Annotated in this window: 709 protein-coding genes, 4 tRNA genes, 26 pseudogenes and 2 riboswitches (1 of these 741 only partly in view); of the genes and pseudogenes, 367 read left to right on the top strand and 372 right to left on the bottom strand. The window is 58.8% G+C overall.

Annotated elements, in window-relative coordinates; all coding sequences use genetic code 11:
- On the bottom strand, nt 1-14 hold the start of the coding sequence (locus BK670_RS14230) for an alpha/beta fold hydrolase (RefSeq protein WP_123450438.1). Its footprint begins 820 nt before the window's first position; only the first 14 of its 834 coding nucleotides appear in the window; it begins with the start codon at nt 12-14; the stop codon falls past the left edge of the window.
- Nucleotides 15-287: 273 nt separating this feature from the next.
- Between BK670_RS14230 and BK670_RS14225 the strand changes: the two genes are divergently transcribed.
- The 4 genes from BK670_RS14225 (at nt 288) to BK670_RS14210 (ending at nt 4538) form a co-directional block, all read left to right on the top strand.
- Nucleotides 288-743 (top strand): (2Fe-2S)-binding protein, encoded by a 456-nt coding sequence (locus BK670_RS14225; RefSeq protein ID WP_003224136.1) that lies wholly within the window; start codon nt 288-290, stop codon nt 741-743.
- 22 nt (nt 744-765) lie between these two features.
- Nucleotides 766-2928 (top strand): xanthine dehydrogenase family protein molybdopterin-binding subunit, encoded by a 2163-nt coding sequence (locus tag BK670_RS14220; RefSeq protein WP_123450436.1) that lies wholly within the window; start codon nt 766-768, stop codon nt 2926-2928.
- A gap of 1 nt (nt 2929) precedes the next feature.
- Nucleotides 2930-3508, top strand: a complete 579-nt coding sequence (locus BK670_RS14215; protein WP_123450434.1) for a hypothetical protein — start codon at nt 2930-2932, stop codon at nt 3506-3508.
- 64 nt (nt 3509-3572) lie between these two features.
- Nucleotides 3573-4538: a GGDEF domain-containing protein gene (locus BK670_RS14210; protein WP_123450433.1), complete on the top strand. Its 966-nt coding sequence runs from the start codon at nt 3573-3575 to the stop codon at nt 4536-4538.
- A gap of 191 nt (nt 4539-4729) precedes the next feature.
- On the opposite strand, the gene fabI is transcribed toward BK670_RS14210, so the two are convergent.
- The 8 genes from fabI to gloB form a co-directional block, all read right to left on the bottom strand.
- Nucleotides 4730-5524, bottom strand: a complete 795-nt coding sequence (gene fabI / locus BK670_RS14200; RefSeq protein WP_007910591.1) for an enoyl-ACP reductase FabI — start codon at nt 5522-5524, stop codon at nt 4730-4732.
- 19 nt (nt 5525-5543) lie between these two features.
- Nucleotides 5544-7154, bottom strand: coding sequence for an ABC transporter ATP-binding protein (locus BK670_RS14195; RefSeq protein ID WP_123450431.1), 1611 nt, complete (start codon nt 7152-7154; stop codon nt 5544-5546).
- Between the two features lies 1 nt (nt 7155).
- On the bottom strand, nt 7156-8175 hold the full coding sequence (locus BK670_RS14190; RefSeq protein WP_007910587.1) for an ABC transporter permease: 1020 nt from the start codon (nt 8173-8175) through the stop codon (nt 7156-7158).
- A gap of 1 nt (nt 8176) precedes the next feature.
- Entirely contained in the window at nt 8177-9250 is a 1074-nt protein-coding gene (locus tag BK670_RS14185; protein ID WP_123450429.1) for a microcin C ABC transporter permease YejB, read from the bottom strand.
- Nucleotides 9251-9254: 4 nt separating this feature from the next.
- Nucleotides 9255-11096: an extracellular solute-binding protein gene (locus tag BK670_RS14180; protein WP_123450427.1), complete on the bottom strand. Its 1842-nt coding sequence runs from the start codon at nt 11094-11096 to the stop codon at nt 9255-9257.
- Entirely contained in the window at nt 11093-12925 is a 1833-nt protein-coding gene (locus BK670_RS14175) for an extracellular solute-binding protein (RefSeq protein WP_123450425.1), read from the bottom strand. Before BK670_RS14175 ends, BK670_RS14180 begins: the two co-directional genes overlap by 4 nt.
- Before the next feature lie 310 nt (nt 12926-13235).
- Nucleotides 13236-14699, bottom strand: a complete 1464-nt coding sequence (locus tag BK670_RS14170) for a transglycosylase SLT domain-containing protein (protein WP_123450423.1) — start codon at nt 14697-14699, stop codon at nt 13236-13238.
- Nucleotides 14700-14798: 99 nt separating this feature from the next.
- Nucleotides 14799-15566, bottom strand: coding sequence for a hydroxyacylglutathione hydrolase (gene gloB, locus BK670_RS14165; protein WP_123451389.1), 768 nt, complete (start codon nt 15564-15566; stop codon nt 14799-14801).
- Between the two features lie 66 nt (nt 15567-15632).
- Here gloB and BK670_RS14160 point away from each other — a divergent pair, with 66 nt between their 5' ends.
- The 5 genes from BK670_RS14160 (at nt 15633) to BK670_RS14135 (ending at nt 21020) form a co-directional block, all read left to right on the top strand.
- Nucleotides 15633-16391, top strand: coding sequence for a class I SAM-dependent methyltransferase (locus BK670_RS14160; RefSeq protein ID WP_093430718.1), 759 nt, complete (start codon nt 15633-15635; stop codon nt 16389-16391).
- A 90-nt stretch (nt 16392-16481) separates the two neighbouring features.
- On the top strand, nt 16482-16952 hold the full coding sequence (rnhA, locus tag BK670_RS14155; protein WP_123441684.1) for a ribonuclease HI: 471 nt from the start codon (nt 16482-16484) through the stop codon (nt 16950-16952).
- A gap of 190 nt (nt 16953-17142) precedes the next feature.
- The gene (gene dnaQ / locus BK670_RS14150; protein WP_123450421.1) at nt 17143-17901 is read left to right on the top strand and encodes a DNA polymerase III subunit epsilon; all 759 of its coding nucleotides are present in this window, start codon (nt 17143-17145) and stop codon (nt 17899-17901) included.
- Nucleotides 17902-18135: 234 nt separating this feature from the next.
- Nucleotides 18136-20391, top strand: a complete 2256-nt coding sequence (locus BK670_RS14140) for an Orn/Lys/Arg family decarboxylase (RefSeq protein WP_123450417.1) — start codon at nt 18136-18138, stop codon at nt 20389-20391.
- A 14-nt stretch (nt 20392-20405) separates the two neighbouring features.
- Complete coding sequence (locus tag BK670_RS14135; RefSeq protein ID WP_123450415.1) at nt 20406-21020, top strand: GNAT family N-acetyltransferase; 615 nt, start codon at nt 20406-20408, stop codon at nt 21018-21020.
- Here BK670_RS14135 and BK670_RS14130 read toward each other — a convergent pair.
- Both BK670_RS14130 and BK670_RS14125 read right to left on the bottom strand, forming a co-directional pair.
- Nucleotides 20986-21879: a LysR family transcriptional regulator gene (locus tag BK670_RS14130; protein WP_123450413.1), complete on the bottom strand. Its 894-nt coding sequence runs from the start codon at nt 21877-21879 to the stop codon at nt 20986-20988. The genes BK670_RS14135 and BK670_RS14130 overlap by 35 nt on opposite strands.
- An 85-nt stretch (nt 21880-21964) precedes the next feature.
- On the bottom strand, nt 21965-22195 hold the full coding sequence (locus tag BK670_RS14125) for a hypothetical protein (RefSeq protein ID WP_123450411.1): 231 nt from the start codon (nt 22193-22195) through the stop codon (nt 21965-21967).
- A 183-nt stretch (nt 22196-22378) separates the two neighbouring features.
- On the opposite strand from BK670_RS14125, the gene BK670_RS14120 reads away from it, so the two are divergent.
- Together BK670_RS14120 and BK670_RS14115 are read left to right on the top strand one after the other, a co-directional pair.
- Nucleotides 22379-22936: an NADPH-dependent FMN reductase gene (locus BK670_RS14120; protein WP_110719903.1), complete on the top strand. Its 558-nt coding sequence runs from the start codon at nt 22379-22381 to the stop codon at nt 22934-22936.
- 170 nt (nt 22937-23106) lie between these two features.
- Nucleotides 23107-24390: an arsenic transporter gene (locus BK670_RS14115; RefSeq protein WP_123450410.1), complete on the top strand. Its 1284-nt coding sequence runs from the start codon at nt 23107-23109 to the stop codon at nt 24388-24390.
- A 130-nt stretch (nt 24391-24520) separates the two neighbouring features.
- Here the strand turns inward: BK670_RS14115 and BK670_RS14110 are convergent, their stop codons facing one another.
- Nucleotides 24521-25471: a DUF1853 family protein gene (locus BK670_RS14110; RefSeq protein ID WP_123450409.1), complete on the bottom strand. Its 951-nt coding sequence runs from the start codon at nt 25469-25471 to the stop codon at nt 24521-24523.
- A gap of 115 nt (nt 25472-25586) precedes the next feature.
- Between BK670_RS14110 and BK670_RS14105 the strand changes: the two genes are divergently transcribed.
- The 6 genes from BK670_RS14105 to pepN are packed head-to-tail and all read left to right on the top strand — an operon-like array spanning nt 25587 to nt 32104.
- Nucleotides 25587-26477 (top strand): NAD(+) kinase, encoded by an 891-nt coding sequence (locus BK670_RS14105; protein WP_003224174.1) that lies wholly within the window; start codon nt 25587-25589, stop codon nt 26475-26477.
- Nucleotides 26474-27448 carry a metallophosphoesterase gene (locus BK670_RS14100; protein ID WP_404942481.1) on the top strand — a complete coding sequence of 325 codons (975 nt, stop codon included), beginning with the start codon at nt 26474-26476 and terminating at the stop codon, nt 27446-27448. The genes BK670_RS14105 and BK670_RS14100 overlap by 4 nt, the downstream gene beginning before the upstream one ends.
- The gene (locus BK670_RS14095) at nt 27445-28314 is read left to right on the top strand and encodes a rhomboid family intramembrane serine protease (RefSeq protein WP_123450407.1); all 870 of its coding nucleotides are present in this window, start codon (nt 27445-27447) and stop codon (nt 28312-28314) included. The genes BK670_RS14100 and BK670_RS14095 overlap by 4 nt, the downstream gene beginning before the upstream one ends.
- 34 nt (nt 28315-28348) lie before the next feature.
- Nucleotides 28349-28609 carry a YeaC family protein gene (locus tag BK670_RS14090; RefSeq protein ID WP_007919229.1) on the top strand — a complete coding sequence of 87 codons (261 nt, stop codon included), beginning with the start codon at nt 28349-28351 and terminating at the stop codon, nt 28607-28609.
- Complete coding sequence (locus BK670_RS14085; protein ID WP_123450406.1) at nt 28606-29436, top strand: DUF2797 domain-containing protein; 831 nt, start codon at nt 28606-28608, stop codon at nt 29434-29436. Before BK670_RS14090 ends, BK670_RS14085 begins: the two co-directional genes overlap by 4 nt.
- A 10-nt stretch (nt 29437-29446) precedes the next feature.
- The gene (gene pepN, locus BK670_RS14080) at nt 29447-32104 is read left to right on the top strand and encodes an aminopeptidase N (RefSeq protein ID WP_123450405.1); all 2658 of its coding nucleotides are present in this window, start codon (nt 29447-29449) and stop codon (nt 32102-32104) included.
- Between the two features lie 118 nt (nt 32105-32222).
- On the opposite strand, the gene katG is transcribed toward pepN, so the two are convergent.
- Nucleotides 32223-34493 (bottom strand): catalase/peroxidase HPI, encoded by a 2271-nt coding sequence (gene katG, locus BK670_RS14075; protein ID WP_123450404.1) that lies wholly within the window; start codon nt 34491-34493, stop codon nt 32223-32225.
- 269 nt (nt 34494-34762) lie between these two features.
- Between katG and BK670_RS14070 the strand changes: the two genes are divergently transcribed.
- On the top strand, nt 34763-35155 hold the full coding sequence (locus BK670_RS14070; protein ID WP_123450402.1) for a hypothetical protein: 393 nt from the start codon (nt 34763-34765) through the stop codon (nt 35153-35155).
- A gap of 44 nt (nt 35156-35199) precedes the next feature.
- On the opposite strand, the gene BK670_RS14065 is transcribed toward BK670_RS14070, so the two are convergent.
- Entirely contained in the window at nt 35200-37410 is a 2211-nt protein-coding gene (locus BK670_RS14065; protein WP_123450400.1) for an LTA synthase family protein, read from the bottom strand.
- 411 nt (nt 37411-37821) lie between these two features.
- Here BK670_RS14065 and BK670_RS14060 point away from each other — a divergent pair, with 411 nt between their 5' ends.
- Both BK670_RS14060 and BK670_RS14055 read left to right on the top strand, forming a co-directional pair.
- Nucleotides 37822-38838 (top strand): ABC transporter substrate-binding protein, encoded by a 1017-nt coding sequence (locus BK670_RS14060; protein ID WP_123450399.1) that lies wholly within the window; start codon nt 37822-37824, stop codon nt 38836-38838.
- A gap of 115 nt (nt 38839-38953) precedes the next feature.
- Nucleotides 38954-39658 carry a hypothetical protein gene (locus BK670_RS14055; RefSeq protein WP_123450397.1) on the top strand — a complete coding sequence of 235 codons (705 nt, stop codon included), beginning with the start codon at nt 38954-38956 and terminating at the stop codon, nt 39656-39658.
- Between the two features lie 79 nt (nt 39659-39737).
- Here BK670_RS14055 and BK670_RS14050 read toward each other — a convergent pair whose 3' ends face one another.
- From BK670_RS14050 to BK670_RS14035, 4 genes are all read right to left on the bottom strand, one after another.
- Nucleotides 39738-40217 (bottom strand): copper chaperone PCu(A)C, encoded by a 480-nt coding sequence (locus tag BK670_RS14050; RefSeq protein WP_123450395.1) that lies wholly within the window; start codon nt 40215-40217, stop codon nt 39738-39740.
- Nucleotides 40217-40822, bottom strand: a complete 606-nt coding sequence (locus BK670_RS14045) for an SCO family protein (RefSeq protein ID WP_007915980.1) — start codon at nt 40820-40822, stop codon at nt 40217-40219. The genes BK670_RS14050 and BK670_RS14045 overlap by 1 nt, the downstream gene beginning before the upstream one ends.
- Before the next feature lie 156 nt (nt 40823-40978).
- Nucleotides 40979-42373 carry an efflux transporter outer membrane subunit gene (locus tag BK670_RS14040; RefSeq protein ID WP_123450393.1) on the bottom strand — a complete coding sequence of 465 codons (1395 nt, stop codon included), beginning with the start codon at nt 42371-42373 and terminating at the stop codon, nt 40979-40981.
- 174 nt (nt 42374-42547) lie between these two features.
- The gene (locus tag BK670_RS14035) at nt 42548-43342 is read right to left on the bottom strand and encodes a helix-turn-helix transcriptional regulator (RefSeq protein WP_123450391.1); all 795 of its coding nucleotides are present in this window, start codon (nt 43340-43342) and stop codon (nt 42548-42550) included.
- 488 nt (nt 43343-43830) lie between these two features.
- Between BK670_RS14035 and BK670_RS14030 the strand changes: the two genes are divergently transcribed.
- The 6 genes from BK670_RS14030 to BK670_RS14005 all read left to right on the top strand — a co-directional run bounded on the left by BK670_RS14030 (nt 43831) and on the right by BK670_RS14005 (nt 85616).
- Complete coding sequence (locus BK670_RS14030) at nt 43831-50241, top strand: non-ribosomal peptide synthetase (RefSeq protein WP_123450389.1); 6411 nt, start codon at nt 43831-43833, stop codon at nt 50239-50241.
- Between the two features lie 290 nt (nt 50242-50531).
- A complete protein-coding gene (locus BK670_RS14025) occupies nt 50532-63548 on the top strand; it encodes a non-ribosomal peptide synthetase (RefSeq protein WP_123450387.1) in 13017 nt (4338 codons plus the stop codon).
- Entirely contained in the window at nt 63545-81388 is a 17844-nt protein-coding gene (locus tag BK670_RS14020) for a non-ribosomal peptide synthase/polyketide synthase (RefSeq protein ID WP_123450385.1), read from the top strand. The genes BK670_RS14025 and BK670_RS14020 overlap by 4 nt, the downstream gene beginning before the upstream one ends.
- Before the next feature lie 66 nt (nt 81389-81454).
- On the top strand, nt 81455-82603 hold the full coding sequence (gene macA / locus BK670_RS14015) for a macrolide transporter subunit MacA (RefSeq protein ID WP_123450383.1): 1149 nt from the start codon (nt 81455-81457) through the stop codon (nt 82601-82603).
- 2 nt (nt 82604-82605) lie between these two features.
- Nucleotides 82606-84564 carry a MacB family efflux pump subunit gene (locus BK670_RS14010; RefSeq protein WP_123450381.1) on the top strand — a complete coding sequence of 653 codons (1959 nt, stop codon included), beginning with the start codon at nt 82606-82608 and terminating at the stop codon, nt 84562-84564.
- A 770-nt stretch (nt 84565-85334) separates the two neighbouring features.
- Complete coding sequence (locus BK670_RS14005; RefSeq protein WP_185036772.1) at nt 85335-85616, top strand: DUF6124 family protein; 282 nt, start codon at nt 85335-85337, stop codon at nt 85614-85616.
- A 184-nt stretch (nt 85617-85800) separates the two neighbouring features.
- Here BK670_RS14005 and BK670_RS14000 read toward each other — a convergent pair whose 3' ends face one another.
- Nucleotides 85801-86547, bottom strand: a complete 747-nt coding sequence (locus BK670_RS14000) for a response regulator transcription factor (RefSeq protein WP_123450378.1) — start codon at nt 86545-86547, stop codon at nt 85801-85803.
- A 319-nt stretch (nt 86548-86866) separates the two neighbouring features.
- Here BK670_RS14000 and ycaC (BK670_RS13995) point away from each other — a divergent pair, with 319 nt between their 5' ends.
- Entirely contained in the window at nt 86867-87499 is a 633-nt protein-coding gene (gene ycaC, locus BK670_RS13995; protein ID WP_123450376.1) for an isochorismate family cysteine hydrolase YcaC, read from the top strand.
- Nucleotides 87500-87584: 85 nt separating this feature from the next.
- Here ycaC (BK670_RS13995) and BK670_RS13990 read toward each other — a convergent pair whose 3' ends face one another.
- The gene (locus tag BK670_RS13990; RefSeq protein ID WP_123450374.1) at nt 87585-88607 is read right to left on the bottom strand and encodes an alpha/beta hydrolase; all 1023 of its coding nucleotides are present in this window, start codon (nt 88605-88607) and stop codon (nt 87585-87587) included.
- 211 nt (nt 88608-88818) lie between these two features.
- Complete coding sequence (locus tag BK670_RS13985) at nt 88819-90075, bottom strand: MFS transporter (protein WP_123450372.1); 1257 nt, start codon at nt 90073-90075, stop codon at nt 88819-88821.
- Nucleotides 90076-90340: 265 nt separating this feature from the next.
- On the opposite strand from BK670_RS13985, the gene BK670_RS13980 reads away from it, so the two are divergent.
- Nucleotides 90341-91888: a sensor domain-containing diguanylate cyclase gene (locus tag BK670_RS13980; RefSeq protein ID WP_123450370.1), complete on the top strand. Its 1548-nt coding sequence runs from the start codon at nt 90341-90343 to the stop codon at nt 91886-91888.
- On the opposite strand, the gene BK670_RS13975 is transcribed toward BK670_RS13980, so the two are convergent.
- From BK670_RS13975 to BK670_RS13955, 4 genes are all read right to left on the bottom strand, one after another.
- Nucleotides 91850-94312: a hybrid sensor histidine kinase/response regulator gene (locus tag BK670_RS13975; protein WP_123450368.1), complete on the bottom strand. Its 2463-nt coding sequence runs from the start codon at nt 94310-94312 to the stop codon at nt 91850-91852. The genes BK670_RS13980 and BK670_RS13975 overlap by 39 nt on opposite strands.
- A 136-nt stretch (nt 94313-94448) precedes the next feature.
- Nucleotides 94449-95987, bottom strand: a complete 1539-nt coding sequence (locus BK670_RS13970; protein ID WP_123450366.1) for a cryptochrome/photolyase family protein — start codon at nt 95985-95987, stop codon at nt 94449-94451.
- A 326-nt stretch (nt 95988-96313) separates the two neighbouring features.
- Nucleotides 96314-97438, bottom strand: a complete 1125-nt coding sequence (locus BK670_RS13960; RefSeq protein ID WP_123450362.1) for an alkene reductase — start codon at nt 97436-97438, stop codon at nt 96314-96316.
- 103 nt (nt 97439-97541) lie between these two features.
- Nucleotides 97542-98219 (bottom strand): type 1 glutamine amidotransferase domain-containing protein, encoded by a 678-nt coding sequence (locus tag BK670_RS13955; protein ID WP_123450360.1) that lies wholly within the window; start codon nt 98217-98219, stop codon nt 97542-97544.
- A 212-nt stretch (nt 98220-98431) separates the two neighbouring features.
- Between BK670_RS13955 and BK670_RS13950 the strand changes: the two genes are divergently transcribed.
- The 3 genes from BK670_RS13950 to ycaC (BK670_RS13935) all read left to right on the top strand — a co-directional run bounded on the left by BK670_RS13950 (nt 98432) and on the right by ycaC (BK670_RS13935) (nt 102431).
- Complete coding sequence (locus tag BK670_RS13950; RefSeq protein ID WP_123450358.1) at nt 98432-99016, top strand: TetR/AcrR family transcriptional regulator; 585 nt, start codon at nt 98432-98434, stop codon at nt 99014-99016.
- A gap of 166 nt (nt 99017-99182) precedes the next feature.
- Nucleotides 99183-101309 carry a TonB-dependent siderophore receptor gene (locus tag BK670_RS13945; protein ID WP_123450357.1) on the top strand — a complete coding sequence of 709 codons (2127 nt, stop codon included), beginning with the start codon at nt 99183-99185 and terminating at the stop codon, nt 101307-101309.
- Nucleotides 101310-101798: 489 nt separating this feature from the next.
- Nucleotides 101799-102431: an isochorismate family cysteine hydrolase YcaC gene (gene ycaC, locus BK670_RS13935; protein WP_007916011.1), complete on the top strand. Its 633-nt coding sequence runs from the start codon at nt 101799-101801 to the stop codon at nt 102429-102431.
- A gap of 100 nt (nt 102432-102531) precedes the next feature.
- On the opposite strand, the gene BK670_RS13930 is transcribed toward ycaC (BK670_RS13935), so the two are convergent.
- From BK670_RS13930 to BK670_RS13895, 8 genes are all read right to left on the bottom strand, one after another.
- Nucleotides 102532-103269: a Fic family protein gene (locus BK670_RS13930; protein WP_123450352.1), complete on the bottom strand. Its 738-nt coding sequence runs from the start codon at nt 103267-103269 to the stop codon at nt 102532-102534.
- Nucleotides 103266-103529, bottom strand: a complete 264-nt coding sequence (locus BK670_RS13925; protein ID WP_095126629.1) for a hypothetical protein — start codon at nt 103527-103529, stop codon at nt 103266-103268. The genes BK670_RS13930 and BK670_RS13925 overlap by 4 nt, the downstream gene beginning before the upstream one ends.
- A 143-nt stretch (nt 103530-103672) precedes the next feature.
- Nucleotides 103673-104596 carry a LysR family transcriptional regulator gene (locus BK670_RS13920; RefSeq protein ID WP_123450350.1) on the bottom strand — a complete coding sequence of 308 codons (924 nt, stop codon included), beginning with the start codon at nt 104594-104596 and terminating at the stop codon, nt 103673-103675.
- A 93-nt stretch (nt 104597-104689) separates the two neighbouring features.
- Entirely contained in the window at nt 104690-105400 is a 711-nt protein-coding gene (locus BK670_RS13915) for an SDR family NAD(P)-dependent oxidoreductase (protein ID WP_123450348.1), read from the bottom strand.
- Nucleotides 105401-105448: 48 nt separating this feature from the next.
- On the bottom strand, nt 105449-106105 hold the full coding sequence (locus BK670_RS13910; RefSeq protein ID WP_123450346.1) for a DsbA family oxidoreductase: 657 nt from the start codon (nt 106103-106105) through the stop codon (nt 105449-105451).
- Entirely contained in the window at nt 106102-106317 is a 216-nt protein-coding gene (locus BK670_RS13905; RefSeq protein WP_007916028.1) for a tautomerase family protein, read from the bottom strand. Before BK670_RS13905 ends, BK670_RS13910 begins: the two co-directional genes overlap by 4 nt.
- 168 nt (nt 106318-106485) lie before the next feature.
- Nucleotides 106486-107181, bottom strand: a complete 696-nt coding sequence (locus tag BK670_RS13900) for a tRNA (adenine(22)-N(1))-methyltransferase (RefSeq protein WP_311197026.1) — start codon at nt 107179-107181, stop codon at nt 106486-106488.
- A gap of 145 nt (nt 107182-107326) precedes the next feature.
- Nucleotides 107327-108376: an NAD(P)-dependent alcohol dehydrogenase gene (locus BK670_RS13895; RefSeq protein WP_123451383.1), complete on the bottom strand. Its 1050-nt coding sequence runs from the start codon at nt 108374-108376 to the stop codon at nt 107327-107329.
- 188 nt (nt 108377-108564) lie between these two features.
- On the opposite strand from BK670_RS13895, the gene BK670_RS13890 reads away from it, so the two are divergent.
- Nucleotides 108565-109491: a Gfo/Idh/MocA family protein gene (locus tag BK670_RS13890; protein ID WP_123450344.1), complete on the top strand. Its 927-nt coding sequence runs from the start codon at nt 108565-108567 to the stop codon at nt 109489-109491.
- A gap of 79 nt (nt 109492-109570) precedes the next feature.
- Here BK670_RS13890 and BK670_RS13885 read toward each other — a convergent pair whose 3' ends face one another.
- Complete coding sequence (locus BK670_RS13885) at nt 109571-110509, bottom strand: AraC family transcriptional regulator (RefSeq protein WP_123450342.1); 939 nt, start codon at nt 110507-110509, stop codon at nt 109571-109573.
- Nucleotides 110510-110520: 11 nt separating this feature from the next.
- Complete coding sequence (locus BK670_RS13880; protein WP_123450340.1) at nt 110521-111354, bottom strand: oxidoreductase; 834 nt, start codon at nt 111352-111354, stop codon at nt 110521-110523.
- Nucleotides 111355-111634: 280 nt separating this feature from the next.
- Here BK670_RS13880 and BK670_RS13875 point away from each other — a divergent pair.
- Both BK670_RS13875 and BK670_RS13870 read left to right on the top strand, forming a co-directional pair.
- Nucleotides 111635-111709, top strand: a tRNA-Lys gene (locus BK670_RS13875).
- A 25-nt stretch (nt 111710-111734) separates the two neighbouring features.
- A complete protein-coding gene (locus BK670_RS13870) occupies nt 111735-114020 on the top strand; it encodes a hypothetical protein (protein WP_123450338.1) in 2286 nt (761 codons plus the stop codon).
- A gap of 72 nt (nt 114021-114092) precedes the next feature.
- Here the strand turns inward: BK670_RS13870 and BK670_RS13865 are convergent, their stop codons facing one another.
- The 5 genes from BK670_RS13865 to BK670_RS13845 all read right to left on the bottom strand — a co-directional run bounded on the left by BK670_RS13865 (nt 114093) and on the right by BK670_RS13845 (nt 120590).
- A complete protein-coding gene (locus tag BK670_RS13865; RefSeq protein WP_123450336.1) occupies nt 114093-115358 on the bottom strand; it encodes an NAD(P)/FAD-dependent oxidoreductase in 1266 nt (421 codons plus the stop codon).
- Complete coding sequence (locus BK670_RS13860; protein WP_123450334.1) at nt 115348-116940, bottom strand: aldehyde dehydrogenase (NADP(+)); 1593 nt, start codon at nt 116938-116940, stop codon at nt 115348-115350. Before BK670_RS13860 ends, BK670_RS13865 begins: the two co-directional genes overlap by 11 nt.
- Before the next feature lie 72 nt (nt 116941-117012).
- On the bottom strand, nt 117013-117960 hold the full coding sequence (locus BK670_RS13855; RefSeq protein ID WP_123450332.1) for a dihydrodipicolinate synthase family protein: 948 nt from the start codon (nt 117958-117960) through the stop codon (nt 117013-117015).
- Nucleotides 117961-118015: 55 nt separating this feature from the next.
- The gene (locus tag BK670_RS13850; protein ID WP_123451381.1) at nt 118016-118942 is read right to left on the bottom strand and encodes a 4-hydroxyproline epimerase; all 927 of its coding nucleotides are present in this window, start codon (nt 118940-118942) and stop codon (nt 118016-118018) included.
- A gap of 22 nt (nt 118943-118964) precedes the next feature.
- Nucleotides 118965-120590 carry an APC family permease gene (locus tag BK670_RS13845; RefSeq protein WP_123450330.1) on the bottom strand — a complete coding sequence of 542 codons (1626 nt, stop codon included), beginning with the start codon at nt 120588-120590 and terminating at the stop codon, nt 118965-118967.
- 232 nt (nt 120591-120822) lie between these two features.
- On the opposite strand from BK670_RS13845, the gene BK670_RS13840 reads away from it, so the two are divergent.
- Nucleotides 120823-121593 carry an AraC family transcriptional regulator gene (locus BK670_RS13840; protein WP_123450328.1) on the top strand — a complete coding sequence of 257 codons (771 nt, stop codon included), beginning with the start codon at nt 120823-120825 and terminating at the stop codon, nt 121591-121593.
- A gap of 21 nt (nt 121594-121614) precedes the next feature.
- On the opposite strand, the gene BK670_RS13835 is transcribed toward BK670_RS13840, so the two are convergent.
- Both BK670_RS13835 and BK670_RS13830 read right to left on the bottom strand, forming a co-directional pair.
- A complete protein-coding gene (locus BK670_RS13835) occupies nt 121615-122211 on the bottom strand; it encodes a LysE family translocator (RefSeq protein ID WP_123450326.1) in 597 nt (198 codons plus the stop codon).
- A 54-nt stretch (nt 122212-122265) separates the two neighbouring features.
- On the bottom strand, nt 122266-123102 hold the full coding sequence (locus tag BK670_RS13830; protein WP_123450323.1) for an AraC family transcriptional regulator: 837 nt from the start codon (nt 123100-123102) through the stop codon (nt 122266-122268).
- A gap of 136 nt (nt 123103-123238) precedes the next feature.
- On the opposite strand from BK670_RS13830, the gene BK670_RS13825 reads away from it, so the two are divergent.
- The 12 genes from BK670_RS13825 to BK670_RS13770 all read left to right on the top strand — a co-directional run bounded on the left by BK670_RS13825 (nt 123239) and on the right by BK670_RS13770 (nt 137666).
- Complete coding sequence (locus BK670_RS13825) at nt 123239-123514, top strand: hypothetical protein (protein ID WP_123450321.1); 276 nt, start codon at nt 123239-123241, stop codon at nt 123512-123514.
- Between the two features lie 67 nt (nt 123515-123581).
- Nucleotides 123582-124505, top strand: a complete 924-nt coding sequence (locus tag BK670_RS13820; protein WP_123450319.1) for a bifunctional helix-turn-helix transcriptional regulator/GNAT family N-acetyltransferase — start codon at nt 123582-123584, stop codon at nt 124503-124505.
- 1097 nt (nt 124506-125602) lie between these two features.
- Complete coding sequence (locus tag BK670_RS13815; protein ID WP_123450317.1) at nt 125603-126649, top strand: isopenicillin N synthase family dioxygenase; 1047 nt, start codon at nt 125603-125605, stop codon at nt 126647-126649.
- 27 nt (nt 126650-126676) lie between these two features.
- Nucleotides 126677-127486 carry a MetQ/NlpA family ABC transporter substrate-binding protein gene (locus BK670_RS13810; protein WP_123450315.1) on the top strand — a complete coding sequence of 270 codons (810 nt, stop codon included), beginning with the start codon at nt 126677-126679 and terminating at the stop codon, nt 127484-127486.
- Nucleotides 127483-128283 (top strand): methionine ABC transporter ATP-binding protein, encoded by an 801-nt coding sequence (locus BK670_RS13805; protein ID WP_123450313.1) that lies wholly within the window; start codon nt 127483-127485, stop codon nt 128281-128283. Before BK670_RS13810 ends, BK670_RS13805 begins: the two co-directional genes overlap by 4 nt.
- The gene (locus BK670_RS13800; protein ID WP_123450311.1) at nt 128280-128951 is read left to right on the top strand and encodes a methionine ABC transporter permease; all 672 of its coding nucleotides are present in this window, start codon (nt 128280-128282) and stop codon (nt 128949-128951) included. The genes BK670_RS13805 and BK670_RS13800 overlap by 4 nt, the downstream gene beginning before the upstream one ends.
- A gap of 8 nt (nt 128952-128959) precedes the next feature.
- Complete coding sequence (locus tag BK670_RS13795) at nt 128960-130516, top strand: sugar ABC transporter ATP-binding protein (protein ID WP_123450309.1); 1557 nt, start codon at nt 128960-128962, stop codon at nt 130514-130516.
- Nucleotides 130509-131534 carry an ABC transporter permease gene (locus tag BK670_RS13790; protein ID WP_123450307.1) on the top strand — a complete coding sequence of 342 codons (1026 nt, stop codon included), beginning with the start codon at nt 130509-130511 and terminating at the stop codon, nt 131532-131534. Before BK670_RS13795 ends, BK670_RS13790 begins: the two co-directional genes overlap by 8 nt.
- A 23-nt stretch (nt 131535-131557) precedes the next feature.
- Nucleotides 131558-132613 (top strand): substrate-binding domain-containing protein, encoded by a 1056-nt coding sequence (locus BK670_RS13785; RefSeq protein WP_123450305.1) that lies wholly within the window; start codon nt 131558-131560, stop codon nt 132611-132613.
- Nucleotides 132614-132771: 158 nt separating this feature from the next.
- On the top strand, nt 132772-133437 hold the full coding sequence (locus BK670_RS13780; RefSeq protein ID WP_123450303.1) for a sulfite oxidase-like oxidoreductase: 666 nt from the start codon (nt 132772-132774) through the stop codon (nt 133435-133437).
- 451 nt (nt 133438-133888) lie between these two features.
- Nucleotides 133889-136276 carry a TonB-dependent receptor plug domain-containing protein gene (locus BK670_RS13775; protein WP_123450301.1) on the top strand — a complete coding sequence of 796 codons (2388 nt, stop codon included), beginning with the start codon at nt 133889-133891 and terminating at the stop codon, nt 136274-136276.
- The gene (locus BK670_RS13770) at nt 136266-137666 is read left to right on the top strand and encodes an APC family permease (RefSeq protein WP_123450299.1); all 1401 of its coding nucleotides are present in this window, start codon (nt 136266-136268) and stop codon (nt 137664-137666) included. The genes BK670_RS13775 and BK670_RS13770 overlap by 11 nt, the downstream gene beginning before the upstream one ends.
- A gap of 143 nt (nt 137667-137809) precedes the next feature.
- On the opposite strand, the gene BK670_RS13765 is transcribed toward BK670_RS13770, so the two are convergent.
- The 3 genes from BK670_RS13765 to BK670_RS13755 form a co-directional block, all read right to left on the bottom strand.
- The gene (locus BK670_RS13765) at nt 137810-138271 is read right to left on the bottom strand and encodes a DUF3574 domain-containing protein (protein WP_123450297.1); all 462 of its coding nucleotides are present in this window, start codon (nt 138269-138271) and stop codon (nt 137810-137812) included.
- A gap of 108 nt (nt 138272-138379) precedes the next feature.
- A complete protein-coding gene (locus BK670_RS13760) occupies nt 138380-140764 on the bottom strand; it encodes a DUF3772 domain-containing protein (RefSeq protein WP_123450295.1) in 2385 nt (794 codons plus the stop codon).
- A 168-nt stretch (nt 140765-140932) separates the two neighbouring features.
- Nucleotides 140933-141187 carry a hypothetical protein gene (locus BK670_RS13755; RefSeq protein ID WP_123450293.1) on the bottom strand — a complete coding sequence of 85 codons (255 nt, stop codon included), beginning with the start codon at nt 141185-141187 and terminating at the stop codon, nt 140933-140935.
- A 217-nt stretch (nt 141188-141404) separates the two neighbouring features.
- Between BK670_RS13755 and BK670_RS13750 the strand changes: the two genes are divergently transcribed.
- On the top strand, nt 141405-142112 hold the full coding sequence (locus BK670_RS13750) for a class I SAM-dependent methyltransferase (RefSeq protein WP_123450291.1): 708 nt from the start codon (nt 141405-141407) through the stop codon (nt 142110-142112).
- A 121-nt stretch (nt 142113-142233) separates the two neighbouring features.
- On the opposite strand, the gene BK670_RS13745 is transcribed toward BK670_RS13750, so the two are convergent.
- Nucleotides 142234-142392, bottom strand: a complete 159-nt coding sequence (locus BK670_RS13745) for a DUF2986 domain-containing protein (protein ID WP_123450288.1) — start codon at nt 142390-142392, stop codon at nt 142234-142236.
- Nucleotides 142393-142513: 121 nt separating this feature from the next.
- Complete coding sequence (locus BK670_RS13740; protein WP_123450286.1) at nt 142514-142969, bottom strand: VOC family protein; 456 nt, start codon at nt 142967-142969, stop codon at nt 142514-142516.
- A gap of 126 nt (nt 142970-143095) precedes the next feature.
- On the opposite strand from BK670_RS13740, the gene BK670_RS13735 reads away from it, so the two are divergent.
- A complete protein-coding gene (locus tag BK670_RS13735; protein WP_185036788.1) occupies nt 143096-143569 on the top strand; it encodes an anti-virulence regulator CigR family protein in 474 nt (157 codons plus the stop codon).
- Nucleotides 143570-143608: 39 nt separating this feature from the next.
- Here the strand turns inward: BK670_RS13735 and BK670_RS13730 are convergent, their stop codons facing one another.
- From BK670_RS13730 to BK670_RS13690, 9 genes are all read right to left on the bottom strand, one after another.
- Nucleotides 143609-145150: a methyltransferase regulatory domain-containing protein gene (locus BK670_RS13730; protein WP_123450283.1), complete on the bottom strand. Its 1542-nt coding sequence runs from the start codon at nt 145148-145150 to the stop codon at nt 143609-143611.
- A gap of 168 nt (nt 145151-145318) precedes the next feature.
- Nucleotides 145319-145801, bottom strand: a complete 483-nt coding sequence (locus BK670_RS13725; RefSeq protein ID WP_123450281.1) for a GNAT family N-acetyltransferase — start codon at nt 145799-145801, stop codon at nt 145319-145321.
- A 410-nt stretch (nt 145802-146211) separates the two neighbouring features.
- On the bottom strand, nt 146212-146532 hold the full coding sequence (locus tag BK670_RS13720) for an isochorismate lyase (RefSeq protein ID WP_123450279.1): 321 nt from the start codon (nt 146530-146532) through the stop codon (nt 146212-146214).
- A 45-nt stretch (nt 146533-146577) separates the two neighbouring features.
- Nucleotides 146578-147660 (bottom strand): NAD(P)/FAD-dependent oxidoreductase, encoded by a 1083-nt coding sequence (locus tag BK670_RS13715; protein WP_123450277.1) that lies wholly within the window; start codon nt 147658-147660, stop codon nt 146578-146580.
- Nucleotides 147661-147796: 136 nt separating this feature from the next.
- Nucleotides 147797-147991: a PLDc N-terminal domain-containing protein gene (locus BK670_RS13710; RefSeq protein ID WP_123450275.1), complete on the bottom strand. Its 195-nt coding sequence runs from the start codon at nt 147989-147991 to the stop codon at nt 147797-147799.
- Between the two features lie 50 nt (nt 147992-148041).
- Nucleotides 148042-148962: an ABC transporter substrate-binding protein gene (locus tag BK670_RS13705; RefSeq protein ID WP_123450273.1), complete on the bottom strand. Its 921-nt coding sequence runs from the start codon at nt 148960-148962 to the stop codon at nt 148042-148044.
- Nucleotides 148959-149318: a (2Fe-2S) ferredoxin domain-containing protein gene (locus BK670_RS13700; RefSeq protein WP_123450271.1), complete on the bottom strand. Its 360-nt coding sequence runs from the start codon at nt 149316-149318 to the stop codon at nt 148959-148961. Before BK670_RS13700 ends, BK670_RS13705 begins: the two co-directional genes overlap by 4 nt.
- Nucleotides 149318-151255: a TonB-dependent receptor plug domain-containing protein gene (locus BK670_RS13695; RefSeq protein WP_123450269.1), complete on the bottom strand. Its 1938-nt coding sequence runs from the start codon at nt 151253-151255 to the stop codon at nt 149318-149320. Before BK670_RS13695 ends, BK670_RS13700 begins: the two co-directional genes overlap by 1 nt.
- 91 nt (nt 151256-151346) lie before the next feature.
- Nucleotides 151347-151552, bottom strand: a riboswitch (cobalamin riboswitch).
- A 47-nt stretch (nt 151553-151599) separates the two neighbouring features.
- Nucleotides 151600-152493 carry a LysR family transcriptional regulator gene (locus BK670_RS13690; RefSeq protein ID WP_123450267.1) on the bottom strand — a complete coding sequence of 298 codons (894 nt, stop codon included), beginning with the start codon at nt 152491-152493 and terminating at the stop codon, nt 151600-151602.
- A 110-nt stretch (nt 152494-152603) separates the two neighbouring features.
- On the opposite strand from BK670_RS13690, the gene BK670_RS13685 reads away from it, so the two are divergent.
- The 8 genes from BK670_RS13685 to BK670_RS13650 all read left to right on the top strand — a co-directional run bounded on the left by BK670_RS13685 (nt 152604) and on the right by BK670_RS13650 (nt 161563).
- Nucleotides 152604-153611 (top strand): zinc-binding alcohol dehydrogenase family protein, encoded by a 1008-nt coding sequence (locus BK670_RS13685; RefSeq protein WP_123450265.1) that lies wholly within the window; start codon nt 152604-152606, stop codon nt 153609-153611.
- Between the two features lie 48 nt (nt 153612-153659).
- Complete coding sequence (locus tag BK670_RS13680; protein ID WP_123450263.1) at nt 153660-154832, top strand: L-dopachrome tautomerase-related protein; 1173 nt, start codon at nt 153660-153662, stop codon at nt 154830-154832.
- Between the two features lie 54 nt (nt 154833-154886).
- Nucleotides 154887-155540: an oxygen-insensitive NAD(P)H nitroreductase gene (gene nfsB / locus BK670_RS13675; protein WP_095049900.1), complete on the top strand. Its 654-nt coding sequence runs from the start codon at nt 154887-154889 to the stop codon at nt 155538-155540.
- Nucleotides 155541-155567: 27 nt separating this feature from the next.
- Nucleotides 155568-155876: a putative quinol monooxygenase gene (locus BK670_RS13670; RefSeq protein ID WP_095049901.1), complete on the top strand. Its 309-nt coding sequence runs from the start codon at nt 155568-155570 to the stop codon at nt 155874-155876.
- A gap of 36 nt (nt 155877-155912) precedes the next feature.
- Complete coding sequence (mdeB, locus tag BK670_RS13665; RefSeq protein ID WP_123450261.1) at nt 155913-158576, top strand: alpha-ketoglutarate dehydrogenase; 2664 nt, start codon at nt 155913-155915, stop codon at nt 158574-158576.
- Nucleotides 158577-158628: 52 nt separating this feature from the next.
- Entirely contained in the window at nt 158629-159753 is a 1125-nt protein-coding gene (locus tag BK670_RS13660) for an L-dopachrome tautomerase-related protein (RefSeq protein WP_123450259.1), read from the top strand.
- Nucleotides 159754-159942: 189 nt separating this feature from the next.
- The gene (locus tag BK670_RS13655; protein ID WP_123450257.1) at nt 159943-161070 is read left to right on the top strand and encodes a saccharopine dehydrogenase family protein; all 1128 of its coding nucleotides are present in this window, start codon (nt 159943-159945) and stop codon (nt 161068-161070) included.
- Between the two features lies 1 nt (nt 161071).
- On the top strand, nt 161072-161563 hold the full coding sequence (locus BK670_RS13650) for a DUF2269 family protein (RefSeq protein WP_123450255.1): 492 nt from the start codon (nt 161072-161074) through the stop codon (nt 161561-161563).
- On the opposite strand, the gene BK670_RS13645 is transcribed toward BK670_RS13650, so the two are convergent.
- Together BK670_RS13645 and BK670_RS13640 are read right to left on the bottom strand one after the other, a co-directional pair.
- Entirely contained in the window at nt 161547-162014 is a 468-nt protein-coding gene (locus tag BK670_RS13645; protein ID WP_123450253.1) for a thiol-disulfide oxidoreductase DCC family protein, read from the bottom strand. The genes BK670_RS13650 and BK670_RS13645 overlap by 17 nt on opposite strands.
- Before the next feature lie 50 nt (nt 162015-162064).
- Nucleotides 162065-163066 carry an acyltransferase family protein gene (locus tag BK670_RS13640; protein WP_123450251.1) on the bottom strand — a complete coding sequence of 334 codons (1002 nt, stop codon included), beginning with the start codon at nt 163064-163066 and terminating at the stop codon, nt 162065-162067.
- Nucleotides 163067-164128: 1062 nt separating this feature from the next.
- On the opposite strand from BK670_RS13640, the gene BK670_RS13635 reads away from it, so the two are divergent.
- Nucleotides 164129-164698 (top strand): thioesterase family protein, encoded by a 570-nt coding sequence (locus BK670_RS13635; protein ID WP_123450249.1) that lies wholly within the window; start codon nt 164129-164131, stop codon nt 164696-164698.
- A gap of 320 nt (nt 164699-165018) precedes the next feature.
- Here BK670_RS13635 and BK670_RS13625 read toward each other — a convergent pair whose 3' ends face one another.
- From BK670_RS13625 to BK670_RS13610, 4 genes are all read right to left on the bottom strand, one after another.
- On the bottom strand, nt 165019-165585 hold the full coding sequence (locus BK670_RS13625) for a flavodoxin family protein (protein WP_123450246.1): 567 nt from the start codon (nt 165583-165585) through the stop codon (nt 165019-165021).
- Between the two features lie 373 nt (nt 165586-165958).
- Nucleotides 165959-166354, bottom strand: coding sequence for a winged helix-turn-helix transcriptional regulator (locus tag BK670_RS13620; protein ID WP_123450244.1), 396 nt, complete (start codon nt 166352-166354; stop codon nt 165959-165961).
- Nucleotides 166355-166949: 595 nt separating this feature from the next.
- Nucleotides 166950-167474, bottom strand: coding sequence for an antibiotic biosynthesis monooxygenase family protein (locus BK670_RS13615; protein ID WP_221178369.1), 525 nt, complete (start codon nt 167472-167474; stop codon nt 166950-166952).
- Between the two features lie 607 nt (nt 167475-168081).
- Complete coding sequence (locus BK670_RS13610; RefSeq protein ID WP_123450240.1) at nt 168082-168330, bottom strand: DUF6555 family protein; 249 nt, start codon at nt 168328-168330, stop codon at nt 168082-168084.
- Between the two features lie 194 nt (nt 168331-168524).
- Between BK670_RS13610 and BK670_RS13605 the strand changes: the two genes are divergently transcribed.
- Nucleotides 168525-168959 (top strand): HhH-GDP family DNA glycosylase, encoded by a 435-nt coding sequence (locus BK670_RS13605; protein ID WP_123450238.1) that lies wholly within the window; start codon nt 168525-168527, stop codon nt 168957-168959.
- Nucleotides 168960-169002: 43 nt separating this feature from the next.
- Here BK670_RS13605 and BK670_RS13600 read toward each other — a convergent pair whose 3' ends face one another.
- A complete protein-coding gene (locus BK670_RS13600) occupies nt 169003-169479 on the bottom strand; it encodes a short chain dehydrogenase (protein ID WP_123450236.1) in 477 nt (158 codons plus the stop codon).
- A 476-nt stretch (nt 169480-169955) separates the two neighbouring features.
- Between BK670_RS13600 and gabP the strand changes: the two genes are divergently transcribed.
- From gabP to BK670_RS13560, 8 genes are all read left to right on the top strand, one after another.
- Nucleotides 169956-171356 (top strand): GABA permease, encoded by a 1401-nt coding sequence (gene gabP, locus BK670_RS13595; RefSeq protein WP_123450235.1) that lies wholly within the window; start codon nt 169956-169958, stop codon nt 171354-171356.
- An 88-nt stretch (nt 171357-171444) separates the two neighbouring features.
- Entirely contained in the window at nt 171445-171990 is a 546-nt protein-coding gene (locus BK670_RS13590) for a helix-turn-helix domain-containing protein (RefSeq protein ID WP_123450233.1), read from the top strand.
- 133 nt (nt 171991-172123) lie between these two features.
- Nucleotides 172124-172537 (top strand): PaaI family thioesterase, encoded by a 414-nt coding sequence (locus BK670_RS13585; protein ID WP_123450231.1) that lies wholly within the window; start codon nt 172124-172126, stop codon nt 172535-172537.
- Nucleotides 172538-172860: 323 nt separating this feature from the next.
- On the top strand, nt 172861-173616 hold the full coding sequence (locus BK670_RS13580; RefSeq protein ID WP_123450229.1) for a bestrophin-like domain: 756 nt from the start codon (nt 172861-172863) through the stop codon (nt 173614-173616).
- A 200-nt stretch (nt 173617-173816) separates the two neighbouring features.
- Nucleotides 173817-175460 (top strand): sensor domain-containing diguanylate cyclase, encoded by a 1644-nt coding sequence (locus tag BK670_RS13575; protein ID WP_123450228.1) that lies wholly within the window; start codon nt 173817-173819, stop codon nt 175458-175460.
- Between the two features lie 151 nt (nt 175461-175611).
- Nucleotides 175612-177195, top strand: a complete 1584-nt coding sequence (locus BK670_RS13570; protein ID WP_123450226.1) for an EAL domain-containing protein — start codon at nt 175612-175614, stop codon at nt 177193-177195.
- A gap of 230 nt (nt 177196-177425) precedes the next feature.
- Nucleotides 177426-177752 (top strand): hypothetical protein, encoded by a 327-nt coding sequence (locus tag BK670_RS13565; protein ID WP_123451378.1) that lies wholly within the window; start codon nt 177426-177428, stop codon nt 177750-177752.
- Nucleotides 177753-178165: 413 nt separating this feature from the next.
- Complete coding sequence (locus BK670_RS13560) at nt 178166-178915, top strand: substrate-binding periplasmic protein (protein WP_123450224.1); 750 nt, start codon at nt 178166-178168, stop codon at nt 178913-178915.
- A gap of 399 nt (nt 178916-179314) precedes the next feature.
- On the opposite strand, the gene BK670_RS13555 is transcribed toward BK670_RS13560, so the two are convergent.
- Nucleotides 179315-180214, bottom strand: a complete 900-nt coding sequence (locus BK670_RS13555; protein WP_123450222.1) for a LysR substrate-binding domain-containing protein — start codon at nt 180212-180214, stop codon at nt 179315-179317.
- A 140-nt stretch (nt 180215-180354) separates the two neighbouring features.
- Here BK670_RS13555 and phnA point away from each other — a divergent pair, with 140 nt between their 5' ends.
- From phnA to BK670_RS13540, 3 genes are all read left to right on the top strand, one after another.
- Nucleotides 180355-181578, top strand: coding sequence for a phosphonoacetate hydrolase (gene phnA, locus BK670_RS13550; protein WP_123450221.1), 1224 nt, complete (start codon nt 180355-180357; stop codon nt 181576-181578).
- A gap of 96 nt (nt 181579-181674) precedes the next feature.
- Complete coding sequence (locus BK670_RS13545; protein WP_123450219.1) at nt 181675-182961, top strand: MFS transporter; 1287 nt, start codon at nt 181675-181677, stop codon at nt 182959-182961.
- Nucleotides 182962-183020: 59 nt separating this feature from the next.
- Nucleotides 183021-183893, top strand: coding sequence for a phosphonopyruvate hydrolase (locus BK670_RS13540; protein ID WP_123450217.1), 873 nt, complete (start codon nt 183021-183023; stop codon nt 183891-183893).
- Between the two features lie 320 nt (nt 183894-184213).
- Here the strand turns inward: BK670_RS13540 and BK670_RS13535 are convergent, their stop codons facing one another.
- On the bottom strand, nt 184214-186073 hold the full coding sequence (locus tag BK670_RS13535) for an ABC transporter ATP-binding protein (RefSeq protein ID WP_123451377.1): 1860 nt from the start codon (nt 186071-186073) through the stop codon (nt 184214-184216).
- 235 nt (nt 186074-186308) lie between these two features.
- Here BK670_RS13535 and BK670_RS13530 point away from each other — a divergent pair, with 235 nt between their 5' ends.
- On the top strand, nt 186309-186503 hold the full coding sequence (locus tag BK670_RS13530; RefSeq protein ID WP_095049919.1) for a hypothetical protein: 195 nt from the start codon (nt 186309-186311) through the stop codon (nt 186501-186503).
- Between the two features lie 41 nt (nt 186504-186544).
- Nucleotides 186545-186853: a hypothetical protein gene (locus tag BK670_RS13525; RefSeq protein WP_123450215.1), complete on the top strand. Its 309-nt coding sequence runs from the start codon at nt 186545-186547 to the stop codon at nt 186851-186853.
- Nucleotides 186854-187153: 300 nt separating this feature from the next.
- On the opposite strand, the pseudogene BK670_RS13515 reads toward BK670_RS13525, so the two are convergent.
- Together BK670_RS13515 and tspO are read right to left on the bottom strand one after the other, a co-directional pair.
- A pseudogene (locus BK670_RS13515) lies at nt 187154-188156 on the bottom strand (alpha/beta hydrolase).
- Nucleotides 188156-188596 (bottom strand): tryptophan-rich sensory protein TspO, encoded by a 441-nt coding sequence (tspO, locus tag BK670_RS13510; RefSeq protein ID WP_123450211.1) that lies wholly within the window; start codon nt 188594-188596, stop codon nt 188156-188158. The pseudogene BK670_RS13515 and the gene tspO overlap by 1 nt, the downstream one beginning before the upstream one ends.
- Before the next feature lie 172 nt (nt 188597-188768).
- Between tspO and BK670_RS13505 the strand changes: the two genes are divergently transcribed.
- Both BK670_RS13505 and BK670_RS13500 read left to right on the top strand, forming a co-directional pair.
- Nucleotides 188769-189005, top strand: a complete 237-nt coding sequence (locus BK670_RS13505) for a hypothetical protein (protein WP_123450209.1) — start codon at nt 188769-188771, stop codon at nt 189003-189005.
- Between the two features lie 237 nt (nt 189006-189242).
- Nucleotides 189243-191162, top strand: a complete 1920-nt coding sequence (locus tag BK670_RS13500) for a tyrosine-protein phosphatase (protein WP_123450207.1) — start codon at nt 189243-189245, stop codon at nt 191160-191162.
- Between the two features lie 180 nt (nt 191163-191342).
- On the opposite strand, the gene BK670_RS13495 is transcribed toward BK670_RS13500, so the two are convergent.
- Nucleotides 191343-192314 (bottom strand): AraC family transcriptional regulator, encoded by a 972-nt coding sequence (locus tag BK670_RS13495; RefSeq protein ID WP_123450205.1) that lies wholly within the window; start codon nt 192312-192314, stop codon nt 191343-191345.
- Nucleotides 192315-192580: 266 nt separating this feature from the next.
- Between BK670_RS13495 and BK670_RS13490 the strand changes: the two genes are divergently transcribed.
- A complete protein-coding gene (locus BK670_RS13490) occupies nt 192581-193384 on the top strand; it encodes a 2OG-Fe(II) oxygenase (protein WP_123450204.1) in 804 nt (267 codons plus the stop codon).
- Nucleotides 193385-193483: 99 nt separating this feature from the next.
- On the top strand, nt 193484-194404 hold the full coding sequence (locus tag BK670_RS13485) for a hypothetical protein (RefSeq protein ID WP_123450202.1): 921 nt from the start codon (nt 193484-193486) through the stop codon (nt 194402-194404).
- 290 nt (nt 194405-194694) lie between these two features.
- Here the strand turns inward: BK670_RS13485 and BK670_RS13480 are convergent, their stop codons facing one another.
- The 4 genes and pseudogenes from BK670_RS13480 to BK670_RS13465 form a co-directional block, all read right to left on the bottom strand.
- Nucleotides 194695-195057, bottom strand: coding sequence for a DUF6124 family protein (locus BK670_RS13480; RefSeq protein ID WP_123450200.1), 363 nt, complete (start codon nt 195055-195057; stop codon nt 194695-194697).
- A 575-nt stretch (nt 195058-195632) separates the two neighbouring features.
- Nucleotides 195633-195835, bottom strand: a pseudogene (locus tag BK670_RS29945) (DUF6124 family protein); the annotation flags it as partial.
- A gap of 14 nt (nt 195836-195849) precedes the next feature.
- Nucleotides 195850-196313, bottom strand: a pseudogene (locus BK670_RS13470) (hypothetical protein); the annotation flags it as partial.
- Between the two features lie 2 nt (nt 196314-196315).
- Nucleotides 196316-196537, bottom strand: coding sequence for a pYEATS domain-containing protein (locus tag BK670_RS13465; protein WP_123450199.1), 222 nt, complete (start codon nt 196535-196537; stop codon nt 196316-196318).
- 643 nt (nt 196538-197180) lie between these two features.
- On the opposite strand from BK670_RS13465, the gene BK670_RS13460 reads away from it, so the two are divergent.
- From BK670_RS13460 to msrA, 3 genes are all read left to right on the top strand, one after another.
- Nucleotides 197181-198497, top strand: coding sequence for an alkaline phosphatase D family protein (locus BK670_RS13460; protein ID WP_123450197.1), 1317 nt, complete (start codon nt 197181-197183; stop codon nt 198495-198497).
- Between the two features lie 65 nt (nt 198498-198562).
- Complete coding sequence (locus BK670_RS13455; RefSeq protein WP_259697565.1) at nt 198563-199669, top strand: MBL fold metallo-hydrolase; 1107 nt, start codon at nt 198563-198565, stop codon at nt 199667-199669.
- Nucleotides 199670-199790: 121 nt separating this feature from the next.
- On the top strand, nt 199791-200297 hold the full coding sequence (gene msrA, locus BK670_RS13450) for a peptide-methionine (S)-S-oxide reductase MsrA (RefSeq protein ID WP_123450194.1): 507 nt from the start codon (nt 199791-199793) through the stop codon (nt 200295-200297).
- A 180-nt stretch (nt 200298-200477) separates the two neighbouring features.
- On the opposite strand, the gene BK670_RS13445 is transcribed toward msrA, so the two are convergent.
- The 4 genes from BK670_RS13445 to BK670_RS13430 form a co-directional block, all read right to left on the bottom strand.
- Entirely contained in the window at nt 200478-201179 is a 702-nt protein-coding gene (locus BK670_RS13445; RefSeq protein ID WP_123450192.1) for a DUF695 domain-containing protein, read from the bottom strand.
- 57 nt (nt 201180-201236) lie between these two features.
- Complete coding sequence (locus BK670_RS13440) at nt 201237-201887, bottom strand: hypothetical protein (protein WP_123450190.1); 651 nt, start codon at nt 201885-201887, stop codon at nt 201237-201239.
- A gap of 217 nt (nt 201888-202104) precedes the next feature.
- A complete protein-coding gene (sseB, locus tag BK670_RS13435) occupies nt 202105-202896 on the bottom strand; it encodes an enhanced serine sensitivity protein SseB (RefSeq protein WP_259697564.1) in 792 nt (263 codons plus the stop codon).
- A gap of 236 nt (nt 202897-203132) precedes the next feature.
- Nucleotides 203133-205262 carry a TonB-dependent receptor family protein gene (locus BK670_RS13430; RefSeq protein WP_123450186.1) on the bottom strand — a complete coding sequence of 710 codons (2130 nt, stop codon included), beginning with the start codon at nt 205260-205262 and terminating at the stop codon, nt 203133-203135.
- Between the two features lie 186 nt (nt 205263-205448).
- On the opposite strand from BK670_RS13430, the gene ppk2 reads away from it, so the two are divergent.
- Nucleotides 205449-206264 carry a polyphosphate kinase 2 gene (ppk2, locus tag BK670_RS13425; protein ID WP_123450185.1) on the top strand — a complete coding sequence of 272 codons (816 nt, stop codon included), beginning with the start codon at nt 205449-205451 and terminating at the stop codon, nt 206262-206264.
- A gap of 588 nt (nt 206265-206852) precedes the next feature.
- The gene (locus BK670_RS13420; protein WP_123450183.1) at nt 206853-207068 is read left to right on the top strand and encodes a hypothetical protein; all 216 of its coding nucleotides are present in this window, start codon (nt 206853-206855) and stop codon (nt 207066-207068) included.
- A 44-nt stretch (nt 207069-207112) separates the two neighbouring features.
- Here BK670_RS13420 and BK670_RS13415 read toward each other — a convergent pair whose 3' ends face one another.
- Entirely contained in the window at nt 207113-209725 is a 2613-nt protein-coding gene (locus tag BK670_RS13415; RefSeq protein ID WP_123450182.1) for a bifunctional diguanylate cyclase/phosphodiesterase, read from the bottom strand.
- 221 nt (nt 209726-209946) lie between these two features.
- Here BK670_RS13415 and BK670_RS13410 point away from each other — a divergent pair, with 221 nt between their 5' ends.
- Both BK670_RS13410 and BK670_RS13405 read left to right on the top strand, forming a co-directional pair.
- A complete protein-coding gene (locus BK670_RS13410; protein ID WP_123450181.1) occupies nt 209947-212142 on the top strand; it encodes an OsmC domain/YcaO domain-containing protein in 2196 nt (731 codons plus the stop codon).
- A 207-nt stretch (nt 212143-212349) separates the two neighbouring features.
- Nucleotides 212350-212808: an REP-associated tyrosine transposase gene (locus BK670_RS13405; protein ID WP_123450180.1), complete on the top strand. Its 459-nt coding sequence runs from the start codon at nt 212350-212352 to the stop codon at nt 212806-212808.
- A 181-nt stretch (nt 212809-212989) separates the two neighbouring features.
- On the opposite strand, the gene BK670_RS13400 is transcribed toward BK670_RS13405, so the two are convergent.
- From BK670_RS13400 to BK670_RS13390, 3 genes are all read right to left on the bottom strand, one after another.
- Entirely contained in the window at nt 212990-213526 is a 537-nt protein-coding gene (locus BK670_RS13400; RefSeq protein WP_123450179.1) for a PaaI family thioesterase, read from the bottom strand.
- A gap of 8 nt (nt 213527-213534) precedes the next feature.
- Nucleotides 213535-214692: a GGDEF domain-containing protein gene (locus tag BK670_RS13395; RefSeq protein WP_123450178.1), complete on the bottom strand. Its 1158-nt coding sequence runs from the start codon at nt 214690-214692 to the stop codon at nt 213535-213537.
- Between the two features lie 147 nt (nt 214693-214839).
- A complete protein-coding gene (locus BK670_RS13390; RefSeq protein WP_123450177.1) occupies nt 214840-215088 on the bottom strand; it encodes a hypothetical protein in 249 nt (82 codons plus the stop codon).
- A 171-nt stretch (nt 215089-215259) separates the two neighbouring features.
- Here BK670_RS13390 and BK670_RS13385 point away from each other — a divergent pair, with 171 nt between their 5' ends.
- The 3 genes from BK670_RS13385 (at nt 215260) to BK670_RS13375 (ending at nt 217655) form a co-directional block, all read left to right on the top strand.
- Nucleotides 215260-215904, top strand: coding sequence for an ATPase (locus BK670_RS13385; protein ID WP_123450176.1), 645 nt, complete (start codon nt 215260-215262; stop codon nt 215902-215904).
- Nucleotides 215905-215990: 86 nt separating this feature from the next.
- Nucleotides 215991-216332: a hypothetical protein gene (locus BK670_RS13380; protein WP_123450175.1), complete on the top strand. Its 342-nt coding sequence runs from the start codon at nt 215991-215993 to the stop codon at nt 216330-216332.
- 681 nt (nt 216333-217013) lie between these two features.
- Entirely contained in the window at nt 217014-217655 is a 642-nt protein-coding gene (locus BK670_RS13375; protein WP_123450174.1) for a LysE family translocator, read from the top strand.
- Here the strand turns inward: BK670_RS13375 and BK670_RS13370 are convergent.
- From BK670_RS13370 to BK670_RS13345, 6 genes are all read right to left on the bottom strand, one after another.
- Nucleotides 217652-218845, bottom strand: a complete 1194-nt coding sequence (locus tag BK670_RS13370; protein ID WP_123450173.1) for a GAF domain-containing sensor histidine kinase — start codon at nt 218843-218845, stop codon at nt 217652-217654. The two genes, BK670_RS13375 and BK670_RS13370, sit on opposite strands and share 4 nt — an antisense overlap.
- 140 nt (nt 218846-218985) lie before the next feature.
- Nucleotides 218986-221163: a TonB-dependent siderophore receptor gene (locus BK670_RS13365; protein ID WP_123450172.1), complete on the bottom strand. Its 2178-nt coding sequence runs from the start codon at nt 221161-221163 to the stop codon at nt 218986-218988.
- A 256-nt stretch (nt 221164-221419) separates the two neighbouring features.
- Complete coding sequence (gene yghU, locus BK670_RS13360) at nt 221420-222259, bottom strand: glutathione-dependent disulfide-bond oxidoreductase (RefSeq protein ID WP_123450171.1); 840 nt, start codon at nt 222257-222259, stop codon at nt 221420-221422.
- A gap of 77 nt (nt 222260-222336) precedes the next feature.
- Nucleotides 222337-222747: a GFA family protein gene (locus tag BK670_RS13355; RefSeq protein ID WP_123450170.1), complete on the bottom strand. Its 411-nt coding sequence runs from the start codon at nt 222745-222747 to the stop codon at nt 222337-222339.
- 2 nt (nt 222748-222749) lie between these two features.
- Nucleotides 222750-223826, bottom strand: coding sequence for an alpha/beta hydrolase family protein (locus BK670_RS13350; RefSeq protein ID WP_123450169.1), 1077 nt, complete (start codon nt 223824-223826; stop codon nt 222750-222752).
- Nucleotides 223827-223914: 88 nt separating this feature from the next.
- Entirely contained in the window at nt 223915-224841 is a 927-nt protein-coding gene (locus BK670_RS13345; RefSeq protein WP_123450168.1) for a LysR family transcriptional regulator, read from the bottom strand.
- 123 nt (nt 224842-224964) lie between these two features.
- On the opposite strand from BK670_RS13345, the gene BK670_RS13340 reads away from it, so the two are divergent.
- The 3 genes from BK670_RS13340 to BK670_RS13330 all read left to right on the top strand — a co-directional run bounded on the left by BK670_RS13340 (nt 224965) and on the right by BK670_RS13330 (nt 228156).
- A complete protein-coding gene (locus tag BK670_RS13340) occupies nt 224965-225240 on the top strand; it encodes a DUF2798 domain-containing protein (protein ID WP_123450167.1) in 276 nt (91 codons plus the stop codon).
- Between the two features lie 289 nt (nt 225241-225529).
- Nucleotides 225530-227317: a thiamine pyrophosphate-requiring protein gene (locus BK670_RS13335; protein WP_123450166.1), complete on the top strand. Its 1788-nt coding sequence runs from the start codon at nt 225530-225532 to the stop codon at nt 227315-227317.
- 122 nt (nt 227318-227439) lie between these two features.
- Nucleotides 227440-228156 carry a DUF72 domain-containing protein gene (locus BK670_RS13330; protein WP_123450165.1) on the top strand — a complete coding sequence of 239 codons (717 nt, stop codon included), beginning with the start codon at nt 227440-227442 and terminating at the stop codon, nt 228154-228156.
- A gap of 1 nt (nt 228157) precedes the next feature.
- Here the strand turns inward: BK670_RS13330 and mntP are convergent, their stop codons facing one another.
- From mntP to BK670_RS13310, 3 genes are all read right to left on the bottom strand, one after another.
- Nucleotides 228158-228721 carry a manganese efflux pump MntP gene (mntP, locus tag BK670_RS13325; RefSeq protein ID WP_123450164.1) on the bottom strand — a complete coding sequence of 188 codons (564 nt, stop codon included), beginning with the start codon at nt 228719-228721 and terminating at the stop codon, nt 228158-228160.
- A gap of 6 nt (nt 228722-228727) precedes the next feature.
- Nucleotides 228728-228901: riboswitch (yybP-ykoY riboswitch) on the bottom strand.
- Between the two features lie 191 nt (nt 228902-229092).
- Nucleotides 229093-230484, bottom strand: a complete 1392-nt coding sequence (locus BK670_RS13315) for an ATP-binding protein (protein ID WP_123450163.1) — start codon at nt 230482-230484, stop codon at nt 229093-229095.
- On the bottom strand, nt 230481-231143 hold the full coding sequence (locus BK670_RS13310; protein ID WP_123450162.1) for a response regulator: 663 nt from the start codon (nt 231141-231143) through the stop codon (nt 230481-230483). Before BK670_RS13310 ends, BK670_RS13315 begins: the two co-directional genes overlap by 4 nt.
- A 170-nt stretch (nt 231144-231313) precedes the next feature.
- Between BK670_RS13310 and BK670_RS13305 the strand changes: the two genes are divergently transcribed.
- The 6 genes from BK670_RS13305 (at nt 231314) to BK670_RS13280 (ending at nt 236341) form a co-directional block, all read left to right on the top strand.
- Entirely contained in the window at nt 231314-231580 is a 267-nt protein-coding gene (locus BK670_RS13305) for a PepSY domain-containing protein (RefSeq protein ID WP_123450161.1), read from the top strand.
- Nucleotides 231580-232125: a cytochrome b/b6 domain-containing protein gene (locus BK670_RS13300; protein WP_123450160.1), complete on the top strand. Its 546-nt coding sequence runs from the start codon at nt 231580-231582 to the stop codon at nt 232123-232125. The genes BK670_RS13305 and BK670_RS13300 overlap by 1 nt, the downstream gene beginning before the upstream one ends.
- Before the next feature lie 50 nt (nt 232126-232175).
- Complete coding sequence (locus BK670_RS13295) at nt 232176-233471, top strand: sialidase family protein (protein WP_123450159.1); 1296 nt, start codon at nt 232176-232178, stop codon at nt 233469-233471.
- On the top strand, nt 233471-234082 hold the full coding sequence (locus BK670_RS13290; RefSeq protein WP_123450158.1) for a hypothetical protein: 612 nt from the start codon (nt 233471-233473) through the stop codon (nt 234080-234082). The genes BK670_RS13295 and BK670_RS13290 overlap by 1 nt, the downstream gene beginning before the upstream one ends.
- 21 nt (nt 234083-234103) lie before the next feature.
- The gene (locus tag BK670_RS13285) at nt 234104-236131 is read left to right on the top strand and encodes an LTA synthase family protein (RefSeq protein ID WP_123450157.1); all 2028 of its coding nucleotides are present in this window, start codon (nt 234104-234106) and stop codon (nt 236129-236131) included.
- A 69-nt stretch (nt 236132-236200) separates the two neighbouring features.
- Entirely contained in the window at nt 236201-236341 is a 141-nt protein-coding gene (locus BK670_RS13280) for a hypothetical protein (RefSeq protein ID WP_404942479.1), read from the top strand.
- Nucleotides 236342-236525: 184 nt separating this feature from the next.
- On the opposite strand, the gene BK670_RS13275 is transcribed toward BK670_RS13280, so the two are convergent.
- From BK670_RS13275 to BK670_RS13245, 7 genes are all read right to left on the bottom strand, one after another.
- Nucleotides 236526-236741, bottom strand: coding sequence for a hypothetical protein (locus BK670_RS13275; RefSeq protein ID WP_123450156.1), 216 nt, complete (start codon nt 236739-236741; stop codon nt 236526-236528).
- A gap of 118 nt (nt 236742-236859) precedes the next feature.
- The gene (locus BK670_RS13270; protein ID WP_123450155.1) at nt 236860-238539 is read right to left on the bottom strand and encodes an MFS transporter; all 1680 of its coding nucleotides are present in this window, start codon (nt 238537-238539) and stop codon (nt 236860-236862) included.
- A gap of 187 nt (nt 238540-238726) precedes the next feature.
- The gene (gene phnE / locus BK670_RS13265; protein WP_123450154.1) at nt 238727-239494 is read right to left on the bottom strand and encodes a phosphonate ABC transporter, permease protein PhnE; all 768 of its coding nucleotides are present in this window, start codon (nt 239492-239494) and stop codon (nt 238727-238729) included.
- Nucleotides 239491-240315, bottom strand: coding sequence for a PhnE/PtxC family ABC transporter permease (locus BK670_RS13260; protein ID WP_123450153.1), 825 nt, complete (start codon nt 240313-240315; stop codon nt 239491-239493). The genes phnE and BK670_RS13260 overlap by 4 nt, the downstream gene beginning before the upstream one ends.
- A complete protein-coding gene (locus tag BK670_RS13255; protein WP_123450152.1) occupies nt 240309-241106 on the bottom strand; it encodes a phosphonate ABC transporter ATP-binding protein in 798 nt (265 codons plus the stop codon). The genes BK670_RS13260 and BK670_RS13255 overlap by 7 nt, the downstream gene beginning before the upstream one ends.
- Nucleotides 241103-241966: a putative selenate ABC transporter substrate-binding protein gene (locus BK670_RS13250; protein WP_123450151.1), complete on the bottom strand. Its 864-nt coding sequence runs from the start codon at nt 241964-241966 to the stop codon at nt 241103-241105. Before BK670_RS13250 ends, BK670_RS13255 begins: the two co-directional genes overlap by 4 nt.
- A gap of 267 nt (nt 241967-242233) precedes the next feature.
- On the bottom strand, nt 242234-242632 hold the full coding sequence (locus BK670_RS13245; RefSeq protein WP_123450150.1) for a RidA family protein: 399 nt from the start codon (nt 242630-242632) through the stop codon (nt 242234-242236).
- 116 nt (nt 242633-242748) lie between these two features.
- On the opposite strand from BK670_RS13245, the gene BK670_RS13240 reads away from it, so the two are divergent.
- Both BK670_RS13240 and BK670_RS13235 read left to right on the top strand, forming a co-directional pair.
- Nucleotides 242749-243642, top strand: a complete 894-nt coding sequence (locus tag BK670_RS13240; protein WP_123450149.1) for a LysR family transcriptional regulator — start codon at nt 242749-242751, stop codon at nt 243640-243642.
- A gap of 124 nt (nt 243643-243766) precedes the next feature.
- Nucleotides 243767-244927, top strand: a complete 1161-nt coding sequence (locus BK670_RS13235) for a radical SAM/SPASM domain-containing protein (protein WP_123450148.1) — start codon at nt 243767-243769, stop codon at nt 244925-244927.
- On the opposite strand, the gene BK670_RS13230 is transcribed toward BK670_RS13235, so the two are convergent.
- Complete coding sequence (locus BK670_RS13230; protein ID WP_123450147.1) at nt 244898-245785, bottom strand: LysR substrate-binding domain-containing protein; 888 nt, start codon at nt 245783-245785, stop codon at nt 244898-244900. The two genes, BK670_RS13235 and BK670_RS13230, sit on opposite strands and share 30 nt — an antisense overlap.
- 111 nt (nt 245786-245896) lie before the next feature.
- On the opposite strand from BK670_RS13230, the gene BK670_RS13225 reads away from it, so the two are divergent.
- From BK670_RS13225 to BK670_RS13190, 8 genes are all read left to right on the top strand, one after another.
- Nucleotides 245897-246949, top strand: a complete 1053-nt coding sequence (locus BK670_RS13225; protein WP_123450146.1) for an agmatine deiminase family protein — start codon at nt 245897-245899, stop codon at nt 246947-246949.
- 3 nt (nt 246950-246952) lie between these two features.
- Nucleotides 246953-247861 (top strand): N-carbamoylputrescine amidase, encoded by a 909-nt coding sequence (gene aguB, locus BK670_RS13220; RefSeq protein ID WP_123450145.1) that lies wholly within the window; start codon nt 246953-246955, stop codon nt 247859-247861.
- Between the two features lies 1 nt (nt 247862).
- The gene (locus BK670_RS13215) at nt 247863-248966 is read left to right on the top strand and encodes an extracellular solute-binding protein (RefSeq protein WP_123450144.1); all 1104 of its coding nucleotides are present in this window, start codon (nt 247863-247865) and stop codon (nt 248964-248966) included.
- A 46-nt stretch (nt 248967-249012) separates the two neighbouring features.
- Nucleotides 249013-250134: an agmatine deiminase family protein gene (locus BK670_RS13210; RefSeq protein WP_123450143.1), complete on the top strand. Its 1122-nt coding sequence runs from the start codon at nt 249013-249015 to the stop codon at nt 250132-250134.
- Between the two features lie 50 nt (nt 250135-250184).
- Nucleotides 250185-251210 (top strand): GlxA family transcriptional regulator, encoded by a 1026-nt coding sequence (locus BK670_RS13205; RefSeq protein ID WP_123450142.1) that lies wholly within the window; start codon nt 250185-250187, stop codon nt 251208-251210.
- Nucleotides 251211-251394: 184 nt separating this feature from the next.
- Complete coding sequence (locus BK670_RS13200) at nt 251395-252189, top strand: nitrilase-related carbon-nitrogen hydrolase (protein WP_123450141.1); 795 nt, start codon at nt 251395-251397, stop codon at nt 252187-252189.
- Nucleotides 252190-252626: 437 nt separating this feature from the next.
- The gene (locus BK670_RS13195) at nt 252627-252992 is read left to right on the top strand and encodes a DUF6124 family protein (RefSeq protein WP_123450140.1); all 366 of its coding nucleotides are present in this window, start codon (nt 252627-252629) and stop codon (nt 252990-252992) included.
- A gap of 120 nt (nt 252993-253112) precedes the next feature.
- Nucleotides 253113-253469, top strand: a complete 357-nt coding sequence (locus tag BK670_RS13190) for a DUF6124 family protein (protein WP_123450139.1) — start codon at nt 253113-253115, stop codon at nt 253467-253469.
- A gap of 217 nt (nt 253470-253686) precedes the next feature.
- Here BK670_RS13190 and BK670_RS13185 read toward each other — a convergent pair whose 3' ends face one another.
- Nucleotides 253687-254715, bottom strand: coding sequence for an alpha/beta fold hydrolase (locus BK670_RS13185; RefSeq protein ID WP_123450138.1), 1029 nt, complete (start codon nt 254713-254715; stop codon nt 253687-253689).
- Between the two features lie 318 nt (nt 254716-255033).
- Here BK670_RS13185 and BK670_RS13180 point away from each other — a divergent pair.
- A tRNA-Gln gene (locus BK670_RS13180) sits at nt 255034-255108 on the top strand.
- 114 nt (nt 255109-255222) lie between these two features.
- Here BK670_RS13180 and BK670_RS13175 read toward each other — a convergent pair.
- The 3 genes from BK670_RS13175 to gstA form a co-directional block, all read right to left on the bottom strand.
- A complete protein-coding gene (locus tag BK670_RS13175) occupies nt 255223-257211 on the bottom strand; it encodes a peptidase U32 family protein (RefSeq protein ID WP_123450137.1) in 1989 nt (662 codons plus the stop codon).
- Between the two features lie 212 nt (nt 257212-257423).
- Complete coding sequence (locus BK670_RS13170; RefSeq protein ID WP_123450136.1) at nt 257424-257804, bottom strand: RidA family protein; 381 nt, start codon at nt 257802-257804, stop codon at nt 257424-257426.
- 85 nt (nt 257805-257889) lie between these two features.
- Nucleotides 257890-258501 (bottom strand): glutathione transferase GstA, encoded by a 612-nt coding sequence (gene gstA / locus BK670_RS13165; protein ID WP_123450135.1) that lies wholly within the window; start codon nt 258499-258501, stop codon nt 257890-257892.
- 108 nt (nt 258502-258609) lie between these two features.
- Between gstA and BK670_RS13160 the strand changes: the two genes are divergently transcribed.
- Both BK670_RS13160 and BK670_RS13155 read left to right on the top strand, forming a co-directional pair.
- Complete coding sequence (locus BK670_RS13160) at nt 258610-259509, top strand: transcriptional regulator GcvA (protein ID WP_123450134.1); 900 nt, start codon at nt 258610-258612, stop codon at nt 259507-259509.
- 123 nt (nt 259510-259632) lie between these two features.
- Nucleotides 259633-260046 (top strand): cupin domain-containing protein, encoded by a 414-nt coding sequence (locus BK670_RS13155; protein WP_123450133.1) that lies wholly within the window; start codon nt 259633-259635, stop codon nt 260044-260046.
- A gap of 2 nt (nt 260047-260048) precedes the next feature.
- Here the strand turns inward: BK670_RS13155 and BK670_RS29635 are convergent, their stop codons facing one another.
- Together BK670_RS29635 and BK670_RS13150 are read right to left on the bottom strand one after the other, a co-directional pair.
- Entirely contained in the window at nt 260049-260219 is a 171-nt protein-coding gene (locus BK670_RS29635) for a hypothetical protein (RefSeq protein ID WP_185036771.1), read from the bottom strand.
- A 68-nt stretch (nt 260220-260287) separates the two neighbouring features.
- Nucleotides 260288-260497, bottom strand: a complete 210-nt coding sequence (locus tag BK670_RS13150; protein ID WP_123450132.1) for a hypothetical protein — start codon at nt 260495-260497, stop codon at nt 260288-260290.
- Nucleotides 260498-260729: 232 nt separating this feature from the next.
- On the opposite strand from BK670_RS13150, the gene BK670_RS13145 reads away from it, so the two are divergent.
- From BK670_RS13145 to BK670_RS13135, 3 genes are read left to right on the top strand one after another with little or no spacing between them, the layout of a single operon-like run.
- The gene (locus tag BK670_RS13145) at nt 260730-265931 is read left to right on the top strand and encodes an AAA domain-containing protein (protein WP_123450131.1); all 5202 of its coding nucleotides are present in this window, start codon (nt 260730-260732) and stop codon (nt 265929-265931) included.
- A 13-nt stretch (nt 265932-265944) separates the two neighbouring features.
- Nucleotides 265945-266946, top strand: coding sequence for a hypothetical protein (locus tag BK670_RS13140; RefSeq protein WP_148047027.1), 1002 nt, complete (start codon nt 265945-265947; stop codon nt 266944-266946).
- Nucleotides 266943-267965: a hypothetical protein gene (locus BK670_RS13135; RefSeq protein WP_148047026.1), complete on the top strand. Its 1023-nt coding sequence runs from the start codon at nt 266943-266945 to the stop codon at nt 267963-267965. Before BK670_RS13140 ends, BK670_RS13135 begins: the two co-directional genes overlap by 4 nt.
- Nucleotides 267966-267999: 34 nt before the next feature.
- Here the strand turns inward: BK670_RS13135 and BK670_RS29940 are convergent.
- Nucleotides 268000-268546: pseudogene (locus tag BK670_RS29940) on the bottom strand (MFS transporter); the annotation flags it as partial.
- Between the two features lie 19 nt (nt 268547-268565).
- On the opposite strand from BK670_RS29940, the pseudogene BK670_RS13125 reads away from it, so the two are divergent.
- Nucleotides 268566-268772 (top strand): annotated as a pseudogene (locus BK670_RS13125) (phosphate-starvation-inducible PsiE family protein); the annotation flags it as partial.
- A gap of 7 nt (nt 268773-268779) precedes the next feature.
- Here BK670_RS13125 and BK670_RS13120 read toward each other — a convergent pair.
- Both BK670_RS13120 and BK670_RS13115 read right to left on the bottom strand, forming a co-directional pair.
- The gene (locus BK670_RS13120; RefSeq protein WP_123450126.1) at nt 268780-268971 is read right to left on the bottom strand and encodes a hypothetical protein; all 192 of its coding nucleotides are present in this window, start codon (nt 268969-268971) and stop codon (nt 268780-268782) included.
- A gap of 33 nt (nt 268972-269004) precedes the next feature.
- Complete coding sequence (locus tag BK670_RS13115; protein ID WP_123450125.1) at nt 269005-269250, bottom strand: hypothetical protein; 246 nt, start codon at nt 269248-269250, stop codon at nt 269005-269007.
- A 302-nt stretch (nt 269251-269552) separates the two neighbouring features.
- Here BK670_RS13115 and BK670_RS29935 point away from each other — a divergent pair.
- A pseudogene (locus tag BK670_RS29935) lies at nt 269553-269702 on the top strand (lysis protein); the annotation flags it as partial.
- Here BK670_RS29935 and BK670_RS13100 read toward each other — a convergent pair.
- The 5 genes from BK670_RS13100 to BK670_RS13080 all read right to left on the bottom strand — a co-directional run bounded on the left by BK670_RS13100 (nt 269680) and on the right by BK670_RS13080 (nt 272720).
- Nucleotides 269680-270165, bottom strand: a complete 486-nt coding sequence (locus BK670_RS13100; RefSeq protein ID WP_123450124.1) for a hypothetical protein — start codon at nt 270163-270165, stop codon at nt 269680-269682. The pseudogene BK670_RS29935 and the gene BK670_RS13100 overlap by 23 nt on opposite strands.
- A 191-nt stretch (nt 270166-270356) precedes the next feature.
- Nucleotides 270357-271430 (bottom strand): acyltransferase family protein, encoded by a 1074-nt coding sequence (locus BK670_RS13095; RefSeq protein ID WP_123450123.1) that lies wholly within the window; start codon nt 271428-271430, stop codon nt 270357-270359.
- Between the two features lie 225 nt (nt 271431-271655).
- Nucleotides 271656-272129, bottom strand: coding sequence for a hypothetical protein (locus BK670_RS13090; RefSeq protein ID WP_259697563.1), 474 nt, complete (start codon nt 272127-272129; stop codon nt 271656-271658).
- 83 nt (nt 272130-272212) lie between these two features.
- A complete protein-coding gene (locus tag BK670_RS13085; protein WP_123450122.1) occupies nt 272213-272422 on the bottom strand; it encodes a hypothetical protein in 210 nt (69 codons plus the stop codon).
- A 210-nt stretch (nt 272423-272632) separates the two neighbouring features.
- A tRNA-Ser gene (locus tag BK670_RS13080) sits at nt 272633-272720 on the bottom strand.
- A 122-nt stretch (nt 272721-272842) separates the two neighbouring features.
- On the opposite strand from BK670_RS13080, the gene BK670_RS13075 reads away from it, so the two are divergent.
- Nucleotides 272843-273514: a Bax inhibitor-1/YccA family protein gene (locus tag BK670_RS13075; RefSeq protein WP_008081508.1), complete on the top strand. Its 672-nt coding sequence runs from the start codon at nt 272843-272845 to the stop codon at nt 273512-273514.
- Nucleotides 273515-273584: 70 nt separating this feature from the next.
- On the opposite strand, the gene BK670_RS13070 is transcribed toward BK670_RS13075, so the two are convergent.
- Both BK670_RS13070 and BK670_RS13065 read right to left on the bottom strand, forming a co-directional pair.
- A complete protein-coding gene (locus tag BK670_RS13070; RefSeq protein ID WP_123450121.1) occupies nt 273585-273911 on the bottom strand; it encodes a YceK/YidQ family lipoprotein in 327 nt (108 codons plus the stop codon).
- 57 nt (nt 273912-273968) lie between these two features.
- Nucleotides 273969-274406 carry an Lrp/AsnC family transcriptional regulator gene (locus tag BK670_RS13065; protein ID WP_007915449.1) on the bottom strand — a complete coding sequence of 146 codons (438 nt, stop codon included), beginning with the start codon at nt 274404-274406 and terminating at the stop codon, nt 273969-273971.
- A 149-nt stretch (nt 274407-274555) separates the two neighbouring features.
- On the opposite strand from BK670_RS13065, the gene BK670_RS13060 reads away from it, so the two are divergent.
- Nucleotides 274556-275449 (top strand): DMT family transporter, encoded by an 894-nt coding sequence (locus BK670_RS13060; RefSeq protein ID WP_123450120.1) that lies wholly within the window; start codon nt 274556-274558, stop codon nt 275447-275449.
- Nucleotides 275450-275452: 3 nt separating this feature from the next.
- Here the strand turns inward: BK670_RS13060 and BK670_RS13055 are convergent, their stop codons facing one another.
- A complete protein-coding gene (locus BK670_RS13055; protein ID WP_185036787.1) occupies nt 275453-276493 on the bottom strand; it encodes an FUSC family protein in 1041 nt (346 codons plus the stop codon).
- Between the two features lie 46 nt (nt 276494-276539).
- Complete coding sequence (locus BK670_RS13050; RefSeq protein WP_123450119.1) at nt 276540-278165, bottom strand: NADP-dependent glyceraldehyde-3-phosphate dehydrogenase; 1626 nt, start codon at nt 278163-278165, stop codon at nt 276540-276542.
- A gap of 345 nt (nt 278166-278510) precedes the next feature.
- Between BK670_RS13050 and BK670_RS13040 the strand changes: the two genes are divergently transcribed.
- The 14 genes from BK670_RS13040 to BK670_RS12975 all read left to right on the top strand — a co-directional run bounded on the left by BK670_RS13040 (nt 278511) and on the right by BK670_RS12975 (nt 292708).
- A complete protein-coding gene (locus BK670_RS13040) occupies nt 278511-278864 on the top strand; it encodes a c-type cytochrome (RefSeq protein ID WP_123450118.1) in 354 nt (117 codons plus the stop codon).
- Nucleotides 278865-278940: 76 nt separating this feature from the next.
- The gene (locus BK670_RS13035) at nt 278941-280269 is read left to right on the top strand and encodes a D-arabinono-1,4-lactone oxidase (protein WP_185036786.1); all 1329 of its coding nucleotides are present in this window, start codon (nt 278941-278943) and stop codon (nt 280267-280269) included.
- A 74-nt stretch (nt 280270-280343) separates the two neighbouring features.
- Nucleotides 280344-281552, top strand: coding sequence for a DSD1 family PLP-dependent enzyme (locus BK670_RS13030; RefSeq protein ID WP_185036785.1), 1209 nt, complete (start codon nt 280344-280346; stop codon nt 281550-281552).
- Nucleotides 281553-281825: 273 nt separating this feature from the next.
- Nucleotides 281826-282437 carry a transposase gene (locus BK670_RS30235; RefSeq protein ID WP_123450115.1) on the top strand — a complete coding sequence of 204 codons (612 nt, stop codon included), beginning with the start codon at nt 281826-281828 and terminating at the stop codon, nt 282435-282437.
- A 56-nt stretch (nt 282438-282493) separates the two neighbouring features.
- Nucleotides 282494-284092, top strand: coding sequence for a ShlB/FhaC/HecB family hemolysin secretion/activation protein (locus BK670_RS13020; protein ID WP_123450114.1), 1599 nt, complete (start codon nt 282494-282496; stop codon nt 284090-284092).
- A gap of 14 nt (nt 284093-284106) precedes the next feature.
- Nucleotides 284107-285906 carry a DUF2341 domain-containing protein gene (locus BK670_RS13015; RefSeq protein WP_123450113.1) on the top strand — a complete coding sequence of 600 codons (1800 nt, stop codon included), beginning with the start codon at nt 284107-284109 and terminating at the stop codon, nt 285904-285906.
- A gap of 11 nt (nt 285907-285917) precedes the next feature.
- Nucleotides 285918-286343, top strand: a complete 426-nt coding sequence (locus BK670_RS13010; RefSeq protein WP_003201710.1) for an ExbD/TolR family protein — start codon at nt 285918-285920, stop codon at nt 286341-286343.
- 3 nt (nt 286344-286346) lie between these two features.
- A complete protein-coding gene (locus BK670_RS13005; protein ID WP_123450112.1) occupies nt 286347-287051 on the top strand; it encodes an energy transducer TonB family protein in 705 nt (234 codons plus the stop codon).
- Nucleotides 287052-287091: 40 nt separating this feature from the next.
- Nucleotides 287092-288789, top strand: a complete 1698-nt coding sequence (locus BK670_RS13000) for a putative porin (RefSeq protein WP_123450111.1) — start codon at nt 287092-287094, stop codon at nt 288787-288789.
- Between the two features lie 17 nt (nt 288790-288806).
- Entirely contained in the window at nt 288807-289436 is a 630-nt protein-coding gene (locus BK670_RS12995; protein ID WP_123450110.1) for a DNA repair protein, read from the top strand.
- A 30-nt stretch (nt 289437-289466) separates the two neighbouring features.
- Nucleotides 289467-289940 (top strand): YbjN domain-containing protein, encoded by a 474-nt coding sequence (locus tag BK670_RS12990; protein ID WP_123450109.1) that lies wholly within the window; start codon nt 289467-289469, stop codon nt 289938-289940.
- On the top strand, nt 289937-290884 hold the full coding sequence (locus tag BK670_RS12985; RefSeq protein WP_123450108.1) for a peptidylprolyl isomerase: 948 nt from the start codon (nt 289937-289939) through the stop codon (nt 290882-290884). The genes BK670_RS12990 and BK670_RS12985 overlap by 4 nt, the downstream gene beginning before the upstream one ends.
- 160 nt (nt 290885-291044) lie before the next feature.
- Nucleotides 291045-292022, top strand: a complete 978-nt coding sequence (locus BK670_RS12980; protein WP_123450107.1) for a LysR family transcriptional regulator — start codon at nt 291045-291047, stop codon at nt 292020-292022.
- Nucleotides 292023-292189: 167 nt separating this feature from the next.
- Complete coding sequence (locus BK670_RS12975) at nt 292190-292708, top strand: GNAT family N-acetyltransferase (RefSeq protein ID WP_123450106.1); 519 nt, start codon at nt 292190-292192, stop codon at nt 292706-292708.
- Nucleotide 292709: 1 nt separating this feature from the next.
- On the opposite strand, the gene BK670_RS12970 is transcribed toward BK670_RS12975, so the two are convergent.
- Nucleotides 292710-293402: an aspartate/glutamate racemase family protein gene (locus BK670_RS12970; protein ID WP_123450105.1), complete on the bottom strand. Its 693-nt coding sequence runs from the start codon at nt 293400-293402 to the stop codon at nt 292710-292712.
- 212 nt (nt 293403-293614) lie between these two features.
- Between BK670_RS12970 and BK670_RS12965 the strand changes: the two genes are divergently transcribed.
- Nucleotides 293615-294106, top strand: coding sequence for a hypothetical protein (locus BK670_RS12965; RefSeq protein WP_123450104.1), 492 nt, complete (start codon nt 293615-293617; stop codon nt 294104-294106).
- Between the two features lie 190 nt (nt 294107-294296).
- On the opposite strand, the gene BK670_RS12960 is transcribed toward BK670_RS12965, so the two are convergent.
- Entirely contained in the window at nt 294297-294515 is a 219-nt protein-coding gene (locus BK670_RS12960; protein WP_016983187.1) for a hypothetical protein, read from the bottom strand.
- An 18-nt stretch (nt 294516-294533) separates the two neighbouring features.
- On the bottom strand, nt 294534-295961 hold the full coding sequence (ccoN, locus tag BK670_RS12955; RefSeq protein WP_123451373.1) for a cytochrome-c oxidase, cbb3-type subunit I: 1428 nt from the start codon (nt 295959-295961) through the stop codon (nt 294534-294536).
- A 340-nt stretch (nt 295962-296301) separates the two neighbouring features.
- Here ccoN and BK670_RS12945 point away from each other — a divergent pair, with 340 nt between their 5' ends.
- The 4 genes from BK670_RS12945 (at nt 296302) to BK670_RS12930 (ending at nt 300704) form a co-directional block, all read left to right on the top strand.
- The gene (locus BK670_RS12945) at nt 296302-297975 is read left to right on the top strand and encodes a nitrite/sulfite reductase (RefSeq protein ID WP_123450103.1); all 1674 of its coding nucleotides are present in this window, start codon (nt 296302-296304) and stop codon (nt 297973-297975) included.
- Nucleotides 297972-298451: a DUF934 domain-containing protein gene (locus tag BK670_RS12940; RefSeq protein WP_123450102.1), complete on the top strand. Its 480-nt coding sequence runs from the start codon at nt 297972-297974 to the stop codon at nt 298449-298451. The genes BK670_RS12945 and BK670_RS12940 overlap by 4 nt, the downstream gene beginning before the upstream one ends.
- Nucleotides 298452-298747: 296 nt before the next feature.
- Nucleotides 298748-299722 carry a hypothetical protein gene (locus tag BK670_RS12935; protein ID WP_123450101.1) on the top strand — a complete coding sequence of 325 codons (975 nt, stop codon included), beginning with the start codon at nt 298748-298750 and terminating at the stop codon, nt 299720-299722.
- A 307-nt stretch (nt 299723-300029) separates the two neighbouring features.
- Entirely contained in the window at nt 300030-300704 is a 675-nt protein-coding gene (locus BK670_RS12930) for a DUF3313 domain-containing protein (protein ID WP_123450100.1), read from the top strand.
- A 63-nt stretch (nt 300705-300767) separates the two neighbouring features.
- Here BK670_RS12930 and BK670_RS12925 read toward each other — a convergent pair whose 3' ends face one another.
- The gene (locus BK670_RS12925; RefSeq protein ID WP_123450099.1) at nt 300768-301190 is read right to left on the bottom strand and encodes a YciI family protein; all 423 of its coding nucleotides are present in this window, start codon (nt 301188-301190) and stop codon (nt 300768-300770) included.
- 337 nt (nt 301191-301527) lie between these two features.
- On the opposite strand from BK670_RS12925, the gene tpx reads away from it, so the two are divergent.
- The 7 genes from tpx (at nt 301528) to BK670_RS12885 (ending at nt 314698) form a co-directional block, all read left to right on the top strand.
- Nucleotides 301528-302028 carry a thiol peroxidase gene (gene tpx, locus BK670_RS12920; protein ID WP_007914372.1) on the top strand — a complete coding sequence of 167 codons (501 nt, stop codon included), beginning with the start codon at nt 301528-301530 and terminating at the stop codon, nt 302026-302028.
- 175 nt (nt 302029-302203) lie between these two features.
- Nucleotides 302204-303511, top strand: a complete 1308-nt coding sequence (locus BK670_RS12915) for an MdtA/MuxA family multidrug efflux RND transporter periplasmic adaptor subunit (protein ID WP_123450098.1) — start codon at nt 302204-302206, stop codon at nt 303509-303511.
- Entirely contained in the window at nt 303508-306609 is a 3102-nt protein-coding gene (locus tag BK670_RS12910; RefSeq protein ID WP_123450097.1) for an MdtB/MuxB family multidrug efflux RND transporter permease subunit, read from the top strand. The genes BK670_RS12915 and BK670_RS12910 overlap by 4 nt, the downstream gene beginning before the upstream one ends.
- Before the next feature lie 142 nt (nt 306610-306751).
- A complete protein-coding gene (locus tag BK670_RS12905; protein ID WP_123450096.1) occupies nt 306752-309859 on the top strand; it encodes an efflux RND transporter permease subunit in 3108 nt (1035 codons plus the stop codon).
- On the top strand, nt 309856-311325 hold the full coding sequence (locus tag BK670_RS12900; RefSeq protein WP_123450095.1) for an efflux transporter outer membrane subunit: 1470 nt from the start codon (nt 309856-309858) through the stop codon (nt 311323-311325). The genes BK670_RS12905 and BK670_RS12900 overlap by 4 nt, the downstream gene beginning before the upstream one ends.
- A gap of 295 nt (nt 311326-311620) precedes the next feature.
- Entirely contained in the window at nt 311621-313702 is a 2082-nt protein-coding gene (locus tag BK670_RS12895) for a putative bifunctional diguanylate cyclase/phosphodiesterase (RefSeq protein ID WP_123450094.1), read from the top strand.
- A gap of 249 nt (nt 313703-313951) precedes the next feature.
- On the top strand, nt 313952-314698 hold the full coding sequence (locus BK670_RS12885) for an SDR family oxidoreductase (protein ID WP_123450093.1): 747 nt from the start codon (nt 313952-313954) through the stop codon (nt 314696-314698).
- A gap of 134 nt (nt 314699-314832) precedes the next feature.
- Here the strand turns inward: BK670_RS12885 and mapR are convergent, their stop codons facing one another.
- The 3 genes from mapR to BK670_RS12870 form a co-directional block, all read right to left on the bottom strand.
- Nucleotides 314833-316242 (bottom strand): GntR family transcriptional regulator MpaR, encoded by a 1410-nt coding sequence (gene mapR, locus BK670_RS12880; protein ID WP_123450092.1) that lies wholly within the window; start codon nt 316240-316242, stop codon nt 314833-314835.
- Nucleotides 316243-316479: 237 nt separating this feature from the next.
- On the bottom strand, nt 316480-317910 hold the full coding sequence (ccoG, locus tag BK670_RS12875) for a cytochrome c oxidase accessory protein CcoG (protein WP_123450091.1): 1431 nt from the start codon (nt 317908-317910) through the stop codon (nt 316480-316482).
- Nucleotides 317911-318105: 195 nt separating this feature from the next.
- Nucleotides 318106-318354 (bottom strand): DUF3203 family protein, encoded by a 249-nt coding sequence (locus BK670_RS12870; protein ID WP_123450090.1) that lies wholly within the window; start codon nt 318352-318354, stop codon nt 318106-318108.
- Between the two features lie 124 nt (nt 318355-318478).
- Here BK670_RS12870 and BK670_RS12865 point away from each other — a divergent pair, with 124 nt between their 5' ends.
- A complete protein-coding gene (locus BK670_RS12865; RefSeq protein ID WP_123450089.1) occupies nt 318479-318991 on the top strand; it encodes an MgtC/SapB family protein in 513 nt (170 codons plus the stop codon).
- A gap of 120 nt (nt 318992-319111) precedes the next feature.
- Here the strand turns inward: BK670_RS12865 and BK670_RS29625 are convergent, their stop codons facing one another.
- Nucleotides 319112-319270, bottom strand: coding sequence for a hypothetical protein (locus BK670_RS29625; protein WP_185036769.1), 159 nt, complete (start codon nt 319268-319270; stop codon nt 319112-319114).
- Nucleotides 319271-319487: 217 nt separating this feature from the next.
- Between BK670_RS29625 and BK670_RS12860 the strand changes: the two genes are divergently transcribed.
- The 3 genes from BK670_RS12860 to glgB all read left to right on the top strand — a co-directional run bounded on the left by BK670_RS12860 (nt 319488) and on the right by glgB (nt 327239).
- Nucleotides 319488-321485 (top strand): alpha-1,4-glucan--maltose-1-phosphate maltosyltransferase, encoded by a 1998-nt coding sequence (locus BK670_RS12860; protein ID WP_123450088.1) that lies wholly within the window; start codon nt 319488-319490, stop codon nt 321483-321485.
- A gap of 178 nt (nt 321486-321663) precedes the next feature.
- Nucleotides 321664-325005, top strand: a complete 3342-nt coding sequence (treS, locus tag BK670_RS12855; RefSeq protein ID WP_123450087.1) for a maltose alpha-D-glucosyltransferase — start codon at nt 321664-321666, stop codon at nt 325003-325005.
- Nucleotides 325006-325007: 2 nt separating this feature from the next.
- On the top strand, nt 325008-327239 hold the full coding sequence (glgB, locus tag BK670_RS12850) for a 1,4-alpha-glucan branching protein GlgB (RefSeq protein WP_123450086.1): 2232 nt from the start codon (nt 325008-325010) through the stop codon (nt 327237-327239).
- 123 nt (nt 327240-327362) lie between these two features.
- Here the strand turns inward: glgB and BK670_RS12840 are convergent, their stop codons facing one another.
- From BK670_RS12840 to BK670_RS30225, 19 genes and pseudogenes are all read right to left on the bottom strand, one after another.
- Complete coding sequence (locus tag BK670_RS12840; protein WP_123450084.1) at nt 327363-328430, bottom strand: autotransporter outer membrane beta-barrel domain-containing protein; 1068 nt, start codon at nt 328428-328430, stop codon at nt 327363-327365.
- A gap of 388 nt (nt 328431-328818) precedes the next feature.
- Nucleotides 328819-329601: an endonuclease/exonuclease/phosphatase family protein gene (locus tag BK670_RS12835; RefSeq protein ID WP_123450083.1), complete on the bottom strand. Its 783-nt coding sequence runs from the start codon at nt 329599-329601 to the stop codon at nt 328819-328821.
- A 194-nt stretch (nt 329602-329795) separates the two neighbouring features.
- The gene (locus BK670_RS12830; protein ID WP_123450082.1) at nt 329796-330554 is read right to left on the bottom strand and encodes a PIG-L deacetylase family protein; all 759 of its coding nucleotides are present in this window, start codon (nt 330552-330554) and stop codon (nt 329796-329798) included.
- 156 nt (nt 330555-330710) lie between these two features.
- Complete coding sequence (locus BK670_RS12825; protein WP_123450081.1) at nt 330711-331397, bottom strand: glycosyltransferase family 2 protein; 687 nt, start codon at nt 331395-331397, stop codon at nt 330711-330713.
- Entirely contained in the window at nt 331394-331993 is a 600-nt protein-coding gene (locus BK670_RS12820; RefSeq protein ID WP_123450080.1) for an SAM-dependent methyltransferase, read from the bottom strand. The genes BK670_RS12825 and BK670_RS12820 overlap by 4 nt, the downstream gene beginning before the upstream one ends.
- Nucleotides 331990-332748, bottom strand: coding sequence for a PIG-L deacetylase family protein (locus tag BK670_RS12815; protein ID WP_123450079.1), 759 nt, complete (start codon nt 332746-332748; stop codon nt 331990-331992). Before BK670_RS12815 ends, BK670_RS12820 begins: the two co-directional genes overlap by 4 nt.
- Nucleotides 332745-333743 (bottom strand): acyl-CoA dehydrogenase family protein, encoded by a 999-nt coding sequence (locus BK670_RS12810; protein ID WP_123450078.1) that lies wholly within the window; start codon nt 333741-333743, stop codon nt 332745-332747. The genes BK670_RS12815 and BK670_RS12810 overlap by 4 nt, the downstream gene beginning before the upstream one ends.
- 1 nt (nt 333744) lies before the next feature.
- The gene (gene glgX / locus BK670_RS12805) at nt 333745-335904 is read right to left on the bottom strand and encodes a glycogen debranching protein GlgX (protein ID WP_123450077.1); all 2160 of its coding nucleotides are present in this window, start codon (nt 335902-335904) and stop codon (nt 333745-333747) included.
- 227 nt (nt 335905-336131) lie between these two features.
- Entirely contained in the window at nt 336132-336446 is a 315-nt protein-coding gene (locus BK670_RS12800) for a DUF2934 domain-containing protein (RefSeq protein WP_123450076.1), read from the bottom strand.
- 21 nt (nt 336447-336467) lie between these two features.
- Nucleotides 336468-339242 (bottom strand): malto-oligosyltrehalose synthase, encoded by a 2775-nt coding sequence (locus BK670_RS12795; protein WP_123450075.1) that lies wholly within the window; start codon nt 339240-339242, stop codon nt 336468-336470.
- Nucleotides 339239-341317, bottom strand: a complete 2079-nt coding sequence (gene malQ / locus BK670_RS12790; RefSeq protein WP_123450074.1) for a 4-alpha-glucanotransferase — start codon at nt 341315-341317, stop codon at nt 339239-339241. The genes BK670_RS12795 and malQ overlap by 4 nt, the downstream gene beginning before the upstream one ends.
- A complete protein-coding gene (gene treZ, locus BK670_RS12785) occupies nt 341314-343116 on the bottom strand; it encodes a malto-oligosyltrehalose trehalohydrolase (RefSeq protein WP_123450073.1) in 1803 nt (600 codons plus the stop codon). Before treZ ends, malQ begins: the two co-directional genes overlap by 4 nt.
- Nucleotides 343117-343134: 18 nt before the next feature.
- The gene (gene glgA / locus BK670_RS12780; RefSeq protein ID WP_123450072.1) at nt 343135-344721 is read right to left on the bottom strand and encodes a glycogen synthase GlgA; all 1587 of its coding nucleotides are present in this window, start codon (nt 344719-344721) and stop codon (nt 343135-343137) included.
- 583 nt (nt 344722-345304) lie between these two features.
- A complete protein-coding gene (locus tag BK670_RS12775; protein ID WP_123450071.1) occupies nt 345305-346258 on the bottom strand; it encodes a D-2-hydroxyacid dehydrogenase family protein in 954 nt (317 codons plus the stop codon).
- 13 nt (nt 346259-346271) lie between these two features.
- Nucleotides 346272-347321, bottom strand: a complete 1050-nt coding sequence (locus BK670_RS12770) for an alpha/beta fold hydrolase (RefSeq protein ID WP_123450070.1) — start codon at nt 347319-347321, stop codon at nt 346272-346274.
- Between the two features lie 87 nt (nt 347322-347408).
- Entirely contained in the window at nt 347409-347843 is a 435-nt protein-coding gene (locus BK670_RS12765) for a YqaA family protein (protein WP_123451371.1), read from the bottom strand.
- Nucleotides 347843-348289, bottom strand: a complete 447-nt coding sequence (locus tag BK670_RS12760) for a DUF411 domain-containing protein (protein ID WP_123450069.1) — start codon at nt 348287-348289, stop codon at nt 347843-347845. Before BK670_RS12760 ends, BK670_RS12765 begins: the two co-directional genes overlap by 1 nt.
- A 323-nt stretch (nt 348290-348612) precedes the next feature.
- Nucleotides 348613-349140: pseudogene (locus tag BK670_RS30230) on the bottom strand (methyl-accepting chemotaxis protein); the annotation flags it as partial.
- Between the two features lie 333 nt (nt 349141-349473).
- Nucleotides 349474-350604, bottom strand: a pseudogene (locus tag BK670_RS30225) (HAMP domain-containing protein); the annotation flags it as partial.
- Nucleotides 350605-350985: 381 nt separating this feature from the next.
- On the opposite strand from BK670_RS30225, the gene BK670_RS12745 reads away from it, so the two are divergent.
- Complete coding sequence (locus BK670_RS12745; RefSeq protein WP_123450066.1) at nt 350986-351513, top strand: hypothetical protein; 528 nt, start codon at nt 350986-350988, stop codon at nt 351511-351513.
- A 58-nt stretch (nt 351514-351571) separates the two neighbouring features.
- Here BK670_RS12745 and BK670_RS12740 read toward each other — a convergent pair whose 3' ends face one another.
- From BK670_RS12740 to BK670_RS29620, 6 genes are all read right to left on the bottom strand, one after another.
- A complete protein-coding gene (locus tag BK670_RS12740; RefSeq protein WP_123450065.1) occupies nt 351572-352510 on the bottom strand; it encodes a GNAT family N-acetyltransferase in 939 nt (312 codons plus the stop codon).
- Nucleotides 352498-353799: a phenylacetate--CoA ligase family protein gene (locus tag BK670_RS12735; protein WP_123450064.1), complete on the bottom strand. Its 1302-nt coding sequence runs from the start codon at nt 353797-353799 to the stop codon at nt 352498-352500. The genes BK670_RS12740 and BK670_RS12735 overlap by 13 nt, the downstream gene beginning before the upstream one ends.
- Nucleotides 353800-353841: 42 nt before the next feature.
- Nucleotides 353842-356238, bottom strand: coding sequence for an acyl-CoA reductase (locus BK670_RS12730; protein ID WP_123450063.1), 2397 nt, complete (start codon nt 356236-356238; stop codon nt 353842-353844).
- A gap of 1 nt (nt 356239) precedes the next feature.
- Nucleotides 356240-357376, bottom strand: a complete 1137-nt coding sequence (locus BK670_RS12725; protein WP_123450062.1) for a LuxE/PaaK family acyltransferase — start codon at nt 357374-357376, stop codon at nt 356240-356242.
- Nucleotides 357377-357387: 11 nt separating this feature from the next.
- On the bottom strand, nt 357388-358635 hold the full coding sequence (locus BK670_RS12720; protein WP_123450061.1) for an MFS transporter: 1248 nt from the start codon (nt 358633-358635) through the stop codon (nt 357388-357390).
- Nucleotides 358636-358910: 275 nt separating this feature from the next.
- Nucleotides 358911-359051 carry a hypothetical protein gene (locus BK670_RS29620; protein WP_007918111.1) on the bottom strand — a complete coding sequence of 47 codons (141 nt, stop codon included), beginning with the start codon at nt 359049-359051 and terminating at the stop codon, nt 358911-358913.
- 158 nt (nt 359052-359209) lie between these two features.
- Between BK670_RS29620 and BK670_RS12715 the strand changes: the two genes are divergently transcribed.
- Entirely contained in the window at nt 359210-359398 is a 189-nt protein-coding gene (locus BK670_RS12715) for a hypothetical protein (protein WP_038363103.1), read from the top strand.
- Nucleotides 359399-359416: 18 nt separating this feature from the next.
- On the opposite strand, the gene BK670_RS12710 is transcribed toward BK670_RS12715, so the two are convergent.
- Nucleotides 359417-359794 carry a fe2+ zn2+ uptake regulation protein gene (locus tag BK670_RS12710; protein WP_123450060.1) on the bottom strand — a complete coding sequence of 126 codons (378 nt, stop codon included), beginning with the start codon at nt 359792-359794 and terminating at the stop codon, nt 359417-359419.
- Nucleotides 359795-360806: 1012 nt separating this feature from the next.
- Between BK670_RS12710 and pvdQ the strand changes: the two genes are divergently transcribed.
- Nucleotides 360807-363152 carry a bifunctional acylase PvdQ gene (gene pvdQ, locus BK670_RS12700; RefSeq protein WP_123450058.1) on the top strand — a complete coding sequence of 782 codons (2346 nt, stop codon included), beginning with the start codon at nt 360807-360809 and terminating at the stop codon, nt 363150-363152.
- Between the two features lie 56 nt (nt 363153-363208).
- Here pvdQ and BK670_RS12695 read toward each other — a convergent pair whose 3' ends face one another.
- The gene (locus BK670_RS12695; RefSeq protein WP_123450057.1) at nt 363209-364210 is read right to left on the bottom strand and encodes a FecR family protein; all 1002 of its coding nucleotides are present in this window, start codon (nt 364208-364210) and stop codon (nt 363209-363211) included.
- A gap of 152 nt (nt 364211-364362) precedes the next feature.
- Between BK670_RS12695 and BK670_RS12690 the strand changes: the two genes are divergently transcribed.
- Nucleotides 364363-364632, top strand: coding sequence for a PepSY domain-containing protein (locus BK670_RS12690; RefSeq protein ID WP_123450056.1), 270 nt, complete (start codon nt 364363-364365; stop codon nt 364630-364632).
- A 72-nt stretch (nt 364633-364704) separates the two neighbouring features.
- Here BK670_RS12690 and BK670_RS12685 read toward each other — a convergent pair whose 3' ends face one another.
- Nucleotides 364705-369567 carry a dermonecrotic toxin domain-containing protein gene (locus BK670_RS12685; RefSeq protein ID WP_259697562.1) on the bottom strand — a complete coding sequence of 1621 codons (4863 nt, stop codon included), beginning with the start codon at nt 369565-369567 and terminating at the stop codon, nt 364705-364707.
- A 228-nt stretch (nt 369568-369795) separates the two neighbouring features.
- Between BK670_RS12685 and BK670_RS12680 the strand changes: the two genes are divergently transcribed.
- On the top strand, nt 369796-370836 hold the full coding sequence (locus tag BK670_RS12680) for an Ldh family oxidoreductase (RefSeq protein WP_123450054.1): 1041 nt from the start codon (nt 369796-369798) through the stop codon (nt 370834-370836).
- Between the two features lie 60 nt (nt 370837-370896).
- Here BK670_RS12680 and BK670_RS12675 read toward each other — a convergent pair whose 3' ends face one another.
- A complete protein-coding gene (locus tag BK670_RS12675; RefSeq protein ID WP_007917413.1) occupies nt 370897-371214 on the bottom strand; it encodes an ElaB/YgaM/YqjD family protein in 318 nt (105 codons plus the stop codon).
- Nucleotides 371215-371368: 154 nt separating this feature from the next.
- On the opposite strand from BK670_RS12675, the gene BK670_RS12670 reads away from it, so the two are divergent.
- Nucleotides 371369-371623, top strand: a complete 255-nt coding sequence (locus tag BK670_RS12670; protein WP_007917411.1) for a hypothetical protein — start codon at nt 371369-371371, stop codon at nt 371621-371623.
- A gap of 4 nt (nt 371624-371627) precedes the next feature.
- On the opposite strand, the gene BK670_RS12665 is transcribed toward BK670_RS12670, so the two are convergent.
- Nucleotides 371628-372536, bottom strand: coding sequence for a LysR family transcriptional regulator (locus tag BK670_RS12665; protein ID WP_123450053.1), 909 nt, complete (start codon nt 372534-372536; stop codon nt 371628-371630).
- Between the two features lie 84 nt (nt 372537-372620).
- On the opposite strand from BK670_RS12665, the gene BK670_RS12660 reads away from it, so the two are divergent.
- Nucleotides 372621-373544 (top strand): carbon-nitrogen hydrolase family protein, encoded by a 924-nt coding sequence (locus BK670_RS12660; protein WP_123450052.1) that lies wholly within the window; start codon nt 372621-372623, stop codon nt 373542-373544.
- A gap of 122 nt (nt 373545-373666) precedes the next feature.
- Here BK670_RS12660 and BK670_RS12655 read toward each other — a convergent pair whose 3' ends face one another.
- The 4 genes from BK670_RS12655 to BK670_RS12640 all read right to left on the bottom strand — a co-directional run bounded on the left by BK670_RS12655 (nt 373667) and on the right by BK670_RS12640 (nt 377444).
- Entirely contained in the window at nt 373667-374227 is a 561-nt protein-coding gene (locus BK670_RS12655; RefSeq protein ID WP_123450051.1) for a GNAT family N-acetyltransferase, read from the bottom strand.
- A gap of 53 nt (nt 374228-374280) precedes the next feature.
- A complete protein-coding gene (locus BK670_RS12650; RefSeq protein ID WP_123450050.1) occupies nt 374281-374754 on the bottom strand; it encodes an LEA/WHy family protein in 474 nt (157 codons plus the stop codon).
- 64 nt (nt 374755-374818) lie between these two features.
- Nucleotides 374819-376285 (bottom strand): nucleobase:cation symporter-2 family protein, encoded by a 1467-nt coding sequence (locus tag BK670_RS12645; protein WP_123450049.1) that lies wholly within the window; start codon nt 376283-376285, stop codon nt 374819-374821.
- Nucleotides 376286-376550: 265 nt separating this feature from the next.
- Entirely contained in the window at nt 376551-377444 is an 894-nt protein-coding gene (locus tag BK670_RS12640; protein WP_123450048.1) for a LysR family transcriptional regulator, read from the bottom strand.
- A 99-nt stretch (nt 377445-377543) separates the two neighbouring features.
- Here BK670_RS12640 and BK670_RS12635 point away from each other — a divergent pair, with 99 nt between their 5' ends.
- The 7 genes from BK670_RS12635 (at nt 377544) to BK670_RS12605 (ending at nt 383392) form a co-directional block, all read left to right on the top strand.
- Nucleotides 377544-378635 (top strand): polyamine ABC transporter substrate-binding protein, encoded by a 1092-nt coding sequence (locus tag BK670_RS12635; protein WP_123451369.1) that lies wholly within the window; start codon nt 377544-377546, stop codon nt 378633-378635.
- 16 nt (nt 378636-378651) lie between these two features.
- On the top strand, nt 378652-379611 hold the full coding sequence (gene speB / locus BK670_RS12630) for an agmatinase (RefSeq protein WP_123450047.1): 960 nt from the start codon (nt 378652-378654) through the stop codon (nt 379609-379611).
- Between the two features lie 188 nt (nt 379612-379799).
- On the top strand, nt 379800-380516 hold the full coding sequence (locus tag BK670_RS12625; RefSeq protein WP_123450046.1) for a helix-turn-helix transcriptional regulator: 717 nt from the start codon (nt 379800-379802) through the stop codon (nt 380514-380516).
- 53 nt (nt 380517-380569) lie between these two features.
- Nucleotides 380570-380911, top strand: coding sequence for a nuclear transport factor 2 family protein (locus tag BK670_RS12620; RefSeq protein WP_123450045.1), 342 nt, complete (start codon nt 380570-380572; stop codon nt 380909-380911).
- Between the two features lie 22 nt (nt 380912-380933).
- Nucleotides 380934-382049 (top strand): cell division protein ZapE, encoded by a 1116-nt coding sequence (zapE, locus tag BK670_RS12615; RefSeq protein ID WP_123450044.1) that lies wholly within the window; start codon nt 380934-380936, stop codon nt 382047-382049.
- An 18-nt stretch (nt 382050-382067) separates the two neighbouring features.
- Complete coding sequence (locus tag BK670_RS12610) at nt 382068-382649, top strand: DinB family protein (protein ID WP_123451367.1); 582 nt, start codon at nt 382068-382070, stop codon at nt 382647-382649.
- A gap of 245 nt (nt 382650-382894) precedes the next feature.
- Complete coding sequence (locus BK670_RS12605) at nt 382895-383392, top strand: GNAT family N-acetyltransferase (protein ID WP_123450043.1); 498 nt, start codon at nt 382895-382897, stop codon at nt 383390-383392.
- Nucleotides 383393-383476: 84 nt separating this feature from the next.
- Here the strand turns inward: BK670_RS12605 and BK670_RS12600 are convergent, their stop codons facing one another.
- The 5 genes from BK670_RS12600 to BK670_RS12580 all read right to left on the bottom strand — a co-directional run bounded on the left by BK670_RS12600 (nt 383477) and on the right by BK670_RS12580 (nt 388815).
- A complete protein-coding gene (locus BK670_RS12600; RefSeq protein WP_123450042.1) occupies nt 383477-383686 on the bottom strand; it encodes a hypothetical protein in 210 nt (69 codons plus the stop codon).
- A 185-nt stretch (nt 383687-383871) separates the two neighbouring features.
- Nucleotides 383872-386118: a TonB-dependent siderophore receptor gene (locus BK670_RS12595; RefSeq protein WP_123450041.1), complete on the bottom strand. Its 2247-nt coding sequence runs from the start codon at nt 386116-386118 to the stop codon at nt 383872-383874.
- Between the two features lie 259 nt (nt 386119-386377).
- Complete coding sequence (locus BK670_RS12590) at nt 386378-386557, bottom strand: hypothetical protein (RefSeq protein WP_123450040.1); 180 nt, start codon at nt 386555-386557, stop codon at nt 386378-386380.
- Between the two features lie 117 nt (nt 386558-386674).
- Nucleotides 386675-388423: a phosphoethanolamine transferase CptA gene (locus BK670_RS12585; RefSeq protein WP_123450039.1), complete on the bottom strand. Its 1749-nt coding sequence runs from the start codon at nt 388421-388423 to the stop codon at nt 386675-386677.
- Nucleotides 388424-388632: 209 nt separating this feature from the next.
- Complete coding sequence (locus tag BK670_RS12580; RefSeq protein WP_007914840.1) at nt 388633-388815, bottom strand: DUF6026 family protein; 183 nt, start codon at nt 388813-388815, stop codon at nt 388633-388635.
- A 273-nt stretch (nt 388816-389088) separates the two neighbouring features.
- Between BK670_RS12580 and gnd the strand changes: the two genes are divergently transcribed.
- Genes gnd through BK670_RS12565 form a run of 3 tightly spaced genes read left to right on the top strand, consistent with a single transcriptional unit; the run spans nt 389089 to nt 392407 of the window.
- Nucleotides 389089-390069 (top strand): phosphogluconate dehydrogenase (NAD(+)-dependent, decarboxylating), encoded by a 981-nt coding sequence (gnd, locus tag BK670_RS12575; protein WP_123450038.1) that lies wholly within the window; start codon nt 389089-389091, stop codon nt 390067-390069.
- A complete protein-coding gene (gene zwf / locus BK670_RS12570; RefSeq protein WP_123450037.1) occupies nt 390066-391589 on the top strand; it encodes a glucose-6-phosphate dehydrogenase in 1524 nt (507 codons plus the stop codon). The genes gnd and zwf overlap by 4 nt, the downstream gene beginning before the upstream one ends.
- Nucleotides 391586-392407, top strand: coding sequence for an HAD family hydrolase (locus tag BK670_RS12565; protein ID WP_123450036.1), 822 nt, complete (start codon nt 391586-391588; stop codon nt 392405-392407). Before zwf ends, BK670_RS12565 begins: the two co-directional genes overlap by 4 nt.
- Before the next feature lie 124 nt (nt 392408-392531).
- Here BK670_RS12565 and nhaB read toward each other — a convergent pair whose 3' ends face one another.
- From nhaB to BK670_RS12545, 3 genes are all read right to left on the bottom strand, one after another.
- Complete coding sequence (gene nhaB, locus BK670_RS12555) at nt 392532-394034, bottom strand: sodium/proton antiporter NhaB (protein WP_123450035.1); 1503 nt, start codon at nt 394032-394034, stop codon at nt 392532-392534.
- A 73-nt stretch (nt 394035-394107) separates the two neighbouring features.
- A complete protein-coding gene (locus BK670_RS12550; protein WP_123450034.1) occupies nt 394108-395409 on the bottom strand; it encodes a delta-60 repeat domain-containing protein in 1302 nt (433 codons plus the stop codon).
- A gap of 279 nt (nt 395410-395688) precedes the next feature.
- A complete protein-coding gene (locus BK670_RS12545) occupies nt 395689-395955 on the bottom strand; it encodes a hypothetical protein (RefSeq protein ID WP_123450033.1) in 267 nt (88 codons plus the stop codon).
- Nucleotides 395956-396308: 353 nt separating this feature from the next.
- Between BK670_RS12545 and BK670_RS12540 the strand changes: the two genes are divergently transcribed.
- On the top strand, nt 396309-397634 hold the full coding sequence (locus BK670_RS12540; RefSeq protein WP_123450032.1) for a sigma-54 dependent transcriptional regulator: 1326 nt from the start codon (nt 396309-396311) through the stop codon (nt 397632-397634).
- 105 nt (nt 397635-397739) lie between these two features.
- Here the strand turns inward: BK670_RS12540 and BK670_RS12535 are convergent, their stop codons facing one another.
- From BK670_RS12535 to BK670_RS12495, 9 genes are all read right to left on the bottom strand, one after another.
- Entirely contained in the window at nt 397740-399047 is a 1308-nt protein-coding gene (locus tag BK670_RS12535) for a transporter (RefSeq protein ID WP_123450031.1), read from the bottom strand.
- Nucleotides 399048-399092: 45 nt separating this feature from the next.
- Nucleotides 399093-399839, bottom strand: coding sequence for a hypothetical protein (locus BK670_RS12530; RefSeq protein WP_123450030.1), 747 nt, complete (start codon nt 399837-399839; stop codon nt 399093-399095).
- A gap of 44 nt (nt 399840-399883) precedes the next feature.
- Nucleotides 399884-400564 (bottom strand): C39 family peptidase, encoded by a 681-nt coding sequence (locus BK670_RS12525; protein WP_123450029.1) that lies wholly within the window; start codon nt 400562-400564, stop codon nt 399884-399886.
- A 63-nt stretch (nt 400565-400627) separates the two neighbouring features.
- The gene (locus BK670_RS12520) at nt 400628-401635 is read right to left on the bottom strand and encodes a heme utilization protein (protein WP_123450028.1); all 1008 of its coding nucleotides are present in this window, start codon (nt 401633-401635) and stop codon (nt 400628-400630) included.
- Nucleotides 401636-401708: 73 nt separating this feature from the next.
- Complete coding sequence (locus tag BK670_RS12515; RefSeq protein ID WP_123450027.1) at nt 401709-402284, bottom strand: adhesin; 576 nt, start codon at nt 402282-402284, stop codon at nt 401709-401711.
- Between the two features lies 1 nt (nt 402285).
- On the bottom strand, nt 402286-402735 hold the full coding sequence (locus BK670_RS12510) for a hypothetical protein (RefSeq protein ID WP_123450026.1): 450 nt from the start codon (nt 402733-402735) through the stop codon (nt 402286-402288).
- A 356-nt stretch (nt 402736-403091) separates the two neighbouring features.
- Nucleotides 403092-403616 carry an AAA family ATPase gene (locus BK670_RS12505; protein ID WP_123450025.1) on the bottom strand — a complete coding sequence of 175 codons (525 nt, stop codon included), beginning with the start codon at nt 403614-403616 and terminating at the stop codon, nt 403092-403094.
- Entirely contained in the window at nt 403613-404176 is a 564-nt protein-coding gene (gene pnuC / locus BK670_RS12500) for a nicotinamide riboside transporter PnuC (RefSeq protein WP_123450024.1), read from the bottom strand. Before pnuC ends, BK670_RS12505 begins: the two co-directional genes overlap by 4 nt.
- A 241-nt stretch (nt 404177-404417) precedes the next feature.
- The gene (locus BK670_RS12495; protein WP_123450023.1) at nt 404418-406052 is read right to left on the bottom strand and encodes a methyl-accepting chemotaxis protein; all 1635 of its coding nucleotides are present in this window, start codon (nt 406050-406052) and stop codon (nt 404418-404420) included.
- A 303-nt stretch (nt 406053-406355) separates the two neighbouring features.
- Here BK670_RS12495 and BK670_RS12490 point away from each other — a divergent pair, with 303 nt between their 5' ends.
- On the top strand, nt 406356-407186 hold the full coding sequence (locus BK670_RS12490; RefSeq protein WP_123450022.1) for an undecaprenyl-diphosphate phosphatase: 831 nt from the start codon (nt 406356-406358) through the stop codon (nt 407184-407186).
- On the top strand, nt 407183-407614 hold the full coding sequence (locus BK670_RS12485) for a DUF1294 domain-containing protein (protein WP_123450021.1): 432 nt from the start codon (nt 407183-407185) through the stop codon (nt 407612-407614). Before BK670_RS12490 ends, BK670_RS12485 begins: the two co-directional genes overlap by 4 nt.
- Nucleotides 407615-407732: 118 nt before the next feature.
- Here BK670_RS12485 and BK670_RS12480 read toward each other — a convergent pair whose 3' ends face one another.
- Entirely contained in the window at nt 407733-408092 is a 360-nt protein-coding gene (locus tag BK670_RS12480) for an MmcQ/YjbR family DNA-binding protein (RefSeq protein ID WP_123450020.1), read from the bottom strand.
- The gene (locus BK670_RS12475; protein WP_123450019.1) at nt 408089-408997 is read right to left on the bottom strand and encodes a LysR substrate-binding domain-containing protein; all 909 of its coding nucleotides are present in this window, start codon (nt 408995-408997) and stop codon (nt 408089-408091) included. The genes BK670_RS12480 and BK670_RS12475 overlap by 4 nt, the downstream gene beginning before the upstream one ends.
- A 128-nt stretch (nt 408998-409125) precedes the next feature.
- Here BK670_RS12475 and BK670_RS12470 point away from each other — a divergent pair, with 128 nt between their 5' ends.
- Both BK670_RS12470 and BK670_RS12465 read left to right on the top strand, forming a co-directional pair.
- A complete protein-coding gene (locus tag BK670_RS12470) occupies nt 409126-409737 on the top strand; it encodes an FMN-dependent NADH-azoreductase (protein WP_123450018.1) in 612 nt (203 codons plus the stop codon).
- A gap of 236 nt (nt 409738-409973) precedes the next feature.
- A complete protein-coding gene (locus tag BK670_RS12465; protein ID WP_123450017.1) occupies nt 409974-411011 on the top strand; it encodes an alpha/beta hydrolase family protein in 1038 nt (345 codons plus the stop codon).
- A 91-nt stretch (nt 411012-411102) separates the two neighbouring features.
- On the opposite strand, the gene BK670_RS12460 is transcribed toward BK670_RS12465, so the two are convergent.
- The 7 genes and pseudogenes from BK670_RS12460 to BK670_RS12430 all read right to left on the bottom strand — a co-directional run bounded on the left by BK670_RS12460 (nt 411103) and on the right by BK670_RS12430 (nt 420020).
- A complete protein-coding gene (locus BK670_RS12460; protein ID WP_123450016.1) occupies nt 411103-412290 on the bottom strand; it encodes an MFS transporter in 1188 nt (395 codons plus the stop codon).
- Between the two features lie 261 nt (nt 412291-412551).
- Nucleotides 412552-414138: an ABC-F family ATPase gene (locus tag BK670_RS12455; RefSeq protein ID WP_123450015.1), complete on the bottom strand. Its 1587-nt coding sequence runs from the start codon at nt 414136-414138 to the stop codon at nt 412552-412554.
- A 12-nt stretch (nt 414139-414150) separates the two neighbouring features.
- Nucleotides 414151-414432 (bottom strand): annotated as a pseudogene (locus BK670_RS29925) (site-specific integrase); the annotation flags it as partial.
- Nucleotides 414433-414651: 219 nt separating this feature from the next.
- Entirely contained in the window at nt 414652-415980 is a 1329-nt protein-coding gene (locus tag BK670_RS12445) for an amidohydrolase (RefSeq protein WP_123450014.1), read from the bottom strand.
- 98 nt (nt 415981-416078) lie between these two features.
- Nucleotides 416079-417401 (bottom strand): OprD family outer membrane porin, encoded by a 1323-nt coding sequence (locus BK670_RS12440; RefSeq protein ID WP_123450013.1) that lies wholly within the window; start codon nt 417399-417401, stop codon nt 416079-416081.
- An 85-nt stretch (nt 417402-417486) separates the two neighbouring features.
- Entirely contained in the window at nt 417487-418785 is a 1299-nt protein-coding gene (locus tag BK670_RS12435; RefSeq protein WP_123450012.1) for an MFS transporter, read from the bottom strand.
- A 56-nt stretch (nt 418786-418841) separates the two neighbouring features.
- The gene (locus BK670_RS12430; RefSeq protein ID WP_123450011.1) at nt 418842-420020 is read right to left on the bottom strand and encodes a M20 aminoacylase family protein; all 1179 of its coding nucleotides are present in this window, start codon (nt 420018-420020) and stop codon (nt 418842-418844) included.
- 134 nt (nt 420021-420154) lie between these two features.
- On the opposite strand from BK670_RS12430, the gene BK670_RS12425 reads away from it, so the two are divergent.
- The 3 genes from BK670_RS12425 to BK670_RS12410 all read left to right on the top strand — a co-directional run bounded on the left by BK670_RS12425 (nt 420155) and on the right by BK670_RS12410 (nt 423669).
- A complete protein-coding gene (locus BK670_RS12425; protein ID WP_123450010.1) occupies nt 420155-421108 on the top strand; it encodes a LysR family transcriptional regulator in 954 nt (317 codons plus the stop codon).
- A gap of 470 nt (nt 421109-421578) precedes the next feature.
- Nucleotides 421579-422637, top strand: a complete 1059-nt coding sequence (locus BK670_RS12415; RefSeq protein ID WP_123450009.1) for an aromatic ring-hydroxylating oxygenase subunit alpha — start codon at nt 421579-421581, stop codon at nt 422635-422637.
- A gap of 81 nt (nt 422638-422718) precedes the next feature.
- On the top strand, nt 422719-423669 hold the full coding sequence (locus BK670_RS12410) for a PDR/VanB family oxidoreductase (protein WP_123450008.1): 951 nt from the start codon (nt 422719-422721) through the stop codon (nt 423667-423669).
- Nucleotides 423670-423678: 9 nt separating this feature from the next.
- On the opposite strand, the gene BK670_RS12405 is transcribed toward BK670_RS12410, so the two are convergent.
- Entirely contained in the window at nt 423679-424395 is a 717-nt protein-coding gene (locus tag BK670_RS12405) for a GntR family transcriptional regulator (protein ID WP_123450007.1), read from the bottom strand.
- Between the two features lie 175 nt (nt 424396-424570).
- On the bottom strand, nt 424571-425785 hold the full coding sequence (gene mhpT / locus BK670_RS12400) for a 3-(3-hydroxy-phenyl)propionate transporter MhpT (protein ID WP_123450006.1): 1215 nt from the start codon (nt 425783-425785) through the stop codon (nt 424571-424573).
- 342 nt (nt 425786-426127) lie between these two features.
- On the opposite strand from mhpT, the gene BK670_RS12395 reads away from it, so the two are divergent.
- Nucleotides 426128-427435, top strand: coding sequence for an OprD family porin (locus BK670_RS12395; RefSeq protein WP_404942480.1), 1308 nt, complete (start codon nt 426128-426130; stop codon nt 427433-427435).
- Nucleotides 427436-427495: 60 nt separating this feature from the next.
- Here BK670_RS12395 and BK670_RS12390 read toward each other — a convergent pair whose 3' ends face one another.
- Complete coding sequence (locus BK670_RS12390) at nt 427496-427984, bottom strand: MarR family winged helix-turn-helix transcriptional regulator (RefSeq protein ID WP_123450004.1); 489 nt, start codon at nt 427982-427984, stop codon at nt 427496-427498.
- Between the two features lie 213 nt (nt 427985-428197).
- On the opposite strand from BK670_RS12390, the gene BK670_RS12385 reads away from it, so the two are divergent.
- From BK670_RS12385 to BK670_RS12365, 5 genes are all read left to right on the top strand, one after another.
- Nucleotides 428198-429028: a p-hydroxycinnamoyl CoA hydratase/lyase gene (locus BK670_RS12385; RefSeq protein WP_123450003.1), complete on the top strand. Its 831-nt coding sequence runs from the start codon at nt 428198-428200 to the stop codon at nt 429026-429028.
- An 83-nt stretch (nt 429029-429111) separates the two neighbouring features.
- Nucleotides 429112-430560 (top strand): aldehyde dehydrogenase, encoded by a 1449-nt coding sequence (locus tag BK670_RS12380; protein ID WP_123450002.1) that lies wholly within the window; start codon nt 429112-429114, stop codon nt 430558-430560.
- Nucleotides 430561-430650: 90 nt separating this feature from the next.
- Entirely contained in the window at nt 430651-432534 is a 1884-nt protein-coding gene (locus BK670_RS12375) for a feruloyl-CoA synthase (protein ID WP_123451365.1), read from the top strand.
- Nucleotides 432531-433772 carry a thiolase family protein gene (locus BK670_RS12370; protein ID WP_123450001.1) on the top strand — a complete coding sequence of 414 codons (1242 nt, stop codon included), beginning with the start codon at nt 432531-432533 and terminating at the stop codon, nt 433770-433772. The genes BK670_RS12375 and BK670_RS12370 overlap by 4 nt, the downstream gene beginning before the upstream one ends.
- A 282-nt stretch (nt 433773-434054) precedes the next feature.
- Nucleotides 434055-435155 (top strand): alkene reductase, encoded by a 1101-nt coding sequence (locus tag BK670_RS12365; protein WP_123450000.1) that lies wholly within the window; start codon nt 434055-434057, stop codon nt 435153-435155.
- A 43-nt stretch (nt 435156-435198) separates the two neighbouring features.
- Here the strand turns inward: BK670_RS12365 and BK670_RS12360 are convergent, their stop codons facing one another.
- Nucleotides 435199-436083 carry a LysR family transcriptional regulator gene (locus BK670_RS12360; protein ID WP_123449999.1) on the bottom strand — a complete coding sequence of 295 codons (885 nt, stop codon included), beginning with the start codon at nt 436081-436083 and terminating at the stop codon, nt 435199-435201.
- 534 nt (nt 436084-436617) lie between these two features.
- Here BK670_RS12360 and lpxO point away from each other — a divergent pair.
- Entirely contained in the window at nt 436618-437517 is a 900-nt protein-coding gene (gene lpxO, locus BK670_RS12355) for a lipid A hydroxylase LpxO (protein WP_123449998.1), read from the top strand.
- 164 nt (nt 437518-437681) lie between these two features.
- Here the strand turns inward: lpxO and ku are convergent, their stop codons facing one another.
- A complete protein-coding gene (gene ku, locus BK670_RS12350) occupies nt 437682-438548 on the bottom strand; it encodes a non-homologous end joining protein Ku (protein WP_123449997.1) in 867 nt (288 codons plus the stop codon).
- A 189-nt stretch (nt 438549-438737) separates the two neighbouring features.
- Between ku and BK670_RS12345 the strand changes: the two genes are divergently transcribed.
- Nucleotides 438738-439058, top strand: a complete 321-nt coding sequence (locus BK670_RS12345) for a hypothetical protein (protein ID WP_123449996.1) — start codon at nt 438738-438740, stop codon at nt 439056-439058.
- A 52-nt stretch (nt 439059-439110) separates the two neighbouring features.
- Nucleotides 439111-440256 carry a PQQ-dependent sugar dehydrogenase gene (locus BK670_RS12340; protein WP_123449995.1) on the top strand — a complete coding sequence of 382 codons (1146 nt, stop codon included), beginning with the start codon at nt 439111-439113 and terminating at the stop codon, nt 440254-440256.
- A gap of 128 nt (nt 440257-440384) precedes the next feature.
- On the opposite strand, the gene BK670_RS12330 is transcribed toward BK670_RS12340, so the two are convergent.
- Complete coding sequence (locus BK670_RS12330; RefSeq protein WP_123449994.1) at nt 440385-441485, bottom strand: peptidase C39 family protein; 1101 nt, start codon at nt 441483-441485, stop codon at nt 440385-440387.
- 92 nt (nt 441486-441577) lie between these two features.
- On the opposite strand from BK670_RS12330, the gene BK670_RS12325 reads away from it, so the two are divergent.
- From BK670_RS12325 to nudC, 4 genes are all read left to right on the top strand, one after another.
- Nucleotides 441578-443152 (top strand): RimK family protein, encoded by a 1575-nt coding sequence (locus BK670_RS12325; RefSeq protein ID WP_123449993.1) that lies wholly within the window; start codon nt 441578-441580, stop codon nt 443150-443152.
- A 7-nt stretch (nt 443153-443159) separates the two neighbouring features.
- A complete protein-coding gene (locus tag BK670_RS12320) occupies nt 443160-444083 on the top strand; it encodes a magnesium transporter CorA family protein (protein ID WP_123449992.1) in 924 nt (307 codons plus the stop codon).
- Between the two features lie 201 nt (nt 444084-444284).
- Nucleotides 444285-445097: a crotonase/enoyl-CoA hydratase family protein gene (locus tag BK670_RS12310; protein WP_123449990.1), complete on the top strand. Its 813-nt coding sequence runs from the start codon at nt 444285-444287 to the stop codon at nt 445095-445097.
- Nucleotides 445098-445103: 6 nt separating this feature from the next.
- The gene (gene nudC / locus BK670_RS12305; protein ID WP_123449989.1) at nt 445104-445934 is read left to right on the top strand and encodes an NAD(+) diphosphatase; all 831 of its coding nucleotides are present in this window, start codon (nt 445104-445106) and stop codon (nt 445932-445934) included.
- On the opposite strand, the gene BK670_RS12300 is transcribed toward nudC, so the two are convergent.
- Complete coding sequence (locus tag BK670_RS12300) at nt 445902-446681, bottom strand: TSUP family transporter (protein WP_064118173.1); 780 nt, start codon at nt 446679-446681, stop codon at nt 445902-445904. The two genes, nudC and BK670_RS12300, sit on opposite strands and share 33 nt — an antisense overlap.
- Before the next feature lie 337 nt (nt 446682-447018).
- On the opposite strand from BK670_RS12300, the gene sfnG reads away from it, so the two are divergent.
- Nucleotides 447019-448101, top strand: coding sequence for a dimethylsulfone monooxygenase SfnG (sfnG, locus tag BK670_RS12295; RefSeq protein ID WP_123449988.1), 1083 nt, complete (start codon nt 447019-447021; stop codon nt 448099-448101).
- A gap of 110 nt (nt 448102-448211) precedes the next feature.
- On the opposite strand, the gene BK670_RS12290 is transcribed toward sfnG, so the two are convergent.
- Together BK670_RS12290 and BK670_RS12285 are read right to left on the bottom strand one after the other, a co-directional pair.
- The gene (locus tag BK670_RS12290) at nt 448212-448691 is read right to left on the bottom strand and encodes a nuclear transport factor 2 family protein (RefSeq protein WP_123449987.1); all 480 of its coding nucleotides are present in this window, start codon (nt 448689-448691) and stop codon (nt 448212-448214) included.
- 54 nt (nt 448692-448745) lie between these two features.
- Complete coding sequence (locus BK670_RS12285) at nt 448746-449309, bottom strand: TetR/AcrR family transcriptional regulator (protein ID WP_123449986.1); 564 nt, start codon at nt 449307-449309, stop codon at nt 448746-448748.
- A 204-nt stretch (nt 449310-449513) separates the two neighbouring features.
- Between BK670_RS12285 and pssA the strand changes: the two genes are divergently transcribed.
- Nucleotides 449514-450857 (top strand): CDP-diacylglycerol--serine O-phosphatidyltransferase, encoded by a 1344-nt coding sequence (gene pssA, locus BK670_RS12280; RefSeq protein WP_123449985.1) that lies wholly within the window; start codon nt 449514-449516, stop codon nt 450855-450857.
- Nucleotides 450858-450980: 123 nt separating this feature from the next.
- On the opposite strand, the gene efeO (BK670_RS12275) is transcribed toward pssA, so the two are convergent.
- The 4 genes from efeO (BK670_RS12275) to efeU are packed head-to-tail and all read right to left on the bottom strand — an operon-like array spanning nt 450981 to nt 455204.
- Nucleotides 450981-451805 carry an iron uptake system protein EfeO gene (gene efeO, locus BK670_RS12275; protein ID WP_123449984.1) on the bottom strand — a complete coding sequence of 275 codons (825 nt, stop codon included), beginning with the start codon at nt 451803-451805 and terminating at the stop codon, nt 450981-450983.
- Nucleotides 451806-451833: 28 nt separating this feature from the next.
- Nucleotides 451834-453132: an iron uptake transporter deferrochelatase/peroxidase subunit gene (gene efeB / locus BK670_RS12270; protein WP_123449983.1), complete on the bottom strand. Its 1299-nt coding sequence runs from the start codon at nt 453130-453132 to the stop codon at nt 451834-451836.
- A gap of 18 nt (nt 453133-453150) precedes the next feature.
- Complete coding sequence (gene efeO, locus BK670_RS12265) at nt 453151-454350, bottom strand: iron uptake system protein EfeO (RefSeq protein ID WP_123449982.1); 1200 nt, start codon at nt 454348-454350, stop codon at nt 453151-453153.
- Nucleotides 454351-454358: 8 nt separating this feature from the next.
- Entirely contained in the window at nt 454359-455204 is an 846-nt protein-coding gene (gene efeU, locus BK670_RS12260) for an iron uptake transporter permease EfeU (protein ID WP_123449981.1), read from the bottom strand.
- A gap of 299 nt (nt 455205-455503) precedes the next feature.
- On the opposite strand from efeU, the gene BK670_RS12255 reads away from it, so the two are divergent.
- The 6 genes from BK670_RS12255 to BK670_RS12230 all read left to right on the top strand — a co-directional run bounded on the left by BK670_RS12255 (nt 455504) and on the right by BK670_RS12230 (nt 462448).
- Complete coding sequence (locus BK670_RS12255; protein ID WP_123449980.1) at nt 455504-456520, top strand: AraC family transcriptional regulator; 1017 nt, start codon at nt 455504-455506, stop codon at nt 456518-456520.
- Between the two features lie 226 nt (nt 456521-456746).
- A complete protein-coding gene (locus BK670_RS12250) occupies nt 456747-458411 on the top strand; it encodes an AMP-binding protein (protein WP_123449979.1) in 1665 nt (554 codons plus the stop codon).
- 16 nt (nt 458412-458427) lie between these two features.
- A complete protein-coding gene (locus BK670_RS12245; protein WP_123449978.1) occupies nt 458428-459189 on the top strand; it encodes an SDR family NAD(P)-dependent oxidoreductase in 762 nt (253 codons plus the stop codon).
- A gap of 12 nt (nt 459190-459201) precedes the next feature.
- Entirely contained in the window at nt 459202-460395 is a 1194-nt protein-coding gene (locus BK670_RS12240) for an acetyl-CoA C-acyltransferase (protein WP_123449977.1), read from the top strand.
- A 135-nt stretch (nt 460396-460530) separates the two neighbouring features.
- Complete coding sequence (locus tag BK670_RS12235; protein ID WP_123449976.1) at nt 460531-461658, top strand: acyl-CoA dehydrogenase; 1128 nt, start codon at nt 460531-460533, stop codon at nt 461656-461658.
- A gap of 16 nt (nt 461659-461674) precedes the next feature.
- Complete coding sequence (locus BK670_RS12230; protein ID WP_123449975.1) at nt 461675-462448, top strand: enoyl-CoA hydratase; 774 nt, start codon at nt 461675-461677, stop codon at nt 462446-462448.
- Between the two features lie 223 nt (nt 462449-462671).
- Here BK670_RS12230 and BK670_RS12225 read toward each other — a convergent pair whose 3' ends face one another.
- From BK670_RS12225 to argH, 11 genes are all read right to left on the bottom strand, one after another.
- The gene (locus tag BK670_RS12225) at nt 462672-463823 is read right to left on the bottom strand and encodes an acyl-CoA dehydrogenase family protein (RefSeq protein ID WP_123449974.1); all 1152 of its coding nucleotides are present in this window, start codon (nt 463821-463823) and stop codon (nt 462672-462674) included.
- Between the two features lie 3 nt (nt 463824-463826).
- The gene (locus tag BK670_RS12220; protein WP_123449973.1) at nt 463827-464933 is read right to left on the bottom strand and encodes an enoyl-CoA hydratase/isomerase family protein; all 1107 of its coding nucleotides are present in this window, start codon (nt 464931-464933) and stop codon (nt 463827-463829) included.
- A 245-nt stretch (nt 464934-465178) separates the two neighbouring features.
- Nucleotides 465179-465865, bottom strand: coding sequence for an HPP family protein (locus BK670_RS12215; RefSeq protein ID WP_123449972.1), 687 nt, complete (start codon nt 465863-465865; stop codon nt 465179-465181).
- A gap of 155 nt (nt 465866-466020) precedes the next feature.
- A complete protein-coding gene (locus BK670_RS12210; RefSeq protein ID WP_123449971.1) occupies nt 466021-467199 on the bottom strand; it encodes an MFS transporter in 1179 nt (392 codons plus the stop codon).
- Nucleotides 467200-467412: 213 nt separating this feature from the next.
- On the bottom strand, nt 467413-468762 hold the full coding sequence (locus BK670_RS12205) for an MmgE/PrpD family protein (protein ID WP_123449970.1): 1350 nt from the start codon (nt 468760-468762) through the stop codon (nt 467413-467415).
- Complete coding sequence (locus BK670_RS12200; protein ID WP_123449969.1) at nt 468759-469646, bottom strand: polysaccharide deacetylase family protein; 888 nt, start codon at nt 469644-469646, stop codon at nt 468759-468761. The genes BK670_RS12205 and BK670_RS12200 overlap by 4 nt, the downstream gene beginning before the upstream one ends.
- Complete coding sequence (locus BK670_RS12195; protein ID WP_123449968.1) at nt 469639-470484, bottom strand: polysaccharide deacetylase family protein; 846 nt, start codon at nt 470482-470484, stop codon at nt 469639-469641. Before BK670_RS12195 ends, BK670_RS12200 begins: the two co-directional genes overlap by 8 nt.
- Nucleotides 470485-470715: 231 nt before the next feature.
- Nucleotides 470716-471540 (bottom strand): ABC transporter substrate-binding protein, encoded by an 825-nt coding sequence (locus BK670_RS12190; protein WP_123449967.1) that lies wholly within the window; start codon nt 471538-471540, stop codon nt 470716-470718.
- Between the two features lie 38 nt (nt 471541-471578).
- A complete protein-coding gene (locus BK670_RS12185) occupies nt 471579-472343 on the bottom strand; it encodes an amino acid ABC transporter ATP-binding protein (RefSeq protein ID WP_064587499.1) in 765 nt (254 codons plus the stop codon).
- 10 nt (nt 472344-472353) lie between these two features.
- Nucleotides 472354-473232, bottom strand: a complete 879-nt coding sequence (locus BK670_RS12180; protein ID WP_123449966.1) for an amino acid ABC transporter permease — start codon at nt 473230-473232, stop codon at nt 472354-472356.
- A 151-nt stretch (nt 473233-473383) separates the two neighbouring features.
- Entirely contained in the window at nt 473384-474811 is a 1428-nt protein-coding gene (gene argH / locus BK670_RS12175) for an argininosuccinate lyase (RefSeq protein WP_123449965.1), read from the bottom strand.
- Nucleotides 474812-475107: 296 nt separating this feature from the next.
- On the opposite strand from argH, the gene BK670_RS12170 reads away from it, so the two are divergent.
- The gene (locus BK670_RS12170) at nt 475108-476073 is read left to right on the top strand and encodes a LysR family transcriptional regulator (protein ID WP_123449964.1); all 966 of its coding nucleotides are present in this window, start codon (nt 475108-475110) and stop codon (nt 476071-476073) included.
- 2 nt (nt 476074-476075) lie between these two features.
- On the opposite strand, the gene BK670_RS12165 is transcribed toward BK670_RS12170, so the two are convergent.
- The 10 genes from BK670_RS12165 to arnB all read right to left on the bottom strand — a co-directional run bounded on the left by BK670_RS12165 (nt 476076) and on the right by arnB (nt 487069).
- Complete coding sequence (locus BK670_RS12165; RefSeq protein ID WP_123449963.1) at nt 476076-476594, bottom strand: GNAT family N-acetyltransferase; 519 nt, start codon at nt 476592-476594, stop codon at nt 476076-476078.
- 73 nt (nt 476595-476667) lie between these two features.
- On the bottom strand, nt 476668-478266 hold the full coding sequence (locus tag BK670_RS12160; RefSeq protein WP_123449962.1) for an ArnT family glycosyltransferase: 1599 nt from the start codon (nt 478264-478266) through the stop codon (nt 476668-476670).
- A complete protein-coding gene (locus BK670_RS12155; protein ID WP_123449961.1) occupies nt 478263-479642 on the bottom strand; it encodes a UDP-glucose dehydrogenase family protein in 1380 nt (459 codons plus the stop codon). Before BK670_RS12155 ends, BK670_RS12160 begins: the two co-directional genes overlap by 4 nt.
- Nucleotides 479639-480043, bottom strand: coding sequence for a 4-amino-4-deoxy-L-arabinose-phosphoundecaprenol flippase subunit ArnF (arnF, locus tag BK670_RS12150; protein WP_123449960.1), 405 nt, complete (start codon nt 480041-480043; stop codon nt 479639-479641). Before arnF ends, BK670_RS12155 begins: the two co-directional genes overlap by 4 nt.
- Nucleotides 480040-480384: a 4-amino-4-deoxy-L-arabinose-phosphoundecaprenol flippase subunit ArnE gene (gene arnE, locus BK670_RS12145; RefSeq protein WP_123449959.1), complete on the bottom strand. Its 345-nt coding sequence runs from the start codon at nt 480382-480384 to the stop codon at nt 480040-480042. The genes arnF and arnE overlap by 4 nt, the downstream gene beginning before the upstream one ends.
- Nucleotides 480381-482033 (bottom strand): lipid IV(A) 4-amino-4-deoxy-L-arabinosyltransferase, encoded by a 1653-nt coding sequence (gene arnT, locus BK670_RS12140; RefSeq protein ID WP_123449958.1) that lies wholly within the window; start codon nt 482031-482033, stop codon nt 480381-480383. Before arnT ends, arnE begins: the two co-directional genes overlap by 4 nt.
- Complete coding sequence (gene arnD / locus BK670_RS12135; protein ID WP_123449957.1) at nt 482030-482914, bottom strand: 4-deoxy-4-formamido-L-arabinose-phosphoundecaprenol deformylase; 885 nt, start codon at nt 482912-482914, stop codon at nt 482030-482032. The genes arnT and arnD overlap by 4 nt, the downstream gene beginning before the upstream one ends.
- Complete coding sequence (gene arnA, locus BK670_RS12130; protein WP_123449956.1) at nt 482914-484905, bottom strand: bifunctional UDP-4-amino-4-deoxy-L-arabinose formyltransferase/UDP-glucuronic acid oxidase ArnA; 1992 nt, start codon at nt 484903-484905, stop codon at nt 482914-482916. Before arnA ends, arnD begins: the two co-directional genes overlap by 1 nt.
- Entirely contained in the window at nt 484902-485924 is a 1023-nt protein-coding gene (arnC, locus tag BK670_RS12125) for an undecaprenyl-phosphate 4-deoxy-4-formamido-L-arabinose transferase (protein ID WP_123449955.1), read from the bottom strand. The genes arnA and arnC overlap by 4 nt, the downstream gene beginning before the upstream one ends.
- Nucleotides 485921-487069: a UDP-4-amino-4-deoxy-L-arabinose aminotransferase gene (gene arnB, locus BK670_RS12120; protein ID WP_123449954.1), complete on the bottom strand. Its 1149-nt coding sequence runs from the start codon at nt 487067-487069 to the stop codon at nt 485921-485923. Before arnB ends, arnC begins: the two co-directional genes overlap by 4 nt.
- Nucleotides 487070-487515: 446 nt before the next feature.
- Between arnB and BK670_RS12115 the strand changes: the two genes are divergently transcribed.
- Nucleotides 487516-488361, top strand: a complete 846-nt coding sequence (locus BK670_RS12115) for a site-specific integrase (RefSeq protein WP_259697573.1) — start codon at nt 487516-487518, stop codon at nt 488359-488361.
- A gap of 6 nt (nt 488362-488367) precedes the next feature.
- On the opposite strand, the gene BK670_RS12110 is transcribed toward BK670_RS12115, so the two are convergent.
- The 5 genes from BK670_RS12110 to BK670_RS12090 form a co-directional block, all read right to left on the bottom strand.
- Nucleotides 488368-488922: a PqiC family protein gene (locus BK670_RS12110; protein ID WP_123449953.1), complete on the bottom strand. Its 555-nt coding sequence runs from the start codon at nt 488920-488922 to the stop codon at nt 488368-488370.
- Nucleotides 488923-488938: 16 nt separating this feature from the next.
- On the bottom strand, nt 488939-490594 hold the full coding sequence (locus BK670_RS12105) for a PqiB family protein (RefSeq protein WP_123449952.1): 1656 nt from the start codon (nt 490592-490594) through the stop codon (nt 488939-488941).
- Nucleotides 490595-490834: 240 nt separating this feature from the next.
- Complete coding sequence (locus BK670_RS12100; protein WP_123449951.1) at nt 490835-492136, bottom strand: NAD(P)/FAD-dependent oxidoreductase; 1302 nt, start codon at nt 492134-492136, stop codon at nt 490835-490837.
- A complete protein-coding gene (locus BK670_RS12095; RefSeq protein ID WP_123449950.1) occupies nt 492133-493221 on the bottom strand; it encodes a polyamine ABC transporter substrate-binding protein in 1089 nt (362 codons plus the stop codon). The genes BK670_RS12100 and BK670_RS12095 overlap by 4 nt, the downstream gene beginning before the upstream one ends.
- 173 nt (nt 493222-493394) lie before the next feature.
- Nucleotides 493395-494753, bottom strand: coding sequence for a glutamine synthetase family protein (locus tag BK670_RS12090; protein WP_123449949.1), 1359 nt, complete (start codon nt 494751-494753; stop codon nt 493395-493397).
- A 162-nt stretch (nt 494754-494915) separates the two neighbouring features.
- On the opposite strand from BK670_RS12090, the gene BK670_RS12085 reads away from it, so the two are divergent.
- From BK670_RS12085 to BK670_RS12070, 4 genes are all read left to right on the top strand, one after another.
- Nucleotides 494916-495815 carry a helix-turn-helix domain-containing protein gene (locus BK670_RS12085; protein ID WP_123449948.1) on the top strand — a complete coding sequence of 300 codons (900 nt, stop codon included), beginning with the start codon at nt 494916-494918 and terminating at the stop codon, nt 495813-495815.
- Between the two features lie 90 nt (nt 495816-495905).
- On the top strand, nt 495906-496424 hold the full coding sequence (locus BK670_RS12080) for a sigma-70 family RNA polymerase sigma factor (RefSeq protein WP_123449947.1): 519 nt from the start codon (nt 495906-495908) through the stop codon (nt 496422-496424).
- Nucleotides 496415-497377 carry a FecR domain-containing protein gene (locus BK670_RS12075; protein ID WP_123449946.1) on the top strand — a complete coding sequence of 321 codons (963 nt, stop codon included), beginning with the start codon at nt 496415-496417 and terminating at the stop codon, nt 497375-497377. The genes BK670_RS12080 and BK670_RS12075 overlap by 10 nt, the downstream gene beginning before the upstream one ends.
- A gap of 67 nt (nt 497378-497444) precedes the next feature.
- A complete protein-coding gene (locus BK670_RS12070) occupies nt 497445-499844 on the top strand; it encodes a TonB-dependent receptor (RefSeq protein WP_123449945.1) in 2400 nt (799 codons plus the stop codon).
- Between the two features lie 73 nt (nt 499845-499917).
- Here BK670_RS12070 and BK670_RS12065 read toward each other — a convergent pair whose 3' ends face one another.
- The 6 genes from BK670_RS12065 to BK670_RS12040 all read right to left on the bottom strand — a co-directional run bounded on the left by BK670_RS12065 (nt 499918) and on the right by BK670_RS12040 (nt 506755).
- Nucleotides 499918-500910, bottom strand: a complete 993-nt coding sequence (locus tag BK670_RS12065) for a LacI family DNA-binding transcriptional regulator (protein WP_123449944.1) — start codon at nt 500908-500910, stop codon at nt 499918-499920.
- A 75-nt stretch (nt 500911-500985) separates the two neighbouring features.
- Complete coding sequence (locus tag BK670_RS12060) at nt 500986-502488, bottom strand: glycoside hydrolase family 32 protein (RefSeq protein WP_123449943.1); 1503 nt, start codon at nt 502486-502488, stop codon at nt 500986-500988.
- Nucleotides 502485-503630, bottom strand: a complete 1146-nt coding sequence (locus BK670_RS12055; RefSeq protein WP_123449942.1) for an ABC transporter ATP-binding protein — start codon at nt 503628-503630, stop codon at nt 502485-502487. Before BK670_RS12055 ends, BK670_RS12060 begins: the two co-directional genes overlap by 4 nt.
- A gap of 27 nt (nt 503631-503657) precedes the next feature.
- Nucleotides 503658-504500, bottom strand: a complete 843-nt coding sequence (locus BK670_RS12050; protein WP_123449941.1) for a carbohydrate ABC transporter permease — start codon at nt 504498-504500, stop codon at nt 503658-503660.
- A complete protein-coding gene (locus tag BK670_RS12045) occupies nt 504497-505459 on the bottom strand; it encodes a carbohydrate ABC transporter permease (protein ID WP_123449940.1) in 963 nt (320 codons plus the stop codon). The genes BK670_RS12050 and BK670_RS12045 overlap by 4 nt, the downstream gene beginning before the upstream one ends.
- Nucleotides 505460-505480: 21 nt before the next feature.
- Nucleotides 505481-506755: an ABC transporter substrate-binding protein gene (locus tag BK670_RS12040; protein WP_123449939.1), complete on the bottom strand. Its 1275-nt coding sequence runs from the start codon at nt 506753-506755 to the stop codon at nt 505481-505483.
- A 169-nt stretch (nt 506756-506924) separates the two neighbouring features.
- On the opposite strand from BK670_RS12040, the gene BK670_RS12035 reads away from it, so the two are divergent.
- On the top strand, nt 506925-508490 hold the full coding sequence (locus BK670_RS12035; protein ID WP_123449938.1) for a carbohydrate porin: 1566 nt from the start codon (nt 506925-506927) through the stop codon (nt 508488-508490).
- Between the two features lie 146 nt (nt 508491-508636).
- On the opposite strand, the gene BK670_RS12030 is transcribed toward BK670_RS12035, so the two are convergent.
- From BK670_RS12030 to BK670_RS12015, 4 genes are all read right to left on the bottom strand, one after another.
- A complete protein-coding gene (locus BK670_RS12030; RefSeq protein WP_123449937.1) occupies nt 508637-509596 on the bottom strand; it encodes a TauD/TfdA family dioxygenase in 960 nt (319 codons plus the stop codon).
- A gap of 37 nt (nt 509597-509633) precedes the next feature.
- Entirely contained in the window at nt 509634-510365 is a 732-nt protein-coding gene (locus BK670_RS12025; RefSeq protein WP_123449936.1) for a TSUP family transporter, read from the bottom strand.
- A 616-nt stretch (nt 510366-510981) separates the two neighbouring features.
- On the bottom strand, nt 510982-513438 hold the full coding sequence (locus tag BK670_RS12020) for a membrane-bound PQQ-dependent dehydrogenase, glucose/quinate/shikimate family (protein WP_123449935.1): 2457 nt from the start codon (nt 513436-513438) through the stop codon (nt 510982-510984).
- A gap of 227 nt (nt 513439-513665) precedes the next feature.
- The gene (locus tag BK670_RS12015) at nt 513666-514568 is read right to left on the bottom strand and encodes a GntR family transcriptional regulator (RefSeq protein WP_123449934.1); all 903 of its coding nucleotides are present in this window, start codon (nt 514566-514568) and stop codon (nt 513666-513668) included.
- Nucleotides 514569-514722: 154 nt separating this feature from the next.
- Here BK670_RS12015 and BK670_RS12010 point away from each other — a divergent pair, with 154 nt between their 5' ends.
- The 4 genes from BK670_RS12010 to BK670_RS11995 all read left to right on the top strand — a co-directional run bounded on the left by BK670_RS12010 (nt 514723) and on the right by BK670_RS11995 (nt 517251).
- Nucleotides 514723-515409, top strand: coding sequence for an arylsulfatase (locus tag BK670_RS12010; RefSeq protein ID WP_123449933.1), 687 nt, complete (start codon nt 514723-514725; stop codon nt 515407-515409).
- 7 nt (nt 515410-515416) lie between these two features.
- A complete protein-coding gene (locus BK670_RS12005; RefSeq protein WP_123451361.1) occupies nt 515417-516166 on the top strand; it encodes a hydroxypyruvate isomerase family protein in 750 nt (249 codons plus the stop codon).
- A 279-nt stretch (nt 516167-516445) separates the two neighbouring features.
- Complete coding sequence (locus BK670_RS29915; protein ID WP_311197025.1) at nt 516446-516697, top strand: acyl-CoA thioesterase; 252 nt, start codon at nt 516446-516448, stop codon at nt 516695-516697.
- 239 nt (nt 516698-516936) lie between these two features.
- The gene (locus tag BK670_RS11995; protein WP_123449932.1) at nt 516937-517251 is read left to right on the top strand and encodes a DUF6966 domain-containing protein; all 315 of its coding nucleotides are present in this window, start codon (nt 516937-516939) and stop codon (nt 517249-517251) included.
- 215 nt (nt 517252-517466) lie between these two features.
- Here the strand turns inward: BK670_RS11995 and BK670_RS11990 are convergent, their stop codons facing one another.
- Nucleotides 517467-517829 carry a DUF6124 family protein gene (locus tag BK670_RS11990; protein WP_123449931.1) on the bottom strand — a complete coding sequence of 121 codons (363 nt, stop codon included), beginning with the start codon at nt 517827-517829 and terminating at the stop codon, nt 517467-517469.
- 862 nt (nt 517830-518691) lie between these two features.
- Here BK670_RS11990 and BK670_RS11985 point away from each other — a divergent pair.
- Entirely contained in the window at nt 518692-519675 is a 984-nt protein-coding gene (locus BK670_RS11985) for an LLM class oxidoreductase (RefSeq protein ID WP_041481072.1), read from the top strand.
- A 38-nt stretch (nt 519676-519713) separates the two neighbouring features.
- Here BK670_RS11985 and BK670_RS29910 read toward each other — a convergent pair.
- From BK670_RS29910 to BK670_RS11960, 5 genes and pseudogenes are all read right to left on the bottom strand, one after another.
- Nucleotides 519714-519895, bottom strand: a pseudogene (locus tag BK670_RS29910) (monovalent cation:proton antiporter-2 (CPA2) family protein); the annotation flags it as partial.
- Between the two features lie 194 nt (nt 519896-520089).
- A pseudogene (locus BK670_RS11975) lies at nt 520090-520392 on the bottom strand (putative quinol monooxygenase).
- A 228-nt stretch (nt 520393-520620) separates the two neighbouring features.
- Nucleotides 520621-521721 carry a low temperature requirement protein A gene (locus BK670_RS11970; RefSeq protein WP_123449930.1) on the bottom strand — a complete coding sequence of 367 codons (1101 nt, stop codon included), beginning with the start codon at nt 521719-521721 and terminating at the stop codon, nt 520621-520623.
- Nucleotides 521722-521818: 97 nt separating this feature from the next.
- Nucleotides 521819-522358 carry a DsbA family protein gene (locus tag BK670_RS11965; RefSeq protein ID WP_070086726.1) on the bottom strand — a complete coding sequence of 180 codons (540 nt, stop codon included), beginning with the start codon at nt 522356-522358 and terminating at the stop codon, nt 521819-521821.
- A gap of 11 nt (nt 522359-522369) precedes the next feature.
- Nucleotides 522370-522912 carry a redoxin domain-containing protein gene (locus tag BK670_RS11960; protein ID WP_052392237.1) on the bottom strand — a complete coding sequence of 181 codons (543 nt, stop codon included), beginning with the start codon at nt 522910-522912 and terminating at the stop codon, nt 522370-522372.
- Nucleotides 522913-523420: 508 nt separating this feature from the next.
- Here BK670_RS11960 and BK670_RS11955 point away from each other — a divergent pair.
- The 4 genes and pseudogenes from BK670_RS11955 to BK670_RS11945 all read left to right on the top strand — a co-directional run.
- Nucleotides 523421-523534 (top strand): annotated as a pseudogene (locus BK670_RS11955) (FAD-dependent oxidoreductase); the annotation flags it as partial.
- 383 nt (nt 523535-523917) lie between these two features.
- The gene (locus tag BK670_RS11950) at nt 523918-524670 is read left to right on the top strand and encodes an ImmA/IrrE family metallo-endopeptidase (RefSeq protein WP_259697560.1); all 753 of its coding nucleotides are present in this window, start codon (nt 523918-523920) and stop codon (nt 524668-524670) included.
- Nucleotides 524671-524774: 104 nt separating this feature from the next.
- Entirely contained in the window at nt 524775-524903 is a 129-nt protein-coding gene (locus tag BK670_RS29905; RefSeq protein ID WP_256214295.1) for a hypothetical protein, read from the top strand.
- Between the two features lie 830 nt (nt 524904-525733).
- Nucleotides 525734-526669 carry a LysR family transcriptional regulator gene (locus BK670_RS11945; RefSeq protein ID WP_123449929.1) on the top strand — a complete coding sequence of 312 codons (936 nt, stop codon included), beginning with the start codon at nt 525734-525736 and terminating at the stop codon, nt 526667-526669.
- Here the strand turns inward: BK670_RS11945 and BK670_RS11940 are convergent.
- The 4 genes and pseudogenes from BK670_RS11940 to BK670_RS11925 all read right to left on the bottom strand — a co-directional run bounded on the left by BK670_RS11940 (nt 526654) and on the right by BK670_RS11925 (nt 530816).
- On the bottom strand, nt 526654-527100 hold the full coding sequence (locus BK670_RS11940) for a GlcG/HbpS family heme-binding protein (protein WP_123449928.1): 447 nt from the start codon (nt 527098-527100) through the stop codon (nt 526654-526656). The two genes, BK670_RS11945 and BK670_RS11940, sit on opposite strands and share 16 nt — an antisense overlap.
- An 11-nt stretch (nt 527101-527111) precedes the next feature.
- A pseudogene (locus tag BK670_RS11935) lies at nt 527112-528453 on the bottom strand (metal-dependent hydrolase family protein).
- A 183-nt stretch (nt 528454-528636) separates the two neighbouring features.
- The gene (locus BK670_RS11930) at nt 528637-529794 is read right to left on the bottom strand and encodes an alpha/beta hydrolase family protein (RefSeq protein WP_123449927.1); all 1158 of its coding nucleotides are present in this window, start codon (nt 529792-529794) and stop codon (nt 528637-528639) included.
- A 59-nt stretch (nt 529795-529853) separates the two neighbouring features.
- On the bottom strand, nt 529854-530816 hold the full coding sequence (locus BK670_RS11925) for a LysR family transcriptional regulator (RefSeq protein ID WP_123449926.1): 963 nt from the start codon (nt 530814-530816) through the stop codon (nt 529854-529856).
- 257 nt (nt 530817-531073) lie between these two features.
- Between BK670_RS11925 and BK670_RS11920 the strand changes: the two genes are divergently transcribed.
- The 12 genes from BK670_RS11920 to BK670_RS11865 all read left to right on the top strand — a co-directional run bounded on the left by BK670_RS11920 (nt 531074) and on the right by BK670_RS11865 (nt 545056).
- Nucleotides 531074-532015 carry a VOC family protein gene (locus BK670_RS11920; protein ID WP_123449925.1) on the top strand — a complete coding sequence of 314 codons (942 nt, stop codon included), beginning with the start codon at nt 531074-531076 and terminating at the stop codon, nt 532013-532015.
- A 14-nt stretch (nt 532016-532029) separates the two neighbouring features.
- Nucleotides 532030-532392 carry a Rieske (2Fe-2S) protein gene (locus tag BK670_RS11915; RefSeq protein ID WP_123451357.1) on the top strand — a complete coding sequence of 121 codons (363 nt, stop codon included), beginning with the start codon at nt 532030-532032 and terminating at the stop codon, nt 532390-532392.
- 134 nt (nt 532393-532526) lie between these two features.
- Nucleotides 532527-533663: an FAD-dependent oxidoreductase gene (locus tag BK670_RS11910; protein ID WP_123449924.1), complete on the top strand. Its 1137-nt coding sequence runs from the start codon at nt 532527-532529 to the stop codon at nt 533661-533663.
- A 57-nt stretch (nt 533664-533720) separates the two neighbouring features.
- The gene (locus tag BK670_RS11905; protein ID WP_123449923.1) at nt 533721-535418 is read left to right on the top strand and encodes a DUF1302 domain-containing protein; all 1698 of its coding nucleotides are present in this window, start codon (nt 533721-533723) and stop codon (nt 535416-535418) included.
- A 12-nt stretch (nt 535419-535430) separates the two neighbouring features.
- Entirely contained in the window at nt 535431-536819 is a 1389-nt protein-coding gene (locus BK670_RS11900; protein ID WP_123449922.1) for a DUF1329 domain-containing protein, read from the top strand.
- 59 nt (nt 536820-536878) lie between these two features.
- Nucleotides 536879-537982, top strand: coding sequence for a WD40/YVTN/BNR-like repeat-containing protein (locus tag BK670_RS11895; protein WP_123449921.1), 1104 nt, complete (start codon nt 536879-536881; stop codon nt 537980-537982).
- Between the two features lie 4 nt (nt 537983-537986).
- Nucleotides 537987-540461, top strand: coding sequence for an efflux RND transporter permease subunit (locus BK670_RS11890; RefSeq protein WP_123449920.1), 2475 nt, complete (start codon nt 537987-537989; stop codon nt 540459-540461).
- Nucleotides 540451-541698, top strand: coding sequence for an MFS transporter (locus tag BK670_RS11885; protein ID WP_123449919.1), 1248 nt, complete (start codon nt 540451-540453; stop codon nt 541696-541698). Before BK670_RS11890 ends, BK670_RS11885 begins: the two co-directional genes overlap by 11 nt.
- Nucleotides 541699-541711: 13 nt before the next feature.
- Nucleotides 541712-542293 carry a cupin domain-containing protein gene (locus tag BK670_RS11880; protein ID WP_123449918.1) on the top strand — a complete coding sequence of 194 codons (582 nt, stop codon included), beginning with the start codon at nt 541712-541714 and terminating at the stop codon, nt 542291-542293.
- Nucleotides 542290-543273 (top strand): fumarylacetoacetate hydrolase family protein, encoded by a 984-nt coding sequence (locus BK670_RS11875; protein ID WP_123449917.1) that lies wholly within the window; start codon nt 542290-542292, stop codon nt 543271-543273. Before BK670_RS11880 ends, BK670_RS11875 begins: the two co-directional genes overlap by 4 nt.
- 9 nt (nt 543274-543282) lie before the next feature.
- Nucleotides 543283-544284, top strand: a complete 1002-nt coding sequence (locus tag BK670_RS11870; protein WP_123449916.1) for an NAD-dependent epimerase/dehydratase family protein — start codon at nt 543283-543285, stop codon at nt 544282-544284.
- Entirely contained in the window at nt 544262-545056 is a 795-nt protein-coding gene (locus tag BK670_RS11865) for a cyclase family protein (RefSeq protein ID WP_123449915.1), read from the top strand. The genes BK670_RS11870 and BK670_RS11865 overlap by 23 nt, the downstream gene beginning before the upstream one ends.
- 130 nt (nt 545057-545186) lie before the next feature.
- Here BK670_RS11865 and BK670_RS11860 read toward each other — a convergent pair whose 3' ends face one another.
- Together BK670_RS11860 and BK670_RS11855 are read right to left on the bottom strand one after the other, a co-directional pair.
- Entirely contained in the window at nt 545187-546260 is a 1074-nt protein-coding gene (locus BK670_RS11860; protein WP_123449914.1) for an aromatic ring-hydroxylating oxygenase subunit alpha, read from the bottom strand.
- A 36-nt stretch (nt 546261-546296) separates the two neighbouring features.
- On the bottom strand, nt 546297-547250 hold the full coding sequence (locus BK670_RS11855) for a PDR/VanB family oxidoreductase (RefSeq protein ID WP_123449913.1): 954 nt from the start codon (nt 547248-547250) through the stop codon (nt 546297-546299).
- Nucleotides 547251-547543: 293 nt separating this feature from the next.
- On the opposite strand from BK670_RS11855, the gene BK670_RS11850 reads away from it, so the two are divergent.
- The 7 genes and pseudogenes from BK670_RS11850 (at nt 547544) to BK670_RS11820 (ending at nt 554399) form a co-directional block, all read left to right on the top strand.
- Entirely contained in the window at nt 547544-548014 is a 471-nt protein-coding gene (locus tag BK670_RS11850) for a MarR family winged helix-turn-helix transcriptional regulator (RefSeq protein WP_064596594.1), read from the top strand.
- Nucleotides 548015-548169: 155 nt separating this feature from the next.
- The gene (locus tag BK670_RS11845) at nt 548170-548685 is read left to right on the top strand and encodes a cupin domain-containing protein (RefSeq protein ID WP_123449912.1); all 516 of its coding nucleotides are present in this window, start codon (nt 548170-548172) and stop codon (nt 548683-548685) included.
- 221 nt (nt 548686-548906) lie between these two features.
- Entirely contained in the window at nt 548907-550784 is a 1878-nt protein-coding gene (locus tag BK670_RS11840) for a Mu transposase C-terminal domain-containing protein (RefSeq protein WP_123449911.1), read from the top strand.
- Nucleotides 550781-551677, top strand: coding sequence for a TniB family NTP-binding protein (locus BK670_RS11835; RefSeq protein ID WP_123419653.1), 897 nt, complete (start codon nt 550781-550783; stop codon nt 551675-551677). Before BK670_RS11840 ends, BK670_RS11835 begins: the two co-directional genes overlap by 4 nt.
- A pseudogene (locus BK670_RS30220) lies at nt 551664-552029 on the top strand (hypothetical protein); the annotation flags it as partial. The gene BK670_RS11835 and the pseudogene BK670_RS30220, both read left to right, overlap by 14 nt.
- 207 nt (nt 552030-552236) lie before the next feature.
- Nucleotides 552237-552734 (top strand): hypothetical protein, encoded by a 498-nt coding sequence (locus tag BK670_RS29900; RefSeq protein ID WP_259697559.1) that lies wholly within the window; start codon nt 552237-552239, stop codon nt 552732-552734.
- A gap of 1377 nt (nt 552735-554111) precedes the next feature.
- Nucleotides 554112-554399 carry a helix-turn-helix domain-containing protein gene (locus BK670_RS11820; RefSeq protein WP_123449909.1) on the top strand — a complete coding sequence of 96 codons (288 nt, stop codon included), beginning with the start codon at nt 554112-554114 and terminating at the stop codon, nt 554397-554399.
- A 784-nt stretch (nt 554400-555183) separates the two neighbouring features.
- Here BK670_RS11820 and BK670_RS11815 read toward each other — a convergent pair.
- The 6 genes and pseudogenes from BK670_RS11815 to BK670_RS11790 form a co-directional block, all read right to left on the bottom strand.
- Nucleotides 555184-555909 (bottom strand): annotated as a pseudogene (locus tag BK670_RS11815) (integrase); the annotation flags it as partial.
- Nucleotides 555910-555961: 52 nt separating this feature from the next.
- A complete protein-coding gene (locus BK670_RS11810; protein WP_123449908.1) occupies nt 555962-557125 on the bottom strand; it encodes a reverse transcriptase family protein in 1164 nt (387 codons plus the stop codon).
- Between the two features lie 161 nt (nt 557126-557286).
- A complete protein-coding gene (locus tag BK670_RS11805) occupies nt 557287-558546 on the bottom strand; it encodes a phosphoribosyltransferase-like protein (protein WP_123449907.1) in 1260 nt (419 codons plus the stop codon).
- 75 nt (nt 558547-558621) lie between these two features.
- Nucleotides 558622-560040 carry a UvrD-helicase domain-containing protein gene (locus BK670_RS11800; RefSeq protein ID WP_123449906.1) on the bottom strand — a complete coding sequence of 473 codons (1419 nt, stop codon included), beginning with the start codon at nt 560038-560040 and terminating at the stop codon, nt 558622-558624.
- Nucleotides 560030-561757 carry an ATP-dependent nuclease gene (locus BK670_RS11795; protein ID WP_123449905.1) on the bottom strand — a complete coding sequence of 576 codons (1728 nt, stop codon included), beginning with the start codon at nt 561755-561757 and terminating at the stop codon, nt 560030-560032. The genes BK670_RS11800 and BK670_RS11795 overlap by 11 nt, the downstream gene beginning before the upstream one ends.
- 288 nt (nt 561758-562045) lie before the next feature.
- Entirely contained in the window at nt 562046-562864 is an 819-nt protein-coding gene (locus BK670_RS11790) for a hypothetical protein (protein WP_123449904.1), read from the bottom strand.
- A 191-nt stretch (nt 562865-563055) separates the two neighbouring features.
- On the opposite strand from BK670_RS11790, the gene BK670_RS11785 reads away from it, so the two are divergent.
- Both BK670_RS11785 and BK670_RS11780 read left to right on the top strand, forming a co-directional pair.
- Entirely contained in the window at nt 563056-564018 is a 963-nt protein-coding gene (locus BK670_RS11785; RefSeq protein ID WP_123449903.1) for a hypothetical protein, read from the top strand.
- A 70-nt stretch (nt 564019-564088) separates the two neighbouring features.
- Nucleotides 564089-569209 carry an ATP-binding protein gene (locus tag BK670_RS11780; RefSeq protein WP_123449902.1) on the top strand — a complete coding sequence of 1707 codons (5121 nt, stop codon included), beginning with the start codon at nt 564089-564091 and terminating at the stop codon, nt 569207-569209.
- 113 nt (nt 569210-569322) lie between these two features.
- Here the strand turns inward: BK670_RS11780 and BK670_RS11775 are convergent, their stop codons facing one another.
- The 3 genes from BK670_RS11775 to BK670_RS11765 all read right to left on the bottom strand — a co-directional run bounded on the left by BK670_RS11775 (nt 569323) and on the right by BK670_RS11765 (nt 573767).
- Nucleotides 569323-570657 (bottom strand): hypothetical protein, encoded by a 1335-nt coding sequence (locus BK670_RS11775; RefSeq protein WP_148047024.1) that lies wholly within the window; start codon nt 570655-570657, stop codon nt 569323-569325.
- A 74-nt stretch (nt 570658-570731) separates the two neighbouring features.
- Nucleotides 570732-572546, bottom strand: a complete 1815-nt coding sequence (locus BK670_RS11770; RefSeq protein WP_123449900.1) for a VPA1262 family N-terminal domain-containing protein — start codon at nt 572544-572546, stop codon at nt 570732-570734.
- A gap of 240 nt (nt 572547-572786) precedes the next feature.
- Nucleotides 572787-573767 (bottom strand): site-specific integrase, encoded by a 981-nt coding sequence (locus tag BK670_RS11765; protein WP_123449899.1) that lies wholly within the window; start codon nt 573765-573767, stop codon nt 572787-572789.
- 127 nt (nt 573768-573894) lie between these two features.
- Here BK670_RS11765 and BK670_RS29895 point away from each other — a divergent pair, with 127 nt between their 5' ends.
- A complete protein-coding gene (locus BK670_RS29895) occupies nt 573895-574095 on the top strand; it encodes a DNA-binding protein (protein ID WP_311197024.1) in 201 nt (66 codons plus the stop codon).
- A gap of 1178 nt (nt 574096-575273) precedes the next feature.
- On the opposite strand, the gene BK670_RS11750 is transcribed toward BK670_RS29895, so the two are convergent.
- The 3 genes from BK670_RS11750 to BK670_RS11740 are packed head-to-tail and all read right to left on the bottom strand — an operon-like array spanning nt 575274 to nt 577407.
- On the bottom strand, nt 575274-576251 hold the full coding sequence (locus tag BK670_RS11750) for a saccharopine dehydrogenase family protein (RefSeq protein ID WP_123449897.1): 978 nt from the start codon (nt 576249-576251) through the stop codon (nt 575274-575276).
- Nucleotides 576248-576649: a VOC family protein gene (locus BK670_RS11745; protein WP_123449896.1), complete on the bottom strand. Its 402-nt coding sequence runs from the start codon at nt 576647-576649 to the stop codon at nt 576248-576250. Before BK670_RS11745 ends, BK670_RS11750 begins: the two co-directional genes overlap by 4 nt.
- A gap of 14 nt (nt 576650-576663) precedes the next feature.
- Nucleotides 576664-577407, bottom strand: a complete 744-nt coding sequence (locus BK670_RS11740; protein WP_123449895.1) for an SDR family NAD(P)-dependent oxidoreductase — start codon at nt 577405-577407, stop codon at nt 576664-576666.
- 138 nt (nt 577408-577545) lie between these two features.
- Between BK670_RS11740 and BK670_RS11735 the strand changes: the two genes are divergently transcribed.
- Nucleotides 577546-578439 (top strand): AraC family transcriptional regulator, encoded by an 894-nt coding sequence (locus BK670_RS11735; protein ID WP_029240836.1) that lies wholly within the window; start codon nt 577546-577548, stop codon nt 578437-578439.
- A gap of 5 nt (nt 578440-578444) precedes the next feature.
- Here the strand turns inward: BK670_RS11735 and BK670_RS11730 are convergent, their stop codons facing one another.
- A complete protein-coding gene (locus tag BK670_RS11730) occupies nt 578445-578909 on the bottom strand; it encodes a nuclear transport factor 2 family protein (RefSeq protein WP_123449894.1) in 465 nt (154 codons plus the stop codon).
- A 120-nt stretch (nt 578910-579029) separates the two neighbouring features.
- On the opposite strand from BK670_RS11730, the gene BK670_RS11725 reads away from it, so the two are divergent.
- Nucleotides 579030-579413, top strand: a complete 384-nt coding sequence (locus tag BK670_RS11725; protein WP_123449893.1) for a winged helix-turn-helix transcriptional regulator — start codon at nt 579030-579032, stop codon at nt 579411-579413.
- A gap of 14 nt (nt 579414-579427) precedes the next feature.
- Here BK670_RS11725 and BK670_RS29890 read toward each other — a convergent pair.
- From BK670_RS29890 to tnpA, 4 genes and pseudogenes are all read right to left on the bottom strand, one after another.
- Nucleotides 579428-579761, bottom strand: a pseudogene (locus BK670_RS29890) (hypothetical protein); the annotation flags it as partial.
- Nucleotides 579762-579793: 32 nt separating this feature from the next.
- Nucleotides 579794-581320: an IS66 family transposase gene (tnpC, locus tag BK670_RS11715; protein ID WP_123449892.1), complete on the bottom strand. Its 1527-nt coding sequence runs from the start codon at nt 581318-581320 to the stop codon at nt 579794-579796.
- 49 nt (nt 581321-581369) lie between these two features.
- Nucleotides 581370-581705 (bottom strand): IS66 family insertion sequence element accessory protein TnpB, encoded by a 336-nt coding sequence (gene tnpB / locus BK670_RS29885; protein ID WP_123449891.1) that lies wholly within the window; start codon nt 581703-581705, stop codon nt 581370-581372.
- Complete coding sequence (gene tnpA, locus BK670_RS11705; protein ID WP_123449890.1) at nt 581702-582019, bottom strand: IS66-like element accessory protein TnpA; 318 nt, start codon at nt 582017-582019, stop codon at nt 581702-581704. Before tnpA ends, tnpB begins: the two co-directional genes overlap by 4 nt.
- 307 nt (nt 582020-582326) lie before the next feature.
- On the opposite strand from tnpA, the gene BK670_RS11700 reads away from it, so the two are divergent.
- The 3 genes from BK670_RS11700 to BK670_RS11690 all read left to right on the top strand — a co-directional run bounded on the left by BK670_RS11700 (nt 582327) and on the right by BK670_RS11690 (nt 585097).
- The gene (locus tag BK670_RS11700) at nt 582327-582950 is read left to right on the top strand and encodes a hypothetical protein (protein WP_148047023.1); all 624 of its coding nucleotides are present in this window, start codon (nt 582327-582329) and stop codon (nt 582948-582950) included.
- Nucleotides 582951-583315: 365 nt separating this feature from the next.
- On the top strand, nt 583316-584059 hold the full coding sequence (locus BK670_RS11695) for an abortive infection family protein (RefSeq protein WP_123451354.1): 744 nt from the start codon (nt 583316-583318) through the stop codon (nt 584057-584059).
- Between the two features lie 114 nt (nt 584060-584173).
- A complete protein-coding gene (locus BK670_RS11690; protein WP_123451352.1) occupies nt 584174-585097 on the top strand; it encodes a LysR family transcriptional regulator in 924 nt (307 codons plus the stop codon).
- Here the strand turns inward: BK670_RS11690 and BK670_RS11685 are convergent.
- A complete protein-coding gene (locus BK670_RS11685) occupies nt 585094-586233 on the bottom strand; it encodes a porin (protein WP_123449888.1) in 1140 nt (379 codons plus the stop codon). The genes BK670_RS11690 and BK670_RS11685 overlap by 4 nt on opposite strands.
- 388 nt (nt 586234-586621) lie before the next feature.
- Here BK670_RS11685 and BK670_RS11680 point away from each other — a divergent pair, with 388 nt between their 5' ends.
- Both BK670_RS11680 and BK670_RS11675 read left to right on the top strand, forming a co-directional pair.
- Nucleotides 586622-587941: an MFS transporter gene (locus BK670_RS11680; protein WP_123449887.1), complete on the top strand. Its 1320-nt coding sequence runs from the start codon at nt 586622-586624 to the stop codon at nt 587939-587941.
- A gap of 3 nt (nt 587942-587944) precedes the next feature.
- The gene (locus tag BK670_RS11675; RefSeq protein ID WP_123449886.1) at nt 587945-589123 is read left to right on the top strand and encodes a M20 aminoacylase family protein; all 1179 of its coding nucleotides are present in this window, start codon (nt 587945-587947) and stop codon (nt 589121-589123) included.
- Between the two features lie 97 nt (nt 589124-589220).
- On the opposite strand, the gene BK670_RS11670 is transcribed toward BK670_RS11675, so the two are convergent.
- On the bottom strand, nt 589221-590078 hold the full coding sequence (locus BK670_RS11670) for a LysR family transcriptional regulator (RefSeq protein WP_123449885.1): 858 nt from the start codon (nt 590076-590078) through the stop codon (nt 589221-589223).
- Between the two features lie 102 nt (nt 590079-590180).
- On the opposite strand from BK670_RS11670, the gene BK670_RS11665 reads away from it, so the two are divergent.
- Together BK670_RS11665 and BK670_RS11660 are read left to right on the top strand one after the other, a co-directional pair.
- Complete coding sequence (locus tag BK670_RS11665; protein WP_123449884.1) at nt 590181-591548, top strand: MFS transporter; 1368 nt, start codon at nt 590181-590183, stop codon at nt 591546-591548.
- A 198-nt stretch (nt 591549-591746) separates the two neighbouring features.
- Entirely contained in the window at nt 591747-592331 is a 585-nt protein-coding gene (locus BK670_RS11660; RefSeq protein WP_123449883.1) for a carboxymuconolactone decarboxylase family protein, read from the top strand.
- 200 nt (nt 592332-592531) lie between these two features.
- Here BK670_RS11660 and BK670_RS11655 read toward each other — a convergent pair whose 3' ends face one another.
- Nucleotides 592532-592990, bottom strand: coding sequence for a cupin domain-containing protein (locus BK670_RS11655; protein ID WP_123449882.1), 459 nt, complete (start codon nt 592988-592990; stop codon nt 592532-592534).
- 250 nt (nt 592991-593240) lie between these two features.
- Between BK670_RS11655 and BK670_RS11650 the strand changes: the two genes are divergently transcribed.
- The 4 genes and pseudogenes from BK670_RS11650 to glyA form a co-directional block, all read left to right on the top strand.
- Entirely contained in the window at nt 593241-595136 is a 1896-nt protein-coding gene (locus BK670_RS11650; protein WP_123449881.1) for an FAD-dependent oxidoreductase, read from the top strand.
- A complete protein-coding gene (locus tag BK670_RS11645) occupies nt 595133-595675 on the top strand; it encodes a VOC family protein (RefSeq protein ID WP_110718401.1) in 543 nt (180 codons plus the stop codon). Before BK670_RS11650 ends, BK670_RS11645 begins: the two co-directional genes overlap by 4 nt.
- Nucleotides 595676-595849: 174 nt before the next feature.
- Entirely contained in the window at nt 595850-596773 is a 924-nt protein-coding gene (locus tag BK670_RS11640) for a helix-turn-helix domain-containing protein (protein WP_123449880.1), read from the top strand.
- Nucleotides 596774-596833: 60 nt separating this feature from the next.
- Nucleotides 596834-597160 (top strand): annotated as a pseudogene (glyA, locus tag BK670_RS11635) (serine hydroxymethyltransferase); the annotation flags it as partial.
- A gap of 36 nt (nt 597161-597196) precedes the next feature.
- Here glyA and BK670_RS11630 read toward each other — a convergent pair.
- A complete protein-coding gene (locus BK670_RS11630) occupies nt 597197-598069 on the bottom strand; it encodes a LysR family transcriptional regulator (protein ID WP_123449879.1) in 873 nt (290 codons plus the stop codon).
- 150 nt (nt 598070-598219) lie between these two features.
- Between BK670_RS11630 and BK670_RS11625 the strand changes: the two genes are divergently transcribed.
- From BK670_RS11625 to BK670_RS11595, 7 genes are all read left to right on the top strand, one after another.
- Nucleotides 598220-599341, top strand: a complete 1122-nt coding sequence (locus tag BK670_RS11625; RefSeq protein ID WP_123449878.1) for a muconate cycloisomerase family protein — start codon at nt 598220-598222, stop codon at nt 599339-599341.
- A 25-nt stretch (nt 599342-599366) separates the two neighbouring features.
- Nucleotides 599367-599657: a muconolactone Delta-isomerase gene (catC, locus tag BK670_RS11620; RefSeq protein WP_092281235.1), complete on the top strand. Its 291-nt coding sequence runs from the start codon at nt 599367-599369 to the stop codon at nt 599655-599657.
- A gap of 49 nt (nt 599658-599706) precedes the next feature.
- A complete protein-coding gene (gene catA, locus BK670_RS11615) occupies nt 599707-600642 on the top strand; it encodes a catechol 1,2-dioxygenase (protein ID WP_123449877.1) in 936 nt (311 codons plus the stop codon).
- Between the two features lie 130 nt (nt 600643-600772).
- Nucleotides 600773-602182 (top strand): alginate export family protein, encoded by a 1410-nt coding sequence (locus BK670_RS11610; RefSeq protein WP_123449876.1) that lies wholly within the window; start codon nt 600773-600775, stop codon nt 602180-602182.
- Nucleotides 602183-602229: 47 nt separating this feature from the next.
- Nucleotides 602230-603936: an arylsulfatase gene (locus BK670_RS11605; protein ID WP_123449875.1), complete on the top strand. Its 1707-nt coding sequence runs from the start codon at nt 602230-602232 to the stop codon at nt 603934-603936.
- Complete coding sequence (locus BK670_RS11600; RefSeq protein WP_123449874.1) at nt 603920-604837, top strand: formylglycine-generating enzyme family protein; 918 nt, start codon at nt 603920-603922, stop codon at nt 604835-604837. The genes BK670_RS11605 and BK670_RS11600 overlap by 17 nt, the downstream gene beginning before the upstream one ends.
- A 29-nt stretch (nt 604838-604866) precedes the next feature.
- Nucleotides 604867-606204: an MFS transporter gene (locus tag BK670_RS11595; RefSeq protein WP_123451350.1), complete on the top strand. Its 1338-nt coding sequence runs from the start codon at nt 604867-604869 to the stop codon at nt 606202-606204.
- A gap of 25 nt (nt 606205-606229) precedes the next feature.
- On the opposite strand, the gene BK670_RS11590 is transcribed toward BK670_RS11595, so the two are convergent.
- The 11 genes from BK670_RS11590 to BK670_RS11540 form a co-directional block, all read right to left on the bottom strand.
- Nucleotides 606230-606874, bottom strand: coding sequence for a trimeric intracellular cation channel family protein (locus tag BK670_RS11590; protein WP_123449873.1), 645 nt, complete (start codon nt 606872-606874; stop codon nt 606230-606232).
- Between the two features lie 6 nt (nt 606875-606880).
- A complete protein-coding gene (locus tag BK670_RS11585; protein WP_123449872.1) occupies nt 606881-608137 on the bottom strand; it encodes a M20 family metallopeptidase in 1257 nt (418 codons plus the stop codon).
- A 52-nt stretch (nt 608138-608189) separates the two neighbouring features.
- Nucleotides 608190-608618: a MarR family winged helix-turn-helix transcriptional regulator gene (locus BK670_RS11580; protein ID WP_123449871.1), complete on the bottom strand. Its 429-nt coding sequence runs from the start codon at nt 608616-608618 to the stop codon at nt 608190-608192.
- Nucleotides 608619-608769: 151 nt separating this feature from the next.
- A complete protein-coding gene (locus tag BK670_RS11575) occupies nt 608770-609411 on the bottom strand; it encodes a 3-oxoacid CoA-transferase subunit B (protein WP_123449870.1) in 642 nt (213 codons plus the stop codon).
- 8 nt (nt 609412-609419) lie between these two features.
- Nucleotides 609420-610112: a 3-oxoacid CoA-transferase subunit A gene (locus BK670_RS11570; RefSeq protein ID WP_123449869.1), complete on the bottom strand. Its 693-nt coding sequence runs from the start codon at nt 610110-610112 to the stop codon at nt 609420-609422.
- A 332-nt stretch (nt 610113-610444) separates the two neighbouring features.
- The gene (locus BK670_RS11565; protein WP_123449868.1) at nt 610445-611554 is read right to left on the bottom strand and encodes an S-(hydroxymethyl)glutathione dehydrogenase/class III alcohol dehydrogenase; all 1110 of its coding nucleotides are present in this window, start codon (nt 611552-611554) and stop codon (nt 610445-610447) included.
- Nucleotides 611555-611866: 312 nt separating this feature from the next.
- Entirely contained in the window at nt 611867-612250 is a 384-nt protein-coding gene (locus BK670_RS11560; RefSeq protein ID WP_123451348.1) for an ArsR/SmtB family transcription factor, read from the bottom strand.
- A 5-nt stretch (nt 612251-612255) separates the two neighbouring features.
- Nucleotides 612256-613239, bottom strand: a complete 984-nt coding sequence (locus tag BK670_RS11555; RefSeq protein ID WP_123449867.1) for an LLM class flavin-dependent oxidoreductase — start codon at nt 613237-613239, stop codon at nt 612256-612258.
- 42 nt (nt 613240-613281) lie between these two features.
- Nucleotides 613282-614088, bottom strand: a complete 807-nt coding sequence (locus BK670_RS11550) for a sugar phosphate isomerase/epimerase family protein (RefSeq protein WP_123449866.1) — start codon at nt 614086-614088, stop codon at nt 613282-613284.
- A gap of 15 nt (nt 614089-614103) precedes the next feature.
- Nucleotides 614104-614904 carry a sugar phosphate isomerase/epimerase family protein gene (locus BK670_RS11545; RefSeq protein WP_123449865.1) on the bottom strand — a complete coding sequence of 267 codons (801 nt, stop codon included), beginning with the start codon at nt 614902-614904 and terminating at the stop codon, nt 614104-614106.
- Nucleotides 614901-615908, bottom strand: a complete 1008-nt coding sequence (locus BK670_RS11540; protein WP_123449864.1) for an LLM class oxidoreductase — start codon at nt 615906-615908, stop codon at nt 614901-614903. Before BK670_RS11540 ends, BK670_RS11545 begins: the two co-directional genes overlap by 4 nt.
- 167 nt (nt 615909-616075) lie before the next feature.
- On the opposite strand from BK670_RS11540, the gene BK670_RS11535 reads away from it, so the two are divergent.
- Entirely contained in the window at nt 616076-616957 is an 882-nt protein-coding gene (locus BK670_RS11535) for a LysR family transcriptional regulator (protein ID WP_123449863.1), read from the top strand.
- A gap of 81 nt (nt 616958-617038) precedes the next feature.
- Here the strand turns inward: BK670_RS11535 and BK670_RS11530 are convergent, their stop codons facing one another.
- The 4 genes from BK670_RS11530 to BK670_RS11515 are packed head-to-tail and all read right to left on the bottom strand — an operon-like array spanning nt 617039 to nt 619614.
- On the bottom strand, nt 617039-617440 hold the full coding sequence (locus BK670_RS11530) for a DoxX family protein (protein WP_123449862.1): 402 nt from the start codon (nt 617438-617440) through the stop codon (nt 617039-617041).
- Nucleotides 617441-617458: 18 nt separating this feature from the next.
- Nucleotides 617459-618130 carry an alpha/beta hydrolase gene (locus tag BK670_RS11525; protein WP_123449861.1) on the bottom strand — a complete coding sequence of 224 codons (672 nt, stop codon included), beginning with the start codon at nt 618128-618130 and terminating at the stop codon, nt 617459-617461.
- Nucleotides 618123-618965 carry a DODA-type extradiol aromatic ring-opening family dioxygenase gene (locus BK670_RS11520; protein ID WP_007910317.1) on the bottom strand — a complete coding sequence of 281 codons (843 nt, stop codon included), beginning with the start codon at nt 618963-618965 and terminating at the stop codon, nt 618123-618125. The genes BK670_RS11525 and BK670_RS11520 overlap by 8 nt, the downstream gene beginning before the upstream one ends.
- A 19-nt stretch (nt 618966-618984) precedes the next feature.
- On the bottom strand, nt 618985-619614 hold the full coding sequence (locus BK670_RS11515) for an NADPH-dependent F420 reductase (protein WP_123449860.1): 630 nt from the start codon (nt 619612-619614) through the stop codon (nt 618985-618987).
- A gap of 109 nt (nt 619615-619723) precedes the next feature.
- On the opposite strand from BK670_RS11515, the gene BK670_RS11510 reads away from it, so the two are divergent.
- A complete protein-coding gene (locus BK670_RS11510) occupies nt 619724-620623 on the top strand; it encodes a LysR family transcriptional regulator (protein ID WP_123449859.1) in 900 nt (299 codons plus the stop codon).
- Between the two features lie 72 nt (nt 620624-620695).
- Here BK670_RS11510 and BK670_RS11505 read toward each other — a convergent pair whose 3' ends face one another.
- Nucleotides 620696-621649, bottom strand: a complete 954-nt coding sequence (locus tag BK670_RS11505) for an alpha/beta fold hydrolase (RefSeq protein WP_123449858.1) — start codon at nt 621647-621649, stop codon at nt 620696-620698.
- Nucleotides 621650-621794: 145 nt separating this feature from the next.
- On the opposite strand from BK670_RS11505, the gene BK670_RS11500 reads away from it, so the two are divergent.
- The 3 genes from BK670_RS11500 to BK670_RS11490 all read left to right on the top strand — a co-directional run bounded on the left by BK670_RS11500 (nt 621795) and on the right by BK670_RS11490 (nt 624414).
- The gene (locus BK670_RS11500; RefSeq protein ID WP_123449857.1) at nt 621795-622694 is read left to right on the top strand and encodes a LysR family transcriptional regulator; all 900 of its coding nucleotides are present in this window, start codon (nt 621795-621797) and stop codon (nt 622692-622694) included.
- 149 nt (nt 622695-622843) lie between these two features.
- Nucleotides 622844-623638, top strand: a complete 795-nt coding sequence (locus BK670_RS11495; protein ID WP_123449856.1) for an SDR family NAD(P)-dependent oxidoreductase — start codon at nt 622844-622846, stop codon at nt 623636-623638.
- A gap of 71 nt (nt 623639-623709) precedes the next feature.
- Entirely contained in the window at nt 623710-624414 is a 705-nt protein-coding gene (locus BK670_RS11490) for a hypothetical protein (protein ID WP_259697557.1), read from the top strand.
- An 84-nt stretch (nt 624415-624498) separates the two neighbouring features.
- Here BK670_RS11490 and BK670_RS11485 read toward each other — a convergent pair whose 3' ends face one another.
- The 3 genes from BK670_RS11485 to BK670_RS11475 form a co-directional block, all read right to left on the bottom strand.
- A complete protein-coding gene (locus tag BK670_RS11485) occupies nt 624499-625113 on the bottom strand; it encodes a nitroreductase family protein (RefSeq protein WP_123449855.1) in 615 nt (204 codons plus the stop codon).
- A gap of 68 nt (nt 625114-625181) precedes the next feature.
- Nucleotides 625182-625535, bottom strand: coding sequence for a putative quinol monooxygenase (locus BK670_RS11480; protein WP_123449854.1), 354 nt, complete (start codon nt 625533-625535; stop codon nt 625182-625184).
- Nucleotides 625536-625605: 70 nt separating this feature from the next.
- Nucleotides 625606-625803, bottom strand: a complete 198-nt coding sequence (locus BK670_RS11475) for a tautomerase family protein (RefSeq protein WP_007910302.1) — start codon at nt 625801-625803, stop codon at nt 625606-625608.
- A 167-nt stretch (nt 625804-625970) separates the two neighbouring features.
- On the opposite strand from BK670_RS11475, the gene BK670_RS11470 reads away from it, so the two are divergent.
- Nucleotides 625971-626873 carry a LysR family transcriptional regulator gene (locus BK670_RS11470; protein WP_123449852.1) on the top strand — a complete coding sequence of 301 codons (903 nt, stop codon included), beginning with the start codon at nt 625971-625973 and terminating at the stop codon, nt 626871-626873.
- Between the two features lie 32 nt (nt 626874-626905).
- On the opposite strand, the gene BK670_RS11465 is transcribed toward BK670_RS11470, so the two are convergent.
- Nucleotides 626906-627805, bottom strand: a complete 900-nt coding sequence (locus BK670_RS11465) for a LysR family transcriptional regulator (protein WP_123449851.1) — start codon at nt 627803-627805, stop codon at nt 626906-626908.
- Nucleotides 627806-627949: 144 nt separating this feature from the next.
- On the opposite strand from BK670_RS11465, the gene salA reads away from it, so the two are divergent.
- From salA to BK670_RS11445, 4 genes are all read left to right on the top strand, one after another.
- On the top strand, nt 627950-629233 hold the full coding sequence (gene salA, locus BK670_RS11460; RefSeq protein WP_123449850.1) for a salicylate 1-monooxygenase: 1284 nt from the start codon (nt 627950-627952) through the stop codon (nt 629231-629233).
- A 72-nt stretch (nt 629234-629305) separates the two neighbouring features.
- Entirely contained in the window at nt 629306-630244 is a 939-nt protein-coding gene (catA, locus tag BK670_RS11455) for a catechol 1,2-dioxygenase (protein WP_123449849.1), read from the top strand.
- A gap of 40 nt (nt 630245-630284) precedes the next feature.
- The gene (locus tag BK670_RS11450; protein WP_123449848.1) at nt 630285-631433 is read left to right on the top strand and encodes an NAD(P)-dependent alcohol dehydrogenase; all 1149 of its coding nucleotides are present in this window, start codon (nt 630285-630287) and stop codon (nt 631431-631433) included.
- A 30-nt stretch (nt 631434-631463) separates the two neighbouring features.
- Nucleotides 631464-632915, top strand: coding sequence for an aldehyde dehydrogenase (locus BK670_RS11445; RefSeq protein ID WP_123449847.1), 1452 nt, complete (start codon nt 631464-631466; stop codon nt 632913-632915).
- Between the two features lie 84 nt (nt 632916-632999).
- Here the strand turns inward: BK670_RS11445 and BK670_RS11440 are convergent, their stop codons facing one another.
- Nucleotides 633000-633668, bottom strand: coding sequence for a hypothetical protein (locus tag BK670_RS11440; RefSeq protein ID WP_259697556.1), 669 nt, complete (start codon nt 633666-633668; stop codon nt 633000-633002).
- Nucleotides 633669-633903: 235 nt separating this feature from the next.
- On the opposite strand from BK670_RS11440, the gene benA reads away from it, so the two are divergent.
- The 5 genes from benA to BK670_RS11415 all read left to right on the top strand — a co-directional run bounded on the left by benA (nt 633904) and on the right by BK670_RS11415 (nt 638761).
- Nucleotides 633904-635268, top strand: coding sequence for a benzoate 1,2-dioxygenase large subunit (gene benA, locus BK670_RS11435; RefSeq protein WP_123449846.1), 1365 nt, complete (start codon nt 633904-633906; stop codon nt 635266-635268).
- Nucleotides 635265-635753, top strand: a complete 489-nt coding sequence (gene benB / locus BK670_RS11430; protein ID WP_123449845.1) for a benzoate 1,2-dioxygenase small subunit — start codon at nt 635265-635267, stop codon at nt 635751-635753. The genes benA and benB overlap by 4 nt, the downstream gene beginning before the upstream one ends.
- A 61-nt stretch (nt 635754-635814) precedes the next feature.
- Nucleotides 635815-636828: a benzoate 1,2-dioxygenase electron transfer component BenC gene (gene benC / locus BK670_RS11425; RefSeq protein ID WP_123449844.1), complete on the top strand. Its 1014-nt coding sequence runs from the start codon at nt 635815-635817 to the stop codon at nt 636826-636828.
- A 23-nt stretch (nt 636829-636851) separates the two neighbouring features.
- Nucleotides 636852-637610, top strand: coding sequence for a 1,6-dihydroxycyclohexa-2,4-diene-1-carboxylate dehydrogenase (locus BK670_RS11420; RefSeq protein ID WP_123449843.1), 759 nt, complete (start codon nt 636852-636854; stop codon nt 637608-637610).
- A gap of 176 nt (nt 637611-637786) precedes the next feature.
- Entirely contained in the window at nt 637787-638761 is a 975-nt protein-coding gene (locus tag BK670_RS11415) for an AraC family transcriptional regulator (RefSeq protein ID WP_123449842.1), read from the top strand.
- A gap of 48 nt (nt 638762-638809) precedes the next feature.
- On the opposite strand, the gene BK670_RS11410 is transcribed toward BK670_RS11415, so the two are convergent.
- From BK670_RS11410 to BK670_RS11395, 4 genes are all read right to left on the bottom strand, one after another.
- Nucleotides 638810-640330 (bottom strand): MFS transporter, encoded by a 1521-nt coding sequence (locus tag BK670_RS11410; RefSeq protein ID WP_123449841.1) that lies wholly within the window; start codon nt 640328-640330, stop codon nt 638810-638812.
- Between the two features lie 11 nt (nt 640331-640341).
- On the bottom strand, nt 640342-641532 hold the full coding sequence (locus BK670_RS11405) for an HlyD/EmrA/EmrK family protein (protein ID WP_123449840.1): 1191 nt from the start codon (nt 641530-641532) through the stop codon (nt 640342-640344).
- Nucleotides 641529-643037 carry an efflux transporter outer membrane subunit gene (locus BK670_RS11400; RefSeq protein WP_123449839.1) on the bottom strand — a complete coding sequence of 503 codons (1509 nt, stop codon included), beginning with the start codon at nt 643035-643037 and terminating at the stop codon, nt 641529-641531. The genes BK670_RS11405 and BK670_RS11400 overlap by 4 nt, the downstream gene beginning before the upstream one ends.
- A gap of 95 nt (nt 643038-643132) precedes the next feature.
- On the bottom strand, nt 643133-643753 hold the full coding sequence (locus BK670_RS11395; RefSeq protein ID WP_123451344.1) for a TetR/AcrR family transcriptional regulator: 621 nt from the start codon (nt 643751-643753) through the stop codon (nt 643133-643135).
- Nucleotides 643754-644046: 293 nt separating this feature from the next.
- On the opposite strand from BK670_RS11395, the gene BK670_RS11390 reads away from it, so the two are divergent.
- Nucleotides 644047-644514, top strand: coding sequence for a transcriptional regulator, SarA/Rot family (locus BK670_RS11390; RefSeq protein ID WP_123449838.1), 468 nt, complete (start codon nt 644047-644049; stop codon nt 644512-644514).
- A 127-nt stretch (nt 644515-644641) separates the two neighbouring features.
- On the opposite strand, the gene BK670_RS11385 is transcribed toward BK670_RS11390, so the two are convergent.
- The 5 genes from BK670_RS11385 to BK670_RS11365 form a co-directional block, all read right to left on the bottom strand.
- Complete coding sequence (locus BK670_RS11385; protein WP_123419591.1) at nt 644642-645190, bottom strand: hypothetical protein; 549 nt, start codon at nt 645188-645190, stop codon at nt 644642-644644.
- A 725-nt stretch (nt 645191-645915) separates the two neighbouring features.
- Nucleotides 645916-646056, bottom strand: coding sequence for a hypothetical protein (locus tag BK670_RS30215; RefSeq protein WP_404942478.1), 141 nt, complete (start codon nt 646054-646056; stop codon nt 645916-645918).
- 170 nt (nt 646057-646226) lie between these two features.
- Nucleotides 646227-649085, bottom strand: a complete 2859-nt coding sequence (locus BK670_RS29735) for a patatin-like phospholipase domain-containing protein (protein WP_221178368.1) — start codon at nt 649083-649085, stop codon at nt 646227-646229.
- A gap of 147 nt (nt 649086-649232) precedes the next feature.
- Nucleotides 649233-649568, bottom strand: coding sequence for a hypothetical protein (locus BK670_RS11370; protein WP_123449837.1), 336 nt, complete (start codon nt 649566-649568; stop codon nt 649233-649235).
- Nucleotides 649569-649588: 20 nt separating this feature from the next.
- Nucleotides 649589-650836 (bottom strand): hypothetical protein, encoded by a 1248-nt coding sequence (locus BK670_RS11365; protein ID WP_123449836.1) that lies wholly within the window; start codon nt 650834-650836, stop codon nt 649589-649591.
- Nucleotides 650837-651194: 358 nt separating this feature from the next.
- Here BK670_RS11365 and BK670_RS11360 point away from each other — a divergent pair, with 358 nt between their 5' ends.
- The 3 genes from BK670_RS11360 (at nt 651195) to BK670_RS11350 (ending at nt 653192) form a co-directional block, all read left to right on the top strand.
- On the top strand, nt 651195-652253 hold the full coding sequence (locus tag BK670_RS11360) for an ArsO family NAD(P)H-dependent flavin-containing monooxygenase (RefSeq protein ID WP_123449835.1): 1059 nt from the start codon (nt 651195-651197) through the stop codon (nt 652251-652253).
- An 82-nt stretch (nt 652254-652335) separates the two neighbouring features.
- A complete protein-coding gene (locus BK670_RS11355) occupies nt 652336-652770 on the top strand; it encodes a YeeE/YedE family protein (RefSeq protein ID WP_123449834.1) in 435 nt (144 codons plus the stop codon).
- 2 nt (nt 652771-652772) lie between these two features.
- A complete protein-coding gene (locus BK670_RS11350; protein ID WP_123451340.1) occupies nt 652773-653192 on the top strand; it encodes a DUF6691 family protein in 420 nt (139 codons plus the stop codon).
- 192 nt (nt 653193-653384) lie between these two features.
- Here BK670_RS11350 and BK670_RS11345 read toward each other — a convergent pair whose 3' ends face one another.
- A complete protein-coding gene (locus BK670_RS11345; RefSeq protein WP_123449833.1) occupies nt 653385-653996 on the bottom strand; it encodes a dTMP kinase in 612 nt (203 codons plus the stop codon).
- Between the two features lie 57 nt (nt 653997-654053).
- The gene (locus tag BK670_RS11340; RefSeq protein WP_123449832.1) at nt 654054-655235 is read right to left on the bottom strand and encodes a XylR family transcriptional regulator; all 1182 of its coding nucleotides are present in this window, start codon (nt 655233-655235) and stop codon (nt 654054-654056) included.
- Between the two features lie 175 nt (nt 655236-655410).
- Between BK670_RS11340 and xylA the strand changes: the two genes are divergently transcribed.
- The 4 genes from xylA to BK670_RS11320 all read left to right on the top strand — a co-directional run bounded on the left by xylA (nt 655411) and on the right by BK670_RS11320 (nt 660729).
- Nucleotides 655411-656727, top strand: coding sequence for a xylose isomerase (gene xylA, locus BK670_RS11335; protein ID WP_123449831.1), 1317 nt, complete (start codon nt 655411-655413; stop codon nt 656725-656727).
- Between the two features lie 148 nt (nt 656728-656875).
- Nucleotides 656876-657877, top strand: a complete 1002-nt coding sequence (gene xylF, locus BK670_RS11330; protein ID WP_102899781.1) for a D-xylose ABC transporter substrate-binding protein — start codon at nt 656876-656878, stop codon at nt 657875-657877.
- A gap of 158 nt (nt 657878-658035) precedes the next feature.
- Nucleotides 658036-659592: a D-xylose ABC transporter ATP-binding protein gene (gene xylG, locus BK670_RS11325; protein ID WP_123449830.1), complete on the top strand. Its 1557-nt coding sequence runs from the start codon at nt 658036-658038 to the stop codon at nt 659590-659592.
- Nucleotides 659593-660729 (top strand): sugar ABC transporter permease, encoded by a 1137-nt coding sequence (locus BK670_RS11320; RefSeq protein WP_123449829.1) that lies wholly within the window; start codon nt 659593-659595, stop codon nt 660727-660729.
- Between the two features lie 9 nt (nt 660730-660738).
- Here BK670_RS11320 and BK670_RS11315 read toward each other — a convergent pair whose 3' ends face one another.
- Nucleotides 660739-661662, bottom strand: coding sequence for a LysR family transcriptional regulator (locus BK670_RS11315; RefSeq protein WP_123449828.1), 924 nt, complete (start codon nt 661660-661662; stop codon nt 660739-660741).
- A 94-nt stretch (nt 661663-661756) separates the two neighbouring features.
- Nucleotides 661757-662956 carry an MFS transporter gene (locus BK670_RS11310; protein WP_123449827.1) on the bottom strand — a complete coding sequence of 400 codons (1200 nt, stop codon included), beginning with the start codon at nt 662954-662956 and terminating at the stop codon, nt 661757-661759.
- A gap of 337 nt (nt 662957-663293) precedes the next feature.
- Between BK670_RS11310 and BK670_RS11305 the strand changes: the two genes are divergently transcribed.
- The 6 genes from BK670_RS11305 (at nt 663294) to BK670_RS11280 (ending at nt 671551) form a co-directional block, all read left to right on the top strand.
- On the top strand, nt 663294-664532 hold the full coding sequence (locus BK670_RS11305) for a c-type cytochrome (protein ID WP_404942477.1): 1239 nt from the start codon (nt 663294-663296) through the stop codon (nt 664530-664532).
- Nucleotides 664529-665002 (top strand): (2Fe-2S)-binding protein, encoded by a 474-nt coding sequence (locus BK670_RS11300; protein WP_123449825.1) that lies wholly within the window; start codon nt 664529-664531, stop codon nt 665000-665002. Before BK670_RS11305 ends, BK670_RS11300 begins: the two co-directional genes overlap by 4 nt.
- A complete protein-coding gene (locus BK670_RS11295; RefSeq protein ID WP_123449824.1) occupies nt 664999-667233 on the top strand; it encodes a xanthine dehydrogenase family protein molybdopterin-binding subunit in 2235 nt (744 codons plus the stop codon). The genes BK670_RS11300 and BK670_RS11295 overlap by 4 nt, the downstream gene beginning before the upstream one ends.
- Nucleotides 667234-667403: 170 nt before the next feature.
- Nucleotides 667404-668516 carry an alkene reductase gene (locus BK670_RS11290; protein WP_123449823.1) on the top strand — a complete coding sequence of 371 codons (1113 nt, stop codon included), beginning with the start codon at nt 667404-667406 and terminating at the stop codon, nt 668514-668516.
- 244 nt (nt 668517-668760) lie between these two features.
- Nucleotides 668761-669720 carry an EamA family transporter gene (locus BK670_RS11285; RefSeq protein WP_123449822.1) on the top strand — a complete coding sequence of 320 codons (960 nt, stop codon included), beginning with the start codon at nt 668761-668763 and terminating at the stop codon, nt 669718-669720.
- A gap of 532 nt (nt 669721-670252) precedes the next feature.
- A complete protein-coding gene (locus tag BK670_RS11280; protein ID WP_123449821.1) occupies nt 670253-671551 on the top strand; it encodes an MFS transporter in 1299 nt (432 codons plus the stop codon).
- Nucleotides 671552-671578: 27 nt separating this feature from the next.
- Here BK670_RS11280 and BK670_RS11275 read toward each other — a convergent pair whose 3' ends face one another.
- Entirely contained in the window at nt 671579-672331 is a 753-nt protein-coding gene (locus BK670_RS11275; protein WP_259697554.1) for an aromatic ring-hydroxylating dioxygenase subunit alpha, read from the bottom strand.
- A 383-nt stretch (nt 672332-672714) separates the two neighbouring features.
- Here BK670_RS11275 and BK670_RS11270 point away from each other — a divergent pair, with 383 nt between their 5' ends.
- Both BK670_RS11270 and BK670_RS11265 read left to right on the top strand, forming a co-directional pair.
- On the top strand, nt 672715-673848 hold the full coding sequence (locus BK670_RS11270) for an aminotransferase class V-fold PLP-dependent enzyme (RefSeq protein WP_123449820.1): 1134 nt from the start codon (nt 672715-672717) through the stop codon (nt 673846-673848).
- A gap of 184 nt (nt 673849-674032) precedes the next feature.
- Nucleotides 674033-675154: an SMP-30/gluconolactonase/LRE family protein gene (locus BK670_RS11265; RefSeq protein ID WP_123449819.1), complete on the top strand. Its 1122-nt coding sequence runs from the start codon at nt 674033-674035 to the stop codon at nt 675152-675154.
- Nucleotides 675155-675279: 125 nt separating this feature from the next.
- Here BK670_RS11265 and BK670_RS11260 read toward each other — a convergent pair whose 3' ends face one another.
- Together BK670_RS11260 and BK670_RS11255 are read right to left on the bottom strand one after the other, a co-directional pair.
- Nucleotides 675280-675789, bottom strand: a complete 510-nt coding sequence (locus BK670_RS11260; protein ID WP_008077533.1) for a nucleoside deaminase — start codon at nt 675787-675789, stop codon at nt 675280-675282.
- A 31-nt stretch (nt 675790-675820) separates the two neighbouring features.
- A complete protein-coding gene (locus BK670_RS11255) occupies nt 675821-677152 on the bottom strand; it encodes a nucleobase:cation symporter-2 family protein (RefSeq protein WP_123449818.1) in 1332 nt (443 codons plus the stop codon).
- A gap of 214 nt (nt 677153-677366) precedes the next feature.
- Between BK670_RS11255 and BK670_RS11250 the strand changes: the two genes are divergently transcribed.
- Nucleotides 677367-678281 (top strand): LysR family transcriptional regulator, encoded by a 915-nt coding sequence (locus BK670_RS11250; RefSeq protein WP_123449817.1) that lies wholly within the window; start codon nt 677367-677369, stop codon nt 678279-678281.
- A gap of 183 nt (nt 678282-678464) precedes the next feature.
- Here BK670_RS11250 and BK670_RS11245 read toward each other — a convergent pair whose 3' ends face one another.
- The gene (locus BK670_RS11245) at nt 678465-679349 is read right to left on the bottom strand and encodes a LysR family transcriptional regulator (protein WP_123449816.1); all 885 of its coding nucleotides are present in this window, start codon (nt 679347-679349) and stop codon (nt 678465-678467) included.
- 168 nt (nt 679350-679517) lie between these two features.
- On the opposite strand from BK670_RS11245, the gene BK670_RS11240 reads away from it, so the two are divergent.
- On the top strand, nt 679518-680873 hold the full coding sequence (locus BK670_RS11240; RefSeq protein ID WP_123449815.1) for an MFS transporter: 1356 nt from the start codon (nt 679518-679520) through the stop codon (nt 680871-680873).
- A 15-nt stretch (nt 680874-680888) separates the two neighbouring features.
- Nucleotides 680889-681344 (top strand): type II 3-dehydroquinate dehydratase, encoded by a 456-nt coding sequence (locus tag BK670_RS11235; RefSeq protein ID WP_123449814.1) that lies wholly within the window; start codon nt 680889-680891, stop codon nt 681342-681344.
- Nucleotides 681345-681500: 156 nt separating this feature from the next.
- Here the strand turns inward: BK670_RS11235 and BK670_RS11230 are convergent, their stop codons facing one another.
- Nucleotides 681501-682667: an MFS transporter gene (locus BK670_RS11230; protein ID WP_123449813.1), complete on the bottom strand. Its 1167-nt coding sequence runs from the start codon at nt 682665-682667 to the stop codon at nt 681501-681503.
- Nucleotides 682668-682761: 94 nt separating this feature from the next.
- Between BK670_RS11230 and BK670_RS11225 the strand changes: the two genes are divergently transcribed.
- Together BK670_RS11225 and BK670_RS11215 are read left to right on the top strand one after the other, a co-directional pair.
- Nucleotides 682762-683667: a LysR family transcriptional regulator gene (locus tag BK670_RS11225; RefSeq protein WP_123449812.1), complete on the top strand. Its 906-nt coding sequence runs from the start codon at nt 682762-682764 to the stop codon at nt 683665-683667.
- Nucleotides 683668-684028: 361 nt separating this feature from the next.
- On the top strand, nt 684029-685054 hold the full coding sequence (locus BK670_RS11215) for a hypothetical protein (RefSeq protein ID WP_123449811.1): 1026 nt from the start codon (nt 684029-684031) through the stop codon (nt 685052-685054).
- Between the two features lie 244 nt (nt 685055-685298).
- Here the strand turns inward: BK670_RS11215 and BK670_RS11210 are convergent, their stop codons facing one another.
- Nucleotides 685299-686507 (bottom strand): MFS transporter, encoded by a 1209-nt coding sequence (locus tag BK670_RS11210; RefSeq protein WP_123449810.1) that lies wholly within the window; start codon nt 686505-686507, stop codon nt 685299-685301.
- 229 nt (nt 686508-686736) lie between these two features.
- Here BK670_RS11210 and BK670_RS11205 point away from each other — a divergent pair, with 229 nt between their 5' ends.
- The 5 genes from BK670_RS11205 to BK670_RS11185 all read left to right on the top strand — a co-directional run bounded on the left by BK670_RS11205 (nt 686737) and on the right by BK670_RS11185 (nt 692842).
- Nucleotides 686737-687669, top strand: coding sequence for an AraC family transcriptional regulator (locus BK670_RS11205; protein WP_123449809.1), 933 nt, complete (start codon nt 686737-686739; stop codon nt 687667-687669).
- Between the two features lie 78 nt (nt 687670-687747).
- Nucleotides 687748-688203, top strand: coding sequence for a (2Fe-2S)-binding protein (locus tag BK670_RS11200; RefSeq protein WP_123449808.1), 456 nt, complete (start codon nt 687748-687750; stop codon nt 688201-688203).
- Complete coding sequence (locus tag BK670_RS11195; RefSeq protein WP_123449807.1) at nt 688203-690455, top strand: xanthine dehydrogenase family protein molybdopterin-binding subunit; 2253 nt, start codon at nt 688203-688205, stop codon at nt 690453-690455. The genes BK670_RS11200 and BK670_RS11195 overlap by 1 nt, the downstream gene beginning before the upstream one ends.
- 17 nt (nt 690456-690472) lie before the next feature.
- Nucleotides 690473-691825, top strand: coding sequence for a c-type cytochrome (locus tag BK670_RS11190; protein WP_123449806.1), 1353 nt, complete (start codon nt 690473-690475; stop codon nt 691823-691825).
- Nucleotides 691826-691837: 12 nt separating this feature from the next.
- Complete coding sequence (locus tag BK670_RS11185) at nt 691838-692842, top strand: XdhC family protein (RefSeq protein WP_123449805.1); 1005 nt, start codon at nt 691838-691840, stop codon at nt 692840-692842.
- A gap of 9 nt (nt 692843-692851) precedes the next feature.
- On the opposite strand, the gene BK670_RS11180 is transcribed toward BK670_RS11185, so the two are convergent.
- Nucleotides 692852-693439, bottom strand: coding sequence for a TetR family transcriptional regulator (locus BK670_RS11180; RefSeq protein WP_185036768.1), 588 nt, complete (start codon nt 693437-693439; stop codon nt 692852-692854).
- Nucleotides 693440-693588: 149 nt separating this feature from the next.
- Between BK670_RS11180 and BK670_RS11175 the strand changes: the two genes are divergently transcribed.
- The 11 genes and pseudogenes from BK670_RS11175 to BK670_RS11120 form a co-directional block, all read left to right on the top strand.
- The gene (locus BK670_RS11175; protein ID WP_123449803.1) at nt 693589-694689 is read left to right on the top strand and encodes an alkene reductase; all 1101 of its coding nucleotides are present in this window, start codon (nt 693589-693591) and stop codon (nt 694687-694689) included.
- 39 nt (nt 694690-694728) lie between these two features.
- The gene (locus BK670_RS11170; RefSeq protein WP_123449802.1) at nt 694729-695517 is read left to right on the top strand and encodes an SDR family NAD(P)-dependent oxidoreductase; all 789 of its coding nucleotides are present in this window, start codon (nt 694729-694731) and stop codon (nt 695515-695517) included.
- Nucleotides 695518-695588: 71 nt separating this feature from the next.
- Nucleotides 695589-696458 carry an alpha/beta fold hydrolase gene (locus BK670_RS11165; RefSeq protein WP_123449801.1) on the top strand — a complete coding sequence of 290 codons (870 nt, stop codon included), beginning with the start codon at nt 695589-695591 and terminating at the stop codon, nt 696456-696458.
- A gap of 46 nt (nt 696459-696504) precedes the next feature.
- Entirely contained in the window at nt 696505-697503 is a 999-nt protein-coding gene (locus tag BK670_RS11160; protein WP_123449800.1) for an NADP-dependent oxidoreductase, read from the top strand.
- Between the two features lie 331 nt (nt 697504-697834).
- Nucleotides 697835-698647: a DUF1206 domain-containing protein gene (locus BK670_RS11150; RefSeq protein WP_123449798.1), complete on the top strand. Its 813-nt coding sequence runs from the start codon at nt 697835-697837 to the stop codon at nt 698645-698647.
- 101 nt (nt 698648-698748) lie between these two features.
- Nucleotides 698749-699651, top strand: a complete 903-nt coding sequence (locus tag BK670_RS11145; protein WP_123449797.1) for a bestrophin family protein — start codon at nt 698749-698751, stop codon at nt 699649-699651.
- 313 nt (nt 699652-699964) lie between these two features.
- Nucleotides 699965-700522 (top strand): GTP cyclohydrolase I FolE, encoded by a 558-nt coding sequence (folE, locus tag BK670_RS11140; protein ID WP_077572935.1) that lies wholly within the window; start codon nt 699965-699967, stop codon nt 700520-700522.
- An 82-nt stretch (nt 700523-700604) separates the two neighbouring features.
- Entirely contained in the window at nt 700605-701147 is a 543-nt protein-coding gene (locus tag BK670_RS11135) for a DUF3833 domain-containing protein (RefSeq protein ID WP_123449796.1), read from the top strand.
- Nucleotides 701144-701854, top strand: a complete 711-nt coding sequence (locus BK670_RS11130) for an SDR family NAD(P)-dependent oxidoreductase (RefSeq protein ID WP_123449795.1) — start codon at nt 701144-701146, stop codon at nt 701852-701854. Before BK670_RS11135 ends, BK670_RS11130 begins: the two co-directional genes overlap by 4 nt.
- A gap of 14 nt (nt 701855-701868) precedes the next feature.
- Nucleotides 701869-702171 (top strand): DUF6482 family protein, encoded by a 303-nt coding sequence (locus BK670_RS11125; RefSeq protein ID WP_123449794.1) that lies wholly within the window; start codon nt 701869-701871, stop codon nt 702169-702171.
- A 53-nt stretch (nt 702172-702224) separates the two neighbouring features.
- A pseudogene (locus tag BK670_RS11120) lies at nt 702225-702638 on the top strand (XdhC family protein); the annotation flags it as partial.
- A 373-nt stretch (nt 702639-703011) separates the two neighbouring features.
- Here BK670_RS11120 and BK670_RS11115 read toward each other — a convergent pair.
- Nucleotides 703012-703947: a DUF1848 domain-containing protein gene (locus BK670_RS11115; RefSeq protein ID WP_123449793.1), complete on the bottom strand. Its 936-nt coding sequence runs from the start codon at nt 703945-703947 to the stop codon at nt 703012-703014.
- A complete protein-coding gene (locus BK670_RS11110) occupies nt 703937-704746 on the bottom strand; it encodes a hypothetical protein (protein ID WP_148047022.1) in 810 nt (269 codons plus the stop codon). The genes BK670_RS11115 and BK670_RS11110 overlap by 11 nt, the downstream gene beginning before the upstream one ends.
- 475 nt (nt 704747-705221) lie before the next feature.
- On the opposite strand from BK670_RS11110, the gene BK670_RS11105 reads away from it, so the two are divergent.
- From BK670_RS11105 to BK670_RS11095, 3 genes are all read left to right on the top strand, one after another.
- Entirely contained in the window at nt 705222-707627 is a 2406-nt protein-coding gene (locus BK670_RS11105) for a glucose/quinate/shikimate family membrane-bound PQQ-dependent dehydrogenase (protein ID WP_123449791.1), read from the top strand.
- A gap of 104 nt (nt 707628-707731) precedes the next feature.
- Nucleotides 707732-709030, top strand: coding sequence for a carbohydrate porin (locus BK670_RS11100; RefSeq protein WP_123449790.1), 1299 nt, complete (start codon nt 707732-707734; stop codon nt 709028-709030).
- A 345-nt stretch (nt 709031-709375) separates the two neighbouring features.
- Nucleotides 709376-711982, top strand: coding sequence for a hypothetical protein (locus BK670_RS11095; RefSeq protein WP_148047021.1), 2607 nt, complete (start codon nt 709376-709378; stop codon nt 711980-711982).
- Between the two features lie 52 nt (nt 711983-712034).
- On the opposite strand, the gene BK670_RS11090 is transcribed toward BK670_RS11095, so the two are convergent.
- From BK670_RS11090 to BK670_RS11060, 7 genes are all read right to left on the bottom strand, one after another.
- Entirely contained in the window at nt 712035-712289 is a 255-nt protein-coding gene (locus BK670_RS11090; RefSeq protein WP_185036767.1) for a hypothetical protein, read from the bottom strand.
- 218 nt (nt 712290-712507) lie between these two features.
- Nucleotides 712508-713764, bottom strand: coding sequence for a hypothetical protein (locus BK670_RS11085; RefSeq protein ID WP_123449787.1), 1257 nt, complete (start codon nt 713762-713764; stop codon nt 712508-712510).
- Nucleotides 713765-714054: 290 nt separating this feature from the next.
- Nucleotides 714055-715401, bottom strand: coding sequence for a glutamine synthetase family protein (locus BK670_RS11080; protein ID WP_123449786.1), 1347 nt, complete (start codon nt 715399-715401; stop codon nt 714055-714057).
- Between the two features lie 21 nt (nt 715402-715422).
- Nucleotides 715423-715980 (bottom strand): helix-turn-helix domain-containing protein, encoded by a 558-nt coding sequence (locus tag BK670_RS11075; protein ID WP_123449785.1) that lies wholly within the window; start codon nt 715978-715980, stop codon nt 715423-715425.
- A 25-nt stretch (nt 715981-716005) separates the two neighbouring features.
- A complete protein-coding gene (locus tag BK670_RS11070) occupies nt 716006-717295 on the bottom strand; it encodes an NAD(P)/FAD-dependent oxidoreductase (RefSeq protein ID WP_123449784.1) in 1290 nt (429 codons plus the stop codon).
- Nucleotides 717296-717351: 56 nt separating this feature from the next.
- Entirely contained in the window at nt 717352-718680 is a 1329-nt protein-coding gene (locus tag BK670_RS11065) for an ATP-binding protein (protein WP_123449783.1), read from the bottom strand.
- On the bottom strand, nt 718677-719384 hold the full coding sequence (locus BK670_RS11060; RefSeq protein WP_123449782.1) for a response regulator: 708 nt from the start codon (nt 719382-719384) through the stop codon (nt 718677-718679). The genes BK670_RS11065 and BK670_RS11060 overlap by 4 nt, the downstream gene beginning before the upstream one ends.
- A gap of 162 nt (nt 719385-719546) precedes the next feature.
- On the opposite strand from BK670_RS11060, the gene BK670_RS11055 reads away from it, so the two are divergent.
- The 3 genes from BK670_RS11055 to proP all read left to right on the top strand — a co-directional run bounded on the left by BK670_RS11055 (nt 719547) and on the right by proP (nt 722240).
- Nucleotides 719547-719864, top strand: coding sequence for a hypothetical protein (locus BK670_RS11055; protein ID WP_123449781.1), 318 nt, complete (start codon nt 719547-719549; stop codon nt 719862-719864).
- Nucleotides 719864-720523, top strand: a complete 660-nt coding sequence (locus tag BK670_RS11050) for a DUF3313 domain-containing protein (protein WP_123449780.1) — start codon at nt 719864-719866, stop codon at nt 720521-720523. Before BK670_RS11055 ends, BK670_RS11050 begins: the two co-directional genes overlap by 1 nt.
- A gap of 214 nt (nt 720524-720737) precedes the next feature.
- Nucleotides 720738-722240, top strand: coding sequence for a glycine betaine/L-proline transporter ProP (gene proP, locus BK670_RS11045; RefSeq protein WP_123449779.1), 1503 nt, complete (start codon nt 720738-720740; stop codon nt 722238-722240).
- A 32-nt stretch (nt 722241-722272) separates the two neighbouring features.
- On the opposite strand, the pseudogene BK670_RS11040 reads toward proP, so the two are convergent.
- Nucleotides 722273-723160 (bottom strand): annotated as a pseudogene (locus BK670_RS11040) (LysR family transcriptional regulator).
- Nucleotides 723161-723259: 99 nt separating this feature from the next.
- On the opposite strand from BK670_RS11040, the gene BK670_RS11035 reads away from it, so the two are divergent.
- Entirely contained in the window at nt 723260-723922 is a 663-nt protein-coding gene (locus BK670_RS11035) for an NADPH-dependent F420 reductase (protein WP_123449778.1), read from the top strand.
- 93 nt (nt 723923-724015) lie between these two features.
- Nucleotides 724016-724609, top strand: coding sequence for a DUF502 domain-containing protein (locus tag BK670_RS11030; protein ID WP_123449777.1), 594 nt, complete (start codon nt 724016-724018; stop codon nt 724607-724609).
- A gap of 16 nt (nt 724610-724625) precedes the next feature.
- On the opposite strand, the pseudogene BK670_RS11025 reads toward BK670_RS11030, so the two are convergent.
- Nucleotides 724626-724799 (bottom strand): annotated as a pseudogene (locus BK670_RS11025) (mechanosensitive ion channel family protein); the annotation flags it as partial.
- 214 nt (nt 724800-725013) lie between these two features.
- Here BK670_RS11025 and BK670_RS11020 point away from each other — a divergent pair.
- Together BK670_RS11020 and BK670_RS11015 are read left to right on the top strand one after the other, a co-directional pair.
- Nucleotides 725014-725727: an NYN domain-containing protein gene (locus BK670_RS11020; protein WP_123449776.1), complete on the top strand. Its 714-nt coding sequence runs from the start codon at nt 725014-725016 to the stop codon at nt 725725-725727.
- An 82-nt stretch (nt 725728-725809) separates the two neighbouring features.
- The gene (locus BK670_RS11015) at nt 725810-726904 is read left to right on the top strand and encodes a hypothetical protein (RefSeq protein WP_123449775.1); all 1095 of its coding nucleotides are present in this window, start codon (nt 725810-725812) and stop codon (nt 726902-726904) included.
- A gap of 160 nt (nt 726905-727064) precedes the next feature.
- Here the strand turns inward: BK670_RS11015 and BK670_RS11010 are convergent, their stop codons facing one another.
- Nucleotides 727065-727670 (bottom strand): TetR/AcrR family transcriptional regulator, encoded by a 606-nt coding sequence (locus BK670_RS11010; RefSeq protein ID WP_123449774.1) that lies wholly within the window; start codon nt 727668-727670, stop codon nt 727065-727067.
- Nucleotides 727671-727827: 157 nt separating this feature from the next.
- Between BK670_RS11010 and BK670_RS11005 the strand changes: the two genes are divergently transcribed.
- From BK670_RS11005 to BK670_RS10960, 10 genes are all read left to right on the top strand, one after another.
- A complete protein-coding gene (locus BK670_RS11005) occupies nt 727828-729210 on the top strand; it encodes an aspartate aminotransferase family protein (protein WP_123449773.1) in 1383 nt (460 codons plus the stop codon).
- Nucleotides 729211-729516: 306 nt separating this feature from the next.
- Entirely contained in the window at nt 729517-731220 is a 1704-nt protein-coding gene (locus BK670_RS11000; RefSeq protein ID WP_123449772.1) for an amidase, read from the top strand.
- A gap of 359 nt (nt 731221-731579) precedes the next feature.
- The gene (locus BK670_RS10995) at nt 731580-732875 is read left to right on the top strand and encodes an OprD family porin (protein WP_123449771.1); all 1296 of its coding nucleotides are present in this window, start codon (nt 731580-731582) and stop codon (nt 732873-732875) included.
- Between the two features lie 133 nt (nt 732876-733008).
- Nucleotides 733009-735858: an ATP-binding protein gene (locus BK670_RS10990; protein ID WP_123449770.1), complete on the top strand. Its 2850-nt coding sequence runs from the start codon at nt 733009-733011 to the stop codon at nt 735856-735858.
- 66 nt (nt 735859-735924) lie between these two features.
- Nucleotides 735925-739146 (top strand): hybrid sensor histidine kinase/response regulator, encoded by a 3222-nt coding sequence (locus tag BK670_RS10985; protein ID WP_123449769.1) that lies wholly within the window; start codon nt 735925-735927, stop codon nt 739144-739146.
- Nucleotides 739147-739198: 52 nt separating this feature from the next.
- Nucleotides 739199-739846, top strand: coding sequence for a response regulator (locus BK670_RS10980; protein WP_123449768.1), 648 nt, complete (start codon nt 739199-739201; stop codon nt 739844-739846).
- A 120-nt stretch (nt 739847-739966) separates the two neighbouring features.
- Nucleotides 739967-740569, top strand: a complete 603-nt coding sequence (locus tag BK670_RS10975; protein WP_123449767.1) for a fimbrial protein — start codon at nt 739967-739969, stop codon at nt 740567-740569.
- A 71-nt stretch (nt 740570-740640) separates the two neighbouring features.
- Nucleotides 740641-741378 carry a fimbrial biogenesis chaperone gene (locus BK670_RS10970; RefSeq protein ID WP_123449766.1) on the top strand — a complete coding sequence of 246 codons (738 nt, stop codon included), beginning with the start codon at nt 740641-740643 and terminating at the stop codon, nt 741376-741378.
- A gap of 88 nt (nt 741379-741466) precedes the next feature.
- Entirely contained in the window at nt 741467-744034 is a 2568-nt protein-coding gene (locus BK670_RS10965) for a fimbria/pilus outer membrane usher protein (protein WP_123449765.1), read from the top strand.
- A gap of 84 nt (nt 744035-744118) precedes the next feature.
- Nucleotides 744119-745129, top strand: coding sequence for a fimbrial protein (locus BK670_RS10960; protein WP_185036766.1), 1011 nt, complete (start codon nt 744119-744121; stop codon nt 745127-745129).
- A gap of 93 nt (nt 745130-745222) precedes the next feature.
- Here BK670_RS10960 and BK670_RS10955 read toward each other — a convergent pair.
- The 7 genes from BK670_RS10955 to fdnG all read right to left on the bottom strand — a co-directional run bounded on the left by BK670_RS10955 (nt 745223) and on the right by fdnG (nt 754295).
- Nucleotides 745223-745318, bottom strand: a tRNA-Sec gene (locus tag BK670_RS10955).
- Nucleotides 745319-745324: 6 nt separating this feature from the next.
- Nucleotides 745325-747241: a selenocysteine-specific translation elongation factor gene (selB, locus tag BK670_RS10950; RefSeq protein ID WP_123449763.1), complete on the bottom strand. Its 1917-nt coding sequence runs from the start codon at nt 747239-747241 to the stop codon at nt 745325-745327.
- Nucleotides 747238-748641: an L-seryl-tRNA(Sec) selenium transferase gene (gene selA / locus BK670_RS10945; RefSeq protein ID WP_185036783.1), complete on the bottom strand. Its 1404-nt coding sequence runs from the start codon at nt 748639-748641 to the stop codon at nt 747238-747240. The genes selB and selA overlap by 4 nt, the downstream gene beginning before the upstream one ends.
- Before the next feature lie 60 nt (nt 748642-748701).
- On the bottom strand, nt 748702-749628 hold the full coding sequence (gene fdhE, locus BK670_RS10940) for a formate dehydrogenase accessory protein FdhE (protein ID WP_123449761.1): 927 nt from the start codon (nt 749626-749628) through the stop codon (nt 748702-748704).
- Between the two features lie 3 nt (nt 749629-749631).
- Nucleotides 749632-750297 (bottom strand): formate dehydrogenase subunit gamma, encoded by a 666-nt coding sequence (locus BK670_RS10935; protein ID WP_123449760.1) that lies wholly within the window; start codon nt 750295-750297, stop codon nt 749632-749634.
- Nucleotides 750294-751229, bottom strand: coding sequence for a formate dehydrogenase subunit beta (gene fdxH, locus BK670_RS10930; RefSeq protein ID WP_008082738.1), 936 nt, complete (start codon nt 751227-751229; stop codon nt 750294-750296). Before fdxH ends, BK670_RS10935 begins: the two co-directional genes overlap by 4 nt.
- Nucleotides 751230-754295, bottom strand: coding sequence for a formate dehydrogenase-N subunit alpha (gene fdnG / locus BK670_RS10925; RefSeq protein ID WP_148047019.1), 3066 nt, complete (start codon nt 754293-754295; stop codon nt 751230-751232). It abuts the gene before it with no gap.
- 301 nt (nt 754296-754596) lie between these two features.
- Between fdnG and BK670_RS10910 the strand changes: the two genes are divergently transcribed.
- The 4 genes from BK670_RS10910 to BK670_RS10890 all read left to right on the top strand — a co-directional run bounded on the left by BK670_RS10910 (nt 754597) and on the right by BK670_RS10890 (nt 758819).
- Nucleotides 754597-755751, top strand: a complete 1155-nt coding sequence (locus BK670_RS10910; protein WP_123449758.1) for a MalY/PatB family protein — start codon at nt 754597-754599, stop codon at nt 755749-755751.
- A 205-nt stretch (nt 755752-755956) separates the two neighbouring features.
- The gene (locus BK670_RS10900; protein WP_123449757.1) at nt 755957-756814 is read left to right on the top strand and encodes a glucose 1-dehydrogenase; all 858 of its coding nucleotides are present in this window, start codon (nt 755957-755959) and stop codon (nt 756812-756814) included.
- 177 nt (nt 756815-756991) lie between these two features.
- Nucleotides 756992-758335, top strand: coding sequence for a cation:proton antiporter (locus BK670_RS10895; RefSeq protein ID WP_123449756.1), 1344 nt, complete (start codon nt 756992-756994; stop codon nt 758333-758335).
- Nucleotides 758336-758522: 187 nt separating this feature from the next.
- Complete coding sequence (locus BK670_RS10890; protein WP_016984229.1) at nt 758523-758819, top strand: hypothetical protein; 297 nt, start codon at nt 758523-758525, stop codon at nt 758817-758819.
- Between the two features lie 250 nt (nt 758820-759069).
- Here the strand turns inward: BK670_RS10890 and BK670_RS10885 are convergent, their stop codons facing one another.
- From BK670_RS10885 to BK670_RS10870, 4 genes are read right to left on the bottom strand one after another with little or no spacing between them, the layout of a single operon-like run.
- Nucleotides 759070-759606 (bottom strand): hypothetical protein, encoded by a 537-nt coding sequence (locus BK670_RS10885; RefSeq protein ID WP_123449755.1) that lies wholly within the window; start codon nt 759604-759606, stop codon nt 759070-759072.
- Nucleotides 759607-759661: 55 nt separating this feature from the next.
- Nucleotides 759662-761602, bottom strand: coding sequence for a hybrid sensor histidine kinase/response regulator (locus BK670_RS10880; RefSeq protein ID WP_123449754.1), 1941 nt, complete (start codon nt 761600-761602; stop codon nt 759662-759664).
- Between the two features lie 5 nt (nt 761603-761607).
- Nucleotides 761608-763926, bottom strand: coding sequence for an ATP-dependent DNA helicase (locus BK670_RS10875; protein ID WP_123449753.1), 2319 nt, complete (start codon nt 763924-763926; stop codon nt 761608-761610).
- Nucleotides 763923-765575 carry a VRR-NUC domain-containing protein gene (locus tag BK670_RS10870; protein ID WP_123449752.1) on the bottom strand — a complete coding sequence of 551 codons (1653 nt, stop codon included), beginning with the start codon at nt 765573-765575 and terminating at the stop codon, nt 763923-763925. Before BK670_RS10870 ends, BK670_RS10875 begins: the two co-directional genes overlap by 4 nt.
- 194 nt (nt 765576-765769) lie before the next feature.
- Between BK670_RS10870 and BK670_RS10865 the strand changes: the two genes are divergently transcribed.
- A complete protein-coding gene (locus BK670_RS10865) occupies nt 765770-765994 on the top strand; it encodes a YgdI/YgdR family lipoprotein (protein WP_123449751.1) in 225 nt (74 codons plus the stop codon).
- Between the two features lie 100 nt (nt 765995-766094).
- Here BK670_RS10865 and BK670_RS10860 read toward each other — a convergent pair whose 3' ends face one another.
- The 14 genes from BK670_RS10860 to BK670_RS10790 form a co-directional block, all read right to left on the bottom strand.
- Nucleotides 766095-766469, bottom strand: coding sequence for a hypothetical protein (locus BK670_RS10860; protein WP_123449750.1), 375 nt, complete (start codon nt 766467-766469; stop codon nt 766095-766097).
- 236 nt (nt 766470-766705) lie between these two features.
- Nucleotides 766706-768559, bottom strand: a complete 1854-nt coding sequence (locus BK670_RS10855; protein WP_123449749.1) for a polyurethane esterase — start codon at nt 768557-768559, stop codon at nt 766706-766708.
- Between the two features lie 209 nt (nt 768560-768768).
- Nucleotides 768769-770457, bottom strand: a complete 1689-nt coding sequence (locus BK670_RS10850; RefSeq protein WP_123449748.1) for a polyurethane esterase — start codon at nt 770455-770457, stop codon at nt 768769-768771.
- Between the two features lie 77 nt (nt 770458-770534).
- Nucleotides 770535-773612: an autotransporter serine protease gene (locus BK670_RS10845; protein ID WP_123449747.1), complete on the bottom strand. Its 3078-nt coding sequence runs from the start codon at nt 773610-773612 to the stop codon at nt 770535-770537.
- Nucleotides 773613-773820: 208 nt separating this feature from the next.
- A complete protein-coding gene (gene eprS / locus BK670_RS10835; RefSeq protein ID WP_123449746.1) occupies nt 773821-776772 on the bottom strand; it encodes an autotransporter serine peptidase EprS in 2952 nt (983 codons plus the stop codon).
- 198 nt (nt 776773-776970) lie between these two features.
- Complete coding sequence (locus tag BK670_RS10830) at nt 776971-778344, bottom strand: TolC family outer membrane protein (RefSeq protein ID WP_123449745.1); 1374 nt, start codon at nt 778342-778344, stop codon at nt 776971-776973.
- 2 nt (nt 778345-778346) lie between these two features.
- Nucleotides 778347-779696 (bottom strand): HlyD family type I secretion periplasmic adaptor subunit, encoded by a 1350-nt coding sequence (locus BK670_RS10825; RefSeq protein WP_123449744.1) that lies wholly within the window; start codon nt 779694-779696, stop codon nt 778347-778349.
- On the bottom strand, nt 779693-781468 hold the full coding sequence (locus tag BK670_RS10820) for a type I secretion system permease/ATPase (protein ID WP_123449743.1): 1776 nt from the start codon (nt 781466-781468) through the stop codon (nt 779693-779695). Before BK670_RS10820 ends, BK670_RS10825 begins: the two co-directional genes overlap by 4 nt.
- A gap of 210 nt (nt 781469-781678) precedes the next feature.
- Entirely contained in the window at nt 781679-782101 is a 423-nt protein-coding gene (locus BK670_RS10815; RefSeq protein WP_185036765.1) for an AprI/Inh family metalloprotease inhibitor, read from the bottom strand.
- A gap of 93 nt (nt 782102-782194) precedes the next feature.
- Nucleotides 782195-783661: a serralysin family metalloprotease gene (locus BK670_RS10810; RefSeq protein WP_123449742.1), complete on the bottom strand. Its 1467-nt coding sequence runs from the start codon at nt 783659-783661 to the stop codon at nt 782195-782197.
- A gap of 467 nt (nt 783662-784128) precedes the next feature.
- Nucleotides 784129-785214 (bottom strand): polyamine ABC transporter substrate-binding protein, encoded by a 1086-nt coding sequence (locus tag BK670_RS10805; protein ID WP_123449741.1) that lies wholly within the window; start codon nt 785212-785214, stop codon nt 784129-784131.
- Between the two features lie 58 nt (nt 785215-785272).
- Nucleotides 785273-785617 (bottom strand): cupin domain-containing protein, encoded by a 345-nt coding sequence (locus tag BK670_RS10800; RefSeq protein WP_123449740.1) that lies wholly within the window; start codon nt 785615-785617, stop codon nt 785273-785275.
- A gap of 30 nt (nt 785618-785647) precedes the next feature.
- A complete protein-coding gene (locus tag BK670_RS10795; RefSeq protein WP_123449739.1) occupies nt 785648-787054 on the bottom strand; it encodes an NAD(P)/FAD-dependent oxidoreductase in 1407 nt (468 codons plus the stop codon).
- 52 nt (nt 787055-787106) lie between these two features.
- Nucleotides 787107-787922: a helix-turn-helix domain-containing protein gene (locus BK670_RS10790; protein WP_123451336.1), complete on the bottom strand. Its 816-nt coding sequence runs from the start codon at nt 787920-787922 to the stop codon at nt 787107-787109.
- Nucleotides 787923-788186: 264 nt separating this feature from the next.
- On the opposite strand from BK670_RS10790, the gene BK670_RS10785 reads away from it, so the two are divergent.
- Nucleotides 788187-788459 carry a DUF1652 domain-containing protein gene (locus BK670_RS10785; RefSeq protein ID WP_047294563.1) on the top strand — a complete coding sequence of 91 codons (273 nt, stop codon included), beginning with the start codon at nt 788187-788189 and terminating at the stop codon, nt 788457-788459.
- A 49-nt stretch (nt 788460-788508) separates the two neighbouring features.
- On the opposite strand, the gene BK670_RS10780 is transcribed toward BK670_RS10785, so the two are convergent.
- Complete coding sequence (locus BK670_RS10780) at nt 788509-790980, bottom strand: UvrD-helicase domain-containing protein (RefSeq protein ID WP_123449738.1); 2472 nt, start codon at nt 790978-790980, stop codon at nt 788509-788511.
- Nucleotides 790981-791258: 278 nt separating this feature from the next.
- On the opposite strand from BK670_RS10780, the gene BK670_RS10775 reads away from it, so the two are divergent.
- On the top strand, nt 791259-791954 hold the full coding sequence (locus tag BK670_RS10775) for a pirin family protein (protein WP_123449737.1): 696 nt from the start codon (nt 791259-791261) through the stop codon (nt 791952-791954).
- Nucleotides 791955-792119: 165 nt separating this feature from the next.
- Here the strand turns inward: BK670_RS10775 and pgm are convergent, their stop codons facing one another.
- The 4 genes from pgm to BK670_RS10755 form a co-directional block, all read right to left on the bottom strand.
- Nucleotides 792120-793766, bottom strand: coding sequence for a phosphoglucomutase (alpha-D-glucose-1,6-bisphosphate-dependent) (gene pgm / locus BK670_RS10770; protein WP_123449736.1), 1647 nt, complete (start codon nt 793764-793766; stop codon nt 792120-792122).
- Between the two features lie 105 nt (nt 793767-793871).
- Entirely contained in the window at nt 793872-795272 is a 1401-nt protein-coding gene (locus tag BK670_RS10765) for an aminotransferase-like domain-containing protein (protein ID WP_123449735.1), read from the bottom strand.
- Nucleotides 795273-795321: 49 nt separating this feature from the next.
- Entirely contained in the window at nt 795322-796773 is a 1452-nt protein-coding gene (locus tag BK670_RS10760) for a hypothetical protein (RefSeq protein WP_123449734.1), read from the bottom strand.
- Nucleotides 796774-797323: 550 nt separating this feature from the next.
- Nucleotides 797324-798346 (bottom strand): zinc-dependent alcohol dehydrogenase family protein, encoded by a 1023-nt coding sequence (locus tag BK670_RS10755; RefSeq protein WP_123449733.1) that lies wholly within the window; start codon nt 798344-798346, stop codon nt 797324-797326.
- Nucleotides 798347-798616: 270 nt separating this feature from the next.
- On the opposite strand from BK670_RS10755, the gene BK670_RS10750 reads away from it, so the two are divergent.
- The 5 genes from BK670_RS10750 to BK670_RS10730 all read left to right on the top strand — a co-directional run bounded on the left by BK670_RS10750 (nt 798617) and on the right by BK670_RS10730 (nt 803236).
- Nucleotides 798617-799531: a LysR family transcriptional regulator gene (locus BK670_RS10750; RefSeq protein ID WP_093431295.1), complete on the top strand. Its 915-nt coding sequence runs from the start codon at nt 798617-798619 to the stop codon at nt 799529-799531.
- A 127-nt stretch (nt 799532-799658) separates the two neighbouring features.
- On the top strand, nt 799659-800069 hold the full coding sequence (locus BK670_RS10745) for a putative quinol monooxygenase (protein ID WP_259697552.1): 411 nt from the start codon (nt 799659-799661) through the stop codon (nt 800067-800069).
- Between the two features lie 110 nt (nt 800070-800179).
- Complete coding sequence (locus BK670_RS10740) at nt 800180-800653, top strand: (2Fe-2S)-binding protein (RefSeq protein ID WP_123449731.1); 474 nt, start codon at nt 800180-800182, stop codon at nt 800651-800653.
- Between the two features lie 12 nt (nt 800654-800665).
- The gene (locus tag BK670_RS10735; protein ID WP_123449730.1) at nt 800666-802906 is read left to right on the top strand and encodes a xanthine dehydrogenase family protein molybdopterin-binding subunit; all 2241 of its coding nucleotides are present in this window, start codon (nt 800666-800668) and stop codon (nt 802904-802906) included.
- Nucleotides 802907-803008: 102 nt separating this feature from the next.
- Nucleotides 803009-803236 carry a twin-arginine translocase TatA/TatE family subunit gene (locus BK670_RS10730; protein WP_123449729.1) on the top strand — a complete coding sequence of 76 codons (228 nt, stop codon included), beginning with the start codon at nt 803009-803011 and terminating at the stop codon, nt 803234-803236.
- 95 nt (nt 803237-803331) lie between these two features.
- Here BK670_RS10730 and BK670_RS10725 read toward each other — a convergent pair whose 3' ends face one another.
- The 9 genes and pseudogenes from BK670_RS10725 to BK670_RS10685 form a co-directional block, all read right to left on the bottom strand.
- Nucleotides 803332-804210, bottom strand: coding sequence for an AraC family transcriptional regulator (locus tag BK670_RS10725; protein ID WP_123449728.1), 879 nt, complete (start codon nt 804208-804210; stop codon nt 803332-803334).
- A 32-nt stretch (nt 804211-804242) separates the two neighbouring features.
- Nucleotides 804243-804577, bottom strand: a pseudogene (locus tag BK670_RS10720) (XdhC family protein); the annotation flags it as partial.
- Nucleotides 804578-804741: 164 nt separating this feature from the next.
- Nucleotides 804742-805086 carry an antibiotic biosynthesis monooxygenase gene (locus BK670_RS10715; protein WP_185036764.1) on the bottom strand — a complete coding sequence of 115 codons (345 nt, stop codon included), beginning with the start codon at nt 805084-805086 and terminating at the stop codon, nt 804742-804744.
- Nucleotides 805087-805568: 482 nt separating this feature from the next.
- On the bottom strand, nt 805569-806315 hold the full coding sequence (locus BK670_RS10710; protein WP_123449727.1) for a YkgJ family cysteine cluster protein: 747 nt from the start codon (nt 806313-806315) through the stop codon (nt 805569-805571).
- Nucleotides 806316-806592: 277 nt separating this feature from the next.
- Entirely contained in the window at nt 806593-807726 is a 1134-nt protein-coding gene (locus tag BK670_RS10705) for an NADH-dependent flavin oxidoreductase (RefSeq protein WP_123449726.1), read from the bottom strand.
- A gap of 119 nt (nt 807727-807845) precedes the next feature.
- The gene (locus BK670_RS10700; protein WP_123449725.1) at nt 807846-809000 is read right to left on the bottom strand and encodes an aldo/keto reductase; all 1155 of its coding nucleotides are present in this window, start codon (nt 808998-809000) and stop codon (nt 807846-807848) included.
- Between the two features lie 187 nt (nt 809001-809187).
- Nucleotides 809188-809360, bottom strand: a pseudogene (locus BK670_RS30210) (MFS transporter); the annotation flags it as partial.
- Between the two features lie 462 nt (nt 809361-809822).
- Complete coding sequence (locus tag BK670_RS10690) at nt 809823-810743, bottom strand: universal stress protein (protein ID WP_123449723.1); 921 nt, start codon at nt 810741-810743, stop codon at nt 809823-809825.
- A gap of 77 nt (nt 810744-810820) precedes the next feature.
- On the bottom strand, nt 810821-811054 hold the full coding sequence (locus tag BK670_RS10685) for an Lpp/OprI family alanine-zipper lipoprotein (protein WP_123449722.1): 234 nt from the start codon (nt 811052-811054) through the stop codon (nt 810821-810823).
- A 246-nt stretch (nt 811055-811300) separates the two neighbouring features.
- Between BK670_RS10685 and fnr the strand changes: the two genes are divergently transcribed.
- Both fnr and BK670_RS10675 read left to right on the top strand, forming a co-directional pair.
- A complete protein-coding gene (gene fnr, locus BK670_RS10680; RefSeq protein WP_123449721.1) occupies nt 811301-812047 on the top strand; it encodes a fumarate/nitrate reduction transcriptional regulator Fnr in 747 nt (248 codons plus the stop codon).
- 25 nt (nt 812048-812072) lie between these two features.
- Complete coding sequence (locus tag BK670_RS10675; protein WP_123449720.1) at nt 812073-813056, top strand: zinc-dependent alcohol dehydrogenase family protein; 984 nt, start codon at nt 812073-812075, stop codon at nt 813054-813056.
- A gap of 79 nt (nt 813057-813135) precedes the next feature.
- Here BK670_RS10675 and BK670_RS10670 read toward each other — a convergent pair whose 3' ends face one another.
- The 3 genes from BK670_RS10670 to BK670_RS10660 all read right to left on the bottom strand — a co-directional run bounded on the left by BK670_RS10670 (nt 813136) and on the right by BK670_RS10660 (nt 815736).
- The gene (locus BK670_RS10670) at nt 813136-814059 is read right to left on the bottom strand and encodes a universal stress protein (RefSeq protein ID WP_123449719.1); all 924 of its coding nucleotides are present in this window, start codon (nt 814057-814059) and stop codon (nt 813136-813138) included.
- Between the two features lie 160 nt (nt 814060-814219).
- Nucleotides 814220-815461 (bottom strand): MgtC/SapB family protein, encoded by a 1242-nt coding sequence (locus BK670_RS10665; protein ID WP_123449718.1) that lies wholly within the window; start codon nt 815459-815461, stop codon nt 814220-814222.
- A gap of 56 nt (nt 815462-815517) precedes the next feature.
- Entirely contained in the window at nt 815518-815736 is a 219-nt protein-coding gene (locus tag BK670_RS10660) for a hypothetical protein (RefSeq protein WP_123449717.1), read from the bottom strand.
- A gap of 371 nt (nt 815737-816107) precedes the next feature.
- On the opposite strand from BK670_RS10660, the gene BK670_RS10655 reads away from it, so the two are divergent.
- The 4 genes from BK670_RS10655 (at nt 816108) to BK670_RS10640 (ending at nt 823985) form a co-directional block, all read left to right on the top strand.
- Entirely contained in the window at nt 816108-817847 is a 1740-nt protein-coding gene (locus tag BK670_RS10655) for a dipeptidase (protein WP_123449716.1), read from the top strand.
- A 271-nt stretch (nt 817848-818118) separates the two neighbouring features.
- On the top strand, nt 818119-819372 hold the full coding sequence (gene mexE, locus BK670_RS10650) for a multidrug efflux RND transporter periplasmic adaptor subunit MexE (protein ID WP_077573018.1): 1254 nt from the start codon (nt 818119-818121) through the stop codon (nt 819370-819372).
- Between the two features lie 15 nt (nt 819373-819387).
- A complete protein-coding gene (locus BK670_RS10645) occupies nt 819388-822567 on the top strand; it encodes an efflux RND transporter permease subunit (protein ID WP_123449715.1) in 3180 nt (1059 codons plus the stop codon).
- Nucleotides 822564-823985 carry an efflux transporter outer membrane subunit gene (locus BK670_RS10640; protein WP_123449714.1) on the top strand — a complete coding sequence of 474 codons (1422 nt, stop codon included), beginning with the start codon at nt 822564-822566 and terminating at the stop codon, nt 823983-823985. Before BK670_RS10645 ends, BK670_RS10640 begins: the two co-directional genes overlap by 4 nt.
- Nucleotides 823986-824191: 206 nt before the next feature.
- Here BK670_RS10640 and BK670_RS10635 read toward each other — a convergent pair.
- Nucleotides 824192-824359 (bottom strand): annotated as a pseudogene (locus BK670_RS10635) (HlyD family secretion protein); the annotation flags it as partial.
- Nucleotides 824344-824976, bottom strand: a pseudogene (locus tag BK670_RS10630) (FUSC family protein); the annotation flags it as partial. The pseudogenes BK670_RS10630 and BK670_RS10635, both read right to left, overlap by 16 nt.
- Before the next feature lie 158 nt (nt 824977-825134).
- Here BK670_RS10630 and BK670_RS10625 point away from each other — a divergent pair.
- The 3 genes from BK670_RS10625 to BK670_RS10615 all read left to right on the top strand — a co-directional run bounded on the left by BK670_RS10625 (nt 825135) and on the right by BK670_RS10615 (nt 829491).
- Nucleotides 825135-826190 carry a tetratricopeptide repeat protein gene (locus tag BK670_RS10625; protein WP_123449713.1) on the top strand — a complete coding sequence of 352 codons (1056 nt, stop codon included), beginning with the start codon at nt 825135-825137 and terminating at the stop codon, nt 826188-826190.
- Nucleotides 826191-826321: 131 nt separating this feature from the next.
- Nucleotides 826322-827824, top strand: coding sequence for an ATPase domain-containing protein (locus tag BK670_RS10620; RefSeq protein ID WP_123449712.1), 1503 nt, complete (start codon nt 826322-826324; stop codon nt 827822-827824).
- Nucleotides 827821-829491 carry an ATP-binding protein gene (locus BK670_RS10615; RefSeq protein WP_123449711.1) on the top strand — a complete coding sequence of 557 codons (1671 nt, stop codon included), beginning with the start codon at nt 827821-827823 and terminating at the stop codon, nt 829489-829491. The genes BK670_RS10620 and BK670_RS10615 overlap by 4 nt, the downstream gene beginning before the upstream one ends.
- Nucleotides 829492-829573: 82 nt before the next feature.
- Here the strand turns inward: BK670_RS10615 and BK670_RS10610 are convergent, their stop codons facing one another.
- The 5 genes from BK670_RS10610 to BK670_RS10590 are packed head-to-tail and all read right to left on the bottom strand — an operon-like array spanning nt 829574 to nt 836118.
- Entirely contained in the window at nt 829574-829951 is a 378-nt protein-coding gene (locus BK670_RS10610) for a response regulator (protein WP_103304982.1), read from the bottom strand.
- 44 nt (nt 829952-829995) lie between these two features.
- Complete coding sequence (locus tag BK670_RS10605; protein WP_123449710.1) at nt 829996-831210, bottom strand: hybrid sensor histidine kinase/response regulator; 1215 nt, start codon at nt 831208-831210, stop codon at nt 829996-829998.
- On the bottom strand, nt 831204-831797 hold the full coding sequence (locus BK670_RS10600; RefSeq protein ID WP_123449709.1) for a chemotaxis protein CheB: 594 nt from the start codon (nt 831795-831797) through the stop codon (nt 831204-831206). The genes BK670_RS10605 and BK670_RS10600 overlap by 7 nt, the downstream gene beginning before the upstream one ends.
- Entirely contained in the window at nt 831794-832627 is an 834-nt protein-coding gene (locus tag BK670_RS10595) for a CheR family methyltransferase (RefSeq protein WP_095120878.1), read from the bottom strand. The genes BK670_RS10600 and BK670_RS10595 overlap by 4 nt, the downstream gene beginning before the upstream one ends.
- Nucleotides 832627-836118, bottom strand: coding sequence for a response regulator (locus BK670_RS10590; RefSeq protein ID WP_123449708.1), 3492 nt, complete (start codon nt 836116-836118; stop codon nt 832627-832629). Before BK670_RS10590 ends, BK670_RS10595 begins: the two co-directional genes overlap by 1 nt.
- 262 nt (nt 836119-836380) lie before the next feature.
- On the opposite strand from BK670_RS10590, the gene BK670_RS10585 reads away from it, so the two are divergent.
- The 13 genes from BK670_RS10585 to BK670_RS10525 all read left to right on the top strand — a co-directional run bounded on the left by BK670_RS10585 (nt 836381) and on the right by BK670_RS10525 (nt 853822).
- Nucleotides 836381-836740: a response regulator gene (locus BK670_RS10585; protein ID WP_123449707.1), complete on the top strand. Its 360-nt coding sequence runs from the start codon at nt 836381-836383 to the stop codon at nt 836738-836740.
- Between the two features lie 174 nt (nt 836741-836914).
- Nucleotides 836915-840739 (top strand): hypothetical protein, encoded by a 3825-nt coding sequence (locus BK670_RS10580; protein WP_259697551.1) that lies wholly within the window; start codon nt 836915-836917, stop codon nt 840737-840739.
- Between the two features lie 127 nt (nt 840740-840866).
- Nucleotides 840867-842177 carry a glycosyltransferase family 4 protein gene (locus BK670_RS10575; protein ID WP_123449706.1) on the top strand — a complete coding sequence of 437 codons (1311 nt, stop codon included), beginning with the start codon at nt 840867-840869 and terminating at the stop codon, nt 842175-842177.
- Between the two features lie 119 nt (nt 842178-842296).
- On the top strand, nt 842297-843184 hold the full coding sequence (locus BK670_RS10570) for a phosphatidylinositol-specific phospholipase C domain-containing protein (protein ID WP_123449705.1): 888 nt from the start codon (nt 842297-842299) through the stop codon (nt 843182-843184).
- Between the two features lie 68 nt (nt 843185-843252).
- Nucleotides 843253-844158, top strand: a complete 906-nt coding sequence (locus tag BK670_RS10565) for an AraC family transcriptional regulator (RefSeq protein ID WP_123449704.1) — start codon at nt 843253-843255, stop codon at nt 844156-844158.
- Nucleotides 844159-844503: 345 nt separating this feature from the next.
- Nucleotides 844504-845814 carry an ABC transporter substrate-binding protein gene (locus BK670_RS10560; RefSeq protein WP_123449703.1) on the top strand — a complete coding sequence of 437 codons (1311 nt, stop codon included), beginning with the start codon at nt 844504-844506 and terminating at the stop codon, nt 845812-845814.
- 155 nt (nt 845815-845969) lie between these two features.
- Nucleotides 845970-846896 (top strand): carbohydrate ABC transporter permease, encoded by a 927-nt coding sequence (locus BK670_RS10555; protein WP_123451332.1) that lies wholly within the window; start codon nt 845970-845972, stop codon nt 846894-846896.
- 8 nt (nt 846897-846904) lie between these two features.
- On the top strand, nt 846905-847735 hold the full coding sequence (locus tag BK670_RS10550) for a carbohydrate ABC transporter permease (RefSeq protein ID WP_003225143.1): 831 nt from the start codon (nt 846905-846907) through the stop codon (nt 847733-847735).
- A gap of 135 nt (nt 847736-847870) precedes the next feature.
- Nucleotides 847871-848974 carry an ABC transporter ATP-binding protein gene (locus tag BK670_RS10545; RefSeq protein WP_123449702.1) on the top strand — a complete coding sequence of 368 codons (1104 nt, stop codon included), beginning with the start codon at nt 847871-847873 and terminating at the stop codon, nt 848972-848974.
- Nucleotides 848975-848989: 15 nt separating this feature from the next.
- Nucleotides 848990-850462: a mannitol dehydrogenase family protein gene (locus BK670_RS10540; protein WP_123449701.1), complete on the top strand. Its 1473-nt coding sequence runs from the start codon at nt 848990-848992 to the stop codon at nt 850460-850462.
- A 245-nt stretch (nt 850463-850707) separates the two neighbouring features.
- Nucleotides 850708-852204 (top strand): xylulokinase, encoded by a 1497-nt coding sequence (gene xylB / locus BK670_RS10535; RefSeq protein WP_123449700.1) that lies wholly within the window; start codon nt 850708-850710, stop codon nt 852202-852204.
- 13 nt (nt 852205-852217) lie between these two features.
- Complete coding sequence (locus BK670_RS10530; protein WP_123449699.1) at nt 852218-853156, top strand: carbohydrate kinase family protein; 939 nt, start codon at nt 852218-852220, stop codon at nt 853154-853156.
- A gap of 45 nt (nt 853157-853201) precedes the next feature.
- Nucleotides 853202-853822 carry a transglycosylase SLT domain-containing protein gene (locus BK670_RS10525; protein WP_102901838.1) on the top strand — a complete coding sequence of 207 codons (621 nt, stop codon included), beginning with the start codon at nt 853202-853204 and terminating at the stop codon, nt 853820-853822.
- A gap of 111 nt (nt 853823-853933) precedes the next feature.
- On the opposite strand, the gene BK670_RS10515 is transcribed toward BK670_RS10525, so the two are convergent.
- On the bottom strand, nt 853934-855235 hold the full coding sequence (locus tag BK670_RS10515) for an OprD family porin (protein WP_123449698.1): 1302 nt from the start codon (nt 855233-855235) through the stop codon (nt 853934-853936).
- A 372-nt stretch (nt 855236-855607) separates the two neighbouring features.
- On the opposite strand from BK670_RS10515, the gene BK670_RS10510 reads away from it, so the two are divergent.
- The 4 genes from BK670_RS10510 (at nt 855608) to BK670_RS10495 (ending at nt 861654) form a co-directional block, all read left to right on the top strand.
- Nucleotides 855608-857680, top strand: coding sequence for a type VI secretion system Vgr family protein (locus BK670_RS10510; protein WP_123449697.1), 2073 nt, complete (start codon nt 855608-855610; stop codon nt 857678-857680).
- Nucleotides 857677-858501, top strand: a complete 825-nt coding sequence (locus BK670_RS10505; protein ID WP_123449696.1) for a DUF4123 domain-containing protein — start codon at nt 857677-857679, stop codon at nt 858499-858501. Before BK670_RS10510 ends, BK670_RS10505 begins: the two co-directional genes overlap by 4 nt.
- Nucleotides 858502-858553: 52 nt before the next feature.
- Complete coding sequence (locus tag BK670_RS10500) at nt 858554-859414, top strand: hypothetical protein (protein WP_123449695.1); 861 nt, start codon at nt 858554-858556, stop codon at nt 859412-859414.
- A 77-nt stretch (nt 859415-859491) separates the two neighbouring features.
- Complete coding sequence (locus tag BK670_RS10495) at nt 859492-861654, top strand: lipase family protein (RefSeq protein ID WP_259697550.1); 2163 nt, start codon at nt 859492-859494, stop codon at nt 861652-861654.
- Nucleotides 861655-862198: 544 nt separating this feature from the next.
- Here BK670_RS10495 and BK670_RS29880 read toward each other — a convergent pair.
- Nucleotides 862199-862491, bottom strand: a pseudogene (locus BK670_RS29880) (hypothetical protein).
- A gap of 200 nt (nt 862492-862691) precedes the next feature.
- Between BK670_RS29880 and BK670_RS29610 the strand changes: the two are divergent.
- The 4 genes from BK670_RS29610 to BK670_RS10470 all read left to right on the top strand — a co-directional run bounded on the left by BK670_RS29610 (nt 862692) and on the right by BK670_RS10470 (nt 865819).
- Nucleotides 862692-863570, top strand: a complete 879-nt coding sequence (locus BK670_RS29610; protein WP_259697549.1) for a hypothetical protein — start codon at nt 862692-862694, stop codon at nt 863568-863570.
- A gap of 163 nt (nt 863571-863733) precedes the next feature.
- A complete protein-coding gene (locus tag BK670_RS29875; protein ID WP_259697548.1) occupies nt 863734-864690 on the top strand; it encodes a DUF6708 domain-containing protein in 957 nt (318 codons plus the stop codon).
- A gap of 345 nt (nt 864691-865035) precedes the next feature.
- Nucleotides 865036-865374: a DUF3304 domain-containing protein gene (locus tag BK670_RS10475; protein WP_259697547.1), complete on the top strand. Its 339-nt coding sequence runs from the start codon at nt 865036-865038 to the stop codon at nt 865372-865374.
- 25 nt (nt 865375-865399) lie between these two features.
- Entirely contained in the window at nt 865400-865819 is a 420-nt protein-coding gene (locus BK670_RS10470; RefSeq protein WP_185036762.1) for a DUF3304 domain-containing protein, read from the top strand.
- Between the two features lie 52 nt (nt 865820-865871).
- Here the strand turns inward: BK670_RS10470 and BK670_RS10465 are convergent, their stop codons facing one another.
- Complete coding sequence (locus tag BK670_RS10465; RefSeq protein ID WP_123449692.1) at nt 865872-866168, bottom strand: hypothetical protein; 297 nt, start codon at nt 866166-866168, stop codon at nt 865872-865874.
- 490 nt (nt 866169-866658) lie between these two features.
- Between BK670_RS10465 and BK670_RS10455 the strand changes: the two genes are divergently transcribed.
- Complete coding sequence (locus BK670_RS10455; RefSeq protein WP_123449691.1) at nt 866659-866928, top strand: DUF2790 domain-containing protein; 270 nt, start codon at nt 866659-866661, stop codon at nt 866926-866928.
- 89 nt (nt 866929-867017) lie between these two features.
- Nucleotides 867018-867416, top strand: a complete 399-nt coding sequence (locus tag BK670_RS10450; protein ID WP_123449690.1) for a hypothetical protein — start codon at nt 867018-867020, stop codon at nt 867414-867416.
- On the opposite strand, the gene BK670_RS10445 is transcribed toward BK670_RS10450, so the two are convergent.
- Nucleotides 867413-867682: a DUF1652 domain-containing protein gene (locus BK670_RS10445; RefSeq protein ID WP_007912157.1), complete on the bottom strand. Its 270-nt coding sequence runs from the start codon at nt 867680-867682 to the stop codon at nt 867413-867415. The genes BK670_RS10450 and BK670_RS10445 overlap by 4 nt on opposite strands.
- Before the next feature lie 368 nt (nt 867683-868050).
- Here BK670_RS10445 and eco point away from each other — a divergent pair, with 368 nt between their 5' ends.
- Both eco and BK670_RS10435 read left to right on the top strand, forming a co-directional pair.
- Complete coding sequence (gene eco / locus BK670_RS10440; RefSeq protein ID WP_123449689.1) at nt 868051-868536, top strand: serine protease inhibitor ecotin; 486 nt, start codon at nt 868051-868053, stop codon at nt 868534-868536.
- A 21-nt stretch (nt 868537-868557) separates the two neighbouring features.
- Nucleotides 868558-868863: an NIPSNAP family protein gene (locus BK670_RS10435; protein WP_064362707.1), complete on the top strand. Its 306-nt coding sequence runs from the start codon at nt 868558-868560 to the stop codon at nt 868861-868863.
- 30 nt (nt 868864-868893) lie between these two features.
- Here the strand turns inward: BK670_RS10435 and ilvA are convergent.
- Nucleotides 868894-869889 (bottom strand): annotated as a pseudogene (gene ilvA / locus BK670_RS10430) (threonine ammonia-lyase, biosynthetic); the annotation flags it as partial.
- Nucleotides 869890-870018: the final 129 nt, after the last annotated feature.

Below are 870018 nucleotides of genomic sequence, written 5' to 3'. Positions count from 1 at the left end.
TTTGCTGGTGACAAATCCCATGTTCGCAACTCCAGACCAATCTGATGGATAACCCGCGCGGTAATCGCGGACCGGTTTCGCTCATGACGAGTTTTCTATTGCGCAGGCTCGGTGAGAGCCGTTATCAACTGTAGGATTAAAGTCGACATCTGCATGACCGGTGGTCGCCACGTCTGGCTTCAGGCGCAAATTAGGCTTTGCTGAAAGGGATAAGTCGAGGCGCGCACAGGCATTGGTGGCCGTAGCGGCGCCCCTTCAGAACACCGTGAGTCTGAGGAAATTCCCCGATGCTGACCTTGAATATCAATGGCAAGGATCAGGAGCTCGATGTCCCCGCGGACATGCCGTTGCTCTGGGTCCTACGCGATGTCGCGCACCTGACCGGTACCAAATTCGGCTGTGGCATGGCCCAGTGCGGGGCCTGCACCGTGCACGTTGACGGGGCACCGTTGCGCGCCTGCATCACGCCCGCAACCGCTGTGGCCCATGGACAAAAAATTCTTACCATCGAAGGCCTGTCCACCGACGGCTCGCATCCGGTGCAGCAAGCCTGGGCCGAACTCGACGTGGTGCAGTGCGGTTACTGCCAGTCGGGGCAGATCATGTCGGCCGCGGCGCTTCTGGCGAAAATCCCCAAACCCACCGACAGCGATATCGATCAGGCGCTCTCCGGCAATATCTGCCGTTGCGGCACCTATCCACGCATCCGCGCCGCTGTGAAGCGTGCGTCGGAAATCGGCTGATGGCTTTTGTGGGAGATAGACGATGAACAGTCCTTTATCGCGTCGGGGTTTTCTCAAGGGCAGCGCCGTTTTGGGCGGTGGGCTGGTGGTGGCATTTGTCGTCCCCGGCGGGCACAAGTTTGCCTATGCGGCAGAGAATGAAGGCAAGGTGTTTGCGCCGAATGCGTTCTTGCGGATTGCGGCGGACAACAGTGTGACGGTGCTGCTTGGGCATTCTGAGATGGGGCAGGGCATCTGGACCGGTCTGACCATGTTGATTGCCGAAGAGCTGGACGCGGACTGGTCGAATATCCGCGTCGAGCACTCGCCGGCGTCGGCGGCGGATTACGGCATGCCCGGGTTTGGCGGCATGCAGATTACCGGCGGCTCGACATCGACGTGGATGGAGTTCGACCGTTATCGCCTGGCAGGCGCGACTGCCCGGCAGATGCTGGTGGAGGCGGCGGCGAAGCGCTTTGAAGTGGCGCCGTCGGCGATTCGTACCGAGTCGGGTGTGGTGATTGCCGGCGATAAACGCGCGACCTACGGCGAGTTGGCGGATGCCGCCGGGCAACTGCCGGTGCCGGATCCGAAATCCATCACCTTCAAGGAGGCCAAGGACTGGAAAGTCATTGGCAAACCGACCAAACGCCTCGACACCCCGGAGAAAATCACCGGCCGCGCCAGGTTCGGCATGGACGTGCAGTTTGATGGCTTGATGACCGCAATGGTCGCGCGCCCACCGGTATTCGGTGCCACTGTTAAATCCTTCGAAGGCGCTGAAGCGCTGGCGGTGCCGGGCGTACACAAGGTGGTCCAAGTGCCGACGGGCGTGGCGGTGATTGCCGAGCATTACTGGGCGGCGAAGCTGGGGCGTGATGCGCTGAAGGTCGACTGGGATCTTGGCCCGCATGCGGACCTAAGTAGCGAAAAACTGCTGGCGAGTTTCCGCAAACTGGCCGCGACGCAAGGCACATCGGCGAGTCAGGCCGGGGATGCCAAGGGCAGTTTTGGCAAAGCGGCGAAGAAGATTGACGTCGAATACAGCGTGCCGTACCTGGCCCACGCGCCGATGGAACCGCTCAACTGTACGGTGAAGATCAGCGCGGAAAAATGCGAAATCTGGACCGGCACGCAGTTTCAGACGCTGGATCAAATGGTCGCCGGCAAGATCACCGGGCTGAAACCGGAGCAGGTCGAAATCCACACCGAATTCCTTGGCGGTGGCTTCGGCCGCCGGGCCAATCCGACATCAGATTTTGTCGCCGAAGCCGTGCAAGTGGCGAAAGCCGCCGCCATGCCGGTGAAAACCGTATGGTCGCGTGAGGATGACATTCGCGGCGGTTATTACCGTTCGATGTTCCTGCATCAGGCGAAGATCGGCCTCGGCGCTGATGGCATGCCGTCGAGCTGGCAGCACGTGCTGGTCGGGCAGTCGATCATGACTGGCACGTTGATGGAAGCGACGATGGTCAAGAACGGCATCGACCCGACTTCGGTCGAAGGCGTTTCCGACAGTCCTTACGTCAAAGGCCTGGCCAATCACCAAGTCGATCTGCATTCACCGCAGACCGGGATCAATGTGTTGTGGCTGCGTTCGGTGGGCCACAGCCACACCGGGTTTGTCATGGAATCGCTGATCGATGAATTGGCCACTGCGGCGGGCAAGGATCCGGTCGAATACCGACGAACCCTGCTCAAGGATCATCCTCGGCACTTGGGCGTGCTCAATCTGGCGGTGGAAAAGGCCAATTGGAAAGCGCCATTGCCGGACGGTCATGCGTTGGGCGTGGCGGTGCATGAGTCGTTCGGCAGTTACGTGGCGCAGGTCGCGGAAGTTTCGCAGGACAATCTGGCGATCCGCGTGCATCGCGTGGTCTGTGCCGTGGACTGCGGGATTGCGGTGAATCCACAGAGCATCGCCGCGCAGATGGAGTCGTGCATCACTTTCGGTCTGGGCATGGCGCTGCACAGCAAACTGACGCTCAAGGATGGCGCGGTGGTGCAGTCCAACTATCACGATTATCAGGTGCTGCGGCTCAACGAGATGCCGGTGGTGGAAGTGCACATTGTGCCCAGCAGCGACAAACCCGGCGGCATCGGCGAGGCCGGTGTGCCGCCGACCGCGCCAGCCGTAGCCAACGCGGTATTCGCCCTGACCGGGCAACGCCTGCGCGAATTGCCGCTGCAACTGTCGGGGGTGTGAGATGAAACGACATCTGTTGTTGGGTACGGTGATTCTGCTGGGGCTGGGCGGTTATGCGTCGGACCTGTTTGCCGATGATCAGGAAGCATTGAAGGCGTTCGGCACGGTGCAGAAAGTCTTCCAGAGCCCGCGCTGCCAGAACTGTCACATTCCCGGTGATTCGCCGTTGCAGTTCGACGCCGGCATTCCCCATGCGATGAACGTGGTGCGCGGCATGGACGGCAAGGGCGCCGCCGGATTGCCCTGCGCGACCTGCCACGCGGAAAACAATCCGCCGGCCAGTTACGGCCCGCATGCGCCACCGGGGGCGCCGCACTGGAGCCTGCCGCCAGCGGCGCACAAAATGGCCTGGATCGGCCTGCCACCGGACAAGCTCTGCGCGATGATCAAGGACCGTTCGAGCAATGGCGATCGCGACTTTGCTGCGCTGATCAAGCACGTCAGCGAAGACAAACTGGTGCTCTGGGGCTGGAATCCCGGCGCAGGGCGCGCGCCGGTGCCGGTGCCGCACGATATTTTTGTCACGCAATTCAAGCTCTGGGCGGATGCGGGCGGGCCGTGCCCGGTGGCGGGGATCTGATGAGGTGAACCCCTCGGCGAATTAGCGCTACGCTTAACAGCATTGTTGCCAATGGAGTGTGCTGATGCTGGTTCCAGGAAAACCCGCGAATGAAACGGCGCGCGTTCAAGCGCTGCACAGTCTTGAACTGCTCGATTCCGCCCCTGAAGAGCGGTTCGACCGACTGACACGCTTGGCGAAGCGCTTGTTCAATGTGCCGATTGCACTGGTGACGCTGGTCGACAGCAATCGACAGTGGTTCAAGTCCTGTGTGGGGCTTGATGTCAGCGAGACACCGAGGGATGTCTCGTTCTGCGGCCACGCGATTCTTAACGATGGCCTGCTGCTGGTGCCGGACGCCCGCGAAGATCTGCGCTTCCATGACAACCCGCTGGTGACGGGCGCGCCGAACATTCGCTTCTACGCCGGTTACCCGCTGACCGTGCCCAACGGCAACAAAATGGGCACGCTGTGCCTGATCGACACCAAGCCCCGCGACCTCGACGAGGAAGAGCGCGCGTTGTTGCGTGATCTGGCGGAAATGGCCGAGCAAGAGTTGGCCGCCGTGCAGATTGCGAGCATGGATGAGTTGACCTTGCTGTCCAATCGCCGTGGTTTCAAGCAACTGGCGCAGCATGCGCTGGATGCCTGCGTGCGGCTTGGCCGGCCGGCGACCTTGCTGTTTTTCGACCTTAATGACTTCAAGCAGATCAACGATCTGTATGGGCATGCCGAGGGTGACAGTGCGCTGAAGACGTTTGCCGACGTGCTGCGCATCGCCTTTCGCGAAAGTGACGTGGTCGGACGTTTGGGCGGGGATGAGTTCGTCGCGTTGCTGACCGGCTCCAGCCATGTCGAAACCACGGCGATCATGGCGCGACTCAAGGAAATTCTGGAAGAGCGCAATGCCACGTTGCACAGGGGCTATGCAATTCGCTTCAGCGTGGGCCAGATTGAGTACGACGCCAAGCGCCATGAGACCGTGGATCGACTGCTGGCGGATGCGGACAGTGCGATGTATGTGCACAAGCAGGCCCTGAAGCGCTGTTAGCGAATGCACCGCAGATCCCTTGTAGGAGTGAGCCTGCTCGCGATAGCGTCTTGCCATTCAACATCTTCATTGCCTGACCCAGCGCTATCGCGAGCAGGCTCACTCCTACAGGGGGGATTTGGGTCGTGGCGGGAATTTGAGCAATAAAAAACCCGCCTGAAGAGGCGGGTTTTTTATTGGCTAGGCGAAGATCACTCTTCGATGTTGCCCATGGCGGTGGTGTTGAAGCCGCCGTCCACGTACATGATTTCACCGCTGATGCCCGACGCCAGGTCGGAGCACAGGAAGGCGCCGGCGTTGCCGACTTCGTCGATGGTGACGTTGCGACGCAGCGGGGTTTGCGCTTCGTTGGCGGCCAGCATCTTGCGGAAGTTCTTGATGCCGGAAGCGGCCAGGGTGCGGATCGGGCCAGCCGATACGCAGTTGACGCGGGTGCCGTCCGGGCCCAGGGAGCCGGCGAGGTAACGTACGCCAGCTTCCAGCGAAGCCTTGGCCATGCCCATTACGTTGTAGTTAGGCATGGTGCGCTCGGCGCCCAGGTACGACAGGGTCAGCAGGCTGCCGTTGCGGCCTTTCATCATTTCGCGGCCGGCTTTGGCCAGGGCCACGAAGCTGTAGGCGCTGATGTCGTGCGCGATGCGGAAACCGTCACGGGTGGTGGCTTCGGTGAAGTCGCCATCCAGTTGGTCGCCCGGGGCGAAGCCAACGGAGTGGACGATGCAGTCCAGGCCATCCCACTTCTTGCTCAGTGCTTCGAAGACCTTGGCGATTTCTTCATCGCTGGCCACGTCGCACGGGAAGCACAGCTCAGGGCTCGAACCCCAGCCTTGAGCGAATTCTTCAACACGACCTTTCAGTTTGTCGTTCTGATAAGTGAAGGCAAGCTCAGCGCCCTCGCGATGCATGGCGGCAGCGATGCCGGATGCGATGGACAGCTTGCTGGCGACACCGACGATCAGTACGCGCTTACCGGCGAGAAAACCCATGTGTTGCTCCTCTTTCAGGTTATTGCGCAGTGGCTGGTGCCAAAAAAGCGGCTTCCAGCAACTGCTGTGTATACGGATGTTGGGGGGCGGCAAAAATACTTTGCGCGTCTCCCTGTTCGACCACTTGGCCATGCTTGACCACCATCAACTGGTGGCTCAGCGCTTTGACGACAGCCAGGTCATGGCTGATAAACAAATACGTCAGGTTGTACTTGGCTTGCAGTGAACGCAACAGCTCCACCACTTGCCGCTGCACCGTCCGGTCGAGCGCCGAAGTCGGCTCGTCCAAAAGGATCAGCGCCGGTTTCAGCACCAAAGCCCGGGCAATGGCGATTCGTTGCCGTTGCCCACCGGAAAATTCATGGGGGTAGCGGTGCCGGGTTTCCGGATCCAGACCTACCTCCTTCAATGCCGCAATAATCGCCGCCTCTTGCTCCTCGGCGGTGCCCATCTTGTGAATCCGCAGGCCTTCGCCAACGATGTCGCTGACACACATGCGCGGGCTCAGGCTGCCAAACGGGTCCTGAAACACCACCTGCATCTCCCGACGCAACGGGCGAACCTCGTTCTGCGTCAGGCAGTCTAGCTGCTTGCCCTCAAAGCGGATCCCGCCTTTGCTGCCAATCAACCGCAAAATCGCCAGACCCAGCGTGGATTTGCCGGAACCGCTTTCCCCCACAATCCCCAGGGTCTGACCCTGGGGCAGGCTGAAATTGATGCCGTCCACTGCCTTGACGTGATCCACCGTACGCTTGAGCAGGCCTTTCTTGATCGGGAACCAGACTTTCAGGTCCTCGACCTCAAGCAGCGGCGGCCCGATTTTATTGGTCGCCGGGCCTCCGCTGGGTTCCGCGCCGAGCAATTCCCGAGTGTACGGATGCTGCGGCGACCGGAACAGCTCTTCGCACGATGCCTGTTCGACGATGCAACCGCGCTGCATGACACATACGCGATGCGCAATTCTTCGCACCAGGTTCAAATCGTGACTGATCAGTAACAGCGACATGCCCAATCTGGCCTGTAATTCCTTGAGCAAATCGAGGATTTTCAGCTGAACGGTCACATCCAGAGCCGTGGTCGGTTCGTCGGCAATCAGCAATTCCGGCTCGTTGGCCAGGGCCATGGCGATCATCACGCGCTGGCGCTGGCCGCCGGACAGTTCGTGGGGCAGGGCCTTGAGGCGCTTGTGCGGCTCGGGGATGCCGACCATCTCCAGCAGCTCCAGGGTGCGCTTGGTCGCGACTTTGCCGGTCAGGCCTTTGTGGATGCCGAGCACCTCGTTGATCTGCTTCTCGATCGAGTGCAGTGGATTCAGCGAAGTCATCGGCTCCTGAAAGATCATCGCAATGCGGTTACCGCGAATGTGGCGGATGGTTTTTTCGCTCAGGCCCAGCAGGTTTTGCCCGGCGTAGCTGATGCTGCCGGCCGGATGGCGAGCCATCGGGTAGGGCAGCAAACGCAGGATCGAGTGCGCGGTCACCGATTTGCCCGAGCCGGATTCGCCCACCAGCGCGAGGGTTTCGCCGCGCTTGATGTCGAAACTCACGCCTTCGACGACCCGGTGCACGCGCTCGCCGAAACCGAATTCGACGGCGAGGTCACGCACTTCGATCAGATTGTCCTGATTCATTTCACTTCCTCGGGTCGAAGGCATCGCGAGCGGACTCGCCGATAAACACCAGCAAACTCAGCATCAACGCCAGCACGGCGAAGGCACTCATGCCCAGCCACGGCGCTTGCAGGTTGGATTTGCCCTGCGCGACCAGCTCACCCAGCGACGGACTACCGGCGGGCAAGCCGAAACCGAGGAAGTCCAGCGCGGTCAGGGTGCCGATGGCGCCAGTGAGGATGAACGGCATGAAGGTCATGGTCGAGACCATCGCGTTGGGCAGGATGTGGCGGAACATGATTGCGCCGTTCTGCATGCCCAATGCCCGCGCCGCACGCACGTATTCGAGGTTGCGGCCACGGAGGAACTCGGCGCGCACCACGTCGACCAGGCTCATCCACGAGAACAGCAGCATGATCCCCAGCAGCCACCAGAAATTTGGCTGGACGAAACTGGCGAGGATGATCAGCAGGTAGAGCACCGGTAGCCCCGACCAGATCTCGAGAAAACGCTGCCCCGCCAAGTCGACCCAGCCGCCATAGAAACCCTGCAACGCGCCGGCAATCACACCGATGATCGAACTCAACACGGTCAGCGTCAGCGCGAACAGCACCGAAATGCGGAAACCGTAGATCACCCGCGCCAGCACATCACGGCCCTGATCGTCGGTGCCCAGCAGATTGTCCGCCGACGGTGGCGCCGGGGCCGGGACTTTCAGGTCGTAGTTGATGCTCTGGTAGCTGTAGGGAATCGGCGCCCACAGCACCCACGCATCCTTGGCCTTGAGCAGTTCGCGGATGTACGGGCTCTTGTAGTTGGCTTCCAGCGGGAATTCGCCGCCGAAGGCGGTTTCCGGGTAGCGCTTGATCGCCGGGAAGTACCAATTGTTGTCGTAATGCACCACCAACGGCTTGTCGTTGGCGATCAGCTCGGCGCCGAGGCTCAGGCCGAACAGAATCAGAAACAGCCACAGCGACCACCAGCCGCGCTTGTTGGCCTTGAACAGTTCGAAGCGGCGGCGGTTGAGAGGGGACAGGTTCATCTCAATGCTCCCGGCTTTCGAAGTCGATGCGCGGATCGACCAGGGTGTAGGTGAGGTCGCCGATCAGTTTCACCACCAGCCCGAGCAGGGTGAAGATGAACAGAGTGCCGAACACCACCGGGTAATCGCGGTTGATTGCCGCCTCAAAGCTCATCAGGCCCAGGCCGTCGAGGGAGAAGATCACTTCCACCAGCAACGAGCCGGTGAAGAAGATGCCGATGAACGCCGACGGGAAACCGGCAATCACCAGCAGCATGGCGTTGCGGAACACGTGACCGTAAAGCACACGGTTGCGCGTCAGGCCTTTGGCCTTGGCGGTGACCACGTATTGCTTGTTGATCTCGTCGAGGAAGCTGTTTTTGGTCAGCAGGGTCATGGTCGCGAAGTTGCCGATCACCAGCGCGGTGACCGGCAATGCCAAGTGCCAGAAGTAATCGAGGATCTTGCCGCCGAAACTCAGCTCATCGAAGTTGTTCGAGGTCAGTCCGCGTAACGGGAACCAGTCGAGATAACTGCCGCCGGCAAACACCACAATCAGCAGGATCGCAAACAGGAACGCGGGGATCGCGTAGCCGACGATGATCGCCGAACTGGTCCAGACGTCGAAGTGGCTACCGTGTCGCGTGGCTTTGGCGATCCCCAGCGGGATCGACACCAGGTACATGATCAGCGTGCTCCACAGACCCAGCGAGATCGACACCGGCATCTTTTCCTTGATCAGGTCGATGACCTTGGCGTCGCGGAAGAAACTGTCGCCGAAATCCAGCTTCGCGTAGTTCTTGACCATGATCCACAGGCGTTCCGGGGCCGATTTGTCGAACCCGTACATGTGCTCGATTTCCTTGATCAGCGCCGGGTCCAGACCCTGCGCGCCGCGATAGGACGAGCCGGCCACCGACACCTCGGCACCGCCACCGGCAATGCGGCTGGTGGCGCCTTCGAAGCCTTCGAGCTTGGCGATCATCTGTTCCACCGGGCCACCGGGCGCGGCCTGGATGATCACGAAGTTGATCAGCAGGATGCCGAACAGGGTGGGGATGATCAGCAGCAGTCGCCGAAAAATGTATGCCAGCATCTGATTACTCCGTGCCCGCAGGGTCGGCTTGCAGTTTGGTTTCGACTTCTACCGCCGGTTTCGCGTCAGGCTTGACCCACCAGGTGTTGATACCGATGTCGTATTTGGGTGAGACCTTCGGGTGGCCGATGTGATTCCAATAAGCCACGCGCCAGGTCTTGATGTGCCAGTTGGGAATCACGTAGTAACCCCATTGCAGCACGCGATCCAGTGCTCGGGCGTGGGCCACCAGGCTTTTGCGCGAGTCGGCGTTGATCAGGCTCTCGACCAGTTGATCGACGATCGGATCTTTCAGACCCATGGTGTTGCGGCTGCTCGGTTTGTCGGCAGCGGCGCTCATCCAGAATTCGCGCTGTTCGTTACCCGGTGAGTTGGACTGCGGGAAGCTGCCGACCATCATGTCGAAGTCGCGCGAACGCACACGGTTGATGTATTGCGAGACGTCGACACGACGAATCACCAGATCGATGCCAAGGTCGCTGAGGTTGCGCTTGAACGGCAGCAAAACCCGTTCGAACTCGGTCTGCGCGAGCAGGAACTCAATCACCACTGGCTTGCCCGTGGCGTCGACCATTTTGTCGTCGACGATTTTCCAGCCGGCTTCTTGCAGCAGTTGATAGGCCTCGCGCTGCTGCGCGCGGATCATGCCGCTGGCGTCGGTCTTCGGATTCTCGAACGCTTCGCTGAACACCTGCGCCGGCAGTTTGCTGCGAAACGGCTCGAGGATCGCCCGCTGATCGGCATCAGGCAGGCCGGTGGCGGCCATTTCCGAGTTCTCGAAATAGCTGCGGGTGCGGAAGTAGGCGCCGTTGAACAGTTGTTTGTTGGTCCACTCGAAATCGAACAGCAGGCCGAGCGCCTGACGCACTCGCACATCCTGAAACACCGGGCGACGCAGATTGAAGACGAAGCCCTGCATGCCGGTCGGGTTGCTGTTGGCGATCTGTTCCTTGATCAGTCGGCCTTCGGTAACCGCCGGGATGTTGTAGGCATTGGCCCAGTTCTTCGCGGTCATTTCCAGCCAGTAATCGAACTGTCCGGCCTTCAGCGCTTCAACGGCGACGGTGTTGTCGCGGTAGTAATCGGTGGTCATCGTATCGAAGTTGTAGAAACCACGGTTGACCGGCAGGTCCTTGCCCCAGTAATCCTTGACCCGCTCGTAACGCACCGAGCGCCCGGCCTTCACATCGGCGACCTTGTACGGGCCGCTGCCCAGCGGGATTTCCAGGTTGCCCTTGGTGAAGTCGCGCTCGGCCCACCAGTGTTTGGGCAGCACCGGTAACTGGCCGAGGATCAGCGGCAGTTCGCGGTTATTGGTGTGCTTGAACTTGAACAGCACTTTCAGCGGATCTTCGGCGATCACTTCGGAAACGTCGCTGTAGTAGCCGCGAAACAGCGGTGAACCTTCTTTGGTCAAGGTGTTGAAGCTGAACACCACGTCCTCGGCACGTACCGGGTGGCCGTCGTGGAAGCGCGCTTCGGGGCGCAGGTAGAAACGCACCCAGCTGTTGTCCGGGGCTCTTTCGATCTGCCGGGCGATCAGGCCGTATTCGGTAAACGGCTCGTCGAGGCTGTGCTTGGTCAGGGTGTCGTAGATCTGCCCGACGTCGTCGGCCGGTACGCCTTTGCTGATAAACGGGTTGAGGCTGTCGAAGCCGCCGAAACCGGCCTGACGGAAGATGCCACCCTTGGGTGCGTCGGGGTTCACGTAATCGAAATGCTTGAAATCGGCCGGGTATTTCGGCGGCTCGTTGTACAGGGTCACGGCGTGTTGCGGGGCAGCAAAGGCCAGCCCGGCGAACAGCAAGCCGCTGGCCTGGACGAGCAGGGCGCGGATCGGTTTCATTGATCTTTCTCCGAAGACTTCAGCCACCACGCGCTCAGGCCCAGGGTGTAGGGCGGCGTGGTGACGAAGGCCAACCGGTTGCGGTAGGCCAGACGGTGATAATTGAGGTACCAATTGGGAATGCTGTAGTGCTGCCAGAGCAGCACGCGGTCGAGCGCCTTGCCGGCGGCGACCTGCTCGTCGCGGGTGCGCGCGGCGAGCAATTGTTCGAGCAGGTGATCCACTACCGGGTTGGCAATGCCTGCGTAATTCTTGCTGCCCTTGACCCCGACCTGACTGGAGTGGAAGTACTGCCATTGCTCCAGGCCCGGACTGAGGGTCTGGTTGAGCGTCATCGAGATCATGTCGAAATCAAATTGATCGAGGCGCTGTTTGTATTGCGCCCGATCCACGGTGCGCAGGCGCGCGTCGATGCCGATGCTGTTGAGGTTCTCGATATAGGGCTGGTAGAGGCGCTCCAGGTTCGGATTGACCAGCAGCAGCTCGAACCGCAGCGATTGGCCGTCAGCGTTTTGCAGGCGCTGACCGTTGAGCTTCCAGCCGGCTTCGGCGAGCAACGCCAAGGCCTTGCGCATGGTTTCCCGTGGAATGCCGCGCCCGTCGGTTTTTGGCAGGCTGAACGGCTCGGTGAACAGCTTGGCCGGCAGTTGTTCCTTGTACGGCTTGAGCATCAGCCATTCATGCCCGACCGGCAGGCCGGAGGTTGTGAACTCGCTGTTGGGGTAGTAACTGGTTGTGCGCTTATAGGCATCGCTGAACAGCGCGCGGTTGGTCCACTCGAAATCGAACATCAGGCCTAGCGCTTCGCGGGTCTTCACATCGGAAAACGTCGCGCGGCGGGTGTTCATGAACAGGCCCTGACTCTGGGTCGGGATCTGATGCGGGATCTGCGCCTTGATCACGTCGCCACGGCGTATCGCCGGGAAGTTGTAGCCGTTGGCCCAGTTCTTCGCCTGATGCTCGATGTAAATGTCGAACTCGCCGGCCTTGAACGCTTCGAAGGCAACATCGCTGTCGCGGTAGAACTCGACTTCCATGCGATCGAAGTTGTACTTGCCGCGATTGACCGGCAAATCCTTGCCCCAGTAATCCTTGACCCGCTCGAAGATCAACTGGCGACCCGGCGTCACCGAAGTGATGCGATACGGGCCGCTGCCCAGCGGTGGTTCGAAGGTGGTGGCCTTGAAGTCGCGGTCTTTCCAGTAATGCTGCGGCAGCACCGGCAATTCGCCGAGGCGCAGGATCAACAACGGATTGCCCGAGCGCTTGAGCACGAAACGGATGCGCTGCTTGTTGAGAATGTCGACGCGCAGCACTTCCTGCAGCGCGGTGCGGTACAGCGGGTGGCCGTCCTTGAGCAGCGTTCGGTAGGAGAACGCCACGTCGTAGGCGGTGATGGGCGTGCCATCGTGGAAACGCGCTTCCGGGCGCAGGTTGAAGACGACCCAGCTGCGATCTTCGCTGTACTCCACCGATTGCGCGATCAAGCCATAGCTCGACGCGGGTTCGTCACCGGACGGCGAATACTGGCCCGTGCCGACCATCAGCGGCTCGTTCAGCTCGTTGATGCCGTACTGGAGGAAATTCGCTGTGGTGACCGGGCTGGTGCCCTTGAACGTGTACGGGTTGACCGTATCAAAGGTGCCGAACGCCATCACCCGCAACGTACCGCCCTTGGGCGCTTGCGGGTTGACCCAGTCGAAGTGGGTAAATCTGGCCGGGTACTTGAGCGTGCCGAACTGCGCATAACCGTGACTTTCGGTAATCGTCGCGCTTGCGGTTGAGCTCAAGGCCAGGCTGATCAGGAGCAGGAGGAGGGGACGCTTCAAGTCAGATCCGATCCAGGCGGCTTGGGCTTAGTGGGCCGTACAGTAACAGCTTGTCTGGACAGGAAAAAGATCGCGGCTTAATGCGCGGTTAATTGCGCATGTAATGCGTCGGCCGATGCGTTAACTGTGGCGAGGGAGCTTGCTACCGCTCGGCTGCGAAGCAGTCGCAAAACCTGTATGTCGGATTTGTCTGGAAGAATGTAGAGGGCCGCTTCGCGCCCCAGCGGGAGCAAGCTCCCTCGCCACAAGGGACTCATCGGCACGAGGAGTTTCGGCAAAAAAAAGCCCCTGAATGTCAGGGGCTCTTCTATCAGTGCGGCTGATAAACCGTGAGCATCTGCCCCGGCTTCAACGCTTTACCCGCACCCGGATTCCAGCGCTTGAGATGCTGCATCTCAACGTTGAATCGCTTGGCCACGACGTACAACGTGTCGCCGCGCTTGACCTTGTATTGGGTCTGCTGCGCGCTGTCGTCCTTGCCTTTGCTCTTGCTGTTGGCCGCAATCACCGTGTTGACCCGGCCGGACTTGCGTGCCGGGCTGCGCTTGGTGGTGTCCTGCATGACCAGGGTCTGGCCAACCTTGAGGTTCTTGCCGGTCAGCTTGTTCCAGCGCTGCAGATCTTTCACTTCGACCTTATTGGCCTTCGCGATCGAGCCGAGGTTGTCGCCACGCTTCACCCGATAAGCACGCTTGAGTTGCGCCACTTCCGACGGATCGGCGCCTTCGAACACTGGCTTCAGCGAGCGTGGGCTGATCAGCTCTTCCGGACGCATGGTCTGCAGACTGGCGGTCAGCAACTGTGCTTTCGACGTCGGCACCAGCAGATGCTGAGGGCCGTCGATGGTAGTGCGTTGCTTGAACGCCGGGTTGAGCTGGAACAGTTCGTCTTCGTCGATGTTGGCCACCGCGGCGACTTTGGACAGGTCCATACGCTGGTTGATTTCGACGACCTGGAAGTACGGTTCGTTGGCGATCGGGTTGAGGTTCACCCCGTAGGCTTCCGGCGCCAGCACCACTTGCGACAGCGCCAGCAGCTTCGGCACGTAGGCTTGGGTTTCCGCCGGCAGTGGCAGGTTCCAGTAGTCGGTGGGCAGGCCGAGCTTCTCGTTACGTTCGATGGCGCGGCTGACCGTACCTTCACCGGCGTTGTAGGCGGCCAAAGCCAGCAGCCAGTCACCGTTGAACATGTCGTGCAGGCGAGTCAGGTAATCCATCGCTGCCGTGGTCGAGGCAGTGATATCGCGACGGCCATCATAAAAGCGGGTCTGACGCAGGTTGAAGTAACGCCCGGTGGACGGAATGAATTGCCACAGTCCCACCGCATCGGCCCGGGAATAGGCCATCGGGTTGTAGGCGCTTTCAATCACTGGCAGCAGGGCCAGTTCCAGCGGCATGTTGCGTTCTTCGAGGCGTTCAACGATGTAGTGAATATAGAGACTGCCGCGTTCGCCGGCGTTCTCGAGGAAAGAGGGATTGCTGGCGAACCACAGGCGCTGTTGCTCGATGCGCGGGTTGACGCCGAGGCCTTCCTGCAGCTGAAAGCCCTGGCGCATGCGTTCCCAGATGTCCTGGGGAACCTGTGGGCTAGGCTTTTCGGTCAGCCAGATCGGCTTCTGCTTGGCTCGCGCAGCAATGTTCGGCGTATGCGTCGCTTCAGTCTGCGGAGCATGGCTGGAACAGCCCGCCAGCGTGGCGGACACAGCCACCGCGATGGCTTGCGCCAGGCGGGTCAATGCGTCTGAATTGACGGACTTACGTATGGATGACGACATTGGCTGGAAGTAAGTTCCGGGCAAAAATGTCGGGGGATTCTAGAAAGCGCACCCCCTGCGGTCAACCATTCAGAATTTTTGTACCAAGTGACGGGGGGCTTAGAACTTATCTTTCCAGGCCCGCAGAGCCGCAAATACCTCACTCGGCGCCCGGTTTTGAGCGCCTGCCCGTTCGTCCACTTTTTGTGTAACGGATGTTTCACCGGTACGCAGAAACGGGTTGGTGAGCTTTTCCAGGGCCAGCGTCGAGGGCAGGGTCATGACGCCCTTTTCGCGCTTTTCACTGACGTCTTTCAGACGGGCGGCGATGTCCGGATTAGTCGGCTCGACGGCGGCGGCAAACTTGAGGTTGCTCAGGGTGTATTCATGGGTGCAGTAGACCAGCGTATCTTCGGGTAACGCGGCGAGGCGGCCGAGTGAGTGGTGCATTTGTTCCGGCGTGCCTTCGAAGAGACGGCCGCAACCGGCAGCGAACAGGGTATCGCCGCAGAACAGCAGGCCATGGTGGTAATAGGCAATGTGCCCCAAGGTGTGACCGGGCACCGCATAGACAGCGAAGTCCCAGCCGAGCACGCTGACGCTGTCGTTATCCTTGAGCGCCACGTCGCGTCCCGGAATGTTTTCGCTGGCCGGGCCGTAGACTGTGGCCCCGGTCGCCGCTTTCAGGCGTTCGACGCCGCCGACGTGATCATGATGGTGGTGGGTGATCAGAATGTCGCTCAACACCCAGCCTGGATGGGCGTCAAGCCACGCCTGGACCGGCGCGGCATCGCCCGGGTCGACCACGGCGCAGCGCTGGGTGCGGTGATCCTGTAACAACCAGATGTAGTTGTCGGTGAACGCGGGCAGGGCACTGATCTGTATCATCGTCGGAATTCGCCAAGCGGAAAACATTGGCGCATCTTAGTAGTTCCTGGCGCTTTGGAGAATGCGATGAGTGATAAAGCGTTCGCACAGGCTGATCCTGACTGGCTGGCCCTGATCGGTGCAGCCCGTGAATGGCTGTCCGGCCCGCTCGGGCAATTTCTGCTCGATGAAGAGCGGCGCATGCTCGAAGACGAGTTGGGCCGTTTCTTTGGCGGTTATCTGGTGCACTACGGGCCATCGGCCGAAACCCCGCCGTCGGCACCGCAAGTGCAGCGCAATGTGCGCCTTGGTGCGCCGTTGCCCGGGGTTGAGATCGTCTGTGAAGAGCAGGCCTGGCCGTTGAGCGAGCATGCCGCCGATGTGGTGGTGATGCAGCATGGTCTGGATTTCTGCCTGTCGCCCCACGGTTTGCTGCGTGAAGCGGCGAGCAGCGTGCGCCCCGGCGGGCATTTGCTGATCATCGGCATCAACCCCTGGAGCACCTGGGGCTTGCGCCATGTGTTCGCCCACGACGCTTTGCGCCAGGCGCGCTGCATCTCGCCGTCGCGGGTCGCCGACTGGCTCAATCTGCTGGGCTTCGCGCTGGAGAAACGCCGCTTCGGGTGCTATCGTCCGCCGCTCGCGTCACCCAAGTGGCAGGCCCGTCTGGCCGGCTGGGAACGCAAGGCCGGTGACTGGCAACTGTCGGGTGGCGGCTTCTATTTGTTGGTCGCGCGCAAGATTGTGGTCGGGCTGCGGCCGTTGCGTCAGGAACGCCGCGAGCCGATGGGCAAGCTGATTCCGCTGCCGATGGCCAAGGTCAACCGCCGCCGCATCGAACCGTAAACCTTCTTTTATTTGTGGCCGGGTTTGTCCCGGCCTCGGTCATTGTCGATCCGTGATCGGCAAGACAGGCATTTTTCTGGATAGAGTGGCATGAGCGAAAGCGTTGAAAGCGTCGACACCGTAGAGCTGTTCACCGACGGCGCCTGCAAGGGCAACCCCGGCCCGGGCGGTTGGGGCGCCTTGCTGGTGTGCAAGGGCGTCGAAAAGGAACTGTGGGGCGGCGAAGCCAACACCACCAACAACCGCATGGAACTGCTCGGCGCCATCCGCGGCCTCGAAGCCTTGAAGCGCCCGTGTGACGTGCTGCTGGTGACCGACTCGCAATACGTGATGAAGGGCATCAACGAGTGGATGGCCAACTGGAAGAAGCGCGGCTGGAAAACCGCCGCGAAAGAACCGGTGAAGAACGCCGATCTGTGGAAAGAGCTGGATGAACAGGTCAATCGCCACAAGGTCACCTGGAAATGGGTGCGTGGGCACATTGGCCATCACGGTAACGAGCGGGCTGACCAGTTGGCTAACCGTGGGGTGGATGAGGTTCGCGGTTACAAGCAGAGCTGATTTCGCTTCTGAACCGTGGTGTGGCCCTTCGCGAGCAGGCTCGCTCCCACACTGGATCGTGCTCATAACACATCCAATGTGGGAGCGAGCCTGCTCGCGAAGGGCGCGCCACGGTCAGACTGAAACACCCCGCCGAGCGTGCTAACATCCGCGTTTTTTGCAAGATCGACCCGTTGAGAGCTGAACACTGATGGCCACCAGATCCGTTGTACTCGATACCGAAACCACCGGCATGCCGGTGACCGATGGTCACCGGATCATTGAAATCGGTTGCGTCGAACTCATCGGTCGGCGCCTGACGGGCCGGCATTTTCACGTTTACCTGCAACCGGATCGCGAGAGTGATGAAGGCGCCATCGGCGTTCACGGCATCACCAACGAATTTCTGGTTGGCAAGCCGCGCTTTGCCGAAGTCGCCGATGAGTTTTTCGAATTCATCAAAGGCGCGCAGCTGATCATCCACAACGCGGCGTTCGACGTTGGCTTCATCAACAACGAATTCGCCTTGATGGGCCAGCACGATCGTGCTGACATCACGCAGCACTGCAGCATCCTCGACACCCTGATGATGGCCCGGGAACGTCACCCGGGGCAGCGCAACAGCCTCGATGCGTTGTGCAAACGTTATGGCGTCGACAACTCCGGCCGTGAACTGCACGGCGCCTTGCTCGACTCGGAAATTCTCGCCGACGTCTACCTGACCATGACCGGTGGCCAGACCAGCCTGTCGCTGGCGGGCAATGCGTCTGACGGTAATGGCACAGGCGAGGGCGCGGACAACTCGGCGACCGAGATTCGTCGCTTGCCGGCCGATCGTCAGCCGGCGCGGATCATTCGTGCGACGGAAGAAGAACTGGCAGCGCACATGGCGCGGCTGGAAATCATCGCCAAGTCGGCAGGTGGGCCGGCGTTGTGGACGCAGATCGCCGAAGCTGACGCCCAGGCTTAAGAGGTCCCCTGTGGCGAGGGAGCTTGCTCCCGCTCGGCTGCGAAGCAGTCGCAAAGCCGGTATCCGACAGTACGCTGGGGGCCGCTTCGCGACCCAGCGGGAGCAAGCTCCCTCGCCACAAAAACCAAGTCAGGCGCCATGAAGCCAACTGGCCACTCTCGCCACTTTCGCTGCAACCCTCTACCCTGAGTGCATTGGCAGATTCAAACCTGCCGCCTCAGGACACTGAGCCTCATGTACAAAGATTTGAAGTTTCCGGTGTTGATCGTCCATCGCGACATCAAGGCCGACACGGTCGCCGGTGACCGTATCCGTGGCATCGCCCGGGAGTTGGAACAGGAAGGTTTCAATATCGTTTCGGCCATCGACTACACCGAAGGGCGGTTGGTGGCGTCGACCCACCACGGCCTCGCGTGCATGTTGATTGCCGCCGAGGACGCCAGCACCAATTCGCATCTTTTGCAGAACATGGCCGAGCTGATCGGCCTGGCGCGGGTGCGCGCACCGGATCTGCCGATCTTTGCCCTGGGCGAGCAGGTCACCCTGGAAAATGCCCCGGCCGATGCCATGGCCGAGCTCAATCAACTGCGCGGTATTCTCTATCTGTTCGAAGACACCGTGCCGTTCCTGGCCCGGCAGGTCGCGCGGGCGGCGCGCAAGTACCTGGATGGCTTGCTGCCGCCGTTTTTCAAGGCGCTGGTGCAGCACACCGCCGACTCCAATTATTCCTGGCACACCCCCGGCCATGGCGGCGGGGTGGCGTATCACAAGAGTCCGGTCGGGCAGGCGTTTCACCAGTTCTTTGGTGAAAACACCCTGCGCTCGGATTTGTCAGTGTCGGTGCCGGAGCTTGGATCGCTGCTCGATCACACCGGTCCACTCGCCGAAGCCGAAGCACGCGCCGCGCGCAATTTCGGCGCCGATCACACCTTTTTCGTGATCAATGGCACCTCGACCGCCAACAAGATTGTCTGGCATTCAATGGTCGCGCGCGACGATCTGGTGCTGGTTGACCGCAACTGCCACAAGTCGGTGTTGCACGCGATCATCATGACCGGTGCGATTCCGTTGTACCTGTGTCCGGAGCGCAATGAGCTGGGGATCATCGGGCCGATTCCGCTGAGCGAATTCAGCCGCGAATCGATTCAATCGAAGATCGATGCCAGCCCGCTGACCCAGGGCCGTGCGCCGAAAGTCAAACTCGCCGTGGTCACCAACTCGACTTACGACGGCTTGTGCTACAACGCCGAGCTGATCAAGCAGAGCCTCGGCAACAGCGTCGAAGTGCTGCACTTCGACGAAGCCTGGTACGCCTACGCGGCGTTTCATGAATTCTTCGCCGGGCGTTATGGCATGGCCACTTCCCGCAGCGAAGACAGCCCGCTGGTGTTCACCACGCATTCCACGCACAAACTGCTCGCCGCGTTCAGTCAGGCCTCGATGATTCATGTGCAGGACGGCGGCGCACGGCAACTGGATCGCGACCGTTTCAATGAAGCGTTCATGATGCACATCTCGACCTCGCCGCAATACAGCATCATCGCCTCGCTGGACGTCGCGTCGGCCATGATGGAAGGCCCGGCCGGCCGTTCGCTGTTGCAGGAAACCTTCGATGAAGCGCTGAGTTTTCGTCGCGCGCTGGCCAATCTGCGTCAGCACATCGCCGCTGATGACTGGTGGTTTTCGATCTGGCAACCGCCGGGTGTCGAGGGCATCGATCGCGTGCAGACCGAAGACTGGTTATTGCAACCGGATGCCGAATGGCACGGTTTTGGTGAGGTCAGTGACGATTACGTCTTGCTCGACCCGATCAAGGTCACGCTGGTAATGCCGGGGTTGAACGCCGGCGGTGCGTTGAGCGAGAAGGGCATTCCGGCGGCGGTGGTGAGCAAGTTCCTTTGGGAGCGTGGGCTTGTGGTGGAGAAAACCGGGCTGTACTCGTTCCTGGTGCTGTTCTCCATGGGCATTACCAAAGGCAAATGGAGCACGTTGCTCACCGAGTTGCTGGAATTCAAACGCAGCTACGACGCTAACGTGCGTCTGGAAACTTGCCTGCCGTGTGTGGCGCAAGAAGACACCGTGCGTTATCGCGGCATGGGCTTACGAGATTTGTGCGATCAGTTGCATGCCTGTTACCGCAGCAACGCCACGGCCAGACACCTCAAACGCATGTACACCGTGTTGCCGGAAATTGCCATGAAGCCGGCGCACGCCTACGATCATCTGGTGCGTGGCGAAGTCGAGGCGGTGCCCATCGATGACCTGGAAGGGCGCATCGCCGCGGTGATGCTGGTGCCGTATCCGCCGGGGATTCCGCTGATCATGCCCGGCGAACGCTTTACCGAATCGACTCGCTCGATCATTGATTACCTGAAATTTGCTCGCACGTTCGATAGCAGCTTCCCCGGTTTTGTCGCGGATGTGCATGGATTGCAGCACGAAGATGAAGGCAATGGACGGCAATACACCGTCGATTGCGTCAAGGAATGAGGGCTTTTCCCAGTATGCAACCGGTCATGAATCCGAAATACCCAGGGCTGTCGGTGCGCGTCGCCGATGAAGGCTTTGCGCCGTATATCTGGGGCAGCGATTTCAGTTTCGAAGTCGCCGCCTATGGCGCTGCCGTGATCGGTCAGCCTGTCGAGAAATGGCGGGTGACGCCGATCGTGCCGTACCGCAAGTGTTACGGCATCGATCCGGAAGAGTTCAGCGCTTTTCACAACGCGCCGGACAGCGCGATTTTTATGGCCTATCTCGATGATGAGCCGGTTGGTCATCTGGTGATCAGCACCAACTGGAATGGCTTTGCCCATATCGATGAGCTGGCGGTGCATGCGCCGGCCCGGCGCCATGGCGTGGCCAAGGCGTTGCTTGATGTCGCGCAGTTCTGGAGCCGCAAGAAAAAGCTGCCGGGGATCATGCTCGAAACCCAGAACAACAACCTCGGTGCCTGTCGTCTGTATGAGCGTTGCGGTTATGTGATTGGCGGTATCGACCAGTTGCGCTATCGCGGCATTGATCCGAACACCGCCGAAGTGGCGCTGTTCTGGTATCGATTGTTCGATAATCCGCTGGAGAAGCCCGTCAGCTCGCCAGCATCGCCTCGGCTTGTTCCGTGATGATCGCCAGTAGCGTCTGAATCGCCGATGCCGGCGCGGCGTGCTTGAACGTCAGGGCGTAGAGGCTGATCGGCACGGCCGGCGACAGCGGGCAGACATCCAGCCCGCTGGAGCGTGCACCCAGTGCCGTGAACGGGTCGACGATGGCCAGGCCTTCGCCGGCCTCGACCATGCTGCGCATCATTTGATGGGTTTGTACGCGGGTCTGGATGCTCGGTGCCGGGCGCAAGGCCTGAAGTTTGTTTTCCAGCGCCGGGCTCAGCGGGTCCTGGCCTTCAAGGCCGACCATGGCCTGACCGGCGAGTTCCTGTAGGGAAATGTATTTTTGCTTTGGTTGCAGCCAGCCATGCGGAGCGAGCAGTTGCAGCTTGCCCTGGGCCAGTGGCCGGCAATCAATGTCGGGGTGTTCGGGATCGTGCAGGCTCAAGCCGAGATCGCTTTCGCGCAATAGCAGGCTACGGACGATGTCGCGGGTCGGCGCATTGAGCAGGCTGCACGGTGCATCGGGCAGGCGGCGGCGCAGGGCGGCGAGACTTTGTGGCAGTAATTGTTGCGCCAGCGGCGGGGTGCCGATGATGCGCAGGGGCGGGGCGAGGTATTGTTTAAGGCTGCTGGCCAGACGTTGCACCGGCTCCAGCGCTTCATAGACGTGTGCGATTTCCACCTGCAACGCCCGTGCTTCGGGCGTCGATTGCAAGCGCCCGCGTACGCTGGCGAACAGCATGAACCCCAGCTGACTCTCGGCTTCGCGCAAACGCTCTTCGACCTCGGTCACCGGCAACTGCAACCATTCGGCGGCGGTGCCCAGGTGACCGGTCTGCAAGAGCGCCTGAATCACTTCGATATGACGTAAACGCATGCGTGAAGTCCATGTTCAGCAGGTGGGGTCAGTGGCTGAATCCTACCCCAAGTCTGCGCATATGACTTCTGCTCATAACGGCCAGTTATGAAGCGATGGTTGTCTCAGGCTCGCGGGTCAGGGTGATGCCTGACTGAACCAGGAGAAACTCGGTGTCACTGACCTTGTTGACGCGATCGCCAATGGCCAGTTTGTAAATCGGCTCCGAGCCAGTGGAACCGTCTGCCGACGGGTTGGATTCCTGGAACTCATGCACGGAATAAACGCGGCCTTCCGCATCTCTTGCATGGAACTGACCGACGAGTACTGCTGCCATCTGCTTAGAACCTCTGGAGATAAAACGCTTGATTTACGGCTTGGTAGACCGCCATCAAGGCCTGTAAGTTTTCCTACAGGAAAAAAATAATCAGCGCGCGGGAATTTCCCATCGTGTGCTGGTGGAATCGTCACCGGATCATCTATAACTTGTGGCTCCTCCCACGGACATCGAGAGTCTTCCATGAGCAATGTCTACAACGTCGCCGTAGTGGTCGGTAGCCTGCGTAAAGCTTCGATCAATCGCAAAGTCGCCCTGGCTCTGGCTGAACTGGCCCCGGCGAATCTCAAACTTGAGATTGTCGAAATTGGCGATCTGCCACTCTATAACGAAGACATCGACGGTGATTCACCGCCGGCAGCCTACAGCACTTTCCGGCAAAAAGTGGGTTCATCCGACGCGGTGCTGTTTGTCACGCCCGAGTACAACCGTTCAGTGCCCGCGCCACTGAAGAATGCGATTGACGTTGGCTCGCGGCCTTATGGCAAGGCAGTATGGAGTGGCAAACCGGGAGCGGTGATCAGCGTATCGCCCGGTGCCATTGGTGGTTTCGGGGCAAATCAGCATCTGCGCCAGTCGTTCGTGTTTCTCAATGTGCCATGCATGCAGCAGCCTGAAGCGTACCTCGGTGGCGCAGGTTCGGCGTTTGATGAGGCGGGCAAGTTGAGCGAAACGGTGAAACCTTTTCTGCAAAGCTTTATCAATGCCTACGGACAATTCGTAGAACAACACAAGAAGTAACTTCACCGAAATCCCCTGTGGGAGCGAGCCTGCTCGCGAAGGCGTCGTCAGCCGTTGCATCAATGGCGACTGACAGTGCGCTTTCGCGAGCAGGCTCGCTCCCACAGGTTATCTTTCTGGCTCGGCACTCGTCGTGGCCTTTTTACCTCACTCTTTGAAGGCTGTTGCGGATGCTCGCTGCGTCACTGATTTTCCTGCTGACCATTACCCTTGTCATCTGGCAACCCAAAGGCCTCGGCGTCGGCTGGAGTGCGACGCTGGGCGCCGTGCTGGCGCTGATCTTCGGCGTTGTGCACCTGAGCGATATCCCGCTGGTCTGGCAGATCATCTGGAACGCCACCGGCACCTTTGTCGCGCTGATTATCATCAGCCTGTTGCTCGACGAAGCCGGGTTCTTCAACTGGGCCGCGTTGCACGTGGCACGCTGGGGGCGCGGCAGTGGGCGCAAGCTGTTTGCCTTTATGGTGCTGCTCGGCGCGCTGGTGTCAGCGTTGTTTGCCAATGACGGTGCCGCGCTGATCCTCACGCCCATTGTGATTTCGATGTTGCTGGCGCTACGGTTTTCTCCGGCGGCGACCTTGGCGTTCGTCATGGGCGCGGGTTTTATTGCCGACACCGCGAGCCTGCCGCTGGTGGTATCGAACCTGGTCAATATCGTCTCGGCGGACTTCTTCCACATCGGTTTCAACCGCTACGCGGCGGTAATGGTGCCGGTCAACTTCGTCAGCGTGGCGGCGACACTGGGTATGCTGCTGTGGTTTTTCCGCCGCGACATTCCATCGGCGTACGACCCTGAGCAACTCGAACATCCCGAAACCGCGATTCATGATAAGGCCACGTTCTACGCCGGTTGGGCGGTGTTGGTGATTCTGCTGATCGGCTGCTTTGCGCTGGAGCCGCTGGGGATTCCGATCAGTGCTATTTCCGCCGTGTGCGCCGCGCTGTTGCTCGGTATCGCCGCCCGTGGCCACAAGATTTCCACGCGCAAGGTGATGAAAGAAGCGCCGTGGCAGATCGTGATTTTCTCGTTGGGCATGTATCTGGTGGTCTACGGTTTGCGCAATGCCGGGCTGACCGGGTATCTCGCCGGTTGGCTGGATGTCTTTGCCGGTCATGGCGTTTGGGGCGCGGCAATGGGCACCGGGGTGCTGACGGCGTTGCTGTCGTCGATCATGAACAACTTGCCGACCGTATTGATTGGCTTGCTGTCGATTGACGCCAGTCAGGCCAGCGGAGTGGTCAAGGAAGCGATGATTTATGCCAACGTGATTGGCAGTGACCTGGGGCCGAAGATCACGCCGATCGGCAGTCTGGCCACGTTGTTGTGGCTGCATGTGCTGGAGCGCAAAGGGATTCACATTGGCTGGGGGTATTACTTCAAGGTCGGGATTGTGTTGACGGTGCCGGTGTTGTTGGTGACGTTGGCTGCTTTGGCTTTGCGGCTTTCGCTTTAGACCGAGTCGGCCCATTCGCGAGCAGGCTCGCTCCCACAGGGGAATGTATCGCCTCCCCCTACATTTGAAATGCAGTCCAAATGTGGGAGCGAGCCTGCTCGCGAAGAGGCCGGGTCAGGCACTGAAATTTTCAGGCCTGCCCCGGCACATTCGGCCAAAGATCCGACACCAGAAACAACCGCTCAGCCTCTTCCCATTCCCCTTGCGTATTCTCGATCAGGCGCACCATCAACTGCGCCGGGGCCAGCGGTTCAAGATCCTCCAGCCACATTCGTAACTGCTCCGACGTCCACGTCTGGTCCGCCGGATAATGCGCCGGCGCCAGCCAGGCGTGGCGGGGCAGGGGTTGCCAGCGCCCGGCCGGACGTTGCGCGACGAACGCCGGCCAATCCTTCTGATGCAACCAGCTACCACGCAAATGCTGCGGGTGCGCACCGCTCGGTGATTCAGCCGGCCCGGGCCACGGATACAGCAAATAACCACCGAGCCACAGCTGCGCACTGAACACCTCGATATCCAGCGCCGCCAGCACTTCGCGGCTCTCCGGGCGCGCCGAAATCGGCAGTTGATGCTCGGCCAGATGCGCCAGTTTGCGATCCAGTCGATCATGACACCCCGGCCCCAGCCACTGCGCCGGATCACGACCGTCGCCATTCTGTGGGCCGAGATAAAGCTTGATCGCCAGTTCCAGGTGATGCACGCCGTCGCGGTCACGCAACAGCATGTCCAGTTCGCCGAGGGTGTGCCCCTCACGACGGATCGGCAGGTTGGCGGCGATCAGCTCAATGCCCGGCGCATGCTCCACGGCAAACTGCCACAGCCGTTCGTAATACAGGCCCAGACGCCGCGTGCGCGCCTGCGACAGCCAATGCAGCAAGCCATAACTGTCGCGGTCGAGCTCGCGCAACCAGTGTTCCAGTCGCTGCGGGTCATGCACCCAATCGCTGCCGGCCAGCGGATGACGCTGCGGCCATGGCGTGGTGGCGAGCATCGGCGGGGCGAGGATCACCCACGCCAGATCCCGCACTTCCGGGTGGCGTAATTGGTGGGGCAACTGCAGCAAGTCGGGGAACAGGATCATCTTGCGAGCATAGCCTGAAACATGAGCGCACCCTTGAAGCTGAAAGGATTTTGTCTAACCGGCGCTTTCGCCCATAATCGTGCTTTTCGCGTTTTCGATTGTCCGCAGAGGTCCCATGGAGCAATTTCGTAATATCGGCATCATCGGTCGCCTGGGCAGTTCCCAGGTGCTGGATACCGTCCGCCGACTGAAACGGTTTCTGCTCGATCGTCACCTGCATGTGATCCTCGAAGACACCATCGCCGAAGTCCTGCCGGGCCACGGCCTGCAAACCTCGTCGCGCAAGATGCTCGGCGAAGTCTGCGACATGGTCATCGTCGTTGGCGGCGACGGTAGCCTGCTCGGCGCCGCGCGCGCGCTGGCCAAACACAATATTCCGGTGCTCGGGATCAACCGTGGCAGCCTCGGGTTCCTCACCGACATTCGCCCGGACGAGCTGGAAGTCGAAGTCGCCAAGGTGCTCGACGGCCACTATCTGGTGGAAAACCGCTTCTTGCTGCAAGCCGAAGTGCGCCGGCATGCCGAGGCCATCGGCCAGGGCGATGCGCTCAACGACGTGGTGCTGCACCCGGGCAAATCGACGCGGATGATCGAGTTCGAGTTGTACATTGACGGCCAGTTCGTCTGCAGCCAGAAGGCCGACGGCCTGATCGTCGCGACGCCGACCGGTTCCACCGCTTACGCACTGTCTGCCGGCGGGCCGATCATGCATCCCAAACTCGATGCCATTGTGATCGTGCCGATGTACCCCCATATGTTGTCGAGCCGGCCAATTGTGGTCGATGGCAACAGTGAGCTGAAAATCGTCGTGTCGAAAAACATGCAGATTTACCCGCAAGTCTCCTGCGACGGGCAGAACCACTTCACCTGCGCGCCGGGCGACACCATCACCGTCAGCAAGAAAGCGCAGAAGCTGCGGCTGATTCATCCGCTCGACCACAACTACTACGAAGTCTGCCGGACCAAGCTCGGCTGGGGCAGCAAGCTGGGTGGTGGAGGCGACTGATGCTCGATCCCGCGCGCAGTTATGACCTGATTGGTGACGTGCACGGATGCGCCTTGACCCTCGAACACTTGCTTGACCGTCTCGGTTACCACAAGCAGGGCGGGGTCTGGCGGCATCCATCGCGCATGGCCGTGTTCGTCGGCGACATCATCGACCGAGGCCCGCGCATCCGCGAGGCGCTGCACATCGTCCACGATATGGTCGAGGCCGGTCAGGCCTTGTGCATCATGGGCAACCACGAATTCAACGCTTTGGGCTGGAGCACCCCGGCGCCACCGGGCAGCGGCAAGCAGTTCGTCCGCGAACACACGCCGCGTCACGCGCGCCTGCTTCACGAAACCCTGACCCAGTTCGAGGATCATCCCGGCGACTGGCACGATTTCCAGCGCTGGTTCTACGAGTTGCCGCTGTTTGTCGACGCCGGACGCTTCCGTGTCGTGCATGCCTGTTGGGATGCCGGCCTGATCGAGCCGTTGCGCGCGCTGTTCCCCGATGGCTGCATCGATGAACACTTCCTGCAGGCCTCGGCCGTGCCGGACAGCTTCGCCTGTACCGTGTTCGATCGTTTGCTGCGCGGCACCGACATGCGCTTGCCGCACGGTTTGACCATGACCAGCGGCGACGGTCTGGTGCGTTCGTTCTTCCGCACCAAGTTCTGGGAAGACGACCCGAAAACCTACGGCGACATCGTCTTCCAGCCTGATGCACTGCCGGAGCCGGTCGCGCAGACACCGCTGACGTCCAGTGAAAAAAACAACCTGCTGCGCTACGGCGTCGACGAGCCATTGCTGTTCGTCGGGCATTACTGGCGCAGCGGCAAACCGGCGCCGATCCGCCCGAACCTCGCGTGTCTGGATTACAGCGCGGTGCTCTACGGCAAACTGGTCGCCTATCGTCTGGATCAGGAAACACGTCTGGATCCGCATAAGTTTGTCTGGGTCGACGTCGAGCGGCCGGAGGTGCTGCAATGAGTGCGGTAGCGGTATTACGTCTGCCGTTGGCGGTGGACCTGAGCGGTTTCGTCAAACTGCTGCAACGCATGCAGGTGCCGCATCGCGTCAGCGAAGAGGCGGGCGAGCAAGTGCTGTGGGCACCGGCGGAAATCAGCGAAGACGTGCGCTCGTTGTACGAACGCTTCCCGGCGGGTGATCCCGAGCAAACGCTGGACATCCCGGTGGCGCAGACCTTCAAGCGTCCGGGTTTTGCCGAACAGCTCAAATACGCCAAGGCCACCGGGTTCATCCTGTTGCTGTGCCTGATCGTTGGCGGGCTGACCTATCTGGGGGAAAACCTGCAAACCTTGCGCTGGCTGACCTTCCTCGATTTTCAGGTGATCGGCGAATACATTCATTTCACGCCGTTGGCTGACAGCCTGGCGGCGGGGCAGTGGTGGCGTCTGGTGACGCCGATGCTGATCCACTTCGGCATCCTCCATCTGGCCATGAACGGCATGTGGTATTGGGAGCTGGGCCGGCGCATCGAGTCGCGCCAGGGCAGCATCAACCTGATCGGCCTGACGCTGCTGTTCAGCCTGGTGTCCAACTACGCACAGTTTGTCTGGAGCGGCCCGACCTTGTTTGGCGGCCTGTCCGGCGTACTTTACGGCTTGCTCGGTCATTGCTGGATCTTCCAGCTGCTGGCGCCGAACCCGGCTTATCGCCTGCCGCGCGGCGTGCTGGTGATGATGCTGGTGTGGTTGCTGGTGTGCATGTCCGGGCTGATCTCGATGATCGGTTTCGGCGAAATCGCCAACGCCGCCCACGTCGGCGGGTTACTCATCGGATGCTTCACCGGTTTGTTGGGCGGTTTGTATAACCGCCGTAAACTGGCGGCCTGAAATTTTTCTGCAGATAAAGAGCACGGAGACCCTGATGTCCTCTTTTAACGACATGATCAACAACATCACCCCGGACATCTACGAGAGCCTGAAACTGGCCGTGGAAATCGGCAAGTGGTCCGACGGTGGCAAACTCACCGCCGAACAGCGCGAGCTGTCGCTGCAGGCGATGATCGCCTGGGAAATCCAGAACCTGCCTGAAGACCAGCGCACCGGTTACATGGGCCCGCAGGAATGTGCGTCGAAGTCGATCGAAGTGCCGAACATCCTGTTCAAATCGGATGCCATCCATTGATCGAGATTGGCCGCGGTGCAATCAGCAAAATGTCGGCGCGCCTGGATGGGCCGAACGTGCAATACGCGTTTCGTCTGGATGATGTCGAGGTGCCGGTCAACCCAATGATCGGCACCACGGTGCGTCTGGAATACCTGGGGGCGATCCACTGCACCCATTGCGGGCGCAAGACCAAAACCAGTTTCAGTCAGGGTTACTGCTACCCGTGCATGACCAAACTGGCGCAGTGCGACCTGTGCATCATGAGCCCGGAGCGCTGCCACTATGAGGCCGGCACCTGCCGCGAGCCGGAGTGGGGCGAGAAATTCTGCATGACCGACCATGTGGTTTACCTGGCCAATTCGTCGGGGATCAAGGTTGGCATCACCCGTGCTACGCAATTGCCGACCCGTTGGCTCGATCAGGGCGCCAGTCAGGCATTGCCGATCATGCGCGTTGCCACGCGGCAGCAGTCCGGTTTCGTCGAAGACCTGTTCCGCAGCCAAGTGGCCGATAAAACCAACTGGCGCGCGCTGCTCAAGGGCGATGCCGTGGCGGTCGATCTGGCGCAAGTGCGCGATCAACTGTTCGAGAGTTGCGCAGAAGGGCTGCAAGGCCTGCAAGAGCGCTTCGGCCTACAGGCGATTCAGACCATTGCCGATGTCGAACCGCTGGAAATCCGCTACCCGGTCGAGCAATACCCGGCCAAGATTGTCAGCTTCAACCTGGACAAGAACCCGATTGCCGAAGGCACGCTGCTGGGGATCAAGGGCCAGTACCTGATCTTCGACACCGGCGTGATCAACATTCGCAAGTACACGGCTTATCAGCTCGCCGTGCATCAATAAGGACTTCAGCATGCGCACCGAACAACCGAAGATGATTTACCTGAAGGACTATCAGGCGCCCGAGTACCTGATCGACGAAACACACCTGACCTTCGAGTTGTTCGAGGATCACAGCCTGGTCCACGCGCAGTTGGTGATGCGCCGCAACCCCGCGCGTGGCCCGGGCCTGCCGCCGCTGGTGCTCGATGGCCAGCAGCTGGAATTACTTTCGGTGACGCTGGCCGATCAGGAACTGTCTGACGGCCAATACCAGCTCACGGAAAACCACCTGACCCTGCAACCGGCCAGCGAAACTTTCACGGTCGACACCAGCGTCAGGATCCACCCGGAAACCAACACCGCGCTGGAAGGCCTGTATAAGTCCGGCACGATGTTCTGCACCCAGTGCGAGGCCGAAGGTTTCCGCAAGATCACCTATTACCTCGACCGCCCGGACGTGATGAGCAAGTTCACCACCACCGTGGTCGCCGAGCAGCACAGCTACCCGGTGCTGCTCTCCAACGGCAACCCGATTGCCAGTGGTCCGGGCGAAGACGGCCGGCACTGGGCAACCTGGGAAGATCCGTTCATGAAACCGGCGTACCTGTTTGCGCTGGTGGCCGGTGATTTGTGGTGCGTCGAAGACAGCTTCACCACCATGACCAACCGCAACGTCGCGCTGCGCATTTACGTCGAGCCGGAAAACATCGACAAGTGCCAGCACGCGATGAACAGCCTGAAGAAGTCGATGCGTTGGGACGAAGAGGTTTACGGTCGCGAGTACGATCTGGACATCTTCATGATCGTCGCCGTCAACGACTTCAACATGGGCGCGATGGAGAACAAAGGCCTCAACATCTTCAACTCCAGCGCCGTACTCGCTCGCGCGGAAACCGCGACCGACGCCGCGCACCAGCGCGTTGAAGCGATCGTCGCCCACGAATACTTCCACAACTGGTCGGGCAACCGCGTGACCTGCCGCGACTGGTTCCAGCTGTCGCTGAAAGAAGGCTTCACCGTGTTCCGTGATTCCGGCTTCTCTGCCGACATGAACTCGGCCACGGTCAAGCGCATTCAGGACGTCGCGTACCTGCGGACCCACCAGTTCGCCGAAGATGCCGGCCCGATGGCCCACGCGGTGCGCCCGGACAGCTTTATCGAAATCTCCAACTTCTACACCCTGACCGTGTACGAAAAGGGCTCGGAAGTGGTCGGCATGATCCACACCTTGCTCGGCGCCGAAGGTTTCCGTAAGGGCAGCGATCTGTACTTCGAACGTCATGACGGCCAAGCGGTGACCTGCGACGACTTCATCAAAGCGATGGAAGATGCCAACGGCGTCGATCTGACCCAGTTCAAACGCTGGTACAGCCAGGCGGGCACACCGCGTCTGGCGGTGAGCGAGTCTTACGACGCTGCCGCAAAAACCTACAGCCTGACCTTCCGCCAGAGCTGCCCGGAAACCCCGGACAAAGTTGAAAAACTGCCGTTCGTGATTCCGGTCGAACTCGGCCTGCTCGACAGCAAAGGCAATGAAATTGCCCTGCGTCTGGCTGGCGAAGCGTCGGCGCAAGGCACCACTCGGGTGATTTCGGTTACCGAGGCCGAGCAGACCTTCACCTTCGTTGATATCGCTGAGCAACCGCTGCCATCGCTGCTGCGCGGCTTCTCCGCGCCGGTGAAACTGAGCTTCCCGTACAACCGCGATCAGTTGATGTTCCTGATGCAGCACGACAGCGATGGCTTCAACCGCTGGGATGCCGGTCAGCAACTGTCGGTACAGGTCCTGCAGCAATTGATCGGCCAGCAGCAGAAGGGCGAGAGCCTGAAACTCGATCCGCGTCTGGTGTCGGCGTTGCGTACGGTGCTGTCGGACGAGTCGCTGGATCAGGCGATGGTCGCGGAAATGCTCTCGCTGCCGGGTGAGGCCTATCTCACTGAAATCAGCGAAGTGGCTGATGTTGACGCGATCCATATCGCCCGTGAGTTCGCTCGCCAGCAACTGGCAGAAGGACTGTTCGAGGCGTTGTGGCTGCGTTATCAAGCCAACCGTGACCTGTCGAAGAAAACCCCGTACGTGGCCGAAGCCGAGCACTTCGCCCGTCGCGCGCTGCAGAACATTGCGCTGTCGTACCTGATGCTCAGCGGCAAGCCGGAAGTCCTCGCGGCGGCGCTGGAGCAGTTCGAAACGGCCGACAACATGACCGAGCGCCTGACCGCGCTGGCGGTGTTGGTCAACTCGCCGTTCGAAGAGCAGAAAGCGCTGGCGCTGGCCAGTTTCGCCGAGCACTTCAAGGACAATCCGCTGGTCATGGATCAGTGGTTCAGCGTGCAGGCCGGCAGCACTTTGCCGGGCGGTCTGCAGCGCGTGAAAGCGCTGATGCAACACCCAGCGTTCAATATCAAGAACCCGAACAAGGTGCGTGCACTGGTCGGCGCGTTTGCCGGACAGAACCTGATCAACTTCCACGCGGCCGATGGCTCGGGTTACCGCTTCCTCGCGGATCTGGTAATCGAACTGAACGGCTTCAACCCTCAGATTGCTTCGCGTCAACTGGCGCCGCTGACCCGCTGGCGCAAATACGACAGCGCCCGTCAGGCGTTGATGAAGGCTGAACTGGAGCGGATTCTGGCGTCGGGGCAGTTGTCGAGTGATGTGTACGAAGTTGTCAGCAAAAGCCTGGCTTAACGCGTAACAAAATGTGGGAGCGAGCCTGCTCGCGAAGAGGGCGTGTCAGAGATGTAAATGTCATCTGGTACACCGTATTCGCGAGCAGGCTCGCTCCCACAGGTTTTTGCATTTACCGCTATTTCAGGTCGAAACGATCCAGGTTGGTGACTTTCGTCCACGCCGCCACAAAGTCCTTCACAAACTGCTCCTTGGCATCCGAACTGGCATACACCTCAGCCAATGCCCGCAGTTGCGCATTCGAACCAAACACCAGATCAACCCGCGTCGCCGTCCATTTCACGCTGCCGGTTTTACGGTCGCGTCCCTCGAACTCATCGGCATCCCTTGAAGTCGGCTTCCACTCCACGCCCATGTCCAGCAGGTTGGTGAAGAAGTCGTTGGTCAGCGCTTCTGTCTGCGAAGTGAACACACCATGCCGGGTTTGCCCGACGTTGGTGTTCAACACCCGCAAACCACCCAGCAGCACAGTCATCTCCGGCGCAGTGAGGGTCAGCAGTTGCGCCTTGTCGATCAGCAGCGCTTCGGCCGAGACGGTGTATTTGCCTTTGCTGTAGTTGCGGAAGCCATCGGCAATCGGCTCAAGGAAACCGAAGGAATCAACGTCGGTTTGCTCTTGGCTGGCATCTGTACGTCCCGGGGTGAACGGTACTGTGACCGAATGGCCGGCGTTTTTCGCTGCTTGCTCGACTCCGGCATTCCCCGCCAATACGATCAGGTCTGCCAGCGAGACTTTCTTGCCGGCGGCGCCGCCATTGAACTCGTTCTGAATGCCCTCGAGGGTTTGCAGGACTTTGGCCAGTTGCTCAGGCTGGTTGGCTTGCCAGAACTTTTGCGGGGCCAGACGCAGGCGTCCACCGTTGGCGCCACCGCGTTTGTCCGAACCGCGGAACGTCGAGGCAGCGGCCCATGTGGTCGAGACCAGTTGTGACACCGACAGGCCAGACGCGAGGATTTTGCCTTTCAGCGCAGTCGCGTCGTTGTCGTCGATCAGCGGGTGAGTGACAGCGGGGATCGGGTCCTGCCACAACAGTTCTTCGTTCGGCAGTTCCGGGCCGAGGTAGCGCGACAGCGGGCCCATGTCGCGGTGAATGAGCTTGTACCAGGCACGGGCAAAGGCATCGGCCAATTGATCGGGATTGGCGAGGAAGCGTCGGGAGATCTGCTCGTACGCAGGATCGAAACGCAGCGCCAGGTCAGAGGTGAGCATGGTTGGCGAGAGTTTCTTGCTCGGGTCATGGGCATGCGGAACGGTGCCTGCACCGGCGCCGTTCTTCGGTATCCACTGATGCGCACCGGCCGGGCTTTTGCTCAGTTCCCACTCGAAGCCGAACAGGTTTTCCAGGTAGTTGTTGCTCCATCGGGTCGGCGTGGTGGTCCAGGTCACTTCGAGGCCACTGGTGATGGTGTCGGCACCCTTGCCGGTGCCAAACGCGTTGCGCCAGCCGAGGCCCTGTTCTTCAAGGCCGGCCGCTTCCGGCTCAGGCCCGACGTTATCGGCAGGGCCGGCACCGTGGGTTTTACCGAAAGCGTGACCGCCAGCGATCAATGCGACGGTCTCTTCATCGTTCATGGCCATGCGGCCAAAGGTTTCGCGGATGTCGTGGGCTGAAGCAACCGGGTCAGGATTGCCTTCCGGACCTTCGGGGTTCACGTAGATCAGGCCCATTTGCACGGCGGCGAGCGGGTTTTCCAGATTGCGTTCGCCCTGATCGGTGCGGCTCTCTTCTTTGCCATGCAAATCCGGCTCGGCGACCAGCGTGCCGTCACCGGGTTCCTGCATCGGCTCCTTACTTTTGCCGTAACGGCTGTCGCCGCCGAGCCATTCGTTTTCCGAACCCCAGTAAACATCCTCATCCGGCTCCCACACGTCGGGACGGCCACCGGAGAACCCGAAGGTTTTGAAACCCATGGATTCCAGCGCGACGTTACCGGTAAGAACAATCAGGTCGGCCCAGGAAATGTTGCGGCCATATTTCTGCTTGATCGGCCACAGCAGGCGCCGGGCCTTGTCCAGGCTGACGTTGTCCGGCCAGCTGTTCAGCGGCGCGAAACGTTGTTGGCCGGAGCCGGCACCACCGCGGCCATCGGCAGTGCGATAAGTGCCGGCGCTGTGCCAGGCCATGCGGATGAAGAGGGGGCCGTAGTGACCAAAGTCGGCCGGCCACCAGTCCTGGGAGTCGGTCATCAGCGCATTGAGGTCTTGTTTCAGCGCCTGGAAGTCCAGGCTCTTGAAGGCTTTGGCGTAGTCGAAGTCCTTGCCCAACGGATCGGACTTGGGCGAGTGCTGACTCAGGATTTTCAGGTTGAGTTGATTCGGCCACCAGTCACGGTTCGTCGTACCACCACCGGCGGCGTGGTTGAACGGGCATTTCGATTCGTTTGCCATGTTCGGGTCCTTATCAGGTCTGCTACGGCCGGCTCGTGCCGGCTTCGGACTAGTAAGGCTAGACCCGACTTGGCGAGTCAGCTAATAGGCCGACTATTGGGCGTTGATAGGCAAAGTCTTTTGCCGCGCTAATTCAATTCGATATCAGAAAAAATCAGTTAGATAAATAAAGTCTAAAGAACTGTCATATATGACAGTGACCTTAAATTTGGCATTGACCTACTGTGCAGTGGCAAGGACCCTCGATTAGCTAAATGACAGGAACAAGAATGAAAATTGAAGACGCGCAGCTCGATGTCGAAGCAAATGCTATTGGAATGTTCACCGGCGCCGTTGATGGCAAGGCCTTTTTGGAAAGCAATTTTCTGACGTTTCAAAAGGTGAGGTCCGGGTACATCATCGTGGGCAACGAGAACAATAAGAACTGGATTATTTTTACCCTTCCCGGGACGCTGCAAGGTGAAGGCCCACACGATGTGGATTGTTACCCCGGAATTTTGGACTGGCAGGTCAAGATCGAAAACGTTCGCTATCGGGTAAGTTTGGGATCGGTGACCGTTACCTTTCAAAACGAAGCGCGCACAGGCGTAAAGGGAAACGTTAATCTTTTCCTGAAAGGCGGCGGGAAAGTGACGGGTTCCTTTAACATCCGGGAGCAATAGTCAGTTTGATAGGGACGTCTCTATTCGAGACGTCCTCCCATGTATCAACTCGAATGTGCCGCTTCATCGTCCAGTACGTTGTCGATCAAATCTTCCTGCCCCGGCAATTCGGTAATCACACTGAAATCCGTCACTTCAACCGCCCCCAGCCCATAACCCAGCAAATGGAAGGAAAACGCTTTGCGCTCTTGCGGGTTGTCGAAGCTGAAGTTCATTTCCAGCGGCTGGTCGGCAGTTGCCACCATCTCCTGCGGCAAGCCAATCTGCACGTCCTGTTCAAACTCCTTGGCCTTGAGCTGAATGTATGCCGCCTGCTGCGGATCCACCGAACGCACGGTCAGGCGCACGCGAGTGTGCGAGCCCTTGGGCATTTCCAGGTACTGCGCGCCAATCAGGTTGTCGGCCCAGTCATCGTTGATCTGCGCTTGCAGCGGGATGACGGTGGTGCTGCCGAACTGATAGCGATGATTGAGCGGCGTGCGCAGCAGCGACAGGTCGAGGGCGTTGGCACGAGCCGCGATCTGCCGAGCCGGATGACCGCTGTAGTTGCCTTTGTACGTGGCGCTTTCGGCGATGAAACCGGCGCTTTCGTAGTAGCGGCAGCGGCGTGGCATGTCGCACTCGGAAAAAATCCCCTGACCGTTGTGATAGCGCAGTTTGCCGTTGGTGAACGACATGATTTCGCGGCCACTGTCGTAATCGCGAAACAGCGAGCGGCCGCTCAGCGCGGAAGGCACCGGCAGGTCGAAATAGTCGAGGATGGATGTGCTCAGATCGACGTGGCCATACACACCTTTGTTGAGCCGTGGCAGTTGTTCATGCTCCGGCGCCAGGGTCAGGTTGAAGCCCCAGGAAGAAGCCAGGCGCACACCGTCGATGCCGTGGGATTCGTCCGAGGTGATCACCACCAGGGTGTCTTTCAATACGCCCTGACGTTCGAGGCCGCTGAGGAACTGCTCCAGCGCATCGTCGAGATAACCGACGGCGGCCTGTTTCGGCGTTTCGTAGCGCTCCAGATAGTCCTCGGGCGCGGAGTAGGGCTGGTGGGTGCCGACAGTCAGCAGGGTCAGCATCCACGGCTGTTTGTGCTTTTTCAGTTGGCCGACATAGTCCAGTGCGCCTTCGAAAAACGCCTTGTCATCCTTGCCCCAGGGGAATTCCAGATAATTGCTGTTGCTGAACCACTCCAGACCATGGGTCGCATCGAAACCGATGTGCGGCATGATCTTGTCTTTGGCCATGAAGCGCAGCCCGGCGCCCTGCAGATAGTGCGTGCTGAAGCCGTGTTCACGCAGTTGCGCCGGCAGGCAGGCCTGATTGCGCTCGTTGAGGGTAAGCATCTCCACGCCTTTGGGCGTGCCGTTGTTGAGTTTGTCGTAATCGCCGCAAAGCATCGCGTACAGACCGCGAATGGTCTGGTGCGTATGCAGCACGTAATCCGGGGTGTTCATGCCGCGCTCGGCCCAGCGGCTGAGGTTGGGCATCAGGTCTTCCTGATAATGGCTGCCGATGGCCTCGCGGTTGGCGCGGATGTAAGCACCGGGAATGCCTTCGAGGGCGATGATCAGTACGTTGCGCGCCTGACCCGGCGCGGCCAGCAGTTTCTGCCCGTTGAGGTCGACATCGGTGAGTCCGGCCATGGCTGGTGTGGCTTCTTCGATATCGCCGTCCAGCCATTCCTCGGCCTGAATCTGCAGATCAGCGACTTCGCTGGCCAGCAATTGGTGCGGCAGGTTGTACTGGCGCCACGGATCGGCTTCGCTCGGCCACAGATTCTGCGCACCCCAGTGTGCGGCGAACAACACCAGCGGAGCACTCCAGGCGGCGCGGGGCAGGGGCGGACGCGGCATGTCGCGGTTGGCAAACCGGGTCAGCAACCAGAACAGCAGGGCCAGCAGCAAAGTGATGCCCAGTGCAGGATGGGCCAGTCCGCCGCCGGTGGAGTTCTCCACGAACTGCGGATCGATCAGGTAATGAATGTCCGAAGGCGTCGGCAAGCGGCCGACAGCGCTGACCAGTTCAGCGGTCGCTACTGCCAACAATCCCCAGAACAGCAACACCGGCAAGGCCAGCCACCACGCCCGGCGATGCAGCAACACCACCAGCAGGCTGCCGATGGCCAGATCTGACAAATAGCCCAACGGTGCCGACCAACCCAGTGCCGCACGCAGGCACACCGGCACCACCAGCACCAGAACCATCAGGGAAAAGAGGCGGGCGTGCGGCCGCCGCAACCGGTTAAAAAGAGCGCTCACAAAAAAGACCTTCCAAAGTCATCAAAACGTCAAAAAAGTGTGGGCGATGATACCAAGGGTGGGCTGTCTGATCGCCCTTTTAAACGCGCAACTGATGCGCTGGCGCGCGGGCTGATTAAGGTGATGACGTGTCTGCGGCCCTGACCGGCTCTCGCGGCGCACGGCAATCGGCGATCTTGCTGCCGACGGATTTATTGTTTCAGGCTGTTTAATCGGCCTATCCCTCAACCAGATCCAATCTGTGCGCTGCGATCTTTTGACTTCGTTTCCTGACCTCGGAATCGAAAGCGCGCTGCCTCCTTTCGCTCAACAACCCGTGCTATCGATATGCGATAAAGATATTTAATTTCTATTTTTTATATCTATAAAGTCAGGCCTTTCAGCAATCCACCCCCATGCTGCGAGGTTGTCATGGCCACACCGTTCAATCGTTCCGCACTGACTCTGTTGGCCGCGTCTCTAGCCGCGAGTGCGTTGTTCAGCAGCGGCGCTCAGGCTGAAGGCAAGATCAGCATCGCCCAGCAATTCGGCATCGGTTACCTGATTCTCGATGTGGTGCGCGACCAGAATCTCATCGAAAAACACGGTAAGGAGCAGGGCCTCGACATCAAGGTCGACTGGAACAGCATCTCCGGCGCCACCGCGATGAACGAAGCATTGCTCACCGGCTCGCTCGACGTGGTTTCCGCCGGTGTGCCGCCGATGCTCACCGTGTGGGATCGCACCAAAGGCAAACAGAACGTCAAAGCCATCGCCGCACTGGGCTCGATGCCCAACTATTTGCTGACCAACAATCCGAACATCAAGACGCTCAAGGACTTCACCGACAAGGACCGGATTGCCGTGCCTGCCGCCGGCGTGGGCTTCCAGTCGCGCACCTTGCAGATCGAAACCGCCAAGGAGTTCGGTGACGCGCAATACAAGAAATTCGACGACATCTCAGTCAGCTTGCCGCACCCCGATGCGACAGCGGCGTTGATCGCTGGCGGCTCGGAAATCAACTCGCATTTCTCCAGCCCGCCGTTCCAGTACCAGGCCCTGCAGAACCCCAACGTGCACAAAGTGCTGAGTTCCTATGACGTGCTTGGCGGGCAGGCGACGTTCAACGTGCTGTACACCACAGAAAAATTCCACGACGAAAACCCGAAAACCTACAAGGCGTTCTACGACGCGCTGGCCGAGGCCGAGAAGATCATTAAGGCCGACAAACCGGCGGCGGCTCAGGCTTACATTCGGGTCGAGCAATCGAAGTTGCCACTGGCCCTGGTCGAGCAAATTGTTAAAGACCCGGAAATCGACTTCACCGTGGTGCCGCAGCGCACCTTTATTTATGCCGAGAAGTTGCAGGAATTGGGCGTGCTGAAGAACAAGGCCAGCAGTTGGAAGGATTACTTCTTTGAAGAGGCGCATGGTGGCGCCGGGAGTTAAGTCGTCGGGCCGTCGACGTCGCGCGGCTTTCTGGACACGGAGATGGCCACTTAGTAGCATTCGCCGCCTATGGAATTCGTTCCGGCCCGTCGACCGATGCAACAAGGACCCCACAATGCACACGTTCAGCCATGGCGACAAAACCGTCAATTTCACCGTCCTGAGCGGTGAAGTGGTGGGCAGCGAAAAGAGGAGCGAAACCCGCATCACTTCGACCGGTGGTAACGGTCAAGTCGACAGCAATGGTCAAGCTGTCGCACTTCAGATCAACACTGTGCTGGTCGTTAATCATGAGTTCTGGATCAAGACAGCTGACGGTATCGAACACGATATCCATCTGCGCGGTCTCGATATTCCGCTACGCAGCGGGCAGGACATTTCGCTGATCAGCGCCGTGAGCAACGATGGCAAGACCGTTCTGCACACTCATCTGCAAAACCAGACTGCGGCAAAGACTTATCTGATTCGCGACGGCAAGGCGCTGAACACCGAACTTGGGCTGTCACCTTTTCGCTGGAAACCGCTGCTGATCGCCTTTGCCTTGTGGATCGGCATCGGTTTTGTTTCCGGCGTACTGGGTTTTCTGGTGGGGGCGGGCTATTACATTTATCAGTGTGTCCAGGGTTCCAAGCGCAAGAAGTTGTTGATCACCGCGCTGGATGCCTTCCTGGCCCAGTTGAATCAGCGAGTCGAAAGCCAGTACCACACACCGCAATCTGCCCATACACAAACGGCCGATCAGTCTGAAGTGCAGGCACCGGCCAAGCCCGCGGCCATGACCGCCATCAATGTAGGCAACGCATTGGCCCGCAAGCGCTAATTCTGCACACATCAAAAACAAAAAAGGGGCGGCCTGATCATCGATCAGGCCGCCCCTTTGTTATTACCGCTCAGTCAGATCAATGCATCTTGCTGTGATCGTGACCTTCCATGTTGGTCAGCGCGCGAACCGGCGCTTTAACCTCGATGGTTTCTTTCTCGCCCTTGGCGTTCTCGACGGTCAGGGTCAGCGGCACGCTTTCGCCTTCTTTCAGTTGACCGGTCAGGCCCATCAGCATCACGTGGTAGCCGTTCGGATCAAGCTTGACGGCTTTGCCGGCCGGCAGCTCGACGAACTTCACCGGGCCCATGCTCATGACGTCATTCTTCATGGTCATTTCGTGGATCTGCACGTCTCTGGCCGCTGGCGTCGCGACGCTGAGCAACTTGCTGTCGCTGTCGGCGGTGAGGGTCATGAACGCGCCGCTGGCGGACTGGGTCGGCACGGTGGCACGGACCCACGCGTCGTCGACTTTGGTTGCTGCGGTCGCCTGGAATGCCAGGCCGAGCAGCGAAAGACCGATGACAGCGCGTTTGATGTGGTTCAGAACAGGTTGCATCAGCAAACCTCCATAACAGTAAGCAAATCTTCCGTGCATTGTTCTGCCGAAAGCGAGGTGGACAGACCCAGGCGCAAGCCGCCGTTGGAGTCGTAAACGTAACTGGTGGCAGTGTGCGAGATGGTATAGGTGTCGCCGGCCGGGACTTTCTCGTAGAACACGTCGAATTCCTTGGCCGTGGCCGCGGTTTCCTCGAGCGTGCCGTACAGCGCAACGAATGTCGGGTCGAAGGCTTTCATGTAGGCGTCGAGGATTTCCGGGGTGTCGCGCTCGGGATCGAGGGTGATGAAAATCACCTGCAAGCGATCGCCATCGGCGCCCATCAGTTTCTTGATTTTCGCCGCGCGGGCGAGGGTGGTCGGGCAGACTGCCGGGCACTGGGTGAAGCCGAAGAACACCATCGGCATCATGCCGCGAAAGCTCGACAGCGTCATGGTTTCGCCATCGGTGTTCTTCAGTTTGAAGGTGCGCCCCATGATCTTGTTACTCAGATCCTTGCCGTACTTGTACGACAGTTGGCCGCGGGTGTCGCAGCCGGCGAGCAGGCCTAGCCCGAGCACGCCCATTCCCGCAAGCACCTTGCGGCGAGTCAACAAAGCCGTCATCTAATACCGCCTTTTGCAGCCCGTCAGTCAGCAGGACTGGCGGGGGGTTAACCGTAAAAGCGGCGCATGATACCAAACTGAAGGCAGGCGCCGGCCACGGATCGCCGCACGGCACAGGATCGCGCGACAAAAGGTGTAAGAAAAAGTGACTGCGGCTTACTGCACGCGTGACTCAGCGGCACTCCAGCCCCCGCCCAGCGCGGTGTACAGATTGACCTCGGCGACCAGCTGCGCGAGGCGATCGGTGATCAGGCCTTGCTGCGAACTGAACAGCGACCGCTGCGCATCGAGGAACGTCAGGCTGCTGTCGACGCCATTCTGATAGCGGTTCTGCGCCAGGTTGTAATACGTCTGCGTGGCAGCGACCAGATCGCGCTGCGCCTGCAATTGCTGCTGATAAGTGCTGCGTGCGGCGAGGCCGTCGGCGACTTCCTGAAACGCGGTCTGGATCGACTTTTCGTATTCGGCCACCGCCACATCTTTCTGTAGCTTCGAATAATCCAGGCTGGCGCGCAGGCTGCCGGCATTGAAAATCGGCAGGCTGATCTGCGGCTGAAAGGTCCAGGCGCCAGAGCCGCCGTCGAACAGTCCGGACAGATCGCGACTCGACGTTCCGGCATTCGCCGTCAGGCTGACACTGGGGAAAAACGCCGCCCGCGCCGCGCCGATATTGGCGTTGGCCGCTTTCAGTTTGTACTCCGCCTGAAGAATGTCCGGGCGCCGCTGCAGCAGATCCGAAGGCAGCCCGGCGGGCAGCTGCTTCACCAGATCGCTGGCCAACGGGCGCGCGGGCATGGAGTCCGGCACCGGCGCTCCGACCAGCAAAGTCAGGCTGTTCAAGTCCTGGGCGACCTGACGCTGATAGCGCGCCAGATTGGCCCGTGAACTGTCGACGCTGGTCTTCGCCTGCGCCTGCTCCAGCGCCGACGATTTGCCGGCCTCACGGTTGCGGGTGGTCAGGTGCAGGCTCTGTTCATCGGCGGCAAGGGTCTCGCGAGTGAGAACCAGCAGCTCCTGATCGGCGCGCCAGGTCAGGTAGGCATTGGCGACGTTAGCCACCAGACTCAGCTCGGCACTGCGCCGTGCCTCTTCAGTCGAGAGCCAGGTCTGCAAGGCCTCCTCGCTGAGGCTGCGCACGCGACCGAAGAAGTCCAGCTCATAGGCGCTGATGCCGAGGTTGACCGAATACGTCGAATTAATCAGCGCTTTGCCTTGGGTCACGCTCGGCGGCATGCGCTGGCGCAACTCATTGGCATTGGCCGATACCGCCGGCAGCAGGTCGGCGCGCTGAATGCGGTATTGCGCCTGGAAAGCTTCGACGTTGAGTGCCGCCACGCGCAGGTCGCGGTTGTTGACCAGCGCGCTTTCGATCAGCTGTTGCAACGCCGGATCAGTGAACAGCGTGCGCCAGTCCTCGCGGCTCGTGGCTGGCTGCGTGGCTGTCGGATACTGCGCGGCGGTGGGTGAAGCGGGGCGCTGATACTCGGGAATCAATGAACAACCGCCCATCAGCACCGCCATGGACAGCAGGGAAAGTCGCAAGGTCAACATCGAACTGCCTCATATCTGAAAGGGGGTAGACGCTTGCAAAGCAAACCTGTGGCGAGGGAGCTTGCTCGCGCTGGGTCGCGAATCAGCCCTTGTTGTGCTCCTGAAAACGGGCCTGCTACGCAGTCCAGCGGAAGCAAGCGCCCTCGCCACAAAGGCCTGCATTGTTCTTGAACGTCAGGCCCCGGCCATCCATTTCGCCAGGCCATGGCGGCCACTGACGCCGAGTTTGGCCGTGGCGCGTTTCAGGTACGTCTCGATCGAGCTGTTTTTGACCCGCAGCTTCTCCGCCATTTGCGGCACGGTGCCACCGGTCAACAGGCCCAGGCAGACTTCTTTCTCGCGCACCGACAGGGCGATGTCGCTGAATGCCAGGCGCTCATCGAACACTTGCGCCAGCGGCGCCTGATCCAGTTCGGCCAACGGCTGGCGGGTTTGCCGGGCGAGGATTTGCCGACTGATCTGCGCGTGACGTTCGATCAGCGGCAGCAGGGTGTCGGACAGGCGCTTGAGAAACGACAGCTCCGGCAGGGAAAACACTCGTTGGGTATGCGGCCGGTAAAATGAAATCACGCAACGGCGGTTGGACGTGCGCGAAACCAGATTGCATTGATGGGCGCTGTGCTGCGGATGGCGAGGCTGGAGCGAGGCTTTCAGTTGAATCAGCAACGAGTCGTTCATCTCGATCATCTTCTGCAACAGCGGATGATCGTCGGGACTCTCCAGCGGATCGGGCGGGGCACACGTCTGCGTCAAACCGGCGCTGCCCAACGGCTTGATGTCGACCACGCTGGCCTGACGTTCATCCAGCGTCCATTCACTCAGATCCACCCGGTTGACCGGCACCAAGGTGTCGACCAACTGGAACATGTTCGTGGCGAAGTGATCATCGCCAGTGCTTGCAATCAGTTCACCCAGTTGCCAGTAGAAATGCGGGTTTTCCATATTGCGAATACTGCCGGTCAGATTCATATCCTTGTCATCCCTGGTTCAGAACCTTCACTGAATCGTCTTCCGTTTATGCAAAAGCCACCCACGCCGTCATTTCTCCTTGAGCACGATCTGGAGCGGGATTTAAGCCCATGGATTTGTCCTACGTCTGTAGGGGAAAACAGGGACACAAAGTGCCACCATTTCTGAATGTTGGCGCCGGGGTTCTGACGGCATCGATGACAGGCATGCCTGCTTGAGTGACTGTTCAGTCACGCCAAGGCCCCGGAAATCCAAGGGTTGCTGATTTCCGGGCGCTAGCACCCGGGCAAATGGCGGCGCTGGTGCGTGGCTTTTTTCCTACAAGCTTTTCAGTATTTCCTCTCCGAACTTTTAGACAGAGCCTGCGATAACCACGCTCATAGCGTCAGACAGGCGCGTATGAGCGGGGTGGTTGTCCGGGTTTCAGGTGTCATGTCGGTGGCAGGGCCGATGCTTGAATACCGGCAAAATTACATGAGAAGGACCTTATGCAGCCTACTTCTGCCAACGTGGCGGACGATGTGTCCGTGCCTGTCGAGACATTTGCGCTGACCGCCGCCCAACGGGATATCTGGCTGGACCAACTGAGTCGCGGAGATTCGCCGCTGTACAACATTGGCGGTTACGTCGAACTGAGCGGCCCGCTGGATCCGGCATTGATGCAATCAGCGCTTGAGTCTCTGGTGGCAGCGAATGATGCCTTGCGCATTGTTCTGTTATCGGACGTTGGTGACGATGGGTTGCCGCTGCAAGGATTTACGCAGGTGCTGCCGGTAGCCATGCCGCTGCTTGATCTCAGCGGCCAACCCGATCCACAGGCAGCGGCCCGGACGCAGGTTGAAGCGCAAATGGCGCAGCCCTTCGTGTTGAGCGGGCAAGCATTGTTCCGCTTCAGCCTGATTCGCCTCGATCGCCATCGACACTGGCTGGCGGCGCAGGCTCACCACTTGATTATCGATGGCTGGGCTTTCGCGCTGTTGTTCAAGTCGGTGGGCGAGATCTACAGCGCGTTGTGCCGTGGCGAGCGCCCGCGTGTGGCGGCACCGTCCTATCTCGGCTTTATCGAAGATGACGCGCGCTACCATCAATCATCCCGCTATGAAGTTGATCAACGCTACTGGCTGGACAAGTACCGTAGCCTTCCCGAGACCTTGTTGACTCCCTGCCATCGCGAACCCCTCGACGCTGAAGCAGCGCCAAGTCGCATCCACGTCGAGGCGTTTCCCGCCGTGCTGCACCAGCGCATGAAAGACTGCGCGCGACAATTCGGTGGTTCGGCCTTCCACGTGTTGCTGGCAGCGCTGCATGTGTATTTCAGTCGTACCGGCCAACGTGACGAGTGGGTGGTCGGTTTGCCGATTCTCAATCGCTCCGGTGCCCGCTTCAAAAGCACTTTGGGGTTGTTCACCCAGGTCAGTGCAATGCGCATGGGCTTTGGCCGAGCGGTGTCATTCGCTGAATTGATCAAGGCGATCGGCGCTGGTCTGAAGCAGGATTTCCGCCATCAACGCTACCCGCTGAGCGAGATGAACCGCGCGCTGGGCCTGTTGCGTGAAGACCGTGCGCAACTGTTCGAGCTGTCGGTGTCCTACGAACAGGACGACCATGACTACCGTTACGGTGAGGCGTCGGGACACTCGGTCAAGGTCTCCAACCAGCACGAGGCGACACCGCTGGCCTTGCACTTGCGCAGCAACCGTTACACCGACAAGGCCTGGTTGCATCTGGTGTACTCGCCGGCCTATTTCACGGCTGACGAGATCGCGGCGTTGACCGAGCGCTTGCTGCTGATTCTGCAGCAAGGCCTGGAATGTCCGACACTGGCGATTGCCGATTTCAACCTCAATAGCCCGGCAGAGCTGGCCCTGCTCAATGAGTGGAACGACACCCGGGTCAGTTATCCGCAAGACCAACTGATTCATCAGCGCTTCGAATCGCGAGTAGCCGAACAACCGGACGCCGTGGTCGCGACGTATCAGGGACGAACCCTGGGTTATGCCGAGCTGAACCGGCAAGCCAATGCGTTGGCCCACCATCTGATCGGCCTCGGTGTGCGCCCTGACGATCGTCTGGCGATCGTTGCCCGCCGCGGCCTGGAGACGCTGGTCGGGCTGCTGGCGATTCTCAAGGCTGGCGCCGCTTATGTGCCGATTGACCCGGCGCATCCGCCCGAGCGCCTGAGTTATCTGCTCAGCGACAGTGCGCCGGTGGGGCTGCTGACGCAAAGCGATCTGCGTGATCGTTTGCCCGCCACAGCGCTGCCAGTGATCGAGCTGGATCGGCGCGTTTGGTCGCTCGACAACGTGACCGATCCTGACGTGCCGGGATTGAACACCCGCCACCTCGCTTATGTGATTTACACCTCCGGCTCAACCGGGTTGCCCAAAGGCGTGATGGTCGAGCACCGCACACTGGGCAATCTGGTCGACTGGCATTGCGCGGCGTTTGGACTTGGCCCCGGGCAGCACACGTCGAGCCTCGCCGGCTTCGGTTTTGACGCGATGGCGTGGGAGGTTTGGCCGGCGCTGTGTGCCGGGGCGACGGTGCATTTTGCGCCCGCAAGCGAAGGCAGCGAAGACATCGATGCGCTGCTCGCCTGGTGGCGGGCGCAGCCGCTAGACGTCAGCTTTCTGCCGACGCCGATTGCCGAATACGCCTTCAGCAAACAACTCGATCACCCGACCTTGCGCACCTTGCTGATCGGCGGTGATCGTCTGCGCCAGTTCCACCGCGCGCAGTCTTTTGCGGTGGTCAACAACTATGGCCCGACCGAAGCCACGGTGGTCGCCACCTCGGGGCTAATCACCCCGGGGCAGGCGTTGCACATCGGCAAACCGCTGAGCAATGCCACGGCTTATTTGCTCGATGATCAGCAGCGCCCGGTGCCGATCGGCATCATCGGCGAGCTGTATGTCGGCGGCGCCGGGGTGGCCCGGGGGTATCTGAATCGCCCGGACCTGACCGCCGAACGCTTCCTCGACGATCCGTTCAGTGCGCAGCCTGATGCGCGCATGTACCGTACCGGTGACCTTGCCCGCTGGCGCGCCGACGGCAATCTTGAGTACATCGGTCGCAACGATGACCAGGTGAAAGTCCGCGGGGTGCGTGTCGAACTGGGCGAAATCGAAGCGGCGCTCGCCAGCCATGATTCGGTGCAGGAGGCCGTGGTGCTGGTGCGCGACGGCCAACTGTTGGCGTGGTTCACCGAGCGTGAAACGCTGGACATCCTGCAACTGCACGCGCACCTGACCTCGCGTTTGCCAGCCGCCATGCTGCCGGCCGCCTACATCCACCTGGCGACGTTGCCGCTGACGGCCAACGGCAAGCTCAATCGCCAGGCCTTGCCGGGACCGGGGCCGGAAGCGTTGATCCGGCGTCAATACGAGGCGCCACAAGGTGACGTCGAAATCGCTCTCGCACAGATCTGGGCCGAGGTGTTGCAGGTTGAACGGGTAGGGCGCCACGACCATTTCTTTGAGCTGGGCGGCCACTCTTTATTGGCCGTGGGCCTGATCGAGCGCATGCGTCAGATCGGCATGAGCAGCGATGTTCGGGTGCTGTTCAGCCAACCGACACTGGCGGCGTTGGCGGCGGCGGAGGGCAGCGGCCGCGAAGTCGAGGTGCCGGCCAACCGCATCCCGCTCGATTGCACGCACATCACCCCCGACCTGTTGCCGCTGGTGCAACTGGATCAGACGATGATTGAGCGTATCGTCGCGACCGTGCCCGGCGGCGCCGCCAATGTGCAGGACATCTACCCGCTGGCGCCGTTGCAGGAAGGCATTCTTTACCACCACATCACCGCCGCGCAGGGCGATCCGTATCTGCTGCAATCGCTGCTGGCGTTCGACAGCCTCGAACGAGTCGAAGCCTTCGCCGCTGCGCTGCGCCAGGTCATGGCGCGGCACGACATCTTGCGTACGGCGGTGGTATGGGAAGGGCTGACGTCGCCGGTACAGGTGGTGTGGCGCGAGGCGATTCTGCCGGTGCAAGAGGTCGAACTGGATCCTGCCGACGGCGCGATCCTCAATCAATTGCACGCGCGCTTCGATGCGCGGCGCTATCGTCTGGACGTCAGCCAGGCACCGCTGCTGCGCTTGATATATGCCCGTGACCCCGCGCACGACCGGGTGGTGGGCATCTTGCTGTTCCATCATTTGGCAATGGATCACATTGCGCTGGAGGCGATGCGCGAAGAAATCCACGCCAGCCTGTCCGGGCACGGCGAACCGCTGGCAGCGCCGGTGCCGTACCGCAATTATGTGGCGCAGACGCGACTGGGCGTGAGTGAGCAGGAGCACGAAGCGTTCTTTCGCCAGATGCTCGGCGACATCGACGAGCCGACCTTGCCGTTTGCTTTGCAGAACGTACAGGGCGACGGCAGCAACATCGAAGAAGCCGAGCAGACGCTGGCCAGCGATCTGTATCAGCGCCTGCTGCAGCAGGCGCGTCTGGCCGGCGTGAGTGTCGCCAGCCTGATCCACCTCGCCTGGGCGCAAGTGCTGGCGGCGACTTCCGTGCAGCAAAGCGTGGTATTCGGCACCGTGCTGATGGGCCGCATGCAGGGCGGCGCCGGTGCCGATCGGGCGTTGGGGGTGTTTATCAATACCTTGCCGCTGCGGGTCGATGTCGGCGAGGGCGCGCGTGCTGCGGTGAAATCCACCCACGCCCGCCTCACCGCGTTACTCGCCCATGAACACGCTTCGTTGGCGCTGGCCCAGCGTTGCAGCGGCGTTGCAGCGCCGGCGCCGCTGTTCAGCGCGTTGCTCAACTATCGGCACAGCGAGGATGTCGAGCAAACGACCTCCCGGCAAACCTGGCAGGGCATCGAGACCCTGGCCAGCGAGGAACGAACCAATTACCCGTTTACCCTGAGTGTCGATGACCTCGGCACGGGCTTGCGTCTGACCACCCGAACCCTGTCGAGCATCGGCGCGCAGCGGATTGGCGCTTATGTGCAGTCAGCGCTGCGCGGCTTGGTCGAGGCGCTGGAGAGCTCGCCGCAGCAACCGTTGAATCGTCTGCCATTGTTGCCGCAACAAGAGCTGCAACAGCTGCTGATCGAGTTCAACGCCACCGCCGTCGACTGCCCGATGGAGCAACCGCTGCAGGCACTGTTCGAACAACAGGTGCAGCGCAAGCCGGATGCCATCGCCGTGCAGTTCGCCGAGCAACGCCTGACCTATCGCGAGCTGAACGAGCAGGCCAACCGCTTGGCCCATCATCTGCGCGGGCTCGGCGTAAAGCCGGATTCGCGGGTAGCGATCTGCGTCGAGCGCGGGCCTGAGCTGGTGATCGGTCTGCTGGGCATTCTCAAGGCGGGCGGTGCTTACGTGCCGCTTGATCCGGATTATCCGCTGCAACGGCTGAACTACATGTTGCAGGACAGCGCGCCGGTCGCGCTGCTGGTGCATGCCGCAACGCGTGATTTGCTCGGCGAGCCCGGCGTGCCGCTGATCGATCTCGACCTCGGTGCCTGGCAGGACCAGCCGTACGACAATTCGCAGGTGCCGGGCCTCGGCGCGACGAATCTGGCCTACATGATCTACACCTCCGGCTCCACCGGCACGCCGAAGGGCGTGATGATCGAACACCGCAGCGCCTGCAACATGGTGCATTGGGGCTCGCAGCTTGCGCCGCCGACCGAGCACGGGGCGTTGCTGCAAAAGGCGCCGTACAGTTTCGACAGTTCGGTGTGGGAGATTTTCTGGCCACTGTGCTCGGGCATGCGTCTGGTGCTGGCGCGGGCCGATGGCAATCGCGATTCGGCGTATGTGACGCAAGTGATCCGCGAGCAGCAGATTACCGTGGTCAAGTTCGTGCCGGCGTTGTTGCAGCAATTCATCGAACAAGACGATGTCAGTCAGTGCACCAGCCTCACCGACGTGCTCAACGGTGGCGGCGAATTGACCGTAGCGCTGGCCCGGCAAGTGCGCGAGCGCCTGCCGTGGGTGCGCCTGCACAACGTCTATGGGCCGACCGAAACCACTGTCGACAGCAGCGCCTGGACGCTGGAACCCGGCGAACCGGTGCCGCAGACGCTGGTGCCGATCGGCAAGGCCCTGAGCAACACCCGGCTGTACGTCCTCGATGCCTTTGATCAGCCTGTGCCGTTTGGCGTCAGTGGGCATTTGCACATTGGCGGAGTGGGGGTGGCGCGCGGGTATCTGGGACTGCCGCAATTGCAGGCCGAGCGCTTTATCGACAGTCCGTTCGTGGCCGGTGATCGCTTGTATCGCACCGGCGATCTGGTGCGTTACGGCACCGATGGCAACCTCGAATTCCTTGGTCGCAATGACTTTCAGGTCAAGCTGCGCGGGGTGCGGCTGGAACTGGGCGAGATTGAAGCGCGCCTGCTGGAACATCCGGCCATTCGCGAGGCGGTGGTGCTGGTGCGCGATGAGCGACTGGTGGCGTATTACACCCTGCGTACCGAACTGGCTGCACCGACGCTGGAAGTATTGCGCGCGCATGTGTTGGCGCAGTTGCCGGAATTCATGGTGCCTGGCGCTTACGTGGCGCTGGCGGCGCTGCCCTTGACGCCGAACGACAAAATCGACCGCAAGGCCTTGCCGGAACCGGGGGCGGAGGCGCTGCTCAGCCGTCCTTACGAGGCACCCGAAGGTGACGTGGAAAGTGCCTTGGCGCAGATCTGGGCGCAGGTGCTCAAGGTCGAGCAGGTGGGGCGGCATGACAACTTCTTCGAGCTGGGCGGGCATTCGCTGTTGGCGGTCAGTCTGGTCGCGCGCATGCGTCTGGCCGGGCTGCATGTCGACGCGCGCACGCTGTTCAGCCAGCCGACGCTGGCCGCGCTGGCGGCCCAGACCTCGCGGCAGGCGAAGCAAGTCGAAATCGCCCAGACCACCATCCCGAGCCTCAACCGTAAACGCCGGCTCTGATATCAGGGCCTTCGCGGTCAGCACCCAACCCGTGGCGAGGGAGCTTGCTCCCGCTGGACTGCGCAGCAGTCCCAGATTCTCCGATCAAGCGCGGGGGCCGCTTCGCGCCCCAGCGGGAGCAAGCTCCCTCGCCACAGGTACTGGCTTCTCACCCGCAGGCCGGGTGGCTTGTCCCTGCTTCCCATGTCAGACACCCACGCCCCGATGTTTTAGTTTTTCCAGGCTGCGCGCCGTGTGCACGGACTTGCTGCTGCGCGCTCCTTTTTTCCGCATTTACAGCAGGTTACCTCATGCATTTCAGCGAACTGATGGCTGCCATTTCCACCCATGCGATCCGCCTTCAACAGGAAGATGAAGACCTGGTCATTCTGGGCAGCGACGACGCGCTGGATGACGCGTTGTGGGACAGCCTCGCGGCGCATAAGGCGCAACTGCTGGAGCTGGTCGCTCAACACGGCGGCGACTGGCTGAGCCCGGCCTTTCGCATCACCCCGGACATGCTGCCGTTGGTGAAGTTGAGTCAGGACAGCCTCGACCGCATCGTTGCCACGGTGCCGGGTGGCGCCGCCAATGTGCAGGACATCTACCCGTTGTCCGCATTGCAGGAGGGCATGCTGTATCACCACCTCTCGGCCACTGCCGGCGACCCCTATATCTCGCAGGCGCGCTTCGTCTTCAACCGTCAGGAACGGCTGGACGCGTTCGCCGACGCGCTGCGTTGGGTGGTCAAGCGTCACGACATTCTGCGTACTTCGTTCGTCTGGGAATACCTCGACGAAGCGGTGCAAGTGGTCTGGCGCGAAGCGCCGCTGGTGTGTGAGGAAATCAGCGTCGACAGCAACGCCGACGTGCTGACGCAACTGCTCGCACGCCACGACCCGCAGCACTTCCGTCTCGATATGCAGCAGGCACCGTTGCTGCGCCTGGTGTATGCGCAGGATCCCGCTCAGGGCCGCGTGGTCGCGCTGTTGCTGTTTCATCACATGATCATGGATCACGTCGCACTGGATGTGCTGCGTCGGGAAGTTCAAGCCTGTCTGCTCGGGCAGACCGCGCAAGTGCCTGCCGCCGTGCCATATCGCGATCACTTGGCCAGGGCACGCAATGCCGGCAATGAGCAGGCACATGAAGCGTTTTTCCGCGACATGCTCGCTGATATCGACGAGCCGACGCTGCCGTGTGGTTTGCAGGACGTGCAGGGCGACGGTCATGCCATCGAAGAAGCCGCGTTGCTGCTCGACAGCCACTTGAGCCAACAGTTACGCGAGCAGGCGCGGCAGCTCGGTGTGAGCGTCGCGAGCTTGACGCATCTGGCCTTGGCGCGAGTGCTCGGGCAATTGTCCGGGCGCACGGCGGTGGTGTTCGGCACCGTGTTGCTGGGGCGGATGGACGCGGGCGAGGGCGGCGAGCAAGCGTTGGGCATGTTCATCAACACCTTGCCGCTGCGCGTTGATCTCGGCGAGCACAGCGTGCGCGCCGGCGTGCGTGCGACCCATCAGCGCCTGACTGCGTTGTTGGCGCACGAGCAAGCCTCGCTGGCCCTGGCGCAACGCTGCAGCGCGGTGGCGGTGCCGACGCCGCTGTTCAGCGCGATTCTCAATTACCGACACAGCAGTGTCGAAGAAGTCGCGGAAGTGGTCGACATTGCCCCCGGCGTGCAGGTGCTGGGTGCCCGCGAGCGCACCAACTATCCGCTGACCATCAACATTGATGACCTCGGCGCCGATTTGCGCATCACCGCGCTGGCGGATGCAGCGCTGGGTGCCGAGCGCATGGCCGCGTACCTGAACGCGGCGCTGGAGAGTCTGCTCGCAGCCCTGCAAACCCGCGCCGATGTGCCGCTGCAAGCATTGCGAATCCTCCCGGCGAGCGAGCGCGAGCACTTGCTGCGCGGCGTTAATTTACCGCTGGCACAGTTCCCGGAAACTCCGCTGATTCACCAGCAATTCGAAGCCCACGCACAGGCTAGGCCTGACGCCACGGCGCTGATCTTCGAAGGGCAGACGGTCAGCTACGGCGAACTCAATCGTCGCGCCAATCAGGTCGCCCACCATTTGCTGGCGCTGAACATTCGCCCTGACGACCGCGTGGCAATCTGCGTCGAGCGTGGCCCGCAAATGATCATCGGCCTGCTCGGTGTGCTCAAGGCCGGCGCCGGTTACGTGCCTATCGATCCGGACTATCCGCTGGACAGAATCAGTTTCACCTTGCAGGACAGCGCCCCGGTAGCGCTGCTGATGCAGGCGGCGACCCGCGATCGCGTGGCCGATCTGGATGTGCCGCAGATCGATCTCGACAGCGCTCACCTCAAGGCCGAACTCGACAGCAATCCGCAGATACCCGAGCTGAAGCCGGCGCATCTGGCGTACGTGATCTACACCTCCGGTTCCACCGGTTTGCCCAAAGGTGTGATGGTCGAGCACCGCAACGTAGCGCGGCTGTTTTCCGCCACCCACGATTGGTTCCAGTTCAACCCGCAAGACATCGGGGTGTTGTTCCATTCCTTCGCCTTCGACTTCTCGGTCTGGGAAATCTGGGCCGCGCTGGCGTTCGGCGGGCAATTGCTGCTGATCCCGCAAGCCGTCAGCCGCTCGCCGGACGACTGCTATGCATTGCTCTGCCAGACCGGCGTGACCGTGCTCAACCAGACGCCGAGCGCGTTCCGCCAACTGATCGCCGCGCAGGGCCGCAGCACGTTGCAGCACTCGTTGCGGGAAGTGGTGTTCGGTGGCGAAGCGCTGGAACCGGGCCTGCTCAAACCGTGGTATGCGCGGGTCGGCAATGCCGGAACGCGGCTGGTGAACATGTACGGCATCACCGAAACCACCGTGCACGTGACCTATCGACCGCTGCAAGCCGCCGACGCGCAATTGCTCGGCGTCAGCCCGATTGGCGTGCGCATTCCCGACCTGCAACTGTATGTCCTCGATGCACAGCGCGAACCGCTCCCCGTCGGTGTGATTGGCGAGTTGTACGTCGGCGGCGCCGGGGTGGCCCGTGGTTATCTGAATCGCGAAGCGCTGACGGCCGAGCGTTTTATCAATGATCCGTTCGGTGAGAACGCCGATGCTCGGTTGTACAAAACCGGCGACCTCGCACGCTGGGCCGCCGACGGCAGCCTCGAATACCTCGGTCGCAATGACGATCAAGTGAAAATTCGCGGCTTCCGCATTGAACTGGGCGAAATCGAAGCGCGCCTGTCCGCTTGCGCAGGTGTGCGCGAGGCCGTGGTGGTCGCCCGTGAGGACAGCCCCGGTGATCAACGGCTGGTCGCCTACTGGCTGGCCGACTCCGGCGCCGCGCCAGATGTGGCGCAATTGCGTGATCAACTGCTGGCTGTTCTGGCCGACTACATGGTGCCGAGCGCCTTCGTGCGTCTGGATGCCTTTCCGCTGACCGCCAATGGCAAGCTCGACCGCAAAGCCCTGCCGGCGCCGGACAGCGAGGCGTTTGCCCGGCGCGGTTTCGAAGCACCGGTCGGTGCCGTGGAAACCCTGATTGCCGGGCTCTGGCAGACATTGCTTGGTGTCGAGCAGGTCGGCCGCCATGACAATTTCTTCGAACTCGGCGGTCATTCGCTGCTGGCGGTGAAGCTGATCGAGCGCATGCGCCAACAGGATCTGCACTGTGATGTGCGCGTGCTGTTCGGTCAGCCAAGCGTGGCAGCACTGGCGGCAACCCTGAGCAACGAGCGCGTCATTGGCGTCCCGGACAACCTGATCGAGCCGGGTTGCACGCGCATCACCCCGGCCATGCTGCCGCTGGCCAGTCTCGATCAAGCTGCGATCGACCGCGTTGTTGCCAGCGTGCCGGGCGGCATCGCCAATGTGCAGGACATCTATGGCCTGGCGCCGTTGCAGGCGGGAATTCTCTATCACCATCTGGCCACCGCTGCCGGTGATCCGTATGTGTTGCAGGCGCAATTCGCCTTCGACGGTCTGGCGCAGATCAAAGCGTTCGTCCGAGCCTTGAACGGCGTGATCCAGCGCCACGACATCCTGCGCACCGGCATCGTCTGGGAAGGGTTGGATGAGGCGGTGCAAGTGGTCTGGCGCGAGGCGCCGCTGGCGCTGGAACGCGTCGATGCCGACGAACTCGACGGCGATGTGCTGGAGCAGATGCAGGCGCGTTTCGATCCACGCCACTATCGCCTGGACCTCAATCGCGCGCCGCTGATGCGCTTTGTCTACACCGAAGACCAGCCGCACCAGCGCTGGATCGGCATTCTCCTGATGCACCATATCGTCCTCGACCACACTGCCCTGGACGTGCTGGTCGCGGAAATGAATGACGTCATGCTCGACCGTAGCAGCGATCTGCCGCCGCCGGTGCAGTACCGCCATTTTGTCGCGCAGGCGCGGCTCGGCGTTGATGATCAGGCCCATGAGGCGTTCTTCCGCGAGATGCTTGGCGATATCGACGAGCCGACCGTGGCCTTCGGTCTGCAGGACGTGCACGGCGACGGCAGCGACATTCTCGACAGTCATTCCGAACTGGATGCCGGCCTCGGCCAACGTCTGCGTGAGCAGGCGCGGCGGCTCGGTGTCAGCGTCGCGAGTCTGGTGCATCAGGCCTGGGCTCAGGTGTTGGCAAAGGTTTCCGGCCAGCAAGAAGTGGTGTTTGGCACTGTGCTGCTCGGGCGCATGCAGGGCGGCGAGGGCGCAGACCGGGCGCTGGGCATGTTCATCAACACCTTGCCGCTGCGCGTCAGCGTCGGGGCGGACTCGGTAGAGAGCGGCGTGCGGGGTACCCATGCGCGGCTGGCGCAGTTGCTCGGCCACGAGCAAGCCTCGCTGGCGCTGGCCCAGCGTTGCAGCGGGGTCGGCGCTGCGCAGGCGCTGTTCAGCACCTTGCTCAATTATCGCCACAGTGCGCCCGAGTCGGCCGCTGTAGCGTGGGACGGCGTGCAAATTCTCAGCTCCCGCGAGCGCAGCAATTACCCGTTGGTGGTCAGCGTAGACGACCTCGGCGAAGGCTTCCGCTTGAGTGTGCAAGCCGTGCCACAGGTGGATGGCGCGCGGGTCTGCGATTTCTTGCAAACCGCGTTGCACAGTCTCGTCACGGCGCTGGAGTACACGCCGAAGGCACCGTTGCAGCAGCTGTCGATTGTCTCGCCGAGCGAGCGGCAACGGGTGCTGGTCGGCTTCAACATCAGCGGTCGTGAATACCCGCCGGCGCAGACCGTGCCGCGCCTCTTTGAAGCGCAAGTCTTGGCGCATCCCGAGGCGTTGGCGGTGGTGCAGGGCGAGCAACAGCTCAGCTACCGCGAACTGAATCAGCGCGCCAATCGTCTCGCCCATCACTTGCTCGGCCTCGGCGTGCAAGGCGACGACCGTGTTGCGCTGTGCCTGCGTCGCGGGCCGGACATGCTCGTCGCGCTGCTGGCGATTCTCAAGGCCGGCGCGGGTTACGTGCCGATCGATCCTGATTATCCGGCAGAGCGCATCGCCTACCTGTTGCAGGACAGCGATCCGATCGCGGTATTGGCGCAGGCTTCGACACGCGACCTGCTCGGCGTTGTCCCCGTCATCGATCTGGATGCCGGCGACTGGCAGCACTTGCCTGACAGCAACCCCACACTGTCGAGGCTGACCCCGGCGAATCTGGCCTATGTGATCTATACCTCCGGTTCTACCGGGCAGCCGAAAGGCGTGATGGTCGAGCACCGCACCCTGGAAAACCTCGTGCACTGGCACGCAGAGGCCTTCGATCTGCACGCCGGCAGCCACACCGCCAGCGTCGCCGGTTGCGGTTTCGACGCCATGGCCTGGGAAGTCTGGCCAGCGCTGTGCGTCGGCGCGACCGTGCATCTGCCACCGTCCTCGATCGGCAACGAACACCTCGATGAACTGCTCGAATGGTGGCGCGGGCAGCCGTTGCAGGTGAGTTTTCTGCCGACCCCGGTGGCCGAATACGCCTTCAGTCGCGGGCTGGGCCATCCGACCCTGCGCACGCTGCTGATCGGTGGCGACAAGCTGCGGCAATTCCCCCGTGATCAGACATTCGACGTGATCAATAACTATGGCCCGACAGAGGCCACGGTGGTGGCGACGTCCGGGCGCGTCGAACCCGGGCGGGTTCTGCACATCGGCCGGCCGATTGCCAATGCCCGAATCTATCTGCTCGACCATCAGCAGCAACCAGTGCCGACCGGTGTGCAAGGCGAGTTGTATGTCGGCGGCGCCGGGGTTGCGCGCGGCTATCTGAATCGACCGGAACTGACCTCGGCGCACTTCCTCGACGACCCGTTCAGCGACGAGCCGCATGCGCGGATGTACCGCACCGGCGACCTCGCGCGTTGGTTGGCGGACGGCAATATCGAATACCTGGGACGCAACGATGATCAGGTGAAACTGCGCGGCGTGCGCATAGAGCTCGGCGAAATCGAAGCAGTGCTCAACGCTCATGACGCGGTGCGCGAATGCGTGGTGTTGGTGCGCGATGGACGCCTGGTCGCCTGGTTTACCGCCATCGAATCTGTCGAGATCGGCGATTTGCACCAGCATCTGCAAGCACGCCTGCCGGACACTTTGGTCCCTGCGGCTTACGTGCGCCTGGACAGCTTGCCGCTGACCGCCCACGGCAAACTCGACCGCAAGGCCTTGCCCGAGCCGGATCAGCACGCGTGGCTCAGCCGTGAATATGAAGCGCCGCAAGGCCCGGTCGAGATCGCGTTGGCGCAGATCTGGGCCGACGTACTCAACATCGAACAGATCGGCCGTCACGACAATTTCTTCGAACTCGGCGGCCATTCGCTGTTGGCGGTGAGCCTGATCGAGCGTATGCGTCAGGCCGGCCTGAGCGCTGATGTGCGGGTGCTGTTCAATCAGCCGAGCCTGGCCGCACTGGCGCGTGCGTTGGGCAGTGGCCGGGAAATCGCAGTGCCGGCCAACCTGATTGCGGCCAATTGCACGCACATCACCCCGGACATGCTGACCCTGACCACGCTGGATCAGGCCAGCATCGAGCGTATCGTCGCGACGGTGCCGGGCGGTGCGGCCAACGTGCAGGATATCTATCCGCTGGCACCGTTGCAGGAAGGCATTCTTTATCACCATTTGAGCGCCGAGCAGGGCGATCCGTACCTGCTGCAATCGCGTCTGGCCTTCGACAGTCTTGAACGTCTGCACAGCTTCGCCGAGCACTTGCAGCAGGTCATCGCCCGTCACGACATTCTGCGCACCAGCGTGGTCTGGGAAGGTTTGCCGAGCCCGCATCAGGTGGTCTGGCGCGAAGCGCAGATGGTTGTGCAGCAAGCGCTGCTTGATGCGCAGGACGGCGACATGCTTGAGCAGTTGCACGCGCGTTTCGATGCGCGGCATTACCGCCTCGACCTGACCCTCGCGCCGCTGATCCGCATGGTCTACGCCGAGGATCCGCTGCACCAGCAAGTCGTCGCCATCGTGCTGTTCCATCACTCGATCCTCGACCACACCGCCATGGACGTGATCGGCCGGGAAATGCACGCGTTGATGTTCGATCAGCTCGGCACGCTGACGCCGCCGACGCCGTACCGCAATTACGTGGCGCAGGCACGCCTGGGCGCCGATGAGCAGGAGCATGAAGCGTTCTTCCGCGACATGCTCGGCGATATCGACGAGCCGACCTTGCCCTTCGGTCTGCAGGATGTTCAGGGCGACGGACGTGGCATCGAAGAAGCGCTGCAACCGCTCGATGCCGCGCTCAATGTGCGCCTGCGCGAACAGGCGCGGCAGTTGGGCGTCAGCCCGGCGAGCCTGATGCACATGGCCTGGGCGCACGTGTTGGGCGTAGTTTCCGGGCGTCGCGACGTGGTGTTCGGCACCGTGCTGATGGGGCGCATGCAGGGCGGTGAGGGCGCCGACCGCACGCTGGGAGTGTTCATCAATACTCTGCCGCTGCGGGTTGATCTCGCTGAAAGCGTGCGCGCCGGGGTGAAATCCACCCACGCGCGGCTGACGGCGCTGCTCGCTCATGAACACGCATCGCTGGCGCTGGCTCAACGTTGCAGCGGCATGCCGGGTTCCGCGCCGCTGTTCAGCGCCTTGCTCAACTACCGGCACAGCGCCGCCGCACAACAGCCGCGCGACGGTCAGGGGATCTGGCAAGGCGTGCGCATGCTCGGTGGCGAGGAGCGCAGCAACTATCCGCTGACCTTGTCGGTGGACGATCTGGGCGACGGTTTTGCCTTGGACGTGCTGGCGCTCGCCGAGATCGGTGCACAGCGGATTTGCAGCTACATGCACACCGCACTGGAACAACTGGTGCAAGCGCTGGAGCAGCAGCCCCGGACGCCACTCAATCAACTGCCGATTCTGTCGCTGCCGGAGCAGACGCGACTGCTGGTCGATTTCAATCGGAGTGCCGTCGCGTTTCCCCGTGGCGCAACCCTTCATGCGCTGGTCGAGACGCAGGCGGCGCAACGCGCGGATGCGTTGGCCGTGGTGCAGGGCGGGCAAGTGTTGACCTACGGCCAGCTCAATCAACGCGCCAACCGTCTGGCCCACCATCTGCTCAGCCTTGGCGTGCGACCAGACGACCGCATCGCCGTGTGCGTGCGGCGCAGCCCGCAGATGCTGGTGGCGCTGCTGGCGATCCTCAAGTCCGGCGCCGGTTATGTGCCGGTCGACCCGGCGTACCCGGCGGAGCGCATTGCCTACCTGCTTGAGGACAGCGCTCCGTTGGCGGTCCTGGCCGAGGCCTCGACGCGTGATTTGCTCGGCACCGCGCGCGTGATCGATCTTGATAGCCGTGACTGGGCGCATCTGCCGGACAGCAATCCGCAGGTGCCGACGCTGACCCCGGCGCATCTGGCCTACGTGATCTACACCTCAGGCTCCACCGGCCAGCCGAAAGGCGTGATGGTCGAACACGCGACGCTGGAAAACCTCGTGCACTGGCACAACGGCGCCTTTGACCTGCACGCCGGCAGCCACACGGCGAGTGTTGCCGGTTGCGGTTTTGATGCGATGGCGTGGGAGGTCTGGCCGGCGCTGTGCGTCGGCGCAACCGTGCATCTGCCGCCGCAAGCGGTGAGCAACGAGCATCTGGATGAGTTGCTGGCGTGGTGGCGTGCGCAGCCGTTGCAGGTGAGTTTCCTGCCCACGCCTGTCGCCGAATACGCCTTCAGTCGCGACCTCGGCCACCCGACCTTGCGCACGTTGCTGATCGGTGGCGACAAATTGCGCCAGTTCCCGCGTCAGCAGACCTTCGCGGTGATCAATAACTACGGCCCGACCGAAGCCACGGTAGTTGCCACCTCCGGCACGGTGGAGGTCGGGCAGGTGCTGCATATCGGTCGGCCGATGGCCAACGCGAAGATTTACTTGCTCGACGACCAGCAGCGTCCCGTCCCGGTCGGCGTCGCCGGTGAGTTGTATGTCGGTGGTGCCGGTGTGGCGCGCGGTTATCTGCATCGTCCCGAACTGAGCGCCGAACGTTTCCTCGACGATCCGTTCAGCGACGCACCGCAGGCGCGCATGTATCGCACTGGCGACCTCGCACGCTGGCTACCTGACGGCAATATCGAATACCTGGGGCGTAACGATGATCAGGTCAAACTGCGCGGCGTGCGCATCGAACCGGGCGAAATCGAAGCGGCGTTGAGCAGTCACGAAGCCGTGCAGGATTGCGTGGTGCTGGTGCGCGACGGCCAGTTGCTGGCGTGGTTTACCGAACGGCTGAACGTCGAGATCGAGGACTTGCGCAATCATCTGCAAGCGCAGTTGCCGCAAGCCCTGGTGCCTGCCGCTTACGTGCGTCTGCAAGCACTGCCGCTGACCGCCAACGGCAAACTCGACCGCAAGGCCTTGCCAGAGCCGGATCAAACCGCGTGGCTGAGCCGCGAATATGCTGCACCGCAAGGCGCGGTGGAAGTCGCCTTGGCGCAGATCTGGTCCGAAGTCCTCAACGTCGAACAGGTCGGACGTCACGACAACTTCTTCGAACTGGGCGGGCATTCGTTGCTGGCGGTGACGCTGATCGAACGCATGCGTCAGGCCGATCTGAGCACCGACGTGCGCGTGCTGTTCAGCCAACCGACCCTGGCCGCGCTGGCGACGGCGGTGGGCAGCGGCCGCGAGGTCGCCGTGCCGGAGAATCTGATTGCGGCCGGCTGCACGCACATCACCCCGGACATGCTGCCGCTGGTGCAACTGGATCAGGCCAGTATCGAGCGCATCGTCGCCACGGTGCCGGGTGGCGCGGCCAACGTGCAGGACATTTACCCGCTGGCGCCGTTGCAGGAGGGGATTCTGTATCACCACCTCAGCGCCGCGCAGGGCGATCCGTACTTGCTGCAATCGTGTCTGGCATTCGACAGCCTTGAGCGTTTTCAAGGGTTCGCGGCGGCGTTGCGTCAGGTCATGACGCGCCACGACATCCTGCGCACTTCGGTGGTCTGGCAAGGCTTGGTGACGCCGGTGCAAGTGGTCTGGCGGCGTGCCGAGCTGCCGGTACAAGCCGTGGCGCTGGAGCCCGCGCAGGGTGAAGCCATCGACCAGTTGCGTGCACGCTTCGATGCGCGGCACTGGCGTCTGGACCTCGACCAGGCGCCGCTGCTGCGTCTGGTGTATGCCCTCGATCCAGACAATCAGCGCGTCGTCGCCATGCTGTTGTTCCATCACATCGCCATGGACCACACGGCACTGGCGGTGGTCAGCGCCGAAATGCAGGCGATTTTGCACGGTGATGAGCGGCTGCCGCAGGCCGCTGTGCCGTACCGCAATTATGTCGCGCAGACCCGCCTTGGCGTCAGCGAACAAGAGCACGAAGTGTTCTTCCGCGAAATGCTCGGCGACATCGACGAACCGACGCTGCCGTTCGGCTTGCAGGATGTCCACGGCGACGGTAACGACATCGAGGAAGTCTGCCAGCCACTGCCGCCCATGGTGGCGCAGCGTCTGCGCAGTCAGGCGCGGTTGCTCGGCGTCAGCGTCGCCAGCCTGTTCCATCTCGCCTGGGCACAGGTGCTGGCGGCAACGTCGGGTCAGGAGCGGGTAGTGTTCGGCACGGTGCTGCTGGGCCGCATGCAGGGCGGCGCCGGCGCGGATCGCGGGTTGGGCATGTTCATCAACACCTTGCCATTGCGCGTGGATGTCGACGAAACCGATGTGCGCGTCGGGGTCAAGGCGACCCATGCGCGGCTCAGTGCGCTGTTGGCTCACGAACATGCTTCGCTGGCATTGGCCCAGCGTTGCAGCGCTGTCGCGGCGCCGTCACCACTGTTCAGCGCGATGCTCAATTACCGCCATAGCGACAGCGAAGCTCAGCAAAATACCAAGCGCGAGGCCTGGCAGGGCATCGAATCCCTGGCCGGTGAGGAGCGCACCAATTACCCGTTGACCCTCAACGTCGACGATCTCGGCAGCGGTTTCGAACTGACAGTGATGACGCCGTCGCGCATTGGTGCGGCACGCCTCGGCCATTACATGCATAACGCGCTTACCGCACTGGTTGACGCACTGGAGCACGCACCGCAGCAAGCGTTGAATCACCTGACGGTGTTGGCGGACGAGGAGCGGCAGGCGTTGCTGTTCGGTCTCAACGACACCGCCGTCGATTACGATTTGCAGCAGACGCTGCACGGCTTGTTCGAAGCGCAGGTGCGGCGTACGCCACAGGCTGTGGCCATTGTTGCCGGCGAACAGGCATTGAGCTACACGCAGTTGAACGAGCGCGCCAACCGCTTGGCCCGGCATCTGCTCAGCCTTGGCGTACAGGTCGATTCACGGGTGGCAATCTGCGTCGAACGTAGCCTGGAAATGGTCATCGGCCTGCTGGCGATCAACAAGGCCGGCGCCGCTTATGTACCGCTGGACCCGGCCTATCCGCCGGAGCGTCTGGCCTACATGCTCAAGGACTGCGCGCCGGCCGTGGTGCTGGTGCACGGGGCGACCCGCGCGTTGCTGGGGGACATCGCCGCACCCGTGGTCGATCTTGACCAGGACACTTGGCAATCGTTGTCTGCCGACAATCCGCAAATCCCGGCGCTGACGCCACAACACAGCGCCTATGTGATCTACACCTCCGGCTCGACCGGCCAGCCAAAGGGCGTGGTCAACGAACACGCCGGGGTGGTCAACCGCTTGCTGTGGATGCAGGACGCCTATTGCCTGACCGCTAACGACTCGGTGCTGCAGAAAACCCCGTTCAGCTTCGACGTGTCGGTGTGGGAGTTCTTCTGGCCGCTGATGACCGGCGCGCGCCTGGTCATGGCGCAGCCCGGCGGGCACAAGGATCCGCACTACCTGAGCGAAGTGATCGAGCGCGAACACATCACCACGCTGCACTTTGTGCCGTCGATGCTCGACGTGTTCCTCGCCAACAGCGACACCACACGCTGCGACGGTGTGCGGCAGGTGATGTGCAGCGGCGAGGCGTTGCCGGGCAGTCTGGTGCGGCGCTTCAAGCTGCAATTGCCGGGTTGCGCGTTGCATAACCTGTACGGCCCGACCGAAGCCGCCGTCGATGTCACCGCGTGGGACTGCGCGGGAACGATCGAGCAGACCCCGGACAACACGCCGATCGGCAAACCGATCGCCAACACCCGCATGTACATCCTTGATGCGCAACAGCAGCCGGTGCCGCAAGGCGTGATCGGCGAGTTGTACATCGCTGGTGTGCAGGTGGCGCGCGGTTATCTGAACCGGCCTGAGCTGAGTGCCGAGCGCTTCCTCAACGATCCGTTCCAGCCTAACGGACGCATGTACCGCACTGGCGACGTCGCACGGTATCGGCCGGACGGCAATATCGAGTACCTGGGGCGTAACGATGATCAGGTGAAGATCCGCGGTCTGCGTATTGAACTGGGCGAAATTCAGGCGCGCCTGGCCCAGCTCGAAGGTGTGCAGGAAGCCGTGGTGGTCGCCCGCCAAGAGGTGGCCGGCGACAAGCGTCTGGTCGCGTATTACACCGGCGAGCGCTTGGAAATCGACCTGCTGCGCAGTCAAATGCTCGAGCATTTGCCGGACTACATGGTGCCCGCCGTGTTCGTGCATCTCGATCGTTTGCCGCTGAGCCCGAACGGCAAACTCGACCGCAAGGCCTTGCCGGCGCCGGATCAGCAATCGCTGAAAACCCGCGAATACGAAGCCCCGGTCGGCGAAGTGGAAATCACCCTCGCACGGCTCTGGGCCGAACTGCTCAACGTCGAGCGGGTCGGGCGTCACGACCATTTCTTTGAACTGGGTGGTCACTCGTTACTGGCGGTCAGTCTGATCGGCCGGTTACGTCAGGAAGGCATGGAAGCCGATGTCAGGGCGTTGTTCGAACATCCGACCCTGGCCGGCTACGCCGCAATTACGGAAAGAATGGAGATCGTCCTGTGAATGTGCTCGAACTGTTGGCAACCCTGAAGGAAAAAGACATTCAGTTGGCGGTGACCGATGAGCAATTGCGCGTCAACGGTAACAAACAGGCGTTGAGCGATCCGGCGCTGCTGGCTGCGCTGCGCGAGCACAAACCGGCGCTGATCGAACTGATCAAGGCCGGCCAATACTCGGCCACCCGCGTCGGCCAGATCGACGTTCCGGCCAACGGCATTCTCCCCGGCACCACGCACATCACCCCAGCGATGGTGACCCTGGCCGAAGTGGATCAGGCCACCCTCGACCGCTTGCTCGCCGAGGTACCGGGCGGCGCCGCCAATGTGCAGGACATCTACCCACTGGCGCCGTTGCAGGAAGGCATTCTCTATCACCACGCGAGCAACGAGCAGGGCGATCCCTACGTCATGCAGTCGTACTTTGCGTTCAGCAGCCGTGAGCGTCTGCAGGACTTCGCCCAAGCTTTGCAAAAGGTCATCGATCGCCACGACATCCTGCGCACGGCGGTGCATTGGGAAGGGCTGGACGTGCCGCTGCAAGTGGTCTGGCGTCAGGCCCAGTTGCCGATGGAAGAGGTCGTGCTGCCAGACAGCGCGAGCGATGCGCTGCAGCAGTTGCACGAACGTTTCGATGCGCGGCATTTCCGTCTGGATGTCAGGCACGCACCGATGCTGCGGCTGGCGTACGCGTGGGATGAGGACGGTCAGCGCGTGGTCGCGACGTTGTTGTTCCATCACATGGCGCTGGACCACTCGGCGCTCGACGTGGTGCGTCACGAACTGCTCGCCTGCCTCACCGGCGAGGATCAATCGCTCGGGCGCCCGGTGCCGTTTCGCAATTACGTGGCGCAAGCGCGACTGGGCATCAGTGAAGCCGGGCACGAGGCGTTTTTCCGCGAGATGCTCGGTGATATTGCCGAGCCGACCCTGCCATACGGTTTGCAGGACGTACAGGGTGACGGCCTCGGTATCGCCGAACTGAGCTTGCCGGTCAACCCGTTGCTCGGCCAGCGTTTGCGCGCGCAGGCGCGGCAACTCGGCGTGAGTGCCGCGAGCCTGTTTCACCTGGGCTGGGCACAGGTATTGGCCGTGCTCACCGGCAAGTCAAACGTGGTCTTCGGCACGGTGCTGATGGGGCGCATGCAAGGCGCCGAAGCCACCGAGCGGGCGCTGGGGATTTTCATCAACACCTTGCCGCTGCGGGTCGATGTCGATGCGCAGGGCGTGCGTACGGCGGTGGAGGCGACGCACAAACGCCTGACCACGCTGATGCGCCACGAGCACGCGCCGCTGGCACTGGCCCAGCGTTGCAGCGGCGTGGTCGCGCCGACGCCGTTGTTCAGTGCCTTGCTCAATTACCGTCACAGCCACGCGGCGGCGACCGCAAGTGCCGAGACCCTGGCGGCCTGGGAAGGCATCAGCACGATCAGCTCCGAAGAGCGCACCAACTATCCGCTGACCCTGAGCGTCGATGATTTCGGCGATGCCTTCAGCCTGACCTTACTGGCCACCACCGAGGTCGATCCACAGCGCATCTGCGATTACTTGCATTGCGCCCTCGATAGTTTGGTGTTGGCGCTGGAGCAGGCGCCCGATACCGCGCTCAACCAATTGCCAATTCTGCCGGCGGCCGAGCGCGAGCAGCTGCTGTTGGCGTTCAATGCCAGTCACGCCGATTTCCCCGCGACGTTGACCATTGCCCAGCGTTTCGAGGCTCAAGTGGCGCAGCGGCCAGAAGCTGTGGCAGCACAGTTCTTGGGTGAGCAACTGAGCTATGCCGAACTCAACCGGCACGCCAACGCTCTGGCGCATCATTTGCTCGCGCTCGGGGTCAAGCCTGATGATCGCGTCGCCATCGTCGCCCGCCGTGGCCTCGATACGCTGGTCGGGCTGGTCGCCATTCTCAAGGCCGGCGCCGGTTATGTGCCGGTCGACCCGGCGCACCCGGCCGAGCGTCTGCACTACTTGCTCAGCGACAGCGCCCCCGTCGTCGTGCTGACCCAAAACAATCTGCGTGAGCGCTTGCCGGCGCTGGCGGTGCCGGTGGTCGATCTTGACCCGCGCACCTGGCCGCTGAGCGAGACCCTTGATCCGCAGGTGCCGGGCCTGACCGCTGAACACCTGGCCTACGTGATCTACACCTCCGGTTCCACCGGCCTGCCCAAAGGGGTGATGGTCGAACATCGCACCTTGTCGAATCTGGTCGACTGGCATTGCTCAGCGTTTGATCTGTGCGCTGGTCGCCATACGTCCAGTCTTGCCGGGTTCGGTTTTGACGCCATGGCCTGGGAAGTCTGGCCGGCATTGTGTGCCGGCGCGACCCTGCATCTGGCACCGACTCATGAGGGTGCCGAGGACATCGATGCGTTGCTCGAGTGGTGGCGCGCACAGCCACTGGACGTGAGTTTCCTGCCGACGCCCGTGGCCGAATATGCCTTCAGCCAGAACCTTGAACACCCGACGTTGCGCACCCTGTTGATCGGTGGCGACCGCTTGCGCCAGTTCAGCCGCAACCAGCAATTCGACGTGATCAACAACTACGGTCCGACCGAAGCCACCGTGGTCGCCACCTCTGGACGCATCGAGGCGGGCGACGCCTTGCACATCGGTAAACCGGTGGCCAACGCCACGGTGTACCTGCTCGATGAACAGCAGCGTCCGGTGCCGATTGGCGTCATGGGCGAGTTGTATGTTGGCGGTGCCGGGGTCGCTCGCGGCTATTTGAACCGCGCCGACCTGAGTGCCGAGCGCTTCCTCCACGACCCGTTCAGCCCCTTGCCGAATGCGCGCATGTACCGCACCGGCGACCTCGCACGCTGGCGTGCCGACGGCACGATCGAATACCTGGGGCGTAACGACGATCAGGTGAAAATCCGTGGCGTGCGCATCGAACTCGGCGAAATCGAAACCCGCCTCAATCAGTTGCCCGGCATTCAGGAAGCCGTGCTGCTGGCGCGCGAAGATGAACCCGGTCAGCCGCGTCTGGTGGCGTATTTCACCGAGCAGAGCCAGGTCGAACCACTGGCCGTGGCCGAGTTGCGTGCGCACCTGTTGAGCCAGTTGCCGGAGTACATGGTGCCGGTGGCCTTCGTCAAACTCGACGCACTGCCGTTGACCGCCAATGGCAAGGTCGACCGCAAGGCCCTGCCGAAACCCGAGCGTGCGGCGCTGTTCACCCGTGAATACGAGGCGCCGCACAACGAACTGGAAAGCGCCTTGGCACAGATCTGGGCGCAGGTGCTGCAAGTCGAGCGAGTCGGGCGTCAGGACCATTTCTTCGAACTCGGCGGTCACTCGCTATTGGCCATGCGCATGGTGTCCCAGGTTCGCCAGCGTCTTGGTGTCGAGCTGGCACTGGGCGATCTGTTTGCCAACGCCGAACTGGCAGCGGTTGCCGAGACGGTGGCGCGGGCCGGGCGCAGCACGCAACCGGAGATTGTCGCGGTGGCCCGTGACGGCGCCTTGCCGTTGTCGTTCGCTCAGCAACGCTTGTGGTTTCTTGCACAAATGGAAGGCGCCAACACCGCGTACAACATTCCCATCGGTTTGCGCCTGCGTGGCCAGTTGAATGAACCGGCCCTGCAGCAAGCCTTGGCGCGCATCGTTGCGCGGCATGAAACCCTGCGCAGCCGTTTCACCCAGTTCAATGACCAGGCGCAAGTGTTGATCGCCCCGGTCGACAGCGGCCTGCTGCTGCGGGTTGAAGACCTGCGCCAGCACCCGCAAGCCGACCAGACCCTGGCGGCGCTGATTCAGGGCGAGGCCTCGGGGCCGTTCGACTTGCAGGACGATGCGCTGATTCGCGGTCGGTTGGTGCGCCTGGCCGACGATCATCATGTGCTGTTGCTAACGATGCACCACATCATCTCCGACGGCTGGTCGATGGGTGTTCTGACCCGTGAACTGATGGCGCTCTATCAGGCGTTCAGCCAGGGTCAACCGGATCCACTGCCGCCGCTGCCGCTGCAATACACCGACTACGCGGTGTGGCAGCGGCGCTGGCTCGGCGGCGAGGTCCTGGAGCGTCAAAGCGAGTACTGGCAACAAACGTTGGCGGGCGCTCCTGCGCTGTTGACACTGCCGACCGACCGCGTGCGCCCGGCGCAGCAGGAATATGCCGGCAGCACCGTCGATGTGGTGCTTGATGAACGCTTGAGCGCCGGACTCAAGGCCTTGGCCCAGCGTCACGGCGTGACGATGTACATGCTCATGCTCGGCGCATGGGCGAGCCTGTTGAGTCGATTGTCCGGGCAATCCGAAGTGGTCGTCGGTTCGCCGGTGGCCAACCGCACTCGGGCCGAAATCGAAGGTTTGATCGGCATGTTCGTCAATACCCTGGCCCTGCGTATCGATACCTCGGGCGCGTTGAGCACCGAGGCGCTGCTGGCGCGGGTCAAGGCGCGGACGCTGGATGCGCAAGCACATCAGGATCTGCCGTTCGAACAAGTGGTGGAAGTCATCCGGCCTGCGCGAAGCATGGCGCACAGCCCGTTGTTTCAAGCGATGTTCAGTTGGGACAGCGGCCACGGCACCAGCCTGAGTCTGGGCGAGCTGACGCTGGAAAGCGTTGCCGAACCCAGCCACTTTGCCAAATTCGATTTGTCGCTGACGCTGGCAGACGCGCCGGGCGGGATTCGCGGTGTTCTGGAGTACGCGGTTGCCTTGTTCGATGAGTCGACGATTCAACGTTACGTCGGCTACTTCCAGCGCCTGTTGCAGGCCATGGTCAGCAACGATCAAGCGGTGCTGGAGCAGGTGGCGTTGTTGGCCGACGATGAACGTCAGCATCTGTTGGTCGATCTGAACGCAACCGCTGTCACCCACGATCTTGAGCAGACCGTTCATGGTCGCTTCGAGACGCAGGTGTTGCGCACGCCAGACGCGGATGCCGTGGTGGCCGGTGAATTGCGTTTGAGTTACGCCGAGTTGAACCGTCGCGCCAACCAACTCGCCCATCACCTGCGCCAGTGCGGCGTGGGCCGCGATGCGCGGGTGGCGATCTGCGTCGAGCGCGGGCCGGAGCTGCTGGTTGGTCTGCTGGCGATTCTCAAGGCCGGCGGCGCTTATGTGCCGCTGGACCCAGGGTATCCCGCTGAGCGTCTGGCCTACATGCTTGAGGACAGCGCGCCAGTGGCGGTGCTGGTGCATGCGCCAACGCGTGCGCTGATTGGCGAGTGGGCCGGCGTGTGGGTCGATTTCGACCGGTGCAGCTGGCAAGACCTGGCGCAGAGTAATCCGCAGGTGCCAGGCCTGAGCGCGGCGAATCTGGCCTATGTGATTTACACCTCCGGTTCCACTGGCACGCCGAAGGGTGTGATGGTCGAACACCGCAACCTGGGCAATCTGCTGCACTGGAGCGCCAGCCTGTGTCCGCTTTCTACCGGCGCCGCGCTGTTGCAGAAAACCCCGTTGAGTTTCGACGCCTCGGTGTGGGAGCTGTTCTGGCCGTTGAGCTGCGGCATGCGTTTGGTCCTCGCCGGGCCGGACGACCACCGCGATCCGCTCACGCTGGTGCAGCTGATTCGTGAGCAACAGGTCAATGTCGTCCAGTTCGTACCGGCGCTGTTGCAGCAATTCCTTGAAGTGGAAGAGGTTAGCGAATGCAAGAGCCTGACTGATGTGTTCTGTGGCGGCGGTGAGCTGACGGCCGCGCTGGTGCGCAGCGTGCGTGAACGTCTGCCGCAGGTGCGCCTGCACAACGTTTATGGTCCGACCGAAGCCACCGTCGACAGCACCGTATGGACGCTGGAAGCGAATTCGCCGGTACCGCAAGGCGCGCCGCCGATTGGCAAACCGCTGTGCAATACCCGCGTGTATATCCTTGATGCTCACCAGCAACCGACGCCATTGGGTGTGGTCGGCGAGATGTATCTCGGCGGCGTGCAGGTCGCACGGGGTTATCTGAATCGGCCTGAGCTGACGGCCGAACGCTTCCTCGACGATCCGTTCAGTGATCAGCCAGGCGCGCGTTTGTACCGTACCGGTGACGTCGCGCGGTATCTGGCCGATGGCAACATCGAGTACCTGGGGCGCAACGACGATCAGGTCAAAATCCGTGGTTTGCGCATCGAACTGGGCGAGATTCAGGCACATCTGGCGCAGGTCGACGGCGTGCGCGAAGCGACCGTGCTGGCCCGTGAGGACGTGCCGGGCGATCAGCGTCTGGTCGCGTACTACAGCGGCGAGCCAGTGGAAACAGATCAGCTACGCAGCCAATTGCTCAAGCATCTGCCGGACTACATGGTGCCTGCGGTGTTTGTGCATTTGCCGGCCTTGCCGCTGAGCCCCAACGGCAAACTGGATCGACGGGCCTTGCCGGCTCCCGACCAGACTGCGCGGCTGATCCGTGAATACGAAGCCCCGATCGGTGAAGTCGAAACCGTCATTGCCGAGATTTGGGCCGAGTTGCTGAAGGTCGAGCGGGTAGGGCGCTTTGATCATTTCTTTGAACTGGGTGGCCACTCGTTAATGGCGGTCAACCTTGTCGCGCGTATGCGTCGGGCTGGCCTGTCGGCGGATATTCGTGTGCTCTTTGGCCAGCCGACATTGGCCGCGCTCGCTGCGGCAGTGGGCGGCGAACCCGATGTGGCGGTGCCGGCGAATTTCATTCCGGCCGATTGCACGCACATTACCCCGGAACTGCTGCCGCTGGTGGCGCTGGACCAATCGACGATCAACCGAATCGTCGCGAGTGTCCCCGGCGGTGCGCGCAACGTTCAGGACATCTACCCGCTGGCACCTTTGCAGACCGGCATCCTGTTCCATCATCTGTCGGCCGCGCAGGGCGATCCGTACGTGCTGCAGGCGCAGTTTGCCTTTGCCGACGAGCAGCGTTTACAGGTATTCACCGAGGCACTGCAACGGGTGATCGAACGCCATGACATTCTGCGCACGTCGCTGTTCTGGGAAGGTCTCGAAGAGCCGGTGCAAGTGGTCTGGCGTGAGGCTGCGCTGAGCTGCGAGGCATTGCAGCTGGACGCCGAAGCGGGCGATGCGCTGAGCCAGCTGCGGAGCCGCTTCACCATCGATAACTACCGCATGACCGTCACCGAGGCACCGCTGATGCGCGTGGTGCACGGCCGCGATGAGACCCATCAACGCGTCGTGGCGTTGCTTTTGTTTCATCACCTGGTGATGGATCACGTCGCGCTGGAGGTGTTGCAGCACGAGATGCAGGCGTTTCTGCTCGGCAACACCGGGCACTTGAGCGAACCGGTGCCGTACCGCAATTACGTGGCGCACACCCGTTCCGGCCTGACCGCGCAAGAGCACGCCGGTTTCTTCCGCGAGATGCTCGGCGCTGTTGATGAGCCGACCTTGCCCTACGGGCACAATCTGGCCAACGACGGCCCCGCACAAGAGGCGCAACTGGACCTGGAAAGCGCGCTGAGCCACAGCGTACGTCAGCAGGCCCGGCGTTTGGGTGTCAGCGCTGCCAGCCTGATGCACCTCGCCTGGGCGCAGGTGCTGGGGCAATTGTCCGGACGCGACGCCGTCGTATTCGGCACGGTGTTGCTCGGCCGATTGCAGGGCGGTGAAGGCGCGGAGCGCGCACTCGGTGTGTTCATCAACACCTTGCCGCTGTGCATCGAACTGAATGCCCATAGCGTCAAAGGCGCCGCACTGGCGACCCACGAACGCCTGAGTCAGTTGCTGGCCCATGAACATGCGCAACTGGCGCAGGTGCAGCAATGCAGCGCCATGCCGGCGGGCACGCCGCTGTTCAGCACGCTGCTCAACTATCGTCACAGTGCCCCCGTCGGGCCGATATCCGCCGAGTTGCAAGCGGCGTGGCAGGGCATGCAATTGCTCGCTGCCGAGGAACACACCAACTATCGCCTGACCCTCAGCGTTGACGATCTCGGTGAAGACTTCAGCCTGAAGGTGTTGGCCGGGGCCGGCATCGATGCGCTACGCATTTGCGGCTACATGCAGGGGGCGCTGATGACGTTGCTGGATGCGCTGGAGCACACGCCGCACGTGGGGTTTGACCGGTTGTCGATCCTGCCGGCGCCAGAGCGTCAACAGCTACTGGTGAATTTCAACGCAACCGAGGCTGACTACCCGCGTGGGCTGACGATTGCGCAGCGTTTCGAATCGCAGGTCGCCGAGCGTCCGCAGGCCGTGGCGGCGGTGTTTGCCGGACAGCCACTGACTTACTTGCAGCTCAATCGACAAGCCAATGCCTTGGCTCATCACTTGATCGCCATGGGGGTGAAAGCCGATGACCGTGTGGCCATCGTCGCCCGCCGGGGGCTGGATACATTGGTCGGGCTGGTCGCCATCCTCAAGGCCAGCGCCGGCTATGTACCGATCGATCCGGCACATCCCGCCGAGCGGATCAGTTATTTGCTGAGCGACAGCGCGCCGGTCGTGGTGCTCACGCAAAGCGACCTGCACCAGAGACTGCCGCTGCTGAGCGTGCCAGTGATCGATGTCGACCTGTGCGCGTGGCCGGCGCAGGCGCAGTACAACCCTGCGGTGCCGGGCCTGACCGCTGCGCATCTGGCGTACGTGATCTACACCTCGGGTTCGACCGGCCTGCCCAAAGGGGTCATGGTCGAGCATCAGACGCTGTCGAACCTGGTCGACTGGCACTGTGAAGCGTTCGACTTGCGCGTCGGCAACCACACCTCAAGCCTTGCCGGGTTTGGCTTCGATGCGATGGCGTGGGAAGTCTGGCCGGCCCTGTGCGCGGGCGCGACCCTGCACCTTGCACCGACCCATGACGGTGCTGAAGACATCGACGGCTTGCTCGACTGGTGGCGTGCCCAGCCGCTGGACGTGAGCTTTTTGCCAACACCGGTCGCCGAATATGCGTTCAGCCAGAACCTCGATCATCCGACCTTGCGCACTTTGCTGATCGGTGGCGATCGCTTGCGCCAGTTCAGCCGTCAGCAGCGCTTCGCCGTGATCAACAACTACGGCCCGACCGAGGCTACCGTGGTCGCCACTTCCGGGCGTATTGACGTCGGCGCGGCGTTGCACATCGGCAAACCGGTGGCGAACGCGGCGGTTTACCTGCTCGATGAGCAGCAACGCCCGGTGCCAATGGGCGTGATGGGCGAGTTGTACGTCGGTGGCGCGGGGGTGGCCCGGGGTTATCTGAACCGCGCCGATCTGACCGCCGAGCGCTTCCTGCACGACCCGTTCAGCCGCACGCCGAATGCTCGTATGTACCGCACCGGTGACCTTGCCCGTTGGCGCGAAGACGGCTCGCTCGACTACTCGGGGCGTAACGACGACCAGGTGAAAATCCGTGGCATGCGCATTGAATTGGGCGAAATCGAGACCCGTCTCAATCAGCTCCCCGGTATTAACGAAGCGGTGCTGCTGGCCCGTGAGGACCAACCCGGCCAGCCGCGACTGGTGGCCTATTTCACCGAACAGGCGGGGGTCGAGCCACTGGCAGTGGGCGAGTTGCGCGCACAGCTGCTGGCGCAGTTGCCGGACTACATGGTGCCGGCAGCGTTTGTCCGGCTCGAGGCTTTGCCGCTGACTGCCAATGGCAAGGTTGACCGCAAGGCATTGCCGATACCGGATCTGGCCGCGCTAGCCAGCCGCGAATACGCAGCGCCGCAAGGCGAACTGGAAACCGCCCTGGCGCAGATCTGGGCTGAGGTGCTGCAGGTTGGACAGGTTGGCCGTCATGACCACTTCTTCGAACTGGGCGGTCATTCGCTGTTGGCAATGCGCATGGTTTCGCTGATCCGTCAGCGCCTCGGCGTCGAACTGGCGCTGAGTGATCTGTTTGCCGATGCGCAATTGAGCGCAATCGCTGCAGTATTGAATCGTGCCGGCCGCAGCGCGTTACCGGAGATCTTGCCGGCACCGCGTGATCAGGCGCTGCCGATGTCCTTCGCCCAACAACGCCTGTGGTTTCTCGCGCAGATGGCGGGTGGCAACTCGGCGTACAACATTCCTCTCGGCTTGCGCCTGCGCGGTCACCTCGACGTTGATGCCCTGCAATCGGCGCTGGCGCGGATCGTCGCCCGCCACGAAACCCTGCGCAGCCGTTTCATCCGCATCGACGACAGCGCGCAGGTGTCGATTGCCCCGGTCGACAGCGGTTTGCTGCTGCGCGTAGAAGATCTGCGCCAACAGCCGCAGGCCGAGCAAACCTTGCAAATATTGATGGCGCAGGAAGCCTCGACAGCGATTGATTTGCAGAACGATTCGTTGATTCGTGGACGGTTGGTGCGCTTGGCCGACGATCATCATGTGTTGCTGTTGACCGTGCATCACATTGTCGCTGACGGCTGGTCGATGGGCGTGCTGACGGCTGAGTTGATGGCGTTGTATCAAGCGTTCAGCCAGGGTCAGCCTGATCCGCTGCCGCCACTGACCCTGCAATACGGCGACTACGCCGTGTGGCAACGGCGCTGGCTCAGCGGTGAAGTTCTGCAGCGGCAAAGCGAGTACTGGCAGCAGACCCTCGACGGCGCGCCAGCGTTGTTGACGCTGCCCACCGATCGCCCGCGACCGGCACAACAGGACTATGCCGGCGGCAACGTCGAAGTGCTGCTGGACGAGCGCCTGAGTACTGGCCTCAAGGCCTTGAGCCAACGTCACGGCGTGACCCTGTTCATGACCGTGATGAGCGCCTGGGCGTTGCTGATGAGTCGGCTGTCCGGGCAATCCGATGTGGTGATCGGCGCGCCGGTGGCCAACCGCACACGCGCTGAAGTCGAAGGCCTGATCGGCATGTTCGTCAATACGCTGGCCGTGCGCATCGACACCTCGGGCGCGCCGAGCGTCGAAGCGCTGCTGGCGCGGGTCAAGGCGCGGACACTCGAGGCGCAGGCGCACCAGGATCTGCCGTTCGAGCAGGTGGTGGAAATCACCCGGCCGGTGCGCAGTCTGGCTCATAGCCCACTGTTCCAGACCACGCTGAGCTGGGACGGCAGCGTCGGCCCGCAACTGGCGCTGGGCGAGCTGACACTGGAGGGCGTCGCCGGGCCGGGCGAGGTCGCCAAGTTTGACCTGACGCTGACACTGGGCGAGGTCAACGGAGTGATTCGCGGCTCGCTGAACTACGCCACGGCGCTTTTCGATGCGCTGACGATCAAGCGGTACATCGGCTACTTCGAGCGTCTGCTCGAAGCGATGATCAGCGGTGAGCAAACGGTACTGGAACAGGTGCCGTTGCTGGCGGCGGATGAGCGCCAGCGCTTGCTCCGCGACTTCAATGCCACGGCGCGCGAATACCCGCAAACACTGACCGTGCACGGGATTTTCCAACAGCAGGCTGCGGCGCATCCCAAGGCTGTGGCGGCGGTGCATGGCGCACATTCACTGAGCTACTTTGAGCTGAATGCCCAAGCCAACCGCCTGGCCCATCACCTGATCGCACACGGCGTGCAGCCGGGCGATCACGTGGCGATCCTGCTGCCACGTTCGCTGGAGTTGCTGGTGGCGCAACTGGCCATTGCCAAATGCGCGGCGGCCTATGTGCCGCTGGACATCAATGCACCTGGCGAGCGCCAGGCGTTCATGGTCGAGGATTGCCGGGCGGTGGCACTGTTAACGTTGAGCGGCGAAGTCATCGACTACGCCGCGCCGCGTATCGACCTCGACAGGCTGACCCTCAACGGCCAGCCGACGCACAACCCGAATCTGCTGCAGTCGTCCGAGTCGCTGGCGTACATCATGTACACCTCCGGTTCCACCGGCACGCCGAAAGGGGTGATGGTGCCGCACCGGGGCATCGGCCGCTTGGTGATCAATAACGGTTACGCCGATTTCAATGCACAGGATCGTGTGGTCTTCGCCTCGAACCCGGCGTTCGATGCGAGCACCATGGACATCTGGGGACCGCTGCTCAATGGCGGTCGCGTGGTGATCATCGACCATCAAACCTTGCTCGATCCGAATGCCTTCGGCCGTGAACTGAACGCCAGTGGCGCGACGATCCTGTTCGTCACCACCGCGCTGTTCAATCAATACGTGCAACTGATTCCGCAGGCGCTCAAGGGCCTGCGGATTCTGCTGTGCGGCGGTGAGCGTGGCGATCCGGCGGCGTTCCGTCGACTGTTGGCCGAGGCCCCCGCATTGCGCATCGTGCATTGCTACGGTCCGACTGAAACCACCACCTACGCCACCACCTTTGAAGTGCGCGAAGTGGCAGAAAACGCCGAGAGCGTGCCGATTGGCGGCCCGATCGGCAACACGCAGGTGTACGTACTCGACGCGTATCAGCAACCGGTGCCGATGGGCGTGACCGGCGAGCTGTACATCGGCGGGCAGGGCGTGGCGCTGGGTTATCTGAACCGGCCGGATCTGACTGCCGAGAAATTCCTCCGCGATCCGTTCAGCGATACCCCGGGCGCGCTGCTTTATCGCACCGGCGACCTCGCGCGCTGGCTGGCGCCGGGGCAACTCGACTGCATCGGCCGCAACGACGATCAAGTGAAGATTCGTGGTTTCCGCATCGAGCTGGGAGAAATCGAGAATCGCCTGCTGAATTGTCCGGGCATCAAGGAGGCGGTGGTGCTGGCGCGCCGCGACGGACAGGAGTCCCCGCGTCTGGTGGCTTACTACACGGCGCACGCGGGACTGTTGGACAGCGCCGGACTGCACGCGCAATTGCATGCCCGTCTGCCGGAATACATGCTGCCGACAGCCTGGGTGCAACTCGAGGTGTTGCCGCTGAACAACAACGGCAAGGTCGACCGCAAGGCACTGCCGGCACCGACCCAGGAAGCGCTGCTCAGTCGGGCCTACGAGGCCCCGGCCAATCCACTGGAAGCAAGCCTGGCGCAGGTTTGGGCCGAGGTGTTGCAGGTCGGGCAGGTCGGTCGCCATGACAACTTCTTCGAACTCGGCGGCCATTCATTGCTGGCCATGCGCATGCTCTCCCAGGTGCGCCAGCAATTGGGCGTGGAGCTGGCGCTGGCCGATCTGTTTGCCAACCCGGAACTGGCGGCGGTCGCTCAAGTGTTGAGTCAGGCCGAACGCAGCAGCTTGCCGGCGATTCTGCCGGCGCCGCGCGATCAGGCGCTGCCGTTGTCCTTCGCCCAGCAACGCTTGTGGTTCCTCGCGCAAATGGATGGCGGCAACACCGCCTACAACATTCCTCTGGGCTTGCACCTGCGTGGCCGACTCGACGCCGTGGCACTGCAACGGGCATTGGCGCGAATCGTCGCTCGTCACGAAACCCTGCGCAGTCGGTTCACCCAACTGAACGACGAAGCACAGGTGCTGATTGCCCCGGTCGACAGTGGTCTGCCGCTGATTGTGGAAGATTGGCGGCAACAGCCGCAGACCGAGGAGGCCTTGCGCACATTGCTCGATACGGAAGCGCGCGGACCATTCAATTTGCAGGACGATCCATTGATCCGTGGACGGCTGGTGCAGTTGGCCGATGAGCACCATGTGCTGTTGCTGACGATGCACCACATCATCTCCGACGGTTGGTCGATGGGCGTGCTGACCCATGAGTTGATGGCGCTGTATCAGGCGTTCAGCCACGGCGAGGCCGATCCGCTGCCGCCGCTGGCCCTGCAATACGCGGATTACGCGGTATGGCAACGGCGCTGGCTGAGCGGCGAGGTGTTGCAGCGCCAGAGTGATTACTGGCAGCAGACCCTGGCCGGCGCTCCGGCGTTGCTGAGCCTGCCGACTGATCGTCCACGGCCGGCGCAACAGGATCACCGCGGCGGCAGTGTCGAGATCGTACTGGACGCGCAGACCAGCGCCGGTCTCAAGGCGTTGTGTCAGCGCCACAGCGTGACGCCGTACATGGTGATCATGAGCGCCTGGGCGATGCTGCTTACGCGTCTGTCCGGGCAGTCCGATGTGGTTATCGGCTCGCCCGTCGCCAACCGTACCCGCGCCGAAATCGAAGGGTTGATCGGCATGTTCGTCAACACCCTGGCGCTGCGCATCGATACCTCGGGCGATCTGACGGGGGCAGTGTTGTTGGCGCGGGTCAAAGCGCAGACGCTGGCCGCGCAGGCGCATCAGGATCTGCCGTTTGAACACGTGGTGGAAATCACCCGGCCGCTGCGCAGCCTTTCCCACACACCGTTGTTCCAGACTTTGCTGAGCTGGGACAGCAGCGTGGCGCCAGCCCTGGCACTCGGCGAGCTGACGCTGGAAGGTCTGGCCGGGGAAAATCACTTTGTGAAGTTCGACCTGTCGCTGAGTCTGGGCGAAAGCCAGCACGGGGTGCGTGGCTCGCTGCGCTACGCCATCGCGCTGTTCGATGAGTCGACCGTGCAGCGTTTTGTCGGTTACCTCCAGCGCTTGCTGGCGGCGCTGGTCAGTGATGATCAGGCGGTTTTGGCGCAAGTCGAGTTGCTTGCCGAGGATGAGCAGCGACGCCTGCTCGGCGACTTCAACGCGACGGCGCTTGATTGCCCGGTCGAGCAACCGGTGCAGAGCCTGTTCGAAGCACAGGTGCGGCGTCAGCCGGACGCCATCGCCGTGCAGTCGGGCGAACACAGCCTGACCTATCGCGCGCTGAATGCGCGTGCCAACCGCCTCGCGCATCACCTGCGTGAGCAAGGCGTTGGGCCGGATGCGCGGGTGGCGCTGTGCGTCGAGCGGGGGCTCGATCTGGTGGTGGGGTTGCTCGGCATTCTCAAGGCCGGTGGCGCGTACGTGCCGCTGGATCCGGCTTATCCGGCGGAGCGCCTGGACTTTATGCTCAGGGACTGCGCGCCGGTGGCGGTGCTGGTGCAGACGGCCACGCGATCGCTGTTTGCCGAGGCTGGGGCAATGCTGATCGACCTTGACCAATGCACCTGGCACGATCAGTCGGAAAGCAATCCGCAAGTGCCATGCCTGAGTCCTTCGAACCTGGCGTACATGATCTACACCTCAGGTTCGACCGGCACACCAAAAGGCGTGATGCTCGAACATCGTGGCTTGTGCAATCTGGTGCATTGGGGCTCGCAGATTTGCCCGCCAGCTCCAGAGGGCGCGTTGTTGCAGAAAGCCCCATTCAGTTTCGATGGTTCGGTGTGGGAATTCTTCTGGCCACTGACGGCCGGTGTGCGTCTGGTGCTGGCACGGCCGGGCGGCCATCGGGAACCGGCGTATCTGGCGCAAGTGATTCGTCAACAGCGGGTCACGGTGGTCAAGTTCGTGCCGGCGCTGTTGCAGCAATTTCTCGAGCTGCAAGACGTCAGTGAATGCACCAGCCTCACCGATGTGTTCTGCGGTGGCGGCGAACTCACGGCGGCCCTGGCCCGCGAAGTGCGCCAGCAACTGCCGTGGGTGCGCCTGCATAACGTGTATGGCCCGACCGAAGCCACGGTCGACAGCACAGCGTGGACACTGGAACCGCACATGCCCGTGCCATCCACCGAATTGCCGATTGGCAAGGCCATCTGTAACACCCGTTTGTACGTGCTCGATGCGCATGACCAAGCGGTACCGCTCGGTGTTATTGGCCAGTTGCACATCGGCGGTATCGGCGTGGCGCGAGGGTATATGGGACTGCCACAGATGCAGGCCGAGCGCTTTATCGACAGTCCGTTTGTGCCCGGTGACCGCTTGTACCGCACCGGCGATCTGGTGCGTTACCGCGCGGACGGTAACCTCGAATTCCTCGGGCGCAATGATTTCCAGGTCAAGCTGTATGGTTTGCGCCTGGAACTCGGTGAAATCGAAGCGCGGTTGATCCAGCACCCGGGTGTGCGCGAGGTGGTCGTGCTGATGCGCGACGAACGACTGGTCGCGTATTTCACTTTGCGCGAGGGCAGTGCTGCACCGGCTATCGACACGCTGCGCGCGTTCATTCTTGAGCAGTTACCCGAGTACATGGTGCCGGGTGCGTTTGTTGCGCTCGACGTTTTGCCGCTGAGTCCCAACGGCAAGATCGACCGTCAGGCGCTGCCGGCGCCGGGCCTCGACGCGGTACTCAGCCGACATTACGAAGCACCTGAAGGCGAGGTCGAAACCGTGTTGGCGCGGGTCTGGGCTGAGGTGCTGAATGTCGAGCAGGTCGGACGCCACGACAACTTCTTCGAATTAGGCGGGCATTCGCTGCTGGCGATTCGTCTGGTCAACCTGCTGCAGCGTGCGGGGCAACAGGTGACGCTGGCGGAGCTGTTCCAGCGTCCGAGTGTCGAGTCGCTGGCCGCGCTGCTCTGTCAGCGCAACACGGTGCCCGAACAGCCGGAGGGCCTGGTCGTGGTACGGCCGGGCGAGGGCGGCGATGCGCTGTTCCTGATCCATGAGTTCAGCGGCAGGGAGGTGTATTTCCCGGCATTGGCGATGCACATCGAGGGGCAGTTTCCGATTTACGGTTTGCCCGGTGTGCCGTTGGGGCAACCGCAACTGCGTACCCTTGAATGCATGGCCGCGCGGATGGTCGGGATTATCCGCGCAGTGCAACCGCATGGGCCGTATCGTCTGGCCGGGTGGTCGTTTGGTGGCTTGCTGGCGTATGAAGTCGCTCAGCAGTTGCTCGGCCTGGATGAGGCGGTGGCGTTTGTCGGTCTGCTCGATACCTACGCGCCGCATCCGGCCAGTCAGGATAAAACCCGCTGGAGCGGCGAGCATCGCGACAAGCGTCAGTTGCTTGAGCACTGCCGCGCGCGTTCGCAGATGCGCGGTGCAGAAGGGCTGCCAGCGTTGGCTGAGGTCGAGCGGCTGGAGGCTGAAGTCGAACTCATCGCCTTCGATGAACTGTTCCAGCGCTGCTGCGAACAGCAATTGCCCGACCCGGAGCTGGCCGCGCTGACAGCGGCGCAGGCCTGGAGTTACTTTGACCGTGAGGCCGCTCATGGCCTGGCGCTGGCGCATTACCGGGTCAGCCCGGCCAGCCAGCCGGTGCACTTGTTCCGCGCTCAGGCACTGATGCCGGGGCAGGCACAACCGAGTCCGACCCGTGGTTGGGAGAACAAGGTCGGCACAGGTTTGCTGTGCTGCATCGATGTCCCGGGCGATCACCGCAGCATGATGAAAGCCCCGGATATTCAGGTGCTCGGCCAGGCCTTGAGTCAGGCTATGGCCGCTGCGCAGGCTCCGGAGCCAGAGGCCTATCAGCCGCTGTTGACCATTCAGAGCGGGCACGCCGGTCATGCGCCGATCTTCTGCGTGCCGGGGGCGGGCGACAGTGTCACCGGGTTCATTCACCTGACCGAAGCATTGGGTCCGGAGTGGCCGATCATCGGCCTGCAACCGCGCGGGCTCGATGGCAGCGGCGTGCCGCACAGCCAGGTTGAAGCGGCAGCGAAGTGCTATCTGCAAGCTGTCGAGCAGTTGTATCCGCAAGGTGCGGTGCACCTGATCGGCCACTCTTTCGGGGGATGGGTCGCGCATGCCATGGCCGCGCAATTGCAGGCTGCCGGGCGTGAGGTGGCGTCGTTGACCCTGATCGACAGCGAGTCTCCCGGCGGCAACGGCACGGCGGGCAAACCGTACACCACGACTGCCGCACTGGAACGCTTGATCGAGACGCTGCAATTGTCCAGCGGCAAGTCGTTGGGCATCGATCCACTGGCGTTCGCCGAGGCTGACGACAGCACGCAAATGCGCCTGTTGCACGAGGGCATGGTGCGCGCCGGTGTGTTGTCTGCGCGTTCGTCAGCGCAGGCGATGCACGGCCCGGTACGCACCTTCGCCACGGCCTTGCGCACGGTCTATCAACCGCAACTGGCCTACACCGGTCCGGTGCGGCTGGCGCTGGTCGATGATCCGACGCTGGATGCGTGGGGCAATCAGCGCGAGCAAGCGGCGATGGTCGAAGGCTGGCAGCGCCAGGTGACGGATCTGGCGGTGTGGTACGGGCCGGGCAACCACTTCACGATTCTCAAGGCGCCCAACGTCTTCAGTCTCGCGGCGTGGTGGCATGACGGCCTGCAAGTGCCGGCCGGCCAAGTGCTGTCCTGATTGTTGTTTATCTATCAGAGCCCGGCCGCTGGCCGGGCTCACCCCTGAACGGACTTGTGGTTATTTATGGAAAAGTCGAAGTTGCGCAAAGTCGGTATGGGTTTGGCATTGGTTGCGGTAGCGGGATTGGCGTTCTACGCGGTGCAGGCACCGGCCGAGGCGCCGCAATACCTGACCGCCCCGGTGGAACGCAGTGATATTGAAAACGCGGTGCTCGCCACCGGGTTGCTCGAAGGCATCAAGCAAGTGGACGTCGGTGCGCAAGTGTCGGGGCAATTGAAGTCGCTCAAGGTCAAGGTCGGCGACAAGGTGAAAAAGGGCCAATGGCTGGCGGAAATCGATCCGCTGGTGTTGCAGAACACCCTGCGTCAGGCCCAGGTCGACGAGGAAAACCTGCAAGCGCAAAAACGCGCCACCCAGGCTCAGCTCCGGCAGACCAAAGCGATTTACGAGCGCTACAAGAATTTGCAGGACGACGCGTCGATCTCGCGGCAGGATTTTGAAACCGCTGAGTCGAACTATCAGGTGCAGCAGGCCAACCTGATGTCGCTGGACGCGCAGATCAAAAGCGCGCACATCCAGATCGACACGGCCAAGGTCAATCTGGCCTACACGCGTATCGTCGCGCCGATCGATGGCGATGTGGTGGGCGTGGTGACACAGGAAGGGCAAACAGTGATCGCCAGCCAACTGGCGCCGGTCCTGCTGAAACTGGCGGATCTGGACACCATGACGGTGAAAGCGCAGGTGTCTGAGGCCGATGTGATTCACATTGCGCCGGGGCAAGAGGTGTATTTCACCATTCTTGGTGAGGACAAACGCTACTACGCGAAACTGCGCGGCACGGACCCGGCGCCGCAGAACTTTCTTGAAACACCGCCCGCCGGCACGCCGAAACAGAGCAGTGCGGTGTTCTACAACGCCTTGTTCGAGGTGCCGAACCCCGACCATCGCTTGCGCATATCGATGACCGCGCAGGTGCGCATTATCCTCGACACCGCCAAGTCGGTGCTGACCGTGCCGGTGGCGGCGCTCGGCCCGCGCAATGCCGATGGCAGTTTTCCGGTGCGGGTGCTCGACGCCAAGGGCCACGCGCAGTCGCGCAATGTGCAGACCGGGATCAACAACAACGTCAAAGTGCAAATCAATGCCGGCCTGGCGGAAGGCGATCGTGTGGTGATCGGTGATCCGCTGACCAATGTGGCGGGGGCCTGAGCATGACTGAGCCACTGCTACAGCTGACCGGCATCACCCGCAGTTTCACCGCCGGTGACCGTGAATTTCTGGCGCTGAAGAACATCAACCTGACGATCAATGCCGGGGAAATGGTCGCGATTATCGGCGCCTCGGGTTCTGGCAAATCGACGCTGATGAACATCCTCGGCTGCCTCGACTACGCCACCGCCGGCAGCTACAAGATCAACGGCCAGGAAACCCGCGATCTGGACAATCAGGCCCTGGCCGAGCTGCGCCGCGACTACTTCGGTTTCATCTTCCAGCGTTACCACTTGCTGCCGCATTTGAGTGCGATGCACAACGTCGAGATGCCGGCGATTTACGCCGGTACGCCGCAGCTTCAGCGCCATGCCCGTGCCCGTGAGTTGTTGGCGCGACTGGGTCTGGAAGGCCATTTGACGCATCGGCCGAGCCAGCTCTCCGGCGGTCAGCAGCAGCGGGTGAGTATCGCCCGGGCCTTGATGAACGGCGGCGAAGTGATCCTCGCCGACGAACCGACCGGCGCCCTCGACACCGCCAGTGGCAAGGAGGTGATGCGCATCCTGCTGGAGCTGCACGCGGCGGGGCACACGGTGATTCTGGTGACTCACGACCCGAAAGTCGCGGCCAACGCCGAGCGCATCATCGAAGTCAGTGACGGCGAAATCCTCAGCGACCGAGCCAACGAACGCGACACCACGCACTTGCTCAGCGAAGAACCGGTAACCCCGAAAGCCAACGCCTCAAGGCGCCTGGTCGCCAGCCTCGGGCTGTTCAAAGAGGCGTTCGCCATGGCGTGGGTGGCGTTGATTTCCCATCGCATGCGCACCTTGCTGACCATGCTCGGCATCGTCATCGGCATCACCTCGGTGGTGTCAATTTCGGCGGTCGGCGAGGGCGCGAAAAACTACGTGCTCAAGGACATCGCCGCCATTGGCAGTAACACCATCGATGTCTATCCGGGCAGCAGTTATGGCGACAAACGTGCCGCCGCCATCGAAACCCTGACGCCTGCCGATGTCACCGCGCTGAATCAGCTGTATTACGTCGACAGCGCGACGCCGATGATCGGCCGCAGCCTGTTGCTGCGCTATCGCAATATCGACCTCGACGCCCAGGTCAACGGCGTCAGCGATCAGTACTTCAAAGTGCGCGGGATCAAGATGGCCGCAGGCATCCCGTTCAGCGAAAGCGATGCGCGGCGCCAGGCGCAGGTGGTGGTCATCGATCACAACACCCGGCAGCGCCTGTTCGGCCAGGATGTCGATCCGTTGGGCCAGGTGATCCTGATCGGCAACCTGCCGTGTACGGTGATCGGCGTGGCCGCCGAAGATAAAAGCCTGTTTGCCTCGGGCAAGACCCTCAACGTCTGGGTGCCCTACGAAACGGCGGCCGGGCGGGTGTTGGGCCAGCGTTATCTGGATAGCATCAGCGTGCGCATGAAGGACGGCCAGCCGAGCAAAGTGGTGGAAGCGCACGTCACCCAACTGCTGCTGCAACGCCACGGCACCAAGGACTTTTTCACCAACAACCTCGACAGCGTCCTGCAGACCGTGCAGAAAACCAGCCGCTCGTTGGCGTTGCTGCTGTCACTGATTGCGGTGATTTCCCTCGTGGTCGGCGGCATTGGGGTGATGAACATCATGCTGGTGTCGGTGACCGAACGGACCCGCGAGATCGGTATTCGCATGGCGGTCGGCGCGCGGCAGTCGGACATTCGTCAGCAGTTTCTGGTGGAGGCGGTGATGGTCTGCCTGTTGGGCGGGGCGATCGGGATTTCCCTGTCGTATGCCATCGGGCATTTGTTTTCGGTGTTTATCAAGGAGTGGGAGATGGTGTTCTCACTGGCGTCGGTGTTGACGGCGGTGGTGTGCTCGACGTTGATCGGCATTGTGTTTGGCTTTGTGCCGGCGCGGAATGCTTCGCGGCTTGATCCGATTGAGGCGTTGGCGCGGGATTAAGGGCTGACCCTCACCCTAACCCTCTCCCAAAGGGAGAGGGGACTGACCACGGTGTTTGCTGGATATACGCCGACGTGAGATACCGAGTCGAACTCTGGTTTTGAAGCGCACAAAGATCGGCTCCCTTTCCCCCTCGCCCCCCTTGGGGGGAGAGGGCTGGGGTGAGGGGGGAATCCCACTGACACACCGCAAAACCTGGAACCGCCGCCCTCCAGTATTTCCATCAATAAACACAACGCCGTGAGCGCGTTTAAATTACACGACCCGTTACGTCATACCGCCTACAACACCTTGCGTCGTTACCTACGCGTACGCCAGAATCCGCCGGCTTGTGCGCTTATCCCATGGGCTCTATCGTTTCCCTGCCACTGCCTATCAGTGGTCGGGTTTAGTAGCCCGATTGGTATTAGTAAGTGCATGAGTTCCATTTAGTCAGGCGCGTCACTGCCTGCACTCAATGGTGGTTGTGCGCAGGGCGCCCTCGGGCGCGCCGGTCTTGCTAATTCCACCGGTCTACTAACCTGTGCACAGCCGCCACCCTTCTTTTAGTAGAGAACGGTCGCGGCCCTACTTCAGGAATTAGATAAATATGTTCAAAGTTACGCCGAACCCTCCGGACACCGATCCGATCCCCTAAGACGCCGCACTGGAACCTCAAAACATCAAAGAGGCCACACAACGGGCGATCAATTTCTACCTCAACCCTTCCGCGCTCAAAACGGCCGCGTGAGGGAGCTTGCTCCCTCGCTGCGCAGAAGGAGTTTGTGCGAATGTCAAAAACACCCGATCCGCCGGTCACTGCGGCCAACATCATGGCCACGCCCTACATGCCCAACGCTATGTTCCGGGTCAACCCGCAAACTGATACCGAATCCCTGCTGGCAAACGCTTGTGAATCGCTGGCCTCGGCTTCGGTCATGTTGTGTGATTTCGCCGGGATGCTGGAGGGGCCGCATCGCAATACCTTGCTGGGCATCGCGCAAGTGGTGATGTTGGGGGAATTGGCGGTGAATCAGGCATTGGAGCATGTCGCGCGATTGCCCTCACCCTGACCCTCTCCCAGTAGGAGAGGGGACTGACCACGGTGTTTGCTGGAAATACGCCGACGTGAGATACCGAGTCGAACTCTGGTTTTGAAAGGCCCGGACATCAGCTCCCTTTCCCCCTCGCCCCCTTGGGGGAGAAGGCTGGGGTGAGGGGGTAGCGGTCCAGAGCGGTGCACAAAATTCAACTCTGTCACGCCGCACTCGACGCCGACGCCTCCAACGGCGAATACATCCAGCGCATTAACGAATGCCGCCCGCTGATGCCCAATTTGATCGCCGCCCGTTTCAGATAGCTCTCCACGGTGTTGACCTTCAACGCCAATTGTTCCGCCAGTTCCGGCGCCGTGCGGCCGGCGAGCAGGCCGACACACACTTCGGTTTCGCGGTTGGACAGGCTCAGCCCCAGTTGTTCCAGGCGCTCGTCAAAGCGCAGGCGCAAGGTTTCCAGGCCGCTGCCTTCGGCGGCCTCGGCTGGGGTCTGCGGATCAGCGGTGGCCGGTTGCAGGGCGTTGATGTGTTTTTCCACCATCGGCAGCAGCACCGGGGAAATGTCCTGCAACAGGCTGCGTTCCTGCGCGGAAAAGCGCTGCGACTCGCCGTTGCGGTACACCGAAATCACGTAGCGGTAGCCGTCCTTGCGCCGGGTCAGGTGCAGTTGCGAGGCGTCCGCGCTGGTCGTGGCCGGCGGATTCTGTAAGTGGTGGGCAGCCGCACTGTGTTCGGAAAACACCGTTTCGGCGAGCAGCGCCGGCTCTTTCAGTGGCTCCGGCTCATTGCGGCTCGACGCGCGGCTCACCGGTTCGACACGCATCTGGCGGATGTGCGTGGCGTCTACCGCCAGTTGCGTCAGGATCAGGTCATGCAGCATGCGCGGAAAGTGCCGACTGCCGGTGCTGGCGATGACCTTGCCGATGTGGGGGAACAAGTGTGAATTCATATGCGTGTCATCCCTGAGAGGCGTTAATTCAAAAACGTCTGCCGCACTGTCGACAATCTCCTTGGTCGACGAAATACCGCAGACTTGGATCCTATCCTAGTACAACGTTTGAGCGACGGTTTAATGAAGGTGTTATTAGCTAATAACCCTGACTTTGCTGGCTCCAATGTGGGAGCGAAGAGAACGTTGTCGCTGAATTGTCCTGTTCAGGTTGACGGTGAAACGCGTTTCAACCGATTTATCCCTTTTCGATGCGTCAGTAACCTGTACACAACTTGAACGCAACAACAACTTCAAAAGCTCAAAAGGGAAGCAAATCATGACCACTCCAACCTACAACCGCCTCAACAAAGACGACGCCATCGTGCTGCTGGTCGACCATCAAACCGGCCTGATTTCCCTGGTGCAGGACTTCTCGCCAAACGAGTTCAAGAACAACGTGCTGGCCCTGGCCGATCTGGCCAAGTTCTTCGAACTGCCGACCATCCTCACCACCTGCTTCGAACAAGGCCCGAACGGCCCGCTGGTCCCGGAATTGAAAGAGATGTTCCCGGACGCGCCGTACATCGCTCGTCCAGGCCAGATCAACGCCTGGGACAACGAAGACTTCGTCAAAGCGATCAAGGCTACCGGTCGCAAGCAGATCATCATTGCCGGTGTGGTCACGGATGTGTGTGTAGCGTTCCCGACCTTGTCGGCGCTGGCAGAAGGGTTTGATGTGTTTGTAGTGACCGACGCTTCCGGCACCTTCAACACCACGGTGCAACAAGCCGCATGGAGCCGCATGACTCAGGCCGGTGCGCAGATGATGAACTGGTTCTCGGTGGCGTGTGAGCTGCACCGCGACTGGCGCAACGACATTGAAGGCTTGGGCAATCTGCTGTCGCAGCGCATCCCCAACTACCGCAACCTGATGAACAGCTACTCGGCGCTCACCGCTCAGCAGAAGTAAGCCGACGCGACCGAACAAAAGCCTGCCCTGAAAGCAGGCTTTTGTCGTGTCTGCGTTTTAAAGCGCTAGCAGTGTTGCGATGACTTTACTTCAGGTTATGGTTGAAGAACGTGGTCAATTTGGCGAAGGGAATCAGGTTGACCCGGTCGTACAAGTCGACATGGCCGGATCCTGGAATGATCAGCAGCTCTTTGGGCTCGGCCGCGCGCTGGTACGCGTCTTCACTGAACTCGCGGGAGTGCGCCTGAGCACCGGCAATGAACAGCAGCGGGCGCGGGGAGATGCTCTCGATGTCATTGAACGGGTAGAAGTTCATGAACTTCACATTGCTGATCAGCGTCGGCATGGTGGTGGTCTGCGGCGAAGCACCGGCCGGGGTGACCTGGCCACGCGGGGTGCGGTAGAAATCGTAGAACTCGTCACCCACGGCGTTGCCGGTGAGTTTGAGCGGTGTGCCGCCGGTGTAGCGGACCGGGCCGCCCCAGGCTTGCGCGTTACGCTGCTGCGCCGCCTGTTCAATGATGGATTGGCGTTGCGCTGGCGTGAGCGAATGTTTGAGGCCGTTGCGGTTGGCAGCACCCATGTCGTACATGCTGACAGTGGCAATCGCCTTCAAACGTGGGTCGATCTTGGCGGCGCTGATGGCGAAGCTGCCGCTGCCGCAAATACCGATAACGCCGATACGCTCGCGATCGACCAGTGAGCGAGTGCCGAGAAAGTCCACCGCCGCGCTGAAGTCTTCGGCATAAATGTCCGGCGCAACCGACTGGCGTGGCAGGCCCTCGCTTTCGCCCCAGAAGGACAAGTCGAACGATAGCGTGACGAAGCCTTGTTCGGCCATTTTGGTCGCGTAGAGATTAGCGCTTTGCTCCTTCACTGCGCCCATTGGGTGGCCGACGATGATCGCGGCATTTTTGGACTGTGGGTCGAGGTTCTTCAGGCTGAACAGATTGCCTGCGACCTTCATCCCGTACTGGTTCTTGAAGGTGACCTTTTCCACGGTCACTTTATCGCTGGTGTAGAAGTTGTCTGCGCCGTTCGACATATCGGCTCCCATTGCTGAAAAAGTACTGAAGAGCAGCCCGAAGGCCAAGCAAAAACCTTTCACTGGAATGTCCTTGCGATTGAGGGTTTATTCGTCTGAGCCTGTGCACGAACATTCTCTCGATCAGCTCCTCAGCGCCGAAGTGCATTCCTCTGGATTGCTTGCCTGATCCACTGAATCTGGATTGTTAACGCCGCGCACATCCGCCGCGCCCGTTTGGCGCGGCGCGCAAACACGATAGGGCGGCGATGAGAGGGCAGGGACGGGATATGGATTACGCTGAGGGTTCAGTTCTGGCCTCGACCACCCCGGTTTTAGTCTGACGGCCACTGCGCTGGGTTTCCGGAACCCCGATCCCAAGCAACACAACCGCCACCGCCGCAATACCGGCCAGGGTCAGAAACGCTGCGCTGTAACCGGCCTCCTGCACAACAAATCCGGCGAGGCCGTTGCTCAGTGCCGCGCCGAGTCCAAAGGCCGTTGTCAGTGCGCCGAGGCTGATGTTGAAGTGGCCAGTGCCCTGGGTGAGGTCTTTGACCATGATCGGAAACAATGCGCCGAACAGGCCCGCGCCGACGCCGTCGAGCAACTGCACCGCGACCAGCCAATAGGCATCGTCCGACAGCGTGTAGAGCACGCCGCGCACCGGCAGGATCAGGAATCCGGCCAGTAGCAGCGGCTTGCGTCCCCACAGGTCGGCTTTCGCCCCGACCAGTAATGCCGCCGGCACCATCACCAGTTGCGCGGCCACGATGCAGGCCGAGGTCAGCGGGGTGGCCATCTGCAAATTGGCTTGCGCCAGTTTTTGGCTCACCAGTGGCAACATCGCCGCGTTGGCGAGGTGGAACAGTGCACAGCAAATGGCGAACAACAACAGCGGCCGGTTGCTCAGCAACACCGACAAACTGGAAGGCTGGCGGTGGCTAGCGTCGGCGGGGTCCAGTCCACGGGCCAGATCATGGTCGATGGCTGCTGGAGAAACGCAGGCGATGGCAATGACACTGGCCAGGGCCATGGCCGCCATCAGATAGAACACCGCCACCGGGCCGAACAGGTAAGCGAACACACCGGCGAGGAGGGCGGCGCAGGCATTGCCGGCATGATTGAAGGTTTCGTTGCGCCCGGTTCGCCGGGTGAACGCCCGTGGCCCGGTCATGCCCAGGGTAATCGCGCAAATGGCCGGGGCGAATATCGAGGCAGCCATTGCGCTCAAGGTTTGGGTCAACGCCACCCAAGTAAAAGACGTCACGAAGGGTAGCAGCAGGCAGCTTCCGGTCACCACCAGCGCGGCGATCGCAATCAACGCACGTTTGCGCCGGCTGTTGTCGACCCAGGCGCCGGCGGGTGTCTGGGTGATCAGCGCGGCGACCCCGGCGATGGTCATCACCAGACCAATGCTCGCCGGTTCCCAGTGATGCACCGCCAACAGGTAAATGGCCAGATAAGGGCCGAGGCCGTCGCGCACGTCGGCGAGGAAAAAATTCAGGCTGTCCAGTGACAGGTTATTGCGGCGATCGAGGTCAGCGGCCACGGCAGTGTCTTCAATTTTAGAGGTTTGCGGATGGATTCAACCTCAGCAATCCTAATGACCTGCGGCCTTGAATATAAGTTGCAGGCCGACGCCGTGTCGTTGCGAAACAACGCCTATCGCCTGAAAACGACGTTCCGTCACGCAGTTGCTGCGCGTTCAACGCGCTACTTGTATCCTTGCGCCGGTCGAGGACATACGACTGCTGTTATTGCCCTGGATCAGTAACGGCCGGAACGGGAAACCGGACTTTCCATAAGGTACTTTCGTGAAGCGTGATACCCACCTCGTCATCCTCTTGCTGCTGGTCATCGGCTGCTCTCTGGCGTCGCTGACCATCTGGAAAGTGCTGTCCTCTCGCGATCGCGCGCTGGAGGAAGTCAACGTGCACGGGTTGAACCTGACCCAGGCACTCGAGACCTATTCCGAAGGTATAGTCCGGCAAAGTTCGCTGCTGTTGCTCGGGCTGGTCGAACGCCTGGAAACCGAAGGCAGTGGCCCCGCGCAGATTCAGCGCTTGAGCGCGCTGATCAAACGCCAGCAACCACTGATGCCACAGCTGAGCGGTATCACCATCTATGACCGCCATGGTCATTGGCTGATGTCGTCGAACCGGCCGATTCCGGTGGGTGCCAACAGCACTGATCGGGCCTATTTCATTCATCATCGCGACGACCCGAGTCGTGAACCCTTTATCGGGCCACCCATCCGCAGTCGTTCGAATCAGGAATGGGTGATCACCGTCAGCCGCCGTTTCAATGATGATCGCGGCGAGTTTGCCGGCGTCGTGGCCGTGACCCTGGGCGTGGAAAACTTTCTGCGCCTGTTCGGCAAACTCGACATCGGCCAGGAGGGCGCCATCGGCTTGTCCTATACCGACGGCACGTTGCTGGTGCGCTATCCCTTCCGCGAGCAGGACATGGGCCGCAATTTTTCCAAGTCGCTGCTCTACGCCAAGTACCTGGTCGATCAATCGGTCGGCACCGCGTCTTATACCTCCAGCCTGGATGGCGTCGAACGCCTCTATGCCTTCCGCAAAAGTGAAAAGTTGCCGCTGATCACCACTGTCGCCATCGGCAAGCGTGAAGCGCTTACGGCGTGGCGTACGGAGGCGCTGCTGTCGGCGGTGGTGGTGGCGGGTCTGTTGGGGCTCACCGGTCTGATCGGCTGGTTCTTGATCCTCGATATCCGTCGCCGAACCCAGGTGGAAGGCGAACTGCGCATCGCTCAGCAGCAGTTGCTCGGCTCTAATCGGCAACTGGAACTGTTGGCCATGAATGATGCGCTGACCGGGCTGGCGAATCGGCGCTGCTTCGACCAGACCCTGACCACAGAGGCGCGGCGGGCAAAGCGCGACGGCTCGTCGCTGGCGTTGCTGATGATCGATATCGACTATTTCAAGCGCTTCAATGATGCGCTCGGGCACGTTGCCGGCGACGCCTGTCTGCAAGCCGTCGGTAGTGTGCTGGATGCGTGTGTGCGGCGGCCGTCGGACCTGGTGGCGCGGTATGGCGGCGAAGAGTTCGCCGTGATCATGCCCGACACCGATGTTGACGGCGCTGCGGTGGTGGCGCAGCTGATTATCGAGCGCTTGCAGCAAGCCAACATTGCCCACCCCACCAGTCCCGTGGCCCGGGTGAGCCTGAGCATCGGCATTGCCACTGCGCGTGGTCAGCACCTGGAGCCGCTGAACGCTCTGATCGAATGCGCCGATCAGGCGCTGTATCAAGCGAAGACGGCGGGGCGCAACCGGTTCATGACGTCCGCTGCGCAACCCTCATTCGACATCAATGGCCAGCAGGCCACTGACGCGTGACACCAGGGTATCGACGGCAAAGGGTTTGGTCAGCACCTGCATGCCCGGGCCGAGTTGGCCGTTGCCAATCACCGAGTTTTCCGCATACCCGGTAATGAACAAAGTCTTCAGCCTCGGCCTGATTTGCCGGCCCGCATCGGCCATCTGCCGCCCGTTCATGCCGCCTGGCAAACCGACATCGGTGATGAGCAGATCGATGTGCGCGCTGGAACGCAATACTTCCAGCCCCTCAACGCTGTCGCACGCTTCGAGCAGGTTGTAGCCGAGGTCGTTCAGCACGTCTTTGAGCAGCGTTCGAACGCTGGGTTCGTCGTCAACAATCAGGATGGTCTCGCCGGCCTTTGCCTGCAGGGTTGCCGAGTTTTGCGTGTCATCGTGATTGCACTGCGTTTCGCCGCGGTAGCGCGGCAGGTAAATGCAGATGATGGTGCCTTGTCCCACGGTCGATTGCACCCGCACTTGCCCGCCGGACTGTTTGGTGAATCCGTAGATCATCGACAGCCCGAGCCCCGTGCCCTGGCCCAGCGGTTTGGTGGTGAAAAACGGGTCGAAGGCCTTGGCCATGACTTCCGCACTCATTCCGGTACCGGTGTCTGCAACCGACAGGCACAGGTATTGCCCTTCGGGCATCTCCCTTGTGCGCGCCGATTCAGCATCCAGGGTTCGATTGGCGGTTTCGACGGTAATGCTGCCGCCATCGGGCATCGCATCGCGGGCGTTGATGCACAGGTTGAGCAGGGCGTTTTCCAGTTGACTGGCATCGACCAGCGCCGGCCACAGATCGGCGGCGGCGACCGTTCTCAGGCGAATACTCGGGCCAACGGTGCGCTGGATCAGTTCGGTCATGCCGGCAATCAGTGCGTTGACTTCAGTCGGCCGTGGATCAAGGGTCTGGCGGCGGGAGAAGGCCAACAGGCGATGGGTCAGGGCGGTGGCGCGTTTGGCCGCGTCCTGGGCGATCAGCATGTATTTGTCGATGTCGTTCAAACGACCCTGGGCGATGCGTTTTTCCATCAGCTCAAGGGAAGCACAGATTCCCGCCAGCAGGTTGTTGAAGTCATGGGCCAGACCGCCGGTGAGTTGGCCGACCGCTTCCATTTTCTGCGATTGGCGCAACTTTTCTTCGGCCTGCATCAGTTCTGCAGTGCGCGCCGAGACGCGTTGTTCCAGGGTGTCGTTGAGCGCCTTTAACGCGGCGGTGACCCGGTCGCGTTCGTCTTCGACATTGCGCCGGTCTTCGACATCGATCAGCACGCCGGGAAAGCGCAAAGGCGTGCCGTCTTCGGCGCATTCGACGCGTCCGTTGGCTTCGATCCAGGTGTATTTACCATCTTCACCGCGCACTCGATATTGGTGCGAATACGCCCCGCCGCGGGCAATGGCGTCATTGATTGCCACTGTCAGCCCCTCGCGGTCATCGGGATGCACGGTCGTCACCACTTGCTCCAGGCTCAAACCGTCGCGGCCCAGCGCAGGGTCAAGGTTGAAGACCCGGGCGAAGGCTTCGTCGACGTAGAAGCGATCGGTGGGCAAGTGCCAGTGCCAGGTGCCGATAATGGCGCCGGCGGCGAGGGCCAGTTGCACCCGTTCGATGTTTTCCCGAGCGATCGCCTCGCTGACGCGCAAGCGCTCTTGCGCGTCGCGGCGCTCGGTGACGTCGCTGAAGAAGATCGCGATCTGCCGATCGGCCGGGTCACCGACGCGAACGGCGCGCACATCGAACCAGCGTTCGAAGGTGTTGGCGTAGTTCTCGAAGTTGGCCGGCTCGCCGGTTTTGGCGACGTGGCCGTAGGTCTCGAACCAGAATTTCTCCAGGTTGGGCGCAAACTCGGTGACCCACTTGCCCCGCAGGTTGACCCCGGCCTGACGTTCGAACGCCGGGTTGGCCTCGACGAAGCAGTAATCGATGGGGTGGTCGTCGGCGTCGAATTTGACTTTGACGATGGCGAACGCGGCTTCGATGGTTTCCAGAATGGTGCTGAAGCGCTCTTCACTCTTGCGCAGTGCGGTTTCGGCACTGCGCGAACGGGTCAGGTCGAGCATGGCCCCGATCATCCGTTCGGCCTGGCCATCGGCATTGCGGATCAGATGCCCGCGATCAAGCACCTCGGCGTAGGAACCGTCCTGACAGCGGAAGCGGTACTCGGCACTCCAGGTGTCGCCTGTGCCCGCCATCGCCGCCCGAATCGAAGTCTCCACGCGCGCGCGATCCTGCTGATGGATCTGCGCAAAGCGCCAGTCACATGTCGCGTCAATGGCCTGCGGTGCATAGCCGTACGCCTGTTGCAGCGCGTCGTTCCAGACAATCCGATTGGTCGTCAGATCCCAGTCCCAGACGGCGTCGCAGGTCGCTTTGACGGCCAGGCGCAGGCGCGTGACCTCGGACTCAAGCTCCTCGCGAGTAAGCTGTTTCAGGATATCCACCCCTCATGCCTTGATTATTGGTCTGCGTTCAATAGGCGTGTTTCAAGCGAACACCCAGGTTGCTTCGTAAGCTTTGTGAGCCATTGACCCGGGGCGGCCTGTTTAAGTTGCACGCGGGCCAGCGGCGCATGCGTTTTCATAACGATTCGCCGTTATCCAGCGCATCGAGCAAGTGTTGGCCGCGTTGCCACAGTGCCTGTTGCTTATCTGGCGACATGCGATCGAGGTTTTTGTACATCATGGCCATGCGCTGATTGCTCCTTAAAAGCTCGCCGTGGCGCATCAGGAAATGCCAGTACAAGGCGTTGAACGGGCAGGCGTTGTCAGCCGTGGTTTCGCGCACCGAGTAAGCACAGTCGCGGCAGTAATCGGACATCCGGTTGATGTACTGGCCGCTGGCGCAATAGGGCTTGGAACCGAGGTAGCCACCATCGGCGTGCATGACCATGCCGAGGGTGTTGGGCAGTTCGACCCAATCGAACGCGTCCATGTAAATCGCCAGATACCATTCACAGATCTGCTTCGGCGCGATGCCGGCGAGCAGGGCGAAATTGCCGGTCACCATCAGGCGCTGGATGTGATGGGCGTAGGCGTGTTTGAGACTTTGGCCGATGGCCTGGCGCATGCAATTCATTTTGGTTGCACCGGTCCAGTAGAACTCCGGCAATGGCCGCTGGTTGGCAAATGCATTGCCCTCGGCGTACTCGGGCATGTGCAGCCAGTAAACGCCTCGGACATATTCGCGCCAGCCGATCAGTTGGCGGATGAAACCTTCGGCAGCATTCAGCGCGATGCTGCCGGACCAATAGGCCGACTCCACGTCACTGCAGAGTTGGCGCAGGTCCAGCAAGCCGATGTTCAGCGCTGCGCTGATGCGTGCGTGGAACAGAAACGGCTCATCGCTGGCCATGGCGTCCTGATAATCGCCGAACCCGGCCAGGGCGTAGTCGAGAAAGTACGCCCAGAGTGCCTGGGCATCGGCATGCGTCACCGGGTAATTGAAATCATCCAGACTGCCGTAATGACTGGCGAAACGGTCTTTTACCAAGGCGAGGACTTCGACGGTGATTGCATCGTTGCTAAAACCGGCCGGGTAGGGCGCCTTGACGGTTTTCGGCAGGGCTTTGCGATTGTCGGCGTCAAAGTTCCACGCGCCGCCGACCGGTGTGCCGTCGCCGTTGAGCAACAGGCGACTTTTGCGGCGCATCTCGCGGTAGAAGAACTCCATGCGCAACTGTTTTTTGCCCGCAGCCCAAGCGCGAAACTCATCGCGACTGCACAGGAAGCGGCCGTCCGCGTGCCAGTGGATCGGCACACCACACGCTTTGAGCGATTGCTCCAGGCGCCAGTCTCCGCATTCCGTCACGTGCAACTCGCTGGCCTGCAGCAAATCTTGCCAGCGCTTCAACTCGCCGGGCACCGAGCCGCTGTTCTGCGGGTCGTCGAGGGCCACGTAATGCACGTGGATACCCTGGTTCTCCAGCGCCTGAGCGAAGTGACGCATGGCGCTGAAAATCAGCGCGATCTTCTGTGGGTGATGGGCGACATGGGTGGCTTCTTCCATGACCTCGACCATCAGCACATGGTCTTGTTTGCCATCCAGATCGGCCAATGACGCCAGATCAAAAGAGAGCTGGTCACCCAGCACCAGGCACAGCCGACGGGTTTTGTTCATTTCACGAATTCAGGGTAAGAGCAGCAGGCTGCCGCGTGGACGTTTAAGCGTTAAGTCCAGATAGTTGTACAGATTGTAGTTTGTGTATAGGTTTTTGTGCGGTGAATTGAGTGATTCCGGGTATTGGCGAATCGTATCTCACCGAAGCCTGAATATTCAGATCTCCCCTGTGGGAGCGAGCCTGCTCGCGAAGGCGTCGTCACATTCAACATTTTGGGTGACTGACATGCCACTTTCGCGAGCAGGCTCGCTCCCACAAGGGCTTGCACTCCGACTCGGATGAACGCTCCCGATGTTTCGGGAGCGCTTGATGGCGCCAGGGAGGGTCAGCCGGAATAAACGGGGTAGTCGGTATAGCCTTCGGTGTTGCCGCCATACACCGTCGCCGGGTTCAGTGCATTCAACGGCCAGTTATTGGCAATGCGCGCCGGCAGATCCGGGTTGGCCATGAACGGACGGCCGAAAGCGACCAAATCCGCCAGCCCGGAATCGAGCAGTTGCGCGCCGGATTCTGCGGTGTAGCGCCCGGCGTAAATGATCGCGCCGCTGAAGGTCTCGCGCACGGCCTGACGAAACCTCAATGGCATCGCCGGGGCGTTGTCCCAATCGGCTTCGGCGATCGACAGATAGGCGATGCCCACGTCCTGTAGCACTTTGATCGCTTCGATGTAAGTCGTGTGCGGGTCTTCCTCGACCATGCCCAAATAGGTCCGCGCTTCATCAGTGGTGGTGAACAGCGGGGCGAAGCGCACGCCGACTTTTTCCTTGCCGATGCATTCGGCGACGCCGGCCACCACTTCGCGCAAGAAACGCAGGCGATTGTCCAGCGAGCCGCCGTACTGATCGTCGCGCAGGTTGCTGTGGGCGGAGATGAACTGGTTGACCAGATAGCCGTTGGCGCAGTGCAATTCGATGCCGTCGAAGCCGGCGTCCATGGCGTTGCGCGCGGCCTGGATATACAGCTGCACCAGTTCCTGAACTTCATCGGTGCTCAGTGCGCGCGGTGCCGACGGGGTGACCAGTTCACCGGCGCCGGGCGCGGTTTCGATAAACACGCTGACGCGGTCAGTGGCCACGGCGGAAGCTGAAACCGGGGCTGCGCCGCCGGGTTGCAACGCGGTGTGGGAGACGCGGCCGACGTGCCACAGCTGGGCGAAAATCACCCCGTCCACAGCATGAACGGCCTCAGTGACTTTGCGCCATCCGGCGATTTGTTCCGGCGTATGAATGCCCGGCGTCCACGCGTAACCCTGGCCACGGGGTTCGATCTGCGTGCCTTCGGTGACCAGCAGACCGGCGCCGGCGCGCTGTTGGTAATACTCGGCCATCAGCTCATTGGCGGTGTTGCCCGGCTGGGTGCTGCGCTGGCGGGTCAGGGGCGGCAGGACGATACGGTTTTTCAGGGTGTGGTGACCGAGTTTGGCGGGGGTGAAGAAACTGCTGTGGTTCATGGATGACCTTGTTCGTGGCTTATTAGACCAGTCGTCTATTGATTGGGCGAAAAAATAACGCCGGGCAAGACGCACCCGGCGTTTGGAAGGGTTGCGCGAGGGTTTAGCCGAGCATCTTCAGCAATTTCTCGGCGACGGCGGCGGAGCTGGCTGGATTCTGGCCAGTGACCAGTTGCCCGTCGGCGACCACATGAACCTGCCAGTCAGCGACTTTCGAGTAATGACCACCGAGGCGCTGGAACTCGTCCTCGATCAGGAACGGCACCACGTCCGTCAGGCCGACAGCGGCTTCTTCGGAATTGGTGAAACCGGTGACTTCGCGATGCTGCACCAACGGTTTGCCGTCAGCGGTGAGGACATGGCGCAATACGCCAGGCGCATGGCAGACAAAACCGTGGGGCTTGTTGGCGCGGTCGAACGCTTCGATCAACGCGATCGAGTGCTTGTCTTCGGCCAGATCCCACAGAGGGCCATGGCCACCCGGATAAAACACGGCATCGAAACCCTCAGCGCTGACGTCGGCCAGGCGACCGGTGTTGGCCAGTGCCTGTTGTGCGGCCGGGTCCTGGCGAAAGCGATCGGTCTCGGCGGTCTGCGCATCGGGTTCATCGCTTTTCGGGTCCAGCGGCGGCTGGCCACCAGCCGGCGAAACCAGGGCGATCTCGGCGCCGGCGTCTTTGAAGGCGTAGTAGGGCGCGGCGAACTCTTCCAGCCAGAAGCCGGTTTTCTTGCCAGTGTCGCCGAGTTGATCGTGGGAAGTCAGAACCATCAAGATTTTCATAGAGCACCTTGCGTAGGTCGGGTGTCTTCGATTGGGCGAAACATTCGCGCATCGGCCACACCGGTCAGAAAACGTTTGTCGGGGCGCAGCATAGATTCCAATTAGACCAGTCGTCTAGTAATTTTTTATCCGAAGGTTTTTCATCGACAGGTATGGCAAACTTCCGTTCCTCTCAAAATACGACTGGTCTATTGCCTGGTAATTCGCGCCCCATGAAACCGACCTACGACGACACCCGCCAACATTTGCTCGACACCGGCCACCGGATGATGGCCGAGAAGGGCTTCACCAGTGTCGGCCTCAACGAGATCCTGCAAACCGCCGGTGTGCCCAAGGGGTCGTTCTATCACTACTTCAAATCCAAAGAGTTATACGGCCAGGCATTGCTGGCGGATTACTTTGTCGACTACCTCGCCGACATGGAGCGGCGCCTGACGCTGCCAGGCCTGAGCGCCTACGAGCGGCTGATGGATTACTGGCAGGGCTGGCAGAATCGCTGCACCCTCGAAGGCCATGGCGATGAGTGTCTGGTGGTGAAACTCAGCGCCGAAGTCGCCGACTTGTCGGAGTCGATGCGCCTGACCTTGCGCGATGGCGCCGAGCAAGTGGTGGCGCGCATCACCCTGTGTATCGAGCAGGGTCAGGCTGAAAACAGCCTGCCCAAGGGCGATGCCCGGCATCTGGCGGAAACCCTTTATCAGCTGTGGTTGGGCGCCAGTTTGCTGAACAAGCTGCAGCGTACCGGGCAATCCCTAGATACTTCGATGGCAATGACGAAACAGCTTTTGCACGTTTGACCAAGGTTTTTTGTGCGACGCAATGGGTGACCTACCTGCCGGCACTCGGTCGGTTAAACATACGAATGGGAATAAGTTTCAATTACGGAGCGCTTGGTATACCATCCGCGGCGCTTTGCTGGCGGTTTTACCCCTCGTTCTGGCCTATTCGTAAGGTTTTCATTTCATGCGTCGTACTCTGCTTTCAATTTGCGTGCTGCAGGCGTTGTCTTCTTCCTCATGGGCCGAACAGGCCGATTCGACATCTTCAGCGTTAGAGCTGGAGGCGACCGACGTGGTCGGCACGGCGGATTACGAACGGGCCGACGGCCCGGTGCAGGGCTATCGCGCGACGCGTTCGGCCAGTGCCACCCGTACCGACACCTCAATCCATGAAACCCCGCAATCGATCAGCGTAGTGACCAAGGATGCGGTCGAAGACCTCGGCGCCACGCGTCTGCAAGACGCGCTCGATTACGCCGGCGGCGTAGGTCGGGCGAACAATTTTGGTGGGCAGGGGCTGACCACATTCACCGTGCGCGGCTTCACCACCGGCGAGTTCTACCGCAACGGTTTCCCGATCAATCGCGGCTACCCGAACATGCCCGACGCCAATACCATCGAGCGTCTGGAAGTGTTGCGCGGGCCGGCAACCATGCTCTATGGCCGTGGCGATCCCGGCGGTACCTTCAATGTCGTGTCCAAGCAGCCGTTGGCCGAGCGCACGGTCACGTTGGGCAGTCAGTTGAACGATCAAGGCATGAAGCGCGGCACTCTGGACGCGTCCGGCCCGCTGGATGAAGACGGTCGCCTGGCCTATCGACTGAACGTGGTGGGCGAGGGCGGCGATACCTTCCGCGATCACGTCGAGACCGAGCGCTACGGCATCACGCCAGTGCTGACCTGGCAGGCCAGCGATGCCACCCGGGTGATCTTCGAGGGTGATTTCATGCGCAACAATCATCCGCTGGATCGCGGTGTGACGCGTTACGCCAAGCAGATTGGCACCGCCTCGCGCGATACATTCTTCGGCGAGAAAGACGCCGGCAAATTGCACAACGACAACAACATGGCGCAACTGCGCTTCGAACATCTACTCAATGATGACTGGACGCTGGGCGGTGGTTTCCAGTGGCTCGACGGTTCGCTTGAGGGCAATGCGATCGAGGCCAACGGCATTGCCGCTGACGGTCGCACCCTGGGGCGCAACTTCAACTACCGCAAACTGGAATGGACCGACAAGGACACCCAGCTCAACCTGACCGGGCATTTCAGCACCGGTGGCCTGCAGCACACCTTGCTGACCGGCATCGAATACGAAGACTACGATTACAAGTCGATCATTCAGCGCTCCAGCGGCGCGGTCGGCGCCTACCCGATCGACATCTTCGATCCGGTGTACGGCCAGTCGCGCCCGGCATTGACCCGCACGCCGACCCACGACAAGGAAAACCTCAAGACCTACGCTGCGTTCGTGCAAGATCAGGTCGCGTTGACCGAGCGTTTGAAGGTCCTGGCCGGCGCACGTTTCGAGCGCTTCGAACACGACTATGAAACCTATGTGCCGGGCGGCAAAAACTGGCAGGCCAGTGACAACGCGGTGACCCCGCGCATCGGCGTGACCTACGACCTGACCGATACCCTGGCGATCTACGCCGACACCGCGCGCTCGTTCAAGCCCAACACCGGCGCGAGCCGCACGGGCGGAGGCTTCGCACCGGAGAAAGGCAAGTCATACGAAATGGGCATCAAGTGGGAAGCGCTGGATCATCAGTTGAGCGTGGATGCCGCGATCTATCAGATCGAAAAACGCAACGTGCTGACCACCGACCCGGTGGACTCGACCTTCAGCGTCGCCGCCGGGGAAGTGCGCAGCCGTGGTTTTGACCTGAACGTCGCCGGCAACCTGACTCCCGAATGGCGCGTGATCGGCGGCTACGCCTACGTGGATGCCGAAGTGACGAAGGACAACGTGATCCGCTCGGGCACGCGGCTGATGAACATTCCGCAAAACAGCTTCAGCCTGCTCAACGTCTACGAGTTTCAGGACGGTGCGCTCAAAGGCCTGGGCTTGGGCACCGGACTCAAGTACGTCGACGAGCGTGCTGGGCAAACCGCCAACACTGCTTTCTCGATGGACAGCTACACCGTGGTCGACCTGCTCGGCTTCTATAAGGTCAACGAGAAGGTGCGGCTCAACCTTGACCTGAAAAACCTGTTTGACCGCGATTATGAAGAGGGGGCGTTCGGTAACATCTATGCCTATCCGGGTGCGCCGAGAACGCTGCAGGTGGGGATTTCCTACACCTTGTAAGCCGAGTTCGACGCTGCAACGGCGGCCCCTCACCCCAACCCTCCCGAAACGTCGGACCGCCCGGAGGGAGAGGGTGCCGACCGAGATGTCTTGGGTTATGCATCGACCTGACAGATCGCGTCGATTACGGGTTCATCCGCAATGCTTGGCGGTCATGGATTCACAGGCGCTATTGCACGTCGGCGTTCATCGCCAATATCCCCCAATCGGTCCCCTCTCCTGACGGAGAGGGCTAGGGTGAGGGCGCCTGCTTCGGCACATGCCCGTTAGTGAGCGGGTGCTCGAGCGCAGGATGCACGCGGCGCGCGATTTCCTGCTCAACAGCACGCGGTCGGTGGGCGAGGTGGCGCGATCGTGGTCGCCAGAGATTGTCCCTTTTGAGTTGACGGATAAACGCCTTTCAGCCGATTTATCCCGTTCCTGTGCGTCAGTAATCTGTACCCAACTTGAACGCAACAACAAATCCAACATTGAAAAGGGACGCCCACCATGACCACTCCAACCTACAACCGCCTCAACAAAGACGACGCCATCGTGCTGCTGGTCGACCATCAAACCGGTCTGATTTCCCTGGTGCAGGACTTCTCGCCAAACGAGTTCAAGAACAACGTGCTGGCCCTGGCCGATCTGGCCAAGTTCTTCGAACTGCCGACCATCCTCACCACCAGTTTCGAACAAGGCCCGAACGGCCCGTTGGTGCCGGAATTGAAAGAGATGTTCCCGGACGCGCCGTACATCGCTCGTCCAGGCCAGATCAACGCCTGGGACAACGAAGACTTCGTCAAAGCGATCAAGGCTACTGGCCGCAAGCAGATCATCATTGCCGGTGTGGTCACGGATGTCTGCGTAGCGTTCCCGACCTTGTCGGCGCTGGCAGAAGGGTTTGATGTGTTTGTAGTGACCGACGCTTCCGGCACTTTCAATACCACGGTGCAACAAGCCGCATGGAGCCGCATGACTCAGGCCGGTGCGCAGATGATGAACTGGTTCTCGGTGGCGTGTGAGCTGCACCGCGACTGGCGCAACGACATTGAAGGCTTGGGCAATCTGCTGTCGCAGCGCATCCCCAACTATCGCAACCTGATGAACAGCTACTCGGCGCTGACCGCTCAGCAGAAGTAAGCCGCGTAATGCAAACGAAAAGCCTGCCCTGAAAAGCAGGCTTTTGTTTGTTGTGAAGCCAGAACCCGGATTTCAACAGCTACGCCAAGGAGCGCGTTGATCATTCAAGGGGCATTGCTCGATACGCTTTATAAAGTCGCTGGACCTCAGGATCATCCAGGCTCTTATACGTAATCCCTTCCTTGTCGAGTCCGTCCAGACCCTTTATCCCGCCAATCATTGCCGGCCATTCATCGCGACTGGAGATGTCGATGACGAAGGGGGTCAGATAATCGTCCAGATGGCCTTTGAAAGGATCTCGAATCTCGTCGGCAAGTGCTCGCAAGTAATCGTCTTTATTGGTTTTTGACCAGTCAATGGCGAACCGGGTCCGATAGCTCAATTCCATGTAGATGAGCAGGATTGTGCGGCCATTGCCATCCAGAAACGGGTGGGCGGACGCCAACTGGCCCATTACTTCGCCGGGGCGCTGACGAAAGCGTTTTTTATTTGCTGCGAGTTCAAAGGCGTATTCGACGGATCTTTTGATCAGGTCAGGACGTTCGAATATCGTGTGATGCGGATCATCTTTCGACCCTTTGAAAACTGCGAGGTGGGGGACCAGTTCATTTCTGTCTTTTCCTGCCCACGGATAAAAACCGGAGAACAGTATTTCGTGGGTCTTTAGGACAGCTTTGTAGTCGATGGGTTTTTTCTTGGCGAGATAAGCAAGGGCATCTTCGATACTGGCTTCGAAGGAGAGGTGTTCGGACTCTTTGACTTCAAGGGGGTCTTTCAGTTTGAGCGAGTTTTGAAGATAACCTTCAGTCTCGAAATCGCCGAAGGGGTCGAAAGTCATGCGCTAAGCTGCCTCTTGCAACGCCTTTTTTCTTGAAGGTAGCGTCCTTGCAGGGCCATGATTTCTGCTTTGTTCAGTACACCTTTACGCTTGAGATTGACGAGCAATTGCTCAATGCCATCCAGCTCGACAGCATCACCTGCCAGGCGAGTAATGGTCGCTGCCATGCAGCTCATGCTGTCACGCTCAGCGGTAACCTTATGCTTTTGGGCGAGTTTGCGGACTTCGCTCGCAACGCCGCCAGTGGCTGAACCCGTCATATGAACCCCTCGTTTTCTCTTTCGAAGCATAGCATGGCGCCGGCCCTGTAAATTTTCCAGCAGCGCCCGGCTGTCAGCGCGAACAAGGTCCTGTTCCGGATGATGGTGAAACGCCTTTCAACCGATTTATCCCTTGTTCAGCACTAAACCTGCGCCCACTCATCACGAAACTGCAGCAGAAAATCAACAAAAGCCCTGACCCGTTGCGGCACATACCGGCCGTGCGGGTACAGCAAGGTGTAAGGTCGCGAGCGCCCGGCGTACGGCTGGAGCACTTCGACGAGGCTGCCATCGGCCAGCTCTTTTTCAACGATGAATTTGTAGGTCTGAAAGACCCCGGCGCCATGCTTGGCCAGGGTCACGCCACCGAGCACATCATCGGAGCAGGAGTAGCCGCCGTCGGAAATCACTTCACGATCCTGGCCGTTTTCCTGGAACAGCCAGGAGATCCGCCGCCCGCTGCTGGGCAGCTCAAACTGAATGCATTCGTGTTGCCGCAGATCTTCCAGCGTCTTTGGTGTTCCCGCCTGTTTCAGGTACTCGGGGGAGGCGACCACCACCAGTTTTGCATCCTCCAACAGACGCGCGACCATGGTCGAGTCCGGTTGGGCGCGGACACGGATTGCCAGATCGTAACCTTCGCCGACGAAGTCGATATTGCGGTTGCCCAAGTGGATGTCGACAGTCACGTCGGGGTAGAGCGCGCGGAATCTCGGTAGCAGCGGCAGGATGCGGTGATGCCCGTAAGTGGTGGGGAGGCTGATGCGCAACTGACCGGACGGTGACGTCTGTGCGCCCATGATCTCTTGTTGTGCTTCGACCAGTTGGGTCAGGGCCTGGCTGCACTGCAGGAAAAAGTTCCTGCCGGCCTCGGTCAAGCGAATGCTACGGGTGGTGCGGGCAAACAGGCGTGAACCCAAGCGCTTTTCGAGACGAAGAATCGAGCGGCTCACGGCGGCGGGTGTAACCCCTGCGAGTTGGGCGGCGGCAGTGAAACTGCCCGCTTCAGCGGCGAGGCAAAAGAGTTCGATACTGCCTAATTGCAAATCATCAAAGTGGCGCTTCATGTGAGTACACCGGGAATCAACTGACGGTCCATTCTCAGGCTTATCTCATGAAGCGACACCGCCGGTACATACCGGCGGCGCAGCAGGGTGGTATCAATGGCCAGCGCTTTGACCACCGTCGACATGGAGGATTTCGCCAGTGACGAAGTTCGCGCTATCCAGGTAGAGAATCGCTTGCACGATGTCATCGATCTCACCCATATGGCCGACCGGGTGCAGGCTGCCGAGGGCGGCGTGCGTCTCTTCTCCGTGCATCGGTGTTTTGATGATGCCGGGCGATACCGCGTTGACCCGAATACCGCGTTTGGCGTACTCGATGGCGAGGGATTTGGTCGCCGCGTTGATGCCACCCTTGGTCAGCGACGCGAGCACTGACGGTACGCCGTCAATTGCGTGATCAACCAGACTGGTGGTAACGCTGACGATGTGGCCGCTGGCGTTTTTCTCCATTTCGGTAATCGCCAGTTGCGAGATATGGAAGAAGCCGCTCATGTTGGTGGCAACGACTTGGGCGTAGTCTTCCTTGCTGTATTCGGTGAAAGGCTTGGCGACGAATATCCCGGCGTTGTTCACCAGCGTGTCGATACGTCCGAAACGTGCGACGGCTTCGCGGATCACGCGCTCGGCGGTCTGCGGGTCGGCGATGTCACCGGCGACGGCGAGAATATCCGGGTCAGTAGACGGTTTGATCGAGCGGGACGTCGCGACAACCTGATAGCCGCGCTCGCGGAAACCCTTGACCAGGCCTGCGCCAATGCCTTGCGAGGCACCGGTAATCACAACAACTTTGTTGGACGTGCTCATGATGTTTCCTCATGCAATCTGGATGGTTGAAAAAGCGGATTTCGCGGGTCAGGCGTGAGCCGGGAGCTGCGCTGCCTGACGTAATGCTTGCTCGTAATAAGCAATGGACTGGGAACCGGGGATGACCTGTCTGTCATCGATCACCATGGCCGGAACCGAATCGATGCCGCGTTGCTGATAAAACCGTTCAAGTTCGCGTACGGCCTGGCTGAACTCAGCGTTGGCCAGAACCTCTTGCGCACGCGGACCATCGAGCCCGACGGCTTCTGCCAGCATCACCAGCGTGGCGTGGTCATTCGGGTTCTTGCCGTCCGTGAAGTAGGCCTTGAGCAAGGCTTGCTTCAGCTCACGCTGACGTCCTTGTGTGGCGGCCCAGAACAGCAATCGATGAGCATCGAAGGTGTTGTGGAAATGGCTGCGTTTTTCCAGGTCGAAATGAAAGCCGATCTGCTCACCGCGCTCGATAATCATCGCGTTGCGGTCCGCCACTTGCTCGGCAGTGCGCCCGTATTTGCGCATCATGTGCTCGATGGCGTTTTCACCTGCGGCGGGCATGTCGGGATTCAGCTCGAACGGTTTGTAGGTCAACTCCACGTCGACTTCGCCCGCCAGATTCTCGATCGCTTGCTCCAGAGCGGTGGCGCCCAATGCGCACCAAGGGCAAACGACATCTGAGACGAAATCGATTTTCACGGCCCGGCTCATGACTGCGAGTCCGCCAACTGCTGGCGATACTCGGTGGTGGTGATGCCGGCATAACCCCAGTTATCGGTGTCGACTTCTTCGATCACGATGTGGGTGAGTTTCGGATCCTTGTGCAGAACCCGCTCCATCGTTTCGGTGATTTCCTTGATGACCTGGGCTTTCTGCTCGCGGGTCACGCCGTCACGGGTGATACGTACGCTGATGAAAGGCATTTCGGGTATCTCCAGTCGCTGGCCCGTCGGAGTGATGGGCGGCTGTTGGAGAGAACTTTAAGAGGCAGGCGGGAATTGATAAATGGGGCTTGAGGTACATCATTTGTGATGTGGTGTATCAAATGCGGGCGTGAGGACCCAGGTGATCCTCGCGCGAAACGCTGGCGCTCAGGCCAGCAGTTCGTTAATCCAGCGCGCTTGTCGGTTGATGTCCTGCAGCTTTTGCTCAGGCAGATTGTGCTGCACGCGGGCGAGGTGGCTCAGGGTCTTTTGCTTATGACGGAGTTTGTGCTGCCACTTGATCAGGAATGCGGGGCTGCGGGTCTGCAGGTGCAAAGGGCCGAAGTACAGCTCCTTGTCGGTATAGCTCACCGGTTCGGCGCGTTCGGCGACGATGATTTCGTAGTCGAAGCGGTTTTCCCGCAGCACTTCTTCACTGAGGATGCGGTAGCCGTTGTCCATCAGCCACTGGCGCAACGGCTGTTCGCCGCCGTTGGGTTGCAGGATCAGACGTTCCTCGCCGCTCAGGTGAGCCTTGCCGCTGTCGAGGATGTCGCGGATGGTTTCGCCGCCCATGCCGCAGACGCTGATGGCGGTGATGCCGTCGCAGGCTTTGATCGCCGCCAGACCATCAGCCAGGCGTACGCTGATGTGTTGCTGCAGATCGTTTTCGCGCACAGTGCGTGCGGCCGCGTGGAACGGCGTCGATGCGACTTCACCCGCCACGGCCGAGGTGATCAGACCACGACGCATCAGCGCCACCGGCAGATAGCCGTGATCCGAGCCGATATCCGCCAGCCGGGCACCGGCGGGCACGTGAGCGGCCACGCGTTCAAGACGCATGGACAATGTCTGTTCGTTCAACGGCAACCCCTGTTCAGCACAATCCTGCGGCCCGATGGCAGGAAAAAGGGGTGCGACTCTGGCGAGCAACGCCGGGCCTGTCAAATTCCGGCGACGGAATTGAATAGCCGATTGGCACACTTGGCTGCCAATCGGCCGTTTGCGCTTAGCCCGCCAACGTTGCGTTGTCGATCACGAAGCGGTATTTCACATCGCCCTTGAGCATGCGTTCGTAGGCATCGTTGATCTGGTCGGCGCGGATCAGTTCGATGTCGGAGACGATGCCGTGCTCGGCGCAGAAGTCGAGCATCTCCTGGGTTTCAGGGATGCCGCCGATCATCGAACCGGCAATCGTGCGGCGCTTCATGATCAGGTTGAACACGTTCGGCGACGGGTGCGAGGTGGCCGGCGCACCGACCAGCGTCAACGCACCATCACGCTTGAGCAGTACGAGGAACTCATCGAGATCGTGTGGCGCGGCGACGGTGTTGAGGATCAGGTCGAAACTCTTGGTGTGGGCGGCCATTTCTTCGGCATTGCGCGACACCACCACTTCATCGGCACCCAACGCTTTGGCCGCTTCGCGTTTGGATTCGGAGGTGGTGAACGCCACAACGTGGGCGCCCAGGGCGTGGGCCAGTTTGATGCCCATGTGGCCGAGGCCGCCGATGCCGACCACACCGACTTTTTTGCCCGGGCCAGCGTTCCAGTGGCGCAGCGGCGAGTAGGTGGTGATGCCGGCACACAGCAGCGGTGCGACGGCGGCCAGTTGCGCCTCGGGATGACGGATGCGCAGGACGTAGCGTTCATGCACGACAATGTTTTGCGAGTAGCCGCCCAGCGTCCAGCCCGGTGCATCCGGCGTCGGGAAGTTGTAGGTGCCGATCATGCCGTCGCAATAGTTTTCCAGACCGCTTTCGCAGTCATCGCAATGTTTGCAGCTGTCGACGATGCAACCGACACCGACCAGATCACCGACCTTGTAGTCCGCAACATGCGCGCCGACCGCCGAAACGCGACCGACAATTTCGTGCCCCGGGACACACGGGAATTGCGTACCGGCCCACTCGGCGCGCACCTGGTGCAGGTCGGAATGGCAGATGCCACAGAACGCGATGTCGATCTGCACATCATGGGCGGCCGGCGCGCGGCGGTTGATCTGCATCGGCTCAAGGGGTTTGTCGCCCGCGTGGGCACCGTAGGCTTGAACAAGCATGGAAACATCCTCAATCGGTTTGTCGTAAGGCATTGTTTCTTTTCCAGCGCTGCGGGCACTAGTGCATTCCTGTGCAATCCTTGCCTGATCCTGTGTGTTGTTGTGACATTGCGCGGACAGACGTTCTTGGCGTTTGCAGGTAATCTCCCGGTTCACTGACGACAACAAAATCAAAACAGGAGTCATTGATGCAACCAATCCGTCTCGGTCTGGTGGGCTACGGCAAGATCGCCCAGGATCAACACGTGCCGGCGATCAACGCCAATCCCGCTTTCCACTTGGTCTCCGTCGCCACCCAAGGCAAACCCTGCGCGGGCGTGGAGAATTTCCGGTCCTTGAGCGAGTTGCTGGAGAACGGTCCGCCGGTGGATGCGATTGCCTTCTGCACGCCGCCGCAAGGTCGTTTTGCGCTGGTGCAGCAAGCGCTGGCCGCCGGCAAGCACGTACTGGTAGAAAAACCGCCGTGCGCCACCTTGGGCGAAGCGTTGGCGCTGGTCGATCAGGCTGCTGCGCAGGGCGTCAGCGCCTTGTTTGCCTGGCACTCCCGCTACGCACCCGGTATCGAAGCCGCCCGCGACTGGCTCGCCTCGCGCACCCTGCAAAGCGTGCAGATCGACTGGAAAGAAGACGTGCGCAAGTGGCACCCCGGGCAGACCTGGATCTGGCAACCCGGCGGCCTCGGCGTGTTCGATCCGGGCATCAATGCCTTGTCGATCGTCACTCATTTGCTGCCGCTGCCGCTGTTTGTCGAATCCGCGGAACTGCGCGTGCCAAGCAACTGCCAGTCGCCAATTGCCGCGTCGATCCAAATGTCCGACCCGCACCGCCTCGATGTGCGCGCCGAGTTTGATTTTGACCATGGGCATGATGAGCTGTGGAGTATCGAGGTGCGTTGCGCTGAAGGCGTGTTGCGCCTGGATAACGGCGGCGCGCTATTGAGCATCGATGGCGTGCGCCAGAGTGTTTCGGAGGAGGGCGAGTACGCGGCGGTGTATCGGCATTTTCAGCAGTTGATTGGCGACAAGGCCAGTGATCTGGATGTGCAGCCGTTGCGTTTGGTGGCGGACAGTTTCTTTGTGGGGAGTCGGGTGTTGGTTGAGGCGTTTTACGACTAGTGCACCTTCAGCGTTCACCGCTACACACAACGAAAAAAGCCTGCCCTGAAAAGCAGGCTTTTCGTTTGTGGCGTGACCGTCAATGCGACGAAACATACTCCGAGGCTGTGGTCGGCAATGGCAGTGCATACGTTGCCTTCATCCATTCAATCTCTGCCTGTGGCGTCCTGCCGAAGAAGCGTTTGAACTCGCGACTGAATTGCGAAGCACTTTCATAGCCAACGTTGAAGGCGGCTGCCGAGGCACTCATGGCCTGGCGCAACATCAACAGGCGCGCCTGATGCAAACGCGTCGACTTCAAATACTGCATAGGTGAGGTGTCGGTCACGCTGCGAAAATGCAGATGGAAGCTCGGCACGCTCATGCTCGCTTCATGGGCCAGTTGCTCGATGTCGAGTCGCTGCTGATAACAGCTGTGGATCTTGCGGATTGCGCGAGTCACTTTGCCGAAATGTCCTTGTCGGTTGAGCGCTGCGCGCATGGAGCCACCTTGCTCGCCGGTCAGGATGCGGTAATAGATTTCCCGCAGCAGGGACGGCCCGAGGATTTGTGCTTCGCCGGCAACGCTCATCGCTTCCAGAAAACGCAAGGTCGTTGCCCGCAGTGAAGCGTCCATCGGTGAGGCATACATGCCTTTGGGCTGGGCATCGCTTGGGCCATGCAAGTCATCCACTTGCAGCATCAACTCGCTGGCCAACTGGAAATCGAGGTGCATGTAGATCGCGAGCATTGGCTCGGTCTCAGTGGCATCGGTCTCCATGGTGAAAGGGATCGGCACCGAGACTACCAGATAGTGCTGGGCGTCATAGACATAGGTATCCTCTCCCAGATAGCCGCGTTTGCGGCCTTGGCAGAGAATCACGATGCCAGGGTCATACAGCACCGGGGTGCGCGTCAGGGGGCGATTCGAACGCAGGAACCGCACGCTTTTTAGGGCGCTGAGATTGTAGCCCTCGATCGGTGCGAGGGCTTTCATGAGCTGCACCATGCGCGCTGTGCCTGCATCGACCTGCGTCATCACATCCTCTCTCAATGATCGGTGGACCGGCTCAGCGCTTCCCATTGGTCAATCTCGCTGGCTGCATTTTTCAGTTTGTCACGGACCAGACGCAAGGCGTCACTGCCCAATAGCAAATGGGTCGGTGGTGTCGGGCTGGCGATTATCTGCAGCATCGCTTGGGCAGCCTTTTGCGGGTCGCCGAGTTGCTTGCCGCTTTTCTCTTCGCGGGCTTTGCGGATCGGATTGAAACTGGCGTCATAGTCGGCAATGCTGCGCGCGGTGCGTTGCATCGAACGGCCCGCCCAATCCGTGCGGAACGAACCCGGTGCGACGGCAGTGACGAAGATGTTAAACGGCTGCAGCTCCTTGCTCAGGGTATCGGAGATCCCTTCGAGCGCAAATTTGCTACCGCAGTAGTAAGCGATGCCCGGCATGGTAATGGTGCCACCCATGGAGGTGATATTGAGGATGTGCCCCGCACGACGCTGGCGAAAGAAGGGCAGAAACGCTTTGATCACCGCCACCGCGCCGAACACGTTGACGTCGAATTGACGGCGCATGTCTTGCAGCGGTGATTCTTCGAAAATGCCTTCGTGGCCATATCCGGCGTTGTTGACCAAAACGTCGACGGGACCGTGAGTGGCTTCGACCTGCGTAACGACGCTGTCGATCCGCTCGAAATCAGTAACGTCCAGCACCACCCCGTAAGCGTTGTCCGGGGACAGTGCCTGGAAGTTTTCCAGGTCGGTTTCATTGCGCACAGTGCCGATGACACGGTGGCCGTTGGCAATAGCTTCTTTGGCCAGCGCATGGCCGAAACCGCTGCTGACGCCGGTGATGAACAGGGTTTTAGCGTGAGTCATGTCAAGCTCCCATTGGGTCAGGTCTGAGTCCATGGTAGCGATCAGCAAACGGGGCACCTATGCCGGTTTATCTTCGAGCATTGCCTATTCCTATCGGGCTGAACGTCTACGACGGACGCCATTAAACAGAAAAAGACTGCCATGACGGACGCGCCTCGATACGAGCTCAAGAGTGACAGGACCGGTCCCCGAAGATAGTAACGGCGTGCTCGTTTCAGCTCGTGCGTGCGAGACACCGGCTTCACATTCTTTCGTGGCTGGTCGACAATGCGCGCTCTGTTCCGGGGTAGTTCAGCGGTGGAACACTCGGCTCTTAACCGGGTGGGCGCTGGTTCGAATCCAGCCCCCGGACCCATTACACTGTAGGGTCACAAGGAAGTATGTCCAGGGACGACGGTGAGTTCGGCGAGCACGATGGCGTGAATGCCGGTTATGCGGTATTCCAGCTCTCACGAGCGTTGACCGCTACACAGCGCGACGCTGACCCGCAGGCACGCAACCGAGTCGAGCGCTGGCAGCGGGTGGTCGAACACCTGATGCAGGGCAGCGCTCAATACGGTTCACGCGTGCCTTTCGCCGATTTGCCTAAATGGGTCACGCTGGAAGTGGCGACGGGTGGATTTGCCACCGGGCAACTTCTGGCCGGTGGCGCTCTGACTGCCTATGAGCGTCACTTGGCCGCGTCGATCCCCGGTATTCGCGCTGGTCATGAACGGTTCGATCTCAATATCTGGCATCTATCGGATGTGGGCGTCGCAACGCTGCAAGAGCGTTTGGCGAACGGAACCTATCAGATTGACGTTTCGGAGGAAGCCGCACTGCTGACAGTGTCATGGCTTTTGCGGCATCAGCGTACTGACGAGGCGCGAACGCTGATCGAGCAGATCTCGCCTTTCTTCGATCGCCTGCGTTTCTTCCCGACTGCCGTTGACGAGTCGCCGATTTCCACGGCGGAGGTGCATGTTTTTGATAGCGCCAGTGTCAGGCAGCGGCTGAACCGGCAATTGGCTCAACCGCTTCTGGCCGTCCAAAAGCATGTGGTTGAAAATCGTCTGCCTCTCTACGACGCTGCAGTCTCACTGTTTCTTTTGACCTGTCAGGATGGCTGGCCTTGCAGACATTTTCCTGAAGGCTGGTTCGAACGCGCAGCGGCACTCGGCGCGCAGATCGCTCGGACCTGTAGCGCTGAACACCGCAGCAACGGTCCCTTCAAGACCCGGGCGGCGGAACTGTTTGCGTTGCTCGGTCAGTGTTTGCGCGATCAAGCATCATTGACGGGCCGCCAGGTCGGTCGCATCCGGCGCATTGTTGATGACTTTGTGGCCAAACACGGGCATCCCGAGTCCGCTGCACATTCCCTTAAACGAGCAGAGCAGCGCCAACATGTGGCGGCCCCCGGGCATCATTTGATCGCGCGGGCTGTCTCGGCGCGTCTGGCAAATTACCCGGGTTCGGACGGCGTTAGTGACTTTTCGCAGCTGCTTGAACCGATCACCGATGAGGAGGCGAAGCGTCACCGTCTGACCCTTGGGGCGATGATTCCGCCTGCGGTTCGCTGCCGCCTCGAGCGTTGCCGCAAGGGGACCATTGCCGAGTTGATTGATCATGGCTTGATCTCATCCGCCGATACCGTGGCGCAAGTTCTGCCTGCAATGACAGCGCAAATCTGTAGCAGCGTATACCGGGACGGGATGCTGCAGTCGTTGGCGGGTGCAACGTATCGCGCCTTCCGTCGTCGGCGCTCGTTGCTGCTGCTTAACCTGCAAAGTCAGGTCAAAATTGCCGAGCTGCCGTGGGTCGCGGCTTTAGAGGGTGAGCGTGAGGCGAGTGCTATTTCCGCCACGGGTGCCAGGCAGGCGTTGGTCGAGGCCTCTGCAATGACCCTGTCGGCGTTTCCGCAGGCCATTCTTCCGAACAAGCTACTGCAGGAGTTTGTTTCACTGGCTGAAACGGCGAAGCTGGATCTTCCTTTCGTCGATGAGGTGGCGGCTGACATTTTCATGGGCGCGTTCTCCAACAAGTTCGCGAGAGCGGCCAGGCAATCGGCCAGATTTATGGCCGGGACGCTTTACGCTCGTTATTACGACATTGATACGGATGGCCTGGCAGGCCTTCCCGATCAGCGCCGATCACGGCGCAGAAGCAACAGCCGTGATGCATTGGCAACGCTGTGCGCGCAGCGTGCAAACGCCTCCTTTGGCACGTGGCGGCCAGCGGTCAACGGCACGATACTCGAACAGCAGCAGATTCTGACGACGCAAAACCTCGCGCTCCTGTTCGGCGAATTGAACCTGAAAACACTGCTGCATCATCGTTTGAGCGCGCTGGCGCTGGCGTGCTTCGAGTGGATTTGCAAGCGGCAACAAATGCACATCACGCATTACCATGCGCGTCTGGTGATGTTGAAGAACACGGCGTATGCGTGGCGTCAGATGATGTTTTACCTGTCGATGCTGGATGGCGAGCTGTTGCGTGCTGCACTCGACAGCCTCGAGTCGCATTTTGCAGCGCAATCCAGCGAATTCCGCGAAAGGTTTCTGCCTGCCATGATTGGCTTGCGTGTTACCGCTGCCGGGCATCGGCTGACCTTGAGTCGCCAGAAAGATGAGGGCGCGAGGGTTTTTCTGGGATGGACCATTGAGCGGCACTGGTTAATGCCTTTGTAACGCCTGCCGATCTGCCAGTTCGCGGCCACCAGCCTGCGCCGGAAAGCAGGCTTGTGGGTCAGGAACTTCCTTTCAGAAACGATCGAGCCTGTAATGTTCGTTGAGTGGTAGCCGGCAGGCCTCTTTTGCAGTCGCAGGCAAAGCCATCCGCACCACCATCTCCGCCGTCACCGCCGCCTGCGTCAGCCCCAGATGCTGATGTCCAAAAGCAAGCAACACCTTGCCCCCACAGACCTGATCAATCACCGGCAACGAATCCGGCAACGACGGTCGAAAGCCCATCCATGGCGTCGCTGCTTCAGCATTCAGATCCTTGCGGAACAAGCCCTGACTCAACCGGTGCAATTGCCACGCGCGCTCCATGCTCGGTGGTTTTTCCAGTCCGGCGAATTCAACCGTGCCGGCCAGGCGCAAGCCTTCGGACATCGGCGTTATGATGAATTTGCGCTCCAGCGAGGTCACGGGGAAGGGCAGTCGGTCGTGTTCCTGCGGCAGCATCAGGTGATAACCGCGCTCGGTGTCCAGCGGTACTTTTTTTCCGGTGAGGGCGGCGGTGAGTTTCGCCGAATGTGCGCCGCAGGCGATCAGTACGCGACTTGCAGTCAGACCGCCATTGCCGGTGGTCAGCGTAACCCCGTGTTCCTGAACGTAGCCGCCCTGAACCTGCTGCAGGACAAAACTCACACCACTGGCCTTGGCTGCTTCGACCAGTTCGCACACCACGCGATACGGATCAATGAAGTGCCCGGTGCGCGGGAAGAACAAGCCGCCCTGAATCTGTTCGCTGAGTGACGGCGCGGTTTCGCGGATGGCGCCGGCCTGCCAGTAATCGACCGGCACCTGTTGCTGATGCAGGCGTGCCTGTAATGCCTGGATCGCCTGACGCGATTCGGGACGTTCGAACACCAGCAACGAGCCGTCGATCTTCAGTAATTCCGGCCGCTGGATATCGGCGAGTAAACGCTGCCAAGCCTCCAGACTGCTTTCATTGAGCGCACGCAAGCCTGCCACGGTGTTCTGAAAAGGCACCGGACGCAGATTCAGCAACAACCGCGTAAACCAGGGCAAGGCACGGGGCAGGTATTTCCAGTCCAGCCGCAATGGCCCCATCGGGTCCATCAGCATGGCCGGCAGGCGCTTGAGGATGGACGCGTCGGCAATCGGAAACACCTGCTCGGTCGCCAGATGCCCGGCGTTGCCGAACGAGGCGCCGTGGCCGGGTTGCTGCTGATCGATCACGACCACGCGCAACCCTTGGCGAGCCAGACGCAGTGCGCAGGCGACGCCGATGATGCCGGCGCCGACCACGGCGACGTCGTGGGAGCCGTTATTCGCCATGGTGCTGCGCTTCCCTTTGGCCATCGAGCAGACGCCGCAATTGCAGCGGATTGGCCTGTTTCAGTGCGGCAGGCAACAAGCTGTCCGGGAAGTCCTGATAGCACACCGGGCGCAGGAAACGCAGGATCGCCGCGGTCCCCACGGAGGTCGTGCGCGCGTCGGAGGTGGCCGGGAACGGTCCGCCATGCACCATCGCGTCACACACCTCGACCCCGGTGGGCCAGCCGTTGACCAGCAAGCGCCCGGCCTTGCGTTCCAGCGTCGGCAACAGTGCGCGGGCCTGTTCCAGGTCTTGCTCATCCAGCTGTAACGTGGCGGTCAACTGGCCTTCCAGGTGTTCGGTGACCTGGCGGATTTCAGCCTCACTGTTGCATTGCACGATCAGCGCTGCCGCACCGAACGCTTCCGCTTGCAGGCGCTGATCGGTGAGAAAGTCAGCAGCCTCGGTCACGAATACATGAGCCTGACATTGGTTCGGGCCGGTGCTGGCCTGCCCGATGCCAGTGATGCGCGCAGCGGCATTCTCGGCCAGCGCATTTACGGCAGATTCGTAAGCACTGAAGATGCCCGGTGTCAGCATGGTCTGCGCCGGACTGCGTTGAATGATATCGGCGGTGGCCCCAATGAACTTGTCCAGCGCCGGTCCTTTCAAGGCAATCACCAAGCCCGGATTAGTGCAGAACTGGCCCGCGCCCAATGTCAGCGAAGCCACAAACCCTTCGGCCAACGCAAGCGTGCGATTGTCCAGCGCCGCCGGGAACAGCAGCACCGGATTGATCGAACTCATTTCCGCGTACACCGGAATCGGCTCGGGCCGCGCTTGCGCCGCTTGCATCAGCGCCAGACCACCGCTACGCGAGCCGGTGAAGCCCACTGCTTTAATCCGTGGATCCGTGACCAGCGCAATGCCCACTTCGCGGCCGGAACCGTACAGCAACGAGAACACGCCTTCCGGCAAACCACAGGTTTTTACCGCCCGAGCGACCGCGCGGCCGACCAGTTCGCTGGTGCCGGGATGGGCACTGTGCGCCTTGACGATCACCGGGCAACCGGCGGCCAGTGCCGATGCGGTGTCACCGCCGGCCACGGAGAACGCCAACGGGAAGTTGCTCGCGCCAAACACCGTGACCGGTCCCAGCGCAATCTGCCGTTGACGCAGATCCGCACGCGGCAGCGGTTGACGTTGCGGTTGCGCGCTATCGACGCGCACATCCAGCCATTCACCAGCGCGCACCGTGCGGGCGAACATTCTCAATTGCTGGCAAGTACGCCCGCGTTCACCCAGCAGTCGAGGCCGCGGCAGTCCGGTTTCCGCGTGGGCCCGGTCAATCAGTTCATCGCCGAGGCTTTCAATCTCCTCGGCGATACTTTCCAGAAATTCGGCGCGGACACTCAGGGTTGTCTCGCGATAAACATCGAACGCTGCCCAGGCCAGCGCGCAGGCCTGTTCGACATGCTCGGCCGCCCCACCGGCGTACGCCGGTTCCAGCGTTTCATTCGTGGCCGGATTGATCCCGCGAATGGCGCTGCGATTGCCGGCAATCGTGTGTTGCCCGATCAGCATGTGGCCCGTCAAAGTCATTGTGTCTTCCTGATAAAAAGAGGGAGGCCTGCCGCGAATCACAAGGTTTCGCGGCAGGTGAAGGGGTCGTGATCAGGCGAAGTTCTGTTCCGCCGACCAGTTCTCGTACCAATGACGGAACAGCGAATACTGCTTCTCGGCATAACGACGCTGCGAGTCGCTCAACGCGTCGGTTTCATTGAAGTGCAGGGTGTATTCCTTGTCGCCGTTGAGCACCATCAGGTGTTTGTAATACAGCACCAGATCGCAGCCTTCATCGAACGATGACAACACGGCCAGCGCCGATTCCAGTTCCCGCGCCTGACGCCGGGCCTTGGCATCACCCTTGGCCGCTTGCTTGCTCAGCGCGACCAGTTGCAGCACCTCGCGGGGCAGGGCGTTGCCGATGCCGGTGATGGCGCCGGTGGCGTTGCAGTTGACGAAACCGTGCACCACTTGCGTGTCGACGCCGACCATCAAGGTCACGTCATCGTCCTTGGAGGTGATGTTTTCGGCGGCGTATCGCAGGTCGGCGCCACCGCCGAATTCCTTGAAGCCGATCAGGTTCGGGTACTCGCGGCGCAGTTCAAAGAACAGATCGGCGCGGGTGGCGAAGCCGTAGTAAGGGCTGTTGTAGATCACTGCCGGCAGGTTTGGCGCGGCTTGCAGAATCGCGGCGAAATGGGCTTTTTGCGCCGTGACCGAAGCGCCACGGGACAGTACACGGGGAATTACCATCAAACCCTGCGCGCCAACTTTCGCCGCGTGGGCCGCATGGGCAACCGCTTCGCGGGAGTTCACCGCGCCAGTGCCCACGATCGTCGGAATGCCTGCCGCGACCAGGCGCGCCACGCCTTCCTGACGCTCGGCCTCGGTCAGCAGCGGCCAGTCACCCATCGAGCCGCAATAGACCACGGCGCTCATGCCGATATCGATCAGTTCGCGACCCTTGGCCACCAAGGCATCGAAGTCCGGTTGGCGGTGGGCGGTGCACGGGGTCATCAGGGCCGGCATGCAACCGGTGAAGATGTTGTCGCTCATTGTTTTAACTCCTTGGCACATCGTTCAAATTGAGGTGAAAAATCAGCGTGGCGGTTCAGATGCCCCACGCGAACGGGTCTGCTTCGTCGATCAGCAACGTGCTGTCGGCGGTCATGTAGGCGCGGCCGGTGATGTACGGGCGGATGCGTTCGCCTTGCCATTCGAAGCGACCTTCGAACTGGCTGCCGGTGATGCTCGCCTGCACCCAGGTCGAGCCGGGTTGCAGCTTGTCGTCGGCGGCCAGACAGGCGAGTTTGGCGCTGGTGCCGGTGCCGCACGGGGAGCGGTCGTAGGCTTTGCCGGGGCACATGACGAAGTTGCGGCTGTCGGCAACAGCGTCGTCTGCGAACAGTTCGATGTGATCGATTACCGCGCCGTCCTCGCCGTAAATGCCTTGGTCTTCGAGGGCCTTGAGCATGGCCCAGGTGTACGCCGTGAGGTGTTCGACGTTGTCCATCGTCAGCGTCTGGCCGTGTTCGGAAACGAGGAAGAACCAGTTGCCGCCGTAGGCGATGTCGCCCAATACGCGGCCGAATCCCGGCACATCCACCGGCACCTGCTTGCGATGGCGATAGGCGGGCACGTTGCCCAGGGTCACCGAGCCGTCGTCATGCAACGTGGCGCTGACCGGGCCGACGGGGGTGTCGATCTTGTGGATGCCCGGTTCGATTTTTCCCAGGTACTGCAACGAACTGATCAGGCCGATGGTGCCGTGACCGCACATGCCGAGGTAGCCGGCGTTGTTGAAGAAAATAACCCCGCAAGTGGCGTCCGCCGAGACCGCCTCGCAATACAGGGCGCCGACCAGTACATCGTTGCCGCGCGGTTCCAGCAGGCAGGCGCGGCGCCATTGATCATGCTGAGTGCGCAGCGCGTCGCGTTTTTCCACCATGCTGTTGCCGGGCAGATCGGGGAAGCCTGTCATCACCAGACGCGTGGGCTCACCGCCGGTGTGGGAATCAATCACGTGTACTCGTTTCATGAACATGTCCCCTTGGATGATTTCAGTAGGCGCCGGCAGGGCGCGCCGATACGGTCGAGGCGGGGGCAGCGATTTCGCTTTCTTCATCGTCCTCTTCCAGACGCAGCAGATGCGCCGGTACACCGGTCGCCGCGCCCCAGTAGTAAATGCCGGTGGCACAAGCGGCGACGACAAGGGTGTCGAACGGATGAGCGAGGATGCCCAGGCCACCGAAGGTGCCGAGTTTCGACAGCACGATGGTCACTGCGTAGAAGGCGATCAGCCACGCCGAGGAGCGCACCTGGCGCGCCAGATTCAGGTGGGCGGTCGGCACAAAACGACCGCACAGCAGGTACACCACGAACATCAGGATCTGCAGGCCGAGCAGCCACGACACGGTGCTCCAGCCCGACCAGTAGACGATCAGCGCGGCGATGATGAACGACACCGGCCCGAGCACGCCCATGCACTTGACCCTGAATGGCCGCGGCATGTCTGGCGCATTGCGGCGCAGTGCTGCGACAGACACGGGCGCCACGGCGTAGCTCAACACCAGCGCGGCGGAGACGACGTTGATCAGCGCTTCCCACGACGGGAACGGCAAGGTCCAGAACACCGACAGGGCGAAGGTCAGCCACAGCGCCGGGCGCGGGATGCCGGACTTTTCATCGATGTGGGTAAAGACCTTGAAGAAGGTCCCGGTCTGCGCCCAGCCGTAGATCACCCGCGGGGTGGCGTTCATGTAGATGTTGCCGCAGCCGCTTGGGGAGATCACCGCGTCGGCGACCACCAGATACGCCAGCCAGCCCACGCCCAGCGCCAGCGCGATGTCGCGATACGGCAGAGCAAATTCCTTGCTGATACCGGCCCAGCCGTTGGCGAGCATTTCCGTCGGAATGCTGCCGAGAAAGGCCATTTGCAGCAGCACGTAAATCAGTGTCGACAGCAGCACCGAGAGGATCAACGCAATGGGAATAGTGCGCTGCGGATTCTTCACTTCACTGGCCACCGAGATGATCGGCGTCAGGCCCAGATAGGCGAAGATGATGCCGCCCGCCGACACGGCCATTTCCACGCCGGACAGACCGAACGGGGCGAAGCCTTGCACCTCGAAGTTGGCCGGTTTGAAGAAGGTGAACAGCACGCCGATCACCAGCAACGGCACGATGAACTTGAACACGCTGACCAGATTGTTCGCCTTGGCGAAGGTCTTCACGCTGCGGTAGTTGAGCAGGAAGAACACGCAGAGCAGACCGAACTGCACCAGCCAACCGAGAATCGTCGGATCACCGGTGCCGGCCTTGGTCAGGCCGGGAAACCATGCCGCTGCGTATTGGCGCGAGGCAACCACTTCGATCGCCACCAGACTGGAAAACGCAATCAGGGTGATGAAGCCCATCAGGTAGCCGAGCAGCGGCCCGTGGGAGTACACCGGGTAACGCACCACGCCGCCGGCGCGCGGTAATGCGGCGCCCAGTTCGCAGTAAACGATGCCCAGCAACAACACGGCGAAGCCGCCCAGCAGCCAGGAAAAAATCCCCGCCGGCCCGGCAATCGCGGACACATGACTGGCCGCGAACAACCAGCCGGAACCGAAGATCGCCCCCAGCCCGATAAATGTGAGGTCAATCAGTGAAAGCTGTTTTTTGAACTTGCCTTGGCCTGACATGGCATCGCCTTCTTGTGAGTTATTGGATAGGCAGTTGTGTCACTGGGACGGCCAGACTTTGAACTCATTGACCTCGCGGCGATTGATGCTTTTTGCCGGGTTCGATGACGAAATCGGCACAATGGCACCTATGAATCATGGCCCTCGACACGTCGTGAACGATGCTGCAATCTTCAGTGCAAACGGCGCATGGCGGGCACTTGGTCTGTCCACGTTACGAGGGGAATCTTTGATGCAGCAGGCGTTTTCGATCCTGGCTCAAGGCGTGGATGGCCAGCGTCCGCAGACACTGGAGGAGCTGTTGGCCGGCGCGGCGCTGTTGTTGCCGATGCTCGATGTGATCCCCAACGCGGCGATTTTCATCAAGGATGTGCAGGCCCGTTACGTACTCGCCAACCGCACGCTGGTGCAGCGCTGTGGCTTGAAGGATTTGCGTCCGTTATTGGGCAAGACCAGCGCGCAAGTATTCCCGGCGCAACTCGGGCCGGGCTATACGGAGCAGGATCGCAAGGTGCTGGAGGAGGGCTTTGTACTGGAGGATCAGCTCGAGCTGCATCTGTATGGCAGCCGCGAACCGGGCTGGTGCTTGACGCACAAGCAGCCACTGTACAACCGCGACGGGATGATTATTGGTCTGGCGGGGATTTCGGTGGACCTGCAATCGGCCAGCGAAACCCATCCGGCATTTGAGCGGCTGGCGGCTGTCGATGAGCATATTCGCGCCAACTTCAATCGCCGCGTCACCCTCGGTGAACTGACCCGCATCGCCGGTATTTCCGTGGCGCAACTGGAGCGTTACTGCAAACGGGTGTTCCACCTGACGCCACGGCAGATGATCCAGAAAGTACGCCTCGAACACGCGCATCGATTGCTGCACACCGACTTGCCGATAACCGACGTGGCGCTGCAATGCGGCTACACCGATCACAGCGCGTTTACCCGCCAGTTCAAAGCGTCTACCGGGTTTACCCCGCGCGAGTATCGGCAGGCCACTTCACCCTGATAGTGGCCATTGAATGTGTTGTTAAGCCAGGACAGTCAGCCAAGCCGAAAGCAGCAGCAACAATGCCAGTGCCGCGTTCATTCGCTTGAACGCTTTCGGCGAACCCATCAACCGCGCGCTGCCCACACCCAGCAATGCCCAGAACGTCATGCACGGCAGCGACACCAGCAGAAACGCCAGTGACAACACCAGCAAGCGCAGGGTCTTGTCGCCACCGCCGACAAACACGCTGACCACTGCCACCGCCATCATCCACACCTTCGGATTGACCAGTTGCAGCAGGGCGGCGCCGAGCACGCTGAAACCTTCTTCCTGCGTATCCGTAGGGTCCAGCGATGGCGGCGTGCTGCGAAAGATCTGCCACGCCAGCCAGCTCAACCAGAGCACACCGCCCCAGGCCATGGCTTGCTGCACGCGCGGGTAGCGCAGCAGGGTCTCGCCGGCACCGAGGCCGACCACCAACACAATCAGCGCCGCCGCCGCGCAGGCGCCAAAAATGATCGGCAGCGTGGCAAGCAAGCCTTGGCGCGAACTGTGGCTCAACACCAGAATATTGGTCGGCCCCGGCGTGATCGAGGCAACGAATGCAAACAGCAGAAAGGGCAATAATGACGCCATGTTCCGGATTCCCTGAAATGAAAACAGGCATCCATGATCGCCAGTCGACGTGCGTCAGTCTGGAAGGTTTGAGCAGCGCTTGCGGTAGTCGGCGGGGGTGAGTTGGTAGGCGCGGCGGAACCAGCGACCCAGGTGACTCTGATCGGCGAAACCAAGCACACTCGCCACCTGCGCCGGCGTCTCCCCCCGGGCCAGCAACTGCCGCGCCTTGGCCAGGCGCAACTGGATCAGGTAGGCGTGCGGCGCCAGGCCAAAGGCTGACTTGAACGCTCGGCTCAGACGGAAACGGTCCACCCCGCAGACCCGTGCCAGGTCATCGAGGCCGATATCTTCATAGGTATGCGCATGCAGATAATCCCGCGCCAGTTGCGCCACCAACGGCAGGCGCGGATCGAAAACCTGGCGCTTGCGCCAGTCGAGATGGCGCGTGAGCGAGCTCAGCAACCCGTCGACGGCGGTCTGCCGGACGATGCGCAGATCACCCTCATGCAACGCATGGAAAGCGTGACTGATCGCTGTGGCCAGACGCGGGTCCTGACTCAGCGTGTCGGCAAAACCGGGCTGGCTGTCGGACGGTGCGTCTTCGAACAGCGCGTGCATTTCACGCTCCAGCCAGTGCGGATCGAGGTAGAGCATCGAGTAGGTAAAACCTTCCTCGGTTGGCGCCAGGCCATCGTGGATTTCCCCCGGCTCCAGCAGGAACACGTTGCCCGGCGTACTGCGATGGCGCACACGGCGACAATTGAATTGCTGCACACCTTGCTCGGTAACGCCGACGAGGAAACTGTCATGCCAGTGCGGATCGTAGGCATGTCCCTGAAAATGAGCACGAATCGATTCAATCCCGGTGTCGACATCCTGGGACAGCTCGATCCAGTTGCGTTTATCCACGAAGGCTCCAGAGTTCGCCATTGAAGGTGCGGCCCCATAAAATACCGCGCAATGATCATCGACGTTTAGAAGATTTGTGCAGGTGAGGGGGCTAGACTCTGCAGGTCATGACCCCTTTGTCGGCAGGTGAAACACGATGCTCAACCGATGCTCGCTCTGGGGCATGCTTACCTTGATCGGCCTCAGCCTGACGCTTGTCGCAGGCTGCTCCAGCCGAAAACACTATCCGCCGTCGGGTGTTGGCGATGCCTGCTATGCCAAAGCCTTGCCGACGGTGGGCGAGGGCGGTCTGGCGTGGGGCTCCAGTTTGAACATGGCCCGGCAGAAGTCGATGAACAACTGTATTCGTTATGCCGGGCGCTCCGGTGGCACGCCGGACACCTGTCAGGTGGTGTTGGCCAAGTGCCGATAGCTTTCTGTTGACATGGTTGCTTAAGGCAAATATATAGTTGCCTTAAGCAATTATCCGGGTATCTGCCATGTCCAGCAGCCATCTTCTCGCGCAAGCCGACGTCGTGCGCGGCTTCAATCGCTTCTACACCCATCAGATCGGCGTATTGCAGGAGCATCTGCTGCAAAGCGATTACTCGCTGACCGAGCTGCGGATCCTTTATGAGCTGGCCTCGCGTGGCGACCTGACCAGCGCTGATCTGCGCCAGATGCTGGGGCTGGATGCCGGCTACATGAGCCGGATTATCAGTGGTTTCGAGAAGCGCGGCCTGATCCAGAAAGTCCCGTCGCCCACGGACGCCCGCGCTGCGCAATTGCACCTTACCGACCTGGGCCGCGAAATCCTGATCCCGCTGGAAAAGGCCTCCCGCGAACAGATCGTCGCCATGCTCGAGCGATTGCCTGAACCGCAGCAGAAGCAACTGAGTGGCGCCATGACGCTGATCCAGACGCTGTTGGAAGGCAATAAGGACTCGACTTACGTGTTACGCGATCCGCAGCCCGGCGACATGGGCACGGTGATGCAACAGCAAGCCGCACTGTATACCCGCGAATACGGCTGGAATTCGCAGTTCGAGGCGTTGGTGGCGGAGGTGGTCGCCAAGTACCTGCGCGATTACGATCCCACCTGTGAGCGCTGCTGGATTGCGGAAAAGGACGGCAAGGTCATCGGCTCCGTGTTCATCGTCCGCCAGGACGCCACCACCGCCAAACTGCGCATGCTCTACGTCGACGCCAGCGCGCGGGGCCTGGGTATTGGCAGTCGTCTGGTCGAGGAGTGCCTGCGCTTTGCCCGGCAGATTGGCTACAAGCACATGACCTTGTGGACGACAAGCAACCTGACGGCTGCGCGCAAGATTTATCAGAAGGCCGGGTTTGAGTTGGTGGAGGAGGAAGCGATTCACAGCTTTGGCAAGGATTTGGTGAGTCAGACGTGGGCGCGGGCGTTGTGATCTTTTCCGTACCCGCCTGAGTCAGCGGTAACCGTTGATTTCCAGGCGAAAAAAAACCGCCTTTGCGGGGCGGTTCTTTTGCAAACCTCGGTTTGCGGTCGAGGTTTGATGCTTCACTAGCCGAACTGACGTGTGAGGATAGTATGAGCCTTGGTGCCACCTTGCAACGGTAATCTGGTCTTTTGAACGATTTTTTCCAGGCTTGTTTATTTCAGATAAACAGACAGAAATAACGTTTTACAAAAGCGAGAATTCTCTCTGCGTGAGACCCATTAATTGAAGGTTATGATGTCGGCGCTCAGGTGTTGGCTCTGCGGTGAGGTCTGGCTGGAAACTTAACGGTTTCATTCCCTCTGACACGGTTTTGCACCCGTGCCGGGATGATTGGCTCAGAGGGTTTTCAACCGGCCGCCTCACTAGCCGAACTGACATTTAGGCTGAAGGCAAGCATGGTCCGGTAAGCTTGCCGGAGGTTTGGCCCCCAGCCCTGGAGGCCAAAACGTATGAAGCTGTTGCTGCGTACGCTGAGCCTTGTATGGAGATTGTTTAAAGCATTTCGCTTTTACGAGTTCCTGCGAGACCATTTTGACGACCTGAAGTAACGGCCGTTGAGGTGGGAGAAGCCCGTTTCAGTTTCGACTGGAACGGGCTTTTTTTGTTCTTTAAAGGCTGTCAAAAGTAGGATTTTTATATATTTGATTTCTTGGTTGCGTAGGCCATTTCTTCGGCGAGTGTAGGCATAGTTTAAAGCCCTCACTCCAACGTTCTTCTGGAGGCAGAGGGGCTGACCGAGGTGATCTTAAACGCTACGCCGACCTGAACGATTTTTGCTGAATCCATAATCAACACGCTTTTTCAGGTCGATGTCTAACGCAGGACGACGCGGTCGGCTCCCTCTCCCTCGGGAGAGGGCTGGGGAGAGGGGAAATCAGGCCTAAGGTAATGCGAAAAAGATATTGGCTACGCTTTTTTAAGATCGTTTAGTTTTGTCTCAACGACGAATCAACACGCATCAAACCGATAGACCCCGATTGCCATGACGGCGCACGCTGAATCGATCACAGGTTCTTCAGGTTTGATTCACACGGGAGTGAATCATGCCGCATACCCTCGACATCACCACATTGCCGACGCTGGATCTGTCGCTGTTCGAAGGCACGGCGCAGCAGCGGTACGAATTTCTTGAAAACCTGCGCCACGCCGCCCGCGATGTAGGGTTCTTCTACCTCACCGGTCACGGTATCGACAGCGACTTGCTCAAGCAGGTACAGGCCCACGCCCGACAGTTCTTCGCTTTGCCCGACAGCGACAAAACCGCCGTCGGCATGATCAACTCACCGCACTTTCGCGGGTACAACCGTGCCGCTTCGGAGATCACCCGTGGCCAGCCCGATCTGCGTGAACAGTTCGATCTGGGCGCCGAGCGCGAGGCGCTGCCCTTGCAGGCGGACAGCCCGTTTTGGGCGCGGCTGCAAGGCCCCAATCAATGGCCGGCGGCACTGCCGGAACTGAAACCCTTGCTGCTTGAATGGCAGGAGGCGATGACGCGGATGTCGTTGCGCCTGCTACGTGCCTTCGCGCAGGCACTGTCGCTACGCGCCGATGCGTTTGATCAGCTCTACGGCGACAAACCCAACGAACACATCAAACTGATGCGCTATCCCGGTCAGGCGAGCGAGTCGAGCCATCAGGGTGTCGGCGCGCACAAGGACTCCGGTTTCCTCAGCTTCCTGCTGCAAGACCAGCAGGCGGGTCTGCAGGTCGAGATCGAAGCGGGGCGCTGGATCGACGCGTTGCCGCGTGAAAACACCCTGGTGGTGAATATCGGCGAACTGCTCGAACTGGCCAGCAACGGTTATTTGCGTGCCACGGTGCACCGGGTGGTGTCGCCGCCCGAAGGCAGTGAACGCCTGTCTGTCGCGTTCTTCCTCGGCGCGCAACTGGATGCCGTGGTGCCGCTGTATCCGCTGCCCACCGCACTGTTGCGCGAGGCGCGCGGGCCGGCGAGTGATCCGCTCAATCCACTGTTTCGCGATGTCGGCTGGAACTACCTCAAGGGCCGTTTGCGCTCGCATCCCGATGTCGCCCAGCGCTTCTACGCCGATGCGCTGCTGCCGCCACCGCCGGCTCGTCAATCCGCCTGACTCATCACTCGCTCAAGGACTCCGCACATGATCAAGAAAGCAGGTTTGACCCTGGCCGTGCTCGGCGCGCTGGTGACTTCATTCGGTGTGCAGGCGCTGGAACCGTTGCGCGTCGCCGCCGATCCGGTGCCCCACGCGCAGATTCTCGCGTACATCCAGAAAATCGATCCGCAACTCAATCTCAAAGTCATCGAGATCCCTAACGGGGTGAACTCCAACGAGCTGTTGGTGCACGGTGATGTCGACGCCAATTACTTCCAGCACCTGCCGTACCTGAAATCCCAGGAACAGGCGCTTGGCGAAAAACTCGCGGTGGCGGCCACGGTGCATATCGAACCCTTGGGCATCTACTCGCACCGGCACAAAAGCTTCGCCGACGTGCCGGTAAAAGGCACCGTCGCCGTGCCCAACAACGTCACCAACCTGAGCCGCGCGCTGTACCTGTTGCAGGACAATGGCCTGATCAAGCTCAAGCCCGGCTTCAACGACCCGGCAGCGGATCAGGCGACGCCCAAGGACATCGCCGAAAACCCGAAACAGCTGAAGATCCTGGAGATCGAATCGCCGCAGATTCCGCGCTCGCTGGACGACGTCGATCTGGCCGTGATCAACGGCAACTACGCGCTCGACGCCGGGCTGGTGCCGGCCAAGGATGCCTTGGGCCTGGAGAAGGCCGAGCACAATCCCTACGCGAACATTCTGGTGACCACGCCCAGGCTCGAAAACGATCCGCGCATCGCGCAACTGGCCAAGGACCTGACCTCGCCACAAGTGGCCAAGTACATCACCGAGCACTTTGCCGGTTCGGTGATTCCAGTGGCGGGCGACAAGCCATGATCGCCGTCGAGCAGTTGAGCAAGACTTATCCTTCGGCCGCGCAACCGGCACTCGATCAAGTCTCGCTGAGCATTCCCGACGGCGCGGTCTACGGGATTCTCGGGCGCAGCGGCGCGGGCAAGTCGACGCTGCTGCGCTGCCTCAACCTGCTCGAACGTCCAGACAGCGGACGGATCCTGCTGGATGGCGTCGACCTGACGACGCTGTCGGTCAGCGACCTGCGCCGCCAGCGTCAGCGCATCGGCATGATCTTCCAGGGCTTCAACCTGCTGCATTCGCGCACGGTGTTCGACAACATCGCGGTGCCGCTGGAGATCGCCAAGGTGGGCAAACCTTGGCGCCATGTGCGCGTTCGCGAACTGCTGGAACTGGTCGGTTTGAGTGACAAAGCGCAAGCCTTTCCCTCGCAGTTGTCCGGTGGCCAGAAACAGCGCGTCGGCATCGCTCGCGCCCTCGCCGCAGAACCGGCGTACCTGCTTTCGGACGAGGCCACCAGTGCGCTCGACCCGGAAACCACCGAATCGATCCTGCAATTGCTGCGCGACATCAATCGGCAACTCGGCGTGACCATCGTGTTGATCACCCATGAACTGGAGGTGGTCAAGGCGATCTGCGATCACGCCGCGTTCATGGCCAATGGGCGTTTGGTCGAGGCCGGTCCAGTGCCACGGTTGCTGGCCGATCCGCAATCGCAATTGGGTGCCTCGCTGCGACCGACTTGTGGCTTGCCGCTGGGTCACGCTGCGCCGGGTCTGAGTTTTCTCAAGCAATATGGCGTAAGGGCGGCGCACTCATGAACCGCACGGTCAATTGGGATGAAATCCTGCAACTGGTGTTCAACGCCACCGGTGAAACCTTGTACATGGTTCTGCTCGCAGGGCTGTTCACGCTGCTGATCGGTTTGCCGCTGGGCGTGTTGCTGTTTATCAGTCGCCGCGACGGACTGCTGCCGATGCCACGCTTCAATGCTGCTCTGGGTGGCGTGGTCAACCTTGGCCGCTCACTGCCCTTCGTGGTGATGCTGATCGCCCTGATCCCGCTGACGCGGCTGGTGGTCGGCACGACGCTGGGCAGCACCGCCGCGGTAGTGCCGATCACCATTGGCGCGTTTCCGTTCTTCGCCCGCATCGTCGAAAACGCTTTGGACGAAGTCGACAAGGGCCGCATCGAAGCGATCCTCGCCATGGGCGGTGACATCGGCCATGTGATCTTCAAAGTGTTGTTGCCCGAAGCGCTGCCGGCCTTGCTGGCCGGGATCACGTTGACGTTGGTGATGCTGATTGGGTTTTCCTCGATGGCCGGCGTGATCGGCGGCGGTGGGCTGGGTGATCTGGCGATCCGGTATGGCTATCAGCGTTTCAACAATGAAGTGATGGTTGCCACGGTGGTGGTGTTGGTGATCCTCGTTCAGGGCGTGCAAAGCCTGGGCGATCGATGGGTTCGTTCGCTGGCGCATCGCCGCTAAGGAATTGTATGAGTGTGCCGGTTGCCGTCGTACGCGAACCGCTGATTCGTGTACGTGAGCTAAGCAAAGTATTTGGCGCGAGCCGGGCGCTGAACGCGGTCAGCCTGGACATCTTTCCCGCCGAGGTAGTGGCGCTGCTTGGTGCCAATGGCGCCGGCAAGTCGACCCTGGTGAAGATTCTGGCGGGCAGCCAGACCGCCGACGCGGGCGAGATCTGGCTGGAGGGCGCGCCGCGTCAATTCACTTCGCCGCTGTCGGCGCGGCGCTTCGGTATCGTTGCGGTGCACCAGCAGATCAACGAGGGCATTGCGCCGGGTTTGAGCGTCGCGGAAAACCTCCTGCTCGATGAACTGTGCAAACCGGATGCGGACTTCTGGCTCAATCGCCAACGCCTGTTGGCACGCGCCGCGAGTATTGCCGCCGGGCTGGGTTTGACCTTGCCGCTGGAGCAGCCGATCGAACTTCTCGGCCAGGCTGAACGGCAGTTGGTGGTGCTCGCCCGGGCATTGGCGTTGCAGCCGCGTCTGTTGATTCTGGATGAGCCGACGGCAGCGCTCTCCGATGCCGAGGCGCAGCGCTTGTTTGCCTTGATCGACACATTGCGCCATCGCGGCGTGGCGATCCTGTACATCTCCCATCGACTCTCCGACCTGCAACGGGTGGCCGATCGCGCCATCGTGCTGCGGGATGGCCAGTTCGCGGGCGAGTTCACGGCGCGGCAATTGCCAGGAGCGGTGGGCGCCATGCTCGGGCAGGCACTGGCCGAGCATGTCTATCAGCCGCGCGTGGCCGGGCGCGAGGTGTTGAAACTCAACGCCATGCAAATTCTGTCGCGTTCTGCCGCGTTCGATCTGACCCTGCACGAAAACGAAGTGGTGGTGCTGACCGGGCTGTTGGGCGCCGGTAAAAGTGAAATCGCCGAGGTGCTGTTCGGCCTGCGTAAAGCGCTGTCGGGCCGCGTGCAACTGGATGGTGTTGCGTGGCACGCAAACTCACCGCGCCAGGCCATTCAAAGCGGGGTTTTCTTCGCCGCCGAAGACCGCGCCAGTCAGTCACTGGTGCCGGACTTTTCCCTGCGCCGGACCTTGACCTTGCCGTTTCTCGAACGCTTCAGCCGTGGCGGTTTTATCCGCAACCGCGCCGAAGCCGCGGCGGTCGAGGCACAGGTGGCGGCGCTGGGGATCAAGACTGCCGGCATCGATGTGCCGATGACTGCACTGTCGGGCGGTAATCAACAGAAAGTCTTGCTTGGTCGCTGGCTGCTCGGCGAAGGCCGGGTATTGATCCTCGATGAACCTTTTCAAGGCGTCGACGTGCGCGCCCGCCGCGACATCGGCCAACTGCTGCGCGACAGCGCCAAGGGCCGGGCGACGCTGGTGATTTGCGCCGACGTCGATGAAGCCCTGGAAATTGCCGACCGAATCCTGCTGGTGCGCGATTATGCGGTGGTCGCCGAGTACCCGCGTGCCGGCCTTAATCGCGCTGATCTGGTGGCCGCGTTGGCCGGCAACGACGTGACCGAACATTCCCTTCAAGCCACGCCAAGGAGCAGAGCGAGTGCCTGATTCAAGTTCACTGTTATCGACCGAGCCGGCGCGCACTGAGCGATTGCTGCACGGGTTGATCCGCTACGGCCTGCTGTGGTTGATGGCGCTGATCGTGGTGTTTTTCAGCGTGGCGGAACCAGCATTCCTGCGCGTCGGCAACCTCTTCAGCATCCTGCAATCGGTATCAATCGTCGCGCTGCTGGCGCTGGGTGTCACGCTGACCATGGCCGTCGGCGGCCTCGATCTGTCGATTGGCGCGGTGGCGGCGATGAGCCTGATGATCGCCAGTTACGTGATGGTCGTGCTCGGCTGGGGCGCGGTGCCAGCGGTGTTGATCAGTCTGGCGGGCGGCGCGTTGGTCGGCCTGCTCAACGGCTGGCTGATCGTCAAACTGCGGGTGCCGGACATTCTCGCGACGCTGGGCAGCATGTTCCTGGTGATCGGCGTGCAACTGATTCCCACTGGCGGACGTTCGATTGCAGTGGGCATGACCTTGCCCAGTGGTGAGGAAACCGACGGTACGTTCAGTGCTGCGTTTCTCGCACTGGGGCGCGGGCGATTGTGGGAGGTAGTGCCGATTCCGGTGTTGATCACGAGCGTGGTGGCGATCGCGGTGTGGTTATTTCTCGAACGCACGCGCATTGGTCGTTTGTTCTATGCCATTGGCGGCAACGAGCAAGCGGCGCGACTGGCCGGTGCGCCGGTGCAGCGCTTCAAGTTGTTGGCTTACGTGCTCTCGGCATTGCTGGCGTCGCTGGGCGGCTTGTTGCTGGCGGCGCGCCTGGGTCGTGGCGACGTCAGCTCGGGCAATGGCCTGGTGCTGGATGCCCTCGGCGCCGCGTTGATCGGTTTTGCCGTGCTTGGCGCGAAGAAGCCTAACGCATTCGGCACGCTGGTCGGCGCGCTGCTGGTGGCGGCGCTGCTCAATGGTCTGACCATGCTTAACGCGCCTTACTACGCGCAGGATTTCGTCAAGGGACTGGTGTTGGTGCTGGCCCTGATGTTCACGTTCGGCCTCGCGCATCGGGCGCGTTGAGCCGCTTCATTCAAGGAAGTTGTATGCACGGTTCAATCAAGCAATTTGCCCGTCATTGCCTCGCCGGCGCGTTGCTCTCGGCCGTGGCGCTGAGCGCTCAGGCCAAAGCCTTGCCCGGCGCACCGGCGCCGTTCGACAAAGGTCAGGTACAGATTGCATTGGTCGGTTATTTGTTCTCCGGGGACTTCCCCGAGGCGTACTTGCGTGGCGTGGAACAACAGACCGAAGCGCTCGGTGCCAACCTGCGGGTATTCGATGCCCGGCAGCAAGCGGCGAGTCAGGGCGAGATGATCGATCAGGCGATCGATTTGGGTGTGGACGGCATCATCGTTCAGCTCGGCCTGGCCGAAACCCTGAAAGCGCCGATCGACCGGGCGATTGCCAAAGGCATCAAAGTCGTCGCTTTCGATGTTGATCTGAACACGCCGCAAGTGACCCAGGTCGAGCAGGATCACCATGCGCTGGCGCGTCTGGCGCTGGATCAAGCCGTCAAGGACAACGGCACAAAGTTCGATGCCGGCTATGTGTATATCAGCGGCTTTACGCCGATGGAGCGCCGCGACGAAATCTGGAGTCAGGTGAAGAAGGCCAATCCGGGGATCGTCGAGAAGGCGCGCTTCGGCACGTTGAATCCGCCGATCGCCAACTCGGTGGCGGATCAGGCCAGCGCCGTACTTCGCGCCAACCCGGGCATCAGCGTGATTTTTGCCCCGTTCGATGAGTTCGCCAAAGGCGCGAAAATCGCCGTGGACGAGGCAGGGCTGACGAGCAAGGTGAAGATCTACAGCGCCGATATTTCTACCGCTGATATTCAGATCATGAAAGAGCCGGACAGCGCCTGGGCGGCGACGGCGGCGGTCAACCCGCAAGTGGCCGGGGCGATCAGCGTGCGCAGTCTGGCGATGTTGATTGCCGGGGAAAATCCGGGGCATCAGGTGCTGGTACCGCCGACGCTGATTACCCGTCAGCAGTTGCTGGATCTGGATGTGAAGAACGTTCGAGATCTGGCGCAGAAGCTCCCGAGCTTCGGTGATACCGCGAATGTCGCGCGGGCTTCGTGGATTCCAGTGGCCAACTAGAACATTTGTCACGACATCGCCCATGTGGGAGCGAGCCTGCTCGCGAAGAGGTCTGATCAGTTGATATCTCTGTTGATTGACCCACCGCTTTCGCGCGCAGGCTCGCTCCCACAGGGGTAACGCGTAGTTGCGCAAACTGAGGAAGTTCTGGAGCTTACATGCACAACAAAGCTGACCGCTTACGCAAAAGCCGTTCCCCGAAATCCGATCCGGCGCTTGGCAATCGACTGCCTCCAGGCCAAGTGCTGACGGAGCGATTCCCAATCCTCCACGAAGGCGAAGTACCGGAATACGACCTCGTCAACTGGTCGCTGCGCCTGTTCGGTAAGCTCGCGCGGCCGATCGAATTGCGTTACGCCGATCTGCAGGCTCTGCCGCAACGGCAACTTCGCTGCGATATTCATTGCGTGACACGCTGGTCGAAATTCGACACCGAATGGAGCGGGGTGCATCTGCAGGATTTGTTGCAGGCGCTCGATATCCAACCGACATCGGCTTTCGTCATGGCCCATGCCGACCACGATTACCAGACTAACTTGCGACTGGATGATCTGTTGCACTCCGACACTCTGCTGGCCACCCACTACGCCGGCCAGCCGTTGAGCGCGCAACATGGCTGGCCGCTACGGCTGGTGGCGGCGGGGCGGTATTTCTGGAAGAGTGCCAAGTGGCTGCGCGGGCTGGAATTTGTTGAACAGGAACAGCCGGGTTTCTGGGAGCAGAACGGCTTTCACCTGCACGCTGATCCGTTTGCCGAGCAGCGATTCAGTGGGGATGAACTGGATATCGCTGAGGATGTCTGGCTGGAAAAAGAGTTCGATTAAGACTCCAGGACGCAGCCTGTTGAAACATTGGAATACGATCAACCTGTGGGAGCGAGCCTGCTCGCGAAGGGGCCGGGCCAGTTGCCTTTTTGGTGACTGATCCACCGCTTTCGCGAGCAGGCTCGCTCCCACAGGGTGATGTATTCCGCACCTTGCTTAGTTGTAGATTAGTTGGTTCAGGTGTTGGCTCAGCAACACTTCTGTTGAACTAAGAACAACTTTTTAGAGCGATCTAACCTAAGCGTTATTGGTTCTTTTACGCCCCGCAGCTGCTCGTCTAGCATCGAGTTTCAAGGGGAAACGACTCACGCTGGGGAAACTGCAACTCACCGTAAAAAGCCTTCACTGCCTTCCAGAAATTTAAAACTACAGCAGACATTGCCGCGCATTGATTGCCAAACTTTATTGTTGGCAACGGCCGGGTATTAACTGCGATTCAAGGAGCTGTTATATGCATTACCGTTCCCGTTCATTACTGGCGGCTGCCGTCGTGTCCGCCATCTGGCAACTTCCGGCCAGCGCCGAAGAAACCTCCGCCAGCGCCGACAGCGAATCCCGACTTGGCACCGTACTGGTTACCGGTACTCGCGGTACTTCGCGCACGGTGCTGGATTCGCCAGTGCCGGTCGACGTACTCACCGCCGAAGACCTCAAGTCCGCTGGCGCCGCTGACGGTGAATTGGGCGCGGCGTTGCAGACGCTATTGCCATCCTTCAGCCTGCCGCGCCAATCCAACTCCGGTGGCGCCGACCATGTGCGCGCGGCGCAACTGCGCGGCATGAGTCCCGATCAGGTGCTGGTGCTGGTCAACGGCAAGCGTCGCCATACGTCAGCGGTGGTCAACGACTCTTCGAAGATCGGTCGCGGTACCGCTCCCGTGGATTTCAACTCGATCCCGCTCAGCGCGATCAAACGCATCGAAGTGCTGCGTGACGGCGCCGGTGCGCAGTACGGTTCAGACGCGATTGCCGGGGTCATCAACATCATCCTCGATGACGCCCCCGAGGGCGGCGAAGTGTCGACCGGTTATGGCGCCTATTACACCCATCAAGACGCCATCGACAAGACCACCACCGACGGCCAGAACAGCGTGACCACCGCGAAGATCGGCACGCGCCTGGGCGAGGAGGGCGGGTTTATCCGTGGCGGCACCGAATACAAGGATCGCAACCCGACCAACCGCGCCGGTTTCGACGGTTTTGCCGATACTCCCGGCCAGCGCAACTATGTAATGGGCGACGGCGTCGCGCGTGACGTTAACCTTTGGTTCAACAGTGAGCTGCCGCTGGCGGGCGGCAAGGCCTACAGCTTCGGCACCTACAACCAGCGCCACACCACCGGCGCCGAGTTCTATCGCTACCCGTACGAACAACCGCAGTTCTACCCCAACGGCTATTTGCCGCAATCGCTCGGCGACAACAAGGACGTCTCCGCCACCGCCGGTTTCAAAGGCCTGATCGGTGACGAGTGGGACTTCGACAGCAGCGTCACTCACGGTCGCAACCGCTTCGATGGCTCGACCCGGCGCACGCTTAACGTCAGCCTCGGCGAAGACTCGCCAACCCAGTTCGATACCGGCGATTACGAGTTGCGCCAGACCACCAGCAACCTCGATTTCAGCCGTGAACTGCGCCTCGGCGAGCGCTCGTTCGTACTGGCGGTCGGCGGCGAATACCGTTACGAAAACTACCTGACCTACGCCGGTGATCAGGCCTCTTACATCGGCTCCGGGGCAGACGGCGCCAACGGCCTGCGCCCGAGCGAAGAGTCGGATCTGGATCGCAACGTGTTCGGCACTTATGCCGAGTTGTCCGGCGATCTCACCGATCGCTTGTTCGTCGATGCCGCCACGCGTTGGGAGCATTACGACGACGCCGGCAGCAAACTCACCGGCAAACTCAGCGGTCGCTACAAACTCACCGAACAATGGGCCTTGCGTGGCGCGGTGTCGAACAACTTCCGCGCGCCGTCGCTGGCCCAGAGCGGTTTCCAGAACACCACCAGCAACTTCGGCGATGGGGGCACGCTGACCGATATTCGTGTGCTCTCGGTCAACGACCCGATCGCCCGCGCACTGGGCGCCGAGAAGCTTGATCCGGAAACCTCGAAGAACTTCAGCCTCGGCCTGACCTTCCAGTTGAACGAACGCTTCGACGCGTCGCTGGACGTGTTCCGCATCGACGTCAAAGACCGCATCACCTTGTCGCAGCGCATTGGCAGCGACGCCTTGGAAAACTACATCAACGACAACTTCGGCGTCGCCGGCGTGCACGACGTCAACTTCTTCACCAACGCTGCGGACACCAGCACCCACGGCGCCGAACTGGTGCTCAACTACCATCAGCCGTTCTACGAAGGGCAACTGGGCCTGACCACCGCGTACACCTACAACCACACCAAAGTCACCAGCACCAAAGGCACGCCATCGCCACTGACGGCACTGGGCATTGGCAATGACGCCCTCGTTGGCGTCGAGGAAACCAACACCCTGACCGACGCAGCGCCCAAGGATCGCTTCATCGTTTCCGCCAATTGGGCCAGCGAGCATTGGGGCCTGCTCGGGCGCTTGACGCGCCAGGGCGAGACCACCCGGGTGTTCGATTTCGGTGACTCGCAACCGGAGCAAACCTACGGTGCCGTGTGGCAACTGGACGCCGAGGTGGCTTACAAATTCACCCCGAAATTCAACATTGCCGTGGGCGGCAACAACCTCACCGACAACTACCCGGAGCGTTCCGGCTCGGCGATCAACTACGGTGGCAACCTGCCGTACGACGTGCTCTCGCCAATCGGTACCAACGGCGCCTACTACTACGCGCGCGCCACCTATGGGTTCTGACGCGGGACCGGGGCGGCATCTGCCGGTTTTTCAGGCGTTGCTGATCACGCTGGGCATGGTGATCACCACCGATATCCTGAAAACCGCGCCGACCGTGGCACTCAACGTTGGCCCGGAGCATTTCTACCTGGTGTGGGTGCTTGGTGGTGTCGCGTCGATGATCGGTGCACTGTGTTTTGCCGAGATGGCCACGGCGTTTCCGCACCCGGGTGGTGACTATCATTTTCTGCGCACGGCGTATGGCGAGCGCATGGGTTTTTTGTTCGCCTGGTCGCGGTTTTCGGTGATGCACACCGGGTGGATTGCCTTGTCGGCGTTCATGTTTGCCGATTACGTCAACGCGGTGGTGCCGCTGGGGCAGTACGGTTCGGGGCTGTTTGCCGGTGCGGTGATAGCCGCGTTGGTGCTGCTCAATCTCACTGGCAAGCACATTGGTTTTATCACTCAAACCTTGTTGGTGGGGCTGCTGGCGTTGGGTTTTTTGAGCATTGCCAGTGCCGGCGTTTTTTTAGTCTGGCAAGGTATTGAACCGCCTGCGCCTGCTCTCTCGCCCGGCGCCGAAAACACCGGCATGGCCGGCTTCTCGACGGCGATGATTTTTGTCTTTCTGGCGTTCGGTGGCTGGAGCGACGCGGCGACGTTATCGGCAGAAGTGCGTGATGGCCGACGAGGGATGTTCATTGCCATGCTCGGTGCGCTGAGCGTGCTGATGGCGATCTATCTGGCGCTGAACTGGGCGTTTGTCGTAGGTCTGGGGTTTGCCGGACTGGCGGCCAGCAATGCCCCGGCCGTGGAGTTACTGAACCGCGCATTCGGTGCACCGGGTGTCCTGCTGATTTTGCTGATGGTCGGTATCGCCGCGATCGCGACCATCAACTCGACCCTGCTGGTCGGTGCCCGCACCACCTACGCTGCCGCGCGCGATGTGCCGCAACTGCGCAGTTTCGGCGCCTGGGACGACCGCGATGGTGTACCGCGCAAAGCGTTGCTGGCAGAAGGTTCGGTGGCGTTGCTGCTGGTGCTGTTCGGCAGTTTTACCCAGAGCGGTTTCAATACCATGGTTGAGTACCTGACCCCGGTGTACTGGCTGTTCTTGAGTCTGAGCAGTGTGGCGCTGATCATTCTGCGACGGCGCTTTCCCAAGGTGCCGCGGCCAGTGAAGGTGCCGTTGTATCCGCTGTTGCCGCTGCTGTTTTTCGGCTTGTGCCTGTACATGCTGTATTCCAGCGTGACGGTGGTGGGGTATGGGGCGCTTTTGGGGATTGCGGTGTTGCTGGTGGGGGCGGTGATTCTGGCCGGGTTGAGCCGACTGACGCCAAGCCCTCACCGCAGCCCTCTCCCGGAGGGAGAGGGGGCCGACCGAGGTGTCTTGCGTGATACATCGACCTGAAAGACCGAATCGATTATGGCTTGAAGCAAATACAGGTCGAGGTCGATTATGGATTCAGTGAAGCACGTTCAGGTCGGCGTATTCCTCCAATATCCCCGGATCGGTTCCCTCTCCCTCGGGGAGAGGGTTAGGGTGAGGGGCTTCTAGAACGACACCTCCGCCGGCTGCGACAACCGCAACACCGACAAGTCCCCGGTAATACGCTTGTAAGCCAAGCGAATCGCCTCGATGTTGGCCACATTTTTCGCACTGTTCTCATGCAAGATCACAATCACCTTGGTGCTTAACCGCTCAGGCTCCTTCGCGTCTTTATCCCGCCACTGCCCGTAGGCATCCAACACACTGAAACCATCGGGAAACCGTGACGTAACCTCCTGATCAAGAAACTCACGCCAGCGCGCCGGACTGACCGCACCGTCCTTGCCATCAATCGACCCCACCGAAAAATACAACTCGGTGCGAATCCACTGCGCCTGCGCTGGCCGCGAGGCATCGCCTTGCAGGGTCGAACTGGCGGGATCATGGGTGTGAACAGAGGCAGGAGGAGGGCTGGCGCAACCGGCGACGGCGAGGAACAAGGCCGCCAGCAAAAGACGTTGAGGCATGGAACATCCTTATTGAACGATGGGTGAACCGCTCGAGTATAAGGTTGCGCTCTGACCGCCAATAAAGACCGAAAAGGCAGGCATTTAGGCGCTTCGGGAATAACCCGATCAGGTCGTCCCGGCCGGTTTCGCCAACGCGATTCCCGCCGCTCCAAGGCGCTTGAGAATCTCGAACAACAAATCACTTTTGGTCACCCCGACGATCCTCGGGCTGCCCACATAACCGGTCACCGTCAGGGTAATCCCGTCCGGCGACAACTTGCTGAAGCGCACGAACGGTGCCGGTTTGTCGAGGATGGTTTCGTTCTCCCGGTAAGTGTTGAGCAACAGCTCCTTGACCTCTTCAGGATCGATGTCCAGCGGGAACATCAACTCCAGCGACGCCACGCCTTGCGCACTGCCGCCCAGCGTCACGTTGCGCAGGTTCTGCGAGATCAGTTGCGAGTTCGGCACGATGACGATCGAGCGGTCGCTGAGCTGGATTTCCGTGGCGCGCACGTTGATGCGGCGGATGTCGCCTTCGACGCCGCTGATGCTGATCAAGTCGCCGACCTTCACCGGTCGTTCGGTGAGCAGAATCAGGCCCGAGACGAAGTTCTTCACGATCTCCTGCAAACCAAAGCCGATGCCCACCGACAATGCACTGACGATCCACGCCAGATTGGTCCACTGCACGCCCAGCGACGACAGCGTCAGCAGAATCACGACCGCGTAACCGATATTGGAAAACAACGTGCTCAACGATGCGCACATGCCAGGATCCATTTCGGTCTTGGGCAGGAATTCATTGTCAAGCCAGCGGCGCAGGGCGCGGATCAGCCAGATGCCGATCATCAGCGCCAGCACCGCATTGAGCAGGTGGCCGGGGACGATGTTCAGCTTGCGCAACCCGGCGCCGCCGAGAATCGCTGTGATATTGCTCACCAACTGCCCAAAAGTGGTGCCAATGCCGCCGACAAACAGAGCGATGACCGCCAGCAGCATCAGCGCGGCCCGACTGAAACCGGAGAGCAGAATCGAGATCTGATCGAGGCGTCGATCACCGATGCCCAGTAGCTGTTTGAGCGCCTTGCCGCTCGCATGCCTGGGCGAAAACACATGCTCGCAGGCATCCTTGATCAACTGGACCAGCAGGTAGAAACCCGACAAGACGATGTACGCCCACACCAACTCATAACTGATGAACCGCGCCAGCGACACGTAGCCGGCGAGCAGGGCAATCGCCGAGACGAACATCGAGACGCTGGCGATGGTGTAAATCACCCCGGCAAACGTACTGTTCGCCGCTGCCGCATCATTGGCCGCGACCAGTGCCTTGCGCACCTTGCCGACGCGCAGCAGCAGGACCGTCACGATCGCCAGCACGACGATCGAAATGACCCCGCGGCCGGCAATCACGATCTGGCTGCTCATGCCGGTGGCATTGCTCACCTGCACCAGCGTCACCAGCACCAGTAACGAGCAGGACAGAGTGCGCGGGTAAGGTTTGAGCGCCAGCGCTACCTGATCGGCAATCGCCGGCAGGCGCCACGAAGGATGCTCGGTCGACAGCAACGCGCGGCTCAATCCGGTGAGCAGCACGCAGGCATACACGACTTTTTCGAACTCTTCGGAGAAGGTTTCCAGAACGGGTGGCAACGCTTGATGACGGGTGCAAGCGTAGAACAGCAGTTGCAGGGCAATGGCGGTGGTGGCGATGGTCGCCAGCGCCGAGGCGAACGCCAGCGCACTGCGGCGCAGGCGACCCTCGGGCATGCGGTAGATGCATACCCAGGTCAGACCGCGTTCGGCCAGTCTGCGGCCGACCGTCCAGATGACCAGCGCCAATAGCACCAAGATACTGGTGAAGAAACTTTCGCCCGGCGCCCAGACTGTGGCCCAGGTGTCACGCACTTGAGCCACGAAAAAACGCAGACGCTGACGATCATCATCGGTGGGACTTATCAGCGGCGACCAGAAGTACGGGCTCAACACGCTGTCAGTGCCCAGGGTCAATTCGCTCTCGAGCAACGTGCGGCGAATGCCGGCGATCTGCGTAATCAGATCCGCCGCGCTCTGCTTCAATGCCGCTAGGCTCTTCAGCGTTCCGTCGACCTTGCTTTTCTGCTCCGCGAGCGCTGCCCGTTGCGCGACGATATCCGCCTGTTCCGCCGCCAGATCAGCATCCGGCGCCGCCCCCAGCACTCCCAACTGCACCGCCAATTGCGCCTGCTGTGGCAGCAGTCCCGCCGACAACCGATCGATATCCAGAATGAACGCCTGCACCCGGTCCTGCGGGCCTTCGAGCTGGTTGTAATTGTTCGCTGCGGAAATCTGTTGTTTGAGGCCGTCGAGGCGTTGTTGCAAGGCCTGCAGTTCGCTTTGCGAAATCACCGGCAGCGGCGCGGCGGCGGTGGTTGCCGGCGCCGGCAGATCGGCTGCCCACAGCGCCGGACTGCCGCCAATAAACAGCATGACCGCGACAAAAAACAACGACTTCAATGGGTTGCGCATGGGGGGGCGGGCCCGAATTGATCACACAGTCTATGAGGTTAGGTGATCGAGGCGATTGGCGAGGAAAAGTTTCGCGCAGAGCAGGGCAGGTGAGCGGAGCTTGCAGACGCAAAAAGCCCGACGGGTGAGGTCGGGCCTTTCTTCGGTGACTGCGGTGAAGCGCTGCATTCAGACTGCGCGGCGTTCGAGCAAACGGTCGGAACCACCTTCGGCAACGGCGTCGCTGAACAGCGGGTCGGTTTCGGTGGCAGCGGCAACGGCATCGCTGAACAGTGGGTCGGTTTGAGTAGCCGCCGCAACAGTGCGTTGTTCCAGCAGACGATCAGCACCGCCCTCGGCGACCAGAGGCTGAGCAGGGGCAGCGGCAAAAGCATTAAGTGCGAAGAGCGAGAAAGCGATGCTGAGAAGGGCTTGGCGTTTCATGAGTGTGTGGTCCGAGGTGTAGTGGTTGGGTCTGGAGCCGATCTTACGCCGTGAGCCTGATAAGAGAACTTCATTGAGTTAATGGCTGTTATTGATGCGACTAATGAGTGAGTGTTCAAGGCGTATTCCACATGGGAATGCAGCATATGAAATTAATGAATTTTTCTTATCTCAGTTCACGGCGTAACTTCAGGTCAAAGAAACAAGGAGCCTCGCCGTGAACCCGAATCCCGCAGCCAAATTTGACACCTCCCGCGCCAGCGAATACGCCCGCCAAAGCCGCATCGCGCTGGCCGGCTACGACGCCTGCCACGATCTGACGGCCTGCATGTTGGCGGCCAGCCTGGGCTCGCGTCCGGCCAACATACTGGTGGTCGGCGCTGGCGGCACGGCGCAGGAAATCATTGCGATGGCCGCACTGGAGCCGCAATGGCATTTCACCGCAGTCGACCCTTCCGTACCGATGCTGGAAACCGCGACTGCGCAGTTGCAAGCCAACGATTTACTGCACCGAACCCAGGTGCTTCTTGGCCACGTCGAAGACCTGCCGGCTGCCGCCTCATTCGATGCGGCGACGTTGATCGGCGTGCTCCATCATCTGAACGGTGACGAACCCAAGCGCCAGATCCTGCAAGCGATTCAGGCACGTCTCAAACCGGGCGCGCCGCTGATTGTCGCCGGCAATCATTACGCCTATGCCAGTCAACCGTTGTTGCTTCAGGCGTGGGCGCAGCGTTGGCGGCAGCAGGGCGCCAGTGCCGAGGAGGTCAAGGCCAAGCTCGGCAAGATTCTGCAAGGCGCCGATCCGCCACATTCTGAAGCGGCGGTTCAGGCGCTGTTGCATGAGGCCGGGTTTGGCGAAGCGACGCGGTTTTTCAGCAGTTTGTTTTGGGGGGCGTGGCTGGCGTGTAAAACGCTTTCTTGACGTATTCCCTGCTTCGCCCGCACCGAAAAGATGTAGCCGACGGAGCGAGGCGAGGGTGGCGGAGAAAGACCTCCGTATCGAGCGGGCGCTGCTGAACATCTCCGCTCTCGTAGAGCAGGAATCAGCTCTCGCTGGTATCGGTTGGTTCCACCGCTGCCTCAGCCTCCAGTTTCGCCCGCTCGGCCTTGCTGATGTACTTGGGCTTTTTCGGTGCCAGTTTGGCGCTGGCCTTTTTGGCCTTTTCCTTGAACAGCTGCTGCAGTTTCTTTTGACGATTCATGTTTTCTATCCGGCCTGCTCTTGCGCTCAAAAAGGGACGAATCCTGACGTAAGCGTCGGGCCAAGGCAATGCCCATTCCTCACATCGCGATAAAGTCGCGCACAAGGATATCGCACAACCCTCAGGCAAACGCCGCCTCGATAAACGCCCCAAGCGCCTGCTCTTCAAGAATCTCGATCGAGAAATGCCCGAAGCGCTTGGGCAGCCAGATGATGCGGGCTCCGGAGGGCGATTGCAGGTTCTCGCGGGTCAGCGGCTGACCGTTTTCATCTTCTGGCTGCACCCCGCTGGCGAGCAGTTCGTCGTAGGCCAACTCGATATCAGGAGTCGTGTAGCAATGGCGGTAAATCATGCCTTCGCCCACCGTATCCAACAGATCCTTGAGATTCCCCGCCAGCGGCTGAACCAGCATGAAGCGTTCCTGACCGATCAGCGCGACGGCATAGCGCACGTGCAGGCCACCACGATTCCAGATCTGCGTTGTGGAGATCCGCGCCTTGAGGATCTGCGCGTAATAGGCACAGGCTTCTTCGAGGTCGTTGACCAGTACGTCGATGTGGCTGAATTTCAAATCCATGAAATAGCTCCTGTCAGGCAGTGTCGATGGACTGGGTTGTAATCGACGAGCGGCCAGTCCGAATAAACTAAGCTGATGTGTAACGTCAAGATGACACAGGAGCAACCCACCATGAAGGCGCGCCACATGACCAAGTCACGCACGTTGATTGCAACTATTACTTCCCTCGCGCTGGTGTTCAGCTCGGCGATGGCATTGGCTGATCCCGGTAACGGAAAAGGTCAGGGGCAGGGCAATGGCAAGGGCAATTCGCAGAACGTGCAGGGCCACGGGAACCAGAAAGGTAATGGCAACAAGGGCAACAACGCCGGCGGTGACTGGGGTCATGCCCCCAGTATCGATCGCGGCAATGTGCTCGGGATTGTCGGCGGCTATCGCGACTACTGGAGCCCAGGGCCTGCGCTGCCACCGGGCATTCAAAAGAACCTTGCGCGCGGCAAACCATTGCCGCCCGGTATCGCGAAAAAGCTCGATGGACGCCTGGTCGGTCATCTGCCGCATTACGATGGGTACGAATGGCAGCAGGTGGGCACGGACCTGATACTGGTCGCGCTGGCCACCGGCCTGATTTATGAGGTGCTCAACGGGGCGTTTGATTAAGATTTTCTTCCCGCACCACTGCGCACCCCCCCACCCCGATCAGACGATTTTTAAAGCGCTCAGCACGATCAGCGATTGCTCGGCGAATGCCTGGGCCTGTTCGGTAAGCGCGGCGATGTTGGCTTCGGCAGTGGTCAGTGGTTGGCCGTCCTTGACCAACACTTCGTTTTGTTCGGCGATGACGCTCCACGCCAGTTGCGCCCACTCTGCCGGGTGTTGTTTACCTTGGCGGATTGCAATGAGAAACAGTTGCTGGAAGCGGCTGACCATGACGCCACCACCGGTGACCGGGCTGCTCAACACCTGAATGTCCGCGTTGAACAGCGCGCGCTTGCACAGTTGCAGGTTAAACGCGGCGCAGCGTTCGTACACCAGCGCCTCGGCGGCTTCGCTCTGGCAAGGGGCTACCGCGCCCATGCCGACCAGAATGGCGATGGCCTGTTCCAGATCGTCATAGGCGATTGGCGACACCGCATCGAGCAACTGCTGCATCGTTTGGGCTTCATACGTCTGGCCCGCGAGTGCATCGAGGACCGGGCCGTAGATTTCCGCTTGCAGTGACGCTTCGCCAGCGGGGCCGGTGACGCTGGACGCTACGGTTTCTGCCGGTTGCATCAGGACAAATCGCGTATTGAGCATGCGCGACCGGCGCTCGGCTGCGCATAGCCGGTTGGCACCACGCACGTACAGATCACGACGGAAAGACTGATTGACGAAGTAGTCACGTGCCTGCTCACGCATCACCGGGTGCTCGACACCGTCGAGAAAGGCCAGGGCTTCGCCACTCAGATTGAGTGCATCGACCGAATCCAGCGGCACCGCCGTCGTCACGTAATCGAGCTTGGCCGGGGCCAGCGCATCGACCATGTCGGCGAAATACATGCAGTTCCAGTCGCGATTGAAATATTCGTGGGCGACGTATTGGCGGTCCTGGCCTTTGATGGTCTGTAGCCGGGCACCCAGACTTGGCGCGGCCATGGCGTACTTGGGGTTGGCCGCCAGCAGCGCTTCGGAAAACTGCAACGCGGCGTCGATGCGCTGATCCGGCCGCGTCGAATGATTGGCGAAGCGGTCGTGCAGGCTGAACAACTGGCGCAACGGCGCGGCAGGCGACCAGCCCGGGAATGCGTTGTAGCTGACGTACAGATGACCACCCGGTTTGAGGTGGCGTCGGGCGAACTCGACAATCAGCTTCTGGTTGTCGCGGCTGACCCACGTCCAGATGCCATGCAGGCTGATGCTGTCGAACTGTGGCAGATCCGTGCGCGCCAGCAGTTGTTCGAAGCTGTCGTCATACAGCCGCGCACCGTTGTTGCCCAGCGTTGCGAGTTCAATAGCATGGGCTGCCTGACCGGGGTGGAAGTCCGTACCGACGAAGCCACCGGGGCTGGCCGTGGCGTGGATATTGATCGACACACCCTGACCGAAGCCGAGTTCGCAGTGATAACCGTCGGGATTGTCCAGACCGGCAACGCCGCGCAACAACAGGCAGTAACGCTGGAAAACCGGATTGATTTCCCGGCTATAGCTGTAGGTGTAGCCTTCATCCGTGAAATAACCTTCGTTCCAGGCGTTGCTCATGGGTGCAGCCTCTTGAATCGTAATGGAAAGTGGCTCTTGTGTGGAGGTGGACTTGCGTCGTGAAAGCCTCTCGGAGCCCACCATGAGGTTGTCGGCAGGATCGAACCATCCGATAGGGTTCGTGCTGATATTTCGCAGCGGTTATTCATGCTCTGAGTTGTCCGCTCCTCACAAACGCACGCCCATCTCCAGGGCGCGGGTCTCGAAGCCGAACTCGGCATACATACGCACCGCGCGCTCATTGAACGGCCATACCGTTAAACGCAAATCCTGCGCATCGTGCTCAATGGCCCAGTCCTTGACGCGTTGAATCAGCGCGCGACCAATACCTTTGCCCCAGAACGGCTCGGCGACACACACCGAGCCGATGCGTATCACGTTCTGCGGTTGCATCAATGGGCCGGAACTGGCGGACAGGGTGGCCGTAATGAACGCAACGGGCCGCTCACCGGCGTTGGCGATGAAGACGATCTGGCCGGGCTTCTCGAATACCCCGGCCCAGTGCGGCAAGTCGCGGGCAAAATCTTGGGTGGCGGCGGCATAGATATCGGGGCGGGCGGCGTGGTGGACCGAGTTGAGCAATTGGCCCAGCTCGCACATCGCCAGAGCATCTTCGGCGGTGGCGGTTCGGTAGGTCATGACTTCTTCCATGAATAGCGCTCCTTGATAGTGTGGGGGATCCGGCGGGGTGGTTGAACATACGCCTTGAGCGCTGCACGGGCTTCCAATCCTGCGTTAAACGGCGAAATTATGCATCCCGAATTCTGTGGGTGTTTCAACGAAGCAAGGTACGGCTGGGTCGTTTTTTCAGGCAAATCTGTGCATTGAATGTTTTTACGTCAGGCGAATAATCGAGCGCTCGAATCCTTTGCAATTGGGCAATATATGGAAGATTTTCGCGTTGATCTCGACGACATTTATCGTTTAATTGGCCGCCTCGATCAGGCCGACGAGGTAGTGGTAGACCTCCTGATAGGCGAACGCGGTGTTCTTGGGGGGCGTCAATGCTGCTCTCCTTGATTATCAGCCTACGGCGCAAACGGAAGATTGCGCCAAAGCAGTCAGCTGTCCGTCTGCGCCGCTGCCCAGTGCTTCATCTCTTCAGCAATGAAGTGATTGACCAGGTCGCTGTACATTTTCTCAATGGCGTCTGCATTCAAACCTTCGTTTTCGGCCCAGTCGCGACGGGTTGCCAACATCGCCTGAAAACGCTCCGGTGCCCGCACTGAGGTCGCCGAGGTCTTGAACTTCGAGGCCGCGAGTACGTACTGAAAGCGCTTGCCCAGCAGTTTGATCACCGCTTGATCGAGTCGGTCGATTTCACTTCGAATATCTTGCATGTCCGCACAGTCGGCGGGTTGTAACGTGTTGATGACGTCCATGTGCGTCTGTGCCTCTCGAGTGGTTGTTGATAGTGCGACCGGTTTTCAGCGGGTAAGAGCCGCGTTGTCTGTGCCGGAGTTCAGAAAAAAACGCTCTGGGCGGCACGGTGCAAGGGCCGCCGATGACTGGCGATCCAGCAGCTCTTCACTGGCGAGGCGCCCGACGATTGCCGCGAGCGTTACGCCGGGATGCATCGCGCAAACATAAACCCCGCCAATGCCGGGCAGGAAGCCCACGATGGGAATACCGTCAACAGGCATGGGCCGGAATCCGACGGCGACGGTTTGCGGCTCTATGGAAGCAACGCCGTGAAGCTCGTGTCGTATGGCTTCGGCGGTGTGCCAGGCGATGTCTGTCGGCGAGTTGCCCGACGCTTCTCCCAGATAATCTTCAGCGGCCACCAATGCGCCGTCGGCACTTTGCCGAATTTCCATTGAGGGGCTGGAGATGATGCCTCTGACGAGGCCCGGTTGGGCCGTGTAACGGATGAAAATGGCGGGTGATGCGTCGATGGGCAGGGAGGCGTTGAGCATCTGTGTCAACTGCCGGGTGCCGGTCCCCGCGGCAAGCACAATAAGGTCGGCATCAAACGTGCCCGCTGTAGTATTAACGCCGGTGACATCTGCGTTGCAGGTTTGGAAACCGGTCACTCGGGTTTGCGTGAGCAATTGCGCGCCCAGCGCCTGGGCGCCGGCAATCAAGGCGTGGGTGGCCTGCACGGCGTCGAGTGCGCCTTCTTCCGCGCGATACAGCGCGCAGGGTGGGGGATTCTTCAGGTGGGGTTCGCGGGCAAGCACCTCGGTAGCTGATAGCAGCGTCGCAGCAGCAGGATGTCCTGCAGATTCGCTGTACGACAGCGCTCCGGTCCATTGAATCTGCAAGTCCGGCAGCTCGGTTTCGAGTCGGTGGTACGCTTCGATGGCCGCACCGCGCAACGGCGCAATCGGATCAGCCCCGGCGTACGTGGTATTGATCCAGGCGAAGGAGCGTCCGGTCACGCCGCTCGCAATCTCGCCGGCCTCGATCAACCTGACGTGCGCGCCTTTGCGTGAAAGGTGATACGCCAGGGACGCGCCGACGATGCCGGCACCAATCACCACGATTCGTTGAGGTGCTTTCTGTTCCATTTCAACATTCCCTGTTGTCGACGGCTGATCGTGCAGCAGGGTGGGTGATTTGAGCAACCAGAAAAAGCCCGGCCGAAGCCGAGCTCATCCTCTTGTAACGACTTAGGCGGCGAGATTCAAAACTTGTCGTTGATGCTCACTGCTGTACCACGTGCTTGGGCCCCGCCAACGCCCAGGCAATCAGCCCGAACAACGGCACAAACACGATCAGCACAATCCACACACCTTTATTGCTCGCTTTGCCCTCGCTCTTGCGCACCCGATTGATGGCCCAGAGTTCGATAAGCAGAAGAACTGCCGCCAGTACGATCCACACGGTTTCGATTTGCATTGGCTACCTCCTGATAGTCTGTTCGTTAGGTGGCGTGGGGTGCGGCGGGTTCATTTATTTTTGTTCAGGGCATTGAGCTGGCGGGCCAGTTCCAGAGCGACCCGACCGCTGTTGAAGGTCGGCAGCAGGTGCGTGAAGGGGATGTCGATCATTCGGTTTTCACGCACCGCGCGCAGTTGCGACAGTACCGGGTCGTGGCTCAGCAGATAGCGTTTGCGACTGGCAGGTGACCAGTCGGCGTCGGCCAGCAGGATCACGTCGGGGTTGCTGGCCAGCAGGATTTCGCTGTTGACGGTGACCCGATAAAGGTTGATATCGGCAAACACATTGCGCGCACCGGCAGCGGCCAACAGCTGGGTGACAAACCCGCGTTGACCTTCGCTGTCGAGGCCTTTTACTTCGCTGTCGAGATAGAACACTGACAGCGGCTTACCCGAACCGGCCAACGCTCGGGTGCTGGCGAGATCGGCGTCCATGGCCTCACTCAATTGCCGCGCCTTTGCCTGTTTGTGCAGCAGTTTGCCAAGCGTCAGCAAGTCATTGCGCACCTGCGCGAAGTAATCCAGCGAGTGCCCGTTGCAGGCTGATTCCAGCAGATAGGAAGCGACGCCATTGCGCGCCAGCCCCGAACGAGAGGTCACTCCGTCGCCGAACGCTGTGGCAAAACCACCGATCACCAGATCCGGTTGCTGTGCGTAAAGCACTTCGCTGGCCGGGTACTGGCGCGCGATCACCGGCACACCGAAATACTCGGATGGCTGCTGAGCGGCAGCGGTGTCATCCAGATAGGCCACGCCGACCAACGCTGGCCCGGCGCCCAGCGCCAGGATGATATCGGCCGCGTGCTGATTGAGCGCGACGATGCGCGAAGGCTGAGCTGCGGTCCATTCCTCGCCGCAATTGCGGTAACTGTCGGCGAGCGTCGGAGTCGCGCCGAGCAGGGCACTCAACAGCATCCATCCTCTGCTCATGTTCGCTCCTTGATCAGCAAATCGGCGACCACCTTACCGCCGACCAGATGCCCCTCGACCAAGCGCTGCACATCTTCCTTGCTGCGCACGCCATACCAGCAACGTTCCGGGTACACCGTCACAATCGGCCCCAGATTGCACGGGAACTGGCAGTGCGTGCGGGTCAGCAAGACCCCGCCCGGCGTCTCGATGTGATCGTGTGCCAGTAAATGCCGACGCAAGGTTTTCCATAACTGCAAGGCGCCGCGCTGGGTGCAGCGCGGGCCGGTGCAGAGCAACACATGGCGCGCATGCTCGGGCACCTGCGACCAGTCCGGGTGCGTGTCGACGCCGTCGACGGTTGTGATCTCATTCATCAGAAGCGGTACGTGTAGCGCATTTCGCAAGTGAACGGCCGGCCGAGGTTGTCGACGTTGTTCGAACGGCTGGTGACGTAATCACGGTCGAAGAGGTTTTCCACCAGCAGACTCACGCGGTGCTGGCGGGCGTTGTCGAGGTAGCGATATGCGTCGGCGTCGACCACGGAATAATTGCCGTACTCGACCTGCTTCGAACTCTTGATATCGCGGATATAACGGATCGCACCGCCGGCGCCCCACAGGCGGTTTTCCGATTCATAGCCAAGCCGCGAGCGGGCGAAGAAGCTCGGGATATCGTTGAGGGTCACACCGCTGCGCGATTCGGTGAGGTTGCGGGTCATGTCCGCTTGCAGGCTCCACTGATCGTTGAGCGCGAGTTTGGCGTCGGCCTCGACACCGCGCATGCGCACTTGGCCTTCACCGTTGACCCATTGAATGTCATCGAGGGTGATCAGGTCATCGATCTTGCGTTTGAACAGGGTCACGCTGGCGCTGAATTCGCGGTCGAGCAAAAAGCCTTTGTAGTCGACACCCAATTCCGCGTTGCGGCTTTTTTCCGGTTTCAGATTGCGATTGCCGATCTCGTCGCCCGGTTCATTGACGAACAATTGCTCGGCGTTAGGCAGTTTGTAGGCGCTGCCGTATTGGCCGCGCACCGCCCAATTGTCATTGAGGTCATACAGCGAAGTGAGCATACCGACTGTGGCGCCGTCGCCACCGCTCATGGCTTCGTGACGCACACCGATGCTCGGGTGCCAGTCGGGCAGGGCGTCGATCTGCGGGCGCAGTTGCGTGTAGAACGCGTGGGCTTCGGCCTTGTCGTTGTCGATGATCAGCACATCGTCCTGACCCTTGAACCATTGATTGTCGGTGCCGAACACCAGCACATGGCCGCCGGGCAATTCAGCCTTGCCTTCGGCCTGCACCCCCCAGTCGGTGAAGCCCCAATAGTCATTGAGATTAATGACCTTGGTGCCGCCGCCATTGACGTTGTTGACGCGGGTGTAGCGGGTGTCCCAGTCGTTGATATGGCCTTTGACGAAGTAGCTCAGCCGCTCGTTGACGGTCTGCTCGAAGGTCGCCGTGGCGATCTGCTGCACACGGTCGTTGGTGGTCTTGTGGTTGTCGACCGGGCGGGCGAAATCGAGGTTGGCGTCGGCGTATTGGTAAAACAGCTCCAGTCGCGAATCATCGTCGAACGACTGAATCGCCTTGCCGCCGAACGTGGTGACTTCGTAGGCTCGGTTCTTCCCTGAATCGTTTTTCATGTCGCGGTTGCGATACGGCTGGTAGCCGTCGGAGACGTTATGGCTGACGTACGCCAGCAAGCCGAGATCTCCGAAGCCGTTGGTGAAGATGTTTTCGACGCGGGCGTCTTCGGTGGTGCCGCCAAAGCTGTCGACGCCCAGATTCACCTCGCCGGCGGCTTTGCGCGACTGCGGGCTGCGGGTGACGATGTTGATCACGCCGGACACGGCCTGGGTGCCGAACAACAGGCTCTGGCCACCCTTGAGCACTTCGATGCGTTCGATGGCGTTGGCCGGCAGGGTGTCCAGATAGAGGCCGCCGTACAGGCGGTTGTTCAGGCGCACGCCGTCGAGCAGGATCAGCGTGTCGTCGTTGCGCCCGCCCAACAGCGAATAGGTGCCGTAGTCGAACGGGCCGTTTTTCGGCGCCACATACAGGCCAGGAATGAACATCTGCATGACCCGACTGACATCGGCGCTGGGGCCGGCGCGTTCTATTTGCTCGCGGGTGACGATTTCGACCTTGCTGCCGAATCTGGCCAGGTCGGCGACGGTGGTGGACTCCACCGACGGCGCGGAAACGATTTGCTGATTGAGTTGTAGTGGCGCGTTGTCGGCCAGCAGCACAGGGCTGAACAGGCAGCCGAACAGGAACGTTGGAGCCGAGGTGTAGAAAGGTCGAATCATTGTCTTCTCGAAAAGGATCTTCGCAGAAGAGCATGCAAGAGAAGGCATCGCGCACAGCCAATACCGGCCCATGCCCGCCCACCGCAGGATTTTGCCAAACACTTTCCAGGCCGGTCTCCGGGCTCGCGCGTATCGAGGCTTTCACCTTCCCATGGCCGTGTGGCCACAGTGGTGTATTGAAAGCATCACGCGCATACCGTTGCGGGGGCAGCACCGGACTTGTTCGAAAAGAACGTACCGGTTTCCCGTTTCACCCCATGCACGGCGGCATGGGACACCTGAAACTGGCCAGCATCTGAACATTCGACGAGCGGCTCGTCAATGTGGCAACCAACGGGTGGGGGCTATTGGATGCGTTCCAGAGCGACAAACTGGCCACTCAACCACGTATAAAGCTGAGACACCGCCGGGGTGATCTGCTTGCGATGCGGGCACACCAGACTCAACGGTGAGGCATTGCCGGGAAAATCCTTCAGCAGCACGACCAGTCGCCCTGCGATCACGTCTGCACTGACGTCTAGCCAGGATTTGTTGGCGATGCCTTCGCCGCTCAACGCCCAGCGGCGCACGATGTCGGCGTCGTCGCTGAACATCGGTCCGGACACCTGGATCGTTTCACTGCCAAGGCTCCACTTGTCGTAGATCCGGCCACCTTGCTGGTAGAGCAGGCAAGGGTGGTTGTGCAGATCGTCCGGCGTTTGCGGGTATCCGTGGCGCTCCACGTATTCCGGTGCGGCGACCAGCACCCGCCGGTTCCACGGTGCCAGCGGCAGCGCCACGTAGTTGGCATCTTCGTTCGAGCCGTATCGAATCGCCACGTCTACCGGGTCGCGAAACAAGTCGGCCATCTGGTCCGACAGGGAAAATCGCAAGGTCAGTTCCGGGTGCTGGCGGCGAAACAGCGTGAGCCACGGCAGCAAAATGTTGCGCCCCAGATCTGACGGCGCCGTCACTTGCAGCACGCCGCGCAACGTGGTGGTTTCACCGCGCAGGTTTTCTTTGCCTTGCTTGAGCGCCTCCAGCACCGAGTGGGCGGTGGGCAAGTATTGCTCGCCCTCGGCGGTTAATCGCAGGCTGCGGGTGGTGCGCGCAAACAGGCGCACGTCCAGCTCACGCTCCAGACGCTTGATCGCCGCGGCAACCTGACCGGGCAATAAATCCGCCTCAAGGGCGGCAGCGGTGAAGCTGCCCAGCGCGGCGCTGCGGGTGAACAAACCAAGATCATCAATGCGGATCATTTTCACTCCTGCAGTGAAAGTGTTGGCGCATTCTGCTGGTTTTTCTTTGTGCTTGGGAAGTCGAAGATGGCGGCAAGCGAGCACATCAGCTCTTCAGACAGCGAGTTTCCATGAAAGCCATCACCTTCACCCAACACGCCTTGCCCATTGAGGATCCGCAGTCGTTGCAGGACATCGACCTCCCGGTGCCGACTCCCGGCCCAAGGGATTTGCTCGTAGAAGTTCAAGCGGTGTCGGTCAATCCGGTCGATACCAAAGTGCGCGCAGGCACTTTCACCAAAGAACCGAAAATCCTTGGCTGGGATGCGGCCGGCATCGTCCGCGAGGTCGGCGCTGAAGTGACGCTGTTTCAGCCTGGCGACGAAGTGTTCTACGCCGGCTCCCTTGCCCGTACCGGCAGTTATAGCGAATTTCACCTGGTAGACGAGCGAATCGTCGGGCACAAACCGCGTTCGTTAACTGCAGCGGATGCGGCGGCATTGCCGTTGACGTCGATCACCGCCTGGGAACTGTTGTTCGACCGTCTCGGTGTCACCGAAGGTTCAGGGCAGGGCAAGTGCCTGTTGATCACGGGTGCAGCGGGCGGCGTCGGTTCGATGCTGGTGCAACTGGCCCGACAGTTGACGCGGCTTACCGTTATCGGCACCGCCTCGCGGCAGGAAACGGCTGACTGGGTCCGGCAGTTGGGTGCGCATCACGTCATCGATCACAGTCAGCCGCTGCTCGCACAGTTGCAGGCACTGGGCATCGACGAGGTCAGCCATGTCGCCAGCCTGACTCATACCGAGCAGCATTTTGCCCAACTGATCGAAGTGCTTCGACCACAAGGGCGTCTGGGCGTGATCGACGATCCTGAAAGCCTCGACGTGATGCCGCTAAAGCGCAAGTCGCTGTCGCTGCACTGGGAGCTGATGTTCACCCGTTCGCTGTACGAAACCCCGGACATGATTGAGCAGCATCACCTGCTCAATCGCGTCAGCGATCTGATTGACCAAGGCATTTTGCAAACGACGGTCGGTGAACATTTTGGCGCGATCAACGCGGCAAACATGCGCCGTGCCCATGCCTTGGTCGAGAGCGGCAAGGCGCGAGGCAAACTGGTTCTCGAAGGTTTCTGATTTCTCTCATTCAGACGGGCCTGCACGCGGGCCGGTCAGGAGCAGCTCATGCGTATGAAAAAGCTTTCTGCTGCATTGGCCATGGTTATGGCGGCGCCGTTCGCCCATGCAATCAGCGCCGTCGCGTTGCCGGCCAATGCCCCCGCCGACCGATCGTTCGGCAAGCTCGAACAGGTCCATGCGTTCTACGACGCGATGCCCACCGGCGTGACCGTCACCGAGACCGGGCGAATCTTCGTCAACTTCCCGCGTTGGGGCGACAACGTGCCGTTCACCGTGGGCGAGATCCGCGACGGCAAAGTCGTGGCTTACACGAACGCGGCGATCAACCAGGAAAACCTCAACGATCCCAGTGATGGTCTGATCAGCGTACAAAGCGTGGTGGCCGACGGGCAGGGCCGTGTCTGGTTGCTCGATACCGCCGCGCCGGGTTTCGCAGACCCAAAACCCAAAGGCGCGAAGCTGATCGCGGTGGATCTGGTCACCAACAAGATCGTCAAGCGTCTGGTGTTCCCGGACAACGTCATGTTGCCGAGCACCTACGTCAACGACATGCGTTTCGACTTTCGCACCGGCCCAGAGGGTACGGTCTATCTCACTGACTCGTCCCTGCGCGGACCGGGCGCGATCATCGTCATGGACATCGCCAGCGGCAGTGCAATGCGCCGTTTGAGCGGTGTGCCGGCGACCTCGGTTGACCCGACTTTTGTCCCGGTGGTTGAAGGCCTGCCACTCACCGTTGAAAGTCCGGACGGCAAGCGCAAACCGCTGGGCGTGGCCTCGGACGGCATCGCGCTGTCGGCGGACGGCAAGACCCTGTATTTCACACCGCTGTCGAGTCGGCACCTGTATTCGGTGTCCACCGCGTTGCTGCGTGATGCCAACTTCAGTGAACAGCAACTGACGGCCGCCGTGCAGGATCTGGGGGAGAAGGGCGCGTCCGATGGTCTGGAGGCTGACGCCGCCGGCGCCATCTATGCCGGTGATTATGAGCACAACTCGATCCGCAAACGCCTGCCGGACGGGCAATGGCAAACGCTGGTACACGACCCGCGTCTGCTCTGGCCAGACACATTGTCCATTGGCCCCGATGGCTATCTGTATTTCATCGCCAACCAGTTGCACCGCCAGGCGGCATTCCGTTCCGGGCAGGATCAGCGGCAAAAACCTTACAGCCTGATGCGTCTGAAGATCGACGCAGCGCCGGCGCCGACGCGCTGATTTCCAAGCGGCATTGAGTTTTACGTTTTCACTTTTCAGATCAGGAGTTCAATCATGGATCTCGTTTCTCTGGCCAAGCGCCGATTCACCACAAAAGTTTTCGATGCCGACCGCAAGATTCCCAGGCACACACTGGAGTTGCTGCTGGAACAACTGCGCAACAGCCCGTCGTCGGTCAACTCCCAGCCTTGGCATTTCGTGGTTGCCGAGAGTGATCAGAGCCGGGCGCGAATCGCCCACAGTACTCAGGGACCGTTCAGCTTCAACCAGCCGAAAATACTCAACGCGTCGCACGTCATCGTCTTTTGCACTCGCACGCATCTGCCGGAGGAATACCTGCAGGCGTTGCTGGCTCAGGAAGCCATGGACGGGCGTTTTCACAATGCCGAGGCGCGAGCAGGGCAGGAGCGTGGACGGCGTGGTTTTGTCGATCTGCATCGTTTCGATCAGAAAGACCTGCAGCACTGGATGGAAAAGCAGACCTACCTCGCGCTGGGCACATTGCTGCTGGGTGCCGCCTCGCTGGGTATCGACGCGACGCCGATGGAAGGTTTCGACAGCAAAGTCCTCGACAGTGAACTGGGCCTGCGCGAACAGGGGTTCACCAGTCTGGTCGTGGTGAGCCTCGGCTATCACAGCAGCGAAGACTTCAACGCAGGCCTGCCCAAGTCCCGCTTGCCGTCCCAGTCGCTGTTTACCTTTCTCTGAATGCAACCGGTCCCTGGAGTATTGAAGATGAGCCAGTCCACAGAAACATTGATCTCGATTGCCGTGCTCAAGGCCAGGTCAGGCCAGGAGCAGGCCTTGAAAGAAGGCTTGCTGGCGCTGGTCGAGCCGACACGCGCAGAGCCGGGCAATCTCGACTATGTGCTGTTTGAACTGCGCGACCAGCGCGGCACGTTCTACATGCGCGAGGCCTTCAAGGATCAGGCGGCACTGGATGCGCATTTCGCCATGCCTTACTTCAAGCGCTTTGCCGCCGCGGCGGATGACCTGCTGGAGGAGCCGCTGCAACTGATATTTCTTGAGCACGTCTCGAACTGATCCAGTCGTCCACTCAACCTGTCAGGGTGTTCTGCCATGAAAGATACCGCGCAACGGCCAACCCACGGAACGCCGGTTTACGAAGACATCGATGCCATTGAAACCAATGAGTGGCTGGAAGCACTGGCCGGTGTCGCGAAAGTCGGCGGCAGACCGCGCGTGCGGTTCTTGCTGCTGCGACTGGCCGAGCAGGCCAGCCGTCTCGGCGTGCAAACGACGGCGAGTGCGTATTCGCTGTACCAGAACACCATCGCGCTCGAACAGCAGCCGGTTTATCCCGGTGATCTGGTGATGGAGGAGCGCATCACTTCGATCATTCGCTGGAACGCCCTGGCCATGGTGGCGAAGGCGAACAAGGCCTATGGCGAATTGGGTGGTCATATCGCCAGTTATGCCTCGGCGGCGGAAATTTTCGAGGTCGGCTTCAATCACTTTTTCCGTGCGGACAGCGAAGCCGGACGGGGTGATCTGGTTTACTTCCAGGCGCACTCTGCCCCCGGGGTGTACGCGCGAGCCTTTCTTGAAGGGCGTTTGCAGGCCTCGCAACTGGAGCGTTACCGGCAAGAAGTGAAGGGCGGCGGATTGTGTTCCTATCCGCATCCCTGGTTGATGCCCGACTTCTGGCAGTTTCCCACGGGCTCAATGGGTATTGGCCCGATCAATGCGATTTACCAGGCACGGTTCCTGCGGTATTTGCAGCATCGTGGGATTGCCTCGACGGAGGGGCGGCATGTCTGGGGCGTTTTCGGTGATGGCGAGATGGACGAGCCGGAGTCCATCGCGGCGCTTTCGTTGGCAGCGCGGGAGAATCTTGACAACATCACCTTCGTGATCAACTGCAATCTGCAGCGTCTCGACGGCCCCGTACGTGGCAACGGGCAAATCGTTCAGGAACTGGAGTCACTGTTCAGCGGCGCCGGCTGGAATGTGATCAAGGTGTTGTGGGGTTCGGACTGGGACCCGTTGTTTGCCCGTGATGACGGCAATGCACTGTTGCGCCACTTCGCCGGGATGGTGGATGGCGAGTACCAGAATCTGGGGGCCAATGACGGTGCGTATAACCGCAGCCATTTCTTCGACCAGGACCCGCAGTTGCAGGCGTTGGTTGCAGACATGAGCCCGGAGCAGATCGATGCGTTGCGCCGGGGCGGTCACGACTTTCGTAAGTTGCATGCCGCATTCGAGGCCGCGCGCAAGCACAAGGGCAGGCCGACCGTGGTGCTCGCCAAAACCAAAAAAGGTTTCGGCATGGGCCAGATCGGCGAGTCGCGCAACACCTCGCACCAGCAGAAAAAACTCGATATCGAGGTGCTCAAGGCCTTCCGTGATCGTTTCGCCTTGCCGCTGGATGATGAGGCCGTGGCACAAATGCGCTTCTACAAACCGGCCGACGACAGCGCCGAGTTGCGATACCTGCATCAGCAGCGCCGGGCACTTGGCGGTTACTTGCCCAAGCGCAACGGTGTGGCGGCACCAATAGCAGTGCCACCGCTCGACAGCTATGGCAGTTTTGCGCTGAAGGCCGATGAGCGTGAAAACTCGACGACGATGGCGGTGGTGCGACTGTTCACCCATCTGATCAAGGACAAACAATTGGGGCCACGCATTGTGCCGATTGTTGCTGATGAAGCGCGCACATTCGGCATGGCGAATCTGTTCCGGCAGATCGGGATTTATTCATCTGTCGGCCAGTTGTACGAGCCAGAAGATGCCGGCGCGCTGCTCTATTACAAGGAATCGACCGACGGGCAACTGCTCGAAGAAGGCATCACCGAAGCCGGTGCGATTTCTTCCTGGATCGCTGCGGCCACGTCCTACAGCGTCAATGGCGAGCCGATGCTGCCGTTCTACATCTACTACTCGATGTTCGGTTTTCAGCGCATTGGCGATCTGATCTGGGCAGCGGCCGACCAGCGCGCCAGAGGCTTTTTGATCGGCGCCACATCGGGGCGCACAACGCTGGCCGGTGAAGGACTGCAGCATCAGGACGGCTCCAGTCAGTTGATGGCGGCCACTGTGCCCAACTGCCGCGCCTACGACCCGGCATTTGCCAGCGAGGCGGCGGTCATCATCGACCATGGCACCCGGCGCATGCTTGAGCAGCAAGAGGATGAGTTCTATTACCTGACGGTAACCAACGAGAACTACGTTCAGGCCTCACTTGAACCAGACGAACACGCGGACGTGATTCGCGGCATGCGCCTCTATGCCCGCTATGGCGAGGAGGTACCGGCAGTTCGTTTACTGGGCTCGGGAGCGATTCTGCGTGAGGTGATTGCCGCCGCGCACATGCTGGATCAAGAGTGGCAAGTCAGCAGCGAAGTGTGGAGCGTGACCAGCTTCTCCGAACTCGCCCGTGATGCCCGCGAGGTGCAGCGTCAGCAAGTGTTCGGCGGCGATGTCGAGTGCCAGAGTCACCTGCTGCATTGTCTGCCCGGCAACGCTCCAGTCGTGGCGGCCAGTGATTACGTGCGCGCCTATGCACAATTGGTGGCGCCGTATTTACAGGCGCCGTGCATCTGCCTGGGCACCGACGGATTTGGACGCAGCGACACACGCTCGGCGTTGCGCAGCTTCTTTGAAGTGGATCGCTATCACATCGTTTTGGCGGCGCTTGCTTCGGTCGATCCGCAGGTACATGCCCAGGCTCGGGCGAAATACGGCATCGACGCCGATGCCGAAGCCCCCTGGAACTGCTGAGCCTTCACGTCGTGTGTTGCTTCTTTCATCAACCAACATCAGAGGCAGATCCATGTCGTTCGGTACTTTTTTCGAATTCGGCGTCACGCCTGTAAAAGTCGCACGCGCCCCGTTATGTGGGCTGTTGCTCGCAGCCGTGCTGGCCGGGTGTGCAAGCCAGTCCCCACAGCCTCCGCTGCTTGAGGTTGCGTTGCAAAGCAAAGAACAGATCTGGAATGCAGTGGCTCGTTTCGACGGTCAGACGTATGTTGCCGGTCCTCGCTGGACAGGCGGCAGTGGTTCGCAACTCAGCGTTTTCGATGCTCAGGGCCAGCGCTCGGCCTTCCCGGACCCGAGCTGGAATGCCTGGCGGCCGGGGCAGGATCCGCGCAACGCGTTTGTGAATATCAATGCCATGCGCCTTGAAAAGTCCGTGTTGTGGGTCGTGGACACCGGGGCGGCGGACTTTGGCGGAAATCCGGTACCCGGTGGCGCCAAACTTGTCGCGATAGATTTGGTTGAAAAGCGTGTGCTGCAAAGTTATCCGTTTTCTGCTGAAGTCGCCCGTCCTGGCAGTTACATCGATGACGTTCGTTTTGCGGGCCAGCATGCCTTTCTGACTGACGCCGGTAACGCGGGCATTATCGTCCTTGATCTCGTCAGCGGCGACGCCAGACGGGTGCTGGACGGGCACCGTTCGGTGACGGCCGGCCATGAGCGCAACATTGTGCTCGGCGGCCAAACGCTCAAGGCGCCGGACGGGACTGCGCTTCGTGTCAATGCCGATCCACTGGAGGTCAGTCCGAACGGCGAATGGCTGTATTTCGGGCCGCTGCCAGGCCCATGGTCCAAGGTTCGCATCGCTGATCTGACCGCTTCGGCACTGACGCCTGCGCAACTCGCCAGTCGCGTTGAACCCTTTGCTGACCTGCCACCCACCGGGGGCACCGTGATGGACGCCAGTGGCAATCTGTACTTCTCCGATCTGGCTCAAGACGCCATACGGGTTCGCCGGCCTGATGGGCATATCGAGACGTTGATCGTCGACCCACGCCTGCATTGGGTCGATGCGCCGTTTCTTGATCGCGACGGCTCACTCTGGCTGCCTGCTGCGCAAATGGATCGCGTCGGTCTGTTCAATGACGGCACGACGCGGGTGCAATGGCCGATGACGGTGTTCCGTTTGTCCAAACGGTAGGGTGGCAGGAAACCGTCCACCACTGGAGCAGGGTCACCGCTGCGCACGCTGCTCGCGCAACAACTCAGCAATGCCTTACGCACCCGGCATTACCGCAAATGGGTGGCGAGCAACTGATTGAATGGCTTGCCGACGTTCGGCCCTATATCCTTCCCGCCTGTTTGATGGGATGACTTAGGGAAGAATTGCATGCCGTTCAGGGTGATGGTGGTCGGTGGTTACGGAAACTTCGGCAGCATCGTGTGCCGGCATCTGGCGCTGATGCCGGACATCGGACTGGTGCTGTCGGGCCGTGATCCACTCAAGTTGCAGCGCAAACTCGATGAGTTGAACAACCAATCAGGTAAGGTCTGCGAAGGCTGGTGCGGCGACGCCATGGGCGCGGAGTTCGAAGCCGCATTGCGTGCGCTGAACATTCAGTTGGTCGTCCACACCGGCGGGCCGTTTCAGGGGCAATCCTATGCCGTTGCGCAGAGTTGCATCGACGCTGGAGTGAATTACTGCGATCTGGCGGACTGCCGCACCTTCGTTAACGGCATCGACGTGCTCGATGCCCGGGCGAAACAAGCGGGCGTGGCGATCCTCAGTGGTTGCAGCTCGGTGCCGACGCTGTCTTCAGCGATCATCGATGAGCAGCGCCAGCGCTTTTCGCGCATCGACTCGATCGAGCATGGCATTTCTTCCTCGGCGAAAATGCCGGGCCTGTCGACCATCGAAGGTGTCCTTGCTTACGCCGGCAAACCGATCAAGCAACTCAAGAACGGCAAGGTGCATGAAGTCTCGGGCTGGCTGGACCTGACCTTGCGCAAAATGCCGCAGATGGGCACCCGGCTGCTGGCCAACGTTGATGTCCCGGACATGGATATTTTTGCCAATCGTTATGGCGCGCAGACCTTGAGCTTCAAGGCCGGTGCCGGTCTTAAACTCGGCGGCATCGCCAACGGTCTGCTGGCTCAGGCGCTGAAAATCAGGCTGGTTCGCGACCATGCCTTGTGGGCCGGCAGACTGCATCGCCTCGGCACGCGTTTCGAGCGTTTCGGCGATGGAAAAAGTGCGATGTACATCGACGTAGAGGGCCTTGGTGTTGACGGCAAAGCGCTGTCGATGACCGCGCAACTCACCGCCCTGAACGACAAAGGCCCGGAGATCCCCAGCTGCGCCGCCGTGGCCCTGGCCACGAAAATGGCGCAGGGCTACGTGCCATCCGCCGGCGCCCGACCGTGCGTGGGCGAAATCAGCGTCGCCGAGTACATGGCCGCGATCAACGACCCGGCCAACCTGAGCCTGGCCGTGCAGTTCTCGGACGGGCAGCGCTGACATGCTCTACCTGTGCCTGAAATACCTGCACATCATCGCCGCGATCTTCCTGTTCGGCTTCGGCATGGGCTCCTACCTCTACCTGATCGCCGCCAGCCGCACCGGCAATCCGCAAGTGATTGCCCACGTCGCGCGCATGGTCGTGCGCTTCGACACGTGGATCACCACACCGGCCGGGTTCGTGCAGATCATCACGGGCTATCTGTTGATGCGGCTTTCGGGCTTGTCGATGAGCACCGAGTGGGTGCTGACCTCGCTGATCATTTTCTTCTGCGTCGGCTCGCTGTGGTTGCCGGTGTTGCTCTTGCAGAAGCGCCTGCATGTGATGGCGTCGAGTGCGGGCGAGGCGGGGGGCAGCCTTGATGGGCAATACCAAAGTGTGTACCGCCAATGGTTCTGGATGGGCGTGCTCGGGTTCGCCGGGATGTTTGTCATCGTACTGATGATGGTGACGAAGATGACGCCGCTGCAGTTGTTCAGCTTGTTGACGTAGATGCCGTTGCTTTCAGGAAACGCTGTTGATGATCCGGGGTTGGCAGCAGGCAGGTGTCGTACTTGCCGAACAGTCGGTAGCGGTTAAGCGCGATGCGGTCGTAGGCCCAATCGCGCAGGCCGCGAGGGAAGATGCGCAGCAGACGCAATGGCTGCCAGCGGGCGGGTAGTTGGCTGATGACTTCGAAGAACGCGTCTGAACGTTCCCAGTAGTGGCGGTCGCGAATGACGGCCATGGTGTCGAACTGATCCACCGGCAACCCGGCCCACGCCAGAAGTGCCTGACCCTCAGGGGATTGCACGGCGGCCAGCCGTACGTGTTGTTGGTGGTCATGGCGAATCAAAAAGCGCGCCCAGCCGTTGCAGAGCCTGCACACGCCATCGAACAGCACCACGGATTCGCCGGGTTTCAGCAGCGGGGCGGGGGTTGGGCGAGCTTTTGAGGTGGGCATTGGGCGCGTTCTGGAGAGGCTGGAATGTTCCGATGATAGCCTCATCGCCGTCAAACCGCTGGTTCAATACCTCGCACGTCCTCGACTCGCTTCCTCACACCACTGCGCAGCGCATGCCGAAGCTTCAACGCCGGCCGCTCGACGCAATAATACGAAACACCGCTCAGCAAGAACGACAGCGCCAACACCGCGACCATCCTGAGCCAATCGAATGAAGTGATCGGCCAAAGACCGTGCAGGAAGTAAATCACCACGAAGTGATTGAGGAACACGCCGTAGCTGATATTCCCCAGAAACTCGTCAATCCGGTGAAACTTGAGTTTCGTCAGCCAGTGCACGGCCGGGATCCCCAGTGCGACGCCAGCGGCGACTTCGGCGTTGAACGGTCGGCGTTCGATCCATCCCGCCATGATCGCAACAAAGATCAATCCCGTTACGACGGAGGTGCCCGCGGCGATCGCTAAACCCTTCGCCTGTGGCTTGTAGAGGTAGCTGCCGCACAGGAATATGAACAGGACACCTGGCAACAAGCGGTAGCCGTAAAAGTCGGTGTTGATGATTCCAAGGCATGCAGGGATGAAGATCGCAACGGACAAGGCAAAGGCAACGCCCCGTGCCCTGTAGATGATCAGAAACGGGATTACCAGGTAGAAGCACATTTCCAGTCCGAGCGACCAGGCCGGTGGCAACGTCCACGATCCGGTCGCGCCGAACATATAGAAACCGAGGGGCACAATGGCCAGGCTCGCGGCGATGTTTTTGAAGGTCAGTTCGGCCCATTGCGGCGTGCCGGGCAGCAGGAAATAGATCACCGTACAAACGACGACAAAGTAGAGCAGAAATTGCGGGTAAAGGCGCAAGGCCCGATCCACGTAGAACAGACCGATTTTCTCGGGCGCCTTATAGTTGCGTTCGATCAGTGAGGTCATCACAAAACCACTGATGATCAGGAAGGAAATCACGGCAACTACACCGGGGTTGAGTCCCATGAACGTCTTGCCCATATGCGAAACAGCGACCAGAACAGCCAACAGCAGACGATAGACTCCCACTTGTATCCCCAAACGACCTTGTAGTTATGGCGGGTAAATTACGATGGTTTGTGGGTGGATAACAGGCTTTTCTCTGCGCTCGGGGTTAAAGGATTTCAGCGGCCGATCACCTCAGGAGGCGAGGCCAGTCGCCATCGACCTTGCTTGGATCAGCTAGCAGTAGACGAATGCAAACCATCCCTTCTGAAAGCAGCGCCGCTGGAGCAACTGGTTGATGGGTTTTATTGCGATCTTTGCGGGGTGGGCTTTGTAACCAGCGAGATTGTACAAGGTGTCGACTGATCATCGATCCAGAGACGATGACAGAGGCTGTCTGGTTGAAACGGTTACTGCTTTGTTGATGGCGAATTTTCGGGATTGCGGGTGTGTTGTCGTTTGCCGCACGGACGGAGGGTATGCCGGGATGAAGATGGAGCGGAGGGAGCAGGAATCGATGGCGACGGTTGCTGCGATTGCTGAGGGCGCAATCGCCTTGCTCGTTTTAGGAACTTGCATATTTTTGGACAATCAGCCAAAGGTCTTACGTCTAGCCTTTAATTAGGTCATTTTTTTTTGGATCCAACCGCTATATACTCGCCTCACCGTGACCATGTGGAGCTTTTCGGTCTATAAGCTGACCTGTCGGTCATGGTGCTGGTGCGGCATGCTCAAGTGCCGATATGGAGATGTAAACATTGCAAAGGACTTCTATGAATATCTTTACCTTCATTCCGGTGAAGTTAACTCTTCCGCTATCTCGCTCGGACAGAAGCTTGTTGACCGACGAGGACATTCAACTTCTGCACGATGGTGCTGTTGTAGAACACACGACCCAGCAGTTCCACTGACTGAGTCGGACACTGAAGAGTGCGCGTTACTTATCGTCCCAGCCAAAGGCCATGACCCATCGAACCTGACCCAAATTGTCCGCAGAAAGATCAGTGACGAACTGGGAATCCAAATAACCACTATCGATATCATTGCGGCGAGTCAGCTGTTCAAGACGACCAGTGGAAAAATCGACCGAGCCAAAATCAGATCTCTTTACAACAACCTCTCACGATCCGCCGAGGCCGTTACCCAATGAACCTGTTTTTCAGATTATTTGTCATGTCGTTGGTAGGTTTTATCAAGAGATGGCGCAAGCCTGCCCATTTCAGGAGCGCGACGGCGATTGGATTCACCGCCACACCGCTTGATATCGATTTGAACATGCACATCAATAACGGTCGTTTTCTATCGCTCGCTGATTTGGGCAGGCTGCATTTCCTGTGGTCTGTCGGCACGCTTGGGGGGATTCTGAAAAACGGCTGGATGCCTCTGGTAGGCAATGTTGATATTGAATACAAAAAGTCTATTAAGCTGTTTCAGCGGTTTGAAATTAAAACCGAACTGCTTTACTGGGATGAAAAATGGTTTTACTTCCAGCATGTTTTCACGGTTGGGTCGAAAGTGTCGGCAGTGGCCAACGTCAAGGCACTCTTGGTAGACCGTTCACGCAAAGTCGTAGAGCCTGCCCGAATATTCGCTTTGATTGGTGAATCCCCTGAACTCCCGGAAGTGCCGGAATCCATTGCTGATTGGGTGGTACGTCCACGCGCACAAGCACAAACGGCTGCACTCTGCCATTCAAGAAGTTCTCAGACTCACTGAGCGGATAGCATCCGCTGGCAACAGCCCTGCGGATAGGCCTTACTCCGCGGGCTGGCGCTCTCTCGAGCGATGGGCTTGGTCCACTGTGGTGATCGACAAGCCTCTGCTTTCTTCAAGTGCGCGAACATCCAGTATGAAGCTTCTTTCGATTAAATTCGCATCTTACTGCAGCGTGTTCCGCATTCCTGCGAGACCTACTGCGATGACTCGCATCGACTCCATAGGGCTCGCTACCGAGCCCATGGACATGCATGCCGGCACTACGTTCCCTAGTCGTGACACCGGCCCAATCCGCAGATCGAGCCAGAGTTACGTTGGCTTTAGGCAAGCTTTGCAGCTACCTCGGCAACGCGCTTTCCTAGCAATTTCGCAGTCTCCAGGTCGCCAGAGCGCGGAGCTTCCTCTGGAGAAGCGTCCGAAGGAGAAACTGCCAGAGCACCCGCAAATCCGGCAGTCCAGTTGATGTCATCAGGACCATGTGCCTTGGTGTTTGCGGGCATGAGACCTGTGCCTACCCAAATCTGGCCGTGCTGTTGAGAAAGTGTCCAAAAGTATTGAATCGTCGAATACTTATCACCGTTCACAGAAGCTGAGTTAGTGAAGCCCGCTGCCACTTTGTTTTTCCAGGCTTGACCAAACCAAGGTTTTGATGATGTGTCCGCAAATTTTTTGAACTGCCACGCAGGGCCGCCCATGTATGTAGGGCTGCCGTAGATGAGAGCGTCAGCGCTGCTGATTTCTTCCCACGCGCTCTCCGGGAGGTTGCCCTCGGAGTCGATTGCGTAGATTTTGGCATCGGCAACCGACGCGGCGCCCGCCAGTACGGCTTCTGCTTGTTTGGCGGTATGGCCATAACCGCTAAAATATACGATGGCAACTGTTGTCATATCGGGTTTCCTTGAGAGCGTTACTGATTAAGGTTTGATAGCGCTACAGTAGTTTTCTGACTCATCATGTATCTGCGGGGAACTATAATTGCCGAATGTAAATACGGGAAGATGGTTTCTTGTTCGTAATCTGGTTACCGCGAGGAAACCAGATCGAGCGCGTTACGGTTTAAGGTACTCCGGCGGTGAGAAATTTTTCTCCCGATTTAATAGTGAGTAAGTATTTGCTTTTTGCGAAAAATACTCCGCAACCAGTTACCTTTCTTGAACGCTTTCATGAAAGCCACGAAGTTGGAGCTGAACTCGGAGAATAGTTGCAGACCCTTTGCTCATTCGCCATGGTGGTAAAAAGCAAAGAGTGGTTTTGGCTAAATTATTTTTTCAGTTGTTGTTCTAGGTTGGAAATGTTCTGGTCGTAGGCTTTTTGAGCGGTCAAGACTGCCGTGGCATTTTCTTCAGCCCAGTTAAGTGTAGTTATGACTGCTTGGGAAAGTGTTATGCCAAGCGGCGTCAGAGAATATTCGACGGTGATTGGCACTGTCGGATATGCCTGCCTGTGAACCAAGCCATCTCGCTCCAGGCGCTTCAGCGTCTGGGAGAGAACCTTTTGCGAAAGCCCTTCGATCTGCTTTAACAGCGCGTTGAAGCGCCACGTTTTTTCATGCAAAAGGCCCAGTATCAGGATCGTCCACTTGTCAGCAATTCGCTGGAGGATGGCCCGGGTTGGGCATTCGGAAACATATGGATTCCAAGGTGATTGAGTGTTCATAGACGAAGGTCTCGGAGTGAGATACAGGCAGTGGCCATTCAAGCATCTGCCTACGATAGCCGATTTCGGGTTTTGGTCGTATTTTTTGGATGCCAGGTATCTTTATTACACCAATAGGTGCTGAAGCACCTGGAACTGCCCATCGCTGCGGGTAGCGTCCGGTATTGGGCAGGGTGGAGTTACATGGACTTGTTTACTAGATGCGGGCTTCTGGTGATGGCGTTTTTGCTGATCAAAGGCCTCTAAAGGGCGCAATATTTTAATTTACGGATTAGCAAGCGTTCACCACCTCCGTCCGATACGACCGAAAACCATGATTTTCGTCTTGCTACGATCAGAGATCCAAGAACTGCTTCGGGGAGCTTTTCCTTGCTCTACCTGAAAAAGCTAAAGGCCAAGATCTCTGTCCGCGCAGAGGCAAGTAAGATTCTGGTATGCACATCATTGTTCTGGCTCCGGTAATTTGCTGAGGCGCACCATTGGACCGCCACCGCGCAGACATCGGCAGACGCGGCAGCGACATAGGTCCAGGGGCGCTTCACTCCGGGAATGAGCACTTGCACCGGCGTTTCATCGGAGTGCACCAGGCTGTGTCTTAAGGCGCCATGTACCGCTTCATGCTCATGCTGCTCGGGTCGATACTCGACATCCATGCCTTGGCTGCTGGTGCCTGTTCAAATGATTTCATTGAAGCATCCGCGTCCTTGGTAGATTTCCAGTGAACGATCACAACCCACTGGCCGTTTTGGCCAGAAGCCGACTCTCTGGACAAAAAGCCGGGCTGCTTGGAAACGTGTTGAACCTCGACCTGCTTATCAATTGCGGAAAACTCTTTAGGACTGACTCCAGGCTTAAGCGTTGCAGTGACTACCTCTATGACCGGCGACGCTTCCTCCGCTTGCGCTGCAGCTGCGATGCTGGCCAAGGCCATGAAAGCCGAAAAGAAGAGTGTTTTTCTCATTTTGGTTTCCTTCATTATGGAATTACGGTAGCCAACAAGCAGGCAGCTGTAGTCGTTCGCACGCTTTCGCTGGCAGGATGCGGGTTGGCCAATTATCCAGCTGGTTTCTTTCAAAAAATAATGTGAACTCATCGAGCGCAGGAATAGTAACTCGCTCATGGGGAATATAGTTGCTCGGACAGAAGTCGGGAAGTAGTTACCCTGAGGTAAGTGGGCTGGGGGGCTTCTTGACGGCCTTAAATCATATGGAACGTTATAGCCAGCCGAGATCTGTATGCGTCCATGTCATACATCTCGTCGCAACGTTGTTGACCGCCAGGTTGGTGCCCACGCTGATCTTTCCGTGATTACTGGTGGATGGCATGCCCTCGTTCACCCGGCAGACGCAGCACCGCCGACCTGCCGCTCATTCAGGTCGACGGTGATGCACATTCACTCAACTGTTGAAACGTAAAACCGTTTTGGTGCGCGTGAACTACTCACCGAATTATTCCGAGAGCAACCTCCAGAAAGATCTAGCCCCCGAGACTTCACATTTTCTATCGCTTCGAGAAGCTGGCCGTCGAAGTACTCGGAGCCATCACTTTCCCGCACTTCGATGCGGTGTTTTGCCTCGATCAACAGGTGTTCGGGTGCGATATTCTGATTCAAAAAGTAGCGACCATCAGATCGTTCAAATGCACTAGCGGTGTATCCCATAACTCCCAATGGCAACTGGCGCGGTGGTCACGGCGGATCAGCGTGTTACCGATCTGTTTGAGCATGACTAAGCCTCCGTCCAGGCCACCGTTGCCGTTTCACGCCATTTCACCTCGGTGATGCCAAATCGCTCGGCCTGGGGTTTGGAGATGACTTTCAACGGTGGTTTGCCGGGTTTGGGAATCGGCGCAATGCCGGCGTCGCAACTCGCCCAATGCCATGCGTCGGCATTGCGCATGCTTTTGGCGCGAATGACGAACGATTTTGGCTGGCCGTGAAGTTTGTACTCGATGACGAAGATGTCGACGTTACTCATGCGTTCCTCCTTACGCTCATACGCAAATGAGTTTTGCCGACGAAAAAAATTCAAAGGTTTTTCGGGGTTTGTTTCAGGCCGCTGACAATTGTTTTGCTTTGAACGGTTGGAACCTGCGGAGGCCTAAAGATCAAGTGTTTGCCATGCAGACTGAACACGAAAAATCCCCACGATTTCAAATCCGGAGGTACCCGGTGAACAAGACGATCAGCGCCAGGGATTTGAACATTCAGCTCAAGCACAACGATGACGGCGGCCTGTTCAAATGGTTGCTTGCCAGTTTTCTGATGGGGAAGCGGATACAGGCCGAAATCGCCGCCGAAGCCTATCGGGTGATTGCCGATAAACACGGGCGTGATACACCGCGCAAACTGGCTGCGTGCAGCCATCGTGAACTGGTCGCGATGCTCGGGGAGGCGCATTACGTGCGCTACGACGAGACCACCGCCGTGCGGCTGCACGCATTGGCACGCAAGCTTAACGACGAGTACGCGGGCAAGGTCAGCCATATGGTCGAGGCTAGCGCTGATCGCCCGGCGTTTGAGAAGCGACTGGCGCAATTCGACGGCATCGGCCCGAAGACCGTGGAAATTTTCATGCGCGAAGCCAGCGCTGTGATCAGCCTTTGATCGCGGGCCGTGAAAAACCGTCACCACCCGCGCCGTGCAAAGGCTACCTGACTCGACCACCAGAACGATTGATTGCCAGCAGGCACAGCCCGACCAGCAATGCCGCGCCGGCAACCAATAGCGCCGAAGGTTGCATCGGTTGGCGCAAGCCTGCTGCTGTGTGCCGCTGCGATATCGCCCGTGGTCGGGTTTCAACGGTCACTTCGTCAAACGTGCGCAATGGCGTAACGGCTTCTGCCTGAAACGGCATTTCGTCGATGCTCAGACGCAACCCATCCCACAGTTCCAGTGTCCGCGCGGTGATCGTGCCAACTATTCTGCCCGGATAAACCGGTTCACCATTGGGATCAAGTTGGTCATACAGGAAATTCTGTCCTTCGAGCCAGCCGACAGCCGTCTGCAATTCGGGGCCCAGGTAATACTTGCCGTCGAGGAAAAATCCAGGAAATTGCGGCGCGCGCTCGACGCTTTCAATGCGATAACGCTCACCCGGTTTCATACCGGTTTCAGGGGCAATCATGGTGAATCCCTCCTCGGTTGGTTTTGCGATAGAGAACGCAGATCCGGCAGGGTTCCATGCAATGGAGGAAAGGTAGGTGGCGATGTGTAGCGCCTGGCAACGGCGCCGGGGCTCAAGCGCTTGTTCGGGAAAATTCTTTCACCGAAGGTGGATGCGATTGAGTTGCCGAGTTATGAGGAGCTGTAGCAGACATAGCTTGGAATGTGCCTTCAGTGACCCGTTGGTTTCCACTGCGAACGAAAGGTTCTCGCATGTCGATATCAGACATAACCATGGCGCAATCAGGCTACTGAATCATCTGACAGGCCGGGTAAGGTGACGCGTCTTCACTTCAAAATAATCCCATCCAGATCATGGGGTTGATAAGAACTGCGGCAGTTGAACGGGCTTCTTTCGGGAGGCTCAGCAGGCAACGATCGTGCTCGTTTGCCCAGTCAACTCGCTTAAATGTCGTTCAGCAGAGAATAAAAAAACCGATGATCAGCCCGAACTCAATGGATTCGAGTAGCCAGTTGGCGCAGGGCTTCAAGCCTCGTCACGTCACCATGCTGTCCATCGCCGGGATTATTGGCGCCGGATTGTTCGTCGGCTCAGGGCACGCCATTGCGGCGGCGGGGCCGGCGGTTCTGCTGGCTTATCTGTTCTCGGGTTTGCTCGTCGTGCTGGTCATGCGCATGCTCGGTGAAATGGCGGTGGCCAATCCCGACACTGGTTCGTTCTCCACCTATGCCGACCAGGCCATTGGGCGTTGGGCCGGTTTCACCATCGGCTGGCTGTATTGGTGGTTCTGGGTGCTGGTGATCCCTATCGAAGCGCTGGCCGCCGGGCATGTGCTGAACCAGTGGTTCCCGCAGGTCGATGCCTGGCTGTTCGCGTTGGGCTCGATCATTGCGCTGGTGGTGACCAACCTGTTCAGCGTGTCCAAGTACGGCGAATTCGAGTTCTGGTTCGCCATGGCCAAGGTCGTGGCGATCATTGGGTTTATCGGCGTCGGTTTTGCCGTGTTGATGGGCTGGATTCCCGACAGGGAAGTCAGCGGGTTGAGCGGGCTGATGGCCGAGCACGGCGGGTTTGCGCCCAACGGTTTGTCAGCGGTGGTCGGCGCGTTTATCACCATTATGTTCAGTTTCATCGGGACTGAAGCGGTGACGATCGCGGCCGCCGAATCGAACGATCCGTCGCGAAACATTGCCAAGGCCACGCGCTCGGTGATCTGGCGTATCGGCGTGTTTTACCTGCTGTCGATTTTCGTGGTGATCTCTGTGGTGCCCTGGAATGATCCGTTGCTGGCCTCGGTCGGTTCTTATCAGCGCGCTCTGGAAATCATGAACATTCCCCATGCCAAGTTCATGGTCGACGTCGTCGTCCTGATTGCCGTGGCCAGTTGCATGAACTCCTCGATCTACATTGCCTCGCGGATGTTGTACTCGCTGGGCCGGCGTGGCGATGCGCCGAAAGTCCTGAAGGCGACCTCCTCGGAAGGCGTGCCCCGCGCCGCGGTTATTGCCAGCACCGTGCTCGGCGCGTCGATTACCGTGTGGAGCTACTTCATGCCCGCCGGGCTGTTTGAATTTCTGCTGGCCAGCTCCGGGGCGATTGCCTTGCTGGTGTACCTCGCCATCGCGGTATCGCAGCTGCGCATGCGGCGGATATTGCAACAGCGCAAGGTCGAGCTGACCTTTCGCATGTGGCTGTTTCCCTGGCTGACGTGGCTGGTGATCGTGTTCATCTGCGCAGCGCTGGCGGTGATGATGATCACCCCGCAGCACCGCACCGAAGTCACGACAACCATTGGCCTGGCACTGGCGATTTCCTTTATCGGCCTGGTGACGTCGCGTCATCCTGCACCGACGGCGAGGGTCACCTCGGTGGGGTAGGCGTTTGCGCCGAACCTGATACTCCCTCCGCGAAGGCCGAAGGGAATGACAGACGCCTGCGTCTCAGACCGATTCTTATGAGGACATGATGTCATCCATCTCCTCCATGGCCGGCGGTGCGACCCAATCCGTCGGATTTCTGCTGTTGGACAAATTCACCCTCATGTCGCTGGCGTCCGCCGTGGAGCCATTGCGCATGGCCAATCAACTGACGGGGCGAACGCTGTATCGCTGGCATACCTTTAGCCCCAATGGCGCGGCGGTCTGGGCCAGTGACGGTGCGCCGATTACGCCGGATGGATCGTGGAGCAATCCCTTGGTGGCGGACACGGTCATCTACTACTTGCGGTTGCGGCTGATTCGCGCGCGGCAACTGCTTAAGCAAACCTCCTTGTCGATCGTTGAGCTGGCGTATGTCTGTGGCTTCGTTTCCACGCCGCATTTTTCCAAGTGCTATCGCGAGCATTTTGGCGTGCCGCCGAGTGACGAGCGATCCGGTTCTGAAATGAGCCGCAAACCGATAGCGCAACCGTCTGCAATCAAACCGCTGACAACGCTCGATCAGGCGCGCAACGAATCGACGTTTGCCAGCGTGCGAATGATGGAGCGTGGCGATCTGGCTTCAACGGGCTGAACGCTCAGGCAGCGTCGACGGTTGATCACCGGAGATTCTGCATACGTATAGTTCTTGCTCCATGACGCAATTGCCCATAAACCCTCCCATTAAGGTCAATGAAGCCGGTGAGTCACCGGCATCAGGAGGGATCATGAACGCCACGCCAATTCCCCAAGGTTTCACCCCGTTTACCCGCAGCAGCCCGTTGCTCGATTTGCTGGGGCCGATCTACGCGCGGGGCAGCGGGCTGCAATTGCAATTGGGTTTATTGACCGACTCCCGCCATGCCAATGGCCGTGGCACCCTGCATGGCGGGGTATTGGCGACATTGGCCGATGTGGGGATGGGGTACGCCATGGCATTTTCCAGCGACCCTCCGCAGCCATTGATCACGGCGAGCATGACCCTGGATTATCTCGGCGCCGTGCACATGAACGAGTGGCTGGAAGTGCGTTTGGAGCACTCGAAAAAGGGAAGGCAGTTGGCGTTTGCTGCTGTCAGTTTGCATGTTGGGGAGCGAACGGTGGCGCGGGCCAGTGCAGTGTTTGCGGTGCCGATGGGTTGAAAATGTGTGTCCATCAAGCGGTGGGTAATCGATGGACTGCGTCTTGGGGAATAGCGGGTAAATGTTTCCATGTCTTGGATGATCGCTTCTGGCCGATATCCGCTCACGAACGACTGCTATCGGCCAGAAGCAGACGGTCGTGATCTGTTGCCTCTAACGATTGGCAGAGCTCGATCAATATCTACCGATGACCAGCGCTGGCGTTCACACCGATATTGGAGCCATTGCCGAACTGCAAACGCAGTCTCTGCCGAGCAGAATTCGGAGAGAACCCTACGGTCTATCCTTCAAGACTTGACTCCAATTGATCAGGGCGCTGATGTATGAACTCTCTCTGGATTGCACTGGCCATTTTTGGGTGCCTCGTTGCTGCCTCGCTTCTCATGATGCAGTGGTACCCAAAGCTGGCATCCCACCACAGGGATGACGAAACCAACTCCGTGATTCGTCTGGTAGCCAACATTTTTGTGGTGATGACATCGCTGGTCTTTGGCTTGATGATTAATTCAGCCAAAAACACCTTCGAGTCTATTGATGCAAACTTCCATGGGTATGCAACCAGCATGATCATTTTTGATCGGACACTGCGGGGCTATGGCGATGCGGCACAAGACTCGCGAAATCGTCTGATCACCTATCTTGAGCGCGCTATCGAGACCCCGTATCGGGGAGACGAGGCGCTGCAGCATCGTAACAGCGAGGCGGCTAAATACCTGGATGATATAGGCAAGTCTTTGGCTCTTATAAAGCCCCCGGACCGCTACCATGAAACGATGCTTCAGGATATTCGTCAGCAATATCATTCGCTCATCGAGCAACGCTGGAGGATCGTCGAGCAGTCAGAGGGAGCGATTCCTGGCCCGCTTATTGGGATGCTTGTGGCCTGGTTGACGCTCATTTTCGCCAGTTTTGGATACCGCGCTCCCCGTAATTCGGTGGTGATAGGAATGTTCATCATCTCGTCATTGCTCATTGCGGCTTCCGTCTACCTGGTTTTGGACATGGACGTGCCATTTCATGGTCCTATCCAGATATCCGACGAGCCCCTGCGCAGGGCGCTCGCGGTCATGCAGCTCTAGGTTGTTCGTTGGGCGCTTGTATTCACAGCGATTGGTGCTCGCTTAAGGGATGGACAGCGAAATGAGTGATCTTGAGAGACAGCCGGGTGTCATGCATATTGCGTGAAGCACACGTAGGGCGTGTGTGCAGAGCTATTGATATTGGCAGGGCTGCTCCGCTGAGCGGTCTCACGAAAACAGATGCGTCACGGTAGACATCGATGGATAGAGCCAACAATCAAAAGGATTCGGCCGCTGACAAGAGGGTAGGCGACCGGCCACCCGGCGTGGTTCTGGACTTGCGTTGGCTTATTCTCACTCTCGTGGTGCTCTCGGTACTGGCCACTTTAGGCAACAGCCTCATCACGGCCTATCGAGTGCAGCGGGATGCGTTGGTAGAACATGCGCTTCAGTCAAACAGTGCTTACGCGGCGAAAGTAGCCTCGAGCCTTTCTGAATTTATCCGCTCGGCGCAGAGCCACCTGCACTACGGTGCTGTGGAGTTGGGCAAGGAGTGGGGCAATGCCAAGGAATTGCGTGCCGAAGCGATGCGTCTGCAGAAGCAGGATGCCGATTTCAATTCAATAGCGATTGTCGATGTTGATGCCCGGGTGCTGGAAGCGTATCCGGATACGCTCCAAATCATCGGTTCTAGACTGCACTCCGACGCCGTTCAGAACGCCATCGAGGCGAGGCGCCCGTTTATCAGTCCGGCTTACAAATCAGCGGCTGGCAACCTGGTCGTGTTCGTCTCTGAGCCCATCTATGATTCGTCAAACCGTTACGTTGGCATCATTGGCGGTTCAATTTACCTGCAGCAGGACAATGCGCTGCATACCTTGATCAGCCGGCATTTTTATCACACAGGGACATTTGCCTTCGTCGCGGATCAGGATCGACATCTGCTCTATCACCCCGAGGCGTCGCGAATTGGCGAAACGCTTGGATGGAGCAAGACCGTGGACGCTGCGTTACGCGGCGAGAGCGGATCCATGGAGGTGCCTAATTACAAGGGCATACCGATGCTTGCTGGATACGCTCAGGTTCCGGGCGCCGGTTGGGCTGTGGTCGCACAGCAGCCGCGCGAGGTCAGTCTTGCGCCTCTGAAGACGTTGATGGATAACGTGATTTTGGGCATGGTGCCGGCGGCTCTGATCGGCTTTGTGTTGATGTGGTGGGGGGCACTGTTGATCTGTCGACCTTTGCACCAGCTTTCCAGCATCGCTGGCCAACTGTCGGCACCGCAAGCGACTGAGAAACTTCACCACGTGAAGGCATGGTATCGGGAAGCTTTTTCTATTCGTCAAGCGATGCTGACCAGCGTGCAGCTTTTGCAAGCAAAAATAGGCCGTCTCAATCAGCAGGCGTTTACCGACCCGCTGACAGGTCTTGCCAATCGCAGGGCGATGGATGAAGAGTTGCTTGGGCTAGAGCAGGCAGGCCGCACATATTCGGTACTGTCACTGGATATCGACCATTTCAAAAAAGTGAATGATACCTTCGGCCACGACAAGGGTGACTTGGCGATCAAGCAGGTCGCTGCAACACTGGCGAGCTACTCACGCACCGGTGATCTCGCGTGTAGAGCGGGTGGAGAAGAGTTCTTGCTGATTCTGCCGGATACCGATCTCGACTCGGCGAACTTGATTGCCGAGCGAATTCGCCAGGCCATCGCTACGAGTGACATCCCTGGGGTCGGGCGTATTACCGCGTCGATCGGTGTCGCAACTTGTGCGCAAGCACCCACTCCCGCGGACGTTGTGCTCAAGCAGGCAGACGAATGCTTGTATCGCGCCAAACAGAGCGGGCGTAATCGAGTGGAATCGTGCCTTGCATCAACGCTCCAAAGCGCCGGACCAGAATAAGATGAATCAGGCGTATCACCCGCACTTTCGACTCGCTGATGGCTTGTTGATTGGCTCCAGGATTTTAAGATAAAAGCAGTAATCCTTATCAACGACCCGACACGTCAAACCACGGCCAAGACGCGTCAATAGCCATTGCTCAGGCGGTGAAATGAACAGTTCAAGGATCAGCAGCCAGGGTATGCTCCTGGCGCTGCTATCGGTGATCGTCCCGCTGGTCCTCACTTTTGCGGGTGGATGGCTGTTGACGACCTATGTCGCCAACGAACGACTCCACACCCTCGCGCAGATTGCCAGTCAACGCGCCAGTGCTACGTTTGAACAGGCATCCCAAACACTCAAAAACGTTGCCCTTACCGATCTGCAACCTTGCACGCCGGAAAGCATCGAGCAGATGCGCATGATTGCCATGAACACTTTTTCGGTTGAGTCGGTGGGCTACGAGGAAGACGTGTTTGCCTGCACTTCCTGGGGCGCTACGTCGCCACGCGCCACTAAGTGGCCCGAAGATTTCGTCACCGAGGATGGCGTGAAGGTTTCCATCGAAGCGTACGACGACAACCCTCTGATCAAGCCGATGCTGGCTCTGCAGTTCGCGGCGTTCAATGTTCTGGTGGATCCCGAGCAATTTCGCGAAGTGGACCTCGATGAAGGCATAAAGCTGGCAGTGGGGACGCGGCAAGGCCGCTTGCTGGGCCCTGCGCGGCCGAACATGGCGAGCTTCCTGGCATTGGTCCACCAAGGCCCGACTCACGGTCTGAAAGACGGTTTTCTCTATACTTCGGCGGCGCAGGGCAACTTCACAGTCATTGCCGCTATCCCGCGGCAGGAATTGCTGCGAAGTCTCTGGAAACATGTGCTTTATCTGCTGCCTGTTGGGCTGATTGTCTCGGCAGCGTTGCTATTGGTTAATCTGCGCTGGTGGCGGCGAAAACTGTCACCGCTTAACGCGTTGGAGCAGGCTGTACGCCGGAACGAATTTCTCGTTCATTACCAGCCAATCATCGAGATTGAAAGCCATCGATGCATTGGAGCCGAGGCGTTGGTCCGCTGGCAAAAAACCGACGGCACAATCGTCTATCCCGACCACTTCATCCCTTTGGCCGAGTCCAGTGGCTTGATTGAGGGCATCACGAATCAGGTGATCCAGACCGTTCTCAATGACCTCGGGACAATACTGGCCAGTGATCGCTCGATGCACGTGGCGTTAAACCTGGCGGCGGCCGACGTGTGTACAGGGCACTTTTTGCCGAAACTACTGGAGGAGGTTCAGCGCCTGGACGTTCTCCCAGGGCAAATTTGGCTGGAGGTGACTGAGCGCAGCCTGCTCGATCCTGCTCCTGCCAAAATCACCATAGAACGTGCGCGTAATGCCGGTTTCATTATCGCGCTGGATGACTTCGGTACAGGCTATTCAAGTTTGCAGTATCTGCAGCAGTTGCCGCTCGATGCGCTCAAGATCGACCGGTCGTTCGTTGAGCAGGTCGGTGCAGCTGCTGAAAAGACGCTCTTGGTCACTCACGTCATTCAGATGGGCCGCGCTTTGGAATTGACGTTGATTGCAGAGGGCGTCGAGACGACAGGGCAGCTCGACTACTTGCGTGCGAACCAGGTCCGTTACGCTCAGGGATGGCTGTTCGCGAAGGCTATGGATTGCGCGCAGTTCAAAAAACTTTACTGGGCAAGCAGACCCTTGGCGCTGCGGCACGGCTACGATGTTAATGAGAGTTCTTGAATGACTTGGCGGCGTGGTAACAACCTGTAAGTCTCGACTTTTACCAATGGCGGTTCCTGCAGGCGCCTATGCACGGACAGTCGCACCCTGAGGCCTTCTTGGCTTCATTTTTTAATCCGGCCGGCGGGTGCTGCATTGCCAGCACTTTCACAGGAGTGACCTACACGAAGTTGTTCGTAGTAGCTCGCGCTGCTCCGAGAGCCAAACCTCCGCTATTTTCGAGGCTGTACATGGACATTTCTCGCTTAAATGAACTCTTTTTCGAGCACAATTGTGTAGCTTCGATGAATATCGAAATGATGGATTTCAAATACAACCTCACCTTGACTATGTCGTCCTCCAAAGACCCGGAAACAGAAGGCGTGACGGCTGTTTTTCGTGATGTCAGCGCACTGAACCTAAACGGCTTCGGTGGCGGGCTAACCCAATTCATGGACCTCGTCGTGACGCGAATCGATAACGGCCTGGACAGAATCAGGTACGAATTGAGAGATGTTGAGGAAGAGAAAATCTCTTTCTATTTTTCGACTATCAGCGCGCGAGGCCATGAGGAGTAAATCTGCGGATATTGATAGGAGCGCTGGCGGTAGCGCTGTTGGCAGGATGCGCGGATACCCATGCCAGCCCTTGAACGCCGTACCCCGGAATGTTTGCGGGTGGAGGCCTCGAAATCACCCGCTAAATAGTCATCCCCCGGTGCAACTAATCCCTAATGGTGTTCCGGTCGCGACAGGCAGAGAACGGCCAGAACCGGACGGTCACTACGTGTCCCAACCGATACCGATAAGAGGCAATCCGCTAAACGCTCTTGAGAAACCTGCGCCATGCGTACTGGTTCGTATGTATCAATCGCCGTGGTGACGGTTTACGGGACTGCATCAGGCGTTTGACGTGTGTCAGGGTCTATACTAATTTCGCCCTTTTAATCAGATCCACCCTTGATCACCGCACAGCCCACCAGGCAGAACACGTGAAACATTCGACACTTACTGTCGCGCTGCTCTGCCTATTACTTGGCACTCCCGTCAGGGCCGAGCAGTATCAGGTCGTTACTGAAGAGTGGGCGCCGTACAACTACCAGGAGAACAATCAGCTCACCGGCATGGCCACGGAGATCGTTCGAGGCATAATGGCGCTGACCGGGGATGACTTTGAGGTGGTGCTGCTGCCCAGTATGCGAAGCGCCCGTGCATTGAAGACCCGGCCCAAGACCATCATGTATTCACTATTTCGCACGGCAGAGCGAGAACCGTTATACAAGTGGGTCGGACCGATTGTGGAAGAGTCCATTCACCCCTATCAGTTAGCCAATGCGCAGCAGCCGGTGAATTCCTTGGAGCAGCTACTGCACGCCCCAAAAATTACGACGAGACATGCCGGCCTGATACCCGAGACTCTGCAGTCGCGGGGCTTCAACAACCTCGAAAAAACTGCAACCGAGAGCCTGCAGCTCTATCGCATGCTGCTAGCCGGGCGCACCGATATCATCATCGGCGACACCGATGCGGGGGTGGCTTACTACAGCCGCCAGTTGAACATCGCCCCCGACACGCTGCGGCAGATTCCCATCGAGCTCTATCGCTCATCGCTGTACATCGCCTTCAGCCGCGACTGTGACGACGAATTGGTAGCCTCCTGGGCCCACGCCCTGGAGCAACTGCGCCACTCGGGCGAGCTGGAGCGCATCCAGGATCGATACAATCAACCCATCGAGCAATGAAAACGCGGAACCAGCGCAAGCCCGCTTCGCACTTATCCAGCCTTGCTCTCACTCAACGCGGAGGATAAGCCATGAACATTTTTGCAACATACAGCCACAAGGGAATGGTTTAACCCGGCCACGCCAAAGGAGCTTGCGGAGCAGATGATGCTTCACCAAAGTGAGCAGTCAGAGGTGCTTGAGTGGTTCAGGTCGACAATGCCGTTGGGAACGCTCGGAAAAACGGACCGGATCTGATCATTGCGAAGTAGCTTGGCCATAGTGGTACCCGCATGCTTGTCCAGCGCCCGCACTTCCTAAGGACTGCTATCGGCCAGAAGCAGCCATTCAGCGATGACCCATTTTTATTCGTGATAGCCAGCGAGCCTTAATGGTCGCCCCGAACGTCCACGACTACCATCACTGAGACTCCTCATATTGCGCACTCATTGATTGCAGCCAATCAACAAAGGCTCGCAAATAGACCGGCTTATCGGCGTCAAACGGAACCAGCGCATAGTAAGTCGGACCAAGCGAACGCAGAGTCGGGAAGGGTGTTTGCAACCGCCCGGCCGCACATTCAGCCTCCAGCGTTGGAAAGGGCCCTATGCCGAAACCAAGCCCATCGACGACTGCCTGCAACGTCACGAAGAAATGATCGAAGCGCAGGTTCCGACTCGCTCGAAGCATAGGTTGATTCGCACTTTCCATCCAAGCTTCCCAGTCACCTGGGCGGGTTTCGGTGGACAACCAGGTTTCGGCGGCCAGTTGCTCGACCCTTTCAACACCCGTGCTGGCGAGCAGTAACGGGCTCGCTATCACCGTATTCGATTCGCGAAACAAGGGTATTGCCTGAAATTGACCACCCTGCGGAATGCCCCGCCTTATGGCGACGTCGAAACTGCCACTGAATGCCGGTTGAGTCGAGAGCACGGTCGAAACGCGCACATCCACTCCGGGGTGCGTCTCGGCGAATAGAGGCAACCGGGGAATCAACCAGCGCATGGCGACTGTTGCCGGTGCACTGACACGGATTACTTTCAGTTGTTGTTTCTTACCGTAGCGCTCGGCAGCGTCTGCGATGTGATCGAACGCGGCGCTTATTTCCCGGGCGAGGGCCCTGGCATGGGGCGACGCCACCATGCTCTGCCCATCACGCACAAACAACGGTTGACCGAGCCAGTCCTCCAGGACCGCTATCTGCCGACTCACGGCTCCGTGAGTCAGGTTCAGTTCCCGAGCCGCAGCCGAGTAACTGCCCGCCCGAGCGGCCACTTCGAAGATGCGCAACGCGTGAAGCGGCGGAAGCTTTTGCCTCATGTGTGATTCCCGTGCACAGGTACCGCTACTTTAATTCGATTGTGTGAGTAATGCGCTCAGCATACGGTGAATTGCCGGTTTCAAACAGCGCAAGTCACTCATCGCGCGGCGCACCCAACCATTGAAGGGAAGATTTATCCATGACTCAAATAATAAACGTGAACGCCCGGTCCTATCGGCTGCCTTCGGCTCCCACCATTGTTATCTGCATCGATGGGTGCGAGCAGGAATACATTAATCAAGCCATTCAAGCGGGACAGGCGCCATTTCTCGCCGAGCTTATCGGCTACGGCACAGTATTGACGGGCGATTGCGTGGTGCCGTCGTTCACCAACCCGAACAATCTATCGATCGTTACCGGCGCACCGCCATCCGTCCATGGTATTTGCGGCAACTTCTTTTTCGACCAGGAGACGCAAGAGGAGGTGTTAATGAACGACGCCAAATACCTTCGCGCGCCGACCATTCTTGCCGAGATGGCCAAAGCGGGCCAACTCGTCGCCGTGGTGACCGCAAAGGACAAATTGCGCAACCTGCTTGGGCATCAACTGAAGGGGATCTGTTTCTCCGCTGAAAAAGCCGATCAGGTGAACCTGAAGGAACACGGTGTCGAGAACATCCTGGCAAGAGTTGGTATGCCCGTGCCTTCAGTTTACAGCGCGGAACTTTCCGAGTTCGTGTTTGCCGCCGGGCTCTCATTGCTGACAAACGAACGCCCTGACTTCATGTACCTGTCCACTACCGATTATGTACAGCACAAACATGCACCGGGCACGCCAGAAGCCAATGCGTTTTACGCAATGATGGACAGCTACTTCAAGCGTTATCACGAGCACGGCGCGGTTGTGGCGATCACGGCGGATCACGGCATGAATGCCAAGACCGATTCGGTCGGCCGCCCCAACATCCTGTTTTTGCAAGACCTTCTAGACGTCCAGTACGGTGCGCAGCGGACACGTGTTTTGCTGCCGATCACTGACCCGTACGTGGTGCATCACGGTGCGCTGGGGTCTTACGCTACCGTGTACTTGCGCGATGCGGTACCGCAACGCGATGCCATCGACTTTCTCGCCGGCATCGCTGGTGTCGAGGCAGTCTTGACGCGTTCGCAGGCATGCCAGCGTTTCGAACTGCCCGAGGATCGAATCGGCGATCTGGTGGTACTCGGTGAGCGGCTGACGGTCCTTGGAAGCGCTGCCGATAAACATGATTTGTCCGGATTGACGGTGCCCTTGCGTTCCCACGGCGGTGTGTCCGAGCAGAAAGTGCCACTGATGTTCAACCGCAAATTGGTCGGGCTCGATAACCCTGGTCGTCTGCGCAATTTCGACATTATCGATCTCGCGCTCAACCATCTCGCTTAAACCAAAACAAATACAGCGCAGCGAAGACTGCGCACCCTCGCTTAATCCAAAAACTGGTCAGCGCAGCGCAAAGCTGCGCGCCACGCGGAGAAAGGCATGACTATAAAAACCGCTGATAGCCTGCAATACAAAGCGACATTGCCAATATCCACCTTTGATCAATACAAATGGCGCGCACTGATAGGCGTGACGTTCTGCTATCTCTTCTACTACACCGGTCGCCAGACCCTGGGCTTCGCCATCCCCGGTATCCAGCATGATTACGGTTTGTCGAAGTACGAAATTGGCTGGATCAGCGCAACGATGTTGTGGTGCTATGCCGCCGGCCAGTTCATCAACGGCAATCTGGGCGATAAGCTCGGTGGCAAGCGAATGATGATCGCCGGCGCGCTTCTCTCGCTGGCGGCAAATTGGGTGTTTAGTTTTGGCCACTCATTCTGGTTTTTCCTGCTCGCTTGGGGGGCGAACGGCTATTTTCAGTCCATGGGTTTTGCCCCCGGCAGCCGTTTACTGTCGAACTGGTGGGGGCATCAACATCGCGGATTTGTGTACGGTGTGTACGTTGGGTTCTCTGGGTTTTCCTCTGTTCTCGCTTATGTTCTGCCTCTTGCCATTCTGGGCGTGATGCAACTGGACTGGATCTGGATTTTCAGACTGGCGCCACTCTCCATGCTATTGGGCGTGGTGGTGCTGTGGCTTTTTGTCTCTGAGCGCCCCGAGGACAAAAAACTCCGCGCCCTTGAACACGCCAATGATGTTCCACCGTTAGCAATTGAGGATGATTTAACCAGTGCGCAGCGCTATGCAATAGTGCTGCGCAACTGGCGACTTTATATCGCTGGTTTTGCAATCGGTTTTCAGAATGCTGCGCGCTACGCGTTAGTGGTCTGGGTGCCCGTGCATTTTCTTGGTCTGGACTGGAAGACGTCGGCAACGTTTATTGATCCGAAGTGGATTACGGTCGCGCTACCTGTAGGGATGGCACTTGGTGCCCTATCGAACAGTTGGATTTCAGATGTTGTGTTTCAGGGAAGGCGTTATCTGGCGATCGTCTCGTACATGGTCCTTGCATCCGCAACTGCGATTATCATGATGTTCGTACCGCACGGAAGCATGGTCGCAATAGGCTTACTTTTCCTTTGTGGATTTTTTGTCTTTGGGCCCGCATCGTCGTTTTGGGCACTCTGCCCGGACATCTTTGGACGTCACGTTGCGGGAACTGCGACGGGCGTACTCAATACCATGTCCTATATATGCGCTGGCATTGGGGAGCCGGTCATTGGCCACATGATCGATTCAACCGGTAATACGTCGATTATTTTTCCGACTGTAGCGGGACTTTGTGCGGCGAGCGCGATGTTGTCGTTATTGATCAGACGCTGACAACTTAAGTGTGCGGATCGTAACCTTTATCGCAACCCATTTTTTGTCGAGCTCTAGCCATGACAAAGAATCAAAAGCTTCGTAGTGCGCTTGCCAATGGCGAGCTGTTCACGGCAATGGCCGCTCATAACCCTCTGACCGCCAAGCTAGTGGAGGAAGCTGGTTTTTCAGGCATTTGGGGTAGCGGCTTTGAGCTGTCTGCAAGTTATGCCGTGCCCGATGCCAACATCCTGTCGGCGGGCACGCATCTGGAAATGATGAGAGCCATCGCGTCTGTCGTTTCCATTCCACTGATCGCCGATATCGATACCGGATTCGGAAACGCCATCAACGTCAGCTATGTCGTACCGCAGTACGAGGCAGCGGGTGCGTCCGCGATCGTCATGGAAGATAAGACCTTTCCCAAGGACACGAGCCTGCGTGCTGATGGCCGCCAGGAGCTGGTCCGAATAGAAGAATTTCAGGGCAAAGTAGCTGCGGCAACAAACGCTCGTCGCGATAAAGACTTTGTGGTGATCGCCCGCACCGAAGCACTGATTGCAGGTCAGGGCCAGGTGCAGGCCATCCAGCGAGCCGAAGCTTATGCAGAGGCTGGCGCCGACGCGATCCTGATCCACTCAAAACAAAAAATACCTGATGAGGTCCTTGAGTTTATTGATGCATGGAACGGCAGCGTGCCGTTGGTATTGGTGCCCACGACTTACCCTCAACTGACCGAGGCGGATATCGCTGCGTTGGGTAAGGTTGGTATTGTGATTTACGGGAACCACGCAATCAGAGCAGCGGTGTGGGCGATGCGCACGGTGTTTGCAACGATCAGGGCCGAAGGAGGTATAGCCAATGCTGAAATGTCTTTGCCGTCAGTCAAAGACATTATTGCTTTGCAAGGTGATGCGAATATGCGCGAGCTGGAAGCGAAGTATTTAAGATAAGGTCACGTTGGGCTAGCCTTCTGCGCCGATGTGACTCTGGTACGAGGTGCATGGCGAAGGGGCGCAAGCGCATCTGGCACCTGTGCTATGCGCGATTGGCCGGCGCCCTTGGGTAAGCTAGTAGTTTGGAGGATGAGTCGCCAATTCGATCGATCGGCAGAATGGGCTAGCCAGCGTCTGCTTCCGCCACACAGATAATAGTTCGGAACGAGTAAATCAACGTAGTGAAACTGCCCAGTTTTTATAGACACTTTTAAGTGTCCGCTTCTGGCCGATAGCAGTCGCCCACAAGCGACTGCTCCCCACTCAGCCCCACACCCTCAAGCCTGATCCATCGCCGTCGCCACGCCCTGATCTTCCCCCAGAAACCCACCACTCTGATGCTGCCAGAGCCGCGCATAAATGCCGTTTCTGTTGAGCAATTCAGCGTGCGTCCCTTGCTCGATAATCCGCCCTTCATCCATGACAATCAGTCGATCCATCGCCGCAATCGTCGACAGCCGATGCGCAATAGCGATCACGGTCTTACCCTGCATCATTTCATCGAGGCTTTCCTGAATGGCGACTTCGACTTCCGAGTCCAGCGCACTGGTGGCTTCGTCGAGCAGCAGGATCGGCGCGTTCTTCAGCATCACCCGGGCGATGGCGATGCGTTGGCGCTGGCCGCCGGAGAGCTTGATGCCGCGCTCGCCGACTAGCGTGTCGTAGCCGTTGTGGCCCTGCTTGTCGCTCAATTGGCTGATGAAACCGTCGGCCTGCGCATTGGCGGCGGCGCGGCGGATATCTTCGTCGGTGGCGTCCGGCCGGCCATAGGCGATGTTGTCGCGAATCGAGCGGTGCAGCAGCGACGTGTCTTGCGTGACCATGCCGATCGCGCTGCGCAGGCTGTCTTGGGTCACTTGCGCGATGTTCTGACCGTCGATGCGAATCTCGCCGCTGTCGACATCATAGAAGCGCAGCAGCAGATTGATCAGCGTCGATTTGCCCGCACCGGAGCGGCCGACCAGGCCGATTTTCTCGCCGGCGCGGATGCTCAGGCTCAAGTTGTCGAGGACCTGACGTTCGCCGTTGTAGTTGAAATTCACCTTGTCGAACGTCACCGCGCCGCCCGCCGGCACCAGCACGCCGGCGTTCGGCGCGTCCTGCACTTTAGGGCCACGGGTGAGGGTGGCCATGCCGTCCTGCACGGTGCCGATGTTTTCGAACAGCGACGTCATCTGCCACATGATCCAGTGCGACATGCCATTGATGCGCAACGCCATGGCGGTGATCGCCGCCACCGCACCGGTACCGACCTGACCCAGATGCCACAGCCACAGAGCATAGCCGCCGGCGCCGATAATCAGCCCGACCACCAGCGCCTGATTGACGATTTCGAACTGGCTGACCAGACGCATCTGGCGGAACCCGGTGAGCTTGAAATCCTCCATCGCCGCGCGCGCGAAGTGCGCTTCACGCTTGGAGTGCGAGAACAGTTTTACCGTGGTGATGTTGGTGTAGGCGTCGGCAATGCGCCCGGTCATCGACGATCGCGCATCAGCCTGTTCCTGACCGACCTGGCCCAGACGCGGCACAAAATACACCATGGCCAGCCCGAACAACGCGACCCAGATAATGAACGGCAGCATCAGTTTCAGGGCAAAACCGCCGGCCAGGGCGATGATCGCAATGAAGTAGACGCCGATGCCCGGTGCGATTTCGATGAGGGTGAACAACACTTCGCGTACGGCCAATGCAGTCTGCATGACCTTGGTCGTGACCCGTCCGGAAAACTCATCGGAAAAGAACGAAAGGCTTTGCCGCAGCATCAGTCGGTGGAAGTCCCAGCGCAGTCGCAGCGGCAAGTTGATCGCGAGAATCTGGTGCTGGACCATGGTGCGCAGCGCCACCAGGCCGATGCTGATGAACAGCACAATGCCGATGCCCCACAGCACACGACTTTCCTGCGCGTTAACTCCGCCGCCGGCCTGCCACGTCGAGAGCAGATCCACGACCTGGCCGAGAAAAGAAAACAGCCACGCTTCGTAGATCGACACGCTGGCGCTGAGCAGCGCCAGTGCGAGGATATAACCGCGTGCGCCGCGCGTGCAGGCCCACAGGAACCGCATCAGGCCGACGGGCGGAGGCGGTGCTTCGTCGGGGGGGAAGGGGTCGAGTCTTCGTTCAAACACGCGAAGCATTGTGGTCTCCGAAATCATCAGGGTCAGGGGATTCTGCCATTGAATGGCGGCGTTGCGGGTTTGCATGTCACTGACTTGTCCCCACTGAGTGTTATTGCCCGGGATCACTGCGGTGCACAATCCCAAGGATTCCGGGGGGATGCCGATCAGCTAAGCTGTCTGCTCAGACGACTTGAGCAGCGCACCATGCAGCGAACAAATCCGGGTTCATGTTGGGAGTCGACGGGCAAAGGAAATGTTTAATTTCTTTTTGACGTTTTTGTTCGTGCTGATCCCCACGGCATCGCTTTCACTCGACAGTTACCTGCGTTACCGAGTCGCTAAAAACCAACCGGTGAGCAAGGCGTGGAAGGGCTGTAATCATTTGCTTTCCATCCTGCTGCTCATGCAGTTGCTTGGCTTGGCGCTGTACTTCTTCTATATCGCCTGAGCGTGGTGATCGTCAGCCTTCCACGGAGAGGAAAAACGTACGTGATCCCGAATTATCGAATTCGTATTTACTGTTGCATCGGTGCGCTGTTTTGTCTGATTGTGACGTTGGCCTGCGCTGAACAGTTGCACAACGCCGCCACCCTTGGGCAGTTCGACGTCACGACGGGACGGGGCGTTTCCAAAGTCCGCGAGCACTTGGTCTTCGATCAACAGCCGTGGCGCTTCGGTTTTTATCTGCTGATGACCATTGCCGTTTTCATTGCCTCGACTGGCGCGGGGCTGTGGTTGTGCTGGGGTGTTTTGCGCGGGCGGCGGGCGTTCAAACGCTGGAGTGGGAAGTTCCGTTAGTTGTTGGTTCGTTTTGATAGAGGTGGTCGATATGGTGAGTTTGGGGGCCGCACTGTTGGTGATAGGCGTAGGGCTGATTTTGTATGTATCCGATATGTTCGGGTATTCCAGGTCCGTAAACGCCGAACGAGCGCAATTGAAGTCTGCACAGTTGCTAACCAAGGAGCAGCGGGATAATCGCCGTTATTATCAGTGGGCAGGCGCAGGGAAAGTTGTCGGTGGGCTTGCGATAGCGGCAGGGCTTTTAATCCTGGCTGTCTTTGCTTGAGCAGCAAAAAATATCGCGCTGAAGCTCCCCTTTCAACGAGGCGCGGAAGCTTCTCGCATTTGTTGCGAACCAACTGCCTCGACCCGCGCCGAAATCCACTTGCGACTGTACGCCAGCACACCTTGAGCGATGGCCGTGGGAAAGTGGATAAAGCCATGCGGCGAGTCGGGCAACATATACATTTCGACCCGCGCCGATTGCGCCCAGCGCTTGGCGATGTCGAGGGTGTCGTCGCGCAGCGGATCGAGTTCGCCGGCAAACAGCAGCGCCGGCGGGAAGCCGCTGAAGTCGCCATACAGCGGCGACAGCGGTGGCTGACGGCGCTGCTCGTCAGTCATGTCGGGCGTGAGCAGGCGCAACGCCTCGACCATGCCGGGGCCGTCCAGCACTAATGTGTCGGCGGGCGCGTTACGTACGCTGGATGTTCCGGTGAGGTCGTAGACGCCGTAATACAGCAATGCGCCGCTGATTCTTTGCAGCAGATCGGGCCATTGTTTCAGCGCCAGCAGTGTCGCCGCCGCCAGGTGGCCGCCCGCCGATTCACCGATCACCACGACGGGCAGGCCGGCGAACTCAGCCTCTTTTAACAACCAACGAGTGGCGTTGAGGCAATCCTCCAGCAAGCCTTCGATGGGCGTGGACACGGCCAGTCGATAATCCACCGAGACCACGGTCACTTGGCAGCTGTCGACGATGGCCGCGTTGAAGTTTGTCGTCCATCTGCGCATTGCCGATCACCCAGCCGCCACCGTGAAAATCCAGCACCACGCCTTTCGCCGGGCCTTTGGGGCGGATGATCCGCACCGGCACTTTATTGATCAGCCGGCGCTCAGCTGTCAGGCCAAACTTGCGCAACACGCCGGAGCCGCCGATCTGGCTGACACGCAACAGCGCCTGAATCAAACGCGGCGTCAGGCGGTTGCGGATCTTGAAACGCGGCAGCCAGGCCAGCTTCCTGTTGAAGGCACGCACCTCATTCAACTCGCGCTCGCCCTGCGGCCACGGTGTTTCAGTACCCCAATTGGCATTGGTCATCAGCGGTTCTTGATCAGGATGGAAAAGTTCAACGCCGCCGCCACGCACAGCCACGCCAGATAAGGAAACAGGATCAAGCCAGTGATCAAGTCCAGTTGTATCGCCAGCACCACCATCGCAGCGACCACCAGCCACAACACGGTGAGAATCACCATCGCCGCCAGTACCTGATGCGCGCCGAAAAATACCGGCGTCCACAGCGTGTTCAGCGCAATCTGCGCCGCCCATAACGCCAGCACGGTCTGGCTGCCGGGGATCAGGCTCAAGCGGTAACCGGCCCAGGCCAGCAGCAGGTAGATAATCGTCCAGGCCACCGGGAACGTCCAATTGGGCGGGGTGAACCCGGGTTTGTTCAGCCCTTCGTACCACGGCCCCGGTTTGAACATCACGCCGGTGGTTGCCGCCGCTGCGCAGGCCAGAAGAAAAATGAAGAAGGTCATCGCCAGTCCTTGGCTGAAATCAGCCGGTTGGGGGTTTAAGAAAGGGACGCCTCGGCAAGGAAAAAGTTTGCCATGAAATCCATATTGGCCAGAGAGGCGATTCAATTTGAACTAAAAACTGACCGTCGCGTCAGGATAATCAGAGCCTTTTCCTACTGACGTGGATGACATCATGTACACCTATCACATCGAATACCGATTCAACGGCGAGCCTCGGACTTTTCTGCTTGAACTCAAGGAACAGCAGTTGGCCAAGCATGAGGCTGCGATGCATCTGCTGGAGCTGCACTTGGGCGACGCGGAAAACGGCCTGATGATGCCCACCGCAGATTCAACGCCCGAGCAGATCCTCGAACAGGCCGAGCGGGTAGGGATCACAGACATCGAGGTTGTCAGTCAAACCAACTGAAGCATGGGCTTGTGATTGCATGAGTTCACTGATCACCGCCGCATCGTCGGCGGTAGCTGTTCAAATCTGATAATCCATTGGGTTGATCCCGGATGCATTCCCTTCAGGCGGATGGACCAATCGCGCACCCCACGGCCCAATCGCGCACCCATTTCCCCTCAAACCAAAACTGTCATATTCAGTATCACTTGCCTACCCATAGTGACCAGCCCAACGCTTATCCAATGAGGCTGCACTGTGTTTCAACGTCTTCTGTGTTCGCTATCCGTCCTGAGCCTGTCCATCGCCGCCGCCCACGCTGCCGAGCCCGTGCCGCTCGACACGCCGCGCCTGCAGGGCATCGACAACTTCCGTGACATCGCCGGCATTACCACCGCGTACACCACGGCCCACGACGGCACGATGCGCAGCGGCGTGTTCTACCGTTCCAACGCGCTGACCCCAACGGCCAGCGATCTGGCGACCCTCAACAGCCTCGGCATCAAAGCTATCTACGACCTGCGCACCCCCAGCGAAATCGCCGCCACCCCGGACACAATGATCAGCGGCGCGACCTATCAGAACATCGACATTATCGGCAGCACCACGTCCGGCGCGAACATCACCACCATCTCCTTCAAAAGTGCTGCCGATGCGATTGCGATGATGGAACAGACCAACCGCGCGTTCGTCAGCGACGCCGGCATGCGCGGCCAGTTCGGAAAGCTGTTCAATGAACTGGCCAGCGTCGACGCCGCGCAACTGTTCCACTGCACCGCCGGCAAGGACCGTACCGGCTGGACCGCCGCCGTGTTGCAGAGCATCGCCGGTGTCGACAATGCGACCATCATGGCCAACTACCTGGCGACCAACGACTACACCGCCGCCCGCGTCGCCGCCACGTTGAAGGCGCTGCCGCCGAGCATGGCCGCCATTTACGAGCCCCTGCTCGGCGTGCAGGCCAGCTACTTGCAGGCCGGTCTCGACGAAGTGGCCGCCGAGTACGGCAGCATGGACAACTACCTCAAACAAGGCCTCGGCCTGTCGCAGGAAACCATTTACGTCCTGCGCGGCAAACTGGTCGAATACAACAGCCTGCCGGGTCAGGCCGGTCTGATCGGCAACGCCGCGGCTGGCGCAGAGTTGCTTCGCCAATTGCAGAACACCAGCCTGTCCGGCACCTACAGCGCGTACAACTACTACCTGCAATCGGCCATCGACGCCGGCACCCTCGGCGGTGTCGAGTCCCAGGTCGGCGGACAAGTCCACGCCGACGCCGCCAGCTACCTGCTGCGGCAGAACGCGATGATTGAACAAACCGCCGCACCGTTCGCCAGCGGCAGCGATCTCAAGGTCGGCCAATATCGCCTCTGGACCACCGCGCTCGCCGGCTACCTCGGTACCGACGGCTCGGCCCACGCCGAAAGCAGCAATGAACACAGCCAAGGCCTCATGGTCGGCATCACCCAACGCTTCAGCGATCAACTCAGCGCACGCGGCGGTTTCGGCTACAGCAAGGGCACGGTCGGCGGCGCGGGCGGCGAAGCCCACACCGATTTCACCTTCCTCAACGTCGGCGCCCGCTACGGCTTCACCAGCCTCGAACAAGGCCTGTTCCTCGACGCCAATGTCAGCGCCGGTTACGTCGACTACGACAGCAAACGCGACCTCGGCGGCGGCCTCGGCACCGCGAAGGGCGACACCCATGGCAACCTCACCGGCGCCACCGTAGCCCTCGGTTACCGCGCCCCGGTCAACGGCATGACCTTCGAGCCAAGCCTCGGTTTGCGCATCAGCCATCTCGACCTCAACGGCTTCCAAGAGAAGGGCAGCGAACTGGCGCTCGACGTCGACGACAACAGCGCCACCCGCCGCAACGCCGTCGCCAACCTCAATGTCGCCTTCGCCCCAGTGGCGATGGGCGCATGGCAACTGGTGCCCGGCGTACAAGTGGGTTACGAACGCACACTGGGCGACAACCAGGTCGACAGCCAAAGCCACCTGCTGGGACTGGATATCGAACAACGCGCGGCGTTTGATAATCGCGACCAGTTCAGCGGCGGCGTCAACGTGATGGCCAGCCTCGGCGCGCTGAGCGTGGGCGCAGACATCGGCGCTAATGGCGGCGGCGACAGCCATGGATTCAATGGCGGCCTCAAGGCCAGTTACGCCTTCTAAAAAAGTGGGGTCAAGGACGGCCCCGAATCTTCAATCCTACTAAAATCCTGTGGCGAGGGAGCTTGCTCCCGCTGGGTCGCGAAGCGGCCCCCGCTTTTCACCTCAAAAGCAGGGGCCTGCTGCGCAGTCCAGCGGGAGCAAGCTCCCTCGCCACAAATAACATTTCAAGCAACTGACAAGTCATCCCCGAGCCATGAACTCAGCCGGACTCACCCCATAAGCCCCCTGAAAATACCGACAAAACCGCCCGACATTACTAAACCCGAACCGCAGCGCCACCTCCGTCACCGACCCCGAATCCCGCCGCTTCAAAGCCTCATAAGCCCGCTCCAGCCGCACCTGCCGCTGATACGCCACAATCGACATCCCGACAAACCGCCGAAACCCTTCCTGCAACGCCCGCTGACTCACATGGCTCAAGCGCGCCAGATCTACACCACTGATCAACTGCTCCGGATGCGCCTGAATAAACTCCACCGCCAACTTCACATGCCGCGGCGCAACCATCGCCGTCGGCTGCCGCAACGCCTCGGAAAAGTTATGCGGCCACGCCTCCAGCACCGCATCAATCAACATCTCGCGCAACCGCGACGGCATCAACGTCCCGCTGTTGATCAATAGATCAAACTCGGTGCCTGTGGCCAGATCAATCAGTGCCTTGATGCCCTGAAACGCTGCGGTGTTCAAATCAACGCTGGGTTCAAAAACGATTTTCTGCAGAATCGGTTTATCCAACAGCATCGATAACCGCTCGGTGAGTTGATGGCGATTGATCGACATGCCGTGGTGGGCGTGATCATCGAGAAAGTGCATCGAACGGATATCCGCCTTGTCGATCGCCAGACCCATATGGGAAACGCCAATGGATTCGGTCGCGTGGTTGAATACGATCTTGCCGGCGGTGGGAATGACGAAGGTGATCTCGTCTTGTGGATCGGGGAAAGCGACGGTGAAATCACCGTGATAATGCATCCGCCGAAAACTCACACCATCGTGCCGCCCGTAGACGCCGCCGATGATGATGTTCGACGGCAGCGGCGGATTGTCGGCATAGCGGTTGCCAAACAATCTGGAAAACAGGGCACCGAAGTCGTCCGAACGGAGGTTGTCGGAGCGCAGGATGATTTGCTGGCGAACGGGCGTCGGGAACACCTTGGCGGCACCTTCGTTTGGGGGCTCTAGGACTGGGGTGTAGGGTAGGGCGCCGAGGAGGTTATCAGAGGCAATATGACGGGTTTGTGACAGCCAGAAACATGCCGTTACAGCGCCGCGTCACGTTTAGAGAAAGGACACTCGGCAGGCCATTGCCGACATGGCAACCTGCTCGCCACCGTATCAGCCTACAAACAGCGGCACCGCGCCGACCGCCAGGCCCTGTTTGACGTGATCTGAAAACAATCAAATTAATTGGAGCGGCAATGCAAGCCAACACACAAACACTCCCCATCACTCTGACCCCGGAACTCGACTTCGACCAAAACGCCGCCAGCGCCTTCGGCGAATCGCTGACCCACGAATACACCCAAGCCACGCCATTCCCGCACATCGTTATCGACAACTTCCTGCAAGCAGACGTCATCGCCAGCATCCGCGAACACTTCCCGGTTGAACCGACCAACAACGAACAGATCTACGAGCGCGGCTACAAAGGCCAACTCAAACGCCAGATCAGCCCCAACGCCTGCAGCCCGTACCTGAAGAACGTGTTCAACACCTTCAACTCCGCACCCATGCTGCAATTCCTCGAAAAACTCACCGGCATTCAAGGGCTGATCCCCGATCCTTACTTCACCGGCGGCGGCCTGCACGAAACCAAAACCGGCGGCTTCCTCGGCGTGCACTCGGATTTTCGGCTGAACAAAAAGCTCAACGTTGAGCGACGACTGAACGTGATCATTTACCTGACCGAGGACTGGCAAGAGGCGTACGGCGGCAACTTGGAGCTTTGGGATGTGGGGATGAAGAAGTGCCTGAAGAAGGTGCTGCCGGTTTATAACCGCTGTGTGATTTTTAATACGGACAAGGACAGTAACCATGGGCATCCGGAGCCGTTGACTACGCCGGAGCACGTCACTCGGAGGTCGATTGCGCTTTATTACTACACGGCGAGTGGGGTGGGGGTTGATCCGGGACAGAGGAATAAAACGCACTATAAGCCGCGGCCGAAGGATCGAATGAGCTTGAAGTATTACGTGACTAAATGGTTCAAGAAAAAGGGGTGAGGAGGCCGCTGAAGTGGTCAACTAATCCCGGACACTTCGCAAACTAACGACTACACTGATTTACGGTTTTCGACTACACGCTTATTCAAGGAGCTTCACATGATCTGCTGGAATGCAGTTGTCGAAAGAAAAGTCAAAGCCGGCGTCGTCATAAAAAACATGCTTGACGGGAGCGAAGCACTGATCCCGTTTACGACACTAAAACTGGCGGTTCTAGACCCTGTCAACAAGATAACCGATTGGTTGATAGGCACGCCCTGGGTCGCAGAAACCGAAAAAGAGTCGGTCGTTGTCGGGCGAGCATTAATTGTATTTTTCAAACAAAACGAAGAAAAGTTGGTGCCTGCTTATGCCGCTTTTCGCGGGGATTTCAAATTCAGAATTGATGAGGAGGAGTTCGTCGATCCTTATCAGCGTGAAATAGTGGTGATCTACCACGATTTTTCAGAAGAGACCAAAAAGGGCAACTCGGGCAGCGCTTTTGCTAAAGGTGTCGAGAGCTATGTTGAGACGTTTTCAGGCGTGTCGCACCTGGTTCATGCCGATGGCACATATGAAGAGCTGGTTGTAAAACTGACCAGCGTGGCAGAGGTGGCTGACGGTTGGATCGACACTGTACTGATCGTCACACATGGTTATATCGGGCAAATGTGGCTGGGTAATGCGGACGAAATATTTGTAAAGAGAAATTTTGCTGCAGTGCTGGGCCGGTCTGAATCCGGAAAGGATTTTATCAATCCGGAATCATTTGGCGTGCTGTTGAAGAATCTGTTTGGTCCTAAATTGGGTATTGGCATTTACGCCTGCAACTTTGCGTGCTCGCCCGGAGGCGATGAAGTTGCCATAGCGATCAGAGGGGCCGCTGAAGCGAGAGTTGTTGTCGCAGGTAAAGCGGACGTTTTCCTCAAGCCCAATTCTAAAGGCCACCGCCCGGTCGCAGAGTGCAAAGGGGCGGTGGCGTTTTACTCAGAACATGAAATTGAAATCAGAGGAGGTCAGGTTCCGGTATTTCCGATCTAGCGGTTGGATAGAGATGGATTCGGCGTGCGCCTCTTGCGCGAACCTTCGTGGCTGTTGCACTGCATTCCAGCTCTTGGCCATTCGAACCTGCGTCCGATCACTTCAGAGCCCGCCAAAGCCTGAAAACCAGGGAAACACCACATTGCCGTTGTACCCTCTGTATTCGGCTTTCGCCCTGAGTTGCTTACGGCAATAAAACGAGAAAAAAGGGGGCTGATTTCTTTTCTGTCTTGGTGGGTCTGTCTGGTCGACCTCCATGACGACATCCTCACCGTCATGGAGGTATTTCGTTACTCCGCTGGCACTACGTTATCCAACGCCCGATTCACCGCCAACTCCCCAAGCATCACCACCTGCGCAATGCCTTGCAGTGTCTTGCGTGCCGGTCCGTGAACCAGCCCGATAACATCGCCCAGCATTACAGAGGCTGAGCCGAGCGATTCACTGGCATTCACCAGCAATTCCTCAGTCTTGGTTTTTGGATTGGCGATAAACATCGTGTTGGTTTGGTACGGGGGGCCCATGATTTCTGGTGCGGGACCGAGGTAATGGGAGAGGGCGCGGTCGACGGCTTCGTTGAATTTCTTGGCGTCTGGGGATTCGTCGCCCGCAATCGGATCGGTTTCTGGCGGATTCGGTGTGATTTTGAACATGATGTAACTCCCTTGTGTCGCTTAAAAGGAGCCATCACCCTCTCGCTACCAAACGATGGGTGGCGGCCATGCACAGGTTGGTAGACCGGGACACAAGGAAAACCGGCGCGCTCGAAAGCGCCCTGCGCATGACCACCATAAAAGCCAGGCGAAGACTTTCGCCAATAGTGAAATTGCGCACCTTGTATACACGAGCTACCAAACCCGATCACTGCTATTCAGTGACCGACCCACGATAGAACCCGCCCACCCGGCGCACAAGCCGGCGGATTCTGGCGTAGTCGTAGGCAACGGCGCAAGGCGTTGTAGCCTGCTGGAAGTATTTCGGAACGCTTTTAAACAGGTCGTTTGGAATGCCAGCCGTCCAAGGCCTGACACCCGTAAAAACGTTTCAACCCCTCCACAAAATCAACGCCCTCCCCACCAACCTCGCCGACGGCTTCGACGCATGTTGACGGCACTGATGGGCATGTAGATCGAAAACGAGAAAAAAGGGGGCTGATTTCTTTTCTGTCTTGGTGGGTCTGTCTGGTCGACCTCCATGACGACATCCTCACCGTCATGGAGGGATTTCATTACTCCGCTGGCACTACGTTATCCAACGCCCGATTCACCGCCAACTCCCCAAGCATTACCGCCTGCGCAATGCCTTGCAGTGTCTTGCGTGCCGGTCCGTGACCAACCCGATTACATCCCCAAGCATCACCGAAGCCGAACCGAGCGATTCTCTTGCATTCACCAGTAGTTCTTCAGTCTTGGTTTTTGGATTGGCGATAAACTTTTCCCGGTCAGTCAGGAGCCGACGCTCGTTTCGGTCAATCCCTTGGGCCAGCGCGCATTGAATAACCCAAGGGATTTGGGGGCGTACAGTGCACTCTGAAATGACGGCACATACTCATACTTCAGCGTCTTTCCCCAGCCCCGACGCCCGCAGATAACGTGACAAACTCTCATCGCCAACAGTAGTCGTTACCGCGTCGGCGTTTCGGCTGGAGGCATGGCGGGTTTGCTGGTGAAGATCGACACTGCGATTTCGTTGTAGGCGTCGTTGTCGCATTCATCGTAGGTGTACGCGGTGAAGGCGACCAGGCCGCGAGCGGGGCGGATTTGCAGGGGGTGTACGGTGGTGAGGACTTCGGGTGGCATGAGGGCGCGGAGTTTTTCGAAGTGGCGGTTTAGACGGCGGTGATGCAGCTGTTTTTGCAGTAGACGTTGGGTGAACAGGACTCGAAGCCGATGTCGGCTTTGCTTTTCTCCGTCAGTCCATAGGGCGCCCAGGTAAGTCGATGTGCCTCATCAAATGGAACGTCTCGCCATTTTTCTTCCTCACCACGGCCAATACCGGAAACTCTCCGTAGATTTTTAACCAGAGGTCAAAAGACGATTTCTGATCTGAAGAAGCGATTACGGGTTGCGGTAAATCTTCCCAGACCCGGTAGGTAACCGACTCAATTTCAGCAAGATTGTTTTCTCGGTCCATGGGTTCTATCCAGACCCTTACTTTGAACAACCCGCTTCCTGGAGTAGTTCTAGGGCGAAGAGTCTCCGATTGATGAAGGAGAATGAAGCCAAAGTCGATCATGCGTTCGTATGCAGCATTCAGGGCTGAAATATCCGACTCGGTCGCTGGTATCGGTGTTCCGGAAATAGCGGCGCCTGTCGTAAGTCCTTTTAGTGCTTTTGGGGTTGCTCCTAAAAAGAAATGATCCTGATTGATGAAGTCGCCTGGCCCGTAGAGGTGGGTGTGGTAGTACGCAACCAGTAAGTAAAAAACGAACTGCCCCGTACAAGATCCACTACCTTGCTCGCCATATTCGCCTCCGATGCCTGTCCGTCATTGGAGTAAAGCAGCTCGCTGCCTGAATGCGATCTGCTTTTAGAGAATAAGGTTGTTTCGACGCTACAAGCCTTTGCGCTGGCCCTACGGTACAAATGGTGCTTTTCGCAGCAAACTGGCACAAACCATACGGGAATCTACAATCCACCCAAGCGCGTATTTGACCATGTAACGAAGCCATTTGCTCACCAGAACAAGCCGTTCGATTCGTAGCATCCTCAGCGCCTGTGAACCTGGTCGACAACGACCGGGAAAGCTAGGGAACGCCTACAAAAGGAATATTTAAATGCCAAGGCTTATTCTGGGACACACGACAGACACTTCCGCAAAGGTCTGGATGAGAGCATCAGCGCGCTGGCCGGTGGTTTTCGTCCAGTTGATCAATCCTGCCAACAAAAAAATACTGGATGAGCGTTCAATAATTACCGAAGAATCCGAGTTTTTCACTCACGTTCATGAGTTCACCGGATTGGCTGCCGACACTGATTACAAGGTCAAGGTAGCCTTCGGGAAAACGCTCAAAGACCCGGTCGATGCACGCGTCAGGGATGCCTACGCCGAAGGTGGCTTCAAAACCTTTCCGAAAACCGCCAAGCAACCCTTCACCTTTTTGCTGGGCTCTTGCAACCTGCACTCATTGGGAATTCTGGAACGACCGGATCAGTCCTGGATAACGATCTCCAGAGTGGCGGCAAAAACGCAGGCTCGCTTCATGATCCATGCGGGCGATCAGATCTATGCCGATATTCCTTTCAAGCCTGAGGCCAGTCTGGAGCATTTTCGGGACAAGTATCTGGACGCCTGGGACGACTGCATTCCGGCGAAAAAAGTACTGACTGAATTGCCGCATTACATGATTCTGGATGATCACGAGATCATTAATAACTACGAGCACGGTAGCGGAGAGCTCGGTAGTACCTTGCCGCGTATCGCACTCAAAACCTATTGGGAATTCCAGCACTCGCACAACCCGGTCACGCTGGGATCGCCGGACCAGTACTTTTATGCTTTCAGCTATGGCGACGTTCAATTCTTCGTGCTGGATACGCGCACTTCACGCATCGCAGCACTTGAGCAGATGATTGACGACAAGCAACTCAAAATCCTGCTCAACTGGCTGACTCAGCACAAGAACAGCACCAAGTTCATCGTTACCAGCGTGCCTTTTGTGGGGGAAGTAAAGAATCCGGAACAGGACAAATGGTGTGACCCGGCTTTCAAGGTTCAACGAGAAAAGATCCTCGGGCACATTCTGAAGAATGGCATCACCGATGTGGTATTCCTGACGGGCGACATGCACACCTCGTACTGCGCCGACATGGATATAACAGACAGTTCAGGGAACAAAGCCGTTGTTCATGAACTCATGTCCAGCCCCATCAATCAATTTACGCCCAGCCTGCCTCTCGAGTTTTACTACGAGTCACCCAGGACGGTGACCGGGGCAGGGTTTCAATACAAGTCTACGATCAGGAAAAACACGTTCTATGGTGCCCACTCGAACGTCATGAGTATCACCGTTGCCAGTGGGAAGCCTATCGAGTTCAGCATCTTCAGAACCACAGACAACTCGACCAAACCGGCGCTAAAAGGGAAACTTTGAGCCGGGTTCGATGACGGCTTTAGGCGGCGTGATTGCCAGACATTCCCCGCGAGGGGAATGCCTGGTTGATCGCAACCAATGATAGCTGCATCGAGGATGCCTCGATTATGCGCACACTCATTTTGCTGGTCTTGCTGACGCTCGCAGCGTGTACCTATGCTCCCAAGCAACAAGGGCTGCGGGTAACCGATGATCACAACCTGCCCGAGCCTAAAATCAAATTCCTGGGTGTTGGTGGCTGGCTGTTGCGCTGGAAAGATGAAGGTCTGTTATTGGCACCGTCTTTCACTAATCCGGCGACCTTGGGGATTCTGGGAGTTCCTCCACTGACGGTAGAGTCCGACCCGGAGAAAATTGATCGAAACATGCCGGACGCACAGTATGTGACCATGCTGTTGGTCGGCCACGCACATTACGATCACCTGCTCGACGTCGCTCGCGTAGTTAATGTCCAGGCACCCAATGCGGTGATCTACGGGTCGGAAACGGTCCGTCATATTTTGCAGGCTTACACTCCCAAACCGACCACAGTGGTGCCGGGCCGCGCGCAAATCAGCAATCACAAAGACCCGGGCTGGCCCGGCACATGGTTCTATTCGTCAGGCCAATATTTGAGGGATGGCGCAAACCCTCTGGAGCTACCGGGTGGCATGCCGCGCGGAAGGATTCGCGCGATGCCTGTCGAGAGCATGCATGCGCCACACATTTTCGGTCAGAACCTTTTACCTGGGGGCTATGACAGGGATCTTGAGCAGATCCCGACCTCTATCTTCGACTGGAAGAACGGGCACAAGACGTTGGCGTGGGTGATTGATCTGCTCGACGATAGCGGGCGACCGGTTTATCGCATTCATTATCAGGACAGCGCCGCTGATCCACCGTGGGGATTTCCTCCAGTCATTGCCGACAGTAAAGGCTTTGATGTTGAAATTCTCTGTGCTGCCAGTTGGGACAAAGTCGCGTACTACCCTATTGGACTGCTGCGTGTCACACGGCCGAAAAAGGTGCTGATCGGGCATTGGGAAAACTTCTTCGGCAACGATTTGCAGAAACCGGCCAGAACCATTCCTCTCCAGAAATACCAGCAACTGATGGAGCATTTAAAAGGGTACGAAACTGTTGTCCCGGAACCTATGTCTGAGGTAAGGCTTCCGGCAATTCCTAAGCCGTAGTCACGGTCGGACTTGCGATCAAACGTTGAAACACCGGTTCTCTGCGCACCCCCGTTGGAATCGGCCAACACGCCCCCATAACAGTCTCTACACCCAACCCTTGCGAAAGGAACGACAACCCATGACCACTCAAACCGAAACCGCCATCCTCGCTGGCGGCTGCTTCTGGGGCATGCAGGATTTGCTGCGGCGCTATCCCGGCGTGTTGCAGACCCGCGTCGGTTACACCGGCGGTGATGTGCCGAACGCCACCTACCGCAACCATGGCGACCACGCCGAAGCCATTGAAATCACCTTCGATCCTGCCGTGATCAGCTATCGACAGATCCTTGAATTCTTCTTCCAGATCCATGACCCGAGCACGCCCAACCGTCAGGGCAACGACCTTGGACGCAGCTATCGTTCCGCAATTTATTACCTCAGCGAAGAACAACGCGACATCGCCAAGGACACCGCCGCCGATGTCGAGGCTTCAGGACTGTGGCCAGGCCGAGTAGTCACCGAAATCGAACCGGCGGGACCGTTCTGGGAAGCGGAGCCGGAGCATCAGGATTACCTCGAGCGTATTCCGAATGGCTACACCTGCCATTTCATTCGCCCGAACTGGAAGCTGCCGAAGCGCGCGTAAGCGCTGCACGCCGCTCATTCAGCGCCACTTCAGTGGTTGCAAGGCTGAATGAGTTGCCGACTTCGCGGGCAAGCCCGCGAAGAGGCGAGCGCTCATGGCGCCGTTTTAGGTCTGCGCTTCATTCTTCAACTTATCCAGCACAACGCCATTTTCGGCCCCTGCCGCAAGCGTCCCTGTCCATCACTCCAAACACCGTTTAGGGGTCATGCGGATGTCGACACTGCTTGCTCCATTTGCACTGCGCGCAGGCTCCTTACGACCGCTCCACTCGACAGGATAAGGTCCGCTCGGTGCCATCAGCGTCTGCATCCGGCTCATGAAATCAGTGTCACTTCGGGCGTAGAAGATCCACTCCCGACGGTGTTCTCCAGTGACCGTGCACACCCACTTCGCAAGCCCGTCATCCGCAGCGGCCGAGAGTAAAAGGGCCTCCATCTCATTCATGCGTACAAGATCACGAGGTCGCGGCAGGAGTTTCCTGGAGGTGTAGTTCCAGCGGACTCTCACCTTGAACGGTAGCGCTTGCTGCTCCGTCGCGGAAATTGAGCGAGCAGTCCGGTAACTCATCGGACTGGCAATGTCCGGATAGTCGGACGCCTGAAAAGTGTCCTCGCCCGGCTCGGCTAGGCGCGTTTGCGTGTAAAGATCAGGGGCATCGCCCAGAATGGCTTTGAGTGCAGCATCACTTGCGTCCTTACGGTCCGCCACGCAGTCATCGTAAGCGGCACTCTGGCTTGGGCCTTCATCCAGGCAGGGGGCGCGTTCGATCGGTGGCGGGGCATGGGAGCAGCCCGTGTTAAGCAGAGCTGTCGATGTCAGCAGCAAAAACAGCGACCAAGCGCGATTCAAGGTGTTTCGATTGTCGGGTTTGACGTCATTCACAACGTGCCTTCTATGGGAGGACTGGTTTGGAGTGGAAGTGATCGAACAGTGTCGCCATTAATGCCGACTGACCTGCTTGAGCCAGTTCCAGAAGGGGTCGTTCGATTCGCTCACATCCATGCATTCTGTACGGCGGACCAGATCCGCTGCTCGCGCCGGTATGCTCAGCCCGAGCGTTCGCTCGACGTGGCTTCGCAACAGAAGAGGCGGTGGAGGGTAATCGTCTTCGGCGTATTCTTTTTCGCGTACTTCATCCGGGGGCAGTTGAAACTGCTCCGGCCAGCAGAGCTCGTCGTAACCGATAGCCAGCAACCTTAATAAGTCCTCAATAGTGTCGGTCAGGACGCAAAGCATCGTTGACCCGGATCCCGATCCCAGATGGACGAATCGCTGTTGCCCGCTGTCGTCCAGCCACAGCCCGGCCCACGAGCCGTCTCCACCGGTTCTGAGGAACAGGGTCAGGCGCTGGTTTACGTCAGGATCTTCGCTGTTAGTCCAGCGGGCGGTGTCGGCAGGTACTGGCAGGTAAAAAGCGGTTGTCGCTACATCGCTGTGTGCAGGGTCCGGATGCAGCGTCATATAGCGCGTGCCATCGCGGTGACTGCGCACGCAGCCATGTTCTTCCAACAACTCAAGCGCTTGGCGAAGGCGCGCAGGCATCGGATTGCCCGCAGGAAAAGCGGCCGCCATTTCATCGGTGAAGTTCATTCGTTTTCCTGACTGGGTGGGCATTGGAGAGGGTTGCGCTCCGCTGCAAACGTCGTCGTTTTATCAAATCAGCGACTGTCTGAAATCACACGGCTCACGTATTGATTCAAGTCGCGAAAGTCCACGCAACTCATGCAGCAGATCGAAAGGTTCACGCTGTCCGGACGCGTAACCTCGGCGGTCTCGTCCAGAACCCAAGGTCCCGGTGTATGTTCAATCACGCTTTACCAAACCCCAGGAAAGAACGCAGTTTATTGCCCCACTTGCGCTCATAGAACGGCGTGGTTTCCCTGAGAAAGTAATCGCTCAGACCGGCTTCACCTTGGGACACCCGGCACAAATCAACCGGCTCTCCCTGCGGCGCGGTATCCCCGGCGACATTACCCGCCTCACGCATAACCCGCTCGATATCGCCGTCCGCCTCGATGCCTACGATCAGGTGCGGCTTTTCATCCACCGAGGTGTCATGCATCAATGCCAGAAACGCGCGCTTCACATTGGCATGTTTGGCGAGCAACTGCGTGAGCGAGTGGACCATTTGCGATGGGTATTCGGCGGGTTGACCGAGCAGCACATTGGTTTCTTTTTCGACCGTGCGTTGCTTTGCGGTCTGGCCAACGGCATTGGCGAGCAAATTTTGCACTTCTTGCGGGAAAAACTCTTTGCCATATGTCGACTTCGGATTCAGGCAGAGCAGGGCGCCCAGTGTGATTTCGAACAACGATCTGGCGGGGATTTCGAGGTAGGTCTGCTCGCTGTCGATGGACTGTTGCAGTGTTTGCAGTGACGAGAAAAACGGGATGACCGGTGTGCCATCCGGTTTTTGCCAATGGGCGATGCTGATGTTGCTGCCGGCTTCGAGATTGACGTGGCCGTCTGCTTCACCGGCGGTGCCGAGGATGTAAACGTTCGAGTTCAACAGGGTGTTGAAGAACTCGGGACGATGTGCCGGTTCGTCAGCGGCCAGTTTGAGGCTTTTTTCCAGCAGGTTTTCTGGTTGGGTATCCATGGTGTTCATCCGTGACTCGTTCTGAAACAGGGCATAGATCAGTCACATCGACGCTGGTTCGACTGACGCCTTCGCGGGCAAACCTGTTGCCACAGGTTTGCCTATAGATCACAAAATTCGGGTTCAGCGCAAATCACTGTGGGAGCTTGCCTGCAAGCGATGGCGGTAGGTCAGTTAGATTCTTCGCAACAGATACGCCGCCATCGCCAGCAGGCTGGCTCCCACAGGGGTAGGTGTCAGAGCAAGCTCCACGAAACCCCGACATAAACCCCCATCCCTTCACCCGGTGTAGACCGCGCAGCATCCAGTCCCTTGTCGTCATACCCCGGCGTAACCGTCGCCGCATAGTGCTTGTTGGTCAAATTGCGCATATCCACCCACGTTTGCCAGTCACCCTTCGGCGCGTTGTAGCCGAGTGTCGCGCCAAACAATGCGTAAGGATCGGCGTAATAACTGTTGGCGTAATCCACGGCAACTTTGGACACCAGTTGCGTATTCACCGCCGCGAAGAAACCCTGCGGCCAGTCATAACGCAACTCGCCCTGGTAGTAGTGCATCGGCAATCCCGGCAAGCGGTTGTCACCAAAACGGTCGTCGTCGCGATAGTGGAAATCGCTGAAGGTATACGCCTGACGCAAACTCAACCGACGGCCATCCGGCGCCGACCAGAGTTTGCTGTTGAGACTGGCTTCGATCCCTTGATGCACAGTCGGGCTGGCATTGAGTTCGTAAGGGGTGACAGCGTTGGCGTCCGGCAACACCGACAACAATTCATGCCGCACCTGCGCGTAGTACCACGCCAGACTCCATTCGCCGACTGCGCTGTCACCTCGTCCACCCAGTTCCAGCGTGGTGGCGGTCTGGTTTTGCAGTTTGATCGGGTCTTTTTGCGTACCGGTCGCAGCACCATTGCCAGCGGGGAAACGCACGTTGGAGCTGTAGATCAGCGACCACGGATGCGGCGCTTCAACCGAGCGGCTGAGGTTGCCGAACACTTGCAGATCCGGGCTGATCTGGTAGCGCAGGCCGAGGCGCGGCGCGTAGTCCCAGTCGTTCATGCTGGTTTTGCCGCCACTCTGCGGGTAGGTCACATCGCTTTCGCGGCGGGTGTAGATAGCGGCGAGGCCGGTGGTCAGCCACAAGTCGTCGGCGATTTCCAGGTCATTGCCGAAGTGCAGAACGGTGTCCGAACCTTGATAAGTGAAGTTGCGCATGCGGGTGCCAGGTACGTAGCTGGCGGTGTTCGGCGCGGTGGGAATGCGCACGAACTCGCTGGCGCCGTCGTTGGGCAAGTGTTTGGTGACGCGCAAGCCGACGTTGCTACGGCTTTCCATGCCGAAGATCGTGTCGCGGCGCTTGTAGTCGAAAGTGCCGCTGACGTCGGTGTAGGCGACTTTCAAGCGGTTCGGGCCTTCGCGCAGGTCCATCGGATAATCGTGGTAGACGAGGCCGGTCTGGATGCTCGAGTCGTCGTCGATGTAGTAGGTGGTCTTGTTACCGATGAAGGTACTGCCCGGCTGCTTGCGGCTGTCATCGCGCGCCACGTAGGACGGGTTGGCTGCGCGAGGCGAATGCTCGATGGAGTGCTTGGTCACGCGGCCGGCGAGGTCGTTGTCGGTCTCGCGGTAGCGGATATAGAAGCGGGTTTCCAGGTTCGGGTTGAAGCGATAGCCGAAGTTGGCGATCACGCCTTTGCTCTCGCTGGCGGTGTGATCTTGATAGCCGTCGGCGTTGGAATCGGTCAGCGACACGTAGTAATCGAAGTCGCCGAGCACTTGCCCGGAACTGACCTGACGCTGCTGATAGCCGTGGCTGCCGGTGGCGTAGCGCACTTGCAATTTCGGCGCGGTGTAACCGGTGTGACTGACGTAATCGATGGCGCCGCCCAGCGCCAGCGAGCCGCGATCAAAGCCGTTGGCACCACGCAATACCTCAACATGATCGACCCACAGCGGCTCGAGCAATTCATACGGCGTGCCGCCCGGGCCGGTCAGTGGCAGGCCATCGAGCATCGTGTACAGGCCTGACGCATGGGCGCCCGGCGCCCGGTTGATGCCCGAGCCGCGCACCGATATCTTCACGCCTTCATTGCCCGCCGACTGCGCATAAACCCCGGGCTGATACGCCAGCATATCCTGATTGCTCGCCACGCGGCCCTGCAACGGCTGGCGCATATCGACCACGTTGGTACCACCGGGGACCTGCTCGAGGCGTGTTTTGGCTTCTTCTACGCTCGCGTCCGAGCCGCTTTGCTCGTCGGCCGAAATCAGCACTTGCCCCAGTTCCAGACCTTGAGTCTCGGCCAGCGCCGGACAGGCGAGGGCCAGACCGAGCAGAGCGGCGGGCAGGGATTTGGGCGACGGCATCGGAAAACTCCAGGCAGGCTAGAACGGGCAATGAACAGTGCGACGTAACAAAGAACGAATGAAACACATGGCAATTTGGCTTTTTGTCAGGCAATGGCAAACAGCACGTCATGAACTAACCTCACGTGTCTGGTTCACCCCGTCAATCAACACTCTGTTTCTGCATTTATTGGAGAGGGTTCGGTCATGGCAAAAGACAAGAAAAAGGCCGTCAAGGCGCCTGAAAGTCCGAAGCTGAAAAACAAGGATTACCTTGAGCAGTTGCGCAAGCTGCACGTCGAGCTGGTCAAGTTGCAGGAATGGGTGATCGCCAAGGGTGTCAAGGTCTGCATCGTCTTTGAAGGCCGCGACGGCGCGGGCAAGGGCGGCACGATCAAGGCCTTGACCGAACGCGTCAGCCCGCGTGTCTTCCGCGTCGTGGCGTTGCCGGCACCGACCGAGCGCGAGAAAAGCCAGATGCATGTGCAGCGTTATCTGCCTTATCTGCCGGCCGCGGGCGAAGTGGTGATCTTCGATCGCAGTTGGTACAACCGCGCCGGCGTTGAGCGGGTGATGGGGTTTTGCACCGACGAGCAGGCGGACAAATTCCTCAGGTCGATTCCCTTGGTCGAGCACGCGATCGTCCAGTCCGGGGTGATCCTGCTCAAGTACTGGCTGGAAGTCAGCCCCGAAGAGCAGACCCGCCGGCTGGAGGCGCGAATCAACGACGGTCGCAAGACCTGGAAACTGACACCGATGGACCTGAAATCCTACAGCCGCTGGTACGACTACTCACGGGCGCGGGATGAAATGTTCAAGCACTCCGACACTGAACATGCGCCGTGGTTGGTGGCGGACTCCAACGACAAACGCCGCGCGCGGCTGAACATCATCACCGACGTACTCAGCCGCATTCCGTACGAGGATGTGAAACGCGAGAAAATCGAGTTGCCCAAACGGCAGAAGCCCGGCAAGTACCGCGATCCGGATTACCCGTATAAACGCGTAGCGGAGAAATTCTGAAGAGTCCCTGCGGGAGCTTGCCTGCAAGCGATGAGGCCATTCCAGTCGACCATTTCATAGACTGAACCACCGCCATCGCCAGCAGGCTGGCTCCCACAGGGTGCGCGGGTGTACGCAAACACAGGGTGCGCCACAAACAGTGTGGGAGCTTGCCTGCAAGCGATGTGACCATTCCAGTCAACCGCTTCATAGACTGAACCACCGCCATCGCCAGCAGGCTGGCTCCCACAGAGTGCGCGGGTGTACGCAAACACAGGGTGCGCCACAAACAGTGTGGGAGCTTGCCTGCAAGCGATGAGGCCATTCCAGTCGACCATTTCATGGACTGAACCACCGCCATCGCCAGCAGGCTGGCTCCCACAGGGGGCGCGGGTGTACGCAAACACAGGGTGCGCCACAAACAGTGTGGGAGCTTGCCTGCAAGCGATGAGGCCATTCCAGTTGACCACTTCATGGACTGAACCACCGCCATCGCGAACAAGCTCTAGTCCGTAGAGCTTTCGCCGTTAGCAGTCCATCCGTCGACTGCGCTGAACCACCGCGATCTCGTTTCTTTCTATCAAGAGAGTCCTTCACGAGAGAAGCCCAATGTTCGATCAGCGCAAACAAGAAAAACTGGCGGCATGGCGAAAACTGGCGACGCAAGCGCAGATGCGTCTGGACCCAGAGCAGCAGTACGACGAACTGCTCAAGGCAGCCGATGAAATGGAGGAGGAGGGGTTGATCACCAGCGCCGAATGGCGGCAGTTGGTGCGGGATGCGGGCAATGTGTTCACCGGGGATATGGGGCGAACAAACGGTTGAACCCGCCGCAAACGGCTACAGCGATGGATCCGCCCTGTAGCCGTTCAGGTCACACGACCTTTCTTCGCTTTCAACTGTGCACCTCTGGAATCCTGCAGCAACCGCGCAAACGCTGCTTTGTCGAGCGGCCGACTCATGAAGTAACCCTGCACCTCATTGCATTGATCGACCCCGAGAATATCCAGTTGCTCTTCGGTCTCGACGCCTTCGGCGGTCACGGTCAGACCCATGGCTTTGCCCAGGCCGATGATCGCCTGCACCACCGCGCGATCATTGGCGCCGCTGCTGATCGAAGCGATAAAGCGCTTGTCGATCTTGATCCCGTCAAAGGGGTAGGCGCGCAGGTAACCGAGTGATGAGTAACCGGTGCCGAAGTCGTCCATGTTCAGGCGTACGCCCAATTCTTTAAGGGCGTTCATGGTGGTCAGCGCGCCGTCGGTGTCGTTGAGCATCACGTTCTCGGTGATCTCCAGTTCCAGGCGACTGGCCGGGAAACGGCTTTGCACCAGCACTTCGCGAACATCCTCGACCACATCGCTGGCGGCAAACTGCGCGGGCGACAGATTGACCGACAGCAGGATGTCCTCCGGCCAACCCAGCGCGGTTTCGCAGGCTTCACGCAACACCCAGCGACCCAATGGGACGATCAGATCGGTCTGTTCCGCCAACGGAATGAACAGGTCCGGGCCGAGCAGGCCCTTGGTGGGATGTTGCCAGCGCACCAACGCTTCGACCGAAACGATGTGCTTGCCATCGACCTTGTAGCGCGGCTGATAGTGCAGGACGAACTCGTTGTGCTTGAGCGCATGGCGCAGGTCATCTTCCATCTGCCGGCGCGTCTGGATCTGGTCGCTCATGTGCGCTTCGAAATAACACCAGGTGTTCTTGCCTTCGGATTTGGCCTGATACAGAGCGATGTCGGCGTAACGGATCAGGTCGCTCGGCAAGTAACTGTGGCGCCGGCTGAGCGCGATACCGATGCTGGCGCCGATCTGCAGCGGATGGTGCTCGAAGACCACCGGTTGATGCAGGCTGCCGATCAGGCGGGTACAGAACTTGTCGATTTCGTGGTGGCTGTCCATGCCATTGAGCACCACAATGAATTCGTCGCCGCCCAGGCGCGCGACGATGTCCATGTCGCGGGTGCATTCACGCAGGCGCACGGCGACTTCCTGCAGCACGGCGTCACCGGCCGGATGGCCGAGTGAATCGTTGATCGGTTTGAAGTTGTCGAGGTCGATCATCAGCAGCGACAGCGGCGGCGCATGCTCCTTGAGCAGCAGCGCTTCATCCAGATAACGCGCGAGTTTGTTGCGGTTGGGCAGGCCGGTGAGGGCGTCGTGCATCGATAAATGCTGGATCTGCGCATGGGCGGCGACTTCGTCGGTGATGTCGCTGGCGGTGCCGCGATAGCCGATGACCGCGTGTTTGTCGAAGATCGGCCGGGCGGAGAGCCGACAGTGGCGTTGCTGGCCGGCGTGGTCACGGTAGGTGCAACGTAAGTCACTGGCGCTGTCTTGCTCGGTGAGATTCCTCAGCCACAGTTCCAGAGGCGTAGTGTCGCAAAACAGCAGTTGACCGATGTCTTGCCCCAGCCACAGGGTTTGCGGGTAACCGGTCACTGCGCTAAAGCGCGCCGACAGGTAGGTTAGCGCCAGGGTGCGGTCGACTTCCCAGATCCAGTCCGACGCGGCTTCGGCCACCGCGCGAAAGCGTTCTTCGCTCGCTTCAAGCTCACGGTTGGCGTTTTCCAGCGCGAGATTGGCGGTTTGCATGACGGCAAAACTCTGGTCGACGTACTGCGATGAACGCAAGGCGTGGCGGAAGAAGTACGCGGTCAGCAGCATCAGCACCACCATCGTCGCGCCGAGCGGTGGCAGCAGTGACCACAATAAATGTTGCCCGGGCCGCTCCAGATCGGCGATGAGGCTGTAACCGGTATTGTCCAGTGGCACGCGAGGTCGTTTCGGGTCGAGTGTGTCGTCCAGTGCCAGGGTCAGGTTGTTCAAGCCGTAACCGCTGCCGATCAGACGCAATTTGGTCGGCGTAAGTTTGTCGACAAATACCAGCACCGAGGTTTTCTGCGGATCGCCGAGAGGCCGCTCATCGTTGGGAATGATTGCCGCCGCCAAGACCAGCGCCGGCCAGCCTTCGAACAGTGAATAGTGGCTGACCGGCTTGGTCAGGTCAGCTTGCCCCAGCACTTGATCGAGCAATGCGGTGGCGCTCACCTGAACAAACGCGGACAGCTCGGCATCGACCATTTGCCCGCGTACTACACCGTAGCGGGTGCCTTCGCGGTTCAGCACGAAGACGCCGTCATAACCGTCGGTGGTGAACAGGGTCTTGCCGACGTTCTGCTCGGTGTAAGCCCAGTTGATGTCGACCTGACCGCTTAAATGCTCATAGGCCATGGTCCAGTTGGCGTAGCTGGTGATGTAGTTTTTTGAGGCAGTGATGCGGTTTTCCAGCGCGCGAGCGGAATAGAAGCGGGTTTTATTGATCTCGTCGTTGTCGAGGCGTTCGGCAATGCCGAGCAAGGCTACTGTTGCGGCAATCACGCCGCTGACAAACAGCGCAGCGACCGCCAAGGCCAGGCGGCGGGTGACGGCGCTCTGGCGCGGTGGAAGCGGGGCTGCATAGCTGGAAAGGTCCATGTGCTCGTCCTTGATCCGCTGTCTTCTGAATCTAGATCCACGGCGCGGGGGCAATGTTCAGATTCTTCTGGGGGACTGCATTGAAAGCGTAGTGAAACCCGCGTGATTTGCCTCCCCGAGTGCAGCGCGCCGATCAGCGGCCAATCCCGAAAGGGCAAGACTTCCCGCGCAAAAACCGGATAATGGCGGCCATTCGTTTAGCCGTATTCTGGTAATCCCGCATGGAAATCAAGGTCAATTTTCTCGACAACCTTCGACTTGAAGCCAAGTTCGACGACTTCACGGTGATCGCCGATCAGCCCATCCGCTACAAGGGCGATGGCTCGGCACCGGGGCCGTTCGACTACTTTCTGGCGTCGTCGGCGTTGTGTGCGGCGTACTTTGTGAAGTTGTACTGCGACACGCGCAACATCCCCACGGAAAACATTCGCCTGTCGCAGAACAACATCGTCGACCCGGAAAACCGCTACAACCAGATCTTCAAGATCCAGGTGGAATTGCCGGCGGACATCTCCGAGAAAGATCGCTTGGGCATCCTGCGTTCCATCGATCGCTGTACGGTGAAGAAGGTCGTGCAGACCGGGCCGGAATTCATCATCGAAGAAGTCGAAAACCTCGACGCCGATGCCCAGGCTTTGTTGATGCCGGTTGCCAGCTCGGACGCTGGCACTTTCATCGCTGGCAAGGACCTGCCGCTGGAGCAGACCATCGCCAACATGTCGGGCATCCTCGCCGACCTTGGCATGAAGATCGAAATCGCTTCGTGGCGCAACATCGTGCCCAACGTCTGGTCGTTGCACATCCGCGATGCGCATTCGCCGATGTGCTTCACCAACGGCAAGGGCGCGACCAAAGAAGGCGCACTGGCCTCGGCGCTGGGCGAGTTCATCGAGCGGCTGAACTGCAACTTCTTCTACAACGACCAGTTCTGGGGCGAAGAGATCGCCAATGCCGAGTTCGTGCATTACCCGGACGAGAAGTGGTTCAAACCGGGGTCGAAAGACGAACTGCCGAGCGAAATTCTCGACGAATACACCCTGAAGATCTACAACCGTGACGGCGAGTTGCGCGGCTCGAACCTGTTCGACACCAACTCCGGCAACACCCAGCGCGGCATCTGTTCGCTGCCGTTCGTGCGCCAGTCCGACAACGAAGTGGTGTATTTCCCTTCCAACCTGATCGAAAACCTCTACCTCAGCAACGGCATGAGCGCGGGCAATACCTTGGCCGAAGCACAGGTGCAGTGCCTGTCGGAGATCTTCGAACGCGCGGTCAAACGCGAAATCCTCGAAGGCGAAATGGCCCTGCCGGACGTGCCACAGGAAGTGCTGGAGAAGTACCCGAGCATTCTCGCCGGCATCAAAGGCCTGGAAGAGCAGGGCTTCCCGGTGCTGGTCAAGGATGCGTCGCTGGGCGGCGAATTCCCGGTAATGTGCGTGACCTTGATGAACCCGCGCACCGGCGGCGTGTTCGCCTCGTTCGGCGCGCACCCGAGCCTGGAAGTGGCGCTGGAACGCAGCCTCACCGAATTGCTCCAGGGCCGTAGCTTCGAAGGCCTCAACGACTTGCCGCAGCCGACCTTCTCCGGTCAGGCCGTCACCGAGCCGAACAATTTTGTCGAGCACTTCATCGACTCCAGCGGTGTGGTGTCGTGGCGCTTCTTCAGTGCCAAGCCAGACTTCGAATTTGTCGAGTGGGACTTCTCCGGCCAAGGCGAAAACTCCAACGCCGAAGAAGCCGCGACGCTGTTCGGTATCCTCGAAGACATGGGCAAAGAAGTCTACATGGCGGTCTACGAGCACATCGGCGCCAAGGCCTGCCGGATTCTGGTGCCGGACTACTCGGAGATCTACCCGGTCGAAGACCTGATCTGGGACAACACCAACAAAGCCCTGCAATTCCGCGCCGACATCCTCAACCTGCACAACCTCAGCAAAGTCGGCCTGCGCAACCTTGCCCAAGGCCTGGAAAACAGTGAACAGGACGATTACACCGACATCACCACGCTGATCGGCATCGAGTTCGACGACAACACGCCTTGGGGCAAACTGACAATTCTGGAGTTGCGCCTGCTGATCTACCTCGCCCTGCAGAAATACGAACAAGCCAAGGATCTGGTCGAAGCCTTCCTGCAATACAACGACAACACCGTCGAGCGCGGCTTGTTCTATCAAGCGGTCAACGTGGTGCTGGAGATGGAACTGGACGAAGATCTGGAACTGCAAGACTACGAAGCCAACTTCCGCCGGATGTTTGGCGATGAGCGCATGGACGCGGCGATTGGCTCGGTCAACGGTAGCGTGCGGTTCTACGGTCTGACGCCGACTAGCATGAAGCTGGAAGGGCTGGATCGGCATTTGCGCTTGATCGAGAGCTATAAAAAGCTGCATACGGCGCGGGCGAATGTATCGCGCTGATAGCATCGTAAAAAAAGCACCTTCGGGTGCTTTTTTTTGACTGTAATTTGGCGACTGACACATCAAGTGTGAATCCCCGAAATTCCCTGTGGGAGCTAGCCTGCTAGCGATTGCGGTCTCCCAGACACATCCTGCCAAAGGTCTGCAGATATCTACCAGGTCAGCCGAACTAGTCTTCCCATAATCAATTAATGGGGAGGCAAAGGAATGCCAGACTTACCCGCTTCGCACCGGCTGCGTCGTGGCCGCTTCGCCGAATCCAATCGAATTTACCTGCTGACCACCAATACGTTTCAGCGAGTCCCTGTGTTCAATGATTTCACACTGAGTCGGCTGGTTGTGAAACAGTTGAGAAATGCGCACGACCAAGGCATCGCGAATTCATTAGCTTGGGTCGTAATGCCTGATCATTTCCATTGGTTGGTTGAATTACAGCAGGGAACATTGGGCGATCTGATGCAGAGGACAAAATCGCTGAGCACCAAAGCGGTGAACCGGGCTACTGGCCGTAATGTGACGCTTTGGCAGAAGGGTTTTCATGACCGGGCGTTGCGGCGTGAGGAGGATCTGGTGAAAGTGGCGCGCTATGTGATTGCCAATCCCTTGCGGGCAGGGTTGGTACAGAAGATTGGCGACTATCCGCTGTGGGATGCCATCTGGGTTTGAGCTGAAACCGAGCCGCCTCTATCGCTAGCAGGCTAGCTCCCACACTGGATCTGTGGCGCGCACCAGTGCTTTGTCAGATCTGATTCCCACGCAGATGCTGTGCAACACACAAAACCACTGTGGGAGCTAGCCTGCTAGCGATGAATGCACCTCGGTCTATCAGTCAGGCTCCTGCCTGTGATCAGCCACTTTTGCTGGGTTCGGTTTTTAGTTGCAGTGCTGTTTGACGCCCATGCGCCGCATCCGCCAGCAGCCCTGTATCCACCCGCACAAACACCGAATCACCCACCGCCGTCAGCACGTCCCCCGCATACACCTCGCAAATCACCCGGGTCTTGCGCCCGACTTCACCCTCGACTGTCGCCCGTAAAATCAGCGGCACGCCCATCGGTGTCGGTTTGATGAACTTGATCCCAAGGTTGCCAGTGACGCAGTCGATGCGCGGCAGGCTGCCGGGTTCGCGGTTTTCTGCGCGGTAGTGATACGCCATCGCCGTCCAGTTGGAATGGCAGTCGACCAGCATCGCGATCAGGCCGCCGTAGACCAGGTCCGGCCAGCCGCAGTATTTGGCCTCCGGCAGGTGTTCGGCGATCACGTGCACGCCGTCTTCGTGCCAGCGACTTTTGACGTGCAGGCCGTGCGGGTTGCGGCCGCCGCAGCCGTAGCAAACGCCTTCGGGCGCGGCGAGGTCTTGCAAAGGGGGAACGAGGCTGGACATGGTTTTTATTATCCTGGAGTGGTGAGTCCGGTCAGGCGCAAGCGATTGCGTCCGCCGCGTTTCGATTCGTAGAGGGCGGCGTCGCCTTGCTCGATCAGCGCCGTCAGGTGCGCGGGCGGCTTGTCGAACAGGCTGGCGCCGATGCTCAGGGTCACGGCGGCGGTGGTGGGGAATGTCTGAGAAGTCATGGTCAGAAACTGCTCGCGCAATGCGTTGCCCAGTTCCATGACGCGCTCACCCGATGTGCTGCTGAGCAAAATGACAAACTCGTCACCGCCCAGGCGTGCGGTCAGGGCATTGCGCGGCAGCACCGAGCGGATCATCTCACTCAGCGCGATCAGCAAACGATCGCCGGCAGTGTGGCCGTACTGGTCGTTGACCAGTTTGAAGTTGTCGATATCGATCAGCAGTAAGGCGCCGGGATGCGCCGGCGAAACCTGTTCGAACAAGCGCGGCGCACGCTTTTCCAGGGCGCGGCGGTTGTACAGGGCGGTCAGCGGGTCGCGCTCGGCGAGGCGGGCGATCTGTTTTTCCCGGCGGTATCGTTCGGTGCCGGTCATCGACAGGGCGATCAACATGATTGCCATCGCACCCTCGACCAAGGAAATCTGAATGATCTCGCCACGAAACGCCGCCAGATCGATCAGCGTGCCGGGGATCACCACCGTCAGCGCTTTGGCCACGTAGAAAATCCCGTGACCGAGCAAGACATAACGCAACTGCACCGCGCCGACGCTCAACGACTTGCCGTGGGGGCGTAGCAGCGAACTGGCCTTGAGGGTCGACAACGCCACCAGCAGCGAATTGGCCGCCAGCATGACCTTCGACCACAGTGGCCCCTCCGGCAACAGCAGCAAGACCAGCCAGGTGACAAAGATCAGGTACCAGGCCGGCGACAGTCGGATCTGGGTGAAGCGCGCCACGCCGAGCAGGAACAGGAAATGCGCGGTCACCAGCAAGCCGTTGGCGAACCAGATGCCGATCAGCAAAAAGCCGCTGATGCGCAGCAGGGCCAGGGTGGAGCCGACGGTGATGGTGGCAAAACCGGCGCTCCAGAACAGCAGCGAAGGCTCACGAATGCTGCGCCATTCGATCGCCAGGTACAGCGCTGCGGCGGCTGCGAGGGCGATGGAAAGGGTCAGCATCGTAGGTGGATCGAGCGGCATTTCTTGATGAGCCTGTCTAAGTGGCAGTTTGACCGGCGATTGTAAGCGTTCGGGCGGCTTTTTCGCAGAGGCCGTATTGCCGCGCAGACCACTGGCTGCGGGGAGGGCGCGGTCGTTAGCCGCCCCCCTGAACCCCGGGCCGATCTGTCATTGCACGGGCGTGAGCCAAGTGTCGACGACGCGACGATCCAGTTCTTCCCAATAAGCCATGCCCAACACGCGGGTGGTGTTGAGCCCGCGCAGGTAACCGCGCAACTGGTTGGCGGTGTCATTGATGAGCTGTCGGTCGGTGATGTCCTTGTCCAGCAATACGCTTTCGTACTGAACCAGATATTCGGCCACACGCTCGCGGAAATCGGGCAGAACGGCGTCACGGATCAGGTCAAACGTTCTCAAGGCGAACTCCTCATTGGCTGTTTTTCTCGTTGTGGTTGAGTGTGTATCAGTCTGCACGTCGCGCAACTATTGCTAGAAGTAATAGTGACCATCACGAAACGCAAGTTCTGCTTTGTCGGCAATCGGCGGAAAATCACTTCCATCGAACACGCAGCTCAAGGAATTTGCGCGATGAACCCACTGACCCGACTGGCTTTGGTCGCCCTGCTGACAGGCGGCGCACTGTTCATAGCCCCGACTTACGCAGCCGATGCCGGGTCGTGTCACTTCCAGACCATCACGGGCAGCAGCGCCACGTTGCAACATTCGCAAACGGTGGGTGTGTTGCTCAGCGAGAACACTCTGGACAACCTGCAATACCTTGAGCGTTACCACGACATGGCGGTCAACGGCGCGAAAGATGCGCTCGACTCGCGGATTCGCCAAGCCTTTGTCAGCAGTTCCGATCCGGAACTGGCCATCGACTGGCTGGTGAGTTCGCTGCAACAGCAGTTCTTGTCGGTGACCGTTTACGACAACCTTGATGCCCTGGTGCAGGCGCATCCGGACGTGGTGGTGAAGCTCGACACCTTCAACCGCTTGCTGACGCAGCAGAACAGTCTGGTCGAAGCGCGTTTTACCGCACGCTTCTACGACGCCGAGTTGCAATACATCGGCAAGGCAGAAGGCGCCGTCGAGAAACAGTTGCCTTCGGTCTGGGTGCATAACCAGGCGGCACCGGCCATCGCTGCGCAGATCGGCAAGCAGCGTGACTTGCAACTCAACGCCTTGAAGCAATTCGATGTGTCGCTCAAAGCGCTGGTAGCGTCGAGCTGAACGCTTAAAACATAAATGGCGACGGCGGCTCCGTGAGGCTGAACCGTTGCCGGTTGAACCGAACGTTTATTTTCAGGATGACACCGATGCGTCTTTTATTTGTGCCTGTTCTGGCTGTTGCCTCTTTGCTGCTCGCCGGTTGTGCTTCGGCGCCGAATAACCCGAGCCTGACTTTGCAGACCAGCAAGACGCCTGCGCAATACGCCGATTGTGTTGTACCGAAGTTGCAGGGCAGTGCGTTGAACCCGACGGTTTCGCAGACTCAGCGTAGTTATCGGATTGTGGTGCCGAGCAAGGTTTCGGCTGACAACGTGCTCGAGGCTTACAAGGCTGGCAGTGGCGGCAAGGTGTTTATCTACGAGCGGCATTTGTTGGCTTCGAATCTTTTGCCTTCGAGTTTTGAGCGGGCGGCTCAGGATTGCATCTGATTTTGGCTTTTGTACGTATTTGACTGAGCTCCTTTGGTTGGCCGCAACCAACCAATTTTTTGCCTCGCGCCTTTATGTGGTTGCGGGGCTTTTTTTTGTTTGTTTGTTTGGGCTTGGCGGCCTTTGGGCCGACCATGCTCGGGGTGTTCTTTGTGAATATCCGTTGCTTCGGGTGTTGCCGCTGGCGGTTTCGCTCTTACAGCGAGTCCCTTTGGCAAACGCCCCAAAGGAACCAAAGGTCTGGGCCCCGGCGTTCGGCCCGCTCGCTGGGGCTCGGGGTTCCTTCGCTCCGGGATCTATCCGGGGGCATCGCTTCCGGTTTGCTTCGCTGCACCTCCTTTCGATGTGTTCGACTGCGTCGAACGGTCGCTGCGCTCCCACCCCCGGATAAATCCCTCCACTCAGCCTGCCGAAGGGGCCAGCAGGGCAAGATCAAGAGCTGCAGCCGAGCTAACGCTCATCCTGTTGAGTGGTGAGGGGCGGGGCTGTGTTTGGTTTTGGGGGATGCCGGGCTTTTTAGAACCTGAGTTCGGCTCGGTATTTCACGTCGGCGTAGCTCTCGCAATCACCTCGGTCAGTTCCTTCTCCCTCTGGGAGAGGGTTAGGGTGAGGGGCTTTTGATCTGGGCTATGCAGCCGGTTGCTGTAACATGCGGCAACTTCAATCATACGAGCAGCGAAAATGGATTCTCACTCGATATTGACCTTCACTGTGGTTGCGGCGATTGCTATTGCCAGTCCGGGGCCGGCGACGTTGATGGCGATCAATAACAGTCTCGCTCACGGGCAGCGCAGTACGATCTGGTCGTCGCTGGGGAATGCCAGTGGGCTGTTTTGTTTGTCGGCGGCGGCGATGTTGGGGTTGGGGGCGTTGTTGGCCAGTTCTGAAGTGCTGTTTAACGCGGTGAAGATTATCGGGGCCGGGTATCTGTTTTACCTCGGGGTCAAGCAATTGTTTAAAAAGGGGCCGATGCTGCCGGATGGGATTGAAGGGGAGGCGGGCAGGGTGCGGCCGACTCGCGGCAAGTTGTACAAGTCGGCGTTCCTGACGGCGGTGACCAATCCCAAGGCGACGATGTTTTTTACCGCGTTGTTTCCGCAGTTCATTGATCAGGACGCGGCGTTGCTGCCGCAGTTTTTGATCCTGACCTCGATCTTCATGGCGTTGTCGGTGTCGTCACTGAGTGTGTATGCCGCGCTGGCTTCGCGCGCGAAGGGCGTGCTGACCCGTCCGGCCTTGTCGCGTTGGGTCAGTCGTGTGGTCGGTTCGACCTTTATTGGTTTTGGCGCGGCGATTCTGACGATGCGGCGGCAGGCGGCTTAAAGCCATTTGTACCGGGCCGGGAATCTTGCCACGAAGCAGGTTCCCGCCTCGGCGCTTGAGGTCACGCTCAAGGTGCCGTTGTGCGCCATCGCGATCTGCGAGGCGATATACAGCCCCAGCCCCAAACCCTCGCAACGTTGCCCGGCTTCGGCTCGGGAGAACGGTTCGAACAGCAGTGGCATCAGTTGCGCTGAAATCGGTGTGCCCTGATTGGTCAGGGAGATGACGATCTCGTCATTTTCTGCATACGCCTTGAGGGCGATTGGCGCGCTGTTCGAGCCATGGGTGGCCGCGTTGCCCAGCAGATTGGAAAGCAATTGGCTGATGCGCAGCGCATCGCAATAGATACCCGCCGGCACATTCAGTTCATGGATAAACACCGCTTGGGGATGGGACGCTTGTACCTCGGCGAGGGTCAATTGCAAGGTGTGCTGCAAGTCGTCTACCAACTTGCGCTGCACCGGAATCCCGCCGCCCAGTCGTCCTCGGGCAAAGTCGAGGATGTTTTCGATCAACACGCCCATGCGCACCGAGCTGTTGCGAATCGCTGCAATCAGGTTGAGCGAGCGTTTGTCTTCGGTTTTGCTTTCCAGCAAGTCGGCGCTCATACGCACCGCGCTCAGTGGCGTGCGTAAGTCGTGGCCCAGTACGGCGATGAATTGCTCGCGCAGGCGCCCGAGTTCATTGGCGTTGTTCAGCTCGATCTGGGTCGCTTCCAGATGGCGTTGCGTGTCCAGGTTCATCGCGATCAATTGAGCGAACAAGGTCAGTGTCTTGGTAATGGCCGGTTCATCGATATTGGCCGGGACCGAGTCGATGGCGCACAGTGTGCCGAAGAAGTCGCCATTGGCTTTGACGATGGGAATGGAGATGTAGCTTTCCAGCCCATAGGTTTTCGGTGTGTGGTGCAGGGAGAAGACCGGGTGCGCACTCGCATGCCCGAAGATCACCGGCTGCTGATGCTGGCGGATCTCGTGGCAGATGGTCGATTCGAGTACCAACTCGCTACCGGGTTTTAGCCCGAAATCAATGGAGTCATCGACCGCGCACGCCACCCAGTTACTTTCAGTGACCCGCGCCACCGCGGCGAAACGCATGCCCGTGAGGTGTTTGACCATGCTCAGGATGACCGGAACCGCGTCAATGCTGCGGATCGCGTCGATGTCGGGGGTGAATTCCGGATTGGTCATGGCGCGATGCTTCGTGAAGAGTTCGCTCAGAGACTAACGGTTATTGCTGTTCATGACTAATGAAGAGGCCAGAAAGTACAAGGGCGCCGTGGATTTCCCCGGCGCCCTTGTTTTTTGCTGCTGGTTAGAACGTCAGCGACTCAGAACTTGTACTTGGCCGTCAGCATATAGCTGCGCGGAGTGCCGTAGTTGTCGTTGGACCCCCAGGTGACGTTGGAGCCGATGGCGGAGTAATACACGCGGTCAAAGATATTGTTCGCGTTAACCTGAAGATCCAGGTGTTTGTTGACCTCGTACCCGGCCATCAGGTCGGTGACTGCATAGCCGCCCTGTTCAAGCCGGTAGCTACCGTTATTGGCCAGGGCGACGTCGTTGTACATGCGGCTCTGCCAGTAAACGTTGCCGCCCACGCGCAGGTGTTGCAGCGGACCCTGGAAGCGGTACACGGTGGACACCTTGAACAGATGCTCGGGCGTGTCGGTTTCGAAACGTTGATTTTTGTTGGCCGGGTTCTCGTCTTTGATGTAGTGCGCGCGGGTGTAGGTGTAGCCGGCGCCGACCTGCCAGTTGTCGGTCAGCGCGCCTTGCAGTTCCATGTCCACGCCCTGGCTACGCACCTTGCCCGATGCCCCGTAGCAGGTCAGGACCGGGCAGCCGAACTGATTGTCGGCCTGGGTGGCGCGGCCGGTCTGGTCCATCTGGAACACCGCCAGACTGGCGTTGAGGGCGCCGTTGAAGTACTCGCCTTTGATGCCCACTTCGTAGTTTTCGCCGACGATCGGTTCGAGCACCTTGCCGCCGAGGTCCTTCTGGGTTTGCGGGGTGAAGATGTCGGTGTAGCTGGCGTACAGCGAGTGGTGGTCGTCGAGTTTGTAGATCAGGCCGGCGTAACGGGTGAGGTTGCGCGTGACTTTGTAGTCGCCATCGGCCGTGCGGTCATCGTAGTCGTACCAGTCGAGACGGCCGCCTAGGATCAGCGTCAGCGGATCGGCCAGGCTCAGGCGGGTGGTCAGGTAGACGGCGTCCTGGGTGGTGACGTTGCGGGTTTTGCCGTCACGCACGAAGTCGGGCTTGGGCGCGCCAATCGGCCACGCCGTGGTGTACGGATCGTATTCCTTGGTGGTCGCGTCGTACACACGATTGCTGGCGCCGACCACCAGTTCGTGGCTGCGGCCGAATGCTTCGAAGGGGCCGCTGGCGAACACGTCGAGCGAACGCTGCTTGTCGGTGTGATGGGATTGATAGGCCGTGGTTTCCAGCGGGCCGGCGTAGCGCGACAGGTAAGTCCCGGAGAACTCGCCGTCGAGGGTCGAGGACGAGCCGGCGACGTGCAGTTTCCAGTCGTTGTCGAAACGATGCTCGACTTCGCCGAACACCGTGTCGATCTGCAGCTTGCGGTTTTCCCAGTCGGTGCCCGGGTAGGTGGAGCGGGGCAGGTCGAGGTGGTGGCCGTTGGTGCCGATCGGCAGGCCGCCCCAGAAATAGTTGGTCTGCTCATTCTGGCGGGAGAAACCGAGGGTCGCGGTGGTGCTGTCGCTCAGGTCGGCTTCACCGATGGCGTAGAACAGGCCATGGTCGTTTTCTTCCTTGTCGCGGAAGCTGTCGGCGCCCTGATAGGAACTGACCACACGGCCACGCAGGGTGCCGCTTTCGTTCAACGGGCTGGAGGCGTCGATCTCGCCACGGTAGTCATCCCAACTGCCGGCGGCACCGGTGAGGGTTACGCGCTGATCGGCAGTCGGGCGTTTGCGCACCAGGTTGATCGCCGCCGAAGGATTGCCTGCGCCGGTGACCAGACCGGTCGCGCCACGGACGATTTCGACGCGATCGAACATCGCCAGGTTCGGTTGCACCGCCATCGAAAAGGGCGAGTACGAACTCGGCAGACCGTCGTACATGATGGTGTCGATGTCGAAGCCGCGCGAGCTGTAGGTCTGTCGACCCGGACCGCTGGCCTGACTGAGGAACAGTCCCGGCGTGCCTTTCACCACGTCATTGATGCTGGTCATGTTCTGGTCGTCCATGCGCTGACGGGTGATCACCGTCACCGCCTGAGGCGTTTCGCGCATGGTCAGCGAGAGCTTGGTCGCCGTGCGCATCGGGCCGGTGGTGTAAGACTGGGTGTCTTCGGTGGTGCTGCTCATCTGGGTCGCGCCGATTTCCGTTGCGTCCAGTTCCAGCGTGGCCGGCGCGGCCTGTTCAGGCGTGGCGGGTGTTGCCTCGTCGGCCAGCGCCGGTGTGACGCCGGCCATGCAAATGGCGAGTGCCAACAGGTTCGGTGAACGGTTTGAGCGGCGGTGAATGGTGCGAAACGACATCAATCTGCTTCCCCAAATGATACGAAAACGAATCCAGTGCGAGTGCGTGTAGGAATTATTCGCATTAGTGTGTCAGATCATTCCGGGTGAAGAAAGCCGTACGGCTCAGTTAGTTAACGAATTTTTCACAATCGGTCGGGCGCTCTGCGTAGCGGGTTGGCGCAGAGTCGCGGTTTTTCGGGGGCGAGATAGAGGCAAAACGGGCCGGCCACAAACGCTTGTGATCGGCCCGCTGCTAAACGTGAGGAGAGGGCTGTCAGGTCAAATCTTCAGCCTGGTGACGCTCGGGAAGTTGAGTCGCTTCATCGCCCCAAGTGCGATTGACGCGTTGCCCGCGAATGACCGCCGGCCGCTGAGCAATGTCCTCGGCCCAACGCTGCAAATGGGTGTATTCGTGAGCCGCAAGGAACTCGGCCGCCGAATAAACGTTGTTGCGCACCAGTTGCCCATACCACGGCCAGACCGCGATATCGGCGATGGTGTAGCGGTCGCCAGCCAGATAGGCGCTTTCGGCCAGACGCCGGTCGAGCACGTCCAGTTGCCGCTTGGCTTCCATGGTGAAGCGGTTGATCGGGTACTCCATTTTCTCTGGCGCATAGGCATAGAAGTGCCCGAAACCGCCGCCCAGATAGGGCGCCGAACCCATCTGCCAGAACAGCCAGTTCAACGTTTCGGTGCGGCCGGCCGGATCCTTCGGCAGGAAGGCGCCGAATTTTTCCGCCAGATACAGCAGGATCGAACCCGATTCGAATACGCGAATCGGTGGCTCGACGCTGCGATCGAGCAATGCCGGAATTTTCGAGTTCGGATTGATCTCGACAAAGCCGCTGGAGAACTGATCGCCCTCGCCAATGCGGATCAGCCACGCATCGTATTCGGCATCGCTGTGCCCCAGCGCCAACAGCTCTTCGAGCAGAATGGTCACCTTCACGCCGTTGGGCGTGGCCAGCGAGTACAGCTGAAGCGGATGTTTGCCGACCGGCAGGGTCTTGTCATGGGTCGGCCCGGCAATCGGCCGATTGATGCTGGCGAACTGACCGCCAGACGGGGCTTCGTTTTTCCAGACCTGGGGCGGAACGTACGGCGCTTTGCTCATCTAAGGGGCCTCTTCGTTGGCAAGTGGAAAAAATACCGGCTGAGAATAGACAGCACACCACAGAAACAGGGTCAGGCTCAACGCTGCGGCCATTGATCCTTGATTTCAAACCACGGCGCCTTCGACGTCACTTCCACATGTTGCTGTTTTTCCGTGGTGAACGTCGTGTCCAGCGTGCCCAGGGCTACCGAGATCCAGTCGCGGTACTCACCCTGATTGTTTGCCCAGAACAGCGACGAGCCGCAGTTCAGGCAAAACTGGCGTTGTACCGATTGCGAAGACTGATAGGCCTTGAGCTGTTCGGCGCCCTCCAACAGTTCCAGGTTCTGCCGCAGCACGCTGCCATAACTGGCAAACGCTGCGCCGTGGCTTTTGCGGCACTGGCTGCAGTGGCAGTGCGAAAGCGCTTTGGGCCGTGAACGGATCTGGTATTTCACCGCTCCGCACAGGCAACTGCCCCGGAAGGTCTGAGGGGAGGGCGTGAGCATTGTTATTGGGGTTCCTGGTAAGTAATGGCTGGTTTCAAGCGCTCAGGTGACGGCGCCAGAAACCCGCTGATCAGGGAAATCACCTGTTGCTGAATGACCGCACGCGGACGACCACCGTCGCCATCGGTGCAGATGATGCTGTCGCCCGGTACATCCTCGTCGAGCATGGCCACGGCGCCAGGTTTGCAGATTGCCATGAAACTGAAGTGACTGGCGTCGCTGATCTCGACGTAACGCGATGAGCTTTTTGGCAGGCGTTTGGCGAGGTCGACGGACTCCAGCTGCGCGGGTAATTCTTTCGACGGCACACCGGCAGCGATCACCAGAATTGGCACGGGGTAGGCCGCGAGGCTGGCGTCGGTCATCCCGCGCGACAGGCCCAGGTCCAGTGACACCACAGCCGTGACGCGCTTGTCGCGCCAATCGGCTGCCAGTCGGGCTTTTGATTGCGCAGTGCTCGCCGTGTTCATCTGTTGGTAAGCCGTGCAACTGGCTAGTTGCGGATGGGCTTTGCAGTCGTCGGCAAAACGCTCGGGGTCGAAGCGTGCGCCGCCGGCTTCGAGGACCGTCCAGCCGCCGAGCGAATGGCCGACAATGGCAATTCGATCCTTGGCCACTGCGCCGAACTTTTCCGGTTGTGCCGTCACCGCATCGATAGCGCGGCTGAGGTCAACGGGGCGTTGCCACAACTGCGCCGCCGCTTGCGGGCTGCGGTCGCGGCTGGTGGTGCCGGGATGATTGACCGCCGCGACGATGTAACCCTCATGGGCCAGTGCACTGGCCAGCCACGTCTGGTTGATCCAGCTTCCGCCGTTGCCGTGGGAAAGCACCACCAATGGATGTTCGCCACTGGCCACCGGAGCATCGAGCACGGCGGGGGCGCCAACGAAGACCGGGTTGTCGCCGAACAATTGTGGCGTCGCAGAGGTGGGCGAACTTGGGTACCAGACAACCATTTCTACCGGGCGCTCATTTAGCGGATCCGTCAGCGTGGCGTACTGGAAACCAACGGGTTGGGTGTCCGCGAACACGGAGCTGCTCAAGCAGATCAGGAGCAGAGCGCCGAGAGACTTTTTCATTGTTGTTATCTTCCGTGATGGGCCGAATGGGCGAGGTGGACTTTGCCCGATTTCGCGCGCTCCGGCGAGCCTCTTTGAGCCCTGCGTCTTAAACATTTTCCATCGGCCAGCGTGTGGCCAGATGCGCCGTCAGATAATCCAGAAAGGCTTTGACCTTCGGCGTCATCGCCGCGCGTTCCTGCACGCAGGCGTAGATGTCCATCGGCTCGACAACGGAGTGAGCGGCGTCGCTATGTTCAAACAGCGGCACCAATTGCCCGCTCGCGAGATACGGCGCCGCGACGAACTCCGCCAGGCGGGTGATGCCGGCGCCGTGGACCGCCATTTGCGCCAATGCATCGATGTCGTCGCTGATGGCGGTGGCATTGATATTGGCGTCGAAACGCTGCCCGTCGCGAATAAAACTCCAGCGCAGAAAGCGCCCGTCCAGGGGATAACGAAAGGCCAGGCAGGCGTGGTTCTGTAAATCATCTGGCGATTGCGGGCGACCGGCGCGCTGCAGATAGGCCGGCGCGGCGCACATGATGAAAGGCAGTGACACGATCCTGCGTGCAACGATGCCGTCCTCCAGTTGCGGCTTGATCCGCAGGCTCAGATCGATGCCGTCCTGGATGTGATTGATCTTGCCATTGGTGGTCGAGAGTTCGATGAGCAGGCGCGGATGCTGCGCAGCAAACCCGGCGATCAGTGCGGCCAGCACATGGCGGCCAAACGCGGAGGTCGAGGCGATACTCAAGCGGCCCTGCAACTCGCTTTCATCGCGGCTGATCGAGCTTTGCGCGGCTTCCAGATCCGCCGCAATCCGGCGGACCTTCTCGTAGTACAACGCGCCGTTTTCGGTAAGCGCCATGCTGCGCGTGGTGCGCTGCAACAGGCGCACGCCGAGGTGCGCTTCCAGCCGATTGATCGTCTGGCTCACCGCCGCCGCACTGACGCCGAGAATCTTCGCGGCGCCGACAATCGAGCCGGATTCCACCACTTTGATAAAACTGGCAATCGCCGCTAACAGATTCATCCGTGTCCTGCCGAGGGTTGATTCGTAAGTTCTGCTTTATAAAGTACCTGCGCTTGAGCGTCTAGTTACGCGGGGGCGGCGTTGCTAATGTGCGGTCTCCCTGTCACTGGATGGAAAAGCCATATGAATCAATCGACAAGCTCGGAAGCCTTGATCATCAGTCGTCGCAAGCTGTCACCCCGCGCCACGCCGTATGTGTTCGCGCTGTACATGGCGACGATCATGGCGTTTCTGATGTCGTTGGTGATCACTGCCGCCAACTCGGGCATTGATAACGACTACCTAAGTAATGCCTTGCACGCCTACAAGCTGGCGATGCCGATCGCGTTTCTGTGCATCCTTGTCGTGCGGCCGATCGTGATCAAACTGGTGGCGTGGACGGTGCATCCGCATCGTTGAAAGGCCCCACCTCAACGGTGACTGTTCTGACGTTTTCGCGAGCAGGCTCGCTGCCACATGTGGAATGCAAATCCCTGTGGGAGCGAGCCTGCTCGCGAATGGCCTCACCGCCGACCGAGAGGTCTTGTGGGGGGGGGCAGAAAAATTCGTCGAGCATTTGCTGGAGCGCTGCCCGGCTTAGGGAAATCCATCGAAACTTCGCCAACCAGCTCACTGTCCAGACTCTTACACCTGCCGGCGGATGTTCTGCCGGGGCAGCTCCATGCAGCGGAGAAAGACGAGGATTGAGATGACGATGACAGTGGGAGATTTTCTGGTTGAGCGGCTCAGCGAATGGGGCGTTACGCGGATTTTTGGCTATCCGGGGGACGGCATCAACGGCGTGTTCGGCGCGCTCAGTCGAGCCAAGGGAAAGATCGAATTCGTCCAGGCCCGCCATGAAGAAATGGCCGCGTTCATGGCCTCGGCGCATGCCAAGTTCACCGGCGAGTTGGGGGTGTGCATTGCCACTTCCGGCCCGGGCGCCTCGCACTTGATCACCGGCCTCTACGACGCGCGCATGGACCACATGCCGGTCTTGGCCATCGTCGGTCAGCAGGCACGCACGGCACTGGGCAGTCACTATCAGCAAGAGCTGGATCTGGTGTCGATGTTCAAGGATGTCGCCGGGGCATTTGTGCAGCAGGCGTCGGCGCCTTCGCAGGTGCGCCATCTGCTCGATCGGGCCGTGCGCACGGCTGTGGGTGAACGCCGGGTAACCGCGCTGATTCTGCCCAACGATTTGCAGGCGCTGAAATACGAAGCACCGGCTCGCGAACATGGCACCGCACATTCCGGGGTCGGTTACACGAAGCCGAAAGTGTTGCCGTATGACGTCGATCTGCAGCGTGCCGCCGAGGTTTTGAACGCGGGAGACAAGGTCGCGATTCTGGTTGGCGCGGGGGCTTTGCAGGCGACCGATCAAGTCATCGCGGTGGCCGAAAAACTCGGCGCCGGTGTCGCCAAGGCCCTGTTGGGCAAAGCCGCGTTGCCGGATGATCTGCCTTGGGTCACCGGCAGCATCGGTCTGCTCGGCACCGAACCGAGCTACAAACTGATGAGCGAATGCGACACCTTGCTGATGATCGGCTCGGGTTTTCCGTACTCGGAGTTTCTGCCCAAGGAAGGTCAGGCGCGCGGTGTGCAGATCGATTTGCAGCCCGACATGCTCAGCCTGCGCTATCCGATGGAGGTCAATCTGGTCGGCGATTCGGCGGAAACCCTCGCGGCGCTATTGCCCCTGCTGGAGCAGAAAACCTCCAACAAGTGGCGCAAGAAAATCGAAGGCTGGCGCGGTAGCTGGGAGAAGACCCTGGAAAGACGTGCGATGGCCAAAGCCGACCCGGTCAACCCGCAAAGGGTGGTTTATGAGCTGTCGCCGCGCCTGCCCGATGCTGCAATCATCACCAGCGACTCCGGCTCCTGCGCCAACTGGTTTGCCCGCGATCTGAAAATCCGCCGTGGCATGCAGTGCTCGTTGTCCGGTGGTCTGGCGTCCATGGGTGCCGCTGTGCCCTACGCGATTGCCGCCAAATTCGCCTATCCCGAACGTCCGGTGATTGCACTGGTGGGTGACGGCGCAATGCAGATGAACAACATGGCCGAACTGATCACCGTCGCCAAATATTGGCGGCAATGGGCGAGCCCGAAATGGATCTGCGCGGTGTTCAACAACGAGGATCTCAATCAAGTCACGTGGGAGCAGCGAGTGATGGAGGGCGATCCGAAGTTCGAAGCGTCGCAAAGTATCCCGGACGTGCCTTATCACTTGTTTGCCATTTCCATTGGCCTGAAAGGCATTTTTGTCGATCGCGAAGAAGACGTCGCCGCTGCGTGGGAGCAGGCCCTGGCGTCGGAAGTACCGGTGGTGATCGAGTTCAAGACCGACCCGAACGTGCCGCCCTTGCCACCGCACATCAAGCTTGAACAGGCGAAAAAATTCGCCACGACATTGCTCAAGGGCGATCCGGATGAGGCCGGGGTGATCATGCAAACCGCCAAGCAGGTGCTCGGCGCGGTGTTGCCCGGGAAAAAATAACCGGTTAATCGACAGACAACTGTAGGAGCTGCCGGAGGCTGCGATCTTTTGATCTTGATCTTTAAAAACAAAATCAAAAGATCGCAGCCTTCGGCAGCTCCTACAGGTCAGGAGGTGGACTTTTGATTTATGTGGGCTGTGCAGGCTGGAGTCTGGGGCGCGAGCACTGGCCGGCATTTCCCGTAGAGGGCACGCATTTACAGCGCTACGCCGCGCGCCTCAATGGCGTGGAAATCAACAGCTCGTTCTACCGTCCGCATCGTCGGCAAACCTATGAGCGTTGGGCCGATGGCGTACCGGAGGCCTTCCGTTTTTCGGTGAAAATGCCCAAACACATCACCCATGAATTACGCCTGGCAGGTTGCGAGGCGGCGCTGGACAAATTTCTGGCTGAATGCGGCGGTCTGGGCGAACGCTTGGGCTGCTTGCTGGTGCAGTTGCCACCATCACTGGCGTTTGACGACGCCAGCGCCGAAATCTTTTTAACGACATTGCGCGAGCGGTTTTCCGGCGCGGTGGTGCTGGAGCCAAGGCATAAATCGTGGGTCAGCGCCGAGTCGTTGCTGAAGACTTATCAAATCGCCCAAGCAGCCGTCGATCCCGCGCGCATCAGCAATGACGCTGCGCCAAGTGGCTGGACAGAAACGAAGTACTGGCGCCTGCACGGCTCACCGCGCATTTACCACAGCGCCTACGAACCCGGTTATCTGCAAAACCTCGCACAAGCCTTGCAATCAGCGGCCGCAGCGGGTGCCGCGGCCTGGTGCATTTTCGACAACACCGCCAGCGGTGCAGCGCTGGGCAATGCCTCAGCGCTGGCGACGCTGACCTCAGCTTGAATCAGACCGACAGGTGCTCGTACAAAATCGTCGCACCGACAATCATCAGCACCACGCCCCCGACGATTTCCGCACGCTTGCCAACCACGGCGCCGAGCACTCGGCCGAGCATCACACCAATGGTCACCATGGTCATGGTCGCCAGACCGATCGCCGCCGCAGCGACCCAGATGTTCACGTCGACAAACGCCAGGCCGACGCCGACCGCGAGCGCGTCGATGCTGGTGGCAAACGCGGTGACGGCGAGAATCAGGAAGGAGTGCGAACCGGGTTTTTCTTCTTCCTCTTCTTCGTGTTTCAGGCCGTTGTAGATCATGTGCAGGCCGAGAACCAGCAGCAGGGTGAAAGCGATCCAGTGGTCCCATTCGGCCACCCAGCGAGTCGCCGCCTGGCCGATCAGCCAGCCGATGATGGGGGTGATGGCTTCGATCACGCCGAAGATCAGACCGGTGCGCAGGGCTTCAGTGAGACGCGGTTTGTGCAGGCTGGAGCCTTTGCCGATGGCGGCGGCGAACGCATCCGTGGACATGGCCAGAGCGAGGAATATGAGGGAAACAGGATTCACGGGGGCACACTTCCAGTCGGGCTATGAGTCAACGACACAACCACACGCCCGACTTTAGGCATGGATGTGTCGTCGGTCTCACCAACCATAAGGTGTTCGTACCACGGCATGTTGCCGAGAATGTTGATACGAACGCTTCCGAAAGGCTCGGAAACAGGCTACTCCCCAACGAGGCCGCGGATCTTAACAGGTCGATATGAAAATTTCGTCAAAAGGCCAGGCCACTCCCAATCATATTCCTGTGATGAGCCCCCTGTGGCGAGGGAGCTTGCTCCCGCTGGGGCGCGAAGCGGCCCTTCTTTTCGACACGAAGAAGGACTGCTGCGCAGCCCAGCGGGAGCAAGCTCCCTCGCCACAGGAAAGTGTCAGACTCAGGTGGCCGAGGTCAGGGACATGGGTATTTCATTGATGCGCAACTCAGCGCACAAACCACCCTGCGGCAGGTTGTACAGCTGCAAGGTGCTGCCGACCTTGCTGACGATCATCTGCACGATCGCCAAACCCAATCCGGCGCCATTCCCGTGGCCGTGGCTGTAGAAACGCTCGAACAGCCGCGCGTAATCAGCTTCGTCGATGCCGGGACCAGCGTCCTCGACACTGATGTACACCGCGCCGGAAGCCTGTGGCTGGACCTGCACCCGCACTTCGCTGCCCGGCGGGGCGAAGTTCAAGGCGTTGGTGACCAGATTCTGCAGGGCGATGGCCAGCGCCACAGGATCGGTTTCGACCGGGCAGTGATGGTCGCTGTCGAGGATCAGTTCGACGTCTTTCTCCCAGGCCAGCGGCGCCAGTTCGGCGAGTTCCTCGCGGACCAGCGCGGTCAGCTCCACCGGACTTCTTTGCGGGTTGGCCAGGCGCGGCTCGATGCGTGCCATGGTCAGCAACTGGCTGGCAATACGCGTGGCGCGATCCACTGCGCTAACCAGAAACTCCAGCGCTTCTTCGCGTTGTTGCGCGGTACTGGCGAGCTGGGCGTTTTGCGCATGGATGCGCAGAATCGCCAGCGGCGTGCGCAATTCATGGGCGGCATCGGCGATAAACCGTCGCTCACGCGCGAGCAGATTGTCGATCTGCTGCAACAGCCGATTGAGCGCGGTTTGCATCGGTTCAAGGTCGTGGGGCAGGGGGCGCAGATTTAGCGGTTTGAGGGTGTCGGTGTTGCGCCCGCGAATAGTCTGCGCCATGGTCCGCAACGGTTGCAGACCCCAACCGATGGCCAGCCAGATCAGGATCGCCAGCGCAGGCACGCCGATCACACTCGGCCACAACGTATGGCCAACAATACGCTCGATCAGATCCTGGCGAATGTCATCGCGCTCACCCACCCAGATCAGCAACCCTTGTTGCGCGTCCTTGAGCAGAAACGCGCACCAGTCGCGGCCGTTTTCCATCAGGTCATGGGAACCGAGGGTGGTCGGTGGCGCCTTGAGTTCCGGTGCTTCGGCCGAGCGCATCAGCAACTGCCCGTCGCTGCGCCAGACCTGAAAGGTCAGACGGGTTTCGTAGGGATGCGCCACCTCGCCATCGCCGACCCGGCTCATGGCGGCATCGAAAGCCTGATAAAGCCGATGCCAGTCGTTGTCGCCCGGTGCGCGTTGCGCCAACACGCCTTGCAGCAGGCGCGCGCTCTGCGCCAGTTGTGCATCGTAGACCTCTTCGATTTCATGATGACTGTCGCGCAACACCAGCCAACTGATCAGCACATCGCCCATCAGCACCAGGATCAGCACCGGCACCAGAATCCGCGCACGTATCGAGATCATGCTTTGCCCGCCACCACGTAACCGACGCCGCGCACGGTGCGGATCAACTCGGTCGAGAGTTTTTTGCGCAGGTTGTGGATCAGCACTTCGAGGGTGTTGCTCTCGACCCGTTCCTGCCAGCCGTACAGCGCGCCGGACAGGCGCTCGCGGGTGACGACTTTGCCGGGCCGGGCCATCAGTTGATGCAGCAGTTGATATTCCATCGGCGTCACCACCACCTCGTTGCCGTGCCAGGTGACTTGCTGGCTGACTGGATCGAGGCACACGCCGGCATGTTCCAGCACCGGTTGCGCACGGCCCTGACTGCGCCGCAGCAAGGCACGGATGCGCGCCTTCAGCTCATCGACGTCGAACGGTTTGATCAGGTAGTCATCGGCACCGGCGTCGAGGCCGGCAATGCGTTCGGCGGTGCCATCGCGCGCGGTGAGGATCAGCACTGGCAAATCCTGTTGCTCGCTGCGCAATTGCTGCAGCAGGTTCAGGCCATCGAGGCGGGGCAGGCCAAGGTCGAGCAGCAGCAGATCGAAGCTTTCACTGCGCAGGGCATGCAAGGCACTGACGCCGTCCTGCACCCAGTCGAGGGTGTAGCCTTCGCTGCTCAGGGCAACGCGAATGCCTTGTCCGAGGGCACGATCATCTTCGACCAGAAGCAGGCGCATGGGCGGTTCTCTGTGGGTAATACGGGGTTGGATGGGCGGCATCATGCCGCCGCGCAGAGCGCCGTGGCAGGCTATCCGACGGGAAAGATGTAACGACTCGTTGCCAACTAAGCTTTCACTAAGGTTGCTTTTGCACAGTGAGGCCTTCCTCATCCCGCGAGAGTGATTCCATGCGCAAACTGTTGCTGTTGTCTTTGATCGTCGCCAGCCCATTGGCTATCGCCGGCCCGCAATGCACCACCGCCGAGCGCTCGCAATGGCAAGACCAGAAGGCCTTTCAGGAACAGCTGAAAGCCCAGGGTTACGAGATCAGCAAATTCAAAATCACCGACGGCAATTGCTACGAGATCTACGGCTTCGACAAGGACAAGCGCAAGGTCGAGATCTACCACGACCCGGTCAGCGGTAAAGCGGTCAAGACCGAGATCAAGGGCTGATGCCGAGCGCGTCCCTGCGCCTGTGGGATCCCGTGGTGCGCCTGTTTCATCTGTCCATCGCGGGCGTCTTCGTTGCCAATTACTTCTTCAATGAGGCCGGTGACGACTGGCATGTCTGGCTCGGCTATTACGCCATGGGCTGGCTGGCGGTACGAACGGTGTGGGGATTCGTCGGGCCGCGCAGTGCACGCTGGGCGGATTTCTGGCCGACGCCATCGCGTTTGCTCGGCCATGCACGGTCGCTGCTGGCCGGGCGTCCCGAGCATCGCCTCGGCCACTCGCCGATCGGCGCGCTGGTGATGATCCTGATGTTGCTGGCATTGCTGACCACCGGCCTCAGTGGCTGGGCGATGGAGGAGGTTGACGCCTTGTGGGGCGCCGATTGGCCGTTGTGGGTTCATGAAACCGCAGCCGACGGCCTGCTCGTGTTGGTCTGCATTCACATCGCTGCGGCGTTGTTTGAAAGTTTTCAGCTTCGCGACAACTTGCCGTTGTCGATGCTCACGGGGCGCCGTCGCCGCTTGCCGGACGACTCGACGCGCTGACAAGGACGTCTGCCCATTGTTAAACCACCTGTCCTTGCCGCGAGTCCTCTATGCGTGCGTTGTCCTTTCGCTTGAAATTCACCCTCGGCAGCCTCGCTGTGTGCCTGATCTTTCTGGCGGCGTGGCGCAGTCATCCGACCCACGTGCTGGCGCCATTCGCGCTCTCGACCGCGCCGGTTGACGCCGCGCAGCCACCTTCCGAGCCGATGTACAGCAGCCGTTTCGTCTCCTCGCAACTGGACGATTTTGTCCATTCGTCGTCGGTCACGGCGCTGCCCGGCGGTGACCTGATGGCGGTGTGGTTTGCCGGCTCGCGCGAAGGGGCTGCCGACGTGCAGATCCGCACCGCACGCTTCGACGCAAAAACCGCAGAGTGGGGCGCCGAACACGTGCTGGCGACCCGTGAATCGACCCGCGACGGCACTCGCCGCTACATTCGCAAACTGGGTAATCCGGTGATCGCCCTCGCGCCCGATCAGCGCTTGTGGATGTTCTATGTCTCGGTGTCCGTTGGCGGTTGGGCGACCAGTGCGATCAATGTGATGGTCTCCGAGGACTTCGGACGCAGTTGGTCGACGCCACGGCAATTGATCACCTCGCCGTTCTTCAATATCAGCACGCTGGTGCGCGCCGCGCCGGTGTTCCATGCCGACGGCTCGATCGGCTTGCCGGTGTACCACGAGTTCATGGGTAAATTTGCCGAGTACCTGTACCTGAGCGCGGACGGCGCGGTGATCGACAAATTCCGCATCAGCCGTGGCAAGCACTCGTTGCAGCCGACTATCGTGCCGCTGGACGGCCACCGTGCCGTGGCGATGTTGCGCTATGCCGGCGAGACCCATCATCGGGTGCTTGCCAGCCGCACCAACGACGCCGGCCAGACCTGGAGCGAACCGTATCCGCTGGAACCGGCCAACCCCAACTCGTCGCTGGCGGCGGTGGGCACGGCCGACGATGGTCTGCTGGTCGCGCTGAATGATCTGCAGGACGGGCGTTTCAAACTCAGCCTGTACGGCACCGATGCCAACCTTAATGACTGGCGCAGCGTCATCGATCTCGACCAATCGCCCGATCCGCTCGGCCAGCCGTTCGCCCCCGAAGCCTACAAAGCGATCATCGGCGAAGGCTTCCGCGCCTCCAGTGGCGCACGCCGCTTGCCCTTGGAGCAACGCTTTCTGAGCAATCTCGACTACCGCGTGTGCAAGCCGCGCGGCTGTGATTTCGAGTACGAATACCCGTACTTCAGCCGCGGTTCGGATGGTCTCTATCACCTGGTGTATTCGTGGAATAACACCTTTATCAAACATGTCAGCTTCAACGATGCGTGGCTGGCGGAGCGCCTGTGATGATGTTTCCCTGGCAAGCCCATTTGAGTTTCATCCTGCTCGGTTTTGTCCTGCTCAGTGCCTTCAGCCTGACCCGGCACTGGCGGCCGTGGCTGTTGCCGTTATTGGCACTGGTCAGTTTTATCCCGTTCAACGATCTGCCGCTGGCGGCCTATGTGCGCAGCTTTACCGACGATCTGGCGATCACCACGCTGGTGTTGCTGGCCTGGGTCAGTCTGCTGCGCCTGGGCGTCGTTCAGCCGTTGCCCACGCTCAAACGCGTGCAGGTGCTGGTGCTGTTTGGTCTGTTGGCGCTGATCCTGTACCCGGCGACGATGGGCCTGACCTATGTCGATCCGTACCGCTGGGGCTTCAACCCACGGCCGATGATCGTGCTGATCGGCCTGACCACGTTGGCGCTGTTGTGGCTGCGCAACGGGCTGGGCGTAGCGATGCTGGCGCTCGGCACGCTGGCCTTCGCGCTGCGCCTCAAAGCCTCGGAAAACTATTGGGATTACCTGATCGATCCGCTGCTGGTCGGTTACTGCCTGGTCGCCGGTGCAGCGCTTTGCGTCCGCGAAGTCTGGCGCCTGCTGCGGCCGGTCTCGGCCGTGCCGACATCTTCAAACTGAATCACGACACAGAGGTCGACGATGGGGTGGTTGCAATCGCGGCGCCTGCGCTACGGCGTCGGCGCGGCAGGTTTGACGTTTTTACTCTTGGCCCTTCTGCGGCTGGTGTTTGTGCTGGGCTTTTCCGGTGTCGATGTCAGCGCGTTTGCCGACAACCCGCAATTGCGCGAAACCCTCGGCATCGGTTTGCGCTTCGACCTGCGTTTGGCGGTGCTGTTGATGTTGCCGCTGGCCGTATTGGCCTGGCTGCCGCGCTGGAACCTCGCGCGCGTACCGTTGCTGCGCCGTGTGGCGCGGGGCTATTGGCTGCTGGCGCTGGGCGTAGTCGGTCTGGTCTACATCATCGATTTCGGCCATTACGCCTACCTCGGCGTGCGCATCAACGCCACGGTGCTGCGTTATCTGGACGATGCGCAGATCTCGCAGCAAATGGTTTGGGAAACCTATCCGGTCCTGTGGATCGCCCTCGGCTGGCTGGCGGTGCTGGGATTGTGGTTCTACGGATTTGTGCGCCTGGAGCGCGCGACGCTGGCCCGTGAACCTCGGACCATCCGCCGCACCTCGTTGATATTTGCCAGCAGCGTGGGCTTGGTTGCCGTGCTGTTGGCGTTGCTCGGGCGCGTGGAAAATCTCAACCTGGAAAACCCGGTGCCGTTGCGTTGGAGCGATGCGTTTTTCTCTGGCAATGCGCAGATTGCCGCCGTAGGCCTGAACCCGGTGCTGTTCCTCTACGACACGCTCAAGGCCGGGCAGGCGCAGTACGATGAAGCGCAGGTGCGTGAGCATTACCCGGCAGTTGCGCGTTATTTGGGAGTTGATCAGCCAGACACGCAAACCCTGACATTCGCGCGACAGCAAGCCGTGCAACCGTATCGTGTCGCCGGCGCGCCGAACGTGATGTTCGTCATGCTCGAATCGTTGGGCACCAGCGCGGTGGGCGCCTATGGCAACCCGCTGAACCCGACGCCGAATCTTGATCGACTGGCAACCGACAGCTGGTTTTTCCGCCACTTCTACGTGCCGGTCACCGGTACTGCGAAAACCGTGTGGGCCAGCATCACCGGGGTGCCGGACGTTACCCGTCAGGAAACCGCCACCCGCCATCCGCTGATCACCCGCCAGCACACGCTGATCAACGCCTTCAGCGATTATCAGAAGTTCTACATGATCGGCGGCAATGCCGGCTGGGCGAATATCAATGCGCTGATCCAGCAAAGTATCGAGGGCGTGAAGCTGTATCAGGAGAGCGACTGGCGTTCGCCGCTGGTGGACGTTTGGGGGATTTCCGACCTCGACCTGTTCAAGGAAAGCGATCGCATTTTGCGCGATCTTCCCAAGGACCGGCCGTTCTTCGCCTACCTGCAAACCTCGGGCAACCATCGGCCGTTCACCATTCCCAAGGACAACGACGGCTTCCAGATCAGCAACCTGTCGCTGGAACAGGTGCAAGCCGCCGGCTCACGCAGCGTCGAGCAATACAACGCGGTGCGTCTGCTGGACTTCAATATTGGCAAGTTGATGGAACTGGCCAAGGCCGGCGGCTATTACGACACCACGATTTTCGTGTTCTTCGGCGACCACAACACCCGCATCAGCCAGATCCCGCACATGCCGCCGGCCTTCGAGCAACTGGGGCTGGAAAGCAACCACGTGCCAATGCTGATCCATGCACCGGGGCTGCTAAAACCCAAAGTGATCGACGAGGCGGTGGGGCTGGTGGACTTGCTGCCGACCGTGGCCGGCATGGCCGGTATCCCGTTCAGCAACGGCGCAATGGGCCGCGACATTCAGCAACCGGCACCGGAAGGCGAGCGCGTGGTGCCGCTGGTCTTGCGTGAAGGCACCTTCCCGTTGATCGGCGGCGTGACCCGGCATCATCTGCTGCAAATGCAGCACGACGGCAGCGCGCCGACCTTGCATGATCTGCGTTCCGCGACGCCGCTGGACAACGTCGCCGAGCAACACCCGCAGGAGTTTCAGCGGCTGGTGGAGCTGACGCGCGGGCTGCATGAAAGTGCGCGGCTGATGCTCTATCGCAATGTGCGCTGAGCGCTGAATTGGCGAGGGGGAAGAGCGCGGGCTAGAGTTGTGGGTCTCCTGTCCGTCGAGAATCCGGCGATGAAAAAAGCAGAGGGCACTGCATCCGCTTCGGCACTGATCGATCAACGCATTGCCGAACTGGGCGACTGGCGCGGTGAAATGCTGGCGCAGATCCGCGCGGCCGTGACACTCAACCTGGCGAAGAAGCCCTCACTGTAACCCTCTCCCGGGGGGAGAGGGGACTGACCGGGGTGATCATGCAAGTTACGCCGACCTGAAATACCGGGTGAACTGAAGATTCAAAAAGCACACAAATCGGCTCCCTTTCCCCCTCGCCCCCTTGGGGGAGAGGGCTGGGGTGAGGGGGTAGATCCAGCAGACTGTTGCGATCGCCTGCAAAACACTAATTACCATCGGCCACTTTGCGCTCTATCTCATCGATCTTGCGCTGTAGCGTCTCGGCGTCCTGTTCCTTCACGCAGGTGGATGAAGGCGTGATCACCTCGTCCACGGCTTCGGTGTCGTCGTCTCGGTCTTCAAGATCGCGCTCGACCACATTCACCGGTTTGCCGGACGTGTCGGTTGGTGGGGCGTTCGGGGTTTTATCGTTGCTGTTCATGTTGGTGACCTCCAGTGGTGTAAACATTGGAGGCAGGCAGTGCGGCAGGCGTTCGATATTTTTGCCGGGTTGTGCCGAATGGCGCCCTCCCGCGATGGAGAGGGCGCGCTGACGGTTTTCAGTCTTTGAGGATGTCGCGATCCTTGGTTTCCGGCAGGAAGAATGTGCCGAGTACCGCCGTCATCACCGCAATCACGATCGGATACCACAAGCCGTAGTAGATATCCCCCGTGGCCGCGACCATGGCAAAAGCCACCGTCGGCAGGAAACCACCAAACCAGCCGTTACCAATGTGATACGGCAGCGACATCGAGGTATAGCGGATGCGGGTCGGGAACAGCTCGACCAGCCATGCGGCAATCGGGCCGTAGACCATGGTCACGTAGATCACCAGCACGGTCAGCAGGAGTAGCACCATCGGATAATTGGTTTTCGCCGGGTCGGCTTTCTCCGGATAACCAGCCTCCTTGAGCGCGGTGCCGAGGGTCGCGGTGAACGCATCGTTACGGGTCTTGAAGTCGGCGGCCGGCAGGGCGCTGCCTTCGAAACTCTCGACGACTTTGTCACCAATGCGCACTTGCGCGACGGTGCCCGGCTCTGCAATCACGTTTTCATACGGGATCGCCCGTTTCGCCAGCAATGTCTTGGCCAGGTCGCAGGAACTGGTGAATTTGGCCTTGCCCACCGGGTCGAACTGGAACGAGCACTGATCCGGGTTGGCGATCACTTTGACCGGGTTCTTCTCCTGGGCGATGAACACATCGGGATTACCGTACTGGGTCAGCGCGTGGAAGATCGGGAAGTAGGTCAGCGCTGCCAGCATGCACCCGACCATGATGATCGGTTTGCGCCCGATACGGTCGGAGAGGCTGCCGAAGATCACGAAGAATGGCGTGCCGATCAACAGTGATCCGGCAATCAACAGGTTGGCGGTCTGCGGGTCGATCTTCAGCGTCTGTAACAGGAAGAACAGCGCGTAGAACTGCCCGGTGTACCAGACCACCGCTTGCCCGGCCGTGCCGCCGAGCAACGACATGATCACCACTTTGAGGTTGTCCCAACGCGCGAAGGATTCGGTCAGCGGCGCTTTCGACGCCTTGCCTTCAGCCTTCATCTTCTGGAACACCGGCGACTCGCTCAGCTGCAGGCGGATGTACACCGAGACGATCAACAGCAGGATCGACAGCAGAAACGGAATCCGCCAGCCCCAGGCTTCGAAGGCTTCGGTGCCCAGCGCGGTGCGGCAGGCGAGGATCACCAGCAGCGACAGAAACAGGCCGAGGGTCGCGGTGGTTTGAATCCACGAGGTGAAGAAGCCGCGTTTGTTGCGCGGCGCGTGTTCGGCCACGTAGGTCGCGGCGCCGCCATACTCACCACCCAGCGCCAAGCCTTGCAGCAAGCGCAGGGTAATCAGGATGACCGGGGCAGCTACGCCGATGGTCGCGTAACCGGGCAATATGCCGACAATCGCGGTGGAGACGCCCATGATCACGATAGTGATCAGGAACGTGTGTTTGCGCCCGATCATGTCGCCGAGCCGACCGAATACAATCGCCCCGAACGGCCGCACGGCGAACCCGGCGGCAAAGGCGAGCAGGGCAAAGATGAACGCAGTGGTTTCGTTGACACCGGCGAAAAAGTGCTTGGCGATGATCGCCGCCAGTGAGCCGTAGAGGTAAAAGTCGTACCACTCGAAAACCGTGCCCAGAGACGAAGCGAAGATAACCTTGCGCTCCTCCTTGGTGATGCCGCCGCTGCGCGGTGGACTGCCGGTGGATGCTGTGTCGATTGTGGCCATGGGTGTTCTCCGTCGTGCTTATTGTTGTAGGCCGGAGTCCCCCGTTACTGCTTGTCGCACTCTGGCCTTGTGGCAATGCCGCCATTGCTCCCGCGTGAAACCTGCACAGTCTGACCGCCTCGCATTACTGCAAGGTTTCCTGAAGCATAATCAGCTTTTGTCAGATATCCACTCGCACACCTGCGTACTAGGCCTTAACCCAGCGCTGCCGGCTCCAGGCACTCAGCCAGTCGACCACGAACACCAGCCCCAGCATCGCCAGAATCACCGTGCTGGCCTGGGCTTCCTGAAACAGGCTGAGGCTCACATAGAGCATCTGCCCAAGCCCGCCGGCGCCGACAAAACCCAACACGCTGGCCATGCGGATGTTGTTTTCCCAGCGGTACAGAACGTACGCAAGCAGTTGCGGCGCAAGGTTCGGCAAGGTGCCGTAGCAGAAGGCGAGGATCGGATTGCCGCCCTGCAAGCGAATGGCTTCGGCCGGTTGTGGCGGGGTGTTTTCCAGCGCCTCCGCGAACAAACGGCCGAGCACGCCGGTGGTGTGCAGGGCGAGGGCGAGGGTGCCAGCGTTCGGGCCGAGGCCGGCGGCGAGCACCATCAATGCCGCCCAGACCAGTTCCGGAATCGCCCGCAAGGCATTGAGCAACAGGCGCGAAGCACTTTGCAGTGGCCAGCCGAAACGCCCGGCGGCGGGCAGGGCCAGAATGATGCCGAACACGGCGGCGAGCAGGGTGCCGAGCGCCGACATGGCCAGGGTTTCCATCGAACCGTGGAAGATTGCTTTCAGGTAATCCGCGCTCAGATCCGGGCTGAGAAAGCGCTGCACATACGCGCCCATCTGCTTGAGACTGGTAGCGCTGCCCAGTTCGCCGAGATCCAGCCCCAGATAAGCGAAGGACGCGATGACCGCCAGCGCAATGCCGGCGATCAGCAGCAGGTTGATCAGCCGGTTCATGTCAGCCTCCAGCGCAGTAAGCGGCTGAGTTGGTCGGCGGCCAGTACCAGGATCAGGAAGCACAGCAGAATACTGGCGACTTCACCGCCGGCGAACATGCGGATCGACAGGTCGATCTGCTGACCCAATCCACCAGCACCGACAAAGCCCATCACCACCGACGCGCGGATTGCGCACTCCCAGCGATACACCGTGTAGGAGAGCAGTTCCGAGGCGACATTGGGCAAGGTGCCGTAAGCAAACGCCGCCAGACGACCACTGCCAGCCTGCAACAGCGCGTGCGCCGGACGCTGATCGGTGGATTCGAAAATCTCCGCGTAGACCTTGCCAAGCATGCCGCTGTAAGTGATTGCGATGGCCAGCACACCGGCCGCCGGCCCCAGTCCGACCGCGCGGACAAACAACAGCGCCCAGACGATTTCCGGCACGCTGCGCAAAAAAATCAGTAAGCCTCGCACCGGCCAGCGCAGCAGACGGCCCAATCGACTCGGCACGCCACCGCGTGAAGCGGCGGACAGCGACAGCGCACGACTGGCGACCAGACCGGCCGGTATCGCCAACACCAGCGCCAAAGCCATGCCGGCGGTAGCGATGGCCAGGGTTTGCAGGGTGGCTTTGAGCAGTAACTGCAGAAACGCTTCGTCGTGCGCAGGTGGCCAGAACTGTGCGACAAACCGGCCCATTTCATTCTGGCTGTCGGGCAGCAGCACGCCCAGATTCAACTCGCTAAGCTGAATGCCCGGCCACAGCAAGGCAATCGCCAGCACCGTTAGCAATAAACGTGGCCACGCGGCGGGATCCCGTGAATCAGCCTTCAGCATCGTGGAATCTGCACAGTCAAAGGCACCGCCGCAACGGTCGGTGATTGCAGTTTTTCATTGGCGTAAAGCGCGTCGAGCATTGGCGGGGTGACGCGATCAGAAGGGCTGTCGAACAGAATCTGTCCGTCGCGCAAACCGATGATTCGCGGGAAGTGCGACAGCGCCAGATCCACCGCATGCAGGCTCGCCACCAAGGTGACGTTGTGTTCGCGAGCATGCCGCGAGAGGATCGATAGGGTGTGCCCGGCCATGACCGGATCCATTGCCGAGACCGGCTCATCGGCCAGGAGAATCTCCGGCGCTTGATACAGCACCCGGGCAATGCCGACGCGTTGCAACTGACCGCCAGACAATTGCTGGCAATGGGCGAACAATTTGTCGCTCAGGTCCAGCCGCGCCAACGCCGCGCGGGCACCGGCCACATCCAGTGGATGCAACAGGTTCAAAAGGCTTTTACCCAGACTCCACTGGCCGAGCTTGCCGGCCAGTACCGCCGTCACCACACGCTGACGCGGCGGCAGCGGCGGCGCCTGATGCACCAGACCGATCCGCGCGCGCAGACGCTGACGTTGGCGGGCGGACAAGTGCCAGGCGCGCTCGCCGAGCACTTCGACCTCTCCGCTGCTGGGCCGCAGGGCGGTGGCCAGCAGGTTGAGCAAACTCGATTTGCCGGCCCCGGACGGGCCAATGATGGCGACCTGTTCGCCGACGCCAATCTGCAAATCGACACCGCGCAGGGCGTCGACTCCATTGGCGTGGCGCAGGCTGCCCTGGTTGAGGCGTAGGGTCATTTCAGCAGTTCGGCAGCGCGGGCGGCTTCCTCGATGCCCTTGTAGTTCTCGGGCTTGGTGTCGATGAAGCGGCTGGCCGCTTGCAGATCAAGAATCTTCTTCTGCTCAGGGTTGGCCGGGTCCAGATCAAGGAAGGCTTTTTTGATCTTGGCGGCCAGTGCCGGGTCGAGGGTGCCGCGCACGGTCCAGTTGTAATCGAAGTAGGTCGGGGTGGTGGCGAAGACTTTGACCTTGTTGGTGTCGACCTTGCCGGCGTCGACCAGTTTCTGCCAGACACTGGCGTTGAGCACACCGGCATCGACCTTGCCGGCCTGCACCCAGGCCACGGTGGCGTCGTGGGCGCCGGAGTAGGCGACACGGCTGAAATAACCCTCAGGCTTGATGCCGTCGTTTTTCAGCATGAAGTAACGCGGCATCAGGCTGCCGGAGGTGGACGACACCGAACCGAAGGCGAAGGTCTTGCCTTTCAGGTCGGCGAGGCTTTTGACGTTCGGGTCGGCGGTGATGAACTTGCTGGTGAACTGCGCGTCCTGTTCACGTTGTACCAACGGAATCACGGGTGTCGTTGCATCCGTCTTCAAGCGCGCCTGCACGAAGGTGAAACCGCCCAGCCAGGCCATATCAAGACGATCCGTGGCCAGCGCTTCCACCACGGCCGGATAGTCGGCCACCGGCACGAACTGCACCTTCATGCCCAGTTGCTGTTCCAGATACGCGCCCAGCGGTTCGAACTTGCGCAGCAGCTCGGTCGGGGCTTCATCGGGAATCGCGCTGACGCGCAAGACGTCAGCGGCGTGCACCATCAAGGTAGAAAAGGACAGGGCCAGGCCGGCGGTCAGTGCCAGGGTGCGTTTGAGCATGGAATTCTCCGTTTCGTAAGCGTCAAAAGGCGATAGGCCGCCGCTGCAGGATCGCTGCAGGATCAATGCGGGGCGCCAAGTCAGGGTAGACGAAACGGCGAGGTTATACGCATTCGAGGCGTCAAAGGCCAGCATTGGACCTTTGCGATGTTTTATGCCCTGTCCCTTGTAGGAGCTGCGGCACGCTGCGATCTGTTGATGTTGATCTTTAAAATCAAAATCAAAATCAAAAGATCGCAGCGTGCCACAGCTCAGGTTTGATGCCCGTCAGGATCCAGGCAGCTTCGCAATCACCTTGATCTCGAAATCAAACCCATACAGCCACGTCACGCCAACCGCCGTCACGGTCGGATGCGGTGCATCGCCCCAGAGCTCTGTCAGCACAACATTCCAGATCGTCTCGAATTTCGATGGCGGGTCGACGATGAACACGGTGACGTCGACCACATCGTCAAAACTGCAACCGGCCTCAGCGAGGATCGCATTCAGGTTGTTGAAGGCCTGGCGCACTTGATTCTGCAGATCCGGTTCGGGCGTGCCGTCCTCGGTGCTGCCGACTTGCCCGGAGACAAACAGGAAACCGTTGGAGCGAACCGCCGGTGAGTAGCGGTGGCGTTCGTAGAGCGTACGGCGAGCGGGTGGAAAAACAACGTCGCGCTGAGCCATGGGAAGGTCTCCTTCATTTGAGTTGATGGAGCCACTGTAGTTATTTGCAGGCGAGCGATAAACGCGCAAGCTTGGCGTTCACTGTTTGTGAAATCCAAACAATCGAGGGAGCAACCTTGGACCGTTTTGATGCAATGCAGGCCTTCGTTCGGGTGGTCGAGGCGGGGAGTTTCACCAAGGCAGCGGAAACCTTGCACATGAGCAAGACCACCGTGACCCAACTGGTGCAGCAACTGGAGGCGCGGTTGCGGGTCAAGTTGCTCAATCGCACTACGCGCAAGGTCAACGTTACCGCCGATGGCGCGGCGTATTACCAGCGGGTGATCCGCTTGCTCGCCGACCTCGAAGAGGCCGAAGCCAGCCTGCCCGGCGCCGCAGCATCGCCCTCGGGCCGGCTGCGTGTGGACGTCCCGAGCCCGTTGGCAAGGCTGGTTCTGGTGCCGGCCCTGCCTGAGTTTCACGCGCGCTATCCGGACATCCAGATCGACATGGGCGTCAGTGACCGCATCGTCGACATCATTGATGAGAACGTCGATTGCGTGGTGCGTGGGGGGGAACTCATGGACTTGTCGTTGATGGCGCGCAAGGTGGCCGATCTGCAGTTGGGGGTGTTTGCCGCCCCGCAATACCTGGCCCGCGCCGGTACGCCTGCGCACCCACGAGACTTGGAAGACAGCCATCATCGGGTCGTCGCTTTTCTCTGGGCCCGCACCGGCAAACCGCTGCCTTATACCTTGCACAACGCCAGTGAAAGCCTGCAAATCAGGGGGCGCTACGTGCTGGCGGTCGATGACGGCAATGCCTATCTCGCGGCAGGTCTGGCGGGTATGGGCGTGCTGTGGCTGCCCAAGTACATGTCTGCCGCCCACGAGGCGCGCGGCGAACTGGTGCCGCTGTTCGAAGACTGGAAACTCGCGCCGATGCCGCTCTACATCGCCTATCCGCCGAACCGGCATGTCAGCCTGAAATTGCGCGTGTTCATCGATTGGGTCATTGAGTTAATGGCGTAACCGCATTGTGGTGCAGTTATTGCTAGCTGCTGTGCCAGTGCCGTCAAAATACCAACACAATCAGGCGACTTGAAAGCCGCTAGTGATGAGATGCATGGCTTTCAATTCAAGGAGCTTCACCCGCATGAATATGTACATCGATATCGTCGGTGCGTGCAATCTGAGCTGCCCGTCTTGCCCGATGGGCAACTCGGAAAATCTCAATTTCAAAAAAGCCATGCAGCTCGACATGTTCAAGCAGATTGTCGATAAGGCCAAGACAGAGGGCGTCAACACGATCTACCTCTATAACTGGACCGAGCCGCTGATTCATCCAAAAATTGGCGAATTTATCGAGGTCATCAACGCGGCCGGCCTGGGCAGTGGCATCAGCACCAACCTCAATCTTGCCAAGAATATGGAAAAGGCCTTGATGGCCGAGCCGAGTTACTTCCGTATTTCGCTCTCGGGTTTTTACCAGGAGACCTACGAAAAGGGCCATGTCGGCGGCGATATCGAAGTTGTAAAACAGAACATGATCGCCCTGCAGGAGATCAAACAGCGCCTGGGTCTGAGGACCCGCGTTGATGTTTACTATCACCGCTACCTGGATAACATCGAAGAAGAATCACTGATGCGCGAGTTCAGTGAGCGCCTTGGCTTCATGTTCACCACCGGGTATTCCGTGATGATGCCGCTGGAGAAGACACTGGCCATTGTCGAGCGTGATCCGTCTGTCACGCCTACCGACCTTGACACCCTCAAGCGCCTCGCACTGCCGCCGTACGACGATCTCGTCAACGTCATCCAGAACTTTCCCAAGATGGCGTGCACGCTCAAGGATGACTGGCTGGTCATCGACTGCAATGGCAACACAGTGCTTTGCTGCACAATCTTCAATCAGACCGAGTATCAGGTTGGCAAGTACCTCGACATGCCGCTCGAAGAACTGACGCGGCGCAAATCGACGCAGAAAAACTGTGTCGACATGTGCGACCGCTGCGCCAACAAAGGCCTGCATATCTACTCGATGCATCCCAATCAGGGTGTGCTGGAGCGACACGCGGTGAATCGCATCATCGATTTCGAGCAGCGTGCCAGCCAGGGTCTCCCGGTGGACAGCGAGCATCTCGGGCGTGCCGGCGAAGTCAGCGCAGAAAACTTTGATGAGGCCCAATACTTTCGACTGAATGACGATGTCAGGATTGCGGTCGCCCAGGGAGGTTTCTCCAGCGGCTATCAGCACTACGTGCTGTGCGGGCGTCTTGAGGGACGGTTAGGCGCCGGGGTTTTTTCGGCCGTTTGAGTCGGGGTTCAGATTGGCGGATAACCACGCGGTGAAACTTTTCGCCATCGGATCGTTTTCACTGTCGCGATGGGTCAACAGCGACCAGTTCGGTCCGCGAATAGTCGCCTCGTCCAGTGGTTGCAACAAGCCGTCAGCGCGCACCTGACGGCTGAGCAACTGACTCACCAGTGCAATGCCAAGTCCTGCGCAAGCCGCGTCCAGTAGCAAGCCCGGATCCGAGAAATTCAGCCCATGTTCCTGTTGGCCGACATCGATTCCGGCCTCGACCGCCCAATGGCTCCAGTCCATTTCCCGCTCACCATGCAAGGTGGTGCGCTGCGCTGGCGGCTCGTGCAGCAGGCGCGGATGACACGCCGGATAGAGGCGATCGGTGTGCAGTACTTTGAAGCTGCATTCAGCCTGCGAACTGATGTCGTCGCGCACCGCCAGATCAATGGTCTGCGTGGCCATGTCGGGCACCTCGTCGGTGCTGTAGATCCACAGATCGACCTCAGGATGCAGGCCGCGAAAGTCCGCCAATCGTGGCAACAACCAATGCCGGGCAAATGCCGGCGTGGTGTTGAGCACCAATTGATTGGGCTTCTGATACTGCCCCAGACGCCGAATTCCCACAGCCAATTGCTGCAGCATCGCCTGGGTGGTGCTGAGCAAGTCGTAGCCGGCGTCGGTCAACGCCACGCTGCGACCGCTGCGAAAAAACAACGGCTGCTCAAGGTAAGCCTCAAGGCTGCGAATCTGCTGACTGATCGCCGATTGAGTGAGGTTCAACTCGTCGGCAGCCTTGTGAAAACTGCCCAGCCGGGCGGCGGCTTCAAAGCCGCGTAGGGAGCTGAGCGGCGGCCAATGCTTGAGCATATCGATAAGTTCCTCTAATCAGTTGTGCGCTAAATCCATCGTTTGTTTGCCTGTTTTCGAGTCCGTAGCATGGTCGGCGTGAACACAATGGCTTAATTAACGAGGCTTGTCATGCAGCAAAACGACAATAAAAACAGCGCCTGGATGATGCCGGCAGAGTGGGTGACCCACGCCGCGACGTGGATGGTCTGGCCGCACAACAAAGCATTATGGGAGTCAGGTTGGGGCGTGACCCTGGCGCAGGTGCAGGAAGATTTCGCGCGCGTGGCCAACGCCATCGCTCGATTCGAACCGGTGAAACTGGTGGTCGATCCATCGGCCGTCGCCAGTGCCAGAGCTTTGTGCGGGCCGAACATTGAGCTGATTGCGCTGATTGTGAATGACAGCTGGTGCCGTGACTCCGGCCCGACATTTGTTTGTCATCCGCAACAAGGACTGGCCGGGGTGAGTTGGCGCTTCAACGCGTGGGGCGGCAAGTCTGCTCATGATCTGGACGAAAGTCTGGCGCGCCGTACGCTCAATCACCTTGGCCTGGAATGCTTCGGCACACCGCTGAGTAATGAGGGTGGGGCAATTCATGTCGACGGCGAAGGCACGCTGATCACCACCGAATCGGTGCTGCTCAACCCCAATCGCAACCCGGGCATCAGCAAAGCCGAGATGGAAGAGATATTCAGCCGTTTGCTCGGCGTAAAGAAAACCATCTGGCTGCCGGGCGATCCGGATTACGTCACCGGTGACATGACCGATGGCCACGTCGACGGCGTCTGTGCCTTCGCGCGTCCCGGCGTGTTGCTGGTCGACGCAACCCACGACAAATCGTCGGTGTACGCCGAAGTGACGCGGGAAAACCGTCGCGCACTGGAACTCGCCACCGACGCTCAGGGTCGCCAATTCGAGCTGATCGAACTGTTCGAAGCCAGTGACGCGGTCGACACCGAGGCCGAAGTGTTCTGCGCGTCCTACACCAATTTCTACATCGCCAACGGCGCAATCATCATGCCGGCCTACGGCATCGACGCCGACAATGTGGCGGCCAAAGTGCTGGAGCAAGCCTTCCCCGGCCGCGAAGTGGTGCCGGTGCGGATCAACCATCTGGCGCATGGCGGCGGCGGTGTGCACTGCATCACTCAGCAGCAGCCAGCCTGGCCGGTGGAGGGTTGATCAATGACACTACTGACCCTCGCCACCACCCAGATGCCGTGCACCTGGGATCTACCCGGCAACCTTGATCGCGCCGAGCAGCTCGTCCGTGATGCGGCGAAGCAGGGCGCGCAAGTGATCCTGCTGCAGGAGCTGTTCGCCACGCCATACTTCTGCATCGAACAAAGGCATAAGCACATGGCGTTGGCTGAGGAGTATCGCGACAGCCGCCTGCTTGCGCGCTTCGCCGCACTGGCCCGCGAGTTGGGCGTGGTGTTGCCGCTGAGCTGGTTTGAGAAGGCCGGCAACGCTTACTTCAATTCGCTGAGCGTTGCTGATGCCGACGGGCGCTTGCTGGGTGTTTATCGCAAGACCCACATTCCCAACGCCATTGGCTATCAAGAGAAGGAATATTTCAGCCCCGGCGATACCGGTTTCAAAGTCTGGGATACCGCGTTCGGCCGTCTCGGCGTCGGCATCTGCTGGGATCAATGGTTCCCGGAAACCGCACGTTGCCTGGCGTTGATGGGCGCCGAAGTGTTGCTGTATCCGACCGCCATCGGCTCGGAACCTGGCTGCGCGGCGCTGGATTCCCGCGACCATTGGCAGATGACCATGCGCGGTCACGCGGCGGCCAATCTGCTGCCGGTGGTGGCGTCGAACCGCGTGGGGCGAGAAACAGCGACCACCGACCCAAGCCTGCAAATGAGCTTCTACGGCTCGTCGTTTATCAGCGATCACAAGGGGCAATTGCTCGCCAGCGCTGACCGCGACAGCACTGGCGTGTTGCTGCACTGCGTCGATCTGGCGGCGATGCGCGAAGAGCGTTTGAACTGGGGCGTCTTCCGCGATCGTCGCCCGGACATGTATGGGCCGCTGCTGAGTCAGGACGGTCGCCACCTCCACGCACGCTGGAACACTCAAGGGGTTTGACATGGCTATCCACCACAAACGTTTGCGCGGCGCGATCGGCCTGGCTCTGATCTGTTTAATGCCGGCGCTGCACGCCGAGGACAAAACCCTGCGCCTGTACAACTGGGCCGATTATTTTGCTGAAGATACCTTGAGCCTCTTCACCGCCGAAACCGGGATCAAGGTGATCTACGACGTCATGGATGGCAGCGAAACCCTCGAAGCCAAGATGCTGTCCGGCGGCAGTGGTTACGACTTGATCTTCCCCGGCGACACCGTCGCTGAACGACTGATGCGCGCCGGCAGCCTGATGCCGCTGAATCAATCAAAGCTGTCGGAACTGGCCGATATCGAACCCGGGCTGCAGAAACTGCGCAGCCATTACGAGCATTCCAGCAAAGCCACGGTGCCCTACACCTGGGGCACCATCGGCCTGACCTACAACGAAGAACAGATCAAACATCGTATGCCCGATGCGCCGGTCAACAGCCTCGACATGCTGTTCAAGCCTGAGCTGGCGGCGAAGTTTGCCGATTGCGGGATTTCGGTGATCGACTCGCCGGACGAAGTACTGGCGGTGGTGCTCAATTACCTTGAGCGTGATCCGCGCAGCGCGAAACCTGACGATCTGGCGGCGGCCAGTGATCTGCTGATGAAACTGCGACCGTACATTCGCAAGTTCCAGTCGCAGCCGGTGACTGATCTGGTCAACGGCAACCTGTGCCTGTCCCTTGGCTACAGCGGTGACATGACCCAGGCGCAACGCACATCGGACAGTGCCGGCAAACACACGCGGTTCCAGTATCGCGTGCCGCGCGAAGGCACCACGGTGTGGATGGACACCATGGCCATTCCGGTCGATGCGCAACACCCGGAGTACGCCTACGCGTTCATCAACTTCGTCATGCGCCCGCAGAACATGGCGGCGATCAGTAACTTCACCGGTTACCCGACTTCCAACGCCAAGGCGCGCTCGAGTGTCGATGAAAGCATGCGCGACAACCCGGATATCTACCTCGACGCAGCCACCTATGCTCGATTGATACCGGGCAAGGACATCCCCCAAGCCGACATGCGCGCACGCATGCGCACCTGGACCAAATTCAAGACTGCCACTGGCAAATGATTGATGGCCGGCGCGTCTGCCGGCCTTTTTTTACAGGGAAAACAACATGTCGACTCGTCGCGATTTCATCAAACAAGTCACGGTCGCCGCTGGTGTAGGCGCTGCATTCATGGGCTTCGGCTCATCGGCGGAAAAAGTGTTCGCTGCTGCGCAAGGGCGCTGGTTCATGCCCGACGAGGGCGACAGGCACGAGCGCGCTTTCATCGCTTTCGGGGCGCAGGACGCAATCTGGGAAGACTTCACCGCAGACGTGCAGGAAGCCCTCGGCCGCGTGGCCCGTGCCATCGCCCGGTTTGAACCGGTCACCGTTTTCTGTCGCAAGAACGAGCGTAGCCTCGCCGAAGAACTCTGCGGCACGCACAACATCACTTACGTCACCGCCACGCTTGACGACATCTGGATGCGCGATGTCGGTGCCAATTTCGTGATCGACGACAAGGGCGGTCTCGGCGCGGTGGATTTCAACTTCAACGGTTGGGGCGGCAAGCAACGACACCGTAAAGACGCGCAGATCGCCGCATTGGTTGCCGACGACGCACAAGCGACGTACATCCGCACCGAACTGGTAGGCGAGGGCGGTGGTATCGAGGTCGATGGTCATGGTACCGGGATCATGACCGAGAGCAGTTGGGTGAACGCCAACCGCAATCCGCACTGGAGCAAAGCCGATGTCGAAGCTGAACTGAAGGAACGCTTGGGCCTGCGCAAAATCATCTGGTTGCCGGGCATCAAAGGCAGAGACATTACCGATGCCCACGTCGATTTTTATGCGCGCTTCATCAAACCCGGCGTGGTGATAGCCAACCTCGACAACGACCCTGAATCCTACGATCACAAGGTCACTTTGGCGCACCTGGAAATCCTCAAGAGCGCTACGGATGCTGATGGCCGCAAATTGCAGATTCACACCCTTTCACCGCCGCTGAATCCGCGCAACAGCAAGTTCAACCAGAACAACCCGGACTTTGCCGCCGGTTACATCAATTACTTCGTGATCAATGGCGCGATCATCGCGCCGGAGTTTGGCGATAAAGCGGCGGATAAAAAGGCATTCGAGCTACTGGCGCAGCTGTATCCGCAGCGTGAAATCGTTCAGCTCGACATTGATGCCATCTCCGCCGGCGGTGGCGGAATTCACTGCGTCACCAGTCATCAACCTCAGGCGTGATTGACTCTTGCGCCGATCAAGCCAACTATCGGCGCATAACAACATGACCGATGGACCCGAACTTGATCGAACGACGCCAATTCAGCGGAGGCATGAAGGGGAAAAACCTCCGCTATCTGAACGAGCAAGGCGCGGATGACACGCGCTTGACCCGCACCGGTTTTCTGCTGCTCGAACACTTTTCACTGCCGGCCTTCACTCAGGCGCTGGACACCGTTGTCACCACCAATCTGTTGCGCCCGGGGTTGTTTTCCTCACGCACCTTTGGCCTCGGCGACGGCGAGGTCATCAGTGATCTGGGCCTGGTCATCCGGCCTGATGCACGTCTTGATGCTGCCGCGCTTCAGCAACTCGATCTGCTGGTGGTGTGCGGCGGTTATCGCACCGAATTGCGTGCGAGCGACGAGTTCATTGGCCTGCTCAAATCTGCAGCGGAGCGCGGTATCAGTCTCGCCGGGTTGTGGAATGGCTCGTGGTTCCTCGGCCGCGCCGGGTTGCTCGATGGCTATCGCTGCGCGATCCACCCGGAGCATCGTCCGGCGCTGACCGAGATTGCCAAAGCTACCCATGTCAGCAGCGAACCCTATGTGATTGATCGCGATCGCCTCACGGCGTCGAGTCCGTCCGGCGCTTTCCACATGGCATTGGACTGGATCAAGGGCTTGCACGGCAAAGCCTTGGTCGAGGGCATCGAAGACATTCTGGCCTTCGAGGAGTCGCGCTACCGGCGGATCAAACCGGATGAAAACCTCTGCGTCAGTGCGCCGCTGCGTGAGGTGGTGAAACTGATGGACGCCAATCTGGAGGAGCCGCTGGAGCTTGAGCAATTGGCGGTGTACGCCGGTCGTTCTCGCCGCCAGTTGGAGCGCTTGTTCAAGGAACAACTCGGCACTACGCCGCAGCGCTATTACCTGGAATTGCGCATCACCGAAGCGCGGCGTTTGCTGCAGCACACCGAGCTGTCGCAGGTGGAAGTGCTGGTGGCTTGCGGGTTCGTCTCGCCGAGCCATTTCAGTAAGTGCTACAGCTCATACTTCGGCTATCGCCCCTCGAAAGAAAAACGCCTCGTCAAATAACCCAAACGGTTACCCGCCCGCGTTCACTTTGGTATTTCCAGGTCGATGTTGATTACGGTTGACTGATCTGATGCGGCGCGGGTGGCTTGCCTGACATCCGGTAAGGAAAAAGCCCAAACTTGACGCCGCCCAAGGGAAGATAATTCCGGGCCTCGATCCCTCCCCATAATGGTTGGAAGAATTCATGCTGACCGCTTTTTTGCAGTACCCGGTTTCATTTGGCGACCCAGCAGCAAACTTCAATAAAATTCGCGATGCCGTTGACTCGGAACAATTCGATCTCTTGGTACTGCCCGAGCTTTGCACCATTGGTTATTTTCACGAATCGCGTGAGGCATTGTTTCTTCATGCTGAATCGGCGCTCGATGGGCCAACGGCGCAGTTTTTACTGCAGCTGTCGGCAGACAAGAATGCAACGCTGATTGCGGGCATCGCCGAGCGTGACGGCGATCAAATCTACAATACGGCGATTGTCGTATCGCGAGGGCGCTGGCTGGGAAAACAGCGCAAGTGCCACCTGTCTCGTATAGAAAAGCTCATCTTCACCCCAGGCGATTCATTTGCGTGTTTCGATGACGGAATCTGCCGTTTCGGCGTTCTTACCTGTTTCGACCTGTGGATGCCAGAAGCCGCTCGCCTGTTGGTGCGCCAGGGTGCGCAGTTGCTGTGTTGTCCAGCCAACTATGGTGGGCCTTGGACAACCCGGCTTGCGCGCATTCGCGCAATGGAAAACGCCACTCCGCTTATCTGTGCCAATCGTACTGGTGTGGAAATGTATGCGGGCGCAGAGGCGATATTCCGAGGTGAAAGCCAAATTGTCGGGCCTATGGGAGACGTCTGGGCTTGCGCCACAGAAGAAACGTCGCTGGGTTTGTCGATAATCGACCCGGCTGCACACGTCCTCAAGGCGAATCCTATGTGCGATGACTTGATGGCAGAGGCAAGCCGCTATGCTTTATCAGGCCCGCACTTAAAATGAACCGATGGAAATAACGCTATTTGCCCCAACGCTTTGCCAAAGCATCCCGGGACCAGGGCATGCAGGCTGCTTAAACACCATTTCGCGCACACGTTTAACTTACACGCACTGTTACGCCATAACGGCTACAACACCTTGCGCCGTTGCCTACGCGTACGCCAGAATCCGCCGGCTTACGCGCCTTGAGGCGGGCTGTATCGTTTCCCTGTCACTGCAAAACAGTGATCGGGTTTGGTAGCCCGTTTTCTAAGCGTTATGCGCCGCTATATGCAGTCTCTTTTCGAGGCTCGGTTTTATATGGTGGCCATGCGTGGGGCTCTTTCGGGAGCGCCGGGGTTTACTCGCTTAGACCGGTCTACCAACCTGCGCAATGGTCACCACCTCGTTTGGTAGCGTGAGTGATGGCTCCTTATTTTTTTGCTAAGCGAGTGTCATCTATGTTCAAAATTACGCCAAACCCGCCAGAAACCGATCCAATCCCCTACGACGCCGCGCTCGAACCTCACAACATCAAAGAGGCCACCGATCGCGCGATCAACTTCTACCTCAATCCTTCCGCGCTGAAGACCTCAATACCCACCCGCAAGACCGGAAAGATCTACCTCATCGACCCCACGGTGGACAACGAAACGCTGCTCGTCGAAGCCACTGAAACCTTGTCCTCGGCCAGTGACATGGCCCGTGATCTGGCCGATTCGATTGATCCTTCACAGCGCAAAAAGATGCTGATCCTGCAACAGGTGATCATGCTCAGCGAGCTGGTGGTCGGTCGAGTCCTGGATAACCAGCGCTTGCCGAACTAGTCGCGGTGCAGATAGGTGAGGGGGCGTGCCCCCCTCATTTGCACAGAAGCGTCCGCGAACGCGGCGCTTCACGCCTTCTATCAGAGAACCGCAAACGGTTCTTGTCTGGAGTTTCAGCTGATGTCCCAGCCACCCGAATTACCGGTCACAGACCTGGTATCGCCGTACGCATCGCCCAATTCAAGAAAGCTCCATGAAGCGGCAGAACGTGCGCTTGACCATTACCTGTTGCCTGCTGCGGTCATGGCCACACCCTACACACCCAGCACGATGTTCATGGTTAACCCGCAATCCGACGCCGAGTCCTTGCTGAGCAATGCCAGCGGTTCCCTGGCGTCGGCCACGGTCATGCTCGGCAATTTTGCTGGTGTGCTGGAGGGATCAAACCGTCATACCCTGTTGGGCATTGCACAAGTGGTCATGTTGGGGGAGTTGGCGGTGAACAAGGCGTTGGATCTGGTTGTGCCAACCGAGTGATCGCGCACGTTAGTCGGGGGGTGATGGTGTTTGGTCGGGCGTGATCGCGAGCAGGCTCACTCCTACAGGAGGAACGCATTTCAAATGTAGGCGTGAGCCTGCTCGCGATGACGCCAGTTCAGGCAAAGAACCTGCAAAACGCGACCATCCCTCAAGCCTCATTCCCACCCTCAAATAATCAAGCAGTCAGCCATTGCGGCTGACTGCTTTTTTGTTTCTACAGGTGGTCGGCGTCGATCACAGCCTTGGCGAACGCCTGCGGATCTTCCTGCGGCAGGTTGTGGCCGATACCGCCATTGATCAAACGGAACTGATACTTGCCGGTAAAGCGCTTGGCGTAATCCTCCGGCGCCGGGTGCGGTGCACCGTTGGCATCACCTTCAAGGGTAATGGTCGGCACGCTGATCGACGGCGCGGTGGCAAGTTTCTGTTCCAGCGCCGCATATTTCGCTTCGCCCTGCACCAGGCCCAGACGCCAGCGGTAATTGAACACGGTGATGTCGACGTGATCGGGGTTCTCCAGGGCCTTGGCACTTCGGTCAAACGTGGCGTCGTCGAATTTCCATTGCGGCGAAGCGGTCTGCCAGATCAGCTTGGCGAAGTCGTGGGTGTTTTTCTCGTAACCCGCGCGGCCACGGTCAGTCGCGAAGTAGAACTGATACCACCACTGCAATTCAGCTTTCGGCGGCAGCGGGTTTTGCCCGGCGGCCTGATTGCCGATCAGATAACCACTGACTGAAACCAGCGCTTTGACGCGCTCCGGCCACAACGCCGAAACGATGTCCGCCGAACGTGCGCCCCAGTCATAACCACCGAGCACCGCCTGCTTGATCTTCAACGCGTCCATGAAATCGATGACGTCACTGGCCAGCGCTGCCGGTTGGCCGTTGCGCAGGGTGTCTTTAGAAAGAAACTGCGTATCGCCGTAACCGCGTGCATACGGCATCAACACCCGATATCCCTTGGCTGCGAGCAGCGGCGCAACGTCGTCGTAGCTGTGAATGTCGTAGGGCCAACCGTGTAGCAGGATCACCACCGGGCCGTCAGCGGGGCCGGTTTCGGCGTAGGCGACGTCGAGCACGCCAGCCTGCACATGCTTGAGCGGGCCGAAGGGCGAGGGCGCGGAGTAGCGGGCGGCGACCGGTTCATTGGTTTGTGCTTGAGTGGTGCCAAATGCGCCAAACAATGACAGCGCCAGGATCGACAAGCCGAATGCGGTGTTGCGAGCGTGCAGTGCCTTTTTCATGGTGACGTCTCCTTTGCGAACCTTTGGCCGGGGTTCTGAATGAATCCCTGAAACCTTGCGTGCATTTGAGCGCGGAGACGTATCTGGCCTGTGTCGAAGAACGGCTTTGTTGAATGTCGATGTGTCGCGGCGGGGTTCGTACACAGTGAGATACACGGCGACGTAATCGACTCCCTGTGGCCCTGATTCAGAGCAAAATAATAAGTCGCTGTTTTAAAACAAAAAATATTTCACTTCGCGCTTCACAAACCAAAAAAACCTTGGTAAATTGCGCCCCGTTCTCACAGCGAACCTAACGGGGTCGCTGGACAGAGCAGTAGGGGCGTCGCCAAGCGGTAAGGCAGCAGGTTTTGATCCTGCCATGCGTTGGTTCGAATCCAGCCGCCCCTGCCATATTCGAAAAAACGCCAACTTCGCAAGAAGTTGGCGTTTTTTTATGCCTGCGATTTGGTGGATTCGCAGAAGGGCGGGTGAGTACGGCGCCGAAGCGCCGCACTCGCCAACCACTCAGTGCGGTGCGCGCGGGATGGTTTTCATCAGGTCTTCAGGGCTGATGTGGCCGACCACGCTGCCCGGTTGCGGCAGGTTGAGGATGTGGCCTTTCATCTTGCCGATGATGTGCATTTCGCACGGCTTGCAATCGAACTTCAGCGTCAGCACTTCATCGCCGTGGATCAACTGCATCGGTGCCACCTTGGTGCGCACGCCGGTCACGCCTTTCGCCTGTTTCGGGCACAGGTTGAAGGAGAAGCGCAGGCAGTGCTTGGTGATCATCACCGGCACTTCGCCTGGCTCTTCGTGCGCTTCATACGCCGCGTCGATCAGCTTCACGCCGTGACGGTGGTAGAAGTCGCGCGCCTTCTGGTTGTAGACGTTGGCGAGGAACGTCAGGTGCGAATCCGGGTACACCGGCGGCGGGCTGGTTTCGGCCTTGCGGCTGCCACGCGGGTGCGCGGCGACACGGGCGGCGGTCAGGGCTTCGATCACTTCACGGCGCAGGGATTTGAGCTGCGAGTTAGGAATGAAGAACGCCTGTGGCGCATCCAGCTTGATGTCGGTCGCGTGGTACTGCGTGGTGCCGAGCTGGCCGAGCAGATCGCGCAATTGCTCCAGCGCTTGCTCAGGCTTGTTGGCCACGCCGAACGGACCGGCGAGGGTGACGCTGGCGCTGATGCCTTCTTCACTGGTGGCGGTCACTTCCAGCTGCTCTTCACGCAGGCGTGCGAGCCAGCTCAGGGCCACGCGACGCTCCGAAGAGGTCTTTTGCAGCGCCTGTTGCCAGTTGTGATCGAGGTTGCGATTCAACGGATGGTTCGGGCGCAGTTTGAACAGGCCTTCCGGCATCTCGTTCGGCTCGACGCGGTAGCGGTAGCGCTTCTCGCCGTCTTCTTCGAACTCGCCTTTGGCTTCGGCGATGTTGGCGCGGAAACCGACCACTTCGCGTTTGACCAACACGTTGAGGCCGTCACCGTTGGACAGCGGCTCGTGGGTCACGACCTGCATGTCACGCTTACCGACTTTCTCGACCGTGCCCACCGGCAAACCGGTGAAGGTCGGCGAGTCGAAGGCGCCGATGTCGATCTTGCGATCGGTGACGAAGTAGTCGGTGCTGCCACGGTGGAAGGTCTTTTCCGGATCGGGCAGGAAGAAGTGCGCGGTGCGGCCGCTGGAAGCGCGGGCGAGGTCCGGGCGATCTTCGAGCACGTCGTCGAGGCGCTGGCGGTAATAGGCGGTGATGTTCTTCACATAGCCCATGTCTTTGTAGCGACCTTCGATCTTGAACGAACGCACACCGGCTTCAACCAGGGCGCGGATGTTGGCGCTCTGGTTGTTGTCTTTCATCGACAACAGGTGTTTTTCGTAGGCGATCACGCCACCCTTTTCATCTTTGAGGGTGTACGGCAAGCGGCAGGCTTGCGAGCAGTCGCCACGGTTGGCGCTGCGCCCGGTCTGCGCATGGGAAATATTGCACTGGCCGGAGAAGGCCACGCACAACGCGCCATGGATGAAGAATTCGATGGCAGCGTCGGTTTCGTCGGCGATCGCGCGGATTTCCTGCAGGTTCAGCTCGCGGGCCAGTACCAATTGCGAGAAACCGGCCTGATCGAGGAACTTGGCCCGCTCAAGCGTGCGGATGTCGGTCTGGGTCGAGGCGTGCAGCTCGATCGGCGGAATGTCCAGCTCCATCACGCCCAGATCCTGAACGATCAGCGCGTCGACCCCGGCGTCGTACAGCTGATGGATCAGCTTGCGCGCCGGCTCCAGTTCGTTGTCGTGCAGGATGGTGTTGATGGTGGTGAAGATTCGCGCGTGATACTTGCGGGCGAATTCCACCAGTTCGGCGATTTCGCCGACTTCGTTGCACGCGTTGTGGCGCGCACCGAAGCTCGGGCCGCCGATGTACACGGCGTCGGCGCCGTGCAGGATCGCCTCACGGGCGATGGCGACATCGCGGGCAGGGCTGAGCAATTCCAGATGATGCTTGGGCAAGGACATAGTTTTTTTAGTCAGGCTGTCACGGTTAGGCGCGCATTGTAGCCGCGAAACGCGCGCCCGGCACGCTTGTGCTGCCCGATGGCAGCTGGGACTGCACAACCCCTTGTGGGAGCGAGCCTGCTCGCGAAGGGGCCATCGCATTCAGCATCAATCGGGACTGAACGGACGCTTTCGCGAGCAGGCTCGCTCCCACAGGGTTTGGTGGTGCGAAGTCAGGCCTTGGCTGCCATCGCAGTGACTTCCACGCGCATGCCTTCAACCGCCAACGAGGCGACGCCGACTGCGGCACGCACTGGCCACGGTTTGGCGAAATAGCGCTTGTAAACCTCATTGAATGCCGCGCGATCGGCCATGTCGGTCAGGTAAATGGTCAGGTGCATCACCCGATCCATCGAGCTGCCGGCACGTTCCAGCGCAGCCTTCAGCGCTTGCAGGGTGCATTCGCTTTGCGCGGTGATATCGCCCAGTTCCAGGCTGCCGTCGGCACGGGTCGGGATTTGCGTGGACATCATGATCCCGTTGAATGTGGTGACGTCCGAAGAAATCGAGTCGGCGTCCGGATCTGGAGTGAAGGTGATGTCTTGGTTAGCCATGCTGATCCTTTGATTGAGCGAGTGAGATGGCCGCAGTTTACAGATACAGCGTCGACATGGCCCGCTCCATGGCTACAGAGGTCGGTCAGACAGGTTGCGTCGCCGCCTCCGCCGCGATGGCTGCAAGGACGCTGGGGCGGGTGTCGATGCGCTGCATATAGCGGGCAAGTGCCGGCCAGTCGTGTATGTCGATGGCAAAGGTCGGCAGCCACTTCAGTACGGTAAACAGATAAGCGTCGGCGACGCCGAATTTGCCCATCAGGTAGTCCTGAGCCGACAGTTGCTGGCTCAGGTAGTCGAGGCGCTTGAACAGTGTGTGCCGGAAAATCGTTTTGACTGATTCCGGAATCTGCACATTGAACAGCGGTGCACTGCCACCATGAATTTCCGAACTGATGAAGTTCAGATGTTCCTGAAGGCGTGTGCGCTCCCATGAACCCTGTGCTGGCGCCAATGTATTGCCCGGCACCTGATCGAGCAGAAACTGCAGGATCGCCGGCCCTTCCGTCAGCACTTCGCCGTTATCCAGAACCAGCGCAGCCACGTATCCTTTTGGGTTGATGTCACGAAAGTCATGGCCGTCGGCAGTGCGTTTGCTCTGGTTATTGACGCGAACCAGTTCGAACGGCAAACCCAGTTCCCGCAGCACAATGTGTGGGGAAAGCGAACAGGTCATGGGGGCGAAATACAGTTTCATGGCACTTCCTTACTGAGAGAGGGCGCCAGATTCTATTTCCGAAGCGGCTTTGGCAAAGGTCATTGGCGGTGCTAGCGTATGACAAAATCTCATGAGCGATAGACAACCATGCCCGTCCGACTTCCTTCGCTTAATGGGTTGCGTGCTTTTGAAGCGGTCGCCCGGCACATGAGCTTCACCAAGGCTGCCGAAGAGCTTAATGTCACCCAGACCGCTGTCAGTCACCAGATCCGCCGACTCGAAGCCGAGCTGGGCGGGCCGCTGTTTTTGCGGCTCAACGAGGGGTTGGCACTGAGCGAGGACGGGCACGCCTACTTGCCGGGTGTACGTGCGGCATTTCAAGAACTGCGGTATTCGACTGAGCAGTTGCTCGCGTCTCGCGATAAAAGCGTGCTGACGATCAGTACGCTGGTGTCCTTTGCATCAAAGTGGCTGTTGCCGCGTTTGCCGTCCTTTCAACAGGCGTTTCCCGGGATCGATGTGCGAATCAGTGCGGCCACCGAGTTGGTCGACTTTCGCAAGGGCACGATTGATGCGGCGATCCGTTATGGGCGCGGCGACTGGAAGGGGTTGCGTGGCGATTTTTTGATGTCCGATGAAGTTTTCCCGGTATGCAGTCCGGCACTGGCGAAGACGTTGCGCACGCCCGCAGACCTGGCCAATCAGACATTGCTGCAAGTCAGTGGCGTGACGGCCGGTGACTGGAGCGCCTGGCTGCGGTCAGCGGGGCAACCGCCGCAACTTGCCGAAGGCCCGCGCCTGACCTTCGACCTGGCGATGATGGCGGTACAGGCCGCCGTTGACGGGCAGGGCGTGTGCATTGGCCGGTCCACCTATGTCGAGGACGATCTGCGCGCCGGCCGTCTGGTGGTGCCGTTCGATCTGCGCTTGAAAGATGAACTGGGCTTCTATCTGGTAGCGCCCCATGAGACAGCGCAATCGAAGAAGATCGTGGCGTTCAGGACATGGCTGTTGGCACTGCCACCCGGTAGAGACACCTTTGTATAAGCGTGTATCAAGTTGCCGCGCAGACACACGCGAACAATAAACTCGAGGTTTACGACACATCAGCCATACACGCGACTCCCAAAGTAGCGGTCACACCACCACTGCGTTTGAGAGGGCAACACCATGCATCGTCCACTGTTACTGGCCAGCGCTGCGCTACTCGCTTCAATGATCGGTATTGCCCACGCGGCTGACGCGCCAGCCAAGAGCTGGCAACAAGGCTTGAGCCGAACGGATCTGGTTCGCCAGGATCTGGGGGCTGCCGAGCGCGAGGTGATTCAGGCACGCGTCGATTTTGAACCGGGCGTGACCTCGCCCCGGCATGCACACCCGGGTGTCGAGGTCGCTTACGTGATCAGCGGCACGTTCGAATATCAACTGGAGGGCAGGGCGCCGGTGACGTTGAAAGCGGGGGATTCGCTGTTCATTCCGCAAGGAGTGGCGCATGTGGCCAAGAACGTTGGTGCGGACAAGGGTTCGGAGTTGGCGACTTACATCGTCAAAAAGGGCGAGCCGTTGCTGATTCTCAAACCGTAGAGCTAACGCGCCGAGCCGTTATAAATCATATGCAGTATCAGCAATTCCGCAAAAGCGACCACCATGCAAAATCGGACAAACTCCGCCGTGAAGACTCGGCGGGGTTTTTCGTAGGTGAAGTCGAAACCGAATAGCAGCAACAAAATGCCGAAGAAAGTTTTTATCGCGCGCATCTGTCTTCATCCTTGTCCCTGCCAATTGGGCACAGCTGATTCATAACGTTGGTTCTAGGCACGGCTTCTTAGTGAAGCGTCATAACCCGACGACTTTCGCCAATCCTGATTCTGTCCAGCGCCCGGTTCAACGCATCGAGCGCATCGAGCAGGGCTTTGGCCTCGGCCTCTCGACCTTCGCCCCAGAGGCGCTCGGCCATTTTGTTCAAGGCCTGGATCGAGCGCTCGATGTCTGCGGCGGTTACGGTGTTCTGATTGGCCAGCTGTTTTTTCGGCATTCGGACTTCCTCGGATAACGTAGCGCTGATCAGGCGCAATGATTCTTCAAGCATGCAGCATTACAACACGATGCCAAGTAACTGACGGAGCGTGTCACGCTTCAAGCGGCGCGGTGGGAGTGGATTGAACCGCTCAGGCAGCGCGCATTGCACCCGCTAAGGCGATGAGCCATCATCGCTAGCCTCGACGGGCCATGGCTGGCTGGCAATTCAGATTTTCAGGGAGCAACAAATGTTCAAGCGACTCATGGAGTTGAGCAAGTGGTTGCGGACGGATTCCGCAAAAGCACCTGCGGCAAGAATCCACACGCGGGAACCTGCCAAGGCACAGCCTCACAAGCAATCTGTCGCGCCATTGCCGACTGATGTGTTGGCTTACTGGCACAAGGCGCTCACTGCCGATGATTTGATCGGCTTGCAGACGACCGATGTCCGTATTCCGTTGAAGAATTTCGCACAATTGGCGAGGTCAGGTTTCAACCTGGGTTACGGGAAAAGGCCAGCGCTGGCGCTAGCCGTCATCACCGAGCGTGCAGCCGAGGCTCGACGCAAGCGCGAGGAAGAGGCCATCAAGGCGCTGGAGGATGATCCCGAAGGCACCCACGAGCCTGAGGAAGAGGTCGACGATCTACGGATTCCCATGGCGCTGGTTTTTCATGAATCAACGTCATCGGCGGATGATGTTCAGGTCACTTGGCCGGACCCGGAGAAGAAGCCTGCTCCGGGGGAGAAAAAACCACCCCTCAAACCCGCCCGCCTGAACATCGCTTTCTGGTTCCCGTTTGAACTCAACGAAAACAACGAGATCTGTCTGCCCAAGGATGTCAATGACTGCCGCCCGAGGGTGGTCCGCCAGTGGCTGGAGCCGCAGCCGCTGATTGCCTTGATCGACTTGCCGCCCGCCATTGGTCATTTCGATTGTTATCGCGATGAACTCAGGACGTTTCTCACCGCCATGAGCCAAAGCCGTACCCTGAGCACCTACGTTGACGCTTGCCTGGCGATGTTCGAAAGTGTTCAGACTGACGGGATCGAAACGGGGCTGGCATCGATTTCCGGGCAATGGATTGCCGTTCCGCGACAGCCCGGATACGCAACCCGTGCGCTGGAAAATGTCTACAAGGCGATTCCCAAAGCCAGCTCTATTGGTGCGCTCGGCCAACTCATCCAAGCCGATTGCCAGCGCATACCCGTTCAGACAGGTGGCCTGACGCCGGCGACCCTCAGAGCCCGGCATGCGGCAATGGTCGACAAGGCCGCTAGCCTCGACGCACCGGACGATAATCGCTGTGCTGACCCTTTGAACGAGTCGCAACGTCGTGCACTGCAGGCCCTTGTACGGTTGGGGAGCGGATGCGGAGTGGTTGCCGTAAGTGGGCCGCCGGGAACCGGAAAAACCGCTATGCTGCGCGCGATGATTGCCAACCAATGGGTGCTGGCAGCTTACGAAAACGATGAGCACTGCCCGGTGACCTTTGTCTGTGGGGCCACCAACCAGAGTGTCGAAAATGTGATGGGCACTTTCAATGGCGCCGTCGGCAGGAAGCATGCGCTGGCGCGGCGGTGGCTGCAACCCACTGGCCGGCCGCTGCTGGGGTTTACCGCCAGTGCACCGTCCAAGGCCAAAGGCAAAAAGCACCGGGCCAAATTCACAACGCTGGAAATCCGACAAAAGCACATGCACACAATGGGCGTCGGCTCTTCCAGCCTGAAGCAATCGTATGAGGACCCCGTGGCGGCAGCGCTTGCATTGGCGCGGCACTTTGAAGATGCCTTCCAGGATCTCCCGCAGCTGTTCGGCTCGTTATTCAGCGTTGAACAAAAACATCAGGTCAGTGATGCCACCCGCCATATCCGCCTGGTGCAAAAATCGGCATCGGCATCGGCAGCGGCAACGTCAGACGCACCTGCACTCTGCCAACACCTGAAGACCCTCACGGAGGTATTGCACAGCGGTCTGGTGTCGGCGATCGAACGTCAGGGCGACATTGAGTCGCTGATCGACGCAAGGGATTTGGCGGATCGCTTCCCCGGTCAGGCGTGGTCTTCTACGTGGGCGCAGGAGAGCCTGGCTGACTTGCAAGCGGCCACCGATTCCGAGAAACGTCAGGCGTCGCAGCAGAAGTTGCTGGATGTGGTGTGGCGGCCGGTCATTTTCCAGTTGGCGGCCCGCTATTGGGAAACCCGCTGGCTGGCGTCGGTCATCGCAGAGCCGGCGCCCCGCGACCGCAGAAGCGCACTGCGGCGCGCGGCCATGCTGTTTCCGTGCATCGTTGCCACGCTGCACAGCGCGCCGCGTTTGTTGAGTGAGCGTCAGCAACCGCTGTTTGCCTTTCTTGATTTGCTGATTATCGACGAAGCCGGGCAGGCGGCACCGGAGCTGGGCGTGCCGGTATTGAGCCTGGCGAAAAAAGCGGTGGTTGTCGGCGACATGAAACAGCTTTCCCCTGTGTCCTCGGTAACGCCCGAAGTGGATGCCCGTCTGGTGCAGGATCGTTGGGCTGATCCCGCCAGCCTGGGGCAACTGCGCGCGCGCGGAGCTGACTCTGCCAGTGGTTCCATCATGAAGCTGGCTGCGACCGGGGCATCTTTTGCCGAAATCATGCCTGACGGCCGGCTGCGGGACGGCTTGCTGTTGCGCGAGCATTACCGTTGTGCCGAATCGATCATCAATGTCTGTATCGATCTGCTTTATCACGATCATGACCGCGATGGCGCGGGCCAATTGCTCAATCGGGAGCTGGAACCGAAAGTGCCCGACCCGCAGCCGGGGCTATTTTCGGACGCGGATCAACCTCTGCTCGAAGGGCAGCACGAGTCGCTGCTGCGCAAGCGAATGAAGGCTTCGTTCCCGCTGCCGCCTCTGGGCTTTTACCAGACCGGAGGGCCGAACGACGAGCCCAGCAAGGGCGACTCCTGGTCCAACCCCGGAGAAGCGAGGGCGATCGTCAACTGGCTCAAGGAGTTCGGCCCACGCTTGGCAGGGTGGGCTGCTCGGGTCGAGGGGCATCCCGATGAGCCCATCGCGCTGGAGAAACTGGTTGCGATCGTCACGCCTTTTCGCGGCCAGGTCGAAGCCATCAGGAATCGCGTACGCGAGGAGCTTGATCCCCTTGATGCCGGGCTGAGCGAGCGCTTGACCATTGGCACTGTGCATACGCTGCAAGGGGCTGAAAAACCCGTGGTGCTGTTCAGTGCCGTCAACCGGGAAAGCCGGGCCAGCCGCCGAACCGAGAACAACCATCGCGAACGGGTGTTCATCGACCGCGACGATGGTCGCTTGCTCAATGTCGCGATCAGCCGGGCGCAGAAAAGCTTCATTCTGTTCGGTCACTCTGATTTGTTCTTTTCTCAGCAGGCAATGGACCCGCAAAACGATTTGCCTTCCGCTGTGGTAGGACGATGCCTGGCCGGTGTCCGCGAGCCCGAGCATGAACGAATTACCGGGGCACCACGTGTGCCGGCTCGCAAGCTCGGGCCTTCGACGCTGATGGTGGTCGAGTCAGTGCACAAGGCAAAAATCATTCAGGCATTGGTACCCGATGGCACGCAGGTCTTCGGTTGCGGGGGGCATATTCGGGATCTGCCGGGGCCGGGGACTATCCGTTGGCGAGACGGACTCAAGCCCCGTTGGCAACTGAGTGAGCGCGAAGGCAATGACCTCGCGACCGCGTTGCGCAACACCGGCAGTCGCCTGCTGCAATGCACTGAACTGGTATTGGGCACCGATGATGATGCTCAGGGCGAAGCTATTGCCTGGCACATCATTCAAGTGCTCAAAGAGGCGCCATGGTTCATGCACGTGCGCCAGGTGCGGCGCGTGCGCTTTCATGCATTGACCGCAAGAGAGCTGCAGCGCGCCTTCGCCGAGGGGCGGTGTATCCAGGTCGAGGGTGTTACCGCCGGGGAGCGCGCGGCGAGCATCTGTCGCGCACTGAATATGGGCCTGGCTTACGGCGCCATCGCCCTACGGGTACTGGATAATCTGATCGGCTCGGTTTATCTACGCCACGGTATTCCCGGTGGTGGGCGGGTCAAGGGGCCATTGCTCAGGGCGCTGGCGGGCCACGGTGATTCGGAGGGCGTTCCCGCAAAACGCTTGGGTATTGGTATAACGCTGAGCGTGAACGGCATTGTCGTTCCGGCCCGCTTGATGGTGCTTCGCGCGGCGGAGGGGTGGCGATCGTGGGGCAGTGACAGCGAGAAAAATGCCGATGACTTGATCCGCCTCCTGGCCGAGGCTGTTGTAGCACCGTTACCGTGTTTGATCGAACAGGAAACCTGTTTGCTGCCGCCGGCTGAAAGCCTCGGCACCAATCTGGTATTGCAGGAAGCTTTCAGGCGATTTGGCTGGTTACCGTCCCGCACGATGGGGGCGCTGCAAAAACTGTATGAGATGCGCACAGGCACGGACGAGCCCGAACCACGGGCGGGTGAAAACGCATGGGCTGCCCTTGATGGTCAAGGGCGGCTGTTACTGACCGGTTCGGGGCGGGTTCAGGCTGAGAAACTGCTAAACAATGGCTGGTTGAAAGCGATCAGCGCCAATGAGTTACTGATGGCATTCGATGAGGCGCTGACGCGCCTGTCCGGCAAGGCCGACGCTCGAGAGGAAGATTATCTGGAGTTCCTTTACACCTGGGCTGCGAAGTTCGACGACCAGTGCCCGATATCCGACGGTTCACTGCCCGTCAGCGGTCCCGAAGCGCAGACCGTCGATGCACAAGGTGCGATCGTTGCCTTGTTCTCCAGCCAGCCTGCCGTTGAACTGAATACGTGGGGTGAAGCGCCTGTTGCGTCGGAGACTGCAATAGATGAGGGTACGCCACAGACAGAGCATAGAGATTGCTCTGCGGCGTCCAGGGAGGATGATTCGCCCCCGGCGGACGGGTGTCGCAGCGGCGCACATGGAGCGTTGGTGCCGCTGGACATCGCGGTGACAGCCGACAGTCCGGCAATAGCGGCGTTCACCCCGATGCAGCGCCAACTCTACGACATGATGTCGAAGCTGATGCTGGCCTCGTCCTTGCGAGACGGCGAAATGCACGTCGTGCGCCGGATCTATCCGTTGTCGTGGCCAGAAAAAACGCCGATTCGTCCGGTTGAAATCGGCGTGGAAGTGCTCACCGGACAGCCAGGAGACTACGCAGGCTGGTTTGGTCTTGACCCCGAAGGCTTGCAGCGACACACGCGGGCCTGGGCGCCGATGCTGGTGGAAGCGATGCTCAGCAGTGGACAACATCCTTCACTGCGCATCGCGGTGCAGGACTCTGCCAAACGCACCCATTCCCTGCTGGAGCCGACTGTCGACCTGTTGCTGGCCTGGATGCAGGCGCGCGGCCATGGGCGGCCATCGACGTTCGGTAAACATATTGATGATCTGATACGTGGCAGCGCCTCGGCTGAACCGGCGGGAGGCCGCGCAGATGAGTAGCGGGTTTTATGCCATGAGTCTGATGCGCCACGCTTACGAGACGGCATCGCGCCATCCCGTTGATCCGGCTGCGCTGGCGGCTTTCGCCGCCGCCCATCAGGCGCAACAGAACACTTTCGTCGAATCGTTCGAGGTCGGCGGTATTTCGTATCCGCGCACTGACGGCCACAAGCTGAGTGAGCGCGAGGCTCGCGAAGTGATTTCGCGAATACTGTCCAATCCTGCGTACTCGGTGCTGGATTTACGCCCCAGCATCATCGAGGCAGCCTATCCGCTCGAAGATGAAGTGTTGCGCACCGAGATCAAGGCAACCGTGAGGCTGGCCAACGAAATCAATCAGCTCGACTGGCGCACCGCTTCACTGGACGACACCAGCAAACAGGCCATTCGCGAACTGTTGCGCATGCCCACGCTGGCGGGCGGCTACAAAATCATCTCGCAAGCCAAGGCAGCGGCTAACGCGCATGTACTGAATATTTATCGAGGCTACGATGCCGATCATCTGATCCCCGATAAAGTGTTGCGAGGATCGTTGCTAAGAGGGCAATCCTTCAGCATCAATCAGAGTTTTGCCACTTTCATGCAAGACTCACAAAATCGTGGGTCGCAGCATAAATATGTGACCGACGCGCAGAAAAAAGCACGAAAGGCGTTACGCGGCGATCCGAAACAACCTGCCCGTAACCCTACGACCGGCGAATATCTGGCGCACGCGTTGGAGTGGATGACCCATGTCTACACCACCGCTGACCTTGGAGTCGATGTGGCGGTAATGAACAATGCTCTGGGGAACAAACGCGACTTCAAGGACTTCAACGTCAAAGGTTTTGCTCTTGCACAGGCAGGGTACATGACCTGGCGCGAGCGCAAGGAAGTCGGTCGGGCAGTGGCCATGGCGTTAATGATCGAAGCGCGCGAGTTCTATACAGCGGCTGGCTGGACGATGGACAGGGAGTTGCCACTGTTTTACGACATCCCCACGACAGTCAACCAACAACCGGTACCGGCGACATGAATGTGGATATGAATGAATCCTGCGCGGCGCCATTGGGCAGGCGCTATCAATTGTCCGACCTGACAATGGCCGGCGGGCGTCCCTGGTTTGCCGTGCATGCGTGCGACGAAAACGGGCATACCTCGTCATGGATCATCAGTGGCGACTGGGTGGGCGATCGGTTTCAGTTCCAGCCGCAGGTGTGGGTGCCTGATGCCATTCAAGCCATCGTCGGTGACAACGATGGGCAGGTGTGGGTAATCACCAGTGAAGACCAACTGGTGACCAATACCGAGCTTGGGCAGGTGGCCGGATGGCAACGCGTTGCCCCGCATCCGCAGCTATCGGCAGTGCACAATTGGTATTCACGGAAAATCGGATATCAGACGCCGGAGGGCGAAAAAATCGAACTTGCCGAGTGCTTGGCCTGGGTCAGCGGCAGCCTGCTGATTGGTACATTCGAGCGTCGCCTGTACCGTTGGACATCAGGCGAATTCGCGCAACTTGAATATGATGACCACGTTCCCGGGACGATGGGCGGGGTCAACGATATTGTTGTGACGGGGCATGCCGTATTCGTGCTGGGCTACGCCGGGCTGATCCTGCGCCGGATCGGGTCCAGTCCCTGGCAACGGATTTTCGGACCCTGGCCGGAGGAGGCTGGCGAGTTCGTCAACCTGATTGCAGGTGTCGAAGGTCCGCAAGGTGAGCTGTGGGCAGTGGCTGCGGGCGGCTCGGTGATTTCTGTTGCCGGGGAGGGCGCCAGGACCATTGCGCAGATCCCCGGCGCCCCCTTGGGCATCACTCGATTCCAGCGCCACTGGTTTGTGTCGACCCTTGAGGGTTGCTACGAGTTGACCGGCGATGGCGACTCGGTTCTAGTCAAACGCAACATTCTGATGGGCAAGTCGATTGACGCCGATTCCTGTCTGATTGCGTTTGATGCCGAACCGCAGTTTGCCGATAGCGCCGAGATTCACGTCTGGTTACGCACCCGCAGCCATGACAGATGGTTGCGCCAAGTGGTTTGTCGTCCCTGAAAACTGCCGTCAGAGTCTGTCGACACACCCGCTGTCAATTTCCAGACGCCTGCCCGGCTTCCTCGTTCGCGGCAGTGAGGAGACCGGGCGCCTTGGCGAACCACCATACCGCTGCAGCACCCAACAGCATAGTCAGCACGGCCAGAATCAGGATCACTCCTTGCGTACCAAGGCTTGTGGCCAGCAGCGCCACCAGCAAACCCGCCAAGGGGGCGAGAGGTTATCGCGCAAAGTGATAACGCCCACGGTCTTTCCAAAATCCTTGGCCGGAATCACCCGCTGGCGGATGCTGCGCATGTAGATGTTGAATATCTTGTCGTAGCCGACGATCAGCAGGAAACCCAAGACATAGCCGGTCAGGTTAGGACTCAATGCACTGATGAGGGCGCCAGCCGCAATCATCGAATAAGCCAGCCCGCCCAGGATCCGTTGCGGAATTTCAATCCGGGCGCGGAAGAACAGAATCACGAGGGTGGTCACCGCGCCAGCCGCCTGCAACCCCGCATACGAATCCTTGCCAGCATGAATTCGCCGATCACCATCGCCGCTGACGTCGCCAGGGTGATCGTCATGGCGATGCTCCAGCTCTGTCGACACCTGTTCCCTCTGTTGATATCGGGGGCAATCGATCCGCTCGACCATGAAGTGTTCCAGGCTATTTTTGGCTCGATCTTTACCGTCCTGATTGCGCTGGAATTCCAGCATTCGATCGTTCGTCCAGCGCTACGACGTAACAGCATAGTCCAGGTGAAAGCGGTTCTGTTGATCGCTCTGTTGGCGCTCAGTCGCAAATTCGTGATTCTGGATTCGATGACTACATCCAAGGGGGAGGATGGCCAACATCGACCCAGACGCCGTACTTCGTGATCAGTTGCTCGGCGTCGGGCAGGGCGAATAGTTGCAACTGCCCGGTGCCGGGCTGCTGATCACCCTCGATCGCGTTAATTGCCGAATCCAGCGCCAGGCCGGTCAGTTCCTCGGTGCGGACGCTGACCATGCGGTTCATGGCTTGGGCTCGGGATGCCAGCGCGCTTTGTATTCAGCGATGAACTCGGGCGGGTACGAGCTGACGCATGGGGCGTCCTATGCCGGGGCACGCCCGGCCATGCAGGTGGTGAATCATCAGCGTAATCGCCCCGCCCTGTTCTTCGATGCCGCTCCAGGCCATCAGCTCAGCAAGCGCTGGGCGTGTACCGGACAGGCAGTGCAGCCTGATTTCCTCTTCGCCGCGCTCCTTCCTCTTCGCCGCGGCTTTCGTTGAGCGATCTGCATTGCTCTTGGCCATGGCCTACCTCTTCAATTCCGCTGGCCGGCAAGTTCAGCCAAGTCTGTCGTTTGCGTTGTGGGGGGCTGGAACGTTTCACGCTGCGACCTTCACCTGATGCCAAGCGCCGGCGGCGTAGAACAGCTTCGCGGCTTGTGCTTCGTTCATCGATATTTCTCCGGGGATGGCGATTCAGCCTGACGCCACCAGATGGTTCGGGTTCGCGCTGTTGCGCAGCTCCAGGTAGTAATGCTCGATCGCATCGGTCAGGCGCTCGACCTTGTAGATACCTCCGGCGAGATCTCCAGCGACTTGATGTACTCGGCGCCGTGGATCATGCAGCCGTACGCGCCCGACTTGACCCAGTGCATGCTCAACGAATTATCGCCATCACCGACACCGGCGACCGGGGACTGATTGCCTTGCAGGCTTGCCAAGATTACATTCGGGCTAGTAGTGGCGCATCGGAATGAGAGAGCTTCGGGGAATTGAGGCTTTCTGAATCAAGCAGGAGGCATGCCTCATCTGCAAGCCTTTCGGTTTCTCGAAGGCATGCCACTTCTTCTGACATCCGCATAAGCTTGCGGTATACATTGCTCTGATGAAGCCGTAGACAAAGAGCTTCCGTTTATTGATAGCCCCTTTGGATGTCTCATTGAAAACCTCCAACATTTCGTGCCTGATCGCGTGTATCGCTTCAGCATTGTCAAAAGCGGGTTTTGAGGTCTGAAGCACGATAACGCCCAAGTCTCGAACCTTTTCGTCATATGTGCTTTTAGCTTTCTGGTGAGCGACCCTCGCATTTAAATATCGCCCAGGGTCGTTCCTTATGGTTTCGGAATCCGGGAGTTCTTCGAAGGCTTCATCCTTCTCTGCTCGAGCGTTCGCTGCTGCCTCCATTGCGGCAATCAGTGTTTTACTAACGGTAATACGCATTAAAAACCTTCCTATTTGGCTTAAGCGACGTGCCGATCCATCATTGTTTAAAATCCGAACGCCGGCATCGAACCGTACGATCGTTCCGTTTCCAGAACGATAGAATAGTCATGGTCTTTGAGACTTTCCATAACCACTTGGAACGCCGACACCGGTGGCCGTGGAGTGATCTCGCTGCAGGCGTGTCAGGACTAGGTGCGAGAAATGTCGTGCTCATGGCGCAACGGGGGGCGATTGACTTTGAAAAAATGATATCTAAATCGATCAATCGGTCGCTCAACAAATAGCACTATAAGTGCCGATGCGAACAGGACACAGAACAGTAACCAAAAGGTAGGCGCATGCTGTATGTCAAGCGCCCAAACAATGAGAAGTGCTATGGGCATGTGCAAAATATAAATTGGATATGACAGATCGCCTAAAAATTTATCAAAATTGTTTTTCTTTGTTAGCTCGAACAGCGTTGGAATAGCAAGTGATAGACCTATGTAAAGCCAGCTATAATTGTTTGGCAGTGCAAGAGCGGACAATAAATAAAAAGGTGTGAAAGTTTTTATTGTGTCGAGTGCTGGTTTGATTTTAGCAGTCTCGCTTAATCGATATCCCAGGATGCCAAGGCCGAAGTATATAAATATATTTGGGTAGTACAAATCAGTCCTGAATAGAGTCGTAATGTCTGGATTAATATACTTAACGTAGATGCAAGATACTATGCTCAGCGTCAAAATCATAAGCGATGTCCTAAGGCTTCTCACTATGAATGGTGCCGCTATATAAAACATAATCTCTACGGAGAGTGACCAGGAAGGGAAGTTTAGTATGTACGAAGATCCGTTGTGATCAGGGTCTATACCGTACTCTGAAAAAACTGTTCGGCCATCTACAGCGCTCAAATGAACCAGCAGATCATTTCCTATCATGGTTATATTTGAGAATATCGCTAAGTACTTTAGTGTGGCTGGGAGTTCAAGTATCCATTGCGCAACTGCTTGTAGTTTTCCTGTTGGAATAAGCAGTAGAAGTGATATTAAGTAGGTTGGCCATAATCTGAGCGCTCGACCAATGTAAAAAGTGATGTTTTGGTTTGGATCTTTGTAGCGATTGTTCAGGCCTAGTGATATATAAAATCCAGACATTAAGAAAAATGTATTGATTGCTATATGTGAATTAATAAACAGGCTATTTATAAACGTTAATGACTCAGTCTTCACCTGGTAATGGAAAATTAATACAGATACTGCTAGATACAACCGAATCAAGCCCATACTTTTTCTTTTTCAAGGACATATTTTCTATACTTTATATTTCCAGTGCGTACATGTCGAGCGTTAGTGTGGCTGGCGGCCAGGACGGTCAAGAGGGGGCTGCCGCGGTCGAGTTGATCGGGCCATTCGGCATGCTCAGCGTAAACCGGCGGCGCAGGCTTCGTCACAAAACCTTTTCCTGCACAGGTCGGGCAGTCCTTCCGCGCACCAACGCGGTCGAGGCATTCAGGACATGTACTGATATCGGCGACCATTCATTTCCAGCACCAGACCTGAAATACGCCCAATCTTTCGGGAAAGTCCCAGGGTCAGCCGCACCCCTTCCACGTGGGAGTAGACCTTGCCGTCGTAGGCGAACGACGCACCACGCGGCTCATCATTCGCGAAGTTGAAGATTGATCTGCTGATAGTGCCCAGCAGGCTTCCGTTTTCGATCTGCACGACGTCATACGTTGACGCGCCGCAGTAAAGGCCGGTTGAGTTCTGTAGCTCCTCGACGGCATGCCAATAAGCAGCGTCTGCCATATCGTTCATGTCGAACCGCTCAAGCTGGTCGATCAGACCTTCCTCAAGGAGCGCCGCGGTCATCTCATGAATCGTTTCCCTGTGGCCCTCCGGGTTTTGCATGCGGTAGTCCTGGTCATCGAGAGTCGCGCGCCATCGCTGGAGCCGGAGGGTTTTTGCCTGGTCGAAATTCATGCTGCGGCGTTCGCTGTACAAGAGCTGTATTTCTGTACAGTAATCTGGGCGAGACAGGCAGGCGAGGGTTACGCGACGAACTGTCAGTCGGGCGTCATTAAAACTGCCAAGGTCATCTTGATGAACTCTTCGTTCTTGTCGATTGCCCAGAGGGCGCCACGGACATTTTCGGCCACATCGGCCGATCCGCGCTGCTCGACCCAATTGGATAGCCCCATGATGGCGGCTTCGAGCGCGAGCTGGTTTTCGTTGATCTTGAAAAGCAGGGAAGGGAGGAGGTCGGAGTTGGGCATTTTGGTTTCCTTGGCAGTCAAGGAACCAGCGCAGCACCGTGTTACATGAAGAGTGTTTTAACGATTGGCAGGACGCCGGAGAGGGGAAAACCCGGTCGAGTTATGGAACGCGTCCAAAAAAGTTATGGAACGCATTCGGCTAAGCGGAAATTTTTCAGGACGCCAGAAACGACAAAGCCCCGAATAATCAGGGCTTTGTCGTATCAAATATGGCGGAGGCGATGGGATTCGAACTCATGGACCTGTTACAGTCGACGGTTTTCAAGACCGTTGCCTTAAACCACTCGGCCACACCTCCGTTGCGTTGCGGGCGCCATAATACCTGAATGAAACACACTGTCAAACTCTCTGCATGGCTTGTTACAGAGCGTCTGTTATGATCTTTGCGACTGAACGTTTCAAACCAACAGGAGTGTCGCCATGCGCGAACAGGATTACGCAGTTAATAACAGCGTGCAGGCTGAGCAGCTAGAGGTTAGCCGCGTCCTGCGCAACACTTACGGCCTACTGGCTCTGACCCTCGCATTCAGCGGCGTCATGGCTTTTGTCGCTCAGCAGATGCGGGTTGGCTACCCGAACATTTTCGTGGTGCTGATCGGCTTCTACGGGCTGTTTTTCCTCACCAACAAGCTGCGTGATTCCGCGTGGGGCCTGGTGTCCGCTTTTGCGCTGACCGGTTTCATGGGTTTCCTGCTCGGCCCGATCCTCAACCGTTACCTGGGTATGCAGGGCGGTGCTGAAGTGGTCAGCTCCGCGTTCGCGATGACCGCACTGGTGTTCGGTGGTCTGTCGGCCTATGTGCTGATCACCCGCAAGGACATGAGCTTCCTCGGTGGTTTCATCACCGCTGGTTTCTTCGTGTTGCTGGGTGCAACGCTGGCGAGCTTCTTCTTCCAGATCAGCGGCCTGCAACTGGCGATCAGCGCAGGTTTCGTGCTGTTCTCGTCGGTGTGCATTCTGTTCCAGACCAGCGCGATCATCCACGGCGGTGAGCGTAACTACATCATGGCGACCATCAGCCTGTATGTGTCGATCTACAACCTGTTCATCAGCTTGTTGCAGATCTTTGGCATCATGAGCCGCGACGACTGATTGCAGCTGCAGACAACAAAAAACCCGCTTAGGCGGGTTTTTTGTTGTCTGCGAAAAGGGCAACGAATGATCAATTGACGATGATGCTGCCATCGGCGTGTTGTTTATAAATCGTATATGGCAGGAACAGCGTGTCGAGCACTCCGGACGCAGCAGCGTCAACCAGCAACCCGGGTGTCGCATTGTCGTAATTGAATGCATCGACATCATCGGGTCGCTCTGCATGCAGCAGGCAGAAATCATAGGTCACGCCACTGTAGATTCGTGGAACGGCCCCGCAGTAGGATTTCTTCTCTTTCAGATAGGCCGCAGCGTCCTGATCGCTGTTTACGACCGTCTGCACCGTCCCGCAGCCGGCGAGCATCAGCGCCGCCAGCATCATTACCTGAGTTTTCATACCGCCAATCCTTCGCCGGAAAAAACCCAATCTACGCCGAACATGCAGAAAAATCACTCACGCCATCGGCGGTAACCGGCGTTTGACCGGGGTTTTCTTGACGATCGCCGTGTTGGTTTCAGCCAGCGTATTGAGGCGGTCGAGCAGGGTGTCCAACTGTTCCATCGAGCGCACGTGCAGGCGGGCAATAAAGCAGTCCTCACCAGTCACCTTGTCGCATTCGGTAAATTCAGGAATCGACAGGATCTGGCGCTCTACTTCCTGCAACTGCCCCGGCAGCGGCCGTACCCGGACGATGGCCTGTAATTGATAGCCAAAGCATTTCGGGTCGATTTCCACGGTGTAGCCCTTGAGCACGCCGCGTTCCTCCAGCCTGCGCAAACGCTCGGCCACGCTCGGCGACGACAATCCGCTGATCTGAGCCAGCGCCTTGAGCGAGCGCCGCGAATCCTCCATGAGTGCGCTGATAAGAATCTGATCGATATCGTCGGTCATGAGGCAACTCCGGGATTAGGCGATTTCAGTAAATCACCCGCGATAAAAAAGGCGGATCAGCAGTTTAGCCTGCCTTTTGCTCTGGAGTCATGCCGTGATCGCTTGGCATACTTTTGCCACGCTTTCACCCAATGCTGAGGAGATTGATGATGGACAACCCGATCCGTCGCGGCTCATTTGAAATGACCGCTGCCATGTTGATATCCGGGACGATTGGCTGGTTCGTGCTGGTTTCCGGGCAAGCGGTGCTGGACGTGGTGTTTTGGCGCTGCGTGTTCGGTGCCGGTACGTTGCTGCTGATTTGCGCTGCATTCGGCTTCCTGCGGCCGGGCATTCTGAGCCGCACGACATTCTGGCTGGCGGTGCTCAGCGGGGTGGCGATTGTCGGCAACTGGGTGCTGCTGTTTGCCTCGTACTCGCGCGCTTCAATCGCCATTGGCACGGCGGTATACAACGTGCAGCCGTTCATGCTGGTCGGCTTGGCAGCGCTGTTTCTCGGCGAAAAAATCACTGTGCAAAAGCTGTTCTGGCTAGCGATTTCCTTCATGGGGATGCTGGCGATTGTCAGTGCTCATGGCCAACAAGGCGAGAGTGCTCGTGACTATTTGTCGGGGATTGCCCTGGCGTTGGGTGCGGCATTTCTCTATGCGATTGCGGCGCTGATCATCAAGCGCCTGACTGGCACGCCACCACACTTGATCGCGTTGATTCAGGTCTGCACCGGCGTGCTGTTGCTCGCGCCGTTCGCGCATTTTTCCGCATTGCCGCAAGCACCGAGTGCGTGGGCCAGTCTGGTGACGCTGGGCATCGTTCATACCGGTTTGATGTATGTGCTGCTGTACGGTGCAATTCAAAAGCTGCCGACGGCGCTGACCGGCGCACTGTCTTTCATTTACCCGATTGCCGCTATTTTCGTCGACTGGTTCGCTTTCGGTCATCGCCTGCAAACTCTGCAATGGCTGGGTGTGGCGGCGATTCTCCTTGCGGCCGCCGGCATGCAGCAGGGTTGGGGCTTCAAGGCTCGTCGACTGGCTGCGCAATAAGCCTCATATATTCCAGCGCGGTGCGGTTGCAGCCAGACGCTGGCGCATCTCAGTGATGTTCGCCGCCAATTGCCGGGTTAGCAGACGATAGCCGTCCAGCGCGCTGTAGACCGGTGCATCAAGACTTGCGTCCGGTAACGCCAGCGAACGATCGAGTCGCTGTGCCGCACCGGATTTCAAGGCGCGGGCCATGCCGATCAATTGCACGCGGATCATGCGGTGTTCCGCCTTCAACGCTGATTGCAGATGCGCCATGGCTTGCGGATTGTTGGCATCGGGGCGGGTGTTGCCGAGGATTTCCAGAGTACTGATGCACATGCGCAGGTTGCGCTGGATCGCATCGAGTTCGGTCATGGAGATCTTGACTTCCTTGGACACCGACGGCATCAGCGACCGCAGTTGCACCATCACCGCGCTTAAACGGCTCATCAGCTTTAGATGCTCGTCGGCACTGACCGGCTGGCCGCTGATGATTCGGCTGTATACCGTAGCGCAGTCGCGCAAGGCATCGGCCAGGTTGTAGCGCCACGAGTACACCGCGTACAGCGGCAAGGCGAAGGAGAACGCCAGGGCCAAGGCAATACCGATGAGGATATCGACCCCGCGCCATAGCCCGTCAGTGATCGGGTTGTCGCCGTGGCCGGCGACGATGAAAACCGTGATTGCCGAGAGCAGGGCGGTGTAGCCGCCCTTGCCGATAGCGTGATAGGAGAAGAAGCCACAGACTACCGCCATCGCGAAGTAGGTCAGCCACGGCATGCCGAGCCACGCCTGCTGCGCGACCAGCAACAGACCGACACCGGCACCGATCAAGGTGCCAGTGGCGCGTTCGGCGGCTTTTTTGCCGATGTTGCCGTGGTGCTGCAAACCGCCGATGACCACCAGCATGGTCACCGACGCCCACTCGCCGTGGGGCAGGTTAATGCCGGTGGTCAGCAAAATCGTCGCCAGCAACCCCAATGCCACCCGCACCGCGTGGATCAATCGGGCGTGTCGGTAGCGCCGGTACGGGTCCAGCAGCGGACGCAGGATTCGGCGCAACAGCGGTGGCAGTCGGTGGGTGCTGAACGTACTCAGTGCAAGGCCCTCGTCAGAAGATGTAGTCGGTGGTCAGGAAGCTCGAGTCTCGCCCGCGAATGATCTCGCTGATCAGATCCTTGTTGCTGTCCTGGAATTTGGTTGCCACCAGCGTGCGGATCGAAAACACCCGCAATGCATCGTGTACCGACAGCGTGCCTTCGGCAGAGTTCTTGCGGCCGTTGAACGGATAAGTGTCCGGGCCGCGCTGACACTGGGCGTTGAGGTTGATCCGGCCGACCTGGTTGGCGAAGGTGTCGACCAATCGGCCGACGGCCACCGGGTTGGTGCCGAAGATGCTCAACTGCTGGCCGAAGTCCGACTCCAGCACGTAATCAATCACGGTATCGAGATGACGGTACGGCACGATCGGTACGACCGGGCCAAACTGTTCTTCCTGATAGACGCGCATCTGCGGATTTACCGGGTACAGCACCGCCGGGTAGAAGAATGACTCGCGGGATTCGCCGCCATTCGGGTTGACCACTTCCGCACCCTTGCTGCGCGCATCCGCCACCAGACCGTGCAGATAATCGACCTTGCCCGACTCCGGCAACGGCGTCAGCGACACGCCGCTGTCCCATGGCATGCCGGGTTTCAGCGTAGCCAGTTTGGTGTTGAATTTTTCGATGAAGCTGTCGACCACATCTTCGTGGACGAAGAGGATTTTCAGCGCGGTGCAGCGCTGACCGTTGAACGACAGCGAACCGGTGACCGCTTCGCTGACAGCATTGTCGAGATCGACTTCCGGCAAGACGATGCCCGGGTTTTTCGCATCCAGACCCAGCGCGGCACGCAAGCGGTGCGGTTTCGGGTGCAACTTCTTCAGGTCACTGGCGGCCTTGTTGGTGCCAATGAACGCAAAGATGTCGATCTTGCCGCTGGCCATCAGTGCGCTGACGGTCTCGCGACCGCTGCCGTAGATCACGTTGATCACGCCGGTGGGGAAGCTGTCACGGAATGCTTCGAGCAACGGACGGATGAGCAAAACGCCGAGCTTGGCCGGTTTGAACACCACGGTGTTGCCCATGATCAGCGCCGGAATCAGCGTGGTGAAGGTTTCGTTCAGCGGGTAGTTGTAAGGGCCCATGCACAGGGCGACGCCGAGTGGTACGCGGCGGATCTGGCCGAGGGTGTCCTGTTCCAGCTCGAAACGGCTGGAGCGGCGGTCGAGTTCCTTGAGCGCATTGATGGTGTCGACGATGTAGTCGCAGGTGCGGTCGAACTCTTTTTCCGAGTCCTTGAGGTTCTTGCCGATTTCCCACATCAGCAATTTCACCACCGCGTCGCGCTGCTGGCGCATGCGGCCGAGGAAGGCTTCGACGTGCTGGATGCGTTCGGCCACGCGCATGGTCGGCCACAGGCCCTGGCCACGGTCATAGGCGCGCACGGCGGCGTCGAGGGCGGTGAGGGCGGTCTCGGCATCGAGCAGCGGCGTGCTGCCGAGGATCACTTGCTCGTCGCCATTGTCACCTTTGAGATAGACCGGGCTGCGCACGGTGGCGAGCGGGCCGTCCCAGCGGCGCAACTGGCCGTCGACGAGGTATTCGCGTTGCTCGACCTGAGCGTCGAGGCGGTATTTTTCCGGGATGTCGCTGACAGAAGGGAACAGGTTGCCAAGGATGTTTGCTGTGGTCATGTCGCTACCCCGTGTTGATGTCCGTATGCAGATCAAAAAGCCTTCACAGGTTATACGCCTGAATGCGTCGGAATTTAAACCCGCAAATGTCACCCGAATGTCACGCAAAGGCGCAGAGCAGAGCGGGCATTCACACCGAAAACCCTGTCGGTGCTGCCGAAGGTTGCGATCTTTTGATCTTGATCTTGAAAAACAACATCAAAAGATCGCAGCCTTCGGCAGCTCCTACAGGGGAGGTCATGTCCCCGGATGCCCCCTCTCTGGCCTGCAATGCCCTCAACCTGCTGCAAACCCTGCCTTAAGGTGTGCTCACAACAATAAGCAATGCCACCCTTGAGGATCGTTATGCGGGCCATCCGACTCACTCTGCTGCTGGCGTTGGCCATTACGCTCTCTGGCTGCGGCGAAGACCCCAAACCCCCGGCCCCCACCCGCAACGCCATGCCCAAAGACCCGGCACTGGCGCAGATCTACGCCAACAGTTGTCAGCTCTGCCACGCCAACCCCGCCGCCAATGCGCCGCTCACCGGTGATCGCAAAGCCTGGGAACCGCGCATCCAGCAAGGCACCGACACGCTGCTCGACCACGCCATCAATGGCTACAACGGCATGCCGCCGATGGGCCAGTGCGTCGAGTGCAGCGAAGAACAATTCCTGCAATTGATCGGCTTCATGGCCGACCAGCCGCTTCCACAATAAGGTGCCCGGCATGACGATGGATCTGACACGGCGTCAGTTGTTGCAACGGGCAAGCATCGTTGGCGCGTTCAGTGCGTTGGCGAGTCATCCGGCATTGGGTCAACTGCTGCGCGCGCCACGGCTGATTCCCTGGCGCAACTGGTCGGGCGGGCAGAGTTGCCTGCCAGCGGCGCGCCTGGCGCCGAAGAATCTCGATGAACTGACAGCCGTCATCAAACAGGCACAAGGCAAGATTCGCCCGGTCGGCTCAGCGCATTCCTTCAGTGCATTGGTACCCACCGACGGCACGCTGTTGTCACTGAGCTATTTCAACGGTCTGCTCGACCATGACGCGAAAACCGTACAAGCTGAATTCGCCGCCGGCACACCCATGTCACGCATGGGCCAGCCGCTGAAGGACATCGGCCAGGCCCTGCAAAATATGGCCGACATCGATTACCAGACCCTCGCCGGGGCCATTGCTACCTCGACCCACGGCACTGGCAAAAACTTCCAGTCCTACTCAGCGCATGTCTGCGGCCTGCAACTGGTGACGGCCAATGGCGAGGTGCTCGACTGCGACAGCCAGCGCCATCCCGAAGTGTTCAACGCCGCCCGCGTGTCCCTCGGTGCACTCGGCGTGGCGACGAAAATCCGCCTGCAAAACCGCCCGGCCTATCGCTTGCGCGAACGCCAGTGGATCGCCAAGACCGAAGAGCTGCTCGAAGACCTCGACAAGAACACCCGCGAAAACCAGCACTGGGAAATGCTCGTCGTCACTCATTCCGACTACGCCTTGTCCATCGCCCTCAACGAAACCGATGACCCGGCCACGCCACCGATTCCACCCGAAGAGGAGGGCGGCAACGAGTTCGTCACCCTGATCGAGAAGATCGACAAATACGCCAGCGACTTCCCTGACTTGCGCCGCACGCTGCTCAACAGCCTGCGCCATCTGGCGAGTTTCGATGACCGCGTGGGCGACTCGTTCGACATCTACGCCAACGTGCGCACGGTGCGCTTCAACGAGATGGAATACTCGGTGCCTGCCGAACACGGCCCGGCCTGTTTGCGCGAGATTCTCAAGCTGATTAGGGACAAGGACCTGCGCACCTGGTTTCCCATCGAGTACCGCTACGTCAAGGCTGACGACATTCCGCTGAGCATGTTCGAGGGCCGCGACAGCTGTTCGATCTCGGTGCACCAGCATTATCAGATGGATCATCACAACTTTTTTGCCGCGGTCGAGCCGATTTTCTGGAAATACAACGGCCGGCCGCACTGGGGCAAGTTGCACACGTTGAATGCGCGAACCCTGCAACCGCTGTATCCGCGCTGGCGCGAGTTTGTCGATGTGCGCCAGGCGCTTGATCCGAGTGGGCGCTTTCTCAATGCGCATCTGTCGTCGATTTTGGGGGTGAGCTGATGGCCGTCAATCGACGTCATTTTCTGCTCGGCACGCTCGGTGCCGGGGCTTTGCTGGTGGGAGTGGGGGCATGGCTGCGGCCGGGCGATCGCGGCGCGCCGTACAGTGATTATTTCCGCGCGCTGAACAACGAGTTGAAGGGTAAAGGCCCGATGCGGCCGGTGCTGCTGATCGATCTGGATCGGCTCGATCACAACATCGACGTGGTGATGCAGTCGGTGCAGCGCGGCGGCAAGCAACTGCGGCTGGTGGAAAAATCACTACCGTCGCCAGGTTTGTTGAGTTACATCGCGCAACGTGCCGGGACGCAGAAGCTGATGTCGTTTCATCAGCCGTTTCTCAATCACGATGCCCAGGTGTTTCCGCAGTCCGACATTCTGCTGGGCAAGCCATTGCCGGTGCGCTCGGCCGAGCTGTTTTATCAATCCCACAAAGGTCCGTTCGATCCCGCAAAGCAGCTGCAATGGTTGCTCGACGGGCCGCAGCGTTTGCAGCAATACCTTGCACTGGCTAAGGGTTTGGGCACACGGATGCGCATCAACATCGAGCTGGACGTCGGCCTGCATCGCGGCGGTGTCAGTGATGTGAATGTGCTGGGGCAGATGCTTACGCTGATCAGCGCTAATCCGCAGCATCTGGAGTTCGCCGGATTCATGGGCTACGACCCGTTCGTGGGCATGGGCGTGCCGGGAATACTCGGTTCGCCCGAAGAGCTGTTCGCCAAGGTCATGGTGATTTATCAGCGTTGCGTTGATTTCACCCGGCAGCAGTTTCCGGGGTTGTGGCACGACGGTTTGTGCCTCAATACCGCTGGCAGTCCGAGTTACCGCATTCACGAAAACGAAAAGCTCAGCACCGAGGTTTCGGTGGGCACGGCGATGCTCAAACCGACGCACTATGATTTGCCTTCGCTGAGCGAGCATGTGCCTGCGGCCTACATCGCCACGCCTGTTTTGAAAAGCACGGGAGCTGTGAATATTCCGGCGCTGGATGACAAGTCGAAGCTGTTCTCTTGGTGGGATCAGAATCAGCGCCAGACCTATTTCATCTATGGCGGTAACTGGATGGCCGAGTTCGAATCGCCTACCGGTCTGCAAAGCAACAGTGTTTACGGTCGCAGTTCCAACCAGGAAATGGTCAACGGTTCCAGCGCCGTCGGCTTGACCATAGAAGACCAAGTCTTCCTGCGCCCGACCCAGACCGAAGCCGTACTCCTGCAATTCGGCGATCTGCTGGCCGTGCGCAACGGCAAAATCGTCGACACCTGGCCGGTCTATACCTGACTTCCAACCACCAACAATCCCCCTGTGGGAGCGAGCCTGCTCGCGAATGCGTCCTGTCAGTCACCTTCTAATTGACTGGCACACCGAATTCGCGAGCAGGCTCGCTCCCACAGGGTTTTGTGTTGCCTGTTTAATCCCGATCAATTCTGTAATGAAGCTTTTATGACAAAAGTTCGGTAGCACATCGCCAGTCCGGTCATGCCTATGTAACGCGCTTGAGGGGCCCAACGGGGCGCTTTTCACAAGCCGAGGCGGGACGCCGGGAGTGAGGCAATGGGGACTATGGAACGCTACTCGAAAGTGGGCATGCAGGAACTCGATCAACGCCTGTCGAAGATCGTCGAAGCCGCGCGCAAGAAGCCGGTTTCGGTGTATCGCTACGGCGCGCCGTGGGTCTGGATCGTCTCGCAGGATGACTGGCAGGGCGCCTTGAAAGAGGTCTCCAGCTACATTCCGCCGGGCCATTCACTGGTATTGCTGCGCCCGCAAATCGACGACTTGCTCGACGCCCACCGCGAGCTCCTGCACGACCTCAATACCGAGCCGGGCATGCTGATTCCCGCGCAAACGGTGATGCACATCCTGCTCCTGCAACTGCTGTATTCGGTGCCCAGCGAGCAGCAGCTCTACGAACAGCTCAATTACAACCTGCTGTTCCGCTGGTTCGTTGGCCTGGGCCTGAACCAGAAAGTCTGGAGCTTCAACGCCCTCAGTCGCGACATCGCCACGTTGCTCAACGAGCCGCGCGCGGTGCTGCTCATTCAAAAAATCATCGGCGAAGTGTTCTGCGGCGCGTTGCTGCAAATGCCCGAGTTCTCCTTGAACTTCGCGCTTTTGCACACGTGGCTGGGCAAACACGCCTGCGCCTCGACAGCCAGCAATTGACGCCATACACGCGGCGTTCAAAACGCCAACAGGTCATCGCGAATTCAGGGGGTAGTGTGGAACCGATTTTCAAGTCACGGCTGGCGCTGTGGGGCTGGCTGCTGGTGACGGCGGGCGCGCAGCCGGCATTGGCCGAAGAGGCTGCCGAAAGCGCGGCGGCGCAGCGCCTGGTCGACGTCAACGAATACTTCGTGCGCGGCAACACCGTGCTCGATGCGCGGGCGATCGAAGAAGCGGTGTACCCGTTTCTCGGCCCGCAAAAAGCCCTCAGCGACATCGAAGGTGCGCGCGACGCGTTGCAAAAAGCCTATCAGGAGCGCGGCTATCAATCGGTGTTCGTCGAGCTGCCGGAGCAAGCCGTGGCCGACGGCATCGTTTATCTGCAAGTCAGCGAAACCAAGGTCGGTCGTGTGCGTGTGGTCGGCGCCAAACACTATTCGCCGCTGGACATCCGCGACAACGTGCCGGCGCTCCAGGAAGGCGAAGTACCGGATTTCGCCAAGGTTCAGGGCGAACTCGCGCAGCTCAATAAAACCCCGGGCCGGCAAGTGATGCCGCTGGTGCGCGAAGGTCAGCGCCCCGGCACCATGGACGTCGATTTGCAGGTCGAAGACCAGAACCCGTGGACCGCCAGCGTCGGCCTCAACAACGACTACAGCGCCGACACCGAAAAGCTGCGCACCGTCACCAGCCTCGGTTACAACAACCTCTGGCAACTCGGCCATAGCATCAACCTGACTTACTTCACCGCGCCACAGGACACCGACAACGCCAAGGTCTGGTCGGGTTCCTACACAGCGCCGCTGACCGAGCGCTGGAGCGTGCAGTTCTCCGGTTACCAGTCCGACAGCAACGTCGCCACCATTGGCGGCAGTAACGTGCTCGGCAAGGGCCACAGCTACGGCGTCTCGGCGATTTACACGCTGCCGTCGAGCGGCAACTGGTCGAACTCACTGTCGGCCGGCATCGACTTCAAGGACTTCGACGAACGCCTGACCCTGTCCGGCGAGAGCGACAAAGTCCCTTTGCAATACGCGCCATTCACCTTTGCCTACAACGGTTATCGCTACAGCGAGAAGAGCCAGCTCGGCCTTGGCCTGAGCCTGGTCGCCGCCACTCGCAGCATTTTCGGCTACGGCAGTTCCGACGAAGACTTCGACTACAAACGCTACCGCGCCAAACCGAGTTTTGCCGTGCTCAAGGGCGATACGAATTACACCTGGACCTTCGACAGCAACTGGCAAAGCGCAAGCAAAGCCGCGTTCCAATTGGCGTCCGGGCCACTGGTTTCCAACGAGCAATTCTCCGCTGGCGGCGCGACCTCGGTACGAGGCTATCTGGCCGCCGAACGCACCGGTGACGACGGCTTGCTGCTCAGCCAGGAACTGCGCACGCCATCGCTGGCCAAGTACGCCGGCACGTGGATGCAGGACTGGCGTTTCTACGCCTTCGCCGAAGGCGCGCAACTGTATCTGCGCGATGAACTGCCGGACCAGGACGCCAATTACGCCCTGGCCAGCGTCGGCCTCGGCACCCGCGCCAGCCTGAGCAAATGGCTGTCCGGCAGCCTCGACTGGGGCTATCCGCTACTCGAAGGGCCGAACACCTCGAAACAGGAATCGCGCCTGCACTTCAACCTTCAAGCCACTTTCTGACAAGGAGCACGTTCATGCAGCGCCTCTTCCTTTCGTTGTTGATCTGCCTGGGCTTCGTGCTCCCGGCCACGGCTCAGGCCTGGTGGCAGGACGACTGGCATTACCGCAAACAGATCGCCGTCGACACCACGCCACAAGGCGCGGCGATTAATCAGACCCTCGGCCGCACCGCGCTGTTGGTGCGCCTGCACACCGGCAATTTCACCTTCGATGGGGTGAAAGAAGACGGCGCGGATTTGCGTTTCGTCGCGGCCGATGACAAGACCGTGCTCAACCACCAGATCGAAAGTTTTGATGCGTTGATGGGCATGGCGCTGATCTGGGTCGATGTGCCGAATGTCGAGGGCGGTCAGCGCCAGGACATCTGGATGTATTACGGCAATCAGAAGGCCCCGGCGACCGGCAACGGCCAACTGACGTTTGATCCGAATTACACCGCGCTCTATCACTTCGACGGCGCCACCGGCACTCCGGCCAAAGACACCACCGCGTACGGCAACACCGCGCAGAGCGCCACTGGTGCGGCGATTGACGGCGTGGTCGGGCGCGCCTTGCAGTTCAGCGGCCAGCCGTTGTTGCTGCCGGCCAGCCCCTCGTTGCAACACAACGCTGGCAGCGCGTTCACCTTCAGTGCCTGGTTGCGTCTGGATCAGGCCAGTGGTGAACAATTGATTCTCGCCCGTCGCGAAGGCGCCAGCAGCTTGCTGATCGGTGCCAACCAAGGCGTGCCGTTTGTGGAGATCGATGGCCAACGTGCCGTTGCCACACAAGCGCTGAATCCCGGCCAATGGCAGCACGTTGCGCTGACCGCTGAGGGTTCCAAAGTCACCCTGTACATCAATGGCCGCGAAGGCGCGAGCCTTGCTCAGGCGATGCCAGCGTTCAACTCGATCATGGCGATCGGCGCTGACGTGCACGAAGGTCCTTTTCAGCCGTTCGTGGGCGCTATCGATGAATTGCGCCTGTCGAAAGTCGCCCGTCCTGCGCCGCTGTTGCTGGCCGACGCTACCTCGCAGGGCGCCGAGTCGAAACTGGTCGCTTACGGCGTCGATGAAGAGCAATCCGGTTTCGGTTTCGGCAGCCTTGGCTTCCTGCTCAACGCCGTGCCGATCGACGCCTGGGTGATCATCGCCGTGCTGGTGCTGATGATGTTCCAGTCGTGGATCATCATGCTGCGCAAGAACCGCAGCCTCAGCCGCGTGACGGCCGCCAACGAAGACTTCCGCGTGCAGTTCGCCAAAGTCGGCACACGTCTGGAGATGTTCGCCGACGACGCGCAACTCGCCCAACGCTTGCAGCATTCGTCGCTGTGGCGCCTGTACCTGGTGGCGGTGAAAGAAATCCGCACCCGCCGCGAGCAGGGCGCCGATACCTCGTCGGTGTCAGCGGCGACCATCGAAGCCATCCGCTGCTCCATGGACGGCGTGCGCACCCGCGAAAACCAGCAATTGAGTTCGAAACTCTCGACCCTGTCCAACGCCATCGCCGGCGGCCCGTACATCGGCCTGCTCGGCACGGTGCTGGGGATCATGGTGGTGTTCCTCGGCACGGCGATGGCCGGCGACGTCAATATCAACGCCATCGCTCCCGGTATGGCCGCCGCGTTGCTGGCCACGGCGATGGGCCTGTTCGTCGCGATCCCGGCGTTGTTTGGCTACAACCGCCTGATCACCCGCAACAAGGAAGTCAGCGCCGACATGCGCGTGTTCGTCGATGAGTTCATCACCCGTCTGGCGGAGATGCACGGCGAGAGCCAGTTCAGTGAGGCGGCGCATCAGCGCGGCCATCACGCCAACCACTCCGTACCGGCCTGAGGAACACTGCCATGGCGTCTGTAAATGCCTCCCATGACGATGATGACGATGCCGCGGTGGACAGCATCAACATCACCCCGCTGGTCGACGTGCTGATGGTCGTGCTGGTGATGTTCATCCTCACCGCCACCGCGCAGGTTTCCGGGATCCAGATCAACCTGCCCAAGGCCAGCGCATCCGTCTCGCTGTCCGAGGCCAAGACCAAGGCGATCTCGGTCAACGACGGCGGTCAGGTGTTCCTCGATGCCTACCCGGTGACCCTGGCTGAGCTGGAAGAACGCCTGCGCATCGAGAAAGCGCAGAGCCCGGATTTCCCGGTGATCGTGCGCGGCGATGCGACGGTGCAGTACCAGAAAGTCATTGAAGTGCTGGATCTGTTGCGCCGGCTCGAACTGTCCCAGGTCGGTCTCGTCACCGGCAAACCGAGTCAGGGCTGAGTCATGACCGCACAACTCCCGATCGAGCCGCTGCCGTTGAAGAGGCCGGCGCTGCGTTACGCGAAGTGGGGCGCCGGATTGCTGATCGGCGCGCTCGCCGCGTGGCTCCTCTGGCAATGGGCCAACGACATGAGCGGCATCCGCCGCGAAGCGCCGAAGGTGCCGACGATCATTCCGTTGCCACCACCGCCACCACCGCCACCGGAAAAACCGCCGGAGCCGGAAACCCCGGTGGAAGAAAAAGTCGTCGAGCCTGAGCCAACGCCGGAACCGGAAGAGGTCAAGCCCGAAGAGGAAGCGCCGCCATCGCCGGCGGACGATCTGGCCAACCCGATGCAAATGGACGGTGATGCGCAGTCTGGCAACGACGCCTTCAACATCGGCGCGGGCAAGGGCGGTGGCATGGCCGGCGCCGGTGGCGGGCGTCTGGGCACGGGGACGTACAGCCAGTTTCTGGCGTTCACCTTCCAGCGCTTGCTGCGCGAGAACCCCGAGCTGCGCAACCTCGCGTTCTCTTTGCAGGCCGATGTCTGGCTGAGCAGCGTCGGCGAGATCACTCGCGTCGAGCTGATCAAGTCCAGTGGCAACCCCGAGATTGATACGCAAGTGCTGGCCGCGTTGCGCGGTGCGCCGGCGCTGAGCGAACGGCCACCGGCCTCCATCACCTTGCCTGTGCGCCTGTCCCTGCAAGGGCGGCGTCCAGGTTAATCCCCACTTTTAAAGCTTTGCCAAAAGGAGTTGTGTGCAGATGATTTCCAATGTGAATCGATTGTCCCTGGCGGTCGGCATGGTCATTGCGACCCTGGTCGGTCAGGCCGTGGCAGCGCCTGCGCCCTCGGAAAACGCCACGATCAATCTGATCCGCTTGCTGGTTGAGCAGGGCATTCTGAAACAGGACAAGGCTGATGCGCTGATCGCTCAGGCGCAGAACGAAGCGGCCCAGGCCAAACAGGCCGCCGCGTCTACCGCAGTCGCGGCCGGGCCGGTCGCGGCGCCGGGCGATGTCCGCGTGCAATACGTGCCGGCAGCGGTGCGCGACCAGATCCGCGATCAGGTCAAAGCCGAAGTCATGGCCACCGCCAAACAGGAAAACTGGGCCGCGCCCAACAGTTTCCCGGAATGGGCTGCGCGCATCAGTTTCGACGGCGACATTCGCCTGCGCGACGAATCGCGCTACTACTCGGACAGCAACAGCAACGAGATCGTCGACTTCGCCAAGCTCAACAACAACGGCCCGTACGACGTTAACCCGAACAGCAGCACCAACCTGCCGCCGCTGCTCAACACCCGCGAGGATCGCACCAATCAGTTCCGCATTCGTGCGCGACTGGGCATGAAAGCGGAGATCTCGCCGCAATGGACCGCCGGCATCCGCATCGGCACCGGCTCGGACAACAACCCGGTGTCGACCACGCAAAGCCTCGGTGGCGGTTTCGCCAAAAAGGACATCTGGCTCGATCAGGGCTACCTGAACTGGAAGCCTACGGATGAGCTGACCCTGACCGGCGGGCGCTTCGCCAACCCGTTCATGTCCACCGACATGCTTTATTCCAACGATTTGAATTTCGACGGCGTGGCAGCGATTTTCGACCACAAGCTCAATCGCGATTGGGGCGTGTTCGGCACCGTCGGCGCGTTCCCGGTGGATTACACCAACGACACCGCCAGCAGCAACGGCTTCGACAAGGAAGAGAGCGACAACAAGTGGCTGTACGGCGCGCAGATCGGCGCCAAGTGGGCGATCAACAGCAACAACCGCTTGAAAGGTGCGCTGGCGTACTACCGCTTCGACGACATTCAGGGCCAGCGCTCCAGCCCTTGCGAACCGTGGGCCGGCGCGCCGGGTTGCGACAGCGACGGCAGCCGCGCGGCGTTCATGCAGAAGGGCAACAGCGTGTTCCTGCTGCGCGACATCACGCCGAACCCGCTCAACCCGACCACCACGCCGCAGCCGCAGTTTGTTGGCCTTGCTTCTGAATTCAATCTGCTTGATCTGAACGTGGTCTGGGATGCCGACCTGCCAGAAGATTTCAAACTGCGCAGCCAGGGCAACTACATCCACAACCTCTCGTATGACGAAGGCGATATGCGCAAGCGTTCGGCCGGGCAGATCGTCAACAACCTCGACAGCAACGGCGACATCGAAAGCGGCGCCAATGCGTGGATGGTGCAGTTCACCCTCGGCAGCGCTCTTGACCTGAAAAAGCAGGGCGACTGGAACATGTTCGCCGGCTACAAGTACATCCAGCCCGACGCCTTGCCGGACGGTTTCAACGACTCGTCGTTCCACCTCGGCGGCACCAACGCCAAGGGTTATTTCATCGGCGGCAACTACGGTCTGGCGAAGAACGTTTACGCCACCGGTCGCTGGATGAGCACCGAAGCGGTGTACGGCGCACCGTTCGACATCGACGTCTTGCAGCTTGAGATCAACACGCGCTTCTAAGGCGCCGGGAGAGGGTTATGAAAACGCGATTTGTGTTGCTCGGGCTCGGGCTGTTGATCGCCACCGGGGCGAATGCCGAAGGCATGGAAGAACGCCTGCGCACGCAATTGCGCAGCACCACGCAACAGTTGCAGGCTCTGCAAAGTCAGCAGGCCCAGGCCAGCGCCGCGCAACTGGCGGCGCAGAACGAGGTCAAGGCTGCGCAGGCGCAAATCAAGCAATTGACCGCCGAACTGGCCAAGACCAAAGGCCTCGCTGAGCAACTGGCCGGGCAGCAGCAGAGTCTGCACAGCCAGGCGCAGGCGCAAGTGGCGGCCAGCGCTGAGCAGACCGGCAAGTTCAAAAAGGCTTACGACGAGTTGCTGGTCATGGCCCGTGCCAAAGAAGCAGAACGGTCTAAGCTTCAGGCGCAATTGGCTGAACGTGACACACAAGTGCAGCAATGTTCAGTCAAGAATCAGCAGATGTATGGCGTCGCCAAGCAGATCCTCAGCGCCTACGAAAACATCGACGTGGCCGAGGTGATGAAGATCCGCCAGCCCTTCGCGGGCAGCGCCCGGGTCAAGTTCGAAGAACTGGCCCAGGGGTTTGGCGACGACCTCTACAAGACCCAATTCGACGCGCCGCAAGCCGCGCTCGCACACTGATTTAAAAGACTGATAAACAAGGAAGAAACAATGACTCAATTGATCAGCCACGTATCGCCACAATCCCTGACCGACGTGCTGCAAGCTGCCGGTTATCGCGTCAACCAGACCGAACAGAACGGAATCGTTCAGTTGCTCAGCGCCAGCCAGGGCATCGGCTACGCCGTGCGTTTCGGCAATCCGGCGGTGGAGCAGGGCAGCTACGTCGATTTCACTTTCAGCTGCGCGCTGCGGGTGCAGGGTGAGTTGCCGCAGGGTGTGGCCGAGCAGTGGAATGCCACTCGCCGTTTTGCGCGCTTGTCGTTGCAGGGCGAGTTTCTGGTGATGGAAATGGACGTGGTCGTGGCGGCGGGCGTGAGCAACGATCATCTGCGCGGCAACCTGGAATTGTGGGATCGCCTGCTGCAGGAATTCATCGTCTACCTGCGTGATTTCACCCAGAACGGTTCCGCCGCGCAGACCGCTAAAGTCGCCGTCGCCGAGCAAGAGGAAGTCGCGCTGTGAAAAAGCCAGCCATGGTGATCAGCGCTGCGGCAGTGGCGCTGTTGGTGGTGGCCGTGGCGCTGGTGGTGCGGCCGGGCAGTGACCCGGTCGCCGCCCAGCAATCGTCGTCAGTGACGGCGGCTGCTACGGGGCCGGCGGTGGCGCGGTTGGGTAATCAGCAGGTTTCGCCTGAAGAGTTACAGGCGTTGCTGGCGACAGTCCCACCGGAAACCCGCGAGCAATTGCGTGGTAATCGTGAGGCGCTGGAACGCTGGATTCGCACGCGTCTGGCCGAGAAAGCGGTGTTGGAGCAGGCCGATGCGCAGGGCTGGGCGCAGCGTCCGGAGGTTGCGCGGCAGACTCGTGCGGCGACTGAGCAGATTGTCTTCCGTGATTACTTGCGTTCGGTCAGCCAGGTGCCGGCGGACTACCCGAGTGCGGCTGAGTTGCAGCAGGCCTATGACGCGGGCAAGGCGAACTGGCAGACACCGGCGTTGTACCGGGTCAGCCAGATTTTCCTAGGGGTGAATGATCCGCAGAGTCTTGACGCGGTGCGCAAGCAGGCCACTGAGCTGAGCAAGAAAGCGCAGGCGACGCCGGCAGAGTTTGCAGCACTGGCGACTCAATATTCGCAGGATCGTGTCACCGCTGAACGTGGCGGCGATACCGGTCTGCAACCGTTGCAGCAACTCGTACCGGAGGTGCGTGGCGCCGTGGCGCGGCTCAAGGTTGGCGCGGTTTCCGAGCCTGTTCAGAGCGCCGCCGGGTTCCACGTGATCAAACTCACCGAACAACAACCGGCGCGCGCCGCAACCCTTGATGAGTTGCGCGATCAACTGACCCAGGCCTTGCGTGCGCAGCGGCAGGAGCAGATTGCCCAGGCCTATCTGGACGGCATGCTCAACACCGCGACGCTGAGCATTGACGGTGCTGAACTCAATAAAGTCCTGGAGGAAAAACACTGATTTCACCTCCACCACCAACCCTGTGGGAGCGAGCCTGCTCGCGAAAGCGTCTGCACATCCAAAACTTGTGGTGACTGACGCACCGCTTTCGCGAGCAGGCTCGCTCCCACAGGGGTATTCATGGATATTCATAAATACAAAGATCGACAGGGAGTCATCGATGTCATTCACCGAACCCGCAGGACGACAGGGCAACCCCGATTACCACTGGCCACACGACCACGGCGAACCGTGGCTCGCACACGCCGCCACCATCGATAGCGAAATCGCGCAATACTTCCTCGTCAGCGCCCGCTGCGGTTGTTTCATGCAAGCTGCGCGCAGCCTCAACGTGCGCTCGACTTTGCTGCGCAAACAACTGGCCCAGCTCGAACAAGAACTGCAACACACCCTGTTCAGCTTTCAGGGCAGCGCCCTGAGCCTCACCCGCGAAGGCCAGCAACTGCAGGCCAAACTGATAGCGCTGGCCAACGAACGCAAACTGCCGGTGATCGAACAACCGCTGATTCGCCTCGCCGTTGCCGAATCCATCCTCCACGACATTCTCGGCCGCGACCTCATCGCCCTGCTGCGGCGCAACGCCAGTGTGCGCCTGGAAATCATCGCGCTGGACAGCGAACTATCCCTGCGCGCGGTCAGCGCCGACATCGTGCTCTGGCTCGCCCATGGCGAAACCCCACACCCCGGCCCGACCTTCGCCACCAGTGAACCGCAAGCGCTGGCGCGCCTCGACTACCTGCCACACATCGCCAAACGCTACTCCCGCGTTACCGCGCGTCCGGACACACCCGACGACCTCGCCGATTTCATGCTGGTGCAATGGCAGCACGACCGCCAGATCGACAGCTTCCGGCCGTGGAATGAGTTGGTCGAACAACGCCTGGCCGGCGTGGTGCAGATGCAGTCTTATGAGTTGATGCTGGAGATGATTCGCTGCAGCGCGTGCATCGGTTTGCTGCCGGCGTACATGAGCCGCTTCGACCGTGGCCTGATCGCACTGCCGGGGCTGTTCGCGGAACCCATGCAATTGCAGGCATGGTTGGCGGTCAACGCCGAGTCGCAGAATGTGGCCGAGGTGCAGACCCTCACCGACCTCATCCACCACACCTTCAACGAACGCCAGGAATGGTTCGAATGATTGCACGCGGACTTCTTGTGTAGGAGCTGCCGAAGGCTGCGATCTTTTGTTCTTTGTTTAAAAAGAAGATCAAAAGATCGCAGCCTTCGACAGCTCCTACGGATTGTATGAGTTGAAGTAAGCGGTTTAGAGTGATCAGCCACTCATCGATCCAGGAAGGATCCGCCATGCCCGATCACAACCCCGCTATTCACCTCGAACGCTTCAACGAATCGCACATTGAGGGCATCACTGCGCTTTACAACGATCCAGCCGTGGCGCGTCAGGTGCTGCAGATGCCGTTTCAGTCCGTTGAGGTCTGGCGCCAGCGCCTGCTGGCGGACAACGAACGGGCGGTGAAGCTGGTTGCGCTGCATCAGGGTGTGGTGATCGGCAATCTGGGGCTGGAGGCTCATTCACGGATGCGCCGGGCGCATGCCGGCAGTTTCGGCATGGGCGTTGCGGTGGCGTGGCAGGGCAAAGGCGTGGGTTCCATGCTGTTGTCGGCGGCGCTGGAGGTGGCCGACAACTGGATGAACCTGCACCGCGTCGAACTCACCGTGTATGCCGACAACGAAGCGGCCATCGGTCTCTATCGCAAGTTCGGTTTCGAGACCGAAGGCCTGTTTCGCGACTACGCCGTGCGCGACGGGCAATGGGTCGACACCTTGAGCATGGCCCGTCTGCGCAGTCGTTCGAAAACCTGAGTCAGTCGCCCAGCGCGAACGCCACCGCCGACTGCGCATGCAGCTCGGTGGTGTCGAGCAAGGGCAGGGCGCTGTGTTCGGGTTTGACCAGCAGACCGATTTCCGTGCAGCCGAGGATGATTGCCTGCGCGCCGCGTGCGGTGAGGGATTCGATCACCCGCTGATAGATTCGCCGCGACTGCTCGCTGATCACGCCGACGCAGAGTTCGTCGTAGATGATCCGGTGTACGTCCTTGCGTTCGGCTTCGTCCGGCACCAACACGGTCAAACCCTTGGCAATCAGCCGTTGTTTGAGAAAGTCCTGTTCCATGGTGAAGGCGGTGCCGAGCAACCCGACCGTGTGCGCATCAATGTCCAGAGCCGCTTGCGCGGCCGGTTCGGCAATGTGCAGAAACGGAATACTGATCGCTGCCTGAATCTGCTCGGCGACCTTGTGCATGGTGTTGGTACACAGCACCACGCATTCGGCGCCTCCCGCCTCGAGCCGACGCGCGGCATCCACCAGAATCGCCGCCGCATCGTCCCAGCGCCCAGCGTGCTGGGCTTGTTCGACTGGGCCGAAGTCCACGCTGTGCATCAGCAACTGTGCCGAACGCAACGGGCCGAGGCGATCACGGACTTGCTGATTGATGAGCCGATAGTATTCGGCGCTGGATTCCCAGCTCATGCCGCCGATCAGGCCGATGGTGCGCATTGGATGTCCTCGGGCAAATGAAAGTGTCGAGCGTTCAGGTCTGCCCTGAGTTTCCTTTTGTTCAGCGTCCGATGCCAGCCACAAGTGACTGTACTGCTGATCCTTCACGCAAGTGTGATGGTGCTTCATCGGGCTTGCTGCAGCTTAATCGTACGCAGCGGCTGGTATCTGCCACTATCGAGTATTGCAGGTCCTTTCCGAGGAACACCGCTATGGACGACGTACAACAACTGGGCGAGATGCTTCGTCATTACGCCGAGAGCGAAGCGCACAAGAAGCAATTGTTCGAAACGCAATCGGCGACGTGGGCTGCACGGATTACCGCACTGTTCGATGATATTCAGCAATGGCTGGAACCGGTGCAGGCGCCGAATCTGCTGGAGGTGAGTCGCGAGGCCTATGTTGCGTTCGGGCCGAGTACACCGGTGGAAACCTCGACCTTCAAGACGGAGAAGCTGAGCATTGTGATTGCCGGTAAACCGGTGGAGTTCGTGCCGGACGTGATGGGCAGCGCAGGACAGATCTCGCTTGCGGTGATGGGGCTGACGGCGGCGCGTTATGGCAGCATTTCGCTGGTCGGATTGCCGGACGGCACGTGGCAGTGGCGCAAGACCAATGGTTTGAAGGATCCGGATACGTTTGCCTTTGACGCCAATTTCCTCGCCCAACAGTTGCAGAGCCTGATTCCTCGCGAGCGTAGTTAAGATCAAGAGCTTACCCCCTCACCCCAACCCTCTCCCCCAAGGGGGCGAGGGGAAAAGGGGGCAGACCGAGTGCTGTTCAAAACCTGAGTTCGACTCGATATTTCAGGTCGGTGTAACCCGAACAAACCACTCGGTCAGTTCCCTCTCCTGTGGGAGAGGGCTAGGGTGAGGGCAGCCCGACTGACACACCTCACATATCAAGATTCACCCACCCCGGCTTCGCCACCTCGGGCGCCACCGCTTTCACAGTCTTGCCAGTGGCCAACTCCACCCGCCGCGCCACCTCCGGATCATCGGCAAACGGCACCATACTCGCTTCGTCCAGACTGTCCGCCGTCTCCCGTCGCAAGCAGTACTCCACCGCCAGCCACAGAAACACCACGCCCAGCACATCAAAGAAAATCTCCATCACGAGCGGCTCCCTGCCTCAGGCGATCTGCGCTTCGCTGCGCGCCAGTGCCACGTCGGCCACACGCACCGTGCGCCACACGTTGTAAGCCATCAGCAACATCCCGGTGAGGAAGAACACCCCGCCGGCAAAGCGCACGATGACCCCCGGATGGCTGGCCTGCAGCGCTTCGACGAACGAATAGGTCAGCGTGCCGTCCTCGTTGATCGCCCGCCACATCAGGCCCTGGGTGATGCCGTTGACCCACATCGAAGCGATGTAGAGCACCGTGCCGATGGTCGCCAGCCAGAAGTGCAGATTGATCAGCGGCGTGCTGTACATCTGCTCGCGACCAAACACTTTCGGCACCATGTGGTAGGTCGCGCCGAAGGTGATCATCGCCACCCAGCCCAACGCGCCGGCGTGGACGTGGCCGATGGTCCAGTCGGTGTAGTGGGAGAGGGCGTTGACGGTTTTGATCGCCATCATCGGCCCTTCAAACGTCGACATGCCGTAGAACGCCAGCGACAGCACGAGGAAGCGCAGGATCGGGTCGGTGCGCAACTTATGCCAGGCCCCGGACAAGGTCATCATGCCGTTGATCATCCCGCCCCAGCTCGGCGCCAGCAGGATCAACGACATGGCCATGCCCAGCGACTGCGCCCAGTCCGGCAGCGCGGTGTAGTGCAAATGGTGCGGGCCGGCCCAGATGTACAGGGTGATCAGTGCCCAGAAATGCACGATCGACAAGCGATACGAATACACCGGCCGATTGACCTGTTTCGGCACAAAGTAATACATCATCCCGAGGAACCCGGTGGTCAGGAAGAAACCCACCGCGTTGTGCCCGTACCACCATTGCACCATCGCATCGGTGGCGCCGGAATACACCGGATACGACTTGAACCAGTCCACCGGAATCGACAGGTGATTGACCACGTGCAACATGGCGATCACCAGAATGAACGCGCCGAAAAACCAGTTGCCGACGTAGATATGCCTGGTCTTGCGCTGCACCACGGTGGTGAAAAACACCACGGCATACGCCACCCAGACCACGGCCATCCACACCGCGCCGGAGAACTCGATCTCGGCGTATTCCTTGGTGGTGGTGTAGCCCAGCGGCAAGGTCACCAGCATGATCACGATTACCGATTGCCAACCCCAAAAAGTGAAGGCGGCGAGCTTGTCCGAGTACAGCCGCACCTGGCAGGTACGCTGCACCGCGTAATAACTGGCGGCGAATTGCGCGCTGCCGGCGAAACCGAAAATCACCAGGCTGGTGTGTAGCGGGCGCAAGCGGCCGAAGGTGGTCCACGGCAGGTCCAGATTCATTTCCGGCCATACCAGTTGCGAGGCGATCAATACGCCCATCGCCATGCCCACCACACCCCAGAAAATCGTCGCAATGACGAATTGGCGGACGACCTTGTAGTTGTAAGCCTGTCCGATTGTTGCTGTGCTCATGGTCAGTTCATCCACGGTTGCAAAGTCTTGCCAGGCCACCCGGTCTGGCATGAGCTGCACTGTAGAAACCCCGTCAGAAACAAAACAGGCTCAGGAATCTTTGATTTGTGCGGATCAGATTGAAGGTCTGACTGCGGCGTTCTGCCGCGCCCTGATACGGTTTTTATGACTTCAGGTGAATCTGTTGCGTGCTGCGCTGCACCTTCATAGTGCTGTTACGAAAACTGTGGGAGCGAGCCTGCTCGCGAATGCGGCGTGTCAGGCAACTGCATTGTTGGCTGACACGCCGCATTCGCGAGCAGGCTCGCTCCCACAGGAATAACTGATGAGGTGGCAGTGCATGTATCAATACGATGATTACGACCGGGCGCTGGTGTTCGAGCGTGTTGCGCAATTTCGCGATCAGGTCGAGCGCTTCATGGCCGGGGAGTTGAGCGAAGAAGAGTTCCTGCCGCTGCGTCTGCAAAACGGCCTGTACCTGCAAAAGCACGCCTACATGCTGCGCGTGGCGATTCCCTACGGCACGCTCAGCGCCGAACAAATGCGCACGTTGGCGAGCATCGCCAGCGACTACGATCGCGGTTACGGTCACTTCACCACGCGGCAGAACCTGCAGTTCAACTGGATTGAACTCGCCGAAGTGCCGGACATTCTCGAACGTCTGGCACAGGTCAACATGCATGCGATCCAGACCTCCGGCAACTGCGTGCGCAACATCACCACCGAGGCCTTCGCCGGGGTCGCGGCGGACGAGTTGATCGACCCGCGCCCGCTGGCCGAGATCCTGCGGCAGTGGTCGACGATCAACCCGGAATTCCTCTTTCTGCCACGTAAATTCAAGATCGCCATCTGCTCGGCGAAGCAGGACCGCGCGGCAATCATGATGCACGACATCGGCTTGTACCTTTACCCCGGCCGCGACGGGCAGATGCTCCTGCGAGTCATCGTCGGCGGTGGCCTGGGGCGCACGCCGATTCTCGGTTTGCAGATTCGCGAGGGCTTACCGTGGCAGCATTTGCTGTCCTACGTCGAAGCCGTATTGCGCGTGTATAACCGCCACGGCCGGCGCGACAACAAGTACAAGGCGCGGATCAAGATTCTGGTCAAGGCGCTGGGCATCGAGGCGTTTGCCAAGGAAGTCGAAGAAGAATGGCAACACCTCAAGGACGGCCCGGCGCAGTTGACCGAGGCCGAATACCAACGGGTCGCCAGCGCCTTCGTGCCCCCGGTTTATCACGCGCTGGCCGACACCGATCTGGACTTCGGCACGCGCCTGGCCGAGAGCCCGGCGTTCGCCCGTTGGGTCACGCGCAATGTGCAGCCGCACAAAGTGCCGGGCTACACCAGCGTGGTGCTGTCGACCAAACCGGGCATGGCGTCGCCGCCGGGGGACGTCACCGCTGTGCAGATGCTCGCAGTTGCTGACTGGTCGCAGCGTTTCGGTTTTGGCGAGATTCGTATTGCCCACGAGCAGAACATCGTCCTGCCTGACGTACCGAAAACCGACCTTTACGCGCTGTGGCAACTGGCGTGCAAACATGACTTGGGCAGCGCCAATGTCGGCCTGCTGACCGATATCATTGCCTGCCCCGGTGGCGATTTCTGTGCGTTGGCCAACGCCAAATCGATTCCGGTCGCGCAGGCAATTCAGGCGCGTTTCGATAACCTCGATTACCTGCACGATCTGGGCGATATCAGCTTGAATATCTCCGGCTGCATGAACGCCTGCGGCCATCACCACATCGGCAATATCGGCATCCTCGGCGTCGATAAAAACGGCAGCGAGTGGTATCAGATCACCCTTGGCGGCGCCCAAGGCAAAAACAGCGCACTGGGCAAAGTCATCGGCCCGTCGTTCAGCGCCGCCGAAGTACCGCAGGTGATCGAGCGGATCATCGGCACGTTTGTGCGCTACCGCGAGCACGAAGAATTGTTTGTCGACACCGTCGCGCGGATTGGCCTGGAGCCGTTCAAGGAACGGGTTTATCCGAAGACGCTGGAGGTGTCGGCATGAACAATCTGTTGCGACTGGAGCAGGGTGTGGCGCGGATCGCGACAGTCGATCCGTGGACGCTGGTGCGCGATCCGTCAATGCCGTGGCCCGACGGCTTGCTGATGCTGCCACTGACGCATTGGCTGGAATCACCGTCGACCCACGCTGTATGGCTCGGCCCGGACGATGAGGTGGAAAGCCTGGTGCCGTGGCTAGGCTCGTTGCCGCTGATTGCGCTGGACTTCCCGAGTTTTCGTGATGGCCGCGCTTACAGTCAGGCGTATCTGCTGCGCAGCCGTTTTGGTTGGGCAGGGGAGTTGCGCGCGATTGGCGATGTGCTGCGTGATCAACTCAGCCATATGCGCCAGTGCGGTTTCGACAGTTTTGCCGTGCGTGAGGACAAATCGGCTGAGGATGCACTCAAGGGACTCGCCGGCATGAGCGTGCTGTATGGCCGCTCAGTCATCGAACCGCGCCCGTTGTTCCGCAGACGCTAAAAGCTAGCCGGGCTTTTGTGGCGAGGGAGCTTGCTGCCGCTGGAGTGCGCAGCACTCCCAAACAGGATCAACACCCATCACCTGACGGATCGCAGTATCCGGTTTTGGGGCGGCTTCGCCACCCAGCGGGAGCAAGCTCCCTCACCACGATGTTTGGTGTTGCCGGTACCGGGGAAACCCCTAGAAACCTGATGAAACGGGCATTTTCCCTTGGGTCGATGGTGGCCTTTTGGTAGAGTCGCCGTCGCCAGCGGGTTTTCGGCTGGACGATGGAACCGAAGAAGGGAGTCTGATCAGTGAGTCCGGGCAAAAAAATCCTCGGCCTCACAGCGGTGCTTTTGATGCTGACGCTGTGGGCCAGTTACTTTTACGTATTCAAGGAAAATCGCGCCGGCCAGCTCGGCGGTGTCGGCGAAAGCACCGCGTGGTGCGGCACGCCACCATCCACGGAAGCGGCGTTGCTGGGCAAGGACCAACTGACCTTGCGCGTCACCAACAACCTGCGCGGCGAGTTCATGCTCAGCGGTTCACTGGTGGTTTCGGAACGAACCTTCAACCGCTATGACCTGGGCCGCAATGAACTGCGCCTGCGTCTGGAGCCGTTGCAGTGGTCCTACGGCGTTACGCCGATCTTCCTTGAGCAGGTCAAGGTGCAGCCGCTGAGCCGCAACCTGTCCACCACCAACAAAAGCGCCTACGCCGAACTTGAATCGCGCCCGATCGGCGTGCAGGGTCAAGTCACCGAATTCCCTTTCGACACCTATCGCTACGGCTATAAACCGGTGCTCTATTACCTCAAGGGCAGCGAGCGCATCGACCTGCGCTTCAAGAACATCACCACGCTGATGGAGATGTCCAACACCTTCACGCCGATCCAGAAGTACAACCGCGTCGACTACATCAACGAGCAAACCTCGATGATTCGCGACGAGGATTACAAGGCGTACGGGCCGCACGAATGTGCCTTCAGCGTCGAGCGCAAAGGCTCGTTCAAGGTGGTGGTGTTGTTGCTGCTGTTGGTGCTGTGCCTGCCGTTGCTGCTGGTGTTCTACCGTAATGAGCCGGGGATCGATTTCCTTGCCACGCTGTTGGGCGCTGCGATCGTGCGAGTGCTGCTGATCGGGCCAGTGCAGGACTTCCAGCTGTACAACATCGACTTCCTGTTGGGGGCGGCGATTTTGCTGGTGGGCACGGTGTCGCTGATCAAGGCGATGCACATCAACAGCCGCCGCGAGATGGCGTTGCGCAGTGGTGAGACGTCGTCCTGGTAAAACCAAGAGCCCAAGAGCAGTGGTAACCCTGTGGGAGCGAGCCTGCTCGCGAAAGCGCTGCGTCAGCTGACTACGATGTCACCGACAGATTGCATTCGCGAGCAGGCTCGCTCCCACAGGTGATCGGTGATTATTCCCCGCATCGAAGATGCAGCTTTTTCGGATGCTCGGCGTCTGCCAAATGACGGTGGTGATCTGCCGCCCAGCCTTGCGTGAATATTGTGCTTTGCAATCGCAATTACTGAGGTTTTAGCTATACCTGTAACTCCCCAGGCAAATTATTTGGCCTTCTGACAGGAGTTACAGCATGAAGCTAGCAGTAATGATGGGCACGCTGTGCATCGCCACCCTCGGTGTGGTGGGTTGTTCCAGCAAAACCGTCGCTCCCGATGAGTATTCCGGTTTCCTCAAAGACTACAGCCAACTCAAAGAGGCCAAATCCCCGTCCGGCGCCGAGGTGATGCGCTGGATCGATCCGAAGGTCGACATCAAGAAATTCACCAGTGTGTACATCGAGCCGACTCAGCTTTACCCGAAACCGCAACCGACCGCGAAGATCTCCCAGCAGACCCTCAATGGCATCACCTCCTACTACGATCAGGCGCTCAAGCGTGAAATCGGCAAAGACCTGCCATTGGCCACCGGCCCCGGCCCGGGCGTGATTGTGGTGCGTGCGGCGATCACCGCCGTGAGCAGCAAGACCGAAGGTCTGAACGCCTATGAAGTGATCCCGATTGCACTGGTCGCTGCCGCCGTCAGCACCGCCAGCGGTATCCGCGATCAGGAAACCACCCTGGCCACCGAAGCGGTGTTCCTCGATGGCGCGAACAACAAGGTCGTGGCGCAAGTGGTGCGCAAAGGCACCGGCAAGCCACTGGAAAATGACTCGCAGGCGATGTCGGCGAATGACGTCAAACCGGTGATCGATGGCTGGGCCTCGGACTTGCGTCAGTCGTATCTGAAACTCAAGTCCGGCAAATAACCGTAATCCCCTGGAGCTGCCGCAGCCTGCGGTAGCTCCTATTCGTCGTGCCAGGGACAAGGTTCAGGTTTTTTTCGCTAGCTCGCGAACGCGTTCTTCTTGAGCGCGTGCTTCGGGGGTGAACTCGGCACCGAAGTCTTCGGCAGAAAATATCTGGCGGATTTCAATATCAGACTCGCCCGGCATCGGATTGGGGCAGCGCTTGACCCATTCGATGGCTTCTTCTTTCGATTTCACTTCCCAGATCCAGTAACCCGCCACCAGCTCTTTGGTCTCGATGAACGGCCCGTCGATGACCGTGCGTTTGTCACCGGAGAAATGCACGCGAGCGCCTTTGCTGCTCGGGTGCAGGCCGTCGCAATCGATCAGGATGCCGGCCTTGACCAGTTCTTCATTGAAGTTGCCCATGGCGGTGATCAGCTCTTCGCTGGGCATGATGCCGGCTTCCGAATCGGCGCTGGCTTTTACAAGGATCATGAATCGCATGGCGGTTACTCCGTGGATTGTGGAGATTCGTTGTTTAGTCGAACGGGCCAGCGGTGAATCGACAGGGATCCTAAATAAAAGACCAGTAACACCACAGAATCCAATGTGGGAGCGAGCCTGCTCGCGAAAGCGCTGGGTCAGTCAGTATAAATGTTGGATCTGGAGGCCCCTTCGCGAGCAGGCTCGCTCCCACAGTGGGAATGGCGGTGGTTTTGTATACAGTTTTTCGCGCAGGCACCCAACAATTTCCAGGCAGGGCATAGGTCGTCGGACAATTTCGTGGTTAACTTCGGCCTCTTGCATGCTTTCCAATCAAAACATCAGAAGGACTCAAGTCATGGCTCAAGTCACCCTTAAAGGCAATCCGGTTCAAGTCAACGGCCAGTTGCCACAAGCCGGCTCCAAGGCGCCAGCCTTTTCTCTGGTTGCCGGCAATCTGTCCGACGTCACCCTGAAAGACTTTGCCGGCAAGCGCAAAGTGCTGAACATCTTCCCAAGCGTCGATACCCCGACCTGCGCCACTTCCGTGCGCAAGTTCAACGCTCAGGCCAATGACATCGCCAACACCGTAGTGCTGTGCATCTCTGCTGACCTGCCGTTCGCCCAAGCGCGTTTCTGCGGCGCCGAAGGCCTGGAAAACGTCCAGAACCTGTCGACCCTGCGCGGTGCCGAGTTCATCGAGAACTACGGCGTGGCCATCGCTGATGGCCCGCTGAAAGGCCTGACCGCCCGTGCCGTTGTGGTTCTGGACGAAAACGACAACGTCCTGCACAGCGAGCTGGTCAAGGAAATTGCCGAAGAGCCTAACTACGAAGCGGCGCTGTCCGTTCTCAAGTAAGCGCTTTTACAATTGTTAACGGCCTGGCCCTGTCCAGGCCGTTTTCATTTGTGTATCAGTGTTTTGCCTCACACCTTGAAACGTAAGTTGAAGGTAAATTGCCGGTAAAGCTGCTTTGCTTAATTCCCGTCAGTGCTTATCGTTCAGCCTCCCGTAGAAGAAGCCCACGCGCCCAATGGTTAATCACTCCATGCAATCGTCCCCCCGTAACTCCCGTCGCTGGCTGATCAGCCTGCTTGTTTTGTTGGTGATCGCCGTCCTGTGCTGGAAATTCTGGCCCGCCGGTTCAGCCCACAAAGAGGGTACAGACAAGGCCGCGGCCGGGCACACCGGGCGTTCGGGGATGATGCGGCCAGGCTTCGGTGGCGGCACCGGGCCGATTCCGGTGCGCGTGGCGCCGGCGGTCACCGGCGATTTTCCGCTGTACTACAAGGCACTGGGGACGGTGACTGCGCTCAACACCATCAATGTGCGCAGCCGGGTGGGCGGCGAGCTGGTCAAGATCAATTTCGAAGAAGGGCAGATGGTCAAGGCCGGTGACCTGCTGGCCGAGATCGACCCACGCCCGTACCAGAACGCCTTGCTGCAGGCCGAAGGCACCTTGCTGCAGAATCAGGCGCAACTGAAAAACGCTCAGGTTGACGTTGAGCGTTATCGCGGCCTGTACAAAGAGGACAGCATCGCCAAACAGACGCTGGACACCGCCGAAGCGCTGGTCGGCCAGTATCTGGGCACGGTCAAGACCAATCAGGCCGCGGTCAACGACGCCAAACTCAATCTCGAATTCACCAAGATCCGCGCGCCAATTGCTGGCCGTGTCGGTCTGCGCCAGGTCGACGTCGGCAACCTAGTCACCGCCAATGACACCACGTTCCTTGCGGTGATCACCCAGACGCAACCGATCAGCGTCGCTTTCACCTTGCCGGAAAACAGCCTGGAAACCGTGCTCGCCCGTTATCGCAGTGGCGCCAAGCTGCCGGCCGAAGCCTGGGATCGCGGCGACACCAAACTGCAAGCCACCGGTGTTCTGCAAAGCCTCGACAACCAGATCGACGTCGCCACCGGCACGCTGAAGTTCAAGGCCCGCTACGAAAACCGTGATCAGGCGCTGTTCCCCAATCAGTTTGTCAACGTTCACTTGCTCGCTGACACGCTGAAAGGCGTGGTACTGGCACCATCGGCAGCCATCCAGTTCGGCACCAACGGCACCTTCGTTTATGCGCTGGACGGCGACAAGAAAGTCACCATTCGTCAACTGAAGATCGGCGCCAGTGATGGCGAAAACACCGTGGTCACCGAAGGCCTGGCCGCTGGCGACCGCGTGGTGCTGGAAGGCACCGACCGTTTGAAGGAAGGCAGCGAAGTGGAAGTGGTCAACGACAGCAATCAAGTGCCGACCACCCCGACCGAACACCTGCAAGGCAAGTCCGCCGCCCAGACGCCAGACGCTGCGATCACTGACAAGGCCAAGAAGGGCGCATGAACATTTCGCGGCTGTTCATTCTCCGACCGGTAGCCACCACGCTGAGCATGCTGGCCATTGTTCTGGCCGGTCTGATCGCTTATCGCCTGTTGCCGGTATCGGCGCTGCCACAGGTCGATTACCCGACCATCCGCGTCATGACCCTGTACCCCGGCGCCAGTCCGGACGTGATGACCAGCGCCGTGACCGCGCCGCTTGAGCGCCAGTTCGGGCAGATGCCGGGCCTCACACAAATGGCCTCGACCAGTTCCGGCGGTGCGTCGGTGCTGACCCTGCGTTTCAGCCTCGACATCAACATGGACGTTGCCGAGCAGCAGGTGCAGGCCGCGATCAACGCCGCGACCAATCTGCTGCCCACCGATTTGCCGGCGCCGCCGGTGTACAACAAGGTCAACCCGGCGGACACCCCGGTGCTGACCCTGGCCATCACTTCGAAAACCATGCTGCTGCCCAAACTCAATGACCTGGTCGACACGCGAATGGCGCAGAAAATCGCCCAGATCAGCGGCGTCGGCATGGTCAGTATTGCCGGCGGTCAGCGTCAGGCCGTGCGGATCAAGGTCAATCCGGAAGCGCTGGCAGCCAACAGTCTGAACCTGGCGGACGTGCGCACCTTGATCGGCGCCTCCAACGTCAACCAGCCGAAAGGTAACTTTGACGGCCCGACTCGGGTGTCGATGCTCGATGCCAACGACCAGCTGACCTCGCCCAAGGATTACGCCAACCTGATTCTCGCCTACAAGAACGGCGCGCCGTTGCGACTCAAGGATGTGGCGGAAATCGTCGATGGCGCCGAGAACGAGCGTCTCGCCGCGTGGGCCAACCAGAATCAGGCCGTATTGCTGAACATCCAGCGTCAGCCGGGTGCCAACGTCATTGAGGTGGTCGACCGCATCAAGGCACTGCTGCCGAGCATCACCGACAACCTGCCGGCCGGCCTTGATGTCACTGTGCTGACCGACCGCACGCAGACCATTCGCGCCTCGGTCACTGACGTGCAACACGAATTGCTGATCGCCATCGCCCTGGTGGTGATGGTGACGTTCCTGTTCCTGCGGCGTGCCAGCGCGACGATCATTCCCTCGGTCGCCGTGCCGCTGTCGCTGATCGGCACCTTCGGCGTGATGTATCTGGCCGGGTTCTCGGTCAACAACCTGACCTTGATGGCGCTGACCATTGCCACCGGTTTCGTGGTCGACGATGCCATCGTCATGCTCGAGAACATCGCGCGCTTCATCGAAGAGGGCGACAGCCCGATGCAGGCTGCACTGAAGGGCGCCAAGCAGATCGGCTTCACCCTGATTTCCCTGACCCTGTCGCTGATCGCGGTACTGATTCCACTGCTGTTCATGGCCGACGTGGTCGGGCGGTTGTTCCGCGAGTTCGCCATCACCTTGGCTGTGGCGATCCTGATTTCGCTGGTGGTCTCGCTGACCCTGACGCCGATGATGTGCGCGCGTCTGCTCAAGCGTGAACCGGATGAGCATGAGCAGGGTCGTTTCTACCGCGCCAGCGGTGCTGTCATCGACTGGATGATCGCCGCCTACGGGCGCAAGTTGCAGTGGGTGCTCAAGCACCAGCCGCTGACGTTGCTCGTGGCCGTCGGTACCCTGGCGTTGACCGTGTTTCTCTATATGGTCGTGCCGAAAGGCTTCTTCCCGGTGCAGGACACCGGGGTGATTCAGGGCATTTCCGAAGCGCCGCAGTCGATTTCCTTCGCGGCGATGGGCGAGCGTCAGCAGCAACTGGCGAAGATCATTCTGGAAGATCCGGCGGTGCAGAGCCTGTCGTCCTACATCGGTGTCGACGGCGATAACGCCACGCTCAACAGCGGTCGCTTGCTGATCAATCTCAAGCCTCATAACGATCGCGATCTGAGCGCATCTGAAGTGATTGCGCGCCTGCAACCGCAACTGGACAAACTGGTCGGCATCCGCCTGTTCATGCAGCCGGTGCAGGACCTGACCATCGAAGATCGGGTCAGCCGGACCCAGTATCAGTTCAGTATGTCCTCGCCGGATTCCGAACTGCTCAGCCAGTGGAGCGGCCGTCTGGTCGAAGCGCTGGTTCAGCGGCCGGAACTGACCGACGTTGCCAGTGATTTGCAGGACAAGGGCTTGCAGGTCTATCTGGTGATCGACCGCGATGCCGCTTCACGCCTCGGCGTCTCGGTGGCGAACATCACCGATGCGCTGTACGACGCCTTTGGCCAGCGGCAGATTTCGACCATTTACACCCAGGCCAGCCAGTACCGCGTGGTGCTGCAAGCCCAGGCCGGAGAGAAGATCGGCCCGCAGGCGCTCGACCAGATTCACGTGAAAACCACTGACGGCGCGCAGGTGCGCCTGTCGAGTCTGGCCCATGTCGAGGAGCGGCAGGCGCAGCTGGCGATCACCCACATCGGCCAGTTTCCGGCGGTGATGATGTCGTTCAACCTGGCGCCCGGCGTGGCGCTGGGGCATGCGGTCGACATTATCGAACAGGTACAAAAGGACATCGGCATGCCGGTCGGCGTGCAGACCCAGTTCCAGGGCGCGGCCGAAGCCTTCCAGGCGTCGCTGTCGAGCACCTTGCTGCTGATTCTGGCGGCGGTGGTGACCATGTACATCGTGCTCGGCGTGTTGTATGAGAGTTACATTCACCCGATCACCATTCTTTCGACTTTGCCGTCGGCGGCGGTCGGCGCCTTGCTGGCGCTGCTGCTCAGCGGCAATGACCTGGGCATGATCGCGATTATCGGCATCATTCTGCTGATCGGTATCGTCAAGAAGAACGCGATCATGATGATCGACTTCGCCCTCGATGCTGAACGCACCCAAGGCATGGCGCCGGAACAGGCGATCTATCAAGCGGCGCTGCTGCGCTTCCGGCCGATTCTGATGACCACGCTGGCGGCGCTTTTTGGCGCGGTGCCGTTGATGCTCGCCACCGGTTCCGGCGCGGAATTGCGTCAACCGCTGGGTCTGGTGATGGTCGGTGGTCTGCTGGTGAGCCAAGTGCTGACGCTGTTCACCACGCCAGTGATCTACCTGTATTTCGACCGCCTCGGCCGGCGCTTTGGCAAGACCAATGCGGATGCCGAAGAGGTGTCGGTATGACTGTCAGTACACATAACCCCTGTAGGAGTGAGCCTGCTCGCGATGAGGCCAGCACCTGCAACATCAATGTAAACAGACACACCGCTATCGCGAGCAGGCTCACTCCTACAGGGGATTGGTGTGAAGTCGGGGTTTGTGGTCAATGAACCTCTCCGGTCCTTTCATCAAGCGCCCGGTCGCGACGATGCTGCTGAGCCTGGCGATCATGTTGCTCGGCGGTGTCAGTTTCGGTCTGCTGCCGGTGGCACCGCTGCCGCAAATGGATTTCCCGGTGATTGTCGTTCAGGCGAGTCTGCCTGGTGCCAGTCCGGAGGTCATGGCGTCCACCGTGGCCACGCCGCTGGAGCGCTCATTCGGCGCGATTGCCGGCGTCAACACCATGAGCAGCCGTTCCAGTCAGGGTTCGACCCGGGTCATTCTGCAATTCGACCTCGACCGCGACATCAACGGTGCCGCGCGCGAAGTACAGGCCGCGATCAACGCCTCGCGCAATTTGCTGCCGAGCGGGATGCGCAGCATGCCGACCTACAAGAAGGTCAACCCGTCGCAGGCACCGATCATGGTGCTGTCGCTGACCTCCGATGTGCTGGAAAAAGGCCAGCTCTACGATTTGGCCTCAACCATTCTTTCCCAGAGCCTGTCCCAGGTGCAGGGCGTGGGTGAAGTGCAGATCGGTGGCAGTTCGCTGCCGGCGGTGCGCATTGAACTCGAACCGCAAGCGCTGAACCAGTACGGCGTGGCGCTCGACGATGTACGCAAGACCATCGCCGATGCCAACGTACGCCGGCCGAAAGGTTCGGTCGAGGACGGTCAACGCCTGTGGCAGATCCAGGCCAATGACCAACTGGAAAAAGCCAAGGATTACGAATCACTGATCATCCACTATGCCGACGGCGCCGCGCTGCGCCTCAAGGACGTGGCCAAGGTCAGCGACGGCGTCGAGGACCGCTACAACAGCGGCTTCTTCAACGATGATGCGGCGGTGTTGCTGGTGATCAACCGCCAGGCCGGCGCCAACATCATCGAGACGGTCAACGAGATCAAGGCGCAACTGCCGGCGTTGCAAGCGGTGTTGCCGGCCAGCGTAAAGCTGAATCTGGCCATGGACCGTTCGCCGGTTATCAAAGCCACGCTGCATGAAGCCGAGATGACCCTGCTGATTGCCGTGGCGCTGGTGATTCTGGTGGTGTTCCTGTTCCTCGGTAACTTCCGCGCCTCGCTGATTCCAACCTTGGCCGTGCCGGTGTCGCTGGTCGGCACCTTTGCGGTGATGTACCTCTATGGCTTCTCGCTGAACAACCTGTCGCTGATGGCGCTGATTCTGGCCACCGGTCTGGTGGTGGATGACGCCATTGTGGTGCTGGAGAACATTTCCCGGCATATCGACGAAGGCGTCAAACCGATGCAGGCCGCGTACCTCGGGGCGAAGGAGGTCGGTTTCACCTTGTTGTCGATGAACGTCTCGTTGGTGGCGGTGTTCCTCTCGATCCTGTTCATGGGCGGGATTGTCGAGAGCCTGTTCCGCGAGTTTTCCATCACCCTGGCGGCGGCCATCGTCGTATCGCTGGTGGTTTCGCTGACGTTGACGCCGATGCTTTGCGCCCGTTGGCTCAAGCCACACACGCCGGGGCAGGAAAATCGCCTGCAACGCTGGAGCCGCCGCACCAACGACTGGATGGTTGGCAAATACGCCACCAGCCTCGATTGGGTGCTGCGCCACCGGCGTCTGACCTTGCTCAGCCTGCTGATCACCGTGGGCGTCAACGTCGCGTTGTATGTCGTGGTGCCAAAGACCTTTATGCCGCAGCAGGACACCGGCCAGTTGATCGGTTTTGTACGCGGTGACGACGGCCTGTCGTTCAGCGTGATGCAGCCGAAGATGGAGATTTTCCGCCGCGCCGTGCTCAAGGACGAAGCAGTTGAAAGTGTCGCCGGGTTCATCGGTGGCACCAACGGCACCAATAACGCTTTCATGCTGGTGCGCCTGAAACCCATCAAGGAACGCAATCTGTCGGCGCAGAAAGTCATCGAACGCCTGCGCAAGGAAATGCCCAAGGTGCCTGGCGCGCAACTGATGCTGATGGCCGATCAGGACCTGCAGTTCGGCGGTGGCCGCGAGCAGACCACGTCGCAGTACAGCTACATTTTGCAAAGCGGTGATTTGAGCGAGTTGCGCAAGTGGTATCCGAAAGTGGTTGCCGCGTTAAGGGCCTTGCCGGAACTGACGGCGATTGACGCCCGAGAGGGAGCGGGTGCGCAGCAAGTGACGCTGATTGTCGACCGCGATCAGGCCAAGCGCCTGGGCGTCGACATGGACATGGTCACCGCCGTGCTGAACAACGCCTACAGCCAGCGGCAGATTTCGACGATCTACGACAGCCTCAACCAGTATCAGGTGGTCATGGAGGTCAATCCGAAATACGCCCAGGATCCGGTGACGCTCAAGCAAGTACAGGTGATCACTGCTGACGGTGCGCGGGTGCCGCTGTCGACGTTCGCTCATTACGAAAACAGCCTGGAAGACGACCGCGTCAGCCACGAAGGCCAGTTCGCCTCCGAGGACATTTCCTTCGACATGGCCGAAGGCGTGACGGTGGAGCAGGGCAGTGCCGCGATCGAGCGGGCGATTGCCAAGCTCGGCCTGCCGGAAGATGTCATCGCGAAAATGGCCGGTACCGCCGACGCCTTCGCCGCGACGCAGAAAAGTCAGCCGTTCATGATTCTCGGTGCGTTGCTGGCGGTGTATCTGGTGCTGGGCGTGCTGTATGAAAGCTACATCCATCCGCTGACGATTCTGTCGACCCTGCCGTCGGCCGGTGTCGGCGCGTTGCTGTCGATCTATGCGCTGGGCGGCGAGTTCAGCCTGATCTCGTTGCTTGGGTTGTTCCTGCTGATTGGTGTGGTGAAGAAAAACGCCATTTTGATGATCGACCTTGCGCTGCAGCTGGAACGCCATCAGGGCCTGTCGCCGCTGGAGTCGATCCGCAGTGCTTGCCTGCAACGTCTGCGGCCGATTCTGATGACCACCCTAGCGGCGATTCTCGGTGCCTTGCCGTTGCTGCTCGGCCGGGCCGAAGGCGCGGAAATGCGCCAGCCACTGGGCCTGACCATCATCGGCGGGCTGGTCTTCAGCCAAGTGCTGACGCTTTACACCACGCCTGTGGTTTACCTCTATCTCGACAAGCTGCGCCATCGGTTCAATAAATGGCGTGGCGTGCGTACTGACGCCGCTCTGGAAACTCCGCTATGACTGACCGTTCGCTTATCAATCTGGCCACTGTTCGAGGCTCGCGTCTGCTGAGCCTGTCACTGTGCGTGGCGATGCTCAGTGCCTGCGCTGTCGGCCCGGACTACCAACGCCCGCAGACGGCCGAAATCGCCCAGTACAAGGAAGCCGCCGGCTGGACCCAGGCTAACCCGAGCGATTCGCTGGCCCGTGGCGCCTGGTGGGAGTTGTATGGCGATCAGCAGCTCAACGGGCTGATCGAGAAACTCAACAATTCCAACCAGACCGTCGCGCAATCGGAAGCCCAGTACCGCCAGGCCCAGGCCTTGGTGCGCAGCGCTCGCGGGGCGTTCTACCCCAGCGTTGACTTGAGTGTGGGCAAGACCCGCTCCAGTCAGGGCACCGGCAGCAGCAGTTCGAGCCTGAGCAGTTCGTCCAGTGGCATCCGCGACACCTATAACGCCGAACTGGGCGTCAGTTGGGAAGCCGATGTCTGGGGCAAGTTGCGCCGTGGACTGGAAGCTGATGAGGCCAGTGCCCAGGCCAGTTTTGCCGATCTGGCGGCCATGCGCCTGAGTCAGCAGTCGGAGCTGGTGCAGAACTACCTGCAACTGCGGGTGATCGACGAGCAGAAACGCCTACTCGAAGCCACGGTCGCCGCCTACGAACGCTCGCTGAAAATGACTCAGAACCAGTACCGCGCCGGGGTTTCCGGGCGCGATGCGGTAGCCCAGGCGCAGACGCAACTGAAAAGCACCCAGGCCGATCTGGTCGACCTGATCTGGCAGCGTGCGCAGTTCGAAAATGCTATTGCCGTACTGACCGGGCAAGCGCCGGCGGACTTCAGCATCGCCGAAGTGCAGACCATTCCGAAGCTGCCGCAGGTGCCGCTGAGCCTGCCCTCGCAATTGCTGGAACGGCGCCCGGACATCGCTTCGGCGGAGCGCTCGGTGATCGCCGCCAACGCCAATATCGGCGTGGCCAAAGCGGCGTATTACCCGGACCTGACCCTGAGCCTGAGTGGCGGCTACAGCAGCAGTACCTCGCAGAACCTGATCAGCCTGCCGAACCGTTTCTGGTCGGTCGGGCCGAAACTGGCGTTGCCGCTGTTTGACGGTGGCATTCGTTCGGCGGAAGTCGACCGCACCGAGGCGGTGTATGACCAGACCGTGGCCAAGTACCGGCAGACCGTGCTCGACGGTTTCCGCGAAGTGGAAAACTATCTGGTGCAACTCAAGGTGTACGAAGACGAAGCGGCGGTGCGCCAGGAAGCGCTCGATGCGGCCCGCGACTCTCTGCGCCTGACCGAGAACCAGTACAAGGCCGGTTTGATTGCTTACATCGATGTGGTGGTGGTGCAAGCCACGGCGTTGAGCAACGAGCGCAACGTGCTGAACATTCTGCAAAGCCGTTTGATTGCCAGCGTGCAACTGATTGCAGCGCTGGGCGGCGGTTGGGATGGGCAACTGGATGTCAGTGACGCCCAATAGATCACGCCATGGCCAAAATCCTGTGGGAGCGAGCCTGCTCGCGAAGGCGTCAATGCAGTCACTGATTATTTTGAATCCGAGAGCCTATTCGCGAGCAGGCTCGCTCCCACAATGATCGCGCAGGGTTCAGAAAGCCCCACTCCAGAGCTATCTCGGACGATCAAACAAGCGTTTCATCGGCTTGATGGCAATTTGATTACTTTGTCAGTGCGTTCTTCTGCGTAATCAGTACAATCGCCGCATTTGCCCGACCGAGAATGGACGCAGTCCGCGTTGGGTGGCCACGAGAAATCCCATGCTCATCGGTAGTTATTCCTCCACCCTGGTTTTCATTTCGTTGTGCGTGGCGATTCTCGCTTCCTACACCGCGCTCGACCTCACCGGTCGCATTGCCACGGCCAAGGGCCGGGCGGTGCATTTCTGGACCGCCGGCGGTGCGTTTGCCATGGGCATCGGCGTCTGGTCGATGCATTTCATTGGCATGCTTGCCTTCAAACTGCCGATCGACCTTGGCTACGACATCATCCTGACCGCGCTCTCACTGTTGATTGCCGTGTTGTCCTGCGGATTCGCCTTTTGGCTGGTCAGCCAGCCGAAGCTGCCGGTTCTGCAACTGGCCTTTGGTGCGCTGATCATGGGCGCCGGGATCAGTGCCATGCATTACACCGGCATGGCGGCGATGCGCATGACCCCGGGAATCGACTACGACCCGACGCTGTTTGGCGCCTCGTTGCTGATTGCGGTCGGCGCCTCGGCCGCGGCGTTGTGGATCGCCTTTCGCCTGCGTCAGCACTCGCCTTCTGTGCGCCTGATTCGTGCCGGCGCTGCGATCATCATGGGCATCGCCATTGTCGGTATGCACTACACCGGCATGGCTGCCGCGCAATTTCCTGATGGCAGTTTCTGTGGTGCCACGCTCAACGGTTTGAAGGGCAACGGCCTCGACAGCCTGGTGTTGATCACCACATTGGCGGTGCTGTCGATTGCCTTGCTGACCTCGATTCTCGACGCACGGCTTGAAGCGCGCACCGCCGACCTGGCGCACTCATTGACCGTCGCCAACCGCGAACTCACGCAACTGGCCCTGCACGACACCCTGACCGGCCTGCCGAATCGCATGCTGCTCGACGACCGGATCAATCAGGCAATGAAAAAGGTCCAGGAGCAGGGCGGCTGTTTTGCGCTGATGTTCATCGATCTGGACGGCTTCAAGCCGGTCAACGACGCGTTCGGTCATCACATGGGCGATCAGTTGTTGCGCGAAGTGGGCGTGCGTCTGCGCGAAGACTTGCGCGGCCAGGACACCTTGGCGCGCATCGGTGGCGATGAATTCGTGCTGCTCGTGCGCCTGACCGAACCCAATGATGCGCTGGGTCTGGCGGCACGTCAGGTCGGCCTGATCGCACAATCGTTTCGTGTCGCCGAGCACGACTTGCAGATCTCTGCCAGCGTCGGTATCGCCCTATACCCGGGCAATGGCCAGACCGCGCAGGAACTGCTGATGAATGCCGACGCGGCGATGTATCACGCCAAGGGCGGCGGCAAGAACGGTTACAGCTTTTTCGATGCATCAATGAACAACAACGCGCGCAAGCAGTTGCAGTTGTTGCAGGACCTGCGCGCGGCACTGGAACACAGCCAGTTCAGCTTGCATTACCAACCCAAGTTCGACGCCGCCAATGGCCGCCCGGTCGGCGCCGAAGCGCTGTTGCGCTGGCAACACCCTATTCACGGCATGCTGATGCCGGACAAGTTCATCGACCTGGCCGAGAAGTCCGGTCTGATCATCCCGATCGGCGACTGGGTGCTCAACGAAGCTTGTCGCCAAATGCGCGAATGGTACGTGCTCGGTTACACCGATTGGCGCATCGCGGTGAACCTGTCGGCGCTGCAGTTCTGTCACACCGGGCTGGTGCTCAGCGTGGCCAAGGCATTGGCCACGCACCACTTGCCGGCCAACAGCCTGACCCTGGAAATCACCGAAACCACGGCCATGAGCGATGCCGATGCGAGCATGACGGTGTTGCAGGAGCTGTCAGACATGGGCGTCGATCTGTCGATCGATGACTTCGGCACCGGTTATTCCAGCCTGATGTACCTCAAGCGTCTGCCGGCCAACGAGCTGAAGATCGACCGCGGTTTCGTGCGCGATCTGGAACATGACAGCGACGATGCAGCGATTGTCTCGGCGATTGTCGCGTTGGGGCAGGCGCTCGGTTTGCGCATTGTCGCTGAAGGTGTTGAAACCGGTGTGCAACAGGCGTTTCTGACTGAACTGGGGTGTGATTCGTTGCAGGGTTATCTGCTGGGGCATCCGATGCCGGCGGATAAATTCATGGAGGATATTGCGCGGGGAGAGCCGTTAGCGGCGGTCTGACTTCGCATAGACCGAAGTCGGGTACATCTGTGGCGAGGGAGCTTGCTCCCGCTGGGTCGCGAAGCGATCCATCTTTCAAAGCAAGGGCCTGCTGCGCAGGCCAGCGGGAGCAAGCTCCCTCGCCACAAAGGCAATGCAACTTCGAAACTGCGCGAGTGCTCAAGCCTTTGACACAGCCCATGCAAAACCCGCCAATGGCGGTTATTCTTCCCCCCGACTGTTACGTGTGCATCAAGGGGAAAGGCCAGCATGGAAAAAGTCATTGTGATCACCGGTGGCGGGCGCGGAATTGGCGCCGCTACGGCGCTGTTGGCTGCCGAGCAAGGCTATCGGATCTGCATCAACTACCAGTCGGATGAACAAGCCGCGCAACACGTGCTGGAGCAAGTCCGCGCATTGGGCGCCCAGGCCATCGCCGTGCGTGCCGATGTCAGTATCGAGGACGAGGTGATCGCGCTGTTCCATCGGGTCGACACCGAGTTGGGCCGGGTCACCGCGCTGGTGAACAACGCTGGCACCGTCGGACACAAATCGCGAGTCGACGAAATGTCCGAATTCCGCATCCTCAAAATCATGAAAACCAACGTCCTGGCGCCGATCCTCTGCGCCAAGCACGCGATCCTGCGCATGTCGCCCAAGCACGGCGGGCAGGGCGGCAGTATCGTCAACGTGTCGTCGGTGGCCTCGCGTCTGGGTTCGCCGAACGAATACGTCGATTACGCCGCATCCAAAGGCGCGCTCGACACCTTCACCATCGGTTTGTCCAAGGAAGTGGCGGGCGAGGGGATTCGGGTCAACGCGGTGCGCCCGGGTTACATCTATACCGATTTCCATGCATTGAGCGGCGATCCGGATCGGGTCAGCAAGCTCGAGTCGGCGATTCCGATGGCCCGTGGCGGCCGGCCGGATGAGGTGGCGGAAGCGATTATCTGGTTGTTGTCGGATAAGGCTTCGTATGCGACCGGGACGTTTGTTGATTTGGGGGGCGGGCGTTAAGTCCAGCGACTTTCGCTGTCAGGTCGGCCCTCTTCGCGAGCAGGCTCGCTCCCACATTGGTTCTGTGTCGTGCACAAATCCAGTGTGGGAGCGAGCCTGCTCGCGAAGGTAATAGCCCAGACAACACAGGACTGTCAGAACGACCGCACAATCCGCCCCAACGTCTCCATGGCTTTTTCCGAGTCTTCAGTCCAAGGGCTGCCATAGTTCAGCCGAATGCAATTCCTGAAGCGCTGCGTCGGCGAGAAAATCGGCCCCGGTGCAATGCTGATCCCCTGCGCCAGTGCCATCTGAAACAACTTCAACGAATCCATTTGCGGTGGTAGTTCCAGCCACAAAAAGTAGCCGCCCGCCGGTTGGCTGACCCGCGTCTGCGCCGGGAAGTAGCGGGCAATCGCCGCGAGCATTGCGCTCTGCTGTTCTTCCAGGGCGTAGCGCAGTTTGCGCAGGTGCCGGTCATAACCACCGTGTTGCAGGTAGTCGGCAATCGCCGCTTGCGCGGGCATCGAGGCACACAGTGAGGTCATCAGTTTCAGTCGTTCGATCTTCTGCGCATAACGCCCGGCGGCGACCCAGCCGATGCGGTAGCCCGGGGCCAGGCTTTTGGCGAACGAGCCGCAGTGCATCACCAGCCCTTCAGTGTCGAACGCCTTGGCCGGCTTCGGCGCCTGTTGGCCGTAATAGAGTTCGGCGTAAACATCGTCTTCGATCAGCGGCACTTGATGGCGGCGCAGCAGTTCGACCAGTTCCTGCTTTTTTGCCTCGGGCATGGTTGCGCCCATCGGATTCTGGAAACTGGTCATGCACCAGCAGGCCTTGATCGGATGGCGTTCCAGGGTTTGCGCGAGCACGCCGAGGTCAATGCCGTCGCGCGGGTGCACTGGGATTTCCACGGCTTTCAGTTTCAGCCGTTCGAGCACTTGCAGGCTGGCGTAGAACGCCGGGGCTTCGATGGCCACCAGATCGCCCGGTTCAGTGACGGCTTGCAGGCACAGGTTCAGCGCTTCGAGCGCGCCGTTGGTGATCAGCAGCTCTTCCATCGGCAGCATCAGCCCGCCGACCATGTAGCGCAGGGCGATCTGCCGGCGCAGTTGCGGATTGCCCGGCGACATGTCGGTGACGACCATGCGCGGGTCCATCTCGCGGGCTGCGCTGGACAGCGAACGCGACAGGCGCTGCAACGGGAACAGGGTGGGGCTGGGGAACGCCGAACCGAATGGCACGGTGCTCGGGTCCTTGATCGAATCGAGGACCGAGAACACCAGTTCGCTGACGTCGACTTCGGTGGAATCGTTGACGTGGCTGCTGATTACCGGCTCGGAAAACGGGCTCGGTGCATGGGTGTTGACGAAGTAGCCGGAGCGCGGTCGGGCGCGGATCAGACCGCGGCGTTCGAGCAGGTAATAAGCCTGGAACACCGTGGACGGGCTGACGCCGTAGGTCTGGCTGGCGTAACGCACCGAAGGCACGCGCTGGCCGGGGCCAAGGACGCCGGAGCGGATCAGTTCAGCGATGTCGTCGGCGAATTTTTCGTAGCGTTTCATCGAGTACCTTGGTGCTGGTGTTTTTGAAGTGTGTCAGGAAGCAAGCCCTCACCCTGACCCTCTCCCAGAGGGAGAGGGAACTGATCGGGGGATGCTTGCGAACTACACCGACCTGAAAGTGGTTTGCGGAATCCATAATCGACTCGGTCTGTCAGGTCGATGTTTAGCGACAGACACCTCGGTCGGCTCCCTCAACCCCTGGGAGAGGGCTGGGGTGAGGGGCCGGATTCTAACGGCTCAATGATTCATCGGCGCAACAAACCTGCTCTTCGCCACGCTGTAAACCTCAGGCTCATCGCTGTCGGCAATCTTGAAACTCAAGGTCTGCGAGCTGCTGGCCGGGCGTTCCGTGGTCATCGCCACCGACACCGGCACATCGACAATCTCACCCGGGGCCAGGCTCAACCCGGTCTTGCCTTGCAACTGGAAGCCGTCGCCGTCGACCAGGCTCAGGTTGTAGTCCTGGCGCTGCTGGGTCTTGTTGATGACTTTGAGGGTGTAGATGTTCTCGATCTGTCCCAAACCGTTCTCGCGGAACAATCCGCGATCTTTGGTCACGTCCAGCGAGACCATTGGCCGTTCGACCAGCGCCAGTGCCAATGCGCCGATCATCGCCACCAGCACCACGGTGTAGCCGATCAGACGCGGGCGCAGCAGGTGGGTTTTGCCACCCTGCAGTTCGCGCTCGGAACTGTAGCGGATCAACCCGCGCGAGTAGTTCATTTTGTCCATGATCGAATCGCAGGCGTCGATGCACGCGGCGCAGCCGATGCATTCCATCTGCAAGCCGTCGCGGATGTCGATGCCGGTCGGGCAGACCTGCACGCACAACTGGCAATCGATGCAATCACCAAGGCCGGCTTCAAGCGGTTTCACGTCGCGTTTGCGCGGGCCACGGTTTTCGCCACGGGCGACGTCATAGGAAATCGCCAGGGTGTCCTTGTCAAACATCACGCTCTGGAACCGCGCATACGGGCACATGTGCATGCACACCGCTTCACGCAGCCAGCCGGCGTTGATGTAGGTGGCGGCCGTGAAGAACAGCACCCAGAACAGGCTGACGCCGCCGATTTGCAGGGTCAGCAGTTCTTCGGCCAGTGGCCGGATCGGCGTGAAGTATCCGACGAAGGTCAGGCCAGTCAGCACGCTGATCGCCAGCCACAGGGTGTGCTTGGCCGCGCGCCGCGCCAGTTTGTTCAGGCTCCACGGCGCGGCTTGCAGTTTGATGCGTTGGTTGCGCTCGCCTTCGGTGATCTTCTCGCACCACATGAAGATCCACGTCCACGAACTCTGCGGGCAGGTATAGCCGCACCAGACCCGGCCGGCGAACACGGTGATGGCGAACAGGCCGAACGCGGCGATGATCAATAGCGCAGAAAGCAGAATGAAATCCTGCGGCCAGAACGTCGCGCCGAAGATGTGGAATTTGCTTTCGGAAAGATCCCAGAGCACCGCCTGACGTCCGCCCCAGTTCAGCCACACGGTGCCGAAAAATAGCACGAACAGAAAACCCGCGCCGCTCATGCGCAGGGTACGGAACAGGCCGGTGAAGCTGCGGGTGTGGATCTGGTTGTCGCTGGACCTGGCCGTCGCCTTCATTGGGCGTGCGGGCACACTTTTAATAGTCGGGGATGCTTCTACGGTTCGGACGGGGATTTGTTCGCTCATGGTTATTCGCTCATCAGCCTCCATCAGGCCAGAGCACTATGAGCGTCGATCTGTTTGCATAACAGACTCAGGTATTTCAATAAAAAGCGGATCAGATGGGGTTTTGCGCAGCGCCTGCGACAACTTGAAGCAGCCCGCAGGCAAAGGCGCAAGCGCCTATATCAGGCGTTTGCGCGGGGTGTTGATCAAGGTCAGTCAAATCACCGAACCACTCTCGTCAGCCTTCAAATGCTTGCGACCGTCCTTGGCGCCTGCAACGGTCAATTCGTCGGCTTCTGCTTCGGTGATGTACACGCGCCGGCCGTCTATTTCCACAAACGACATGGCCTTGTCGCTGTCCGTGCGTACTTCCAGGGTGTCGCAAATGCGGATTTCTTCGCCATTCTCGACGGTGAAAAAACACACTTTTTGTTCGGGATTGGATTCTTCGACTCGAAGGGGCATGAGGGCAGTCCTTTTTTCAGGGGTGTCTGAAAGGTTAGGGCACAGGCTTCGCCGATCGTTCTGCGCAACTGATTAATGGTCGCCGCTGTCCATCGTCTATCGAGCCAATAACAAGGACTGCACGATGAACGCGTGGTGGCATGAAGTGTGGGAAACCCTGCAGGCGGAATTCGCCGACATTGGCGATGCTTCGCAATTGACGCGCATTACCGTGCGCCTGCTGATGGCAGCGGTACTGGGCGGCATTCTCGGATTCGAGCGCGAGCACAAGGGCAAGGCTGCCGGGGTCCGCACGCATATGTTGGTGGCGCTCGGGGCCGCACTGTTTGTGTTGGTGCCGCAGACGTCGGGGGCGGAGTCGGATGCGATGAGCCGTGTGCTGCAAGGCGTGATTGCCGGGATCGGCTTTCTCGGTGCCGGGACTATCCTGAAAAACAAGGAAGGCGATGAAGGTCATGTCAAAGGCCTGACCACGGCTGCCGGGTTGTGGATGACCGCGGCCATTGGTGTGGCGGCCGGGTTGGGCCGGGAAGCGACGGCGCTGCTCAGTACCTTTTTGGCGCTGGGGATTTTCAGCGTGATGCCGCGAATTGTACGGCTGTTCGAAAACGACGATGAAAAGAACAGACATCTGTAGCCAATGATTGCTAACCCCTGTAGGAGCTGCCGAAGGCTGCGAGCTTTTGACTTTGATTGTCTAAAACCAAGATCAAAAGATCGCAGCCTGCGGCAGCTCCTACATGAGCTACATCGGTGATCAAACGACAACGGGCGGCATCGTGCTCGGCGGTTCTTCTTTCGGCGGTGGCGTGGTGCCGGGCGGTTCCTGCTCGGGAATCGGCTGCGGCTCGGTCTCTGGCAGCGTTGGGTTGTCGATGTTCGGATCGGGCGTTTCGGCCGGGATCGGGATGTTCATCTGATGACCTCCGTGTGGCACATGGCGTGAGAAGTGCTTAAGTGGATTGACCACCGCGCACGCAATTCGATCCGCTTTTCTGACACGGCAATTTCATCTGAACTTTTCCCGGCGCTGGTCGCTCGGAACCTAAGTGAGTTCATTTCGGGGCAGGGGCTTCGTTGTGAATACTGATCCGGCACAAGAGCGTCCTTGGGGCGTTAAGGAGAGATGCTCAATGACTGCTGAAAGACCTTCTGAACTGAGCTACAACCCGCACATGCCGCTGTCGCAAGCGTTGCTGCTGCCGCGCATTGTCATCGAGAACACCATGCCGACCCTCGAGGGCGGGCAGTTCGCCGTGAAGTCGATTGCCGGCCGTGAGGTGGTGGTCACCAGCAAGGTATTTGCCGACGGTCACGACAAGCTCGCGGTACGCATCCGCTGGCGCGAGGAAGGCGAAGAGACCTGGCAAAGCGAGGTCATGGCCGATCAGGGCAACAATGGCTGGCAAGGCCAGTTCCGCCCTGAACATCAGGGGCGCTTCTTGTATTGCATCGAGGCGTGGATCGACCATTTCGCCAGTTTCCAATATGAACTGGAGAAAAAACACAGCGCCGCCGTACCGGTGTCGCTGGAGCTGCAGGAAGGCCGGACCATGGTGCAGCAGGCCGCCGAACGCAGCGAAGGTCAGCTCAGCGAACAGCTTGCTGCCTTGCACCACGAATTGTCCGGGCTGCTCGAAACCGAGCAGGTCGCGCTGTTCCTGCACTCGCGCAGTGCGCAGTTGATGGCTGAGGCCGATCATCGCGCCTACCTGAGCGTCAGTCCTGAATTCCCGGTGGACGTCGAACGCGAACTGGCCGAGTTTGCCAGTTGGTACGAACTGTTTCCGCGCTCGATCACCGACGATCCCCGCCGTCACGGCACCTTTAATGACGTGCATGCGCGTTTGCCGATGATTCAGGACATGGGCTTCGACGTCCTCTATTTCACGCCGATCCACCCGATTGGCCGCGCCCATCGCAAGGGGCGCAACAATTCCCTGACTGCCGGTCCCGATGATCCGGGCAGCCCTTATGCCATCGGCAGTGAAGAGGGCGGCCACGAGGCCATTCACTCGCAACTCGGCACCCGCGAGGACTTCCGCCGATTGGTGGCCGCCGCGGCCGATCACGGTCTGGAGATCGCTCTGGACTTCGCCATTCAGTGTTCCCAGGATCACCCGTGGCTCAAACAGCATCCGGGCTGGTTCAACTGGCGCCCCGACGGCACGATCAAATATGCGGAGAACCCGCCGAAGAAATATCAGGACATCGTCAACGTCGACTTTTATGCGCCGGACGCGATTCCGAGCCTGTGGGTCGAGTTGCGCGACATCATCATTGGCTGGGTCGAGGAGGGCGTGAAGATCTTTCGCGTCGACAATCCGCACACCAAACCGCTGCCGTTCTGGCAATGGCTGATCGCCGATGTGCGGGCGCTGTACCCGGAAGTGATCTTCCTCGCCGAAGCCTTCACCACGCCGGCGATGATGGCGCGGCTGGGCAAGGTCGGTTACACCCAGAGCTACACCTATTTCACCTGGCGCAACAGCAAGACTGAGCTGGCAACGTATTTCACTGAGCTGAATGAGTCGCCGTGGCGTGAATGCTACCGGCCGAACTTCTTCGTCAACACCCCGGACATTAACCCCGCGTTTCTCCATGAATCCGGACGCTCGGGATTTCTGATCCGTGCAGCGCTGGCGACCATGGGCTCGGGCCTGTGGGGCATGTATTCCGGGTTTGAACTGTGCGAGTCGGCGCCGGTGCCGGGCAAAGAGGAATACCTCGACTCGGAGAAGTACGAGATCCGCGTCCGCGACTTCACCGCGCCAGGCAACATCATCGCCGAGATCGCTCAACTCAACCGCATCCGCCGGCAGAACCCGGCGCTGCACACGCATCTGGGCCTGAAGGTCTACAACGCCTGGAACGACAATATTCTGTATTTCGGCAAGCGCAGCTTCGACGGCAGCAACTTCATTCTGGTCGCGGTCAGCCTTGATCCGCACAACGTGCAGGAGGCGAATTTCGAGCTGCCGCTGTGGGAAATGGACCTGCCCGACGATGCGACCACCCACGGCGAAGATTTGATGAACGGGCATCGCTGGGACTGGCACGGCAAGTACCAGTTCATGCGCCTGGACCCGGCGTATCAGCCGTTTGGCATCTGGCGAATAACCACCCCGTAAGACACACACCGACCTGTGGCGAGGGAGCTTGCTCCCGCCCGGCTGCGCAGCAGTCGCAAAACCGGCAGACACGGTGCATCTGAATAAATGCAATGGGGCTGCTTCGCAACCCAGCGGGAGCAAGCTCCCTCGCCACAGGCGTTCTGCTGTGGCTTCCAGAATTGAACAGGAGTTTCACATGGCGAAGAAACCCAAGGCAGCCACCTTTATCAAAGACCCGCTCTGGTACAAGGACGCGGTGATCTATCAAGTTCACGTCAAATCGTTTTTCGACTCCAACAATGACGGGATCGGCGACTTTCCCGGCCTGATCGCCAAACTCGATTACATCGCCGACCTCGGCGTCAACACCATCTGGCTGTTGCCGTTCTACCCCTCGCCGCGCCGCGATGACGGCTACGACATTGCCGAATACCGAGGCGTACACAGCGATTACGGGACCATGGCCGACGCCAAGCGTTTTATCGCCGAAGCGCACAAACGCGGTTTGCGGGTGATCACCGAGTTGGTCATCAATCACACCTCTGACCAGCACCCGTGGTTCCAGCGTGCGCGCAAGGCCAAACCCGGCTCGGCGGCGCGGGACTTTTACGTGTGGTCGGATGACGATCAGAAATACGACGGCACGCGGATCATTTTTCTCGACACGGAAAAATCCAACTGGACCTGGGACCCGGTTGCCGGTCAGTACTTCTGGCACCGTTTCTATTCGCACCAGCCGGACCTGAACTTCGACAATCCGCAAGTCATGAAAGCCGTGTTGTCGGTGATGCGCTACTGGCTGGACATGGGCATCGATGGCCTGCGTCTCGACGCGATCCCGTACCTGATCGAGCGCGACGGCACCAACAACGAAAACCTTCCGGAAACCCACGACGTCCTCAAGCAGATCCGCGCCGAGATCGACGCCAATTATCCCGACCGTATGCTACTCGCCGAGGCCAACCAATGGCCCGAAGACACGCAGCTGTATTTCGGCGACACCGATGCGGCGGGTCTCAATGGCGACGAATGTCACATGGCCTTCCACTTCCCGCTGATGCCGCGCATGTACATGGCCCTGGCTCAGGAAGATCGCTTCCCGATCACCGATATTTTGCGCCAGACCCCGGAAATTCCCGCCAATTGCCAGTGGGCGATTTTCCTGCGCAACCACGATGAACTGACCCTGGAAATGGTCACCGATAAAGAACGTGACTATTTGTGGAATTACTACGCCGCTGACCGTCGCGCACGGATCAACCTCGGCATCCGTCGGCGTCTGGCGCCGTTGATGGAGCGCGATCGCCGCCGCATCGAATTGCTCAACAGCCTGCTGCTGTCGATGCCTGGCACGCCGACCCTGTATTACGGCGACGAGATCGGCATGGGCGACAACATCTACCTCGGCGACCGCGACGGTGTGCGTACGCCGATGCAGTGGTCGATCGACCGCAACGGCGGCTTCTCCCGCGCCGATCCGGCCAGTCTGGTGCTGCCGCCGATCATGGACCCGCAATACGGCTATCTGTCGGTCAACGTCGAAACCCAGTCTGGCGATCCGCATTCGCTGCTCAACTGGACCCGACGCTTGCTCGCTGTGCGCAAGCAGTCCAAGGCGTTCGGTCGTGGCACCTTGAAGATGCTGTCGCCGAACAACCGCCGCGTACTGGCCTACACCCGTGAATTCACCGATGCCGATGGCAAACACGAAATCATTCTGTGCGTGGCCAACGTCTCGCGCAGTGCGCAAGCGGTGGAGCTGGACCTGTCGGCCTATGTGGGCATGGTGCCGGTGGAGATGCTCGGCGGTAACGCCTTCCCGCCGATCGGTCAGTTGAATTTCCTTCTGACCCTGGCGCCGTACGGTTTCTACTGGTTCGCCCTGGCGGCGGAAAACCAGATGCCGAGCTGGCACGTGGAACCGGCGCAAAGCCTGCCGGACTTCACCACGCTGGTGCTGAAAAAACGCATGGAAGAACTGCTCGAAGCGCCGTCGCGCACGACGCTTGAACAAAGCATCCTGCCGAGCTGGCTGCAGAACCGGCGCTGGTTCGCCGGCAAGGACGCGGCCATCGACAAAGTGCATCTGGCTTATGGCGTGCGCTTCGGCGATGCGCAGCATCCGGTGCTGCTCAGCGAAATCGAAGTCACCAGCGGCGGGCAGACCAGTCGCTATCAACTGCCGTTCGGCTTTATTTCTGAAGATCAGGTCGGCCCGGCGCTGCCGCAGCAATTGGCCTTGTCCCGTGTACGCCGAGTGCGACAGGTCGGCTTGATCACTGACGCGTTCAGCCTTGAAACGTTTATTCGTGCGGTGCTGCAAGGCATGCAGAACAACACCGTGCTGGAGTCGAGCGAAGGTGAAATCCGCTTTGCACCGACGCCGCATCTGGAAAAGCTCGGCCTCGGTGCCGAGTCAGAAGTGCGTTATCTGTCCGCCGAGCAATCCAACAGTTCGGTGGTGATCGGCAACAGCCTGGTGCTCAAGCTGATACGTAAAGTCGCTTCTGGCGTACACCCGGAACTGGAGATGAGCGCTTACCTGACCGAGGCCGGATTTGCCAATATCTCTCCGCTGCTCGGCTCGGTGATTCGCCGCGATGCGCAGGGCGAAGACAACCTGCTGATGATCGCCCAAGGCTATCTGAGCAATCAGGGCGACGCTTGGGAGTGGACGCAGAACAACCTCGAACGGGCGCTGCGCGATGAGCTGGCCGATGCCATTTCCGAACAGGAACAGCATTACAACGCCCTCGGTGAGCTGAGGGATTTTGCCGGCATGCTCGGTCAGCGTCTGGGCGAGATGCACGAGGTGCTCGCCGCGCCCACCGACAATGCGGACTTCGCCCCGCAGGTGTCGACGGCCAAGGACATGCAGGCCACCGGCAAGGATGTTGTGGCGCAGGTCGAGCACGCGTTGAAGCTGCTCAAGCAGCATCAAGGCGAACTCAGTGCGGAGGATCAGAAACTGGTCAAACGCCTGATCGACGAGAAGAAAACCATCCTCGCGCACGTGCAGGATCTGGCGAAAAAAGCCGTCGGCGGTTTGCGCATTCGCGTCCACGGCGATCTGCATTTGGGCCAGGTGCTGGTGATCAAGGGCGATGCCTATCTGATCGACTTCGAGGGTGAACCGGCGCGGCCATTGGCCGAGCGTCGTGGCAAACACAGTCCGTACAAGGATGTCAGCGGCGTGCTGCGATCCTTCGATTACGCGGCGGCGATGACCATCAACGTGCACAACGTTGACCACAGCGGCGAGTCTGAAACGGCGCGGCGTCTGGTGGCCGAGCGTTATCTGCGCGAGGCCCGCGAGGCATTTGTTCAGGCATATCGCCGTGCGGCAGCTAGTCTTGATCATGCCTGGCAAGATCCTGAAGGTGCCGACGCCGCGCTGGCGTTGTTCGGCCTGGAGAAGGCGGCCTATGAAGTGGCCTATGAAGCCGAAAATCGCCCCACGTGGCTGCCCGTGCCGTTGCACGGTTTATATGGGTTATTGACGGGGCTTAAACCCTTTTCCGATCTTGGTGGAGAGTAGTCATGAGTTTCTCGAACAAGGAACAGGGTGCGGTTAAAGAGGCGTTGCTACCGGCGGCGAAGGACATCGACGCGCTGGTGCGGGCGGAACATCCAGACCCGTTTTCCATTCTTGGCCCGCACGGCGATGGTGGCGGCGGGCAATTTATCCGCGCCTATCTGCCCGGCGCGTTGAGCGTCGTGGTTCTGGACAAGGAGTCCGGCGAAGAACGTGGTTCATTGGAGCAGACTGAAACGCCGGGGCTGTTTGTCGGTCACTTCGACGACGCGCGGCCTTATCTGTTGCGCACGCGATGGGCCGGTGGCGAGCAGGTGGCTGAAGATCCTTACAGCTTCGGTCAATTGCTCGGTGAGATGGATTTGTATCTGTTCGCCGAGGGCAATCATCGCGACCTCAGTGCCTGCCTCGGCGCGCAACTGAAAACCGTCGATGGTGTCGACGGCGTGCGCTTCGCCGTGTGGGCGCCGAATGCCCGGCGCGTGTCGGTGGTCGGCGATTTCAACGTCTGGGACGGGCGCCGCCATCCCATGCGCCTGCGTCATCCGTCCGGGGTCTGGGAGTTGTTCATTCCACGGCTGCAAGCGGGCGAGTTGTACAAATATGAAATTCTCGGTGCCCACGGCATTCTGCCGCTCAAGGCCGACCCGATGGCGCTGGCCACCAGCCTGCCGCCGGACACCGCGTCGAAAGTCGCGGAGCCCCTGCAAATCGACTGGCAGGATCAGGACTGGATGAGCAGCCGCCGTGACCGCCAGAAGCATTCGGCACCTCTGTCTATCTACGAACTGCACGCTGGCTCGTGGCAATGCGAACTGGATGATCTCGGCGAAGTCGCTCGTCAATACACCTGGCCAGAACTGGCCGAGCGACTGATTCCGTACGTCAAGGAACTGGGGTTCACCCACATCGAACTGATGCCGATCATGGAACACCCGTTTGGTGGCTCCTGGGGTTATCAGTTGCTGTCGCAGTTTGCGCCGAGTGCGCGGTATGGCTCGCCGGCGCAGTTTGCCGAATTCGTCGACGCCTGCCACCGGGCCGAGATCGGTGTGATTCTCGACTGGGTGCCGGCGCATTTCCCGACCGATACTCACGGTCTCGCCCAGTTCGACGGCACGGCGCTGTACGAATACGGCAACCCGCTGGAAGGTTTCCATCAGGATTGGGACACACTGATCTACAACCTCGGTCGTACCGAAGTGCACGGCTACATGCTGGCTTCTGGGCTGCACTGGTTGAAGCATTTCCACGTTGATGGCTTGCGGGTCGATGCAGTGGCTTCGATGTTGTATCGAGACTATTCGCGCAAGGCTGGCGAATGGGTGCCGAACCGCCATGGCGGCCGGGAAAATCTCGAGGCCATCGACTTCCTCCGTCATTTGAACGATGTGGTTGAACTGGAAGCGCCGGGAGCGCTGGTGATCGCCGAAGAATCCACGGCGTGGCCCGGTGTCAGCCAAAGTACGCAGCAGGGCGGTCTGGGTTTCGCTTACAAATGGAACATGGGCTGGATGCACGATTCGCTGCATTACATTCAGCAGGATCCGGTGTACCGCGCGCACCATCACAACGAGTTGAGTTTTGGTCTGGTGTACGCCTGGTCCGAGCGCTTTATCCTGCCGATTTCCCACGATGAAGTGGTGCACGGCAAGCATTCGCTGATCGACAAGATGCCCGGCGATCGTTGGCAGAAATTCGCCAACCTGCGCGCTTATCTGAGTTTCATGTGGACGCATCCGGGCAAGAAGCTGTTGTTCATGGGCTGCGAGTTTGGCCAGTGGCGCGAGTGGAATCACGATCAACAACTGGACTGGTATCTGCTGCAGTATTCCGAGCATAAAGGCGTGCAGAAACTGGTTGGTGACCTCAATCGGCTGTATCGCGAGGAGCCGGCGCTGCACGATCAGGACGACGCGCCGCAGGGTTTCCAGTGGTTGATCGGCGACGATGCAATCAACAGTGTTTATGCCTGGTTGCGTTGGAGCAAGGAGGGTAAGCCGGTGCTGGTGGTGGCCAACTTCACGCCGGTGCCGCGTCAGGCTTATCGCGTCGGTGTGCCGTTTGCCGGGCGCTGGAGCGAATTGCTCAACAGCGATGCCGACACCTATGCCGGTTCCAATTACGGCAATGGCGGCGGGGCGTTTACCGAGGAAGTGCCGAGCCATGGCCAGTCGTTGTCGCTGGAGCTGAACCTGCCGCCGTTGGCGGTGTTGATCCTCAAACCGGAGGGTTGATCCGAGACCGCGTCGCTGCCTTCGCGAGCAGGCTCGCTCCCACATTGGAATGTATTTCCCCTGTGGGAGCGAGCCTGCTCGCGAAGGCGCCAGTTCAGGCACCTTCAAAATCCGGCCCATCGCTCACCAGCGCATCCGCACCCCAAGGCTGCCAATCAACCCGTTCAAATCATTGTCATCGACATCACTGCTGTAATCGGCACTGACATACAGGCTCACCGCCGGCGTCACCCGCGCCACCAGTCCCAGGCCCAACTCAACGGTGGAGGACTTGCGGCTGCTGCTGATCTTGTCGACCTGATCCAGCGTCACCGTGTTGCCGGTGTAAACGGTGTGCCAGAGGTTGGTGCGCACATAGGGTTCGACCGGCAGGCCATTCAAATCGTAACTGCCTTTCAAACGTGCACCGACGCGGCCGCTCCAGGCAGTCAGATCGGTGGAGGATGCATTGCCCGAGCCGGCGTATGGTGTGTCGAGGCTGATGCGTTGATTGATCAATTGCGCCTGCGGTTCGACCACCCAGTTCTCGCTCAAGCCAATCGGGAAACCACCTTCCACCGAGAAGGTCATCGCGCTGCCTTCGGTGGCTTGACGCGCACCTTGTTCGTTACGACTGAAACCGCTGACCCGGCCACCGCTGGCCGACAGGTCAACGTGCCAGCCTTGCGCACCGGTGAGGCTGTAGTAGGCGCCGAGGCTCTGACCTTGCAAATTGAGGGTGTCACTGTTCGGGTCGGCCAAAGCGCGACTGGTGAGCACGCCATTGCCATTGGCCTGAATCTGGTTAAGCCCGCCGATCAGGCCGAGGGTCTGGGTGTGGCTGCCACTTTGCACGGTCAGCACAGCCGGGCCTTTGAAGTCGCCGCTGCCGGGTGTTGCGAAGCCTGAAGAGAGCACATCGGTTTGCGCTTGCCGGGCACTGCGGCCGTAGAGCTGATCCCATGCACCGGGTGCGAGGTCTTCGGTAATCAGGTTGGCGCCTTGCAAGTCTGGCCGTGGGCTGAGTCGTTGCGGGCCGGGGGTAATGACCGTTGTTGGTAACGTCAGGATTGGCACGTCCGCGCGATACCACGGGGTGGTTTCATCCGCCGCAGGACCGGCCTGCGCCTCCATGGATGAGCACAGCAAGATAGAACTCGACACTGTGCAGAAAGTGATTTTGATCTCGTGTGGGGTGATGGAAATTTTCATGGAGGTCTACCTTGCAGGCGCATGCGGCATCTCGATGTGGCGTCTCTCCTACCCCGAACGAGGGGCGACCGAATGGAGCGGGGCGAACCGTGGCCGCTCGATTTCGCGAGTGTCCGAAGGTTCGTCCCGGTAGTGATTCCGGGGGTAGTAAGGTAGAGATAAGAAGAGTCGTGCCCGCCCGTCAAGAAATTGAACGATGAGCGGTAGCAGTAAAACAGGATCTGCAAGCGTTTGTTTTTCTGCACATAACTAAGTGTTTGTTTGCATGGAAAAACGCAGTGAAAGCCCCGGCTTAGAGGGTTTCAGTTACCGACAGAAGGTCTTCCGGCACTGAAAGGGCACAAGGGGTTTGAATCTGCCGCATAGGGTATTGCTGTCATTAATGCGGCTACAGATGCACTTCTACCGCCAGCGGCAGGTGATCGGACAGATGCGTCCACGGCTTGTTGCCGAGGATTTGCGGGTCATGACTGCTGGCGTTGCGCAGGTAGATCCGGTCCAGTCGCAGCAACGGAAAGCGAGCCGGATAAGTCTTGGCCGGGCGCCCGTGATGTCGCTCGAAGGCTTCGTGCAGATAATCGCGGCGGGCGAGGGCAGCATTGCCCTGCAGTTGCCAGTCGTTGAAGTCGCCGGCGATGATCACCGGCGCATCGTCGGGTAGGGATTCAAGCAACTGACAGAGCAACTGCAACTGCAATTGCCGATGGCTTTCCAACAGACTGAGGTGCACGCAGATCGCATGGACTTCGGCGTGCCCCGGCACATCGAGTACGCAGTGCAACAGGCCACGACGTTCGGGGCCGGTGATCGACACATCGAGGTTGCGGTATTCACGGATCGGGTACTTGGACAGCAGCGCATTGCCGTGATGGCCGTCAGGGTAAACGGCGTTGCGCCCGTAGGCAAAATCACTCCACATGCTGTCGGCGAGAAATTCGTATTGCGAGGTTTGTGGCCATTCGTTGTAGCGGTTCGAATGCCGTTCGTGTTCACCCACCACTTCTTGCAGAAACACCAGGTCAGCCGCGGTGCTGCGCACTGCTTCGCGCAACTCCGGCAGGATGAATCGCCGATTGAGCGCGGTGAAGCCTTTGTGAGTGTTGACCGTCAACACCCTGAGACGATGAATGACGGGCGCGTCGACAACATGACGCTTGGGATCGCTGGACACGTTCACTCCTCTGGATTGCGGGCCGCTTATTCATGCGACTGATGGGGAGGGGTGGCAGTTCCTTGCAAATCATTGGTGATGACAACCCAATTCCTGTGGGAGCGAGCCTGCTCGCGAAGGCGTCGGCAAATCCAATACATCAGTTGCTAGAACCACCGCTTTCGCGAGCAGGCTCGCTCCCACCCTAAACGGCGTCAGACAAACACGATTTCATAGGGCAGGCGCATTCTTTCGAGAAGCACTGGCGGCAGCATCGGTGCAATCCCAATCGCCGGCTCGCCCTTGAGCTGGCTGGCGTATGCATGGGTAGCGTGGCTCTTGCGCGCGACGGTCCAGGTGTCGAGGCGCAGTTTGCGCGCACGTTCCCAAGGGATCAGCTGCTGGTCGCGCTCGGGCCAGTGCCAGGCCCAGACCGGTACGTCGTGGAAGGTTGCCCCGGCTTGTTCCGCCGCCTGGGCACTGGCCCGACCTACCGCTTCATGGTCGTCGTTGCCATCGCCGCGCCAGGTGCTGAACACCACGTCACCGGGGCGCAGGTAGCGGCTGATGAATTCGGTTACCTGGTCCTGCTGATCGCACAGGGCGCTGTCCGTGAAGCCACCGCGCACCCATTTCAGGCTGTGCATCGGCAGGCCGAGACGGCGCAGGGCTTCGACGCTTTCCTGCGGGCGGAACACGCTCAGGCGTTTTTCCGACCACTGCCGCGAACCTGGATGGCTGGCGCTGCCATCGGTGATCGAGAGCAACTGCAGCGGATGACCGAGACTGGAGAGCAATTGCAGCAGGCCACCACAGGTGACCACTTCATCGCCCGGATGCGGTGCGATGATCACGGCGCGGGCGCCGGCGGGGACCAGGCTCAAGGTATTGATGACGGGAATGTTGTCCAGTTGCGCAGCGCTATTCCAGATTTGCGCCGGCAGACTGTTGTCACTGAGTGATAACGGTTTCATGGTGTGACGTCCTTGTGTTGTTTCGCCCTCAGTCGTGCATTTGGCGGTGATTGCCAGACACCAGCGACCCGTGAAGGCTGGTTGATTGCCCCGCGACGCTCCGAACCCTGGATTGCCGCGCAGCAGAGTATTGCTCATGAAGCGAAGTTCGTCGCGTCACAGATCAATCTGATCCGCTTTTTTTTGCTCCATCTGTGCCAGATTTCGCAGATAGTCACCAAAGCCACCGCGCGCACGGCTGTCGAACCGCGCGCTGGTGAGCACTTGCGGGCGATGGCTCCAGGCGATGTTGGCGCCATCCAGTTCCAGCTCCCGCACCAATTGCACATCTTCGTCGCAGGCCAGCGGTTTAAAGCCTCCGGCCCAGCGATAGGCGTCGGCGCTGATGCCCAGATTGGCGCCGTGGATATGCCGGTGGCCATCGCAGGCACGGTAATGCCGGTGATAGTGGATTTGCGCCGCTTCATCGAACGACTCGTGCCAGCGTTCGACCGTGACGGTACCGCATACCGCGTCCGCGCCCAACCCCAGTTGCGCCACCAGCCAGTCGTCGGCCACGCGACTGTCGGCGTCCGAACAGGAGATCCAGCGCGCTCCGCGTTCCAGCAACAGCTGTGCGCCGGCTGCCCTGGCCTGACCGACGTTGCGCGCGTCGACGTGCAGGCTCAGCACCGGATAGCGACTGACAATCTGCGCCGAGCGGTCGGTGCAGCTGTCGAGCACCACCAATACTTCAACCTTTTCGCCGGCCAGCAAACCGTGGCGGCTGGCGCGCATGGCCGCGCTCAGGCAATCGTCGAGCAAGTCTTCCTCGTTGTGTGCCGGGATCAGAATGCCGATCATCGCAAGCCCTCCAGTGCCGCCACGGAGCGCGGTTCGCGGCTCCACACCTCAAGGATGAAGTCCGCTTCCTGATGCAGAACCAGCCGTGGCAGATGCAGTTTTTCGTGAATCAGGTCGTGAACCTGCCGCGCATTCAGCGGACAGCGGTCGATGGGCGGACGCCAGTGACAGGCCAGGAATTGGCCGTCGGCAGTCAGGCAATCACTGGCCCGACGGATCACTTCTGTCAGATCCTTGCTATCCAGGTAGTAGCCGATCTCGCTAAATACGATCAGGTCGAATTTTTCCTCCGGCCAGTCGCCGGGAAGACGGTTTTGCCGCACTTCGGCGTGATCGAACAGGCTCAATCGAGTGCGCGCCAGAGTCACTGCCGCACTGGCCGTGTCACAGCACAACAAGCGGTCGCAACGAGCGGCCAGTTCGGCGCTCAACTCGCCGTTGGCGCAACCCGGTTCGAAGATCGCCCGGTAGTGCGGACGTGGCAGGGCGGCGAGGGTGATCGCGCGTTTGCGCTGCTCGTACCAACGCTCGCGGAACGCCCACGGGTCATCGTTGCCAGCAAACAGGCCATCGAAGTAGCGATCCTCGACACTCATAGAAACACCACTTCGAAAGGCTGCAGGAGGCGATCGAGCACATACGGCGCGAGCACCGGACCAAGTCCCGCGTCAGGATCGCCCTCCAGTTGACTGGCGAACGCGTGCACCGCGTGGCGCTTGCGTGCGACTTGCGCCGGCGTCAGAAGAATCTTGCGCGCTCGTTGCCACGGGACGAAGGCGTCTTCCGGGGTTGCCCAGTGCCAGGTCCACACCGGCAGTTCATGGCACGTCGCACCGACGCGACGGGCAGCCTCGGCACTGGCGCGGCCGACGGCCTCGTGGTCGCAATGACCGTCCTCGCTCCAGGTGGTAAAGAGCACATCATCGGGACGCAGATGACGTTCGAGGAAATCCACCAGCTCAGCTTCCTGAGCCGCGACCTGAGTGTCAGTGAAGCCGCCGCGCAGCCACTTCACCCGATGCATCGGCAAACCGAGGCGGCGCAGCGCTTCGGCCGACTCCTGCGGGCGCACCACGCTCAGACGTTCCACCGGCCAACGACTGGAACCCGGATGACTGGCGCTGCCGTCGGTGACCGAAATCAGTTGCAAAGGCCGGCCGGCCTCGGCGAGCAATTGCAGCAAGCCGCCACAACCGAGCACTTCGTCGTCCGGGTGCGGCGCGACAATCACCGCCCGCGCGCCCGGTGGCACCACGCTGAGAATATCGATGCTGTCCAGTTCCGCCAGATGCCGCGAAGCCTGCCACTGATGCAGGCTCGTGCCCTGGCCGACAATCGGATTGGTTTTCATAAGGCCCATGCCTCCGCTGAGTGTCCGGCGACCAATTGCCCGAGCGCCGCCAGATCCCGTTCGGCATGGCTCTGGCGCAGGAATACCGGCAGATCAGCGCTGAGCCGGGCAAAGTGGCGGTCCTTGCAAAACGGCCCGGCGCCGAGGGCGCGACCAGCCTCACGCATCACCTGCTCGGCAGACTGCTCGACCACCGCACGGGCACGACGGGCGAGCAATTCGGCGTTGTCCTCAGGATGGGCATCGATGTGCAAGGCGCTGAAACGCAACACATCCGCCGCTGCCTGCAAGGCGCTGTCGACCGCGCCGAGATGGGCGAGGGCGTGCGGTTCCGGGCGTTGCTCACACTGGTTGCGCAACGCGTCGGCGATTTGCCGCGCGGCGCCGTACCAGCACGCGGCAATACCGATCCCGCCCTGCCAGAAACCCGGGCGTTGCAAGTAGTCGCCGGGGTTGCCGATGGCTTGTGCTTCGGCGCCGTCGAACAACACCTCGACGCTGCCAGTGGCAGCCATGCCCACCGCTTGCCAGCCTTGCTCGGTGACGGTCACGCCCGGTTGGTCGAGGGCGACGGCGACCAGTTGTTGCTGATCATCAGCATCCCACGCGGTGAGCAAGGCATGGCTGAGCACAGCGGCCCCGGAGCACCACGCTTTGCGACCCTGCAGCGCGACCATGTGCCCGGCCGGGGTGACGTTGACCCGTGCTTGCGGAGGCTCCGCTGCCCACATGCCCCAAGTGCTGCCCGGGGTTGGCGAGCCGCCCAGTTGCTCGATGATCGCCAGCGCGTCGGTATGACCTTCGAACAATTTGCACAAACCCAGGTCATGCCCGCCGACCTCGGCCAGCCGCTGAAAGCGTTCCAGCGTGTGGCCGCTGCCCGGCAACGGCAACCGATCCAGCCCGGCCTCGACCAGCGCCCGCAGGCAATCGCCGAGGGCTACGGTGTGCGGATAATCCGCTGGACGCCGGGTCAGATAACGGTGCAGATCCATATCAGTCTTCTTCTTCACGTTGCAGTTCGAACAGCAGCAGCGAGCGTCCGGTGACCGAGTATTCGTGGCCGAAATCGAAGCGCTCCTGACCGCGGATCGACGGCTGATTGGTGTCGATCATGCAGGTCCAGAAACTGCCTTCCGGTACTTCCGGCAAGGTGAAATTGACGATGTCGTGATGGGCGTTGACCACCAGCAGCAGCGTCGCATCCGCACCTTTGCGGCGAATCCCGGTTTCCTGCGCGCGGCCGTCGAGCAACATGCCCAGGCAGCGGTTGTGCGCATCGTGCCAATGCTCGGTGGTCATCTCGGTGGCGTCGGGTGCCAGCCAGGTGACGTCCTTGACGCCGATGTCCTCGTTGTACTCGCCAACCAGGAAACGACCGCGACGCAGGATCGGGTAAGCCAGGCGCAGCTTGATCAGGCGTTTGACGAATTTCAGCAACGCCTTGCCGTCCTCGCTCAGGTCCCAGTTGACCCAACCGATCTCGCTGTCCTGGCAATAGGCGTTGTTGTTGCCGTCCTGGGTGCGGGCGAATTCATCACCAGCGACGATCATCGGCGTGCCTTGAGCGAGCAGCAGGGTGGCGAAGAAATTGCGCATCTGCCGATGACGCAGGGCGTTGATTTCGGGATCGTCGGTCGGGCCTTCGACGCCGTGGTTCCATGACAGGTTGTTGTTACTGCCGTCCTGATTGTTCTCGTCGTTGGCTTCGTTGTGCTTGTCGTTGTACGACACCAGATCGTTGAGGGTGAAACCGTCGTGGGCGGTGATGAAGTTAACCGAGGAGTACGGGCGCCGCCCGCGCTGGTTGAACATTTCGCCGGACGCAGTCATGCGGCTGGCGAAATCGGCAACCTGGCCGTCGTCGCCTTTCCAGAACGCGCGCACGGTGTCGCGAAACTTGTCGTTCCACTCGACCCAACCCGGCGGGAAGTTGCCCACCTGATAGCCGCCGGGGCCGCAGTCCCACGGTTCAGCGATCATTTTCACCTGACGCAGCACCGGGTCCTGGCGGCAGGCGACAAGGAAGCTGTGACGCTCGTCGAAACCGTCGTGATAGCGACCGAGAATGGTCGCCAGGTCGAAACGGAAACCGTCGACATGCATCTCGCTGGCCCAGTAGCGCAACGAGTCGGTGACCATTTGCAGCACGCACGGGTGGCTCAGGTCGAGGGTGTTGCCGGTGCCGGAATCGTTGATGTAGTAGCGCTTGTCGTCGGGCATCAAGCGGTAATACGAGGCGTTGTCGATGCCGCGCATCGACAGGGTCGGGCCTTGCTCGTTGCCCTCGGCGGTGTGGTTGTAGACCACGTCGAGGATCACTTCGAGGTTGGCTTCGTGCAGGTGCGCGACCATCTCCTTGAATTCAGCAATCTTGCCGCTGGCGAGATAGCGCGGGTCCGGGGCGAAAAACGCGATGCTGTTGTAACCCCAGTAGTTGGTCATGCCTTTGTGCAGCAGATGCTGGTCGTTGACGAAGGCATGGATCGGCAGCAACTCGACGGTGGACACACCGAGCTTGCGGATGTGTTCGAGGACATCGTCGACCATCAGCCCGGCAAAGGTGCCGCGTACGTTCTCCGGCACCGAAGGATGACGCATGCTGATGCCGCGCACGTGGGTTTCATAAATGATGGTCTTGTCCCACGGTACGCTGACACGGTGGTCATTGCCCCAGGTGTGCGCCGGGTCGATGACTTTGCACTTGGGCACAAACGGCGCGCTGTCGCGCTCGTCGAAACTGAGGTCAGCGTCAGGGTGGCCGATGGTGTAGCCGAACAGCGCTTCCGACCATTTCAGTTGGCCGACCAATTGCTTGGCGTACGGGTCGATGAGCAATTTGTTGTGGTTGAAGCGGTGACCGTTGGCCGGGTCGTACGGGCCGTAAACGCGGTAACCGTAGATCAGCCCCGGGTGCGCGTCGGGCAGGTAGCCATGGTAGATCTCATCGGTGTATTCCGGCAGTTCGATGCGTTCGAGTTCGACTTCGCCGGCATCGTCGAAGATGCACAGTTCGACCTTGGTGGCGTTGGCGGAGAACAGGGCAAAGTTCACCCCCAGGCCATCCCAGGTCGCGCCAAGCGGGAAGGGCAGGCCTTCACGGATTCTCGACGGCTCGGCGTGCGCGGTGGGTTCGGCTTTCGTTGGACGGGACATGATTGCTCCTGCAAAAAAACGGGATGATTCGGTTGACACTGTTCACCCTGTGGGAGCGAGCCTGCTCGCGAAGGCGTCGGCACATCCGACATCTCTGTTAGCGGACTTACCGCTTTCGCGAGCAGGCTCGCTCCCACAGGGTTTGTGGGTTTCTTGAGGACGAACGCGTCCTCGGTGGCGAGCGAACCCGCCACACAGTCATTCAGTTCAATAATCCGGTTAGAGCGTCAGATCGGCGAAGGCTTCTTCGGCGCCCGAGGCTTTTTCTCGGCGGGCTTTTCACCCGGGGGAATCACTTTTGCAGCGCTGGCCGGTTTGGCTTTGGCCGGTGGTTTCGGCTTGGCGGCCGGGGCCTTGGCCTCGGCCGTTTTGCCTGCCGGTTTGCTGCCGGCGGCTTTTGGCGGTTTCTTCGGTGCCAGGGCTTCAGCTTCAGCAAGCTTGCGCGCCATCTCCCAGTGGCGCGCTTCCTGACCATCAGGCTGACCTTCCGATTCCCAGATTTGATAGGCGAATTCGCGGATGCGTTTATCGTCGGTACTCATCGCAATGCTCCTGAACTGAACTCATGCTTGTGTTAAGTGTTGGATAAAGAGATTGACCGGGACATCCCCCAGCGCGTCGCTGATATTCAGCTCCCTGTTTTTTGTGACTGCGCGGCTTGAAAAAAGTCCCTTCAGGTTTATCTCAGAGGCGGCGAACGGTAGAACCACCCGCGTATCGCCCCAGCGCAGCGCATCGACCTGAGGTACAGCACCGTTTTCCAGCAGGGTGGCGCAACGGACCGGCACGATCACGATGGCCTGCTTGCCCTCGTGCTCACGGGCAAACGCGAGCACGTTGTGCGCCTGACTGCCGAGTACTTCCAGGGCCTGGTAGCTACCCCGGCGGAACAGTTCGGCATGCTCGACGCGCAGGTTCAGCACTTCGGCGATCAAGGCTTGCTTGATGCGCCCGTCACGCCAGTTCGCCAACAAGTCCTGAGGAGGCAATGGCTCCTGCAAGGCCTGCTCACGAGCGCGGTAATCCACCGGCCGGCGATTGTCCGGATCGACCAGGCTGAAGTCCCAGAACTCATTACCCTGATACAGATCCGGCACCCCCGGCACGGTCATGCGCAGCAAGGTTTGCGCCAAACCATTGAGCGCGCCGGCCGCAGCGATGCTGTTGACGGTCTTGCTCAGCGCGGCGCGCAGCAGCTCGCCTTCCTCACCGGTGAGGAGCTTTTCGGTGAACGCTTGCGCGGCATTTTCATAGGGTTCGCTCGGCGCGCTCCAACTGCTTTGCAGTTTGGCTTCACGCAGTGCTTTCTGTTGCCATTGCCAGATGCGCTTGGCGTAGTCGGCGAAACCCGCCTGATCGTCGTCACGCAATTGCATCGGCCAACTGCCCAGTAACGCTTGATAGAGAATCAGCTCATCGCCACTCGACGGCATCTGATCGTCAACCCGCACCGGGCGGGCAAGGGCGCGCCACAACTCGATCTGCTCCGCGTACCAATGGCTGCGCTCACTGAGCACGGCCAGACGGGCGCGGGTGTCTTCGCCGCGCTTGTGATCGTGGGTCGCGGTGGCCAGCAAGTTGTCGGGGAATTCCCTCAGCCGTTGTTGATTGACCGCATGAAAATCGCTGAGCGGGGCGCTGAACTGCTCGGTGTTGTAACCGACGTCGTTGCGCGACAGCAGCACGGCCGAGCGATACAGCGCAGTGTCTTCCACGGCTTTCGCCGCTGCCGGTGAGGTCAGCTGCTGAAAGCGCACGCAGGCATGCTTGAGAATCTTCCGCGAACGCCCGCGCGGTTTGCGCCGCCACGGCGTGCCGCCAAGCCAGGCGGCGACGCAGTCGAGCACCGGCCAGTCGCCTTCGCCGAGTGTCTGCCGGGCACCGTCCATGGCGTGCTGGAAGAATTTCTCGTCCTGCTCGGAGCGGCCCGTCGCGCTTATATACGTGCGATAGACCGGGAAGTGCACGATCAGCGCCTGCAACACCCGGCGGATCGCGCCGAGGGTCAGGTCGCGGGTCATCAGGTCATCGCGGGCGACTTGCAGCAGGGCCTGAGCGACGCTTTCGCAATCACTGGCCAGCGAGCCGTTGAGGATCTGCTGACGGGCCAGTTGCGCTTCCTCGATGAACGCCGCCGGGCGTTCGGTACGCCGCTGCCAGAGGTCGCCGAGCACGTATTCGCCGTCCGGGTCGTGTTGCAGCAGCGACAGCTGATTCATGAATTCATAACCGGTGGTGCCGTCCACCGCCCAGTCGCGGTGCAGGGTTTCGCCAGCGCCGAGGATCTTCTCGACGTAGATCGGCAAATGCCTGCCCGGTGCCAGCAGATCAACCCGGCGCCGCAGTTTGCGGCAGTAACCGCGCGGGTCGGCGAGGCCGTCGATGTGGTCGATGCGCAAACCGTCGACCAGCCCTTCGGCAATCAACTGGAAGATCTTGCCGTGGGTGGCTTCGAACACTGCCGGGCGCTCGACGCGTAGCCCACCGAGTTCGTTGATGTCGAAAAAGCGCCGCCAGTTGATGTCGTCCGCCGCCGTGCGCCAACTCGCCAGACGATAGCTCTGCCGCTCGAGCAACTGATGCAGCTTGTGGAAGCCTTCCTCGGTGGTCGAATCGTAGTGCTGCAGGTTGTTCTGGATCGCTTCGAGGATCTGTGGATCGCTCGCTTGTTGCTGCAATTCCTCTTTCAGCGGCATCGCCAGTGAATGGGCATCGGTCTGATAGCTGAGGGCGCCAAAGCGATCAGCCAAAGGCTTCAGCGCCTCCGCGGATTTCAGCAACTCAGGGTAATCATTCGGGCAGATCGGGAAGTGATGGTCGTAGTGCTCGACATGGAAACTGCCGGTCTGCGCGTTGAAATGCAGTTTCAGCGTGCCTTCCTGCAAGGCCACGCCGTAATCGCTGCCGAGGAACGGCAGCAGCAATTGGCCTTCCATCAGCGGATCCGGCGAGTGCCACTGAATGTCGAAGAACTCGCCGTAAGGGCTCAGTCGCCCCCATTCCAGCAGGTCAAGCCACCAAGGGTTATCGCTGCCACCGACCGCCATGTGGTTGGAGACGATGTCGAGGATCAGGCCCATGTTGTGTTCGCGCAGGGTGCTGACCAGACGTCGCAACGCCGGCTCGCCGCCGAGTTCCGGGTTGACTTGGGTCGGGTCGACCACATCGTAGCCGTGCATGGAACCGGCCCGCGCCGCGAGCAACGGCGAGGCGTAGACGTGGCTGATGCCGAGCCGGGCGAAGTACGGCACCAATGGCACGGCCTGTTCGAGGGTGAAGCCTTTATGAAATTGTAGGCGCAGTGTCGCGCGCAGCGGTTGGATGAGCGCCTGATTCATTGGTCACGCTCGGCAGCCTGCAGGCGCGCGCACGCGAGCAATTCCAGACGGCGCGCCGCATCCGCGCCATCGAGCAGCGCTTCACCGGTGCCGGGCAAGCGCCGTGACCAGTTCGGATGGGTGTCGATGGTGCCCGGCAAATTGGACTGCTCATTGATGCCCAGCGCATCTTCCAGCGGCAACAGCACCAACGGCGCACGGGTGTGGCCGAGGAAACGCACAGCGGCATCGACCACTTGATCGGCCTCGTGGGATTCCTCGCGAAAGTTTTGCGGGTCCTGGCTCAACGCGTTGCGCAAGCCTTCGCGCTCACGCTGGCGGTGATGCCGCCATTCGATTTCACCGTTGGCATCGACGAACCCCAAGCGGGCGTTCCAGTCGATATCGCGGCCATGCCACCAGCCGTTGAGCGTCGGCAGATCGTGGGTGCTGGTGGTTGCCAAGGCGTTGTCCGGCCAGTCGAGAATCGGTTTGAAAAAGGTGTTGTCCTGCTCGAACAGCAGCACGCGCATGCCGAGCATGGAGCGGGCGATAAGCTTTTCACGCAGGCCATCCGGCACAGTACCGAGGTCTTCACCGAGGACGATGGCCTGGTGGCGGTGGGACTCAAGTGTCAGCAGGCGCAGCAAGTCGTCGACCGGGTAATACAGGTACGCGCCATCGGCCGGCGCCGCGCCGTTGGGGATCACCCACAAGCGTTGCAGGCCCATGACATGGTCGATGCGCAAGCCGCCAGCGTGGGCGAAGTTGGCGCGCAGCATGTCGATAAAGGCGCGGAAACCATTACGGATCAAGCCTTCGGGCGAGAAAGCAGAGATGCCCCAGCCCTGGCCTGAACGATTAAGAATGTCCGGCGGTGCGCCCACAGTCAGCGAGGCGAGCAGTTCATCCTGAAAGCTCCAGGCCTGACTGCCGGCGCCATCGGCACCCACCGCCAGATCGGCGATCAGGCCAATGCCCATGCCGGCACTGCGTGCGGCGGTTTGCGCACGCTCCAGGCAACGGTGGATCAGCCATTGGCAAAAAGCGAAGTAGCCGATGCGCTCGGCGTATTCCTCGGCGAATGCTTCGAGCGCCGCGCCGCGTGGGTCGTGCCAGTGTTCCGGCCATTGCCGCCAATCGAGGTTTTCGCCACGGGCGTCGCGCATTTCCTGAATCGCTTCGAAACGGCAGTGGTTTTCCAACGCTTCGCCACCGGCGTGGCGGAAACTGGCGAAGTCCGGGTGCAGCGGATGCTCACCGGCGATGAATCCTTCGTACAGGGCTTGCAGGAGTTTTTGCTTGGCATCGGCGGCGCTCGGCCAGTCGATCAGGGTCAGGTCTTCCAGTTGCGCGAACTGCTCGGCCAGCCCGGTTGCGTCGATGGCATCACGCAAGGCGCGTTCACCGAGAATCGCACCGGGGGCGGCGTACAGGGGATTGAGAAACAGCCGACTGGACGGCGAATAAGGGCTGTAGCGCCCGGTATCGGCGCTGAACATGGCGTGCAGCGGGCTGATTGCCAGCGCATCGGCGCCACGTTCACCGGCCACGCGGACCAGATCTTCCAGCGCTTGGGTATCGCCGAAACCGCCGTCGCCGGGGCGGCGCAGGGAATACAGCTGCGCACTCAGGCCCCATACGCGGGGAATCGGGTTATCGACCGCGTCGCCAACGCTGAAGCAGCGCTCCGGGGCCACGGCCAAGGTGAAATATTGATCGCCGATGTGCACCTGTTGATAGCCGACCGGGATCAGCCCCGGCAGTATCGCTTCAGAGTCGAGTTTCAGGTTCAGCCGCGAGCCGTCTTCAAGGTGGATTTCACACGGCGTTTGCGGGGCGAAGTAGCGTCCCAGATCGAGGCCGACGCCGACATCGCTGGTCAGCAGCGGCGGCAAGTGGCGGTCTTGTTGAACAGCTTGCAGTTCCAGCAGGCTGGCATCGATTTCCTGCGCGGTGCTGGCGGGGTGGCCGAGCCCGATAAGGACATTGCGCAGCACCGCCGGAGCGACTTTTTGCGGGCGGCCGTTGGCGTCGATCCAGTCGACGGCAAGGCCGGCGCGGCTTGCGAGTATTTCCAGTTGCGCATCGCTCATAGGCGCTCTCCATCCAGAGGTTGCAAAGGGGTTGCGGCCGTGAGGCTGACAAGCGCGCAATACGCGGGCAGTTCGCCCGATTCCGATAGATCGACACTGGATGGCTGTTGAAACAACCACACGGCCTCGGTCTGTGGAGGGTTGACCACTGGCGTGTCGCTGAGGTTCAGGTCAATTCGCAGCTCGCTGCCATTGCCCAGGCGCCAGCGCGCACTGACCGCGCCATAACCGAGCATATGGGCGCCGAGCGCTTGTGTGCCGGACAGATGGGGAATGATGTATTGATGGCGAAATTGCAGCAGCTTCTGATACAGCGCGAGGGTTTCCTGCTGTTTCACGCTGCCATTGCCGATCAACCTGGGCTGTGCGGCGTGGAAGGTTTTTTCGGCGTTCGGGTCGGGAATCTGCTCGCGTTTGTGCGGATCGGTGAAGGCACTGAACGCGGCGAATTCATTGCGGCGGCCCTCACGCACCAACTTGGCCAGCTCACCGTGGTGACTGGTGAAAAACAGGAATGGCTGCTCGGCGGCGAATTCATCGCCCATGAACATCAGCGGAATCATCGGCGACAGCAGTAACAACACGGTCGCTGCCTGCACGGCGCGCGGATCGGCCAGCTGATGCAGGCGCTCACCAAACGCGCGGTTGCCGATCTGATCGTGGTTTTGCAGGAACAGCACGAACGCCGTGGAGGGCAGGTGTTCGCTGGGCTCGCCGCGGGGTTCGCCGTGGCGGGTGATGTGCCCCTGGAAAACAAAACCCTGACTGAGGCAGCGCACCAATTGTTCGGTGGGCTGGGCGGCGTAGTCGGCGTAATAGGCGTCGGTTTCGCCGGTGAGCAGGACGTGCAGGGCGTTATGGCCGTCGTCGTTCCACTGCGCGTCGTAGTCGTATTCCAGCAGGCTCGACTGGTTGAGTTCGTTTTCCACGGTCAGCCAGACATGACGACTCGGGTCGATCTGCGAGCGGATGCGTTGAGCCATTTCCGTGAGGAAATCCGGGTCTTCGATGGCATGCACGGCGTCGAGGCGCAGACCGTCGAAGCGGTATTCGAGCAACCACATCAGCGCGTTTTCGATGAAAAATTCCCGCACTTCGTCGCGACGGAAATCGATCGCTGCGCCCCACGGCGTGTGCTTGTCTTCGCGGAAAAAGCCTTTCGCGTAACGATGCAGGTAATTGCCGTCAGGGCCGAAGTGGTTGTAAACCACGTCGAGAATCACCGCCAGACCGTGACCGTGGGCGCTGTCGATCAGGTGTTTGAGTTGTTCCGGCGTGCCGTAGGAGGCTTGCGGGGCGTAGGGCAAAACACCGTCGTATCCCCAATTGCGTTCGCCGGGGAACTGCGCCAGCGGCATCAGTTCGATGGCGGTGACGCCCAAGCCTGCAAGGCGCGCCAGATGTTGTTCGACTTCCGCGAAACCCCCGAGCGCACCGACGTGCAACTCGTAGATCACCGCTTCGCTCCATGGCCGACCGTGCCAGCCAGTATGTCGCCATTGATAGGCCAGCGGATCAACCACCACGCTGTGGCGGTCGAGGTCGCCATCCTGCGCTCTGGAGGCCGGGTCCGGCACCTCCAGTTCGCCGTCGATGTTGTAGCGGTAGCGGGTGCCCGCCGGACAGCGGGCCTTGATCACAAACCAGCCGTCTGCTTGGGGTAGCATCGGCAGCGACTGGCCGTTTTCAAGTTCGACACTCACGTAAAACGCATCCGGCGCCCATAGCGCAAACTGCGTGTGTTCGGCGTCCAGCATGATCGCGCCGTGGGGCCAGGTTTCAGTAGACCGTAACGGCATCGTGGTGAACCTCCCTGGTTATTTGTGGTGAGCTTTACCCAGCGCCTTGGCGACCAGTTGTTCATAAAGTTCGGCGTACGGTTCAACCGCTTTGCACCAGTTGAACGGCGCAGCCATCGCCCGGCAGCGCATGGCGTTGAGCAGTTCGGGGAAGGCGAATACCTTGAACGCGCGGCTCAGGGCCTCTTGATAGCTTTCAGCGGTGGACTCATCGAAGAGGAAACCGGTGACGCCGTTTTCAATGGTGTCGGCCAGACCGCCGGTATTGCGTGCCACCGGCAGCGAGCCGAAACGCTGGGCGTACATCTGGCTCAAACCGCAAGGCTCGTAACGCGAGGGCATCAGCAGGAAATCGCTGCCGGCAAACATGCGTCGGGCGTCGGTTTCATTGAAGCCGATGCGCACACCGATCTGCCCGGGAAAGCGCAGTGCCAGTTCGCGCATGGCTTGTTCTTCTTCCGGCTCGCCACGGCCGATGATTGCGATCTGGCCGCCGTTCTGCACGATGTACTCGGACACCGCGATCGTCAGGTCGAGACCTTTTTGATAAACCAGTCGCGACACCACGGCGAACAGCGGGCCGGCGGACTCATTCAGGCCGAACAGTTCACGGACGTGCGCAGCGTTGACCGCTTTGCCTTCCCAGTCGCCGATGGCGAACGGTGCGAACAGATGCGGGTCGGTGGCGGCGTCCCAGCTCTCATCAATGCCGTTGGGGATGCCGCTGAGCAAACCTTGCTGGGTCTTGGCGGCGAGAAAGCCGTCGAGGCCACAGCCAAAATCCGGGGTGGTGATTTCCTGCGCGTAAGTGGCGCTGACCGTGGTGATATGGCTCGAATACGCCATGCCGGCCTTGAGGAACGACATCTTGCCGTAGAACTCCATGCCTTCCTGTTGCAAGGCATGGTTGGGAATCCCCAGCTCAGGGCAGGAGCCCAGACTGGTCACGCCCTGGTAGGCGAGGTTGTGAATGGTGAACAGGGTGGGCGTGCGCTGCCCGCGCCAGTGCATATAGGCAGGGGCGAGACCGGCCGGCCAGTCATGGGCGTGCACCAGATCCGGGCACCAGTGAATTTGCGCGAGGTTGGCGGCGATGTCGGCAGCGGCCAGGCCGAGGCGGGCGAAACGAATGTGGTTGTCCGGCCAGTCGCGACCGTTATTGGCGCCGTAGGGTGAACCTTCGCGCTCGTAGAGCTCAGGGCAGATCAACACGTAGATGACCAGACCGTCCGGCATGTCCATGCGCCCGATCTTGCACGGCGGCAGCGCCGCATGGCCGCCCAGTTCGCCGATGATATGGATCGGGTTTTCGCTGTGCATCACCTGCGGATAACCGGGGATCAACACGCGCACATCATGCAGATGAGCCATGGCCCGGGGCAGGGCGGCGGAGACGTCACCCAAGCCGCCGGTCTTGACCAGATCGGCGATTTCCGAGGTGACGAACAACACTTTTTTCTTGTTGGGGTTCTGGCTCGCTACTGGAGTCAGCGTTTTGGTGCCGGGGACGTTGATCTGTCGGCTGCCAGGAACACTGATGGTGCTCGATTCACCAACCGCCTGCTGAGCACGCTCTCCCTGAATATCCAATGCCGCACTGATCATATGAATCTCCCGTATCGTTGATCTGATTCTTGTCTCGAACAAGCGATGTCCATGGCCAAGTCCTGTGGCCGGGCGCAAACGCGCCACGCATCGGTGAGCAAACGCTACCCAACACGCGCAAGCAGAATGGGTGAACGGGCCGTTGCAAGGATTGCACCACTCGCTTTAGCCCTGTCTTGCAGATGACCCGCCGCCGCGCGCAAAAGTTTCGACTTTTTTTCGGCAATGTGACCGGTCGGTTTTACCCCGCGAAAATCAGTCTAGGCCAGATCCTAGAGCGGGGCGGCGCAAATGGGTAAATTGTTCGACAATCGGTTAGCAGTCAGCGCAAACCGTGCTTTTGAGGGGGAAACGCACCGACGAAGGGCAGGTTTTTCTATGAGGGAGGGCGAAAACGGTGACTGATCGGTCACGAATTTGTGCTAGCGGGACGTGTGGCTGCACTGTTGTGGTGCGGGCAGTTTGTTGATGGGCTGACCACAGACAACACCTGTAGGAGCTGCCGAAGGCTGCGATCTTTTGATTTTGCCTTTAAAAGCGAAGATCAAAAGATCGCAGCCTTCGGCAGCTCCTACAGTGGGGGTTAATTTAACGCACGGATTGGATTACCAGCCGCCCAAGCCTGAATATCCTCGATCATCTGCGAAAAGAATTGCTCATAATTCTGCTGGCTGACATACCCCACATGCGGCGTCGCCAAGACATTGTCCAGTGTGCGAAACGGGTGCATGGCTGGCAGCGGCTCCTGTTCGAACACGTCCAGCGCCGCCCCGGCGATCTGCTGCTTCTGCAAGGCCTTGATCAGCGCCGCTTCATCGACAATCGGCCCGCGCGCGGTGTTGACCAGCAGTGCCGTCGGCTTCATCCAGCCCAGTGCCTGGGCATCGACCAGCCCGCGACTGCGCTCGCTGAGCACCAGATGCACCGACAACACATCGGCCTGCTCGAACAGCTCTTGCTTGCTGACATAGGTCACACCGACCTGACCGGCCCGTTCGGCCGTGAGATTCTCGCTCCAGGCAATCACCTGCATGCCAAACACCTGACCAAACTGCGCCACGCGCTGGCCGATACTGCCCAGACCGAGAATCCCGAGGGTCTTGCCGTGCAGATCACCGCCCAGCCCTTGCTGCCAACGACCGGCGCGAAGGGCATTGGCCTCATTCACCAGATTGCGCGTGGCCGCCATGATCAGCGCCCAGGTCAGCTCCGGCGCGGCATGCTTGTAACTGTCGGTGCCACAGACCTTGATGCCCAGTTTTGCGGCCGCCTGCATGTCCAGCGCAGCGTTGCGCATGCCGCCGGTGACCAGCAATTTCAGATTGGGCAAACGCTTGAGCAAGTCTTCGTCGAAACGCGTTCGCTCGCGCATCACGCAAATCACCTGGTAGCGGCCCAGCCGCTCGGCCAGCGTGGCGTTGTCCGCCGGGTAATCGTGTTCGAACGCCACTTCGCCCAGGCTATCGAGCACCGACCAGTCGACCACGCCGCGGGCCACGTCCTGCCAGTCATCGATCACTGCAATCTGCACCGCCATCAGCCATACCTCATCAACGAACGGGATTGGTTGTATTCAGCCAGCCGAGCAAGGCTTTGTGGAACTGCGCCGGCTCTTCCATTTGGGGGGCGTGGCCCATGCCGGGAAACTCCACCAGCGTCGACTGCGGAATCAGCTTGGCGACTTGTTTGCCGAGCACGTCGTAATGGCCGATTTTCGCTTTCACCTCAGGCGGCGCGAGGTCCTTGCCGATGGCCGTGGTGTCGGACGTGCCGATCAGCAGCAGGGTCGGCATCTTCAGATCCTTGAACTCGTAGTACACCGGCTGGGTGAAAATCATGTCGTAGATCAGTGCCGAGTTCCACGCGACCTGGGTCTTGCCCGGGCCTTTGCTCAGACCGGCGAGCATATCGACCCAACGGTCGAATTCCGGTTTCCAGCGGCCATCGTAGTAAGTGGTTCGTTCGTAATCGCGAATGCCTTGGGCGCTGACCTTCAGCTCGCGCTGATACCACTGATCCACGGTGCGGTAGGGCACGCCAAGGGCTTTCCAGTCTTCCAGGCCGATCGGGTTGACCAGCGCCAGTTGCTCGACCTGCTCGGGGAACAGCAAGGCATACCGCGTGGCGAGCATGCCACCGGTGGAGTGACCGAGGAGCGTGGCTTTCTGAATACCCAGCGCTTTGAGTAACTGCTGGGTGTTGGTCGCCAGTTGCTGGAAGCTGTACTGATAGTTGTCGGGTTTGCTGGAGGTGCAGAAGCCGATCTGGTCCGGTGCGATCACCCGGTAACCGGACTCGCTCAACGCTTTGATGGAACTGTCCCAGGTGGCTGCGCAAAAGTTTTTGCCGTGCATCAGCACCACGGTGCGGCCATTGGGCTTGCCGTGGGCGGCGACGTCCATGTAGCCCATCTGCAGGGATTTGCCCTGGGACTGAAAGGCGAAGTGTTTAAGGGTGTAGGGATATTCGAAACCTTGCAGTTCCGGGCCATAGGCCGGGCCTTCCGGCGCGGCTTCGTTAGGCGTCGCAGCCTGCGCTGACAGAGGCAGGGCAGCGCAGAAGAACAGACCGGGGAGCCAACGGGAAAACATCACAGACATAAGGTCAAACTCCGTTTGAAATCGGCCGATGCTGGAACGACTGGATTACGCCGACGTTAAACACAGGCAATGCCCGCGCCCGATCGTTCAACCCAGCCAGCCCAGCGTCAGCATGGCCAGCACGCCGTAACGTGCAGCTTTGGCCAGGGTGACGATCAACAGAAACCGCCCGAGCGGTTCGCGCATGACACCGGCAATCAGTGTCAGGGGGTCGCCAATGATCGGCAACCAGCTCAGCAGTAACGACCAGTGGCCGTAGCGCTCATAGTGTTTGCGCGCCTTGGCCATGTGCGCGGGGCTGACCGGAAACCAGCGCCGATCCTGAAAACGCTCGATCCTGCGGCCCAGCCACCAGTTGACCAGTGAGCCGAGTACGTTGCCCAGCGTCGCCACCGCGAGCAGGCCCCACAGCCAGTAGCGCTCGCTGACGATCAAACCGACCAGCAATGCCTCGGACTGCAGCGGCAGCAAGGTCGCCGCGCCGAATGCAGCGAGAAACAGCCCGCCGTAAGCCGCGATGATCAATGGGCCGGGTAATCCGCCACCACCACGTCAGCCCCGTCCTTTTTCAGGCCGATGACCTGATAAGCATCGCTCATGCCGTCCATTTCCATGCCCGGCGACCCCATTGGCATGCCCGGTGCGGCGACGCCCAGCAGATCGTCACGCTTGCTCAGGGCCAGCACCTGTTCCGCCGGCACATGGCCTTCGACGAATTTGCCGTTGATGATCGCGGTGTGGCACGAGGCCAAACGAGGCGGAACGCCGTGTTGTTGTTTGAAGCTGCTCATGTCGCTTTCGACGTGATCTTCGACTTTGAAGCCGTTGGCTTCGAGGTGGCTGATCCATTTTTTGCAGCAGCCGCAATTGGCGTCGCGGTGGACTTCGATCGGGATCAGGTCGGCGGCCTGGGCCAGGGAGGAGATGAACAGGGCGCTCAGGGCGGCCAGACGCAGGTGGGTTCGCATAACGAATTCTCGGCTCGGGTGACGATCGGAAAGCACGCATTTTGACCGGTTTTTGCCGCCGGGCATCAACGCAATGTTTCCAGTTGTTGCAACGCGGACGAGCAGGATGATCGTAGATCAACGCTGACAGGTAGCTGAGCGCGAGATGACAATGTTGTCAGCCAGCAATTGCGTGAATGCCATCGAACCCTGTGGGAGCGAGCCTGCTCGCGAAGGCAGTGTGTCAGGCACTGTATGCGCTGACTGAACGAACGCTTTCGCGAGCAGGCTCGCTCCCACATGGGTTATCTGATTGGCAGAAAACCAGTGTAGGAACGCAGGGATCAGCGCACTTTGAAACGCCCCATGATCGCGCTCACCCGGCTGTTGGCTTCAAGCAACTGGTGGGTATTGAGTTCGCTGGCTTTGCCGCTTTGTACCAGTTCATCCACCATGTGGCGAATCTGCACCATGCTGCGGTTGATCTCTTCGGTCACGGCGCTTTGCTGCTCGGCCGCGGTGGCGATCTGCGTGCTGAGGCTGTTGATGTGACTGACCGAACCGGCCATCTCATCCAGCCCCGAGTTGACCCGGGCGGTGGCGTCGGCGGCGGACTGGCAGCTGGCCTGGGTGTTTTCCATGGCGCTGACCGACGAACTCACGCCTTGGGTCAGGCGGGTCAACATCTCGTTGATCTCCGAAGTGCTGGCCTGAGTGCGCGCGGCGAGGGCGCGGACTTCATCGGCCACCACGGCAAAACCGCGGCCCTGTTCACCGGCGCGCGCCGCTTCGATAGCCGCGTTGAGCGCCAACAGGTTGGTCTGCCCGGCAATCGCGCCGATCACGCCGAGAATTTCGGTGATGCGCTGGGCGTCCTGCTGCATGTTTTCGACTTTGTGCGTGGCACTGGCCACTTCATCGATCAGCGCCACGACGCTATTGGTTGCTTCGCCCACCACTACGCGGGAACGGTCGGCGTTTTCGTTGGCGCGCTGGGTGAACGCGGCGGTTTCGGCGGCATTCTGCGCGACGCTTTCTGCTGTCGAACTCATCTCGGTGATGGCGGTAACGGTCTGATCGGTTTCCGAAGCGTGACGCAGCAGGATCTGGCTGGTCTGCGCCGAGGTACGTTGCAGGTTGTCGAGGCTGGACGCCATGGCGCCGGTGGCCTGGGTGACTTCGCCGATCATGTTCTGCAGGTAGGCAATGAAGGTGTTGACTGAATGGCCGATGGCACCCAGTTCATCTTCGGCACGAATGGTGATGCGGCGCGTCAGGTCGGCGTCGCCACTGGACAGCAGATCGATGTTGGCTTTCAACGCTTTCATGCGCTGCACCAACTGGCGAATCGCGTAGACCTGCAACAGCACGAGCAGGATCACCAGCGGAATCTGCAACAGGCTCAAGGTGCTGAGGACGTCATCACGTTGGGCGGTGAGCATTTTCGTCGGCAGGGCGCTGGCGAGGAACCACGGCGTGCCTTCAATCGGCCGCATGAAGAAGGTGCTGGCTTCGCCGTTGTTGTCGAATTCGACGCGCTGCGCCTGATCGCGGTTCTGCAGCCCGGCTTTGACCTGGCTGGCGAAGGTCGATGTGCCGGCCAGTTCACTGATGTTCTTCAGCACGATCGGGCCACTGATGCGCGAGCTGTTACTGATGATCTTACCGTCGGCTTCAACGATGAGCATCTCGGCGTTGAGGTCTTTTTCCTTGCGCGCCACCAGGTCGTTGAAGAAGCCCAGTGTCACGTCAATGGTCGACACGCCCCAGGCACTGCCGTTTTTCTGGATGGCCATGGCGCAGTTGGTGCGCGGCTCGGCGCTGGCATCATCTTTATACGCCGCCGCCCAGGCGCATTGGCCGCGCGGTGTGGCCATGCCGCCCTTGTACCAGCTCTGGTCGTAATAGTTGGGCGCCGCGTCACTGTTCCAGAATGTGTTCACGGCCAGTTTGCCCGATGCGTCGCGGTGCCAGAAGGTACTGAATTTGTTGCGCCCGGCTTCACGCTGCCCCGGCAGCGGCCAGATGCCGCCGCCGAATACTTTCAGTTCGCCGTACTGATCCACCAGCCCCGGCAATACCGAGTCGATGGCGGCGCTGTCGAGCAACGGGATGGTCTGGGTGATGCTGCGCTGTTGTGCCTGCACCTTGTTCAACTCGCCCTGAATCTGTTCGGCGACTTCGGCGATGCGGTTGAGCACGACCTGTTCTTCGGTATGACGCAGCTTGGGGGCGACCAGTTGGCTGATGCCAACCACGGTCAGCACTGACAACAGGAGGATGAACAGAACCAGAAACAGCGTGTAGCGAGCCTGAATGGTGCGGAATGCGGGCATGGAGACCGGTCCTTGAGCTGCGTTTCTTATTGGGGGGCAGGGGTAAAAAAGTGCGGGTGTCGACAGCGTATCGTCGTTGCGGCGGGAAGCTTTAGGTACTTACGTCCTAGAAAGCAATAATGCCGATGACTGGCCAGTATCGAGATCGATACACAGGCGCGGATCAGTGCACGCCAACCCTCTGAAAAGTGATTTTCATGTCATTGTCATGACAGCTTTGGCTCAGTCGCTGCGGGCTATTGGGCTTTTGTATCGAGAATGTACAAGAATTGTAAAAAAGCGCAGAAAGAAGTTGGTGCCATCAGTTGGCCCAACGATACTCGCGCCCATTAATAGTGCGTAACACGGATATTTCATGGTCATTTCACAGGGAGTCTTCTCATGACGATCGGTATTGTCGGCGGTTGGGAGAGCAAGGCAGGCATTCTGGTGCGCAACACCGGTGCAAAGAAACAGGTGGCCCAGAGTGTCAAGGTTCAGCAGATGCTGACCATGGTCGGCAACGATCCCAACGCGCTGAATACCGCCGAAATGGACAAGCAGGGGTTGCGCAAGCAGATCAAGGGCTTCGACCCTGCGAATGTTTCGGTAAAACAGCTGGGTAATCTGAGCGCGTTCCTGCGTGGCCGCGGTCTGATCTCCGAAATCACTTCGTTTACGTTGATGAACGCGGGCGACAAGTTCGACCGTTTCGGCGTGACCAAGGATGTCGATGCCAAATTCAACGCGCTGGAATACTTCGCCACCCAGCTCGATGCCATCCAGAACAATGGCCTCAATGGCAACGCTTACGGCAAGAACCTGATTCCCGAGTTCAAGAAAGCCATCTATGTGTTGCAAAACCTCAAGACCTACGGTGAAGGCAACGCCGCGAAACCGGCGGACGAGGGCGTCAAAGCCAAGGCGTAAGTCATTGGTGTAGCCCGCTCAACGCGCGAGCGGGCTGATCGAAATGTCGGCTCTTGGTTCAGGAACGCGCTGACGTCTGACTGGCCGGCGCTGCAATGTGCCGTTGTGCCTGATCATGCAGGCGCTGGATGTGCGGGCAACGCAGCTCCAGCGTACGTGGCCGATAGCCGCGATGAAACAGCGCCAGCCACCCCGCGCAGCGATCATTCGGGGCAATCCCGGTGAAGACGAAACCCATCGCCGACAGGCTGTCCACGGCCTTGGCAAAACCGGCTGCCAGCCTGAGCCGGATCGAGACCATCCAGTGCCGGGGCAGTTCGCGTAGCTGTTTAAGCAAACGGCTATCAAGGTGTTTCAGCATCACGTCATAACGCCCGGAACAATGTTCGATCTGCAGGGGCTGACCCACCCAGGGCGCGTCCTTTTCTTGCGTTCCGAATACGCCGCACAAATGCTCCATGAAGTCGCGACAGCTGTCTGGCCATGGCAGCGCCGGGAGCGGGCGGCAATAACCATCGATTGGGGTGTAGCCGATGACGACGGACTCCGGCAATGGTTCGCCAAACGGCGACGGGACATAGTCGAGCATCAGTCCCGTGCTACAGAAGCCTAGTCTGTCAGCCATGCGTTGTGTGTAGGCATGCTGCGTCACTTGTTTGATCGTCACTCCATGGAAACCCGCCGCCTGTGCATGGATCAACAGCCCAATGCCCAACCGCGTGGCGATGTTCTGCCCGCGGGTCGACGGGTGTACCACGCTCAATGCCAGTTCCGCCGTGTGTGATCCCGGATTCCTGCACAACGTGGCGTGGCCGAGGATTTTTTTGCCGGATTGCGCGACCAGCGAATGCCAGCGACCCTCGCCATGGTTCTGGTTGATCATCAACGGCAAATACACGTGCGGTTGCACGTAGTGATCACCATAGATTTGCCGAAACAGGCGGCTGACGGCCCCGGCGTCACACGGGCGATAACTGCGCAGCGTCACGTTGTCCATGGACGTTGCTCCGCATGCGGGGGGACGTAGCTACGCTGGTCGACGACGCGTTGGCGTTTGCCCGAGCGCGGATGGCGAGTGAGTTCATCGGGTGTGCAATCGGCGACCTGCAGTTCAAGTTGGCCATCAATGCAGAGTTGCGCGATCAGCGGGTATTGCTCGACCAGTAGCCGTTGCAGGGTTGCGTTGGTCTGGGCGGTTGCGGGGTTGAGCACATCGCGTACCCATTTCAGGCACACAGTATCGACGCTGGCCGATTGGCTGATGAGCAGTTGCCAGTCGTCGCTGGCGGTGATGCGCTGAACGATCCCGGCAATGTCTTCGATCAACAGGGTCAGGCTGCTCACCCGCACCCGCTGACTGCTCGCGCTGCGGCCCATCAAGGCGAACTTGCGCATCGACGCGGTGGCCGGTTCTCGCCAGCAGGCGAGGTCACCCACGGGGTAGCGAATCAGCGGCATCAGCCGGCGGGTCAGGTTGGTGATCAGCAGTCGCCCGGTTCGGTCGCATTCTTCGATCACTTCACCGGTGTGTTCGTCGACGATTTCCAGCACGCTGTGGCTGGCCAGCATCCGATGTTCGCCGAGGGCGCAATCGCGGCTCGTGGCGCCGATGAAGCCGGCGTCGACACTGGCGTAACCGATGGAGGCAACCCGCGCGTTGGGGAACACCCGGCGCAACGCCTGCATTTGTCCGGCGAACAGGCTTTCGCCACCGTAAAGGATTGTGTCGACTTCGCCCAAGGCTTGCGCCTGGCGCTCCAGCGCGCCGGCGAACGTCAGTAATTGCGCGGGCACGCCGGCCAGCACATTGATCCGGTGTTGGCGGATCGAGTCGGCCAGCACCCCAGGGTCGACGTTGCCGGTAAACGGGTATTCGGTAACACCCGCTGTTTCGTACGCCAATGCGTCGTGGATAAAAATGAAACTGGCGTACAGATCGCCGACAAAAAACAGATTCGCCACCCGGTCGCCAGGATTGAGTTGGCCAGCGAGATGGCTGCCGAAGTCCCGCACAAGTGTCTGCCACTCTTCGCGGGTAAATACTGAAAGTTTACCGGCGCTGGTTGTTCCGCCGGTCTTGAATACCAAAGCGCATTCGACCGTTGAAGTCAGTACTGGCCATTGTTCGAAGTTCTCGCTACTTGCCCAGTATTGTTTTGGATCGATCACCGGTAGTTCATTCAGAGCGCTGGTCTGCGGTGCAACGTTTTGCAAATGTCTGGCGTAATACTTTGAATGTTCGCGGGCAAAAGCGAACAACTTGTTCAGTTCATGTGTTGGGTTCATGGTGATCTCTTTAATAGTTCTGGCCATGGGTGCCGATCGCTGTTAACGGCGCGCGTCGATCACTGGCGGTATCTTTCCGCTGTGTTTGTTTTTGTCGAAATGTTGCGGCTCGCAGGTTTGCGCTTGCACTGTGAGCAGTCCGATGCGCACGAGTGTCGCCAGCGTCGAGTAGCCCTCGAGTCGGCTGAGAATGTCTGCGGGTTCACCAGGGCTACGGATCAGCAGGCGCTCGAGACCATCGGGTGCGTGATCGAGGTGCAACTGAAACGGCGCTTGCAGGTAGCGGGCGAGTTCGTTCAGACAGATGAAATCGCTGCCGATGCGCAGCAGTCGGCTGTGTCGTTGCAGCAATTCGAAACGCGGCGAACTCAGCCCGCACGGGCAGTCGCCGGACAGCCAGCGGCCGGTGTCGCCGACTTCATAGCGCCGCACCTGCTGGCCTTCACGTGCTTTGGAGGTGAACAGCAGACGGCCGACTTCAGCGCCAACGACGGGTTTATCCTGCTCCAGGGCGACGATTTCCAGATGCTGGATAGCGTCCATCAAATGAAACACACCGTCGCCAGTGGCGGCGCAGGCATGCCCGAATGGCCCCGCATCGACACTGCCGTACACTGCCGAGCGGATGCTGGCGACGCCGCAGCTTTGCAGCAATTCGCGGCACTGATCACTGATGTGCTCACCGCCGAGGAAAACCTTTTCAATCGCCGCATAACGACGCAGGCGCGCGCCCTCGTTGAGGAACAAGCGATGCAGGGTGCTGGGCATGCCGATCAACACAGTCACGCGCTGCTCGATGATCACTTGCGCAATGTCGCGGTAATCATCGTCGGCCGGAGCCCCCATGGGCAGGTGCGTCGCACCCAGCAACTCCAGCACCTTGGCAAAACTGAAGAAACCGCCGTACAGACCGCCACTGAAAAACAGGTTCATCACCTTGTCGCGGCCCGGATCAAGGCCCGCCGCGAACAGCCCGTCGGCCGCCGCGCACATTTGCCGTTGAAAATCGCGGTAACTGAAGCCTGACAGCGCCGGTGTGCCGCTGCTGCCGCCGGAACGGAAAAACAGCTGCGCCGCCGCGGTTGTCGGTTGCGCGATAAACGCCGCTTTGTCGGTGATCGGCAGGCCCGTCAGTGTCAGCGCGCGGGGCGGCGGGTCGAGGTTCATCTGGGCGGGCAACTGCGTCGGCGTGAGGCTGACCGATACGCGTCGACTCAGGCGTTGCAGTGCGTAAACGCCGTCGTGGGGCTCGCCGTCGTAGCCGTCATGGATCGCGTTGATCGGCGTAATTCGGCTGACGCCCGCCGCAATCAAGGTGCGCGAGAGTTCATTGATCTGCGCCTCATCGCAGACCAGCGCGCAACTCTGTAATACGTTGCGCCAAGACAGCAGCGTTTGTGTCAGTTGCGCCCGTGGCAGCGGTTTGAGCAGCAACGTGCGAAACAGCGGCGAAGGCGCAAGCCACTGATCATGGCTCCATATCACCCGCCAGCCCGGGGCGCTCCAGACCTGCCCGGTGTTGCCGGAAAAGCTTAGGCCCAGACGCGCCATCTGGGTGTGGCTGGTGATCTCGCTGGCTTCCTGAACGGTCGGGATCAGCGCCGGCCACAGCCCGGCACGGCGCTCGAATGCTTTGGCCAATGCGCCGCCGATCTCTTGCAGAGTGGCCGGATCGTCGCTATCGACCAGCAGCCATTGCGGGCTGGAGCAGGCCTGTTGATCCAGTCGGCAGACCTCATCGACGATCGCATCCAGTGCCGGCGGCGAGACCGCGTCCGGCGTCAGGTAGGCGAAACTGATGCGGTGCCCCCAATCGATCCAGCGGCATCCGGGCGGCAACTGTTGGCGGATCGCTTGCAGCGCCGCTTCGCCACCCCACGCCGATACGCCATTGGCCATTTTGCACAAGCGGCCGATCTGCTCCGTCGCTACAGGCAATACCGCGACGTAGTGGCGGAGTTGAGCGCTGGGGTCACATTGCACCAATGCGTGCAGCAGGCGCGCGGTCAGGCCTCGGTCGCTGCGGCTGGGGCGTAGCCAGTTGAGGTTGCCGGCCAACAGGCTTTCGAGCATGGCGCAGCAGGCCAGTAGCGGCGCGTTGGCCGGGGTGACGTGAACCACCAGGCCCAGGGGGCTCCAGCGTTCAAAGCGCGATTGCTGATAATCAACGCGCCGCAAGGAATCGGCGTGGTCGCCCAGTTCGCGTTCAAGCTTGGTTTGCAGGGCGTGAGGCTGACAGAAGTCAATCAGCGCCTGGCGTTGTTCATCATCCAGCGGCAGTTCGGCACTGCGCAGTTGCTGTGCAAAGTTGGCCGCGGCGGTCAGAACGATGGCGCTATCCAGCGGTGTGCTCAGGTGGCGCGGCAAGGTCTGATGCAGTTGCGCCAGTGCGTTGTCGAGGTCGATTTCGGCGAAAAGCTCTCCGTTGATCAGGTACATGTCAGTGCCTCCCCAACAATTCGGAGGCGGCCATCGCGCAGCTTCTGCCGGCGGTGGTGCCCGCACGGCCATGCAGTTCGAACCAGTCGCTGGCGAGGTCACAGCCGCAACTTGAGCCGGGGTGCAGCGTCGCCAGATCGCTCATCACCACCGCATGCGCCGGACTCGACGAAATGTAGGGCGAGACGAATCCCAGCAAGCCTTGCTGGCCGTAGGGCTGAACGGAAAAATCCAGCGGATTGCGCACGTAAACCTTGGCGTAAACCGGCACATGAAAATGATGCCGGGCACATTCGATGTAGGGCACCGCGTGCTCGACCGTACCGTAACCGTCGCGGCACCGCGAGGTTTCGATGCCCAGTTGCCGGGCGATGCGTCCATACAATTGCTGTTTGGATATTTCCTCGCTGGCCCGGGTTTTCCAGCCGCCGCCAAAAAAAACCAGCGAACCTGCCGGCAGTTTCAGCTCAGGCACGCCCGTGGCCTGCATGTGTTGCAGGGTCTGCCAAAGGAACGCCGGGAAGCCGAAAATGCGCACGGGCAGACCTTCTTCGGCAAACGATTGCAGGGCTGTGATGACGCCGAATACATCGAATTGATGGCCGTTGCCGTTGCCGTTACCGCGCAACGCGTAGGCGACGCGATTGACAGGGGCAAAGCGGCACAGAAACTGATCGGTATACGACGTTCCCAAGGTGATCGCACCCTGCGGTTCGTAGCTCAGCAGCAGGTAGTTGCACGGCATATCCGCCGAGTGCCAGCCGTAATGGCTGAAGATCCGCTCGACCATGAACTGAGCGCCCACGAGGCTGCGCGGGTCATAACGCATGCGGCTTTTCTGGCCGCTGGTGCCGGACGATGTCAGTTCCAGCGCGTTCTCCCCGGTCGGACTGAGCAGCAATTGCTGTTTGAAAAAACTGGCCAGGATTGGCGGCAGACGGGACCAGTCATCAAGGTTGTCCAGGTCTTGTTCGTCGAGGCCGTTGGCATTCAGCCAATGGGCGTAGCCGGGGGTGTACCGGTAATGAAACCGACTGATCTCGGTCATGGCCTGATCGAACAGGCCCACCGGCACGGAATCCGGGCAATAGGGGTGCGGCAACGCGCAAAGTGTGTCGCTGGCGGGGAAGTGATGCATTCAATATTCCTTTACTGAGCAGAGGCTGAATCGGGAGGGGTGCAATGCAACAAACCCTGCACCAGTGGGAGACACATGAGTCCGCTGAAGGCGGCGCAAAGCGCGAAAAGTTCAAGGCGTGCGCCACCGCCGATGGCGGCAATCAGCAAGCCGCCGATGCTCATCACGGCAATCGAAATCATCCCGACCAGAGCCGATACCAGACCTTTACTGTCATCACTGGCAAACAGCGCCAGGCGATACACCGCGGCATTGCTCATACCCAGTCCGACTGCGTACAGCGCCAGACTGGCGACCACCGGGCCGAGTCCGGCGCCAGCCAGTGCGCAGACGATCAGGGTCAGCAGCCCCAGGCAAAAAGGCCAGAGTGCCAAGCGGATCAGTTGCGGCAAGGCGTGAGTGATCAGCAATCGGTCAAGGATCAGATTACCGGCAATCACCGCAGAGAAAATCGGGATCTGCCACACGCCGTATTCAAGCGGCGTGAGCCCGAGCAACTGGATCAGCAGCAACGGTGCCAGGCCGATCCAGGCAATCAGCGGCAGGCTCATCAGCCCCAGCGCGAGGCTGGCGGCGAGGAATCGGTCATTGCCGAACAGGGCGCGGTAACGTCGGCAGGTCTGCTGCCAGGAAAAGCGCACGGCGGGTTGCATCTGTCCGTCTCGACGGGCGACGCCAACCGTTTCCGGCATCCACGCCAATAGCCCCAGCCAGACCATCGACGCGGCAAGGCCCAGGCCCAGAAACACTTCGCGCCACGACAGCCATTGCAACAGCAGAATGCCCAGCAGCGGCCCCATCAACGGTGAAAGCAGGGCGATATTGCCGAGCAGCGCCATCAAGCGCACCGCATCGGCCTCGCAGAACACTTCCTGAAGGGCCGGATAACTGACCGCGACAACAAAACCCAGGCCCATGCCTTGCAGCAATCGCAGCAGATTGAAGGCTTCAATGCTCTGGATGGTGAATGCCCCCGCGCAGGCCCCCGCAAACAACGCGCAGCCGATCAACAATACTCGCCGTCGACCCCATTGATCGGACAGTGGCCCAATCAGCCATTGCAGGCAGACACCGCCAAGCAGATAAAGATTGAAAGCGTTCGGTACATGCCGCACATCGGCCTCAAGTTCGGTAGTAACGCTTAACATCGCAGGCATGATCAAGTCGCTGGCCATATACGTCAGAAGTTCAAACGCGCTGATCGCCAAACAGAATCCGAGTGTTTGTCGCGGCCGGATCTGTATAAGAGTTCTCTGCATAAACGTTCTTGTAAGTGAGTGGAAGGAAGTTGCCAGAGACTAGTTGCACAGGCGCGCCCGACCTATTGGTTTGCTGCGACATTAGATTTCAAATGCTTGCAACTTATTTAGTGATTGGGTTTTGCGCAGAGCGCGAGTTAGAGCGTTGTCGCCAATGCATTTGGCAAAAACAGAAAAGCCCGCAACGGGGCGGGCTTTGTTTGAAGTTGATCGGGCTTGTTGATTTCCTCCCGCAATTTGTCCATTGGCATGCGGGCAGGGCGAACAATCCTGTTCTAGCGATGTTGGTAATAACCAGGGCCACCCTGGTAATAACGGTGGTGATCGTCATGCCAGCCGCCGTGGGGGAAGATGATGCAGCCACTCAGGGTCAGCAGGGCAAGAACGGGAATCAGCCAGGTGATTCGACGCAGCATTTTGAAAATTCCTCATGGTTACGCCGTCATGAAGCCAAAACTCTTCATCGGCTGTAACATGAGACCCCGATTGCAGCGGCGCATCCCCGTAGAACGGTAAGTGCATGGCATGCAAGCGGATACAAACCGGATACATTTCAAAGTTTCAGGAAGCCGCAATGACCCACAAGCAACGTTTGATTTATTCGATTCTGATCGCCGTGTCGGTCCTGGCCATCATGCTCGGCCTGTCCTGGCTGCAAAATGCCGGCATGATTTCGGAGAAGACGTTTCAGTTCGTCGCCATCGGTGTGGCGGTGATCGTGGTGGTGATCAACGGCGTGATGCGGCGCAAGGTCAAGCCTTGACGGCGATGGCTTCACGCTTCAATCGTAGTTGAGGACGGCCGCAGCCTGTGGATGCAGGCTGTAGCTCTTGTCTTCATTGAAGGTGATCACACCTTCGGCGCACAGGCGCTTGAGCACCTCGCGCACACTGAGGAAGGACAGCGGAATATCCAGATCCAGCAATTGGCTATGGACACCGCGCACGCCCAGGCGCCGTTCGCTTTGTGCGGCGACCAGCAGGGCGTCGATGACTTTCAGACGAATCAGGCTGGTGCGCAGCCCGAAACTTTTCAGCAGCAAGCGGATGCGTTCGTTACCGTGACGCTCGACGCGTTGCCCGAAATCGCTCGCGTGGGGGCTCATGGAGACTCCTTTGGGGGCCTGGCTACCGTCCGTTGGTAGTTGCGAGTTGTACATGCAATTACTCCTTTTCAGAGCCTGATCGGGGTGGTTTTTTTGCGCTCTCTAGAACGAGACGTATCAGCACGACAAATCATGAAAGAAAAAATGTAGAAATTTTGTCGGGGATTTGTCTTTTCCTTGTGATTGGGGGGGGCTTGGCGGCCTTTGGGCCGACCAGGCTCTTTGGGTTTTGGGTGTATATCCGTTTTTTTGGGTGTTGCGGCTGGCGGTTCCGCTCTTACAGCGGGTCACTTTTGCAGACGCCCAAAAGTAACCAAAACGCTGGGCCCCGGCGTTCGGCCCGCTCGCTGGGGCTCGGGGTTCCTTCGTTACGGGATCTATCCGGGGGCATCGCTTCCGGTTTGCTTCGCTGCACCTCCTTTCGATGTGTTCGACTTCGTCGAACGGCGCTGCGCGCCCACCCCCGGATAAATCCCTCCACTCAGCCTGCCGAAGGGGCCAGCACGGCAAGATCAAGAGCTGCAGCCGAGCTAACGCTCATCCTGTTGAGTGGTGGTGGAGAGCAGGGCGTTCGGCTTTTGATCTGCTTCTGGGTTTGAGTTCGGCTCGGTATTTCACGTCGGCGTAACTCTGGCAGTCACCTTGATCAGTTCCTTCTCCCTTTGGGAGAGGGTTAGGGTGGGGGGCTTTTGATCTGCTTCTGAATTTGAGTACGGCTCGGTATTTCACGTCGGCGTAACTCTGGCAGTCACCTTGGTCAGTTCCTTCTCCCTCTGGGAGAGGGTTAGGGTGAGGGGCTTTTGATCTGCTTCTGGGTTTGAGTACGGCTCGGTATTTCACGTCGGCGTAACTCTGGCAGTCACCTTGGTCAGTTCCTTCTCCCTCTGGGAGAGGGTTAGGGTGAGGGGCTTTTGATTCTGCTTCGGGGGATTGTGTGGAGAGCCTAAATTTTTTCCTCTGACTTCGTTTCTTCGACAGGCTCATTGCGCGTGGACGCGTGGGTGTTTCCAGAGCGGATCGGTGCCAGCGCCGGCTTCGCTCTTTGGCATGTCGATCAGGAGCGAGCGTGATTATTTCCAGACAGTTAACCGGACTGACCTTGGCCGGCGTGGTTTTGGGGCTGAGTTGTTCGGCCCATGCGTTCAGCCCGGCCACGGAGGTCAGCGCCGATATTCGTCGTACCGCTTTTGGGGTGCCGCATATCCGTGCGCAGGATGAGCGCGGGCTTGGTTTCGGGATCGGTTATGCCTATGCGCAGGACAACCTGTGCCTGCTGGCCAATGAGATCGTGACGGTCAATGGTCAGCGTTCACGTTACTTTGGGCCGGAGCAGTTCACTGTCGAGCAACGCGAAAATCGTGTCAGCGATGTGTTCTTTACCTGGCTCAATACGCCGCAAGCGGTCGAGACGTTCTGGCAGGCGCAGTCTGTGCAGGTGCGTGATCTGGTTGAAGGGTATGCGGCTGGCTACAACCGCTATCTGGGCGAGCGCCGGCAGCAAGGCTTGCCGCAACAATGTCAGGGCGAGTGGGTGCGTGAGATCACGCCTCAAGATCTGGTGATGCTGACCCGCCGTCTGTTGGTCGAGGGCGGTGTTGGCCAGTTCGCCGAGGCGTTGGCGGGGGCGACGCCGCCGCAGGCGACCGCCGCGATCGAACACGATGTGCAGGCCTATCAGTTGGCCGATGCGCGTCAACAACGCTTTGCCCTGGACCGTGGCAGTAACGCTGTCGCGGTGGGTAGCGAGCGTTCGTTCAATGGGCGCGGGATGCTGCTGGCCAACCCGCATTTCCCTTGGGTCGGTGGCATGCGTTTCTATCAAATGCACCTGACCATTCCCGGCAAGCTCGACGTCATGGGCGCTGCCTTGCCGGGTCTGCCGATGATCAATATCGGCTTCAATCAGCATCTGGCCTGGACGCACACGGTCGATTCGTCGAAACACTTCACCTTGTATCGCCTGCAACTCGATCCGAAGGATTCCACGCGCTATATGCTCGATGGCCAATCCCTGCCGCTGAACAAGCAGACCGTGACTGTGCAGGTCAAACAGGCTGATGGGCAGGTCGTGCCAGTTTCACGTGATGTCTACAGTTCGCAGTTTGGCCCGATCGTGCAGTGGCCGGGCAAGCTCGACTGGGACAATCAGTTCGCCTACAGCTTGCGCGATGCCAACCTCGACAACGATCGGGTGCTGAACCAGTGGTACACAATGAATCAGGCCTCCACGCTTCAGGCGCTGCAGGACTCGGTGCACAAGATTCAGGGCATTCCGTGGGTCAACACCCTGGCCGTGGATGACAAAGGTCAGACGCTGTACATGAACCTGTCGGTGGTGCCGAACGTCAACGCCGAGAAGCTCGCCAAGTGCAGCGACCCGAGTATCGGTACGCAAATGATCGTGCTGGACGGCTCCAACAGCGCCTGCGCGTGGGACATCGACCCGCAAGCGGCGCAGAAGGGCATTTATGCTGCCAGCCAATTGCCGCAACTGCTGCGCAAGGACTTCGTCCAGCACTCCAATGACTCGGCATGGCTGGCGAACCCGGCGCAACCGCTCACCGGGTTCTCGCCGCTGATCAGTCAGGAAGGTCAACCGCTGGGCTTGCGTTCGCGGTTTGCTCTGGATCGCTTGAGCACGCTGAGTAAAAAAGGCCCGCTGGCGGTCAAGGATCTGCAGCAGATGGTGATGGACGATCAGGTGTACCTGGCGACTCAGGTGGTGCCGGATCTGCTGAAGTTCTGTGCCTCTGACCTCGGTGCCGACGCGCAGACGCTGAAGCCGGTTTGCACCAGCCTCAAGGCATGGGATGGCCGCGCCAATCTTGATTCGGGTCTGGGCCTGATGCATTTCCACAACATCATGCAGGCCATGCAGGCTTCACCGGATGTCTGGCGCGTTGCGTTCGACCCCAAGGATGCGCAACACACGCCGCGTGGTCTGGCGGTCGAGCAGCCGGCGGTGGCCAAAGCACTGCGTGAGGCGATGCTGGCGTCGGTCGAATCGAGCACAAAAATGGGCCTCAAGCCGCAAACCCGTTGGGGTGATATCCAGGTCGTCAGCAGCGGCGGGCAACAGACGCCGATTCACGGCGGGCCGGGTACGTTGGGCATCTACAACGCCATCCAGAGCGTGCCGCGTGAAGACGGCAAACTCGAAGTGGTCAGTGGCACCAGCTACCTGCAAGTCGTGACCTTTGACGAAAAGGGGCCGCACGCCCAAGGGCTGCTGGCGTTCTCGCTGTCGAGCGATCCGGCGTCGAAGTATTCGCGGGATCAGACCGAGGCGTTCTCGAAGAAACAGTGGAGTGTGCTGCCGTTTACCGAACAGCAGATTCAGGCTGACCCGCAGTATCAGGTGCAGACTGTGCGTGAGACGCTGGACAAGGCGGGGAAGGTTGCCGCGCAGTAAACCCGAGCGTTAATCGCGTCGAGCCGGAAGGCCGCATTCTGCAAGGGATGCGGCCTTCAGCTTTTTGGCGGCTGTTGCGGTATCGAGTTGATCACCGGATTGCCTTGCTTGTTACGGGTCAGGTAGACCGGCAGCACCTTGGGCAGGCTGTTGGCAAGGTTGTTCAGCTCTTTGATGTTGTAGATGCCACCCACGCGAATCGCACCGGTACTGTTGTCCGCCAGCTCCAATGGATTGCTCAGATAACGGTTGATCAGTGGCAGCGCTTCGCTCAACGCGAGGTTATCCAGCACCAGTTTGCCGTTGCGCCAGGCCAGCGAGGTGTCACCAGGGTAGGTCTGGCTGATCTGGGGCATGTAGTCGCCCTGTTTGTAGCGCGCCTGCATCGACGGGTCGAGGCGCAAACCATCGCCGGGCAACGAGCGGTTGCTGGTGACCAGCACCGAACCTTCGATCAGGTTCACGCGCACCTGGTCCTGATACATCCAGACATTGAAGCGTGTACCCGTGACGCGAATTCTGCCTTCGCCGGCGCGAACGACAAACGGGTGAGCCGTGTCATGGCTGACCGTAAAGAACGCTTCACCTTTTTTCAGGGTGACGCGGCGTTCGTCCTTGTAATTGCTGAAAGTCAGGTCGGTGTTCAGGTTCAGTTCGAGTTGGCTGCCATCACTCAGCGTGACCTGGCGGACAGTATCGGTGGCGGCGAAATGCTGATAGCTGTTGGGCAGCCAGCCCAGGCTCCAGCCGGTATACGCCGCCAGGGGCAATGCGAGCGCACAGACTCCGGCGGCTACAGCGAATTGACGCCACGAGCGCGAAGGCTGAGCTGCCGGGATGACCGGAGCAGATGCCGGGCGCGGCAAATGCTCGGCCACGTCCCAGATTTCCAGCATGGCTTCATACTCGAATGCATGCAGCGGATGAGCGTCGTGCCATTGCTGAAATGCGCGACGTTCATCGTCCGTGCAGTCATCAGCGTGCACCCGCATGCACCAATGCGCGGCGGCATCGGTGATCGCATCGTATTCGGCTTCCGAGAGAGTGTCTTGGGTCATTGACTCATCCTGATTTCGCCCATTCTAACCTTGTCGGGAAGTGACGGAGAACATCAGTCATGGCATTTGCCCATCAAAGTGGAACTTATTTTTCCCTCAGGCACCCAAAAAGCAGGACGACCAAGACCACTATCCACAAATGGAGTCAACAAATGATCAAGAAGACATTCGCAGCGTTGCTGGCCACGGCTGGTTTGCTCAGTGCAGGCGCAGCGTTGGCCGACCGGCCGGGCGCTGGTTGGGTCACCATCGAGAAAGCCATCGAAATCGTCAAAACCAAGGCCGGTTACGTGGAGGTCTATGAGATCGAAGCCGATAACGACGGCTACTGGAAAGGTGAAGGACGCAAGGCTGACGGCGTGGTTTACGAGTTCCGCATCGACGGGGCGTCGGGCAATATTTTGCGGGATCAGAAGGACTGATTACGTTGTAGATACTCAGTTGTTTTGAAAAATGCGCCGACCTCAGACCGGCGCATTTTTTTGTCCCGGTGGTCACGGCAACGGCTGCAAGGGGCCCGCCTGGCTTGAGGTTGACGCTGGCAAGGGGATCGGTGCAGGTGGTGGATCCAGTTGCCTGCCCATTTCGCTGATGAGCAAGGCGATCGAGTCAGCGTTGGCCATCATCACCTCTATGCGCACGTCATCAGCGAGCGGATTGCGAAACGCTTTACGGGCCTCTGCAAGATTTTTGGTTTTGGTCAGGCCAAGCACTTTTTTGTAAGCCGTGGCGCGCTCCGGTAACTGATCCAGGCCCACCCACAACCCTTTCTCAGTCTTGTCCGCGAATAACTGTGACGGCGTGGTGGAGCGTGACAAGGACTTGCGGTAGCGTTCCAGACCCGTTTTGAGCAGTTGCCCGTCTGCGGTGGTGGTATCGATGAGGTCGGGGAATGGACTCAGTGCCTCTACGGAGACGAAATCTTCGCTATCGCAGATCAGATGCGACAGTTCGTGGAGCAGCGTGATCGCGCGAGCATGGGAATCGACATTGAACCTGGGCGGTAAATGAGCGGTGTACGTATCCAGTTTCGGATTGAAAAAATGTTCCGTGAAGTGCACGACCCTTCGCCTGTCTTCCTTGAAGACAAAGGCAACCGTATCGTCGTCGTAGCGCGCATTGAGGCCAGCGAAAAAGCGCTCTGTATAGAGCAAATCATCTTTAGGCTCCGTCAACTCCCGGCAGATGGGCAGGATCACCTTCTCGATCTTCCTCAACAGCATGGGCGTCACCTGCGACACTTCGAAAAAGTCCCTCAGGACTTTTTCCATGCGAGTGCCGCCGAGGTTGTCGCGGTGTACGACAAAGTTGTGCAGGCAATTCAGCGCGTAAGTTCTCGCCCGCTCGACGGCCTGCCGTATCACGAAGGCTCGGGCGGGGTACAAGCGGTTGATTTCCGCCATCCCTTTGGCCTGGATAAGCATCAGAATTGAACACTGCTGCTCAACTCTGGATTGCAGACGCAGAGGCCTCTTCGATCGGCAGCGATGCACGGCCTGAGCGGCAGGGGCAAGCACCAGTCTTGAGTTCTTCTGTTCAAGCGCCGGCCCCAGGCCCCCGTCTTTCTTGCGCAAGTGCCAGGTTTCTTCAGTCTGGACCACCGGATAAACCTTGCCGGCAATCGCCGCATACTTGTGTGTATTCGACGCATCCACATAAACCGGTTTATTGGCTTCGAGTTTGAGGCCTTCGAGTGCGGTGCTGGTTTCATAACGCTGCAAGTTTGCGCGAGAGGTGTTAACCGGTGAAACTTTTGACCATCGGGCGACTTTTTCCGATGTGTCCGCGCCGGTTTCGGCAACCTTTGGTCCAGATTTCTGCGTCTCGGAGGCAAATTCGGCCGTTTCCGTCTCTGCCTCTGTTTCCCAGGGCAGACGACCCAGGCTGAACAGGGAGATCGCCCCGGCGATAAAGCTTTTCAGGGCATTGGCCCAATGATGATCCTGAAGGTCTTCGGCGGATGCCTTGAAGTCGTTGTAGCTTTTCCACAGAAACAACAATGAGGCGATTTTCCCCGACAAGAGCTGGGGAACCAGATGCACACCGTGACTGAACAAAGACTTCGCGGTTTCCCAGTCGGCCTGCGCATTGATCTGCGGCTGGCACTTGAGTAATTGCGGCAGAAGACTGAGCGTGTCCTTGTGCAAATGCTCCAGCAGATTGCCGTTGATGGGCGTGCTGTGAAGCTTGATTTCACTGGCTTTGCCAATCGTCGTTTGCAGCAGGTTCTTGAAGACGGCCTGTTGCCCGGAAGGCAGGCGTCGGATGATCAGGTCCTGAAAATGCCCCGGTGTATTCAAGGCCTTGATCAATTGCGCTTCGTCCTCGAATTCACGAAATACGAACCGCGAATACGGCGCGTAGAGCACGCGTTGCCCTGTATGTCCCGCTCCGGGACCAATGACATAAAGTCCGAGGGCGTCGACGAAACCGGCACCGGTGGTCTTGATCAACGACAGTGGGCAAGCGATGGCGTGAGCGCCCTCCACGGTGGCGCGCGCTATCCCGTCCGGCATGTCCAGTACCTGGCAAACGTAGTCGAAACCGTTTTGCGACAACTGTTGTTGCAACTTCAAGGCGTGCGCATGCTGCATCAACTGCCAGGGCAACTGACGGAGGAAGCGTGCTTTGCTGGTGCGTGCCGACTCACTGTTGGCTGACAGCGCCTCGGTGACTTTTCGGGTGTAGGTGGTGGTGATGGCGAGGGATTGCAGCAGTTGCTTTACCGCCGACTGATCGAGCTTTGCCGGCAATGCGCTGGCGATTGTCGAGGCCACCTTGAACCCGGTGCCCTGCACGATGTTGTAGTGATGCAAGGCAAAATCGAGCAGGTTGCAAGGCGGGCCAGCCAGCGTGAGATTCGGGGTGATCTGGATCTCCTGTGGCTTGAGATCGGTGTCAGGGAATCGGGCGTCGAGCAGTTTTTTCAGCGTCTGCTCTACGTGGGAGGCCAAAGCGGGGACGTCGTGGAGAAAATCCTTGCCATCGATAACGCTGCGCCGCACCTCATCCAGCAGTGCCAGTTGTGTGCGTTGTTCCGTGTCCGAGGCCATGCGCAACCAGTCGGGGAAATCCTGCTGGCGGACGAAAGTCCGGGCCAGTTCGATGGCCCGGCGCAGGTTGGTATCGATGGCGGTGTTTGTCATTTGAGTGAGGAAGTTCGCGAGGACGGACTTGTCCGTGATGCATACGCGTAAGGCCTCACAATGGGCCAGGAAATGTTCAATGGCCGATTGCATGCGATCGTTCAACACGTTGCCTTCAATCAACAGGAAGGGGCCCAGTGTGTATTGTTGATCCAGTTGATTGTGCGCCGTTGGCAGATTTTCCAGCAGCGTCTGACACTGGTTATTGTTGTCCAGGCGCCGTTGCAATTGCCTCTGCGCGATGGCGATGTCATCGAACGACTCCAGACCCACGGCCGGCGTCCAGAGGATCGCACGCCCGGAATGCTTGACGTCCATGCCTCCGCGCTCGGTCAACAGTACGCAATGCACGAGCGACAGTGCATCGCTGTTGCCTGCGCAGACAACGCTGAGCGACCAGGCGTCCGGCCGGAAGCCATTGAGCGACTGGCGTTCAGTGCGTGTTGCGTGTTTTGCATCGAACACGGTTTCGACTATTTTCCGTTCGACCGTCAGCCAGGAGCCGCTGAGGTTTCTCACGTATGCCTCAGCGCGCACGCCGTCCTCAAAAGCCTGCGCCAGTTTCCAGCGTATGCCTTCGAGAAACACACGTTGTTCGGCGCTGCTCGCAGTCGGCTGGTCCTTGAAGTTACTACTCAGATTCTCCTCGGCGCGTTCGAGTTTTATTGCCAGTTGCGCAGCCTTGTCGGCCTGCACCCGTGATGAGAGCGGCGCACTGGAAAACAACGGTCGGGTACTCCAGCGCTCGTTGACGTCGAGCTTGAGCAGGCGCTCATGAATCATCGAACGGATATCCAGCGCCTTGTCGAAAAGCGCATGGATGTCGGTCATGCGTTCACTCTGGCGGAAGAGCTGCAAGGCAAATTCCACATTCTGCCGTTGTTTGGTGAGGATCGCTTCGAACAGCGTGGTGATGATGTCGCCACCGATGTTTTCCCCGGACACTTGCGCGTGGGTGAATCCGAGATAGCGATTGCGTTCCTCCAGGTTCATCAGTCCGTACAGCTCGTCTTCATGTCCGTCCGCATTGAGTTTGGCGGTCAGCGTCTGTTTGAGATCGACGTAGTTGGTGAGGACTTGCAAGCCTTGGGTAGGGGTGTAGAGATAAGTCTTGTCATGGTTGATCATCAGCGAGCCGGCCAGTTCGACATAGGCGGCTTCCTCGCGCAAACACACGGTTTCGAAGTTGGGCCGCCGGGACGCCACGCTCGGCTCCCGAATCACGCTGTGCAGGGCGTCGAATTCGCTGGCGGAGAGGATTTCCGATTCACGCTTGAGCATCAGGTCTGCACGCATTTGATCCTGTAAGGCTTGGCTGAAATACGTGCGTCTGGGCGAGCCCTCGAATGCAGCGGCATTCCAGTAGGCCTCTAGCTGTCGAAACAGCAGCATGGTCAGTCGTCCCGATGCGGACTTGATCACATCGGCCCAGGTAGCCTGGTCAGCTTTCTGGCTTGAGCGGGCCGGGTGGGAAAATTCCGCTGTCTGGCCGCGTGGCCAGCCCTGACGGCGAAAGTGCAGCAGCAGCGCTTCACTCAGGGACAGCGAATTGATCCATTGCCTGATATCCCCGGACAGCGGGGCACTGTCGAGGTAAAAGCTGACGCGGGTGCGCGACTGCTGCAAACCGGCAAAATGCGGTTCGAGCAGTTCATCGAGAATGCTCTCCAGCAGGGTGGTAAGCGACGGCAGACGTTTCAGCTCATCCAGCAGATCGCGGGCGCAGGTATCCTGAGACTGGCTGATCGCGGCCTGTTGATCGTCAAAGACATCGCCTTCGATCGTTTCGCGGCTGAGGGTAATGGCGCGTTTCTCTACCAGTTCCTTGCGCAGCGAAACACTGAGAAAGGCCAGCAGATCATCAGTTTCATCAGCGTTGTCGACGCGTGTTTGCACGGCGTCCATCAGCGTCCGGTGATCGCTGTATTTTTTCAGACCGTCATAAGGCGTGTACAAAAACACGCCATCGTCATCCGGCCCGGCGCTGAGAATAAAACTGCCGGCCAGCGGCACGGCGGTTTGCTTGTCGGCATTAAGCAGAATGCGTTCGGCCAGCATGGGCGGGGTTTGTTCGCTGCGCAGGGTGTGGGTCGCCAGTTGCACCTGGGCGAGCCAGCGGAAATCTTTGCTGTTGAGGCCGTGCGTTCGACCTAAGTCGTCATGCAGGCCCGGTGCTTTGAGTATGTCGGGGAATAGCAGGGGGCTGGGCATCATCGGAACTCTGAACGGGGCGCCGTGGGCGAAGAGTTCAAGAGTAGGTACGCAGGTCACCGCGCAGGCGGTACATAGTTACCGCACACGCCGAGTTTAAATGTGCCACGGGCCAATGCTGGTCATCGCCAATCCAAGGGTTGACAGCCGACAGCTGTGGCATGGTTAATCGGCGGGCAAGTCGTCCGTACGCTGTTGTTCCCTCCAATAATCATTCTGGAGCTTCAGATGTCTGCGCCACACGATCATGTGTCCTCTGCTGTCTCGTCCTCGTTGTCTCTCGAAGCGCTGACGCAACTGCTTGAAACGATTTTTCTGCGCCACGGCACCTCCGCCGAAGTCGCGCAAGTGCTGGCCGCCAACTGTGCCGGCGCCGAGCGCGATGGTGCCCACAGCCATGGCGTGTTCCGCATTCCCGGGTATGTCTCGACCCTGAACAGCGGCTGGGTCAACGGCCACGCCGTGCCGCAAGTCGAAGATGTCGCCTCCGGCTTCGTGCGTGTCGATGCCGGTAATGGTTTCGCTCAACCGGCACTGGCCGCCGCCCGGCCGTTGCTGGTGGAGAAGGCGCGTAGTGCCGGGATTGCCGTGTTGGCCATTCGCAACTCGCATCACTTTGCCGCGCTGTGGCCGGACGTCGAGCCATTCGCCGATGAAGGGCTGGTGGCGCTGAGCGTGGTCAACAGCATGACCTGTGTGGTGCCGCACGGTGCCGACCGGCCGCTGTTCGGCACCAACCCGATTGCGTTTGCCGCACCTCGGGCCGGCGCTGCGCCGATTGTCTTCGACCTTGCCACCAGCGCGATCGCTCACGGCGACGTGCAGATCGCTGCGCGCAAAGGCGAGCGGCTGCCAGCGGGGATGGGGGTGGACAGCCTCGGTCAGCCGACTCAGGACCCCAAGGCGATTCTCGAGGGCGGGGCGTTGCTGCCGTTCGGCGGGCACAAAGGTTCGGCGCTGTCGATGATGGTCGAACTGTTGGCCGCGGCACTGACGGGAGGCAATTTTTCCTTTGAGTTCGATTGGGCCAATCATCCCGGGGCGAAAACACCGTGGACCGGGCAGTTGTTGATCGTCATCGACCCGAGCAAAGCCGCCGGACAGGGTTTTGCCGAGCGCAGTGGTGAACTGGTGCGCCAGATGCACAGTGTCGGCCTCAAGCGTTTGCCGGGCGATCGGCGGCATTGGCAACGCAGCAAATCGCTGGCTGAGGGCATCGTGCTGGATGCGCAGACGCTGGCGCAGTTGCGTGAACTGGCAGGCGCTTAAGTTTTCGCCAGGCATAAAAAAGGCGAGCCCAGCAGGGTTCGCCTTTTTTGTGTGCCTGACTCAGCGACGGCCGAGCAGCAAACCGACCACCAGGCCGAAACCGGCGGAGATCGCCACGGTCTGCCATGGATGACCGCCGATGTAGCTTTCGGTGGCGTCGACCGCCGGTTTGGTGCGATCGCGTACGCTCGACACGGAATCCAGCGCCTGTTGCAGTTTCAGGGCGATTTGTCCGCGCAGCGTTTCCGCTTCTTCGCCAACCAGTGAGGCGCTGCTCTTGAGCAGTTTGTCTGACTCTTGAATCAGAGCCTGGAGTTCGCTGAAGGCCTGATCCTTGATTTGATCTTCGGCGGCTTGCACGGCGGATTTGCGGGCCATTGGGTGACTCCTTGCAGTTGAATGGACAGTGATCAATGGAGTGTGGCGCTTGCTGAAAAGTTGCACTGAATTTAGGTCAGAAATAAAAACCTGCGCGGGAGATTTCCATCGAGCGTGTAAGATGTCGCCATTTTACGCAGCAGGATAATTCCCCATGAGTTTCAATCTGGCCGACAAATCACTCGCAGAGCGCGCCGCGCTGGAAGACGAGAAATCCCGTCTGTTCGAACTCTGGCAGAACAATCTGGGCAAAGCCAAAGGCGAAGCCGCGCGTTTGTTCGGCGAGCGCGGCAAGCGCAAGGGTAAGTGGGCCGAGTGGGTCCGCGCGGAACTGGACGGCATGTCGCCGCCAGAGTTCGCCAACATGGTGCGCAGTGAAGTCAATCGACTGATGGCCGCCAACAAGTAACACCTCAGCTGAACGTCGCGGCAATCGCCTCGCGCACTTTGACCACCACCGGATCGATCTGCGTGCTGGTGCGCCAGCCCAGTTCGATCGGGTAACGCGGCAGCTTCAACGGGCAGGGCAGCAGCGTCAGGCCGCTGAGCGCGGCGATACTTTCGGCGGCGTGCGTCGGAATCGTCGCCACCGCCCGACTGCCCTTGAGCAAATACGGCAGCGCCGCGAAATGCGTGGTCGAGGCACACACCCGTCGACTCAGGCCCAGCGCCGCCAACCCCTCATCGGTAATCCCGATAAAACCGCCAGACGACACCAGAATGTGCTCGCGGGCGACGAACTCCTCAAGATCAATCTGCTGCTGGCCGGGCGCCAGGCTCGACGGCTCGACCAAGCATGCATAACCGCCTTCGCCCAACACCTGACGGCTGAGCAAACGTTCGGCGAAGCCCCCGGCAGTGATCGCCAGGTCGATGCTGCGCTCCATCAGGGCGTGGGCGACGATCTGACTGTGGGTCTGACGAAAGATCAGGCGCAACTTCGGTGCGCTGCGGGCAATTTCTTCGATCAGGCGGCGACCGTAGGCAATCTCGAAGTCATCCGACAGCCCCACCGTGACCGAGCGACCGTCGTACTGATTGGCCGCCGGGTCGACCATCGCCAGGCTTTGCCGGCATTTGTTCAGCGCGTCGCTGACCACCGGTTTCAATTGATTGGCCTTGAGCGTCGGCGCCAGTCCCCGCCCGGTGCGCACAAACAATTGATCGCCGTAGACTTCGCGCAAGCGTCGCAGCGCGGCGCTGACCGCCGATTGCGTCACCCCCAGACGCAACGCCGCGCGGCTGGCGCTGGACTCTTCATGCAGGGCTTCAAAGACTTTCAGCAGGTTGAGGTCGACCGTGGCGATATTCATTTGGCTCATATCATTCAGCAGCGAACGGGGCTTTATTCATGATCGCGTGGCGCCGCAGAATCGGCAACCACTGAACCTGATGGAGTGATTGCGATGGCCAAATCAATTGTTGCTGCGCTGCAAATCGGCGCTTTACCCGACGGAAAAGGCGCGACCCTGGAGCAGATTCTCGCTTGGGAAGGCGCAATCCTTGAGTCGGGCGCGGCGCTGGTGGTGATGCCGGAAGCGCTGTTGGGGGGGTATCCGAAAGGCGAGAGTTTCGGCACGCAATTGGGTTATCGCCTGCCGGAAGGGCGCGAGGCCTACGCCCGTTACTTTGCCAATGCGATCGATGTGCCAGGGGCTGAGACGGAAGCTCTGGCTGGGTTGTCGGCGCGCACCGGGGCCAATCTGGTGATCGGCGTGATCGAGCGTGCTGGCAGCACGTTGTATTGCACAGCGCTGTATTTCGACCCGCAGGCCGGCCTGGTCGGCAAACACCGCAAACTGATGCCCACCGGCACCGAACGGTTGATCTGGGGCAAGGGCGACGGCTCGACCTTACCGGTGTTCGACACGCAGGTCGGCAAGCTCGGCGCGGTGGTGTGCTGGGAAAACATGATGCCGCTACTGCGCACAGCGATGTATGCCAAAGGCATCGAAGTGTGGTGCGCGCCGACCGTTGATGAACGCGAAATGTGGCAGGTCAGCATGCGGCACATTGCCCATGAAGGACGCTGCTTTGTGGTCAGTGCCTGTCAGGTGCAAGCCTCGCCGAGTGAATTGGGTGTGGAAATTGCCAATTGGCCGGCGGATCGCCCATTGATTGCCGGAGGCAGCGTGATTGTCGGGCCGATGGGGGAGGTGCTGGCGGGGCCGTTGCGGGGTGAGGCGGGGTTGCTCACTGCCGAAATTGACACCGATGAGCTGGTGCGTGCGCGCTACGACTACGATGTGGTCGGCCACTATGCGCGGCCGGATGTGTTTGAGTTGTCAGTGGATGAACGGGCCAAACCCGGGGTGCGATTCAACACATAACCCCAGTCCGATAGAGAACTTGTGGGAGCGAGCCTGCTCGCGAAAGCGGAGTGTCAGTCAACGAAAATATTGAGTGTGACGACGCATTCGCGAGCAGGCTCGCTCCCACAGGGGGGGGGGGCTCACAAGGCCAAGTTTTTTTGGCGTTGCTGCCATTCTTCACGGGTGATCTCCCAAAGCTCCCGTGGAAAACGCCCACCGACAAAATCATCTTCATCAGTCCGAATCAAACGCATTCCCGCGCGCTCCGAGAGCCTGCGCGAGCCGATGTTCGGCGCCGCTTTCGGCACGCGCATCAGCGGACGTTCAAGCACGTTGAACCAGTAATCGGTCACCGCCGCGCTGGCTTCCGTCATCAACCCCTGACCTTGCCACGCCGGCGCCAGCCAGAGCCCGCGATGGTTGTCCGTTTGATCCATCAGGCTGATGTTGCCGATCAACTGTTCGGGCGCGGACTTCAGGCGAATCGACCAGTGCCATTCCTTGCCCGCTGCCACCGCCGGCAAGGCAATATCGCGCAAGTAGGTGAGGGCGCCGTTCTCGGGATACGGCCATGGCACCGCCGCATTCAGGTAGCGCACGACTTCCCAGACTGGAAACTCTCGTTGCACGGCTTCGGCATCGGCCAATTGCAACGGGAGCAGGATCAGTTGTTCGGTGTACAGCGTCGGCGTGTCTTCCATAAACCTGCAGCCTCCCTGAATGTCGTTAAGGAACGAAGCAGGCTAACGCATTTTTACCAGGTCGCGGCAGTGGCCTTCGGCAGGCTGAGTTTGCCGCTGTCGACGAAGCGCATGGTGCCGAACAAGCCACCGGCAAGTTTGCCGCGCAGCACGTAGGGCAAGTTATCGAGGGTCTGCGTCTGGCTCAGGCCCAAGGTCTGGCGCAGCACCGAGAACGCCGAGATGCTGACCGGCACGCTGACAATGGTTTCGGAAAAACGCGGGATCGAGCCGCTCTGATCGCTGACACCGGATGCCAGCGAATGACCGTTGACCTCCAGATCCAGCGCGATGCCGTTGTAGTCGATCGCCGTCTCATTGGGGTTCTGTACGCGCAACTTGATGGCGAAACGTACTTCCAGATCCTGGCTCGGCAGCGGTTCGAGGCCGACCACGTTGATGTTCACCGGATCACGGTTGGGGAACAGCGCACAGGCGCTGAGGGAGAGCAGAAGCAGTGACAGAATGACGGCTTGGAAACGGCGCATAAACGGTCTCTCAACAAAAAAGGGCTGAACCGTCACCGGCTCAGCCCTTTCTCAAGGCCGGACGTTAGCGGTTCAACTGTGCGACAGCCGCCGCTGGGGCAGGTTCACCTTTGGCCGGCATGTCCGGGTTTTCCATGACCTGAAGAATAGAGGCTTCCGGGTCGAAATCGTCTTCTTCCAGCTCGATGAATTCTTCCGGCAGGAAAATGTTCAGCACGATAGCGCACAACGCGCCGACGGTGATTGGCGACTCGAAGATGTTGCGCAGCGCTTGCGGCAGTTCGCGCAATACTTCTGGCACTGCCGCGATACCCAGGCCCATGCCCAGCGAAATCGCCACGATCAACATGTTGCGCCGATGCAGGCCGGCCTCGGCGAGGATCTTGATCCCGGCCACCGCCACAGTGCCGAACATCACCAGTTCGGCGCCGCCGAGTACCGGTTTCGGCATCAGTTGCAACACCGCGCCGATCATCGGGAACAGCCCCAGCAGCACCAGCAGACCGGCAATGAAGAAGGCCACGTAACGGCTGGCCACGCCGGTCAGTTGAATCACGCCGTTGTTCTGCGCGAAGGTCACCATCGGCATGCTGTTGAACACCGCGGCCATGGCCGAGTTAAGGCCGTCGGCGAGCAGGCCGGACTTGATCCGGCGGATGTACAGCGGGCCTTTGACCGGTTGCCGGGAAATCATCGAGTTGGCGGTCAGGTCACCCGCAGCCTCCAGCGGCGACACGAGGAAAATCACCGCCACCGGCACGAACGCCACCCAGTCGAAGTTGAAACCGTATTTGAACGGCACCGGCACGCTGACCAGCGGCACTTCGGGCATCGAGGCGAAATCCACCGTGCCCATCAGCCAGGCGACCACATAGCCGAGGGTCAGGCCGATGACGATTGCGCCCAGGCGCAGAAACGGCACGTCGACGCGGTTCAGCACAACGATGGTGCCAATCACCAGCGCGGCCAGAAACACATGGCTGGCTGCGCCCAAGTCAGGCGCGCCGAAACCGCCGGCAATGTCGGTCATCGCCACTTTGATCAGCGACAGGCCCATCAGCGTGATGATGGTGCCGGTGACTACCGGGGTGATCAGCATGCGCAGTTTGCCGATGAACTGGCTCAGCACCACCTCAATGAACGCGGCGAAAAAGCACACGCCGAAGATCGTCGAGAGGATTTCATCGGTGCCGCCACCGCGCGCCTTGACCATGAATCCCGCGCTGAGAATCACACTGATAAAGGAAAAACTGGTGCCTTGCAGGCACAACAACCCCGAACCGACCGGGCCGAAACGCTTGGCCTGGACAAAGGTGCCGAGCCCGGAGACGAACAGCGCCATGCTGATCAGGTAGGGGATTTCACTGTGCAGACCGAGGGCGCCGCCCATGATCAGGGTCGGGGTGATGATGCCGACGAAGCTGGCCAGCACGTGTTGCAGCGCGGCAAACACGGTCGCGGTCAGGTGCGGGCGGTCGTTGAGGCCGTAGATCAGGTCGTTGTTGCGCGGGGCTTTTTCAGAGGCGGTCATGGTGTTTTGCGCGCCGCGAGGCGGGGCCGGGTCAGAAAATGGAGGCGCAGAATGCCGGAAGAGGGCGGCGAGGGCAACGAGCAATAACTGCCTGAAAGGTCAGGTTTTCGGTGCCGGCAAGTTATTCCTGACACCCATTATTGTGGCGAGGGAGCTTGCTCCCGCTCGGCTGCGAAGCAGTCGTGATTGAATGCATGTCTGGAAAAGCAGGGGGCCGCTTCGCAGCCCAGCGGGAGCAAGCTCCCTCGCCACAGGGGACTGTGTTTCAAGCAAAGGCTGCGAGCAGGTCTTCTTCGAAGGCTTTTTGCGCATCTCCCGGCACCTGCGCCCGATGTCGGGCCAGATGAAATGCCACGTCAAAACTCAATTCGCCTTCGCGCACTGGCCGCAGCAAGCCCTTTTCCTGCCAGCTCCGCGCGTAGTGATCCGGCAGATAACCCACGTGTTTACCCGACAAAATGAAGGTCAGCGTACCTTCCACCTGTTCCGACCGCGCCGAGCAGATCTTGCCCTGAAACGGCTCGTCACTGCGCAAAAAACGGTAGGGGTGATCGACCCGGTCGCAGGCCTGTAGTGCAGCGTCGCTGGGCGTTTCATCGGTGAACAAGGGATGGCCGGCAGCGCAATACAAATGCTGGGTTTCGCTGAACAACTGGCGATAGTCGAAGGCGCTTTGCACCTGCGAGAAATAGCCGATCGCCAGATCCAGCCGCTGTTGCAGCAGCAGGCGTTCCATCTCGCCGGGCATGGCGCTGATCAGTTCGATGCGCACCGACTCATCGCGCTCGCGAAAGCGCCGGATCGCCTCAGCCACCCGTTGCAATACGGATTGATCGACCGACTCGGAGATCCCCAGACGCACTTCACCGATCAGCCGCCCGGCAACGCCGTTGGATTGGTGGCGGAACGTTTCGATCGATTCAAACAGCGTGCGCACCGCGATCAGCAACTGCTCGCCCTTCGGCGTCACGCTGAAACCGCCCTTGCCACGACTGCACAAACGATAGCCGAGGCGGGTTTCCAGTTTGGCCATTTGCTGGCTGATGCTCGACTGACTCAGGCCCAGATCACCTTGGGCCGCACTGAAACCACCGCACTCGACCACCCGCACAAAAAGGCGCAACAACTGCAAATCCACGTCATGGAGTTGACCCAACATCACATTACTCCTGGGTAAAGTCAGGATGATTACTCGGCTATTTTTCTAATGTATCCGACGGCGCATCCTGCAACCACTTCCTCCGGTCAGGTGTTCGTCATGGCTCCCGTGTTCAAGCTGTGTTTCCCCGCGCTGCTGTTGTCCGTGGCTGTTCAGGCTCAGGCCGAAGACAAGACGCTCAATCTCTACAGCTGGGCCGATTACGTGCCGCCGCCAACCCTGCAAAGGTTCGAGCGGGAAAGCGGTATTCATGTGCGCTACGACACCTTCGATAGCTCTGAAGTACTGGAAACCAAGTTGCTCACCGGCGGCAGCGGTTATGACGTGGTGGTGCCGTCGTCCAGTGTTCTGGCCCGTGGACTTGCTGCGGGCGCGTTGAAGGAAATCCCTCACGAGGGCCTCAAGGGCTACGCCAATCTTGATCCGGACTTGCTCGAGAAAATGGCCGCCGTCGACCCCGGCAATCGCTACGGCGTGCCATATACCTGGGGCACGCTGGGTCTGGGCATGAACGTCGAGGCGGTGAAACAACGGCTGCCCGATGTGCCGCTGAACAGCCTCGATTTGCTGTTCAAACCGGAATACGCCAGCAAGCTGAAAGACTGCGGCATTGCAGTTCTTGATTCGCCGCAGGAAGTTATCGGTCTGGCGCTGCATTACCTGGGCAAGGATCCTTACAGCACCGATAAAAATGATCTGGCTGCCGCCGAGGCGTTGTTGCAGAAACTTCAGCCGTCGGTGCTGTACGTCGCCACCGGCCGGCAGATCAATGATCTGGCCAGCGGCAACGTGTGCCTTGCGCTGACTTACAACGGCGACGCGAGCATGGCCGCCGATCAGGCACGCAAAGCCAACAAACCGTACGAAGTGGCGTACCGCATTCCCAAGGAAGGCACGCTGGTGTGGCAGGACAATCTGGCCATCCCCAAAGACGCGCCGCACCCGCAAGCCGCGCGGGCGTTCATCGAGTTCATGCTGCGCCCGGACTCGGTGGCCGAACTGACCAACACGCTGTTTTTCGCCACCGCCAACCAGGCCGCCACGCCGCTGGTGGATGAGGCCGTACGCAACGACCCCGACATCTATCCGCCGAGCGATGTGCGTGCGCGGCTCTACGCCGATCGCAGCATGAGCCTCAAGGACATGCGTCAGCGCACGCGTCTGTGGACCACTTTCCGTAGCCATCAATAACAACAGGAGCACCACGATGGATGTGCCCATGCAAAACGACCAGGCCCTGACTCGCGACAGCCTGTACGGCACCGCCGCCGAAAGTACTTACGCCGGTATTACCAGTTTCATGCGCCGGCGCTACAGCCGTGATTTGCGCGGCGTCGATGTCGCGGTCAGCGGCGTGCCATTCGACACCGCCACCAGCAACCGTCCCGGCGCACGTTTCGGGCCACGGGGGATTCGCGCCGCTTCCACCGGGATCGCCTGGGAACGCCACTGGCCGTGGGCGTTCGACCCGTTCGACCATTTGGCGGTGATTGATTACGGTGACTGCGACTTCGATTACGGTTCGCCGCAGAGCATTCCGGAAAGTATCGAGGCCCACGCCGAGCGCATTCTCAACGCCGGCAGCGCCATGCTGACGTTTGGCGGCGACCACTTCATCAGCTATCCGCTGCTCAAGGCCCACGCCCGTAAACATGGCACGCTGTCGCTGATTCACTTCGATGCGCACAGCGACACCTGGCCGGATGAGGCGGGCAAGCGGGTCGATCACGGCACCATGTTTTGGCACGCCGCCCGGGAGGGCCTGGTGGACCCGGCGCGCTCGGTGCAGATCGGTTTGCGCACGACCAATGACGATCACATGGGTTTCCAGGTGCTGGATGCCCGGCAGGTGCATCGCCTTGGTTGCGACGCGATTGTCGAAGCGATCCGCGCGCGTGTTGGCGATAACCCGGTGTACCTGACGTTCGATATTGATTGCCTGGATCCGGCGTTTGCACCCGGCACCGGAACGCCGGTCTGCGGCGGCCTGAGCACCGTGCAAGCACTGGAGATTCTCGGTGGTTTGCGCGGCATCAACCTGGTCGGCATGGACGTGGTCGAAGTCGCCCCGGCTTACGACCATGCCGACGTCACCTCGCTGGCCGCCGCCACACTGGCGATGGAAATGCTCTGCCTCTACGCCGCCCGACACAAGGTTAATATTTAACCCGCGCACCATAACCCCTGTGGGAGCGAGCAGGCTCGCTCCCACAATGGGATCTTATTCCCTCTCGATATTCCGCTACCCTCAAAAGAGCAGGCTTGATCAACCTGCCTCCCCACATTGCTCCTGCCATTTTCTGACAGCAGCCTCTGCTAAGCTCCGGCATCTTCTCCCTCCAGAGCCTGCCCATCGTGTCGCGTACCACTCGTCTTTTGACTTTGCTGCAAGTGCTGCGCGGCAAGAAACGCCCGGTGACGGCGGCGACCCTGGCTGCCGAGCTGGAGGTGTCCGAACGCACGCTCTATCGCGATATTGCTGAGCTGACCGGCCTCGGCGCGCCGATCCATGGCGAGGCGGGGATTGGATATGTGTTGCGCAGCGGTCTGTTTCTGCCGCCATTGATGCTCAATGCTGACGAGACCGAAGCCATCGTTCTCGGTTTGCGTTACGTCGATCAGCGTGGCGACGAAGTCCTCGGCAAAGCGGCGGCGGATGCGCTGGCGAAAATTGCTGCCGTGCTCGATCCGCAGGCTCAGGAAGCACTGCGCAATCCCACTGTAATGCCGGGGCCACCGGGTTATGGCTTCCCGCAAAACGCCGTGCCGTTGAACGTGTTCCGCCATGCCATCCGCGACCAGGCCAAACTGCACATCGATTACGCCGACGCGCAACAGGTGCCGAGCCAGCGGCTGATCTGGCCCTTGGCCCTGGGCTTTCTCAATGAAGTGCGGATCATCGTCGCGTGGTGCGAATTGCGCAGCGCCTACCGTACCTTTCGCACCGACCGCATCAGCGCGGCCAGCCGTCAGGGCGAGGGTTATCCGGGGCGCCGCAGCGACCTGTTGCGCACCTGGCGCGAGCAGATGCAATTGGATGAAAGCGGCCGCTTCACTCCTGACAAAAACTGACGCAACGCTGTTTTAGGATGCTCGCAGAACCAAACAAAAAAGGAGCTGCAACCATGTCCCATCCCGTCTCTGCACTGGCCCCGGCGATCGCGGCGTATATCGATGCGGCCAACGCACGCGATACCTCGCGGGTCGGCAGTTTTTTTGCCGAGGATGCCAACGTGTTCGACGAAGGCCAACATCAAGTCGGCCCGCAAGCCATCGCGCAGTGGATGCACGACACCGGGCAACGCTATCAGCCACGGGTCGAAGTGCTGGACGTGCAACAGCGCACCGGCAAAGTGCTGGTACACGGGCTGATTTCCGGAACCTTCCCCGGCAGCCCGGCGCAGCTGCGCTACACGTTTCGCTTGAACGAGCAGGGGAAAATCGCCCGACTGGATATTTCCCTCTAATCATCGTGGCATACTGCCGCGCATGACTTTCGACTCTCCGCTCAGCGCCTGGCAACACGCCGTTCAACACAAGGGTTTCGTCCAGGATGAAGCCCAGGAACACGCGGTCTGGGCGCTGCAAAAATGCCATGAAGCGCTGCACGCCGGGGCCGGTTCGGTCACCGGCGTTTATCTGTGGGGGCCGGTCGGGCGCGGCAAGACCTGGCTGATGGATCAGTTCTATCAGAGCCTGCGCGTGCCGGCGCGACGCCAACACTTTCATCACTTTATGGGCTGGGTGCATCAGCGCTCGTTCCAGTTGACCGGCATTGCTGATCCTCTGCGTGCGCTGGCCAGAGAGCTGGCGGCCGAGGTGCGGGTGCTGTGCTTCGATGAGCTGTTCGTCAACGACATCGGTGACGCGATCATTCTCGGTCGGCTGTTTCAGGTGATGTTCGACGAAGGCGTAGTCATCGTCTGCACCTCCAATCTGCCGCCGGATGAACTGTACGCCGACGGCTTCAATCGCGACCGGTTTATACCGGCGATTGCCGCGATCAAAGCGCATATGCAGGTGGTTGCGGTGAATGGCGCCGAGGATCATCGCTTGCATCCGGGAGCCGGCCTGCAGCGCTACTTTGTCGCCACGTCTGCGGTCACTGCGCTGGAGGAAGTCTTTCAGACATTGACCGCCGGGCAAGCGGCCAGCGCCGAACCGGTGGCGGTCGGTCATCGCCAGTTGAGCGTGGTGCAGGCCAGTGAAACGGTGTTGTGGTGCCGCTACGCCGATCTCTGCGAGCAGCCGTTCGCTGCCATGGATTTCATCACGCTGTGTGACCGCTACACGGCTATTCTGTTGAGCGAAGTACCCAATCTCAGTGCACAGAAACGCGAAGGGCGCATCGCGCGCGGCACCGAAGACGGCGCGCAGCGGGTGGCGGCGGGGGATCGCGAGTTGCCGCAATTGTCGGTTCATGACGACGGCGTGCGGCGTTTCATTGCGCTGGTCGACGAGTGCTACGACCGCAAGGTGCCGCTGTACATCGAAGCGCAAGTACCCATGGACGCGCTGTATACCGAGGGTTATCTGGAATTCCCGTTCCGCCGTACCCTCAGCCGTTTGCAGGAGATGCAGCTGCAACGTTTTGCTGAAGCTTGAATGGAAGAGGGCGCCGACATGAGCCAAGCGTTATCCCATCATTTGCTGACCATGGCTTACCAGAATGCCTGGGCCAATCATCGCCTGGCCAAGGCTTGGTCGCAGCTCGGCGCGGCAGATTTGGCGGCGCCTCGGCTAAGCTTTTTTCCGAGCATCCGGCTCACCCTCAATCACATCCTCAGCTGTGACTGGTTCTACGTCGATGCGCTGGAACGCGAACTGCGCGGGGCCGAGCCGCATCCCGACTGCTACGTGTTTTTCAACGTGGACGAGCCGTTTACCGACGGCGCGCAGTTGCGTGAAGAGCAGGCTCACGTTGATCGGCGGCTGATCGCCTATTGCGAACAACTGCGTGACGCCGAGCTGGCCCGTATCGTGACCATTGCCCGCGACACGCCGCAGCACGACAGCCGCCTGCGCATGCTATCGCACTTGTTCGAACATCAGATTCATCACCGTGGGCAAGTGCATGCGATGCTCAGTGATACGGCGGTGAAGCCGCCGCAGCTGGATGAGTTTTTCTGTGTCGGCGAAAGCGCTCTGCGCGCCGAGGACTTTGCTGAACTGGGCTGGACCGAAGAACTGATCTGGGGCCACTGAACAGCGGACGCATCATCATCTGTGGCGAGGGAGCTTGCTCCCGCTGGGGCGCGAAGCGCCCCTCGCTTCTCTCTATTAAAGCGGGGCCTGCTGCGCAGTCCAGCGGGAGCAAGCTCCCTCGCCATAGGTTGACTGCTAGTGATCAGCAGAGTTGCGGGTTGCCGGCCGGGGTGAGCTCGCGCTAAGGTCAGACAGCCTTTCAGTACGCACTTTGCGCGCCGGGGCTTTAGTGTTCGGGGATGGAAATGGATTCCGCAGAGATTCTTGTACTTCAGGCCAGCTACAGCAATCCAACGCACGCCGAGGCCATCGGTATCGTGCTCAACCACTACGCAGAAGACCCGATGGGCGGCGGTCATTCACTTGACCCTGACCTGCTGCGTCGACTGCCCGGAGAACTGGCCCGGCGCCCGCATGCGTTCAGCGTTTTGGCCTTTGTCGGTGGTGAACCGGCTGGACTGGTGAACTGCTTTGAAGGGTTTTCCACGTTTGCCTGCAAACCCTTGGTCAACATCCACGACGTCGCCGTGGTGGACAAATTTCGCGGGCTCGGCCTGAGCCAGAAGATGCTGCAGAAAGTCGAGGAAATCTCTCGCCAGCGCGGTTGCTGCAAAATCACCCTGGAAGTGCTGGAAGGCAACGCGGTGGCACAGAATGCCTACAGCAAGTTCGGCTTTGCGCCGGGCATGTTCGACCCGGATCACGGGCGCATGCTGTTCTGGATCAAAAATCTGCAGGCGTAAAAAAGGCGCCCTGAGAGGGCGCCAAACTGTCTTCTTCCAGGCCAGAGCGGAGCCATGGAAGGTCCATCGGTTGCTCGGTCAATCTCAGTCGCGGTAAGACTCGGTCACTTGCGCCGTCTGGTCGGCGGGAACGCGAATTTCTTTCGCGTTGGCGTCGATCTTCTGCTCGCTCTGGGCGTGCTGGACCGGGAAGTTGTCGTAGTAATAACGCATGCGCTCAGCGCCGCCTTCGGCAAAAACGCTGGCAGAGCCCAAGGCTAATAGCCCGGCGAGGATTGCGGTGGTGATTTTCATGGTGCCTCCTACTGAACAAGTGGGAGCCGTTCGTCCATGAAGCAGATCTCGGAAGAGAGTCTGGGAGGCAGGAATTAACGCGGGGTTAACGCCCTGTCGGTGCAGGTTTTACAGCATGTTGCGGGGCATTAGCAGACAGACGCGGCGTACCTTGGCGAAGGTGCGCCGCGCCCGAGAGGCGGGGATCATAGCTTCCAGTCGAGACTCAGGGTGACGGTACGCGGGTCACCCCAGTACACGCCGTTATAGAAGCCGACGTTGTCGTAATACTTCTTGTCGAACAGGTTGTTGACGTTCAGTGACGCCGACAGGTGTCGGTCGAACTCGTAGCGCGACATCAGGTTGAACACGGTGTAGGCGTCCTGACGGATGCGTGTGCGTTCGGTGATGATGCGTCCATTGGCACCGCGCCCGACCGGGCGGTTGGAGTTGCCGTAGACGTCGCTCTGCCAGTTTACGGCGCCACCCACGGTCAACGCGTTCCAGTTGCCGTGCAGACGATAAGCCGTGGACAGCCGGAACATGTTCAACGGCTGGTTGGTGTTGCTGCGTTGCTCGTCGCCATTGGCCGAGTGGGTGTAGGTGTAACCGGCGGTCATGTTCCAGCCATCGAGGATTTCGCCAGCCACTTCGGCTTCGAAACCATTGACCTTGTTACCCTTGCCGCCACTCTTGTAAAACTCCTCTCCGGTCACCGGGTCTGGCGCCACGGAATCGTCCACCTCGGCGACGTTGTCCTGTTTGCTCCAGAACAGCGCTGTCGCCACATTGAGGCGTTCGCCCAGCAGGCTGCCCTTGAGGCCCAACTCGTAATTGCTGCCCACCACCGGTTCGAGGTATTTGCGACTGCTGTCGCGATTGCTTTGCGGTTTGAAAATGTCGGTGTAGCTGACGTACGCGGTGTATTCCGGCGTCAGGTCGTAGAGCAGGCCTGCGTAGGGTGTCCAGATGTCATTCTGGCGCTGGCTGGTCGCATCAACCCTGCTCAACTGCAATTGGCTGTCGTAGTAACTGTCGCGGCTGGATTCTTCCCAACTGCCATATCGGCTACCGAGCACGGCGTGAAGTTCGTCGGTAAAGCTCAGGCGAGTAGCGAGGTATCCGGCCTTTTGCCGGGTCTTGCTTCGTGAGCCATTGCGGTCAGTGACGGTATCGGAGAACTTGCCGATGCCGCCCATGTATTTCCAGTCACGGATGCTGCCGTAATCCGCCGCCTGTGGGCCATCGATCATATAAGGCGACTCGGCGCCGCGTTCGGCTTCGCCATAGCCGAACATCATTTCGTGTTCGCGCCCGAACAACGAGTAGGGGCCGGCGACGTTGAAGTCATACACTTTCATGGTTTGCTCGCCGAGCATATGCCCCATGTAAGCGCTCATGCCGCTGCGATCGGCCTCGGGGAAACCGCCACCGCCGTAGTAGATCTTGCCGTCGGTCTCGCTTTTGCGGTGGGTGTAGGCGGCCTTCAGATGCCAGCCTCCGGCCAGTTGCTGGTCGACGGTGGCAAACGCGGTTTTGTCCTTCAGCGGCCACGAGCTCCAGGACGTCGCCATGTTGGTCGACCGGCCAAGACCGGCCTTGCCGCCCTCGGCATTCCAATACGGCACCGTGCCCCACGATGAGCCTTGCACGTTCTTGTTTTGATAGTCGTAGCCGACCGCCAGCACCGTGGTATCCGTCAGATCTGCTTCAAGGATGCCGTAGCCAACCTCCCGTTGCAGCGCATAGTGATCGCGGATCGACTTGTTGTCGCGGTAGGCCAGCACCGTGCGACCGCGCAAGCGCCCGTCGAACGCCAGCGGGCCACCGACATCCACGTAGCTGTAGTAATTGTCGTAGCTGCCACCACTGACGCCCGCCAGCGCCTGCAACTGTGCGGTCGGACGCTTGCGCACCATGTTGATGGTGGCCGAGGGGTCGCCGGCGCCGGTGGTCAGTCCGGTGGCGCCGCGAACCACTTCAATGCGGTCATAAATGATGGTGTCAGCGTCGGACTGCATGCGATCGAAGGTGTTGAGCATCCCGTCGATCTGGAAGTTTTTGATCGTATAGCCGCGTGACGTATAGCTCACCCGATCCGAGTCGAGGTGCTGAACCACCACGCCCGTGGTCTGGCGCATGGCTTCGGTCAATGTACCGAGTTTGAAATCGTCCATCTGCTGACGCGTCACCACAGACACCGATTGCGGGGTTTCCTTGATCGACAGATTCAGCCGCGTCGCCGTGCTCATCGCGCCCGAGGTGTAGGCGTCGGTGTTTTCGGTGGTGGTGCCCAGACCTTGCGCACTGACGTTGGTGGTGGCCAGCTCCAGTGCCGGAGCGGCGGGCTCCGGCGGCTTTTCGGCATCGGTTTCAGCCAGCAGATCCGCGCTGAAAGCAGCGCTGCAGAGACCCAGGGTGAGGGTCATGGAACGGGTGATGGGCGCGAACATCGCAGCCGACTCCTTGTCTTCGAGGGAAAAAATCCGTTTGTTCAAAGACGAAAAGTGCGGCGGGGATTTAGTGTCAAACGAGAAATATTGTTATTTGCGGATGTTTCAAAGGTAAGGCTCGACCATGCTTCAAAAGCAAAAGATCGCAGCCTTCGGCAGCTCCTACAGAGAACGGTGTAGGCGCTGCCGAAGGCTGCGATCTTTTGAATTTGCCAGTATCAGACCCACAAACGAATATCCCGACTGGCCAGACTCTCCATCACCCTTCACCTCCAGCCTGCGCGGCCTGCAAAACGGCGACGGAGGCCAGCACCAGTGCGCGGGCGGTTCCGAGCATTTGCTCGCTGGCCCAGCGCAGTGAGCCGCAGTGTTCCGGGCGGGTGGCGGTGGTGGGGCTGAAATCCAACGTGTGATAGGTGTTTGCACAGGGATCGTTCATTGAACGATGCGGATTTCTGAAGATAAAAAAAGCTCTGCATCTTTCGATACAGAGCTTTTAAAGGGATCAGGCAAAGCGCTCTTCGGTTGCGTTCACCTCGGTACATCCACAGCGGCTTTACTTCTGCGCAACATTCGCCGGCGCGGCGTCGGGTTTCTTCGGCTTCATCAGGCTGAAGTCGATCAGCGCGCGCTGTTCAGTCTGGTACGGGTCGCCGATGAGCAGGGGGCGGGCCTTGAAGCTGTCGCTGACCAGACTCTTGCTGTGGTCGAGTTCATCGAAACTCAAACCGGCGAGGTCGGCCCAGGTGTGGATCAGGTGCGAGCTGCTGTACGGACGATCGAGGTCGCCTGCAAAGTTCCACTCATGGTTGGCCTTCCACTTCGGCGATGCCCAGGCCATGAACGGGATGGTGTACATCGGCGCGGTCGGTTTGTTTTCGTTGCGCCCCAGAGTCTTGTGGCCCACCGAGTCGAACACGTCTTCACCGTGGTCCGAGAGGTACAGCAGGAAGCCGTTCGGATCGGATTTGGCGTAATCCTTGATCAGGCTCGACACGACAAAATCGTTGTACAGCACGGCGTTGTCGTAGCTGTTGTAGGTCGGTACCTGGTCGTCACGCACGCCGGCTGGCACGCCGGTGCGGTCCTGGAACTTGTCGAACGTCGGCGGGTAGCGGTACTGATAGCTCATGTGCGTGCCGAGCAAATGCACAACGATCAGCTTGCGTGGCGCCGCGTCAGCCAGGGCCTTGTTGAACGGCTCGATCACGTCGCCATCGTATTGCGCGGCGTTCTGGTTGCGGTTGTTGTTCAGGTACACCTGCTCGTCAGCCTGTTCGGAGAACGTGGTGAGCATGGTGTTGCGCTTGGTCATGGTCTGCTGGTTGGTGATCCAGAAAGTCTTGTAGCCGGCCTGTTTCATCATGCTGACCAGCGACGGCGTCGACAGGTACAAGTCCGGATGCTCTTCGTCCGCGAAGGTCAGCACCTGCTGCAGCGCTTCGATGGTGTACGGACGCGGGGTGACGACGTTGTCGAAGACCGCCAGTTGATCCTTGAGCTTGTCCAGTTCCGGCGTGGTGTTGCGCTGATAGCCGTAGAGGCTCATGCGCTGACGGTTGGTCGATTCGCCGATCACCAGCACCAAGGTCTTCGGCTGATCGGCCGAGGCGTCCTTGAGGTTTTTCAGTGGCGGGATCTTGCTCACGTTATGCAGCATGCCCTGCATGTCGGCGAGGGTATCCAGATAACGGTGATAGGCCACGGCCATCTGCCATGGCACCGCCGGCTCGATACGGGTTTCGAATTTCTCGAAGCCTTGAGCGAAAGTGCCCATGCGCAGGGTCTGTTTGACCAGCGGATAACCGACCACCGCGATGACGATCGCCGTAGCCGCGACCAGCGCGCGGCCACGAGGCATGTACACCGGGCGCAGGCGAGTCCACAGGAAATAAGCGAACGCGGTATGCGCGAGGAACGCCGGCACCATCCACCAGGCAAAGTACTGGGTCATGTACTCGCCGGCTTCGGACACGTTCGACTCGAACATGATGAAGATGACGCTCTGCGAGAATTCCTGCTGATAGATGAAGAAATAGCCAAGACTGGCCATCGAGCAGGCCCACAGCACTACGCCGATCACGGCGGCGAGCAGTTTGGTGCGTTTGGGGAACAGCAACATCGGCGCCAGCCACAGCGCGCTCATGAAGAACGCCTGACGGAATCCGCTGAAGCCGGAGGTGCCGGTCAGCTGGATCAGCAGTTGGGTGATACCCGAGAAGTACCAGAAGAATACAAACAGCCAGAGAAAACCGGCCCAATCGAAACCTGTCGCAGTCGTTTTGCTGCGTTTGAACAATGCCATTCGGCGCTCCAGCTCACTCGTTACAACCACCGCCGGAACATCCATGAAGCCGACGAACGGAGGCCGTACACACAGGTACGGCCAGAATGGGGCAGAGTATTACGAAGAGAATGTGAAAAGTTTGTGAGTTGCCGCTTGCTCTCAGGAGCAACGGGCAGGGCTGCATCATGTCGGGAACAGCGGCTGCCGTTCCCGAAACAGGCGGGGGATCAGGCGTGGGGGTGGCGCTGAACGACCGGCAAAGGTTGCGGTTGCACACCTTGGGTCAAGAGGCGCAGCTGCGCCAGCTCCTGCTTCAACTGGTCACGTTCGTCTTTCAACTGGCGCAATTCATCGCGACGGATTGTCACGTACAGGGTTTGTGGCGGCATTGCTGTGTGTACTGTGCCCATTGCTCACCTCGCAAATGGCGTGCATCAACTGTAGGTCGTCCCCGTTTTGGGGGACTGACTTACTATCGGCGCCAATTTTGATTTCTTTTGCCTGTGAATGGAACTTTTTTATTTTTCATGGTCGGTGTGTCTTCGGCAGGATTCGGGGCGTTATCAGTCTGGATCGGGCACAATGCCCGGAAACTTCATCGCAACGCTCTGGACTAACCTCCATCAGTCGCGTTGGGCTATAACCCATGACACACATTTATTTGTAGTAAGGAGCATCAGCACATGCAACTCGGGATTATTGGACTGGGCCGCATGGGCGGCAATATTGCGCGACGTCTGATGCTCAACGGTCACACCACCGTTGTTTACGACCGCAATACCGCTTTCATCGATAACCTGGTCGCCGAGGGCTCCACCGGCGTCGCCGACTTGCCAGCACTGGTTGCCGGCCTGGCCAAACCGCGTGCGGTCTGGGTCATGTTGCCGGCCGGCGCGCCGACCGAAGACACCATCAACACCCTGAGCACGTTGCTCGAAGCCGGCGATACCATCATCGACGGCGGCAACACCAACTATAAGGATGACATCCGTCGGGCCAGGACTCTGGCCGAAAAGGGCCTGCACTACATCGACGTCGGCACCTCCGGCGGCGTCTGGGGCCTGGAGCGTGGCTATTGCATGATGATCGGCGGTGACGCCGAAACCGTGCAGCGCCTCGACCCGCTGTTCGCCGCACTGGCGCCAGGCATGGGTGACATCCCGCGCACCAAGGATCGCAAGTCCGAGGACCACCGTGCCGAACATGGCTACATTCACGCCGGTCCCGCCGGTGCCGGGCACTTTGTGAAGATGATTCACAACGGCATCGAGTACGGCATGATGGCCGCGTTCGCCGAGGGCTTCGACATCCTCAAGACCAAGTCCAGCGAGCGCCTGCCGGAAGATCAGCGTTTCGATCTGAACGTTGCGGATATCGCCGAAGTCTGGCGCCGTGGCAGCGTGGTGTCCTCGTGGTTGCTCGACCTGACCGCCGATGCACTGGCCAGCGATCCGAAGCTCGACGGTTTCTCCGGCTCGGTGGCTGACAGCGGTGAAGGTCAATGGACCATCGAAGCGGCCATGGAGCAAGCGGTGCCGGTTCCGGTGCTGTCGAACTCGCTGTTCTCGCGCTACCGTTCGCGCGGTCAGGGCACGTTTGGCGACAAGATTCTTTCGGCCCAGCGCTTCGGCTTCGGCGGCCATGTGGAGATTCCGAAGAAATGACCCATACGATCCGCAGAAAATCCAAGGCAGAACCCGCACCACCGACCACGCTGTTTCTGTTCGGTGCCCACGGCGACCTGGTCAAGCGCTTGCTAATGCCGGCGCTGTACAACCTCAGTCGCGACGGCTTGCTTGACGACAATCTGCGGATCGTCGGCGTTGACCACAACGCCATTACCGATGAAGCCTTCGCGCAAAAGCTCGAAGACTTCATCCGCACCGAAGTGGCGGCGAAGGTCGGCAAGGGCGATCAGATGCTTGATCCGGCCTTGTGGGCCAAGCTCGCCAAAGGTATCAGCTACGTCCAGGGGGATTTCCTCGACGACAGCACTTATTCCGCGCTGGCGGCGAAGATCGCCGACAGCGGCACCGGCAATGCGGTGTTCTATCTGGCCACCGCGCCGCGTTTCTTCAGTGAAGTGGTGCGCCGTCTCGGCGCGGCGAAACTCCTTGAAGAAACCCCTGAAGCGTTCAGACGGGTGGTGATCGAGAAGCCGTTCGGCTCCGATCTGCAAACCGCCGAAGCGTTGAACGCCTGCCTGCTCAAGGTGATGTCCGAGAAGCAGATTTATCGGATCGACCATTACCTGGGCAAGGAAACCGTGCAGAACATTCTGGTCAGCCGGTTCTCCAACAGCCTGTTCGAAGCCTTCTGGAACAATCACTACATCGACCACGTGCAGATCACTGCCGCCGAAACCGTCGGCGTCGAAACCCGTGGCAGTTTTTACGAACACACCGGCGCACTGCGCGACATGGTGCCCAATCACCTGTTCCAGTTGCTGGCCATGGTTGCCATGGAACCACCGGCCGCGTTCGGCGCCGATGCGGTGCGCGGCGAGAAGGCCAAGGTGGTCGGCGCGATTCGTCCGTGGACCACTGAAGAGGCGCGGGCCAACTCGGTGCGTGGTCAGTACAGCGCCGGTCAAGTCGATGGCAAGCCGCTGAACGGTTATCGCCAGGAGCCCAACGTCTCGCCTGACAGCAACACTGAAACCTACGTGGCGCTGAAGGTGATGATCGACAACTGGCGCTGGGTCGGCGTGCCGTTCTATTTGCGCACCGGCAAGCGCATGAGCGTGCGCGACACCGAGATCGTCATCTGCTTCAAACCGGCGCCGTATGCGCAGTTCCGCGACACTGAAGTTGACGAGTTGCAGCCGACATACCTGCGCATCCAGATCCAGCCCAACGAAGGCATGTGGTTCGACCTCTTGGCCAAACGGCCGGGACCGGCGTTGAACATGGCCAACATCGAGCTGGGTTTTGCCTACAAAGATTTTTTTGAGATGCAGCCGTCCACCGGTTACGAAACCCTGATCTACGACTGCCTGACTGGCGATCAGACGCTGTTCCAGCGCGCCGACAATATCGAGAACGGCTGGCGCGCCGTGCAGCCGTTCCTCGACGCCTGGCAGCAGGATGCCAGCGTGCAGACTTATGCCGCCGGAGAAGACGGCCCGCAAGCTGCCGAAGATCTGCTGACTCGCGATGGCCGCGTCTGGCATAGCCTGGGATGAGTGACGTGCCGAAACCACCTATCCGTTTTCTACTCAGCGACATGGACGGCACGCTGTTGCTGCCCGATCACAGTCTGAGCCAGCGCACCATTGAAGCCGTGCGTTCGCTGCGTGAGGCGGGCGTGTTGTTCAGCCTCGCCACCGGTCGACCACCCAAAGCCATGCTGCAGCAGATCGAAGCCTTGGGCGTCGATCTGCCAACCGCAGCGTTCAACGGCGGCACCATCGTCAATCCGGATGGCAGCCTGCTGGTCGCGCATTACTTGCCGGCAACCACCGCGTTGATTGCGCTGGCAACATTCGCCGACCAGCCGGATGTGGAAATCTGGGTGTTCAGCGGCGGCGACTGGCTGCTCAAGGATCCGCACGGGCCAATGGTGCCGCGCGAGCAGCACGGTCTCGGTTATCCGCCGGTCGTGGTTGAGAGTTTCGAGCCGTATCTGGAACGCATCGACAAGATCGTTGCGACCAGCAATAACACCGAGCTGTTGATCGAACTGGAGGCGCAACTGCTGCAGAAGGTCAACGGCATGGCGCAAGTCTCACGCTCGCAACCGGTGTACCTCGACGTCACGGCGCTGGAGGCCAACAAAGGCACCGCACTGGCGACCCTGGCCGAGCATCTCGGCGTGCCGCTGGAGCAGACAGCGGCCATCGGCGATGGCGGCAACGACCCGGCGATGTTTCATTGCGCGGGCTTGTCGATTGCCATGGGTCAAGCGGAGGAGGCCGTAAAGCGCCAAGCCGACGTGATCACCGCACCGAACACCGAAGATGGTGTGGCGCAAGCGATCGAGAAATACATCCTCCCTCGCTGACCCCACCCAAAAACCAATGTGGGAGCGAGCCTGCTCGCGAAAGCGGTGTGTCATTCAACGAATCCGTTGTCTGACACTCCCTCTTCGCGAGCAGGCTCGCTCCCACAGGTTTATTCAGTGTTGGTTAGAGCCAATAGCTCACGGCATACCAGCCCAGCAAACCCATCACGAAGGTGTACGGCAGCGCCATCCACACCATGCGCCCGTACGACAGGCGCACCAGCGGCGCAATCGCCGAGGTCAGCAGGAACAGGAACGCGGCCTGGCCATTCGGCGTCGCCACGCTTGGCAGGTTGGTGCCGGTGTTGATCGCGATGGCCAACGTCTCGAAATGCTCGCGGCTCATGTGGCCGGCGAGGAATGCCTGTTTCACTTCGGTGATGTAGATCGTCGCGACAAACACGTTGTCACTGATTGCCGACAACAAACCGTTGGCAATAAACAGCATGCCCGGTTGTTGCTCGACCGGCAGGGCCAGTACCCACTCGATCAACGGCGCGAACAGCTGTTGATCGTGAATCACAGCGACCACCGCAAAAAACACCACCAGCAACGCCGTGAACGGCATGGCGTCCTTGAACGCGCTGCCCAGACGATGCTCATCGGTGATGCCGGTAAACGCGGTGATCAACACAATCACCATCAAGCCGATCAGACCGACTTCGGCGATGTGAAAAGCCAGGCAGCCGATCAGGATCAGTGCTGCCGCGCCTTGCACCAGCAGGGCTGCGCGTTGGCGCGCCGTGCGTTCGGCGTTGTCTTCAGCGGCGTAGTTGGCCAGCACGGCACGAACATTGTCCGGCAGCAGCGTGCCGTAGCCGAACCAGCGCAGCTTCTCCAGCAACACGCAGGTGACCAGACCCGCTGCCAGCACCGGCATCGACACGGGTGCGACTTTCTGGAAGAACTCGCCGAAGTGCCAGCCCATTTCGTGGCCGATCAACAGGTTCTGCGGTTCGCCCACCAATGTGCAGACACCGCCCAACGCCGTACCGACCGCGCCGTGCATCAGCAAGCTGCGCAAGAACGCGCGGAATTGTTCCAGGTCGTCGTGATGCAGTTTCGGCAGGTTGCGGTCGTCAGCAAACTCGCTGTCCTGGCGCGGATCGTTGCCCGAGGCGACACGGTGATAAACGGAATAGAACCCGACCGCCGCACTGATGATCACTGCGGTCACCGTCAAGGCATCGAGAAACGCCGACAGGAACGCGGAAAGAAAGCAGAACATCAAGGCCAGTATCGCTTTTGACCGCACGCCCAACAGCAGGCGCGAGAACAGAAACAGCAGCAGGTCCTTCATGAAATAGATGCCCGCTACCATGAACATCAGCAGCAGGATCACCGGGAAGTTGTGCACCAACTCATCGTAAAGCGCTTGTGGGGTGGTCATCTTCAGCAACAGCGCTTCGATCAGCAGCAAGCCGCCGGGCATCAGCGGATAGCACTTGAGCGCCATTGCCAGGGTGAAGATGAATTCGATCACCAGCAACCAGCCGGCCGCGACCGGCCCGACGCTGAACAGCACGACTGCATTGAGGATGAGGAAACCGACGATGGTCGCCTTGTACCAGCGTGGCGAGTGCCCGAGAAAATTTTGCGCGAACGCTTGGGCAATTGAACCGGACATCGTCTGCTCCTTTTATTAAGAAGCGCGAAACTTGCCGGATGCGTTACGGAAGATCAAGTACAGTGCGTGTTTTTCAATGGTTCAGGTAACGCGCCACCATGGCCCGGTAGTTGCCATCCAATGAATAACCGCCGACGAGGATGGCATTGTCCGGTTGCACGGCCAGCGAGTTGGCCGTGTCGAGGCTGCGCCCCAGACGCGTGCGCAACCAGCCTTTGCCGTCGCCGAAGCTGTGATCCAGGCCGCCGTCACTCAGGTAACGGGCAACAATGAAATCCGCTTCGAATCCGCCAATGGTTGCACCGACCGCGACAATGCGGCCGTCCGCCATGGGTTGAGCGGCGCTCCATTGGCAGCCGCTGGGGCCGATTTCGAGCAACTGGGGATGGCCGCCATGGTTGTGCAGGTCCGGCCGGCCATTGGTGTGCAGGCTGTACGCCATGCAACGGATCGGATCGCGGCTGCTGCCGAAACAGTGCAGTGAGTCCGCCGATTCAAGGACCTGACTGACCTGAGCGCTTTGGTCGTGAGCCTTGAACGCCATGAAACCGTCAACGGCAAAACGCTCGTCTAGGCGGCCGTCGGGCAAGTAGCGCGCCAGCAAACCTTCCTGCGGAAAGTCGATAGAGCCGGCCACCACAATTCGCCCATCCTTCTGCAACAGCAGGCTGCTGAGCCAGGTATTGAGCAGCAAGTGGCGAATCATCACGAAGCCGCGACCGTTGAAGGTTTCATCGAGGCTGCCGTCGGGCATGAGGCGGATCAGCATGCCGGCATGGTCGGCGAGTTCGAAGTGGTGATTGGCGATCAGCAGAATATGGCCGTTGTCCTGGACCACAAAATCGCAGGCTTCGGCGCCCGGAACGCCCGGCGGCAGCCAGGCATCCCGGCTGCCCATGGACAAGTCCCCGGGCAGGCGCACCACCTGACGGCCATTGTCACCGAAACTCAGGTCCGGTTTACCCTGTGCGTTGAACATGGCCAGTGCCGGCAAGGTGCGATGAGCGTTTTCATAATGCAGGCCGGCGAGCAGGATGCGCCCGTCGGGAAGTGTCTGGACTTTGCCGGCTGTGGCTTCAAAACCCAGGGCAAAGGTGTCGATCACACTGCCTTGCTCACCGAAGGTCAGATCGGCCGAGCCATCGGCAAGGATCCGCGCCAGGCCGAAACGGCTGCCGGCGGCGACGCCGACCTTCGCAGCAACCAGAATCCGCCCCTGCGAATCAAGGGCGATGTCCTCGGTCAGGCTGGACGCACTGCCAGCGAAATACACTTGAGCGACGCCAGTGGCAGCAAATGTTCTGTCGAGTTGACCGGCTCGACTCAATGAAGACGTCGATGCCATCGGCCGCGCAAAAGTGTTCAGAGTGGACATGCACGCTTCTCCTTGCGAGTTGACCTTGTACCGGAAACCGGACGGGTAACTGCATGAGCGAAACATTCAATCCCTGAACCGGGAGAAGTACAACGGTGAGAACTAACAGGTGGAGGGTCGCACTGTGCCAGAACAGTGTCTTTTTGAACCAATAGCAAGCCGGCCAAGCATTAAGCCCGGAACCGTCGCCACTAGTTGTACAGAAGTACGAGAAGTTGAAAAGAAAACAACTAACAGAAGAGGGCGGATGACCTGAGCGTCATCCGCATGGCCCGGCTGTTAGTGTGGCATCGACCACGATTGCAGGCTGTAACCTTCTTTGCTGAGTTCAGCACGCGCCTGCTGCAGCAGTTGCTCGAGTTGCGCCGGATCGGAGTAGGCGCTGCTTGGAATCTTTTGCCGACCGATGTGCGAATTGGTCCGGTCGACCACGGTCAGGCTCAGTTCGCCATTGCCGTCTTGTGGTGCCCAGGCCACGCACTGGAAAGGTTTGAACGCGTGGTTGGCAATCAAAAGAGCTTCGTTGATACGGAGCGGGGCGGTCATGGGTTTTTCTCTCTGTCATGCCCAATCAAGTGATGTGCCGTCGGTTGGGCTTACCGTGCGGCTGGTACTTGTACTGATGCACCGAACCGGCAGGCAGGTCACACATGAAACAAAGAAATTTCAACTTTCTTTCATGGCATTGTTTTTTGCACAGTTTTTGAAAGCTCACTGAAAGGTTGAGGCGCTAATTATTCGATAGCTCACTAACAACTTGAGTTCTTATAACGCGTTTGCTTGTACACCTATAAGCAATCGATACAAGGCGCTGTCAAAATCTTGCTAATGTTACAGTCGGGTCTGCCAAATGACTGTTTTTACAATCATTTCTAATAATTTGGCGCCAAGGAACAGTCATGAGCGAAGCGCCAGCGTTACGACGTTTATTGGTGGTCGATCCGTGCGACGACTGCCACCGCTTATTGCCCGGATTACGCGCCATAGGTTGGGATGTTGACAGTTGCACCCTGGAAAACGCCGCCGACCGCAGTTGTGATGTCGGCTTGTTGCGATTACAGCCGTTTCACCTCGAACGCCCGGAAGCCGTCAAGGAACTGATCAGCCGCAGCGGCACTGAATGGATCGCTGTTCTCAATCAGGAAGTCCTGCGTTTACAAAATGTCGGTGACTTCGTCTGTGAATGGTTTTTCGATTTCCACACCTTGCCGTTCGACGTATCGCGGGTGCAGGTCACTCTCGGCCGGGCATTCGGCATGGCGCGTTTGCGCGGGCAAGGCACGATTCACGTGGATCAGCCTGAACATGAACTGCTCGGTGACAGCAAACCGATTCGCGAGCTGCGCAAATTGCTCAGCAAACTGGCGCCCACCGAATCGCCAGTGCTGATTCGCGGCGAAAGCGGCACCGGTAAAGAACTGGTCGCGCGCACGCTGCATCGGCAATCCCAGCGTCACAGCAAACCGTTTGTGGCGATCAACTGCGGAGCGATTCCCGAGCATCTGATTCAATCCGAGCTGTTCGGCCACGAGAAGGGCGCGTTTACCGGCGCGCACCAGCGCAAGGTCGGGCGCATTGAAGCGGCCAATGGCGGCACGCTGTTTCTCGATGAAATCGGTGATTTGCCGCTGGAACTGCAGGCCAACCTGCTGCGCTTCCTGCAGGAAAAACACATCGAACGCGTCGGTGGCAGCCAGCCGATCCCGGTGGATGTGCGCGTACTGGCGGCGACCCACGTCGACCTTGAGGCGGCTATCGAGAAGAAGCGTTTTCGCGAAGATCTGTATTACCGGCTCAATGTATTGCAAGTGGTCACCGCGCCGTTGCGTGAACGCCATGGTGATCTCTCGATGCTGGCCAACCACTTTTCCCACTTCTACAGCCACGAAACCGGGCGACGCCCGCGCAGTTTCAGTGAGGATGCGCTGATTGCCATGGGCAAACACGACTGGCCGGGTAACGTCCGCGAACTGGCCAACCGTGTGCGCCGTGGGTTGGTGTTGGCCGAAGGGCGGCAGATCGAGGCCCGAGATCTGGGGCTGATCAGCCAGCATTCGATCGCCACGCCCATGGGTACGCTGGAAGATTACAAGACCCGCGCCGAACGCCAGGCGCTGTGCGATGTATTGAACCGGCACAGCGATAACCTCAGCGTTGCGGCCAAAGTACTGGGCGTGTCACGGCCGACGTTTTATCGCTTGCTGCATAAGCACCAGATTCGCTAGATACCTGAAGATCAAAAGATCGCAACCTTCGGCAGCGCCTACAGGGGTTACACAAACCCGATGCGGGAGCTGCCGAAGGCTGCGATCTTTTGCTTTTGCTTCTGCCTAGAAGTAATACGGGAATTTCAGGCTGAAGGAAAAGTCCGGGGCATCGTCGGTCAGACCGATCGACAGGTTCGGAACAATGGTCAGGTTGTCGGTGGCCGCAATGGTCATGCCGACGTTGAAGTAACCGGCGTTGGCGTCACTCGACACCACCGATTGCCAATCCCCGCCATCCTGTTTCAGCTTGCTTTTGCGCTGTACCAGGTCAGACATCGAGAACGACATACTCATCTTCTCGTTCAGTGCAAACGCGATACCAGCGCCGATCTGGAAGCTGTCGCCGATCTTTACCTTGCCCGGATTTTTCTGGTTGACCGTCGAGCTGATGTCGTCAAACGACTCCTCTAGGTTGTGGGTGTAGGACAAGCTGCCGAACAGCACGGCCGGGTCGAACGTCTTGACCAGCGAGATACCCGGGGTGACCGACCAGACGCCGTTGCCCGTCGGCAGAGTGTCCGGCACGAACAGGTTGGAGTTGGCGTCGGTCTGGCGCAGTTTGATCCCGAACGGATCCTTGCCGGTTGGCGCCTTGACCCGCAAGGTGACGACCGCATCCGGCGTATTGACCGACTCGTCGAGGAACTTGTAGGCGATGCCGAAGTTGACGTCACCAATGGTTGGGTCGCGATCGACGTCCTGTTCTGTGGTGACATTGGACGCACCGCCGTTACCGCCGCCCGACTGATAAGTCGAACTGCGGTAGACCACCGGCACGTTCAGGTCGAACTGCCAACGGTTGTCGAAGTTGTAGCGCCCCGTGAGGTCAAGGGTCCAGGTGTCGGCCTTGATCCGGTCAAGGTTGATGTTGCCAAGAAAGATCGAGTCGAGTGCCAGGAAGCCGTTGAGGATCAACTGACGGGTGTCGTAGCGCGAGTAGGTGATACCGGTTTCGACGCTGAATTTGCCACCGCCGAAGAAGCCACTGGCCTCGTCGTACAGGTTGGACACACTCTGTGCCGGTTGTGAGTCATCTGCCAGCGATTGACCGTAAGAAGCCCCACTGCCTCCGGCTGCGCCCCCCGATGCTGCTGCGGCCCCGGTACCGGTGGCCACTTTTGGATTGCCTTTCATGTCCGACGGCGACTTGGCCAACCGTTTCGGTTGCGGCGCCGCCGGTTGATCTTCGACCTGGCGAACCCGTTGTTCGAGTACCGCCAGGGCCTTTTGTTGTACTTCGTAACGTTGCTTCAGCTCCAGAAGCTCTTGTTTCAGGACTTCTACGTCGGCGTCCGGTGCCGCTTGCAGCATCGCTGCAGGTAGAAGAGTGCTCAAGCAAACAGCGGCACGCAGTGATACTGATCGATACATGAATAAGCCGTCCCTTTAAGCCCAATGATCGAGACTCAGCGTAGTTCAATATCCAATAGTGCGTAGTGCCCTGAGTTGAGTCAGGTTGCAATCCAGTGCGCCGGCACTCATGCCGTTATTGTTCAGAACGACGTTGAGTTGCGTCATGTTATTGACCACGTTGGCACTGCCGAGCAAACGGGTGTTCTGCAGCAAGCCACCCTGAGCGACTTGTTGCAGGGCGGTGCCCTGATTGCCGGCGGCCTGAATGGCCATCTGTACGCCGCCACCGTTGGCCGAAACGGCCACGCTACCCGCGGCATTGCTGCCGCCGATTGTCTGGCCGGCCATCAGCGCCTGCCCTTGGGCGGGAACCAGTGCTGGCGCCTGATTGGCTTCTTTGACATTGATGGCGACGTTGTTGTAGGCGGTATTGCTGTCGCCAGCGGCACGTACGCTCTGCGTGACGCCCTGGCTGCTGTTGAGGCCGGCGCCACCGGTGATCGTGCCGGTACCCGTCGCGAGGGTGCTGCCGTTGCCATGCTCCTTGATCGTTTGCACATAGAATTCAGGTTTTACCGTTGCAGCCTGAAGTTGCATCGAGGTCGAAGCCCCGATCAGATCGCCACTGGCGTTGCGCCAGGTACTGCTCATGACAATGCCGAAGCTGATAATCCGCCCCGGCATGACGTAACGACCACGTAGTTCGGACAACTCTTTGTCCTGTATCTCGATAGGTTTGAATCCTGCATTGGCATAGCCTGACGCGCTCGCTGCCAGGCAGGCGGCGGCCAGCCAGTATGAGGTTTTCATCTGCTGCTCCCGGGACATCCAGCCCCATTCTTTATAATCGGCGATTAAAAGAAGTCGCTCTGTATGAACCCGAAGTCCATCAATTCAGCATCTTTGACAGGGTTGAAGCCATCCAGCTTGTTTTTGGCGGTCAGCGGTACAGGAGGGCTACGCAAGGCGTTGGCCTTGTCATATCCGGGACCGACGATGGCGAAAACGATGCCGTTCCAACCTTTGACAAAGTCATCATGTTTGTAGCGTTTATGGCCGAGCACCGGGTCTCCGATGTAAACCCAATCCTTGTCCGAGCGCTGCAGCACGACGAAATGCTTGTAGCCGCGAATTTCCATCAGTACCACCACCGGGATGGTTACAGCATCGAGTTTTTCCGGCGGAATCTTGTAACCCCTGGCGCGCATGCCGATGCTTTCTATGTAGCGCTTCATGTCCAGCATGGAAAACCCTTGAGTACGAACAAGGTCCTGGTCTGCGTTGACCAGCATGCCTTTGATGATGTGCTCCTCATCGACGTCGAGCCAATAGGCCTGGCGTAACACCGTTGCCAGTGCGGCAGCGCCGCAGCTGAAATCGGTTTTCTGTTCGACGATGTCGGCAAACTTACGCTCACGAATGCTTTGCACGTTCTTGTAGACGAGTACGCCGCCTGGGAGGGCAGCGACTGGCATCTGGGCAGCCTGGGTCAGGCCGGACAGGCAAAGCAGAGCGAAAAGGGCAGTCTTACGCATGATCGATACGCCTTTGCGGACTGAGGAAAAGCCCCGTTTCCGGGGCTTTCGTTTCGATCGCGATTACATGCAGGCTTTGCAACCTGCAGCGATGGACAGCGAGTTGCTTTGTTGGTTACCAACACCGGCGGCGTTGTTGTAACCAGCGTTGCCGGAGAAGTTGTTACCAACGTTGGAGATGTTTGCGTTGTTGGTCACAGGGTTTTTCCAGCCGTCTGGGGTCAGCACTTGTTGCGTGGTTACACCGGCGAGACCGAAGATGCCGACAGCTTCAAAGGTCGCTTTCTGATCTTTGCTGCCGCCGTTGCCGCCATGACCACGGTCGTTGTCGCCATAACCGCCACCACCATGGCCGTTGTCGCCTTCGATGGTCGCTTTGCCAGCTGCCACGAATGCGCCGGCAGCGGTGAAGGTGCCTCTCAGAGTATCGGTTTTGTAGGTTTGAGTGCCGTTGTTGGACACAGTCAACCCAGTGGAGCTTTGGTTGGCAGCGGCAGCAGCGTTAGCTACACGACCACCGGACACAGCAATGGCCAGGTTGTTTTTCTGTTGGTTAAAGTTGCCGGCACTGTTGTTCACACCGATGTTGCCGGAACCACCGTTACCCACGTTGTTGAGGTTGGCATTGTTGGTTGTCGAGTAGTTGGCAACCGCGTTGTTGTTGTTGACCTGAGTCGCGCTGGAAACGGACACGGCACTGCCGAAGATGAAGCTTTCGTCGGCAGTTGCCAGTGCAGCGGCGTTGTCTTGTTGGTTGCCATCGCCGGCGGTGTTGTTCATGCCGACGTTGCCGTTGGTGCCGTTGGCGGAGTCGCGAACGGAGGCATCATTTTTGGTGCCTTGGTTGCCAACCAGGTTGCCATCGCTGTTCTGCGTGTCCAGTACGGCAGCACCAGCGCCGGCGCCGATTTGCAGAAGTTGTTCCAGGGTAGGGCCTTTTGGTTCATGGTTGCCATGACCATTGCCGTGCCCGTTACCATGATCGTCATTACGACCGCCTGCCTGTGCTGCGATTGCCATCACTGCTGCAAGTGCGAAAACCAGTGGTTTGAGAGCCATTGTAGGTTTCATGGTGTTTCTCCATCGTGCTTATTAGTTGGTTAAGTGTTGGTACTTTCTAATTGCACTGCTTTTGTTGTTTGGGTCAGTCAGCGACCCGGATGCTCAGGGTGTTAGCCATTCGGTTCCCCACCCCGGCACTCTGGTTCACCTGGATTACCCCGCGGCTGCCGGTGAAGGCCTGATCACTTGTCGTGACCTGGCGACTGCCGGGTGAGGTACCAGTTGCTCCTGAGCTCGGTAAAAGCGCCACGTTCTGTTGCGAAAGGGCACTGTCGTCAACGCTCTGCGGGGCAGCACTGATGCTGACGCGCGTGACGTTGGCCATCTGGTTGTTGGCCCCGGCACCCTGGTTCACGCCCAGAATCCCGTTGCCATTACTGAAAGAGTTGCCGCCGATGGTTGCACTGGCGTTTGTCGACGGATTGCCGGGCGTGTCGATGTGTTGACGGACAATCGTGGTGGCGCTGGCCGAAGTACCAATGGCGATCGCTTTGGCGTTGGTCTGCTGCATCTGGTCGCCAGCGGCCTGGTTGACGTTGTAGTTGCCGCGGTACTGGATACCAGTGTCCTGAATGTTCGCGTTGTTCACTGAGTTGGGGTCGGCCGCCATGGCATTCGCACAGCCGAAGAGAGCAAGCAGCAGAAGGGTGCGATTCATCTTATTGGCCTCCAGCCATGCGGGTCAGCGGGGCGAGGCCTGCACCCATCGCGCGGTTAACAGTGTTGGAGATCGTGCCGCCGCTACCACCGCCGTGGCCGGCACCCATGCCTGGCAGGCCATTGGGGTTGGTCAGAACGTTCATGCCGGGCAGACTGGAGCCGGGTGTGGCGATGTTGCCTCTGATGGTCGCGCCGCTGGCCACACTGGCGAATTCACCGTCATTGAGTTCGGTGCTGGTCATCGCCTGATTGATGCGACCCGAAGGGTTGGCATTGACGGTGGTTGGGTAGGGGTCTTTGCCGCCGCTGCGACCGATGGGAATGGGCTGAACATCGCGATTGAGAACGATCACGCCATTGCCTTCTGCCTGCACATTGAAACTGACCAAAGTGCTGGCGGCTGATCCGATCAGCAGAAGGCAGGTCAAACCTTTCTGGATATTCCCCACGGCTACATTCCTTCTTCAGTGGGCTGGCCCTAGTCAGCGTTGTGAAGGAGAGAGCGAAAGCTGTGCCGCTTTTGAAATCTTTCTGATTTTCAATGGGTTAAGAAATAAATCCGCAGGGCTGATACACCACCTGTTTCACGGTTGAAACACGCACGGTCGCGCTGACCTGTCTATTGGCTGAATAAAGCTCTGGAACAAGGGTTTGCGCGATGGTGTTTCAGTTGCGTAACAACTGCGATGACGAATCCGTGAATCGTGCTGAAACGGCACCTTTGCACTCGGACGAGTGTTTCAGGAATGGACACTTTGCCCCCAAAACAGGGGAAAACGTCGGGGAAGCTGACCCATTGAGCGGGTCACTCGGCCAGCAGTTGCTCGACGGCGGCAAATGCGCGCAACTGGCGTTCGGCCCAATTGCCCTGGATGACCTGAAAGTGTTGGTGGTGGTTTTCCAGCCAGTCTTGCGTGGCCCGGTAAAACGCCAGTCGCTCGTCCAGCTCCGGTTGGCAGCGCTGACCGTCATCGGTCCAGTCGATCTGCTCTGGCGAAAGTAAAAGATGCAGGTCGTAATGCCGCGCCAGCAACTCGGGCTCGAGCCAGTCCGGGCAATCGCCGAACAATGTCTGGCTCCACAGGATGTTGCTCAGCAAATGAGTATCGAGAATCAGCAGCGACGGCTGCTGCGCCCGCGCCTGATCTTCCCATTGCAATTGGCCCTGAGCGATGTCAGGGATGTCGGCCAGGCAGGTGTCACGGGGATTGAGTTCTATGAAACGACGCACGTATTCATCCACGCGCACCCCGCCGAAGCGCTGTTGCAGGCCCGCCGCCAGCCAGCTCTTGCCGGTGGATTCGGGGCCGGTCAGGACCACGACCTTCATGTGCGCAGCGCCGGGTCAGCGCGCCATTCACGAAAGCCTTGAATCGCCAGCAGGGTAAACAGACCGTACAGCGCAGCGGTGAGGTACAGCCCCTTATAGATGAACAGTCCGACAAAGATCACATCGAGCACGAACCACAGTGCCCAGCATTGCAGGCGTTTCTGCGCCATCCACAGCTGCGCGACCAGACTGAAACCGGTGAGCGCCGCATCCAGCCACGGTTGCGCGGCGTCCGTCCAGTGGGCCATGGCGGCGCCGAGCAGCAGGCTGCCGACCGCGCCAACGCCGAGGCCGATCAGGATAGAGCGTTGATCGAGACGCGTGACCTCACGGCCGTCATGCATCGTCCCGGCGCGGGTCCATTGCCACCAGCCATAGACTTGCAGGGCGGCGTAGATCACTTGCAGCAACATGTCCGAGTACAGCTTCACTTCAAAGAAGATCCAGCTGTAAAGCAGCACCATGACCAGACCGATCGGCCAGCACCACGGATTCTGTTTGACCGTCAGCCAGACGGCGATCACGCCGAGCGCGGCGGCAAACAGTTCAAGCCCGGACATGGGGGTTCCTTGGGGGAGTGAAAGAAGGGGGCGGATTGTACCCAGAGACATCGCGAAGGCGTTAGTGCATGTACTTTCTGCAGGGAATGACCTGTGGCGAGGGAGCTTGCTCCCGCTCGGCGACGAAGTCGTCGCACGTTCGGCTAATGCGGTCTGTCAGCGGAACCGCATCAGGCCGGGTAGGGGCGCTTCGCACCCCAGCGGGAGAAGCGCCCTCGCCACAGTTTTTCGGTGTCAGCGTTTAGACGCGGAACTGGCGCAGGAGGGCGTTGAGTTGTTCACTCAACTGGCCAAGTTTCAGGCTGGCCGCGCTCGACTGTTCGGCAGCGATCGCTGTGCTGTGCGAGAGGCCGGCCGCCTGGGTGACGTTCTGATTGATGTCCTCAACCACATGCGCCTGCTGCAGCGTAGCGCTGGCAATCGACGCATTCAGACCATTGAGATTACGCAGCGCCTGGCCAATGGCATTCAGACTCGCACCGGCCAACCCGGCTTGTTCGATGGTCAACTGCGACGCCTTGCTGCTGTCGCCGATTACCTTCACAGCGGCTTCGGAATGGTTCTGCAGGCGTTCGATCATCGACTGGATTTCCGCCGTCGACTTCTGCGTACGCTGTGCCAGCAAGCGTACTTCATCCGCCACCACGGCAAACCCGCGACCTTGCTCACCGGCGCGCGCCGCTTCGATCGCGGCATTAAGCGCGAGCAGGTTGGTCTGTTCGGCAATCGAGCGAATCACTTCGAGTACGCTGCCGATCTGTGTGCTTTCGGCGGCGAGGGTGCGGATCACTTCAACCGCTTGATCAATAGTGCCGGACAGCTTGTCGATCTGCTGCAAGCTGCCGTCGATGTTGATCTGGCCCTGTTGCGCCTGCGCCTCGGCATCGCGCATTTCCGCGGCGGCGTGTTCGGCGTTTTTCGCCACGTCCTGGACGCCATAGGTCACCTCGTTGATCGCGGTAGCCACCAGTTCCATCTGCTGCGATTGCTGCTGGCTGCGTTGCTGCGCTTGCGAGGCGTCGTTGCCCAGCTCGCTGGACGACTGGCCCAGCGCACTGGCCGACACCTGCAAATCACCGATGACCCGCCGCAGCTTGGCAGTAAAGGCGTTGAAGTGATGCGCCAGTTCAGTGACTTCATCCTTGCCGTGGGTATCGAGGCTGCGGGTCAGGTCGCTTTCGCCACTGGCAATGTTGGCCATGGCGTTCACGGTTTCCTGCAACGGGCGGACGATGCTGCGCGCGATGAGGATCACCAGCAGCGCCATGATCACGGCAATCGCCAAGCCGATGACCGTAGCCTTGATCACTTGAGCCCGGAATTCTGCCTGCACGTCGTCAACGTACACGCCGGAGCCGAGCACCCAACCCCACGGTTCGAACAGTTTGACGTAGGAGGTCTTGGCCACCGGCTCACTGGCACCCGGTTTCGGCCAGCGATAATCGACCATGCCGGCGCCCTTGGACTTGGCGATGGCGACCATTTCGTTGAACACCGCAAAGCCGTCCGGGTCGCGGATCGCCGAGAGGTTCTGGCCTTCCAGTTTCGGGTTGGTCGGGTGCATGACCATCACGGGCGTGAGGTCGTTGATCCAGAAATAATCGCTCTGGTCGTAGCGCAGGCCACGAATCGCCGTCAGCGCTTGTTTCTGTGCGGCGTCTTTGGTCAGGGTGCCGGCGGTTTCGAGGTCGTGGTAATAGCTCAGCAGGCCGCTGGCGGTCTGCACCACGTGTTGGGTTTTCTGGGCCTTGGCGTGATAGAGATCGTCTTGGATCTGCTTGAGCATTAACACGCCCAAGGTCAGCAACATGACCACCGCCACAATCAAGATGAGCCACAAGCGTCGGCTGATCGACACACTGCGCAAGCTGTTCATAACGCTGTCACTCCGGATTCTTGTTCTTGTAATAAACGACCGCCAGCATCCAATCACGATTTCGTGAGCAGGCATACGCGACCCAAGTCGTATAACGCGGCGGCGTTATTAAGGCTTGTCTGTTAGGATTTCGGCCCCGCGCGTGAAAACCTGAATCCAAATTGATATTTCACGGAATTTTGACCGTTTCGTGTGGATCCTGTGCGCGGAATCGGTACAGCCATTTGCAGCTACGCTGATCGCAGTGAACGCTAGAAAAATACTATCGGAGCATGCCCACGCGCATCGCTCTTTGGGGGATTGATGGATCTTTGGACCGCCTTGCAGGCACTGATACTAGGAGTTGTAGAAGGGCTGACGGAGTTTTTGCCCATTTCCAGTACCGGACACCAGATCATTGTTGCCGACTTGCTCGACTTCGGCGGCGAACGGGCCATGGCGTTCAACATCATCATCCAGCTCGGCGCGATCCTCGCGGTGGTCTGGGAATTTCGGCGCAAGATTCTCGACGTGGTCATCGGCTTGCCGACCCAGCCGAGCGCACGGCGTTTCACCGCCAACCTGCTGATCGCGTTCCTGCCCGCCGTGGTGCTGGGGGTGATCTTTGCCGACCTGATCCACGAATACCTGTTCAACCCGATTACCGTCGCGACCGCGTTGGTGGTGGGCGGTATCATTATGCTGTGGGCGGAAAAGCGTCAGCATGAAGTGCACGCCGAAACGGTCGACGAGATCACCTGGAAGGACGCCTTGAAGGTCGGTTTCGCCCAGTGTCTGGCGATGATCCCCGGCACTTCGCGTTCCGGCTCAACAATCATTGGCGGGTTGCTGTTCGGCCTGTCGCGCAAGACCGCCACCGAGTTTTCCTTCTTCCTTGCGATGCCGACCATGGTCGGTGCGGCGGTCTACTCGGGGTACAAGTACCGCCATCTGTTTGTGCCGGCGGACTTCCCGGTGTTTGCCATCGGTTTTATCACCGCGTTCATCTTCGCGATGATCGCCGTGCGCGGCTTGCTCAAGTTCATCGCCAGCCACAGCTATGCGGCGTTCGCCTGGTATCGGATCGTCTTTGGTCTGCTGATTCTGGCGACGTGGCAGTTTGGCTGGGTTGACTGGGCGGCGGCCAGGCCATGAGTGATTCCCGCGCACGCCGACCTGAAGGACGACCTTCGGGTGGCAACAACATCCAGCATCTGAAGCTGAAACTGCTGGTTCTGCTGATCGTCTGCGCGCTGCCGTTGTTCGGCTCAGTGTCGATGTGGCTGCACGGGATCTCGTTGGTGCCGCTGACGGTCTACGGCGTGGTCAGTGTGTTGGCGTTCTTCATGTACTGGGCGGACAAGCGCAAGGCGCGCGCTGATGCCTGGCGCACGCCGGAGAACATCCTGCATGCCGTGGAACTGGCGGGCGGCTGGCCGGGTGCGTTGATTGCCCAACAGGTGTTCAGGCACAAGACGCGCAAGGTGTCGTTTCAGATTCTGTTCTGGGTGATTGTGCTGCTGCATCAGGTGTTCTGGATCGACCAGTTGTTTCTCGGCTCGAACCTGCTGACGCTGTTTTGAACACACCGCAATTCCCTATGTAGGAGCTGCTGAAGGCTGCGATCTTTTGATCTTGCTTTTAAAAGATCAAAGTCAAAAGATCGCAGCCTTCGGCAGCTCCTACACAGGGGGATTGGGGTTAGAGCAATAAACCGATTTGGGTTTTCTTCGGCAACTTGCTCACCACCAGTTGATGCGAGCGCTGCAGCAACCCTTGCAATTCCTCAGCTCCCAACGGGTAGGGCGGGTGCATGATGATCCACTGCGCCCGCGCCAGATACGGCGCCGGATGAATGCCGGGACGGTCGCAATGGCCGAGAAAAAGATCTTTATCAACCTTTAACGCCAGCGAGTCACCGCGCAGTCCCTGCAAGGCAAACATCTTGTTGCCGGCAATCGAAAACACCCGCACGCCGCCCCACTTGTAATCTTCCCGAGCACCCGGCAATGCCAGGCAGAACGCCGCCACGTCGGCTTCGCTCATCTTTCCCTTGCTCATAACAACCGCTCCCCACAGGCATTGAACGATTCGACCAGATGATCGATCCACGCGCGTACCGCCGGCATCACCCCGCGCCGATGCGGATACACCGCTTGCAGCCAGCCACCGGGCAGTGACCACTCTGGCAACATCTGCACCAGGGTGCCGCTTTCCAGCTCCGCTTCGCAATACATCATCGGCAACAGGGTAAACCCCTGACCGGCGAGGACGCAGGCCTTGCGCACGACAAAATCGTCGATGCCCAGGCGAGCCTCCATGTTCAGTTCGAAACTGTGGCCTTGCTGATCGAGCAGGCGCACATGCACCATACGATCCGCCTCCAGCGCGCCCAGCACCGGTAGATGCTTCAGGTCTTGCGGATGGTTGATCGTCTTGCCCTGTAAAAACGCCGGGCTGGCCACCACCACCATCTGCGCCTGACGCAAACGCCGGGTCACCAGCAGCGGATCCTCGTCACCGTGTTCACGTACGCGCAGCGCCACATCAAAGCCTTCGCCGACCAGATCGACCCGGCGATTGAGCAGGACGACTTCCAGTTGCACCTGAGGGAATTTGCCGAGGAAGTCACTAATGACCCACGGCAACATTTCCCGGGCCAGACCTGTAGGGCAGGAGACGCGCAGCCGACCGCGCGGCTCACTGGACATGCTCGCCACCGCCTCATCGGCCATTTCCGCTTCCAGCAACATCGCCTGACAGTGACGCAAGTAACGTTCGCCAACCGCGGTGAGATTGAGTTGTCGGGTGGTCCGTTGCAGCAAACGCGCGCCGAGGCGTTCTTCGAGTTCGGCAATGCGCCGTGACAGCCGGGACTTGGGAATCCCGAGCAATCGCCCGGCTGCGGCAAAACCGCCGGCCTCGACGACTTTGGCGAAATAGTAGAGATCGTTGAGGTCTTGCATCAGGGATATCCGACTGTTCTATCAGTGGGACAAACTATCGCATTTCAGGCGGCTAATCATCCATTGGTTTCTTGCGTAGGATTGTCTCCATTCCGTCGCCACCGGCGATTCCTTCCAGGAGATTCCACATGAAACTGCTGCATATCGATTCGAGCATTTTGGGCGACAACTCGGCTTCCCGTCAGTTGAGCAGTGAAGTCGTCAAAGCCTGGCAGGCCGCCGAGCCAAGCGCCGTGGTGACTTACCGCGATCTGGCCGCCGACGCCATCAGCCACTTCTCGTCGACCACCCTGGTTGCCGCCGGCACCACCGCTGAACTGCGTAACGCCGCACAACAGCACGAAGCCGAACTGAGCGCTTCGACCCTGGCCGAGTTCATCGCTGCCGACTCCGTGGTGATCGCCGCTCCGATGTACAACTTCACTGTTCCAACCCAGCTCAAGGCGTGGATCGACCGCGTTGCTGTTGCCGGTCAAACCTTCCGTTACACCGAAGCCGGCCCTGAAGGCCTGTGCGGCGGCAAGAAAGTGGTGATCGTCTCCACGTCCGGCGGCATCCACGCCGGCCAAGCCAGCGGCATCGCTCACGAAGAGTACCTGAAGCTGGTGCTGGGCTTCCTTGGCATCACCGACATCGAAATCGTCCGTGCCGAAGGCCTGGCGTATGGCGAAGAAGTGCGCAACAACGCGCTGACCGCTGCACAAGCGAAGATCAGCGAGCAACTGTTCGCCGCCGCGTAAGGCTTGCGTAAAGAACAGCTGATGTTCAGGTAACCCCCAAAAAACTTTGTATTCTGGTTCCGCAAGGGGCGAATACGGAGTTTTTTGTTTCTAGCTGTTACATAATCTGGCCCGGGTTATGCAGTCACACAATCAGCGTCTGAGTGCATTGTCGTACCGGAACACCGAATCCCCGGGGTTTCAGGCCCGCAACGCAATGGAACTTTCGATTGAGTAACAACAGGGTGGGGCATCCCATGATGCGTCTTTGTGCAACGTTACTGATTTGCCTGCTCGGCAGCCTTGACACAGTGCATGCCGCGCCTGGGCGACACCCGGTCTGGAGCGTCGGCTATCACGAGATGACGTTTCTCGATCCGCTCGACCTGCAACCGATGCGCGCCATCGCCTTTTATCCTTCCAGCGACCGTGAACACCTGAGCCTGCTCGAGGGTTATTCGGTCGAGGCCGGCGAAGACACCAAAGTCGCCATCGGCCGTTTTCCGATGCTGATGCTGTCCCACGGCAACACCGGCACGCCACTGGCGCTGCACGACCTCGCGACCTCGCTGGCACGCAAAGGCTTTGTCGTGGTGGCGGTGATTCACCCCGGCGACAACTCCAAAGACCACAGCCGACTCGGCACCCTGAGCAACCTCTACGGGCGGCCGATCCAGATTTCCGAGGCCATCACCGCGACCCTGGGCGACCGCATGCTGGCGCCGTACGTCAACGCCGATCAGGTCGGGGTGATCGGTTATTCCGCGGGCGGTGAGACGGCGTTGATTCTGTCCGGGGCGCAACCGGATCTGGATCGCCTGCGTCGTTATTGCCAAGAGCGCCCGGACGATCGTGATGCCTGCAACACGCAAGGTGAGTTGATCGTTGATCGGGATGACCTTCAACCGGTGGCCGATCCGCGCGTGCATGCTTTGCTGTTGATGGCGCCGCTGAGCCTGAAATTTGGCCGTCACACCTTGGCCGATGTGCATGTGCCGGTGCTGCTCTACAGCGGCGATGGCGACAAATTGGTGGCGTTCGACAAGAATGCGGCCGCGCTGGCGCGCAAACTGCCGACGGCGCCAGACTTCAAATTACTGGCCGGGGCAGGGCACTTCGTGTTCATGGCGCCGTGCAACGAAGAGCAGATTCGCGCCATGCCGGCGCTGTGTACCGATGCTGATGGTGTGGATCGCGAAGATATCCATCGCAACCTCATCTCAGAGGCTGGACGGTTCTTCTCCCACACCTTGGGTAAACCGACCCGGGCCGGCATGCAAACCGCAGATCAATGATCAAAAGATCGCAGCCTTCGGCAGCTCCTACATGGGAATACCGTTCAACCTGCAGGAGCTGCCGAAGGCTGCGATCTTTTGACTTTGCTTTTCAGCTTGTTGCCCGGCGCTGGAGCAGCAAGGTCAGCCCCAACCCGATCACCGACAACAGTGCCGCACTGAAGAATATCCACGCATACCCCAGATTCAACGCCACCGCGCCCATCAACGGCCCGGCGATTGCCAGCGCCAGATCGAAGAACACCGCATAAGCGCCCAACCCGGAACCACGACTGGAACTCGGCACCTGCTTGATCGCCTCGACGCCCAGCGCCGGGTACACCAGTGACAAACCAAATCCCGTCAGTCCAGCGCCGATCAAGGCAAACCCGGTCGACGGGGCCAGCCACAACAACACCAGGCCCACGGTTTCGATGGTCATGCAGGCAATGGCTGACCGGAAACCGCCGAAACGACTGATCGCCGAAATAAACATCAGCCGCGACAGGATGAAGCACACGCCAAATACCGTCAGGCAGTACGCCGCGCCGGTCCAGCCACGGTTGAGATAATAAAGTGTGATGAAGGTGGTCAGCGTGCCGTAGCCGATCGAGGCCAGGGTCAGGCTGGCGCCATACGGGGCGATTCGCCCGAACACCGCCCAGAATGGCAGGCGCTCGCCGCGTATCACCGGCACCGAAGGCTTGTTGCGGATCAGCACCAGTGCGCCGGCGGCGAGCACTGTCAGCGCGATGCCGAGGCTGGTGAAGCCATAATCGGCGACCATCACCACACCCAATGGCGCACCAATGGCAATCGCGCCATAGGAGGCGATGCCGTTCCAGCCGATCGATTTTGCCGTGTGTTCGACACCGACCTGGCCCATGCACCAGCTGATCGTGCCGACGCCAATCAAGCCCTGCGCGATGCCGAGCAGCAAACGGCCGATGATCAGAATAATCAGGCTGGCCAGCGCAAAGTCCTGCAGCAGCGTGGACACCAGCGTCAGCAAACCGCTGAGGACAATCCCCCACAGGCCATAGATGATTGCCCGTTTGGTCCCGAGCGTGTCCGACATGCGCCCGGCCATCGGCCGGCTGAGCAGGGTGGCCAGGTACTGCGAGCCAATCACCAGCCCGGCGATGACCGCGCTGAATCCCAGTTGCTCATGCACATAACCGGGCAACACTGCGATCGGCAGACCGATGCAGAGGAACGCAATAAAGGTGTAGAACACGATGGAGACGATCTGCAGGGTGATCGCCATGGAGCTTTGCGGTGGCAGTTGCTGCGCAGACATGAGGACTCGTTCGCGGGCGGCGGCGGGAGAGTTCGCATCATGGCGTGGGTGTGGGATAAAAGGAAGCTGGCTAACTATTATCCTGAGAATTGATGTCGCGGCGGATGGCCCCTTCGCGAGCAGGCTCGCTCCTACATTTGAAATGCGTTCCTCCTGTAGGAGCGAGCCTGCTCGCGAAGGTATCCGCACCAGCAAATCACTGCCCTTGGAATGCAAAAAGCCCCGTCACATGGACAGGGCTTTTCAGTTTTCAGCAGCTTTTTAGAACACCACGCCCTGACTACGCAGGTAGTCATCGTAGGTGCCGCTGAAGTCAGTCACGCCATCCGGGCTCAGCTCGATGATGCGCGTGGCCAGGGACGATACGAACTCACGGTCGTGGCTGACGAAAATCAGCGTGCCCGGGTAGTTCTCCAGCGCAAGGTTCAGCGCCTCGATCGATTCCATGTCCAAGTGGTTGGTCGGTTCGTCCATCACCAGCACGTTCGGCTTTTGCAGGATCAGCTTGCCGAACAGCATGCGACCTTGCTCACCACCGGAAATCACTTTGACCGACTTGAGGATCTCGTCGTTGGAGAACAGCATGCGCCCCAAAGTACCGCGAATCATCTGCTCGCCCTGAGTCCACTGACCCATCCAGTCGAACAGGGTGACGTCGTCTTCGAAGTCGTGTGCGTGGTCCTGAGCGTAGTAGCCCAGTTCCGCAGCGTCGGTCCACTTGACGCTACCGGCATCCGGGGTCAATTCGTTGACCAGGGTGCGCAGCAGGGTGGTTTTACCGATACCGTTCGGGCCGATGATCGCTACGCGCTCGCCGGCTTCAACCTGGAAGCTGAAGTCTTTGAACAATGGCTTGCCGTCGAAACCCTTGGCCATTTTTTCGACCATGACCGCCTGACGGTGCAGCTTCTTGTTCTGCTCGAAACGGATGAACGGGCTGACACGGCTGGAAGGCTTGACCTCGGCCAGCTGGATCTTGTCGATCGCCTTGGCGCGGGAGGTGGCCTGCTTGGCTTTCGAGGCGTTGGCCGAGAAGCGGCTGACGAACGATTGCAGTTCGGAAATCTGTGCTTTCTTCTTGGCGTTGTCCGACAGCAGTTGCTCGCGGGACTGGGTCGCCACGGTCATGTACTCGTCGTAGTTGCCCGGGAACAAGCGCAGCTCGCCGTAATCCAGGTCAGCCATGTGCGTGCACACGCTGTTCAGGAAGTGACGGTCGTGGGAGATGATGATCATCAGGCTGTTACGCTGGGTCAGCACGTTTTCCAGCCAGCGGATGGTGTTGATGTCCAGGTGGTTGGTCGGTTCGTCGAGCAACAGCACTTCCGGATCGGAGAACAGCGCCTGCGCCAGCAACACGCGCAGTTTCCAGCCTGGCGAGACTTCGCTCATCGGGCCGAAGTGCTGCTCGATGCCGATACCCAGGCCCAGCAACAGTTCACCGGCACGGGATTCGGCGGTGTAGCCGTCCATTTCGGCGAATTCGGTTTCCAGCTCGGCCACGGCCATGCCGTCTTCTTCCGACATTTCCGCCAGCGAGTAGATGCGGTCGCGCTCGGCCTTGACCTTCCACAGCTCTTCGTGACCCATGATCACGGTATCGATCACGGTGAATTCTTCGTAAGCGAACTGGTCCTGGCGCAGCTTGCCCAGACGCACGTTCGGCTCGAGCATGACCTGACCGCCGGACGGGTCGAGGTCGCCGCCGAGGATTTTCATGAAGGTCGACTTGCCGCAACCGTTGGCGCCGATCAGGCCGTAGCGGTTGCCCGCGCCGAATTTGACCGAGACGTTTTCGAAGAGCGGCTTGGCGCCGAACTGCATCGTGATGTTAGCTGTGGAGATCAATTACCTTACCTATCAATGGGTTAGAGCTGGTTTTTTTTGCCTGATACCGATTTTGATACCAATCTGGAGCTTTTCCAGCTCCCCCCAGTCTGAGCTTGAGTTGAGCCAACGCGCATACGTCGTCAGCAACATTTGGACGCTGTGGCCAAGTTGCTGAGCGATGAATGCGGGGTTCATGTTGGACATTAAGCATATTGTCGCATAAGTATGACGGCAGTTGTACGGCGGCCGATGAGGCATCGTTGAAGCTCCCAGCGCTGTCCTCCATTGTTTGTGCTGGTCTGACTTCTGCTTTGCATTGCACGATTGCGGACAGTATGCCGAGCTCATTCGGCCGGGATCATTTTCAGAATCGTCTGCTATAGGCCAGTAGCCAGTTGTTGGCCGCCCCGGGTCGGTCCCATTAGCGAAGTGCAAAAGAGCGGCCGGGCGGGTGCGTCAGCATCCACCCGCACATTCTCAAACGCTGCCATCAGACTTTGACAAAAAAAGCCGGGCTGACTTGACTGGCTATCAGGATTTACTTGCCGCCCGCCCGGCATAGTTCAGCACGAATTGCACATGAGCCTTCACACCGGTGGCCAGGGTGGCGTCATCGACGGAAAAATAAGGGCTGTGATTAGGTGCTGCCTTTTGCATGTCCAGCCCCTCCGGCGTTGCGCCAAGAAAAACGAACAGCCCGGGCACCTTTTCCGCATAAAGCGAAAAGTCTTCGCTACCTGGCTGAGAGGATGAAAGGCGCTCGACCTTCCCTGGCGCTGCCAGCTCCAACGCGGGGACCATCGCTTCAGTCAGGGCAGGGTTGTTGGAGGTCACTGGCGCGTACTGCATCACTTCAAGGTCAGTCTTGACTTCGTAGGCACTGGCGATCCCATTTACCAACGTCGGGAGTTTCGCGAGGATGGTGTCTCGTATGTCTGCGTTATTGGTTCTGATGGTGCCGGACAGTATGACCGTTTCCGGAATGATGTTAGTGGCGGTGCCTCCGTTGATGGAGCCGACGCTGATGACACCCAAGCCTTTGCTCAGGTCGATACGTCGGCTGACCAGGGTTTGCAGACCGTCGACGATTTTCTCACTGGCGACAATCGGGTCCACGCCCGTCCAAGGCGCCGAACCATGAGTCTGCCGGCCGTTTACTGTGATGCGAAAATCATCTGCGCTGTTCAACGCCGTTCCTGACTTGAAGTACAAGTGTCCGGTCGGGTAGGCAGACGTGACATGGATGCCGAAAATAGCTTCGACCTTGGGTGATTGAAGGGCTCCGTCGCGAATCATTGCCTTGGCGCCCAAGACTGCGTTGGCGTCGAAATCATCCACGTCTGCGGCACCTTCTTCGGCAGGCTGGAACAGGAAGACGACAGTGCCAGGTACTTCATCACGGTGTTCGGCGAGTACTCTGGCGGCACCCAGTAGCATGGCGGTGTGGGCGTCATGGCCGCAGGCGTGCATGACGGGGACGGTTTTGCCAAGGCGCACGCCCTGCACTTTGCTGGCGAATGGCAGTCCCGTCATTTCCTTGACCGGCAGTGCATCCATATCGGCGCGCAGAGCGACGACCGGGCCAGGTTTGCCACCCCGGAGAATCCCTACCACGCCGGTCTTGCCTACGCCGGTACGGACATCTATGCCCCAAGACTTAAGCTGCTGCGCTACCAGCGTGGACGTCTTGACCTCCATGTTTCCCAGTTCCGGGTTCTGATGGATGGTGTGGCGCAGGTCGATCACTTGCGCGCTCGCCAAGTCGACGGCGGTATCGACCCAAGGGGCCTCTGCTGCGTTACATAGCGTGGTAGAAAGAACAGCGAGAACGGCGAGTGAAAGAGGGGCTTTAGTTTTCATGCGTGGTTATCCCGTAGATTTTTTTTGTTAGAAACCCGCGATCCCTTGCGGATCGGGGCAGGTGTCGGTCAATCGGCAGCGAGTGCGTAAACCAGTGGTCAGAAAATCTGCAGCGGCCACTCCACGACGACGATGGTCATGGTGATGTCGCCATCGGGTTGGCCCCCAATGGCATTGTGCATTCCCCGTCGAAGACGAAAGCTCATGTCTTTCGCCGGGCCGCTCTGGATGACATAGCGTGCTTCAAGATCAAGTTCTTTGTGTGAGGCATCGTCAGCATTCGCCCATGCGCCGTAGTGCTCATTGGGGGAGCTATGGATGTCGTAGCCGTAGACATGGCGACCCATGAAGCTCAAGCCTGGAAAGCCGTACGGCGCCATGTCCAGGTCGTAACGAAGTTGCACCGACTTTTCATTAGGGCCGTTGAAGTCAGACGCCATGACCGCGTTGTTCAAGTAGATCGAATTGCCGAAAGCCCCGGAGCCATTGTTACCAAAGCCGATGTAGTCAAACGGGGTATCACCGATGATGTGCTCGAAGGCGAGGGTGAATTTGTGATTGAGCACCGAATACGCCACGAGGCCGGAGTAGGCTGTCGTGTCGATCAAACCCGCATTGGCCTGCCCTTCGTCGCGTGTGTGGTAGAGGTTCCCCTCGATAGAGATACGGCTCCCTTGACTGGGCTTCCACGCATACGTGGCGCCGACATACAGTTGACGCCAGAGGTCGCTGAACTCTGAGCCGTAGAGGCTTACGGTCCCTTGGTCATTCAGCGCATACCGGGTGCCTGCGAAGTCGACTGAGCGTGTCTGCACATTGGCGTAGTTGGCCCACAGTCCTCCCTTGCTGCTGGTCGAGGCGGGCTCTGTCCCCGCCGTAAAGTGCCCGCCCTCCAGCAACAGGCTCTGGATGTCTTGGCTGACCAGATGAAAGCCGGTAGCCGTGCTCGGCAACAAACGTAAATCGGCTGTCGCGAAGACCGGGTTCAGGAGCTCCATTTGCCCGTAACGCAATTGAGTTTTCGCGTAGCGCAGCTTGACCAGTGCGCCGGACTTTCCATAGGAACGCATGGCCTCGCCCTGATCGTTCAGCTGGATATTCCCGTAGCCTGCGTGACCGTCGCCGCCATCAAGCTTGATACCGCTGTAGCCGAACGCATCAATACCAAGACCGAGCGTGCCCTGGGTGAAACCGGAAGAAAAACTGAGCCGTTCACCCAGGGACAAATCCCGTGGATCACGTCGATTGCGCGGTCTCTGGTCATGTCCATCGCCAAGTATTCGGGTGTTTAAGCCATTCAAGCGGCTGACCAGCTTCAGATGACTGTCCGCCAGGAAACCCTGTTCATCAGCAACGCAGATTCCAGAATTAACAGCCGAGCAGGCAATAACCAGCGGCCACAGAAATGAGGTACGCGACATTTGAATATCCGTTTGATTCGAGAGCGCTTGAGCGCCTGTTTTTATTATTCAGCCGAGGAGGTGCACCGCGACTGTTGTAGTTTGCTTAGTCGAGGCGTTTGCCCGCTGTTTCCTTGATCATCGCCAGGCCGGCGAGCGTGGCGCAAAGGCAGATCATCACGTACAGGGCTGGTGCATGCTTGTCGCCAGTCAGGCTGATCATGCCGGTGGCGAAGAATTGGGCGAAGCCACCGAATATCGACACGCCGATGCAATACACCAATGACAGCCCCGTGGCGCGAATGGCGCGAGGAAACAGTTCGGTCAGCATCACCACGGAAGGTACGGTAATCATCACCAGCAGGAAGGTGGTGAAGATGGACACCATCATTAGCGTGGAGAGTGTCGGGAAGTGGGTCATCAAAACAAATGCCGGGTAAATCAGAATCAGCATAGGAATGCAGCCCATGGCGATCGTGCGACGTCGGCCAATCCGGTCACTGAGCTTGCCCGCCCAGAGCGACAAAAAGATCTGCACCAAGGCGCCGAGGCAGGAAGCGCCTATGCCGACCTGCAGGGGCAGGTGCAACACGGCGACCGTGTAGTTCGTCATGTAGTCGAGGACGATGTAGCTTGTGGCGGTCCCACCGATAGCCATGAGTACTCCGGCGATCAGCGCGCGGCGATGGTGAGTCAATATCTGTCGCAGCGGCGGCTTTTCACCCGGTGAAGCTTCGGCTGCAGTTTCTTGCAGGTGGCGACGAATGTAGACACCCACCGGTAGTACCAGCAGGCCGACCAGAAACGGCATTCGCCAGCCCCAACTTTCCAGGGCATCGGCGCTGAGGCTGGCACTCAAGGCCAGGCTGATCAGCGACCCCATGAGGAAACTCAGCCCCTGGCTGAAGAATTGCCAGCTGCCATAGAAGCCGCGATTGTGATCGTCGGCGTACTCCATCAGCATCGCCGTAGAGGCGCCTACTTCACCGCCGATAGCAAAGCCTTGTATCAGCCGGGCGCAGACGATCAACAGTGGAGCAGCCAGGCCGATCTGAGCGAAGGTCGGAGTCACCGCCAGCGCCGTCGAACCCAGTGCCATCAGGCACAAAGTCAGCAACATCGCCGGCTTGCGCCCCGCACGGTCGGCGTACGCGCCAATGATCAGGCCGCCAAGAGGGCGCATGACGAAGCCCAGACCAAACGTCGCGAGCGCCAGCAGCAACTGGCCGATCTCGCTTTGGGCAGGAAAGTACTGCCGCCCGATTAATGTGGCGAAAAAGCTGAACACCGAGAATTCGAAGAATTCCAGTGCAGAACCGAGGGTAATGGCAGCAATTGCACGAGAACTCAGGGTAGGGCGAACGACGTTAGCCTGGACCACCTGTGGGTTTGCGCTAATGGACATGACAACTCCTTTGATCGCCGCAGCGGCTGCAGCGATGCCGGCAGATGGTTGGAATATCAGGCTAGGAAGGTTTCAACCAAACGCACCCAATAGCTCGCCCCCAATGCCAGGCAGTCATCGTTGAAGTCGTAACCGGGGTTATGAACCATGCATCCGCCTTCACCGTCGCCGTTCCCTATGACCAGGTAGCAACCGGGGCACTGCTCCAGCATCACAGCGAAGTCTTCGCTGCCCGTCAGAGGCGACATGTCTCTGAGAACGCCGTCATTGCCTAACCAATCCAGAGCCACCTGGCGCGCAAAGGAGGTGCTCACTTCGTCATTGATCAGCGCGGGGAAGCGCTGCGATTCGTCGACTGTGACAATCGCATGGGCACCGAAACTTGTCGCCTGTGCTTGAGCCACGGCGGTGATGCGGTCAATCAAGAAGTCGCGCACGTCGAGTGTCAGCGCCCTTACGCTCAATTGCAGTTCACATTTGTCCGGGATGACGTTGGGGGCGATTCCGGCATGAAAGGAGCCGACCGAAACCACCGCGCAATCCAGAGGGTTGATGTTGCGTGACACGATGCTCTGCAGCGCCAGGACAATGGCCGATCCAACGAGAATGGAGTCGGTCGCTTCGTGCGGCATTGCTCCGTGTCCTCCCACGCCGTGGATTGTGATGGTCACCGTGTCGGTCGATGCCATGAATGGGCCGGTACGAAAGCCGAATTTGCCGACCGGTAGTCCTGGCATGTTGTGCATCGCAAACACTGCGTCACAAGGAAAAAGCTCGAACAGACCGTCTTCCAGCATTCGGCGCGCGCCACCATCACCTTCTTCTGCAGGCTGAAAAATAACGTTCAACGTGCCATCGAATTTACGGCTTTTCGCGAGGTGCTTGGCTGCCGCCAGCAAAATGGCAGTGTGACCATCATGGCCGCAGGCATGCATGACGCCCTCATTGCGGCTGGCATAAGGCAAGCCGGTCTGCTCAACGATGGGCAGTGCGTCCATGTCGGCGCGAAGGCCGATGCTCTTATTGCCGGAGCCCTGCCTCAATCGCCCGACGACCCCGGTACCTCCCAAACCCCGATGAACTTCATAGCCCCATTCCAAAAGTTTGCCAGCGATCAGGTCGCTTGTGGCGAACTCTTCAAAGCTCAACTCCGGGTGAGCGTGCAAGTGTCGGCGCAGCGCAATCATCTCTTCTTCGATCGCTTTGATATCGGGTAACACGCATGGGTGAGTCATATTTCTTCCTTGTTGTTATGGAAATTGACGGGCATGCTTCGAGCCCGATAATAGGCAGCACGCCCAGCTGCAGGCAGTCGCAATTTGGTTGGACTGAAAACCACTGGTTTACGGTCGGCAACAAGGGAAAAGCCATGAAACTCCATCAGTTGCAGGCATTGGTAGCCGTTGCGGATTGCGGGAGCATTCGCGCTGCAGCCCGTCAAATCGAGGTGTCCCAGACTGCTGTGGCCAAGGCGTTGCGTGAGCTGGAAAATGACTTGAAGTTGCCTCTGCTCGTTCGCAATGCCAGTGGCGGGGTGCTCACCCAATATGGTCGCTCGTTGCTGCTGCACGCCAGGCAAATGCTCAGCCAACTGGAACAGGCAAAACTGGAGTTGACGCATCTTCGCGGCCAGGCCGAAGGTCACTTGCGGCTCGGTATTTCGCCCTGGATGGGGCTGACGCTGCTGCCAGAGGCGGTGCTGCTGTTTCGGCAACGGATGCCGCAGGTACGGCTTGAGATTTTCGAAGGATTGATGGCTGTCACGCTGCCGCGTTTACGTGAAGGCACAATGGAACTTGCGATAGGTCTTGTGTCTGCGCTGCTGCCCCGTCTGGAGTTCACGTGCGAGCCATTGTTTTCCTATGAAATGGCGGTTGTTGCTCGCCATGGGCATCCGAAGCAGCATTGCCGATCGATCCACGATTTGCTTGATCAAGACTGGGTAGTCAACTACCCGGACGCCAACCATGACGTCCTCATGAACGAATTGTTCTGGCAACACGACGCCCACATCGCCATGGAGCGTGTCCAGCGTGCACAATCATTACTGCTGATGAGCGCGCTGCTGGAACAGACGGACATGCTCAGCTATTGCCCCGAGCCGATGCTGACAGTGCCAGGGCTCCACGGGCGTATGGTTCGGCTGGACCTCGATGAGTCATTCGCAACGGACATAATCGGTATTGTCACGTCACGCAATAGCCAACCCGGCATCGCCGCCCAGTGCTTTATCGACTGCATTTTGCAAGTCGTTCGACGGCGGTCACGCTCGTCAAAAATGGAAGACCGCCACCTTTTCGACACGCTGGAACTGTTGATCTGAGCGAAACTGTTTGCACTCGGATGAGGGGCATTCACCAGCGTTTTTTCATGCCCTGTTTCACGTTGTAGGCAAGCACGCTCAAGCTCATCTCGACGTGCACTGCGGCGAACTTTCGGATCAGGAAGCACGTCGCACTCATCCATTGTTTGAGCGTCCAGAAGGGATGTTCACCGTCCACTTTTGGTCTCGCATCATCTCAGCTGCTTTGCTGTGGCGAAGCTGCATCTCTCCCCAATACGTCCTCATGCTCCTGGCGCCGAGCGCGTCGTTCTGTGCTCGATTTGTACTGCCATTTCGGGTGCAAGGTTAAGTGCTGGATGGAAGTGACTTCCAAGGTGCAGCACGGGTTGGGTCTGAGCGAAACAGGTTTAATGGATCCATTAAATGCACAGATTATAGTTTTACTTGACTTGAGTCAGTTATGGAGCATCAAATGGATCCATAAAAACAAGCCTGTCCCGGAGATATTTATGTATCCGAAAAATACTTGGTATGTCGCCTGCACCCCCGACGAGATTGAAAGCAAGCCCCTTGGGCGGCAAATATGCGGTGAAAAAATCGTGTTCTATCGAGGTCCGGAAGGACGTGTTGCGGCCGTCGAAGACTTTTGCCCGCATCGCGGCGCCCCCCTTTCGCTTGGGTATGTCGAGAACGGCAACCTGGTCTGCGGTTACCACGGTCTGGTGATGGGCCATGACGGCAAGACTGTTGAAATGCCGGGGCAACGTGTACGGGGCTTTCCCTGCAACAAGGCGTACGCGGTTGAGGAACGTTACGGATTCATCTGGGTGTGGCCTGGAGAACAGGACAAGGCTGACCCAGCGTTGATACATCATCTGCAATGGGCTGTCAGCGATGAGTGGGCCTACGGTGGCGGGCTGTTTCATATCGACTGCGATTATCGCCTGATGATAGATAACCTGATGGACCTCACACACGAAACCTACGTGCACGCTTCCAGCATTGGCCAGAAAGAGATCGATGAGGCAGCGCCTGTCACGACGGTTCAGGGCGACGAAGTTGTTACCGCGCGGCACATGGAAAACATCATGGCTCCACCGTTCTGGCGCATGGCCCTGCGCGGTAACAATCTGGCCGACGACGTGCCGGTCGACCGATGGCAAATCTGCCGCTTCAACCCACCCAGTCACGTATTGATCGAAGTGGGGGTGGCCCATGCCGGCAAGGGCGGTTACAACGCCGAGCCGCAGCACAAGGCCGCAAGCATCGTGGTCGACTTCATTACGCCGGAAACCGAGACTTCGATCTGGTATTTCTGGGGCATGGCACGCAGCTTCAATCCCCATGACAAAGCACTGACCGAAAGCATCCGAGAGGGCCAGGGGAAAATCTTCAGTGAAGACCTGGACATGCTGGAGCAGCAGCAACGCAACTTGCTGGCCAATCCCCAGCGCAATTTGCTCAAGCTCAATATCGATGCGGGTGGCGTGCAGGCCCGGCGTGTACTGGAACGGATCATCGCCCGTGAGCGGGCACCGTCGGCCGAGCTGATTGCCCGCGTCAACTAGGTGGCCGGGGAGTTCCTCTAACGCACGCCAGCCCATTCTTCTTTTTCGCGGCCGCCGCGGTGGCGGCCCTGAAGGTGCATCATGATTGAAGTCCTCGTGACATCCCGCAACAACGAAGCGCTGGATATTTGCAGCTACGAATTGACTTGCGCCCAAGGGCAAGCGTTGCCCGAGTTCACTGCCGGGGCGCATATCGACGTACATTTGTCCGGCGGTCTGATCCGTCAGTATTCACTGTGCAATCACCCGCAAGAGCGCCATCGCTATCAGATCGGCGTACTCAAGGACGCCAGGTCTCGCGGAGGTTCGCAGTGCATGCATGAGCAGATCAACAGCGGCGATCGCCTGTACATCAGCGAACCACGCAATCTCTTCCCGCTGGTGGGTGGGGCGCGGCGCAGCCTGTTATTCGCGGGAGGTATCGGCATCACGCCGATTCTCAGCATGGCCGAGCAACTGGCTCAGAGCGGTGCCGATTTTGACCTCCACTATTGTGCTCGCGACCGTGATCGCGCGGCGTTTGTCGAACGTTTGAAAGGGGCATCGTTCGCCGATCGCGTGCACCTGCATTTCGACGAAGAGGCCGATTCACGCCTGGATGCGTCCAGTGTTCTGTCCCATCCGAGGCCAGACGCGCACCTGTATGTCTGCGGCCCTTCAGGTTTCATGCAGCACGTGCTCGACAATGCCAAGGCCCAGGGCTGGGGCGAGAGCCAGTTGCACCGTGAATATTTCGCCGCAGCCCCGGTGGATGCCAGTGCCGATGGGGCGTTCCAGGTGAAGCTTGGCAGCAGCGGACAGGTGTTCGACATTCCTGCCGACAAGACAGTGATCCAAGTGCTGGAGAGTCACGGTGTCGAGATCGCCATGTCCTGTGAGCAGGGGATCTGTGGTACCTGCCTGACGCGGGTGCTGGAAGGGGTGCCCGATCACCGTGACCTGTTTCTCACCGAAGCCGAGCAAGCAGCCAATGATCAGTTCACGCCCTGCTGTTCGAGGGCCAGGTCGGCATTGCTGGTGCTGGATATCTGAGCGGGACCATTACTCGCCGCGAGCGATGATTTTCATCCGGTCGTTGTGACCGCCGTTGGCACCGAAGACCTCGGCGTAACGCAGGGTCGCATTGGCGTGCTCGCGCATGATGGCCTCGGCGCGAGCCCCCTGGCGACTGACCAGTGCGTCAAATACCGAGTGGTGTTGCATGTGCGCAAAGTTGAAGCGCCGATACTCGCGCACCATGTCTTCGCGATCGATGGCCAGCGCTGACACAGAGGCAAATGGGCGATGATCGTTGCGTGCAAGCGCTTCGGCGATAGCCGGGTTGGCGCTGCTTTCGACTATCACCTGATGAAATCGCATGTTGAGGTCATGGAAGGCCTCCAGGTCTTCTTCTGTCACATAGCCTTTATCGAACAATGCGTCGCCTTGCATCAGGCATTCGCGCAGCGCCGCCTGCGCCTGTTCGCTCAAGCCGCGTTCGGCACTCTGTCGCGCGGCCAGCCCCTCTAGCACCCCACGGACCTCGACGGCACCGGCAATATCGTCCGGACTCACCGAGCGCACCTGATAGCCACGCCTGCCGTGGCGTACCAGCAAACCTTCCTGTTCCAGCGTCACGAAGGCCATGCGCACCGGCATGCGCGAGACACCGAAACGCTCCGCCGTAGGGATCTCCATCAGTCGCTCGCCGGCTGCCAGTTCGCCTGAGGCAATCATTTTGCGCAGTGCGACCAGCACCATTTGACCGGGTTTACTCATGCAGGCGACATCCAGAGAGAGGGTGCGCCATGGTAACGCAAGGAGGGTGAAACTGCAGGGGCGGGCGTCAGGCCTCAGCGCACGGCACCGTTAACCGGGCAATTGGTTGGGTGTGCATAAAAAATGCCCGGCTAATTGCCGGGCATGCTCATTCCGGAACGCTCGCTAGCGGGGCTTAGTTTGCCGCTTCCGCTTGCGGCGCGGCTAACGCGCCATTACGGGCGATCACAGTCAGGATCGACAGCGCGGCGATTACTAACCCTGGAGAGGTTGCCAGCAACACGCCAGTGGTGCCGGCACCGGCGGCGAGGATCTGGCCAGCCGCCAAGGGGCCTGCCACCGAACCGAGCCGGCCAATGGCTACGGCCGCGCCGACACCCGTGGCGCGCACCGACGTCGGGTAGGAAGGCGGCGCCAATGCGTACAGCACGAGCTGGGCGGCCATTACGAACAGCCCGACGGCAAATCCAGCGATTGCCATCGGCACTATACCCACTGACAGACCGACCCCGGCCAACGCTGCCAACACCCCAGCGTACACAAACAACACCACTTTCAGGCCGTTGCAGCGGTCCAACAATACCCCGCCGAGCAGCGAACCACAGGCACCGCCTATGTTGAACAGCATCTGCACCATGCCTGCCTGGGGTTTGGTAAAACCCTGGCCCAGCAGCAGCGAGGGCAGCCAGTTGAGCAGCATATACATCACGGTCAGGGTGAAGAAATAGCTCAACCACAAGGCCAATGTGCAACGTGCGCGCCCTTCGCCGAACAGCGCCTGAGCGGTGGACGCGCGTGGGCGGGTGGTGACGTGTTGCTGGTGGAACGCGGTGGATTCGGGCAGCAGCAGGGCCATCAGCGGCGCCACCAGCAACGGGGTCAGGCCGCCGATGATAAAAGTGGTTTGCCAGTGTTCACTGGAGAACATCGCCACCACGGCCGCCAGCGCTCCACCCAAAGGCACACCACAATACATGACGCTGATTGCGGTGCCGCGATGGCGCTCGCTAACGGCCTCGGCACACAGGGCAATCAGGTTGGGCAGGGCGGCGCCCAGACCCAGGCCGGTCATGAAGCGCACCATTAGCAGGCTGGAATAACTCTCGACATAAGCGGTGTAGAGCGAGAAGACACCAAACAGCAACACGGCGCTGACGAGGATTTTCTTGCGGCCGATACGATCGGCCACCCAGCCGCCAAAAAATGCGCCTGGCAGCAGGCCAATGATCCCGGCGCTGAACACCCAACCCATCATTTTCGGGTCCAGGGCAAAACTCTGGCGCAATCCTGCGGCAGCGGTACCGGCAGCTTGCAGATCAAACCCCTCGATGAGTGCAACGATAAAGCACAGAGCGATTGTCAGCGTCGAGCGACGCGATGGACTGTCCATGGGTGAGCCTCATTGTTGTTTTTGTTATGCAGTCGAGCCGTCCGTGCAACGGGTGCGGCATGAGTGACTGCTGGGGATTAAGATAACAAAGATAACTAAAAAAAGAATAACGTCTCAAATACTGCAAAATCACTTGATAAAGCCTTACAAAACAGATTGTTATGCATAAATCAAAGATTCAATGAGGAAATAGATAATAATATTAATGTTCGATTATCGGACATTTGCGATTGACGACGCCCCTTCGCTGTTTCCATTCTCTGTTCGTGAAGCCGGCAATTCCCGCGGCTACGGCATCCAAAAAACAATAAGAAGTGGACATCGAACATGCCAAAACACCCAATGAACACCGGTTCAGTAACATCGCTCACCTGCGTATCCCGCGCCACTCCAGGGTGGATGGTGGCGTTGCTTGGCGTCAGCGTTCTGCCCTCTCAACTGAGGGCCGAAGGGTTTATCGAGGACAGTCACGCAAACCTGACCCTGCGCAATTACTACATGGACCGTGATTACAAGGACGGCGGCGCCAAGACGGCCGCGCGGGAATGGGCCCAGGGTTTCATCATGGGCGTGGAGTCGGGATTTACCGAAGGGACTGTAGGCTTCGGTCTGGACGTGCGAGGCCTGTTGGGGGTCAAGCTCGACTCCGCCCCTGATCGCAGCGGTACTGAACTGTTGCCGGTGTCAGCCAGCGACAAGCGCGCGGCGGATGACTATTCGCGGTTGACTCCGACGGCCAAGTTGCGGTTTGCCCAGACGACGATCAAGAGCGGTGATGTCTCGATCTTCCTGCCGTTTGCCTTTGCCAGCCCGTCGAGACTGCTGCCACAGACCTTTCGCGGCACCACCCTCAGTTCCAGAGATATCGATGGACTTACCCTGAACACCGGTTACATCGATCGCATCAACAAGCGCGATTCCACGGACTATCAAGCCATGGCCATCGCCTCGCCGAACCGGCGTTTCAACGGTGCTGCCACCACCTCGCACATGGCCTATCTTGGGGGCGATTACCAGGTCAACAAAGACCTGAGTCTGCGCGCCTACCATGCTGAGGTAGCCGACCTGTACCAACAGGATACTCTGGCATTACTGCATAACCTGCCGCTCGGCGAAGGGGTATTCACCAGCGACTTGCGAAGTTTTTTCAGCCGCGAGGATGGCAGCGCGAAGGCGGGTGAGGTCGACAACCGCAACCTCTCTGCATTGTTTGGCTACCGCTTCGGCGGGCATCGGGTGAGCCTCGGCTACATGCACTCCAGTGGCGACACGGCGACGCCGTACATCTCTGGCACCGAGTTGATGGGCATGAGCGAACTGACCATGAGTTCGGACTTTCTCAATGCCAAGGAACGCACCTGGCAGGCCCTCTACGACTATGACTTCGTTGCATCCGGCGTGCCGGGGCTGAAGGGGCGTCTGCGTTATGTGCGCGGTGACAATATCGAGTTGGCCGCCTTCAACGCCGATGACCGCAAGGAACGCGAGTTTCAGATGGAACTGAGTTATGTGATCCAGAGCGGCCCGCTGAAAAACGTCGGGCTGTTGGCGCGCAAGTCGATTTATCGCAATGACTTCCCGGCCGGCGCGTCATTCCGCGATGAAAACCAGACCCGTTTCCTGGTGCTCTATACCTTGCCGATCTGGTGATTTCGGGTCCTGCGGTGTTCCCCGCCGGCCGCCTCTTTGGGGCGCGCCGGCTGCGTGCGCTCAGTCCTGGTAAACCTTTCTCAGCAAGCGCAGCAGCTCTTCACGCTCTTCGCCAGTCAGCGATGAAGTGGAGTCGAAATCGCTTTGCGCGGCGATCTGCTTGAGCTCCTTGAGTAAGGTTTCGCCGGTCTTGCTCAGAAAGATTCCGTAGGAGCGTTTGTCCGGCTTACAGCGCACCCGCACCGCCAGCGCGCGGCTTTCCAGTTTATTGAGCAGCGGCACCACCTGCGGCGGCTCGATGGCCAGGGCGCGGGCGAGGTCGGCCTGCATCAGCCCAGGATTCTGGTCGATGATTGCCAGAGCCGAAAACTGCGCGGGGCGCAGGTCGTGGGCTGACAGGCGACCGATCAGGTTCTGGAACAGTTTGAGTTGGGCGCGCCGCATCGCGTAGCCGATCAGGTCATCCAGTGCCGAATCCAGCGGTGCCTGCATCTCGGCGGTGGCGGATGGGGACTCGCTCGGATCGGCGAGGGGAGAAGGCTTGGCCATTGCGGGTGAATCCTGAAGAGGTGGAGGTTAATAAGCGTATCTAGTTTGCCGGGGTTGGCGGCTGATAGCTATGCCCGTCGTTCATGGCGATAGGTTCACAGGATATTTTTCGCGGCATGAAAAATGGTTAATTAAGATAATAGTTAATTGACATAACTAAATTGGTCATTTAATTTCCAGTCATCTTCAAGCCAAGAACAAGAGAGCAACGCCATGAGTAACTACGAAGGTCGCTGGACAACCGTCAAGGTCGAGATCGAAGAAGGCATCGCCTGGGTCATTCTCAATCGCCCGGAAAAACGCAATGCCATGAGCCCGACACTCAACCGGGAAATGATCGATGTACTCGAAACCCTGGAACAGGATCCGGCGGCCGGCGTGCTGGTGCTGACCGGTGCTGGCGAAGCCTGGACTGCGGGCATGGACCTCAAGGAATACTTCCGCGAAGTGGACGCGGGCCCGGAGATCCTCCAGGAAAAAATCCGCCGCGAAGCCTCGCAATGGCAATGGAAACTGCTGCGCATGTACGCCAAGCCGACCATCGCCATGGTCAACGGCTGGTGCTTCGGTGGCGGTTTCAGCCCGCTGGTAGCCTGCGACCTGGCGATCTGCGCCGACGAAGCGACCTTCGGCCTGTCGGAAATCAACTGGGGCATCCCGCCGGGCAATCTGGTCAGCAAGGCCATGGCCGACACCGTGGGCCATCGCCAATCGCTGTACTACATCATGACCGGCAAGACCTTCGGTGGGCAGAAAGCCGCCGAGATGGGCCTGGTCAACGAAAGCGTCCCCCTGGCGCAACTGCGTGAAGTCACCGTGGATCTGGCGCGCAACCTGCTGGAGAAAAATCCGGTGGTGCTGCGTGCGGCCAAGCATGGTTTCAAGCGCTGCCGCGAGCTGACCTGGGAGCAGAACGAGGACTACTTGTACGCCAAGCTTGATCAGTCGCGGCTGCTCGATACCGAAGGTGGTCGCGAGCAAGGCATGAAGCAATTCCTCGACGACAAGAGCATCAAGCCCGGTCTGCAGGCTTACAAGCGCTGAGACGAGTCGCCGGGTGCAGATCCGCCCCGGCGCTCTGTAGCGCTCGACTGTATTCCCGATAAAGATAATAAAGAGGAATTACTATGCTGGACGTGCCCCTGCTGATTGGCGGCCAGTCGCTGCCTGCCCGCGACGGTCGAACCTTCGAACGCCGCAACCCGGTGACCGGTGAAGTGGTATCGCGGGCTGCCGCCGCCACTCTGGAAGATGCCGATGCCGCGGTGGCTGCGGCTCAGGCAGCGTTTCCTGCCTGGGCCGCCCTGGCGCCCAATGAACGCCGCACCCGTTTACTCAAAGCGGCCGAGCAGTTGCAGGCGCGCAGTGAGGAATTCATCGCGGCGGCCGATGAAACCGGGGCCATGGCCAACTGGTACGGCTTCAACGTGAAGCTGGCGGCCAACATGCTGCGAGAAGCGGCGTCGATGACCACTCAGATTAATGGCGAAGTCATCCCCTCGGATGTGCCAGGCAGTTTTGCCATGGCCCTGCGTCAGCCCTGCGGTGTGGTGCTGGGCATTGCTCCGTGGAATGCCCCGGTGATTCTCGCCACCCGTGCCATCGCCATGCCGCTGGCGTGCGGCAATACCGTGGTGCTCAAAGCGTCCGAGCTGAGCCCGGCGGTGCACCGGCTGATCGGCCAGGTTTTGCAGGATGCAGGTTTGGGCGATGGCGTGGTCAACGTCATTAGCAATGCTCCGGCGGATGCTGCGGCAATTGTCGAGCGGCTGATCGCCAACCCGGCGGTGCGCCGGGTCAACTTCACCGGTTCGACTCACGTCGGGCGCATTGTCGGCGAGCTCTCTGCACGCCATCTCAAACCGGCATTGCTGGAGTTGGGTGGCAAGGCCCCGTTATTGGTGCTCGATGATGCCGACCTGGATGCAGCGGTAGAAGCGGCAGCTTTCGGTGCGTACTTCAATCAGGGCCAGATCTGCATGTCTACTGAACGCCTGATCGTCGATGCCAAGGTCGCCGATGCCTTTGTCGCCAAACTGGCGGCCAAGGTCTCGACTCTGCGCGCCGGTGATCCTGCACTGCCGGACTCGGTGCTTGGATCTCTGGTGGATGCCAGTGCCGGAACGCGCATCAAGGGGCTGATCGACGATGCCCTCGACAAAGGGGGGCGGCGAGTGGCGGGCGGGCAACTGGACGGCAGCATTTTGCAGCCGACCCTGCTCGATGGCGTCAACGAGACCATGCGTCTGTACCGTGAGGAATCCTTCGGCCCGGTGGCGGTGGTGTTGCGTGGGGAGGGCGATGAAGCATTGCTGCGTCTGGCCAACGACTCCGAGTTCGGTTTGTCGGCAGCGATCTTCAGTCGTGATACCGGGCGTGCATTGGCGCTGGCCCAGCGGGTCGAGTCGGGCATTTGCCATATCAATGGCCCGACCGTGCACGATGAGGCGCAAATGCCCTTCGGCGGCGTCAAGTCCAGCGGCTATGGCAGCTTTGGCGGCAAGGCGTCCATCGAGCATTTCACTCAGCTACGCTGGGTCACCTTGCAGCATGGGACTCGGCATTACCCGATCTGAACAGCACCCATAACAATAAAAAAGGCTGCAGCCACCACGGCGCCCATTCTTATGGCTCGGTGGTAGCGTGCCTTGATGGAGAACAAGCTCGTGAGTTCCGAATTCAGATCGCAACCCCACACCGCAGCCAGTGCGCCGCGCTACCGTCACGTGTCCATCGCTCGCGCAGCGGTCGAGGTGACTGAGCAACAGGGCGCGTTGCACATGCGTTCCCTGGAGCCATTGGCCGACTATCCGCCGCGGCTGCTTGAGCGTCTGGTGCATTGGGCCCGGGTGCGTCCCGAGCAGACTTTTATCGCCGCCCGCCAGGCCGACGGCGAGTGGCGCCGGATCAGTTACGCCCAGATGCTCGACAGTGTGCGTGCCATCGCTCAAAGCCTGTTGAGCTACGGCCTGTCGGCGGACAAACCGCTGGTGCTGCTTTCGGGTAATGACATCGAGCATTTGCAGCTCGCGTTCGGAGCCCTGTACGCGGGCATTCCCTACTGCCCGGTGTCGCCGGCCTATTCGCTGTTGTCGCAGGATTTTGCCAAGTTGCGTCATGTTTGCGACCTGCTGAAACCCGGTCTGGTGTTTGTCAGTGATGCCGCGGCGTACCAGCGTGCCATCGAGACCGTACTGCCCGCTGAAACGCCTGTTATTACCGTTCGGGGCGAAATCGCCGGACGTCGGCAGGTCAGCTTTTCAAGCCTGACTGAGCAGCCGGGCGGGGCAGACGCTGAGGCTGCATTTGCCAACACCGGACCGGATAGTATCGCCAAGTTCCTGTTCACCTCCGGCTCGACCAAACTGCCAAAAGCGGTGATCACCACCCAGCGCATGCTGTGCGCTAACCAACAGATGCTGTTGCAAACGTTTCCGGTGTTTGGCGAAGAACCGCCGGTACTGGTGGATTGGCTGCCGTGGAACCACACCTTCGGCGGCAGTCATAACGTCGGCATCGTGCTTTATAACGGTGGCAGCTTTTACCTGGACGACGGTAAGCCGACGGCGCAGGGATTCGCGCAGACCCTGCGTAACCTCAAGGAAGTGTCGCCCACCGCCTATCTGACCGTTCCCAAGGGATGGGAAGAGTTAGCCTCGGCACTAGAGCAGGACGCGGAGCTGCGGGAGATCTTTTTCAAGCGCATCAGCCTGTTTTTTTTCGCCGCTGCCGGGCTGTCGCAAAGTGTCTGGGACCGCCTCGACCGCGTCGCCGAACAGCACTGCGGTGAGCGTATCCGCATGATGGCCGGGCTCGGTATGACCGAGGCTTCGCCGTCTTGCACCTTCACCACCGGCCCGTTGTCCATGGCCGGTTACGTCGGCCTGCCAGCGCCGGGTTGTGAAGTGCGTCTGATGCCGGTGGACGGCAAACTGGAAGGGCGCTTTCGTGGGCCGCACATCATGCCCGGCTATTGGCGATCGCCGCAGCAGACCCTTGAGGCGTTCGACTCGCAGGGTTTCTACTGTTCCGGTGATGCGCTCAAGCTCGCCGACCCGCGTGATCCGCAATTGGGGCTGATGTTCGACGGGCGCATCGCCGAAGATTTCAAGTTGTCGTCCGGGGTATTCGTCAGCGTCGGGCCTTTGCGCAGCCGCGCGGTGCTTGAAGGCTCGCCCTATGTCCAGGACTTGGTGGTGACCGCGCCGGATCGTGAATGCCTGGGCGCGCTGGTCTTTGCTCGGTTGTTGGAATGTCGACGGCTGTCAGGGTTGCCTGCCAGTGCAAGCGACACCGAGGTGTTGGCCAGCGCCCCGGTGCGCGAGTGGTTCGCTGGCTGGTTGCAGCGACTCAATCGCGAGGCCACGGGCAGCGCCAGTCGCCTGGAGTGGATTGTCTTGCTCGACGAGCCGGCGTCCATCGACCGGGGAGAAATCACCGATAAGGGCTCGATCAATCAGCGAGCAGTACTGCAGTGGCGTGCGGAGCAGGTCGAGGCGCTGTATCGCGGGCTCGATCCGGCCATCTTGCGCGCCGGAGCGAATTCGTGAAAGCAGGAGGGCAGTACTCGGCGTTTGCCGATGCAGCGATTTTCGATGCGGTGCGCACGCCCTGGGTGGACGTCGGTGGGGCATTGGCCGAGGTTTCGCCGATCGACCTGGGCATCAAGGTCGGGCGTGAAGTACTGGCTCGCTCGGGAGTCGATCCGCGGGTGGTCGACAGCGTGCTGGCAGGCTCCATGGCGCAGGCCAGCTTCGATACCTACATGCTGCCACGGCACATCGGCCTCTACAGCGGCGTGGCGCAATCGGTTCCGGCACTGGGGGTACAGCGCATCTGCGCCACGGGTTTCGAGCTGCTGCGCCAGGCCGCCGGGCAACTGGGTGACGGTGTGCAATTGGCATTGTGTGTGGCCGCCGAATCGATGTCGCGCAATCCGATTGCGGCCTACACCCATCGAGGTGGCTTCCGCCTTGGCGCAGAAGTGCAATTCAAGGACTTTCTCTGGGAAGCCTTGTACGACCCGGCTCCCGGGGTCGACATGATCACCACCGCCGACAACCTGGCACGGCGTTACGGTCTGAGTCGCGAAACGGTAGACGCCTACGCCTGTGCCAGTCATCAGCGGGCGTTTGCGGCGCAGCGGACCGGGTGGTTGGCAGCCGAGATCGTTGCCGTGGAGCATCAGACGTTTGAACTGCAAGGCTATCAGCCCCGCAGCATCCGCCTGCCCCGCGGTGTCGACACGGTGAGTGAAGACAGCCACCCACGGCCCGGAGAAATCGCGGCTTTGGCCCGGCTGCGCACCGTGCACGAAGGTGGAGTGCAAACTGCCGGCAATAGTTGTGCGGTGGTCGATGGCGCGGCAGCGGCCCTGGTCGGGCGCGCGTCGGCCTGTCGGGATACACCGTTGGCCCTGTTGCGGGCCAGCGCGGTGGTCGGGGTGGCGCCGGAGTTCATGGGCATCGGTCCGGCACCGGCGATCAGGCTGCTGTTGCAGCGCAGCGGCTTGAGCCTGGATCAGATCGACCGCTTTGAAATCAACGAAGCCCAGTCCGCCCAGGTCCTCGCGGTGGCACAGGAGCTGGAACTGGAACATTCGCGCCTGAACGTCCAGGGCGGTTCGCTGGCACTCGGACATCCCTTGGCCGCCGGTGGCTTGCGTCTGGTGTTGACCCTGGCACGACAGCTGCGTGAGCACAATCTGCGTTACGGGGTTGCCGCGGCCTGTGTTGGCGGGGGGCAGGGCATGGCGCTATTGATCGAGAATTCGGCCTGGCATGCCTGAGATTTCGGAGACTGACGGGCAAGCTGTGTTTCCGCTAATGACCTCTCCTGGCCGTCAGCGGCCGCTCTGAGGGACGCGATCTGGCACAACGCGCCGGAAAAGTTTATGAACTGTTACCTCGCGTATGGCGGCCAGCTTACCCGGAAGCCAAAGTTGACCCCTTAACTCATTAATTGTCCGGATCGACCGTAATATGTTTCCCGTTTCAGGCTGATTATCAGAAATCCTCGTCAGGCTACTCTGTGCCCAGAAGATTCACAGACGTTCTAAGAGGAGACTCTGATGTCCACATTGTTTACCCCAGGTTCCGTTGGCAAATTGCACACCCCTAACCGTGTGGTCATGGCGCCAATGACTCGTTCGCGCAGTACGCAACCTGGCGATGTCCCTAACGCCATGAACGCCGAGTACTACGCACAGCGTGCATCGGCTGCGTTTATCGTTACCGAAGCCACGCAGATCTCCCCGCAGGGCAAGGGCTATTCCTTCACCCCTGGCATTTACAGCGACGAACAGGTCGCTGGCTGGCGTTTGGTGACCGATGCGGTACATGCTGCTGGTGGTCGTATCTTTCTGCAACTGTGGCACGTGGGGCGGATGTCACATCCGGACTTCCACCATGGGGAGTTACCCGTTGCGCCGTCCGCAATCCCGTTTGACGGCAGCATTTGGAAAGTAGATCCATCAACGGGTGTGGGGAGCATGGTCGAATGCCCGACGCCGCGAGCCCTGAGCCGTGACGAAATACACGACGTCATCAACGACTTCCGCAAAGCTGCGCGTAACGCCATGGCAGCAGGTTTCGATGGTGTGGAGGTGCATGGCGCCAACGGTTACCTGATTGACCAATTCATGCGCACCACCTCAAACGTGCGCACGGATGAATACGGCGGCTCGCGGGAAAACCGCCTGCGTTTTCTCAAAGAGGTCATGGATGCCGTGATCGATGAAGTGGGTGCAGACCGCACTGCGATTCGCGTTGCTCCATTTCTGACCGCGCGCGGCATGGCTTGCCCGGACATTCTGCCGACAATTCTGGAAGCGGCTACTTATTTGCAGGCGCAAGGCATTGCGTACCTGCATCTGGTTGAGGCGGACTGGGATGATGCCCCCAAGTTTCCCGAGGAGTTTCGCCAAGCTGTGCGTGAGCGCTTTCGCAACGCCATTGTGGTTGCCGGCAAATATGACCTGGAATTGGCAGACTGGGTGCTGAGTAAAGGCTATGCCGACTTTGTCGCTTTCGGTCGAAAATTCGTTGCCAACCCGGATCTGCCCCTGAGGCTGGAGAAGGGCTACCCATTAGCCGGGCTGGAAGGTGCTGAGTTGTTTGGTGGTACCGCGCGCGGTTACTCCGATTTTCCTGCCTGGTCTAAGCAGGGCTGAAGGATCACGCTCGGCGACTCAGGATAAATCTCCTTGAAGCGGCTCAAGTCGGCAGCTTCGAGGAGATTTCGTCCATCAGCAGTTTGACGCGTCGCGGCAGCGCATGGCCGGAAGGGTAAACAATTTGCAAGTCCACACCTTGTAAAGAGTAGGTCTCCAGCACCTCTATCAGGCGACCCGCTTCCAAGTCCTCGCGCACATCGATATACGATTTGATGCAAATACCATGACCTGCCAGACACCACCGGCGCACTTGGTCGCCGTCATTGGCGATACGTCTACCCGAAACCAGAACCTTGAATGAGCGACCGTCAGCGCGGAACTGCCATTCACGATGGATGTTGGCGCCGAAGCGCATCAAGATGCACTGCTGTTGGCCCAGCTCAGATGGATGTTTCGGCGTTCCATGAGCACTCAGATAGGCCGGTGATGCACACACAACACGCCGCCCCTCGCTGAGTTTTCGAACACGCAGCGTGCTGTCGGACAGCGCACCATAGCGAATGGCAAAGTCGATGCCTTGTCCAGCAAGATCCAGAAAACCGTCAGTCAAATTCAGATCCAGGCTGACGTTAGGGTTATCTTCGAGAAATTGATCCAGGATCGGCACGATACGGTTTCGCCCTAAGTCAACCGGTGCGCTCAGCCTTATGGGGCCGGAAATACGCTCTGTACCCAGTTTGATATTGCTCTCGATGTCTTTAGCGTCTGCAAGCATACGACGCGCGCCATCCACCAACATCCGCCCCTCATCAGTCAGGCTGATCGAGCGGGTAGTGCGGGTCAGCAATGTCGCCCCGTAATGCCTCTCCAGCGCCCCAAGCCGCTCCGAGACAGAGGTCGGCGATAGTCCTGCCTCTCGGCCTGCCGCCGACAAGCCACCTTTCTCGACTATCAACAAAAACAGTGCCAGATTTTCGAGAAGCATTATCCGGATTTCCCTGAGTATGGTTGCGCTTTTATCCGGATTCTACGCCAGGTAAATCATCGCTATCGTTCCTTCATTCACCTAATCAGGAGCCTGTATGGTATCGATCACGTATCTCTGCGTACCCAAGACCGCAGAGTGACTCGCGATTTCATGATGCGAGTGTTTGATCTGGAGGAGGGCCGTCATCCCACCGAAATCAGCGGCATCGCCGGCCATTGGTTGTACAGCGGTGACCTGCCTCTTGGCGGTTTCCGGATGGGAGACTACGACAAACAAGTTTGGCGGCGATTGTCTTGGTAAATGATAGGGTGATCACGCCACGAACGCCGATTGGCACCTACGCCGGACAGTTTTTCACAGATGAACGCTCACCATCGGTTACAAACTGTGGCTAAAATGCCACCTTTCACCGAGCGTCCGGTTACGGCGCGGGCCAGGGACGTGCCATTTGTATTCAGACCACTGCATAAGACGCTGAGCCTCAGGCCGCCAGGCGCGCAGTTTGTTCACTTCTGACGTGTGACAATTTCCGTGAAACTCATCATTGCTGCTATTTATGTCATTTCCATTGCATACGTTCATCTGCGTGGGCGTGTGCGCCATAAGCTCGGTCGACAACTGAGTGACCATTCGACGTTTCTCGCGCCGATCAACTGCTTTCTTTATCTGTTCTCGAAAAAGCCGAACAAGCCCTATCTGGACCCGAGCGAGTTTCCGGACTTGAGCCCGTTGCAGGCGCACTGGGAGGAAATCCGTGAAGAAGGGCAGAATCTGCTGCGTGCCGGCGAGATCAAGCGCTCTAACCAGTACGATGACGTGGGTTTCAACTCGTTCTTCAAAAGCGGCTGGAAGCGGTTCTATCTGAAGTGGTACGGCGAAAGCCATCCGTCGGCGATGAAGCTGTGCCCGCGCACCACCGAACTGGTGCAGAGCATAGGCTCGATCAAAGCCGCGATGTTTGCCGAGCTGCCACCGGGTTCGAAACTGGTGCGTCATCGTGACCCGTACGCAGGCTCCTATCGCTATCACCTGGGCCTGGATACGCCGAACGATGCCGGCTGCTACATCAATGTCGACGGTGAGAACTACCACTGGCGTGACGGCGAAGCGGTGATGTTCGACGAGACGTTTATCCATTACGCCGAAAACACCACTGACAAGAACCGCATCATCCTGTTCTGCGACATTGAACGGCCGATGAAATACCGCTGGGCCGCCGCGTTCAACGCCTGGTTCAGTCGGACGGTGATGTCGGCTGCCGGCGCACCGAATGATGCCGGCGACCGTACTGGTGGCATTAACCGTCTGTTCACCCGAATCTACAAGATTCGCCTGCGCGGTAAAGAGCTGAAAAAGCGCAATCGCAAGCGCTATTACATGGAAAAGTGGGCGATCTTCGGTGGTCTGTTGGCGGTGTTCATTCTGATCTGAATTTTTGCATTGCTTTGGCTGGCCCCTTCGCGAGCAGGCTCGCTCCCACCTTAGTCTCGAGTGAAAGCAATTTTTGCATTCGACTCAGAACCCTGTGGGAGCTAGCCTGCTAGCGAAGACTCTCTCAAATACAACCTGTCAGTTGCCTGACGATCCCTGGATTATCATTCACCGGAGGCCTTCTTTGTCCTCTTGGCTGGCGCAGCCTTGCTGGCGGCCTTCGCCTTCGGCTTCGCCGCCGCTTTCCCGCCCAGACTGCGTTTAAGCAGTTCGGTCAGGTCTATAACATCGGCCGTCTTGCGCTCTTCCTCGCCGCCGACCGTCTCGACATCTTCGATCTTGCCTTCATGGGCTTTCTTCTCGACCAGCGCCATGATCTTGTCTTCAAACTCGTCTTTATAGTCCTCGGGCTTCCAGTCCGCGCTCATGTCTTGTACCAGCCGTTTGGCCATGTCCAGTTCCCCCTTGGCCAGTTGCGGCTTGGTCACTTCAGGACCCAGTTCTAACTCATCAAGGCCACGCACTTCCTGCGGCCAACGCAATTTCACCAGCACCAGTGCATCCTCCAGCGGCATTAACGCAGCGAGGTATTGGCGCGTATGCAGAACGACGCGGGCGAGGGCGACCTTGTTGGTTTTGCTCAGGGTTTCGCGCAGCAACGCGTAAACCTTGCCGCCGCGCTTGTCCGGCGCGAGGTAGTAAGGTGTGTCGATGTTTTGCAGGGGAATCTGATCGGCATCGACGAAGGAAAAGATGTCGATGGTCTGCGTTGAAACAGGGTGCGCCGAGCGGATTTCCTCTTCGCTGAGCACCACATAGCGGCCCTTTTCATAGGCCACGCCTTTGACGATGTGCTCCTTGGTGACTTCCTTGCCGGTGACCTTGTTGACCCGTTTATAACCGACGGGATCCATGCTGCGGCTGTCGAGCCAATCGAAATCCACGCCCTGCGACGAGGTCGCCGAGACCAGTGCGACAGGGATGTGCACCAGTCCGAAACTGATTGCGCCTTTCCAGATTGCCCGAGCCATGGTGAGTTCTCCGAGTGATGATCGGATGACCTGTGGTCACGACCGAAAGTTTCCCCGGAATGCGCGGGTTGCCAGGCACTTGGTCAAGCCGTGTTACATGTTGTTTAAGCCTGACGGGTTAACAAATCCGAACCCTCGGCGTAGCGTGGACTCGAAGGCTCTATTCCCCGCCCATCGTGAGGCAGCGTCATGAACCGAATACTGCTTGGCATCTTCGTCCTGACCCTCAGTGGCGGTCTGGTTCATGCCGACGTCCTGTTGGCGCAGAGCCCCACCGGCAACAGCAATAACCCCTACAACAGTCCGATTCGCCGGGCCAATCCCAATAGCATGCAGGGCACCCAGCCCAGCGCTCCACCCATTCGGGGGCCGAACACCGTGCCGACGCCGCGTCAGCCTACGGTCGAGAACCGCGGCATTGGCAACGGCCAGCCGATCCGTTCCGTGCCGAGCACACCCCCCACGTTCATTCCCAACCCACCTTCGCGCAGCGGAGACAGCAATCGTTGACCGGCAGGACTGCGGTTCTGTCAGCCCTTGAGACGAACAAAAGGAATCGTGCATGTTGCGTAAAACCCTTCTAGCCACACTGTGTGCCGGTGCGCTGATCAGTGCTCCGGCTTTTGCCGCCGCCCCCAAAGAGCTGCAAAGCGAGCAGGGCACCCTTGAAGTCACGACCATCACCGCAAGCCTTGAGCATCCTTGGGCGTTGGCGTTTTTACCGGATCGCCAAGGCATGCTGGTCACCGAACGGCCCGGCAATCTGCGCGTGGTGGCGGCCGACGGGACATTGTCGGCGCCGATCTCCGGTGTGCCGCAGGTCTGGGCCAAGGGGCAGGGCGGATTGCTGGATGTCGCGCTGTCGCCGGACTTCAAACAGGATCGTCTGGTCTACCTGTCCTATGCCGAAGGCGGCGGTGCCGGCGACAAGGCTGGCACTGCGGTGGGTCGCGGGCGACTCTCGGATGACCTGAAGACGCTGAAGGATTTCAAAGTGATCTTCCGCCAGGAACCGAAGCTTTCGGTTGGCAATCACTTCGGCTCGCGACTGGTGTTCGATCGTGACGGCTATCTGTTCATTACCCTGGGTGAAAACAACGACCGGCCGACCGCGCAGGATCTCGACAAGCTGCAAGGCAAGGTCGTACGTATCTACCCCGACGGCAAGGTGCCGGATGACAACCCGTTTGTTGGTCAGTCGGGCGTCCGCCCGGAGATCTGGGCTTACGGCATACGCAACCCGCAGGGCGCAGCGCTTAACCCATGGACCGGCACACTGTGGGAAAACGAGCACGGCCCGCGCGGTGGCGATGAGGTGAACATCATCGAACGCGGCAAGAATTACGGCTGGCCATTGGCGACCCACGGTATCAATTACTCGATGCAGCCGATCCCGGAAGCTCAGGGTAAAACCGCCGAAGGCACCTTGGCACCGCACCATGTGTGGGAGAAATCGCCGGGCGTTACCGGCATGACGTTCTACGATGGCGATCGTTTTAAACCGTGGCAACACAATGCGTTTATCGGAGCCATGGTGACTCAGGAACTGATTCGCTTGCAGTTCGATGGCGACAAGGTCGTGCATGAGGAGCGCTTGCTCGGCGAACTCAAGCAACGGATTCGCGATGTACGGCAAGGGCCGGATGGTTATTTGTATGTGCTGACGGATGAAGAGAAAGGTTCGTTGTACAAGATCGGCTTGAAATAGAGTTTGTCGGGTAAAGACAAATCCTGTGGCGAGGGAGCTTGCTCCCGCCGGGATGCGTAGCATCCCCAAAAATGTGAGTGCTGCGCACTCAAGCGGGAGCAAGCTCCCTCGCCACAGGTATGCGACAGTCAGCGAATGCGGGAATACAACACCACCGCCGCACGCAGTTTGCCCCGGCCAAACCGGCACATTTTCTCGAACTCCCCATGGCTCACCGGCACATGCTGACAGTCCATGGGTTGTCGATGCTGGCTGTGGTCGACATCCGGGTCATGCAGGTACACGAAGTCCTCATCGCAATCGGTCACGATCACCCAGTGCGGCGACTTTGAGCGGGTCAGTCGATAGCTGCTGATCAACACCAGTGGCTGCCCGCCGGCATCCAGCAAACGCGGCAGATCCAGTGACGCACCGATCACGCACTCGACATCGGTCTCCTGCAATTGCGCCGTGAACTCCTCGTGCACCAGGCGCATGACGTCTTTTTTATGCGCATCCCGCACACCATCGAGGAATAACGGACCGCTCATGCTCAGCGCCATGCGCACGCGAAACCCCCGACGCCACGCCGCCAACGCCAATCCCTGCGGGCTGCACCCGCCATGGCCGGAGGTCATGAACACCGTGGTTGCTTCCCGCCAGACCTGCAACTCCTCTCGACGCTCCAGCAACCGCTCCGATTGCAATGCGCCCATGGCCATCAACAGACACGCCGGGCCACAGGTAAAATCGGTGGTTTGCGGGTAATAAGGCACCTTGATGCTGCGCGAGTCGCGGTGCTGCAGAATACGTTTCTCCAGGCGCAGCGCATCGGCGTGGTCTTCGTAGTAATCATGAATCAGCGCAAAACGCCGGTAGCCATTGCGTTCATACAGCGCAATCGCCGCAGGGTTGTCGATGCGCACCTCCAGGCGCAGGTAGGCACAATCATGCTCCAGGGCCATCGCTTCGATGCGTTGCAGCAATTGCTTGCTCAGGCCGGTCCCTCGCGCTTCAACGGCCAGTGCAATGGAATACAGCCGTGCCAGCGAAGTACCGCGATGAAACAAGACCAGCGCATAACCCAACAATTGACCGTCGCACTCCGCCACGAGCAACTGCCCATGAGCGCGGGTGATCATCCATTGAAAGCTGCGACTGGTGAGCCGGTCCGTGGTGAAACATTGCATTTCCAGTGCCAGCAGCGCCGGCAAGTCTTCAACTACCGCCAAACGAAAAACAGCCTTCATATGACCACCGTAAAAGTTGCGTAACGAAACGAGACTTTCGAAAAACTTCGTGCTTAATAGAAAAGGTCTTGTTCTCCAACGGATCAATCTCTATGTCAGCGGTACAGGGTCATTGGCGCGAAGTATCCGAGCAAAGTTTGCCGGCGGCAACTTATTTAACTTCATCGGTCAGAGCGTCCAGTCAAGTGCTGATCATTGTCGAACGCAAGGAAGATTGGGCTTCGTACTTCCCCAGCGAAGACATCGTCACGGCTCAGGAATACCTCGAGCAAACCCGCGATAGTGAGTCGGGTAAACGCGTGCAGGTGATCAACCTGTGCCGCAGCTACAAGTACCTGGGCCATGGTTATTACTGCTCGCTGCTGGCCGAAGCCCGCGGGCACAAGGTGATTCCGTCGGTGCGCACGATCAGTGAGCTGACCAGAAAGTCGCTCTACGGTCTGGCGCTGGACGACCTCGATAAAACCCTGGAAAAAGCCCTCAGTCATCACCTGTACAGCGATACCGAAGGCTTCACCTTGACACTTTATTTCGGCAGGACGCATATAGAGCCGTTGCAGGATATGGCCCGCCAGTTGTTTGAAGTATTCCCTTGTCCGATTCTGTTAGTTGAGTTTCGCCGAACTAACGGCTGGCACATTGAAGGCATAAAATCCGGTGCCTTGCACAAGTTGCGCGATGATCAGGAAGATCAGTTCGCCAACGCGCTGGACGGTTTCAGCCGTAAAGTCTGGCGTGTGCCGCGTTCGCCGCAAGTGGCGCGCTACGACCTGGCAATATTGCATGATCCGCAGGAGGCGTTGCCGCCGTCCAACGCCAAGGCACTGGCGAATTTCGTCCGGGTCGGTAAAACCATGGGCATCGACGTCGAGCTCATTGAACGCAAGGATTACGCGCGTCTCGCCGAGTACGACGGCTTGTTGATCCGCGAGACCACTAGTGTCGACAACCACACCTATCGCTTCGCCAAGAAAGCCGAAAGTGAAGGGCTGGTGGTCATGGATGACCCGACGTCGATTCTGCGCTGTACTAACAAGGTCTACCTGACCGACCTGCTCAACAGCCATCAACTGGGCATGCCCGCCACCGAAATCCTCTACAAGGAGCGACCCGAAGACTTCGAGCGCGTGGGCGAGCGCCTTGGCTTTCCGCTGGTGCTGAAGATTCCCGACGGCTGTTTTTCCCGTGGCGTCATCAAGGTTGAAAGCCAACAGGCGTTGCTTGAGGCGACTGCTGAACTGTTTGAACACTCGGTGTTACTGCTGGCTCAGGAATTTTTCTACACCGAATACGACTGGCGCATTGGCGTGCTCAACCGCAAACCGATCTTCGCCTGCCAGTACTTCATGTCCAAGGGCCACTGGCAAATCTACAACCACAAGGCCAAGGGCCAGGACGTCAACGGCGAATGCCGGACCATGGCGATCCACGAGGCGCCGCGCGCGGTGGTGGAATTGGCGGTGAAGACCGCTAACCTGATCGGTGACGGCCTCTACGGTGTCGATCTGAAACAGGCCGGCGACAAAGTGGTGGTGATCGAAGTCAACGACAACCCCAACCTCGACGCCGGCATTGAAGACGCGTATTTGCACGACGATTTGTACTCACTGGTGCTGGAGGAGTTCGTGCGCCGCCTGGAACTCAAGCGTCGCGGTCAGGCCTGGTGACGCGCCGATGATCAACAGCTTCGCACTGAGCCACGGCGCCCTGCAGCGGGTCGAGCGACTGGACGCCGAGGTGATGCTGTTCAGCAACCCCGATGCTGCCGAACGCGACTTGCTGCACAGTCATTTCAAGGTCGATGAGCATGCACTGGCGTCAGCGCTGGACCCGGACGAGGTGTCGCGCATCGAGTTCCATCCCGACCATCTGTTCCTGATCTGGAAACGCCCGGAAAACTATTCCGGGGGCGGCAGCCTGGCGTTTGAAGTGTCGTCCTGCGGATTGCTGTTTGCGCCCGGGCAACTGCTGGTGATCGCCACCGATGACACGCCGCTGCACGGCCTCGGCACCCGTCAGCCGTTGAACACGCCGCTGGATGTGTTGCTCGACCTGCTGTTCAACAACATCCATCACTACCTCGGGCACTTGAAGGTAATCAAACTGGTCGCCCGCGAGTTGCAGCAGAAATTCAACGCCTCGATGCAGAACCAGCATCTGGTGCAGATGTTCAACCTCAGTGAAAGCCTGATCTATTACATCAACGCCCTGCACAGCAACGGCGCGGTGCTGACGCGGCTGCGCAATCACGCGGAAAAACAGCACTTCGGCAGCGAAGCGCTCGGCCTGATTGACGATCTGATCATCGAAAACAACCAGTGCTACAAGCAGGCGGAAATCTACTCCACGGTGTTTTCCGGGCTGATCGACGCGCGTGGCAACCTGATGAACAACAGCATGAACAACCTGCTGCGCAAGCTGACGTTGATCAACGTGGTGTTTCTGCCGTTGAATCTGATTGCCAGTATTGGCGGCATGTCGGAGTTCAGCATGATGACGGCGGGGACGCCGTGGTGGATTTCCTATCCGGTGTTTCTGGCGGTGATGTTGCTGGGCGCGGGCGGGATGTTGTTTGGGCTGCGGCGTTTGGCTCGATGATTGTTAGTGATTGATCAAACGCCTTCGCGAGCAGGCTCGCTCCCACATTGAAATGCATTCCCCTGTGGGAGCGAGCCTGCTCGCGAAGAGGCCGGCACAGGCGAAGTAAAACTCAGGACAGTCCCGCATTTGGCCGAACCGCCACCGTGATGCCTTGTTATAGTTCGGGCCTCATTTTCAGCCCGGTAAAGGATCACTGCCATGACTCAATACTCCGCCTTCAGCGTCGAACTGGCCGACAACATCGCCCATGTGCAGATCAATCGTCCGGAAAAGATCAACTCGATGAACGCGGCGTTCTGGAGCGAGATCGTCGAGATCTTCCAGTGGATCGACGACACCGACGAAGTGCGCGTGGTGGTGCTCAGCGGCAACGGCAAACACTTTTCCTCCGGCATCGACCTGATGATGCTCGCCGGCGTCGCCAATGAGCTGGGCAAGGACGTCGGCCGCAACGCACGCCTGCTGCGCCGCAAGATCCTCACCCTGCAAGCCTCGTTCAATGCCGTCGACAACTGCCGCAAACCGGTGCTCGCGGCGATTCAGGGTTACTGCCTGGGTGGCGCCATCGACCTGATCGCCGCCTGCGACATGCGCTACGCCGCCGAAGACGCGCAATTCTCGATCAAGGAAATCGATATCGGCATGGCTGCCGATGTTGGCACTTTGCAACGGTTGCCACGGATCATTGGTGACGGCATGCTGCGTGAACTGGCTTACACCGGTCGCACCTTCGGCGCTGACGAGGCGCGCAGCATCGGCCTGGTCAATCGCGTCTACAGCGACAAAGACGCGCTGCTCGAAGGCGTGCTGGACATCGCTCGCGAGATCGCTGCGAAGTCACCGATCGCGGTCACCGGCACCAAGGAAATGATCAGCTACATGCGCGACCATCGCATTGACGACGGTCTCGAATACGTTGCCACCTGGAACGCCGCCATGTTGCAATCCACCGACTTGCGTGTGGCCATGGCCGCCCATATGAGCAAACAGAAACCCGAATTTCTGGACTGAGAAACCATGACATCTCGCTGGACCACTGCAGTACTGGACACCGATCAACCCGGCGGCTGGGCCGTGGCGCGCAGCCCGGACGGTTTTCTGTTCGATGACAACGGCGCGCTGTTCCCGCGGGAATGGCTCAAGCGTCAGGATCTTTCAGTCCTCGCCGAGCACGGTATCGGCCATCTCGATGGCGAGCCGGTGTACCTGCTGGAACTGCACAACGCCAGCGAAGTGCCGGGCTGCAACTGGAAAGGCCTGCGGGCGTTCATGCTCGACGGCGAGCACACGATCTATAAAGTCCTCGGTTACGCCGCGCAGATTGGCACCTGGGCCCGTGAACATCGCTTTTGCGGTAATTGCGGCCAAGCCATGACGCAGGTGCCGCGCGAGCGCGCGATGCATTGCCAGCCGTGCGAACTGCGCAGTTATCCGCGCATCTCACCGAGCATGATCGTGCTGATCACCCGTGGCGACGAGATTCTGTTGGCGCGCTCACCGCGTTTCGTCACCGGGGTCTACAGCACGCTGGCCGGGTTCGCCGAGCCGGGCGAGTCGGCCGAGGATTGCCTGATTCGTGAGGTGCGCGAAGAAGTGCAGATCGAGGTGAAGAACATTCAGTACATGGGCAGCCAGTGCTGGCCGTTCCCGCATTCGATGATGCTCGGCTTCCATGCCGAGTACGCCGGTGGCGAGATTGTCTGTCAGGAAGACGAGATCGAAGACGCCCAGTGGTTCAACGTGCACGATCTGCCGCCGTTGCCGGCGTCGAAATCGATTGCCCGTTACCTGATCGACGTCTACGTGGCGCGGCGCTTAGGCCACGCTGAACCAGTGCTGCCAGGCTAAACGCACGGTCAAACCCAGCACCACGGTGATGAACACCGGGCGAATGAATTTGGCGCCGCCGCTGATCGCGGTGCGCGCGCCAAAGAATGCGCCGACCATCACCGACAGGCCCATGCTCAGGCCGATGATCCAGTCCACTTGCCCGGAAAACACGAACACCGACAGCGCCGCAATGTTGCTGACGAAGTTCATGCTGCGCGCTACGCCGCTGGCCTTGACCAGATCGATCGGGTAGAGCAACAGGCTGCTCACCGTCCAGAATGCGCCCGTGCCGGGGCCGGCGACGCCGTCGTAGAAACCGAGACTGAAGCCCTGGGTTGACTGCCATTTCTTTTTGATCGGCGCGTCGCTGTCCAGCGGCGCTTTCGGTGTGCCGCCAAACAACAGGTACAAGCCGCAGGCGAACACAATCACCGGGAGCATCTTGTTCAGCCATTCCGCCGGCAGGTAATGGGCGACGATAGCGCCCGTCAGTGCGCCGACCAGCGTGCCGACGATGGCGTGGGTCCATTGGCGCGGGTGGAACAGCTTGCGTTTGTAGAAGGTGAAACTGGCGGTGGCCGAGCCGAACGTCGAACTCAACTTGTTGGTGCCGAGCACCAGATGCGGCGGCAGGCCGGCGGTCAGCAGGGCGGGCGTGGTCAGCAGGCCGCCACCGCCAGCGATGGCATCGATGAAACCGGCAATGAAAGCGACGAAGGCCAGAATGGCGAGGGTGGTAAGGTCAACGCTAAGTTCGAAAGGCATGGAATCGGCTTATTCGGCAGGGCGCAGAACATGAGCTGCGGGGAGGGTGGTCATGTTACTCATTTCCAGGTGTTGCGGCGACCCGTCTGACGCCTTCGCGAGCAGGCTCGCTCCCACATGTTGAAATGCATTCCACCCTGTGGGAGCGAGCCTGCTCGCGAAGGCATTCTTCATGCCGCTCCCCATCCAACTGTTGCCCACACAACAACCTGCCAACAAATACCCCTTCCACCCAACATCAACTCCACCCAAAAACCCAACAAAACCGGGCATTCCAGGCCTGGCACGCTTGCTGCTCTACCACTCCCATCTCCGCAAATGTCCCGAGGACACGCCAATGAGTCAGCAAGCCGTGAAATTTGCCTACTGGGTGCCGAACGTCAGCGGTGGGCTGGTGGTCAGCAAGATCGAACAACGCACCGATTGGGGCATCGACTACAACCGCAAACTGGCGCAGATCGCCGAAGCGGCCGGGTTCGAATACGCGCTGACGCAGATTCGTTTCACTGCCGGTTACGGCGCCGAGTTCCAGCATGAGTCGGTCGCGTTCAGCCACGCGTTGCTCGCGGCCACCAGCAAACTCAAGGTGATCGCGGCGATCCTCCCCGGCCCGTGGCAGCCGGCACTGGCGGCCAAGCAACTGGCAACCATCGATCAACTCACCAACGGCCGCATCGCGGTGAACATTGTCAGCGGCTGGTTCAAGGGTGAATTTCAGGCTATCGGCGAACATTGGCTGGAGCATGATGAGCGTTATCGTCGCTCCGAGGAGTTCATCCGCTCACTGCGAGGGGTGTGGAGTCAGGACAATTTCACCTTTCGCGGCGATTTCTACCGCTTCGATAATTACAGCCTGAAACCAAAACCCTTGGGCCGTCCGGAGATTTTCCAGGGCGGCAGTTCCCGTGCGGCGCGGGACATGGCCGCGCGGGTTTCGGACTGGTATTTCACCAATGGCAACAGCGTTGAGGGGATCAAGGCGCAGGTCGACGATATTCGTGCCAAAGCAGCGGCAAATAATCATTCGGTGAAAGTTGGCGTCAACGCGTTTGTCATCGCCCGTGACACTGAAGAAGAGGCGCGTGCGGTGCTCGCGCAGATCATTGAACAGGCGGATCCGGAAGCGGTGAACGCCTTTGGCGATGCGGCGAAACAGGCAGGCCGGGCGTCGCCGGAAGGTGAGGGTAACTGGGCGAAATCGACGTTCGAGGATCTGGTGCAGTACAACGATGGCTTCAAGACCAATTTGATCGGTACGCCGTTGCAAATTGCCGAGCGGATTATCGCGTTGAAGGCGGTGGGTGTAGATCTGGTGCTGGCGGGGTTTCTGCACTTTCAGGAAGAGGTCGAATATTTCGGCCGGCGGGTATTGCCGCTGGTGCGCGAGCTGGAGGCCGAGAAGACCGCCGCTGTTGCCTGACACCCACAAATCCCCTGTAGGAGCTGCCGAAGGCTGCGATCTTTTGATTTTGTTTTTTAGGATCAAGATCAAAAGATCGCAGCCTTCGGCAGCTCCTACAGGGTCGATTGTTACAGGCCGAGGTCGGACAGGCCTGGATGATCATCCGGGCGCCGGCCCAGCGGCCAGTGGAACTTGCGTTCGCTTTCCTTGATCGGCATGTCATTGATGCAGGCATAGCGCTGGAACATCAGGCCCTGCTCATCAAACTCCCAGTTTTCGTTGCCGTAGGAACGGAACCAGTTGCCGGAATCATCGTGCCATTCATAGGCGTAACGCACGGCGATGCGTGTGTCCGAGTAGGCCCAGAGTTCCTTGATCAAACGGTAATCCAGTTCTTTCGCCCATTTACGGGTCAGGAAGGCCTTGGCTTCTTCGCGGTTGTTGGCGAACTCGGCGCGATTGCGCCACTGGGTGTCGAGGGTGTAGGCCAGCGAAACCCGTTCCGGGTCGCGGGAGTTCCAGCCATCCTCGGCCAGTCGAACTTTCTCGATGGCCGATTCACGGTTGAAGGGCGGCAATGGCGGACGTACCTGGGCTGCAGTAGACATATCAGTCTCCCGATCTAATTAATAATTGAACAACAAGTCCGGCTTATTAAGGCGTTACAGGTCCAATAACTTTCGCGCCATGCATTGCGCATTATCGGCGGCACTGTGATCACCCATCACAAGCGCTACGGTAATGGCACCGTCAATCAGAATCAGCAACTGTTTGGCCAGCCGTTGCGGATCCTCGGCACCATGTTCGGTACACAGCTCGCACACGTAGTCGAGCAGTTTCTGTTTGTGTTCTTTCGCCACCAGTCGCACCGGGTCCTGCGGGTCACCGGTCTCGCCGCTGGTGTTGATGAACGCGCAGCCGCGAAAGCCTTCGGAGGCAAACCAGCTCTTGAGCACGGTAAACAGGTTAAGCAAGCGATCGGCCGGGGTTTCGGCCTGATCGACAGCGCTTCTGTACCAATGCATCCAGCGCACGTCGCGGCGTTGCAGGGCGGCGACGGTGAGGGCGTCCTTGTCGGCAAAGTAACGGTAGATGCTTTTTCTGGAGACGCCGGCGGTTTTCACCAGAAGATCCATGCTGGTGGCAGCGATGCCACTTTTATAGATCAGCTTTTCGGTGACATCCAGAATGATGTCGCGTGTGTCGTTGCTAGTAATTTCGTTCATGTGGCGAACAGTAGAACGATTGTTCTCCTTTGGCAATGGTTTTTTAGGATCAAAAGATCGCAGCCTTCGGCAGCTCCTGCATTGGCCCGTGTAGGAGCTGCCGAAGGCTGCGATCTTTTGATCTCTTTACGGGCACTAACAAGACCCGAAGGATGCGATGGTGTAAGCTCTCGGGTTCTTCGGATTCGACCCATTGCGAGCCCTATGCCGTTGCTTTTCAAACGTTCCTTGCTGCCCAAATTGCGCAGCTTTCCGCTGACCGCCGAGGCCGTGACGATTCTGTCCGGCGCCGCCGAGTTCCGTCGTTGCTTGCTGGAAAAAATCGCTGCAGCGACCCAGCGCATCTACATCGTCGCGCTGTATCTGCAGCAAGACGAAGCCGGTCAGGAAATCCTCGATGCTCTCCATGCTGCCAAGCTCAAGCGTCCCGAGCTGGAAATCGCCGTGGTCGTCGATTGGTTGCGCGCCCAGCGCGGGCTGATCGGTGCCGGCAAGCAGCCGGGCAATTCGGCGTGGTATCAGGAAATGACCCGCACGCACCAGAGCGAAGTGCCGGTGTACGGCGTGCCGGTGCAGACTCGCGAGTTGTTCGGTGTGCTGCATTTGAAAGGCTTTGTGATCGACGACTGCGTGGTCTACAGCGGCGCGAGCCTGAACAACGTTTATCTGCACAAGTTCGACAAGTACCGTTTCGACCGTTACCACGTGCTGCAAAGCCACGAACTGGCTGATTCGATGCATCATCTGGTCAAGCACGGCCTGATCGAATCGAAAGCGGTGCATCGTCTCGATCTGCCCAACCTGCCGACCACGCGCAGCCTGCGCAACGACATTGGCGATCTGCGCAGCCGTCTCAAGTACGCGACGTACGACACCGCCAACGGCAGCACCGCCAGAGAAGGCCTGTCGGTCAGCCCGCTGCTCGGCGTCGGCAAGAACAACCCGCTGAACCGGGCGATTCTCGAACTGATCGCCAGCGCGCAAAAACAGCTGACCATCTGCACGCCGTACTTCAACCTGCCGCTGGGGGTGATCCGCGAGATCAACCGTGCGCTGGCCCGTGGCGTGAAGATCGACATCGTGGTCGGCGACAAGACCGCCAACGACTTCTATATCCCGCCGAGTGAGCCGTTCAAGGTGATTGCGGCGCTACCTTACCTGTACGAGATCAGCCTGCGCCGCTTTGCCAAGCGTCACCAGCGCAACATCGACAGCGGTCAGTTGAACCTGCACCTGTGGCGTGACGGCGATAACACCTATCACCTCAAGGGCATGTGGATCGACCAGCGCTATACATTGCTGACCGGCAACAACCTCAATCCACGGGCATTCCGCCTGGACCTGGAAAATGCGTTGCTCATCGACGATCCGAAAGGCGAATGGCTGGAGCCACGGGCGAAGGAGCTGGAAGAGATTTTCCGCCATACCACGCGGATCGACAGCTTTCAGAGTCTGGAGACGCTGCCGGAGTACCCGGCCGGGGTGGCCAAGTTTCTCAAGCGCGTGAGTCGGGTGCGGATTGAGCGGTTGCTCTACCGGATTCTCTAAGAATCAAAGTTATTCAGTGCGGCTGAAAATGCCTTCGCGAGCAGGCTCGCTCCCACATGGAAATGCATTCCAACTGTGGGAGCGAGCCTGCTCGCGAAGGGGCCCGCTCAAGCGCTACAAAACTTAGTTCAGACCCAACTTGCCACGCAACGTGGACAGGTCTTCCGCCAGGGTATTCACCGGCCCGACCAGCGCTTTACGGTCGTTATCCTTCACCTTGTCATAGGTTTCAAACCCACCGTCCTTGGTCTTGTACTTGGCCAGAACCTTGTTGACGGTAGCAAAGTTCTTGTCGACCTTCGCTACAAAAGCCTTGTCCTGCTGTTCGATCTGCGGACGGAACAGGTCGACGATTTTCTTCGCGCCGTCGATGTTGCCCTGGAAGTCGTACAGGTCGGTGTGGCTGTAGCGATCTTCTTCGCCGGAGATCTTGGTCGCGGCGACTTCTTCCAGCAGCGCGGCGGCACCGCCGACAACTTTCTCAGGCGGGAAGGTCAGGCCAGCCACGCGGGCCTGCAGGTCTTTGACGTCGCTGTTGAGCTTGTCCGCCAGTTCGTTCAGGCCTTGGGTGCTCTTTTCCGAGAACAACGAGTACTCGATGCGGTGGAAACCGGTGAAGTCTTCTGCCTTGACGCCTTTCTCGTGGTCGTCGACGCGCGAGTCGATGGACGCATCGAGGTCACTGAACAGTTCGGCAATCGGCTCGATCGACTCGTAGTAAACGCGGGTCGGTGCGTAGAGCTTTTGCGCGGTGGCCAGATCACCTTTCTTCACGGCATCGGTGAATTGTTGAGTGTGGCTGCCCAGTTCATCCAATTGCTCGGTGACGTAAATCTTGTAGTCCGAAACCGGCCCCACCAGATCCAGCGGTGCTGTGGCGGCGAACGCCGCCAGCGGGGTGTTGAGCAAACCAAGGGTCAGCAGTAACGCGAGTGGCGTCTTTTTCATCGGGGGCGGCTCCAGTGTCGAGATTGTTTTATGCGGCTGTTTTCGGTTGTGTGGCGTTGAGCAGCGAGCGACCGATGAAGTCCTTGTCGCCCGTGACACCCGGCAGGGTGAAGAAGTAACCGCCGCCGACCGGTTTGAGGTATTCCTCCAGCGGCTCGCCGTTGAGACGGGTCTGCACGGTGATAAAGCCTTTTTCCAGGTCGGCCTGGTAACAGATGAACAGCAGGCCCATGTCGAGCTGGCCGTTCTTGTTCACACCATTCGAATAGTTGAACGGCCGGCGCAGGATCAGGTTGGCCTGGCTCGCGGCGGTGCGCGGGTTGGCCAGGCGAATGTGCGCGTCGAGCTTGGTCAGCTTGCCGGCCGGGTCTTTGCTGTAGTCCGGGACTTCGGTCTCGTGCTGCGCACCCATCGGCGCGCCGGTGGTTTTGACCCGGCCGATGATGCTTTCCTGTTCCTGCAACGGCGTGCGGTCCCAGCGCTCGACAAAGTTGCGAATGATCCGTACCGCTTGATAGCTGCCATGCGCAGCCCAGGCCGGTTCGTCACTGCCCGGTTGCACCCAGACCAGGCGATCCATGGCTTTAGCGTCGTTGGAGTCGGGGTTGGCCGAGCCATCGCGGAAGCCGAGGAAGTTGCGCGCCGACTGCGCTGGAACACCGGGTTTTGCCGGGGCTTGGGGCGGCACGCTGCCTTCCTGTTTCCAGCGCACCAGCAGCAGGTCGGGGAGGTTTTTGACGATGTCGCGCAGGGCGTGAATGTTGGTGTCAGCGGTGTTTGAGCAGAACTGCAGGCTCAGGTCGCCATGGCAGCAATCAGCGTCCAGCGCATCGTTGGGAAACCCGACCATGCGGATCAGACGCTTGGGCTTGGCGTTGGCCAGACCGAAGCGTTCGTCGAACAGCGACTCGCCAACCGAAACGGTGATGGTCAGATTATCCGGCGTGACGTTCGGGCCGAGAATCCCGGAATCCGGCGGTGGCAGTTTCGGATCGATCTGCGCCACCGGGCCGCCCTTCATCAGGAAGGCAATGCGCTCGTTGAGCGTGCGGAACAGCCGCTCCAGGTCTTCACGATCACTGGCCAACACGTCGAACGAAACCAGCATGCCCGACGCCGGGCGCGGGGTGACGATGCCGGTTTGGTGGGTGCCGTGGAAATCGTGACGGTCTTCGGTCTTGTCGCTGCTCGGCGCTTCGGTGACTTGTGCCGGCGCGGCGGCCATGGCCGGGCAGCTCAGGGCGGATCCGGCGAGGGCGACACCGGCGGCGCCCATGCCCATCAGGACACGGCGACGTTGCAGGTTGAGTGGTTCGCTATCTTTCATCGTCAAAGGGTCTTCTGCTTACAGGCCTGAGAGGCCGAGGGCGGGATCGATGCCATCCAGTGCGTTGGCCAGGGCCTGGGCCTTGTCGGCAATCTGTTTGCGTTGTTCGCCGCTGATGGTGTCGTAGCTGGCGTAGCCGTCCTTGATCTTGTAGGTGTCGAGTTCACTGTCGAAATCCGCCAGTGCCTGGTCGATTTTCGGCAACAGCTCGGCTGCCGACTTGCTCAGCATCGGTCGCAGTAGATCGACGACTTTGTGGGCGGTTTGTGCGTTGGCGGCGAAACCGTTGAGGTCGCTATGGCTGTAGCGTTCTTCTTCACCGCTGGCAGCACGGACGTCGGCGAGGGTGTTGAGGTTGCGCACGATGATGTTGACCAGTTGCTCCGGTGGCAGGCTCTGCGCGAGCAGTTGCTGTTTGAGCGTGGTGACGTCGCTGAGCAGGCGTTGGGCAACCGGCGTCAGTTGGTCGAGATTGCGTTGCTGGAACAGCGCGTATTCGAGGCGATGGAAACCGACGAAGGCCGGATCCTGCTCGCGTTTTTCGAAGTAATCGGCGCGGGCGTTGATGCTGTTGTCCAGTTCCGCCAGGCGTTGCGCGGCCGGGGCCAGACGTTGATACGCAGCACGTGCTGGCAGGTACAGCGCTTGTGCCTGACTCAAGTCGCCGCTTTCAATCGCTTGCTCGAGCGCGGTCACGGCTTTGATCAACGCACTGCTCTGGCTGGCCAGGTACACGCGGAATTCCGACAGCGGCCCGACGAAGGCAACCATCGACGGCTTGGCCTTGGCCGCCGCATCAGAGGCGGCAGTCGGCGTCACGTGCAGGGTGCCGCGCGGATTGCTCAGCAGGCCGCAAGTGATCGCGTAGTCGCCCGGTTGCAGGTTGGCGTTGATCACCTGGCTGAGTCCCGGCGCAATGTTTTCCCGCTCTTCGACGACGAGCACGCCGTCGAGGATTTCCCATTCCACCGCACGCTCGGAGCGGTTGACGATGCGGAAACTGGCGCGGCCGGCCGGGACGGTCAGTGCATTCGGCTCGCAACTGCCGGGATGAATGTTCACCACCACTTCATCGTGGTTGTGCTGACGTTTGGCCGCGGCCATTTTCGAGGCGTAATAGAACAGACCACCGGCGGCGATCATCACCACCACCGAACCGGCCACCGCCCAACGCAAGGCGCGGGGAGGGGAGGCCTGGGGAGTATTAGGCTTTGACATGAATGCCCTTATTGGCTGGAAACGGAAGACGATTGCGTGGAGGGCGTGGGTGCGGGAGCCGGGTAAAAGAACATCACCAGCGCCACCAGTAGATAGATCAGATAGGCACCGAGGGTGCTGACGGTCGGCGCATCCTGATAGCCGAACATGCCGGCCAGCACCGAGCCCAACGGGCCATCCATCGGCAGTGTCGCGCTGAAGTCGAAGAGCACAGTTTGCAGGTGATTCCACAGCCCGGCTTCATGCAGGGCTTGCACCGAATTGGCGAGAATCCCGGCGGCGACCACCAGAATGAACAGGCCGGTCCACTTGAAGAACGCCGAAAGATTGAGGCGCATGCTGCCGCTGTAGATCAGGAAGCCGACGATGACTGCCAGACTCAGCCCGAGCAGGGCACCGATCGGCGCGCCCGGACCTTCGCTTTGCTGGAACACCGCAAGCAGAAAGAACACCGTTTCCAGGCCTTCGCGGGCGACGGCAAAGAAGACCATGGCGATCAGCGCGATCACCTGATGTCTGGAAGAGGTCAATGCGTGATCCAGCGAGGCTTGCAGCGAATGCTTGATCGAACGCGCGACCTTGCGCATCCAGAACACCATCGAGCTGAGAATGCCCACGGCCACCAGGCCGACGATGCCTTCGAACAGCTCCTGCTGTTTCTGCGGGAATTCGGCACTGACCAGTTCCAGGCCGCCACCGACCAGCAGGGCGAGGGCCGCGGCGAGAAACACGCCGATCCAAACGGCGGGCATCCATTGGCCACGGCCAGTCTGTTGCAGGTAGCTGGCGATAATGCCAACGATCAGCGCGGCTTCAATGCCTTCGCGCAGCATGATCAGAAAGGGAACGAGCATTCGGTGTCCACTGGGTCATTCGAAGAGGTTACAAGTTGTAACATAATGAAAGTCATTCTCACATGACATTCATTGCCATAAACCTGAACACAAGCTGAACAAGTTAAAGAACAACCATTCTCATATGTACGCCGCAACCGTGTAGGAGCTGCCGAAGGCTGCGATCTTTTGATCTTGATTCTATAAATCAAAAGATCGTCCGATCGCGGCCCGAACCTTCGGCAGCTCCTACATGGGCATTTGTGTCGGCTGGGGTAAGATGCTCGCCACTCAAAAAACAACAAGGTTCACCGCGCGCCATGTCGGAAAAAGACACCATCGCCGTCCAACTCGTGCGTGAAGCGCTGCTGCAAAGTTGTGCCCCGGGTGTGGCCACGGAAGAGGTCTTGAACAAGGTCGGGATCGATCCGGCGTTGCTGCAAACCGAACACGGCCGGGTGCCGGCTTCGCAGTACGCCAGACTCTGGCGCTTACTGGCCCGGCGTGGCGATGATGAGTTTTTCGGCATGGACCCGCGCAAGCTCAAGTCCGGCAGCCTTGAATTTCTGTGCCGCAGCGCGATGGCACAACCGACCCTGGCAGCGGGTTTGAGCACAGGCCTGAGCTTTCTGTCGCTGATGCTCGAACGCCTGCCGGCGCAACTGGTGCATCAGCAAAGTCTGGCGGAAATCGTCCTGCTCGAGGACGACCCCGAACCACGCCGCGCCTTCAGCTATTTCACCTACTGGATGATCGTCCACGGCGTCGCCTGCTGGCTGGCCGGGCGGCGGATTCCGATTCTAGCAATCGAATTGCGCGGCCCAGCGCCGGACTTCACCGATGATTACCGGGTGATGTTCTCGGAGAACCTGCGTTTCGACCGGCCACGCACACGGATGATTTTCTCTGCCGATTGCCTGGATCTGCCGATCAAACGCAGCGCCGAAGAGTTGAAACGCTTTCTCGCTCATGCCCCGGCCAACATCCTGGTCAAGTACCGCGATCCGGAGAGCCTGGCCAGTCGGATCAAGCAGGATCTGCGGCAATTGCCTGCCGAACAATGGCCGGAAACCGAGGCATTGGCCCAACAACTGTGTATGTCCGCTTCGACGCTGCGCCGGCGTCTGGCCGAGGAAGGGCAGACCTATCAGGGCCTCAAGGACAGTGTTCGCAAAGAGTTGGCAATTACCTGGCTGGCGGAACCTTCGATCAGTTTTGTCGAGATTGCCGCGCGGTTGGGATTTGCTGATGCGAGTTCGTTCTACAAGGCGTTTCGCAAGTGGTCGGGGTCCAATCCGGGCCACTATCGGACGCTGATCCTGAATGAGGTTGTCTGACTCGGCCTCTTCGCGAGCAGGCTCGCTCCCACATTTGGAATGCATTCCCCCTGTGGGAGCGAGCCTGCTCGCGAAGAGGTCAGTCCATGCAACACAAAACTTAAACCTTGGCCAAACCAGTCAGCCACATTGATGGCTTTGACCATTGCCGCCGCCGCCCCACAGCGCGACTATCCCCCTGTTGTTTACGGTTCCCAGCCTAATAAAAAACAGAGGGATTCTGGCAATGCGCGATTACTTGTCTGCCACCGCACAGTTCAACTATCAGCACACCGTGGATGCCGCGCTGAGCGGTACGCTTGCGGCGCTCAACGCCTGCGTCGAATGTTGCGACCGCCATGCCTTGCCCGGGCGCATTGCGCTGTTCTGGGAGGGCCGCGACGGCGCCAGTGCGACGTACACCTTCAACGATCTGCAGGACAAAGCCGCGCGTTTCGCCAACTTCCTCCTCGCCCAAGGCGTGCAGAAGGGCGACAAAGTCGCTGGCCTGCTGCCGCGCAACATCGAATTGCTCATCACCGTGTTCGCCACCTGGCGCATCGGCGCGGTCTATCAGCCACTGTTCACCGCCTTCGGCCCCAAGGCCCTTGAACATCGCCTGAACAGTTCCGGGGCCAAAATCGTGGTCACCGATGCGGTCAACCGGCCGAAACTCGCCGACGTTGCTGACTGCCCGACCCTCGTTACCGTTGGCGGCGCCAAAGGCCAGGGCATCGTCCGTGGCGACTTCAGCTTCTGGGCCGAACTGGCCAATTATTCCAATGTCTGCGAACCGGTGCTGCTGACCGGTGAAGACCCGTTCCTGCTGATGTTCACGTCCGGCACCACCGGCCCATCGAAAGCGTTGTCGGTCCCGCTTAAAGCCATCGTCGCGTTCCAGAGCTACACCCGTGACGCCGTGGACCTGCGCCCCGAAGATGCCTTCTGGAACGTCGCCGATCCGGGCTGGGCCTACGGCATTTACTTCGGCGTCACCGGGCCGTTGTCGATGGGCCATCCGATCACCTTTTACGATGGCCCGTTCACCCTCGAAAGCACTTGCCGGGTGATCAACAAGTACGGCATCACCAACCTCACCGGTTCGCCCACCGCTTATCGCTTGCTGATTGCCGGCGGTGACGAGTTCGCCAAGTCGATCAAGGGCAAGCTGCGCATCGTCAGCAGCGCCGGCGAGCCGCTGAACCCGGAGGTGATTCGCTGGTTTGCCGACAACCTCGGTGTGGTCATCCACGACCATTACGGCCAGACCGAACTGGGCATGGTCCTGTGCAACCACCACGGCCTCGATCACGCCGTGCACGTCGGCGCTGCCGGTTTCGCCTCGCCGGGCCATCGCATCGTGGTGCTCGACGATCAGTACAACGAACTCGGCGTCGGCCAGCCGGGCATTCTCGCCATCGACCGGCCGCAATCGCCGATGTGCTGGTTTGGCGGCTATGAAGGCGCGCCGACCAAAGCTTTCGTCGGCGATTACTACTTGAGCGGCGACACCGTGGAATGGAACCCCGACGGCAGCATCAGTTTTGTCGGCCGCAGCGATGACGTGATCACCACGTCGGGCTACCGCGTCGGTCCGTTCGATGTGGAAAGTGCGCTGATCGAACACCCGGCTGTGGTCGAGGCGGCGGTGGTCGGCAAACCGGATCCGGAGCGCACCGAACTGGTCAAAGCCTTCGTGGTGTTGAGTGCGCAGTACCGGGCTGCGCCTGAGCTGGCCGAAGAACTGCGCCAACACGTACGCAAACGTCTGGCCGCGCACTCATACCCGCGTGAAATCGAATTTGTCAGCGAATTGCCCAAGACCCCGAGTGGCAAATTGCAGCGCTTTATCTTGCGCAACCAGGAAATCGCCAAGGCTCAAGAGGCCGCGGCGCACAACGTTTCAGCTTGAATCAGGAAATACCGTCATGCAGATCGAGAACAAGGTTTTTATCGTCACCGGCGGCGCGTCCGGCCTGGGTGCCGCCACTGCTCAGTTGCTGGTAAGTGCCGGCGCCAAAGTGATGCTGGTTGACATGAATGCTGAGGCGGTCGCCGCCCAGGCCCAGCGACTGGGCGCGCAAAGCGTAGTCGCCGACATCAGCAACGAAGCCGCCGCCGAAGCCGCCGTCCAGGCCACTGTCAAAGCCTTTGGCAGCCTCAACGGTCTGGTCAACTGCGCCGGCATCGTCCGCGGTGAAAAGATCCTCGGCAAAAACGGCCCCCATGCACTGAGCAGCTTCGCCCAGGTGATCAATGTCAACCTGATCGGCAGCTTCAACATGCTGCGTCTGGCCGCTGCGGCGATCGCCGAAGCCGAGGCCAATGGCGACGGCGAACGCGGCGTGATCATCAACACCGCCTCGGTGGCAGCGTTCGACGGCCAGATCGGCCAAGCGGCGTATTCTGCTTCGAAAGGCGCGATTGCCAGCCTGACCCTTCCGGCCGCCCGTGAACTGGCGCGTTTCGGCATCCGCGTGATGACCATCGCCCCGGGCATTTTCGAAACGCCGATGATGGCCGGCATGACCCCGGAAGTCCGCGATTCGCTGGCCGCCGGCGTACCGTTCCCGCCACGTCTGGGCAAGCCTGCCGAGTACGCCGCGCTGGTTCGGCATATCATCGAAAACAGCATGCTCAACGGCGAGGTGATCCGTCTCGACGGTGCCTTGCGCATGGCCGCCAAGTAAGGAGGATTTGTCATGACTATTTCCCACGATCCGATTGTCATCGTCAGCGCCGTCCGCACCCCGATGGGCGGCTTTCAGGGCGAACTGAAAAGCCTCACCGCACCGCAACTCGGCGCTGCTGCTATCAAGGCTGCGGTTGAACGGGCCGGTGTTGCCAGCGACGCGGTCGATGAGGTGCTGTTCGGTTGCGTATTGCCTGCGGGCCTCGGTCAGGCGCCTGCGCGTCAGGCGGCGCTGGGCGCCGGGCTGGATAAATCGACCCGATGCACCACCGTCAACAAGATGTGCGGCTCGGGCATGGAAACCACCATTCTCGCCCACGACATGCTGATTGCTGGCAGTGCCGATGTGGTGATCGCTGGCGGCATGGAAAGCATGTCCAACTCGCCGTATCTGCTGGATCGTGCTCGCGCCGGTTATCGCATGGGCCATGGCCGTGTGCTCGACTCGATGTTCCTCGACGGCCTCGAAGACGCCTACGACAAGGGCCGCCTGATGGGCACCTTCGCCGAAGACTGCGCCGAGACCAACCACTTCAGCCGCGAGGCGCAGGACGCTTTTGCCATCGCCTCGACCACCCGCGCCCAGCAGGCGATCAAGGACGGCAGCTTCAAGGACGAAATCGTCCCGCTGACCGTGACCGTCGGCAAAGAACAGGTGCTGATCAGCAACGACGAACAGCCACCAAAAGCCAAACTGGACAAGATTGCCTCGCTGAAACCGGCGTTCCGCGAGGGCGGCACGGTGACGGCGGCGAATTCCAGCTCGATCTCTGACGGCGCGGCGGCATTGGTGTTGATGCGTCAGTCGCAGGCGCAGAAACTCGGGCTGAAACCGTTAGCGGTGATCCATGGCCACGCCGCGTTCGCCGATACCCCGGGCCTGTTTCCGGTGGCGCCGATTGGTGCGATCAAGAAACTGATCAAGAAAACCGGCTGGTCGCTGGGTGATGTGGACCTGTTCGAGGTCAACGAGGCGTTTGCCGTGGTTGGCATGGCAGCGATGACCCATCTGGAAATCCCCCATGACAAGCTGAATGTGCATGGCGGTGCTTGTGCCTTGGGCCATCCGATCGGTGCATCGGGGGCGAGGATTCTGGTGACGTTGCTCTCGGCCTTACGCCAGAAGAAGCTCAAACGCGGGATCGCAGCGATCTGCATCGGCGGCGGCGAAGCGACGGCCATGGCTGTGGAATGCGTCTACTAAACGCACTAATCCTGTAGGAGCTGACGAGTGCAACGAGGCAGCGATCTTGATCTTGTTTTTAGATCAAGAGCAAAAGATCGCAGCCTGCGGCAGCTCCTACAGGGGACCGCGTGTAACCCGGATTAAGGATTCACTATGATTCCCAACGAAGACCAAACCCAGATCCGTGAGATGGCCCGGCAGTTCGCCGAGGAACGCTTGAAACCGTTCGCCGCCGAGTGGGATCGCGAGCACCGCTTCCCCAAGGAAGCCATCGCTGAAATGGCTGAGCTGGGCTTCTTCGGCATGCTCGTGCCAGAGCAGTGGGGCGGTTGCGACACCGGTTACCTGGCGTACGCCATGGCCCTGGAAGAAATCGCCGCCGGCGATGGTGCCTGCTCGACGATCATGAGCGTGCACAACTCGGTCGGCTGCGTGCCGATTCTCAAGTTCGGCAACGACGATCAGCGCGAACGCTTCCTCAAACCGTTGGCCAGCGGCGCGATGCTCGGTGCCTTTGCATTGACCGAACCGCAGGCCGGTTCCGACGCCAGCAGCCTGAAAACCCGCGCTCGCCTGGAAGGCGATCACTACGTGCTGAACGGCTGCAAACAGTTCATCACCTCCGGGCAGAACGCCGGGGTTGTGATTGTGTTTGCGGTCACCGATCCGAGCGCCGGCAAGCGCGGCATCAGCGCGTTTATCGTGCCGACCGATTCACCGGGCTACACGGTCGCTCGCGTCGAAGACAAGCTCGGCCAGCACGCGTCCGACACTTGCCAGATTCTTTTTGAAGACGTGAAAGTGCCGGTGGCCAACCGTTTGGGCGAAGAGGGTGAGGGCTACAAAATTGCCCTGGCCAACCTTGAAGGTGGCCGTGTCGGCATCGCTTCGCAAGCGGTGGGCATGGCCCGTGCCGCGTTTGAAGCGGCGCGTGATTACGCCCGTGAGCGCGACACCTTCGGCAAGCCGATCATCGAGCATCAGGCCGTGGCCTTCCGTCTCGCCGACATGGCCACGCAAATCGCCGTCGCCCGGCAAATGGTGCATTACGCGGCGGCCCTGCGTGACAGCGGTCAACCGGCCCTGGTCGAGGCATCGATGGCCAAATTGTTCGCCTCGGAGATGTCCGAGAAGGTCTGTTCGATGGCATTGCAAACCCTCGGTGGTTACGGTTACCTCAACGACTTTCCGCTGGAGCGCATCTACCGCGACGTGCGTGTCTGCCAGATCTACGAAGGCACCAGCGATATTCAGCGCATGGTCATTTCGCGCAATCTCTGACAAGGAATTTTTATTCATGACTTACGAAACGATTTTGCTGGAAACCCACGGCCGCGTTGGCCTGATCACGCTCAACCGCCCGCAGGCGCTGAATGCCCTGAATGCGCAACTGGTCAGCGAAGTGAACCAGGCCCTGGATGCGCTGGAAGCGGATGCAAACATCGGTTGCATCGTCCTCACCGGCTCGAAAAAGGCCTTTGCGGCCGGTGCCGACATCAAGGAAATGGCTGAGCTGACCTATCCGCAGATCTACATGGACGACCTGTTCAGCGACAGCGATCGCGTGGCCAACCGCCGTAAACCGATCATAGCCGCCGTCAACGGATTTGCCCTCGGTGGTGGTTGTGAGCTGGCGTTGATGTGCGACTTCATTCTGGCCGGCGACAACGCCAAATTTGGCCAACCGGAAATCAACCTTGGCGTGCTGCCGGGCATGGGCGGCACCCAACGCCTGACCCGCGCCGTGGGCAAAGCGAAAGCCATGGAAATGTGCCTGAGCGGGCGCATGATTGATGCGGTGGAGGCCGAGCGCTGTGGCATCGTTGCGCGGATTGTGCCAAGTGATGAACTGCTCGACGAAGCGCTGAAAGTGGCCGGGGTGATTGCGAGCAAATCGCTGCCGATTGCGATGATGGTCAAGGAGAGCGTGAACCGTGCCTTTGAAGTGAACCTGACCGAGGGCGTGCGCTTTGAGCGCCGGGTATTCCATGCCGCGTTTGCCACGCAGGATCAGAAGGAAGGGATGGCGGCGTTTGTGGCCAAGCGTGAGGCGGCATTCCAAGGCAAGTAATGCGCTGGCCTGACTGACGCCTTCGCGAGCAGGCTCGCTCCCACATGAGGTTCTTGGCGTTCACATAGCCTGTGTTCGCTGGAGATCTCTGTGGGAGCGAGCCTGCTCGCGAAGCTTTTAAGGCTCGATGTACATCAAAATCAAAAGCCCCTCACCCTAACCCTCCCGAAACGTCGGACCGCCCGGAGGGAGAGGGCTGGGGTGAGGGAAAGGGGCGACACCATTACAACTGGTAGTTCTTCAGTTCGCGCGCAATCACCATCCGCTGAATCTCGCTCGAGCCTTCATAGATCTGGGTAATCCGTGCATCGCGATAGTACTTCTCGACCGGATAGTCCTCCAGATACCCATACCCGCCATGAATCTGAATCGCGGACGAACACACCTTCTCGGCCATTTCCGAAGCAAACAACTTGGCCTGTGATGCCTCCGACAAGCACGGTTTGCCCGCCGTACGCAGCCGCGCGGCATGCAGGATCATCAGCCGCGCCGCGTTGATTTGCATGTGCATGTCGGCCAGCAGGTTGGCGATGCTCTGGTGCTCGTTGATCGGCTTGCCAAACTGGATGCGATCGCGCGAATACACCAGCGCCGCTTCAAACGCGGCACGGGCAATGCCCAGTGCTTGCGCGGCGATGCCGATGCGTCCGCCTTCAAGGTTGGACAGGGCGATTGCCAGACCTTTGCCGCGTTCACCGAGCAGATTGGCCTCGGGAATGCTGCAATTGTTCAGCGTTACCGCACAGGTGTCGGAGGCGCGGATGCCCATCTTGTGTTCGGTGCGATCGACGATGAAGCCCGGGGTATCGGTCGGCACCAGAAACGCGGAAATGCCTTTCTTGCCCAGATCCGGGTCGGTCACGGCAAAGACGATCGCCAGTTTCGCCCGTTTGCCGTTGCTGACAAATTGCTTGGCACCGTTGATCACCCACTGGCCGTCACGCAACTCGGCGCGGGTACGCAGGTTGTGCGCCTCGGAGCCGGCCTGGGGTTCGGTCAGGCAGAAGCAGCCGATGGTTTGCCCGCTGGCCAGATCCGCCAGCCAGGTTTGTTTCTGTGCGTCGCTGCCGTAATTGAGCACCGGACCGCAGCCCACCGAGTTATGGATGCTCATGAACGCACCGGTCGCGCCGTCACCGGCGGAAATCTCTTCCACGGCCAAGGCGTAGGCAACGTAATCGACATAGGTGCCGCCCCATTCCTCGGGAACGACCATGCCGAGCAACCCGAGCTCACCCATCTTCGCGACGAGTGCGTCGTCGATCCAGCCAGCCTTTTCCCAGGCCTGCGCATGGGGCGCGATTTCGCCACGGGCAAAGTCCCGGGCCATGTCGCGGATCATCACTTGTTCTTCAGTCAGTTCGAGATCGTGCATGGCTCAGCTCCCGCTCTCAGCAAACCCGTGGAAGAAACTCGCGACATGGTCTGCGTCCAGCGCAGCGAGGGTCGGCGGGTTCCAGCGAGGTGTCTTGTCTTTATCGATCAATAGCGCGCGAACGCCTTCGATCAGGTCGCCGCGGGCGAACCATTGGCGATCCAGATGCAGCTCCAGCGCGAAGCACTGTTCCAGGCTCAAGTGGCGGCCGCGACGCAGCATTTCCAGGGTCACCGCCATGGCCAGTGGCGAGCGGGTTTCCAGCAGGTCAGCGGTAGTGGTCGCCCATTCGTGGCTGTCGGCGACGGTCACTGCGCGCAATTGCTCGACCATGCTCGGTACGTCCGGCAGGGCGAAGAAATGGTCGATGGCCGGGCGCAAAGCCTCAAGTGGCGCATCGGGCAAGGTTTGCACGGCGTGTTTGGCCAGAAGGTTTTGCAGGGCTTTGAGCGGCGTGTCCTGCCATTCCATCTGATCGAGTTTTTCGTCGAGCAGCGCCAGTTTGCTGCTGTCCAGATACCAGTCGGCAAGGCCGCAATACAGCGCGTCGGCGGCACGGATCTGCATGCCGCTGACCCCCAGATAAATCCCCAGCTCACCGGGAATGCGCGGCAGGAAGTAACTGCCGCCGACATCCGGGAAATAACCGATGGCCACTTCGGGCATCGCCAGACGGCTCTTTTCGGTGACCACGCGCAGATCGGCGCCTTGCACCAGGCCCATGCCGCCGCCGAGGACGAATCCGTCCATCAGCGCCAGTACCGGTTTGCGGTAGTGATGAATGGTCAGGTCGAGGGCGTATTCCTCGACGAAGAAATCTTCGTGCAGCGTGTCGCCGCTTTTGAAACTGTCGTACAGGGAACGGATGTCGCCACCGGCGCAGAAGGCCTTTTCACCGGCACCGCGCAGAACCACTGCGTGAACATTGGCGTCAGTCGCCCAGGCGTCGAGCTGCTGCTGCAGCAAGCGCACCATGTCGAGGGTAATGGCATTGAGACCGGCGGGGCGGTTGAGGGTCAGGTGCCCGATGTGATTGCGAACGTCGGCCAGCACTTCGTTTTGCATGGCATCCATGGACGGGGTCCGCGGGGATGAAGCCTGCGCTGTCATCAGTAACTCCCTGCTTTTATTGTCTTTATTCGAGAAGCTCGCGCGCGAGCGTTACCGGATCGTAACAGTGCAAATTTGCCGTGTACAACCGGGATATTCGCAGGGGGAGTTTGCGTTTTTACCTTGGTCGAAAATGTGCGCGCTCATGTAGGAGCTGCCGAAGGCTGCGATCTGTTGACCTTTAAAAAACAAGATCAAAAGATCGTCCGATCGCGGCCCGAGCCTTCGGCAGCTCCTACACGGGTTCAGGTGAAGGTTTGGGTAATGCTGCGCCGTTTGGCGTGCATTTCGCTGGCGTGGATCAGTTGTTCGAGATCCTCGGGGGTGACGTCGATAAACGCTTCCATCTCGGCCAGGGCGAGTTTCAGGTCTTCGGCGGTGATCGCCAGACTGTCGACCGGCGTCAGCAGTGGTGCCGGTTCTGCCGGGCGTTTCGGGTAACGGATGCGGGTCAGGTTGTTGTAGGCAAGCGCGCTGAGCAGCATGCACGCGGCGCCCAGCATCACCGGTTCCATGGCCTTCCAGTCCATGGCGATGGTCGCCGGATCGGCCAGCACCAGCGTCAGTGCCAACGCGCCGGCCGGTGGATGCAGGCAGCGCAGCCAGCACATCAGGACCAGCGCCATGCCTGCCGCCAGGCACGCACTGCCAAGGGTTCGACCAAGCACGTGAGCGACCAGCAGCGCGACAACGCCGGCACATAAATAACCACCGAGAATCGACCACGGCTGAGCGAGGGCGCCAGAGGACACGGCGAACAGCAACACCGCCGACGCGCCCAGCGGGCCGATCAGGTGATAGGCCACTTCATGGCCGAACACCTGGGCGCACAACCACACACTGAACAACGTTCCCAATGCCATGCCGATGGCCGCGCGGCTCCATTCGGTGGGACGGGTGTTGATGGCGGCGGGCAACCAGCGAGCGAGCATGTGAATCCGATCCTTGCAGCAAATTCGAGACAAAAAAAAGGACTTGTCCGGTTATCCGGAAAGCCCTCGAAGGTTCCAACATTGGGGGAGGAACGCACACAGTGTGCCGGGCAAAGTCGATGCTGACAAATTCATATTAATGAAGATTTAGTGCATTATTTTTGCATTGAAGCCGCGCGGCGTCCGCTGAGGAAGCACAGTGTGCCGCCCATCGCGGTCAGTGCACTCAATGCGTAAAACATCGTCGGTGCCGGAGTGTGCATCAGCAGGAAACCGCAGATCACCGGGCTCAGCGCACCGCCCAGCGCCGCCAGGTTTTGCGCGCCGTAGTAGCTGCCGCGCAGTTCTTCCGGGGCGAGGGTGTCGACGAAGAGAAACTCTGACGGATAGATGATCATCTCGCCGAGGGTGAAAATGAACATCGCGATGCACCAGCTCAGCAGGCTGTCGGCGAGGCTGAAGCCAATCAGACCGAGGATAAACAGGCCGGTGCCGGCGGCGATCCAGTAGCGCAGTTTCTCGCGGCTGAGGAAGCGGCCGATCTGGTATTGCAGCAGGATCACCGTGATTGCGTTACAGGCGAGCAGGGCGGCCATGACGTGCAAGGCGCGCTTGGAGTCGCTGACCACCAGCAGGTATTGCGACAGATAAAGGGTGAAGCGCCCGTGCACCACCGTGCTCAGCAGGCAACCGCAGGTGAACATGATCAGAGTGCGATCGTTTTTCAGGGTGACGAGGGTTTTCAGAAAGCTTGGCGGCTGACTGACCACGGCAATCGGGCTGGCGTCTTTGGGGATGCCGATCATCAGGAAGATGCTACCAAAGGCGATGGCGGCGGCGATCAGGAACGGTGCGATCGGGTAATGCCCGGCAATCACCACACCGAGCATCGGCCCGGTGGCGTAGCCGATGTTGGTCAGCGTGTAACGCAAGGAAAAGGCCTTGGCCCGCTGGCTCATCGGCAGGTTTTCGCTGAGGATCGCCTTGGAACCGATGAGGAACAGTGCCGAAGCGGTTTCGGTGATCACCAGGGTAGCGGTGGTCAGGTACAGATCCTTGGCGAACGTCAGCAGCACGAAACCGATGGCACTGGAAAGCATCGCGATAATCAGCAATCGGCGTTTTTCCAGGCGATCGATGATGTAACCGCCGTACAGCGCAAGCAGGGTGGCGATAAACACCGCGATACCGAGCAGCAGCCCGACATCCTGCTGGTTAAGACCGAGTTTAGTGCTCAGAAACAGCGTCAGCAGCGGGCTGGTGATGGCGCGGCTGATGACGATGGTCAGCGAGACAATCATCAGACGGCGGATGACAAGCGAATAAGTGGCCACGGGGAATCGAATATCCTTATTTCAGTTGTTTTTGTGTTCGACTACAGACCGCGTCGTGCCCTTCGCGAGCAGGCTCGCTCCCACAGGGAATGTCTGAACAGTGAAGATCCAGTGTGGGAGCAAGCTTGGTCCCAACAGGGAATGTCTGAACACTGAAGATCCAATGTGGGAGCGAGCCTGCTCGCGAAGGCGTCGGGTCTGGCGACATACCTCTCAAACCAGCCACCGATCCAGGCCTCCCACCGACTCCAGCTTTTCAAGACGCCGCAAATTTTCCAGCAACCCTTCAGCCCGTTCCCGCGACATCACCCGCAACGCCAGGCTGAAAAACTTCTCCTCCAGCGCTCCGTCACTCAACGGATTGCCCGGCGCGCCCAACGGTACTTCAACGCACAAACTCGCAGTGCGCCCATCCAGCGTCAGCACGCTGACCCACGGCTCGTCATCCTCGGACAGTTGTTCATCTACTTCAAGGTGAATGCGCGCCAACCAAAGGGCGATGCGCGGATCCTCGCGTTGCTGATCGTCGTACGCCTCAAGCCGACAATGCCCCTGCACCAACCGCGCCGCGAGGGCATAGGGCAAGCTCATTTGCGCCGCTGCCAGACTGCTGACGTCGCGGCCGCCGCACATGCGTTGGAGGAAGCCGCACAACCTGACTTCGACGCTTTCGACGTGCTCGGCAGTGACGTCAAGTTGCTCAAGCAACAACCCCAGCGCGTCAATCGCCGAATGCGTACCGCGACACGCGGCGTAGGGTTTGATCGAGCAGCGCGCCAGCTTCCAGACTTTGCCGAGATCGGCATCGAGCCTGTCCGGCTGCGCACTGTTCGGCGCAAGGGTTTTCAGAAAGCCGCCCCAGACATCCTCAAACAGCATCGACGGCCCGCTGATCCCTTCACGGGCAAAGCTTGCCGCGAGCAACCCTCCTTCGGCGGCGCGACCGCTGTGCAGTTTCTTACTCAGCGAACCGTCATGGATAAACGCCCAGACCCCGCCACTGAAACTGCCGGCGATGCCCAGCGCGGACACGGTTTGCGTCGCATCAAGGGCAAAGATTCGCGCACAGGCAGCGGCCGCACCAAACACGCCGCACGTCGCGGTCGAGTGCCAGCCGGCGCCGTTGTGTGCCGAATAACTGCCGCAGGCTTCCAGTACCCGTCGGCCGATTTCGTAGCCGATCACTACGGCGGTGAGCAACTCACGTCCGCTGACTGCTCGGTCGACCATCGCCACGGCCGCCATCACCGCTGGCAACACCACCGCCCCGGAATGGTCGCAACCGCCGGTGTCGTCCAGTTCCAGCGCATGCGCGGCGATGCCGTTGAGCATCGCGGCATGGCCGGGGTTGGTGCGTAACGCTGTGCCCCAGACCAAGGATGATCCGCCGCTGTTGCCGAGCACCTGTTGCGCTTGCACGGCAACGATGGTGTCGCTGCCGGCCAGCGCTGCGCCAAAGGTGTCGAGGATGTGCCGTTTGGCTTGAATGACCAGCGTTTCGGGCAAGTCTTCAAACCGTGTGTCGACACAAAATCGCGCCAGCCGCAGCATGCGTTCGCTCATGGCAGATAGTCCCGGTAGTGCTGCTCATAAACGGCTGCCGGATGATCCTCGCTGACCGGCGCTGCGGTTTCTGCCCACCATTGCGCAACCTCGGCACCGCTGGCGATCCACACATCGTCATGTTGTTGAATGCCTTGCAGCAGTTCGCGCAGCACGCCGATGCGCCCCGGGGTGGCGATGATTTCCGGGTGCAGGCGCAGCACGTAGCACAGGCCGAAACGATGAAATCCGGAGAAGTCCATTTGCAGGTTGCCCAGGGTGTGGCTGTACGAGGCAATCCGCGACTGCGCCGGGGGCACGGCGGGGCTGAGGTTGAAGGCGAAGTACGGCTCGTCTTCGAGTTCATAGTGCAGCGGCAGTTCGATGACCTCTGGCGCGGTGGGATGGGCGAATGGCAAATCATCGCCGCGCCACGAAGAGGACCAGACGATGCCGTGGTCTTTCAACGCGGCAATAAACCCCGGCGCACCGTTGCCGGCGGGGAGGCGAAACCCGCGCGGGCGTTGACCGGTCAGGGCTTCAAGTGCCGCACATCCCTTGCCGATGTCGGCACTTTGCGCCGCCAGATCAAGCTCGTCGTAATTCTGATGGCGGTAGCCGGCGCAGGCGATTTCATGCCCGCCGGCGAGAATCGCGGCGATGTGCTGCGGGTTTTCTTCGGCGACGATGCCGGGCACGAACCAGCTGCTGCGCACGCCCAGTTCCGCGAACAGATCGAGCAAACGCGTGACGCCACGCTGACTGCCGTAACGCCAGACCGACAATGTCTTGTCGCGACCCGCCACTTCCGGCGCCTGGGTGAGAATGCCGTGGATGTCGTTGTAATCGACGGTGAGCACCACCGCGCAGCGCTTGCCAGCGGGCCAGACGTTGGAATCAGCCATGATGATGCTCCTTCAGCCACCAACGGGCGACATCGCGGCAGGTGGCGAACCACACATCATCGCGTTGACGCATGTGTTCGAAGAGTTTTTCCAGCAACAGGATGCGCCCCGGTTTACCGGTGATTTTCGGGTGGAACAGAGTGGTCAGGCAAAGGCCTTCATCCATCGCGCCGTCGTATTCGCGCTGCCAGTTATCGAGGGTCAACGCATAACTGGCAGTACGATCGAGGCCGGAGGGAAAGTTCGGCGCGCGGGTGTAGGCGAGGGAGGAGTAGTCGTCCATTTCCCACCGCCCGGGGATCTCCACCAGCGGCGTGCTGTGGCCGGGGACGTTGACCAGATACGGGCGATCGTCGCCGCGCATGCTGCTGGAATAGATGACGCCGTTGTCCGCCAGCATCGCCGGGGTCTCAGCGCGCCAGTCGCCGGACGGGGTACGGAAACCCTCGGCGCGGATGTGCAGGTGTTGCCAGAACACCTCCCGGGACTTGGCCATGACGGCTTGCTGTTGCTCCAGCGTCAGGGCGTAAAAGGATTCGTGTTTGTAGCCGTGATAAGCGACTTCATGGCCGCGTTCGACGATGGCCTGGCATTGCTTCGGCCAGTTTTCCACGACCCACGCGGGGACGAAAAACGTTGTCGGCAGTTTGAACGCGTCGAGCAGATCGAGCAGGCGTGGCAGGGCGCGATAAGGGCCGTAGCCGCCGAAGCCGAAGTACTCCGGTTTGCGCCAGATCGAGCCATTGAGCATGGCATCGCCGGTCGGACCGTCGAGGTCGAAGGCCAGGGCGAGGCAGGCTTTGTGTGGATCGGGCCAGGTGGGTTGGCGCGAAGACATGGTTGTGGCTCTCCGGTGTTGGATCAATAGAAACCCTCACCCCAGCCCTCTCCCAAAGGGAGAGGGGGCCGATCGAGGTGTTTACCAGCCCTGCATCGACCTGAAAGATCGCGCCGAACTCAGGCGCTGTGTCGTCGAACTCAGGTTTCGAACACTTGAAGATCAGCTCCCTTTCCCCCTCGTCCCCCTTGGGGGGAGAGGGTTGGGGTGAGGGGGGATCGATCTCGAAGGTTACTTGCCGGCGTTGACCGTCACTTCCTTGATCGCGCCCAGCTCCAGGTCCCATTTCTTCAGGATCGCGCCATAGCTGCCGTCATCGACCATGCTCTGCAGGGCAACCTTCACCGCCTCACTCAGCTCAGGCTTTTTCTTGCTCACGCCAAGACCGGTGAACTGCACGGAGATCGGCTGGCCGACGGTCTTGTACATGTCCTTTTCCTGAGTCTTCAGGTACGACAGGGTTTCGCTGCCTTGCATCGCCGCATCGATACGGCTCTGGCGCAGTTGCGCGCGAGCATCGGCCGAACCTTCAGTGCCGATCACGTTGATCGCCGGTTTGCCGGCGGCTTCACAGTTGGCCTTGCTCCACGCAGCGATTTCCGCCGGGAACGTGGTGCGGCGGCTGGTGCCGACTTTTTTGCCGCACAGATCAATGATCTCGTTGGTCGCGGTGTTCTTCTGCAAGGTGTAGAACTGCGGGCCGCTGGTGAAGTAGTCGACGAAGGTCACGCTGGCCTGACGCTCGGCGGTGTCGGTCATGCCCGATAGCACCATGTCGACGCGCTCAGTGGTCAGTGCGTTGATCATTTGCTCGAAGCCGGTTTCCTGCCATTTGATCTTCACGCCCAAGCGTTCGGCGAGGGCGTTGCCCAGGTCGTAGTCCAGACCGGTGAGGGTGTTGGTGGCCGGGTCCTTGAAATCCATCGGTGGATAGTTGGGCATGATCGCGACAACGATCTCGCCTTTTTCCTTGATGCTGGCCGGCAGCTCGGCGGCCACGGCGAAACCGCAAGACATGACGGAAGCGAGTACAGCGGGGATAACAAAATTCTTCATGGTCGTTCTCTTATGAGTGTTGTGGCACCAATCGGTGCTTAGGTTCGAACGGCAGAAATGAAGCTTTGGGTGCGCGGGTTTTGCGGACTTATTAGTATTTCTTCGGGGCTTCCAGCCTCCACGATCTGCCCGCCGTCCATGAACACCATGCGATTGGAAACCTCGCGGGCGAAGCCCAGTTCATGGGTGACGACGATCATGGTCATGCCGGTCTGCGCGAGATCACGCATCACCGACAGCACCTCACCGACCAGTTCCGGGTCGAGTGCCGAAGTGGGTTCATCGAACAGCATCAGCTTGGGGCGCATGGCCAACGCCCGGGCAATCGCCACGCGTTGTTGCTGACCGCCCGACAATTCGATCGGGTAGCTGTCGCGTTTGTCGGCCAGACCGACACGGGCTAACAGTTCCAGGGCTTCTTCGTGCGCCTCTTTCGGCGAACGCTTGAGCACCTGGCACGGGCCTTCGATGATGTTTTGCAGCACAGTCATGTGCGGGAACAGGTTGAAGCGCTGGAACACCATGCCGGTGGCCAGGCGCTGGCGGGCGATCTGCGACTCGTTGAGCTCGTGCAGTTTGTTGCCGACCACGCGGTAGCCGACCAGTTCGCCGTCGACCCAGAGGCCGCCCTTGTCGATCTTTTCCAGCTGATTGACGCAGCGCAGCAGGGTGCTCTTGCCCGAGCCGGACGGGCCGATGATGCACAGCACTTCGCCTTGTTCGACCTCGATGTTGATGTCCTTGAGCGCGTGGTACTGGTCGTAATACTTGTTCAGGCTGACGGCCTTGACGATGCTTCTCATGTTCGACTCCTCAAGAACGCTTGCCGGCGCCGCGAGCGAAACGACGCTCCAGACGGCTTTGACCGAAGGACAGCACGGTGACGGTGGCCAGGTACCAGATACCGGCAACGATCAGCAGCTCCATCACGCGGGCGTTGGCGTAGTAGATGTTTTGTGCGTTGTAGAGCAGTTCCGAGTACTGGATCACGCTGGCCAGTGAGGTCATTTTGACCATGCCGATAAATTCGTTGCCGACCGGCGGAATGATGATGCGCATGGCCTGCGGCAGGATGATCCGGCGCAGCGCTTGCAGGCGTGGCATGCCGATCGACTTGGCGGCTTCGTACTGGCCGGTGTCCACCGACAGCAGGCCGGCGCGCACCACTTCAGCGGTGTAGGCACCCTGATTGATGCTCAAGCCGAGCAGGGCAGCCACGAACGGCGTCATCAGGCTGACGGTGTCGAGTTCGAACACGCCCGGAATGCCGATGGTGGGGAAAATCAGCGCCAGGTTGAACCACAGCAGCAGTTGCAAAATCAGCGGCGTACCGCGAAACAGCCAGGTGTAGGTCACGGCCACGTAGCGCAGGATCGGGTTGGCCGACATGCGCATGATCGCCGTGATCACCCCGAAAACGATGCCCAGCGCCATGGCCAGCACGGCCATGATAATGGTGTTGAACAAGCCCCACATGATCGCTTCGGAAGTCAGGAACTGGCCGATGTACGACCATTCGATCTTGCCTTCGGCGAAGGCGCGCACCAGGCCGATGATCGCGATGACGATCACGGTGGCGAAGAAGATCCGCCCGTAATAACGCCGCGGCACATGTTGGTACTGGGTGATATCGAACTGGTTTTCCGCCAGTTTGCGCTCCGCCTGGAGTCGTTCTGCCTGAGTCTGGCTCATGGTGTTTCTCCGAACTGTTCTTTCAAATCCAACACATTTCATTGTGGGAGCGAGCCTGCTCGCGAAGGCGGCAGCACCTTCAACATTGCAGTTGGCTGACCCACCGCTTTCGCGAGCAGGCTCGCTCCCACAGGGTTTTGTGCTGGCGGCTTCAGAGGCGGAAGCCCTGGTAGTTTTCCGTCCACTGTTGTTGCGCGGCGAGGGCGGTTTTCAAGCGGCCGATCTGCTCGCGCACCTGTTGCGGCGCAGTGCCGCCCCAACCACTACGGGCTGCGATGGCGGCTTCCAGCGTGAGGCTGTCGCGCACATCAGCGGTCAGGCGTGAATCGACCTCGGCGAGCAAGGCCGGCGAGGCTTCCCACAATTCGATGCCGTGTTTTTCACAGGCCTGCACCAGCGCTCCGGTGATTTCGTGGGCTTCCTTGAATGGCACGCCGCGCACCGCCAGCCAGTCGGCAACCTCGGTGGCGAGGGTGAAACCGAGTGGCGCCTGACGGCGCAGTTCTTCGACGTTGACGGTCATGGTCGCGACCATCCCAGCCATGGCCGGCAGCACCAGCAGCAGAGTGTCGACGCTGTCGAGCACGCCGTGCTTGTCTTCGCTGAGGTCGCGGTTGTACGACAGCGGCAGGGATTTGAGCGTCGACAGCAGACCGGTGAGATTGCCGATCAAACGTCCGGCCTTGCCCCGTGCCAGTTCGGCGATATCGGGGTTTTTCTTCTGCGGCATGATCGAGCTGCCGGTGGCATAGGCATCGTCCAGATCGACCCAGCGGAACTGGCGCGACGACCACAGGCAAAACTCTTCGGCGAGGCGCGAGATGTTGATCCCGAGCATGCTGGCGATAAACAGGAACTCGGCGACGTGATCGCGACTGGCGACGGCGTCGATGGAGTTTTCGCAAACCCCGGCGTAGCCCATTTCCTTGGCCGATTGCTGCGGCTGGCGGGCAATCGCCGAACCGGCCATCGCAGCGGCGCCGAGTGGCGACAGCGAGGTGCGCGCGTCCCAGTCCACCAAACGTTGCACGTCACGCAACATCGATTGCGCGTGGGCCAGCAGGTGGTGGGCGAATACGATCGGTTGCGCCTGCTGCAAGTGGGTGAACCCTGGGCAGATGCTTTCGACGTGTTGCTCGGCCTGAGTCACCAGCGCTTGCTGCAAGGCGAGGACTTCGACGGCGAGGGTGCGCACGTGATCGCGCAGAAACAGGCGCAGGTCGTTGGCGGTCTGGTCATTGCGCGAACGGCCGGCGCGCAGCTTGCCGCCGAGCGCACCGAGGCGTTCGGTCAGCAGGCGTTCGATAAAGGTGTGAACGTCTTCGTCATCCAGGGTTGGCGCAATGTTTCCGGCACGGAAGTCGGCACCGATGCTGTCCAGCGCAGCGAGCATGGTCTGGGTTTCCTGCGCGCTGAGCAGGCCGGCACGTTGCAGTTCACCGGCATGCGCCTTGGAACCGGCCAGATCGTAAGGCGTCAGGCGGAAATAGCGCTCGGGGCACCGGGACAGGGCGGCCAGGGCGGCGGAAGGGCCGCTTTTGAAACGGGCACCCCAGAGACGGTCGGTGGTTTGAGACATTTGTTGTTTTCCTCGTCGGTAACGCGAACTGAAATCGGTATGCATGGCCGTGATGGCTGCTGAAAAGTCAGCAGACGGAGTCAGGCCAAAGCAGTTTTCAAGAGGGCAGTTGCTAGGGAGCGAGAACTGATCGAAGTGTCAGCTTTTAATGTTTCGAGATCAGTGAGTTGGCACTGATGTTCGGGATTTTTTGCCGGTTGCCAAGCCATGTTTTCTGTGTTCATTATTATTGGTCGGCGATGTTTTTGTTGTTGGACACAGATTGTTGAACATTGCGCCAGAGGTAAATCAGCATTATGGAAACCCCACTTTCCAATTCCGGAAACCCGCCTGCGAAAACGGCCCACCGAGCACCGCTGGCCCTCAGCGGGCTGGATTTCAAACTGCTCAAAGTGTTCAAGGCCGTGGTCGAGGCAGGAGGCTTCAGCGCCGCGCAAAACGAGCTGAACGTGGGCCTTGCGGCCATCAGCAAGCAGATCTCCGACCTGGAAATCCGCATCGGCATGCGCCTGTGTACCCGTGGGCGAGAGGGTTTTCACCTGACCGAAGAAGGTCGTCTGGTGTATCAGGCCTCGATTGATCTGTTTGCCTCGGTGGACAACTTTCGTGATCGGCTTAGTTCTGCGCAGAATGAACTTGTCGGCGATCTGGGTGTGGGTGTTATTGATAATACGATCAGCGATGAGAACTCGCCGTTAGTTGCCGCGCTTAAACAACTTAACGAACAATCGCCGAAGGTCCGGTTTCAACTTCAGGCATCGCAACTGGATGAAGTGGAAAGAGGCGTGGTGGAGGGACGTTTAGTGGCGGGCATAGTGCCGGTTTATCAACGCCGCGAAGAATTCGATTATTACCCGCTGTACGAGGAACGCTCGGAGGTTTATTGCGCGGTCGGGCATCCATTGTTCGACATGCCCGAGGCGCAAATGGGCAGCAATGTCTTGCAGGAATACGAGTGCATCAACCACCGCTACGCGATCCATCGCGACAAGCTCAACTATGCGCGCTACGACAGTTTTTCTGCCTCAGCGACCCAGGTCGAAGCCGTGGCCCTGTTGATCAAGACCGGCCGTTTCGTCGGCTTCCTGCCCCGGCATTACGCAGCAACGCTGGTAGCAGCAGGGCAGATGCGCGCGGTGCTGCCCGAGCGGATCTACATCATGACGCCGTTCAATCTGATCCTGCGGCACAACACCGTGCGCAGTCCGCTGGTCAAGGCATTTGCCCAGGCGCTGGGCGTTGACCTGAAAGCAACGGCCTGATTTCAAGGCAACCTCAGGCGCATGGCGCAGCGCCGGTGCCCGGGCAATCCGTGGGCGATTTCTTCGTTCAAGGCGTCGACTAAATACCCGCTTGTTTCCTCGCTATTCAAACGCTGGAAACCGATCTTCTGATAGAACGGCGCATTCCACGGAAGATCCGTGAAGGTGGTCAGTGTCACGGCGCAAAGTTGTTGTGCGCTGGCGTGATCGATTGCCGCTGACAGCAACTTGCGGCCAATGCCCTGACCCTGAAAGTGCTGGCTGACGGACAGCTCCTCTATATGCAATTGGTTATCGACAGGCGCCGCGCGCAAGAACCCGGCAAGTTGCCCTGCAGGGGATTGTGCGACCCAGACGCGGGCCTGCTCGATGGCCTGTAAATGCAATTCGGCGCCGGCCAATTCGGCGTCGGCCAGCCAGGCCAGTTGCGGATCAAGGCGAAACAGCCCGGCGGCCGAGCGTTCGATGGCGGGGAGGGCGGGCGCGTCGGCGGGCCGCGCATGTCGAATGATCATATTCATGTAGGCGCTGCCGAAGGCTGCGATCTTTTGATCTTGCTGTTTAAAAGCAAAAGATCGCAGCCTTCGGCAGCGCCTACAAGGGTTTAGCGTACAGCAGGACGTAATCGTTTTTGTCGAAGCGGCCATTGAGCACCGGTTGCAACTCGCCCAGCGGCGTGCCCCGCAGGGCCAGAAAATCGCTGCGGTCCATCATCAACCATGCTGGACCCTTGAGCGCTTCCAGTTGCTGGATCGAGTCGCTGAACAGCGGTTGCAGATCCTGCTCGATATTGACCATGAACTTGATCGCCTTCGCGTCCTTGCCCATGCCGTGCAGCACCAGCGGCGCCGGGTTTTGCTGAACCTGGGCGAACACCGCGCGACTGAATCCCTGGGTGTCGTACAAACGCCGCTCCACCGGCTCGAATACCGCCGCGTACACCGTCCACAGCGCCAACACCGCAGACAACGCCAATACCTCGACACGCCAACGCGGGATCAGCAATCGCGACAACGCCAAGAGTTGCAGCACGGCCAGCGCGATCAACACCCAAGACACGTCACTCAACTGCTCGGCAAAGCGCCGTCGAGCGACCAGTAACACCACCAGCAACAATCCGGGTGTGACCAGCCACAAGCCCAGCATCAAGCCGCGCAACCAACGAAACACACGACCATGCGCCACCTGAAACGGATACGCCGCGATGATCGCCGCCATCGGCAACATCGGTAGTAGATACCGCGCCTTCTTCGCCTGGGGAATCGATAAACCGACCATCACAATCAGTCCCGCCGCCGCGCAATATTGCACCAGGCGTAATGCCGGGCCACGTTGCTGCGGTTTGCTCAGCCAGGTCGCCGCCAGTACCAGCAATGCCAGCGGATAGGCCAGCGCATAGTTGCCGAGCGAGCTGGTGAAGTAATACAGCGAACCGCTGACGCCTTCGCTGCCGTCCATGCGGCCCATGAACTGCATGCGGATCACGTCCTGCAAGAAGACCGCACCACCGCTGAGGTTCGCCAGCCACAACAGCAGGCCGACACAGGCTGCGAGCAACAGCGAAGCCAGTACGCCGAAGACAAGCAGACGCCTCCACTCACGGTTGAGCAGGTAATAGCTGCACAGCATGCCGGTCGGCACCACCAGACCAATCGGCCCGCGAATGCCGAAACCGAGCAACAGCAACGCGAAGATCAGCGGCCAGTGACGCCTGCCGCCAAAATGGTCATGGGCATAACCCAGATAGAACACCGCGAAGGCCACTGCTGCGAGCATCAAGTCCTGCGACACCGCGCGCACTTCAGTGACGAAACCGCTGGTGAGCATCAGCAACGCAATACTGATCAATGCCCAGCGCCGTGAGTACGGCGCCAGCAGTCGATACATCAGCGTCACAATCAGCGCACCGGCAACGGCACTCGGCGCCCACGCGGTAAAGGCATTCACCGCGCCGAACGGCAACGACAGCAGCCAGATGAACAGCGTCGAGACCGCTGAATAATCCGCATACGGTTGACCGTAAGTCGTCGGAAACACCGTCGGCCCATGGCGCAGCATTTCTTGCGCGAACAGCACGAACCGCGAATCGAAACCGATCGGAGCCTGCCCGTGGACCCCGGCCATGAACAATACAAACGCCAGCAGCCCTGCGATCAGGGACTGCCGGCGAGTCTCAGGCGATAACCTGATCAAGCGACGTCAGACGCATGTGGCCACTGTTGCAGCGGGATCGGCAATTTGCGCGATTCGCCACGGCCCATCGGGAAGTACTGGAAACCGTTGCGTGCCAGACGTTCGGCGTCGTAAAGGTTACGGCCGTCGAAGATCACCGGGGTGTTGAGGCGTTGCTTGATCAGGTCGAAGTCCGGCGCCTTGAACTGCTGCCATTCGGTGCAGATGATCAAGGCGTCAGCGCCGGGCAGTACCGATTCCGGCGTGCCCATCAGCATCAGCTTCGATTCGTCCGGGTAAAGGTTTTGGGTTTCCTGCATGGCTTCCGGGTCGAAGGCACGCACGCTGGCACCGGCGGCCCACAATTCTTCCAGCAGGACCCGGCTCGGCGCGTCACGCATGTCATCGGTATTGGGTTTGAACGCCAGCCCCCACAGGGCGAAAGTCTTGCCGCGCAGATCACCCTTGTAGAACGCGTTGATGCGCTCGAACAACTTGTGTTTCTGCCGCTGGTTGATCGCCTCGACTGCTTGCAGCAAATCGCTGGAGCAGTGCGCCTCTTCGGCACTGTGGATCAACGCGCGCATGTCTTTCGGGAAGCACGACCCGCCATAACCGCAGCCGGGGTAGATGAAGTGGTAACCGATGCGCGTGTCGGCGCCGATGCCCTGGCGGACCGATTCGATGTCGGCGCCCAGGTGCTCGGCCAGCTCGGCAATCTGGTTGATGAAGCTGATCTTGGTCGCCAGCATGCAGTTGGCGGCGTACTTGGTCAGCTCGGCGCTGCGCAGGTCCATGAACATGATGCGGTCATGGTTGCGGTTGAACGGCGAGTACAGATCGCGCATCACGTCGCGCACTTCATCGCCTTCACAGCCGATGACGATACGGTCCGGACGGCGACAGTCGGCTACGGCCGAGCCTTCCTTGAGGAATTCCGGGTTGGAGACGATATCGAACTGCAGCAGGCGGCCGACCTTGATCAGGGCTTTTTCGATGTGCGTGCGCAGGGTGTCGCCAGTGCCCACCGGCACCGTGGATTTCTCCACGATGATCAACGCCTGCTCACGATGGCGGGCAATCGCATCGCCGACCGAAAGCACGTAGCGCAGATCTGCCGAACCGTCTTCACGCGACGGCGTACCCACGGCAATAAACGCGACCCGACCGTGTTGCACGGCGAGTTTTTCATCGGTGGTGAATTGCAGGCGTTTTGAATCCAGACCTTCGCGCACCAGGCTGGCCAGCCCCGGTTCGAAAATGCTGACATGACCCTGGCGCAACAGGTCGACCTTCTTCTGGTCGACGTCCATGCACACGACATCATGGCCGACCTCGGCCAACACAGCCGCTTGCACCAGACCGACGTAACCGCTGCCAAATACTGTGATTTTCATGGAGCACTCCTGAATTCGGGCGCACGAGCCGGACGAGTGTTGATGGTGATGACCCCGAGCATGACCAGCGCCACGCCCAGTGATTTAGTGAAACTGAAGGATTCGTTGAACAGCGGCAGGCTGGCCGCCAGCAGATACACCAGCGCATAGCTGATGCTCAGCAGCGAGTACGCCCGGCCCAGTGGCAGATCGCGCAGGGTGGCGAGCCAGCAGAGCATCGACAGGGCGTAGGCAAAAATCGCCGCAATGACCACGGCCAGCGCCCGCCAATCGAGGCTGTCGAGGTGCAGCCATTGTTGTGGTTCGGGCAGGCGGGTCATGCTCCAGCGCATGCCCAGTTGCGCAGCGCTGACGAGAAATACGCTGCCCAGCGCGAATGTGATGCCGCGACGTTGCTTCATGACTGTTGCCCCAGCAAAACCACGCCGCCGATCACCAATGCCACGCCAAGCCAATGCTGGCGGTCGATGGGTTCACGGAAGACGAAGCGCGCGATCAGGGTGATCAGCACGAAGTTGAGGCTGAGCATCGGGTAGGCGATGCCGACTTCCAGACGCTGCAGCACCAGCAGCCAGACCAACAGACCCGAGCCGAGGGCGAGCAGGGCCAGCCACAACCACGGCGAGCGCAGTTTGTCGGCCCAGCCCGACTCGACGCCGCGCCAACTCTCCACGGCATATTTCTGCGCAATCTGCCCCAGGCAGGTCAGCAGGCACGCAGCCAACAGCAGCAACAGGCTCATGACGCCTCCTTGGGCAGGATCATGATCACCAGGTTGCCCTGCTCATAACGGAAGCCGTCCTTTGGCAATCTGTCGATTTCGTCCAGTTCGTCCTGCCCCTTGACGCGCATCACCACGCCGACTGAACCGCTGCGGCGCGCCTCGCGCATCCACTGTTGTACGTGTTCGGGATCGACCCGCTGTTGAATGCCGTCAGGATAGGCAAGGCCATATTTCAATTCGCCTATCGTGTTGTACAACGCGACTTGCGGCGTTTTCAGGCGCCAGGCCAGCGCCGAAGCAGCCCCCAGATCGTTGCTCAGCAGGTGGGTGGTCTGCGCCAGTTCCGTGACGTGATGCTTGATGAACTGATCCGGCATCTTGTTGGCGACCACCGATTTCGGCAGCGCGGCCGGCAACACCGCGATCAGCAACAGACTGCCCAACGCCGGCGCGGCCCAGCATTGCAGCGGCAGAAAGGCTTGCAGCAGGTTGGCGATGATCCAGCCGATCAGACCGATGAATACCAGTACCAGACTGTGCAGTTCATGGTCGTAGACCGGTTTGGTCAGTTGCAGATAGACCAGCGCGATCAATGTGACGATGCCCAGCAACAGATTCAGCAAGCCATTGATGCTCAGCGCGCGCCCTTGCTCCAGGCGCAAACGGTCGGCGAGCGCATTGCCCAGCAACAACGCCATCGGCAGCAGGCAGGGCAGGATGTAGGTCGGCAGCTTACCGTTGCTCAGGCTGAAAAACGCCAGTGGCATCGCCAGCCACAGCAGCACAAAGACCACTTTCGGTTGCGCGCGGCTTTGCCAGGCTTGCTTGAACGCGGTCGGCAGCAGCCCCACCCACGGCAGACTGAACGCCACCGACAGCGGCAAGTAAAACCACCACGGCGCGTCGTGTTGCGCATCGTCACCGGCAAAGCGGCGGATGTGCTCGTGCCAGAAGAAGAACCGCCAGTAGTCTGGCTCCTGCCCATGCACCGCGAGCACCCACGGCAGGCTGATGATGATCGCGATGGCAATCGCCACCGGGCCGAACATCAGCAGTTCACGCCAGCGTTTTTGCCAGAGCATCCACGGCAGGGCGATCAACACCGGTAGCAGCCAGGCGAGAAAGCCTTTGGTCATGAAACCCATGCCACACGCCAGCCCCAATACTGCCCAGGCCGCCATGCGCTTGCCGTTGGTGTGGCTGTCGACGGCAAACCACAGCGCCACCAGACTCAGGTTGACCCAAAAGGTGAACTGCGGATCGAGGTTGGCGTAGCCGGCCTGACCGGCGACGATGGTGAAACTCATGTAGAGCAGGGCGCAGACAAAGCTTTTGCGCGGCTCGTTCCACAAACGCCGGGCGACCAGATAGCACAGCAGCACGCTCAACCCGGTGCTCAGCGCCGAAGCAAAGCGCACACCGAACAGGTTCTGCCCGAACAATTGCTGACCCAGCGCAATCATCCAGTAACCGGCAATCGGCTTCTCGAAGTAGCGCAGGCTCATGAAATGCGGCGACACCCAGTTGCCACTGAGCAGCATGTCCTGGCTGATCTGTGCGTAACGGGTCTCATCGGGAATCCACAAACCGTGCGTGCCCAGTGGCAGCAGATAGGCCAGCAAGCAAATACCCAGCAACAGCAGTGGCAGCGTCCAGCGTTCAGTCATGCGCCTTGCACTCCCAGCCAGCCTTCACGGCCGTCGAGGGCGCCGCGTTGCACGCGACCCACGGGCAAGGTATTGAAGAACTCGGGCAACAAATCGCCCAGCGGTTTGAAATCGATGTGGCGTTGGCGTGCCTCGGCCAGCAATTGACGAAAATCCTCAGCCATCAGAATCCCTTCTACCTCGGCATGAATGGTGTAGACGTTGAGTTGTTGCGGGCGAAAGTGATCAAGGATGAAACCGTTGAAATCCCCCGCCGCGACGATGGGGCCGACGACCTCGTCGAAGGTCGGCAAGTCCACCGGAATTTGCGGTGTGCCCGGCGTGCCGTCGGCCAGCAACGGGCGAAACAGGCGTTGCCCACGGCAATCGCTGTTGTAGCGAAAGCCGAAGGCTTGCTTGGCCTCGATCACGCGCTCGTCGGCACGCCAACCGGCGGCGGCTGAGCACTGGATTTTTTCGCCGAGGATGTCGCTCAAGGTGTCGACGCCCTGACGGATCTGCTCGATCAGTTGCGCATTGCTCCAGCGCCCGGCGTTGGCCTGCCAGCCGTGGTGATCCCACGCATGCAGGCCCACTTCGTGACCGGCGTCGCGGGCCTGACGCATCAGGTGCCCGAGATCGCGACCAATCGGCTTGCCCGGCCAAGCGGTGCCGGCCAGCAGAATGTCCCAGCCGTACAGGCTGGCGGCATTGGAGCGGAGCATTTTCCAGAGGAACTGCGGGCGGATCAGGCGCCACAGATGCCGGCCCATGTTGTCCGGGCCGACACTGAAGAAGAACGTTGCCTTGATCTGCGCCTCGTCGAGCATTTCCAGCAGCCGCGGCACCCCTTCACGGGTGCCGCGGTAGGTGTCGACGTCGATGCGGAGACCGGCCTGCATCAGCGCTTGTCCGCTTGTTCGAGCATCGCTTCGCGCAAGAAGAAATCCAGCGTGTTGCCGATGGTCTCGCGCATTTCCACGGTTGGCGTCCAGTCGAGCAGACGCTTGGCGTTGGCGATGCTGGGTTTGCGATGTTCGACGTCCTGGTAACCGGCACCGTAGAACGCCTTGCTTTCCACATCGCGGAAACCGGCGAACGGCGGGAAGTTGTGGCGCAGTGGATGCGCTTCGAACTGGCGCAGCAGCTCTTCACCCAATTGACGGATGCTGGCTTCGTTGTCCGGGTTGCCGATGTTGATGATCTGGCCGTTGCAGACGTCGTTGTCGTTATCGATGATCCGCGCCAGTGCTTCGACGCCGTCAGCGATGTCGGTGAAGCAGCGTTTCTGCTCGCCGCCGTCGAACAGGCGAATCGGCGTGCCTTCGACCAGGTTGAGAATCAACTGGGTGATGGCGCGGGAGCTGCCGATGCGTGCCGAGTCCAGGCGATCGAGACGCGGGCCCATCCAGTTAAACGGGCGGAACAGGGTGAAATTCAGACCCTTGGCGCCGTAGGCCCAGATCACCCGGTCCAGCAGTTGTTTGGACACCGAGTAGATCCAGCGCTGCTTGTTGATCGGGCCGACCACCAGGTTGGAGGTGTCTTCGTCGAAATGCTTGTCCTGGCACATGCCATAGACTTCCGAGGTCGACGGGAAGATCACGCGCTTGTTGTACTTGACGCAGTAGCGCACCAGTTTGAGGTTTTCTTCGAAGTCGAGTTCGAACACACGCAGCGGGTTGCGGGTGTATTCGATCGGGGTGGCGATGGCCACCAGCGGCAGGACCACATCGCACTTCTTGATGTGGTACTCGATCCACTCGGAGTGAATGCTGATATCGCCTTCAACGTAGTGGAAGTGCGGATGACTGCGCAGGCGATCGATGGCGTCGGAGCCGATGTCCAGACCATAGACTTCATAGCGGTCGTCACGCAGCAGACGCTCGGACAAGTGATTGCCGATAAAGCCGTTGACACCGAGGATCAGCACGCGAGTGCGACGCGGCGCACGACCGGACTCGGCACCGCGCAGCAGCGAGCCGTCAACCAGACCGAGTTCACTGGCCAGTTGCGGGCCGCTGAGGAACAGGCCGTTATCGTTGCGCTGGCCAGAGAGGATCACCAGCGAATCTTCGCCGCAGGCAATGCGCAGCGGGTCGACACTGATCACCCGGCCCGGCGCCTGACCGTCGTTGCCTTTGACGACTTCGGCGCTCCAGACGATGAGTTTGTGCTCGCCGACCGCGCAGAACGCGCCCGGATACGGTTGGGTCACCGCACGCACCAGGTTGAACAGTTGCTCCGCAGGTTTCGCCCAGACCAGTTTGCCATCCGCTGCGCTGCGACGCCCGAAAACAGTGGCTTTCGATTCGTCCTGCGGGGTTTCGGATATCTTGCCTTGCAGCATGGCTGGCAAGGTATCGCGCAACAGGTCAACGGCGGCGATGCGCAGCTTGCCGTGCAGGCTCAACGCGGTGTCGCTGCGTTCGATGGCGACACGCTGCTGGGCAACGATGGCGCCGGCATCGGCACGTTTGACCATGCGGTGCAGGGTCACGCCGGTTTCGCTTTCGCCATTGACCAGCACCCAGTTGGCCGGGGCGCGGCCACGGTAGCTCGGCAACAGCGAACCGTGCAGGTTGAACGCGCCTTTTTTGGCCACGGCCAGCAACGATTCGCTCAGCAAATGGCGGTAGTAGAACGAGAAAATGTACTCAGGGGCGAGTTTGGCAATCCGCTCGACCCACAGCGGGTGGTTGACGTCTTCCGGGGCATGCACCGGGATGCCTTTGCTGGCACACAGTTGCGCAACCGATCCGTAGAACGCGTTCTCTTTCGGGTCATCGGCGTGAGTGAACACCGCAGCGATATCGTAGCCGCTGTCGAGCAGGGCCTGAATGCCGGCGCAGCCAATATCGTGATAAGCGAAGACAACAGTTTTTGCACTCATGAGAGAACCTGACCGGTAGTAGAAGTAGTGGAGAGACCATCAACGGTGACCGCGGGCGCCGGGTTGGCGGCGTGGCTGCGCAAGACTTTTTCAATGAAGAAACGCGGGCGGGCGCGCACGTCGCTGTACATGCGCCCCAGGTATTCGCCGAGCAGACCCATGCCGATGAACTGGCCACCAGTGAACACAAAGAGCACGGCGAACAGCACGAACATGCCGTCACCGGCCCAGCCGGAACCGAAAGCCAGACGCATGACGATCAACGCAAAAGCAAACAGCAATCCGAGTCCGGCCATGGTGAAACCGACGATGCTTAGCAGGCGCAGCGGCGTGGTGGTCATGCAGGTGATCAGGTCGAACATCAGGTTGATCAGGCGCATCGGGCTGTACTTCGAATCGCCGTGCTCACGTTCGGCATGGGCCACGACGATTTCGGTGGTGTGGCGGGCGAAGCTGTTGGCCAGAATCGGAATGAAGGTGCTGCGCTCACGGCAGGCGAGCATTGCGTCGATGATCGTCCGGCGGTAGGCGCGGAGCATGCAGCCGTAGTCGCTCATGGCGACGCCGGTGGAGCGCTGCACGGCGAGGTTGATCAGCTTCGACGGATAGCGGCGCAGGGCCGAATCTTGCCGGTTGCCGCGCACGGTGCCGACCACGTCGTAACCCTTTTCCGCCTCGGCAACCAGGCGCGGAATTTCTTCCGGCGGGTTCTGCAGGTCGGCGTCGAGGGTGATGACGACATCGCCCTTGCATTGTTCGAAACCGGCCATGATTGCCGCGTGCTGGCCGTAGTTGCGGTTGAGGATAACCGCCACGAACGGGCTGTCTTCACGGGTCGCGGCTTCTTCCAGCATGTTCGCGGACTCGTCACGGCTGCCGTCGTCGACGAGGACGATTTCATAGTCGTGACGCAGCATCCGGCAGGCCGCTTCGGTGCGGCGCAGCAGTTCCGGCAGGCTGTCCTGTTCGTTGTAGACCGGAATGACGATCGACACACAGCGGATCGGATAAGGTTTCACGGGCGTTTGTCCATAAGAGTGGCGATGGCACCGACCACGCGATCAAGGTCTTGATCGCTCATGTCGGGGAACAACGGAATCGAGCACAGCCGCGCCGAGTTCCATTCGGTGTCGGGCAGGTAGAGGTCGGGGGCACGCTGGCGATACCAGGTGTGCAAGTGGGTGGCGATGAAATGGATCCCGGTGCCGATGCCTTGGTCCTGCAAGCCTTTCATGAAGGCTTCGCGGTCCAGGCCACAGCGCTCGCTGTCGATGCGCAGAATGAACAGGTGCCAGGCGTGGGTTTGTGCGTAAGCGGGCAGGGCCAGTGGTTGCACCGGCAGGCCTTCGAGTTTTTGCCGGTAGGCGTCGGCCAGTTCGGTGCGGCGGGCGTTGATCGCGTCCAGACGCTCCAGTTGCACCAGCGCAATCGCGGCATTGATGTCGGCGAGGTTGTATTTGAATCCCGGCTCCATCACTTGTGCCTGTGGCTTGCGGCCACCGGTCAGGCGATCGTAGGCGTCGACGCCCAGCCCGTGGAACTTGAGCATGCGCACGCGGCTGGCGAGGGCTTCGTCGTCAGTGACGAACATCGCGCCTTCGGCGCAGGTCATGTTCTTGATCGCGTGGAAGGAGAAAATCGCCGAGCCCTGCGCGCCAACGTGGCGGCCCTTGTAACGGGTGCCAGCAGCGTGGGCGGCGTCTTCGATCACGGCGATGCCGTGTTTGTCGGCCAAGGCGTACAGCGGATCGAGATCAAACGCGGCGCCGGCGTAATGCACCGGAATGATTGCTTTGGTGCGTGGGGTGATTGCCGCTTCGATGCGCGCGGCGTCGGTCATCAAAGTGTCGCGATCAACGTCGACGAACACCGGTGTGGCGCCGAGTAGGGAAATCATGTTGGCGGTCGAGACCCAGGTCTGCGACGGGGTGATGACTTCGTCGCCCGGGCCAATGCCCAGGGCCAATAAGGTGATGTGCATGCCGCCGGTGGCCGAGGAAAGTGCCACGGCGTGCTTGCAACCGACATAGTTGGCGAAGTGTTCTTCCAGTGCCTGGCTTTTAGGGCCGGTGGTAATCCATCCCGAACGCAATACTTGTTCGACGGCGGCTATTTCTTCATCGCCGATACTCGGACGGGAAAACGGCAGAAACGCTTGACTCATAAGAACCTCGAGGCGATAGCCATCCTTCAGCCGATTGTCTGAAAAACACGGAATTTCAAAGGGTTGAGATACCGGCCGGGGAATACCTGATTGACTTTTAAGTCCACGGACGGCAGGTTGTAGGCCTTTCGGGGCAACCTGTTGTAACTAAGGTTATGCGCGTTTTTGTGAAAGGAACATGAAAAAACGGTCGGCGATTCGTCTATCTGTAAGCCATACAGCCACCGTTCAGACTTCTTCCGTTCATCGGCTCTTTTAATAGAAAAGTCCACCGGAAGAGTCGCTCTTTATATAAGTTTCTTTGCACTTTTAAGTTGTTTTGTTGAACTGTTTTCTATTCAAGGCCGTTTCGTTTGATTGACTTGTCGAGTACTGAATCCACCCCGTCCAACACTAATCCGCTGACGCTTTATCTGGCACGCCTGGCGCCTTCCAGCCAACTGACCATGCGGTATGTCTTGCAGGACGCCGCTGACCGCCTCGGTTTCGAAGACGTGGACATCGAGGAAATCCCTTGGCACGGGCTGCAACCTGAAGACGTCGTGGCGCTGGTCGCTGCGCTGCGCGCCGACGGTTATGCTCCGAATACGTCATCGTTGTATGTGAATGCCGTGCGCGGCGTGATGAATGAAGCGTGGCGCATGAGCCTGATCTCTCAGGATCATTTGTTGAAGATGCGTTCGGTCAAAGCCATTGCCGGTACGCGCTTGTCCCAGGGGCGCAACTTGAAGCGCACCTTGATCCACGAATTGATGGAAGTGTGCGCCGCCGATCCGCGCCCGCAAGGGCTGCGCGATGCGGCGGTGATTGCGTTGTTGTACGGCACCGGCATGCGCAAATCGGAGTCGGTGGACCTGGACTTGAATCAGGTCGACTTCACTGAGCGCAGCCTGACCGTCATCGGCAAAGGCAATAAACAACTGATCAAGTACGCGCCGGCCTGGGCATTCGCCAAACTCGATGCGTGGCTGGAGCTGCGGCGCTCGCAACTCAAGGAAGGCGAGAGTGACGATGTCTTTCTGTTCAACCGTATCCGTCGCGGCAGTCATATCACCCGCGAGCGCATCACCAAACATGCGATTTACTACATCGCCCGTCAGCGCGGCACTCAGGTCGGGGTGAAGATCATGCCCCACGACTTCCGTCGCTCGTTCATCACCCGGGTGATCGAGGAGCATGATCTGTCGATTGCGCAGAAGCTCGCGCACCACAGCAACATCCAGACCACCGCCAACTACGATGTGCGTGATGACAATGAGCGGCGGCGTGCGGTGGATCGTTTCGATCTGTAGGCCCCGTCAGGACGGGGAAGGGCAGGTGCGCGCGTTGCCGGTTGCCGCCTGACTGATCTGATCAGCCAGACGTTTGACGTTGTGCTGCTGGGCGCCCACCAGATCATCAATGGTCGGGCCGGACGGTGTTTGCAGGGTCGAGCGGCAGGTCAGCAAGCCATTGTCAGTGGCGCCGACGGGTCGCAAGCGCCATTTGGCGTCGATCAGTCCGTACTGACCGGGGATCGAGTCGAAGCGTTGCACTTCGATGCGAACTGAAACGTTGCCTTGCCCACTGGTATTACTCAATTGATCGGCCAATGCACCGCGCAACTCATCCGCCAGTGTCGCCCCCCACCAATCGGTTTCCAGAATCGCCAGGCCGCTGTTGCCCTGGCGGATAACGATTTGCGCACGGTCGACTTGCGGCGGCACGCTCAACGCTTCAATCGGAATCTGCGCGCCAGTCCGTGTGTTGGCGATCTGCACCGGGGTCAGCGTGTGAAAGCTGATCGGGTCGCTGCGGCAGGCGCCCAGCAGCATGAACGCAGCGAGCACGGTGATTTTCAGCGGTACAGCCATGGTTCAGCTCCTGTGCTCAGTTGCGTGGCGGGCCTTTGAGATCGATCGGTGCAGCGTTATCGGGACGACCACGGATCAGCGATTCCGGATGCCGGCCAAGGTAATCCGACAGCTCCCGCAGCGAGCGCGACATGCGCCCGAGTTCGTCGAGGGTTTCCGTGAGTTTCTCGCGTTGCGGCGAATCTTCGGCCAGGGTCGAACTGGCGGACTGCAAGGTCTTGCTGACGTCGGCCAGAGTGCTCTGCACCCCCGGCAGGGTCTTGGCGTTGAACTGGGTCAGGCCTTTGCGCAGTTCGATCAGATTGCTGTCGAGGTTGTTGGCGATGCGATCGACTGGCAACTTGTTGAGCTTGTCGACCACCGCTTCGAGTTTTTCCTGCAGTTGTTCGAGACTGCCTGGAACGGTTGGAATCACCACCGGGCGCGCCGTGGGGTCAAAGGCGACTTTTTCGGCTTTCGGGAAGAAGTCCAGGGCCACGTAAAGTTGCCCCGTCAGCAGGTTGCCACTGCGGGCCTGGGCGCGCAGACCATTGTCGATGAAGGTGCCCATCAAGCGAATGCCGGCGGCTTCGTCGTTGGGGTCATGTTTGAACGCGGTGAGCATTTTGCCGTACGCCATTCCCAGTCGCTGCGGGTAAATGACGATGCCGACGTTAAGCGGGAAGGTGCGTTTTTTCGCGTCGAAATCCAGATTGATCGCCACGACACGGCCAATTTCCATGCCGAGGAATTCCACCGGTGCGCCGACTTTGAGGCCGCGCAGGGACTGGTCGAACCGCAGACTCAAGTATTGCGCCTTGCCGTTGGGTGGAGCGAGGGCCGTCTGTTGGTCTTCGAACAGTTCGAAGTCCTTGTCATCGGCGGCGGCCACATCGTTGGGGCTGTAGTCCGGAGCGCGGAAGGCGATACCGCCTACCAGCATGGAAGACAACGATTCGGTTTTGACCTGGAAGCCGTTGGCGCCGACGTTGACGTCGATACCACTGGCGTTCCAGAAACGGGTGTTTTCGGTGACGAACGCATCGTTGGGCGCGTGAATGAACACTTCGATGTTCACGCCTTTACCGTCAGGCGCCAGCTCGTAGGTGACGACCTGGCCGACCGGAATCTTGCGGTAATAGACCGGTGAACCGATGTCCAGCGAGCCGAGATCCGGCGCATGCAGCATGAAGCGCTTGCCGGGTTCGCCGTAAGTGATCGGCGGCGGATTTTCCAGGCCTTTGAACTGTTTGGCGCGGTTGTTGGCCTGACCGATGTCGGCGCCGATGTAGTCACCGGAAAGCAGCGTATCGATGCCGGAAACGCCGCCGGCGCCAATGCGCGGGCGCACCACCCAGAACTGCGAATCTTCACGGGTAAAGCTTTCGGCCTGCTTGGCCAGTTTGATGGTGGCGTTGACGCTCTTCTGGTCATCGCTCAATTCGACATCGGTGACCTGACCGATCACTACGTTGCGGTACTTGACCTCAGTCTTGTTGGCCACCAGCCCGCTGCCGGTCTTGAAGTTGACGATGATGCTGGGGCCTTCCTGCATGATGTTGTGCACCACCAGCGAGATGCCCACCAGCACCGCCACAATCGGCACGATCCAGACGAGTGAAATGCCGAAACGGCGGGTTTTGACCGGGGCTTGGCCTGGCGCTCGCGGCTCGTCGGTGGCTGACGACTTCATCCATGTCCTCCTCGATAGATTGGGCACTGAGCGTCAGGAACGCAAAAGCACCTCATCAATATAGAAGTGCTTGGCGATAGAGCAAATGTGTATAGCCCGCCAGATAAAAAACAGAGTAAGGGGACAGTGATGTGTGGCGAGGGAGCTTGCTCCCGCTTGAGTGCGCAGCGCTCACCAAATATTCAGGGCCGCTTCGCGCCCCAGCGGGAGCAAGCTCCCTCGCCACAAGACGACAGTGCGTTAACCGAGCATTTCCCGCAGGCGATACCAAAACATGCCCAGTGCCAGCAGCGGCGAGCGCAGGGCCGGGCCGCCGGGGAAGGTCATGTGCGGCACGCCGCTGAACACGTCCATGCCCTGACTGTGACCGGCATCAATCGCTTCGCCGAGCAGTTTCGCGCACCAGTGCGTGACGTTCAGGCCATGGCCGGAATAGCCCTGGGCGTAGAACACGTTCGGATGCTGCTTGAGCCGGCCGACCTGCGGGAAGCGGTTGGCGGTGATGCCGATTTTGCCGCCCCACTGGTAATCGATGCGCACGTCGGCCAGTTGCGGGAAGACTTTGAGCATCTTCGGGCGCATGTACGCAGCGATGTCCGCCGGATCGCGTCCGGAATAGTGACAGGCACCGCCGAACAGCAGGCGCCGGTCCGCCGAGAGCCGGTAGTAATCGAGGCCGACTTTCTGGTCGCACACCGCCAGATTGTGCGGAATCAATTGCGCGGCGCGGGCTTCGGACAACGGTTCGGTGGCGATGATGTAACTGCCAGCCGGCAGCACCTTGCCACTGAGTTGTTGTTCGAGTTCGTCCAGATGCGCATTGCAACCGAGCACCAGACTGCCGGCGCGCACCGTACCGTGGGCGCAGCGCACTTGTACGGTCGCGCCGTGGATGATTTCCAGCACCTCGCTCTGCTCGAAGATCCGCACGCCCAGTGCAGCCGCCAGCCGCGCTTCGCCTTGCACCAGATCCAGCGGGTGCAGATGACCGGAACCCATGTCGACCAGGCCACCGGCATAGATGTCGGAGTTGACCACCTGCTGGCGCACCTGCTCCGGGCCGATCAGTCGGGTTTCGTGGGCATAGCCGAGTTCGGCGAGGTCGACCAATTCATCCTTGAAGGCAGCGAACTGCGCCGGGGTGTTGGCCAGATCGCAGAAGCCCCAGCGCAGGTCACACTCGATGCCGTTGTCGCCGATGCGCTGCCGCACCAACTCGACCGAATCAATGCCGGCGCGCTGCAAGTAACGCACGCCTTCCTGACCGACATATTTAGCGAAGCCGGCAACCTCATGACCGATCCCGCGAATCAACTGGCCGCCATTGCGCCCGCTGGCGCCCCAGCCGATGCGCCGGGCTTCGATCAACACCACCGACAGCCCGCGCTGAGCCAGTTCGATGGCGGTGTTGACCCCGGTGAATCCACCGCCGATCACGCAGACATCGGCGGTCAAGTCACCGTCCAGCCGCGGATAGGGTGTGCTCGCCCGGGCCGAAGCGGCGTAGTAGGAGCGAGCGTGTTCCTGGGTGTACTGATTCATTTGTTCGACTTCACTTTGCTCCAGGACCGGGTCATCAGTCGCATGATCGCCTGGGGCGGGGTAGAGGAGATGTAGAGCTTGTCGAGCATGGCCTGGGATGGATACACCTCAGGGTTGTTGACCAGCTCCTGATCCATGTATTGCTTGGCGGCCGGGTTCGGGTTGGCGTAACCGACCGACGCGCTGACCTTGGCGATCACTTGCGGATCGAGCAGGTAATTGATGAAGGCGTGGGCTTCTTTGGGGTTGCTGGCGTCAGCCGGGATGGCCAGCAGGTCGAACCAGAGGTTGGCGCCTTCCTTCGGAATGGCGTAAGCGATGTTCACGCCGTTCTTGGCTTCCTTGGCCCGGTTGGCGGCCTGGAACACGTCGCCGGAATAACCGAACGCCACGCAGATGTCGCCGTTGGCCAGATCCGACACGTATTTCGAAGAGTGGAAATAGGTGATGTACGGGCGGATGCTCAGCAGTTTCGCTTCAGCCTTTTTATAGTCTTCGGGGTTTTCGCTGCGCGGGTCCATGCCCATGTAATTGAGTACCGCCGGGAAGACTTCGTCGGCGGAGTCCATCATCGACACGCCGCACTGGGTGAGTTTCTTCAGGTTTTCAGGTTCGAACAGCACGGCCCAGGAATCGATGTGGTCGATGCCCAGCACTTGCTTGACCTTGTCGACGTTGTAGCCAATGCCGTTGGTGCCCCACAGGTACGGTACCGAGTGCTGGTTGCCCGGATCGTTTTTCTCCAGCAGCTCAAGCAGTTTCGGGTCGAGGTTTTTCCAGTTCGGCAGTTGCGAACGGTCGAGTTTGAGGAACGCGCCGGCCTTCACCTGACGCGCGAGAAAATGGTTGGACGGCACCACCACGTCATAACCGGTGCGACCGGCGAGGAGCTTGCCTTCCAGGGTTTCGTTGGAGTCGAAAACGTCGTAGATCACCTTGATCCCGGTTTTGCTCTGGAAGTCGGCGAGGGTGGTTTCGCCGATGTAGTCGGTCCAGTTGTAGACGCTGACCTGGGGCTGGGCTTGGGCTGCGACGCTGCACATCAGGGCCAGAGCGGCGGGAACCATGGTTTTCAATAGACGCATTTCGACACCTCTTAAATTATTGGATTTTTCAGGTGGTTCGCTAATCCCTTGTGGGAGCGAGCCTGCTCGCGAAGGCGTCGGCACAGTCACCATTGATGTTGCCTGACCCACCGCTTTCGTCGGAACGCCGCCCGGAGCAGGCTCGCTCCCACAGGGATTTATGCAGATTTGGGTTAAACGCTGAGCATCAGGAACTCACGCTCCCACGAGCTGATCACGCGTTTGAAGTTTTCATGCTCGGCACGTTTAACCGCGACGTAGCCACGGACAAACTTGTCGCCGAGGTATTGCGCAACGGCTTCGCACTCTTCCATTTGTGTCAGCGCGTCTTCGATGGTGATCGGCAGACGCAGGTTGCGGCGTTCGTAGGCGCGGCCTTGTACCGCAGCGCTCGGCGCGATGCCTTCGACCATGCCGATGTAACCGCAGAGCAGGCTCGCGGCGATTGCCAGGTACGGGTTGGCATCGGCGCCCGGCAAGCGGTTTTCCACGCGCATGGCTTCCGGGCTGGACGTCGGCACACGCAAACCCACGGTGCGGTTTTCTTCGCCCCATTCGACGTTAACCGGCGCCGAGGTGTCCGGCAGGAAGCGGCGGAACGAGTTAACGTTCGGCGCGAACATCGGCAGCACTTTCGGGATGTATTTCTGCAGACCGCCGATGTAATGCAGGAACAGTTCGCTCATTTGCCCGTCGGCGTTGGCGAAGACCGGTTTGCCCGTGGCGATGTCCACCACGCTCTGGTGAATGTGCATGGCGCTGCCCGGCTCGTCGCCAATCGGCTTGGCCATGAAGGTCGCGGCAACGTTGTGCTTGAGCGCGGCCTCACGCATGGTGCGTTTGAACACGGTGATCTGGTCGGCCAGATCGAGGGCGTCGCCGTGACGGAAGTTGATTTCCATCTGCGCCGGGCCGTCTTCGTGAATCAGCGTGTCGAGGTCCAGACCTTGCAGTTCGCACCAGTCATAGACGTCTTCGAACAGCGGATCGAATTCGTTGGCGGCATCGATGGAGAACGACTGCCGACCACTTTCCGCGCGGCCCGAGCGGCCCAGCGGTGCCTTGAGCGGCAAGTCCGGGTCTTCGCAGCGTTGGGTCAGGTAGAACTCCATTTCCGGCGCCACAATCGGCTTCCAGCCTTTGTCGGTGTAGAGCTGCAAGACTTTCTTCAGCACGTTGCGCGGTGACAGTTCGATCGGGTTGCCGAACTTGTCGAAGGTGTCGTGGATGACGATGGCGGTCGGTTCGATCGCCCACGGAATCACGTAGACCGCGTCAGCCACGGGCTTGCAGACCATGTCGATATCGGCAGGATCGAGCAGGTCGTAGTAGATGTCGTCGTCGACAAAATCCCCGGTTACCGTTTGCAGCAGCACACTTTCCGGCAGGCGCATGCCTCGCTCATGCAGGAACTTGTTGGTCGGTGCGATCTTGCCGCGGGCAATGCCGGTCAGGTCGCTGACCACACATTCAACTTCGGTAATCTTGTGATCTTTCAGCCACGTGAACAGCTGATCGAAAGGGGCATTCATAAAGACCTCGTTATTGGTTTTATAGACGCCGGGGAGGGCGGGTTTCATCTTCCGCCCCTTCCCCTGTGGCGCGTTGACGACTATCTTGGGCGAGCCTTGCAGTTCCATCTATCCACTTTAAGCAGCACCAAAGCGCACCAAAAGAGTGCGCAAGGTCACCCCATGACAACGTGCAATTCGCTCCAGGTTCAAGCGTTCAACACCGCCGATGTGGCCGAGCAAGTCCGCGCCACACCGGGCTGGGTTCAGCATTACCAACAGATGTCGCCGGGCCATTTCGCCGGGCAGATCCGCTACCTGGATCTGCAGGGTGTCGAGGTCTATGAAGAGCAGATGAACACCCGGGTCGAGCAGAATTTCAGCGCGCCATCGGGTGCTTTGGCGTTCTGTTTTGATCGCAGCGACAACGCGCTCTACCTGCTCAATGAAGAAAGCCGCAACATCTGGATCACCCCGGAGAACTACCGGGAAATCGCCGTGGTGTTCGGTCCGGAGTTCGTCCGTCAGCACGGTCTGAATGTGGCGAAACTCGAAGGGTTGTTCATGACGCAACTCAACTGCGGACAGAACGCCTTGTTTAGTCGCTGGTTAAGCTCGACTCTCACGAAGTTGTCGCAAGCTGTTGATCTGCTTGATAAAGATGCGCTGACCCAGCAGCTACTCGAAGACTGCCTGTTCATTCTCGACAACGCTCATTCCAGTCTCGATCGCGGTGGTTTACAGCGGCGAACCGAAGAACGGATGATCATGAAACGGGTCGGGGAGTGGGCGGCGGACTCACCGGAAGACACCGTCAATCTGCTTGAGCTGTCGCACGTGGCAGGGGTGCCGTTGCGCCAATTGCAGCAGGCGTTCAAGGCCTACACCGGGATGACCCCGAGTCACTGGCTGCGCCTGCGCCGGTTGAACAGCGCACACCGCGAATTGCTCAAGCGCCGGCCGACGGAAACCACTGTGGCCGAGGTGGCCATGCACTGGTCGTTCTGGCATTTGGGAAGGTTTTCCAGCAGTTACCGGGCGTTGTTCAAGGAGTTGCCGAGCGAGACCTTGAAGCGCTCATGAATGCCGTCGTGGATAAAAAGGCTTTGTGTCGGCGCTCAAGTTAAATAGAATCACTCTCATTTGAAACTGACTTCGCGCAGGACTCTTGAGATGACTGAAGCAGCGACGCCATCGCCGCAGCACCTGCACGAACTGTATCGCGATCACCGCGGCTGGCTGGAAACCTGGCTGCGGCGGCGCATGGGCAATGCGTGGGATGCGGCGGACCTGAGCCAGGACACCTTCTTGCGCGTGCTGTGCAGCGCTCAGCCGATTGCCGACCTGCGTGAACCGCGCGCGTATCTGCTGACCGTGGGCAAGCGCCTGCTGAGCAACTTCTACACCCGCCGCAGTCTGGAAAAAGCCTACCTCGAAGCCCTCGCGCAATTGCCTGAGGAATGCGTGCCGTCGCCCGAACAGCGCTGGCTGTTGCTGGAAACCCTGCAAGCGCTGGATGAACTGCTTGATGGCTTGCCGCAACCGGTGCGCCGGGCGTTTTTGTGGAGTCAGCTCGAAGGCCTCGGTTACCGTGAAATCGCCGAGCGCTTGCAGGTCTCAGAACGCACAATAAAACGTTATATGGCGCAGGCTTACGAGCATTGCTTGATGTTGGATCTAGCATGCGCGTAGCACCCAACGCAGAACTGCGCGAAGTGGCACGCGCCGCCGCGCAATGGCTGACGCTGCTCGAATCGGGCGATGCCACTGATGATGATCACGCGCGCCTGCAGCACTGGCGCAACAGTGACAGCCGGCACGAGAACGCCTGGCAAAAGATTCAACTGCTGCGCCAACGCTTTTCCGCAGTGCCGGCGGCGTTGGCCATGGCCACGCTGGATCGTCCGGATCTGGCGCGTCGCGCTGCACTGAAACGTGCACTCGGCCTGGCTGCGCTGGTGCCGGCGGCGTGGCTGATCAGTCGACAATTGCCGATGGATGCGTGGTGCGCGGATCTGCACACCGGCACCGGAGAACACCAGCGCTTGCCGTTGGCTGATGGCAGCGCGTTACAACTCAACACCGCCAGTGCGGTGAATGTCGATCTGCCGGCGCGGCAGTTGACGCTGGTGCGTGGCGAGATAGCGCTCAACGTGCCGGGCAGTTCGGCGCTGACGATCAACGCGCCTTACGGGCGAATCATCGTCAGTCGCAGCGAGGTGTGTGTGCGTCTCAATGCGCGTGATTGCAATGTTTCGGTGGTCAGCGGTTCGGTCCAGCTACAACCGTTGCACGGGCCGGCGGTGGTTTTGAATCAGGGGCAGCAGGTCAGCCTGCGAGCTTCTGGTGCAGGTTCCGTTATGGCGTTCGATGCATTGATGCCGGGTTGGCGCGACGGCGTGTTGATGGCGCAGAACCAGGCGCTGGGGGATTTCCTGCGTGAACTGAGTCGCTATCGTTCGGGGCTGTTGCGCTGGGATCCGGTGTTGGAAGCGTTGCGCATCACCGGCAGTTTCCGCCTCGACAACACCGATCAAGTGCTTGCGCTACTAGCGGCGAGTCTGCCGATCGAAGTCCACACCCGTACGCGGTTCTGGGTGTCTCTCACGCCTCGAAACATTCCCCTCACTGAAAAAACTGGCTGAAGCCTGTCCCTTTTTTTCGCCTCGCTGGTCATTCCTGGCAAGTGAACAAAATCGAGAGCGTCTTCCAATGCCCGCAGTATTCCCAAGTCGTTTGCGTCCGTTGTTGCAGTTGAGCCTGCTGCTGAGCCTGAGTGCCAGCCCAGTATTGATCCAGTCCAGTTGGGCCGAAGATGCGCGACGCAGTTATCAGGTGCCGGCCGGCAGCCTGAGTGCCGCGCTGACGCGGTTTGCCGGGTTGGCCGGGGTCAATCTGTCGGTGGATCCGGCGCTGGTCAGCGGGCGCAACAGTAATGGGTTGTCCGGCGAATTTGGCGTGGAGGAGGGGTTCACCCGGTTGTTGCTGGGCTCTGGCTTGCAACTGCAACCGCTAGGCGAACACGCTTACACCTTGGTGCCCGCAGCGGAGGCCGGCAGCCTGCAACTGGCGCCGACTTCGATTCTCGGCGCCAGCGACTCGACAGGCGCCGATGTCTTTGCCGGAGGGCAGGTGGCGCGGCGCGGCTCTCAGGGGTTGCTGGGGTCGAAAGACTTCATGGAAACCCCGTTCAGCATGACCACCTACACCAGCGAAACCGTGAAAAACCAACAGGCACGCACGCTGGGCGATCTGATCGCCAGCGACCCGTCGGTGCGCGCGACCAACCCGGCTGGTGGCCGTTACGAGCAGTTCACCATCCGTGGTTTCAGTCTGTTCAACAGTGACGTGGCCTATAACGGCCTCTATGGCGTTCTGCCGACTTACACGATCGACATGGAAATGGCCGATCGCGTCGACATTCTCAAAGGCCCGAGCCAACTCATCAACGGCATCTCGCCACGGGGCAGTGTAGGCGGGGGCATCAACGTCGTGCCCAAGCGTGCCACCGACAAACCGATCACCTCGCTGACGGCCAATTACGCGTCGAATAATCAGGTCGGCGGCGCGGTGGATGTCGGTCGGCGGTTCGGTGAGGACAATCAGTTCGGCCTGCGTTTCAACGGCGTCAAACAGTCCGGGGACACGGAATGGGATCAGCAGAGTGTCGACCGCGACATGGCCGTTCTGGGCCTGGATTTTCGCGGTGAGCGGCTGCGGCTTTCCACCGACGTGGGGCACACCGAGCGCGATACCGACGCACCGCAAGAACGCGTGCAAGTCGCCGCCAATGCCAAGGTGCCCAACGCCAACGATGTGCGCGATAACTACGCGCAACCGTGGAGCCAGGCGCGGACCAAAGACACCTTCGGCACGCTCAACGCTGAGTTTGATGTCAGTGATTCGGTGATGGTCTACGGCGGTGTTGGTGCTCGCAAAAGCAATCACGACTTCCTTCGGCATGCGGTTTCCGTGACCAACGATGCCGGTGATTTCAGCGTGCAACCGCGGGATTTCACCCGCGACGAGAATGTGCGCACCGCCACGGCCGGTGTGCGCAACTGGTTCCACACCGGACCGGTGAGCCACGAAGTCAATCTGGCGGCCAGCTACTTTTATATGGATTTCGAGAATGGCGGCGCGCGTTATGCGGCCGGTCGCAGCAATCTGTATGACCCGGTGGAAACCGCCAAACCCGGCACGCCGACGCGCTATGACGCCAAGGTCTACACGGAAAACCGCTTCAGCGGCGTGGCGTTGTCCGACACCCTGGGCTTCTTTGATGATCGACTTTTATTGACCCTCGGTGCGCGCTGGCAACGGGTAAAAGTCGATGACTGGAGCGATGACGTAAAAGGCGACACCGCCTACGACGAGGAAAAGGTCTCGCCATCGGGCGGGATTCTGTTCAAGGCGACAGACAAGCTGTCGCTGTACGCCAACTACATGGAAGGCCTGAGTCAGGGCAAAATCGCGCCGTCGACCTCTGTGAACGAGGACGAAATCTTTCCGCCATTTATCAGCCGTCAGGTTGAAGTGGGCGCCAAGTACGACGCCGGTGCGTATGCAGTGACGGCAGCGGTATTCCGCATCAAGCAGCCAGCATACGAAACCAACGCCACGACCCGGGTCTTCGGCCCGAACGGCAAACGACAGAACAACGGCGTGGAGCTGAGTGTGTTCGGCGAACCGCTCAAAGGCGTCCGGTTGCTCGGTGGCGTGATGTACATCGACAGCGAGTTGACCCACACCACCAATGGCACGTTCGACGGCAATCGCGCACCGGCGACGCCGAAGTACAACGTCAATCTGGGGGCCGAGTGGGATGTGCCGACGGTGCAGGGCCTGACGTTGACCGGGCGCGGCATCTATTCGAGTTCGCAGTATCTGGATCAGTCGAACGACAAGGAAATCGACGCTTGGGAGCGCTTTGACGTAGGTACCCGGTACGCCTTCAAGGTCGATGAGAAAACCGTCACCCTGCGCGCCAATATCGAGAACGTGCTGGATAAACGCTACTGGAGTTCAGCAGGCGCTTCGGATGACAGTGAGCCGGGGTTGACGTTGTCGACACCGAGAACTTATCTGCTTTCAGCGACGGTGGATTTCTGATTCCAGCTCTGGCGTGAACGGACCTCGGCAAATCGAAAGCAATCGGGAGCGCTATCAGCGAACTGACTCACTCTCAAAGTGATGTCCTGACCACCAATGGACAGTCAACTCGCTGGGTTCCCGATAGCTCCAGAGTCTCGATCAGATGCCGTGCAGCCTTGCGCCCAATCTCGTAGTACGGCAGTTGCACCGTGGTCAGCGGCGGGATGAACAACTCGGCAATGCCGATCATGTTGTCGTAGCCGAGGACGGCGACATCGCCGGGAATTTTCAGGCCACGCCCCAACAACAGTTGATAGGCACAAAAGGCAATGCGGTCGTTGCCACAAATCAAAATATCAAATTGGGGACGACCATCAATGACATGCCGGTCGAGGATGGCGGCTGTTTCACTGTAGGCATCATGATCGGAAAGGTCGTACTGCAGGAGCGTTTCAGGCGCCAGTCCGAATGCCTGACAAGCACGCTGCAGGCCTTTTTGTCGCAGCCCCCATGCCAGACTCTGTTTCGGCAGATTGACACACAGAGGACGCTTGTAGCCGAGGCTCAACGCGTGGTGCACGGCGCGATACTGACCCATTTCGTCGTCGGGCACATAGCTGACGAGGCGGCTGTCATCTGCCAGACAATTGGCGAGCACCAGAGGCTTGCTCTTCAATCGCTCGGGGATGCATACCTGGCGAAACCCCATGGCGCTGAAGATCAAGCCGTCCGGACGGTGCGACAGCATCAGGTCGATGTTCTGGTCGGTGGGCGGGTTGCTGAACAGGTTGAGGATAAAGACATTCCAGCCGGCCTGCTGCGCGGTCTGTTCAATGGACAGCAGCAGCTCGACCGCGAAGGGTGTGGTCGCGGTGTCCAGCGCGAACACACCGATGGTTCGCGACTGGAGATTGTCACCGCGCATCTTGCGCGCTGACAGGCTGGGTACGAATTGCAGTTCATCAATGGCACGACGCACCCGTAGAAGGGTTTCGGGGCTCAGTTTATCCGGAGTATTGAGCGCTCGAGAAACCGTCATCAGGGACACGCCGGCCAGCTGTGCAACGTCTTTCACTGAAGTCATGCGAAGTGCGGCCAGTCAGGTTGGCGCAGAATCATGACACATGGCCCGGGCTCCTCGCGACCCGAATGACGCCGCTCATGACCATCCCGAACCGAGCGGCCATGCCCTGGCAATCGAAACACGCCCGCCACTTCCGCTTGCCATAAGCTTCACCCCCAGACTGTCGGAGCGCGGATAGAGCCGACTACTGAGGCTGAAGCGGCCGTTTTCGTCGAACACCTCGATCGATGATCGGTCGAGAAACACGCGTAGCTCGAGTCGCGCTTGTGTCGGGTCTATCGCAACGCTGCGCTGGCCTGTGACTTGCGCACCCGAGCGGCTGCGGTCAAGTACCAGGCGCTGCAGTGACGGATCATAGTAGAGCAGGGTTTCTTCACGGCCATCGTCGCTGCAGCGCAAGGCGACTCCCAACTGGCCGTCAGTGCAGCCGAGCAGATCCAGATGCACATGGATTTCGAGCATGTCGCCATGCACTTGCGGCACCCAGCAGGCTCCCGACTCTCCCCACCACGGCGTACCCGGCAATAACGTCATTCGCAGCGCGCTGAGCTCCCGTGCCGGATACATGCCAAGGCGATCGGCGCACAGTTCCAGTTCGCGGGGCAATCCGAGCATGCCGCACCAGTGATGGGCCTGGCTTGGCATCGGGCTTTCCCACATGTCCAGCCATGCCCATACGAGGCGCCGACCATCGGCGGCCAATAGCGTCTGCGCTGCATAGAAATCGTGGCCGTTATCCAGCTCGATAAAAGGCCCGCCCGTGAAGTGCCATTGGTTATCGAGCTGGCCCACTCGATAACCGGTCTGGTACTTGTTGAGCCGGTCGTAACCGTCGGCTTGCATGCCTTGTGGTGAGTACAGCAGCACATCGCGTCCATTCAGTCGAAACAGGTCCGGGCATTCCCACATATAGCCATCGCCCTCGCTGCCGGCGGACACGTAGTCGAGGAACTCCCAGACGTGCAGATCCGTGGAACGGTACAACGGCAGCAGCGGCCTGTCGCCCAGACGTGCGCCGGCAATCAGGTACCAATAGTCATCCACCTGCCAGACCTTGGGGTCACGGAAGTGCATGATGGTGTCTTGCGGCGCGCTGTCGATCACCGCGCCGTGTTTGACGAAGCGGATGCCATCGGTACTGGTCGCCAGGCACTGCACTTGACGGATGAAGCGCTCGTCACCCACTTCCCCCAGCCAGGTGTGCCCGGTGTAGATCAGGGCCAGGGTATCGCCACACACCACCGCGCTACCGGAAAAACAGCCGTCACGGTCGCAGTCATCACCGGGTGCCAGTGCAATGGGCAGGTGCTGCCAATGAACCAGGTCGGCACTCTTGGCGTGGCCCCAATACATCGGCCCCCATTTCGCGTCGTAGGGGTGATGCTGATAGAACACGTGGTACTCGCCACGAAAGTACACGACCCCGTTAGGGTCGTTCATCCAGCCTGCCGGCGGAGAAATATGATAACCGGGTCGATAGTCCTCGATGACGCGAGACTGGCTGTCAGCCAGTGCGCGCTGCGCAAGGTCAAGGGTCGAAGACATGGGATCGCTCGGCGTATTCAAAGACAAGTTCATAGGGCGTGCGCTCGGATTGAGCGTAGAGCGAGGTCATCCGCCACGGATTCAATGGCGTGCGGGTGGCGCTTCAATGCCATGCCGTCGGTATCGAACAGGTGGATCATGTCGATGTCCAGTTGCAGTTCGACCCGATCGCCGGTCTGCCATCCGGCGTTGACTTCACAACGACAGATCAGTGGCTCGTCCTGACCTGAATCCAGGTGCACATAGGTTTCACTGCCCAGGTATTCGACCCCGGTCACGACGATGCCAGCCGCTCCCGACGCCGCCTTGAGCGACAGGTGTTCCGGGCGGACGCCCAGACTCAGCGAGGCGTCCGCCGCCAGCTTCGAACTGTCGAAGGGCAGGGTGGCCATCCCCAAAACGGGAGTATCGACCAGGCTGGTTTCGCCCGGCGCATGCAGGCGGGCCGGCAGGAAATTCATTCTCGGCGAACCGAGAAAACCGGCGACAAAGCGGCTCGCGGGGCGCTCATAGAGTTCGCGCGGTGAGCCGACTTGCTCGATGTGACCGCCATTGAGCACGACAATTTTGTCAGCCAGGGTCATCGCTTCCACCTGATCGTGGGTGACGTAGATCATGGTTGAGCGCAGTCGGGCATGCAGCCGGGCGATTTCGTTGCGCATCTGCACGCGCAAGGAGGCATCCAGGTTGGAGAGCGGCTCATCGAACAACAAAATGTCCGGTTCCCGCGCCATGGCTCTGCCCATGGCCACACGCTGACGCTGTCCCCCAGACAGTTCTTTTGGTTTGCGTTGCAGCAGTTTGTCCAATTGCAGGATTTGCGCAGTTTTCAGCACCCGCTCGCGCAGGCTGCTCTTTTCAGTCTTGGCCAGTTTGAGGCCAAAACTGATGTTGTCGTAGACGCTCATGTGCGGGTATAGCGCATAAGACTGAAACACCATGCCGACGCCACGTTCGCGCGGTTCCAGGTCGTTGACCCGGCGCCCGTCGATCAGCAGGTCGCCGGCACAGATCGAATCCAGTCCGGCGATCAGGCGCAGCAGGGTCGACTTTCCGCAGCCCGAAGGACCGACGAACACCACGAATTCACCCGCAGCGATCTCCAGGTTGATGTCGCGAAGAATCCGCGCGCCGCCCAGTTGTTTGTTGACGTTGTCCAGTTTCAATTTGATCACGATGCTGTTCCTTGTCTTTATTGGGCATCAACCCTTTAACGCGCCGGCAGTGAGACCGGAAACGATTCGGCGCTGGAAGATCAGCACCAGAATCACCAGTGGGACGGTGACCAGCACCGAGGCAGCCATCAACAAGCCCCAAGGCAACTCATGGGGGCTGCCGCCAGAAATCAAGGCGATGGCAACCGGCACCGTGCGTTGGCTGTCGGTGAGGGTGAAAGTCAGGGCAAACAGGAACTCGTTCCACGCCGCGATGAAGGCCAACAAACCGGTGGTGACCAGTGCAGGCCAGAGCAGCGGCAACAGCACGCGGGTCAGCGTCACCCAGGGTGACGCACCATCCATGATTGCCGCTTCCTCCAGTTCATGGGGCAGTTGCCCCATGAAGGTGGTCAGCACCCAGACGGTGAAGGGCAGGGTGAAAATCGTGTAGCTGAGGATCAACGCCCAGGACGTGTTGTAAAGACCCAAGGCGCGGATCACTTCGAACAGCCCTGACAGCACCGCAACCTGGGGAAACATCGACACGCCGAGGACCATCATCAACACAGTGCCACGTCCACGGAATTTCACTCGGCCCAAGGCATAGGCAGCGGTCAGGCTGAGGAACAGCGCCAGTGTGACCACGCACAGCGCAACCACCAGCGAATTGCCAATCGCTCGCAGAAATGAGGCTTGCTGGAGGATCGCCGCGTAATTGGAAAAGTCGGGATGTTCGATCCAGTAGCTCACCTCGAACAAGGCGCTGGAGGGCTTCAGCGAGGTCACGATGGCGTAGTAGAACGGGAAAACCGCATACAGCAGCAAAACCGCGATCAGGCACCAGAACCCAAGGCGCAACAGTGCTTTTTTCAGCAGGCGCGGGCTCATGCGCGGACCTCCAGTTGACGGCGTCCGAGGTAGAGATAAAGCATGGCGATCACCGCGACCACCAGAAACAACAGCGTCGACGCCGCGCTGCCGTAACCGACGTCCTGGAACTCCACCAGGTGCTGGCGGGCATACACCGACATGCTCATGGTGCTCGACGAGTTCGAGGTCAGCACATAGATGACGTCGAATACCCGCAGGGAATCGAGGATACGGAAGATCGCCGCCACCAGCAGTGCAGGCATCAACAGTGGTAGCGTGACGCGCCAGAACACCTTCAGCGGATGAATGCCATCGACCCTGGCCGCTTCGTAGCAATCGCTCGGCAACATCTGCAAGGCAGCGAGCATCAGTAACGTGACAAAGGGCACAGTCTTCCAGACGTCAACGATGATCACCGCCCACATCGACAGGTCGGCATCTGCGGTCCAGGCCAGGGGGGCGTCAATCAGGCCGAGGCTGATCATCAGGTGATTGATGATGCCGAACTGGTCGTTAAGCATCCATGACCAGATCTTCGCCGAGACAATCGTTGGAATCGCCCACGGAATCAGAATCAACGCGCGCACCAGCGAGCGGCCGGTGAACTTGATGCTCAGCAGCAACGCCACCAACAGCCCCAGGACGACTTCCAGTCCCACCGACACCACCGTGAAATACAACGTGTTGCGCACCGCATTCCACCACTGTGGATCGACGAGGATGCCCGACCAGCCGGACCCGCTGAACAACAGATAATTGCTCACGCCGATGAAGGTTGCGCCACCGGTGTCCGCCAGGCTGGCGTCGGTCAGGCTGAACCAGAATGTGCGCAGCAGCGGCCAGGCTGCCACCAGGGCCAGGCAGACCAGCATGGGCGTCAGAAACAGCCAGGCAGCGCGCACCCGGCGACGTTGTACAGGCGTTTCCCTCGTGAGCAGAAGCTCGTCAAAGGGGACAGGGGCAGTAGAGACAGACATGGTGATTTCCTTCCTTGTGGCTTACCAGTTCTGGCGTTTGATACGCGTGAGTTCACTTTCCAGTTCGGCCAGCGCCTGATCGACGGGCAACTCGCCCGCCAGCACGCCATGCACCCGATCGAAGAACGCATTGGAGACCCGTGGATAGCGATCGGCAGTGATTGCGGCGGGGCGCATGACCCCAGCGTTGAGAATGCTGTGCAACTGAGCGTAATAAGGCATGGCCGCAAGCAACTCGGGATCTTGATACAGCGACTCGATCACCGGGTTGTAGGCGGCTGTCAGGGCACGCTGTTTTTGCTCTTGGGCACTGGTCAGGTAGCTCACCAGTTCGGCGGCAAGTTTGGGATGAGCGCTGTAACGCGATACCGCCAGGCCCCAGCCACCGAGGGTGGAGGCATGCTCGCCGGACTCGCCGCCGCGGGGCAGGGGAGCGACCCCGACCTTGTCTTTTACGGCACTGTCCTGGCTTTGCACCAGGGCCCAGACATAAGGCCAGTTACGCATGAACAGCGCATTACCCGACTGGAATACGCCACGTCCTTCTTCCTCGGTGTAATTGAGCACGCCACGCGGAGAGATGTCTCCTACCCAACTTTTCGCCAGCGTCAACGCCGCTCTTGAGGCCTGACTGTTGACCACGATGTCTCCGCGTTGATTGATCAGTCCGCCTTGCGGTTGGCTGCTGATCCACTCCAGCGCATTACACGTCAGGCCCTCGTAGGCACGTCCCTGAAAGATGTAACCCCAGAGATTGGCGTTCCCGGCGTTGCGCTCAGCCTGTTGCACATCCCTGGCGGTAGCGGTCATTTCCTCCCACGTCTGAGGAACCTGCTTTGCGTATTTCTCAAGCAAGTCTTTGCGGTAATACAGCAGCCCCGAGTCGGTGAACCACGGCATCGTCACCAGCCGTCCGTTGACCGTGGCGTTATCGACCTGTGCCTGGAAGTAGCCTTGGGTCGCGTTGGCGGGAAGCACCTCACGCAGATCCATCAGGTGTTTGGCCAGCATCCCCGGCCACACCATGTCGATTTGAATGATGTCGATGTCGGTGGACTGCGCACTGAGGATCTGCTGGTAGAACGACAACCTCTCGGTCGCCGAGTTAGGCGTGGAGACCACCTCGACGTTGTTGCCAGTCTGTTTCGACCATGTCTCGACGGCCTCCTTGCACAGCTGCAACTCCGCACCCACCGCCCCGCACGAGATCGTCAGATCGGCTGCGCTCGAGAGGGATGGAAGTGCGGCAGACAGGGTGATCAATGCAACAGGCAGGAGCGATTTCAGGTGTTTCATCGAGCGTCCTTTATTTTTGTTTTTAGAAAAGTTAACGTTAACATCGCCAAATGTAGCAGCGTATTTGCGATGAGGCACCCTTTTTTTCGTCGATTGCGACAACTCGCAACGCACGCAAAAAAACGGCCGTTTGCGTCAACCAACAATAAAAACAAAACAGGGATTTCATATGCACAAAGCAACAGGCTGGCTACTGGCAGGTGTGCTCGGCACATCCGCGGCGACCGCTCAGGCCGCGACACTGGAAGAGCGCATGGCCGCACTTGAAGCCCGTGCCAGCGCGGCGGAAAAGCGCGCAGCCACGGCCGAACAGCAGACCCAAGTACTTGCCCGGGAATTGCAGCAGATCAAACTCGCAACGCCTCCGTTGCAGCCCGCCGCGTCTAACGCAACAGCCATTTCGGCGCCTGCTCTGGACACCCGACTGGCAAAACTCGAAGCCCGTCAGCAAAGCCTGGAGGAGGAGGGCAATAGCGGACACCTCACCGATGGGTTCAGCTTCAACGGCTATGCGCGCTCCGGATTGCTGGTAGACGAGGGGCTGGGTGGCGGGCGTGGCGGCCCTTATACAACGCCGGCCGGCTCGGTGGGTGGTGCAGTCGGGCGACTCGGTAACGAAGACGACACCTACATGCGTATCGACCTGTCGAAAGAGGTCTATGCGCAAAACGGCACCCGTTCCAAATTCACGGTTTCCATCGCCGACGGTGTGGAAAGTTCCAATGACTGGACGGCGGACGAAAGCAAACTCAACGTACGCCAGGTATTCGCCACGCTCGACCATGTCGCTGCGTTCAAAGGCAATTCAGTGTTCGAGAACGCTACGCTGTGGGCAGGCAAGCGGTTCGATAGGGATAATTTCGATATCCACTGGCTGGACTCCGACGTCGTTTACCTGGCCGGCACCGGCGGTGGAATTTACGACGTGCAGATGAACAAGCATTGGCGTTCGAATTACTCCTTGATTGGGCGTAGCTACGGGGATTTCAGTCAGGGCGGTATTAACGCCGATGTGGAAAGTTACATCCTGACCTCCAACCAGTTCTTCGAGGACGGCCAGTGGCAGTGGATGTACAACGCCATCGGCGCAAAGAAAAACGATGTCGGCACCCGCACCAATAAAGCCGGTTTGACGCCTGCCGATAGCGGTTTGCACAGCATGCTGGCCAATCACCAGAAAACCTTTTTCGGCAGGGAAGGGTTCTTCAAAACGGCGCTGCTCTATGGGCAAGGTCTGGGGGCAGAGGTCAAGAACGTTGGCTCGGATGGTGAACTGATCGACGAGGCCCGCGCGTTGCGTCTGGCACTTTACGGTGAGACCCCGCTTGCCTCTGACTGGCGCATCGGGCCCAGCGTGCTGGCCGAACAGAGCAAGGATAGATACGTCAAGGGTGACGACTACCGCTGGCTGACCCTGAACGTGCGATTGGCCAACACCATCAACAGCAACTTCGAAATGGCCTACGAAATGAGCTGGCAAACCATGAACCTCGACCCTAAAGGCTATCTACAACGTAATGCGGTCGATGGTAGCTTTTGGAAAATCACTGTCGCCCCGACATTCAAGCTTGACGTTGGCGATCTCCTCACGCGTCCGGAGTTGCGAGTGTTCGCAAGCTACATGAACTGGTCTTCGGATCTGGACAGGTTCAGTACTACAGACGCCTTTGGCATGTCCGACTTCCAGGCGGGAGGGGTGTGGCAATACGGTATACAGATGGAAACCTGGTTTTAATCGTTGAACGTGTTCATGCACCATCGATGATGTGGAAGGTTTGCTACAGAACCGCGACAGCTGAAAAGCTGTCGCGGCTGCTATGCGTTTTAGCGGTTAGCGTCGTCGATCGTCACTGACGTGGACATCGGCTTCTTTCCTGCAGATTAGTGTTGTTCGGCCATCATCTCGGGATTTTTATGGCTCGTTAATACGCTCTTGTTCGAATGGTAATGAATGCCGCACGTGTATTCGATAAATGAATGATCGGTTTTTTCATGCTGGGCAATGTTGTATTTCTGAAAAGGCAACATGGCTCTGCGCACGGGTGACTGATCCAATATGTTCTTGTAGGTGGTATTTGAGTCGTCAGCAATCCAAAGGCGTCTTACTTTTCTTTTCATGGTGCCATCCACAAATTTATGGCGGGCATGCAGGACTCTCAGGTTGTCCATGACCAGAATGTCCCCCGGTTCAAGGCTGATATTGGTGATGTAGTTCTCGTTGGTGGAATAGTGGTTCTGGATGTAGTTAAAGGCAGCATTGGCCCATTCAGGAATGAAGGCGGTGCTGTCATATCTGTAGCGGATTCTTAATGTGTCGGTAGTGACCTGTTCGAATACTGCGCAATCTATAGACAGCAAATCGTCCCGGCAGTAGGCAACACTGCCGCGGGCCATCAATATCTTCAGTGTGTCAGCCTGATTGGCAAGCAGGTCATTGTAAATTTTCTGTCCATCCACCAGGAAGTTATCTCCGCCAAACTCAGGCTTGGAAATGCACTGGAGGATGACGAATTTGGGTGGGGTGACTTTTGTTGCCTGGCCATCAACATAAACCATTCCGTTTAGAAAAGATCCGTCGGTATGCGGGAAGAAATCGCTCGACAGTTCACCGTGGTAATCGTCCTTGAAAGTTTGCCAGTCTTTGTTTATCGGCTCGCCACCGCCGACCACACCATGTTCATCCGATTTCGTATGGAACTGAATCAGTCCAAACTTACCCGCCGTCTCTCTAAAAGCTTCCACAGAGTGGTCTTGAGGCTTGATCACGCAATATCCATTTTCTTTAAGAAAAAGGGCGATTCCTTTGGTGTCAAAAAAATCAAACTTTTTGCTCGTAGTCATTTCACACTCCTTGTCTTGATGGGAAAGCTTTTACATGTCACTGAAAAAAATGATCGAAGACCATTTTCAAACCAAAAAACGTCACCCCTGCTTTTAAAAGCATGGCGCCTACACGCTGCGATATACGGTCTCTGAGAAATCCACCCAAATACGATCCAAGCGTGGATGCGGTAATCATGATGATGATGAGATTTGCGTAATCCATGAACGCAAAACCGGCAATAACGAAGGCCGCCACTTTCAAGCCGTGGAGCACGCTCATTTGCATGGCGTGGGTGACGATCACTTCATTCTTATTGATGTTCATCTTCATCAGGATCGGCTGTGATATCAGACCGGTCACTGCCACGAAGAGTGAAAGGAACGTTTGAAAGAACCCCACGATTGCAAAGTTCTTAAATACAAACCCCAGACGCGAGACGATCTTTGTCCAGGTAATGGCCAGAATAAAAAGGCCAAGGATCAGTGATAGATATTGCTCGGGGAATTTCCCGATAAAAAAATAACCTATGAAGGCACCGACAAGGCAGCCAATGACATATCTAGGCAGGATTTCTATTTTTGCACTCTTGTAATCAAAGGCAAATCTGCTGCCATTGCTGACCATTTGAATCAAACCGTGAACCGGCACTACCGCAGATATGGGAATGAATTGAGGCATCACTGCAAGCAATCCAATACCACCACCAACACCAATGGCGGCAGTCATGAATGAAGTGATAAAACTGACGCCCACCAACATATACAAGTCATCAGAGATTCCGAGCATTATTAATTCCTGTCCAGTTTTTAAAGGTTAAACGTGCATCTTGATGCGGTGCTTTTTTGCAAAGTCACTTGTCCTTTGCACAAGCATCTATAAGTGTTCCGAAACAATCAGGTGTAGCAGGTTGGGCTCAGCCATTGCCTGCTTCAGACACTTGGCCATGTCGAGCTTTTACATTGGTGGATGTCGCTTGATTGTCAGGCGTATATCTTTTTCAACACGATAAGGTTTCCGCTCCTGTTAAAGGGGGCGTCGAGGCTGATGAATAAAGTCTGGTTGATGCGTGAGTAAGGGCTACGGTAGTTCGTAACCCCTTTACTCTTTATGGCGGAAAGTCAGTGCATTATCCAAATGGCTGCATCGTTGCGCTGACTAGTTTTCGGTCCGATAAACATCTCCCTCCTGAATATATTCAATCGTCCACCCAGTCACGTCCCGGCGAGTAAAGGCGGGTCATAGTGTCGATAAGACTTATTAGTCTGTGCGGGTAGTTATCGCCATTTAAATAAACCGAGAGACTGCCATGACTCACTTTCTTCGTCGGTCGCGGGGGTAGAAACATTTATATGTTTCTAGCGTCCGACACTGTCATGGCAAGTCTTCTCAGACAAAACGTGACTTACTTCTCGGGTAAGGCCCAAGCAATGATGCTGTCACCCAACTTGGTTGGAATCCGATCATGACCGCCAACCACGGCCACGACGTACTGTCGGCCTTGACTCATGTAGGTCAAGGGTGAGGCCTGATTACCTGCAGGGAGGCGTTCTTCCCACAGCAGTTCGCCACTTTCGCTGTTGTAAGCACGCATGAAACGATCGAGGGTGGCGCCGATGAACGTCACGCCGCCGGCTGTCGTCACGCCCGTTGCATCACTCGGTGTACCGATTTCAAAACGCATCCGGGAGGCGATTCCCCAAGGCCCGCTGTCATATCCGGTACCGAATGGTCGGCTCCAGACGACGTCGCGCGTGCGCAGGTCGATGCCAGCAATGAAACCCCAGGGTGGCGCAATGCAAGGCTGGTCAAGGGAGGACATCCACGGATCCTTGATGGCGCCATAAGGCAGCCCGGCCTGGACGCGGAAGCCTTGGCTGTTGCCCGGCGATTCCTGGAACGACTTGGCATTGATGGCGTCGAGTTGTTCGCGAGGAACCAGTCCCTGCATATAAGGGAGGCGCTGGTTATTGATGATCAGCAGGCCTCGCTGAAGATCGACCATCACACCTCCCCAGTTCAAGCCGCCGTGATGACCGGGGAAAATCAGGCTTTGTTGGCCTACGACCGGCGGGGTGAAGATCCCTTCATAGCGTGCCTGGCGAAATTCGAGGCGACATTGCATCTGATCGAAAGGGGTCAGGCCCCAGGCCTTGGCCTCGGTGAGTACTTCCGGGGTCTTCGATGGGCGCCCCATGGTGCTCGGCATATCCGGCGAAAGTGGCTGGGTGGCAGCGGTGTAGTCTCCGGGGGCGGTCCCCTGTGGCACAGGCGATTGCACGACATCCACCAGGGGTTCGCCGGTGGCGCGGTCAAGTACGAACAACTGGCCGGACTTGGTGGCTTGGATGATGGCCGGGCGTGAACCTGTGGCGGTTGGGAAATCAATCAGGCTGGGTTGTGGGCTCAGGTCGTAGTCCCATAGATCATGGTGAACGGTCTGGAAATGCCATTTGACCTTACCTGTCGCTGCATCCAGCGCCACCAGGGACGAGCTGAACTTGTCCTCCTGTTCCGTGCGGGTACCGCCGTAGAAATCGCCAGCTGCGTTGCCGGTGGTGACATACACCAAGCCGAGTTCATCGTCGGCGGAAAGCGGTGCCCAGGAGTTGGGCGTGCTGAGCGTGTAGGTTTCGTCGTGGCGAGCGGGGGTATTGGTGTCTGGGCGGCCCAGGTCCCAGGCCCATTTCTGTTTGCCGGTCACTGCATCGTAGGCACGAACCACCCCCGAAGGCGCCGGGCGCACATCTGAGTCAAGGACTCGGCCTCCGGTGATGACGACCCCGCGAATGACGATGGGGGCGGAAGTGATACCCGTCGAGCCTTTTCTGAAGGTGCCTAACCCGTCTTTCAAATCCGCAAAACCTGCGTTGCCGAAGCCGGGGCACGCTTGGCCAGTCAGGGCGTCTACCGCGCCGAGGCGAATATCGTTGGTGCCCCAGATGATGCGCGAGGCGCATAGGCCACTGGCATTGGGTACTTCGAAATAGGAGACGCCACGGCAGTAGGCGCCGCCATTGGCGAAGTAGTCCGGGTCAACTTTGGAGTCGAACCGCCAGTTCTCTTTTCCGGTGGTGGCATCCAAAGAAATGATGATTTGCTTTGGCGTGCAGGTATAAAGCGAGTTCCCGACCTTGATCGGAGTGGCCTCGTTCAAGTACTTGGTCTTTTCACCGGCTTGCTTCACGTCGCCATGGTGGTATTCCCAGACTTTCACCAGGCCCGGCACATTCGAAGGCGTGATTTGTGATGCGGCGGAATAATGATTGCCCAAGTTGGAACCTGCATAGGCAGTCCAGTTGGTCTCGTTGTGTGACGCGGCAATATTGCCGTCCGGAGAAGTCACCGTACTGCGGCTGAAGGGTTGTCCAGTGCGTGTTGTGGCGAGCGTCGAGTCGGCGAGGTGAACGGTAGTCGGGAAGAACAGGGGAACCAGGATTGTGCCCCCCATGATCAGCGGCAGCCCACCCATAATGATGAAGTAATGACTTCGTTTGGCATTGGCAAAGTCACGACGTACTAAAGGCCAGAACGCCAGAAACGGAATGCTCAGAACCGCCAGCCACGCCAAGCGTGGAATGAAAGCCCAGCCGTCGTATCCAGACTCCCAGATCGCCCAGGCGTAGGTGGCCAGAGAGGCTGCGCCATAAAGGTAGAGGCCGAGGGAATGTTTCAGGCCGATGAGGATGGCCGAGAGCAACAGGGTGGTACCCATCATGGCGTAATAGGGCGATCCGCCCGCCGCCACCAGGGCACCGCCTTTATAGGTCAGCGTCGCGCCAAGCAGGGCAACCAAAATGTTGTACGCCCCGAACAGAAGGTTCGAGACTCCCGCTCCTCTACCCAACGTCCCTTCGTTCATTGCAATCATCCCTGTGTGATTCGATATGGCTCCTTCCGAGCGGCGCGCATGATTGCTCATTATTGTAACGAAATACAATATCCGGCGAAAAAATTAACTATTCCGTACAGATTGGATGGTTTTTTGTATTTTGTGTTGAGGAGAGACAACCTGATAAGCTGCTTCGCGAATGGCTGGAGAGCATTCAGACGAAGCTTTGATCATTACCAGGGAGTGGGTGACGCGCTCTATAGCCCTTCATCTTTTGGCATGACGTCCTGCCGGGTCTTGAGTCGGCCTACGTCGTCCAGATGTCTCCAGAGAAATTGCGCGGCTTCTTCACGCCGGTCAGACTCGATGAGGTCGAGCAAATGGATGTGTTCCTGGCATTGCGCCATAAGACGAGTGCGATCAACGTTGGCCTTGTAGCTCATGAAGCGTCTGAGCTGATTTTGCTGGCGTATGGCATCAATGAAAAAGACATTGCCGGAGCACTGCACGATCAGTTCGTGAAACTGGGCGCCCACCTCGAACAGTTGGGCCCGGGACAAGGTTTGGATATCCCCGTCGAGCATGGCCAGTTGCTGTTGCCGGGCTTGGGCAAATGCGGCGTGATTGACCTGGTAACCGGGTTCAAGCAAAGCGGCCGGTTCGATGGCCATCCGAAAACGGTAGCTTTGGATGTGTGCCTGGGCGTTATGCACGAAGTCTTTGAGACTCCATCCTTGCCCCGGCTTGCGCTCTACCATGGCTTCGCTGGCCAGCCTGTTGAGTACCTTGAGCAACTGGCCTCGGGGTACTTCGTAACGGCGCAACAGTTGCGCTTCGAAAAACTCGGCAGGTATTTCTCCGCCAAGAATGTCGTCGACCACACGAAGGTAAAAGTCTTCGAAGGGATCGCTGGCGAGAGGGAATGCGGCCTCTTGAATCTGCCCTGCATCTTTTTTCAGGAAGTAGCCACGATTGGGTTCCTGGATGGCAAGGTCCCACTCAGCGAGCAAGGCAAAAACGCGCCGGACAGGCGAGCGCGATACCCCAAGCGCTTGCGCGAACGTCTGCTCGCGCAACGGCTCACCGGCTTTCATCGACCGGGCTCGAACCATGTCGATGACGCGTGGAGCCAACTGCAGGGCGAGGTCTTTCTTGATCACAGGCTCTCTCTCGAATGGTTAACTTCAGTCCGTTCCCGTTGGGGCAGAGGCCCCCATCGGACTGGAGTGGGAAAATACCACACGAGGAGGACGTGGGTATCTGCACAAAGAACGCTGGCGGACTAGTCGAACAACCTTGTCGAGGCACATGAGCATGAACGTTCCGCGCATTTTTCTGATCCACGCGACCGCACTGGCAATCGATCCCGTCACGGTAGCTTTTGCCCGTCAATGGCCGCAGGCACAGATCGTCAATCTGCTTGAAGACTCGTTATCCCGAGATCGAGTGGAGGAGGGGGAACTAACCTCGAGTATGAAGGCGCGCTTTCTGGCACTGTCCCATTACGCAGTACAAAGTGCCGCGGACGCCATTCTCTTCACTTGCTCGGCTTTTGGCGATGCCATAGACCTGTGCAAACCTGAATTTGCCATCCCGGTACTCAAGCCGAACGAAGCCATGATCGACCTGGCGCTCACGCAAGCATCGCGTATTGCTGTGCTGGCGACGTTCGAGCCGACCATCCCTTCGATAGTGGCCGAGTTCAAGCAAGTGGCTGAGCGTCGTGGTCGCGTGCTGGAAGTGGTGCCGTATTTTGTTCCCGGTGCGATGCAGAGGCTGAGTGAAGGCGACAAACAAGGTCACGATACCGCCATCGCAGCAATGGCCGCTCGGGTCGAGGCCTGCGATCTGATCTGTTTCGCCCAGTTTTCGATGACGAGCGCCGCCGGGCTAGCACAGGCTCGATCTGGTCTGCCCGTATTGACCACGCCCGACAGTGCAGTGCTGGAGCTGCGAAGGATGCTCCAGGCTAATGATTTCGCTTCTTCCCAGGATGGATGATTACCCAATGCTCAAGTTCAATGCTCACCTCGGCTTCCAATTCAATGAATTGCCTTTTCTGCAACGCATCGAAGCCGCCGCAGCCGCCGGTTTCCGGGCGGTGGAGTTCCCGTCGCCGTATGAATTCGACGCAAGTCTGCTTGCCGACCATTTAGCCCAATACCGTTTGCCGTTGATTCAGTTCGCCGCCCCGGCTGGCGTGACCAAAGGCATCGCCGCGTTACCGGGCATGGAAGCGGAGTTTCGCGATGGGTTGCGCCAGGCCGTCAGCTACGCAAAGGCGTTGGCGTGTTCGGACGTCCACATCATGTCGGGCGTTACAACACAGAATGACGCTGAGCGTATCTACGCGGGCAACCTGGAATATGCGGTCAAGTACTTCGAAGACCAGGGGCTGCGACCGCTTATCGAAGTGATCAGCGCGGAGGCGATGCCGGGCTATTACATGTCTGACTTCAGCAAGGCGCAACAGATTCTGGAAACCTTCCCGAGTGTCGGGCTGATTCTTGATCTTTACCATGCGCAGCTTTTGACGGGAGACGCAGCCGCTGTGCTGGCGCGGTTCTATGACAGAACCGTCCACGTGCAAATTGCCGATTGCCCAGGTCGTCACGAGCCGGGAACGGGGAGCCTCGACTTTGCAGCCTTGTTCGCGGCGCTGGAGCAGCGCGGCTACGCGGGATGGATTGGATGTGAGTACCGTCCTTCTGGAACTACCGTTGCGAGCCTGGACTGGATCAAGCAGCTAAGTGCTTAGGTTCTAGCCGAAAACCCTAGAGTCGCTGATATAGAGAAAATCGCCGTCATCAAAGGCAGAAGCCTTTGATGGCCGAGCGAAAAGAACTCATTGATATCGGCCTGACGCTGGCGAGTAGGGGGGATTTAATGCCAGATGCGGTTATTGTAAGTCGAACTATTTTGTTCGGAGATTGTGATCCGGCAGGGGTGGTGTACACCCCGCGATTTTCACATTTTGCTGTAGAGCCATTTGTACAGCACTAGACAGATAGGTAGGGGGCCGGGGCTTAGAGCTGTGATGAGTTTTAATATACTCCCGCCGGTGCGCGCGATGTCGATCGAGTTGCTGGCTCCGGTGACGTGGGATGACGAAATGATTATTAAAGTTGGCGTGGCCAGGTTGGGGGAGCACTCTTTTACTTTTTTGGTTGAGGGGTTTATAGGCAAAGGCGTGCTGGCATTTAGCGCGAATGTCACACACGTATGTGTCTCACCGGAAAGTAAAGAAGTCGTACCCATTCCAGCTCCGTTGCGAGCGCTTCTTTCATAGAAGATCAGACGGACTCAAAACGTTCGGGGGGCTGTCAAGTGGCCGGTTGTGGTCAAAATCTACCGTTCCTCACCGGGAGCTATGGGGCGATTGCAGCGTTGGTGACCGGCAGCAATCGGCCAAGAGCGCCCCTTGGACAACCTGATGGCGAAACAGTAGCTTATGCAGCGAGACAGGCAAGAAACACTCTGTAGCGGGACAACTTCCCATATCGTGTTGCACTTGAAGGATGTTAAGAAATGGGACCGAAAACCGAAGAGCTGATCTGCGTTCTTGATCAGCTTGCAGCAATGCTTGAGAGCGATGGAGATACTCACTGGAGTCTGTGGATGCGTAAGGCAAGAGCACGCTTAATGGATTCTGATTACTCCGGAATTGAGTACCTACAGCAAGCCTATGGCGGAATGGGTTCATTCAATGATCTCATTCTTGGTCAAAGCCATGACAATGGCGTCCTTTGCTGGAAGCCGGGCCATGTTGAGCTAAACGAAAGATTCGATGAGTTACGCAATAAAGCCGCGAAGCTCTCCGATTTCATAAAGCGAAATACATAAGGGTCGCGGTTATCAAACTACGTCATTCAAAGGGGTCAGGCCGGCCACCGGCGCATCTCACTTTGATCAGCTCCGTAGACTCAGTAACGGGCGATTTGGTGTTTGCCTACACGGAAGTCGGGGAGCACAGAGTGCATTACACATCACGTGTAGCAACGGGGACAGACCACGTTTTTAATTGGTTCTGTCCCCGAAGTTGCAAAGGGAATTACCCCTCAATCCACCGGCACAACATTATCCAGCGCTCGATTCACCGCCAATTCCCCCAGCATCACCACTTGCGCAATCCCCAGCGCAGTCTTGCGGTAGCCTGGGTCCAGGAGGGCGGCGAAGTTGCAGAGCATTTCGGTGGCTGAGCTGAGGGACTCGCTGGCGTTGACGAGCAGGGACTCGCTGTCGTAGTCGGCGTTGGCCAGAAACATGGGCGCGTGTTTCTGGTCGCTGCCCATGATGCGTTGGGTTGGCGTGAGGTAGTAGTCGAGGGCGCGTTCGGCGGCCTCGTGGAATTTCTTGGAGTTGGGGGATTCATACGGGGAGGCCGGATCTGTTTCCGGCGGGTTCGGCGTGATCTTGAACATGTTCTTCTTTTTCCTGTGGTGTGGCCGCCGCTCCGAGCTACTAAACAGGGGGTGGCAGCTGTACGCAGGTTAGTAGACCGGGGAAAAGAAGAAAGCCGGCGCGCCCGAGGGCGCCCTACGCACAGCCGCCATCGAGTGCAGGTACGTGAATACCTTTTGATGGACGCTTGTGCACTTTCATTTACCACGGGCTACTAAACCCGATCACTGGGAATCAGTGATGCGAACCAAGTTACCGGTGGCCCTTGAGGCGCACAAGCCGGCGGATTCTGGCGTAGTCGTAGGCAATGGCGCAAGACGTTGTAGCCTTAAGCTGGTAACGCGACGTGTCTTTTAAACAACCACGAAAAACTCCTAAACACGCCTCATCAACACGCCGCAAGGTGGAATGAGGTGGAATGGGGACAGATTTATTTATCAGACAGACCGGTCGCTTCTGGCCGAAAACGGACATCTGTGAGCGGCCACTATCGGCCAATAGCGGCCGTTCTGGAATGGCAGGAAACGACCGATAACTGCCTTCGATACGCGACTTTCGCCCGCCAGCGGCTCGATTGTAAGAATATGGCGGAGAGCTGCAAAACCGCCTACGCTTATAGAATAATTCCTCGAACGCCTTGCCCATCTGGTGGTATAGAGCCGAGAGATCTGACTTCCTTTGACCGTCCGCTTAACACCCACCCGGACCAACCCGCGCCTATCGCCAGCAACTGCCCCCTGAGTCCGGTCCACACGACCGGCAGTACGGCGCAACGGGTAAAAGCCAGACCCAGTCCCCCCACCTGCCGTTCAAAAGCGACCGATGCCGCAGCACCTCTGGAAACGGGGGCGCTGTTCACGTTCTGCCATGAGGTCAATCCGTATGTATCGGCCGAGCACGATTCCTTACCAGCAGCATCGAGGGTTCAGCCGAACCTTCACTCAGGGGCATTTGAGCCTTGGATTATTCTTTCCCATGGAGGCGTTCGACGGGGACACTCCGAGCATGCTCAACCAGGTCACACTGGCTAAACAAGCCGAGGCGCTGGGCTTCTGCGCGCTCTGGTTTCGCGACGTGCCGCTTCGCGACCCTGGCTTCGGCGATGTCGGCCAAGTCTTCGACCCCTGGGTTTACCTGGGTTATATGGCCGCCCATACCTCGGAGATTGCACTTGGCACCGCCTCCATCGCCATCCCGCTGCACCATCCCCTGCACACGGCCAAGGCGTCAGCCAGCGTCGATCAGTTGAGCACTGGTCGCTTGATTCTGGGGGTTGCTACGGGAGATCGGCCAGTGGAGTTTTCGGCGTTTGGCGTCGATCCCGAAAGGCGTGGAGAGATCTTTCGAGAACACTACGAAGTGATTCGCCGCGCCCACAGCACCAGTTTTGAGCCCATCCACTGGAGCACTGGTGAAATGCAAGGCGCAGACCTGATTCCGAAACCTACCACCCAATTCATTCCAATGCTCGTGACCGGCAACAGTCGCCAGTCACTGGATTGGATCGCGCGTGAGAGCAGCGGATGGATCAACTATCCACGCATTCCGAACATGCAGCGGCTGGTCGTGGAAGATTGGCGACTGGAGGTCACGAAACAATGTGGCTCTGTGTATAAGCCCTTTACTCAGTCGCTGTACATCGATCTCGATGAGAATCCGTCAACGCCACCCACACGTATCCATTTGGGGTTCAGACTTGGACGTTACCATCTACGATTTTTGCTGGAGTCGCTTGAGGAAATCGGCGTGGACCACGTCATTCTCAATCTCAAATACGGCAAGCGCCCTGCGGTGGAAGTTATTGAGGAATTGGGTACGCACATCGTTGCGCAGTTCGGAGTGCAGCCGCGTCAGGCAGCTCATTGAACATCGGTCACTGCTACGCCGACGAATGCTCACTTGACGAAACCATAAGGTGTCACGGCGCGGATGACCTCCGGTTCTATATCAATGATGGAGATCTTCGCGCCATGAGCGACCGGTGCTCGGCAAACAATCTACCCTACCCAGCCTAAACCCGTGATGAGCACGTTGCCTTGCAGATTCTGTGCGGCTCCACGCCGTCCATGGACACGATTTGCGCGCGTATCCTTTCACTTATACCGAGCGCGCGAGCATGGCATAAATCCTGGACACGGCACTTTAGCCATGACATTTATCTTCAATACAGGTGTTTTGATTGATCACCGCCCGGAACAGCAGCAGGACCAGGCTATCCTGATTTTCACAAAATACATCGTGGGCCTCCCAGTACTGACTGGAGCTTCCTATTGGGTTTGCTTAGCCGGGTAGCTTGGCCGCAAGGACGTCAACCTTCTCGATTGATGGCGGTTCGGCAAATAGCTCGGCAGCGTTTGCCATAAGCGCCGCCGCGACCTTGCCCGAAAGATGAGCCTGCCGGCCCGCTTCATCCGGGAATGCGTCAAAGATGCCAAAGGTGGACGGCCCCAAGCGGATTCCAAACCAGGCTGTAGTGGCTGGCTCCTACTCCACTAACGGAAGGCCGCCCAAAAGAAAGCTCTCTACATCCTTTTCTTTCCCGGGTTTTGCTTCCAGGCGAACGAACAACGCTACTTTGACCATGATGTGGCTCCTGTTGTTACGATGCGGCTGGCGCTATCAGATCGCGATAGCTAAGAGGGGCATCCGAGACTCTTAACTATGGTCGACGATACCAGGATTACAAACCCAAATAGACCAAGGGTAGCGGCGAGTAGCGCACGGGCAGTGAGAACGACGTAGTGGGCAACATGTAACCGCAAGTCAGCCACTTGCTCACTTGGTCCCACCCTCTGGTCTGATAATAATGATTCAACGATATCTGAAATTTAGAAAAACATAAGAGATCATGGTTGCTGTCAGGCCGACCAATATGTACTCGACGCGGGGTAAAAATACGACTAACCCGCCCAAAGAAAACACTATCAACGTGTTTTGCAGTATGTATTTCCTTATTCTACTCACGGCTATGAAATAGCCATATTGCTTACCTAGGAAAAACAAGGCCATGCCGGTGATCGACATAATCTGAAAATCGCGTATCGCAATGTCGTTCAGGATCGCATGCCTTATCAAATTTGCCAGAAGTGCCAGCCCCATAAAAAGAAAAAGGTGTGAGTAGATTAAGGCGTGCCCAATCATACTGCTTTGATGTTTGTTTAATAAGTAAAAACTATCAAAATAGATCCACCAGATACTGCAAATCATGATAAATCCGGTGATGGCCGCCATCACATTATAATAACCCCATTGAATGTTAGATAAGCCTCCGGAAAGGCTAATAATTGACTCCCCCAATAAGATTAGGGTGAGTAGGCCTATGCGCTCAACCAAGTGTTCCGTGTGTGCTGGCAACGGTTTTAGTTTAGTCCAGAAAAATACAGGAAACAGAATATCAAGAACAATCCCAATATAAGCAACAAGGTAACGCAAGGGCGGGTCAAAAATAACGGATGAAAGGCTAATAACTGCGCTAACTAATAGGGCGAAACCAAGCCTTGAGGAAAGTTCGCCGCGAGAATCGAGTTTACTAATGGATGAAATATACATAACACTGATGATCGCACGTATACCAAAATAGCAGGCAATAATAAGCGGGTAGTTCACTTCCAGGTCTTCCCCGATCCGTGCCGATAGCACAATGAGCAGGAGCATTATGAATAATGTTGCCAAACGGTGAAGATTGCTGTCTGTATCGAACCTGTTGGAGTAAATCGTGTGACTGGACCAGATCCACCACAACGGTACAAAAAGCAGTAAGAATGTCCATAATTGCTTATGTTCAAAGTGCCCGTCATGAACATGTCCGAGAGTGTGCGTAACCTGGCCTATCGTAACAACGAAAGTCAGGTCAAAAAACAACTCCAACCATGTGGCGTGTCGATTTTCTTCATAATACTTCAAAGATTTCATTAGTTGCCGGCTCCGTGTCCACCTCTGTATGTAAAAGGAAGCTAACGTTGGTTTTTCCTCGGCTCCGATGTGGGTGATGCCAAGCCGATTTGGCTCTCTAGCGATTTCGTCCACGCACTAACAAAAGCTCAATCATCTGACTCATCCCGATGAACTCTGGAACTCCGTCATAGCGAAGCCCGTCAATGTAAAACGCTGGGGTGCCATTCACGCCGCTGCGTACACCTCCATTGAAATCGGCTTGTATTTTGGGAATGTAAGTATCCTCTTGCATTGCAAGATCGAATTCCTCCCTGGAAAGGCCGTGTTTGAGAACGATGGCGCGATACAGCGGCAGGCCCAATCGATCCTGATTTTCGTACAATTCGTCGTGGGCCTCCCAGAAGAATCCTCGACTCCCGGCATACTCAGCGGTGACCGCTGCACCCAATGCATGGGGGTGAGCGGTGGTCAGAGGGAAGTTACGGAACACAAACAGCAAGTCATCGCGAAAATGCTGTTGCAGATTCTTGACCATCCAATAAGCTTCACCGCAATAGGGACATTCATAGTCGCCAAATTCGACCAAGGTGACCTTGGCATGCGCACTTCCCTGGCGATGGTCGTTGGCACTTACCGGGACTTTGAGAGTGGCCATCTAATCACCTGTTAATTTTTGGTTGGCGTGCTTTGTGGCGAATTCGCCAAAGCATCCAGCGCATCCAGAATACCGTCCGCACCAGGGTTGATTGCCATCGGGGAGACGTAGCTCCAGGCAACCACCCCGTCCTTGTCAATCACGAACAGCGCACGCTTACAAACCCCGAGCTGGGACTCGTACGCTCCATACCGTCGTGCCACAGCCCCTTTGGGCTCGAAATCGGCCAGCAGGCTGAAGTGAAAATTCCGATCTTTGGCAAAGGCCTGATGACACCAGGCGCTGTCAACCGAGATACCCAGTAGCGCCGCACCGTATTCTCTGAATGTGGGTAGCAACTGGTTGTACAAGGTCAGTTGGTCACCACACACCGAGGTCCAGTCAGCGGGATAAAACGCCAATATCACGGGATTTCCCTTTAGCTCACGCAGCGACAACTGTTGATCAGGGGTTGCGTGAAGAGTGAAGTCGGGCGCGACAGTGCCGGCCGGCAGCGGACCCTGAACCAGGTCGCCATTGGTTTTTTGTGCATCATCAAACTCTAAAGTATTCATTGCTTGAACCTTGATAGATGGGTGGTTGGGACGTGCTCAGTGGGATGCGACGTGCCCGGCGGGATAACTCCATCCACCATCAAGGGGTTCAAAAAAAGACAACGCTGCCTCGATCTCAGCCTGAGCCTGAGTGATTTCGGCAGCGAAACATTCACGTTCCGCATCAAGGAACACAAGAAGATCCGCCGTGTAATCGCGGAATTGGATTAGGCCAGGTTGGCAGGGGAATGGTCAGATTCGCTCTGGCTCACCAATGACTATAGTCGTTGATGACGCTTGCCGTAGTAGCTGAACGAATTTTCGGTACCTCCAGTGCCAACAACACTTACGCGCTTATCTTGCTACCATTTCAGGCGGCGTTTTAACACGATGAATTTGTCAGCTATTTCGCCACTTCAGACAAATCTACATCTGCTTTCTGGACGACAACTGCAGCCCGTTACGACAAGCAGAAATCGACCAGAGGCAGACAATGAACCGCCTTCAGGTCGACAGAATGAAGGTTGATATGGGAAATGCTCTGGGCAAACGAGTCGTTGTCATTAGTGCCGGCATCGTGGCCGCTTCGCTGGCGTATCACCTGGCTGATAAAGGCGCGAATATCACCTTGGTTGAGGCTGAAGGTAATCAAAGATGCGGCTCGTGCAGCGATGGTGCTGTACCTAACGAATAGTCGAGATCGGTCTTCGGGAAGCTGAGCGGTAGCCCTTGCGAATATTGTCACTGACCGCTTTTGGCCGAAAGCGGACTTGTGGAAACTTGCCCGTATCCGGTTTCAGAGGCTTCCCAACCTACGCTTTAACTCACCGGTCCCGGCCCCACCCACTCAACCAATCCACTCCCAATACCAAAATCAGCGAAAAATAAATCCGTGCCCATTTTGATTGCCATTTTCATTATTTCCGGAAGGCTCGATTCCTGAAACCGTCTGCATGGTGGTTTGCTCATGAGCTTGACCTACTCAACACCGTTCGTCAGCTGGATCAAAATCTGACGGAGAGATGGTTGAATATCCTACATATTGTGGTTATTTTTGTTTTTAACACAATATGTGGTGGTGGCGAAATGGATCGAGAATACATCCAAGAAGCAGCGCATTGGGTTCACGAAGGCCTTTGGGCAAACAAGGACGCTCTGTGGCCTGGCGGACAACCTCCACTATTAAGCATGCTCGATCCCGCAGTTGCGGCTTCACTGTTGGGACTGACGTATCTGGAGCTCCCGACCCTTGGTTCCACAAGATTTGCTCCACAAGGTCAGAAATTCCAAGCAGCTGGGATATTTGATCGGCGCTCCGGAAAAATCGCAGTCTCTACCGAATTCCCTTTACATGAACGCCGTTTCACAGCTGCTCATGAGATAGGCCATTTCCTACTTCATGAGCAAGAAATTATGCATAGGGACCGGCCGATAGGCGGCTATCACTCACTATCGACCAAACCTCTGATTGAGCGCGAAGCGGATTATTTCGCAGCGTGTTTCCTTATGCCCCCTAAGCTTGTGATTGCTCGGTTTGAAAGCCAGTTTGGATGCAAGGGGCAGTTTCATTTTAACGACGTCAGTTGTTTTCACCTGAACGCTAACGATCCAAATTCCCTTCTTTATGCCTCGCAAAATTCACTCGACCGAGAAATAGCTTTGGCTCGCTGTACCAGATTCAACGGCATGGCAATCAATTCTTTGGCTCAGCAATTCAGGGTATCTGACAGTGCCATGGCGGTTCGAATCAAGGAATTGAATTTGGTGCGCTGGCCATAGAATTAAGAAACCAACCTTGTTAGGAGGGCAAAGGGGAAATTTACTTTATGAGAAGTTGATAAGTGCAAAAACCACAATCAATATCAACGTTAAGGAGAAAGCTTATGGCGCTTAAACCAGGCCCAAAACCAATCGCTAAATCAACCGGTGAAGTTGACAAGCGTCGTCGTGATAATAAAGACACGCAAGGAAACAATCCCGACTTGAAACCTAGCAAATCTTCAAAAAAATAAGTTGTCGCTGGCAGAAGCTACTGTAATGGTAGCTTTTGTCATTAAAAAAGGAGACTGATTTATTTCTCAGAAAAAATTAGTCCCCAGTCTCAAGAGAAGATAAGTTCCAACCAGAACAGGGGGGCGTCTAGGTTTTTGGACATAATCAGGGTCGTATAACCGGACCCAAGGGTTCGTGTATTCAGTAATTCGGGCTCATGAAATCGCATCTCACGTTCAAGAGTTTGTCGAATCGAGCACGGTGGGTTTTGTACCCAACGCTAGTGCTTGCCTAGCTCAACTTTTTCACCTTCGTAGCGGTCAGCCAGTATCTTTGGGGGCGATGCGCTCAACGGATATATTCAGGCGGGAAAATATTTTGTGTGTGCTCATGGAAGCTGCGTCCACGTATCGCCAGAAATTTGGCAATACAGCTACTGGCATGCAGTGACCGCAATGGGAGGCATCCTGTTTTCGATTGCGGAGGTCGCTCTCTTCGTTAACACAGGTGACATCACAATTGACTGGAATGCGCCCTAATCATTCATCCAGTTGGACGGCTTACCATCCGCTTAATTCTAGCGTTGAACGTCTGTTTCTGGCCGATTGCCGTCATCCACGAGCATCGATTTTCGAGCAACCTATAAGTTGCTCTTGATCAAAAAGTAATCGCAGGGCTTTTTGCTTACCTGCTACAGCGCGCACTGGCGCTTGGTATCTTCGTTAGCGATACCTCTCAACGACGCACGCGATTGGCGGATCAGTAGCCATCTCGATAAGGTCATGCTTCGTTTTTGATCATGCCCGTGACTCGGAGCAGACACGCCGCCACCAGCGCCAACGGAACCCCCATGCGATATCGACGCCTCGACCTTAATCTGTTGGTGGCGCTCGACGCTTTGCTGAGCGAGTGCAGTGTCAGCAGGGCGGCCGAGCGTCTGTGCCTCGGGCAGTCAGCTGCCAGCTCGGCACTGGGCCGCTTGCGTGAGCATTTCAATGACCCGTTACTGGTGCAAGTGGGGCGCCGCCTGGAACCCACAGCGCTGGGTCTGGAGTTGCTGCCAAAAGTGCGTGCTGCGTTGGCACTGACACGGGAGGTCGTCGACGCGCCGCTGAATTTTGACCCGGCAAACTGCGAGCGGCACATTACCCTCGTAGCCTCCGATTACGTCGCCGACGTGCTGCTTCCGGCGGTCAGCCATGCATTGGCGCGTACCGCTCCGGGTATTCGCTTGAGCTTGCGTGACATGCCTGTTCCGCGCGACGGCGACGTCGTCAGCGAAGCGCTGGATTATCGGCGCAGTGATTGTGTGGTCGTGCCGCAACGACGGCTGAATCCGGCCTATCCCCATGTGCCGCTCATGACCGACCAGCTCTGTTGTATCGTCTGTGCCCGGCAACCACAGTTCGCTGAGCAACTGAGCGTGGCCGACTATTGCGGCGCGGCGCACGTGGTGCGCGAGTTTGCCAACGGGCAAAACCTGGCAATGGATGCCGTGCACCTGCATGAACTCGGCATTGAGCGGCGAGTGGCGGTGACCGTTGAAAGCTTTGTGCTGATGCCGCAATTCATTGTCGGCACCGCACGCATTGCCACGGTGTTTCAACGACAGGCGCAGCGCTTCGCCCAGCGTTATCCGTTGCGCATTCACCCGGCACCGCTGGCGTTTCCCGAGGCCGTGCAAGTCTTGCAATGGCATCCCTATCAAGAACATGACCCGGCCATGCAATGGTTTCGCGGCCTGCTCCTGGAACAGGCCGCATTGCTCGATCAGCCCTCTGGTTGATCGCCGCTGTCGGCGATTAATCCTGCCTTGGCGATTGCCAGTAACGCGCAGCGTTCGTCATTGTCCGAGGTATCGCCGCTGATGCCGATGGCCCCAAGAATCATGCCCTCGGCATTTCGAATCAGCACGCCGCCCGCTACCGGAATAACTTCGCCGCCGGTCAAACTGTTGATCGCGTCGAAAAACGCCGGCATGGCCTGCGCGCGTCGCGCCAGTTCACGTCCGCCAAAACCCATGCCCAGGCAACCGCGTGCCTTGCCGATGGCGATTTGCGGGCGCAGGAAGCTGGCGTGTTCGTCGCGCAAAACCGCCAACGGATGGGCTGCGGCATCCAGTACGGCGACGCCCAGAGGCTTGATTCGGGTTTCACGAGCGATGCGGATGGCGTCGCTTGCTATGTTCGTGGCAGTCAGCAGGTCAAGTCGTTGCATGCCCTCTGTCCTCATACCGCCCACTTACCCAATTGGGCAACGCGGTCGCGGGTGTAAAGATCCGTCCATTTCAGCGAGTTGAAATCGGACACTTGCTTGGGGTTGTAAGGGCTGCGATCCATCCGTACCGATTGACCAGCCTTGTAAACGGCCTTCAGGCGCGAACGATCCTGAAGGAGGCGGATGTCATCCAGCGGCGAGCCGTCGAGCAAGAGAAAGTCTGCCCACTTGCAGCGTGCCGAGGGTTTCACCGCGCGGCATGCAGCGCGCGCCGACAGCGGTCGCGGCGTATAACGCTTCGGCCGGGGTGAATCCCAGGCGCGTGACCAACAGCTCCAGTTCGCGCGCATGCCATTCGCCATAGGGCGTCACCGCAAAACCGCTGTCACTGCCGCAGGCAAAAGGTACGCCGGCCGCCTTGGCGCGCTTGAGTACCGCCGAACCGACTTCCAGTGTGCGCGCACAATAACCGGCATAACCGGTGCTGATCGCCGGATCGTGTGGCTGACAGAAATCCACGGTGTTCTGCGGGAAAGTCATGGTCGGGGCAAGGATGCTGCCGGCCTCAAGCAACGCTTCGATGCACGCGTCGTCCATGTAAAAGGCATGGAAAACCAGATCAACGCCTGCACGCGCCGCGTACATCACGGCTTCGCGACCGTAGGCATGCGTGGCGACCTTGCAGCCCAGACGGTGCGCTTCCTCAACCATTTCGAAGGTTTCGTCGGCGGTAAAGGCCGCGATGATTTCGCCATTGGGACGACGGTGCGTGCCGTCCATGGCGATCTTGATCAGGTCGACGCCGTCCTTGGCCTGTTTGCGAATTTCGGCAAGCGCATCGCTGCGGCTGGTGACCAACTGCGCCGTGAAGTATTCAGGAGCGCCCACCCGGCTCGGGAACCAGTCGTTCAGACTCTGGCGATTGGTGATGACGCGGCTGCTGGCCGCGATCCTCGGACCTTCGAATAAACCGGCGGTGACGGCATTGCGCACGGCGATGCTGAGTTGGCCGCTGTCGCCGGGGCAGACCATGCTGGTGACGCCGGCAGCCAGCACGTGTTGCGCGAAGAACATCCCGCGCAATGCGCGAAATTCGTCGCTGGTCCATAGGTCTATGTCTTCTTCGCTCTGCGCGTTACCGAAGGCCAGATGGGTGTGCACATCCACCAACCCCGGCATCACGAAATTATCGCCAGCGTCTAACTGTGTATCACTCGGACGGGGAGCAGGTGCCAGCGCGGTCGGGCCCACGTAGGTGAGCAAGCCGTTTTCGGCGATCAGTGTTTGTTGTTGGCGGGTCCCAAGCCCAGTGCCGTCGAACAGGGTCTGGCATTTCAAATGCAGGGCAGTCATGGTGTCTTCGCTTTGTGATTATTCTGCAGATGAGGCTAAAGAGCAGGCGAGGGGGCCACCAGCAGTTTGCATCGATGGCTGCGCATTGATCGCGTCAATAGCTGCGCCGGGCTAAAGCCACCAACGAAAACGCCGGACAATCGTGAGATTGTCCGGCGTTTGTTTGTGCGTATTTTTCAGTGATCAGGCAGTGCGACCGCCCAGGGTTTCGGCAACCCAGTCGGCAATGTATTGCCCTGCATTGATGCTGTTGTCGAAGCTCGAATGCTGCACACCACCTTCACGTTCGGTGAAGATTTTCAGTTCACATTTTGGGCTGTTGACCAGTTGTTCATAGGTGCGATGCGCCCACTTCAACGGAATCTGTGAATCCTGCTCACCATGGGTCACGAGGAACGGCACCTTGATCCGGTCAAGCACACCATCGAGGTGGACGTTTTCGGCGATGGTCATGAACTCTTCGACGTCCTTGGCGCCCCACACCCAGCAGACATGCGCCCAATAGTGCGGCACCGGGAAGCTGCCTTCTTTTTCCAGTCGACGTTTTTGCACATCGCGCCAGTCGTGGTTCGCGCCCCAGACAACGCCGCAGGCGAAGCGTGGTTCGAATGCGACCGCGCGCGGGCAGTAATAACCGCCCAACGAGACACCTTCGAGCCCAATGCGGGTGGCATCGACGTCGCTTCGGGTTTCCAGCCAATCCACCACGCGACTGGCCCAGTGTTCACTGTCGAATCGCGCGGTCAGGCCGTGCAAGCGCAACGCTTCGCCGGTGCCGGGCTGGTCGATGATCAGCGAAGAGATGCCGCGTTTCGCCAGCCACGCTGGCAGGCCCACGCGGTATTTCATTTCTTTGGTCGAGTCCAGACCGTTGACCTGCACCAGTATCGGCGCCGGCCCTTCGACGCCTTCGGCGCGCACGAGCAAGCCGGAAAGATGTTTGCCCTCGTAAGGGATTTCCACCCGTTCACAGTTTTCACGCGACAGTTCGACGCCGCGCTTGAAGGTTTGCAGGAAGCGTTGATAGAGCTCGGTACGGCCCGGCGCACCGTGGGCTTGCAGGCGCTCGCAGGTCAGATAATAGGTGGCGGCGCGGTTGTATTTTTCACCAGCCGAGAGCATCCGGCCATTGCCTTCGTCTTCTTCGGCCAGACCGCAAAGCTTGTCTGCCATTTTCGCCCAGGTTTCGCGAAAGGCTCGAGTGCCGGCCGCGTCAGGCTGCTTGGCGGCCTCTTGCAGCGGGGCGCACATCACTTCGATTTCACCCATGCGGGCGCCCATTTCGATGGCCAGGTCGACAGAGAGATTCCAAACGTAGTTGGTCGGGAAATAGCGAAACATGATTATTGTTGTCCTTATGGTTGCCTTGGCATTCCCAAGGCACGTTAAGGATCACCCGGCTAATTGGCCAATCGTGACGGCAGATACGAGGTATCGCGAGATACGATGGGCACGTGTTGCAGATGCTGGATGGATTCGCTGATGCGTTCGCGCAGCCAGCGATGCATCGGGTCGCCGTCGACGCTGCGGTGCCACAACATGTACTCGCGCATGACCGGAATTTTCACCGGCGGCGGCAGGATGCGCAGCGGCAGATAGTGCGCGTAGAGGTTTGCCAGGCGCTGGTGCATCGTGGCGATGCGCTGCGTGCCGACAATCAGTTGCGGCAAGGTATTGAAGTCGCTGGTGATCACTTCAATGCGCCGATTGAAGCCGTATTGATTCATGAACCATTCTTCGATGCTCATGTGCCGGGTACGGCCGAAGCCTACCGAAACATGGCCCATCTCCATGTACTGCTCAAGGGTCAGGGTGTCGCCGACTTGCGTATTGCCTTGCCACACCACGCACACGTGTTCTTCTTCGAACAGCAGGCGCGAAGGGTGGCCTTCAATGATGTAGCGCTCGGGCACGATCATCAGGTCGACTTCACCGCGCACCAGTAATTCGCCGGAATTGTCGCTGGGGACAAGCATTTCGAACGTGATGTTGGGCGCTTGCTGATGAATGTTCTGGATCACCTGGGCGAACAGCACGCTGATCAGATAGTCCGAGGTCACCAAGCGAAAATGACGCTTGCTGGTGGCCGGGTCGAACACCGGTTTGGCGGTGATTGAGGACTGGATCGTCAGCAGGACTTCACGCACCGGTTTGACCAGTTCCGTGGCATAGGGCGTGGGCTGCATTTTGCGCCCCACCTGGACCAGCAGCTCATCCTCAAAGTAGGTACGCAAGCGAGCGAGCACGCCGCTGGTGGCGGATTGGGTCATGTGCAGGCGTTCAGCAGCGCGGGTGATGTTCTGCTCTTCGAGCAATACATCGAGCGCGACCAGCAGGTTCAGATCCAGATGGTTGAAACGCATGGGCAGGTCCGTTTTTGTATTTATTTTCGCAATACATTCGAACGAATCCATCGACACGTCAACCTTCGTCGCAGGTATCGCGTTTGCCGATAGGTCGCATCCCGACTCGCGATTAGTCAGCTGCCAGCCCTTGCGCCAATCTTCGCCGCAGTCGGCCCTGCTGCCGACACCACCACCGGTTTCCAGTCAGGCCCGGCGCGCTGCAAGGCGTCCATGGCGACAGTCTCCGGATCATAATTTCAATGGAGTGGTAAGCCATGAACATCATTGGCCTTGATGCCCTGATTTTTGGCGTCGATGACATTCAAGCCTGCACCGATTGCCTGCGCGACTACGGCCTTGCGCCGGTCGGCGTAGACAGCGAAGGAGGGCGTTTCGAAGCGCTAGACGGCACCGCCGTGATTATCCGTCGAGCCGACGATCCTGATTTGCCGGCGGCGATCGGTCCGGCGCCGTCCATTCGAGAGACGGTCTACGGGGTCGGAGCGATCAGCGATCTGGATGCTATCGAAGATGAGCTGGCCCGTGATCGTATTGTCCGTCGTGATCAACACGGGGTGCTGCACAGCGTTGACGACATGGGTTTCGCGATCGCTTTTCAGGTCAGCGTACGCAAGCCTTACAGCGCACCGAATGACCTGACCAACGCCGCCGGCCATGCGCCACAGCGGCCACTTAACCAGCCGGGCATTACCCTCGATATGGGCGCTGTTCCGCGCACTTTGTCGCACGTGGTGTATTTCGTACCCGATGCGGCAAAAGCTGAAGCCTTTTACGCCGAGCGTCTGGGCTTTCGCACCACCGACACCTTCATTGGCGCCGGGCCGTTCATGCGCCCGGCCGGCTCTGACGATCACCATTGCCTGTTCATGATCCAGACCCCGCCGCATATGAAAGGCTGCGAACACTTCACCTTCCACATGGGCAGTGGCACCGAAGTGCTGCTGGCCGGGACGCGTTTCGAGCAAAAAGGCTGGACCAGTTTCTGGGGGCCGGGCCGTCACGTGTTTGGCTCCAACTGGTTCTGGTATTTCAACAGTCCGTTGGGCTGCCACATCGAATACGACGCCGACATGGACAAGCACGATGACGCCTGGGAGGCCCGTCGCGCTCCGCTGTCGGCGGATAACTCGCAGTTGTTCCTGTTCAGCGCCAAAGAAAAATGGGCCCCGGGCGGACCGCCGCCGAAAGTCGGTTGAAGGCGGCGCTGATCATGAGCGGTATTGCGCAGCCACTGTGTCGGCTGGACGAACTGGAGGAGGGCCGGGCGCGCGGATTCGATCCGTTGGCGCAGGGTCGCGACAGTGTGTTTGCCCTGCGGCACCGTAATCAGGTGCGGGTCTATCGCAACCGTTGTCCGCATCTGGACGTGCGCCTGGAGTATCGCAAGGACCGTTTCTTGTCTGCCGATGGCCAGTTGATCGTCTGCTACGCCCACGGTGCGCAATTTCTGCCGGCGACGGGCGAGTGCATTTACGGCCCGTGCCTGGGCCAGACGCTGGAGGCGCTGCCGAGCTGCGAGAGGGATGGCTGGCTGCTGGTGCAAATGCCTGAAGGGTTGCCGCTGCCGGGATAAATCGAGGTATCGCGTACGGCGATACATCGCATCCCTACTCGCGATTAGTCAAATCCCTGCTTTGCCGGGAAGCTTCACCCAACGATGCCGTGCCCGACGCAGCATCGATCACAAGAATAAAAAGAGAGAACACCATGAGTGCAGTGAACAACGTTCTGATCGTGGGCGGTGGTATCGGCGGCTTGTGTGCAGCCATCGCCTTGCGGCGTAAAGGTATCGAGGTCGACCTGATCGAGCTCAAGTCCGAATGGACAGTCTACGGCGTCGGGATTATTCAACAGAGCAACGTCGTCCGTGAAATGGCCAAGCTTGGCGTACTCGACGGCTATCTCGATGCCGCTTATGCCTTCGAAGACGTGGCTATCTACGGCCCGGGCGGGCAGCAACTGGCGCGCATTCCGGGACAGCGACTCGCCGGCCCGCAGTACCCCGCCAATGTCGGCATTTCTCGCTTGGCGCTGCACAAAGTCCTCAGCGAAACCGCCCTGCAACTCGGCGCCAATGTGCGTTTGGGCTTGAGTGTGGAAACGCTGGACGACAACGGCACAGAGGTCGACGTGTTGTTTACCGACGGCAATCGCGGCCACTACGACCTGGTGGTCGGCGCCGATGGTCTGTTCTCGAAAGTGCGCAGCCTGGTCTTTGGTGATGCCTACACCCCGCGTTTCACTGGCCAATCGGTGTGGCGCTATAACTTTCCCCGCGCGCCACAAATCGATCATCTGGCCAACTATCAAAGCGCTGACGGCAACGCCGGGCTGGTGCCGCTGGCCGGCAACTTGATGTACCTGTTTCTGACCTCCCACGAACCGTCCAATCCGTGGATGGATCCTGCCGATCTGGCTGCGCAGATGCGCCAGCGCCTGCAAGGCTTTACCGGTCTGATCGGCGAACTGCGCGAGCACATCACTGATAACAGCCAAGTCGTCTACAAGCCGATGGAAGTGGTGTTTGTCGATGAACCGTGGCATCGCGGACGCGTCCTGCTGATTGGCGATGCGGCCCACGGCACCACGCCGCATCTGGGTCAAGGTGCAGGCATGGCCATCGAAGACGCGATTGTGCTCAGCGAAGAACTGACTCGCGAGCCGTCCACCTCCACCAGCGTCGAACAGCAGCTGCAGCGCTTCATGGCGCGGCGCTTCGAACGTTGCAAGTACATCAGCGAAAGCTCGGTGCTGGCCGGCGACAAGGAAATGCAACACGACCGGGCCTTCGATCGCATTGGCCTGGTCAAGCAAATGCTCGCGCGCACTGCCGAGCCAATCTAAGCCCCACCTGCGACTCATCCACAGCAGTTACCACTATAAAAACAAGAGGTTAACGCGATGGTTAGTTCTACGACTGCGGCGCTCGCGCGTCGCCCGGTCTGCTCCTCTGCACCCTTCGGTTTGAGCGTTGCTGCGCTGCTGGTGCTGTGCAGCCAGGCCGCTCACGCTTTCGACATCGAGACCGGCAACCCGGATTTCAAGTTGCGCTGGGACAATACGGTCAAGTACAGCGCTGCCTGGCGCACGCAGAATCCCAGCAGCAAGTTGACCGAGGGTCAGGTTGCACTCAATCAGGACGATGGCGATCGTGCGTTCAAGAAAGGCCTGATCTCCAATCGCACCGATATCCTCTCGGAGCTGGATATGTCCTTTCAGGATTTCGGCGCACGTTTGAGTGGCGCAGCGTGGTACGACAGCGAGTACCAGGGCAACAACGACAATAACGATCCGTCCCGCGCCAACGCGCGTTCCGTGGGCTACGACGAGTTCACCGATGACACCCGTCATTTGCACGGTGGTGACGGCGAAATCCTCGACGCGTTCGTCTACTGGAACGGTGAACTGGCCGACCGCGCAACGTCGGTGCGCGCCGGCCGTCACGGCCTGATCTGGGGTGAGAGCCTGTTCTTCGGCGCCAACGGCATTGCCGGTGGCATGGCCCCGGTTGACGTGGTCAAGGCCCAGTCGGTGCCTAATACGCAGTTCAAGGAAATCACCCGTCCGGTCAATCAATTGTCTGGCACGTTCCAACTGACTGACGACGTATCGCTCGGGGCGTACTACCAACTCGAGTGGGAAGAAACACGTCTGCCCGCCGCTGGCAGTTACTTCTCCACCAGCGACACCATTGGCGAAGGCAATGAGCGCTTGATCGTCGGTGCGCCGTTTCCGGCCTTCCTCGGCGGCAACCCGGCCAGTCCCACCGCGTTTTTCCACGGTAATGATAAGGAAGCGCGCAGTTCGGGGCAGGGCGGTCTGCAACTGAAATACAGCGCTGAGACCGTCGAGTACGGCCTCTACGCCATCCAGTATCACGACAAGACGCCGAAGCTGTATCTGAAACCGTCGACGGCCGCGCCGAACTTCAGCACCGGACAGATCGGCGAGTACTACTGGGTTTACCCCGAAGATATTCGAGCGCTGGGCGCGAGTTTTTCCACCACCGTGGACGAGTACAGCTTCGCCGGTGAAGCGTCGATGCGCTGGAACATGCCGCTGGTCTCAAACGGTCAGACCGTGCTGCCCGGCGTCATTGCCGACAACGATGATGACGCGCTCTACGCCGTCGGCCGCACCGCTCACGTCAACCTGAACGTGTTGGCGTCCTTTGGCCCGAACTTCATCGCCCGCGAGTCCGGACTGGTCGGCGAAGTGGCGTGGAACCGCTTGCTCAGCGTCACCAAAAATCGCGCCGCGCTGGACCCGAACGCCACCGATGACGGCCTCGGTTTCAAAGTCGTCTACACGCCGACCTACCGCCAGTTCTTCTCCGGCATCGATATCAGCATTCCGGTCGGCGTCAGTTACTTCCCGCTGGGCAAATCTGCGGTGGTCAGCTCGTTTGGCCCGGACAAGGGTGGCGACATCAACATCGGCATCACCGCCACTTACCTCGATCGCGTCACGGCCGGCCTGACCTACACGCATTACTACGGCGCCGAGGACACCAATCTCAACGACCTCAGCCAGTTCAATTACAAGCAATCGCTGAAGGATCGGGATTACCTCGCCTTCTCCGTCAAGACCACGTTTTAAGAGGACTTGCGCATGACTTCTCATCACCACAATCGTGTCCCGCGCCTTACGGCCCTGTGCTTTGCCTTGCTCGGAACGCTGACCGTCCTGAGCCAGGTTGCGACTGCGGCCACCGCAGAAGAGGCGGCCAAACTGTCGAGCAGTCTCACGCCAATGGGTGCCGAGCGCGCAGGCAATGCCGACGGCAGCATTCCAGCCTGGCAGGGCGGTTACACCAAAGTTGACCCGGCGTATAAACCGGGCGGTAAGCGCAGCGATCCGTTTGCGGCTGACAAACCGCTGTTCAGCATCACCTCGAAGAATCTGGCGCAATACGCCGGCAAGCTCAGCGATGGCACCAAGGAGATGTTCAAACGCTTTCCCGACACCTATCGCATTGATGTCTATCCGACCCGTCGCACGGCCGCCGCGCCGCAATGGGTGTATGACAACACCCTGAAAAATGCCACCCGCGCCAAACTGGTCGACAGCAGCGCTGGACCGGTGCCCGAAGGTGCGTTTGGCGGTATTCCATTCCCGATTCCGCATAACGGCGCGGAAGCCATGTGGAACCACATCCTGAATTGGCGCGGCACTTCACTGGCCATGCACTTTCGCCATTACCTGATGACTGCAGACGGCAAACAGGTGATGACCACCGACGGCCAGGCGATTCAGGACATGCCGTATTACTACCAGGACGGCACGCCGGAAAGTTTCGCCGGTGATTACTGGTTGTTCCGCCTGCTTAACGTCGGCCCGCCGTTGCGTGCGGGTGAGCAAATCATGGGGCGCACCAATATCAACGGCGACAAGTCCCAGGCTCACGTCTATCTGACCGGCCAGCGCCGCGTGCGCAAGTTGCCGAATGCCTGCTGCGACACACCGACGCCGGCAACCGCCGGGGTGATGTCGTTCGATGAGTTGAGCGTGTTCCAGGGGCGCATCGATCGCTTCGACTGGAAACTGGTCGGCAAGCAGGAAATGTATATCCCCTACAACACCAACAAAGTCCTGACGGCAGGCAAACCGGAAGACCTGTTTCTGGCCCATCACATGAATCCTGATTACGTGCGCTGGGAATTGCATCGCGTGTGGGTGGTGGACGCCGAACTCGCACCGGGCAAGCGTCACCAACTGCCGAAGGGCCGTTACTACCTCGACGAAGATACCTGGCAAGCGATGCTCGGCGATCGCTGGGACGCCAACGGCCAACTCGCCAAAACCTTGTGGTCGCTGCCAGCAGTGCTGCCGGATCTGCCAGCGCAAGCGCAGCTGTCTTCGGGTTTCTACGACCTGACCTCCGGCGCCTGGTTTATCCAGAACGTCTACACCGGTCTGCCTGAGCAATACGGCGTGGTCGATCGCTACAAGGCATCTGAATTCTCGCCGGCGGCGATGGCGGGTGCCGGGGTTCGTTGAATCGGGCCGGATCGCGACAGGTGTGGCGATCCGGTTTCACAGGTGGTTTCGAGGTCGGTATGAACAGAATCTGTCAGGTGCTCGGGCGGTTGTTGGCGCTGCTGGCGCTGCCTTGCGTATTACCCGTAAGCCAGGCTCAGGCTGCTGCCGTTGGGGATGTATTGCACACGCCGGCGATGCGCGCGCCGCAGGCCCGGCAAGCGGTCTTGCTTGATCTGGCTCGGGCTGGTGCGCGGTTGGTGGCGGTCGGCGAACGCGGCATCGTCTTGCTCTCCGATGACAACGGTATCAATTGGCGGCAGGCGCAGGTGCCGGTCTCCGTCAGCCTTACGGCGGTGCAGTTTGTCGATGCCAACACGGGCTGGGCGGTCGGCCATGCCGGTGCGGTGCTGGTCTCCCACGACGCTGGCGAAAACTGGGTTTTGCAGCTGGACGGCAACCGCGCTGCGCAACTGGAGTTGCACGCCGCACGCGAGCAACTGCCGACAGCCACTGACCCCGATGCAGCGGCGGCACGCGTGCAAACCGCCGAACGGATGGTCAGCGAAGGCGCGGACAAACCGTTTCTGAGCCTCAAGTTCACCGATGCGCGTCACGGCCTGATCGTCGGTGCCTACGGCCTCGCCTTTACCACCGAGGACGGCGGGGTGAGCTGGCAGTCGCTGATGGGCCATATCGACAATCCGATGGGGGCGCATCTGTATGCCATCGCGCAACAAGGCGAGCGTTGGTTCATCGCCGGCGAGCAAGGTTATGTGGCCCGTTCCGAGGACGGTGGACAATCCTTCGTCGCGCTCGACAGCCCGTACAGCGGCAGCTTCTTCGCCCTGCAAGTGCGCGATGACGGCACGCTGCTGGCGGCAGGACTGAAAGGCAACGCGTTCATTTCCACCGACGACGGCAACAGCTTCGTGCCCGCGCCCGTACCGATGCCCGTGTCCTTCAGTGAAGCGATTTGCACCGCTGACGGCCAGCTGTTGTTGGTCAATCAGGCGGGCGCAATGTTTCGCACCACGGGCGACGCACCCACCCTGCAGCCTTTCGGCAAACCGCTGGGCAAACCGATTTCCAGTGTCGTGCAGGCCGCCGATGGCAGCCTGGTGCTGGCCGGTTTCACCGGGGTGACGCGCCTGGCGTCGCCCACTGCTACAGCTTCGGAGTGAGGTTATGAAACCATTCGACAACGCCACGGCCAGCCTGGCGAGTTTCGACCCGCGCTCCGGCTCGGTCGTGGAACGCACTTTGTTCAATCACCGGTTGTGGGTGTTGCTGGTGTGCCTGGTGACCACGCTTTTCTTGGGCTATCAGGCCACGCGCGTCGAGCTGAACGCCAGTTTTGAAAAGATGATTCCCACGCAACAACCTTACATCGCCAATTATCTGCAACATCAACAGCAGCTCAGCGGTCTGGGCAACTCCTTGCGCATCGTCGTCGCCAATCGCCAGGGCGATATCTACGACGCTGATTATCTGAAAACCTTGCAGGCCTTGAGCGACAAGCTTTACCTGCTACCCGGCGTCGATCGTGCCTACATGAAGTCGCTGTGGACGCCCGCAACACGTTGGGTCGCTGTGACTGAAGACGGACTGGATGGCGGCCCGGTGATTCCGGATGACTACGCTGGCACACCGGCCAGTCTCGAGGCCTTGCGCCGCAACGTGCAGCGCTCCAACGAACTCGGCCAACTGGTAGCGTTCGATCAAACCTCGAGCATCATTTACGTGCCGTTGCTGGCAACGACTGCCGACGGCCAGGCGCTGAATTACTCGGTGCTGTCCGAGCAACTGGAGGCGTTGCGCAGCGAGTACCAGAACGACAGGATCGACATTCACATCACCGGGTTCGCGAAAAAGGTCGGCGACCTGATTGCCGGGCTCAAGCAGATCCTGTTGTTCTTCGCCGTCGCAATCCTGATCACCACCGCCGTGCTGTTCTGGTACACACGCTGCCTGCGCAGCACGGTGCTGGTGGTGTTCTGCTCGCTGGTGGCGGTGGTCTGGCAACTGGGCCTGTTGCCGTTGCTCGACTATCAACTGGATCCGTATTCGGTGCTGGTGCCGTTTCTGGTGTTCGCCATCGGCATGAGCCACGGCGCGCAGAAAATGAACGGCATCATGCAGGACATCGGTCGCGGCATGCACCGGGTGGTGGCCGCGCGCTTCACCTTTCGACGGTTGTTTCTGGCCGGGCTGACGGCATTGCTCTGCGATGCGGTGGGTTTCGCCGTGCTGATGCTGATCAAGATCCAGGTGATTCAGGATCTGGCCGTGATCGCCAGCATCGGCGTGGCGGTGCTGATTTTCACCAACCTGATTCTGCTGCCGGTGTTGCTGTCCTATGTCGGCGTAACGCCGCGCGCGGCGCAATTGAGCCTCAAGAGCGAGCAGAACGATCAGGCCGGCGCGCGGCGTCATGGCTTCTGGCGTTTTCTCGATCTGTTTACCCGACGCCGCTGGGCCAGCCTGTGCATTGCCATCAGCCTGGCGTTGGCGGCATTGGGTTTTGTGGTCAGCCTGCAATTGAAGATCGGTGATCTGGATGCCGGCGCACCGGAGCTGCGTGCCGACTCACGCTACAACCAGGACGATGCTTTTCTGACCCGGCATTACGGCGCCAGCAGTGATTTGTTCGCCGTGATGGTCAAGACCCCGGCCGGGCAGTGTGCGCGTTACGACATCCTCGCGAAGGTCGATGCACTGGACTGGCAACTGCGTGCTCTGCCAGGGGTGGATTCAACCAACTCGCTGGCCTTGCTCAACCGGCGCATGCTGGTTGGCCTGAGCGAAGGCAGCGCCAAGTGGTACGAGCTGCAGAACAATCAGGCGATGCTCAACATGATCACCGCCAGCGCACCGCGTGGTTTGTACAACGAAGATTGCAGTTTGTTGACGCTGTACGCCTACCTCACTGACCACAAGGCTGAAACGCTGACGCGTCTGGTCGAGCACGTTGAGCAATTCGCCGCTGCCAATAACGATAAGGATGTGCAGTTCCTGCTGGCAGCGGGCAATGCCGGCATCGAAGCGGCGACCAATATCGTGGTCAAGCAAGCCAATCGCGAGATGCTGTTCTGGGTCTACGGGGCGGTGATCGTCCTGTGCCTGATCACCTTCCGCTCGTGGCGCGCCACGCTGTGCGCGGTGATTCCGCTGATGGTCACCTCGATCCTCTGCGAAGCGTTGATGGTCTGGCTGAACATCGGCGTCAAGGTCGCGACGTTGCCGGTCATCGCGTTGGGGGTCGGCATTGGCGTCGACTATGCCTTGTACGTGATGAGCATTTTGCTCGGCCATCTGCGCCAGGGCGCGAGCCTGTCAGAAGCCTATTACCGTGCATTGGTGTCCACCGGCAAAGTGGTGATGCTCACTGGCATCACGCTCGCCATTGGCGTGGCCACGTGGATCTTCTCTCCGATCAAATTCCAGGCTGACATGGGCGTGCTACTGGCGTTCATGTTCGTCTGGAACATGGTGGGCGCGCTGCTGCTGTTGCCAGCGCTGGCGTATTTCCTGCTGCCTGCACGGCACACGAACACCGACGCAGAAACGCCGGAGGAGGCCATCAATCTGGCCCTGCCGCCGCGAGCCTTGGCGGTAGATGTTCATCAATCACGTCATCGGGAGACCTGTCATGGCCGTTGAGTCTTCATTTGAAAACAGCGGCCGCCATGCCGGTTTGACGCAATCGTTGCTGTTGCTGCTCGGCAGCTGTTTGCCAGTGCTCGGCGCGGTATTGCTCGCACCGGTGTTACCGCGCATGCAGGCACATTTTGCCGATGTCGCGGGCAGCACGGTGCTGGTGCCGATCGTGCTGACCTTGCCAGCGTTGGTGATTGCATTACTGGCGCCGTTCGCCGGGGTCATTGCCGATCGGCTCGGACGCAAACCCTTGTTGTTGGCGTGCATGGCCCTGTACACGCTCTGCGGTGTGTTGCCGCTGTGGCTGGATTCGCTGCCGGCGATTGTCGCCAGTCGGGCCGGGATCGGTCTGGCGGAGGCGGGGATCATGACCTGCTGCACGACGCTGATGGGCGACTACTACAGCGGCGCCCGACGCGAGCGCTTGTTCGCCTTGCAAATGGTCGCGACCTCACTGTCCGCTGCGGTGTTTATCGCGCTGGGTGGTTTTCTCGGACAGGACGACTGGCGCACACCGTTTGCGTTGTACGCGGTCGGGCTGATTTTCCTGCCGCTGATGGCGTGGAAACTCTGGGAACCGCAACCCCGCGTGCAACCGGCAGCAACGGTACCGGTGTCAGCTCTGCGTGCTTTTCCGTGGCGCGCACTGACGCCCCTGTATGCGTTGTCGCTGCTCGCGGGCCTGAGCCTGTTCATCGTGCCGGTGCAGGCCGGCTACTTGCTCAACTTGTTGCACGTGGATGCGCCACAGCAGATCGGCATGACCATGGGCGCCAATCAACTCGGTGTGCTCGTCGGGGCCTTGAGTTTTCGTTTGTTGAGCGGTCTGCGCAGCCAGCATGTGTTGCTGATTGCCTATGGCCTGGCCGGTATCGGCGGCCTGTTGATGGCGGCCGCCGGCAGCCACGCGCAAGTGGTGGTCGCGGTCTTGGTCAACGGTCTGGGCATCGGCCTGATGTTGCCGACGTTGATCACCTGGATCATGGCGCAAGTCGGTTTTGCTCAACGTGGGCGAGCGGCGGGGTGCTTCACCGCCGCGATTTTCGCTGGCGAGTTCATCAGCCCGCTGGTGGTACTCGCCGTCACTTCCGGGGCTCCCACGGCATTGCCGCAAGCGTTGGCCATGATCGGTTGGCTGCAACTGGTCGTGGCGCTGTTTTGTCTGTCCGTGCCGAGGCTCGGTGGACTGTTAACCCGCACGAATGTCGGCGGTCACGACTCCATCGGCAACGGCCATTGAACGAGGATTTTCCATGCAAGCGCTTCCCCCCTTCAAACGCGTGGTCACCGGGCATGATGCCCAGGGCCGCGCCGTAGTCGCTAGTCTCGGAGCAACCGCTAACGTCTTCGCACTGCAAGCGGTGCCAGGCACGGTGTTTCATGAAATATGGAACAGCAGCGGCAGTCCGGCACTGCTCGACAATGCCGACGATCCGACCAGCAAACCCTTACAACTGAGCCCCGGCCCGCAGGGCAGTGTGATTCGCGTCGTCGACATTCCGCCAGACAGTGTGCAGAACCATGTCAGTGATGCCGATGCAGCGGCTGCGTTCGCCGAGATTGGCCAGGCGCATGCCGGCACCGGCCACGCCAGCGCGCGGCACAAACTGATGCACCGCACCGAAACCCTCGATTACGGCATCGTCACCGAAGGCGAAGTCTGGCTGGTGCTCGACGAGACAGAAGTCCACCTCAAGCGCGGCGATGTGGTGGTTCAACGCGGCACGAATCACGCGTGGAGCAACCGCACCGAGGCCATGGCGCGCATGGTTTTTATCCTGCTCGACGGGCGTTTTGCCGCTGAACTGCAAGACCGCCCGGGAGAAAAATCATGAAGCTCGCAACCCTGAAAAACGGCAGCCGTGACGGTCAATTGGTGGTGGTTTCGCGCGACATGGCCCGGGCGCTGGACGCCCGTTCGGTAGCGCCGACCTTGCAGCACGCCATCGAGAACTGGCGCGAAGCCGAGCCGCGTTTGCAGGTCCTGGCGCGTGAACTTGAAAATGACGATTGCCGCCAGGCCGTTGCCTTCGACCCCGCGCAGGCGATGGCGCCGTTGCCGCGTGCTTATCAATGGTGCGATGGATCGGCGTTTCTCAGCCACGGCGCACTGATGCAGAAGGCGTTCCACCTCGACCCGATCGAAGGCGCTGACCGTACGCCGTTAATGTACCAGGGCGCCGGTGATGACTTTATCGGCGCACACGATGACATCGAACTGCCGAGCGAAAGCCAGGGCATCGATTTCGAAGGCGAATTTGTCGTGTTGGTCGATGATGTGCCGATGGGCTGTTCGGCCGACAGCGCGTTGCAGCACATCAAACTGATCCTGCAGATCAACGATGTCAGCCTGCGTGCACTCGCTCCGCGCGAAATGCGCACCGGGTTCGGTTTCTTGCAAGCCAAACCATCCTCCAGTTTTGCCCCGCTGGCGATTACTCCGGATGAACTCGGCGAAGCCTGGCGAGACGGTCGCGTCAATTTGCCCCTGCAAGTGCAGTGGAACGGCGAGTGGTTTGGCCAGCCGCACGGCGCGCAGATGAACTTTCATTTTGGCCAACTGATCGCCCACGCGGCCCTGACCCGTCGCTTGCGCGCCGGCACGCTGATCGGTTCCGGCACGGTGTCGAATGCCGAGCGCAATGTCGGCTCGGCGTGCATCGCCGAACGTCGGGCCATTGAGATGATCGAGCAGGGCGCGCCGGTGACAGGCTTCATGCGTTTCGGTGATCGCGTGCGCATGGACGTCACCGGCAGCGATGGTCAATCACTGTTCGGTGCGATTGATCAACGCGTCGTCAAAGCCAACGGCTAAGGAACGCCCATGCGTGTACTGATTACCGGAGCCAATGGCTTTGTCGGTCGCGAACTGCTGCGTTGTCTGCTCGCGCGCGGCAGTTTGCGCGGGCAAGTCATTCGTTCGCTGCTGGTGCTGGACACCGATATCCAAGGCCTGCCGGACGATCCGCGCCTGCGTCGGCACAGCGGCAGCGTGACGGATGCGGCGTTGATGCGCCGGGTCTTGGCCGATGGCATCGATGTGGTGTTTCACTTGGTCAGCATTCCCGGCGGAGCGGCGGAGGCGCATTACGAATTGGGTTATCAGGTCAACCTGCTGGCCAGCCTCGAACTGCTTGATCAACTGCGCAACAAGGCGCGACCTCCGGTGTTGGTGTATGCCAGCAGCGTTGCGGTGTATGGCGCTGATCTGCCGGCAAAGATGAACGAGCAGGCTGAACTGCACCCGCAATTGTCGTACGGCGCACACAAGGTGATGGTCGAGCGCGCGCTGATCGATCTGGGTCGGCGCGGTGAAGTCGACAGCCGTGCGGTGCGCCTGCCGGGCATTGTCGCGCGCCCGCGCGAACCCAACGGCTTGCGCTCGGCCTTCATGAGCGACGTGATGCGTGCCTTTGCCGAGGGCGCTGAGTATTGCTGCCCGGTATCGCCGCAGGCGACGGCGTGGTGGATGTCGGCGCGCTGTTGCGTGAACAACCTGATCCACGCCGCCGAACTGGATGACGCCACCGCGCAACAGCGGGTCTGGCAACTGCCGGTGCTGCATTTGTCCATCGCCCAGGTCATTGATGCACTGGCGGCGAATTACGGCCAGCAACGCCGTGCGCTCATCAGTTTTGCCGCTGACCTTGACCTCGAAAACCTGTTCGGGCGCATGCCGCCCTTGAAAACCCCGCAGGCCCGCGCTGCCGGCTTCAGCCATGACGGTAACGTCGCCACGCTTATTCGCAACGCTCTCAACCCAGCCCCTTATCGGCCTCTGCCGTTGAACGGAGATACGCCTCATGTCACAGCCAATCCAGCGTAAACGTCGTCTGGTCGACCTTTCGGTGACCCTCGATAACAACCCCTACACAGACCCGCCACCGCTGTTGCCGAAAATCGATTACATGGATCACCAACAAGGCTGGCCGGAGATGGCGGCGATGTTCCCGGGGTTGCAGCTTGAGCAGATGCCCGGCAATGAATCGTGGGCTGCCGAGCGCCTGCAGATCACCACCCACAGCGGCACCCACATGGATGCGCCTTGGCATTACGCCTCGACCACCGATGGCGGCGAGCCGGCGTTTGGCATTGATGAGTTGCCGCTGGACTGGTGTTTGCAGCCAGGGGTCAAACTGGATCTTCGCCATTTGCCTGACGGTCACGTGGTCACGGCAGAAGAGGTTGAAGCGGAACTGGCGCGTATCGAGCACGTGCTGCAACCGCTGGATATCGTGCTGGTTAATACGCGCGCTGGGGCGCTGTTCGGGCAGCCCGGGTATCTCGACGCCGGCATTGGCATGGGACGCGAAGCGACGATGTATCTGCTGGAACGTGGCGTGCGCGTGGTCGGCACTGATGCCTGGAGCTGGGACGCGCCGTTCAAATACACCCGTGAACGTTTTGCCGCCAGCGGCGATGCCTCGATCATCTGGGAAGGGCACAAGGCCGGGCGCGATATCGGCTACGGGCAAATGGAAAAACTGGCCAACCTCGAGTCCTTGCCAGCGAGCGGCTTCACGGTGTCGTGCTTTCCCTACAAGATCCGGCATGCGTCCGCAGGTTTTGTGCGCGCGGTGGCTATTTTTGAGGAGTGATCGGGCTGTTTGAGGCATTCCTTTAACTCAAGTACGCCGAGCGGGTCGGCGTAGCTTTTCCGCCGTGCTAGCACGGCAAAGGCTTTGAACACAGTGGACGGCGTTTCCCGCCGCCACTGTTTTGAGGCCATCAACTCGTCGGATTGCGCAGTCGCTCGATGATTCTGCGAGCACGATTGGCTCCGACGTCGACGTGAATATCAATCATGGGACGCGCACCGAACCGGCACATGTTCTGGTACTGCGCTTCGATCACTACTTTGTCTTCGTCGAACGTCAATCGCGTCTGATGCAGAACTTTGGCTGTGACGGCCTCGGGATCATGTTCAGGGTTGGTGGCCATGGTCCAGAAATAGTGGCTTGAGGTGTCAGTTTCCGGTGTCACGCCGTGAAAACCACGCATGTGGAAACCGCCTCGATCCGGGTTGTTCAGATCGTCCGTACCCGCATCGATTGCGCCAGTCCAGATGCGCAGGTGATTGATATGAAATTCGATTTCCTGCCATCGGTCGATGTTGCCTTTGAATGGGTAGGCCGCGGTGTAGGTCGGCGGCGGAACGGAATCGGGCATGTGGCGAACCACGCGAACCATTGAGTCATCACCATCGACGTTCATCTGCGCGTTCATATGAATGCTGGCGTTGCCGCCAATGGTGTGCAAATGGACATAGCCCAGGTGGCTGAGGTCCATGAGGTTGTCGTGGATGAGTTGATAAGGCGCGTCGTAGTGGTAAACATCACCGTCGAACAGGTATTTACCGCTGCTGTGCACGTCGTAGACCGGTGGCGCGAATGTCGGCTGCGGATGCTCAGCGCTGCCGAACCAGATCCAGATGATCTGATCCTGCTCCCGGACAGGGTAGGCGGGCACTTTGGCTTTGCTCGGGATCTTGTCCTGTCCCGGAATTTCGATGCATTTACCGCCTTCATTAAACAGCAGGCCGTGGTAACCGCAGCGCAAACCGCGCTCCTCCACCGTGCCACCGGACAGCGGCAGCGCCCGATGGCAGCAGCGGTCTTCCAGCGCGGCGACCTGGTTATCCGCCGTGCGAAATAGCACCACCGGTTTGTTCAGTAACGTGCGGCCAAGAGGCTGGTCTTTCAGTTCCCGGCTCAAGGCCGCGACGTACCATTGATCGAGCGGGAAACTCGGCGCGGTGGCCGGGGCAATTTCATGGGCGAGGGGTTGGGCTGCGGTAGTCATGGTGTTCTCCGGCGAGCGGTCGATGCTCGGTTCAGGTCAAAGATCCAATACCAGGCGGGGCGATTTGGCACGTGAGCAGCACGGGGTGAAACGGTTATTGGCTGCGTGTTCTGCGGCCGTCATGAACTGGTCACGATGATCGCCAATGCCTTCGAGCAAGCCCGTGACACAGGTGCCGCAGACGCCTTGCTCGCACGATGACTCGATGGCAATCCCGGCCTCATCGAGCACTTCGAAAACGGTGCGATCGGCGGGGATGTAAAAAATCTGCCCGTTGCTGGCCAACTGAACTTCGAAGGGCATATCAGCGCTTTGATCGACAGGTGCAGCGGCGAAGAACTCTCTGTGCACGCGATCTTCGGGCCAGCCGGCTGCCTTCGCGGTGTCGAGGATGAAATTCATGAAGCCGGCCGGGCCACATACATAGAGGTGGCTTGTGGTGTCTGGCGTGGCGAGGAGGGCGGTCGCATCGAGTTTCTGTTCGGGCGATCCGCTGTCGTCATGCAAATGCACGTGGCTGGCGAAGGGCGCTTGGGCGAGCCATTGGATAAATGCGGCGCGCTCACTGGATCGGAAGCTGTAATGCAGCTCGAAATCTGCGCCTTGATGATGAAGTTCATGGGCCATTGCCAGCATCGGCGTGATGCCTATTCCGCCGCCAAACAGCAGATGACGCTTGGCTGAGTCCGCGAGTGGAAAGAGGTTGCGTGGTTCGCTGATGCTGAGAATCTTTCCCTGACTGATGGTGTCGTGCATCGCAGCAGAACCACCGCGGGAGAGGGGATCCTTCAGCACACTGATCACGTAGCGATGACGCTCTCTGGAGTCATTGCACAGTGAGTATTGCCGGATGAGACCTGCGGCAATGTGGATGTCGATGTGTGCCCCGGCGCTGAACGGCGGTAACGGCCGACCGTCTTCTGCGCACAGCTCGAAACTGCAAATACCCTCGGCCTCGACGACCTTGCGGATGACGTTGACTTGAAGCATGACTTCTCCCTCCACATTGAAGTGGCTGCTGAAAAAAGTACGGCAAAAAGGGGGGCAAACGGGTGACGAATCAGCCGGGCAAGAAGAAGCAGAAAAGGTGGGAAATCATGGGCGCCAAGGAAGGGCACGGTTGGGGAGCGTTCATAAGCAAGACCTGTTAATTATTTTTTTGAGGTTGTGCTACGGCGTATCATGCGGCGCATTGCCCGCAATACTGGGCTGAGTGAATCCTCAGATAAATTGGTTGCGGTGTCAACCAATTTGCAAGATCTTCGATCTATGGTGTTTTTTCGATGGCTACTGATACACAACTGAACCTGTCGCGTTATGTACCTGGCCTGGTGACGTTCCTGGCGAACAAACTCGCCACCGGGGCTTCCCAGTGCTATCGCAAACACTTCGGAATCGGCGTGGTTGAATGGCGGATGCTTTCAATGTTGGCCGTTGAATCCGACATCACCGCCAATCGAATCTGCCAGGCGATCGGTCTCGACAAGAGCGCTGTCAGTCGTTCATTGCAGACGCTGGAAGCAGCGGGGCGGATCACCAGTCAGCTGGATCCCAAGGATGCGCGGCGTTACACCGTGCGATTGACGGCCAGCGGTAAAGAACTGCATGACCGCGTACTCAAAGTTGCACTTGAGCGAGAGTCGCGTCTGCTCAGCGGATTGACCCCGGCTGAGGTCGACACGTTGGTAGACCTGCTTGGGCGCCTGCACTTGCAAGTGCCCAATGTGAACAGCTACGACCCGAGTGAGGAGTGAACGACAGATTTGCAAGCACGTGCGGCGGGTACGCCAATGGCGTCAGTCAAGGATGCTGTCGCTGGATTGTGCTTCACGAAAATTTACAACTCAACTAAATGGTCGTTTAGTCGAGTTAACGCAAAATTAGCAGCATATTCGACGGAGAAGAGCCCATGATCAAGCATGAAGCCAGAGCCGGAGACGTTATTAAAACGTTAAATCTGCAGCCTCACCTCGAAGGTGGCTATTTCCGCAGAACCTATCAGGCCGATCATCGCGACCCACTCGAAACCCCCAGCGGCTCACGGTATCTCATGACCTCGATTTACTATCTCCTGGATCAGCAATCACCGGTGGGCCAGTTTCATTTCAATCGATCCGATATCCTGCATTATTTCCACCTGGGCGACGCAATTGAGTACAGCCTGATTCATGCTGATGGCTCGTTGCAGACATTGGTGATGGGCACCGACATTCTGGCAGGACAACTTTTGCAATTACACGTACCGGGTGGAATATGGAAAGCTTCACGGTTGCTCGAAGGCGAAAACGGATTTGGGCTGATCAGCGAAGCCGTTTCGCCAGGATTTGATTTTGCCGATATGGAAATGGGTGATCGGCAGAAACTCACGCTGCAATTTCCACAGCATCGAACGCTGATTGAAAAGCTGACGCGTGATGAGGGTTGAGTGCCGTCGAATTCACGGAAAAGCAGTGGATCGGATTCAGGGCGATTCTGCAGGTTGAAATCCACTGTTGTCGAGATTTATGAAATGGGTAGAATTGCTATGTCGTTGAAAGGCCAAGAAATTACAAATAAAGCTTTGTCGGACTGCTGCTTTTCTTGATAATTTCGCAGCTTTAACTATCTTTTCAGCTAATTTTTGCATGTTTTGTCGTGGGGTGACCCATGCTACAAATAAGCATAAAAAAGGGCTCTCTCATCTTCGCTGGTAATAGGCAGCTCGAAATTGTAGCGGCCTTGTCTGCGAGCAAAATACAAGCCATCGACATCAGTACGGGAGAATTAGTCGTGATTTCTCCTGGGGAAATCGAGTGCGAGCTGAAAAAATCCTCAGGTTATTCAAAGCTCGACGGTGTCCCCGCGGAAAATCCGACCTCAATCGAAAGTGTGAATGAAGCTGACCTGCAGTTGGCTACAGACCGCTTCAATATCCTGTCGTCATTTGCTGGCAAGAAGTTCCTATCCAAGCAGGATATGGAGCAGTGCACGGCCACCCTGAAAGTGAGTGCCGCCCAGGTTTACAGGCTGCTGGCCAGACTTGACGCTAGACTTGGTGCGTTAAGTCTGCTGCCGAAGCGTCGTGGCAGATTGAAAGGAGTTACGCGGATCGATGCGAGCGCCGAAGACGTCATACAAGAAGTTATTGATGAGTTTTACAGTGGTCCCGGAGCAACCTCCAAGTACATCATCGAAAAGGTGATAGATCGTTGCCAGGTTATGTCGATCCAGCCGCCAAGTGCATCTACTATTGCCAATAGGATTGCAGCGCGTAATCCGCGCAAGCTGTTAGCAAAGAAATCAGGATCGAAAGCCGCGCGCCAAACTTACGAGGTTCGTGGTGGAAAAATACAACCTGAGGCGCCTCTTGAACTCATCCAGATTGACCATGCTCGTGTCGATTGCATAGTTGTCGACGGTGATCTGCGACTTCCTCTGGTGCGCCCTTGGGTCACTATCGCTATCGATGTGTACACACGGGTCATTACCGGCTTTCACTTGTCCTTGTCCTATCCATCCGCGATGTCTGTGGCGCTGTGTATCTCTCATTCCATCTTGCCGAAGGAGCGCTGGTTGAAATCATGCGGTATTGATGCAGGAGAATACCCGTTTTACGGCGTTCCTAAGAGGATCCACGTCGACAATGCCAAGGAATTCCGGTCCAAAAATTTATCCGACAGCTGTCGGCGGTATGGCATTGAACTGACCTTCAGACCTAAGGGTGTGCCTCATAATGGTGCCCACATTGAACGTTTAATTGGGACGTTAATGGGAAAGGTGCATATGTTACCGGGAACCACTATGTCTTCATCAAAAGCCAAAGGGCACTATAAAAGCGAAAAACATGCTGCTTTGACGTTCGTCGAGTTTCGAGAATGGTTCATCCGAGAAGTCGAGATCTACCACAAAACCACCCACTCTGGTATAGCGTGCTCCCCTTTGCATAAGTGGGAGAATTGTTACAAGAATAAGAACGGAGGCTTCTCTTACCCTGCCATTATCGAGGATCAACTTCGCCTATTGATTGATTTTATGCCCTCGAAGAGGCGGGTGGTCGCCCGAGCAGGCATTCGGCTCCATAATATTGATTATTATTCACCGACATTGAAGCGCTTCGATATTGGAACAAGGTGTATTGTGCGTTACGATCCGGAAAAATTGAGCAAGATCTGGGTGCTGGCTGAAGGAGAGAAAACATATATAGAGTTAGGGTACGCGGATCTTAGGTTGCCCAACACCACTCTCGCAGAATTTAAGCGGGCTAGAGAAAAATTAAAGTCGGAAAGCTCTCGCAGAGTTTCCGCTGCGGAAGTGTTTAATTTGATCCGAAAAAACGAATCACTTGTTAGTGCTGCCGTTTCGCATAGCAAACAGGCAAGAAAGCTGAAAGAGCAGAAAAAAAATCGTCTTATGGATCCGGGGCATCCTCTGAATGAAATTATCTCCAAGCCAGATTTTCCAGCGTCGACGGATTATAGTCAGAAGCCGTTGGCTTATGATATCGAAGAACAAGACTCGGCAGTGAGAGTAGGTGAGAACTCATGAAAGATTTAATTAATCTGAGTCATATTTCACCATCTCGTCGAAAACTGGCGCTACTTGGGGATGAAGATCGGGTTAATTGTATATATACGGATTGCTGGATCAATTATCCTGAGGTGAGTTCTATTAGAAGCGCCGTCAGGGCCGTATATGAAATGCCTCAAAAAATTCAAGCGCAATGCATTCTAATCACCGGTTGTCCCGGGATGGGGAAAAGCAGTCTTTTCAAACGAGTCGAGTCGGACATGGACAACCTTAGAAAGAGAAATGAGGACCGCTGTGGGTTTATCTCATTCACTATGTCTCCGGATCCTACTTTACGCAGTTTCGAAGAAAGCATCGGTGACTCTTTAGGCGTGCCAATTGGAAAAATACGCAATGGCTTAGTACCTGAGGCCCTTTGCCGTCTTGCTCATTTGAGAAGTATGCGCCTCGTGCTAATCGATGAGGTTCATAATTTGCTTCATGCAGGACGTAGCGACCAACGTAAAAATTTAGGTTTTTTGAGGGGGCTAAGTAGCCCGCCAATGTCACTGTCGATTATCGCATTTGGCGTTGATGACGCCTCATATGCGATTAGCAGTGATGCGCAGTTGGAGCGACGTTTTCAAATCTATGACCTACCGCGCTGGAAAGAAAATGAGAGTTTCAGATCGTTTTTGGCTGCATATGAAAGCTTTTTGCCGTTAAGGAAACCGTCTGAGCTTTGGAGGCAGGATAAAGTCAAGATGCTCCTCAGTACCTCTGATGGAATAACAGATGCCATCGTGAAAAGAATCACAAGAGGAGCGGTTTGGTCAATTATAGATGGCAAGGAGGAAATTGATATGGAATGCCTGACGAAGGCTGCGAATATACCTCCTTGTTTTGATCGAGAAAATAATGAGGGGCGCTAGATATTTTGGCGACTTGATAAAGCCGGTACATGATGAGATCTTTTTATCATGGATTAACAGAGGATTACGATCGAAACGGTCTACACCATTCGTACAATCCGAAGATTACATTAATCACGTGGGGATAAAAGACATCGATTTCCACTTGGGCGGCGTGATCGTAAACAACCTTTCTGGACTACTGGGTTTGTCAGCTGAGAACTTGGTTAGAACGTTTTTGCCTTTTAGCCACTGGCTAATTATGCCGTACGCGAATCGGAACGTTTTCTGCGAGCATTGTCTCATGGAGGATTTTCATTATGGTCGCCAACCCTCTACCAGAATCTCCTGGTGTTATTGGTGGTTTAACATCTGTCCGGTGCATCTGAAAACGTTAATGCCCATAAATGCCAACTCTGCTTCGGAAGCCCTTCTATCGATATTAAAATGGACTCAGCCATCCTCTAATTATGCGCCATGGCCCGCTGCATCACCGTGTGATCGTTGGCGAAACCGTAGTAGATTTACCCTGCTATTAAGTATGGCTTTGCATTTTCAGCAATGGTATATGACATCTGTAATGCGTAAAAAATTCCTGATAGGAAGTAAAGAGGTTCATGCTACTCACCGAGAATTGGAAAGCTTTATGGGGGATATCCTCGCAATTATAGGCAAAAAGCGAAATATACCTTTTGAAGACGGATCATTAATCGCTCAGCTTCTAGATAATAGGTCATGGTCATCACTGAACGTGTCATTGCCACGGCATGCAGGGTGCGAGGCGTTCTTATGCCTTGATATAGGGGAACATCCACCTCCAGTTCGCATGGCGATGTGTGGGGTGCTCGGACTAATGTTGAAATTGCCATATTGCATGGAAGCATGGAAGATACTAAGAGATCCCAGGATTGACGATAAAGTTGTTCAATGGCTCTGGCGAGACATGCTCGAAGGCGGGGAGGATTTGCTAGGAATCTACGACTGGTTAGAAAACCGATCAAATGGTTGGAGTGTGGCTGTAAAAAATCAATTCAGCTATTTACTAACTCCCCCCCGCGGTCATGTGCGGCTTAAATAGCTCGCGTTAGTTTCAAGGGGTTTGCAAACGATCACGTAGGTCTTCATGAATCTTGCGATCGCCACATAAACCGCCGGTCTCCAGCCGGGAGCTTTGATCAAAACAAGCAATCGCCGATCGTTTAGCTTGGGGAAATATAGGTGATGCACGAAGTGAGGGTAAGATTGACATAGTGATTGTGGATTGGCTATCGTCCATCTGCGCTTAGGCGTGATCCACAGGGTGGTTACAGGGATCTTCGGATCGCACCCCGCTTCTGATGAAAGCCAGATGGCCCAGTGCCAAGTAATAGCGTCCTGCCCCGTCGAACGCATGCAATCGACGGCTGAGAATCCCGCCTAGAGCGGGATTCGCCTTTTCTGGCCCTTCTGCTTTGCGGTTTGGGGCGATTGCCCACCGCTTGGGGGTATTTACCCTTTCTTTGCTTGTCCATCGTGACCTTGAAGACACCGAACCCTTTTTGTTGATCGGAGTACCATGGGACGAAGAAAAATACCGAAGCCCCTGTGGGGCGCGCGGCGGCCTATGTAAGACGTCTCGCTCCCCCACCGCCCACTTTAGCTCAGCACCTAGACGGCGGCTGCGCTCTGACCGTCCGCCTCGACGCGTTACTCTAGGAACCTGTTGTAGCGCTGAATCTTGGCACCGGGATTGTGCATGGATTCGCCCAATTGCCATCTCTGAGACAGGGAGTTGATTACCCGTACTAGTTTGATCGCCTGGATTTTGAATTATTCGGGATAACGCTGGTTGCTCATGGCACCTCCCAATGGGGCTCGTTTAAGGTTTGGAGGCGTCATGAGCCTGGGAAAGATTCACTTTGAGTGGGGACGCTGGCCGCGGCGGGCTGCAGACGCTCTGGATTTTGGCCAAGTAAATCGTGCGTCTGACTTGGTCTACGGCGTCATCAGACCGACCCTGTGTATAGAACCGATCTCCCATCACTTTGAAGATATACGATATCGCCTGCTCCGGGCCGGCTTGCACCTCTATCAATTCCAACAAAGGCTCCATTAGCCACCGACCCGATTTGTTGAAATAGCCTGGGCTGACAAGCTGTATCTCCTCAATCGATGCAGAAGGTGTCCGCTGGTTCAGCGCGCTTTTCAATATTTCCAGGCTAGACAGCATCAGCATATGGCTAATCTGCATGCCGTCGTCGTAGTGGACCAATCGCGCGTAGAACCAGGGCAAATGCAGGCCATGTTCTACGCAGGACCAAAGATGTACATCTTCGCCGACAAACACTGGCCTGGGTATTTCTGCTTCACGACTCGTTCTAAACATTTCACCGACACCTAATGCAAATGAACACTATAGATTGTAGCTCTAAAGTGTTCGTTATTGCCCTATAGTTCCTTTTGCAAGCGGTGCAAAATGGAGCTGAATCAAGCATTCGGGGTGGCGCTGCAGCGTCTAAGAAAAAGTAAAGCGTTGACGCAAGAGGACTTTTCGACCGTCAGCAGCCGAACGTATCTCAGTACTTTGGAGCGCGGGCTGAAAAGTCCAACGCTGGAAAAGGTGGACGCGCTGGCCTCCGTCATGGACGTTCAGCCGCTAACCTTGCTCGCTTACGCCCATTTGTTGCGTAACGAAGGGCTCAGCCTCGACGGACTACTTGCACATGTTCGGGGCGAGCTAACACTGCTGGTTGCTGAAGAGTGAACAGGCGAAATACTGGGCTTGCGTAGATGGCCAATCGTAATCACTCCGGACTGCGTGATGTTACGAGCAATAATTCTTGCGGATGTTCTTACCGTTGGCTTGGCTACTATAGCCAAGCCGCGACGGAGAGATTTTCGGTGTGCAACTCAATTGTAAGCGCCCGAGCAAGGCGCATATGCGCCCGACTTGAGAGAGGACTTGCTCAAAATCGGCTTTGTAGCCTGCGAAGTCATCTAATCTGACGGTACAGTTGCCCAGGAAGCCGCGCGCATATTTGCCGGCTCGGCTTGGGCTGAAGTTGTAAATCACCGCTTTGAGCGCCGGATACGGCGTAAAGCTGTAAGCTCAGATGTCGGTCCGGTGTTTCATCGGTCAGAATCACGCCTTGGTTCAGCATCGTTTTACGGAGTGCCTCGACCTGCGGTTGGGGTTGCGGCCTATTTGCCCGACCCACTGGGTCAAGATCGAGCCAGTGATTACCGGCCAGGCGCTTCCAAAGATCTTCACCCGCCGGCACAGTGAAAAGTGATCGGTTAGTGGCACCATCACGCGGGTTAACAACACTGTGGTTGGGATTTTTGAGAGCCGAAACCTGCAATATGTATGGATGACGGTTTAGCTTTTGGAGAGCTAGCGGGTAGGGCTTCATTAGGGGAGACAGGCGCAACGTCGTCTCAAGGCTCATCGTTAATGTGCCGATCCAATCTCAAGATGCTACTGAGTGTGTTCGACATTCGGGCATCACATCTAATGTGCGATTCTTGCATTAGCAGCCATATGTCTGGTCGCCCAGCGGTACTCCCTGGCGCCCAGCCTCAGTGACAAATCCCGGCCTTAAGCTGTGCGCCGCCCAATCGCCCTCTAGACCGGCCATTTTGGCTCGTCGCCGGACGATGCGCGCAAAGGTTTCTCCCGGCGTGTGCCACCGGTGTCGGTCTTGGTCGCGCCCAGAGCGTAGAACCAGGTGTCGGCATCCAGTCGGCGTACATCGCTGACCTATAGGCCGACCACTTCTGAGCGGCGCCGACCGCCACCGCTTCAAGCCAGCAGGAGCAAGGCGCGGTCACGAATACCACGCAAACCGTCGTCGCAGGTGGCGAGCAGTGCCAGCAGCGGCTCGAGGACGACCGCGGTTTTCTTGCGCGCGTTGACGCCCTGGCGCGATTGCGCCTTGCGCGCTTCGCGCAGCAGGGTTTTTAAAGCCGGCACTTCGGTCGGCTGTCCCACTCATTGATTCGGTACCATTTACCTAGTACAGCAATCCGGTGACTGACGCTGTTGAACGCCAGCGGTCCCAGCTTGCTCTTGACCCGGGCGGTGACCAAGGCGGCGTCGATACCGGGCGGCAACAGGTGCGCCTAGCAGCCATCGGCCAACGGCCGTGCCAGGTGATCGAGGACAAACTGGACGACTACAGTTGGGTGAAGGGGCGCATTTCGCCCAGCATCTGGCCAAAACACAGCTGCGGCCAAGCTGACCAGTAGGCGAGGGCGCTGCGATAGCTGCGCACGACCTGAGGTAGCAGCTCCGTGGCTTGTTCAGCCAACCCACGCCATCCGGCATCACGGAAACACAACATGATCAACCAGTAACCTATCGCAAATTTGCTTGAGCTTCTGTCCGTGCTCAGCCCCCCACCGCGGTTCGATGCTGATGCCGTAGGCGATCTTGCCGCTGACATGGTTGATTAGCCCCTGAAGCGAGTTGAACCCTTTGCGTGCTGCATGGGCTTCGGCGCTGATCTCCGGATGTGACAGGTAATAAAGGTGGTCACTGACATACTTCTTGTAGGCTTTCGTGAGTCTCGGTACAGGGCCATCCACCAGCAAACCCAGCACTACCTTTCTTGTCCCAGGGGTGACGACTTTGGTTTTGGCACGGTTTAGCCAGTACCCAGCGGCACGCAGCACCTGGTTGACGGCCTGAATATGGTTGGAGGCTATGGCTCGATCGAAAGGCTGCCTTGAAGAGAAAATCAGGTCGTCCGCGTACCGAGTGTAGATGAGCTCATTTCTTGAGGCGAAGTCGTAGAGCTGTTCGTCGAGCGATCGCATGACCAGGTTGGCAATCTTGGGGGAGGTTGCAGCACCTTGAGGTAGATGGCCGATCCTGGAGTCTTTATATGGCAAGTTCGCCGAGAGTTCCCCGCGCCAGAACTTGCTGTCTGGATTACCGCTGACGCGAGTGCGAGTGCAGAGTCTCGACAACTCAAAAGCTACAAGAGGCTGATACCCAATTGACCTGAAAAGCTTAAAAACCTGTGGCTCCAAGATGGACTCGAAGAAATTGGTGAGGTCGAGTTTAATCAACCAGGTTGCCTGGCAGTGCACGCTAGCCGCTTCCAAAACGCCGTTGCGCTCATCATAGGCATAGCTCGCATGGTGAGGCGTGAGGTTCGACAGGATGTGCTTGTTGATCCATCGCTGAGCTCGGAGCAGCTCAGGACTTGGGGCGCAGATGTATCGGAAGCGATCAGGGCTGTGGCCCGCGTTCGCCTTTTGTAGCCTGAACACGGTGTAGGCTTCTGTCTGGTACGTTCTGCCAATGGTTCTGTGCAGGAAGGGGTAAGGAACGCCTGTCAGGTTGGCCAAGTGCTTGAGGGAGAAGACAGGGGGACAATCATCATGCATTTCATCGGCGATCTTCACCGCGTTCTGCAGAACGTCCTCAGGAATGCCTGCGGCACGTCCTGCTTTTAAATAGGGCTGAGGGCTCCAGCGTTTCATCTACCTTTAGATTCCGCCTGGCGGATGAGAGCCTTAAAATAGCCAGACATCGATAGCGTCATTTTAAGGCTCTTAACCTCCTGTCAGCGTGAGATCGTTCCAGCGGAAAGCAGAGTTTGCTCCCTAAACGTCCCGCACAGCGTGCGGGATACTAGATTCCGCTACTGCGGAACCCTCAGTTGCCCCGGATGATACGGAGCGAAGGGGTCGGGGGCTACAAAAAATTTGGCTCCCTGCCGTCGCAACATTCTTATCTGTTTTCGGCCCGCTAGCGTGAGGGCTCCCTCTGCCGTAATCCAGGCCCGTTTGACGGCTCGATCTTTCGCAAGCAGCAACGTGTCCAGTGATAGCGGGAGCAGCCGCCGTAGATCCGCTGCTCGTCTTTTCTTCTGCGAGAACGCGAGGAGAGTTATCACGGCTAATTTGAGCGTGTTGCTTGCACGCCGAAAACTCGGTGCGCCTTGGATTTCGGGCATTCTCAGTGCTTCGAGTGCATTGGTAATGACGGGAGCCATGTCGACGTCGGTGGATCGCCAGTAGTACTCGGTCACTCGCTTGGGGAACAGAGGTGCCCAGCGTTTGGCACCACGGTTCTTCTCAGACACGAAGATTGCCGGCATGTTGTTCGGCGCACCATGCTCGAAAGCCAGGAGTGCTGCTGCGCCTTGATACCCCAGCGGATTTTCGCTGTGAGCGCCGTACACCTTACACAGAGCGATTATGTCGTCCTTGTCTTCATCAAAGCTGTTGAAGATGGTGGGACAGTCAGTGACCACATGCACTTGAGGCGCAAATCTGTGGCTGCGGACATTGATTATGCCTTGCTCCGTTCCGCTGTAACCCAATACCCAAAGTTTGACGAATTTGCCCGAATACCAGCTCCTGATGGAGGCCACGCCCCACATCGCATCCAAGATTTTCCGCGCCCGATCACCGCTGCCGATGAAGTCTGTGAGCACGACGAAGTTTCTGACTTTCGAGTTTCTAATGTTGTCAGCGGTGGGCTGCAAGAGAAAGCGCACATCGTTCTGACGGCACAAGGTATTTGCTATCCAGGCAGTCAGCGCTTCACTGCCAATATCCTGAGTTTTGTACTTGATTGACTTGACCGCTTGGATGGCAGCTCCGTAAGCCCTGATGTGCTTTTTCTTCGATCGCTTACTGTAGGTTTTCTTTTGCTTGTACAGAGGGGGCGGGAGCTTGGCTTTGGTGGGTTGGAGCTCACGCTCGATGAACAGCGCGGAAGGTTGTTTGAGTGGCAATACCTTGCGCGTGAGTTTGACCATGCTGTCCTTGAACTCATTCAACGGGCAGTAGTTCACTGAGTTGAGCAGCTTCTCGGCGAGCGCGCGGTCATTCGGCCCTTGGTCGAACTGTGAGAGCCAGAGCTTGGCTTTTTCCTTCTGACCAACCTGCTGCATAGCCTGCTTCCTTAAACGTTCAAACCACCTCATTTTCCGATGTGGTGCCTTTGGCCAGCATTACCAAGTTCGTAGTTATCTTGGGGGATGAAGGACAGGAGTTTGAGAGCAAATGAGAAGCTTCTTTGCCCCACGGGTCATCGCCACGTAGAGGTTCTTAGCGTTCATCTCATCTGGTTGCAGGATAACTGCAATTTCAGCTTCTAAGCCTTTGAGCAACAATGTGCTGCCTACCGCACGACGTGACAGTGGTCGGCCGAGCATACGATTTCTTTCGCGAATTTGAGCTGCAGCGGCGTACAGGGACTGCCCTCCTATCGTTGCAACTCTCAACGCTGCCAGGCAACAGCGCAGTAACTCGGGTCGGTATACATGCGCCCCCTGTTGTCTAGATAGGCATTGCAGAAGCTCGGCCGCGCTACCGTGTGTCAGCGTGTCGAGGAAGGTAATCGCGCACTGCTCAGCCGGAGTCGGAGCAGTGCGATTTCGACCATTGCGAATGATCTCAATCCTAGGTAAAAACGCGGCCGCCCCAACGCTCGTCATCACACTCGCTGCAAAATTAACAAGCTGATTCAGCGACTGCTCTACAGTGGGAACGAAGGTTCTGGCGAAAGATATGAGGTCTGGAAGATCGACGCTCTCGACGGTAGTGGCTCCAGCAGTTTGGCTCGTGAGTCGCTGGCGGCCAGCAGTGTTTCTGGAATCCCCAATTATCAAGGCCGATTCACCATCCTGAAGTCGCACCAGGGCAGCTGTGCGTCGTTGAGCATCAGCTGTAGCAGCCTCTATTCGCACCCACTCAACTTCATCGGGCGCCGTACCCAAGTCAATAGGCTGTCCCGTTTCCAACAGCCCTCTTGCCTGAAGTAGCCACCTCCCGAACTCTTCTGTACCCGCTCTGCGCCACCTCCAAGGGGTGCTTAGAGCCCCGATAGGAGGAAAATGAACGATCACCTCAGCAGTCCAATCGACAAGCCTGTTTCCCCCAAAGTTGAAGATCGCTTGCATCGGGTCGCCCAAGACGTAGGTGCGGAGTGCTTGCGCCAACCAGGTAACGATCGCATGTTGTGCTTCATTGCAATCCTGATATTCATCGACCAGCAAATACGCATAGCTGGCCTGCAGTACGCTATCAAGATGGCGTCCACTCAAAAGCGCAATCGCGGAGGCTCGAATAGCGGGATAGTCATGACTGGGATTTTGCAAAAGCATGATCGCTGGGTCATGCCCGCTTCTCGCCGGAAACCGACTGATGAGCTTCATGGTGAAGCCATCTAAGGTTGCAATTACATACGATGCATTCGGGATGTTCGCTCGTGACATTCTGGCGCGTAATGCTGCCACCCCAGCGTTGGTGTGGGTCAAAATCAACGCAGGTTTGGGGCCCGTATGCAGTGCCAAGGTATCGGCAATGAGCTGCGTTTTTCCACACCCAGCAGGCGCCGTGACAGAGCCCCGATGGAACGCCAAAATATTGATCTCAGGCGGCATGAATCCAATCCCTAATCCTGTTGATGATCGCTTGGAAGCCTGGGTTCGCATTAGGTAAGTCAGGACCAATGATGTTCTTGGCAATGTATTCGTAGGTGGTGACAGATTTGTACCAGCCGTTCTTTCGGATACGTGAAGCAATTCCGAGAACGCCTCGGACCAATGGCGAATAGGGCAAACCCGGTCGTGAAGCTTGAATCATGTCTAGCGAAAGTGCATTTTCCGACTTCTCACGGATGTGCGCTGCCACGATGTCACGCCCCCTGACTTCGAGCGCTTTGGCCAACAAGGCGTCGATCGCCACATCGGACAGGCTAAGGAATAGCTCGTCCTCCAAGGCACGACCTTGCCCCCATGTTGCTGATTGCCCACCCGCAAAGTGGAAGGCATCTCGCACAGCTGGGGTTGGCGGTTTGTCAGCGTCAACGATCACGAAAACTTGGTAACCCAAGCTCAACAACGCACTGCCTCGCAGATAACAGTTGTCGGTGCTTCCTCCGCTCACGTTTACGTATGCGCCTCCAGTGGCTAGAAAAGAGGGAAACCTCTGTGCCCCCCAGAACTGATCGAGCCCTCGCATAAGACCGACTTCGCTTGCACCCTCGCATACGATGATCCGCTTGGCCAAAAACGCCTCAGGGTCAGCTCGAAGGGTGCTCTGAACGTCATCGGTAATGCCTGCCTGACGAACCTCATGGAATCCAATTTGAGCTCGAACAACGAAAAGTTGATTGCCCGAAAGCTCGCGCAGTGCCACGGGTGAATGGGTGGTAAGGAACACCTGAAGTGGCGGTTGGGGCTCCTTGCCACCGAGAGAATCCATGAATCGAACCAGACGGTGCGGCTCAAGACCAAATTCCACCTCATCAACTAACGCGATTGAGGCAGCTTCAGCGGCTCGGCGTTGAAGTCCGGCCACAAGCAAACGAGATGAGCCTGTACCTAAGGATCGCAACGGTATCCCTTGCTCGTTGTGCAATGCGATTGCACCATCTCCGATGGACACAGAGTGCGCATCCAAGAGCGCTTGTGCGAATACACCCACTGGGACGCCAAGGTTTCTGGCTGTTTCCGTGACGATCTGAAGGGGCTGTTGAAGCTGCTCACCCGCTTGAGCACCGAAGTTATTTCGCGCCTCCCTGGCAGCATTTGCGAGCGCCTCCCCTAAAGCCGGACGCTCATCAGTGAGCCGATTGAGGATCGAGTTGCGACTCCACGACAAATTTGTGTTTGCGAAGCTACCAATACGCGCAGGTGCGATGCGGGAGCGATCTTTCCAGGAAAGGTTGCGCTCCAGCCCTTGCTGCTCGGCTCGATTGGAGAAAAGTCCCCATAATGGCTCAAGGTCGCTATGAACGATCAAACGTTGAGTTAGAACGGTCTCGATGCCAAACCTTGGCTCGTCTTCGATTGCTCCGAATACAGCATCGAAACCACGCAAAAAATCGCCATAGCTATCAAGATTGATCAGGTCGTCGGGCAGATCACCCAATGTGATCGAGATAGTGATCGGCGCATTGACGTTGAGGTTGTAGAAGTCGTTGTCCCCAAAGGGGGCACTGCGCCTAGCGCCTAGGCAAAGCTCAATGGCATCTAGAATGGTAGACTTTCCGCTGTCACCCGGCCCAATCAGGCAATTGAATCCAGGGGAAGGTGACCAATTCAGCTGTTGGATCGAACGGAAGTTCTGTATTTCTAGCTTGCGAATCCGTGCCATTGGCGCGCCTCCATGCGTTAAGAACGATACTCGGTCGATACCTCAACGGAGCATAGCCTGCTGCCGCATAGCAAGCCACTGGGGATACTGGAGTCGAGTTACTCATGCGAAATTGCATTTCACGGCCACCCGTCTAAATTCGACCTAATCAGCGAATGCATCCACGCTTTGTCACCCTGATCGGCAAAGAGCTGTCCATGTCTGCCGGTGGCGACACGAAACAATAGGCCAATAGCAGATACGCACGGAGGGATAAATCCCCCCCCCCCCGAAACTCATGAGGTTAGGTTAACCAGCTGGGCTAGATGTCGGTTTTTTAGGTTGGCTCTTTGCGCTATCTCTGGTTTGAGCTTTAACAAACCACTGTGGCGCCCAAGTCACCGTATCGTCGTTAATCTCGTGTGGGATGGATTTCCAGAACTCGATGATCGTATCTGAAAGCTCATCTAGCTGTTGGTCCGTTGCAGTGAGGTCCGTGTGATCCATCCACGTGAATTCTGGAAGAATTTCGTCGATGGGGGACTTCCTCAAAAACTCTGGATGGTTGGCTTTCAGCGTTTCGAAAGCGCTGCCATCACCATGCTTATAGACATTGATCACATAGCGATACGTACTGAGTTTTCGCATGTAGTCTGTGTTCTGTTTGGCTAGGCCCGTAGCGTCCAGAAGCTCGGCAATTTCGTCGAAGTTGGCTGACCATGTCTTCTTGAGGACTTCCTCACCATCGTGCCAATGCCTAATCTCCTTCACCAGCCAGCTACGTAGCTTCTTATCCCACTCATGGAACATGCCGGCGATTATGCTCAGCCGAGTTTGATCGCGCATCTCACTCAATAGCCGATAAAACTCGATGCTATGGTCGTAGGCGTTCTCATAGGCACTTCCCGGATCGTCTCTGTCTGGATCGAAATATGGGGCTTGATCTTCAAGCCACCGCTCTCCCGCTGCGTCAGCCTCTCTGTCTATGTCGTTGAACTGCGAGAGCAGCCTGCCTTTCGCTTGCTCAAGGTAAAAGCGGTTTTCTTCTATTACTGACTGCCGAAAGGGCTCCCACACCTGAAAAAGAACTGTGGGTCTTTTCTTGTTTTTTGAGATTTGCTCAGTCATAGCTAGCTCCTGGTTGGGGATATGAGGTGGCTGAGGCGTGAAAGGTTTGCACAGCATAGACAGTCCGGAGTGTCATCTCTTCAACGGCCGCGCTTCCATTGCTCTTACCATTAGGGAATGATCCGGAGGCGGCAGGGAGTTGAGGCTTCCGAATCGCGACATGAGTATTAGGTATGTGAATGGACTAGCAAATGACCAAGGAAATTGAGCGAAGTGTTGAAGGCATACATCAAGAGCTGAAAGGGAGTGAGCTGGATTTTTACAGGAAAGATGACAAATCGTTGAAGTACTTTGTGCGCAACATCAGCACTCGTTTAACTGAGCACCTGAACGCACAGAAGCGGCGCGAAGAGGACGAGTCCTTCGATGTCAGGTGGTCCCTGGGGGTCATCGGCTGTGTCGGCATCATCCTTGCGATCACGCGATCTGCAAGTAGTGATATTGAGTGGCTCAGTCAGCATACGTTGGCGTTGCGGCTGTGGGCGGTGGCGTTGAGTACGATTTTTGTCGGAGTCTCGCTGGAGCGCTCGACCTTGGTCAGATCGTTGTGGCGCTTCTCGGTCACCAAATTTCTGCTTTCACTGATCTTATCAGCGGCCATCTTTTATGCTCGGGGGAAGGCGGCAGGCTTCGTCAATGGGGTTTTTCACGTCGATGCTACGGCATTCCCAATTACCTTAGTCATGACCACCGGACTGGTGCTGTTCAAGCTTTTTGTACCTTTTGCCCTGGCGGTGGCCGGGATGGCCGCCGCCGCGCATGTTTTGTCCGTGCTGGCCTGGCTTAAAGACAAGCATGTCGGAAGTAATCCTTTAGCGGCGGTACCGCTGTATTCACTGTTGTTCATAGGGGTTTCCGGAGTAATCCTGTTCTTCGGACTGAGTTGGTCTGGAGGGCAGTTGAACGACAGCCGCTTACCGGAGAAGGTGTATCTGATGGCGCATGCGCTGGATTTTAATTACTCGCATGAGTGCGCAAACGTCGACCCGGCGCGCCCGGTGGTGTTTCTGGGAAGCGCGCAGGAATCCGTGCTTGTAGCGCCTTATGGCCTGGAAGATTTTGACTTTGGCACCTTCTTTGAAGCTTCAGTAATCGTGCCCACCGACTTCACCCGAGAAAAATGCGATTACAAGCCACCGGTGGTAAGTCATTGAACGAGTGGAAATGAAAACCGACAGTGTCGGCCGGCCATCGAAACCACCAGTTGCCACTAGGGAACGCGACATGAATGATGATCTAAAGGCTCAAAGCAATCCCTTCTCAACTGGTGGTGGTGGGGTTAACTTCGAAACTCGTGTGCAAGCTGCATTTGCCGTCGCGTTGCTGGCTGGCTCGCCTCTGCCTTGCCTCCCGTCCAATGCAAAGGCGCAGCAAATCAAGTTCCAGAACAAATACGATGGGGTTCAAACCGACGACTTCGTCCTAGTAGCCGGTGACGAGCAAAGCACTGTGAGCAGACTTTACGCGCAGGTTAAGCACGAAATCACGATCAATGACGTTGAAGATTCAATGTTTGCGCATGTGGTGAAGGGGGCTTGGTCGGACTTCACCAGTTATACTTTCGATCTGCAAAACGATGCGATTGCATTGATCACCGGGCCACTCCCAAAACTCGATGTAAACCACACGCTGCCCGTGCTCGAGTGGGCTCGGTACTCAGCAAACGCTGATGAATTCATCCGTAAATCCCAGACCAAAGGCTTCACCAGCAAGGCGAAGCTCGAACGATTACGCATCTTCAAAAGCCAATTGCAGTCAGCCAACGGCGGTCAAGAAATCAGTGACCATCAGCTGTGGAGTTTTCTAAAGGTATTTTACTTACTCTCCTATGACTTGGACGCCAAGGCGTCAGTGGTGGCCAGCTTGCTGGGGGCGTTGATCCAGTGTCATTCGAACCAATCTCCCCATCTGGTCCTGGCGAAAGTCACCACGACGGTGCAGGAATTTAACCAGAACGGGGGCACGCTTACCCTTGATAATGCACCGCAAGAACTGTCGGCGTTATTCGTTAGACCTGTCGCGCTCGGAATAGAGAGTGACATTGGTAGGTTGCGTGACCGTGGCGAACGTATCGCTTCCGGAATTTCGAGCTCGATCAACGAGGTTCATGTCCATCGAGATGAGCAGTTGGCGGCAATAGCAGACGCCTATGACCAAACTGGCTTTCTTTTCGTTACAGGGGGGAGGGGGGCCGGTAAATCTGCCATCGTCAAAGACTTTGTGTCAGTGAGACTTCAAGACACCGCCGTATTCTATCTTCGCGCAGAAGATCTCGATAAGTCCCACCTAAATGACGTTTTCACTGCGTTCGGTATGCGTTCAACCCTGAGTCAGATTGCCAGCCAATTAGCGTTGTTGAGTAGGAAGGTTTTGGTGATCGAGTCGGTGGAGAAAATCCTCGAACTCGATCATCAATCGGCGTTTATTGATTTACTCAACTTCATCAAGGGGCAACAGGGCTGGACCATTATTGCCACCGGCCGCGATTATGCGTACCAGCAACTGACGTTCAACTATTTACAGCCAAGCGGCATTGCTTTCAGCAGTATCAACATCGAAGGCTTTTCGAAAGATCAGGTAGGCCAGCTCTGTGAACAGACTCCAGAGCTAAACGCCCTGATTTCAAATGAGTTGCTCTTCGACATTCTGAAAATTCCGTTTTTCATCGACTTGGCGGTAAGAGCGATTGGTAACGGTGCGCATTTTAATCCGCAAGATACAGAAGCAGAATTTCGGACCATTGTCTGGGACTCGGTGATTGCGAAAAGCACAGAACGCAAGGCAGGCATGCCGGGCAGACGCAAAGCTACATTTATTGCCGTGGCCAAGCTGCGCGCCAAACGCATGGTGTTCGGGGTTCGGGATGTTGATTTCGATGCAGAAGTCATTGCCAAGCTGGAAGAAGACCACCTGATTTACCGAGACCCGCGTACTTCGCTGATCAGCCCCAGCCACGACGTTTTGGAAGACTGGGCGCTGGAGGAGTTCATCGAGGGTGAATACATTGACAGCGAAGGGGAACCCACCCGATTTCTGACCGCCATCGGAAATGAACCCGCAATCAACCGCGGATTTAGGCTGTGGCTGCACCACAAATTGAAGTCGCGTAGAGGGCTGAACGGCTTTTTGGAAACGATACTCACAGATGGGGGCATCGAAAACTATTGGAAAGATGAGGCGATTGCGGCCGTCCTGCAATGTCCGGATCCCCAAGACTTTTTAGTCTCACTCAAGCCTCTACTACTGCAAAACAAAGAAGACATACTGATCCGTTTCTTCTTCATATTGCGGATCACCTGTCAGCGCCCCGTTGAAGGAGACAATGTCCCGCTTGGCATAGATGAAAAGACTGGACTGGCCAAAGTGTTGCTCTTAAGGCCCTATGGAGATGGGTGGAATGCCTTGGTTGATTTTACCTACGCCGCCAGGCAACAGCTGGCCGAGCCGACGTGTATCCAAGTCGCTGAAGTGCTGAGCACTTGGTGCGAGCAAATAAATATCTGGGAGGAGCTTCCCCACGGCTCGCAATGCGTCGGGCTGCTAGCGCTGTTTCTGCTTGAACGCATCAAGGATGACTACCGGCGTGACTCTCTCAGGAAGAAAATTCTTAAAGTTTTATTGAAAGTCTCGGCGGCGGTCGAGCAAGACTTTAGTGCCTTGGTCGAGCGCGACGTATTCCGGTACAAGAAGCGCTCAGAGCGACCGAGCTACGTGGATGAGCTCACTCAGTTGGCGCTGCTGGGCGATGCTATGCCGATGCTCTGCATGCGTAGCCCAGATTTCGTCATCCGTTTGGCCCTGCATGAATGGAAGAGGGAGGAGCCTGAATCTGACCCCTCGTGGCCCATGCCGCGTCAGCGACTGGACGTTGAGGAGTCCTATGGGCTAGACGTCGAACGTGGCTTTTCACCTGCCAGCGGCGCCAAGGGCCCTTTCAAATATCTGTTGAGGCAACATCCCAGAAAGGCTTTGGATTTCATCATAAACTTGTGTAATACCACAGCACAGAAGCATGCCGAGTCAGAGTTTGGTGCACGTTCTGAACAGACACTGGGGTTCGGTTTTACCGAAGAAATGGCCGTGGAGCAAATTGAACTACAACTGGCTGATGGGCATCGCGTGCTTCAGTATGCTTCCCCGCATCTCTGGAAAGGCTACAGGGGGCATTCCACGTTACCGGGCGTACTGCAATGCGCAATGATGGCATTGGAGAATTGGTTATTTGCGTGGGTTAACGCCTGTACGCAGGAAGGTGAAATTGTTTGGCTGTATGACTACCTCCTACGGTCTAGCAATTCGGTAATGCCGACTTCCGTTCTAGCCTCTGTCGCCGTTGCCTGTTCTAGTAAGGTGGGGGCCTCGGCGCTGCCCCTCTTAAGAAGTTTCCGGCTTTATAGCCTGGATTTGCAGCGTAAGGTCCAGGAGATGGGCGGCGCCGAGATGAATTGGTTTGGAACCATGATGCATCGCGACGTGATGGCGAAATTTTACGCGGAGGAGCGCAGAGAGGCGGCCCTTCGGCCATGGCGCGCAGAGACGCTGGAAGAGTTACTGGTCAAGCTCCAATTTCATGAGAGCTTGCGGGGCGAAGCTGTGCAGATAGTCGACGCTTTCATCGCTGAGGCGGAAGTTACCAAGGACAGTAATTTACGGTTCATGATCCACCGTGTGGATACTCGCGCTTGGGAAGCGGTAGAAGACCGGAAGAACAATCGACTAATTCTACAATCAAGTGCTGCATTGCCTGAGGACCTTCAGCAGGTTCAACGTGAGTTCAATGACAAGCATTCGTACGATTCGGTGGTTCAGCGATTGTACGCGTGGTCCAGAAAGGCGTTCGACGACCTCAGCTACGACACTGCGCGTTATGCCACCTACCAGGATGCTATCGCGGAGGCGCGAGGGCTCATTGCTGCGTTTGAGACAGGGAAGGTTATAGGTTTTCAGAGTATGGCCATCGGCGCTATCACGACCACGGCAGCTGTTTGCATTCGAGACGCTGACGCCGAACTGTCAGCCGAAGACAAGGAATGGTGCTTTGAGATCATCTTCGACACAGTCTGCATGCATGCAGACAATCTAGAAGATCACTCTGCGGTTGATGCGACGGATCAGTATGGCGCGGCGGCGTGTGCATTCGTACTGGCCAAAATGTTCGATTTTGAGCTGCAGGATAAAGACGTAGAAGTTTTGGAATATGTAATCGTCACCGCGTTGACTCATGCCAATTTGCATGTATGTGCGTCCGCCGCGAAAGGGGTAAGGACCTACCTTTGGCCAAGCAACCATGACTTTGCCTCCCGCTGTCTGGCTGGGGCAGTGGAGCATGCTCGCTTCAGGATGGATACGGCGAAAACCAGCAGCCATCATCATTACGGCGGCGATGTTCCCGCTAAGTGGCGTGAGGATTGGAGCGAGACGATTGCTCGATTCAGGGATGAAATATTGGCAGGGCATTTCCCGTTGAATGTTGAAGACTGCTCGCTCGAAAGCCATGCTCCGTGGCTAATTCATCTGCCCATGTTGCTCATTCCTTACAACAATCAGGAAGAGGACCACATTCGGCTACTCAAGAAAATCGTCGGTTTTGTTTACGAGGATCAATACCGGGAGCCGCGGCAAGGTAACCAGGAAAAAATACACTACGAGATAAAGAAACAAATTCAGGACTGCTTGGCAGAGCATGTGGTGCATTCAAAACATAGAAATTTCGAGCCGGTGCGCGAGGTTTTGCGTGCCGGGTGCTCGAAGGCGCCCACCTTTACCTACCTTGTCAAATTAGCCTTTGATATTGCCATGGAGAAGAAGAACGATTTCGATGCGATTTGGACGTTGTGGAGGGTACTTGCACCTGGGCTACACGCCATTGCGGCGACAGAGGTCAATGATCCCTACGCTGGCCACCAGCATGATTTGAATACGTTGCTTCGGGGTATGCTTTATTCCGACAGCCATTGGCAACGCCACCCCAGCGAGACTGCGTGCCTTCAGGTTGGCGCCTGCGATCTTTTAGACTTTGTACGGACCTCGGGGCATAACAGCCACGTTTTCGAGGCGCTCAGTTCATTGATGTACAACTTCCATGAACTGTTTTTTGAGGATGGTATTTTCATCTTGGCGAAGAAGTTTTCAGCCGATACTGCGATTATTTCCCGACAGCTAAATACGGCTTTCTATCTCGAAATGTCCATGGCTCGTTACTTGCAAATTGAGAACCGAGCAGCGTTGACGCGCAGCATGTACAACGCTTGTCTAGGATTGCTTACCGGCCTGGTAGAAACCGGTTCCGCGAGGGCGTACTACTTGCGGGAAAATCTGATCAGGACACGAAGAATTTCTTTTTAGGAGCTGGCCATCCAACGCTCCCCCGCAGTAGCAGCGGGGGAGCTAGGCCAGAAGCTGGATCCTGTTAGGACAGCAGTAAACGCTGAGCAAGCCGTCACGGCTCGCGACATTTCCTATCTTCCACGTCTCCTTGGAGCGCTTACGTCAAAGAATCGGTAGCGAACTTCTGAAAATTCGTTATCTGGTTCGATGCAAGGCGGTAGCGAGTTAATACCTCCCGGCGGTGGATTGCGAATGGTGAAGCTATGCTGAACCAGGCGCAGCCGAGAGGAGAGGCGATTACGATAGGTCACAAGCTCTGAAAAGTTTGTGAACCATTTCTGCTCAACTGCCGCAATGCCTTCCAGAAGTTTGGCCATTTCAGCTTGGGCCTCATCGAGGGGAAGAAATGTGTAATACATGGCTACTGGAAAATCAAAAGAACATGCGGAAGGCGCGAACAGGTGTTTGTCTCTATCGTCACTGCAATAGTCCCATTTATCCCATCGCGCAAACGCAAGTCGCCACATGTCGGCAGATCTTTCCTTTCCCATGGCATTAAGGAAGGGGATTAGGATGTTAGCCACCGGTCCTGCAGTTCCTGCATGCGTCCAAAGCTCAACAGCGTCAACAAAATCAGCCCAGTGAGCCGCAGTCAACTGGGTAAGTGCCTCCGAGAGTGCCTTCTCCGCAACGTTATCCGCTTGCGGATATTGAGCGAAGTCGAATATCCATGCACGCCAGAGACCTGTTTGAGCAACCTGAAGTAACAACTCACGGACAACTTCTACCGCGCCTTCCGGTGCAGACGTCGCCCCGACATTGGCGAGTTGAGAAGTGCAAACAAACTTGAAGGTGACATCGCTAACAGATAAAGCAAATCTGGGGGCGTCGTCAGCGAGTGCGTCTCGGACACCGACTGAGAACAAGACGTCGCGCCTCTCCTCGACGTGGCGGGCAAGTCTGTCGGGCGTGTACTTCGCGAGGAGCATCACGGCCAGGCGGATATCGGGCGAAAGCTCCATATTCAGATGGCGAATCAGCATGCCAAGCTTGCGGTAGTCACCACTACGGCCTGCAGCCTGCATATCTTCGCGCCACCGGTCATCATCGATACGGTGGCGGCAATTTTGGATACCCATGACCGTATCCTTCAAAAGCTTTTCCAGACCATCCAGTAGCGGCAGGCGGGCGAATTCTTGCGGTAGCACGTCCACTGCGCTCCTGTCGGACGGCGATGAAATCAGCCAGGTCGTTAGGACAATCTGCAGGTGATACAACCCATAGGGTGACTCAGGCGCTAATGCTTCCAATTCCTGCAGCGCCCAACTCTGAGCACGCAGCCGCTGCCTCGCTTGCTCTTCCGCCTCAGGGGTTCCAGACTCGGTCCCCCACCAAAGCTCTTCATCAAGCTCGTCCTTCAACGCTACAATGTTGAGAGGCTTCGACTGAGCGTAGAGCTCCGGCATGCTCGCTAAGGCTCTTACCAAAGCGATAGGCATCTCGACAGCCATGTACACTGCACGGTCAGATGAATCGCCCTTCATTGCTCCTGCCCCCCGTTAGTCGATGTCTTCCAGATTAGGTGCCTTTCCCCTTCGAGCTGCCCCCACAGGTCTTGGAAGGCCTGAGCGATAGGTTCGCCGTGTGAAACCTTCTGAAGGATATGGTGTTCATCGCCGAAGCTATTTATCGATGTGCCGAGCGACCACGCCAGCGCCGAACCTTGCGCTCTCGGGAAGATGATGAAGCGGTCATGGAATCCCCATCCCGCGCCTCCCTCCCGTATGCGAAACTCGAGTTGCAGTCCATGAAAGTTACCCTTCGCCGCTTCAAGCTGGTCAGCCTGTTCGCTCTTCTGCTTTTCCGCTCGTGCGCGGGCTAGCCGCTGAAGCTCCCGCGCGGACACTCCACCTCCAGCCTCCAACTTCTGTATTCTGCCCGGGGGGGCTTTACCAGCAGTCAACGCCCGGAGAGGAACACTGCTGTGGGGGCAGAAGAACAGCGTGCGCAAGACGTCCTCTGCGCTAAGAAACGGGTCCCACAACCAGACGCCTTCTCCACCATGTTTTTGCATCAACCACTGGAGGTCTTCGAGCGCCGCCTTCCGCCTTGCGTCCTTCCGGGACATGGTATCCGGTGACGTTTCCTCGCCCTCGGCTTCCTCATCATTGATGCCGTTTGCCTTGGCGACCTGCTGATCAACAGCCTCTTCATGTTTGGCCTCGTCGATGCCGTACTGAACAAATTCCTTCCGTGCTTTGAGGCTGGTTACTGATTCGCTGAAGACACGTTGTGAAACCCATGGTTCCCTGGGGGACTCGGGGCTGCTTCCAATGAGTCGACCCGGCTCGACGGGCTTTATAAGTCGCAGCGACTGGATATTCTGCTTGCCTGCGGAGTCTGTCAGGAGGAACTCGCGATTTAGCGGCTCATTCCCGTGATGGTCGACCGACATCGAAAGGGACATGCTCGTGAAGAAGTTCACTGGAGGGGTGGCACTCAGTAAGATGCGCTTCTCTTCGTCCCAGACATTCGTGCGTGCCCCTCCACCCGGAGAGTTGAGCTGAAGTTTCGCCTCGCCAGTGGAAATGACAGCCGAATCGAAGCTCGTCACTGTCGAGTCTTGCCAAATTTCAGCAGCAATCCGAACGTTGCGAGGGGGCACGTCCGGGTGCCAAGCGACGGCCACAGAGTGGTCGCCTTCGGGGGATCCGCGTACCTCGGTGGACATCACTGTCACGGGCAATTGAATGATGACGTTGCCCAGACGGTCCGACATCCCATCCACCTCTATCGGCAGATACTTGCCAACAATCTTCGCAAGGGTGGTCAGCCTGCGCGAATCATCAAGCAGGAACTGTAAGTGCTGCTTGGTGGTATCGAACAACTCCAATACGTGGGAACCTTCGAAGAAGTTGTTCTTGAGAACGCCGTTCCACGGGTGATGGTCGCGCCCGTCGGCGGGGACGAACTGAGGAGGAACTGCTGCCAGAGTGCCCGTCCGGACTTCAATCGGCGCGGGCTTCCATTGGCCGGTCTCTCCAAACTCGGCCAGCTTCTCCAGGAAGACCTCAAGCGAGAGACGATACTGCGCTATGCCAACGTTCCATTCAGTTCCAGGGACCCTGTGTCGTTCCTTCCCGTTTAGAAGAACCGACTTCCAATCAATTTCCGAAGGCGCATCAAGCGGTTCTGCAACTGCGTGCGTCAGAATATTCGTAAGCGTAGAACCTTGAACCCCGAGAACCTCGGTAACCTCGACGCTGCGATAGAAACCAATGACACCAGGCTGCACCAGCTCTCGTAGCTTTGCCAGTGTTCTGGCCACATCCCAAACAATCGTTTTTTTATGCATGTTTTGACCAATATATGAGAAGCCTTGGTTGGGGCACGGCCATATGGCTCTATGAAATGTATTAATCCACCTAAGGGGTCAGCGATAGAGTAACGCTTGCACCATGCCGAAGTCGGCTTGAGCATCGCGACAAAAGAGCTGGGTCGCAAGTGCTATGGCGTTATCTGCCGAGGGCACAATGGTCTACGAAAATCGGTCGCACCCAGGTCCGTGCCCCTACCCATGTGACCTCATCCGACCTTAGGGATTTTCAGCCACTGTCAACGCATGCGCTTGAGGAATAGCTGATGAAGTGAGCGGCCGACCTGCCGCCAATTCCCCAAAGGAATTTGCCGTATCGATGTAGCGCATGGCTGACTTCATGTCCTTCCAGCCGACGTAGGTCATCAGCGCTTTAATGTCCCAGCCATTCGCCGCCGCCCAGGTGGCAAACCCACGCCGCATGGAGTGACTGCTATAAAGATCAGCCGAAACTCCTGTCTGCTCAAAGATGCGGCGAAGTAGGGGTATCAAGCTGTTCGAATTGATGCCTGCCTCGGCGAGATTGCCCCAGCGATCCAACTTCCTGAACACCGGCCCACGCGCAATGCCGGCCTCGGTGATCCAGTTGATATAGGCTTGAACTGGGCATAGTTTTTTTAAGGCAGGGGTGTGGAATGTCGTCCCCATGTGTTGTCGATCACCCTTTGTGTGCGGCAGATAGAAAGTGATGCCTATCCCTGACTCCGCTTGGGTGTGCTCGACCTGCAAACGAGCCAGTTCGTCACCCCGGAACCCTCGCCAGAACCCAATCAGCACCAGAGCGATGTCTCGCCTATGCCTGATCACACTTCCAAATTCGCCGCGCTCAGCCGCGAGAGCCGCCTCTCGCTCAAGCCACCTCACCGCTTGTTCCAGATGATGTAGAAGGAGGGGGGCGGCCTGTTTCTCTTGGGCAGGATGCAATGTCCGAATGCCCTTGATCATTTGCTTAACGGTCGGCGTTTTGGTGGGATCGGGGAACCCTTGGGTGATGTGCCACTGTGCCAGGGCGGCCAGGCGCTGCTTCAGCGTGCTGATGGTGTGCTGGTCGGCGTACTCAGCGAGGTAACGCACGATGCCATCGCCGGTCGTGGGGAGAAAGCCGCCCCAGGTCACTTCGAAGTGTTCCACCGCCGCACGGTAGCTACGCCGAGTGTTCTCCCGGGTGCCGGCCTGCAGGTAACGATCCGCCTTGTTCATCTCGACCCTTCTACGCCAAACGTACCTTTTCCGACGCTGGAAAAGGCGAAAACCGGTTCTATGATGCGATAACGCTCGATTATTTTATCAAAGAAAGTTACGTAAATTATTCTTTTTTGATCAATAAGTGTTATGTATAAACGTAGTATGTAATGCGGTACGAAATTGTAGGAGAGTGAAATGGCACGCGGCGGAATTAACGAGGGGGATTGTTCAGAAGTCCCGGGAATCGCTGCTTGCTCTGGGAGAGAACCCAAGCATCGACGCCGCGAGCATCGAACTCCGCAATACGGGCTCGAAGACGACTATTCAGCGGTATTTGAAGTAGATTTTGACCCACGACCGCGGGCCTCTAGAGAGCGGCTGAGTGATGAATTGACCGAGCTTGTAGCCGGCCTCTTAGAGCGAATGACGGAGGAGGGGGGGAGGAAGCTATTGCGCACGCCCAAGGCTTTTTGACGAACAGCGGCTTGCACTGGAGAAAAAGTACGACGCTCTGAACGCGGAGCTCACCGTTTTGGAGCGCCAGTTTGATACCCAGAAGGCGGCATTGGAAGCTCAAACGGAGGAGTTACTGATCTGCTAGACCGGCCTTCAAACTGAAATCACCCGCAATGCACGCCTGAGCCAAAATTGCAGTGACTTGGAAATTCGCGCGCAGGAGAAGGATGAGCAGATTCGCTCTCTGGAAGAAAAGCACCTTCACTCCCGCGAGGCGTTGAAACATTACCGCAACTCGGTCACCCGATTGTGATCACTGTCACCGTCGGGGCTATGCCCGATCACCTGTTGAATCTCTATACCTACGGCGATTTTCTGCGTGGTTTGATGCGAATACAGGGCTGCTGGAGGATGAGCCGCGTGCCGACGTCGAACCAGTATTGAGCGTACGGCTGCAGGTAGGAGCCGATCTGGAACTCATCTGGTCGCTCTTCTCCGATAGGGCCGCCGCTCAAGGGCTGGGGCGCGGATTGGCGTGGAAGCACCGCGCGCTGTTGGCCCCGGCCCGCGTCGGCCACTATGCCAGCACGCATCTGTCCTGGAATCGAAGCTCAGTGCTCAACCGCCTGACAGAAGAACGTCCCGATCTGGGCCGAGTTGGCCCGCGCTGTTAGGGATGCCCGTAACGGGTTTGGCGGCGCGGTGAATGTCCAACTCGCGTAAACCCTACAATCGGTGGCACAAACCGCGGCTACTTGGGCGCAACATCCTTGGGGGCAACATCGGACAGCCTCAGGCGCTGCTTGATGCGCATTCAATCTCCATCGGCGACGGAGCGATAGCGCTACATGACAGAAATGGAAGACTCAAAAGGTTTTCAGTTTTTCGGTAAGCGTCCGGCTAACTCACCTTCCAAAGTCCAGCATTAAGGGCGATGGTGGCCGCATATTTTAAGCAGGCGCGATGACCCTTATCTCCCAACGCCTGATCGCCCACAGTCGCCCCTAGTCGTTGTTTTTCGATTAATCACGTCAGGGCAGCATTCACTCGGCTGCCCAACTCTGGCTAGAAATCGGTGATTGTTGTACCGGCTACGGTTTCGGCGAAACCGACGCCGAGCAGGTGTGCAGGGGTTTCAAAACCTGCGCGCCGCTCCCCGCTCAGCACTCGGCGAGCCGCCTCAACCGCCGCCAGCGGTGTGTAGGTGTACCCGTTGACGGTCTCGATCACCGAGCGGGCCACACTGCTATCTGCATCCACGACCTCGGCCACGGCCAATGCTCGATGCGCCAGACGCTGCTCTTCACTCGGGCCTTCCGGCAATAGCGAGAGGTCGCCCTCGGGAAAGGCGACATCCGGGATGTGCACGTACACGGCTATGTTAGGTATACCTGTGGAGCGCCAGCCCGTCACCAGATCCCCGAATGACAATGGCACACACAGCTTTGGGCCCGCGCCAAAATCAAACTCGCGGGGAGGCTGGTCGGGGGCTGCTACGAGTTCCCCTTCAATACGCGCCAGAACCCCTGCGCCGATGATCTCACTCACGCTTGATGCCGAGCCGCGAGACATGGGGCCTGCCACTTGCAGCGCCAAGTTCAACGATTGGGGTTGTTCAACCCTGGCTGCGACATGCACAGCCAGGCAGTCGGTCGGCACCACGTCCCAACCAACGCCAGGCAACAACATGACACCCGCTTGCGCAGCTTCGAGATTCAATGACTCGGCCAGCCGATAAACGTTAATCTCTGCGGTGATGTCGAGGTAGTCCGCACCTGCCCCGATACAGGCGCGCATCAAATGCTCTGCGGTATATGCGAATGGCCCGGCGAAATTCAGCAGCACGCTGATACCGTCCAATGCATCTGCCGTCACACCTTCAGCGCCAAATACGCGAAAAGGCAGCTCCAGTTCGGCGGCCAGAGGCGCCAGTCGGTCAGCGCTACGGCCTGCCAGAATCAGATCCAGGCCCACCGCTTTGGCGTGCTGCGCGGCCATGCGTCCGGTGTAGCCGGTCGCACCATAAATCATCAGAGTTTTCATTGGCCGTGCTGCCAGTTCTTGTAAACGAATTCGAGGCTATAGCCGTCCGGGTCGAGGACATTGGCCGCATAGTAGTTCGGGTCGTAATGCAGACGTGCGCCGGGAGGGCCGTTGTCTGTTGCCCCTTGGGCTATGGCCGCTGCATAAGCGACATCGACCTCGGCACGGCTATTGGCGACGAAACCAACGTGCACCGCCTGTCCCTCCACCACCCCTTCGCGCAGCCAGAAGAACATTCGGCCATGGGCGCCAAAGCCCTTGAGGTCAGGATGACCAGGAGGCCCGTCCTTGCCGTCGTAATCCAGACGCGCCGTGATGCCAAGCGGCGTCAGTGCTGCCTCATAAAAGTGTATCGAGCGCTTGATGTCGCTTACCGAGAGAAAAATATGATCGAGCATGGAGCCTCCATGATTCAGATGATGTAGCCGCCTGCGACTTCGATGGTTTGCGCGTTGATCCAGGCGCTTTCCTGAGAGAGCAGCATCGCAATAACACGAGCGACGTCTTGCGGCTCGCCCACCCGGCCCAGTGCTGTCTGACCGGCCAGCATGGCTTCAAACTCATCGTTCAAACCGCCCCCCAGCTCAGTACGAATGGCACCAGGCGAAACCGCATTGGCACGAATACCGCGTTCACACAATTCTTTCGCCATGTAGCGGGTCAGCACTTCGAGACCGCCTTTAAAGGCCGCATACGGCGCGACCCCTGCTGTTGCGACGCGTGTTGTGGCACTGGTCAGGTTGACGATGCTCGCGCCATCTTCAAGTAGCGGCAGCAGCGTTTGAGTGAAGAAGAAAGGCCCCTTGAGGTGCACTGCGAACAGACCGTCGAATTGCTCCTCGCTGACTGACTCCAGCGGGTTGAACAGACCGTAGCCTGCGTTATTTACCAGACCTGCCAGCGTGTTTGTACCCCAGGTAATCTCCAGAGCGGAGAACACGGCATCACGAAATGCAGCAAAGCTTGAGGTGTTACTCACGTCCAGCCGCAGCGCAACCGCCTTGCCGCCAGCGGCCTCAATTTGCCGGACGACCTGGTGAGCTGCATCAGGATTCTGGTTGTAGGTTAGGATGACGCCCATCCCCCGTTCGGCAATATGGAGAGCAGCGCTGGCGCCGATGCCGCGACTGCCTCCGGTGATAACGATGACGCCCATGGTGCATTCCCGTGTCGATGACTTGAGCCTCCACAGTAGAGTCCCCGGCCATCCAGAACGTGGCCATTCCTACTCGAAACCTGCCTGTTTCTGCTTTTTGCTTGCCAAGTCTCAAACGAGCCGGGCAGGATCCAGCCCATGACCACACAATTGAATGAACTGCGAGCCCTGACCTCAAGTGCTGAAAATCGGCGCACTGAGACAGGAATCCCCAGGGTAGCCATGGTGCAGGGTGAGATTCCCGAGCACATGCTGGCCGCCGTCTACGAGCCGATGATCAACCTGATTCTCCAGGGCAGTAAAACCATGACCGTCGGGGAGCAGACGTTGCACTATGACCCGGCGACGTACTTCGTGATGTCCATCGAGCTGCCCGCGGTGGGCACAGTTCATCCGGCGTCGACCGGAGAGCCTTATCTCGCGGTAAGTCTGACGCTCGACCCGGTGGCGCTAACCACTCTGCTGGCCGACCTACCTCTTCCGGCTGATCGCCATGACCAAGATCCGGGTTTTTCAGTAGCGCCGGTCACGCCTCAGTTGATGGACGCTTGGGTGCGCCTGCTGCGCTTGATGGGTGACCCGCAAAGTATCGCCGCCCTGGCGCCCGCATACGAACGCGAGATCCTCTACCGTGTACTCCAAGGCCCTCACGGCTGGATGCTGCGTGAAATCGCCGCTCCAGACTCTGCGATGGCCCGCGTCAATCAGGCCATTCAATGGATCCGCCGCGACTTCGCTGAATCTATTCGGGTAGAACATATGGCAGAGAAAGCAGCGATGAGCGTTTCGGCATTTCACCGACACTTCAAGGCGGTAACCACGCTGAGCCCTCTGCAATATCAGAAGCGTGTACGCCTGCTTCAGGCTCGCACCCTTATGGTTGCCAACGCCAGAAGCGTCACTGCGGCTGCCTTTGAAGTCGGGTATGAAAGCAGCACCCAGTTCAGCCGAGATTACGCAAAAGTCTTCGGGCTACCGCCCTCACGAGACGCTGCGCGCATTCAGCACGAGAGTAAAGTTTCAAGGGCCTGATCAGATCAAATACCGGCGAGGACTGCGGGATCTCCCGTCCGCCAGACGTTGTCCACCACGATGTGCTGAATGCGCCAGGTTTCACCCTGCCTGACCAGCTTCACGTCGTAACGGTTTTTCATGAGATAGGAACGGGAGTGATCAGTTTTCAAAACATGTTGGGCTTCTACCAACGCATCCAGTACCGCCTCATCCCCTTCAAGGGTGACGCGGGGATTGTTCACAGAGTGCGTGGTATCGACTCGGCTAAGTGACGTCATGAGGGCCTGTACGATGGTGTCACGACCTTCAAGAACAGGGTATTCGAAACCGGCTTTGGCTGCTGCGGGCCGGAAATCAGAAGCGGCATTATCTGTAAGCACCGTGGCCATAAGCCCGGCATCACGAAGATCAATACTTGCAGCGTAGTCATATAAAACTTCGGCGACTGCAAGCTTGTCAGCGGCTTCTTGATCGTATTGAGAGGACATGGCTAACACCCTAAGTTAAGTGAGGCCTCAGGGTATAAGATGCGGATCAAATAACAATTACGCACTTTAAAGTAATCAGGTATATCCAAATACACCACATGCGCGCGCGGGGCGTGATCCATGAATAATACCAACATCGACATATCAAGCGGGACGGCCAGCTGTCCCAGCCGCTATTTGTTGGATCAGATCGGTGACAAGTGGACGATGTTGATTCTCACGACACTGTGTGAAAAGCCGCTTCGCTTTAACGAACTGAAGCGGTGCCTGGACGGTATCACTCAAAAAGCGCTGACTCAGGCGCTCAGAAGGCTCGAACGCAACGGGATCCTTGCGCGCCGTGTCATACCCTCTTCACAAGTGGGGGTGGAGTATCGAATCACGCCGCTGGGGCGGACACTGGAAGAACCTTTCAAAGCTCTACATATCTGGACGATTGTGCATCTGGCAACAGTCGTCAAGGCGCAATTGGATTTTGATGAGCACGAAGCAGAAGCGGAATGACACTGCTGGATCACTCAGCTCACAGCTGCAAACATGCCAGCGATAATCCTGGCATCGAGCAAAGCGTGGTGTGGCAACTCCGCACCTTCGCGGGTTGGCTTGAGCGTCGTTGCATCGGTAGGAAAATTACGAACGATCCTGGGCCAGCGTCCGTCCTCATAAACCAAGTCGCAAAATAAGCTCCCATTCGTAATTAGGGGCGTCAGTGACGATCTCGACTTCTTCATTGAACGACGTCAGAAATCCGAGCGGCGTTGACCTATCGTCAACAATGGGCCGTGAGTCCCTCCCGCCCCATAGCTGCTGGAGCACGATTTCCTTAACGAACTCACTACAGTCTTCTTCTCGCGTGAGCGTCCGCCCACCTCGCCTTGCGTAAGTCAGGCCGGCCCCCACTGATACGGCAGCAACTGCCCGATCTCACTGGCACGCTGTGTCGGCAGCCGCGTCAGCACGTCTTTCAGATAGGCATACGGATCATGCCCATTCATACGCGCTGACTGGATCAAACTCATGATCGCAGCCGCCCGTTTACCGCTGCGCAGCGATCCGGCAAACAGCCAGTTCGAGCGTCCGAGGGCCCATGGCCGTATCTGGTTCTCGACCTGATTGTTGTCGATGGGCAAAGATCCATCGTCCAGGTAGCGCGTCAGCGCTACCCAGCGTTTCAAGCTGTAATCCAAAGCCTTGGCCGTGGCCGAGCCCTCGGGCACGAGGTCGCGCTGACCCAGCATCCACTCATGTAACTTCTGTGCAATGGGCGCCGCTATTTCTTGGCGTAATCGCCAGCGTTCTTCATCGCTCATGTCTTTGGCCTGCCGTTCGACTTCGTACAGCCCGCCGATTGAGTGCAGCGCTTGTTCGGCCAACTGGCTTTTGTCCGCTACATGCAGGTCGAAGAACTTACGGCGGGCATGCGCCATGCAGCCGATTTCGGTGATGCCCAGGTCGAAGCTGGCCTTGTAACCCGCGAAGTCATCACAGACCAGCTTGCCGTTCCAGGTGCCCAGGAAGTTACGCGCATGTTCGCCGGCGCGGCTGGGGCTGAAGTCGTAGACCACCGCCTTGAGGGCCGAGAACGGCGTCGTGCAATAAGCCCAGACATAAGCTCGATGCGTTTTCTTAACTCCGGGCGCTAGCATCTGCACCGGCGTTTCATCTGCATGCACGACTCGCTGAGCCAGCACCGCTTCGCGCAGTGCATCCACCAGCGATTGTAGCTGTACGCCAGTTTGGCCCACCCACTGAGCCAGCGTTGAACGCGGGATCGCCAGGCCTGCACGGCCAAAGATCTTTTCTTGCCGGTACAGCGGCAGATGATCAGCGAATTTGGCTACCATCACATGCGCCAGCAGGCCTGCGGTCGGGATGCCCTTGTCGATCACCTGGGCCGGCACCGGTGCTTGGATCAGTGTTTCGCACTGGCGGCAGGCCCACTTTCCACGTATATGCTGCTCAACGGTAAACACGCCAGGTGTGTAATCCAGCTTCTCGCTGACGTCTTCGCCGATGCGCTGAAGCTGGCACCCGCAGGCACACTGGGTGTTCTCTGGCTCGTGACGAATGACGGTACGTGGGAACTGCGGCGGCAGCGGCGCACGCTTGGGCTTTTGGCGGGTTTCGTCTGACGTTGGGGCGGGACGAAGCGCGTTCAGTTCTGCCTCGATAGCCTCAAGGTCGGTGTTGAGCAAGTCATCCAGCAACCTGCCTTGCGCTGGGCTGATCTGCTCGCTGCGCTTGGCGAACTTGTGGCGCTTGAGGATGGCAATCTCGTGAGAGAGCTGCTCGATGATCGTCTCGTCACGATGGATTTTTCGGCCCATGGTGTCGACCTTCGACAGCAACTGCGCAGCGAGTGCGCGCAGTTGTTCGGGTGTCATTTGGTCGAGATTGGGCAAAGAAATCATACCGTGGATTTTACCAAAGCGATCCACCTGCGACAGCTGAAAAGCGAGGCTAAATCACTGTGATTGCTCCGTTAGCGCCAACTCGCTGCCATGGCAAACCGAGCACCAGCGCTTGAAGTTGTTCAGCGTCGAGCCCGACTTCCAAGCCGCGATGAGTGCCAGGCCAGTGAAACTTGCCTTGGTTCAAACGCCTCGCGGCAAGCCAGATGCCCACGCCATCGTGCACCAGCACCTTCATCCGGTTGGCCCGGCGATTGGCGAACAGATAAGCGCAGTGCGGCTTCGCCGCACCGAACACAGCGACCACGCGGGCCAATGCAGTTTCGGTGCCGGCACGCATGTCCATGGGGTCGGTGGCTAGCCAGATGGCGTCGATGCGTATCATTGCGAGAGGCTGCGAATAAAACGTGCGCAGCCGTCCGGGTCAGAGATGGGCCATTTGACCGTGATGGATTTGTCGCCCAGCGGCAGTGCGATGACCACAGCTTCATCAGCGTGCCGTTTAGGCATCGGTTGCAGCGGTACAAACGCGGGAAGTGGCGCGACGGGTTTATCACGGTAAATCGGGAGCCACTTGCGAATCACGTTGGCATTGATGCCGTGGCTGATGGCGACGCTGGAAACTGAAGCACCGGGTTTCAGGCATTCCTGTACGACCTGGGCCTTGAAGGGTTTGGGATAGGAGCTTCGTTGGCGCATGGAAATCCTGGCGATAAGGGTGATCGCGTCCGCTTAAAAATAGGCGGACACCATCGCCCTTAATTCCTGATTTCTGAAGGTGTGTTCGCTGGCCGCTTACGTTTTTCGGAAATGTTACCTCTATTGTCTTAAAAAAGTTGTCCGGTGCAAAGCGTGGCGCTCAGGCTTGAAGGAGTTGCTATAAGCCTGGACGGTAAAATCCAGATAGTCGATGACCTAGAAAGCTGCTCGATGAAGATCTAGGATGTCAAACTCTCAGTCTTTTCAGCCTCATGACCTCCATTGAACAGACCAGAAGACATATAACGTGGCCAGACGTAGAAATAGGAAATCCCAGCAGGATACTGCCAGCAAACCAGATGATTTTGGGCTGTTTAAAAAGGCTCGTCTCGCAGTAGTTTCTGCAACCGGTGGCGTTTTCTTGGGGGCTTACACAAGCATAATCACGGGATACGTTGGACCATTTCTGACATCGATGGTGGAATGGACTCAAGACCACCTTCTACCGATGCCAGCTGACCAACAAATCGTTGCACAGGCCCACTTCTTCGTCGCCAATAAGTCCGGAACACCTCGCTCTGGCGAGGTGATGGGGGTCGCGTTGAGGGGGATCGATTGCCTCAAGCCAGGCGGCGCCAGTGATTACAAGTTGTATGATTTTGGTGACGAAGTCGTATACACGAACGCTCTTCTGCACACGACGTGCCGACCTTCAGGCAAAACCAAGGTGACAATCACTCCGCGCAACGGCAATCCAGTAGTTCTGTTCAACGGCTTCATCAACGGTAGGGAGCAGGTTGAAATTGGAGGTGTTGAAGGTAGCTATGAATACGGGATGCTCACAGTTTCGTATGTAGGTACGAAAGAGCCAACCGGGCCGTACAGGCCTGTTAATCAGCCACCGCCTTCGCTTGCTGAAAACCGTCAGTAAAAATGTGGAAGACTCTGAGAGTGTAGGGGCTCAGTGGCCCTTGGCTTTGATCGGGGTGAAAGAGACCGGAGCCAGATGCCGCGCGTGTTGCAGGTGAGTGGATGGATAAACCAAAGTCGAGCTGGCCGGGTTGAGCGTCAGATACCAGAAACGAGCGGGATGGCGAATAAAACCGAGCGCAATCCCACGGCGCCTGTTTCACTCCATGTCAGTTTTAGACGGAGGGGCAAGCAGCTCTGGCCCTTAATTCCTGACATTGCCGAGGGCTTTGCCGACTGATACCAATGATCGTCGGCGACCGGTCACAAACGTGTGCGGGCTGCTATAACGAGTTGGTAATACAAGACGGTGAAGGTGCGAAATTCATGGCTCTCATTGATGACGTTGACAGCTTGCAATCGATTTACATCAATCGTGCCACCGGGAACGGAAATGACGATGATGAACGGGATTACCCTCTTTATCGGCAGAGTGTTGTTGATAACCCTCGTATAGCTTCACTAGTTCCCGCGTGGGTGCGTCGTTACAGGAACTTGGATCAGTTTTGGGGGTTCATCCAGCCAAAATTTCAAAGCTACGCCGAGCGTAGGAAATTCATTTGGGAAGAGTTTAGGTCACTTGTTGACTTCGCTGAGTCGGGTGGGGAGCACCCTTCAGATGTCGTTGTCTCTGAAGCGCTGGACCGCATTGACGCTGAGCACGTTCGTATCGCTTGGACTAAGGCGCTTGAAAGGCGCTCAACTGATCCCGAGGGCGCTATCACCATGGCTCGTACTCTCCTGGAATCGGTATGCAAACATATTCTTGACGAAGCAGGAACGGGCGATCATGAGACGACTCCTGACCTAAATAAACTCTACAAACAAACCGCTACGCTTCTAAACCTAACGAAGGGACAGCATGAAGAAGTTGTGTTCAAGCAAATCCTCGGAGGGTGCACAGCAGTTATCGAGGGTTTAGGGGCGCTTCGGAATCGTTTGAGCGATGCACATGGCAAAGGTAAAGGCGGGGTGAAGGCCGCTCCCCGTCATGCAGAGCTGGCAGTGAACCTGGCAGGTTCGAGTGCCCTTTTTCTGCTTGCCACATGGGAAGCAAAAAACGGGGAATGAGTGTGGGATCGCGATACTTGCTGCGTGATCGAGTCGACAGCTTGAATCAACGAGTGGTGAATGGCCGACATATTGCTTTATGGTTGGCGCCAAATAAAAAGCGAGTCGCACACCGTGAAATTCCATCAAATCAGAGCCTTGGTCGCGATCAACCAGTGCGGCAGCATCAATGAAGCCTCGCAGATGCTGCATGTCACCCAGCCTGCGTTGAGTCGTTCAATCAAGGATCTGGAGCGTGAGTTAGGCCTGACCCTGCTGCAGCGTTCCTATAAAGGCATGTCGTTGACGGACGAAGGCCGACGGATCATCCGGCATGCGCACATGGCGGTCGAGAGCATGCGGCGCCTGCAAATCGAGGCCGATAATATCCACGACATGGCTGTGGGCGAGGTAGCTGTCGGCGTCACTTCACTGACCGCCATGCTGCCGGGTTTTGAGAAATGCATCAGTGACTATCAGGCGAAGAACCCTCGCGTGCGGATCAAACTGATCGAGCTGCGCCCCAGCCATATCGTTCAGCGTTTGCGCGATGGGAGCCTGGACTTTGCCCTGACGTCTCAACAAAACACTCAACGCTTGAATCTTGATTGGGAAGCCCTGCACCGGATCAAAGGGACCGTGGTATGCAGCCCGAACAACCCGATGCGCCATTCGCCGTCGTTGCGGCAATTGCAGTACGCCAACTGGATCAGCCTCGACGAGGTGGATGATCGATCTTCACAGTTCTATCAAATGTTCGAGGTCAACGATATTCACCCCCCGCAGAAGGTGATCGAGTGCGCCTCGCTGTTCCTGGCCTTGCGCCTGGTCGAGAATGCCGATGCGTTCATGACCCTGAGCAATCTGGCGCTGGGCAGTGCACTGCCGCCGGGAAGGGTACCGGAACTGGTCCTCGTCGAAGTCGAGGAGGTCATCCCGGAATACCCGATTTATCTGGTGTGCGTTGACCGCCATTCGCTGACGTCGCCGGCGAGAGATCTGTTCAACGGTCTCAAATCCAAATTGGCCGCTGAGTCTTCAGCAGAGCCGACTTACTAGAAGTGGTAGTACATGCCGACGGCCAGGTTGCCGGGGTCGTCGCCGCTTTGCTCGAGGGGGATTCCCGCATAGCTGATCGCGGATTCCGGGCGGTTATCGATCAGGGCGAGCCGACCGTAGATGGCCCAGTTCTTTTTCAGGAAATGGTCGTAGCCGAGCATGATCCCGGTGGCGTCCTTGTCGCCGAATTCGATGTCGCGCTTGACCAGTGCCATGCGCGCCACATCGGCTTTGCCGACGGGCGCGGAAAGGCCTAACGTCCATGCGCTCATGCTTGACGTCGCGTGGTAGTCGACGTCCTGGCGTTGCCAGGTGACATTGGCAGACAGCGGCCCGAAGTCATAAAACGCTGAAGCGCTTTTGAAATAGTTGTGGGTCTGCCGCTGGCGGTCGCCGTCGTCCCATGGATCGCTCAAGTAATCATTGATTGAGCCCAGCAAAATCCACCGCGCATTGCTGTACTGAACACTCAAGCTTTTGCCGCGCACGGTTTTGCCGGAGCTGGCGGTATCGTTCAAGCCCAGGCTCACGGCGGTGGCCACGCTGAAACCGGCGAATTTTGGCGTGGTGTAGGCGAGGGTGTGCTTGGGGCGCATATCCAGATAATAGGCACCGCGCCCGGCCGGCGGGCTGGTCAGGTAGGTATAGGGCGAACCGTAGGTGGCCAGGAACGGATCAGCAAACGTCGGCGTGCCCATGCCATAGGTTTTACCGAACTCCAACTTGCCGTACTCCCGCGAACGCAGCGCCGCCACTGTCAACCGTAGCATGCCGACCTGCTTCCAGTGCTCGTCGAGCGCTTGGCCATTGAGGTTGAAACCTTCCTCGACGTCGAACTCCAGCACCGTATCCGGGTTGAGGGCCTTGCGCATGTAAAGCCCGAGCTTATTGGTCCAGGCGCCACCGCCCGCAAGTTTGCTTCCGGAGTGATGGCCCGAGTCCTGATAATTAACAAATGCGTCGAGCGTGCCGTAGACATTGAGCTTGTCGGTGTAGCCCTTATCGACGTTGTAATAGCCAAATCCTGGCGCTACTCGAGCAATGGCAGGGAATCCCTCAGCCTGGCTGCACGTCGGTAGCCCGAGCCCCAGAAGCAAAGCGGTCAATGAACAATTGCGCGCGGCGGACATAACCATTTCAGACGCTCCGTAGACGTGATGGCTGATGGGTCGCAGCCTCTACGAAAATAAAAACCGGCGGAAATGGTCAATTTTGCATGGGTATGCCTACTGGTTAATTTGCTGGGGAATGACCGGTGCAATGAGGGCGGCAGGAATGGGCAAAGATCACAAAAAGAAGCCCGATTACTTCGATTCGGCGATTGCATGCGTCTGAATAATGGAAGCCATTGGTGCGATACCCGTCTTCAAGTCCTCACGCAGCACCGTTGTAGGGCGCATTCAAAGGACGTGACGCAAACAAGTTAACCATTGGTTAATTGCCTGCAAAAAGCGCAAGTGATTCGTCTTCGGAGTTCCCCGATAGTTGGTCTCGCATAACGCCAATAATAAATCGGAGCGTGCCATGACGACCCTGCATTCGGACACTTCCCTGGCCAACGGAACGATGCGTTCCAATCCGGCCACCACCAACTCCAGAAAAGCCACCGTAGCGTGCGCCCTGGGCAATGCCCTGGAGATGTACGACTTCACGATCTACAGCTTTTTTGCCGTGATAATCGCCAAGAACTTTTTCCCGGCCCAGTCTCCGATAGCCTCATTGCTTATGTCGTTGACGGCGTTCGGGGTGGGCTTTTTGATGCGTCCGGTCGGGGCGATGGTGATTGGCCGTTTCGCCGATAGAAAGGGTCGCAAGGCCGCGCTAACGCTGACCATTGCACTGATGACACTGGGGACGGCGCTCATCGCATTCGCCCCCACTTATCAGCAAGCAGGAGTATTGGGCACTGCTCTGCTGGTTATCGGCCGGATGACTCAAGGTTTTTCTGCCGGTGGAGAAGTCGGCACCGCCTCGGTGTTGATGATGGAATCGTCGGCGACGAAAAATCGTTGCCGTAATGTCAGCTGGCAGGCTGCGAGCCAGGGTTACGCGGCGCTGGTAGGGGCTGGAATCGGTCTTCTCCTGAGCAGTGTCATGACTACGCCAGACCTGGAAGCGTGGGGTTGGCGCATCCCTTTTGTCATCGGTTTGCTGATTGGACCTGTCGGCTGGTACATCCGCCGCTGCCTGCCGGAAACCCTTGAAGCGCCCGTCATCAGCTCTTCACCATCCACCGGGCACAAACCCGGCTGGCGCGAGGTCATTGATCTGCGCAATACCGTACTCGCCACCGGATTGATGGCGAGCGCAACCATCAGCATGTACCTGTTCATTTTCTACATGCCGGCGTATCTGGTCAGTGCACTGCATTATCCGCAGCGCAGCGCCTTGGCGATTGCCTGCGCTTCAGCGGCGTGCCTGGCGATCATCACGCCGATAGCAGGGCGCTACGCCGACCGCCACGGCCTGCGCAAAAAACTGCTGGTTTGGACAATTACCTTGCCGGTTATCGCAGCATGGCCCGCGCTATGGCTGTTGTCGCATAGCACTGACTTGTACATCGCGATGCTGATCGTCGCGCTTCTGGTACTGCCCGGGTGTGTGGGCTCCGGGGCGTTTTTCGCGATGATCATGGAAGGCTTTGCCAAGCCACACCGAGCGCTCGGCACCTCGGTGAGTTACAGCTTTGGCGTCACCCTGTTCGGCGGCTTCTCGCCGTTGATCGCCACTTGGCTTACCTCGGCACTCAACACACCCACGGCCCCCGCGTTCTACCTGCTAGTGGGCGGGGTAATCAGCCTGTGCTGCTTGAAATTGTTCCCGGAAAACATTGGACGAGACTGACCCATGCGCAATCAACAAAACCAATCAGCGTTGAGCGACACCGAACTGCAGAGCTTCATCGCCTTGCGCCGACAAATCCATGCAGCGCCTGAACTGGGCGGCGAAACCCCGAACACCGCGGAGCTGGTCGCCGCCAAACTGACGCAATGGGGCTATGAGCTGCATCGCGGTATCGGCGGACATGGCCTGGTCGGCGTCCTGAAAAGAGGCGAGGGCACACGCCGTATCGGTCTGCGCGCCGATATGGACGCGCTGCCCATGCAAGAAAAAAACACCTTCGCGCATGCCAGCCAGATTGCCGATCGCATGCATGCCTGCGGGCATGACGGGCATACCGCGATCCTGCTCGCGGCGGCTTATCGTCTGGCAACCCACGGCGAATTCAACGGCACCCTGAATTTGATTTTCCAACCGGACGAGGAGGGCTTGTGTGGGGCCAAGGCGATGATCGACGACGGCCTGTTCCAGCGATTTCCCTGCGATGCGATTTTCGCGCTGCATAACATGCCTAGTTACCCCTTGGGCACGGCTGTGATTCAGGCGGGACCCACCATGGCATCCTCGCAACGTGTATCGCTGCGCGTCAGTGGGCAAGGTGGACACGGCGCCATGCCAGAGAAATCGGTTGATCCATTGCCTGTTGTAGCCAGCCTGATCAACGCGATCCAGACCATCAAGTCGCGCAACCTCGGCCCGGAGGAATACGCGGTCATCAGCATCGGCATGCTACAGGCCGGGAGTGTCTACAACATCATTCCTGATGAGGCCAGCATGCTGATCAGTGTGCGTACCGACACCCCGCAAACTCAGCAAAAGATCAATCAGCGACTCGAACAGATCGTTCGCGGTCACGAGCAATCATTCGGCGTGAGCATTGACCTGGAAATTACCCCGCTGGCCCCCGCCCTAATCAATGACGAGACCGAAACGCAACGAGTGCGCGAAAGCCTTGCACCACTCTTTGAACCTGGCCACCTGCAAAGCCGCGGACCGAAGGTCATGGCCACCGAGGACTTCGCCTGGATGCTCACAGAAGTGCCGGGGTGCTATTTCTTACTGGGTAATGGTGAGGGCGAGTTTCACGGCTGCTCGGTGCACAACCCGCACTACGACTTCAATGATGAGCTGATCCGACTGGGCGCCGATTGCTGGGTAAAACTGGTGGAAGATTTTCTCGCCTGACCGCCCAGCTCAACCGAGGACGGCAGGATTGATCCGCGCACGCCATAGCGTGCCCGGATCAGCGATTGATAGATGCAATGATGCTGAGACAGCGTTATCAAGTCAGCCCAAGATCAGTTATCAGTTCCGTGATGACGGCACTGGTGTCGCGTACTAATTGATCATTGCGACGATCAGGGTGGAGGGCCAAGAAGATTCCTAGGCTCAACATCTTCTCGGAACTCGACAGTCTTAGCAGTCGTTCATCTTGATCGGCTAGGAAGCAGGGTAATCCGGCAACTCCAATCCCCGTACAAGCGGCCTCATATTGATTGCTGAGGTCGGCAACCTCACAGACTACACGGCGGTTGCCAATGGTCTGGTACAACCAGTTTTTATGATCAAAAGCGACCGGATACTCGGTATAGCCGATGAATTCCCATTGCTGCGGGTTTGCGACATTCGCGTAGGAGGGGGTCGAGTAGAGTCCGAATTGCATCTCACCGATTCTTTTTACAATGTCTGAATCCGCGGTACCTGGCGTCAGGCGAATGGCTAGGTCTGCCTCCAGCTTGGACAAGGACGCAACGTGCGATTCGCTCAATACCGACACCTGAACCTGAGGCAGGCGCTGGGATAGAACCAGCAGTTGCGGTGCGAAAAAATGTCGGGCGAGGATCGGGGGAGCGGAGATTGTGATTTTGGCACGCGATTGGCTGCTCGCACTCAGCGAGAGTCGTTTGACCGCAAATACGCTGTCCTCGATTTTCAGAGCGTGTGTCAGGACTTCCTGACCCAGCGGGGTAAGAAATGCCTTTCGCGGTTGGCGATCAACCAAACGGGCACCCAGGTCTGTCTCAAGCGCTGCCAGCCGGCGGCTAACCGTCGCTTGATCGACACCCAATTGCCGCGAGGCCCCGGACAACGTTCCGGCGCTGGCAATTGCCACAAAGTAACGTAGGTCTTCCCAGTTCATAATCTATGCGTATCTGCATGGCATGCCTGCACTTTTACGGATTTACGCATATCAAGTCAACGTCTAGCATGGGTTCCCTACAGTCAATTGTCGGCATTTGAAATGCAAAAAAATGTGAATTTGGTCGCTATTCAGATCGCAGCGTGTTTGGGGTTTTTCGTGGTCCAGTTGGACGTCAGCGTGGTCAATGTTGGCCTTGGCGCTCTGAAGTCTGCGTTCGGTACGAACCTTACCGGCCTGCAATGGGTGATCAACAGCTATGCGCTGGTGTTTTCGGCATTGCTTATTCTCGGCGGAGGTCTTGGCGATAAATGGGGGGCGAAGGGTGTATTCGTGTTCGGCTTTGCTGTTTTTACCCTTGCCTCCCTCGGCTGTGGTCTGGCGACTAGCATGCCGATGCTCATCATCATGCGTTGCGTACAGGGCCTGGGTGCAGCGTTCCTGATTCCGACCTCACTGACGCTTATCCGTCAGAATTTCAGCGATCCGGACAAACGCCGTTCGGCAGTCGCTCTGTGGGGGGCCTGCGGCGGTATTGCGTTGGCTGCAGGTCCGGTGTTGGGCGGCTTTATGATTCAGTATCTGGGCTGGCGCAGCGTGTTCCTCGTCAATATTCCATTGGGCGTGCTGGCTATCTTTCTGACCTTGCGCTTCACCTCTGCGTCACCGCGCACGGATAACAAAGTCGACGTCTACGGTCAGGTCAGCGTCGCTACTTGCCTGGCTTTGCTGACCTATGGATTGACAGAGGCGAGCGGTCTGGGATGGACCGCGATCCCTCTGTCCAGTATGGGTTTGGCGGCGCTGGCACTGTGCGTTTTTATGCTGATTGAAGCCAAGGTAAGCGCGCCGATGCTGCCGGCCCGGCTATCTCGCAATAATGTTCTGCTAGCCATGATGTTCACGGGTGGGGTCATCAACCTCACTTTTTACGGTGTGGTCTTTATCCTGAGCATCTATTTTCAGACCATCCTGCATTACGATGCTGTTCGCACTGGGCTTGCCTTTATTCCCCTGACCGCAGTGATGACAGTTTCCTCTCTTGCATCCGCGCGCGTTGCTCGGCACGTGAGCGCGCTGAAGATCATGACTTCAGGGCTGGCCTTACAAGTCGTTGGCTTTCTACTGCTTTCCCAGGTGGGACCCGATAGCTCTGCATGGTTGCTCAATGGAGCATTGATCATCGTCGGCATCGGTAGCGCCTCGACAGTCCCTTCCATGAATAATTCGATGCTGGCGGTGGTCAGCCAAAGCGATGCGGGCATGGCATCTGGATTGATGTCGTCGGCCCGACAACTTGGCGGTGTTATCGGAGTAGCGGTTTTTGGAATTTTGATTTCGCAGGATGAGCCCAGTGCGTTCGCCAGCGGGATGTCGGTTTCCATGCAGGTATGTGTGGGCGTCCTGTTGGCGTGCATCATCGTCAACATGGCACTTACTCGTCCGCGAGCTGTGCCCATTCAAGCGTGAAATGCCGACCATACACTTCGGATGTTTTCGTCGACAGCCTTGCATCATTTAATACGTTAAGGTCTGAATATTTGTTCAGGCCAAATGATAATTTGGTTATGAAACGCTTCTTCCTGAAAATGAATTTTCATTGCTGGGATACATCATATTAGTTGAGGTAATAAGTTCTAAATCGCCGAAAAACCTTAGGAGGTTCTTATGTCAAGTTTGTCCCGCGCCAATAATAAAATCAGTTCTGAAGTGGCTATCGATTATCCTGATTTCAGAAAGCTGCCCGTAGCGGTACGCGAGAAATTCGAGGGTCTACCCACCAAGGTTAATTTTTTTAGAATGTTGGGTTACAGTGCGGGTGCATTTATTCCCACCATTGACCTGACCAACGCCATCTTTCGCGACCTGACGATCTCTGATTACCACAAGGAAATGTTAGTACTGCTGCTCGCCGCGCATGAAGGCGTGGCTTATGAGTGGGAGCAGCACGTGTCCATCGCTCAAGTAGCCGGCGTTAGACCTGATCAGTTCGTGGCCATCGGCGAAGGCTGCATCGATGACACTCAAGCCTTCACTGAAGCAGAGCGCCTCCTGTTGCGTTTCGGCAAATCCGTCATTGATAAAGGAATGGCCTCCGGCGTGCTTTTCAAACATGCCCAGCAACACTTCTCGTTAGAAGAATTGAGCGACGCCCTTATTGTCCTTGGCTACTACCGCATGCTTTCTGCCTATATCAAGACTTTCAATATTCCAATTGACGCTCAGGAAGATGGAAGCTGGATCAAAGGCTGACCGTTCGGTATGAGCCAAAATTCCTGACATCCTGTGGTGCACTGCCAGCAGCAGATAACCGATAGTGACGACCGTAACTCGTCGCCATCGGTTTTCCTCTGTGTTGAAGAGCGGTCAGATCCTGCCAACAAGCGCTTTCGCTTTCTTACCCATCGCTGATGGCTTCACTTCATAGTCGCATTGATTGTCGGATTCTAGATTTATTCCAGATGCTCGAACTCGGCCTTCTCTCCTTTGTCGGGAATTGACAAAGGTGTCCCCTCTACCCCCGAGTAGGTCACTATGACCACCGCCTGTCTATCTCCGGTCACGCCACGATGACTGGAGTTCACCGACTCGGCGAAGCCCTGCCCGGCAGTTACCTGGTGAGACTTTCCGGACGTTCTATCCTCTATCGTCAAATCACCAGAGACTACGTACGCGGCATTAGGAACCGGATGCTGATGCCAAGGTAACGCAGTGTGGGGCGGTATGGTGATTTCGAGAATGGTTAGCTGTGGCTGACCTGCGGGATAGGACTTATAGGGAGTCCCCTCCCAAGAAGCGACTTCTTGAATAGCCACCTTTGCCTTGATTTCAGGCGTCGGTGCGGCATAGGCGGAGCCAGTCAGTAAGGTGGTCAGGGCAAACAGACCGGTGTAGATCTCCAGCATCTTCATAACATTCCTCGTCGCTGTTGTTTTTGTTGTGAGCCACGAGTTTCATGTGCTGGCATTCATGCGGTATTGAATAATTCTGCTGGCCGATAGAACGCTTCTTCCATGCATGTTGCTGCGAGCGGCTTTGCATTCGGGTGCGCTGGAAAAGTCATTTCCTTCAACGGACCGCGATGAATATTCAATACCCCTGAGCTTCTGCCTCCCATGATCAAGCCTCAAAAATAAAAACGATAGTGTGAGGAGAGAGCTTATGGTCCTTTCAAGCGATACAACTCTGGTGATGTCTGATGGGCCTGCTGCGGCACTCTACCAGCCGGGGCGGATCGGCAAGATGCAGCTGCGTAACCGCTTCGTTCAGGCGCCTATCTTCACCCAGTTTGCGAGTACGTTCGGCGAAGTTGACGACAAGCTGATTGACTATCACCGCGCCCGGGCCCGAGGCGGAGTCGGTCTGATCATCACTGAAAATACCTCCATCGACTGGGAGGTGGGCCGCACTGCCGGGCATCCGATTCGGATCGATCACGACCGGTTCATTGGAGGGTTAAGCAATTTGGTGGATGCAGTACATGGCGAAGGCGCGAAGATAGCCGTGCAACTGCATCACACCGGGCGGCAGAACTCGCAAGGCAACACTGAGCGTAATGAGCCGCCATTGGCGCCCACTGCCGGTATCACCAGCGCCTTTGGTACGCCTCCGCGTGCGATCGAGGAGCACGAGATTCCGGGTTTGATCGACAAGTACGTCCAAGGCGCTCGTCGCGCGGTTGCAGCAGGCTTCGATGCCGTGGAATTGCACGGAGCCCACGGTTACCTGCTGGGTCAGTTTCTGTCGCCGTTCACCAACAAGCGCACCGATAACTGGGGAGGATCGCTGGAGAACCGCGCACGCTTTGCCCTTGATGTGGTTCGTGGCATACGCGAGGAGGTGGGGCCTGACTATCCCGTCCTGTATCGGCTGAGCGTGGTCGAACCCTATGAAGGCGGCCTGTCACTGGAAGACGGGCTGGCGTTTTGCGAAATGCTCGAACCCCACGTGGATGCGCTGGATGTCAGTGCCGGCAATTACGATACGGCGATGACGCTGCTACCCATGATCGCCCCCGGCTCATTGGTTAATTACGCCAAGGCTGTGAAGCAGAGGGTGTCGATACCCGTCATTGGCGTTGGCCGCCTGACTTGGCTCCTCGAGGAAATGTCTGAATCGGTATCTGCGGGCGAGTTGGATTTTGTAGCGCTTGGACGATCAGGACTCGCTGATCCGGACACGGTGATAAAGACTCAGCGCGGGCAACCTAAAAGTGTGCGTCGCTGCCTGGCTGTCAACGAGTGCATATCGCGCTGGATGTTCAACGGTAAAGGCACTCAATGCGTTATCAACCCCACTCTGGGCCAGGAGCGGCGAGCCGAGCAGGCCCGTCGACCGGCCGCGCGCAAGCAGCGGGTGCTGGTAATCGGCGCAGGACCTTCTGGCTGTGAGGCGGCGATTCTGGCAGCCCAACGGGGCCACAGTGTCACCTTGCTCGAACGCGACGCACGAGTGGGTGGGCAACTTTGGGCCTGGGCAGCGGCGAGCCCGTTTCGTATGGAGGTCATCAACATGATCGAGTTCTACACCAGTGAACTCGATCGCGTTGGGGTCACCGTACACCTGAATTCCGATGGCAAGGACATGAATCCGAACCTCTGGGATTCCGTGCTGCTTGCCACTGGCACCGAGTCAGCTCAGCCGGAGGTAGACGTGGTGCAGATGATGTCCACTGGCATGTTCCCCTCGCAGCGTGAGGTCACGGTCTATGGCGAGACCGAAGTGGCTTTATTCGCAGCACTCTGGCTGGCCGAGAACGGCAGAAGCGTCAGCTTGCTCTCGCCGGCGGCGAGCGTCGGCGTGGACACCAACGATATGCAACGTGGGCACCTTACGGAAATCTTGCAGAATCTGGGCGGCAAGATCGTCACCCATGCCACGCTGCCGATAAACGGCCAGGTCATCATGGCCTGCGCGCGCGCGCCCTCGACACTACATGCCGCCCTTGTCGATGATTATCACGTGCAGAGTATTGGCACCCGTGCCCGAGGAGGCAGGATGTACGAAGCCACGCAATCAGGTTTTTGGTCCGCCGCACGTATAGGAGAGGCGCTATGAACGTACGCGCTATCGAGCACGTCGGCATTACCGTTCCAGACATGGAGCTGGCAACCCGTTTCTTTGAGGAGGCGTTTGGCGCGCAGGTGCTTTACGACATGCTGGACAAACCGCTGGGAGGGCCCGCTGTGGAGGCAGGACTAGGCATCGCGCAAGGCGCGGTGATTCAGGTCATCCGCATGCTCCGGCTGGGCAACGGACCCAATCTGGAGCTGTTTTCGTACTCCGGTGTGCCCCAGGCGCAGCCCGTGGTGCCAAGCGATCTGGGCATCCAGCACATTTGCATCTACGTAGACGATATCGATGCTGCCGCTGATCGGCTGGCCGAAGCAGGCGGCACCCTGCTTAGCCAGCCAGGAGATCTTCCCGGACTGGATGCAGGTACCGGCAATCGCTACGTGTACACCAGAACGCCTTGGGGCAGTACCATTGAACTGGTCACCTATCCAACGGCTCAGGCATACGAACGCCAGACAGATTTTCGCCGCTGGAGGCCTGGCAAATCCGCCGAAGATGATCTCAAGAAACAGTCTGAGTGAGACTCTTAAGGTGAAATGACCTGAACGGGCCTGGCTCCTGACGACCATGAGCCAGCTTCCCTCGTCGTTACCTTGTGCTAATTTTAGAAGCCGGCGTACGCTTCCGGTCAAAGGACTGGCGGGAGCCGCAACTGTGAAAAAACTCCACTACTTAAAGACAATAAAGGAGTTGTGATGAGTCTGACTCTGTTAGCGCCTGAGAAAATGCTCGAGGTCATCCCGGGCGAAGTCACCATAAAAGGCACAGTGGACACGTTGCTGAACAAGGGAATGTCAATCCGCGGTTATCGTTTCTATAAAACCGAGGTGGACATCCCCAGCATGCGTGACTATGAGTTGGTTCGCTGGAAAAAAGGTACCGCAAATCTCGGGTTTCACGACGGTTCGCGATGGCGAAACAACGCTGTGCAGGCAAATGATGTGACGATACTGACCCGTGGCGAATCTTCTCGCTGGTATTGGATGAATGATATCGAAGTCAGTCATATCTACATTTCACAAGCGCTCATGGTCAAAGTCGCCAGCGAAATTTTTCACAAAAACATTGATCGTGTTTTCGTTGATCACTATCCGATTGTTAACGATCCCGCGTTGTCCGCCCTGATGGGGCGCTATGAGGCCGAAGTGCTGAGTGAGGAACCCGGCAGCGATCTTTTTTCGCAGTCGCTGGAAGTGCAGCTCTGTATTCACCTCATGCGCAAATACATCAAATGTGATGGTCAAGAAGAAACCGCCTCACGCATTTCCAGTGCCCGTCTCGATGCTTTGCAGCGCTATATCGTCACGCACCTGTCAGGCGCCATATCTGTAAAGGATATGGCCGCCATTGTCGATTTAAGCCCATCACACTTCGTTCGGGTGTTTGCCACGGTGTTTGGTGTTTCGCCGCATCAGTATTTGCAGGCGCAACGGCTCAAGCGTGCCGAGCGGTTGCTGTCGACTCTGCGAAATGTTCCGCTCAAGGCCGTTGCGATGGATTGTGGTTTTGCCGACCAAAGTCATATGACGAGGCTGTTCAAAGAAAGGCTGTCAATGACGCCGAAAGAATACCGCGACAAACATGCATTCAGTTTATTCGGCTCTCTCACCGTCCAGTGATTGAGCGACGCGGATGGTTTTTAGAGGTTTCTGGTTTGCCTTGTCGATGGGACTATTGCGCTGACTCTGCTCAGCCTGATTCGTCAGGGTATTACCAGCAAGGACGCCGACGCTGCCTTGGAACGCGGTGGTATGACTGTCAACAAAAACGCTGCGCCGAATGATCCCCAGTCGCCGTTCGTGACTTCCGGGCTGCGGATAGGCACGGCGGTGGCCACGCGAGGCTTTATGGCGGAGGAGTGCCGTGCACTCACCGTTTGGATCTGTGATGTGCTTGATCACTTGAGTGATGCTGACGTCGACGCGCAGGTCGCTCGGCAGGCCGCGCAGCTCTGCGCGCTTCCCTTCCTACAGCTTTCAGCACGAGACACAGGAAGGTGTGCTTGATACGGATTGATCCGCGCACGCCATAGCGTGCACGGATCAGGGGTTTATCGAAGTGATGATGCTAAGACAGCGCTGAATAATAGGGCTGATGTCACCAGCCCGACGACTCAAAATGATCGGCGAAACAGCTTCCGAATCCTGAATAGGCGCATAGGTGAGGTCCGCACGATGTTGCTGCTGAACAGACGCGGGCACCAGAGTGATGCCTAATCCAGCCGCCACCAAGCCCAGGGCTGTTTGCAGTTCATTGGCCCATTGAGAAACCCGCACGCCCATACCGTGATTAGCAAACAACGCTAAAACATGATCGGCGTAGCTGGGTCTCGGGTTGGCCGGGTACAGCACGAAGGACTCGTGCGACAGACGTTCCAGGGTGATGGTTTCACCCTGCAAACGGTGCCCGGTCGGCAGTACCGCGACCAGCGGATCTTCATAGAGCACTTGCTGGTGGATGGCGCCATCGTCGAAATGAATACGACCAAAACCTATGTCGATACGGCCGCTTTTCAGTGCCTCGATTTGCTGAAGCGTGGTCATTTCCTGCAGGCCCAGCTCAAGGTCTGAATCGCGGCGCAATTCTCGAATAAGTTCAGGCAGCAGCGCATAAAGGGTAGACGGCGCAAAGCCGATACCGAGCCATTGCCGTTGCCCCTCACCAATGCGTCGGGTGTTCTCGCACAGCTGCTCAAGCTGCTTGAGCAGCATGCCGCTGTGCTCATGGAAATACCGGCCCGCTTCGGTCAATTGCACCGGACGCGTGCGCTCCAGTAGCGCTGTACCTAAATGCTCTTCGAGTTGCTGAATCTGCCGGCTTAGCGGTGGCTGGGCGATATTCAGACGCTCGGCTGCACGGGTGAAATTCAGTGTTTCGGCCACCGCTTGAAAGTAGCGGATATGTCTTAATTCCACGATACCTCCGAGGTATGAAGAGAGACAAAATGAATATTGGACGCAGTGGATGCGTTGCGCGGATTCTAAGTTACATCAAACAAGATTCCGTGGGTATCGATGCATAGGCATCACGACCCACATCTGAACCTGCGCACAATGGAACCAGAAATGAACGTAACCCGGATCGAGCGCCTTGAGACGATCATCGTCGACTTGCCCACCATTCGCCCGCACAAGTTAGCCATGCATACCATGCAGGGGCAGACGCTAGTCATTCTTCGCCTGCTTTGCAGTGATGGTATCGAGGGCATTGGCGAAGCGACGACGATCGGTGGGCTGGCTTACGGCAATGAGAGTCCGGAGAGCATCAAGACCAACCTCGACAGCTATTTCGCTCCGTTGCTGATTGGCCAGGATGCCGAGAACATCAATGCCGCGATGCAGCGTCTGGACAAGGCTATCAAAGGCAATACGTTTGCCCGGTCCGCCGTCGAAACGGCATTGCTGGACGCCCAAGGCAAGCGTTTAGGTCTGCCTGTAAGCGAACTTCTGGGCGGGCGCGTGCGCGATGCACTCGAAGTGGCCTGGACGCTGGCCAGTGGTGACACCGCCAAAGACATCCAGGAAGCCGAGCACATGCTCGAGCTGCGCCGCCACCGCATTTTCAAGCTGAAGATTGGTGCCAACGCGCTGGAGCGAGATCTTGCTCACGTCGTCGCGATCAAGAAAGCCCTTGGCGACCGCGCCAGTGTCAGGGTCGACGTCAACCAATACTGGAGCGAATCTCAAGCGATCAAGGGATGCCAGGTCCTGGGAGAGAACGGGATCGACCTGATCGAGCAGCCCATCTCCCGGATCAATCGCGGCGGACAAATTCGCCTCAACCAGCGCAGCCCGGCGCCGATCATGGCCGACGAATCCATCGAATGTGTCGAGGACGCTTTCAGCCTCGCCGCCGATGGTGCGGCGAGTATTTTCGCCCTCAAGATCGCCAAGAACGGTGGCCCTCGCGCTGTCCTGCGCACCGCCCATATCGCTCAGGCAGCCGGCATTGCGCTGTATGGCGGCACGATGCTGGAGGGCACCGTCGGCACGCTGGCATCGGCCCATGCCTTCATCACGCTTGAGCAATTGCAGTGGCAAACCGAACTGTTCGGGCCGCTGCTGCTGACCGAAGAAATCGTCACCGAAGCACCGGTCTACCGCGACTTCCACTTGCACGTTCCGGCCACACCAGGCCTGGGGCTGACGCTCGATGAGGATCGCCTGACCCGCTTCCGTCGCCGCTAAACCTTGTTATCAGGAGATAAGAAAGATGCTCTTCCACGTAAAAATGACGGTGAAGCTTCCCGTCGACATGGACCCGCAGAAAGCCGCGCGTTTGAAAGCCGATGAAAAGGAACTGGCGCAGCGTTTACAGAGTGAAGGCAAATGGCGGCACCTGTGGCGTATCGCTGGTCACTACGCCAACTTCAGCGTTTTTGACGTCGAAAGCGTTGAGGCTTTGCATGACACGCTCATGCAATTGCCGCTGTTCCCGTACATGGATATCGAAGTGACAGGGCTCTGCCGCCATCCTTCATCGATCCACGAAGACGATCGTTAAGCGTTGCACTTTGCGACTTTGAACATAATAAAAAGATGGGAACATAATCATGACAGTCAGAATTTCCAGCTCTGATGAGATCCAGGCATTTTTCAAACAAGCTGCTGGTTTGGATAATGATCAAGGTAACGTGCGAGTCAAACAGATCCTGCTGCGTGTATTGCAAGACAGTGCGCGTTTGATCGAAGACCTGCAGATTACCGATGACGAATTCTGGAGCGCAATCGACTACCTGAATCGCCTGGGTGGTCGCGGTGAAGCCGCTCTGCTCATGGCCGGACTTGGCCTTGAGCATTTCCTCGACTTGCTCAATGATGCTCGCGATGAACAGGCTGGCCACACCGGCGGCACGCCTCGCACCATCGAAGGCCCGCTGTATGTTGCCGGTGCTCCGCTGTGTGAAGGCGAAGCGCGCATGGACGATGGCAGCGAGGAGGGCGTCGCCACAACGCTGTTCATCGAAGGCCAGGTCGTCGACCTGCTAGGCCAGCCTGTCGCCGGCGCTATCGTCGACTTGTGGCAGGCCAATACCAAAGGCAACTACTCCTACTTCGATAAATCCCAATCGGCGTACAACCTGCGTCGTCGCATCGTTACGGATGCCGACGGCCGCTATCGTGCTCGCAGTATCGTCCCGTCCGGGTATGGCTGCGATCCTCAGGGGCCAACTCAGGAATGCCTGAACCTGCTTGGCCGTCACGGCCAGCGTCCCGCGCATATTCACTATTTCATTTCAGCGCCCGGTTACCGCCACCTGACCACTCAAATCAATCTGTCAGGTGAAAAGTATCTCTGGGATGACTTCGCTTACGCCACGCGGGAAGGTTTGATCGGTGAAGTGCGCTTCGTTGATGACGCTCAATCGAGCGCCAAACGTGGGGTAGAAGGGCGTTTCGCCGAGATGTCTTTCGACTTCCAATTGCAATCGGCGGATGCCATAACGCAAGAGCAGCGAAGCTTGCGCCCGCGCGTGCTTCAGGACTGACAAAAGAGAAGGGTGGCGACTCCACGCAAGTTGCCACCTGACTTTTATTCCAGGTGCACACATTGATGTGAAAGGCATTGAAGGGAATTCACAGCCTGCCAAGTAATAATAAAAATAAGAAAGGCTAACAATGAACAGCTATTCCAAGCCCTTGTTGTGCTCGTATCTTTTGTGTGGCGTATCACTTGCCATGGCGCAAGACGCAACACAATTGAAATTGCCTCCCGTCAGCACCATTGCGTGGGCCGACAACCCTCTATACCTCGCCGACGAAAACATCCGTCGCAACGATCCGTTAGGTTCTATCCGCTACATTCCCTTGTCCGGTGATGCTCGAGACTATCTCGCTATTGGTGGCGAAGTCAGATACCAATATCAGGACTATCAACATGCTTTGTTGGGTGTGGGTGGGAAAGCCAATCCAAACAGCATGCTGCAACAGCGTTTGAGACTCAGCGCAGATCTCAATTTGAGTAATGGTCTGCGGGTATTTACCGAACTGGGTGATAACCGCGAGTTTTTCTCCGAACGGGTGAGTCGATTCAATCGCGACAAGACCGATTTACAGCAAATGTTCGCCGAGTACTCCACAGGTGATGATTCCTATGGAGTCTTCAATGTTCGGGGCGGACGTTTCGTGATGCCCATGGGCAGTGTGCGCCTTGCCGGTCTTCGCGAAGGCGCCAACGTCCGCTACACCTATGACGGCGTGAAGCTGGGCTGGCAAACCCCGGGCAAGACCCGTTGGGAGCTGTTCTCGGTCAGTCCTACGCAGATCGATCCGCTCAAGTTCGATGACCAGCGCGATAAACATCAGGATTTTTCCGGGTTGTACGGCACGGCGGTCTGGAACCCCCTCGACAGCCATATTGATGTATTCGCTTATACCTTCGGTCGCGACAATGCGGTCTACACCAGTGTCGCCGGCAATGAGCGGCGCAACAGTTATGGCGTACGGTTTTATCGCCAATCCACGCCCTGGGATTACGACATTGAAGCCGTGGTGCAGGGTGGCAACAGCGGTGGTCAGGACATCAGCGCCTGGGGACTGATGACGCAGGCGGGTTACACCTTCAAAGATGTACCGCTAACGCCTCGCTTGGGGTTTCGAGCAAACGCGTTCAGCGGCGACGACGATCCGAACGACAACACCCTCGGCGACTTCGTTGCGCCAGCGCTTGCATCAGGTCTGGTGTACACCGATGCCAATTGGTTTACCGCCACCAACATGATCAACGTCGCCCCCGTGGCTTCGCTCAAATTGACCCAGGACGTGAAGCTCGAAGCGAACGTCGATGTCCTGATGCGTGAAAGCACCAAGGACGGCATCTACTACCTCCCGACCGCCGCTCCCTACGCGCCGAACCAGGGAAATGCGCGCCATGTCGCAACCAATACCAACTTCATCGTCGACTGGCGCGTGAACCGGTTCACGACCGTTCATGCCATGTATACCCATGTCCAGGCCGGGGCGGCCCTGGAGGATATCGGCGGTAAAGACAGTGACTACTTCGGTATCTACACCCAGTTCGTTTTCTGATCCTTTGGCGATCCTTTGCCCGCTGAACAATAACAATGGAGTCCGCGATGTTCGATAAACGTAAACCATCGATGATTTGTGCTGTTGCCTTGGCCGGAGGCATGAGCCTGCTCTCGCAACCTTACAGCCATGCAGCCTCAATAGAAAAAGACAGCCGCCCGAACATCGTACTGATTGTGGCCGATGACATGGGCTATTCGGATCTGAGTGCGTTCGGCAGTGAAATTCAGACCCCCAACCTGGACGCCATTGCGAAGGCAGGGGTGACGTTCAGCAATTACCACACGGCCCCGACATGCTCACCGACGCGCTCAATGCTCATGAGCGGCACCGACAATCACATCGCCGGTGTTGGCACCATGGCCGAACTGGTACTTCCCGAGCAGGCAGGCAAACGCGGTTACGAGGGCTATCTGACCGATCGCGTTGTGGCCTTTCCGAAGCTGCTTCAGGCCAACGGTTATCGCACGATGATGGTGGGTAAATGGCACCTTGGCAAAACACCTGAACTGGGGCCGAAGGCGCGAGGTTTTGACCAGTCCTTGGCGCTCCTCGAGGGCTCTGCCGACCATTTTACTCAAGGGGGCACCACCGACAGGAATCCAACGGCGAGCTATCGATTGAACGGGGAAAGCTTCGCACTCCCGAAAGACTTCGGTTACTCGTCAGATTACTTCACGCGTACGGCTATTCAGCAGATTGGTGCGGCTAGCGACAAACCGTTCTTCGCCTATCTGGCTTACACCGCACCGCACTGGCCACTGCAGGTACCCACGGCGTATCTCGAACGCTATCGCGGCCTCTACGACAAAGGCTATGCAAGTATCGCCGAAGCACGGCTGAAACGGATGAAGGAAAAAGGACTCGTCGCACAGGATGTACAGATCAATCCCGGCCCCGGCGTATGGCCATCCTGGGAAAAGCTGTCACCCCGCGAGAGGGCGTTAGAGTCGCGCCGGATGGAGGTCTATGCGGCAATGATCACCAACCTGGACGACAACGTTGGCAAGCTGGTCAAGCACCTCAAAGACACCGGGCAGTACGACAATACAGTGTTCGTGTTCTTTTCCGACAACGGCGCAGAGGGCAGTAATCCAGAGGACGTCACGCCGAACAACGCGAAGTGGATTGCCGAAAACTTCGACAACTCACTGGACAACATTGGCAAGCCGGGATCATTCAGTGGGTACGGTCCAAACTGGGCACGTGTCAGCTCGACGCCCTTCAGGATGTACAAGGCGTTTACCTATGAAGGCGGCATTCGTACCGCAGCGTTTATCGCCGGGCCGGGTATGCGGCACGGGGAAGTTTCAGACGCTTATCTGAGTGTGAAAGACCTTGCGCCCACGTTCCTGGAACTGGCTCGGGTCGAACACCCATCAACGCGCGATACCCGCGTTGAAAAAATGCAGGGGACGTCTGCACTGAGTTTTCTAAAAGCGGCCAGCACTGCCATTCACCCGGAAGATCAGATGCAGTGCACCGAATTGTTCGGTCGTGTCTCACTGTTGCAAGGCAAATGGAAAATGACCTTCAGCAACACGCCTTGGGGGCCGGGCAAATGGGAGCTGTTCGACATTCGCAAGGACCCGACCGAGCGCACAGATCTCGCGGATCAGAATCCTCAAGTCACCCTAACTTTGCTGACTCAATGGCAAGAATGCCAAGCGCGCAACGGCATTACATGGGATGAACAACTCGCGACGAAAATCCGCTTCGGCAACGAGATCAAGCACTATGAAACAGTCGATTGATGCGCGTGCAGAACAGGATAATGCCGCTGTCAGCCCTGCCAATTGGCGCCGGCTTGAGGGCGGATCTTTCCTGATGGGGTCGGATCGTCATTACCCGGAAGAAGCCCCAGCCCATCGGGAGCAGGTTGCGGGTTTTGAAATTCAGGACACGCCCGTCACCAATGCCATGTTTGCCGAGTTCATCGCGTCCACGGGTTACGTCACGCAGGCCGAACGCCCGCTGAGACCTGAAGACTACCCGGGTGTGCCGCCGGCGCAGCTGCAACCGGCATCGCTGGTCTTCATACCGCCAACCGGCCCTGTGCTGCTGGATGATGTGAGCCGCTGGTGGTCGTTGGTTCCGGGCGCTGATTGGTCTCATCCGCGGGGACCCGGTTCGAATCTAAGCAATATGGACAATCATCCGGTGGTGCACGTCGGGCTCGAAGATGCCATGGCCTATGCCCAATGGGCGGGGTGCGACCTGCCTACCGAGCAGGAATGGGAATACGCCGCCTGGGGTGGGCATCAGGCAAGCGAGTTCGTTTGGGGGCATGAGTTGGCGCCCAATGGCCAGTACCTGGCAAACACTTGGCAGGGTGCCTTTCCCCACGAGAATCTGGAGGCCGACGGTTTCGCCGGTACGTCTGCGGTACGAACCTTTCCCGGTAATGGATTCGATCTGTTCGACATGATCGGCAATGTCTGGGAATGGACGACTTCGGTCTTCCTGTCCACCCATGACGCGCCCCAAAAGTCATGTTGCACAAACGCGAAAATGTCGGAGGGGATGAAGGTGCTCAAAGGTGGATCACACCTGTGTGCGCCCAACTACTGCCAGCGCTACCGTGCCCCAGCTCGATCGCCTCAATCCGTCGACACCACCAGTTCTCACATCGGCTTCAGGTGTGTCAGGCGATGACTGAACAACAACAAAAAACGAGCGATGCCATGCGTAAAATCAATGCTTCAGCCCTGATCGACGGGGCCCGTTTCAATGCCTTTCATGCGCGAGTGTTGTTCTGGTGCGCATTGATCATCATCTTCGATGGCTACGACCTGGTGATCTACGGTGTGGTGCTACCGTCGTTGATGGCCGAGTGGGATCTGACTGCGCTGCAGGCTGGCGCACTCGGTAGTTGTGCACTGGTCGGGATGATGCTGGGTGCACTGTTTTTCGGTTCGCTCTCGGACAGGATCGGCCGGCGTAAAACCATCATGATGTGTGTGTTGCTCTTTAGCGGCGTAACAGCGCTGAACGGCTTTGCCTCCACGCCCGAAACCTTTGCTGTATGTCGCTTCATCGCCGGGTTGGGTATTGGTGGGGTCATGCCGAATGTCGTTGCCCTGATGAATGAGTACGCGCCACGCAAATCACGCAGTACGCTGGTCGCCATCATGTTCAGTGGATACTCGCTGGGCGGGATGCTTTCGGCAGGACTTGGCATGATCTTCATCCCTTTGTGGGGATGGCAGGCAGTGTTCTATGTCGCATTGATTCCACTGCTGCTGACGCCGTTGCTGATCAAGCAATTGCCAGAGTCGATGGATTTTCTTTTGCGCAGCGGGCAACTCGAACGGGCCAAATCTTTGCTCGCGAAGGCGACGCCTGCCTATGCACCCCAAGTCGATGACCAACTGATCCATAACGTTGCGCGGGGCACGAAAATCTCGATTGGAGAGCTGTTTCGTGAGGGACGTACGGTCAGTACGCTCGCTTTGTGGGTAGCGTTTTTCTGCTGCCTGTTAATGGTTTATGCATTGAGTTCCTGGTTGCCTAAAATCATGAGCAGCGCTGGATACGGGCTGAATTCAAGCCTGGCGTTTCTGTTCGTGCTCAACACGGGTGCCATCGTGGGCGCCATCGGCGGCGGATGGCTGGGTGATCGAATCGGTATCGCCAAAGTGCTGTTGTTTTTCTTTGCTTGCGGAGCATTGTCCTTAAGCCTGTTGGCAGTGAAGGCTCCCCTGGTGATGCTCTACTTGCTCATCGCGATTGCTGGAGCCTGCACAATCGGTACTCAGATTCTGGCGAACGCCTGCGCCGTTCAATATTACCCGCCACATGTCCGTTCCACCGGTTTGGGGTGGGCGATGGGGATAGGCCGCATAGGCGCAATCATCGGGCCCGTGCTTGGCGGTGTGTTGCACGGATCAAGCTTGCCACTGCAGGCCAGTTTCCTGGTATTTGCCGTTCCGGGCGTCATTGGTGCAGCGGCTATCCTGATATTTCTCAAGCGTCGAACGGTGCAGTCGCACGAAGAAATCCGGCTACAACCCAGTGAATAGTCGTCGGGCCCGGTTCGCGCCGGGCCTAATGAGATCTGTCCCCGTGATGGTTAGAGTCATCGTCGGTGGATGGCAGACGCCAACCGTAGCGCAGCGACGCCAGCCGCAGCAGGGTGCATCCTGCTGCGGTCAGCCACGAGGCCATTACGGAATCGGCGCCGTTGTAACTCAGCAAAACCTCAACACCTGCACCAGCCAACGCGGCAGACGCGTAGATTTCCCGCTGCAGAATGCTGGGCACGCGCGACAACAAAACATCCCTGAGCACGCCGCCCCCGACGGCGCTGACCATTCCCAGTAATATTGCGACCTCGGCACCGGCATGGACGGCCAGTGCCTTTTTTGCGCCCGCCACTGCAAACAGCCCCAGGCCAATGGAATCGAACAGTTGCACAGGGGATTTCATTCGGCAAACCATCGGGTAAGCACACACCACCCATGCTGAAGCTATCAGCGACACGATCAGATAGCGCCAACTCGACAGCCCGGCCGGCGGCAGTGTGCCGAGACACAGATCCCGCAGAATCCCGCCACCACAGGCAACGATGAACGTGATGGTCGCAATGCCAAACAGATCAAGGCGCTGCTGCCGTGCGGCAATCGCACCGCTCACACCAAATGCAAACGTGCCAAGCAGATCGATGACGGTGTAGATCAGGTGGGTGTCCATGCCTGGTTACTCAGCGTTGCCGAACCAAGCGAATGCTGCGCAAAGCATCGATTCGAGCCCTGTGCGCAATGTCGGGTGCAGCAAAGGTGCGAACTGCGGCGAATGATTGCTTGGGATGCTGTTGATTTTTCCCGTGGCTTTGGCCTGTTCGTAGATCTGCGGGTCTGTGCAACCCACGAACCAGAACACGTACGGCACCTTCCACGCACGGCCGAACACACTGAAATCCTCACTCGCAGCGGCCGGCGCCGTTTCATACGCTCTGTCGCCAAACCAGGCGCCAAAGGCATCCGCCAAACGGCTGGAGGCGCGTGCATCATTAACCGTCAACGGGTAGCGGTTGATGGTGGTGATCTCTGGATCGCGCGGTGCATTGGAGGCTGAACATTCAGCGCAGCAGATGCGTTTGATCGCGCCCAGCATGTGCTCGCGTACGTCTTCGTCGTAAGTGCGCATGTTGAGTTTCAACGTGGCGTTGTCCGGGATGATGTTTTCCTTGGTGCCCGCTTGCAGCGAGCCAACGGTCAGGACGGCCTGATCGAGCGGGGAAATTTCTCTCGACACGATGGTCTGCAGGCGCAGCACGGTGGATGCCGCCATGATCACCGGATCAACCGACGTTTGTGGCTGCGAGCCATGGGCACCGCGCCCGAACATCTTGATTTTCAGGCTGTCACCGGCCGAAAGGATGGTGCCGCTGCGGTGACCCACAGTGCCGGCTGCCCCCACCATGACATGCTGACCCAGAATGATGTCTGGCTTGGGGAAGAGATCGAGCATGCCGTCGTCAATCATGTTCTGAGCGCCGACACCCACTTCTTCGCCCGGCTGGAAAACAGCCAAAAGCGTCCCGCTCCAAGTGCTGCGATTCTCCGACAGAACCCGAGCCACGCCCATCAGCCAAGTGACGTGCATGTCATGTCCACAGGAGTGGCAAACAGAAACTTCAACACCGTCTTCGTCGCGGGTGACCACATCGCTCGCATAGGGCAGGCCTGTAGCCTCGGCCATAGGCAATGCATCCATGTCAGCGCGCAGCATGACCACCGGACCGTCACCGTTACGCAACACACCGACAACACCGGTCACGCCGATTTCGCGCGTCACCTCGTAGCCATAACGCACCAGATAATCGGCGGCGATTTTCGCGGTGCGATACTCGTACATCGACAGTTCAGGATGACGGTGCAAGTCCTTGTAGACGTCCTCCAGTTCAGGCAACAAGGCATCAAGATCCGGAATCAACTTTTTCAGGGACGACATGGGGTACTCCTTACGTAAAAGAGGGCAGAAGAAAGTGGGAAGAGAGGTGGTGTCAGGAAGGCGGAAGCAGGCTTTCCATCAGTTTTGAAAGCAGACCATCCAGTGCCGCACGCTCTTTGGGCGAGAGCGCAGACACCAGTTGATCTTCAAGTTCGGAGCCGACGACAGTGGAGTCGTCAGCGATCTGCGAACCCGCGGCAGTGGTACGCAATCCAACGCTGCGGCGGTCGACCGGGTGAGGGGAGCGCGATATGAGATCACGCGATTCGAGCAGTGCCAGCGTCTTGGAGAGGAGCGTCTTTTCCAGCAAAGCCCGAGCTGACACCTCCTTTGGGGTGATATCAGGGCACGCCTGAATCAAGCGCAGAACCCGCAATCCACGGACATCCAGATCCCAGTGCTGGAGGTAGACGGCATTCGCCCGTTCCATCAGCAGGGCACTGGCCAAATCAAGCTTGAAATTCAAAAAGTCGGAATACATGGCGGGCTCCAGTCGTATGGCTGAAGTATAGAGATATAGTTGAATTATTCAACTATATTTTCAGTGACTGGTTACTGCGGTTTGGAGGTCAAGCGTGAGTATCAGTCGCCGGACAGTGCATAACGCTGTCCGACGCAGGGTTAAAGTCCTGTCACTTGATCAGCGGCACACCACTGAGGGATTGCAGATCTTCGAAGCTGATATCGGCCAGAATCTCCCTGACCTGTAAGCCGTTGGGCGTAACGTCGAGAATGGCCAGGTCAGTATAAATCCGCGTCACACAACCAATACCGGTCAGCGGGTAGGTGCATTGCGGCACCAACTTGCTTTCACCGGTCTTGGTCAGGTGATCCATCATGACGAACACCTGGCGTGCGCCAGTCGCGAGGTCCATGGCGCCGCCCACTGCCGGAATCGAGCCTTCAGCACCGGTGTGCCAGTTGGCCAGATCACCGTTGACCGAGACCTGAAAAGCACCCAGAACGGCGATATCGATGTGTCCACCACGCATCATCGAGAACGAATCGGCGTGATGAAAGTAGGCACCACCGGCCAGCAGGGTTACGTGTTGCTTGCCAGCGTTGATCAGATCATCGTCTTCCTCGCCCGGGGCGGGGCTCGGCCCCATGCCCAACACACCGTTTTCACTGTGCAGGAACACTTCCTTGTCACTCAGATAATTGGCCACCAGCGTGGGCACGCCGATGCCGAGGTTCACGTAAGAGCCTTCAAGAATATCGTCGGCCACACGCTGGGCCATTTCGCTACGTGAGAGTTTATTCATGGCAGTCATGGCGGGCCTCAGTTGACGTTGGTTTTAGCAAGACGGACAAGCGGCACGGCGACCACGCGCTGCACGAAGATCCCCGGTGTGACAATGTGCTCGGGGTCTAGCTCGCCCAACTCGACGATCCGGTTGACCTGAGCGATGGCTGTTGTCGCCGCCATGGCCATGATCGGCCCAAAATTGCGTGCAGCCTTGCGATAGGTGAGGTTGCCCCAGCGATCACCTTTTTCTGCTTTGATCAGTGCCACATCGGCGCGCAACGGCATCTCCAGCACGTAGTTGCGACCGTCGATCACCCGAGTCTCCTTGCCTTCAGCCAGAAGCGTTCCATAGCCTGTTGGCGAATAAAACGCACCGATGCCTGAACCTGCGGCGCGAATACGTTCAGCCAGGTTGCCCTGCGGGACGACTTCAAGCTGTACCTTTCCGGCCAGGTAGAGTTCGTCAAATACATAGGAATCGGACTGGCGTGGAAACGAGCAGATAACCTTGGCAACCCGCCCAGCCTTGAGCAAGGCAGCAAGACCGATTTCACCGTTGCCGGCATTGTTGCTGATGATGGTCAGATCGCGGGCGCCTGAGGCGATAACACCATCCACAAGCTCAGACGGCATGCCGGCGGTACCAAAACCACCGACCATAATGGTCGAACCATCGGCTATCCCATCAAGCGCTGCCGCGATGGATTCAAACGTTTTGTTGATCAAGTCGTTCTCCTGTTATTCATCTTGATTGAACAGATCAATCAGCATGCGAACCGCAGGGCTGGCGGCGCCTGCAGCGATATGCGTAGCGTGCCAAACAATGAGTAAAGGAGGGTGCCCGAGCAGGCGATGTCGTGCGATTAGCGAACGCAACCGTGAGTGATACGACGGGTAAAAAGACACTGCAAAAAAACACCCGGACAGGCGTCGTCATTCATCTGACTGACGATGCCTGTTCGGGTCTGTAGCGTTTGTGTCAGTAGGACTTGGCGCTACGCTCCTGATCGATAACGAGCTTGGGAAGGCGACAGAGCCTTGCGGCCCTGAGCCTTACTTCAGTACTTGATGACAGTACGGATCGACTTGCCTTCATGCATCAGGTCGAAGGCTTCATTGATGCGCTCCAATGGCATGGTGTGCGTCACGAAAGGCGCGAGCTCGATTTCACCTTTCATCGCGTCCTCAACCATTTTTGGCAACTGAGTGCGACCTTTGACACCGCCGAACGCGGAGCCTTTCCAGGTACGCCCGGTGACAAGCTGGAACGGGCGGGTCGAAATTTCCTGCCCGGCGCCTGCTACACCGATGACGATCGACTGGCCCCAGCCACGGTGTGCACTTTCCAGCGCGGCGCGCATGACATTTACGTTACCGATGCATTCGAACGAGTGGTCGACACCCCATCCGGTCGCTTCGATGATGACTTGCTGGATAGGCTTATCGTGATCCTTCGGGTTGATGCAGTCAGTGGCGCCGAAAGACCGGGCGAGCTCAAATTTTCCAGGGTTGGTGTCGACGGCAATGATGCGTCCGGCTTTGGCCTGACGCGCGCCTTGAATCACAGCCAGACCGATACCACCGAGACCGAATACCGCGACGGTGTCGCCCGGTTGCACCTTGGCCGTGTTGTGCACGGCACCAATGCCGGTGGTGACGCCGCAGCCAAGCAGGCATACATGCTCATGGTTGGCCTGCGGATTGATCTTTGCGACGGAGACTTCAGCCACCACGGTGTACTCGCTGAACGTCGAGCAACCCATGTAGTGATAAAGCGGCTGACCATTGTAGGAAAACCGAGTGGTGCCATCCGGCATCACGCCTTTGCCTTGTGTTTCGCGGACGGCGACGCACAGGTTGGTTTTGCCAGACTTGCAGAACAGGCACTCGCCACATTCGGCGGTATACAGTGGAATGACATGATCACCGGGCTTGAGGCTGGTAACGCCTTCGCCGACCTCAACCACCACGCCCGCACCTTCGTGCCCCAACACAACCGGGAACAGACCCTCCGGATCATCACCCGACAGTGTGAAGGCATCGGTATGGCACACACCGGTGTCGGTAATCTTGATCAGCACTTCGCCAGCGCGTGGCGGCGCAACGTCGATCTCGACAATTTGCAGCGGCTTACCGGGTTCAAATGCAACTGCAGCACGGGATTTCATAATGCTTTGTCTCCAAGTGGTAAATACTTTCAGGCCGGGGCCTTCGTCTGGATCGAAGGAGGTTGCGCGTGATGGCATGAGCTCAGGCCCACCAGTGGGCCTCTTCATCGATGAGTTTTTGCCAAGCGGGGGCGAAAGCAGTCGGAACGTCTCCATCAGCACTATGTGTAGTGCAACGGAGTATCCGGCCAAGGGCGTCAATCGCGGGAATCGCGTTACCGGAAAGCTTAGGCGTTCATCAGAAAAACAAACACGCCCGTACTGTTTGGTGACTACGGTCGATTTGTTTCTAATCAACTGAGCGCTAACGGCTCACGCAGGTAAATGCTCATCGGTCTGGTGAATTGTCGCAATCAGCGGGTTGGCCAACAGGCCCGTCAGTTGATGAGTAAAGCGCTGAAGCGTGACTTCGTTTCGCGTAAAAAAATGCACAGGACCGATTTTGTGCTCCTCGATCAATGCGGCCTTCTTGAGCACTGCCAAGTGTTGGGACACCGTCGATTGTGCCAGCCCGCAACGCAGAACAATCTGGCCAGCGCACACGCCGAATTCGCGACCGTAGACTTGCTGAGGGAAATACCGAATCGCGTCTTTCAGCCAGCCGAGTATCTTTCGTCTCAGCGGGTGTGCGATTGCGTGCAGGATCACTTGAGGGGAAGGAGCAGCGAGCATCGCTTGCTGATCAGCATCGGGCATTGGCATCAGTCGAGCAGCTCAGCAATGGCTTCGGCGGCAATCTGATACGAGCGACAACGTGCCGCGGGGTCATAAATCCTCGCATCTATGATCACTTCATCCGCCTGAGTGGTAGCGATGAACTGACGCAACCAACTGCCAACATCGTCCACGTCACCCACTGCAGTGCAAGACATGGCTTGGGCCAGGCTCTGTCGATCATAGGCGGAGATCCGTTCCATGTAGCCTTCTTCCGGACGCGGTAAAGGGCCTGCCTTGCCTGCGTATAAATTGCAGACCCACTGTCGATGTGAGCTGGCGATGTAGTCAGCCTCGGCCCGGGAAGGGGCCGCGAAGACATTTGCACCAGCGATAACATACGGGCTGCTTAAAACGGCCGAGGGGCGGAACGTACTGCGGTAATGGGTAATCGCTTCCATCAAAAAACGCGGGGCAAAATGCGAAGCGAATGCATAGGGCAATCCCATTTTTGCCGCAAGGTCGGCACTGTTGATACTGGAACCCAGCAGCCAGAGCGGGGTGTCGTGTTTCCCCGGGATTGCCCGAACTGGCTGTTTGCCGTTGTCCGCCAGATAGTCCTGCACTTGTCGCAGGTCTTGCGCGAAGTCGCGTTCGGAGGCATCACCGCGCAGCGCCCGAATTGCCGGCCCGGCAGATCCCGGTGCTCTGCCAATGCCAAGATCGATACGCCCCGCAAATAACGTTTCCAACGTTCCGAACTGCTCCGCAATTACGAGAGGAGAGTGATTGGGCAGCATGATCCCGCCAGAGCCCACACGCAGCTCACGCGTTGCCGCAGCCAGATGCTGAATCAGCAGGGTGGTTGCCGAGGATGCGATACCCGGCAGGTCGTGATGCTCGGCGATCCAGTAGCGTTTATAACCGTGAGCTTCCACGTGTTGCGCCAGCGCAACCGCTTCATCAAGGGTGTCAGCGAAGGTTTTGCCTTCGCCAATCATCATCAGATCCAGTACAGAGAGGGCTGTCATTGCAGGCTCCATTTCAATTCGGGTTCACAAGGCAATGCGGTCTTACTTCAATGGGAAGTTCGCCCATTGCGGATGGGCTTCAAGGCGTCGATCAATATCGCGCAGCGTTGCGAGGCATCGCTGGAGTTTCAGGTAGATATCGCCACCATAATCCCAGCCGAGCACGCCAATGCTGCCGGTGTAGCCAATGCGATTCAGTGCTGCGATCAACGCGAAGTTGTCCATCTCGCCACGATCGACCGGTTCCATCGTGGCCACGCCGCCCCAGCCCAGTTGTGAAAGCGCGCTACCGGACGTCACCACTTGCATCAGCCATGGCTTCATTGCCAAGAGGCGTGCTTCAAGCGCTCCCTCCTGGCTGGCGTACCAGTGATAACCGTTGAACGAGGCACCCAGGCGCGGGTGAGCAAACAGTTCGCAGATCTGCACGACTTGTTCGGTAGTCTGGGTCACATGATGCAGATGGGGATACAGCGCGATTCGCAGTCCACGCTGCTCGGCAATGGGCAGCAGCGACTCGATGAATCCAAGAATGGCTTGAGCACCATTGACGCTGGTTTGTATCGCCAGCTCGATAAGCTCGACACCTTCGACGGTTTCAACGATGCGTCGTATCAGACTGTCGTTACGCCCCTCGTGTAGCACCAGATAAAGCCCCTCGACGTGCAAGCCGTGGGTTTCCCTGACACGAGGTAATAAAGTGAGATCGGTCAGCGGTGTACCGCCCCAGGCCGCGACAGTGATGCCGTCATAACCCAGTTCGGCCAACATTTCGCACTGCGTTTGAAAGGCGTAAACGCCCATCGATGAGTAGAAAAATGAATCGAGTGCATGGATACGATGAGCCATGTTTATCTCCTGGGCTCAGCGCGGTGAGTCGGTCAGAACGGACCATTCGGGATGGGCCGCCAACCGGTGTTCCATGGAGCGAAACGCAGTGACCGACCGGCGCAGGTTGCCATAGACGTCACCGCCCATACTCTCCCAGCCAAGAACGCCAAAGCGTCCGTCGAAACCACGACGTTCGAGCGCGCCCAACAACACGAAGTTGTCCATTTCCCCTTCATCGAGCGGTTCGATGGTCGCCAGGCCGCCCCATCCCAGTGGCGAGCGCCGGGTGCCGGCAATGTTGACCTGTTTCAGCCAGGGCCAAACCGCGTCAAGACGTTGTTCAAGAGCCTGCTCCTGCATCGCATACCAGTGATAACCGTTGAAAACGATATTAAGTAGCGGGTGGTTGAACTCTTCGCACAATGCCACGGCTTCGGCGGTTGTCTGCATGCCGTAGCGAGCGTGGGGATAAAGATTGATCTCAAGGCCTCGACGCTCGCAGATCGGCAGCAGGTGCTCAAGCATTCTGCGGTCAGCATCGGTGACTTCGTCGCCTGAATGCAGGGCCAGCTCAATCGTGGTGCAGCCCTCAATGGTTTCGAAGATGTTGGTTACAAACGATTCCAGACCTTGGCGGTAGATCAGGTAGACCGCACCTACGTCCAGCCCCCAAGTGGGTTTGACCTGGGCGATCGACTGCAAGTCTTTACTCCAGGCAGACATCGTCATGCCTTGGTAGCCGAGTTCGGCGAGCATCTCGCACTGCGCTGCCAACGGGTAAGTGCCCAATGCGGTCTGAAAGATGAAATCCATGTGATGAAGAGGGCGATTCATGAGCGGGCCTGCATGGGTAAAGGTTCGACCGGGAGTGATGCGCTGGGGAAGTGCGGGAGAAGGTATTCGCCCAGCTCATCGATGACTTCCGAGGCGTGACGTCGCTGAGGTTTGAAGTGCAGGGCAACGTGACCGACGCCCTGATCCTGTTGACGCTTCCAATGTTCGATCAATGCGTTGCGACCGGCACGCAGCACCCGACCCGCCTGTAGTGGAAAGTTCGGGTCGCGGTCCAGATCAAACAGCGTGCCGTAGCCGTAGGGCTTGTAAATCCCTTGGCCACAGACCGTGCGCCAGCGTTCGATGATTTGCGGAATCAGGATCGGATTGGAGATATACGAGAGAATGCCGTCGGTGTTTTCGCCAATCCACTCCAGCGACTGGCCGGCCTGACCCACAATAATGGTCGGCATACGTGGGCCGACAGGCTTGGGAATGAGGTCGATATCACCGTTCAACTGGCCATAAAACCTAGAGGCATGCACTGGCCAGTGGGTTTCGGTTGCAGCGCGGATGATCGCCAGCGCATCACGGAAACGCTCGGCGCGATTGTTGAAATCAAGCCCGAAAGCAGGGTATTCCACCGGACGGTCGCCGGTGGCCAGGCCGAGGATAAATCGTCCCCCTAGCAACTGATCGATGCTCGCGGCCTGTTTGGCAACGATCAATGGATCGCGCAAAGGGAGAACGATGCCCGCGGTACCGATGGCGATATTACGGGTCACGCCAGCCAGAAATCCGGCGTACACCAGAGGGTCAAGAATCTGCCCCACATCACCGAAGTTCGGGTCATAGAACGGTACATCACGAAGCCAGATGGCAGAAAAACCGGCCTCATCGACCCGGCGAGCCAACTGTGCATGATCTTGCAGAGTCGGGCCCGGACTGTCGGGGTAACTTTCCAAGGGGGCGATGAAGCCAAACGTCAGATGACCGGGCTGAAAAACCCGCGCATAACCGCGGTGCTGTTGCAGTTCCGGCGCACTCGTATAGCGAGAGGACATGATTTTCGAGGGCTCTTCTGTAATCCAGGATGGCAAAGGCTTCGCGAGGCGATACGCCTTGGGGTGAAGCCACGATTTCGGTGACTATAGGTTGTATGATGTGAAAGAAAAACAGGATGCAGTTCCGAACATTTATGAATAAAACGCTCAAATAGACCGGAGTCGTCATGGACCATTTTGGAGCGCTCGGCGCGTTCGTTCAGGCCGCGCAAACGCGCAGCTTTACCGAGGCTGGACGGAGGATTGGCGTATCTTCATCGGCGGTCAGCAAGGCCGTGGCGCGCTTGGAGGAAGAACTCGGCGTCAGGTTGTTTCACCGCTCCACGCGCGCGATCACGCTGACCTCCGAGGGCAGTGTGTTCCTTGAACGTTGTCACCGTATTTTTGCGGAATATGAGGTCGCCAAACGGGAGATCACCGAGGCCGCTGGTAAACCCCAGGGCAAATTGCGTCTGGGCTTGCCCCAATTGGGCATGCGTTTGATGCCTCACTTGATTGCGTTTCAGCAGGCCTATCCCGACGTAGAGCTGGAGCTTGAATTCAGTGATCGATTGGTTAACGTCATCGAGGAGGGTTTTGACGCGGTGATGCGTATCGGTGAAGTCGAGGACTCGCGCCTGACAATGCGCAAGCTCAATGGCTACAGCCATCGGCTCGTCGCATCGCCTGACTACCTTGCAACCCGCGGAACGCCTGCACGGCCGTCAGATCTCGCCGGTCATTCCTGCCTGCGTTACCGGTATCCAACCAGTGGCAAACTCGACCCTTGGCCACTGCTGACAAAAAAGGGTCAGGACAGCTATGAACCCGGGCAGTCGGCGACCGCCAATGCGATAGAGCCGCTCATGGCGATGGCTGAGGCGGGATTGGGAATCGCGTGCCTACCAGACTTTTTTGTCGAAGATGCGATCGCCGATGGAAGATTGATCCCGCTGCTGGATCGCTACATGAGCGATCACCGCACGTTCAGCATTCTTTGGCCATCGAGTCGCCACCCTCTGCCGAAAATAAAAGCGTTCGTCAGCTTTATGACTGAGCGACTGGCGTGATGTGCCACCGTTGACCACAACGCAAAACGCCGATGCACTGGATTGCTCCAGTGCATCGGCATTCAAGTAATAAGCAGCGAGTTACGCTGTGCGGGATGCCTTCGCGGCAAAGGCACCGTCACCCAGCAGTGCAACAACCAATGCCGTCACGGACAAATAGATCGGGTATTCCCAGCCGCCGTTGGCATTGGTGAAACTCCAGCCGTTGCCGAAGTGGACGGTTGCGGCGACGAACAGCTGAACCACCGCCAAGGCGGCCACCCAGCGTGCGTAAACACCCAATACCAACATCAAGCCGCCGATCACTTCAAATGCCATGACCGGGTAAGCGAGGAAGCCCGGAAAACCGATGGATTCAAAAAAACCTGCGGTACCTGCGGGCGTGAAAACAAACACTTTGTTCAGGCCGTGAGCGATAAACATGATGCCCAGGGCGAGGCGCATCACAAATGCAGCGTAGGGGGCGGTGCGAGAGTCAATCATGGTGTAGCTCCTTTTTGTTTAATGAGTCAGTGATAGCGTTTGGGTCAGCCATGTCGAGAAGTCAGCCAGTTCTTCAGCGACGATCTCGTGGGCCATTTCGTAGAAATGGGTTTCGTGGACGACGCCGATTCGATCCAGCCAAGCGTCAGCTTCTTTGGCCCAGTCCACCGGCAACACGCCGTCGTGGTGACCGTGGGCGATGAATGCCGACACTGACTTGAGACGCTCAGGCGAGGCGACCTTCGGAGCAATCTCGCGCAGCATTCGGCCGCTGAGGATCGCAAAGCCTTGCACCAGCTCTGGCTCGGTCACGCCCAGACTGGCGCTCATGATGCCGCCCTGACTGAAGCCAGCGATGACCGTTGGCAACTGGGGCAGCGCGTCGATAAAGGTGTGCAGCAGATGCCGGCTGGCTTCCGCTTGCTCTTGGTTGAACGAAGGGCCATTACTGGTGAAGTTCACCTGATACCAGGCAAAGCCTTGAGGGCCGACCTGGAGGGGAGCACGCAGCAAAATCACTTCCAGACCTTCGGGTAGCGATTGAGCCATAGACGCAAGGTTGGCTTCATTAGAACCCACGCCATGCAGCAGAATCAGTCGGCCCTTGGGCGCTGCAATGCTGCAGCCCTTGCGGAAAAAGAGGCCCGATTGCGGCTCGCGGGCCGCTTCGGAAAAAGTCGTATCACGCATGGTTGGTAACGCCTTGATTGAGAGGAGTGGATTCAGATCCATCTTCGTTTTTCGAGGAAAACAGGTAACTGTCCATCGCCAGCACGCCGTAGGACACGCCGCCTTCCAGCACGCGGGTGTCATAACGTTCGCCTGCGGCACCCAGAGCGATCAGCAACGGCAAAAAGTGCTCGTCCGTCGGGTGAGCGCGCTCGGCAGAGGGCGCCTGTTGCCGGTAATCCAAGAGTTGATCGGTTTGCCCGGCACGCAGTGTTTGCGCGGTCCAGGCCGCGAACGCCTTCACGTAATCCGCACCCTCGCGGGTCGCTCCGCGAAACTCATACAAGTTATGAGTCAGGCTGCCGGACGCTACGATCAGTACGTTCATGTCACGCAGTGGTTTAAGCGCTTCACCGAGTTTCCAGGCCTGATGGGTATCAAGGCGCGCGGGCATCGACACCTGAACCACGGGAATGTCGGCTTCGGGCGCCAAGTACATCAGTGGCACCCAGGCCCCATGATCCAGCCCACGCTGATGATCGAGTCGGGAGGTCCAGCCTGCTGCCTGTAGCAGTTTGACGATGTGGGCAGCCAGGATCGGCGCACCCGGTGCAGGGTAGCGCAACTGGTACAACTCGTCGGGGAAACCACCGAAGTCGTGAATGGTTTGTGGGGCGGTGCTCGCTGTGACGTTGACTTCACCGCGAGTCATCCAGTGCGGAGACAGGATGACAATGGCGTCAGGTCGCGGCAGTTCGCGACCGAGTTCGGCCAGACGTGGACCAGCCAGACCGGGCTCGATGGCAAACAGCGGAGCACCATGAGACACAAATAGCAGGGGGAACGAGGTGTTCATGGTGAAAGCTCCAATGTGATTACTTGTTTAGCCAGACCGGGGCGATCGAGGTGCCCAGACCGGCGCCGTAGCCGAGGTAGATATTCAGGCCGGCGAGTGGCTCCAGGTAACGCGCGTTGATCAGTCCACCGGCGTTCACCGCGTTCCAGCCCAGGCTGTAGGCGAGGGTGATAGCGGTTTGTTTGGCACGCTCACTGTCGCTGGCGACGAACACGCTGCCTTTCTGGTTATCCGCGAACGTCGGACCATCGGCGAGTACTTGAGCAAACAGGGTGTTGAAGGCTTTGACGACGTGCGCTTGAGGCACTGCTTTGGCGATTTCCTCGCCGGCGCTGGTCTCGTGACCGATGGTCAGCGACATGTAATCGGCGCTCAGCGGGTTGGTGATGTCGATGACGATTTTGCCAATCAAATCGCCGAGGCTTTGCAGCGCAGCTACGGCATCCGGGTAGGCGGTTGCAAGCACCACGACATCGCTGTCGCCCAGAGCCTCTGCTGCCGGATAAGCCTCTGCGTTTTCAAACTGAGCAGCCAGTGCTTTGGCCTTTTCCATGTCACGGCCAGTGACTCGAACGATGTGTCCGGCGGCGGACAATTGCTTGGTGAACGCCGAACCCATGTTGCCGGTACCTACGACTGTAATTTTCATAGTGACTTCATCTCCGTTGATGTGCGTTTCGATGGGGTCAGTTTATAGGTTGTAAAAATGGGATAAATAAGGCGAAATGTGATTAATAGTTCCACTTAGTGAGACAGTAATGGACAGGGCGTTAGAGATGCAGGTCTTCTGCACGGTGGTGGATAAAGGCAGCTTCGTCGGCGCAGCCGAGCCGCTGGAGATGTCGAAGGCGGCCATTTCGCGTTACGTCAGTGGGCTTGAAGAGCGCCTGGGCGTGCGGCTGTTGCATCGCACCACGCGCAAGCTTTCATTGACGGAGGAGGGGCGCCAGTTCTATCACCAGGCACGCGATGTACTGACGCTGATGGATCAAGCGGAAGAGGCAGTTTCGTCGTCGGCGCCCGAGCCGAGCGGTGTACTGCGGATCAATGCGCCGGTCAGTTTCGGGGTGCTGCACTTGGCTCCGGTGTGGGCAGACTTCATGAAGGTTTACCCCAACGTGGAACTGGATATCAGCCTGAATGACCGGTTGGTGGATCTGGTGGAGGAGGGCTTTGATGCCGCCGTTCGCATTGCGCGGATGGAAAGTTCTTCTCTGGTGGGGCGACGTCTGGCGGGTACGCGAATGTGCTTGTGCGCTTCGCCCGAGTACCTGGCCAATCACCCTGAGATTCGCTCGCTGTCTGACCTGACTGAGCATGGCGTGATCGCCTACACCAACTTTGCCAGCGGCAACGAGTGGCAGTTCGAAGGGCCTGACGGAAGCGAGACTGTGCGTACACGCTCAAGCGTGCGCTGCAATAATGGCGATACCTGTCGCAGCATTGCACTGGCAGGCGGTGGAATCGCCCTGCAGCCCAGTTTCATGGTGGCCGAAGACCTGCGCAAGGGGGATCTGGTTGAGATTCTGCCGGCGTATCAATCGGTCGAACTGGGCATCTATGTGGTCTATCCCACGCGCAAGCATCTGGCGACCAAAGTCCGCGTGTTGATCAACTTTCTGGCTGAGCGTTTCGCTCACCCGCAATGGGAGCGCTAGAACAGGTTCAGCAAAAAATCCCGACTGACAACAAGGGGGAGCATTCAGCCGGGCAAAAGGAGCCTGTATCAATTACGACCGTTGCAAGAATCTGTGCAGATCTGCCGCAAACTTTTCCGGGTGCTTAAATGCCAGGAAGTGATCGCCCTGGTCCGCCTTGCTGTAGACATGCAGAACTGAGTCCGGGATTACGGCGTGCATCCATCGCTGACTTTCCAGCCAGTCGCTGTATTCGCCGGAAAAAATCGCCGTCGGAACGTCAATCTTGCTTTGAATGACATCGCGCCAATCGTTGGTAGCGTGATCGAAAAGTACCAGGCCAGTGAACGCCATGTCGTCTTTCACCACGGCCTGTACGAGGCTAATCACATTGTGAAAGTAAGGGGAGTCGAGCGCCATCGAGCGCTCGACAACCCGGCTGCCAGAAACCAACTGGTTGGTGGGCGTCATGTTGACGTAGGAAGCGATCATGCGTTCAGGCGATGTGGTGAATGCGCCGGCCTCCAGTCGCTGCTGTTCCGTCCAGTCAGCGTGGCAGTAGATTGAGGGGGATTGGTCAATGATGCTAAGGGTACGGATGCCTTGTGTGCCGAAAAGATCAATATAAGCCCACATGATCGAGGCCCCCATGGACCAACCGCAATAGTGCGCTTGGGGCAGATCCAGATGCTGCGCAAATTCCTTCACATCCATGGCGTAACGCGAGATGCGATTACCTTTTACGGTCTTCTCCGAAAGCCCCTGGTTGCGGACATCGAGCACGTAAACGTGATAATGCTTGCTCAGGATTTGCATGAGGTGGAAATACATTGCGCCGTTCGCAGACCAGCCGGGAATGAAGATCAACGGCTGACCGCTTCCGGCTTCCCAGTACGCCAGGCTCACACCGTCGCCTGTGGTGAAGCTGCTGATTTTCAGATCTTCAAAGTCCGCAGCGCGGAACGGCTGGCCAATGATTTCGTGCGGAAAGTAAAAGTCTTCGCCGAGTATTTCGGAGAGCGATTGATTTTTCAGCGGGTATTTCACAGTCCTTCCCATGTCTTTAAAAGTCGTGTCTGAACAGGCGAATGCCTCGCCAGGCGCAGCGATTCGCTGCAACACCACGATAGGCCTTGGACAGTAGGGAAATAAATACTCAAAATGCCCGAACATTAGAAACGGATTGTTGGGAATGGATCGTCTGAGCAGCATGGCGGCGTTTGTTAAAGCCGTGGAAATGGGATCTTTCAGTGCCGCCGGTGACGCGTTGCAAATGTCGGCGCAACTGATTGGCAAACATGTCCATCATTTGGAGCAACACTTGGGCGTACGCCTGCTCAATCGCACGACTCGACGACAGAGCCTGACGGACTTCGGGCGTGAATTCTACGAGCGTTCCAAATTCATTCTTGCGGAAGTGGAGTCGGCTGAGAACCTGGCCGCGCACACTCAGGCTTTGCCCAGCGGGCGCTTGAGGATCAACGCGCCCGTCAGTTTCGGCATGCAGTCTCTTGCGCCGCGACTGCCTGAGTTCATGGAAGCCAATCCATTGGTGAGCATCGAGTTGAGCCTCGCCAACCGCGCGATTGACCTCATCGATGAAGGTTTCGACGTGGTATTCAGGGTCGGGCAATTGGCTGACAGCGGGCTGGTTGCCAGGGAACTGGCGCCCTATAAACTTGTGCTGTGCGCTGCACCTTCTTATCTGCAAGGCAAGCCAGCGATCGAAACACCGTGGGACCTTCAGGACCATGAATGCCTGGGTTTCTCGCACACGGAATTACGTACACACTGGACATTCAATGGCCCGGAAGGAACGGTGGTTGTTCCGGTTGGCAGCCGCTTCATGGCTGACCACGGGGAACCGCTGTTGTGTGCCGCATTGGCCGGCCTGGGCATATTGCTGCAGCCGGAGGAATTGGTTCGCCAATCACTAAAGGAAGGTGAGCTGGTTGCTTTACTGCCCGACTACCCACCTCCAAGTCGCCCCCTGCATGTGTTGTATGCACCTGATCGCAGGTTGACGCCAAAATTGCGCAGTTTTCTCGACTTCGCTATAGCGGCGTTTGGAGCCGAAGCCATTGCGCCCTAGCGCTTTTGAAACAAACTGTTGTAGATCCCCATTCCGAATCGATATTTATCCACGCGAGGGCAGCCCATACAGTGGCAGCTTTGTTTTCTACGCCGACAGTAGAAACAGATGACGGGTAGAAATACCCGCTCATTCTTGACGGAGAAATGATGATTATTCAACTCGATAGCAAACACGCACTGGTTACCGCTTCTACCGGAGGTATTGGTTTCGCCATTGCCAAGGGGCTTGCACAGGCCGGCGCAGCGGTTGTCATAAACGGTCGCAGTGAACGCTCGGTCAACGACGCGATCGCTCGGTTGCACGCGGCAGTGCCCGGCGCGACCGTCAGTGGTGTGGCTGCGGATCTGAGTTCTGCCGAAGGCGTGGAGGTCTTGCTCGCTGGTGTCAGTGGCATCGACATCCTGGTGAACAATGCAGGCATCTATGAGCCACAGGATTTCTTTGAAACAGACGACGAGGTCTGGAACAACTACTGGCAAACCAACGTGATGTCCGGCGTTCGTCTCAGTCGCGCATTGCTGCCAGCCATGGTTGAGAACGGTTGGGGCCGGGTGGTGTTTGTCGCCTCCGAGTCGGCCCGAAATATTCCCGCGGACATGATCCATTACGGTGTGTCAAAAACGGCGCAGTTGGCGTTGGCTCGTGGCCTCGCAAAACGCGTGGCTGGCAGCGGTGTGACCGTCAACAGCGTCCTGCCTGGGCCGACGCTGTCCGATGGCGTGGCAGACATGATGAAGGGTGAAGTAGAGCGCACCGGCAAATCGCTGGAGACGGTCGTCGCTGATTTTGTGATGCAGCATCGCCCGAGCTCGATCATCCAGCGTGCAGCCACTGTGGAGGAGGTGGCCAACATGATCGTTTATGTGTGCTCGCCGCAAGCATCGGCCACTACGGGAGCTTCGCTCAGAGTCGATGGTGGCGTGGTCGACGACATCGTCTGATTCGAAACAATCGCAGACCCATGCCGGCCTGCGTCATGGGTCTCTTTTGTTCATAGCCTGGAGCCTTTGCGATGATGCTGCATTCGATCGCAGTCGCGGCGTGTCTTTTAGCTGGAGTAGTGATGGCAAGTGATCAAGTGGCGCGCGCATATACAACGCCCGCCGAATATCAGCTGTCGGGCGTTTCGCTGGTCGATACGCTTTATCAAGGGCAGCACGCCTTAGCGCTGCAAATGCCCGGTTCCTCCTATCAAGACCCGACCCGGGAACGGTTGCTCGACAGAGACTTCATGGCGTGGCTGCCCATGGATTTTGGGGATGGCTCCATCGAGGTCGACGTCGCCAGTGACTTGGCAATAGACGCACCTGAATACGCGCGTGGATTTGTCGGTGTTGCCTTTCGTATCGACAGGACAGGACGCTTCGAAAGCATTTACCTGCGACCGACCAACAGTTCGGCTGATGACCAGATACGACGCAATCATTCTGTGCAATACGCCGGTTATCCAGACTTCAGATTTGATCAGCTTCGCAAAGAATCGCCGGAAAAGTACGAGACCTACGCCGACCTCGAGTTGGGTCGATGGATTCATATGAAGTTGGTGATCAAAGGTTCAAACGTTGATCTGTTCCTGGATCACAACGAGAAACCAGCGTTTATCGTACGGGATCTGAAGTACGGGGCGGCGCAGCGCGGAGGAGTGGGTATCTGGATCGAGTCCGGGACAGTCGCGCACTTCAGAAATCTGCGGATTTTCAGCGACGACAAGGGTTGAGCTTCAAAGGCTTGTAATGTCTTTGAATAAATCAATAAATCGGCGAAGCCAGCGATCAATCTGACTTCGCCGAGGCGAGCGTGTTTACACGAACTGCAGAACGTCGTTGACGGCCTTGCGTGGCTTCTGCGGCCAGTTGGTCGCACCCGGGTAGCCAACGGTGACCAGCATGACCGGAATTTCCAGGTCAGACAGATCAAACTCCTTGGCCACCGCCGACTGATCGAAGCCGATCATCGGCGTAGACACCAGGCCTTGGCCCTTCGCGGCCAACATCAGGGTCATGGCTGCCAGTGAGCCGGAACGAATTGCCTCATCACGCTGCAGCTGTGGGTTTTCCTTGTACATGCCTTCTGCGGCGCCCACCCACATGTCGTAGATGGCTTGATCAATGATGCCGGCATCCACGGTAGGTTTAAGCGCCGACGGCAATGTCTCGTGCGGGTTGAGTGTGCCGCAGACGATAAACGTCACGGCGGCATCGACGATTTTCTGCTGCCCCCACGCCAGAGGCAGGAGACGCGCTTTGGCTTCGGCGCTGCGTACGGCGAGGAATTTCCAGTTTTGCAGATTGAACGCGGAAGGTGCATGGGTAGCCAACTCGATCAGCTCGGCAACCTGTTGATCGCTCAAGCTACGCTCAGTGTCGTAGCTGTTGGCGGAAATGCGGGATTTGATAATGTTTGCGATATCGGACATGAGGGTCTCTGTGCGGGAGGAGAGTGCGCAGACCCAGTCATTGGTGTGGAGCCTGCGCCGTCTGAAAATTAGCGGCTGAAACCATCGAACGGGGTCATATAGACCGCCCCGAACGGATCCAGACGTTTACGGATTTCGGCGTCTGGCGTGCCATACACCACAAGATTGGTGACGGTGCACAGCTCAAGAAAACGCTGGCCGAATGGTGCAAACGTGGTGTCTACGTGACTGACCACGGCATCGGCCTTATAGCGCTCGAGGATGTGAACGGTGCTGTTGTCTTCATTGACACTGTATTCGTAAACCAGTGTGCCCGGCTCAGCGCTGGTGGCTTCGACAATGTTGGCGATCAGCGCTTTGAATTCGGGGAAGTCAGCGGGTTTGACCGCGAGGGAGAACAGGCAGGAGATATGTGGATGCATGGAGGGTTTTTCCTTAGACGCTAGTGAGAATGCATCGCTGAACTAGCCGATGCAGGCGTTAACGATCGGGTCAGGATTTCTCCGGCGCCTCTCCAAACAATTTGCCGGCACCGGCCCAGTCGGAGGCGGCGACGTCTTCAAAAATGACGTAGATGTAGTTCGCATCAGTACCGGTGTGCTTGACGATGCTCGCGGTGATGTCTGCGGCAACAGCGGCTTTCTGCTCGTGTTCTTTACCTTCAAACCAGCTGACTCGTACAACAGGCATGACAAATTCCTCTTTGGACATTGATCTGGATAATCGGTGTGCTTGCACGCTTGAAGCGAGTCGCACCGATGTTTTTCGAGACTCAATGCTAATGTCGAATCATCTGGCGATAAACAGCCTGAAACTATAATCTGGGTAGATCCAAACTCTACAATCAGATTATCCGCATGATTCCTGTCGATTCGTTTCAGGGCGTTATCACGTTCGTGGTCGCCGCCCGATCAACAAGCTTCACTCAGGCCGCAGAACGCCTCGGCCTATCCAAGTCGGCCGTGGGCAAATCGATTGCCCGCCTTGAGGATCGACTGGGCACACAGCTGTTCCACCGCACCACACGACGCATCTCTCTGACGGCCGACGGTGAAGCGTATTTTACCGCGTGCTCCACAGCGCTCGAGGAAATCGGCGCAGCGGAAAGTGGCCTCGGGCCGGGGGCAGGGGAGCCATCCGGTCGCTTGCGAGTGGACATTCCTGTGGCGTTTGGACGTCGGGTCGTCGCGCCATTGCTGTTCGAGATCGCCAACAAATACCCCGCACTGCAACTGAATATGACGTTTTCCGACCACATTGTTGATCCATTTGAAGAAGGCATTGATCTCTTGGTGCGCTTCGGTGAGCTGAAGGACACCAGCGGCCTGGTAGCACGCCGGCTTACTCGCCAACGCTGGGCGATTTGTGCGGCGCCCGGGTATCTGCAGCGGTTTGGAGTTCCACAAACACTGGAGGACTTAAGCCATCACCATTGCATCGTCGGTCATCGTCGCGGCCAGCCTTTGTCGTGGCGCGTCAGGCAAGGGGCGGAAACGGTCCGTTATGCGCCACCGTCCACGCATCAAATAGGCGACGGCGAAGCGATGATTCTTGCCGCCGTCGCCGGGACAGGCTTGTGCCAGATGCCGCGCTGCCTGTTCAGAGAAGACCTGGAGGCTGGGAGGCTGGTCGAAGTGCTGGAAGATTACGAGCCTGACCCAGTTGATGTGCATGCCGTCTGGCCAAAGGTCTCGCATCTGCGGCCGAAGGTCAGGTACGTGGTCGATGAGTTGGTAAAACTTTGTGAGCATTGGCAATGACCTGCTGCCATGGCGCCCTTAGCGTCTGAAACTCAATCGCTGAAGAGATCAAACATCAGTTGCCGGAACCATTTGTTGGCCGGATCGCGGTTGTATTTGGTGTGCCAGAACATATTGATCGCAATCTCCGGCAGCGGTAATGGCAACGGCAGGATGGTCAAACCGAACGGTCCGCTACAACTGCTGGCGAAGCGCTCAGGCACGGTCGCGACAAGATCGGTGTTCTGCAAGATATGCCCAACCGCCACAAAGTGCGGCACCTCCAGGTGTATCTGGCGTTGCAGGCCAGCCCGCTGCATGTGCGTGTCGATCTCACCATGTCCGGTACTGGCCGCAACGATTCTCACGTGCGCATATTCACAAAAACGTTCTCGCGTCATGGGTTGTTGTGTCAGCGGATGATCCTGGCGGCACAGGCACACGTATCGATGATGAAACAAACGCCGTTGATAGAAGCCTGCCTGCAAATCGGGCAGTAATCCGACCGCCAGATCCACTTCGCCGCTGGCAAGACTTTCAGACAGTCCCGCATTGCTTCGCAGCGTGCTGACCGAAATTCCGGGGGCCTGCTTGAGCAGGGCCTCAATCAATCTCGGCATGAAGTAAATCTCGCCGATGTCGGTCATCGCTACGACAAAGCGTTTTTGGCTGGTGGCCGGATCGAACTCGTCCTGGCGATTGATCGCGCTGTGCAGGAGGTTGATTGCCTGAGACACCGGCTCGGCCATTTGCAACGCGTAGGGCGTTGGTTGCATGCCTTGATGGGTGCGTACAAACAATTCGTCATTGAGTGAGGTACGCAGACGCTTGAGTGCGTTGCTCACGGCCGGCTGAGTGAGGCCAAGCGTTTCAGCCGCACCGGAAACACTGTGGTCGATCAATAGTTGATGAAAGATCACCAGCAGGTTCAGGTCGAGTTCGCGTAGGTGCATTGCAGGCATCTCGGGAGGAGTGACGAGGTTGCAAGCATACCAGTATTCAGGTTGGTGATAATTTGTATGGGAGTGAGGCCATTTATCAATGTTTTGTGAATAGTCATGATCGAGCTATTCCAAAAACAACATAAAGGTTTCCCCATGAATAGCCCTAAATCTGTCTTGCAAATCGCTATCGTTGGCGGTGGTATCGCAGGTGTCGCCCTCGCACTGGATCTGTGCCGTCATCAACATCTGGACGTTCAACTGTTTGAAGCTGCACCGGCATTCGGCGAAGTCGGCGCAGGTGTTTCATTTGGCGCCAACGCGGTAAGGGCCATCGAAGGTCTGGGCATCGGCAAGCCATACGAGCAAATCGCCGACCGGACCGCTCAGCCTTGGCAGGACATCTGGTTTGAATGGCGTCGGGGTGTCGATGCCGGCTATCTCGGCGCAAGCATTGCTGAAGGCGTCGGTCAGTCTTCAGTACACCGCGCAGATTTTCTCGATGCACTGGCCAGTCAATTGCCAGAGGGCATCGCCGTTTTCGGTAAACGCGCAGTCAGCGTAGATGAGACGGGTGATCGCGTCAGTGTCCAATTCACCGACGGCACGCACCATCAGTGCGATCTCTTGATTGCAGCAGATGGAATCAAATCCTCCATTCGTGATTACGTACTCCAGGGCTTGGGCCAGCCTTTGGTTACCCCTCGCTTTAGTGGCACCTGTGCCTACCGCGGAATGATTGACAGCTCGCAGCTGCGCGACGCCTATCGTGCGGCGGGCGTCGATGAGCATTTGATCAACGTTCCGCAAATGTATTTGGGCCTCGATGCCCACATCCTGACTTTCCCGGTCAAACAGGGTCGACTGATCAACGTCGTGGCATTTGTTTCGGATCGGACTGACGCCAATCCGGTATGGCCGGCCGACAAACCCTGGGTGAAAAACACCACCCAGGCCGAGATGCTCGAAGCCTTCAGCGAATGGGGAGATGCCGTTCGCGTATTGCTTGAATGCATTCCCAATCCCACCCTTTGGGCACTTCACGAACTGGACGAATTGTCGGGTTACGTCCACGGCCGTGTCGGGCTGATCGGCGACGCGGCGCACGCGATGCTGCCGCACCAAGGCGCCGGAGCCGGACAGGGGCTGGAAGATGCCTGGTTACTGGCACGCCTGCTGGCCGATCCGCGGGTTTTGCAACGTGACGCGAAGCAGGTGCTTGAGGTTTATGACGCCATTCGCCGTCCGCGTGCCTGCCGCGTTCAGCGCACTTCCTGGGAAGCGGGCGAACTCTACGAGTTCCGCGACGCCAAGGTAGCGGACCAGGAGCCACTTCTCTCGACAACGCTCGCCAGTCGCTTTGACTGGTTGTGGAACCACGACATGCAAGCCGACCTGGCTGAGGCGCACACTCGACTCGGATGGGCACAAGCTGTCTGAATCCATGCCTGCCGCTCGCCAGTCCTTAGCGACTGGCGCAGTCCGCACCTAACAATAAAAGGTGAAATCATCATGACTGTCAGCATTTCCCAAACCGCTGAAATCCGCGAATTTTTTCAAGACGCAGCCGGGATGAAAAAAGAGGCTGGAGACCCGCGCAGCAAACAGATTGTGCTGCGAATTCTGCAGGAAACTGCGCGACTCATTGAGGAGCTTGAGATCAGCGAAGATGAGTTTTGGGCGGGGGTCGAGTACATCAATCGACTGGGTAAAAACAATGAGGCTGGGCTCTTGGTGGCAGGGTTGGGGATCGAGCATTTCCTTGATCTTCTCAACGATGCCAAAGAGGCGGAAGCAGGGCGCAGCGGCGGAACACCGCGCACGATCGAGGGCCCCCTGTATGTGGCTGGCGCACCGCTGTGTCAGGGATTTGCGCGGATGGACGATGGTAGCGAAGACGCTATCGCCACACCGATGTTTCTAGACGGTCAGGTTCTGGACACACTAGGACAACCCATTGCAGGTGCGCTGGTTGATCTTTGGCAAGCTGACAGTAAAGGCAACTACTCCCACTTCGACAAAAGCCAATCGCCGTTCAATCTGCGTCGGCGCATCGTGACCGACGCGCAAGGGCGTTATCGCGTCAGAAGCATCGTGCCGTCGGGTTATGGCTGTAACCCTCAAGGCCCTACTCAACAGTGCCTCAACCATTTGGGCCGGCATGGCCAGCGCCCAGCGCATATTCATTTCTTCGTGTCGGCTCCGGGCTATGAGCATTTGACCACCCAAATCAACCTTTCTAACGATAAGTATCTTTGGGATGACTTTGCCTATGCCACCCGGGACGGCTTGATTGGTGAAGTGCATTTCGTTGATGACGAAACCCAATCCATCGCTCACGAAGTGTCGGGGCGTTTCGCACAAATGACCTTTGATTTCCAGTTGCGTCACGCTGCCAGCGCTCAGGCGCAACAACGCAGCAATCGCCAGCGTGCTCTGCAAGACGCGTAGGTCAATGCTCGATAACCCATTTATTCAAGAGGATAAGTTCATGTCCCGAACCGCGCTCATGCCTATCGAAGTCAAAGTCGCCGTCTTGCGTGAGGCAGGCGGCAAACTTCAGTTTGAACGTGCCGAGTTGGCCGTTCCGCGTCCCGACGAAGTTCGTGTACGCATTGTTGCAACGGGTGTTTGCCACACCGATATGGTCGTACGCGACCAGCTATTTCCGACACCGCTGCCCATCGTTCTGGGCCACGAGGGTGCAGGGATTGTTGAGGCCGTAGGCAGTGCTGTGACAACCATCGCTCCTGGCGATCACGTTGTCATGACTTACATGTCCTGCGGACTTTGTCTGCCATGCGAGACCGGACATCCGGCGCATTGCTCCCATATGCACCCACTGAATTTTGGTGGTGGACGCCTCGACGGCAGCACCTCCACCTGCAGTTGCGACAACGCAGCCCCGATACACGATCACTTCTTCGGCCAGTCATCCTTTTCGACCTACGTGATCGCTAATGAGCGCAACGTGGTCAAAGTATCGAAAAAAGCACCGCTGGAACTGCTTGGCCCTTTGGGGTGCGGCATACAGACAGGCGCTGGTTCTGTGCTCAAGGCCCTACGAGTTGAAGCGGGTAGCAGCTTCGTTGCATTCGGTGCCGGCGCAGTCGGTCTGGCAGCGGTGATGGCCGCCCGGGTTGCCGGCGCGACGACCATTATCGCCGTGGACGTTACGCCGAGTCGCTTGAAACTGGCGCTTGAGGTCGGCGCCACACACGTCATCAACAGTCGGGAAGAAGACCCGGTGGAGCGCATTCGCGAGATTACTGGAGGCGGGGCGAATTACAGCCTGGAATGCTCCGGACGCGCGGAAGTTCTACGTCAGGCCATCGACGCACTCACGACGCTGGGCACCTGTGGCATCGTCGGCGCGACCAAGATGGGCACCGAAGTCGCTTTCAACATCAACGACGTGATGATCCCGGGCAAACGCATCATGGGCATCGTCCAGGGTGACGTGGTCGCCAACGCATTTATTCCCACGCTTGTCGATCTGCACCTGCAAGGGCGTTTCCCCTTTGACAAGTTGTGCCGGTTCTACACCTTTGATCAGGTCAACGAAGCGATGGCTGATAGTGAAAGCGGGATCACCATCAAGCCGATACTTCGTATGCCGGCGGCTGTCGACCGCACGTAATTTTTTTCAAACTCATCAAAGGATTTCAAGATGACTGTCCAACTCGTAATCGACAATATCGCCCAAGCCGCCTCGGACGGTAAAACTTACCAGCGCATTGATCCGGTCACTGGCAACGTTGTCAGCACCGGCGCGGCGTGCAGTGTGGAAGATGCGCGACGCGTCGCTGCATCGTCCCAGCAAGCATTTAAAACATGGTCGAAAGTGGGCCCGACCGAGCGTCGTCGGCTACTGCTGGCAGCGGCTGATGCGCTGGAAAGCAAGATGGAGCTTTTCTGCAGTGTCATGGCTGAAGAAATCGGCGCTTCTCGACTCTGGTCGCAGTTCAACGTCGGCGCTTCGGCCAACCTGCTTCGTGAAGCGGCATCGCTGACCACGCAAATCAAGGGCGAAACCCTCGCCACCGACAAGCCCGGCACGTTGTCGGTCACCTTGCGTCAACCCGCCGGCACGGTGTTGAGCATTGCACCGTGGAACGGCCCGGTCATTCTTGGCACCCGGTCCATTGCCTACCCGTTGGCCTGCGGTAACACGGTTATTTTCAAAGGTTCAGAAAACAGCCCGCGCACTCATGAGCTGCTGGCCCAGGCGTTCTATGACGCAGGGTTCCCGGCTGGCGTGGTGAACTTTATTATCTCGGCGCCAGAAGATGCCGGCGCTGTAACTGAAGTGCTGATCGCTCACGATACGGTACGCCGGGTCAATTTCACCGGGTCGACCAACGTCGGCCGGATGATTGCCCAGACCAGCGCGAAGTACCTCAAGCGCTGTTTGCTCGAGCTGGGCGGGAAGGCACCGTTTATTGTGTTAGAGGACGCCGACCTGGAAGGCGCGGTCAACGCTGCCGTGTTTGGCGCATTTCTGTACCAAGGGCAAATCTGTATGTCGACCGAGCGCTTCGTGGTTGATGAGTCTGTAGCTGATGCTTTCGTGGCAAAGTTTGCTCAACGTATTCGAGACCTCGAACAGGGGAACCCGGTGCTTAATCCTGCCAGCGTAATCGGCCCGATGATTTCCCAAGGCTCGGTACAGCGCATCAATCAGTTGCTGGATGACGCCGTAGGGAAGGGGGCCACGATTGTGGTGGGAGGTCTGGCAGAGGAGGCGCAGATGGCGCCGACGCTGGTGGATCGAGTGTCATCGAAAATGGATATCTACGATGAAGAAACTTTCGGGCCAGTCACCACTGTGGTTCGGGTCAAAGGCGCGGAGCAGGCATTGGCTGTCGCTAACGATACGGCGTTCGGTCTGTCATCAGCCATCTTCAGTCGCAATGTCAGCCTGGCCCTTGATCTGGCTGGCCGACTGGATGCCGGTTGCGTACACATCAACGGGGCAACGGTGCAAAACGAGCCTCAAGCCCCTTACGGTGGTATGAAGAACAGTGGCTACGGTCGCTTCGACGGCAGCGCCGTTATTGAAGAGTTCACCGAAGTGAAATGGGTCACGGTCGAGCCTTCCGACCAGCCTTATCCATTCTGATATCCAGATTTGGGAACCGGCTCTGAGGAGCCGGTCTACCCAAAATATGAACTGATTCCTTGCGACAGGTCCCTGTCACTCGCGTCAAACGCTGTGCGTTTGAATCTTCCCTTCACCCCTAGATTGTTTTGGCGATATGAGTACCGTTGTCGCGATGGCGGACAGGCGATACTCAATGGTCGTCGCCAGCCACATTGAATAGGCCAACAACTCTACTCCTTCCTCGACCGTCGTCTTGGCCAAGCGCTCGTAACCTTCGCCCAACACAAGATGCCAAAAGCTGCCCATGCCGAAAACCCGCGAAAACAACAACACGCCAAAGCCTGTAGCGAATGCGCCGAATGCGCGGGACTGTGTGAACGCAGCGAGGTCGGCCAATGTCTGTTGGCGGTTGGTTTTACTTAAGGCCACTGTTACGCAGACGGTTGCAATGGCCAGGAACGGCACGCACCAGGCGCTATGACTGATGGGGTCGAACAAGCCATCCAGCTCTCGCATCAACAGGCAGGCAAAGAAACCGCCGGCCAATGATTTGAATCCCGCATGGCCTTTGCTCGTCGGTAACGTCCAGAACGATACGGCGATAATGAACAGCATCAACTCCTGGCTGATTTCGGTGAACGATATCTCGAGAATTTGAGTGTGGAAGACGGCGATGTCCAGCCAGAGCATCGCCAGCGAAAAGAAGACAAATCCAAATTTCAGCAACAACGACAAAGAAGCCAGTTTTAGCTCACGCAGATTAGGGGACAAAACAGCTCCGAATGGTTATCTAATTGAAATAGAAGCGTATTTGACGATATTTTCACATTCGGCATGTATGGCATTTATGAATGATCACTATCGATATATTCGATTCGATGGCGACCTTCAGCTGAAACGTGTTTGTTCTGCACAAACCGGATAGCGGTCTGCACGCAACGGATATTGCTGATACGGATTGCCGGTGACACTGAGCCTACCAATAACAACAACGGAGGCTCAGACCATGTCCATTGGCGTCGAGTATCTCAATTCCTTGCTCGAGGAAAACCGTGAAGAGGGCATCTATCGCTGCAAGCGCGAGATGTTCACCGATCCCCGCCTGTTCGACCTCGAAATGAAGCATATTTTTGAAGGCAACTGGCTGTACCTCGCACACGAAAGCCAGATCCCTCAGAAAAATGATTACATCACGCTGCAGATGGGGCGCCAGCCTATCTTCATCGCACGGAACAAGGACGGCGTACTTAACGCCTTCCTGAATGCCTGTAGTCATCGCGGCGCGATGCTGTGCCGACACAAGCGCGGCAACAAATCTTCCTATACCTGCCCGTTCCATGGATGGACCTTCAACAACTCAGGCAAGCTGCTCAAGGTCAAAGATCCGAGCAATGCCGGATACCCTCAAAGCTTCAACTGCGAAGGCTCGCATGACCTGACCAAGGTGGCGCGGTTTGAGTCTTACCGGGGGTTTCTGTTCGGTAGTCTCAATGCTGACGTGGTGCCTTTGGCCGAGCATTTGGGAGAGTCTGCGAAGATCATCGACATGATTGTCGATCAGTCCCCGGATGGCCTGGAAGTGCTGCGTGGTTCTTCCAGCTACATCTATGAGGGCAACTGGAAACTCACCGCAGAAAACGGTGCGGACGGTTATCACGTCAGCTCGGTGCACTGGAACTACGCGGCCACCCAGAACCAGCGCAAAGAGCGTCAGTCCGGCGACGTCAATCCGACCATGAGCGCGGGCGGCTGGGCAAAAAGTGGCGGTGGTTTCTATTCGTTCGACAAAGGCCACATGCTGCTTTGGACGCGCTGGGCCAACCCGGAAGACAGGCCTCTGTATGAGCGCCGTGACGAACTGGTCAGTGGTTTTGGGCAGGCTCGCGCCGACTGGATGATCGGGAACTCGCGCAATCTGTGCCTGTATCCGAATGTCTACTTAATGGACCAATTCAGTTCGCAAATTCGCATTGCTCGGCCCATCTCGGTCAATCAAACCGAAATCACCATTTACTGCATCGCCCCAGTGGGAGAAAGCGCAGACGCCCGTGCGCGACGCATCCGCCAGTACGAAGACTTTTTCAACGTCAGCGGCATGGCGACGCCTGATGACCTTGAGGAGTTTCGTTCCTGCCAGATCGGTTATCAAGGCAGCGCGACAGCGTGGAACGATATGTCACGCGGTGCCGAACACTGGGTTGAAGGACCTGATGAAGCGGCGCTGGAAATCGATCTACATCCGTTGCTCAGCGGTGTGCGCACGGAAGACGAGGGGCTGTTCGTGGAACAGCACAAATACTGGAAAGACACCATGCTTCAAGCAGTGGCCGTCGAACAGGCAGGCAACATTCCTGCGCGGGAGGTCCAATGAGCGCTTCCTATGAGCAAGTGCGCGATTTCCTCTTTCGCGAAGCCCGTTATCTTGACGACAAACTGTGGGATCAGTGGCTGGAGCTCTATGCCGCCGATGCGACGTTCTGGATGCCGTCCTGGGATGACGACGACGAACTGACTGAAGATCCGCAAAGTGAAATTTCGCTGATTTGGTACGGCAGTCGTGAGGGCTTGGAGGATCGGATATTCCGGATCAAGACCGAGCGCTCCAGCGCGAGCATTCCGGACACCCGCACCTCCCATAACCTGAGCAATATCGAGATCACCGAGATGAGCGAAGGTCAGTGCGCGGTGCGTTTCAACTGGCACACGCTGAGCTTTCGCTACAAGACCGTAGACAGCTATTTCGGTACCAGTTTCTACACCTTGGATACGCGCGGAGAACAGCCGCTGATCAAAGCCAAGAAAGTGGTACTGAAAAACGATTACGTCCGTCAGGTCATCGATATCTACCACCTGTGAATCGGGCTGCGTTACGCAACCCGCCACGAGTGGGGAGGCGCGCAGCCATGCGAGGTTTGTCATGAGCCACAAGATTGCCCTGAATTTCGAAGACGGCGTAACCCGTTTCATTGTCGCAACGCCCAGTGAAACCGTGGCCGATGCCGCGTACCGCCAAGGAATCAATATTCCGCTGGACTGCCGCGATGGCGCTTGCGGAACCTGCAAATGTTTTGCCGAATCGGGTGAGTACGAGCTCGGCGAGGATTATATTGATGATGCCCTGACTGCCGACGAGGCAGGCGAAGGTTTCGTACTGACCTGCCAGATGCGGGTGAAAAGTGATTGTGTGGTGAGCATTCCTGCGTCGTCCGACGTGTGCAAGACCCAGCAATCCACTTATGAGGGGGCGATCCAGGAAGTTCGTCGACTGTCTGACAGCACGCTGTCACTGTCCATCCAGGGCGATGCTCTCGCCGACCTGACGTTCTTGCCGGGTCAGTATGTCAATCTGCAAGTGCCAGGCAGCAACCAGACACGCGCGTACTCGTTCAGCTCGGTGCAGAAGGAGGGGCGCGTAAGCTTCCTGATCCGCAATGTTCCTGGCGGTCTGATGAGCCAGTTTCTCACTGAGCTGGCCAAAGTCGGCGATCACATGAGCCTCGCGGGTCCGTTGGGCAGCTTTTACCTGCGCCCGATCAAACGCCCGCTGCTCATGCTGGCCGGCGGGACTGGACTTGCGCCGTTTACCGCAATGCTCGAGACGATTGCCGAACAAGGCAGTGATCACCCATTGCACCTGATTTACGGCGTCACCAACGATTTCGACCTGGTAGAAATGGATCGCCTCAAGGCCCTGACGGCGAGCATTGCCAATTTCACGTTCAGTGCCTGTGTGGCCAATCCGCAGAGCGAGTGGCCGCAAAGGGGTTACGTCACCCAGCACATTGCGCCTGAGCATTTGAATGGCGGCGACGTAGACATCTATCTGTGCGGGCCACCTCCGATGGTGGAGGCCGTCAGTCATTACATTCGTGAACAGGGCATCTCTCCCGCCAACTTCTACTACGAAAAATTTGCCGCCAGTGCTGCCTGAGCAAGCGGTATGTCGAGGTCGCCATGAGCATGAGATTCAACAATAAAGTCGCGCTGGTCACTGGCGCTGCGCAAGGCATTGGTCGAGGCGTCGTCGAGCGTCTGTTGCTCGAAGGCGCAAGGGTGGTTGCTGTGGATCGCAGTGAACTGGTGCACGAACTGCCGGCGCAAGTGTTTGCGTTGACTGCTGACCTGGAGCGCTACGCCGATTGCCAGCGTGTGGTGAGCCAAGCCATTGAGCACTTCGGCCGGTTGGACATTTTGATCAACAACGTGGGTGGCACGATCTGGGCCAAACCTTTCGAGCATTATCTTCCCGACGAAATAGAGGCAGAAGTACGTCGGTCGCTGTTTCCCACTCTCTGGTGCTGCCATAACGCCTTGCCTCATATGCTGGCTCAAGGCAGCGGGGCGATCGTCAACGTTTCGTCTATCGCCACCCGGGGAGTCAATCGGGCACCTTATGGCGCGGCCAAGGGCGGAATCAATGCGCTGACGGCCTGCCTGGCTTTTGAAACGGGCGGGCGCGGTGTGCGCGTCAATGCAACTGCTCCGGGTGGTACAGACGCACCACCACGTCGAATCCCCCGTAACACCGCCGTGCCCACCGAACAGGAACAGCATTGGTACTCGCAGATCGTCGAGCAGACCAAGGACAGTAGCTTGATGAAACGCTACGGCACGATTGATGAACAGGTCGGCGCAATTTTGTTCCTGGCTTCCGATGAAGCCTCCTACATCACCGGCGTCACGCTACCGGTTGGCGGTGGCGACTTAGGCTGAGTGCCGCTGTTGGGTGCGCGGTAAAAGCGAGTTGGATACCTGTCGAGTATGGTGTCCAACTCTTTTCGTATTGGAATTCGACGTGGTCGTGACAGAGAATCGAGAGGCCTGTTCGTACCCATAGCTTTGCCTGAGTTTCAAGCCTGATTGATAACAATAATATAAGAGTGACCGACATGAATATGCCCCTGCTAAGCGAGCGCAGCGAGGTGTTCAAGAACGCCGACCCCCATGCGGTATCTGGATATGTAAATCAGCATGTCGGCAGCCATTGCATTCAATTACCACGCAAGAGCAACGCTCGCGCTCAGTTGAATCACCGCAAATTTGCAAGCCTGGATCTTTGCCGGATCAGCTACGGCTCCAGCGTCCGAGTGATCTCCGAAGCCTTGCAAGACATCTTTCATTTGCAGATATTGCTGCGTGGCGACTGCCTCTGGCGGGGGCCCGCCGGCGTGCATCATCTGGTGCCGGGTGAGTTGCTGCTTATCAATCCCGACGACCCGGTTGACCTGACGTACTCTCACGACTGCGAGAAATTCATCCTGAAGGTGCCTGCACGATTGCTCGAGTCAATCTGCGAGGAACAGCGCTGGCTATATCCGCGCGAAGGCATCCGCTTTCTGCAACAACGTTATTCACTGGATCAATTGCAGGCTTTCGTGCCTTTGATGGCCACCGTCTGTACTGAAGCCGAGGACGGTGCCGCGTTGGCTCGTGTGCAGGAACACTATGCGCAGATCGTCGCCAGTAAGATGTTGACCCTGATGCGCAATAACGTGAGGCGTGAACATCTGGCGTGCACCAACAGCACGTTCGAGCGGATAGTGGATTACATCCGTCGTAACCTGCAGCAAGACATCAGCGTCCAAAGCCTTGCGGATCAGGCGCAACTGAGTGTGCGCTCGTTGTATGCCTTGTTTGAAAGACACATGCACACCACGCCGCAACGGTTCATCCGTGAACAGAAGCTGACACGCATCCAGGCATGCCTTGCCGATCCGGATTGCAATGTGCGAAGCGTTACTGAAATGGCCCTTGATTACGGATTTGTCCACTTGGGCAGATTTGCAGAACAGTACCGCCGACAGTTCGCCGAATTGCCTTCGGATACGTTGAAGCGGCGCATGCAGCATATGGCCGTCGTTTGAACGCGCGGCGCCCAGAACCTGGGCACCGCAGGACGAGTTACAAACGCATTATTTGAAGGTCTTCTGGATCATGGACACACCTAGCGCCATACCGGCGACCAGGATGATCATCCAGAAATACTCCATGCAGGCCACCAGGGTTGCCTGTTGATGCAGGCTTTGAGCAAGCGTCATCACCGACATCTGATTGGCCGGCCCAACGCCGACGGCGGGCGTTAGCGACTGCGCCAGCAATTGCGTGTTTGCCTGGTAAATTGGATCAGCTGAACTGAAGTGCCCATTTAGGTTGTTGTACTGCAGCGTAGTGCGCCATTGCAGAAATAAAGTGGCAACGGTTGTGCCGAGAGCCATGGCGATCTGCCCGAGCATGCTTTTTATTTGATAGGCATGGGCAAACAAAGTGTCGTGATGCGTCACATCGCGAAATGTCTGCATGGCGGCGGTAGCCAGCACCAACATTACAAAGCAGCCATTGAGTATCAGCGCGGGCAATATGTTCGCCCACATGTTTGCGTCAGGCGTGAGCGATGACAAAAGCAGGCCGAAGCTGATTAGGGCCGCAAACCCGGCCACAAAGAACTTTTTCGGTCCGGGATGCTTCGGTATGACGAAGGCCATTACGATCCACGTCAATAATGCACCGGCGAGACCAAACGCCTGAAACGCCCCGATCGTGTCCCACGAGTAGCCGAGGGCGGTTTGCAGGAAGTACGGCAAAATGTAGTTATTGCTGCCCAGAACGATGTACGTGAAGCAGAACAACGCAACGCCGAGGATGTAGCGCGACTGCATCAAGTCCCTGACTTTGAGAAACGGTGTGTCCTTGGAATGCTCAGCATGGAAGAAGATGTAAACACCCAAAGCCGCCAGCAAAGCGAATGCCAAAAGAATCACTGATTCGTTATAAAAGTCGTAGTAAGAACGCTGCAGCACATACAGCAGGAAGAAGGTGCTGACAGACAACAGCAAGATGTTTGCTGGACTGGACGGCGAGCGTTCATCCTCCTCGATTGCCGTGTCAGGCAAGAACCTTGTACATAGAAAACCCGCTACGACGGCCCCCGCCATCAGCAGCCAGAAGATGGCATGCCAGGTATCTTCGACCACTACCAGCGATGACAGAAAAGGGGCCGCTGCCGTGCCGCTGGCAAGCCCGGTTGCAAACACTTTGACGCCTACGAATCTCCCAGGTCCGGGAGGTAGAAGATTGACCATCAAGCGAGCGGACGTCATGAAGGACGCCCCTCCCAACGCCATGATCACGCGGCCAACGGTGAACGAAGTCAGATCATCGCTGACGCCGCACACAAAGGCGCCCATCACATAAATGCTGATCGAGCCCAACATGAAATTGCGCCAGCCGAGTCGCTCAACCAACCAGCGCTGTTTTGAAATAACCACGACTGCGATACACGCATAAAGCGCGGCGACCAACGTGAATTCTTCAGGGCTGGCGTCTATTTCGCCGCGAATAGGCGCTGAGGCGAAAGCAATCATGCCGGCCTGAAGATATTCGAGCGCGCATAAAAGGCCGACGGCGATCAGCAAAGCGGCGTTTTTCCGATACATGAGCGGACTCGTCAAGGTTTCAACAGCTGGGAGGAGGGGCCACGGTCTTCGTTGGCGCTGATTATTTGTTCGACGATGTCATTCGCATCCTTGAGTTCGTTCTCAAAGATATCGGTGCTATAGGCAGGTTGCGCTGGTGTCTTTTTATTAAGTCGCTCGCCGCTGGTATCGGTGGTATCAACGGACACCCTCATTGATAGCCCCAAGCGCAATGGATTGGCGGCAATTTCGTCAGGACGCAGGGCGATACGGACCGGCACGCGTTGAGTGACTTTGATCCAGTTGCCCGTAGCGTTTTGTGCCGGCATCAACGAAAAAGCGCTGCCAGTCCCGGCATCCAGCCCTACGATGGTTCCGTGAAACATAACCTTGCGTGCATAGGCATCGGCGTGCAACTCCACAGGTTGTCCGATTCGCAAGTCCTCGATCTGCGATTCCTTGAAGTTGGCGTTCACCCAAACCTGATCGATCGGAACGACAGACATCAGAGCAACACCCGGACTGATGCGCTGGCCGACCTGCACACTGCGCTTGGTGATCAGTCCGCTAACCGGCGAGTTAATTTGTGTGCGATGCAGGGAAATAAACGCATCACGCAGATTGGCAGCAGCCACCAGCACGTCGGGATGCGTTCGTAGCGTGGTGTTATCCACCATGGCCAGGCGCACTGCCAATGCATGCCGCGTGCCGTCGAGCCCGGCGAGCGCGTTTTTCAGCACTTCCTCGGCGTGGCTGATCTCTTCCCGAGACACCGCGCCGCTTGCGGCAAGTTGACTGCGACGTCGAACGTCATCCCGAGCCTTGCGCACGTCGTTCTGCCGCTGACTGACCTCAGCTTCCAGTTGTTGCACCTGGTAATACTGGGTGCGCGCCTGTCGTACGGTGCGGGCCAGGTTCGATTGAGTGCGTTGATACTGGATTTCGGCATCGACTGCATTGAGCGTGACCAAAGGAGCGTGGGCATCGATATGGTCGGTGTTATCGGCGCTGATGACTGTCACGGTTCCGCTGACCTGAGAGGTCACCTGCACAATATTACCGTCCACGTAGGCATCATCGGTGGATTCGCGGCCAAGACCAAGGAAGTACCAGCTCGCGAGGATGGCTAATAGCAGGACGATCGCTGCAATCAGTAGCAACTGCGGACGAAATGACTTGGATGGACGGGAGGCGTCAGCAGAGGAGGGCGTTGGGGAGGTCATGATTTATCAACTACGGTGGAATTTGCAGGGGAGGAGGCAGGGAGTTCCGGGCGATAGCCACCGCCCAATGCTCGGCTCAGGTTCGCTTGCAGCGACAGTGCGCGAGACTCCAGCGTCACCAGTTGGCGCTTCTGGGCCAAGGTCGCATTCTCGGTGGCCAGTACTTGCAGATAGGTTGCCAATCCCGCGCCGTAACGCAGGTTGACCAGATCAGAAGCGGCTTGCGCGGTATTGACCGCATCCAATTGCTGCGCCATTCGCTCTTTCAACCAACGCAGCGAAGACAACTGATCGGCAATATCGCGAAGCGCATCGACAACGGTCTGGTTGTAATTTTCGACGGCGAGGTCGTAAGCCGCGTTCTGTGCACTCAGATTGCCGCGCAAACGCCCGCCCTCAAAGATGGGCAGACTGATAGCGGGCGACACGCCCAGAATTCGGCTGCTGTGATCGTTGAAAGTGCTGAACGCAAGGCTTTGCAACCCCACGAAGGCTGTCAGATTCACATTGGGATAAAAACGCGCTTTCGCGACTTCAATCTCATGCCCCGACGCCTCTACACGCCAGCGCTGAGCAACAACATCGGGGCGGTGTCCCACCAGTTCGGCTGGAATGTTTGTGGGCATCACCACGTTGTTGCTGGCTAGCAGGTGAGGGCGGGTAATCGATCTACCTCGATCAGGCCCTTGGCCCAACAAAGAGGCAAGCTTGTTCTGGTTCAGCTCGATCATTTCCTTCAAGGCCGCGATATTGGCGCGACTGGCGGGAAGCGATGCCTGTGATTGCTTGATATCGATCTGACTGCCCAACTCAGCAGTGAATCGTTGTTGGGTGAGTTTTTCGATATCGATTTGCTGGTTCAACAAAGCCTGGGCTACGTCTAGCTGCTCGTACGTATCCTGCAGGGCGATATACGTCTGTACAACGGCCGATGACAAAATCAATGATGCCGCGCGACTATCGACTTCAAGCGCCTTTCTGCGCCCAACAGCGGCTTCAACCGCTTCGCGGTTCTTTCCCCAGAAATCCAATTCGTAACCGACATTCAGCGTTGCCTGATCGACATTTTGCCAGGTGCCTTTAACCGGGGCAGGGGTGGTGCCATTTGAACTGAATCGCTCACGGGTGGTGCTCGCTGATGCGTCGATACGCGGCAACAGCGACGCGCCCTCTATTGCTTCCAGCGCGCTCGCCTGGCGCACGCGAGCGGCAGCGGAGCGCAGCGTCGGGCTTTGTGCCAGCGCCTCCTCAACCAGATTATCCAGTTGCTTGTCGTTGAAACTGCTCCACCAGGTTTGAGTTGGCCAAGCAGATGGCGATAGCGTGGCCCCGCCATCGGCTAAGGTTTCACTGGCGTTTCCGGGTTCTTGCAGGCTTGAGACTGGCTTCAAATCATTGAAGGCGCATCCGCTTAGCAGGACCACCAACGCCGCTACCGAGAATCGAGCGGCAAGGGGAAGCCCATAACGTGGGTGCGCTGACGCCTCGTTTTTACAACTGTTCATTACGTTTGTTCTCTTACGGCAAATAGAAATCAGGCCAAAGATGGGGCAGGATTCAATAAAAACTGTCAGTGTCGTTATGGGCAAAAAAAGGCGACTTAACTGGCTCTTAGTCCTTTAACGATTACGGAGACTGAATGGTCGATGTCATCCAGGTTATCGAGGTTCGCCGTTACCAAATGAAGCCACGACATACCGGTAAGTAGCGAGACTGCGCTTTCAACGGCTGGACCTTCAACGATGTCGCCCGACTCTACAGCGCGTGCAAAAATCTTTCTTAACGTACGCTCGCGACGTGGCAAAAACTCTTTTCTGAACTCCTCTAGAGCCTGCGGTTCGTGCTGTATCTCGGCAATCAGGCTACGCAATGTTTCGCCCGCACTTGAGGTCCGCCACCAACTCCAAAGTGAGCGCAGGTGAACGATCAAGTCTTTATTCAAATCTCCAGTGTCCGGCTGTGTCACGAATGTCAGGGCGGTGCGTTCATAAACATCCCTAAGCAAGGCGCTCTTGTTTTTCCACCACCGGTAGATCGTAGGCTTGCTCGAACCGGCCCGTTCCACCAGGGCATCCATAGTAAATGCTCGATACCCACGCTCCTCGAGAATCGCTGCAGCAGCCTCAAGAATGGCCTCTGTGCTCTGAGGACTGCGAACAGCCCCTATGGAGGATCTGCTACGCAGCTTGGCGGATTTCAGGTGGTCGGGCTTGGATTCCATATAGTGCTCTGATTGTTTTTGAGCGTGAAAACGCCAATAGAAACTGTGGGTATTTATATGTCCAAATATAATCCCGGTCAATAAAATGGGGGCGAATAAGGCATTCATAACATGAATAGTGACTATGGCTTTTTGTAATAACTCATCGAGCCCGTGACTGTTAGAGTGGCTGGCTTATTGCTGTCTATATGCCATTTTGTGTCATTTTTATAAATCGGCGGTTACTGCTAGTTAATAGCAAGCTGTGTGTGGTCGTTTAGTTTTATTGTAGTTGCAGTGCTTAGGAGGCAGGAGTGCATACGAATTTAATTGACGCGTTTAATATTTTTGAGAGCGTAAACAAAGCGATGGGGCAATGGATAGAGGAGGCCGTGGCCAGCCAAAACCTGACACTCATGGACTTTCGAATTCTTGATAGCTTGGCGCAGGGTACTGCGCTGACAACGGAGCAATGTAGTCAGCATTTGAATATCATTTCATCCAAAATCGCACAAAGTATCGATAAACTTGAAAAGTCAGGCTTTGTGCAGCGCCGACGGGAGAAGCCAGATCGTCGGAAAGTTATGCTGCAGTTAACTGATCAAGGTCTTGAAATTTATGAGCTTGCGCTAGGCGCTCTATACGGTCGCTGGCAAAATTCATTAAATAATGTCGGTGCGGACGTACTACACATCACCGCACTTTTCGCGGGCTCGGACCTCGCACCTATTGCCAAGTTAGGTAAAAAATTACTCCAAAAAATAGTTGAGCATCGACTTTAGAAAAATCTGCCAGTAACCGGAGATTTCATGCTCGACAGCAGATAGCTTTATAACTCAACTAAATAGATGTTTAGTTGAGTTATGGCTTTTTGTTATAAGCGCGAATCGGTGTAAATCTAACTCAAGATTATTTTCCGGCTCTTAAAAGAGCTTGGAAAGCTTCCATTGTGGCTTGTTCCGACTCTTTGATTTGGCTGAGAACGGCCATAAGGTGCTGAGAAATTTCGTCTTCCGTTGCTGAGTTTGGTAGATCACCCAGGAGGCTGGACATCTTTTTTAGGCGGTTCACTTGTGAGAAAGCATTGGCAAGCCTGTTGTTGACTGTCTCATTGAAAATGTCAGCTTTATCTAAGAATTGAGATGGTAGCTCGATCGTGATTTTCGTGGCTTGAGCAGCCAGATCTTTCCGTGTGTTTTCATCATTTAGCAAATCCACCACATAGGTTTGATCGCCATCAGAGGGCACTACATAGCATCTGAATTTCGCGATCTCTATCTGGGTAGCTCCAACGGGAGTGGTCATGATCTGAGCTAGGAGCTTTGCGCTTGCAGCCCGTTCACGTTTTCTTTGAGCTTTATCAAAGCTCCAGATAATAAGTGCAATTGTTGCAGCAGCAGACGTCGCCACAGCCGCTACGGCGTCCCAGTCGATTTTCCATTCGGTACACAGCCACATGTAATTTCTCCATCAATTGGTGAGGCAACGTTTGTAGGGTGGCATTCAAGCATGCGGTGGCAGAGACCTTTGTGGAGAAAGGAAGAGGCTTCACCAGGCTTTAAATCTGATGTGACAGCCCTCTAGATCTGCGCAACAAGTCCACGCGATACGTTCCAGATTTCACACAGCGACGCGTTTAAGGGTGGATTTCTGACGTGAGTAATGCCGTAAACGAACAAGCACGCCCTAAAAAGACTCCTTTAATTCAAACGAATAGGCGATTTCGCATGCAGTGTGCGATCACGCAATCGGAGGGGATGTTTTTGGATTCGCTGCGCATGACGTAAAATTAGGCATTACAGAGACGGCAAAGGCCCGCGTTGCCACACAGCCAAGAAAATTCTTCCGAGCTTTCTGGCTGCCAGATCCTCATATTTTACTGAGAATTCGTGAGGTGCCGGATGAAATACGAAAATTAAGGTCTTGATTTTGCGGCATTCTCATCTTTTGCAGTTTTTTCTCACATTTCAGTAACCTCGACAACTGTGCAACCGGGCTGATCTCGCAACATCTTGTTACGTGTAATGTATATTATGTTAAACAAGATGCCATGTTAGAAATGCTCATGAGTCTCGTAAGGCACTGATTCGACATATCTGCTTCTGGCATCCATTCTCTCAACGGGCCATGTCCTTCGTGTTCATGGCGAGTCATTGAATGAGGTGGCTGCCGATGAAACTGATTCAGTGCCGTTTCACTTCAGGGCAGCGTGTTCCGCTGCTCGTGCACGCAGGGTCTGCCAGATCAATCCCGTTGAAGCCGCCAGCAACCAACGCCGCTACTATCGAGCCTGCAGAAGTACCGGATACGCCTTTTATATCCAATTCAAGCTCATTAATGGCGAGCAACCCACCTATATGAATAATTCCCTTTGCTCCCCGCCTTGAAAGGCCAGGAAGATTGAGTGCTTTGAAGCTGACTGGCTGCTATCGGTCATGGCATGCATGCACCCGGATAATGGAACCGCTGGTTTACAAAGCTAATCCGCAGGGACTCAGGCATGAACGGGCTTGCCGATCTTTTTGAACTTCTCGTTCAGGTACGCCCAGAGCACGGTCTCATAGCTTTCAAGCGCCCCGCTCTTCCTATTGGTGTGTGTCCTTCGTCCGCTACCGAACAGTAGTTGACCGATACCGAGGCCTAGCTGTCGGTAGCTTTCGAACTGCGACTCGTTGAAGAACTGATTAATGGTCGGCTCGTTCGGGAACGCCGGATGGGTGACCGAGTAGAACCGTACATCATCGTTTACTCGCCGGATCAAGTTCGGCTTGATTACCAGCAGGACGCAGACCAGCCGACGCGGCGCAGAATCATGATCGTAGACATTGAAAAGTAACGCGCACTGGTCATCCGCTGTGCTGGACGCATCAAGGCCATCGCCCTTAGCCGTTTTTGTGAGGAAGTCTTCGTAGCAACCGATGATGTTCTCCAACACTTTAAAGCGGCTGTCGGTCAGATAGTCCCTATCAACCTCTATCTCCAGCTTCAGATCCAGTCGCGCCAAGCGGATAAGATTGGCGATGTCTTCAAACTGATAGTCCGGGTCTGCCCCACAGTCACACAGGACGATCAGATCGAGCCGACGACCAGGCCGCAGCAATTCATACGCCCCCGTATTTTCGAAATGCCCGCCATCAGACAAATATAGGTAATCGCGATGATGGCCATGAAAGCTGGCCGTCAACTCATTGAACAGATAGCACGGTGTCGGTAGCCATCTGGCCAGGAGCGGATCCTTGGGTTGCGGAGTCTGGTTCGTGGAGGCGTTTTCTTCAACGAAGTTGGCTGGCCACCACGTCCCCAGACGTACATTGGCCAACCCGCAAACCAGCGAAGTACCCAGCGATGTGGTTCGTCCCAGACCGGTGGAGAATGCTGCGCCCGATGTGGCTACCCAATGCCCGACGGTCAGCGCCTGGTCGGCCTCACTAATCGCGTGCCGTTTCCTGGAACGTGTGCGCGGGGTGCCGTCCAGAATGAATTTGTAGTTGCAGACGACTTTTGCCAGGTCGCCATTGGCCTCCATTTTCGGCCTGTAGGTACTGGGCGCAATACACAGTGGAATACCTTTGCGATCTCGCTGAACCAGTTGCCCTGCCGGGTCGACGGTCAGATTCACGGTAATGTTGATCAGATGCAGTGGTGCCAGTGATTGACTGCCGTAGTAGTCCTCCAGCGAGAGATCGTCGCCAGGCAGGGCTTCGCTGACACTCAGCTTGTCTACCCGTTCTTTCAGCACATCCGACCATTTGAATCGATACCCATTCGAGGCCCCCAGATACGCTCTGGTCAGCCGCGCCGAATACAGCGCCTGCAAGGAAGAAAGATTCAAGAAACCGAAAAAGGAGCCGCCAATGGCCGTTAGTATGGAGGCGATAACCAGAACGGGGATCGCTTTCCACCAAGCGATCGGGTAGACGTAAATGGCGGGTATCAGGAGCCACTGCAACAGCACCCCCCAAGACAGCACCACAAGGCAGAACATCCCCCCGCCAAGCACCATCGCCAGCAGCGGTAACGGTAATTTGAGAATGGACTGTTTACTTGAGCGCTCGTCCATCAATCCGGTAACGGTACGGGTAACCCAGACTGTTGCGGCCAGAACGCCGGCCGGCGTCAAGAGCGTCAGCACCGAAAACCTGGACAAGAACTCGAAGAGCCAGCGTGACGCCTCAAGTGCGGCCGCGAGAAAAGTCAGCACCAGAACGGTAATGATCGACGAGGACAGGCTTTTGGTGATCTGCACCCTAAAGCCGCGGATGGTCCGCTGACCGGGTCCTGGCCGATAGGCGGACAAAATGCCCCAGCAAACTGCAAGAATGAGCACGGGAAACACCAGGTATCCAACCAAGAGCAATCTGGTCAAGCGTGTATCGTCAAAATACACAAGCGCCACCAGTAATGCCGCTGCCAGGCACATGCATATCAACATAGCCAGATTGAGCGGCTCGGGTTCGTCGCTATCCACATTTTTCTTGGAATAGAACAGCCAGAAGCCCACTGTCTGAGGGGCTGTGAACAGCAACAGATAACCCAGTGGTATCCACCAAAGCGACGAACTCAGATGGGACCAAGGCGCATCGGTAAAGCGATTCATCACATACCAGTTTACGAACTGCTGAATCAGCATCAGGAACGCAAGGATCGCGAGGATTGGCATGCCAATCACGAAATGCACGGACAGCCAATTGCGAATCGCTAATGCCACTCCATAGAACACATCGCCTGAACCAGAGGGCGTCAAGTATCGGCCGTTTTCCCGCAGCCACGCTGTGGGGCCATCGCCGACATGATGTTCCCCGCTTTCGTCATAGCGAATATGGGTGTGAATGCGCCCCGGCGGTTCGAAGCGTAGGACTTCGTAGGCGTTACTGGCCGCTACTTTGATAGCGGGGTCGGAGGGAACAGCATCAGGTTGCTCTATGGGGCCCTGTTGGACACTCGACTTTTCCAGATAGGGACGTAGCCTGCCGCCCTGAAACAGACTGCAGAAAAATGCACCGAAATAACCGCCGCCACTGACGCTGGAGAGATAGTCAAAGTGAGGTAACAGAAATTTTCCGATATCGTTTTTTGTTGTGCTCCCCACACTGTTATCGGGCGCACGGGCACGAGCCATTGCCTGGGTGACCCCCAAACAGAACGTTGCACTGCGAATACCACCACCCGATAAGGCCAGTCCCCAAATCGAGCTGCGTGTATCGGTATCGGGTGGAACGGGTAGTTTTATGTTCAGCCCGTCACGGCGCAGACGAATTCGTTCCCTCTCGCACCTGTACTGGGTTTCGGCAGCATCCAATGAAGAGTTTTCTTTGTCGACAGGCGATTTGTCGGCGGGACCGTTACCATCCATCGAGCGCTCCTTCCTGAGTCATATCAGGGCGTCATCTTCTGCGACAGATTCAAATTGGACTTGTCAGGATTGACTACCTGCACGATCACTCGCACGACAACTTGACCCAGGACCAAGCCAGTTCTGGAAGAGCAAAACAACTTTGAATCATAGTGAGTTCACTTGATCCACCGCATTGGCTACCGCTCCGAAAATGACGTGTTTCGGCGGCGGAGCGCCATTAGTGTTATTGATGTAATCGAAAAGTGTTTGCGCCTCACGGATCCGAGCGATGGCTTCATTCACCTGGGCATCGTCCAGAGAGGCCGGGTGTTTGTTACGCAGGTCGCGCGCAGCGTCAGCAACCTCGGTCGCCTGCACAGACAGCGTATCTTCATCCGTGGACTGGAATGGCGCCCTGGGATTGTTACTCATGTTCGTTTCGGTGTACGCAAGCTTGCAAGTCTCGAGGTACAACACGGAAGCTGCCGTTTCATTCGCCATACGAACCTCCTGGATAACGTTTATTTGACCTTCTGGATCACATCAGCAAGAGCCACAACCACCGTCTTGAAGTTCTGCAACCGTTCGTTGGCAATGGCTATCTTCTGTTCATCCGTTGGATCATTAACCAAGGAAACAAGCGCCTGATGTGACTTTGAGAGACTGTCAAAAATCTGGGTAACGGTAGCGGCGTCGGCATCCCCCTCGGGGTTCAGGTACTTGTCACGTGCTGCCAACAGAAGCGACCTGTCATAGGCGTTGGCCGTTGATTTGAATTTGGCCTGCAGCCTTGCGCGCGCTCGTTGCGCAGCCTGTTGCGAGTACACCGCTGCCAAGTTAGTGTCTCCGAGCGCCACGGCGCGCAATCTGCCGATCAAATCTTCGACGTTGACCTCATTGGCATTTACCAGCTTCTTGATCGTTGAAGCGTCCTGCGCATCCTGTGCCATTTTTTGAACGACTCCGGCAAAGTTACCCAAGGCTTCGATCGCGCTATTAACTTGTGTCTGCGTCTCCTGGGAGGCAGCGGACAGCTTCTTACCTGTCCCTTCGCTGACTGACTTGCTCAGCGATGACAGTCTTGTTGAAAGTGCTTTGGCGTCTTCCGGATATTCTGATTTTCTTTCCTCGGCAACCTTTGCCAGTAAATCCATATACTCGGAAAGATCGCGCACTCCAGATCCAACCAACAGGCTCTCGACACTTCCCGCTCGCCGGTACTCGGTGCGCTCCAGAAGTGTCAAGAACCGGGAGGATTCTTGCTGCAATGCTTGTCTTTGATCTACTGGCTGATTCGCAGCCCCTTTAAGCGCAATTGCGTAACTGCTTTCAAGTTGGGTAAGGCAACTACGCTCTGAACTTGAATAGCAGGCCGATGCGCAAGTTGCAGGTGCGCCCCGCTTTTTACTCGATGAGGACTGCTCGCACCTTAGCAATTGCTTGCAATCATCAAGTGCCGCCTGGTTTTCAAAGCGTTTCAAGGCAGCCGCTACCGTTTCGGGATCACCGTCCCCGTTGCGAACAAATAAACGCTCGTCCCTGATAGGGCAAGACGCGTCACTCGTGATCCTGTCGAATCGAATTACATCCTGTGCAGCGTCGAGTTGTCTGGATGAAGCTTCCAGTTGTTTGCCCGCTTGGCGTCCTGCAGCGACATAGGTCGTGGCGGCATCTTTGTACACTACGCTGGCGCAACCACTGCCTATGAGTGCGAGAATAAGTATAAATAGTCCCCTGCTTACTTCCTTGAATGCCATCAAATCCTGCATGACATACCCCTTTTTCCAATTGTTGTTGGAAAACTATAGCAGCGCTTTTTTTAGGCAATCATTTTTTTGATAACGGTCACTTGCAACTGTTTCAATTATTTATCAATAGCTCATTCAGATATATTGATGCGAACAATGGTTTATATACTTGCGCAGCGACCTTCCGGTTTTTTGAGCACGGTTGAATCGGGCGGCGGAAGTGGAATATTCGTGAACAGGTAAGGCATAACAACCGTAAGATGCAGGAAGACGGCGAGAAAATCGGGCGGTTCAAAGTGCGTGGGCTTGAGCAACATCAACAAACGTCCGCTTCGAATGGATTAACGTAACCTGACTTTCGCTGACCCAAGGGTTCCCCATGCCTGCCGAAGTGGATGTCGCGATTATTGGCGGTGGCCAGTCCGCACTCGCCGTGGCTTACTTCCTGCGCCGTACCGGGCGTTCCTTTGTGATTATTGATGCCGAAGCGGCACCGGGTGGCGCCTGGCGGCATGGCTGGGATTCCCTGCGACTGTTTTCACCGTCGACCTGGAGTTCCATCGCCGGTTGGATGATGCCTCCGGTCACTGACGGTTACCCAAGTCGCGACAACGTAGTCGATTACCTGCGCCAGTATGAGCAACGCTACCAATTTCCTGTCGAACGGCCCTACTGGGTCAACGCTATCGAACGTCGGGGCAATCACCTCAACGTAAAAGCCCAGGGCCGCAGCTGGCTGGCCCGCACCGTGGTCAGCGCGACCGGCACCTGGCGCCATCCCTTCCTGCCGCATTACCCCGGCAGCGAAACCTTTACCGGCCAGCAATTGCATTCGGCCCACTACGTTAACGCCAAGCCGTTTGCCGGAAAAAAAGTCCTGGTGGTAGGCGGTGGCAACTCCGGTGCACAGATCCTCGCTGAAGTCTCGCAAGTGGCCGATGCCACGTGGGTCACTCCGCAACCGCCAGAGTTTCTTGCCGATGACGTTGATGGACGCGTGCTCTTCGAACGCGCCACCGAACGCTGGAAAGCGCAGCTGGCCGGCATCGTCATTGAACAGCCGGTTGGCGGCCTGGGCGACATCGTGATGGTGCCGCCAGTTGTCGAGGCTCGGGAGCGCGGCGTGCTGCACGCGGTTCGGCCGTTCCTGCGCTTCACCGAGACCGGCGTGACGTGGGCTGATGGCTCGCAAACGCCGGTCGACGCGGTGATCTGGTGCACCGGCTTCCGCCCTGCCCTCGGCTATCTGGAATCACTGGGCGTGTGTACCGTCGACGGGCGCGTGGCCGTCAAAGGTACGCATTCGATTCAGGAGCCGCGTTTGTGGCTGGTGGGTTATGGCGACTGGACAGGCGCCGCTTCCGCGACACTGATCGGCGTGACCCGAACGGCGCGCAGTACCGTTGAGGAAATTGAGCAGTTCTTGATGGAGCAGTGAGTCGGCGCACCTCAGCTCAGTCAACGCTGATTTACACCAAAATCAACCTCCTTAATCAGCACTTCTGTGCAGGAGACGCAAAATGAGTATTGATTGGGTCAACTTTACGCCTTGGACATCCCTGGGTGGAGGAGCCTTGATTGGCCTGGCGGCCAGCATGTTCGTTCTCGCAAATGGTCGCATCGCAGGCATCAGTGGTCTGATTGGAAGCGTGATGCAATTTGGCAGCGAAGGTTGGAGCGAGAAGGCGCTATTTCTTCTTGGTCTGTTGCTTGCGCCATTGTTATGGGGAGCATTTAACGTTTTGCCGCACATCGAGATCAGGGCAGAGTGGCCCGCCCTGATTATTGCGGGGCTGCTCGTCGGCGTGGGAACCCGTTACGGCTCCGGCTGTACCAGCGGTCATGGCGTTTGCGGCATCTCTCGACTATCAGCTCGATCCATCACGGCAACGATGTGCTTTATGTTCGCCGGGTTTGCAACGGTGTACGTCATTCGTCACGTGGTGGGAGCATGAACGTGATCAAGTTGGCCGCATTTTTTTCTGGCCTGATCTTCGGCCTTGGTCTTCTCTTGGCAGGCATGACAAACCCCGCCAAAGTATTGGCTTTTCTTGATGTGGCCGGGGCCTGGGATCCGTCACTCGCACTGGTGATGGGAGGTGCCATCGCAGTGGCGGTTATTCCCCTGAATTGGGCGCGCAAGAACAAACAATCCTTGTTGGGTGCCCCCATGCAGTTACCAATGAAAAGGGAGTTGGATGCCCGCTTGATTGGCGGCAGCCTGGTGTTCGGTATCGGTTGGGGAATTGCGGGGATCTGCCCTGGGCCAGCGGTCGCTATTCTGCTTACGGGGCACGGGCGGATCATCATATTCGTATTGGCGATGTTGGCCGGTATGTACTTGTTCTCTTTACTTGAGCGTCGACGCACGACCTGATTAGGCTAAAGCGTTGAATGCGAATGACGGAAAAACTGTCGACCTGCTCCATGACTAAAGCTATTTCAATTACTGGGCTCAGGGGAATTGAATGTCTGACCTGAACGATCCACGAGTCTTCTTTGCAGCTGAGCGAACGTTGCCTGAATTCTCAATTCTGAAGATCACCGAGGCCTGTCTCCATTTCGACCATCACCCCAGCACCTTATAGATCTCAGCAACCACCTGCCTTGTAGCTTCTTCAATCGTTCCCTCGTTACGACATAGAACCCAACCGTGATCCGCAGCCGCTTGCTCAAACATCTCCGTGCACGCCACATGCTCTACGTGCTTTTGAATCACAGTGCCGCCCGGCCCCCGCGAACGTGTGGCTGCCCTCGCCCATGAAATATCCGGATCAGTGACGACGCCAACATGCAGGTCCGGCACCCGCACGTCTCGCTCCATATTCAATTGCAGAATCTCGGCAAACGGGATGGTTTGGCGGAATGCGGCATCCGACGGATACCAGCGATCGATCAAGATAATGCTGTCCAACGGCTGCTTCGTCAGTACGTTCTGGGAGATCCAGCGACGGCTATCCGCTAGGCGCTGACACACAGCCCACTCCAAATCCCGGGAAGGATTTCTCGCCAGCGTGTTCACCAGGGCCATGGTTTCACCTCTGAAAGGATCGCTTTTCCTTTCGCAAAGCCGGATGACTTTCTGGTTGCCCGCCCTCAGTACCTGCGTAACGGCCTCCAACAGTGTGGTTTTGCCGGTGCCTTTGGGCCCATCCAGAGAAACAAACAGCGGACGATTCATTGTTCACGCAACAATCAAGACATTGATGGTCACTCTAACCTCATTTCCGCCATTCCATTAGTGCATCCCTGCCCCTTGCTGATACTCACGCGGTGTACAGCCAAACTCTCGGCGGAACACCGTGTGCAGATACTGCGCAGATTTGAAACCACAATCGCGCGCCACATCGGCAATCACAGAGTCGGTATTTTTCAGGCCGCTGGTGGCCGCTGCCAGTTTGAAACGCAGGATCTCGTCGTGCACGCTGCAGCCTCGCTCGGCGCGGAAATGCGCTTCGAGTGATGAGCGCGACACGCCGACATATGCCGCCACCTGCGCTGTTTTGATGCCTTGGCAGGCGTATTGGCGGATAAACAGCAGCGCTTGCATGACATAAGGATTGCCCAACGGCTGGTGCAAGCTCGATACCTGCACGTTGACTGCATCGGGCGGAATCAGGATTTGCGTACCGGTGGACGGCATGCCATGGAGCATCTGGTGGAGTAATTGCGCGGCGGTACGGCCCATGGTTTCGGTGCCCTGGATGACTGAGCTCAGCGGCACCCGGGTCAGGCTGCGGGTCAGCGGGTCGTTGTCGATGCCAATCAAGGCCACTTGCTCCGGCACGGCGATGCCGGCAGTCAGGCAGGCTTGCAGCAACTGACGCGCGCGGGCGTCGCTGACGGCAATGATGCCGATGGGTTTGGGCAGGCTTTGCAGCCAGGCAATGAGTTGTTCGACGGCACTGTCCCACAGCGGTGCACTGGTGCCCATGCCGCGATAGATTTCGCCGTGCAGGCCATCGCGTTTCATCAGTTTGCGAAAGGCTTTTTCGCGCTCCTGCGCCCAGCGATTGGCCTGCGCTTCCGGCAGGCTGAAGCAGGCAAAACGCTGCAGTCCTGCCTCGATCAAATGCGAGTAAGCCAGGTTGATCAGTGCGTTGTTATCGGTGGCCACGTACGGAATCGCCTTCGGATAGGCGCGCTTATCCTCGTACGAGCCCCCTACCGCTACCACCGGCAACTGAATGTCGGCCAGCGCCTCGCCAATCAGCGGATCGTCGAAGTCAGCAATGATCCCGTCACCCTGCCAGCGCTCGATGCCTTTCAAGCGACAGAGAAAATCCTCTTCCAGGAACAGATCCCAGGAGGCGCGGGTGCTGCTCAGGTAGTTGCCGATGCCGCTGATGATCCCACGGTCGTAGATCTTGCTGCCGTTGAACAACAGGGCGATGCGGTGAACAGGCGGTAGGGTTTTCATTGTTTTCAGGCTTGTTCTGAGCCCCTTGTCACAGAGGCGATTGGCACAGACTAGGCGCCTGACCGTAGAAGCTCAATACGCAAAATCGCACTCCGTGTTGATGTTTTTCATAATCAGCGGGCGCGGGGCCGTTGCTAGTATCGAGACACCGCCAAGAACAACAAGGACAAGGTCCATGCAGTATTTCCCTGATGTCGAGCCGATTCGCTTTGAAGGCCCAAACAGCGACTCTCCCCTCTCCTTTCGTCACTACGACGCCGACAAACTCATCCTCGGCAAGCCCATGCGCGAACACCTGCGCATGGCCGCCTGTTACTGGCACACGTTCGTCTGGCCGGGTTCCGATGTGTTCGGCGCGGGGACGTTCAAGCGCCCATGGCAACACGCCGGCGACCCGATGGAGCTGGCCATAGGCAAGGCAGCTGCGGCCTTCGAATTTTTCTCCAAACTGGGTATCGACTATTACTGCTTCCATGACACGGATGTCGCCCCGGAAGGCCAGTCTCTCAAGGAGTACCGCAACCACTTCGCGCAAATGGTCGATCACCTCGAGCGACATCAGGAACAAAGCGGAATCAAGCTGTTGTGGGGCACCGCCAATTGCTTCAGCAACCCGCGTTTCGCTGCCGGCGCCGCGAGCAATCCGGATCCCGAAGTGTTCGCCTGCGCCGCTGCCCAGGTGTTCAGCGCCATGAACGCGACTCATCGTTTGAAAGGCGCTAACTACGTGTTGTGGGGCGGCCGCGAAGGCTACGAAACTCTGCTCAACACGGACTTGAAGCGTGAACGCGAACAGCTGGGCCGCTTCATGCGCATGGTGGTCGAGCACAAGCACAAGATCGGTTTCACCGGTGACCTGCTGATCGAACCGAAGCCGCAGGAGCCGACCAAGCACCAATACGATTACGACAGCGCCACCGTGTTTGGCTTTCTTCAGCAGTTCGGGCTGGAGCACGAAATCAAGGTCAACATCGAGGCCAACCACGCGACCCTGGCCGGGCATAGCTTCCATCACGAGATTGCGACAGCCGTCTCGCTGGGGATTTTCGGCAGCATCGACGCCAACCGTGGCGATCCGCAAAACGGCTGGGACACCGACCAATTCCCCAACAGCGTCGAAGAAATGACCCTCGCCACCTATGAAATCCTCAAGGCCGGCGGGTTCAAGAATGGCGGATTCAACTTTGACTCCAAGGTGCGCCGGCAAAGCCTTGATCAGATCGATCTGTTCCATGGCCACGTCGGCGCCATGGACGTTCTCGCCCTGTCTCTGGAACGGGCAGCGGCCATGGTGCAGAACGACGAGCTGCAACGGCTGAAGGATCAACGCTACGCCGGTTGGCAGCAGCCGTTCGGGCAGGCGGTGATGGCCGGTGACTTCAACCTTGAGTCCTTGGCCGAGCATGCGTTCACCAACGAGTTGAATCCGCAAGCCGTCAGCGGCCGGCAGGAAATGCTCGAGAACATTGTTAACCGGTTTATCTATCGCTGATCGCTACGAGAATCTGCCGGCGCAACGACGCTGTGACAATTGCACGACAATTCTGTGCCTGCGGCGCCTGCAGATTCTCTACAGTTTTACCAGCCCGGTACTCATCGTCAGGCCGTGTCTTTCCAACAACAATAAAAGGACGCCCCATATGAAGAACGTAAAACGCACGCTATTGGCCACTGCCCTGGCGTTGCTGTCACTGCCGGTGATGGCTGACGCTGCCCATCCGAAAATCGGCTTCTCCATTGATGACCTGCGCCTGGAACGCTGGTCGCGTGACCGTGACTACTTCGTTGCGGCGGCAGAAAAAATGGACGCCAAAGTATTCGTGCAGTCGGCCGATGCCAACGAGCAAAAGCAGATTTCCCAAATCGAAAACCTGATTTCCCGGGGCGTCGACGTCATCGTCATCGTGCCGTTCAACGCCACGGTGTTGACCAACGCGGTGGCCGAAGCGAAGAAGGCCGGGATCAAAGTCGTGTCCTATGATCGCCTGATCCTCAACGCCGATGTCGACGCCTATATTTCCTTCGATAACGAAAAAGTCGGCGAGATGCAGGCCAGCGGCGTGCTGAAAGCGGCGCCCAAGGGCAATTACTTTTTGCTCGGTGGTGCACCCACCGACAACAACGCCAAAATCCTCCGCGAAGGCCAGATGAAAGTGCTGCAACCGGCGATCGACAAGGGCGATATCAAGATCGTCGGCCAGCAGTGGGTGAAGGAATGGAACCCGACCGAAGCACTGAGCATTGTTGAAAACGCCCTGACCCGCAACGACAACAAAATCGATGGCATCGTCGCCTCCAACGACGCCACGGCCGGCGGTGCCATTCAGGCACTGGCGGCGCAGCAACTGGCCGGCAAGGTGCCGATTTCCGGGCAGGACGCCGACCTTGCAGCGGTCAAGCGCGTGATCGCCGGCACGCAAACCATGACCGTGTACAAGCCGCTGAAACTCATCGCCTCAGAAGCAGCCAAGCTCTCGGTGCAACTGGCGCGCAACGAAAAACCTGCCTTCAGCTCGCAGTACGACAACGGCAGCAAAAAAGTCGACACCATCCTGCTGACGCCAACGCCGTTGACCAAGGACAACATCGACTTGCTCGAACAGGACGGCTTCTACACCAAGGCGCAAATTGCCGGGAAGTGACTGGATCGTAAACCTCCGGTTAAACCTGTGGGAGCGAGCCTGCTCGCGAAGACGGCAGCACATTCGGAATCGATGCTGGCTGAACCACCGCTTTCGCGAGCAGGCTCGCTCCCACACAGGTTTGGTGATGTCTGAGTCCTTGTCTACGAGCCCTCTCCATGTCCGACTATCTGCTGCAAATGAACGGCATCGTCAAAACCTTCGGCGGTGTCAAAGCGCTGAACGGCATCGACATCAAGGTCAAGCGGGGTGAATGCGTGGGCCTGTGCGGCGAGAATGGCGCCGGCAAGTCAACGCTGATGAAGATCCTTTCGGCGGTCTACCCGCACGGCACCTGGGACGGTGAAATCCTCTGGGACGGGCAACCGCTCAGGGCGCAATCGATCAGCGAAACGGAAGCTGCCGGCATCGTCATCATTCACCAGGAACTGACGCTGGTGCCCGATCTGTCGGTGGCCGAAAACATTTTCATGGGTCACGAACTGACGCTGCCCGGCGGGCGCATGAATTACCCGGCAATGATCCACCGCGCCGAAGCGCTGATGCGCGAATTGAAAGTGCCGGACATGAACGTGTCGCTACCGGTTTCGCAGTACGGCGGCGGCTATCAGCAACTGGTGGAAATCGCCAAGGCCCTGAACAAAAAGGCCCGCTTGCTGATCCTCGACGAGCCTTCCTCGGCCCTAAGTCGATCGGAAATCGAAGTGTTGCTGGACATCATCCGCGACCTCAAAGCCAAAGGCGTTGCCTGCGTCTACATCTCGCACAAGCTCGATGAAGTAGCCGCCGTGTGCGACACCATTTCGGTGATCCGCGACGGCAAACACATCGCCACCACCGCCATGGCTGACATGGACATTGCGCAGATCATCACCCAGATGGTCGGGCGCGAAATGAGCAACCTCTACCCCTCCGAGCCGCACGATATTGGCGAGGTGATTTTCGAGGCCAGGCACATCACCTGCTACGACGTCGACAACCCCAAGCGTAAACGGGTCGACGATATTTCCTTCGTCCTCAAACGCGGCGAGATTCTCGGCATCGCCGGGCTGGTCGGTGCCGGCCGCACCGAACTGGTGACCGCGCTGTTCGGCGCTTACCCCGGTCGTCACGAGGGCGAAGTCTGGCTGGACGGGCAACCCATCGATACGCGCACGCCACTCAAGTCCATCCGTGCCGGCCTGTGCCTGGTGCCGGAGGACCGCAAGCGCCAAGGCATCATTCCCGACCTGGGCGTCGGCCAGAACATCACCCTCGCCGTGCTGGACAACTACTCGAAACTGACCCGCATCGATGCCGAAGCTGAACTGGGCTGCATCGATCAGGAAATCTCGCGCCTGCACCTCAAGACTGCGAGTCCGTTTCTGCCGATCACCAGCCTGTCGGGGGGCAATCAACAAAAAGCCGTGCTGGCCAAGATGCTGCTGGCTAAACCCCGGGTGCTGATTCTCGATGAGCCGACCCGAGGCGTGGACGTCGGCGCCAAATACGAAATCTACAAGTTGATGGGCGCGCTGGCTGCCGCAGGCGTGTCGATCATCATGGTGTCGTCGGAGCTGGCCGAAGTGCTCGGCGTTTCCGATCGCGTGCTGGTGATCGGCGAAGGCCAGTTGCGTGGCGACTTCGTCAACCATGAACTCACTCAGGAGCAGGTGCTCGCCGCCGCCCTCAGCCAGCCTGACAGCCATAACAATAATGATCGGAAATCCGCGTAAATGAATCAGGTCAAACAACTGTTCACTCGCTACAAAATGCTCGCGCTGGTGTTTGCCGTGGTGCTGATCTGGCTGTTCTTCAGCTGGCAGACCGAGGGCGGATTCCTGACCCCGCGCAACCTTTCCAACCTGCTGCGGCAGATGTCGATCACCGGCATTCTCGCCTGCGGCATGGTGCTGGTGATCATCAGCGGCGAGATCGATTTGTCGGTCGGCTCATTGCTCGGCCTGCTCGGTGGCCTCGCGGCGATTCTCGATGTGGTCTACCACATTCCCCTGCTGGCCAACCTGAGCCTGGTCGCCCTGTGTGGCCTGATGATCGGCCTTGCCAACGGCTACATGGCGGCTTACCTGCGCATACCCTCGTTCATCGTCGGTCTGGGCGGCATGCTGGCTTTTCGCGGGATTCTGCTGGGGATTACCGGCGGCACGACCATCGCGCCGGTATCACCGGAACTCGTCTACATTGGCCAGGGTTACCTGCCCCACTCCATCGGCACCGGCCTGGGCGTTCTGTTGTTCGCGCTGACCGTGTTTCTGACCTGGAAACAACGGCGCAATCGCGCCCTTCACGGCCTCGCGGCGCATTCATTGGTGCGTGACGTCATCCGCGTGTTGGTGATCGGCGCCGTGCTGGCCGGTTTCGTCCAGACGCTGAACAGCTATGACGGCATTCCGGTGCCGGTCCTGTTGCTGCTGATTCTGCTGGGCGTGTTCAGCTACGTGACCAGTCAGACCGTGTTCGGCCGGCGCGTGTATGCCGTGGGCAGCAATATGGAAGCGACGCGCCTGTCCGGGATCAATGTGCAGGCGGTGAAGCTGTGGATTTTCGGGATCATGGGCGTGATGTGCGCCCTCGCCGGCGTGGTCAACACCGCGCGCCTCGCCGCCGGTTCACCTTCGGCCGGCAGCATGGGCGAACTCGACGCGATCGCCGCCTGCTTCATCGGCGGCACCTCCATGCGCGGCGGCTCCGGCACGGTGTACGGCGCCCTTCTCGGCGCGCTGGTCATCACCAGCCTGGACAACGGCATGTCGATGCTCGACGTCGACAGCTATTGGCAGATGATCGTCAAGGGCAGCATCTTGGTGTTGGCTGTTTGGGTGGATGTGAGTACACGCACCGGGCGTCGTTGAGCCGCCGGATCACCCGGCGGGCGTAGTCGACGCCGCCGGAGCGAGAATTTCCATCAGAAAATCGATAAACACATTGATCCGGCTGGAGCCTCGGTGATTGGGCAAGTACAGCGCGTTGATGCACGTGCTGGCGCTGCCGGGATTGACCTCGTACTGCTCAAGCAAGCGGGTCAGCCGGCCCGCTGCGACGTCATCGCGCACCAGCCAGTCGGCCAGCAGCGTCACCCCGCCGCCGCCGATGGCGGCTTCGCGCAGGATATCGGCGTTATTGCTTTGCAGGCGCCCGTGGACATTGAGCTGAATGGGCGCGTCTTCATTCTGAAAGGTCCAGTGCTGGTGGGTGGCGCCGTAATCGAAACGCAGGCATTGATGCTCCAGCAAATCCCGTGGGTGACTGAGCGCCACGCTCCGCGCCAGATACGCCGGACTGGCCACCACCCAGCGTTCGAAATGCCCCACGCGTTTGCTGACGATGTCTTCACTGACCACGGACGACCCCAGCCGCACCGAAACATCAATCTGCTCGCTGAGCAGGTCACTGACCTGATCGCTCAGCGACAGACTGATCTCCAGACCCGGATGCCGCTCAAGCAAGCGGCTCAGGTGCGGCGCGATCAGGCGCCGGCCGAACTCCACCGGCACGCTGATGCGCAGACGGCCCTGCGCTTCGGCGCCACGATCGGCAACGACGGCATCGGCTTCGTCGATCGCGTCGAGAATCGCCACGGCTTTTTCGAAATAGGTCTGGCCGGCAACGGTCACGCTGGTGTTGCGCGTGGTGCGATTAAGCAGGCTCGCGCCCAGCTCGTGTTCCAGCCCTGCCACTTGCCGCGTCACTGACGACGTTGATATCCCGAGTTTGCGCGCTGCCGAGGAATAGCCCCCGCAGCGCACGGTTTCCACAAACATCTTCAGTGCCAGCAACTTGTCCATAAGCGGGGTCCGGTCGAAAGGGAACGCGGATGATTGTGCATCACTGTTCCCGCGTCGTCTTGTACCGCCGTGCTTGCCCGCACTCGCCGGCTGTTCAGACATCGGCCTTGCGGCTCAGAAACAACCCGAGTGCGAGCGCTGGCAGCAGCGCCACCGCGACGGCGGACAGGTTCCAGCCAAAATGCTCGTACAGCGGGCTGGCGATCAGAGACCCCAGCGCGCCGCCGACGAAAATGCTGGTCATGTACACGGCGTTCAGGCGCGCACGGCTGTGGGGATCGAGGGCGTACACCTCACGCTGGCCGAGCACCATGTTCAATTGCACGGCGAAATCCAGCAGCACCGCGCACACCACCAGCCAGACATAGCCGCTGCCCGGGAGTGCGGCGATCAGCAGCGAAACCGGCGCCAGCAGCAATGCGACCAGCGTGCCGCGACGACCATGTCCGGCATCGGCCAGACGCCCGGCAATCGGCGCTGCAATGGCACCCACCGCACCGACCAGCGCGAAGATCGCGACTTGTGCCTGAGTGAAGCCGTGGTGACGCATCAGTTCAATCGGCGCGAGGGTCCAGAACAGGCTGAAACTGGCAAACAACAGCCCTTGATATAGCGAGCGCTGACGCAACAGCGGATAACGCCGGGCCAAGGCAAACACCGAACCGATCAGCGCAGCATACGTGGCCTTGTGCGTCGGCAGCCGACGCGGCAGTGCCACGGCGGTAATCAGGGCGATGACCGCCATCAGGGCTGCCGCGCTGTAAAACACTCCGCGCCAACCGAACACGTCAACCAACAGGCTCGACAGTGGCCGCGACAACAAAATGCCCAGCAGCAGACCGCTCATGATATTGCCGACGACGCGACCACGGCTGGCCTCGGGCGCCAAATGGGCCGCCAGCGGCACCAGGATTTGCACGGCCACCGACGTCAGGCCGATGAGCAAAGAAAACACCAGGAACATCGACGGTGAATGGGTCAGCCCGGCGCACAACAGCGTGACACTGGCCGCGAGGGTGAAGCCGACCACCAGCCGACGGTTTTCCATCAGGTCGGCCAGCGGCACCAGCAGCAACAGGCCCAGTGCGTAACCAAACTGCGTCAGCGAAACGATCAGGCTGGCATTGGCGCTGGACAGACCGATCTGCGGTGCAATCAGTTCGACGATCGGCTGCGCGTAATAAAGGTTGGCCACGACCGCACCACAGCAGAATGCCAGGAACGCGACCATCAGGCCGGAAAGTCCAGCCGGCTGTTCGGCGTTGGTCGCAATGACCGGGTTGCCCGTGAGCATGATGACACCTCATTGAGTTCAGGAAAGTGCGGCCAAGGCTACGGCCCTGTGGCGATCCACTGAATCCACGCGGCGGGCAATGCAGTGATGCGTCCGGCGCAACGGCGCAGGCGTTGCTTCTCGCGCAACGCGCTGTTGCGTGCGCCGGTGATTCTCCGGTGCTGGCGGTTTCTCTAGGCTTTGGCCCCTGGCGCTGTCGTCCCCGGCGGCGCCCATCCCCGGCCATCACAAGGAGCGTTTCCATGACCCGCAGCCCATCCGTCCTGTCATTCCCTGCCGCGTTTTCTCCTGTGCCATGAACAGCTCATTTCTGAAGTCCAGAACGCTATGGATCTGCGTGGCCGTCGTCGCTGTGCTCGGCCTGATCGGTGCCGTTTGGCTGATGTGGCGCCCGGCAATAGCGCCGATCGAGCGCCCGACGATGTTCGATACTGCGCAGTTGCAACGCGGGGCGCGGGTGGTCGAGGCCGGCGATTGTGCGGTCTGCCACACCCGTCCCGGCGGTGAATACCTGGCCGGTGGACTGCCGTTGGTGACACCGTTCGGCACGCTGTACAGCACCAACATCACCCCGGACGTAGAGACCGGTATCGGCCAATGGTCACTGCCGGCCTTCGAGCGGGCGATGCGTCAGGGCATTGCTCGCGATGGTCACCTCCTCTATCCGGCGTTCCCCTACGTGCACTACCGGCGCATGAGCGCCGCAGACATCGCCGACGCGTATGCCTACTTGATGAGCGGCCCCGCCGTGCACGCGCCGGCCGCGCACAACCAGATGAATTTTCCGATGAACATTCGCCCGCTGGTGGCGTTCTGGAACCTGCTGTTCCTGCACGGTGAACCACTGACGCCGCTGGCGCAGCGCAGCGAGGCGTGGAATCGCGGGCGCTATCTGGTCGATGGTCCTGGCCATTGCGCCGGCTGCCATTCGCCGCTGAACCTGATCGGCGCGGAAAAATCCGCGGACTATTTGCAGGGCGGCAGCGTTGACGGCTGGCAAGCGCCCGCGCTGGTCGGTATGGGGCAACGCGGCACCCCGTGGAGTCGCGCGCAACTGGTGGGCTATCTGCGCGCCGAAATCGTTGACGGCCACGGCACACCCGCCGGGCCGATGCGTCCGGTCAGCTTGAGTCTGGCCCGCTTGCCCGCCAGTGAAGCCGAGGCGATTGCCGAGTATTTGCTCAGCCTGGAAAACCCGCCTTCGGTGACAGAGACGACGGCGAAGACGCCTGCCAGTGAGCCGGCAGACCCTTCGAACGGCGCCCTGCTGTTCAGCAGTGCCTGCGCCGGTTGCCATGGCCCGGCGGCGCCGATGCGCACCATCGATGGTCGCCCGGGCCTGCAAAACACCTCAGCGCTGCAAGCGGCCAGCTCGCGCAACTTCCTCAAAACCGTGCTCGAAGGTCTGCCCGCCACAGCCGGATCGCCCGGCCCGGTGATGCCTGCATTCGCCGCCAGTCTCGACAACGCGCAACTCGCCGCACTGGCCGCGTATCTGCGTCAGCAAGCCAGCCCCGATCAGCCGTGGGCCGACCTCTCTTCCACTATTGAAGCGTTACGTCAGGAGACGAAATGAGCCAGATCACTCTCAACGTCAATGGAGCCGCGCAAGCGCTTGAGCTGGAGCCGGACATGCCGCTGCTGTATGCGCTGCGCAATCACTTGAACCTCAACGGCGCCAAATACGGTTGCGGTCTCGGTCAATGCGGCGCCTGCACGGTGATCGTCGATGATCAACCGGTGTTCGCCTGCCTGACGCCCTGCGCCGGCCTCGACGGCAAAAAAATCCGCACCGTGGAAAGCCTCGGTAGCGCGGAACAACCTGGCCCTCTGCAAGCCGCGTTCATCGAGAAACAGGCCGCGCAATGCGGCTACTGCATTGCCGGCATGCTGATGCGCGCGCAGGCGTTGCTTGAGCGTAATCGACACCCGGATGAGGCGACCATTCGCGAGCACATGGCCGGCAATCTGTGCCGCTGCGGTACGCACTTGCGGATCATCGAAGCGATCAAGCAGGTGGCCGGGCACAACGGGAGTCTGACATGAGCGAGTCGAATGGTTTGCAGCCGAGTCGGCGCGCCTTCCTGCGCGGCGGCGCGTTGCTGATGGCGTTCACCCTGATGCCGGTCGCGCGGCGTGTGTTGGCGGATACGGAAGTCGATACGCTCGGCACCGTGGTTCTCGCACCCGACCTCCCCGGGAGCCTGCGCACCAACCCGTTTCTCGACGCCTGGATCCGCATCGGCGCCGACGGTATTACCGTCTACACCGGCAAGGTCGAATTGGGTACCGGGGTGAAAACCGCGCTGCTGCAAATCGCCGCCGAGCGTTTGCAGGTGCCGGCAACCTCCATCAACCTGCTCACCGCCGACACCGCGCTGACGCCCAACGAAGGCTACACCGCCGGCAGCCACAGCATCTTCGACAGCGGTACCGCGTTGTATAACGCCGCCGCGCAGGTGCGCGAAATGCTCGTCGATGCCGCCGCGCATAGTTGGCAGGTCGATGCAGCGCTGCTGAGCACCCGCGACGGGGTGATCGAAGGCCCGGCCGCTCAGCGAATGAGTTACGCCGACGCGGTCAAGCATGTCGATGTGCATCAATATGCCAAGGCTCAGTCACCGGCGATGGCCGCCGCTGATTTCAAACTCATCGGCCATTCGTTGCCGCGTCTCGACATTCCGGCGAAGGTCAGCGGTGGCGCAGCATTCGTCCAGGACATGCGCCTGCCAGGCATGTTGCATGCGCGGGTGATCCGCCCGCCCCGTCCGGGCTGCACGCTGCAAGCATTCGACGCGGCGTCCATCGAAGCGCTGGCTGGCGTGGTCAAGGTGATCCGCGACGGCAACTATCTGGCGGTGCTCGCCCGTGATGAGTGGCAGGCGATCAAAGCCATGCGCCGTGCCAGCGAGGTGACGCAATGGAGCGGTGGTGAGGCGATTCCCGAGGCGGCCGAAATTCATGGCCTGCTCAAACGCCTGCCCTCACGGCGCTATCCGATCAGCAACAGCGGCACGCCGAGCGGCGCGGCCGACACGCGTTTTCAGGCGCGGGTCACCAAGCAGTATTTGATGCATGGCTCGATCGGTCCGTCTTGCGCGGTGGCCTGGTTCAAGGACGGCACGCTCACCGTCTGGACCCACACCCAAGGCGTTTACCCGCTGCGCGCCGGCATTGCCGAAATGCTCGCTCTGCCACCTGAGCGGGTGCGCTGTATTCATACCGAAGGCTCCGGGTGTTACGGGCATAACGGCGCCGATGATGCCGCCGCCGATGCGGCATTGATCGCCATGCGCGTGCCCGGTACGCCGGTGCGCGTGCAATGGATGCGCGAACAGGAAAATCTTTGGGAGCCGTACAGCTCGGCGATGGTCACTGAAGTCGACGCTGGCCTCACTCAGGGCCGCCTGCAGGATTGGGCCTACGAACTCTGGACCACGCCGCACAACGAACGCATCGTCAACGCCGGGCGCCTGTTGCCGGCACGCTTGCTAGCGCGGCCCTTCGTCTCGGCGCCCTCCGTGCCGATCGCCCAGCCCGAAGGCGATGGTGATCGCAACGCCGTGCCGCTGTACGACCTCAACTCGACGCGCATCAACATGACCTTCGTCACCCAGATGCCCTTTCGCACCTCGGCCATGCGTTCGCTGGGTGCGCACATCAATATCTTCGCCATCGAGGCGAGTATCGACGAGCTGGCGATCAGGGCCGGCATCGACGCGGTCGCGTTGCGTCTGGCCCATCTCAGCGACCCGCGTGCTCGCGCGGTCGTAGAACGTGTGCGTGATGAGATCGGCTGGCCGCAAAAAAGCAGCGAGCCCGGCGCCGGTATCGGTTTCGCCTTTGCCCGCTACAAAAACATCATGGGTTACTGCGCCATCGCGGTGAAGCTGCGGGTGCATCCGCAGACCGGCGAGATCCGCATCGATCACGTGGTGACGGCGGTGGACGTCGGCCAGATCGTCAGCCCCGACGGGCTGCGCAATCAGGTCGAGGGCGGGATTGTGCAGTCCGCGAGCTGGACCCTGTATGAAAAAGTCGCCTACGACGCGGGGGGCATTCGCAGCTACGACTGGAGCGGTTATCCGATTTTGCGTTTCACGCAACTGCCAAAGAAAGTCGATGTGCATTTGCTCGACCAGCCGGGACAACCTTTCCTCGGTGCCGCTGAAATCGTCCAGGGGCCGATGGCCGCTGCCCTTGGCAACGCCGTCGCCAACGCCACCGGCCGGCGCTGGCTGAACCTGCCGCTGACGCGCTCAAACCAACCCGCCTGAGACACGCCCGTGTTCATCGCCGATGAGCACGGGCGCCGTTGCGTTACGCGCAAAACAGCGTAGCGCCGGTCACCGATTATCAGCCCCGCTGCACGCGGTTAAGTTACCGGCACTGGTTCGCAGCCCTGCTGCCGCGCTTGAATGCCTTCTATTGAAATCTGGAGCTACCCATGACTCGTCGCCTGTTCCAACCCCTCGCACTCGGTCCTTACACCCTCGCCCATCGCGTGGCGATGGCGCCGCTGACGCGCTCACGCGCCGGCCAACCGGGCGATGTGCCAACGCCGATGAACGCCGAGTACTACCGCCAACGGGCCAGCGCTGCGCTGATCATCACCGAGGCCACGCAAATCTCCCAACAGGCTCAGGGTTACGCCTGGACGCCGGGCATCTATAGCCCTGAGCAGGTCCGCGCGTGGCGTGACGTCAGCGCGGCGGTACATGAAGCCGGGGGCCTGATCTTCATGCAACTGTGGCACGTCGGCCGGGTCTCCCACCCCAGCTTTCAACCCGATGCCGGCCTGCCGGTAGCGCCAAGCGCGCTGCCCGTTCCTGGCAAGACGTTTATCGTCGACGAACACGGTAACGGCGTCTGGGGTGATGTACCGGTGCCACGCGCGCTGGAAACCGCGGAAATCGCCGGCATCGTCGAGGACTACCGCGTGGCCGCGCACAACGCATTGCAGGCGGGCATGGACGGTGTGGAAATTCATGCCGGCAACGGTTACCTGCTCGACCAGTTTCTTAACAGCAACAGTAACCAGCGTGACGATGCCTATGGCGGCAGCGTGGAAAACCGCGCGCGGTTTCTGCTGGAAGTGGTCGCGGCCGTCACTGAAGAAGTCGGTGCCGAGCGGGTCGGCGTACGCCTGACGCCAATGGGGCGCTTCATGGGCATGGGCGATGACACCCCGGAAGCAACCTTCGGCCATCTCGTCGAAGCGCTCAACCAATGGAATCTGGCCTACCTTCACTTGGTGGAGCCAGCGATGGTCGGCACCGTCAAAGATGAAAATTTCGACCCGCGCTGGGACGCGATCATTGCCCAGTTGCGCAAGACCTGGAACGGCGTGCTGATCCTGGCCGGCGGCTACGATGCGCAATCTGCCGAACAGGCGCTGATCGCCGATCGTGCTGACATCATCGCGTTTGGCCGCCCGTTCCTGGCCAACCCCGACTTGCCGCGTCGGCTGCACGATGGCCTGACACTCAACGCGCCAGACCCGAGCAGCTTTTTCGGCGGGGATCAGCGTGGGTACATCGATTATCCATTTCATCCTTGAGCAGAAGCAGAATGAATGTGTAAATCCTTGGAATCAGGGGCCGATGCGCCCCTCTTCTACCATGTCATACGATCTCTGCATTTAGGCACAGACGTGAAAACCCAACCGTAACGCCTGACACATGCATAGCTGTGAGCTTTCAGGTCTATTGCCCGACGCCGTCGAATGCGGTAAAACCGGCTAGTTGTACGACAACCAAATAAAAACCAAGTCGTTCGAACGGCTAAAAATCCTGAGATCTGCCATGCCTCGCCCTACCACTGCGCAAACCGTACCGCCGCCCTACCCCCGTTATCTGGCTGTGATCATTCTGTTGTGCATGGGCTGTGCGTTTGCCGGCAATCATGTGGCGGCGCGAGTCGCATTTGATAACGGTGCGGGTGTGCTGCTGGCGATTTTGATGCGTTCCGGCGGGACCTTGCTGGTGCTCGCCATCCTGGTGCTGTGGCAAAGACAAAGCCTGCGCTTGTCGGCGGGTGCCTGGCGCTGGCAACTGTTGCTGGGGTTGCTGATCACTGCGCAGAGTCTGTGTCTGTATTCCGCTGTCGCACGGGTGCCGGTGGCGCTAGCCCTGCTGGTGGCGAACGTATTCCCCATTCTGCTGGCATTGCTCACCTGGGCGCTGGGTGGCCCGCGACCGAGCGCACGCACCGCGACGTTGATGGGCTTGATTCTATTGGGTCTGGTGTTTGTGCTGGATGTCCCCGGGCGTCTCTCGACCACGACAGACGTCGGTGCGCAATGGCTGACGGGCGTCGCACTCGCATTCTGCGCCGCCAGCGTGTTCGCCTGCGCGCTGTGGATCACCGACCACAAACTGTCTCAGGTACGTGGCTCGGTGCGCAGTCTGCTGACCATTTTCATCGTGTTCAGCAGCGTCAACCTGGCAGGACTGACGGGCGCCCTCCCAGGCGGTTTGAACCTGCCCGCCACCTCGACCGGATGGCTGGCCCTCGCCACCCTGGTGGTGCTGTACGGCACAGGTTTTATCGTCCTGTTCATTTCGGTGCCTCGACTGGACATGCCGCGCAACGCGCCGGTCATGAACATCGAGCCATTGGCAACGCTGCTGATGGGCTGGATTGTGCTGGACCAAATGCTCAGCAAAGGACAGATTCTCGGCGGGGTGATTGTGATCACGGGCATCGTTTTGCTGACTTATCGTAAATCAGTGGTCAAGGCTGAAGTTAAAGTCGGTGCGTGAGGGGGCCTCGCCAGCGGTTCTTCACGCTCGGGTTGTGCTGCACATCCATGAGCTATTAAGTGGCGCATTCTAAATTTCATTCCCAACTATTGATTAGCCATGCTGTGGCGGCGGCATCCAAAAAAACGCTGAGGGGGGGGGCTTCCATGCTGCTGATCTCCAGAAACTTGCGTAATTGCGGAACACTTACCGTACGCGCGGCAATTTAGCACTTAGGTGATGGTCAAAAGCTGTTTTTTATCCGGCCACTCAGGACAAACATAAAAGGCAACACCTGCGTCCCAACGTCGCAGCAAACAGCTATTGGCAAATCCTGCACAAGCCTTAGAATCCCGCGCTCTCTTGCAGCCCCATCGGCGGCTGCCTGCATCAATGTCACAAAAACGCGTACCCGAATGGCTGGCCACACCTCGCTGACGTGTGTCCGACTCAACCGCCCTGCCCGATCGGCGGGCACTTGCACCCCACACCCCGGCTTGGCAATCGCATGCGCAGAGGCGCACGTTGCGCTGTTCGATCTCTAGAGGTTTTTATGTCTCCGCGTTTGCTGGCCATGGCGCTGGCGCCCCTGCTCGGGCTGTTCATTGTTGCACTGGGCAACGGTTTCCTGTCCTCCCTGACCACCCTTCGCCTGGACGCCGCCGGTGCCTCGGCCACGACAATCGGTTTCGTGTCATCGGCCTACTTCATCGGTCTGACTTTGGGTGCGGTGTTCAATGACCGTTTGATTCTGCGCATCGGCCATATCCGCGCCTACGGCAGCTTTGCCTCGCTGATTGCCGTGACCATTCTGCTGCAGGGATTGTTCTATGACACGTGGGGCTGGTTCGTCCTGCGCCTGATCAATGGCTGGGCCACGGTCGGCGTGTTTCTGGTGATCGAAAGCTGGTTGCTGCTGGCCGGCGACGCGAAGATTCGCGGGCGCTTGCTCGCGCTGTACATGATCGTCTTGTACGGCGCCGGTGTGCTGGGGCAGGCAACGCTGGGGAAAATCACCGGGTTGAGCGACAGCGCCCCGTTCATGGTCGCCGGCATGCTCGCTTCGTTGTCGGTGTTGCCGATCGTCATCCTGCCGCGCGTGTCGCCATTGCTCGATCAGGTCGAACCGCTCAAGCCACGGCAGCTGTTGGGCGTGACGCCGACCGGGCTGGTCGGCTGTTTCGGCTCGGGTGTCAGCATCGCGGCGATTTACACCTTGCTGCCGTTGTATCTGCAGCGCAGCGGCCTGAATGTCGGGGAAGTCGGCAGCATGATGGCCTGGACCATCCTCGGTGCGATGCTTCTGCAATACCCGGTCGGGCGTTGGTCCGACCGCAAAGATCGTTTGCAGGTGCTGACGATTTTGACGGTGGCGTGCACCGTGTTGTCGCTGGTGATCGTCCTGCTGCCGTTGTCCTCGACGCTGCTGGCGGTGATGTTGTTTCTGCTCGGCGGCGGTGTGTTCGCGCTTTACCCGGTGGCGGTCAGCCACGCCGCCGACCGCGCCCCGGCCGAAGCCTTGGTACCGATGATTCAGGGCTTGCTGCTGATCAACTCGCTGGGCTCGGCGCTCAGTCCGATGATGATCTCGCCGGTGATGAATTCGTTTGGTGCCAATGGTTTGTTCTGGGTCTTTGCGCTGGTCAATCTGTGCATGGTCAGCTTCTTCCTGTGGCGACGCGGCAAACGCCCGGTTCCGGCCAATCCCGCGCCGTTTGCGGCGGCTGCAACGTTCTCGCCGACGGGCGCGGAGCTGCGGGTGACCGAAGATCTGCGTCAGGCAGTGCAGGAGCATCCGCCGATGGTCGATGCGTTGAGCGGCGAGCCTTCGCCACAATGTGAAGCAAGGTAAGGTTCAGGGTATCTAGCGGTCCCGCCGCTATTCGGATTCGTGAGTGATATCCACGAGAGGAATCGGCTCAATCGCCCAAGCGCGAATTTGACGACGTTCGGGGCTGGGTATTGCGCAGGCCTTACGTCCGGTGAACGTTCGCGCAAGACGCTCTTCATCGATGCGCCAGCCCCGTTGCTCCAGTGCCTGCACGTCTTTGCGAAAGGCAATCTGCAGCGCGTCAGATTTCAACGAAACCTCCTGCTGAAAAGACTCCGGCACACGCTCGGGCCGGACGTTTTTCAGCACGGCGTGATCTTGTTCGAAGATACGGATATTGCTCGCAATGAATCTGCGATCCAGCAGTCGGGAGCGCAGGAATGTTCTGCCCATCATCCACCAGGTGCGCGTGCGATTGGCGTCAATCGGCACATGCGCCGAGACGATGTAGATCCGCCAGCCGTTGGGCAACTCAAGCTCAAGCGTTGTACAGGGGCCGGACAAGTGGAAACCCGGAACGGTGACCACACTGACAAACTCGGTGGAAGATTTGCGCCTCAACAGTCCTTTGAGTGCTGGCCTGCGCATAAGCATTTGGGCGCTGCCGCTCCACGCATCGCTGTCGACCTCGAATGATTCAATCTCGGGATGATCCGGATCGCCGAAGGTTGAGCCATGGACAAACGGTGCGTGCGCGAAGTCCAGACCGTTTTCAATAATCCGGTCCCAACTGGCCTGCCAGTCAAAGTGGCCCGAGACCAGGCGAATGGCGGGATCTTCGACCCAGTCGAGCGCGGGCAAGGGTGGACGTTCAGACTCAGGCAGATCACCTAAAAACACCCAGATCCAACCGTATCGTTCCAGCGTCGGGTACGCATCGACGCGGGCCTTGGCGGGAATCCGCAGGTCGGGCTGCGCCGGTATCTGCGTGCAGACGCCATCAGCGCCAAACCGCCATCAGGCCGTCAGTCAACTGTGACGATGGGGCAACGACATACCAGAGGTTTGTGAGCATGGGGGGGGGCGATCCGTCAGTACGGTTAGCTCAAATCAGAGAAACCCGGGAATGCAAAACTAAACCAGGGAGCTCCACTTGGCCAACGTGATTTGCCAGTGCCCATGCCCTGCCCTTTGCCTACACTTGCTTGCCAATGATGTTTACCTCTCTGCCGAAGGAGTCACCCATGTCAAAGCTCTATCCCAGTATCGATCCTGAGGGGCTGGTCGAGTATTCAGTGGTCTACACCGACCGCTCGCTCAACCACATGTCGCAGTCCTTCCAAGGCGTGATGAAGAACATTTACAAGACCCTGAAACAGGTCTACAACGCCGAGGCGGTGGCGGTGGTTCCGGGCAGCGGCACATTCGGCATGGAAGCGGTGGCGCGGCAGTTCGCCACCGGCCAGCAATGCCTGGTGATCCGCAACGGCTGGTTCAGTTATCGCTGGAGCCAGATCCTTGAAATGGGCAACATCCCGGCAGCGACCACGGTGCTCAAGGCCCGGCCGGTCGAGAGCGGTCGCCAAGCGGCCTACGCCCCGCCGCCGCTGGACGAAGTGCTCGCCGCCATTGCCGCGCAGAAACCGCAGGTGGTCTTCGCGCCCCACGTTGAAACTTCATCCGGGATCCTCCTGCCCGACGACTATCTGCGGGCAGTGGGCGACGCCGTGCATGCGGTGGGTGGTCTGTTCGTGCTGGACTGCATTGCTTCAGGCACGATTTGGGTCGATATGCACAAATGCGCCGTCGACCTGCTGATCAGCGCACCGCAGAAAGGCTGGAGCGCCTCCCCTTGCTGCGCCCTGGTGATGTTCAGTGCTGCGGCGCTTGAGCGCATCGAACAGACGCAAAGCAGCAGCTTCGCCTGCGACCTGAAAAAATGGCTGCAGATCATGCAGGCGTACGAACAGGGTGGGCATGCCTATCACGCGACCATGCCCAGCGATTCCCTCGCGCGCTTCAATGACGTAATGAAAGAGACGCAAGCCTACGGTTTCGACAAGATCCGCGACGAGCAACAGGCGCTGGGCGATCGGGTACGCGCCCTGTTGACCGGCAAAGGCGTCAAAAGCGTGGCTGCTGCCGGCTTTCAGGCCCCAGGTGTCGTGGTGAGCTACACCGATGATGCCGACATCAAGAACGGCAAGAAATTTGCCGAGCACGGCCTGCAGATCGCCGCCGGCGTACCGTTGCAATGCGACGAACCGGCCGACTTCCAGACCTTTCGCCTCGGCCTGTTCGGACTTGAGAAGCTGCAGAATATCGAGCGCACGGTCAGCATGCTTGAGCAGGCATTGGATGAAGTGATGGTTGGCTAAGATCTGTTCGTGCCCGCAGGGCATGAAGTTAGCGCATGCCAATTTTACGGTGGAGGTCACGCTCACTGGCTTCCATCGCTACACACGCCCTACGGTCCGTGCGCAATGAACAACTTGTACGATGTCCTATCACAAGGTATTACTACGTCTCCCACAAAAAAAATAAAACCACGGAGATCGCTACATGGACTCATCCCTGTCCGCCAAGCCTGAAGGCCTTGATCGAGCGCAAGGCAATACCCGCCGCAGCTTCCTGAAAAAGTCCCTCGCCGTTTCCGCCACGCTCGCCACCGTCGGCAGTACCGCGCTAACCCGACTTGCCGAGGCCGCCGAGCCCTTGAGTCAGCGCTACCCTGATCCACTGATTCACATCCTCGACGACAGCTTCCTCGAACTACGTGTCTTCAATGCCAGTGTTGAAAAACTTGCCACCGGTATGCGCTGGGCCGAAGGGCCGGTCTGGGTCGGTGATGGCCGCTATTTGCTGGTCAGCGACATCCCCAACAATCGCATCATGCGCTGGGACGAAATCACCGATACCTTCAGCGTGTACCGCGAACACTCCAACTTCTCCAACGGCATGTGCCGGGATCGCCAAGGGCGTCTGATCGTCTGCGAAGGCTCCACCACCACCAGCGAAGGACGGCGCATCACGCGCACCGAAGCCAATGGCACGATCACCGTGCTGGCCGACAGCTTCGACGGCAAACCCTTCAACTCGCCCAACGACATCGTCTGCAAAAGTGACGGATCGATCTGGTTCAGCGACCCGCCCTTCCAGACCAGCAACAACTACGAAGGCCACAAAATCACCCCGAGCCAACCCCACGCTGTGTACCGCATCGACGGCGAGAGCAAAAAAATCACGCGGGTCATCGATGACCTCAACGGCCCCAACGGCCTGTGCTTTTCGCCCGATGAGAAGACCCTGTACGTCGTTGAAGGTCGCGCCAAGCCCAATCGCCTGATCTGGGCAATTGCCGTAAAGGACGACGGCACACTCGGCGAGCGCCGCAAGCACATTGAAGGGCTGGACTACGCCGCAATCGACGGCATCAAATGCGATGAAGCGGGCAACCTGTGGTGCGGCTGGGGCGGTAATGGTGACCCCAAGGCCGACCTGGAAAAACTCGACGGCGTGCGTGTGTTCAATCCGCAGGGCAAGGCGATCGGGCACATATCGCTGCCAGAGCGCTGCCCGAATTTGTGCTTTGGGGGGCGCGAAGGGAACCGGTTGTTCATGGCCAGTAGTCACTCGATCTATTCGCTGTTTGTGAATACTCGGGGGACTACGTTTGCGTTGTAAAAGCGCGGTTCGTCTGGCGATAGTTCGCGAGTGTCGAAACTAGCCTGCCGCGCATCCGAGGATGCGCGGCATTCAATCCCTTTTACGGCTTCCGCTTCGCTGGACGTTGTTAAGCGGACAGCAGTTTACGACCAGAACCCTTTATGCGGCTCAGCCGCCTCCCCCTCCAGCATCGGCCCCAACACACTGACCTTGCGCTGCCCCTTGGCGAACACCTCGCGGCACGGCAGCGAGAACGTCGGGTTCTCCGGGTGGTCACCCGTCAATCCCAGCAACGCATGCTCCGACAAGGCATAAACCACTCGCCCGATCCCGGTCCAATACACCGCGCCGGCGCACATGCAGCAAGGTTCGGCGCTGGTGTACAGCGTGCACAGTTCCAGCTCTTGCGGTGACAGCAACTTTGCCGCAGCCGCAGCCGCCACCAACTCGGCGTGCTGAGTCGGATCGCCTTCTGGCGGCATCGAGTTGTTCCCCGCTTCGACAATCACCTTGCCGTTGCGATCGGCTACCAATGCCGCGAACGGATGGCGACCGCGTTGCTTCGATGCCTCGGACAGGGCGATGGTCTGGCGCAGCAACGTCAGGTCAAGCTCGCTGACGCCGGCCGGTATGAGCTGAGTGAATTGATTCATGGGTAACTCCTGGGCAGTGGAAAACAAAAGGTCAGTCGGCCAGTTCAACGCCGATGGTTTCAGTCGATTTTTTTTCATTGTTGAGCAGGATGTTGAGGACGATGGCGGTGATCGCGCCGAGGAAAATCCCGCTGTCGAGCACCAGTTTCAGGGTCGGGCCGACGTGTTCAAACAGCGCCGGAAAGGACATCGGCAGCACCCCGACACTCACCGAAACCGCGACGATGATGCCGTTGCGCGTGCCTTCGAATTGCACCCGCGACAACTCCTGAATCCCCGCCACCGTGGTCATGCCGAACATCACGATTGCGCAGCCACCGAGCACCGGCGTCGGCACCGCCGCAATCAAAGCGCCGAGTTTGGGGAACAAGCCCATCAGCACCATGATTGCCCCGGCCGCGGCCACGACGAAGCGGCTTTTAACGTTGGAAAGCGCAATCAAACCGGTGTTTTGGGTGAAGGCGTTGTAAGGAAAGCTGTTGAACAAGCCGCCGAGCATGGTCGACAAGCCGTCGGCGCGAAACGCGTTGCCAAGGGTCTGTTGCGTGGTTGGTTTGCCGGTCAGTTTGCCGATCGCCAGGCAGTTGCCGGTGGTCTCGGCCATGATCACCAGCATCGCCAGGGTCATGATCAGAATCGGTACCGGCGCGAATTCCGGCGCGCCGAAGGCCATCGGCGCACTCAGCTCAAACCAAGCCGCTTCGCTGACACGATTGAAGTGAGTCATGCCGCAAGCCGCGGCGATCAGGCTGCCGACAAACAGGCCAATCAGCACGCTGAGGTTGCCGATAAAGCCCTTGAATTTGGCGTAAATCACCAGCGTCACGCTGACCGTAGCCAAACCCAACAACAGGTTGGCGGGATTGCCGAAATCCGCCGAGTCGGGATTGCCACCGCCCAGCCAGATCGCCGCCGCCGGCATCAGCGAGATGCCGATGATGGTGATCAGACTGCCAATCACCACCGGCGGAAAAAACCGCAGCAAGCGGCTGAACACCGGCGCCAGGGCAATGGTGATAAAGCCAGCAGCGATCACCGCGCCGAAAATCTGACTGAGGCCGAATTCCTTGCCGATCATGATCATCGGCGCCAAGGCAATGAACGAGCAGCCCTGAATCAGCGGTAGCCGTGCGCCGAATTTCCAGAAACCTAGGGTTTGAATCAGCGTCGCCACACCCGAGGTCAACAGGTTGGCGTTGATCAGCAACACCACCTGCGCCGAGGTCAGCCCCATGGCACTGCCGAGAATCAGCGGCACCGCCACCGCTCCCGCGTACATCACCAGCACATGCTGCAAGCCAAACGTGAACAACTGTCGCAGTGGCAAAACCTCGTCCACCGGATGAATGCGTTGTGGGGTCATTTCACACGCTCCTGAAGGTGCGGCATCTGTTGAGATCGCGGGCATGCTCAGGGGCGTTTGAAAGGTAGATCCGCCCCGGAGATCGTTTGACGCGGGGCCATAGTTGAACGTTTATTGCGATGAAACAAATTAGCAACCATCGCTTTTTTCGATGGCACAATCAGGCATTCGTTAGCCGCTCCAAACCCTCATTTTCGACCCGGGAGTTCACCGCTTGCGCTTCTCACTCGATCAACTGTTGATGTTCGTCCAAGTGGTCAAAAGCGGATCGTTTTCCGCCGCCGGGCGCAAACTGGGCAAGACCCAATCGACCATCAGCGCGGCGATTGCCAACCTCGAAACCGACCTCGGCGTCGACCTGTTCGACCGCAGCAACCGCAGCCCCGCCCTCACCGCCAGCGGCCAAAAATTGTTGGTGCAGGCCGAAGCCGTGCTCGAACGCTGCATGACCTTCGAAGCCCACGCCGACTGCCTGTCAGACAAAGTTGAACCCAGTCTGACGCTCGCCATTGAAACGCCGTACGGCCCGATCATGCCGGTGCTCAAAGCCTTCGAAGCCGCGTTCCCCTTTGTCGACCTGATCATCCGTCATCCGGTGTACGGCGACGTCAGCGAACTGGTCAGCAGCGGTGAAGCGGTACTCGGCGTGGCGTTTTCGCAACCCGGCTACCCCAAGGAGCTGGCGTTCCAACAACTGGGCAAATTGATCATGCTGCACGTCTGCCACCCTGACCATCCATTGGCGCAACTCGATAACGTCACCTTCGACGACCTGCACGTCCATCGCCGCCTGGCCTTCAGCGCCCACGCGAGCAAACTGCCGAGCAGCGAATACCTGCGCTCGACCCAGTTGTGGCAAGCGGAAAGCTATCTGGCGTTATTGGAAATGGTCCGCGCCGGACTCGGTTGGGCCACCCTGCCCCGGCAGCTTGTTCAGCGTGAACTGGCCAAGGGCGAGCTGGTGGAGCTGCAGCTCTCGGCGTATCCGCATACCGACTGGCAGATTGGTGTCGATTTGCTCTGGGCGCGGCAGCGGCCGCTGGGTAAGGCGGAACGGTGGTTGAAGGAGAAATTGCAGGGCAACAAGGTGTATGAGCTGGATCGCAACGGGCAGATCACCACGCTTTGATGGGGCTGGTCAGGTGAGGACAAAGAGACCCGCTAAAGCGGGCCTCGATTTCAGGTTTTGTAACTACGCCAGATTGGATAAACCGGGCGAATCCGATCAATCCATCCGCATCCATGGACAATCAGCGCGGTGACGGCCACCTGCGGCACGGACTGCGATCGTTCCTAAGCGCATTCAGCTCCATCATCCCCAACCCTGCGCCTCTTCAATGAAATGCAGCACCGCGCTGGACCTTTCATCAATCCGCGAAATCAGCGAAAGCTCGCTGACCATTTCCGCTTGAGCCAGCGGCACAATGCGTATGCCTGGCATGGTCAACCGCGTCATTGTTTCCGGGACGATGCTCAGGCCGATGCCGGCCGCCACCAGCCCCGGAATGCTCATCAGCGACGGCACATGCATGATGTTCTCGGGGTGCAGCTGATTCTGCCGGCAGGCCTGGAGGGTGTGTGAGGTCAGACCGATGCCGGCGCTGTCCTGCAGAAACACGAATTTCTCATGGCGCAGCGTCGCCAGTTCGCCGGTAAAACTGTCCGCCATGTCATGGTTGTCCGGCATCAGCAAGACCAGCCTCGACTGGCTGAAATGATGGGTGCGCAGGCGATCCGGCAGGTGGTCCTTGAAGACCCGGGCGAAGGCCAGGTCAAGCTTGTGGTCGAGCAACATGTCGAACTGCGCGCGAATACCGGCGTCCACCAGCGACACTTTGACTTCCGGGAAAGTGCTGAAGTAATGCCGCAACAACTGCGGCAAATTGGCCTCGAACAAGGCCGAGTGATAGCCGATGTTGATCTCGCCCACTTCACCACGGCGCGCCCGCCGTGCAGCGGCAATCGCCAGTTCGCTGGATTCGATGGACTGTCGCGCATGGGGCAAAAATGCCTCGCCGGCAGCGGTCAACGCGACGCCGCGGTTTTCCCGGCGGAACAATGCCAACCCCAGCTCGGACTCCAGGGTTCGCATCAACTGGCTCAGTGCCGGCTGCGCAACGCCCAATTGCTCAGCCGCCCGACTGAAGTGCTGCAGGTCAGCGGCAACGACAAATGCTTTCAGATGACGCAGTTCCATATTCGCTACTCATAAGGCTGGCTTATCTATTTATCGTGATTTCGATAATTATTCTGCAAGCGGGATGCGCTAACGTCTAGCCACCTCGACGATTCCTGCCAATTGCGTTGTTACCGCGCAGAACCGTCCCGGCATCCCGACGCTATAAAAATAATGACGAGCACCCTTATGAGCACAATCAGTCACGAGACTCATGATTCGCGCATGCCTCGCAAAGCGGTGACCGCTGCGACCATCGGCACGGCCCTGGAGTGGTTCGACTTCACGCTGTATGGCGCGATGTCCGCGACCATTTTGCCCAAATTGTTTTTCCCGGCCATGGAGCCGACCGCGGGCCTGCTTGCTTCCCTGGCAACCTTTGGTGTCGGCCTGGCCGCTCGGCCATTGGGTGCCATTACCTGTGGCTACCTGGGTGACAAACTTGGCCGCCGCAACCTGATGCTGGCCACCGTGACCATGATGGGCCTGGCTTCGGTGCTGATGGGCTTGTTGCCCACCTACGCTCAGGTGGGTATCTGGGCGCCGATCCTGCTGGTGCTGCTGCGGATCATTCAAGGCTTTGCGCTGGGCGGCGAGTCCACTGGCGCGCAACTGATGGCGCTGGAACACGCCTCCCCCGATCGCCGAGGACGGTATTCCGGCATGCTCGGCTTGTGCTCACCGCTCAGCCAGATATTGGCCAACGGTGTGTTGATGGGCCTGGCCGCGACACTTTCAGGCGAGCAATTTGAAAGCTTTGGCTGGCGAATTCCGTTCCTGATGAGCTTCGTGCTGGTCGTGGTGGCCATCTTCATCCGCCTGAAAGTCGATGAGACCCCGGCTTTCGTGGCCTTGAAAAAGACCCCGGTCAAACAGGAAAAAAGCCCGCTCAAATCCGCGGTCGGTAGCCACTACAAAACCATCCTGCGCCTGATGCTGTTTTTCTGCTCGCCCGCTGCGCTGTTCTATCTGATCGTGATTTTCTCCCTCAGCTACCTGACCAAGCACTTGGGCTTCAGTCAGTCGACGGGCTTCATGTCGCTGATGGTGGCTAACGTCTGCGCGATTTTCGGTGCGTTGGCTGGCGGTTATCTTTCCGATCGCTGGGGCCGAAAAAAGGCATTGGCGCTGGGTTCATGCATGACGTTGCTGATCCTGTTCGTGTACTTCCCGATCCTCAACACGCTGAACGTTCCAGCCATCATGGCAATCATGGGTCTATTCCTGGGCTTCACCCAGTTTCAGAGCGGGATCCAGCCTGTGGCCTTCGCCGAGGCGTTCCCGACCCAGGTCCGCTATTCGGGTTCGGCACTGGCCTACACCGGCGCCAACCTGGTCATCGGTGGGCCGATGCCGATGATCGCCGTGTGGCTGATGAGCCAGTCGAACAACTCGCCGTGGCCGCTGGTGACCTTGTGCGCGGTGATCAACCTGATCTCCCTGGCCATGATTGTCATCGGCCCGGAAACCCGCGGCATCGACCTGAACGCCGTCGCCAACGACGATGCTCTCGACACTCGCGCTACCGCCCTTCTTTCCAAATAACGCAGCAGGACAACCATGAATCGCACTGTCTTCATCCTCAACGGCCCAAACCTCAACCTGCTGGGTCGCCGTGAGCCGCACATTTACGGCCACACCACGCTCGAGCAGATCCGGCAACGCAGTGAAAAACTGGCCGCGGAACTTGACCTGATATGCGACTTTCGCCAAACCAACCACGAAGGTGTGATGGTCGACTGGATTCAAGAGGCTTTCGAGCAAGGCGCGGCCGTCATCATCAACCCGGCCGGCCTGTCGTTCCACTCCATTCCGGTACTGGATGCGCTGAAGCTGCTCGCCGCACCGCTGATTGAGCTGCATCTGTCGAACATCCATGCACGGGACGAGCTGCACCGCCACTCAATAATGTCTGGCGTGGCCAATGCGGTGATTTGCGGCATGGGCGCCGACGGATATCCCCTTGCCATCCGGGCCGTCGATGACTTGCTGCGGCGTCAGGCAGCCGATCACTGACACCGCTTCGCCCTCTCCTGCCACCCAAATCAAATCGCTCGACCACAATATGACGGATGCGTTTGAGATTGGGCGGCAGGCGCCTGCGGTCGTATCTGCGGGTCAGCCACGGCAGGAACCTGCCACTCGCCACCACTTATCGAGAGTAACGAATCGTCACACCACCGCGGCTTCAGTCATTCTGGAGCGCCACGCAAACGCCAACACCATCAGCAGCCCCAGGCCCGCCATTGCCGCGCCGGCCAGGGAGATCGCCGGATAACCGAGCCCGCTGCTGATCACCGCACCGCCCAGCGCCGCGCCAATCGCGTTGCCGAAGTTGAAGGCGCCGATATTCACTGCCGAAGCCAGATTGGGCGCGTCCTTCGCCGCTTCCATGACGCGCATCTGTAGCGGCGGCACCAAGGCAAAACTGGCGATACCCCAGATCAGGATGGCCACGGCGGCCGGCAGCGGCCAACGCATCAGTACGGTGAACGCCAACAAGACCAGAATCAGCACGCTCAGCGAGACGATCAGGGTGCGATCTATCGAGCGGTCAGCGGCCTTGCCGCCCCACATGTTGCCCAGCGTCAACCCGACACCGTAGAGCATCAGCATGGCAGTGATGAAGGCGGTGGACGCATGGGTTTCGCTGCTGAGGATTGGCGCGATGTAAGTGAACACGGTAAACATGGCGCTTGAGCCGACGACAGTCAGAGCCAGCGCGGCCAGCACCGGGCCGCGGCCCAACACTCGAATTTCCGCCATGACACCGACGCTTTGCGGCGCCCGCACGTTGGGCAAGGCGAACCACAACGCGGCCATGGTCACCACGCCCAGGCCGGTAATCCCCCAGAACGCGGTGCGCCAACCGAACAGTTCGCCAAACCAGGCAGCCAGCGGCACACCGCCGATGGTCGCCAGGGTCAGGCCCATGAACATCGCCGCAACCGCCCCGGCACGTTTCTCCGGGGCGACCAGGGTGGCGGCGACGATCGAGCCAACGCCAAAAAAGGCACCGTGGTTCAGTGAGGTCACCACCCTGGCGACCATGAGGCTGTAGTAATCGGTGGCCAAGGCTGACATCAGATTACCCAGGGTGAAAATCGCCATGAGCCCGATCAGCAGAGAGCGCCGGGGAATCTTGCCGGTGGTCAGGGTCATCAGTGGTGCGCCGAGCAATACGCCCAGCGCATAAGCGCTGACCAACAAACCGGCAGCGGGAATGGAAACGCCCAGATCCGCGGCGATACCCGGCAACATGCCCATGGGGGCAAATTCTGTAACGCCGATGCCGAAGGCACCGATGGCGAGTGCAACAAGTGGTGGATTGATACGCATGGAAAGCTCCTTATCTATGCCGCCAATGCTACGATCCCGTCTTTTCAGGCGGTAGATAGCATTTTTGGCAATCACCTTTGCGTAGGAGGCACAAGTGGATTTCAACGGCAGGTCAGGTGAAATGAGCGTGTTCACCACCGTGGCGCAGGAAGGCAGCCTGTCGGCCGCCGCGCGTGCACTGGGCCTGACGCCCTCGGCGGTCAGTCGGATCATCGCGCGCACCGAGCAACGGCTGGGCACCCGCCTGCTGTTGCGCACCACCCGAGCGATCACCTTCACGGCCGAGGGCGAAGCGTTCCTGCGCGGCGCCCGGCGTATCCTCGCCGACATGGACGAGGTCGAAGAAGCCATCGCCGATCAAGGCGTGCCCAGAGGGCGATTACGGGTCAGTGCCGCCCTTGGCCATGGGCGCCTGGCCATCGTTCCGTTGGTCGCAGCCTTCAGCGCCCGTTACCCGAACATCGTCGTCGACCTCACCCTTGGCGACGAAGTGGTCGACATTCTCGGCGGGCAGGCCGACGTCGCGGTGCGCTTTGGCCATCTGCCCGACAGCCCGCTGACCGCACGCAGGATCGGCGACACCGGCCAGGTTGTGGTGGCATCGCCCGAGTATCTGCAACGCCACGGCATCCCCCAGGAACCGGAAGACCTGCTACAACACAACTGCCTGCGCTTCAATTTCAAGCGTGCCGAACCCAACTGGCCATTTATCCGCGATGGCAAAGCGTTTTCCCTGAAGGTCAGCGGCAACATCGAATGCAGCAGCGGTGAAGCGCTGGCACAACTCGCGCGAGTGGGCGCCGGGATTGCCCGTATCGGTATGTTCAGCGTGAGCGAGGATCTGCAGCGCGGCGACCTGATTGCGCTGCTGGAAGACTGGAATCCCGGGGATCAGGAACCGATTCATGCGGTGTTCGTCGGCGGCGCGGCGATGCCGGCGCGGGTGCGATTGTTCGTCGACTTTTTGCTGGAGAATCATCGGATGTCAGCGCAGGTATAAGCTGATGTTTGCGCAGTCGCATTGCGGATAATTCGGCGCGTGCGAATGACATCCCAAACAACAAGGTGCGGAGCAAGGAAGTCACCCATTGAGTACATTTCAAAAGTAGCTTTGCCTGGACTTGTTACTTTGGATCTACCTCGATTGCTGGAATACCACACGCTACCACTGATTATCTTGCAACGAGGAAGCCTGCCTACGAAACGGCGCTCGCACTCGCGGCGGTCATCTCAATGTTGTGTCCGGCACCGTGTGTTGAGTCCATGACTTGAACGGAGAACATTAAAGTTCCTGCCTCTTTTTCCGATAATGCAGTAGCTGGATCTCATCACAAACACATTTTTGCAGGATCATAGTGTTAATGAAAAATCAAAACCTGACGAGCACTACTGCTCCTGAGGATTCGCAGTCAATTAGTAGAGAAAAAAACTTTCGCGATCTTGTGAAGCGCATTGCATTAGCTGGCGTCGCGCTTTGTTTTTTTCTTTTTATTATTCCGGCTCATTGGCGATTTGTATCTTTCTCAACAACTGTATTTCTCTTGGCAGTCGGGGGCGGAATTCGGGTGATGCAAATTCTCTACCCAGGAAAATATGAACTCACCGAACGTTGGGGGGTTATAGTAAATTGGTACGAAAGCCTTGAGCGCCGTCATCAACTTTACCTTAACGTCACCCTGTGTCTGCCCCTTCTGGGTTATTTTTACTTGCTGGACGCAAACAATATATTTGCAACGACCGCTATATTGTTTTTTATTTATTGCCTAGGCGTTGCTGCGTACGATGTTTATCGCATCTACGCAATTCTTTATGAAACCTCGGTTGGCAAGGCACTTATTGCCATCGCATTTGCTATTGGCTCTAATCTCGCGTTCAGCATCTCGGGAAATATAATAGGCGGGATGACTCATGTTCCGCCTATAACCTTTCCCCATACACTGTCTTTTCTAGCAATCTTTGCGATTCCATTTCTTTTCATTGCTGCGGGAGCAATTTTCATCCCTGTCTCCGTCGTAATGGCTCCAATTCTCATCTATGGATCGAGTTTTGCGAAAAAAGCACCACGACTTACAAAGTGGTTTTTTGGGGTTGAGCTTGATAGCAAAAAAAATAGCTACGTTATTGCCACGGTGATTTTTCAGATAATTTTTTACATGGCTATTGGAGCGTTCGCACCAGCAACATTCCTCCTTCTGCTTAATCGATACAACCAACAAATAGAAGTAGCAATTGGAAAATCGATATACGAATTCGACATGTATCCCGGCACAGAATGCAGGACAGGGTTGAGTTATCGTCAAGCATCGCTAGGCGACGAGAACTATATTCTGGCAAGTAAACGATCAACGGGAATAACATTCGAACCGCCCAAGAAGTGTGCTCTCTGACCAGCCCCTTGCTAGCGTGGGGTTCCAGAAGAAATGCGAAGTCTGAGGGGATGCTTTGGGTCGATAGCGGCATTCTCTGAACGACTGCCTGTTGGCCGACAGCCGACGTTCGACACTCACCCAATTTCAGATAGGCATCAAACGCCCCTCCATCGCCGCAAGAGGCTCGATCGCTGAATAAATAGCCGGGGAAGAAGGGTTGTCATTAAGTCCCACACTGCCTCATGAGGTACGGCTGATTCCCTCAAGCTGTCGCATTCGCCTCGACAAGATGAACCTCCGTGGCATTGCGCCCCGCCAACCAGGCAAGCACAGAAGCGGCGACCAACACTGCGGCACTAAGCTCGAACGTAGCTTTGTAACCGCTCAGATCAAAGGCCAGACCACCAATGATTGCACCGCCGGCAATCGCCAGTTGGACAATGGCCACGAGCAAGCCGCCTCCGGCTTCCGCATCATCCGGAAGCGTTTGCGCCAGCCATGTCCACCAGCCGACCGGCGCGGCCGTCGCAACCAGTCCCCAGAGGCCGAGCAACACAGCGGTCAGCACCGGTGATTTGCCGAAGCTGACCAACGCCAGCGCGATGGCGGCCATGATCAGCGGGATGATGGTCAACGTGCGATAGAGGCCGCGCCCCATAAACCGTTCGATCAAAAAGGTGCCGATAAAACCGGCCAGTCCCAGGCCCAGCAGCATCAAGGACAACGTTGAGACGCTGACGCCGGTCACGCCCTCAAGAAAGGGGCGCAGGTAGGTGAACAGCATGAACTGGCCCATGAAAAAGACGCTGACGGCAACCATGCCCAAGGCCACTGGCAATTGCTTCATCAGCCGCAACACGTTGCCGCTACCGGCCTGGCGCTCGCCCTTGAAAGAAGGAAGGCTTATCAGCAGCCACACGGCAGCCAGCACCGCCACCGGAACCACACAGAAGAATGCCCCGCGCCAGCCGATCAGCGAGCCGAGAAAGCTCCCCGCCGGAGCGGCGATGACCGTCGCCAGCGCATTACCGCCATTGACGATGGCCAGCGCTCGCGAAACCTGTTCTGGCTGCACCAGACGCATGGCGGTCGCCGCCGAGAGTGACCAGAAACCGCCGATCGCTATCCCGATCAACGCACGTCCGAACATGAATGACGGGTAACCCGGCGCGACCGCGACGATCGTACCGGAGACGATCATCAGCAAGGTCAGGCCCAGCAGCAGCGTTTTGCGTTCGATGCGCGCAGCGACCGAGGCAATCAGCAGGCTGGTGATCAATGCAAAGGCACCGGACACGGAGATCCCCTGCCCGGCCTGGCCTTCGGTGATGTGCAGGTCTGCGGCAATCGGCGTCAGCAGGCTGACCGGCATGAATTCTGAAGCGACCAGGGCGAATGCGGCCAGCGACATGGCCAGCACAGCGCTCCAGCCGCCTGTTCTTTTAGAAGGATCTGTAGAAGGAAACGTCATGAGAACTACCTGTGGTGCGAAAAACGTGTGGATGTGATGCGCAGGGGCAAGCAGTTAATCGACTTTGCGGGTACTGCCCCTGTAACAGATAGACACATTCTCCCGGTCAATCCGGCGCTTCCCTAGTGCATTCCTCTTGAATGCTTGCCTGATCCTCTGGGGATGCAGGGTGATGGATAGGAAACGTCTCGCGCGCGGATTAGAGTTCGGTCAACAGGAGTGACCCGACATGATCCCTACCCCTCTGCCCCAGGCATCGCCTTTGGCGTTGAACATTGACCCGCGCGTGAGCGCGCCGGGGGACTTCGCCACGGCCATACCCGGTTTGTCGCTGTTTCGTCGCGACCAGCCGGCGCCACCCGTGGTGTGCATGATCGAACCGAGCCTGATTCTCGTGGGTCGCGGCGAGAAGCGCTTGTGGGTCGGTGGTGAGGGCTACAGCTATGACCCTTCACGGTTTTTGGTCACCTCACTGGACCTGCCCGCCAACTCCGAAGTGATGCTCGCCAGCCCGGAACAGCCCTGTGTCGGTTTGGTGCTGAAACTGGATGTCGGCATGCTCGCCGAGGTCATCACCAAGAGCGGCTTGCCGGCCAAGCGCCAGCCAGCAACGGGCACGGGGGCCGCGATTGGCAGCCTGTCGTCTGCGCTGGAAGGCGCACTCGATCGCCTGCTGGCATTGCTCGATGAACCCGAAGCGATTCCGGTACTCGCGCCGCTGATTCTGCGCGAAATCCACTATCGGCTGCTGCACACCGACCAAGGCGCCCGGCTGCGGCAGATCACGGCCGTCGATGGTCAGGGTTACCGCATCGCCAAGGCCATTGACTGGCTCAAGGTCAACTACACCGATGCCCTGCGCATCGACGATCTGGCCGCGCGGGTGCAGATGAGCGCGCCGACCTTTCACCATCATTTCCGTCAGCTCACCGGCATGAGCCCGCTGCAGTACCAGAAATGGCTGCGGCTCAACGAGGCACGACGACTGATGCTAGTCGAGCGCCTCGACGTTTCGCGGGCGGCGTTTGCGGTCGGCTATGAAAGCCCTTCGCAGTTCAGCCGCGAATACGCCCGGCTGTTCGGCACTGCGCCGAGTCGTGACATCGCCCTCCTGCGCGGGCAGCCATACGAGGCAGAAGCGCTCGGCACAGTCGCGAATTGAACGAAAACCGGTGATGCGCCTCGCCGCGCGTCACCGCTGATAACAATGCACGTCAACCGATGATCAAGCGGGTGAACCATGGAACTACGAATCAACCAGAAGACCTATCAGGTCGATGCCGACGCCGATACGCCCTTGCTGTGGGTGATCCGCGATGACTTGGGCATGACCGGGACCAAGTACGGCTGCGGACTGGCGCAATGTGGCGCCTGCTCGGTGCTGGTGGACGGCAATATCGTGCGCTCGTGTGTCACGCCGGTGGCGGGTGTGGTCGGCCGCGAGGTCACCACCATTGAGGCCATCGAAAGCGATGACGTGGGCAAACGGGTGGTCTCGACCTGGGTCGATTTGCAGGTCGCGCAGTGCGGCTACTGCCAGTCCGGGCAGGTGATGGCGGCCACTGCGCTGCTCAAACAAAACCCTAAACCGAGTGATGCGCAAATCGAGGCAGCGATGGTCAATCTGTGCCGCTGCGGGACTTACAACGCCATTCATGCCGCCGTGCATGAGCTGGCCGGCAAGGGAGACGCGTGATGAACGTTCGAATCGACCCTTCGCAGCACGCTTCAGTACTGGATCTGCACGAACCGATCAATGTTTCGCGCAGGCGTTTTCTGACCGGTACCGCCGTCGGCGCACTGGTCCTCGGCTTCGGTCTGCCGCTGGGGGCGACACGCGTGCAAGCTGCCGTTGCAGCGGCGACCGCCGAGCGCGGCACGCAGGTGCCGGCGTTTCTCGAGATCCGCCCGGACAACCGCGTGCGTCTGCTCTGCCCGTTCATGGAGGGCGGACAAGGTACGTTCACGGCAATGGCGCAGATCGTCGGCGAAGAACTGGATGCCGATCCGGCGACCTTCCTGGTCGAAGCCGCGCCGCCCGGTGAAGCCTATGTGGTGTTGGAAAACGGCATGCGCATCACCGGCGGCAGCATGTCGGTGCGTATGAGTTACCCGGTGATGCGCCGCCTCGGCGCCCTTGCCCGCGCCATGCTGTTGCAGGCGGGCGCGCAGCAACTTGGCGTGCCGGTGAGCGAGTTGAGCACCGAGCCTGGCAAAGTCGTGCATGCCAAGTCGGGCCGCTCGCTGGCCTACGGTGAACTGGCCGAGCGTGCGATGGATCTGCCGGTTCCCGATCCGGCCTCCGTGAAGCTGCGTGATCCGAGCCAGTTCCGCTGGATCGGCAAACCGGTGAAACGCCTCGATGCCTACGACAAGTCCACGGGCAAGGCGCTGTACAGCATTGATCTGAAAGTCGACGACATGCTCCATGCGGCCGTTCAACATGCCCCACGCCTGGGAATGACCGTGGGCAATCTGCGCAACGAAGACCAGGTCAAGGCAATGAAAGGCGTGCATTCCGTGCATCGTCTGCCCGGGGCCGTGGCGGTGGTTGCCGAGCGCTGGTGGCACGCCAAACGTGCGGTCGAGGCGATTCAGGTCGACTGGCAAGAACCCACGGCCGACAGCCAAGTGCGGCCGATGCCCGCCGATTTTTCCAGCGATGCCTGGTTCAAGCGCCTCGCTGAAGATAAAGGCCCGGCCAAAGATGATGAACATGAAGGCGACGTGGCTGCGCTTCTCAAGGACAGCAAGACCCGGATCGACGCCACTTACCACAATCAATACCTGAACCACGGCCAACTGGAGCCGCCTTCAGCCCTGGCCCGATTCAACCCGGACGGTTCGCTGGAAGTCTGGCTGCCGAATCAGGCGCCGGATATGTTTCGTGCCGACATCGCCAAACGCACGGGCCTCGATCCGTCGCGCATCACCTTGCATTCACCGCTGCTGGGCGGGTTCTTCGGCCGGCATTTCCTCTACGATTCGGCCAGTCCCTATCCGCAGGCGATCGCGCTGGCGAAAGCGGTTGGCCGTCCGGTCAAACTGATCTGGAGTCGCGAAGAAGAGTTCCTGCGCGACGTGCTGCGCCCGGTTGCCGCGGTGAATTTCCGCGCCGCGCTGGACAGCGACGGCTGGCCGCTGGCAATTGAAGCGATCAGTGCCACCGAAGGCCCGACCGAGGCCCTCGCCGGCAAGCAGGGTGAGAAGCTTGACCCGACGGCGCTTGAAGGCTTGTCAGGCAAGTCCTATGCGATCCCCAACAAACGCATTGCGCAGATCTACGTCAAAGGCCCGGCGATGCTCGGTTACTGGCGTTCGGTGGGCAATTCGCTCAACGACTTCTTCTATGAATCGTTCCTCGATGAGCTGGCCGACAAGGGCGGCAAGGACCCGTTCGACCTGCGCCTGCATTTGCTGCGTGACAACAAACGGCTGACCACCTTGCTGCAAGCGGTAGGTGAACTGTCGGGTGGCTGGAAGCGCGGCCCGTTTACTGCCGAGGATGGCAGCCGACGTGCGCGCGGTGTGGCCATGGCTTCGCCGTTCGGTACAGAGACGGCGGTGATCGCCGAGGTCTCCATCGAGAACGGTCAGGTCAAGGTGCACGACATCTGGCAAGCGATTGACCCGGGTAGCATCGTCAACCCGGCGATTGTCGAAGCGCAGGTCAACGGCGCCGTGGCGCTGGGACTGTCGCAAACCCTGGTCGAAGAAGCCGTGTGGGTGGATGGCAAACCTCGGGCGCGCAACTACGACTTGTATCCGATCCTGCCGCCTGCGCGGATGGCACGGGTGCATGTGCGTGTGGTCGAGAGCGGGGAAAAAATGGGCGGCATCGGTGAACCGCCATTGCCTGCGGTCGCGCCCGCCGTCGCTAACGCGGTGGCGACGCTAACCGGTCAGCGGGTGCGCAGCCTGCCCATGAGCCGACACACCTTCACTTGATCAGCGCCGGAGCGTCCATGAATAACAGCCGATTCGCAAGAACCGCTGGCTGGCTGGCAGTGCCGTGCCTGGTCGCGGCAGGCCTGCTGGCCTGGTATGTCACCCGCGAGCCTGTCTCGCGCCTTGAAACCCATCAGATCGCCGTGGCCGACATCAACCCGGCGCTGGTCACCCGTGGCGAATACGTCGCCCGGCTCAGCGATTGCGTGGCCTGTCACAGCGTGCCGGGTGGCGCGCCGTTCGCCGGCGGCCTGGAAATGGCCACACCGCTGGGCACGATCCACACGACCAATATCACCCCGGACACGGAAACCGGCATCGGCCACTACAGCCTCGCGGACTTCGACCGAGCGGTGCGCCACGGCGTGGCACCCGACAGTCGCCGTCTGTATCCGGCGATGCCCTACCCGTCCTACGCCAAGCTCAGTGATGACGATGTGCGGGCGCTGTATGCGTTCTTCATGAAAGGCGTGGCGCCGGTCAAACAGGCGAATATTCCGGGTTCGATTCCGTTTCCGCTGAACCTGCGCTGGCCGATTGCGCTGTGGAACGGCGTGTTTGTCGACGCCGAGCCTTATGCGGCCAAACCTTCGCAGGATGAACAGTGGAACCGTGGCGCTTACCTCGTTCAAGGCGCCGGGCACTGCGGCAGTTGCCACACGCCGCGCGGGCTGGCGTTCAACGAGAAGGCACTGGATGAGGCCGGCAAGCCGTACCTCGCCGGCGCCTTGCTCGATGGCTGGTACGCACCGAGCCTGCGTGATGATCACAACACCGGGCTGGGCCGCTGGAGCGAACCGGAGATCGTGCAGTTCCTCAAGACCGGTCGCAATCAACACGCGGTGGTCTACGGCTCAATGACCGAGGCGTTCAACAACTCCACGCAGTTCATGAACGATGAGGATCTGGCCGCGATTGCCCACTACCTGAAGTCGCTTCCCGGGGATCGCGAACGGGATGGCGCGCCGTGGCAGTATCAAGCGGTTTCGGCAGCGGAACGTCTGGACTCGCCCGGTGCTCATACCTACGTCACGCGCTGTGCTTCCTGCCATGGTCTGGACGGCAAGGGTCAAGCGCAATGGATGCCGCCGCTGGCCGGCGCAACTTCTGCACTGGCCAAGGAAAGCGCCTCGGCGATCAACATCACCCTGAATGGTTCGCAGCGTGTGGTGGCGGCCGGCGTGCCGGATGCCTATCGCATGCCAGCGTTCCGTGAGCAGTTGTCGGATCAGCAGATCGCCGAAGTGCTGACCTTCATGCGCAGCACCTGGGGCAATCAAGGCTCTGCGGTGGAGGCGCAGACGGTGGGCAAGTTGCGTGAACACACCGATCCGGCCAGCAGCAGCCCGATCATTCTGCAGATGCGCTAAGAGGAGTTCCTGATGGAAAGCATCGACTTGCTGGTCCTGCGCACGGCGCGGGACTGGCTTGCCGCTGGCGAGCGTGTGTTGCTCGCCACGGTGGCGCGCACTTGGGGTTCATCACCACGGCCGACGGGTTCGATGATGGCTTTGCGTGACGACGGTCGCGTGGTGGGCAGCGTGTCCGGCGGCTGCATTGAGGACGATCTGATCCATCGCTATACCACGGCCCATGGCGGCAGCGCTTTTCGTGACAGCGCGCCGGAAGTGGTGCGCTATGGCGTCAGCGCCGATGAGGCGCATCGCTTCGGTTTGCCGTGCGGTGGCACGCTTGAACTGATCCTTGAGTTCAACCCGGCGTGGCAGTCACTCGATGAACTGCTGACCCAGCTGGACGCCGGGCATCTGGTTCGCCGTCGCCTAACGTTGGAGTCTGGTCGGGTCATGCTCGAAGCGACCGCGACGCCGGAACAGTTCAGCGTCGATGGCGCGCAGATGCTCAACACCCTGGGGCCGGGCTATCGAATGCTGATGATCGGTGCCGGCGCGCTGGCCGAGTATCTGGCGACCATGGCCTTGTTCAACGGCTTCAAGGTGGCGGTGTGCGATCCGCGTCCCGAGTACATCGAGACCTGGGCGATCGATGGCGTTGAGCGCATTGTCGGCATGCCGGATGACGTAGTCCGCGACTTCGCAGTCGATCTGCGCACCTGCATTGTCGCCTTGAGTCATGACCCCAAACTCGACGATCTGGCCCTGCTCGAAGCGCTGCACAGCCCGGCGTTCTACATCGGCGCCATCGGCTCGCGGCGCAACAGCCAGCTGCGCCGCGAACGCCTGATCGAGCATTTTGGTGAAACCGAGGCGTCGCTTGAGCGCCTGCACGGGCCGATCGGCCTCTACATCGGCAGCAAGACGCCTGCGGAAATCGCCGTCAGCGTGATGGCCGAGATTCTTGCCGCCAAGAATGGCGCCCAGCTGCCGCAAGCGTTTTCCATCGCGAAGGTAAAAGCGCTCGCCGAATGAGCTGCGCTGCTACTCTGCGTCGGCGTTATCGACCGGCAACGAAGCGAGCATTTGCGCGCGGCACACTTCAAGGATTTCGTCTGCCAGCGCGGAATCATCCGGGCAGGCACGCGACAGGATAATCGCGCCAACGGCCCGCGCCAGCAGGTCGATCATCTTCTTACGCCCCTCACCTGCCTCGGCATCCGGCGCCGTCGGGTATTTCTCGCCCAAGGTTTGCAGGGTTTGCTCAATGCCCTCGGCAAACGTGGCTCTCACCTCATCCGACTGGCGCGCCGCGTCGCCGCCCAACGCGGCCATGGTGCAACCGTCACCACGTCCGTCGCGATGTGCTCTGTTCACGTAGACGTTGATGAAGCCCGGAACATCCAGCGCCTGGGCGCCGGTCAGCGATTTGGCCAGACTGCAGGCCGAGGCTTCGGCCATCAGGTCGGCCTTCGAGCCGAAGTGTTTGTAGAAACCGCCATGGGTAAAACCCGCGGCCGCCATGAGATCCGCCACGCCGACGCCGTCAAAGCCGCGTTCGCGGAACAGCTCTGAGGCGGTTTCAACGATGTGCTCTCGATTGGCCTGCGCCTGGGCCTTGGTCACTCTCACGTGCAATACCTCGTGTTTCCCGGGAAATCCTGCGTCCGATGATACATAGATGTTGGCCATAATCAAAACCGTTGACAGTTTAGATTTCGGTCATCATCCTAATTGCTCGCACCATCAATCTTCATCAACGGGCACGGAACAAATATCAGATGACCGAGCAAACCCTGTTCTCCCCTTACACCCTGGGCAATATCACGCTGTCGAACCGCGTCGTTCTCGCGCCGCTGACACGTAACCGCGCCGGTCAAGGCTTCGTCCCCAGCGAATTCGCGGCGACCTATTACAGCCAGCGCGCCAGCGCCGGTCTGCTGATCAGCGAAGCCACGCAGATCTCCCGACAGGGCCAGGGTTATCAGGACACCCCAGGGATCTACACGCCGGCACAGATCGACGGCTGGCGCGTCGTGACTGACGCTGTACATGCCAAGGGCGGAAAAATCTTTCTGCAACTGTGGCATGTCGGCCGCGTCTCGCACGTCGACCTGCAGGAAAACGCCGCTGCCCCTGTCGCCCCTTCTGCGCTACGCGCCGCCACCAAAGTGTTCGTCAACAACCGTTTCGAAGACGTCTCCGAACCGCGCGCACTGGACATCAGCGAGCTGCCGGGGATCGTCAACGATTTCCGCCAGGCGGCGGCCAACGCGATCGCTGCCGGCTTCGATGGTGTGGAAATTCACGGTGCCAACGGCTACTTGCTCGATCAATTCCTCAAGGACAGCGCCAATCTGCGCACCGATACTTACGGCGGTTCGATTGAAAATCGTGCGCGTCTATTGCTTGAGGTAACAACGGCGGTGATCGATGAAATCGGCGCAGATCGCACCGGTGTGCGCCTGTCGCCAGTGTCGCCGGCCAATGGCGTTTCCAGCAGCGATCCGCAGGCGCAATTCGATTACCTCGTCGAACAACTCGACGCCCTCGGCGTGGTTTATCTGCATGTCGTCGAAGGCGCGACCGGCGGCCCGCGTGACGTGGCGCCCTTCGATTTCGCCGGCCTGCGCCAGCGCTTCAAAAACACCTACATCGCCAACAACGGCTATGACCGCGATCTGGCGACGTCGAAGCTCGCTGAAGATCAGGCCGACCTGATCGCCTTCGGTCGCCCGTTCATTGGCAATCCGGATCTGGTGGAGCGCCTGCAACGTGGCGCGCCGTTGTCCGCGTTCAATCCCGCCACCCTCTATGGCGGCGGCGCGGCAGGCTACATCGACTACCCGACACTGGCTGAATCGAGCATCAGCGCAAGCTGAGCGCGTTCTGTTTCTCACATCCTCAAAGAGAGATAAACCATGAGCACTCGCCCTACTGTTCTGATCACTGGCGCCTCCACCGGCATCGGCGCCGTCTACGCCGAACGCTTTGCGCAACGCGGCCACGATCTGGTGCTGGTCGCCCGCGATCAGGCGCGCCTCGACGCACTGGCCGCGCGCTTGCGCAGCGAACATGGCGTCGCCGTCGATGTGATCCCGGCGGACCTGACCCAACCCGGCGATCTGACCACCGTTGAAAGCCGTCTGCGCGACGACGCCCGCATCGGCATCCTCGTCAATAACGCCGGCGCCGCGCTGTCCGGCCATTTCGTCGAGCAAAGCACCGACAAAGTGGCGCAACTGGTCGCCCTCAACACCACCGCGCTGGTGCGGCTCGCCAGCGCTATTGCTCCACGCCTGGCCAAGGCCGGTGACGGTGCGATCATCAACATCGGTTCGGTGGTGGGTCTGGCACCGGAGTTCGGCATGACGGTCTATGGCGCAACCAAGGCGTTCGTGCTGTTCCTGTCCCAGGGCCTGAGCCTGGAACTGTCGCCTCAGGGTGTCTACGTGCAGGCCGTGTTGCCCGCCGCAACGCGCACGGAAATCTGGGATCGCTCCGGCGTCGACATCAACACCCTGAGCGAAATCATGGAAGTGGGTGATCTGGTGGATGCCGCCCTCGTCGGCTTCGATCGTCGCGAACCGGTGACCATCCCGCCGCTGCACGAGGCGCAGCGCTGGGATGTCCTGCAGGAAGCACGTCTGGGCCTGATCGGGCAAATCCGACAGTCAGCGGTTGCCCAGCGCTACCAGACGCCAGAGTGATCTTTAGGTAGCAAGGATTCGATGCAGGCGTAAGGCGCGGCATCGAATCCGTCCTGCAATCCGGAGCAGTCATGAATTCAGCACAGACAAATCCCCCTTCGGGTTCGCCAACGTCGTTCATCAACGCGGCGAACCAGTCGATCACCGTCAATGGCATTCCCTTCGCCTACCGCGACACCGGGCCCGCTAACGGCGTACCACTCGTACTGTTCAATCATTGGGGCGCGGTGCTGGACAACTTCGACCCCGCAATCATCGATGGCCTGGCGCAAACCCGACGCATCATCACCACCGACTATCGCGGTATCGGCGGCTCAGGTGGAACCGCGCCACTGACCGTCGGCGAGATGGCTGACGATGCCATCCAGTTGATCCGCGCGTTGGGGCTGGAAACCGTGGATGTGCTCGGTTTCTCCCTCGGCGGCTTCGTCGCTCAGGACATCGCCCTGAAGGCGCCTGATCTGATCCGGCGGTTGATACTGACCGGCACCGGGCCGGCCGGCGGCAGCGGTATCGACAAGGTTGGCCCGGTGTCGTGGCCTTTGATCCTGAAAGGCTTGCTGACCCTGCGCGATCCCAAGCTCTACCTGTTCTTCACCTCGACAGCCAATGGCCGCCGATCCGCCTCGCAGTATCTGCAGCGCCTGCGAGCACGCCAAACCAATCGCGACCAAGGCCCGACGCCTCGCGCTTTCCTGCGCCAGTTGCAAGCGATCACCGCGTGGGGCAAACAGCCGTCGCAAGACCTCGGGCGTTTGCGCACGCCGACGCTGGTGGTCAACGGCGACACCGACATCATGGTGCCCAGTGTCAATTCGTTTGAGCTGGCCAAACGTATTCCCAACGCGGAGCTGGTGATTTATCAGGATGCCGGTCACGGCGGCATTTTTCAGCACCACGTTGATTTTGTTGCCAGGGCGCAGGCGTTCCTCGATGCCTGACCACGCACCGGCTACCCTCCCTACAACCGACAAGAGCCGCCCTCCGATGAAAGCCTTTCTGATTGATCGCTACGGCAAGCACCCCGGACGCATCGGCGAAGCACCTGCCCCCGCAGTAGGTCCTCACGACGTCTTGATCGAGGTCCACGCCAGTAGCGTCAACGTGCTGGACTCGAAGATCCGCACAGGCGAATTCAAGCTGATTTTGCCCTACGCGTTTCCACTGATTCTGGGCAACGATCTGGCAGGCGTGGTGACTGAGGTCGGCGCGCAAGTGACACGTTTCAAACCGGGAGACGAGGTGTACGCCCGCCCGCCGGAAACACGAATCGGCACTTTCGCCGAGTTGATCGCCGTGAACGAAAACGCGATCGCCCTCAAGCCGGCCAACACCAGCATGGCGCAAGCCGCATCCCTGCCCTTGGTGGCACTGACTGCCTGGCAAGTACTGGTCGACACCGCCCGACTGCAACAGGGCCAAAAGGTGCTGATTCACGCCGGTTCCGGCGGCGTCGGCACCGTTGCCATACGGCTTGCCAAACACCTCGGTGCCTTTGTCGCTACAACCACCAGCACCGCGAATGTCGGATGGGTCAAGGCGCTGGGGGCTGACGTGGTGATCGATTACAAACAGCAGAACTTCGACAGTGTCTTGCACGGCTATGACGTGGTGTTGAACAGCCTCGGCGCCGATGTTCTGGAGAAGTCACTCAAGGTACTCAAACCCGGTGGCCAACTGATTTCCATCTCTGGACCACCCACCGCGCAATTTGCAAAAGAGCAAGGCTTGTCCTGGCCCTTGCAGCAGGTCATGCGCCTGTTGAGCCTCGGCATTCGGCGCAAGGCACGCAAGCAGGACGTCAATTACGTGTTCGTGTTCATGCACGCCAACGGCGCCCAACTGCAACAGATCAGCGCACTGGTCGAGGCCGGCATCATCAACCCGGTGATTGATCGAACGTTCCCCTTTGAATCAACGGCAGAAGCATTGAATTACGTTGAGCAGGGACGCGCCAAGGGCAAAGTCGTTGTTTCGATCAAATGACTACGCCGCCTATTGATGAGTTATTCGAAGCCCCGGAACAACGCTCAGCACACCAGCGTTCAATATCCGGCCTGAGCGAATTGAATCCTTTAGGGTTGCAGGAGCAAGACGCTCAGCGAAAGGACGTCGCGCCTCTTGCACCTCCTGTGATCGTGTGGCGCAGGCTGATGCTGGAACAGTAGGAAACATCTGTTGAATAGCGTGTACGCATCAAGAGGGCGCCGTGTCGGGCGCCCTCTTCATTTATTGCGTGTTGCAGTCTTCGACTGTTCATAGAACGCCTCCCGGCGAGAGGGGTCTGCTCTCTTATCACCTCTCAGGAATACCTCCCATGTCCGCGCAACGCAACCTTGTCATCCTCGCTCGGGGAGGCTACGCCGCCCGAGGAATGCTGTATCTGATCATCGGTATCTTTGCGTTGCTGGCAGCCCAGGATTCAACCAGGCCGAAGGATAGCCACAAGAGTCTGGAAGCCTTGCTGGGCCAGCCTTTTGGCTATTTTCTGGTGGGGCTTGTCGTAGCGGGACTGCTCGCGTTTGCCGCCTGGCGTGTCCTGCAAGCCACGCGTGATGTTGATCATCACGGCAAAAAACTCAAAGGGCTGGTGATTCGCACAGGGCTGTTTGTGGGAGGTCTGGTCAACGGTGCTCTGGCGTTCTTCGCATTGGGCCTGCTGATCAGCGGGATTAACAGCTCGGGCAATTCCGCAGGACAAACCAAAGACTGGCTGGCGCATCTTCTGTCCTGGGAACACTCGAACTGGCTGGTGTACCTGATCGCCCTAGTTCCGCTTGGGGTGGGCATTGCTCACCTCATCAAGGGCTGGAAAGCGTCATTCGAGAAGTATTTCGAGGCTGACGAAGAGGTCATGCGCTACGTCCGCCCGGTCTCGCAGTTTGGTCTGATCGCGCGCGGCGTCGTGTTTATCGAGATTGCATTGCTGCTGGCAATCAGCGGTTCCACCTATCAGGCCATGGATCCACCGGGTATGAAGGAAGCGCTCGATGCGCTGCAGAATCTGCCCGCGGGCTGGCTGATCTTGATGGTGATGGCGTTGGGGCTGATTGCCTTCTCGGCCTACAGTTTGTCGGAAGCGTTCTGGCGCAAGATCAACATGGATGTGCCGGGAGTGGCGAGAACGTAGGGTGTAAATGACGTGGTCAAACACCACGGCCCGAACCTTTCCCACGAAAACACCGTCCGAGCTAAAGCGTTAACGCTTACCGCTCGCTACGAGGTTTCCGTTTGAAAGCTGCCATCGTCAAAAAATACCGATTGATCATCAAGACTCTGGGCTATGTCGGCTGGGCCTTGTTCTGGCTGTTGCTCTGGGACATCGCCGTCACCGTCGACTTCATGTTGTTTCTCAACACCAAGCTGAATTTACCCCTCATGCCCCTGACTTTGTTGGGTTCGGCGTTAATCGTACTGATCAGTTTCCGCAACAGCAGCGCTTACAACCGCTGGTGGGAAGCGCGGACGCTGTGGGGGTCGATGATCAACAACTCACGCAGCTTCGCCCGGCAGGTGCTGACGCTGCTGGACGACGCCGACAACGAGGTCAACCCGGTCAAGTCGACCCTGTTGCGCCGCCACGTCGCCTATGTGAATTGCCTCGCGGCCCATCTGCAAGGCCAGCCTTGTCCCGAGGAAGTGCGAGCGTTCATTCCCGCCGCTGAGTTCGCCCGCAGTGGCACCACCAATAACTTTGCCAACGACATCCTCACCGGCTCGGCGACCTTGCTCGCGCGGGAATACAAGGCCGGGCGCCTGGACAGCATTCGCCTGGCGCGGCTGGAGTCGACATTGGTGGACCTGTCCAACAGCCAGGGCGGCATGGAGCGGATTGCGAATACACCGCTGCCCTACCCTTATGTGTATTTCCCGCGACTGTTTATTTCGCTGTTTTGCCTGATCGTCCCGGTCGGTCTGGTGGAGTCCCTGGGCTGGTTCACCCCGCTGGCTTCAACCGTGGTCGGTTTTATGCTGCTGGCTATCGAGCGCATCGGCACCGATCTGCAAAGTCCGTTTCGCCACAGCGAACACCAGATTCAGATGGAAGCGCTGTGCGAAACCATCGAGAAGAACCTGCAGTCGATGCAGCGTGATTCCTTGGGTGACGTGCGCAGGATTGAAGAGAGCGTTTAAGGTGCAGGAAACGGGAACCGTCAGGAGGAATGACGGTTCTCTAATGACAACTGCATAACATCGTCGTGGTTACGCACCGCGCTCGCGCTTCTCCCGGAACGCTCACTGTCACTCCCCCTCTGCCTCCCGCCCATCGAGCGACCACACATTTTGCGATGTGAGGTTTTCGCATCTGCATAAAAAAGATTGCGGATTCATTGTCAGGTGATTTTTTTCAGCCTATCTTCAATAAAACCTATACAAAGCACTTCATTGCGTACAACTCTTTCGCTATGGATTGGCCTCACGCACAGCACTGCCGCGAGCACCTTGAATGAACCCACTATTAGCCAGCCATTACCGTGAAATTCTCGTCGGCGTCGGTGAAAACCCCGAGCGCGAAGGTCTGTTAGACACTCCCAAGCGCGCCGCCAAAGCGATGCAGTACCTGTGCAACGGCTACACGATGAGCCTGGAAGACGTCACCAACGGTGCCCTGTTCGAGTCGCAGAGCGATGAAATGGTCATCGTCAGCGACATCGAGCTGTATTCCCTCTGCGAGCACCACATGCTGCCCTTTATCGGCAAGGCGCATGTGGCGTACATCCCCACCGGCAGAGTCCTGGGGCTGTCGAAGGTGGCGCGGGTGGTCGACATGTTCGCGCGTCGCTTGCAGATCCAGGAAAACCTTACACGGCAGATTGCCGACGCCATCCAGCAGATTACCGATGCCGCCGGTGTGGCGGTGGTCATTGAAGCCAGGCACATGTGCATGATGATGCGCGGCGTTGAGAAGCAGAACTCGGTCATGACCTCCTCCGTAATGCTGGGCGCCTTCCGTGACAGCTCGACGACGCGGCAAGAGTTTCTGCAGCTGATCGGACGGCGATAAAGCTATACAGCACCAATTCACTGTACAAGCCAATAACTGACCACTTCACCCTCATCACCTGTGTGCTTCAGGGAGCAAGACCATGACCCGACTTCTGCTGTTACTGGCACTGGTACTCAGCGTCGCAAGCTGCGGCAGCGTGGATGTCGCCCGTTATGCCGATCAACAACCGGCCCTGGACCTGCAGCGTTTTTTCAGCCAGCCCGTCAAAGCCTGGGGGATGTTTCAGAAGCGTAGCGGTGAGGTGGTCAAGCGTTTCGAAGTCAACATCGTCAGCCGGCGTGAGGGCAACAACCTGATTCTCGACGAGCGCTTCCTCTATGGCGACGGCACCCGTCAACGCCGCGTCTGGACCCTCACGCCCGAGGGTCAGGGCCGCTGGAGCGGTCGCGCTGACGACGTGGTAGGTGTCGCCGAGGGCCAGGTCGCGGGCAACGCGTTGCACTGGCGTTATCGCCTGAACCTGCCGGTCGATGACTCGACTTACGAAATGAGCATGGACGACTGGATGTACTTGATGGACGAGGACACGCTGATCAACCGCACCAGCATGTCCAAGTTCGGCGTAGAGGTCGGCCAAGTGACACTGTTCTTCCGTCGCCAAGGCCCGGGAGTCAGCGAATGAGCCGCGCATTGACCCTGGCCTCGCTCGGCGACGGTTATCGCGCGCTGGTGATCGGCGCCAGTGGCGCCCTCGGCACAGCCTTTTGCGAACTGCTGAAACAGGATCCGCGCTGTGCCGGAGTGCGCGCGCTGGGGCGCCGTACCCTCCCCGCGCTCGACCTTGAACGACCCGAAACGATTGCCAGCGCCGCCACCGAGCTGGCAGCCGAAGCGCCGTATCAACTGATCATCCACGCGGCCGGGCTGCTCCATCGTGACGGGATCAAGCCGGAAAAAAGCTTCAGCACGATCGAGCCGGAGACGCTGCAAGCCGTGTTTCAAGTAAACACACTGGGGCCGGCATTGGTGTTGCGTCATTTTCTGCCGCTGCTCGATCCTCGGGGGGCGATGGCGATGCTTTCGGCCAAGGTCGGGAGCATTGGCGACAACCGATTGGGCGGCTGGTACGCCTACCGCGCCTCCAAGGCTGCGCTGAACATGCTGATCAAGACCGCCGCCATCGAGCTGGCACGCACGCGCCCGCAGAGCCGCTTGCTCAGTCTGCACCCGGGCACGGTGGTGTCGGGCTTGTCGCAACCTTTTCGCGGCGCCTCCAGCGCCCGTCCGGCAGACGTTGCCGCTGACCAGTTACTGACCTTGATTGACCAGTTGACGCCGGCCGACAGCGGCCATTTCTTTGCCTACGATGGAGAACGCCTACCCTGGTAGGCAAGGAGTGAAGCATGAACCTGCAAACCCTCACCGAACGTGCGGCCAACAGCGAAATACGCGAACTGGAACTGTTGTCACTCGAAGGTGGTTTTTATCTGGCGCGGATCCGCCTGGATCACGGCCAGTTCACCTTGCTGGATGACGCGGCCAAGCCGATGCACCTGCGCTCCATCACCCATCTGCGGGACTTGCTGCAGACCGTGCCGGCCTTTCCGTGCGTGCTGGTGCAGCAATGCGTGCACGACGAAATGTGCGGCCGCGATACAGGCCCGGTCGAAGAGCTGCGCATTCCGTTTTCGCTCACCACGCCTTAGTGAGTCGAGCAATGCCCTTCAACTCGCGATAAGCGGTGCCGACCTGTTTGTCGCGCACCCGCTACATCGAGACCTGGGCGATCGATGGCGTTGAGCGCATTGTCGGCATGCCGGATGATGTAGTCCGCGACTTCGCAGTCGATCTGCGCACCTGCATTGTCGCCTTGAGTCATGACCCCAAACTCGACGATCTGGCCCTGCTCGAAGCCCTTCACGGCCCGGCGTTCTACATCGGTGCCATCGGCTCGCGGCGCAACAGCCAGCTGCGCCGCGAACGCCTGATCGAACATTTTGGTGAAACCGAGGCGTCGTTTGAGCGCCTGCACGGGCCGATCGGCCTCTACATCGGCAGCAAAACACCTGCGGAAATTGCCGTCAGCGTGATGGCCGAGATTCTTGCCGCCAAGAATGGCGCCCACCTGCCGCAAGCGTTTTCCATTGCTAGGGTCAAAGCACTGGCTGAGTGAGTGGCCCTCTGCATCGCGTCGACGTCATCAAATGGCAACGACGCCAACCTTTATGCGCGACACAACTCAAAATTTTAAAACCTGCGTGATTGCGGGAGCAATTACGGTGCACAGGGCAAAGAGCCAACTCCTGCTTCGAATTGCCTCAGCAGAGGCTCGGCTACATCAGAGCCTCATCTTCACTCATTCTGCCTGAGAGTCATTGTTTTTTGCGCGAGTCAGGATGGCAGTCCTTATGACGCTCGCAAGGCACCGATTCGACAAACCAGACTCTATCAACAGGCGTTATTCTCCTTGTATGTGCTGCTCTGATACGTCCTAGTTATCCATCGCCCTTTTATCTACCTTAGACTCAGTCCTACATCGTCGTAAGTCAAAATAAAGACTGCTGGGATTTCACTGCCAGAAGCAAGTCAGGGTCAACGCCTTCCGCGCTGCCTACGAGAAACGGGCTATCAGGATCGTGATTCCGCTTATTTGAAATAACTCGTTCATGACTGAATGTCGCATAGCAATAAGAGCAACCGTGCAGGCAAGTATTATAGACCCCAACGTCAACGCTTTTGATACAGCCACACGACTCTCGTTGGCCCTTATCCTTGTCACCGCTCAAAGTAAGGCCGAACACCTCCTGTATCAACCGTTCATCAATACATTTGCCGTGCCCAATTCCGTTGACCTCGACTTCTTCGGCGCAGGTAAAAATCTCCATGCCGTACTGGGCAGCAGTCTTGGCCATGAAGTCTGTAAGTTTCTGCAAGCTATCTCGATCTGTTGCAATATCAGAACAAATCAACCCCTCAACATCCCGCAGGTTTTTTTCTGTCTTTTTATAGAAATCAGAGAAGCTCACTACAACACGTCGGGTATAACCGGCCAGGTTTTTTGCAATTTTCTGAAATAGACGTTTATGCTCTTCCAGAGGCAGTAAATTCGAAAGTAAAACGGGGTCGTACCGCCATATGACACGTCCTGCACCTAATTGGACGCTCAACTTTCTGAAGTCATCAATCGCTTTATACGGATTGGGAACCGAGCGTTCAATCGAACGCGGATACCCGGTTATCGTATACTGAAAGTAATAATTGAACCCCCTTTCATCCAGCTCCGAAAAATATGGCATTAAGTTTGTGGGGTTGCGAGTCCAGAAAACGATCGCTTCGACATCTTGCGCCAACATTGATACGCGACGTATTTGATTGTGATTAAAAGGGTTTCGCGTGAGTAAAAAGCCAGCCCGCACTCTTCTTATAAACCATTCGGCGTAAAATGCAGGAATATCGGTTCTCCGGCTAGCACTAATTATCACGTTTAACGCCCCAAAACACTGTCGAGTTCATATAAACTTTGGGCCTGACCTTTTGGAAAATTTCGTCTTCATAACGAAAGCCCGCCCATTCGCGGTTGCCTGCCTCTGAGCAATCAACATCAGCAGCTTCAAAGACTATTCGAATCTTTCTCTCAACATCAATTTCAGCCCTATCGTTTATGACTATAATTCCGCCATTCCACATCACACCTCTCAGCTTTTTGCCTAACCCTTTAAGATCAGCTTCATCAAGTTCAGAAATCAGGTAGGAACATAGCGCTATATCAAACTCCTCGTCGTCATCCCTGAGGGTATCGAGCCCCTCCATTACATCCGCATGCATGGTATCAAGTCTAAATAAAAGGTCACCTGCAACACTTTGAATGACATCACGAGCAACATCGTCCCACAACGGCTCAATATCCATTCTCGTTATGAAAATTCGATGCAGAGAGACGTCCTCAATTTCTTGCTTAAGGAACTCCAGGGTCGCATGTATGTCACTCCCCGGCCCCCCACCCAAAGAGAGAATTCGAATAGGTGCATATCTCAGGATATTATCCATGACATTTCCAGCCACGCGCCGTAAACCTGCTCGATTCTCTGCAGCATGGATGGGAAGAAACCGGATCACATAAAGCTTGCGCTTTTCGACGCAATCGTAGCTTACGTCATTATCATCAAAATACTGAAGTCGCAGGCACTCTACGCAGCTTGTTGAACGTGGCGTCCGGTCGGTGCATTTGGTCCATTTATTCCCATCAAGTTCAGCAAAAATATCAGAAACAATTTTTTCCATAAAATTCTGATCGTCCCAGAAATCATAACCCTTCTATCACTTTAATACTGGCTTATGGCTATCACCAGGTCAAGCTTGATAAGCAGGAACGATTCATTTTTCGGCGTTTTCAAGGTGTGCTTTGCAGGCATGCAACTCAACAGAAGCAAACTCTCGTAAATGTCGTCTGGTTGATACGCACTTAGGAGCAACATAAATGCCCGTTGGATGTGCTAATTCTCCGAGGAACGCTCGGAGTCTCTTCGATTCTCCCCATCTCTGAGTAGCTCAGGCTTAAACCTGTCAGAAATACCAAAGAACTGGTCAAAAAAAGCCTCTCGCTTCGGGTATTTAGAAAAATTCAGTCCTGAGGTTATAGCGCCCCTCCGTCAGGCGCGCGATTCAGCAACGAACTACGCTTCATTCTGAAATAGTGATTTAACTAGGTAGTTACCTATCTATATAATGCCCTCCTCATTTCAACGGGACATTTAACGTGAAGCAGAGTCAACGCCTCTCGGGCATATCAAAATTCATTCTGGTCGGGCTCGGGGTGATCATCGCCCTGCTCGGCTTGGCGCTCGCTGCTGGCGGCGTGAAGTTGGTCAGCCTGGGAGGGTCGTGGTACTTCCTGATCGGTGGGCTGGTGATGGCCCTCTCCGGCCTGCTGATCGCGCGCTTCAAGCTGACCGGCGCGTGGCTGTTTGCAGCTTTCCTTGTCGGGACCGCGATCTGGGCCGTGAGCGATGCCGGGCTGGTGTTCTGGCCGGTGTTCTCGCGCCTGTTCATGTTCAGTGTAATCGGCCTGGTGGTGGCGCTGGTTTATCCGCTGCTCAAGCGTGCCAACGGTGGCGTTGCGGGTCGCGGCGCTTACGCAGTGGCGGCGGTGCTGGCGGTCGGCGTGGTTGTGGCGGCCGGCAATATGTTCGTCGCTCACCCGACCGTAGCGGCCACCGGCACTGGCCCGGGCCTGACCCCGGTCGAGCCGGACAAAGCGCAAAAGGACTGGGCGCACTACGGTAATACCGAAGGCGGCAGCCGCTTCGCCGCGCTGGACCAGATCAATCGCACCAACGTCGACAAGCTGAAAGTCGCGTGGACCTACCACACCGGTGACGTCGCCGAGAGCGATGGCAACGGCGCTGAAGATCAGCTGACCCCGCTGCAGGTCGGCAACAAGGTGTTCATCTGCACCCCGCACAACAACCTGATCGCCCTCGATGCCGACACCGGTAAAGAGCTGTGGAAGAACGCGATCAACGCCCAGTCGAAAGTCTGGCAGCGTTGCCGTGGCATGGCCTATTTCGACGCCACCACTGCCATTGCTCAGCCAGCCAACTCGACCATCATCGAAGCCAAACCGGCGCCGGCCGCCAATTGCCAGCGTCGTCTGCTGACCAACACCATCGATGCCCGTTTGATCGCGGTCGATGCTGACACTGGCGAGTTCTGCCAGGGTTTCGGCAACAACGGCCAGGTCGATCTGAAGGCCGGTCTGGGTGATGTTCCGGACAGCTACTATCAATTGTCCTCGGCGCCGCTGATGGCCGGCACCACCGTGGTGGTTGGCGGTCGCGTGGCTGACAACGTGCAGGCCGACATGCCCGGCGGCGTGATCCGTGGTTTCGACGTGATCACTGGCGCCATGCGCTGGGCCTTCGACCCGGGCAACCCGCAGGATAAAAAGGCGCCGGCCGACGGCAGCACCTATGTGCGCAGCACGCCGAACAGCTGGGCACCGATGTCCTACGACCCGGCGACCAATACCGTGTTCCTGCCGATGGGCAGTTCGTCCACCGACATCTACGGTGTCGAGCGCAGCAAACTCGATCACACCTACGGCGCCTCGATCCTCGCGCTTGACGCCACCAGCGGTGAAGAGCGTTGGGTGTTCCAGACCGTGCACAACGATCTGTGGGACTTCGACCTGCCGATGCAACCGAGCCTGATCGACTTCACCAAGGACGGCAAAACCGTACCGGCCGTGGTCATCGGCACCAAGGCCGGGCAGATCTACGTGCTCGACCGTGCCACCGGCAAACCGCTGACCGACGTTAAAGAAGTACCGGTCAAAGCGGCAAATATCCCGAACGAACCGTACTCGCCAACCCAGCCGAAATCGCTGGGCATGCCGCAGATCGGTGCGCAACACCTGACTGAATCGGACATGTGGGGCGCAACCCCTTACGACCAGTTGCTCTGCCGCATCGACTTCAAAGGCATGCGCTACGACGGCCTGTACACCGCGCCGGGCACCGATAAATCGCTGAGTTTCCCGGGTTCGCTGGGCGGCATGAACTGGGGCAGCATCTCCACTGACCCGGTGCACGGCTTCATCTTCGTCAACGACATGCGCCTGGGCCTGTGGATTCAGATGATCCCGTCGCAGAACAAAGGCCAGGCCGCTGGCGGTGGCGAAGCGCTGAACACTGGTATGGGCGCTGTGCCGTTGAAAGGCACGCCGTACGCAGTGAACAAAAACCGCTTCCTGTCGGTAGCCGGCATTCCGTGCCAGGCCCCACCGTTCGGCACACTGACCGCGATCGATATGAAGACGCAGAAAGTCGCCTGGCAGGTTCCGGTCGGCACCGTTGAAGACACCGGTCCACTGGGCATCCGCATGCACCTGCCGATCAAGATCGGTCTGCCAACCCTCGGCGGCACCCTGTCGACCCAAGGTGGCCTGATCTTTATCGCCGGCACCCAGGACTTCTACCTGCGCGCCTTCAACAGCGGCAACGGTGAGGAAGTCTGGAAAGCACGTCTGCCAGTCGGCAGTCAGGGCGGCCCGATGACCTATGTTTCGCCGAAAACCGGCAAGCAGTACGTCGTCATCACCGCCGGTGGTGCGCGTCAGTCGACCGATCGCGGCGACTACGTGATGGCTTACGCCCTGCCGTAAACCCCTGCGTCCACGTTAAACGCGGACGCTTGCTTTGAGCGCGGCACCTTCGGGTGCCGCGCTGCTTTCCCCCTATTGCTCAAGTTTTCTGCAGGAAGATTTACATGCTATCGGCTGTTGGTTTTTCCCGTTCCGACCTGTTCAAAGGCCTGTTGCTGGGCGTCGCGTGCACCACCACCCTCCCCGCGCTGGCCGACAACGATTCCGATCTGTTGACCCGCAGCACCCTCACCGGTGACTGGGGTGGCTTGCGTCATCAGATGGATGAACAAGGCATCAAATTCACCGGCGACTACAGCGGCGAGACTGCTTATAACGCGGATGGCGGCCTGCACCGCTCGGCGCGCTACTCGCAGAACATCAAGCTCGGCGTGCAGTTCGACCTGAGCAAACTGTACGGCGTCGACAACGCCGGCAAGGTCCAGTTGACCATCAACGACCGTCGCGGCAATAGCGCCTCCGAAGACCTCGTCGGCAACCGTCTGCCGATCCAGGAAAACTACGGTGGCCTGTACACGCGCCTGACCGAGCTGAGTTACGAGCGCACGCTGTTTACCCCGGCGCTCAATGTGAAACTCGGTTACATGGCCATGGGCAACGACCTCGGTGGCCTCGACAGCGGCATTCTGTGCAACTTCATGAACGCCGGTTTCTGCGGACATCCGCTGAACATGTCCGGCGGCAGCGGCTGGACCAACTACCCCAATGCGCATTTGGGCGTGCGGGTGAAATACGACCTGTCGCCGTCGTGGCAAGTGCGCGTGGCCGCGTTCAACGTCGATCCGGAAAGCAATGGCAACTCCAGCCGTGCCTGGCACTTGGGACCGAAACACACCACCGGCACCGTGGTGCCGATCGAGTTGGTGTACAAACACGCGGGTGATCTGCCTGGTGAGTACAAAGTCGGCTACTACTACGACAGCTCCGACGTTAAGCGCATCGGCAGTGACAAAGAAGTGTCCGGTCGTGGCGGTCATTATCTGCTGATCGACCAAGCCGTCTGGAACTCGCCGACGTCCGAAGGCCGCAGCCTGCACGCCTTCGGGCAATATTCGGCGGCCAGTGAAGCGGCTTCGCCGTTCAGCAAGTGGTACGGCACCGGCGTGGTGCTGTACAAACCGTTCGAAGGTCGCCCGCGCGACACCGTCGCGCTGGGTTATGGCCGCGCCGTGCCGAACCCGCGTAGCCGTGACGTTTTGCAGGACGCCGCATTGAACAATGGCACGGCGTTCCCGAACCTGGACAGCGCCGAGCAATTGATCGAACTCGGCTACGGCTATCAAGCCACGCCTTGGCTGACGTTGCGCCCGAACGTGCAATACATCATCGAGCCGGGCGCGTTTTCCGGGCAGAGCATCGACAATGCGCTGGTGTTTGGTTTGCAGGTGAAAGCGGCGCTCTGATGTCGGCCAAGCGGCAGACAATATGATTTTGTCCCACCTGGCTCATTTTCTGAACGGGTGGGCGATTTCGCTATGGAAGCGGGTGTGTTTTCGACAATTGAAGATCAAGCCAGTCTGTCAATTGACTCAACGATGAGCCCGATTCCGGGTGCATGGACGGCTGCAGCAATACCGGGGAAATCGCGTTATTCAGGTCCATCACCTGTGGGCGAATGCTTGAAAACACTCTTGGCTCGGCGTCATTTGCAGAGGTAAAAACGCCCTGTCCATAGCTTTCTTTTGGCAGTCGATTGTGGAATCGTTGGCATAACGCCAAGCCACCAGCCAGGGAAGAAATTCAAGCAAATGGATCGAACCAATCGACTGATGTACAGCGAGCAGAACGTCCTGCTGGCCACAGGTAACGCTTTATCGGGCAGGTCTGGACAGCTTCGACTCTTGTGCAATGCCGACACGACGTTTTTGGCCAAATCCAAGCAAGAATTCCACTGCCTGACCTGTAAAGCGGGAAGTGAGGGCGGATGGATGATGCTGATTCATAACGTGCTCTATGGCGCAGGGTGTCCGATCTGCCGACACTCCAGCACGTTAATCCATGAAATGAGCACACGTTTTCCGTCCCATCGATTAGTGGTGACCACCCACCGGTGCGGCCCCCCCGTCTCCTCTGCAACTCGCTACCAGCTGTTCCCCGCCCCCGACGAACTGCCTGAAGACTTTGGGTGGCAACCGGAAAGCCTTGGACGCTCTGCCATTACCGCAGCGCTGCGTGAGGGCCGCAGGCCTGGCGAGAAAGTCGAGCGCTATTACCAAGACTCCGTCATTGCGTACAAAGAATTTACCGATTGCTTCCCCAAAGGCTTGATTCGCTACAAAGGGACTGAAGCGCCTGGAAAGACTAGCCCGGGCCCTTTTTTTGAAATTCAGACCGAAACCAGGTTGATGCGCAGCCCTGTCAGTACCCCGTACTTCAGTTTGCCGGGGCTGCGTAAAATCTGTCGGCAGGAACGAAATGATCGCGTCTACAACAAAAAATTGATCCGATCGGCCCATCTAAATGGTGCAGAAATCCTTGCCTATGAGCAGCACTCCGGCAAAGGGCTGATGATCAAGTACAAGAATCGTATGGGGGATATTCGAACCGATACACCGGGGCGGATCAAAGAGTTGTACTGGGGACAAACCTGGATCAGAAAAGCCGAGAAACTGACCGCAATCATCATGCAGGCGTTATTTCCCTCGACGACATGGGCGTTCAATCGAGGCTACAGCGATTTCCTTCGCTACATCTCAGAGTCCGGAACCGTTTCGGTATTGGAGCTCGATGGTTTCAATCCGGAGCATGGGTTGGCCTTTGAGTATCAAGGCGTTCAGCACTACATGGCGCTGACCGATACACAAGAGGCAAAGGACAGGCTGAAGGAGATCCAGCGGCGCGACGTGTTCAAAGTCGAGCAGTGCAAGAAATCACGTATTTCGCTGGTCGTGGTACCCAACCTGGACCTCGACCCGGAAACGTTTTTGCGGACAATTCTTGAACTGTTAGCCGCACTCGATCGACAGCCAGTTAATGCCACGCCGGATTTGGACATCATCTGGGCTAACTGGAATAGTGCCTGCCAAAATCCATTACAACGGTTCCAGGCCAAGGTGGTAGAAAAATTAGGAAAGCACACACTTGTCTCGCCGTTAATGGAACGCATCACTCGTACGACTTTGGTCACCTATGAGTGCAGTCTCTGCGCCACCCTGAACGAGGTGGCGTCCAGAAGTCTGGCCGACGGTAAAGTCCGGACTTACTGCAGCGCCTGCAAGGGCCAGAAAACAGGTCAGGCCCGAAGTCAAAAACGCCTCGATCTCTGGGAGGAAAAATTCGCTCTGCCCCGCAGTTTCATCAACAATTTGCGAACAACTCCGATGGAGTCCCGCTATTTTCGCTTCATCTGTGGTCGCCAGCACGTCACCGCAATCCATAACCCCGAACATGCTCAACTCCATATGAACAATGGCGAGTTCGAATGCCCGACCTGCCGAAGCCTGGTATTAGGGATATCGGCTCAGCAGGTTGTCCCGCAGGCTCAATACCGCCTTGATTTCAACCGCAGCATCGAGTTGCTGGGACTAAAGATTGTCGAAGATCTGCCCTATCAGGAGGGACAGATGGCGGCAAAGGTCATGTGTGCCGCCGGCGAGCATTCTTTTGTGCTGCTCAGGCCCGATTTACGCCGGTTTCAACGAGGTTTTTTTCAGGATCGCAGCCTGATCCCGTCAGCTTGTCTTGACTGCTGCTACCCCGGCGTCACAGTGGGTTATGGGGATGTCTTGATGGGCACGGTTTTTCACCGCCTCAGTTCATTGCGCGGAATGTACCCAAACGTACGTTACGTGACCGGTTTTGATGTTGAAGGCTGGAAAGAGGAACACTTTAACTGTGGCGAAACTCTCCCTGACGGGAGTCCGCATCCTGATTTTTCAATTTCATGGCGAAACCTGCAGCGGGCGGGTAAAGCCAGGCCCACCACTCATGTGTGCAATGCGTGTGGAGTCAGCAACGGTGATATTGGCAATCGCGGTAAATCCATACGCGATCTTGAGGCGGTCATGGTGCTGCTCCGACATGAACTTCACAGGCACAAGCCTTTCACCCAGACCTGCTATTCGCCTACGGTTACCTATCATGAAGGGCCGTTTGATCCGAGCACGGAAGTGGTGAGCACTACCAAAACCAAGCTCACTTTCTGGTGTGGTGTAGTCGGCCATGAGTCGGTGACGGCTACCAAGGACAACTATTTCAACCGGGCTCCCACCAAGGGCGCCGGATTCTGCAAGAAATGTGTGAACGCCGCGGGGCTAATCAAAGCGCCCCTCCCTGCCCCTGTTCCAGGTCCAGTCAAGCAATTGTTGCCTTGTACTCTGCGTGTTCGCACTCGTCACGTAGAGACGGATCAATAAGTTAATCGTTGGCGAGGTCGCCAGGGCGTAAAGCCCTGGCAGATTACAGACATCACTTTTTCTTTTTCGCCGGCTTATCAGCCTTCTTTGAATCCTTGGCCTTCTCAGGCTTGCTATCGGCTTTTTTCGCAGACTTCTTCGGCTCGGTGTCTTTTTTCTTGTCCTTCTTGTCGGAAGACTTGGAAAGCGCCGAGGCTGCCGCTGATTTCTTTTCAGGTGATGACTTCTTGTCTTTCAAGTCCTTGCTGGCTTTCGAAGCGTCACCTTTGTCTTTGCTTTTCTTTTCGTCTTTAGCCACGTTGACCACCTCTCGGAGTGTGCCGTTATTGACACATCGCCTGTGCGATTGACCACAAGCTAATCATTAGGCGAACAGGTCCGACAGCGGTTCAGATTATTTTCAGGCGGCGAAATGTGGCGAATCTCCGCGCCACGCGGTGCTGCACGATGAAGCTTCGGCATAGAACCAAGGAGAGATCAGTTGGGTACAGCTCACGTTTGCCAACCCGGCACCTTAGCTATCCGTCAAGCTGGCGTTTTCTCATGTTCATCGGCCAGTGGCCCGTTTCCCTCTTCGTTTGCTGAGCCTACGCCTTGGACATTTGAGATTTTGCCTCCACACTTACAAAACACTGTCGGAACATTTGCCGATTCAATTGCATTATCGATTATCTTCCAGATCTGCTGAAGCCGACGTACATGCAGATCATCCAGGATGATTTCGACCAGCGCTTCAACCATGCTCGCATGTTCACCTTTAAGCTCAGAACCGGTTGAACTTGAAAAATCCGTTTCATCGGTAGAAATCAAGATCAATAAAAGCGCCTTGCTTAGTTCAGGATCCTTCGACATTTTTTTAAGATCAAAAACCGTTCTAATATTATACTTGCGCAGCAACAGCGTTTTTGCCGAACCGACCGCCAGGATAAGTTGAGCTTGCGAAACCCAATCTATTATTTCGTAAAGTCCGTACGGTGTTTCGACGAAAATTTGTATGGGATTGGTCGTGGCAAGGTTCTGGACATCCTCAATTTCAAATTCTGCCAACCTGAATTTTATAAAGGGATCAATCCCGTAGATCAGATCCAAGGGCAACTCATCCTGCAACGCCTTACTGCTATCAGAAACTCTTTTCAGTCTCAACCTGGGAAAGTATTCCGTTAAATATTCTATAAATACACTTGGCACGAACCCGACAAGCAATGCTATCGCTACCGCTGCACCGTCAAGGCCGGTGGCCCTGGAAATAAAAGCCAAGAGTCCTGATGCACTCAGGGCAGCACAAACGACAAGCCCAATGAGTATATGAAGTGCTGAACGGTAGAAAGATATCGGCGAGAGATCGAAGTTCGCGACCTTCCGAATCAGGTATTGCAGGCTCCAGATATACCCCCCCATAAATGTGAACATCAGCAAATACGGAGTTGACTCGTAATTCTGCTTACCGGGTGTGAGCGCAGTAAACTTCTCTAACAGAAAGAGGGCAGTGAGGACCAATCCAAAAGACGAAACGACCGAATATATTCCCGTGGGAATCAAGAAAAGCAGGTTCCTGACCACCCCGTTACTTCTCTGCATTTTTGTGATGGGGCGATACTTGTATTTCACTAACTCAAAAGACGGGATATTCGCTGCCCCGGCTGGCGTTTTGAATAAAATTGATTCCAGATCAGCAATGATCTCATATCGTTTCGCTCTTATCTTTTCACGCCCTATCAAGAGACTAAAGGGCAAAGCGCAACCGAGTATAAAGGCGATAACTAAGAGCGCAGAGTGCAACATTTCAACCTCCCTTGAGGCCGCAACAACTCCTCAGTTGCTGAAAAGGAACGCCAATCTGGCACATCGTATTCCCGGATCTCATTGACTGTAGTGGCAAAAGCGAATACCACAACCGCAGCGGGAAAATTTACAATAATTATTTGATCTAAACATTATTACCAATAACCTCCCGCTTCGATGATGCTAAAACCTCCAATTACTGAATCAACCACGACGCCGGCCTGTGCAAGTTACCCAAGTGAGAAGCGCAAGCATGTTGCGCCTCCACGTATGAGATGCAACTACTGTTCTCAAAAATACCACCGATACTCCCGCGCCCCGATCTCCTGCATAAACGCCAAGTGATCCTGGCGTTTATTCTCGCAATACACATCAACAAACTCCGCACCCAGCCCCTCACGCAACTGCGGCTGATGCTGCATCGCGCGCACGGCTTCGAACATCTCCTTGGGAAAATCAATACCGCTGCTGCGATCTTCGTTCAGCGGCGCAATGGGTTCTTTGCCCGACTCCAGCCCATGCTCCAGCCCCACCAGAATCGCCGCCAGCACCAGATACGGGTTGGCATCCGCGCCCGCCAAGCGATATTCAACCCGCAGGTTCTTCACGTCCGACTCGGGAATGCGCAAGCACGCATCGCGATCCTCATACCCCCAACTGGCCTTGGTCGCGGTGTTCACCGTGCCGCCCAAGCGGCGCATGGCGTTCTGGTTCGGCGCGAAGATCGGCATGCTGTGCGGCAGCAATTCCAGGCACCCCGCCACCGCATGGCGTAGCGGCTGCTGATCATTCGCCGCCAGCAGATTATTGCCATCCGCGTCGTACAAACTGACATGCACATGCATGCCGCTGCCCGGATGCTGCAAGTACGGCTTGGCCATGAAACTGGCGCGATAGCCGTGTTTAAGCGCGACACCGCGCGTGCTGCGGCAGAACAACGCCGCCCAATCCGCCGCACGCAAACCGTCGTCAAGGTGACCGAAGTTGATTTCGAACTGACCGGGGCCGAGTTCGGCGGTAATCACCGTGGCGTCGATGCCCTGCGCCCGCGTGGCTTCGACCATTTCATTCAGCACCGGCGCGAAACGTGAGAGCCGTTCGATGTGCAGGTTCGGTTGATCATCGGCATCGTCAGTCAGCTCATCGCGGGGGAATTGCGGCAAGCCATCGCGCAGCTTTTTATCGAACAGATAAAACTCCAGTTCGAACGCCACCACCGGATGAATGCCTTTGCGCGCCAAACGCCTGAGCACCTGTGCGAGCACTTCACGCGGTTCGAATTCGATCGGTTTTTCGGTGCCGTCCGACGTGATCAACATCTGCCCCAGCGGCTGCGCCTCCCAGGTCACCGGCTTCAAGGTGCCCGGCACGAGGCGGCGCACGGCATCCGGGTCGCCGTCGTTGAAGCAGTAATCGCCAATCTCAAATAAACCACCCTGCACACCCAGCAATACGCAGTTCTGCGGCAGTTTCAGCACGCTGCCGGCGGCGACTTTTTCGAGCATGTCCACCGGGTAACGCTTGCCGTAGAAGTGCCCGGGGATGTCCAGGGAAATCAGGTCGACATAACGCACTTCGGGGTAGCGTTGGCGAAACGCACGCACTTCGGCGAGCAGGTCAGCGCAGACAGCGTCCATCGTGTTCATCCTTTGTTGTGATCAGGTGTAGACCCAGAGCACGCGAGTCAGCTGCTCGGTGAGGTTGCCGTAACGGCAGCGGGTATGACTGTCGAATTGAAAGCTGTCGCCGGCTTTCAACGTGGTCGGTTCTTCGTCGTCGCCCAGCCACAGCGTCAGCTCGCCTTCGAGGACGTAACCGCCCTGCTCCGAGCTGTCGGTCAGATGGCGATCACCGCTGCTCGCGCCGGCTTCCAGATGGCTTTCGAGCATGGAGAACGAGGCACGGATCTGCGGCGACACCAGAATGTCGGTGATGCCGTTGGCGTAATACAGCGTGCGGCGCTCGTCCGGACGCGTCACCCACGGCAACTCCTTGGGCTTGGGCAGGCTGTAGAAATAGGTAGTCGGCACGCCAAAGGTTTCGCTGATCGCGGTCAGATCTGCCACCGTCGGCCGCGACAAGCCGCGCTCGACTTGCGACAGGAACCCCACCGAACGGCCGATCTTGTCGGCCAGTTCTTTCAAGGTGCATTTCTTGTGCTTGCGCAGGTCGTGGATGAGGATCGCCAGCGCGGCGATTTCTTCTTGCTTGTTCATGGCCGGAATTCCGAAAGGTGTTTCATCAAATGCTGTCGCGCAGTCGATACCAGGCCTTGCCGATGGCTTCCAGCGGCGCCGCGAAATGCTTTCCACCGGGAAAGCGGCCATTGCTCAGGCCCTGATATAACGCCAATTCATCGCCATCGCCGAGAATCGCATCGGACACTGCGCGCGCGGCAGCCAATGTCGGCAGGACGCCGTGCCCCGAGTAGCCCTGCAGCCAATAACGGTTGCCCTCACCGCCCACGTCCGGCGTGCGATTGATCGTCAGGTCGATGTGGCCGCCCCAGGCAAACTCGATGCCGACACCTTTGAGTTGCGGGAACACCCGCTCGAGAAACGGCCGTGTCGCCGCTGCAATGTCGTTGGGCATGCCGCCGAGATAAGTGCAGCCACCGCCGAACAACAGACGGTTATCCGGCGTGCGGCGGAAGTAATCGAGGACGAATTGGTTGTCGGTCACGCAGACATTGCGCGGCAACAGTGCGGTGGCCTGCTCGGGCGTCAGCGGTGCGGTGGCGACTTGGTAAGTGCCTACCGGCAGAATGCAGCTGGACAGCTGCGGGTCGAGTTCATCAAGGTAAGCGTTGCACGCCAGCACCAGCACATCGGCGCGCACCGAACCGCGCGCGGTGTTGACCCGGAAACCGGCGCCCGCCTCCTGATAACTCAGCGCCTTGCTTTGTTCATGGATTCGCCCGCCGGCCCGCTCGATGGCGGCCGCCAGGCCCAGCGCCAGTTTCAGCGGATTGAGGTGCGCACCTTCAGGGTCATAAAGCCCGGCCTGATAACGTTCTGTGGCCACCCATTCCGCCAGTTGTTCACGAGGAATGAACTGCAACCCATCGTGGCCCCACTTGTGGCTGGCCTCGTGTTGCCATTCGCTGAGCAGGCTGACCCGGCGCGGCATCACCGAGGTCCACAAATGCCCGGGTCGATAGTCGCAATCGAAACCATGCCGCCCAGGCAACTCGCGTAATTCCCCAGCCGCCCAGCGCATGCCGTCCCACAGCCGTTTCGCCCGCTCATGACCGAGCGCAGCTTCCAGCGGCGGCATATCGCACGACCAGCCGAGAATCGCCTGCCCGCCATTACGCCCCGAGGCCGCCCAGGCCACGCGACTGGCTTCCAGCATGATCACGCGTTTGCCCGCCAAGGCCAGACGCAGCGCGGTGTGCAGGCCACTGAAACCAGCGCCGATGATCACTACGTCGGCGTCATGTTCGCCTTCCAGCGCCGGCCGATCGCGCAACATATCGGCGCAACTGTGGGCGTAATAGCTGTCGACGTGCTGGCTGGATTGCTGGAACATTCGCGACCTCATGAAATTTGTTTCTTATAATTTCATGAAAATCTACAGAATAAATTTCACGCAGGCAACTCGAACTTCGCTATCAACCCTCCGCTTTTGCAATTGCTCAGTGTCAGTTCGCCGCCCTGCTCACGGGCGATTGCTCGCGCTGCGGAAAGACCTAGTCCCACGCCCCCGGTGTCACGATTGCGCGAAGCCTCCAGACGAAAGAACGGATCGAAAACCCGCTCCAGCGCCGCCTCGGGAATACCGGGGCCTTCGTCGCTGACCTCAACGCAGATCGAATACTCGTCACGCGTCAACGCGATGACCGGACGCTGCGCATACTTCAGCGCATTCTCCAGCAGATTGACGATCACCCGTTTGATCCCGAGTGGTCGACCTTCGTAGACCAGATGCGCCGGGCCTTCGAAGTCGACGTGCAGGTGTTGATCACGGTAATCGTCGACGATGGTCTGCACCAGCTCCGACAGATCGAACGCAGTGGTCTGCTCGCGGTGCGTGTCTTCGCGAAAGAACGCCAGCGCGGCATTGATCATCGACTGCATCTCCTCAACGTCACGAATCAGTTTGCCCTGATGATCGAGGTCTTCCATGAATTCGCTGCGCAAGCGCATGCGCGTCAGCGGCGCACGTAAATCGTGGGAGATCGACGCCAGCATGTGCGTGCGCTCGGCGATGAAATGCTGGATCTGCGCCTGCATGGTGTTGAAGGCGATGATCGCTTGACGGATTTCGTCAGGGCCTTCGAGCTTGATCGGCGGTGCGCGCAGGTCGGTGCCGAAGCGTCTGGCGGCACGGGCGAACCGCTGCAACGGGTTGGCCAACTGGCGGGTGGCGACCCAGGCGACCAGCAACGTGGCAATCAGTCCCAACGCGATGACGATGACGATACGCGCGCCAAATTCCAGGCCCCAACTGCGCTCCGGCGGGATAAATGACAACCAGCTGCCATCGACCAACTGCACGAGTGCGGCGTAGTGCGCCTGAGGATTGTCGTCCGGCCAGTCGCTGGGGTTGAACACCTCGATTTTTCGATCAGCCCCCAGCAGTTGGCGCAGCACCGGCACCCGGCTTGCTTGCAGGCGAAGCCCGTCACTGGGCAGTTCGAAGTCCGCGCGCTGTGCTCGCCATGACACCTGCAGCATGGCGCTGCTCGCTGCCGTGGCCAGTTGCGGACGCAGGTTGGCCGGCGCGGCCTCGATCACCCGCGAGGTGGCGGCGATCTGCTCCAGCAGGCCGGTGCGTTCAATCGGTGGCCGCGCCCAGATCCCGGCGACTTGTACGAACAGTGCATTCAACGCCAGCGACGCGAGCATCGCAGCGATGATGGTCAGGGCGATGCGTCGGCGCAGGGTGTCGCCACGCCACAGTCGGCGGATCACGAGCGGCTGACCTTGGCGGTAAACAGATAACCGCCGTTGCGCACGGTACGAATCAGGTCCGGGCGCTTGCTGTCCGGCTCGATCTTGCGCCGCAGGCGGCTGACTTGCACATCGATGCTGCGATCAAAGGCGTCATGGCCATGGCCGTGCGTCAGATCGATCAACTGCTCGCGAGTGAGGATGCGCTGCGGATGATCGAGAAACACCACGAGCAAATCGAACTCGCCGCCAGACAGTGGAATCATCACGTTTTCCGGTGAGCGCAGTTCGCGACAGGTGATGTCCAGATGCCAACCGGCGAAGGCGATCACCGGGCGCGACGGCTCGACCGGGCTGCGCTGTTCAGCGGCGCGACGCTGCAAGGCACGTACGCGAGCGAGCAATTCCTGTGGGGCAAACGGCTTGGTCAGGTAATCGTCGGCACCCAGTTCCAGCCCGACAATGCGATCGCTGAGTTCGGCCATGGCGGTGAGCATGATGATCGGAATGCCCAGCTGCGCGCGCACCTTCTGGCACAGGCTCAGGCCGCTTTCGCCGGGCATCATCAGGTCAAGAATGATCGTGTCCGGACGGTTCTGCGCGATTGCCGCCCACATGGCTTCGCCGTGGGTTGCCACGTCGACTTCATAGGCGTGCTGCACGAAGAACTTCTTCAGCAGCGCGAGAATTTCCACGTCGTCGTCGACGAACAACAGTCTGCTCACAGTTACAGGTCCATGCGGCGAAAAAACGCCAATCTAAAGCCATTTCGCCGCCCGGGTCATTTATTTCAATCGAGCAACATTTCTACGCGCCAGACATCAAGCGGACATCCTCCGGCAAAACCGCACGGGCATTCTGCGGCCATTCCAATCCAGGAGGTTCGCATGAAGCTATTGAACGACAACCCTTGCGCCGGGGGGCACAACAGCAACCGTCCCTTGATCCTCAGCCAGCGCACCGCCGCGCTCGGCCCGGACACACCGGTTGTGTTTCAGGAGTCGTGCCTGAGCGTGTCCAGCGATCAGAGCCGGATCGTCCTGCGCCGCTACTTCGAGCAATTCAGCCCGACCAATGCGCACTGGGTGGAGTACGTCCACAGCATTGCCGCCGCCGACCTGATCCAATGGATCATGACCCACGGCCAGTTGCACATCGAGTGCTCAGACAGCATTACCACGCAACCTCACAAGGAAACCCGTTAATGCCCCGCACGCGTTCGCTGTCGCTGGCCCTCGCCACCACCCTGAGCCTGTCGGCCTGCAGCAGTAACAAGGTCGAGCACAGCGGCTTTCTGCATGACTACAGCGTGTTGACCGAGCGCCAATCGCCGTCCGGCCAGGCTGTGCTGGCGTGGGTCAGCCCGGCGCTGGCCAGAGGTCGCTACACCCAGGTTTACCTGGCGCCGAGTCAGTTTTACCCGAGTGCCGAGCCGACGCCGCGGATTCCGCTGAGCACCCTGTCCGGGGTCACCGACTACTACGACGCAGCATTACGGCTGGAACTGGGCAAGGTGCTGCATCTGGTCAACCAACCCGGGCCGAACACCCTGGTGGTGCGCCCCGCCATCACTCAAGTCGCGACCAGTACACAGGGTCTGCGTTTTTATGAGTGGCTGCCGGTCACCCTTGTCGCGGCCGGTGTGAGCACAGCCACCGGCATCCGCGATCAGGACAGCCAAGTCGCCACCGAGGTGTCGTTCGAGGACGGCTCAACCGGCGAAGTGATTGCCGAAGTGGTGCGCAAAGGCACCGGTGTGCCGCTGGAGAACGATAAGCAGGTGCTGACCGCCGATGACGTCAAGGTGGTGCTGGATGGTTGGGCCAGCGACCTCGGCAAATCCTACGCAACCCTGCGCCGGTAACGACATTCCCCTGTAGGAGCTGCCGAAGGCTGCGATCTTTTGATGTTGATCTTAAAAAGATCGCAGCCTTCGGCAGCTCCTACACAGCTACGCAGGGAAAAAAAGCGCCGGGCAGTGAATTATTTCGTGTCCTCATGTATCTGAGCCAAAGAGTACGCGCCATCAAAAAGATGGCATCTACGCGGCACGATGGATCAGCAAAGAGAAGACCCGGATGAAATCACGCAAGAAAACCGTCAAGCCGATCGGCCTGAAAGACATCACCATTGTCGACGACGCCAAGATGCGCAAGGCGATCACTGCCGCCGCACTGGGCAATGCCATGGAATGGTTCGACTTTGGTGTCTATGGCTTCGTCGCCTATGTGCTCGGCAAAGTGTTCTTCCCCGGCGCCGACCCCGGCACACAGATGATTGCCGCGCTGGCGACGTTCTCGGTGCCCTTCCTGATTCGGCCGCTGGGCGGCTTGTTCTTCGGCGCCTTGGGCGACAAGTACGGGCGACAAAAAGTCCTCGCCGCGACCATCGTGATCATGTCGCTGAGCACTTTCGCCATCGGCCTGATTCCGTCCTATGCCTCGATCGGTATCTGGGCGCCGATTCTGCTGTTGCTGGCAAAAATGGCTCAGGGCTTCTCGGTAGGCGGTGAATACACCGGCGCGTCGATCTTCGTCGCCGAATATGCGCCGGACCGCAAACGCGGCTTCCTCGGCAGTTGGCTGGATTTCGGCTCGATTGCCGGTTTCGTCCTCGGCGCCGGCGTTGTCGTGTTGATCTCGACGACCCTGGGCGAAGCGAAGTTCGAGGAATGGGGCTGGCGTCTGCCGTTCTTCCTTGCGTTGCCGCTGGGCATGATCGGCCTCTATCTGCGTCACGCCCTGGAAGAAACCCCGGCATTCCAGCAGCACGTCGAAAAGCTTGAGCAAGGTGATCGCGAAGGCCTCGCCGGTGGCCCGAAAGTCTCGTTCAAGGAGGTTGCGACCAAACACTGGCGCAGCCTGATGACCTGCATCGGCGTGGTGGCGGTGACCAACGTTACCTACTACATGCTGCTCACCTATATGCCGAGTTACCTGTCGCACAACCTGCACTACAGCGAAAACCGTGGCGTGCTGATCATCATCGCGATCATGGTCGGCATGCTGTTCGTGCAGCCGGCGATTGGCTTTATCAGCGACAAGATTGGCCGCAAGCCTTTCATCGTCGTCGGCAGCATCGGTTTGTTCATTCTGGCAATTCCGGCGTTCATGCTGATCAACAGCGGCAAGATCGGTTTGATCTTCGCCGGCCTGCTGATGCTGGCCGTGCTGCTGAACTTCTTTATCGGCGTCATGGCCTCCACCCTGCCGGCGATGTTCCCCACGCACATTCGCTACAGCGCACTGGCGGCGGCGTTCAACGTCTCGGTATTGATCGCCGGTCTGACCCCGACCGTGGTCGCCTGGCTGGTCGAGAGCACCAATAATCTGTACATGCCGGCGTATTACCTGATGGTCATCGCTGTGGTCGGTCTGGTCACTGGTGTGACGATGAAAGAAACCGCGAACAAGCCGTTGCGTGGCGCCGCACCGGCCGCCTCGGACCTCGAGGAAGCCAAGGAACTGCTGCAAGAACACCACGACAATATTGAGCAGAAAATCGAAGACATCGACGCCGAAATCGCCGAACTGGAGGCCAAGCGCAAGGAACTGGCCCAGCAGCATCCGCGAATTAACTGAGCCGCTTTATTCCCTCATCCGAATCGCCGCAGTCAGGCAAAGCGCCTGACTGCGGCATCGATGAACTGGCGCACTTTCGCCGTCTTCTGCCGATGGGCCGTGTACAGCAGATGCATCGGCCTGCTCGGCGCCTCAAAGCCCTCCAGCAACCTGACCAACTCGCCTCTGCGCAACGCCGGTTCAAGAAAGTCGGCTGGCCCCAGTACAATCCCGAACCCATCAACCGCCGCTGACAACAGCGCCTTGCTCTCGTTGACGTGCAAGCGACTGCTCACCGGAACTCGCTCGACCTGTGCGCCGTTGACAAACGACCACTCGTGATCGGCGGGCCGTGACCAGTAGGCATAGCCCAGGCACTCATGCTGTTGCAGATCGGCGGGCACCTGCGGCGTGCCGTGTTCGACCAGATAACCCGGCGCCGCGCAGACAATCAAGCGATACGCGGCCAACGGTCTGGCGGTCAGGCTGGCCGTGGCCAACGGGCCGATCCGGAAAGCCACCTCAAACCCCTCCTCCACCAGATCCACCGCGCGGTCAGTCAAGTGCAGGTCAATTTCCACCTAGGGAAACTCGCGCAAAAACGCCGTCACAAACGGGATCAGGCTATATGAACCGAACGTCACCGGCGCGCTGATCCTGAGCTTGCCGCGCGGCGTATCGTTCATGATCTGCGCCAGCGAATCAGCGGCCTGCGCCTCACTGACAATGTGCTTGCAGCGCTCATAGTAGGCCTGGCCCAGCTCGGTCAGGCTTTGCCGGCGCGTGGTGCGATTGAGCAAACGCGCACCGAGCCGTTGTTCAAGGGCAGCCACGTGTTTGGCGACCATTTGCGCCGACATGTCCAGGCGTTGCGCGGCACTGGCGTAAGAGCCCGCTTCGGCCGCCATCACGAAAGCCGCCATGCTGCTCAGCCGATCCATTCGAAACTCCTGTTAGCGAAAGTAAGTAACAGAGTGCGATTTATCTGCACCTAGTCAGGAATCATCATAGTGGCTCCCCACCTGACAGAGGAACACACCATGCGAATTGGAATCGTTGGAGCCGGATTCATTGGGCGCGCCGTCGCGCAAATCGCCCTCGCCGCCGGACACGAAGTGATGCTCAGTAACTCACGCGGCCCGAAGACCATGAGCAGCGTGCTCGCCGGCATCACCGGCTGCCAGATCGGAACGGCCGAACAGGCCACACAGTTTGCTGACGTGGTGTTGCTGGCCATCCCCTACGAACACATCCCGAGCATGCCGCCAGCCTGGTTCGAAGGCAAAACCTTGCTCGACGCCAACAACTATTACCCTGATCGCGACGGCCACATCGCCGCACTCGACACCTTCCAGGCCACCACCAGCCGTTTGCTCGCCGAGCATCTGCAGGGCGCCACCGTGGTCAAGGTGTTCAATGCCATCCTCGCGGCGGACTTGCTTACGGATGCCCGCCCGCACGGCTCCAGCGAGCGGCGCGCCTTGCCCATTGCAGCGGATGACGCGCAGGCCAAGGCGTTGGTCGTGGGTTTGCTGGACGAACTCGGCTTCGATGCGGTCGACGCCGGAGGCCTCGATGAGAGCTGGCGATTCGAGCGGGCGAAACCAGCTTACTGCGCACCGCTGGACAAGTCCGGGCTGGAGATAGCCTTGGCTGCTGCCGAGCGCGAGGTCGAGTTACCCTTGGGCAGTTGGCGTCGCTGATAGCGCCTGCACGCACCAGCGTTTCAGCCTTCCGGCAGGTGGGCAGAGATCAGCTAGCCTTGAATCGGATCGCACGTCATTCAAGGAGCCGTCATGTTCAAGTTCATCAAGACCACCGTGATCGGCGGGTTGTTGTTCATCCTGCCGTTGGTGCTGATTGTCGTGCTGATCGAAAAAGCCATCCACCTGCTGCGCGGGCCGGTGGAGAAGTTGTTGCCGATGTTCAAAGGCTATGACGTGGCGGGCGTGACGCTGGTGAGTCTGGCGACGTTGCTGGGCCTGATCGTCCTGTGTTTTCTCGCCGGGCTGCTGGCACGCACGTCTGCAGCGGCGCGGGCGATGGAGGCCACGGAAAACAAGCTGCTCAGCAACCTGCCGGGCTATCAATTGTTCAAAGACACCACCGCGCGGTTTGCCGGGCTGGAAAACGAGGACGGCTCCAGGGTCGGCCTGATTGCCGAGGGCGAAGGCTTTCGCCTGTGCCTGATCGTCGAAAGCGTGGATGACTGGCTGACGATTTTCATGCCGGACGGTGGCCCGGCGGGCGGTGCCGCCGGTGAAGTGCGGTTGGTGCCCGCCGCACAGGTCATCGTTACCGAACTGTCGTGGCTGAGCCTGGCCACCGGCTTGCGCCGTGGCGGCCGTGGCATGCTTGGGCAGATGCAACCGTGGCTGCCGAAAGCCTGAAACCGATATATTGCCTTCACTGATCCTTCGGTGCTTGTGCGGGTGCCATGAACCATTTTTCCCGTGGCACCCGCTTCTCACTCTGCGGATCACCCAGATAGTGCGGTGACATGATCTGCACGCCGTAATCGCTGAACACATCCTGAATGTTGGCGTGGAGCATGCTCAGCAGCACCCGCGGGCGCGGCTGTCAGCTCCGGGCGCGTGGCAGATTTCACGTGAAACCTGGGACGTTGCTCTAAGTACCGGCAAGGATTCAGTGCCACAGCGGCGGCTGAAATGCAGGCCTGTTCATAGCGTTTGGGCGTAGTGGAGCGCGTTCTGCTGCCAATGGCTAGCTGGACACTTTTACGATTCGATGACTAGGATGTAGCCAGAAGCCATCACTCGAAAAGGAAATCGCCTTGGCCTTACCTGACACGCTCCGCCTGGCTGTGCTCATCGATGCTGACAACGCCAGTTCGTCTGTCGTAAAAGAACTTTTGGAGGAAGTGGCAAAGTACGGGACATCGACCGTCAAGCGCGCGTACGGTGACTGGACGACCCAACACTTGCTGGGCTGGAAAAACCATTTGCATAAGCATGCCATTCAGCCTATCCAGCAGTTCGCCTACACCCAAGGCAAAAATTCGACGGACTCAGCATTCATCATCGACGCTATGGATCTGCTGTACGCCGGCAATGTGGATGGGTTCTGCATTGTTTCCAGTGACAGTGATTTCACCCGACTGGCGACACGCCTGAGGGAAGCCGGCAAAAAAGTTTATGGTCTGGGTGAACGTAAAACACCTGACGCGTTCATTGCTGCCTGCGACAAGTTCATTTTCTTTGAGGTACTGAAGAAACCCGCTCAAAACGCCGTGCCAGTCACCATCGACAACCTCCCTAACTTAAAAGAAGTTCTGACCCAAGCTATCGAGCAAAAGGCTCGCGACCACGGTTGGGCAGCACTGAGTGGGGTGGGAGCCTACATCTCCAAGAACCACGCCTCATTCGATGCCCGAAACTATGGGTTTGCCAAGTTAGGGTCGTTAGTGCGTGCTCAGAACTACATTGAAGTCAAGGAAATCCCGGACGGAGAAATCACTCACATCCAGGTCCGGCTGAACGACAAGTAATCCTTACTGCACCATCAATCTTTAGCTCACAAAATAGACTTCAGTCACTGAACCGATAATTCTTTACAGGACATAGAAATACATGGCACTGCTAGACTTCAGAGAAATCGCCTCTGCAAACCGTTCCTTTAATTCAAAACAGGCTATCCCCATAGGAGTATCCAGTTCTGTTGACGACTTCGAACTCTTCGCGCAAGAGTTTTTTACGTCTGTGAAAAAAATGAGAATTTTCAAAAGCGTCTCAAACGGCCCGGACCAGGGTATGGATCTTGGCGTCACAGACAGTTCAGGCTTCCGCTGGCTAGTGAGTTGCAAGCACTATGCTCACATGGACAAACCTGTTCCTCTCGACAAAGAATTCGGGGTCCTTGAGAAAACTCTCAGCTGGGAATGCGACGGATTTATTGCGTTTTACACCACCATCCCAAGCGCCACACTGGATCAGCACCTTGACGGGGCTGAAAAGGGGGGAATCAAAGTAGAGCGATATACTAAGGACCGGATTGAGTCTGAGTTGCTTGCTTCATCAACAGGAACTCAAATCGCGGCCAGGTATTTCCCTAAATCAATGACCAATCACTACGGAAACTTGATAAAAACCGTTGATGAATACGATATAAATGATGTAGTCATCACCAACGGAGTAGCGAGACTTGCAAACTTCTCAATTCATTTGGGCAGTGACGATGCAGATTATGTTCTTAGAATGAAAGAGCGCTTGGCTTACGATGCCAACATCTATGCGACTATACTTCAGCACCGCCCTTATTTTGCTGCGGCGATAACGGATGCTGTCGACCTGGCACCGTCTTACTTTCAAGCCGACAGTACGCTGGCGCAGCATTTCTCAGGACTCGCTCCGACATGGGATGCATTCAGGTTGAGCCAAGAAGAAAGTCTTGAGCGGATTTATTATGTCTGCGCGGCGTGGGCGTTTTGGGATTGGTATGACGCCAATTTAATATTCGCAAAAACCATGGTCATTAGAAGCTTCCAACATCTTGGCAAGGTCGATGACGAAGAATCGCTGCTGAGCCTCGTCGCAAAGGAAGAATTCGAAGATCAAATCCAATACCAGAAAACCAAAGGCTTACTGAACATTGGTTTACTCAGTCACAAGCTGCCTGAACAGTACCGAAATGTTTTGGGCCGGCTTTTTCTGTTCGGTCAGGCTTAATTCGACTCAGATATGAAAACCGATATGCACAACTGGGCAACACTGTCGCTGGTGCTTGGGCTAGTTCACGACTAAACCTGATTCGCATCCCTGTTCAACAGAAGCTTCCGGATCAGCCCCCTCGCTCTTTCATGATTCTTGCCTTGGCCGGCAGTACGCCTCAGCGCTCCAGCATCCCGTGACACAACAGATTCAAAACTCCGCGCATGTGCAATGCATGCGCCGTTCTATCCGGCACTTCCTGCGTGGCCAAGCGAATGAACGCCATGTTCGCGTATTGGTTGAACAGCGTCGCGACCACGTCGAGATCGATCGATTCGCGCACTTTGCCGGCCTGCTGGAAATGCAGAAGCAGCGCTTTGGTCTCCTCGATCACGGCCGCATTCCACGGACTCATCGCCTCAGCCAGTTCACCCGTCAGCAGAAACGGCGCCAGTTCCCGCCACAGCGAAGCCGGCATCGCCTGTAGCTGGTAATCGGTCATCAGCCCTTCGAACTCGCACAGCGCCTCCAGCGGATCGCTGTCAGCGTCCAGATTCGCCCGCGCCTCGCGCATGGCTTGCTCATCGGGTTGCTTGAGCAAGGCCAGCAGAATTTCCTGCTTGCCGCCGAAATAGTTGACCACAGTGGGTGCGGAAACACCCGCCTGCACGGCGATCTGCTCCAGTGTGGTGGCCGCAAAGCCGTTGCGCTTGAACAGCTCGAGCGCCGCTTCGGCAATCACCTGCCGGCGCTGTTCCTTCTGCCGCTCTCTGAGTCCGCTCATGTTGCCTCTGATGGTCCTTGCCAATGGCCCTCAGCCTACGGGTATCTTTTTTCACCGACAAATATTTTCTTTACAAAAATATTTTTAGGTGACAAAACTTTATCCGTGCAGCGCTGCGATGAACGCACTCACTTGCCCTTTTCTCTGGAGATCCGCCATGTCCGCCGAAGTCGATTCGACCCGCAGTACCCGCGATTACCAAGCCTCTGACGCTGCCCACCACATTCACGCATTCGTTGATCAGAAGGCTCTCAACGAGGAAGGCCCGCGGGTGATGGTCAGCGGTGATCGGCTGGCATTGTGGGACAACGACGGCAAGCGTTATCTGGACGGCATGTCCGGCCTGTGGTGCACCAACCTTGGCTACGGGCGCAAGGATCTCGCCGCTGCCGCGACCGCACAGTTGGAGCAACTGCCCTACTACAACATGTTCTTCCACACCACTCACCCGGCGGTGATCGAGCTGTCCGAGCTGCTGTTCAGCCTGTTGCCCAAGCACTACAGCCACGCGATCTACACCAACTCCGGCTCCGAAGCCAACGAAGTGCTGATCCGCACCGTGCGCAAGTTCTGGCAGGTGATGGGCAAGCCCGAGAAGAAAATCATGATCGGCCGCTGGAACGGCTACCACGGCTCGACCCTAGCCGCGACAGCGTTGGGCGGAATGAAGTTCATGCATGAGATGGGTGGCACCATTCCTGATGTGGCGCACATCGATGAGCCGTACTGGTTCGCCCACGAAGGTAATCTCAGCCCGGAAGCATTCGGCCTGCAAGCCGCGCGGCAACTGGAAGACAAGATTCTCGAACTGGGCGCCGACAAGGTCGCCGCGTTCGTCGCCGAACCTTTTCAGGGCGCGGGCGGCATGATCATTCCGCCGGCAACGTACTGGCCGGAAATTCAGCGCATCTGCCGTCAATACGATGTGTTGTTATGTGCTGATGAAGTGATTGGTGGTTTTGGTCGCACGGGCGAATGGTTCGCCCATCAGGCATTCGGTTTTGAACCCGACACGCTGTCGATCGCCAAAGGCCTGACCTCCGGTTACATCCCCATGGGCGGTTTGATTCTGTCGCGGCGCATGGCCGAGGCGCTGGTGGAAAAAGGTGGTGTGTTTGCCCACGGCCTGACCTATTCCGGGCACCCGGTGGCCGCCGCCGTGGCGATTGCCAACCTCAAGGCCTTGCGCGATGAGGGTGTGGTGACTCAGGTGAAAACCGACACCGGCCCGTACCTGCAGAACTGCCTGCGCGAAGTGTTTAGCAATCACCCGTTGGTGGGTGAGATTCAGGGGGTTGGCCTGGTCGCGGCGTTGCAGTTTGCTGAGGACAAGGCCAGCCGCAAGCGCTTTGCCAATGAAAACGATATTGCCTGGCGGTGCCGCACGATCGGCTTTGAGGAAGGGTTGATCATTCGTTCGACACTGGGGCGGATGATCATGGCCCCAGCGTTGGTTGCCACGCGCACGGAGCTGGATGAGTTGATCGACAAGACGCGGATCGCAGTGGATCGGACGGCGCGTGAGTACGGCGTGCTGTGATCGGCTGAAGTGATGGGTTGGCAGAAGCTCCGCTTTCGCGAGCAGGCTCGCTCCCACATTTGGAATGCATTCCACTTTGGCAGCCTGGATGCCTGTTTGAAATGCGATCCCTGTGGGAGCGAGCCTGCTGGCGAAGGGGCCAGTGAGGGAGAAAATCGGCGGTAGATCGTTGCCGCCGATTACTCCGTGCGCCGCTTGGTGTTAAATAGGCGCCAGTCTTAACCTTGTCGCTTATAGCTGTGCAACGAGAACCGATATGAACACCCCTTCCAAGAAAAACACCCAAATTCAAACAGCGGTGAGCGCATGATCGAAGTCACCGAAGTTTCCATCGCCCAACTGCGTGCCGCGCTGGAATCGGGCCAGACCACCGCAGTCGAACTGGTGCAGGCATATCTCGCACGCATCGATACCTACGACGGCGCCGACACCCCCACCGCGCTGAATGCCGTGGTCGTGCGCAACCCTGAAGCGTTGAACGAAGCCCGGGCGTCCGATGCCCGCCGTGCCAAAGGTGAAACCCTCGGCCCGCTCGACGGCATTCCCTACACCGCCAAGGACAGCTATCTGGTCAAGGGCCTGACGGCGGCGTCCGGCAGCCCGGCCTTCGCCGATCTGGTGGCTTATCGTGACGCCTTCACCATCGAACGCCTGCGCGCGGCCGGGGCGATATGCCTGGGCAAAACCAATATGCCGCCGATGGCCAATGGCGGCATGCAGCGCGGCGTATACGGTCGCGCCGAAAGTCCTTACAACGCCGATTACCTCACCGCGCCGTTTGCCTCCGGCTCTTCGAACGGTGCCGGCACTGCCACTGCCGCAAGTTTCGCCGCCTTCGGTCTGGCCGAAGAAACCTGGTCGAGCGGGCGCGGCCCGGCGTCGAACAATGGTTTGTGCGCCTACACGCCGTCGCGCGGGGTGATCTCGGTGCGCGGCAACTGGCCGTTGACCCCGACCATGGACGTGGTCGTGCCTTACGCGCGCACCATGGCCGACCTGCTCGAAGTCCTCGACATCGTCGTGGCTGAAGATCCGGACACCCGTGGCGACCTCTGGCGTCTGCAACCATGGGTGCCGATCCCGAGCGTCAGCGAAGTGCGCCCCGCCGCTTACGCCGATCTGGCCGCCGACGCCAAAGCGCTGGCCGGCAAGCGCTTCGCCGTGCCGCGCATGTTCATCAATGCCGACCCTGAAGCCGGCACCAGCGAAGCCCCGGGCATCGGTGGCCCGACCGGCCAGCGCATCAACACCCGCGCCTCCGTGATCGATCTGTGGAAGCAGGCACGCCAAGCCCTCGAAGCCGCCGGTGCCGAAGTCATCGAAACCGATTTCCCGCTGGTCTCCAACTGCGAAGGCGACCGCCCTGGCGCGCCGACCGTGTTCACCCGGGGGCTGGTCTCGAAAGAGTTCCTTCACCATGAGCTGTGGGACCTGACCGCGTGGGCGTTCGACGACTTCCTGCAAGCCAACGGCGACCCGAAACTCAACCGTCTGGTCGACGTCGACGGGCCGAAAATCTTCCCGCACGACCCGGGCACCCTGCCCAACCGTGAAGGCGATCTGGCTGCCGGCATGGACGAATACGTGCGCATGGCCGAGCGCGGCATCACGCCGTGGAATGAAATCCCCACTGTGCCCGACGGCCTGCGCGGCCTCGAACAGACCCGGCGCATCGACCTCGAAGACTGGATGGATAAGCTGGGCCTCGACGCCGTGCTATTCCCTACTGTTGCCGACGTCGGCCCGGCGGACGCGGACGTCAATCCGGAGTCGGCCGACATCGCCTGGAGCAACGGCATTTGGGTGGCCAACGGCAACCTCGCGATCCGCCACCTCGGCGTACCGACCGTCACCGTGCCGATGGGCGTGATGGCCGACATCGGCATGCCTGTGGGCCTGACCTTTGCTGGCCGCGCCTACGACGACTCGAACCTGCTGCGCTTCGCGGCGGCATTTGAATCGACGGGCAGCAAACGCCAGATCCCGCCACGCACGCCGCCGCTGGCGTAACGCATTCAAACCTGTGGGAAGCAAGCCAGCTCCCACAGGTTCTGCTGCCGCCACAAAATCCTCATTCAACCCAAAACCCTGTGGGAGCGAGCCTGCTCGCGAAAGCGGTGTGTCGGCCGGCAATAATGTTGACTGATGTACCGCCTTCGCGAGCAGGCTCGCTCCCACATTTTTTTGTGTGATGCCAAGATCGGTGGGTACACCATAGACCCCTGTGAGAGCTGGCTTGCCAGCCATGGCGTCAGCGCATTCACAACCCCAATACCTGACAGCCACAGCAATTCAGCACATCCGCTCAATCCCCTGCACTGCATTCCCGCGATCATCCCGGCCACCTTCATTGCCGCTGGCCACTGACCATGATCGACTGCGTCCCCTCGCGCCTCACCCTGCTCGCGCTGTTCTGCGGTCTGACCACCACCGCCCACGCCAGCGGTTTCTTCGACGATGCCAAAAGCGAAGTGCTCAGCCGCAACTTCTACCTGAGTAACGACTACCGCTCGCCTTCAACGTCCGGCAAAAACTACAAACAGGAGTGGGCTCAAGGCTTTATCGGCACCTTCTCATCCGGTTTCACCCCCGGAACCGTCGGTTTCGGCATTGATGCGCACGCCTTCGCCGGGTTGAAACTGGACGGCGGCAAGGGACATTCCGGGACGGGGCTGCTGCCGGTCGACAGTGATGGTCGCAGCGAAAACGATTACTCCAGCGCAGGCGGTGCGCTCAAGTTGAAAGCCTCGCGCACCACCCTCGCCTTCGGTGAAATGACCGTGGAAACCCCGGTATTTGACACCTCCGACAAGCGCCTGCAACCGGAGTACGCCAGCGGTTTCCTGCTCAACAGCGCCGAGTTCGACAACATCAATCTGGTGGCCGGGCATTTCACCGCGTTCAAGAATCAGGACAGCTCATCGGGCAAAGGCGATTTCTACGGCTATGGCGCCAATACCGAGGCCGGCGGGATCAGTTTTCTCGGCGCCGACCTGTTCACCGACAGCCCGATTGGCGGCGCGTTATATGCCTCGGACCTGAGCGACACCTGGCATCAGTACTACGGCAATCTGCACTTCAAACAGTCCGGCGTGCTGCTCGACGCCAACCTCTACCACACCCGCGACACCGGCCGGGCGCTGGCCGGCGCCATCGACAACACCGCGTTCAGCCTCTCCGGCAAATACACCTTCGGCGCGCACGCGGTGATGCTCGGCTGGCAAAAGATCGATGGCGACACGCCGTTCGATTTTGTCGGCGGCGACTCGATCTACCTCGCCAACTCGATCAAATACGCCGACTTCAACGGCGCCAACGAACGCTCCTGGCAGGCGCGCTACGACCTCGACCTCGGCGCCTTGGGCATCCCTGGCCTGAACTTCATGACCCGCTACGTCAGCGGCAGCCACATCGACGGCACCCACGCGCCCAAGGGCGGCGCGTACAACCCGTTTGACGCCGACAGCGGTGACTATCAACCGCAACAAGGCGATGGCGGCAAGCATTGGGAGCGGGATATCGATTTGAAGTACGTCGTGCAGTCGGGCGCGGCGAAGGATTTGTCGGTGCGGGTCTCGCATGTTTCACATCGGGCCAATGAGGCGCAGGCCGGCGATGACATTGACCGGATTTACGTGGTGATTCAGTACCCGTTGGTTTTCTGAAACGGCTGCCCGTCAAAGTGGGTGAAGAACCCACACATTGAGTCGTTTCTGCGCCATTTGAAGAAACTCACACAATCGCGACTTTAAGAATCGTCTTATACCCCACTGAGGACGCCGCTCTTACAGTGGGGCGATGAGACTCAAAAGCTACCTGCACCAAATCAACCCGTTTTTATCCAGTCCCGAAGCAGCCCGCCGGCTACTGCGTTTGTTCGCGCTGGTACTGATGGCCGGGATTCTCAGTGCTTCGTACAACTTTTTGCGCTCGACCATCGCCAACGATATTTCCCAGCGCCGCAGCTACATGAGCAGCGCAATCGCCGAGGCGCAGACATTTTTTACCAGTCGCGAATCCCTGCTCGAGAGCCTGGGACTTTCAGCCGTATGCCAACCGCTGATGGCGACGCCGCTGACCTATTCGCCGTCGATCGAGGATCTTTCCGTTCAATTGGGCATATCCGGCGGCGCTCAGTGGTCCATCTGGCTGACACGCAGGATGCTGGATTACATGCAGCGCAATCAGCTGAATCTGGTTTACGTTTCGTCCGAAGCAAATCCTCAAGTCAATCGCCTGTATACCGCCAGCAGAAATTCGCCACGCCTGCCCCGGTCGATCCTCGATCAACTTTCCGCACTGAATGACCCACTGCCGGAGCGCGATCAGGAGTTGTGGCTGACCGACCAAGCGGCGCCCGCTTCGCAGTTGTACATCTTCATCCGCCTGGATGCTGGGGTGAAAGATTCAGGCTGGCTGGGCCTGGAAATGGATGGCGCGGAAATTTCCGCAGCCCTGAACGACCAGAGTGCCGGCACGTTCATGATGCTCAACTCGCAAGGTTCACTGCTGTTCGCCAACACCCCGGCAGACCGATTGGGCGAAGCGTTGAGCCACTTGCAGGAGAGCAACTATTTCGGCTTTGTCGGCAACGGCTGGCTTCCCGATCATCTGGTGATCCGCAAACAGTTGAAATCCACGGACTGGCAGTTGGTGTACTCGTTCGACCTGCACGATTTGCTGAAAGCGTTGTTGCCGCAATTGCTCGCCGCGGTGGCTTTCTGCCTGGTCAGCATGCTGCTGATCGGGTTGTTGACGCGCCGGGTCGAGCACCGATTCATCACACCGGCACTCAATCGCTTGCAAGCACTGATCGAGAGTGAGGCGTTCAGCCGTGACGTGATCCAAACCGCGCCCGTCGCCCTTTGCGTGCTGCGCCGCACTGACGGCCAGGTGATGCTTGAAAACACCTTGTCGGAGCGCTGGCTGGGCAACGGCCACGAGCGCGCGATGCTCTGCGAAAGCTGGATCGAGCAAGCGTTCGATCCGACGCAACCCAATCGCAGTGACTATTTCTCCACGGCTGACGGCCGCCACTTCTATTTGAGTAACGTGCCGACGCGCTACAAAGGCGAGGACGTCTTGTTCTGTGCGTTCAGCGACATCAGTGCCCGCAAGCAGGTCGAGGCAGCGCTCGAAGAGGCACGGCGATTGGCTGATGCTGCGAATGAAGCCAAAACCCTGTTCTTGGCGACCATGAGCCACGAAATCCGCACACCGCTGTACGGCGTGCTGGGAACACTGGAACTGTTGGGACGAACTCAGCTGGACACGCAACAGAAAGGCTACCTGCGGGCCATCGAAGGCTCTTCGGCAACGTTGCTGCAGTTGATCTGCGATGTCCTCGACGTGTCGAAGATCGAGGCTGGGCAACTGGCCCTCGAACTGCACGAGTTTGCCCCGACGGAATTGGTTTACGAGGCTATTCAAGGATACGCCGCGGCAGCGCAGAGCAAAGGCATTCAGCTGTACGCGTGTATGGATCCGCAAATGCCCGAGCGATTGATCGGCGATCTCACACGCATCCGGCAGATATTGAATAACCTGCTGAGCAACGCGGTCAAGTTCACGGATTCGGGGCGGGTGGTATTACGTGTCAGGCTACTCGATTGCGCTGACGCACAAGCTCAGGTGGTGTGGCAAGTGACGGACACCGGCCGTGGCATTTCCCGGGCTGACCAGACACATATTTTCGAACCGTTCTACCAGACTGAAGGCAATACCAATGTCGTCGCCGGGACCGGCCTGGGCCTGCCGATCTGTAAACGTCTGACGCAATTGATGAACGGCACACTGCGCATGGTCAGCGAAAAAGGACTGGGCAGCAGTTTTACGCTGACGTTACCGCTCGACATCGCCTCAAGCGCGTTGCCGGCAACAAAGGCTCTGTTACCGCACACGATCTACGTGGTTTCTGCGGTGCGCGAGTTGAACGAATCCATTGCGGGCTGGCTGCGCCGGTGGGGCGCGCGGGCTCAAGTGGCGCAGCCGGGAAACAATAATGCGACGCGTGGCAGCCTGTTGATCGAGTTGCACGCAGGTGATGTTGAACAACGCCTGGTGCCGAACTGGCGCGGCCCACTTATAATTGCCACCGCCAACCTGCGCAATACGCCGGCGTCGCAACCGACCTGCAGATACGTCAACGTCAGCCACCTGTATGCCCTTCACCAGGCAGTCAGCCAGGCACAAGGCTTGTGGGTCGACCCTACCCCACAGCACTCGACAACCAGCGATCTGAAAAAACTCAACCTGCACCTGTTGGTCGCTGAAGACAATGACATCAATCAGCTGATTCTTCGTGACCAACTCGAAGAACTGGGGTGCACGGTGGAGTTGGCCGGCAATGGCGAAGAGGCCTTGGCACTGTGGAAAACCGGCACCTTCGATGTTGTGCTCAGCGATGTGAACATGCCGAAACTCAATGGCTACGAGTTGGCAAAAGAATTACGCCGTCTAGGCTATTTGAAACCCGTTATCGGCGCGACGGCCAATGCCATGCGCGGCGAAGAAGCACTGTGCCTGGAGGCAGGAATGGATCACTGCCTGGTCAAGCCGTTTGCATTACGAGCGCTGTTCAATTGCTTGCTGCCCTATGCTCGGACAGCCCCGCAATACGCTCCAGTGCAGCCGACCTCAAGCCAATAACAACAGGAGCCTGGAGACACGCTGCCCTCACCGAGGCACCTGCATGCCCTTTGGAAATGATCGAACATGAAACACAACACCTCCCTGCTCGAAAATCTGTCCCGAAGTTCCATGCGTCTGAACAAGGGGCTGTTGGTGTTGTTGGGCATTGCCATTCTGTTAGTGGGCTTCAGCTATTGGGCCTTCCAGCGCTTGCTCAGAGAACAGAACGACACGGTGCGATTTCACTTTGCACGGCTGATGGAGAACGTGCAGCGTCATGAAGCGTTTTTGCGTGAGGTGGCCCAGCAAAGTGTCCAGGGGGAAATGTTCTACAAAGGAATGAATGCCCGTTACAGCGCCAGAAAGCTGCCCGCCGAAGGCCCGAATATTTACGAAGGCTATGAGTTTCCCTACTCCGTTCCCTTTGGCCTGAGTTTCAACCATCAACAACTCAAGGAAAGTGAACTGCCGAAAGTGTTCACCCTCGGGGTTCACCTCTCCAGTCTCTACAGCGCCTTTTGGTCCACCTCGCACTACCAGTCGCCGCAAATCTTCTTGTACAACGACAACGACAATTTCGACATCACCGTTCCGTCCAACGGTGTTCTGCACGCCGGCACCAAAGAAAGTGAGGAACCGCTCAACACCATCGTTGCCCGCGTGGCCCGGCACCTTAAGGTGAAAAACAACGGGGTCGCCGACGGCCGGGTGCACTGGGAAGCCTACAACGTTCCCAATGACTACCCGCGCTCGACCGAAATGCTCGCCTACATCAATATTCATCTCGATCCCCAGGAACTGAAAATCCACGGAACCAGTGCGTCGAGCGTGGTGGCTTCGCTGCTGAACATGAACCAGGTCAATGATGTTGAACGCATCATGGAGTGGTCAATTTACGACCGTTTCACGCTGATCACCCCCGACGGGCGTGCGGTGATCGGCTCAATCAATACCGATCCCACGCTCCACGAAGGGCTGAACGTCAATCGCAATGGCATGGTGTTCAAGGTCGTGGCCAAGACAGACCAGCCCTGGACTGCCATTTATACCGTGAGTTTCAAGAGCTACTTCGGCCAACTAATGTGGCCCTTGGTTGGGCTGCTGATGTTGCTGCTGGGCGGTGCGGGTATCAGCTGGATGATCAGCCGCTGGTACAGGATTCGCGTCATTCAGCCGGCCGAAAAAGCCCATCAAAGCATCACCGAAAGCGAAGCATTCAGTCGCGCAGTGATCGACACCGCGCCCACCGGGCTGTGCGTGGTGCGGCGCACCGATTTCAAAGTGCTGCTGGAAAACCAACGAGCCCAGCAGTGGCAAGGCACGGCCAAACTAGTAGCGGTCCTGGACCGGCATCACGATTTGGCGGATATCGGTGAAACGCGCCTGGACATCGAAGGCCGGCATCTACATGTCGGTTTCATTTCGACCCGTTATCAAGGGCAGGACGTCCTGCTTTGCGCGTTCAATGACATCACGCGCCACGTCCAGGACGCCCTGGCCCTGGAAAAGGCTCGGCGTACCGCCGATTCGGCAAATCAGGCGAAAACCCGGTTTCTGGCGACCATGAGCCACGAAATCCGCACCCCGCTCTACGGCGTCCTGGGCACGCTCGAATTGCTTGGCATGACCAGCTTGAGCCCTCGTCAGCAGGACTATCTGCAGACCATTCAACGCTCATCGACGACCTTGTTTCAGTTGATCAGCGATGTGCTGGACGTGTCTAAAATCGAGTCCGGACAAATGCTCATCGAGTCCATCGGCTTTTGTCCCTTGCAACTGATCGAAGACACGCTGCACACCTATGCCGCATTCGCCCAGCGCAAGGGTCTACTGCTTTATGCGTGCACCGACCAGGCCCTGCCCAACCGGTTGCAAGGTGACCCGGTGCGCATCCGTCAGATCCTCAACAATCTGGTGAGCAACGCGATCAAATTCACCGACTCAGGGCGGGTGGTCCTGCGCACGCGGGTGCTGGCCAACGACTTGAATCAAGTCTCAGTGCAATGGCAAGTCAGCGACTCCGGCATAGGCATCGCCCAGGCCCAACAAGCGCAACTGTTCACGCCGTTCTTTCAGGTACGCGACGCCTCCAGCGAGGCTGGAGCCGGTTTGGGGCTGGCGATCTGTCAACGACTCTGCGCAATGATGGATGGCGAATTGACCGTCATCAGCGAGCCGGGGCTTGGCAGCAGTTTTTCGTTGGCGTTACGGCTCAAAGTACTACCCGGCCAACTGGCCGACTGCATGGATATCACCCCAGCCCCTACCCCTGTCCACGTTCGCGCCCCGGTGCAGGAACTGGCAGAAAACGTCTGCGACTGGCTCAATCGTTTCGGACTGACGGCCCGTCAACTCGGCGATAACCCAACGGTTCAACCGTTCTCGGTGCTGGTCGACATTCTCCCAGCCGACAACGTCCAGGACTGGCAGGGTTCACGGGTTGTCTGCCGGATTAACGGGCTCAATCAGCCGGAAACGATGACAGAGACCTCGGTCGTTGATTTGTACGACATCCGCGCGATTGCCCGGACGGTCAGTCTTTTGCAAAAAGGCAAGTCGGTGGACGCGACCGAGAGAGCACGCCCTGCCCAAACGCCACTCAAGTTGCGGATTCTGGTCGCCGAAGACAACCCGATCAACCAGGCAATCATCAAAGAACAACTGGAAGCACTGGGCTGTCGCGTCTGCGTTGCAGCCAATGGCGAGCAAGCGTTGGAGCGGTGGCGCGAGCAGGCTTTCGATCTGGTGTTGACTGACGTCAACATGCCCGTGATGAACGGTTATGAACTGGCCAAGGCACTGCGGGAACTGGACTTGCGCACCCCCATTATTGGCGTCACGGCTAATGCAATGCGTGAAGAAGGCACCCGCTGCCTTGAGGTCGGGATGAATGCCTGGATAGTAAAACCATTGAGCCTCAAAACATTGCGCGAGCAATTGCTCGGATTTTGCTCGTTACCGGTTGAAGCGGCGTCAGTCACGGAGGTCTCCACTTCTGTTCAACCCGAGCCTTTTGATGACAACGTGGTGCTTTCACCGAGAATGCGCGACATCTTTTCCGTGACCATGCGCGAGGACCTGGCACGGCTCGATTCAGCCCTGGCCAACACTGACATGCCGGGTATAGGGCAAAGGCTTCACAGCATCGCAGGTGCCATGGGCGCCGTACAGGCGGGCGAGCTGGCTCATGCTTGTACTGAGTTGGAGTGCCGATTTTCATCAGGCGCAGTCACCGCGACATTGCTGGCTGATGTCCGGCAAATGGTGCAGCGCATTCAGAACCTGCTCGACAAGGTTTCCCCTTGAACGACTCACATGCAGTTACCTCATCGATACACGCGTCCACGGGTTGGTTTTCATGAAAAAGTTGAACGTAGTCATTGCTGACGATCACCCGATCGTCCTGCTCGGAGTACGCGAACTGGTCGAGCGCGATGGTCGCTTTTGCGTGGTAGGCGAAGCTGTCTGCTCACAAGGATTGATCGACCTGCTCAACCTCCATTCGGTAGACATCGTCATCACCGACTACAACATGCCCGCCGACTCGCCCTATGGCGATGGCCTGAAACTGGTCGAATATCTACAGCGACACTTCCCTGCGGTACTGGTGTTGGTACTGACCATGCTGTCCAATCAACTGATACTCACGCGTCTGCATGAGTTGGGTGTGGCTGGCGTGATTCAAAAGAGTCAATTGCATAATGATATTCAATTGGCCCTCGAAACCATTGCCCGCAAAGGCCAATACCTCAGCCAGCAACCCGCACCGCAATCTGTCATCAAGTCCAACGCCGATATCCAACAGCGTTTTTCAATGCTGTCGCCAAAGGAGTTCGAGATTCTGCGGCTGTTTGTGTCTGGAAAAAGCGTCAGTGATATCGCCCGCAGTCAAAACCGCAGTACCAAAACAGTCAGCGCGCAGAAGATATCGGCCATGCGCAAACTGGAAGTTTCAAGCGATCAGGATTTGTTGGCTTACTGTCACGCACTTAATGTTTTTAACTAGAAGACATTGCAACAGCTGCGACGATTAAGATTCGTCTGATGTCCTCGAAAGTGCTCGCTGACTATCTTGCTCATGCAATTTCATTCAGCACATTTCACTTTCATATAAATGGACATCATGATGAAAAATTTCTCCCTTGCTCTTCTTGCTTGCGCAGTATTGGGTGCTTCGTGCAACGCGCTCGCAGAAGATCCAGTAAAACTAACACAGGGTGGCAGCGGCCAAATCAGCTTTACTGGCGTAATCAACAACGATGCCTGCTCCGTCGACGGCAGCGATGCCAATCGAGTGATCGCCGTCAATATGGGCGATGTTTCGATCAAAGACATGGGCACTGCTGCTAACCCGGCTGGCGGGCGTGTCGCCGGTAACCACTTCAACCTCAACGTCAACTGCAACAAAGGCACCAAAGTCGCGATGGTCTTCGATCCGAGCAGCGGCGGCTCCGGTTTTGTTCCTGACGACAAAAAATTGCTGGCACTGACCCCTGGCAACGGCACGGCAACCAACGTCGGTATCGCGTTGCTGGACAGTAACGGCGTGCAAATCAACCTGAGCAACAGAGACAATGCTCGTATCGAAGCCGGCATGCATGGTGCTGGCGAATTCGGTGGCGACAGCACACTGAGCTTTTCTGCCGCCTACGTCACCACAGGCGCGGAAGGTAGCGCAACTGCCGGTCGTGGCGATGCCACCCTGCCCTTCATTCTCGAATACGAATAAGTCCCTGGCGCCAGCCTGAGCTCGTGCGAGGCCTCGGCCTCGCCTTTTATATTGAAACAGCGGTAACCACTATGTTGCGTCAATTCATTTTCGCCTTCCTGGCACTGCTGGTGAGTGCACAGGCATTGGGTAGTATTTCCTTGAGTGCCACGCGAGTGGTGTTTGATGGGGCTCATAAAGAAGCCAATATCACCGTGCGCAATGGCAACCAGGATGCGCTGATTCAATCCTGGATCGACCGTGAAGACACCAGTAATAAAGCGACCCCCTTCGCCGTAACACCGCCATTGGCCCGTGTATTTGCCAAAGAACAACAACTTCTTCGCATTCTTTACGAAGGCCAAGGCATGCCAACCGATAAAGAATCGGTGGTCTGGCTTAATGTCCAGGAGATTCCGCAAACGTCCAAAACTGCCAATACCTTGCAATTGGCTGTGCGCCAACGGATCAAGGTTTTTTTCCGTCCCCCTGGCCTGCCCGGCGACCCAATCCTGGCGCCGACCCAATTGCAGTGGCAAGTCACACAAGAAAACGGCAATGCCGTTCTTATTGTAAAAAACCCCGGTGCGTACCACGTATCAATGGCGGATCTGGCACTTCGGGATTCGAAAGGAAGTGAACTTGCACTGGAAACGAAGATGGTCGGACCGGGAACGGAAGCCAGGTTTTCGCTGAGCCGCTTCCCATCCGCCAGTCCCCCGGTGCGCCTGACTTTTTCCAGCATCAATGACTACGGGGCGATGAGTCATTACCAGGCGTCGCTGATCAACGGCCAAGCCGTCAACGCCGAACCGACTGAATCCAAGTAACAAGTCCTTGCGCAAGCACCTTTAAACCAGGTGCTCGCTTGCGCTCGGCCAGCGATTGAGTTGTGAGCGCCGATACAGGTTTTATTGCATGCCATTTTCCACTCTAAACAAAACCGGAAGTTGTTCAGGGAAGCCCGTGTGCAATTCATATGCTCTCAAGGCATTTGATTCGACAGCATTCAATGCGCTGGCATTGGCCATTTTCATTGGCCTGCCCACTCTCGTGCTGGGCGCGGATGAAGATTTGCAACTGGACGATTACAACACCACGTTCCTGCAAGGTGCGCAGTCCAATGTCGACCTCAAGCTGCTATTGGCAGCCGACAGCGTGCTGCCTGGCAATTATCGGGTCGATCTTTACAGCAATGAAGTGCTGGTCGGTCGGCGCGATATCGATTTCATGCGCAACCAGATCAATGGCCGGGTTGAGCCGTGCCTGACGTTTGATCTGCTCAAACAGTTGGGCATCGATTTGAATAAACTTGAGGCACAGGGCACGTTTAACCCGGACGAGCCGCAAGCCTGCTATGACTTGCCCGGAATGATTGATCAGGCCAGCGTGCGTTACGAAGCGAGTCACCTGCGCCTGGCCGTCAGCGTGCCGCAGATGTCGATGGAGAAAGGCCTTCGCGGTTATGTCGCTCCCGAGTTGTGGGACGAAGGCGTGTCGGCGGCGTTCATCAACTACCAACTCAACACCAATCGCAATGCTGGCGATTACGGCGTCAAGATTTCCAACAACCTGGGGCTGCGCAACGGTATCAACCTCGCTGGCTGGCGCCTGCGCAATGAATCCAACTTCAGCACCGGCACCGGACGCCCGAATACCTTCACCAGCAATCGCACCTACCTGCAGCATGACGTCACGGCGATCAAGGGCCAGTTCAGTGCGGGCGATATCTTTTCTGATCCTGATCTGTTCGACAGCGTGCGCTATCGTGGCCTGAAACTGGCGTCAGACGAAGGCATGCGTGCTGACAGCGAACGCGGCTATGCCCCGGTCATTCGGGGTGTAGCGCAGACGAGTGCGAAGGTGGAAATCCGCCAGAACGACTACATCCTTTACACCAGTAACGTGCCGCCGGGGCCGTTCGAGATCAGCGACATTTACCCCAGTGGCTCCAACGGCGATCTGGAAATCACCGTCATCGAAGCCGACGGTAGCCGTCACGTCACCCGCCAGGCGTTCTCCGCACTTCCGATTATGGTGCGTGAAGGTCAATTGAAGTACAGCGTCTCTGCCGGTGAATACAGCAGCCACACCGAGGGTGAGAAAAACCCGCAATTGGTCAGCGGCACACTGGCGTACGGCCTCACCAGCAATTTGACCGGCATCGCCGGTGCTCAGGTCAGCGATGGCTACAAAGCGCTGGGCTTGGGTATTGGCAAAAACACCTCATTGGGCGCGGTTTCACTGGATATGACCCACTCCACCAGCGAGGTTGGCGGCGTAACCACCGAAGGTGACAGCGTGCGTGCCCTTTATGCGAAAACGTTCACGGACACCAACACCAGCTTCACCCTGGCGGCCTACCGCTATTCAACCGAGGGTTTCCGTAACCTGACCGAACACGTACAGGCCATCAGTGATGACGGCGCGCGCAACAGCGGCAGCTCGAAAACCCGCACCGACGTGACCATCAACCAGAGCCTTGGCCGGGATCAACAGCTAGGCAACCTCTATCTGACGGCGAGCGATCAACGCTATTGGAATCGTGGCGGTTTGCGGAGCGTTTCCGCGGGCTACAGCAATAACTGGGGCGACCTGAATTACAACTTCGGCGTCACGCATACCCAAGATCAGGGCTATTACGGTTCGACCAGCAATGACACCCAAATGAGCCTGTCGATCTCGTTTCCGCTGGGTAGAAAAATTCGCGCGCCTCGCGCTTTCATGACCACTACCCGTCAAAAAAACAACAGCAGCACGCAGGCCGGTATCAACGGTTATGTCTCGGAAACCGGTGATACCTTCTACTCCCTACAAGCCGGGAATAGCTCCAGTGGCGGAAATTCAGGTTCGTTCAATCTCAACACCCGCACATCAGTGGGCGACTTGAGCCTGGGCTATAGCGAGGGCCGTGGTTATAAATCACAAAGCCTTAATGCATCAGGATCGGTTGTGGCCCATGCCGGCGGCATAAACCTTGGCCAGACGGTGGGCGAAACCTTCGCCCTGGTTGAAGTGCCGCGGGCCAAGGACGCCAAAATCAGCAGCTACAGCGGTGTGACCACCGGCCGAAATGGCTATGCGGTGATCCCCAGTGCGCAACCCTATCGGGTCAACTGGATCACCCTGGACACCCGCGACCTCGGTGCCGATCTCGAAATCGACAACGCCAGCCAACAACGCGTGCCGCGCCGCGGTGCGGTGGTCAAGGCACGTTATGCCGGCAAGACCGGCCGGCGCGTGCAATTTGAACTGTTCGACGCGCAGAAACAGCCGTTACCGTTTGGCGCAGTACTTGAGGACAGCGAAGGTAAACAACTGTCGCTCAGTGATCCGAGTGGGAAAGCGTTGGCATTGATGGAGAAAGAGCAAGGCGTGATCAATATAAAATGGGGCGAAAAACAATGCCAGGTGTCTTATGTATTACCTGTGCAGGACAAAAGCCGAAACTATGACACTTACCCGCTTTATTGTTTACCTGAGTGACAGCATAAATTATAGCGGGAGGGGCACACGAATTACCGCAAAACACTCTAATTGCAGAACACTCCTAAATCAATGATGAAAATGATGAAAAAAAACAAATACGCTGTAGCTTTAATGACATTTACGACTTGGATTATCTTAATGAAAATGTCGCCAGCCTATGGTTTTGACTTTTGTTCAGGCCCTTTCAACCCAGTGACCGTAAATTTCAACGGACCGTCCATACTAGGTGTACCTAGCGACACACCAATAGGTGAGGAAATTTATAGCGAGGAGTCCGTTATTCCTTCACTGGTTGTTTTCTCGTGTATGCGTGCCAGCTTTAATCTTTGGTTAACACCTGACAGCACAATAGGTCCGAACCCCGCTGGCGCCAATCTTTTTGTGATTGATGGGACGGGTGTTTCTTATAAAGTCCAAATTTTAGGAAGCAATATTACTAATATACCAATTCCATCGAAAGGAGCCGCTTTAAAAATCCCTCCCCCTCCATTTTTAGATGTAGATTACTACCTCGGAAGATACGGAGAACGTTTACGAATGACGCTAATCAAAACTGGCAACAAAGCGGGAACTGTCAAACTCCCAGCCGGAGTCTACGGAAAAATAGATTTTGGTAATAGCAGCACTAATACAATCCTGAAGATAAACCTTAAAAAAGAGATACCCGCCCAACTTCTTTCATGTACCACTCCCGACGTTTTGGTTTCGATGGGAGAAGACTATGGCACCAGTGAGTTTTCTGCTGACTGGGCGCAGTCCAAGCCTGTTCCATTCTCGATAAAACTTTTAAATTGTCCGCCTGGAATCAAGAAAATCACCTACAAACTTATCTCTAACACTCCTACCATTGATGCTGAAACCGGCATAGTTTCACTAAACAAAAACTCAACTGCAAAACAAGTCGGCCTGCGAATAATGACGCAGGGAGGAAGCGGCCTGCCGCTAAATGTCGTGCATACTTACACGGGTTACAACGGTACTAAAGGAGATCATGAAATCCCCCTGTCTGCAGCATATGTACATCTTCCAGGCGGCACAGTCTCACCCGGCACCGCAAATAGCGAATTGACCATGGCTATAAGTTATCTCTAGTCTGCCGGGCATGCGCTTGAATGTGTCCACTGATGTTTTTGTTCAGGCCTCTCAATCAGCGATGTGATTTACATTGAGAAGGATCTTTTCAAATGGCGGAAGGCAGCCGGAGTCGAACCTGCCCGGGAACGGATGCCGTCCCCAACCGGGTTTGAAGCCCGGCCGCGCCACCGGGCGCGATTGCCTTCCTTGAACTCATTGCGCGTTGGTGTTGGCCAGCGCGTTGTCGGGGCGGATCTGGCGGGATTCGCCGAGGCGTCGGGTCAGGCCGACGCGGTCGAAATATTCGAGGTACTGAATACAGCGTTTGCGTCCCAAGCCTAGCGCATCGCGGAAGCTTGTCACCTGGATCTGCGGATTTCCCCTGGCGAGTTTGAGCAGCACGTCGGCCATTTGGCGCAGTTGCACGTCACTCAAAAACAGATCGCGCACCACTTGATGCATCAGACCGAGCCGCGCCAGTTTGCGCAGCAGCAGACGTACGACAGCGTCGTCCTGACCGAGCATTTTCGCGATGTCACGCACCCACGGCGGGTCGAAACCGGCCTGTTCGAACAACGGTTGTAATCGCAGCCAGAGGCTTTCGTCCTCGGCATTCAGGCGCACCTGATGATCCGGCAAATGCAGCCATGGGCCGCTCGCCTGGATTGAGCCGGCCGCCAGCAATTCATCCAGCAAACTGACAAACGTTGAGCGTTCCAGCGTCAGACCACTGAAGCGCCGCAAGCGATCGCGATCTGGTCCCATCTGATCGGGTTCCAGCTCATGGAACTGCGCGAGTTGTTCCAGCAGGGTGAATTTCAGTTGCGCCCAGCGCTGCACGTTGAACAGGACCGGGCCTTGGCGGGTGTCGATCAGGCGTACATTTTCCGCTAATGCCCAGGTTGAGCGCGGGCGATTGAATTGGCGTTCCAGCCGCAACGGGTCGAGGCCACCCGCGCTGTAGTTGAGCAGTACGGGCAAGACCTGTTCGAACTCGTCGCCCGAGACCAAGGCGCGCAGTTGCTCAAGACGTTCCGGGCTACGACGTTGTCGCGCCGGGGCAAACGGGTCGAGGACCTGGCCGCCACCCAAGGTGCGTTGCGCGCTCTGGTCGCGCAGGATCAGGCGATCGCCCTTCACCGCGTGCACCGGCGCATTGATCAGCAGTTGCGCGAACATGCGCTCGCCGGGACTCAAGCGCGGACCTTCGAGCAAGGCCACCCGGGCGATGACATCCTGCGTGCCGAGATGCAGGTGCACCGGGTGAAAGTGTTCGAAGGTGCGTTCGCCGGGCAGCAGTTGAAAGTCAATGTCGACCCGTTGCGTCGGCGCGTGCAGCCAATCGCTCAGCAGCCACTGGCCGCGATGGATCTGCGCCAGTTCAAGGCGTTCACCCGTCAGGTTCAACGCCACCCGCTGACCAGCGAAGGCTTGCTCGGCGGGTTGATTCTGCGCATGCAGGCCGCGCACTCGCACGGTTTTCCCGGCTGGCCCGAGGGTGAGTTTGTCACCGACCGCGACCGCGCCCGACAACGCCGTCCCGGTGACCACAATTCCCGCACCGGCGACGCTGAACGCACGGTCGATGGCCAGACGAAAACCGCCTTCACGGCTGCGTTCATGCACTTCGCTTTGCGTCTGCAGCAACACCTCGCGCAGTGCCTCAATGCCCTGCCCGCTCAGGCTCGACACGGTCAGGATCGGCGCCTCGGCGAACGGTCCCGGGGCGAGCAGATCCAGCACTTGGCGCTGTACCTCTTCCACCCTGCCCGACTCTGCGCGGTCACATTTGGTGATCGCCACCACAGCGCGCGGGATGCCGAGCAGTTCGACAATTGCCAGATGCTCGCGGGTCTGCGGCATCACGCCGTCATCGGCGGCGACCACCAGCAACACCAAGTCGATGCCTTGCGCGCCGGCGAGCATGTTGTGGGTGAATTTCTCGTGGCCGGGCACGTCGATAAACCCGGTCAACCCCGCGCCCGGTTCCAGTTCAGCGTAGAGATAACCGAGGTCGATGGTCATGCCGCGCTCGCGTTCCTGCGGGCGGCGGTCGCCGGTTTGCCCGGTCAGCGCTTGCAACAGCGAGGTCTTGCCATGGTCGATGTGCCCCGCCGTGCCGACGATCACGGGTCGACCTGCAACTGCGGCAATTGCGCGAGCCACGCCGGTTCATCGTCGAGCTGACGCAGATCCAGCCACAGCGCGTCGTCGTCGATACGCCCGAGCACCGGGATCGGCAAGGCACGCAACGCCGCTTCCAGATTCAACAGGCACCGCCCGCGCAAACGCTTCGACACTTGCGGGCGGCAACACAACGCCGCACTCGGCAAACGCGCCACCGGTTGGCTGCCGCTGCCGATCATGCCCAGGGCCTCGACTGCACTGACCTGCCAGATCTCGCCCAACCGTTCAGCCATCAAGGGCTGCAAGCGCAAAGCCTGGGCGAAGATGTCCGCTTGCGGGCGGGTCAACAGCCGCAGGCTCGGCAGACGTTCAGCGAGGCGATCGGGATCGCGATACAAACCCAGCACCGCTTCCAGCGCCGCCAAGGTCAACTTGTCCACCCGCAGCGCGCGTTTCAACGGGTTCTTCTTGATCTTCGCGATCAGCTCTTTGCGCCCGACGATCAACCCGGCCTGCGGGCCGCCGAGCAGTTTGTCGCCGCTGAACGTGATGATGTCCGCGCCATCCAACAGCGCCTGACGCACCGTCGGTTCGGCCGGCAAACCCCAGCGCGTCAAATCCAAAAGGCTGCCACTGCCCAGATCTTCCAGCAGCGGCAATCCATGTCGATGGGCCAACTCTGCCAGTTCAGCGGTCGGCACCCGAGCGGTAAAGCCTTCGATGCTGTAGTTGCTTGCGTGCACACGCATGATCAAACCGCTGCGCGGGTTGAGCGCCGCTTCATAGTCGCGGGCATGGGTGCGATTGGTCGTGCCGACTTCGTGCAGGCGTACGCCGGCGCGGGCCATGATGTCGGGGATGCGAAAGGCGCCGCCGATTTCGATCAGCTCGCCACGGGAAATGATGCCTTCCTTGCGCGCGCCGAGACTGTTGAGCGCCAGTAGCACGGCAGCGGCATTGTTGTTGACCACGGTGACGGCTTCGGCGCCGGTCAGTTCGCGGATCAGGCCTTCGATCAGGTCATCGCGATCACCGCGTTTGCCGCTGGCCAGATCGAATTCCAGATTGAGCGGATAACGCGCGGCCATTTGCACGGCGTCGATGGCTTCGTCCGGCAACAAGGCGCGGCCGAGGTTGGTGTGCAGCACCGTGCCGGTCAGGTTGAACACCCGGCGCACGTGGCTGCGCTGTTGCTGAGCCAGGCGTTCACTGACGCGGCCCGCGAGTACTTCCGGGCTGATTTCGACGGCTGACAATTGCCCGTTCAACACACCGGGGCGCAACTCATCGAGCAACTGACGCAAGCCCGTCAGCAGCGACTCACGCCCGTGACGCTCAAGCAAAGGTCCACACGCCGGGTGACGCAACACACCATCAATGGAAGGTAACCGCAGGGACATCAGCCACTCCTGGAAACAGATCACTGGGCCACGCAGTGAAAAACAAGAGTGTAGACCTTGATGTCATTCGTCTCCCGGAGCCAGCAACAGATTCGGCGCCAGACGTTGATAACCGTCCTGGGCCAGACGCATATCGAGCAGCAAACTGCTGAGATCCGCTGACAACGCCTCGGCATCGGCATCGTTCTCCAGATACACCAGTTTCAGATAACTGTTACAGCCCGGACAGACTTCCGCCCTTAACGGCGCCTGATTGGCGGCATGGCGATCGTCCTCAAGGCTCAGATAATCCAGACCCTTGCTCGACTCGCAATACACACACTTGACCCGCACCACATGCCATTCGCAGGCACACAGCGAACACACCAGATAGCGCAAACCGTTGTGCTTGCCGCGATGGCGAATCACACCCGCCATCGCCGGTGAACCGCAGGCCGGGCATTGGCTGAGGCTGTCGCCGGGTTTCAGTTGCAGATTCGCCGCGCTGAGCAGCCAGTGACTCCACGCCACTTGCAGCGCCGCGCCAAGAAAAGGCACCAACTGCGCCGGCACCATCGAATATTGACCGCTGACCAACGCCACGGCCCATGCACGTAACTGACCGGGACTGGCGACCCGCAACGTTGTCACCGCCTCAATGACGGCGGGCTGTTCATCAGGTTCATAACGCTGCAACAAAGCGTCGAGATAAGCCTGCCAACCCTCTTCGCGGACCAACGTGTCAGCCGCAAAGGGCGGTAAACCATGCTGCTGACAGGCCTCGATCCGTTGCTGATCAAACGGCGCCGTCAGCGGCGGATCGTCAAACACCTGCTGCTGCACCCGACACAGCCCGGCAATCAGCCGCAGGTATTCAGCCAGCGCATGCCCCTCGGCCAGTTGCTCAAGGCGAGCGGCGCGCAGCGCAAACAGGTTGTGCGGTGGCAGATGCAGAAACGGCGGCGAACTGGCCGCCGCTTCGATTTCCCCGGGTTCAAGAATGGTTGGCAAACGTCAGCCCTTTTTGGTGATCGGTCGCTCCGGCACGTCCGGATGACGTTCATCGCGAGTCACCTCGCGATACCAGAGTTCATGGTGTTTCCTCGCCCAGGCGCGGCTTACCCAGCCGTGCATCATCGCGTCCACCGAACCCTTGATCCACAGCCCGGCGTAGATGTGAATGATGATGCTCAGCACCAGAATGAACCCGGCCAGCGCATGCAACAGCATTGCCCAGCGAATCACGGTGATGCCGAAATACGCACTGAACCAGGCGCGCCAGATCACCAGCCCGGTGAACAGCAAACCGAGCATGCACAGGAGTAAAGTCCAGAACAGCAGCTTTTGCCCGGCGTTGTATTTGCCTACCGGCGGTACGCTTTCCTCGTCGTTGACCATCACCCGATTGATCCGCCGCAGCCACCGCCGGTCATTGGCGATGAAGAAATTGCTGCGCCAGAAGCTGAACACCAAACCAAGGAACAACACGAACATGGCGATGCCCATGTACGGATGCAGAATCCGCGTCCACGGCCCCCCGCCGAACAGGTGGGTCAACCAGAACAGCGACGGATGAAACAACGCCAGCCCGGACAGCCCGGCCATGAAAAACAGGATCGCCACCAGCCAGTGATTGGTGCGTTGGTTGGCGGTGTAACGCAGGATCGTCTTGTTGCTCATGGCCGGTCCTCCCCGCGTGGATCGAAGGTATGCACCGCCGGATCGACGACATGCACCGAGGTGTCGGGCGGCGTCGGATGTTCGTCCTCTTCCACCCGATTCGGCCCGATGCGCACGTAATGGAAGAACCCGGCCAGCACCGCCGCGCCCATGGCCAGCAGGCCCAAGGGTTTGCTGATGCCTTTCCACAGGCCCACCAACGGACTGATCGCCGGATCTTGCGGCAGGTTGGCGTAGATGGTTGGTGTGTCAGCGTGATGCAACACGTACATCACGTGCGTGCCGCCGACACCGGCCGGGTCATACAGGCCGGCGTTTTCGAAACCACGGCTTTTCAGGTCGACGATGCGTTCGGCGGCGTGTTCCTTCATGTCTTCCTTGGTGCCGAACACAATGGCGCCGGTCGGGCAGGTTTTCACGCAGGCCGGTTCCAGCCCTACTGCGACCCGATCCGAGCACAAGGTGCACTTGTAGGCCTTGTGATCTTTTTGCGAAATGCGCGGAATGTTGAACGGGCAACCGGTGATGCAATAACCGCAACCGATGCAGTGATCCTGATCGAAATCGACGATGCCATTGGCATGCTTGATGATCGCCCCGGGGCTCGGGCACGCTGCCAGGCAACCGGGTTCGGCGCAGTGCATGCAGCCGTCCTTGCGGATCAGCCACTCAAGGTTGCCGGCGTCGGTTTCGTGTTCGGTGAAGCGCATCAACGTCCAGGTTTCCGCGCTCAGGTCTTGCGGGTTGTCGTAGGTGCCGTGGTTGTGACCGACCTCGTCGCGCAGCTCGTTCCATTCCGAACAGGCGACCTGGCAGGCTTTGCAGCCGATGCATTTGGTGGTGTCGATCAGCTTGGCCACCGCCTCCTGATTCCTCACCGACGGCGGCACGGTCGTGGTGGCCGAGCGGGCAATAATGTCTTGGCTGGCCATTTAGATTTTCTCCACGTTGACCAGGAATGACTTGGATTCCGGGGTCTGTGTATTGCCATCGCCGAGGAACGGCACCAGGGTATTGGTCAGGTAACCGTGACGCGTCAGGCCGGTGAACCCCCAGTGCAGCGGGATGCCGATCTGATGCACAACCTGGCCGTTGACCTGCAGCGGCCGGATCCTTTTCGTCACCACCGCCACCGCTTCGATAAAGCCACGCTTGCAACTGACCCGTACGCGATCACCGGCAGCGATGCCCTTCTCTTTCGCCAGCACTTCGCCGATCTCCACGAATTGCTCAGGTTGGGCGATTGCGTTCAACTTGCAATGCTTGCTCCAGAAGTGGAAATGCTCGGTGAGCCGGTAACTGGTGCCGGCGTACGGAAAGTCCTTGGCCTCGCCGAGGGTGTCCCAGACCGAATCGAAGATTCGCGCCGCCGGGTTGCTGGTGGCTTTCTTGTTTTGCGGGTGCAACGGGTTGATGCCGATCGGCGTTTCGAACGGCTCGTAGTGCTCGGGAAATGGCCCCTCGTTCATCTTGTCGACGGCGAAGAACCGTGCCACGCCTTCGGGGTTCATGATGAACGGGTTCATTCCGGCTTCTGGCGGCACATCGGCTTTGTAGTCCGGCACGTCGGTGCCGCCCCAGGCCTTGCCGTTCCACCACACCAAGCGCTTTTTCGGGTCCCACGGTTTGCCGGAGACGTCCGCCGAAGCACGGTTGTAGAGAATCCGCCGGTTGGCCGGCCACGCCCACGCCCAGCCCAGATGCTGATGCATGCCGTACGGATCGGCGTTGTCGCGGCGGGCCATCTGGTTGCCGGCCTCGGTCCAGCTGCCGGCAAAAATCCAGCATCCGGACGCGGTGCTGCCGTCATCCTTGAGCAAGCCAAACCCGGCCAGTTGCGAGCCGGCCTTGACCGCGACGCCGCTGGCATCGGTGAAATCAGCCACGGCACTGCCGTTGATTTCCTTGGCCAGCTCTTCTGGTGAAGGCTCGTCGGGGATCTTGTACGGCCACGTCAGTTTCAGCAGCGGATCAGGAAACTTGCCGCCCTCGGCCTGATAACGCTTGCGCAGGCGCAGGAACAATTCGCTCATGATGCGAATGTCGGTCTGCGCTTCGCCCGGGCCATCGGCGCCTTTCCAGTGCCATTGCAGCCAGCGACTGCTGTTGACCAGCGAGCCGTCCTCTTCGGCAAAACAGGTGGTGGGCAGGCGAATGACTTCGGTCTGGATCTCGGCGCTTTTCACGTCGTTGTACGGCCCGACGTTGTGCCAGAACTCCGAGGTTTCCGTGGCCAGCGGGTCCATCACCACCAACCATTTCAATTTCGCCAATGCGCCCATCACGCGGTTCTTGTCCGGCAGCGCCGCGATCGGGTTGAAGCCCTGGCAGAAGTAGCCGTTGACCTTGCCCTGGCTCATCAGGTCGAACATCTTCAAAACGTCGTAGTTGGGGATGTCGAGTTTCGGCAAATGGTCGTAGCACCAATTGTTCTCGACGGTGGCGTTGGCGCCGTACCACGACTTCATCAGGCTGACGTGGAATTTGCTGTAGTTCTGCCAATAGGACAACTGCCCCGGCCGCAGCGGAACTTGCGTGCGTTTGTGGATGAAGGCGTTGTAATCCTGCTCGGCGTCGGTGCCCAGCGTCAGGTAGCCCGGCAGCGCATTGGAGAGCAAGCCAAGGTCGGTCAGGCCCTGAATGTTCGAGTGACCGCGCAAGGCGTTGACCCCGCCGCCGGGCATGCCGACGTTGCCCAGCAGCAATTGCACCATCGCCGCGCTGCGGATGATCTGCGCGCCGATCGAGTGCTGCGTCCAGCCGAGGGCGTAGAGAATCGTCATGGTCTTGCCCGGTGTCGAGCAGGTGGCGATCTCTTCCCAGATTTTCTGCATGGCATCGACCGGCATGCCGCAGATCTGGCTGGCGAGATCGATGGTGTAGCGGCTGTAATGCTGCTTCATCAATTGATAGACGCAGCGTGGATCTTGCAAGGTCGGGTCGACTCTGACGAAACCGTCCTCGCCCATCTCGTAACCCCAGCCGGATTTGTCGGTGTAGCTGCGTTTCTCCGCGTCGTAGCCGCTGAAGATCCCGTCTTCGAAGCCGTAACCGGCCCTGACGATAAACGACATGTCGGTGTAATTGCGCACGTACTCGTGCTGGATCTTGTCCTCGGTCAGCAGGTAATTGATCAAACCGCCCATGAAGGCGATGTCGGTGCCGGTGCGGATCGGCGCGTAATAGTCGGCCACCGAAGCGGTCCGGGTAAACCGCGGATCGACGACGATCAGCCGCGCGGCGTTGTGCGCCTTGGCCTCGGTCACCCATTTGAAGCCGCACGGATGCGCTTCTGCGGCGTTGCCACCCATCACCAGGATCAGATTCGCGTTGGCGATATCGGTCCAGGTATTGGTCATGGCACCACGGCCGTACGTCGGGGCAAGACTTGCCACCGTCGGGCCGTGTCAGACACGCGCCTGGTTATCGAACCCCAGCATGCCGAGACTGCGAATCACCTTCTGGGTGATGTAACCGGCTTCGTTGGACGCCGCCGATGCCGCGAGGAACCCGGTGCTCAGCCAGCGATTCACCGTTTGCCCATTGGCATTTTTCTCGATGAAGTTGGCGTCGCGGTCGGCTTTCATCAGGTCGACGATGCGGTCGAGCGCTTCGTCCCAACTGATTCGCGTCCATTCGCTGCTGCCCGGTTTGCGCGTTTGCGGGTAGAGCAAACGACCGGGGCTGTGAATGAAGTCGAGAAGGCCTGCGCCTTTCGGGCAGAGGGTGCCGCGGTTGACCGGGTGGTCGGCGTCGCCCTCGATGTGAATGATGCTTTGCGCGACGTTCTTCGCGGCATCGCCCTGGCTGTACATGATCAAGCCGCACCCGACCGAGCAATACGGGCAGGTGTTGCGGGTTTCATGGGTGTGGGCAAGCTTGAAGTGGCGCACCTGCTCGGCGAAGGCTGGCGTCGGGGCCATGCCCAACGCGCCCAGGCTAGAGCCTGCAAGGCCGATACCGGCGACCTTGAAGAACTGACGACGGCTGAGATCCATCGTGCACTCCTGATCAGGTGGAACCCGGTACTGCTGCCGGGTTTTATCTGGACAATCACGGTTGCGGCAAACGTCTGCCGACTTTTTCACTGTAGACAATGACCACACGCGCTGTGTGAAAACCGACCGTCGGCCGTTTGTCGGGCAATACACCAATCTGTGTAGGAGCTGCCGAAGGCTGCGATCTTTTGATCTTGCTCTTTAAAAACAAAATCAAAAGATCGCAGCCTTCGGCAGCTCCTGCAGGGGTTGTAGGTTTATCATGCCCGGCAGGACCATTCCCGCCTTCACGAGACCGCGCATGACTTTCGATTTTGATCAGGTATTCGACCGCCACAACACCGGCAGCACCAAGTGGAGCCGCTATTCGGCCGACGTTTTGCCGATGTGGGTCGCTGATATGGATTTCGCTGCACCGCCGGTGGTCATCGAGGCGTTGCAGCAACGCTTGCTGCACCCGCTGGTGGGCTACAGCGTGGCGCAGGACAACTTGCGCGAAGCCATCGTCGCCGACCTCTGGAACAAGTACGCCTGGAGGGTCAAACCGCAGGAGCTGATCTTCCTGCCGGGCGTCGAATCAGGCTTCAACATGGCTTTGAAAGCGCTGGTGCAGCCGCAGCAGAACGTTGTGGTGCAAGTGCCCAACTACCCGCCACTGCGCCATGCACCGGGGCACTGGGGTTTGAACAAGGTTGAACTGGAATTCGTCGCCCAGGCTGACGGCACTTACCTGACACCGTTGGACGTGCTGCGTGATTCGCTGAACGGCGGTGGCGCGCTGTTGCTGAGCAACCCGCACAATCCGATCGGCAAGGTGTTCGGCCGTGACGAGCTGCAAGCCGTGGCCGACATCTGTGCGGCGCAGGACGCGTGGATCATCTCCGACGAAATCCACGCCGAGCTGTGCTTCGACGGTCGCGTACATATTCCGACGGCGTCCCTGAGCGCGGAGATCGCCGAGCGCACCATCACCCTGATGTCGGCGAGCAAGGCCTACAACATCGCCGGCCTGAAGACCTCGTTCATGATCATCCAGAACACCGCCCTGCGCGAACGCGTCAATCACGCCCGTTGCGGCATGGTCGACAGCGTCAACCCGCTGGGCATGGAAGCCACCCGCGTGGCTTACAGCGAGGGTGGCCCGTGGTTGGCCGAGTTGAAAACCTATCTGCAAGGCAACCGCGACTGGCTGGTTGAAGCCGTGCGCCGCCGCTTGCCGGGCGTGACCATCAATGTGCCGCAGGGCACCTATCTGGCGTGGCTGGATTGCTCGGCGCTGGACCTGGACAACCCGCAGCAGTTCTTCCTTGAGCAGGCCAAAGTGGGGCTGAGCGCCGGTCTGGACTTCGGCGATCAACACCAGCAGTTCGTCCGTTTGAACTTCGGCTGCCCGCGCTCGCTGCTCGAAGAAGGCATCGCCCGCATGGAGCGCGCCCTGACTAACCGCAATACCTGATAACACCACCTCCCCCTGTAGGAGCTGCCGCAGGCTGCGATCTTTTGACTTTGGTTTTTTAAAACAAGATCAAAAGATCGCAGCCTGCGGCAGCTCCTACAGGGGTTTGTGTTTGCAACTGGTGTGCAGCGCAAATCCGATCGAACTCACGGCAAACGCACCGGGTCAACCACCCATACCTGCCATGAGACCTCGGAGACCCGCGATGACCGACTATCCAAAACCACCCTTCCCCGCACAAGCCCAAGCCGTTCCCGGTTCGCAACGCAAGATGGAGCCCTATCCTGACTGCGGCGAGCAAAGCTATGTCGGCTCGGGACGGCTGGCCGGCAAGATCGCTCTGATTACCGGCGCCGACAGCGGCATCGGCCGCGCCGTGGCCATTGCCTTCGCCCGTGAGGGCGCCGACGTGGCGGTGGCGTATTTGAATGAACACGAAGACGCCAAGGAAACCGCACGCTGGGTCGAACAGGCCGGACGTCAGTGCCTGCTGTTGCCGGGCGATATCGCGCAAAAGGCCCATTGCCAGGCCTTGGTCGACAAGACCGTCGAACGTTTTGGCCGCATCGATGTGCTGGTCAACAACGCTGCGTTCCAGATGACCCACGAAAACTTCGAAGACATCCCCGACGACGAATGGGTGATGACCTTCGACGTCAACATCACCGCGATCTTCCGGTTGTGCCAGGCCGCGATCAAACACATGCGTGCCGGCTCGTCGATTATCAACACCAGCTCGATCAACTCGGACATGCCCAAACCGACCCTGCTTGCCTACGCCACCACCAAAGGCGCAATCGCCAATTTCACCGGCGGCTTGGCGCAGATGCTCGGGCCCAAGGAAATCCGCGTGAATTGCGTGGCCCCCGGGCCGATCTGGACGCCGCTGATCGTCTCGACCATGCCCGATGAAGAAGTGCAGAACTTCGGCGGCAACACTCCGCTCGGCCGCCCCGGCCAACCGGTGGAAGTGGCGCCGATCTATGTGCTGCTGGCCTCGGACGAAGCCAGTTACATCACCGGCCAGCGCTATGGCGTGACCGGTGGCAAACCGATGCTGTAATTGATTCTGAAGCAAGACCATCAACGTAGGAGCTGCCGCAGGCTGCGATCTTTTGATGCTGTTTTTATTCAAGCTCAAAAGATCGTCCGATCACGGCCCGAGCCTTCGGCAGCTCCTACACTCTCTATTCAACACGGTGCGATTGCCGTCACATCGAACATTTGAGGGCGGCAGATCATGAGCTTTATCGTGTGGGTCGCCGTACTCGGCGCAGTCCTGCTGACCCTGGCACTGACCTCGTCATACCTGCGCTGGATGCCGGTGACCACCTCGGCGGTTTGTCTGCTGCTGGGGATCGGCATTGGCCCCAGCGGCCTTGATCTGCTGAAGCTACCCCTGGAAGACGCCTCGCTGTGGATGGAGCACCTGACGGAAGTCGCGGTGCTGTTTTCCCTGTTTGTCTGCGGCCTCAAGCTGCGCCTGCCGCTGCGCGACAAACGTTGGCGAATCGCCTTTGGCCTCGCCGGCCCGGTGATGGTGCTGACCATCGCCGGGGTTTGCCTGCTGCTGCATTTTGGTTTGCGCTTGCCGTGGGGGCCGTCGTTGTTGATCGGCGCGATGCTGGCGCCGACCGACCCGGTGCTGGCCGCGCTGGTGCAGGTCAACGATGCGCGGGATGTCGACAGCGTGCGTTTCGGCCTGTCGGGTGAAGCCGGGCTCAATGACGGGGTGGCCTTTCCGTTTGTGATTCTCGGCTTGTTATTGATTCACGGTGATGGCTCTGCCGCCGAGTGGCAGGGCTGGGTCTTGCGCAGTTTATTGTGGGCAGTGCCCGCAGGCCTGCTCACCGGTTACTGGATGGGCCGTGGTATCGGCCGCGTGACCCTGTCGCTGCGTATCTACAATGACGACAGCACGCTCAGCCCGAACGACTATCTGGCGTTGTCGTTGATTGCCCTGGCGTATGTCGTTGCCGAGGCGATTGGCGGCTATGGTTTTCTGTCGGTATTCGCTGCCGGGCTGGGCCTGCGTCAGGTTGAAGTCAAATCCACCGGTGCCGGGCAACCGCCCGCCGAGCATCTGGTGCAACCAGTGGTTGGCCATCAGAACGTCGAACCGCAGCAGGCGGTGCATGGCGACACCGAACGGCTGGAAAGCAGCCAGGTCGCCGCCGGGATCATGATGGGCGACATGCTGTCGTTCGGCAGCCTGGTCGAACGCGCCATGGAAGTGTTTCTGGTCACCCTGCTCGGCGTGGTGCTGATAGCGCACTGGGACTGGCGGGCGTTACTGGTGGGCGGCGTGCTGTTCTGCCTGATCCGCCCGGCCTGCGTCGCGCTGATGCCCTGGGGCGCACTGTTGGAGGGACGGCAACGGCTGTTGATCGGCTGGTTCGGCATTCGCGGGATCGGTAGCTTGTTCTATCTGTTTTATGCCTTGAACCACGGGTTGACCGACTCGGTGGCCAGCCTGTGTACCGACCTGACCTTGTCGGTGGTGGCGCTGAGCATCTTGCTCCACGGCATCAGTACGCAACCGATCCTCGCTCGTTACGAACAACGAAAAAAACGGAAAACCTGATTCTTCTCGTCAGACTTCAGCGGGCTATCGATCGAATTTTTTTCTGTAAAAAAATGGATCCCCGCTTAATGGCCGGCAGTCACAAGCATAACCCCTCGCCATATATACCCGGCGGGGCCCGGCAGGTTCGGTTCCCCTGCGGCACAAAGCCTATGAAACGGAATCCTTGAAGAAAAAGGTCACGGTCATGAAAGAATGCTCGACTCCTGCGCAAATCAAGGCTTGCAGAGCACTGGCTCTGGAACGCAATCGTCAATTGTTCGATAACGCCCACACCCTCAACCGCGCAGCCAATGCGCTGCTCGACGTGGCGGATATGGACATTGAACAGTTTGAGCACTATCGCGCACTGCGCAAGAAAGCCGATTCGATGTTTGAAGACGCCATCGACCATTTGTGCGTCTTGAACGAAGACTTCCCGCCGATCCCGATGTCCTCGCAGAACTCGGTGGCGTTGCGTCGAGAGCTTGAGACCGTGGAATGAGCCAGAACAGCCCCTCACCCTAGCCCTCTCCCAAGGGAGAGGGAACTGACCGAGGTGGATGGTTGAGGTGCGCTGACGTGAGATACCGAGTCGAACTTGGATTTTGAACAGTACAAAAATCTGCTCCCTTCCCCCTCGCCCCACTTGGGGAGAGGGTTGGGGTGAGGGGGATCGATCTAAAGTGCACCACAACAATCCAGACGAATAAAAAAGCCCGGCTACATAAGCCGGGCTTTTCTATACCTGTCAATCATCCCCCCGGATTGGTCACCTGAATAAACACCGCATAACTCCCCAGCACCACCCAAAACGTCGCAAAGATCCACGGCGTACGCACTGAAAACAGCAGCGACTTTCGATAACCCTTGTGGCTCGACTCCATCTCGCTGAACAACGGCGATTCGTCATACGCCAGGCCCATCAGCGGCTCGCTGTGCAGCAAGTGGCTCTGCTTGAAGTGCCAGTGATCGATGATGTCGTACGCTGCGCGAATCCCCGGCCAGGCGTTCAGCGAACTGAGCAGCCCGAGCAGTGCCAGAAACGGCGGCACCACCAGCGTAAACAACTTGCCCCACTCCGGGTTGAGGTTGGCCATGCACGAGGCGAAGGCAATCACCAGGAACGACTGCGCCGCCAGATAGGCGTCGGTACGGTTGGCGAGGATGCTGGTTTCGTACTGGATCTCCCGGCGATAGAAATCCAGACGTTCCTTGGGTGAGCCGAACATCTTGGCGTCGTGTTCGGTCAGGCTTTCTTCAGCGGTGAGCTCAGTCAGTATGCGAGGCAAAGATGCACGCTCCGGGGTTGGGAAAGCCTTTAGAAGACCCCGTTGGCGCGCAAGTTCAGACGGATTGACCGATGTCTTGTTTCATCGACTGGGCAATGATCGCCACCAGATTCATTTGCGTGAAAGGCTTCGGCAACCGTGGCAGTTGCGCGGCAAAACCTTCCAGACGCTCGGCATAACCGGTGGCCAGGATGATCGGCAGATCCGGTTTGAGCACACGCACGGCATGGGCCAGTTGTGCGCCGCTCATCTTCGGCATGGCCATGTCGGTGATCATCAGGTCGATGACCTCGCCCTGATCGAACAGCGCCAGCGCCTGCGCACCGGACGTCGCACTGACCACCCGATGGCCGAGGTCTTCGAGTAGCAGGCTGGTGCTGGTCAACACCAGCGAATCGTCATCCACTACCAGCACGCTGAGTCTCGGCACCACCACCGGCTCGGCGGGCGAATAGAGCGGCTTGCTGGCCACGCCTGCGACGGCTACCGGAATCCACAACTCCGCCGTGGTGCCCTGGGCCTTTTCACTCTTGAGGACGAAACGGCCACCGAGTTGCTCCATAAATCCATGGACCATCGACAAGCCCAGCCCGGTGCCCTTGCCCAAACCTTTGGTGGTGAAAAACGGATCTCTGGCCGAGGCCAGTGTGTGCTCATCCATACCCTCGCCGTTATCGACGACGCTGAGGCAGACGTAACGCCCGACCGGCAGCTCCGTTTGCCCCAGCTCAAGCACCACTTGCGGTTCAGCGCTGATGCTGACCGTACCGCCGTCGGGCATGGCATCGCGGGCATTGGTCACCAGATTGAGCAAGGTCAGCTCCAACTGATTGGTGTCCGCCAGCACCAACTCGAGATCGTCGGGAAACCGCGTTTCGATACGAATGCCCGGCCCGAGGGAGCTGCGCAGCAACCCGGTGATGCCCTGGACCAATTGCGCGATATCCACCGATTCGGTCTTCAGTTCCTGACGACGGGCAAAGGCCAGCATGCGCTGGGTCAGCGACACGCCGCGCAAAGCGCCTTGAGTGGCGTTCTCCAGCAGGCGGCTGATTTTCGCATCGTCGCCCACACGCTTTTGCACGATCTCGAGGTTACCGAGAATCACCGTCAGCAGATTATTGAAGTCATGAGCGACGCCGCCGCTGAGCTGACCGATGGCCTGCATCTTCTGCGCCTGGAACAGCGCTTCACGGGTTTTCTCCAGCGCCTGCTGCGCCTGATGGGCTTCGGTAATGTCGCGGGTGATCTTGGCAAAACCGAGCAAAGTGCCGGTATCGCCACGAATCGCATCGACCACCACATGCGCGAGAAACCGCGTGCCGTCCTTGCGCATGCGCCAGCTCTTGTTCTCGAAGCGGCCTTCGCGAGTGGCGATTTCCAGCGCCCGTTGCGGCTCGCCGAGTTCGCGGTCTTCGGGGGTATAGAAGATCGAAAAGTGCTGACCGATGATTTCTTCCGGCAGATAGCCCTTGATCCGCTGCGCGCCCTGATTCCAGTTGCTGACCCGGCCTTCGGGGCTGAGCATGTAGATGGCGTAGTCGGTGACGCCCTGCACCAGCAGGCGGAACTGCTGCTCGCTTTGCTTGAGGGTTTCCTCGGCCATTTTGCGGTCGGTCAGGTCGCGAGTGATCTTGGCGTAGCCGAGCAACTTGCCATTGGGATCAATGATCGGATCGATCACCACGTGCGACCAGAAATTGGTGCCGTCCTTGCGCACCCGCCAGCCCTCGCCTTCGAAACGTCCTTCACGGATCGCCGTATCAAGCGCCCGTTGCGGCAGGCCGGCGGCGCGATCTTCAGCGGTATAGAAGCGAGAGAAATGTTCGCCGAGGATTTCCGCTTCTTCGTAGCCCTTGAAGCGTTTGGCACCGGAGTTCCAACTGGTGATGATGCCGTCGGGATCGATCATGTAGATCGCATAGTCGACCACCGCATCGATCAATAGACGAAAACGCATCTCTTCGATCGCTGCGGTCTTGTTCTTTTCGCTCATCACACTCACCAGCCATTGTCATGCGCAGAAGTATGCGGCAATCCGGCGAATTGGGAAGCGGTGGTCTCATGATTGATCGCCCACCAGCGCGGCAGCAGCTGTTTGATCCGGCTCTCGGCAAAGCGATCGTCAATCAGCATCACCACACCGCGATCTTCGCGGGTGCGGATGACTCGCCCGGCAGCTTGCACCACTTTCTGCACGCCGGGGTAGAGGTAGGTGTAGTCGTAACCGGCGCCGAAAATGGCCGCCATACGGTGTTTGAGTTGCTCGTTGACCGGATTGAATTGCGCCAGCCCCAGCGTGGCAATGAACGCGCCGATCAGCCGCGCACCGGGTAAATCGATGCCTTCGCCGAACGCACCGCCCAATACGGCGAAGCCGACGCCTTGGCTATGCGTGGTGAACTGATCAAGAAAGGCCTGCCGCGCCCCTTCGAGCATCCCCCGCGATTGCTGCCAGAGGGTGATGTGCGGGTAACGCTCAGCCAGTAACGAGGCCACTTGTTGCAGGTAATCAAAGCTGCTGAAAAACGCCAGATAGTTGCCTGGACGTTCGCTGAACTGCCGCGCGATCAATTCGACGATCGGCTCCAGCGAAGCCTGACGATGGTTGAAGCGTGTCGAGATACGGCTGACGATCTGCACCTGCAACTGCTCGGCGCAAAACGGCGACTCGACGTCGATCCACACGGTGTCGGCGGGCGTGCCAAGTAAATCAGCGTAATAGTGGCGCGGGCTGAGGGTCGCGGAAAACAGCACGCTGCTGCGCGCCGCTTTCAAGCGCGGGCCAATGAACGCGGCCGGCACCACATTGCGCAGGCACAATTGCGACAGCGGCTTTTTGCGGTCGAGGTCACGCTTGCTGATGTCGAACAGGTAATGCTCGTCGTACAGCTCCGCCACCCGGGCGAATTGCAGCAGGTCGAAATAGAAGTTCTGCAAGGCGCTGTCGAGACCCTGCGGATGGTCATTGAGGTAATCGCCAATGGCCGCGCAACACAACGAGATCGCGTGCAGGAGTTTTTCCGGGGCCTTGTCGTAAGCCTGATACGCCGCCAATTGCGGCGCATGCAGCGCATTCCATTCTCGGTTGATCCGTTGCAGGGCATTTTTCAGCGGCGCGGGCGCGGTTTTGCGCACGCTGCTCAGGGTGAATTGATCAAGACTGGCGCTGTACATCTGCCGGCCGCGCTCGACGAGGTTATGCGCTTCGTCCGCCAGCACCGCGACTTTCCACTGATTGAGCTGGGCGAGACCGAACAGCAACGCGCTGAAGTCGAAGTAATAGTTGTAGTCGGCGATCACCACGTCCACCCAACGGGCCATCTCCTGACTCAGGTAATACGGGCACACCGCATGCTGTGCGGCGACCTCGCGCATGGCGGCTTGATCGAGCAGGCGGATTCGACTGGCCGCTTCCCGCGCAGCCGGCAGGCGGTCATAAAAGCCCTGAGCCAACGGGCAGGATTCGCCGTGACAGGCTTTGTCCGGGTGTTCGCAGGCCTTGTCCCGGGCGACCATTTCCAGCACGCGCAAGGGCAAGGCTGGCGACTGATCGAACAACACCTGACTGGCATCCAGCGCCAATTTGCGCCCCGGTGTCTTCGCCGTAAGAAAAAACACCTTGTCCAGTTGCTGCGGCGCCAGGGCTTTGAGCATCGGGAACAATGTGCCGAGGGTTTTACCGATGCCGGTCGGTGCCTGGGCCATGAGGCAACGGCCGGTGCTGACAGCCTTGAACACCGACTCAGCCAGATGCCGCTGACCGGGACGAAAATCGGCATGGGGAAACGCCAGTTGTTGCGCGGCCAGATTGCGCGCCTCGCGATGGGCCATTTCCTGTTCGGCCCATTGCAGGAACAGCGTGCATTGCTGTTCGAAAAAGGCCTTGAGGCTGTCGGCGCTGAAGGCCTCGACCAGGCAGGTTTCCTTCTCGCTGACGATATCGAAATACACCAGCGCCAGATTGATCTGCTCAAGTCCGAGTTTGCGGCACATCAACCAGCCGTAGATCTTCGCCTGCGCCCAGTGCAACTGGCGGTGATTGGCCGGTTGTTTGCTCAGGTCGCCACGGTAGGTTTTGACTTCTTCCAGGCAGGTTTGCGCCGGGTCGTAGCCGTCCGCCCTGCCCTTGACCTGCAATTGCCGGAACTCGCCTTCCAGCGCCACTTCACTTTGATATTTCTCGCTGCGCCGCGAGGCCACGGTGCGGTGGCCGGCGATGCCTTCGAGTGCCGTGGGTGATGGGGTGAAGCGCAGGTCGAGGTCACCGGTCTTGGCGGTAAACTCGCACAGTGCGCGCACGACAATGCTGTAGCTCAAGCGCTCTGCTCCGCCCATTGCACGTAACACACCGCCACCGGCATCTGGTGTTGGTGGCAGAACTCCAGCCAGCGCAACTGGTTGTCCTGCAGGCGATCGCCGGGGCCTTTCACTTCAATCATTCGGTAGGTTTTGTGCTGCGGCCAGAACTGGATCAGGTCGGGCATGCCGGCGCGGTTGGCCTTGATGTCGAGCAGCAAGCGGTTGAACCAGTGCTTGAGATGTTCGGCGGGCAGACACGCCAAGGCCTGCTCCAGCAGTGGTTCACTCACCGCGCCCCAGAACACGAACGGCGACTGGATGCCCCATTTGTCGACAAAGCGCTGGCGAATGGTCGCGGCATAGCGGCCGTCGTCGAGCTCGCTCAGGCAGGCCTGAAACAGCTCGGTGCGGCGTTGCTGGAAGTCTTCGTTAAGCAGGTCCACCGGGCCACGCTGGAACGGGTGAAAGAACGCCCCGGGCAAAGGCGCGAAGATCGCCGGCCAGCACAACAAGCCGAACAGCGAATTGATCAGGCTGTTTTCCACGTAATGCACCGGGCCGTCATCATCGTGCAGATGCGCTTGCACGTAATACTCCACGGACAACGCGGGATCGCTGCGCGGCAATTGCAGGTCCAGCCGTTCGACCGGTCTGGCCGTTGTGCGCTTGAGTGGCGGGCCACCAAGTTTGCGCCGCAGCCTTGGCAGAATCCGTTGCAGGCCCTGCTGCTCGGCAGCGCTTTCCGGCGCCTGTTCCGCCAGCGTCGCGAGTTCCAGCGCCAGTGGGTATTCGCCGCTGCGCTTCAGAACACGGATCATGCGCAAGCGCGCCCCGGGATAGGCGCAGTCGCGGTAAATGCTCAGGGCCAGGGCAAACTCGCTGATGCGCTCGCAATACTGGCCGATCTGGAACAACACCTTGCCCCGCCGGCGTTGCAGCCACGGGTTGTCGAAGTGCAAGGCGCTGACCTGCGCGACGATGGTGTCCAGCGGCTCGCCGGCCTCGAAACGCAATTGGCAGTTATGCAGGAACAGGCACGCGTCGACGTCTTCGCGACTGCGCAGGCCCCGCGAGTCCGCGCAGAATTCGACTTTTTCATAGGTGAAGATGCCAAGGTCGGCGAGGACGAATTCCGACCAGTCCTGATACAGGTTGCCGAAGAACATCAGCCGCAAGCGGTCGCACAGGTCCATGATGGTCAGGCTGAACAAACGATCATCGAGCAGCGGCGCCCAGTCGCGCAGGCTGCGAGTGTCTGCAAACTGCTCGGCGAGTACCGGCAGCCAATCGTCCTTACGCCCCTTGGGCTGCTCGATAAAAGCTGCAAACGCTTGCAGGATCTCGGCCTTGAGCAACACGTCGAACACCTCGGCGAGGGCCAGCGGCGCGTGTTCGTCGATCCAGCCACGCTCCAGCAAGGGCTGCGCGGCCTCGGCGATGTCACCGATTTCATCGTAATTGAGTTTGCCGGCACGAAAATGCACACCCTTGCGCATGACCATCCGCACCAGCAAACCCTGCGACGCACGCGGCAAGGCCTTGAATTCGCGGATGAACGCGTGCTCCGTTTCGCCCATCACATCGGCATAGCGAAGCTCAAGCCAATCAAGCACTTGCCGGAAGTTGTTGAGGTAATAGAACGGGTCGTCGAGGGGATTGGCAGTCACGGGAATTCTGGGCCATGGCGAACGAATACTGGTTATGCGTACAGATAACAGCTGTGCCCCGCTGGGTGCAAACGGAAAATGATCAATGGCATTTTTTCGCCGGGCTATCGAACTTTTCCCCCGGGGATGGCACCAACCGCGTTAGAGGGCCGACAATGCTCGGCATCACATCGAATGAGGATTTAGAGGTGGGTATGAAAATCAAAGCACTGGGCATCCCTTTCGCCATCGCCGCCGCGCTGGCACTCGCCGGTTGCTCGACCCCGACGGTGGTCACCCTGCAGAACGGCACCCAGTATCTGACCAAGGACATGCCAAAGACCAAAACCAACGATGGCTTCTATGAGTTCGAAGATATTTCCGGGGCCAAGGTGAAGGTCCGCGCCGATGAAGTGGCGACCGTTCGCGAAGAAGACTGACACCCTGTGCACTGTGTAGGCGCTGCCGAAGGCTGCGATCTCTTGAAAATCAACGTCAAAAGATCGCAGCCTTCGGCAGCTCCTACACAGGAGTTTCGTGCTATTCGAAAGCAGGCATACCCGGCAGGCTGCCGTCGCAAGGCATGTACTTACCACCCCGCTTGACCACTTCACCCTGCACGCGTCGGCAGCGTTCCAGATCCTGCTGCGCCATGCGATCAATGCTCAGATTGCCGGTGGTTTGCGGCTGCTTGCCGTCCCCCAGGCGAATGGTCACGAACGGTTGTTCGGGCTGAATCTGAAAGCGGCTTTTCTCTTCGACCGGTTCCACCGTCTCGCTTTTCGGCGGGCTCGGCAGTTGATCGGTGGTGACGCCGTAACGGCTCAGAATCGAACTTTGAGGCAGATCGGCACAAGCATTGGCCGAACACAGCGCCAGTGCGACAAACCCGACATACCCCTTGAAACCTTTCACGTTTGAATCTCCTGTACTCAATGGCGGCTAGCTATAGAACGTGTGTGCACGTGCTGGCTTTAGGCCGCATTTCCTGTTCGTGCAGGGCTTTGAGTCAGGGACTGGCTTATGAGTCACTTTCAATACTTATTGTGGCGAGGGAGCTTGCTCCCGCTGGGGCGCGCAGCGGCCCTAAAGATTTTGTGAGCGCTGCGCACTCAAGCGGGAGCAAGCTCCCTCGCCACAGGTGGGTGTGATCAGGCGATCACAACGCCGTCAGCACTCAGGCTATTAAGCGCTACCCCCACCAACGTCACCGAATCGTTGCCAAACGTCAGCACCGTATCCTGCCCGACAGAGGCGGCATGGGCACGGAAGTCCTCCGCCGGCAAAACACCCTGCACGCCAAGAAACACCAGTTTGTCATTGGCGGTATAGCCGACCACCCGATCCTGCCCGAACGCGCCGTTGAACAGAAACGTATCCGCCCCGCCCCCCGACTCCATCAGGTCATTGCCGGTGCCGCCGACGAACACGTCATTGCCCGCGCCGCCAATCAGGTGATCGTTGCCGTCCAGGCCGAACAACCAGTCGCCACCGGCATGCGCCTTCAACGTATCGGCGCCGCCAGTGCCTTTGACACTGGATTCATACGCGGTGACGTTGTTGCCGACCTTCAAACCGCTGGCCGTGACGCTGTGGGTCACGTCGTCCTTGAACAGGCCCCAGAGAAAGCCCGGCTCCTTGGTGATGATGCTGCCGATGTCGCGGGTGATGCTGATCCCGCCGTTGGCGTCGCGCACGTACAAATTGCCGGCACCGTCATTGGCGAAGTCGAAGTTCTTCACCGCGCTTTGCAGATCGAGGGTGTTGCTGCCCTGCCCGCCAAGGATGACGTTGTAGCCACCACTGTCGCGGAACGTATCGTTGCCAGCGCGACCTTCCAGATAATCGTTGCCGCTGCCGCCCTGGATCAGGTCATTGGCGTCGCTGCCGATGATGAACGTGCTGCCCTTATGGGTTTCGGCGTTGCGGTTGAGATCCTGCACCCAAGTGTTGGCCCGCGCCGGATCCGAGAGGTTGGCGACGATGATTGTCGAATCGCGGCTGGTCAGGTCGTAGAATTTTGACTCGATCACGCGGTTCATGCCGTCGCCATACGCGGTCGGCAAGTGCGAAATCCAGGTGGGGATGTTGAGGATCGAGTACGGCAGCAGATTCCACGCGGTCGAGGCGTAGTGATCGTTGAAGCTGACGATGTTGTCGGTGGCCGAGGCCTTGGGCGCATCGTGCACGCCAACCGAGGCACCGGTGAAGGTCGAGCCGTCGAGGGCGCGGAACACCGGGTCGTTTTCGTAGCCGACGTTGAGCACTTTGTCGGTGCTGCTTTGCGTTGGCGAGGCGTAGGCGATGTAGTTGGAATCGGCAAAGAAACCGCCCCACTTGCCGCCGCTCAAGTCGGCCATGCTGTTGACCGCCAGGCCACCGAGGCTGTGGCCGCTGACCAGCACGTCCTTGCCGCTGAGGCCGTTGGCCTGGGCAAACGCCACCACATCATTGAGCAGATTGCCGAACGCTTCGCCGACGTAGTTTTTCGCGTAATCCTTGGGACCGAAGGCGGCGAGCAGGTCGTTGATCACGTCGCCGATGGAGTCGATGATCAGGTTTTCCCGTGGACCGCTGGTGCCGCGAAAGGCAATGCCGATTTCCGTGAGATGGCCTTGGGCGTCGTACTTGCCGAGAATTTCCACTTGGGCGGTGGTGTAACCGGCCTTCTCGCCGAAGAAGGTTCCGCGAGCATCAGTTTTGCCGTCGTAGCCCAGTTGCGAGGCGGTGATCGGCGTCCAGCCGGCCTTTTTCACAGCGTCGAGGGCGAGTTTTTCCGAGTCGGGGTTCCACGGCACGCCGGGGATCACCCCTTGTGAATCCGTACCGCCGAGCAGCGCCGTGACCAGCGTGGCGGGCAGGCCGAGGCCGAAACCGTTGTGCTGATAACCGGCGGCAAAGCCGTTATCGAGGTTGTGATAGGAATACAGCGTGATCGCCATGGCATCGCTGAACAACGCCTTGGAATCGGCTGTGCCGAAGTTCTTGTAGTCATACACACCCATTGCTATTGCCTCTCTCTTGTTGGAATTGTCAGAGATAGCTCACAGCCAAGGCGCCCTACGGGGACGCCCCGGAGCATTTCAGTACAACACTTCTGTAACGCGACATTTGTAGGAGCTGCCGAAGGCTGCGATCTTTTGACTTTGCTCTCAAAAGCAATATCAAAAGATCGCAGCCTCGTTTCACTCGACAGCTCCTACAGGATTACTGTTTAGGCGAACACGAACGCCGAGTCCGACAGGTTAGCCACTCCCACCCCGATCAGGGTCACGGCATAGTCGCCAATCTTCAGCACGGTATCGTTGCCGGTCTGCGACGCGTGCTGCTTGTAGTCGTAGCCCTGCCCCGCGCCTTCGACGCCCATGAACACCAGTTTGTCGTTGCCCTGATAACCGTTGATGGCATCGAAACCGAACGCCCCGCTGAACAGGAAGGTGTTGTTGCCACCCACTGCGCTCATCAGGTCATTACCGGCGCCACCGACGAAGGTCACATGGCCCTTGTCGCTGATCAGCTTGTCGTCGCCACCGAGACCGAACAGCCAGTCACCGTCAGCCGTGGCATGCAGCGCATTACCGTAGCCATCGCCGCTGAGCGAGTGGTTGTACTGGGTCAGTTCGTTGCCATTGGTCAAGCCTTTGGCCGTGACGCCCCAAGTGATTTCCTTGCTGCCCCACCACGCACCCGACTCCTTGCTCACCAGCGCGCCGATGTCGCGGGTCATGCTGATGCCGCCGTAGGCGTCGCGCACGTACAGCGTGCCGTCACCGTCGTTGGCGAAGCTGAAGTTCTGCAGCGGTTTCTGCAGTTCGAAGGTGTTGTGCCCCTGGCCACCGAGCAGGATGTTGTAGCCACCGTCATCACGGAAACGGTCATCACCGCCCAGGCCTTCAAGGAAGTCGTTACCCGCGCCGCCCTTGAGCCAGTCGTTGCTCTGGGTGCCGATGATGAAAGTGCTACCGGTGTGAGGCTCGCCGCTGCGGCCGAGATCCTCGACCCAGGTTTTGCCCCGGGACGCTTCTTCGAGATTGGAGACGATGATCGTCGAGTCTTTATGCGTCAGTGGGTAGAACTTCGAATCGATGACCCGATTCAAGCCATCGGCATAGCCCAGCGAGCTGTGGGCCGACCAGTTCAGCGGATTGATGATGCTGAACGGCACCAGGTTCTGCGCGGTGGACGCGTAGTTGTCGTTGAAGTTGACGATGTTGTCGGTGGTCGAATCGTGCGGCTTGTCGTGCTTGCCCATCGACGCACTGCTGAACGTGGTGCCGTCGAGCACACGGAACACCGGGTCGTTTTCGAAGCCGATGTTCAGCACGTTATTGCCGGTGCTGCTCTGGGTTGGCGAGGCGAAGGTAATGTAGTTGGCGTCCTTGAAGAAACCGCCCCAGTTGCTCGCGCTCAACTCGGCCACGCTGTTGACGCCGAGCCCGCCGAGGCTGTGGCCGCTGAGCAGCACGTCCTTGGCGGCGATGCCGTTGGCAATGGCGAATGCGGCGACAGCCTTGAGCAGGTTGTCGAAGGCATTTTTCGCGTAGTTGCTCGCGTAATCGGACGGCCCGACAGCGGCCAGCAGGTTGTTTTTCAGGTCGCCGAAGGTATCGCTGTAACCCAGCCCGCCGGTGCCACGAAAGGCGACGCCGATGCCGATCAGCTTGCCGGCGGCGTCGTATTTGCCGAGCACTTCGGCTTCGGCGCTGGTGAAACCGTCCTTCTCGCCGAAGAACGTGCCTTGCGGCCCGACCTTGCCCTGATAACCCAGCGCCGTCGCCGTGAGCGGCGTCCAAGCGGTGGCCGGCAGAGGCTTGCCGGTCGGCGTGTAGGCATACAGCGTCAGTGCGATGGCGTCGCTGTACAACGCTTTGCCATCGGTATTTTTATAATCGAAAAGGCCCATGTTGTGCTCTCTCTTCCATCCAATGTCTGGCAGCTCTGTGCAGAGCTGCCAGCACGCCTTGGCACTGTCAGTGCCTTTTAGAACTGCCAGTCCAGTGTCAGACCCACGCCGTGGTCTTTCTCGTTGTTACCGATCAGGCCGTTGTAATCCAGGTTCACCCGCACATCGCGATTGAGCGCCAGACCCGCACGCACACCGACCACCGCAGCGTCGCGATCCATCGACACGCTCTGCACGGTGAACGCGCTGTTGCCGTTGGCAAAGGCCAGATGGCTGTCGGCATCAACGTTGCTCAGGTTGTGCTGCCAGCCGAGGCTCGCGCCCAGTTCCAGCTGATGCTGATCCGACAGAGCGAAGCTGCGTTTGGCGCGCACGCCGAGGGTCGACAGCACCACATCGCGGTTGTCCTCACCGCCCTTCAATGCCGCAGCGTCACCCTTCTCGGTGAAGCTTTCGGTATTGAGGTGCACGTAGGACAGATTGGCGAACGGCTCCAGGTTCATCGGTTGCAGGCCCAGATCGTAAGCGGCCTCAGTGAACACTTGAGTGGTTGCGGCATCGTGCTTGGTCTTTTGTTTACCGCTGACGTCCCCGAACTGCAGGTCACGTTTGACGTCGACACGGTGCCAGCTATAGGCGCCACCGACGGTCAGACGCAGCGCGTCGATCTGATGCCCCAGGTACGCACCCAAGTGGTAGCTGTCGATCGACGCCGACGAATGCGTGCCGCTGCCCATGCTCAACGAGCTGTCGCTATAACCGGTAACGAAACCCAGACGGGTATCTTCAGCGATCAGGCCGTCAACACCGGCCAGCAGGCCACCGATGGAGCTGTTGGAGTCGGCGTTGTCATGCCCGCCATCGCTCTTGCCCCACGAACCCAAGACCTTGACCCAGGCGTTGCTGCGGTCATCGGTCGGTGCGCCAGCGTTGAAAAGGTCACGCTCACGCAGACGCTCGCCCACGGCTTCGCGCAGGTAACGGCTATCGTTGATCAGCATGGTGCCAATGGCCGGATGGATTTCGCCGGACAGTTGCTGGAACGCTTGCTGCGCCGACGCCGCATTCGGCGAGAGCAACAGGGTTTCGAACAGCGCATTGCCGGCGCCCAGCCGTTCAGCCGCCGCACCGACCGCACGTTGGTTCGGTGTCAGACCGACGCTGGCGAACGAGGCGTCGTTACGCCCGACCGCCAACTGGATGCCATCCGCCGAGTACGCCAGCGTGCCGCCGAGGAATGCGTAGTCCGGCAACACCTGACCGAAGCGCCCTTCGATGCCACCCGCCGCTTGCAGGATGTTGTAGCGCGTGCCGAGCAGGCTTTGCACTTGATTGGTGGTCAGCAGTGTCGGGCTGTTTTCCAGCGACATGCTCACCGTGGCGCCTTCGATAACCGCTTTGCCAGTGGCGATGATCTGATCGCTGCTGGTCGGCGACAGCTCTACGGCGTAGGTCGAACCCGGTGCAAAGGTCACGTCACCGGCCACGTTCAGGGTACCGATGGAGTTACCCGGCGCCACCGTACCGCCGCTGTTCACCGACAGCGCACCGATGCGGCCGTTGCCGCCGAGGATACCGCCGTCATTCACCGTCACCACCGATTGCAGCGAACCGTTGATGGCCAGGCGACCCTGATTGACCAGGGTCGGGCCGCTGTAAGTGTTGTTGCCGGTGAGCACCAGCGTGCCGAGGCCTTGCTTGGTCAAACCGCCGTGACCGGAGATATCGTTGCGCCAAGTGTCGAGGCCGCACGTGATGTCGGTGCACACGCGTTCGGTCGGTTTGCCCTGATCGATGATCGCGCCGATGCCCGGCAGGTCCGCGACAAACTGGCCGGAGCCATACGCGCCGTCGATGCGGAACTCGGCCGGGATGTCCTGCTCGGTGACGAACATCGACGGGCCGTCGATGCCCTTGCGCAGGTTGATCATGCCCCAGCCGTACAAGGCGTCGATGCCCGGTGCGCCGAGGTCGGTGGCGGTGGTGCGCAAGACCGTGGCGACCTGATCACCGCTCATGTACGGGAAGCGCTCCATCAGCACCGCCATGGAACCGGCCACGTGTGGCGCGGCCATCGAAGTGCCGTTGTAATTTTTGTAGCCGGTGGTCAGGTTGTCGGCGTTGGTGCCTTCGATGATCGCGCTGAAGATTTTGGTGCCCGGCGCCGAGACGCAGAAACTCGCGGTGTAGCCGCAGCGCGAAGAGAACGTACTCATGATGTACGGGTTAGCGCTGGCCAGGTCCGGGTTCTTCTGCAACGCGGCGACGGTGATCCAGTTCGGCGCGATGTCCGGGACGAAATAGCCGAGGCCGGCGATGGCGTCCGGATTGTTGAGGTTGTAGTCGTTGCCAGCGGCGAAGATCGTCACGATGCCGCTACGTGCGGCGGCAATCGCGCCGTCGTAGGCGCCGCCGGGTTTGCTGCCGAGCAGTGTGCGGATTTCATTGAACTGCAACTGCGCGTCATTGACGGTGAAATGCGGGTACGCCGGATCGCGGCCGCCGAGGTCGAAACGGTCGGTGATGCCGATGCCCCAGCTGTTGTTGATGATCCGCGCGCCGCTGGCGATCAGTGCGTCCCAACCGGCCTTGTACACCGCGCCGTCGTTGCCACGAACGATGCCGTCTTCCGGGCCTGGGTCACCGTTGTCGGCGCTGATGATCTGCGCCCCGAACGCCACGCCGTGCATTGGCCCACCGTCACGACTGCCGGCGGCAATACCGCCGACGTGGGTGCCGTGGGCGCCGAGTTTGCCGTCGGAGCCGACCGAGGGCGAACCGTCATAGCGGAACGCATCGCCGGCTTTCACCGGGATGTACGGGTCGGTGTATTCGCGGATCCCGCTGGTGACCAGGGTGACGACTTTATTGCTGCCGGAAAACTCCGGGTGCGCGGCGTAGACCGGCTGGTCGAAGATCCCCAGCTTTACGCCTTTGCCGGTATAGCCGGCGGCATAAGCGTGATCGGCACCGATCGCGCCCAGGCCCCAATCGGCTTGAAACTCGGCACTGCGCCAACTCGACGGATCGCCCGTGCGACCGTTCTCCACGTAAGGCGCAGCATGGGCTGTGCCAATGGCACAGAGCACGGCGAGCGTGAGGGTTTTCAGGGCAAAGCGGCCACCCGTTTGCGCGGGGGTATTGTTGTTATTCATCCAGCGACCTTCCTTAGTGATGTTGCGAAAAATCCGTTTGTCTCGATATGCCGCCGTGCACATCTGTGGCGAGGGAGCTTGCTCCCGCTCGGCTGCACAGCAGTCGTAAACCGGCTAACGCGGGCTGCCTGAAGAAATGCTGGGGGGTCGCTTCGCGCCCCAGCGGGAGCAAGCTCCCTCGCCACAGGTATTGCGTCAGGCGCAGTATTCAGAACTGCCAGTTCAGGCTCAGGCCAACGCCATGAAGCTTTTCGCGACTGGCCAGTTGTCCGTTGTAATCAAGGTTGATCCGCACATCGCGGCTCAGCGCGAGGCTGGCCTGTACGCCGACCAGCGCGGCATCACGCACCAGCGCTGAACTCTCCACCGCGTACGGCGCGCCACCGCTGGCAAAGCGCAGATGCTGCTCGGAATCGATGTCGCTGAGGCTGTGCTGCCAGCCAAGGTGACCGCTGACGTCGAGTGATTGCTGGGGCGACAGATTGAAAGTCTTGATCGCCCGCACACCGAGGGTGCTCAGCACCGCGTCGCGTTGATCGCCGGAGCTTTTCAACGCCGCAGCGTCGCCCTTCTCGGTCAAACCTTCAGTGTCCAGATGCACGTAGGCCAGGTTGGCAAACGGCTCCAGCGCCAGCGGTTGCAGGTGCAGGCGATAAGCCGCCTCGCCGAACACTTGTGTGGTTGCCGCGTCGACCTTGGCTTTCTGTTTGCCACTGACGTTGCCGTATTGCAGATCGCGCTTTACATCGGCGCGATGCCAGCTGTAGGCCGCGCCTGTGCTCAAGCGCCAGGCACCGATTTCATGACCGGCGTATGCGCCCAAGTGATAGCTGTCGACCTTGGCCGAAGAATGCGTGCCCGAACCCATGCTCAGCGAACTGTCGCTGTAACCGCTGACCAGACCGATGCGTGTCTGCTCGTCCAGCGCGCCATCGACACCGGTCAGCAGCCCGCCAATCGAAGTGTTGTAGCCCGCCGTGTCGTGGCGCGAATCGGTGGTGCCCCACGCGCCGAGCGCCTTGACCCAGCCATTGCTTTGCGCCGCATTGCTGTCGTGCAGACGCTCGCCCACCGCGTCACGCAACTGGCGGCTGTCGTTGATCAGCATTGAACTCAACGCCGGGTAGATCTCGCCGCTCAACTGCTGGAACGCCTGTTGCGCAGAAGTCGCATCAGGTGAGCGCAACAGGCTTTCGTACACCGAGTTGCCCGCGCCCAAACCTTCGACGGCAGCGGCCACCGAGCGCTGATTCGGCGTTTGCCCAACGCTGGCGAAGCTGGTCGCGTTACGTTCGATGTCGAGCTGAATGCCATTGGCGGCGTAGTCGAGGCTGCCGCCGATAAACAGGTAATTCGGCAGCACCGCACCGAACTGACCCTGAATGCCGCCGGCCGCTTGCAGGATGTCGTACTGGCGACCGAGCAGGCTTTGCGCCTCGGTGGTGCTGAGCAACGTCGGGCTGTTTTCCAGCGACAGGCTGACCGTGGCGCCGCTGATAGTGGCGGTACCGCCGGCAACGATGCGGTCGCTGCTGGTCGGCGACAGTTCAACAGCGTAAGTCGAGCCCGGCGCGAACGTCACATCGCCGGCCACGTTCAAGGTGCCGATGGAGTTGCCCGGCGCCACGCGAGCGCCGCTGTTGGCGGTCAACGCGCCAATCCGTCCGGAGCCGCCGAGGCTGCCGCTATCGTTCACCGTCACGGCAGACGTCAGCGAGCCGTTGACCGTGAGCAAGCCACCATTGACCGTGGTTGCACCGCGATAGGTGTTGTCGCCGGTGAGGATCAACTGCCCGCCGCCGGATTTGATCAGGCTGCCTTGATAAATCCTGCTCGCCGCTGCCGCATCACGGGCAGTGCCGACCGCGTAATCGGTCTGATCCTGTTGACTGGCGCCCGCCGCAACGCCGTTCTGCCAGCCCTTGTCTTGCAGGGTTTGCTGCCAGGCTGTGTGCTCGGCGAGGTCTTCGCTTTGGCGTTGAATCAGCGCCTTGTCGGAGATGTCATTGCTCCAGACATCGCGCTGCCCTGCCGCCAGACTGACGTCGAACGCCCCAAGCAATTGCCCCGGCCCACGCATCGCCCGGTTCAGATTGGCCACGCCCCAGCCGATCCGCTCGGTCGGCGCATCGGTGACCGAGCCATCCAGTTGCGTCGCGGTGGTCAGCAGCACTTCGAGGGCCTGCTGATTGTTCATGTACGGGTAGCGTTCCATCACCAGCGCCAGCGCGCCGGTCGCATGCGGCGCCGACATCGAGGTGCCGGACTTGATCGCGTAACCGCCACCGGGAATGGTGCTGTCGATCTTCGCCCCCGGCGTGGTGATGCACCAGTATTTGGCGAGGCCGCACTGGTTGTACTTTTGCTGATTGCTTTGATCGAGGCCCGATACGGCCAGCCAGTGGCCTTCCAGATCCGGCTGAAAGTACGGCAGCGCCGAACGCACGCTGGCATTCGGATAGCCGCTGTTGCCGGCGCTGAATACGTTGATCACGCCGCGCCGGGACACATCCGCTGCCGCGTCGAGCCAGGTGCCTTTGTTCCAGTGCTGAGCGTACGCGGCGTGCAGGTCGGCCAGTGTGCGATAGCTGACATCCGGCGGCTGGCTGCCCCAGCTGTTGTTGATCGCGCGCACGCCGGCATCGGCGAGGGCGTCGTATACCGCTTTGAAATAGCGCGGATCGGGGTTGGGACCAAACAGGAAGCTGTCGTTCTTGTTGGTGTTGCCGACGTAGATCTGCGCGTTGTACGCCACGCCGTGCATGCCAGTCCCGTCGCGCGAGGCGCCCATGGTGCCGACGACGTGAGTGCCGTGAGAGTCGTTGTTGGGGTTGAGGGTGCCATTGACGTTGAACAGTGAACCGTCGATGTAGCTGCCGCTGGCGAGTACCGGGTGATAGCGGTCAGTGGCGAATTCCGCGTGGGCGGCATCGAAGCCGGAGTCGAGTGCGCCGATTTTCACGCCTTGGCCGGTGATGCCGGCGGCATAGGCTTGCTCGGCCTGCATCCGGCTCAGCCCCCAGTCGCGGAGGAATTCGGCGCTGCGCCAACTGGCGGGATCGCCGGGTTGGCCGCTTTCGAGGTATTGGGCGTGAGCCTGGGTTGCAGATATCACAAGCAGCAGGGTGCCGACCGAAATCGGCTTGATGCGTACGTCCATGTTCACCACTCACTTTTCTTATGTTTTTAGAGTTGCCTTACCAAGGGAACGCTGTTCCCTGTGGCGAGGGGATTTATCCCCGTTCGGCTGCGAAGCAGTCGCAAATCCATGCGGCGCAGTTTTCCTGGACGTCTGCCGGGGGGCCGCTTCGCGCCCCAACGGGGATAAATCCCCTCGCCACAGGTCCACGCAAAACCATCAATTGGCGTGGTGACTGGCCCCTTGAATGAAGGCCTCATCCACCCGCGCCAGATCCTGCTCGTTCAAGGTCCCGGCGTAGTAATGCAATTTGGTCCAGGCCATCAGATAGTCGTACCGCGCCTGCGCCAGATCGCGGCGGGTGGTGAACAGTTGCTGCTCGGCGTTCAACGCGTCGAGGTTGGTCCGCTCACCACCGAGAATGCTCTGCCTGGTCGACACCACCAGCGCTTCCGCCGAACTCAGCGCTTTCTGATAAGCGCGCAGTTTGCTCACCCCGGACAGGCAAGCACTGAACTGCCGGCGCAGCTCGATCAGCGTTTCGCGCGTTTTGCCATCCAGTTCATATTCGGCCTGCTCCATGGTGCGACTGGCCTGACGCGTCGAAGCCGACACCCCACCACCGGCATACAACGGCACGCTGACTTCAAAACCGATGGTGTTGGTTTCGTAGCGCTGGTTGTAAGTGTTGCCGCTTTCCGACTCGTTTTGACGCATCGAGGCGTAGGCGCTGACTTTCGGCAGATGCCCGGCACGATTGCGCTCCACTTCGTAACGCGCGACTTCCACGGCCTGGCGCTGCGAGGCCAGGTTGGGGTTGTTGCTGATCGCCATTTCATGCCAGGTGTCGTAATTGGCAGGCATCAGCGCGAAGGTCTGAAAGTTCTGATCAAGTGGCGCCAGATCACCAATATCCACCGCTGGCGTGCCCACCAGTGCGCCCAGTTCGCGCAGCGCGGCATCCTGCTCGTTACGTGCCTCGATCTCCTCGGCGGTTGCCAGTTCATAGCGCGACTCGGCCTCAAGAATATCGGTGCGCGTGCCCTCGCCCTGTTTGAACATGTGTTCGTTCTGCTGGAACTGCTGCTCGTACGCCTTCTTCTTCGCCTGAGCGATGTCGATCTGATCCTGCGCGAATAAGGCCTTGGTGTAGTTGTCCAGCACGCGCACCAGCAATTCCTGGCTCTTGCCACGGAAGTTTTCGTCGGCAAACAGCGACTGCGCGACACCTTTGCGATACGCGGCATAAGCCTCGTAGTCGAGCAGCGGTTGCTGCAGGGTCAGGGCCGAGCCGTAACTGCTGTAGTTACGGTCGTCGGTACGGTTACGCGCACGTTCATCGAGGGAAGTGGCCTTCGACGAGTTACGGCCCTTGTTGTAGGTGTAGCCAAGGCGCGGCAGCAGACCGGCGCGGCCAATCGCACGGTTTTCCAGACCCGCATCACGTTCCTTGATCGCTCCGAGGAACACCGGGTCGTTGCGCAGCGCCTGTTCGTAGATCTCGAACGGCCCCATGGCCGCTACTGCTGAGTGACTCGCGAGCAGCATCAATGCCGCTCCGAGCATGGAAAGCTTATTCATACAGCCGAACATCCTTATTCCTCGGTCAACGCGGAGCCGGCCCGGTCAAGCAGCGGTTTGAACAGATAGTTGAGCAGTGAACGCTCGCCCGTACGCACGAACATTTCTGCCGGCATGCCAGGCTTGATCACCAGACCGTTGAGTTTCTCCATGGCCTGATCGCTGACGCTGCTGCGCAGGACGTAGTACGGCACGCCGGTTTTCTCATCGACCATCTGGTCGGCGGAAATCAGGCTGACTTCCCCGGGTACACGCGGGGTTTTGCTCTGGTTGAACGCGGTAAACAGGATGTCCACCGGCAAATGCGCGCCGACTTTGTCGATCAGGTTGATCGGCAGGTGCCCTTCCACTTCCAGCGTGGTGCCCTGCGGAACGATCTCCAGCAACGTTTCACCCTGACGCACCACCGCGCCTTCGGTGTGCACGCCGAGGTTGACTGCCACGCCGTCGGCGGTGGCGACAATCTCGCTGTGTTGCAGATCGAAACCGGCGGAGGTCAGTTGTTCGGACAGGGTGACGCTTTTCAGTTGGGCGTCGGCCAGTTGCGTGCGTACTTCCTTCTGATACTCCTCGCTGTGCTGTTGCAGCTTCAGGCGCGATTCGAGGATGCCCTGCTCGACCCGACCGCTTTCGCCGGTGTTTTCCGCCAGTTGTTGCTGCACCTGCGACAGTTGACGCTGGTACTCCATCAAGCGGTTGCGCGGGATGTAGCCGTTGTCGGCCAGCGGTTGCAGGTTGCTCAACTGTTGTTGCAGCGAGTCGGCCTGGGCATTGAGATCGGTACGGGCGCGGCGCATGCCGGCCAGTTGCGCGGTGGCGCCTTCGATGCTCGCGCGCAGTCCGGCCTGCTCGCGGTAATACGCCTCGCGACGGCTGCTGAACAGTTGCCGCTGACCTTCCAGCACCAGCGCCAGGCGCGGGTCCGGGTCATTGCTCAGTTCGGCGGGGAAAGTCACTTGCTTGAGGTTGTCACGCTCGGCCTGCCAGCGCGCGAGGCTGGCCCAGGCCATGCGGTACTGCGCTTGCAGCGACTGCACGTCAGCGGCGACTTGCGTCTGATCGAGGCGGAACAGCGGCTGGCCCTGCTTCACGATTTCGCCTTCGCGCACCAGAATCCGGCTGACCACGCCGCTGCTCATCGACTGCACGGCTTTGCGCTTGCCCGACACGACGACCGTGCCTTGCACCGGAATGCCTTGATCCAGTGGCGCCAGGGCCGCCCAGGTGAAGAAACTGCCGGCGCCCACGATCGCCAGAATCCAGCCCATGCGCGCGAAAAATTTCGCATCGCGCTCCGGGCGCTCGGTGATGTAGGCGTGTTCCATGCTCGCTTCGTTTTCAGTGTTCATGCTTGCGCTGCTCATACACCCGAATTCCTGGTCGAGGGCTGATACTGTCGGCTCATGCTGAGCCCGCCCGGTGCCTGTGCAGCTTTTTCCCGTTGCTGGTCTTGCTGGCCGGAGAGTGCCTTGAGCACATCCTGACTCGGGCCGAAGGCTTGCAGACGCCCCTCATTGAGAACCAGCAGCTTGTCAGCCTGAGCCAGCACTGAAGAGCGATGCGTCACCAGTACCACGGTGGTGCCTTGGGCTTTCAGCGCGGCGATGGCGCTGGCCAGTGCCGCTTCGCCAACGGTGTCGAGATTGGAGTTCGGCTCGTCCAGCACCACCAGGCTCGGCGTGCCATACATTGAACGCGCCAGGGCCACGCGCTGCTTCTGGCCGCCGGACAAGCCACTGCCGTCCTCGCCCAGTTGCGTGTCGTAGCCCTGCGGCAGGCGCAGGATCATTTCGTGCACGCCGGCCTGTTGCGCGGCGGCGACGACCTTTTGCGGATCGGCCTCGCTGAAACGGGCGATGTTCTCGGCGATGCTGCCGCTGAACAGTTCGATGTCTTGCGGCAGGTAGCCGATGTACGGGCCAAGGTCATCGCGGTTCCAGCGATGAATATCCGCGCCATCAAGGCGCACAGTGCCGCCCAGGGTCGGCCAGACACCGACCAGCACACGGGCCAGCGTCGATTTGCCGGAACCGGATGCGCCGAGCACGCCGAGCACTTCGCCGGCATTCAGATTGAAATTGACCATCTGCAGAGTCGCGGCACGTTGCCCAGGTGGGCCGGCACTGACTTGTTCGAAGGTGATCTGGCCTTTCGGTGGCGGCAGCGCCATGGCGTCGTCGCTGGGCGGGAACGCTTGCAGCAGCGCATCGAGACGACGGTAAGCCAGCTTCGCCCCGCTCCACTGTTTCCACACGGCAATCAACTGGTCGATCGGGCTCAGTACACGGCCCATCAGAATGGAACCGGCGATCATCATCCCGGCGGTCATGTCACCCTTGATCACCAGCAAAGCACCCAGGCCCAAGACCAACGATTGCAGGCACAGGCGCAGGGTTTTGCTCAACGAGCTGATCACCGCACCGGTGTCACTGGCCTGGTTTTGCAGACCGAGGAAGCGCGAGTGCACCTGGAACCAGCGCTTGCGCAGCGAACCGAGCATGCCCATCGCCTGAATGGTTTCGGCGTTGTGCAGATGGCTGGTGGCCAATTGGCTGGACTTTTGCGAATAACCGGCGGCTTCACCCAGCGGCTTTTTGGTCATGTATTCGTTCAGGCACGCCAGGCCGATCAGCAACAGCGCGCCCGCCGTGGCGAGTACGCCCAGCCAGACGTTGAACAGGTAAATCACAAACAGGTAGACCGGGAACCACGGCGCATCGAAAAACGCGAACAGCGCCGGCCCGGTAACGAATTGGCGAATGTGCGTCAGATCGCCCAGCGATTGCCCGGCGTTGCCCTCGCCCTTGAACAGGTTGCGCTCGAACGCCGCTTGGTAAACGCGCAGGTTGAAGCGGCGCTCCAACTGGCTGCCGATGCGGATCACGATAAAGCTGCGCACCACTTCCAGCAGGCCGATAAAGGCGAAGAAACCGACCACCATCAGCGACAGCATCGCCAAGGTCGTTTCGTTCTGCGACGACAGCACCCGGTCATAGACCTGGAGCATATAGATGGAAGGCACCAGCATCAGCACGTTAATCAGCGCGGTAAAGCAGCCGACGCTGATCAGGATACTTTTGTAGTCACCCAATGCCTTGAATAAGGGAGCGGTGGCTGGGGCCTTCGCCATCTTCATTGATTATTCCTGAAAGATATCTCTCGCCAATCTTTGACGAGACTTCAATTAATTATCCGTGCACAGCCGGAATTTACATTTCAAGTGGCCGCTTACACTTTCATAACAACTTGCGCAATTTAATGCGGTGCAGTTGCAATTGATCCTGCTGCTTATAACCACACAGTGACGCTTTATATTAAAACCTTGTCGCTCGCTGGATGATCAAGACTATTGCGCAGCACGCTCAAGCGTAATCACCAGCCCCGACTTCAAAGTCGTCAGATAAAGCCCGTCACGTTGTCGGCTGAAAAACTGGATTCTTGAGCCTTCCTTGCCGGTAATCGACAGGCCGTCGGGATCAGGAAACCAGCCAATCGGGGTTTCTTCAAGCCACGCCTCCAGGCAGTCAGCACCTTTGCCAAGGGTCTTGTTTGCAGCCAATTCCACGAGGCAAGTATTCGATGGCTTGTCTTGCTGCTTTTGCGCTTGTGGATCATCACCCCGGGTGGACAACGTCGCTTGCCACTGCCCGGCAAAAACGGATGGTTCTTCAAGTCTGAGGCTGCTTGCCATACTGGTTTCTCCTGAAATCATCATGAGCGCTGCCGAAAGCCACGCCGCTACCTTGTAGGTAAAAGCCTTACTGATCATGGGAATATTCACTCCGGCGTGTAGCCTTGCTTACCGACCAACACGATGCAAGCAAAGAAAGCGGCGCATCACACGCCGCTTTCCATTCCTACATCACGCCACGATGTCGCTGGTGGCTGCCTGGCCAACGGTGCTGACCTGGAAATCAGCCACGCCGTGCCCGGAGAAATCCACCGACAACAAGCTGTTGCCGCCCGACGAGGTCAGGACCGCGTCACCGGCGGCACCGGTGAAGCTGCTGACGAAGTGCAGGCCTGCGCCCTTGGTGATACCGGTCAGGTCGATTTTGTCCAGACCGCTGACGAAATCGAGGATCTGATCAATCGCACCTGGCTTGGAGTCCGAGCTGGCCGCAAACACGAAGGTGTCCGAACCGGCGCCGCCCCACAGTTTGTCGGCACCGCCAGCGCCGTAGAGGATGTCGTTGCCGGCACCGCCCTTGAGCTCGTTGGCCACGCTGTTGCCGATCAGCAGGTCGTTGCCCGACCCGCCAATGGCGTTCTCGATGATCGCGCCCTTGGCGATGGACACGTTGCCCACCAGGCCGCCAACGTCGGAGAACGAGGCGTCATTGAGGTTGATCTTCTGGTTCTGGGTGAAGCCCGAGAAGTCCAGAGTATCTTTGCCGCCGGCATCCCACACCGAGAACACGACTTTGTCACTCGACGACGAAGCGCTGAGGAAATCGCGACCGGTGTTGGAGTTGAAGCCGTAGGTGGTGTCACCGGTACGGGTGGTGAGGTTGGCACCGTAGAGCTTCTGGATGGCTGCGATATCGTCCATCAGCGGGCCGGACGAATACGCTTCGACACCGCCCTTGCTGAAGTTCTGACTGGTGTTGCTTTCGCTCCAGTAGCTCATGATGCTGTAGCCGCGGGTGTCTTGCCCGTAGGACGCGTCGTTGTAGGTCGGGTTGCCATTACCGGCGTTGTAGTCGCCAGGGTGAGCGAGGCCCAAGCTGTGGCCGATCTCGTGAGTCAGGGTCTGACGACCGTAGTTGTTCAGATCCGGATTCTTGTTCTGCGTGTAGCCACTGTTGATCAGGTACCACGAGGTGCCGTCATAACCGGCGCCGGTGCCTGGCAGATAAGCGAACGCAGCAGCACCATCCTGGCCACCGCTGTAGTTACCGAAGGTCATGTGGCCGTCGCCGCCCGAGGCTTTCTCGGTGAAGGTCACGTTGGCCACATCAGCCCAGGATTGCATGGCGAGCTTGGCTTGGGCTTGTTGTTGTGCACTGAACTGACTGAACCCGGTGATCCCGTGCTTGTACATCGTGCTGGACGATGCCGAGGTCAGGAACGTATAGGTGAGTTCGATCTTGCCGCTGCCATCCTTGTCCTGGTAGGCAGCGCCGTCGCGCAGCAACTGGGTTGCGGCCTGGTCGACAGAGAAGGAGGGTTTGCCATTGACCGTGAGGTTGCCGCCACGATCGTATTGATGGCTGAAGCTATTGATCTGGTTGTACGCCGAGCTGGGTGCGGCCAGCGGTTGTGGCGCTGCGGACAGCAGAAAAGCCTGTTCAGCGGTATCAATAGCATTAGCTTTAACTTTCGACATAAACACACTTCCTTGTTTAGCAATGGAACAGTTTTTGTCCGACAGGACTCTCTCTGGCGAGATCGTCCTATCACTCGCCCAATGAAGGCGTAAGAAACCTGACACAATTTGAAATCTGCCGTAAAGGATTTTTTTGAATTCAAATCGGGCTGTTTCGGGAAACTGCCGTAAACAAAGCGTGTGGGGGTGAAAGAATGTTTTAGTTGCGGAGCTTTTGCCTAATTGTCTGACGATTTTCTATTTAAATATTAAATATGGGTAAGTTGTTTTTTGTTAGGTGCTTCTCACTTTGCTGCACTTTATTAGCGCATTGACATTGTATTGATATCAACCCTTAAAACGCTGAAAGACACTGTGGGAGCGAGCCTGCTCGCGAAGGCGTCGGGTCAGACAACATTGATGTTGAATGACAGATTGCCTTCGCGAGCAGGCTCGCTCCCACAGGGGATTTGTGTATGCCTGGGTGATTAGCTACCAGTACGAATCTTGTTCCACACCCGCGTGCGAATCCGGTCGATATTCAACGGCATCGCCTCCAGCGCAAACAGCTTGCCCATCATTTCCGGACTCGGATAAACCTTGGTGTCGTTCTTGATCGCCGGGTCGATCAGGCTGTCCGCCTGCTCATTGCCATTGGCGTAATGCACATAATTGCTGATGCCCGCCATCACGTCCGGACGCAGCAGGTAGTTCATGAACGCGTAACCGGCCTTTTCGTCCGGGGCATCGGCGGGCATGGCGACCATGTCGAACCAGATCGCTGCACCTTCCTTGGGAATCGCGTAGCCGATGTCGATACCGTTTTTCGCTTCCTTGGCACGATTCTCGGCTTGCAGGATGTCGCCGGAGAAACCGACCGCCACGCAGATGTCGCCGTTGGCCAGGTCGCTGGTGTATTTCGAGGAATGGAAGTAGCTGACGTACGGCCGCACTTTCATCAGCAACGCCTCAGCTTTTTTATAGTCCTCGGGATTTTTGCTGTGGTGTGGCAGGCCCAGGTAGTTGAGCGCCGCCGGGAGCAATTCCGGACCGTTGTCGAGGATCGCTACGCCGCACTTCTGCAGTTTTTCCATGTACTCGGGTTTGAAGATCAGGTCCCAGGAATCCACCGGTGCGTTGTCACCCAGCACGGCTTTGACCTTGGCGATGTTGTAGCCGATGCCGGTGCTGCCCCACAGATACGGGAAACCGTGTTCGTTGTTCGGATCGTTGGTTTGCAAGGCTTTAAGCAGGACCGGATTGAGATTTTTCCAGTTCGGCAGCTGGCTCTTGTCGAGCTTCTTCAGCGCCCCGCCCTGAATCTGCCGGGCCATGAAGTGGTTGGACGGGAACACCACGTCGTAACCGGATTTACCGGTCATCAGCTTGCCGTCGAGGGTTTCGTTGCTGTCATAGACGTCATAGGTGACACCCACACCGGTCTCTTTCTCGAAATTCTTGGTGGTGTCCGGCGCAATGTAATCGGACCAGTTGTAAACCTTGACCGTTTCCGCTGCCTGAGCAAGGGAAACGGCGAGCATCAGCGGTGCCAGAGCGAGGGTCTTGCGGATCATGGATCGATTCCTGTGTGGGTTTTCTTTTTTGTTGGCAGGCAATCAAAGGATCAAACAATCAGAAAATCAGCACGTAGCTCTTGCGCACGGTTTCCTGGATATCCCAGATCCCGAGCGTGTTGGCCGGCAACATCAGTGCGTCGCCACCTTGTATGTGCAGGGTCTCGCCGCCACCGTCAGGGGTAAACGTGCAACGCCCGGAAATGAAATGACAGAACTCCTGCGCGGTGATCTGCCGGCGCCAGCGCCCGGGGGTGCATTCCCAGACGCCAGTTTCGACGCCGTCGTCGCGCTCGACACTGGTGGTCGAAGCAATCGCCACCGGCTCGCCGAGGGGCACGGCCACCGGGTTGGAGTCGTCCAGTGGCAGGGTTGCGGTGTTTTTGAACTGAGTAATGCTCATGGTCTGACCTGTCTTCTGAATAAACGGCGTTTAGTGCATGAAACCTTCCATGAAGCCGGCCACCTGACTGGCGAGTTTGCGCCGCCATGGCGCGGTCGCCGGGTTGGCCAGGGTCTGGTCTTCGTGGACGAAGCTTTTGATGATCGCGTTGTAGCCGAGCCAGCGGCACGGCTCCGGCTCCCACGCGCGCAGCGCATGAATGCCGCCGTCCGGCAGCACCCACGGTTGCTGGGTCAGTTCGGTGTCGCGCTCAAGAATCAGGTCCGCCAGGGTGCGGCCGCCGAGATTGCTCGCGCCGACGCCCTCCCCGCCATAACCGCCGGACAGCGCGATGCCATTGGCGCGATCGCAGAGCATGTGCGGTTTGAAGTGCCGGGACATACCGAGGTTGCCGCCCCAGGCGTGAGTGATCTGCACGTTTTTCAGTTGCGGGAACAGTTCGCCGAACAAATAGCGGCGCAGCTCGACTTCATCGCGGGACAGATCAAAGTTGTGGCGCAGCTTGCCGGCGAACTGATAACCGCCGCGTGCGCCGAAGATCAGGCGGTTGTCGGCACTGCGCTGACCATAAGTGACCTGACGGCTGAATTCGCTGAAGGCTTGGCCACGATTGAGGCCGATTTCGTCCCAGGTCGCGGCAGACAATGGCTCGGTGGCGACAATCAGGCTTTGCACCGGCAACTGATAGCGGCCCAGCGGCGGCAAGGTCACCGAATAACCTTCGACGGCTGGCACGATCCAGCGACTGCGCACGCTGGCTTTCGCGGTGCGCAAACTGCCTGACTGCCAATGGGTGACCGGGCTGTTTTCGTAGATCTTCACGCCCATGTTCTGCACGGTGCGCGCCAGACCGCGCACCAGTTTCGCCGGGTGGATGGTCGCTACGTGCGGCGCGTAAATCCCGCCATAAGGCTTGGCCACGCGAATCTGCTGGGCGAGTTGTTCGGGGCTGAGCCAGCGGTAATCGTCGTCAGTCAGGCCTTGGGCGTGCAGTTTGCCCAAATACTCACGCAGCGAGGCTTCCTGCTCCGGGTAACGCGCCGCGCAATACAGCACACCGCCCTTGCGGTAATCGCAGTCGATGCCTTCACGTTCGAGGACGACTTCTACTTCATCGGGAATGCTGTGCAGCAGATCAAAAGAAGCGCGGCGCTGCTCGGGCGACAACCCGGCCAGCAAGCGATCTTCGCCAAGCAGGTTGCCCATCAGCCAGCCGCCATTGCGCCCGGAAGCGCCGAAACCGGCCGTTTGCGCCTCGACAATGGCGATATCCAGACCGGGGGCGAGTTTCTTCAGGTAGTACGCGGTCCACAGCCCGGTGTAACCGGCACCGATGATCGCCACGTCGACGCCCAGATCTCGCTCAAGCTCGGGCCGCGCAATCAGCGGCTCATCGAGTTGATCCATCCACAAACTGATAGTGCGCCACGCCGGCATGCAAGACTCCGCCACTGAAAACCTTCGATGGCGTCGATCCTAGTGGCTGTGCTCAGTGGATGTCTTGCGCGCGTGTCCGCAAAGAAATTTGTTTCGCGTAAGCCTTGGGTGACTGGCCGGTGTGCTGACGGAAACAGCTGTAGAACGCCGACAACGAATTGAAACCGGCGGCGAAGGCCAGCTCATCGATGCGCACCGGCGGCGTGGCGTTGTCCAGCGAGCGCAGCAGATGTTGCAGGCGCGCCTGATTGACGTAGCGATAGAAGCTTTGCCCGAGCACTTGATTGAGCAGATAGGAAATCTGATTGCGGCTGTACCCGCACTCCTTCGCCACCCGCTGCAGGTCGAGTTCGGGGTCGAGGTACGGCTGCTGCTTTTCGAAATACTGCTGCAGGTCTTCGGCCATAAAACTCAACTGGCGCGGCGACAGCCCCAGACGACTGACTGCCGGGCGCTGACTTGAGGAGGCCGTGCCATTCGTTTGCGTACGTACCAGCGAGGCGTATTCGTTGACGCGCCAGATCAGCCCGTCCTTGACCGTGAGCGCCTCGCTGGAGCGAAACGACACCAGGCCATCGCCGCCGCGCAAGGTCACTTCGTATTGAATGAACGCGGTGTTGCCGTCGACGCGAATACGGTCGCAATGCTCAAGCAGTTCGTCGGATTCACGCGGCATGCTGACGCGCACGTACTCGCGCAACTCGTCGAGGCCGAGCACACGGTTCTGGAAGAAATCGTTGTACTGGATGTCTGGATGGTACAGCGCCATGACGCTGTCGAGGTCACGGTGTTTCCAGCTCAGGTGATAGCGCATGACCGTAGCCGCCGTGGCTTGGGTCTGTTCTGGGCCGTCGTCGTCGGCGTGCATAAAGGGGCTCGGCGCAAAAGAATCGAGCTTGCCCAAGTTCGGCACAGGCTTCAATGACTAATCCGTAGTGGCGTTTTGGCGATGATTGCGTAGGCCGTGACTTACATCAAAAAATGCGAAGCAATCGCAAAATGAACTGAAAAATCTCACAGTAATTTCACATCCGGATGCTACTTTTAACGTCAGTCACCGGTTGAGCCAATGAAGGCTCTTCCCACCTAACATGAGCAAACGGAAGCGCTCGATGAAGAAGGCGGGCAACACATGAATAAAGGGTCGAGCAAAGTCACGTTCCCCAACGCATGCCAGTTGATGCGCTGGCATTTTCATCCCATGGGTTTCGAGGCAACGATGGACGCGCCGGGCAGCATGATCGCTCGTCTGTTTGATCGCGCCAGTGGCGAAACCATGATCGCCATCGCTGGCATCCCGTGCGCGACGGTGATGAATGCAGCGGATGTCGAGCGAATCATCGAGGCTGTGGAGGACGAACTGGAAACGTTCATTCCTCCAGAGTCCCTCAAGAGTTACGCATAAGCTTATGATTTAAAAAGAAAAGCCCGCAGCGATTCGGGCTTTTTTTTGCTTATGCGGTTTGCTTTGCGGTACGGTGATCAACGAAGAACGGCTTGCCTTTGGCCACCCGGTCGGACGCTCGGGGCATGTTCACTGCTTGCGCTTCCTGCGGTTCGACATACCAGTAGCAATGGCTGACCGCCCGCGTGATGCCGACATAGGCCAGGCGCAGGATCTCGTCCTTTTGCGCACTGTCATACGGCTCGCTATCCCCCGACTTACCCAATCCGGCCATGCGATAAACCTGGTTCTTATAAGGCGAACTGGTCAGGTGTTGACAGTCGCCGAGCAAAAACACCGCATCCGCCTGCAAGCCTTTGGCGCTGTGGTAGGTCAATTGCTTCAGGCGCCGCGCTTCGTACGGCAAGCTCGAATCCACATTAACTACAGACTGAATATGTTCTTCAATCAATGACTTATCGCTGCTTTTTCGATAAAGCATCAAGATCGAATGACCTTGACGATAGTGTTCGGCGAGGCGCTGGCCCAAGGCCTGGTCGTCGCGCTCCAGCACATTGACCGGCTGCAACGGTTTGGGCGCGCCGCTGGCCTTGGCTTTTTTCCCCGGGATCGCCGGCGCGGCGCGGACGATATGTTCGGCGGCATCAATGATGTGCTGGTGGCTGCGGTAGTTGTCACTGAGCATGACCCGCGTGGTACTCGGCGAAGGAAACTCCTTGTCGAACGCCATGAAGTAACTCGGCGAACTGCCGCGCCAACCATAAATCGACTGCCAGTCATCACCGACGCACAGCAGCGACGAACGCTGCGCGCCCCGCCCGACATGCATGGACGGGCCACGGCTGCGGATTTCCGTGAGGCTGGCGCGAATCCACGAGACGATCTGCGGCGAAACGTCCTGAAACTCGTCGATCATCAGGTGCGACATCGGCCGGAGTAACTCGTCGCTCAACAGCTTGAGGTTCTCCGGAGAGTGCTCGCTGAACAGCGCGAACATGCGGTTGTAGGTCATGATCGGCGGTTTCTGATCGAGCAGATGATCTTCAAAGGCACGCCAGAACAAACTCAGGGCCTCAAAGAAGAAACGGTCCGGATCGTCTTTGGCGAAACTCATGCGAGCAACCGCGTCAGGGACGTCAAGGCCGAGGTTTTCGATGAAGCCCGCCGCCGCCACAAAACAGTCGAGCAACGGCGCGGAAGCCAGTTCACCTTTGACCTTGTAATCGAAGCCCGGCCCGGCGCTGGCGTCGCCTGCCAGCGTTGCCAGAACGCGCTTCGATGCTTCGTAACTATCAAGCCAAATCAATGGCTTACGGCAGAAAGCTTGAAACAGGGTGCGCTTGACTGCCCATTCGGCGCGCACGCTGAGCTTGGCGTTTGGCCGGCTCACCTGCGGGTTTTCCCGTGGATCGAAACCGAGCACCACCCACGCATCCAGACTCGGAATGTAGCCATGGCAATGGAATGTTGCGCCGTTGATATCGAATGTCTGACGGTTCGGGTCAATGCCTTTAATGGGCCAGGCGCCGGCGCGGAACCACAGATCTTCGATCGCATCGCACAGTTCTTCGTCGCGTCGCGCCGCCAACTCCGTTACTGCTACGCGTTTCTGCACGTCCGGGTGATCACGCTCCAGCTCCTTGAGCTGCAAACCGGCGCGAGACAGTGGCTGAATCAACTGGCGAAAACGCTCGTCCTCGTTGAACAAGCGGTGATAGCAGGCGTTGAGTTGCTGACGTTGCGCATCATTGATGCGCAGGTCGAACGGATTACTGTCGACCTCCTCAGCACCTTGAACTCGATGGCTGAGGTTTTCAAAGGCCTGCAAGCGCTCGAAACCCGGCAAGCTGCGGACCATCGGCAAAATGCGCGAGTGGAAGGTGCGCACCAGGTCGCGCGCCTGCCGCAAGTTCAGCGCCTGCCCCCAGAGTGCGAACAGCTCGATCAGTTTGTTGATGAAATCCTTGCGTGACTCGCGGGTGAAGGTCACCACGGTCATCGAATCCAGCTCAAAACCCAGATAGTGGTTGAGCAACAGAATACGCAGGACCAGCGTGGTGGACTTGCCTGCGCCAGCGCCGGCGACCACTGATGTTGATGGGGTTTCGCTGAAAATCATCTTCCATTGCGCGGTGCTTGGCTGAGCATGCTCAGGCAACAAACGGGCAACGTCGGCCTTCATGCGCTTTTTCAGCTCGGCTGTCAGTGGCAGGCGCCAATCGTCGAACAGATGATTATCAACGCTGGGCGGGCGATGTTCAGTGCTACGGCTGTCACGGATCAACAGCACCTGACGGCCTTCTTCCAGCCCCTCAAGCTTGCCTTCCTTAAAGCCATATTCGACGCCAGCGGTGTGGCCGCTGCGGAAACCATCGGCCTGACCGTGCAACCACGATGCACGGTGCTGCGCGCGCAGACGGGTCAAACCGTGGCCGAAGAAGCGTGCAGCCAGACGTTTGAACCAGGGCATCTCGGCCAAGGGGCGAAGTTCGGGAGGAAGATCGGGGGTGTGTTGCGCCACGCTGACGGGCTCCAGTGTGTGAGGCTGTTGCGGCTATGGTGTCTGTATTTGCCGCTCAGTTCTAGCGAAATGCTTTCAGGTCATTGGTTTAGGCGATGAACTGAAGGTGAGATGAGATGCTTCACAGCCGTTTTCTTATCGAGCGTTTCGATTATAACGCCGCACTTTTTACGCTTTTTATCGATTATTAACTGATAGATGATGGCCGTCATAAACCACCGGTCTCGCGTCGGGTGCAACCCCTCACCCCCCGTGTCGAACCTCTTGAGGAGACGATCATGCTTGAACTCAGACCCTTCAGCTCGCTGGGCGGTGCCCATCACGGCTGGCTGGATGCCCATCACCACTTTTCGTTCGCCGAGTACTACGACCCGCAGCGCATGAGCTGGGGCAACCTGCGGGTGTGGAACGATGACGTGATCGCAGCCGGCACTGGCTTTCCGCAGCATCCGCATCGCGACATGGAAATCATCACGTATGTCCGTGAAGGTGCGATTACCCACCAGGACAACCTGGGCAACAAGGGCCGTACCGAGGCAGGCGACGTCCAGGTGATGAGCGCCGGCACCGGCATCGCCCACAGCGAATACAACCTGGAAGCGAAGGACACCAAAATCTTCCAGATCTGGATTCTGCCGACGGAAACCGGCGCACCGCCATCGTGGGGCGCCAAACCGTTCCCGAAAGGCCAGCGTGAAGGCTTCGTCACACTTGCCAGCGGCAAGGATGGCGATGACCAGAGCCTGCGGATTCGCGCCGATGCAAGGTTGGTCGCGGCCAATCTCAAGGCGGGGGAAACTGCGGAATATCAGCTGGATGAAGGGCGTCGCGCGTATCTGGTGCCGGCCACTGGCGTGATTGAAGTCAACGGCTTGCGCGCAGAAGCTCGAGACGGTGTGGCGGTAGCGCATGAGCGCGTGCTGCGGGTGACAGCCATTGAGGACAGTGAAATTGTTCTGGTGGATCTGGCTTAATCGCGGACAAAAAAAGGGCGACCCTATGGTCGCCTTTTTTTTTCAGCTGGATTTGCATTTGTGGCGAGGGAGCTTGCTCCCGCTCGGCTGCGAAGCCGTCGTCAAAAAGGGGCCGCTTCGCGCCCCAGCGGGAGCAGGCTTCCTCGCCACAGGGCATCTCCTGTTTTATTTACTGGAAATGGCACCATCCACCAGCGCCTGCGCTTCGACGACCAATTGCTTGAGGTGGTCGTCACCGATGAAGCTTTCGGCGTAGATCTTGTAGATGTCTTCGGTGCCCGACGGACGCGCGGCGAACCAGCCGTTTTCCGTCATCACTTTCAGACCGCCAATCGCCTGATCATTGCCCGGTGCGTGGCTGAGAATGCTCTGGATCCTCTCGCCGGCCAGTTCAGTCGAAGTGACCTGTGCAGGCGACAACTTGCTCAGCAGTGCTTTCTGCTCAGGATTGGCTTTGGCGTCGACGCGTACCGAAAACGGCTCGCCCAGCTCATCGGTCAATGCCTTGTAGGCCTGGCTCGGATCGCGACCGGTGCGCGCGGTCATCTCGGCGGCCAGCAATGCCGGGATCAAACCGTCCTTGTCGGTGCTCCACACGCCGCCGTCCTTGCGCAGGAACGATGCCCCCGCGCTCTCCTCGCCGCCGAAACCCAGCGAGCCATCGAACAGGCCGTCGGCGAACCATTTGAAACCGACCGGGACTTCGTACAGACGACGACCCAGACGCTTGGCCACGCGATCGATCAAACCGCTGCTGACCACGGTTTTGCCCACGCCAGCATCCGCGCGCCACTGCGGGCGGTTCTGGAACAGGTAATCGATCGAAACGGCCAGATAGTTGTTCGGCGCGAGCAGACCACCGGACGGCGTCACGATACCGTGGCGGTCATGATCCGGGTCGCACGCAAAGGCTACGTCGAAACGCTCTTTCAGACCGATCAGGCCTTGCATCGCGTGGCTTGACGACGGGTCCATGCGAATCTGGCCATCCCAGTCGACGGTCATGAAACGGAACGTCGCGTCGACTTCCTTGTTGACCACTTGCAGATCAAGACGGTAATGCTCGGCAATCGCCGACCAGTAGCGCACCCCTGCTCCGCCCAACGGATCAACGCCCAGACGCAGCTTGGCGTCACGGATGGCATCGAAGTCGATCACGTTGATCAGGTCGGCCACATAAGTGTTCACGTAGTCGTGACGATGCGTGGTGCTGGCCTTGAGCGCCTGCTCGTAGCTGATGCGCTTCACACCGGCCAGCTTGTTGGTCAACAGTTCGTTGGCCTTGGCTTCGATCCACTTGGTAATGTGGGTGTCGGCCGGGCCGCCGTTGGTTGGGTTGTATTTGTAACCACCGCTTTGGGGCGGGTTGTGCGACGGCGTGATGACAATGCCGTCCGCCAGGCCCGAAGTGCGGCCACGGTTGTAGCAGAGAATGGCGTGGGAAATGGCAGGCGTCGGCGTGTATTCATCACCTTCGGCGATCATCACGGTCACACCGTTAGCCGCCAGCACTTCCAGCGCGCTGGCCCCGGCCGGGGTCGACAGCGCATGCGTGTCGATGCCGACAAACAGCGGCCCGGTGATCCCTTGGGCTTCGCGGTACAGGCAGATCGCCTGGCTGATGGCCAGGACGTGCCACTCGTTGAAACTCAAGTCGAACGAGCTGCCCCGGTGTCCGGATGTACCGAACGCCACACGCTGCGTGGAAATCGAGGCGTCGGGCTGTCCGGTGTAATAAGCCGTTACCAGTCGCGGGATATCGACCAACAATTCTGCCGGTGCCGGTTTGCCCGCAAAAGGACTGAGTGTCATGCAAAACCTCTGAAATAGAGTGGTTCAGGAATAGAGCGCAGTTTACTGGCAGTTTGACCGCAGTGCGATGGGATCTATCCGGGACTCTCCCGATGTTTTTTAACGTTAGTCAGCAGGCGCAAGGCGCAAGGCGTCACCCAGCAGCCCTACGACGCTGGTCAGGTCATGATCGCCATGACTCAGTGAACTCAGACGCAGATGCTGTGCGTGCAGGCCGTGCAGGCTGAACAGCTCGCCCGGCGCAATAATGATCTGCTGCCTGAGGAGGCGCTGAAACACTTGCGCCATGTTCACCGGCCGCAGAGAACGCACCCAGACGGTCGCGCCACCCTGGGGTTCGACCACCTGCAATGCATCGCCAAGACGCTCGCGCAGTAACTCGATCAGTGGCGTGCGACGGTCCTTGAGCATTCGTCGCAATACCAGCAAGTGCTGATCCAGCCGCCCCCCCCCAAGCAGTCTGGCGATTGCCTTCTGCCGAATCGGCGACAAGCGAAACGCACGCAACAGAAAATGCCGCTGCAATTCATTGCGCCAATGACGTGAAAGCAGAATGCCGAAAGGCGCTTCGGCACCGATGAACTTCTCGAACGTGGAAAAAACCAGCAAGCGGTCAGGGTTCAGCCAGTCGCGCAACCGCGGGGTTTCAGCTCCCTCATGGAGTTCGCTATAACAATCGTTTTCCAACACCCAGGTGTCATGTCGCCCGAGCAAATGCGCGACTGCCTGCTGGTTGCTCAGCGGTAACAGGCTGCCTCGGGGCATGCTCAACGCCGACGACAACAGCACCAAACGTACCGGTTCGTCATTGAGGAGCGACTCCAGCTGCTGCAGATCAATCACACCATCGGCCAGCAACGGCAATTCGATAACCCGCACCTCGGCGGCTTCCAGCAAACGCAAAATCACCCAGTCACAAGGCGATTCAACGACCACAGTGGCCCGACGTAACTCAAGCACGGAAATCAGGATTTCCAGTACGCCGCGCAGGTCTGCGCCGATATAGACGTCATCCGCACGCCAGTAATTGGCCGTAGACGAGGTGTAACGCGCAGCCACTACCGTGCGCAGTTCCAGCTCTCCGCACGGTTGCACCAATGCTTGTGACTGGCGCGGATATTGGCGCAGCAACTCCCGCTCCAACATCAGTAATGGACTGTCCAGCGGTTGCAGTGAGGCCGGCTCATCAGCGCTCAGTACGCACATGCCAGGACGCCTGGCATTGACGTAAACGGTTTCCAGCAGATCACTGCCGCTGTCGGGCGAATCCATCACATACAGCGCTTGCGCGTAGTACCCGGACTTGGCAATCGAATAGACCCGGCCTTCCTTTTCCAGCAACGAATACGCGTACTGAACGGTGGAAATCGACACATTGAGCCGGTCAGCCAATTGTCGTAACGAGGGCAAGCGCACCGCCGAGCTACTTCCCGCCTCCTCTATCAACAGCGTCAGGTATCGATAAACCGCCTGATAAACGAAGTCGGTTTCTCTCGACGTTTTCACGAGCCCGTATCCGTGGGCATGGTTTCATCTCCTCGCAAATGACTCACGATCAACCTTTTGCCGATCGATCGGCGGACGGTTCCAGGGCCGCGTCCTGCGTGGTTGTTTCGTCGGCGACGGGCATACGAACCGGCCCCGTTGCATACAACCGAACAATCAGTCTGACCGGCAGCCCGCTGACGTCAGTCATCCACTTCAAGACCTGCTCCGGCGCATGCAGGCCCTGCATCGCCCGATGCAGTTCCGGCAACGCCACCAGCATGCCTGGGTGACACTTGCGCAAGAACCGCTCAAGCCCGGCGCCACTGTCGATGAACGGTGCAAACAACAAGCACGTCAGCTGGATTTCATTCAGTTCGAAATTAGCGTGCAGGGCTCTCTCCGCATGCGTACGCAAAAGATCGGGTTCCTGCAGATCGCCAAAACTCGCCAGCAACTGCTCGCAAACCGGTTCTGGGACCTGCTTCTGGCGCATCGTCAGCAAGCTGCTTGTGAGGTAATCGCTGACACCGGCCTCGTAGGTTCGCCCCTCGATAAATTTCGCCTGCAAACCCCGCAGATGCGCAGCCACCATAGGCTCCACGTGCTCATCGTCACCTTGATAAAGCGTCAGGTCATCCGCCTGAAACCCCAAAAAGTCACTGAGCAAAGGCCAGCGTTCTTCGAGCTTGCCGACGATCATGTCGTTGATACTGATAAAACTCGTGCGCCGACAGGCCTCGAATTGACCTTCCGGACGCCAGGCGACCCGCTCCTCTTCAGGGTAAAACTCGCGGTAATAGTCTCCACCCAACCCATCAAGCGACGGGAACAGCATTTCAAAGCCGGCAGAACCGACTGGCGGCGCGACGATCGAGGCCTTGTGCGCAGCCCGCTCCAGTCTCTCGAGGAAGTGCCGCTGACGGCGCGAAGACTCACTGCCGATCATGGCATCGACGCCATTGTTCCAGCGGGCCACCTGACCGAAGAACTCGGCAGTGGCCAGATAGACGTCGTCCCATAGCTCAAGCGTTTCGTTCCAGGTCCGACGGTGCCCGATCAGCAGCAGGTTGATACGGTTGGCCTCGCGACCGGCTTCGCTCAAGGGCAGCTGATGATCAAACGGCAATACCTCGCGATGGTCAACCATCACCAGTTCGACCCGAGGATCGTCATACAGAAACAATGCGCTATAGCTGCGGTGCATGTTCTGCAAAGACGACTGGCTGCTGCCGTTCCACCGCAGGTTGGCGACCCGCAACTGAAAGGTCGCGGGCGAACGGCCGGCGATGGTCAACTGTGCTGCCCTTAGCAAGGCCAGCGTGTAACAACTGTCGCGCGACCCTGACTGGTTCACCAGCACCTTGAAATGACCGATGTTCTCCATACCGCCGGCGGCCACTACCAGTCGCTGGATCAGCAATTGCAGTGCCGTGCGCTCAGCGCGGGAGAAGAAACTCAGCAAGCGTTGCAATACTTGCTGGTAGACATAGTTCATTGCCTGATCATGGATCGTGCTCATCGGTATTTACCCGGTATCGAAAGTTTCATGCCGCGCCGACTGGAACATCCGTCATGCGACAATTCATCAATAAGTAATAGACGTTCGAATGCTAACACTTACAAGTTTGTAGTTATTTGAAACACTTGAGCTGACAAAACACCTCTCGTCGCCGAGATACAGCCTCAAGCCCTTGTAATTGCTGAGATATTTTTTTCGGGACACAGTCCTAGGAAACTTCCCACAAGGTCCCACGGCAAGTGAGTACAAGAAAAATAGAAGCGGTTTCCGAATAGCCCTACAACAATTAAACAAAAGTTGGCTTGATCAATCGATTTATTCGTTTGATATCGCGCAGGGCAAATTGAATGCACAGCCATGACTCATTCCTTGAGATGAAAGTAATCATTCAATTATCAGGGCTTACATTGTGATTAGAAGATACAGATGGAGAGCAAAAACCAGTTCAGTTGCTGAACGGTTGCCGATGCAGCACCAGAAAGCTGTGTATTTTCAAAAGGGAGGCTAATAGCACAAGAGTCCGTGGGGCCACGGACTCTGATGACAAGGCTTACGCCGGTTCGACTTGCAGGGCGACCCGTTCACGGCATGGGCATTCGTCCATGTAGCGATGCGCTTCGACGAACTCGTTGAACGGAAATACACGCGTCTTCAGCGGCAGCAGCACGCGATCTGCGGTCAACTGGTTGATGTCACGCAAGGCACGTTGCAAGGCGACGTGATCCTGAGTGATGCCCAACTCCGGCTTGCCGGTGAAGTTACCGATGCAGTGCACGAAGAACTGAATATTCTTCTGGAACGCTGCACAGGCCGGGAACGGCGTCTGGTTGCCGCCTTGCAAGCCGTACAGCACCAGGCTGCCACGCGGCGCCAGCACATCGCCCAGCAGCGACATCTGCGGGCCACCGAGACCGTCGAACACCACATCGACACCACGGTTGTCGGTGATCTTGTTGATTCGCATCAACAGATCTTCCTCTTCGGTGACGATGACTTTCTCTGCGCCCAGAGACAGCAGATACTCGCGCTCCCCGGCTTCTTTGGTCGCAGCAATCACCCGCACACCCATCGCCTTGCCCAACTGGACAAACGAAGGACCGGCGCAATGGCTGGCGTCAGTGACCAGTGCGAACTGCCCCGGCTTGACCCGCGCCAGATCGGCGTAGGCAAAGTAGGCGATCAGCAGCGGCGTGTAGTGCACGCTGGCTTCGATCGGGCTGAGCACATCCGGGTAACGGGTCAGCGCAGTACGCGGCAGTACGATCGACTCGCCGTAGACCGGGTAGTCGTTCGGGCTTTCTGCCGGGAAACTGGCAACCTTGTCACCGATGGACAGGTCCTCGACATCGGCACCGACCGCAGTGACGACACCGGCCATTTCATGGCCGAGACCCGATGGCAGACGTGCCTGGGACGACGCCAGGTTCTGACGCCAGAGGGTGTCGTACCAGCTGATGCCGATTGCCTCGACACGCACCTGCACTTCGCCAGGACCTGGCTGAGCGGCCGCATGCTCTTCGCATTTGAGCACCTCGGCCGGACCAAACTTGTGAAAACGGATCGTGCGGGACATCGCAAACCTCGTCAAAGTAACCTCTAATGCCCTGAACTCTATCTGGGCTTTTGACCCAAGACTATCAGTGGCTATTAATAGTCGACATGCCTGTCATTGATTCCGCACCAGGGGCGGCATTGGCAAAATCCATGAAAAAACTGCTGCCAACGTCTCACTCAAGCTGAATTTTCCGGTGCAGAGTACCAGCCTTTCCCCGTAAGATTCATGCCGGCCATTGTTCTCATATGGCTGCTCTCGTCAAGCTTGATGACTCTGCCAGGACTCCAGATGAATCGTAATGACCTGCGTCGTGTCGACCTGAACCTGTTGATCGTGTTCGAAACATTGATGCACGAACGCAGTGTGACCCGGGCGGCAGAAAAGCTGTTTCTCGGTCAGCCAGCGATCAGTGCCGCGCTCTCGCGCCTGCGCAGCCTGTTCGATGACCCGCTATTCGTACGCACCGGGCGCAGCATGGAACCGTCCGCCCGCGCGGTGGAAATCTTCGCCCTGCTCTCGCCTGCCCTCGATTCGATTTCGACCGCCGTCAGCCGTGCCGCCGAATTCGACCCGGCGACCAGCACCTCGGTCTTCCGGATCGGTTTATCCGATGACGTCGAATTCGCCCTGCTGCCGATGCTGCTCAAACGCCTGCGCGCGGAGGCGCCGGGAATCGTGCTGGTGATCCGTCGCGTCAATTACATATTGATGCCGGGCCTGCTCGCTTCCGGCGAGATATCCATTGGTGTCAGCTACACCACAGACCTGCCGGCGAACGCCAAGCGCAAGGTCCTGCGCCGCAGCGCGCCAAAATTGCTGCGCGCCGACACCGTGCCCGGCCCGTTGAGCCTGGACGACTACTGCGCACGCCCGCATGCGCTGGTGTCGTTCGCTGGCGATCTCAGTGGTTTTATTGATGAAGAACTGGAGAAACTGGGGCGCAAGCGCCATGTGGTGCTGGCGGTGCCGCAGTTCAATGGTTTGAGCACGTTGCTGGCCGGCACTGACATCGTCGCGACCGTGCCGGATTACACGGCAGATGCGCTGACGGCGGCCGGCGGCGTTCGCGCGGAAGATCCGCCATTGCCGACGCGCACGTTTGAACTGCACATGGCATGGCGTGGATCGCAGGATAATGATCCGGGTGAGCGTTGGTTGCGGTCGCGGATTCAGATGTTCTTTGGCGACCCTGACAGTCTTTAGGCGTCGTCTGGCAGGCTGTTCGGCTGATCATTTCTGGCTTTTCATAGGCCATGGAGATCCATTCACTTCCAGTGGATTGCTACATTGGGGGCACATCTGAGGGCATGCTTTGGATGGTTTGAAAAGGATGCCCCACTATCTGGAATTACTGCACATGTCGGTCTTGCGTATAGCTGTTGTATTTGGATGCATTTGGGTAGGTTCGGTGTTGGCCGCGGAGCCGACCGAAAAAGTCGTGCGGATTGCACAACTCGTGATAGACCCTGCTCAATTGGCGGCTTACCAAACGGCGGTCAAGGAGGAAATAGCTGACTCTGTTCGCCTTGAGCCAGGCGTGCTCGCGATTTATTCGGTGGCGGAAAAGGACCACCCGAACCGCGTTCACTTCTTCGAAATCTATGCAAACGAAGCGGCCTACAAAAGCCACATCGCATCTGCCCATTTTCAGAAATACGTGAATACGACAAAGTCGATGATCGTGTCCAGAACGCTTATCGAAACCGACCCGGTGCAACTCAGCGCACAGCAAGGTCAATGATTGGGCAATTATTTGCTCGGATTGTGCAATCTGGCCCGCAGGCACAGCTCTATAGTTAGCCGTTATTGAGAGCAAGCTGCTGCTCACACATTCCGGAGAGCTGTCCCATCATGAGCGTCCTCACCATCAATGGCCGTGAATACACGGTTGACGTAGATCCCAGCACCCCCATTCTCTGGACCCTGCGTGACACCTTGGGGATGACCGGCACTAAGTTTGGCTGTGGCGCGGCGCTGTGCGGCGCCTGCACCGTTCACCTGGATGGTCAGGCCATCCGATCCTGCGTGACGCCAATAGCAGCCGCCGAAGGTCGGAAGATCACCACTATCGAAGCCGCGACAAATGGCAGCGACCCGGTCGGTGCGGCGGTGCATGAGGCTTGGGTCAAGCACGACGTGGCGCAATGTGGCTACTGTCAGAGCGGACAAATCATGAGCGCGACGGCTTTTCTAAAAGCCCAACCCAAAGGCAAGCAACCCACCGCTACCGAGATCGACTCAGCCATGGCGGGTAATATTTGCCGTTGTGGTACTTACGCCCGTATTCGCGCGGCGGTGGCGGATGCCGCCAAAGCCCTTGCCTGACCGGAGCTCACCATGCTGAACGACATTTTTACTAAAGAGCTCCCCCGTTCCCTGCAACACATTCTCGAACGCGATCAAACCGACAGCCCCTTCACACTCCCACGCCGTAGCTTCCTTAAAATCGTCGGCATTGGCGGCCTGGCTCTGGGTGCCTTTCCACACTTGGCGCTGGCGCAGGAAGCCACTGGCGGTGACGCTGCGCTGCTCAAACCGAGTCAGCAACCCTCTGCATTCGTGCAGATCGCGTCCAACGGAGAAGTCACGGTGACGATCAACCGGCTAGAGTTCGGTCAGGGTGTTCAGACCGGACTGCCGATGATTCTCGCTGAGGAGCTCGATGCCGACTGGAGTCTTGTGCGTAGCCGCAACGGCAGTAACAACAATGCCTACCAAGACCCGATCTTCGGCATTCACCTTACCGGCGGCTCCAATTCGATCAAGAACAGCTTCACCCAGTACCGCGAACTGGGTGCCCGCGCTCGGGCCATGTTGCTCGCCGCAGCGGCAGCGCGCTGGAACGTGGAAGTGGCAAGTCTGACCACTCAATCAGGCATGGTGCTGGGTCCTGCGGGCCGTAAAGCAAGCTATGGGGAGCTGGCAGAGGCTGCGATGGCGCTGCCCGTTCCCGAAAAGGTCACGCTCAAGGATCCCAAAGACTTCCGAATCATTGGCCAAGCTACTACGCGCATCGATGCTAAGGCCAAGAGCAGTGGGCAGCAGGATTTCGGCATTGATATGCACCTGCCCGGACAACTCACCGCTGTGGTCGCGCGGCCACCGGTGTTTGGTAGCAAAATTGCCTCGCTGGATGACAGCGCAGCCCGTGCCATTAGAGGCGTAAAAGCGGTATTGCGCGTGCCGCTGGACGGCGGCGCCGAAGGTGTTGCGGTGGTTGCCGACGGTTACTGGCAGGCGAAGCTGGCTCGTGATGCGCTGAAGGTAGAATGGAACTCAACCACCGTAGAAAAAGTGGACAGCGAAAAACAATTGGCGCTATACCGGAAATTGGTTCGCCAGCCCGGCCCACGCCAATTTGATGCCGACATGACGCCTCTTGCTTCGGCGCCGCATCAGTTGGAGGCAGAATTCGTATTCCCCTACCTCGCCCACGCACCCATGGAGCCGTTGAACTGCACCGTCCAGATTTCTGAGGGGCGCGCTCAGCTTTGGACTGGTACCCAATTCCCTGGCGGCGACAGTACAGCTGCCGCAAAGGTGCTGAATCTTAAGCCAGAACAAATACAGATCAACGTGCAGACGGCTGGCGGTGGCTTTGGCCGGCGCGGCGTGCCGAGCAGTGATTTCATTGTGCTGGCTTGCGAGGTGGCCAAGGCTGCATATGCCGTCGGACTGGCCGTTCCTATCCGCACACTTTGGAGCCGTGAAGACGACATAAAAGGTGGCTACTACCGCCCCGTGTACCTGCACCAGGCGCGTATCGGTTTTGACCAAAGCGGTAAGGTACTGGCCTGGGATCACTCACTGGTCGGGCAATCCATCCTCATCGGTACGGTGTTCGAAGGGCAAGTGAAGAACGGTATCGACCCCACTGCGACAGAGGGGATGCTCGCCCCTTATCCGCTGCCGATGCGCCTGACGGTTCATCACCCAGAACTGAACGTACCCGTGTTGTGGTGGCGCAGCGTGGGGTCCACCCATACGGCCTTTGTGATGGAGACGCTGATCGACGAGATCGCCCGAACAACTAAACAGGATCCAGTAGATTACAGGATGAAGCTATTTGCCGACCAAAGTCCGCGCCATCGCGCCGCACTGCAACTGGCCGTGGACAAAAGCGAATATGGCAAACGCCAGTTGCCTGCCGGCCGTGCCTGGGGCGTGGCGGTACACGAATCGTTCAGTTCGGTAGTCGCTTACGTCGTCGAAGCTTCGGTGCAGGACGGCCGTCCGGTGCTGCACCACGTGACTGCCGGCGTCCACTGCAACTTGGTCGTGAACCCACGCAGCGTTGAAGCCCAGGTGCAAGGCGCTGCGCTTATGGGGTTGTCGATGTGTCTACCGGGCGGTGCAATCACCCTGAAAGACGGCGTCGTACAACAAAGCAACTTTGCAGACTTCAGCGTTCCGCGCATCACCGACACGCCCGAGTTCGCGGTCCATGTCGTGCCAAGCGCAGAACCACCGACAGGGATGGGTGAGCCCGGCCTGCCAGCGCTGGCTCCCGCTTTCGCAAACGCAATAGCCAGTTTGACGGGTAAGCCAATACGTCAGTTGCCCTTCAAGCTGGCATAAATCGACGAAGCAAGCGCCTGGCTGTGATGGTGTGTTGTTACACCATCACAGCCAGGCGCTGACTACCCGCAATCAGCGGTAAATCTCGCCTGGAAAATGCATATGGGTATTTTTGATTGGAAACACTGGGCCGTCATTTTGGTCGTGGTGGTCTTGGTCTTCGGCACTAAAAAACTGAAAACCCTGGGTACGGATATGGGGGAGACAATCAAAGGCTTTCGCAAAGCCATGAACGAGGACGAAAACAAACCTGACGAGCAGGCTTCTACCGTGCAAGCGCCCGTCAATACTATCCACCGGTTCGAGGCGGGAGAAGCCGAGAAAAATTAGGGGTTACGCACCTGCCGGTGGCCTCATATGGGAGAGCCGGGCAGGACAAAACAAAGGTCTCTGTTGCAGGCTCACCCCACAACTAACCAATCACGTCACAGGCGAATCCGTTTGATATCGCGCTGAGGTGGCTCACCAAACAGGCGACTGTATTCGCGGCTGAACTGCGATGAGCTTTCATACCCCACCAGCCCGCCCGCACTGCTTGCATCGATATTCTGGCTGAGCATCAACTGTCGAGCTGCTTGTAGCCGTAACTGCTTCTGATACTGCAGCGGGCTCATCCCGGTCACAGCCCGAAAGTGTTGGCGAAACGTGGAAGGACTCATATGCGCTTGTGCCGCCAGATCATCCATGCGCAACGCCTGACGGAAATTAACTTTGAGCCAGGCTAATGTCTTGGTAATTTGCTGACTGGGTGAACCGGCGGCAATCACATGCAGCAACTGCGGGCCATGGGTTCCGTTCAACAGCCGGGCAATGATCTCTTCCTTGATCAGCGGAGCGAGGGTCTCAATCCAGTGGGGCTCTTTGAGCAGGTCCACCAAGCGCCTCAGCGCATCCAGCAACCCCACATCCAAAGGCTGTACGGTCACCGGACGAAACGCGTCATCTCGCATACGCTGCGATAACCGCATACGCTCGGCGACCTGCATCACGGTGGCGCTGTCGAGTGCCAGCATCATGCCGAGGAATGGCTTGAGCACGCTGGCTTGAGTGACATGGGAAGTGACCGGGAGATCGACACTGGTCACCATCGACTCGCCGGGTGTATAGGGGAGGACTTCACTGCCGACGATCACCTGTTTGCCGCCTTGCAAGGTCACGCCAATTCCCAAGCCGTAGATGCAGTGCATGGGCGCCGTAACGGCTTTACGCCGATGCAGGCTCAGACCGGGAATCTCGGTGATGCGGTCACCATCGCCCGGTACCAGTTGGCTAACCGATCTGGCGAGACGCGTGACATCAGTCATGACTTGGTCGTTTGACACATCGCTATTCACATTCAAATCCCAAAAAAACAGACGTAGAGATGGGCACGGCTCACGCCGTAACTCACCCGAACAATGTCGGCCATGACCGCAAGTGCGATCTCTGCCGGGGTATTGCTTCCCAGTTTGTGTCCGATCGGCGCATGGATGCGATCAAACGCATCGTCGTCCAGCCCACCTATTCGTTTGCCCCTTTCCATGCGCTTGTGTGCTGGGAGCCGATGGCGCCGATATAAAATGCGGGTGTCCTGACGGCTTCGAGCAAGGTCAGGTCGTCAAGTCGAGGATCATGAGTCAAGGTGACAATAGCCGTCGCTGCGTGGCATCCGCCTTGGAAAATATAGCTGGCAAGCACGCAAAAATGAAAGGCGAACTCCAGGCGCAGCGCCGCCCGCTCGCTCGCTCGGCAATACATCTACCCATTTGTGCACCCCGAACCTCATTGTCACGAGTTATCCCGGCAATACTGAAGGCAATGGACACAGCGACACCCTTGAAAATCATTCGTGTTGCTCACGTTGATAAGCGCTGCGCTTGCACCTGCGCGACGACATTGAAGGAGCTGAAGAGCAACGCTTTGGCCGACGGTTGGCACGCCATGTGAAACAGATCGAGTTCCAGGCGTTGCGCCCTCTCCAGCGCTTGCTCCCCGTATTCCCTGGAGGACCAAAGAAGCTGCATGAGCGCGCGATCGCCTTCGTCACTCACCTGCACGCACGCTCTGATGAACCCTGGACATGAGCAGGTAAAGCGTTCGATACGGCTCATCAACGACGCCACCAGCTCAGGCATGTGGATAGGGTCGACGGTAAATTCAACGACGTGACTGAACCCGCAGCTTCGGCTTGACCAGGTCATGAAGGCTCTCCAAAAAAGTTATCGTACGGTCGACGTGCTCTTTCAGTGCTTACCGATTGGGTCGACCGAGCGCGCGTCGGCAAACACCGCATAGCGCTACGCGGGAGTACACAGCACATCGACACTTCCGGTTTTCATACCCATGTGAACAAGCGGTTGAATACGCTGCGCGGGGGCTCGCAATGCCCGGATCGAGCGCGGCCTGGAATGACCAGCGGGAATTTGCCGGCAAGGTTCGAGCGGAACCAACCAGGTCCAGGCGTCCTTTAATGTGCAGGGAGCCAGAAAAGAGGCCATTTGAGGTCCTTCATCGTTGATCAGCATGACCTCAGTATGCTGCGCCAACGAACCTCACTTCTTGCCCGATAAACGCGATTGATTGCCTGATTCAACGCTTATCAAGCAGCATCAACCCCGCCGACCTAGATATTTCTATATATTTCAGGAATGAAAGCTGCCCGAATCAATCAGAACGCCTGACACTACAGCACATGAAAAATGTAGTCAGTTGGCAGTTGGTCATCAAACGCCAAGCCCACCTGGTGAAGCTGCTGGCGCAACGCCGGAGCATCGACGCGGACCTTCCAGTTGGAACGAGCAGGCCCCACTTTTCCAGCATCGTAGCGGGCAATCGCCTCGGCGAGCTGTAGGCGATCTGGCAAGTACACCGCCAGCGCATTTCCTTTCCATGCAGCCACGTTCAGCCCCAAGGTTTCACACAGCGCAATTTTTGCCTGCGCATCCTCTCTGTCAGCCTGGCGGGAGCGTTCAATCTGATCAGCAAGAACCGGATCAACGATCCGATCTGTAAACAACACTTCACCCTCCTCCCAGACTTCGGGCGGGCAAATCTTGTTTTCCGGATCAAGCGCAATGAACGGATTGATCTCCGCCGGATATATACGACACACCAGCGGCCGCTCTTCGTAGATACCGCAACGACCGTCATCGCCGAGGCTTTGGCATTGCACCAGCGCATTGCCCGCAAACACTGCAACGGCCCGCACATGGGAATTACCGCAAGGCACCTCGACGGCGCGTCCTGCGGCGTGGGCAAACTGTTGCGGCCCAGCAGTCCAGATGGATTGCTCAAACGCCTCCAGTATGATCGCGACCTCATGCCCTCTTTCCAGCCACTGCCTTGTCTCGTTCAACGTCAGTGGAACCAACCGCCCCTTGCAGCAGATCCCGCAGCCATTGCACGCAAACCGGATGCTGTTGTTTTGCATATCGCTACTCGCCTGTATTTTCGACTTTCCACAGAAACACCCGCCACCTGCCTACAGCGCAGGCAGGTCTTGAGGCTCCTTGGGATTATGTGAAATGCAGAGCGGTTGCGTTTGCTCGATCGAGTGGCATCTTTGCTCGATTCAAGCGATCTCAAATACGGGACATTGAGGAGCAGTGGGAGCTACTCGTCGAGAGGTCTGGGCCTCCACACTGACGTTGATGTGGCTGAGGCACGCTGACTGAGGTTCGCAGCTGCGCACCACGGCCAAACCTACGTTACGGTGCGCTCTGGAGCTTGAACCAACCCGTGGTGGCCTCGATTACGCCCCACAGTTTTGGCGGAATTGCGATCTGCGAAACACGTGCGGGGTTCAGCGCCGTTTGAATCTGATCGTCGTGGCCTTTTTCTGCCAGTTCCACCCAGTCAGGATTTATGACAAGGCCCTGTCCAACCGCGACGAGCGACAGGCCGAGTTCAAGCGCTTCCTCGGCTTGGCGAGGCGTCTTGATCTGCCCGGCGGCAATCACCGGAGTGCGTCCGTCGACATGATCCAGAATCACCTTCGCCGTGGTCTTATCACCCTGTCCGTCGACAGGCACCGTTTCCAGCACGCTTCCCAAGGAGACGTGGAGATAGTCGATACCGCTTTCGATCAGTCCATCGACAAGCACGCAGGTGTCGTCGATACGCAATCCATTTTCACCAGATTCATCTGGCGAAATGCGATAGCCGAACAGGAACGGTCGATCGGCATGTGCCCTGATGACTCGATGAACCTCATGCACAACCGCCAATGGAAAACGCAGACGATTCTCGAGTGAGCCGCCCCACTCGTCATCGCGCTGGTTGAACTTCGGAGAGAAGAAATTCTGGATCAGAAATCCGTGGGCGCCATGCAGTTCTATGCCGTCAAATCCTGCCTCAATGGCACGACGCGTCGCCTCACCAAACGCGAGGATCACGTCGTGGATTTCTTCCGGGGTCATTGCGCGTGGGGTAGTGCTAACGCTGAACGCTCCCGCGTCGATGCTCACTGCGCTGGCACTGACAACGTCCGGCACTAACTCCAAAACGGCTTTGTTACCCGCGTGGAACAACTGCAGCACTGCCGTTGCACCACCGCTCTTCGCGGCCTTGGCCAATCGCTTGAGACTGGGAACGAATGTATCGTCGAATGCTGCAAATTCATCGGTGAATCCAATACCGTTGGCGAGCACGTGAGTGCAACCGGTAATCACCAGACCGACACCGTTTACCCGACGCTGGTAATAAGCAACTTCCTCGTCGGAGACTGTACCGTCGGCGTTGCCGGCCCACGTTGTCATAGGGGCCATCGCCACGCGATTGCGCAACACGATTCCGTTGTCGAACACAAACGGCTCGAACACCTTACGCGTAACCTGATTCATTTGAGTACCTGATAAAAAAACGGGGTGATCAATGACGCCCGTCTCTACACAGCGCCAAAACGCGCCGGGTGGAGGAAAATCGCTACTGGACGCCTTCGCCGGCTTTCACATTCTGACCGTCACTGGGTGATGTCGACGGCACGCATATGCATTGGGCTCATTCGACCACCGTGCACCGTCAGCTTTGCCAGAGCAGCATCCATTTTCAACAGTTCAGCGGACGTCAGCTTCACGTTGACGGATGCCAGGTTCTCCTGGAGGTGATTGAGCTTGCGTGTGCCTGGAATCGGGACGATCCAGGGCTTCTGCGCAAGCAACCATGCCAGAGCTATCTGGGCGGGAGTGGCATGCTTTTCCATTGCGAATTGCCTGAGCAAAGCAACGATTGGCTCGTTTGCTGCCAGGTTCTCGGGCGTGAATCGCTCAAACCCTGAACGCAGATCGGTCTTGGCGTCGAACCGTGTACTGCCATTCAGCGTACCGGGTAAATAGCCCATACCCAGCGGGCCCCAGCACACGAAACCAATGCCCAGTTGTTCACAGGTATCAAGGACTCCGTTGTGCTCGACGCTTCTCTCCATCACGGAGTATTCGGTTTGGACCGCCGTCACTGGATGAACGGCATGCGCTCGGCGAATGGTGCTTGCACTGGCCTCCGAGAGACCGAAGTGCAACACCTTGCCCTCTTTTATCAGGTCCTGGACCGTACCCGCGACATCCTCGATCGGTACATTTGGATCGACTCGGTGTTGATAGTAGAGATCGATGCGGTCGGTGCGCAGCCGCTTCAGCGAGCCCTCAAGCACCTTACGGATATGCTCCGGACGACTATTGAGTGCGCCACCGGCGTCCATGTCGAAACCGAACTTTGACGCGATGACAACAGCGTTGCGAAACGGCGAAAGCGCCTCACCTACCAATTCTTCATTGGTATACGGCCCATACACTTCGGCCGTATCAAAAAAAGTGACGCCCTGTTCATGGGCCGTGCGGATGACCTTGATGCCCTGCTCTTTGCCAGCAGGCGCCCCATAATTGGCGCTGATGTTCATGCACCCGACACCGAGTTCCGAGACTTCCAGCGAACCCAGCTTGCGCGTGTTTGTAACCCGCGCTCCGCTCACTGTTGCGCTATCCGGCGAGGTTGCCCAGGACAGCGGTGCAACACTCAAGCCGGCCCCTACGACCGCCCCGCCAATCAAAACGTCACGGCGACTGAAGCCTGGGTGATCCTGGAATGCGTTTTCTGATGTGCCTCTCTTATCCTGCTGCATGATCGCGCCCTATCTGTAAATTGCTGCCATGGGATAGACATTGGTTAAACCAGTCGATACCCCCGGGTAAATCCTGGCTTCAGTATGCGGCGCACCTGCCAGGATCATTTGCCCGTTTTGTCGACATCAATGCCTATTCCAAGGAATCGTCTGCGCATTTCAGACAGTCAGCTGATCGCGCGGTCGTTTACAGAGGGGAGTCCGTACCCAGGGAAAAGAACGCCGGGAACAACCAGATGCTCTGCCACTGGTGACCCGCAGGAGTGGAGTAGTAATCAGAGACATGGCCCGCGACCCAGAAACCGATCAGCATGCCAAAGCCGAGGTGGCCAGGGTAATCAGGCCCTGGGCCGAGCTTCTTTCTGGGCCGCGCAGGCCTGCCGTTTCATTGGGGGCGAAAATGGGGGCATCACTAGTTTTTTACAGCCTGAAACCACCGCCCTAGAGCCAAGTCAAAATGTTTTTTGGCGACCCTGACAGTCTCTAGGCTTCATCGGGCAGGTGTTGATCCGATCATTTCTGCGGTCGTACGGAATCAGGCGCAGCACTGCGCCAAAGATTGCTTCCTGAGTACTGCACATGCGGTGATGCGTTGTGGCTCACCAATGGCTGCATCCAACTGTTCCTGCTTCTGACGCTGATATCCCTTGTGACATCGATGATCCTGCTGCCTTACCTGTTCAGCAGTGTCTTTGCATTGAAATTGACCTGGCAGCCGGCCGGATGTTGTGGTCTGGAACGCTGACGTTGTAAGGCGAATCAGCGATCAGGCCTATGCCGATCCCGGCGCAGTTGACTTTTATCAACTGCGGCTCGAACCGGTCAGGCTGCAAAAGGTGGCGGCTTGACCATCATCAAGCTACACGGTGCACGGTTGACCAGGCATTGCGCCGTGCCGCCGATAAAACCGTCGAGGCCGTGATGGTAGGACGTGCCCAGCACCATCAGGTCGAACGCCTGTTCTCGGGCAAAGCGTTCGACCACCCGGTAAGGGATACCGGTCAGCAAGTGCCTGTGTTTTTCATCGACACCATAGCGCTCGGCCAGGGTGTCGAAAGCCTCTTGCTGAGTATCGGTGATCGCATCGCGCAGACTGTGATCCAGACTCAGGTTCGGCACACTCATCGCGGCGTCACCGACTACGGACCAATCGCTCACATTCAACAGATGCAACGACGCAGCGCATTTTGATGCCAATGTCGATGCCAGCTCGAGTATCCGGTCATTGAGCCCTTGGGTCAGGTCCTCAAGGTGGGACAGGTCTATGGCCGCCAGAATCTTCAACGGCTTCGGGTTCGCAGCGTCGGTGACCAGGTGCAGACAGGCCGGGCAATCGCGCAGCAACATCCAGTCCAGTGGTTGATGGAACGCCCAATCAAGGGCCGGAATATGGTGGGCGTCCTTGATCACCAGATCGGCGCGGAAGTCATTGACGTACTCAAGCACATGCGCCGGTGTGGACCTGGCCCAGACCACTTCGGTTGTCACTTGCACCTCAGCACCGCGTTGAAACCGGGCTTGCTGTTCCAGCCACTGGCGATGCATCTGCAAGTAGCCTTCACGCGCTTGCGCCATGGCGTTGTGGTCAAACAGACCGGCCAGCGCCAAGGCCTGGACATAATCGAACGCCACGATGTGCAACAACGCACCGCTGGCCCGGGCCAGTGCCTGGGCGCGATCAAACGCCGGAGTGCGGGTCATTTCGGCGGGTGCAATCAATAGAATCCGTTTGAGCCTGAACATCACGTCATTCTCCTGGCAATGCTTCGCCGGCCTGATTGCCAGCCCGACATCCGTGTCCGGTTTGTTCTCATCGCAGACTACTTGGGCGTCGCCTTTTCGGTCATCCGCTTGGCGCGCTGATTGGCTTCGTCAGCTGCACGTTGTGCCTGTTCAGCTTTCAATATCGCTTCGTCGGCCCGCAAACGTGCGGTTGCCGCGTTGTTTTCCGCAGACTCAAGTCGCGCATCGATTTCCTGGGCATGGCGGTGGCTGCATCCAGTGGCTGTCGCCATCAAGACACTCAGCACAATGATGGACAAGCGCATGTTCATGATTTCCCCTTGGTTAATCGCTGCTCTGCTAAATCGATGATCTGAGTATCTGACGATGTCCGCTATCGACTCTGATTTTTGTCAATTAATGACGCCGACAATGGGTGGCCGTGCAAATGGGCATTTGCATGCGCCTCGGTAAACCGGGCACCCCGCTCGTCCGTAATCAAGGTGAAAGGCCAAATGAAAAGCGTGTGCGTCGCTACGACACCTATGCTTATCACACACCTCAAAGGTACCTTTCCCATGCTTGAAGTTTCTTCCCCGCGCCCGCCCCTGCCTCTCAAGGCTGCGTGTTCCAACTGCAGTGTGGTGGAGTTGTGCCTGCCAATCGGCCTGACTGGACCGGATGTCGATCGACTCGACACGCTGATCGTGCAACGGCACAAGGTCAAAAAAGGCACTGCACTTTATCGCGCAGGGGATCCGCTACGCTCGCTGTACGCTGTGCGCACAGGCTCATTCAAAACCAGCGTGTTGTCCGTCGATGGCCGCGAACAAGTCACCGGCTTTCACATCCCCGGCGAAATGCTTGGCCTGGACGCTATCAGTGCCGACCAACATGCTTGCACTGCATATGCGCTGGAAGACAGCGAAGTCTGCCCGATTCACTTCGCCCAACTGGAAAAACTGGCGCAAAGCCTCCCGTCCCTGCAACACAATCTCAACAAACTGCTAAGCCGGGAAATCGTGCGCGACCACAGCATGTTGATGCTGATGGGCAACATGAATTCCGATGAGCGCCTGGCGGCGTTCCTGCTCAATCTCTCGCACCGTCTGAGCTCGCGAGGCTATTCCTCCAAAGAATTCGTGCTGAAAATGCGCCGCGAAGAAATCGGCTCCTACCTTGGCCTGCGACTGGAAACCATCTGTCGCGGCATTGCGCACCTGCGTGATCAGGGGTTGGTCGAGATCAGTGGGCGCGATGTGAAGATCCAGAACATGGACGGCCTCCTGCAGATGGTGTCTGGCTGTAATCGCCAGGCCCACTGAACGCGTCTGCAATGGAGCTTTGAACATGCGCGCCATGGTTCTGCATGCTCCCGGCCAGCCATTGCAATGCGAAGAGCGCTCTATTCCCCTGCCCGCACCCGATCAGATCCTCCTCAAAGTACTGGCCTGCGGGGTGTGCCGCACTGACCTGCATTTGCTCGATGGTGAATTGCCGCAAGCCGTATACCCGAGGGTGCCGGGCCATGAAATCGTTGGTGAAGTCACGGCGGTGGGCCAAGGCATCACGCCTGACTGGATCGGCCGACGAGTCGGCGTGCCCTGGCTGGGCTGGACGTGCGGCGTGTGTGAGTTCTGTCGTTCGGGTCGGGAGAACCTGTGTGATCAGGCGCAGTTCACCGGTTGTCATCTGGACGGTGGCTACGCTGAATACACGGCTGCCGATCCGCGCTTTTGCTTTGCCCTTCCCGAGTCCCTTTCAGACCAGCAAGCCGCGCCCCTGCTGTGTGCCGGGCTGATCGGCTTTCGCGCACTGCAAATGGCTCGCGGCACTCAGCATCTGGGGCTCTACGGGTTCGGCGCGGCGGCGCACCTGGCGATTCAGGTCGCACTCGGGCGCGGTCAGAAGGTGTACGCGTTTACCCGTCCCGAGGACGATATCGGACAAGCCTATGCCCGTTCCCTGGGTGCTGAATGGGCGGGGCCTTCCGATCAGCCGCCACCGCACCTGCTCGATGCCAGCCTGATATTCGCCCCGGTGGGCGCACTGGTACCGGCGGCGCTGGCAGTGACGGCCAAGGGCGGCTGTGTGGTTTGCGCCGGGATTCACATGAGCGACATCCCGGCGTTTCCGTATCGTTTGTTGTGGGGTGAGCGCAGTGTCCGCTCGGTCGCCAACCTGACCCGCGAAGACGGCACTGCGTTTTTCCAGGAGCTACGCGACACCCCCGTGCACTGCGACATCACCCGATTTGCCCTGGAGTACGCCAACCAGGCCCTGGCGTTTTTACGAGCGGGGCAATTCAACGGTGCGATCGTGCTCACGCCGTGACGGCTGGCCTGACCGCCAGAATGCTCCCGGGCACCTAATACAGCGCACGCTCGGCACCGGCGCTGTGGGCCGGCAAGGTTCAAGACTGCAATGTTTGTTGCGGCTTGATCGCCAGCACACTGCACGGCGCTCGATGCAGCAGCTGTTCGGCCGTGGTGCCCAGTAACTTGCTCAGCCCGTGGTGTTGCACCGTTCCCATCACGATGACGTCAACCTGCTGCTCAACGGCGAACTCGCAAATACTCGGTACCGGCGCGCCCTCGATAAAATGCCGGCGCGAGTCCGGGACACCGTGTCGTTCAGCCAGCGCCGCAAACGCCTCATGCTGCGCACTGCCCTGCGCTTCATAGATACCGGTCGCTAACGGCAAGGCGCCGAAGGCCATGTCCGTGGCGTAAACCGCCGCCCAGTCATACACATGCACCAGTTCGAGCCTGGCATCACATTGCTCAGCCAGCCGGGTGGCGGCATTGAGGATCTGGTCGTTGAACAGGCAATCCTGTTCTTCGCTACGCATGACATCGACGATGGCCAGTACATTGCGTGGCCGTGGATGCGTATCGTCGGTCACCAAATGCACTGGCACGGGGCAGTCGCGCAACAGCTGCCAATCCAGTGGAGTGTAAAAAATCCGCTCCAGCGCGGACTCGTGCCGGGCATCTTTGATGATCAACATCACCGGCATTTCGTTGACGAACTGCAGAATCTCGGCAAACGGATCGTGGACCCAGACCACCTCAGCGGTGACCTTGATGTGATGCCTTTCCAGCAGTGACGCCTGCTCTGTGAGCCACTGACGATGGGTGCGCAGATAACCATCACGGGCCAGGCGGATTTGCTCAGGGGCAAACAGGCCTGCCACCGCCAACGCTTGCACATAGTCAAAGGCCACGATGTGCAGCGGCAGTTGCATCGCCTGCGCCAGTGCGGCGGCGCGCTCAAACGCGGGCGTGCGCTCCATGGCTGGAGGAGCGATCAACAGTAAACGCTGAGTTTGCGACATGGGGACCTCGGCACACGGCCAGCTTGAAGGAATAGACCTTCAGCGTGAACGATGCGGCCGCCGGCCAATTGATTTTTGTCAGCAACAGCCCGGATTTTGACCCGAGCCAAAATACCTGCCGTTTCAACCTTTTGGAGCAAGGTTGCGCGCCGGTCTGCGATCAGAGCAACAAGGTGCCCGCCCACATCGCCAGCGTCAGCAATAGCTGGCCCGGGATCACATAGGCGGCGAAGCGTTTGCCGCCACTGATCCAGGCCACCACACACTTACTCACCGAGTTACTGCTGACGGCAATCAGTGCGGGCGCTGCTATGGCGTCATAAGGCAACTGCCCCGCCTTGGCCAGACTCGCCACAGAGGCCGTAGCGGAGTGCGCATCGGCAAACCCTGTGAGTGTCGCTGTGAGCATCACACCCACCTCACCAAAGTGGCTGAGCATTGCCGATGACAGCACCGTGATGCTGGTGATGGTCAGGGTCACGATTAAGGCGAGTTTGAGGTTGAACACCTTCGCCGTCTTGATCGGTTCGCTTTGAGTGCCCCGCCTCGGGTCGGGAAACATCAGGCAGGCGCCATACAATGCTGTTGCCACCAGACCGAAACACAAGGGTGCCCACAGGCTGCGCAACAAGCCCGGATCAACCGTGGCGAGGATCAGCCCGACCTGAATCATCGTGGCGAGATTGGACAGAATAGCGGCGGCGCTGAGGATTCTGATGTTGTCCGGTTCATGGGCGACCCGTTGGCCCATGGTGGCGATCGTCAAGGTACTGGAAGCGAACCCGGAGGCTATCGCACTGATGACATAGCCATAGCGTGAGCCCAGCGCACGCACGGCGATATGGCCCGTCGCGCCCACCAGCATCAGCAACACCGTCAGGGTACAAACGGTGCGCAGATTGATCGCCGCATACGGGCCGATGTAACGATCCGGTGCCAATGGCAGTACCACCAGGGCTGCGATCAGCAAGACCAGGCCGTCGCGCATTTCAGCCTCGGTCAACTGGCTATTGGCAAAGTGATGCAGTTTTTCGCGATACGTCAGCAGCCCCGCGATCACCACCGCAAGGGCGATCGCCAGCGCCGGCGCGCTGGCGCACAACGCGCCCAAGACCAACACCGTGAGTAACGCCACCTCGCTGGTGACGCCGGGGTCATCACTGAGGCTGCGCCAGTACGCGACGCTGATCAGCAACGTCACACACACCGCCATGATCCCCAACAGCAAGCCTCCGCCTACCAGCAGCGCCACATAGCCCAACAACGCGGTAATGGCGAACGTGCGCAAGCCGGCGCAATGTCGCGCGTTGCCGGTGCCCTTGTGCCGTTCACGCTCAAGCCCGATGAGCAAGCCAATCCCCAGTGCCATTGCAGCACCCGAAAGATCGAATATTTCACTCATGACGTGGCCTGTCCTGCAGGGCTTTTACGCGCTGCTCTGTGCTTGACTCAGCGGGTTCATACAAGGCTCGCGACGTCCACACGACGAGCCATGACTGGCGCCGTCAGCAACGTCTGACCGAAGGCGTGGGGCCAGACATGCGGCGCGTCGATACGAGCCTGAAGCCGATCGACGAAGGCTTGTGCAGTTGGCTGGTGTTTGAAGCTCACTTCCCAGTCATCCAGATGCACGACCCAGCCATGGGGTGCCTGTCTCTCAGTAATCTTGATGTTCATGGAAAGCCTCGGTGGAAACCGCTGACGAATGAAACGACAGCCCCATCAAGCCCAATGCAAATCGCGACTTTCAGGGTGGCCATGGTGACTTCTCCCTGCGCCAGCGGCGCATTTGAGTTCAGCACAGGATCAGAGTGTGGGCCGGGCCTCCAGGCCGGAAGTTGATAATCGTCAACTATCCGTGGATGAGCTGCAGCGCCCGAAGATGCCGGCCCGGGCTTTTTCATTTGTGCGCCGCTTTTGCGTTTTTGTGCGACAGATCCCGTTTAAGGACTCCCGCAAGGCTCTAGCACGGTGTTAGTTTGTAAGTGTATGTGTCTCAACGTTGAGACACGCCTTACTCACTGCCCTGCAAAGGAATGCCCTTCGTAATGAATGTCCCTTTCAAGCAATTGGCTGCCACCACGTTAATGCTGGCCGGCCTTGCCGTGTTCACGGCGCCCGCGCAAGCCAATATCACCCCGCAACAGAGCGCTGAAATCCTCAAGCGCTACAGCGCTGAAAAAGCCACTGACTTCCGCCAGTTCCTCGGCAATCTGGGCAAGAGCGATCTGGCGAAAACCGCTGACATCGGCACGGCCATTGGCGCTTATCTCGATAACAAAACTTTAAACGCCGATCAGCAAAACGAAATCTATCGTTTGCTCGGGATCTACACGCGAGCGAAGTACAGCGCTGCCGCCACCGAAACCCTGCGCGAACTGGTGGAGATTCCGACCTATCGCAAGGACGGCGTTGAGCAGCACGACAACCCGGAATTCATCAAGATCGCGGCGAAGATCCAGAGCCTTGCCGAGTCCTTCAATCTGAAATTCCGCAACATCGACAACCGCGTCTACGAGATCTCCCTCGACGGTAGCGGCGATGAAGTGGTCGGCATTCATGCGCACGCCGACGTGGTGCCAGTGACGCCGGAAAACTGGGTGCTCAAGGATGGCACCCGCCTCGACCCGTTCAAGATCACCCTGATCGACGATCGCATGTACGGTCGCGGCACCGAAGATGACAAGAACGGCATCGTCGTCACGCTCTATGCGATGAAAGTCATCAAGGAAGAAAAACTGCCGCTGGTGCGCAACTTCAAGCTGCTGGTCGACACCACCGAAGAAACCACGGGCGACGCGATTCCGTACTACTTCGAGCGCAACCCGACGCCGAACTACAACCTCGCACTGGACGGTGGCTACCCGGTAGTCATTGCCGAGAAAGGCTACGGCACCGTCATGGCTAACTTTGCCAAGCGCAAAGGTGAAGGCAAAGGTGCGGAGATCATCTCGATGACCGGTGGTTTGGCGACCAATCAGATTCCGTCGGCGTCGGTTGCCACGCTGGTGAGCGACAAACCTGCCGAACTCGCCGCTAGCCTGCAAAAAGCCGGCACCGAATATGCCAAGCGCAACGGTGGCAACTTTGAAGTGAGCGCCAAGGTCGACGGCAAAGACGTCAAGCTGACCGTGACGGGCGTATCTGCGCACTCCTCCGAGCCTGAATCCGGGGTCAACCCGGTGGCGCGCATGCTCGACTTCATCAATAGCGTTGATGGCAAGGTCGCGCTCAAGCACAACCACATCACCGATGCCGCGCGTTATGCCGCCGACAACTGGGGGCTGGATTACCTCGGTAACAAACTGGGTGTCGGTTTCTCCGATGCCTTCATGGGGCCGCTGACGACCTCGCTGACTTACGTCGCAATGGACGACAAAGCCTTCAAACTCGCGGTCAACCTGCGTGTTCCGAAGGGCAAGTCGCCGGAGAAGCTGAAGGCTGAAATCGCTGAGAAACTGGCAGCGTGGAGCAAGAAGAGTCACGTCGCCGTTGCCTTCGACTATTCAGTTGCCGAACCGATGTACCGCAACCCCGAGGGTGAATGGGTCAAGGCGCTGCTGGCGGTATCGACTGAAAACCTTGGCATGAAACACGAGTTCGGCACCTCCGCTGGCGCCACCTCGGTGCATGAGCTGCCGAACGGCGTGCAATTCGGTCTGGCCATGCCGGATGTGAAATACACCGGTCACACCGATGGCGAGTTCAAGACCGTGGAGCAATTCCAGCTGGATCTGCAGATCGTGACTGAAATGATCGGGCGCATCGGCCAGTTGCCGAAACTCTGAAGCTTGTGTGGCGAGGGACCCTGCTCCCTCGCCACAATTATTAATCCCCGCATAATCCCTGCCGCGCAGCCTCGCCCTGACTTTTGCACACCGGGCAACACAGAATTGCCATCAAGCCGATTGATAGCCACCTAACGAAAGGTGCATGCTAGAGGGCTCGTTCGGGTCTTATATCATTCCGAATGATAGTTACCTTTGCTTCATTCGATTCGTGCCATCACAACCCGCCGAGCATCATCCGCCCATCTTCAATACATTGGCGGATGCATCCATGGAACAGTCACTCAAACATTTGCGCTTCCCGTTGGCCATGTTGGCCGTACTGGTGATGAGCGCCTGCGGCAAGACTCCGGAGACTGCCGCCACCATGCCCGCTGCGAAAGTCAGCGTAGCCAAGGTGTTGGAACAACCGGTCAACGAGTGGGACGAATTCACCGGGCGCCTCGAAGCGCCGGAAACCGTTGAAATCCGTCCACGGGTCTCCGGCCAGATCGACGACGTCGCTTTCACAGAGGGCGCACTGGTCAAGAAAGGCGACCTGCTGTTCCAGATCGATCCGCGTCCATTCCAGGCTGAGGTGCGCCGCCTCGAAGCCCTGGTCGCTCAATCCCGCGCCAACGCCACCCGCAGTGAAAATGAAGCCGGGCGTGGTGAACGCCTGCGTGCCAGCAACGCCATTTCCGCCGAACTGGCCGACTCGCGCACCAGCGCAGCTCAAGAAGCCCGCGCCGCCGTCGGTGCCCTGCAAGCGCAACTGGATCTGGCCAAACTGAACCTCAGCTTCACCCGCGTCACCGCGCCGATCAGTGGCCGCGTCAGCCGTGCCGAGATCACCGCCGGCAACCTGGTGACCGCCGACACCACACCGCTGACCAGCGTGGTTTCCACCGATCGCGTCTACGCCTACTTCGACGCCGATGAGCGTGTGTTCCTCAAATACACCCAGCTCGCCCGTAACGGTCAACGCGGCGCCACCACTCCGGTGTACATGGGCCTGTCCAACGAAGACGGCAACCCGCACCTCGGTCAGATGAACTTCGTCGACAACCAGGTCAACCCGAAAACCGGCACCATCCGTGGTCGCGCGGTGTTCGACAACAGCGACGGCACCTACACCCCGGGCCTGTACGCACGCTTGAAACTGGTCGGCAGCGGCACCTACAACGCCATGCTGATCAACGACGAAGCGGTCGGTACTGACCTGGGCAAGAAGTTCGTACTGGTGATGGATGCGGACAATAAAACCGCGTACCGCGCCGTTGAACTGGGTCCGAAGATCGAAGGCCTGCGCATCGTCCGTAACGGTCTGAACAAGGACGACACGATCATCGTCAAGGGTCTGCAACGGGTTCGTCCTGGCTCCCCGGTCACCCCTGAAGTGGTGCCGATGGCCAGCGAACAGACCATCGCGGCACTCGCTCAACAACGTCAAGCGCTGGAAGCCAGCAACCTGCCCAAAGTCGCCCCTGCCAAAGGCGCGTCCGGTTCGGTTGTGAAGCTGGCTGCTACGACCCCACGCGGTTAAGGGACGACAACTCCGATGAATTTTTCCCAATTCTTCATTTCACGGCCGATCTTCGCAGCGGTGCTATCGCTGTTGATCCTGATCGCCGGTGCGATCTCGCTGTTCCAGCTACCGATCAGCGAATACCCGGAAGTCGTGCCGCCAACCGTGGTGGTGCGTGCCAACTTCCCGGGCGCCAACCCTAAAGTCATCGGTGAAACCGTGGCCGCTCCGCTGGAGCAGGCCATCACCGGCGTCGAGAACATGCTCTACATGTCCTCGCAGTCGACCGCCGACGGCAAGATCACCCTGACCATCACTTTCGCCCTGGGCACTGACCTGGACAACGCGCAAGTGCAGGTGCAAAACCGGGTGACCCGTACCGAGCCAAAACTTCCCGAGGAAGTGACGCGCATCGGTATCACCGTCGACAAAGCCTCGCCCGACCTGACCATGGTTGTGCACTTGACCTCGCCGGACAAGCGCTACGACATGCTCTACCTGTCCAACTACGCGATCCTCAACATCAAAGATGAGCTCGCTCGTCTGAACGGTGTCGGTGACGTGCAGTTGTTCGGTATGGGCGACTACTCGCTGCGGGTCTGGCTCGATCCGAACAAGACTGCTTCGCGTAACCTGACCGCGACCGACGTCGTGACCGCGATCCGTGAGCAGAACCGTCAGGTCGCGGCCGGTCAACTCGGCGCGCCCCCTGCCCCGAATGCCCAGAGCTTCCAGCTGTCGGTCAACACGCAGGGCCGTCTGGTCTCCGAGGAAGAGTTCGAGAACATCATCATTCGCGCAGGCGATAACGGTGAAATCACTCGCCTGAAAGACATCGCTCGCGTCGAGCTGGGCTCCAGCCAATACGCGCTGCGTTCGTTGCTGGACAATCAGCCGGCAGTGGCCATTCCGATCTTCCAGCGTCCAGGCTCCAATGCCATCGACATCTCGAACGATGTTCGCGGAAAAATGGACGAGCTGAAGAAAAACTTCCCGCAAGGCATGGACTACAGCATTGTCTATGACCCGACGATCTTCGTACGCGGTTCGATCGAGGCGGTGGTTCACACCCTCTTCGAAGCGCTGATCCTCGTGGTACTGGTGGTAATCCTGTTCCTGCAGACCTGGCGCGCCTCGATCATTCCGTTGGTGGCGGTGCCGGTATCGTTGATCGGTACGTTTGCAGTGATGCACCTGTTTGGCTTCTCGCTCAACGCGTTGTCACTGTTCGGCCTGGTACTGGCCATCGGTATCGTGGTGGACGACGCCATCGTGGTGGTGGAGAACGTCGAACGGAACATCGAACTCGGACTGACACCGGTCGAAGCGACCAAACGGGCGATGCGTGAAGTCACCGGCCCGATCATCGCAACGGCACTGGTGCTGTGTGCGGTGTTTGTTCCGGCGGCGTTCATCTCCGGCCTCACCGGGCAGTTCTACAAGCAGTTCGCACTGACCATCGCGATCTCGACCGTGATCTCGGCGTTCAACTCGCTGACCCTGTCGCCAGCACTGGCCGCTGTGTTGCTGAAAAGCCATGACGCGCCGAAAGACCGTTTCTCCAAGGTGCTCGACAAGATCTTCGGTGGCTGGTTGTTCCGTCCGTTCAACCGCTTCTTCGACCGTGCCAGCCATGGCTACGTCGGCACCGTGCGCCGGGTTATCCGTGGCAGCGGCATCGCCCTGCTGTTGTACGCAGGCCTGATGGTGCTGACCTTCTTCGGTTTCTCCAGCACGCCGACCGGTTTCGTACCCGGCCAGGACAAGCAATACCTGGTGGCCTTCGCGCAACTGCCGGACGCCGCAAGCCTGGATCGCACCGAAGACGTGATCAAGCGCATGTCCGACCTCGCCCTGAAACAGCCAGGCGTGGAAAGCGCCGTAGCGTTCCCGGGCCTATCGATCAACGGCTTCACCAACAGCCCGAACGCCGGCATCGTGTTCGTGACCCTGAAACCGTTCGACGAACGTAAAGACCCGAGCATGTCCGCCGGTGCGATTGCCGGTGCCTTGAACGGTCAGTACGCGAACATTCAAGAAGCGTACATGGCGATCTTCCCGCCACCGCCGGTACAAGGTCTGGGCACCATTGGTGGTTTCCGCCTGCAAATCGAAGACCGGGGCAACCTGGGCTACGACGAGCTGTACAAAGAAACCATGAACATCATCAACAAGAGCCACAACGTGCCGGAACTGGCAGGCCTGTTCACCAGTTACACCGTGAACGTGCCGCAGGTCGATGCTGCCATCGACCGTGAGAAAGCCAAGACCCACGGCGTGGCCGTCAGCGACATCTTCGACACCTTGCAGATCTATCTGGGTTCGCTGTATGCCAACGACTTCAACCGCTTCGGGCGCACCTATCAGGTCAACGTTCAGGCCGAACAACAGTTCCGCCTCGAATCCGATCAGATCGGTCAGCTGAAAGTCCGTAACAACAAAGGCGAAATGATCCCGCTGGCGACCTTCATCAAGGTCAGCGACACCTCGGGCCCGGATCGCGTGATGCACTACAACGGCTTCATCACCGCAGAAATCAACGGCGCCGCAGCCCCCGGCTACAGCTCCGGCCAGGCTGAAAAAGCCATCGAGAAACTGCTGAAGGATGAGCTGCCGAACGGCATGACCTACGAGTGGACCGACCTGACCTACCAGCAGATTCTTTCCGGCAACACTGCGCTGTTCGTGTTCCCGCTCTGCGTACTGCTGGCGTTCCTGGTGCTCGCCGCTCAATACGAAAGCTGGAGCCTGCCACTGGCGGTGATCCTGATCGTACCGATGACCCTGCTGTCGGCCATTACCGGCGTGATCATCTCGGGCGGTGACAACAACATCTTCACCCAGATCGGTTTGATCGTACTGGTGGGACTTGCCTGTAAGAACGCGATTCTGATCGTCGAGTTCGCCAAGGATAAGCAGGAAGAAGGCCTCGATCCGCTCGCGGCGGTACTGGAAGCCTGCCGTCTGCGTCTGCGGCCGATCCTGATGACCTCCTTCGCGTTCATCATGGGTGTGGTGCCACTGGTGTTCTCCAGCGGTGCCGGTGCCGAGATGCGTCACGCCATGGGTGTGGCGGTGTTCTCCGGGATGCTCGGGGTGACCTTCTTCGGTCTGTTGCTGACGCCAGTGTTCTACGTACTGATCCGTAACTTTGTTGAACGCGGTGAGCAGCGCAAAGCGGCCAAGGCCCTGAAATTGGAGGCGCAACAATGAGTCTGAAAGTCTTCCTGCCGAGTCTGCTGGTGCTGGCACTCAGCGCCTGCGCCGTCGGCCCCGACTACAAGACCCCAGCCACGGAGGCGGCCAATATCACGGCTGCCACCGACGGCGCCGCCGGGCAAAAGAACTTCGACCGTTCGAAATTCGAAGGCATCTGGTGGCAGCAATTCGACGATCCGACCCTCAACCAGTTGGTGACCCAATCGCTGCAAGGCAACCGTGAACTGCGCGTGGCGTTCGCCCGCTGGAAAGCCGCCCGGGCGATCCGCGACGACGCCAGCAACGACGCGATGCCGACCATTACCAGTCGCGCCAGCAGTGATCTGGCCAAGGGGCAAATCCCCGGCCAGACCACCAACCGGGTCAATAGCGAACGCTATGACCTCGGCCTGGACATGGCCTGGGAACTGGATTTGTTCGGGCGCATCCAGCGCAATCTGGAAGCCAGCGACGCCGACCAGCAAGCCGCCGAAGCCGATCTGTATCAACTGCAAGTCACCATGATTGCCGAACTGGTGGACGCCTACGGTCAACTACGTGGTGCGCAACTGCGCGAAAAAATCGCCGTGGCCAACCTGAATAACCAGCAGGAGTCGCGCAAGATCACCATCAGCCTGCGTGATGCGGGTGTTGGCGATCAGCTCGATGTCGAACGGGCCGATGCCCGTCTGGCCTCGGTCGAAGCCAGCGTACCGCAGTTGCAGGCGGAACAGGTTCGGCAGAAAAACCGCATCGCCACTCTCTTGGGCGAACGTCCGGACAAGCTGACCGTGGATCTGAGCCCGAAAGACTTGCCGGCGATTGCCAAGGCCTTGCCGATCGGTGACCCGGGCGAACTGCTACAGCGTCGCCCGGACATCCTCAGCGCCGAACGGCAACTGGCCTCGGCCACTGCTCGAATCGGCGTGGCGAAAGCCGATCTGTTCCCACGGGTCAGCCTCAGCGGTTTCCTCGGCTGGACAGCCGGACGGGGTTCGCAGATTGGTTCTTCGGCAGCCAATGCCTGGGCGCTCGGCCCGAGCATTACCTGGGCGGCGTTCGATCTAGGCAGCGTGCGTGCCCGTTTGCGCGGCGCCGATGCGGATGCCGAAGGCGCGCTGGCGACTTACGAGCAACAAGTGCTGTTGGCTCTGGAAGAGTCGGAAAACGCTTTCAGCGATTACGGCAAGCGTCAGCAACGCCTGATCTCGTTGATCCGTCAGAGTGAATCAAGCCGCAAGGCAGCCGACCTGGCTGAAATCCGCTATCGCGAAGGCACGACTGATTTCCTCGTGCTGCTCGACGCACAGCGTGAACGGCTGAACGCCGAAGACAGCCAGGCCCAGGCCGAAGTCGACCTGTATCGCGGCATTGTCGCGATCTACAAGGCCCTCGGCGGTGGCTGGCAACCGGAGACCGTGGCCAGCAAGTAATCGATTGTTAAAGAGCTCCTTTGGTTGGCCGCAACCAACCAAATTCTTTACCCCGCGTATCATTCGGTCGCGGGGTTTTTTTATGCCTCGCCACATCACCCGAACGCCACTGTTCCCCTGTAGGAGCTGCCGAAGGTAGCGATCTTTTGACTTGCCTTTAAAAGAGCAGATCAAAAGATCGCAGCCTTCGGCAGCTCCTACAGGGATCAGTTTTCCAGAACAGTGACGGTGGCCGTGGTCCCTGCACGCAGGCGGTTTTTGCCAGCGTAGTCGCCATCGATCTCGATCCGCACCGGCACCCGCTGCGCGAGTTTCACCCACGTGTAACTCGGGTTGATATTGGCCAGCAGCCGACTGCCCGGCGCTGGAACCCGGCCTCGCTTTCTTCCGTGCGAAGCACTGCCGCAGCGTGGCTGGCAGCCAGTTTGATCACCTGATCGACTTTGGCGAAATAGCCCTTGGCCACGGCTTGCGGGCGTGCCGTCAGCAGGCTGACCACACATACGCACGCTACGGCCAGCAAGGTTTCGGTAACGCGGGTAACCGCCAACAGAAACGTGCCGTCCTGGTCCGGGATCGCCAACAACGCCACGACTACAGCGGTATAACCACTGAGCACAAACGCTTGCGAACTGGTGTAACGCAGCAACGTACCGCCTGCCGTACACAACGCCAGCCACAGGGCCAGGGTGGCGATGAAGGGCAACGGAGCCTGCGGAAAAATCGCCATGATCAACACCGCCACCGCTGCCCTGAGGGTCGTGCCGATTACCTGACCGAAACTGCGTGCCAGCGCCATCCCGGCCAACGGCTGGCTGACAATGACCACCGCCATGATCGACCACTTGGGCTGATCGAGATCGAACAAAAATGCCAGATACAACGTCAGCAACCCCGCCGCTATGGTGCGCAGGGCAAACAGCAGGACAGCCTGACCGGGGTGGATCACGGCCTTGAAGTAATTGAACAGGGCTTGCATGGGCACACTCATCGAAGCGACTTCTGCAAGCGTAGACACTGCATCGAAAGCCTGACGGGTAACTGAGTCGACGCAGTTTGTAGGGCGATTCGCATGCAAGGGTTTGACTCATGGCCCGAGCTGACCGAAGCTTGCCGCTCTGCTCAAGAACGCCTGTTTCGGAAACCTGCATGCCTCAGTCTCGCCGCTATCTGCTTATCAGCCTGGGCCTTGTGCTTGTCGTCCTCGTGGCCTGGTTGTGGCTGCGCAGCACCGCCCCGGTCGTCCCCGATGCAATCAAACACGGCTACAGCGAAGCGCTCGATGCCGCGCGTAAGGGGCAACCGGGCGCGGCACGCCAGTTGTATCAACAGTTGGGCCGGCCGGACATCTCGGTCAAGCGCCGTGTGTGGCTGCATGGCGAGTTACCCAATTATCCGAGCCCCCAGGCGTTGAAACTGGCCGACACAGACCTGCAGAACGAATCCCCCGCCGTGCGGCTGGCGGCGATCAGAAGCGTGGTGGGACTGGTGCCGGGCGGGCAACGCAGTTTGCTGTTCGGGCCAATGCTTGAGGATGAGGATCAAACCGTACGCTTTGCCGCGGTCAATGCCCTGCTTGGCTTGACTCCGGACGAACTGGGCCTGTATTTCGCGCCGCTGCAACAGGCGATCGACGGCTGGGAACAAACGCTCAAGGCGCAGCCGGAAAGCGCCGCCAACTACGCGCAACTGGCGCGACTGCATCTGCACAATGCCGAACTCAAAGAGGCGCAGGACGCGCTGGACAATACCCTGCGTCTGGAACCCGGCAATCTGCAGGCACTGGTGATGCAGATCGATGTCCTCGACCGCCAGGGTCAAACCGACGCCGCCCGGCAACTGCTGGGCCAGCAACTCAAGGCACAACCTGATTCTGCCTACCTGCAACATGCCCTGGGGCTTTGGCTGTTGCACCACGATCAGCGCGAATACGCCCTGCTCGGTTTGTCCAAAGCCGTCGAGCTTGAGCCGGACAACAAGGATTACCGCTACGACCTCGCCACCACCCTGCACAGCGCCGAAGAACTGGAAGCGGCGCAGAAGCAGCTGCAGGAAATCGTTCAGCGCCATCCCGCCGACCGCAAGGCGCGGGTCTTGCTGATCAACTACTGGAAGGAAAGCGGACAACTGCAGAACGTGCAGATTCTGCTGGCGCAACTGGAGCAGTTGAACCCCGATGATCCCGCGTTGCAGCAAGGCCTCTGAACCACTTTCGACAGCTCGTTTGAGACATCCGGTAAGGAATTTCGGAACTGCCATCACGCCGCAAGGTCAAGGTATTCAGGCCGTTCAATTCGTTGGCGGCCTCGCTTCCCTTAGTCATGAGAGGGCAATTTTTGTCTACTTCTAACGAGTTGAACAGTGCGAAAGCCGCTACCGGCATTGGAGGTCTGGACGATATCCTGGCCGGTGGCCTGTCTCGCGGTCATGTTTTCTTGCTGGAGGGCGAACCCGGAACCGGCAAAACCACGGTCGCTTTGCATTTTCTCCTGGCCGGCGCGAAAGCCGGCGAACGCTCGTTGTACATCACGCTCTCGGAAACCGAGCGCGAACTAAGGCAAGGGGCGTTGTCCCACGGCTGGACGCTGGATGACAACATCAAGATCTTCGAGCTCACGCCTCCGGAAAGCCTGCTCAATGCTGAACACCAGCAGAGTCTGTTGTATTCCTCCGACCTGGAACTGGGCGAAGCCACCAAGCAGATTTTCGAAGCGGTCGAACGCTTCAAGCCGACGCGGGTAGTGCTCGACAGCCTGTCCGAGATCCGCCTGTTGGCGCAAAGTTCGTTGCGTTATCGCCGGCAGATTCTGGCCATCAAGCATTACTTCGTGCGCTATAACGCCACGGTGCTGCTGCTTGACGACCTGACCACCGAGTCCCTCGACAAAACCGTGCACAGCGTGGCTCACGGGGTGATTCGCCTCGAAGAACTGACGCCCAATTACGGCGCCGAGCGGCGGCGCGTGCGGGTGGTCAAGTATCGCGGGCAAAAGTATCGCGGCGGTTTCCACGACTTCACCATCATGGGCGATGGCGTGCATGTGTTCCCCCGTCTGGTGGCGGCCGAACACCGTGGCGACTATGCGCGCCTGCAACTGTCCAGCGGCATCCCGGAATTGGACGCGCTGCTCGGCGGCGGCATCGAGACTGGTTCCAGTACGCTGATCCTCGGCCCTGCCGGTACCGGTAAATCGCTGATCTCGATGATCTTCGCCGCAGCTGCCGTGCTCCGTGGCGAGAAAGCCGCACTGTTTATCTTCGATGAAGAGCTGGGCCTGCTGTTTGAGCGCATGAAGAACATTGGCATCGACCTCAAGGCCCTGCAAGCCACCGGCAATCTGTTGATCGAACAGGTCGACGCCGCCGAACTGTCGCCGGGCGAGTTCTCCCACCGCGTGCGGCGCTGCGTCGATGAAGGACAAATCAAAACCGTGGTCATCGACAGCATCAACGGCTATCAGGCGGCAATGCCGGAAGAAAATGCGCTGGTGCTGCACATGCACGAACTGTTGTTGTACCTGAACCGCAAAGGCGCGGCGACGTTCATGACGGTCGCCCAGCATGGTCTGGTCGGCGATATGCAAGCGCCGGTCGACATTACTTATCTGGCTGACACGGTGATCCTGTTGCGCTACTTCGAAGCGCTGGGCAAAGTCCGTCGCGCGATCTCGATCATCAAGAAACGCACCGGCAGCCACGAATCGACCATTCGTGAATACCGCATTTCCACACAAGGCATGACCATCGGCGAACCGCTGGAAGCCTTTCAGGGCGTATTGCGCGGCGTCCCCACCTACCTCGGCGCGAGCAATCCGTTGCTGCAGGAAGAGCGCTTGTGACGGTTCAAGTGCCGCTGGCCGAACGGGCGCTGATTCTCGCGCCCGTGGGTCGCGACAGCCAGATTGCGCTGATGATCCTCAACGAGGCGGGTTACGGCGGCGTCGTAACGCCTACTCTGAGTTCGCTGTGTACGGAACTTGAAATCGGTGCCGGTCTGTTGCTGGTCGCCGCCGAAGCCTTGCGCGGGCCAGAACTGGAAGCGCTGTTCCATTATCTGGAACAGCAGCCAGCCTGGTCGGATCTGCCGATTGTGCTGTTGACCCATCACGGTGGTCAGGAACAAGGCCCCTCCTCACGCCTGAGCGATCTGCTGGGTAACGTCACATTCCTGGAACGACCGTTTCATCCCGCGACACTGGTCAGTATGGTCTCCGCAGCGCTGCGCGGGCGCCGACGACAGTACGAGGCCCGCGACCGGTTGATCGACCTGAGTGAAAGTGAACGACGTCTGCAGTCGACCCTGGAAACCCTGGAACAGCAGGTCGAGGAACGCACCGCACAACTTCGCCATAACGAAGAAGCGCTGCGCCAGTCGCAGAAAATGGAAGCGGTTGGCCAACTTACCGGCGGTATCGCCCACGACTTCAACAACATGCTCACCGGCATCATTGGTAGCCTCGAATTGTTGCGCCGGCGTCTGGCCCGTGGTCGTACGGACGACCTCGACAGCTTGATTGATCTGGGGGTGACCTCGGCCAATCGCGCCGCCGGCCTGACTCACCGTTTGCTGGCGTTTTCACGGCGGCAGTCGCTCGATTCCAAAGCCGTGCAAATGAACACTCTGGTGCTGTCCATGGGCGAGTTGCTGCAACGCAGCCTTAATGAAAGCATTCAGCTGGACATGCGCCTCAACGACAAGTTGTGGGTTGCGGAAGCGGATCCCAATCAGCTGGAAAGCGCCCTGCTCAACCTGGTGATCAATGCCCGCGATGCCATGCCCGACGGCGGCAAACTGGTAGTCGAGACCAGCAATCAGGTGCTCAATCGCGGCTTCACCGAGGCCTACAACAACCTCGAACCCGGTGATTACGTGATGCTCAGCGTCACCGACAACGGCAGCGGCATGCCACAAAGTGTCGTCAACCGTGCGTTCGATCCGTTTTTCACCACCAAACCGATCGGCCAGGGCACGGGGCTGGGCCTGTCGATGATCTACGGTTTCAGCAAGCAGTCACGCGGGCATGTCTCGATCGACAGCGAGATCGATGAAGGCACCACAGTCAGACTTTACCTGCCGCGCTTTCGTGGTGAAGAGCTGGCCATCCCCGCCCCCGATGTTCAACAACTGCCGGAGGCGCTTCACGGCGAAACCGTGCTGATCGTCGAAGACGACCCGGCCGTGCGCGTGCTGGTTTGCGCGGTACTCGGCGAGTTGGGTTATGCCTTTGTCGAAGCCTGGGATGCCGACAGCGCCGTGCCGATTCTGAATTCGACGCAGCGCATCGATCTGCTGATCAGTGATGTCGGTCTACCGGGCATGAACGGCCGGCAACTGGCAGAGGTTGGCCGTCAATACCGGCCAGGTCTGAAGGTCTTGTTTATCACCGGATACGCCGAGCACGCGGCGGTGCGTGGCGGGTTTCTCGATTCGGGCATGCAGATGATCACCAAACCGTTCACGTTTGACCTGCTGACCGCCAAGGTGCGGGAGATGATCAAAAGCTGAAACGTTGAAACGCTGAACCTGTAGGAGCTGCCGAAGGCTGCGGGTTACAAAGATCGCAGCCTTCGGCAGCGCCTGCGAGATTTCAGGCCAGCAGTTCCTGAATCTTTTCCTGCAACACATCCAGATCAAACGGTTTTTCCAGAATCGGCGCCTTGCGCGTGATCGGACTGCCGGTCTCGCGTATTTCCTGCGGATAACCGCTGATGAAAATCACCTTCAGATCGGGACGCAGCTTTACCGCAGGCTCGGCGATCTGCACGCCGGAAATCCCGCCAGGCAGGCGAAAATCGGTGATCAACATGTCCAGATGTGGCTTGCTCGCCAGAATCTCGAACGCCTGCTCGCCATTTTCGGCCTGCAACACGCGATATCCCTGCCCTGACAGGTAATCCGTCAGGATCATCAAGATAACCGGTTCGTCCTCGACGACGAGTACTACATCTTGTGCATCTACGCTCATGGGAAGCCTTTGTTCGGTCAATAGCTGCTGATACGACCGTGCGGTCACTCAGAGGTTGCGTCGGATGTGCCGTTTTCCTCGACCGGCAGACAAACGCGAAACAGGGCGCCCTCGTTGATTTCACTCTCGACGACGATGGAGCCGCCATGGGCGGTGACGATCTGCTCGGAAATGAACAGACCCAGCCCAAGACCGGCCACTACTGTCTTGGCGGAGACCCGTTCGAACTGTTGGAAAATGCGCTTCTGGTTCTCTGCGCTGATGCCGATTCCGTGGTCCTGAACCTCGACCCGCGCCTGGTTGCCCTGACGGTAGACGCGTACCTGAATCGGGCTTCTGCCGCCGTAACGCAAGGCATTGGTCAACAGATTGGAAATGACCTGCTCGATGCGGAACTCATCCCAACAACCCTCCACCGGATGCTCCGCTTCGAAGGAAACGGTGGTTTCCGCCGCCTCGATCTGCTGCGCGAAATTCTGCAGCAGATTGCTCACCAACTGCACCAGATCAAAACGGCTCGGGCGGATCGACAGCTTGCCGGTACGGATCCGCGAGACGTCGAGCATGTCCTCTATCAGCCGGATCAGACTTTTGATCTGCCGCTCGTCGCGATCGACCATGGCGTGCATCTTGTCGAGGGTGAACGCCGCAGCGTTGTCCCGCGCCAGGTGCATCTTGCGCAATTGGGTTTCAAGTATCAGACCGTTGAGCGGCGTGCGCACTTCGTGAGCGACGATGGACATGAAGTCATCGCGCATCCGCACCGCTTGCTCAAGTTCCCGTTGGGTGCTCTGCAACTGTTGCAGCAGTGCTTCCTGCTCGCGGCGGGCCTGCTCCAGGGCTTCGACCTGTTGCTTCATGGCTTTGCTTTGGCGATACAGGTCGACAAACACGTTGACCTTGCTCTTGACCGCGTGGATGTCCAGCGGCTTGTGCAGGAAATCCACCGCGCCGCTTTCGTAGCCTTTGAACGCGTAGTTCAATTCACGGCCGGCGGCGCTGACGAAAATGATCGGGATGTTCTTGGTTTTCTCGGTGCCGCGCATCAACTCCGCCAGCTCAAAGCCGTTCATGCCAGGCATCTGCACGTCGAGAATGGCCATGGCGAACTCATGTTGCAGCAGCAGTGACAGTGCTTCGTCCGCCGACAGCGCTTTATAAACAGTGCGGTCTTCACGTTTGATCAGGGCTTCGAGAGCTAGCAGATTTTCTGGCAGATCGTCGACGATCAGCAGTTTTGCCTGGATATTACTCAGCATGCGATTCGTTCCAGCTCGACTAGCAGACGGCCGATGCCGTGAATGGGTAAGACATGATCCGGTGGCTGAATTTTCAGCGCTGCCAGAGGCATGGTGGCGACTTGAGCGTCTTCGGGGTCTTGCACGATGGTCAGGCCGCCGTGGCGTTTGACCTGCGCCAGACCCCGCGCGCCATCGTGGTTGGCGCCGGTCAGCAACACGGCAGCCAGTTTTGTTCCGTAGACGTCGGCAGCGGATTCGAAAAGGTAATCGATCGATGGCCGGGAATGATGAACGCGCTCCTCAAGGCTCAAGGACAGACTGCGATCCTGCTCCACCGACAGGTGATAACCGGGGGTCGCAAAATACACCGTGCCGGCCTCGATGTCCTGTTTGTCCGTGGCCTCTGCCACCGGCAGCGCCAGACGCCGGGCAAACACTTCGGCCAATTGGCTGCGGCGCTCTTCAGGCAAGTGCAGCACGATGATAATCGGCAAGACAAACCCCTTACGCAGAGGGCCAAGCAGATTCATCAATGCTTCGACACCACCGGCCGAAGCACCGACCACAATAGCCTCGATTCGAGGCAGATCCGTGGTGTCGTTCATGATTTTCGGTAGATCCGTTCTTGTTTTACCAATGGCTCGAACTGGTTGGCATAGCTGGAGAAATCCAGCGTTTCTTTACTGCCGAGCACCAGAAAACCGCGATGGCAAAGTGACTCATGGAACAACCCGAACGCCCGATCCTGCAATTTCTTGTTGAAGTAGATCAGCACGTTGCGGCATGAAATCAATTGGGTTTCGGAGAACACGCTGTCGGTGGCCAAGCTGTGATCGGCGAACGTCACGTTTTCACACAGGCTCTTGTCGAAAATCGCGTAACCATAGGCGGCGGTGTAATAGTCGGCAAATGAACACTGACCACCTGCCTGTTGGTAGTTGGCGGTGTAGGCACGCACGTTCTCCATCGAGAAAATGCCTTGCTTGGCCTTGTCCAGCGAGCGTGGGTTGATGTCAGTAGCGTAGATGATCGTGCGATCAAGCAGGCCCTCTTCGCGTAGCAGAATCGCCATCGAATAGACCTCCTCGCCGGTGCTGCATCCGGCGATCCAGATCTTGATCGACGGATAGGTCCTGAGCAGCGGCACGACTTCCTTGCGAATCGCCAGAAAGTGCGACGGGTCGCGAAACATCTCGCTGACCGGAATCGTCAGCAACTGCAGCAATTGCATGAACGCGGTCGGGTCATGCAGGACTTTTTCCTGCAACGCCGAAATGGTCGCGCACTCGAACTGACTCAACGCGTGTTGCACCCGGCGCTTGATCGAAGCGCCTGAGTAATCGCGAAAGTCATAGCTGTACTTGAGGTAAATCGCCTCAATCAACAGCCGCAATTCGATTTCGCTGTTTCGTTCCACGGAGTGACTGCGTTCCACTAAATGCGTTCCATCTTCGGTAACCACACGCGAATCAACGAGAACAGCCGATCCAGGTCGATGGGCTTGGCCAGATAATCGTTGGCGCCAGCCTGCAGGCAGCGCTCCTGATCGTCCTTCATGGCCTTGGCCGTCACCGCGATGATTGGCAGTTTGCGCCAGCGCGGATCCTTGCGGATTTCAATGGTGGCTTCAAAACCGTCCATTTCCGGCATCATCACGTCCATCAACACCAGGTCAATGTCCTCGACTTCATTTAATTTCTCAATCGCCTCACGGCCATTACGGCCGATCACCACGACTGCGCCTTTGTGTTCCAGGGCGCTGGTCAGGGCGAAGATGTTGCGCACATCGTCGTCCACCAGCAGCACTTTGCGACCCTCGAAGACCTTGTCGCGGCTGCGCGCGGTCTTGAGCATCTTCTGCCGTTCATGGGACAACTGCGATTCGACTTTGTGCAGAAAGAGTGTGACCTCGTCCAGCAAGCGCTCCGGCGAGCGTGCGCCCTTGATGATGATCGAACGCGAATACTTGCGCAGTTCGGCCTCTTCATCGCGGGTCAGGTTGCGACCGGTATAGACGATGACCGGCGGGAACGAACAGATGTCTTCGGTGGACATGCGTTTGAGCAGCTCATTGCCAAGCATGTCCGGCAGCTTCAGGTCGATGACCATGCAGTCGTAGATAGTCGTGCGCAACAGCTCCAAAGCATCCTGCGCGAGGCCGACGGCGGTGATTTCGATGTCTTCGTCGCCGATCAGCCGCGCAATGCTTTCGCGCTGCAAATCGTCGTCCTCGACCAACAGCACACGCTTGACCTTCTGGGTCAGTTTGGCTTCGAGACGGGCAAACACATCCTTGAGCTCTTCGCGCGTGGTCGGTTTCACCGCATAGCCAATGGCGCCCATGTGCATCGCCGCTTCGACCCGGTCCTCGACCGAGATTACGTGCACCGGGATGTGCCGGGTTTCAGCGTGTTCTTTCAGGCGTTGCAGCACGGTAAGGCCAGAGTGATCCGGCAGGCGCATGTCGAGCAGAATTGCATCCGGGACAAATTCCTTGGCCAGGTCATAACCCTCATCCGCACCATGGGCGACCAGGCACTGATAGCCCAGTTCGTGCGCCAGATCGTAGAGGATGTGCGCAAAGTTCGGCTCGTCTTCCACCACCAGAATGCAACGCGTGGAGAATGGCGCCTTGTTGCGGTCATCGGCGAAGCGCGGAATGTGCACCGGCGCCAACGGCGAAACCACCGGCGCTACAGGCGCGCTGACCACAGCCGCTGGCGGGGTAAAGGTCAACGGCGCGAAAGGCACTTCATTGGACTCGTCGAACTGCTGCGGCAACACCAGCGTGAACACGCTGCCCTGTCCCGGCGTGCTGCTGACGCTGATCGAACCGCCGAGCAACGTCGCCAGATCCCGCGAAATCGACAGGCCCAGACCCGTGCCGCCGTACTTGCGGTTGGTGGTGCCGTCGGCCTGGCGGAAGGCTTCGAAAATGCTCTCCTGCTGATCGGCGGCAATGCCGATACCCGAATCGCGCACGATGAACGCAATCCGATCGTCAGGCTGACCGGCGATGGTCAGACTCACCGTACCTTTCTCGGTGAATTTCACCGCGTTGGACAGCAGGTTCTTGATCACCTGCTCCAGACGTTGGCGGTCGGTGTACAGCATGCCCGGCGCGCCGGGCTGTAAATCGACACTGAAGGTCAGCTGTTTGTCTGCCGCCAAAGGCTCGAACACGCTGCGCAGACCATCGGCCAGACGCGCAACACTGGTGTTCTCCGGAATCACCTCGAGCTTGCCCGCCTCGACCTTGGAGATGTCCAGAATGTCGTTGATCAGGTTGAGCAAATCGTTGCCGGCGGAGTAGATCGATTCGGCAAACTTGACCTGTTCGGCGCTGAGATTGTCCTGCGGGTTCTCCGCCAGCAACTTGGCCAGAATCAGTGAACTGTTCAGCGGCGTGCGCAGTTCGTGGGACATGTTGGCGAGGAATTCGGATTTGTACTTGCTTGAGCGCTGTAATTCTTCGGCGCGCTCTTCGAGTTGCACCTGGGCCTGATTGAGTTCGGTGTTCTTCAGATCCATGGCATCGCGTTGCTCGGCCAGGGTCTGCGCCTGTTCGGCAAGCTGCTCGTTGGTCTGTTCCAGTTCGACTTGCTGGGTTTCCAGGTGCGCCTGGGACTCCTTGAGAATCCGCGACTGCTCTTCCAGTTCTTCGTTGGCGGTTTTCAGCTCTTCCTGTTGCACCTGCAACTCTTCGTTGAGTTGCTGGGTTTCGGCCAGCACTTCCTGCAGGCGCTGGCGATAGCGCGCGGCTTCGATGGAGGTGCCGATGTTGCCGGCAATCAGTTCCAGCAGTTCGATATCGCGATCCGAGAGCGGACGCAGGAAACCCAGTTCGATCACGCCATTGACGCGGTCGTCATCGCTGGTCGGCACCACCAGCACACTATGCGGCAAGCCCTCGCCCAGCCCGGAACTGACTTTAAAGTAGTCAGACGGCACCGAATCCAGACGAATCAGCCGCGCCTGCTGCGCCACTTGGCCAACGATGCCTTCGCCGCTGTAGATCGCCTGATCCTGCTCTTCCTGTTCGCGGGAGAAGCCGTAAGTGGCCACACGCTTGAGGCCACCGTGTTCTTCACGCACATATAGCGCGGCCACGGCGGTACCCATGTATTGCGCGCAGAACTGCAGAATATTGCGCCCCAGCAGATTCAGCGTCAGTTGCCCCAGCACCTGCTCGGCGAGTTCGGTCTGACCATTGCGCAACCAGGCCTGTTGTTCCAGACGCTCGGCACTGGCTTGTTGTGCGTTCAGTGTGGCGCTGTAACTGTCGGAGAGATTGACCAGATCGCGCCTGCCGATATAAGCCAGCAAGCCGCTGATACCCGCGATGAAAATCAGGTAGAGACTGATGCTCCAGATCGTGGTGCGGCGCACGTCTTCATTGCGCGTGGTGCGCAGGACCTGTTCGGTTTCGATGACGTCTTCGAATTGCTTGCGGATTTCGTCCGTCAGGCGCTTGCCCCGTCCGGCCTTGACCGCGCCCCGGTAATCGCCGCTGGAGCGCTGCAGATCAATCATCGACTGGGCGTAATTGGACCACTCAACCTGCAAGGCTTGCAGACGGCGCAGACGATCGGTTTGCACCGGGTTGTCGGCGGTCAGTTCGAGCAAGGTACTGAGGGCCACCGCGATGCGCGGCTTGGCCGTTTCGTACGGATCGAGGAAATGCTCGTCACCGCTGAGCAGGAAGCCGCGCATGCCGGTTTCCAGATCCACAGTGAGCTTCACCGCTTCGTTGGCGTTATTGATCACCCGGTCGGTGTGCTCCACCCACTGGATAACCGACAGCAGATAAGTGATCAGCGACACGAAGAACACGGCACTGAGCACACCGACGCCCAAGGGCAGACTGATGTTGCGGCTCAGGAGTTTGCGAAACCGTTGCTCATCAACCGTAGACGGAGAGGACATGGGGCAGCCTTGTCGAACTGTTGAAAAACAGGGAGTTTGCCCCAAAACGACGGCATGGATCCATTTTTCTCACACCTTTCGCCGCAAATTCCTACATTCACCGGCACGTTTACAACCTTGAACAGTTATCCTTGCGCGCCCGTCTGCGGCTATGCTTTTTTTGTTGCAGGCAGGGAACTTGTGGCACTGCGCCACTTACTGATGCAAGAGCCCGGCACTTTTGATCGGCCGGCGATCCTGAACTGACTTTCGAGAGCCCAATATGTCTACCTCCGCCCCCACCATTCTTGTCGTAGAAGACGACAACATCGTGCGCATGCTGATTGTTGATGTGCTGGAGGAGTTGGAGTTCACGGTGCTCGAAGCGGTCGGCAGCGACCAGGCACTCGAGGCTCTTAAGGACGCAGCCAAACACATCGATCTGATGATGACCGATGTCGGTTTGCCTGGCATGGATGGCCTTGAACTGGCAAAAGAAGCACGAAAATTTCGCCCCGCCCTGCCGATTCTATTCGCCAGTGGTTATGCCGAAGGCATTCAAGCGCCTGAAGACATGCACGTAATTGGTAAACCGTTTTCGATTGATCAGTTACGCGACAAAGTAAAAGGCATTATCAACTAACACAGCTTTTTGTTGCGCCCCTTCAAACAATCACGAAGGGGCTACGCTGCCTGCATTAATCGCGAAAAAACACCCCGCCTGATTAACAACTGAATAATAAACTTACACAGCATTACTTGATGGGTGACAAAGAACAGATGAGGATATCCGCCACACCAAACAAATGGATTTCTCATGAACCTTACCAATATAAACTGGACAACTCACAATGATTTGCCGAATCCAGTTCGCCACACTCAACTTGACCACGCCGAGCGCCTGGAAGTTATATACAAGTTAAAACAGTACCAGAACAAGACCAGCCCCTCGCAGGTCATCAATCTGGCCGGCACAACCATTACCCTCGAATCCGGCTCAACGCTTGAGAGCGCTTTGCAACCTGGCAGGAAAATGCTGCAAAACTTGTGCGCGCAAGAGGCCTTCAAAAAACTCGCGACCACTTTGAAGTTCCCTGATGACTCAACATTTGCAGTAACAGCCGAAGGTGAGATACAAGCAAAATATTCAGGTAACACACTGGAGTTCGCCAACGCATTCAAACTTGCACCCACCCTCAAAGATGATCTTTCGACGCTTATTGAAATGGCCGAACTGAGCGGAGGATGTATTTCCCTGGCTGAACAAATCGAGCTGGGACAATGGCTGAAGTTTCATGACTTTCTGATTCCCCAAACCGTTGCTGAATGTTCCAAGCTGACAACATTCATGACGCAACCACCTGTAATGACACCGTCGTTTGGTAACTATTGGGAAATGATCAAGTCTGGAGTCGACAACTCGGTCACTCTTTCTGCCGATCAACGTAACGAGTTCCGTAGACTCATTTCCAGTTACTTGCAGGGTCAGTCTCTGCTGGAACATCTTTCGCACAGCATCTTTGGCGGGCGGGCGGCACCTTTCAAACGCTCGGAAGCTGAACATACTCTTGAACGACTGGTTTCCAGTCCCATTGCGCTTCAATGGGCCACTACCTATGTGCGGGATTTGGGCTGGTATGGCGCGCGCGAAAATCAACCGCAATCAGATGAATCGCTCAAGCAGTTGATGCTGACGTCCCTGCTGCTTGATCTTCATCCGCGAATCGGTGAGCCAGAGCCGCGTAATCAGGTGGCAGGTTTCGATTTATATGCCGTCGAGCATATAGAGCAGTCCTTCGCCGATGTTCAGACGGCATTCGAAAAGCACCTCATCCGGCATCACCGGATCAGCCAAAAAAATGCAGCGTTGGCCGCTCACTTGTTACTTGCTGAGGCTGCGCCGGAATTTCTGGTGAAAGAGTTGCCTGCAACCCTGGCGTTGGGGACCCCGCAATGGGTCGAATTCTGCCGAATCGTGGCAGTGCAGGAAGCCATCGCGCCGGGATCGACGCGCTCGATGAGCTATACCGGATTGCACCAACTGTCGACGCTGAGTGCGGTCTCCGGATCCCGCAAGACGCTCGACGCGCTGGCGGCAGGAGACGCGGTGATCGATTGGGCGATACTCAACGAAATCATCACCCACGATGACGTAGCGAAATCGATCCGGGGCGCACTTGAAAAAGCCTCCGGCGCTTACGCCAGATTTGCCGGGACACTCGCTGAGACGGCCGACACGCTGGCTCGCCCTTTGCCAACCCGTAGAAGTGTTTCACTGGACATCCTCGAGCAGGTCGCCAAAGGATGCAGCTATCTGGAACATGACGTCATGCATCAGAAGAACAATCTGGCGTGGGTAGATGCCTATGGCGACCGGGCTTCTCTATCGCCTGTGGAATTGCACATGTCCAATGACCTGGCGACCAGGGAATGGGACCTGAAGAATGGAGGAAGCATCTACACAGAGTTTCCTCGCATGCTGCCCAATCTGATTGCGCCTGATGGTGAGTTTCACCGGCAATTCAATCGCGATTACCTCAAACATATGAAGGCAATGGACACGCACTTGAAGCAAGCGTTTTGCGCAATGCCCATTGCGGACAGAACGCGCTTGCTGAAAGGCAAGGTGACGGTTTTCAGTCTCAGGCCCTCCGTCGCGAAACTTCAGACGCTCAACAATCTGCCAACCAATCCCGTATCGTCGACCCTTTACACAATCCTGGGTACTACCTCACGCAAACCGACGGAAAGCCATAAAGAAATAGAGGAGTCAAAGGGGCGCTATGGTGTAGTCCTCTGCGCCGAGTTCGAGGGCCGGATGACGTGTTACGAACTTTTCACTCTGCACGGTACCTGTCGCGAAAATCCACGGCTGGCGGCGCTGATTGAAAAAGAAAACCTGCTGAATACCAGTGTGCGCAGCGACGAAAAAGGCTATTCGCTGCCTGCGACAGTGCATCCACTGCCGACGAACATCGAGAGTTATACCCATGGCGTCCCGCCCGGCCTCATTGAAGTCAGTTCGGGTGTGATCGATAAGATCGGGCAGTTGCCAATGTCTTCGTCCCCCGAGGCCATCAAAGGTTATTACCAGAGTTTCTACTCCAGCGAATTCGACCCGCTGGCGAATTTCGTACTCAAGCACCGACCGATCGCAACTTATGATGAGTTGGTCAGGGAATGTTGGGGGCAGACTCGCCTGGAGGCTCTGCGCGCAGATCGGGAAGCCGATCTGGACACCTTCCTCAATTTCGTGGTGCCCTTTAAATCCTGTATCGAAGACTTGAGTTCGGACGACGTCGAGCGACAAATTCAAGGGGCGGGAGCGTGTGCGCTAGAAGCTGCGATGACTATTTTGCTGGTAGTCGGTGCGGTGGCTAAGGTTGTCAGCATCGTTGCCAAAACCATGACCATTGCCACCAAAGCCAGCACACTGGCCAAAGTGGGTCTGGGGTTGGTCAATAATGTGTTCAACCCGCTGGACGGCGTACCCGATCTGTTGTTCAAGGGCGGGAAACTGTTGCGCAAGGGCTTCAATAGCGGTTTCGCCCAGCTGGAAAACGTGCTTTCCGATGCCCGCAAATGGTCGGGCACTCCTCCACAACGGCACTTGGCCGCGACAATTGATCCAGACACTATTCGCCTCGCAGAGTGGCGGCCTGCGCAAGCGTCTGAGGACATCGTTCAGGTGTGGGCGACACGCCACAATGATGAATGGTTCGCGCTGAACTTACGGGGCGAGGCCTGGGGGCCAGCCCTGAAAAACATCAAGCCGCGAGAAAAATTTTCGTTCCTTAGGTTGTTCAAACGATCGACACCTTTCAGTTACACAAAAGCCTATCTGAAAAAAGCCACGCCGCTTGCTCAGAGCAAGCTGGACAACACACTCCAGCTATTGTCGGAGATCGAAAATGACGATGTCCGCTCTATTGTCAAATACGTTTTCGGCACGGACTCGGACGAAGCCATCAACTACCTGAGCAAGAATTTGCGGGCAATGCGCAAGGACCTCGGATTGTTGGGGCATCACCATATGTCTTTCCGCAAACGTGGCACCGATACACTAGCCGCGTTAAAAACCACAACTTATAAACACTGGAAAGCCAGTCTTGATGCGGGCACGCAGCTGGATGACAGCGCGGCGAAATTCCTTGCGATCTATCCTGACAACCTGGATGAATGGTACCAAGTAGCCAAATACGACGATGCCCGGATTGGCGATGTTCTTGTCCACGAAATATCTCACGGCGCGCCAGGCACACTTGATTTCTATTACGGAGAAGTCAGAGCCGGTATCATCCCGGCAGAATACGATGCGGCAGGCTTGATGGATTTCGCTCGAAATGCTCGCAAGGCACACCCGAAGAATCTCGCTAACCCTCACTACGCTTTTGCGAGCGTTAAAGACTTCGAAGAGTTTGAGGCGACCCTCCAGAGCTGGCCGAAAATCGTGCAAGACAACCCTGCATTGATCAATGCCGAGTCCTATTCAGTGGCGGTCTCGCTGATCGATCAGAGCCGGACTCATCCGGCCACTTTTGCGTTTAACCTTGCGACTCTCCAACGTGCCATAGATGGTACAGAAGCGGAGAAATTTCTGAAGGGGCCGCTCTTGCTGAATCTGGCACACCCGCACTTCTAAAGTCGGTTTACGCAGCAAGCCTGGCTGCGGTATTGAGGGATATTTTGGACAATCGGGCGCATACCCTACCCCTGTGGTTTAATTGCGCCCTTTTTTACCCCTCGTTCGCCGTGAAGGAATGTTGTCAATGATTCAACCCGCCGCTACCAAAGTCCTGGTTATCGGATACGTCTGGCCCGAGCCGCGCTCCTCGGCGGCGAGCGGGCACGTCATGCAAATTCTTGAAACGTTCTTGCAGCAGGGTTGGGCGATTACCTTCAGCAGCCCGGCAGGCCCCGGCGAGCACAAGGAAGATCTGGCTGCGCTGGGTATTCGCGAAGTCCCCATAGAACTCAACAACAGCAGTTTTGACACCTTCATCCGCGAACTGGCGCCGGACATTGTCCTGTTCGACCAGTTCATGATGGAGGAGCAGTTCGGCTGGCGCGTGGAGAAACACTGTCCGAATGCGCTCCGCGTGCTGGAGACCTCCGATCTGCAAAGCCTGCGCCACGCCCGCCACCATCGACTCAAGGAGCGCCTGAAAACCAACAGCGATCAGGATGACTTCAGCGATCTGTTTGCACCGGCATTGCACGAAGAGTTTGAGTTGATGGCCGGTAGTGATTTGGCCAAGCGAGAAATTGCGGCGTTGTACCGCTGCGATCTGAACCTGATGATCTCCGAAGTGGAAATCCGATTGCTGATCGAGCAGTTCGGCTTGCCCCGGCAATTACTGCACTGGTGCCCGTTGATGATCGACCCGCCTGCGGTCGAACCTGCGGCATTTGCAGATCGGGCGCACTTCCTGAGTATCGGCAACTTCCGCCACGCACCCAACTGGGATGCGGTGCTATGGATGAAAAGCACGATCTGGCCGCTGATTCGCCAACAATTACCCCAGGCACAATTGCACATCTACGGCGCCTACACGCCGCCTAAAGCGACCGCGCTGCATAACGCCAGCGAAGGTTTCCACATCATGAACTGGGCCGAAGATGCATTGCAGGTGATGTCTGCCGCACGAATCTGCCTGGCGCCTTTGCGCTTTGGCGCTGGCATCAAAGGCAAACTGGTCGACGCCATGCTCTGTGGCACCCCCAGCATCACAACACCGATTGGCGCCGAGGGTATGCACGGCGGTCACGCCTGGCCCGGTGCGGTCACATCGAGCGCAAGCGAGTTCGTCGGCAACGCCGTGGCGCTTTACAACGATGAGGCGCGTTGGCAAGAGGCCTGCCAAGCGGGGTATACGCTGCTGAATGAACGCTACTCGCAATCCATACATGGTTTGGCGCTAATCGAAAAACTGCGTTATTGCCAACAGCACATGCATGACCTGAGAGCCAAAAACTTCACTGGAAGTATGCTCCGCCATCACTCGCACAAGAGCACGAAATACATGTCGCAATGGATCGAAGCAAAAAACCGCAACGATAAACAAATACCGAACCCATAAGAGACTACTTCTACACGATTTGCATTAATAGCAAACTTGGTAAACCAACAAACAACCGTTATAAACATCCTGCGCGCACAACTTATACAAAAATCAAACCCAATTGCAGGATGTAAAACATGAACAACCTTGACAACTTCCAAGCTTATCAATGGATGGCAGACACGCCGCAAATCGACAACTTGTCGCTATTTGAATTGACCTTGCCAGGCGCACATAACGCTGGTTGCGACGGTGAGGCAAGTTATGCGCTACTCCCAAGCAAGAACTGGCTGGCCTGTCAGGATGCACCCTTCTTTTCACAACTTAATCGCGGCGCCCGGGCTCTCGATGTGCGCCTGACGGTCGATGACAACGCGACAGATCTGGCAAAGTTCCGCTTTCACCACGGAGGTTACCTTTCCTCTCGTACGCTCGAAGACCTTGTACGTGATTTAAAAGGCTTTTATGAAAGAAACCGCGATGAATTCATTATTCTCGACTTCCATGAGCTGGGAAGTGGCAAGACTTCCTTTGATCATTCTGAATTTCGGGCATTGATGTTGAAACACCTGGGTGACCGCATGATTCCAAAACAGAATCTGCATATGACTCTGGGCCAGCTCAAGGCAATCAGTCCATTGCAAAGAATCATGGTGGCCGCTCCGATGACCTGGAGTACACAGGAGAATCGGTTTTATAAACAAATTGAACATAAGTGGATCGGTCAACAATTCGTCACTACGTCCGAACTGCAGGGTTATATCAAAGAAGTAATGAAAACCAACATCAGCACCCTGTACCCATGGTCGCTGTCGGCAACCAGCTTTACCGCTTTCGGCCCTCAACGAATTCTCGAGGATCTCGACACATGGTTCGACCCTGACAAATCCGACTGGGCAAAAAAGTGCAATATCATCAATTTCGACTTTATAAAAAACTCGAACATTGTGCGTTTCTGCCAGAAGGTCAATCAGCAGAAAGCTGTTGAAAAATCCCGACGCAACGTTCACGAACAAGCCGTTTGAGTGCAACTGGCGCTCACCCCGCTAAACGAGGCATGATCGGCACGCGATAACAACAAAAGCTGCCCGCCATGACCCGAACCGCCCGCGTGACCGACCCCTCATACGAATTGATGGATGACCATAACGGGTTGTCCATCATTTACCGCCAGCACGGCTTCCCTTGCCCACTGGTGCGCTGGCACTTCCACAAGGAATACGAACTGCACCTGATCGTGGCCAGTTCCGGCAAGGTGTTCATCGGCGACTACATCGGCAATTTTTATCCCGAAACGCTGTTTCTCACCGGCCCCAACCTGCCGCATAACTGGATCAGCCAGGTGGCCGAAGACGAGGTCGTGGAGAAGCGTGACATGCTGGTGAACTTCACCGACGAGTTATTCGAGAGTGGCCACCAGGTGTTCGCAGAATTGAAAAGCCTGGCGCCCTTGCTGGAGCGCGCGCAGTACGGCATCGAATTTCGCTGCAAGCGTACGATCCGCCAGGCCATGACACTGATGCAGCGCATTGCCGACAGTAAGGGCATCACCCGCCTCGGGCACTTTTTCATTCTGATGGAGCTGCTTGCCGCCAGCGATGATTTCCAGCTGTTGTCCGGCGCCACCACCCCGCAACTGGCCGACGAGCACAATATCGATCGCACCAACCGGGCTGTCGATTACATTTTCAGCCACTACGCCCGCGACATTTCACTTGAGGAAGTCGCCGAGCACCTGGGCATGACGCCGACCTATTTCAGTCGTGTGTTCAAACAGGCCACCGGGCGCAATTTCATCGAGTTCGTCAATCGCCTGCGCATCAGCAAATCCTGCGAGCTGCTGGCTGATGGCGACAAACCGGTGACAGAGGTGTGTTTCGAATCGGGCTTCAACAATATTTCCAACTTCAATCGGCGCTTTCAGCAGCTCAAAGGGATGACGCCGTCGCACTATCGCCGGCTTGCCGTGCAGCGCCTGACTGAACAGAACCACCATTGACAACGCAATTCCCCCCCTGTGGGAGCGAGCCTGCTCGCGAAGGCGGAGGATCAGTTGGCAAATCTGTCGCTGACACACCGCTTTCGCGAGCAGGCTCGCTCCCACAATGGACCTCGCAATGCTGTGAAACCTGTACGCATTCGATAGCGCCCCCTCGCTGAAAAGCCCTGCCCTGCGTTCGCCCCACAAATGCCCAGTGCAAAAAAGTATCGATCAAAGTGCTAGGGATGATTTGTCAGCCCTGCGATTGAAGGCTGTAATCAGCGCACATTCTTCCTGCACAGGAAGACACAAAAACAATAACTGTCCTTCTGTAACCCACCGGGTGCAGAAAAGGAGTGCACGATGCAACCGACTGCAAAAGCTCTGCTTGCCCTCACCTGCATGACCCTCAGCAGCGTCAGCCTTGGCGCCCAGACCCTGACCATCGCCACCGTCAACAACAGCGACATGATCCGCATGCAAAAGCTCTCGAAAACCTTTGAGACCGAGCATCCGGACATCAAGCTCAATTGGGTCGTGCTCGAAGAAAACGTCCTGCGCCAACGCCTGACCACCGACATCGCCACTCAGGGCGGTCAGTTCGACGTGTTGACCATCGGCATGTATGAAGCGGCACTGTGGGGCGCCAAAGGCTGGCTGGAACCGATGAAGGATCTGCCGGCCAGTTATGCACTCGACGATGTATTCCCGTCGGTGCGTGAAGGCCTGTCGGTCAAGGGTTCGCTGTACGCCCTGCCGTTCTACGCGGAAAGCTCGATCACCTATTACCGCACCGACCTGTTCAAGGATGCCGGCCTGACCATGCCCGAGCGTCCGACTTGGGAAGAGATTGCCGGTTTCGCTGAAAAACTGACGAAAAAGGACAAGGAACAGTACGGCATCTGCCTGCGCGGCAAGGCCGGCTGGGGCGAGAACATGGCGCTCATCACCACCGTCGCCAACGCCTATGGCGCGCGCTGGTTCGATGAGAAATGGCAGCCGGAATTCACCGGGCCGGAGTGGAAAAACGCGCTGAACTTCTACGTCGACACCATGAAGAAATCCGGCCCGCCGGGCGCTTCCAGCAACGGTTTCAACGAAAACCTCGCGCTGTTCAACAGCGGCAAATGCGCAATGTGGGTCGATGCCAGCGTCGCCGGCTCGTTCGTCACCGACAAGACCCAGAGCAAAGTCGCCGATCACGTCGGCTTCACCTTCGCACCGCATCAAGTCACCGATAAAGGTTCGGCCTGGCTGTATTCATGGGCGCTGGCGATTCCGACCAGTTCCAAGGCCAAGGACGCAGCCAAAACCTTCAGCGCCTGGGCAACTTCCAAAGAATATGGCGAGCTAGTGGCCAAAACTGACGGCATCGCCAACGTACCGCCCGGCACCCGCGCTTCGACCTACAGCGACGCCTACATGAGCGCCGCGCCGTTCGCCAAGGTCACGCTGGAATCGCTCAAGGCGGCAGACCCAAGCAAACCGACGCTGAAACCGGTGCCTTACATCGGCATTCAACTGGTGACCATTCCTGAGTTCCAGGCGGTGGGCACCCAGGTCGGCAAGCTGTTCTCGGCAGCGCTGATCGGCCAGACCACGGTGGATCAAGCCTTGGCTGCCGCTCAGCAAACCACTGAACGCGAGATGAAGCGCGCCGGTTATCCCAAGTAACCGCTAAACGACTTGCTCCTGCCTCCTGTGGGAGCGAGCCTGCTCGCGAAGGCGTCGTGCCAGCCAAAACACATGGCACTGATCCAGCGCTTTCGCGAGCAGGCTCGCTCCCACATGGGATCTCCATAGGTCTGTATGACTCGGTTGTGATCACCATGAATACTTCAACTGCCAAAGCCCACATCGACCTGTCGCAACCTGCGCGCAAAGTCCGCGTACGCAATCCCGGCTGGTTTCTGGTCAGCCCTTCGGTGGCCCTGTTGCTGCTGTGGATGATCGTGCCGCTGGGCATGACCATTTACTTCTCGATGATCCGCTACAACCTGCTCTACCCCGGTGAAAACCAGTTCGTCGGGCTGGAGAACTTCAGCTACTTTCTGACCGATTCGGGCTTCATGCCCGGTGCCACCAACACGCTGTTGCTGGTCGGTAGCGTGCTGTTGATCAGCGTGGTCTTCGGCGTGCTGATCAGTGCATTGCTGGAAGCCAGTGAATTCCTCGGGCGCGGCATCGTGCGGGTGATGCTGATTTCGCCGTTCTTCATCATGCCCACGGTCGGGGCGCTGATCTGGAAGAATCTGATTTTCCATCCGGTCTCCGGAATCCTCGCCTACCTCTGGAAACTCTTCGGCGCCGAGCCGGTGGACTGGCTCGCGCACTACCCGCTGCTGTCGATCATCATCATTGTTTCGTGGCAGTGGCTGCCCTTCGCCATCCTGATTCTGATGACGGCCATGCAGTCCCTCGACCAGGAACAGAAAGAGGCCGCGCGCCTCGACGGTGCCGGGCCGATCGCGATCTTCTGGCACCTGACCCTGCCGCATCTGGCGCGGCCGATTGCCGTGGTGGTGATGATCGAAACGATCTTCCTGCTGTCGGTGTTCGCCGAGATTTTCACCACCACCAACGGCGGCCCCGGCTACGCCTCGACCAACCTCGCCTACCTGATCTACAACCAGGCGCTGGTGCAGTTCGACGTCGGCATGGCCTCGGCGGGCGGCTTGATTGCCGTGGTCATCGCCAACATCGCCGCGATCATTCTGGTGCGGATGATCGGCAAAAACCTGACTGACAAAGCCTGAGGCCTGCCATGACTCTTCAACAATCCCGCCGGCTGCAAAGCCTGCTGCTCGGCACCCTGGCCTGGGCCATCGCGATCGTGATTTTCTTCCCGATCTTCTGGATGGTGATGACCAGTTTCAAAACCGAAATCGACGCGTTCGCCACGCCGCCGCAATTCATTTTCACGCCGACGCTGGAGAACTATCTGCACATCAATGAGCGCAGCGATTACTTCAGTTTCGCCTGGAACTCGGTGGTGATTTCCTTCAGCGCCACCGCGCTGTGCCTGTTGATCGCGGTGCCGGCGGCGTACTCGATGGCGTTTTACGAAACCCAGCGCACCAAAGGCACGCTGCTGTGGATGCTCTCGACCAAGATGCTGCCGCCGGTGGGCGTGCTGATGCCGATCTACCTGCTGGCCAAGAGTTTCGGCCTGCTCGATACGCGCATCGCGCTGATCGTGATCTACACGCTGATCAACCTGCCGATCGTGGTCTGGATGATTTACACCTACTTCAAGGACATCCCCAAAGACATCCTCGAAGCCGCCCGCCTAGACGGCGCCACGCTGTGGCAGGAGATGGTTCGCGTGCTGCTGCCGATCGCCAAGGGTGGCCTCGCCTCGACCGTGCTGCTGTCGCTGATCCTGTGCTGGAACGAGGCGTTCTGGTCGCTGAACCTGACCTCGTCGAAAGCCGCGCCACTGACCGCGCTGATCGCCTCGTATTCGAGTCCGGAAGGCTTGTTCTGGGCCAAGTTGTCGGCGGTCTCGACCCTGGCCTGTGCGCCAATCCTGATCTTCGGCTGGATCAGCCAGAAGCAACTGGTGCGCGGCCTCTCGTTCGGCGCCGTGAAATGAAGATTGAAAAGCAAAAGCTCGCAGCCTTCGGCAGCTCCTACATGGAATGTCGTATCGGCATATCTCTCCTGTAGGAGCTGCCGCAGGCTGCAATCTTTTGATCTTAAAAAAACAACAAAGCGGAGGCCCATCATCATGGCCAACCTGAAAATCAAGAATCTGCAAAAAGGCTTCGAAGGCTTCTCCATCATCAAGGGCATTGACCTGGAAGTGAACGACAAGGAGTTCGTGGTCTTCGTTGGCCCCTCGGGCTGCGGCAAATCCACCCTGCTGCGGCTGATCGCCGGTCTGGAAGAAGTCAGCGACGGCACCATCGAACTCGATGGCCGCGACATCACCGAAGTCAGCCCGGCCAAGCGCGATCTGGCGATGGTGTTCCAGACCTACGCGCTGTACCCGCACATGACCGTGAAAAAGAACATGTCCTTCGCCCTCGATCTGGCCGGCGTACCGAAAGCCGAAGTCGAGAAGAAGGTCGGCGAAGCGGCGCGGATTCTCGAACTCGGGCCGATGCTTGAGCGCAAACCGAAGCAGCTTTCCGGTGGTCAGCGCCAGCGCGTGGCGATTGGTCGCGCCATCGTGCGCAATCCGAAGATTTTCCTCTTCGACGAACCGTTGTCCAACCTTGATGCTGCACTGCGGGTGCAGATGCGCCTGGAACTGCTGCGCCTGCACAAAGACCTGCAAGCGACGATGATCTACGTGACCCACGATCAGGTCGAAGCGATGACCATGGCCGATAAAGTCGTGGTGCTCAATGGCGGCAAGATCGAGCAAGTCGGCTCGCCACTGGACCTGTATCACAACCCGGCGAACCTCTTCGTCGCCGGGTTCCTTGGCACGCCGAAAATGGGCTTCCTCAAAGGCAAGATTGCCCGCGTCGATGGCCAGAGCTGCGAAGTCTCGCTGGACGCCGGCACGCGCATCACCCTGCCGTTCAACGCCGGTAATCTGAGCGTCGGCAGCGCCGTGACCCTGGGCATTCGCCCGGAACATCTGGAGCTGGCGCAACCGGGCGATTGCACCCTGCAAGTCACCGCCGACGTCAGCGAGCGACTGGGCAGCGATACCTTCTGTCACGTCAAAACCAATGCCGGCGAAGCCCTGACCATGCGCGCGCGCGGTGATCTGGCCAGCCGTTACGGCGAGCAACTGAGCCTGCACCTGGATCCTGCGCACTGCCATTTATTCGATGCCGAAGGTGTGGCGTTGACCCGTCCGCTGCGCGCTGCGGCCTGATTTCGAGAATTTCCGATGAAACTCAACCAACAGAACCTCCATCGTCTGGCCGCCGAAGTGCAACTGCCTGCCTATAGCCTCAGCGACACGCGCCAAGGCATCGCCCACATTGGCGTCGGCGGTTTCCATCGCGCGCATCAGGCGTATTACACCGATGCCTTGATGAACACCGGCGAAGCGCTCGACTGGGCGATTTGCGGTGTCGGCCTGCGCGCCGAAGACCGCCGCGCCCGCGACGACCTCAAGGAGCAGGATTACCTGTTCACCCTGTTCGAACTCGGCGACAGCGACGACACCGAAGTCCGCGTCATCGGCGCGATTCGCGACATGTTGCTGGCCGAGGACAGCGCTCAGGCCTTGATCGACAAACTCGCCGACCCGCAGATTCGCATCGTCTCGCTGACCATCACCGAGGGTGGTTATTGCATCGACGACAGCAACGGCGAGTTCATGGCGCACCTGCCACAGATTCAACACGATCTGGCCCATCCCAATGCACCGAAAACCGTATTCGGCTTCTTGTGTGCGGCCCTGGAAAAACGCCGCGCGGCGGGCATTCCGGCGTTTACCGTGATGTCTTGCGATAACCTGCCGCACAACGGCGCAGTGACGCGCAAGGCACTGCTGGCGTTTGCCACACTGCGCGATAGCAATCTGTGCAGCTGGATCGACGCCAACGTCAGTTTCCCCAACGCCATGGTCGACCGCATCACCCCCATGACCAGCACCGCGCATCGCCTGCAACTGGCCGACAAACACGGCGTCGACGATGCCTGGCCGGTGGTCTGCGAGCCGTTCGTGCAATGGGTGCTGGAGGACAAATTCGTCAACGGTCGCCCGGCCTGGGAAAAGGTCGGCGTGCAGTTCACCGACGATGTTTCACCCTATGAAGAAATGAAAATCAAGCTGCTCAACGGCAGCCATCTGGCGCTGACGTATCTGGGTTTTCTGAAGGGCTACCGGTTTGTTCACGAAACCATGAACGACCCGCTGTTCGTGCGCTACATGCGCGCTTATATGGATCTGGACGTGACGCCACAACTGGCGCCGGTACCGGGCATTGATCTGACGGATTACAAAAACACGCTGGTGGCGCGCTTCTCCAATCAGGCGATTGCTGACCAACTGGAGCGGGTCTGCTCGGACGGCTCGTCGAAGTTTCCCAAGTTCACCATTCCGACCATCAATCGCTTGATTGCCGACGGGCAGGAGACTAAACGGGCGGCGTTGGTGGTGGCGGCGTGGGCGTTGTATTTGAAAGGCGTGGATGAGAATGGCGATACCTATTCGATCCCGGACCCGCGCGCGGCGTTTTGTCAGGCATTGGTGGCAGACGATGCTTTAATGACCCAGCGGTTGTTGGCAGTTGAGGAAATTTTCGGCACGGCGATACCGCGTTCGGCGGAGTTTGTCGCGGCGTTCGAGTGGTGCTGCAACAGCTTGCGCGAAGACGGTGTGACGCGGACGCTGGAGCGGATTCTGGATTGAAAAGCCCCTCACCCTAGCCCTCTCCCGGAGGGAGAGGGAACTGACCGAGTGTTTTGTACAAGTTACATCGACCTGAAAGTCCGGAGTCGAACTCAGGTTTTGAACAGCCCGGATTGAGAGAACCGGAGTCAAACTCAGATTTTGAACGGCCCCCGATCGGCTCCCTTCCCCCTCGCCCCCTTGGGGGAGAGGGCTGGGGTTAGGGGGTAAGCTCTTGATCTTCACCACACCCGAGTGGTTCACACATGACAACACAACAACTGTTCCTAGGCATCGACTGCGGCACCCAAGGCACCAAAGCCATCATCCTTGACGCCGTCAGCGGTCAAGTCCTCGGCCAGGGCGCCGCTGCGCACACGATGATCAGCGGCGCCAACGGCCGCCGCGAACAAGACACCCAGCAATGGCTGGAAGCCTTCGCCCTCGCCACCCGCCGCGCATTGCTGGCGGCGAATGTCGACGGTCAGTCGATCCTCGGCATCGGCGTCTCCGGCCAGCAACACGGCCTGGTCCTGCTCGATGATCAAGGTGAAGTCCTGCGCCCGGCCAAGCTCTGGTGCGACACCGAGACCAGCGCCGAAAACGACCGCCTGTTGACTCATCTGGGCGGAGAAAAAGGCTCGCTGGAACGCCTCGGCGTGGTCATCGCGCCAGGCTACACCGTGTCGAAACTGCTCTGGACCAAAGAACAACACCCTGTGGTGTTTTCGCGCATCGCGCGCATTCTGCTGCCCCACGACTACCTGAATTTCTGGCTCACCGGCCGCGCCTGCAGCGAATATGGCGACGCCTCCGGCACCGGTTATTTCAACGTGCGCACTCGCCAATGGGACTTGCAACTGCTGCGCGACATCGACGCCAGCGGACGCCTGCAAGCCGCACTGCCTGAGCTGATCGATGCGCACCAAGCCGTCGGCACCATCCTTCCGGCCATCGCCGAACACCTCGGCATCAACCCCGACGCGTTGGTATCGAGCGGTGGCGGCGACAACATGATGGGCGCCATCGGCACCGGCAACATTCAGCCCGGCGCGATCACCATGAGCCTCGGCTCCTCCGGCACGGTGTACGCCTATTCCGAGGCGCCGAAAGTCAGCCCGGACGCCTCGGTTGCGACGTTCTGCTCGTCCAGCGGCGGTTGGTTGCCGCTGATCTGCACCATGAACCTGACCAACGCCACCGGCGCGATTCGCGAGCTGTTCGACCTCGATCTTGAGCAGTTCAACCACCTCGTCGCCGAGGCCCCCATCGGCGCCGACGGCGTGAGCATGCTGCCGTTCCTCAACGGCGAGCGTGTTCCCGCCCTGCCCCACGCCACCGGCAGCCTGCACGGCTTGACGCTGGATAACCTGACCCAGGCCAATCTGTGCCGCGCGGCCGTCGAAGGCACCACTTTCGGGCTGCGTTATGGACTGGATTTGCTGCGCCAGAATGGTTTACAAAGCAGCAGCATTTGCCTGATAGGCGGCGGTTCGAAAAGCGCGGTGTGGCGGCAGATCGTCGCCGACATCATGAACACCCCGGTGATCTGCACCGAACAAAGTGAAGCCGCAGCCTTGGGCGCAGCGATTCAGGCGGCGTGGTGCAAATCCTGGTCGAACGGCCACGAAGACACCCTCGCCGACCTGTGTCAGCGCTGCGTGAAACTCGATTCAAGCAGTGAAACCCTGCCGATCGCCGCCAACGTCGCGGCGTTCCAGCAGGCCTATGAACGCTATCAACAGCATGTCGCAACCCTATAAAGAGCAAACAATTATGTATTTGGTGTGTGGCGAAGCCCTGTTTGATTTTTTCAGTGAAGACGACGCCAGCGGGCTGGCCTCGAAAGTGAATTTCAAGGCGATTGCCGGCGGCTCGCCGTTCAACGTCGCCGTGGGTTTGCGCCGCCTGGGCGTGGACTCGGCCTTGTTTGGCGGACTGTCCACCGACTACCTCGGCCGCCGTTTGCAGCAAGTGCTGCAGGACGAAGGTGTGTGCCCGGATTATCTGCTGGACTTCGCCGCACCGACCACACTGGCCATGGTCGCCGTCGGTGCCAATGGCTCGCCGCATTACAGCTTTCGTGGCGAAGGCTGTGCCGATCGGCAACTGAGCGTGGCGCACTTGCCGACGCTTGGCCCTGAAGTACGCGGCTTGCACATTGGCTCGTTCTCGCTGGTGGTGCAGCCGATTGGCGACACCTTGCTGACACTGGTTCAGCGCGAGAGCGGCAAACGCCTGATCACCCTCGACCCGAACGTACGCCTCAATCCCGAGCCGAACATCGACCTGTGGCGCGAGCGCATCGCGACGCTGGTGCCACTGGCCGATCTGATCAAGGTCAGCGACGAAGACTTGAGCCTGCTTTACCCCGAACAGGACCCGCAACGCGTAATCGAAGGCTGGCTCGAACAGCGCTGCCAGATCGTCTTCCTCACCCGTGGCGGCGACGGTGCCAGCGTGTTCAGCCGCCAACATGGCAACTGGTCAGTGCCGGCGGCCTCGGTGAAAATCGCCGACACCGTTGGCGCGGGTGACACCTTCCAGGCCGCGCTGATCACTTGGTTGACCGAGCACGGTCTGGACTCGGTCGAAGGCGTGCAGCAACTCGCTCGCGAGCAGATCGACGCCATGCTCAAGTTCGCCGTACAAGCCGCCGCGCTGACCTGCAGCAAGACCGGCCCGGATCTGCCCTATCGTCATCAATTGAGCTGAGCGCGTAGACTGTCGGCCTTTTTGCGCACGACGGGATAACGGCTTTTGAATTACAGGCAGACGCTTGGACTACTGACACTGGCAACGCTACTGAGCGGGTGCGGCACCTCGCCGCCCCGTTCACCGGAAGACATCTGCGAAATCTTCCGCGAGAAAAGCGACTGGTACGACGCTGCGCAAGTCACGCAAAAACGCTGGGGCGTGCCGATTCAGGTGCCCTTCGCGATCATGTATCAGGAATCCGGTTACCGCTACGACGCCAAGACCCCGCGCAAATACTTGCTGTGGGTGATCCCGTGGGGTCGCGTCTCGACCGCCTCGGGTTATGCGCAAGCCAAAGATGAAGTCTGGGCCGACTACCAGAAAAGCACCGGCCGCAACTGGGCCGACCGCGAAGACTTCGACGACGCCATCGACTTTGTCGGCTGGTACATGGACAAGACCACCTCGATCAACGGCGTCTACAAGTACGACGCCTATAACCAGTACCTCAACTACCACGAAGGCTGGGGCGGGTTCCGCAACAAGACCTACGCGAGCAAAGCCTGGCTGATGCCAACGGCGCGCAAAGTGCAGAATCGTTCAGATGTTTATGCGCGGCAATACGCCGGGTGCAAAGAGGATTTGAATCGGGGGTTCTGGAGCCGGTTCTGGCATTGGTTGTAGTCGTTCCGGGATCCCGTGTAGGAGCTGCCGAAGGCTGCGATCTTTTGATCTTGTTTTTAACAATCAACGTCAAACGATCGCAGCCTGCGGCAGCTCCTACATTGGGAGCCGTTACAGGACGGAGAAGCTATAACTCACAATCAACCGGGTCTCATCCACATCCCGGGCAAACTTCTCGTAGTTGGTGCGATACGTTGCATTGCGCAAACGCAGACTCACATCCTTGAACGTGCCCGTCTGAATCACATACTTCAACTCGCTATCGCGTTCCCACTCCTTGCCTTCCTGATCACTGCCCAACACCTTGATGTGATCACCGTTTACATAACGGGTCAGGAAGCTCAAACCATTAATGCCAATGGCCTTGAAGTCATAGTCATAACGCAACTGCCAGGAACGTTCCTGCGCGGCGGCGAAGTCGTTGACCTGCACGTAGTTGACCAGGTACGGGTTACTGCCATCGAGGTACGGCATCGAGTTGTCGCCGTTCATGCGCTGCCAACCGGCGCTGAAGGTATGACCGCTGTGCGCGTAAGAGAGCATGCCGCTCAACGCACGGTTATCGATGGAACCGGCCTTGGCATCACCGCTGTCAGCACTTTTCAGCACACGCAGATCCGCTTTAAGTACACCGCCCCCTAACGGTTGATTACCCAACAGCCCGACAAAGTGCTGACGATAAATGTCTTCCAGTTCGGCGTAGTGATACTGCGCGGTCAGGCGATCATTGATCTTGTAATCGAAGCCGTACATGTCGAAATGGTCGGCGGTGGTGTTGCACGCATAACGCTTGTTCTTGCAGTGCACGCGGATGTCTTGCGAATCGGTGGAATCCCGCGCGGTGTACTTGTCCAGGCGCGCGGCCATGAAGGTCAGGTCTTTGACCTCTTTAGAGGTGAGCATGGCGCCGTTGAACATCGTCGGCAGCAAACGGCCGTCGTTGTATTTCAACAACGGCAGATCCGGCAGCAGCGCGCCGTACTTCAGCACCGTGTCCGAGACCTTGACCTTGGCGGTCAGGCCCATTTTCGCGTACTGACCTTTCGAGCCGCGCGGGTCGTTGCCGCTGGAGGGCAGCAAGCCGCTGTTGCTGCGGTCCGGGCTGGAATCGAGTTGAAAGCCGAGCATGCCCAGCGCATCGATACCAAACCCCACCGTACCTTCGGTGTAGCCCGATTGCAGATTGAGAATAAAGCCCTGAGCCGACTCTTCACGCTTGGAGGCGCCCTGATCGTTCGCGGTGTGCCCATCACGGAAATCGCGGTTGAAGTACACCGTGCGCGATTCGATTTTCGCCGTGGTGTCTTCAAAAAATCCGCTGGCCTGAACCTGCGCGGTAAAACCTGCGCACAGCACAACGGCTCCGAAGCCAAACGACTGGCGCGGGGTGATGAGGGGAAATGGGGGACGCATGAAAAACTCCAACAATGCAGCGTTTGCGCAGCGCGCAACAAGCCAGAAAATAGCTCCCGTCCCAGGTCGGAATGAGCCGGGAGGAAGTGGACACGCAAGGGTGAACGGCAATGATGGCAGATGGCTTTGACGTGCTACAGGCGACTTTAGTCTGTATCTGACTGATGATTCTTCAACCCGGGGTCGTGGGAAAAGTCGCCGGCAATGAGTGCCAATTCGTGACAAACGGCCGATTTCATTGGACGAAACACCTCACCTAAGGGTTTTCCCTATACCGCAAACCTGCCAGACCTACGGCTTTTGCGCCTTGAACGAGGCCGCTTAATCCTCCATCATCCGTCCCCTGCTTATTCAACGGACGGAATTCAAGGCATGCTGGACGCCAACGCAACCCACATTACCCTCACGCTTGAAGGCGCCAACGCCGACCTGCAAGTCCTCAGCTTCACCGGTCGCGAAGCCCTCAACGAACCGTTCCGTTTCGACCTCGAACTCGTCAGCGCCCGCCCCGACCTCAAGCTCGAAGAGCTGCTGCATAAGCCCGGCGTCCTGACCTTCGGCCCGACCGGCGAAGGCAAGATCCACGGTCTGGTCTATCGCATCGAGCAAGGCGATTCCGGCAAAACCCTGACCCGTTACAGCCTCAGCCTGGTGCCACAACTGGCCTACCTGCGGCACAACCACGATCAGCAGATTTTCCAGCAACTGACCGTGCCGAAGATCATCGCTCAGGTACTGGAAGATCGCGGCATCCTCGCCGACGCCTACAGTTTCCAGCTCGGCGCCGAATACCCGCAGCGCGAATACTGCGTGCAGTACGACGAATCCGACCTGCATTTCATCCAGCGCCTGTGCGAAGAGGAAGGCATTCACTTCCACTTCCAGCACAGCAGCAGCGGCCACAAACTGGTGTTCGGCGACGACCAGACCGTGTTCCGCAAGCTGAAGCCGGTGAGCTACCAGCAAGACTCCGGCATGGCCGCTGAAAAACCGGTGATCAAACGCTTCAACCTGCGCCTGGAAACCCGCACTACCCGCGTCAGCCGCCGCGATTACGACTTCGAAAAACCGAAAATCCTCCCCGAAGGCGCAGTCAAAACCGAGTTCGCCCCGGACCTCGAGGACTACGACTACCCCGGCCGCTTCACCACCCGCGAGCGCGGCAAATTCCTCTCCACCCGCGCCCTCGAACGCCATCGCAGCGACTACAAACTCGCCGAAGGCAAAGGTGACGAACCGACCCTCACCAGCGGCCATTTCCTCACGCTCGCCGAACACCCGCGCGCCGAATGGAACGACCTGTGGCTGCTGCTGGAAGTCTTCCACGAAGGCAAACAACCGCAAGTGCTCGGCGAAAACGTCACCAGCGACGTCACCGACCACAAAAGCGATTTCCACCAGGGCTACCGCAACAGCTTCCTCGCCACCCCATGGGACGCGCACTACCGCCCTGCCCTTGAACACCCGAAACCGAAAGTCCTCGGCAGCCAGACCGCCGTCGTCACCGGCCCCGCAGGCGAAGAAATCCACTGCGACCAGTACGGCCGCATCAAAGTGCAATTCCACTGGGACCGCGATGGCCAGGGCGACGACAAAACCACCTGTTGGATGCGCGTCGCCAGCGGCTGGGCCGGCGCCGCGTACGGCGGCATCGCCATCCCGCGCATCGGCATGGAAGTCCTCGTCACCTTCCTTGAAGGCGATCCCGACCAGCCGCTGGTCACCGGTTGCCTGTACCACAAGGAAAACGTCGTCCCCTACGACCTGCCGGCGAACAAAACCCGCAGCACGTTCAAGACCCTGAGTTCACCGGGCGGCAAGGGCTACAACGAATTCCGCATCGAAGACAAGAAAGGTGTAGAGCAGATCTACATCCACGCCCAGCGCGATTGGGATGAGAACATCGAGCACGACCAGAAGATTCGTGTGGGTAACGAACGGCATGACACCGTTGAAGCCAATACGCTGAGTGAGTTCAAGGTTGAAGAGCACCGGATTACGCATCTGGATCGCATCAGCGAGATGCGTGCGGATGATCACCTGACCGTGGGTGTGACGCAGCATTTGAAGGTGGGGACTGCTCAATTCGTTGAAGCCGGAACCGAAATCCACTACCACGCTGGCGAAAAGGTTGTGGTTGAGGGTGGCATGGAGCTCACGGCCAAGGCTGGTGGGAGCTTTGTGAAGGTCGATGCCGGTGGCGTAACCATCAGCGGGGCTGAGGTGAAGGTCAACACGGGCGGCGCGCCTGGCGTAGGGACCGGGATCGGAATTCTGGAACCCTTCATTCCATGGGCTGCCGCGAAAGACAAGGCAGGCGCTCTACTAGTCCCGGCCGCCGTGCAAATGGCGATGGCCAAAGCAGCTCGTGCAGCTGGCAATACTCGCTGCCCGATTTGTGAAGCCTGCCGCGAAGGCAAATGCGATCTCGGAGCTACCGCATGAGCGATGCACTCAACAATTGGCTGGGCGAGCAGTCCCGCCTCAACCGCGTACTGATTCTGTCATTGGACAGCCTCGCCGAACCCAACCCAATAACATCTCTGTACAGTGCCGGTGTCATGCAACACTCGGTGCAACTCTACCGCCGCACCGAGTTCGCCCAGTTTGCCGCCATCAGCCCGTGGTTGACCGAGTTGCATAACCCAGGCAACGAAGCGTTCCGCAAACTGCTCGATGGCCCCCAGCGTAACTGGGGCTGGATCGGCAGCATGGACAAGGCTGACCTCGACAGCCTCACCCAGCACTGGATCGCTCGCATGGTCATCGACGAAGACGGCGAACGCTCGCTGTTCCGCTTCCAAGACAACCGCGTCCTCGCCCGCTGCCTCGGCAATATGAAAGAAACCGAATGGCCGCTGCTGCTCGGGCCGATCAGCAGTGTGTTGTATTGGGATCAGAATCAATGGCAAAGCGCGGATAACAGCAGACCTGGAATGTATCCGGTACCGAGTCCACAGCCGTGGTTGCGTAATCCCGAGTCTGGTGAACAGGCTCGAAGCATCCTGCGCGAAAATTTGAAACGGTGGTTGATGACCCATCACGTAGAGGCTGCGGCCGCTCTGGCGGAAACACGGGTTGTCAGTGAGTGGCTGGAAGACCAAATGGACTTGCTGGACGCCTGGAGTTGGCAACTACCAGAACATCGTGAGTTGATGTTGAGCAGGCGACTATCAGAGCAATGTATGCAAGATATAGCCTGGGAGCCTTTGCCAGGAGAAACACCTCAGGAGCATTTTGCAAGATGCCAACGAGTATTCAGTTGAGTTCATCAATCCAGTTTAGTTATGTTTTTAACGTTTTCTCAGGAAGCGACAAATGAGTAACCCATCACTTTCATTCAATTTAAAGTCTTTATTACTTCTGACGCTTCCTTTAATCGGTGCCTGCACCTCTGCAGGCCAAATTGCTCAAAGCAGCATTGAAGACATTACAAGCCACTACGGGACCGACTCTTTTACCCTAGTAGCGACTACACCTGCCAACTTTGGTTTGACGGCAAAATCACAATATTCACCACTAGCTGGTCAGGATTGTAAAATCTATTCAGCTGGTTTGGGAGGAGAGGTGACCCGGCGACATCAAAAAACTGATCAGATTGATGTAAAAGATATAGAGCAAACCGCCCGCTTCAATATTCCTCTCAGTTATCGCATAGCCGGATGCAAGATGGAGCTGACTCGCGTAGACATGGCCATTGACGGCCGCTATGGCACATCTTCATTGGATATCGGCGGGGATATCGGAGCAATTTCTGTAATAGGCAGTACCGCTATTGGAGATTCAGCGCCGCCTTTGACTGAGAACCCTGAATTTAGAGGCCTGTGCACCTGGATGTTTCAACTCAGCGTTGCGAGAATCGAAAAAAACGGGATTTCCAAAATATTATCTTGCAGCGCGGCAAATACCGATTGGGACGTGTCATCTGACTATTTTGAACGCAGCAAACCGGGCGGTTCAATTGAACGATCAAGTATTAACGGTAAAAACGTAAAATTCACCTTCCGTCTATCAAAAGACGAAGAGCCCAGCATGAACAATCGCTGGATTAAAACTACGAAGGGCTGGAAGCCTTGTCAGGGCAGCACAACATCAAACAGGTGCCAAACTCCTCCTACTTTCAAAAAATTTAAAATGAACGGCCGCGAGTGTACGGTATATCCGTCTTGCACTGAATAAGGACATTCCCGATGACGGACCCATACCTGTGTGACAAAAGTGTCTGCCCCGCCCGGGGCAGCTGGGTAAGCTTTAGATTGGTTGATGAGTTTGGTGACGGCAAACCATACGCAGGCTTAAGCTATGAATTGATCGACGCAGAGGGGCAAAAATACAATGGTAACTTGGACAGTGACGGATACGCGAAGGTCACCAACAACTACAAAGGCCCAGTAACTTTAACGTTAGCAAAATCATATTCCGGTGGAGACGCTTGGTATGAAAACCTTGTCGACCGAAAAGATTATCCAATCCCCTTGACGGATTTTCAGGTCGCGGCTGAAAAAACGTTACATCGCCCAATCGGTAGCACCGCTAAAAGCGGCGCTTATAGAGCCTCGTCGGAAAAGGCAGAATATTACAACGTAGAGGTCCGCCAATTTGTAAAGCACAAAAGCCACTTACCCGCTCCGGCAAAACTATCCAAACCTGTCCCTTACGGCTGGACAAAACTAGCCTGTGACTTTGGTGAAGGAAAAGTGCCAGATTATGGAACGGCGCTTCTACCAGATAAACATTACGTTCTAGAAGTACGTGCATTAAGGGCATTCAGACCACTTATCTCCTTGGCGCCTACCTTCAGCGCAGTAAATCTTTACAACCTTTCGTTATTTGCAACGCTAAGTTATGGTGATTTTGGGCAATCCCCTGAAAATCCGAATGCACCCGAAAATCCAGAAGACTCAAAACCAAGAAAGCCTGGACAAGAAATAACATTCCCTACTGTCGGAACGGTCGGACATGTACTGCAAACCTGCCTGGCTTGCCACCAGGAACCCATGCGTTACGCCGATGCTAAAACAGTAAACTATCCAATTGTTGAAGACACCCCCTACTCAAAACGATTGGAGATCATTCCTTACGATCCAAAACTCTATATAAATCCAAGCGAACAGGAAACTCCATCGCAAGTTCATTTTTTCAATGATGCGCGCGGGTATTCATTGGATTCAAAAAAGACCGATACTCAAGCGTATGCAACGCATGACGATCGTATGATTCTGATAGCAATACGTGGAACAGCGGAAAAGTGGGATGCCTTGCGCGATGGAGATGCAGAGCAAGTCCCGATTAAAGATGGTGTCGGTAAGGCTCACCAAGGATTTCATGAAGCCTACGTCGTATTACAACCTTTTATAACCAAATATCTCGAAAGATTTCTTACAAATGGCCAGCGTGTTGTGGTTTGTGGTCACAGCCTCGGGGGGGCGATTGCGCTCTTGTTAGCTGAATGGATACGTCAAAACTATGATGAACAAGTCATTCTCTACACCTTTGGTTCGCCTAGAGCAGGTGACGCAGATTTTGTCGAAAAAGCGAAAACTCTCGTTCATCACCGAATCGTGAACAATAATGACCCGGTACCCAGCGTACCCGCGGCCTGGATGGATACTAAGCAAGCGGTCTGGGTTACAGGAGTCGCCGCCACTGTCACCGGAGGAGTCGCACCGATTGTAGGGGGAATCGTCTTCGGTGCCGGATTGAATCGGTTCGGTGGGAAGCCCTACCGACATCATGGCATACAACGCTACTTCACCCCATTGAGGCTGCCAGGCAACCAGATTTCATCGGTCCTATGGACTCCGGGTTGTGAAGGATATGAAGAGTCTGCAATGACGCAGCTTTGTTATGCGAATATCAAAAACAATGACACTCCTGAACGTAGCAATTTCGGAGTACAAGTAATGAACGGAGCCGATCATACGATGCTTGGCGGCTACATTCCCGCCTGTTGGGCGACTTTACGTCGCTGGCAAGACACACAAACCAGTGGCGGAAAAATTATTACTCCGCGCGAAGCGCTCAACTTGCGTACCCAATTGGAATTCTATCGTTCTGAATTGGAAAAGTGGCAGACCACGCAACAAGTTGAATTTCCAGGTGGAACAATTGAGGGGAGACCTCAGGATCGCGCAACGGCCATACAGAGAAGATCAACTATGTCTGATCTCCAAACCCGCCAGAAGGAAATTGCTCTGGCAGTGAGTCATAATCAAAAAGAACTCAAAAATATCGAGTCCACGCTGAAAAACATTGATTTATTGGAGCAAACAACCGTAGAGCTTTCCGACGTTTACGGTGATCGTGCCGAGTTACCGGATTTGAAAACTCAAATTCAACGATGGACTGACCATAAAGAGAACCAAGCCATAGTACGGGTTGCCCAAATCCCGCAAGGTGCAATAGCGAACACGGCTTGAGTATTTTCCGATCAATCTCAGATAGGGAACCGTGGGTACGCTATTGCGCTACCCTCGGCGACGCCCACTACGAAAGTCTTATCAAACCGGTGTCTCCACCTCACTATCTGCTTCTGGCGCCATGCTGACATCGGAGAATTACACATCCAATTTTAAGTTTTTGGGTAAATGACTTTTGGGGCTGCTATATACCTGCAAGGGGCAGTGGCGGAATTATGTGCTGCCAAAGGATTGAGGGGGCGATGGCTCGTGTCTCGTGGATCGGTAGCACTACAGAAGATCAGTTTAAGCAAGGAATGAGGCAAGAAGAGTATGAGCTGACAATGCCTCTACCCCTGCAAAAGCGTACTGATCTTATCTACACGTACGTTTCTACCCGGGAATATTGTTAAGTTGAAGTGGAGTCCAGACTTATTTAGCCCATTTGAACCTGCCAAACAATCGTATCGAGTTGATGTGGGCATCGACGATGCTGGATCCTTGCCACGCTGAAACACGGGTCGTTTCTCACTCCGTCCCGTGGCTGCGTCCTATCAATTTCTCATCAAACCGGCGCCCTCCAACTTAACATCTGCTGCTGCGAAACCTGCAGCAAATCATTGCCATCCTGCGTCAGCAGGTAAAGCGCATGGGTGATGTGTGGAATGTCCTGCACGTTGGCATGCTTGAAGCACAGGCAATGCAGGGTTTCGAGCAGGTCTGCGGCGGCGCGGATGCGCTGGACGGCGGCTTCGAGGATGTCTTTAGGGTTGGGTTGGCTTGGGTGTCGATAAGCAGTGTCGGGGTTTCGGTGACGTTGCTGATGAGGGGAAGATAGCGGTTTTGTAGTATTTTAATTATTGGGATTTTGATTACTCAACTGTATTGAAGGTAATCGCCATAGCTGTGACCAAACGGTGGGAGGCGACCGTGTACAGGCTTGATCAACGTAGAACGGTTCAAACTCAGCTCGCCCGAAGGCGTCCTGCACACGGCCACAGCTATGCACTCCACGGATAAAGAAATCCGAGCGGTGCAAATGTTATCAAGGAAATAGCATGGATCTAAAAAACCTTATCGCCCAAGCAGCATCGAAGTACGGCAACACGTCGAACGTCGTATTGAAAGCCAGCGAGAGCACCGGACAACCTCCATGCGAACTATTTATCACCGATGAACATACAGAGAATTACTTAACGTTAAAGATGGCAGGAGATGCAGATAGAGGAGGTATAACAGGTATAGCGGCAGGCGTAGGATCTCTCGCAAGTATTGCATTGGCATTTATGATGATCATAAAAGGCCGTTGGGATCTTGTAGGCCTTTGTATTTTCTTTGCCGCGGCCATGTTCCTTATTCCGTTTTATTTTGAAACGCGAAAACCACTGCCTTTACCTGTATTATTTAATCGCAGAACAAAAGAAGTTTATTTTGATCAAAATGGTGATTTGTATCATACGCCATGGGACAATATTCAAGCTATCGCGTGTGAATTTCAAATGACAAGCATTTATACGGGCGGTATAAATAACGCTTCTCTCGAAATACTAGTAAAACGTCTAGGCGACCCTGAAAATGCTCTTATGGTTAGTTTGAGCTCCCCAATGGGCAAGACACTTGATATGCAAAAAGGGTTTTGGGAATACATTCGCAGCTACATGAATAATGGCCCATGGTTTGATGAAAATGGCAACCACGCAGAATCCGATGAATTCATAAAGAAAACGCTTTCGAGCAATATTAGACCGTCAGACTTTTTGGGATACTGGAAAAAAACGATCACAGATAAAAAAGTCAAATCCGGACACTCTAACTACTTAACTGCATCTGACGCTTTTATGTTTATTGGACATTTAATTTTTTTCCAACCAATGCTATACAAGACTTCACATACAATTATGTACAGAGAAAAACACGAAACTTATGGCCAGAAATAGTTACAGAACGCTTACATCAAGACGGCCCCACACTTAGACTCATAGACTTAGAACGCGAGCGCGGTTTTTCTGTTTGACTTATGATCACGAAACCGAAAGGTAATAGCTTACTACTCCTTACTTGAAGGCACGCAATACCGCCCATCGAAGTCAAGGAAATGGCATGGCTTTAAGAACGGCAATGAAAAAAATCATGGCGAAATATGGTGATGCTCCTACCGCAGTTCTTAGTGACGACGAGTCTACGGGAGAGCACCCTCTTGAGCTTTTTATAACTGATGAACACACAGAACACTATCTTTCACTAAAAATTGGCAGTGATCGAAACCGCGGCTTGCTTAGTGGGCTTCTCGGGGGAGTTCCAGCTCTAATCGCACTCATCATTGGCGTTTGGATGGCTTTACTGGGCAAGTGGGACGGAGTGGGCTGGATGTTACTTTTCGGGATACCGTTGTTCATTGTTCCAATCATCATCGAAACAAGACGCGCTTTACCACTTCCCATAATTTTCAATCGACGAACACAGGAAGTCTATTTCGACAACGAAGGAGAGCTCTATCATACTCCTTGGAAGGGAATAGAGGCTGTAGCTTGCGAGTTCGACATGGTTGGCCTTTATTCTGGGAGCATCCGAAACGCCTCGCTTGAAGTATTAATGAAGCGCCTGGGAGAACCTGAAAACGAAATTATGGTGAGCATTGGTACGCCGGCGGGAAAGTCTTTAGAAATGCAGAAAGGTTTTTGGGAATATATTCGCTCTTATATGAACAACGGCCCATGGTTCGACCACACTGGAGCTCATAGCGAATCGGATGACTTTGTAAAAAGCCAGTTAGACCTAAACTTAAAACAATCTGAATACTTAGGCGCATGGAGAAAAATCATTCGTGAAAAAAAAGAAGCTGGAGATGGAAGCAATTACTTAACTGGCACTGATTTTTTAATGCTACTAAACAATATAGTCTTCTATCCATCAAACAAGATTCAAGACTTTGTTTATGAAAGAGCAAAGCGTCGTTCGCGCAACCGTTGGCCCACTGTCGTGACTGAACGACTGGAAGCGGATGGTCCAACGACAAGATTGATTGATTTGGAACGCGAGCGTGGTCTCGCTGTTTGATTAAATGTTGGAGATCCTCAGCTTGGTAGCGGCATGTGCAGCCTCCTCATAAGCTTACTATATCCAAGTTAAAGCAACCCTCTTGATTCTAATCCAGGAAAATTTGAAGTGTGACTCATCGGTTCGCGATCGGTAAAGTCCTCTCCAGGCATAAAGCCGGAATGTAACCTATTACCTTGGAATTTTAGTCATTTGATAGATATTGCTGCGGACGCACGTCGAAAACGAATATGGCGACGAAGACGAATAGCCCTAGCTGTACTGGTATTGCTGCTTAGCTACGCCACCCCCCAAATCCTCGCACTGTTCCGCACGCCAGGTGCAATGGTGACTTCGGAAAACCATATGGAGCGACCGATTTTCAGTTTCTGGGTCAATGGATTTTGGGGTGGGAACCTTTTTGCCAACGGCGGCGGTGGGATTATGTGCTGCTCAAAATTTGAGGGAGACACAGCCAAAGTCACCTGGATATTGGACATGACCAAACAGCAGCAAATACAGGGCGCGGTAGAAGAGCACCATGAAGTTCAGCTTTCGCTTCCCCAGCGTGGCCCACACGATCAGTACCTGCATGTGCGCTTTGATCCGGGTAATAAAGTACGGCTCGGATGGAGTCCTGACTTGTTTAGCCCATTTGAACCCCGACCAACCAAAGCTGTTTCGGAAAGCAGTGAGGCGCAGTAAGAATATGCGATTCAGTCAGACGCCCATGTCCAGTCGCTCGAAGATATTGATCTGCGCGACAGTGCTGCTGGCCGCTTTTGTGACATCTCTAATTCATGACCGTGTTCGTACTCCCGGTGCTGCCCTTACATCCCACAACTACATTGATCGTCCCATCGGCAGCTATTGGGTAAATGGTCACTGGGGCGGTAACGGAGGCGTGACCTGCTGTTGGAGCATCGATGGCAACACCGCTAAGGTTGCGTGGCTTCTGAGCATGTCTAAAGCTCAAGAGGATCTGGGGATAAAGATCGAAAGACACGAAGTGCAAGTGCACTTGCCTTCACGCAACCGTGGCGATGACACGTTGCATGTCTATTTTCTGCCGAACAATCGCATCGAGTTGGAGTGGGCATCGACGGTGCTGGATCCGCGTCCTCACTCAACGAAATCCTTACCACGCTGAAACACGGGTCGTTTCTCACTCCGCCCCGTGGCTGAGTCCTTTCAATTTCTCATCAAACCGGCGCCTTCCAACTCAACATCTCCTGCTGCGCCACCTGCAGCAGATCATTGCCATCCTGCGTCAGCAGGTAAAGCGCATGGGTGATGTGGGGAATGTCCTGCACATCAGCGTGCTTGAAGCACAGGCAATGCAGGGTTTCGAGCAGGTCGGCGGCGGCGCGGATGCGCTGGACGGCGGCTTCGAGGATGTCTTTCGGGTTGGCTTGGGTGTCGATGAGTAGCGTCGGGGTTTCGGTGACGTTGCTGCTTAGGGGGAGATAGCGGTTTTGTAGCAGTTTGATTATTGGCATGTTGATTACTCGATTGTTTCAAAAGTAACCGCCGACACCGTGACCAAACGGTGGGAGGCGGACCGTGTACAGGCTTGGTCAACCGAGAACAATCAACTCAGCTCGCCCGAAGGCGTCCTGCACACGGCCGCCACAGCTATGCACTTCACGGTCAAAGAACTCCGCGGTGCAAATGATGGCACATATGCAATCGATTATTCCCAGGTGACCAAACCCGAACCACTGATTTTGCAGCGGCAACCGACAATAACCGCCCCGCTCCAGCCGACGAAAGCAGACAAGGCACCAGCCTTTGTAGGAATTCGCCAAACATCCCTAAGAAAACCACCCACTCCCTGACAGCCGGCGTTCAGCCCGGTTAACCATCCCTTAACGCCGTGGTCAAAAACTCTACTGAACCGCACGCCCTCAGCCGTTTTGGCTGTTGCCCGGTGCGGCAGGTTCGGGTGAATCACGCCGAACGCTAGAACCGCCACACGGGAGTCCTTTCATGAACATTCGTCCTTTATTGCTCACCGCCGCCCTCGCCTGCACCGCGTTTACCGGGCTGGCCCAGGCCAACGACACCTCTGCCACGTCCAAAGCCGTGCCGTATGAGTACGGCATGCCACTGCATGTGGCCAAAGTGGTGTCGTTGACCGAGCCGCCAACGCAACTGTGCAAGGTGGTCACGGCCGACATGAAGTACATCGACAACGCCGGTAGACCTGAGGAAATCAGCTACCGAAAATTGTCTGAAGCGTGCAGCTTCCAGAACTGACAGAAACGTCTGATTTGCGGGTTTGCGGTAGGCGTGGGGAGTTTCGGCGGTTATGCTCGGAGCCCTCCTCACTGCCGCAAGGATTCGCCATGCAGTTGTCGTTTCGCACGTTGTCGGGCTTAACTTGTTCGTTGTGTTTTTTGCTGGCGTTGGCCTGGGGCATTTTCCCGGAGAGTCTGCTGGCGATCTGGAGCATCGAGTATTCCGACGCTGCCGGGTTTGTCGCGCGGCGCAGTGCGGTGCTGTTTGCGGCGCTGGGGGTGATGTTTTATCTGGTGCGCAACGCGCCGCCGTCGCTGGGGCGCAATGCGCTGAGCAACGGGTTTATCGTCGGTTGTTTTGGTTTGGCAGTGCTGGGCTTTGCGGAATGGCTCAACGGTCATGCCGGCCCCGGGATTTTGCTCGCGGTGCTGGTCGAGTTCGCGCTGGGCCTTGGTTTTGTGCAGGCCCGGCGCGTGACGGTCGAACTGGGTGAAACGGTGCGTTAGACGACTCTGGAGCGTGGGCTGTAATGATGTTGCACAGTTTGCTGGTTCAGATCCGATCGCAGCCCGGCGATCAGTTCATTGATTTCACGACAGCCATTGAGGTGGCTGGCGTCGATGCCACTGACCAACAGATCGACCTGATCGGTCTGGTGATCGCCGAAAACCTTGACGGTCATCGACAAGTCCGGCGACAGCGTGCACTGGCAGCGTTTCGGCAGAAAACTGCTTTCAATGATGTTGCGTAGTTCCAAGGCAGACAGAAACATGGCGAAACCCTCTCCTTACTGTGAGATGCCAATCAAGTATTCACGCTGACCGATGCTGACCCTGCACGGGTGTGTCCCCGCTGTTTCCCTGGGTGCGACAAGCGGTGGTACTGCGAAATGCCCATTGGAGTGTAGGCGCCCAAGTCCGGTGCGCCGCACTGAAACGACGCATAAAGCGTGCCTTTCATCGGTTGATTTCTACCCTCATGAAATCAAGCACTTGGCGGCGGTGCCAGTATTTGGCTATTTGCAAATTGCAAGAATCGCCCCTGCCAGCACTGCAATTTGCAACTCGACACTGGTTTGCAATCACGGCCCATGACGGTAAGAATGCCCGTCATCTACCCTACACCCGCACGGAGGCCTCCATGGGTTCTTTACGCGTTTACGCGACCACCGGCTTGTTTGTTGCCAGCCTGTCCACCCTCGCCCACGCCGCCAAGCTTGAAGACGTTGCGCCGTATCCGAAGGCTGAAGCCGGGTTCACCCGCCAGGTCATTCACTTGCCCAAGCAAGAGCAGGAAGAGAACTTCCAGGTGGAAGTTCTCGCCGGCAAAACGTTGGAAGTGGACTGCAATCGCCAGCGTTTGGGCGGCGTTCTCGATGAGAAGAATCTTGAAGGCTGGGGTTATCCGTTATATCGCCTGGAAAAAGTCATCGGGCCGATGAGCACGATGATGGCCTGCCCGCCCGGCAGCCAGAAGAAACGCGCCTTCGTGCCGGTCGTCGGTGACGGCTTCATGCTGCGGTACAACAGCAAATTGCCGGTCGTGGTGTATGCGCCGTCGGACGTCGAGGTGCGTTATCGCATCTGGTCGGCCTCGGACAAGGTCGGTACAGCCCTGCAGGAATAACCCGAACAAGGAGTGCGTCGTTTGATTACCTGCCACGTCCGATATGTCATTGATCCCTACCAATTGCCCGAGTTCGAGGCCTACGCCAAGGCCTGGCTCGGCATCGTCGAGCGCTTGGGCGGCACTCATCACGGCTATTTTTTGCCGTCCGAAGGCGCCAGCAATATCGCCTATTGCCTGTTTAGTTTTCCGTCGCTGGCGGATTACGAAAGCTATCGGCACATCGCCATGACCGACCCGGAGAGCACCGCACTGGTTGCCAGCCTGGTCGAGAAGAAGTTCATCGTCAGCTACGAGCGCAGCTTTCTGCGCCCTTTGCTGCCGTAAGCCCCTTCACGCCGAGACGCCGCACACCGCGGCGCGCTCGGCGACATGGCGCAGGCTGTCGAAGTTGATATTGGCGCCCGAGTCGATCGCCACGAATGTCTGCTCGCGCACCCCCTTTCGCGCTACGTATTGCTTGATACCGGCCACGGCCAAGGCGCCGGAAGGTTCGGTGATCGAGCGGGTATCGTCGTAGATATTCTTGATCGCTGCGCAGAGGTCGTCGTTGCTGACGGTGATCACCTCGTCGACGCAAAAGCGGCAAACCTCAAATCCGAACGCGCCAATCTGCGCTACCGCCACGCCATCGGCGAAGGTGCCGACGCTCGGCAGCACCACGCGCTGATCCGCTTCCAGCGCTGCCTTCAGGCACGCTGAGTGTTCCGACTCGACACCGATGATCCGTACTTCCGGGCGCAGGTATTTGACGTAGGCCGCGATGCCGGCGATCAGACCGCCGCCGCCCACCGGGATAAAAATCGCGTCCAGCGCACCTTGATGCTGACGAAGAATTTCCATTGCCACGGTGCCCTGCCCGGCGATCACCTCCGGGTCATCGAACGGCGACACGAAGGTGCGTCCGCTCTGTTCTGCCAATTGCAGCGCATGGGCCAGCGCGAACGGGAAACTCTCGCCGTGCAGCAACGCTTCAGCGCCACGACTGCGCACACCCAGCACTTTCAGTTCCGGCGTAGTCGCTGGCATGACGATGGTCGCTGCGATGCCCAGCTCACGCGCTGCCAGCGCCACGCCTTGCGCGTGATTGCCAGCCGATGCCGTGATCACCCCGCGCGCCTTTTGCTCGTCACTGAGTTGCACCAGTTTGTTGTAGGCGCCACGGATCTTGAAGGAGAACGTTGGTTGCAGGTCTTCGCGCTTGAGCAGAATCCGGTTGCCCAGCGCCTCCGACAGCGCCGGCGCCGCTTGCAAAGGCGTGCGCACCGCGAGGTCGTACACCGGCGCGGCGAGGATCTTTTTCACGTAGTGCTCAAGCAGGGTTTGCTGATCGTATGTGTAACTCATGAACATCTCCTTGGCAGAATTCACACGGTCCCTGTAGGAGCTGCCGAAGGCTCGGGCCGCGATCGGACGATCTTTTGATTTTGTTTTAGAAAAATCAAAGTCAAAAGATCGTCCGATCGCGGCCCGAGCCTTCGG

The organism is Pseudomonas fluorescens, assembly GCF_003732425.1.
In the GTDB taxonomy this organism is placed as follows: Bacteria; Pseudomonadota; Gammaproteobacteria; order Pseudomonadales; family Pseudomonadaceae; genus Aquipseudomonas; species Aquipseudomonas fluorescens_BE.
This window is presented reverse-complemented; position numbering and strand designations above follow the sequence as displayed.

What these genes read in the sequence shown, in the direction of transcription:
- BK670_RS10675 (WP_123449720.1), top strand. Translation starts at nt 812,073, where the DNA reads ATGCGCGCCATGGTTCTGCATGCTCCCGGCCAGCCATTGCAATGCGAA.
- BK670_RS11160 (WP_123449800.1), top strand. Translation starts at nt 696,505, where the DNA reads ATGAAAGCCTTTCTGATTGATCGCTACGGCAAGCACCCCGGACGCATC.
- BK670_RS12870 (WP_123450090.1), bottom strand. Translation starts at nt 318,354, where the DNA reads ATGCCCCTTCGAGTCGAAGAATCCAATCCCGAACAAAAAGTGTGTTTT.
- BK670_RS13170 (WP_123450136.1), bottom strand. Translation starts at nt 257,804, where the DNA reads ATGGCTAACCAAGACATCACCTTCACTCCAGATCCGGACGCCGACTCG.
- BK670_RS14220 (WP_123450436.1), top strand. Translation starts at nt 766, where the DNA reads ATGAACAGTCCTTTATCGCGTCGGGGTTTTCTCAAGGGCAGCGCCGTT.
- BK670_RS14115 (WP_123450410.1), top strand. Translation starts at nt 23,107, where the DNA reads ATGCTCGCTGCGTCACTGATTTTCCTGCTGACCATTACCCTTGTCATC.
- BK670_RS13795 (WP_123450309.1), top strand. Translation starts at nt 128,960, where the DNA reads ATGAGTGTGCCGGTTGCCGTCGTACGCGAACCGCTGATTCGTGTACGT.
- BK670_RS10660 (WP_123449717.1), bottom strand. Translation starts at nt 815,736, where the DNA reads ATGAACATCAAGATTACTGAGAGACAGGCACCCCATGGCTGGGTCGTG.
- BK670_RS13290 (WP_123450158.1), top strand. Translation starts at nt 233,471, where the DNA reads ATGATGTTTCCCTGGCAAGCCCATTTGAGTTTCATCCTGCTCGGTTTT.
- benB (WP_123449845.1), top strand. Translation starts at nt 635,265, where the DNA reads ATGAGCGCTTCCTATGAGCAAGTGCGCGATTTCCTCTTTCGCGAAGCC.
- katG (WP_123450404.1), bottom strand. Translation starts at nt 34,493, where the DNA reads ATGGCAAACGAATCGAAATGCCCGTTCAACCACGCCGCCGGTGGTGGT.
- pepN (WP_123450405.1), top strand. Translation starts at nt 29,447, where the DNA reads ATGCGCACCGAACAACCGAAGATGATTTACCTGAAGGACTATCAGGCG.
- BK670_RS11540 (WP_123449864.1), bottom strand. Translation starts at nt 615,908, where the DNA reads ATGTCCTCTCGCTATACGAGTGCGCCGGAACTGCAACAGCACCGCGGT.
- glgB (WP_123450086.1), top strand. Translation starts at nt 325,008, where the DNA reads ATGAGTTTCTCGAACAAGGAACAGGGTGCGGTTAAAGAGGCGTTGCTA.
- BK670_RS10590 (WP_123449708.1), bottom strand. Translation starts at nt 836,118, where the DNA reads ATGTCCTCTCCGTCTACGGTTGATGAGCAACGGTTTCGCAAACTCCTG.
- BK670_RS11475 (WP_007910302.1), bottom strand. Translation starts at nt 625,803, where the DNA reads ATGCCTGTTGTACGAGTCAGCTGGTTTGAAGGTAAAGAACACGAGCAG.
- pnuC (WP_123450024.1), bottom strand. Translation starts at nt 404,176, where the DNA reads ATGTCCGGGCTTGAACTGTTTGCCGCCGCGCTCGGCGTGATCGCCGTC.
- eprS (WP_123449746.1), bottom strand. Translation starts at nt 776,772, where the DNA reads ATGGACGTACGCATCAAGCCGATTTCGGTCGGCACCCTGCTGCTTGTG.
- aguB (WP_123450145.1), top strand. Translation starts at nt 246,953, where the DNA reads ATGACACTACTGACCCTCGCCACCACCCAGATGCCGTGCACCTGGGAT.
- BK670_RS13410 (WP_123450181.1), top strand. Translation starts at nt 209,947, where the DNA reads ATGGAAATCAAGGTCAATTTTCTCGACAACCTTCGACTTGAAGCCAAG.
- BK670_RS10890 (WP_016984229.1), top strand. Translation starts at nt 758,523, where the DNA reads ATGAAAGAATGCTCGACTCCTGCGCAAATCAAGGCTTGCAGAGCACTG.
- BK670_RS12180 (WP_123449966.1), bottom strand. Translation starts at nt 473,232, where the DNA reads ATGAGCCAGACTCAGGCAGAACGACTCCAGGCGGAGCGCAAACTGGCG.
- BK670_RS13350 (WP_123450169.1), bottom strand. Translation starts at nt 223,826, where the DNA reads ATGAAAAAGTCTCTCGGCGCTCTGCTCCTGATCTGCTTGAGCAGCTCC.
- BK670_RS11985 (WP_041481072.1), top strand. Translation starts at nt 518,692, where the DNA reads ATGTATCGGCCGAGCACGATTCCTTACCAGCAGCATCGAGGGTTCAGC.
- xylG (WP_123449830.1), top strand. Translation starts at nt 658,036, where the DNA reads ATGTCCGACTATCTGCTGCAAATGAACGGCATCGTCAAAACCTTCGGC.
- BK670_RS11260 (WP_008077533.1), bottom strand. Translation starts at nt 675,789, where the DNA reads ATGAATCAATTCACTCAGCTCATACCGGCCGGCGTCAGCGAGCTTGAC.
- BK670_RS13775 (WP_123450301.1), top strand. Translation starts at nt 133,889, where the DNA reads ATGCATTACCGTTCCCGTTCATTACTGGCGGCTGCCGTCGTGTCCGCC.
- BK670_RS13295 (WP_123450159.1), top strand. Translation starts at nt 232,176, where the DNA reads ATGCGTGCGTTGTCCTTTCGCTTGAAATTCACCCTCGGCAGCCTCGCT.
- BK670_RS29905 (WP_256214295.1), top strand. Translation starts at nt 524,775, where the DNA reads ATGGCGCTTAAACCAGGCCCAAAACCAATCGCTAAATCAACCGGTGAA.
- BK670_RS12940 (WP_123450102.1), top strand. Translation starts at nt 297,972, where the DNA reads ATGAACAATCTGTTGCGACTGGAGCAGGGTGTGGCGCGGATCGCGACA.
- BK670_RS13340 (WP_123450167.1), top strand. Translation starts at nt 224,965, where the DNA reads ATGAATCAATCGACAAGCTCGGAAGCCTTGATCATCAGTCGTCGCAAG.
- sfnG (WP_123449988.1), top strand. Translation starts at nt 447,019, where the DNA reads ATGAGTCAGCAAGCCGTGAAATTTGCCTACTGGGTGCCGAACGTCAGC.
- catC (WP_092281235.1), top strand. Translation starts at nt 599,367, where the DNA reads ATGCTCTTCCACGTAAAAATGACGGTGAAGCTTCCCGTCGACATGGAC.
- BK670_RS14190 (WP_007910587.1), bottom strand. Translation starts at nt 8,175, where the DNA reads ATGAACCTGTCCCCTCTCAACCGCCGCCGCTTCGAACTGTTCAAGGCC.
- BK670_RS14110 (WP_123450409.1), bottom strand. Translation starts at nt 25,471, where the DNA reads ATGATCCTGTTCCCCGACTTGCTGCAGTTGCCCCACCAATTACGCCAC.
- BK670_RS14170 (WP_123450423.1), bottom strand. Translation starts at nt 14,699, where the DNA reads ATGTCGTCATCCATACGTAAGTCCGTCAATTCAGACGCATTGACCCGC.
- BK670_RS12200 (WP_123449969.1), bottom strand. Translation starts at nt 469,646, where the DNA reads ATGGCTGATTCCAACGTCTGGCCCGCTGGCAAGCGCTGCGCGGTGGTG.
- BK670_RS11420 (WP_123449843.1), top strand. Translation starts at nt 636,852, where the DNA reads ATGAGCATGAGATTCAACAATAAAGTCGCGCTGGTCACTGGCGCTGCG.
- BK670_RS12390 (WP_123450004.1), bottom strand. Translation starts at nt 427,984, where the DNA reads ATGGCCAAGCCTTCTCCCCTCGCCGATCCGAGCGAGTCCCCATCCGCC.
- BK670_RS13765 (WP_123450297.1), bottom strand. Translation starts at nt 138,271, where the DNA reads ATGCCTCAACGTCTTTTGCTGGCGGCCTTGTTCCTCGCCGTCGCCGGT.
- BK670_RS12830 (WP_123450082.1), bottom strand. Translation starts at nt 330,554, where the DNA reads ATGAAACCGTTATCACTCAGTGACAACAGTCTGCCGGCGCAAATCTGG.
- BK670_RS12685 (WP_259697562.1), bottom strand. Translation starts at nt 369,567, where the DNA reads ATGCCCAGCCCCCTGCTATTCCCCGACATACTCAAAGCACCGGGCCTG.
- BK670_RS12405 (WP_123450007.1), bottom strand. Translation starts at nt 424,395, where the DNA reads ATGAGTAAACCCGGTCAAATGGTGCTGGTCGCACTGCGCAAAATGATT.
- BK670_RS12320 (WP_123449992.1), top strand. Translation starts at nt 443,160, where the DNA reads ATGATCAACAGCTTCGCACTGAGCCACGGCGCCCTGCAGCGGGTCGAG.
- BK670_RS29875 (WP_259697548.1), top strand. Translation starts at nt 863,734, where the DNA reads ATGGCTTTAAGAACGGCAATGAAAAAAATCATGGCGAAATATGGTGAT.
- BK670_RS10725 (WP_123449728.1), bottom strand. Translation starts at nt 804,210, where the DNA reads ATGACTGATGTCACGCGTCTCGCCAGATCGGTTAGCCAACTGGTACCG.
- BK670_RS14030 (WP_123450389.1), top strand. Translation starts at nt 43,831, where the DNA reads ATGCAGCCTACTTCTGCCAACGTGGCGGACGATGTGTCCGTGCCTGTC.
- BK670_RS10805 (WP_123449741.1), bottom strand. Translation starts at nt 785,214, where the DNA reads ATGATCCGCAAGACCCTCGCTCTGGCACCGCTGATGCTCGCCGTTTCC.
- BK670_RS11995 (WP_123449932.1), top strand. Translation starts at nt 516,937, where the DNA reads ATGGGACCGAAAACCGAAGAGCTGATCTGCGTTCTTGATCAGCTTGCA.
- BK670_RS13175 (WP_123450137.1), bottom strand. Translation starts at nt 257,211, where the DNA reads ATGTCCTTGCCCAAGCATCATCTGGAATTGCTCAGCCCTGCCCGCGAT.
- ppk2 (WP_123450185.1), top strand. Translation starts at nt 205,449, where the DNA reads ATGGCAAAAGACAAGAAAAAGGCCGTCAAGGCGCCTGAAAGTCCGAAG.
- BK670_RS12030 (WP_123449937.1), bottom strand. Translation starts at nt 509,596, where the DNA reads ATGACTACGAGCAAAAAGTTTGATTTTTTTGACACCAAAGGAATCGCC.
- BK670_RS11575 (WP_123449870.1), bottom strand. Translation starts at nt 609,411, where the DNA reads ATGACTGCCATGAATAAACTCTCACGTAGCGAAATGGCCCAGCGTGTG.
- BK670_RS14090 (WP_007919229.1), top strand. Translation starts at nt 28,349, where the DNA reads ATGTCCTCTTTTAACGACATGATCAACAACATCACCCCGGACATCTAC.
- ccoN (WP_123451373.1), bottom strand. Translation starts at nt 295,961, where the DNA reads ATGAGCACAGCAACAATCGGACAGGCTTACAACTACAAGGTCGTCCGC.
- BK670_RS12380 (WP_123450002.1), top strand. Translation starts at nt 429,112, where the DNA reads ATGCTGGACGTGCCCCTGCTGATTGGCGGCCAGTCGCTGCCTGCCCGC.
- BK670_RS10745 (WP_259697552.1), top strand. Translation starts at nt 799,659, where the DNA reads ATGCCCCACTATCTGGAATTACTGCACATGTCGGTCTTGCGTATAGCT.
- BK670_RS13655 (WP_123450257.1), top strand. Translation starts at nt 159,943, where the DNA reads ATGCCGTTCAGGGTGATGGTGGTCGGTGGTTACGGAAACTTCGGCAGC.
- BK670_RS10740 (WP_123449731.1), top strand. Translation starts at nt 800,180, where the DNA reads ATGAGCGTCCTCACCATCAATGGCCGTGAATACACGGTTGACGTAGAT.
- ku (WP_123449997.1), bottom strand. Translation starts at nt 438,548, where the DNA reads ATGGCTCGGGCAATCTGGAAAGGCGCAATCAGTTTCGGACTGGTGCAC.
- BK670_RS11650 (WP_123449881.1), top strand. Translation starts at nt 593,241, where the DNA reads ATGGTCCTTTCAAGCGATACAACTCTGGTGATGTCTGATGGGCCTGCT.
- BK670_RS12230 (WP_123449975.1), top strand. Translation starts at nt 461,675, where the DNA reads ATGACTTACGAAACGATTTTGCTGGAAACCCACGGCCGCGTTGGCCTG.
- BK670_RS12645 (WP_123450049.1), bottom strand. Translation starts at nt 376,285, where the DNA reads ATGACCGCCTCTGAAAAAGCCCCGCGCAACAACGACCTGATCTACGGC.
- BK670_RS10555 (WP_123451332.1), top strand. Translation starts at nt 845,970, where the DNA reads ATGAATACTTCAACTGCCAAAGCCCACATCGACCTGTCGCAACCTGCG.
- BK670_RS13840 (WP_123450328.1), top strand. Translation starts at nt 120,823, where the DNA reads ATGCAGCAGGCGTTTTCGATCCTGGCTCAAGGCGTGGATGGCCAGCGT.
- BK670_RS12365 (WP_123450000.1), top strand. Translation starts at nt 434,055, where the DNA reads ATGTCCACATTGTTTACCCCAGGTTCCGTTGGCAAATTGCACACCCCT.
- BK670_RS13285 (WP_123450157.1), top strand. Translation starts at nt 234,104, where the DNA reads ATGGGGTGGTTGCAATCGCGGCGCCTGCGCTACGGCGTCGGCGCGGCA.
- BK670_RS12970 (WP_123450105.1), bottom strand. Translation starts at nt 293,402, where the DNA reads ATGCGCACCATCGGCCTGATCGGCGGCATGAGCTGGGAATCCAGCGCC.
- BK670_RS12075 (WP_123449946.1), top strand. Translation starts at nt 496,415, where the DNA reads ATGCGCGTAGCACCCAACGCAGAACTGCGCGAAGTGGCACGCGCCGCC.
- BK670_RS14120 (WP_110719903.1), top strand. Translation starts at nt 22,379, where the DNA reads ATGAGCAATGTCTACAACGTCGCCGTAGTGGTCGGTAGCCTGCGTAAA.
- BK670_RS11530 (WP_123449862.1), bottom strand. Translation starts at nt 617,440, where the DNA reads ATGATTGACTCTCGCACCGCCCCCTACGCTGCATTTGTGATGCGCCTC.
- BK670_RS11450 (WP_123449848.1), top strand. Translation starts at nt 630,285, where the DNA reads ATGTCCCGAACCGCGCTCATGCCTATCGAAGTCAAAGTCGCCGTCTTG.
- BK670_RS10645 (WP_123449715.1), top strand. Translation starts at nt 819,388, where the DNA reads ATGAATTTTTCCCAATTCTTCATTTCACGGCCGATCTTCGCAGCGGTG.
- pssA (WP_123449985.1), top strand. Translation starts at nt 449,514, where the DNA reads ATGCCGTTGCTTTTCAAACGTTCCTTGCTGCCCAAATTGCGCAGCTTT.
- nhaB (WP_123450035.1), bottom strand. Translation starts at nt 394,034, where the DNA reads ATGTCCGGTTCAATTGCCCAAGCGTTCGCGCAAAATTTTCTCGGGCAC.
- BK670_RS10445 (WP_007912157.1), bottom strand. Translation starts at nt 867,682, where the DNA reads ATGTTTCTGTCTGCCTTGGAACTACGCAACATCATTGAAAGCAGTTTT.
- BK670_RS13160 (WP_123450134.1), top strand. Translation starts at nt 258,610, where the DNA reads ATGCCCGTCCGACTTCCTTCGCTTAATGGGTTGCGTGCTTTTGAAGCG.
- BK670_RS12240 (WP_123449977.1), top strand. Translation starts at nt 459,202, where the DNA reads ATGACTATTTCCCACGATCCGATTGTCATCGTCAGCGCCGTCCGCACC.
- BK670_RS13770 (WP_123450299.1), top strand. Translation starts at nt 136,266, where the DNA reads ATGGGTTCTGACGCGGGACCGGGGCGGCATCTGCCGGTTTTTCAGGCG.
- BK670_RS11730 (WP_123449894.1), bottom strand. Translation starts at nt 578,909, where the DNA reads ATGTCCTCTCAATACGATCAAGAAGCCGCTGACAAGCTTGCAGTCGCC.
- BK670_RS13075 (WP_008081508.1), top strand. Translation starts at nt 272,843, where the DNA reads ATGCGCGAACAGGATTACGCAGTTAATAACAGCGTGCAGGCTGAGCAG.
- BK670_RS11385 (WP_123419591.1), bottom strand. Translation starts at nt 645,190, where the DNA reads ATGTGGCTGTGTACCGAATGGAAAATCGACTGGGACGCCGTAGCGGCT.
- BK670_RS13780 (WP_123450303.1), top strand. Translation starts at nt 132,772, where the DNA reads ATGCACAACAAAGCTGACCGCTTACGCAAAAGCCGTTCCCCGAAATCC.
- BK670_RS11485 (WP_123449855.1), bottom strand. Translation starts at nt 625,113, where the DNA reads ATGTCCGATATCGCAAACATTATCAAATCCCGCATTTCCGCCAACAGC.
- BK670_RS12475 (WP_123450019.1), bottom strand. Translation starts at nt 408,997, where the DNA reads ATGCAAGACCTCAACGATCTCTACTATTTCGCCAAAGTCGTCGAGGCC.
- catA (WP_123449877.1), top strand. Translation starts at nt 599,707, where the DNA reads ATGACAGTCAGAATTTCCAGCTCTGATGAGATCCAGGCATTTTTCAAA.
- BK670_RS11030 (WP_123449777.1), top strand. Translation starts at nt 724,016, where the DNA reads ATGTTCAAGTTCATCAAGACCACCGTGATCGGCGGGTTGTTGTTCATC.
- BK670_RS11840 (WP_123449911.1), top strand. Translation starts at nt 548,907, where the DNA reads ATGCTACAAATAAGCATAAAAAAGGGCTCTCTCATCTTCGCTGGTAAT.
- BK670_RS13860 (WP_123450334.1), bottom strand. Translation starts at nt 116,940, where the DNA reads ATGACTTTGACGGGCCACATGCTGATCGGGCAACACACGATTGCCGGC.
- BK670_RS13115 (WP_123450125.1), bottom strand. Translation starts at nt 269,250, where the DNA reads ATGGCCAAGAGCAATGCAGATCGCTCAACGAAAGCCGCGGCGAAGAGG.
- BK670_RS12795 (WP_123450075.1), bottom strand. Translation starts at nt 339,242, where the DNA reads ATGAATCAGGCGCTCATCCAACCGCTGCGCGCGACACTGCGCCTACAA.
- BK670_RS11645 (WP_110718401.1), top strand. Translation starts at nt 595,133, where the DNA reads ATGAACGTACGCGCTATCGAGCACGTCGGCATTACCGTTCCAGACATG.
- BK670_RS13955 (WP_123450360.1), bottom strand. Translation starts at nt 98,219, where the DNA reads ATGAAAATCTTGATGGTTCTGACTTCCCACGATCAACTCGGCGACACT.
- BK670_RS11920 (WP_123449925.1), top strand. Translation starts at nt 531,074, where the DNA reads ATGAACATCATTGGCCTTGATGCCCTGATTTTTGGCGTCGATGACATT.
- BK670_RS13645 (WP_123450253.1), bottom strand. Translation starts at nt 162,014, where the DNA reads ATGCCCACCTCAAAAGCTCGCCCAACCCCCGCCCCGCTGCTGAAACCC.
- BK670_RS12910 (WP_123450097.1), top strand. Translation starts at nt 303,508, where the DNA reads ATGAACATTTCGCGGCTGTTCATTCTCCGACCGGTAGCCACCACGCTG.
- BK670_RS11410 (WP_123449841.1), bottom strand. Translation starts at nt 640,330, where the DNA reads ATGTATCGGAAAAACGCCGCTTTGCTGATCGCCGTCGGCCTTTTATGC.
- efeO (WP_123449984.1), bottom strand. Translation starts at nt 451,805, where the DNA reads ATGAAAAAGACGCCACTCGCGTTACTGCTGACCCTTGGTTTGCTCAAC.
- BK670_RS11230 (WP_123449813.1), bottom strand. Translation starts at nt 682,667, where the DNA reads ATGCGTATCAATCCACCACTTGTTGCACTCGCCATCGGTGCCTTCGGC.
- BK670_RS11850 (WP_064596594.1), top strand. Translation starts at nt 547,544, where the DNA reads ATGGCTACTGATACACAACTGAACCTGTCGCGTTATGTACCTGGCCTG.
- BK670_RS10470 (WP_185036762.1), top strand. Translation starts at nt 865,400, where the DNA reads ATGTCCAGTCGCTCGAAGATATTGATCTGCGCGACAGTGCTGCTGGCC.
- BK670_RS13095 (WP_123450123.1), bottom strand. Translation starts at nt 271,430, where the DNA reads ATGGGCTTGATTCGGTTGTATCTAGCAGTATCTGTATTAATTTTCCAT.
- BK670_RS13555 (WP_123450222.1), bottom strand. Translation starts at nt 180,214, where the DNA reads ATGAGGCAAAAGCTTCCGCCGCTTCACGCGTTGCGCATCTTCGAAGTG.
- BK670_RS11400 (WP_123449839.1), bottom strand. Translation starts at nt 643,037, where the DNA reads ATGAACAGTTGTAAAAACGAGGCGTCAGCGCACCCACGTTATGGGCTT.
- BK670_RS13405 (WP_123450180.1), top strand. Translation starts at nt 212,350, where the DNA reads ATGCCAGACTTACCCGCTTCGCACCGGCTGCGTCGTGGCCGCTTCGCC.
- BK670_RS11880 (WP_123449918.1), top strand. Translation starts at nt 541,712, where the DNA reads ATGCAAGCGCTTCCCCCCTTCAAACGCGTGGTCACCGGGCATGATGCC.
- BK670_RS14060 (WP_123450399.1), top strand. Translation starts at nt 37,822, where the DNA reads ATGGCCACACCGTTCAATCGTTCCGCACTGACTCTGTTGGCCGCGTCT.
- gloB (WP_123451389.1), bottom strand. Translation starts at nt 15,566, where the DNA reads ATGATACAGATCAGTGCCCTGCCCGCGTTCACCGACAACTACATCTGG.
- BK670_RS11885 (WP_123449919.1), top strand. Translation starts at nt 540,451, where the DNA reads ATGGCCGTTGAGTCTTCATTTGAAAACAGCGGCCGCCATGCCGGTTTG.
- BK670_RS13800 (WP_123450311.1), top strand. Translation starts at nt 128,280, where the DNA reads ATGAACCGCACGGTCAATTGGGATGAAATCCTGCAACTGGTGTTCAAC.
- BK670_RS12895 (WP_123450094.1), top strand. Translation starts at nt 311,621, where the DNA reads ATGCTCATCGGTAGTTATTCCTCCACCCTGGTTTTCATTTCGTTGTGC.
- BK670_RS12945 (WP_123450103.1), top strand. Translation starts at nt 296,302, where the DNA reads ATGTATCAATACGATGATTACGACCGGGCGCTGGTGTTCGAGCGTGTT.
- mapR (WP_123450092.1), bottom strand. Translation starts at nt 316,242, where the DNA reads ATGAAACGCTACGAAAAATTCGCCGACGACATCGCTGAACTGATCCGC.
- BK670_RS11315 (WP_123449828.1), bottom strand. Translation starts at nt 661,662, where the DNA reads ATGGACAAGTTGCTGGCACTGAAGATGTTTGTGGAAACCGTGCGCTGC.
- BK670_RS10505 (WP_123449696.1), top strand. Translation starts at nt 857,677, where the DNA reads ATGAGCGATGCACTCAACAATTGGCTGGGCGAGCAGTCCCGCCTCAAC.
- BK670_RS11110 (WP_148047022.1), bottom strand. Translation starts at nt 704,746, where the DNA reads ATGGAAAAAATTGTTTCTGATATTTTTGCTGAACTTGATGGGAATAAA.
- BK670_RS12540 (WP_123450032.1), top strand. Translation starts at nt 396,309, where the DNA reads ATGAGCGAAGCGCCAGCGTTACGACGTTTATTGGTGGTCGATCCGTGC.
- BK670_RS13705 (WP_123450273.1), bottom strand. Translation starts at nt 148,962, where the DNA reads ATGAGCAGAGGATGGATGCTGTTGAGTGCCCTGCTCGGCGCGACTCCG.
- dnaQ (WP_123450421.1), top strand. Translation starts at nt 17,143, where the DNA reads ATGGCCACCAGATCCGTTGTACTCGATACCGAAACCACCGGCATGCCG.
- BK670_RS12385 (WP_123450003.1), top strand. Translation starts at nt 428,198, where the DNA reads ATGAGTAACTACGAAGGTCGCTGGACAACCGTCAAGGTCGAGATCGAA.
- xylB (WP_123449700.1), top strand. Translation starts at nt 850,708, where the DNA reads ATGACAACACAACAACTGTTCCTAGGCATCGACTGCGGCACCCAAGGC.
- BK670_RS11965 (WP_070086726.1), bottom strand. Translation starts at nt 522,358, where the DNA reads ATGGCCACTCTCAAAGTCCCGGTAAGTGCCAACGACCATCGCCAGGGA.
- BK670_RS10560 (WP_123449703.1), top strand. Translation starts at nt 844,504, where the DNA reads ATGCAACCGACTGCAAAAGCTCTGCTTGCCCTCACCTGCATGACCCTC.
- BK670_RS14070 (WP_123450402.1), top strand. Translation starts at nt 34,763, where the DNA reads ATGAAAATTGAAGACGCGCAGCTCGATGTCGAAGCAAATGCTATTGGA.
- BK670_RS13735 (WP_185036788.1), top strand. Translation starts at nt 143,096, where the DNA reads ATGACCAAGTCACGCACGTTGATTGCAACTATTACTTCCCTCGCGCTG.
- BK670_RS12345 (WP_123449996.1), top strand. Translation starts at nt 438,738, where the DNA reads ATGAACCGAATACTGCTTGGCATCTTCGTCCTGACCCTCAGTGGCGGT.
- BK670_RS13565 (WP_123451378.1), top strand. Translation starts at nt 177,426, where the DNA reads ATGGACATTTCTCGCTTAAATGAACTCTTTTTCGAGCACAATTGTGTA.
- BK670_RS10685 (WP_123449722.1), bottom strand. Translation starts at nt 811,054, where the DNA reads ATGAACATGCGCTTGTCCATCATTGTGCTGAGTGTCTTGATGGCGACA.
- BK670_RS11640 (WP_123449880.1), top strand. Translation starts at nt 595,850, where the DNA reads ATGAGTCTGACTCTGTTAGCGCCTGAGAAAATGCTCGAGGTCATCCCG.
- BK670_RS11240 (WP_123449815.1), top strand. Translation starts at nt 679,518, where the DNA reads ATGAGCACAATCAGTCACGAGACTCATGATTCGCGCATGCCTCGCAAA.
- BK670_RS13615 (WP_221178369.1), bottom strand. Translation starts at nt 167,474, where the DNA reads ATGAGCGAGTTACTATTCCTGCGCTCGATGAGTTCACATTATTTTTTG.
- BK670_RS11550 (WP_123449866.1), bottom strand. Translation starts at nt 614,088, where the DNA reads ATGGCTCATCGTATCCATGCACTCGATTCATTTTTCTACTCATCGATG.
- BK670_RS11515 (WP_123449860.1), bottom strand. Translation starts at nt 619,614, where the DNA reads ATGAAAATTACAGTCGTAGGTACCGGCAACATGGGTTCGGCGTTCACC.
- BK670_RS11685 (WP_123449888.1), bottom strand. Translation starts at nt 586,233, where the DNA reads ATGGTTATGTCCGCCGCGCGCAATTGTTCATTGACCGCTTTGCTTCTG.
- BK670_RS12905 (WP_123450096.1), top strand. Translation starts at nt 306,752, where the DNA reads ATGAACCTCTCCGGTCCTTTCATCAAGCGCCCGGTCGCGACGATGCTG.
- BK670_RS11245 (WP_123449816.1), bottom strand. Translation starts at nt 679,349, where the DNA reads ATGGAACTGCGTCATCTGAAAGCATTTGTCGTTGCCGCTGACCTGCAG.
- BK670_RS14000 (WP_123450378.1), bottom strand. Translation starts at nt 86,547, where the DNA reads ATGAATTCACACTTGTTCCCCCACATCGGCAAGGTCATCGCCAGCACC.
- BK670_RS10980 (WP_123449768.1), top strand. Translation starts at nt 739,199, where the DNA reads ATGAAAAAGTTGAACGTAGTCATTGCTGACGATCACCCGATCGTCCTG.
- BK670_RS11565 (WP_123449868.1), bottom strand. Translation starts at nt 611,554, where the DNA reads ATGAAATCCCGTGCTGCAGTTGCATTTGAACCCGGTAAGCCGCTGCAA.
- BK670_RS12220 (WP_123449973.1), bottom strand. Translation starts at nt 464,933, where the DNA reads ATGACAGCGCAGGCTTCATCCCCGCGGACCCCGTCCATGGATGCCATG.
- BK670_RS11015 (WP_123449775.1), top strand. Translation starts at nt 725,810, where the DNA reads ATGGCACTGCTAGACTTCAGAGAAATCGCCTCTGCAAACCGTTCCTTT.
- BK670_RS11915 (WP_123451357.1), top strand. Translation starts at nt 532,030, where the DNA reads ATGAGCGGTATTGCGCAGCCACTGTGTCGGCTGGACGAACTGGAGGAG.
- BK670_RS10800 (WP_123449740.1), bottom strand. Translation starts at nt 785,617, where the DNA reads ATGAGCATTACTCAGTTCAAAAACACCGCAACCCTGCCACTGGACGAC.
- BK670_RS10935 (WP_123449760.1), bottom strand. Translation starts at nt 750,297, where the DNA reads ATGAGCAACAAGACGATCCTGCGTTACACCGCCAACCAACGCACCAAT.
- BK670_RS12810 (WP_123450078.1), bottom strand. Translation starts at nt 333,743, where the DNA reads ATGGATCTGCACCGTTATCTGACCCGGCGTCCAGCGGATTATCCGCAC.
- BK670_RS12020 (WP_123449935.1), bottom strand. Translation starts at nt 513,438, where the DNA reads ATGAACGAAGGGACGTTGGGTAGAGGAGCGGGAGTCTCGAACCTTCTG.
- BK670_RS13305 (WP_123450161.1), top strand. Translation starts at nt 231,314, where the DNA reads ATGCGCAAACTGTTGCTGTTGTCTTTGATCGTCGCCAGCCCATTGGCT.
- BK670_RS12520 (WP_123450028.1), bottom strand. Translation starts at nt 401,635, where the DNA reads ATGAAACCTACAATGGCTCTCAAACCACTGGTTTTCGCACTTGCAGCA.
- BK670_RS12580 (WP_007914840.1), bottom strand. Translation starts at nt 388,815, where the DNA reads ATGGGCACAGTACACACAGCAATGCCGCCACAAACCCTGTACGTGACA.
- BK670_RS29915 (WP_311197025.1), top strand. Translation starts at nt 516,446, where the DNA reads ATGAGTTTTAATATACTCCCGCCGGTGCGCGCGATGTCGATCGAGTTG.
- BK670_RS12170 (WP_123449964.1), top strand. Translation starts at nt 475,108, where the DNA reads ATGGAAACCCCACTTTCCAATTCCGGAAACCCGCCTGCGAAAACGGCC.
- BK670_RS12070 (WP_123449945.1), top strand. Translation starts at nt 497,445, where the DNA reads ATGCCCGCAGTATTCCCAAGTCGTTTGCGTCCGTTGTTGCAGTTGAGC.
- BK670_RS13145 (WP_123450131.1), top strand. Translation starts at nt 260,730, where the DNA reads ATGTTCAAGCGACTCATGGAGTTGAGCAAGTGGTTGCGGACGGATTCC.
- BK670_RS11780 (WP_123449902.1), top strand. Translation starts at nt 564,089, where the DNA reads ATGAATGATGATCTAAAGGCTCAAAGCAATCCCTTCTCAACTGGTGGT.
- BK670_RS11960 (WP_052392237.1), bottom strand. Translation starts at nt 522,912, where the DNA reads ATGAATACTTTAGAGTTTGATGATGCACAAAAAACCAATGGCGACCTG.
- BK670_RS14180 (WP_123450427.1), bottom strand. Translation starts at nt 11,096, where the DNA reads ATGAAACCGATCCGCGCCCTGCTCGTCCAGGCCAGCGGCTTGCTGTTC.
- BK670_RS11675 (WP_123449886.1), top strand. Translation starts at nt 587,945, where the DNA reads ATGCGCAATCAACAAAACCAATCAGCGTTGAGCGACACCGAACTGCAG.
- BK670_RS13400 (WP_123450179.1), bottom strand. Translation starts at nt 213,526, where the DNA reads ATGTCCAGCCTCGTTCCCCCTTTGCAAGACCTCGCCGCGCCCGAAGGC.
- BK670_RS12235 (WP_123449976.1), top strand. Translation starts at nt 460,531, where the DNA reads ATGATTCCCAACGAAGACCAAACCCAGATCCGTGAGATGGCCCGGCAG.
- BK670_RS11405 (WP_123449840.1), bottom strand. Translation starts at nt 641,532, where the DNA reads ATGACCTCCCCAACGCCCTCCTCTGCTGACGCCTCCCGTCCATCCAAG.
- BK670_RS11285 (WP_123449822.1), top strand. Translation starts at nt 668,761, where the DNA reads ATGCCTCGCCCTACCACTGCGCAAACCGTACCGCCGCCCTACCCCCGT.
- BK670_RS12710 (WP_123450060.1), bottom strand. Translation starts at nt 359,794, where the DNA reads ATGTACAACTCGCAACTACCAACGGACGGTAGCCAGGCCCCCAAAGGA.
- BK670_RS11795 (WP_123449905.1), bottom strand. Translation starts at nt 561,757, where the DNA reads ATGGCACGGATTCGCAAGCTAGAAATACAGAACTTCCGTTCGATCCAA.
- catA (WP_123449849.1), top strand. Translation starts at nt 629,306, where the DNA reads ATGACTGTCAGCATTTCCCAAACCGCTGAAATCCGCGAATTTTTTCAA.
- BK670_RS12285 (WP_123449986.1), bottom strand. Translation starts at nt 449,309, where the DNA reads ATGAACGAAATTACTAGCAACGACACACGCGACATCATTCTGGATGTC.
- BK670_RS11905 (WP_123449923.1), top strand. Translation starts at nt 533,721, where the DNA reads ATGGTTAGTTCTACGACTGCGGCGCTCGCGCGTCGCCCGGTCTGCTCC.
- BK670_RS12165 (WP_123449963.1), bottom strand. Translation starts at nt 476,594, where the DNA reads ATGAATATGATCATTCGACATGCGCGGCCCGCCGACGCGCCCGCCCTC.
- BK670_RS11150 (WP_123449798.1), top strand. Translation starts at nt 697,835, where the DNA reads ATGTCCGCGCAACGCAACCTTGTCATCCTCGCTCGGGGAGGCTACGCC.
- BK670_RS13315 (WP_123450163.1), bottom strand. Translation starts at nt 230,484, where the DNA reads ATGATCTCGATACGTGCGCGGATTCTGGTGCCGGTGCTGATCCTGGTG.
- BK670_RS11050 (WP_123449780.1), top strand. Translation starts at nt 719,864, where the DNA reads ATGCCCCGCACGCGTTCGCTGTCGCTGGCCCTCGCCACCACCCTGAGC.
- BK670_RS13380 (WP_123450175.1), top strand. Translation starts at nt 215,991, where the DNA reads ATGCGTCTTTTATTTGTGCCTGTTCTGGCTGTTGCCTCTTTGCTGCTC.
- BK670_RS12205 (WP_123449970.1), bottom strand. Translation starts at nt 468,762, where the DNA reads ATGAGCGAACGCATGCTGCGGCTGGCGCGATTTTGTGTCGACACACGG.
- BK670_RS11990 (WP_123449931.1), bottom strand. Translation starts at nt 517,829, where the DNA reads ATGTTCAAGATCACGCCGAACCCGCCGGAAACAGATCCGGCCTCCCCG.
- BK670_RS12255 (WP_123449980.1), top strand. Translation starts at nt 455,504, where the DNA reads ATGTCGGAAAAAGACACCATCGCCGTCCAACTCGTGCGTGAAGCGCTG.
- BK670_RS13505 (WP_123450209.1), top strand. Translation starts at nt 188,769, where the DNA reads ATGTACACCTATCACATCGAATACCGATTCAACGGCGAGCCTCGGACT.
- BK670_RS13280 (WP_404942479.1), top strand. Translation starts at nt 236,201, where the DNA reads ATGAAAAAAGCAGAGGGCACTGCATCCGCTTCGGCACTGATCGATCAA.
- BK670_RS12485 (WP_123450021.1), top strand. Translation starts at nt 407,183, where the DNA reads ATGAGTGATTCCCGCGCACGCCGACCTGAAGGACGACCTTCGGGTGGC.
- BK670_RS12250 (WP_123449979.1), top strand. Translation starts at nt 456,747, where the DNA reads ATGCGCGATTACTTGTCTGCCACCGCACAGTTCAACTATCAGCACACC.
- BK670_RS13950 (WP_123450358.1), top strand. Translation starts at nt 98,432, where the DNA reads ATGAAACCGACCTACGACGACACCCGCCAACATTTGCTCGACACCGGC.
- BK670_RS10570 (WP_123449705.1), top strand. Translation starts at nt 842,297, where the DNA reads ATGAACAACCTTGACAACTTCCAAGCTTATCAATGGATGGCAGACACG.
- BK670_RS10540 (WP_123449701.1), top strand. Translation starts at nt 848,990, where the DNA reads ATGAAACTCAACCAACAGAACCTCCATCGTCTGGCCGCCGAAGTGCAA.
- BK670_RS11600 (WP_123449874.1), top strand. Translation starts at nt 603,920, where the DNA reads ATGAAACAGTCGATTGATGCGCGTGCAGAACAGGATAATGCCGCTGTC.
- BK670_RS11310 (WP_123449827.1), bottom strand. Translation starts at nt 662,956, where the DNA reads ATGCTCACGGGCAACCCGGTCATTGCGACCAACGCCGAACAGCCGGCT.
- BK670_RS13300 (WP_123450160.1), top strand. Translation starts at nt 231,580, where the DNA reads ATGCCGAGCGCGTCCCTGCGCCTGTGGGATCCCGTGGTGCGCCTGTTT.
- BK670_RS11790 (WP_123449904.1), bottom strand. Translation starts at nt 562,864, where the DNA reads ATGACTGAGCAAATCTCAAAAAACAAGAAAAGACCCACAGTTCTTTTT.
- fnr (WP_123449721.1), top strand. Translation starts at nt 811,301, where the DNA reads ATGCTTGAAGTTTCTTCCCCGCGCCCGCCCCTGCCTCTCAAGGCTGCG.
- BK670_RS12310 (WP_123449990.1), top strand. Translation starts at nt 444,285, where the DNA reads ATGACTCAATACTCCGCCTTCAGCGTCGAACTGGCCGACAACATCGCC.
- BK670_RS11005 (WP_123449773.1), top strand. Translation starts at nt 727,828, where the DNA reads ATGTCCGCCGAAGTCGATTCGACCCGCAGTACCCGCGATTACCAAGCC.
- BK670_RS11910 (WP_123449924.1), top strand. Translation starts at nt 532,527, where the DNA reads ATGAGTGCAGTGAACAACGTTCTGATCGTGGGCGGTGGTATCGGCGGC.
- BK670_RS12195 (WP_123449968.1), bottom strand. Translation starts at nt 470,484, where the DNA reads ATGTCTTCGCGCCAACCCACCTGGCCCGATCCACACAAAGCCTGCCTC.
- BK670_RS11735 (WP_029240836.1), top strand. Translation starts at nt 577,546, where the DNA reads ATGACCACACAATTGAATGAACTGCGAGCCCTGACCTCAAGTGCTGAA.
- BK670_RS11670 (WP_123449885.1), bottom strand. Translation starts at nt 590,078, where the DNA reads ATGAACTGGGAAGACCTACGTTACTTTGTGGCAATTGCCAGCGCCGGA.
- BK670_RS13010 (WP_003201710.1), top strand. Translation starts at nt 285,918, where the DNA reads ATGGCGTCTGTAAATGCCTCCCATGACGATGATGACGATGCCGCGGTG.
- BK670_RS12565 (WP_123450036.1), top strand. Translation starts at nt 391,586, where the DNA reads ATGAGTGACGTGCCGAAACCACCTATCCGTTTTCTACTCAGCGACATG.
- BK670_RS10855 (WP_123449749.1), bottom strand. Translation starts at nt 768,559, where the DNA reads ATGGGTGTGTATGACTACAAGAACTTCGGCACAGCCGATTCCAAGGCG.
- BK670_RS13585 (WP_123450231.1), top strand. Translation starts at nt 172,124, where the DNA reads ATGAACGCCACGCCAATTCCCCAAGGTTTCACCCCGTTTACCCGCAGC.
- BK670_RS11940 (WP_123449928.1), bottom strand. Translation starts at nt 527,100, where the DNA reads ATGCAACGACTTGACCTGCTGACTGCCACGAACATAGCAAGCGACGCC.
- BK670_RS14215 (WP_123450434.1), top strand. Translation starts at nt 2,930, where the DNA reads ATGAAACGACATCTGTTGTTGGGTACGGTGATTCTGCTGGGGCTGGGC.
- BK670_RS13810 (WP_123450315.1), top strand. Translation starts at nt 126,677, where the DNA reads ATGATCAAGAAAGCAGGTTTGACCCTGGCCGTGCTCGGCGCGCTGGTG.
- BK670_RS13210 (WP_123450143.1), top strand. Translation starts at nt 249,013, where the DNA reads ATGTCGACTCGTCGCGATTTCATCAAACAAGTCACGGTCGCCGCTGGT.
- BK670_RS10960 (WP_185036766.1), top strand. Translation starts at nt 744,119, where the DNA reads ATGAAAAAAAACAAATACGCTGTAGCTTTAATGACATTTACGACTTGG.
- BK670_RS13000 (WP_123450111.1), top strand. Translation starts at nt 287,092, where the DNA reads ATGATTTCCAATGTGAATCGATTGTCCCTGGCGGTCGGCATGGTCATT.
- BK670_RS13855 (WP_123450332.1), bottom strand. Translation starts at nt 117,960, where the DNA reads ATGAGCGACAACATCTTCACCGGTTGCATGCCGGCCCTGATGACCCCG.
- BK670_RS10655 (WP_123449716.1), top strand. Translation starts at nt 816,108, where the DNA reads ATGAATGTCCCTTTCAAGCAATTGGCTGCCACCACGTTAATGCTGGCC.
- BK670_RS12300 (WP_064118173.1), bottom strand. Translation starts at nt 446,681, where the DNA reads ATGCCTTTCGAACTTAGCGTTGACCTTACCACCCTCGCCATTCTGGCC.
- BK670_RS13820 (WP_123450319.1), top strand. Translation starts at nt 123,582, where the DNA reads ATGTCCAGCAGCCATCTTCTCGCGCAAGCCGACGTCGTGCGCGGCTTC.
- BK670_RS13635 (WP_123450249.1), top strand. Translation starts at nt 164,129, where the DNA reads ATGAACCTGTTTTTCAGATTATTTGTCATGTCGTTGGTAGGTTTTATC.
- mexE (WP_077573018.1), top strand. Translation starts at nt 818,119, where the DNA reads ATGGAACAGTCACTCAAACATTTGCGCTTCCCGTTGGCCATGTTGGCC.
- BK670_RS12635 (WP_123451369.1), top strand. Translation starts at nt 377,544, where the DNA reads ATGGCTCCCGTGTTCAAGCTGTGTTTCCCCGCGCTGCTGTTGTCCGTG.
- efeU (WP_123449981.1), bottom strand. Translation starts at nt 455,204, where the DNA reads ATGCTCGTTCCCTTTCTGATCATGCTGCGCGAAGGCATTGAAGCCGCG.
- BK670_RS11185 (WP_123449805.1), top strand. Translation starts at nt 691,838, where the DNA reads ATGGAAAGCATCGACTTGCTGGTCCTGCGCACGGCGCGGGACTGGCTT.
- BK670_RS13040 (WP_123450118.1), top strand. Translation starts at nt 278,511, where the DNA reads ATGCGGGCCATCCGACTCACTCTGCTGCTGGCGTTGGCCATTACGCTC.
- BK670_RS12430 (WP_123450011.1), bottom strand. Translation starts at nt 420,020, where the DNA reads ATGACTCACCCATGCGTGTTACCCGATATCAAAGCGATCGAAGAAGAG.
- BK670_RS11295 (WP_123449824.1), top strand. Translation starts at nt 664,999, where the DNA reads ATGAGCGAGTCGAATGGTTTGCAGCCGAGTCGGCGCGCCTTCCTGCGC.
- BK670_RS14005 (WP_185036772.1), top strand. Translation starts at nt 85,335, where the DNA reads ATGTCAAAAACACCCGATCCGCCGGTCACTGCGGCCAACATCATGGCC.
- BK670_RS12975 (WP_123450106.1), top strand. Translation starts at nt 292,190, where the DNA reads ATGCCCGATCACAACCCCGCTATTCACCTCGAACGCTTCAACGAATCG.
- BK670_RS13545 (WP_123450219.1), top strand. Translation starts at nt 181,675, where the DNA reads ATGACTATAAAAACCGCTGATAGCCTGCAATACAAAGCGACATTGCCA.
- BK670_RS11695 (WP_123451354.1), top strand. Translation starts at nt 583,316, where the DNA reads ATGGCTCTCATTGATGACGTTGACAGCTTGCAATCGATTTACATCAAT.
- treS (WP_123450087.1), top strand. Translation starts at nt 321,664, where the DNA reads ATGGCGAAGAAACCCAAGGCAGCCACCTTTATCAAAGACCCGCTCTGG.
- BK670_RS10605 (WP_123449710.1), bottom strand. Translation starts at nt 831,210, where the DNA reads ATGCTGAGTAATATCCAGGCAAAACTGCTGATCGTCGACGATCTGCCA.
- BK670_RS11300 (WP_123449825.1), top strand. Translation starts at nt 664,529, where the DNA reads ATGAGCCAGATCACTCTCAACGTCAATGGAGCCGCGCAAGCGCTTGAG.
- BK670_RS13540 (WP_123450217.1), top strand. Translation starts at nt 183,021, where the DNA reads ATGACAAAGAATCAAAAGCTTCGTAGTGCGCTTGCCAATGGCGAGCTG.
- arnF (WP_123449960.1), bottom strand. Translation starts at nt 480,043, where the DNA reads ATGAAGCAACGTCGCGGCATCACATTCGCGCTGGGCAGCGTATTTCTC.
- BK670_RS13070 (WP_123450121.1), bottom strand. Translation starts at nt 273,911, where the DNA reads ATGAAAACTCAGGTAATGATGCTGGCGGCGCTGATGCTCGCCGGCTGC.
- BK670_RS29620 (WP_007918111.1), bottom strand. Translation starts at nt 359,051, where the DNA reads ATGCTGCGTCGAATCACCTGGCTGATTCCCGTTCTTGCCCTGCTGACC.
- BK670_RS11415 (WP_123449842.1), top strand. Translation starts at nt 637,787, where the DNA reads ATGAATATGCCCCTGCTAAGCGAGCGCAGCGAGGTGTTCAAGAACGCC.
- BK670_RS12395 (WP_404942480.1), top strand. Translation starts at nt 426,128, where the DNA reads ATGAACACCGGTTCAGTAACATCGCTCACCTGCGTATCCCGCGCCACT.
- BK670_RS13185 (WP_123450138.1), bottom strand. Translation starts at nt 254,715, where the DNA reads ATGAAAAAGGCACTGCACGCTCGCAACACCGCATTCGGCTTGTCGATC.
- BK670_RS13420 (WP_123450183.1), top strand. Translation starts at nt 206,853, where the DNA reads ATGTTCGATCAGCGCAAACAAGAAAAACTGGCGGCATGGCGAAAACTG.
- BK670_RS13015 (WP_123450113.1), top strand. Translation starts at nt 284,107, where the DNA reads ATGCAGCGCCTCTTCCTTTCGTTGTTGATCTGCCTGGGCTTCGTGCTC.
- BK670_RS11215 (WP_123449811.1), top strand. Translation starts at nt 684,029, where the DNA reads ATGAAAAATCAAAACCTGACGAGCACTACTGCTCCTGAGGATTCGCAG.
- BK670_RS10565 (WP_123449704.1), top strand. Translation starts at nt 843,253, where the DNA reads ATGACCCGAACCGCCCGCGTGACCGACCCCTCATACGAATTGATGGAT.
- BK670_RS12410 (WP_123450008.1), top strand. Translation starts at nt 422,719, where the DNA reads ATGATTGAAGTCCTCGTGACATCCCGCAACAACGAAGCGCTGGATATT.
- BK670_RS11270 (WP_123449820.1), top strand. Translation starts at nt 672,715, where the DNA reads ATGTCAAAGCTCTATCCCAGTATCGATCCTGAGGGGCTGGTCGAGTAT.
- pgm (WP_123449736.1), bottom strand. Translation starts at nt 793,766, where the DNA reads ATGACACTCAGTCCTTTTGCGGGCAAACCGGCACCGGCAGAATTGTTG.
- BK670_RS11820 (WP_123449909.1), top strand. Translation starts at nt 554,112, where the DNA reads ATGGAGCTGAATCAAGCATTCGGGGTGGCGCTGCAGCGTCTAAGAAAA.
- BK670_RS13335 (WP_123450166.1), top strand. Translation starts at nt 225,530, where the DNA reads ATGACGATGACAGTGGGAGATTTTCTGGTTGAGCGGCTCAGCGAATGG.
- BK670_RS12440 (WP_123450013.1), bottom strand. Translation starts at nt 417,401, where the DNA reads ATGTCGCGTACCTCATTTCTGTGGCCGCTGGTTATTGCCTGCTCGGCT.
- BK670_RS12825 (WP_123450081.1), bottom strand. Translation starts at nt 331,397, where the DNA reads ATGATCGGCATTCTGATCCCGGCACACAACGAGGAAGACTTGCTCGAC.
- BK670_RS11500 (WP_123449857.1), top strand. Translation starts at nt 621,795, where the DNA reads ATGGATCGTCTGAGCAGCATGGCGGCGTTTGTTAAAGCCGTGGAAATG.
- BK670_RS12460 (WP_123450016.1), bottom strand. Translation starts at nt 412,290, where the DNA reads ATGTCTGCGCAGCAACTGCCACCGCAAAGCTCCATGGCGATCACCCTG.
- BK670_RS11855 (WP_123449913.1), bottom strand. Translation starts at nt 547,250, where the DNA reads ATGCTTCAAGTCAACGTCATCCGCAAGGTCGTCGAGGCCGAGGGTATT.
- BK670_RS11130 (WP_123449795.1), top strand. Translation starts at nt 701,144, where the DNA reads ATGAGCCGCGCATTGACCCTGGCCTCGCTCGGCGACGGTTATCGCGCG.
- arnD (WP_123449957.1), bottom strand. Translation starts at nt 482,914, where the DNA reads ATGCAGGCCGGTCTCCGCATCGACGTCGACACCTACCGCGGCACCCGT.
- BK670_RS13745 (WP_123450288.1), bottom strand. Translation starts at nt 142,392, where the DNA reads ATGAATCGTCAAAAGAAACTGCAGCAGCTGTTCAAGGAAAAGGCCAAA.
- BK670_RS10825 (WP_123449744.1), bottom strand. Translation starts at nt 779,696, where the DNA reads ATGAGCAGCGCAAGCATGAACACTGAAAACGAAGCGAGCATGGAACAC.
- BK670_RS11665 (WP_123449884.1), top strand. Translation starts at nt 590,181, where the DNA reads ATGCAAAAAAATGTGAATTTGGTCGCTATTCAGATCGCAGCGTGTTTG.
- BK670_RS11860 (WP_123449914.1), bottom strand. Translation starts at nt 546,260, where the DNA reads ATGACTACCGCAGCCCAACCCCTCGCCCATGAAATTGCCCCGGCCACC.
- BK670_RS10850 (WP_123449748.1), bottom strand. Translation starts at nt 770,457, where the DNA reads ATGGGCCTTTTCGATTATAAAAATACCGATGGCAAAGCGTTGTACAGC.
- BK670_RS13970 (WP_123450366.1), bottom strand. Translation starts at nt 95,987, where the DNA reads ATGAACAAAACCCGTCGGCTGTGCCTGGTGCTGGGTGACCAGCTCTCT.
- BK670_RS10640 (WP_123449714.1), top strand. Translation starts at nt 822,564, where the DNA reads ATGAGTCTGAAAGTCTTCCTGCCGAGTCTGCTGGTGCTGGCACTCAGC.
- BK670_RS14160 (WP_093430718.1), top strand. Translation starts at nt 15,633, where the DNA reads ATGAGTGATAAAGCGTTCGCACAGGCTGATCCTGACTGGCTGGCCCTG.
- BK670_RS13580 (WP_123450229.1), top strand. Translation starts at nt 172,861, where the DNA reads ATGAACTCTCTCTGGATTGCACTGGCCATTTTTGGGTGCCTCGTTGCT.
- BK670_RS11740 (WP_123449895.1), bottom strand. Translation starts at nt 577,407, where the DNA reads ATGGGCGTCATCGTTATCACCGGAGGCAGTCGCGGCATCGGCGCCAGC.
- BK670_RS10985 (WP_123449769.1), top strand. Translation starts at nt 735,925, where the DNA reads ATGAAACACAACACCTCCCTGCTCGAAAATCTGTCCCGAAGTTCCATG.
- BK670_RS13920 (WP_123450350.1), bottom strand. Translation starts at nt 104,596, where the DNA reads ATGAAGCGCCACTTTGATGATTTGCAATTAGGCAGTATCGAACTCTTT.
- BK670_RS11545 (WP_123449865.1), bottom strand. Translation starts at nt 614,904, where the DNA reads ATGAATCGCCCTCTTCATCACATGGATTTCATCTTTCAGACCGCATTG.
- speB (WP_123450047.1), top strand. Translation starts at nt 378,652, where the DNA reads ATGGATGTGCCCATGCAAAACGACCAGGCCCTGACTCGCGACAGCCTG.
- BK670_RS12885 (WP_123450093.1), top strand. Translation starts at nt 313,952, where the DNA reads ATGGAAAAAGTCATTGTGATCACCGGTGGCGGGCGCGGAATTGGCGCC.
- tnpC (WP_123449892.1), bottom strand. Translation starts at nt 581,320, where the DNA reads ATGATTTCTTTGCCCAATCTCGACCAAATGACACCCGAACAACTGCGC.
- rnhA (WP_123441684.1), top strand. Translation starts at nt 16,482, where the DNA reads ATGAGCGAAAGCGTTGAAAGCGTCGACACCGTAGAGCTGTTCACCGAC.
- BK670_RS13235 (WP_123450148.1), top strand. Translation starts at nt 243,767, where the DNA reads ATGAATATGTACATCGATATCGTCGGTGCGTGCAATCTGAGCTGCCCG.
- BK670_RS13660 (WP_123450259.1), top strand. Translation starts at nt 158,629, where the DNA reads ATGTCGTTCGGTACTTTTTTCGAATTCGGCGTCACGCCTGTAAAAGTC.
- BK670_RS12725 (WP_123450062.1), bottom strand. Translation starts at nt 357,376, where the DNA reads ATGCATCACTTCCCCGCCAGCGACACACTTTGCGCGTTGCCGCACCCC.
- BK670_RS13910 (WP_123450346.1), bottom strand. Translation starts at nt 106,105, where the DNA reads ATGAGCCGGGCCGTGAAAATCGATTTCGTCTCAGATGTCGTTTGCCCT.
- BK670_RS11035 (WP_123449778.1), top strand. Translation starts at nt 723,260, where the DNA reads ATGCGAATTGGAATCGTTGGAGCCGGATTCATTGGGCGCGCCGTCGCG.
- BK670_RS13005 (WP_123450112.1), top strand. Translation starts at nt 286,347, where the DNA reads ATGACCGCACAACTCCCGATCGAGCCGCTGCCGTTGAAGAGGCCGGCG.
- BK670_RS12990 (WP_123450109.1), top strand. Translation starts at nt 289,467, where the DNA reads ATGACTCAATTGATCAGCCACGTATCGCCACAATCCCTGACCGACGTG.
- BK670_RS13730 (WP_123450283.1), bottom strand. Translation starts at nt 145,150, where the DNA reads ATGAGCAACGCCTGGAACGAAGGTTATTTCACGGATGAAGGCTACACC.
- BK670_RS12415 (WP_123450009.1), top strand. Translation starts at nt 421,579, where the DNA reads ATGTATCCGAAAAATACTTGGTATGTCGCCTGCACCCCCGACGAGATT.
- BK670_RS11725 (WP_123449893.1), top strand. Translation starts at nt 579,030, where the DNA reads ATGAATAATACCAACATCGACATATCAAGCGGGACGGCCAGCTGTCCC.
- BK670_RS14125 (WP_123450411.1), bottom strand. Translation starts at nt 22,195, where the DNA reads ATGGCAGCAGTACTCGTCGGTCAGTTCCATGCAAGAGATGCGGAAGGC.
- BK670_RS12325 (WP_123449993.1), top strand. Translation starts at nt 441,578, where the DNA reads ATGTCAGCGGTACAGGGTCATTGGCGCGAAGTATCCGAGCAAAGTTTG.
- efeO (WP_123449982.1), bottom strand. Translation starts at nt 454,350, where the DNA reads ATGTCAAAGCCTAATACTCCCCAGGCCTCCCCTCCCCGCGCCTTGCGT.
- BK670_RS13945 (WP_123450357.1), top strand. Translation starts at nt 99,183, where the DNA reads ATGCGTCGTACTCTGCTTTCAATTTGCGTGCTGCAGGCGTTGTCTTCT.
- sseB (WP_259697564.1), bottom strand. Translation starts at nt 202,896, where the DNA reads ATGGATACCCAACCAGAAAACCTGCTGGAAAAAAGCCTCAAACTGGCC.
- macA (WP_123450383.1), top strand. Translation starts at nt 81,455, where the DNA reads ATGGAAAAGTCGAAGTTGCGCAAAGTCGGTATGGGTTTGGCATTGGTT.
- BK670_RS11175 (WP_123449803.1), top strand. Translation starts at nt 693,589, where the DNA reads ATGACCGAGCAAACCCTGTTCTCCCCTTACACCCTGGGCAATATCACG.
- BK670_RS11070 (WP_123449784.1), bottom strand. Translation starts at nt 717,295, where the DNA reads ATGTTCCAGCAATCCAGCCAGCACGTCGACAGCTATTACGCCCACAGT.
- BK670_RS13485 (WP_123450202.1), top strand. Translation starts at nt 193,484, where the DNA reads ATGATCTGCTGGAATGCAGTTGTCGAAAGAAAAGTCAAAGCCGGCGTC.
- BK670_RS12035 (WP_123449938.1), top strand. Translation starts at nt 506,925, where the DNA reads ATGCACAAAGCAACAGGCTGGCTACTGGCAGGTGTGCTCGGCACATCC.
- BK670_RS13460 (WP_123450197.1), top strand. Translation starts at nt 197,181, where the DNA reads ATGCCAAGGCTTATTCTGGGACACACGACAGACACTTCCGCAAAGGTC.
- BK670_RS10755 (WP_123449733.1), bottom strand. Translation starts at nt 798,346, where the DNA reads ATGTCCCGCACGATCCGTTTTCACAAGTTTGGTCCGGCCGAGGTGCTC.
- BK670_RS11970 (WP_123449930.1), bottom strand. Translation starts at nt 521,721, where the DNA reads ATGAAATCTTTGAAGTATTATGAAGAAAATCGACACGCCACATGGTTG.
- BK670_RS13610 (WP_123450240.1), bottom strand. Translation starts at nt 168,330, where the DNA reads ATGAGTAACGTCGACATCTTCGTCATCGAGTACAAACTTCACGGCCAG.
- BK670_RS12640 (WP_123450048.1), bottom strand. Translation starts at nt 377,444, where the DNA reads ATGTTGGGTCAACTCCATGACGTGGATTTGCAGTTGTTGCGCCTTTTT.
- BK670_RS11095 (WP_148047021.1), top strand. Translation starts at nt 709,376, where the DNA reads ATGGATCGAACCAATCGACTGATGTACAGCGAGCAGAACGTCCTGCTG.
- BK670_RS14050 (WP_123450395.1), bottom strand. Translation starts at nt 40,217, where the DNA reads ATGCAACCTGTTCTGAACCACATCAAACGCGCTGTCATCGGTCTTTCG.
- BK670_RS13370 (WP_123450173.1), bottom strand. Translation starts at nt 218,845, where the DNA reads ATGACCAATCCGGAATTCACCCCCGACATCGACGCGATCCGCAGCATT.
- BK670_RS10465 (WP_123449692.1), bottom strand. Translation starts at nt 866,168, where the DNA reads ATGCCAATAATCAAACTGCTACAAAACCGCTATCTCCCCCTAAGCAGC.
- BK670_RS11625 (WP_123449878.1), top strand. Translation starts at nt 598,220, where the DNA reads ATGAACGTAACCCGGATCGAGCGCCTTGAGACGATCATCGTCGACTTG.
- BK670_RS11580 (WP_123449871.1), bottom strand. Translation starts at nt 608,618, where the DNA reads ATGTATTCCGACTTTTTGAATTTCAAGCTTGATTTGGCCAGTGCCCTG.
- BK670_RS13785 (WP_123450305.1), top strand. Translation starts at nt 131,558, where the DNA reads ATGCACGGTTCAATCAAGCAATTTGCCCGTCATTGCCTCGCCGGCGCG.
- BK670_RS11055 (WP_123449781.1), top strand. Translation starts at nt 719,547, where the DNA reads ATGAAGCTATTGAACGACAACCCTTGCGCCGGGGGGCACAACAGCAAC.
- tspO (WP_123450211.1), bottom strand. Translation starts at nt 188,596, where the DNA reads ATGACCTTCTTCATTTTTCTTCTGGCCTGCGCAGCGGCGGCAACCACC.
- BK670_RS10865 (WP_123449751.1), top strand. Translation starts at nt 765,770, where the DNA reads ATGAAAATCAAAGCACTGGGCATCCCTTTCGCCATCGCCGCCGCGCTG.
- BK670_RS12590 (WP_123450040.1), bottom strand. Translation starts at nt 386,557, where the DNA reads ATGAACGATCCCTGTGCAAACACCTATCACACGTTGGATTTCAGCCCC.
- BK670_RS13865 (WP_123450336.1), bottom strand. Translation starts at nt 115,358, where the DNA reads ATGGCGAATAACGGCTCCCACGACGTCGCCGTGGTCGGCGCCGGCATC.
- BK670_RS12515 (WP_123450027.1), bottom strand. Translation starts at nt 402,284, where the DNA reads ATGAATCGCACCCTTCTGCTGCTTGCTCTCTTCGGCTGTGCGAATGCC.
- BK670_RS12490 (WP_123450022.1), top strand. Translation starts at nt 406,356, where the DNA reads ATGGATCTTTGGACCGCCTTGCAGGCACTGATACTAGGAGTTGTAGAA.
- BK670_RS10790 (WP_123451336.1), bottom strand. Translation starts at nt 787,922, where the DNA reads ATGCACGCCGACGACGACGGCCCAGAACAGACCCAAGCCACGGCGGCT.
- salA (WP_123449850.1), top strand. Translation starts at nt 627,950, where the DNA reads ATGAATAGCCCTAAATCTGTCTTGCAAATCGCTATCGTTGGCGGTGGT.
- BK670_RS13690 (WP_123450267.1), bottom strand. Translation starts at nt 152,493, where the DNA reads ATGATCCGCATTGATGATCTTGGTTTGTTCACCCGCAGCGCCGCGCTG.
- BK670_RS12110 (WP_123449953.1), bottom strand. Translation starts at nt 488,922, where the DNA reads ATGGCTGTACCGCTGAAAATCACCGTGCTCGCTGCGTTCATGCTGCTG.
- BK670_RS13395 (WP_123450178.1), bottom strand. Translation starts at nt 214,692, where the DNA reads ATGCCGCTCGATCCACCTACGATGCTGACCCTTTCCATCGCCCTCGCA.
- glgA (WP_123450072.1), bottom strand. Translation starts at nt 344,721, where the DNA reads ATGATCAGTGCGGCATTGGATATTCAGGGAGAGCGTGCTCAGCAGGCG.
- BK670_RS12915 (WP_123450098.1), top strand. Translation starts at nt 302,204, where the DNA reads ATGGTTAATCACTCCATGCAATCGTCCCCCCGTAACTCCCGTCGCTGG.
- BK670_RS12730 (WP_123450063.1), bottom strand. Translation starts at nt 356,238, where the DNA reads ATGTACCTGATCAACGGAGAGCTTTTCGCCGAAATCGACCTCGACAAC.
- BK670_RS12925 (WP_123450099.1), bottom strand. Translation starts at nt 301,190, where the DNA reads ATGCGATTCATGATCCTTGTAAAAGCCAGCGCCGATTCGGAAGCCGGC.
- BK670_RS11100 (WP_123449790.1), top strand. Translation starts at nt 707,732, where the DNA reads ATGCTATCGGCTGTTGGTTTTTCCCGTTCCGACCTGTTCAAAGGCCTG.
- BK670_RS11900 (WP_123449922.1), top strand. Translation starts at nt 535,431, where the DNA reads ATGACTTCTCATCACCACAATCGTGTCCCGCGCCTTACGGCCCTGTGC.
- BK670_RS12245 (WP_123449978.1), top strand. Translation starts at nt 458,428, where the DNA reads ATGCAGATCGAGAACAAGGTTTTTATCGTCACCGGCGGCGCGTCCGGC.
- BK670_RS11010 (WP_123449774.1), bottom strand. Translation starts at nt 727,670, where the DNA reads ATGAGCGGACTCAGAGAGCGGCAGAAGGAACAGCGCCGGCAGGTGATT.
- BK670_RS11510 (WP_123449859.1), top strand. Translation starts at nt 619,724, where the DNA reads ATGGACAGGGCGTTAGAGATGCAGGTCTTCTGCACGGTGGTGGATAAA.
- efeB (WP_123449983.1), bottom strand. Translation starts at nt 453,132, where the DNA reads ATGAAAGATAGCGAACCACTCAACCTGCAACGTCGCCGTGTCCTGATG.
- BK670_RS10705 (WP_123449726.1), bottom strand. Translation starts at nt 807,726, where the DNA reads ATGAATCAGGTTACGCGTAAGGTGTTCGAGCCGTTTGTGTTCGACAAC.
- BK670_RS12930 (WP_123450100.1), top strand. Translation starts at nt 300,030, where the DNA reads ATGAAGCTAGCAGTAATGATGGGCACGCTGTGCATCGCCACCCTCGGT.
- BK670_RS13050 (WP_123450119.1), bottom strand. Translation starts at nt 278,165, where the DNA reads ATGACCACAGCAAACATCCTTGGCAACCTGTTCCCTTCTGTCAGCGAC.
- BK670_RS12650 (WP_123450050.1), bottom strand. Translation starts at nt 374,754, where the DNA reads ATGCGCCGTTTCCAAGCCGTCATTCTGTCACTGCTTCTGCTCTCCCTC.
- BK670_RS13895 (WP_123451383.1), bottom strand. Translation starts at nt 108,376, where the DNA reads ATGCTTGTTCAAGCCTACGGTGCCCACGCGGGCGACAAACCCCTTGAG.
- BK670_RS12535 (WP_123450031.1), bottom strand. Translation starts at nt 399,047, where the DNA reads ATGTATCGATCAGTATCACTGCGTGCCGCTGTTTGCTTGAGCACTCTT.
- BK670_RS12040 (WP_123449939.1), bottom strand. Translation starts at nt 506,755, where the DNA reads ATGAAACACCTGAAATCGCTCCTGCCTGTTGCATTGATCACCCTGTCT.
- BK670_RS10585 (WP_123449707.1), top strand. Translation starts at nt 836,381, where the DNA reads ATGTCTACCTCCGCCCCCACCATTCTTGTCGTAGAAGACGACAACATC.
- BK670_RS10625 (WP_123449713.1), top strand. Translation starts at nt 825,135, where the DNA reads ATGCCTCAGTCTCGCCGCTATCTGCTTATCAGCCTGGGCCTTGTGCTT.
- BK670_RS11320 (WP_123449829.1), top strand. Translation starts at nt 659,593, where the DNA reads ATGAATCAGGTCAAACAACTGTTCACTCGCTACAAAATGCTCGCGCTG.
- BK670_RS14210 (WP_123450433.1), top strand. Translation starts at nt 3,573, where the DNA reads ATGCTGGTTCCAGGAAAACCCGCGAATGAAACGGCGCGCGTTCAAGCG.
- BK670_RS12980 (WP_123450107.1), top strand. Translation starts at nt 291,045, where the DNA reads ATGTCATTCACCGAACCCGCAGGACGACAGGGCAACCCCGATTACCAC.
- proP (WP_123449779.1), top strand. Translation starts at nt 720,738, where the DNA reads ATGAAATCACGCAAGAAAACCGTCAAGCCGATCGGCCTGAAAGACATC.
- BK670_RS13090 (WP_259697563.1), bottom strand. Translation starts at nt 272,129, where the DNA reads ATGAATTTCGACCAGGCAAAAACCCTCCGGCTCCAGCGATGGCGCGCG.
- BK670_RS12655 (WP_123450051.1), bottom strand. Translation starts at nt 374,227, where the DNA reads ATGGAAGACACGCCGACGCTGTACACCGAACAACTGATCCTGCTCCCG.
- BK670_RS13710 (WP_123450275.1), bottom strand. Translation starts at nt 147,991, where the DNA reads ATGCAAATCGAAACCGTGTGGATCGTACTGGCGGCAGTTCTTCTGCTT.
- BK670_RS14025 (WP_123450387.1), top strand. Translation starts at nt 50,532, where the DNA reads ATGCATTTCAGCGAACTGATGGCTGCCATTTCCACCCATGCGATCCGC.
- BK670_RS10450 (WP_123449690.1), top strand. Translation starts at nt 867,018, where the DNA reads ATGCAGTTGTCGTTTCGCACGTTGTCGGGCTTAACTTGTTCGTTGTGT.
- BK670_RS13930 (WP_123450352.1), bottom strand. Translation starts at nt 103,269, where the DNA reads ATGACTTTCGACCCCTTCGGCGATTTCGAGACTGAAGGTTATCTTCAA.
- BK670_RS13740 (WP_123450286.1), bottom strand. Translation starts at nt 142,969, where the DNA reads ATGGATTTGAAATTCAGCCACATCGACGTACTGGTCAACGACCTCGAA.
- BK670_RS13430 (WP_123450186.1), bottom strand. Translation starts at nt 205,262, where the DNA reads ATGCCGTCGCCCAAATCCCTGCCCGCCGCTCTGCTCGGTCTGGCCCTC.
- BK670_RS12550 (WP_123450034.1), bottom strand. Translation starts at nt 395,409, where the DNA reads ATGTCCACTCTGAACACTTTTGCGCGGCCGATGGCATCGACGTCTTCA.
- BK670_RS11370 (WP_123449837.1), bottom strand. Translation starts at nt 649,568, where the DNA reads ATGGCGAATGAAACGGCAGCTTCCGTGTTGTACCTCGAGACTTGCAAG.
- BK670_RS12435 (WP_123450012.1), bottom strand. Translation starts at nt 418,785, where the DNA reads ATGTCCATTAGCGCAAACCCACAGGTGGTCCAGGCTAACGTCGTTCGC.
- BK670_RS10690 (WP_123449723.1), bottom strand. Translation starts at nt 810,743, where the DNA reads ATGTTCAGGCTCAAACGGATTCTATTGATTGCACCCGCCGAAATGACC.
- BK670_RS12045 (WP_123449940.1), bottom strand. Translation starts at nt 505,459, where the DNA reads ATGTCTGTCTCTACTGCCCCTGTCCCCTTTGACGAGCTTCTGCTCACG.
- BK670_RS10670 (WP_123449719.1), bottom strand. Translation starts at nt 814,059, where the DNA reads ATGTCGCAAACTCAGCGTTTACTGTTGATCGCTCCTCCAGCCATGGAG.
- BK670_RS11595 (WP_123451350.1), top strand. Translation starts at nt 604,867, where the DNA reads ATGCGTAAAATCAATGCTTCAGCCCTGATCGACGGGGCCCGTTTCAAT.
- BK670_RS12620 (WP_123450045.1), top strand. Translation starts at nt 380,570, where the DNA reads ATGTCCCATCCCGTCTCTGCACTGGCCCCGGCGATCGCGGCGTATATC.
- BK670_RS12665 (WP_123450053.1), bottom strand. Translation starts at nt 372,536, where the DNA reads ATGAGCCAAATGAATATCGCCACGGTCGACCTCAACCTGCTGAAAGTC.
- BK670_RS11555 (WP_123449867.1), bottom strand. Translation starts at nt 613,239, where the DNA reads ATGACAGCCCTCTCTGTACTGGATCTGATGATGATTGGCGAAGGCAAA.
- BK670_RS11770 (WP_123449900.1), bottom strand. Translation starts at nt 572,546, where the DNA reads ATGCATAAAAAAACGATTGTTTGGGATGTGGCCAGAACACTGGCAAAG.
- BK670_RS13255 (WP_123450152.1), bottom strand. Translation starts at nt 241,106, where the DNA reads ATGACCCTACGCCTCAACCAGGGCAGCCTGCGCCACGCCAATGGAGTC.
- BK670_RS13530 (WP_095049919.1), top strand. Translation starts at nt 186,309, where the DNA reads ATGTTTAATTTCTTTTTGACGTTTTTGTTCGTGCTGATCCCCACGGCA.
- BK670_RS12600 (WP_123450042.1), bottom strand. Translation starts at nt 383,686, where the DNA reads ATGAAAATCACCACCGCAATCCTCGCCGGGCTATTAGCCTTGGGCTCT.
- BK670_RS10610 (WP_103304982.1), bottom strand. Translation starts at nt 829,951, where the DNA reads ATGAGCGTAGATGCACAAGATGTAGTACTCGTCGTCGAGGACGAACCG.
- BK670_RS10575 (WP_123449706.1), top strand. Translation starts at nt 840,867, where the DNA reads ATGATTCAACCCGCCGCTACCAAAGTCCTGGTTATCGGATACGTCTGG.
- BK670_RS11585 (WP_123449872.1), bottom strand. Translation starts at nt 608,137, where the DNA reads ATGTCGTCCCTGAAAAAGTTGATTCCGGATCTTGATGCCTTGTTGCCT.
- BK670_RS13835 (WP_123450326.1), bottom strand. Translation starts at nt 122,211, where the DNA reads ATGGCGTCATTATTGCCCTTTCTGCTGTTTGCATTCGTTGCCTCGATC.
- BK670_RS12105 (WP_123449952.1), bottom strand. Translation starts at nt 490,594, where the DNA reads ATGAAGTCGTCAGCCACCGACGAGCCGCGAGCGCCAGGCCAAGCCCCG.
- BK670_RS10845 (WP_123449747.1), bottom strand. Translation starts at nt 773,612, where the DNA reads ATGAATAACAACAATACCCCCGCGCAAACGGGTGGCCGCTTTGCCCTG.
- BK670_RS12470 (WP_123450018.1), top strand. Translation starts at nt 409,126, where the DNA reads ATGAAACTGCTGCATATCGATTCGAGCATTTTGGGCGACAACTCGGCT.
- yghU (WP_123450171.1), bottom strand. Translation starts at nt 222,259, where the DNA reads ATGAGCAAAGCGCCGTACGTTCCGCCCCAGGTCTGGAAAAACGAAGCC.
- BK670_RS11205 (WP_123449809.1), top strand. Translation starts at nt 686,737, where the DNA reads ATGATCCCTACCCCTCTGCCCCAGGCATCGCCTTTGGCGTTGAACATT.
- BK670_RS10970 (WP_123449766.1), top strand. Translation starts at nt 740,641, where the DNA reads ATGTTGCGTCAATTCATTTTCGCCTTCCTGGCACTGCTGGTGAGTGCA.
- BK670_RS11845 (WP_123449912.1), top strand. Translation starts at nt 548,170, where the DNA reads ATGATCAAGCATGAAGCCAGAGCCGGAGACGTTATTAAAACGTTAAAT.
- benA (WP_123449846.1), top strand. Translation starts at nt 633,904, where the DNA reads ATGTCCATTGGCGTCGAGTATCTCAATTCCTTGCTCGAGGAAAACCGT.
- BK670_RS10895 (WP_123449756.1), top strand. Translation starts at nt 756,992, where the DNA reads ATGAGCTTTATCGTGTGGGTCGCCGTACTCGGCGCAGTCCTGCTGACC.
- BK670_RS12185 (WP_064587499.1), bottom strand. Translation starts at nt 472,343, where the DNA reads ATGAGAAGCATCGTCAAGGCCGTCAGCCTGAACAAGTATTACGACCAG.
- BK670_RS13215 (WP_123450144.1), top strand. Translation starts at nt 247,863, where the DNA reads ATGGCTATCCACCACAAACGTTTGCGCGGCGCGATCGGCCTGGCTCTG.
- BK670_RS11280 (WP_123449821.1), top strand. Translation starts at nt 670,253, where the DNA reads ATGTCTCCGCGTTTGCTGGCCATGGCGCTGGCGCCCCTGCTCGGGCTG.
- BK670_RS12290 (WP_123449987.1), bottom strand. Translation starts at nt 448,691, where the DNA reads ATGTCTACTGCAGCCCAGGTACGTCCGCCATTGCCGCCCTTCAACCGT.
- BK670_RS10820 (WP_123449743.1), bottom strand. Translation starts at nt 781,468, where the DNA reads ATGAAGATGGCGAAGGCCCCAGCCACCGCTCCCTTATTCAAGGCATTG.
- BK670_RS11360 (WP_123449835.1), top strand. Translation starts at nt 651,195, where the DNA reads ATGCCTGCCGAAGTGGATGTCGCGATTATTGGCGGTGGCCAGTCCGCA.
- BK670_RS13200 (WP_123450141.1), top strand. Translation starts at nt 251,395, where the DNA reads ATGCTGACCGCTTTTTTGCAGTACCCGGTTTCATTTGGCGACCCAGCA.
- xylF (WP_102899781.1), top strand. Translation starts at nt 656,876, where the DNA reads ATGAAGAACGTAAAACGCACGCTATTGGCCACTGCCCTGGCGTTGCTG.
- arnE (WP_123449959.1), bottom strand. Translation starts at nt 480,384, where the DNA reads ATGAGCCTGTTGCTGCTGTTGGCTGCGTGCCTGCTGACCTGCCTGGGG.
- BK670_RS10510 (WP_123449697.1), top strand. Translation starts at nt 855,608, where the DNA reads ATGCTGGACGCCAACGCAACCCACATTACCCTCACGCTTGAAGGCGCC.
- BK670_RS12715 (WP_038363103.1), top strand. Translation starts at nt 359,210, where the DNA reads ATGACCCACAAGCAACGTTTGATTTATTCGATTCTGATCGCCGTGTCG.
- BK670_RS13100 (WP_123450124.1), bottom strand. Translation starts at nt 270,165, where the DNA reads ATGCGTATTACCGTTAGTAAAACACTGATTGCCGCAATGGAGGCAGCA.
- BK670_RS11750 (WP_123449897.1), bottom strand. Translation starts at nt 576,251, where the DNA reads ATGAAAACTCTGATGATTTATGGTGCGACCGGCTACACCGGACGCATG.
- BK670_RS11925 (WP_123449926.1), bottom strand. Translation starts at nt 530,816, where the DNA reads ATGCGTTTCAACCATCTGGATCTGAACCTGCTGGTCGCGCTCGATGTA.
- BK670_RS11200 (WP_123449808.1), top strand. Translation starts at nt 687,748, where the DNA reads ATGGAACTACGAATCAACCAGAAGACCTATCAGGTCGATGCCGACGCC.
- BK670_RS10990 (WP_123449770.1), top strand. Translation starts at nt 733,009, where the DNA reads ATGAGACTCAAAAGCTACCTGCACCAAATCAACCCGTTTTTATCCAGT.
- glgX (WP_123450077.1), bottom strand. Translation starts at nt 335,904, where the DNA reads ATGTCCCGTCCAACGAAAGCCGAACCCACCGCGCACGCCGAGCCGTCG.
- BK670_RS13720 (WP_123450279.1), bottom strand. Translation starts at nt 146,532, where the DNA reads ATGGACGTCATCAACACGTTACAACCCGCCGACTGTGCGGACATGCAA.
- BK670_RS14055 (WP_123450397.1), top strand. Translation starts at nt 38,954, where the DNA reads ATGCACACGTTCAGCCATGGCGACAAAACCGTCAATTTCACCGTCCTG.
- BK670_RS11520 (WP_007910317.1), bottom strand. Translation starts at nt 618,965, where the DNA reads ATGAACACCTCGTTCCCCCTGCTATTTGTGTCTCATGGTGCTCCGCTG.
- tnpB (WP_123449891.1), bottom strand. Translation starts at nt 581,705, where the DNA reads ATGATACGCATCGACGCCATCTGGCTAGCCACCGACCCCATGGACATG.
- BK670_RS11890 (WP_123449920.1), top strand. Translation starts at nt 537,987, where the DNA reads ATGAAACCATTCGACAACGCCACGGCCAGCCTGGCGAGTTTCGACCCG.
- BK670_RS29735 (WP_221178368.1), bottom strand. Translation starts at nt 649,085, where the DNA reads ATGGATGGTAACGGTCCCGCCGACAAATCGCCTGTCGACAAAGAAAAC.
- BK670_RS13275 (WP_123450156.1), bottom strand. Translation starts at nt 236,741, where the DNA reads ATGAACAGCAACGATAAAACCCCGAACGCCCCACCAACCGACACGTCC.
- BK670_RS12505 (WP_123450025.1), bottom strand. Translation starts at nt 403,616, where the DNA reads ATGAAGGTCGTGGTCCTGACCGGCCCCGAATCCACCGGCAAGAGCTGG.
- BK670_RS11135 (WP_123449796.1), top strand. Translation starts at nt 700,605, where the DNA reads ATGACCCGACTTCTGCTGTTACTGGCACTGGTACTCAGCGTCGCAAGC.
- BK670_RS13625 (WP_123450246.1), bottom strand. Translation starts at nt 165,585, where the DNA reads ATGACAACAGTTGCCATCGTATATTTTAGCGGTTATGGCCATACCGCC.
- BK670_RS10730 (WP_123449729.1), top strand. Translation starts at nt 803,009, where the DNA reads ATGGGTATTTTTGATTGGAAACACTGGGCCGTCATTTTGGTCGTGGTG.
- BK670_RS13825 (WP_123450321.1), top strand. Translation starts at nt 123,239, where the DNA reads ATGCTCAACCGATGCTCGCTCTGGGGCATGCTTACCTTGATCGGCCTC.
- treZ (WP_123450073.1), bottom strand. Translation starts at nt 343,116, where the DNA reads ATGCCGTTACGGTCTACTGAAACCTGGCCCCACGGCGCGATCATGCTG.
- BK670_RS10775 (WP_123449737.1), top strand. Translation starts at nt 791,259, where the DNA reads ATGCTTGAACTCAGACCCTTCAGCTCGCTGGGCGGTGCCCATCACGGC.
- BK670_RS10530 (WP_123449699.1), top strand. Translation starts at nt 852,218, where the DNA reads ATGTATTTGGTGTGTGGCGAAGCCCTGTTTGATTTTTTCAGTGAAGAC.
- BK670_RS13270 (WP_123450155.1), bottom strand. Translation starts at nt 238,539, where the DNA reads ATGGCCACAATCGACACAGCATCCACCGGCAGTCCACCGCGCAGCGGC.
- BK670_RS13365 (WP_123450172.1), bottom strand. Translation starts at nt 221,163, where the DNA reads ATGTCGTTTCGCACCATTCACCGCCGCTCAAACCGTTCACCGAACCTG.
- mdeB (WP_123450261.1), top strand. Translation starts at nt 155,913, where the DNA reads ATGAAAGATACCGCGCAACGGCCAACCCACGGAACGCCGGTTTACGAA.
- BK670_RS13575 (WP_123450228.1), top strand. Translation starts at nt 173,817, where the DNA reads ATGGATAGAGCCAACAATCAAAAGGATTCGGCCGCTGACAAGAGGGTA.
- BK670_RS13890 (WP_123450344.1), top strand. Translation starts at nt 108,565, where the DNA reads ATGCAACCAATCCGTCTCGGTCTGGTGGGCTACGGCAAGATCGCCCAG.
- BK670_RS13870 (WP_123450338.1), top strand. Translation starts at nt 111,735, where the DNA reads ATGTCCAGGGACGACGGTGAGTTCGGCGAGCACGATGGCGTGAATGCC.
- BK670_RS14130 (WP_123450413.1), bottom strand. Translation starts at nt 21,879, where the DNA reads ATGCGTTTACGTCATATCGAAGTGATTCAGGCGCTCTTGCAGACCGGT.
- BK670_RS13135 (WP_148047026.1), top strand. Translation starts at nt 266,943, where the DNA reads ATGAATGTGGATATGAATGAATCCTGCGCGGCGCCATTGGGCAGGCGC.
- gnd (WP_123450038.1), top strand. Translation starts at nt 389,089, where the DNA reads ATGCAACTCGGGATTATTGGACTGGGCCGCATGGGCGGCAATATTGCG.
- BK670_RS11480 (WP_123449854.1), bottom strand. Translation starts at nt 625,535, where the DNA reads ATGCATCCACATATCTCCTGCCTGTTCTCCCTCGCGGTCAAACCCGCT.
- BK670_RS13725 (WP_123450281.1), bottom strand. Translation starts at nt 145,801, where the DNA reads ATGGAAGAAGTCATGACCTACCGAACCGCCACCGCCGAAGATGCTCTG.
- BK670_RS12770 (WP_123450070.1), bottom strand. Translation starts at nt 347,321, where the DNA reads ATGTCTGTGATGTTTTCCCGTTGGCTCCCCGGTCTGTTCTTCTGCGCT.
- BK670_RS12085 (WP_123449948.1), top strand. Translation starts at nt 494,916, where the DNA reads ATGACAACGTGCAATTCGCTCCAGGTTCAAGCGTTCAACACCGCCGAT.
- BK670_RS11895 (WP_123449921.1), top strand. Translation starts at nt 536,879, where the DNA reads ATGAACAGAATCTGTCAGGTGCTCGGGCGGTTGTTGGCGCTGCTGGCG.
- BK670_RS12190 (WP_123449967.1), bottom strand. Translation starts at nt 471,540, where the DNA reads ATGAAGAATTTTGTTATCCCCGCTGTACTCGCTTCCGTCATGTCTTGC.
- ycaC (WP_007916011.1), top strand. Translation starts at nt 101,799, where the DNA reads ATGACCACTCCAACCTACAACCGCCTCAACAAAGACGACGCCATCGTG.
- BK670_RS13915 (WP_123450348.1), bottom strand. Translation starts at nt 105,400, where the DNA reads ATGAGCACGTCCAACAAAGTTGTTGTGATTACCGGTGCCTCGCAAGGC.
- BK670_RS12690 (WP_123450056.1), top strand. Translation starts at nt 364,363, where the DNA reads ATGATCAAGAAGACATTCGCAGCGTTGCTGGCCACGGCTGGTTTGCTC.
- BK670_RS29635 (WP_185036771.1), bottom strand. Translation starts at nt 260,219, where the DNA reads ATGCGCGCGATAAAAACTTTCTTCGGCATTTTGTTGCTGCTATTCGGT.
- xylA (WP_123449831.1), top strand. Translation starts at nt 655,411, where the DNA reads ATGCAGTATTTCCCTGATGTCGAGCCGATTCGCTTTGAAGGCCCAAAC.
- BK670_RS14035 (WP_123450391.1), bottom strand. Translation starts at nt 43,342, where the DNA reads ATGAATCTGACCGGCAGTATTCGCAATATGGAAAACCCGCATTTCTAC.
- BK670_RS13805 (WP_123450313.1), top strand. Translation starts at nt 127,483, where the DNA reads ATGATCGCCGTCGAGCAGTTGAGCAAGACTTATCCTTCGGCCGCGCAA.
- BK670_RS13535 (WP_123451377.1), bottom strand. Translation starts at nt 186,073, where the DNA reads ATGCTTCGCGTGTTTGAACGAAGACTCGACCCCTTCCCCCCCGACGAA.
- BK670_RS13700 (WP_123450271.1), bottom strand. Translation starts at nt 149,318, where the DNA reads ATGAATGAGATCACAACCGTCGACGGCGTCGACACGCACCCGGACTGG.
- BK670_RS11265 (WP_123449819.1), top strand. Translation starts at nt 674,033, where the DNA reads ATGGACTCATCCCTGTCCGCCAAGCCTGAAGGCCTTGATCGAGCGCAA.
- arnB (WP_123449954.1), bottom strand. Translation starts at nt 487,069, where the DNA reads ATGAGTCAAGCGTTTCTGCCGTTTTCCCGTCCGAGTATCGGCGATGAA.
- BK670_RS10475 (WP_259697547.1), top strand. Translation starts at nt 865,036, where the DNA reads ATGGAGCGACCGATTTTCAGTTTCTGGGTCAATGGATTTTGGGGTGGG.
- BK670_RS13480 (WP_123450200.1), bottom strand. Translation starts at nt 195,057, where the DNA reads ATGTTCAAAATCACACCGAATCCGCCAGAAACCGATCCGATTGCGGGC.
- BK670_RS13245 (WP_123450150.1), bottom strand. Translation starts at nt 242,632, where the DNA reads ATGGCTCAGCGCGACGTTGTTTTTCCACCCGCTCGCCGTACGCTCTAC.
- BK670_RS12775 (WP_123450071.1), bottom strand. Translation starts at nt 346,258, where the DNA reads ATGGCGGTGCAGATTGCAGTGATCGATGACTGGCAGGACGTGGCCCGC.
- BK670_RS13620 (WP_123450244.1), bottom strand. Translation starts at nt 166,354, where the DNA reads ATGAACACTCAATCACCTTGGAATCCATATGTTTCCGAATGCCCAACC.
- BK670_RS13060 (WP_123450120.1), top strand. Translation starts at nt 274,556, where the DNA reads ATGGACAACCCGATCCGTCGCGGCTCATTTGAAATGACCGCTGCCATG.
- BK670_RS12530 (WP_123450030.1), bottom strand. Translation starts at nt 399,839, where the DNA reads ATGAAAACCTCATACTGGCTGGCCGCCGCCTGCCTGGCAGCGAGCGCG.
- BK670_RS10965 (WP_123449765.1), top strand. Translation starts at nt 741,467, where the DNA reads ATGCCATTTTCCACTCTAAACAAAACCGGAAGTTGTTCAGGGAAGCCC.
- BK670_RS12595 (WP_123450041.1), bottom strand. Translation starts at nt 386,118, where the DNA reads ATGTTCGCGCCCATCACCCGTTCCATGACCCTCACCCTGGGTCTCTGC.
- BK670_RS14045 (WP_007915980.1), bottom strand. Translation starts at nt 40,822, where the DNA reads ATGACGGCTTTGTTGACTCGCCGCAAGGTGCTTGCGGGAATGGGCGTG.
- BK670_RS11805 (WP_123449907.1), bottom strand. Translation starts at nt 558,546, where the DNA reads ATGCAGCAGGTTGGTCAGAAGGAAAAAGCCAAGCTCTGGCTCTCACAG.
- BK670_RS29610 (WP_259697549.1), top strand. Translation starts at nt 862,692, where the DNA reads ATGGATCTAAAAAACCTTATCGCCCAAGCAGCATCGAAGTACGGCAAC.
- BK670_RS10710 (WP_123449727.1), bottom strand. Translation starts at nt 806,315, where the DNA reads ATGCAAAACAACAGCATCCGGTTTGCGTGCAATGGCTGCGGGATCTGC.
- BK670_RS11125 (WP_123449794.1), top strand. Translation starts at nt 701,869, where the DNA reads ATGAACCTGCAAACCCTCACCGAACGTGCGGCCAACAGCGAAATACGC.
- BK670_RS13850 (WP_123451381.1), bottom strand. Translation starts at nt 118,942, where the DNA reads ATGAAACGAGTACACGTGATTGATTCCCACACCGGCGGTGAGCCCACG.
- BK670_RS11000 (WP_123449772.1), top strand. Translation starts at nt 729,517, where the DNA reads ATGATCGAAGTCACCGAAGTTTCCATCGCCCAACTGCGTGCCGCGCTG.
- BK670_RS13760 (WP_123450295.1), bottom strand. Translation starts at nt 140,764, where the DNA reads ATGCGCAACCCATTGAAGTCGTTGTTTTTTGTCGCGGTCATGCTGTTT.
- BK670_RS14195 (WP_123450431.1), bottom strand. Translation starts at nt 7,154, where the DNA reads ATGAATCAGGACAATCTGATCGAAGTGCGTGACCTCGCCGTCGAATTC.
- BK670_RS10995 (WP_123449771.1), top strand. Translation starts at nt 731,580, where the DNA reads ATGATCGACTGCGTCCCCTCGCGCCTCACCCTGCTCGCGCTGTTCTGC.
- BK670_RS12155 (WP_123449961.1), bottom strand. Translation starts at nt 479,642, where the DNA reads ATGAAAATCACAGTATTTGGCAGCGGTTACGTCGGTCTGGTGCAAGCG.
- BK670_RS12115 (WP_259697573.1), top strand. Translation starts at nt 487,516, where the DNA reads ATGCGGTATGTCTTGCAGGACGCCGCTGACCGCCTCGGTTTCGAAGAC.
- BK670_RS13845 (WP_123450330.1), bottom strand. Translation starts at nt 120,590, where the DNA reads ATGTCAGGCCAAGGCAAGTTCAAAAAACAGCTTTCACTGATTGACCTC.
- BK670_RS11870 (WP_123449916.1), top strand. Translation starts at nt 543,283, where the DNA reads ATGCGTGTACTGATTACCGGAGCCAATGGCTTTGTCGGTCGCGAACTG.
- BK670_RS13440 (WP_123450190.1), bottom strand. Translation starts at nt 201,887, where the DNA reads ATGAACTTCACCGATGAAATGGCGGCCGCTTTTCCTGCGGGCAATCCG.
- BK670_RS11810 (WP_123449908.1), bottom strand. Translation starts at nt 557,125, where the DNA reads ATGAAACGCTGGAGCCCTCAGCCCTATTTAAAAGCAGGACGTGCCGCA.
- BK670_RS12965 (WP_123450104.1), top strand. Translation starts at nt 293,615, where the DNA reads ATGGACGACGTACAACAACTGGGCGAGATGCTTCGTCATTACGCCGAG.
- BK670_RS13885 (WP_123450342.1), bottom strand. Translation starts at nt 110,509, where the DNA reads ATGACGCAGGTCGATGCAGGCACAGCGCGCATGGTGCAGCTCATGAAA.
- nfsB (WP_095049900.1), top strand. Translation starts at nt 154,887, where the DNA reads ATGGATCTCGTTTCTCTGGCCAAGCGCCGATTCACCACAAAAGTTTTC.
- BK670_RS12695 (WP_123450057.1), bottom strand. Translation starts at nt 364,210, where the DNA reads ATGACCCAAGACACTCTCTCGGAAGCCGAATACGATGCGATCACCGAT.
- BK670_RS11255 (WP_123449818.1), bottom strand. Translation starts at nt 677,152, where the DNA reads ATGACCCCACAACGCATTCATCCGGTGGACGAGGTTTTGCCACTGCGA.
- BK670_RS12495 (WP_123450023.1), bottom strand. Translation starts at nt 406,052, where the DNA reads ATGAACAGCTTGCGCAGTGTGTCGATCAGCCGACGCTTGTGGCTCATC.
- BK670_RS12740 (WP_123450065.1), bottom strand. Translation starts at nt 352,510, where the DNA reads ATGGACAACGTGACGCTGCGCAGTTATCGCCCGTGTGACGCCGGGGCC.
- BK670_RS10665 (WP_123449718.1), bottom strand. Translation starts at nt 815,461, where the DNA reads ATGAGTGAAATATTCGATCTTTCGGGTGCTGCAATGGCACTGGGGATT.
- BK670_RS12005 (WP_123451361.1), top strand. Translation starts at nt 515,417, where the DNA reads ATGCTCAAGTTCAATGCTCACCTCGGCTTCCAATTCAATGAATTGCCT.
- BK670_RS11785 (WP_123449903.1), top strand. Translation starts at nt 563,056, where the DNA reads ATGACCAAGGAAATTGAGCGAAGTGTTGAAGGCATACATCAAGAGCTG.
- BK670_RS10700 (WP_123449725.1), bottom strand. Translation starts at nt 809,000, where the DNA reads ATGCAGCAGGATAAGAGAGGCACATCAGAAAACGCATTCCAGGATCAC.
- BK670_RS11210 (WP_123449810.1), bottom strand. Translation starts at nt 686,507, where the DNA reads ATGACGTTTCCTTCTACAGATCCTTCTAAAAGAACAGGCGGCTGGAGC.
- malQ (WP_123450074.1), bottom strand. Translation starts at nt 341,317, where the DNA reads ATGAGCGATGCGCAACTGGAAATACTCGCAAGCCGCGCCGGCCTTGCC.
- BK670_RS12340 (WP_123449995.1), top strand. Translation starts at nt 439,111, where the DNA reads ATGTTGCGTAAAACCCTTCTAGCCACACTGTGTGCCGGTGCGCTGATC.
- arnT (WP_123449958.1), bottom strand. Translation starts at nt 482,033, where the DNA reads ATGACTGAACGCTGGACGCTGCCACTGCTGTTGCTGGGTATTTGCTTG.
- BK670_RS11075 (WP_123449785.1), bottom strand. Translation starts at nt 715,980, where the DNA reads ATGAACAAGCAAGAAGAAATCGCCGCGCTGGCGATCCTCATCCACGAC.
- BK670_RS12585 (WP_123450039.1), bottom strand. Translation starts at nt 388,423, where the DNA reads ATGGCATTGTTCAAACGCAGCAAAACGACTGCGACAGGTTTCGATTGG.
- BK670_RS11680 (WP_123449887.1), top strand. Translation starts at nt 586,622, where the DNA reads ATGACGACCCTGCATTCGGACACTTCCCTGGCCAACGGAACGATGCGT.
- BK670_RS13190 (WP_123450139.1), top strand. Translation starts at nt 253,113, where the DNA reads ATGTCCCAGCCACCCGAATTACCGGTCACAGACCTGGTATCGCCGTAC.
- BK670_RS13310 (WP_123450162.1), bottom strand. Translation starts at nt 231,143, where the DNA reads ATGCGCCTGCTTCTGGTCGAAGATGATCGTGCCCTCGGACAAGGCATT.
- BK670_RS11765 (WP_123449899.1), bottom strand. Translation starts at nt 573,767, where the DNA reads ATGAACAAGGCGGATCGTTACCTGCAGGCCGGCACCCGGGAGAACACT.
- BK670_RS12100 (WP_123449951.1), bottom strand. Translation starts at nt 492,136, where the DNA reads ATGAATCAGTACACCCAGGAACACGCTCGCTCCTACTACGCCGCTTCG.
- BK670_RS11745 (WP_123449896.1), bottom strand. Translation starts at nt 576,649, where the DNA reads ATGCTCGATCATATTTTTCTCTCGGTAAGCGACATCAAGCGCTCGATA.
- BK670_RS12670 (WP_007917411.1), top strand. Translation starts at nt 371,369, where the DNA reads ATGAGTTTCAATCTGGCCGACAAATCACTCGCAGAGCGCGCCGCGCTG.
- BK670_RS13355 (WP_123450170.1), bottom strand. Translation starts at nt 222,747, where the DNA reads ATGCTCACGCCCTCCCCTCAGACCTTCCGGGGCAGTTGCCTGTGCGGA.
- phnE (WP_123450154.1), bottom strand. Translation starts at nt 239,494, where the DNA reads ATGAACCGGCTGATCAACCTGCTGCTGATCGCCGGCATTGCGCTGGCG.
- BK670_RS29625 (WP_185036769.1), bottom strand. Translation starts at nt 319,270, where the DNA reads ATGAACATCCCGATCCCGGCCGAAACGCCCGATCCGAACATCGACAAC.
- BK670_RS12610 (WP_123451367.1), top strand. Translation starts at nt 382,068, where the DNA reads ATGAGCCAAGCGTTATCCCATCATTTGCTGACCATGGCTTACCAGAAT.
- BK670_RS13755 (WP_123450293.1), bottom strand. Translation starts at nt 141,187, where the DNA reads ATGAAACGCCAAGCCCTTCTCAGCATCGCTTTCTCGCTCTTCGCACTT.
- BK670_RS12660 (WP_123450052.1), top strand. Translation starts at nt 372,621, where the DNA reads ATGGCCAAATCAATTGTTGCTGCGCTGCAAATCGGCGCTTTACCCGAC.
- BK670_RS12840 (WP_123450084.1), bottom strand. Translation starts at nt 328,430, where the DNA reads ATGAAAATTTCCATCACCCCACACGAGATCAAAATCACTTTCTGCACA.
- BK670_RS10900 (WP_123449757.1), top strand. Translation starts at nt 755,957, where the DNA reads ATGACCGACTATCCAAAACCACCCTTCCCCGCACAAGCCCAAGCCGTT.
- BK670_RS13150 (WP_123450132.1), bottom strand. Translation starts at nt 260,497, where the DNA reads ATGCCGAAAAAACAGCTGGCCAATCAGAACACCGTAACCGCCGCAGAC.
- phnA (WP_123450221.1), top strand. Translation starts at nt 180,355, where the DNA reads ATGACTCAAATAATAAACGTGAACGCCCGGTCCTATCGGCTGCCTTCG.
- BK670_RS11340 (WP_123449832.1), bottom strand. Translation starts at nt 655,235, where the DNA reads ATGAAAACCCTACCGCCTGTTCACCGCATCGCCCTGTTGTTCAACGGC.
- BK670_RS12010 (WP_123449933.1), top strand. Translation starts at nt 514,723, where the DNA reads ATGAACGTTCCGCGCATTTTTCTGATCCACGCGACCGCACTGGCAATC.
- BK670_RS13385 (WP_123450176.1), top strand. Translation starts at nt 215,260, where the DNA reads ATGAACCCACTGACCCGACTGGCTTTGGTCGCCCTGCTGACAGGCGGC.
- ccoG (WP_123450091.1), bottom strand. Translation starts at nt 317,910, where the DNA reads ATGAGCGAACAAATCCCCGTCCGAACCGTAGAAGCATCCCCGACTATT.
- BK670_RS10550 (WP_003225143.1), top strand. Translation starts at nt 846,905, where the DNA reads ATGACTCTTCAACAATCCCGCCGGCTGCAAAGCCTGCTGCTCGGCACC.
- BK670_RS13375 (WP_123450174.1), top strand. Translation starts at nt 217,014, where the DNA reads ATGGATTCTCACTCGATATTGACCTTCACTGTGGTTGCGGCGATTGCT.
- BK670_RS12800 (WP_123450076.1), bottom strand. Translation starts at nt 336,446, where the DNA reads ATGAGTACCGACGATAAACGCATCCGCGAATTCGCCTATCAAATCTGG.
- BK670_RS11470 (WP_123449852.1), top strand. Translation starts at nt 625,971, where the DNA reads ATGATTCCTGTCGATTCGTTTCAGGGCGTTATCACGTTCGTGGTCGCC.
- BK670_RS14095 (WP_123450407.1), top strand. Translation starts at nt 27,445, where the DNA reads ATGAGTGCGGTAGCGGTATTACGTCTGCCGTTGGCGGTGGACCTGAGC.
- BK670_RS13225 (WP_123450146.1), top strand. Translation starts at nt 245,897, where the DNA reads ATGCAGCAAAACGACAATAAAAACAGCGCCTGGATGATGCCGGCAGAG.
- BK670_RS12225 (WP_123449974.1), bottom strand. Translation starts at nt 463,823, where the DNA reads ATGCACGATCTCGAACTGACTGAAGAACAAGTGATGATCCGCGACATG.
- BK670_RS12050 (WP_123449941.1), bottom strand. Translation starts at nt 504,500, where the DNA reads ATGAGCCCGCGCCTGCTGAAAAAAGCACTGTTGCGCCTTGGGTTCTGG.
- BK670_RS10500 (WP_123449695.1), top strand. Translation starts at nt 858,554, where the DNA reads ATGAGTAACCCATCACTTTCATTCAATTTAAAGTCTTTATTACTTCTG.
- BK670_RS11195 (WP_123449807.1), top strand. Translation starts at nt 688,203, where the DNA reads ATGAACGTTCGAATCGACCCTTCGCAGCACGCTTCAGTACTGGATCTG.
- BK670_RS12465 (WP_123450017.1), top strand. Translation starts at nt 409,974, where the DNA reads ATGATGCGTCTTTGTGCAACGTTACTGATTTGCCTGCTCGGCAGCCTT.
- BK670_RS29900 (WP_259697559.1), top strand. Translation starts at nt 552,237, where the DNA reads ATGCGTAAAAAATTCCTGATAGGAAGTAAAGAGGTTCATGCTACTCAC.
- BK670_RS10830 (WP_123449745.1), bottom strand. Translation starts at nt 778,344, where the DNA reads ATGTTCGGCTGTATGAATAAGCTTTCCATGCTCGGAGCGGCATTGATG.
- BK670_RS13195 (WP_123450140.1), top strand. Translation starts at nt 252,627, where the DNA reads ATGTTCAAAATTACGCCAAACCCGCCAGAAACCGATCCAATCCCCTAC.
- BK670_RS13140 (WP_148047027.1), top strand. Translation starts at nt 265,945, where the DNA reads ATGAGTCTGATGCGCCACGCTTACGAGACGGCATCGCGCCATCCCGTT.
- tnpA (WP_123449890.1), bottom strand. Translation starts at nt 582,019, where the DNA reads ATGCGCCAACGAAGCTCCTATCCCAAACCCTTCAAGGCCCAGGTCGTA.
- BK670_RS11365 (WP_123449836.1), bottom strand. Translation starts at nt 650,836, where the DNA reads ATGCAGGATTTGATGGCATTCAAGGAAGTAAGCAGGGGACTATTTATA.
- arnA (WP_123449956.1), bottom strand. Translation starts at nt 484,905, where the DNA reads ATGAGTGCAAAAACTGTTGTCTTCGCTTATCACGATATTGGCTGCGCC.
- BK670_RS12080 (WP_123449947.1), top strand. Translation starts at nt 495,906, where the DNA reads ATGACTGAAGCAGCGACGCCATCGCCGCAGCACCTGCACGAACTGTAT.
- BK670_RS10975 (WP_123449767.1), top strand. Translation starts at nt 739,967, where the DNA reads ATGAAAAATTTCTCCCTTGCTCTTCTTGCTTGCGCAGTATTGGGTGCT.
- BK670_RS12360 (WP_123449999.1), bottom strand. Translation starts at nt 436,083, where the DNA reads ATGCTTCTCGAAAATCTGGCACTGTTTTTGTTGATAGTCGAGAAAGGT.
- BK670_RS13205 (WP_123450142.1), top strand. Translation starts at nt 250,185, where the DNA reads ATGGACCCGAACTTGATCGAACGACGCCAATTCAGCGGAGGCATGAAG.
- argH (WP_123449965.1), bottom strand. Translation starts at nt 474,811, where the DNA reads ATGTCTCAAACCACCGACCGTCTCTGGGGTGCCCGTTTCAAAAGCGGC.
- BK670_RS10880 (WP_123449754.1), bottom strand. Translation starts at nt 761,602, where the DNA reads ATGAGCGAAAAGAACAAGACCGCAGCGATCGAAGAGATGCGTTTTCGT.
- BK670_RS13815 (WP_123450317.1), top strand. Translation starts at nt 125,603, where the DNA reads ATGCCGCATACCCTCGACATCACCACATTGCCGACGCTGGATCTGTCG.
- BK670_RS12025 (WP_123449936.1), bottom strand. Translation starts at nt 510,365, where the DNA reads ATGCTCGGAATCTCTGATGACTTGTATATGTTGGTGGGCGTCAGTTTT.
- BK670_RS10785 (WP_047294563.1), top strand. Translation starts at nt 788,187, where the DNA reads ATGAATAAAGGGTCGAGCAAAGTCACGTTCCCCAACGCATGCCAGTTG.
- BK670_RS11605 (WP_123449875.1), top strand. Translation starts at nt 602,230, where the DNA reads ATGTTCGATAAACGTAAACCATCGATGATTTGTGCTGTTGCCTTGGCC.
- BK670_RS10795 (WP_123449739.1), bottom strand. Translation starts at nt 787,054, where the DNA reads ATGCCGGCGTGGCGCACTATCAGTTTGTGGATGGATCAACTCGATGAG.
- BK670_RS11865 (WP_123449915.1), top strand. Translation starts at nt 544,262, where the DNA reads ATGTCACAGCCAATCCAGCGTAAACGTCGTCTGGTCGACCTTTCGGTG.
- BK670_RS11525 (WP_123449861.1), bottom strand. Translation starts at nt 618,130, where the DNA reads ATGCGTGATACGACTTTTTCCGAAGCGGCCCGCGAGCCGCAATCGGGC.
- BK670_RS14040 (WP_123450393.1), bottom strand. Translation starts at nt 42,373, where the DNA reads ATGTTGACCTTGCGACTTTCCCTGCTGTCCATGGCGGTGCTGATGGGC.
- BK670_RS14010 (WP_123450381.1), top strand. Translation starts at nt 82,606, where the DNA reads ATGACTGAGCCACTGCTACAGCTGACCGGCATCACCCGCAGTTTCACC.
- BK670_RS13680 (WP_123450263.1), top strand. Translation starts at nt 153,660, where the DNA reads ATGCGTATGAAAAAGCTTTCTGCTGCATTGGCCATGGTTATGGCGGCG.
- BK670_RS11560 (WP_123451348.1), bottom strand. Translation starts at nt 612,250, where the DNA reads ATGCCCGATGCTGATCAGCAAGCGATGCTCGCTGCTCCTTCCCCTCAA.
- BK670_RS13960 (WP_123450362.1), bottom strand. Translation starts at nt 97,438, where the DNA reads ATGAACCACAGCAGTTTCTTCACCCCCGCCAAACTCGGTCACCACACC.
- BK670_RS11800 (WP_123449906.1), bottom strand. Translation starts at nt 560,040, where the DNA reads ATGCCGCCTGAGATCAATATTTTGGCGTTCCATCGGGGCTCTGTCACG.
- fdxH (WP_008082738.1), bottom strand. Translation starts at nt 751,229, where the DNA reads ATGGCCAGCCAAGACATTATTGCCCGCTCGGCCACCACGACCGTGCCG.
- fabI (WP_007910591.1), bottom strand. Translation starts at nt 5,524, where the DNA reads ATGGGTTTTCTCGCCGGTAAGCGCGTACTGATCGTCGGTGTCGCCAGC.
- BK670_RS13260 (WP_123450153.1), bottom strand. Translation starts at nt 240,315, where the DNA reads ATGCTGAAGGCTGATTCACGGGATCCCGCCGCGTGGCCACGTTTATTG.
- zwf (WP_123450037.1), top strand. Translation starts at nt 390,066, where the DNA reads ATGACCCATACGATCCGCAGAAAATCCAAGGCAGAACCCGCACCACCG.
- BK670_RS12095 (WP_123449950.1), bottom strand. Translation starts at nt 493,221, where the DNA reads ATGCGTCTATTGAAAACCATGGTTCCCGCCGCTCTGGCCCTGATGTGC.
- BK670_RS11655 (WP_123449882.1), bottom strand. Translation starts at nt 592,990, where the DNA reads ATGAAGATGCTGGAGATCTACACCGGTCTGTTTGCCCTGACCACCTTA.
- BK670_RS10810 (WP_123449742.1), bottom strand. Translation starts at nt 783,661, where the DNA reads ATGTCGAAAGTTAAAGCTAATGCTATTGATACCGCTGAACAGGCTTTT.
- BK670_RS12330 (WP_123449994.1), bottom strand. Translation starts at nt 441,485, where the DNA reads ATGAAGGCTGTTTTTCGTTTGGCGGTAGTTGAAGACTTGCCGGCGCTG.
- BK670_RS10600 (WP_123449709.1), bottom strand. Translation starts at nt 831,797, where the DNA reads ATGAACGACACCACGGATCTGCCTCGAATCGAGGCTATTGTGGTCGGT.
- BK670_RS12995 (WP_123450110.1), top strand. Translation starts at nt 288,807, where the DNA reads ATGAAAACGCGATTTGTGTTGCTCGGGCTCGGGCTGTTGATCGCCACC.
- BK670_RS12675 (WP_007917413.1), bottom strand. Translation starts at nt 371,214, where the DNA reads ATGGCCCGCAAATCCGCCGTGCAAGCCGCCGAAGATCAAATCAAGGAT.
- BK670_RS11190 (WP_123449806.1), top strand. Translation starts at nt 690,473, where the DNA reads ATGAATAACAGCCGATTCGCAAGAACCGCTGGCTGGCTGGCAGTGCCG.
- zapE (WP_123450044.1), top strand. Translation starts at nt 380,934, where the DNA reads ATGACTTTCGACTCTCCGCTCAGCGCCTGGCAACACGCCGTTCAACAC.
- BK670_RS13650 (WP_123450255.1), top strand. Translation starts at nt 161,072, where the DNA reads ATGCTCTACCTGTGCCTGAAATACCTGCACATCATCGCCGCGATCTTC.
- BK670_RS14185 (WP_123450429.1), bottom strand. Translation starts at nt 9,250, where the DNA reads ATGCTGGCATACATTTTTCGGCGACTGCTGCTGATCATCCCCACCCTG.
- BK670_RS14140 (WP_123450417.1), top strand. Translation starts at nt 18,136, where the DNA reads ATGTACAAAGATTTGAAGTTTCCGGTGTTGATCGTCCATCGCGACATC.
- BK670_RS11945 (WP_123449929.1), top strand. Translation starts at nt 525,734, where the DNA reads ATGCGATATCGACGCCTCGACCTTAATCTGTTGGTGGCGCTCGACGCT.
- BK670_RS11165 (WP_123449801.1), top strand. Translation starts at nt 695,589, where the DNA reads ATGAATTCAGCACAGACAAATCCCCCTTCGGGTTCGCCAACGTCGTTC.
- BK670_RS13880 (WP_123450340.1), bottom strand. Translation starts at nt 111,354, where the DNA reads ATGACTCACGCTAAAACCCTGTTCATCACCGGCGTCAGCAGCGGTTTC.
- nudC (WP_123449989.1), top strand. Translation starts at nt 445,104, where the DNA reads ATGACATCTCGCTGGACCACTGCAGTACTGGACACCGATCAACCCGGC.
- BK670_RS12605 (WP_123450043.1), top strand. Translation starts at nt 382,895, where the DNA reads ATGGATTCCGCAGAGATTCTTGTACTTCAGGCCAGCTACAGCAATCCA.
- eco (WP_123449689.1), top strand. Translation starts at nt 868,051, where the DNA reads ATGGGTTCTTTACGCGTTTACGCGACCACCGGCTTGTTTGTTGCCAGC.
- BK670_RS30235 (WP_123450115.1), top strand. Translation starts at nt 281,826, where the DNA reads ATGGGGACTATGGAACGCTACTCGAAAGTGGGCATGCAGGAACTCGAT.
- BK670_RS12960 (WP_016983187.1), bottom strand. Translation starts at nt 294,515, where the DNA reads ATGGAGATTTTCTTTGATGTGCTGGGCGTGGTGTTTCTGTGGCTGGCG.
- ycaC (WP_123450376.1), top strand. Translation starts at nt 86,867, where the DNA reads ATGACCACTCCAACCTACAACCGCCTCAACAAAGACGACGCCATCGTG.
- benC (WP_123449844.1), top strand. Translation starts at nt 635,815, where the DNA reads ATGAGCCACAAGATTGCCCTGAATTTCGAAGACGGCGTAACCCGTTTC.
- BK670_RS11445 (WP_123449847.1), top strand. Translation starts at nt 631,464, where the DNA reads ATGACTGTCCAACTCGTAATCGACAATATCGCCCAAGCCGCCTCGGAC.
- BK670_RS13670 (WP_095049901.1), top strand. Translation starts at nt 155,568, where the DNA reads ATGAGCCAGTCCACAGAAACATTGATCTCGATTGCCGTGCTCAAGGCC.
- BK670_RS11930 (WP_123449927.1), bottom strand. Translation starts at nt 529,794, where the DNA reads ATGTTTCGCTATTTCCCGACCAACTACGTTTGGAATCTCTCTGTCGAC.
- BK670_RS12860 (WP_123450088.1), top strand. Translation starts at nt 319,488, where the DNA reads ATGACTGCTGAAAGACCTTCTGAACTGAGCTACAACCCGCACATGCCG.
- BK670_RS13065 (WP_007915449.1), bottom strand. Translation starts at nt 274,406, where the DNA reads ATGACCGACGATATCGATCAGATTCTTATCAGCGCACTCATGGAGGAT.
- BK670_RS11775 (WP_148047024.1), bottom strand. Translation starts at nt 570,657, where the DNA reads ATGCCGGAGCTCTACGCTCAGTCGAAGCCTCTCAACATTGTAGCGTTG.
- BK670_RS11610 (WP_123449876.1), top strand. Translation starts at nt 600,773, where the DNA reads ATGAACAGCTATTCCAAGCCCTTGTTGTGCTCGTATCTTTTGTGTGGC.
- BK670_RS11535 (WP_123449863.1), top strand. Translation starts at nt 616,076, where the DNA reads ATGGACCATTTTGGAGCGCTCGGCGCGTTCGTTCAGGCCGCGCAAACG.
- BK670_RS13695 (WP_123450269.1), bottom strand. Translation starts at nt 151,255, where the DNA reads ATGATTCGACCTTTCTACACCTCGGCTCCAACGTTCCTGTTCGGCTGC.
- BK670_RS11235 (WP_123449814.1), top strand. Translation starts at nt 680,889, where the DNA reads ATGAATCGCACTGTCTTCATCCTCAACGGCCCAAACCTCAACCTGCTG.
- BK670_RS10760 (WP_123449734.1), bottom strand. Translation starts at nt 796,773, where the DNA reads ATGAGCACGATCCATGATCAGGCAATGAACTATGTCTACCAGCAAGTA.
- BK670_RS13155 (WP_123450133.1), top strand. Translation starts at nt 259,633, where the DNA reads ATGCATCGTCCACTGTTACTGGCCAGCGCTGCGCTACTCGCTTCAATG.
- BK670_RS12425 (WP_123450010.1), top strand. Translation starts at nt 420,155, where the DNA reads ATGAAACTCCATCAGTTGCAGGCATTGGTAGCCGTTGCGGATTGCGGG.
- BK670_RS11465 (WP_123449851.1), bottom strand. Translation starts at nt 627,805, where the DNA reads ATGCACCTACGCGAACTCGACCTGAACCTGCTGGTGATCTTTCATCAA.
- BK670_RS11590 (WP_123449873.1), bottom strand. Translation starts at nt 606,874, where the DNA reads ATGGACACCCACCTGATCTACACCGTCATCGATCTGCTTGGCACGTTT.
- BK670_RS12720 (WP_123450061.1), bottom strand. Translation starts at nt 358,635, where the DNA reads ATGCAGAGAACTCTTATACAGATCCGGCCGCGACAAACACTCGGATTC.
- BK670_RS12735 (WP_123450064.1), bottom strand. Translation starts at nt 353,799, where the DNA reads ATGAACCCAACACATGAACTGAACAAGTTGTTCGCTTTTGCCCGCGAA.
- BK670_RS13570 (WP_123450226.1), top strand. Translation starts at nt 175,612, where the DNA reads ATGAACAGTTCAAGGATCAGCAGCCAGGGTATGCTCCTGGCGCTGCTA.
- BK670_RS13250 (WP_123450151.1), bottom strand. Translation starts at nt 241,966, where the DNA reads ATGCTCAAACGCACCCTGGCACTGACCGCCGGCCTGGCCCTGTCCTTT.
- BK670_RS11345 (WP_123449833.1), bottom strand. Translation starts at nt 653,996, where the DNA reads ATGAATCGTCCGCTGTTTGTTTCTCTGGATGGGCCCAAAGGCACCGGC.
- BK670_RS12815 (WP_123450079.1), bottom strand. Translation starts at nt 332,748, where the DNA reads ATGAAAACCAATCCGATTGTCGGCCAGGGCACGAGCCTGCATCAGTGG.
- BK670_RS12215 (WP_123449972.1), bottom strand. Translation starts at nt 465,865, where the DNA reads ATGCTCGCTCGCTGGTTGCCCGCCGCCATCAACACCCGTCCCACCGAA.
- BK670_RS12060 (WP_123449943.1), bottom strand. Translation starts at nt 502,488, where the DNA reads ATGAACTTGTCTTTGAATACGCCGAGCGATCCCATGTCTTCGACCCTT.
- BK670_RS11875 (WP_123449917.1), top strand. Translation starts at nt 542,290, where the DNA reads ATGAAGCTCGCAACCCTGAAAAACGGCAGCCGTGACGGTCAATTGGTG.
- BK670_RS12865 (WP_123450089.1), top strand. Translation starts at nt 318,479, where the DNA reads ATGAACGCGTGGTGGCATGAAGTGTGGGAAACCCTGCAGGCGGAATTC.
- BK670_RS13590 (WP_123450233.1), top strand. Translation starts at nt 171,445, where the DNA reads ATGTCATCCATCTCCTCCATGGCCGGCGGTGCGACCCAATCCGTCGGA.
- BK670_RS11290 (WP_123449823.1), top strand. Translation starts at nt 667,404, where the DNA reads ATGACTCGTCGCCTGTTCCAACCCCTCGCACTCGGTCCTTACACCCTC.
- BK670_RS10515 (WP_123449698.1), bottom strand. Translation starts at nt 855,235, where the DNA reads ATGCGTCCCCCATTTCCCCTCATCACCCCGCGCCAGTCGTTTGGCTTC.
- BK670_RS12065 (WP_123449944.1), bottom strand. Translation starts at nt 500,910, where the DNA reads ATGACTTCAGTGAAAGACGTTGCACAGCTGGCCGGCGTGTCCCTGATG.
- gabP (WP_123450235.1), top strand. Translation starts at nt 169,956, where the DNA reads ATGATCAGCCCGAACTCAATGGATTCGAGTAGCCAGTTGGCGCAGGGC.
- BK670_RS13715 (WP_123450277.1), bottom strand. Translation starts at nt 147,660, where the DNA reads ATGGAACAGAAAGCACCTCAACGAATCGTGGTGATTGGTGCCGGCATC.
- BK670_RS11080 (WP_123449786.1), bottom strand. Translation starts at nt 715,401, where the DNA reads ATGGACGCTGTCTGCGCTGACCTGCTCGCCGAAGTGCGTGCGTTTCGC.
- BK670_RS12820 (WP_123450080.1), bottom strand. Translation starts at nt 331,993, where the DNA reads ATGAGTGTCGAGGATCGCTACTTCGATGGCCTGTTTGCTGGCAACGAT.
- BK670_RS13415 (WP_123450182.1), bottom strand. Translation starts at nt 209,725, where the DNA reads ATGGACCTTTCCAGCTATGCAGCCCCGCTTCCACCGCGCCAGAGCGCC.
- BK670_RS13600 (WP_123450236.1), bottom strand. Translation starts at nt 169,479, where the DNA reads ATGATTGCCCCTGAAACCGGTATGAAACCGGGTGAGCGTTATCGCATT.
- BK670_RS11395 (WP_123451344.1), bottom strand. Translation starts at nt 643,753, where the DNA reads ATGGAATCCAAGCCCGACCACCTGAAATCCGCCAAGCTGCGTAGCAGA.
- mhpT (WP_123450006.1), bottom strand. Translation starts at nt 425,785, where the DNA reads ATGGACAGTCCATCGCGTCGCTCGACGCTGACAATCGCTCTGTGCTTT.
- BK670_RS10910 (WP_123449758.1), top strand. Translation starts at nt 754,597, where the DNA reads ATGACTTTCGATTTTGATCAGGTATTCGACCGCCACAACACCGGCAGC.
- BK670_RS11835 (WP_123419653.1), top strand. Translation starts at nt 550,781, where the DNA reads ATGAAAGATTTAATTAATCTGAGTCATATTTCACCATCTCGTCGAAAA.
- tpx (WP_007914372.1), top strand. Translation starts at nt 301,528, where the DNA reads ATGGCTCAAGTCACCCTTAAAGGCAATCCGGTTCAAGTCAACGGCCAG.
- BK670_RS12745 (WP_123450066.1), top strand. Translation starts at nt 350,986, where the DNA reads ATGACGATCGGTATTGTCGGCGGTTGGGAGAGCAAGGCAGGCATTCTG.
- gstA (WP_123450135.1), bottom strand. Translation starts at nt 258,501, where the DNA reads ATGAAACTGTATTTCGCCCCCATGACCTGTTCGCTTTCCCCACACATT.
- BK670_RS12760 (WP_123450069.1), bottom strand. Translation starts at nt 348,289, where the DNA reads ATGCGAACCCACCTGCGTCTGGCCGCCCTGAGCGCCCTGTTCATCTCC.
- folE (WP_077572935.1), top strand. Translation starts at nt 699,965, where the DNA reads ATGAACCCACTATTAGCCAGCCATTACCGTGAAATTCTCGTCGGCGTC.
- BK670_RS13925 (WP_095126629.1), bottom strand. Translation starts at nt 103,529, where the DNA reads ATGACGGGTTCAGCCACTGGCGGCGTTGCGAGCGAAGTCCGCAAACTC.
- BK670_RS11490 (WP_259697557.1), top strand. Translation starts at nt 623,710, where the DNA reads ATGATGCTGCATTCGATCGCAGTCGCGGCGTGTCTTTTAGCTGGAGTA.
- BK670_RS11495 (WP_123449856.1), top strand. Translation starts at nt 622,844, where the DNA reads ATGATTATTCAACTCGATAGCAAACACGCACTGGTTACCGCTTCTACC.
- BK670_RS10580 (WP_259697551.1), top strand. Translation starts at nt 836,915, where the DNA reads ATGAACCTTACCAATATAAACTGGACAACTCACAATGATTTGCCGAAT.
- BK670_RS10545 (WP_123449702.1), top strand. Translation starts at nt 847,871, where the DNA reads ATGGCCAACCTGAAAATCAAGAATCTGCAAAAAGGCTTCGAAGGCTTC.
- BK670_RS13490 (WP_123450204.1), top strand. Translation starts at nt 192,581, where the DNA reads ATGCAAGCCAACACACAAACACTCCCCATCACTCTGACCCCGGAACTC.
- BK670_RS13465 (WP_123450199.1), bottom strand. Translation starts at nt 196,537, where the DNA reads ATGGACCGAGAAAACAATCTTGCTGAAATTGAGTCGGTTACCTACCGG.
- BK670_RS13085 (WP_123450122.1), bottom strand. Translation starts at nt 272,422, where the DNA reads ATGCCCAACTCCGACCTCCTCCCTTCCCTGCTTTTCAAGATCAACGAA.
- BK670_RS12445 (WP_123450014.1), bottom strand. Translation starts at nt 415,980, where the DNA reads ATGAAAACTAAAGCCCCTCTTTCACTCGCCGTTCTCGCTGTTCTTTCT.
- BK670_RS12545 (WP_123450033.1), bottom strand. Translation starts at nt 395,955, where the DNA reads ATGACCGCCCCGCTCCGTATCAACGAAGCTCTTTTGATTGCCAACCAC.
- BK670_RS11355 (WP_123449834.1), top strand. Translation starts at nt 652,336, where the DNA reads ATGAGTATTGATTGGGTCAACTTTACGCCTTGGACATCCCTGGGTGGA.
- BK670_RS14225 (WP_003224136.1), top strand. Translation starts at nt 288, where the DNA reads ATGCTGACCTTGAATATCAATGGCAAGGATCAGGAGCTCGATGTCCCC.
- BK670_RS10815 (WP_185036765.1), bottom strand. Translation starts at nt 782,101, where the DNA reads ATGATCAGTAAGGCTTTTACCTACAAGGTAGCGGCGTGGCTTTCGGCA.
- BK670_RS12900 (WP_123450095.1), top strand. Translation starts at nt 309,856, where the DNA reads ATGACTGACCGTTCGCTTATCAATCTGGCCACTGTTCGAGGCTCGCGT.
- BK670_RS12090 (WP_123449949.1), bottom strand. Translation starts at nt 494,753, where the DNA reads ATGAATGCCCCTTTCGATCAGCTGTTCACGTGGCTGAAAGATCACAAG.
- BK670_RS12525 (WP_123450029.1), bottom strand. Translation starts at nt 400,564, where the DNA reads ATGCGTAAGACTGCCCTTTTCGCTCTGCTTTGCCTGTCCGGCCTGACC.
- BK670_RS10455 (WP_123449691.1), top strand. Translation starts at nt 866,659, where the DNA reads ATGAACATTCGTCCTTTATTGCTCACCGCCGCCCTCGCCTGCACCGCG.
- BK670_RS13685 (WP_123450265.1), top strand. Translation starts at nt 152,604, where the DNA reads ATGAAAGCCATCACCTTCACCCAACACGCCTTGCCCATTGAGGATCCG.
- BK670_RS13120 (WP_123450126.1), bottom strand. Translation starts at nt 268,971, where the DNA reads ATGAACCGCATGGTCAGCGTCCGCACCGAGGAACTGACCGGCCTGGCG.
- BK670_RS11085 (WP_123449787.1), bottom strand. Translation starts at nt 713,764, where the DNA reads ATGTTGCACTCTGCGCTCTTAGTTATCGCCTTTATACTCGGTTGCGCT.
- BK670_RS11660 (WP_123449883.1), top strand. Translation starts at nt 591,747, where the DNA reads ATGTCAAGTTTGTCCCGCGCCAATAATAAAATCAGTTCTGAAGTGGCT.
- BK670_RS10735 (WP_123449730.1), top strand. Translation starts at nt 800,666, where the DNA reads ATGCTGAACGACATTTTTACTAAAGAGCTCCCCCGTTCCCTGCAACAC.
- BK670_RS10715 (WP_185036764.1), bottom strand. Translation starts at nt 805,086, where the DNA reads ATGACCTGGTCAAGCCGAAGCTGCGGGTTCAGTCACGTCGTTGAATTT.
- BK670_RS13345 (WP_123450168.1), bottom strand. Translation starts at nt 224,841, where the DNA reads ATGAATCTGTTAGCGGCGATTGCCAGTTTTATCAAAGTGGTGGAATCC.
- BK670_RS14105 (WP_003224174.1), top strand. Translation starts at nt 25,587, where the DNA reads ATGGAGCAATTTCGTAATATCGGCATCATCGGTCGCCTGGGCAGTTCC.
- msrA (WP_123450194.1), top strand. Translation starts at nt 199,791, where the DNA reads ATGACCACTCAAACCGAAACCGCCATCCTCGCTGGCGGCTGCTTCTGG.
- BK670_RS10750 (WP_093431295.1), top strand. Translation starts at nt 798,617, where the DNA reads ATGAATCGTAATGACCTGCGTCGTGTCGACCTGAACCTGTTGATCGTG.
- BK670_RS12480 (WP_123450020.1), bottom strand. Translation starts at nt 408,092, where the DNA reads ATGAGCAAGGGAAAGATGAGCGAAGCCGACGTGGCGGCGTTCTGCCTG.
- BK670_RS11170 (WP_123449802.1), top strand. Translation starts at nt 694,729, where the DNA reads ATGAGCACTCGCCCTACTGTTCTGATCACTGGCGCCTCCACCGGCATC.
- BK670_RS14135 (WP_123450415.1), top strand. Translation starts at nt 20,406, where the DNA reads ATGCAACCGGTCATGAATCCGAAATACCCAGGGCTGTCGGTGCGCGTC.
- BK670_RS13230 (WP_123450147.1), bottom strand. Translation starts at nt 245,785, where the DNA reads ATGCTCAAGCATTGGCCGCCGCTCAGCTCCCTACGCGGCTTTGAAGCC.
- BK670_RS12680 (WP_123450054.1), top strand. Translation starts at nt 369,796, where the DNA reads ATGTCTGCGCCACACGATCATGTGTCCTCTGCTGTCTCGTCCTCGTTG.
- BK670_RS13905 (WP_007916028.1), bottom strand. Translation starts at nt 106,317, where the DNA reads ATGCCTTTCATCAGCGTACGTATCACCCGTGACGGCGTGACCCGCGAG.